Here is a 911364-nt window from a genome sequence, read left to right on the forward strand (position 1 = left end):
TCTCGTGGCAGCGGATCATCATCATCGTGATTGCCATGGTCGTGCTGACCGCGCTGACGTGGTTCCTCAAGAAGTCCGTGCACGGCCAGGCGATCGAGGCCGTCGAGCAGGACCGCACGGGTGCCACGCTCGTCGGGATCAACCCCAGCGTGGTCTCGATGGTGACCTTTGCGGTGTCCTTCGCGCTGGTGGCCATCTCGGCGGGCCTGGTTGCGCCGATCCAGCTCCTGTCGCCCGCGATGGGCGAGTCGCTGAACCTGATCGTCTTCGCGATCATCATCCTGGGGGGTCTGGGTTCGCTTCCCGGCGCGATCATCGGGGGGTTCGTCATCGCCATCGCTGAGGTGATGGCCTCGACGTACATCTCGGTGGCAGCAGGAGAGGCGGCGGTCTTCGTCGTCCTCATGGGCGTCCTCGCGGTCAGGCCGACGGGACTGTTCGGAACGGTGGAACAGCGATGATGGAGAAGATCAACCCGCGTCTGCTCGGTGTCGCCCTCATCGTGATCGCGCTTGTGGCGGCGCCTCTCGTCCTCAACGGCCAGCCCTACCTGATCCGCGTGGTCACGACGGCGACGATCTACGCGATCGCCGCCTACGGGATGAACATCATCCTGGGCCTGACCGGTCAGCTGTCCTTGGCGCACGGGGCGTTCTTCGGGGTCGGCGCCTACGTCGTGGGACTGCTGACGACCGACTACGACTGGTCCTTCTGGGGCTCCTTCCTGCTCGCGATCGTCATCACCACGGTCCTCGGCTACGCCTCCGGCCTGATCGCGCTACGGACCCAGGGGGCGTACTTCGCGATCTTCACGATGGCCCTCGGCTTCCTCATCTTCATCGTCATCACCCGCTGGGAGTCGGTGACGCACGCTCACTCGGGCGTCAGCGGGGTGAAGTTCCCGGAGAACATCGGGCCCATCGACTTCACGCAACCGACGACGATGTACTACTTCGTGCTGCTCATCCTGGGCGGCGCCGCGTACACCACCCACGCGCTGCTGCGGTCCAACGCTGGCCGGTCCCTGGTGGCCATCCGCACGTCCGAGGACCTCGCCAAGTCCATCGGCGTCAACGTCGCCGTCAGCAAGCAGCTCGCCTTCACCGCGTCAGCAGGTACGGCCGGTCTGGCGGGTGGGTTGTTCGCATCCCTGACCGGCTTCATCGGTCCCGACTCGGCGGCCATCGATGTCACCTTCGAGTTCCTGCTCTTCCTGCTCATCGGTGGCATGGGGACGGTCATGGGACCGATCATCGGGAGCCTGCTCGTGGCCTTCCTCTTCGAGGCGCTGCAGGATCTGCAGTCCTACCGGTTCATCGTCCTGGGGCCGATCATCGTCCTGCTGGTCATCTTCGCGCCGAAGGGGATCGTCGGCTACCTCAACGACCTGATCCCCTCTCACCGCGGGCGGCGGCGGGCTGCACGGCGACCGGAGACCTCCGACGACGAGACACCAGAAGCCCGGAAGACGAATGAGGAGGTGCGCTGATGCTGCTCCAGGTACGCGACCTCAGCAAGACGTTCGGTGGTCTCGACGCGGTCAAGGGCGTCGACCTCGACGTCCCGGAGGGGCAGGTCACGGCCATCATCGGACCGAACGGTGCCGGCAAGTCGACCCTGTTCAACCTGCTCGCGGGCTTCTACAGACCGACATCCGGGACCGTGACCTTCGACGGAGCGGACATCACCGGACAGAAGCCCCACCGGACGGTCCGTGCAGGGATCGCCCGGACCTTCCAGACGACGCACCTCTTCGATGGCGCCACCGTGCTCGAGAACGTCCTGGCCGCCTGTGTCGTACGGGGTCGGTCCAATCCCCTGGACGCAGTGCTGCACACACCGCGGTACCGCCGTGACGAGAAGGCGAACCACGAGAAGTCGATGGAGGAACTGGACTTCGTGGGCGCCGCCCACCTGCGCGACGAACTCGCCTCGACTCTCCCGCAGGAGACACAGAAGCGCATCTCGATCGCCCTGGCCCTGGCCACCGAGCCGCGGCTGCTGCTCCTGGACGAGCCGGCTGCCGGGACGACCGACGAGGAGACCGAGTCCTTCGGCGATCTCATCCGGCAGATCGTCGCGCGTGGGATCTCGGTCTGCCTCGTCGAGCACAAGATGTCCATGGTGATGAACTTGGCCGACCAGATCGTCGTCCTCGACCACGGCCAGCGCATCGCCCTGGGTAGCCCGGAGGAGATCAAGAGGGACCCGCTCGTCATCGAGGCGTACCTCGGGGTCGATACGAGAACGACAGGAGCGCCATCATGATGACCATCACCGGACTCAGTGCCGGCTACGGCGCGGGCAACGTCCTGCACTCCGTCGACGTCACTGCCCCGACGGGTGAGTTGACGGTCGTCCTCGGGTCGAACGGAGCGGGCAAGTCGACGCTCTTTCGCGCCGTCAGTGGAGTGCTCCGACCGTCCGGTGGGCGAGTCGACTTCGCGGGTGAGGACACCACGAGGAGCAGCACGGCTGCGCTGGTGCGCAAGGGACTGGCGCACTGCCCCGAAGGGCGGCACCTCTTCCCGCGCATGTCGGTGGAGAAGAACCTCGTGCTGGGGGCGTACACCGGCCGCCGGCACAAGGACCGCGTCCGAACCCTCTTGGACCGGACCTACGAATTGTTCCCGGTGCTCAAGGACAAGCGGACCCAGTCGGCCGGGTCCCTGTCGGGGGGGCAGCAGCAGATGGCGGCCATCGGCCGCGCCCTGATGTCCGACCCGAGGATGTTGATCCTCGACGAGCCGTCCATGGGGTTGGCACCCCTGATCACACAGCAGGTCTTCGATGCCATCGTCGGGATCAACAAGGAGGGCATCGGCGTGTTGCTGGCCGAGCAGAATGCGACCTCTGCCCTGCGAATCGCCTCGTCGGGCTATGTCATGGCCGAAGGGCGGATCGTCCTGTCCGGCGCCGCCGCAGTCCTCGCGGGGGACCCGGCCGTGCAGCAGGCATACCTCGGGGTCTAGTTGTACCCGGCCGACAGGTTGGTGACACTCCGGTTGGGTCGTTGACGTAAGGGAGGACCCCCGGGTGCGGTGGGTGATGTCTAAGTCGCCGACCGACCGGAGGTCCTCGTGTCCCACAGTAATGCCCGACTGACCGTGCGTGGTCGTCAGTTGTTGGTGGAGCGGGTCTGCGAGCAGGGGTGGGCTGTGGCCCACGCCGCCAAGGCCCAAGGCGTTTCCCGCCAGTGCGCCCACCGGTGGATCAACCGGTTCCGTCAGGAAGGCCCGGCCGGTCTGCACGAGCGTTCCTCGCGTCCGCACCACTGCCCGCGCCAGACCCCGGTCGAAATCGAAGAGCAGATCGTGGCCACCCGCCGCCAGGAACGTCGTGGCCAGGACTGGCTCGGTCCCGAGCTCGACGTGCCCGCCCGTACCGTCTCTCGGGTCCTACGACGCCATGGCGTGCCCTACCTGCGCGAGTGCGACCCGCTGACCGGGGAAGTCATCCGCGCGTCGAAGACCACTGCCGTGCGCTACGAACGCGAGCGTCCGGGCGAGTTGACCCACGTCGATGTGAAGAAGATCGGCAAGATCCCCCACGGTGGTGGGTGGAAGGCCCACGGACGGGCAATGGGTTCCACCGCGGCGAAGAAAAGGGCCCGCATCGGCTACGACTACGTCCACTCGATGGTCGATGACCACTGCCGGCTGGCCTACAGCGAGATCCTGCCCGACGAGAAAGGGCGCACCTGCGCCGGGTTCATCAAGCGCGCAGCCGCGTACTTCGCCGACCACGGCATCACCACGATCGAGCGGGTGATGACCGACAACCACTTCTCCTACCGCAACTCCCACGACGTGCGCGAGGCGATGGAGGAACTGGGCGCCACACACAAGTTCATCCGGCCCCACTGCCCCTGGCAGAACGGCAAGGTGGAGCGGTTCAACCGCACCCTGCAGACCGAATGGGCCTACCGAGAAGTCTTCACCAGCAACGACCAACGCTGCGCTGCCCTTGCGCCCTGGCTCGAGCACTACAACACTGAACGCCGCCACACCGCACTCGGCGGTCACACCCCGACCAGCCGACTGTCACCAACGTGATGGCCGGGTACATCTAGTCGGCCCGGCTCGACCATCCCCTCCCTGGTGGGCGGGACGCTCCCGTCAGCGGCCGAAGACGGGTGGACGCTTCTCCACGAAGGCGCGCGCCGCCTCGACGTGATCGGCGGACAGGCCGCACTCCTTGTGCCGCGGAACCTCGGCGGCCATGGACTCGGACAGCGTCTGCTGCGGTGCCTCGAGCAGGTTGCGCTTGATGTGGGCCAGCGCGAGGGTCGGGCCGTCGGCGAGTCGGCGGGCCAGGACACGGGTCTGCTCGACCAGCTCGTCCTCGGCCACCAGTCGGTTCAGCAGCCCCAGGTCCAGGCTGGCCTGACCGTCCAGACGTGGGTTGAGCATGAGCAGCTCGCGGGCCTTGGCCGGGCCGACGAGGTGGGTCAGGAGCCAGGCGACGCCGTAGTCGCCGGAGAGCGCCACGGCTGCGAAGGCAGTGGCCACGACCGTGCGCGGCGTCCCGATGCGCAGGTCCGCGGCCAGCGCGAGACCCAGACCGGCGCCGGCTGCGGCTCCGGGGAGGGAGGCGATGACCGGTTTCGGGAACCGGTGGATCCGGGCAACGGTCTCCTCCTGGTTCTGCAGCTGCTCGGCCACGGCGACCGGGTCGACCTCGGTGGCCCCGCCCCCTTCGCCGCCCTGCTCGTCGAAGTCCCTGACGTCACCGCCGGCACAGAACGCGCGGCCGGCGCCGGTGAGGACGAGCGCGCGGACCGCAGGGTCCTGCTCGGCCTGCTCCAGGAAACGGCTCAGCCCCTCGAGCATGGGCCGGGACATGGCGTTGCGGCGGTCGGGGCGGTTGAGGGTGATCGTGGCGACGCCCTCGGTGACGTCGTACAGGACGTGGTCGGCGGCGGTGGACGGGTCACTCATGGTGCTCCTCGGGGTGGGGATGGGTGGATGCGGTGTGTCGGGTCAGGGCGACCACGGCGGTCAGGGGGACGAGAGCCAGAACGAGCACGGCCCCGTCGAAGCCGATCACCCCGCCGAGGCCGCCCACGGCGGCCGCGCCGAGGCTCCCGCCCAGCAGGAAGACGAGGGTCAACAGGCCCAGCGCCCCGCCTCGTCCTCGGGTGGGGACCGACTCGGCGACGAGCATCGTCATCGCCGGCTGCCCCAGACCGAAGGAGGTCATCAGCACCAGCGTGGCGAGCACGAGCGGATAGGGCGAGGTGAGCGCGATCCCGAGCGCGGCCAGGGCCAGGGCGGACAGGACGCCCAGGCCGGCGACCCGCTGGGCGTGCGCCGCGCCCAGGCGCAGCAGCAGCGGAGCCGTCAGGCGCGGGGCGAGCAGCCCGAGCGCGGCGCAGGGGATGAGCAGCAGCCCGACGTGCAGGATCGGCCACCCGGCCGCGACGAGGGCCGTGGGGATGGCCACGAGCATGCCGAACCACGACGAGGAGAGACTGACGGCGGTGAGCAGGCTCGTGCGGGCGCCGCTGTCGGTGATCATGGCCAGCGGCAGGACGCCTTCGGGGTGGCGGCGCGCGCGCAGCACGGCGACGGGTGTGGCCGTGAGCAGGGCAACCAGACCCAGGGCGGCCACGACCGGGCCCAGGGTGGCGACCTGGAGGGACAGCACGGCACCGCTGGCCGCGATGGCGATGAGAGCGGCTCCGCCCACATCGAGGGTTGCGCCGGGTTGGCGGGTCGTCGGCAGGTCCCGTCGCACCAGGGGCAGCAGGGCCAGTGCCACGACGGGGATCGCGACAACGGGTCGCCAGCCGAGGGAGCCGACGAGGGCCGCCCCCACGACGGGCCCGAGCACGTTGACCGTGGCCCCCACGGAGGCATACGTCGCCATCGCCCGGGCTCGTCCGTCGCCATGGAAGATCGCCTGGACTGCCGCCAGTGTCAGGGCGGGTACCGCCGCCGCGCCCAGACCCTGCATCACGCGGGCGGTGATCAACGTCGGGAGGCTGTCCGCGAGTGCCCCCGCGCACGCGGCCGCCACCATGACCCACAGGCCCAGGACCAGGGGGGCGCGGATGCCGTGGATGTCCGCGAGTCGACCGAAGATGCCGCTGCCGACGGCCAGGGCCAGCGAGTAGCAGCTGACGACGAGAGCGGCTCGTCCGGGCGTGACGTCCAGGTCGAGGGCGATGACCGGCAGCGACACGGCCACCGCGGCACTGCCGAGCCCCGTCACGCCGAAGAGCGCGGCGAGGGCGGTCGCCAGAGCGCCCCGATGGGCCTCTGCCCGGGGGAGGGCGGACTCGACCATGCGACCTCGCGGAGACTTGAATCTGAATCAGAGTTCAAGTATACCTGTGTTCCACAGGTTGTCCATGTCCCGAAAGGTCCCAGCTGATGGCCCTGTCCTCCTCGCCCATCATGGACGCCGACGACGCACCGCGACGCTCGGCCGTCCTCATCGACTTCGGCGGCGTGCTCACGGTGCCCCTGCGGCAGGCCTTCACCGAGCTCGGTGCCGACCTGGGGGTCGACGCCGACACCGCCCTTCGCGTGCTGGCCACCCACGAGGGCGCCCGGCGCGCACTCGGCGAGCACGAGATCGGACGTCTGGACGACGAGGGCTTCGAGGACGCCTTTGCCGCGGCGCTGACCGACGCCGGCGGACGCGACGTCGAGCCGCGTGGTCTGCTGACCCGTCTGGGTGCCCACATGGAGCTGGATGAGTCGATGATCGACCTGGTGCGCGACCTGCGCGCGGCAGGTGTCCCCGTGGCCCTCGTCTCCAACTCGTTGGGCCGGGACAGCTATGCGCGCATCGACCTCGACGAGCTCTTCGACGTGACCGTGATCTCCGGCCGGGTCGGGGTGCGCAAGCCCTCGCGGCGGATCTACGCCATCGCCTGCGAGCAGCTCGGCGTGGAGCCTGACGAGTGCCTCCTCGTCGACGACCTCGAGCACAACCTCGTCGGAGCCGCCCGGCTCGGTATCGAGGGCATCCACCACCACCGCGCGGACGAGACGATCGTCGCCGTCCGGAAGGCCCTGGGGCTCGCGGTCAACACTCCCACCACCTGACGTCACCCGACGTCTGCACAGATAGGACGGCCACCATGTTCGAACTCAGTGAACGCGGACAGGACTACCGCGACCGGCTGCTCGCCTTCATGGACGAGCACGTCTACCCGGCCGAGTCGGTCTACCGGCAGCAGATGACTGCGGCCGGTGACCCCAACCACCATCCCCAGATCCTGGAGGACCTCAAGGCGGAGGCGCGCCGTCAGGGCCTGTGGAACCTCTTCCACCCGCACCCCGAGTGGGGCCCGGGCCTGACCAACCTCGAGTACGCGCACCTGGCCGAGATCACCGGTCGCAGCATCGAGCTCGCCCCCGAGGCGACCAACTGCAATGCTCCCGACACCGGCAACATGGAGGTGCTCACCCTCTTCGGATCCGACGAGCACAAGGAGAAGTACCTGCGACCGCTCCTCGACGGCGAGATGGCCTCCGCCTTCGCGATGACGGAGCCGGCCGTCGCCAGCTCGGACGCGACGAACATCGAGACCCGCATGGTCCGCGACGGTGACGAGTACGTCATCAACGGTCGTAAGTGGTGGACCTCGAACGCCCTGCACAAGAACTGCAAGGTCATGATCGTCATGGGCAAGACCGACCCCGACGCCCCGACCCACCGGCAGCAGTCGATGATGGTCGTGCCGATCGACACTGCGGGGGTGACGATCGAGCGGGGTCTGTCGGTGTTCGGCTACATGGACCGTGAGGGCCACGCCGAGGTGACCTTCACCGACGTGCGGGTGCCCGTCGACGCCCTGCTTGCCGGTGAGGGGGACGGCTTCATGATCAGCCAGGCACGTCTCGGGCCGGGGCGCATCCACCACTGCATGCGCGCCATCGGCGTGGCCGAGCGTGCACTGGACATGATGATCGACCGGGCGCAGAGCCGCACGGCGTTCGGAGAGCCGATCGCGAACCGGGCCAACATCATGGACTGGGTGGCCGAGGCGCGCATCGAGATCGAGATGGCCCGGCTGCTCACCCTCAAGGCCGCGCACATGATGGACACGGTCGGCAACAAGGTGGCCCGTACCGAGATCGCGGCGATCAAGGTGGCCGCTCCGAACGTCGCGCTCAAGGTGATCGACCGAGCCATCCAGGTGCACGGTGGCGGCGGCGTGAGCGATGACTTCCCGCTGGCCATGTGGTATGCGCACATGCGTACGCTGCGTCTCGCGGACGGGCCCGACGAGGTGCACAAGATGACCATCGCCCGTCGCGAGTACCGTCGGCGCAGTCCCGAGTGGGGGCGGAAGAAGTAAGTGGTCGAGACGAGGGAGAAGCGATGAACGACGTGAGCGAGGGCCTGGACACCCGGGCCATGAGCGAGTGGCTCCAGGGCCTGGAGGTCGGTCTGCAGCCTCCTGTGGACTTCGAGCGGGTCGGCCTGGGGCAGTCCAACCTGACCTACCTCGCCACGGACGCGAAGGGGGCACGGCTCGTCATGCGTCGCCCGCCCCTGGGCGAGCTGCTCGCCTCTGCGCACGACGTGGCCCGGGAGCACCGGATCCTCTCGGCGCTGCAGGGCACCGACGTGCCGGTGCCGTTGGTGCACGGGCTCTGTCAGGACGCGGCGGTCACCGACGTGCCGGTTCTCGTCGTGGACTTCGTCGAGGGGGCCGTGCTCGACGACCGTCGTGACGCCGAGGCGCTCGACCCCGCGGCCCGTCATCACGTCGGCTTCTCCCTCGTCGACACGCTGACCCACATCCACGCGCTCGACCTCGAGCAGGTGGGCCTGGCGGACCTGGCCAGCCACAAGCCGTACGGGGCCCGTCAGCTGCGTCGCTGGTCCCAGCAGTGGGACCTCTCCCGCACCCGCGACCTGCCGGACCTGGAGCGGCTCACCGAACGGCTCGCGGCGCGTGACCCCGGCCCCGGGGAGGTGCGCCTGGTCCACGGGGACAGCCATCTGCGCAATGTGATCATCGACCCGGACGGTGCCGACGTGCGCGCCATCCTCGACTGGGAGCTGTGCACGCTGGGAGACCCCCTGGCCGACCTCGGCACCCTCCTGGCCTACTGGCCGCAGGCCGGTGACCCCCCGACGATGCGCTTCGACGCCTCGACCGTCAGTGGCTTCGCCACCCGCACGGAGCTGGTCGAGCACTACGCGCAGGTCTCGGGCCGGGACGTGACGTCCGTCCCGTTCTGGCACGCGTTGGGGCTGTGGAAGCTCGGGATCATCCTCGAGGGGGTGCGCCGGCGTCAGCTCGACGACCCGCGCAACCTCACGGCGATGGGGGAGATCCCCGCCAAGGCGGTCGACGAACTCGTGGCCTGCGCGCACGTCGTGCTGGACGACGCCGATTAGTCTGTCGACCATGTCCAGCGAGAGCGACACCGCCAGCGCCCCACCGGACCTCGTCGACCCGACGAAGCTGGGCGTGCAACCGCAGACGGCCCGGGGGCAACGCACCCGTAACGCCCTGATCGCAGCGGCTCGCACCGTCTTCGAGCGCGACGGCTACGTCGACTCCCGCCTCGTGGACATCGTCGCCGAGGCGAAGTGCTCGATCGGCAGCTTCTACACGTGGTTCGACAGCAAGGAGGAGGTCTTCGCCGCCGTCCTGCACGAGGCGCAGAGCGAGATGCTCCACCCGGGGACCAACCGGATCGAGACCTCCGACGACCCGGTGGCGATCATCGACGCGAGCAACCGGGCCTACTTCGAGGCGTACCGGCGCAATGCCCGACTCAACCTGCTCCTGCAGCAGGTCTCGGCGGTCGACCCGCGCTTCCGCGAGATGCGCCGCGCGCGGGCCAGCGCCTTCGTCACGCGCAACGCCAGGGCGATCGCCGACCTGCAGGCCCGCGGGGTCGCCGACCGGGCAGTCGATCCCGAGATGGCGGCGAAGGCCCTGTCCGGCATGGTCTCGAGGCTGGCCTACGAGGTCTTCGCTCTGGGCGATCACGGCCCGCAGTCGGACCAGGAGTCCGTCGACGACCTCGTGGGCACCGCCACCCGGTTGTGGACAAACGCCCTGGGCCTGACCGCGCCGGAGCTGCGCGCGGACTGAGTGAGCGCGCCACCACCACGACGTGACGAGGGGGGCCTGCCGCGGCAGGCCCCCCTCGTCACGTCGTGGGAAGGTCACCGGGCGATGGTGACCCCGCCGTCGACGGTCAGGGTGCTGCCGACGACGTAGTCGCCCGCCGTGGAGGCGAGGTAGATCGCTGCGGCGGCCATGTCCTCGGATCGGCCGATGCGGCCGGAGGGGATGTGCGCGGAGATCTCCTCGGCGTGGTCGCGGGCCTCCTTGTTCATGGTCGAGGCGAAGGCGCCGGGGGCGATCGCGCTGACGACGATGCCCTCGGGTGCCAGACGGGTGGCCATCCGCTTGGTGAGGTGGACGATCCCGGCCTTGCTGGCGTGGTACGAGTACGTCTCGAGTGGGTTGAGGGACAGCCCGTCGATCGAGGCGATGTTGATGACCTTGGCCAGGTGCCCGCCGCGCTGGTGACCGGCCAGCAGGAGGGGCTTGGCTGCCTGGGTGAGGAAGAAGGGGGCCTTGACGTTGAGATCCATGACCTTGTCCCAGCCGCTCTCGGGGAACTCGTCGAAGGGTTGGCCCCAGGCGGCCCCGGCGTTGTTGACCAGGATGTCGAGGTGGTCCTCGTGCTCGCCGAAGTCGGCGAGGAGGGCGGCGATCCCCTCGGTCGTGGACACGTCGCCGGGGAGGGCGACGCACCGGCCGAGTGCGGACAGCTCGGCGGCCGTCTCCCGGCAGGCCTCGGCCTTGCGGGCACTGATGTAGACCCGGGCACCCTGGCTGAGCAGGCCCTCGGCGATCATCCGGCCGATACCGCGGGAGCCGCCGGTGATCAGGGCGACGCGGCCGTCGAGGGAGAAGAGGGAGGAGATGTCCATGGAGGGTCCTTCTGTCACGGGGGTGAGGTGGTGGTGCTGCCTCGACCGTAGCGAGACGTGAATCCGGGTTCAAGACTTAGTTGAGGTGGGATTCACGTTGTGGGATGGTGGCCGCAACCATTCGCCGAGCGACGCAGGAGAGTTCATGAGCTGGTCATCGCAGGAGGCCCGTCTCGCCGAGCGACCGACAGGTCGCCCGGACGCGAGCACGTGGGACATCACCACGGTGGAGGTCCCGGACCCCGAGCCGGGACAGTTCCTCGTCAAGGTCGACCTCATCTCGCTCGACCCGGCCATGCGCGGCTGGCTCAACGACGTGCGCTCCTACATCCCGCCAGTCGGCGTGGGGGAGGTGATGCGGGCCTTCACCTCCGGGGAGGTGGTGGCCTCCCAGCACCCCGACTTCGCGGTCGGGGACGCCGTCAGCGGCGTCCTGGGAGTGCGCGAGTACGCCCTGTCCGACGGGAAGGGGGTGACGAAGCTCGATCTCGACGTGGCCCCCGCCGCCACTTGGCTCGGTGCGCTCGGCATGCCGGGTATGACCGCCTACTTCGGCCTCGAGGACGTCGGTCGTGCCCAGCCGGGTGAGACAGTGCTCGTCTCGGCGGCGGCCGGGGCCGTGGGCAGCACGGTCGTCCAGCTCGCCAAGGCCAAGGGGTGTCGCGTCATCGGCGTCGCCGGCGGGCCGGAGAAGGTCGCGTGGTTGCGTGAGCTCGGGTGCGACGAGGCCATCGACCGTCGTGAGGGCAACCTCGTGCGCCAGGTGCGCCGCGCCGCCCCGGATGGAGTGGACGTCTACTTCGACAACGTCGGCGGCGAGCTGCTCGACGCCGCACTGGCCAACCTCGCACGCGGCGCGCGCATCGCGATCTGCGGCGCGATCGCCTCCTACAACGAGGAGTCCCTGCCCCCGGGGCCCAGCCGCTACATGTCGTTGCTCGTCTTCCGCGCGACCATGCAGGGGTTCGTCGTCTTCGACTACGAGGACCGCTACCCCGAGGCGGTCGCCGCCATCGCCCGGCTCGTCGACCAGGGGCAGTTCGTCGCCACCGAGACCACCCTCGTCGGCGGCGTCGCCGGGTTCCCCGAGGCGCTGCTCGGCCTCTTCGACGGGGTCAACACCGGCAAGCTGCTCCTCCAGGCCTGACCACCACTGACCGAAGGACGATTCATGCGCGCCATCCACATCTCCTCCCTCGACGGGCCCGACGCGGTCGAGCTCGTCGACCTGCCCGACCCCGGCGCAGAGGGCCTGGTGACCATCCGGACCCGGGCTGCGGGGGTCGCCTTCCCCGAGCTGCTCCAGACCCGGGGTCTCTACCAGATGAAGCCCGACCTCCCCTTCGTCCCCGGGGCCGAGGTCGCCGGTGTCGTCGAGAGCGCTCCCGAGGGGAGTGGGTTCACACCGGGTGACCGGGTGGCAGCGCTGACGCTGCTCGGCGGGTTCGCGGAGAAGGTCCAGGCGCAGCCGGACCTGACCTTCCCCCTGCCGGACGGGGTCTCCTTCGAGGAGGCAGCGTCCTTCACCTTCAACTACGCGACCGTCTACTTCGCGCTCGTCGAGCGCGGTGCGCTGGCAAAGGGCGAGAGCGTCCTCGTGCACGGCGCGGCCGGTGGTATCGGGACGGCGGCCATCCAGATGGCCAAGGCCTTCGGTGCCGACCGCGTCATCGCAGTGGTTTCCACCGAGGCGAAGGGGGAGGTCGCCCGCGAGGCAGGTGCCGACGAGGTCGTCCTCGCCGACGGCTTCCTCGAGACGATCGGCAAGGCCTGCGTCGACGTCGTCGTCGATCCCGTGGGCGGGGACCGGTTCACCGACTCGTTGCGCTCGCTGAAGGAGAACGGTCGGCTGCTGGTCATCGGCTTCACCGCGGGCGAGATCCCCACGGTCAAGGTCAATCGCCTGCTGCTGAACAACGTCTCCGTCGTGGGGGTGGGCTGGGGTGCCTACGCTTTGTCGCGGCCCGGCCACGTGCGCAAGGAGTGGGAGGCCATGCTGCCGCACCTGCGCAGCGGCGCCCTGCGACCGGTCGTCGGGGCCACCCACGCACTGGAGGACGCGGCGCGGGCGCTGACGTCGCTTGAGGGGCGCACGGTCACCGGGAAGGTCGTGCTCGTGCCATGAGCGCCCTGCCCACCCTGAGCGAGGTCACCCAGATCCGTGCAGCCCGTCGCACCGTCGCGGGCCCGGAGTGGGAGGACGAGAACGGTCACGTCAACGTCCTGCACTTCTACGGCTTCCACAGTCACGCCGCCGACGACGAGCTGACCCGGCTCGGCGTCGACGACGACTACCGCGCCTCCCGTGGATGCGGGGTGTTCAGCGTGGAGCACCACCTGCGCTTCTTCGACGAGGTGCGCATCGGCGAGGAGGTCTCGGCCCACCTGCGTTGGCTGGAGCGCGCCGACAAGGTCTTCCACGCGGTGTCGGTGCTCGTCAACCACACCACCGGACGGGTCGCCAACACGCTGGAGGTGGTCGAGGCGCACGTCGACCTGACGACCCGGCGGGCGCGGAGCATCCCCGACGACCTCGCCGCGCGCATCGACCGGGAGCTCCTGGTCCACTCCGGACTGACCTGGCAGGTCCCACTCAACGGCAGCATGGGAGTGCGCGCACGGCCCTGAGGGTCTCCGGCGGCGGCACGAACTCGGGCCCCACGACCGGGTAGGTCGTGGGGCCCGAGTTCGTGCACCGGGGGCGGCTCAGCTGCTGAAGCGTCCGATCGACTCGGCCACGAGGATCGGCTTGTCGATGCCATCGGCCTCGACCGTGAGCTGGGTGATGACCTTCACCGCGCCGGGGGAGGTCTCCTCGACGCTCATCAGCTTCGCGCGCAGGCGGATGCGCGAGCCGACCGGGAGCGGGTGGATGAAGCGCACCTTGTCGTACCCGTAGTTGAGGCTGTGCGCGAAACCGTCGAAGGCCATCAGCTCCTCGAGGAAGGCCGGGGTGCGCGACAGGCTGTAGAGGCCGTGGGCAATGGTCGAGCCGAAGGGGCTCTGCGCGGCCCGCTCCGGGTCCACGTGGATCCACTGGTGGTCCCCGGTGAGGTCGGCGAATCCGTCGATCGTCGCCTGGTCGACCACGTGCCACTGCGTGGGGCCGAGCTCGACGTCGACGAGCTCCTTGAGGTCCTGCACGGACGAGGGGCGGTGCTGGGCGGTCTGGGTCATGGCAACTCCTGGCGTGTCGGACTGGATCCACCAACCTAATTGAACATGAAGGCGGGTTCAAGTATGGTCGCACCGTCCGGAGTCGTAGATCACAGGAGCTCTCATGACCCAGAACCAGCAGCGCGTCGCCGTCGTCACCGGCGCGGCGCGCGGGATCGGAGCGGGCGTGGCCCGCCGTTTCGCCGCGGACGGGATGGCCGTCGCCGTGCTCGACCTCGACGAGTCGAGCTGTGCAGGTGTCGTCGACGAGATCGCCGGCGCCGGTGGGCGCGCGCTCGCGGTCGGCGCCGACGTCTCCGACCCGGAGCAGGTCGAGCCGGCCGTGCGGCGGGTGGCCGAGGAGCTCGGTGCGCCGACGGTCCTGGTCAACAACGCCGGGGTCATCCGCGACAACCTGATCTTCAAGATGGACGTCGCCGACTGGGACGCGGTCATGGCCGTCCACCTGCGGGGAGCCTTCCTGATGACCAAGGCCGTGCAGTCGCACATGACCCGGGCCGGCTTCGGCCGGATCATCAACCTCTCCTCGACGTCCGCCCAGGGCAACCGGGGGCAGGTCAACTACTCCGCCGCCAAGGCGGGCATGCAGGGCCTGACCAAGACCCTGGCGATCGAGCTCGGCAAGTTCGGGGTGACGGCCAATGCCATCGCCCCCGGCTTCATCGAGACGGAGATGACGGCCGAGACCGCTGCCCGGATCGGGATCAGCTTCGAGGAGCTGAAGAAGATGGCCGGCGATGCCGCTGCCGTCGCACGCACCGGACGGCCGGAGGACATCGCCCACGCGGCGTCCTTCTTCGCCAGTGAGGGGGCCGGCTTCACCACGGGCCAGGTCCTCTACGTCGCCGGCGGGCCGTGCGACTGATGGGCGCGCAGATGGAGATCGCGGGAAGCACGGTCGTCGTCACCGGGGCCGCCGGCGGCATCGGCGCGGCCATCGCCCGGCGTCTGCTCGAGGCAGGTGCCCGTGTCGTGGTCTCGGACCTCGACCAGGAGCGACTCGCGGCGACCGCCGAGCAGCTGGCCGAGGTGGCCGGTGCCGCGGAGGTCGTGTCCGTGGCCGGTGACGCCTCGGCCGACGCCGACATCGAACGGATGATCGCGGCCGCGCAGTCGTCCTTCGGGCCGGTCGACATCTTCTTCGCCAACGCCGGTGTCGGGGACGGCAGCGGGCTGCAGGCCAGTGACGAGCAGTGGCAGCTGGCGCTGGACGTCAACGTCCTGGCGCACGTGCGTGCGGCCCGCCGGCTGGTGCCCGGGTGGCTCGAGCGAGGGTCGGGGTACTTCGTCAGCACCGCCTCCGCGGCTGGTCTGCTGACCCAGATCGGTTCGGCGACGTACTCGGTGAGCAAGCACGGCGCGGTCGGTTTCGCCGAGTGGCTGGCCGTCACCTACGGCGACCAGGGGATCGGGGTCAGCTGCCTGTGCCCGATGGGCGTCGACACCGACATGCTCCGCACCGGGATGACCTCGGGCGGTGGCGAGGGGGGCCGGGTGGCCGCGGCCGCGGTGACCGGGGCCGGGGACGTGCTCGACCCTGCGAGCGTCGCCGACGACGTCCTGGCCGCCGTGCAGAAGGGATCCTTCCTCGTCCTGCCCCACGCTGACGTCCACGAGTTCCTGCGTCGCAAGGTCGATGACCACGACCGCTGGATCGCGGGGATGCAGCGCTACAACCGTCACCTGACCGGAGGTGGGCAGTGAACAACGCCGTACGACTCATCTGGGAGGGGGCCGAGAAGCGCCCCGATGCCCTCGCCCTTCGCGAGGACGACCGCTGCTGGACCTACGCCGAGCTGCGCTGCGGTGTGCAGGGCGCGATGGAGCAGCTGCGTGAGCGTGGGATCGCCGCGGGGGACCGGGTCCTCGTCGTGGTGCCCACGAGCGCGGAGTTCGTGCTGGCGTACCACGCGATCCTGGCGATGGGTGCCACGGCGGTCACCGTCAATCCGCTGTGCACCTCGCGCGAGCTGGCCCACTTCGTCGAGGATGCCGGGTGCTCCGCCGCGCTGGGGTGGCACGAGGATGCGGCAGCGGTGCGGGCCACGGCGACGGACTTCGGGATGGACCTGTGGCTCCTGGAGCCCGGGGCGGTCGCGACAACGGGTGGGGGGAGACCGGCCGAGGTCGACGCCGACGATGCGGCGGTCCTGCTGTACACCTCGGGGACCACGGGAGCACCCAAGGGGGCGGTCCTGACCCACGACAACCTGGTCGCCTGCGGCGCTGCGCTGAACGAGGCGCTCGACCTCAGTCCCGAGGACTCCATGGGTACGGCACTGCCGTTGTTCCACGTCTTCGGCCAGGCCGCGGTGATGTTCACCGCCTACGCGGCCGGTGGTTGCCTCAGCCTGCAGCGTCGGTTCGACGCCGCCGGCCTGCTGCAGATGGCCGCCGACCAGCAGCTGACCGGCATCGCCGGAGTGCCGACGATGTGGAACGCCATGCTGCACGCGGAGACCGACCTCACGGCAGCCGACCTGGTGCGCCTGCGCCTGGCCTGCTCCGGTGGTGCCGCGCTCCCGCTGGAGGTGGCCAAGGCCTTCAAGGACCGCTTCGGCGCGGTCGTCCTCGACGGGTACGGGCTCAGCGAGACCACCGGGGCCGCGACCTTCAACAGCCTCGCGAACCCGCGCAAGGAGATGAGCGTCGGGCGTGCCCTGCCCGGCTGCCGGCTGGCGATCCTCGACGAGGACCGCCGCGAGCTCGCGCCCGGTGGGACCGGTGAGGTCGCGATCAGCGGCCCGGTGGTCATGCGCGAGTACTGGGACCGTCCGGATGCCACCGCGGCGGTGCGCGAGGGGGAGTGGTTCCTCACCGGCGACATCGGACGGATGGACGAGGACGGCGATCTGTGGATCGTCGACCGCAAGAAGGACCTGATCATCCGGGGTGGGTACAACGTCTACCCGCGGGAGGTGGAGGAAGTCCTCTACGGGTACCCCGACATCCGCGAGGTGGCGGTCGTCGGCGTGCCCGACGACCGCCTCGGTGAGGAGATCGCCGCGGTGGTCTCGCCCCAGCCGGGGGCAGACATCGACCCGGGCGAGCTGCGGGCCTGGCTCGAGGAGCGCCTTGCTGCCTACAAGGTTCCCCGCGTCTACCAGCTCATCGACGAGCTGCCCAAGGGACCGACGGGGAAGATCCTCAAGCGTGGGCTCGATCGGGAGTCGATCTCCACCGCCGGTGACCGCCCGTCGCGGGCCACCTCCAGCCACTGATCGAGAGGAGCGACCATGGACTTCGCACTGGATGCCAGGACCATCGAGCTGCGCGAGCGGCTCACCGCCTTCATGGACGAGCACATCTACCCCATCGAGCCCACCTACTGGGAGCAGCTCGAGGCCCAGCCCGGCCGGTGGTCGCCGCCCCCCGTCATCGAGCCGGCCAAGCGGGCCGCCCGTGACCGGGGGTTGTGGAACCTCTTCCACCCGGGTGAGGAGGGCGCCGGTCTGACCAATCTGCAGTACGCCCCGCTGTGCGAGGTGCTCGGTCGCAGCCTGCACATCGCCCCCGTCGCCACGAACTGCGCTGCGCCGGACACGGGCAACATGGAGGTGCTCAGCATGTTCGGCACCCCCGAGCAGAAGGCGCAGTGGTTGCAGCCACTGCTCGAGGGACGGATCCGCTCCGCCTTCGCCATGACGGAGCCCCACGTGGCCAGCTCCGACGCGACCAACATCGAGACGTCGATCGTGCGGGACGGTGACGAGTACGTCATCAACGGCCGCAAGTGGTACATCTCCGGCGCGATGAATCCCGAGGCCACGGTGCTGATCGTCATGGGCAAGACCGACCCCTCGGCCGACCGGCACCAGCAGCAGTCGATGGTCCTCGTCCCCCGCGACACCCCGGGAGTGGACATCCGTCGGGGGATGAAGGTCTTCGGTTACGACGACCGGGACCACGGCGGACACGCCGAGATCGACTTCGTGGACGTCCGGGTGCCCGTCAGCAACCTCATCGGCGAGGAAGGCGGTGGCTTCGCCATCGCGCAGGCCAGACTCGGCCCGGGGCGGATCCACCACTGCATGCGCCTGATCGGCATCGCCGAGCGCTCCCTGGAGCTGATGGTCGAGCGAGCTGCGAGCCGGGTCGCCTTCGGCAGGCCACTGTCCGACCAGGGCGTGATCCGCGACTGGATCGCGGAGTCCCGGGTGCGGATCGAGCAGCTGCGCCTGCTCACCTTCAAGGCGGCCTGGCTGATGGACACCGTCGGCAACAAGGGCGCCCACACCGAGATCCAGGCGATCAAGATCGCGGCGCCCAGCACCGTCGAGTGGATCGTCGACAAGGCCGTGCAGGTGCACGGCGCGGGAGGCCTGAGCCAGGACTTCCCGGTCGCCGAGTGGTACGCCCAGGTGCGCACTCTCCGCTTTGCGGACGGCCCCGACGAGGTGCACAAGAACGCCCTCGCCCGCCACGAGATCCGGAGGATGAGCACCCGTGGTTGATCTACAGCAGCGGCTGGACCAGTTCCTCGCCGAGCACGACCCGACCACCACGGGGGCCCGTGAGTTCCTCGGTGCGCAGCACGACGCCGGCCTCGCCTGGGTCCATTTCCCCGACGGGCTGGGCGGCCTGGGTCTCTCCCGCGGACGCCAGGCCGAGGTCGACGAGCGACTCGAGGCCGTGGGGGCGCCGCGACCGGACGTCGGCCGCAACTCGATCGGTCTGGGCATGGCGGCACCGACGATGCTGGCCTTCGGTACGCCGGAGATGCAGCGACGTCACCTGCGGCCGATCTTCGCCTGCACCGAGATCTGGTGCCAGCTCTTCAGCGAGCCGGGGGCCGGCTCCGACCTTGCCGCCGTCGCCACCCGTGCGGTGCCCGACGGGGACGAGTGGGTGGTCGACGGGCAGAAGGTGTGGACCTCGGGTGCCCACAACGCCGACTTCGCGATCCTCGTGGCCCGCACCGACTCATCCGTCCCCAAGCACGCGGGCCTGACCTACTTCATCGTCGACATGACCGACCCCGGGATCGAGATCCGCCCCCTTCGCCAGATCACCGGCGAGGCCGAGTTCAACGAGGTCTTCCTCTCCGGGGTGCGGGTCCCCGACCGGAACCGGGTCGGTGCCGTCGGCGAGGGCTGGAAGGTCGCGACGACCACCCTGAACAACGAGCGGGTCGCCATCGGTGCCGGCAACGACCGCGAGGCCGGCCAGATCGGCCCGGTCACCGAACGCTGGCGTCGCGATCCCTCGGTGCGCACCCCCGGCAACCACGCCGAGCTCATGCAGTGGTGGGTCCGCACGGAGGTGACCCGGCTGGCCGGCGAGCGACTGCGCCAGGGCCTGGCGGTCGGTCAGCCCGGCCCAGAGAGCTCGGCCATGAAACTCGCGTTCGCCCAGCAAGCGCAGCAGGTCAGCGGGTTCGCCCTCGAGCTCGCTCCGGAGGAGGGGTTGACCTACCACGACTGGAGCATGGTCCGGCCCGAGACGGGGTCCTTCCTCGGCCACGGCCCCGGCTTCCGCTACCTGCGCGCGAAGGGCAACTCCATCGAGGGCGGGACCAGCGAGATCATGCGCAACATCATCGCCGAGCGCGTGCTCGGTCTGCCCCCGGAACACCGCCCCGACAAGGGCATTGCCTTCAAGGACGTGCCACGATGACCGACCTGCTCTACACCGACATCGAGGAGTCGCTGCGCTCCAGCGTCCGATCCTCACTCCAACGGTCCCTCGATGACGGGCTCGCCGCCCGGCTCTACGACGAACCCGACACCGATGTCGGTCCCCTCTGGCGTGGCCTGGCCGAACAGCTCGGTCTGGCCGGACTGCTCGTCCCCGAGCGCCTCGGCGGCTCCGGTGCGGGCCCGCGCGAGGCCGCTGTGGTCCTCGAGGAGCTCGGCCGCAGCGTCGCGCCCGTGCCGTTCCTCACCAGCGCGGTCATCGCCACGTCCGCGCTGCTGTCCGCGGGCGACGAGGAGTTCCTGCCGGTCCTGTCCGCCGGCGAACGGACCGCGGTCCTGGTCCTGCCGTGGACCGCGCGCCGGGGTGCCTGGGCAGCCGTCGACGGCGCCGTCGGGCCGGTCGCCGGTGCAGTGGGCGCTGACCTCTTCCTCGTGCCGGAGCAGGGCGAAGGGGGCGTGACCTCCCTTCGTGCGTACGAGGCCGATGACGTGGAGGTCGAGCCGATCACCTCGCTCGACATGACCCGGCCGCTGGCCCGAGTGGCCACCCGCGGCCAGGGCGCCGAGGTCGCCCGCGGGGCACCGGCCGAGGCCGCGGTCGACGCCGCGCTCGGCGCGGGACAGGCGTTGCTGGCGTCCGAGCAGCTCGGTCTGGCCCAGTGGTGCCTGGAGACGACGGTCGAGTACGCGAAGACCCGCGTGCAGTTCGCCCGGCCCGTCGGTTCCTTCCAGGCGATCAAGCACCGCCTGGCCGACCTCTACCTGCTGCTGGTCAACACCCAGGCTGCCGCTCGGTACGCCGCCGGGACCCTTGCCGACGACGATCCCGATCAGCAGGTGGCCCAGTCGCTGGCGCAGTCCTTCTGCAGCGACGCCGCCGTGCACGCGGCCGAGGAGGCCCTCCAGCTGCACGGCGGGATCGGCATGACGTGGGAGCACCCGGTGCACACCCGTCTCAAGCGCGCCAAGTCCGACCAGCTGGCGCTCGGGACACCGGAGCGGCACCGGGACGACCTCGCGGACCTGGTCGACCTCCCGGCGCCCTGACCGACAGAATCGACACACCCCCGTCCCACCCCAAGGAGTAACCATGCGCGAAGCAGTCATCGTCTCCACCGCCCGCACCCCGATCGGACGCGCCTACCGCGGCGCCTTCAACGACACCCAGGCCCAGGAACTCATCGGCCACGCGGTCCGTCACGCCGTCGAACGATCCGGCGTCGAGGGCGGCCAGATCGAGGACGTCATCGTCGGCGCCGCCCTCCAGCAGGGCTCGACCGCGGCGAACATCGGCCGACAGGCCGCGCTGCGCGCCGGGCTGCCCACCTCGGTCGCCGGCATGTCGGTCGACCGGCAGTGCGCGAGCGGACTCATGGCGATCGCGACGGCAGCCAAGCAGGTCGTCCTCGACGGCCAGCAGGTCGCCGTCGGCGGCGGCGTCGAGTCGATCTCGCTCGTGCAGAACGAGCACATGAACACCTACCGGGCGCAGGACCCCTGGCTCGTGGAGCACGTGCCCGCGACCTACATGTCGATGCTCGAGACCGCGGAGGTGGTCGCGAGGCGCTACGGGGTCTCGCGCGAGGCCCAGGACGAGTACGCCCTGGAGTCGCAGCGTCGCACCGCAGCCGCGCAGGAGGCGGGTGCCTTCGACGACGAGATCGTGGCGCTGCCGACGACGAAGCTGACCAAGGACAAGACCACCGGCGAGGTCGGCTCGGAGCAGGTCACGCTCACCCGGGACGAGGGCAACCGCCCGGGGACGGCGATCGAGGGTCTGGCCGGGCTCAACCCGGTGCTGGCCAAGGACGGCACCGAGGGGTTCACGATCACGGCCGGTAACGCCTCCCAGCTCTCCGACGGCGCCTCCGCCGCCGTGGTCATGGAGGCCGAGGAGGCCTCGCGTCGTGGCCTCACCCCGCTCGGAGCCTTCCGCGGGATGGCCGTCGCCGGGGTGGAGCCCGACGAGATGGGCATCGGCCCGGTCGTCGCGGTACCCAAGCTGCTGAAGCAGCACGGCCTGACCGTCGAGGACATCGACCTGTGGGAACTCAACGAGGCCTTCGCCGTGCAGACGCTCTACTGCCGTGACCACCTGGGCATCGACCCGGCGAAGTACAACGTCAACGGCGGCGCCATCTCCATCGGTCACCCCTACGGCATGAGCGGTGCGCGCATGGCCGGTCACCTCCTCATCGAGGGCAGGCGCCGCGGCGCGCGCTACGGCGTGGTGACCATGTGCGTCGGCGGTGGCATGGGCGCCGCCGGTCTCTTCGAGATCTTCTGAGCCATCCGCGCCGCCGCACGCCACGATCACCCGAGGAGCCACACCCGTGTCCGTCTACGTCGCCAACCGTGGAGAGATCGCCGTCCGGCTCGTCCGGGCCGCCCTGGAGGCGGGGCACGAGGCCGTCGTGGCCGTGACCCGCGCGGAGACGGACTCGCTCGCCGCCCGCTTGGCGACGGCGGTGCACGTCCTGCCCGGTGAGGGCGCGGCCGCGTACCTCGATGCGCAGGCGCTCGTCGCCGGCGCCACCGAGCACGGGTGCACGATGCTGCATCCCGGTTACGGGTTCCTCAGCGAGAGCCCGGTACTGGCCCGGGCGTGCGCGGAGGCCGGTGTGACCTTCGTCGGGCCCGACGCCGAGTTGCTGGAGCTCTTCGGTGACAAGGGGCGGGCGCGGGCAGCGACGGCTGAAGCCGGGGTGCCGGTGTTGCCGGCCACCCCGGTCGGGGTCACCGAGGAGGAGGCGGCCGCGTTCGCAGCGAGCCACCATCCGGCGGGCGTGATGATCAAGGCGGCCGCGGGTGGCGGTGGGCGCGGGATGCGCCCGGTCCCCGCCGGTGAGTCCCTGACGCTGGCCTGGCAGCGCGCCGGCTCGGAGGCCGAGCGCAGCTTCGGCTCCGCAGACCTCTTCGTCGAGCTCTACGTCGAGCGCGCCCGCCACATCGAGGTCCAGGTCGCGGCCGACGGCGAAGGGGGAGTGGTCCACCTCGGTGAGCGGGACTGCTCCCTCCAGCGCCGCTTCCAGAAGGTCGTCGAAGTGGCGCCGGCGCCCGGGCTGCCCGGGGCGGTCCGCACTGCTCTGCACGACGCGGCCGTGCGGCTCATCGCGGGCCGTGGCTACTGCGGGCTGGCGACCGTCGAGTTCCTCGTCGATGCGGACGACCCGAGTCGCTGGTGGTTCATCGAGGTCAACCCGCGCCTGCAGGTCGAGCACCCGGTGACCGAGTGCGTCACGGGAGTCGACCTCGTCCTGGCCCAGCTGCGACTCGCCTCGGGCGAGACCCTCGGGGACCTCGGTCTCGGTGCACCCCCGTCGATCAACGGGTCGGCGGTCGAGCTGCGGGTGGCCGCTGAGCGGATCGGCACGAGCGGCGAGGCGCTGCCGGCCCACGGCGTCGTCGGCAGACTCTCCCTGCCCGCCGGTCCGGGCGTGCGCGTCGACACCCACCTCGTCGAGGGGACCCGGGTGGACGGTGCCTTCGACTCCCTGGTGGCCAAGCTCGTCACGCACGGTCATGGCGGATTCACCGGTGCGCTCCGCAAGGCACGGCAGGCCGTCGTCGAGTGCGAGGTCCGCGGGATCGCGACCAACCTGCCCCTGCTGCACGAGGTGCTCGAGCACGACGATGTCGCGACGTGGGCGGTGACGACGCAGTGGCTCGGGCAGGCCGGCCTTGCCCACGCCGCGCCGAGTGGCGTCGGCGTCGAGGGCGAGGTCCTCGCCGAGATGGCCGGGACGGTCGTCACCGTCCTGGTGGAGGAGGGACAGGCGGTCAACGCCGGGGATCCGCTCGTCGTCCTCGAGGCGATGAAGATGGAGCACCTCCTGCCCGCACCTGCCTCCGGTGTGGTGACGGCCGTGCGGGCACGTCCCGGTGCGAGCACCGTGCCCGACGACCTGCTCGTCCGGCTCCGCCCCTCCTCGCGCCAGTCGGGCGCCGCGGAGGCGGAGAGCGGGCCCGACCTCGACGCCGAGCGCGCCGACCTCACCCGGCTGCGGCAGCGACGCGAACGCCGGTTGGACGAGGCACGCCCGGAGTCGGTCGCCAAGCGCCACGGGCGCGGGCAGCGGACCGCGCGGGAGAACGTCGCCGATCTCGTCGACGAGGGCAGCTTCGTCGAGTACGGCGGCCTCGCGGTCGCGGCCCAACGGGCGCGACGGAGCGAGGAGGACCTCATCGCGAGCACGCCTGCGGACGGGATCGTCACCGGGATCGGCCGGGTCACCGCGTCCACGACCGCTCAGGACACCCGCTGTGCGGTGCTGGCCTATGACTACACCGTCCTCGCCGGCACGCAGGGCTACCTCAACCACAAGAAGACCGACCGTCTCCTCGAGATCGCCGAGCAGCAGCGCCTACCCGTCGTCCTCTTCGCCGAGGGAGGTGGCGGCCGCCCGGGAGACACCGACACGACCGTGGCCAGTGGGCTGGACGTGCCCACCTTCGCCACGATGGGTCGTCTCAGCGGTCTCGTCCCGACGATCGGCATCGCCGCAGGACGGTGCTTCGCCGGCAACGCCGCCCTCCTGGGCTGCTGCGACGTCATCATCGCCACCCGTGACTCGACGATCGGCATGGGTGGTCCGGCGATGATCGAGGGCGGCGGACTGGGCGACTTCGCCCCCGAGGAGGTCGGGCCGATCGAGGTGCAGGGCAGCAACGGCGTCGTGGACGTGGTGGTGCGTGACGAGGCCGAGGCGGTCGCCGTGGCCCAGCAGTATCTCGGGTACTTCCAGGGCGGGCGCGAGGAGTGGACCGCGGCCGACCAACGGGCGCTGCGCCACATCGTCCCGGAGAACCGGGTCCGGGCCTACGACGTGCGAGCGGCGATCACCGCGCTGGCGGACGAGGGCTCGGTCCTCGAGCTGCGCGCCGGCTTCGCCCCGGGGGTCATCACCGCGCTCGTGCGCATCGAGGGACGGCCGATGGGGCTCGTGGCCAACAACCCGCGCCACCTCGGCGGTGCGATCGACGCCCCGGCCGCGGACAAGCTCGCCCGCTTCCTCCAGCTGTGCGACGCACACGGCCTGCCGGTTCTCTCCCTGTGTGACACACCGGGCTTCATGGTCGGACCGGACCACGAGCGGACCGCCACGGTGCGCCACTTCGCGCGGCTCTTCGTCATCGGTGCCCACCTGCGGGTGCCGATCGTCACCGTCGTCCTGCGCAAGGCCTATGGCCTCGGCGCGCAGGCGATGGCGGCGGGCAGCTTCCGGCGGCCGGCGGCAACCCTCGCCTGGCCCACGGGTGAGGTGGGTGGGATGGGCCTCGAGGGGGCGGTGCGCCTCGGCTTCCGACGTGAGCTCGACGCGGTCGCCGACCCGGTCGAGCGCCGCGCCCTGGAGCAACGACTCCTCGCGGACCTGTACGAGCGAGGACGGGCGGTCAACGCCGCGGCCGTCGTCGAGCTCGATGACGTGATCGACCCCGTGGACACCCGGCAGTGGGTCCTCACCGCGATGTCGTCATCGGGCCCGCGAGACGTGCCGACGCGGTACGTCGACACCTGGTGACCAAGGAGCGAGCAGTGAACCACACCCAGCACCTCGAGGACATCCGTCGTCGGCAGGATCGGGTCCGCCCCGCGGGCACGCCCCGCGATGTCGTCCACCCTCTGGGAGACCTCACCGTCCCGGAGTACGTCGACGCCTGGGCGCAGCGGCGGCCGGAGCGCGCGGCCGTGGTCCATGACGACCTCGTCATCGACTACCGGGACCTCGCCGACCGGCACGCCCGGTGGGCCGGCTGGCTGCGGGCGAAGGGGGTGGCGCCCGGCGAGCGCGTCGGCGTGCACCTGGGCAACGTCCCCGAGTTCGTCGTCGCCTTCCTCGGCACGCTACGGGCCGGTTGCGTCCACGTGCCGGTGAACCCGATGTTCCGGCACACGGAGCTCGTCCACGAGCTCGACGACTCCGGGGCGAGCGTCGTCCTGACGAGCGCCGCCCTTGCGCAACGGCTCTGCGACGCCGCGGCTGAGGCGCAGGTGCGCACGGTCGTGGTCCTCGCCGGGGAGGGAGACCCCCTTCCCTGCGTCGACGGTGTCGAGGTGGTGCGCTGGGCCGACACCGCGGCCGCGCAACCGCTGCGCGAACCGGCGCGCGACCTCGACGCGCTCGCCGCCCTCAACTACACGGGCGGGACGACGGGCCTGCCCAAGGGGTGCGAACACACCCAGCGGCACATGGTCTACACGGCGGTGAGTGCCTCGGGAGCCAACGGTCTGGACGGCGCCGACGTCGTCTCGCTGTGCTTCATCCCCGTCTTCTGGATCGCGGGGGAGGACCTGGGCGTCCTCATCCCGCTCGTCATGGGTGGGACGACGGTACTGCTCGAGCGGTGGGACGCGGCCACGGTCGTCGACCTCGTCGAGCGCCATCGGGTGACGACGACCGCCGCCACCGTGGAGAGCTATCTCGACATCCTCGAGGTGCCGGGGGTCGGCGAGCGTGACCTCGACTCCTTCACCGCGCCCATGGCGATGTCCTTCATCCGCAAGCTCACCCCCGAGATCCGTCGACGGTGGTCGCAGGTGGTCGGCCCGGGCTCGGTGCTGCGGGAGGGGTCCTACGGCATGACCGAGAGCCACACCGTGGACGTCGTCCCGTACGGCTTGCACGAGGGAGACCACGACCTGCTCAGCGAACCGGTCTTCTGCGGGTTGCCCGTGCCCGGCACGGACGTGGTCGTCGTCGACCCGGTGACCGCGGAGCCGATGGCCTTCGGCGAGTCAGGGGAGATCCTCCTGCGCAGTCCCTCGGTGATGACCGGCTACTGGCGCAATCCCGCAGCGACCGCAGAGCAGCTGCGTGACGGATGGCTGCACACGGGTGACACCGGTTACCTCGACGAGGACGGCTGCCTGCACTACCTCGCCCGGACCAAGGACATGATCAAGGTGAACGGCATGAGCGTCTTCCCCGCCGAGGTGGAGATGATGCTCGCCAGCCACCCGGAAGTCGCCTCGGTGGCCGTGGTGCCCGCCGACGACGCGGTCACCGGGCAGCGGCCGGTCGCCTTCGTCAGTCTGCGTGACGGCTCGTCGGCCACCGCGGACGTGCTCCAGGAGTGGGCGGGCGGGGAGATGGCCGGCTACAAGGTCCCGCTCGTCGAGGTGCTCGCGCACTTCCCGCTCACCGACACCGGGAAGATCCGCAAGCCGGAGCTCCTCGGACGCGCGGAGGAACTCGCCGCCCGCTCCTGAGGGCCCGACTCCCGTCGTCCCACCGGCGTCTGATGACGCTTGACACGGGAGTTGACTCATCTCAATATGAACTCGAATTACCATTCAACTTAGGAGACTCCATGACTTCACCGACAACGACGTCGGACATGGTGCACGCGCGGGCGACGAAGAAGGCCTTCCTGCGCCTGGTGCCACTGCTGATGGCTGCCTACTTCATGGCCTTCGTCGACCGCACCAACGTCGGGCTGGCGAAGACCTCCCTGGAGCTCGACGCCGGGATCGATGCCGCGGCGTACGGCCTCGGGGCCGGGCTGTTCTTCATCACCTACGCGGCGCTCGAGGTGCCGAGCAACCTGCTCCTGCACAAGATCGGGGCGAAGGTCTGGATCAGCCGGATCGCGGTGACCTGGGGTCTGATCACCATGACGATGATGTTCATCTCCAGCCCGACGGTCTTCTACGTGCTGCGGCTGCTGCTCGGTGCCGCCGAGGCGGGCCTCTACCCGGGGATCCTGTACCTCATCACCACGTGGTTCGCGCAGAAGGACCGGGCCACTGCCGTCGGTCTGATCCTCACCGCGTCGTCCGTGGCCTTCATCGTGGCCAACCCCATCGGTGGCGCGCTGATGAAGATGGACGGTCTCGGCGGTCTGCACGGCTGGCAGTGGCTCTTCGTCCTCGAGGGCATCCCGACGGTCCTGCTGGGTGTGCTGATCTTCTTCCTGCTGCCGGACTCGCCGCAGAAGGCACCGTGGCTCGACGCCGAGGAGGCGGACGAGCTGACACGACGAGCCGTCGGTGAGCAGGGGGTCCACGTCGAGGCCCGACCCGGCGCGATCGTGCGCAATGCCATGGCCAAGCCCTTCCTGCTGACCATCGCCGCGATCTACTTCATGAACCAGATCGCGACGTACGGCGTGATCTTCTTCGTGCCCTCGATCGTCGAGGCGATGGACGTGACCGACAGCTTCATGATCGGGTTGATCTCCGGCGTGGTCGGGATCGGAGCCGTCATCGGTGTCGTCGTCGTCCCGCGCGTGCTCGCGAGGGGCCCCGGCACCGAGGTGCGGCTCATCGGCGTCACGACGGCCGCGGCCATTGCCAGCGCCCTGGCCTTCATCGTCGTGGCCAACCCCGTGGCGCAGATGATCATCCTCAGCCTGACGATGCTCTTCATCGTCGGTGTCCAACCGCTGTACTGGTCGGTCCTCATGGCTCGGCTCGGCGGGGTGGCCGCCGCCGCAGGCCTGGCCTTCGTCAACACCATCGGCCTGACGGGTGCGTTCGTCGGGCCCTACGCCTTCGGCCTGTCGGAGCAGGCGACCGGGTCACCCTCCTCGGGGTTGTGGGTGCTCGTCGGGGCGACAGCGATCGGCCTGCTGCTCGTACCGTTGCTGCGCCGGCGGCTGGCGACCCACGACCGCGCTCACCCCGTGCTCCGGGTCGAGGAGAGCGTGCCCAGCCCCACCTGAGCCACCCATGACGAAGGGAGGTTCCCACCCGCGGGTGGGAGCCTCCCTTCGCCCCGTCATCAGCGGTAGTTGGTGAACTGCAGGGCGACGTCGAGGTCCTTGCCCTTGAGCAGGGAGATGATCTCCTGCAGGTCGTCGCGGGACTTGCCGGTCACGCGCAGCTCGTCGCCCTGGATCTGCGGCTTGATGCCCTTGGGACCCTCGTCGCGGATGATCTTGGAGATCTTCTTCGCGTTGTCCTGGTCGATGCCCTCCTTCGTCGGGCCGGCCAGGACGTACTCCTTGCCCGAGGCCTGCGGCTCCTTGTCGCCGAAGTCGATGTTCTTCAGCGAGACGCCGCGCCGGACCAGCTTGGACTCGAAGACGTCGAGCACGGCCAGGACGCGGTCCGCGCTGCTGGCCTTGATCACGACATTGTCCCCACTCCACTCGATCGAGGCACCGACACCCTTGAAGTCGTACCGCTGGGAGACCTCCTTGGCGGTCTGGTTGAGTGCGTTGTCGACCTCCTGTCGGTCGACCTTGCTGACGATGTCGAAGCTGCTGCTGGCCATGGTGCTCGGGCTCCTCGGGACTCGATTGCGTAGATGCCGGATCTCCTTGCTACCCTTTCATGCGCACACGGCAGGTTGTCCGAGCGGCCAATGGAAACGGACTGTAAATCCGTCGGGTTATCCCTACGAAGGTTCGAATCCTTCACCTGCCACCCACGTGCACGAAGGCCCCCGGGAGCATCCGGGGGCCTTCGTCGTGCTCGTCACCACGCGAGGCCGTCGGTCTCGTCGGCACCGGTGTCCCGAAGCCCCGGGACACGGGTGCGCGTTCGGACGACGTGCGGTCGGTGGCACCATGCGGGCATGGACGTGATCGTGGGCGAGGACGGGCTGGCCCGACCCCCGTGGGCCGGCAGCGACCCCCTGCTGCAGGAGTACTACGACACCGAGTGGGGCATGCCCGTGCACGACGAGCGCGGGCTCTTCGAGAGGCTCAGCCTCGAGGCATTCCAGTCCGGGCTGTCGTGGGCGACGATCCTGCGCAAGCGGGAGAACTTCCGCGCGGCCTTCGCCGACTTCGACCCCGACACCGTGGCGCTCTTCGACGAGGAGGACCGCGCGCGGCTCCTGCAGGACGCGGGCATCATCCGCAATCGGGCCAAGATCGAGGCGACGATCCGCAATGCCGCGGCGACCATCTCCCTTCGTGGCGAAGGGGGTCTGCCTCGCCTGGTCTGGTCCTTCCGTCCGCGGCGCAGCCCGGCGCCACGCACGATGGCGCAGGTCCCCACCACCTCCGACGAGTCGCGGGCGATGGCCACGGAGCTCAAGCGCCGCGGATTCTCCTTCGTCGGACCGACGACGGCCTTCGCGCTCATGGAGGCGGTCGGCATCGTCGACACCCACCTCGTCGACAGCCATCGACGGGGGGCCTCGGGCCTGTGGCGCCCCGACGGGACACCGGTGCAGGATGGCTGACATGAGCCAGACCTTCCGACGCGAGTCGTACCGGCACTGGGTCTGCGTGCCCACGAGATGGAACGACAACGACCAGTTCGGCCACGTCAACAACGCCGTCCACTACTCGGTGATGGACACGACGATCAACAACTGGCTCAAGGCGCACGACTTCGACGTCGCGCAGGGTGGCGGCACGATCAACCTCATCCCCGAGACCGGGTGCCGCTACCTTGCCGAGATGTCCTACCCGGACGTCTTCGAGGTCGGTCTGCGCGCCCTGTCGGTGGGGCGCACCAGCGTGCGCTGGGAGTGCGCACTCGTGCGGCAGAGTGACGGCGTCCTGGTCGCACTGGCCACCTCGGCCCATGTCTTCGTCGACGCGACGACCCGGCGGCCGACGTCCATCCCGGCCCACCTGCGACGGCACGCGGAGAAGCTCGTCACGGACGTCCCGGCGCCGTGAGTTGACGGCCCGACCCGACGGAGCGCGACGGCAGGCCACCGATTTCATGAGTTGAGGGTGGGCCGTGTAATCTCTCCCGAGGTTGTCACCGTGGCGCAGGCGCCGCGGAGGGCATGCCCCCTTAGCTCAGTCGGCAGAGCGTTTCCATGGTAAGGAAAAGGTCGTCGGTTCGATTCCGACAGGGGGCTCGGGTCCGGCCCGTGCCGTGCACAGGTCGACCGCCAAGGCGGGGTAGCTCAGCTGGTTAGAGCGCACGACTCATAATCGTGAGGTCGGGGGATCGAGCCCCCCTCCCGCTACGCAAACCCCACGGTGCGCCTCGACCGCTCGATTTCCGGTCCGGGCGCATCGTGGATTAATCTTGTGCGTCGATGTGTTGTGTCCGCTGACGTGGGCATGCACCGCGTACCTCCCGCCAGCGCAGACCGGCGCGGGCGAGTACCACCGATGAAGTGTTGAGAGCAGGTTCCTACCGTGGCCACGAAGAGCGCCGACGTCCGCCCGAAGATCACCCTGGCGTGCACGGAGTGCAAGGAGCGGAACTACATCACCAAGAAGAACCGCCGCAACAACCCCGACCGGTTGGAGCTGGCGAAGTTCTGCCCGCGCTGCCGCACCCACACGCCGCACCGCGAGACCCGCTGAGGTCCAGCGCCCCGCACCAGCACGGAAGCGGCCGCCGAGCACTCGCTCGGCGGCCGCTTCCGTGCTGCTCGGCGCCGTCCGGCCTCCCTGCCGACTCTGCCCGGGCTGAGTCGGTAGGGACGTGAACGTGCCGGGGCTCCTCAGCCCGACCCCACCTGCCTAGACTGACCGACATGGCCGTGAACGAGAACTTCCTGGGGCGCAGCTATCCGCCCACCCCACCCTTCGCCGTCGGGCGCGAGCACATCCGCGACTTCGCCGAGGCCGTGGGCGCGAGCGACCCGGTCCACCACGACCTCGAGGCGGCTCGTGCAGCCGGGTACACCGACCTGGTGGCCCCGCCGACCTTCGCGGTCATCCCCGGCCAGCGCACCGACCGACAGTTCGTCGCCGACCCCGAGGCGGGCGTCGACTACACCCGCGTCGTGCACGGTGAGCAACGCTTCACCCACCACCGCCCGATCGTCGCCGGTGACGAGCTGCGGGGGATCCTGCACATCGACTCCGTCCGTGCCGCCGGTGGCCACCAGATGGTCACCATGCGCAGTGAGATCATCGACGCCGACGACCAGCCGGTCTCGACGAGCCGGTCCACGATCGTCATCAGGGGAGGGGAGTGACCATGAGTGAGCAGACCCTGCGTCAGTTCGCCGACGTCAGCGAGGGCGAGAGCCTGCCCTCCCGCAGCATCCCGGTGACCCGGGCCACCCTGGTCCACTACGCGGGCGCCTCCGGCGACCGCAACGTCATCCACTGGGACGAGCGGACCGCCACGTCCGTCGGGCTGCCCGACGTCATCGCCCACGGGATGTGGACGATGGGGGCCGCCATCCAGCTCGTCACCGACTGGGTCGGGGACGCGGGCCGGATCCTCGACTACGGCACCCGCTTCACCAAGCCCGTCGTCGTACCGCACGACGGCGGCACGAGCATCGACGTCACCGGCACCGTCAAGTCCCTCGACGCGGAGACCAAGCAGGGTGTCGTGGAGCTCACCGTGACCAGCTCGGGTGAGAAGGTCCTGGGCCGCTGCCGCGCGACCGTGCAGCTGGGCTGATGACGGCACCCCAGCACGGCGCCGAGCTGGCGCCGCTGACGACCATGCGGGTCGGCGGGCCTGCCACCGCACTGGTCACCGCGGAGACGGCCGAGGAGGTCGTCGAGGCGGTGCGGGCAGTCGACGAGGCGGGGACCCCCCTTCTGCTCGTCTCCGGAGGGTCGAACCTCGTGATCGCGGACGAGGGCTTCAACGGCACCGCCGTGCGCATCGCGACGAAGGGGGTCCGAGCCGCCCACCCGGCAGACGGCACCGTCGAGGTGACCGTCGCCGCCGGTGAGGTCTGGGACGACGTCGTCGCCCGAGCCGTGGCCGAGGGCTGGTCCGGCGTCGAGGCGCTCTCCGGGATCCCCGGACTGACCGGGGCGACGCCCGTGCAGAACGTCGGCGCCTACGGCCAGGAGGTTGCGCAGACGATCTCCCGGGTCGTGGCGTGGGACCGCGAGGAGATGCGGGAGCGCGTCTTCACCAACGACGAGTGCGGGTTCACCTACCGCAACTCCATCTTCAAGGCCACGGGTCGGTACGTCGTGCTTGAGGTGACCTTCCGGCTCGGTCTCGGTGGCCTGTCCGCACCGATCGCCTACGCCGACCTGGCCACCCACCTGGGGGTGGAGCAGGGCGAGCGGGTGTTGCTGGCGCACGCCCGCGCCGCGGTGCTCGCCCAGCGTCGCAAGCGCGGCATGGTCCTGGACGCCGACGACCACGACACGTGGAGCTGCGGGTCCTTCTTCACCAACCCCATCCTGCCGACGGGGGAGATGGACGCGCTCCTGGCGCGGGCCGTCGAGCGACTCGGGCCCGCCGGTCCGGTGCCACCGACCTTCCCGGCAGGTCAGGGCCGGACCAAGACGAGCGCGGCGTGGTTGATCGACAAGGCCGGCTTCACCAAGGGTTACGCGATGCCCGGGCCGGCCGCGCTGTCGACGAAGCACACGCTGGCGGTGACCAACCGTGGGGACGCCACCGCAGCGGACGTCGCGGCCCTGGCCCGAGAGGTCCGTGACGGCGTGCAGACGGCCTTCGGGGTCACCCTGGTCAACGAGCCGGTCTTCGTCGGCCACTGCCTCTGAGGTCCGCCCTCGGTCCGCAACCGTTCGGGATCGTGCGGAGTTGACGTCACGGCGAAGGGGGCGCCGCCAGCCACGCGTCGATGTCGGCCATCGCCGCGGTCACCACGTCGGCCGGAGCCGCGCTGGCGCGGAAGGAGCTGCGGGCCAGCTCCGCGATCTGGGCATCGTCGAGGCCGTGGACCGCACGCGCGGTCTCGTACTGGTCGAGCAACCGCGAGTCGAAGAGCAACGGGTCATCGGCGCCGAGGGCGATCGTCGCGCCGGCGTCGATGAGCGTGCGCAGCGGCACCTCGTCGAGGGCGTCGTAGACACCCAACGAGACGTTGGAACCGGGGCAGACCTCCAGGGCCACGCCCGCCTCGACGACGGCTGTCAGGACCCTCGGGTCCTCCACGCTGCGCACCCCGTGCCCGAGGCGGTGGGGGCGCAGTGCCGCGAGGGTCTCGACCACCGCGTCCGCACCGAGCAGCTCACCAGCGTGCGGCACGAGCAGCAGACCGGCATCCTCGGCGATGCGGAAGGCCTTCGTGAAGTCGGTCGTATCGGCCCGTCGCTCGTCATTGGACAGGCCGAAGCCGAGCACCCCGCCGGGGCCGGCCAGGTTCTTGGCCAGACGCGCGAGGGTGCGCGCCTCGAGCTGGTGCCGGGTGCGGCTGGCAGCCATGAGCACCCCGACCCGGGCCGAGCCGCTCTCCGCGGCGGTGGCGTTCACCGACGCGGCCTCGTCGAGGACGATCTCCATCGCCGGGGTGATGCCGCCGACGAAGGGGGCGTAGGAGGTCGGGTCGACCTGGATCTCCAGCCAGTGGGAGCCCTCCGCCCCGTCGTCGAGAGCGGCCTCGCGCACGACCCTGCGCATCGCCTCCTCGCCGCGCACGACGTGCCGGGCGGAGTCGTAGAGCCGCTGGAAGCGGAACCACCCGCGCTCATCGGCCGCGGACAGCAGCGGCGGGTAGCCCTCGTAGAGCACGCGCGGCAGGCGCACTCCCTGCTCCGCCGCCAGGTCGCGGACCGACTGCACGCGCATCGAGCCCGTGAAGTGGAGGTGCAGGTGGGCCTTGGGCAGCTCTCGCAGGTCCCGCAGGTCCCGGCCGGAGCCGGTCAGCTCTGCTCTCCGTCGCCGGTCTCCTCGTCGAGGAGGTGCACGGCTGCCTCCTCCGCCGACGCGGCGCCCCCGTCGATGCCGACGTCCTCGGCCCACAACTCCTTCTCGGTGTCCTCGCCGACGCCTGCGTCGTCGCTCGCGAGCCGGCCGGAGCGTTGCCCACCGACCTCTGGGCCACCCGACCAGTCCTGGTCCGCGGGGATCGAGTCGGGGTCCGCGCCACCGACGCGGTCCTCGTCGAGCCCCGACTCGTTGTCGGGGGCGCCTGCGGCCGAGTTGGGATCCGGCAGCTCCTGCTTGATGCGCTCGTCGATCGTCTCGTCCTGGGTCTGCTCGGTGGCCGTCGTGCCGTGGGCGAGCGACCCGCGTGGCGAGTCCGGCGGGGAGTAGCTCGTGTCGACCACGTCCGGCGTCTCCTGCTCACCGGACCCCGTCATGGCGGTCTCGGGATCGAGCTGGTCCTCGTCGTCGAGGCTGTAGCTCGTCAGGTCGGTGTCGAGGTTCTCGGACTCGGACATGCGGACTCCTTCTAGTCGCGTGCGGTCAGCTTCTCCGTCGCCGCGAGGAGCACGCAGGTCGCGACGGTCTCCATCGCCTCGGTCAGCTCCTCCATCGGCGGCATCGTCGGGGCCAGTCGGATGTTGGTGTCGTCGGGGTCGTCACCGTAGGGGAAGGACGCGCCCGCCGGCGTGAGCGAGAGCCCGGCCTCCTTGGCCAGGGCCACCACGCGCGAGGCGGTGCTGGGCAGGACGTCGAGGTTGACGAAGTAGCCCCCGGCCGGGGCGTTCCACGTGGCCACCGCACGCCCACCCAGTCGCTCGGCGAGCACCCGGTCGACCTCGGCGAACTTCGGCGCGAGGATCTCGCGGTGCCTGTCCATGTGCGCCCGCACACCATCGGCGTCACCGAAGAACTCGACGTGGCGCAGCTGGTTGACCTTGTCCGGGCCGATCGAGCCCTTGCCGAGGTGGGTGAGGTACCACGTCACCTGCTGGGGCGAGGAGGCGAGGAAGGCGACTCCGGCTCCGGCCCAGGTGACCTTGGAGGTGGATGCGAACATCACCGCGCGGTGCGGGTTCCCCGCCGAGGAGGCCAGCGACAGGATGTCTGCACTCTTGGTCTCGGCCTCGGTGAGGTGGTGGATCGCGTAGGCGTTGTCCCACAGGATCTTGAAGTCCGGGGCGGCCGTCTCCATGGCGGCCAGCCGGCTGGCGACCTCCTGGGTGCAGGTCGCGCCGGTGGGGTTGGCGTAGGTGGGCACGATCCACATCCCCTTGACGGACGGGTCCGAGGCGGCGATCCGGGCGACCGCGTCCACGTCCGGTCCGTCCGGGGTCATCGGGACGGTCACCATCTCGATGCCCAGGTCCTCGAGCAGCCCGAAGTGGCGGTCGTAGCCGGGAACCGGGCAGATGAAGGTGACCTTCTCCTCCTGCACCCACGGGCGCGGGGAGTCGATGGCACCGAAGAAGAGCAGGTCGACCAGGACGTCGCGCATCATCGTCAGGGAGGAGTTGCCACCGGCGATGAGCTGGTCGACGTCGACCCCGAGCAGCTCGGCGAAGATCTCACGCAGCTCGGCGAGCCCGTCCAGGCCGCCGTAGTTGCGCACGTCGGTGCCCGAGCGGTCCGTCGTCGAGCGCGGCAGCGAGAGCATCGCGTCGGCCAGGTCGAGCTGGGCCGCGCTCGGCTTGCCGCGGGTCACGTCGAGCGTCACGCCCTTCGCGGCCTGGGCGGCGTGGGCATCGCGGAGGCCCGTCGCGAGGGAGTCGAGCTCCTCGACGGACAGATCGGGCAGGGGGCGAGCGTCATTCGCGGAAGTCACGGCGGCCAGTCTTCCACTTCTGCCGAGTTCGCGGTGCGGGTGTTCGGTGACGTACAGTTGTTCCTCGGTTGACTTCGGCCAGACTGTCCGGCGTGCCCGCACGCGGACGTCGACCCGGGTCAGCCACGGATCGTCGCCCCAACCGTGGCGGTCCGAAGGGCAGTGGCTCAATTGGTAGAGCACCGGTCTCCAAAACCGGCGGTTGGGGGTTCGAGTCCCTCCTGCCCTGCGTTGCACGCCTGGCAACACCCGCAGACGTGCAGAGCACGACGACCCGGACGAGAAGAGATGACGTGAGCCAGCTCGGAGCGCAGCCGACCAACGCGCGGCGCGGCCAGAAGGGCGGCAACCCCATCTCGCGGCTGTTCGGTTCGGTCGGTCTGTTCATCGCCCAGGTCATCGACGAGTTGCGCAAGGTCGTCCGGCCGACGCGGTCGGAGCTGATCAACTACACCTTGGTGCTGATCGTCTTCGTCGTGGTGATGATCGCCTACATCTCTGGCTTGGATGCGGTGTTCACCCGGGCCGTGCTCTGGGTGTTCGGCGGCTGACGCCGCCACCACCACGCCGCATTACCGGGCGCCCCGAGCGCCGTCGATCGAAGTCGAAGTGAGGAAATCAGGTCATGTCCGACCAGGCTCAGACCCCCGATCCCCAGGAGACCGAGGGCTCGAGCGCGATCGCTGCCGAGCAGGCCGAGCGAGCCGCTCAGCCCCCGGCCGACCTGCCCACCGCGCAGGAGGCGGACGATGCCCGTGCTGCCGAGGAGTCCCTCGAGGAGGTCTCCGAGCAGCCCACCGATGCAGCAGGGGTCGACGCCGCGGACGGCGACGACGAGCCTGCTGCCGCCGCGCCGGTGACCGAGGACGAGGACGGCGACCTGCTGCCCGAGGACACCGATGACCCGGTCCAGGCCTTCAAGGACGACCTCGCCTCCAAGTGGGGTGACTGGTACGTGATCCACACCTACGCCGGCTACGAGAACCGCGTGAAGCACAACCTCGAGACGCGCATCGCGAACCTCGACATGGAGGAGTACATCTTCGAGGTCGCGGTGACCATCGACGAGGTCACCGAGATCAAGAGCGGCCAGAAGAAGACGCGCAAGCAGCCGCGCATGCCCGGCTACTGCCTCGTGCGCATGGACCTCACCGACGAGTCGTGGGGCGCCGTTCGGCACACGCCGGGCGTCACCGGCTTCGTCGGCAACGCCCACAACCCGGTGCCGCTGGGCCTCGACGAGGTCTTCACGATGCTCAAGCCCGCTGATCTCGACAAGCCCGCCGCCGCGGCCGCGGCCGGCACCCCGGCCAAGGACGGCCAGACCGCCTCGGCTCCGATCGATGTCGACTTCGAGGTCGGGGAGTCCGTCACCGTCATGGAGGGCCCGTTCGAGACCATGCCCGCGACGATCTCCGAGATCCTCCCCGAGGCCCAGAAGTTGAAGGTCCTCGTCTCCATCTTCGGCCGGGAGACCCCGGTCGAGCTCGGCTTCAACCAGGTGGCCAAGCTCTGATCCCCGGGGGTGGCAACCCCCGGATGGTCAGGAATCCATTGCAACCGGGTCATCGCCCACGGCGTGGGCCCACACGACGAAAGTAGGAACGCAGCATGCCTCCCAAGAAGAAGATCGCCGGCTACATCAAGCTCCAGATCCAGGCGGGCGCGGCCACCCCGGCTCCGCCGGTCGGTCCGGCGCTGGGTCAGCACGGCGTCAACATCATGGAGTTCGTCAAGGCGTACAACGACGCCACGGCGGACATGCGTGGCAACGTCGTCCCGGTCGAGATCACCGTCTACGAGGACCGGTCCTTCAGCTTCATCACGAAGACCCCGCCGGCCGCCGAGCTGATCAAGAAGGCAGCGGGGGTCAAGAAGGCCTCCGGCGAGCCGCACAAGACCAAGGTCGGTAAGCTGTCCAAGGACCAGATCCGCGAGATCGCCGAGACCAAGATGCCCGACCTCAACACCCTCGACCTCGACGCCGCGATGAAGACCGTCGCCGGCACCGCGCGTCAGATGGGCATCGAGACCGAGCTCTGACGACGGGCGCCGGGGAGGTCGGCCGCATGGGTCCCACGTTCAGCGTGGGCGGAACGAGCGGTCGACCGAAGCGGAGCCCGAGGACGAGCGAGAGAATGACCGTGCTCGAACCCGACCATTCGGGTGACAGCCGTGGGAGGGCCGGCGCTGGCCCCGACCACACCTCCATCACCACCAAGGAGCACTCATGAAGCGCAGCAAGGCCTACCGCGCCGCAGCGGGCAAGATCAACGAGGACGTCGTCTACGGCCCCCTCGAGGCGATCCGCCTCGCCAAGGAGACCGCACGCACCTCGTACGACGAGACCGTCGAGGTCGTCTTCCGCCTCGGTATCGACCCCCGCAAGGCCGACCAGATGGTCCGCGGCACGGTCAACCTGCCCCACGGCACGGGCAAGACCGCCCGGGTCCTCGTCTTCGCCAATGGCGACAAGGCGGACGCCGCCCTCGCGGCCGGCGCCGACCACGTGGGTTCCGACGACATGCTGGAGAAGGTCCAGGGCGGCTGGATGGACTTCGACGCCGTCGTCGCCACCCCTGACCTCATGGGCAAGGTCGGTCGTCTCGGCAAGGTCCTGGGCCCGCGCGGCCTGATGCCGAACCCGAAGACCGGCACCGTCACGATGGACACGGCCAAGGCCGTCTCCGACATCAAGGGCGGCAAGATCGAGTTCCGCAACGACAAGCACGCCAACCTCCACTTCATCATCGGCAAGGCGAGCTTCGACGAGAAGGCGCTGGTGGAGAACTACCAGTCCGCGCTCGACGAGGTCCTGCGGCTCAAGCCGTCCGCCGCCAAGGGTCGCTACATCTCCAAGGCGACCCTGAGCACGACGATGGGTCCGGGCATCCAGCTCGACGCCTCGCGGACCAAGGACCTCCTCGAGGAGTCCACCCCGGTTGCCCTGGAGTCGGCCGCCGCAGAGTGAGACCCGGTCCGCCCTGACGAAGGGGGCGCCGGTCCCGATCGTGGGATCGGCGCCCCCTTCGGCGTCTCCATCCGGTGGCACACGCGGTGTGCACGGCGCGCTCAGGTGCCGCCCAGCCCGGGTGGCCACCCTGAGGGGGCACGGCCGCGCGACGGCCATCCACGACGAAAAGGACGATCCGACGATGAAGAGAACGACGACCGCGACACTCATCGGCGCGGCAACGCTCATCGCACTCGCAGGGTGCGGCAGCTCCGGAGCTGCCGTCAGCGAGGGTGACAGCGTCGAACTGGACGCGCTCAGCACGGACGTGGACGCGGCGATGAGGGACGCCGGGACCGGGTCGATGAAGGCGGAGTCCGACGGTGTCGAGCTCGAGGGGGACTTCCAGCTCGGGAAGACCGAGGCGGCCAGCGTCACCGGCACGACGGGAGGACAGCCCGTCGACCTCCGGGTGGTCGACGGGGTGCACTACCTCAAGGCGCCCTCGCCCGAGGTCACGCAGAAGGGCAAGACCTGGATCAAGGCCGACCCGGAGAGCAAGAAGCCGCAGGATCAACAGCTCGCCAGCTCGATGACGGCCATGACCGACCTGAGGAACCCGCTCGCTGCGATCGACGGTGCGGAGGACGCGAAGGCCGAGGTGACGAAGGTCGAGGACGACAGGGTCACCTACGAGATCGCCCTGTCGAAGAAGCAGATGGGCGCTGTCCTCGAGCAGCAGGCCAAGGACGCCGGGGACGAGCAGGGGGCCGCGATGGCCGCCCAGCAGGCCCGGAAGACCACGACGACGCTGGTCGTCGACAAGGGCGACCTCCCGGTCGAGGCCACGACGAAGGCGGGTCAGGCCACGCTCGACGTCGCCTACTCGAGTTGGGGTGAGGACGTCTCCGTCGAGGCCCCGCCGAAGGGCACGGTAGGCACCCTGGAGGTGCCCACCCGGGATGGGCCCCCCGGCTCCGGCTCCTCGTCCTCGCAATGACGACTCGGGGCCGCCGGACCCGTTTTGACCAGCGGGCCGGCGGCCCCTATCGTTGATCCCGACCACTGACCGCCGGTTGTTCCTGCCCATCGGGAAGGAACTGAAGGTTCCGCCACGAGCGGGCGACCAGCGCAGGCCACGATTTGCGAGCCACACCATGCGTGTGCGCCTTGTGCCCCGTGCCCTGTGCCGGGGCTCTTCTCTTGTCCGGGCCGACCCGGTGGCACCACACGAGAAGGGAGGCCCGCATGGCGAACGCTCAGAAGGACGCCGCCATTGCCGAGCTGACGGAGAAGTTCCGCAGTTCCGGTGCGGCCGTTCTCACGGAGTACCGCGGTCTGACCGTGGACCAGCTCGCGCAACTGCGCAAGAACCTCCGTGGCAACGCCACCTACTCCGTGGTGAAGAACACGCTGACCGCGCGCGCTGCCAAGGAGGCGGGCGTCGAGTCCGCTTTCGAGGGCCAGTTCGTCGGCCCGAACGCGATCGCCTTCGTCGAGGGCGACCCCGTCGAGGCTGCCAAGGGTCTGCGTGACTTCGCCAAGGAGAACCCCCTCCTGGTGATCAAGGGCGGGATCTTTGACGGGAACCCGCTCTCGCCGGAGCAGATCGACCAGCTCGCGCAGCTCGAGTCGCGCGAGGTGCTCCTGGGCAAGCTTGCTGGGGCCATGAAGGCCCAGCTGTCCCAGGCCGCTCAGCTCTTCAACGCACCGCTGTCGCAGACCGCTCGGGTCGTCGATGCGCTGCGCCAGAAGGTTCAGGAGCAGGGACCGCAGGAGTCGGCCGCCGAGGCCGAGCCTGCCACCGAATCCACCCCCGAGGGTGGCGACGAGGCCTGAGGCGCCACGCCTTGAGCCCAACCACATCACGCCACTCACGGCGCAAACTCAGCAGAAAGGACGCCCATCATGGCGAAGCTCAGCACCGACGAGCTCCTTGAGGCCTTCAAGGAGATGACCCTGATCGAGCTCTCCGAGTTCGTCAAGCAGTTCGAGGAGACCTTCGAGGTCACCGCCGCGGCGCCGGTTGCCGTTGCGGGTGCCGCCCCGGCGGGCGGCGGCGACGACGCCGACGCAGCCGAGGAGCAGAGCGAGTTCGACGTCATCCTCACGGCTGCCGGCGACAAGAAGATCCAGGTCATCAAGGAGGTCCGCGCGCTCACCAGCCTCGGCCTCAAGGAGGCCAAGGACCTCGTCGACGGCGCTCCCAAGCCGATCGTGGAGAAGGTCGACAAGGACGCGGCCGACAAGGCCAAGGAGGCCCTCGAGGGGGCCGGCGCCACCGTCGAGCTCAAGTGATCCCTCCCCGTCACTGACGGGGAACCACGGATCTGCCGCAGGGCGGGTCGCACCGAGGTGCGACCCGCCCTGCGTCGTGTCCCGCGGACGTCAGAGCAGGGGGCGCCAGGGGGAGAGGATGCCCTCGGTGACCCGGTTGATCATGGGCCGCGCCGTCCACTCCTGGAGTGTCAGCTCGGTGCAGGTGCCGGAGTCCAGCTCGAAGACCCGCTCGAGGTGGGCGGCGACCTCGGGGTCGAGGATCTCCATGTTGACCTCGAAGTTGCCGGCGAGCGAGAGACGATCGATGTTGGCCGTGCCGATCGTCGACCACACCCCGTCGATCGTGGCGGTCTTCGCGTGGACCATGGCGTTCTCGAAGCGCAGCAGCCGCACGCCCGCCTCGAGGAGGGTGTGGTAGCTCACCCGGGAGAGCCAGTCCGCGACGATGTGGTTGCTGTAGTGCGGGACGATGATCCGCACGTCAACGCCGCGCAGGGCCGCGTTGACGAGGCTGCGGGTGAACGCCGCGTCGGGGATGAGGTAGGCCTGCGTCAGGTAGATGTGGTGCTGCGCCCGGTCGATTGCCTCGAGGTACATGTTGCGGATCGGGTAGACGTGGTCGGTCGGCACGTTGCGGTGCACGCGTGTCGTGCGGCTCCACGTGCGTCGGCGGGGCTGGGGGAGTACCGGTCGGCCGTTCTGGTCGTTCCAGTAGTCGACGAAGGCGTTCTCGAGCTCGACGACCATCTCGCCGGCGAAGCGGGCGTGGGTGTCGCGCCACTTCGTCGCGTAGAGGCCGCCGATGTTGTAGCCGCCGACGTAGGCGGCCGTGTCGTCGACGACGAGCAGCTTGCGGTGGTTGCGGCCCCAGTTGTGCGGCATGAAGAAGGTCGGGCCCCCGGAGACCAGGGGGTGGCGCAGCACGTGGATGCCGTCGGGCAGCGATGCGTAGAAGGACGGCGGCACCACCAGGTTGGCGAACTCGTCGAAGACCACGTACACCTCGACGCCGCGCTCGTGCGCGGCGACGAGGGCATCGCGGAAGCGTTCCCCGACGACGTCGCCCTTCCAGATGTAGGACTCGAAGAAGACGCGTTCCTTCGCCGCGGCGATGTCGGCGAGCATGTCCGCGAAGAGGTCCTCGCCGTAGGTGAAGATGCGCACCTCGCCCCCGGGGACGGGCAGCGCACGGGCGGGGGCGCGCGGGAACTCCCGGTGCGGACGGTCGCGGCGACGGATGGAGTCGAACGCGAGCAGCCCTGCGGCCGTGACCAACTGGGTGCCGAGAGCGGCGGCGGCAGTCCGTCGTACCCAGCGACCGGCGCTGCGCCTGCGACGACGCCGGAGAGCGGCTCGGGGGTTCATGGGGGCCACCCTAGGCGGAGGGCGAAGGGGGTGGTGGGCCACAACATGGGCGCGACCCGCCGCGCGGTCCCTTGACGTCGCCCGCGTCGTCGTCCATTCTCATGGCGTCGAATCATCTGGCGACGCGCCGTCCGGCGCGCACCGTCATGGACCACCCTCGAGCCGTCGGCTCGACCGGGTTGGACACCCGTGCACTTGTGCATCTAGACTGTCGCTTTGCGCTGCCCTTCTCCTGTCGTGGCCCCCGTCGGATCGCTCGAATCCCCTCAGCGCTGAGGTGTGTGGAGTGGCCGATCGAGGTCGCGGTTGGTGGCTGTGCACCGTCGCCCGACTCTCTCGGCCCGTGGAAGGATCCATCCTTGGCTGCCTCGCGCACCGCTTCCCCGATGTCCACCGCACAGACTGCCAGTGGCCGTCTGTCCTTCGCGAAGATCCGCGAGCCCCTCGAAGTCCCCGATCTCCTTGCGCTGCAGACCGAGAGCTTCGACTGGCTCCTCGGCAACGAGAAGTGGCAGGAGCGTGTCGCCGAAGCCATCGAGGCCGGGCGCCGCGACGTGCCCGAGCGCTCGGGACTGGAGGAGATCTTCGAGGAGATCTCGCCGATCGAGGACTTCTCCGGCTCGATGAGCCTCTCCTTCCGGGAGAGCCGCTTCGAGGAGCCGAAGTACTCCGTCGATGACAGCAAGGAGCGCGACCAGACCTACTCGGCGCCGCTCTTCGTCACGGCCGAGTTCATGAACGCCGAGACCGGCGAGATCAAGAGCCAGACGGTCTTCATGGGCGATTTCCCGCTCATGACCGACCGCGGCACCTTCATCATCAACGGCACCGAGCGTGTCGTCGTCTCCCAGCTCGTGCGCAGCCCGGGTGTCTACTTCGAGAGCACCCCGGACAAGACCTCCGACAAGGACATCTACTCGGCGAAGGTCATCCCCAGCCGCGGTGCCTGGCTGGAGTTCGAGGTCGACAAGCGCGACATGGTCGGTGTGTGTGTCGACCGCAAGCGCAAGCAGTCGGTCACCGTCCTGCTCAAGGCCCTGGGCATGACCTCCTCGGAGATCCTCGAGGAGTTCGGCGAGTTCGAGTCGATCCGCGCCACCCTCGAGAAGGACACGGTCGAGGACCAGGACGCCGCTCTGCTGGACATGTACCGCAAGCTGCGCCCGGGCGAGCCGCCCACCCGTGAGGCCGCGCAGAACCTGCTCGACAACCTCTACTTCAACCCCAAGCGCTACGACCTGGCCAAGGTCGGTCGCTACAAGATGAACCGCAAGCTGGGACGCGGGGTCGAGCTCAGCGAGTCCGTGCTCACACTCGACGACGTCGTCGCGACGCTGAAGTACCTCGTCGCCCTGCACGCCGACCAGCCCACCCTCCCGGGCGTGCGCAACGGTGAGGAGGTCGACGTCCCCGTCGAGGTGGACGACATCGACCACTTCGGCAACCGTCGCCTCCGCAGCGTCGGCGAGCTCATCCAGAACCAGATCCGTACGGGCCTGTCCCGGATGGAGCGCGTCGTTCGCGAGCGGATGACCACCCAGGACGTCGAGGCGATCACGCCCCAGACCCTGATCAACATCCGGCCGGTCGTCGCCTCCATCAAGGAGTTCTTCGGCACCAGCCAGCTGTCGCAGTTCATGGACCAGAACAACCCGCTGTCGGGCCTGACGCACAAGCGTCGCCTCTCGGCGCTGGGCCCGGGTGGCATCAGCCGCGACCGTGCCCAGATGGAGGTCCGTGACGTCCACACCTCGCACTACGGCCGCATGTGCCCGATCGAGACCCCTGAGGGCCCGAACATCGGTCTGATCGGCTCGCTCGCGAGCTACGGACGGATCAACGCCTTCGGGTTCATCGAGACCCCGTACCGCAAGGTCGTGGAGGGTCGCGTCACCGACGAGATCGTCTACATCTCCGCGGACGAGGAGGACAAGGTCGTCGTCGCCCAGGCGAACGCCGTCCTGCAGGACGACGGTCACTTCCGCGAGGAGCGGGTCCTCGCCCGTACGCGCGGTGGTGAGGTCGACCAGGTCCCGGCCGAGGACATCGACTACATGGACGTCTCCCCGCAGCAGATGGTCTCTGCCGCGACGGCGATGATCCCCTTCCTCGAGCACGACGATGCCAACCGCGCCCTCATGGGCGCGAACATGCAGCGTCAGGCCGTGCCGCTCGTCCAGGCGGAGGCCCCCTTCGTCGGCACCGGCATGGAGCACCGCGCCGCGCTCGACTCCGGTGACGTCGTCCGCGCCGAGCAGGCCGGTGTCGTCACCGAGGTGTCCGCCGACCTGGTGACCGTGCTGCAGGACGATGGCGGCAGCCGGACCTACAAGATGATGAAGTTCAACCGGTCCAACCAGGGGAACAGCTACAACCAGCGCGTCATGGTCTCCGAGGGCGACCGTGTCGAGGCCGGCCAGCTGATCGCCGACGGCCCCGCGACCGACGGCGGCGAGATGGCCCTGGGCCGCAACCTGCTCGTGGCGTTCATGCCGTGGGAGGGCTACAACTACGAGGACGCCATCATCCTCAGCCAGCGCCTGGTGCAGGACGACGTCCTCTCCTCGATCCACATCGAGGAGCACGAGGTCGACGCCCGTGACACCAAGCTCGGCCCGGAGGAGATCACCCGGGACATCCCGAACGTGTCGGACGACGTCCTCGCCGACCTCGACGAGCGAGGCATCATCCGCATCGGTGCCGAGGTCCGCGACGGCGATCTCCTCGTCGGCAAGGTCACCCCCAAGGGTGAGACCGAGCTGACCCCGGAGGAGCGGCTGCTGCGGGCGATCTTCGGTGAGAAGGCGCGCGAGGTCCGCGACACCTCGATGAAGGTCCCGCACGGCGAGACCGGAACGGTCATCGGCGTCAAGGTCTTCGACAAGGACGAGGGCGACGAGCTTCCCCCGGGTGTCAACCAGCTGGTCCGCGTCTACGTGGCCAACAAGCGCAAGATCACCGACGGCGACAAGCTCGCCGGCCGCCACGGCAACAAGGGTGTCATCTCCAAGATCCTGCCGGTCGAGGACATGCCCTTCCTGGAGGACGGCACGCCGGTCGACGTCGTGCTCAACCCGCTCGGTGTGCCCGGCCGCATGAACATCGGCCAGATCCTCGAGTTGCACCTCGGCTGGGCAGCCAGTCGCGGCTGGGAGATCGCGGGCAACCCCGAGTGGGCCGAGATGATCCCGCAGGACGCACGTCAGGCCCCGCCGAACACCCGCGTCGCCAGCCCGGTCTTCGACGGTGCCGAGGAGGAGGAGATCACCGGTCTCCTGGACTCGACGCTGCCGACCCGTGACGGCGATCGGCTCATCGGTGCCTCGGGCAAGGCCAACCTGTTCGACGGCCGGACCGGCGAGCCGTACGAGGACCCGGTCTCCGTCGGCTACATGTACATCCTCAAGCTGCACCACCTCGTGGACGACAAGATCCACGCGCGCAGCACGGGGCCGTACTCGATGATCACCCAGCAGCCCCTCGGCGGTAAGGCCCAGTTCGGTGGCCAGCGCTTCGGCGAGATGGAGGTGTGGGCCCTCGAGGCCTACGGCGCCTCCTACGCGCTGCAGGAGCTGCTGACGATCAAGTCCGACGACGTGACCGGTCGCGTCAAGGTCTACGAGGCCATCGTCAAGGGGGACAACATCCCCGAGCCCGGCATCCCGGAGTCCTTCAAGGTGCTCATCAAGGAGATGCAGTCCCTCTGCCTGAACGTGGAGGTGCTCAACTCCGAGGGCGGCACCATCGAGATGCGCGACAACGAGGAGGACGTCTTCCGCGCCGCGGAAGAACTCGGCATCGACCTGTCCCGGCGCGAGCCGAGCAGCGTCGAGGAGGTCTAACGTCCGGGGGGCCGCTGGTCGCTCGGCGACCGTGAGGCCCCCCGGACTCCCCCTCGACAACGCCCGTGTCGTCGCCGCAGCGGCGAGGGCACAGGGCAACAGAACTTATCGAGAGCCATCCTCGAGAGAACGAGAGTAAGGAAGCACATAGTGCTGGACGTCAACTTCTTCGACGAGTTGCGCATCGGTCTCGCCACCGCGGAGGACATCCGCGCCTGGAGCCACGGCGAGGTCAAGAAGCCCGAGACCATCAACTACCGCACCCTCAAGCCGGAGAAGGAGGGGCTCTTCTGCGAGCGCATCTTCGGCCCCACCCGGGACTGGGAGTGCTCCTGCGGCAAGTACAAGCGCGTGCGCTTCAAGGGCATCATCTGCGAGCGCTGCGGCGTCGAGGTCACCCGCGCCGGTGTTCGTCGTGAGCGCATGGGCCACATCGAGCTCGCCGCTCCGGTCACCCACATCTGGTACTTCAAGGGCGTCCCGTCGCGCTTGGGGTACCTGCTCGACCTCGCTCCGAAGGACTTGGAGAAGGTCATCTACTTCGCGGCCTACATGATCACCAGCGTCGACGAGGAGCAGCGCCACACCGACCTGCCCTCGCTCGAGGCCCAGATCGAGGCCGAGAAGAAGGAGCTGGAGAACCGCCGCGACGCCGACGTGGAGAAGCGTGCGCAGAAGCTCGAGAAGGACGTCGCCGACCTGGAGGCCGAGGGCGCCAAGTCCGACGCCAAGCGCAAGGTCCGCGACTCCGCCGAGCGGGAGATGAACCAGATCCGCAAGCGGGCCGACCAGCAGGTCGAGCGCCTCGCCCAGGTCTGGGACCGGTTCAAGAACCTCAAGGTCCAGGACCTCGAGGGCGACGAGATGCTCTACCGCGAGATGCGTGACCGCTTCGGTCTGTACTTCGAGGGTGGCATGGGCGCCGCTGCGCTGCAGAAGCGTCTGGAGACCTTCGACCTCGAGGCCGAGTCGGAGAAGCTGCGCGAGATCATCGCCACCGGCAAGGGCCAGAAGAAGACCCGCGCGCTCAAGCGTCTCAAGGTCGTCACGGCCTTCCTCACCACGGACAACAAGCCGTCCGGCATGGTCCTGGGGGCCGTCCCGGTCATCCCGCCGGACCTGCGTCCGATGGTTCAGCTGGACGGTGGCCGGTTCGCCACCTCGGACCTGAACGACCTGTACCGCCGGGTCATCAACCGCAACAACCGCCTCAAGCGACTGCTCGACCTCGGCGCCCCCGAGATCATCGTCAACAACGAGAAGCGGATGCTTCAGGAGTCGGTCGACAACCTCTTCGACAACGGTCGTCGTGGTCGTGCGGTCACCGGGCCGGGCAACCGGCCACTGAAGTCCCTGTCGGACATGCTCAAGGGCAAGCAGGGGCGTTTCCGTCAGAACCTCCTGGGCAAGCGCGTCGACTACTCCGGTCGTTCGGTCATCGTCGTCGGCCCGCAGCTGAAGCTGCACCAGTGCGGTCTGCCCAAGGCGATGGCGCTGGAGCTGTTCAAGCCCTTCGTGATGAAGCGTCTGGTCGACCTCGACCACGCGCAGAACATCAAGTCGGCCAAGCGCATGGTCGAGCGTCAGCGCTCGGTCGTGTGGGACGTCCTCGAAGAGGTCATCACCGAGCACCCGGTCATGCTCAACCGGGCGCCCACGCTGCACCGTCTGGGCATCCAGGCCTTCGAGCCGCAGCTGGTCGAGGGCAAGGCCATCCAGATCCACCCGCTCGTGTGCACCGCCTTCAATGCGGACTTCGACGGTGACCAGATGGCCGTCCACCTCCCGCTGAGCGCGGAGGCCCAGGCCGAGGCCCGGATCCTGATGCTCTCGAGCAACAACATCCTCAAGCCGGCCGACGGTCGCCCGGTCACCATGCCGACCCAGGACATGGTCATCGGTCTGTTCCACCTCACCTCCGAGGTGGCGCAGGAGGGTGAGCACCTGCGCTCCTTCACCTCGACGGCCGAGGCCCAGATGGCCATGGATGCCGGGGAGATCAAGGTCGGCAGTCCGATCCGGATCCGTCTGCAGGACATCGTGCCGACGCCGGGGGCGGAACTGCCCGAGGGCGCCGAGCCGAACGAGTCCGGTCAGCTGGCGACGTGGACGACGGAGACGACTCTGGGTCGCGCGCTCTTCAACGCGACCCTCCCGGTGGACTATCCCTACGTCAACGAGCCGGTCGACAAGAAGCAGCTGTCGACGATCGTCAACAACCTGGCCGAGCGCTACACCAAGGTGCAGGTCGCCGCGTCCCTGGATGCCCTGAAGGAGGCCGGCTTCTACTGGGCCTCCCGGTCCGGCACGACCGTGGCCGTCTCCGACGTCGTCACGCCCGAGCGCAAGCCGGAGATCCTCGCGACCTACGAGGAGAAGGCGACCAAGGTCCAGAAGCAGTACGAGCGCGGTCTGATCACCGACGACGAGCGTCGTCAGGAGCAGATCGAGATCTGGACCCAGGCGACGAACGAGGTCGCGGCGGAGATGCAGAGCAACTTCCCGACGAACAACCCGATCTACCGGATGGTCTCCTCGGGTGCCCGAGGCAACTGGTTCCAGCTGCGGCAGATCGCCGGTATGCGAGGCCTCATGGCCAACCCGAAGGGCGAGATCATCCCCCGACCGATCCGCACGAACTTCCGTGAGGGCCTGTCGGTGGTCGAGTTCTTCATCTCCACGCACGGCGCCCGCAAGGGTCTGGCCGACACCGCTCTGCGGACGGCCGACTCGGGATACCTGACCCGTCGTCTGGTCGACGTCTCCCAGGACGTCATCGTGCGGGAGGAGGACTGCGGCACCGCCCGTGGTCTGGCCATGCCGATCGCGCAGTTCGACGAGCTCACGGGCACGCGTCGTCTCCACGACGACGTCGAGTTCACCGCCTACGGTCGGTGCCTCGCCACGGACGTGGAGCACGAGGGCGCCGTTCTGGCCGAGGGCGGCTCGGACCTGGGCGATGTCGTCATCGACCGGCTCTACGAGGCCGGTGTCGACCAGGTCAAGATCCGCTCGGTCCTCACCTGTGACTCGAAGGTCGGCACCTGCGCCAAGTGCTACGGCCGCTCGCTGGCCACCGGTCAGCTCGTCGACATCGGCGAGGCCGTGGGCATCGTCGCGGCGCAGTCGATCGGTGAGCCCGGCACCCAGCTGACGATGCGTACCTTCCACACCGGTGGTGTGGCCGGTGACGACATCACGCAGGGTCTGCCGCGTGTCGTCGAGCTCTTCGAGGCCCGTACGCCCAAGGGCGTCGCGCCGATCGCGGAGGCCGACGGCCGGGTGACCATCGAGGAGACCGACAAGGGTCGTCGGATCCTGCTCGTCGCCGACCGTGACGGCGAGGAGCACGCGTACCCGGTGACCAAGCGCTCACGCCTGCTCGTCGAGGACGGCCAGCGCGTGCCGGTCGGTACCCAGCTGGTGCAGGGTGCCATCGACCCGAAGCAGGTCCTGCGCATCCTCGGCCCGCGCCACGCGCAGAAGCACCTGGTCGACGAGGTCCAGAACGTCTACCGACAGCAGGGTGTGTCGATCCACGACAAGCACATCGAGGTCATCGTCCGGCAGATGCTGCGCCGGATCACGATCCTCGAGTCGGGTGACACCGGTCTGCTTCCGGGCATGCTCGCCGAGCGTGGGCACTTCGAGACCCAGAACCGTCGCGTCGTCTCCGAGGGCGGTCGCCCGGCCTCGGGTCGTCCGGAGCTGATGGGGATCACCAAGGCCTCGCTGGCCACGGACTCCTGGCTCTCCGCCGCCTCCTTCCAGGAGACGACCCGCGTCCTCACCGAGGCCGCGATGGAGGGTCGCAGCGACCCGCTGCTGGGCCTGAAGGAGAACGTCATCCTCGGTAAGCTCATCCCGGCCGGCACGGGGCTGTCCCGATACCGGAACGTGGACGTCGAGCCCACCGAGGAGGCCAAGGCCGCGATGTACTCGCTGCCGAACTACGACGAGTACGCGTACCCGGTCTTCGGTCCCGGCTCGGGCGAGGCGATCCGCCTCGACGACCTCGACCTGGACGTCTGAGTCCGCTCCCGAGGAGCGTCACCCAGGCTGTTGCACGAAGGGGGTCGGTCACCGCGAGGTGACCGACCCCCTTCGTCGTGTCCCGGCACGGCGTGTCGTGGTGCTGGTGTGGCGAATGAGGCTCCCGTCGAGGGGTCATCGCCCGGGATGACCGGAAAATCAAGGGAAACACGCCGACTGCGCAGTCGACGCCGGGCCCGTGTTCATGGTTGATTGGACCCTGTTCGAGACCACGAACTTCACAGATGGAGAACCACATGAACAAGTCTGAGCTCGCCAGCGCCGTCGCCGAGAAGGCCGGCGTGTCCGCGTCCTCGGCCTCCGAGGTCATCACCGCCCTCCAGGCGGTTCTGTCCGAGTCCGTCGCGAAGGGCGAGAAGGTCACGGTTCCCGGCTTCTTCAGCCTCGAGCGCGTCGAGCGTGCCGAGCGCAAGGGCCGCAACCCGCAGACCGGCGCCGAGATGACGATCCCGGGTGGCTACGCCGCCAAGCTCTCCGCCGGCAGCGCACTGAAGACCGCTGCCAAGGGCTGAGCGACACGGACGCCGAAACGGCGTTGTGAGGTGTGCGGACCCCGGGTCCCGCACCGTGACGAAGGGCCGGTCACCGTTGTGGTGGCCGGCCCTTCGCGTGGCTCCTCCGCCGTGCCCGTGGCGGTGTGGTCATGCCCGGCGACGATGAGAGGATGGCGCCTGTGCCCGCCCCCGACGACCAGCCCATGACCCTGCGGTCCACCGTCGCCCGCTGGTCCTTGGGCACGGTCCTGGCGGTCGGGGCCATCGCGCTCCTGCTCAAGCCGGGCGGGCTGAGCAAGCTGCTCGCCCTCGTCCTCGCCGGAGCAGCCGTGGCGACCTTCGCCAGACGTTCTCGCTCGGACGCCGGCGTCATCTCCGTCGTGCTGCTCGCGATCGCGGCCTTCTTCCTGTTCGCCTTCCTCAGTGGCAACAGCGAGTGGATCATCGAGCGCTACTGATGCGTGACGACCTGCTCATCCGCCGGGAGGGCCCGAGCGACGCGTCGCCCACCGAGGCGCTGCACGACGCCGCCTTCGGCGTCGCGCAGGGAAGGGACACGTCGCTCGAGCGCGAGCTCCTGCGCGGCCTGCGCGCGGACGGCTCGATCATCGATGAGTTGACCTTCGTCGCCGAGCTCGAGGGGCAGGTCGTCGGGCACGTCGTGTGCAGCCGTGCCACCCTCGGCGAGGGCGTCTCGGTGGGTTTGGGGCCGATCGCCGTGCTCCCCGGTCACCAGCAGCAGGGGATCGGTGCCGCGCTGCTCATGTCCGTCGTCGCCAGTGCCGAACGTCTCGGCGAGCCAGCGGTCGTGCTGCTCGGGGACCCGGAGTACTACGGCTTCTTCGGCTTCGTCCCGGCCGCACGGCACGGGATCGAATCGCCCGGGCCGTGGCCCGAGGAGAACTTTCAGGTCCTGAGGCTGCGCGCCTGGCGTCCGCAGATGGCGGGCCCCTTCCGGTATGCACCAGCCTTCGAGCGGCTCGGCTGACGTGGTCGCGCGGAGGATCGGATTTGTGACGCTTTCGACGCCCCGGTATCGTTGATCAGCGTGCGTGGCACGACCGTGTCGTGACGCGCATGAGGGCGGCCGAGGACGGCCGGTCTCGAACCTCTCGCCGGGCGTCCGGTCGTGGCCCCCCCCACAGGGTCCGCGACGGGGAGTGCAGGGGGGAGCACCGTCCAGGACACACCCGAGTGCGGGGGTCAGGGCGGCATCCAAGGAGCGTCGTCCGGGTCTCGGCCCGGCGGGCGCAGACAACATCACCGAACGTACGGAGTACAGGTTGCCTACGATCAACCAGCTGGTCCGCAAGGGCCGGCACGACAAGACGACGAAGAACGCGACGCCTGCGCTCAAGGGCTCGCCGCAGCGTCGTGGGGTGTGTACGCGTGTGTACACCACCACCCCCAAGAAGCCGAACTCTGCCCTGCGCAAGGTCGCCCGCGTGCGCCTGACCAGCGGCATCGAGGTCACGGCCTACATCCCGGGCGTCGGCCACAACCTGCAGGAGCACTCGATCGTGCTCGTGCGCGGTGGTCGTGTGAAGGACCTCCCCGGTGTCCGTTACAAGATCGTGCGCGGCTCGCTCGACACCCAGGGTGTCAAGGGCCGTCAGCAGGCTCGCAGCCGCTACGGCGCCAAGAAGGAGAAGAAGTAATGCCTCGCAAGGGTCCCGCTCCCAAGCGCCCGCTCGTCATCGACCCCGTCTACCAGTCTCCGTTGGTGACCCAGCTGGTCAACAAGATCCTCACGGACGGCAAGAAGTCCATCGCCGAAGCGATCGTCTACGACGCGCTCGAGGGTTGCCGTGAGAAGACCGGCACCGACCCGGTCCAGACGCTCAAGCGCGCCCTGGACAACGTCAAGCCCTCCCTGGAGGTCAAGTCCCGCCGCGTCGGTGGTGCGACCTACCAGGTCCCGATCGAGGTCAAGCCCGGCCGCGCGACGACCCTGTCGCTGCGCTGGCTCGTGGGTTACTCGCGTCAGCGTCGGGAGAAGACGATGACCGAGCGACTCATGAACGAGATCCTCGACGCGAGCAACGGCCTCGGTGCCGCGGTGAAGCGTCGCGAGGACACCCACAAGATGGCCGAGTCCAACAAGGCCTTCGCGCACTACCGCTGGTGACAGCAGGTCGGGGCCGGCCACACCGTCGGCCCCGACCCACCCGCCCGATCCGGGCGAGGGACAACCCGCCCGACCGGGCAGACACGACCGCAACGAGCGAGATGAGATAACGAGTGGCACAGGACGTCCTGACGGACCTGACCAAGGTCCGAAACATCGGCATCATGGCGCACATCGACGCCGGCAAGACGACGACGACTGAGCGCATCCTCTTCTACACCGGGGTCAACCACAAGCTCGGTGAGACCCACGACGGTGCCTCCACCACCGACTGGATGGAGCAGGAGAAGGAGCGCGGCATCACGATCACCTCCGCCGCGGTCACCTCCTTCTGGGACGACACCCAGATCAACATCATCGACACCCCCGGCCACGTCGACTTCACCGTCGAGGTGGAGCGCTCGCTGCGCGTCCTCGACGGCGCCGTCGCGGTCTTCGACGGCAAGGAGGGCGTCGAGCCCCAGTCCGAGACGGTCTGGCGCCAGGCGGACAAGTACGACGTCCCCCGCATCGCCTTCGTCAACAAGATGGACAAGCTCGGTGCCGACTTCTACTTCACCGTGCAGACCATCAAGGACCGCCTCGGTGCGGAGCCGCTGGTCATGCAGCTGCCGATCGGCGCCGAGAGCGACTTCATCGGTGTCGTCGACCTGATCGCCATGAAGGCGCTCGTGTGGGAGGGCGACGCCAAGGGCGACGTCAGCCTCGGTGCCGCCTACGAGACCCGCGAGATCCCCGAGGACCTGCAGGCCAAGGCCGAGGAGTACCGCAACCTCATCGTCGAGCGCGTCGCCGAGTCCGATGACGAGCTCATGGAGAAGTACCTCGGTGGCGAGGAGCTGACCAACGACGAGCTCAAGGCCGGCATCCGCAAGCTGACCGTCAACTCCGAGCTCTACCCGATCTTCTGTGGCTCCGCCTTCAAGAACCGCGGTGTCCAGCCGATCCTCGACGCCGTGCGCGACTACCTGCCGAGCCCACTGGACGTCCCGCCGATGGAGGGTCACGCCCCCAACGACGAGGAGACCGCGGTCCTGCGCAAGCCGAGCACCGAGGAGCCCTTCTCGGCGCTGGCGTTCAAGATCGCAGCGCACCCGTTCTTCGGCACGCTGACCTTCATCCGCGTCTACTCGGGCAAGATCGTGCCGGGCACGCAGATCGTCAACTCCACCAAGGGCAAGAAGGAGCGCATCGGGAAGCTCTTCCAGATGCACGCCAACAAGGAGAACCCGGTCGAGGAGGCGATGGCGGGCCACATCTACGCCGTCATCGGACTGAAGGAGGTCACCACCGGTGACACCCTCAGCGACGCCGCCAACCCGGTGATCCTCGAGTCGATGTCCTTCCCCGCGCCGGTCATCCAGGTGGCCATCGAGCCCAAGACCAAGGGCGACCAGGAGAAGCTGGGCAGCGCGATCCAGCGCCTCGTCGCCGAGGACCCGACCTTCCAGGTCTCCCTCGACGAGGAGACGGGCCAGACGATCATCGCCGGCATGGGTGAGCTCCACCTCGATGTCTTCGTCGACCGGATGAAGCGCGAGTTCAAGGTCGAGGCGAACATCGGCAAGCCGCAGGTCGCCTACCGCGAGACCATCCGCAAGACGGTCGAGAAGTTCGACTACACGCACAAGAAGCAGACCGGTGGTTCGGGCCAGTTCGCGAAGGTCCAGCTGACCTTCGAGCCGCTGGACACCACGGAGGACGGTGAGCTCTACGAGTTCAAGAACTCCGTCACCGGTGGCCGCATCCCGCGTGAGTTCATTCCCAGCGTCGATGCCGGCATCCAGGACGCCATGCAGTACGGCGTCCTCGCCGGCTACCCGGTCGTGGGCGTCAAGGCGACCCTGCTCGACGGACAGTTCCACGACGTCGACTCCTCGGAGATGGCGTTCAAGATCGCGGGCTCGATGGCCTTCAAGGAGGCCGCCCGCAAGGCTGAGCCGGTCCTGATGGAGCCGATGATGCGCGTCGAGGTGCGTACGCCCGAGGACTACATGGGTGACGTCATCGGCGACATCAACTCACGTCGCGGCCAGGTCCAGTCCATGGAGGACGTCAGCGGTGCGAAGGTCGTCACCGGCCTCGTCCCCCTGTCGGAGATGTTCGGCTACGTCGGTGACCTGCGGTCGAAGACCCAGGGCCGGGCGAACTACTCCATGGAGTTCGACTCGTACGCCGAGGTTCCCAAGAGCGTCGCCGAGGAGATCATCAAGAAGGTTCGTGGTGAGTGACCGGTAGCATTGCCGGAATCCCACCCCGATAGCACGACCAACCACAATCCACGCCACCCTGCCGGGCAAAGGCGTAACCGAGAAGTCCTGAGGAGGACACACAGTGGCGAAGGCAAAGTTCGAGCGGAGCAAGCCGCACGTCAACATCGGCACCATCGGTCACATCGACCATGGCAAGACGACGCTGACGGCTGCCATTTCCAAGGTTCTGGCGGACAAGTTCCCGGAGCTGAACAAGGCGGCGGGCTTCGACATGATCGACAACGCGCCGGAGGAGAAGCAGCGCGGAATCACGATCAACGTCTCGCACCAGGAGTACCAGACGGAGCAGCGCCACTACGCGCACGTCGACGCCCCGGGGCACGCTGACTACGTCAAGAACATGATCACCGGTGCCGCCCAGATGGACGGCGCGATCCTCGTGGTCGCTGCCACCGACGGCCCGATGCCGCAGACGAAGGAGCACGTCCTCCTGGCTCGCCAGGTCGGCGTCCCCTACGTCCTCGTGGCACTCAACAAGTGCGACATGGTCGACGACGAGGAGATCATGGAGCTCGTCGAGATGGAGGTCCGCGAGCTGCTGTCCTCCTACGACTTCCCGGGCGACGACGTCCCGGTCGTCAAGGTCTCGGCGCTCAAGGCGCTCGAGGGTGACGAGAAGTGGGGCGAGTCGATCATGGAGCTGATGAACGCGGTCGACGAGTACGTTCCGACCCCGGACCGTGACCTCGACAAGCCCTTCATGATGCCGATCGAGGACGTCTTCACGATCACCGGTCGTGGCACCGTCGTCACCGGTCGTATCGAGCGCGGCGTCCTCAAGGTCAACGAGGAGGTCGAGATCGTCGGCATCAAGGAGCAGAAGCAGACCACCACGGTCACCGGCATCGAGATGTTCCGCAAGCTCCTCGACGAGGGCCAGGCCGGCGAGAACGTCGGGCTGCTGCTCCGCGGCACCAAGCGTGAGGACGTCGAGCGCGGGCAGGTCATCTGCAAGCCGGGCTCGATCACCCCGCACACCGAGTTCGAGGCTCAGGTCTACATCCTCTCCAAGGAGGAGGGCGGCCGTCACACGCCGTTCTACGACTCCTACCGTCCGCAGTTCTACTTCCGCACGACCGACGTCACCGGCGTCGTCACGCTGCCGGAGGGCACCGAGATGGTCATGCCGGGCGACAACACCGACATGACGGTTTCGCTGATCCAGCCGATCGCCATGGAAGAGGGCCTGCAGTTCAACATCCGCGAGGGTGGCCGCACCGTCGGCGCCGGTCGCGTCACCAAGATCGTCAAGTGATTTTGGGCTGACCCCGGTCAGCACACCGAAGGGCCCGCTTTCCCGTCAGGGGAGGCGGGCCCTTCGCCGTGCCAGTGGTCAGGCGCGGGAGGCAGCTGTCCACACGGCCGGGTCGAGGAACCAGCCGTCCGCGACCAGGGCCGCCCGCAGCGCCGCACGCCCGTGGGTGTCGTGCCCCAGCGCTCGGTACCGGGCACGACCGCGCGCGAGGTGGCTGCGCACGGTCTCGGTGCGAAGGGAGAGCACCCGGCCGAGGTGCGCGGGCGAGTGTCCGCGGGTGGAGGCGTACAGGCTGAGCACCTGCAGCTCCCGATCGGTGAGCTCGGCCGAGCACGGGGGAGCAGGGGCGGGCCGCGCGTGTTCCGGGATGCGACCGGAGGCCACCTCCCGGATCGTGCGGGCGGTCGTGGTGAGCCCGTTGGTCGGCTCGATCCACGCGCGGGCACCCTCCGCACCGCATCGGCGGGCGAAGGGGGTCTCGCGCCCCGGTCCGAGGACGACGGGCACGGAGCCGAGACGGCGCAGGGCCCGGACCTTCAGCGGCAGCGGTACGTGGTCGTCCAGGAGTGCGTGGATCACGACGACGTCACCGGCGAAGTCCCAATCCCTGCGGAAATCCGTCCACGAGTGCACGGTGGTCTCCACCCGCACCGGAGCCGGGCCGCCACGCAGCTCGCGACGCAGGGCCGTCGTCACCACCGGTGAGGTGTGCACCAAAGGCCGACCCGTGGCGGAGTGGTCATCGGGCACGATGTTGTCATGCCGCAGCCCGTCTCGCCCGTCGTCTGGTCGTCGTTGCCGCTGCACGCCGACTCGCTGGTGGCCGTCCTGCGGGAGGCCGGGGAGCGGGCCGGTGTCGTCGCTGCGCCTGCGGACGCCGAGGAGGTCCTCGTGGCCACGGTCGACGCTCCGGGCCTGGGGACCGTCCTCCGGCGTCGCTCGCAGGTGGGGCGGCCAACGATCGTCTGGGGCGGGACCGTGTCGGCGGCGCGGGCCGCCGCACTCAGGGACGCCGGGGCCAACGCCTACGTGAGTGCACTCGCCCTGCCGCGGGACCTCGTGGACGTGGTGCGTCGGGTCCGACAGGGCGAGGATGTGCCGTGGCCGGAGTCGAGGCCCGTGGTGGCCCTGACACGTCGGGAGCACGAGACAGCACTGGCCTACCTCGTCACGGAGGCTGATCGGACCCGGGCCGAGGTGGCGCGGGGTCTGGGCATCAGCGAGCGCACGCTGAAGGTGCACATCGCTCGGGTCCGGCAGAAGGTGGGACACGTGGGCACGTCCACCCGGGAGGGACTCCGCCACGAATTGTCCACGCATGGCTGGGTGTAATTAGTCCTTTTGGGTGAAGTGCGTGGGTTCGCGTTCAGGGAACCCTAAGGTCGCTTCTGGCGACTGGACAGGAAGTCGCCGGGGGAGGCCCCCGCATCGAACGCGCCGTCGCATCCGAGCGCGGCGACCCACGCACCGCGCCTGTCCGCAGAAGGAATCGCCACGTGACTTCTCAGATCACCAGCCCCTCCCGCCGCTCCGTCGCGAAGGGTGCCGCCTGGGCGGTCCCGGCCGTCGCCGTCGCCGCCGCCGCCCCGTCGCTCGCTGCCTCGAATGCGGAGTGCTCCGGTACTGAACTCATCCTCGGCGTGGAAAACTGTCGGTTGATCGGTCTCCTGTCGCCGGTGGCCAGCTTCACGATTACCAACCCTTCGACCTCCGGATGCACCGTTCCGGCCGGTACGCCCGTCTCCTTGACCGGGGGTGCGTTGGCGTCGATCGGTGTACCCGCCCTGATCCAGCTCAACGCCGGTGTTCTCACCTTCGGTTCGGATATCGGTAGCGCGACGCTGGCCAATGACCTTGCTCCCGGCGATTCGGTGCCGGTCCGCGTCTTCCCGGACGGACTGAACATCAACGTGCTCGGCACCTACACCATGGGCATCCTGGGCGCTTCCGCGAGCTTCACGCTGGCTGCTGGTGCCGGGCCTCTCTTGAGCGTCTGCACGTCACCCAACGACTGATCATGTCTCCGCGAGCGCCCGCCGTCCGGTTTCGGTCGGCGGGCGCTCGCGTGTGCACAGGGCGGGGGAGCCCCCTTCGCCGTAGGGTGAGCACGAACGCCACACCCCGAGCACGAAGGACTATGCCCTCATGGCCACCGAGGTCCCCGCCCCCGAGACGGGGGGAGACGTCGTCGTCGCCTCCGAGCTGCCCGAGCGCGCGCCCCTGCGCACGCTGCCGCTGCGTCACTGGCGCTTCGCGCTCAAGCGGGCGTTGAAGCAGTTCACCAACGACGGATGCACGGACCTCGCGGCGGCCCTGACCTACTTCTCGGTGCTGTCGATCTTCCCGGCGATGCTGGCCCTCGTCTCCATCCTCGGCCTCGTCGGCGAGCCCGAGCAGACCAAGAAGACCGTGCTGGACGTCATCGAGCAGCTCAGCCAGGGCACCGGCGGCAGGGCGATCGACACGATCTCCGGGCTGCTGGACCAGATGGTCAACTCCCCAGCGGCCGGCGTCGGCCTCGTCGTCGGTCTCGGTGGTGCCCTGTGGACCGCGTCCGGGTACGTCGGCGCCTTCGGTCGCGCGCTGAACCGGGTGTACGGCGTGGAGGAGGGCCGTAGCTTCATCAAGTTGCGGCCCATCCGGCTCGGCATCACGGCCGTGCTGTTGATCCTGGCGGCGGTCTCCGTGCTGGCCATCGCCGTCAGCGGCGACCTGGCCCGCGTCATCGGAGAGGCCATCGGGCTCGGGGATGCTGCGGTGACGACGTGGAACCTCGCGAAGTGGCCGGTGCTCCTGCTCATCGCGATCTTCATGACCGGGCTGCTCTACTTCGCGACGCCGAACGTTCAGCGTCCCTTCCGCTGGCTCAGCCCGGGCGCGGCGGTGGCGATCATCGTGGCGATCATCGCCTCGCTCGGCTTCTTCTTCTACGTCTCGAACTTCGCCTCCTACAATGCGACCTACGGTTCCCTCGCCGGCGTCATCGTCTTCCTCCTGTGGCTGTGGATCGTCAACAACGTGCTGCTCTTCGGGGCGGAGTTCGACGTCGAGCTCGAGCGTTCGCGCCAGCTGCGTGTCGGCGAGGCGGCCGAGGGAGGCCTGATCCTCCCCGTGCGTGACTCGACGAAGTCCGACGCGGCGGCCAAGAAGAACGAGGCCGACCTCGAGCAGGCCCGGGCCCTGCGCATCCAGGGGCTGCACGACCACGGCAAGTCCGCGGCCGACCTCGCCGATGAGGAGATTCGCCGGGTCTGACCCGGCCGGCCCCCGTCGCCGGCGCTCCCGCGTCCCTCGATTTGGACTGCGGTCGCGCGCTCTGGCACACTGTTCAGGTTGCTTGTTGAGCGGTAACGCCATGACCGGATTTGCCCTGGTCGCGGTGGTTGCCGACACCCCGATGACAACGCATCGAACCGCGTGCTGCGTGGGGCGACACATCGGACGAGAGCAAGATCCGGTTCGACCGGGTCATCGACCAGACCGCACGACATGGCTCCTGAGCCCGTCGTCGGGCCGCGGAGCGGGTGCGACACACCCGACCGCGTGGGTCGGAGATCCGACTGGACCCACACAGACCAGGCAAGACGGCGAGAGAGAGACGGAAGCACAGATGGCGGGACAGAAGATCCGCATCCGGTTGAAGTCGTATGACCACGAGGTCATCGACAACTCGGCGCGAAAGATCGTCGACACCGTGACCCGTGCCGGCGCGACGGTTATCGGCCCCGTGCCGCTGCCGACGGAGAAGAACGTGTTCTGCGTCATCCGGTCGCCGCACAAGTACAAGGACAGCCGCGAGCACTTCGAGATGCGCACCCACAAGCGCCTCATCGACATCATCGACCCGACGCCCAAGGCCGTCGACTCGCTGATGCGTCTCGACCTCCCGGCTGACGTCAACATCGAGATCAAGCTCTGATCCGGGAGAGACGAGACATGACCACCACCATGACCAAGACCGTCAAGGGCGTCCTCGGCGAGAAGCTCGGCATGACGCAGGTCTGGGACGAGGAGAACCGCCTCGTCCCCGTGACCGTCGTCCAGGCCGGGCCCTGCGTCGTCACCCAGATCCGCACCACCGAGACCGACGGCTACGAGGCCGTCCAGCTCGCCTACGGCGCGATCGACCCCCGCAAGGTCAACCAGCCCACCAGCGGTCACTTCGCCAAGGCCGGCGCCACCCCGCGCCGTCACCTCGTCGAGCTGCGCACGAGCGACGCCTCCGAGTACACCCTCGGTCAGGAAGTCACTGTCGATCTCTTCGAGGTCGGCCAGGAGATCGACGTCACCGGCACGACCAAGGGCAAGGGCTTCGCGGGCGTCATGAAGCGCCACGGGTTCCACGGTGTCGGCGCCTCCCACGGTGCGCACCGCAACCACCGCAAGCCCGGCTCGATCGGTGGCTGCGCCACCCCGGGTCGCGTCTTCAAGGGGATGCGCATGGCCGGCCGCATGGGCGGCGAGCGCCAGACCACCCAGAACCTCACGATCCACGCGATCGACGCCGACAAGGGCCTGCTGCTGGTCAAGGGCGCCGTCCCCGGCGCCCGCGGCGGCATCGTCCTCGTCCGCGCCTCAGCGAAGGGAGCCTGACGTGCCGACCATCGACATCATCAGCCCGCAGGGCTCGGCCTCCGGCACCGTCGAGCTGCCTGCCGAGGTCTTCGACGTGGAGGTCAACGTCCCGTTGATCCACCAGGTCGTCGTCGCCCAGCAGGCGGCTGCCCGTCGGGGCACGCACAAGACCAAGACCCGTGCCGAGGTCCGCGGCGGCGGCATCAAGCCCTACCGCCAGAAGGGGACCGGCCGCGCCCGCCAGGGTTCGATCCGGGCACCGCAGTTCGCCGGTGGTGGCACCGTCCACGGCCCGCAGCCGCGTGACTACGGACAGCGCACCCCCAAGAAGATGAAGGCGGCCGCCCTGCGCGGAGCCCTCTCGGACCGGGCGCGCCACGGTCGCATCCACGTCCTCAGCACGCTCCTGGAGGGCGACACCCCGTCGACGAAGGGCGTCACGTCCGTCCTCGGCGGTCTGACCGAGCGCAAGAACCTGCTCGTCGTGATCGAGCGCGGCAACGTGACCGCGTGGAAGTCGGTGCGCAACCTCGTCGACGTCCACGTCCTCTTCGCTGACCAGCTCAACACCTACGACGTGCTCTGCGCCGACGACATCGTCTTCACCCAGGCGGCGCTCGAGGGCTTCCTCGCGCCCAAGACAGAGGGGACTGCCAAGTGAGCCAGATCAGTTCTGCGTCCCAGACCAAGGACCCGCGCGACATCCTCATCCGTCCCGTGGTGTCCGAGAAGTCCTACGGCCTGCTCGACGACGGGAAGTACACCTTCATCGTCGACCCGCGGGCGAACAAGACGGAGATCAAGATCGCCGTCGAGCAGATCTTCGACGTCAAGGTCGACTCCGTGCACACCATGAACCGAGTCGGCAAGGCCCGACGCACGCGGTTCGGCACCGGTAAGCGCAAGGACACGAAGCGCGCGATCGTCACCCTCCGCGAGGGCACGATCGACATCTTCGGCGGCCAGGGCTGACGGAGAGGACAAGGAAGAACCAATGGGTATCCGCAAGTACAAGCCGACCACTCCCGGTCGCCGCGCCAGCTCCGTCGCCGACTTCGTCGAGGTCACTCGTGACACGCCGGAGAAGTCGCTGGTCCGCCCGCTGAGCAAGTCCGGTGGCCGCAACGCCTCCGGCCGCATCACCACCCGTCACATCGGTGGTGGCCACAAGCGCGCCTACCGCGTCATCGACTTCCGTCGCCACGACAAGGACGGCGTCCCCGCGAAGGTCGCGCACATCGAGTACGACCCGAACCGCACCGCCCGCATCGCGCTGCTGCACTACGCCGACGGCGAGAAGCGCTACATCCTGGCGCCGAACAAGCTCGGTCAGGGTGCGGCCGTCGAGAACGGCCCCGCCTCGGACATCAAGGTCGGCAACAACCTGCCGCTGCGCAACATCCCGGCCGGTACGACCGTCCACGCGGTCGAGCTGCGTCCGGGGGGCGGCGCCAAGCTGGCCCGGTCCGCCGGTGTCAGCATCCAGCTGCTCGCCAAGGAGGGACACCTCGCCACGCTGCGCATGCCCTCCGGTGAGGTCCGTCGGGTCGACGCGCGGTGCCGCGCCACGATCGGTCAGGTCGGCAACGCCGAGCAGACCAACATCCGCTGGGGCAAGGCCGGCCGCATGCGGTGGAAGGGCAAGCGCCCCACCGTCCGCGGTGTCGTGATGAACCCGATCGACCACCCGCACGGTGGTGGTGAGGGCCGCACGTCGGGCGGTCGCCACCCCGTCTCGCCCTGGGGCCAGCCCGAGGGTCGTACCCGGCGTCCCGGCAAGGCGAGCGACAAGCTCATCGTCCGTCGCCGCCGCACCGGCAAGAAGCGCTGATAGGAGCATTGGGACATGCCTCGTAGTTTGAAGAAGGGCCCCTTCATCGACGACCACCTCCAGAAGAAGGTGGACGTCCAGAACGAAGCGGGCAGCAAGAACGTCATCAAGACCTGGTCGCGTCGTTCGGTGATCTCGCCGGACATGCTCGGCCACACCCTCGCCGTGCACGACGGTCGCAAGCACGTCCCGGTGTTCGTCACCGAGGCGATGGTCGGCCACAAGCTCGGAGAGTTCGCCCCGACCCGCACCTTCCGCGGTCACGTGAAGGACGACAAGAAGGGACGTCGTCGCTGATGCCTGCCACCGAGACCACCGAGCAGGAGGCACTGGTCGCCCGGGCCTCCGCACGCCACGTGCGCATCACGCCGATGAAGGCGCGCCGCGTCGTCGACCTGATCCGCGGCAAGGACACCCGGACCGCGATCGCCACGCTCCAGTTCGCCCCCCAGGGTGCGTCCGAGCAGACCCTGAAGGTCCTGCAGAGCGCGATCGCCAACCTGCGTGTCAAGGCCGACGAGGTGGGGGAGCCGTTCGACGAGCGCAACCTCATCGTCACCTCGGCCTACGTCGACGAGGGTCCGACGATGAAGCGCTTCCGTCCGCGGGCCCAGGGCCGCGCCGGCCGGATCAACAAGCGCACCAGCCACATCACCGTCCTCGTGACGAGCAAGCCTGAGAAGGCCGCGAAGGGAGGGGCCCGCTGATGGGTCAGAAGATCAACCCGCACGGCTTCCGTCTGGGCATCACCAACGACCACAAGAGCCGCTGGTTCGCCGACTCCAACAAGGAGGGTCAGCGCTACCGCGACTACGTCAAGGAGGACGTGGCGATCCGGGGGCTCCTGTCCACGGGCATGGAGCGCGCCGGTATCGCCCGCGTCGAGATCGAGCGCACCCGGGACCGCGTGCGGGTGGACATCCACACCGCGCGTCCGGGCATCGTCATCGGTCGCCGTGGCGCCGAGGCGGACCGCATCCGCGGTGAGCTCGAGAAGCTCACCGGCAAGCAGGTCCAGCTGAACATCCTCGAGGTGAAGAACCCCGAGATCGAGGCCCAGCTCGTCGCCCAGGGCATCGCCGAGCAGCTCGCTGCTCGCGTGACCTTCCGTCGTGCCATGCGCAAGGGGATGCAGTCCTCCCTTCGAGCCGGCGCCAAGGGCATCCGGATCCAGTGCTCCGGTCGCCTCGGCGGTGCGGAGATGTCCCGCTCCGAGTTCTACCGCGAGGGCCGCGTGCCGCTGCACACCCTCCGCGCGAACATCGACTACGGCTTCTACGAGGCCCGCACGACCTTCGGCCGCATCGGCGTCAAGGTCTGGATCTACAAGGGCGACATGACCGAGAAGGAGTTCGCGGCCCAGCAGGCGTCCGCAGCTCCCCGTGGTCGTGGCCCACGTCGCGACCGCGACGACCGTCCCGCCCGCGCCCGGCGCGGTGGCGACCGCAGCAAGGAGGCGCCGGCCCAGGCCGCCGCCCCGGCTGACGCACCCGCCGCCGAGGCTCCGGCCAAGACCGAGGGAGAGTCCTGAGATGTTGATCCCCCGACGGGTCAAGCACCGCAAGCAGCACCACCCGAAGCGCTCGGGCATGTCGAAGGGCGGCACCGCCGTCTCCTTCGGTGACTACGGGCTCCAGGCACTGGACCCGGCCTACGTCACGAACCGTCAGATCGAGGCGGCTCGTATCGCCATGACGCGTTACATGAAGCGTGGCGGCAAGGTCTGGATCAACATCTACCCGGACCGACCGCTGACCAAGAAGCCGGCTGAGACCCGCATGGGTTCCGGTAAGGGCTCCCCGGAGTGGTGGGTGGCCAACGTCAAGCCGGGCCGGATCATGTTCGAGATCTCCGGTGTCGACGAGGACGTGGCGCGCGAGGCAATGCGCCTGGCGATGCACAAGTTGCCGATGAAGTGCCGCTTCGTCGCGCGTGAGGGTGGTGACAACTGATGGCAGTCGGATCGAAGGACCTGACCCCGGCGGACCTGCGTGAGTTGACCGATGACCGTCTGGTCGACGAGTTGCGCAAGGGCAAGGAGGAGCTGTTCAACCTCCGCTTCCAGTCGGCGACCGGCCAGCTGGACAACCACGGGCGGCTGCGCGCGGTCCGCAAGGACATCGCCCGGATCTACACCGAGATGCGTGAGCGCGAGCTGGGAATTGGAACCAGCAGCGGTTCCGCCTCGACGGGTTCCGGTGAGGCGAAGTGAGCGAGAACGTGAAGGAAGACACCGTGACCACCCGTAATGACCGCAAGACGCGGCGCGGCTACGTCGTCAGCGACAAGATGGACAAGACCGTCGTCGTCGAGGTCGAGGACCGCGTCAAGCACGCCCTGTACGGCAAGGTCATGCGCCGGACCGAGAAGGTCAAGGCGCACGACGAGCAGAACACCGCCGGCATCGGCGACCACGTGCTCATCATGGAGACCCGGCCGTTGTCGGCCACCAAGCGCTGGCGCCTGGTCGAGGTCCTCGAGAAGGCCAAGTAATCCGTCCAAGGGGACGTCGTCGCCCCGGGTGCCCCCGCTCGTTGTCGTGGGACGCCTTCGGGGGACCAGTCCCCGCCGGGCCCTGCGGGGCCCACTGGACGAAGGGGGTCATCGCCCCCTTCGTCCACACAGACCGAAAGTCCAGTTCGGCAAGGCTCCACCCGAGCAACCTCGGGCAGGAGAACCAGCACGACGACAGGAGTGAGAAGTGATCCAGCAGGAGTCGCGACTGCGCGTCGCCGACAACACCGGTGCCAAGGAGATCTTGTGCATCCGCGTGCTCGGTGGCTCCGGCCGCCGGTACGCCGGCGTCGGCGACACCATCGTCGCCACCGTCAAGGACGCCATCCCGGGCGGCAACGTCAAGAAGGGCGACATCGTCAAGGCGGTCATCGTCCGCACGACCAAGGAGAGCCGCCGCGTCGACGGTTCGTACATCAAGTTCGACGAGAACGCAGCCGTCATCCTCAAGGCTGATGGCGAGCCGCGCGGGACGCGCATCTTCGGGCCGGTCGGCCGCGAACTTCGCGACAAGAAGTTCATGAAGATCGTCTCGCTCGCACCGGAGGTGATCTGACCCATGAGCAAGCTCAAGATCAAGAAGGGCGACCTCGTCCAGGTCCTGTCCGGCAAGGACAAGGGTCTGCAGGGCAAGGTCATCTCGGTCAACACCGAGACCCAGCGCGTCGTGGTCGAGGGTGTCCAGCGGGTCACCCGCCACACCAAGGCCGGCATGGGCGGCCAGGCCGGCGGCCTGGTCGTCACCGAGGCGCCGATCCACGTGAGCAACGTGGCCATCGTCGACCCGGAGGAGAACAAGCCGACCCGCATCAGGACCCGCGTCGAGTCCGTCGAGCGCGACGGGCGCACCAAGGCGAGCCGCACCCGCGTCGCGGTGCGCTCGGGCAAGGACCTCTGAGATGACTGACACCATGACCAGCACCGAGACCCCGCGACTGAAGGCAAAGTACGCCGAGACGGTCGTCGGGCAGCTCAACGAGCAGTTCGGCTACACCAACCCGATGCAGGTTCCCCGCGTCGTGAAGGTCGTCGTGAACATGGGCGTCGGTGACGCCGCCAAGGACAGCAAGCTGATCGAGGGCGCCATCCGCGACCTGACCGCCATCACCGGGCAGAAGCCGCAGGTGACCAAGGCCCGCAAGTCCATCGCGCAGTTCAAGCTGCGCGAAGGCATGCCGATCGGGACGCACGCCACCCTGCGTGGCGCACGCATGTGGGAGTTCCTCGACCGGCTCACGTCGGTCGCGCTTCCCCGCATCCGTGACTTCCGTGGCCTGAACCCGAAGCAGTTCGACGGCAACGGCAACTACACCTTCGGTCTGAACGAGCAGTCGATGTTCCACGAGATCAACCAGGACAAGATCGACCGCGTCCGCGGCATGGACATCACCGTGGTCACGACCGCGACGAATGACGACGAGGGCCGCGCGCTGCTGAAGGCGCTGGGCTTCCCCTTCAAGGAGAACTGAGATGGCCAAGACCGCCCTGATCAACAAGGCCAACAAGAAGCCGAAGTTCAAGGTCCGCGGGTACACGCGGTGCCAGCGCTGCGGCCGGCCGCACTCGGTCTACCGCAAGTTCGGCCTGTGCCGTGTGTGCCTTCGTGAGATGGCGCACCGCGGTGAGCTTCCCGGCGTGACCAAGTCCAGCTGGTAATCACTCGCTCGGGGGGTCCCGCCCCCCAAGTGCCCCCACAAACCCGCGTGGTCACCTTCTTCCGAGGGGCCACATCCAAGAACTCCTACATCGAAGGTCGCTCCGGATCCCGGAGTGAAACCGCGGTGAGAGAGGGCAGGCAGAGCCCATGACCATGACCGACCCGATTGCGGACATGTTGACCCGCGTGCGGAACGCCAACTCGGCGCACCACGACGAGGTCTCCATGCCGTACTCCAAGCTGAAGTCGCACATCGCGGAGATCCTCCAGGCGGAGGGTTTCATCGCGGGGTGGACCGTCGAGGAGGCCACCGTCGGAAAGACGCTGGAGATCTCCCTCAAGTACGGCCCGAACCGTGAGCGTTCCATCGCGGGGGTGCGCCGGGTGTCCAAGCCCGGTCTGCGCGTCTACGCGAAGTCCACCAACCTGCCGAAGGTTCTCGGCGGCCTGGGCGTGGCGATCATCTCCACGTCCTCCGGCCTCCTGACCGACAAGCAGGCCGCAACCAAGGGTGTGGGCGGGGAAGTCCTCGCCTACGTCTGGTAAGGGGAAGCAGACATGTCGCGTATCGGACGACTCCCGGTCGCCATCCCCAGCGGTGTCGACATCACCATCGATGGCCAGACCGTCACGGTCAAGGGCCCCAAGGGTGAGCTGCAGACGACTGTGTCCGAGCCGATCACGGTCGCTCGGACCGAGGACGGTCTCGAGGTGGCCCGCCCCGACGACGAGCGCGAGTCGCGCTCTCTCCACGGGCTCTCCCGCAGCCTCATCAACAACATGGTCGTCGGTGTCACCGAGGGCTACGAGAAGAAGCTCGAGATCCACGGCACCGGTTACCGCGTGCAGAACAAGGGCGGCTCCCTGGAGTTCGCGCTCGGGTTCAGCCACCCGGTCGTCGTCGAGGCGCCCGAGGGGATCAGCTTCACCGTCGAGAACCCGACCCACCTCGCCGTGCAGGGCATCGACAAGCAGCTCGTCGGTGAGACCGCTGCCAACATCCGCAAGCTCCGCCGTCCCGACCCGTACAAGGGCAAGGGTGTCCGGTACGAGGGCGAGCAGATCCGTCGCAAGGTCGGAAAGGCTGGTAAGTAAGCCATGGCAATGATCGTCAAGCGAGCCAAGGGCAAGAGCGCCGCTCGTGGTCGTCGCCACCTGCGCGTGCGCAAGAAGGTCACCGGCACCGCGGCACGTCCGCGTCTGGTGGTCAACCGCAGCAGCCGCCACGTCTTCGTCCAGGTTGTCGACGACACGGTCGGCAAGACCGTCGCGTCCGCGTCGACCATGGAGGCCGACGTGCGTGCACTGGACGGTGACAAGACCGCGCGGGCCAAGAAGGTCGGCGAGCTCGTGGCCGAGCGGTCCAAGTCCGTCGGTATCGAGGCCGTCGTCTTCGACCGTGGCGGAAACCGGTACCACGGTCGCGTCGCCGCGATCGCCGATGGTGCCCGCGAAGGGGGTCTGGCGCTGTGATGCAGACCCAGAACGTCGAGAAGAGGAACATCTGATGCCCGGACCCCAGCGTCGAGGCGCCGGTGCCGCAGGCACCAACGAGCGCTCCAACAACGACCGTCGCGACAACCGCGGCGGAGGTCGTGGCGGTGGCCGCGACCGCAACGAGAACCAGTACCTCGAGCGGGTTGTGACCATCAACCGTGTCGCCAAGGTCGTCAAGGGTGGTCGTCGCTTCAGCTTCACCGCCCTGGTCGTCGTCGGCGACGGTGACGGCACCGTCGGGGTCGGCTACGGCAAGGCCAAGGAGGTCCCCTCCGCGATCGCCAAGGGTGTCGAGGAGGCGAAGAAGAACTTCTTCACCGTGCCGCGCATCCAGGGCACCATCCCGCACCCGATCCTCGGTGAGGACGCGGCCGGTGTCGTCATGCTCCGGCCGGCATCGCCCGGTACCGGTGTCATCGCCGGTGGTTCCGTGCGCGCCGTGCTCGAGTGCGCCGGTATCCACGACGTGCTGAGCAAGTCGCTCGGTTCGGACAACGCGATCAACATCGTCCACGCGGTGGTCGCGGCCCTCAAGGGCCTCGAGCGCCCGGAGGCCGTGGCGGCCCGCCGCGGTCTGCCCCTGGACGAGGTGGCCCCGGCCGCCATGCTGCGCGCCCAGGCTGCTGGCCGCGCGGAGGCCGCCGACAAGGCGAAGGCGGGTGCCTGATGGCTCAGCTGAAGGTGACCCAGACCCGTTCGGAGATCGGTGGGAACCAGCGTCAGCGTGACACGCTGCGCAGCATCGGTCTGAAGCACGTCGGCGACGTCGTCGTCAAGGAGGACCGCCCGGAGTTCCGCGGCATGGTCCAGACGGTTCGCCACCTGGTGACCGTCGAGGAGGAGGACTGATCATGGCTGACTCCAAGGCCAACCCCACGTCCGGGGACGCGGCGGACGCACCTGCGCTGAAGGTGCACCACCTGCGCCCTGCTCCGGGGGCCAAGACCGCCAGGACCCGAGTGGGTCGCGGTGAGGCATCGAAGGGCAAGACCGCCGGCCGCGGTACCAAGGGCACCAAGGCCCGGTACCAGGTTCCGGAGCACTTCGAGGGAGGCCAGACGCCGCTGCACATGCGTCTGCCCAAGCTCCGCGGCTTCAACAACAAGTTCAGGACCGAGTACCAGGTCGTCAATCTCGACCGCATCTCGGCGCTCTTCCCGGAGGGTGGCGCCATCGGCGTCGACGAGCTCGTGGCCAAGGGAGCCGTCCGTGACGGCCACCTGGTCAAGGTGCTCGGCTCCGGCGAGATCTCGGTGAAGGTGGACCTCACGGTCGACGCCTTCTCCGGCAGCGCCAAGGAGAAGATCGAGGCGGCCGGGGGCAGCGTCACCAAGCGCTGACCCCCTTCGGTCCCTGCTCGAGGCCGTCCCGCACGCGGGGCGGCCTCGAGGCGTCTCCACCCATCGTGTCCTGCACCACTCGGGTCCGCGCGCGACCCGTTGACCCACGGCAGGTATCGTCTGTCAGGTTGCGCCGCTGCAGAGCGGCCCATGCCCGCAGCTCACATCTGCACCCACGGCACCGTCCTGGAGGATCCACGTGCTCTCCGTCTTCACTCGGGCGTTCAAGACGCCCGATCTGCGGCGCAAGCTGCTCTTCACGTTGGGCATCGTCATGCTCTTCCGCCTCGGCTCGTTCGTGCCGACGCCGAACGTGAACTACTCGGCGGTCCAGACCTGCATCTCGGGCGCCCGAGAGGGTGGCGGCAACCAGCTGCTCGGCATGGCCAATCTTTTCAGCGGCGGCGCGCTGCTCCAGCTGTCGATCTTCGCGCTGGGGATCATGCCCTACATCACCGCGAGCATCATCGTGCAGCTGCTCACGGTCGTCATCCCCCGCTTCGAGGCGTTGAAGCAGGAGGGGCAGCAGGGCCAGGCCAAGATGACCCAGTACACGCGGTACCTGACGATCGCGCTGGCCGTCCTCCAGTCGGCGACCTTCGTCACCTTCGCGCAGAACCCCTCCGCGCTCTTCGGCAACGCCAACTGCACCCAGATCCTCTACCGCGACACCGTCCTCGACACCGTCTTCATGGTTCTGACGATGACCGCCGGGACGGGCCTGATCATGTGGCTCGGCGAGCTGATCACGGACAAGGGCGTCGGCAACGGTATGTCGCTGCTGATCTTCACCTCGATCACCGCGACATTCCCCGGTTCGCTGTGGGCGATCCAGCAGCGTGACGGCCGCTGGGACCTCTTCTTCCTCGTCATCATCATCGGTCTGCTGATCATGACCGCCGTCGTCTTCGTCGAGCAGTCGCAGCGACGCGTTCCCGTCCAGTACGCGAAGAAGATGGTCGGTCGCCAGATGTACGGCGGAACCTCGACGTACATCCCGATCAAGGTCAACATGGCCAACGTCATCCCGATCATCTTCGCCAGCTCGATTCTCGCGCTGCCGCAGATGGTCGCCCAGTTCCAGTCCGACCCCCAGGGCAACAACCCCGCCTACATTGACTGGATCAACACCTACCTGGTGCAGGGCGACCACCCGATCTACATGGCCGTCTACACGATCCTGATCCTCTTCTTCACGTTCTTCTACGTCTCGATCACGTTCAACCCGAATGAGGTCGCCGACAACATGAAGAAGTACGGGGGGTTCATCCCCGGTATCCGGGCCGGGCGACCCACGGCCGAGTACCTCAGGTACGTCATCACCCGCATCACCGTGCCGGGCGCCATCTACCTCGCCCTGGTCTCACTGATCCCGCTCATCGCCTTCGTGCTGATCGGGGCAAACCGCGACTTCCCGTTCGGCGGTGCGTCCATCCTCATCATGGTGGGCGTCGGTCTCGATACGGTGAAGCAGATCGAGTCCCAGCTCCAGCAACACCACTACGAAGGATTCCTGCGCTGATGCGTCTGATCATTCTGGGCCCCCCCGGGGCCGGCAAGGGCACCCAGGCCAGCCTGATCGCCGAGCACTACGAGATCCCCGCGATCTCCACCGGCGACATCTTCCGGGCCAACATCAAGAACGAGACCGAACTCGGTCAGCAGGTCAAGGAGATCCTTGCCTCCGGCGGGTATGTCTCCGACGACATCACCAACGCGATCGTTGCGGACCGCCTGCAGGAGGAGGACGCCACCGCAGGCTTCCTGCTCGACGGGTACCCGCGCACGACCGCGCAGGTGGCCGCGCTCGACAAGGTGCTCGCCCAGTCCGGCCTGGCGCTGGACAGGGTGCTCGAGCTCGTCGTCGACGACGAGATCGTCGTGGACCGGTTGCTCAAGCGGGCCGAGGTCGAAGGCCGCTCCGACGACAGCGAGGAGGTCATCCGCGAGCGGATGGCGCTCTACCACCGCGAGACCGAGCCGCTGTCCTCCGCCTACGAGCAGCGGGGACTGCTGGTCACGGTCGATGGTGTCGGAGAGGTCGACGAGGTCGCACAGCGCATCGTCACCGCCCTCGGTTCCTGACGGGTCGAGCGCTGCCATGGGTCTCTTCGCACGTGAACGGGTTCGCGCGCGCACGCCGCAGCAGGTGCGGGCGATGCGCGTGGCGGGTCTGCTCGTGGGGCGCACTTTGGCCGTGCTCCAGGAGGAGGTCCGGCCGGGGATGACCACCGGACAGCTGGACGCGCTGGCGGAGGACCACATCCGCAGCGCCGGCGGGATTCCCAACTTCCAGCTCGTGCCCGGTTACGAGCACACGCTGTGCACCTCGATCAACGACGAGATCGTCCACGGCATCCCCGGAGACCGGGTCCTGCGCGAGGGTGACCTGTTGAGCATCGACTGCGGTGCCGAGGTGGACGGCTGGAACGGGGACTGCGCGATCACCGTGGTCGTCGGTGGTGAGCAGGCCGGCGACCCGGCCGGCGTGCGCCTGTCCGAGGTCACTCGACGGTCGCTGTGGGCCGGCATCGCAGCCCTTCGTCCCGGTGGAGACCTCAACGACGTCGGCGGCGCGGTCGAGGACTCGATCCTCGCGGACGCGCGGACCGACGGTGTCGAGTACGGCATCGTGGAGGACTACACCGGCCACGGCATCGGGGAGCAGATGCACATGCCGCCGATGGTGCCCAACTACCGGGTGCGTGGCCGGGCCCCGCAGACGCCGGTGGGCGGAACCATCGCCATCGAGCCGATGGTCACGCTCGGTCCGGAGGCGAACCACGTGCTGGCCGACGACTGGACGATCGTCACCGACACCGGGCACCCCGCCGCCCACTGGGAGCACTCGGTGGCCCTGACCGAGCACGGCATCTGGGTGTTGACCGCACTCGACGGAGGCGAGGCCGAGCTCACCGCTCGCGGCGCCCCCTTCGGCCCGCTCGACTGATCCGCTCCGCCCCACCCTCGCCGTCGCGCGGCGGGGTGTGGCGTACGTGACGCGGACAGGCGATCCGTGCGACGGCGTGGGTCGGTAGGGTGCGAAGTCAGTCATGCCGTCCGCAGAGTTGACGGTCTCGTGTCGATGAGGAGCACCTCGAGGATGACCATCCCCCCTGAACCTCCCTCCGGAGCTGACGACGTCCTGAGCCTGGCCGCGGGTTTCCCGCAGGTCGATCCGCACGCGTGGGCCGACCTGGCCGCCGAGGTGGTCAACAAGTCCCGTGCCGAGGACGCCAAGGTCGACGGGCCGGGCGCGGTCGAGATCCTCACGAGCGAGCTGCCCGGTGGGGTTGCGGTCGACCCGATCTACTGGCCCCGGGAGCGCAGCCTGGGGCTGCCGGGCGCGATGCCCTTCACCCGTGGCCGGGGCCCGCGCGACCCGGATCTGCCGTGGCACGTGTGCCAGCTGCACGACGACCCGGATGCCGCCACCAGCCGCAAGGCGGTCCTCGACGACCTCGAGCGGGGCGTCAGCGCCGTCTGGCTGCACGTCGGCGACGACGGCATCGCCCCCGGCGACGTCGCCGAGGTCCTGGGTGATGTCATGGTCGACCTCGCCCCGGTGACGGTCTCCTCGTGGACGGACCAGGCCGCCGCCGCGGCCGCGCTGGTCGACGTCTGGGAGGCGAAGGGAGCCGACCCGGCCACCGTGCGCGGCAGCCTGGGCCACGACCCGATCGGGATGGCCGCAGTGGTGGGCGGCGCACCCGACCTCGCCCCGCTCGCCGCCGCGGTCGCCTCGTGCACCGAGCGCTGGACCGGCGTGCGCGCGATCACCGTCGACACCCGCGTCCACCACGACGCCGGCGCCAGCGCCCAGGACGAGGTCGCCCTCGCCCTGGCGACGGCGCTGGACTACGTGCGCCACCTGACCGATGCCGGCGTCGCGGCCGCAGAGGCCTTCCGCCGGATCGAGTTCCGCATCGCGGCGACCGCGGACCAGTTCGTCACCATTGCCAAGCTGCGCGCGTTGCGACGGGCGTGGGCCCGCGTCGGCGAGGTCCTCGAGGTACCTCAGGCCGACCGCGGTGGGTGGGTGCACGCCGTGACCTCCTGGCGCATGCAGACCCGCACCGACCCGTGGGTGAACCTCCTGCGCGACACCATCGCCTGCCTCGCGGCCTCCGCCGGGGGAGCCGACGCCATCACCGTCCTGCCGTACGACCACGTGCTCGGCCTGCCGACCCCCTTCTCCCGGAGAATTGCCCGCAACACGCAGTCGATCCTCGCGGCGGAGTCCAACGTCGCCCGGGTCGCCGATCCGGCCGGCGGCTCCAACTACGTCGAGGCACTGACCGACGATCTCGCCCGCGCCGCGTGGACCTGGTTCGGTGAACTCGACGCCGCGGGTGGCGCCGCCGCCGGCCTGGCGTCCGGGGTCATCGCCGAGCGTCTGGCGACGACCCGCGCCGCGCGGGAAGCGGATCTGGCCACCCGTGAGCTACCGCTGACCGGCACCTCGACCTTCCCGCTGGCCGGGGAGGAAGTCCTCCGGCGCGCCCCGCGTGCGCAGATCACCGCAGAGGGGCTGCCCCGTCGACGTGACGGGCAGGTCTTCGAGGACCTGCGGGCACGCACCGCCTCCGGTGATGTCTGCGTGCCGGTTCTCGCACTCGGTCCCCAGCGCGAGCACACCACCCGGGTCAGCTTCGTCGCCAACCTCCTCGGTGTGGCCGGCATCCGCCCCGAGACGGTCGAGGTCGCCACCGCTGACGACATCGCGGAGGCCGTCGAGTCGGCGAAGGGGGCGAGCGTCGCCGTGATCGCGTCCTCACGGAAGGGGTACGACGGCCTGGCCGGTCCCACCGTGCAGGCCCTGCGCGCCGCAGGCGTCGAGCAGGTCGTCCTCGCCGGACCCGCGAGCGAGGCGCCCGACGCCACCGTCGACGGCGAGATCGTCGCGGGCATGGACATCGTCGCCTTCCTGGGCGGCCTTTGTGACTCCCTCGGCGCCCCACAGGCAGGAGCAAACGCATGAGCGACGCGCACACCATCCCCACCTTCGACACCGTCGAGCTCGGCGACGGCGCTCCGGCGGCCGACGCGCGCCAGCGCTGGCAGGAGGCACTCGACGCCACCCCGGGCGCCGCCGACGGCTGGACCACCCCGGAGCACATCGAGGTCGCCCCGGTGTACACCGAGGAGGACACCGACGACCTGGACTTCCTGCGTACGGTCCCGGGCAAGGCACCCTTCCTGCGTGGCCCGTACCCGACCATGTACGTCAACCAGCCGTGGACGGTGCGGCAGTACGCCGGCTTCTCCACCGCCGAGGAGTCCAACGCGTTCTACCGCCGCAACCTCGCGGCCGGGCAGAAGGGCCTGTCGGTCGCCTTCGACCTCGCGACGCACCGCGGGTACGACAGCGACCACCCGCGCGTCTCGGGAGACGTCGGCATGGCCGGAGTGGCCATCGACTCGATCTACGACATGCGCACGCTCTTCAGCGGGATCCCACTGGACCGGATGAGCGTGTCGATGACGATGAACGGCGCGGTGCTGCCGATCCTCGCGCTCTACGTCGTCGCGGCCGAGGAGCAGGGGGTGAGCCCGGAGCAGCTGAGCGGAACCATCCAGAACGACATCCTCAAGGAGTTCATGGTCCGCAACACCTACATCTACCCGCCACAGCCCTCGATGCGGATCATCTCCGACATCTTCGCCTACACCAGCACGAAGATGCCGCGCTTCAACTCGATCTCCATCTCCGGCTACCACATGCAGGAGGCCGGGGCCACGCAGGACCTCGAGCTGGCCTACACCCTCGCCGACGGCATCGAGTACATCCGGGCGGGCAAGCAGGCGGGTCTCGACGTCGATGCCTTCGCGCCGCGACTGTCCTTCTTCTGGGCCATCGGCATGAACTTCTACATGGAGATCGCCAAGCTGCGGGCGGCCCGCCTGCTGTGGGCGCGGCTGGTCAAGGAGAACTTCGGTCCCGAGAACCCGAAGTCGCTCTCCCTGCGCACGCACTCGCAGACCTCCGGCTGGAGCCTGACCGCGCAGGACGTCTACAACAACGTCGTACGCACCTGCGTCGAGGCGATGGCCGCGACCCAGGGACACACCCAGAGCCTGCACACCAACGCCCTCGACGAGGCGATCGCGCTGCCGACCGACTTCTCCGCGCGGATCGCGCGCAACACCCAGCTGGTGCTCCAGCAGGAGTCGGGCACGACGCGGGTCGTCGACCCGTGGGGAGGCAGTGCCTACGTCGAGCGCCTGACCCACGACCTCGCCCAGCGCGCGCTCGCGCACATCGAGGAGGTGGAGAAGGCCGGCGGCATGGCCAAGGCCATCGAGGCCGGCATCCCGAAGATGCGCATCGAGGAGGCGGCCGCCCGCACGCAGGCACGCATCGACTCCGGGCAGCAGCCGCTGATCGGGATCAACACGTATCCGACTGACGAGGACGAGGACATCGAGATCCTCAAGGTGGACAACGCCGCGGTCCGCACGTCCCAGATCGCCGGGATCGAGCGGCTGAAGGCCGAGCGGGACGAGGAGCAGACGCAGGCCGCGCTCGCTGCGCTCACCCGCGGGGCCGGGGCCGACGGCGGCACCATGGAGACCAACCTGCTCGCACTGGCGATCGACGCCGCGCGCGCCAAGGCCACCGTCGGTGAGATCTCCTCCGCGCTGGAGGAGGTCTTCGGGCGCTACACCGCGCAGATCCGTACGATCTCGGGTGTGTACCGGGACGAAGCAGGGGCGGGCGGAGCCGTCGACGAGGTCCAGGCCAAGGTCGAGGACTTCGAGCAGGCTGAGGGCCGTCGCCCTCGCATCCTCGTGGCCAAGATGGGCCAGGACGGCCACGACCGTGGCCAGAAGGTCATCGCGACGGCCTTCGCCGACCTCGGCTTCGACGTCGACGTGGGCCCGCTCTTCCAGACCCCCGCCGAGGTGGCGCGCCAGGCGGTCGAGGGTGATGTGCACGTCGTCGGTGTGTCCTCGCTCGCCGCGGGCCACCTCAGCCTCGTGCCGGCGTTGCGAGCCGAGCTGGACGAGCTCGGTCGCCAGGACCTGATGATCGTCGTCGGCGGGGTCATCCCGAAGCAGGACTTCGACGAGCTGCGTGCCGCCGGCGCCGACGACATCTACCCGCCCGGCACCGTCATCGCCGACGCCGCCGGTGGGCTGGTCGACCAGCTGCGGGAGCGGGCCGCCGCCTCCCATGGCTGAGTCGGTCGCCGACCTCGCGGCGGGAGTGCGCGATCGCTCCCGGGCGCACATCGCCCGGGCGATCACGCTCGTCGAGTCCTCCCGCCCGGACCACCGGGAACGCTCGAAGGCACTGCTCGCCGAGCTCGCCCCCGACACCGGTCACGGGTTGCGGGTCGGTGTCTCGGGCATCCCGGGTGCCGGCAAGTCGACCTTCATCGATGCGCTCGGCACGCGGCTGATCGAGAAGGGGCACCGCATCGCCGTCGTCGCCGTCGACCCGAGCAGCGCCCGCACCGGCGGCTCGGTGCTCGGTGACCGCACCCGGATGGCCAAGCTCACCGCCAGCGATGACGCCTTCGTGCGGCCGTCGCCGTCGGGGGCGCATCTGGGTGGAGTGGCCCGCGCGACGCGTGAGTCGATGCTCGTCCTCGAGGCTGCCGGTCACGACGTCGTGCTCGTCGAGACGGTCGGTGTCGGCCAGTCCGAGGTCGCCGTCGCCGAGATGGTCGACACCTTCCTCATGCTGGCGCTGGCCCGCGGTGGTGACCAGCTGCAGGGGATCAAGCGCGGCATCCTCGAGATGGCCGACGTCATCGCGGTCAACAAGGCCGACGGCGAGCACGCCGGGGACGCTCGCGTCGCCGCACGGGAGCTGTCCGGCGCGATGCGCCTGATGAACCCGGACCCGCACGCCCGCCGGCCCCCGGTCCTCACCTGCAGCGCCCAGACGGGTGACGGGCTGGATGACGTCTGGGACGCCGTCCTGGGGCATCGTGCCTGGCTGGAGGAGCAGGGCTCGCTGCACGGCCGCCGCGCCGAGCAGCAGCGCGAGTGGATGTGGGCCATGGTCGATGCCGAGCTGCGTGATGCGGTCCGGCACTCATCCCGGGTGCGCGAGTTGCTCGCCGAGGTCACCCCCGGAGTGCGCGCCGGTCAGGTGACTGCGGTCGAGGGCGCCGAGCGCATCATCGCGGCCTTCTCCGCCGACCTCGCCGAGCGCGACTGAGCGCTTTCGTTCGCAACTGCTTGGGCTCGTGCGGCCTTGGTGCGCAACTGCTCGGGCCCGTGCGGCTTCGGTGCGCACGTGCTGGGGCTCCTGCGCAAGCGTGGCTGCTCACCCCGTGGCCGGGGCGCCGATCTTCTTCGGCGCGACACCAGCGCGGCGCGCCTGCCACAGCAGGATCGCCATCATGAGCAGCGTGGCGAGACCGCCGATGCCGCCCCCAGCGGCGTCCCCGGTCGACGACTCGGTGATGTAGGCACCCTGGAGGCCGCCGACGAGGGTCAGCAGGAGGATGATCACGACGTTGTTGACCGTGTGCAGCACGATCGCCGCCTCCAGCCCACCGGTGCGCCAGGTCAGGTAGCAGGTTGCCACGGCCATGGAACCCAGCTGCATCAGGACCCACGGGTCCAGCGAGCCGTGGGCGAGGGAGAAGAGCGCCGTGGACAGGACCGTGCCGGTGACCAGGGCGGGGACGGGCCGCTTGATCCAGGCGCCCACCCCCTGCAGCAGCCCGCCGCGGAAGGCGATCTCCTCGGCGGCGGCCTGCAGCGGCGTGGTCAGCACGGTGATGACGATGAGCCATGGCCAGTGCTCCGGGCGGTCGCCGACCTCCCCGCCGTCCAGGAGCCATCCGAGGACGATGTAGGCCCCCCAGATGACCACGGTGACCAGACTGGCCCGCCCCATCCACCGCCACCGGATCCGACCGGTCACCGACAGCAACTTGCCCATCGGGCGCCAGTGCCCCAGCCGGGTCGCCACGAGGGCGGCCGGGATGAGGGCGATCAGCATGAGGTTGCCCATGAGCATCGTCACGGGCGCGGTCAGGTCGATCTCCGTCACACTCAGATCGGGGTCGCGCATGGCGGGGTCGACGACCAACCACGCGATGGTGAGCACGAGCAGCTCGAAGACGAAGACACCGACGGCCAGGGTCAGCGCGAGCAGCGGCCGCCACCAGCGGTAACCCTTGGTGCGCATCTGGTGGACGTAGCTGCGCGGCTCGTCGTCGGGGAGGGCTCGACCGGACCTCGTGCGCGGATGGGCGGGTGCGGATGGCGTCATCGGTGCGCCCATGGGGTCGCGCATCGTCGGCACACGAGCGGCCGCTCGTTCGCGCACGGCCGAGGCGAAGGCCACGAGTAGCGGATGGACCCCGGCATCGGTGGCCAGCGGGTAGTCGCTGAGGGTGACGAAGGGGACGCCCGCCGCCGTCACGGTTGCCGGCTGCGCCCCCCGGTGGGCCTGCGGAAACCACACGGTGCCGGGGGCGTCGACGTAGTCACGAGCCGGCCGGCCTCCGGCGACCGTCTGTGGCAGTTCGAACCGGGTCTCCCCGACGAGCCCGGCCAGCGGGGAGCCGGGTACCGCCTGCACGGAGGGGGTCGCGCCCCCTTCGCCCGCGACGGGCCCGACGAGCGGCACGCCGAGCTCGAGGGCGCGCGCGGTGGTCGCGTCGTGGACCGTCGGGTCCGACGTCAGCGGCGGGGGGAGGAGCCACAGCCCGTCCAGGTCGGGCGAGGGATCGGCGCCGGGCGGCAGCATCCCGACATGGGCTCCGGGGAGGACGGCGGCCAGTGCTCGGCGTGCGAGATCGCCGGTGGGCCAGGCTGGGTCACCGACGAGTGCGATCCGGATCATGGGCCGAGCCTACGTTCCGGATCGCGTGCCACATGCGGCCGGGGAGGAGGGGCGCCTTCACCCCTCCTCCCGCGCACCGGTTCAGCGGGAGGTCGTCGTCTCGACCTCCGCATCCGCGGTGCCCGAGTCGGAGCGCCCGCGGCCGTTCGCCTCGGGGTCGTAGCCGATCTCACCACGGTCGAGCGCGTCCTTGCCCGCTGAGACGGCCTCCTCGGGGATCCCGCGGACCCTGGTGGCGAACTGCAGCTTCTCCTTCTTCAGTGCCACGAGGAAGCTGATCCCGGCGAGGAACATCAGGGTGAACATCGGTAGACCGATGACGGTGATCACCTGTTGCAGGGCATTGAGGCCCTCGTCGCCGGCGAGGACGATGAGCAGGGCCGCGAGGACCCCCTCGCTGACACCCCAGAAGACGCGCTGGTGCGTCGGGCCGGGTTCGCCGTCCCCGGTGCACAGCATGTCGACGACCAAGGACGCGGAGTCGGAACTCGTCGCGAAGAAGATGGCGACGATGACCACCGCGAAGCCCTGGATGAACGTCGTGAGCGGGAACTGCTCGAAGAAGGCGAACATCGACAGCGGGATGGAGTCCGCGACGGCCGCCGAGATCGGCCCCTCGGAGCCGTCCATGCCGTCGATCCGCATCGCCGACCACCCGAAGACGACGAACCAGATGATGGTGAAGATCGTCGGCGCGAAGAGGACGCCGAGGACGAACTCACGCACCGTGCGCCCCTTGGAGATGCGGGCGAGGAAGATGCCCATGAACGGTGCCCAGCTGACCGTCCAGGCCCAGTAGAAGACGGTCCAGCCGCCCTGCCAGCCCCAGCCGTCCTCCTTGGTGACGTTGGCGAGGGCGTCGTTCCAGAGCATCAGCTCGGGGAGCGCGGAGACGTAGTTGCCCGTGGTCTCGAAGAGCTCACGGAGCAGGAAGAGGGTCATCCCGCCGGTGAGGAAGACGAAGATCATCAGTCCGATCGCCATGGCGATGTTGATGTTGGACAGGAGCTTCACGCCCTTGTCCATGCCCCGCACGATCGAGGTGACGGCCACCGCTTCGAGCACGACGATGATCAGGACCTGCAGGGTGGTGCTGTTCTCCACGCCGAAGAGCTCACCCAGCCCGGCGCCGATCTGCGAGGTGCCCAGGCCGATGGACACCGCGACGCCGAAGAGGGTGCCGAGGATGGCGGTGATGTCGATGGCCCGGCCGATCGGACCGTAGATGCCGTCCTTGAGGAAGGGGTAGAACACCGAGCTGACGCGAACGGGCAGCTCGTAGCGGTGGATGAAGTAGGCGAAGGCCAAGCCCGGCAGGCAGAAGATCGCCCAGGTGTGCAGGCTGAGGTGGTAGAGCGCGAAGTTCATGCCGTCCGTGGCGGCCTCCACGGTGTACGGCTCCACGCCGGCCTTCGGTGGGTTCGAGAAGTGCGAGATCGGCTCGGCCACGCCCCAGAACATCAGGATGGTGCCGATGCCACCGGCGAAGAGCATCGCGAACCACGACGGGAAGCTGTATTGCGGCGGCTCGTCCTTGCGGCCGAGCTGGACCTGTCCGTAGGGGCTGATGGCGACACCCAGCAGGATGATCACCCACGCGGTGACGCCGAAGATGAAGTACCACCCCAGGTTCGTGACGATCCACTCCCGGCCGGTGCTGAACGTGGAGTTCAGCGGCTCGGGGAAGAGGAGGAGGATGACCAGGAACAGGATCATCAGGCTCGCCGAGACGAAGAAGATCGTCGGCTGGGTCCGCAGTCGGAGCTTGCGTGCCAAGGCGTCCATCGTCTGGCCTTCCCGTGGTGGGTGGTGGCGCCGGTCATGTCGGCCGGTACCTCTTGGTGAGGGGAGAGGCTAGTCGTTGTCGCAGGTCGATTGCGCGCCCAGCGCCCTCGCGATTTCCCAGCGGGGGAGCGCGTGTCGTATCCTTGACTGTCGGTCACATCTGTCTTGTCTTCCCGCCTGCGCGGGCAGACGGCTCGGGTGTGACCGGACGAGGGTCGACCTCAACCGGGGGACGACCACAGACGGATTGAGAGGGTATGGCCAAGAAGGACGGTGTCATCGAGGTCGAGGGCACGATCGTCGAAGCGCTCCCGAACGCGAACTTTCGGGTCGAGCTGACGAACGGTCACAAGGTTCTCGCCCACATCTCGGGCAAGATGCGGCAGCACTACATCCGGATCCTCCCCGAGGACAAGGTCGTGGTGGAGCTCAGCCCGTACGACCTGACCCGCGGCCGTATCGTCTTCCGCTACCGCTGATCGAGTCGGCCACGCATGCCGGTGGCCGACGAGAGAGGCACCACGAGCACGACCCGTCACCACGTACCGGGGGCGGGACAGATCAAGACAGATGCGAGACGGCAATGAAGGTTCAGCCGAGCGTCAAGAAGATCTGCGACAACTGCAAGGTGATCCGCCGCAACGGCCGGGTCATGGTGATCTGCGACAACCTGCGCCACAAGCAGCGCCAGGGCTGATCGCGGTCCACCAGGACCGGTGAGGTGGGGAACCGGGCACTTGCCCAGATCCTCGAGCAACGCCAGGAAGAAGAAGCACGCACCACCCGGCCCCTGTCCCGCCACGCGGGCAGGATGTCACCCCCGGCTCGGAGGCCGGGGACCGAGCGGCCCGCGATCGTCCGTGGGATCACCCGCCGGACTGGTGGTGTACCAGACCTCCGAACAGAAGATAAGGAAGCCATCACATGGCACGTCTTGTTGGAGTCGACCTCCCGCGCGAGAAGCGCGTCGAGGTCGCCCTGACCTACATCTTCGGTGTGGGCCGCACGACTGCGCAGAAGGCAGTCGCGGCAACCGAGATCGACCCGGCCACTCGCGTGAAGGACCTCGGTGACGACCAGCTCGTCGCCCTGCGTGACTGGCTCGAGGAGAACGTCCAGCTCGAGGGAGACCTCCGCCGCGAGGTCGCTGCCGACATCCGCCGCAAGGTGGAGATCGGCACCTATGCGGGTCTGCGCCACCGCCGTGGCCTCCCGGTGCGCGGTCAGCGCACCAAGACCAACGCGCGTACCCGCAAGGGCCCCAAGCGCACCGTCGCAGGCAAGAAGAAGGCCTGATCCCTCACCCGTTCGCGTGGCCCTGCTGCCACGCGCGGTGAGCACCACACACCGAAGCACTTCGTAGGAGAAACATGCCCCCCAAGACCCGCGCCACCAAGGTGCGTCGCAAGGTCAAGAAGAATGTGTCCGTGGGCCAGGCCCACATCAAGAGCACGTTCAACAACACCATCATCTCGATCACCGACCCCACCGGTGCCGTGATCTCCTGGGCCTCCGCCGGCCAGGTCGGCTTCAAGGGCTCGCGCAAGTCGACCCCGTACGCCGCCCAGATGGCGGCCGAGGCCGCTGCCCGCCGCGCCATGGAGCACGGCATGAAGAAGGTCGACGTCTTCGTCAAGGGCCCGGGGTCCGGTCGCGAGACCGCCATCCGCTCCCTGACCGCCACCGGCCTCGAGGTCGGCGCCATCCAGGACGTCACGCCCAGCCCGCACAACGGTGTCCGCCCGCCCAAGCGCCGTCGCGTCTGAGCAGCAGAGATTCGGGAGACTAGATAACACATGGCTCGTTACACCGGCCCCATCACCAAGAAGTCCCGTCGACTCAAGCTCGACCTCGTCGGCGGCGACAAGAACTTCGAGCTCCGTCCCTTCCCGCCCGGCCAGCACGGCCGTCGACGGATCCAGGAGAAGGAGTACCTCACCCAGCTGCAGGAGAAGCAGAAGGCCCGCTTCACCTACGGCGTCATGGAGAAGCAGTTCCTCCGGTACTACAAGGAGGCGGCCAACCGCCCCGGACAGACCGGTCACAACCTGCTGCAGATCCTCGAGACCCGTCTCGACAACGTCATCTACCGCGCCGGTCTCGCCCGCACGCGTCGTCAGGCGCGTCAGCTGGTCACCCACGGCCACTTCGAGGTCAACGGCAAGCGCACCAACGTGCCCAGCCAGCGCGTCGAGCAGTACGACATCGTCACCGTGCGCAAGCAGTCGGTCGAGGCCTTCCCGATCCAGCTCGCCCGCGAGACCTTCGGTGAGCGCCCGGTCCCCGCGTGGCTGCACGTCGTCCCGGGGAGCCTGAAGGTGCTCGTGCACCAGAAGCCGACCCGCGAGCAGATCGACATCCCGCTCACCGAGCAGCTGATCGTCGAGCTCTACTCCAAGAACTGACGTCCAGGGGCTCACGGCCGCTGGCGGCCTGCGCCCCCGGATGCCCCTCGAACTGCCCGCGTGGTTGCCCGGCTCAACCACGCGGGCAGGACGAAGGGGGAGATGGCCCGTCGCGCGGACAGAGACGTGACGGCCGCCGGCCACCAGACCGGCACCTTCACGAGGCGTCATATAGCGGTCGCCCGTGGGAAGGAAGATCACCGTGCTCATCGCACAGCGCCCGAACCTCAGCGAGGAGGTCCTCGCCGACAACCGTTCGCGGTTCGTCATCGAGCCCCTCGAGCCCGGCTTCGGCTACACCATCGGCAACTCCCTGCGTCGCACCCTGCTCTCGAGCATCCCGGGTGCCTCCCTGACCTCGATCCGGATCGACGGCGTGCTCCACGAGTTCTCCACGATCCCCGGGGTCAAGGAGGACGTCACCGAGGTCATCCTCAACATCAAGTCCCTCGTCGTCTCCAGCGAGAACGACGAGCCGGTCGTGATGTACCTGCGCAAGTCCGGCGCCGGCGCGGTCACCGCTGCCGACATCAACCCGCCGGCCGGTGTCGAGGTCCACAACCCGGACCTGCACATCGCCACGCTCAACGACAAGGGCTCCCTCGAGATGGAGCTGACCGTCGAGCGCGGTCGCGGGTACGTCTCCGCCCAGCAGAACAAGTCCGCCGACCAGGAGATCGGCCGCATCCCGGTCGACTCCATCTACTCGCCGGTGCTCGCCGTGACCTACAAGGTCGAGGCGACCCGTGTCGAGCAGCGCACCGACTTCGACAAGCTGGTCGTGGACGTCGAGACGAAGCACTCGATGGCTCCCCGGGACGCGCTGGCCTCGGCCGGTAGCACTCTCGTGGAGCTGTTCGGGTTGGCCCGTGAGCTCAACGTCGAGGCCGAGGGCATCGACATGGGCCCGTCGCCGACCGACGCCGCGATCGCGGCCGACATGGCGCTGCCGATCGAGGACCTGGACCTGACCGTCCGTTCCTACAACTGCCTCAAGCGCGAGGGCATCCACTCCGTGGGTGAGCTCGTCGGGCGCAGCGAGGCCGACCTGCTCGACATCCGCAACTTCGGCGCGAAGTCGATCGACGAGGTCAAGGCGAAGCTGCACGAGATGGATCTGGCGCTCAAGGACAGCCCTCCCGGGTTCGACCCGACTGCCGTCCCCGGCTACAACGACGAGTACGACGAGTCCGGTGACGAGGACGCCTCGTTCGCCGAGGACGAGCAGCTCTGACCCACCGTTATTCGTGACCTGACCGCCGTACGCGGTGAGGTCGGACCTCCAAGGAGAACACCATGCCCACCCCGACCAAGGGTCCCCGTATCGGGGGCGGCCCGGCCCATGAGCGCCTCATCCTGGCGAACCTGGCCACGTCGCTCTTCGAGTTCGACCAGATCACCACGACCCAGGCCAAGGCCAAGCGGCTGCGTCCGCTCGCCGAGCGCCTGATCACCTTCGCCAAGCGCGGCGACCTCGCCGCGCGCCGCAAGGTGATGACGGTCGTGAAGGACAAGGGCGTCGTCCACCGCCTCTTCGTCGAGATCGCGCCCGATGTGGCCGACCGCCCCGGCGGGTACACCCGCATCACCAAGATCGCCCCGCGCAAGGGTGACAACGCTCCGATGTGCGTCATCGAGCTCGTCCGCGAACCGGTCAACGCCAAGCCGAAGCGTGCCGTCGTCGCCGAGGCGGAGGGTGCGACCAAGCGCTCCGCCAAGGACGAGGAGGCCGCCGCGGCCGAGGCCCCGGCAGAGGAGGCCGCCACGGCCGAGGCCCCCGCAGAGGAGGCCGTGACCGAGGAGGCTCCGACCGAGGAGACCACCGAGGCCGGCGAGGCCCCCGAGGCGGAGTCCGAGGACAAGGCCTGACGGGACCCACCCCCGCACGACGAAGGGCGCCGCTCACCCCACCGGGGAGCGGCGCCCTTCGTCGTGCTGTCGAAGCGCAGAGCTCCTCGCACTGTCGGGTCCGGGGCCCCTGTCCTGCGACTCGCCTACGCTGGCGGCCATGCGGCTGCGACTCGACCTCGCCTACGACGGCACCGACTTCCACGGCTGGGCGGCGCAGCCCGGACTCCGCACGGTCGAGGGCGAGCTGACCGGGGCGATCACGCGGATCCTGCGACTGCCCGAGCCGATCAGGGTCACCGTCGCCGGCCGCACGGACGCGGGCGTGCACGCCCTGGGGCAGGTCGTCCACCTCGACGTGGACCCGAGCGACCTCGCCCGGGTGCGCGGCAATGCCGACCGTCCCCTGCTGCCGACCCTGCTCACCCGGTTGCGCGGCGTCCTGCCCGGCGACATCGTCGTCCGCTCCGCCGTCGAGGCGCCTGAGGGCTTTGACGCGCGATTCTCCGCGACGAGCCGACGCTACCGATACGTTCTCTCCGACGACCCGGCGCGGCTGGACCCCCTTCGCCGTCGCGAGGTGGTCGCCCTGCGCACCCCGCTGGACGTCGACGCGATGAACGCCGCCACGGCCCGGCTGCTCGGGCTGCGAAACTTCGCGGCGTTCTGCAGGAAGCGTGCGGGCGCGACGACGACCCGCACCCTGCTGCGCTACGACTGGCGGCGTCGCGAGGACGGGTTGCTCGAGGCGGACATCCTCGCCGATGCCTTCTGCCACTCGATGGTCCGGGCGCTCATCGGGGCGATCGTGCCCGTCGGCGCAGGGGACCAGGGGTCGCAGTGGCCCGAGCAGGTGCTCACCGAGGGCGTGCGCGACCCCCGGGTGAAGGTCATGCCCGCCCACGGGCTCACGCTGGTCGAGGTGACCTACCCGCCCGCCGAGCAGCTCGCCGAGCGTGCGAGCCGGACGCGGGCCCGCCGGGAGGAGTGAGCCGTCAGTCGCGCAGCGCGTCCCCCGGGGGCAGCGGCCACCACCGCGTCCACAGCGTGCCGACGACCTGGTCGGCGCGCACGAAGCGGGCGGCGCACTCCTGGTCGCCGGTGCGTCCGCGACACGCGGAGACGGAGTCTGCGCTGTTGGACCGGTTGTCGCCCATGACGAGGTAGGAACCCTCGGGCACGGTGATCTCCGGCAGGCAGCGGGCCGAGAGCGGTCCGCCGTCCGTGCAGTCCTGCTCGTCCGGAGCGAAGGGGATCTCGTGCTCCACGTACGGCTCGTCGAGGGGCTGGCCGTCCACGAGGAGCCGGCCCTGCTCGTCGCAGCACGAGACGGTCTCGCCGGGAAGCCCGATGACCCGCTTGACGGTGTGCGCGTGGTGGCTCGGCCCGATGCCGAGGACGTCGCCGACGGTGCGCACCGCGTCCGTGAGCGCATCAGGCTCCGCGATGCGCGCCGACTCCCAGGTCTGCCCGTGCGCGAAGGCGATGACCTCACGGCGCTCCAGCCGGCTGCCGTCGACCCCGACGACCTGCGCCACGACCCGGTCGCCGGTCATGATCGTCGGCTCCATCGACCCGGACGGGATGACGAAGGGGCGCGCCAGGGTGTGGGTGATCACGGCGAGGATCGCGAGTGCGATGACGATCCGGACGACGATGCCCAGGGCCAGGGGCAGCTCGCGGCGTTCGCGTCGGGGACTCACGGTGGTCAGCCTAGGTCCCGGGCCGTCAGGCCCGGCGGGGCAGCGGGGTCAGGCCAACCGCGACCGTGACCCGACGGGCTCCGGGGGTGCCGGCTCCCCGGCGTCGGTAGCGGTCCAGCACCGCGCCGAGCTCCGCGCGCAGGGCCGCCAGCTGGGTCTCGTCGACGAGCACCTCCTGCTCGTCCAGGCCGCACTCCTCCTGCCAGACCATCGGCCACGAGACCTGGGCATCGATCCACCCGTGGAGCCGGTGGGTGTGGTGGTCGACGTGGTCGTGGGCGAGCCAGAGGGCGTCGGCCAGCTCGTCGGCGTCGGAGATCGTGCTCACCGCGACCGAGGTGTCGACGCCCCCGTCGTCCTCGTCCACCGCAGCGGCCCACACCCGCGAGCGCCCGTCGCCCAGGCCGGTGTCGACGAGCAGTCCCGCGTCCGCCAGCACCCGGCAGTGGTAGCTCGTCGCGCCCGTGTTGCTGCCCAGGGCACGGGCGAGGTCGGCGGCGGTCGCCCCACCCTGCAGCCGCAGGTGGGCGAGGATCCGGGAGCGAAGGGGGTGGGCCAGCAGCCGCCACGCGGCCGGCGCCGAGGCGGCTGACGGGGGCTGGGACGCGGTGCCCGAGGTGTCCAGGTCGTCGTGATCAGCCATGCCCCGATGATTGCACAAGTATTGTGCAATCATCGGGGACGGTGTCGTCGTCGTGGGATGGGTAGCATCACCAAGCCCATGGAATCAAGGGTTTCGGGCCTGCTTGCGCGATTTCGCCGAGCACTTCGTCGGTCCGTAGAATGGTGTGCAGCGACGCCCCGCCACCACGTGGCCGGCGGTGTCACCCCCTTCGTCCGACGGAGGGGGCCGGAGCACCAACGAGAGAGCAGAAGGCATCACTCATGCGCACGTACACCCCCAAGGGTGGTGAGATCACCCGTCAGTGGCACATCATCGACGCCACCGACGTCGTGCTCGGCCGCCTCGCGAGCCAGACCGCCACGCTGCTGCGCGGCAAGCACAAGACGACCTTTGCCCCGCACATGGACATGGGCGACTTCGTCATCATCATCAACGCGGACAAGATCGCGCTGACCGGCTCGAAGGCCGAGAAGAAGCGCGCCTACCGCCACTCGGGTCACCCGGGCGGTTTGTCCTCGATGAACTACACCGAGATGCTGGAGAAGCACCCGACCCGCGCGGTCGAGAAGGCGGTGCGGGGCATGCTCCCGCGCAACAGCCTCGGCCGTGAGCAACTGGGCAAGCTCAAGGTCTACGCCGGCGCCGAGCACCCGCACGCGGCCCAGCAGCCGACCCCCTACACGATCTCGCAGGTCGCGCAGTAAGCGCTGCCGAGAAGGAATCAGAGGCATTTATCGTGGCTGACACCACCGACAACCCAACCGAGGTCCTCGAGGGCGACGAGCCCGAGCTGAGCTCCTACACCTCCGAGTCCGACGGCCCGGTCGCCGCCGCCGAGCCCGTGGCCCGCCCGACCGCGTCCGCGCCCGGCGCCGGTACCGGTCGCCGCAAGCAGGCCATCGCCCGCGTCCGGATCGTTCCGGGCACCGGCGAGTGGAAGGTCAACGGACGTCCGCTCGAGGAGTACTTCCCGAACAAGGTCCACCAGCAGATCGTCAACGAGCCGCTCACCGCGCTCGAGCTCGACGGTGCCTACGACGTGCTGGTGCGCGTCCACGGCGGTGGCCCCTCCGGCCAGGCCGGTGCCGTCCGTCTCGGCGTCGCCCGCTCGCTCAACGGGGTCGACCCCGAGCTGAACCGCGCGACCCTGAAGAAGGCCGGTTACCTCACCCGGGATGCTCGCGTCCCGGAGCGCAAGAAGGCCGGTCTGAAGAAGGCCCGCAAGGCGCCGCAGTACAGCAAGCGCTGATCAGCAGCCGGCGAGCGAAGGGCGGTCCCCACCCGGTGGGGACCGCCCTTCGTCGTCGTCGGATGACACGGTCGCGGGGACGCGGCCGGGACGCCGGATTCGCCCGGCGGGCCCGGGCGCGACCACGTCACGGCCCGGCCCGCCCGTGTCGCCCCGGCCCGCGTGTGCCGTCCCGGCCCGGTATCGTGACGGAGGCCGTCCACAGACCCTGATCCCGGACCGGTTCCCGACGGAAGGTTGCCCGACCATGCCCCGACTCTTCGGCACCGACGGTGTGCGCGGACTCGCCAACGGCGAGACCATCACCGCGGACTTCGCCCTCCGGCTCGCCCAGGCGGCCGCCCGCGTCCTGCGGGACCCCGAGGGGACGGAGGGTCGGCGCCCGGTCGCCGTCGTCGGACGCGACCCCCGGGCCTCGGGGGAGTTCCTCTCCGCCGCCGTCGTGGCCGGTCTGGCCAGCAGCGGCATCGACGTCCTGGACGCGGGCGTGGTGCCGACACCGGCGCTCGCCTTCCTCACCGGTGAGGTCCACGCCGACTTCGGCGTCATGCTCTCCGCCTCCCACAACGCGATGCCGGACAACGGGATCAAGTTCTTCGCCGTTGGTGGCCACAAGCTCCCTGACACCGTCGAGGACGACATCCAGGCGGCCATGGACCTGGAGCCGGCACGTCCGGTCGGCATCGACGTGGGCCGGGTGACCTTCATGGACGACGCCGGTGCCCGGTACATCCGCCACCTGCTCGATGCCGTCGAGCCGGACCTGAAGGGCCTGACGATCGTCATCGACGCCGCGCACGGTGCCGCGAGCGAGGTCTCGCCCGAGGTCTTCCGCCTGGCCGGGGCGCAGGTACACGCGATCGGCGCACGCCCGGACGGGCTGAACATCAATGACGGCTGCGGCTCGACCCACCTCGAGGGCCTGCAGGCCGCGGTGGTCGAGCACGGCGCCCACCTGGGCATCGCCCACGACGGCGACGCGGACCGATGCCTCGCGGTCGACGCGAGCGGTGAGCCGATCGACGGGGACCAGATCATGGCGATCCTCGCCCTGTCGCTCCAGGAGCAGGGCGAGCTCGCCGAGGACACCCTCGTCGCGACCGTCATGAGCAACCTCGGGCTCATCCGCGCCATGGAGTCCGCCGGCATCCACGTCAAGCAGGCCGGGGTGGGCGACCGCTACGTCCTCGAGGAGATGCGCCGGGGCGGCTACTCCCTCGGCGGGGAGCAGTCCGGTCACGTCATCATGCTCCAGCACGCGACGACGGGCGACGGTGTCCTCACCGGCCTCATGCTCGCGGCCAGGGTCGCCGAGACCGGCCGGTCGCTCACCGAGCTCGCGGCGGCGATGACCCGCATGCCGCAGGTGCTGATCAACGTCAAGGACGTCGACAAGAACCGGGTCGAGGGTGACGAGGGGGTGCGCTCGGCCGTGGCCGACGAGGAGACCTCGCTCGCCGGTGAGGGGCGGGTCCTGCTGCGCAAGTCCGGCACCGAACCGGTCGTGCGGGTCATGGTCGAGGCCGCGACGGAGGAACGTGCCCGCGCCACGGCCGACCGCCTGTCCGTCGTCGTCCGGGAGCGCCTGGCCATGTGACGGCGCCCGGTGGGGCCGGGCCGTGCCGGGTCAGACGGCCGGGACGTCGAAGTAGGAGTGCCTGGTGAGCGCCCGGTGCTGCTCGTCGAGGACGAAGAAGTCGCAGAATCCGACGCGCGCCGCGCTGCCGTCCTTGAGCGTGCCCTCGAAACGGCCCCGGACGGCGACCTGGTCACCGTCGACGAGCACGGCGTCCAGGATGTGCCGACCACCGGCGATGACGCGCTCGCCGCCGTAGAAGGCGGCGAGTGAGTCCCGCCCGACCATCGGGGCGTAACCGGGCCGATGGTAGATCGCGTCGTCGGTGAAGCAGTTCAGCACCCCATCGACGTCCCCGGCGTCCACGCGCTCGTAGTACCGACGGACCGCGTCCGCGCCACTCATGCGACGACCTCTCGCCCCAGGGCCGCGGATGCCCGCTGCAGGGCTGCGGCCAGCGGCGTGATCTGCTGCGTCTGCGCCGTCGTGAGGAGTTCGCTGACGCGTTCTCCGATCCGGTCGACCGCGGCCAGGGTCTCCTCGTCGCTCCAGCCGGAGACGCCGCCGTGGACCTGGACGACCCCGCCGGCGTTGGCGACGAAGTCGGGGACGAAGGTGATGCCCGCCTCGCGCAGGTCCTCGGCGCACCCCGGCTCGTCGAGGGTGTCGTTGGCTGCTCCGACGATGATCCGGGCGGGGATGCGGGCGATGGTGTCGCGGGTGACGACGCGGGCGACAGCGCACGGCGAGAAGACGTCGGCGGGGTGGAAGGGTGCCTGTTCCGCGTCGATCGCGGTGCCGCCCAGCTCGTCGGCCAGCGCCCCGGCGCGGGCGGTGTCGACGTCGGCGACGGTCACCCGTGCCCCGTCCGCGTGGGCCAGTCGGGCGACCTCGGCGCCGACGCTGCCGACGCCCTGGACGACGACGTGTGCCCCGGCAAGACCCCCTTCGCCGTGGTGGTGGACCGCAGCGGACCGCATGGCGGCGTGCACGCCCCGGGCGGTGAAGGGGGAGGGGCTGACCTCGTCGCAGAAGGCGCGCGCGCCGCCATCATCACGGATGGCCTGCATGTCCTCCAGCAGGGTGCCCATGTCGACGCCCGGGATGTACGTGCCCCCGGTGCGGGCGATCATCTCGCCGAAGCGGGCGAAGAGTGCACGGCGCTCGGGCGACCCGGGGGCGGGGGCCTCGCCGTCGAGCATGACGACGGACTTCGCGCCGCCGTAGGGCAGCTCGGCCAGGGCGTGCTTGAGGGTCATCGCGGCGGCGAGGCGCTGTGCCTCCCGCGCGGCGGCGGCGGTCGTGGGATAGGCGCGGTAGCGCACTCCGCCGAAGCCCGGACCCAGCGTCGTGTCGTCGATGGCGATGATCGCCCGCAGGCCGGTGCGCTCGTCGCGGCAGGTGATCGTCTGCTCGCTCGCCCAGGCCTCGGCGATGCCGTCGGGTGTCGGGATGGGGGGCGTGACTGTGGTCATGGACCCATCGTGACAGGGGTCGTGTGACCCCCGTCACGCGGGTCGACGGCTCAGAACTTCTGGTCGAGCAGGCCGGTGTCGACGTCGTAGACGAAGCCTCCGACCTTGGCGCGCTCACCGATGAGCGGGTGGGTCCGTACGCCGGCGACATCCTGGCGCAGTGCGTCGACCTGGTCGCGCACGACATGGAACCCCTGCCACGAGGCGTCCTGGCCAGCGGACGCGCCGACCTTGGCGCGGAACTCGTCCTCGGTCGCACTACCCATGGCGCACCGGGTGTGCGGGATGATGAGGATCCGCTCGACCTTGAGCAGGTGGACGCCCAGGACGAGTGCCTCGAGTGCGGCGGATGTGACGCGTCCGCCGGGATTGCGGAAGATCTTGGCGTCTCCGGGCTTGAGGCCGAGCATGCCCAGCGGGTCGATCCGGCTGTCCATGCACGTGACGATGGCGACACCGGCGTGCGCGATGCCGTCGAAGCCGCTGAGCGCGAACTGCTCGGAGAAGGTCTGGTTGGCCGACAGCAGGTCGGCGAAGTCCTCGGGGGCGGACGGGGAGGCGGGCATCAGATTCCTTTCTACGTCGTCCTTGCACAGTAGCCCTGCCTCCGGTGACCGGCGACGTGGGTGTTCGTGAGCCCTTGATCACGCAGTGCCCACCCGGGGCCCGGGCCGTGCTCATCATGAAATCACCCCGACACGAAGTCGTGAGCCCCTTGGTGTGTCATGGACCACGGTTGCGGTGTAGACAAGGTCTGTGGGAGGCGGCGTTCAGTGACCCGTCGCGCCCCGCGGACGAAGGGAGCGACGTGGTGACACGACGACGAGGCCGGATCGCCTTCGTGGCGGCTGCCGGCACCGCTGCTGCGCTCGGGCTGTCGGCCTGCGGTGGGGACAGCAGCGCCAGCGGCGGCACGCAGCTGACCTGGTGGATCAACCCCGATGGTGGCGGTTCGGACCCCGAGGGTGGGGGCCAGGTCCAACTGGCCAAGGAGTGCACCGCCGCGTCCGACGGTGCGTACACGATCAACTTCCAGATGCTGCCCAACAGTGCCAGCGACCAGCGCCAGCAGCTGCTGCGCCGGCTCGCCTCGAGCGACGAGGGCGTCGACATCATGTCGATCGACCCGGTCTTCGTCGCGGAGTTCGCCGAGGCAGGGTTCCTCGCGCAGGTGCCGGCGGACATGAAGTCCGAGTTCACCGAGGGTGTGGTCCCCCCGGCGGTGACCAACGCGCACTGGAAGGACACGATGTACGCGGCACCCTTCTGGGCGAACACGCAGCTGCTCTGGTACCGCGAGTCCGTCGCCAAGGAGGCGGGGCTGGACATGAGCGAGCCGATCACCTGGGACGAGCTGATCGAGGCGGCCAAGAAGGTGGACACCGAGATCGGGGTACAGGCCTCCCGCTACGAGGGCTACATGGTCTGGATCAACGCCCTGGTCGAGGGGGCCGGTGAGCACATCGTGCAGAACCCCGGAGCCCCGGGCGAGGAGCTGGAGTTCGGGCTCGACACCGATGGCGGCACGCAGGCGGCTGCCGTGATCCAGAAGCTGGCGGACGCCAAGGTCGGTGGTCCGGCACTCGGTTCCACCAACGAGACCACCTCGCTGGACATGTTCCAGAACGAGAAGGCCGGCTTCATGCTCAACTGGCCCTACGTCTACGCCGCGCTCAAGGGCGCCGAGGTCGACTGGATGGACGACCTGGCCTGGGCCCGCTATCCGCGGACGGTTCAGGGTGAGGAGTCCAAGCCGCCGTTGGGTGGCATCGAGATGGGTGTCAACGCGGCCTCGGACGACCCGAAGGCCGCGTGGGAGGCAGTCGCCTGCCTCACCTCTGCAGAGAGCCAGACGACCTACATGCTCGGCACCGGCAACCCGGCGGCCCGGACCGAGGTGTACGACGACTCGGAGATCCGGGAGCAGTTCCCGATGGCCGACCAAATCCGCACCTCGCTGGCCGACTCGGGTCCGCGTCCGCTCACGCAGTACTACGGTGACGTGTCCTCGGGGATCCAGCGCGTCTACAGCCCACCCGGGTCGGTCGATCCCGACACGACGCCGCAGCAGGCCGAATCGCTCCTGCACGCCGTGCTGAAGGGAGATGCGTTGTTGTGAGTGCCACACCACCCACCACTCAGGCGGCGAAGGGGGCGAAGTCGCCCTTGTCCGACCGCTCCCGCAGCGAGCAGCGCCTGGGATGGAAGCTGGCGATGCCGGCCTTCATCGTCATGGTCCTGGTCACCGGGTACCCGATCCTCCAGGCCGTCTGGAACAGCTTCTTCGCCTACCGGCTCACCGATCCGGACAACCGCCGCTTCGTCGGCCTGAACAACTACCTCGTCTCCTTCACCGACCAGGTCTTCTGGTCGGCGATGTGGATGACCGTCCTCGTCACGATCATCACCGTGGTCGTCGAGCTCGTCCTCGGCTTCATCATCGCCCTGGTGATGCACCGGATCGTGCTGCCACGGCGCACGCTGCGCACGTTGGTCCTCATCCCGTACTCGATCATCACGGTCGTCTCCGGCTTCACGTGGTTGTACGCCTTCAGCACCGGGACCGGCTTCGTCAACCAGTGGATCCAGTGGATGCCCGGGATCGACGCGAACTACAACTGGTTCGGTGGCTTCTGGTCCTCGCTCTTCGTCATCTCCCTCTCGGAGATCTGGAAGACGACGCCCTTCATGTCCCTGCTCCTCCTCGCAGGCTTGGCGCAGGTCGACACCTCGATGGAGGAGGCGGCCAAGGTCGACGGGGCGTCGTGGCTGCAGGTGCTGATCAAGGTCATCCTGCCGAGCATGAAGGCTGCCGTCATGGTCGCGCTGCTCTTCCGCACCCTCGACGCGTTCCGCATCTTCGACAACATCTTCATCATGACCGGTGGCGCCAACGACACGAGCTCCTTGTCGATGCTCATCTACCGCCAGACGATCGACCGCACGGAGATCGGATTGGGATCCGCGCTGTCGGTGATCCTCTTCCTCTGCGTGCTGGTCATCGCGGCGGTCTTCGTCAAGGCGTTCAAGGTGGACCTCGCGGAAGGGAGGGGCTGACATGAAGCAGTCGGCCAAGGGAACCGGCATCTGGAGCGTCCTGGCCGTCCCGATCATGCTCTGGACCGCGGTCCCGCTGCTGTGGATGCTGTCGCTGTCGCTGAAGAGCGCCGACATGCTCGCTGACCCGGATGCGAGCCTCCTGGGCAACTTCTGGCCCAAGGACCCGACGCTGGAGAACTACGAGCTGATCTTCAGCGGCGGCGCGAGCGAGCTGTTCATGCCGGCGCTGCGCAACTCGCTCATCGTCTGCCTGCTCGCCACCCTGATCTCGGTCGTCCTCGCGATGTTCTGCGCCTACGCGATCTCCCGGCTGGAGTTCAAGGGCAAGAAGATGATCCTGGTGACCGCGCTCGCGGTCAGCTTCTTCCCGGTGGTCGCGATGGTCACCCCGCTGTTCGAGATCTGGAGCAGGACCGGGCTCTTCGACACCATCCCCGGTCTGGTCATCCCCTACCTCGCGCTCACCCTGCCGCTGTCCATCTGGACGATGTCGGCCTTCTTCCAGCAGATCCCGTGGGAGATGGAGCAGGCCGCGCAGGTCGACGGCGCGTCGAGCTGGCAGGCCTTCCGCAAGGTGATCATCCCGCTCGCCGCCCCGGGGGTCTTCACCACGGCGATCATCACCTTCTTCATCGCGTGGAACGACTTCGTCTTCGCGATCTCGCTCACCTCGGACCGGGCGCGCACGGTCCCTGCCGCGCTCGCCTTCTTCACCGGGGCGAGCCAGTTCGAGCAGCCGACGGGCGCGATCATGGCGGCCTCGGTCGTCGTGACCATACCGGTGGTCATCCTCGTCCTGCTCTTCCAGCGCCGCATCGTCGCCGGCCTGACCTCGGGCGCCGTCAAGGGCTGACCCCCGCCTTTCGAAACAGGAGAATCCCATGGCTGAGATCACCTTGAACAACCTCGTGAAGAAGTACGGCGACGGCTTCCCCGCAATCAACGACGTGAGCCTGGACATCAAGGACGGCGAGTTCATGATCTTCGTCGGCCCGTCCGGCTCCGGGAAGTCGACCCTGCTGCGGATGGTCGTCGGGCTCGAGGACATCACCAGCGGCGACCTGCACATCGGCGGCAAGCGGGTCAATGACCTCTCGCCGAAGGACCGCAACCTGTCGATGGTCTTCCAGAACTACGCCTTGTACCCGCACCTGACCGTCTTCGAGAACATCGCCTTCCCCCTTCGCCTGGCCAAGGGCAAGCACCCCGAGAGCGAGATCAAGGAGAAGGTCAACAACGCCAGCGCCCTGCTCGAGCTGGACGAGCACCTCCAGCGCAAGCCGAGCAACCTCTCCGGTGGCCAGCGTCAGCGCGTGGCGATGGGGCGGGCGATCGTGCGTGATGCGGACGCCTTCCTCTTCGACGAGCCGTTGTCCAACCTCGACGCGAAGCTGCGCGGCCAGATGCGCACCGAGATCGCACGGATGCAGCGACGACTGGGCACGACGACGATCTACGTCACCCACGACCAGACGGAGGCACTCACCCTGGGCGACCGGGTCTCGGTGCTGAAGAAGGGCGTGCTGCAGCAGGTCGCGAGCCCGCGGGAGCTCTACGACCAGCCGGTCAATCTCTTCGTCGCCGGCTTCATCGGCACACCTCCGATGAACTTCATGCCGGCGGAGGTGCAGGGTGACGAGCTGGTGCTGCCGTTCTGCTCCGCACCACTGCCCGCGATGACCAAGGAGCGGCTCTCCGGTCAGGACCTGCTCATCGTCGGCATCCGGCCCGAGCACATCAAGGACGCCGATCTCGGCGACGCCACGACCGACGGCGTGCGTTTCGACGCGGTCATCGACCAGACCGAGTGGCTGGGCAACGAGCAGTACGCCTACGTCCCCTTCGAGGTCGAGGGCAACGTCAAGGCCAAGCTCGACGAGTTGGACAAGGATCTCGACGGCGAGGGCATGCGCACCCAGATGGTCGTCAACCTCGACCCGCGCTCGCGGGTGCGGGAGGGGGACGTCGGCCACTTCGTCTTCAACCCGGCGCTCATGCACGTCTTCGACCCGGAGTCGGGGGACTGCCTCACCCGCGACGACGAGGCCGCTGCGGAGATCGCTCGCCAGTCCGAGGAGGACCGCCAGCGTGCGCTCCGTCGCGCCCGGGAGCGTGAGGCGGAGGCCCACGCCTGACAGCCACCTCCGCGAAGGGGTGGCCCACTCGGTCGCGCAAGCCCGAGCAGTGGCGGAGGAGGGGATCGTCCGTCAGCGAGCGGGGCCGATGCCCAGCTCGGCGCGGCTGGGCGGTTGGGCCCCGACGCGGGTGACCGTCACGGCGGAGGCGTCGATGCCGCGTCGGATGGCAGGCACGAGAGTGCGACCGCGGGCCTTGCGCAGCCGTGCACGGGCCCCGGGGCCGCCGAGGAGGCCGGCATCGAGCAACCCGGAGAGCAGACCGGACATGAAGGAGTCCCCGGCGCCCACGGTGCTGACGACCTGCACGGACGCACCGGGCAGGGAGACCAGTCGGCCGGAGGGCAGTACGGCCAGAGCGCCGTGCTCGCCCCGGGTGCACACGGCCAGTGACGGCCCGAGGTCCCGCCAGGTGTGCAACCACTCGGCGAGATCGTCCTCGTCGAGTGGCCGGCCGGCGAGCCACTCGAGGTCGGCGTCGCTGGCCTTGACGACGTTGCTGACGGCGACGCGTCGCTCGACCTCGTCAACGGCCCGGTCGTGGTCGGGCACCAGAGAAGGGCGGATGTTGGGGTCGTAGGAGACCGTGCCGGCCTGCCGTCCACCGTCCATGGCTGCGAGCACGTCGAGCCCGCCCGGGCGCATCAGGGCCCCGTACGACCCGGTGTGCAGGTGACCGGTCCGCTGGGGCAGCTCCGGCACCCGCCAGGTGACCTCGAAGTCGTACTCGGCCTGACCGTGGTCGTCGATGGTGGCGGTCGCGACCGGGGTGTCCTCGGCCCGGTCGCTGCCGGGGACCAGGGTCACCCCGGCGTCGGAGAGGTGCGCTCCGATCGCAGCGCCGTACCGGTCGCGACCGATGTGCGTGGCCAGGGAGACGGAGTGGTCCAGTCGGGCGAGGCCGACGGCCACGTTGAGGGGGCTGCCTCCCACGTGCTCGGCGCCCGACCCGTCCGGTGACCGAACGATGTCGATGAGCGCCTCGCCGATGACCAGGGTCGATCCCGCGGCTCCGCGACGTCCGGGCATGGTCAGGCGGAGAGCTGCGGGGAAAGCCGCTGGACCTTGGTCAGGTTGTGGTGCGCCTCGACGATCCGGGTGGTGCCGGACTTGCTGCGCATGACGAGGGACTCGGTGGTGGCGCCTCCGGGGCGGTACCTGACGCCACGCAGCAGCTCGCCGTCGGTGATGCCGGTCGCGACGAAGTAGCAGTTGTCGGTCTGCACGAGGTCGTCGGTGGTCAGGACCCGCTCCAGGTCGTGGCCGGAGTCGATGGCGTGCTGTCGCTCATCGTCGTCGCTGGGCCACAGGCGGCCCTGGATGACGCCGCCGAGGCACTTGATCGCGCACGCGGTGATGATGCCCTCGGGGGTGCCGCCCACGCCGAGCAGCATGTCGATGCCCGTGTCGGGGCGAGCAGCCATGATGGCGCCGGCGACGTCACCGTCGGAGATGAAGCGGATGCGGGCGCCGGCGGCACGCACCTCCTCGGCGAGCTCGGAGTGCCGCGGACGGTCGAGCATGACGACGGTGACGTCCTCGGGCTGGGTCGACTTCGCCTTGGCGATGCGCCGGATGTTCTCGGCGACGGGCAGGCGGATGTCGACGGTGTCGGCGGCGGCGGGGCCGGTGACCAGCTTGTCCATGTAGAACACGGCGCTCGGGTCGTACATCGTGCCCCGGTCGGCGACGGCCATGACGGAGACGGCGTTGGTCATCCCCTTGGCCGTGAGGGTGGTCCCGTCGATCGGGTCGACGGCGACGTCGCAGGCGGCACCGTGGCCGTCCCCGACGTTCTCGCCGTTGTAGAGCATCGGGGCCTCGTCCTTCTCGCCCTCGCCGATGACGACGACGCCGGACATGCGCACGCCGGCGATCATCGAGCGCATGGCGTCGACGGCGGCGCCGTCGGCACGGTTCTTGTCGCCGCGACCGACCCATCGGCCTCCGGCCAGTGCGGCGGCCTCGGTGACCCGGACCAGCTCCATCGCCAGGTTGCGGTCGGGGTGCATGACCCCGGAGCTGGGGGCGGGCGTGCTGGTCTCGTCCATGGTTCTCCTCCGGCGTGGTCCTCGTCGCGCCGAGCCTATCTGTCGCCCTCGGGTGCGCGTGCGACCATGGGCTCCATGAGTTCCACGCCCGGCGAGTCTGCCGAGTCCGTCCCTCGACCGCAGCAGCCGGTCGAGCCGACACCGGCCGAGATGGCTGCGCAGCAGGGGGTCCCGGCCCGGGGCGCGAGCCACTACGCCAAGGGCACGGCGGCCAACATGGCCCGGTCGATGGCCGTCATCATCGCGATCGCCCTCGCGCTGTACTTCATCTCCGGGCGCACCAACGGCCAGGCTCCGGACACCGTCGACGTCGTCGGGACGGCCCAGCACCACGCCCAGCAGTCGGGCCACCCCTTCGCCTACCCCGAAGGTCTGCCGGATGGCTGGGCCCCCAGCACGGTGCGGTACGCGAGCACGTCGGGCGCCATGACCTGGAACGCCGGGTACACCACCCCCGACGACGAGTTCGTCTCGGTCAAGCAGGCGGCCGACCCCGGTGAGGAGTGGCTCGCGACCCAGACCCACGACAGCGGGACGGTCGGCGAGCTGACGACCAAGGACGGCCGGGAGTGGGTCAAGCGCGCCGCCGACGGCGCGGGCCAGCGCAGCCTCGTGCTCGAGCCGACGGCGTCCGAGGAGTTGACGACGGTCGTGACGGGGTCGGGCAGCTGGGCGCAGTTGCAGGAGTTCGCGGAGCATCTCGTCCCCGCCTCGACGGGGGCGAAGGGGGAGTCCTCCGGCAGCAGCCCCTGAGGCTCAGTCGTCGTCGGCGTCGTCCTGCGACTGCTCGCCGGAGGCGAGGCTCGCCTCGGCCTTGTCGAGCCAGGCCTCGCAGTGCGCGGCGAGCGCCTCGCCCCGCTGCCAGAGCCGCATGCTCTCCTCGAGGCCGGCCTGGCCCCCTTCGAGCCGGGCGACGAGCTCGACCAGCTCCTGGCGGGCCTCCTCATAGCCCAGGTCCTCGACATCCGTCGGCTGCTGCTCGTCGTCCATGGGCGCCACTCTAGATGTACTGACCCGGGACGTTGGTTGAGTGATTGCGATCCGCTGATCTGATCAGTGGCGCGGAAGGACCTCCTGCGGTGGAGTGGAACTGCCAAGTCATCACTGCCACTCACAGGAGGCCCTCATGTCCCACGCTAATGCCGCTCTGACGGTGCGTCACCGGCTCAAGGTCGCCCAGCTCGCCGTCGATCAGGGAGTGCCGATCAGTGAGGTCGCGGCCCGGTTCCAGTGCTCCTGGGCGACGGTCAAGCGCTGGGCCGACCGGTATTCAGCGGGTGAGTCGATGAGAGACCGCTCGAGCCGGCCGCACTCGCTGCCGGCCAAGACGTGCCCGTCGACGACCAAGCGGATCGTGTCGTTGCGGCTGCGCAAGCGCCTGGGCCCTGTCCAGCTCGCCGCACACGTGGGGGTTGCGCCCTCGACGGTGCACCGGGTGCTCACTCGGTGCCACCTCAACCGGTTGACGCACGTCGATCGCGCTACCGGTGAACCCGTGCGCCGATACGAGCACGAGCGTCCCGGCGACATGCTGCACGTGGACGTCAAGAAGTTCGGCAACATCCCCGACGGGGGCGGGTGGCGCTTCGTGGGCCGAGCCCAGGGCGGAAAGAACCGTGCAGCCACCCCGGGCAAGCCGAAGAGCAAGCACCGCAACCCGAAGATGGGCCACGCGTTCGTGCACACCGTCATCGATGACCACTCCCGAGTCGCCTACGCAGAGGTCCACGACAACGAAACCGCGGCCACCGCCACTGCTGTCCTGCGCCGAGCCGTCGCCTGGTTCACCGCCCGCGGCATCACCACCCACAGGGTGCTGTCCGACAACGGATCGGCCTACGTCTCGCACCTGTGGCGCGATGTCTGCGCCGAGCTCGGGATCCAGCACTCCCGCACCCGACCCCGCCGTCCGCAGACCAACGGCAAAATCGAGCGCTTCCACCGAACCATGGCCGACGGGTGGGGATACGCCCGCTGCTACACCTCAGAGACCCAGCGACGCCAAGCTCTGTCAGCATGGCTCCACGAGTACAACCACCATCGTCCCCACACCGCCTGCGGGAACAAGCCGCCCATCACCCGCTTGATCAACCTGTCGGGTCAGTACATCTAGATCCGCTCGCCGTCAGCGGTCCGCGGACCGTCCTGCGGGACGGCTCGCCACGTGACGCGCGGGGCACGACGACCCTCTCGTGGTGGCGGTCGGGCGCCAACCCCGACAGTCACGGCCACGTGCCGCGCCGCCATGGTCGCCGTACCCGTGCGTAACCTCGGCTGGCGAGCCGCTCAGGAGTCGGTGACGCGTGCGGCGAAGTCCCCGTCGGCGACGGTCACCCGCAGCAGCTCATCGACCTCGAGGTGCTCGCGGCTGACGACCACCTCCCCGTCGGGTCGCTGGACGATCGCGTACCCGCGCTCGAGCGTGGAGGCGGGGGAGAGGACCCGGGCCTGGGCGCGCAGATGACCGACCCGGTCGCGCTCGCGGTGGAGGAGGGCCTCCACCCGTCCGTGGGCCCGCCGGTGGAGGGAGTCGATGACTTCGCGCTGGGCACGCACGAAGGCGGTGCGGTCCGCCAGCACCGGCCGTGAGGTCAGCTCCACCAGGCGGTTGCGCTCACGCTGGACGAAGGCCGCCAGACTCCCTCGCGCACGGTCCCGGGCGTCCGCGATGCCGGCGCGCTCGGCAGCGGCATCGGGGCAGACCAGCTTGGCCGCGTCCGTCGGAGTCGACGCGCGCACGTCGGCCACCAGGTCCAGCAGCGGGGTGTCGACGTCGTGGCCGATGGCGCTGACGATGGGTGTGACTGCGCCGGCGACCGCGCGGACCATCGCCTCGTTGCTGAAGGGCAGCAGGTCCTCGACCGATCCGCCACCCCGCGTGACGATGATGACGTCCACGTCGTCGATGGCATCGAGCTGTGTGATGGCGGCGCTGACCTCGCTCACCGCCTGGGCGCCCTGCACCGGGACCTGTCGGATCGCGAAGGGCAGACCCGGCCACCGGCGGTGGGCGTTCTCGATGACGTCGCGCTCCGCGGCGCTGGCCCGTCCGCACACGAGGCCGACCCGTCGGGGCAGGAACGGCAGGGGGCGCTTCCGGGAGGCGTCGAAGAGACCCTCGGAGCGCAGGTTCTGCTTGAGGTACTCGATCCGGGCGAGCAGCTCGCCGACCCCCACCGGCCGCAGCTGGCGCACGTCCATCGTCAGCGAGCCGCGCTGCGTCCAGTAGTTCGGCTTCGCCTGGACCACGACCCGCGCACCCTCGGTCACGGGGGTGGGCATGGCGTCCAGGGCGGTGACCCGGACCGAGCACGAGAGGGACATGTCGACGTCCGGGTCGCGCAGGGTGAGGAAGGCGGTCCGGGCCCCCGGGCGCACGCGCAGCTGGACGACCTGCCCCTCGACCCAGGTCACCGACATCTTGTCGACGTAATCGGCGATCTTCATGCTGAGCACGCGCACCGGCCAGGGTGCCTCGGCAGAGGTCTCGGCGGCCTTCTCGGGCAGCGGTGTGCTCATGGTGACCCTCCAGTCCTCACGCGTGTCCGGGACAGTCAAACAGGTCCTGCTGACGGTGGTGTGGGGGAGGAGCCCGCCCATCAGGGGGTGTTCAGGCCTCTCGCCTACGATGACGGGCATGACCACCAGTGCAACCACGTCCGCCGCCTCCGACGCCGGGCAGAGCACCAAGCGAGTGCTGCTTGCCGCTCCCCGCGGTTACTGTGCCGGGGTCGACCGCGCCGTCGTCTCGGTCGAACGGGCCCTCGAGCTCTACGGCCCACCGGTCTACGTGCGCAAGGAGATCGTCCACAACAAGCATGTCGTGACCACGCTGGAGAAGCGTGGCGTCATCTTCGTCGAGGAGACCGACGAGGTCCCCGAGGGCGCCACTGTCGTCTTCTCCGCCCACGGCGTCGCGCCGGTCGTCCACGACGAGGCCAAGGCCCTGAGCCTGAAGACCATCGACGCGACCTGCCCGCTGGTGACCAAGGTGCACCGCGAGGCCGTCCGCTTCGCCGACGGCGACTACGACATCCTGCTCATCGGTCACGAGGGCCACGAGGAGGTCATCGGGACCTCCGGTGAGGCCCCGGAGAACATCACCCTGGTCGAGAGCCCCGACGACGTGGACGATGTCGAGGTCCGCAACCCGGACAAGGTCGTCTGGCTCTCCCAGACGACGCTCTCGGTCGACGAGACGATGGAGACCGTCCGTCGGCTGCGGAAGAAGTTCCCCGCGCTGCAGGATCCGCCGAGCGACGACATCTGCTACGCCACCCAGAACCGTCAGCTCGCAGTGAAGCAGATGGCCCAGGACTGCGACCTCATGCTCGTCGTCGGCTCACGCAACTCCTCCAACTCCGTGCGACTCGTCGAGGTCGCCATCGACCACGGCTCCCGGGACGGGCACCTCGTCGACTACGCGGACGAGATCGACGAGGCCTGGCTCGAGGGTGTGCACACCGTCGGGGTCACCTCCGGGGCCTCGGTCCCCGAGATCCTCGTGCGCGGTGTCCTGGACTACCTGGCCGAGCGCGGGTACGGGGACGTCACCGCGGTGAGGGCGGCCGAGGAGTCCCTGATCTTCTCCTTGCCGAAGGAACTGCGCAAGGACCTCAAGGCCGCCGGCATGGACGACAAGATGAAGCACGACGCGGCATCGACCGAGGACGCCGGCCAGTTGCACTGAGGATGCCGCCGGCGGGCGTCGAGCGCGTGGCCGGGTGTGCGAACGGCCCTCTGTGTGGCGTCGGTCACGACGTGAGATGTTGGGTCCATGAGCCTCGCAACCGATCGTTACCGTCAGGCCCGCGACCAGTTGCTCGACCTGCGCGGTCGGGCGGACGAGGCGCGGGAGCAGTTCGTCTTCCCCGACGTGGGGGAGCAGTTCAACTGGGCCGTCGACTGGTTCGACGCCGTCGCCCGTGGCAGTGACCGTCCGGCGCTGATTCTCGTCGAGGAGGACGGCTCGACCGTCGAGATCACCTTCGACGAGATGGCCGTCCGCTCCGACCGCGTCGCCGCCTGGCTCGCCGGCCGGGGAGTGACGAAGGGCGACCCGGTCATCGTCATGCTCGGCAACCAGATCGAGTTGTGGGAGACCATGCTCGGCCTGATGAAGCTCGGGGCCGTCGTCATGCCGACGACCACCGCAGCCGGGTCGGCCGACCTGAGCGACCGGATCACTCGTGGCCGGACCCGATTCGTCATCGCCAACGCGAGTGACACCGGGACCTTCACGGACGTGCCCGGGGACTACGGACGGATCAGTGTCGGCGCGGCGGACGGCTGGTCCGACATCCGCGCTGCACAAGAGGTCGAGGCCCCGCCCGTCCAGCACCCGGGTACCGCTCCGGACGACCCGCTGCTCTACTACTTCACCTCGGGGACCACGTCCCGGCCCAAGCTCGTCGAGCACACCCAGGCCTCCTACCCGGTGGGCCACCTGACGACGGCCTACTGGCTCGGCCTGCGCCCCGGCGACGTGCACCTGAACATCTCCAGCCCCGGCTGGGCCAAGCACGCGTGGTCCAACTTCTTCGCCCCGTGGATCGCCGAGGCGACGATCTTCGTCTACAACTACGCCCGCTTCGACGCCGCCGCGCTGCTGCGGCAGATCGTCGAGCGCGAGGTCACGACCTTCTGCGCCCCGCCCACCGTGTGGCGGATGCTCATCAACGCCGACCTCTCCGCGGGCCGTCCGACCGCTCTGCGTGAGGTCATCGGCGCCGGCGAGCCGCTCAACCCCGAGGTCATCTCCCAGGTGCGCAACCACTGGGGCCTGCCGCTGCGTGACGGCTACGGGCAGACCGAGATGACGGCCGCCGTGGGCAACATCCCCGGCACCAAGGTCGTCCCCGGGTCGATGGGCCAGCCCTTGCCGGGATACCCGATCGTGCTGGTCGACCCGATGAGCGACGAGGTCGTCGAGGGCGTCGGCGAGGGTGAGATCTGCATCGACCTCGCCCGACGGCCCGTCGCCCTCATGAAGGGCTACCTGGGTGACGAGGAGCGCAACGCCGAGGCGATGAAGGGCGGTCACTACCACACCGGCGACGTCGCGTCCCGTGACGAGGACGGCTACATCACCTACATCGGGCGCACCGACGACGTCTTCAAGGCCAGCGACTACAAGGTCTCGCCGTTCGAGGTGGAGTCGGTGCTCATCGAGCACCCTGCCGTCGCCGAGGCCGCGGTCGTGCCCGCCCCGGACGAGGTGCGCCTGGCCGTGCCGAAGGCCTACGTCATGCTGGCCCCCGGCCACCAGCCCGACGAGAAGAGCGCCAGGGCGATCCTCGCCCACGCCCGCGAGCACCTCGCGCCGTGGCAGCGGGTGCGTCGACTGGAGTTCGCGGAGCTGCCCAAGACGATCTCCGGCAAGATCCGACGGGTCGAGCTGCGGCAGCGCGAGGAGGGACTGGCCACCGGCGCCGACGACGTGGCGGTGTACGGGGACGGCCGTGAGTGGCGCGACGACATGTTCCCGGAGATCAAGGGCTGACCCCGGTCACAGCCTCGAGCCGATCGCCGCGGCCACCCTCCTGGTGGCCGCGGCGAGGTCGTCCTGCGCCACCTGGCCGACCTCCTCGTTGCGGAAGGTGATCGCGACCGCAGCGACGGGGTGGCCGTCGCGGTCGAGCACTGCGGAGGCCACCGACGACAGCTCCGGCTGGATGCTGCCCACCTCGAGCGCGTACCCGCGCGCCCGCGTCGCGACGAGCTCCCGTCGCAGCGCCGAGGGGGTCTGCGGTCCGCCGGTGACCATCACCGCGGCCGAGGGGTAGAGCGCCGTCACCTGACGTCGGGGGAGGGCCGCCAGCACCGCCAGGCCGCTCGCGGTGAGCGTCGCCGGCAGGCGGACCCCGACGTCGGTCACGAGCGACGGGCGACCGGCGGCGCGCTCCTCGATGACGTACAGCACGTCCCGCCCGGTGAGGACGGCCAGGTGGGCATTGTGCGTCGTGGTGTCGACGAGGCGCTCGACGTGCGGTCGGGCGAGCCGCTGCAGGGGGTCCTGCCGCTGGTAGCCGGCACCGAGCTCGTGCACTGCCGGGCCGAGGCCGTAGGCACGGTCCTCCGCGTAGTGCACGACGTAACCGTGCTCCACGAGCACCGCCAGCAGGTGGTACGTCGAGCTGCGCGGCAGGCCGAGCGCCCTGGCCAGGTGCGCGGCGGGGACCGGTTCGGCGCGGCTGGCCAGGTGGGTCAGTGCTCGCAGGGCGTGTCCGGCTGCTGTCGCGTTGGCCATGGCGCGGTCTCCGTCGGGGTTGGGATGGGGTGGCGCGGAGCGGGCGAAGGGAGGGGATGGCCCTTGGCGCACAGTCCGCACGACCGGGTGCACCGCTCGCCCGGGTGCAGGGTGCGGACTGTGGCCTGAGTCGGGCCGCACCCCTCCTTTCACCCACTCACCCGGTCCAGTCTTGTATCTCAGACACTAACCTCTCCTGGCGCCGCCCGCGGAGCAGGCGAAGCGGGTTGCATGGAGACATGACGACGCAGCTCGAGACCAGCACCGTGACCATCGGCGACCGCCCCCTGACCGTCGAGGAGGTCGTGGCGGTCGCCCGCCACCGGGTGCCGGTGGAGATCAGCGACGCCGCCTGGGAGCGGGTGCGTACCGCCCGGGCGGTCGTCGAGGGTCTCGCCGAGGACAGCGTGGCCCACTACGGCGTGTCCACCGGCTTCGGAGCGCTCGCGACCAAGCACATCCCGCACGAGAAGCGCGCGCAGCTGCAGCGCTCCCTCGTACGCAGCCATGCCGCGGGCACCGGGCCGGAGGTCGAGGAGGAGGTCGTGCGCGCGCTGATGCTGCTGCGCATCCAGACCCTGGCGACGGGCCGGACCGGTGTCCGCGAGGAGACCCTGCGCCTCTACCTCGCCCTGCTCACCGAGCGGATCAACCCTGTCGTCCACGAGTTCGGCTCCCTGGGGTGCTCGGGTGACCTGGCGCCGCTGAGCCACTGCGCGCTCGTGCTCATGGGCGAGGGCAGCGTCCGCGTCGCCGGTGGGGACGTGGTCGACGCGGCGCAGGCACTCGCGACGGCCGGGCTCGCTCCGGTCGAGCTCCTCGAGAAGGAGGGCCTGGCCCTGATCAACGGCACCGACGGCATGCTCGGGATGCTCTGCCTGGCCATCGACGACCTGCGTACGCTGCTGACGACCGCCGACATCTCCGCCGCGATGAGCGTCGAGGGTCTGCTCGGCACCGACGACGTCTTCGCCGCGGACCTGCAGGCACTGCGTCCGCACCCCGGTCAGGCCCTCGCCGCGGAGAACATGCGCAAGGTCCTCGCCGGCAGCCCGATCCGCGACAGCCACCGTGACCCCGCGGCCTGCACCCGTGTCCAGGACGCCTACTCCCTGCGCTGCTCCCCGCAGGTGCACGGCGGCGCCCGGGACACCGTCGAGTACGCCGCGACCGTCGCCGCCCAGGAACTCGCTGCCGCCGTCGACAACCCGGTCGTCACCCCCGACGGTCGGGTGGAGTCCAACGGCAACTTCCACGGCGGACCCATCGCCTACGTCCTCGACTTCCTCGCGATCGTCGCCGCCGACGTCGCGAGCATGAGCGAGCGGCGTACCGACCGCTTCCTCGACCCGGCCCGCAACCACGGTCTCCCGCCGTTCCTGGCGCACGACCCGGGCGTCGACTCCGGCCTGATGATCGCCCAGTACACCGCCGCGGGCATGGTCAGCGAGATGAAGCGCCTGGCCGCACCGGCGAGCGTCGACTCCATCCCGAGCAGTGCGATGCAGGAGGACCACGTGTCGATGGGCTGGGGTGCCGGCCGCAAGCTGCGTCGCAGCGTCGACGCGCTCTCCCGGGTCATCGGGATCGAGCTCTACACCGCCGCGCGGGGGATCGCGCTGCGCGCCCCCCTTCGTCCTGCTCCGGCCACCGGGGCGGTCATCGCCGCGCTCGCCGAGCGCGGGAGTGTCGTACCCGGTCCGGACCGCATGCTCTCGCCCGAGCTGGCCGCCGTCCACGACGCCGTCGTCGGCCGGACCGTCGTCGCCGCCGCAGAGTCGGCGACCGGCCCGTTGAACTGACTCCGCACTGACCTCAACCACCATCACGAAGGAGTGAGCCCCATGGAGGGAGCCCGCCCGGTCCGCGCCCCGCGCGGCACCGAGATCACCGCCAAGAGCTGGCAGACTGAGGCACCGCTGCGCATGCTGCACAACAACCTCGACCCCGAGGTGGCCGAGCGGCCCGACGACCTCGTCGTCTACGGCGGTACCGGGCGCGCGGCCCGGTCCTGGGAGGCCTTCGACGCGATCGTGGCGGTGCTCGAGGACCTCGAGTCCGACGAGACCCTCCTCGTGCAGTCCGGCAAGCCGGTCGGCGTGCTGCGCACCCACGAGTGGGCCCCGCGCGTGCTCATCGCCAACTCCAACCTCGTCGGCGACTGGGCCACCTGGCCGCACTTCCGCGAGCTCGAGGCCGAGGGTCTGATGATGTACGGCCAGATGACGGCCGGGTCGTGGATCTACATCGCCACGCAGGGCATCCTCCAGGGCACCTTCGAGACCTTCGCCGCGGTCGCTCGCAAGAGGTTCGGCGGCACGCTCGCCGGCACCATCACGCTGACCGGCGGCTGCGGTGGAATGGGCGGCGCGCAGCCGCTCGCGGTCACCCTCAACGGCGGTGCCTGCATCGTCGTCGACGTCGACGAGACCCGGCTGGAGCGCCGCCGGGCCAAGCGCTACCTCGACGAGGTGACCGCGGACCTCGACGATGCCCTGGCCCGGGTCATGGCGGCGAAGGGGGATGAGCGGGCCCTGTCCGTCGGTCTCGTCGGCAATGCCGCCGAGGTCTTCCCCGAGATCCTGCGCCGACATCGCGCCGGTGAGGTCGGGATCGACGTCGTCACCGACCAGACCAGCGCCCACGACCCGTTGAGCTACCTGCCGGCCGAGATCGCCCTCGAGGACTGGCAGCGCGAGGCCGAGGCCGACCCGGACGGGTTCACCAAGAAGGCCCGCGAGGCGATGGCGGCGCAGGTGGCGGCGATGGTCGAGTTCCGGGACGAGGGCGCCGAGGTCTTCGACTACGGCAACAGCATCCGCGACGAGGCACGGCAGGCCGGCTACACCCGGGCCTTCGCGTTCCCCGGCTTCGTCCCGGCGTACATCCGCCCGCTCTTCTGCGAGGGGCTCGGCCCCTTCCGTTGGGTGGCGTTGTCCGGCGACCCGGAGGACATCAGGGTCACCGACGAGGCGCTCAAGCAGCTCTTCCCCGAGAACACGCACCTGCACTCGTGGCTGGACGCGGCCGCCGAGCACGTCGAGTTCGAGGGGCTGCCGGCACGCATCTGCTGGCTCGGCTACGGCGAGCGCCACCGGGCCGGGCTGCTCTTCAACGAGTTGGTCCGCGACGGCCGGGTGAAGGCACCGATCGTCATCGGCCGCGACCACCTCGACTCCGGCTCCGTCGCCTCGCCCTACCGGGAGACCGAGGGCATGCTCGACGGCACCGACGCCGTCGCCGACTGGCCGCTGCTCAACGCGCTGACCGCGACCTCCTCGGGTGCGACGTGGGTCTCGCTGCACCACGGCGGTGGCGTCGGCATGGGCCGCTCCATCCACGCCGGCCAGGTCGGTCTCGCCGACGGCACCGACCTGGCAGCGCAGAAGCTCGAGCGGCTCCTGACCAACGACCCCGGCATGGGCGTGCTGCGGCACGTCGACTCCGGGTACTCACGGGCCGTCGACGTCGCGGCGGAGCGCGGCGTGCGCGTGCCGATGGAGCCGACCGTGCGCGACGGGGACGGGGCCTGACCGTGGCGGGATCCCCCTTCGCCGCGATGTGGTCCGACCTGCTGCCGATCGGTCGTGACGACGGCACCGGTGGGTACCGCCGGTACGCCTGGACCCGCGAGGACGCCACGCTGCGGGAGTGGTTCGTCGGCGAGGCGCACGCCCGCGGACTCGATGTCGTCGAGGACCGGGTCGGCAACCAGTACGCCTGGTGGGGCGACGTGGACGCCCACGTCGCGGCCACCGGGCAGGGCGGCGTCGTGACCGGCAGCCACCTGGACTCGGTGCCCGACGGTGGCGCCTTCGACGGTCCACTGGGTGTCGTCTCCGGCTTCGCTGCCGTGGACGCGCTGCGGACGAAGGGGATCACCCCTGCCCGGCCGGTGGCGGTTGCCAACGTCGTCGACGAGGAGGGGGCACGGTTCGGCGTCGCCTGCGCCGGGTCGCGCGTGCTCACCGGCGCGATGACCACCGAGCGGGCCCTGGGGCTCGCCGACGCCGACGGGGTGTCGATGGCGCAGGCACTGCGCTCGAGCGGGCGTGACCCGCAGGAGTACGGCGCCGACGAGGACGCCCTGCGTCGGATCGGGGCCTTCGTCGAGCTGCACGTCGAGCAGGGACAGGCGCTCGGTGACGCCGACCGGCTCGCCCGGCTACGCCTCGACCCGGCTCCGGCCGGATCCGACGCGTGGGGCGGCGCCGTCGCCGTCGGGACCTCGATCCACCCGCACGGACGCTGGCGCATCGACCTGCCCGGGCTCGCCGACCACGCGGGCACGACCGCACTCGCCGACCGCAGCGACGCGATGCTGCTCGCCGCCGAGGTCACTCTCGCGGTGCGGGCCGCGGCGGATCGCCACGGGTGCGTCGCCACCGTCGGGCGGGTGGAGGTGACCCCCAACGGCATCAACGCCATCCCCAGTCATGTCCGGCTGTGGCTCGACACCCGCGGTGCGGATACCGCCGCGGTGCGGGCGAGCGTCGCCGAGATCAGTGCCCGGGTGGCCGACCTCGGTGGCCGGGTGGCCGAGCAGTCGTGGACCGACGACACGCCCTTCACCGCCGACCTCACCTCGCGGATCCACACCGCGGTACGCGGGGACCGGGACGTGCCGCTGCTGTCGACGGGCGCCGGCCACGACGCCGGTGTCCTCGCCACGGCGGGGATTCCCTCGGCGATGCTCTTCGTGCGCAACCCCACCGGTGTCTCGCACAGCCCCGCCGAGTTCGCCGAGGAGTCCGACTGCATCACCGGTGTCGACGCGCTCACGACCGTGCTCGAGGACCTGGTGACGTGATGACCAGCTGGCACGCCCCCTTCGCCGTGCTGCCGGAGGGGGTCCGCGCACGAGTGCGGATCACGACCGAGGCCGACCGGATCGTCGCGGTCGAGCCCGACACGGCGCCCCACGACAGGGATGTGCGGTTGCCGGGCCTGCTCCTGCCGGGGCTGGCCAATGCGCACAGCCATGCCTTCCACCGGGCGCTGCGCGGGCGCACCCACGGCGACGGCGGCAGCTTCTGGACCTGGCGCGAACGGATGTACGAGGTCGCCGCGACGCTGACGCCGGAGAACTACTTCGCCCTGGCGCGTGCGGTCTTCGCCGAGATGGTGCTCGCGGGGTTCACCGTCGTCGGGGAGTTCCACTACGTCCACCACGCGCCGGACGGATCCCCCTACGACCACGACGCCATGCGCGAGGCCGTCGTCGCCGCGGCAGCCGAGGCCGGCATCCGGCTGACGCTGCTCGACACGATCTACCTCACCGGCGGCCTTGACGGGAGCGGCTACCGACCGCTGGACGAGCTGCAGCGGCGGTACGGCGACGGGAGCGTCACGGCCTGGGCCGAGCGCGCCTTCGCCGATCGCGTCGAGACGCCGACCGTGCAGGTCGGCGCGGCGGTGCACTCGGTGCGCGCGGTACCCGCCGAGGAGCTGACCGCGGTGCGTGCGGCGCTGGACGCCCACGGCATCGACGTGCTGCACGCCCACGTCAGCGAGCAGGTCGGTGAGGTCGAGGCCACGCAGGCGGTGCACGGCCGAACGCCGGTGGGGCTGCTCGCCCGAGCGGGACTGGTGGACTCACGATTCACCGCCGTGCACGCGACACACCTGTCCGAGTCCGACATCGCCGGTCTGGGCCGGGCACGGGCCTTCGCGGCCTTCTGCCCGATGACCGAGCGCGACCTGGGCGACGGGATCGGACCGGCGCGCGAGCTGCTCGACGCCGGGGCGCGGCTGTGCCTGGGGACCGACCAACACGTGACCATCGACCCCTTCGCCGAGCTCCAGGCACTGGAGGGGCACGAGCGCCTGCGGACCCTGGAGCGCGGGCGCCTCACTCCCGCAGAGCTGCTCGCCGCGGCCAGTCGCGAGGGGTATGGCTCCCTCGGGTGGGACGGGGGACGGATCGTGGAGGGGGCGCTCGCGGACTTCGTCGCGGTACGCACCGACAGCGTGCGGACCACCGGCTCGGTACCGGAGCAGGTGCCGCAGACCGCCTCCGCCACGGACGTCACCGACGTCGTCGTCGGCGGCGAGCACGTCGTCGCCGACGGGACGCACCATCTGGGTGAGCTCGGCGCCCTGCTGCGGCGCGGGCTGGCACCGTGGAGCGGGCAGTGCGTTGACCACGAACCGGGCACGAACGACACGGGAGGACCGATCCCATGACCAGCACCCTCATCACCGGCATCGGCGAGCTCGTCACCTGCGACGGCACGGGCGAAGGGGGCATCGGCGCCCGCTCGGGCCGGGCGGTCGTCGTCGAGGGGAGCGGGTCGGATCCCGGCACCATCGTGTGGATCGGGCCGGCGTCCTCGGCGCCGAGCGCGGATGCAGTGATGGACCTCGAGGGACGCTGCCTGATACCGGGTTTCGTCGACAGCCACGCCCACCTCGTCTTCGACGGGGACCGATCCGAGGAGTTCGCCGCTCGGATGGCCGGGGAGAAATACGATGGTGGCGGCATCGGCGTCACCGTCGAGGCCACCCGCGCAGCCGGCGACGACCGACTCCGGGCAGCGCTGGCGGCCAGGCTCGCCGAGATGCGTGCCCAGGGGACGACGACGGTCGAGGTGAAGTCGGGTTACGGGCTCGCCGTCGAGCACGAGGTCCGCGCCCTGCGGTTGGCCGCCGAGGTCACCGACGAGGTGACCTACCTCGGGGCCCACTTCGTCCCGCCGGAGATGCGCGCCGACCGCGACCGCTACGTCGACCTCGTCGTCGGCGAGATGCTGCAGGCGTGCACGCCACACGCGCGCTGGATCGACGTCTTCTGCGAGCCGGCCTCGCCGCACGCCTTCACCGGTGAGGAGTCGCGCCGGGTCCTGAGCGCGGGGCGCGACGCCGGGCTTGGGCTGCGGGTGCACGGCAACCAGATCGATCACGGCCCCGGCGTGCAGCTCGCCTGCGAGCTCGGTGCGGCGAGTGTCGACCACTGCACCTACCTGTCGTCGGCGGACGTCGATGCCCTGGTGGGCAGCGCCGCGACGACGACGGCGACGTTGCTGCCCGGCGTGGAGTTCTCCACGAAGTCGCCCTACCCCGACGCGCGGGCGCTCCTGGACGCCGGGGTGTCGGTGGCGATCGCGAGCGACTGCAACCCGGGGACGTGCTACTCGAGCTCGATGCCCTTCATGGTCGCTCTCGCGGTGCGGGAGATGGGGATGACGCCGAGCGAGGCGGTCGTCGCCGCGACCCGCGGTGGTGCGCGTGCCCTGCGGCGCGAGGACATCGGCCGCATCGAGATCGGTGCCCGTGCCGACCTGACCGTCCTCGAGGCCCCGAACCACCTGCACCTGAGCTACCGCGCCGGTGTGCCGATCGCGCGGGCGCTGGACCTCGCAGGAGCCTGAGCAGCTGCACACGGGTGGGCTGCGGGAGTCCGCAAGAGCCCACGCAGTTGCGACGGGTGCAGCTCGGACAGTCAGGCGGTGGGCCGCCGCGAGACCATGAGGTTGATGGCGCCCTGCTGCACGACGGTGCCGTCCTGGTTGGTCAGCACGAATCCTCGGTCGAGGATCCCGGCGCGACCATCGCTCGTGGCACGCGCCCCCGTGATGTGGACAGCGCAGCTGACGGTGTCCCCGGGGACGACCGGGTGGGTGAAGCGCCATCCGTCGATGCCGAGCAGGGCGATCGAGCAGCGCTCGAAGACGCCCAGTCGTGAGGCCAGGCCCATGGCGACCGAGATCCCGAGTACACCGTGTGCGATCGGCTGGCCGAAGCGTCCCGTGCCGGCGAGCTGGGCGTCGGTGTGCACCGGGTTGGTGTCCCAGCTCCACCCGGCGAAGGTGACGATGTCCGCCTCAGTGATCGTCCGGCCCTGCGTCCGGAAGACCTGGCCGACCTCGAAATCCTCGAAGTGCCAGTCCGCGGGCGACCCCATCTCAGCAGTCATCCCCCGAGCATGACAGGCGAGACGGTCGAGAGGTCCGGACCTGGCTCGGTGGTCGGCCCGGGTGTGGTGTCCGAGACCGGCTCAGGACGCCTCGTGGCGTGCGACGCGCTCTGCGGTACGGGTGACGTCCGGCGCCTGCACCGCGTCGAGGTCGAGCTGCGGGCGCGCGTCCTCGGCGGTCACTGCGTCGATGAGTTCGGGGGCGGTGAGCGGCCGCGGGGTCGTGGTCACCGCCCGTACCTCGTCGATCTCGTCGGTCGTGATCCCGAGATCGCCCATCCGCCGGGCGCTGACGAGAACGCGGGACTCGAGCGAGCCGACAAGCCGGTTGTAGTCCTCGACCGAGCGCTGCAGCGAGCGCCCCATGCGGGTGGCGTGCTCGCCGAGGGTGCCCAGCCGTGCGTAGAGCTCGCGCCCGATGGTCAACAGCTCGCGCGCGTCCTGGGTCACCGCGTCCTGCTGCCAGGTGAAGGCGACCGTGCGCAGCAGTGCGAGCAGTGTGCTCGGCGAGGCGATCACGACCTTGCTCGTCATCGCCTCCTCGTGCAGCCCGGGGGCGTGTGCGAGGGCAGCCGCGAGGGTGGCGTCGGAGGGGACGAAGCACACGACCATCTCGGGTGAGGGGTCGAATGCCGTCCAGTAGGCCTTGTCCGCGAGGGTGGCGACGTGACTGCGCAGGGCAGCGGCGTGGCCCTGCATGAGGCGGACCCGCTCGTCGGGCTCGATGTCCTCCGCCTGGGCCTGCAGCCACTGGCTCATCGGCGCCTTCGCATCGACGACGAGGTGCTTCTCGCCGGGCAGGTGGACCACGACGTCGGGGCGCACGTCGCGCCCGTCGGGGTCGGCCCCCTTCGCCTGCTCCTCGAAGTCGCACCGCGCCATCAGCCCGGACACCTCCAGGACCCGCCGCAGCTGCACCTCACCCCACGCACCACGCACCGACGAGACGCGCAGGGAGGAGGCCAGCGACGCGGCCTCGTGGCCGACCCGCGTCGTGCTCTGCTCAACGCGGCCGAGGGCCTCACGGACCACGGCGAACTGGTCGACCCGGTCACGCTCCAGGCTCCCCACCTGGGCCTCGACGCGCTTGAGCGCGTGCTGCACCGGGGCCAGTGCCGCAGCCGTCTGCGCATCGTCACCGAGGGAGGCCTCGAGGTCGACCACGCGCTCACGCAGCCCGTCGCACCGAGCACGGGCGCCGGCCAGCTCGGCCCGGTCGCTCGACCGGGCAGCGGTGAAGACGGCGCGTGACGCGAGCCACGCGACGACCGCGCCGACGACCAGCCCGCCGAGGAACCACAGCATCATGTCCATGGCTCCACCCAACCAGCGTCCACCGACAGCCGGGTAGCCTCGAGACCATGTCGCCAGAGGAGCCCAGCGAGGACGAGGTCAAGGAGACGACCAAGCGACCCGACCTCGGCACGGAGGAGGGCCGGCGGGCCTTCATCCGGGTCCTCAACGCCCGGATGCCCAAGAAGCGGCTCATCGCCCAGGGTGTCCTGCGCACCACGGGTGAGCGCGTCCTCCTGTGTGAGTTGGTCTACAAGAAGGACTGGGACCTGCCCGGCGGGATCGTCGACCCCGACGAGTCGCCCGCCGACTGCGTCGAACGCGAGGTCCATGAGGAGCTCGGCCTCGACGTGCGGGTACAGGGACTCCTCGCGGTCAACTGGTTGCCGCCGTACCGGGGGTGGGACGACGCGCTGCTGTGCCTCTTCGACCTCGGACACGTCCCCGAGGACACCGTGGAGCAGGCGGTGCTGCAGCGCCACGAGATCAAGGCGGTGCACTGGGCGGACGCGGCGACGATCGAGAAGCGCACTGCCGGGTACACCGCGCAGATGCTCGCCGGGCTCGCCCTCGACGGGCGCGAGGACACGGCCTTCCTGGAGAACTCCGTCCACCGGGACGGCATGTGAGCGACGACCCGTCCGATGCGACTCCTCCTCGTCGGCCGGGTCCGTCGTTGTTCGACCTGTGGGGACGCGAGACCGTCAAGGACATCGTCCTGATCGTCGTGGCCGTGCCCGTGCTCGTCTGCCTGCTGCTCGTCCCGGTCGTCGCGACCTCCGGAGGGTCGTGGCCGGGGCTGCTGGGGTTGCTCGTCCTCTTCGTCGCCAACTGGTGGATTCTGCGGCTCGTCCTGCGCCGCTGGGTGGCCGCGGGGGCGGACCGGGGTGAGTCACCCCCTTCGCACCGGTAGACTCTCGTCCCCGTGGCACTCTCCATCGGAATCGTCGGTCTCCCCAACGTCGGCAAGTCGACGATGTTCAACGCCCTGACGAAGAACAGCGTCCTCGCCGCCAACTACCCCTTCGCGACCATCGAGCCCAATGTCGGCGTCGTCCCACTGCCGGACGAGCGCCTGAACCGGCTCGCCGAGATCTTCGGCAGTGAGAAGATCCTCCCGGCGACCGTCTCCTTCGTCGACATCGCCGGCATCGTCCGCGGCGCGAGCGAAGGGGAGGGGCTGGGCAACAAGTTCCTCGCCAACATCCGCGAGTCGGACGCGATCTGCCAGGTCGTCCGTGCCTTCGTCGATGATGACGTCACCCACGTCGACGGGACGATCGACCCGGCCTCCGACATGGAGACGATCGACACCGAGCTCGTCCTCGCCGACCTGCAGACCCTCGAGAGCGCGGTCCCGCGCCTGGAGAAGGAGGTCAAGGGCAAGAAGACCGACAAGGACGTCCTCGACACCGCCCTGGCCGCCCGCGAGGTGCTCGAGGCGGGCGACACCCTCTTCGCGAAGGGGGAGGCAGCCGGGGTCGACATGGGCATCGCTGCGGGGCTGGGCCTGCTGACGACCAAGCCCTTCCTCTACGTCTTCAACGTCGATGAGGACCAACTGACCGACACCGACTTCCAGGACCGGATGCAGGCGCTCGTCGAGCCGGCCGAGGCGATCTTCCTCAACGCCAAGCTCGAGTCGGAGGTCGCCGAGCTCGACGACGAGGAGGCCCGGGAGCTCCTCGAGGCCGTCGGCATCGACGAGCCCGGCCTGGACCAGCTGGCGCGCAAGGGCTTCAACACCCTCGGTCTGCAGACCTACCTCACCGCCGGACCCAAGGAGTCGCGGGCGTGGACGATCCACCGCGGCGACAAGGCGCCCCGGGCAGCGGGGGTCATCCACACCGACTTCGAGCGCGGCTTCATCAAGGCCGAGATCGTCTCCTTCGAGGACCTCGACACCCTCGGTTCGATGGCCAAGGCCAAGGAGGCCGGCCGGGTGCGCATGGAGGGCAAGGAGTACGTCATGGCCGATGGTGACGTGGTGGACTTTCGCTTCAACGTGTAGTCGGCGCGACCGAACTCATCCGACCGGTGAGCGGAACTACTGGCCGGACTGCCTCGAGAACCGGGGTCGCGCCGTGTGGGACCCAGCGCCCCTGGCCACCACCGGTGGGTGGAACTGCCAGGACGCCCGCTCAGGACCGGCCCTCGGTGGTGCCGGGCCGATCCGCGCCCATGCGCTGCATGCAGGCCGCGTGCGTGGACTGAACGAGCCCGTCCGTCGACGTGCGATCCCCGCTCGGACTACTCGTCGAAGCTGGGCACGTCCGTCGCCTCGGCGGTGCTCGCGGCCCTGTCCGCCTCCTGGGCCGACAGCAGCGAGTTGCGGACCTCCTGGAAGAGATCTCCCAACGACCCCGGGTTCGACGGCAGGAAGAGCACGTTCGAGCGGCCGTTGCGGGCCACGTCCGCCAGGGTGTCGAAGTACTGGGTCATCAGGAGCAGCTGCTGGGCGGTGTCCTCGATGCCGGCCTGCTTGAGCATCTCGTACTGCTCGGCGATGCCGGTGGCGATCGCCTTGCGCTGGGCCGCGACACCCTCACCCTGCAGTCGGCGGGAATCGGCCTCGGCCTCGGCCTGGGTCACCCGCTTGATCTTGTCCGCATCGGCCAGCGACTGGGCGGCGACGCGATCCCGCTGGGCGGCGTTGATCGAGTTCATCGAGTCCCGCACCTTCTGGTCGGGCGAGATGTCGGTGACCAGCGTGTTGACGATCTGGAAGCCGTAGCGCGCCATGGACTCCGACAGGCGGCTCTCCACGGCCGAGGCGATGTCGTCCTTGGACTCGAAGGAGGTGTCCAGGGTCATCGACGACAGCGATGACCGGACGGTGTCGAAGACGTAGGAGCGGATCTGCTCCTCCGGGTTGTCCAGCTTGTAATGTGCGTCGACGACGTTCTCCTCGCCGATGACGTACTGCACGGCCACGGGGATGGTGACGAAGACGTTGTCCTTGGTCTTGGTCTCGATGTTGACCTCGAGCTGGCGCACGCGCAGCGAGATCGGTTTCGTCGTCGTCTCGACGAAGGGCGTCTTGATGTTCAGGCCCGGGGTGGCCACCTTCTTGAACTTGCCGAACCGCTCCACGATCACGTTCTCCTGCGTCTTCACCGTGAAGAAGATGCTGGTCCGCAGGCCCCCGAAGACGAGGGTCCCCAACACCACCAGGATGAGGGCGAGGACAGCGAGGGTGATCAGCAGTTCCATGGTGACTCCGTGGGTTGGAAGATCGTGAGCCTTCACAGTACCTACGGGTACCAGCAGGAGTCACCGGCGCGCTCGCTCAGTCCCCAGCAGAGCCGTGCGCGGGCTCCCAGCGTGTCGGGACGCGACGCATCCCGACGAGCTGTCGTTAGAGTCACTCGGGACCAAGGAGGCCGCTGTGAACGACGTCGCGCTGACACTGATCGCTGCCACGACGTTCGGCACGATCGCGCACGTGCTGCGCGTTCCGGCGCTGGTCGGCTTCCTGGCGGCAGGCTTCGTGCTCGGTGCCGCGCAGATCGCGCCGTTCCCCGGGTTGGAACAGATGGCCGGAGTCGGTGTCACGCTCCTGCTGTTCACCATCGGGCTGAAGTTCAACGTCCGGTCCTTGCTGCGGCCGGAGGCCTACGGGACCGCGTCTCTGCACATGGCGTTGAGCGTTCTCGTCGGTGCCGGCACGGTCGGGTTGGCGGGCGCACTGGGGCTGACCATGCTCGATGGTTGGCACACCGTGGTCCTCGTCGGGTTCGCGCTCTCGTTCTCCTCGACCGTGCTGTGCGTGAAGGTGTTGGAGGAGCGTTCCGACGACGGCTCGTTCTACGGGCAGACCGCGATCGCGATCCTGGTGATCCAGGATCTGCTGGCCGTCGTTTTCATCACGGCTGCCGGCGACGAGCCCCCCAGTGTGTGGGCCTTCGCTCTCGTGCTCGTCCTGCCCGGCGCGTGGCTGTTCCGGCAGATCCTGGACCGCATCGGGCACGACGAGCTCCTGGTGCTCTTCGGCGTCGCCATGGCGCTCGGTCCCGGATACTTCGCCTTCGAGGCCGTGGGCATCAAAGGCGACTTCGGCGCCCTGGCGATGGGGCTGTTGTTCGCGAGCCACCCACGCGCCATCGAGATGTCGAAGGCGTTGTTCGGCCTGAAGGAACTGTTCCTGATCGGGTTCTTCCTCACGATCGGCATGGGCTCCGCGCCGACCTGGGCGGACGCCGGCCTGGCCCTGCTGTTGTGCGTGGCCCTGCTGCCGCTGACCTTCATCGGATTCGTGGTCCTCGGCCGCATCTTCGGGATGCGCAACCGATCGACGATCCGAATCGGCCTGGTGCTGAGCAACTTCTCCGAGTTCTCCATCATCGTCGCCGCGGTCGGCGTGACCGGGGGCCTGTTGCCCGAGCGCTGGCTGACGGTGGTGGCCATCGCCGTTGCCGCGAGCATGGTCGGGTCCTCGCTGGTCAATGCCCACGGACTTCGGCTCACCTCCGCGCTCAGTGCCAGGCTCCCTGACCAGGACCCGGCGAGGCTGCGACCGTCCGACCGTCCGATCGACACCAGCGGATCCGACGTCGTCGTCCTCGGCATGGGCCGGGTGGGCCGGGCCGCCTACGAGCGGCTGGTCCACGAGAAGCAGCTGTCGGTGCTGGGTATCGACAACGACCACGCGGTGATCACCCGACTGGAGGAGCGCGGGCTCAACGTGCTGGAGGGGGACGCGACCGACCTGGAGTTCTGGACCCGACTGGTCTCCGGTGGATTCGTCACCACCGTCGTGCTGGCCATGGCCTTCCACGACTCGAACACCTACGCTCTCGAGCGGCTCCACGATGCGGGTTTCGACGGCCGAGTGGTGGCGGTGGCGCAACATCCGGACCAGGTCGAGCACCTGTCCGCCCACGGCGTACATGCGGTGCTGAACATCTATGCGGGGGCCGGGTACTCCTTGGCGGGCCTCGCGGTGGGCTCGGCGGACCAGTGAGCGACGAAGGGGGCGGCAGTGACTGACGCCGTGCGCGTGACCGTGGTGGTGGACGCAGCCAACTGCGTCGGGAGCGTCCCGGACGGCTGGTGGCGTGACCGGGTCGCAGCCACGAGGAGACTGCGTGACTCCATCTCGCCCGCTGCCCTGCGACAGACGCTGCACCTCGACGAGGTCCCGCACGTCGTGCTCGTCGTCGAAGGACGTGCCCGAGGTGTCGACTCCTGCGAGTCGGTGCAGGTGGTCGACGCTCCCGGCGTCGGGGACGACAGCATCGTGGAGGTGACCGAGCAGTCCGTCGCACAGGGTGACGGCGTCGTGGTCGTGACCGCGGACCGGGGTCTGCGGTCACGGGTCACCGGCGTGGGAGCGCGCGTCGTGGGGCCCCGGGTCGTGCGATCGACCTGAGAGCAGTGCTCATCTCGTGTCTCCGGACGGTGTCGATCGTGCGCACCAGCATCACGAGGATGAGGAGGAAACCGGCCCACGTCAGGGCAGGACGCCGGTGCGCATGAATCGCTCGAGCCGGCGCCGGTAGGGCGCGATGTCGATGTCGTTGTCGTCGAGCCACTGCTGCGAGTAGTACTTGTCGAGGTAGCGCTCGCCCGGGTCGCAGATGAGGGAGACGATGCTCCCGGTGGTGCCTGCCTCGACCATCTCGGACACGATGCGCACGGCGGCCCACAGGCTGGTCCCGGTCGAGGCCCCGGCCCTGACCCCGGTGAGCTGCTCGAGGAGCAGGATCGAGGCGACGGCAGCCGCATCGGGCACGCGCATCATCCGATCGATGCTCGAGGCGATGAAGCTCGACTCGACGCGCTGTCGGCCGATGCCCTCGATGCGTGAGCCCACGTTCGTCGTGACGAAGGGGTCGTGGTCGCGCCACCCGGGGAAGAACGCGGAGTTCTCGGGGTCCGCGACGCAGATGCCCGTCGCCCGCCCGGTGTAGCGCACGTAGCGGGCCAGGGTCGCCGACGTGCCCCCCGTGCCGGCGGTCGCGACGACCCACGCGGGCTCGGGGTGCGCCTCCATGGACATCTGGTCGAAGATCGACTCGGCGATGTTGTTGTTGCCCCGCCAGTCGGTCGCCTGCTCGGCGTACGTGAACTGGTCCATGTAGTGCCCCCCGGTCTCGGCGGCGAGTTGGGCGGCCACCGCGTAGACCTCGTCGGCGTTGTCCACGAAGTGGCAGGACCCGCCGTGGAACTCGATGAGGTCCACCTTCTGGCGGCTGGTGGAGCGGGCCATGACCGCGTAGAACGGGACGCCGATCAGCGAGGCGAAGTACGCCTCGGACACCGCGGTCGACCCGCTGGAGGCCTCGATGACGGGCCGGTCCGGCCGGATCCACCCGTTGCACAGGGCGTGCAGGAAGAGGGAGCGGGCCAGCCGGTGCTTCAGCGAACCGGTCGGGTGCACCGACTCGTCCTTCAGGTACAGGTCCACGCCCCAGGCCAACGGCAACGGCACCTTGACCAGATGGGTGTCGGCCGATCGGTTCGCGTCGCTGCGTACCGTCCTGATGGCGGACGTGAGCCACTGCCGGTAACGCCGGTCGTACCGGTTGACGTCCTCCTCGGCGCCGGCGGCCGGCGTGGGCTGCTGGGTGGAGTGGTTGGTCATGGTTGGTTTCCTCTCAGGACGTGGCGTCGAGGACCAGCGCACGCCACTCACCCTCATCCTTGCCCGTGGCGACCAGGCTGTCCGGGGACTGCTCGTCCCGGACGAAGGCGTGGCAGTCCTCGCCGTCCTGGGCGAGGACGAGGTCCGTGCTCGTGTGCGCACCGGCCCCGTCCCACCGGTTGATCGTGATGAGTGCCGTCCGTGGGCTGCGCTCGAGGAGAGCGTCCGCATCGGCGTCCGTGGGACCGCGACCGCCCGAGGGGAGGCGCTCCCACAGTCGCTCGAGCGCCTCCTGGTGGCCGCGCAGGGAGTAGAAGTGGATGCCGAGGGCATCGATGAGGACCTCGAGGGTGATCCCTTCCGGCTGCGGCATGAGGATGACTCGCCATGGCTGGTCCGGCTCCGTGCCGGTGACACGGGCATCGATGGCCGTCCGGGAGCGGTGCTGGACCGCGGTCGCGATGCCCAGGTCACCCCGCACCTTCAGCTCCTCGGAACCCCGGTCGGTGGAGATGAGGTTGCGGGCGGCGAGGGAGCGCACGGCCTCGGCGATGAGTTCGGGGGCGGGCTTGTCCTCGAAGAGGTGGTCGATCGCCCCGACGGCGTCGATCTCGGCGAGGGTGTAGGCGCCGAGGAGGACCGGGCCCGTCTCGACGAGGTCCACCAGGTTGCCGAGCGTGTCGGCGGGGATGTCGGCACTCGTCGTCGCGTCGGTCATGCGTCCTCCTGTGTCTGCAGTGGGCGGAAGGCTCCACGTGGGTGGCTCGGTCGCCCGCGCCTCGTCGAGCGCCCGCCGTGCGTCCTGGACCTGTCCGTGGTGGACGTGGATGTCGGAGGCGCCGAACAGGCCGCGCCCGTTGCGGGTCCCCGGAGCGAGGACCAGCTCGGCGACGGTGCTGCTCCGGTCCGGGGGTGGGAAGCGTCGGGCGAGATCGGGTGCGGCGGACGTGGTGTCATCGGCGTCCTCGACGCGCTCCAGTGCAGCCGTCAGCTCGTCAACTGCCTCCGGTGGCACCGGCGCTGCCGTGGCGACGGCCGGGGAGAGGTACATCGGTCGCCGTTCGGTCTGCTTCGACAACCCCCACGGCCCGACATTGCTCTTGGTGATGCGGTAGACGATGAAGTCGCACAGGTGGAGGACGTCGGTCCACGTGGGCAACCGGAAGCCGTGTCCCATCGCCGCCGGGGTCTTCTCGAACTGCAGCCACGTCCCCGTGCTCGTGCGACCGTGCAGCTTCTCCCGCACGAGCGGGCCCGTGAGGCCGAGATCCGGGTACCGCGACTTGTCCACCGCCTTGTGGTGGCTGGAGAGCCGCTCCCGGGACGCAGGGAAGCGCCACCGCTCGTAGAGCTCGGAGTCGTCGATGAGGACGTGCCCGCCCCAGAGGACCTCCCGCAGCTGCAGCACGTCCAGGCCGTGCTGCTCGAGGTCCTGGACGATCGCCGCCTCGTGGTCGGTGAGCCGCTCGGCGGCGCGACCCAGCCCGTCGCGGTACTCACCGACCCGGGAGGTGATCTCCACGAGCAGCTGTACCCGACGGCGGATCCGGTCGCCCTCGGCACGCTCGGTCACGTGCGTGGACTGTGCTCGGGTGCTCACTGTGGCACCGTAACGGGGAATGGACGCGGTGGTCAGCGTCGAGTCGCACGAAGTGCAGTTGCTCCTGCGCGCGCAGCCGTCCAGTTGACCTCGTCTCCCTCCGGAGGGCGAAGGGGGAGCGCCCCGCCCCCGTCGCCCTCACCCGGGGGCCACAACGGCGAAGTAGGCCGCGATCTGCTCCTCGGCCCAACCGTGCGCCTCGCGCAGCCCCTCCGCGAGCATGGCCAGGTAGGCCGGTCCGGGAGGGGTGTGCGGCACGGCGTCCACGCCGTGTGGCGCGGTGAAGGTGAGCATCGGTAGCGCCTCCCTGCGGCCCACCTCGATGAGCGTCTCGTAGCGACCCGGGCCGGCCCGGTGGCGGCCGCCCGACAGGCCCTCGAGGAGCACCTCCTCCAGCGGGTCGTCCTGGTCCGGGACCCGATGCATCTCCTGGTTCGCGAGGTCGACGAACTGGCCGACGGTGATCCGGTAGGCCCGGGCCGGGGTTGCGCCGGGAGCATCGTGGTCGTAGAACGCGACACCCCCGCCCCAGGCGGGTGACTCGCCCGCGAAGTACAGGCTGCCGGGGAGCGTGACCGCAGTGTCCTCCACCGGCATCGTGGTGTCCCGGGCGCCCACGTGGGTGACCGCGGAGCCGGGCGGGCGGCCCCCCTCGATGTAGCAGCCGAGGCGTCGGCGCGACATGTTGGAGCCGTAGCTGACATACCAGAGCTCGGAGTCGGACATCGTCGCCCATTGTGGAGCATCAGGTCCTCGGAGCCCCGGGAGGCCGGAACGGCAGTCGTTCCCCGCAACTGCACCGCGGAGGCGGACGCGGCCACCCGGCCCGGTGGACCCAGGGGTGCCACGCGCCGACGGACGGCGTGTCGCGTGAGGGCTGCGGAGCCGTCCCAGTAACCTGCAGCCACTTTGCCCATGAAGAGCGTCAGGTGAGAGAGGGGTGGACCGGTGGACGGCATCACCGAGTTCCTCAGTTCCGTCAGTGGAGTGATCTGGGGGCCGTGGGTGCTGATCCCGCTCCTGCTGGGTACGGGCCTGTACCTGACGATCCGTCTCGGCGGGCTGCAGTTCACCACGCTCGGTGCGGCGCTGCGGCTGGGCATCCTCAAGCGCAAGGACGCGGAGTCCGAGGGCGACATCTCCCAGTTCCAGGCGCTGACGACCGCGCTGGCGGCCACAGTCGGTACCGGCAACATCGTCGGGGTCGCCACCGCCATCGGCATCGGCGGCCCGGGCGCCCTGTTCTGGATGTGGATGACCGGCCTGGTCGGCATGGTGACCAAGTACGCCGAGGGCTTCCTCGCCGTCCGCTTCCGTCGTACCGACGCCGCCGGTGAGAAGTCGGGCGGTCCGCAGCACTACCTCGAGCACGGCATCCCGAATCGGTTCGGCAAGGTGCTCGCCCTGATGTTTGCGGTCTTCGCCACCCTGGCCTGCTTCGGCATCGGCAACATGACCCAGGGCAACTCGATCGCCACGAACGTGGAGTCCAGCTGGCACGTCTCCCCGTGGATCACCGGGCTGCTCCTGACCGTGCTGACCCTCGTCGTCCTCGTCGGTGGGATCAAGTCCATCGGCCGCGTCACGGCCGGGCTGGTGCCGATCATGATCGTCTTCTACATCGCGGCCGGCCTCTACATCCTCGTCGCCAACGTCGATGCCGTGCCGGGGGCTCTCGCCCAGGTCTTCACCGACGCGTTCACCGGCACCTCCGCGGTGGGCGGCTTCACCGGGTCCGCCATCGCCGTGGTGATCCAGTTCGGTGTCGCGCGCGGTCTGTTCTCCAACGAGTCCGGTCTCGGCTCCGCCCCGATCGCCGCGGCTGCCGCGCGGACGAACCACCCGGTGCGCCAGGGCCTGGTGTCGATGACGCAGACCTTCATCGACACGCTCATCGTCGTCACCTTCACCGGCCTGACGATCATCACGACGGGCACCTGGAAGGAGGTCGACCCGGAGACCGGCGAGCAGATCTCCGCCGCGCTCATGACCGGTGAGGCCTTCACCCACGGACTGCCGGGGGAGTGGGGGCACTGGGTCGTCACTCTCGGGATCGTGCTCTTCGCCTTCTCCACCCTGCTCGGCTGGTCCTACTACGGCGACCGCAACGTCGAGCGCCTCTTCGGTCGTCGCGCGGTCCTGCCCTTCCGAGTGGTCTTCTCCCTGGTCGTCTTCGTCGGCGCCACCGCCGAGTTGGAGGTCGTCTGGACCTTCTCGGACGTGATGAACGGCCTGATGGCCCTGCCGAACCTCATCGGCATCCTCGTCCTCTCCGGACTGGTCGCCCGCGAGACCCGTCACTACCTCGGGCACGACCCGCAGCTGGCGGCGGACAAGGCAACCATCGAGGGATTCATGGCCGACCAGCCGGGCTGGGCCGAGTGGAAGGCCGGCGACGTCGTCGGCTCCTCCCACGGCGGACGCAGGCGCGCCGGCGGGACCGAGTGAACCGGTGCGCCGGGGCAGGCCTATGGTGAGCACGACGCCGGACGTCCGGTGTTGCAGTCATCGCTGAGGAGCGTGTTCGATCGTGACCAAGGTCGCCGACCTGCCCACCACCCGCGCCGAAGACACCACCGTCGACGTACTCGTCATCGGGTCCGGCACCGGCATGCTGGCCGCCATGTCCGCCGACGAGCAGGGCCTGTCCACGCTGATCGTGGAGAAGGCCGAGTACGTCGGCGGCTCGACGGCGCTGTCGGGAGGCGCCTTCTGGATCCCGGGGAACTCCGTCCTCAAGGAGCAGGGGTCCTCCGACAGCACCGAGCAGGCCGCGACCTACTTGGACAACCTCGTCGGTGACGCCTCGCCGCGCGCACGCTGGCAGGCCTTCCTCGACCAGGGCCCGGCGACGGTGGACCTGCTGCGCCGGATGACGCCGTTGCGGTTCATCTGGGGCAAGGGGTACTCGGACTACCACTCCAACCTCCCCGGCGGTTCCGACCAGGGACGCAGCGTCGAGAGCTCCCCCTTCGACACGAGCGTGCTGGGGGCCGAGGAGGCCCGGCTGCGGCCGTCGTCGATGAGCGCACCCGTGCCGATGCCGATCACCAGCCCGGACTACCGGTGGATGAACCTCATGGCGAAGGCTCCTGCCAAGGCACTGCCCAAGGTGGTCAAGCGCGTGGCCCAGGGCGTCGGCGGACTCGCGCTGGGACGGCACTACACCGCGACCGGCCAGGCCCTGGCAGCCGGGCTGTACGCGGGTGTGCTCGACCGCGGGATCCCGGTGTGGACGAGGACGCGGCTGCGGCGGCTGGTCACCGAGGGCGACGTGGTCACCGGCGCCGTGCTCGAGCAGGATGGGCGCGAGGTGACGGTCACCGCCCGGCAGGGGGTGATCCTGGCTGCCGGAGGCTTCGACCACGACATGGTCATGCGTCATCGCTACCAGTCGGAGAACCTGCAGGCGAACTGGCCGATGGGCGCCGAGACGAACAGCGGCGATGCGATCAAGGCCGGCGTGGAGGTCGGCGCGGACCTCGCCCACCTGGCGGAGGCGTGGTGGTTCCCAGCAGTGGCGTCCCCGTCCGGCGGGACCCCGGGGGTCATGCTCGCCGAGCGTTCGCTGCCCGGCTCGTTCATCGTCGACCGGCACGGCCGACGGTTCATCAACGAGTCCACCGACTACATGAGCTTCGGCCAGGAGGTCCTGCGGCGTGAGGACGCCGGTGACCCGGTCGGGACGATGTGGATCGTCTTCGACCAGGAGTACAGCAACAGCTATGTCTTCGCGACGGAGCTCTTCCCGCGGATGTCCCTGCCCCAGGCGTGGCTCGATGCGGGGATCGCACACCGGGCGGACACGGCCGGCGAGCTGGCCGAGCTGATGGGGGTCCCGGTCGAGGACTTCGTGGCGACGGGGAAGCGCTTCAACGAGATGGCGGCCACCGGCCGGGACACCGAGCACGGTCGTGGTGAGTCCGCCTACGACCGCTACTACGGTGACCCGACCGTGACACCGAACCCGAACCTGCGGCCGCTCGACGAGGGCCCGTTGTACGCGGTCAAGATGGTGATGAGCGACCTGGGCACCTGCGGTGGGCTGCGTGCCGACGAGCACGCCCGCGTGCTGCGCGAGGACGGCTCGGCGATCACCGGCCTCTACGCCATCGGCAACACCGCTGCCAACGCCTTCGGCAACCGCTACCCCGGGGCCGGCGCCACGATCGGTCAGGGGCTGGTCTTCGGGCACATCGCCGCGCACCACGCAGCGAAGCGGACCTGACCGACCGGTCCAACGTGCGACGACGCACGCATTTTTGCACTCGATGCAAAGATGCGCGTAGTGTCGTCATCCGTGCCCACCCCTGATCAGACCGTCGAGCCCCTCGGGCGACGCGAGCGCAAGAAGGTCGAGACCCGCCGCGCCATCCGGGATGCTGCACTCGCGCTCGCCCTCGAGGGGGGTGTCGACGGCATGACCGTTGCCCGGATCAGCGAGGTCGCCGACATCGCCCCGCGAACCTTCTTCAACTACTTCTCCTGCAAGGAGGATGCGCTCGTCACCGATGGTGCGGGCGCGGGAGCGCAACTGCGGGAGGCGATCGTCGCCCGACCCGAGGGCGAGGCGCCGGTCGACGCCCTTCGTGCGGCCATCATCGCCAGCGACTTCGTCGCCGGGATGCAGTCGGGGCGGGAGCAGATGCGTCAGCGCCACTGCCTGATCCAGGACGATCCCGCTCTGCTCACCCGCCAGCTGGCGCAGTTCGCCGCGGTCGAGCGCGCGTTCGCAGAGGGTGTTGCCGTGCGCACCGGCCTGGACCCGGATGACCTGCGTCCGGCGACGCTCGCCGCGCTGGCGCTGGGGGTGGTGCGCGTGGCCGTCCGCCGTTGGACCGCGGATGGCTCCGAATCACCGGCGGACCTCATTGCCTCCGGTTTCGACCTGCTCCAGCACGGCGTGTTCGCCGAGGGGGCCACCACACGACCAGCCGAAGGAGCCACCCCCGCGTGACGAAGGACGCAACCCGCCCCATCTCGACCGTGCCGGACGGTGCGGAGGAGGCCACCCCTGCCCTGCCGGTGAACCGGAACGTGGTGCTCGCGGTGCTCGTGTCCGGTGCCTTCGTCATGATCCTCAACCAGACGCTGCTGAACACCGCCCTGCCGGCATTCATGGCGGACTTCGGGATCACGGCCAGTACGGCCCAGTGGCTGACGACGATCTTCATGCTGGTCAACGGGATCATGATCCCGGTCACCGCGTTCCTGATCAACAAGTTCAGTACGCGTGCCCTCTTCCTCACGGCCATGGGGCTGTTCATTGTGGGGACGCTCGTCTGCGCGGTGGCGCCCACCTTCCCCGTGCTCGTCCTCGGGAGGATCGTCCAGGCGAGCGGCGCGGGAATCATCATCCCTCTGATGCAGACGATCCTCTTCGCGATCTTCCCGCTGGGCAAGCGAGGTCAGGCGATGGGCACCTTCGGGCTGGTCATCGCCTTCGCGCCGGCGATCGGGCCGAGCCTGTCGGGGTGGATCGTCGACCACTTCGAGTGGCACATCCTGTTCTGGATGATGTTGCCCTTCGCGGTCGTGGACGTGGTCGTCGCGTACTTCATCCTGCGCAACGTCACCGAGCAGACCCACCCCCGCCTCGACGTCGCGTCGATCATCCTGTCCTCGATCGGGTTCGGCGGGTTGCTCTTCGGCCTCGGCGCAGCCGGCAACTCCGGCTGGACCAGCCCGCAGGTCTCGGTGCCGCTGCTGATCGGTATCGCCACGTTGGTGGTCTTCGTCCGTCGGCAGCTGCGCCTGCCGGAGCCGATCCTGGAGTTCCGCGTCCTGCGCTACCCGATGTTCACGCTCAACACCGCGCTGGGTATGTGCGTCTTCATGGTGATGATCGGCGGGATGTTGATCCTGCCGCTCTACATGCAGAACATGAGCGACTACACAGCCATGGAGTCCGGCCTGGCGCTGCTGCCGGGCGCAGCGGTCATGGGCCTGATGTCACCGGTCACCGGTCGGATCTTCGACCGGTTCGGCGCCCGGTGGCTGGCCGTCCTCGGCTTCGTCCTCGTGACCGCGACGACCTTCATGTTCGCGCGCCTGAGCGTCGACACGTCCTTTGCCTACATCGCGATCGTCAACTCCGTGCGCATGTTCGGGACCGCGATGATCATCATGCCGGTGACCACTGCAGCGCTGAACCAGCTGCCACCCCGGCTCATCCCGCACGGCACCGCGCTGAACAACACCATGCGCCAGATCGCCGCCGCCGTCGGGACGGCCGTTCTCGTCACGGTCATGGCCACGGCGGCGCGCGACCCCGAAATCTACGGGAAGGCGGGCCTCATCCACGGTGCGAACGTCTCCTTCGTCGTCGCCGGGATCCTCGGGGTCGTCGGGATCATCGGCTCCTTCTTCATCAGGGAGACCGCCGGACGACCCTGATACGGGCTCGACGCGAAGAGGGGAGGGGGCGCCCTGCGCGCGGCTCAAGTATCTTGACGTCAAACTAAATCAGCGTAGAGTGGAGACAGGTAAGGCAAGCCTTATCTGAAGTAGTGGTTAGTCACGGACCGCACAGGAAAGGACGATCCCATGACCACCTCCACCTCCACGCAGCGCACAGAGGTCCAGCAGCTCGCCGAGTTCGTCGACCGAGCAGCCTTCGAGGACATCGGCCCCGAAGCGCTCGAGCAGCTGAAGATCCGCGTGCTCGACACCCTCGGCGTCGCCATCGGTGCACTCGACGCCGAGCCGATCCGCGCCGTGCGCGGCCTCCTGGGCGACCTCGGCGGTACCGCGTCGGCGACGTTGATCGGCGGTGGCCGCACCACACCGGACCGCGCCGCCTTCTTCACCAGCGCCCTGTCCCGCTACCTCGACTTCATGGACTCCTACCTGGCGAAGGGGGAGACCGGGCATCCCTCCGACAACCTGGGCGCCGTGCTCGCCGCCAGCGAGTCCGTCGGGGGTAGTGGCAAGGACCTGCTCACCGCACTCGCGGTCGCCTACCAGGTGCAGTCGCGCCTGTCCGACGAGGCGCCGGTCCGTCGGGCCGGCTTCGACCACACGACTCAGGGTGCGTATGCCGCAGCCGCATCGGCGGCCAAGGCGCTCGACCTGCCCACGGAGCAGATCGCGCACGCGATCGCGATCTCTGGGACGGCCAACAACGCCCTGCGCGTCACCCGCACCGGCAACCTCAGTCACTGGAAGGGCCTGGCCTACCCACAGGTGGCCAAGGAGGGCACCTTCGCCGCGCTCCTCGCCGGCCGTGGCATCACCGGTCCCGAGGAGGTCTTCGAGGGCAACAAGGGCTTCAAGGAGTCGATCGCCGGTGACTTCACGATCGACTGGTCCACCGAGGACCTCGAGGCCGTGCTCCGCTCGATCATCAAGCGGCACAACGCCGAGATCCACTCCCAGTCCGCGCTCGACGCTGCCCAGGAGATCCGCGCGCAGAGCGGCTTCGACGCCGACGCCATCGAGTCGGTGCGCCTGACCACCTTCGACGTGGCCCACTCGATCATCGGCGGCGGGGAGGAGGGCGACAAGCGCACCGTCCGAACCAAGGAGGAGGCTGATCACTCGCTGCCGTGGATGCTCGCGGTCGTGCTCCTCGACGGCGAGCTGAACCCCGGCCAGTACGAGTCCGAGCGGATCGTGGCCGACGACGTGCAGCACCTGATGACCACGGTCGAGGTCATCCCCGACGACGGCTTCTCGGCGCGCTTCCCGGCCGAGATGCCGGCCGACCTGACCGTCACCCTGACCGACGGCAGCAGCTTTCACGCGTCGCGGAGCTCCTACGAGGGCTTCCACACCGATCCACTCGACTGGGACGGCGCCCGGCGCAAGTTCGATCTGCTGGCCGCCCCCTTCGCCGGGGCCGACCTGCGTGAGGAGATCGCCGGCATCGTCCACGACCTGGAGTCCCACACGGTGGCGGACCTGACCACGGCCCTGGCCCGTGTGGGCACCACCCGTGCCCACGCGACGGACTCGGCCGCCTGACCCACCACCCGATCGCCGGGGTCCGGCCGCCTGACGGCCGAGCCCCGAAGCAGAGGAGAGGACCATGACCAACCAGATACCCTTCGACACCGCGTTCAACTTCGTCCCCCGCGCGGCGCGGCCGACCAAGCCACGCACCCACGGCATCACCGAGATCCGGGCGCCGTACTACTCCACCTTCGGCACCCGGCACCTGCAGGACGTCATGGACGTCGCCGGCCAGTGGATCGACGGCATCAAGTGGGCCGGTGGGTCCTTTGCCCTCGTCCCGCCGGAGCAGGTGCGCGCCTTCAGCGACATCGCCCACGAGCACGACGCCTACGTCTCCTCGGGAGGCTGGATCGAGACCGTGCTGCGCTACGGCGACGACGCGGTCGACCAGTACCTCACGGAGGCCAAGGACGTCGGGTTCGACGTCATCGAGATCTCGACCGGGTTCATCATGCTGCCGACCTCCGGCCTGCAGCGTCTGGTGGAGAAGGTGACCAGGGCGGGCCTGAAGGCCAAGCCCGAGCTGGGTATCCAGATCGGCTCCGGCGGGGACTCCTCGGCGGCCGAGCTCGCCGCCGAGGGCGCCAAGGACATCGGTGACCTCATCGATCGGGGCGGGAAGGCGCTGGAGGCCGGCGCCGAGATCATCATGATCGAGTCCGAGGGGATCACCGAGAACGTGGGCAGCTGGAACACCGGCGCCGCGGCGGCGATCATGAACGGGCTCGGGATCGAGAACGTGATGTTCGAGGCCGCCGACGGGCCGGTCTTCGAGTGGTACGTCAAGAACTACGGCAACGAGGTCAACCTCTTCGTCGACCACAGCCAGATCCTCCAGCTGGAGGGGCTGCGGCAGAACATCTGGGGCAACAAGTCGACGTGGGGTCGCATCATCAACCCGGCCTGACCGGAGGTGCTGCGAGGGTCGGACTCCACTGCGGAACCCGAGCCTCGATCCGTGTCCGGGTGGATCAGCCGTCGTTGCGGAAGCCGAGCTTGATCGTCACCTGCCAGTCGGCGACGGCGTCACCCTCGACGTGACCACGGATGGACTGAACCTCGAACCAGTCGAGGTTGCGCAGCGTCCGCGATGCCTGGCCGATCGCGTTGTTGACCGCCGACTCGACGCCGTCGGGCGAGGTGCCGACGATCTCGGTGATGTTGTACGTCCTGTCCGCCATGGGTGCCTCCTGATCGGTCCGGCGGGGGCGCCGGGAGCCATCACGCTAGTGGAGGAGGACGTGGACGTACACGGGGCGGCGCAGACGCGGCGCCCCTGCCGCCACCGGGTCAGGCGCGGAGCGACCCCGTCGCGGACGCGGGAGCAGCAGCCCGGTGCCCCCGGGTGATGGCGACACCGAAGGCCGTGGCGAGCGGGTACATCAGCAGCGAGTACACGGCGCTCGGCATGGCGACAGTCGTGCTGCCCAGCACGCTGATGGCGATCGTGAGCGCGATCGTCGTGTTGTGGATGCCGATCTCCATGGATGCGGCGACGGCCTGGGCGTGGGACAGGCGCAGCAGGAGCGCGGCCCCGTACCCGATCGTCAGGCTCAGCAGACAGAAGAGGCCGGTGACGAGCCCGACCTGGGACAGATAGTCGAGGATGTTCTCGCGCTCCTGGAGAACCGCACCGATGATGATCGCGACGAGGACGACGATCGAGAAGACCCGGACCGGCCGGTCCGCACGCGCGGCGACTGGCGGCCGGGCACGCCGCACGAGCATGCCGAGGACCACCGGCACGAGCACCAGGGCGACGACGCCGGCGACCTTGCCGAATTGCAGACCGAGCTGGCCCTCCGCGCCGAAGTGGCTGATGGCGAGGTTGGTGATGAGCGGGATGGTGACGGCCGCGAGCACCGAGTTGATGGCGGTGAGGGTGATGTTCAGCGCGATGTCCCCACGGAACAGGTGGCTGAAGAGGTTCGCCGTGGTCCCGCCCGGTGACGCCGCGAGGAGCATGACCCCGACGGCCAGGAGTGGGGGAAGGCCGAAGGCGGTGACCAGACCGAAGGCGATGACGGGAAGGACCAGGATCTGGACGACGAGCACGATGGTCACGGCCTTGGGCTCGCGCGCCACGCGCGCGAAGTCGCCCACGGTCAGGGACAGGCCCAGGCCGAACATGATGATGGCCAGGGCGATCGGCAGTCCGGCGGTGATCAGGGCTGAGTCCATGGGTCACACCATGTCCGTCCGCGCGCTCGCCCGGGGATGCGCGTGGGTGGACGTGTCCGAATAGTTACCGTCGGGTAACGGTCCGCGTCGGGACACGGTCGGCGGGTGACCGCGACGGGCCGGTGCACCGCCGCCGGTCAGTGTGCGGCGCCGACCTCGACGAGCAGGACGCCCACCATGATCAGGGTGATCCCCAGTGCCATGACCCTGGTCAGCGGTTCGCCGAAGAACACCCGTGACCCGATCGCCGTGAGTGCGACTCCGGCGGCGGCCCAGATCCCGTAGGCGACCCCGAGTGGCATGCCGCGGTCCAGGGCGGTGGCCAGACCCGTGAAGGCGATGACATAGCCGGTGGTCACGGCCAGGTACCAGATCCGCTGACCGGTGGCGGCAAGGCGAAGGGAGAGTGTCCCGCCGACCTCGGCGATGACGGCGACGGTCAGGTAGAGCCATGCGCTCACGGGTTCACCTCGTGAACGGCTTCGGCGTCGTGCGAGCCGAGCTCGACGAGCAGGACGCCCGCGATGATCAGCGCGATCCCGAGACCCATCAACCCGGTCACCGTCTCGCCGTAGATGACCGAGGACAGGACGGTGGTGAGGACCACACCGGTCGCGGACCAGATCCCGTAGGCCACCCCGATGCCCATGCCACGCCGCAGCACGGCGGCCAGCAAGGCGAAGGCGGTGCCGAACCCTGCGGCGACGACCAGGTAGAACAGCGGTTCCTCGAGTGCGGCCTTGAGGGAGAGCGAGGCCGTGACCTCGCACACGATCGCGCCCACGAGCAGGAACCACTTCGTCACGCGTCCTCCCTTCCGGCTCGCGACACGACCGCGACCCTACCCACTGCTCCGGTGGGTCAGCTCCCCGGGGGCGTCCTCGTCGGTATCCCGCTTCTGCCAGTACCGCATGGCCTGCCGCCGGCCGTTCGTCAGGTTGCGCACGTCGACCTCGCTGTCGAAGTTCGAGCCGAGCGCGCCGGCCACCGTGCCCATCGAGGCGCTCAGCCAGGCGATGTCGACGTAGTTCCACATGCTCACCTGCTTCCCGATCGTGGTGGCCATGAAGTTGGCGTCGATGACGACGGCCGCTGCGGTGAGGATCCCGAAGAACAGCGCGAGGTACAGCATGGTCACGCTCACCAGGAGGGTCGTGATGGTGGAGATGTTGTAGTGCGTGGCCTCCGCCAGGCTGCCCAGCTTCCCGCGCGGCTCCCACAGGTGGTTGCTGAAGATCAGCCACGCCGCCATGGCGGCGATGCTCATGCCGGTGATCAGCATCAACCGCCACGAGGGGAGCGCCTCGGCCATGCGCCAGATCGAGGAGTAGAAGATGCCGAAGGCGCCCGTGGCGCCGGCCGCGGCGAGGACGCCGGACAGCGTGGGCGCGGTCAGGAGGGGCTCGTTGGTGCGGACCATCCCCAGCACCAGGCGAAGGTGCGCAGGCGACCACGGCGATGAGGTGGTGTAGAGCGAGCGACCGGTTTTCGAGCGCTGCTCGTGGACGACGCCGAAGCTGACCTCGCAGTCCTCCTCGTCCGTGTCCTGCTGGTTGAGCAGCAGGTCCAGGGAGTCGTACAGGGCCCTGCGCAGCGCGGCCTCGAGACGGAAGCCGCCGAGCGCGGGCAGGGAGATCACGATGAGCCGCTCGGCGAAGTGGACGGCGGTCATCTTCGTCCGCCGCCCGGCGAGGCGCGGGATCTCGGTGATGATGACGGTCACGTCGGTGCCCTCGTCCCGGGACCACCCCCGGACCTCGTCCAGGTCGAGGGTCCCGTCCTCGCGCAGCGGGATCTGTCTGCGGCGGTGCAGCAGCTCGTACTGCTCCCCGTCCTTGCTCGTCGAGGGCTTCGCCAGGATTCGATCGACCAGCCGAGCGGGTAGCCCCGGGTCGGCGAAGAGGGCAACGGAAACAGGACCGGACATGGTGGGCAATTATCCGCACATCCGGGCCGGCTCGCCGGAGAGGCCACGATGAGGACCGACACGGCCGGGATCTGGCTTTCCGTTGCGGTCCCGCGCACCATGGACGGATGGGTGCTGATGACGTCGAGCGTGCCTTCGATCGGGTGCCCCGGACGGCCTTCCTCCGGGAGGGTGATCGGGAACGCGCCGGCGAGGACCGACCGATCGACATCGGCGACGAGCAGACGAACTCCCAACCCAGCACGGTGGCGGCGATGTTGCGCCTGCTGGACGTGCGGCCCGGCCACGTGGTCCTCGACCTCGGCAGCGGGTCCGGGTGGACCACGGCACTGCTGGGCGAGCTGGTCGGGGCCCGCGGGACCGTGATCGGCGTCGAGCGCATCCCACGCCTCGTCGAGACCTCCCGCGCGGCGCTCGCCGGGTTCGACCGTCCGTGGGCCCGGGTGCGTCGCGCGGAGCCGGACGTGCTCGGTGCTCCCGACCACGCCCCCTTCGACCGCATCCTCGTCTCCGCGGAGGCGAACAGGGTGCCCGCCGAGCTCGTCGACCAGCTCGCCCCCGAGGGGGTCATGGTGATGCCGGTCGCGGGGGAGATGGTGCGGGTCGTCAATCGACCCCGGGGGCCGGAGATGACCACTCACGGCCGCTACCGGTTCGTGCCGCTCGTCACCTGAGGAATGCACCCCGGCCACGGGATCGTTGGCCCCGGTATGCGTGCACTGACTTATGACCGGTACGGAGACGACGACGAGCTGCGGATGGTCGAGCGGCCGGACCCGAAGGTCGGGCCCAGCGAGGTGCGCATCCGCGTCACCCGGGCCTCGGTCAACCCCGTCGACTGGAAGGTGATGTCCGGCGGCCTCGATCCGCTGATGGACGCTCGTTTCCCCGTGGTGCCCGGCTGGGACGTCGCCGGAGTCGTCGACGCGGTCGGGCCGGACACCCCGGAGTTCACCCCCGGTGATCGCGTGGCCGCCTATGCCCGCAAGCAGGTCGTCTCCGCCGGTACCTTCGCCGACTACGTCACCGTCCGCGTCGATGACGTGGCCGCCGTGCCCGACGGGGTCACCGACGACGTGGCCGCGGCGCTGCCGCTGGCCGGGCTGACCGCCCTGCGGGTCCTGGAGACCCTTGCGGTGACGAAGGGGGACACCCTCCTGGTCCATGCCGCATCCGGAGGAGTCGGTCACCTCGCCTGCCAGCTCGCGGTGGCGGCCGGCGCGACGGTGATCGGGACGGCCTCGCCGGCCAACCACGACAAGCTCACCGCCATCGGCGTGACACCGATCGCCCATGGTGACGGCCTGGCCGAGCGGCTCGCCGAGGTGGCGCCGGACGGCGTGGATGCCGTGGCCGACCTCGTCGGAGGGGTCCTCGACGCCTCCCTCGCTGCGCTGCGCGAGGGGGGCCGACTCGCCTCGGTCGCCGACCCCGGCGTCGAGGAGCACGGTGGCCGCTGGGTCTGGGTGCGCCCGGACGGTGAACGGCTGGGACGGCTGCTCGACGAGGTCGCCCGAGGGGCGCTGACCGTCGACATCGCCCGCACCTTCCCGCTCGAGCACGTCGCCGAGGCCTTCGCCCTGAGCCGCGAGGGCGGTGCCCGGGGCAAGCTCGTCATCGAGGTCAGTTCCGAGGACTGACCGGACGGTCGCGGGTGACGAGGACGCCAATGGTGGCCAGCAGCACGGCCAGGCCTTCGGCGAGGGCGCTGATGATCTTCTTGTCGTACCACGTGGGGTCGTACATGGACGGGATCGGGCCGATGGTCGGCACCGCCACGAAGCTGTAGAGGAGCACCGGGACGAAGGCGCTCAGTGCCACCACCCCGGCCAGGACATAGGCGAAGCGACCTCCGGTGACGAGCAGCAGCACGGCTGCCAGTCCGGCTGCGGCCGCCTGGGTCCGAAAGAGCGTGCCGCCCCCGACGCCGCCGGGGGCGGCCACCTGGATGGCGTCGGCCAGATCCAGGTGCACGACGCAGTCCACCGTCAGTGCCGCGACCACGAGGACGCGGAGGGCGAGCTCGCCCGCCCGACTCATTCGACGACCAACGTCGAGGTCATGTAGGGGTGCGGTGTGCAGTGGAAGGCGTACTCGCCGGCCGTCTCCGGCGCGGCGAAGGTCGCCGTCTCGCCGGGGCCGACAGTGACGTCGAACGTGTCGCCCTCGTCAGCGGTGACGGTGTGCCCGACCTCGTCCTCGTTGGTGACGGTGATCGTCGCGCCGGCAGGGACCGTGTCGGGAAGCGAGTAGTCGAAGTCCGAGATCGTGATCACGACCTCGTCGGCGGACTCGGACTCCGACGCGGTCCCCTGGCTCGTCGAGCTCGAGGTCGAGGACGGTGGGGAGGTCGAGGACGGGGACTCCCCGGCGTCGCTGCCCCCGCACGCGGTCATCAGGGCAACGGCGCCGATCAGGGCAGCTGCGGCGCGAAAGGGGTGATGTGCGGATGTGGTCTCCATGGAGGAGGTTCGCGACGAGGCCCCTTCGCAGATTGCCCGATGTCATTCGTATCGCGGACGGCGGGCCACCGGGCTCTCGCCCGACGCCGTGTGCTGTGCCCACACGCTAATCGGCTCTCACGCGCCGGGTGGTGTACGCCCACATGGCGATCTCGACCCGGTTGCGGGCGCCGAGTTTGGCCATCAACGCGGCGACGTGGGTCTTGACCGTGCTCAGGCCGACGAAGAGCTCGGTGCCGATCTCGGCGTTGGTTCGGCCTCGTGCGACCAGCGCGAGGACCTCCTCCTCCCGCTCGGTGAGGGGTTCGACGGGTTGGCTCGGGACAGCCGGCGTCTGGTCGGCGAAAGCTGCCAACAGCCGGCGGGTGACATTGGGGGCGATCAGCGCATCTCCGGCGGCAGCAGCGTGGATGGCCTGGACAAGCAGCTCCGGCCCCGCGTCCTTGAGCAGGAACCCGCGGGCACCGGCACGGAGGGCGCCGAGGACGTACTCGTCGAGGTCGAAGGTGGTGATGACGACGACCGCCATCGGATCCGCCACATCGGGGCCAGCCAGGCGTCGCGTCACCTCGACGCCGTCGAGGCCGGGCATCCGGATGTCGGCGAGGAGGACGTCAGGACGCAGCCGCGTCGCCAGATCGAGCGCGGCGAGCCCGTCGGGCGCCTCCCCCACGACCTCGAGGTCGGGTTGGGCGCCGAGGATCATCACCAGCCCGGTGCGGACGAGATCCTGGTCGTCCGCCACGACCACACGGATGCTCATGCCGTCGCCCCCGTGGGCAGCACGGCCTCGACCACCCAGCCACCCTCGGGCGTCGGCCCCGCCAAGAGCGAGCCGCTGAGAAGCTGGGCGCGTTCGGCCATGCCGAGCAAGCCGAAGCCGGGTTCTGCAGCCGGTCCCGGCTCGGTCTGCCCGTCGTCGCTGACACGCAGCCTGACGGCGTTGTCCTCACGGCGTACGTCGATCCGGACGCGAGTCACGCCCCGGGCGTGCCGTACGGCGTTGGTCAGCGACTCCTGCGCGAGCCGGTAGATCGCCGCGTCCACAGCCGGCGCCAGTCGGGTCGACGGGTCATCGACCGAGACCTCGACCGCCGGGATCGTGTCGGCGCGCGCCAGGGCAAGCAGGTCCGCAACACCGGGTTGCGGCGAGTAGGCGACGGTCTCCTCCCCACGTCCGTCCTCACGGAGCACCCGCACCATGGCTCTCATCTCTGCAAGGGTCCGCGACGCCTCGACCTCGATCGCAGCGAGCACCTCGGCAGCCCTCTCGGGCTGGACGCCGGCGACGACGCCACCTGCCTGCGCCTGAACTGCGATGGCCGAGATGTGGTGGGCGATGGTGTCGTGCAGCTCGCGCGCCAACGCCAGCCGCTCGTGGTTGCGGATGTCTTGCCGTTGACGGTGCCAGAGGTCCGCGCGGTAGCGGAACACCACCGCGAAGGTGACGAACAACAGCAGGAGGACGCTCCCGCCGAAGACGTCGACCCACCCCGCAGAGGAGACGGACATCCCCAGCACGACGACGACCGTCACGAACGCCGCACCCAGAACCATCTCCCGGCCCGAGCCCCACCGCACCAGGGAGTAGAGCAGGACCAGGACGACCATCATGGAGTAGAGGCCCACGTCCTCGGCGTGCACAGTCAACTGGAGGACCGAGAGCAGCCCAGCGACACCCCACCCGGCCAGGGTGGACACCAGCGGGCGCTTCCGGCGCCAGAGCAGGGCAGGGATCACCGCCACGGCGAGCACCGTCACCAGTGGTCGCCAGGCCACACCCGACCGAGCCATGCCCTCAACCACGGCGACGGCCGCGAACCCGCCCACCAGCAGCCAGTCGAGACGACCGATGGGTGGGACGTCAACAGGCCGTGGCTCATGCCAGATGGAGCGCCGAACGGTGACCACGGATCCAGCCTAGGGATCGACGCACCGCGGCGTACCCGCCGAAAGAACGAGATGGCCACCATGCCATCGGCCGGGTGAACCCGGGCCTGCCGGCTGAGGTGCGCGCCGCCGGGCTCAGCGATCGTGGACCTACCGATCCCCACCAGGACAAAGGAGCCCATGATGAGAACACGTCAAGCCGCCGCCGCCACGCTGGAAGACCAGACGATCCCGGTGGGCGCCAAGCTCGCCGCAGCGTGGACGAGCTTCATGTTCCTGTATGTCTACGTCGACATCCTCAACTTCTACAAGCCCGGTGTCGTCGAGGACATCCTCGACAGCAGGGTCTTCGAGTTCGACATCACCCCGACCTGGGCGACCACGGCGTTGATCCTCTTGGCGGTCCCGATCGTCATGATCGTGCTTTCGATGTCGCTACCGGCCCGGGTCAACCGCATCATGAACCTCATCGTGGCCTCGCTACAGATACCCTTCGCGGCATTCAACGTGGTGGGCGAGGTGGGCGAGCCCTGGATGTACTTCTACGGTCTCGGTGTCGTACTGGAGTTGATCGTTCTGGCCATCATCCTGCGGTCTGCCTGGACCTGGCCCCACACCGCACCGTCGACTCCCACGGCCACCACCGCCGGCCGTGACAGCGTTCGCGCTCAACAGCAAGCGTGAACCCAGGAGCAGCCCGGTCCTGCCATGAGTGATCTGCCCCGGTTCCGCGGTGTGGGCCTCCTGGCAGTACGTGTTCAGCCGTCGTGCTGGTAGGGGGCCCCGGTGCGGGATGGCCCGGGCAACTGCACCACTGACTGCGGTCGCGGTCAGTGGGGATGCCGAGCAAGTTCCTCGGCGAGAAGATCCATGAGCAGGCAGTCGTGCCAGCCACCACCGTCACTGTCGCGCTCATGGTGGCGCATGATTCCGACGGGTCGGAAGCCGACCGCCGTGTAGCAGCGAATCGCCTGCTCGTTGTCGGCCGCGGGGTCGATCACCAGCCGATGATGCGTGCGCGCGTGCACCAGATGGTGGGCAAGGGTGGCCACCGCGTCGCGGCCCACGCCGCGGCCGTGAACCACCGGATCGAGGAAGATGTCGATGGACGCATGCCGATAGTCGTCGTCGTCCTCCTCGTCGTACTGCACCATGCCGCGTACGGCGCCGTCGAGCGTCACGGCGAAGCGCGTCACCGAGTCGTCGTCGAAGGGCCAGTGTGGGGAGGTGTCTTCATTCCGCCACCGCGCCCGCACCTGGGGCGTGCCGAGGATACGGCGCAACTCCTGCACATGCTCGGTCGCGACGGGCACGAGCACCACGTCGTGTCCGTGGAGGATCGCAGGACCCGTCACGCCGGAACCCGCAGCACCCGCGTGAACGGCTCGAGACCGGACAGCATGTCGTCGTCCACCTCATGATCGTATCGGGCCCTCCACCACCTCGGATCCAGCGCGACAAGACTGGCCCATGCGTGTGTTCGGTGAACGTGCGGTTGATCGCGGTCATGTCCTCACCTCTGGTCCTCACGGGTGATCTGGTGGATGCGCCAGGTGATCGGTGTCGCTGCTCAGGTTGGTGATGGCGGCGTTGATCGTCGACATCAGTACCGTGGCCTCAGCGGTCCCGAGGCCCCGGGTGGCGGTCGCGTTCACGGCCCGCGCAGCAGCGACCAGGTCGCCGCGCAACGCGCGGGCCCTGGCGGTCAGCATCACCAGTGAGCGGCGCTTGTCGTGCGGGTCCGGGACCCGGTCGATGAGCCCGTCTCGCTGCATCCGTGCCAGCGTGTTGGCCATCGTCGGTTGCTCGACGTGCACCCGCGCGCACAGCTCGCCCTGGGTCAGGCCGTCCTGCTCGTACAACACCAGCAGCTGCGCGAACTGGCCAGGGACAACCCCCAGCGGCTCGATCCGCTCCCGCAACGCTGCGGCCAGCAGCCGCGCCAGGTGATTGACCTGGTAGCCCAGAGAGGACTGCGGGCTGAATGCCTCCTCCGCGCTCATGGCCGCTGCCTTCGGCGTACCGCGGCGCGGACCCGATGCCACTGCCACAGGGCGATCCCCGAGATCACCAGAACCGGCACCACCACCCAACGCACCGCTGATGCGAAGCCCGGCCCCAGCAGCGGAGCGGCGTAGACATACGCCAGCAGCACCGCCCCGGCCAGCAGGTGCGCGAACCGCTGACGCTCGCGGACACGGCGAGGGGTCCTGCGCCGCCGTGTCGTGGCGCTGTGCGTCGTGGTGGCGAAAGTGCTCATGATCATCATCCATTCACATAGCCGATCGAAAGAAGATAGCACACTATGTATTGGTCGCGTCACGACGGATCGTTCATCCCGCGAGCGTGTCGGTGTTCGTCTTTGTCACCACGCGGCACGGCTGGGGGCGGGTGCCCGTCACGACGCTGGATGTCACCGACCGGCGCGACCGGGGCAGGGATCGGATGCCGGATCCCTGACCGGTCCTGCTGCGGAGTCGAACGCGCCGAGGTCGGCGTGGGTTAGCGTTGCCGGTATGACGTTGAATCACGTGAGGCACGGGAGTGGCCGGCCGCTGTTGCTGGTTCATGGTCTGGGCGCCGGGTGGCGGTCCTGGTCCCCGATCCTCGATGAACTGGCCGAGCACCGTGAGGTCATCGCCATCGACCTCCCGGGTTTCGGCCAGACGCCGCTGTCGACCGGCGAGGTCTCCATCGCCAGCCTGACCGACTCCGTGGCGGACTTCATCCGCGAACAGGGACTGGACGGGGTGTCGACCGTCGGCCAGTCGATGGGGGGCCGCATAGTGCTCGAGCTCGCGCGGCGGGGCGTCGGGGGCGATACCGTGGCGTTGGACCCGGGCGGCTTCTGGAGTGACCGCGAGCTCGTCTTCTTCGGCGCTACGCTGCGCCCGTCGATCGCTGTGGTCCGTGCGCTACGAGGCATGCTGCCGGTACTGCTCGGCAGCCCCGTGGGGAGGACTCTGCTGCTGGCGCAGCTGTCGGCGCGGCCGTGGGCGCTCTCGCGCACGACCGTGCTGCCGGACGTGCGCGGGCTGGTCGACTCCCCGGCGACTGGAGCTGCGATGGACGCACTGACCACAGGGCCCAGGCAAGAGGGAGCGCCGGCCGACACTGTGCCCGGCCGGGTCACGATCGGGTGGGGTCGTCGCGATCTGGTCACCCTGCCGAGACAGGCCGCACGTGCGACGGAGCGATTCCCCGGTGCAGTGTTGCACTGGTTCGATCGATGCGGTCACTTTCCACAGTGGGACGTACCGAACGAAGCGATCCGACTGATTCTCAACAGCACTGACTGAGGCTCCCCTCCGTGCCAGCGTCACGGGTTGTGGGCGAGGAACTCCTCGATCAGTGGCAGTGCGGTCCTCGGCTGCATGGTGAGCGTGGCGTGGTGCGCTCTGGGGACGACCGTGCACTTCGCGTTCAGGTGTTCGGCGATGGCCAGCGAGCCACTGTGCATGAAGGGGGCGCTGCGTTCACCGACGAGCACGAGGACGTCGGCACGGACTCCGTCCCACCGGCCGGCAGGCAGGGGCTTGCCGTCCTGCAGCCCGTGGCACATGGTCAGGTCGTACTCGGTGGTCTGCGCCATCGCTGTCATGCTCCTCCACAGTGGGATCATCAGTCGGGTCATTCGGGCACCGATCGCTGAGATGCCCAGTGCGCCACGGAAGAACTCCGCGACCGCTTGTGAGTTGCGCCCTTCGCGCACGAGATCGCCCAGGTGCCCGGCGAATTCGCGCGGAACAGCGGGTCGAGCGGCGTCGACGATCACCGGGGCCTCGTAGGCGACGACTCGCTCGATGCGCTCGCCGAGCCCGGATGCCGCCTCGAGCGCCAGTACCGCGCCGGCCGAGGCCCCGATGAGGCTGGCGCGGGGGCCGTGCGCGTCGATCAGGGCACGGATGTCCTCGACTTCGCAGTCGATCGACCAGGGCGTGGTGTCGGTGCTTGAGCCTCGACCCCGGCGGTCGTAGTTGATGACGGTGTGGGCCGGGGCGAGGGCGGCGGCGAGCCGGCGGTGGTCCTTTCGGTCGGCCAGGGCTTGGCTGATGAGGATGACGGTGGGACCGCGCCCTTGCACGTCGTAGGAAATGCGGGTTCCGTCAGCGGAGGCGACGGCAGCTTCGGTGCGTTGGGTGGTGGGCATGGTCGTGTTCCTCTTCCCGGTGGCGGTCATGGGGTTGAGCCCTGCTGCGGAGTCGCGGCCGTGTAGTGGTGGAGGCGTTCGAGTGTGTCTGTGAAGCCCTCGACCATCCCCTGCGCCTCGGCCTGTTCCAGGTCGTCGAGGGTGCGGAATCCGATGGTGATCGTGACGACCGTCCGGCCGGGACTGGAGGGGGTGATGCGCACGTTGGTGGGCATCTCGCTGCCTGCTGTCACGGACCCGTCAGGCGAGCTGGAGGCGTCGAGGAAGCGCAGCAGGGTGGGCGCATCGATGATCTCGTACGTCGCCGTGCCCCAGTGCTCTTCGAGGAGGTCGTGCTCGCGGTCGGGGCTTAGTCGGTACCGCCAGCGTCCCCCGATCCGCAGGTCGAGCTCGAGCACGTCGGTGCGCCAGCCGTGCGGTCCCCACCACTGACGCAGCCGGGCGGCTTCGGTCCAGCAGGCCCAGACCAGCGGCGCGGAGCCGCGAACGTCACGCTCGACGATCAACCGCTTGCCCTCGCGGTCGCGGGTGACGGTCGTCATCGCCCCTGCTCCTCGTCCTCTTCGGCAACCTGTTCCAGGTAGGTCTCGAGCCGGTCGGCCCGATCCGTCCAGATCTCCGCGAACGTACCCAGCCACTGCTCGAGTGAGTCGAACGCGGCGGGTTCGAGCCGGTAGATGCGCGACTGTGCGGCGCTGCGCGCGCTGACGACGCCCGCCTCGGCGAGGATGCGCAGGTGTCGTGATGCGTGTGGTTGCCGGATGTCGAGCGCTGTTGCGATCTCGCCCACTGGTCTGGCGCCCTCCCGTAGCAACTCCACGATGGCGTGCCTGCTGGGCTCGGCGATGGCCCTGAGTACCTCGATGGTGGCGACGGTCATGACGTCACCGAGTCAGTCAGCGAGAGGGCCGGCGACATCACCGGGATCGGGCGAGAGGTCGTCTGGTGAGGAGCCATGGATTTAATATATGTTCCTCTGTATATACAGTCAAGTGTCTTCTAGGGAATCGGAAGGCGAGTGAGTGCCGCCCACACAGGCGCATCGCACCGTGGGAGGCAACCCTCTCCGGCGCACCGACCGACACGCGTGGACACTGCCCGTGCCGACACCGGATTGCCTCGGTCGTCCGTGGCAGGCACTGTGCGGGTATGCGTTCGTTCGACGAACTGGTTGCTGAAGCCGAAGCGGCCGATGTTCATGGGTGGGGCTTCGACTGGCTGGATGGGCGAGCGAGTGAAGAGCGGCCACCGTGGGGATATGCCCGGCTCCTGGCCGAACGGCTGGCCCGCGCGCAGTCGGCGCTGGACATCGACACCGGTGGTGGCGAAATCGTGGCGGAAGCTGCCGCGCTCCCGCCTCACATGGTCGTCTCGGAGTCCTGGGCTCCCAACCTCACCCGAGCGCGCGAACTGCTGGGTCCGCGGGGCGTGCGGATCGTCCAGGCCGCCGAGGACGGGCTGCTGCCTCTTCCGTCCGGGACCTTCGACCTGGTCACCGCCAGACACCCGGTGCGCCCGGACTGGCCGGAGATTGTTCGAGTCCTGCAGCCCGGTGGCCGCTACCTCGCCCAGCACGTCGGCCCGGCGTCGGCGTTCGAGCTCATCGAGTACTTCCTCGGGCCGCTACCGCAGGAGCGCAAGGAGCGGGACCCCGTTCGGGAGGTCGCGGCCGCATCGGAGGCGGGACTGACCGTGGAGGACGTGCAGACTGCGCGCTGTCGGATGGAGTTCTTCGATGTGGGTGCCGTCGTGTGGATCCTGCGCAAGTGCGTGTGGTGGGTTCCGGATTTCACCGTCGCCGGGTACGAGGGCGCGCTCCGCCAGCTCGACACCCAGATGCGCGCGGGCGCCCCCTTCGTTGCCCACTCGACCCGCCACCTGATCAACGCTCACCGGTCACGGAACGGGGGCCGGCACCGGTCGACACGATGAGCCGGACTCGCACGCCGCGCCGCGGGTGAGACGTGCCGGCAGAGGTGTCGCCGACAGGTCCGGCCGATCGTTCAGCCGACGTCGGGCATGGGCACCCCCGGACCACCGTTACCACCGCCGCGAGCCGGGCCGGGAGAGCGTGCGGTTGTAGCGTGACCGGGTGAGCCTGCTCGTCCAGCTGTCCACCTGGGTCGTCTTCGCGGCTGTGTGGGCAGGGTTGCGGGAGGAGGAGCGACTGCAGCGGCCACGGTGGGGCATCCTCGCGCTCTGGTGCGTGGTGGCGATCCCCTCGCTGCTGCAGTTCGTCCTCCCGGGGATGCTGGAGTCCGGCCAACGGGAGAGCGCGGCGATCCTCGCCGGCCAGTGGTGGCGCCTCGTGACCTCGATGGTCCTGCAGGACGGGGGCTGGTACGGCACCGCCTTCAACCTCGCCACGCTGGCCTTCACCCTCATCCTGGTGCAGCCGGTGCTGCGAACCCGGGTGGTGGCCGCGCTCCTCGTCACCGGTGGGGTCGTGGGCAACGTCCTGACGGTCCTGACCTTCGGTGACGCGGGAGCCGGGAACTCGATGGCGACGATGTTTCTCGCGGTGACGGCGCTGGCGCTCGCGCCGGAACGCGGACCGCGCCGCCTCGTCGCATTCGGGGTGGTCGTCGCTGTCACCGTCGTCAAGCTCGCCCTAGCCGACATCCACGGCCTCGCCCTGGCCGCCGCGCTCGTGGTCGCAGCTGCGCTCGCGCTCGTCGCCCGCGCTCGCTGACGACGAGGGCAGGCGCGTCCCCTTCGCCTGCGCTGGCACCATGGGGGGATGACCGTCGTGGCGCACCCTGTCGAGCCGCGCGACCTCCGCGCCTGATGGGCCGCGTGCGCGAGGCCATCACGGCCCTGCACCCGGGCTCCTTCGCCTTCGTGATGGCGACGGGCATCGTCTCGGTCGGGATGGCGCAGCAGGGGTTCGTCACCGCCTCCCGAATTCTCCTCGGCATCGGCGTGGTCGCCTGGGTGCTGCTTCTCGTCGCGCTCGTCCTGCGTTGCCTGCTCCACCGCGATCGGGTGGTCGCTGACCTGCACGACCCCGTGGTGGCCTTCGGCTTCTTCACGCTCATCGCCGGCACGGACGTCCTCGCTGTCCGGTTGGCCGAGGTCAGCTGGCCGGTGAGCGCCGGCCTGCTCGCCTTCGCCGCGACGGTCGGCCTCTTCCTCGGCTACGGCGTTCCCTGGGCAGCGGCGTTGGGTCGTGCCGAACGACCCGTGCTGCAGCACGTCAACGGCACCTGGTTCATCTGGGTCGTGGCGAGCCAGTCGGTCGCCACCGCAGCAGCGAGCATCGAGCCGCACGTGACCGCGGGTCGCGACGAGATCGCCGCGCTCGCGGTGTCCGCATGGTCGGTGGGCGTCGTGCTGTACGCGGCATGCGCGGTCTTCGTCGCGCTGCGGATCCTGCTCTACCCGTTCTCCCCGCAGGACCTCAACCCGCCCTACTGGGTCTCCATGGGCGCCATGGCCATCACGGTGGTCGCCGGCGCGAAGATCGTCGAGATGGATTCGACGCCGATCGTCGAGGCCACCGGCGGCCTCATCGGAGGACTGGCCGTGCTCGGGTGGGCCTGGGCCACGTGGCTGATCCCGGTGCTCTTCGCCGTGGGCGTGTGGCGCCACGTCGTGCACCGGGTCCCACTGCGGTACGAGGCCACGTGGTGGAGCATCGTCTTCCCCCTCGGCATGTACGCGGTCGCCGGGATGTACCTCGGCAGGGCGGACTCGCTGCCCATCGTCGAGCGGATCGGGGCGGCCTGGCTGTGGGTGGCGCTCCTGGCCTGGGTCCTCGCCACGGTCGCGATGGTCCACGCGTGGCTGGGTGGTCGGGTCGCCCGTGGCCACAGTACGGTCGGTGGATGAGCACGCGCGACCAGGTCCACGTCCGATCCGTCCGTGACGAGCCGGCCAGCGGCGATGGCCACAGGGTGCTCGTCGACCGGGTATGGCCTCGGGGGGTGAGCAAGGAGGATGCCGCCCTGGACGACTGGCTCAAGGACGTCGGCCCGTCCACCGAGCTGCGCCAGTGGTTCGGCCACGACCCGGAGCGTTTCGACGAGTTCGCCACGAAGTACGCGCAGGAGCTCGAGGGCACCGACGCGTGGCAGCAGCTGCAGCAGATCGTCGCCGACCACGGGCGGGTGACCCTGCTCTTCGGCGCTGCCGACCGCCACCACAACCAGGCGGTCGTCCTGCAGGACCTGCTCACCCGCTGAGGGCACCCCACCGGACGGAGGTGCCGACGCTCGCCGGGACCGGCACGGCGCTGGACCGCGAGATCATCGACGGCCCGGACCCGGGTGCCGCCACCCATGCGTGCCCGGTCGGGTGGGAGGGAGTCAGGTGATCCTCGCCGCCATCTCGTCGTCGACGAAGACCGGCTTGGCCACGCGCAGACCGGCGAGGGTGATCCCGAGGCCGCTGAGCGCGAGCAGCGAGAGGACGACCGTCCATCCACCCGTGGCGGCGTGCAGCGCCCCGACGGCGAGGGGGCCCATCCCGGCGAGCAGGTAGCCGACCGGCTGGACGAACCCGGACAGCTGAGCCGTCACACGGGGGTCCCGTGAGCGGGCGGTGATCAGCGCGATCGCGGTCGGGAACGCGAAGCCGGACACGCCGAGCAGCATCGCCCACAACCACGGGAGCACGGCCGGGGCGACGAGCAGCCCGAGGTAGCCGCCCGCGGCGAGAACGCCGAAGGCGATCATCCACACGTGCAGGCCCCGACCCCGGTCGATGACCGTCGGCATCATCAACCCACCGAGGACGCCCAGGCCGGTGACGATGGAGGTGTAGGCGCCGGCCGACGTCGCGGACAACCCGGCGTCCCGGTAGATCTGGGGCAGCCAGCCGAACTGGACGTAGGCGTTCATCGACTGCATGCCGAAGAGGACGGTCAGGGCCAGGGCGGTCGGTGAGTGGAGCATTCGCCCGCTGAGCTCGCTGCCGGCCCGCCGGTGCACGCGGTCCTTGGCGCTGATCACCAGCCACGGCACGAGGGCGAGCAGTGCCACCAGTCCCCAGAGACCGAGGGCGCCTCGCCACTGACCCGGGGCGACCTCTGCCACCGGTGCCGCCAGGAGGGGACCCATCGAGCCCCCGATGGTCAGGCCCATGCCGTAGATCGTCATCAGTCGCACGCCTCCGTCGCGCGAGTGGGCCTTGATCCACGCCGGGACCAGGACGTTGCCCAGCCCCATGCCGGCCAGACCGACCGAGGTCAGGACGATGAAGACGAGCGCGGAGTCGGTCAGCACCCGCAGGAGCAGGGTGATCACGAGGGCCGCGACACCGAGGGTGATGCCCTTGGACAGGCCCACCCGACGGGCGAGGGCGACGGCCACGCCGCCGGCCAGGGCGAAGGCGAAGCCGGGCAACGCCGTGAGCACGCCTGCGAGCGTGGGGGTCAGGGAGAGGGAGGCGCTCAGCTCCTCCAGGAGGGGACCGATGGAGGTGGCCCCCGGGCGCAGGTTGATCGAGATCAGCGCGACCCCGATGACGATGAGCACAGCGGGGAAGGGGGGCCCCGGTCGGGCATCGCGGTGGGTGCTCATTGTCAAGGGTCTATCACCCGCGGGTGACGCACACCCAACCGGTGCGGGCCCGGCTCCACCTAGGATCGGCCCATGCCCGATCAGCGCGACCCTCGCGTGCCCACGTGGGACGAGTACTTCCTGGGGATCGCCGACGCCGTCGCGGTCCGTGCCAAGTGCACCCGGCGTCGGGTCGGCGCGGTCCTGACGATCGAGCACCGCATCATCGCCACGGGGTACAACGGCGCCGCACCCGGTGAGCCCGACTGCCTCGAGGGCGCCTGCCCGCGCGGGCAGCTCGACTACGACGCAGTCCCGGGCCTGGGTGACTACGACCGCCCCGGGACGCCCGGCTTCTGCATCGCGATCCACGCCGAGGTCAACGCGCTCCTCTTCGCCACGAGGGACACGAAGGGGGCGACGGCCTACATCACCGACCCACCGTGCCCGGGGTGCCGCAAGGCACTCGCCGCGGCCGGCATCATCCGGGCCGTGTGGCCCGGTGGTGCCCACGACCGACACGGACTGACCCACTGGTCGTGACCCCGCGGGGATGGGATGCTGCAGACATGACCACCGACGCGAGCACGCACGACACCCCCACCCCGGCCGGAGCCGTTGTCGCCGCCATCGACGGCAGCCACCGTGACCCCGCCGTCCTCGACTGGGCCGCAGCCGAGGCGGTGTCCGTGGGCGCACCCCTGCACCTCGTCCACGCCGTCGACCTCGGTACCCCGTTGTCCGCGTACGGCGAGCTGCTGACCAGTCCCGACATCGTGGACAAGGTGGAGCAGGAGTGCATCCGCGTGGCCACCGATGCCAAGGCGCGCGTGGTCGGCGCCCACCCGGAGCTGCCCGTGACGACGGCCCTGCCCACGGGTGCGCCGGCGGGCGCCCTGCTCAACGCATCCGACGGGGCACGCCTGCTCGTCGTCGGTTCCGCGCGCAAGACCAAGGCCGAGCGGATCGTCCTGGGCACGACCTCGTTGAGCGTCGTCGCCCACTCACCCTGCCCGGTCGTGCTGGTCCCGGAGAACTGCGACACCACCGGTGACGGCCGCGTCGTCGTCGGCATCGACGGAAGCGAGCACAGCCGGCTCGCCTTCGAGCACGCCCTCGCGGCCGCGGCCCTACGGGGCAAGTCGGTCACGGCCGTCACCTCGTGGAACGTCGAGGTGGTGAACGGCGTCGTCGTCACCGAGCCGGGCTCACCGGAGTGGGAGATGGTCGACACGCGCTACCGCACGATGGCCGAGGCCACCGTGGCGGAGTTGCGCGCGGCACATCCGCAGATCGAGGTCACGGTCGAGGTCCACCACGGCCGCGCCGCCGACACCCTCGTCGAGGTCGCCCAGGGCGCCGACCTGCTCGTCGTCGGATCACGCGGCCGCGGCGGTTTCCGCGGGATGCTTCTCGGGTCGATCTCGCAGCGGGTCCTGGGCCGCGCGACCGTTCCGGTCGCGGTCCTGCACAAGCAGTAGTCCACCCACGCCGCAGCGGACAGGGTGGGAGGCCTCCCGGCCCGAAGATCGCTGGTGGGAGCGGACGAAGGGAGGGTCGGTCGGTCCGGAGCGAGCGACGATGAGGGGTGGGGCGACTCAGGCAGAGTGCTCGGCGTGGAAGCGCCGGATCGCCTCCGCGCCCTCCTCGGTGTCTTGGGGCCGGTGCCCGGTGTTGGGCAGGACGAGGTGCTCGGCCCCCTTGTCCGCCAGTGCCTCGGCGACCTCGGTGTAGACCGGCCACCGGTCACCGGTGATCACGAGCGTCGGCACGATCCGGAGGGTGTCCGCACGCAGCGCAATCTCCCACGGGGCGGGAGTCGTGCGTATGCGTGCGGCGACCTCCTCGCTCGTGGCGGCGTCCAGGTCCGGCGGTGGTGCGCCCATGCCGGCGGCGAAGCGCTCGAGGAACTGTGCGCCCGTGACCTCCTGGTCGCCGGCGACGGCGAAGACGGGGGCGAGGCCCCGGATGTGCCGCTCGACGTGGCGGCCGCCGCGGGCGATGTCGAAGCAGGCCGGCCCGATGAGCACGAGGCTGCGCAGCTGGTCCGGGCGTCGTTGGGCTGCCAGGACGGCCGTCACGGTCCCGTAGGAGTGTCCGACGATGTGGCCGCGTCCGCCGAGGGCCTCGATGACCCGGTCGGCGTCGCGCTCGGGTTGGTCGGCTCGGCCGGTGCGCCGTAGGAAGACGTGGTTCGGGTCCTGCGCCGCGGCCTGCAGCGGCCAGGCCTCGGGCCCACTGCGGCCGCGCCCGTGGACGAAGACGGTCCGTGCCGTCGGCTTGATGATCGGCACGTCAGGCCCTCGGGCGCAGGCGGCCGCCGGGCAGGGAGGGCGCGGGAAGGGGGCCCAACTGTTCCGCCTGCCCCGCCTCGAAGGGACCGAAGCGCTCCGGTCCATCCACCGACTCCGCGCTGATCTCGCTCATCCACCGATCCCGTGCGGCGACGATGTCGTCGTGGCTGCGGCCGACGAAGTTCCACCACATGACGATCCGCTCGCCGAGGGGCTCACCACCGATGACCAGCAGGCGCGCGCCCGCGGCCGAGCGGAGGGTGATCCGGGAACGTCCGGGGGAGAGATAGCCGACCTCGGCCGCCTCGAGGGCCTGGCCGTCGACCGAGATGTCGCCGTCATCGAGCAGGACGGCGTGCTCGTGGCCCTCCGCGACGTCGAGGACGGTCTCGGCGTCGGCGTCCAGGAGCAGCTCCGCGCCGAGCAGCGGTGTCGGGGTCGTGATGGGTGACTCGACGTCGAGCAGGCTGCCGAGGAAGACCCGGGCGATCCCGCCGGGGACGTACATCGGCTCGGGGACGTGGTGGACGAAGGACGGCTCGACGTCGGCATCCCGCTCGGGCAGGGCGAACCACAGCTGCACGCCGTGCAGGGTCGAGGTCTGCGGGGTGGAGAACTCGGAGTGGCTCACGCCCCGACCGGCCGTCATGAGGTTCAGCTCACCCGGTCGGACGGTCGCGTGCACACCGGTGGAGTCACGGTGCTCGATCTCGCCGGTGAAGAGCCACGACACGGTCGCCAGGGCGGTGTGCGGGTGGCGTGGGACGACCATCCCCCCGGTGGCCGAGACGTCGTCGGGTCCGTAGTGGTCCAGGAAGCACCACGCCCCCACGAGGGAGCGCGCGCGGGAGGGAATGGTGCGGCGGACGGGCATCGCGCGCGGACCGCCGAGCGGCACCTCGCGCGGCGTCAGGATCTGCAGGTGGGCCACCGTCCCCACGCTACCCGCGCGGTCCACGCGGAGGGCCTGCCGGTGGACATCGGCATCCGCGCTGCAGGAAGGTGGCCGGGTGAGTGACGAGCGGACCCTGCTGGAGGACCTGGCCGAGGCACACGGGGTATCCACGCAGTGGTGGGACTGGCGGGGGGAGCGGCGCACGGTGCCGACCTCCTCCCTTCGCGCCGTGCTGTCCGCGATGGGGGAGGAGATCGGGGACGAAGCGACCCTCGCCGCCTCGCTCGAGCGTTCCCGGACCCTTCCGTGGCGCCGGACGCTGCCGCCGACGGTGGTGCAGCGCGCCGGGGCGGCCACCCGGGTGCTCGTCCACCTCTCCCACGGCAGCGCGGTCATCCTGTCCGTCCGGTGCGAAGGGGGAGCCCGGCACCTCCTGGAGCAGGTCGAGCACACGGTCGAGCCACGCGAGATCGACGGGCAGTGGATCGGGGAGGCCGCCTTCGAGGTACCGGCCGACCTGCCGCTGGGGTGGCACGAACTCATCGCCGAGCCGGAGGTCGCGCCCATGCTGCCCGGCAGCGAGCGGGCCGTCCTCGTCACCGTCCCCACCCGCCTGGACCTGCCCGGGGCGGTGGGGCACGAGCCGCGTGGTGGCCTGCTGACGCAGGTGTACCAGGTGCGCAGTCGCGGCAGCCAGGGCATCGGAGACCTGGGCGACCTCGTCACCCTGGGGACGTGGGCCGCGCGGGAGCACGGGCACGACTTCGTGCTCGTCAACCCGTTGCACGCGGCCGAGCCGGTCGCACCGATGGAGCCCTCGCCGTACCTGCCGACGTCGCGGCGCTTCGTCAACCCGATCTACATCGACCTGCGTGACCTGCCCGACGCCGAGGCGCTGCCCGACGAGGCGCGCACCCAGATCGCCGAGCTCGTGGCCCGTGGTCAGGTGCTCAACGACACCGATGGGATCGACCGTGACGCCGTGTGGGACCTCAAGCGCCGTGCCCTGCGCATCGCTTTCCGGCACCTCGGCCCGCACCATGGGACCCCCGTCGCGGCGCTGCGCGAGGAGGAGGGGCAGGCCCTCGAGGACTTCGCGACGTGGTGCAGCATCGCCGCCGTCCACGGCACGCAGTGGGAGCGCGACTGGCCGGCGGAGCTGCACGATCCGCGGGGCGCCGCCGTCGACGCCTTCCAGCGGGCGCACGAGGAGGAGATCGCCTTCACGATCTGGCTGCAGTGGCTCGTGCGCCACCAGCTCGCCGGCGCCCGGGAGGCGCTGCGTGCGGCCGGCATGGGGATCGGCCTCGTCGGTGATCTGGCCGTCGGCATCCACCCGGAGGGGGCCGACTCGTGGGCCCTGCAGGACGTCCTCGCCCGCGGCATCGAGGTCGGCGCACCCCCGGACCAGTTCAACCAGCTCGGCCAGAACTGGTCCCAACCACCGTGGTGGCCGGACCGGCTCGCGGAGGTGGGGTACGCCCCCTTCCGCGACATGCTGCGCGCCGTCCTGCGCGACGCCGGCGGACTGCGCGTGGACCACATCATCGGTCTCTTCCGCCTGTGGTGGGTGCCCGAGGGGCACGCGCCGGGGGACGGTGCCTACGTGCGCTACGACCACGAGGCGCTCATCGGGATACTCGTCCTCGAGGCCGCCCGGGCCGGTGCGACCGTGATCGGGGAGGACCTCGGCGTCGTCGAGCCGTGGGTGCGCGAGCACCTGGTCGAACGGGGCGTCCTCGGCACGAGTGTCATGTGGTTCGAGTGGCGCGACGGGTACCCGCTGCCACCACAGGAGTACCGCGAGCTGTGCCTGGCGAGCGTGACCACCCATGACATCCCGCCGACTGCCGGGTACCTCGCCCTGGAGCACGTGGCGATCCGGGAGCGGCTCTCCCTGCTCACGCGTCCGGTCGAGGAGGAGGCGGCCGCGGAGGAGGGAAGGATCCTGGCCGTGCGCGCAGCGCTCCACGAACGCGGGCTGCTCGAGACCCCCTTCGCCCCCGTCGACGCGGTCGTCGCCGCCATGCACGAGTGGCTCGCCCTGACGCCGGCCCGGCTCCACGGGTACGCGTTGACCGACCTCGTCGGGGATGTGCGCGCGATCAACCAGCCGGGGACCGACGAGGAGTACCCGAACTGGCGGCTGCCGCTGGCCGGGCCCGACCGGATCCCGCTCGTCCTCGAGGACGTCGTGGGCGGGGACAGGGCACTCCCCGACGGATGAGCGGTCCTGCGTGGCCCGGACGGCGGGTTCCGAACGAGTGCTGCCGTGAGGGTTAACCCTGCATCTTCGGCGCACGGTGGCTCGGTGGTCTCCGAAGAGTCACAGTTGTGTCTCACCGCACACGTGTCCATGGAATTTGGCCCTCCCGTGGTTTTTGATGTCACGAGCAGCCGCTGACCGCGCTGCGCCCAGGGGTGTCCACCGGAGACGGTGGCGCCGATCGGACCGCCAACTCGGCGGCATGACGTAGGAGGACATCCATGCGAGTGAAGTCTCGCTCGATGGCTATTGCCAGCATCTCCGCGGTCGCGCTTGTCGCGACCGCGTGTGGCGGCAGCAGCGACGACAACAGTGGTTCCGGCGGCGACGGTGGCGGCGGTGGCGAGATCGTCGTCAACGGCTGCACGCCCGAGAACCCGCTGATCGCGGGAAACACCGGTGAGACCTGCGGTGGCAACGTCCTCGACGTCATGACCGCCAAGCTCATCCACTACAACCCCGAGACGGCCGAGCCGGAGATGGACATCGCCGAGTCCATCGAGACCGACGACAACCAGAACTTCACGGTCAAGATCAAGGAGGGCTACAAGTTCCACGACGGAACCGATGTCCTCGCCAAGAACTTCGTCGACGCGTGGAACTACACGGCCTACGGGCCGAACGCCCAGCAGGGTTCGTACTTCTACTCGCCCATCGAGGGCTACGACGAGATCCAGTGCTCCGGTGAGGGCGACGACCCCTGCGCCGACGGCGGCAAGCCCGACACCAAGAAGATGTCCGGCCTCGAGGTCGTCGACGACCACACCTTCACCATCAAGACCAGCGAGAAGGTCTCCAACCTGCCGATGCGCCTGGGCTACACCGCCTTCGCGCCGCAGCCGGACAGCTTCTTCGACGACCCGGAGGCCTTCGGCCAGGAGCCGGTCGCGGCCGGGCCGTACAAGTTCGACTCCTGGAAGAAGAACCAGGCCATCACGATGAGCAAGTTCGACGACTACGCGGGTGAGTACGGCGGCAACGCCGACACGATCACCTTCAAGATCTTCAAGGAGCAGGAGGCCGCCTACACCGCCCTCCTCGCCGACGAGATCGACATCATCGACCAGATCCCGGCGAACGCCCTGGTCGGCGACAAGTACAAGTCGGACCTCGGCGACCGTCAGCTCTCGCAGCCGAACTCCACCTCCCAGTGGATCGGGATGAACTACCACATCGACAAGAAGCTCGAGAACCCCGACGTCCGCCACGCCATCTCCATGGCGATCGATCGCGACACGATCGTCAAGCAGATCTTCAACAACGCCAACGAGCCGTCCACCGGCGTCGTCTCCCCAGTCGTCGACGGGTTCAAGGAGGGGCAGTGCGGCGAGTACTGCAACTACGACCCGGAGAAGGCCAAGGAACTGCTGAAGAAGGGCGGCGGCTACGACGGCAAGCTGACCCTGACCTACAACGGTGACGGTGGGCACAAGGAGTGGACCGAGGCGGTCTGCAACTCGGTGAAGAACGCCATCGGCATCGACTGCGTCGCCACCCCGACCGTCGACTTCGCCACCATGCTGACCAAGCTGGGCGAGAACGAGCTCGAGGGCCTGTGGCGCATGGGCTGGGTCATGGACTACCCGTCCATCGAGAACTACCTCGCCCCGATCTTCAGCAAGGGTGCGGCCTCGAACTACTACCAGTACGACAACCCGGAGTTCGAGAAGCTGCTGACGGACGCCGCCGCGGCCGACGACGCAGCCAAGGCCAACGAGATGTACCAGGAGGCAGAGCGTGTGATGCTCGAGGACATGCCTGCCATCCCGCTGTGGTACGGCAAGTCGATCATGGGTTGGTCCGAGGACGTCTCCGACGTCAAGGCGACCCCCTTCGGCAACCCGGATCTGGCGGCGGTCACCGTCGAGTGATCGACCCCCTGGGTCTGAGCTAGTCCACCACCGGCCGGTCACCCCACAAGGTGGCCGGCCGGTGGTGTGCCCGCACAGGAGCATCCGCTCGAGCGTGGATGTCCCGCCACCCATCTGGAAGAGTTACCCTCTGCCGGCGTCAACCGCGCCACCAACACCCCTAGGAGGTGAACGTGGGTAAATACATCATTCGCCGACTGCTGCAGATGATCCCGGTCATCATCGGCGCCACGTTCCTGATCTACGCCATGGTCTTCGCCATGCCTGGTGATCCCACGGCAGGCAAGTGTGGTGAGCGGCCGTGCCCGCCCGCGTACGTTGCCGAGTTCAACGCGAAGTACAACCTCAACGACCCCCTGCCGGTCCAGTACGCGAAGTACGTGGGCAAGGTGGCTCAGGGCGACCTGGGGGAGAACCAGTACGGCATCCCGGTCTCGGAGGACCTGAAGGACCGCTTCGCCGTGACTGCCAAGCTGGGCCTGATGGCCTTGGTCATCGAGGGGGTCATCGGAATCCTCGCGGGTGTGCTGGCCGGCCTGCGCAAGGGAGGCTTCATCGACAACCTCGTCCTGGTGAGCACCCTCTTCGTCATCTCGGTGCCGATCTTCGTCACCGGCTTCACCCTGCAGTACATTCTCGGTCTGAAGTTCGAGATCGTCCCGCCGCTCGTGGGCTCGGACGCGTCGTTCTACCGCCTGTTGCTCCCCGGCGTCGTGCTCGGCTCGCTGTCGATGGCCTACATCGCCCGGTTGATGCGCTCCAACATCGGTGAGAACTACAAGTCCGACTACGTGCGCACCGCCAAGGCGAAGGGCCTGAAGCAGACCCGGATCATCGGCGTGCACACGCTGCGCAACTCGCTGATCCCGGTCATCACCTTCATGGGCTATGACTTCGGCGCGCTCCTCGGCGGCGCCATCGTCACCGAGGGCATCTTCAACATCCACGGGGTGGGTGGCTACATCTTCGAGGGGATCCACAACCGCGACGGCATGGCCGTCGTCGGTGCGGTGACCGCCCTGGTCATCATCTACCTGATCGTCAACCTCATCGTGGACCTGCTCTACGGCGTACTCGACCCGAGGATCAGTCATGACTGACAAGAACACGACCATGTCCCAGGCGCCCGGGCCCGAGCGGGAGACCCCCGGGGTCGTCACCGACGCGGGGCGGACGACCACGCACACCGACGACCAGGTCGTCGCCCGGTCCCTGAGCGCCGACGCGTTCCGCTCACTCCGACGCAACCCGCTGTTCTGGATCTCCAGCGTCCTGGTGGTGCTCTTCCTGCTGATGGCCGCATGGCCCTCCCTCTTCACCAACCAGGACCCGCACTACGGCGTGCTCAGCCGGGCCATGCAGTCGCCCAGCGCGGAGCACTGGTTCGGCACCGACCGACAGGGCTACGACATCTACAGCCGCGTCATCTACGGCGCCCGCGCCTCGATCCTCGTCGGGACCCTCGCGGCCAGCGGCGCGTTGGTCCTGGGGAGCATCATGGGACTGCTCGCCGGGTACCTCTCCGGCTGGTCGGACACCCTGATCAGTCGTGTGGCGGACATCTTCTTCGCCATCCCGCTGCTGCTGGCCGGCATCATCTTCCTCGCCGCGTTGCGCGAGGAGGACGCGATCTTCGGCATCCCGATCCAGGGCTACTTCGGAGTGATCTTCCAGGTCGTGCTCGTCCTGGTCATCTTCGGCTGGCCGAGCATCATGCGCCTGATGCGCTCCTCGGTCCTGCAGGTCAAGCCCAACGACTACGTCCAGGCGGCCCGCGCCCTCGGGGCGACCCCACTGCGGATCACCCGGCGGCACATCCTGCCCAACGCCATGGCCCCGGTCATCGCGGTCAGCACGATCAACCTCGGTGCCTACATCAGCGTCGAGGCGACCCTGTCCTACCTGGGCATCGGCCTGCGCCCGCCGACGGTCTCCTGGGGCGTGATGATCACCGACGCGCAGATCGCGCTCCGGACGGAGCCCTACGTCCTGTTCTTCCCCGCCCTCTTCCTCAGCCTCGCGGTCCTGGCCTTCATCATGCTCGGTGACTCCGTGCGTGATGCCTTCGACCCGAAGAGCCGCTGAGAGCAAGGTGAGTGACCACATGAGTACCCCCCCGACGACCGGCGAGCACCTGCTCGAGGTCGACGACCTGCACGTCGAGTTCCACACCGACGAAGGCGTGGCCCAGGCGATCAACGGCGTGAACTTCTCCCTCGACGAGGGTGAGACGCTGGCCATCCTCGGCGAGTCCGGCTCCGGCAAGTCCGTGACCGCCCAGGCGATCATGGGAATCCTCGACATGCCCCCGGCGCGCATCCCTTCCGGACGCATCCTCTACAAGGGCGAGGACCTGCTGACCATGGAGGACGAGAAGCGGCGGAAGGGCCGAGGCCCGGAAGTCTCGATGATCTTCCAGGACGCCCTGAGCTCGCTCAACCCCGTCTTCCCCGTGGGCTGGCAGATCGGCGAGATGTTCCGGATGCACCGGGGCATGAACCGCTCCGATGCCTATGACGAGGCCGTGCGCCTGATGGAGCGGGTGAACATCCCCGGCGCGAAGCAGCGCGTCAAGGCCTACCCGCACCAGTTCTCCGGCGGGATGCGCCAGCGGATCATGATCGCCATGGCGATCGCCCTGGACCCGAAGGTGCTCATCGCCGACGAGCCGACGACCGCACTCGACGTGACGGTCCAGGCCCAGATCATGGAGCTCCTCCAGGACCTGCAGCACGAGCACAACATGGGCCTGATCCTCATCACCCACGACCTCGGGGTCGTCGCCGACGTCGCCGACCGGATCGCGGTCATGTACGCCGGTCGCATCGTCGAGCGGGCCGAGGTCGAGGACATCTACGCCCGGCCGGCCCACCCCTACACCAAGGGCCTGCTGGAGTCGATCCCGCGACTGGACCAGAAGGGCCAGGAGTTGTCGGCCATCGGCGGTCTGCCGCCGAACCTCACCCGGATCCCGCCGGGCTGCGCCTTCCACCCGCGCTGCTACCTGGCGCAGGACATCTGCCGCGTCGAGCGGCCCGAGCTGCTCGACGTCGGCCCGCGCCGTCAGTCGGCATGCCACTTCAGCAAGGAGGTGCTCGATGCCTGATCAGGACGTCATCCTCAAGGCCACGGGCCTGAAGAAGCACTACCCGATCAAGGGCGGCGTCCTGCGGCGCACGGTCGGCCACGTCCGGGCGGTCGACGGAGTGGACTTCGAGTTGCGCCGCGGAGAGACCCTCGGCGTCGTCGGTGAGTCCGGCTGCGGGAAGTCCACCCTGGGACGGCTGCTCATGCGGCTGGAGGAGCCGACCGAGGGCACGATCGAGTTCGACGGCACCGACATGTTCGCCCAGTCGGGGGCAGCGATGCGGCGGCTGCGGCGCGACATCCAGATCGTCTTCCAGGACCCCTACACCTCACTCAACCCGCGCCGCACCGTCGGTGAGATCGTCGCCGAGCCCTTCGAGATCCACCCCGACGTGGTCCCGAAGGCCAAGCGACGCGCACGCGTGCAGGAGCTGCTCGATCTCGTCGGGCTGAACCCGGAGTACGTCAACCGCTATCCCCACCAGTTCTCCGGGGGACAGCGCCAGCGCATCGGCATCGCCCGTGGCATCGCGCTGAACCCGAAGGTCCTGATCTGCGACGAGCCCGTCTCTGCCCTGGACGTCTCCGTCCAGGCGCAGGTGATCAACCTGATGGAGAAGCTGCAGGACGAGCTGGGGCTGTCCTACGTCTTCATCGCGCACGACCTGTCGGTCGTGCGGCACATCTCCGACCGGGTCGCCGTGATGTATCTCGGCAAGATGGTGGAGATCGGGGACGAGGACGACATCTACTCCCGACCGACGCACCCGTACACGCAGGCCCTGCTGTCCGCGGTGCCGGTGCCCGACCCCACACTGCGCGGGAAGCGGGAGCAGATCGTGCTCCAGGGCGATGTCCCGTCCCCGGCGAACCCGCCGGCCGGGTGCAGCTTCCACACCCGGTGCTGGAAGGCCCAGGACGTCTGCAAGGCGGAGCCGCCACCGGAGCTCATCCCCCGCCCGGACGGAGTGGGCGAGCACGATTCCCGCTGCCACTTCGCCGAGCCGAAGGCCGTCGTCTCGACGGTCGACGTCAGCGACCGTCCGGACACGAGCCCGTTCGCCGGTCTCAACGAGTCGGGCGCCAGCACCTCCTCGTCGTAGGCACGACGCCTGACGGCGATGCGCGCACCCGTCACGCGGTATTTCGGGACACGGCTGCGCACGACGACAGGCGAAGGGGGCCTGTGGAGAAGTCGGCGGCGTCACCTCCCGCGACCACGAGGATGTCGTCATGGACCAACGGATCGCCACGGTGATGACGGGCTTCGGTGGAGTTGCTGCCGCATCGCAACTGTGCCTGCGGGGGGTCAGCGCCAGGGAGATCACCCGGGCCGTGCGTGCCGGTGATCTCGTGCGGGTGCGCCGTCACGCGCTCGTCGACGGGACGAGGTGGCGGGACGCCAAGCCGTGGGAGCGGCACGCGCTGCGGGCCCGGGCCGTCGCAGCGAGCTTCCCGGACGGCTCCACGCTGGTCCTGACCCACCACAGCGCCCTCGCCGTGTGGGGGATCCCGCTTCATGGGGTGGACGACCGGGTGCACGTGAGCTCCACGGGCGGTCGACGGGGGCGCACCGACGACCGGGTCAGCTTCCACCGCCCGGTCCCGGCCCCCTTCGTCACGGACCACCGAGGGGTCTCGCTCGTGCGTCCGGCGGCGGCTGTCATCCAGGTCGCGGCCCTCTTCGGTGGGGACGCCGGACTGGTGAGCGCTGACGCAGCCCTGCGCAGCAGCAGGTGCACTCCCGCGGACCTGGTGGCGGCCGTCGAGTCGCTCGGCGTGGCGCGCGCCTCCAGCGCTCCGCGGCGGGTGGTCGCGCTCGCCGACGGCCGGGTGGAGTCGGCTGCGGAGTCTCGCGCCCGGTGGGTCTTCGACGTGGCGGGGCTGGCCCAACCCGTGCCCCAGGTGGTCGTCCACGACGAAGAGGGTCGGTTCGTCGCGCGGGTGGACTTCCTTCTCGAGGACGAAGGAGTCGTCATCGAGGTCGACGGCATGGGCAGGTACGAGGACATCCGCGACCTGCGTGCGGAGAAGGTGAGGGAGGACCGGCTGCGCGAGCTCGGCTACGAGGTGGTGCGTCTGTCCTGGAGTGATCTTGGTGACCCGGGCGTCGTCGTGCGCAAGGTACTCGCGGCGGTCGGGCGGGCCCGCCTGCGCTCGGCATGACGGCGATGCATGCACCCGTCACGCGGTATTTCGGGACACAGGTGCGCACAACGCCGTCGGGGCAGCGGGACCGCGTCCATTTGGGGCTGGGGCGCGCAGGCTGAGAGAATCCCACCCATGCCCCTGACTTCCCGCCGCGACATCCGTAATGTCGCCATCGTCGCCCACGTCGACCACGGCAAGACCACCCTCGTCGACAAGATGCTCTGGCAGGGGGGCGCCTTCGGCGAGCACGACCACGTGGACGAGCGGGCCATGGATACCGGTGACCTGGAGCGGGAGAAGGGCATCACCATCCTCGCCAAGAACACGGCGATCCACTACAACGGTCCGTCCGCCGCTGCCCACGGGGCGGCCGACGGCGCCACGATCAACATCATCGACACCCCCGGTCACGCCGACTTCGGCGGCGAGGTCGAGCGCGGCCTGTCCATGGTCGACGGTGTGGTGCTGCTCGTCGACGCCTCCGAGGGGCCCCTGCCGCAGACCCGATTCGTCCTGCGCAAGGCGCTCGCGGCGAAGATGCCGGTCATCCTGGCCATCAACAAGGTCGACCGTCCCGACAGCCGGATCGCCGACGTCGTCGACGAGGCCTACGAGCTGTTCATGGATCTCGACGCCGATGAGGACCAGATCGAGTTCCCGATCGTCTACACCTCCGGCAAGGCGGGCGCGGCCAGCCTCAACCGCCCCGAGGACGGCACGCTGCCGGACAACGGCGACCTGGAGCCGCTCTTCCGCACGATCATGGAGACCATCCCCGCCCCCGCCTTCGAGGACGATGCGCCCCTGCAGGCACACGTGACCAACCTCGACTCGAGCAACTTCCTCGGTCGCCTCGCGCTGCTGCGCGTCTTCAACGGCGAGCTGCGCAAGGGCCAGCAGGTGACCTGGTGCCGTCGCGACGGTACCCGGCAGAAGGTCAAGATCACCGAGCTGCTCATCACCGAGGGCCTGGAGCGGGTGCCGATGGAGACCGGCACCGCCCGCCCCGGTGACATCATCGCGATCGCCGGCATCCCCGAGATCATGATCGGCGAGACCATCGCCGACGCCGAGAACCCGGTCCCGCTGCCGGTGCTCACCGTCGACGAGCCGGCGATCTCGATGACGCTCGGCACCAACACCTCCCCGCTCGTCGGTCGGGGGCCGACCAAGGGCACCAAGGTCACCGCACGCATGGTCAAGGACCGGCTGGACAAGGAGCTCGTCGGCAACGTGTCCCTGCGCGTCCTGCCCACCGAGCGTCCCGACACCTGGGAGGTCCAGGGACGGGGTGAGCTCGCGCTGGCGATCCTCGTCGAGCAGATGCGTCGCGAGGGCTTCGAGCTGACGATCGGCAAGCCGCAGGTGGTCACCCGCGAGATCGACGGCAAGGTGCACGAGCCGGTCGAGCGTCTGACGATCGACACCCCCGAGGAGTACCTCGGCGCGATCACCCAGATCCTCGCCGCGCGCAAGGGCCGCATGGAGCAGATGACCAACCACGGCACCGGCTGGATCCGCATGGAGTTCCTCGTGCCCGCGCGCGGCCTCATCGGATTCCGCACGGAGTTCCTCACCGAGACCCGTGGCACCGGCATCGCCCACCACGTCTTCGAGGGCTACGAGCCGTGGGCCGGCACGATCACCACGCGCATCTCCGGTTCCCTCGTCGCCGACCGCTCCGGGCCGGTCACCTCCTACGCGATGGTCAACCTGCAGGAGCGCGGCACACTCTTCACCGAGCCGGGCACCGAGGTCTACGAGGGCATGATCGTCGGCGAGAACTCGCGGGCCGACGACATGGACGTCAACATCACCAAGGAGAAGAAGCTGACGAACGTGCGCGCGTCGTCAGCGGACAACTTCGAGAAGGTCGTCCCGCCGCGTCGCCTCAGCCTGGAGCAGTCGCTCGAGTTCTGCCGCGAGGACGAGTGCGTCGAGGTCACTCCGGACGCCGTGCGCATCCGCAAGGTCGAGCTCGACCACACGCTGCGGGCCCGCAGCGCCGCCCGGGCCCGCAACGCCTGAGGAGGTACGCGCCGATGCGGCGCGCGACGCGCGGCACCCTCGCTGCCCTGACCACCCTCGCCCTGGCGGGGGCGGTGGGCTGCTCCAGCATCCCCCTCAGCGATCTGACGAACGCCTCCAGCGACGGCCAGAGCGCGACGACGGCGGCCTCGGGTCAGGTCTCCGGACCGGACGACCGCCTCACGGTCCTCGCCGCAGGACCGGTCCAGGCCTGGGACCCGCAGCGGATCACCGACCGTCGCACGGCCGGTTTCGCCTCCCGTACGTGGATGCGCACGCTCACCGCGTACCAGCCGGACTCGGCGCTGTCCGGGCAGCGCACGATCGTCGGTGACCTCGCGAAGGACACCGGCACCTCGAACAAGACCGCCACCCGCTGGACCTTCGAGATCCGCCCGGGGGTGACCTGGCAGGACGGCTCGACGATCACCTGCGAGGACGTGCGCCACGGGGTCGCCCGCTCCTTCGACCCCGAGATCGCCTCGAGCGGCTATGCCCTGACCTACCTCGACATCCCCAAGGAGTCCGACGGGTCCTCCACCTACCCCGGGCCGCAGGGCACGAAGGGAGGATCGAAGGAGGCGAAGAAGGCGCAGAAGCTGATCAACGAGGCCGTGGAGTGCCCGGACTCCTCGACCGTCGTCTTCCATCTCGCGCAGCCCGTGGGCAACTTCGACGAGATCGTCTCCCTGCCCGAGTTCGCCCCGGTCAAGACCGACCGTCCGGAGAAGGGAGCGACCTACCGCGCGTTCTCCTCCGGGCCGTATCGACTCAAGGACGACTGGACCCCGTCCGAGGGCGGCACCTGGGTGCGCAACCCCGAGTGGAAGGCGACGTCGGACCCCCTTCGCCGACCGGGCCCCAACACCATCGTGCACCAGCAGGGAGTCGCCCCCGAGGACGCGCTGAGCACGATCATCGACGGGCAGGACGGCGGACGCACCCTCGCCCTGGACCCGATGCCGCCGTCCCTGGGTGACGCGATCGACGAGGCGGGGTCGATGGTCCAGTCCGTGGAGACCGACGGCCAGCTCGTCGACTACCTGGCCGTCAACGTCGAGAGCGAGGCGCTGGCGTCGGTCGAGGTCCGCCGGGCCCTTGCCGTGGCGACCGACCGGGAGGCCTACGCTGCGAGTATGGACGGGGGGACTGCGACATGGTCGCTGCTGGGCACGGCACTGCCGTCGGCTCACGAGACCGTCCTGGACAAGGGTCCCCACGGCAGCCCGGACGAGGCGAAGCGGCTGCTCGAGAAGTCGAAGGCCGACGCCCCGATCACGCTGACCCTGGCCCACCGGGACTCCGACCTACTGGCTGCCGCGCTCGAGGAGCTGCTGCCGGGCTGGAAGGAGGCCGGCTTCGACGTCACGCTGGAGCCGGTCGACGAGAAGGAGTACTTCACGGCGATCTCCTCGCGGTCCCTCGTCGACGACCACGACCTGGTCTGGGCGAACTGGGGGCCGGACTACCCGGCGGCGGCGACCGTGCTGCCCCCGCTCTTCGACGACCGGGTCAACCTGTCGAAGAAGTCGGTCGGTCGTGACTACGGTCAGTACGCCGACAAGGAGATCAACGAGGCCATGGACGACGCGAGCGGTACCCGCGACGACGGCGACCGCGCCAAGGAGTGGGCGACGATCGACACCACGCTGCTCGAGGACGTGGCCTATGTGCCGTTGAGCCAGAGCCGACTGGTCCAGGTCGCCGGGTCCGAGGTCACCTCGCTGGTCGCGAACCCCGTCTACGGCGGAGCGCCCGAACTGGGACTCATCGGGGTGGCCGAGTGACTGCCCGCCTGCTGTTCGTCCACGCGCACCCGGACGACGAGTCACTGGCCACAGGCGTGGCGATCGCCCACCACGTCGCCGCCGGCGACGAGGTGCACGTGCTCACCTGCACCCTCGGGGAGCAGGGTGAGGTCATCCCGCCGGAGCTGGCCCACCTCGATGCCGACCACGAGGACACCCTCGGCGAGTACCGCCGTGACGAGCTGCGGGCAGCGATGGCCGCCATCGGAGCGCGCCACCGCGTGCTCGGCGAGGACCTGACGCGCGGACGGGCCTCGCGCTGGCGTGACTCCGGGATGGCCGGCACCGCCGGAGCGCAGCACCCCCGCGCCTGGGTGCGGGCCGACGACGACGTGGCGGTCGAGGCCGTGACCGAGGTGATCACCGAGATCGAGCCCGACCTCGTCGTCAGCTACGACGCCCACGGGGGTTACGCCCACCCCGACCACATCCGCACCCACGAGGTGACCCGGTGGGCCGTCTCGGCACTGCCCGAAGGGAGTCGACCGCACCTCTTCGGGACCTTCACCCCGCGCTCGTGGGCGGTTCAGGACCGTCAGGTCCTCGCCTCGACACCGGGTCTGACCGCGCTCGGCTGGCAGCAGCCGGCGGGGGAGTTCCCCCCTTCGGTCGTCGACGACGAGGTCGTGACGCACGCCGTCGTCGACGCCGACGCCGTCAACCAGCAGGTCGCCGCACTGCGGCACCACCGCACCCAGGTCGCGCTCGGACCGGATCGGACCTTCGCCCTGTCCAACGACATCGCCGCCCTGCTGTCGGGGCGAGAGGGCTACGCCCGACTGGATCCGGCCACGGGCGAGCCACTGGAGGGCGGCAGCGCGCCGCGTCGACCCCTGGTGGAGCGATGAGCAGCCGCCTGGAGGACACGAGCCTTCGGTTCGCGATGGGCCACTTCGCCACCGGGATCACGATCGTCACGACACTCGAGGACGGCCACGACCACGCGATGACCGCCAACTCGATCACCTCGGTCTCGCTCGAGCCACCACTGGTCCTGGTCTCGGTGCGCAACGACTCCGGGTGGCTCGCGGCGGTGGAGTCCTCGGGCGTGTGGGGGGTCTCCCTGCTGCCCGAGTCCGGGCGTCCGGCAGCCAGCTGGCTCAGCACCGGTGGCCGGCCGTTGTACGGGCAGCTGGCACAGATCCCGCACCACCGGGGCGACCTCGGGGTGGCCCTGGTCGACGACTCGCTGGCCACGCTCGAGTGCCGGACGTACTCCGCCCACGAGGCGGGTGACCACACGCTCGTCGTCGGTGAGGTCGTGGCCTCTCGCGCCGACGCCCGGCGCGACGATCCCCTGATCTACTACCGCAGTCGTTACACGAGCACGAGGTGACCGCATGACCCACGACGAGCCCCGGACAGACGGGCAGGAGCACGGCCGCGGCCGTCTCCTTGCCGCCGTCGGCTTCGTGATCCTCGTGGTCGTGGCGCTCTACGTCGCCGCTGCGTACTACTTCGGGGACCGGGTCCCCGGTGACACCACGGTCGAGGGTGTCGCCATCGGCGGGATGACGCAGGCCGAGGCCCGCACGGCCCTGAGTGAGGGTCTGGCGGACGAGGCCGCCGAGTCGGTCGTCGTCACGGTCGACGACGAGGAGCGGACCATCGACCCCGCCGACGCCGGGCTGTCCTACGACTACGAGGCCTCCCTGGACGGACTGACCGGCTTCAGCCTCAACCCGGTGAACCTGTGGGCTCAGGCCACGGGTGGCATCGACCGTGCGGTCGAGGTCGACGTCGACGAGCAGGCACTGGCCACGGCCGTCGACGCGGCCACCGAGGGCATGGACAGCAAACCGGTCGAGGGCACGGTCAAGCTCGACGGCGCCACCGTCAAGACGCGGGCATCCAAGGCCGGTCTGACCGTGGACCGCGACGAGCTCACCAATGACATCGCAGAGGGTTGGCCGGACCAGCACGAGTTCGAGGCGCCGACGAGCCGACCCGAGCCGGAACTGACGCAGACGGAGATCGACACCTTCGTCACGAAGGAGCTGCGGCCACTCATCGCGGGTCCGGTGACCGTGAAGACCGCCGACCCCGACGGGGGGAAGATCTCCTTCGCGGTCACCCCCGAGCAGCTGGCCCTGGCAGTCTCCGTGACGACGGAGGACGGGGCGCTCGCCACCACGGTCGATGAGTCCATCGCCGCCGAGGTCACGGCGACCGCCGCGAAGGACTCCGGGGAGTTCCCAGCGGCCGAGGACGCCGTCGTCTCGCGGTCCGGATCGGGCTTCGACGTCGCTCCCTCGAGCACCGGTCTGACGCTGGTGACCGAGGGGGTGGGAAGCAAGGTCGTCGAGGCGATGGGCACCTCGGGTGACGAGCGGGTCGTCACGGCGTCGACGACGAAGACGCAGCCGGAGCTGACCACGCAGGAGGCCAAGAACAGCCTCCCCAACGAGACGCTGTCCACCTTCACCACCTACCTGCCGCCCAACCCGGTCCGCACGGCCAACATCAGGCTGGCGGCACGCACTCTCAACGGGGCGTACGTCGCACCGGGGGAGACCTTCTCCCTCAACCAGCGCCTCGGCGAGCGCACCGCCGCCAAGGGCTACAAGCAGGCCGGCGTCATCTACAACGGCCGGCTGGCCGAGGACTACGGCGGCGGTATCTCCCAGCTGTCGACGACGCTGTTCAACGCCGTCTTCTTCTCCGGGGCGAAGATCGAGGAGTTCCACCCGCACTCCTTCTACATCTCGCGCTACCCCGAGGGGCGCGAGGCGACGATCTCCTGGCCGAACCTCGACAACCGCTTCACCAATGACACCGGCGCCGGCATCCTCATCGACGCAGCGGTCAACGGCAACGAGGTCACCGTGACCTTCCACGGCCGCAAGAAGTACGACGACGTCACGGCGGCCAAGAGCCCCCGACGCAACGTCGTCGAGCCGGAGCGGATCACCGACGACAGCAAGAAGTGCGTCCCGCAGTCGCCGAACCCCGGCTTCACGGTCGACATCACCCGCAACTTCATCCAGGGCGGCAGCACGGTGAAGTCCTCGTCCTTCACCACCGTCTACGACGCGGCCGACCACATCGTCTGCACCGGTTGACCCTCAGGCGGACGGGTAGGTCAGCACCGGCCCGTCGACGCGCACCGGCACGATCTCGCCGGGGTGGGGCACCGAGCGTCCGGCGACCCGGACGCTGACCTCGGGGCCGTCGGTCAACGCGACCCGCACGAGCGCGTGGGCGCCGTGGTAGCGCGTGGTCAGCACCGTGCCATGGGCACAGCCGGGGGCGTCGGCGAGGGTCAGGTCCTCCGGTCGCACGACGAGGTCGACGGCGTCGTACGACGCGAAGGGGGTTGACCCCCCCGGGGAGCGCACGATGCCCAGCGCGCAGCTCACCCCTTCGTGCGTGGGCCGACCCGGCAGGCGCACGACGTCGCCGAGGAAGGCCGCCTCCCGCACGTCCACCGGGCTCTCGTAGATCTCCCGGGGCGTGCCGACCTGACTGAATCGACCATCGCGCATGATCGCGACCTGGTCGGCGAAGGACAGCGCCTCCTGCTGGTCGTGGGTGACCAGGATCGTCGTGGCGCCGGTCTCCGCGAGTGCGGTGGCGACGGCGTCCCGGGTGCTCGCCCGCAGCGCGGTGTCGAGCGAGGAGAAGGGCTCGTCGAGCAGCACCACCTGCGGGGAGAGAGCCAGGGCCCTGGCGAGCGCCACGCGCTGCTGCTGGCCGCCGGAGAGCTGGTCCGGGCGCTTGGCCGCGGTCCCCTCGGGCAGACCGACCAGCTCGAGGAGCTCGCCGACCCGCTCGCGGCGGCGCCGAGCCGCACGGGGCATGCCGAAGGTGATGTTGCCGCCGACGTCCAGGTGGGGGAAGAGCCCGCCGTCCTGGCGCACGTAGCCGACTCCGCGCCGTTCCGGGGGCACCGACCGGCCGTGGCCGCACACGAGTCGGCCACCGATGTGGATGGTGCCCGCCTCGGGGGCGAGGAAGCCGGCGATGATCCGCAGCAGGGTGGTCTTGCCGCCGCCGGACGCGCCGAGGACGGCGGTCGTCGTGCCGGTCGGGACGGTCAGGTCGAGGCCCTGCAGGACGGGTACGCCGCCGTACCCGACGCGGACCCCTTGGATCTCCACGGTGCTCATTGCTCGATCCCGTTCTGTCGAAGCATCAGGGCGGTCAGCGGCGCGGACAACACGATCATCATCGCCGCGTAGGGGGCTGCTGCGACGTAGTCGAACTCGTCGCTGGCCGCCCAGAAGGCGGTGGCCAGCGTCGAGGTCCCCGTGGGGGCGAGCAGCAGGGTGGCTGTCAGCTCGGTGGCTGCCGCGATCGCGACCAGGGCTGCTCCGGTGAGCAGGGACGGCAGGATCAGCGGCAGCACGACGCGACGGAAGGTGGTCACCGGCCCGGTGCCCAGGGAGCGGGCGGCCTCACTCAGCTCCGGTGGTGCGGCGGCCAGCCCGGCGCGCAGGGTGACCATCGCCCGGGGGATGAAGAGGATCGTGTACCCGAGCACGAGGATGTAGGGGCTCTGGTAGATCGCCGGCAGCCAGGTGATGGTGAGGGTGATCAGCGCCAGGCCGACGACGGCGCCGGGCAGGGAGCTGGCGACATAGGTCGCGCGCTCGAGCAGCAGCGTCCACCCGGTGCGACGCCGGCTGAGCAGCCAGGCGCCGGGGAGGGCCATGACGATCGCCAGGGCGGCCGCTGCGAGGGCGAGCGCGATCGACGACCCGGTGGTCTCCAGCAGCGAGGGTCGGGGGAAGGCGTCGGTGTCGGGTGTCGTGAGGTGGGTGATCAGCCACCGGCCGACGGTGGCCACCGGCACGACGAGGGCGACCAGGACGACGAGGGCGAGTGCGGCGCCGGCGACGGGGGACCATCGGCCCAGGCGGACGGGGGCGGCGCTGCGGTGCACGCCCCGGCCGACCCGGGAGGTGCGAGCGGTGCCGCGCAGGAGGTGCTCGAAGGTGAGCACGGTCAGGCACAGCAGGGCCAGGACGAGGGCCAGCAGGCTGCCGCGGTGGCTGTTGAAGCTGACCTCGTACTGCACGAGGATCGCGGTCGTGAAGGTCGGGTACCGCATCATCTCGAGCACGCCGAACTCCGCGAGCAGGTGCAGCGCGACCAGGAGTGCGCCGCCGCTCGTGGCGGGCCGCAACCGGGGCAGGACGGCGCGCCGCCAGGCCGTGAACGGCCCGGCGCCCAGGGCGCGGGCGTCCTCCACCGGCGCCGCGTCGAGGTCACGCAGGATGGCGGCGACGGGGAGGTAGACGAAGGGGAAGTACGCGGCGGTCGTCACCAGGGCCGCACCGCCGAGGCCGTCGAGGCCCGGCCAGAGGGAGATCCAGGCGTAGCTGGCGACGAAGGCGGGGACGGCCAAGGGGGCACCGAGCAGCACGCGCCACACCCCCGCCAGGGGCAGATCGGTCCGCTCGATCAGCCAGGCTGCCCCGACGCCCAGGACGATGCAGGCCGGCACGGTGACCAGGACGAGGAGGAGCGTGTTGCCCAGCAGCTCTCCGATGTGCGGTCGCAGCAGATAGTCGAGGGCCGCCGCCGCAGAGGTGCTCGCCCCGTCCGTGGCGACGACGGCGAGGGGAAGGATCGTGATGGCCGCGACGAGGACCGCCGCGGCCGTCACGAGGTGCCTAGAGGATGCCGGCATCCGTCATCATCTGCGTGACCTTCTCCGAGTCGAGGGCGAACGGGTCGATGGCGGGAGCCTCCAGGGACTCCAGCGTCGGCAGGTCCGGGTCGGACGTCGCTCCCTTGGCGACGGCGTACTCCTTGGAGCCGCTCGTCTCGAGGACCTTCTGCCCTTCGTCCGAGAGGATGTAGGCGATGAACTCCTGCGCCTTCTTCGGGTGCTCGGCGTTCTTCAGCACGCCCGCCGCCGAGAGGCTGACGAAGGCCCCGGGGTCACCGTTCTTGAAGTAGTGCAGCTCGGTGTTGGCCGAACCGTCCTTCGTCTCGGCCTGATCGCGGTACCAGTAGTAGTGGTAGATGACGCCCATCGGGACCTCGCCGGCGTTGACCGCCTTCATCGTGGCGACGTTGTGCTTGTAGATCTCGGCGTTCTCCTTCAGGCCATCCAGCCACGCGGCGGTCTTGGCCTCCCCCTGGTCGGCGAGCATGCCGGCGACGATGGCCTGGAAGTCGGCGCCGGTGGCGCCCGCTCCCCACTGCCCCTCGTACTCCGGCTTCTGCAGGTCCATCAGCGACTCCGGGAGGTCCTCCTCGGCGATCTCGTCCGGGTTGTAGACCAGGACGGTCGAGCGCGCGGCGACGCTCGTCCAGTCGCCGCTGGAGGGACGGCGGTTCTGCGGCACGAGGTCGAGCGTGGCGCCGTCGACGGGCGCGAGCAGGTCGTTCTGCTCGACGAGGGTCATCGCCGGGCTGTTCTCGGTGAGGAAGACGTCGGCGGGGGACTGGGCCCCCTCCTCGACGATCATGTGGCCCATCGAGGCGTCCTTGCCGGGCCGGACCTGCGTGGCGATCCCGCTGCGCTCCTCGAAGCCCTTCGCCCAGGCCTTGGTGAGGTTGTCGTGCTGGCTGGAGTAGATCTGCAGCGCGTCCGGGTCGGGTGAGTACCCCTCGTCCGCCCCTCCGCAGGCGGACAGTGCCAGGACGGCGGAGGTCAGGGCGGTGGTGATCAGGGTGCGGCGACGCATGTGGTCTCCTCCGGGTGTCGTCGGGGCTCGGGTGGGGCGATGAGCTCGGTCAGGGCGCGGGTCGGGGGGTGCAGCAGGGCCCAGGTGAGCACACCGGCGATCAGGGACAGCGCGAGGGCGAGGACCTGGTTGTCGACGTGGGGGTACACCTGGAACTGCACGAGGTAGATGTGCAGCGACGCCGTGGCGAGCAGGCCGATGATCGGCGCCAGCAGGCGCGGTACCGGGATCCGCGGTACCAGGGCGAGGACCACGACGGCGGCCACCACGGTCGCACCACGGCTGGGGTCGAAGAAGAAGCCGACCATGCCGACCGCGGTGAGGGCGAGGGCGAGCAGACGCTGTCGCCCGGTCGTGGCAACACCCAGCGCCATCCCGACCGCGAAGAGCCACAGCACGCTGCCGGGCAGGCCGCTGATCGACCCGGTGGGGTCGGGGATGAGGAGGTAGCGCGGGATCAGGGCGAGACCGGCCAACCCCATGCTCCACTCCCACGGGGAGCGCAGGTAGGCGCGCCGCAGCACGGGTACGGACACCAGGGCCAGGACGAGCACGACGCAGGCGAGCAGCGCCTCGATGAACCAGAAGTGCACATGTGGTCCGCGTTCGACCGTGCCGACGAGCCAGTTGACGAGGAAGACGTTCGGCCAGCTGTAGGCGCCGGAGCCCAGGCGCACCGCGAGCCCGACGAGTACGGCGGGCACGACGAGCGCGATGAGAGCACGCGTCCCGCGGCGACGGTGCTCTGCCGGGTCGGACGAGACGAGGGTGAAGCGGGTCATCGCCCACCCCGCGATGACGAGGAGGGCGTGTGCTCCACCCGGCCAGCTGACCAGACCGATGTGCGAGGCGCAGATGGCCACCACCGCCGCGGCGCGCAGCACGACGGGCGTCTCGAGCCGGCTGATGGCGCGGGACCCGCCGTCGGTGTCGCGAGCCAGGTCGGCCAGCGGCCGGCGGTGCCAGTCGGCGGGCAGCGCGCCCAGGACCTTTTCCAGGCGGACCGAGGTCTGCACCAGGCTGTAGGAGTCGCCGCCCAGGTCGGTGAACGACAGATCTGCGTCCACGTCCTCACGCCCCAGCGCGGAGGCGACGATCGCGACGACCCGGCCGAGGCGGTCGCCCTCGGGTGGGGCATCCGAGCGGTCGGCGACCTCGAGAGCGCGTCGGCGGCAGCCGGCCCGATCGGTCTTGCCGTTGGCCAGGCGCGGGAGCTGCGCGACCGGATCGACGACGACGCTGGCGGGGTGCAGTCCCGCGACATCAGCAGCCGCCTGGCGGACCGTCCGGGCTTCCGCCGCCGTCCCCGACGCAGTGTGGGTGGCCACGAGGGTGACGAGGAGCCGCCGGGCATCGGCGGTGACCACGACGTCGTGCCCGTCCTCGGACAGTGCGTCGGAGACTCGTCCGAGGTCGATGCGCAGGCCCATGACCTTCGCGACCCGGTCACGCCGGCCGACGATGCGCACCAGCCCGTCGGAGCTGATGCGCCCGAGGTCACCGGTGCGCAGGGCGGTGGTCATCCGACCCAGGGAGAGCTCGTCGGGGTGCTCGGCATAGCCGAGCATCACCCCGGGACCGGTGAAGACCAGTTCACCGACCTCGTCGGTGCCACCCGGCACGTCGTGGTCGAGCCGGACATCGGAGTCCGTGATCGGCGACCCGACGGAGTCGGGGTGGGCCAGGACGTCGCGGCCGCGAAGGACGGTCATCCGAGCGGTGGCCTCGGTCTGCCCGTACATCACGGCCAGCTGCCACCCCTTCGCCCGTCCGAGCTCGGCGAACTCGGTGACGCGGTCGACGCCCATCGCACCACCGGCCTGGGTGACCAGACGCAGGCCCGGCAGGTCACCGCGCAACCGGGACTCGGCGAGGTCGAAGGTGTGCGGGACCCCGGCGAAGACCGTGGCCCGGTGCTCGGCGTGCAACCGCCAGAAATCGTCGTCGGTGACCGAGCGGTCGGTGGCCACGACGCTGCCGCCGACGAGCAGCGCGCTGTGCAGGACGGACAGGCCGTAGCAGTAGTGCAGGGGAAGGGAGGTGATCGCCCGGTCCTGGGCGGACAGATCGAGGGCGGTCGCGATCCCGTGGGCATTCGCCGCGAGGTTGTCGTGGGAGAGGCGCACGAGCTTGGGGCTTCCGGTGCTGCCCGAGGTGGACAGCAGCAGGGCCAGGTCCGGGTGCAGGAGGTGCCGGGGGTCCTCGGCGAGCAGTTCGACCTCGGCTCCGGCCAGACGCACGTCGGGGCTGAACCGGTCGGTGATGGGCGTGGCCTGCGGTCCGGTCACGAGCGCGGCGTGGCCGGCTGCGAGGACCGCCAGGTAGCCGACGATACCGTCGAGGTCCGCTCTCAGGGGCAGGTGCACCAGGCGTCGTCCCGTGGCCACGTCCGGCAGATGCTCGACCACCGCCGCGACCCGGACGGCCAGCTCGTCGTGGGCGAGGGTGCGCTCAGGCGTGATGATCGCCGTGCTGGCCACCGTGGGGTGGAGGAAGGGCACCGACCACCTGGTGCCGCTCGCGGGCGCCGGGACCGGCAGGTCGCGCAGTTCCGCCAGCATCGTCATGAGGTTTGCCTATCCTTGGTCGTGACGTGAGAAACCGTACCCCGATCCGGCGCAAGGAGGGAAAATGGCGACGCGACGTGGACATGTCGTGGATCTGTGGTGGGCCGACCTGCGGTCCGCGGACGCGCGCCTCTTCGGTCTGCTCGACGACCGGGAGACCGAGCGTCTGGATCGGATGGAACGCGCAGCGGACCGCGGTCGCTTCGTCCTCGGCGCGGCCCTCCTGCGTCTGGCGGTCGGGGCTGCCACGGGTGAGGAGCCCCGCTCGGTGGCCGTGGGACGCACCTGTGCCGACTGCGGCGGGGACCACGGGGCGCCCCGGGTCGACGGCGTGCGAGTGAGCGTCACCCATGCCGGTCCGCTGGTCCTGGTCGCGACCGCCGCCGATGCGGTCGGGGTGGACGTCGAGGCAGCCGACCGGGGCGACGACGTGGCGAGGTGGGTCCTTGCGGAAGCGAGGTTCAAGACGGGGTGCCCGCCCACGCAGGTGAGTGCGGGCATGGTGGGCACACCCCGGCCCGGGTACCTGGCCGCGCTCGCGGTCGCCGGCCACGTCGACCCCGAGGTCATCACCCACCCGATCGGGGAGACGGCCGCCGCCCTCGAGCGGCTCGCCACCGGTGCCGGGCCCTGATCCCGCAGGAGCCCAGGTGGCTGCGTAGGGGGTGGGCTCGGTGGTTGCAAGAGCCTAGGCAGTTGTGCGGGGGCGGGGTCGGGCGAGATAGACGTAGTCGTGGTGCTGCTGCATGCCCAGGGCCCGGTAGAGCTGCTGGGCGGCCGGGTTGGACGGCTCCACCTGCAGGTAGGTCAGCGACGCGCCGGAGTCGAGAGCGGCGCCGGCAGCCTGCTGGGTCAGCCAACGAGCGACGCCGCGGCGGCGGTGCGCCGGGGCGACGTACAGGCCGAAGATCCCGGCCCAGCCGTCGTCGAGGGCCACGCGCACGACACCGGCGGTGCCCCCTTCGCCGTCGACCGCGGTGAGGAAGACCTGCCGCTGCGGCAGGGCCAGGACCTCCTTGGCGGCGTCGAGGTGCTCCCGCAGGCGTGGTGATCCGCCCGCCAGCCAGGTCTCGTCCGCGTGGTCTCTGCTGCGCACGGTCAGGCCCGCGGGCGCGGGCGGCGCGGCCCCGGCGAGGAGCACGTCGGTGCGGCTGGTGAGGACGTCGGCAGGGTGGTCCTCGGTCCACGCGCGCTCGAGGAGCAGCGCGCCGAGCGGGTCGTCGGCGGTGGCGGCCCCTTTCGGCCGGGGGAGCATGACGAGTGGGGTGAGGTCGCGCTCCGTGTACCAGGCCTCGACCGCGTCGACGGCCTGCGGCAGCGGGATCCCGGGGTCGCCGAGGGGGAGGGCGGAGTTGGAACGCCCGGTCCAGCCACCACCCGCCCGCAGCAGCCACCCGCCCTCGTGCGCGCCCAACCATGCCTGCGTGCTACCGGGCTGGCCCTTGGTCATCACGAGGTGGAGGTCCTCGATCCCGATGGCGCGATGGGGTGCCCCGCGACGGGTCGGCTTCGGGGGGATGGTGCGGGCCGCGACGACGAGGTCGCGGCGCAACGTGACCTCCCCGGTGCGCGTGCTCATCCGAACGGTCGCCTCATCGATCGCGAGGACCTCGCCGACGGTGTCGGTCAGTCGCGGCCCGTGCGCCGGCGGCGGCTCGATCCGGGTGCGCACGGCTGCCCTCGACCCCGTGGTGATACCCCGCAGCAGATCGCTCATGTGGGCACATAGTATGGCGTGTATGACGTACGTGATCGCGCTGCCCTGTGTGGACCTGAAGGACAAGTCCTGCATCGAGGAATGCCCTGTCGACTGCATCTACGAGGGCAAGCGCAGCCTGTACATCCACCCCGACGAGTGCGTCGACTGCGGCGCCTGCGAGCCGGTGTGCCCCGTCGAGGCCATCTACTACGAGGACGACACTCCCGAGGAGTGGGCCGACTACTACAAGGCCAACGTCGAGTTCTTCGACGACCTCGGCAGCCCCGGTGGCGCCGCCAAGATGGGCATGATCGACAAGGACCACCCGATCGTCGCGGCGCTGCCCCCGCAGGAGCACGACCTCTGAGCCGTCGCGGGATGAACCTTCCTGACTTCCCCTGGGACTCGCTCGCTCCGGCCAAGGAGCGGGCGAGAGCCTTTTCGTCGGTCGACCCGGCCCTTGGGGAGGGGATCGTCGACCTGTCCGTGGGCACGCCCGTCGATCCGACGCCGCAGGTCCTGCAGGACGCGTTGACCTCCGCGGCGGACGCCCCCGGCTACCCGCAGACCTGGGGGACGCCCGACCTGCGCGAGGCCATCGCCGCGTGGTTCGCGCGGCGCCGGGGCGTGCCGGATCTCGATCCGGACGGCGTCCTGCCCACGGTCGGGTCCAAGGAGCTCGTTGCCTGGCTCCCGACCCTGCTGGGTCTGGGTACCGGTGACGTGGTCGGCCTGCCGACGGTGGCCTACCCGACCTATGACGTGGGCGCGCGGATCGCGGGGGCCACCCCCTTCGCCGCCGATGCCACGACGGCCTTCGGCCCGACGACGCCGTCGAGCGCGCCGAAGCTGTTGTGGCTGAACAGCCCGAGCAACCCGACCGGCAAGGTGCTCGGTCCGGAGCACCTGACCAAGGTCGTCGCGTGGGCGCGCCAGCGGGGTGTCCTCGTCGCGTCCGACGAGTGCTACGCCGAGCTGGACTGGCGGTCGCAGGAGGAGCGCGGGCAGTCCTTCGCCGAGTTGCCGACGACCCCGTCGATCCTCGATCCACGCGTCAACGGGGGTTCCCCCGAGGGCCTGCTCGCGGTCTACTCGACCTCGAAGCAGTCCAACCTCGCCGGCTACCGCGCGGCCTTCGTCGCTGGTGACCCCGCGCTGGTGGGGCGGCTGCTCGAGGTGCGCAAGCACGCCGGGATGATCGTCCCGTGGCCCGTCCAGCGCGCGCTGCGAGCCGCGGTGTCCGACGACGAGCACGTCGCCGTCCAGCGCGAGCGGTACCGGGCACGTCGTGCCACCCTGCGCCCGGCCGTCGAGGGCTTCGGCCTGCGCGTCGACGACTCCGACGCCGGCCTGTACCTGTGGGCCACCGCGGGCGAGCCCTGCCGGGTGACCATCGACCGGCTTGCCGATCGCGGGATCCTCGCTGCGCCGGGCGAGTTCTACGGACCGGCCGGTCAGGAGCACGTGCGCATCGCACTCACCGCCACCGACGAGCGCATCGCCACCGCTGCCGCGCGCCTGTCTGCGTAGCGGTGGAGGTCGGCACCGCCCGGGGCGAGTGGGCCGGTGCCGGACGGGAGCGAGCGACCTCTCGCGGTCTCGCACTGTGCACCCACGTGGTGATCGGGGCCACGGCTGGGGTAGTTTCGGAGATGAGAAACCGCATGCCCGGGGCCACCGCCTCCGCGGCACGGCACGACCGAAGGGCTGATACTCCATGACCGATGACGCCACCTTCTCCGCAGCAGGCAAGGACCTGACCTTCCCGCTCGTCAAGGCCAGCGAGGGCAACGACGGGTACGACATCTCGACGCTGCTGAAGGAGACCGGCAACGTCACGCTGGACACGGGCTTCGTCAACACCGCGTCCTGCCAGTCCGACATCACCTACATCGACGGCGGCAACGGCATCCTGCGCTACCGCGGATACCCGATCGAGCAGCTGGCGAGCAGCTCGACCTTCGTCGAGGTGGCCTACCTGCTCATCTACGGTGAGTTGCCGAGCGCCGCCCAGCTGGGTGACTTCGAGGAGCGCATCAGCCGGCACACGATGCTGCACGAGGACCTGAAGGCCTTCTTCAACGGCTTCCCGCGCGATGCGCACCCGATGTCGGTGCTCTCCTCCGCGGTCTCCGCACTGGGCACCTTCTACCAGGACAGCCTCGACCCCTTCGACCCGGAGCAGGTCGAGATCTCGACGATCCGACTGCTGGCGAAGCTGCCGACGATCGCGGCCTACGCGCACAAGAAGAGCGTCGGCCAGCCGTTCCTCTACCCGGACAACTCGCTGAGCCTGACCGAGAACTTCCTGCGGATGACCTTCGGCTTCCCGGCCGAGCCCTACGAGCTCGACCCCGAGATCGTCAAGGCACTCGACCAGCTGTTCATCCTGCACGCCGACCACGAGCAGAACTGCTCCACCTCCACGGTGCGTCTCGTCGGCTCCGCGCACACCAACATGTTCAACTCCGTGTCGGCGGGTATCCACGCGCTGTCCGGCCCGCTGCACGGCGGCGCCAACCAGGCCGTGCTGGAGATGCTCGAGCAGATCCAGGCCTCGGACGACGGCGCCGAGACCTTCATGAAGCGGGTGAAGGACAAGGAGGACGGCGTCCGGCTCATGGGCTTCGGGCACCGGGTCTACAAGAGCTACGACCCCCGTGCGGCCATCGTCAAGGACACCGCCCACACCGTCCTCGAGAAGATGGGTGGCGACGAGCAGCTCGAGATCGCCATGAAGCTCGAGGAGGTCGCCCTCGCCGATGACTACTTCGTCGAGCGCAACCTGTACCCGAACGTGGACTTCTACACCGGCCTGATCTACACGGCCATGGGCTTCCACCCGAAGATGTTCACCGTCCTCTTCGCCATCGGTCGCCTTCCCGGCTGGATCGCCCAGTGGCGCGAGATGATCGAGGACCCGGCCACCAAGATCGGCCGCCCGCGCCAGATCTACACCGGTCCCACCGAGCGCGATTACGTGAGCATCGACAACCGCTGACCCGCGCGCTCCACCGGCAGATCCCCTCCGCCCGGCTCGGGCGGAGGGGATCTGTCCGTGTACGGGCCCCGTCAGATGGCGAAGGGGGTCACCCGCCGTGGAGGGTCACGCGCACCTGGGAGCTGGGTACGGCCTCATCGGCATCGCCCCAGGACATGGCGACATCCCCCGCGTCGCGGGTCCACCGCCGGTCGCCGACCTGGACGGAGACGATGTTGCGCGCCTGTGCCTGGGCGACGGCCCAGGCACCGACGGCCCAGGCATGCCGGTCATCGGTCGCGCGGATCGTCACGACCCGGCCCTGTGCGGTGGCGTCCTGGCCGGTCTGCTCGGTGACGGCGGCGGCGAGGGTGTCGGGTCGGCCGGGGTCGGTCGGCTCGTCGAGACGGCAGACCAGCCCGGTCGGGGAGTGGCCGGCGAGTGCCGAGGCGATGGTCCGCCCTTCGTGCTCGTGGTCGGCGTAGGCCTCGGGGTAGGCGCTGCGCTGCACCTCCTGGGCGATCTCCGTGATGCGCATGCCCTGCCAGCCGTCGACCTTGGTCAGGGCCTCGTAGAAGGCGTTGGTCGCGTAGACGGGGTCCTGCAGCTCGTCGACGGTGCCCCAGCCCTGGCTCGGCCGCTGCTGGAAGAGGCCGACCGAGTCGCGGTCACCGTAGGTGAGGTTGCGCAGCTTCGACTCCTGGATGGCGGTGGCGACGGCGATGGATCCGGCGCGGGCCGGCAGCCCGCGCTTGACGCCGAGCAGCACGATCGTGCTCGCGTGGTTCATCTGCTCGGGGTCGAAGCCGACGGTCTCGCCGAGCGCCGTCGCCTGGCACTTGTCCCCGAGGAAGAGGCCGATGCGGTCGCGGGCGTACCAGGCTCCGGCGGTGCACAGCAGACCGACGACGCACAGGGACGCGACCACTGGCGCCCAGCGGGGGCCGCGCTCCTCGTCGAGGGCAGGGCGGGAGCGGGGCACGGGTCAGTCGTTGGCGTGCAGCGCGTCGTTGAGCGCGACGCCGTGGCCGGCGCGGTCGCGCGCCTCGACGGTACCCGTGAGCGAGTTGCGCAGGAAGAGCAGGGAGCTGCGGCCGGAGAGCGCCCCGGCCTTGACGATCGCCCCGTCCGGCATCTCCACCTTCGTCCCCGCCGTGACGTAGAGGCCGGCCTCGACGATGCAGTCGTCGCCGAGCGCGATGCCGATGCCTGCCTGGGCGCCGATGAGGCAGCGCTCGCCGATCGAGACCCGCTCGGTCCCGCCGCCGGAGAGGGTGCCCATCGTCGAGGCGCCACCACCGATGTCGGAGCCGTCGCCGACGACGACGCCCTGGCTGATCCGGCCCTCGACCATGGAGGTGCCCAGGGTCCCGGCGTTGAAGTTGACGAAGCCCTCGTGCATCACGGTCGTCCCTGAGGAGAGGTGGGCGCCCAGGCGGACGCGGTCCGCGTCACCGATGCGCACACCGGTGGGGGTGACGTAGTCGGTCAGGCGGGGGAACTTGTCGATGCTCGTGACCTGGACGGACCCGCGGGCCCGCAGGCGGGCGCGGGTGCCCTCGAAGCCCTCGACGGCGCACGGGCCGTGGTTGGTCCACACGACGTTGGCCAGCTGGCCGAAGAGCCCGTCGAGGTTGATCGAGTTGGGCCGGACCAGGCGGTGGGAGAGCAGGTGCAGGCGCAGGTAGCCGTCGGACGCGCCCCGGGGTGCGGCATCGAGGTCGATGCCCACCGTGACGACCTCGGTCCGTACCCGGCGCGCGCTGTCCTCGCCGACGAGCGCGAGCAGCTCCTCGGGCGGCGTCGCCCCGTCGGGGGCCTCACCCAGGGCCGGGCTCGGGTACCACGTGTCGAGCACGGTCCCGTCGGTGGTCACGGTGGCCACTCCATGGGCCCAGGCAGCACGCGTCGTCGTCATGGCTGAATCCTACGTACCTCCCCGGTGCGAAGTGCTGCAGGCTCTACCTCGTTGAGCCAGCAGCATGACGTGGTGCTGCTGGCACTACGAACCCGAGCCTGCAGCACTTCGTGGGGGAAGGGGGAGATTAGGGTGGCGATCATGCCGAGCCTGGACCTCACCGCGGATGTCGTGACCCTGACCCAGCAGTTGTGCGACATCGAGTCCGTCAGCCGGGACGAAGGGAGGATCGCCGACGCCATCGAGGCGGCTCTCGAGTCGCTGACGCACCTGACGGTCACCCGCCGGGGTCACACGATCGTCGCGCGCACCGATCTCGGCCGTGACGAGCGGGTCGTGCTGGCGGGCCACATCGACACCGTGCCCCTGACGACCGACCCGAAGAATCTGCCGGTCCGACGCGAGAGCGTGGGCGGCGAGGACGTCCTCTGGGGGCGCGGCACCGTCGACATGAAGGGTGGTGTCGCCGTCCAGCTGAAGGCCGCGCTGTTGCCGCAGCCGAGCCGGGACATCACCTTCCTCTTCTACGAGGCGGAGGAGATCGACGCCGTCTACAACGGTCTCGCGCTGCTCGCCGAGTCCGACCCGGACCTGCTCGCCGCCGACTTCGCCGTGCTCCTCGAGCCGACGAACGCCGCCGTCGAGGGCGGGTGCAAGGGGACCATGCGCGTGGAGGTGCAGCTCAAGGGCATCGCCGCGCACTCGGCTCGCCCGTGGAACGGCCACAACGCCATCCACGACGCCCACGAGGTCCTCGCTGCCCTGGCCGCCCACGACGAGCAGACCGTCCACGTCGACGGTCTCGACTACCACGAGGCACTCCAAGCGGTGGGGATCACCGGCGGAATCGCCGGCAACGTCATCCCGGACAGCTGCACCGTGCTCATCAACTACCGTTTCGCCCCGGACAAGGACGCGCAGGCCGCGCTCGCGTACGTCCAGACGGTCCTGCCGGGGCGGGAGCTGCACGTGCGTGACCTGGCCGAGGGGGCCCGTCCCGGGCTGGACCTGCCTGCCGCGCAGTCCTTCGTCGCCGCGCTCGACGTGCCCGTGGGGCCCAAGGAGGGGTGGACGGACGTCGCCCGCTTCTCCGCGCTGGGCATCCCCGCGGTCAACTTCGGACCCGGTGACCCCAACCTCGCCCACCACGACGAGGAGCGCTGCCCGGTCGAGCAGATCGTCGCGTCGCAGGACGCCCTGCTCCGGTGGCTCGCGTAGTGTCGCGGCCGTGACACCTCAGGGCAAGAGCGAGCGCTGGTACCACCGGGGGCCCGTCCTCATGCGGGGGCGGCAGGTGCCGAAGACCACCACCGACCAGCGGCTGCTCGACGATCGTGGCCGCGCCGACTGGCTGCACACCGACCCGTGGCGCGTCCTGCGCATCCAGGCGGAGTTCGTGGAGGGCTTCGGTGCCCTCGCGGAGCTCGGCCCCGCGGTGAGCATCTTCGGCAGCGCACGCACTCCCGCCGACTCCCCGTGGTACGCGAAGGGGGTCGAGCTCGGCCGGCTCGCTGCGGAGGCCGGCTTCTCCGTGATCACCGGTGGCGGACCCGGGACCATGGAGGCCGCCAACCGCGGCGCCCGCGAGGGTGGGGCGACGTCCGTCGGCCTCGGCATCGAGCTGCCCTTCGAGGCGGGCTTGAACCCCTACGTCGACCTGGGCATCAACTTCCGCTACTTCTTCGCCCGCAAGACGATGTTCGTCAAGTACAGCGAGGGCTTCCTCGTCCTGCCGGGCGGCTACGGCACGCTCGACGAGGTCTTCGAGGCGGTCACCCTCGCGCAGACGGGCAAGGTCACCAGCTTCCCGATCGTGCTCATCGGGGTCGACTACTGGACCGGACTGCTCGACTGGCTGCGCCACTCCGTCGAGGCCGGCGGCATGATCAGTGACGGCGACATCGATCGACTCGTCCTCACCGACGACCTCGCGGCCGCCGTGCGCCACCTCAAGGACGGCGCCGGTCGGGTCGCCCCCGACGAGACGAACCCGGAATGATCTGGGTCCTGCTCATCCTGGTGGCCGTGCTCGTGGTCGTCGCGACGGCCGCGGTCGTCGCCGGGCGCTTCACCCCTGATCCCATGGCCGATCCGGTCACCTCGACGCCGCACCACGGGCTGCCCGCGGGTACGGTGCGAGCCGGCGATGTCGCGGACGTCACCTTCGACACCGCCCTGCGGGGCTACCGGATGGACCAGGTGGACGACGTCATCGATCGTCTCCAGCAGCGCATCGCCGAGCTGGAGGGCGAGGGCCGGGACCCCCTTCGCCCTGATTAGGCCTCGTGCGGCGGCGGGGTGGATAATGGTGCCCAGCGTCGACGCGAGGGCGTCGAGTGGTCGGCGGTGTGCCGACCACGTATGAATTCGAAGGGAACGCACATGGCGGCAATGAAGCCACGTACCGGGGATGGTCCGCTCGAGGTCGTCAAGGAGGGTCGCGGCATCGTCCTGCGCATGCCCCTGGAGGGTGGCGGGCGCCTCGTCGTCGAGATGAAGCCCGATGAGGTTCTCGAGCTCGGCGAGGCCATCGACAACTGCGACGGCCTGAAGAAGTAGTTCCCGGGAATGAGCCCCGGACCCGATCGGGTCCGGGGCACAGCCGTGTCCGGCCGTTCGGATGATGACACGGGGCTGCCCTGCGGCAGCGGCACTGGTTACGGTGCCCGGATACCGCTGAGAGTGGTCCACGCAGCCGAGGGGACAACGATGAACGCTGGATACGGACTCACCGTCCGTTGGTCACTGACCGAGGCGCCGGAGGGAGTGGCCGACGAGCTGCGCGAGTACGTCGTCGGGACTTCGATGGCCAACTTCATGTTCCTGGACGGGCTGGCCTTCAAGACGTGGCGCATGCGCGAGGGTGAGTGGTTCGAGGGGACCTACATCTTCCAGGCCGCCAAGGACCGGGACGAGTTCTGCGCCGACTTCACCGCCACGGCCGCCGACTCGGCCGGAAGCAGGATCGTCGGCTCGGCTCCGATCGAGATCCAGCCCTTCGAGGTGGTGGCCATCGCGGAGGGCCCGGCCCAGTTCCGCCGAGGGCCCGGACCCGGTACCGCCTGAGTCGAGGACCCCACCCGCAGCGTGTCCCGGGGGGTCGTGGCGGCGCCAGCCGCTCAGCGGCCCCGGGTTCCCGTGTGTCGCTTGACGGCGGCGAGCATGCCGTCCCCCACGGGCAGCAGGCTGGGGACGAGCCGCTCGTCGTCCCGCAGTTGCTTGCCCAGGTCCCGCAGCAGGCTCGTCGTCGTGTCACGCACGGCCGGGTCGGCGACCTTGTCGTGCCAGAGCATGTTGTCGATGGCCATGACCCCGCCCGGACGCAGCAGTCGGATGGCGTGCTCGACGTAGTCGGGGTAGCCCTCCTTGTCTGCGTCGATGTGGACCAGGTCGTAGGCGTTGTCGTTCATCCGCGGCAGCACGTCCAGGGCGCGACCGGTGATGACGCGGGTGCGCTGGCCGACGATCCCGGCGGCGGCAAAGGACTTCTTGGCTCGTGCAGCGTTCTCCGGCTCGAGCTCGATCGTCGTCAGCACGCCGTCCGCCGGCATCCCGGCGAGCAGCCACAGCCCCGAGGTCCCCGCACCGGTCCCGATCTCGACGACGTTCTGCGCCTGCGAGGCGGCTGCCAGCAGGCGAAGGGCGGCACCGCCACCGGTGCCGATCGGCGGTGCCCCGAGTTCCGTGCCGGCATGACGGGCAGCCTCGACGACGTCGTCCTCGGGGACGAACTGCTCGGCGTAGGCGTGGCTGGTCAGCTGGGCGGCGGTCATGGGAGTCCACCCTAGTCCGGTTCGACCGGGCCCATCGTCCGCGCAGTCACATCACAGCCTTCTGTCAGGTTCGACCGTGACGATGGGTCGGTGACCTTCGATGCCGAGACCGCTGCCAGCGCCGGGGACGAGTGGGTCCAGCCCACGTGGAGCGAGGTGGTCGAGGATCACGGGGACCGGGTCTACCGGCTGGCCTACCGGTTGACGGGTGACGTCCATGACGCGGAGGACCTGACGCACGACGTCTTCATCAGGGTCTTCCGTTCGCTCGACGGCTTCGTACCGGGCACCTTCGAGGGGTGGTTGCACCGGATCACGACCAACCTCTTCCTCGACAAGGCACGCCGCAGGCAGCGTCTGCGCTTCGACTCGCTCACCGACGACTTCGCCGCGCTCCTGCACAGCGGCACGGCGACCCCGGAGCAGGTGGTGCTCCACGGCCGTCTCGATGCGGACATCCAGCGTGCGCTGGACGCACTGCCGCCGCAGTTCCGCGCCGCCGTCGTGCTCTGCGACGTGGAGGGTCTGAGTTACGAGGAGGTCGCCGAGACCCTCGACATCAAGCTCGGGACCGTCCGCTCACGCATCCACCGGGGCCGGGCCATGCTCCGTGACAGCCTGCGCCACCGCGAGCCGAGCACGACTCGCGCCCCGCGCACGGAGCCCCGCCGGCGTGGGGGGTCGGGCTTCCCGCTCGCGCGCCCGGTGACCGGGACCTTGTGACCGACAAGGCACAATCATCTGCATGAGCTCTCCGCACCAGGGTGACGAGCCGACCCCACCGGACGACAGCACGGCACCGCTGCCGTCGAGCCCGTACCTGCCCTACGACTCGATCGGGCCGGACCCGTCCGGCGGCGAGAGCCACGGCTCGCAGAGCTACGACGGCCAGCAGGGTCAGTACGACCAGGGTCAGTACGACCAGGGCCACTACGCCCAGCAGGGCCAGTACGCCCAGCAGGGCCAGTACGACCAGCAGGGCCAGTACGCCCAGCCGGGCCAGTACGCCCAGCCGGGCCAGTACGCCCAGCAGGGCCAGTACTACGGCTATGCCCAGCAGTCCCACCCGACGCAGGGACACCCGTACCCGACCGGATCGGGGACACCCCCTGTGGCGTCCGGGCGACGACGCGGTCCGGGATGGTTCGGTGCGGGTGCGTTGGCCCTGGCCGCCGCCCTGATCGCCGGCACGATCGGTGGGATCGGTGGTGGGCTGGTCACCGACCTGCGTGACGACAGTGGTGGTGGACCCACGATCGTCCAGCGTGACGGGAACCCGGGTGAGCGTCCCGAGGGCTCGGTCGCCGCGATCGCCGCCGACGCCGTCCCCAGCGTGGTGACCGTCCGCGTCAACGGATCCGGCGGGTCCGGGACCGGGTCGGGTTGGGTCTACGACGACCAGGGGCACATCGTCACCAACAACCACGTCGTCGAGGCGGCCGGCAGCTCCGGCAAGGTGCGGATCGAGCTCAGCGACGGTAGCCGTCGCGGCGCCGAGCTGGTCGGCCGGGACTCCGCCTACGACCTGGCGGTGCTCAAGGTCGACCCCAAGGGTCTGGAGCCGATCGCGATCGGTAGCTCGGACGAGGTCGTCGTCGGTGACGAGGTGGTCGCCGTCGGATCACCCCTCGGCCTCGGCTCCACCGTCACCGCAGGCATCGTCTCCGCGCTGGAGCGGCCCGTGGCCGCCGGCGAGAGCGGCGACGAGTCCTACATCTCCGCGATCCAGACCGATACGGCGATCAACCCCGGCAACTCCGGCGGACCACTGCTCAACGGCGCCGGCAACGTGATCGGGGTCAACACCGCCATCGCCCAGATCCCGGGCCAGATGTCGGCCTCCGGCTCGATCGGCCTCGGCTTCGCCATTCCGTCCGACGTCGTCGTGCGCACCGTCGACCAGCTCATCAGGACCGGCCAGGCGAAGCACCCGATCATCGGCGTCTCCCTCGATCGGCGCTGGGAGGGCGAGGGCGCCAAGGTCATCGAGGAGGATGACATGCCCGGCGACCAGCCCTCGGTCGTCCCGGGTGGGCCGGCCGACAAGGCAGGGATCGAGCCCGGTGACGTCATCGTCGAGATGGATGGCCGTCGGATCAGCGATCTCGACCAGCTGGTCGTGCGCATCCGCGCCCAGGCCGTGGGGGATAAGGTCACACTCACGGTCCTGCGCGACGGCGACGAGCGCGAGATCACGATGACGCTCGAAGCTGCGGAGGAGAACTAGTCGATGCCAGTCAACGGCTGGGAGTTCGTCCTCCTCATCGTCCTGGCCTTCATCATCCTCGGACCCCAGCGGATGCCCGAGTACGCGGCGAAGCTCGCGCGCTTCGTCGTGCAGCTGCGGCGCATGGCCAATGACGCCAAGGTCCAGCTGAAGGACCAGATGGGCCCGGAGTACGAGGACCTCGACTGGCGTCAGTACGACCCGCGGCAGTACGACCCGCGACGCATCGTCAAGCAGGCACTGATGGAGCCCCTCGAGGATGCCTTCAGCCTCGAGGACAAGCCCGCGTCGACGAGCGCCGCAGCCACGCAGGACACGGCCGACGCGACTGACGCGACGGACACACTGACGACGACGCCGGATGGGGTTCCCTGGGACCCCGAGGCGACCTGAGCCGGCCTGAACCGACCCGCCCGACGAAGTGCTGCCGGCTGCAGTTGGTATTGCCAGCACCACGACGTGCTGCGGCTGACCATACGAACTAGAGCCAGCAGCAGTTCGTTTCCCGGGGCGGCGGCGGACGCGAAGGGGGCCGACCCGCCGCGTGGCAGGTCGGCCCCCTTCGTCAGTGCGCGGGCTCAGCTCCCCGTCGGGGTGAGCCCCAGGCTGCGGCCGGCCAGACCACGCGAGCGTGAGGCGATCCCGCGGGCGATGCCGCGCAGGGCGACGGCCGCAGGGCCGTCCGGGTTGGACGTGACGACGGGCGAGCCGTGGTCGGAGCCCTCGCGCAGCGAGACGTCCAGCGGGATCTGGCCGAGCAGCGGGACGTCGGCACCGACGGTGCGGGTGAGCGAGTCGGCGACCGACTGGCCGCCACCGGAGCCGAAGAGCTCCTGACGGCTGCCGTCGGGCAGCTCGAGCCAGGACATGTTCTCGATGACACCGACCAGGCGCTGGTGCGTCTGCATGGCGATCGAGCCGGCCCGCTCGGCGACCTCCGCGGCGGCCTGCTGCGGTGTGGTCACCACGAGCAACTCGCTGTTGGGGATCAGCTGCGCGACGGAGATCGCGATGTCACCGGTGCCCGGGGGCAGGTCGAGCAGCAGCACGTCGAGGTCGCCCCAGAAGACGTCACCGAGGAACTGCTGCAGCGCGCGGTGCAGCATCGGGCCGCGCCAGACCACCGGCTGGTTGCCGGGGACGAACATGCCGATCGAGATGACCTTCACCTCGGAGGCGATCGGCGGCAGGATCATGTCATCCACCTGCGTCGGCGGGTGGGTCACGCCGAGCATGCGCGGGATGGAGAAGCCGTAGATGTCGGCGTCGACGACCCCGACCTTCAGCCCCTCGGCCGCGAGCGACGCCGCGAGGTTGGCGGTGATGGAGGACTTGCCGACGCCGCCCTTGCCGGAGGCGATCGCGTAGACACGCGTGAGCGAGCCCGGCTTGGCGAAGGGGATCTCCTTCTCCGCCTGGCCACCGCGCAGGTGGTTCTTCAGCTCCGCGCGCTGCTCGTCGTTCATCACACCGAGGGTGACCTTGACGTCGGTGACGCCCTCGATGGTCTTCATCGCCGCGGTGGTGTCGTTGGTCAGGGTGTCCTTGAGGGGGCACCCCGAGATGGTGAGCAGGATCGTGACCGTGGCCAGCCCGTCGGCGTCGACGGCCGCGGATTCGACCATGCCCAGCTCGGTGATGGGCCGGCGGATCTCGGGGTCCTGGACGGTGCTCAGCGCGTCACGCAGCTGCTCGTCGGTGATCGTGGGGTGGGGGGCCATGTCTCCATGGTAGGTCCGGGATCCGGTCCGGTGGACCTGGGTCCGTTCACCGACGGCGTGGGGCGACCACCGGCGTCGGGGCCCGCTCACCAGCGGGGGCCGGGGCCATCCGTCGTCTCGTCCTCGTCCGCGGCACCCTCGCGCTGGCGCACCTCGAGACCCTTGGTCTCCATCTCCTCGAGGAGGTCGCGCAGCTCGCTGCGCAGGAAGTCTCGGGTGGCGGTGTCGCGCAGGGCGATGCGCAGCGCGGCCACCTCACGAGTGAGGTACTCGGTGTCGGCGAGGGCCCGTTCTGCCTGTACCCGGTCCTGCTCGAGGGCCACACGGTCACGGTCGTCCTGTCGGTTCTGCGCCAGCAGGATCAGCGGGGCGGCGTAGGAGGCCTGCAGCGACAGGATGAGCGTGAGCAGGGTGTAGTTCAGCGCCCGCGGGTCGAACTGTGCCGACTCGGGCGCGAAGGTGTTCCACGCCAACCAGACGACGACGAAGACCGACATCCAGATCAGGAAGCGCGGCGTGCCCATGAAACGGGCGAACTTCTCCGACACCACACCGAAGGCCTCGTTCGACATCCCGGACGGGCGGCGAATCAGCTGACGTCGCACCTCCTGGGGGGTGTCGACGCGACTGGTGGACGCGGAGCGGCGGTCAGGACTCATCGCTCACCTCGTGTCGCTCCTCGCGCCAGTCGTCGGGGAGGATGTGGTCGAGCACGTCGTCGACGGTCACGGCTCCGAGCAGCTGCTCCTGCTCGTCCACGACGGGGGCGGAGACCAGGTTGTAGGTCGCCAGGGTGCGGGTCACCCGACCAAGGGGCTCCTCCGGGCGAAGGGGGTCGATCGCCTTGTCGAGGTAGCGCCCGATGCTCTCGTGCGGGGGCTCGCGAAGCAGGCGCTGGATGTGGATCATCCCCAGGTACTTTCCCGTCGGGGTCTCCAGGGGCGGGCGGCAGACGTAGACGGTCGCGGCCAGCGCCGCGGTGATCTCCTCCCGGCGCACGACGGCGAGTGCCTCGGCGACGGTGTCCTCGGGGGCGAGGATCACCGGGTCGGTCGTCATCAGACCACCGGCGGTGTTCTCGTCGTAGCTGAGCAGCCGACGCAGCGGCTCGGCGTCGTCGGGCTTCATCAGCTGCAGCAGCGTCTCGGCCCGCTCGGGTGGCAGGGCCGAGAGCAGGTCGGCGGCGTCGTCGGGGTCCATGGCCTCGAGGACGTCCGCGGCCCGGGCCTGGGTGAGGGTGCCCATGATCGCGACCTGGTCGTCCTCGCCGAGCTCCTGGAGGATGTCGGCCAGCCGGTCGTTGCCGAGGGCGGCGACGACGGCGTCCTGACGATCCGGCGCCAGGTCGGAGATGACCTCGGCGACGTCGGCGACCTTGAGGTCGGCGATCGACTCGAGGAGCTTGACGGCCGAGTGCTCGGCGGCACTCGCCTTGGCGGACAGGCCGGTCACGTCCTCGACGGGGACGGTGAAGGTCTCCCCACGGCGCCGCACCAGCAGACCGCGCCGGGACTTGCGGCCCCCGCGGACGAAGACCTTGGTCACCGACCACGTACGGTTCGGGGCCTGCTCGATGCCCACGTCCTCGACGGTCGCCTCGACCTGCCCGTCGTCGGTGCGCACGGTCACCGGTCGCTCGAGGAGATCGGCGAGCACGAGGGACTCCGTCGCGCGCTTCTCGAAGCGACGCATGTTGACCAGACCCGTCGTGATGACCTGACCACCCTCGACGGAGGTCACTCGCGTCATCGGCACGAAGACCCGCCGTCGGCCGGGCACCTCGACGACCAGGCCGATGGCCCGCGGGCGGCGCGAGGCGGAGAAGGTGATGACGACGTCGCGCACCCGCCCCACCTGGTCACCCAGGGGGTCGAAGACGTTGAGGCTCGCCAGACGGGCGACGAAGAACCGGGAGGGAGCGCTCACGGTTCCCCAGACTAATGGGCCACCGGCCCGAGGCTGCGAGGCCGGCAGGCGAGTCCGCGACCCACCCCCTGCGCAACTGCTCAGGCTCGTGCGGAACGTCGGGTGCGGGCGCGCCCACCCAGGTGCCATGGACGACGGGGGCGGGTGCCCCCTTCGCCCGTCGTGATCGGGGCGTCCACCCGGACGGTGGAGTCCGCGCCCGGCATCCCGGGCGCCTGCAGGGGCGCGCCGTACGGCGCCAGCGACCACAGCGTCGTCCCGGTGCGCCACTGCTCGAGGAGGTCCTGCGGGGCGTTGAGGCGCTCGCCGAGAAGGGAGCCGGCAGCCGACTCCCACAGCGGGTTGCCGGGATCGATCGATCGGGCCCGCGCACGCAGGGTGAGCAGGCGGCCACCGCTGCCCTTGCTGCGCAGGATCAGCTCAACCTCCTCGGGCAGGGGGCCGAGGTCGACCTCCGGGCCGCCCGAGGCGAGGAGCACGTGGTCGGCGAGTTCGTCGTCCCCGGTGGCGAACCACGTGGCCCGGTCGCGTCCGCCCGTCCGCAGCCACAGCACCGTGGACTTGTTCAGCGCCTCGGTGGTCAGGGCGGAGAGGTCGACCTCGCTCATGGGCCAACCATAGGCGGCCCCCGTGATCTGGGTCATGAGCCGCACGAGGGTCGCGCTGCTAGGTTGCGGGCGATACCCCTTGCCGTCTTCCGAGAGGACTCGAGCCACCCCATGCGCAGTGCCAAGGACTTCTTCGCCCCCCTCGCGGTGGGCGCCCCCACGCCCGTGACCGAGGTGCCGGCCCGACCCAGCCGGATGATCCACTTCTTCGACCCGAGCAACCCGAAGATGGCCGCGAAGGTGCCGGACATGGTCGGTGTCTCCGACGTGCTCCTGGGCAACCTCGAGGACGCCGTCGTGGCCGACAAGAAGGAGGCCGCCCGCGAGGGTCTGGTCCAGATCGCCAAGGACGTCGACTTCGGCGAGCACACCCAGCTGTGGACCCGGATCAACTCCCTCGACAGCCCGTGGGTCCTCGACGACCTCACCCGCCTGGTCACCGAGGTCGGCGACCAGCTCGACGTCATCATGGTCCCCAAGGTCCAGGGCCCCGAGGACATCCACTACATCGACCGCATCCTCGCCCAGCTCGAGGCGAAGGGGGGCGTGCAGCGCCCGATCCTCGTCCACGCGATCCTCGAGACCGCGCGCGGGATGGCCAACGTCGAGGAGATCGCCGGCGCCTCACCGCGCATGCAGGGCATCTCGCTCGGCCCGGCCGACCTCGCCGCGGACCGCCGGATGAAGACCACCCGCGTCGGTGGTGGCCACCCCGGCTACCTGGTGCGCCAGGACCCTGCCAAGGGTCTCGACGGCGCCCCCGACTACACGGGGGAGCGCTCGGTGTTCCAGCAGGACCTGTGGCACTACACCATCGCCCGCATGGTCGACGCGTGCGCGATGCACGGCATCTTCCCGTTCTACGGGCCCTTCGGTGACATCAAGGACACCGTCGCCTGCGAGGACCAGTTCCGCAACGCCTTCCTCCTGGGCTGCGTCGGCGCCTGGAGCCTGCACCCGGTGCAGATCGAGATCGCCAAGAAGGTCTTCAGCCCCACCGCGGAGGACGTCGCGCACGCCCGTCGCGTCAAGGAGGCCATGCCCGACGGCCGCGGCGCCGTGATGATCGACGGCAAGATGGAGGACGACGCCTCCTTCAAGCAGTGCATGGTCGTCCTCGAGCTCGCGGAGCGCCTGTCGGCGAACGACCCCGAGCTGGCGACAATGTACGAGGAGGCCTGATCATGAGCGAGTACACCCCCCGCCGCTCGGTGCTGTACATGCCCGGCTCCAACGCCCGTGCGCTGGAGAAGGCCAAGACCCTGCCCGTCGATGCGCTCATCCTCGACCTCGAGGACGCGGTCGGCCCGGACGACAAGCCTGCCGCCCGCGAGGCCGCCTGTGCCGCCGTGGCCTCCGGCGAGTACGGCGACCGCGAGCTGACCATCCGCGTCAACGGCATCGGCACCCAGTGGCACGATGCGGACATCGCGGCCGCGTCCGCGGCCGGCCCCGCCGGCATCGTCGTGCCCAAGGTGAACACCGCCGACGAGGTGCGCGGGCTCGTCGCCGCCATGGAGTCCGCGGGCGCCCCGGAGCACACGAAGCTGTGGGCGATGATCGAGACGCCCGCCGCGATCTTCACCATCCGCGAGATCGCGCAGGCCTCCGACCGGCTCGCCGTCTTCGTCATGGGCACCAACGACCTTGTCAAGGAGCTGCAGGCCGACCACGTGCCCGGTCGCGGACCACTGATGACCTCGCTGTCGTGGGCGCTGCTCGCCGCACGCGAGGCGGGCATCGCCGTGCTCGACGGTGTCTACAACGCGGTCAAGGACATCGAGGGCTTCACGGCCGAGTGCGAGCAGGGCCGTGACATGGGTTTCGACGGCAAGACGCTGATCCACCCCGGGCAGGTGGAGGTGTGCAACTCGACCTTCGCGCCGAGCGAGGACGCGGTCGCGGAGGCCAAGGGCATCCTGGCCGCCTGGGAGGAGGGCGCCGGCACCGGTGTCGTCACCCACAACGGCAAGATGATCGAGAACCTCCACGTGGAGATCGCCCGCCGGGTGCTGTCCACCCACGAGGCGATCCTCGCCCGGTCCTGACCGACCGGCCCGGACGAAGGGGGTGACCCGGCCGACTCGGCCGGGTCACCCCCTTCGTCGCAGCGTGTCAGGTGTCAGCTGGGGTTGAGTTGTCCCGTCGCTCCTCCGCCTCGACGTGCTGCTCGGTGGTGGAGCCGTCGACGGCGGCATTGGGGCCGGCCTTGCGTTGCGCGGCCGCGCGCAGCCCGGCGTACGGTGGCGGCTCCGCCACCCTCAGCCGCTGGAAGTCCTCACTGCGCACGGACATGGACAGGCCGATGGCCATGAGGATGAGCACGATGCAGAACGGCAGCCCGGCCACGATCGACGCGGTCTGCAGCGCCGACAGCGCACTCGTGCCGGAGACGGCGCCGACGATGAGCAGGACCGCCGCGACCAGGCCCTCCAGGACGGCCCAGAACAAGCGCTGCTGCCACTTCGGGTTCGGGTCGCCGCCATTGGTCAGGATGTCGACCACCAGCGAGCCGGAGTCCGAGGAGGTGGCGAAGAAGAGCACCACCACCAGGATCGCGACGACCGAGGCGATGGTCGCGACGAAGCCGGCGACCGGCAGTTGCTCCAGGAGCACGTAGATGCTCTTCTCCGGCGCGGCGTCGGCCAGCGGGTTGTCCGAGTTGGACAGCAGCGCGTCGAGCGCGGAGTTGCCGAAGATCGTCAGCCACACCATCGAGGCGCCGACCGGCGCGAAGAGGGCGCCGGCGATGAACGAGCGCAACGTTCGGCCGTAGGAGATCCGGGCCAGGAACATCCCGACGAAGGGGGACCAGGAGATCCACCAGCCCCAGTAGAACAGCGTCCAGCTGGCCTGCCAGGACTGCGCCTGCTCGCCCCCGTTGGGGAAGGTCTCGAAACTCAGCATCGGCAGCTCCTGGACGTAGGAGCCGACGTTGGTGGCCAGGACGTTGATCAGGTCGCGGGTCGGGCCGAAGACGAACACGAACAACATCAGCGCCAGCGCCAGCCACAGGTTGGCCAGCGAGAGGTTGCGGATGCCCTTGTCGATCCCGAGCATCACCGAAGTGACCGCCACCGCGGTGATGGCCAGGATGATGATGACCTGCACGAAGGTGGTGTTGGGCACCCCGAAGAGCGTGTTCAGGCCCGCGCCGACCTGCTGGCCACCGATGCCCAGTGACGTCGCCAGCCCGAACAGCGTGCCGAAGACGGCGAGGACGTCCACCAGCGCACCGGGCCACCGGTAGATCCGGTCGCCGATGAGCGGGTACAGCGCCGCGGCCGGGCGCAACGGCAGGCCACGGCGAAAGGAGAAGTACCCCAGGGCCGAGCCCAGGACGATGTAGATCGCCCAGGGGTGCAGGCCCCAGTGGTAGAAGGTGTACATCATCGCGTTGCGCGCGGCCTCGGGCGTGCCGCCCTCACCGGTCGGCGGGGTCAGGAAGTGCGTGACCGGCTCGCTGACGGCATAGAAGACCAGGCCGATACCCATTCCCGCGGTGAACAGCATCGCGAACCACGACAGGTTGCCGTACTCGGGCGTGGAGTCGTTCGGGCCGAGCCGGATGCTGCCGTAGCGGCTGAGCATCAGGTAGAGGACGAAGATCACGAACACCGAGGCGCTGAAGATGTAGAGCCACTCGAAGTTCGAGGTGATCTCGTCGTTGACCGCCCCCGCCACCGACGACACGTTCGACGGTGCGATCACGCCCCACGCCAGGAACGCGAGCACGACGACGGCCGCGCCGATGAAGACCGGGGGATTGGTGTGCTGCTTCAGGTACTCACGCATCGTGCGCCTCCTCGATCGTGAACGAGGTGGTCACGGCCCTGTCCCGTCGAGGGCTGGTGTCACAACACGAGCCGCTGGCCAGACGTTCTGGTCCTTTCAGAGTTGCACGACGGCGGCGATCGGACAACGGCTCCCACCCGGTTCGTGGACGGCGGGGCCGCACTCGTCATCCTTTCGTGACCGCGGGCGCGCAACCGTGGGGGGTGTCTGCGGCGTCTGGGTCAGTGAGGGACGAGCCGCAGGGGGGCTCGTCCACGACCGAGGGGGAAGTGCGATGACCACCTACCGGGCACGTCACACGAGCGACGCGGTGGTGGCCTCGTCGCAGCGCCGACTGCTGCTGCGCGGGGGAGTGACCACCGCAGGGCTCACCGGGCTCTGGGCGCTGGGCGCCCCGCCGGCCCTCGCGGCCACGAACCACCCGACGCTCCGGCGGGGCAGTCGGGGTTCGGCCGTCAAGCAGTTGCAGCGCACCATGCGCGCCCGCGGGTACTGGCACACGGGCAGCGACGGTGTCTACGGGCAGACCACCGCGCAGGCCGTCATGGCCGTGCAGAAGGTCCACGGCCTGACCCGGGACGGCATCTGCGGGCCGAGCACCTGGTCGGTCATCGACCGGTTGAGCCGACCGCGCGGGCGCACCAGCAGCGGGACGGTCATGGAGGTCGACCTGTCCAAGCAGGTCATCATCTTCGTCGTCTCGGGACGCACCCGGTGGGTCCTCAACACCAGCACGGGCAAGGCCGGTTGGCGGACGCCACGTGGACGCTTCCGGATCTTCCGCACGGTCAACCGGATGGACTACGGCCCGCTCGGTGCACTCTGGCGGCCCAGGTACTTCAACGGTGGCATCGCGATCCACGGCTCCGGGTCCATCCCCGGCTACCCGGCCTCGCACGGCTGCACGCGCGTGTCCAATGCCGCGATGAACTACGTCTGGGCCGCCGGTCTGGCCCCGGTCGGCCGCCGGGTCTGGGTGTACTGAGCCACCGGCAGGGCGAAGGGGGACGAGCAGGAGGCCTCCCCCCTCGCCCCGGTCGGCGTGGCCGAGGACACCCGTGGACGCCGTGGCGGAGAAGGCGCCCGGCTGGGATGATGGCCCGGATCCCCTGCTCACGATGCGAATGAGGTTAAGACGCGCATGTCCCGACTGCAGACGACCGACGGACTGACCGAGGAGCAGCAGGACCTGCTCAAGCTCGTCAAGGAGTTCGTCGACGAGCAGATCATCCCGGTGGCCCAGGAGCTGGAGCACGCGGATGAGTACCCGCAGACCATCGTCGACCAGATGAAGGAGATGGGGATCTTCGGCCTGATGATCCCCGAGGAGTTCGGTGGTCTCGGCGAGTCCCTGCTGACCTACGCGTTGTGCGTCGAGGAGATCGCGCGTGGCTGGATGCCCGTCTCCGGCATCATCAACACCCACTTCATCGTCGCGTGGATGATCCTCAAGCACGGCACCGACGAGCAGAAGCAGCGTTACCTGCCGAAGATGGCCACGGGTGAGATCCGCGGCGCCTTCTCGATGAGCGAGCCCGCGCTCGGCTCGGACGTCGCCGGCATCAAGACCAAGGCGGTCCGGGGTGACGGCGAGGAGTGGACGATCAACGGCCAGAAGATGTGGCTGACCAACGGTGGCTCCGCCAACCTCGTCGCCGTCCTGTGCCGGACCGACCTCGGCGCGGACACCCCGCACAAGAACATGTCGACCTTCCTCATCGACAAGACCGAGGGCTTCGGTGAGACCGCGCAGGGCGTGACCATCCCCGGCAAGATCGAGAAGATGGGCTACAAGGGCGTCGACACCACGGAGATGATCTTCCAGGACCACAGGACCACGACCGCCCAGCTGCTCGGTGGCGAGCCCGGCAAGGGCTTCTACCAGATGATGGACGGCGTCGAGGTCGGCCGCGTCAACGTCGCCTCGCGCGCCTGCGGGCTGATGATGCGCGCCTTCGAGCTGGGTATCGACTACGCGCAGCAGCGGGAGACCTTCGGCAAGAAGATCGTCGACCACCAGGGCATCCTCTTCCGCATCGCCGACATGGCCGCCAAGGTCGAGGCCGGCCACCAGCTGATGGTCAAGGCCGCCCGCCTGAAGGACAAGGGCGAGCGCAACGACCTCGAGGCCGGCATCGCGAAGTACATGGCCGCCGAGTACTGCGCCGACGTCGTCGAGCAGTCCTTCCGCATCCACGGCGGCTTCGGCTACACCAAGGAGTACGAGATCGAGCGCCTCTACCGCGAGGCGCCGATGCTGCTCATCGGTGAGGGCACCGCCGAGATCCAGAAGATGATCATCGGCAAGAGCATCCTGAAGGACTACCCGGCGAGGGGCTGAGTCCGTCCGGGCGAAGGGGGTGGCTGCGGCCACCCCCTTCGTCCCTGTCCGGGGCCCTGCCGCGAAGTGGGACAATGGGGTCATGAGTACGCAGCCGCACATGGCCGCCCGGATGGAAGACCACCTCGGGCTGCGCTTCCCGATGTCCTTGGTCACCTACGACACCTATGCCGAAGCGCAGCGTGCTGTCGACTTCCTTGCCGACAACGAGTTCCCGGTCGAGGACGTCATGATCGTCGGCACCGACCTCAAGCAGATCGAGCGTGTCCGCGGGCGCCTGACCACCGGCAAGGTGCTCCTCGGCGGGCTGCTGTCCGGCCTGTGGATCGGTGTCTTCGTCGGCCTCGTCTTCGCGATGTTCGAGGGCGGCGAGGGCATCGTCCAGCGGCTGGTCTCCACGGTCCTCATCGGTGCCGTCTTCGGCCTCGTGTGGGCCTGGCTGGGGTATCGCTCCACCGGTGGGCAGCGCGACTTCACCTCGATCAGTCAGGTCGTCGCCTCCCGGTACGAGGTGCTCACCGAGCACAAGCACGTCCAGTCAGCCCGCGAGCTGCTCGCCGAGCTCGACCCGATGCGCGCCGCCCAGGAGCAGGTGCGTCAGCGGCAGGAGCAGGCCCGCGCGGAGCAGGAGCGCATGGACCGTGGGCAGAGCGAGCAGCCCGGCTGACCCGGCCGTGGCCAGATCCGGTATCTGCGGCTAGCGTCGAGGGTGTGACCATCCTGTCCGACCTTGCCGCCCTCGACGAGACCTCCTTCGACTCCGTGCTCTGCGTCGTCGCCCACCCCGACGACATCGAGTACGGCATGGCTGCGGCCGTTGCCGCCTGGACGACGGCCGGCAAGACGGTGCGCTACTTCCTGCTCACCCGCGGTGAGGCCGGGATCGACACGATGGACCCGGGTGACGCCGCCCCCGCGCGCGCCGACGAGGAGCGTGCCAGTGCCGCCGTCGTCGGGGTCGACTCGGTGGAGTTCGGCGACCACCACGACGGGATCATCGAGTACGGGCTGCGGCTGCGGCGCGACATCGCCGCTGCCATCCGCCGTGCCCGGCCCGACCTGGTCATCACGGCCAACCACCACGAGACCTGGGGGCCGGGCAACCTCAACCAGGCGGACCACCGCGCGGTCGGTCTGGCGACGCTCGATGCGACTGCCGACGCCGGCAACCGGTGGATCTTCCCGGAGCTCGTCGACGAGGGGCTCGAGCCCTGGAAGGTGTCCGCCGTCGCGGTCGCCTCCGGCCCGACGCCCAGCCACTACGTCGATGTCACGGGGCACTTCGACGATGCCGTCGAGTCCCTCGAGGAGCACCGGCTCTACAACGCCGCGTTGCCGGAGGACTTCCCGAAGCCGCCGGAGCTGCTGGAGAGCATCCTCGGCGCAGGGGCCGAGCGCGTGCGGGACCCGATGGTCAGGCACGCGCTGCTGCTGGAGGTCTTCTCGCGGTAGGCGCCGCCCTCACGCACGGGTTGTGGACATCGGGCCCGGACCCACCCGAGTCCGATGTCCACGACCGTTGCTGCGGTCGACGCGAGCGTCAGCGTCGGGGGATGAGCACCGTGTAGTCGAGGTCGAGCACGACCTCCGGCAGGTACGTGCCGTCCTCGTCCTTGTACGGGAAGTCCGCACAGGGGGTGTCCTTGGTCGCCACCGTGCGCAGCCGCAGCGCACCGACGTCGGTGCGACCGGGCAGCTCGATCGTCTCGAGCACCTCGGACCAGGCGTAGACCGTGTCTCCGGCGAAGGTCGGGTTGGCGTGCGCGCCGGCGTTGATCGCCGCGACCATCTGCCCGTTGGCCAGGCCGTTGAAGGACAGCGCGCGGGCGAGGCTGATGATGTGGCCGCCGTAGATGAGGCGACGACCGGTCCTCGACTGTGCCTGGGCGTGCTGGTTGAAGTGGACCTTGGCGGTGTTCTGGTACAGCCGCGTGGCGAGCATGTGGTCCGACTCCTCGACGGTCATGCCGTCGATGTGGTCGATGCGCTCGCCGACCTCGTAGTCCTCCCAGAGGAAGGGGCTGCCCGACAGATCCGTGTCGTACTCCCTGCCGGTCAGGTCGAACGGCACGACCAGGTCCTCGGCGGCGACCGCCCCCGGCAGGTCGGGGATGACGGTCTCCGGTGCGGGGGAGGCCGGGTCCTTCTTGTGCACCATGACCCAGCGGACGTAGTCGACGACCATCTCGCCGCGTTGGTTGACCCCGACGGAGTTGACGTGGACGACGCCGGTTTTCCCGTTGGAGTTCTCCTTCGTGCCGATGACGGTCGAGTTCGTCGTGACCGTGTCGCCGACGTGCAGCGGCGCCCCGAAGCGGCCACCGGCGTAGCCGAGGTTGGCCACGGCGTTGAGGGAGATGTCCGGGACCGACTTTCCGAAGACGAGGTGGAAGGCGAGCAGGCTGTCCACCGGCATGCGCTCGAAGCCCATGGCCTCGGCGAAGGTCGAGGCGCTCGTCGCAGCGAAGCGCGGCCCGTACAGGCCGGTGTACAGGGCGATGTCGCCATCGGTCACCGTGCGCGGCGTCGCGTGCCGGATCTCCTGACCGATCGAGAAGTCCTCGAAGTAGTTGCCGGGGACCGTCTTGGTGGACATGCGCGGGACCTTTCGTTCCGACGAAGGGGGATCCCCGCCATCTTCTCCCACCCGAAACGAACTGCTGCCAGCAGCACCTTGTTGAGTCAGCCACACCACGAGGTGGTGCTGGCCATACGAGGTGCTGCCAGCAGCAGTTCGTACGGGAGGGGCGAAGGGGAGGTCAGCGGCCCTGGACGTCGGCGATCCACGCCTCGATCTCGTCGGCGGAGTGGGGCCACTCGCCGGAGAGGTTGCGGCAGCCGTCCTGAGTGACGACGACGTCGTCCTCGAGGCGCACGCCGATCCCACGGAAGCGCTCGGGCACCTTGAGGTCGTCGGCCTTGAAGTACAGGCCCGGCTCGACGGTGAGCACCATGCCCGGGGCCAGCTCGGCGTCCATGTACTCCTCGCGGGTGGCCAGGGCGCAGTCGTGGACGTCGAGGCCGAGGTGGTGGCTGGTGCCGTGGACCATCCAGCGACGGTGGTACTGGCCGTGGTCCTTGTCGAGGGTGTCCTCGACGGAGATGCCCTCGGGCAGCAGCCCCCAGGCGTGCAGGTGCTCGGCGATGACGCGGATGGCGGCGGCATGGACGTCGGAGAACTTCGCGCCCGGCTTCACCGCGGCGATACCGGCGGCCTGCGCGGCGACGACGGCCTCGTGGATCTCACGCTGGGTGTCGGTGAACGTCCCGCTCACCGGCAGCGTGCGGGTGATGTCGGCGGTGAAGAGCGAGTCGACCTCGACCCCGGCGTCCAGCAGGATCATGTCGCCCTCGTTGATGTCGCCGGTGTTCTTGATCCAGTGCAGCGTGTTGGCGTGGTTGCCGGAGGCGCAGATCGAGTCGTAGCCGACGCCGTTGCCCTGGTGGCGGGCGTACAGACCGAAGGTTCCCTCGACCCAGCGCTCGCCGCGGCCACGCTCGGGCAGGCCCGGCAGCTCGCGGATGACCGCCTCGAAGCCGACGCGGGTGGCGTCGACCGCCTCCTGCATCTGCTCGATCTCCCAGTCGTCCTTGACCAGGCGCAGCGTGGACAGCCGGTGGGCGAGTGCGTCGTCGGCCTCGACGAGGGCCTCCTCGCTCGCGCCGCCCTGCACCCGCACGGTGTCGAGCCGGGCCGTCAGGCCCAGGTCGGCGTCGCGGACCATCCGCACGGTGAGCTGGCCGGCGTCCTTGCCGACGGCGTCCTCGAGCTGGTCGACGTGGCGACCGGTGAGGCCGAGCTCGGACTCGATGTCCTCGATCGAGGGACGGGCGCCGACCCAGAACTCGCCATAGCGGGGGTCGTCGAAGAACTCGTTGGAGTCGCGCGATGCCAGGGGACGGAAGTACAGCGAGGCCTCGTGACCGGCCTGCTCGTCGGGGCCGCCGAGGGGCTCCATGACCAGGACGGCGTCCGGCTCGCGGTCGGCGCCGAGCCCGGTCAGGTGCGCGAAGGCGGTGTGCGGGCGGAAGACGTAGTCGGTGTCGTTGGCCCGCACCTTCAACCCGCCTGCCGGCACGACCAGGCGCTCGCCCTCGTGCTCGGCGGAGATGGTGGCGCGGCGCACGGCCGCACGCCTGGCGGCCTCGGTGAGCGCAGGGCGCTCGTCCGACCGTGGTGCCCAGTCCTCGGCGACGAAGGCGCGGAACTCGTCCGTCGTCGGCCGCTTGCGGTTGTCTGCCTGCTTCTGCTCCTCGCTCATGGCCCCATCGTCTCACCGTGTGGCGCCGACCACGCCGGCGCCCGAGCGAAGGTCGACAAAGCAACTAGCGTGACGACACAAGAGTGTGGCATGTTGGGGGCTGACGAAGGGAGTCGACGATGACTACTGCCCTGGTACTGGGCGGAGCCGGAGGGATCGGCGCGGCAGTGACCCGTCGCCTCGCGGCGGACCATGACGTGACCATCACCCACCACGGGCACCCGGAGCGTGCCGAGCAGCTCGTGGCCGAGCTGGAGAAGGGCGGCGCGCGAGCGCGGACGCTCCGGGTCGACGCGACGACGGAGGAGGGCGTCCTGGCCGCTTTCGACGCGGCCGAGGAGGGCGGCGACCTCGCGGTCGTCGTCGACTGCGTCGGCGGGTGGGACTACCCGCGCATCACCGACCTGACGAGTGAGCAGATCAACGACTCCCTCTCGCTCAACCTCGTCTCGGCCCTGCTCGTCCTGCGTGAGGCTGCCCGTCGCGTCGCCGACGGCGGCCGCGTCGTGATGGTGTCCAGCGCCGCCGCCCGGGTGGCTCCGCCCCGGCAGAGCACCTACGCCGCGGCCAAGGCCGGTCTCGAGGCGGCGACCAGGGTCACCGCCAAGGAGGTCGCGAAGCGTGGCGTCACCGTCAACGTCGTCCGGCCCGGCGCGACCGACACCGAGTACATGCGCTCGATCACCAGTGACAAGGCGGTCGAGGCCATGTCCGCCGGCAACGCCATGCGCCGTCTGGGCACCCCCGAGGACATCGCCGGGGTCGTGTCACTGCTGGTCTCGCAGGACGCCCGGTGGATCACCGGCGATGTCATCGACGCCACCGGAGGACTCGCATGAGTCACGGTCGGATCCCCGCCCGCGCCGGGGTCGTCGGCGGCGGACTCATGGGGGCCGGCATCGTGCACGGCCTGCTCGTGGCCGGTGGTGAGGTCGTCCTGCTCGAGCGCGACGAGGCGGCGGCCGATGCGGCCCGCGCCCGTGTCCAACGCTCCTGCGACAAGGGAGTCGAGCGCGGCAAGCTCGCCGACGCGGCCGAGCCGATGGGGCGCCTGACGACGACCACCGACGCCGCAGACCTCTCGGGGTGCGGGCTCGTCGTCGAGGCGGTTCCGGAGGACGAGCAGCTCAAGCGCGAGACCCTCGGGCGTGTCGAGGCAGTCATCGCCGACGACGCCGCCCTGGCGACGAACACCTCGAGCATCTCGCTCGACGCCCTGGCCACCTCCCTTCGCCGGCCGGAGCGCTTCCTCGGACTGCACTTCTTCAACCCGGTGCCCGCGAGCAAGCTCGTCGAGATCGTCATCGCGAGCGCCACCGACGAGGTCTGGCGTGATCGTGCGGTCGAGTGGGTGCGTGACGGCCTGGGCAAGACCCCGGTCGTCGTCGCGGACTCCCCGGGCTTTGCCAGCAGCCGTCTCGGTGTCGCGATCGGTCTCGAGGCGATCCGCATGCTCGAGTCCGGCGTCGCCTCCGCGCAGGACATCGACGCGGCCATGGCCCTGGGCTACGGCCACCCGATGGGCCCGCTGGAGCTCACCGACCTGGTCGGTCTCGACACCCGACTGGGCATCGCCCGCTACCTCGAGCGCGAGCTCGGGCCCCGATTCGCCCCGCCGCAGCTGCTCGTCGACCTCGTCGAGCAGGGACACCACGGCCGCAAGGCCGGCCGCGGGTTCTACGACTGGAACGACGACGCGCAGGAGAAGAACGCATGAGCGAGATCCTCGAGAGCTACATCGCCGGCCGCTGGATCGCCGGGACCGGCGACGGCCGACCGGTGCACGACGCCGTGACCGGTGAGGTCGTCACCAGGGTGTCCAGCGAGGGCATCGACATGGGGGAGGTCGTGGCCCACGCCCGGACGAAGGGGGGCCCCGCCCTTCGCGCGATGACCTTCCCCGAGCGCGCTGCCGCACTCAAGGCCGCGGCGACGAGCGTCCAGGAGGGCAAGGACGAGCTCTACGCGCTCTCCGCCCGGGCCGGCTGCACCGCGCGCGACTCCGCCGTCGACGTCGACGGCGGCATCGGTACCGCCATGGTCTACGCCTCGCTGGGCCGCAAGGGCCTGCCCGAGGGCACCGTCGTCGTCGAGGACGACTTCATCCAGCTGGGCAAGGAGGGGTCCTTCGGCGGTCGGCACGTGCTGACCAGCCCGCACGGCATCTCGCTGCAGATCAACGCCTTCAACTTCCCCGTGTGGGGGATGCTCGAGAAGCTGGCACCCGCGCTCCTCGCCGGGGTCCCGACGATCGTCAAGCCGGCGACGCCGACGGCCTACATCGCCGCCGCCGCGGTGCGGATGATGATCGACTCGGGTGCGCTCCCCGAGGGGGCGCTGCAGATCGTGGCGGGGTCCATCCCGGGGCTCTTCGACGAGCTCGGCGGCCAGGACCACATCGGCTTCACCGGCTCCGCCGGCACCGCGGCCGTGCTGCGCCGCGACCCGGCCGTCACCGAGCGTTCGGCGCACTTCAACGCCGAGGCGGACAGCCTCAACGCGTCCGTCCTGGGTCCCGACGCGGTCCCCGGGGAGCCCGAGTTCGACCTCTTCGTCAAGGCGCTCGTCACCGAGATGACGGTCAAGGCGGGGCAGAAGTGCACTGCCATCCGCCGCGCGATCGTCCCCGAGTCCCAGCTCGCGGCCGTCGCCGATGCGGTCCGCGAGCGGCTCTCGGGCGTCGTCGTCGGCGCCCCGGGGGCGCAGGGCGTGCGCATGGGCGCCCTCGTCGGCACCGACCAGCGTGCCGACGTGCAGCAGGCCGCGCGGCAGATCGCCGACGCCGGCACCGTCGTCTTCGGCGACCTCGACTCGGTGGACGTCGTCGGTGCCGATGCCCAGCAGGGTGCCTTCATGTCACCGGTGCTCGTGCGCATCGACGACGCGGACCGCCCCGAACCGCACGAGGTCGAGGCCTTCGGCCCGGTGAGCGCCCTCATGGGCTTCCGCGATGCCGACCACGCCGTCGAGCTGCTGGCCCGGGGCGAAGGGAGCCTGGCCGGCTCCGTCGTGTCCGCGGACCCGGACTTCGTCTCGGCGATCATCGCCGGGGCGGCGCCCTGGCACGGACGCATCCTCGTGCTCGACCGGGACAGCGCCGCCGAGTCGACCGGGCACGGCACGCCGATGCCCCAGCTCGTCCACGGTGGCCCGGGTCGCGCCGGCGGCGGGCAGGAGGAGGGGGGCCTGCGGGCCGTCTACGCGCACCTGCAGCGCACGGCGGTCCAGGGCAGCCCGGCGGTTCTCGACCGTCTTGGGTGACCTCGGTCGATATTCCACAAAGTATTGTCGTGACGACAGGACATCTGTAGACTGAGGCTCAGCCTCCGCAACGACGCGCCAAGGAGAGAGCATGACGACGACGAACGACCGCATCGGAGCCGCACCGGAGCCGACCGGGCCCACGAGCCCGATCGACTACAGCCAGCGCATCCCCAACAACGTCAACCTCAACGACAACCGCCGCCTGCAGCGTGCGCTCGAGGGCTGGCAGCCGAAGTTCATCGACTGGTGGAAGAACCTCGGCCCGCAGCTGCCGACCCACGACGTCTACCTGCGGACCGCGGTGGCGGTCGGCCGGGACGGCTGGGCGCACTTCGAGCACGTGCCGATGGAGGAGTACCGCTGGGGCATCTTCCTCGCCGAGGGCAACCCCGACCGCGAGGTCAACTTCGGCAAGCACAAGGGTGAGCCGGCCTGGCAGGAGGTCCCGGGCGAGTACCGCGCCGACCTGATGCGCCTGATCGTCGTCCAGGGCGACACCGAGCCGGCCTCGGTCGAGCAGCAGCGCGTCCTGGCCAACACCGCGCCCTCGATCTACGACATGCGCAACCTCTTCCAGGTCAATGTCGAGGAGGGCCGCCACCTCTGGGCGATGGTCTACCTGCTGCACGCCTACTTCGGTCGTGAGGGTCGAGAGGAGGCCGAGCAGCTGCTCAAGCGCAACTCGGGTGACTACGACAACCCGCGCATCCTCGGTGCCTTCAACGAGGAGACCACCGACTGGTTGCAGTTCTTCATGTTCACCTACTTCACCGACCGGGACGGCAAGTACCAGCTCGGCACCCTGAAGGAGAGCGGCTTCGACCCGCTGGCACGGACCTGCGAGTTCATGCTCAAGGAGGAGGCCCACCACATGTTCGTCGGCACCACCGGCGTGCAGCGCACGGTGGAGCGCACTGCCGAGGTGATGAAGGAGAAGGGGGGCACCGCCGGCTTCGCGGACGGTGTCATCCCGCTCGACGTGATCCAGAAGTACCTGAACTTCCAGTTCTCGGTCTCGATGGACCTCTTCGGATCCGAGCAGTCGACCAACGCCGGCAACTACTACAGCTCGGGCCTGAAGGGCCGATGGCAGGAGACCCGGCGCAAGGACGACCACACCCTGCTCGACGACGAGCGCGAGATGAACTACGTCGAGGACGGTCAGATCAAGACCAAGACGGTCCCGATGATCTCCGCGCTCAACCTCGACCTGCGTGACGAGTACGTCGCCGACTGCGAGAACGGCGTGCGTCGCTGGAACCAGGCCCTCGAGGACGCCGGACTCGACGACCGCCTCTACATCCCGCACGAGGGCTTCCACCGCCAGGTCGGTGTGTACACCGGTCACCACGTGAGCCCCGACGGTGAGGTCCTCGACGACGCGGCCTGGGAGGCCAAGGTCGACGAGTGGATCCCGAGCAAGGAGGACCGCGCCAAGGTCGCCGAGCTCATGGTTCCCGAGTACGAGTACGGAAAGTTCGCCGGCTGGATCGCCGAGCCACCGACGGGCATCAACGGCCAGCCGGTCGAGTACGACTACGTCCACCTCGACGAGGAGGGCCTGAAGGAAGCGGGTCTGCTGTGACCTCCCTGACGTGGGAGCACGAGGCCCGGCCCGTCTGGGACGCGCAGAAGGCGAGCATCGCCGCCTCCGCCCCGGACGGGGCGTTGGTCCTCGACTTCGCAGAGGGGGCCGAGCTGCCCGGTGACTGGTTCGTCGCCAGGGACGGCGACGCCGTGGTCGGTTTCGGCTTCCTCGACACGACCTGGGGTGGTGACGCGGAGATCACCCTCGTCGTCCACGCGCAGCGTCGGGGCCAGGGCGTCGGGACCTTCGTCATGGACCATCTCGAGCAGGAGGCCGGTGCCCGCGGGATCAACTACGTCTACAACACGGTGCCCGACGCCCATCCCGAGCGCGACGACGTCCACGACTGGCTCCTCGTACGAGGGTACAAGGGCAGCCAGGGGGACGCCTCGCTGCGCAAGCACGTCGGGGAGAAGCCGAACGCCCAGTTCGGCCCCGTCCAGACCTCCCCGCCGGAGCGGGTTCCCTCGGGCTCGCGTTCCGACGGCCAGGAGGAGAGCGGCGACTACGTGGACGTGGAGTCGCACCGCTTCTGAGGTCGCACCAGACCACGGCCCCGGACGGGCGAAGGGGGCTGGCCCCCTTCGCCCGTCCGGGGGGTGCGGGGTGGGTCAGGTGCGCTCGCCGGCGGCGGTCTCCATGCGGTCCCACTCGCGCTGGGCGAAGCGGTGCCAGCGATCGCGGCGGGTGTGGAAGAGGGTGGCGGCCTGGGGGCCCGGCCAGTCACGGGGGAGCAGCTCGGCCGGCAGGTCGGGGTCGGCGAAGGGGAAGGAACGCCATGCCTGGATGAGCTCGACCTGGGCGACGAAGGCGCCGGCGTCGTCCTCGACGGTCCGCTCAGCGAAGTCCGCCGCGAAGTCGTGGTATCGCGCCCGGACCGCGTCGAGGTCCCACGCGGCGTCGAGCAGCGAGGCCGGGTCGGTGCCGGCGGCCCGTCGACCGATCCACGCGGAGGCACGGTCGGTCAGGCCGAGGTCGGCCAGGGTGGCCTGCACCTCCGCCTCCTTGTCCGCGTCCGGGATGATCCACATCCCGGGAGTCGGGCACCCGAGACCGAGCCAGGTCAGGCGGGTCCGCAACTTGTGTCGGGTGCTGCGCTGGGACTCGGGGACCGCGGCAGCGACGACGAGCCAGCGCCCGTCCCACGTGCGCCTGCTGCGCAGGAAGCCGTAGATGCGCTCCGTGCCCTCCGCGAGGATCGCCTGCCCTTCGGGGGTGACCTTCCACCGCACTCGGCGTCCGTGGCGCTCGGACTCGATCAGCCCCTGGTTCGCCGTGCGGGCGATCGTCTGCCGGGCCGACTTCTCCTCGACGCCGAGAGCGGCGAGCCCGGAGACGAGGGTGCCCGTCCAGGCGGACCCGTCCCGCGGATGGACGAACTCGCCGAGGATCGTCAACAGCAGCGATCGGGCGCTGGCGGCCTTGGCGCGACCACCCGCCGAGGTGGTGGCCCGGTCATCCACGTTCGTCGTCACTGCACTTCTCCTCCGTCGCGGGTCAGGGTGCTCCCGGCCCGTCGCGACCGTACAACGACGCGCGTGCCCCTGCAGGTGGCGCGGTGGTCCGGCTCGGGACGAGCGATGCCCGTGCGGGATCAAACTACTACGAAACGATTTCGATACGACTATTGACTGTAGAACTAATCCCCGCCATTCTCGGGACAACCGACGACCGGACCCGCGCACGCTGTCGAGCCCGGTCGTGACTCAATGACGAGCCCCCTGGAGTACCCATGCGCAGCACCCGAGCCCTGCCCCTGGCCATCACCGCGACCCTCGCGCTCACCGCCTGCGGTGGATCCGCACTCTCGGGCGACGGAGGTGACGGTGGCGGGGACGACAGCACGGTCACCGTCGGCCTCCTCGTGCCGAAGTCCGGGGTCTACGCCCCGCTGGGCGAGGACATGGAAGCCGGCTTCGACCTCTACCTCGAGGAGAACGACGGGCAGCTCGGCGGCAAGGACGTGGAGGTGAAGGTCGTCGACGAGGGGGGCGGCCCCGACGACGGCGTTCCGGCCGGCACGAAGCTCGCCCAGGACGACTCGATCGATGCCGTGGTCGGCATCGTCAACTCGGCCGTGGCCCTGGGCCTGACCGACGCCTTCGCCGAGGCGAAGAAGCCACTGATCATCGCCAACGCCGGCGCCGACGCCATCACCGGCGACGGCGCCTCCGAGTACGTCTGGCGCACGAGCTTCGCCAACGGTGAGATCGGCGCCGCCATGGGCGAGCACGTGGCCGAGAACGTGGACGGTGAGGTCTACCTCGTGGGCCCGGACTACGCAGCGGGGGAGGAGTTCCTCGCCGGCTTCAAGGAGACCTTCGAGGGCGCCGGTGGCGAGATCGCGGGCACCCAGATGACCCCCTTCGGCACGACGACGAACTTCCAGCCGTACCTGCAGAAGGTGCGCAACGCCGACCCGGCCGCCGTCTTCGCCTTCTACGCCGGCTCCGAGGCGGTCACCTTCGTCAAGCAGTACGACAGCCTCGGTCTGCACGAGAACGTCCCCTTCTACGCCACCGGGTTCCTGACCGAGGGCGGCGCGCTCGACGCGCAGGGCAAGGCCGCCGAGGGCATCTTCACCTCGCTGCACTACTCATCCGCGCTGGACAACGAGAAGAACCAGTCCTTCGTCAAGGCCTACGACGAGGCGACCAACGAGGTGCCGACCGTGTACTCCGTGCAGGCCTACGATGCGGCCGCGGCCCTGGACCAGGCGCTGGAGACCGGCACCTCGGGTGACGAGATCGTCGAGGGACTGCAGGGCGTCGAGGAGATCGACAGCCCGCGCGGGCCCTGGTCCTTCACCGACAACCAGGGTCCGGACCAGACGTACTACCTGCGCAAGGTGGCCGACCAGGACGGCGCATGGACGAACGTCATCGAGGGCGAGCTCACCCAGCCCTCCTCCTGACCCGTCCGCACCACAGTCAGGAGTGAACCTGTGACCGCACTGACGGCCAACGTCATCGCCGACAACGCGGTGACCATCGTCGACGGGCTCGCCTTCGGTGTCCTGCTCTTCGTCATCGCGCTCGGCCTGTCCCTCGTCTTCGGCGTCATGGACGTCCTCAACCTCGCCCACGGGGCGATCTACCTCGTCGGCGCCTACATCGCCGTCGCCCTCATCGGGGGCGGCACGACGCTGACGCTGGTGGCCTTCGTGGGTGCGATCATCGCCGCCGCCGTCATCGGCGGGCTGGGGGGCTGGGGCCTGTCGGCGATGGTCCGGCCGGTCGCCGGTCGGGGCCACCTGGACCAGGCCCTGCTCACGCTGGGCATCGCGCTCGTCGTGGCGGACCTGATCTCGATGCAGTTCGGCAACGAGGTGCAGACCATCCCCGCGCCGACGGGACTGGACGGCAGTGCGACGATCTTCGGCCAGTCCTATCCGGTCTACCGACTCGTCGTCATCGTCGTCGGTGGCCTCCTCGCCGTCGGGGCGCTCTACGTCATCGAGCGCACCCGCGTCGGCTCGCTCGTGCGCGCCTCGGTGGTCGACCCCGAGATGGTCTCCGCCCTCGGGGTCGACACCAAGAAGCTCGTCGCCGGCGTCTTCGCCGCCGGCGCGGCCCTCGCCGCCGCCGGCGGGGTGATCGGCGGCCCGATCCTCTCGGCCTACCCCGGCCTGGACAACCACGTGCTGCTGCTCGGCCTCGTCGTCGTCGTCATCGGCGGCCTCGGCTCGGTCAGCGGCGCGCTCGTGGGGGCCTTGCTCATCGGGCAGATCGAGACACTCGGCGTCTCGCTCCTGCCGAGCCACGCCTCCTTCCTCGTCTTCGGTGCGATGGGCCTGGTCCTGCTCCTGCGGCCCCAGGGGCTGCTCGGGCAGAAGGAGGCCCCGGCATGAAGGACCGTTCCTCCTCGATCATCGCGCTGGTCGTCGTCCTGGCCCTCGTGGCCGTTCCGCTGGTCCTGCCCGCCGACACGGCGAATGTCCTCAGCAGGGTCCTGGCCCTCGCCCTCCTCGCGGTGAGCCTCGACCTGCTCGTCGGTGTCTCCGGGATGCCCTCGCTCGGACATGCCGCTCCCTTCGGGGTCGGCGCCTACACCGCTGCTCTGGTGACTCGGGACATCGACGCCTTTGCCCCCGTTCCCCTGCTCGCGGCGGTGGTCACCGGCGGGATCTTCGCGGTGGTCACCGGCGTGCTCATGGTTCGCACCAAGGGGACCTACTTCCTCATGCTCACCCTGGCGATCGCCGAGCTGACCCACGTGCTCGCCCAGCGCTGGGACAGCCTCACCGGCGGGACCAACGGCCTCTACGGCATCCCGTCGATCACCCTGGCTCCCGGCGGCGAGGCGGTGACGCTCGCGGGCATGCGCTACTGGTGGATCCTGCTGGTCTTCCTCGTCGGCTTCGTCATCGTCTGGTGGACCTCGCGCTCCCTGCTGGGTCGCTCCCTGCGCGGTCTGCGGGACAACGAGGAGCGGATGGGCTCACTCGGGTACGACACCTTCCGGCTCAAGTTGGCCGTCTATGCCATCGCCGGGGCAGTCGCGGGCGCGGCGGGGTCGATGTGGGTGGCGCAGAACCGGTTCGTCTCGCCGGCGGACCTCGGCTTCGAGGTCTCCGCGATGGCACTGCTCGCGGTGGTCCTCGGCGGTCGCGGCCGGCTCTGGGGTGCGGTCCTGGGCGCCGCCATCGTGACGATCGTGCGCGACGACATCGGGGCACTGCTCGGTGGCCGCGGCCCGCTGCTGCTCGGCCTCGTCTTCATCGTGGCGGTCTACCTGCTGCCCCGTGGCTTCGCCGGTACCGACTGGCGGGGCATGCTCATCCGACGCACCCAGGAGGAGAAGGCATGACCGCCGACGCGCACGCGGTGACACCGGCGCTGACCCTGCGCAACGTCACCAAGAGGTATGGCGCGCTGACTGCGGTGGACGACGTCAGCCTCGAGGTGGCGAAGGGAGGTAGGCATGCGCTCATCGGCCCCAACGGTGCCGGGAAGTCGACCCTGTTCAACCTCGTCTCCGGTGGTCTGCCGACGACGTCCGGCCAGGTGCTGTTCGCCGGCGAGGACGTCACGAGCCGGTCTGCTGCCTGGCGGGCGCGCAGGGGGCTAGGCAAGACCTTCCAGCACAGCTCGCTCTTCCTGTCGATGAACCCGCTGGACAACGTCGCACTCGCGGCGCAGCGGGTCGCCGGCAAGGGGATGTCGTGGCTGACCTCGTCGGCGAAGCGCACCAGCGAGATCGACGATCTCGCGGAGCAGTGCGTCGCCGACGTGGGACTGACCGACCGGTCGCACATCATGACCGGCACCCTCAGTCACGGCGAGCGCCGCCAGCTCGAGGTCGCGGTGGCCCTGGCGACCCGGCCCAGGCTCCTCCTGCTCGACGAGCCGGCCGCGGGGATGTCCCCGGCGGAGAGTCAGCGCTTCGCCGAGCTCGTGCGCTCCCTGCCGCAGGACCTCACCGTCGTGATCATCGAGCACGACCTCGACCTGGTCTTCCAGCTGGCAGAGCGGGTCAGCGTGCTCCACCTGGGAGCGCTCATCGCCGACGGCCCCGTCGACGAGGTGCGCGAGGACCCCCGTGTCCAACAGGCCTATCTCGGCGAGGGGTCGCTCGAGGAGCTCTTTCACGACGCCCCTCCGCCGGCGTCCACTGCACCCACCGTGCCCACCACGACCGAGGAGACCCCCGCATGAGCGCCGCTGGAGCAGACCTGAGGATCCACGGGGTGGAGGCCGGGTACGGCGGCAGCACCGTCCTCACCGGCGTCGACCTGCACCTGGCCGCCGGCGAGACCGTGGCCCTGCTCGGACGCAACGGTGTCGGCAAGACGACCCTCATGTCGACGATCATGGGTTTCGTCCGGACCCTCGAGGGGAGCATCCACGTCGGTGGCGAGGACGTCACGTCCCTGCCCACCCACGCCCGTGCCCGGGTCGGCGTGGCCATCGTCCCCCAGGGACGGCGGGTCTTCGCCCCGCTGACCGTCCACAACAACCTGCGCATCGCCGAGAGCAAGCGATCCGGCGACTGGACCCTCGAGCGGGTCTACGAGCTGATGCCGCGGTTGCGCGAGCGGCGCGGCAACCGCGGCGACCAGCTCTCCGGAGGTGAGCAGCAGATGCTCGCCATCGGCCGGGCCCTCCTGCTCGGCCCACGCGTCCTGCTCCTCGACGAGCCCTCCGACGGGCTGGCCCCCGCGATCGTCGAGCAGGTCATGGGCATCGTGCGAGAGCTCGCGGGGGAGGGCATCACCGTCCTCATCGTCGAGCAGGACCTGCGCGCGGCCTTCTCCGTCGCCGACCGCATCTCGGTGATGGAGAAGGGACGCATCGTCCACGAGAGCACCGTCCACGAGTTCAGGTCGGACGCGGACCGCGCCCGTCGCCTCCTTGGTGTTGCGTAAAAATACTACAAGGTCTTGACGAGACGTGTACGTACTGTAGAAGATAGAGGGGTGCCCCGACGTCGTGGCCTCCGCGACGTCCGATTCCGATACGGAAGGTTTTGACGTGAGCGAGACCACGATCGACCAGGCTGCCGCGCCCAGCGGCGGAGACGACCGGACGACGGGGACGCCCCCGGTCGTCGAGTTCCGCACCTCGCCGGAGAAGTACCGCCACTTCTCCATCGAGTACGACGGCGACGTCGCCACGGTCAAGCTCGCCGTGGACGAGCAGGGCGGCATCGTGCCCGGCTACGAACTGAAGATGAACTCCTACGACCTCGGCGTCGACATCGAGCTCTACGACGTCGTCCAGCGGCTGCGTTTCGAGCATCCCGAGGTCAAGGCGGTCGTCATGACCGGTGGGACCGAGCGGATGTTCTGCGCCGGAGCCAACATCCGGATGCTCGCGGGGTCCCCGCACAGCTGGAAGGTCAACTTCTGCAAGTTCACCAACGAGACCCGCAACGGCATCGAGGACGCGACCGCCAACTCCGGACAGACGTGGATCGCCGCCCTCAACGGCACCGCCGCCGGTGGTGGCTACGAGCTTGCGCTCGCCTGCGATGACATCGTCCTCGTCGACGACAACTCCTCGACGGTCTCCCTCCCCGAGGTGCCCCTGCTGGGTGTCCTCCCCGGGACCGGCGGCCTGACGCGCGTGGTCGACAAGCGCCTGGTGCGCAAGGACCGCGCCGACCTCTTCGCGACGAAGTCCGAGGGCTACCGCGGAGACACCGCTGTGGACTGGGGCTTCATCGACGCGACCTTCCCGCGTGGCTCCTGGGACGAGGAGATCGGCAAGCGTGCGCATGCCGCCGCCGCGCGGTCGACCCGCGCCGGCGCAGCCGGCGAGGGCGTGGAGCTGACCGAGCTGAAGCGCACCATCGATGGCGACACGATCAGCTACTGCCACGTCAACGCGTCGATCGACCGTGCCGGCCGCCGCGTCGACATCACCGTCTCCGCCCCGACGGAGCAGCCGCCGGCCGACGTCGAGGCCGCCCGCGCGCAGGGCGTCGACTACTACCCGCTGGCGCTGGCCCGCGAGCTCGATGACCTGATCCTGCACCTGCGCACCAACGAGCTGCTCATCGGCACCTGGGTCCTGCGCGCCATCGGCGACCAGGGCCTCGTCCTCGCCCACGACGAGAAGCTCGCGGACTGGGCGGACCACTGGTTCGTCAACGAGGTGAACCACTACCTCAAGCGCACCCTGAAGCGTCTGGACGTCACCTCACGCAGTCTCATCGCAGTCATCGAGCCGGGCTCTGCCTTCGTCGGCACCCTGCTGGAGCTCGCGCTGGCCGCGGACCGCCAGTACATGCTCGAGGGCGTCTACGAGGACGTGGACCCGGACGCGGCCCCGGCGACGATCCGTCTGACCGACGCCAACGACGGCAGGTACCCGATGGGCAACGGGCTGACCCGCATCGAGTCGCGCTTCTTCGGTCGGGACGAGGACCTCGCCACGGCCCGGGCCGCCAAGGACGAGGACCTCGACTCCGCAGCTGCAGACCGGGCCGGTCTGGTGACCATGGCCCTCGACGACATCGACTTCGAGGAGGAGCTGCGCATCGTCCTCGAGGAGCGCGCCGCGCTGAGCCCGGACGCACTCACCGGTATGGAGGCCAACCACCGCTTCGTCGGCCCCGAGACGCTGGAGACCAAGATCTTCGGACGGCTCACCGCGTGGCAGAACTGGATCTTCATCCGCCCCAACGCCTCCGGCCCGGACGGCGCCCTGCGTCGCTACGGCTCCGGGCAAAAGGGCGAGTACGACCTGGAAAGGGTTTGAGCCGATGACAGCGGACGGCTTCAACGCAGCAGCCTGGCTCGTCGATCGGGTGGCCGCCGAACGCGGTGGGCACCCGGCCGTCGAGACCCCCGCGCAGAGCGTGACCTACTCGGAGCTCGTCGAGCTCACCGGTCGGGTCGCCGCGGGTCTGCGCTCCCTGGGGATGCGCCGTGACGACCGTGTCGTCTTCGTCGCCAACGACGACATCCCGCTCTTCGCCGGGGTCCTCGGCGCGATGCGTGGTGGGCTGGTCGCGGTGCCCGTCTCGACGATGTACGGCCCGGACGAGCTGGCCGAGATCATCACCGACTCGGGCGCAGTGACGCTCGTCGCGAGCTCCACGTACGCCGAGGCGGTGGCGCGGGCCTGCGCGCAGTGCCCCGACCTGAAGCAGGTCGTCTGGGACGGCGACCCGGGGCAGCACGCCGACGCCGTCGAGGGCGTCGAGCAACTCTCCTGGCAGGATCTCATCACCCGTGGCGCCGCCGCGGACGAGACGGATCGGGCCCCGGTACCGACCGGCTCCGACGCGTGGGCCCTGTGGCTCTACACCTCGGGCACGACCGGCAAGCCGAAGGGGGCGATGCACCGGCACGAGAACATCCGCCTGGTCTGCGACACCTACGGCACGCAGGTGCTGGGAATCACGCCGCAGGACCGCTGCCTGTCCGTCGCGAAGCTCTTCTTCGCCTACGGGATCGGCAACACGATGTTCTTCCCGTTGTCCGTGGGCGCCACCTCGGTGCTCGAGCCCGCTCGTCCGACGCCGGCCTGCATGGCCGAGCGGATCGCGAAGGGGAAGCCGACGCTCTTCTTCGGGGTGCCGACGTTCTACGCCGGTCTGCTCTCCAGCGACATCCCGGACGACACCTTCGCCGATGTCCGACTGGGTGCCTCCGCCGGCGAGCCGCTGCCGCCCGGCGTGCAGGAACGGATGCTCTCGCGCTTCGGCCTGCAGATCCTCGACGGGATCGGCTCGACGGAGTGCCTGCACATCTTCCTGTCCAACCGCCCCGGTGAGATCAAGCCGGGGACGACGGGCAAGGCGGTGCCCGGCTACGACCTGGAGATCCGTGACCTCGACGGTGCACCCGTGGCCGACGGTGAGCCGGGCACGCTCTTCGTCCGCGGCGCCTCCGCGGCCCTGGGCTACTGGCGTCGCGCCGAGGCCACCCGCGCCGTCTTCCAGGGCGAGTGGCTCAACACCGGCGACACCTACGTCCGCGACGAGGAGGGCTTCTACAGCTGCATGGGTCGCTCGACGGACCTGCTCAAGGCGGGTGGCATCTGGGTCAGCCCGACCGAGGTCGAGGACCGCCTGCTGGGGCACGAGGCCGTCACCGAGTGCGCCGTGGTCGGCCACGAGGACGAGGACGGGTTGACCAAGCCGGTCGCCGTGCTCGTCACGCGTGCCGCGGTGACGACGGACGAGATCGACACGTGGTGCCGCGAGGGCCTCGCGTCCTTCAAGCGCCCGCGCAAGGTCTACTTCGTCGACGAGCTGCCGAAGACGGCCACCGGTAAGATGCAACGATTCAAGGTGCGGGCCCTGGTCAAGGAGCTCGATGCCAAGGAGGTGGTGTCATGAGCACCACGACGGTGGACGTGCTCATCGTGGGAGCCGGTCCCGTGGGACTCTTCGGGGCCTACTACGCCGGCGTGCGCGGACTGAGCACCGCAGTCATCGACAGCCTCAGCCAGGTCGGTGGCCAGGTCACCGCGATGTACCCGGAGAAGGAGATCTTCGACATCGCCGGCTTCCCGGCCGTGTCCGGACGGAAGCTCATCTCCAACCTCGTCGAGCAGGCCGCCCCCTACAACCCGACGTACGTCCTGGGTCAGGAGGCGCAGGACCTGCAGCGAGTGAGTGACGAGCAGGGTCGTGAGCGGCTGGTCGTCACCACCAGTGGCGGCGAGACGATCAACACCGGCGCGGTGATCGTCACCGGTGGCATCGGGACCTTCACCCCGCGCACCCTCCCGGCGGGCGAGGACTTCCTCGGCCGCGGGCTGGAGTACTTCGTGCCCAGCTCTGCGGAGTACGCCGGGCAGGACGTCGTCATCGTCGGCGGTGGGGACTCGGCGGTCGACTGGGCCAACATGCTCCACCCGATCGCCAGGTCGGTCACCCTCGTGCACCGCCGCGACAAGTTCCGCGCCCACCACGGCTCCGTCGCGCAGATGGAGTCGGCGCCGGTCGAGGTCGTGCTCAACGCGCAGGTCACCGAGACCGTCGGCGGCGACCGGCTCGAGTCGGTCACCGTCACGCCCAAGACGAAGGGGGAGGAGCCCCACTCCATCCCGTGCACCAGGCTCGTGGCCGCCCTGGGTTTCACGGCCAACCTCGGCCCCCTTCGCGAGTGGGGAGTCGAGCTGCACGACAACCGACACCTCGTCGTCGACCCCGCGATGCGCACCAACGTCACCGGGGTCTTCGCCGCCGGCGACATCACCGAGTACGACGGCAAGGTGCGCCTGATCGCCGTCGGCTTCGGCGAGGTGGCCACGGCCGTCAACAACGCCGCGGTCCACATCGACCCCGACGCGCAGCTGTTCCCGGGGCACTCCACCGACAACCAGCCTGCGGTACCGCAGCCCGCCTGAGAGAGGAATCGACATGCCCTACGTCATTGCCGGGGACTGCCTCGACATCATGGACCAGTCCTGCACGGAGGAGTGCCCGGTCGACTGCATCTACGAAGGGGAGCGCAAGCTCTACATCAACCCCAAGGAGTGCATCGACTGCGGAGCCTGCGAGCCGGTGTGTCCCGTCGAGGCGATCAGCCAGGACCGTCGTGTCGCCGACGACATGAGCGACCACATCGAGGACAACCGACGCTTCTTCACGGAGGTCCTCGACGGGCGCGACGAGCCGCTCGGTGCCCCGGGCGGTGCGCACAAGACCGGGCCCATCGGGGTCGACACCCCCATGGTCAAGGACCTCTGAGGCGCTCGTGCTCGACGGACACACCCTCGTTGACGCGCACGTCCACGTGCCCGTCCTCCCTTCGCTGACCCGGTCGTGGATCGACTGGGCCCGTCAGTTCGGACCCGAGGGTCTGCTCGAGCGGGCGTGGGACGACGACGGGAGGCCCCGCCCGGCGGTCATCGACGAGCTCTTCGCCGGCCAGGGCGTCGATGTCGCCGTGCTCTTCTGCGAGTACAGCCCGAAGGCGACCGGCATGCAGCTCTTCGACGACCTGCTGCCGATCGTCGAGCACAACCCGCAACGCTTCCGGCCGATGGCCAACGTCAACCCGCACCTGCACCACCCGATCGGGGCGGAGGTCCGTCGCCAGCTCGGGCACGGTGCAGCGGGACTGAAGCTGCACCCGGTGCACGGCGGCTTCCGCTGCGACGACCCGATGCTCTACCCGGCCTACCAGGTCCTCGTGGAGGAGGGCGCGCCGCTGGTCGTGCACTGCGGCACCTCAACGTTCTCGGGGTCGGCCAACGAGTACGCCGACCCGACCTATCTGCTGCCGGTGTCGCGGGACTTCCCCGAGCTCGACATCATCCTCGCCCACGGTGGTCGCGGCTGGTGGTACGAGCAGGCGGCCTTCATGGCGATGAGCAACCCGCACGTGTGGATCGAGCTGTCCGGGCTGCCGCCCAAGCGACTACCGCAGTACTACGCGGCGGCCGGGCTGGACCGGTTGGCGCCCAAGATGATCTTCGCCACCGACTGGCCGGGCGTGCCCGGTGTCGACGTCAACGCCCGCGCGGTGGCCGACCTGGTCCCCGCAGAGACGGTGCCGACCGTCCTCGGCGGCAACGCCCTCCACCTCTACGCCAACATGCCGTTGGTGGGAGAGGAGGTGGTCTGACGTGCCCCTCTATGCACTCGGTGACCGCGAGCCGGTCATCCCCGCCTCCGCCTTCGTCCACCCCGATGCCGTGGTCATCGGCGCAGTGACCCTCGGGGAACAGGCGTCGGTGTGGCCGACGGCCGTCCTGCGGGCTGACTTCGGCCAGATCATCGTCGGTGAGCGCACCTCGATCCAGGACGGCACGATCATCCACTGCATCGAGGAGCAACCGACGGCCATCGGCGCCGACTGCGTCGTCGGGCACAACGTCCACCTCGAGGGGTGCACGGTGCACGACGGCTGCCTCATCGGGTCCGGGTCGGTCGTGCTGAACTTCGCGTCCATCGGTGCCGGGTCCGTGGTCGGTGCCGGGGCCGTCGTCACCGAGCACGCCGACATCCCTGCCGGGTCCCTGGCCGTCGGGGTGCCCGCCAGGGCACGACCCGCTCCCGACGAGGCGGCGGAGTGGATCCGCTTCGGCGTCGACGGGTACCTGACCAACTCCACCGTGTACCGCGACCAGCTGCGTCGGCTCGATCGACGCGAGAGCCCGACCGACGCACGACGAAGGGAATGATCATGACCGACGCCACCCAGGGTGTCCCCGCTTCGCAGCTCAGCGACGAGGAGCTGGAGAAGCAGGGCAAGAGCGCCCACGAGACCCGCAACTGGGTCTTCCTGCACGGCAGCGCCGAGCAGTTCGCCCACCACACCGCCCGGATGCTCGAGCTGGAGCGGGAGTACGTGCGCCGTTACCCCAAGCGCACCTGGCAGGGCAGCGGCGGCGCGCCCACCGACCTTGCCCAGACGGCCGCCTCCTGGCGCGAGACCGTCCGCGCCGTCATCGCCCAGCTCGAGCAGCTCGTCGATCTGCCCGACCCGCAGTCCGTGGATGCGCCCGGCGTGGCCGACCCGGCCCACGCCTTCCTGCAGCGCCTCGCGGACAACGGTGGCCGGATGAACAAGCTCGAGGCCCACCAGGCCGCCCGCGAGGTCGGGCTCGATCCCGCGGTGCGCGCCGACCTGTACAAGGCGGAGCCGCCGCTCATCGAGACCGAGGGCAAGGAGCGCGTCCTCACCGACGCCGGTCGCGCCCGCCTGGCGGACGGTCAGTGATCGGGGCCGCCCGCCCCGCCTATCTCGTCGACGGCGTCCGCACGCCCGTCGGCAGGTACGGCGGCGCGCTGTCCACGGTGCGTCCCGACGACCTCGCCGCGCACGTCATCCGTGAGCTCGTCGCCCGGCACCCCGATCTCGACCCGGGCCGTGTCGATGACGTCGTCCTCGGCAACGCCAACCAGGCCGGCGAGGACAACCGCAACATCGCGCGGATGGCCGCGCTGCTCGCCGGGCTGCCGGTGGGGGTGCCCGGGACGACGATCAACCGGCTGTGCGGCTCGGGCCTCGACGCGATGGGGTATGCCGCCCGCGCGATCCGTGCCGGTGATGCCGACCTGATGATCGCCGGGGGAGCGGAGAGCATGAGCCGAGCCCCCTTCGTCGTCCCGAAGTCGAGTACCCCGTTCTCCCGGTCGATGACCATGGAGGACACGACGATCGGCTGGCGTTTCGTCAACCCGGAGATGGAACGGTTGTACGGCACCGACCCGATGCCGCGCACCGCGGAGAACGTCGCCGTCGACTACTCCGTCTCGCGTGCGGACCAGGATGTCTTCGCCCTGCGCTCGCAGGAGAGGGCCGCCGCCGCGATCGCCTCCGGTCGGCTGGCCCGCGAGATCGTCCCGGTCACCGTGCCGCGTCGCAAGGCGGACCCACTCGTCGTCGACACCGACGAACACCCACGCGAGACCTCGCTGGAGGCACTCGGTCGGCTGCGGCCGCTCTTCGAGGGCGGCACCGTCACGGCCGGCAACGCCTCCGGCGTCAACGACGGTGCGGCTGCGCTGCTCGTCGCCTCGGAGGAGGCCGTGGCGACGCACGGGCTCACCCCCTTCGCCCGGATCGACGCGGTGACCGCCGTCGGTGTCGAGCCGCGCGTGATGGGCATGGGGCCGGCCCCTGCCGTGCAACAACTCGTCGAGCGCACCGGCGTCTCCCTGGATGACGTCGGGGTCATCGAGCTCAACGAGGCCTTCGCCTCGCAGGGCCTGGCGGTCCTGCGCGAGCTGGGCGTCGCCGATGACGACCCACGCGTCAACCCCCAGGGGGGCGCCATCGCCCTCGGGCACCCACTGGGCATGAGCGGTGCGCGCATCGCCCTCTCCGGGGGGATCTCGATGGCCGACGGCGACCACGACCACGCGATCATCACCATGTGCATCGGGGTCGGGCAGGGCATCGCCGCGCTGCTCTCCCGCCCCTGACCCGGACGGAACGGAACCCATGACTGCATCCCCGGCGCACCTCGTGCGCATCGACCGCCACGACGACGGCGTCGCCGAGGTCGTCCTCAACCGTCCCGAGGCGATGAACGCCGTCTCCACCGCGATGGCGAACGCCCTCACGGCAGTCGGTGACGAGTTGCGCGCCGACACCGGTGTGCGGGCGGTCGTCGTCACCTCGAGCCACGAGAAGGCGTTCTGCGTCGGCGCCGACCTCAAGGAGCGCAACGGCTTCAGCGACGAGGACCTGCGGGCCCAGCGCCCGGGCAACCGGTTGGCCTATCGGGCGCTGTACGACCTGCCGGTCCCGACCATCGCCGCCGTCGACGGGCACGCCCTCGGCGGGGGGTGCGAGCTCGCCCTGGCGTGCGACCTCATCGTCGCGGGGCCGAAGGCCTCCTTCGCGCTTCCCGAGGTCTCGGTCGGGGTCATCCCCGGCGGTGGTGGCACCCAGCTGCTCACCCGCCGCATCGGGTGGTCGCGGGCCGCGGACCTGATCTTCACCGCGCGTCGCATCGACGGGTCCGAGGCTGCCCGGCTCGGTCTGGTCGACCGCACCGTCGAGGACGCGAAGGGAGAGGCCCTCGCCCTGGCACGGACGATCGCCCAGCACTCGCCGGTCGGGGTGCGCAATGCCAAGGCCGCCATGCGCGGTGGTCTCGACATGGACCTCGACGAGGGACTGGACCTCGAGGACGAGCGGTGGCACGACACGGCCTTCAGCGCCGACCGTGCGGAAGGTGTGCGTGCCTTCGCGGAGAAGCGCCGACCGGAATGGCCGGGGCTCGGCTGAGCGGAGCAGAGCCCGCTCCTCGGTGAACCCTGACGCCGCCCCGCGCCACTGCGCCGGCGTCCGGGCCACGAGGACCTCCGGCCGGGTCGACCGGGAGAAGCGCCGCCGGGCCGACCCGATGCCGGCACGACAACGCCGAGAGGTCATATGGTGGCGATGTGATCGACCTGCACACCCACTCCTCCCGCAGCGATGGGACGGACGCACCCGCGGACCTCATCGCCCAGGCTGCCGAGGCGGGGGTGACCACGATCGCGCTCACCGACCACGACACGACTGCGGGCTGGGTCGAGGCCGCCGCCTCCGCGCAGCGGCACGGCATCTCCCTCATGCGCGGTGCCGAGCTGTCCACCCGCCACCACCGACGCTCGGTGCATCTGCTGGCCTACCTCTTCGACCCCGACGACGCGGACCTGGCCGAGGAGATGCGGCGCACCCGGGAGGACCGGGGCCCGCGGTTGCGGCGCATCGTCGAGCACATGGCAGCCGATGGGTTTCCCATCGCCTGGGAGGACGTCCTGGCGCAGGTACCGGACGGGCCGGTCTCGCTCGGACGACCGCACCTGGCCGACGCGCTCGTCGCCAAGGGGGTCGCCCACGACCGCAGCGAGGTCTTCGCCCGGTGGTTGCACAACGGTTCGGCGTTCTACGAGCCGCACTACGCCACCGCGACCGTCGACGCGGTCCGCCTGGTCCGGGCGGCCGGTGGGGTACCCGTCATCGCCCACCCCTTCGCGGTCCGACGCCAGCGCGCGGTGGACGGTGACGACGTGGCGATGCTCGCCGATGCCGGGCTCGTGGGCATCGAGGCGGACCACCGGGACCTCGACGACGCCGGCCGCGCCCGCGCGCGTCAACTCGCCGCCGACCTTGACCTCGTCGTCACCGGCAGCAGCGACTTCCACGGGGACGGCAAGCCCAACCGGTTGGGGGAGAACACCACCTCGGCAGAGTCGCTCGCCCGCATCGAGGCCATCTCCTCCGGTCTGACACCTGTCCTGCGCTGACCCGGCTCTCGACGCTTGACCCCATCTGGGGTGTCCTTCTGGAGACCTGATACCCACTGCGCCGAATTGACGGCTGGCAGCGCCCTCGTGCTTGGGTTCGCCGGAGAGATCCTCGAGCGTGAAGGAGGGCGTCGCAGCGCTACTCTTCGCGGTCGGCTCTGCGGGGCACATCGCGCTTCGGCAGCGATCGGCCCCTCAGGCCTCGGGTGTGTGGCATACCCGAGGCGGGTCGAAGGCGATCTCTGGAGCCTTCGACGCGGCATGTCGGCGAGCAGGGAGTGCGATCCGGTCGCGCAGTTCGAAGAAGGTCTCTGCCGCTTCCGCCCCACGCCAGTCATCGGGGAGCAGGTCTGTCGGAAGACCCGGATCGAGGTAGGGGAGTCGGCGCCAACTGGTGAGCAGTCCGACATAGTCGGCAAAGGCCATCGCGTCGTCGTGGACGCAGTCGTTCCACGCATCCAGAGTCGGTCGGTACCCGGCCACGATGTCCGAGTACATCAGGTTCAAACTCTCCAGGTCCCACCAGCGGGACACCTGCTCGCGCAGCGGACGGAAACCGAGGTGCTCGGCGCGAAAGAGGTCGAGGTACTCCGTCAAGCCAGCGCGCCCGAGAGTCTCGCGGGCGATGTCCTCGACGTGAGCCGGCGCGATCCAAGCGCCCGCCGAAACGGTGCCGAACCCCAGTCGGGTCAGTAGTGCGCGCAACTTGTGGCGCTTGTCGCGCTCGGACTCGGGGACGCTGAAGACCGCCAGCAGCCATTGGTGGCCGGTGCCGGTCCGCGATCGCTGGAAAATCCGCTGGTCGCCTTCGAACAACACGTCGCTGGCCCGACTGGACAGGGTGTATCCCGCCATGCGGTCCCGCTTCTCCGGGACGAGGAGGCCGCGTTGCTTCAGCCGCCAGACTGCCGACCGGACGGACTGGCTGTCGACGCCCACCTCGGCGAGAAGTCGGATCAACGAACGCACACTGAGCCAGCCGCCGATCTCGCGGGAGTACAGGCCGTAGAGGGTGATGATCAGCGCGCGTGGCGGTGCTGCTCCCTTCGTGGTCCCATGTGTCCGGGTCTCCGACACGGAGGTCTACGCCCCCGTCCGGTGGGGGACCTGGGCCGTGCCCTGCACCTCGACGAGAGCTTCGACGTCCCACAGTCGGGCGACCCCGACCCCGGCCATCGCGGGGTAGTGCGCTCCCACGAGTTGCTTCCAGACCCGTCCGATGTCGCGGGAGCGTGCCTTGTAATCGACCATGTCGACGATGTACACGGTCATCGACACGATGTCTTCGGGGGCCCCGCCGGCCGCCTCGAGCGCGGACAGGAGGTTCCCCAGGGCCTTCTCGAACTGCTCGACGACGTCGTCGCCGACGATCTTCCCGTCCGCGTCGAGTGCGGTCTGGCCGGCCAGGTGGACCGTCGCCCCTCCGGTGATGCGTACCGCGTGCGAGAAGCCCGCGGCCGGAGCTAGGTGGGTCGGGTTGATGCGCTCGAAACTCATGACTGGACCGCTCCTCCGTCGACGTTGATGCCTTGGGCATTGATCGCTCCGCTGGCCACGCAGAGGGCGACCACGTCGGCGACCTCCTCGGCCGTGACCAGCCGCTTGATCGGTTGCCTGCGCTCCAGCAGCCGACGGACCTCCGCCTCGGAGCGAGTGCTGCGTCCCGCGATGTCGGCCACGGACTGATCGGTCATCGGCGTGTCGACGTAGCCGGGGCAGACCGCGTTGACCGTCACCCCGGTGCTCGCGACCTCTGCCGCAGCCGACCGGACCAGACCGAGCACGCCGTGCTTGCTGGCGGTGTAGGCGGCGATCTGCTTCTCGCCGATCTTGGACGCGATGGAGGCGATCACCACGACCCGTCCCCAGCCGCCCTCGATCATGTGGGGCAGCGCCCGCCGCAGGCAGCGAAAGGGTGCGGTGAGGTTCAGGTCGAGCATGCGCTGCCAGTCCTCGTCGGTGGTCTCGGACAGCGGTGCTCCGGTGCCGTTGCCCGCGTTGAGCACGAGTACCTCCACCGGCCCCCAGGCCTGCTCCACGGCCAGGAAGGCAGCGTCCACCTGGTCACCCTCGGTCACATCGGTGGGAACGACGAGCGTCTCCCCGGGCAGCGTGGCGGCGGCCTCGCTCAGCGCGGCCTCGTCCCGGGCGAGCAGCGCCACGCGCAGCCCCTCCCGCGACAGCCGGTGCGCAGCCGCCAGACCGATGCCCTTGCTGGCGCCGGTGACCAGGGCGACCCTGCCACCGGTGGACGCGGCGGCGGTCTCGTCGGTGCTCATCCTGCTGGTCACCGTCCCTTCCACTCCGGCGTGCGCCGTGCGTTGAAGGCGTCGTGGAACTCGGTGTGGTCATGGGTGGTCATCAGCAGAGCCTGGGTCGAGGCGTCGAGCTCGACCGCGGCGGCGAGGCTCATGTCCAGCTCACGGGTGATGAGGGACTTGGTCTCGGCGTAGGCCAGCGTCGGGCCGTCGGCCAGGCGCCGGGCCAGTCCCAAGACGGCGTCGTCGAGGTCGGGGTCGTCCACCAGCCGGCTGACCAGCCCGTACCGGTCCGCGGTCTCGGCGTCGATGGTCTCGCCCAGCATGAGCAGCTCGGTGGCGCGGCCGGCACCCACGACCCGGGGAAGCAGGTAGGCGGCGCCCATGTCACCTCCCGAGAGGCCGACCTTCGTGAACAGGAAGGCGAACTTGCCCGAACGGGCCACCACTCTGAAGTCGGCGGCCAGCGCCACCACGGCGCCCGCTCCGGCCGCGATGCCCTGGATCCCGACGATGATGGGGATCGGGCACTCACGCATGGCCCGGATCACGTCGCCGGTCATCCGGGTGAAGCCGATGAGGTCGCGAGCGTCCATCGTGATCAGCTCGCCGATGATCTCGTTGACGTCCCCGCCACCACAGAAGCCCTTCCCCTCACCGCGGATCACCAGGACGGACACGTCGTCGCGGGTGGGCAGCTCGTGCAGCAGGTCGCGCAGGTCGGCATAGCTCTCGAAGGTGAGCGCGTTCATCTTGTCGGGGCGGTTGAGGGTCACCGTGGCGACGCCGTCGTCGACCTCGAAGCGAAAGTGCTTCCACTCCCGGGTGAAATCGGCTGATGCGCGGTATCGGGTCATCCTGGGCTCCTTACGGGCTCTCGTCGGTCTTGCTCCGGACCTCGCGGACGAGGGACCGGCCGATGATGGTGCGTTGCACCTCGGAGGCGCCCTCGTAGATCCGGGGTGCGCGGACCTCCCGATAGAGGTGCTCCAGGAGGTGGCCGCGTTGCAAGGCGCGGGCGCCGTGCAGTTGCACGGCCTGGTCGACGACCTGCTGCGCGGACTCGGTTGCGTGCAACTTGGCCATGGCCGACGCCTTGGTGATCTCCGCTGCCGAGGCTCCGGAGTCGTACGCTGACGCGGCCGCGTGCACCAGCAGTCGTGAGGCCTCCACCGTGGTCGCCATCTCCGCCAGTGCGTGGGAGACCGCCTGCTGGGCGTGGAGCGGCCCCCCGTGCACCTGACGGTCGACGGACCAGCGGACCGCGCAGTCCAGTGCCGCCTGGGCCATGCCGACGGCGAAGGCGCCGACGCTGGGGCGGAAGAGGTCGAGGGTGCGCATGGCCACCCGGAACCCCGCATCGACCTCACCCAGCACGTCCTGGGGCCCAACCCTGACTCCCTCGAAGGTGAGCCGGCCGATCGCGTGCGGGGCCAGCAGGTCGAGGTGCTCGCCCCCGAGACCCTCGGCGTCCCCGGGGACGGCGAAGGCCGTGACGCCCCGGGCGCCGGCGTCGGGGGTGGTGCGGGCGAAGACGGTGTAGACATCCGCCTCGGGCGCGTTCGAGATCCACGTCTTCTCCCCGAACAGTCGCCAGCCGTCCCCGTCCCGCTCCGCACGCAGTGCGAGCGCAGCGGCGTCGGATCCGGCTCCCGGCTCGGAGAGGGCGAACCCGGCCACCACCTCGCCGGTGATGACTCCAGGGATCCAACGGTCAGCGGTCCGGGAGGTGCCGGACTGGAGGATCGGGTAGCTGCCCAGTCCTTGCAGGGCAAGTGCCGTCTCGGCTGCCGTGTCCACGCCCGCGAGGGTCTCGCGCAGCAGGCACAGTTGCATGGCTGCCGCGTCCCGGGGCGCTTCGTCCGGGGCACCACCGAAGAGTCCGCGGAGGAGACCGAGGTCGCCGAGCTGCCGGAGCAGACGGCGGTCCACATGTCCCTCCTCGTGGCCCCCCCGACGATGGTCGGCGTCGGAGAAGTGGGCCCGTGCGAGGTCCCGCAGGTGGTTGGCGTAGTCGCGTTGGTCCGCGGTCAAGCCGAACAAGAGCATGAAACAAAACTTATAGCGTCTTGACAACGTCCGTCAACATCTCAATACACTGTGGTTTGCGTCATACGAAGGGACATCACATGCGAATTGCCGTCGTCGGGGGAGGGCCCGGTGGGCTCTACTTCGCCCTGCTGACCAAGCAGCTGGGGCCGCACCACGAGATCACCGTCTGGGAACGCAACGCCGCCGATGACACCTTCGGGTTCGGCGTGGTCTTCTCCGACGAGACCCTGGGGGGCATCGAGCATGCCGATCCCGCGATCTACCGGGCGATGCAGGCCGAGTTCGCGCTCTGGGACGACATCGACGTGCACTACCGGGGCGAGATGATCACCAGCGGTGGTCACGGGTTCGCTGCACTGTCCCGCAAGCGGCTGCTGCAGATCATGCAGGCGCGATGTGCCGAGGTGGGTGTCGTCGTCCACTTCGAGACCGCGGCTCCTGACGTCGACGAGCTCTCCGGGACCCACGACCTCGTGGTGGCCGCGGACGGCCTCAACTCGGCGATCCGGGAGCGCTACGCGGACACCTTCCTCCCGTCCCGGGAGGTGCGCGACTGCAAGTACATGTGGCTGGCCACGGACAAAGTCTTCGACGCGTTCAAGTTCTACATCCGTGAGACGCCCTACGGGGTCATGCAGATCCACGGCTACCCCTTCGACGCCTCCGGCAGCACATTCATCATCGAGATGAACTCCCGGGTGTGGGAGCGGGCAGGGTTCACCGATGGTGACCTCGGGCCCGGTGAGTCCGACGTGGAGTCGATCGAGCGTGTGCGGGAGCTGTTTGCCCAGGAACTGGACGGCCACGACGTCGTGGCCAACAACTCCAAGTGGATCACCTTCACCACCATCCGCAACGAGCACTGGCGACACGAGAACGTCGTGCTGCTCGGCGATGCCGCGCACACCGCACACTTCTCCATCGGGTCCGGCACCAAGCTGGCCATGGAGGACGCCTTGTCGTTGGCAGCCTGCCTGCACGAGCAGTCCGATCCGGACGCCGCACTCACGGCCTACGAGGCCGAACGCAAGCCAGTGGTGCAGTCGACCCAGCGGGCGGCGCAGGCGAGCCTGGAGTGGTTCGAGAACCTCGGTCAGTACACCGAGCAGGACCCGCTGCAGTTCGCCTTCAACATCCTCACGCGCAGCCGCCGGGTCACCTACGACAACCTTCGGGTGCGTGACCCCGAGTTCGTCCAGCGACTCGACGAGTGGTTCGCCGACCACGAGAAGTGGCGCGGCCACGGCTCCGGCGACGTCCGGCCGCCGATGTTCCAGCCCTTCGTGCTCGGGGGGCCGGGCAAGGGCGAGCTCGAGCTGCAGAACCGGGTCGTCGTCTCACCGATGGACATGTACAAGGCCGTCGACGGGATGCCGACGGACTTCCACTTCGCCCACCTGACCGGCAAGGCCCTCGGGAGCCCGGGGCTGGTCATGACCGAGATGGTCTGCGTGTCCCCGGAGGGGCGCATCACCCCCGGCTGCACCGGTCTGTGGACGGATGACCAGGCCGGGGGGTGGCGCCGGATCACCGACTTCGTCCACGCGGAGACACAGACGAAGATCGGGCTGCAGATCGGCCACTCGGGCGGCAAGGGGTCGACGAAGCTGATGTGGGAGGGGATCGACGAGCCGCTGGACACCGGCAACTGGGACGTCGTCGCCGCATCCCCGGTCGCCTACAAGCCGGATCTGAACCAGGTCCCGCGCGAGCTCGACCGAGCGGGCATGGACGAGATCCGCCAGCAGTTCGTGGATGCCGCCCGGCGCGGGGGCGAGGCCGGTTTCGATCTGTTGGAGGTCCACTGCGCCCACGGCTACCTCCTCTCCGGTTTCCTGTCGCCGTACACCAACCGTCGCACCGACGAGTACGGCGGCGACGTGGAGGGCCGGCTGCGGTTCCCGCTGGAGGTGTTCACCGCGATGCGCGAGGTGTGGCCCGCCGACCGACCGATGACGGTGCGGATCTCCGCGACGGACTGGGTCGAGGACGGGATCACTCCCGAGGACGTGACCGTGATCGCCCAGGCGTTCTCCGACGCGGGTGCCGCCGCGATCGACGTCTCCACGGGCCAGGTCACCTCTGCCGAGCGGCCGGCCTTCGGTCGGTCGTACCAGACCCCGTACGCGGATGCGATCCGCAACGGTCTGGACATCCCGACCATCGCCGTCGGAGTCATCTCCTCCTGGGACGACGTCAACTCGCTGGTGCTGGCCGGGCGCACCGACCTGTGCGCGCTCGGACGGGCGCACCTCTATGACCCCAACTGGGTCCTGCACGCGGCCGTCGAGCAGGACTACGACGGCCCGGGGGCCAGTTGGCCCGAGCCGTGGCGGGCCGGCCGCCGCAAGCCGCAGACCGGTCGCTCCGACGGGCCCAAACCTCGACTGGAGCTGGTCAGGAAGGGGAGCTCCTCGACCGCCCACCGCAGGTGGCGTCCGTGATCGCCCCTCGCGGTGCCGTACGCATCTCACCAACCCCCTTCGAGTGAGGAGACCCCGTGCCCACGTCAACGAACCCATCGCCGAGGAGCCTGTCGCCGTCGGCGCACTCCGACACGTTCTGCCGGGACAACCTGCCCTCCCCCGAGGACTGGCCCGAGATCGTGCTCGGACCCGACACCCAGTATCCGGACCGGTTGAACTGCGCCACCGTCCTGCTGGACGACGTCATCCGGGAGCGTGGCGGGGAGCGCCCGTGCCTGCTCAGTCCCGCCGGTGAGGAGTGGTCCTACGAGGAACTGCGCACCACGGCCAACCGGATCGCGCACCTGCTGGTCGAGGACTTCGGCCTCGTGCCCGGCAACCGGGTGCTCCTGCGTGGCCCCAACAACCCGTGGATCGTCGCCTGCTGGTTCGCCGTGCTCAAGGCGGGCGGCGTCGTGGTCTCCACCATGCCGCTGCTGCGCGAGAGTGAGCTCGCGGCGGTGGACGAGGTCGCCAGGATCGATCTGGCGCTGTGCGACCACCGGTTCCTGGACGAACTGGTCGCCGTGGGGATGTCGGCGCCCGTCCTGGCCTACGGGGGGTCGGAGGCCGGGGACCTTCGCCAGCGGGTGGCGGGCAAGTCGGCCGATCACGATGACGTCGAGACGGCGGCCGACGACGTGGCCCTGCTGGCCTTCACCTCCGGAACCACCGGCCGCCCGAAGGCCACGATGCACTTCCACCGTGACGTGCTGGCGGTCGCCGACACCTTCTCCCGCCACGTGGTGCAGCCGACCCCGGAGGACCGATTCACCGGGACGCCCCCGATCGCCTTCACCTTCGGTCTCGGCGGGGCGGTGATCTTTCCCCTCCGCGTCGGCGCGAGCACCTTGTTGGTGGAGAAGGCGACCCCGGCCGAGCTGGCGGGCCACATCGATGCCCACGGCGCCACGATCTGCTTCACCGCCCCGACCGCCTATCGCGCGCTGATCGCCGGGGGGCATGCCGGGTCATTGCGCTCGGTGCGCCGCGCGGTCTCCGCCGGTGAGCACCTCGACGAGGCGACGTGGCGGGCCTTCCACGAGGAGACCGGGATCCGCATCATCGACGGCATCGGATCGACCGAGCTGCTGCACGTCTTCGTGGCCGCATCCGACGATGACATCCACCCCGGGTCCACTGGGATCGAGGTGCCGGGATACACCGCCCGGATCCTCGACGACGACGGCACGGAGGTGCCGGACGGCACGCCCGGTCGTCTCGCCGTCAAGGGACCGACGGGTTGCCGCTATCTGGCCGACCCCCGCCAGCAGGTCTACGCGGAGAACGGCTGGAACATCACCGGCGACACCTACGTCCGCGACGCCGAAGGCTACTTCTGGTACCAGGCGCGCAACGACGACATGATCATCTCCTCCGGGTACAACATCGCCGGGCCCGAGGTGGAGGAGGCGGTGGTCTCACACCCGGACGTCGCCGACTGTGCCGTCGTCGGCCACGTCGACGCCAGTCGCGGTCAGCTGGTGACCGCATACGTCGTCGTGCGCGACGGGGTGACGGCAGGTCCCGAGCTGGCGAGCGCCATCCAGGACCACGTCAAGAGTCAGATCGCGCCCTACAAGTACCCGCGCCGCGTGGAGTTCCTCGACGAGCTGCCCCGCACGGCCACCGGCAAACTGCAACGGTACAGACTGCGCCGCTAGCCCCGACGCGGAGTGAGAGACGACCCCCTCACCAGCAAGACGTGGACGCTGAGGCCACCTCGAGCCACGGTTCCTGGCCCCTTCGTCGAGCAGGACGAGTTGCAGACCCTCGACCTCGACCCCGGTCGCTCCGGCGCCGCGTACCCCTCACTCATCCGCAACGAGGCCGAACAGTCGACCTCGGGCGCGATTCGACCATCAAATGGTACGAGTCGGGTCCGAGATCGATCTAACGCAGTCATTGACGGTCGTTACATAGTCGATATGATATGTGACCTGCCACACGTTGTGCGAGGTCTTCGGACTCTGCGCATCATCACCGTTCAGTCGGCCGGGTTGCCCACGGCCGTCCAGCGCTCTCAGAGAGGTAACTCCATTGAAGGTGTATGAACGAGTCGCTCAGGTCCTCTGGGAATGTGGTGTGACGCAGATTTTCGGTGTCGCCGGGAGCGGCAACTACCACGTCACTCGCTCGTTGATCGAGCGCGGCGCAGGGTATATCTCGGCGCGGCACGAGGGTGGTTCGATGTCGATGGCGGATGCCTTTTCGCGCATGGCTGATTCAGTCCCGGTCGTATCGGTCCATCAAGGAGGGGGGGTTACCAACGTCATCACCGGAATGACGGAAGCGGCAAAGAGCGGCACACCCGTCGTCGTGCTCGCCGGCGAGGCGCCGCTTCGGGACCAGTTGTCCAACTTCCGTATACACCAGGACCGCTTGGTCGAGGCGGTCGGCGCCAAGAGTGTCCGGATCTTCGCCGACACCGCTACGGCCGATGTCCGCCGAGCGGTCAGTACGGCCATGACGCTGCGTGTGCCGGTCCTGCTGAACTTTCCGGTTGATGTGCAGGTCATGGACAGTCCCGAGACCGATCCGATCGTGGGGCTCGACCCATCGGCTCCGCCCCTGCCGGGGAAGGCGGGTGTGGAGGCAATCGCGAATCTCTTGCTCGATGCCCGCGCACCCCTGATCCTCGGGGGCAGGGGAGCGCGCCATGCACGCCAGGAGCTGCTGACCTTGGCTGAACGGGCGGGGGCGCTGACCGCCACGTCCGCTGTCGCACGGGGCTTGTTCCACGGCGACCCGTACAACCTTGACGTGATGGGCGACTTGGCCACGCCGCTGAATGCGGAACTGGTGCTGGACTCAGACGTCATCGTCGCGTTCGGGTGCAGCCTCGGCCGGTGGACTACGAGCAATGGAAGCCTCCTGCCAGAGAAGGCGACACTCGTCCAAGTAGACAGCGACCCCATGCACCTGGAAGTGCAGCGACCCGTGCACCTCGCAGTGGTCGGCGACTCAGCCGAGATCGCGAAGGCCGTGGCCGAGCACATCCCCGAGATGGAGGAGCTGTCCGGAAAGCGACGCACCGGCACGAACCGGAAGCGGATCGCGCAGGAAGGTCGGTGGCAGGACGTGCCGTTCCGGAACGAGAGCACGCAGGACCGCATCGATCCCCGGGCTGCCACCATCGTGCTCGATCGGATGTTGGATGCCGACCGCAACGTGGCAGTGGACTCGGGCAACTTCCTCGGTTACCCGAGCATGTTTCTCACGATTCCCGACGCGCGTTCGCTGTGCTTTAGTCAAGCCTTCCAGTGCGTGGGGCTCGGGCTCGCATCGGCGATTGGCCACGCCGTCGCCAGACCGGACCGGCTCACGGTCGCCGCGTGCGGTGACGGGGGGCTACTCATGGGCGCCTCGGAGCTGGAGACCGTCGTCCGACTGGGATTGCCAATGGTGGTCCTTGTGTACAACGACTCAGCGTACGGCGCGGAGGTCCATCACTTCGGCCGGACGCCTGAAGATGAGGGCTTCGTCACCTTCCCGGACGTCGACATGGCCGCCATCGCCCGCGGCCACGGGTTCACCGGCATCACCGTCCGCGCAGAGTCCGACCTCGCCCAGGTCGACGCCTGGCTCACCGGCGCTCGCGAGACACCCCTCCTTGTGGATCTGAAGGTCACTGATCGTAAGCCGTCCTGGTGGCTGGCCGACGCGTTCAAGGCCGAAACCTAAGAATCGGGCGGGCACGCCCCACTGAAACGAAGGAGAAGCAATTGCCTACCTTGCTCACCGGACTGCTGTCCGCGATATCGGAGGGTTCCGTCGAGATCATCGACATGACCAACGCACTGTCCGCGGACACCCCCACCCTGCGGCTGCCGGACCCGTTCGCCAACCTCATCGACTTCGAGCTGGAGGAAGTCAGCGCCTACAACACCCCCGGGCCCTTCTGGAAGCACCACAACATCCGCACCGGGGAGCACATCGGCACGCACGTCGACGCGCCGGTGCATTGGATCAGCGGGAAGGACGGACACGACGTCTCGACGATCCCCGTGCACCGCCTGATCGGGCCAGCAGCAGTGATCGACGTGCGTGCCCGGGTGGACGATGACCCTGATTTCCTCCTCGACATCGCCGACATCCAGGAGTGGGAGGCCCAGCACGGTCGGCTGCCCGAGAACGGCTGGCTCCTCGTGCGCACCGGCTGGGACAGGTTCTCGAACGACAAGGAGGCCTTCCTCAATACGGACGAGTCAGGCTCTCACACCCCAGGCATCACCGCGCAGGCCGCCGAGTGGCTCGCGACTCAACGGCCGATCTCTGGCTATGGGGTGGACACGGTCGGTATCGACGCCGGCCGAGGTGCAGAACTGGAACCGCCCTTCCCGGCGCACTACCACCTGCTGGGGAACGACAAATACGGCGTGACCTCGTTGCAGAACCTCGCGCAACTACCCCCCACGGGTGCGATGCTCCTCGTATCACCACTGCCCATCCTGGGCGGCACGGGCAGCCCCGCGCGAGTGCTCGCCCTCGTCGAGCACGACTAACCGCAGGCATGCCCTGAAAGTCCGATGCACCACCCATGACACACCCAAAGCGAGACTGAGCATTGAGTATCTAGCCTCACTTCAGCCTGGAGCACACTTCCTGCACCGTTCTGAAATGAATCACTCCGACAGCTACTCTCGGGCAGCGCTCTCGATGGATACGAGTTCGCATTGGTGGACCCGTGTTCGATTCTTTCTCACGCCGTGGCCCTCGCTCGTTGGTACCTTCGACGAAACCCATGCTGGCGTAGGGCCACGAGCCCTCAATCCGAGGCTCACCACTCTAGGACCCACAGAGCCGTTGTGCCGCCTCGAAGTGCCAAGGTCCTTCTGAAGATGAGGCAGGTTCGACGATGGCCAAGAGAGATTCTCGAGACTCGCTGCGATCTTGCGTTATGCGGATAACGCGGACACAAACGGGATAGCAAGATGTGCTCTGCATCTCTACTCTCGACCCAACTGCCCGAGGCTCCAGGCTACGCAAAGCAATCGAGAGAGGGACGTTATGAGCAACAGTTTGAACGGCCGCACCGCGATCGTCACGGGCGGCTCGACACTGATCGGGCACGGCGTCGTCGAGGCCCTCCACCGCGAAGGCGCGAACGTCACCGTCGCCGACATCGATGTCGAGGGCGGACAGCGGATCGTCGACTCGCTCGGTGAACGAGTCGTCTTCCGGAGGACCGACATCACACATGACGGCGACCTGAGTCGACTTGCTCGAGAGGTGGGCGACGAGCAAGGCGGGATCGACATACTGGTCAACCTCGCCTGTTCATATCTCGACGACGGTTTCGCAACCTCTCGTTCCGACTGGCTCAGCGCCCTCGACGTGAACCTTGTGAGCAGCGCCATGGCTGTGCAGACCATCCACCCGTGGCTCGTACGTAGTGAGCATGCTGCGATCGTCAACTTCACCTCGATCTCCTCGAAGGTCGCCCAGACTGGACGCTGGGTCTATCCGGCGAGCAAATCGGCCATGGTTCAACTCACGCGATCGATGGCCATGGATCTCATCTCAGATGGGATCCGGGTCAACTCCGTCAGCCCCGGTTGGACATGGTCGGCAATTATGGACGGCCTCTCGCGCGGCGACCGGGCCAAGACAGATGCGGTCGCCGCACCATTCCATCTGACATCGCGGGTGGCCGATCCGATCGAGATCGGCAATGTCGTCGCCTTCTTGGTTTCCGATGCCGCATCGGTCGTCACCGGAGCCGACTGGGCCGCCGATGGTGGATACTCCGCACTCGGGCCGGAACAAGCGGTACCGGCAATACCACAGCTCGAAGCCTGATGACCGCGACCAAGAAGGAGGTGCGCAACCCATGAAAATCGCTATTATCGGTGCCGGCTTTGCGGGGCTGAGTTCTGCAAAGGTGCTGCGTGAGTTCGGTTTTGACGTCGTCGTCCACGAGAAGGCGGCCGACGTCGGCGGCGTGTGGAGCCGCAGTCGACGCTATCCGGGCGTGCGCACCCAAAACAGCAAGGGCACCTACAGGTTCTCCGACCTCAAGATGCCGCGCTCTTATTCACAGTGGCCCACCGGGCGGCAAGTACAAGAGTATCTTGAACTCTATACGCAGGAATACGGTCTGGAGCCGTACCTTCGACTCAACAGTGAAGTGACCGAAGCCCGATTGCTCGACACCGAGGATGGTTGGGACGTGACGACTCGCGCGCTGGACGGAGCGATGGAAACGGAACGTTTCGACCATGTCGTTGTGGCTAACGGTATTTTCTCCGAGCCGTTCATACCTCCTTTCGAGGGGGCGGAAGAGTTCCTGGCCTCGGGCAACAGGATTGTCGCGGCCAGTGAGTTTCATGACATTGAAGACGCCCGCGGGAAAAGCGTGATCGTCTTGGGCTACGGCAAGACATCATGCGATGTCGCCGTTCCCATCAGCGAGGCCGCTGAGTCAACAACGGTCGTGGCCCGGGCGCTGCTGTGGAAGATGCCCAGGCGGCTTGGCGGCGTACTCAACTACAAGTATCTGATGTTGACGCGCATGGGCGAAGCGTTGTTCCGCTACCAGAGCCTTCACGGCTTCGAGAAGTTCCTGCACGGGCCGGGGGACGCTGTCCGACGCAGAATGTTGGGCAGCGTCCAGTCTGTGGCCACCAGGCAGTTGAACCTCAAGGAACTGGGCCTCGTGCCCCACGGGACCTTCGAGGACATCGGGCGAAGCACGGTGAGTTTGGTGACCGAAGGGTTCTACGAACGTGTCAAGGACGGTCGCATCACCGTGCATCGCGACTGCGTTGTCGCCAAACTGATCGTCCGCGACGGGGTTGGCTGGGCCGAACTGAGCAACGGTGAGACCGTTCGGGCCGACCTCGTCGTGTGCGGCACTGGCTTCCGGCAGATGGTCCCGTTCTTCGACGAGAAGTTGAACGATCGCCTCACCGATGAGGAAGGCAACTTCTTGCTGTACAAACAGATCCATCCGATCAACGTGCCGAACCTGACATTTTCCGGCTACAACTCGTCGTTCTTCAGTCCGCTCAGCGCCGAGATGGCGGCAGTGTGGATTGCGAGTCATCTGCTCGGCTGTCACAAGTTGCCACCAGAAGACGAAAGACTCGCCTTCGCCCAAGCCAAGGTCGCGTGGATGGCCGAGCGCACCGAGGGCCATCACGCTCGTGGAACCAACATCATCCCCTTCTCGATGCACAATGTCGATGAGGTCCTTGATGAAATCAACCTGAATGTCGGCGTCTTCGCTCGTTTCACGCAGTGGCTTGGACCGGTACGCCCGTCGGCATACCGATTCGTCGCAAAGAAGCTGAAGGATCGAGCCGAGAAGCGCGGCTTGTTGCCGACGGACGACTCATCTCAGGCCGAAACTGCGGTATAGGAGAACTTCGTGAATCAGCAGGTTGACGCCATCGTCATCGGAGCCGGCATCAACTCGATGATCGCGGCCAGCGAATTGGCGTTGGCGGGCTGGTCAGTGACCTTGATCGATGAACGCGACAGGATCGGCGGCTTCATCGCTTCCGACGAAATCACCCTGCCCGGTTATATCCACGACACATTCTCGTCGTGGCATCCGCTTTTCGTGGCGGGCGAAGCATATGGAGTTCTGGGCGAACAGCTTCACAAACATGGCCTGGAATACGCGAACACCGACGACGCAGTCACCGCAAGTGTGTCCACGACGCACGGTTCGGTGATTGCTCACCGGAGCGTCGAGCGAACAGTCGAGGGTTTTGAGAATCCGAATGATCGTGCCGAATACGTGGCGATGCTGGAACAGTTCGGTGAAGACGCGCCGCACATTTTTGGCGCGATGGGTACCGAATTGGGGGCAAAGACCGTCATGCGCCTGTGCTGGCAGTTGTGGCGGCAGCAGAAGTCCGCAGGTATCGAGCGCATGGCGCGCAGTGTCACGCAAAGTGGCCGAGGCTACGCTCGCCAGCGCTTCGATGGATGGGAAGCCGACCAGTTGTGGGCGCCGTGGCTGTTGCACGCTGGTTTGGCGCCCGATCAGGCTTCAGGCGGATTGATGTTTCCGGTGATGGCCGCAACGATGCACGGTTTTGGCTTACCTGTGGTGGTCGGCGGGGCCGGTCAATTCGTCACTGCCTTCGAGCGACTTTTTGCTGAACACGGAGTCAACGTCATAACTGGCTCACGCGTCGATTCGATCGAGGTGCAGGACGGTCGTGCCGTCGGTGTTCGGACAGGCGGCAAGACCCTCAGCGCCAGCAAAGCGGTGCTGGCATCGACCGGTCCTCGGCAGTTGTATGAGGAATTGCTCCGCGATCAGGATGTCGATCATCAGACGCGAGTCGAGGTAGCTCGATATCGTCCTGGCCGTGGGGCGATGCAAATACATGTAGCGCTTTCGGCTCCACTGTCGTGGTCGGACGCACGTCTTAACGCTGTGCCCCTCGTGCACGTCAGCAGCGGTTCGGACTCGACGGCCATTGCATGTGCGCAAGCGGAAGCCGGGCTTCTTCCGGAGACGCCGACCGTCGTCGTGGGACAGCAACACGTTCTCGATCCCGGGCGGGTGCCTCTTGGCTGTGGCTCGCTGTGGATTCAACTGCAGGAGCTACCTTTTACGCCGACAGGTGACGCGGCGGGCCAGCTCGACGTGGCGGACGGTTGGACGCCCTCCGTGGTCGACGGTTATGTCGATCGGGTCTTCGACCGGATCGAAGCGCACGCTCCAGGATTCAAGCTGACCGTGCGAAAAGCAGTAGCTCTGTCTCCGGCCGATCTTGCGCAAGCGAACCGCAATGCCGTGAACGGAGACCCATACGGCGGTGCGGCCGAGCTCGATCAAAATTTGTTGTGGCGGCCGACCCCCCGCACGTCCCGACACCACACAGCCGTGAAAGGGTTGTGGCACATCGGTGCGGCCACCCATCCGGGGCCGGGACTGGGCGGAGGTTCGGGACACTACGTCGCAAGCCGTTTACTGGCAAAGCGACTATAGTAACCAAAATATTGCGGCAGGGACCGATTCCATGACTGGTTTGCTGAGGCATCACAACCTCATCCACACTCGTGATCTTTATGAGGCGCGTGAAGAGGTTTCCCGTGCATTCTGTCGTCACGACCTGTCGTTGACCTCACGGACGGGCCGCCTTGACGTCGTACACAACGGTGTGCGCGTAGGCGGTGTCGGCCTCAATTATTTGCGGTACGGCGACGAGGTGAGGATAAGCCCGGGCAAGCTCAATGCCTTCTATCTCGTCCAGGTGCCTATCGCCGGTAGAGCGGCAGTCAGTGTTGGCGATACCACCGTTATGTCGGACCGCAACCGTGCGTCCCTCGTATCACCGTTGCAGCCGGTCGACATGGTTTGGTCAGATGGTTGCGAACAGATGATCATCTACCTTGACAGGCGAGCAGTCGAACAGTTCGCCAGTGAGAATGCTGCTGGCGAACACCCCAAGGAGGTTGTGTTCGAGCCTGCGGTTGACACCAAGGCCCCAGCGATCCGCAGTTGGCTACGCATTGTCGGCCTGTTGCGTGACGAGGTCGAGTCCGGCTCCACTTTGCTCGAATCAGCGCTTGCTTCAATCAACTTCGAGCAACTGCTCATCGGTGGACTGCTGGCTGCGCAACCGAACAGTTCTGAATACGGAATTCCCATCAGTCGTGGACGCGTTGGGAATCGTGCGGTCAAAATCGTCACCGACGCGATCACAGCACAACCTGAGCGCACATGGCGGGTGACTGAACTGGCTGCATTGGCCGGCGTGAGCCCGCGCAGTTTGCAGGGCGCGTTCAGGCGGGAATACGGCGTGGGACCGATGGAGGTGCTGCGCCGCGCTCGCCTGGAACATGCCCACAGTGACCTCGTGGCAGGATCACCCGAAGGAACGAGCGTCACCGAGATCGCGATGAGCTGGGGATTCTTCCACCTCGGCCGGTTCGCGGCCACATACCGTGAACGCTATCGTGAATCGCCGTCGAACACATTGGCTCGCAAATGATGTCGCCGGTGTTGGCGGGTGCAGGTCCAGCGTATCCGGTGTCGTTGATTTGATTGGGTTGCGCGCAAGCCGCAGACGTTGCGGTGGACTGAATCGCACTGGGTTGGTGGAGTCTTCATCGTTTGGGAACGAGGATGGTCTCATGCCGAAGGACAGCACCCCGGGGAAGCTGACTCCGCGTCGCCACAGCCCTGAAGAGAAGGCCGCTGCGGTACGGATGGCAGGACCCTGCGGACCGAGTTGAGAACGGGACCACGGGCGGGGCCTGGTGGTTGGTGGGCGTGGTTGTGATCGGGTGGACATCGAGGCCCTCTGATGTGTGCAGTTCTCACATGCTCAGCCCGACCACACGGGATCGACTACGCGCCGCGGGCGCTCGCCGGCTGCGCCCTGTTCGTCGACGCCGTCCGAGAGGGGCGGATCTGGCGGGTCCGATCGGTCTGAGTGAGCAACGTCCCAGTGACCTGGACGCGCAGCCGGACCCGACCTGCGAGGATGACCCTCGCAGTCCAGCACCTCAAGGAGGGGTACCACCGGTGGCACGAGCCAAGAAGTCGGCGATCATCGCCGTCGCGAACCAGAAGGGCGGCGTCGCGAAGACGACGTCCGTCGCCTCGATCGGCGCAGCCATGGCCGAGGCCGGCAAGCGCGTCCTCCTGGTCGACCTCGACCCCCAGGCGAGCCTGACCTTCAGCCTCGGGATCGACCCGGACGTCGTCGAGGTCTCCATCCACGAGGTGCTCCTGGGCCAGGCGGAGGTCACCGAGGCCATCCTCGAGGCCAGCGAAGGGGTCGACTTGCTGCCGTCGACGATCGACCTCGCCAGTGCCGAGGCGCAACTGCTGACCCGGCCCGGTCGTGAGTTCGTCCTCCAGTCGGTCCTGGAGGAGGTGCGCAGCGACTACGACGTGATCCTGCTCGACTGCAGCCCGAGTCTTGGGGTCCTGACGCTCGCGGCGCTGACCGCAGCGACCGGCCTGATCATCCCGATGCAGGCCGAGATGCTCAGCCACCGCGGCGTCGGCCAGCTCCTCGACACCGTCCGCGACGTGAAGAAGCTGCTGAACAAGAAGCTGAAGACCATCGGGATCCTGCCGACGATGTACGACGGACGCTCCAACCATGCCCGCGAGGTGCTCGACGACCTCGGCGGTCGGTACAAGCTGCCGGTGCTCTCGCCGCCCATCCCGCGCACCGTCCGCTTCGCCGAGGCGCCGGCCGCGGGGCGTTCCATCCTCGACACCGCCCGCTCGAGCAAAGGTGCATCGGCCTACCGCGAAGTCACCGAGCGCATCCTCGAGGCCATCTGAGGGTCGCGATCCGGTACGCACGAAGGGGGGCTCCCCCCTTCGTGCTCGACAAGACAAACCCCGGGTTCGCGGGAGTATCAAACTCCAGCGAACCCGGGGAGTATCGGGTCACCCGATAAACGGGGGGCAGGTGGGGCGTCAGCCGTTGTTGGTCCGACCCGACTGCGACTGACCGCCATGGGTGCGACGACGGTTGCGGCGACGGCGCGGCCGACCCTCGGAGCTGCCGGAGTCCCCCTTCGCCTCGCTACTGCGGCCACCGGAGCGACCGCCGCCGGTGCGTGGGCCACTGCTGCGACCGCCACCCTGGCGTCGACCACCGGACTTGCCGGTCTCACCGATGTCCTCGAGCTGCTCGGCCCCCAGACCCTCGCGGGTGCGCTGGGAGCGAGGCAGGCGACCCTTGGTGCCCTCGGGGATGTCGAGATCGGTGAAGAGGTGCGGGCTGCTGGAGTAGGTCTCCACGGCATCCGGGATGCCCAGGTCGAGTTGACGGTTGATCATCGACCACTTGGTCTCGTCGTCCCAGTCGACGAAGGTCACGGCGATACCGGTGTTGCCGGCACGGCCGGTGCGTCCGATGCGGTGGACGTAGGTCTTCTCGTCGTCCGGGCACTGGTAGTTGATGACGTGCGTGACGTTGTCGACGTCGATGCCGCGGGCCGCGACGTCGGTGGCAACCAGGACGTCGACCTTGCCGTTGCGGAAGGCGCGCAGCGCCTGCTCGCGCGCGCCCTGACCGAGGTCACCGTGGATCGATGCGGCGGCGAAGCCACGGTCGGCGAGCTCGTCGGCGACCTTGGCGGCCGTGCGCTTGGTGCGGGAGAAGATGATCGTCAGGCCGCGGCCCCTGGCCTGCAGGATGCGGGCGATCATCTCGACCTTGTCCATCGCGTGGGCGCGGTAGACGAACTGCTCGGTGGCCTTGACGGTGTGGCTGTCGGCCTCGCCGTCCTCGCTCATCGCGCGGATGTGCGTCGGCTGGGTCATGTAGCGGCGGGCCAGGGCGACGATCGCACCGGGCATCGTCGCGGAGAAGAGCATCGTGTGGCGGGCGGGCGAGGTCATCGCCATGATCTTCTCGACGTCGGGCAGGAAGCCCAGGTCGAGCATCTCGTCCGCCTCGTCGAGGACGACGGTCTTCGTGGCGGACAGGTCGAGATGCTTCTGCTGGGCGAGGTCGATGAGGCGCCCGGGGGTGCCGACGACGACGTGCACGCCGGCCTTGAGCGCCTCGATCTGCGGCTCGTAGGCGCGGCCACCGTAGACGGTGAGGACCTTGACGCCCAGGCGCTTGCCCGCGCGCTCGAGGTCGGCGGCCACCTGACCGGCCAGCTCACGGGTGGGTGCGACGACCAGGGCCTGCGGGAGGGAGACGTCGGAGTCGAGGTCGACGTGGTTGAGGATCGGGACGCCGAAGCCGAGCGTCTTGCCGGTGCCCGTCTTGGCCTGGCCGATGATGTCGTGCCGGTCGAGGGCGACCGGCAGGGTCATCGCCTGGATGGGGAAGGGGTGGATGATCCCGGCGTCGGCCAGGGCGGCGACGATCTCGGGGTGGACGTCGAAGTCCGCGAAGGTCTGCTGGGCCGCTTCGGGGGCGGTGCCCTCGACATCGGGGGTGGCTTGGACGGCCTCGTCGGTGGGTTCGAAGGTTTCGGACGTGCTGGTGTCAGTCATGTGTCTCTCGATCAGCGTGGACGACGCTGCGTGCGTCGCGGGTGGCACGGGCCGATCGGAGGTCAGTCAAGCGGTCTGCCACGCGTGGCGGGCGACCGCGCCGGACGTCTCGTCCAGCCGGAAAGGATGCCGACCGGGCACCGCTGGTCACGCCCATGCTACCCGCCGGGAGGCTGATCGGTCGCACGCGCGGCCGCGGCACTAGGCTGCGAGCATGAGCGAGCAGGCAGGTCCGGCGTCCACAGATGGTCTCGGGGAGCGGGAGCGGGAGGGCACCATCGAGCTCCTCGGCGTCATCGCGTACGGCGCGATCTCGGGGTTCACCCGCATGGCGGCGGACTCGGAGATGGCCACGGACCTGCGCCTGAAGCGGGCCCTGGCGAGCATGGCGGTCAAGGAGTTCCACAACCACGAGTTGCTCGCCGACCACATCATCGAGCTCGGTGGTGACCCGATCACGGCCATGGCGCCCTTCGAGGAGGCCTTCGAGGCCTTCCACGCACGCACCAAGCCGCGCAACCTGCTCGAGGGCCTGGTCAAGGCCTACATCGGGGACGGCATCGCCTCGGACTTCTACATCGAGATCTCGCAGTACGTCGAGCCGACGTCCCGCGAGATCATCCGGCGCGCGAGCAGCGACTACCGGGACGTGGACACGATCGTCCGGGCCGTGCGGGACGGCATCGTCGAGGACCGGCGACGTGGTGGCCCGCTCGCCCTGTGGGGCCGTCGACTCGTGGGTGAGGCCCTGACCCAGGGGCAGGTCGTGGCCTCCGAGCGGGAGGCGCTCAGCGAGCTGGTGCTCGGCCTGAGTCACGATCGCCCGGGTGCCACGCTCAACGAGGTGGGCGAGCTGATGCAGCGGCTCACCGACCGCCACCGGCTGCGCATGGGACGCCTGGGCCTCGACGCCTGACATCCGCAACTGCCCAGGCTGCTGCGGGCGTGGTGTGCACCTGCCTGGGCGTCTGCGAGCCCACGCACGACGAAGGGGGCCGGTCACCGCAGTGGTGACCGGCCCCCTTCGCGCTCGGGAGGATCAGACCTGCTTGCGGCCGACGACCATCCCGTAGATGACGATGAGCACGGCGGCCACGATGACGCCGAGGATGAACGCGATCCAGTCGATCCCGCTCGTGGTCTCGTTACCGGACAGGGCGGTGTAGGCCCAGGAGCCGATGAGGGACCCCAGGATGCCCAGGATCACGGTGACGAGCGTCGAGATGCTCTGCTTGCCCGGCAGGACGAGTCGGGCCAACGCGCCGATGATGGCGCCGACGATGATCGTGACGATGATGGTCCACACAGTTGATCACTCCTTCTGTGTCCGTCGCGAGGACGGGCACGCTAGGGACCCGTGTGGGTCCTTCAGGATCAACAGTGTCCGACGTGAGTGAAGTGGCGCAAGTTGTGACACTCAGGAAGGCGACCGACGGGCTCGACGAGCCCCCCCGGGGGGCGGGACTCAGGCGCCGAAGCCCACCCGCCCGCGGCTGGGCTCGCCGACCTCGACGTAGCCGAGCGAACCGGCCGGGACCATGACGCGGCGGCCCCTGTCGTCGGTGAGCACGAGAGCGCCGCCGTCGAGCGCGGACCGCACGGCGGTCTCGATCTCGTCCTCGGTGCCGCTCGCGTCCAGGACGAGCTCGCGGGCGACGTTCTGCACGCCGATCTTGACCTCCACGGTCACTCCTTGGGTTGTGGGGCTGGCTGTGCCTGCCATGGTGTCACTTGCTCGGGTGGCTGCCCGGCTCGGGGTCGCCACCCATGCGGTTGATGGGGAAGGAGCCGATGCCTCGCCAGGCCAGGTGGCCGGCCGCCTGGGCGGCCACCTCCTGGGAGAACGCGGTGCCATGGGCCAGCCAGGTGCGGGCCATGACCTGCGCGGCGCCGGCCATCGCCAGCCCGAGCATCTCGGCGAGCTCGCGCGGCAGGGTCGTGTCCTGCATGATCCGCTGGGCGATCGCGTCGCCGAGCTGGGCCTCGAGGGCGTCGATGCGGTGGCGCACCTGCGGCTCGTTGGTCAGGTCCGACTCGTAGATCAGCCGGAAGGCGCCGCCCTCGTCCGCGACGAAGGCGAAGAAGGCCCGCACCGTCGCGTAGACCCGCTCCTCGTGCTCGTTGCTCGACTCCAGCGCCTCGAGGACGAGGGCCTCGAGGTGGTCGCACTGGGCGTCCAGCAGCGCGAGGTACAGGTCGAGCTTGCCCGGGAAGTGCTGGTAGAGCACCGGCTTGGAGACGCCGGCCTCGTCGGCGATGTCCTCCATCGCGGCCGAGTGGTATCCCTTGGAGACGAAGACGTCGAGTGCGGCGTCGAGCAGCTGTGCGCGGCGCTGGGCACGCGGCATCCTCTGGACTCGGGTGCCGGGTGCGGTCGGGCTCATGATGCGTTTCCTCCAGGCGTGGGCAACTCGCAGTGGTACGAGTCACATGATCCTACCTAGGAGTACGGACAACCCCGAAGCCGTCTCCCCGGTGCACCGTTGTCGGTGACCGGTGGTGGGATGGGCCCGTGGCAGTGCAGATCCCGACCGTGCAGCTTCGTGCTCCCGTCAGCGGCGAGACGGGGGGCGCCGTGCATCTCGACGAGGACCAGGCAGCGGCCGTCGCCGCCCGCGGCGACCTGGTGCGTGTGCTCGGCGGCCCGGGGACGGGCAGGACGAGCGTGGCCGTCGCCGCCGTGCTCGACCGGATCGCGAAGGGGGAGTGTGCCCCTGAGGAGGTCCTCCTCGTCTCGGCGACCCGGCTGGGTGCCGCGGCGGCCCGTGACGCGGTGACCGCCGGACTCACCGGGGCGACCACCGAGCCGTTGGCCCGCACGATGCAGTCCCTCGGTTTCGCGGTGCTGCGACAGCAGGCAGCACTCCATGGTCAGCCGGCGCCCCGGTTGCTCTCCGGCGCGGAGCAGGACGTGGTCCTCGGCGAGCTCCTCGCCGGCCACACGGAGGCCGGGACGGGTCCGGACTGGCCCGATGACCTCGGGCTCGCGCTGCCGACCCGCGGTTTCCGCGAGGAGCTGCGTGACCTGCTCATGCGCGCCATCGAGCACGGGGTGGACCCCGACGAGCTCGCGGCGCTCGGCGTCGCCCACGAGCGGCCCGAGTGGGTGGCCGCCGCGCAGGTGGCCCGTGAGTACGACGAGGTGACCGCCCTGTCCCGTCCCGGGGCCTTCGACCCCGCCTGGGTGCTGACAGCAGCCGCCGAGCTGCTCGAGGTCGACCGCGAGGCCCGCGATCGTGTGCGCGCCGGCATCGCTGCCGTCGTCGTCGACGACGCCCAGGAGTTGACCGCCCCTGCCGCACGGCTGCTGCGCGTCCTCACGGGTGGGGGAGTCGACCTCGTGCTCATCGGCGACCCCGACGCGACGGTGCAGGGCTTCCGTGGCGCGGACCCGCATCACCTCGTCGGCGACTGGCCGGGCCGGGAGGGCCGCACGCTCGTCCTCGGCCGTGGGCACCGCCTGCCCGAGTCCGTGCACGCCGCCGCGTCCCGGGTCACCCCCAAGATCGCGGCACTCGGCGGGGGGACCCAGCGTCACTCCACCCCGACGGACCGTGCCGGGGCCGTGGCCGCCCACGTGTTGCACTCCGGCGCGCAGGAGGCGGCCTTCATCGCCCACGAGCTGCGTGCAGCACACCTGCTGGAGGGCATCCCCTGGCAGGAGATGGCGGTCATCGTTCGGGGCGCTGCCCGCCAGTCCACACTGCGTCGGGTGCTGGCCGCGCGTGGGGTGCCCGTCCAGGGTGATGCCCACCGGGTGCCGGTGCGCGACGAGCCCGCGGCCCGACCACTGATCCAGCTGCTCGGGATCGTCGTCGCCCTCGCCCGCGAGCAGCTCGAGGCGGTCCCGGTCACCGACGTCACCGACCTGCTGACCAGCCCGCTGATCGGCGCCGACACCGTGGCCGTACGCCGGTTGCGTCGGGTGCTGCGTCGCGAGGAGCTCTCGGCGGAGGGCACCCGGACGAGCGACGAGCTCCTGGGTGCCCTGGCCCTCGACCCCGACCGCGTGGCCCACCTCGGCGACGACGCCGCGCCGCTGTACCGGCTGGCCACCGTCCTCGCCGCCGGACGGGCTGTGGCCGTGACCGCCGAGGACGGTCCGGGCTGGGCGAAGGGGGTCTCCGCCGAGTCGGTGCTCTGGCACCTCTGGCAGGCCGCCGGCGTCGCCGATGCGTGGCGTGCGACCGCGCTCGCGGGTGGCGCGGCGGGCGCGCGTGCCGACCGGGCGCTCGACGCCGTCGTGGCGCTCTTCGACGCCGCGGCCGCCCACCAGGACGCCCTGCCGGCCTCGGGACCCGATGCCTTCCTCGACGCGGTCGCCGGTCAGTCCGTCGCCGCGGACTCCCTGGCCGCGCGCAGCCCCGACCCCGATGCGGTGGCCCTGGTGACCCCGCAGACGGCTGCCGGCCACGAGTGGCACACCGTCGTCGTCGCCGGCGTGCAGGAGGGCGTCTGGCCCGACCTGCGCCTGCGGGGCTCCCTCCTCGGCTCGGAGAGGCTCGTCGACGTCGTCACCGGCCGGGACGGTACCGGTGCGGGGGCGGCTGCGGCCGTCCGCCACGACGAGACCCGGCTCTTCCACGTCGCCCTGACCCGGGCCACCGAGCGGGTCCTCGTCACCGCGGTCGCTGCGGAGGACGAGCAACCCTCGGTCTACCTCGACCTCGTCGACCCCCTGCCGGACGACGGCGTCCGGCGCGCGCCGAGCGACGTCCCGGCACCGCTCGATCTCACCGGTCTCGTCGCGCAGCTGCGTCAACAGCTCTCGTCGCAGGACGAGGCGGCCGTGGCCCGGGCAGTCGCCCGACTGGCCCACCTGGCCGCGGCGGGTGTGCCCGGTGCCTCCCCTTCGTCCTGGTGGGCGTTGCGGGAGCTCAGCGACACCCGGGCCGTCCGTGGCCACGACGAGCCGGTCGGGGTCAGCCCGTCCAGGGTGGCGCTCTTCTCCGAGTGCGGCCTGCGCTGGCTGCTGCAGTCCTCGGGGGGCGAGGGCCCCAGCTCACCCTCGGCGGAGGTCGGCACCCTGATCCACGCCATCGCCCACGATCTCGGCGATGCAGGCGAGGATGCCTTCCAGGCGGAGCTCGAGCGGCGGTGGCCGTCCCTGGGCATGGCACCCGGGTGGGTCACGGACCAGAAGCTCCAGCGGGCGCGCAGGATGGCGCATTGGCTGGCGCAGTACCACCTGAGGGCAGCGAACGAGGGGTGGCGACCGGTCGCGACGGAGGAGAGCTTCCGCGTGGAGCTGGGCCGTGCGGTGCTACGCGGCAATGTCGACCGGCTCGAGGTGGACGCCGACGCACGCGTGCGGGTCGTCGACTACAAGACCGGCTCGTCCGCGCCCACGGCCAAGGACCTGGCCGAGCACCCGCAGCTGGGCGCCTACCAGGTGGCGATCAGCGAAGGCGGCTTCCGCGAGCACGGGACGCGGGGCGCCGGCGCGGCCCTCGTCCACCTGGGCAAGGCCCGCAACGACTCGAACGCCGTGCAGGAGCAGACGCCGATCAGCGACGCCGACGAGCCGCGGCACTTCCACGACCTGATCACCGGGACGGCCGACGGGATGGCCGCGGCCACCTTCGCCGCCCAGCCGGAGGAGGCGCGGTGCCGGATCTGCCCGGTCCGCTCCTCCTGCCCGGCCCATGACGAAGGGGGGCGGTTGCGATGACCCGGTCACCGAGGATCGGAGCAGTCGAGCTCGCACGCGCGCTGGGGCAGGAGCACCCACCGACTCACGAGCAGCGCGAGATCATCGAGGCCCCGCTCGAGCCGCTGCTCGTCGTCGCGGGTGCCGGCTCGGGCAAGACCGAGACCATGACCGCTCGAGTCGTCTGGCTCGTGGCCAACGATCTCGTCGCGCCCGAGGAGGTCCTCGGGCTGACCTTCACGCGCAAGGCGGCGGGCGAGCTCGCCGAGCGGGTCGTGCGGCGCCTGGCGACCCTGGAGCAGACCGGGGTGTGGACACCTCCGCAGGGGGTTGAGGCCGACGCTCTCGGGGGGACGCCGACGATCTCGACGTACCACTCCTACGCCGGTCGTCTCGTGCGCGAGGGCGCCCTGCGGCTCGGCTACGAGAAGGACTCCCGCCTCCTGTCGGAAGCCGCGAGCTGGCAGCTCGCCCACGAGGTGGTCCTGGCCTGGGACGGGCCCATGGAGGAGATCGACAAGGTCGAGTCGACGGTGACCAACGCGATCATCTCGCTGGCCGGCGAGATGGCCGAGCACCTGTGCACGCCCCAGGACATCGAGGACTTCGCCCGACGCGCGCTCGCCCACCTCGAGGGCGTCGCCGCCTCGGACAAGGACTTCACCAAGGACTACCGCGGCAAGGTCCTCACCCCGATGGCCGAGCAGCGGCTCATCCTGCCGATCGTCGAGCGCTACCGCCAGATCAAGCGCGAGCGGTCCGTGATGGACTTCGCCGACCAGATGGCGCTCGCTGCGGCGTTGGCCTCGCGCTTCCCCGACATCGGTCAGGCCGAGCGGGACCGCTTCCGGGTCATCCTGCTCGACGAGTTCCAGGACACCTCGGAGGCCCAGCTGGTGCTCATGCGCGAGCTCTTCGCCCCGGCCGAGGGGACGCCGGCCGCGGTCACGGCGGTCGGCGACCCGCACCAGTCGATCTACGCCTGGCGCGGGGCGAGCGCCACGACCCTGGAGAACTTCCCGAGGTTCTTCGCGACGACCGGGGCGCAGGCGCCGGTCAGGCACCTGTCGACCAGCTGGCGCAACGACGAGACGATCCTCGAGGTGGCCAATGTCGTCGCCGGTCCCCTGGGCGCGACGAGCGGCGTCCCGGTGACCTCCTTGCGTCCTCGTCCGGGCGCCGGACGCGGGCAGGTCCAGGCGGTGCGGGCCGAGACCGCCCACGACGAGGCCGGGCAGGTCGCGGACTGGATCCAGATCCGGCGGGGCGCCGGCGACGGGGGCGCCTCCCGCCGCAGCGCGGCGGTCCTGTGCCGCAAGCGGAGCCAGTTCACCCTCATCGCCGAGGCGCTCGCGGTGCGCAACATCCCGCACGAGGTCGTCGGCCTCGGTGGACTGCTCCTTACTCCCGAGGTGGCCGACGTCATCTCCCTGCTGACCATCGTGCAGGACCCGGCACGCGGTGACCGGCTGATGCGGCTGCTCACCGGCGCCCCGGGGCTGCTCGGCCCGGCCGACCTCGACGGGTTCGGCGCGTGGGCCAGGCACCTCGGGAAGCAGGCCGTCGCCGGCTCCTGCGAGGCCGGCGCCGCCGACGCAGGAGTGCCGCCGGGACCGGACGACGTCGTGACGATCGTCGATGCCCTGGACCAGCTGCCCGAGCCGGGCTGGTTGGGGGAGTCGGGGCAGTCGATCTCGGCCGCCGCACTGCAACGGCTGCAGCACATCGGCGCGATGGTCTCCCGCCTGCGCCGGGGGGCCGGCATGCCGTTGCCCGATCTCGTCGGCGAGGCCGAGCGTGAGCTGGGCGTCGACGTCGAGGTCCTCTCCCGTCCCGGCTGGTCGCCTGCGGCCGCCCGGGCCCACCTCGACGCCTTCGCCGATGTCGCGGCGCAGTTCGCCGCCAGCGCGGATCGACCGACCCTCGGTGGCTTCATCGACTGGATCGAGGCGGCCGTCGAGCAGGAGCGGGGCCTCGAGGCGCCGGTCGTCGAGCCGACGAAGGACGCCGTCCAGATCCTCACCTGCCACGCCGCCAAGGGGCTCGAGTGGGACGTCGTCGCCGTCCCCGGCCTCTCCGAGGGAGTCTTCCCCGCACACGCCTCGCGGTCCTCCTTCAAGGAGGGCACGTGGACCCTCGGGCAGGTCAACGAGTCGGGTTGGATCTCCGGTCTCGACGGGGTCCCCTATCCCCTGCGAGGTGACCGCGACGGGCTGCCACACCTCGATCTGTCGCTCGGCGAGACCAAGCCACTGCAGGAGGAGCTCAAACGCTATCGCGCCGCGGGCGGCGAGCACGGGCTGCTCGAGGAGCGACGCCTGGCCTATGTCGCCTGCACGCGGGCGCGGAGCCAGCTGCTGCTCGGATCATGGGTGTGGGGCGCGACCGGGCAGCAGCCCCGGCTGCCCTCCCGCTTCCTCGACGAGATGCGCACCACCGGCGTCGTGGAGACCCTCGACTGGGCCGAGATGCCGGAGACCAAGGACGTGCGCAACCCTGCGCTCGAGGTCGCTCGCCAGGTCATGTGGCCGGTCGACGAGCAGGCTCCCGAGCATCCGCACCTGGCCGCGGCCGCGGACGGGATGGGATCGGAGACCCAAGTGGACCTCGGGGCGGATCCGCTCGACGAGCAGATGCGGATCCTGCTCGAGGAGCGCGAGCGGCGTCGCCGAGCTCGCGGGGAGGACGCCCACGTCGAGCTGCCGGCACACCTGTCGACCTCGCAGCTGGTCTCGCTCGCGCGGGACCCGGAGGCCTTCGCGCTCGATCTGCGTCGACCGATGCCGCAGCCTCCGCAGGTCACCGGCCGCCGCGGAACGGCCTTCCACGCCTGGGTGGAGGAGCACTACGCGCGTGCCGGGCTGGTCGACATCCTCGAGATGCCCGGCAGCGCCGACGAGAACCGCGGCGACGCCGACCTCGCGCGCATGCAGGCGCAGTTCCTCGCCAGCGAGTGGGCCGAGCGGGTGCCGCTCGACGTCGAGCTCTCCCTCGAGACGATCATCGGTGGCCACGCGATCCGCGGTCGCGTCGACGCCGTCTTCGCGGATGAGGACGGGGAGGTGACCGTCGTGGACTGGAAGACGGGTCGTCCGCCCACCGGCCAGGAGGGCGTCGTGCGTGCCGTCCAGCTGTCGGCCTACCGGATCGCCTACGCCCGCTGGCGGGGGATCGACCCCGGTCGGGTGCACGGCGCGTTCTTCTACGCGGCCACGGGGGAGACGACCCGACCCGAGATGCTCGACGAGGACGCGATCGTCCGGTTCCTCGGTGCGGCGGTCACCTGACGACGGGGCGACGGTCATCTCCGCCCGACGAAGGGGGCAGACCCGCCGCCCACGTCCGTGGCCGGGGTGGTTCAGCGCCGAGGTCGCGGGGAGGGAGGGAGGACGTCGTCGCCGCCATCGTCGTTGATCGCGACGATCTCGGCGGTCTCGTGGTCGTCGCCACGGGCCCGGCTCGTGGGGGAGGCCGTCGGCGGAGCAGTGCCGTCGGGATCGCTGTCTGCGGCGTCACGGGCAGCCCTCGGCCCCGAATCGGTGGGCGACTCCACGGTGCCTTGATCGCTCGGGCCGGCGGTGTCCTGATCGCTCGGGTCGGCGGTGTCCTGATCGCTCGGGTCGGCGGTGTCCGACTCGGTGGGTCCCGACTCGCTCACGTCCGGCTCGTCGTCGGCAACGGGTGCCACCCGGGTCACCTGCGACGGGTGCTCGACCTGCACGACGTCGTCCTCCTCGTCCTCGCCCGTCCCGGCAGAGGCATCACGAACCTCGGCGGAGTCCGGCGACGAGCCCGCGCTCGTGCGGATGCCGACGGGCTGGGTGTCGGTCGAGGCACTCGCGGCACCGGTCGAGTCGCCCCACGGGCCGGATGGCGCGGAGGTCGAGGCGGCAGTCGTGGCGGTGGCTCCGGCCTCCTTCGCGGCCCGGTCCTGGGCTCGGGCCGCCTCGTCGTCCTCGCGGGCGGTCCGCTCGTCGAGGCGACGCAGCTGGGCGGCAGCCGCCTCGGCGCCCGCGTCGTCGCCCCCGCCGACGAGCGACATCATCGTGCGCACGAGCTGCATCTCACCGATGATCTCGGCCCGGCGGAGCAGGTGGCGGTCGGGACGCTCGACGCGCGTGTGGGCGTAGGCCTCCATCACGGTGTCGAAGGCCTGCGCGTCCAGGGCGGCCAGCAGCGGCGCGATGTCGTCGGCGGGGTCAGCCACCTGGGCGGACTCCCAGCCGAGGAAGGCCTTGACGTCCGGCCCCTCGCCGTCGTCCGGGGTCGCGAGGATCGTCCCGGTGGACAGGTCGCCATGCGTCGGGGTGCTCGTGAAGGTCCACAGCGTCTCGTCGTCGAGCACTCGCTCCCAGCGGCCCAGCAACCCGGTGGGCACCCGACCGGTGGCGGCGGCCCGATCCAGCTCGGCCAGGCGACGCGAGCGGTACCCGGCCGCGTCGTAGACCGGCACCCCGGCCTCCTCGTACAGGCTGGGGTCGAGGTTGTGCAGGTGGGCCAGGGCCCGCCCCAGGCCACGGGCCAGAGCAGACCCCGGCTCGATGCCCTCGAGGCCGACCAGGCGTCCGGTGAGGTAGGAGTGGACGGCGGCACGGCCCCCTTCGGGAAGTGCCACCCACCCCTTGACCGCCGGTACCGGCATCGTCAGGCGGCGGGCGAGCACGGCCAGCAGCGCTGCCGAGCGCTCGAGCTGTGCCGAGGCGGCGGGGGTGCGCGGGCAGCGGATCGCCCAGCGACGGTGCTCCCGGTCCTGGATGAAGGCGACCTCGAAGGCATCGGCCGGCCCGGAGGCCACGACGCCCTGGACCGTGTCGGGGTCGAGGCCGGGCACGGCGGCGCTGGCCAACGCAGCGAGGGTCAACGGTCCACGAGAGGTCACGGCCACCACCGTACGAGGGGAAGTGCCCGGATCGCGGGAGCAACGCCCGTCGGGGCGGGACGCACCTGTGCTCCGTAGGGTGGTGACGTGGACCACCAACCGTTGCGCGACCTGCCGATGACCACCTCGGACATCGACCGTGATGCCCCGTCGCGGTCCGACCCGGACCTGCTCGCGACGTTGCTGGCCGACCCCGCGACCCGGGTGGTCGAGCTGCGTGGAGGCCGCGCCTCCCAACGCCTCGACGGCGCCCTGCTGCGGCGCCCGCCGGAGCCGGCCGACGCCGACTCGCTCCTGCTCTACCTCGGTCGCCTCGACGGAGTCGCTCACCTCGCCGCGTGCCACCCGGAGACGCCGGGACCACCGGTGGACCGGGAGGAGCGACTGGACGCCGCCCCCTTCGTCGGGCTGCGAGAGGTCGCGACCGAGCTGTCCGCTGACGATGCCTCCCTCTTCGCCGCGGCACTCGGGCTGAGCAACTGGCACGCCCGCCACCGCTACTGCCCGCGCTGCGGTGCCGCGACGCAGATCGTCATGGGCGGGTGGGTGCGCCGGTGCCCGCACGACGGGTCCGAGCACTACCCGCGCACCGACCCAGCCGTGATCGTCGCCGTCACCGACGAGCAGGACCGGCTGCTGCTCGGCCGCAATGTCGGCTGGCCGGAGGGGCGTTTCTCGGTGCTCGCCGGCTTCGTCGAGCCGGGGGAGACCATCGCCGCTGCCGTCGCCCGGGAGGTCTTCGAGGAGACCGCGGTGGAGGTGACCGACATCGAGTTCGTCGCGGACCAGCCCTGGCCCTTCCCCGCCTCGCTGATGCTCGGGTGCCGGGCCCGCGCCACCACGACGGACGTGACCTGCCAGCCCGACGAGATCGCCGAGGCACGGTGGTTCACCCGGGAGGAGTTCCGGACGGAGGTCGCGGACGGACGCGTCAAGGCGGCTGGACGGCTCTCCATCGCGGCCCGCCTCGTCGAAGGGTGGCTCGGACGCCGGCTCGACGACCTCGGGTGAGGGCCGGGACCCGAGGGCAGCGCGCAGCGACGACCCTCGGATCCGCACAGCGGCAGGTCTTCGTACGGGTCGTCGGCGGCGAGCAGTCGCTCCGTGTCCACGCCGGACGGTGCTCGTCAGGGGTTTCGTGCGACCCGGGACGTCCCCTCGGTGTGGGACGAGCCACCGATTCCCTGGTGGTCGGTGCCCAGAGCGAAGGCGCGCTCCTCCGGGTCCGGGATGGCGCTCGTGACCATCCGGTCGAGGATCACCCGCTGGCGAACCACGGCGAAGCGGCGTTCCGGCGCTACATCGTGCTCCAGGTCCACGAGCATCGCCCGCAACCGTCGGGTGGTCTGTGCCGAGGTGATGCCGTAGCTGCGTACCTCGCTGACGCCGAGGCGCAGGAAGTCCTCCCAGGTGCGTGTCATGACCAGCAGGCGCCCCCGGCCGTCAGCGTCGAACCACGAGTCCCGCCACGTCGGGGCGCTGGTCCCGATACCGCTGAGCAGGGTGCCGATGTAGTTGATCATCTGGGTCGTTGACGGCGGGCGACAGCGCCCGGATCGCGATGTCGACGAGGATCCGCAGCGCGAACCCCGGGTCCTGGTCGAGCGTGCGTTCCTGACCCAGCGCGATCATCCCCCGGAGCGCCCGTGCGTCCCGCGTGCTGACGGGTCCGTAGACCTCCAGCAGGACGTCCCCGGCGGTCACGAAGCTGCCCATGGTGTGCGGCAGCACGCAGACGAGGTCCCGCTGCCCGGCCCGTTTGACGATCCCCTCCGCGTTCACGGCCTGCAGGGCCCCCGAGCGGAGCGCGCGCACTCGCAGGTCCGGCTCGACACCGGTGTCACCCGGGTGCGGGAACGATGCCGGGGCCGGAGGCTCCCTCTCCCACGCGTCGACGAGCGCCAGACCGGCTGCGGCCATGCTCGCGCCGACGGCCACGGGTCGCAGCATGTGCGCGAACCTGTTGAGGTAGATCAGCAGGATGATCAGGTCGGCGGTCACCCATGCCCCTGCCAACGTGACACCGAGGCTGGGCACCGAATCGGTTTCCACCTTCCGGAGCAGCGCATAGGCGAAGGTGAACGTCGCGGTGAACGCAGCCAGGGCCATCTTCTGCACACGATCGCGGTACCACAGCCGCATGAACCGTGCGGACAGGGCGCTCGTGGCCATCTGCACGACGAGGACCCCGATCGTCACCACCAACGAGATCAGCGCCACCATCGCGCCGGCGATGGCGGCCAGCACGCTGCTCGCCGTGCTCTCCGAATACGTCCACGCCTCCGGCAGGGAGATCCTCGTCTCCAGCCAGAGGCTGCCCTGGGTCAGCAACACGCCCGCGATCGCCCCCAGGAGCGGGACCACCCACAGGCTCTCCCGCACCTGCTGACGGACCAGGAAGGATGTCGACCACGAGATCACGGGCATCGCCTCACGGGTTGGGTGGATGGGCTTCCATCGAACAGCACCGCGTGCCGGGTCGCCTCATGTCGAGTGGGTGAAGACGCGGTGCCGGAGGGTCCGGATCGCGCCCGAGGAGCCCGGTGCGGGTGGCCGGACGATGGTCCTCCCGACGCCGTCATGGGCTGATGAGAGAGTGCAACGGTGATCCTTCCGGCCGACCACACCGCAGACGACATCCTCGATGCCCTCGACCCCGAGCAGCGCGAGGTCGCCGTCAACCCGAGCGGGCCGATGGTGGTACTCGCGGGTGCGGGGACGGGCAAGACCCGGGCGATCACCCATCGCATCGCCTACGGCGTGCGGGCCGGTGCCTACCAGTCCCAGCGTGTGCTCGCCGTGACGTTCACCGCCCGCGCCGCAGGGGAGATGCGCACCCGGTTGCGTGAGCTGGGTGTCGTCGGGGTGCAGGCGCGCACCTTCCACTCCGCCGCCCTCCGGCAGCTGCACTACTTCTGGCCGCAGGCGATCGGTGGGGCAGCCCCCGAGATCCTCGGCCACAAGGCGCCGGCCGTCGGTGAGGCCGCCGGCCGGGTCGGCATGCGGCTGAACCGGAGCGAGCTGCGCGACGTCGCTGCCGAGATCGAGTGGTCCAAGGTCTCGCTGCTCACCCCGGAGACCTACCCGGCCGCTGCGCGTCGGGCCGGGCGCGAGCCCCCGGGCATGGACCTCACGGCCATGGCGCGACTGATCTCCGCCTACGAGGACGTCAAGGGCGAGCGCGGGGTCATCGACTTCGAGGACGTGCTCCTGCTCACGGTGGGCATCCTCGAGGAGCGCGGCGACATCGCCCAGACGGTACGCAACCAGTACCGGCACTTCGTCGTCGACGAGTACCAGGACGTCAACGCCCTCCAGCAGCGGCTGCTCGACCTGTGGCTCGGCGACCGTGGGGACATCTGCGTCGTCGGCGACCCAGCCCAGACGATCTACTCCTTCACCGGGGCGACGCCGCAGCACCTTTTGCGCTTCACCGAGACCCACCCGGGGGCGGCCAGCGTGCGCCTCGTGCGCAACTACCGCTCGACCCCACAGGTCCTCGCGCTCGCCAACAAGCTGCTCACCGGCCCCTCCGGTCAGCGCCGTGGTGGCGCGGTCGAGCTCGTCGCGCAGCGCGATGCCGGTCCGCAGCCGGAGCTGACCGTCCTCGACGACGACCCGGCCGAGGCGGGGTGGGTCGCCGACCGGATCACCAAGCTCGTGGCCCAGGGCCGCCCGTTGCGCGAGATCGCCGTCCTCTTCCGCACCAACGGCCAGTCCGAGGCGCTCGAGGCAGCGCTCACCGATGCCGACGTGCCCTATCTCGTCAAGGGAGGCGAGCGCTTCTTCTCCCGCAAGGAGGTGCGTGAGGCGGTCCTGTTGCTGCGCGGTGCGGCGCGCACCGACGACGGGAGCAAGCCGCTGCCGCACCTCGTCGCCGATGTCCTCGGCGGGATGGGCTGGCACGAGGACGCACCCGCGAGCAGCGGCGCGGTCCGTGCCCGGTGGGAGTCGCTCAAGGCGCTCGTCGACCTGTCCGCTCGGCTCGAGGCAACGTCCCCGCAGGCGCGGTTGCCGGATCTCGTGCGCGACCTCGACGAGCGGATCGCCGCCCAGCACGCGCCGGCCGTCGAGGGCGTCACTCTCGCCTCCCTGCACGCGGCGAAGGGTCTGGAGTGGGACGTCGTCTTCCTCGCCGGCTGCTCCGACGGGTTGCTGCCGATCATGATGGCCGACGGGCCGGACGAGATCGAGGAGGAGCGGCGCCTGATGTACGTCGGCGTCACCCGGGCCCGCGAGGTGCTGCACCTCTCGTGGTCACGGGCCCGCACTCCCGGGGCGAAGGGGACGCGGCGGGTCACGCGCTTCCTCGACCAGGCGTCGGGGATCCTCGGTGAGGGCGCTCGGTCGACGCCGAAGCGCGCCTCCGGCTCACGCGGTTCCCGCAAGCCCACATCCTCGCGTCCGCGGGTGTGCAAGGGGTGCGGCACCGAACTGGCCACCGCCAAGGAGCGGGCCTCCGGTCGGTGCCCGAGTTGTCCGCCGACCTACGACGAGGCGACCTTCGAGCGGCTGCGCTCCTGGCGGCTGACGATTTCCAAGGCGGCATCCGTGCCCGCCTTCGTCGTCTTCACCGACGCCACGCTCGAGGCGATCGCCGAGGCCGAGCCCGCCGGCCAGCGCGAGCTCGCCGCGATCAGTGGCGTCGGCCCCCGCAAGCTGACGCTCTACGCCGATCAGGTGCTCGCCGTCATCGGCGGTGCCGATCCGGACGAGGTGGCCGAGGCCGCCGTCGGCGAGCCCGAGGCCTGAGCACGCGTTCCGCCCGGCTCGCGTGAGTTCCGGACTCCGGTGCGGCAGTGGATTGTCGGGTCACCCGAGAAACTCGTGAGGCGGCGCTCAGTTCGGGACGTTCTCGGCGGAGAAGTCGGGCGGCGATTAAACCGGTGGCGCACGCCCACGATGTGCTCTAGGTTGTTTTCTGTCAGTCGGGAGCGTCCCACGCTCCTGAGGAGCGCACCGCACGAGAGGAGGGCAGGAGTCATGGAGAACATCACGATGATCACCACGGCATTCGACGCTGCCCTCGCGAGCGCCACCGATCACGTCCTCGGTGGTACCGCCGGCGTCGTGTCCGTTCGTGACCGCATCCGCGGCATCGAGCCGACCGCTGCCTTCGTGTCGGATCCGCGCCCTGCTGGACCTTTCGTCTAGACGACGAACCTCTCGGTCCTCTTCGTCAGGCCGCGGCATCCCACACCCGGGATCCGCGGCCTTTGTCGTGCCCCACCGCTGACCAGCACCCGCCACGCGTTCACCAAGGAGGCCCCGACGTGACGATCATGACCACCAGAGCGAGACCGTCGACCCCGTGCCAGGCCGAAGAGCCCGAGATCTGGTTCGCCGAGACCCCCGCAGGCGTCGAGTACGCCAAGGAGCTCTGCGGCGACTGCCCCTTCCGCACCATCTGCCTCGAAGGCGCCCTCGAGCGTCGCGAGCCGTGGGGCGTCTGGGGCGGCGAGCTCTTCCACGACGGCCGCGTCATCCCCCGCAAGCGGCCCCGCGGCCGTCCCCGAAAGCACCCGATCCCCGCCTGAGCGAGATCCTGGGAGGAGGAACCACCATGAAGTACCTGAAGATGCCCCGGCTGCGCTTCACCGACCAGCCGCTGGAGTACGTCCCTGACGTCCAGGAGCACCTGCTGCGCCAGCAGCGGGAGGTCCCCCGTCCCGCTCACCTCGGCGTCCGATGAGGACCGTGACCGTCCGAGCAGACGAGGACAGGTAGGCCCCACCCGGATTCGGGTGGGGCCTACCTGTCTCAGGGGATGACGAGCTCGGTGTCGCGCGCGTCGGTGATTGCCATCATCCCGGGCGCGTGGCCGATGGCGAAGGGGGGAGCGGACGCCATGATCGCCGCCTGCGGGGTCACTCCGCAGGCCCAGAAGACGGGCAGCTCCCCGTCGCGCACCTCGACCGGGTCGCCGAAGTCAGGACGCGAGAGGTCCGGGATGCCCAGTGCCGCAGGGTCGCCCACGTGCACGGGGGCGCCGTGCACCGCCGGGTAGCGGGAGGTCACCCGCACCGCCGTCGGGACGAGGGCAGCGGGCACCGGGCGCATGGACACCACGAGGGGACCGTGCAGCGACCCGGCCGGGCGGCACTCCCGGTCGGTCCGGTACATCGCGACGTTGGTGCCGTTGTCCGCGTGCCGCAGGCCAACTCCTGCCTCGACCAGGGCCGCCTCGAAGGTGAAGCTGCACCCGATGAGGAAGGCCACGAGGTCCTCACGCCACACGTCGGCCACGTCGACCCGGTCGGCGAGGTGCCGTCCGTGCTCGTACATGCGGTACCCGGGCAGGTCGGTGCGCAGGTCGCCGTCGAAGATCCCGCACGAGACCTCGCCCGGCTCGGTGACGTCGAGGACGGGGCAGGCGGCAGGGTTGCGCTGCGCGAAGAGCAGCACGTCGTAGGCCAGGTCGCGCGGGACCGCGATCAGGTTGGCCTGCGTCCAGCCCACGCTCCACCCCGAGGTCGGGGTCTGCAGCCCCTCGCGGAACCAGGCTCGCGCCTGACGCGGCGTCAGCCGGGCCGGTGCATCGCTCATGGCCGTCACTCCTTGGTCGGGCGCAGCCGCAGACGCTGCCCGGGTTGTGCCTGGGCGGCGAGGTCGACGTCTGCCGACAGCACGACACCGATGACGGGGTAGCCGCCGGTGACCGGGTGGTCGGCGAGGAAGAGGGTCGGTTGCCCGGTCGGTGGTACCTGCAGCGAGCCGCGGACGACCCCTTCGCTCGGCAGCTCCTCGTCACGGGAGCGCTGCAGCACAGGGCCGGTCAACCGCATCCCCACCCGGTTGCTGTCGGCACTCACCTCGTAGTACCCCGAGCTGAGCACCTCGAGCGCGTCGTCGACGAACCAGTCCTGACGCGGCCCGGGCACGACGCGCAGGTCGAGGTCACCGCCGATGGGGGCGGGCACCGCGGCCACGTCGACCCCGGGCCAGGCCAGGGACTGGTCCCCGACCCGCAGCGCGGTGCCGGGGGTGAGGACCGCCGGACCGATGCCGGACATCACGTCGGTCGCCCGCGAGCCCAGGTCTGCGGGCACGTCGATCCCCCCGCGCACGGCGAGGTAGGTCCGCACGCCGGCGTCGGGAGTGGACAGACGCACCTCGGCGCCGCCCGGGACGCGGACGGGAGCGTTGAGGCCGACGGGGACGCCGCCGACCGTCGCTGGGGTCGGCGCACCGGTCAGGGCGATGTCGATGTCGTCGCGGGAACGGAAGGCGAGACCACCGAAGGTCACCTCCACCCCTGCGGCACCCGGCTGGTTGCCGACGAGTCGGTTGGCCAGCCGCAGGCTGCGCAGGTCGGCCGCGCCGCTGACCCCGACGCCCAGGCCCGCCAGGCCCGGCCTCCCTTCGTCCTGGATGGTGGCGAGCGCCCCCGTGGCGATCATCTCCAGCTGCCTCATCTCGCCTCCACGAATCGCACCCGCACACCGGGGGAGAAGAGGGCGGGTGGGTCCCGGGTGAGGTCCCACGCGACGACGTCCGTCCGGCCGATCAGTTGCCAACCGCCGGGTGACTCGCGAGGGTAGACGCTGCTGAAACCGCCGGCGACGGCGACCGAGCCCGGTGGGACCGCGGTGCGCGGGTCCCTGCGGCGGGGGACGGTGAGCCGCTCGTCGGAGCACACCATGTAGCCGAAGCCGGGGGCGAAGCCGCAGAACGCCACCGTCCACTCCTGCTCGGTGTGGACGGCGACGACCTCGCGCTCGCTCATCCCGGTCAGGGAGGCGACCTCGGCCAGGTCGGGGCCGTCGTAGGTGACCGGTACCTCGATCTCCCCGGCGTGGGGGCGGGTGCCGGGACGCGGGGTGGCGCCTCGCACGACCGTTGCCACTGTTGTGGGGGTGGTGATGGCCGGATCGATCGTCAGCAGCAACGTGCGTGCCGCCGGGACCATGTCGACGACACCCTCGGGGCGCAGATCCTCGAGCTCGGCGTACAGCGCGAGCACCTCGTCGAGGTCGGCCACCTCGACGAGCAGGCCGACGTCGCCGCAGGGCAGGAGCCTCACCGGGGCTGCCCCGCCTCGGCGAAGGGTCGGACGCTGATGCCCCCCTCGTCCAGGGCGGCGCGCACCCTACGGGCGACCTCGACAGCGCCGTCGGTGTCTCCGTGGACGCACAACGATCCGGCCGCGGCGGACACCTCGGTTCCGTCGATGGAGGTCAGTCGGCCGGTCGTGGCGATGCTGACGCACCGCTGCGCGATCATCTCGGGGTCGTGCAGCACGGCGTCGGCGTCGCGGCGGGAGACCAGCGTGCCCTCCGGTGTGTAGTTGCGGTCGGCGAAGGCCTCCTGGACGGTCTGCAACCCGGCCTCCTGGGCGTGCCTCAGCCATGCCGAGCCGGGCAACCCCAGGACGGGGAGGGAACGGTCATAGTCCGTGACGGCCGCGACGACCGCGGCGGCCTGCTCCTCGTGGTGGACGATCGCGTTGTACAGGGCGCCATGGGGTTTGATGTAGCGCACCCGTGTCCCGGCGACTCGGGCGAAGGCCTCGAGCGCACCGATCTGGTACAGCACGTCCTGGGTGAGCTCGTCGGGGTCCATGTCGATGAAGCGTCGACCGAAGCCGGCCAGATCGCGGTAGCCGACCTGGGCGCCGATGGAGACCCCGCGCTCGGCGGCCAGGTCGCAGACGCGACGCAGCACGCTGGGGTCGCCGGCGTGGAAACCGCACGCGACGTTGACGCTGGTGACGATGTCGAGCAGGGCGTCGTCGTCACCCAACTTCCACTGGCCGAAGCCCTCGCCGAGGTCAGCGTTGAGATCGATCTGCAGGGTCATGGCGCTCCTTACTTCCAGAGGTCGGCGATGCCACCGAGGGACTCCCAGCCGAGGTAGACGGTCAGGACCCAGATGACCACACCGAGATAGGCCAGCCACCTGGGGTACGTGTACCCACCCAGCAGGTCGGCACGCCGCAGGGCGATCCAGAGGAGGATGCCGAAGCCGACCGGCAGGATCAGGCCGTTGAGGGCGCCGGCGAGGATCAGCAGCGTGGCCGGTGCCTGTTCGAGCGAGAGGTAGATCGCCCCGGAGACGACGATGAAGCCGACGACGGCCCACTGACGGTGCCGGTGGATCCTGTCGTGGAAGGTGGTCAGGAAGGACACCGAGGTGTACGAGGCGCCGATGACGCTCGTGATGCTGGCCGCCCACAGGATCACGCCGAAGACGCGTAGGCCGACCTCGCCCAGGGCGGCCTCGAAGGCGGTCGCCGGCGGGTTGTCGACACCGGCAAGTTGCACGCCACCGACGACGACGCCGAGGATCGCGATGAAGAGCAGCCACCGCACGAGACCCGTGACGATGATGCCGATCACGGAGCCTCTGGTGATCTCACGGATGCGCTCCGGACCGGTGATGCCGGAGTCGACGATGCGGTGGGCACCGGCGTAGGTGATGTAGCCGCCGACGGTGCCGCCGATGAGGGTGGTGATGATCAGGAAGCTGACCTCGTCCGGCAGCACCGTCTGACGCAGCGCCTCTGCGTACGGTGGGTCCGTGGCCACGGCTGCATAGGCGACCATCGCGATCAGCAGGAAGCCGAGGACGACGACGATGCGGTCCATGGCGACGCCGGCACGTTTGCTGATGAAGATGGCGATGGCGATGAGCGCCGAGATGGCTCCACCGATCTTGGCGTCGGTGCCGAGCATCGCGTTGGCGCCCAGGCCCGTCCCACCGATGTTGCCGATGTTGAAGACGAGGCCGCCGAAGACGACCAGGGCTGCGAGCACGTAGCCGAAGCCGGGGACGACCTTGTTGGCCAGGTCCTGCGCTCGCATGCCGGAGACGCCGATGACGCGCCAGACGTTCAGCTGCACGGCGATGTCGACGAGGATGGAGATGAGGATCGCGAAGGCGAAGGCCGCGCCCAGCTGGGCGGTGAAGACCGTCGTCTGGGTGATGAAGCCGGGCCCGACGGCGCTGGTGGCCATGAGGAACATGGCGCCCAGGAGCGCGCCCTTCCGGACCTTCGTACGCGTCGCGTCGTCCTCGGCCGTCGCGGCCGGCTCGTGCGTGGGATCTTCCATAGGACTCTCCCGTGGTCGGGGCGCCGCTGGATGTCAGTGGGTGCCTCGCGGCGGTACGTCGTTGTGGCGCCGATCACCAGACCGTAGCGCTTTGTTGAACAATCCTGCAATGGGGCAGGGCATATTAGGGTGTCCACATCGACGAAGGGGGTAGCGGATGACGACCGCCGACGGCTGGCTGGAGAGCCTGACCGCGGACCGTGGTCTCGTGGGCCGGGAGAGCACGGCGACCCGGGTCGCCGAGGTGTTGCGGCAGCGGGTCGCCGAGGGGGCGCTCGTCCCCGGGACACGACTGTCCGAGGAGGGGATCTGCGCCGCGCTGGGGGTGTCGCGCAACACGCTGCGGGAGGCCTTTCGCCTGCTCAGCCACGAGCGTCTGCTCGAGCACGTCTTCAACCGCGGGGTCTTCGTCCGCACCCCGACGCCCGAGGACGTGCGCGAGCTCTACCGGTTCCGTCGGATCCTCGAGTCCGCGGCGGTACGCCACGCCGCCAGGTGTCCCGTCGACCTCGGTGCGATGCGTGCCGCCGTCGACGAAGGGGTGAACTCGGCCCGGGAGGGCGACTGGCCGGGTGTGGGGACGGCCAACATCCACTTCCACCAGCGGGTGGGGGAGCTCACCGGGAGCGCCCGGATGTCGGAGACGATGACGCATCTGCTCGCCGAGCTGCGGCTGGTCTTCCACACCATGGCCGACCCGCGGGCCTTCCACCAGCCCTACCTGCCGAAGAACCAGCACCTCCTCGCCCTGCTCGAGCAGGGGCGGTGCGCCGAGGCGGAGGAGCACCTCCTGGCTTACCTGGACACCGCCGAGCGCCAGCTGCTCGCGGCCATGACGGGGTGAGGTGGACGTGGCAGGCTGAGGGCATGTCTCCCCAGCTGCGCATCGCCCAGGACGAGGCCGTCTACGAGCTGCTGTCGTCCGACCCCTTCGCGCTGGTCGTCGGGATGCTCCTCGACCAGCAGTTCCCGATGGAGCGGGCCTTCGCCGGCCCGGCCAAGGTCAAGGAGCGTTTCGGCACGCTCGACCCCGCCGAGATCGCCGCGGCCGAGCCGGAGGCCTTCGCCGACCTGTGCGCGACCCCGCCCGCCGTGCACCGCTACGGGCGCTCGATGGCCGGGCGCATCCAGGCCGTCGCGGCCGTCGTGCGAGACGAGTACGACGGGGACGTCACCGCGATCTGGACCACCGCGGCGGACACCAAGGAGTTGCTCAAGCGCCTGAAGGCTCTCCCGGGCTTCGGCGACCAGAAGGCGCGCATCTTCGCCGCCCTGCTCGGCAAGCAGCTCGGCGTCCGCCCCGACGGCTGGCGCGAGGCGATCGGCCCCTACGCCGAGGAGGACGCGCGCCGCTCCGTCGCCGACGTCACCGACGAGGGCTCGCTGCAGGAGGTCCGCGACTTCAAGAAGGCCGCCAAGGCCCGGGCGAAGGCCGCCAAGGGCTGAGCCGTTCCGGCGAGTGCCCGGTGGCGGAGATCAGGCGACCAGCACGCGTCCTCGTTCCTCCGCCGCGCGAGCCACGGGTGGCGGGCCTCACCACGAGCTCACCTCCCCTTATCTGGACCATGGTTCACGCGCACCTACACTCGCGAACGTGCAGCACTCGTCGCCCAGATGAAGTAGTGGATATGCCTCGGAAACGGTGGTCGGCCCCATGTGGGGTCGTGGTCCTCATCCTCTCGGCCTGCGCGTCGACGACGGCCCCGGATCCTGGGCGTGGAGACCCTCCACCAGGTGAGACGACCGATGCCCCCGCACACGTCTTCGAGCTGGAGCTTCCGGTCACCATCTCCCATCGAGGTGGTGCGCTCGTGCATCCGGAAGAATCCATGGAAGGGTTCACCGCCTCGGCACGAGATGGCTTCCTGCCCGAGATGGACATCAACTTCCTGGCAGACGGCACCCCTGTCCTCATCCATGACAGCAGCGTCGACCGCACCCTCAACGGGGTGAACGGCAGGGTCAGGGACCTCAGCCTTGAGGACTGGGAATCGGCGACGATCAAGAACCCGACGGGCGGCCCGGAGGCGGAGACGGTGACACTGGACGAAGTTCTTGACGAGCTCGGTGGTGAAGTCGTCCTGGTTCCGGAGATCAAGCCCGGCGCCACCCCCGAGGAGGTCGATCAGGTCCTCGACGAGTTCGACGATCGCGGGCTCGAGGACTCGCTCATCGTGCAGTCTTTCGACTGGGATGCAGCGACGACGATCGCCGATCGGGGCTATACCTCCCTCTACCTCTTCGGCACGGAGTTGCCGCCCGAGCCTCTCGAGAAGATGGTCGCGGCCGGCATCGACTGGATAGGTCCCAGCGCCCGTCTCCCTCGTCGCGATATGGAGCAACTCATCGAATCCGATCTGCATGTCGCCCCGTACGGGCTCACGGTTGCGCAGGATGCGCATGATCTACCCGGCGGGATCTCCGGCTTCTTCGTCGACGACCCGTGGAGCAAGTGACTGCTCAGCCGTAGTCGGCGTCACTCGGCGAAGCCGGGCAGGTAGCGCTCCATCGAGCCACGCGCGGGAATGGTCGCGCCGAGCTGGGCGAGCACTCCGGTCGAGCCGATGAAGACCCGGTGGATCATCGCGTACTCGCGCGGCAGGTTCAGCTGCAGCCCGGTCGAGAACTCCGGTGCTCGAAGGTCGGTCAGGCCGGTGGTTGCCGAGCGCAGCCACTCGCGGGTGAAGGAGTGGGTCGGCGCACGCAGGGGCTCGATGAAGGGCAGCAGGTAGGTGAGCACGTCGTCGGCGTCGACCCGGACGCCGGGACGGATGAACCCCTCGGCGCGCAGACCCTCGACGATCGCCTCGGCGTCTCCGGCAAGGGCCTTGCGCACCAGGGTGCCGATCATGGGCGGAAAGCCGTCGGGCAGGCGGGTGACGGCTCCGTAGTCGATGACGCCGAGCCGTCCGTCCGGGGTGAGGCGGAAGTTGCCCGGGTGCGGGTCGGAGTGGAGCAGTCCGACGCGCTCCGGCCCGGAGAGCAGGAAGTCCAGGTACAGCTGGCCGACACGGTCACGCACGTCCTGGTCGGCCTCGCGGATGACCTGGCTCAGCGGTGCGCCCTCGAGCCACTCGCTGACGAGCACGTGGCGGCTCTGCAGGACGACGTCGGGGACGGCGACGTCCGGATCGTCGCGGTAGGCCCGCGCGAAGGCGCGCTGGTTGGCGGCCTCGAGGTCGTAGTCGAGCTCCTCGTCCGCGGCGGCGAGCAGCTCGTCGGTCACCGGCTTGATGTCCATCGCGGGCATCCAGGTCGTGGCCACGCGCGCCAGTCGGGCGATCTGGTGCAGGTCGCTGCGCAGGGCCTTGTCGGCGCCGGGGTACTGGATCTTCACCGCGATGAGCTGCCCGTCGGCGGTGACACCGCGGTGCACCTGGCCGATCGATGCGGCCGCGACGGGACGGTCCTCGATCTCCAGCCGCTCGCGCCAGCCGGGGCCGAGGTCGCGGACGAGGACGGAGTGGACCTCCTCGATGGACATCGGGGGGGCTGCGTCCTGCAGCCGCACGAGCATCTCGCGGTAGGGCTCGACGTACTCCTCGGGCAGGGCGGCCTCGAGGACGGAGAGTGCCTGACCGACCTTCATCGCGCCGCCCTTGAGGGAGCCGAGCACCGCGAAGAGCTGCTCGGCCGTCCGTCGCTGGATGTCCTCGTTGACCACCTCCGCCGGCGTCCCGGTGAGGCGTCGGCCCAGCCCTCGGGCGCTGCGCCCGGCATGGCCGAGCGGCAGTGATGCGAGCCGCGCGGCGCGACCGGCGGCTCCTCGGGGGATCTCGCTCACCCGGCCATTGTGTCGTTCCTGCCTGTGTCCGTGCTGGACCCCCCTTCGTCCGTGGGTGTCGGGACCACCTGCAGCGGCGGGGGAGTGCACCGGCTGCACCCCGGATGGGTCGCCCACGGGTGCCGCTCGAGCGTGGGACCCGGGGTGGCCACCTCGAAGGACCACCCTCGCGTGGTCAGGCGACGGTCGACGTGGTCGAGGACGAGCGTCGTCGTCAGCCCGGCGGCCAGGAGTCGGACTGCGGGAAGGCCGTTGACGGGTTCGGTGCCGGTGATGCCGGGCCGGCTGAGCTGGGCGCTCAACCACGGCCAGCCGGGGTCGGTCTCGGCTCGGGTGAGATCGAGGCACTGCAGGCAGGGACCGTCATCGGGTAGGAGAAGGGGGCCGATGCTCGCCTGCTCGGGCAGGCACCACACCGGCAGCACCGGCGTCCGTGCCACCAGCCACGGGCGCACCGAGTCGGGCGCCGGTGGTGTCGCACTGACGACCACGGCCAGGTTGGTGGATCCCCCTTCGCCCCCGGGACGCACGCGGGTGGTGAGGACGCGCTCGCTCTGCCGCAGACCATCGACGAGCAGCGCCGGCAGGGCCCCGGAACCGACCACGGCCACCCGCGGCAACTCGCCGGTCGGGCCCGGGTGCACCAGGTCGCCGGTGACGAGCCGATCGAGGATCCTCGTGGCGCGGCCGGGGTCGATGCCCTCCAGCGCTGCCGTGGAGACGGCCTCGGTGAGCGCACGGGTGGGGTCGACGCCGGAGAGCCACCGGCACTCGCCATCGGTGAGCCCCTGCAGGCGGACCGAGCGCACGCCGAGCCCGATCTGCACACTGCCGTCCGGTCGGCGCAGTGGTCGCAGGTGCGGTGTGGTGCCGGGGTGCTGCATCGTCGTCTCGCTCGGGTGCGGGGTCGGTGGTGGATCACCACTGTGGCGCAGTTCGCGAGAGGCGCTGTCGACCTTTCCACACCCCGGGCACACGACGTGCTGCTGGCTCTACCTTGTTGAGTCAGCACCACCACGACGTGCTGCCGACTCAACGAAATAGAGCCAGCAGCACGTCGTTTCGGTGCGGGACTCAGACCCTGCCGGCGAGCTCCACGAGCGAGCGGAGCGAGTCGTCCATGTCCTCCGGCAGGGCGTCCACCGACCACCACGCGAGGTCATCGGACTCCTCGGAGGCGACCGGCTCGGCGCCGTGCGCGGCGACGGCGATCCAGCGCAGGTCGAGGTGCTCGGTGCACCGGGTGAAGCCCGACCCGAGCGAGTGCCGGTCCAGCTGGACCAGGCCCGGGCGCAGCTGCAGCGTCGCCGCGCTCAGGCCCGACTCCTCGAGGGCCTCGCGCAGGGCACCCGCGGCGACGGAGCGATCGTGGTCCTCGAGGTGCCCGCCGAACTGCAGCCAGCGACCGACCTTCGGGTGCAGGGTCAGCAGCACGTGCTCGGCGCCGGGGTCGACCACCAGGCAGGACGCGGTGAAGTGCGCCGGGGGGCCGGACCGGTCGGTCGCGGCATCGTGCGCGTCCAGGTGGGTCAGGTACTCGACCCGCAGCGCCTCCTGCGCGGCCGTCGGCGACGGCCAGGTCGTCAGCAACCCACGCAGGTCGTCCGCGAGCTCCGCGTGGCTCACCGGTCCTCCTCGGTGTCGGAGCCCCCCTCGGGTGCGTCGTCCGATGCATCGGTGCCACGGTCCGCATCGGCCTCCCGCAGGATCGACTCGAGGGCGGCGTCGAGGTCCTCGCTCCCGGAGGACTCACCGGCAGCCGTGCGCTCGACGAAGCCCAGCACATCGTCCAGGTCGGCGGCGGTGGGCGCGACATCGGGGTGCGCCCACACCGCGTCGCGGCCCTCGGCCCCGACGCGCTCCTCGAGCGCGGCGAAGAGACTGGCCGCGTCGCGCAGGCGCCGCGGCCGCAGCTCGAGCCCGACCAGCCCGGCGAAGGTCTTCTCCGCCGGGCCACCGGTGGCCCGGCGCCGACGGATGGTCTCGGTCATCGCGGAGGTGGCCGGCAGCTGGCTCGTCGTGGCCTGCACCGACACGTGCTCGACCCAGCCCTCGATGAGCGCCAGCCAGGTCTCGAGCTGGGCGAGGGCGCTGCGCTGGGCGGGTGAGGGCGTCGGGTTGAGGAAGCCGCCCGTGAGCGCCTCCTGGATGGCGCTCGGGTCGGACGGGTCGACCTGACGTACCGCGGTGTCGATCGCATCGGTGTCGATGGCGATCCCGCGCGCGTAGGCCTGCACGGCGGCCAGGATCTGCGGGCCCAGCCACGGCACGGCCGTGAAGAGCCGCATCCGCGCCGATTCCCGCGTGGCCAGGTGCAGCCACACCTCGTCGAGGTCGACGTCGAGGCCCTCGGCGAACTCGGCGACGTTGCCCGGCAGCAGTGCCACCCGGTCGCTGACCAGCGGCACGCCGGCCTCGGTCGCGGTGAGGGTGTCGGAGGCCAGGGCGCCGACGGCCTGTGCGGTCTGCCCCGTGATCAGGGTGGAGGCCATCCGGTCGACGAAGGGGGCCATCTGCTGGCTGAGCATCGACATGTCCATGCCCGGCGGCAGGCCGAGTGCCTGCAGGTCGGGGGCGCCCGGGTCGTTCATCCGCGAGGTGAAGGAGTCGCGGATCGCGCCGGCGAGACCCTCGGCGATCGGATCGACGAGGGAGGCCCACACCGGCATCGTCGCCTCGACCCACTCCTCGCGGGAGAGGGCCTCACCGGTGAGGGTCGGCGCCTCGAGGGAGGTCACCTGGTCCAGCCACAGCGCCGCGAGTCGGGTGGCCTGCTCGACCAGGCCGAGCTCGCGCTCGCCCATGGCGTGGTCGGTCTCGGAGATCGCCTCGCGGGCCGCTGACGTCGCCGCGGTGACGTCCACCCCCTTCGCCTGCGCCCCGGGGGCGAACATCGCCTTGATCTGGGAGGTCATGGCGGCCACCTGGGTCGGGTCGGCATCGGTGATGCCGAGCGCCTTGAGCTGATCGACGACCTCCGGGGGGAGGTCCCGACCGCCGTTGAGGTCGCGGAAGACCCGGGCGAGGTCCTCCGGCAGCCCGTCGTCGCCGGAGGAACCGGAAGGGGTGCTGGGGTCGTTGCTCACTACGGTGCTCTCTTCCTGAGAGGATGTGCTGTCCTTGAGACCCAACCACGAGCGGTGCCGGATGGTTCCCGGACCCTAGGAGGTCGCGTGCCGGAGGTATCGTCCCACCCACCCCGCAGTGAGCGGATCGCCCGCTACATCCTCGTCATCGCGGTGCTCTTCCTCATCGTCTCGCTCCTCGGCAGCTTCATCAAGGTGCCGTACGCGGTGGAGAGCCCGGGGCCGGTGACCGACACCCTCGGTGAGCTCGACGACGGTACCCAGCTGGTCAGGGTCGAGGGCGCGAAGACCTACCCGACCGACGGCCATCTGTACTTCACGACCGTGCGCATCCTCGGCGGCCCGGACCGGCACATCAGCGTCTGGGAGTGGGTCTCGGGGCACGTGGACCCCAACTCGCGGGTCGTGCCGGAGGACAGCGTCTTCGGTGAGGACCGCAGCGCCGAGGAGGTCGAGCAGCTCAACAGTGCCCTCATGGAGGGCTCCCAGCACACCTCCATCGCCGTCGCCCTGCGCAGCCTCGACGAGAAGGTCGGCCAGGAGGACGTCGTCGCCCGGATCGCGAAGGGCAAGCCCGCCGACGGGGCCCTGCAGGTCGAGGACGTCGTCCTGACCGTCGACGGCGAGCGCCCCGACGGCCTCGAGGAGCTCGTCGACACGATCGGCGACCGCGAGGTCGGCGACGAGGTCACCCTCGTCGTCCGACGTGACGGCAGCAGGAAGAGCGTGACGCTCGAGACCGCCGACATCGGCGGTGGCAACGCCGGCATCGGCGTGGTCCTCGAGCCGAGGTACGACTACCCCTTCGAGGTGCGCATCGACGCCGGGCACGTCGGTGGGCCGAGCGCCGGCATGATGTTCGCGCTCGCCGTGCGTGACCGGCTCACCCCCGGAGCCATGACGAAGGGGGAGTCCGTCGCCGGGACGGGCACGATCTCCGACTCCGGGAAGGTCGGCCCGATCGGCGGCATCGCGCAGAAGATGGTCGGCGCGCACGAGGGCGGCGCGGACTGGTTCCTCGCGCCGGAGAAGAACTGCTCCGACGTCGTCGGCCACGTGCCGGACGACCTGGAGGTGGTGGCCGTGGAGACCTACGACGACGCCGTCACCGCGGTCGAGTCCATCGCGAGCGGCGACGGCGCGGACCTCCCCTCGTGCGAGGACGCGGCCTGAGTCAGTCGTCCTCGAAGGTGGCGCGCAGCGCGTGCACGAGACCGGGGGCGATGTCCTCGCCGGTGGCGACGCGGTCGTCCCGGTCGTGGGCGCGCTGACGCAGCAGGCACACGGCCCGACCGTCCCGGTGGACGGCCACGAGCAGGCGCACGTCCTCACGCTGCGGGTGCTTGGCAAGGGCCTCGACGGCCCCTTCAGGATCCTGCGGCAGGTCGTGCTCGGCACCCGGGGGGAGGACGACGCGCTCGACGGCCAGGGCCGCGCCGTGCACGGTCTCCGGCCAGGCCATCCGGCCGAGCAGCGACTCCAGCGAGGAGGTCTGCGGCAGGTCCTCCTGCTCGATCGCGGTCAGCGCGCCGGGGGCGCGGTCGGCCGCACCATCGAGGGCCAGCTGGGGCTCGGCCTCGACGAGCGTGGCGGTGTCGACGAGCGCGAAGATCCGCGGGTTCTGGTCCCAGCCGGAGATCGCGACATGGCGCTCGGTCTCGAGCGCGGCGACGGTCAGGGGTTCGGTCGTGGGGATGTTGTCAGATGACGAGTCGGGCACGAGGACCATGCTGCCCTACGAGATGTCAGGACGTCTGGGTACGGTGTCACCACCATGAGCAGCGCGAGTTGGCCGCACGGCGGTGACGAAGGGGGCGCGGTGCCGCCCCGCGACGACGACCGGACCCCACCGAGGCGTGGCCCGGGCAGACTGGCGAAGGCGGCCCTCGCGATCGCCGTGCTGCTCGTCATCATCAGCATCATCGCGAGCCTGTGGACCGAGTCGTTGTGGTTCTCCTCCCTGGGCTTCTCCGACGCGTGGTGGTCACGCCTGCGCACGCAGGCCCTCCTCTTCGTCGGCGGTGCCCTGCTCACCGCGCTGCCGATCGGGCTGAGCCTGTGGCTCGCCTACCGCACGCGGCCGCTCACCGTACCGATGTCCCCCGGTGAGCAGGCGCTGGCGCAGTACCGCCAGGCCATCGAGCCCTTCCGCAGGGTGACCGCGTGGGTGCTGCCCGCCGTGCTGGGCCTGCTCGGTGGACTCACCGCCGCGGGCCAGTGGCAGGTCTGGTTGCTGTGGCGCAACGGCGAGGCGACCGGAGTGACCGACCCGCAGTTCGGGCGGGACATCAGCTACTACCTCTTCGGGCTGCCGTGGTGGGGCTTCCTCGTCGGCTTCCTCACCGTCGCGTTGCTCGCGAGCCTGATCAGCGCGGTCTTCGCGCACTACATCTACGGAGGCATCGTCCCGCCGGGGCGGGGGCGCTCCTCGCGGGCGGCCTTCCTGCACCTGGCGGTCATCGCGGCGGTGCTCGCGCTGCTGCGCGCGTGGAGCTACCTGCTCGACGCGCACGGCCTGACCACGCGAGAGGGTGAGGTGCTCACGGGTGTCGGGTACACCGCGGACCACGCGATCATCCCGACGAAGTACATCCTCGCGGTCGCGGCAGTGCTGTGCGCCGTGCTCTTCCTGGCCTCGGTGCGCTCGCGCTCCTGGCTGCTGCCGATGATCGCGGTCGGCACCCTCGTCGTGCTGTCCATCGTCGTCGGGGCGATCTACCCGGCCCTGGTCGAGACCTACAAGGTCTCGCCCTCGCGCAACTCGCTCGAGGAGCCCTACCTCCAGCGCAACATCAACGCCACCCGCGACGCCCACGGGGTGACGGACGCGAAGGAGTCCACCTACGACGCGGTCTCCGACGTGTCACCCGGCCAGCTGCGCGAGGACGCCCAGTCCATCCCGGGCATCCGGCTGCTCGACCCCTCGGTCGTCAGCCAGACCTACCAGGAGCTGCAGGCGCAGCAGCCGTACTACACCTTCCAGGAGGAGCTGGACGTCGACCGCTACGAGATCGACGGGGAGACCACGGACGTCGTCGTCGGCGCGCGCGAGCTCGACCTGAACAACGTCCCCTCCGACCGACGTGACTGGGTCAACGACCACACCGTCTACACCCACGGCTACGGCCTGGTCATGGCTCGCGGCACCCAGGTGCGGGCCGGCAACCCGCAGTGGATCAATCCGCAGTCGGCGATCGGCGAGTACCAGCCGCGCATCTACTTCGGCGAGGAGATGAACCACTTCTCGATCGTCGGACGCAGCGACGGGCAGGAACCGCGCGAGGTCGACCGGCCCACCGGTGGGGACGATTCCCGGTACACCTACAAGGGTGACGGGGGAGTGGACATCGGCTCCCCCCTTCGTCAGGCGGCCTACGCGCTGACCCACCGGGACCTGAAGTTCATGCTGTCCGACGCGGTCGGGCCCAGCTCCCGGCTGCTCGAGCACCGCACCCCCATGGAGCGGGTGGAGCGGGTGGCGCCCTGGCTGACGCTCGACGACGACGTCTACCCGGCGATCGTCGACGGGCGCGTGAAGTGGATCGTCGACGGGTACACGACCTCGCGGCAGTATCCGTACAGCACCGCCTTCTCGATGTCCGGGGTGCAGACCGGACAGGTCTCCTCGCGTGAGACGCAGCAGGCGAGCGCGCTCATCGGGGACCGGGTCAACTACATGCGCAACTCCGTCAAGGCGACCGTGGACGCCTTCGACGGGAGCGTCGACCTCTACAAGTGGGACGAGGACGACCCGATCATCCAGGCGTGGGACAAGGCCTTCCCCGACCTGATGCAGGACCGTGGCGACATCGGCAGCGAGCTGATGTCCCACCTGCGGTACCCGGAGGACCTCTTCCTGATGCAGCGCGCCGTGCTGGCGGACTACCACGTGACCTCCGCGAGCGACTTCCGCGCCGGTCAGGACCGCTGGCGGGTGCCGGACGACCCGTCGCGCGGTGACGACGGCGTGGCCCAGCCGCCGTACTACCTGTCGCTGGCGATGCCCTCGCAGGACAAGCCCTCGTGGTCGCTCACCTCGACCTACATCCCGCGTGGTTCGCGCAACGTCATGGCCGGGTACCTGGCCGTCGACGCCGATGCCGGCGCGACCGGTGGCGATCCTGCCAAGGGGTACGGACAGCTGCGGCTGCTCTCCGTGCCACGCAACACGACCGTGCCCGGCGTCGGCCAGGTGCAGAACGACATCGTCTCCTCCAACGCGACCTCCGACGGCGGCAGCCAGACCCTGCAGGACTACCTGAACAACGCCAACCGCGGCGGGTCCCAGGTGCACTTCGGCAACCAGCTGGCACTGCCGGTCGGGGAGGGCTTCCTGCACGTGGAGCCGATCTACCTCTCCTCCTCCTCGGGGACCTCGTACCCGCAGCTGCGGATCGTCGTGGCCACCTTCGGCGGCAAGGTCGCCTGGGGTCAGACCCTCGACTCGGCGCTGGACCAGCTCTTCGAGGGCGACGCCGGGGTCGAGGGCGGCGACTCCACGCCGGCGGAGGAGCCCGGCCCCGACGGGGGCGAAGGGGGCGACGACACCGGCGGGAACGGCGACGGCGGCGAGCCGACACCTCCGACCGCGAACGACCCGGAGGCCCTGCAGGAGGCCATCGCCGGCATGGAGCAGGCCTACGCGGACGGCCAGGAAGCGCTGAAGAACGGCGACTTCGCCGCCTACGACAAGGCGCAGAAGGAACTGAAGAAGTACCTCGAGCAGGCCGCCGCCGCGCAACCCGAAGGGGGTTCGGCAGACCTGGAGGGCAACTGATTTGGTGCTCCCCGTCAGGTCACGTAGAGTTGCAACTGCAACGACGCGGGGTGGAGCAGTTCGGTAGCTCGCCGGGCTCATAACCCGGAGGTCGTAGGTTCAAATCCTACCCCCGCTACCAGCGTCCTGGGCCGCGACATCGTTTACACGGTGTCGCGGCCCAGGACTTTTTTGTGGGCTCAGCGGGCGGTTGCCGTTGGGTGTCGCGACGCATCGACGGTCCGTGGACGACCACGCGCGGGTGGCGGCGGAGGGGTTGCGATAGCGCCTCTGGACACCATGTGATATAGGGAGCAAACTCTTTGGCACGGGCGTGTGCTCCTCACGGGCTCGAGCCGCAGTCCCCGGGAGGGGGGAGCGGCATCCTTCTCATCTTGGAGGTACCCCATGCGCGCGCATCTGATGGCCGGAGCCAGTGCCTTGGCTCTCGCAATGACCGTCGCAGGACCGGCCCACGCCGCGAGCGATCACTCTGCGGGCTCGCAGCAGCCCGAGGTGGTCGCGAGTGGGCTGGCCGGCCCACTGAGTGTCGACGTCGGCAACGCCCTCGACGTGTACGTCACGCAGAACTTCGCTGGACTGCTGTCCACGGTGGACCAGCGCGGCCGGGTAAGCACCGTGCACGAGCTGGGCCTGCCCCCCGATGCCGGTGAGCTCACCGGAGTCGCGTATCGCGGACGCTTCACGTACCACATCGAGACCGACTACTCCGGGGCCCAGGGGCCGGTCAGTCACATCATCCGCACGTCAAGGACGGGGGAGCGCACCGTCGTCAGTGACGACCTGTGGGCCTACGAGGTCGCGAACAACCCGGACGGCGACCGCACCTACGGGTTCACCGATCTCGACGCTCCGTGCGCTGCCGAGCTCCAGGCCTTCCAGGAGGGCCTACCTCCGGAGCGCGAGTTGCCCCCGCTGGCCGAGTACAGCGGCATCGTGGAGTCACATGCCTATCAGCTCGATGTCCGCAGGGGCACGATCTACGTCGCCGACGCCGCGGCCAACGCGGTCCTTGCCGTCGACGAGTCCACCGGCGACATCACCACCGTCTCGGTCCTGCCGGCCACCCCGATCGAGTTCACGGCCGACGTCAACGATGGCCTCGAGGGCGAACTGGGACTCGACCTGCCCGACTGTCTGGTGGGCAACGAGTACACCCCTGAGCCGGTACCGACCGATGTCCAGGCCGATGTGAGAGGCGATCTCTACGTCAGCACCCTCGAGGGTGCTGCCGGTGAGATGGCGCCGCTGAGCAAGGTGTACCGCGTCAACCGCTCCACCGGGTCGGCCTCGACCATCGCCGGCGGCATGTTCGGCGCCACCGGACTGGCCGTGGACAACTCGGGGGACATCTTCGTGGCGGAGCTGTTCGGTGGGAAGGTGTCGATGATCAAGCGTGGCGGGAGCCGGGCAGAGACGGTCTTCGCCGCCGACTCACCTGCGGACGTGGCTCTGCGGGGACGCACCATCTTTGCCACGACCGGAGTGTTCGGGGACGGTGCACTCGTGAAGTACCGTCGCTGACACGGGCCAATGGGCCCGAGGAGGGACCGTGAGCGCCGTGACGAGTGAGTGGGATTTCAGCGGGCTGAGGGCGATGTTCGTCAACTGCACGCTCAAGAGGAGTCCGGAGGCCAGCCACACCCAGGGCCTGGTCGATGCGAGCGCGACGCTCATGCGCAAGCACGGCGTGGACGTCGAGGTGCTCCGGGCGATCGACCACCCGATCGCCACCGGGGTCTACCCGGACATGCGGGAGCACGGGTGGGAGGTCGACGCGTGGCCGCAGATCTACCCGCGGCTCCTCGACGCCGACATCCTCGTGCTCGCCGGCCCGATCTGGCTCGGGGACAACTCGAGCGTCATGAAGCAGGTCATCGAGCGGCTCTACGCGCTGTCGGGCATGCACAACGACAAGGGGCAGTTCCTCTACTACGGCCGGGTCGGTGGGTGCCTGATCACCGGGAACGAGGACGGCATCAAGCACTGTGCGCAGAACGTGCTGTATTCGTTGCAGCACCTCGGCTACACGATCCCACCGAACGGCGACGCCGGGTGGATCGGCGAGGCCGGGCCGGGCCCCTCCTACCTGGACCCCGGTAGCGGCGGCCCGGAGAACGACTTCACCAACCGCAACACCACCTTCCTGACCTGGAACCTCATGCACCTGGCGAGGATGCTCAAGGACAGCGGTGGGGTCCCGGCCCACGGCAATCTCAGTGACGCCTGGGACGCCGGGACGCGCTTCGACTGGGAGAACCCTGAGTACCGGTGACCGCCGGACGTTCCGCACGAGGAAGGAGCCGCACACACACGAGCACCAGGAGGGCGCTGCTGCCGGTGTGACGAACGGGGCATCCTCCCGATTTCGCCGTGCGCGGCCCCACTGGGCACAATGAACGGGTGAGCGCTAACTCTGGCAAGCACCATGTCGTCATCATCGGATCCGGCTTCGGCGGTCTCTTCGCCGCGAAGGAGCTGGGCAACGAGGACGTGGACGTCACGCTGATCTCGCGGACGAGCCACCACCTCTTCCAGCCGCTGCTGTACCAGGTGGCCACCGGCATCCTGTCCGAGGGGGACATCGCTCCGACGACCCGCGACATCCTCGGGCGCCAGCGCAACGTGCGCGTCATCCTCGGCGACGTCCAGCACATCGACGTCGAGGCACGCACCGTCAGCTCGACCTCCCTCAACCAGCACACGGTCACGCCCTACGACAGCCTGATCGTCGCGGCGGGTGCCGGTCAGTCCTACTTCGGCAACAACCACTTCGCCCGGTTCGCCCCGGGGATGAAGAGCATCGACGACGCGCTCGAGCTGCGGGGCCGCATCTTCGGTTCCTTCGAGCTGGCCGAGACGTCCACCGACCCCGAGCAGCGGCGACGGCTGCTCACCTTCGTGGTCGTCGGCGCCGGCCCCACGGGCGTGGAGATGGCCGGGCAGATCGCCGAGCTGGCCCAGCGCACCCTGGCGCACGAGTTCCGCCACATCGACCCCGGCGAGGCGCGGGTCATCCTCCTGGACGGTGCGCCGAAGGTGCTGCCCACCTTCGGTGACCGGCTCAGCGACAAGGCGCGACGCAGCCTGGAGAAGCAGGGCGTCGAGGTCCAGCTCGAGGCGATGGTGACCGATGTCGACCAGTACGGCATCCAGGTCAAGGACGGCGACGGCGGCCGGCGCACCATCGAGACGATGACCAAGGTCTGGGCGGCCGGCGTGGCCGGCTCGCCGCTCGGCGCGATGCTCGCCGAGCAGACCGATGTCGAGGTCGACCGTGCCGGACGCCTGCACGTCGAGGACGACCTGACGGTCCCGGGACACCCCGAGATCTTCGTCGTCGGCGACATGATCAACCTCAAGGGGTACCCGGGCGTCGCCCAGCTGGCCATCCAGGGCGGTCGCTACGCGGCCAAGTCGATCCTCGGCCGGCTCGAGGGCACGACGGACCAGGCGCCCTTCCGGTACCGGGACAAGGGCTCCATGGCCACGATCTCGAAGTACTCCGCCGTGGCCAGCATCGGCCGGATCAACTTCACCGGTTTCCTCGCCTGGCTCGCGTGGCTGGCCGTGCACCTCATGGCCATGGTCGGCTTCAAGAACCGCATCTCCACGCTGCTGAACTGGATCATCACCTTCGTCGGGGACAACCGCAACGAGCGGGTCTCGACCTTCCAGCAGGTCTTCGCGCGCACGGCGATGCAGGATCTCGGGCCGAGCGCCTACCCGAATCTGGCGGACCCGGGATCCGACGGCGAGGACGAGCTGGAGCGCAACGCGTCGTAGGCTCGAGGCATGCCTCTGGACTTCCCTTTTGAGGACCACACCCTGCCCAACGGGCTGCGCGTCATCGTGCAGCCCGACGCCACGACACCGACGGTGACCCTCAACATGTGGGTGGGCGTCGGCTCCCGGCACGAGGAGCGGGGCGCAACCGGCTTCGCCCACCTCTTCGAGCACCTGATGTTCCAGGGGAGCGAGAACGTCGCCAACGGTGAGCACTTCCAGGCGCTCATGGGCGTCGGTGGTCGGCTCAACGCGACGACGTGGTTCGACCGCACGACCTACTTCGAGACGATCCCCTCCGGGGCGCTCGAGCTCGCCCTGTGGCTCGAGGCCGACCGGCACGCCAACCTCCTGGCCGCGGTGACGCAGGACAACCTCGACAACCAGCGCGACGTCGTCAAGGAGGAGAAGCGCCAGCGCTACGACAACCAGCCGTACGGCCAGGCGATGACGCGGGTCTACGCGACCGTCTTCCCCGAGGGCCACCCGTACCACCACCCGACGATCGGCTCGATGGCTGACCTCGACGCCGCGACGGTGGCGGACGTGCACGACTTCTTCCGTCGGCACTACGCCCCGGACAACACCGTGCTGACGATCGTCGGTGACGTCACCGCGGAGCGTGGGCTGGAGCTCGTCGAGCGCTACTTCGGTCACCTCGAGCACCATGCCGAGCCGCGAAGGGGGCCGGTCGCCCCCCTTCGCCCCCTGTCGGAGCCGGCCCGCGAGGAGATCGTCGACGAGGTGCCCAACGACCGCATCCACCTCGCCTTCCGCCTGCCTGCCGAGGCGGGCGACACCCGGGACCAGTTCCTCGCCTCGTCGATGGCCCTGGACTGCGTCGGTGGGCTCAGCTTCTCGCCGCTGGAGCAGCGTCTCGTGCGGGACGAGCAGCGCGCCAATGCCATCGACGTCGGGGCGATGGGCTTCGTCGACGGGGTGTCCCTCGGCCTGGTGGTCGTCGACGTCGCCGACGGTGTGGACACGCAGGAGCTGGAGGAGCAGGTGTGCGCCGAGCTGGCCGCCTTCGCCGACGCCGGGCCGACGCCGGAGCAGATGGAGGCGGTGCGGGCGCAGGCGGAGCGCGCGTGGCTGTCCGCGCTGGCCGCCAAGGACGAGCGTGCCGACCTGATCAGCCACTACACGTGCCTGCACGACGACCCGGGCTACATCAACACCTTCCTCGACCGGATCGCGAGGATCACCCCGCAGGACGTGCGCGCCGCCGCGGACACGTGGCTGCGCCCGCAGCACCGCGCCGCCGTCGTCTACCGGGCCGCCGAGGAGCAGGAGGAGGCAGCATGAGTAGTCCCACCGTCCCGCGTCCGCAGGTCGCCGCGCCGGGGGAGTGGTTCTTCCCCCAGCCGCGTGAGCTCACGCTGCCGAACGGCATCGGTGCCCTCGTGCACCACGTGCCCGGCCAGTACGTGATCTCGGTGCGCCTGACCGTTCCGGTCGCACTGCGCCACGAGCCGACGGACAAGGAGGGCGTCGCCTGGGTCATGGCGCGCCTGCTCGACGAGGGCACCCGCACGCACGACCAGCGAGAGCTGTCGGAGCTGCTCGAGCGCCGCGGTATCGCACTGGGTGCCGGGATGAGCGAGGCAGCGCTCGGTGTCGACCTGGATGTGCCGCAGCGCTTCCTCGGTGAGGCACTGGAGCTGCTCACCGAGTGCGTTCGCGAGCCCGTCTTCGAGGAGGCGGAGGTCTCGCGCATCGTGCGTACCCGGCTGGCCGAGATCGAGCAGGAGCGGGCCTCGGCCGGACGCCGCGCCTACAAGGAGTGGGCGAGGACCTACTACGACCCCACCATCCGCGCCTCGCGCCCCGGTGGCGGTGAGGCCGAGACCGTGGCCGACGTGACCCGCGAGGACGTCGTCGGCTTCCATGCCGCCCACGTCCACCCCGAGGGGACGACGGTCGTCGTGGCCGGCGACCTCACCGGGGTCGACGTCGAGGAGCTGCTCGGCTCGACGCTCGGTGGCTGGACGACCGCGGGTCGCGCGCGGCCGGTCGACCGTGAGCCGGCCCCGCGTGCCGCTGACGCCGCGAGGGTCGTCCTCGTCGACCGTCCCGGCTCGGTGCAGTCGGAGATCCTCATCGGCGCTCCGGGACCGGACCGTCGGGTGACGACCGGATGGGCACCCTTCCCGGTCCTCGCCTACATCCTGGGGGGCGCGCCGAATGCCCGCATCGACCAGGTGCTGCGCGAGGAGAAGGGCTACACGTACGGCATCCGCTCCGGGTTCCGTCCGCGCCAGGTCGGCTCGGCGTTCACCGTCGCCGGGTCCGTGCGCGCCGACTCGACCGTGGACTCCCTTCGTCTGCTCACGGAGATCTTGGCCGGTGCGGGGGACGGCTTCACGCAGGAGGAGACCCGCGCCGGTGTCGACTTCATGACCCTCACCGCCCCGGGTCGATACGACACTGCGGACGCCATCGCCGACGAGACGGCGGGGCTGGCCGGTGACGAGTTGCCGCTGTCCTTCACCAGCGACACGATCGCCGCCATGCGTCGGCTGACCGCGGATGACCTCAGCCGCGCCTGGCGCGAGCAGGTCACCCACGAGTGGACGGTCGTCGTCGTCGGCGATGCCTCGCTCTACAAGGACCAGGTCGAGGACCTCGGGCTCGGACCGGTCACCGTCGTCCCCAACTGACCGCGCACAGGAGGGACTCCTGGTGCAGGACCCCCGATAACTGTGGGGTGTCGGTCACCAGGAGTCCCCCTGGTGCACACGGATCCTGTCCACAAGCCGCGGACATGTGGTCGTGTCGTCCCCAGATCGGTGGGGACGGCAGAACGGATGGTGGAGTGCGGATGGGCTGGGGCGATGCTCTACACCTACAGGCAGCTGCGTGGCGAACGCTACTCACGCCGCACGATCGACACACTGGTGGCCGCCGGGACGTTGAGGCGGGCGGGACGCTTCTTCGCCTCCCGGTCCGAGGACGACGTCGTGGTCGAGGCTCTCCGTCGCGGGTTGCGGCCCACGTGCCTCACGGCAGCCGAGCACCACGGACTGTGGATACCCCCGGGCTCTGGTACCCACGTCCATGGTCGACGGCGGGTCGACGTCCCGGACTCCTACGTCGGTCACGGATGGCACCGCGTGTGGCCGGAGGACCTGCCGGTGGCATCCCCGGCCCTGCTCATCGAGCACGCGGCCCGGTGTCTCGACCCACTCGATGTGGGCATCCTCGCTGACTCCGCGCTGCGACAGGGCAGGCTGCACGAGTCGCAGCTCGACGTCATCCGTGGGGCAGTGCCACGACCGGTCCGCCGCGTGCTGACGCGAGCCAGTGCCTCCGCGGAGTCGGGGACGGAGAGCAAGGTCCGGCTGTACTTCCAGCTGCGCAACATCCCGGTCCGGGCCCAGGTCGAGATCCCCGGAGTCGGCCGCGTGGACCTGCTGGTCGGCCGGCGCTGGATCGTCGAGCTCGACAGCCGGGCCCACCACACCGGTGAGTCGGGGTACGAGTACGACCGGGAGCGGGACGGCTGTGCCCTCCAGCTGGGGTACTTCACCACGCGGCTGACGCACACGATGGTCTTCGGACAGTGGGGGCAGACCCAGACCCGGTTGGCGCAGATCACCGCGTCCCGGCAGCATCTCCTGCCCCCGGAACGATGGATCCGCAGTCGCCGGGCGTGATCGCCGTGCACGAGAGGGACTCCCAGCGAGCAACGGCCGGAAAATTCGGGGTGTCGGTTGCCCAGAGGCCCTCTTGTGCGCCGGGTGACCTCGACCGGACGCGAGCGCACGGCGAGCATCACCCAACGTGAGTGATGTCCTCGGCGCGGGGCCTCCCTACGGTGATTGGGTCACTCATCACGGGTGACCACGAGACCTGGGGGTAGCCATGCAGGACACGGGCGACATGACACAAGAATCCCGGGGCGGTCGCACGTCCGCTGCCCCACCGAGTGCGTGGGCCACCGGTTGGACCGTCTTCGCCGGGACGATCCTCGTCCTCACCGGGATCTTCCAGATCATCGCCGGCATCGTCGCGGTCGGCAGCGGTGAGCTCTACGTCGTGACGAACGACTGGCTCTTCCAGTTCGACGTGACGACGTGGGGGTGGATCCACCTCGTCCTGGGTGTGGTGCTGCTGCTGTCGGGCATCGGCATCTTCACCGGGAACGTCGTGGCCCGCTCCATCGGCGTGCTCATCGCCGGCCTCAGTGCCATCGCGGCCTTCATGTGGCTGCCGTACTACCCGTTGTGGGGGGTCATCATCATCGCCCTCGACGTGGCGGTCATCTGGGCCCTGACCACCCGGTCATCCGGGTCCTGACCACACGTCGGGGCAGTCAGTGGCCGGGACCGGTCATGATCTTGCGGCGCTCGGACTCGTGTGCGCCGCCCTTCTTGTCCAGCGTGGTACACGCCTCGTCGATGTCTCGGGCGAGCGTGTCGACGTGCTCACGACTCATCGTCTCCTTGACGAGGGCTCGCATGATCGTCACCTCGTGCGCGTCCGGGGGCAGGGTGTAGGCCGGGACCATCCAGCCGCGCTCGGCGGACAGCTGCCAGGCGATGTCGAACTCGTCGTAGCCGGGGTCCTCGGCGAGCCGGAACGCGACGAGGGGCAGCTGCTCCTCGTCCTCGCCGATGATCTCGAAGCGGCCCATCGCCGTGAGCTGTTCGGTCAGTGCTCGCGCATTCGTCTGCATGTTCCTCATGACGTACCGGTATCCGTCGCGGCCGTACCGCACCAGGTTGTAGTACTGGGCGAGCAGCATCGCCGAACCGGTGGAGAAGTTCAGCGTGAAGGTCTCGTCGGTCGTGCCGAGGTAGTTCTCGGTGAAAATGAGATCCGGGGCCAGGTCGGCCTTCTCACGGAAGATCAACCATCCGATCCCCGGGTAGACCAGACCGAACTTGTGGCCGGAGACATTGATCGAGCGCACCTGGTCCAGTCGGAAGTCCCACGCCGAGTCGGGGTAGAGGAAGGGCCACACGAATCCACCGCTGGCGGCGTCGACGTGCAGGGGGATGTCGAGATCGCGTTTGGTCTTCACCCGCACCAGCAGGTCGTTGATCCCGATGACGTCGTCCTTGTGTCCGGTGAACGTCGTCCCCAGCACCGCAGCCACGCCGATGGTGTTCTCGTCGAGGTGGGGCTCCACGTCCTCCGGGCCGATGGTGTACTTGCCGGGCCGCAGCGGGACGATGCGTGGTTCGACATCGAAGTAGCGACAGAACTTCTCCCACACGACGTGGACGTCACCACCGAAGACGAGGTTGGGCGCCTGCGGCGAGTCGCGGTCGAGACCGCGACGCTGCCGCCAGTTCCACTTCAGTGACAGCGCTCCGAGCATGATCGCCTCCGAGGAGCCCTGGGTGCGGGCTCCGGTGGTCGGGCCCGGCGCATGGAAGAGGTCGGCGAGCATCCGGATGCACCGTTGCTCGATCTCCGCGGTCCGCGGGTACTCGGCGTGGTCGATGAAGTTCCGGTGGAGGTTGGTGGCGATGATCCGCTGCGCCTCCGGTTCCATCCACGTCGTGACGAAGGTGGCGAGGTTGCGGGCGGGGTCGCCCTCCAGCGCGAGGTCCTCACTGACCAGACGCATCGCGTCCTGGGCCGACATGCCGGAGTCGGGAAAGGTCCGGTTGGGCACCTCCCGGGTGACGAAGCGATTGCCGAAGAGGGCCGAGTCGTCCTGCGATGACCGGGTGTGCTCGTCCACGTGCTTCCCCTGTTCACTCGACGGCGCGGACCTCGACTCGCCCGACGCACCCGGGGAGCGCTTCTCGTGCACGGCCGATCCGGGGTGGTACGAGCGTGGCACCGTGGGGAGCCGGTGACATCACCTGATCCGGGTGAGACCGGGCCGCGGCGCGTGCCGCGGTCCCGACTGCGCCGGAGCCCCGACAGCGCCGGGAGGGGTCAGGCGTCGGGCTCCAGACGCCGCAGCACCTCGTCGTGCAGCAACCCGTTGCTGGCGACGGCATTGCCGCCCCAGGGCCCACGCTCGCCGTCCAGCGACGTGAACCGGCCCCCTGCCTCCTCGACGATCGCGACGAGGGCCGCCATGTCGTACAGCTCGAGCTCGGGCTCGGCAGCCACGTCGACCGCTCCCTCCGCGACGAGCATGTAGGACCAGAAGTCCCCGTACGCCCGTGTGCGCCACAGGTCGGAGGTGAGGTTGAGGAAGGACCGGCCGCGGCCCCCTTCGCGCCAGCCCTCGAGCGAGCTGTACGAGAGCGATGCGTCGCCGATCTGCGAGACCTGGGACACCGAGATGGAGCGGGCCTGCGCGAGCGACCGCCCGGTCCAGGCGCCGGCCCCCTGCGCGGCCCACCAGCGGCGGCCGAGCGCGGGAGCGGCGACGAGCCCCATGACGCACTCGTCCCCATCGACCAGGCCGATCAGGGTGGCCCAGACGGGGACGCCGCGGACGTAGTTCTTCGTCCCGTCGATCGGGTCGATGATCCAGCGGCGGTCGCCGGATCCGGTGGTGCCGAACTCCTCGCCGACGACCGCATCCCGGCCGCGGGAGCGCGAGAGCTGGGAGCGGATGGTCTCCTCGCAGGCTCGATCCGCGTCGCTGACCGGGGTCAGGTCCGGCTTGGACTCGACGACGAGGTCATCGGCCCGGAACCGGGCCATCGTGATCTGCTCGACCCGGTCGGCGAGGACGTGGGCCAGTTGGAGGTCGTCGGCGTACGGGCTCGCGGGCATCTCGTCAACGTACCCGAGCAGGCCGCCCATGCGTGGATCGTGTCGCGGTGCAGCCGATCAGGAGTCCTCGCCGGAGCGCGCTCGCAGCAGCCGGCGAAGGGAGTCCAGCCGCTGCTCCCCGCCCGGCCCGGCGTGGCCCTCCCGCACCCAGGCATCGAGCGCGCAGTCGTCCTCGTCGTGGCTGCATCCGCGCGGACAGCGGGCGTCGGCGCCCGCCCAGAGCTCAGGGAAGTGACGGATGATCGTGTCCGCCTCGACGTGCGCGAGCCCGAAGGAGCGGATGCCGGGCGTGTCGATGATCCACCCGGCCGCGTCCGGGTCTGCACGCAACTGCTGAGGCTCGTGCGACTGGTCCGGGTCCCCGTCGGGCAACTGCCCCAGCAGATTCGGATCCAGGGGTGGCAGACGCAGGGCGAGGGCACTGGTGGAGGTGTGGCGGCCGCGGCCGGTGACGTCGTTGACGTGGCCAGTGGCCCGGTGGGCCGCCGGCACGAGTGCGTTGACGAGCGTGGACTTGCCGACGCCGGAGTGCCCGACGAGGACGGAGACCCGTCCGGTCAGGCGCTCGCGCAGCTCGAGCAGGTCAGTGGGCTCGGCGCCGTCCTGCATCGAGGTGACGACGTGCGGCACGTCCAGTGGCGCGTACTGCGCCAGGAAGTCGTCCGCCGACGCGAGGTCGGCCTTCGTCAGCACGAGCAGCGGGTCCATGCCGGCGTCGTACGCGGCGACGAGGCACCGGTCGATCAGGCGCGGCCGCGGCTCGGGGTCGGCCAGCGCCGCGACGACGACGAGCTGGTCGGCGTTGGCGACGATGACCCGCTCGACCGGGTCGGTGTCGTCGGCGGTGCGGCGCAGGACGGTCTGACGCTCCTCGACGCGCACGATCCGGGCGAGGGTGTCGCGCCGCCCGGACGTGTCACCGACCATGCCGACCCGGTCGCCGACGACGATCGGGGTGCGGCCGAGCTCGCGGGCACGCATGGCGGTGACCACGCGCTCGGGGGCGCCCGGTACGAGGGTCGTCCAGCGTCCCCGGTCGACGGCGGTGACGCGACCGATGATCGCGTCCTCGTGCTTGGGGCGTTCCTTGGTGCGCGGTCGTGAACCCCGGCGGTTGGGGCGCACGCGGACGTCGGACTCGTCCCACTGGCGCGCCGAGCGACCCATCAGCCGGCCGACGTCCCGATCATGGACTCCCAGAGTCCGACGAAGTCGGGCACCGTCTTCGCCACGGTGCCGGGGTCCTCGATGACGGTCCCGGGCGCCGCGATCGACATGACCGCGCCGGCCATGACCATGCGGTGGTCGGCGTAGGTGTGGAACGTCGCCGGGCGCAGCGGTTGCGGGTCGATCCGCAGCCCGTCATCGCGCTCGGTCACCGCGACGCCGAGCGCGCCCAGCTCCCGCGACAGGGCGGCGATCCGGTCGGTCTCGTGGCCGCGGATGTGCCCGACGCCCCGGATGATCGAGGGTCCGTCCGCGCAGGCCGCGAGGGCCGCGACGACCGGCGTCAGCTCGGCGGCGGCACTGAGGTCGATGTCGACTCCCTGCGGGTGTCCGTCGCCGATCACGGTCAGTGCCCGCGCGTCCAGCCGGACCTCGGCGTCCATCTGGTCGAGGACATCGCGGATGCGGTCCCCGGCCTGGGTGGTGTGCTGCGGCCAGTCCGGCACGACGACCGTCCCACCCGCGACGACCGCGGCGGCGAGGAAGGGCGCGGCGTTGGACAGGTCCGGCTCGACCGTGACGTCCAGCGGCAGCAGCTCGCCCGGCTCGACGCGCCAGATGTTGGCCTCGCAGTCGTCGACCTCGGCGCCGGCGTCGCGCAGCGTCTCGACGGTCATCTCGATGTGGGGGAGCGAGGGCAGCTGCGCGCCCTCGTGCACGACGGTGATCCCCTCCTCGAAGCGGGAGCCGGCCAGCAGCAGGGCGGAGACGAACTGCGACGAGGCCGATGCGTCGACCACGACGGTGCCCCCGTCGACGGAGCCGGCGCCCTCCACGACGAAGGGGAGGGTGCCGGACCCGCCGTCGTCGATCGTGACCCCGAGGTCCCGGAGCGCATCGATGATCGCGGCCATCGGCCGCACGCGGGCGTGCTCGTCGCCGTCGAAGGTCACCGGGCCACCGGCGAGGGCCGCCACGGGAGGCAGGAAGCGCATCACGGTCCCGGCGAGACCGCAGTCGATCGCGCGGCCACCACGCAGGGTGGCAGGGGTGACCAGCCAGTCGGGGGAGGTCAGCGCGTTCGCGGAGGAGGTGGCGTCGTCGACGCCCGCGCCGAGCTGGCGCAGCGCCTGGGCCATCAGCTCGGTGTCCCGGGAGCGAAGGGGGCGGCGCAGCCGCGACGTCCCGCTCGCCAGAGCGGCCAGGACGAGGTACCGGTTGGTCAGGGACTTGCTCCCCGGCAGCGTCACGGTCGCATCGAGCGGACCGGACACTGCCGGGGGATGCCAATCTGGACTGGTCATGCGGGTCAGTGCACCGCGTTCTTCGCCTGGAGGGCCGCCATCTTCGCCTCGCGGCGGGCGTTGCTCGTGGCCTGCTTGGCGCGGTAGGTCACGCCGGGCTTGCCCGCGGTGTCGGCAGCGGCCAGGAGCAGACCGCCGAGGAGGGAGAGGTTCTTGAAGAACTGGACCTGCTCGCCCTGCTTCTTCTGCGGGTCGGACTCGTTCCACCACTGGTGGGTCGCGGTCGTCGGCACGGTGGACGCGAGCAGCACCAGCGAGGCCAGTCGGGGCGCCTTGCCGGTCGCCAGCAGGGCACCGCCACCGACCATGGCCGCGCCGTTGACGCGCACGAGCAGCTCGGTGTCCTCGGGCAGCCCGAGCACGGAGGCGAGCTTGGTGGTCACCGGGTCCGCGGCGGGCTTGTGGGCGGCGGCGTAGCGAACGGCGTTGTAGCCGCCGAAGATGAAGATGCTCGAGAGCAGGGGACGGGCGATTCGACGAACGATCATGGTGCGGTTCTCCTTGTCGTCGCAGGGTGGCCGGTCGGTTTCCGACGCACCGGTTCTCCTCCTACCGTATGTCCTCCGGCGGTCCGATCGCCTCCTGCCGACCCAGCTGGTGATCAGTGCATGGTGGTCGCGGCGTCGACGAGTTCCGCGCCCAGACCGCTGAGCCGGGTCGGGCCCGCCCACACGGCACGCAGGTGCCGGCTCAGGTCGAGGTCGAGCGGCACCGCCAGCAGCGTCCCGGCCTGGAGCGCGTCGTCGACGGCGAGCCGGCTGAGGACGGCCTGACCCGTGCCGGCCTGCACGGCCAGGCGCACTGCGGCGGTGCTCGGGAGCACCTGGGCGGTGCGGGCCGGGGCGCCCAGTGCCTCCTCGAGGGTGACCCGGGTGCCGGACCCGGTCTCCCGCGTGATCAGCGGAAGGGAGCGCAGCGCCTTTGTGGACAACGCGCCCGCGTGCTCGGCCAGGGGGTGTCCGGGGGCGACGACGAGGACGAGCTCGTCGGTCGCCACGACCTGGGAGTGCAGGTCCCGCGGGGCCTCCGGGCTCTCGATGAAGCCGACGGAGGCCGACCCGCTGCGCACGTCGTCGATGACCGCTGCGGTGTTGGCCACCCGGAGGTCCAGGGCGACGCCGGGTCGGCGCCGGTTGAGCTCGGCGAGCCAGCGGGGCAGGACGTGCTCGGCGACGGTCTGGCTGGCGGAGACCATGAGCACCGGCCCGCCGGGGGCGGTCAGGCCGGCCGTGCCCTCCACCAGCGCACGGGCCGAGTCCACGACGGCGCGGGCCCACTCGAGGGCCAGCATCCCCTCGGCGGTCAGCTTCGACCCGGTGGTGGACCGGGTGATCAGGGTGATGCCGAGGCCGCGCTCCAGGCGGGAGAGGGCGCGGCTCGCGTTGGGTTGGGCCATGCCGACGGCGCGGGCTCCCGCGCCGAGGCTGCCGTGGTCCGCCACCGCGACGAAGAGCTCGACGGCGGACAACTCCGGCCACGAGGTCATATCCCGAGGATATCCCTCCATGCCGGATGATGGGCTACCCGGCGCGCTCCGACCACGGCACCGTGGGGGTCATGAGCACTTCCACCACATCGACCGTGCGCACCACCGTGCCGTCATCGGTCCTGCCCGGACTCGCCCTCTGCCTCGCCGCGGCGGTCGTGTCCACCCTCGTCGGACGCATCCACCCCGTGCTGTCCCCCCTGCTCGTCGCCATCCTGCTCGGAGTCGCCCTCGCGGCGATCCGGCCGCTGCCCGCCCCCCTTCGCCCGGGTCTGGACGTGTCCGGACGCACCCTGCTGCGTGCGGGGATCGTGTTGCTGGGGCTGCAGCTGTCACTGCGCGGGATCGCCGCACTCGGCGTCGGGACGGTCGCGCTGGTGCTGCTCGTGGTCACCAGCGGCATCGCCGTCACGCTCGCCGTCGGCCGACTGCTCGGGCTGAGCTGGTCGCAGCGGATGCTGATCGCGTGCGGCTTCTCCATCTGTGGGGCCGCGGCCGTCGCGGCGGCCAAGGACGTGGTCGACTCCGAGGACGAGGAGGTCGCCACCGGTATCGCGCTCGTCGTCGTCTTCGGTACCGCGATGATCGGCATCATCCCCCTGGCCGTCCTCGGGCTCGGCCTCGGTGACGAGGCGGCCGGCCTGTGGGCGGGCGCATCCATCCACGAGGTGGCCCAGGTCGTGGCCGCGGGTGGCATCGTCAGCGGCGCCGCGCTGAGCATCGCCGTCGTGGTCAAGCTCGCCCGCGTCCTCATGCTCGCGCCGGTCATGGCCTTCATCGGCTGGCAGCAGCGGGCCCGGGCCACCGGGACGGGCGGTTCGCAGCCGCCCCTGGTGCCGCCCTTCGTCATCGGTTTCATCGCGATGGTGCTCATCGGCACCTGGCTGCCACTGCCGGAGGGGGTGACGGACGTGGCCGCGATGGTCCAGACCCTGCTGCTCGCCGCGGCGATGTTCGCCCTGGGGTGCGGGGTGCGCTTCGCCGACCTGCGCAAGGCGGGGTCCCGGCCGGTCGTCCTCGCGGCCGTCGCCACCGCCTGGGTCGCGCTCGTCGGTCTGGGTGGTGCCCTCCTGCTGGGGTGAGTCCTACGCTGGGAGCGTGTGCGGACGATATGCGGCCACGGCCGACCCGGGTGACCTCGTCGAGGAGTTCGAGATCGACGCCGACGTCACCGGCGAGACCACCCGTTCGCTGCTGAAGTCGCCGCAGGACCCGCCACCGGCCACCCCGGACCACAACATGGCACCGACGAAGCAGGCACCGGTCATCCTCACCCGCGCGCCGAAGGACGAGCCGACTGGCCCCCTTCGCCAGCTGCGGTTGTTGACCTGGGGCCTCGTGCCGTCCTGGGCGAAGGAGACCAGGGTGGGGCTGCGGATGACCAATGCCCGCGCGGAGTCCGTGCTGGAGAAGTCCTCCTTCGCCCGGGCGGCCGCCGTGCGGCGCTGCCTCGTGCCGGCGGCCGGGTGGTACGAGTGGCAGGTCTCGCCGGTCGCGACCGATGCCAAGGGCAAGCCGCGCAAGCAGCCCTTCTTCATCCACCGGGGCGACGGGGACCTGCTGACCTTCGCGGGCCTGTACGAGTTCTGGCGGGACCGCACGGTGGCCGACGACGACCCGGCGGCGTGGCTGGTCAGCTTCACGATCATCACCACCGCCGCCGACCCGGGCATGGACCGTATCCACGACCGACAGCCACTGGTTCTCGAGCGCGGTGACCACGAGCGCTGGCTCGACCCCGACCTGACCGATCCGCAGGCCGTGGCGGGGATGCTCCGGTTCCAGCAGCCGGGGCGCTTCGCGGCGTACCCGATCTCGACGGCGGTCAACGCCACACGCAACAACGGCCCCGGGCTGCTCCAGCCGCTGCCGCAGGACGAGCTGGTCGGCGTCGTCGACCCCGAGACGGGGGAGATCCACGGTGACTGAGGTGGCGACCGCCCAGGGCCCGGCCCGGGTCCACCTCCACGAGGCGAAGGGGGACCCCTCCGGCTGCCTGCTCCTCACCCACGGCGCCGGTGGCGGGATCGGGGCCACGGACCTGACCGCGATCACCGCGGCGCTGCCGCCCGTGGGCTGGACCGTCGCACTCGTCGAGATGCCGTGGCGGGTGGCCGGCCGGAGGGTCGCACCGATGCCCCCGAAGCTCGACGCCGCCTGGCGCGAGATCGTCGCGGCCGTGCGCGGCGAGCTGCCCGGACGGCTGGTCATGGGCGGACGCAGCGCCGGCGCCCGGGTGGCCTGCCGGCTCGCGGACGAGCTCGGGGCGGATGCCGTGCTGTGCCTGTCCTTCCCCCTGGTGCCGGCCGGCAAGTCCTCGTCAGGCGCAGGGAAGTCCCGAATCGGTGAACTTCTCCTTCCGGTGCGGGCGGGGCTGCCGGTGCACGTCGTGCAGGGCGCGCGCGACCCCTTCGGCGGCCCCGGCCACGTGCGTCGGGCGCTGGCCGGCGAGGGCGTTCGGATCGACGGTGAGCGCGTGCGCGTCGACGAGGCGCCCGGGACGCACTCCTTCACCGACGGGCCGGCCGTCGCCGAGTCCGTCGAGCGGTGGCTCAGATGAGGCGGTACCCGATCCGGCGGTGGTCGATCAGCGGTCCGCGCGGTCCGGGGCCCGGTCGGCTCATCCGGTCCGGGATCAGTGCGAGGGGGTCGCTGCGTGGCGAGGCGCCCCCGGGGATCTCACCAAGGAGCGCCTCCGTCCCAGTGTCGGACGAGGTGCCCATGATGTCCACCGCTGCCGGAACCACGACCCGCACGCGGGCACCGGGCCAGACTGTCGTCCATGGCAGTCAGCCTCGCTGGGGCACAACGACGTCGGCGTGCTCGATCATGCCGTCACGCAGCTCTCGGGCGAGAGCGTGTCCATCCCACTGCGGGTGATCCCGCACGGCAGCGCATCGTGCCTGCCTCAAGCGCGTGCTCGACACCGGCTGTACGGTCAGCGATCCTCCGAGCGTCCGAGCGCGAGGATGATCGCCAGCACCTCGTCCGGATCGGCCAGCCGCTCGCCGTAGAGGTCGCGGACCTGGTTCATCCGGTAGCGCACGGTCTGCGGGTGCACGTGCAGCGCCTCGGCGACGAGCTCGCGCCGGCCCTGCAGCAGCAGCCACGCGCGCAGCGTCTCGGCGAGTCGGTCGGCGGCTCCTTCGGCCACCTCGGCGAAGGGGGCCAGAGCCGTCTCGCGCAGGTCGGCCAGCGCCGCGGGATCGGCGTGCAGGACGAGCTCGGGCAGCACCTCGTCGGTGTCGAGGGGGACGCCGGTGGCGGCCAGCGGCAAGGCCCGGGTGGCCCGGTCGTAGGACTGACCGGCGAGCTGCCACGGACGGGCGGGCCCGATCACGGCCGGGCGCCCGTCGAGGACCTCGTTCAGGTGCGCGCGAGCGCGTCCCCCGGCGTCGGGGACGAGCAGCGCCGCGTGGCCGGTCACGGGGTACTCCTCGCGCTGGGGGAGGTCCTCGGAGAGAGTGAGCGTCCTGGGGTCGAGGACGGCGGCGGTGGTGGCCAGTCGCCCCTCGGGCACGAGGACGGCGGTGAGCGTGCGTGGGGGCGCCCACATGGCCGCGGCCGCTGCCGCGTCGAGCTCGGCCCCGCCCGCGCCGGTGAGCAGGGTGCGGGTCAGGCGGTCGAGGTGGACGATGCGGGCGCGCTCGGCGCTCGTGGTCTGGCTGTGGTGCCCGGCGACGGAGGCGGCGGACAGCTCGTCGATGTAGCTGAAGACCAGCTCGGCGAAGCGACCCAGCGTCGCCGCGTCCACCCCGGCCGCCACGGCTTCGACGGACAGCTCGCGCCACGCGGCGCCGGCGCCCACGCGGTAGGCGGACAGGAGGGCCTCGATGGGGCGCCCGGTGCGCGCCTCGGCCTGGCCGAGGTCACGGGCGGCGGCGACGCCGACGCCGACCTTGGTGCCCGAGCGCGGCGCCGACTGCGACGCCAGCGAGACGAAGCTCTCCAGGGAGACCTGCACCGCCTTCTCGATGATGCGCCCCATCCGCCCCTGGAAGGGCACGTCGTAGGCCGGCACCTCGCGCATGATCTCGGCGACGACGAGCTTGGCCACCCGTGGCAGGTGCTGGCGAAGGGCGGTGACGGTCGCCTCGTCGAGGGCGCCGCCCTTTCGTAACTGCTGAGGCTCTTGCGAAGGGTCGTCGTCCGTCATCACAGCACCCCGCTTGTCTCCAGTGAACAATTGGCTCGATCAAATCCTACCCGCACAGGACAGCAGGCGTGGGTAGTTGAGCCGGGAGGATGGAGACATGACCACAACTCTCACCCGAGCCCGCGACACCGCGGCGCGCTTTGCGCGTGGCTTGGCCACGCCGGTCATCCCCGAGGACTACCTCGATCTCTTCGCCCCCCTTCGCTCCGGTGCCGACCTGCGGGGCCGCATCGTCGCGGTCACCCCGGAGACCGCGGACGCCGCCACCATCACCATCCGCCCCGGCAGGGACTGGCAGGGCCACGCGCCCGGGCAGTACATCCGCCTGGGTGTCGACGTCGACGGGGTGCGCTGCTGGCGGGCCTACTCGCTGACCTCCGACACGAGCGCCCGCGACGGACTGATCTCGATCACCGTCAAGGCGATGCCCGACGGTGTCGTCTCGCGCCACCTCGTCCACCACACCCGCCCGGGCACGCTGGTCCAGCTGGACCAGGCGACCGGTGACTTCATGCTGCCGCAGTCGGTGCCGGCCAAGGTCCTCTTCCTCACCGGGGGGTCGGGCATCACCCCCGTCATGGGGATGCTGCGCAACCACGACTTCGACGGGCTGGACGTCGTCCACGCGCACTCCGCGCCGACGGCCGACGACGTGATCTTCGCCCGCGAGCTGGCCAACCCGGCTCCCGGCGTGCAGGTGATGGTGCGCCACACCGACGACGAGGGGATGTTCACCCCCGACCTGCTCGACGAGCACGTGCCCGACTGGCGCGAGCGCGAGACCTGGATCTGCGGGCCCACCCCGATGCTCGACGCCTTCGAGGAGCACTACGCGGCGCACGGTCGCAGCGAGATGCTCCACGTGGAGCGCTTCCGTCCGGCGATCATCGAGGTCGGCGAAGGGGGCACCGCCACCCTGCGTACGGGCGAGGACCAGAAGGCCCTCGAGCTCGACGGCGGCACCACGATCCTCGACGCGGCGGAGGACGCCGGCGTCCTCATGCCGAGCGGCTGCCGGATGGGCATCTGCTTCGGCTGCGTCCTGCCCATGACCGACGGGGCCGTGCGCGACCTGCGCAACGGCGACCTGACCACGACCACCCCGGACGACCCGCCCGTGAAGGTGCAGACCTGCATCTCGGCCGTCGCCGGTACCTGCACCATCGAGACCCAGGAGAAGTGATGACTGCGACCCTCGAGCGCACCACTGCCCGCACGACCGACGCCCGGATCACCGGTGGTTCGTCGGAGATCATCCACACCGACGTCACGATGACGCCGTCCCCGATCGAGCACCTGACCCCGCAGCAGATCGAGCAGCTCGGCCGCGAGCTCGACGAGATCCGCACCGAGACGATGGACTCGTTGGGGGAGAAGGACGCCCAGTACATCCGCCGGGTGATCGCGGCCCAGCGCTACCTCGAGATCGGCGGCCGCGCGGCCCTGTTCTTCTCGGGCAACCCGATCGCCTGGGTGGCCGGCACCGCCGCGCTCAGCGCGTCGAAGATCCTGGACAACATGGAGGTCGGGCACAACATCATCCACGGCCAGTGGGACTGGATGCGTGACCCGCGGATCCACTCCTCGACGTGGGAGTGGGACAACGTCACCCCGGCGGACCACTGGAAGAACAGCCACAACAAGGTGCACCACACCTACACCAACGTCGTCGGCCACGACAACGACCTGGGGTACGGGATCATGCGCGTCGACGACGCCCAGAAGTGGTTCCCGGGCTACCTCGTCCAGCCGGTGACCCAGTTCATCAACGCGACCCTCTTCGAGTACGGCATCGCCGCCTACGACCTCGAGCTGGGCAAGAACTGGGCGACCCGCCACGAGAACCCGGAGTGGGTCGCCGAGGCGAAGAAGGTCGTCAACAAGATCAAGAAGCAGGCCGGCAAGGACTACCTGCTCTTCCCGCTGCTGGCCGGGCCCAATGCCCTCTCGACCCTCGGCGCGAACGTCGTCGCCAACCTCGTGCGCAACTACTGGACGCACTCGGTGATCATGTGCGGCCACTTCCCGGCCGGGGTGAAGACCTTCACCAAGCACTCGATCGACGGGGAGACCCGCGGCGAGTGGTACCTGCGCCAGATGCTCGGCTCGGCGAACATCACCGGCTCGACGGCGATGCACATCGCGACCGGTCACCTCAGCTACCAGATCGAGCACCACCTCTTCCCCGACATGCCCAGCCGCCGCTACCCGGAGATCGCCCCGAAGATCGAGGCGCTCTTCGACAAGTACGGACTGGAGTACGTCACCGGTCCGCTGCACAAGCAGGTCGGCTCGGCGTGGAGCGAGATCATCCGCCTGTCGCTGCCCAACGACACCTCGCTGGGGCAGACGATCAGGATCCTGCGCACGAAGGGCATGAAGGGTCTGCGGGCGCGCGCTCGCCAGACCCGCTACTCCTACGCACGCTGAGCACCACCCCACACCGATCGGGAACAGGACCGCGCAGGGGGCGGTCCTGTGCTCACTCGACCGTGTCGTACCCCCGCGGGTTCGTCGACTGCCACCGCCAGGTGTCGGCGCACATCTGCTCGATGGTGCGTTCGGCGCGCCAGCCGAGCTCGGCCTCGGCGCGGGAGGGGTCGGCGTAGCACTGGGCCAGATCGCCGGCGCGCCGGTCGGCGACGTCGTAGGGGACCGGCCGTCCGCTGGCCGTCTCGAAGGCCCTGACCATGTCGAGCACGGATGTGCCCTGACCGGTGCCGAGGTTCCACGAGCGGACGTCGACCTCGGGGTGCTCACGCAGGTGGCGCAGAGCGGCGACGTGGCCGGCGGCGAGGTCCTCGACGTGGATGTAGTCGCGAAGGGGGGTGCCGTCGGGCGTGTCGTAGTCGTCGCCGAAGACCTGCAGGCGCTCGCGCCGGCCCACGGCGACCTGGGCGATGAAGGGCATCAGGTTGTTGGGGATGCCGAGCGGGTCCTCGCCGATCGTTCCGGTGGGGTGGGCGCCGACGGGGTTGAAGTAGCGCAGCAGCGCCACCTGCATGCCGGGGTGGGCATGGGCGGCGTCGGTGAGGATCTGCTCCTGCATCACCTTCGTCCACCCGTAGGGATTGGTCGAGGCGGTGGGCAGTCCCTCGTGCATCGGGATGGTCGTCGTCTCGCCGTAGACCGTGGCCGACGAGGAGAAGACCAGGACGTTGACGTCGTGGCGTTCCATGGCGCGCAGCAGCGAGAACGTCGTCCCGAGGTTGTTGTCGTAGTACTCCAGCGGGATCTGGGAGGACTCGCCGACCGCCTTCAACCCGGCGAAGTGGATCACCGCGTCGAAGTCCCCCTCGGCGAAGAGTGCCGAGGTCTTGTCGACGTCACGCACGTCGAAGGAGTGCGTCTCGATGCTCGTGCCGGTCAACTCCTCGAGCCGGGCGATGACCTTCGGGCTGGAGTTGACGTAGCTGTCGACGACGACGGGCTCGTGCCCCGCGTCGACGAGCTGGACGACGGTGTGCGAGCCGATGTATCCGGCTCCGCCGGTGACGAGTACGCGCATGGCGCCAGCGTAACCAGCGTGGGTGTCAGCCGTCGCTGACGCGCCGGACCTGGGTGACCTCGGCCCACGAGCCGTCGTCGCAGATCGTCGTGATGCGCTGCATGATCGTCGTGCGCAGCTGGGTCGGAGCGGTCTCCCGCGCGCAGGAGCGCCGGATGATCTGCTTGATGATCTGCTCCCGCTCGTGCTCCTCGAGGCATGGGGCGCACTCGGTGAGGTGGCGGGCGATCTCGTGGGCGTCCTCGGTGGTCATCTCGCCATCGAGGTACTCGCTCATCCGGTACAGCGCCTGCGAGCAGTCCACGTGCTCGTCCTGGCTCATGACTGGTTCTCCTTCGCGGCAGCGACCCCGCGGTCGGCGGCGTAGTCGGTCAGCTTCTCGCGCAGCTGACGCCGTCCCCGGTGCAGGCGCGACATGACGGTCCCGATCGGAGTGCCCATGATCTCGGCGATCTCCTTGTAGGCGAATCCCTCGACGTCGGCGAGGTAGACCGCCATCCGGAAGTCGTCCGGGAGGTCCTGCAGGGCCTGCTTCACCTGGCTGTCGGGCATCCGGTCCAGGGCTTCGACCTCGGCGGAGCGCAGTCCCTTGGAGGTGTGCTGCTCGGCCTTGTGCAACTGGTAGTCCTCGACCACGGGGTTGTCCGACTGCTTCGGCTCGCGCTGCTTCTTGCGATAGGTGTTGATGTACGTGTTGGTCAGGATCCGGTACATCCACGCCTTGAGGTTGGTCCCCGGGCGGTACTGGTGGAAGGCGGAGAAGGCCTTCGCGTAGGTCTCCTGGACCAGGTCCTCGGCGTCTGTCGGGTTGCGCGTGGTGCGCAGCGCGGCGGAGTAGAGCTGGTCGAGCAGCGGCATCGCCTCGCGCTCGAAACGCGCGCGGCGCTGCTCGGTGGTCTCGGTTGTGACGTCAGCCGCGGCATCGGCCTGCGCCTGTGCCTCGAACTCGTCAGTCGTGGGGTCGGTCATCGCACTCCACCCTAGCGGTGTGGCGGTGCGCTCCCCGGCGTGCAGCACGAGCAAGTCAGGCTCCTGTCCCTCGTGTGTCTTCTCGTGAGGTCCAACAGCACCCGCCGGGCACGCATTCCCGGACCTCGACCCGCACCGGGACGCGTCACGTCCACCACTGCAAACGCGTCCGCGCACCCGGTCGGTCGACCGGGTGCGCGGACGGGACGGATGGGTGTGGTCAGCCGGCCTTGATGACCCGAGTCCCACCAGCGAACTGGTCGTGCCACGCCTGGCGATTGGCGGTGTCGTTGTTGATGCCCATGGCGATCGTCACCAGTGCGGCGATCCATGCGACGAACTGGATCAGCCAGCCGATGAGGGGGATGATCCCGATCAGGGAGATCGCCATCCACAGGTTGCGCTTGAGGGCCTCCTCAGTGGTGGGCAGGCCCCCGTTCGGGCCCTGGACGTGCAGCTTCATCACCATCTTCCCCACGGTCTGCCCACGGCTGGACTCCAGGAAGGTGAAGTAGCCCAGTTGCAGAGCGACCAGGACGATGGAGGTCACCACCCCGCTGAGCCAGCTCGACCCGGTGCCGACCGTCAGGGCGACGGCGAGGATCGCGGCGATGACCGCATAGACGACCCCGGTGATCACGAAGTCGATCAGCTTGGCCACGAACCGGTCGAGCAGCTCTGCCGGCCGCTCCTGGTTCTGGGTGGGGGGATTGGGGTTGTACGCGTGGGCGTCACTCACGGCTGTCTCCTTGGGTTCGGCGAGAGGCCTGCCACGCGGGCCCGGCCCCGGACGGGTGCTCTGCCTGAGCGGCTGCGGCGTATGCGGCAATCCACTCCTCGTCGGAATCTGAATGTTTGCTGAGCGTAGTGTCCGGCCGTGTTTTTGTCATTGATTTTTGGTGTCTTTACTGGACCGATGTCCCGAGACAGGCGAAGGGGGCGGTGTCCGTCATCCGGACACCGCCCCCTTCGTTGCCTGTGAAACGACTCAGGCGTTCGGCTTCTTGCCGTGGTTCGCGTTCTTCTTCTTGCGGTCACGACGCTTGCGAGCGCGCTTGCTCAAGGTGACTCCTCTGGGTCGGGGGCCCGCCGGTCAGCAGGCTGTGGTCAGGTGCCCAGTCTGGCATGCGCAAACATCCATCGCATTACCTCTCGTCAAGAGTAGTTTTGCTGGCATCATGTACCACATGAAGACGAAAACGATGCTCGCAGCCTCCGCCCTCGCGCTGTCTCTCGGTGGCCTGATTGGGGGTGCCAGTGCCACGGGGAACGTCGACTGGGCCAAGTCCACCCTCAACGTCGACTGGGCCAAGTCCACCCTCAACGTCGACTGGGCCACGTCGACTCTCAACGTCGACTGGGCCACGTCCACGCTCAACGTCGACTGGGCCACGTCGAATCGCAATGTGGACTGGGCCAAGTCGATTCGCAACGTTGACTGGGCCGCGTCGAATCGCAACGTTGACTGGGCCGCGTCGAATCGCAATGTTGACTGGGCCGGTGGTGCGCACACCACCAACGTCGACTGGGCCTAACAGGGGGGTTGGGGCTGCGTAAGTACGGACGGACGCAGCCCCCGCCGTCGACCGTCACTCCGCGTTCAACGGTCATCTACGTCGCCGTTGTCGCCACGGCGGCAGTCGTGGCGCTTCTCTGCGCCGTCCTGGTCTCCGGCGCACCCCGGCCGACGAGCTGGGTGATCGCCCTCGTCGTGGTGGCCTTCGTCGCCTCATTGGGCAGGCCCCAGGCCGTGGGACCGATGCAGTTCTCCGTCTCGGCCATCGTCCAGGTCGCCGCCATCCCCCTCATCGGTCCCACCGGTGCGGGCGTGGTCGCGCTCGTGCCGACGATCACCGACTCCACGACGGCCGTCAAACGGATCTTCAACGCGGCCCAGAGGGTGCTGCTCGTCCTCTTCGGGTCCTTGGCCTACGTCGCAGTCGGTGGACTTGCTCTGCCGGCCCGAGTCGGTGTGGACCCGCTGGCGCTGGCCTTCGACGTGGCTGCCGCCGCCGCGGCTGCAGCACTCATGAACGCGGCGCTCCTGGCGGGGGTGCTGCAACGTGATTCCGGGGGCTCCCTTGCCTCCATCCTGCCCAACGTCCTGCTGCGAGTCGGTGGCTCCTACGCCATGTCATACGTCGCGGCCTACCTGCTGGTGGTCCTGTGGTCACCAGCCGGTCTCGGGTGGACCTCCGCGCTGTTCTTCCTGCCCTCGATCGTCGTCATCCAGTGGAGCCTGCGGCAGCTCGCCGAGGAGTGGGCCGTCCGACGCGAGGTCTGCACGCCCTTCGTCACCGCGCTCGACACGCGTCACCCGGGAGCAGCTGAGTCCAGCCGCTTGGCCGCTGACGCAGCGAAGGCGATCGCGGCAGCCGTGGGCGTGCGGCCGTCGCTCGTCGACAAGGTGGTGGTGGCCGCCCACCTGCGTGACGTGGGCCTGCTCGCGCTCGAGGGCAAGCCGGCGGCGATCGTCCGTCGTGACCAGGCAGCAGCCTCGGCGTCGGTGCTCGGTGGCATCGGATTCCTCGCGACACCCCTGACGTACATCGCCGGTCACCACGAGCGCGTCGACGGGCAGGGCAGGCCGGAGGGCCTGGTCGGGGAGCAGATCCCCCTCGGCAGCCGAATCCTCGCGGTCGCCGATGCCTGGAGCGACGCGGTCATGGCCGGACGCACGGCCGAGGAGGCCGTCCGTCTCTGCGAGTCCTCGGTGGACTCGGCCTGGGACGAGGTGTGCGTCAACGCCCTACGGCGGGCGCACGGGCGAGGGCAGCTCCCGGCGGTGGTCCCATGAGGCTGAGGCATGTCCCACCCGGGCTCATCCTCTTCACCTTCACCATCCTCGTCGGCACCTGCGCGGCCATCCGTGGTGAGCTCGACGAGACGGCTCTCACCCCCTTCGTCGTGGTCGCGATCATCGCGATCATCATCGGCGAGCAGCTGCCGATCCGGCTGGCCCAGCGAGTGCTGGCGCCGTTGACGACGGCCCCGGCCCTGGGCCTCGTCCTTGCCCCGCTGATGTTCGACGGCCAGGCGCCCAGTGCCGCCTCGGTCCTGGTCATCGTCTGGCTGAGCATGCTCGTCGGCGCCCTGGTTCGTCGATTCCGCGGGAGGCCGGTGGTCGAGGGCTCCCTGGGCGCCCGCTTCCTCGGCTTGGCCGTGACGGCCTTCCTCGCGCGGGACGTCAGCCTCGGTGACAGCACGCTGGTCGAGTGGGCCTTCGCGGACGGTACACGGCGAGCCGTCGCGGCCTTCGCCCTGCTGGCGGTGGCGGCCGTGGGGGGCCTCGTCGAGACCGTCCTGGAGAAGCTGATCATCTGGCTCGAGGAGGGGGGCACGCTCGCCGAGTTGGTGACCGACGAGTTCCGTCCCTTCGCGGGTGTCGCGGCGGCCAGCGCGTCCGCCGGCCCGCTCATCGCCGTGGCGCGTCCGGTCCTGGACTGGGTGGCCATCCCGCTCCTGCTCCTGCCGGTGCTGATGATGTACCTCGCGGTCCAGTGGGTGCAGGACAGTCGCCGTGACCTCGAGGAGTCGATCGCTGCGATGTCCCGGCTGCCGGAGATCAGCGGGTTCTCCCGCACCGGGCACGGCCGTCGGGTGGCCGATGTCGCGGTGCGGATCGCGACGGTGATGGACGTCGATCCGCAGGTGTGCCACCGCATCGAGCGCACGGCGCTGCTGCACGACGTTGGGCACCTCGGTCTGCCGGAGCCGCTGCCCGGCGGCAGGACGATCCATGCGTCCTCGCGCACGCAGCAGCGGATCGCCGAGACCACGGTCCGGATCGTCGGGAGCGCGCCGATGTTCGAAGAGCTGCTGCCGCTGCTGGACCAGGTGCGCACCCCCTTCCGCCGGTCGCGCGAGTTCGGCGAGCACATCCCGATCGAGTCGCGGGTCGTGCGCGTCGCCAACGCCTGGGACGACATCACCGAGGGCGCGCGCTCGCCGCGGGCGAGACAGGTGGCCCTGGAGCGGCTGCACCTCGGGCTGGGGTACGAGTACGACCCGGACGTCGTCGCGGCGCTCGAGCAGGTCTTCGTCGACGAGGGCGCGTTGATCATCTGACCACGACGAAGGGGGCCCACCGCACCGTGTGCAGTGGACCCCCGTCGATCGGGACGAGCAGGTCAGCCCTGCTTGGTCTCCCAGAAGATCTTGTCGATCTCGGCGATCTTGGCCAGCAGCTCGTCGGCCTTGGCCTCGTCGAACTCGCCCTTGGTGCCGGCGGCACCCGCGAGCTTGGTGGCCTCGTTGACCAGGACGTGCAGCTGCGGGTACTTCTCGAAGTGCGGCGGCTTGAAGTAGTCCGTCCACAGCACCCACAGGTGGTGCTTGACCAGCTCGGAGCGCTCCTCCTTGATGACGATCGCACGGGTGCGGAAGTCCGGGTCGTCGCTCTGGTTGGCCTTCTGGATGATCATCTTGACCGACTCGGCCTCGATGCGAGCCTGCGCGGGGTCGTAGACACCGCACGGGAGGTCGCAGTGGGCGCTGACCTCGGTGATCTGGAAGATGTCGCGAAGACGCATAGGGTGCCTTCCTCTCGTGGTCGGGTGCTGCCGCCCGCCATGCGGGCGACGCTGGTTCTCAACCTACTCGGATGAGGACGACAGGTCACGTGGAGGGGGCTCTCCTGCAAGGTATTCGCAGTAGGACCCTGGCGAGGACCGCCGAGCGGGGAAGGGAACCGACCAGCCAGGAGTCCACGCCGACTCTCGGGTTGTCCCGCTCGACCCACCACCGGCCGGGGTCCACCGGATCGACGCCCGTGACCCGCTTGACCGACACCGGCCGCGGCGCGCCGTGCTCGTCGCGGGGGAGCCGCACGATCGCCATCGAGTCCACCCGTGGCCGGGCGCCCCAGAGCACGAGCAGCAGGTCGCCCTCGCGCAGGGTCGGCTCCATCGAGGTGCCGACGACGCGCGCCAGGCCCGGTCGGATCATGGGCGGCATCGTAGGCGCCCGGACGGCGCAGGCGCGACGACGGAGCCTCCACGGCACCCCTCGCTCGGTGTGAAAGGATGTCGCTCGGCTCACCAGCCGCCCACCGTGACCACACCCGGCCACCCAAAGCGTTCAAAGATCCTTTCGATTCTTCCGAGGTTTGTCTGCCGTGTCTGCGTCCGAGCCCCCCGCCACCTACGACCTCACTGCCCCGCAGTTCGTCGCCCACGAGGGCGGCAAGGTCGAGGTACGGGCAACGAAGCCGTTGGAGGGGCAGGAGGACCTGTCCCTGCTCTACACGCCCGGTGTCGCCGACGTCTGCCTGGCCATCGAGGCGGACCCGGCTCTCTCGCGGCGCTTCACGGCCCGCAACAACACCGTCGCGGTCATCTCCGATGGCACCGCGGTGCTCGGCCTGGGAGACATCGGCCCGCTCGGGGCGATGCCGGTCATGGAAGGCAAGGCCGTCCTCTTCAAGCACTTCGCCGGCGTCGACGCCATCCCGGTGTGCCTTGAGTCCGGGTCGGTCGACGAGCTCTTCGAGACGATCGTGCGGATCGCGCCCAGCTACGGCGGCATCAACCTCGAGGACATCTCCGCGCCGCGCTGCTTCGACCTGGAGCGCCGGCTGCGCGAGCGTCTGGAGATCCCCGTCTTCCACGACGACCAGCACGGCACGGCGATCGTCGTGCTCGCCGGCCTGATCAACGCCTGCCGGGTCGTCGACCGCGCCATCGGGTCGCTGAGCGTCGTCGTCGGTGGTGCCGGCGCGGCCGGTGTCGCGGTGACCCAGCTGCTGCAGCTGGCCGGTGTGACGGACATCGTCGTGTGCGACTCGCGCGGCATCATCGGCAAGCACCGCCACGACCTGGTCGCGCACAAGGAGATGCTCGCCGCGACGACGAACGTCTCCGGCAAGACCGGCACGATGGCCGATGCGCTGAAGGACGCGGACGTCTACGTCGGTGTCTCGGGCGGCACCGTCCCCGAGGAGCAGGTCGCGACGATGGCCGAGGGCCCGATGATCTTCGCGCTGGCCAACCCCACGCCGGAGGTGCACCCGGACGTCGCGCACAAGTACGCCTCGGTCGTCGCGACGGGTCGTAGCGACTACCCGAACCAGATCAACAACGTGCTCGCCTTCCCGGGCATCTTCCGCGGGGCGCTGGATGCTGGGGGAGTGCAGATCAGCGAGGAGATGAAGCTCGCCGCCGCGCGCGCCATCGCCGACCTCGTCGAGGAGCCCACCGCCGACTGCATCGTCCCCCCGGTCTTCCAGGAGGGCGTCGCCGAGGCCGTCGCCGCAGCGGTCGCCGCGCACGCAGTCTGACCCGCACCCCGGCCCCAAGGAGGCCCCCCTTCGGTTCAGGGCGAAGGGGGGCCGTCTTGGGGCCGGGGCGTGCGGTCTGCGGGCTCGATCGCCGGGGCTGGTCGCGGGCCGATCAGGGGCTTGGCACTCTCAAGGTGAGAGTGCTAAATTTGTGACTGTCGTTACAGGTAGCGCCACCCCCGCGGGGGCGGTGGGTGGCCTTCATCGTTGGAGGTTGTTTCTGATGATGCGCACTGATGCACTCACCGAGTTGGATGCCTTGGCCCAGGGCCTGTTGGGCGCCCGCTCCACCCCACGCTCGCCGCAGTTCATGCCGGTCGACGTCTTCCGTGTGGGCGAGCAGTACGTCATCCATGCGGACCTGCCGGGGATGGATCCGGGCAGCATCGACGTGAACATGGGTCGAGGGGTGCTGACCCTGACCGCGCACCGCACGGCGCCGCCGGAGGAGAACGTCCAGTGGCTGACCAGCGAGCGGTTCTCGGGCAGCTACCGTCGCCAGATCACCTTCGGGGACGACATCGACCCCGATCGGATCACGGCGAACTATGACAACGGAGTGCTGACGGTGACCCTGCCGCTCGACCAGCGGGCACTTCCCCGTCAGATCTCCGTGGAGGGCAAGGGGGCCGAGCCCCAGGAGGTGTCTGCCTCCACCGACGAGCAGCAGCGGATCGACAGCTGAGGCCGAGCCCCGAGACGACAGCGGCCCCGCCGGATGGCGGGGCCGCTGTCGTGCGGGGACGCGGGCGAAGGGAGTGGAACGCCCACCGTGCGGTCGGGAACCGGCCGCCGTGGAGTCGCGGATGGGGCCAGCCACAGAGCCGCGCGTCCCTCAGGGGGTGCGGGTCACCAGATGCCGTTCTCCGAGGTGGCGCTACCACCGGAGGCGCCGTTGCCGATGGTCTTGGAGCTCACTGCCTCGCCGACGGGCCAGTCGATGCCCATCCCGGACGTCTTGCTGCCGGAGGCGTACAGCGTGTAGCTGGCCGTGGGGTTGGCCTGGACCTTGGCGTGGTAGTGCTCTTGGCACTCCAGGACCTGGGTGGTGTCGACGATGTCGTGCAGGGCGGGGAAGTCGTCGCCCGTGAGGTCGTCGTTGACGCCGAAGGAGGTCATGACGGCCTCCGCGTGGACCTGCTTGCCCGGTGTCGTGACACCACCGGGGCCCAGGGCGACGTACATGTCGCACTCGGTGCCCGCACCGGTGGTGATGGGCAGGTTCTTGGTGATGGTCCACGTGAACGTCAGCGTGCCGTTGATCCACTCACCCTTGTCGACTGTGCCCCAGCCGCGGGTGCCGTACGTCGTCACCGACCGGGTCTGTGCGGGGTCGGCCGCGTGGAGGGTCAACTCGATGATGATCGGGTTCTCCGGGCTCGCCGATACGGGGGCGGTGCCGAGGTTCTTGAGATTCATGTAGACCCGCTGGGCCGCGCCGTCCAGGGCGGCGGCCAGTTGGTAGAAGTTCAGCTGCAGCTGGGCGTGCTTGGTGCTGGCGAGCGTGATGGCGTTGTTGATCTCCTGCTGGCTCTCCGACGAACATCCCACGTCCGAGGCCGCCAGTCGGGGTGCGGCTGCGGCGATGGTCACCCCCGGGGCCATCCATGCCACCCCCTTGGCGACGGAGCGCCGGCTGGGACTCGGTGCGGGGTTCGTGGCGTGGGGCACGGTGTCTCCTGGGTCTACTGGTGTAGTTGCGGCATGGCCGTGCGGAGCGTAACAAGGCCCCTTACTCTTTCCTTACTGTTGTGGTGGGTGTCACGCAGGCGGGCGTCGCCGCGCTCGACGTGGTCCCTATGCTGCGGTCATGACGATGACCGACGGTGACCAGCGGTGGCGCACGCCGGATGGCATCGCCTGGGTCGCGGGGGAGGGCCGGGTCGCCCTCATCGACACCCGTGCCGTGGCGCCCGTGCCGCTGCTCGTCCATGAGCCGGTGGCCAGCCTGTGGCCGACCCTCGCGGAGGGTCCCGTCTCGGTGGAGCAGCTGCGGGTGGTGGCCGACGGCGTCGTCCAGGACGACTCCGAGGGCTTCGTGCACGCTGCGCTGGAGATGCTGCGGGACGCCTCCCTCGTGGTGCGGGCGGAAGCCGAGTGACCGACTCGCTGACCCTCGCCGAGGCCGTGCCGCTGGGCACGGTGTACCTGCAGCGGCTCCTCGAAGACGCCGGCGTACGTTCACTGGTGATCAAGGGACCCGCCTTCGTGGTGCTCGGGGTCCGGCGGCCGCGCCAAAGTAACGATGTTGACCTGCTGATCCACCCGGATGACCGAGCAAGGACTGCGTGTGTCTTGGAGTCTGCCAATTGGATGAGTATCTCTTACAGGCTTCCAGCAGCCTTGGACGCGTTCGCGTACTCGAAGACCTATCGGCATCCTCTCTTTCCGGCGAGCGTCGACGTCCACCACGCCTTCTTGGGCCTTCTTAGATGGCCTGCAGCCTTTGAGGAGATGTGGGACCGACGAAGCGCTGTGGAGATTGCTCATGCCGCGGTAGTGACCCCGTCTAAGGAAGATGCCCTTGTTGTCGAGGCGCTGAATGCCATGAAGTCCAAGAGGCCGCGGGACTGGCCACTTGCAGTGGAAAAGGTCGTGGCAGGCTCAAGCGACGTTGACGTGGCGCGGCTCGAGGAAGCGACGATTTCGCTGGGTGCTAGCGAGTCTGTCGCCACTCTCATCACGGCCGTAGGAGGTACCCCTGTGCCTGAACCCACGACACCGGGATACAGACGTTGGGTCAGTGAGGCGGGAGGTGACCGGAGGCGGTTGTTGTTGCGTCACATGATCCTTCGAGCGCCGTGGGCTCTGCCGAGCTTTGTGTGGCAGCAAATCACGCTGAGTCGAGCGCAGGCACAGTTCTGGGCGGATGCCCATCGGGTCGAATTTCGAAGCAGGGGTCAGATCCTTCTGCTTCGTGCGAAGAAGCTCATCGGATTGTGAGTGCCCCGTTCAGTTGGCCTTGACGGTGCTGATGGCTCCCAGAATGGTCTCGGCGACCTCGGGTCGGCAGATGACGAGGTCCGGCAGGTAGGGGCTCTCGTTGTTGTAGACCAGCCCCGAGCCGTCGATGCGACTCGTGTGCAGGCCGTGCGCCCGGGCGACGGCCACCGGCGCGGCGGAGTCCCACTCGTACTGGCCACCGGCGTGGACGTAGGCGTCGGCGGTCCCGTCGAGGACGGACATCGCCTTCACCCCGGCCGAGCCCATCTCCACGAGGTCGGCGCCGAGGTGGTCGGCCAGGCGGGTGACGAACTCCGGCGGCCGGCTGCGGCTGACGGCCAGGCGAAGGGGGGCCCCTGCCGCGCCCGCTGCCGGCGCGTCGTCGGCGCTGGAGTAGGTGACGCCCTTCGCGGGGCGGGCCACGGCCCCGGCGACGAGGTTGCCGGCCCGCCACAGTGCGACGTGCACGGCCCAGTCGTCGCGCTCGACCTCGCTGAACTCACGGGTGCCGTCGAGCGGGTCGACGATCCACACCCGCTGCGCGGACAGGCGGACGTGGTCGTCGGCGCCCTCCTCCGAGAGCACCGCGTCCTCGGGACGGACCTTCGCCAGCTCGGCCATGAGGAAGTCGTGGGAGACCCGGTCGCCGAGGTCCTTCAGCTCCTTGGGGTCGATGCCGGCGTGCTCCTCACGGGTGCGCAGGAGCACTTCACCGGCCGCTGTCGCCAGCTCGGCGGCGAGCGCGTGATCGTCAGTCATCGTGGCTTCCTTGTCGTTGCTTGTAGCGCTCGGCGGCGGCCTGCAGGCCTTCCTCGCGGGTGTTTGGGAAGGGCGGTAGCCCGTGGCCCTTGCGAACCAGTCCCCACACGATGGGCCCGAGGACCAGCAGCGCAGCTCCGGCGATCCCGACCCACACCGGGGGCAGACCGAGCATGCCCAGACCGGTCAGCGACAGCACGATGGCGATGCCGCGGCGGACGACGTTCTGCTGGACCCAGGAGGCCAGGCGGGCACCGAGGTAGGTGCCGGGGGCGCCGCCGATGATCAACGGCAGCAGGATGGACCAGTCGATGCCTTCGTAGATCACGTGGCCGACCGCGGCGGCGAGCACGAGGGGGATGGCCTGGACCAAGTCGGTGCCGACCAGCTTGTTCGGCGCCAGGCGTGGATACAGCATGAGCAGGGCGACCATGATCAGGGAGCCGGACCCGACGCTGGTCAGGCCGACGAGCAGACCCCCGAGTGCGCCGACGACAATGGTGGGGACCACCCGCAGTGAGGGGGCCTCGTCGCTGTCGGGGCTTCCGCCCTCGCTGGCCACCTGGATGTTGTGGCGCATGTTCAGCAGGGTCCGCAGCACGTACGTGCCTGCCGCCAGCAGCAGCGCGACACCGATGGCGGCCTTGACGAAGGCCTGCTGCTCCTCGGGTGAGCCCACTTGGTTGATCAGCCACCCGCCGGCGGCGGCAGTCGGGACGGATCCCACGATCAGCAGCGCGGCCAACTTGAGGTCGGGTGTGCCGTGCTTGAGGTGGGCGGCGGCGCCGACCGACTTGTTGACGGCGGCGGCCACGAGGTCGTTCGCCACGGCGGTTGTCGGGGGGATGCCCAGGAAGATCAGGGCGGGGGTCATCAACGCTCCGCCGCCCATGCCGGTCAGGCCGATGACGATCCCGACGCCGAAGGCCACCAGGAGCAGTGAGGTGACGTCGAACATCAGATGCTCCACTCCGGTTGGGTGGCATCGACCAGGTGGCCGCGCTCGTGCAGCAGCGCCAGGACACGGTCCCGGGCCTGATCGACGCTGATCGACGAGGTGTCCAGATCGAGGTCAGCGTCCGTGGGTGCCTCGTAGGGGGCGGTGACGCCGGTGAAGTCCGTGATCTCGCCGGCTTGGGCCTTGGCGTACAGGCCCTTGCGGTCCCGTCGGGCGCACTCCTCAACGGGGGTGCTGACATGGACGAGGACGAAGTCGCCGCCGCGGTCGAGCGCCATGGCGCGCACGGCCTTGCGGGTGGAGTCGTACGGGGCGATGGGCGAGCAGATGGCCGCGCCGCCGTGGTAGGCGATCTCGGCGGCGACCCAGCCGATCCGTCGTATGTTGGTCTCGCGGTCCTCGGGGGAGAAGGTCAGGCCGGCCGAGAGGTGCCGGCGCACGACGTCGCCGTCGAGGATGGAGACGGGACGGCCGTCCTCTTCGAGGATTGCTTCGCGGACGGCCCGGGCGACGGTGGACTTGCCGGAGCCGGACAAGCCGGTGAAGAAGAGGACCAGTCCTCCCGAGTCGCCGGCGCCGTGCATCGTCTGGGTGTCGGGCAGGCGGGTGGTGTGAGTGCCGAGCCAGGCGACGGCGCCGGGCGCGTACGCGGAGACCACCTCGTCCTGCAGCGCCGGGTTCGCGGCGGCAATCCGTGGATCGAGGGGTACGGCCACGACCCGAGCCTCGCGCAGACCCTTGGCCACCTCGAGGCTGCGGCGCAGCAGGGTCACCCCTCGGGTGTAGGGCGACATCGTCGGACCGGACAGCACGAGCAGCAGGACGGGCCGGCCGTCGGCGAGGGCGCGGATCTCGGCGGTGTCGGTGCGGTTGAGTCGTCGGTCGACGACCACTGTCAGAGCGCCTGCGTCCACCGCCGAGCGCACCTGCGAGGGGGAGAGGTAGAGGGGCTCGTAGGGCCGGGGGGAGCCGTTACCCAACCACTCCGGTGTGCCTGTCGCTCCGGCGTTGCCGATCTGCACCGCGGGGAACCGGGCGAGGGGGACACCTTCGGGGTCCACGATCTCCAGTCCGGCAGATCGCGAGGCGTCGCGCACCTCGTTGTCGAGAGGGAGCATCGGGTCGGTCGGGGCACAGGCCCCCACCCGCAGCCGCTCGAGTGCGTCGAGCTGGTCGAAGGGGGGACAGTACTGGCGGGCGCGTACGGGTCCAGTCACGCCACGCATTCTGGCAGGTCCATCGGGGCCGGCCCCCCAGCAACGCGCTGTGACGCCGCGCTCAACCGACCCAACCAGTCCCAGCGCGCCGACGGCGGGTCTTCGGCGGTATGGTTGGCCCGCGATCCATGTCCCCTGCCGTGAGAGAGACGATGTCCACCCATGCCGACTACCGGCTGAGTCACCTGGACCAGCTCGAGGCCGAGTCCATCCACATCTTCCGCGAGGTCGCGGCCGAGTTCGAGAAGCCGGTGCTGATGTTCTCCGGTGGCAAGGACTCCATCGTCATGCTGCGCTTGGCGGAGAAGGCGTTCTACCCGGCACGGGTGCCCTTCCCGGTCCTCCAGGTCGCCACCGGGTACGACTTCCCCGAGGTGCTCGCCACGCGTGACCGCTGGGTCGAGAAGTTGGGTGTCCGTCTGCACGAGGCATCCGTCGAGCAGGCAATCGCCGACGGGATCGTCGTCGACGACGGCAAGACCCCCCGCAACCGCCTCCAGATCGGCACGCTGCTGCACGCGATCGAGTCCGAGGGCTACACGGCTGCCTTCGGAGGTGGGCGTCGGGACGAGGAGAAGGCGCGCGCCAAGGAGCGGGTCTTCTCCCACCGCGACGACTTCGGTCAGTGGGACCCGAAGAACCAGCGCCCGGAGCTGTGGTCGCTGTACAACGGTCGGCTGCACGAGGGCGAGCACATGCGCGTCTTCCCGCTGAGCAACTGGACCGAGCTGGACATCTGGCACTACATCGCCCGCGAGGACATCGACATCCCCTCGATCTACTACGCGCACCAGCGTCGCGTCTTCGAGCGGGGCGGGATGCTCTTCACCGAGAGCGAGTACAACCCCTGCCGCGAAGGGGAAACAGTCACCGAGCGCACCGTGCGCTTCCGCACAGTTGGTGACCTGACCCTGACCGGGTGCCTGGAGTCGCAGGCCGACACCGTGGAGAAGGTCATCGAGGAGGTCGCTGCCTCGCGGGTGACCGAGCGTGGCGCCACCCGTGGTGATGACAAGTTCTCCGAGGCGGCGATGGAAGACCGCAAGAAGCTGGGGTATTTCTGATGGAAGACCGTATGGACATGCTGCGCTTGGCGACAGCCGGATCCGTCGACGACGGGAAGTCGACGCTGATCGGGCGACTGCTGCTGGACAGCAAGTCGATCTTCGAGGACCAGATGGAGTCCGTCGAGAAGACCAGCCAGGACAAGGGCTACGACTACACCGATCTCGCCCTGCTGACAGATGGGCTGCGCTCCGAGCGCGAGCAGGGCATCACCATCGATGTCGCCTACCGCTACTTCGCGACCCCGAAGCGGAAGTTCATCATCGCTGACACCCCGGGCCATGTGCAGTACACCCGCAACATGGTCACCGGCGCGTCCACGTCGGACCTCGGCTTGGTGTTGGTCGACGCTCGGCACGGCCTGACCGAGCAGTCGCGTCGTCACGCAGTGCTGCTGTCGCTGCTTCGCGTCCCGCACTTGGTGCTCGCGGTCAACAAGATGGACTTGGTCGACTACTCCGAAGAGGTCTTCAACCGAATCAACGAGGAGTTCACCGCCTTCGCCGGGAAGCTGAACATCCCGGATCTGGCGATCATCCCGATCTCGGCTCTGCAGGGCGACAACGTCGTCAACCGCAGCGAGAACATGCCGTGGTACCAGGGCACGAGCCTGCTGCACCACCTGGAGAACGTGCACATCGCCTCCGACCGGGACATGCGGGACGTGCGCTTCCCGGTGCAGTACGTCATCCGGCCGAAGTCGGACGAGTTCCACGACTACCGCGGGTACGCGGGTCAGGTCGCCGGTGGCGTGCTCAAGCCCGGCGACGAGGTCATCGTGCTGCCCAGCGGGATGACGAGCACCATCGAGGCCATCGACCTGCACGAGGAGTCGCTGCAGGAGGCCTACCCGCCCATGTCGGTGACCGTGCGGCTGACGGACGACGTGGACGTCAGCCGTGGCGACATGATCGCCCGGGTGAACAACCAACCGGAGCCGGTCCAAGACATCGACGCGATGATCTCCTGGATGTCACCGACCCCGCTGCGCCCTCGGCAGAAGCTGGCGATCAAGCACACGACGAAGTCCGCGCGCGCCATGGTCAAGGACATCCAGTACCGCCTCGACATCAACTCCCTGCATCGCGACCCCGATGCCGGCGAGCTGCTGTTGAACGAGATCGGCCGCGTGCAGCTGCGCGTGACGCAGCCGCTGCTTGCTGATTCCTATGAGCAGAACCGAACGACTGGGTCGTTCATCCTCATCGACGAGGCGACAGGCGTCACCGTGGGCGCAGGGATGATCAACGGCTAAGCCGATCGCGGACAAAGCTTGGGCGCGCGACGGTTGGCCAGTCGAACCCAAGTTGGATGGTGCATTCCTTCGAAGTACTGGCACGAACAGCGCTAACTCTCAATCTATTAGGAGACCCACCATATGGTGGCCTTGCCCACATCTATTCACCTTGGAGTCATCGGGCTCGGCTATGTTGGCTTGCCGCTTGCGGCGTCCTTCGCGAAGCGCTACCCCGTTACTGGGTTCGACATCAATGCTCACCGCATAGAAGAGTTGAACCAAGGCGTCGACCGGACGCTTGAGGTGTCCTCGGATGAGTTGAGCGCTGCAAAGGAACTGACTTTCAGCACCGATCCCGATTCCCTGACGGATGTCAATGTTTATGTGGTCACAAGGCCGGTTCGGCGCTCGGGACGGCGATCGCGAGCGTCGTCGCGTGGTGGTGTGCGGCCACCATGGTGAGGTCGGCCGAGCTGCCCAGGACCCGTACGCCGTCGATGCGCATCCGCCGCTTGCTGCGATCGTCGTCGAGCAGTCCCACGGGTGTCATCTGTGCTGCAGGGTCCCGCACCAGTGCACGGACCAGCTGACGACCCCCTTCGCCGGCGCCGAAGACCAGGAGGCGGGCCTCGGACCCGCTCTTGGGATCGATGCGGCTGCGCACGGTGCGCAGGACGAAACGGGCGCCGAACATGCCCACCAGTGCTGCCGTGCCCGCGGTGAACGGCAGTGAGCGGGGACCCAGGTCCCACGGGCCCATCACCGTGACCACCTGCAGCGGGACGGCCCACAGCAGGACCGTCCTCGTCAGGTCGATGATCTCCTCGTAGGACCCCCGGAGGTGACCGACGGCATAGGGGCCGAAGAGCGCACCCAGGACGAGGTGGGCGGCTGCGGCGACGCCCGCGAACTGCCAGACCGGCGCAGCAAAGGCCTGCGTGCCGAAGTCATACCGAAACCACGCGGCGAGCAGAGTCGCGACCACGACGACCGCGAGGTCGATGATGGCCCACAACCACCGGCCCATCCGCTTGTCCGCCGCCGGTGGGGTCGGCATCGGTTGCTTCACAACCTGTCACTCCACTGCACGCGGTCGCTGCCTCCCCGATGGCGATGATCATGAGTACGGTCACGTCCTGATCGTGGCCGGCGCCAGTGTGTCACAGGGGGAATGGCAACGCAGGTCGGGGCCGTGCGACCGGCCGGGCCCTATACTGACCGGCGGCGACGGGAGGCGCTCGTCGCCGTGGACACACGGTCGACCGACCGTGCGAGGAGAGCGCGTGACCCTGGAAGACCTCTGGAAGCTGACCCGTCGACAGGTCGTGGTCATCGGTGTCTGTGCCCTGGCCGGCCTCCTCCTCGGGTTCCTCTGGATGGCCCTGCAACCCAAGGAGTACACCGCCACGGCGGGCGGGTACGTCACCGCGGGTAGCGGGGAGAGCATCGGTGAGTCATACTCCGCGCAGACGCTGGCCCAGCAGAAGGCACAGGCCTACGTCACCCTCTTCACCAATCGCCGCGTCGCCAAGAACGTCATCGAGGAGCTCGACCTCGACACCACGCCCCAAGAGCTGGTGACTCGCATCTCCGCCACGGTCCCGCCAGACGGTGTGACGATCAACGTCACCGCGACAGGGGCGAGCCCCGAAGCGGCGCGCGACATCGCCGACACCGTGGTCACCGCCGCCGCCGCCGAGGCGAAGCGGATGGAGGAAGCGGGGCCGAGCCGGACGACGGCGGGGCCCGACGGGAAGACGCAGCAGGTGCAGTCCCAGGCGCAGGTGCTCATCGAGCCGAACGAGTCGGCCATCCTGCCGACCGCGCCCTCCTCGCCGGACCCGGTGCGGGTGCTCCCGATCGGGCTGCTGGTCGGGTTGCTCGTCGGGTACGGGATCGCCGCCGTCCGGCACCACAACGACACCAAGGTCCGCCACACCGATGACGTCGAAGAGGTCATGGGCACCGGTGTCCTCGGCCTGCTGCCGATGAGCCATGACCTGGGGTCGGAGCGCGGCGACATCCGGCGCACCAAGGCCTTCCACGAGCGGGAGGCGCTGCGGAAACTGCGCACGAACCTGCGGTTCGTCGACGTCGACCACCAGCCGCGCTCCATCGTCATCACCAGCGCGAAGCAGGGCGAGGGCAAGTCCACGGTCGCCGCCAACCTCGCCACCGTGCTGGCCGAGTCCGGGGAACAGGTCGTCCTCGTGGACGCCGACCTGCGCCGCTCGGCTGTCGCCCGGGCCTTCGACCTCGACGGCAGCGTCGGCCTGTCCCAGGTGCTCGCCAGGACGGCCAACCTGGACGATGCACTGCAGCCCTGCGCGACCCCGGGTCTGGAGATCCTCGCTGCCGGCGAGGTGCCGCCCAACCCATCGGAGCTGCTCGGCTCGCAGCGGATGGGTCAGCTCATCGAGCAACTGGCCCAGCGATCCTTCGTCATCCTCGATGCACCGCCACTGCTACCGGTCACCGACGGGGCGCTGCTCACGCGCAGCGCCGACGGGGCGGTCCTCGTCGTCGCCGCGGGCAAGACGCACAAGGAAGAGATCGAGCGAGCCACCGCGTCACTGCGGACGGTGAACGGCAAGGTCCTCGGGGCAGTCCTGAACATGATCTCCACCCGCAAGGTCGACCGGATCCGCTACGGCGATGCCGAGTACGGCTACTCGAACGCGTACACCAGCGACTATGCCTACGAGGCCGTTGACCGGTCTGCGGCGCCGGCCACCCGCCGTGAGGCGAAGGCCGTGAGGGGCAAGCGCGTCAAGGTGAACTGACACCCGCGCGTCGATAGGTAGGGGTGTCGGACCCGTCGTGCAAGTCCCGGGGGTCAGCGGGAACGGACCAGAGAGTGTTGTGCTCGTCCGGACGTGCTGGTCTTGCGCGCTGTCCGTGAGGTCGGGTGGTTCTCCGGCGCGTAGTAGCCGTAGTACTCGGACCCGTAGCCGCCCGAGGACGAGGTGCCCACCCGGTTGAGGACGAGCCCCAGGAGCGTGTTGTCGACGGCGCCGAGCGACTCGAGCGTCGACTCGAGCTGCTCCTTGCGCACGATCGTGGTGCCGACGAGCACGATGACCCCGTCGACCTTCGTGCTGAGCACCACGGCGTCCGTGACCGGCAGAACCGGCGGGGTGTCGATGAGGACGTAGTCGTATCGGGCCGACAGTTGCGCCAGGAGATGACTCATCGGGTCGGAGGCGAGCAACTCGCTCGGGTTGGGCGGGATCGCGCCGGCGCCGATGACATCGAGGCGATCCGCACCGTAGGGCTGGAGGACGTCATCGAGGTCCACGCGCTCGATGAGGACGTCGGTCAGGCCCGCGGCGCCCTCCAGCCCGAGGTACTCCAGCAGCCGCGGACGGCGCAGGTCCGCCTCGACGAGGCAGACCCGCGAGCCCGACTGCGCCAGAGTCAGGGCCAGGTTGGCGATCGTCGTCGACTTCCCCTCGCCCGGGATCGACGAGGTGATGAGCATCGTGCGCGGGTGGTTCGCCGCATCGACGAACATCAGGTTGGTGCGCACCGCGCGGAAGGCCTCGGACCGCGGCGAGGACGGGTCGCTCTCGACGATGAGCGGCTCCTTGCCGGCCCGGGGGTCGAAGTGCACCGCGCCGATGATCGGCTCCTCGGTGATCTCCTGGACGTCGTCGTCGGTGCGCACCGTGGTGTCCATCAGATGGCGCAGCACCGCCAGGCCGAGACCGAGCAGGAGACCGAGGACCAGCCCGAGGGCGAGGTTGCGGACCGGGACCGGGCTGGTCGGCGTCGAGTTCGTCGAGGCCGGCTCGACGAGCGTGACCTTGATCGGGGAGGTCCTGCTCTCGTCCTCGGGCGACTCCACCTCGGAGACGACCGTGGGGAAGGTCGTGCCGATGGCGGTCGCGATCTCCTGCGCGTGACCGGGATCGGAGTCGGTGACCGAGACCTCGAGGAGGACGGTGTCCGGGGGAGTGGTGACGGTGATCTGCTCCGCGAGGTCCGCCGTGGCGGTGTCGTCACCGAGCTCGTCGAGCACCGGATTCAGAGCACGGGGAGTCCTCAGGAGCTGGGCGTAGGACTTCACCCGCTGCTGGGTGAAGGTGCTGCCCTGCTGGAGTGCCGACGTGTCGTCCGAGCCCGAGACGGAGACGAAGAACTGCGTGCTGGAGGTGTACTGCTTCGTCTGCAGGGCCGTCCACCCGGCGGCCAGACCCACCACCACCAAGGTGGTGATGACGATGGTCATCCAGCGCTTGCGCACGATCTTCAGGTAGTCCTGCAGCTCCACGAGCTTGGTGCCTCTCGATCAGGGGTAGTCACACGGCAACCGCGAGTGTTTCACAGCACAGGCGGTGCGGCAGGATGTGCGCATGAGCGTGCGCATCCTGACCGTCTGCACCGGCAACATCTGTCGATCGCCGTATGCCCACCTCGCCCTGCAGCATCGCCTCGACGCCGTGCGGCCCGGCACATTCGTGGTGACCAGCGCGGGCACGCACGCGATGATCGGCGACCCGGTCGACCCGGGCAGCTCCAGCATCCTGCAGGGGAGACGTATCGCCCACGACGACTTCGCGGCGCGCCAGATCACCGAGCGAATGCTGGACGACATCGACATCGTCCTGCCGCTCGAGGTCGCCCACCGCAAGATCGTGCTCTCGTACTCCCCACGCCACCTCAAGCGGGCCTTCACGCTCAAGGAGCTCGCCCGGCTGCTCGACTCGGCCGAGGCCCGTGAGCCGTGGACACAGCGGCTCGCTGGCCTGGCAACGCCGGAGGAGCGGTGGGCCGCGCTGCCGTCGCACCTGGCGCGGGAGCGCGGACTGAGCCGCGTCGCGGAAGGTGCCGACGACATCGCCGACCCCTACCGTCGCCCGCAGGAGGCCTTCGACCAGATGGCTGCCGAGGTGGATGCTGCGGTCGAGCGGATCGGGGCGTTCGAGGCGCAGTTCTGACCGAGCAGATCGAGCAGGTAGTGGCCGTCGCCCGCGCTTGACGGGCGGCTCGGCGATCGAGCGAAGGTGGGCGTCGTCGAGCAACGACGGTGTCGGTTGCCAGCCATGCCGTACCGCGGGTGGCTTGTCGTAGACCGGCATCAGCTGCGTGGACACCCGAGCGCGATCGGGTGCACCCTGGTCCCGATCCCCCGGCGAGGATGATCCCGTGCATCCCCGAACACCGGCCCGCGCCGATAGTGTGCGCCCATGGCTGGATCCTCCGATCGTCGTTCGTCGGCGCTGACGCTCCTCCTGGTCCTCGTGCTCGTGGTGGTGGTCACCGGGATGTGGGCCTTCGTCTTCATGGACAACGGGCAGTACAGCGGCACGGCCGAGGCCGCCAGCACGTCCGCAGCGAGCTCGAGCCCATCCGCGAGCACGGTCTCCGCGTCCGCCGGCCCGTCGAGCAGCTCTGCCACCTCGCCGGAGGGTGACGCGAGCATGGACGCGGCGCGCGAGGCCTTCGCCGAGGGCGGCTCCCAGGTGCTCGTCCTCGGCGACGGCACCGGCGACGGGTGGGACGAGTGGGCCTTCCTGTGGGCGGAGGAGCAGGGCATGCCGGGGGCCATGTGGATGACCGAGACCGAGAACGGATACAGCGGGTCGAGCGAGAGCACCCGGCTGTGGTCCGGGGGAATGCCCCAGACGACCGCCGACTACCCGGTCGAGCACTGGGACGCGATGTGGCCCTCGTCCGACCCGGACCTGGTGCTGCTGAACTACGGACACGTCTACTCCTCCACCGACGCCGCGACGCAGTCCATGGAGGCGCTGCGTCAGGCCATCGCCTATCAGGCACCCGAGACGCCGATCGTCGTCCTCCTGCAGAACCCGCAGGCCGACGACGCCAACGCCGACGTGCGCGAGGCGATCGGGTCGTGGGCGCAGGGCGCGGGCCTGCCGACGATCGACGTCGCGGCCGCCTTCGCCGAGTCCGACCAGGCGCCGGAAAACCTGCGGCTGGACGAGATGCACCCCTCAGAGGCCGGATCGCAGCTGTGGGCGCAGACGGTGGACGAGGCGCTGACCGGCTGACGGCCCGTGCCGCCGGTCGAGGTCATCCGCGGCCCCGGCCGCGCGAGATCACCGTGACCCAGCGGGTGGGGGTGGGGCTCGAGTGGTCTCAGGGGTGCTCGCGCACGTCGACCAGGGCGGTGTTGCCGCGCCCGTCGACGCGGATCTCGGCGTAGGCGCCATCGGCGAGGTCGGCCTCGAGGGCCTGCGCCTTCTCCTGCGGCAGGAACCAGCTCTCGATCCCGCAGCGGACCTCCCACGAGCGGTCGTCACAGGCCAGGTACGGGGTGTCCGAGGGCCGCTCGCGCAGCCACCGATCAGCCACCCAGACGTCGCCGTCCTGCCGCAGCGTGATGTAGACGGCGCCTGTCTCCCCGTCGTCGAGTGCGCCCAGACCGGTGTCGTCAGCGACCTCGCCCTCCGGCGGGGGCTGCAGGTCGGGGTAGTCCAGGCTGACGTAGGCCCCGCGGTAGGGGTCGATCGGGTCCAGCGGCGCCACCCGCACCAGATGGCTCTCCCCGGCCACGCGCGCCGACAGCTGGGGCGCCACCGCGACACCGACGAGGACCAGCTGGGCGAGCGCGATGACCGCGACCGTGACGATGCGCTTCATCGCTGCGCTCCTTCATCAGTGCCCTGTCCGGTGACCGGGTCGAGAGAGCGGGCCACACGACGCCGAGCCCGGTCGACGAGCGTCCCGGTGCCGAGGAAGACCACGCCCAGGACCACGAAGAGCCACGCACCGGTGACGATCGGCACGAAGACCGCGAAGCTCTGGAAGGTCGTGAAGGTCACCAGGGCGGCCATCGCGATCCAGCTGATGGCGCGGTGCTGGCGCAGGACGTCCAGCGCGAGCAGCCCGACCGCGAGAGCGACGTAGGCGATGATGCTCAGCGCCGCGTGCGCCCACTGGTCGAATCCGACGTCCCTGACGTCGGTGTCGACGTCCCACAGCGCAAGGAGTGCGGCCACGATGAGGACGGCGAGTGCCCCGACCGGCTCGATCCAGGCGCGATCGGATCGGCGCACCGTCAGGGCCACCGCGGCTGCGGTGAGTACGAGCGCTGCGCCGAGCTCGAGGCCCAACCACAGCGACCAGTCGAACCCGTCGTAGAGCCCGGGGATGGCAGCGACGAAGAGGGCGGCCAGGGCGAGCGCCGCCGCGGTCAGACGCCACCACCAGGCGAAGGAGCGGGCCCAGCCGTCGCAGAGCACCGCCAGAGATGCGGCGACGATCGCACCCGCACCGAGCGAGAGGACCGCACCCATCATCGCAGTGCCGTCCGTCCACAGGGGCTGCCAGATCCACCACTGGATGCCCGTCCCCAGACCGACGAGGAAGGGCATCACCGATCGCGTCAGGTGCGCGTGCAGCATGGCACCGAGCGACCACAACCCGACCAGCATCGGCTCGTAGGCGGGCACCTGCAGCGACTGCGCCGCCTGCATGATCAGCGCACCGAAGCCGAGTGCGGCGAGCAACCGGATCCCTCCGACGAGCGGCGCGGAGGCGCGGCGGGCGGCGAGCACCTCGCCACCGATGAGGACGGCCAGCCACAGGGCCGCGACGGTGACGAAGCGCGCCGTGGGCGAGAGGTCGTCGAGGTTGGCCGCGACGAGCCAGATCAGGCCGACGCCGACGAAGCCGCCGCCGAGCAGGAGCATGATGCGCCCGAGCACCGAAGCGGCCGAGCCCGACACGGGCCGGTAGCGGTCGCTGATGGCCGCCGCCTGCACGTCGTCGATGATCCCCGCGTCCCGCCACCCGACGACCTCTGTGCGCAACCAGGCATGCTGCTGCCTGCTGACCTCACGCGGTGCGCTCGCGTGCGAGATGGTGTCCATGGCAGGAGTATCCCGGGAAGGCCCCGACGCGCCATGAGTAGGTGGACCTAACCCCCTTCGCCGGAGTCGGGTCAGAGCAGGCCGAGCTCCGAGACGAGGAAGAGCACCCCGAAACCGATGAGGAAGGCGAGCCCGAGGTAGGTCAGCACCCGGATGCCCGGGGAGAGCCGGCGCTCGCTGCGGATGATCGAGAAGTTCAGCCACGCGAAGACCGGCGCGGTCAGGAAGGCACTGATCATCGCGAAGCGCAGCATCGTGCCCAGCTCCGCGCTCATCCACAGCACGATCGCCAGACCGATCCCGGCGATACCGGTGATCCACACCTCCTTGTGGCGGCGGGTCATCTCCGGCTGGCCGCGCAGCAGACGCAACGACTCCGCGCAGGCTCGCCCGTAGCCGTCCACGACGGAGATCACGGTGCCGAACATGACCGCGAAGGCGATGATCGCCATGATCGGCGTCGCCCACGTGCTGATCGCGTCCCCGTACATGTCCATCAGCTGCGGGATGTAGGCGCCACCGGCCAGCTCGAGCTCCTCGCCGCTGCCGTACTGGACGAAGACACCGAGCCCGACGAAGAAGACGGCCAGGATCGTCGAGACGACGTAGCCGGTGTTGAAGTCGAAGAGGACGTCACGCACGTGCACCGTGCGGTCCTCCGCCTTGGCCTTGACCCACAGCGAGTTGAGCGCGCTGATCTCGATCGGTGCCGGCATCCACCCGACGAGCGCGACGAGGAAGGGCAGGGTCGCGAGGTTCCACGGGGAGGGCTCGACGAACCCCGGTTGCCGCACCGCACCCTGGCTCGCCGCCATGATCACGGCCACCACGGTGGAGAGCGCGAGCACGCTGAGGATGAGCTTGGTGACCCGGTCGAGCGCCTTGTAGTGGCCACCGACGAGCAGCAGCCAGGTGATGACCATCAGGGCGGCCGCCAGCACCGGGACGCCGATGCCCCACGACGCCGGCACCAGGTAGGCCAGGATCACCGTGCACAGCAGCGCGACCCCCGCCGTCGAGACCACCGAGGACAGCGCCGCGAGGACGAAGAACACCCACAGGTAGACCCGACCCCGGCGGGCATACCCCTCGACGAGGCTGTGGCCGGTCTCGGCGGTGTACTGCGGGCCGAAGCGGAAAAAGGGGTACTTCAACAGGTTGGCCAGCAGGATCAGACCGACGAGCTGCCACCCGAAGAGCGCACCCGCCTGGGTGGAGGAGATCAGGTGCGAGGCGCCGATCGCGGCCGAGGCGGCCAGGAGCCCGGGGCCCAGGGCCGACCACCGGCTGCGCCAGGTCGATGCCGTCGTGGCGTGGCTCTCCTCGGTGGTGGTCATGCGCGGCACGTTAGCAGCGGCTCCTCGCGCTCACACCCGCAGAGGAGCGGCGCCTCCTCCGCCCCGCTCGTTCGATGTATGAGCGCGTCTTGGGACCGGTCTCCTGTGACGGGACACGCCCTGGACCACGCCGGTCCATCTCCAACCAGCACCAGGGCGGACCCAGCGCGAAGGGGGCGACTCAGGCGAGCCAGTCGCCCCAGCCGTGGTGGAGGACCAGCCAGGCGATGAGGCCGTAGCCCGCCTGGCCGGGGTGCACGCCGTCGGCGGAGGCGGCGATGTCCGCCTCCCACTGGTCGTGGCCGACGAGGGGGGTGAAGGTGTCGACGAAGGGCACGCCCCGGCGGTCGCAGACGTCGCGCTGGGCGTCGACGAGCTGACGGAGGGCCTCGTTGGTGTCCGCATCGGCCGTCGGCGGGGGACCGACGACGAAGGTCCCCACACCCTGGCTCGCGGCCTCGTCCAGCACGTTGGCCAGGTTGAGCCGGTGCCGGGCGATCGAGGTGCCCGCAGCGACGTCCGCGTGCCCGACCTGCACCACGAGGCGACGCTCGGTGGCGTCCTGGAAGCGCAGGACGCCCTCGGACTGCCAGCGCTGGGACACCCCGCCGGAGGTCTCGCCGCGCAGCCCGAGGTTGTAGTGGGCCAGCACGGCGTCCCCGAGGGTGGTGCGGGCGAGGACGCGCCCGGTCCAGCCCAGCGCCTTCTCGTCACCGATACCGGCGACGAAGGAGTCACCGATGAAGACCAACGAGACATCCCGTCGCCCCTCCTCGGGTGCGAAGCTCGCGCTGGGATTGAACTCGTTGCCGGCTGCGTCCGTCATCGGGGTGCCGCTCACGTCGGGGGTGCTCCTGGGGGTGGTGGTGCGGTCAGGTACAGCGCAGACGTTACTCGTCGTCGAGCTCGTCGTCGTCGAGGCGTGCCAGCCAGGAGGCAAGTCGATCGACGGGAGTCTCGAACTCGGGGTTGAGATCGACGAAGTGGCGCAGCTGGTCACTCACCCACTCGAGAGTGACCAGCTCCTCACCACGCCGATCCGCGAGCTCCTCGATACCGCGGTCGGTGAAGTACACGTCAGCGGTCGAAGGCCTCGCGCAGGAGCTGCTCCTGCTCGACCTTGTGCATCTTGGCCGTGCCGGCCGACGGGGCGGCGCTCGCGGGGCGGGCGACGACCTGCAGCGGACGCTCCTCGCCGTGCTCGGCAAGGTCAGCCGGGAGGTTCATGGCCAAGAAGGGCCAGGCGCCCATGTTCTCGGGCTCCTCCTGCACGATGACGATCTCGGCGTTCGGGTACTTCGCCAGCTCCTCGGCCAGCTGCGCACTCGGCAGCGGGTAGTAGCACTCGAGGCGCACGATCGCGGTCTGCTCGTCCTTGCGCTCGGCCCGCTCCTCCTCGAGGTCGTAGATGACCTTGCCGGAGGCGATGATCACCCGGGTAACCTGGTCCCCGGTCGGCGCGTCGGCGTGGTCCGGCAGCACCCCGCGGAATCCGCCGCTGGTGAAGTCCTCCGGGCTGCTCGCCGCCGCACGCAGCCGCAGCATCGACTTCGGGGTGAAGACGATCAGCGGACGACGCGGCCGGTGGTAGGCCTGACGACGCAGCAGGTGGAAGTAACTCGCCGGCGTCGACGGGAAGGCGACCGTCATGTTCTCCTCGGCGCACATCTGCAGGAAGCGCTCGATGCGCGCGGAGGAGTGGTCCGGCCCCTGACCCTCGTAGCCGTGCGGCAGCAGGAGGACGACCGAGGAGTTCTGCCCCCACTTCTGCTCCGAGGAGGAGATGAACTCGTCGATGATCGTCGTGGCACCGTTGACGAAGTCGCCGAACTGCGCCTCCCACAGCACGAGCGCGTCCGGGCGCTCGACGGAGTAGCCGTACTCGAAGCCCACCGCCGCGAACTCCGACAGCAGCGAGTCGTAGACCCAGAATCGGGCCTGGCCGTGACCGAGGTAGTTCAGCGGCGTCCACTCCTCGGCGGTCAGCTTGTCGATCAGGACCGCGTGGCGCTGCACGAAGGTGCCGCGGCGCGTGTCCTGGCCGGTCAGCCGCACTGGGGTGCCGTCCATGAGGAGGGAACCCAGCGCGAGCATCTCGCCGGTGCCCCAGTCGATGCCGCCCTCGGTGACCGAGGCGGCCCGCTTCTCCATGGCCTTCTGCAGCTTGTTGTGGATCGTGAAGTCCTCCGGCGGCGAGATGAACATGCCACCGATGTGCTTCAGGTCGCTCATCTCGACACCGGTCTCCGTGGCGGAGCGCTTCGTGTCGTCGGTCGTCTGCGAGGCCGGCCGCTCCAGGCCCGCGTTGTCCGAGCCGCCCGGGTCGTCGGGGGAGTCGGGGGAGTTCTTCAGCGCCTCCTTGGTCTCCGCGAAGACCCGCTCGAGCTGGGCCTGGTAGTCGCGCATCGCCTCGTCGGCCTCTTCCGGCGTGATGTCGTTGCGACCGATCAGCGCCTCGGTGTACAACTTGCGCACCGAGCGCTTGTTCTCGATGAGCTTGTACATCAGCGGCTGGGTCATCGACGGGTCGTCGCCCTCGTTGTGACCGCGACGGCGGTAGCACACGACGTCGATGACGACGTCCTTGTGGAACGTCTGCCGGAACTCGAAGGCGAGCTCGGCGACCCGAACGCAGGCCTCCGGGTCGTCGCCGTTGACGTGGAAGATCGGTGCCTGGATCATCCGCGCGACGTCGGTGGAGTACCACGACGAGCGGCTGGCCGAGGGGGCGGTGGTGAAGCCGACCTGGTTGTTGACGACCACGTGGATCGTGCCGCCGGTGCGGTAGCCGCGCAGCTGGCTCTGCTGGAGCGTCTCCGCGACGACGCCCTGGCCGGCGAAGGCCGCGTCGCCGTGCATCAGGATCGGCAGCACCGGGAAGTCCTCGCCGGCGTGGTTGAGGCGGTCCTGCTTGGCGCGCACGATGCCCTCGAGCACCGGGTTGACCGCCTCGAGGTGGCTCGGGTTGGCGGCGAGGTAGACCTTGGTCTTGGAGCCGCCCTCACCGGTGAACTCGCCCTCGGTGCCCAGGTGGTACTTCACGTCGCCGGAGCCCTGCACGGACTTCGGGTCCAGCTTGCCCTCGAACTCGCGGAAGATCTGTGCGTAGGACTTGCCGGCGAGGTTCGCCAGCACGTTCAGCCGACCGCGGTGGGGCATGCCGATGCAGACCTCGTCCATGCCCTCCTCCGCCGAGCGGGACATGATGCGGTCGAGGACCGCGATGACGGCCTCGCCGCCCTCGAGGGAGAAGCGCTTCTGCCCGACGAACTTCGTCTGCAGGAAGGTCTCGAAGGCCTCGGCGGCGTTGAGGCGGCGCAGGACGCGCAGCTGCTCGTCGCTGGTGGACTTCTTGTAGCCGACCTCCACGCGCTCCTGCATCCAGGCACGCTGCCCGGGGTCCTGGATGTGCATGTACTCGATGCCGGTGGTGCGGCAGTACGAGTCCCGCAGGATGCCCAGGATCTTGCGCAGCTTGAGGAAGGGCTCGCCGCCGAACCCGCCGGTGGCGAAGTGGCGCTCGAGGTCCCACAGCGTCAGGCCGTGGCTGGTGATGTCGAGGTCCTCGTGGCGACGCTGCTTGTACTCCAGCGGGTCGATGTCGGCCATGAGGTGACCGCGGACCCGGTAGGAGTGGATCAGCTCCTGCACACGGGCGACCTTGTTGATGTCGTCGTCGTGCGTGGCGGAGATGTCCGGCGCCCAGCGCACCGGCTCGTACGGGATGCGCAGGCTCTCGAAGATCTCGTCGTAGAACGCCTCCGCCCCGAGCAGGTACTCGTGCATCAGGCGCAGGAACTCACCCGACTGCGCACCCTGGATGACGCGGTGGTCGTAGGTGGAGGTCAGCGTCAGCAGCTTGGAGACCGCGTTGCGGTTGATCGTCTCGGCGCTCGCGCCCTGCCACTCGGCCGGGTAGTCCAGGGCGCCGACGCCGATGATGGCGCTCTGGCCCTTCATCAGGCGCGGGATGGAGTGCACGGTGCCGATGCCGCCGGGGTTGGTCAGCGAGACGGTCGTGCCGGAGAAGTCGTCGAGGGTCAGCTTGCCGCCCCTGGCCTTCTTGACGATCTCCTCGTAGGCGCGCCAGAAGTCGGTGAAGTTCATCTGGTCCGCGGGCTTGATCGCGGGGACCATCAGCTGGCGGGTGCCGTCGCTCTTCTCCAGGTCGATGGCGATGCCCAGACCGATGTGGCCCGGCTGCACGACCACCGGCTTGCCCTTCTCGTCCGTGTCGTAGTGCACGTTCATCGAGGGGATGCGCGAGATGGCCTTGACCATCGCGTAGCCGATGAGGTGGGTGAAGGAGACCTTGCCACCACGGCTGCGCTTGAGGTGGTTGTTGATGACGATGCGGTTGTCGATGAGCAGCTTCGCCGGGACGGCGCGCACACTCGTCGCGACGGGGACCTCGATGGAGGCCTCCATGTTCGTCACCACGCGTGCGCCGACGCCGCGAAGGGGGGTCCGCTCCTCCTGCGGCGCGTCCGCCGAGTCGTCCTTGGCTTCGCTCTTCTTGGGCTCGCTCTTCTTCGGCTCGCTCTTCTTCGGCTCGGCCTTCGTGGGCTCGGCCTTGGCTTCGCTCTTCTTGGGCTCGCTCTTCGTTGGCTCGGCCTTGGTTTCGCTCTTCTTGGGCTCGCTCTTCGTGGGCTCGGCCTTGGCTTCGCTCTTCTTCGGCTCGGCCTTCGTGGGCTCGGCCGGCGTCGGCTCGGCCTTCGTCGACTGGTCGGACGTCGAGGCGGGGGTGGCCCCCTTCGCCGTCGTGCCGTTGCCGCTGCCGTCCTGGCCGGGCTCGTAGTTCTCGAAGAACTCCCACCACGCCTCGTCGACGTTGTTGCGATCCTGCTTGAACTGTTCGTACAGCTCGTCGACCAGCCATTCGTTGGGGCCGAAGTCGTTCAGGGACACGGAGCCATCCTGGGGGTCAGGCACGGCGCATACGCCTCTTTCATCACAGTCGCGAACCGGGGCCCGAAGTCACCGCGGACCCCTACTGGGATCAAGCCTAACGTGAGCAGCGCCATGCGCGGGTCGGCGGCCCGCACCGTGTCACCCCTCGGTCATCGGAGGGTGTGGATCAGCTGATGTCGGCCCGCACCGTGCGCCACGACCCGATCCCGGCGAGCAGCGCGGCGTACCCGACGAGGACGAGCGCACCACCCCACCACTCCAGCTGGGCGCCGCCGCCGTTGGGGCCTCCGGTGACGCCGCTGACCATCGCCTGGGTCGCCGCCGACGGCAGGTACTGGGCCACGTCCTGGCCCCAGTCCCAGAAGGTGAGCGCGAAGCCGGCCAACGGCTCGACGATCCACGCCACACCGATGGCGATGAGCAGGGCCGCGACCTGGTTGGGGATGAGGATGCCCGCGCCCAGACCGATCAGCGCCCACAGGCCCAGGACGAGCAGGCTCAGGGCCAGCGTGCGGGCGACCCCGGCGGCCGGGAAGACCTCGGCGCCCCGGGCACTGAGCACGGCGGCGCCCACGCCCACGGATCCCAGGAGCGAGATGACGCCGTACATGGCGCCGATGACGAGCAGGGAGATGATCTTCGCCCCCATGACCGTGGCGCGCTTGGGCACCCCGAGGAAGGTGGAGGTGATCGTCTTGTGCCGGTACTCGCTACCGATCTGCATGACACCGATGGCCAGCGTGAGCAGGTAGGCCACGCTCAGCCCGGCGGTGTAGACGGAGTTGGCCACCTGCTCGGGGCTGCCGGCCATCTGCTGCTCGGGGGGGACGCCCGCCTGGTCCATCGTCATCAGGAAGCCGAAGAGGCCCGCGAAGGCCGCGCTGACGACGAAGACGGCGATGGCCATGCCCCACCACATGCGGGTGGTGAAGTACTTGCGGAACTCGGAGCGGATCGCACCCAGCATCATCTGTCCTTGCCTTCCTGGCCGGCGCCTGCGACGGGCGTCATCGGTTCGGCGTGCTCGCCGACGGACTCCACGGCCGAGCCGAGGTTGCGGTTGCTGCCCTCGGTGAGGGAGAAGAAGAGCTGCTCGAGGTCCGCGGCCAGGGGCCGCAGCTCGTGGACCGGGACACCGGCGCGCAGCGCGACGTCGCCGATGAGACGCAGGTCGTCGGTGTCGACGACGACCTCGCCGTCCTGCCCGGGCGTCGCGGTCACGTCGGCGACCCGCAGTGCCCCGACGAGGGTGTCGGTGTCGGTCGTGCGCACGAGGGAGCTGGCGGCTCCGCGCAGGTCACCGACCGTCCCCTCCCGCACGAGCTTGCCGTTGCTGATGATGATGACGTCGTCGACCGTCTGGTCCACCTCCTGCAGCAGGTGGCTGGAGATGAGGATCGTGCGCCCCTCGGCGGCCAGGTGGCGCAGGAAGCCGCGCAGCCACCGGATGCCCTCGGGGTCCAGGCCGTTGGCCGGCTCGTCGAGGACGAGCAGGCGCGGGTCGCCCAGCAGCGCTGCCGCCAGGCCCAGGCGCTGCCGCATGCCCATGCTGTAGCCGCCGGCGCGCTTGCGGGCGGCGGCCGGGATGCCGGTCAGCTCGAGCAGCTCGTCGACCCGGGCGTCGGGGACACCGGCGGGCGCCGCGAGGACGCGCAGGTGGTCGCGACCGGTGCGGCCGGGGTGAAAGTTGGTGGCCTCGAGCGCGGAGCCGACGTGGGTGATCGGCTGGTCGAGCTGGGCGTAGTTCTGCCCGTCGATCGTGGCCGTGCCCGAGGTGGGGCGGATCAGTCCGAGCAGCATCCGCAGGCTCGTGGTCTTGCCCGCGCCGTTGGGGCCGAGGAAGCCGGTGATCCGCCCCGGCTCGACGGTGAAGCTGAGGTCGTCGACGGCGGTGAAGTCGCCGAATTTCTTGGTCAGGTTGCGTACTTCGACGCGTGCGCCGGACACGGAAGTCATCTGCCCATCATAGGATCTGGCCATCATGACCATCGGTCTACTCCTCTTAGCCCTCGTCCTGACCTTGGGCACCGCACTCTTCGTCGCCGCCGAGTTCTCCCTCGTCGCCCTCGACCGCCCGGCCGTCCAGCGGGCCGTCGACGACGGTGACACCCGGGCCAAGCCCGTGCTCGGCTCCCTTCGCCGCCTGTCGACGTTGCTGTCCGCCTGCCAGGTCGGCATCACCGTCACCACGCTGGCGCTGGGGTACATTGCCAACCCGGCCATCGGTGCGCTCATCTCACCGGGGCTGGAGGCGGCCGGGATGTCGCCGCGGGCAGCGACCGGGACGGCGAGCGGTATCGCCCTGCTGATCGCCACCGTGTTCTCGATGATCCTCGGCGAGATGGTCCCCAAGACGCTCGCCGTCTCCGCCCCGCTGGGGACCGCCAAGGTCGTCGCCGTGCCGATGCGGGTCGTCGGCGCGATCTTCAAGCCCGCGATCATCGTGCTCAACGGCTCGGCCAACTGGGTGCTGCACCGGATGGGTATCGAGCCGCAGGAGGAGCTGTCCGCCGCACGCAGCCCCACCGAGCTCGCCTCCCTCGTGCGCACCTCCGTCGAGGCCGGCACCCTCGACTCCGGCACCGGCCGGCTCGTCGCTCGCTCGCTCGGCTTCGGCGAGCAGACCGCCGCCGACGTGATGACCCCCCGCAACCGGGCCAGTGCCATCGACCGCACCGCCACGGCCGAGGACCTCGTCGCGCTCGCCCGCCGGACGGGCCACTCGCGCTTCCCCGTGACGGCCGGCGACGACTGGGACGACATCGACGGCGTCGTCCACGTCAAGAAGGGCATCGCCGTCCCGCACGAGCGCCGCGACTCCGTGCCCGTCTCCGCGCTGATGATCGACGCCGTCGTCGTCCCGGAGACGCTGCGCCTGGATCCGTTGCTGCTGCAGCTGCGCGAAGCCGGTCTGCAGATGGGAGTCGTCGTCGACGAGTACGGCGGGACCGCCGGACTGGTGACGCTCGAGGACCTCGTCGAGGAGATCGTCGGTGAGGTCCATGACGAGCACGACCTCGCCCAGACCACCGGTCGGTTGCTCAGCGAAGGCGTCTGGACGGTGCCGGGACTGTGGCGCCCCGACGAGGTGCAGGACCGCATCGGTGCCCCGGTGCCCGACGGCGCGGCGTACGAGACCGTCGGCGGTTGGGTCATGGCCGAGCTCGGTCGCGTCCCGCAGGTCGAGGACGTCGTGCGGATCGACGGCTGGGAGGTGACCGTGGTCGACATGGACAACCACCGGGTGGACCGGCTGCGGTTCATCCGGCACGCCACGGCCGAGGGCGAAGGGGGTGAGCAGCAGTGATCCCGGTCGTCGTCACCATCGCGCTGCTGCTGGGCAATGCCTTCTTCGTCGGTGCGGAGTTCGCCGCGATGGCGGCCCGCCGCAGCCAGCTCGAGCCCCTCGCCGACGAGGGCAACAAGCGTGCTGCCGTGGCCGTCGACGCCATGCAGCACACCGGTGTGCTGCTCGCGACCTGTCAGCTGGGCATCACCATCTGCTCGGTGCTCCTCGGTGCGGTCTCGGAGGCGGCGCTGCACCACGCGCTGAACCCGGTGATGGAGAGCATCGGCGTGCCCGATGCCATCACCGGCACCGTCTCGCTGGTGCTGGCGATCCTGATCGTGGTCTACCTGCACGTGGTCGTCGGCGAGATGGTCCCCAAGAACATCGCCATCGCCGGGCCGGAGCGCTCCGCGATGATCCTCGTGCCGCCGCTGATGTGGGTCATGAAGGTCACCAAGCCGGTCATCCTGGCGATGGACGGGGTGTCCAAGGCCTTCGTCCGGGCGATGGGGATCGACCCCAAGGACGAGGTGGGCGCCGCCTTCACTGCCGAGGAGGTCCAGCACATCGTCACCGAGTCCCACAAGGAGGGGCTCGTCGAGGCGGAGAAGTACGGGCTCGTCGGTGCCGCGCTGGAGTTCTCCGACAAGGATGCCGGCGACGTCGCCGTGACTCTCGGACAGCTGATCACCGTTGATCCCGGCGCCACGCCCGACGACATCGAGCGGCTCGTGGCCAAGCACGGCTTCTCGCGCTACCCGGTCACCGGGGACGGGGGAGACCTCAGCGGCTACCTGCACCTGAAGGACGTGCTCTACGCCGACGAGGAGCAGCGCAGCCAGCCCGTGCCCGCGAAGCGCCTGCGCCGGATGGCCACCGTCCGCCCCGATGACGAGGTCGAGGACGTGCTGCGGACCATGCAACGCACCGGCACCCACGTGGCCCGCGTCGTCGGCGACGACGGTGCCGTCAGCGGCGTGGTCTTCCTCGAGGACGTCATCGAGGAGCTCGTCGGTGAGGTGACCGACTCGACCCAGCGCGGCTGACCCCCTTCGCGCCGGGCCGGCGCTCGAGAGGTGTTTGCTCCGGCCCCCGCTCGACGCTAGGTTTACGCGATAAGCGGCGGCACGGTGCGAGGTCCGCTCGCCGCCGGTGCCGCAGATCGGAGCGTCTGATGAGCACCAGGACCCACGAGGACGACGCGCGCAGGGGCGCGCCGCACCCGGAGCACAGCGCGAAGCCGGGCAGCCCCACCAAGGTCACCGGCTCGGGGTGGAAGTACACCGCTCGTCGTGCTCTTCGGGGGTTTCTCGATGACCAGTGCACCGATCTGGCGGCTGCGCTGACCTACTACTCGGTGCTGGCGGCGTTCCCGGCGCTGATCGCGATCTTCTCGTTGCTGGGACTCGTCGGGCAGAGCCAGAGCACGGTCGATGCGGTCATGCCGGTGCTGGAGCAGGTCCTGGGCAGCTCGGCGACGCAGACGCTGGAGCCGGTGGTCAGCTCGTTGGCCAGTGCCCCGGGAGCCGGCCTGGCGCTGATCCTGGGTCTGGCCACCGCGCTGTGGTCGGCCTCGGGCTATGTCACCGCCTTCAGCCGGGCGATGAACCGGGTCTACGAGATCGGCGAGGGGCGCCCCATCTGGAAGCTGCGCCCGATCATGCTGCTGATCACCCTGGTCATGGTCGTGCTGGTGGTGCTCGTCGCGCTGATGCTCGTGCTCTCCGGCCCGGCCGCCCAGGCCGTCGGCGACCTCATCGGCCTGGGCTCGGCCGCGCTGAGCGTGTGGAGCATCGCCAAGTGGCCGCTCGTGCTGGTCCTGGTGATGCTGATCGTGGCGATGCTGTACTACACCACCCCGAACGTGAAGCAGCCGAAGTTCCGCTGGATCAGCGTCGGTGCCGCCATCGCGATCCTGGTGTGGATCCTCGTCTCGATCGCCTTCGGCATCTACATCGCCACCGTCGCCAGCTACGGCAGCACCTACGGCTCCTTCGCCGGAGTGATCATCTTCCTGCTGTGGCTGTGGATCACCAACCTGGCGCTGCTGTTCGGAGCCGAGGTCGACGCCGAGCTCGAACGCTCCCGCGAGCTGATCGCCGGCATCGAGGCCGAACGCGACATCCAACTCCCCCTCCGCGACGACACCAAGATCGTCAAGGACGCCGACAAGGACCAGCAGGACATCGACAAGGGCGCCGCCCTGCGCCGCAGCGCCGGACGCACCTCGGACCCGGACAAGACCTGATCCCGCTCCGTCCCGGCCGGTGGCCCCCTTCGCGTCCGCGGGGCTGACCGGCAGCGGTGCGGCTGGTACGCAGGGGTGCTGGTGGGACGTATGGGACTGGCCGTACAGTGGAGTGATCCGGATCATACGTCCGGCCAACGTCCACTCAGGGAGGAAAACGTGGCGACCGAGAGGGCCGTACGGCCCAAACACGTCAAGGACGGGTTCTCGTCCCGCAGGGTCTTCATCTTCGCGGCCATCGGGTCCGCGGTCGGCCTGGGAAACATCTGGCGTTTCCCGTACGTCGCCTACGAGGGAGGCGGTGGGGCCTTCCTCGTCCCGTACCTGGTGGCGCTGGTCCTCGCCGGCATCCCACTGCTGTACTTCCTGTACTCGATCGGGCACCGCAACCGCGGGTCCGCTCCGTTGTCACTGCGCCGCTTCTCGAAGGGAGCGGAGTGGATCGGCTGGTGGATGGTCCTGGTCGCCGCGGTGATCGGCGTCTACTACGCCGCGATCATCGCCTGGGCGATCAAGTACACGTTCCTCTCCTTCAACCTGGGCTGGGGGGACGACCCGGCGACCTACCTCAACGGCGACTTCCTCCAGGTGGCCGACAACCCCGGGCCCACGATGGACTACGTCCCGCAGGTGCTGCTGCTGATGATCGTCGTGTGGGTCATCACCGTCGGGGTCCTGGCCATGGGCATCCAGAAGGGCATCGGACGGACCGCGCTGGTCTTCATCCCGGTGCTGCTGGTCGCCTTCGCGCTCCTGGTGATCTACTCGCTCACCCTGGACGGGGCCACCGACGGTCTGAACGCCTTCTTCACCCCGGACTGGGCGGCGCTGAAGGACAGCAGCGTATGGATCTCGGCCGTGGGGCAGATCTTCTTCAGCCTCTCCATCGGCTTCGGGATCATGATCACCTACGCCAGCTACGTCAAGCCCCGGACCGACATGACCGGCTCCGGTGCCGTCGTGGCGTTCTCCAACTCCGGCTTCGAGCTGCTCGCCGGCATCGGTGTCTTCGCGACGCTGGGCTTCATCGCACAGTCGACCGGTCAGGCGATCGACGAAGTCGTCGCCAGCGGGATCGGCCTGGCCTTCGTCGCCTTCCCGACAATCATCAACGAGGCACCCGGCGGCGCCTTCATCGGGGTGCTCTTCTTCGGCTCCCTCGTGCTCGCCGGCCTGACCTCGCTCATCTCGATCGTGGAGGTGATCATCGGTGCGGTCCGTGACAAGGCGGGCATCTCCCGTCGGGCGGCCACGTTCGTCGTGGGTATCCCGATGGCCGTCGTCAGCATCGCCGTCTTCTCCACCACCGGCGGGCTCTACGTGCTGGACACGATGGATGCCTTCGTCAACTCCTTCGGCATCGTCGGCGCCTCGTTGATCGTGATGCTGGCGCTGTCCTGGGTCTTCCGCAAGCTGCCGGTCATGGCGGCCCACATGAACGTGCACGGCTCGATCAAGCTGCTGGGCTGGTGGAAGGCACTCGTGGCCGTGGTCATCCCGGTGGCGCTGGCCGTGATGCTCTTCCAGGAGTTCCAGGACAAGCTCGAGGCGCCCTACGGGGACTACCCGGCCAGCCTGGTGAACACCTTCGGCTGGGGCATGGCGGCGGCACTGCCGATCATCGCCATCATCCTGTCCTTCCTGCCCTGGCGGGGCGTGACCGCTGTGGAGGACCCGGGCGATCTGTACGCCGAGCACGCGCTGGCCGACGGAGGTGAGCAGGAATGACTGCAGGAGCCATCATCATGATGATCATCGCGATGCTGATCATCTGGGGCGGACTCGCCGCCGCCATCACGAATCTGATGGTGCGCGGTGACGTCGACCCGGACGACGTGCGCACCGCCGAGCTGCACCGGGACCTCTGACACCCGGCACGAGAGAACCGCGGTTGGCGCCTGTCCGGCAGGCGCCAACCGCGGTATCTTTGTCAGGGACAACTCGTCACCGTGGGGGAACCATGAGCATCGAGGTCCAGCAACCGCAGCCGCACGACATCGTCGGCGACACCGTGATGGTCGCCGGCACCGCCGGTGGAGCCTTCGAGGCGAACTTCAACTACCGCGTCACCGAGGGGCACGACGAGGTCACCGGCTACTTCATGGCCGGTGACGGTATCGGTGGGCACGGCCAGTTCCAGGTCGCGGTCGACGTCTCGGGCGCCGCGTTCACCCTGCACACCGCGTTCGTCGAGGTCTTCCACGTCTCCGCGAGGGACGGGTCCGAGCTCGACACCCAGGTGGTGCCGATCATCCTCGGTGGGTTGATCGTCCCCGGGTACGACACCTACCTCGAGCACGTTGTCAGCTCGGGCGAGACGCTGTGGGGCATCGCGCAGACGCACTACGGCAACGGCAGCCTCCACCACCGTTTGCTGCACGCCAACCCCGCGATCACCAACCCCAACCTGATCCGGGTGGGTGACGTGATCCGGGTGCCCCGGGCCCTGTGAGTCCCACCTGGTCGTGAGGGAGAGTCCCGCGCAGTCATGACGAAGGGCGCCGGTCCGCTCGGATCGGCGCCCTTCGGCGTGGAGCTCGGGCCTGTGCTCGGGTGTGGAGCTCGGGCCTGTGCTGGAGTTTCTAGGGGTTCGCAGGGGTAGGAAACCCGGGTGAACCAGGCGAATATCGGGTCACCCGATATTCGCGTGACGGATGTGGCGCCCCCGGCAGTGTTTAGGTTCACGACATCGTTGACAGGTTAGGTCGTGGCGGGTGTCGATGACCGGTGATGGGTGAGTCGGGTCATCGTTGACAGATTCAGGTCGGTGATCGTTGACCGGTGAGTCGGGTCATCGTTGACGCTCGCGCGGCGCGGACGATTGGTGATGAACTCTCGTGAGAAGAATCAGGTGATCGTGCGGTCGGTGCTGGATCAGGGGTTGACGGTCGCGCAGGCCGCGGCGCGGTTCGGGGTCACGCGTCAGTGGGTGCACACGCTGGTGACTCGGTACCGGGCCGATGGCCCGCAAGGACTGGCACCGCGCAGCAAGGCACCGAAGTCACGACCGGGGACCACGAGTCAGGCGGTGCACGGGCGGATTGTCCAGTTGCGTCGTCAGCTCCACGCCGACGGCGCGGACGCCGGCCCGGAAACCATTGCTTGGCACCTGCGCGATGAGGGGTTGATGGCGCCGTCGACCTCCACGATCCGGCGGATCCTGCACGCTGAGGGGTTGGTGGTCCCGGAGCCGAAGAAGCGCCCGAAGTCCTCCTACATCCGCTTCGAGGCAGACCTGCCCAACGGGTGCTGGCAGGCCGACATCACCTACTGCTTCCTCGCTGATGGCACCCGCGTGGACGTCTTGGACTTCCTGGACGACCACTCCCGCTACCTGCTGTTCCTGCGTGCCGCATCTGCCTACAGCGGGCCCATGGTCGTGGCCGCACTGCAAGAACTGATCGACACCCACGGCGTACCGGCCTCGACCCTGACCGACAACGGGCTGGTCTTCACCGCTCGCCTGGCCGGCCGCACGGGTGGCCGCAATGGCTTCGAGAAGCTCCTGCAAGCCCACCACATCGAGCAGAAGAACGGGCACCCCGGCCACCCGCAGACCCAGGGCAAGATCGAACGCTTCCACCAGACCCTCAAGAAGTGGCTACGCCCCCGACCGGCACCGTCCACCACCACCGAATTGCAAGCCCTCCTGGACGAGTTCGCCCACTGGTACAACCACCAACGCCCGCACCGCTCCATCGGCCGACGCACCCCCGCGACCGCCTACACCGCACAGACCAAAGCCACTCCCGCCACCCCAGCGCATGACCCCGAATGGCGCACCCGCACGGACAAAATCGCCGCCGCCGGGACCGTGTCCCTGCGCTACGCCGGAAAGATGCGTCACCTGGGCCTCGGACGCGCCCTGGCAGGCCAACCCGTGCTCCTACTCATCCACGATGACCACGTGATCACCAGCCACGCAGAAACCGCAGAAATCCTGGCCGAACACCACATCGACCCCACCCGCGACTACCAACCAGCCACCCGACCACCCACCTGATCGTTGACACCGATGAGTCGCGACATCGACGACAAGCCCCGCGAACCTACAAAAAAGTCCTGAGTCGCGACACCGTGTAAACGATGTCGCGACTCAGGACAGTGGCGCCCCCGGCAGTGTTTAGGTTCACGACATCGTTGACAGGTTAGGTCGTGGCGGGTGTCGATGACCGGTGATGGGTGAGTCGGGTCATCGTTGACAGATTCAGGTCGGTGATCGTTGACCGGTGAGTCGGGTCATCGTTGACGCTCGCGCGGCGCGGACGATTGGTGATGAACTCTCGTGAGAAGAATCAGGTGATCGTGCGGTCGGTGCTGGATCAGGGGTTGACGGTCGCGCAGGCCGCGGCGCGGTTCGGGGTCACGCGTCAGTGGGTGCACACGCTGGTGACTCGGTACCGGGCCGATGGCCCGCAAGGACTGGCACCGCGCAGCAAGGCACCGAAGTCACGACCGGGGACCACGAGTCAGGCGGTGCACGGGCGGATTGTCCAGTTGCGTCGTCAGCTCCACGCCGACGGCGCGGACGCCGGCCCGGAAACCATTGCTTGGCACCTGCGCGATGAGGGGTTGATGGCGCCGTCGACCTCCACGATCCGGCGGATCCTGCACGCTGAGGGGTTGGTGGTCCCGGAGCCGAAGAAGCGCCCGAAGTCCTCCTACATCCGCTTCGAGGCAGACCTGCCCAACGGGTGCTGGCAGGCCGACATCACCTACTGCTTCCTCGCTGATGGCACCCGCGTGGACGTCTTGGACTTCCTGGACGACCACTCCCGCTACCTGCTGTTCCTGCGTGCCGCATCTGCCTACAGCGGGCCCATGGTCGTGGCCGCACTGCAAGAACTGATCGACACCCACGGCGTACCGGCCTCGACCCTGACCGACAACGGGCTGGTCTTCACCGCTCGCCTGGCCGGCCGCACGGGTGGCCGCAATGGCTTCGAGAAGCTCCTGCAAGCCCACCACATCGAGCAGAAGAACGGGCACCCCGGCCACCCGCAGACCCAGGGCAAGATCGAACGCTTCCACCAGACCCTCAAGAAGTGGCTACGCCCCCGACCGGCACCGTCCACCACCACCGAATTGCAAGCCCTCCTGGACGAGTTCGCCCACTGGTACAACCACCAACGCCCGCACCGCTCCATCGGCCGACGCACCCCCGCGACCGCCTACACCGCACAGACCAAAGCCACTCCCGCCACCCCAGCGCATGACCCCGAATGGCGCACCCGCACGGACAAAATCGCCGCCGCCGGGACCGTGTCCCTGCGCTACGCCGGAAAGATGCGTCACCTGGGCCTCGGACGCGCCCTGGCAGGCCAACCCGTGCTCCTACTCATCCACGATGACCACGTGATCACCAGCCACGCAGAAACCGCAGAAATCCTGGCCGAACACCACATCGACCCCACCCGCGACTACCAACCAGCCACCCGACCACCCACCTGATCGTTGACACCGATGAGTCGCGACATCGACGACAAGCCCCGCGAACCTACAAAAAAGTCCTGAGTCGCGACACCGTGTAAACGATGTCGCGACTCAGGACAGTGGCGCCCCCGGCAGGATTCGAACCTGCGGCCCCTGGTACCGGAAACCAGTGCTCTATCCCCTGAGCTACGGAGGCAAATGTGATGTGCCGGATGAGATTAACACCAGCGCCCGCCGTCCCGAGAATCGATCCGCCGACACGGGGGCGGCGCGTGCGGACCTAGACTGAGCGACCGTGACCCCCGAAGAGCTCTCTGCAGCGATCCGCGCCGCCCTCTCCGCCACCGTCGATGCCGGCGATCTGGCCGTCGACGTTCCCGCCGAGATCCGGGTGGAGCGACCGAAGCAGAAGGAGCACGGGGACTGGACGAGCAACATCGCGCTGCAGCTCGCCAAGCCGGCGGGGATGAAGCCGCGCGACGTGGCCGCCCTCGTCGGGGAGCGCCTGCGCGCAGCCGAGGGCATCGCCTCGGTGGACATCGCCGGCCCCGGGTTCCTCAACATCACCCTCGACGCCGCCTCCGCGGGTGAGCTGGCACGCTCCATCGTCGACGCCGGCGCCACCTACGGCCGCAACGAGGCGATGGTCGGGCACACGATGAACATCGAGTTCATCTCCGCGAACCCGACCGGGCCCCTGCACATCGGGCACACCCGCTGGGCCGCGCTCGGCGACTCGATGCGCCGCCTGCTGATCGCCTCCGGCGCCGACGTCACGGCCGAGTACTACATCAACGACGCGGGCGCGCAGATGGACACCTTCGGCGCCTCCGTCCTGGCGAGCGCGAAGGGGGAGCCCACCCCCGAGGGCGGCTACCCCGGGGCGTACGTCGACGACCTGGCGGCCACCGCCCTTCGCCTGCGTCCCGACCTGCTCGACCTGCCGCACGACGAGGCTCTGGCGACCGCCCGGCAGCTCGCGTACGAGACCCAGCTGGGCGACATCCGGGGCACGCTGACGGACTTCGGCGTGGAATTCGACGTGTGGTTCTCCGAGACGACCCTGCACGAGGGCGGTGCGGTGGAGGCCGCGATCACCCGACTGCGCGAGCAGGGTCACGTCGACGACCGCGACGGCGCGGTGTGGCTGCGCACGACCGACTTCGGCGACGACAAGGACCGCGTCATGGTCCGCTCGGACGGGGTGCCGACGTACTTCGCCGCCGACGCCGCCTACTACCTGGACAAGAAGGACCGCGGCTTCCCGGAGAAGATCTACCTGTTGGGCGCCGACCACCACGGCTACGTCAGCCGCCTGAAGGCGATCGCGGCCTGCGCCGGCGACGACCCCGACCGCAACATCGAGATCCGCATCGGCCAGCTGGTCAACCTCGGCGGGGCCAAGCTGTCCAAGCGCGCCGGCAACATCATCGAGCTGCGCGACCTCATCTCCTGGATCGGCACCGACGCCGTGCGGTACTCGCTGGGACGCTACCCCGCGGACTCGCCGCTGAACCTCGACGGCGAGGAGCTGCGCAAGCAGACCAACGACAACCCCGTCTTCTACGTCCAGTACGCGCACGCCCGCACCTTCAACGTCGCGCGCCTGGCCGCGCAGGACGGCGTCGACCGCGACGCCGGCTTCGACCCCAGCCTGCTGTCCGACCCGACCGAGGCGGCCCTGCTGGCCGCGCTGGGTGACTTCCCGCGGATCGTCGCCCACGCGGCGCAGCTGCGCGAGCCGCACCGCGTCGCCCGCTACCTCGAGGGCCTGGCCAGCCACCTGCACAAGTGGTACGACACCTGTCGCATCCGGCCGCGCCGCGACGAGGAGATCACCGACACGCACCGCACCCGGCTGTGGCTCAACGACGCCACCCGCCAGGTGCTGGCCAACGGACTCGACCTGCTGGGCGTCTCGGCGCCCGAGCGGATGTGAGGCGGTCGTGGCGACGAACATGAGGGCCCACGAGGCCGGGACACTGCACGCCGACGGCTACGGCATCCAGCCCAACTGGCTCCCCGAGCCGGAGGACCTGTCCGAGCTGATGCCGCAGCTGTGGGCGCGCAACACCGCCCGCGACGACAGCGGTGCGCTCACCGTGGCCGGGGTGTCGGTCACCGACCTCGCGCGCGAGTTCGGCACTGCCGCATACGTGCTCGACGAGGACGACTTCCGCAGCCGCGCCGGGGACTTCCGCGACGACTTCGCCGCGGGCTTCGAGGCGCTCGGTGGCGTCGACGTCTACTACGCGGGCAAGGCCTTCCTGTGCACGGCCGTCGCCCGCTGGATCATGGAGGAGGGTCTGCACCTCGACACCTGCTCCGCCGGCGAGATGACCGTCGCGCAGCGGGTCGGCTTCCCGCCCGAGCGCATCGGCCTGCACGGCAACAACAAGTCGCGTGCGGAGCTGCGCCAGGCGATCGAGTGGGGCGTCGGGCGGATCATCGTCGACTCCTTCGCCGAGATCGACCGCGTCGCCGAGATCGCCGCCGACCTGGGTGTCGTCGCCCGGGTCATGGTCCGCGTGACCGTCGGTGTCGAGGCGCACACCCACGAGTTCATCGCCACCGCCCACGAGGACCAGAAGTTCGGCTTCTCCCTGGCCAACGGCTTCGCGCGGGCGGCCGTCGACCGCGTCGTGGCGAAGGGGGAGTCCCTCCACCTGCTCGGTCTGCACAGCCACATCGGTAGCCAGATCTTCGACACCGCCGGCTTCGAGATCGCGGCCCGCCGCCTGATCGAGCTGCACACCGAGGTCGCCGACGAGCACGGCATCCACATGACCGAGATGGACCTCGGTGGTGGGTACGGCATCGCCTACACCTCCGAGCACGACCCGCTGACCCCGCGCCGGCTCGGCGAGCAGATGGGCAGCCTCGTCGAGCGCGAGCTCAAGGCCTTCCAGGAGGAGCACCCGCAGGCGCCCACACCGCGGATCTCCATCGAGCCGGGCCGCGCGATCGCCGGTCCGAGCGCCTTCACCCTCTACGAGATCGGCACGATCAAGGACGTCGAGGTCACCGCCGACCTGACCCGCACCTACGTCAGCGTCGACGGCGGGATGAGCGACAACGTGCGCACGGCCCTCTACGGCGCGGACTACTCCTGCGCCCTGGCCTCGCGCACCTCGCAGGCAGAGCAGCGCCTGGTGCGCGTCGTCGGGAGCCACTGCGAGAGTGGTGACATCGTCGTGATGGACGAGTACCTGCCCGAGGACATCGTCGCCGGCGACCTGATCGCGGTGCCCGGCACCGGCGCGTACTGCCGGTCGTTGTCCAGCCAGTACAACCACACCCCGCGGCCCCCGGTCATCGCGGTCCGGGACGGTGTCGCCAGAGTCATCGTCCGCCGCGAGACGATCGAGGACCTGCTCGCCCTCGACGTCGACGACAGCCCGTCCACCCCGTCCCAGGAGGTCCGATGACCACCCCCGCCGCACCCCTTCGCGTCGCCCTCCTCGGGGGCGGCACCGTCGGCGGCTCCGTCGTGCGGATGCTGCTCGAGCAGGCCGACGACCTCGAGCAGCGCATCGGGCGCCGGCTGGAGATCGTCGGCATCGCCGTGCGCCGGGCCGGGCGCGACCGCTCCGACCTGGGCGTCGACCCGGGCCTGATCACCACCGACGCCCAGGAGCTGGTCACCCGCGCCGACATCGTCGTCGAGCTCATCGGCGGCATCGAGCCGGCCCGCGGGCTGATCCTGCGCGCGATGGAGCACGGTGCATCGGTCGTCACCGCCAACAAGGCGCTGCTGGCCGAGGACGGCGCGAGCCTGCACGCGGCCGCCATCGACCGTGGGGTCGACCTGTACTACGAGGCCTCGGTCGCCGGCGCGATCCCGATCCTGCGCCCGATCCGCGACTCGCTCGCGGGCGACTCGATCAACCGCGTCATCGGCATCGTCAACGGCACGACCAACTTCGTCCTCGACGCGATGGACACCACCGGTGCCGGGCTCTTCGAGACCGTCGAGCGAGCCCAGTCCCTCGGGTACGCCGAGGCCGACCCGACCGCCGACGTCGAGGGCTTCGACGCCGCCGCGAAGGCCGCGATCCTCTCCTCGCTGGCCTTCCACTCGAGCGTGGGCACCGAGGACGTGCACCGCGAGGGCATCACCGGTGTGGGCGCCCGCGACATCCAGGCCGCGCAGGACATGGGGTGCACGGTGAAGCTGCTCGCGATCTGCGAGAAGGTCGAGACCCCCGACGGCACCGGTATCTCCGCGCGGGTGCATCCGGCGATGATCCCGTTGACCCACCCGCTGGCATCGGTGCGCGAGGCCTACAACGCGGTCTTCGTCGAGGCCGAGGGCGCGGGCGACCTGATGTTCTACGGGCAGGGGGCCGGGGGAGACCCGACCGCCAGCGCCGTGCTCGGTGACATCGTCGCCGTCGCCCGCACCCGGGTCACCGGTGGCCGCGGCCCCGGGGCGAGCAGCTACGCACACCTGCCGGTGCTGTCGATGGGCCAGGCGGTCACCCGGTACCACGTCAGCCTCGAGGTCGCGGACCGCTCGGGCGTCCTGGCGTCCGTCGCGACGAAGTTCGCCGAGCACGATGTGTCCATCGAGACGGTCCGCCAGCAGGTCGTCACCGATGACGAGGGCGCTCCGCGAGCGATGCTGATCATCGTCACCCACGCGGCCACCGATGCCGCGCTCTCCGCGACGGTCGACGAGCTCGCCCAGCTCGACGCGGTCAACGAGGTCACCTCCGTCATGCGCGTGGAAGGAAGCTGACCATGGCCCACCAGTGGCGCGGCGTCATCACCGAGTACGCCGACCGGTTGCCGACGCTGGCGGGTGCGCCGGTCATCACCCTGCGCGAAGGGGGGACCCCCCTCATCCCGGCCGAGCACCTCTCGCAGCTGGTCGGCGCGCAGGTCCACATCAAGTACGAGGGCCTCAACCCCACCGCATCCTTCAAGGACCGCGGCATGACGGCTGCGATGTCGATGGCTGCGGCGAAGGGGGCGCAGGCCGTCATCTGCGCCTCCACCGGCAACACCTCCGCCTCGGCAGCCGCGTACGCCACCAAGGCCGGGATGACCTGCGCGGTCCTCGTGCCCGAGGGCAAGATCGCGATGGGCAAGCTCTCCCAGGCGATCGCGCACGGCGCCACGCTGCTGCAGGTGGACGGCAACTTCGACCACTGCCTCATGGTCGCCCGCAAGCTCGCCGAGAGCTACCCGGTCGAGCTGGTCAACTCGGTCAACCCGGCACGCATCGAGGGGCAGAAGACCGCGGCCTTCGAGGTCGTCGACGCGCTCGGTGACGCCCCGGACATCCACTGCCTGCCGGTCGGCAATGCCGGCAACATCACCGCGTACTGGCGCGGGTACCGCGAGTACGCGACCGCCACCGAGGGCGTGGCGGGCCCGCTGGCTGCCGTGTCGACGAGGACCCCGCGGATGTGGGGATTCCAGGCCGCCGGCTCCGCCCCGATCGTGCTGGGCCACCCGGTCGACGAGCCGGACACCATCGCGACCGCGATCCGCATCGGCAACCCCGCCTCGTGGACGCAGGCCGAGCAGGCCCGTGACGACTCGGGCGGCGCGATCACCGCGGTGACCGACGAGGAGATCCTCGACGCGCACCGGATCCTCTCCTCGCGAGAGGGGATCTTCGTCGAGCCCGCCTCCGCGGCCTCGGTCGCCGGCCTGCTCAAGGCCGGCGCGGCCGGGCAGGTGCCCGCGGACGCGACGATCGTGTGCACCGTCACCGGCCACGGCCTGAAGGACCCGCAGTGGGCGATGAGGAACGCCGACGGCTCGGACATCGCTCCGGTGCAGGTCCCTGCAGAGGCCTACGCCGTCGCCGGCGAGCTCGGCCTGCAGGGCTGATCGTGGCCCTCACCGTCGGCACGAGCGTCACGCTGCGGGTGCCTGCCTCCAGCGCCAACCTCGGTCCCGGATTCGACTGCGTCGGACTCGCGCTGGGCGTGTGGGACGAGGCGAGCGTGACCATCACCGACGGTCCAGGCCCGGTCATCGAGGTCGCGGGGTCCGGTGCCGACGCCGTGCCGCGCGACGCGAGCCACCTCGTCCACCGCACCATGATCTCGGCCTGGCAGCACCTCGGGGTGGAGCTGCCCAGGGGAGTGCACCTGAGCACCCGCAACGCCGTCCCGCACGGCCGGGGGCTGGGCTCGTCGGCGACGGCGATCGTCATGGGCGTCGCTGCGGCACAGTCGCTCTCGTCGCTCGGTGCCGGTGGCGGCGGGGAGCTCGACCTCGACACCATCAACACGATCGCCTGCGCGCTCGAGGGACACCCCGACAACGCCTCGGCCAGTGTCTTCGGCGGTGCGACGCTCTCGACAACCGACGCCGGTGAACCACTGCCGACGACCCGGACCGTCCCCCTTCGCCTCGACGCGCGGATCACCCCCGTCGTGCTCGTCCCGCACACGCAGCTGAGCACCCACACCGCCCGCTCGGTGCTGCCCGACGTCGTGCCGCTCGCGACCGCCGCCGCCAACTCCGCACGCGTCGGCCTGCTCGTGCACGCCCTGACGACCGACCCGGACCTGCTCATCGCCGGCACGACCGACCTGCTCCACCAGGAGTCCCGCCGTCCGAGCTATGCGACGAGCATGGCGCTCGTCGACTCCCTGCGCGAAGGGGGGCTGGCCGCCACGATCTCCGGCGCCGGCCCGTCCGTGCTCGCGCTGACCACGAGTGACCGCGTCGACGAGGTCGCCGCCATCGCCGCGGCCGGCGACACGAGCTGGCAGGTGCTCACCCCAGGCGTTCCGGACCGGGGCGTCCACGTCGTCGGCTGACCGATGACCGCCCCCACCCCTTCGCACCCGCTTGGGCTCCTGCGAATGGCGGGCCGGGTGCGTAGGTCCGGCGGGGGAGCAGTGATACATTGGAACTGCTCCACCGAACCCGATGCATCGGCGAACCAGTCGATGGCATGTGCGGTCAGGAGCATTTCCCCTACGTGAGCGTCTGAGCCCCTGCGGGTTGTGATGCACGGTCGGGGGGTTCTCATCAGATATCCCGCTCTTGACGGGATTCATCAGGCCTGCCACCCAGCGGGCACGACGAGGGAAAGGGTCCTTCGTGACCGACACCACCACCGGCGAGAACACCGCACCGGAGACCGAGAAGCCGCGTCGTTCCGGAGCGCTGAGCGCGATGCGCCTCGCCCAGCTGCAGCAGCTTGCGTCGAGCATGGGCATCTCCAGCACGGCCAAGATGCGCAAGAGCGACCTCATCGCGGCCATCCGTGAGCAGCAGTCCGGCTCGTCCGCGCAGTCCACCGCGCCGGCCCGGAAGCCGGAGAAGAAGGCCGACCCGGCCCCTGTGGAGAAGGCGCCGATCGAGGCCGCCCCGCAGCAGGCCCCCGAGCACTCCGGCACCACCGACCAACCGCAGGAGCAGAAGAAGTCCGCCACCGGCGACAAGTCCGCGAAGGACACCTCCGGTTCCGGTCGGGACTCGCGCTCCGAGCGCGACCAGGACCATGGCGGCCGCAGCCGTGGCCGTGGCGACCAGGGCGGCAACGACCAGACCGATGGCGGCGACCGCAATCGCGGGAACGACCAGGGTGATGGTGGCAACCGCAACCGTGGGAACGACCAGGGTGATGGCGGCAACCGCAACCGTGGGAACGACCAGGGTGATGGTGGCAACCGCAATCGCGGGAACGACCAGGGCGATGGCGGCAACCGCAACCGTGGGAACGACCAGGGCGATGGCGGCAACCGCAACCGCGGGAACGACCAGGGCGATGGCGGCAACCGCAACCGCGGCAACGACCAGGGCGGTGGCCAGAACGACGGCGGCCGCAACCAGGGCAACCGCAACAACAACCAGGGCGGCAACCGCAACCAGCAGGACGACGACCGAGGCGGTCGTCGCAGTCGCAACCGCAACCGCAACCGCAACAAGCGTCGTGGCGGCGGTCAGCAGTTCGACGAGGTGGACCTGCAGGTCCACGACGACGACGTGCTCGTTCCCGTCGCGGGCATCCTCGACGTGTTGGACAACTACGGCTTCGTGCGCACCTCCGGCTACCTGCCGGGCCCGGACGACGTCTACGTCCCGATGGGCATGGTCAAGCGCAACGGCCTGCGCAAGGGTGACGCGGTCACCGGCCAGGTCAAGGCTCCGCGCGAGGGTGACGAGGCGAACCTGCCGACCGTCGGCACCAAGGGCAACCGCGGCAAGTACAACCCGCTGGTCAAGCTCGAGACGGTCAACGGCCTGGCCACGGACGACGCGCGGCGTCGCGCCGACTTCGGCAAGCTGACCCCGCTCTACCCGCAGGAGCGCCTGCGCCTGGAGACCGAGTCGGGCATCCTGACCACCCGGATGATCGACCTCGTCGCCCCCATCGGCAAGGGCCAGCGTGGTCTCATCGTCGCCCCGGCCAAGGCCGGCAAGACGATGGTCATGCAGTCCGTGGCCAACGCGATCACGACGAACAACCCCGAGTGCCACCTGATGGTCGTCCTCGTCGACGAGCGTCCCGAGGAGGTCACCGACATGCAGCGCGCGGTCAAGGGCGAGGTCATCTCCTCGACCTTCGACCGTCCGGCCGACGACCACACCACGGTCGCCGAGCTGGCCATCGAGCGTGCCAAGCGTCTTGTCGAGATGGGCCACGACGTCGTCGTGCTCCTGGACTCGATCACCAAGCTCGGTCGTGCCTACAACCTCGCCGCCCCGGCGAGCGGGCGCATCCTCTCCGGTGGTGTCGACTCGGCGGCGCTGTACCCGCCGAAGAAGTTCTTCGGCGCGGCCCGCAACATCGAGAACGGCGGCTCCCTGACGATCCTCGCCACCGCGCTGGTCGAGACCGGCTCGCGCATGGACGAGGTGATCTTCGAGGAGTTCAAGGGCACCGGCAACATGGAGCTCAAGCTCGACCGCGGCCTGGCCAACCGCCGCATCTTCCCCGCGGTCGACGTCAACGCCTCCGGGACCCGTCGCGAGGAGATCCTCCTCGCGACGGAGGAGCTGAGGATCATGTGGAAGCTGCGTCGCGTCCTCGCGGCCCTCGACACCCAGCAGGGAGTCGAGCTGCTCCTGGACCGGCTGCGCAAGACCAAGACGAACTACGAGTTCCTCACCCAGGTCGCGCAGACCAGCTCCGGCAAGCTGGGCGACGAGGACGAGTCCGCGTAGCGCACTCCGGCCCGATGCGACCGGCCCGTGGCCGTCACCCCGACCGGGGTGGCGGCCACGGTCGTGTGTTCCCGGGGACGACGTCGGTGCCCGAGGCGCGACACGTGGCCAGGACGTATAGCCTGCGCACGGACACGTCGCCGCGGGAAGGATTTCGCATGACCAAGGGGGGTGGGGTGCTCGTCGCCGACGACGACACCGACATCAGGGACCTCGTTGCCTTCAAGCTCGAGAATGCCGGCTACGCGGTGGTCGCCGTCGCGGATGGTGACGAGGCGCTGCGTCAGGTGCGCGCACAGCGGCCCGAGGTGGCGGTCCTCGATGTGATGATGCCCGGCCTGTCCGGTCTGGACGTGCTGCGCGAGATCCGGGCCGACGAGAACCTGCGCGCGACCAAGGTGCTCGTGCTGACCGCCCGCTCCCGGGACGTGGACGTCGATGCGGGTTTCAGCACGGGCGCCGACGACTACCTCACCAAGCCCTTCAGCCCGCGCGAGCTCGTCCACCGCGTGGGGCTGCTGCTGGGCCGGAGTTGATCTCGGTGCCGGATGTCGTCGTCGCCCCGTGGATGTTGCGGCTGAGCCTGTGGGTGATGTTGGCCACCTTCGTGGTGCTGACGGTGACGATCACGACGGCCCGTGTGGCCCGCCACCGGCGGACCCGCAGCCGCGATCGGGACCTCGTCCCCGTGCGCGGGGACGTCCTGGCCGTGGTCTCGGGCGATGACGACGGACAGGCCAGCGAGCGCTTGGGCGGGCTGAGGGGGCAGTCGGCCGAGATCGTCGACACGCTGCTCATCGGCTACCTGAGCAAGGTGCGTGGCGCACCGGCCACGGACGTCGTCGAGATCCTCACCGCCCACGGAGTCGTGCGCCGGGCCGAGGCCGGCCTGACCTCGTGGTCGGGCACGCGGCGGGCGCAGTCGGCCTGGATGCTCGGCGTCATGCGCATCCCGGACAGCGCCCAGCAGATCGTGCCGCTGCTCCGGGACCGCGACCGAGGGGTCTCGGTGACCGCCGCCCGCGCACTGGGGTTGCTGGCGGACGAGATGGCGGCCACCCCGCTGCTGCTCGCCCTCCGCCCGGGACATCGGGGACGCGGAGAGCTGCCCGTGTGGATCGTCACCGAGGCACTCGTGGCGCTCGGCCCCGCAGCGGCCGACGCCATCGGGGACGCCCTCGACAGCGACGACGCGTCCACCCGGACCGCTGCCGCCACGGCCATCGGGAGCGCCCAGTACCTGTCCCAGAAGGCGCGGGTCCGCGCCCTGGCCGAGCGGGAGAGCGACCCGGTCGCCCTGGCCGCGGTCGCCCGTTGCCTCGGGGACCTCGGCGACACGGGCGACGTGGCCACGCTGGCCGCACTCACCCACACCGCGCGCCCGCTTGCGGTCCGGGTGGCTGCCGTGCTCGCCCTCGGTGAGATCGGCGGCCCCGGCGCGGTCGGGGTGCTCGCGGCCCTGCTGGACGACCCGGAGGAGCGGCTGGCCGACCTCGCGGCCGATGCGCTGACCCGCATGGGGCCCCGGGCCGTTGCCGAGCTGCGAGCGAGCGCCGAGACCGAATCGCCGGGAGCCGCCGCAGCCAGGTACGGGCTGGCGCTGCGGGCCCTGCGTCGCCCGATGGTGGGTGGTGCGTGATGGACGACGTCCTCGAACCGGCCACCCCGGTCGTCGAGACACTCTTCGAGGTCATCGCGCTGCCGGTGCTGATCTACTTCCTGCTGATCAACACCTCCTACCTGGTGCTGGTGGTCGCGGCCGCGTTGGAGTTCCGCCGCTCGTCCCGGGCGCTGCCCTTCGCTGGCCGGGAGGAGCTGCTGGGATCCGGCCTGACCCCCGGGGTCAGCGTGGTCACGCCCATGTACAACGAGGAGGCCGGGATCAAGGTCGCGGCGCAGTCGATGCTCGCGCTGCACTATCCCAGGCACGAGGTGGTCATCGTCGACGACGGGAGCACCGACGGCGGCTTCGAGGTGCTGCGGGCGGCCTTCGACCTGGTGGAGGTGCCGCGCCGGATGCCGACCGACGTCGCGGTGCGCGAGGCAGCGACGTCGGTGCACGTGCCCCGCGATGGTCGTACTCGCCTGACCGTGGTCCGCAAGGCGAACTCCGGTCGCTCCGACTCGCTCAACGTGGGCGTCAACTTCGCCACCCACGACTTGGTCCTCTTCGTCGACTCCGACTCCGTCCTCGATCCGGGGGCACTGCTGTCGGTGGTGCGTCCGTTCGCCGAGGACCCGGTGCGCACGGTCGCCGGAGGGGGCGTCATCCGGGCCGTCAACGGCTGTCGCGTGCGCGGGGGGCGGGTGACCGAGGTGCGGATGTCGCGCAACTGGCTCGCCCGCATCCAGGTGGTGGAGTACCTGCGCGCCTTCCACCTGGGGCGCTCCGGATGGTCGCGGCTGAAGTCGCTGATCCTCATCAGCGGTGCCTTCGGTGTCTTCCGCCGCGACGTGCTCGTGGAGGTGGGCGGTCTCGACCCGGCGAGCATCGGCGAGGACTTCGAGCTGGTGATGCGCATCCACCGGTACATGCGCACCAAGGGCCGGGACTACCGCGTGCAGTTCGTCTCGGAGCCCATCTGCTGGACCGAGGTCCCGGAGACGACCGCGGTGCTGCGCAAGCAGCGCCGACGATGGCACCGGGGCCTGTGGGAGACGCTGTGGGCCTATCGGTCGATGCTGTTCAACCCCCGGTACGGGCGGGTCGGCCTGATCGCGGTGCCCTACTACTGGCTCTTCGAGCTGTTCGCCCCGGCGCTGGAGCTCTTCGGCCTGCTGCTCGTCGTCGTGGGTGCGCTGCTGGGTGTCGTCGACATCGGCTACTTCCTGCTCTTCATGGCCGTGGCCTACGGCTACGCCATGCTCGTCACCCTGGCCGCCATGACCGTGGAGGAGATGAGCTTCCACAAGTACCCGCGCTGGCGCGACCTGGTCGTCACCGTCGCGGCCGCGGTCGTGGAGAACATCGGCTACCGGCAGGCCACCGCGGTGTGGCGCATCGAGGGCTGGGTGCAGAGCCTGACCGGTCGCAAGCAGGAGTGGGGAGCGATGACCCGCACCGGCTTCGACCCCGCTGACGAGCCGCGCGCATGAGGGGACGCACGACGGTCGCCCAGGTCCTGCGGCGCCTGGTCGCGGTGCTCTCGGTGATCATCCTGATGATGTCGCTGCTGGCGATCTCCTCGATCGTGGTCATCCAGCGGGAGGTGCGGCAGACGGCGCAGACCGTCACACCGCTGGTGGAGGAGACCACGCGGCTGCGGGTGGAGGTCACCGAGGCGCACACCGAGTACCGCTCCTACCTGCTCACGCGTGATCAGCGCTATCGGGAGCGATACGTCGCCGCCCGCGAGTCCTTCGAGCAGGAACGGGACGAGTTCCTGCGCTTCGCGGTCGGCAACGGCCTCGACACCGAGCCGGTCGAGGCCTTCCTCGACTCGACCGGCGCGTGGTTCACCCTGGCCGACGCCGACCTCGCAGCCGGATCCGAGCTGGACGAGGATGCGGTGGAGAAGACCGCCCGCGCCTTCGACCGGACGACGGCCACGCACGAGAACGTCGTGCACGAGATCGCCCTGGTGCGCCAGGAACGTCGCCACGACTACCGCACGGCGATGACCGCGTCGGTCGTGCTCATGGTGCTGGCCACCGTCCTGGCCCTGGGCGTGACCGTGCACCAGAGCCGACGGGCCCTGCGCCGCCTGGCCCAGCCGCTGCACGCCCTCCACCAGGTCGTGGCGCGCCACGAGAGCGGTGACGGCGAGGCACGCGCCGACACCGAGTGGGGTGCTGCCGAGGTCGTCGACCTGGCCGCAGCCTTCAACTCCCTCGTGGAGGCCAACTCCGTCCTGCTGCGCGAGCGCGAACGGCGCCTGGAGCTTCACCGGGTCACCGCTGACCTCCCGGCGGTGCTCGCGGCGCGCGATGGTGGCTGGGACCGCGCCTGCGAGCAGCTCGGGACCCACCTCGCGGCCCGGGCCGTCTCCGTCTACCGGTTGGCCGACGATGACGTGGCCGCGCTGATGGGCGGGTGGGACGCCTCCGGCGCCCCCTTCGCCGGGCCGGTGCACGAGCTGACCGTCCCGGGGCTGGTGGAGATGCTCTCGAACCTGCCCATCCTGCGTGCCGGGAGTCGGGAGGAGATCGAGGCGACCTTCCCCGGCGCGTTGCTCGAGGTGGCCCAGCGCCGCTCCTTCGAGAGCTGGGTGCTCCATCCGATGCGCATCGGCGATGAAGCGGTCGGTGCCCTGTCGGTCGCCTCGGACGGGCGGCAGGCGTGGGACGAAGCGGAGATCCAGGCCATGGCGCGCGTGGCAGAGTACGCCGCGCACACCCTGGTCGAGCAGCACTACATCACGTCGTTGGAGGAGCTGGACCAGCAGAAGACGGACTTCATGGCCACCACGAGCCACGAGCTGCGTACTCCGCTGACCTCGATCGCCGGCTATCTCGAGCTCCTCGAGGACGGTGACTACGGGGACCTCACGCAACCCCAGACACGGGCGCTCGGCGTCATCTCCCGCAACGTCGAGCGCCTGCGCAGCCTCATCGACGACCTGCTTCTGCTCAACCGCCTCGACAGCGGACGGGCGACCACCCAGCGGGTCGCCCAGGACGTGGGCAGCAGCGCCGCGCGCGTGGTCGAGCAGATGGCCCCGGTGGCCGCAGCAGCCGGGGTCGATCTCGCCCTGGAACGGTCGGGAGGACCTGTCACTGCCGTGGTGGACCCGTCACAGATCGAGCGTGCCATCGGCAACCTGGTCAGCAACGCGGTCAAGTTCACCCCGACCGGGGGACACGTGCGCGTGGCGGTGTCCGGCGTCGACGGGGAGATCCACATCGCCTGCACCGACACCGGCATGGGCATCCCGCAGGAGGACCAGGAGCACCTCTTCACCCGGTTCTTCCGGGCCAGCAATGCGCAGGCCGGCGAGGTCCCCGGGACCGGGCTGGGCCTGGCCATCGTCGAGACCATCGCGGTGGCCCACGGGGGCAGGATCGCCCTCGAGTCCGTGCAGGGGGAGGGGACCACCGTGACGATCACCCTGCCGGCCGGACGCGCGGACTGACCGGGAGGCCCGGCTCGTTCAGCCCGCGTCGTCGTCGGTGCCCTCGTGGCGCTCCAGTCGCAACCGCATCTCGGGGAAGGAGACGTCGGCGAAGCCGAACTGCTCGTACATCGCGCGTCCTTCCTCGGTCGCGTTGATCGAGACCACGCCCACCGTGGTCTCCTCGGTGAACCACTCGAGCAGCGCCTCGACGATCGTGCGGGTGAAGCCGAGCCGCCGGTGCCGGGGGAAGGTCGCGACGTTGGAGATCCGGCCGCCGTCGTCGGAGCCGAAGGGGGAGGGCAGCAGGTCGACGATCTGGCCCATCGCGCACGAGACGACGGTGCCGTTGGCCTCGGCCACCATGATGCGCAGTCGCGGATCGGACAGGTGCAGCTGGAGCCAGCGGGACGCATCCTGCTGCCACGCGGTGTCGAGGACCTCGTCGGAGGAGACGCCCATGGCCTCGAACATCAGCGAGCGCAGGGCGATGATCGTCGCGATGTCGTCCTGGACGGCGGGACGGATGACGGAGCCCTCGACCGGGCCCGGGACCGGCTCCCTTCGCCGGTCCCGACCGTGGCGTCGGGGGATGCGGGAGGTGCGGGCCATGTCCCCATCCTGCCGCACGTTCGGGCTCGGTCCCGGGGTGCCCGGGACAGATTCTCCGGTCGTGGGGAACATCCGTGCCGGTCGCGGTGTTTTGATGGGCGTGTCAGGGATCTGGCACAATGCAACGTCGGTCCGGTTCACGACGAGCGGCACCAAGGCCGCAGCTGGACGGTCCCACCGCGGGGCCCAGCGTCGACCCGGACACATCGAAGAACCTCAAGGAGCACCACGTGCAGAAGGACATCCACCCCGCGTACGAGGCGACCACCGTCACGTGCACCTGCGGCGCCACCTTCACCACCCGCAGCACCAAGGACGACCACGAGATCCGCGCCGAGGTGTGCAGCAACTGCCACCCGTTCTACACCGGCAAGCAGAAGATCATGGACACCGGTGGCCGCGTGGCCCGATTCCAGAAGCGTTACGGCCAGAAGACCGAGGCCAAGTAGCTCCCACGATGCGCCGGTCAGCCCGCTCGGGCTGACCGGCGCATCTGTGTTTCCGCAACTGCTCAGGCTCCTGCAGCCGGTGGTCGCAACTGCTTGGGCTCCTGTGATCACCAGCCCGCCCACCTCACCCCGGAGGCCCACTCGTGCTCGATTCCGTCGAAGCTCTGCTCACCGAGCACGCCGAGCTGGAGGCCGCCCTGGCCGACCCGGCCGTCATCGGTGACCCGGACCGCCTGCGTGAGGTCAACCAGCGCTATGCGCGGCTGACCCCGATCGTCACCGCCCAGCACGCGCACGAGGAGGCCCTCGGCGACCTCGAGGCCGCCCGGGAGCTCGCGGGGGAGGATCCCGCCTTCGCCGAGGAGGTCCCGGCGTTGCAGGAGGCCGCGGCCGCGGCCGAGGACCGGCTGCGCCGGTTGCTCATCCCGCGCGACCCCGACGACGACAACGACGTGATCCTCGAGATCAAGGCGGGCGAAGGGGGAGCGGAGTCGGCCCTCTTCGCCGGTGACCTGCTGCGCATGTACCTGCGGCACGCGGAGAAGCGCGGCTGGAGCACCCAGATCCTCGACTCGACCGAGTCCGACCTCGGCGGCTACAAGGACGTGCGGGTGGCGGTCTCCGCCAAGGGCACGCCCGCACCCGGCGAGGCGCCGTGGGCCCGACTGAAGTACGAGGGAGGCGTCCACCGCGTCCAGCGCGTGCCCGTGACCGAGAGCCAGGGCCGCATCCACACCTCCGCCGCGGGCGTGTGGGTCATGCCGGACGTCGGTGACACCGCGGAGGCGGCCCCGCTGCATCCGAACGACCTGAAGATCGACGTCTACCGCTCCTCCGGGCCCGGCGGGCAGTCGGTCAACACCACCGACTCCGCGGTGCGGATCACCCACCTGCCGACCGGGACCGTCGTCTCCTGCCAGAACGAGAAGTCCCAGCTGCAGAACAAGGAGTCGGCCATGCGCGTGCTGCGCGCCCGACTGCACCAGATGGCGATGGACGAGGCCGCCGCCGAGGCCGCCGAGGCCCGCGCTTCGCAGGTGCGCACCGTCGACCGCTCGGAGCGCATCCGGACGTACAACTTCCCCGAGAACCGGATCAACGACCACCGCACCGGGTACAAGGCCCACAACCTCGACACCGTGCTCGACGGCGACCTCGACGCGGTCGTCGACTCCGCGGTCGGGGCCGACGAGGCCGCCCGGCTGGCCGTGCTCGCCGGAGACGACGGGTGACCTCCCTCCGAGCGGAGGTCGACCAGGCGGCCGCCGCCCTCGCCAAGGCGCACGTGCCCTCGCCGCGGTCGGACGCCATGCTGCTGGCCGCCCACGCCACCGGGGCCGACCGCTCCGAGCTCGAGCGCCGCATGCTCCTCGGTGGCGAGGTGGAGCCGGACCAGGTCCGCCGGCTGCGCGCGCTCGTGGCCGAACGGACCACCCGGGTGCCCCTGCAGCACCTCACCGGCACCGCCCCCTTCCGCCGCCTGGAGCTGCAGGTCGGGCCGGGGGTCTTCGTGCCCCGCCCCGAGACCGAGGCCGTCGCCGACCTGGCCCTGACCGAACTGATTGCGCCGGCGGGGTCGGACGGGACCGCCATGCCCGTCGTCGTGGACCTGTGCACCGGCTCGGGGGCCCTCGCGCTCGCGATCGCCGACGAGGTACCGGGTGCGCACGTGACCGCCGTCGAGGTCGATGACCTCGCGCTGGCCTGGGCGGCGCGCAACATCGAGCTCACCGGGCTGCCGGTCGACCTGATCGCCGCGGACGCGACCGCACCGCCTGCGGACGTGCCGGCACTGGCCGGGCTCATCGGCTCCGTCGACGTCGTCGTGAGCAACCCGCCCTACATCCCCGTCGGGATGGTGCCGCTCGAGCCCGAGGTCGCCGAGCACGACCCGTCGGTGGCCCTGTACGGCGGCAGCGAGGACGGGCTCGCGATCCCGCTCGCCGTGGCCGCCACCGCCGCGACCCTGCTGCGCCCCGGCGGGCTGCTCGTCATGGAGCACGCCGACGGCCAGGGCGAGTCCCTCCCGTGTGCCCTGCGGACCGCGGGCGCCTGGGCCGAGGTCGCCGACCACCCCGACCTGGCCGGTCGTCCCCGGGCGGCGGTGGCACGCCGGGTGGGGTGACCCCGTCCACCGACGCAGTCCAGCAACGCACGAGCCCCGCTGCGCGTGCAGCGGGGCTCGTGGACGAGGGCCGGTGGTCGGTGACCACCGGGGCTCGGCCGCTCAGAGGATGAAGATCAGCAACGCGATGATCAGCAGGACTCCGACGATCGTCCAGATCAAACTCGAACCACGCATGTGTTCCTCCATCTGTCACGGCACTGTTGCCGGTGGGCCCCAACCTACCCACGGGTGGGCCCGGACATGCGCGGATCGCGCGGGCAATGTCCGGCGCGATCCGCAGCGCGTCATAAGGTGGAGTCCATGAGCCCCGTCGTCGATGCCACCGCCGACCGCGAAGGGAGCATCGAGGCCTGCGTCGATGCCGTCCGCCGTGGCGAGGTGGTGGTCATCCCCACCGACACCGTGTACGGGATCGGCGCCGATGCGTTCGACCCGGCAGCCGTCAGCGACGTCCTCGAGGCGAAGGGGAGGGGTCGGGACATGCCCCCGCCCGTCCTCGTGCCCGATGTCCGCACCATCGACGGCCTCGCCCGCGCCGTGCCGGACGCGGCCCGCCGCCTCATCGAGGCGCTGTGGCCGGGTCCGTTGACCCTCGTGCTGCAGGCCCAGCCGTCCCTGAGGTGGGACCTCGGCGAGACCGCCGGGACCGTCGCGCTGCGCATGCCGGACGACGAGGTCGCCCTGGCCGTCCTGCGCGAGACCGGCCCGCTGGCCGTGACCAGCGCCAACCGCACGGGCGAGCCGGCCGCGACGAGCGTCACCGACGCCGCCGTCCAGCTCGGCCCGAGCGTCTCCGTCTACGTCGATGGCGGCCCCCGCGCCACCGTCGCGCCGTCGACGATCCTCGACTGCACCGGTGACCACCCGCAGGTGCTGCGTGAGGGGGCGATCGACCGCGCCCGACTCGAGGAGGTCCTCGGGGCCGATTTCGACTCGGCGGAGGACGCCCCCTTCGCTCCCGGGGCGGGCTCCAGCGAGTCGACCACGGCGGCCCCGACGCAGGAGTGGGACAATCCCCACCAGACAGGCCCGGCCGAGCGTGCCGGGAGCGAGACACCCACCGACACGTCCACCGACACGGAGGCCAGCGATGACCGATGACACCTTCTACGGATCCGACTTCGGCGCGCTGCGCGCCTTCGACCCCGAGATCGCGGGTGTGCTCACCAGCGAGCTCGACCGGATCCGGGGCGGTCTGCAGCTCATCGCCAGCGAGAACATCTCCTCCCCGGAGGTGCTGACCTCCCTCGGCTCGACGCTGAGCAACAAGTACGCCGAGGGCTACCCCGGTCGTCGGTACTACGGTGGCTGCTCCGAGGTCGACAAGGCCGAGGAGCTGGCGATCGAGCGCTGCACGAGCCTGCTGGGTGCCGAGCACGCCAACGTCCAGGCCCACTCCGGCGCCAGCGCCAACCAGGCGGTCTACGGCGCCTTCCTGCAGCCCGGCGAGAAGATCCTGGCGATGTCGCTGCCGCACGGTGGCCACCTGACCCACGGCACCAAGGTCTCCTTCTCCGGCAAGTGGTTCGACGCCGTCCACTACGGCGTCCACCCCGAGACCGAGGACGTCGACTACGACGAGATGGAGCGCCTGGCCAAGGAGCACCGTCCCAAGGTGATCTGCTCGGGTGGCTCGGCGATCCCGCGCCTGATCGACTTCGAGCGCATCCGGGCGATCTGCGACGAGGTCGGCGCGATCATGTGGGTCGACGCGGCGCACTTCATCGGTCTCGTCGCCGGCCAGGCCATCCCGAGCCCGGTGCCCTACGCCGACGTGGTCACGTTCACCACGCACAAGGTGCTGCGCGGGCCCCGCTCCGGCGCGCTGGTGTGCAAGGAGGAGCACGCCAAGGCGCTGGACAAGGCGATCTTCCCGATGATGCAGGGCGGCCCGCAGATGCACACCATCGCGGCCAAGGCGGTCAACTTCAAGGAGTGTGCCACCCCCGCGTACCAGCAGTACGCCACGTCGGTCATCGAGAACGCCACGGTCCTTGCCGACGAGCTCGGCAAGCGCGGCATCCGCCCGACGACCGGCGGCACCGACACACACCTGGCGCTGCTCGACCTGCAGGGTGTGGAGGTGACCGGCAAGGACGCCGAGGCCCGGTGCGACGCGGCCGGCATCACGCTGAACAAGAACGCCATCCCCAACGACCCGCAGAAGCCCTCGATCGCCTCCGGCATCCGCGTCGGTACGCCCTGCGTGACCACGCAGGGGATGGGCACCGACGAGATGGTCACCATCGCCGAGCTGATCCACACGGCCGTGACGAAGGGGGACGCCGACCCCGAGCACGAGGTCTCCCGTCGGGTACGCGGCACCGTCACCGACCTCGTGACGCAGTTCCCGGCCTACCCGCGCTGATCCGCCGGGTCCACGGCGCAGGCGGAGGCAGCAGGTGAGGGAGTACGTCTTCGTCTTCCTCGTCGCGCTGGCGACGACCTACGTCCTCGTTCCGCTGATGCGCACGGTCGCCGTGCGCGTCGGTGCCTTCACCGAGGTGCGCGAGCGGGACGTCAACGTCGCGCCGGTCCCGCGCCTCGGGGGCGTGGCGATGTTCCTCGGCTATGCCGCGGCGACCCTCGTCGCGTGGCGGATGCCCTTCCTCAGCCAGGTCTTCGAGTCCGCGGAGCTCATCGGGGTCCTCGCCGGAGCGGGCGTCGTCTGCCTGGTCGGGGCGATCGACGACGTGTACGAGCTGGACGCGCTGACCAAGCTCGGCGGGCAGCTCGTCGCGGCGACGATCATCGCCTTCGCCGGGGTGCAGTTCTTCTCCCTGCCGCTCGGGGTCGTCACCGTGCTGCCGGCGCCGCTGCTGGTGATCCTGACGATCTTCGTCGTCGTGCTGTGCATCAACGCGGTGAACTTCATCGACGGGCTCGACGGGCTCGCCGCCGGTCTGGTGGCGATCGCGGCCGTGGCCTTCTTCATCTACAGCTACGTGCTCACCGCCAACATCAGCCCGCCCAACGTCTTCTCCTCGGCGACCTTCGTCGCGGCGGCGCTGGCCGGGAGCTGCATGGGCTTCCTGCCGCACAACATCTTCCCGGCGAAGCTGTTCATGGGGGACTCCGGGGCGCTGACCCTGGGCCTGCTCTTCGCGGCGGCGACGATCCTCAACGTCGGCCACATCTCGCCCGCCGACGTCAGCACCAACCGGACGACCGCGACGATCCTGCCGTTGCTCATCCCGATCTCGATCATCATGCTGCCGTTGCTCGACGTCGCCTGGGCGGTGGTGCGGCGCACCGCCCGTGGGCAGCGCCCGTGGCAGCCGGACAGCCAGCACCTGCACCACCGGATGCTGCAGATCGGGCACGGGCACCGGCGTGCGGTGCTGCTGCTGTGGCTGTGGGCGGTCGTCGTGGCGATGGGCGCGGTGAGCTTCGTCTTCCTGCCGCCGGGCGTCGCGGCGGCCGGGGGAGTGGTGATGGTCCTCTTCGCGACGACCCTGACGGCGTGGCTCCCGCGCTTCTCGTTGCCCGGTCACCGACCCAAGAAGTTCGACCGCCAGGGCCGCAGACTCGACGTCTGAGGCGACGAGGCCGTGCCGACGGGGTCGTATGCCGCGCCGATCGCCGCCGATTGGTCGGCTCCGGGACGCTTGTGTAAACTTTCACAAGCGCCCTCCAGTACCCTTGGTACGACCCCGTTGAGCAACCCTGCTCCCGTCCCGAAGTGAGCCGATGACGACGCCTCCCCACCGCACTCCCGTGCAGGGCATGCGCCGTGGCGTCCTCGTCTCCGGCGTGGCCGGGACCATCGTCCTCACCATCGTGGGGGCCATGGCGAAGGGGGCGGACGGCGCCCTGAGCGCACTGGCCGGGTCCCTGCTCGCCTTCGTCGTCATCCTCGTCGGCCTGCTGGCGATCACGGTGATCGTCGCCGGGGACCCCGCGGTCTCGATGGCCGGTGCCGGTGTCGTCTACCTCGGGCAGCTGATCCTCCTGGTCGGCGCCCTTCTGGTGCTGCACGGCGCCAGTTGGCTCGAGGGTGATGTGACCGCCTTCTCCGCGGTCGTCGCCACCGTCCTGCTGCAGGCAGGACAGGTGACCGGCTACGTCCGCTCGCGGCACGTGCTCTACCCGCAGGTGGGTCGCGCATGAGTGCCCCCGCCAGCCGTCCCGACGCGCCGCGCCTGGTGACCAAGAAGCCGGCGGACCCGTCGACTGCCGCCTCCCGCTATGCCGTCGACCCCACTCGCCCGAACCCGATCGTCCAGGCCGATGCCATGGGATCGACGGTACTCGCGCACCTGCTCACCGGCCCTGCCCTCTTCGGCGGACTGGGCTGGTTGCTGGACCGCTGGTTGGAGGTCACCGTCTTCGTGGCCGTCGGCATCATCCTCGGGATGGGGCTGTCGCTCTACTCCATCTGGCTCCGATACGGTACGTCCCAGGCCACCACGACCGACCACCCTGATGGGTCGATGCGCGCTGCCGCGCCACACAACGAGGAGATTCAGTGACCTTGACTGCGCTCGCGCCCACGCTGGCGGCCGCCGGAGGTGGAGAGAGCTACCAGCCCCCCACCCCGGAGATCTTCTGGCAACCCCTCTTCGAGGTGGGTGGCCTGACCGTCACCAACCAGATGGCCTGGGCCGGGATCATCACCGCGGTGCTGTGCGGCGTCATGATCATGCTGAGCAAGCGCGCGGCGATCCTGCCGAGCAAGGGCCAGTGGCTCTTCGAGGGCTTCTACAACTTCCCGCGCAACGCCATCGCGCGCGACATGATCGGCACCAAGGAGTTCCGCCGGTTCGTGCCGCTCATCGTCACGCTCTTCACGATGGTGCTGTTCTTCAACCTCGCCGGGTCCTTCTTCCTGACGATGAACCCCGTGACCGGCAAGATCGCCTTCCCGATCGCGCTGACGATCGTCGTCTACGTCGTCTACCACTGGGTGAGCATCGAGAAGATGGGCTTCATGGGCTACATGAAGCACATGGTGCCCCCGGGGCTACCCAAGTGGATCGCCCCCGTGATCTTCCTGCTCGAGCTCGTGACCTACCTGATCACGCGGCCGCTGACGCTGGCCCTGCGACTCTTCGGCAACATGTTCGCCGGCCACATGGTCATCTACCTCTTCGTCACCGGCGCCTTCTTCTTCCTGCTGCACGGCGACGGCGTCCTCCTGCGGCTGCTCTCGCTGCCCACGTTCGCGATGGCGGGCGTGATGCTCCTCTTCGAGATCCTGGTCCAGTTCCTCCAGGCCTTCGTCTTCGCGCTGCTGGCCTCCAGCTACATCGCCGGCGCCGTCGCCGAGGAGCACATCCCCGACGGTGCTGCCCCCCAGCACTGAGCCACGGTCCACCGGACCGCACGACCCACAACTTCATAGCCCGTCAGCACGACCACACGCTTCCCCGTGAGATGCCCTCACGGTGGATCACAGAAACACGAAAGAGGACACATCGTGGAAATCACTGGTTCCGTCTCCCTCGTCGGTTACGGCCTCGCGGCCATTGGCCCTGCCATCGCCGTCGGCCTGATCTTCGCTGCGTACATCAACGGTGTCGCCCGCCAGCCCGAGTCGCGCAGCCTGTTGCAGCCGATCGCCATCCTCGGCTTCGCCCTCGCCGAGGCGCTTGCCATCTTCGGTCTGGTGCTCTTCTTCATCAACAACTGAGCCTGGCCGGTCAGGCACACAATCCACACCGGCACCAGCCACTAGGAGTACCCGTGCACATCACCGCAACCGCCTCGTCGGTCGTGGGGCTCGCCATGGCGGAAGGGGAGACCATGCCTCTGATTCCGCACTGGGAAGAGCTCGTCTTCGGGCTGATCATGTTCGCGATCCTCTACTGGGTCGTCGCGAAGAAGGTCGTCCCGAACCTCGAGCGGGCCTACGCCGAGCGTCACGACGCGATCGAGGGCGGCATCGCCCTGGCGGAGAACGCCCAGGCCGAGGCCGAGGCCGCCAAGGCCCACTACGAGTCCCAGCTCGCCGAGGCGCGTGCCGAGGCCGCCAAGATCCGTGAGGACGCACGCGCCGAGGGCGCGGCCATCGTCGCGGAGATGCGCGGTCAGGCCCAGGACGAGGCCAACCGGATCACCGATTCGGCGCACAAGCAGATCGAGGCGGAGCGCCAGCAGGCGTCCATCTCGCTGCGCGGTGAGGTGGGTCGCCTCTCGACCGACCTGGCCGGCCGCATCGTCGGTCACGAGCTGCAGGACTCCTCGAGCCGCCAGAGCCTCATCGACGGCTTCCTGACCGACCTCGAGACGGGCAAGGTCCAGCCGGAGCGCGTCACGACGGGTCGTGACGCCTGATGCGAGGTTCCTCCCGCGCTGCCGTCATCGAGGGTCGTCCGGCCTTCGAGTCGGCGCTGACCTCCGGTGAGCCGGCCGTCGTGGCGGACGAGCTCTTCGCCGTGGTCGGGCTGCTCGACGACAACCCGACCCTGCGTCGTGGTGTCGCCGACCCCTCCCGCGAGGGCGCGGACAAGTCGGCTCTGGTGACCCGGCTGCTCGGCGGCAAGATCTCCGAAGGCACTGTCGGTGCCGTCGCGACCCTGGCCGCCCAGCGGTGGTCGTCCGGCCGGGACCTCACCGACACCCTCGAGCGCTTCGCCGTCGAGGCCGCGCTCAAGGGTGCCGAGGACGACCGGGCGATCGACCGGGTCGAGGACGAGCTCTTCCGGTTCGAGCGGGTCGTCGCCGGCAACCCCGAGCTGCGCGATGCGCTCGGCAACCGCCAGGGGGACCCGGCCGGCAAGGCCGAGCTCGTGAGCACCCTCCTGGCGGACAAGGCCCGACCGGAGACGCTGCGTCTCGCGCGACAGGCCGTGCTGGCCCCGCGCGGCCGCCGTTTCGCCCGGACCATCGAGGAGTACCTCGAGGTCGCGGCCGAGCGCCGTCAGCAGTACACCGCAGTCGTGATGACCGCGGTCGACCTCACCGACGCACAGCGCACCCGGCTCTCGGACGCTCTGCAGCGGATCTACGGCAAGGCGGTCCAACTGCAGGTCGTCCACGACGAGCACGTCATCGGCGGGCTCCGTGTCCAGATCGGCGACGAGGTCGTCGACGGGACCGTCCTGCGCCGCCTCGACGAGGCACAGCGGCACCTGGCCGGTTGAGGCCCGAGCCGACATCCACCATGCAGACCACCCACTCGGCCCCCACCACGGCCGGCAACGAGGAGAAGACAACATGACGGAGCTTTCGATCCGTCCGGAGGAGATCCGGGACGCCCTGGACGGCTACGTGCAGTCCTACAACCCGGGCGCGGCCTCCCGTGAAGAGGTCGGCCGCATCACCGACACCGGTGACGGCATCGCCCACATCGAGGGCCTGCCCTCGGCCATGACGAACGAGCTGCTCGAGTTCGAGGACGGCACGCTCGGCCTCGCGCTCAACCTCGACGTCCACGAGATCGGCGTCGTCGTGCTCGGCGACTACTCGAAGCTGGAGGAGGGCCAGGAGGTCAAGCGCACTGGCGAGGTCCTCTCGGTCCCGATCGGTGACAACTTCCTCGGCCGCGTCATCAACCCGCTGGGCCAGCCGATCGACGGCCTCGGCGAGATCGTCTCCGAGGGGCGTCGCGCGCTCGAGCTGCAGGCTCCGAGTGTCGTCGAGCGCAAGTCGGTCCACGAGCCGCTGCAGTCGGGCATCAAGGCCATCGACGCCATGATCCCGGTCGGCCGCGGTCAGCGTCAGCTGATCATCGGTGACCGCCAGACCGGCAAGACCACGGTCGCGGTCGACACGATCATCAACCAGAAGCAGGCCTGGGAGACCGGCGACCCGGACAAGCAGGTGCGCTGCATCTACGTCGCCATCGGTCAGAAGGGCTCGACGATCGCCTCGGTCAAGGGCTCCCTCGAGGAGGCCGGTGCGATGGAGTACACGACCATCGTCGCGGCTCCCGCGTCGGATGCCGCCGGCTTCAAGTACCTGGCCCCGTTCACCGGCTCCGCCATCGGTCAGCACTGGATGTACCAGGGCAAGCACGTCCTCATCGTCTTCGACGACCTGAGCAAGCAGGCCGAGGCCTACCGCTCGATGTCGCTGCTGCTGCGCCGCCCGCCGGGCCGCGAGGCCTACCCGGGTGACGTCTTCTACCTGCACTCGCGTCTGCTGGAGCGCTGCGCGAAGCTCTCCGACGACATGGGTGCCGGCTCGATGACCGGTCTGCCGATCATCGAGACGAAGGCGGGTGACGTCTCGGCGTACATCCCGACCAACGTCATCTCGATCACCGACGGTCAGATCTACCTGCAGGCCGACCTGTTCAACTCGGACGTCCGTCCCGCGATCGACGTGGGTGTCTCGGTCTCGCGAGTCGGCGGTGACGCGCAGATCAAGCCGATGAAGAAGGTCGCCGGTCGACTCAAGCTCGACCTGGCCCAGTACCGCTCCCTCGAGGCCTTCGCGATGTTCGCGTCCGACCTGGACCCGGCCAGCAAGCAGCAGCTGGCCCGAGGAGCCCGCCTCGTCGAGCTGCTCAAGCAGCGGCAGGCCGACCCCTTCCCGGTCGAGGACCAGGTCGTCTCGGTCTGGGCCGGTACGACCGGTCGTCTCGACGACGTCGCGGTCACCGACATCTCGCGCTTCGAGTCCGAGTGGATCGACCACATGCACCGCAACGAGCAGGGTCTGCTCGATGCGCTGCGTGAGCGCGGTGACTGGGAGGACTCCACCCAGCAGGCGCTGGCCACCGCCTTCGACGCCTTCCGTCCGACCTTCGTCGCGTCCGACGCGGACGAGGTGCCGGTCGGCAGCGCCGAGGAGGACGGCGACGACGCGCTGGACTCCTCGCAGGAGCAGATCGTCAAGCAGAAGCGCTGATGTCCTTCGGTCGGGTGCCCACGGGTGCCCGGCCGGGGCACCACGCATCCCGGGTCGGCCGACGGCCGACTTCTCGACCACGAACCACCAGAGAGGCGGAAACGCATGGGAGCGCAGATCCGGGAGTACCGGCAGCGCATCCGGTCCGTCAGTGCGACCAAGAAGATCACGCGCGCCATGGAGCTCATGGCAGCGGCGCGGGTCGTCAAGGCACAGCAGGCCGTGCGTGAGTCCACGCCGTATGCGCGCGCCCTGACCCGGGCGGCGTCGGCCGTGGCCACCTACTCCGATGAGGACCACCCGCTGACCACGGAGCGCGAGGACGTCACGCGTGCTGCGCTCGTCGTGGTCGGGGCCGACCGGGGCCTGGCCGGCGGGTACAACGCCCACGTCCTCAAGGAGAGCGAGCGGGTGGCCGCGCGGCTGCGTGAGGAGGGCAAGGAGGTCGTGCCCTACCTCGTCGGTCGGCGCGCGGTCTCGTTCTACTCCTTCCGCAGGCGTGAGTACGCGGCCGAGTGGACCGGGTTCACCGAGAAGCCGCAGTTCGAGAACGCCCGCGAGATCGGCGAGCGGCTCGTGGCGGACTTCAACGCCGACACCGACGACGGGGGCGTGGACGAGGTCCACATCGTCTCCACCCGCTTCGTGTCGATGGTCGGTCAGGAGCCGGAAGCGATCCGCCTGCTGCCGCTGGAGGTCGTCGAGGGCGTCGAGGAGCCGGAGGGCGATGAGATCTATCCGCTCTACGACTTCGAGCCCAACGCCGAGGAGCTGCTCGACACGTTGCTGCCGCGGTACGTCAACGCGCGCATCTTCAACGCCCTCCTGCACGCGGCCGCCTCCGAGCTCGCGGCGCGTCAGCGCGCCATGAAGTCGGCGACCGACAACGCCGAGGAGCTCATCAAGAAGTACACCAGGCTGGCCAACCAGGCCCGTCAGGCCGAGATCACCCAGGAGATCTCCGAGATCGTCGGCGGCGCCACCGCCCTGGCCGAGTCCAAGTGAGAAGGTAGAGAGAAACCCCATGACTGCCACCGTCACCGAAGAGAACACCACTACCGCTGGTGGGGTCGGGCGCATCTCCCGCGTCATCGGCCCGGTCGTCGACGTCGAGTTCAGCGTCGACACCATGCCCGAGCAGTTCAACCTGCTGACCACCGAGGTCATCACCGACGGCGAAGCGCACACGATCAACCTCGAGGTCGCCCACCACATCGGCGACAACATGGTCCGTGCGATCTCGCTGCAGCCGACCGACGGTCTCGTCCGCGGCTCCCAGGTGCAGGACTCCGGCGGCCCGATCACCGTGCCCGTCGGTGACGTCACCCTCGGCAAGGTCTTCAACACCACCGGCGCCTGCCTCAACCTCAAGGAGGGGGAGACCCTCGACGTCAAGGAGCGGTGGGGCATCCACCGCCCGGCACCGGCCTTCGACCAGCTCGAGTCGAAGACCACCATGTTCGAGACCGGCATCAAGGTCATCGACCTGCTCACGCCCTACGTCCAGGGCGGCAAGATCGGTCTCTTCGGTGGAGCCGGTGTCGGCAAGACCGTCCTCATCCAGGAGATGATCGCCCGCGTCGCCCGCGACCACGGTGGTGTCTCCGTCTTCGCCGGGGTCGGCGAGCGCACCCGTGAGGGCAACGACCTCATGGTCGAGATGGAGGAGGCCGGTGTCCTCGGTCAGACCGCGCTGGTCTTCGGCCAGATGGACGAGCCGCCGGGCACGCGTCTGCGCGTCGCCCTGTCGGCCCTGACGATGGCGGAGTACTTCCGCGACGTGCAGAAGCAGGACGTGCTGCTCTTCATCGACAACATCTTCCGCTTCACCCAGGCGGGGCAGGAGGTCTCGACCCTGCTGGGCCGCATGCCCTCCGCCGTGGGTTACCAGCCGACGCTCGCCGACGAGATGGGGACGCTGCAGGAGCGGATCACCTCCACCCGTGGTCACTCCATCACCTCGATGCAGGCGATCTACGTGCCGGCCGATGACTACACGGACCCGGCCCCGGCGACGACCTTCGCCCACCTCGACGCGACGACCGAGCTGTCCCGTGAGATCGCCTCGCAGGGCATCTACCCGGCCGTGGACCCGCTGACCTCCACCAGCCGGATCCTCGACCGCCGGTACATCAGCGAGGACCACTACAGCACCGCGGTCCGCGTGAAGTCGATCCTGCAGCGGAACAAGGAGCTGCAGGACATCATCGCGATCCTCGGCATCGACGAGCTCTCCGAGGAGGACAAGGTCCTCGTCGGTCGCGCCCGTCGCATCGAGCGGTTCCTCTCGCAGAACACCTACGTCGCCAAGCAGTTCACCGGTCTCGAGGGCTCGACGGTTCCGCTCGCGGACACCATCGAGGCCTTCTCGAAGATCAGCGACGGCGAGTACGACCACGTCGGTGAGCAGGCCTTCTTCATGTGCGGTGGCCTCGACGACGTCGAGCGCCAGTGGGCGGAGATCCAGAAGAACTCCTGATCCGCCACGCACCACCGCGGCCGCCCCCCTTCGCCTGACGAAGGGGGGCGGCCGCGTTCGTCACCGGGGAGACCTACACTGGCCGACATGAGGACAGCCGGGGTCGAGCGCGTGCGAGCGCCGCGATGACCGCCACCACCGGTCAGGAGCCGGTCCAGCTCGCGCGAGGAGCCCGCGGTGAGCGGGCCGTCGTGCTCGTCATCGCGGCCGTCAGCCTGGTCGGTCTGGTCATCGCCCGACTGTGGCCCCTCGCCTCCGTCGACTCCGGGCAACCGACGTGCTTGCTGCGGATCTTCACCGGACTGCCCTGCCCGGGCTGCGGCATGACCCGGGCCTGGGTGCACCTCGCGCACGGTGATGTGCTCACGGCCTTCGAGTACAACCTCTTCGGCCCGATCGGCATGGCCGTCGCGGCGGGGATCGTCGGCTACGTCGGTGTCGCGCTCGTGCGACGCCGCCCGCCGGAACGCATCCTCTCGCTCGTCGACCCCAAGGTCCTGCTCGGGCTGATCACCGTCTGGTTGGCCTACTCCGCCGTCCGGATGGTCAGCATCGGAGCGGGCCAGGACTACTTCGCCCTCGTGGTCTCCTGACCGGTGACCGGCCCACCGCCCCACCCGGGCTACCATGGACGTGTACTCACCCCGATCTCGAAGGACCCCCAGTGAGCTCCCTGAACGTTGAACTCGTCGCCGCGGACCGCAAGGTCTGGTCCGGAGAGGCCAGTCTGGTCCGAGCCCGCACCACCGAGGGCGAGATCGGTGTCATGCCCGGCCACACCCCGATGCTCGGTGTCCTCATCGAGGGTGACGTCGTGATCTCGTCCTCCGAGGGGGAGCAGACCGCGTCCATCGACGGCGGTTTCTTCTCCGTCGACCACGACACCGTGACGATCGTCGCGGAGACCGTCCAGGTCCCGGCCAAGGCCTGACCCAGCTGATGTCAGCCCTGCAGGTCGTGGAGATACTCCTCCTTGCAGGGTGCCTGCTCCTGGCGGTGTGGCTGGTGGTGCTGTGGCTGCGCCGACGTGCGCTGGCCGCGCACGGACCCGTGTGCCCCTGCGCCCTCCGGCTGCCCGGGTCGCCTCGTTGGCGGCTCGGGTTGCTGCGTATGGGAGCGCAGCATCTCGACTGGTTCAGCGTGGGCGGGCTGACGACGTCCCCCTCGAAGTCGTGGGGGCGTGAAGGACTGGAGATCTCCACCCCCGCGCCGGGGTCGGTCTCCCTCCCGGGACTGGACACCGCGCTCGCGGTGACCCTGACCCGCGAGGGCGGCCACCTGGCCGACTTGGCCATCGAGCCGAAGATCTATCCGGCCGTGCGTTCCTGGCTCGAGTCCGCCCCGCCCGGACACAACGTCAACGTCACCTAGTCCCCCTTCGCCCTGCCCCGACGCTCGGGGGCCTCCTCACGGCCGCCGCCGGGCTGCCACAGCACGTCCCCGCCGATCGAGAGGTTGGCGATGCGGGCGAGGATGAAGAGCAGGTCCGACAGGCGATTGAGGTAGGTCGTCGTCAGCGGGCTCACGCCGCCGACGCCACGCTCACCGGCCGTGTGCGTGCCGTACTCCTCGCGCGCCGCCCATGCGGAGCGCTCGGCCCTGCGGACCACCGTCGTCGCGTGGTGCAGGTGTGCCGACGCGGCGGTGCCGCCGGGAAGGATGAAGGAGCGCAACGGCTCGACCTGCGCGAGGTAGTGGTCGCAGTCGGCCTCCAGCTCGTCGACCCACATCTGCTTCACGCGCAGCGGTGGGTACTTCGGCTCCTCCAGCAGTGGGGTCGACAGGTCGGCACCCAGGTCGAAGAGGTCGTTCTGCACGCGGGTGAGGGTCGCGACGACCTCCTCGGGCAGCTCGCCGGTCGCGATGGCCACCCCGATGACCGCATTGGCCTCGTTCGAGTCGGCGTAGGCCTGCAAGCGGGTGTCGGTCTTGCTCGTGCGGCTGAAGTCGCCGAGCGCCGTGGTGCCCTCGTCGCCGGTGCGGGTGTAGATCTTCGTCAGGTTGACCATGCCGTCATCGTCGCAGGTGTGCTCGCCGGCCGTGCGGGGGCTGCGACCTGACCATCCGTGGAGAGTTGTGTAATCGCATCGTGACGACGGGGAGCAACCAGGGCGGGGTCGCGCACGTCACACTGGGTGACAACGGTTTCAGCAGGGGAAAGCAGGTGACCGTCATGAGCGCAATGACCGCGCTGACGCCAGTGGGTGGCGAGGGGACCACCCGTGTCCGGGTGGGCGTGCCCTTCGACATCGGACACAGCGCAGACCTCCGCCAGGAGTTCGTCGCCGTGCTGCGCGCGGGCAGTGGCTTGGTCCTCGTCGACATCTCGGAGTCGACGGTCATCGACCAGGTGGGTTTCGCCACCCTCCTCGGGGCACACGCACGGGCCGCGCGGGCGGGTCGACGACTGCGCTTCACCGGTGCCGACGAGCGCACCACCCGACTGCTGCGGCGGGCCGGGTTGGTCCGGCTCCTGCACGACGCGGAGCAGCTGGGTCGGCCCCGCCGGGACTACGCCGTCGGCTGACCGAGCCCCGCCATCTCGCCGGGTGGCGGTCACGGCGCATTCGGTGCCCGGGCGAGCCGGCGTCCTCCCGCGAGCAGCCACGGCGCTGATTGTGGCGACCTTCACCGCGGACGACCCTGTGACGGCGGGCCGCGCGAGGGTACCTTGCCACCATGGCCGAGAGCACTGATTCCCCCACCCCCGCAGCCGAGGCGACGCGCCCTGAGCGTGACCGCCCCTGGGTGATGCGCACCTACGCCGGGCACTCCAGCGCCGCAGCGTCCAACGAGCTGTACCGCCGCAACCTGGCCAAGGGCCAGACCGGTCTCTCGGTCGCCTTCGACCTACCGACCCAGACCGGCTACGACCCCGACCACGTGCTCAGCCGGGGCGAGGTGGGCAAGGTCGGCGTGCCGATCAGCCACATCGGTGACATGCGCGATCTCTTCGACCAGATCCCGCTCGGCGAGATGAACACCTCGATGACGATCAACGCCGTGGCGATGTACCTGCTGGCGATGTACCAGGTCGCTGCGGAGGAGCAGGCGGAGGCCGCCGGCCAGGACCCGGCCGAGGTCGTCGCCGCGCTCGGCGGCACCACCCAGAACGACATCATCAAGGAGTACCTGAGCCGCGGGACGCACGTCTTCCCACCCGGACCCTCGATGCGGCTGATCACCGACATGGTCACCTACACCGTCGGCGAGATCCCCAAGTGGAACCCGATCAACATCTGCAGCTACCACCTGCAGGAGGCCGGCGCGACACCCGTGCAGGAGGTCGCCTACGCGATGTCCACGGCGATCGCCGTCCTGGACGCCGTCCGCGACTCCGGCCGGGTGCCGCAGGAGGAGTTCGGCAGGGTCGTCGCCCGCATCTCCTTCTTCGTCAACGCCGGCGTGCGCTTCGTCGAGGAGATGTGCAAGATGCGCGCCTTCGTCGAGCTGTGGGACGAGATCACCCGGGAGCGCTACGGCGTCACCGAGGCCAAGCAGCGCCGCTTCCGCTACGGCGTCCAGGTCAACAGCCTGGGGCTGACCGAGGCGCAGCCGGAGAACAACGTCCAGCGCATCGTGCTGGAGATGCTCGCGGTGACGTTGAGCAAGGACGCCCGGGCCCGCGCGGTGCAGCTGCCGGCATGGAACGAGGCGCTGGGCCTGCCGCGACCGTGGGACCAGCAGTGGGCGCTGCGCCTGCAGCAGGTCCTGGCCTTCGAGTCCGACCTGCTCGAGTACGACGACCTCTTCACCGGGTCGCCCGTCGTGGAGCAGAAGGTCGCCGAGATCGTCGAGGGTGCCAAGGCCGAGATCGATCGCATCCAGGACATGGGTGGTGCCGTCCCGGCGGTCGAGTCCGGCTACATGAAGTCCGCCCTCGTCGCCAGCCACGCCAAGCGTCGCCAGCGCATCGAGGCCGGTGAGGACATCGTCGTCGGCGTCAACAAGTTCGAGACGACTGAGCCCAACCCGTTGACGGCCGACCTCGACACCGCGATCCAGACGGTCGACGAGGGCGTCGAGGAGGCCGCCATCGCGGCCATCCGCAGCTGGCGCTCCGAGCGGGACGCCGACCCCGAGCGCGGTCCGCGTGCCGCCGCCTCCCTGGAGCGCCTGCGCGAGGTCGCCCGGACGCAGGAGAACCTCATGGAGGCCTCCCTCGAGTGCGCCCGTGCGGGCGTCACGGTCGGGGAGTGGGCCCAGGCGTTGCGCGAGGTCTTCGGTGAGTTCCGCGCGCCGACCGGCGTCTCCGGCTCGGTCGGCGTGGCCGACGGTGGCTCGCAGGAGCTGCAGGCCGTGCGCGACCGGGTCGCCAGGACCGAGGAGGAGCTCGGCGAGAAGCTGCGCGTTCTCGTCGGCAAGCCCGGTCTGGACGGTCACTCCAACGGCGCCGAGCAGATCGCGGTGCGCGCGCGCGACGCCGGCTTCGAGGTCATCTACCAGGGCATCCGGCTCACGCCCGAGCAGGTCGTCTCCGCCGCGGTCGCCGAGGACGTGCACCTCGTCGGTGTCTCGATCCTCTCCGGCTCGCACATGGAGCTCGTCCCGGACGTCCTCGAGGGGCTGCGGGCCCAGGGCGCCGGTGACATCCCCGTCATCGTCGGCGGCATCATCCCCGAGTCCGACGCCAACCGGCTGCGGGAGATGGGCGTGGCCGCGGTGTTCACCCCCAAGGACTTCGGCCTGAACGAGATCATGGGCCGCTTCGTCGACATCATCCGCGAGCAGCGGGGACTGCCGGCGCAGGAGCCCGCCACCGCCTGATCCCGGCCGGCCCTACAGTGGCGGGGTGACCATGCACTGCCCTGCGACGCTCCTGCTCACCGCCACCCCGGAGGGCGAAGGGGGCGTGCCCGCCCTCGTCGAGCGGCTCGCCGGGGAGCGGGTGCTGACCGTGGTGACGGCGCCGGGCGATGCCCGGGGGGCGGCGGTGGCCGCCGGGCTGGACGTGCCGCTGGAGCAGGAGCCCGGCCTCGAGGGAGGCGAGCTCTCCTCGGCCCTGCTCGGGGAGATCGCCGACCTGCACCGGGGCGAGACCGTGCTCGTGCTCGCCCGTGGGACCGGCGACCCGGCCGTGCCGATCACCCGGATCGAGCTCGGCGAGGCGTTCTAGCGCTCACTCCCAGTCGTCGCGCTCGTGGCTGACGGATCCGGGATGGTCGCCCTCGGGATGTACCTCGTGCCCGTCGTCCGACCACGCTCCGTGATGCGTGGCCCCAGCGTGCGTCCCGGCACCGGCTGCCGCGGCATCCGCGGCCGAACCGCCGGCAGCGGGCCCACCTGCAGCCGGTGGGGCGGAGCCTGCTGGGGCGGCCCCCTTCGGCGTACTGGGTTGGGCCCCCAGCGCCACGCCCGCGGCATCGAAGAGGCGCAGCAGCTCCATCGGCAGCGGGAAGACGACCGTGGAGTTCTGCTCCGCGCCCAGCTCGAGCATCGAGGACAGGGTGCGCAGGTGCATCGCCGCCGGGTGAGCCTCCATGACCTCCGCGGCCTTGGCGAGGTTCTCGGCGGCCTCCTGCTCACCGATGGCGTGGATGACCTTCGCCCGACGGTCGCGCTCGGACTCCGCCTGACGGGCCATGGCACGGCGCATGCTCTCGGGGAGCAACACGTCCTTGACCTCGACGATCGTGACCTTGATGCCCCAGGGGTTGGTCACCTCGTCGATGATCTGCTGGAGCCGGGCGTTGATCTCCTCGCGCTTGGTCAGCAGGTCGTCCAGGCTCGTCTGGCCGATGATGCTGCGCAGGGTCGTCTGGGCCACCTGCTGGGTGCCGACCTGGTAGTTCTCGATGGACAGCACGGAGCGGACCGGGTCGACGACGTTGTAGTAGGTGACCGCGTTGACCTGGACGGTGACGTTGTCCCTCGTGATCAGGTCCTGCGGGGGGATGTCGTAGGTGTGCGTGCGCAGGTCGATCCGGCGCACCTTGTCCACGATGGGCGCGACGATGATGATCCCCGGCCCCTTCGCGTCCTGGATGCGACCGAGCCGGAAGAGCACCGCCCGCTCGTACTCGGGGATGATCCGCACCGCCCGGGTGACGATGAAGATCACGACCAGGGCCGCGAGCACCAGACCGATCAGAGTGGTGTTGATCATGACTCCTCCTTGCCTTGCGACGACTCGAGGGGTTCGACGAGCAGCTCCAGCCGCTCCACGGCGGTGATCCGCACGTCCTGACCGGCACGGAGGGGGACCTCGCTGCGCACCGACCACCAGCTGCCCTCGACGAAGACCTGCCCGTGGGTGCCCTCTGCCGAGCGCAGGTCGACGATCTGGCCCGGGAAGAGGTCGGCGCCGGTGCTGATCGAGGGGGAGCGTCCGTAGCGCCGCCACAGCAGCGCGGTCAGGACGAGGCCGACGGCGACCACGACGAGCAACGGTACGACCAGGCCCCAGAGCAGGCCCCAGCCGATCCCGAGCACGTCGGCCAGCCAGGAGAGCACGTCACCGGCGTCCGGTTCGAGCGAAGGGGGATGGAGCGGCTGTGCGGTCGCCATGCCTCATCCTTCCCCTCGGCTGCTTTCGACCAGCCTAGTGCGAGGGCGTGGACGAACCGGGCGTAGAGGTGCAGGGCCACTCGGGGACGAGCCTGTGGGCAGCGGTCAGAAGAGGCGGTGCATGCTCGTGTCGATCCCCTTGAGCTCGTCGTAGTCGAGGGTCACGCAGCGGATGCCACGGTCCTCGGCGAGCGTGCGTGCCTGGGGCTTGATCACCTGCGCGGCGAAGACGCCGGTGACCGGGCGCAGCGCCGGGTCGCGGTTCATCAGCTCGAGGTAGCGGGTCAGCTGCTCGACACCGTCGATCTCGCCGCGCCGCTTGATCTCCACGGCGACGCAGACCCCCTTCGCGTCCTTGGCCAGGATGTCCACGGGGCCGATGGCCGTCATGTACTCACGACGCACGAGCGTGTAGCCCGCGCCGAGCGTGCCGATGTGCTCGGCCAGCAGCTTCTGCAGGTGGGCCTCGACGCCGTCCTTGACCAGGCCGGGGTCCACACCCAGCTCGTGGGACGAGTCGTGGTGGATCTCGTGCAGGCGCACCCGCAGGTGGTCCTCGGTCTTGGCGTGCTGGACGTTCCACACGGCGACGACGCCCTCGGCTGACTCGGTCTCGTCGGGCTCCACCTCGGCCATGGCGCACGGCGGAGCCATCCAGTTCAGCGGCTTGTAGGAGCCGCCGTCACTGTGGATGAGCACCGACCCGTCCGCCTTGACGATGAGCAGACGGGTCGCCAGGGGCAGGTGGGCGTTCAGCCGGCCCTCGTAGTCGACGCTGCAGGTCGCAATCACCACTCGCACGGGGCCGACCCTACGACCCCGGGGAGCGGCGCCCAAGCGGGTCCACCGGCCGGGACCCGGCCCGGTGTCCTGGATCACCTGTGCCCACTGTCACGCGGCCGGGCACTACCCGGGGGTGAGTCGGGCTGGAACACTCCCAGACATGTCTGAATCCCGCTCTCTCGCCGACTCCCTCGTCCTGCCGTACCTGAACCACGCCGTGTCGATGTTCGAGGAGGAGTACGCCTCCCGTGAGGACCTGGACAACGGTATGCGCTTCGGCTGCGGACTGCCGAAGGGTCCCCTGACCGTCATCGACGAGCTCGGTCTCGAGACCGTCCGGGACGCCCTCGCCGCACGTTTCGCCGAGACCGGCGACCCGCGGCACCAGCCGAACCCGGCGTTCGAGCGGCTCATCGCGGAGGGCCGCACCGGCAAGGCGGCCGGCACGGGCTTCTACACCTACGCGGGTGACGAGGTCGCCGCCGACGACCTGTCCCCAGCCCAGGGATCAGGGGGCGCGACCCGCGAGGTCCGCACGGTCGGTGTGGTCGGTTCCGGCACCATGGCCACCGGCATGGTCGAGGTCTTCGCGACCAGCGGGTTCCCGGTCACCTACGTCGCCCGCAGCCAGGAGAAGGTCGACGCGGTCGCCGCGAAGATCGCCAAGAACCTCGCCCGCAAGGTCGACAAGGGCCGCATGGAGAAGGCCGACGCCGATGCCGTCCTGGGCCGCCTGACCGGATCCCTCGAGCGGGAGTCCCTCGCCGACGTCGATCTCGTCGTCGAGGCGGTCGCCGAGGAGGTCGGCATCAAGAACCAGCTCTTCGCCGACCTGGACCGCATCTGCAAGGGCGGTGCCGTGCTCGCCACCACGACCTCCTCGCTGTGCATCGCCGACCTGGCCGCACGGACGGCGCGGCCGCAGGATGTCGTCGGCATGCACTTCTTCAACCCCGCCCCGGTCATGAAGCTCGTGGAGGTCATCGACCACGAGCACACCGGCCAGGACGTCCTCGACACGGTCGTCGAGCTGTGCAAGCGCATCCGCAAGGTCCCGGTCCGCTGCTCCGACCGCGCCGGCTTCATCGTCAACGCGCTGCTCTTCCCCTACCTCAACGACGCCATCAGGGCGCACGAGGCCGGGGCCTCCCTCGACGAGATCGACGCCGCGATCACCGAGGGCTACGGCTACCCGATGGGGCCCTTCGCGCTGCTGGACGTCGTCGGCACCGACGTCGCGCTGGCGATCGAGGAGGAGCTGCTCGCGGAGTTCGAGCACGAGTCGCTCGCCCCGGCGCCGCTCCTGCGCGAGGTCGTCGACGCCGGCAAGCTCGGTCGCAAGACCGGCGAGGGATTCCGCGCGTACTGAGCCCGCGTCACCCTGTGCACGAAAGGGACTCCCGGAGCACACAACCGCCCACACACTGTGGGGCTGGTGCCCGGGAGTCCCTTTTGTGCTCGTACCAGCACGGGGGACGATGAGCGCATGCCCCGCTCCAACCGCCGTCGCCGTGACGAGCACCGTCCACTGCGGATGGGCGCCATGGGATCGCAGACCGTCCAGTCCTGGATGGGTCGCGCGTGGGTGGTGCGCCAGCTGAGCGGCCACAGCTCGACCCGCAGCTACACCTGCCCGGGCTGCACCCACGAGATCGCTCCCGGCACCCCGCACGTCGTCGTCTGGCCCGACGACGGCCTCGGTGGTGTCGACGACCGCCGCCACTGGCACGGCACGTGCTGGAAGGCCCGCGACCACGGTCGCTTCGGCCGCTGACCCGCCCGGCGCCCGAGGTGACCCCGCGAGAACGACGACCTGTGCGGGTGGGCCGACGCGCGAACCCCGAGATCATGGGGAACCTGGCTCCCGCTGTGCACGACCGTGTCGTCGTACTCGTGCGTGGGTAGGGCGTCCGTCCACGGCGAAGGGGGCCGCACCGGCAATCCGGCGCGGCCCCCTCCTGCGGTGGGTCTCAGGCGTCCTGGAAGCGGTTGATCTGCTTCTCGAACTGCGCGCGCTTGTCCGGGTTGGAGACACCCAGACCCGCCTCGGGGGCCAGCGTGAGCACGCCGACCTTGCCCTGGTGCTTGTTGTGGTGCACGTCGAGCGTCGCCTGGCCGACCTCGTCGAGGGAGTAGGTGCGGCTCAGCGTCGGGTGGATCAGGCCGCGGCTGATGAGCTCGTTGGCCTCCCAGGACTCGCGGTAGTTGGCGAAGTGGCTGGAGATGATGCTCTTGAGGTTCATCCACAGGTAGCGGTTGTCGTACTCGTGCATGTAGCCCGAGGTCGACGCGCAGGTGACGATCTTGCCGCCCTTGCGCGCGACGTAGACCGAGGCACCGAAGGTCTCCCGGCCCGGGTGCTCGAAGACGATGTCCACGTCGTGGCCGCCGGTGAGCTCGCGGATCCTCTTGCCCAGGCGCTTCCACTCCTTGGGGTTCTGCTTGGTGCCGTCCTCGTTCCAGAACTGGTAGCCCTCCGCCCTGCGGTCGATGATCAGCTCGGCACCCATGGCGCGGCAGATCTCGGCCTTCTCCGGCGAGGAGACGACGCAGACCGGCTCGGCGCCGGCGGCCAGCGCCATCTGGACGGCGTAGGAACCCAGGCCACCGGAGGCGCCCCAGATGAGCACGCGGTCACCGAGCTTGAGCGAGGCGCCGTTCTTGGAGATCAGCTGGCGGTAGGCCGTGGAGTTGACCAGACCGGGAGATGCGGACTCCTCCCAGGTGAGGTGGTCGGCCTTGGGCATCAGCTGGTTGGCCTTGACGATGGCCAGCTCGGCGAGGCCACCGAAGTTGGTCTCGAAGCCCCAGATGCGCTGCTGCGGGTCCATCATCGTGTCGTCGTGGCCGTCGGCGTCCTCGAGCTCGACGGACAGGCAGTGCGCGACGACCTCCTGGCCGGGCTTCCACTTGGACACGTGCCCACCGGTGCGCAGCACGACGCCGGACAGGTCGGAGCCGACGATGTGGTACGGCAGGTCGTGGCGCTTGGAGTACTTGTTCAACTTCCCGTAGCGCTCGAGGAAGGAGAAGGTCGACACCGGCTCGAAGATCGAGGTCCACACGGTGTTGAAGTTGATCGCACTGGCCATGACGGCCACGAGCGCCTCGTCCGGGGCGAGCTCGGGGATCTCGACGTCGTCGATGTGCAGGGACGTGCGCGGGTCCTTGTCGCGGCTGGCCAGCCCCTCGAACATGTCGACGTCGGCCTTGTGGACGGTCGCGGCGCGGTAGGTCTGCGGGAGGGGGAGGTTGGCGTAGGTCTCCTCGCTCCGGTCACCGGAGAGGATCGCGTCGCGGATCTGGTCGATTGCCATGTGGGTGGGCTCCTCGGCCTCGTGGGGTCGGTCGGTCGGTTGCCGCCTGGGCGACAGTTGCTGCGTGCAACGTATGGGGGTCATGGCGCCGTTGGGGTGGTGTCATGACTGACTTCACACGCCGGATCGTGGGGCCGCCCCACACCCCGGGGCGAAGGGGGGAAAGGCCAGTGGGGGTCTCGACCGCGAACGTGCCCGGGCAGGTGCCGAATGTGCCGGGCAGATCCGGTCAGACCCGCATGTGCCTAGGCTCCTGCGGGTTGTGCGGGCTCCACGAGCTCCACGAGGATGCCGCGGGCGTCCTTGGGGTGGATGAAGTTCACCCGGGAATTGCTCGTCCCACGCTTGGGGGTGTCGTAGAGCAGCCGCAGGCCACGCTCGCGCAGGGTCGCGCAGACGGCGTCGATGTCCTCGACGCGGTAGGCGAGCTGCTGCATGCCCTGACCGTTGCGGTCGAGGAACTTCGCGATCGTCGACTCGGGGGACAGCGGCGCGAGCAGCTGGATGCATGACCCGGAGTCTCCGACGCGCATCATGGCCTCACGCACACCCTGCTCCTCGTTGGTCTCCTCGTGCGCGAGGTCCATGCCCAGGGAGTCCCGGTAGAAGGCGATCGCGTCGTCGAGGTCGGGAACGGCGACACCGACGTGGTCGATGGCGGTGAAGAGATCAGTCATACTGCGCAGCCTAAGGACGCGACTGCCGAAGGGGGAGACCATCGGCCTGTGAGGCCCACCACCGTCACCGGCCCTGCCCTCCCTTCGACGGCGTCGATAGACTTGGGGGCAGTACCCGCGGTGTCGCTCCGGTGCCGCGCACCCCACGAAGTTGGAGGCATCCACATGTCCGAGCGTCCCGTGTCCGTCATCGTCGCCGGGGCCCGCACCCCGATGGGCCGCATGAGCGGCTCCCTCAAGGGGTTCTCCGGCTCCGACCTCGGTGGCTTCGCCATCAAGGGGGCCCTGGAGAAGGCCGGCATCTCGGGCGAGCAGGTCGACTACGTGATCATGGGCCAGGTGCTGACCGCCGGCGAGGGCCAGATCCCCGCGCGTCAGGCCGCGATCAAGGGTGGCATCCCGAAGAACGTGCCCGCGCTGACCGTCAACAAGGTCTGCCTCTCCGGCATGGACGCGATCGCGCTGGCCGCCCAGCTGGTCCGCGCCGGCGAGTTCGACGTCGTCGTCGCCGGTGGCCAGGAGTCGATGACCAACGCCCCGCACCTGCTGCCCAAGAGCCGTGAGGGCATCAAGTACGGCGACACCAAGCTCAAGGACTCGATGGCCTACGACGGCCTGCACGACATCATCACCGACCAGGCGATGGGCTCGCTGACCGAGGCCAGGAACGCCGAGAACTCCGAGTTCTCCCGCGAGGAGCAGGACGCCTTCGCCGCCGCGAGCCACCAGAAGGCCGCCAAGGCGTGGTCCGAGGGCAAGTTCGCCGACGAGGTCGTCGCCGTCGAGGTTCCGCAGCGCAAGGGTGACCCTGTCGTCTTCGACACCGACGAGGGCGTGCGCGCCGACACCACCGCCGAGTCCCTGGGCAAGTTGCGTCCGGCGTTCGCCAAGGACGGCACCATCACCGCCGGCTCCGCCTCGCAGATCTCCGACGGCGCCGCGGCGGTCGTCGTCATGAGCAAGGCCAAGGCGCAGGAGCTCGGTCTGGACTACCTCGCCGAGATCGGCGCCCACGGCGTCGTCGCCGGCCCGGACTCCACGCTGCAGGCCCAGCCGGCCAACGCGATCGAGGCCGCGCTGAAGAAGGACGGCATCTCGGTGGGTGACCTCGACGTCGTCGAGATCAACGAGGCCTTCGCCGCCGTCGGCCTCTCCTCGACCAAGCAGCTGGGCCTGGACCCGGAGAAGGTCAACCCCAACGGCGGAGCCATCGCGATGGGCCACCCGCTGGGCATGTCCGGCGCGCGCATCACGCTCGCGCTGGCGCATGAGCTCAAGCGTCGCGGTGGCGGCACGGGTGCGGCCTCCCTCTGCGGCGGTGGCGGTCAGGGCGACGCCCTGATCGTGCGCGTGCCGAACGCCTGAGTGTGATCCGTAGCGTCGACGTCCCCGCCCTGGTCGAGCAGACCAGGGCGGGGACGCCGCGTGCCATCGGGCGGCTGATCTCGCTGGTCGACGACCAGCACCCAGCGCTGCGGGAGGCGATGGCTGCTCTCGCGCCGCACACGGGTGGGGCACACGTGATCGGTCTGACCGGCTCGCCGGGTGTCGGCAAGTCGACGACGACCAATGCCCTGGTCGGGGTCTTCCGAGCGGCCGGCAAGAGCGTTGCCGTGCTCGCGGTGGACCCGTCGTCCCCCTTCTCCGGCGGGGCACTCCTCGGTGACCGCATCAGGATGAGCGAGGCGGCCACCGACCCGGGCGTCTACATCCGCTCGCTCGCCGCGCGCGGGCACCTCGGTGGCATCTCGCTCGCCACACCGCAGGCGATTCGCGTCCTCGACGCGGCCGGCTTCGACGTCGTCATCGTCGAGACGGTCGGCGTCGGCCAGTCCGAGGTCGCGGTCGCCGGCTCCGCCGACACGACGCTCGTCCTGCTCGCTCCCGGGATGGGCGACGGGATCCAGGCCGCCAAGGCCGGCATCCTCGAGATCGGGGACGTCTTCGTCGTCAACAAGGCCGACCGCGAGGGGGCCGACTCGACCGTCCGTGACCTGCGGCACATGATCAGGATGGGGGAGGGGAGCGCACCCGGCGGTTGGCGCCGCCCGGTCGTGCGCGCGTCCGCGGTCGACGGCACCGGTATCGGCGACATCGCCGTGTCCGTCGGTGACCATCTCGACTGGCTGGCGTCCAGCGGTGAGCTGCGCCGTCGCCGCACTGCGCGTGCCCGCGACGAGGTCTCCGCTCTCGCCGTCGCCGAGCTGCGCTCGCGGATGGGGGACCTCGGGGCGGGCGGAACGCTCGATCAACTCGCCGCCGATGTCGTCGACGGCGGCAGGGACCCCTTCGCCGCGGCTGACGTCCTGCTCGAGTCCGTCGCCGGCTGACCGTCAGGACACCAGGTGCAGGGTCCGTTGGAGGCGCTCTAGCAGCTCGCGGCGCGTCTGCGCCCCGCTGCGCTGCCGGATCCGGGCCATGTGGTGCTCGACCGTGCGCGGGGAGAGGTAGAGCTCCTCGCCCACTTCGCGGTAGGTCTTGCCGTCGAGCACGAGCCGGACGACCTCCACCTCCCGCTCCGAGAGCAGGATCGAGCCGGGCACGGATTCACCGGCGGGGGGCTCACTGCGGTCCTCGTCCGGGTCGCGCAGGGACCGGGCCAGCTCGCGAAGGGAGGCCGTCTGCCGTGGATCGTCGCACCGGGCGGCGGCGTGGGCCGCCAGCCGGGCGCCGTCCCAGGCCTGGCCGACCTGGGCCAGCCCGGTGACGGCTGCGCGGACCTCGGCTGCGTCGAAGTCACGGGCCAGCACGTGCATCCATGCCTTCCCGGCACGGGCCAGACGGGCGGCGAAGGGGTGGTGCTCCGCTGCGTGGAGCAGTGCGGTGGCGTGAGGCGCGATGGCAGAGGGCTGGTTGGCCAGGATGGCGGCCTGCACGCTGGACCAGTTCAGCGGCGTGCTCCACAGCGGCGGTGAACCGAGGTTCTCCAGGAGCTGGTGCGCTCGGTCGAGGTCGGCCGTCAGCGCCTCCGTCTGGCGCAAGCGGACGGCAGCGATGTTCAGCTCGCCGAGCGCGAGGAGCGAGAAGAGGTCGGGTTCGACCCGGTCGAGGCACTGGGTCGCGTCCGTCCACGCCTGCACGGCCGCGGCCTCGTCGGTGGTGCGCCGGGCGATACCCGACCTGAGTCCGGCGAGGACGAGGCGATTGCGCAGCTGGCTGTCGTGCAGACCGGCGGCCGCCCGGTCGGCGTGGCTCCGCGCGCCCGACAGGTCCCCCTGCCACAGCGAGGCCCATCCCAGCAGCAGCTCACGCTGGATGATGTGCGGACGCAGCGATGGCCGCGCGCGCTCGGCCACGGCCCGGGCGGTCGTGGAGTCGCCCACGTGCAGGGCAGCCCACCCGGCGAGGAGGGAGACCGGGTAGGGACTCAGCGCGGAGGGTGCCGGGGGCAGCAGGTGGGCGGCTTTGACCAGCTGGCCGACGGCCTCTGCGGTGGCCCCGGTCAGGGACGTCTGCAGCCCGTGCCGGGCGGTCTCGGCGGCCACCCTGCCCAACGTCGGTGCCCCCGCGGTGGGGGCGGTCGCCGCAACCGTGTCCGTCGACTCATCATCCTGCGATGGATCCCCCGCGGCCTCCCGGGTGGCGAGAAGATCGACGGCGGGGACGGTGCCGAGGGCACCACTCGCCCACAGCGCCAACGCACGCGCCTGGGATACCAGCCCACGCTCGACGTGCGCCACGATCGCCGTGGAGACGACGCGGTCGAGGTCGACGTCGTGGCCGGAGGCGAGCACGAGGTCGCAGATGTGGGCTGCAGCGGCCACGTCCCCGATGCGAAGCAGGGCTTCGGCCCGACGCGGCGCAAGGTCCGAGAGGGAGGCCCCGGATGCCTCCGAGCGGTCGTACCACGCGAGGGCATTCTCCGGTGCGGAGTGCAGCGCACTGTCCCCGAGATCGCCGGTGATGTCGGCCAGGCGCTCGCAGCGTGCCCCACCTGCGAACAGCTCCTCGATGACGGCGGCGTGCGGGGTGGGGTCGCTGATGCCCTCGACGACGGCGTGCCCGATGCGCATGATCCGGTGGACCGGCATGCCGCGACGCACCGTGTGCCGCACCAGCGGGAGCAGCTCGCCGTCCGGCCCGAGGAGGGCGTGCTGGTCGAGTTCCTCAACGACCCGGTCGCGGCGGTCGGTCTCGGCGAGGGAGGGCGCCAAGGGCGCCCTGTGCACCATGAAGCCGATCGCGAGCTCGTCCACGAGCGTGCGTGCCGTGGGACCCAGGGTCGCCATCTGGCGGTCGAGCGCGTGTTCCCACAGCCCGGGATCGAGCACCGATGGGGGCTCGGCGGGGGAGCGTCGCAAGGATGTGAAGTGCCGGATGAATGCCGGGTGCCCGCCGGTCGCCTCGGCCAGTGTCCGGACCAGCTCGCCCGTGGGTGCGACGTCGTGGCAGTGCTCGAGGTACTCGGCCACGTCCTGCTCCGACCACGGACGCAACCGCAGGGTCGAGCACGAGGCGAGGAGGTCGTGCGGGACCACCGGCGCGGCTGCGGTCCACGGCACCAGGACCAGGCGAGCGCCGCGGCCGGCGAGGTGGCGCACCCGCTCGTGCACGTCCTCCCCGGCGAGATCCTCACCCTCGAGCACGAGGACGTCCTGTGTCTCGGCGGCGTCGGTCATGCGCGCTGCCAGCATCCGGGCGACCACAGGCTGCCCGTCGCCGGTCCGGCCCAGCACGACGGCGTGCGGGGCGGGGTCGTCGAGCACGGTGTCGATGTCGTCGATGACCGAGGGCGGGAGCCAGTCGCCGGCGTTGGCGCGGGTCATGACTGTCCGGGCGCCGCCGAGGTCGTCTGCTCGGACGTGGCTGGTGGTGCCGGCGTGGTGGTGGATGCGGAGCTCGTGACGCTCGGTTCGCTGCTCGGTGTGGTGCTGGTGCTCGGCTCCGGGGCCGGGGTCGGCGTCGGGGTCGGGGTCGGCGTCGGAGCGGGGGTGGTGCTCGGCCGTGGGGAGGAGGGCGTGGGCCCGGGCGCGCTCGTGGATGGTGACGACGTGCCGCCGGCCGGCTTGCCGGACGTGGAACTCGGGGCGTGGGATGACGTGGGCGTCCGCCCGGTGGACGAACTCGAGGGCTTCGAGGACGTGTTCGACGTCGTGCCCTTGCTCGACGAGCGCGGAGAGGCCTTGTCGGACCCGGTGTCGCCGGCAGCCGTGCTCTTGGTGGCCGTGTCCTTGTCCTTCTTCTTCTCGTCGCCGCCCTTCTTCTTCTTCCCGTTCTCGGACTCGTCGCGGTCATCGGGGTCCGTGCCCTTGTCGGACCCCTTCTTGTCCTTCGGGCCGTGGGTGGAGGTCGGCGAAGGGCCGGTCGTGTCGTCGCCGGTGCTGTCGTCGCGGCGATCGGCGCTCTCGCCGGCGCCATTGGTCGCAGCAGAGCTGCCGGCGTCAGCATCTGCCTCGTCCGAGTCACCCCACGGCAGGGCGGGGAGAATGGCAGCGTCGGCCAAGCTGTCCAGCACATCATCGGAGGTGGAGTCGGACGAGGACGAGTCCTGCGGCACGACGCCGTCGACGAGGGAGAGCAGGGTGGCCTCTCCGGCATCGGTCATCGACATCGCGACCGCTGCCACGGGGGCGGCGAGAGCGAGCGAGGCCGCGACCAGGACGGCAGTGCGTCGGCGGTGTCCCCGATGACCGACCGATGGCAGGGGTGCGATCGGTAGCAACTGTGTCTCCTGGGCGTCGTCCTCGTCCGCGGCCACGGGATCGGCGTCCACGGGCTCGGCGGCGAGGCCCGACTCCATCACGGCTGCACCTGCCTCGGCGTACCGCCGGAGGGCTTCACTGTCGGTGACGTGCGCGACGGACATGCCCAAGGCGCCGGACACGGCCTCGACGACCATCGGCAGGGAGGTGAGGGAGCCTGTGACAAGCACCGTGGAAGGACGGGCCCCGACCGGGTCGATGACGTCGTCCACCAGCTGGTCGACGACGTCGGTGACGGTACCGCCCGCCAGCAGCTCGAGATCTGCGCGGACGAGCCGGACGGGATCCCTGCCGGGCAGCTCCACCTCCGTCGCGGTCCGTCGGGCGAGATCCGCGCGTGCGCTTGTGCACGCGGCGCGGACGGCGACGGCGTCGAGCGTCTCCTGCGCCGGCGCCGGCGTCGACGGTGATCGATGGTCGATGAACTCAGCCAACGCGTCATCGATGTCGTTGCCGCCCCAGTCGGAGCAGCTCGTGCGATCCACCTGCCAGCCGTCCTCCCCGTGGGTGAAGACGTCGGCCCGGAAGGACTCGTCCCCGGCTGTGAGCACGAGGACGGATCCGGTCAGCTCCTCGCGGGTGCCCGGATCGATGAGTCCGAGACCGGCATCGACCATGGTCACCGACTGGTCGGTGAGCTCGACGAGCGCGTCGCGGAGCGCGGCTCGGCGGTGAGCACGCCACTCGTCCGGGACGACCAGGACGAGGTGCTCAGCAGGAGTATCGGCCACGGCTGCGGCCGCATCGGCGATGACGGCGGCCACGAGAGCCTCGGCCGGCCAGGACCGAGATCCCACCCGGATCGGGACGGGGTCACCCACCCGAGCGAGGAGGCCGTCGACCAGCGGGCCGTGCCCTCCCGGGGCGCTGACCGTGACCGGGGTGCCGGATTCGTCAACGACCGCCAGCGGTCTGCGGAGCATGTGGCTGGCTGGTTGTGTGGTTCCGTCGGAGGAGTGCGTCATGTGAATGACGCCCACCTCCGCCGCACCGATGGTCACGACGACCTGATCCCCCGACAACACATTTCCCCCTCGTTCAACCGGTGTGCCAGATCGGGGCCCCCCACGACTGGCACGTATCCACAGCATAGGCACGATTCCGGTGTTACCGGAGAGTAATCCTTGCTTTTCCCTGACTACCTAATGACTACCTAATGATCCCCTACTGAAAGTACCCAACCCCCTAAGGCCCCGTCGCGGAGATCCCCCTTCGCCGCCGGACCCGAAGGGGGTCCGGACCGGGTCTCCCCGACACCACCGTCTCCCTAGGTTGATCAGTGGCGTCACCAGGGCGCCGAGCACGGAATCAACTCAGGGGGAAGGAACCCGTCATGGCCGTCTCGACCAGCGATCTGCTCGACTTCATTCTCAACCTGCTCCGCGACCCGCAGGCCGCAGCAGACTTCAACGACGACCCGCAGGCCGCTCTCGAGAGCGCCGGCCTCGGTGACCTCTCGTGCGATGACGTCGACGCGGTCATGCCCGTCGTCATCGACTACGCACCGGTGAACACGACCACCACCACCAACGCCTCCAGCTTCGACCGTCAGTTCGACACCGGTGCGCACGTCAGCGCCCCGGGCGGTGACTCCTGGACCCAGGCCAACTCGGACAACGACGGTGGGGGCTGGCACGGCGGTGGCGGTCACGGCGGTGGCGGTCACGATGGTGGCGGTCACGGCGGCGGCGGTCACGGCGGCGGCGGTCACGATGGTGGCGGTCACCACGGCGGCGGCGGTCACGGCGGTGGCGGTCACCACGGCGGCGGCGGCCATGACATGGACGACCACGGTCACGCCGTGCAGCAGCTGCACCACGTGGTCAACAACTACAGCTACACCAGCACCGTCGACGACCGCGACACCACCCTCGACCAGTCCGTGAACCAGAACATCTGGGCCAACGGCGACGTCAGCCAGGTGTTCGACAACGACGCGATCATCGCCTCCGGTGACGGTTCCGTCGCGGCCGGCGACGACGCCATGATCGACAACTCGGTCAACGACTCGAACAACGACAACTCGGACAACTCCATCAACGGGTCGTACAACGACATGTCCGACAACTCGGACAACTCGGTCAACGACTCGTACAACTCGGACTCGTACAACGACAACTCCGACAACTCGGACAACTCCGACAACTCCGACAACTCGGACAACTCGGACAACTCGGACAACTCGGACAACTCGATCAACGTCAATGACTCGTTCAACGACAACTCGGACAACTCCGACAACTCCGACAACTCGGACAACTCGGACAACTCCGACAACTCCACCAACGACTCGTACAACGACAACGACGGCATCGACAACGACGGTGGTGACAACGACGGCCTGGACATCGACAACAGCGGTAACAGCGACGACAACTCCACCAACGACTCGTACAACGACAGCTCCGACAACTCCGTGTCGGACGATGACGGCATCGACAACGACGGTGGCGACAACGACGGCCTGGACATCGACAACAGCGGTAACACCGACGACAACTCGGACAACTCCGTCAACGACTCGCTGAACGACAACTTCAGCGACAACTTCAGCGACAACTTCAGCGACAACGAGGACAACTCGGACAACTCGGACAACTCGGTGAACGACTCGTTGAACGACAACTTCAGCGACAACTTCAGCGACAACGAGGACAACTCGGACAACTCGGACAACTCGGTGAACGAATCGTTGAACGACAACTTCAGCGACAACTTCAGCGACAACTTCAGCGACAACGACAACGACGTCGTCGACGTCGGCTGACCCGACTGCTCGTCCCCGACGAGCGGACAGCCCGGACCGATCCGACCATCTGGTCGGGTCGGTCCGGGCCATTTCGGGAGCTCCGCAGGTGTGGGACAGTGGAGTCAGTCGGTGCCGACGCCGGCGAACACGTCATGGGGATGGATGCGCTGGGGGAGGGCGGATGGAACCTGGATCGATGATCGAGCGGGCGAGCGAGCTGGTCGCCGCGGTTGATCGGGAGGACCTGCAACGCAGGCTGGTCGGTGCACGCGAGCGATTCGACGACCCGACCACACGGGTCCTCGTCGTGGGCGAGTTCAAGCAGGGCAAAAGCGCTCTGGTCAATGCCTTGGTCAATGCCCCGGTGTGCCAGGTGGGTGACGATGTCGCGACTGCTGTTCCCACCGTGGTGTCCTGGTCACAGTCACCGACGGCAACTCTCGTCGAGGCCGACGAGCAGCTCGATGACGAGGGTGACGTCCCGCTGCGGCCGACCCGTCGCGAGGTCCCGCTGGAGCGGTTCGACGAGGAGATCCGACTGGCCACCCGCACCGAGCGACGTCAACGACTCCTCCACGCAGAGGCGGGGCTGCCGCGCGAGATCCTGACCGGGGGACTGACCCTCGTCGACACCCCGGGCGTCGGCGGTCTGCGCACCAGCCATGCTGCGGCCACCGTCGGCGCGCTGCCCTCGGCCGACGCGGTGCTCTTCGTCTCCGACGCCTCCGCCGAGCTGTCGGCGGCAGAACTGCGGTTCCTGCGCGACGTCGTCGACGCCTGCCCACACGTCACCTGCGTGATGACGAAGACCGACATCGCCCCCGAGTGGCAGCGACTGGCGGACATCAACCGCGGCCATCTGCGGGACGCCGGCATAGCCGCCACCGTGGTACCCGTCTCCTCCGTCCTGCGGGACGCGGCCACGCGCTCACAGGACGTCGCGCTGAACCAGGAGTCCGGTTTCCCCGAGCTGGTGAGGCTGCTGCGGCAGGGCATCCTCGCCCGTACGAGGGACCTTGCCCGACAGACACTGACCCAGGATGTGCGGCTGGTCAGTCGGCACCTGAGGCTCGCGGTGGAGTCCGAGCTGGACGCCCTGCAGAACCCGGAGGAGCTGCCCGCCCGCATCGCCGACCTGGAACGCGCCAAGGCGCAGGCGGACTCCCTGCGCAATCGTGGCTCCCGCTGGCAGGTCACTCTCGGGGACGGGATGGCCGATCTCATGTCCGACCTGGAGCACGACCTGAAGGACCGTCTGCGGGGGGTCGTCCATGACGCCGAGGACAGCATCGACAGCGGAGACCCGGGCAAGGACTGGGAGGCCTTCTCGCAGTGGCTGGATGAGCAGGTGGGCGACGCCCTCGCCGAGACCTTCCGGTGGACCGAGGACAACACCCAGTGGATCACCACTCAGGTGGCGCAGCACTTCGCCGACGACGCGGCGTCGTCCGTGCCGCGCATGGCGGTCGGGAGCACGTCGGGACTCACCGATCGGGCCAGGCCCCTCGTCGAGATCGACCCGGGGGTGCTCAACGTCGGGCAGAAGGTCCTCATCGGGATGAGGGGTTCCTACGGAGGAGTGCTGATGTTCGGGCTGCTCACCGGGCTCGCGGGCTTCGCGCTGGTCAACCCGATCTCCATCAGCGCGGGCCTCCTGCTCGGTACCAAGGCCTACTCCGACGATCGGACCAACCGGCTCAAGCGTCGGCAGAACGACGCGAAGATGGCCGTGCGCCGCTACATCGACGACGTGACCTTCCAGGTGACCAAACAGCTGAAGGACCGGCTGCGGCTGGTGCACCGCACGCTGCGTGACCACTTCACCGAGGTGGCCGGGGACCTGCAGCGCTCGTCCGTCGACGCGCTGCGGCAGGCCAACGCGGCGGCCAAGGCCTCGGATGCGGAGCGGGCCGAACGCATCCGGTTCCTGAAGAAGCACCGGAGCAGGGTCGTCGAGCTCGAGGAGGCGCTCGGCACCGCCCGGCCGGAGGCGCAGCGGGCGGTCGCATCATGACGTGGGGCGCCCAGGGCTCGCAGGACCGGGCACGACGGCTGCTGGTGGAGGCGATCGCGGCCTACGAGGGGTGCGAAGCGGACCAGCAGGTCCTGCGAGCTCACCTGACGCGGTTGGACGAACCCCTGCGGATCGCTCTCGCAGGAAAGGTCAAGGCCGGCAAGTCCACCCTGATCAACGCCCTGATCGGCGAAGAGGTCGCACCCACCGACGCAGGTGAGTGCACCATGGTCACGACGTGGTATCGCCACGGCCCGGCACCGCGATCCCGTCTGGTCCGGGCCGACGGGGAGTGCCTGGACCTACCGCTCACCCGACGTCACGGCCGTCTGCAGCACACGCTCCTGGGGCTGACTCCCCAGGAGGTCGCCCGCATCGAGGTCGAGTGGCCGTCACCGATGCTGGAGCAGGTCACGCTCGTCGACACCCCGGGGATCGGCTCGCTGACCGCCGAGGCCTCCCGGCACACCACGGACCTGCTCTCCGCGGAGGCGACGGGGCGCCCCGTGGACGCCGTCATCTACCTCTTCAAGAGCCGCCACGCAGATGACCTCACCATGCTGCAGGAGTTGCGTGGCGGCGCCGTCACCGACGCCGCCCACGCCGTTGCGACCACCGTCGGAGTGCTCTCGCGTGCGGATGAGATCGGAGGTGGGCGCCTCGACAGCCTCATCTCCGCCAAGGACGTCGCGACGAGGCACGCCGAGGATCCCCGGATGCGGGCCCTGTGCTCGGACGTCCTGCCCGTGGCGGGGCTTCTTGCGCAGGGTGGACGCACTCTGCGGCAGGACGACTTCGAGATCCTCGCCGCGCTCGCGCGGATGGAGCGTGCGGACCGGGAGGCGGTGCTCGTCTCCGTGGGGCGGTTCCAGGACGCGGACGCGGTCGGTGGCACGCTGCAGTCCCGCACCGCGCTCGTCGCTCGGCTCGGGCTCTTCGGGGTCCGACTGGGCACGGTGCTCGTCCGCCAGGGCATCAGCCGGCCGGGCGAGCTGGCCGACGAGCTCGCCCGGCGCAGTGGGTTGGGGATGGTGGAGCGCGTCATCTCCACCCAGTTCGCGCCGCGTGCCGCAGCACTGACCAGCCTGGGCGCCGTCTCGGCACTGGAGCATCTGCTGCGTGTGCACCCCGTGCCGGAGGCGGAATCACTGCTCACCCAGTGCGAGGCGATCAGGGTGGGGGAGTACGCACCCCAGGAGATGCGTCTGCTCGCGGACGTGCGTCAGGCTGCGGTGCCGGGGCTGGACCAACGTCGTGCTGCGGCCGCGCTCCGGTTGCTCGGCGACCAGGGCGTGCAGCCCTGGCGGCGGCTGGGCCTGCGGGAGACGGCGAGCGCCGACGACGTCGCGCGGGCTGCCCGCGAGTCCTTGGCCGAGTGGCGGGCGCTCGCGGGCGACTGCCTGGCCACCCAGTCCACCCGGCGCGCGGCCAGGGTGCTGGCCCGCGTGTGCGAGGAACTCCTGGACTGCCTACCCGTCCTCAGTCCTTCCAGTGGGACCCCGGCAGCCACATGAGGACGGCGCCGACGGCGCCGAGCACGGCCTGCAGGACGAGCAGGCCCGTGGTGACCCAGCCCTCCCACTGCCAGGCGGTCAGGATCGGCACCGCGATGGGTGTGACGATGACCTGGAGGAGTGCCAGCACGGTCAACGAGATGCGGGTGGGCAGCCCACCGTGGGCGAGTCGTATCGCCAGGAGGATCGTGAGCGTGAGCAGCACGACGAGCACCGCGAAGGTGGCGATGATCAGGAGCCGGACCGCCTGTTCCCCGTCGGCCTCGCCGACGTCGGGGCCCAGGACTGCGGCGAGCTCATCGTGGCGCTCGTCGCGCCACAGGGCCGCCGTCACCAGGGCGAGGACGCCACTGAGGTAGCCGGCCTTCCACACGGAAAGGGCGCGAGTCAGGCCGGGCGGTCGCCGCTGGGCATCGATGGGTGAGGAGTCCCGGATCCGCGTCGGCGGTCGCTGTGGTCGGTCCTCGAAGTCGTCATCCGTCCCGCTCCCCCTGGTCATGTCAGCAGGTTATGCGCCCCGAGCCCATCGTGGAAGGGCGCTGGCCGGCCAAATGGCGCCACCGGTCCTCGTGACCGGGCACCTCGAGGGCCATCTACGCTGGAACTGCCATGACTGACCACACCCCGCCCGCCGTGATCGGTGGTCGCTACGAGACCGTGCGACCGATCGGACGCGGCGGCATGGGAGTCGTGTGGCTCGCGCGGGACGCCGTGCTCGGCCGCGCGGTCGCCGCCAAGCAGATCGGGGACTTCCCCGGGGAGAGCGCGGGCGAGACCCACCGCGCGATGCGTGAGGCCCGTGCCGCGGCAGCGCTCAACCATCCCAATGTCGTCGCCGTCTACGACGTCGTCGAGCACGAGGGGAGTCCGTGGCTGGTGATGGAGTACGTCGCCGGGCCGACGCTCGCCACGGCCATCCGGCAGCGTGGTCCGATGACGGCGAAGGGGGCGGCGGACCTGGGCGCGCAGCTCGCCGGGGCTCTCGACTCCGCTCACCGGGCGGGGATCGTGCACCGGGACATCAAGCCCGCCAACGTCCTCATCGGCGGTGGTCTGCCCAAGCTCGGCGATTTCGGCATCGCCCGTGCCGGCACCGATGAGCAGACGACCGGGAGCGGCCAGGTCACCGGCACCCCGAACTACATGGCCCCCGAGGTCGCGGTCGGCAGGCCCCACGGCGAGGCCGCCGACGTGTGGGCGCTGGGTGCGACGATCTACTTCGCGGTGGAGGGTCAGGACGCCCACGAGAACCAGGCCACCGCGCTCGCCACCCTGGAGGGCGTCGCCTCCCGTGCGCCGGGGCGCCCCGAGCGCGCCGGCCCACTCGAGCCCGTCCTCGCCGACATGCTCGCCCGCGACCCCGCTCGTCGCCCGACGATGCGGCAGGCCCGGCGTCGCCTGGAGACCATCGCTGCTGGTGGAACCGACGTGCCCGCAACCGCGCGGACGAGCGCTGGTGCGCCACCCACGGGCTCGACCACCGCTCACCGTCCCGCCGCGTCCGGCGCAGCACCGGCCGCCGGGAGGGCGAAGGGGGGCCGCGCCCGCCTGCTGTGGTTGCTGCTCGGCATCATCGCGGTGGCGGTGATCATCGGGGCGATCGTTCTCGCCACCCGGGGCGGTGTGGTCGGGGATCCCTCGGGCGCAGCGCCGACGCAGCAGGAGCAGGCCCCGACACCGTCCAGCGACTGACGACCACGACACCAGGAGGACCCATGTTGCTCGCCTTCTCCATCGCCCCCGCCGGCCCCGGCGACGACGATTCGTACGCCCCGGCGGTCGCGGCCGCCCTGCAGGTGGTGCGCGGCAGTGGCCTGCCCCACGACCTCGGCTCGATGTTCACCACCATCGAGGGGGAGTGGGACGAGGTCATGCCCGTGATCAAGCAGTGCGTCGACGCCATGGGGCCCTACGGGGACCGCGTCTCACTGGTGATGAAGGCTGACATCCGGGCCGGACGCACCGGCCAGCTCACCGCGAAGGTCGACCGGGTCGAGGGCCTCCTGCGGGAGTGACCGCGTCGTGACCAATTTGTGACCTCGATGGAACTTTGTCATCGTGGATCGTCCGCCGCGCGTGGCGGGCACTCCTGACCCTCCACACGAAAGCAGCGACATGAGTGCGCTCATCCTGCGCATCGCCGGGACGATCGTGGCCCTGATCGGCCTCGTCGGCGTCCTCGTCGGCGGTTGGTTCCTCAGCGCCCTGGGGACCTCCGGTACCGCGACCTTCACCGGTCAGCCGGACCAACGCGTCGTCGTCCTCGCTCCCGACGTCCTCAACCGGCTCGACTCCCCGATCGAGGTCACCGCGACCGGCACGGGCGACGTCTGGGCCGGGACCGCGCGCCCGTCCGACGTCGAGGCCCTCCTGGGTGACGGCCCCCGGACCGTGGCCACCGGCGTCGACGTCTCCGAGTGGGCCCTGACCTCCACCGACGTCGGTGAGGGGGATGCGATGGACGTGCGCGGCCTCGACATCTGGCAGTCCTCCACGAACGAGGAGGGGACGGTCACCACGACGATCGAGCAGGACGACGCCCCGCAGACGCTCGTCATCACCGCCCCCGAGGGCGAGGAGGTCCAGCAGGTCGAGTACCGGGTCAGCGACGACCGGTGGAGCACGATCGCGATCGTCGTTCTCGTCGTCGGGCTCGTCCTGCTGCTCCTGGGCATCGCCCTGGTCCTCGGCCCCCGCCGGCTGCGCGCCCGTCGTGACCGACCGGCCGCCCGCACCCGCGAGGAGGTCGGAGCATGAGCCGACGCACCCCCTTCGTCGCCCTCGCCGTGTCCCTGCCGCTCGCCCTGGCCGGATGCGGCGCCGGTCCCGCAGTCGTCGGCATGCACGCCGCCCCGACCGAGAGCTCCGACGGCGCCTCGATCACCCCGGAGAGGGCGACCGATGTGGCCGCCAGCGTGCTCGAGGAGGCCGCGACCGTGCGAGAGGACGGTGGCAAGGCGTCGCCGGAGGAGCGCGCGGCGGTCTTCTCCGGGCCGGCCCTGCGCGCGGCCGGCGCCGCGGCCGAGAGCAAGGACGAGCAGAACCACGCCGGTGGTGGCGCCGAGGACCTCCAGGTGCTCGGTGTCAGCCGCGGGACCGACTGGCCCCGCGCCGTACTCGCGACCTCGCAGGACGAGGGCACCCAGTTCCTCCACGTCCTCGTCGCCGCGGCGGCCGACCAGCCGTACCGGCTCTTCGCGGACGTGCCGATGGCGGCCGGGGCGAGCGTCCCGGCACTGGCACCCGTCGACGAGGGCTCCTCGGTGACCATCGCCAAGGATCCCGGCACGGACGTGACCACAGCGGTCCGGTCCTGGTCCGAGGGCGTCACCTACCAGCCGCCGAAGAAGGCTCCGGAGGGCGTCTCCTTCGACGACGCGTTCTCCACCGCACTGCAGAAGAACGCCAAGGACAAGGACAAGGACCTCGGCGACCTGGGCAGCTACCGCCAGAAGCAGTCGACGGTCGACGCGGCCTCAGCCAGCTTCGAGCTCGCCGCCGGTGGGCGCCTGACCTTCGTCCCGATGACGCGCACCGACACGATCACCGCGAGCGACAAGCTCAAGGTGCTCAAGATCGAGGACCCCGCGATCCGTCGCGTCCTCGACACCGACAAGGTCAAGAAGAAGCTGTCCATCGAGCACGCCGAGACCCTCGCGATGGTCACTCCGGCGACGGGGGACGCCACCGTCGTCGGCGTCAGCGACGTGCTGGAGTCGGCCACGGGCGAGTAGACCGGCCCCGGTTTGTCCTTCGCACGCACGCGTGGGGAATGATGGGGGCATGACTGACCCGACCCGCGCCATCCGTGGAGCCGTCGACCTCTCCGGCCTCGGCGGTCCAGCCCGATCCGACGCCGCACCTGCAGCCGGGACGCCGGCCGGCTCTCCCGACCGAGCCGGAGGCGCCACCTCCCCGGGCGGTAGCGCCGACGGCCTGCTGATCGAGGCCGACGACGCCTCCTTCAACCAGGTGGTCTCCCGCACCGCCGCCGTGCCGGCCCTGGCGATCGTCTGGTCCTCGCAGCACCCGCAGAGTCGCACCCTCGTCGACGACGCCGTCGACATCGCCCGCTCGCTCGATGGTCGGCTGCAGGTCGTCGCGATCGACCTCGTCAACAGCCCCGGAGTGGCCCAGGCGCTCCAGGCCCAGGAGGTCCCGGTCGCCCTCGGCCTCGTCTCCGGGCAGCCGGTGCCGCTCTTCAGCGGACTCGTCGACAAGGAGCAGTTCCGTCAGGTGGTCGACCAGCTGCTCCAGCTCGCCGTGCAGCACGGCGTGACCGGGCGGGTCGAGGCCGGCGGCGCCGCGCCCGAGGAAGGGCAGGAGGAGCTGCCGCCGCTGCACCAGGAGGCCTTCGATGCCATCGAGCGCGATGACCTCGATGCCGCGACTGCTGCCTACGAGAAGGCCCTCGCGGAGAACCCCAAGGACACCGAGGCCGAGCTCGGTCTCGCCCAGGTCGCCCTGATGAGGCGCACCCGCGGCGTTGACCTGCAGGCTGCCCGCGCCGCTGCCGCGCAGGACCCGAAGGACATCGACGCCGCTCTCGTCGTCGCCGACATGGACGTCCTCGGCGGGCACGTCGAGGACGCCTTCGTCCGACTCATCGACCTCGTGCGCGTCACTGCGGGCGAGGAGCGCGACCGGGTGAAGGACCATCTGCTCGATCTCTTCGCCGTCGTCGGCAACCAGGACGAGCGGGTGCGCAAGGGCCGCACGACGTTGATGAGCGCGTTGTTCTGAGTCCTGTTGTCGCACGTGGCGGCCGGGTCCGCGGACGACGGACCGGGTCGGCCCCTGGCGCGAAGCCCGCACGGCTCTCCCGTCATGGCGCCTCGTCCTCAGGTGCGGGCTTCGGCCTGAGTCGGGCTCGATCCCGATCCGTCGACCGCTCCGGTCCGTGGCTCCCGTGCCGGGACGAGGTAGATCGCGCTGAGACGGGCGACGTTCAGCTCGACCGAGAAGGGCTGGTCGTGCCAGGGGCGCTCCTGGGCCACGAGGTCGGTGCCGGCCCGGCTCGGTGAGTTCGCCGCGTCGAAGCCGCTGGTGTCGAGGTCGACGCGCCAGGCCCCTCCTCGGGGGAGGCCGATGCGCAGGTCACGGTCGGTGCCACCGAAGTTGACGACGACAACGACGACATCGCTCGTGCCCGCCGTGCCGGCACCGCCCTCGGCCGAGCGGACGAACGAGACGGTGTTGCCCGCGGCGTCGTCCGCGTCCAGCCAGCGGAAACCCTCCGGGCGGTCGTCCCGTGCCCACATCGCGGGGTGGCGGGCGGCGAAGGAGTTCAGCTCGCGCACCAGCTCCTGCACCCGACGGTGGGCGGGGTGGTCGAGCAGGTGCCAGTCGAGGGAGCGGCCGTCCGCCCACTCGGACGTCTGCGCGAACTCGGTGCCCATGAAGACCAGGTGCTTGCCGGGGAAGGCCCACTGGTAGGCGTAGAAGCTGCGCAGGGTCGCGAGGCGGTCCGCGTCGTCCCCGGGGATCTTGTACGGCATCGAGCCCTTGCCGTGGACGACCTCGTCGTGGCTGATCGGGAGCAGGTAGTGCTCTGCGTAGGCGTACATCATCGCGAAGGTCAGCAGCGTGTGGTGGTGTGCCCGGTTGATCGGGTCCTCGCCCAGGTAGCGCAGGGCGTCGTTCATCCACCCCATGTTCCACTTCAGGCCGAAGCCGAGCCCCCCTTCGTCCGTCCGGCGGGTCACGCCCGGCCAGGCGGTCGACTCCTCGGCCACGGTGATGATGCCGGGCGAGCGGCGGTAGGCGGTGGCGTTGATCTCCTGCAGGAGGGCGATCGCCTCGAGGTTCTCGCGGCCGCCGTGGATGTTGGGGATCCACTCGCCGTCGTTGCGTGAGTAGTCGAGGTAGAGCATCGAGGCGACCCCGTCCACGCGCAGCCCGTCGACGTGGAACTCCTCGAGCCAGTACAGCGCGTTCGCGACGAGGAAGTTGCGCACCTCGGGCCTGCCGAAGTCGAAGACGTAGCTGCCCCAGTCCGGCTGCCACCCGCGCCGCGGATCCGGGTGCTCGTAGAGCGGGAGCCCGTCGAAGCGCACCAGCGCCCACTCGTCGGTCGCGAAGTGCCCGGGGACCCAGTCCAGGATCACCCCGATGTCGGCGCCGTGCAGGGCGTCGACGAGGTGGCGGAAGTCGTCGGGTGAACCGAAACGCGAGTTCGGCGCGAAGTAGCTGGTCACGTGGTAGCCCCACGAGGGCGGGTAGGGGTGGTCCATCACCGGCATCAGCTCGACGTGGGTGAAGCCCTGCTCGCGCACGTACGCGACGAGCTCCCTCGCCAGCTGCCGGTAGTCGAGCCCGCGCCGCCACGAACCCAGGTGCACCTCGTAGACGCTCATCCGTGCCGTGTGCGGGTCGCGCGCGGCCCGTGCGGCGAGCCAGTTCGCGTCGTCCCACTCGTAGGTCGAGGAGGTCACCACGGAGCCGGTGGCGGGAGCGGTCTCCGCGAGGCGGGCCAGGGGATCGGCCTTGTGCCGCAGCACGTCGTCGGCGCCGCGCACGGCGAACTTGTACACGGCTCCGGCCCGGACGTCGGGCACGAAGAGTTCCCAGACCCCGGAACTGCCCAGGGCCCGCATCGGGTGGGTGAGCTCGTCCCAGCCGTTGAAGTCGCCGATGACGTGCACGGCCTTGGCCCGCGGTGCCCACACGGCGAAGGACACCCCGGTCACCGTGCCGATCGGTCCGTCGTAGCGGTGCAGGTGCGCGCCGAGCACGCTCCACAGCTGCTCGTGGCGGCCCTCGTTGATCAGGTGCAGGTCCATCTCGCCGAGCGTCGGGACGAAGCGGTACGCGTCGTCCTGGACGTGCTCGACCCCGTCCTCCCACGTCGCCAGGACCCGGTAGTCCATCGTCCGGGTCGCGTCGGCGCGCACCCCGGAGAAGATCCCGTCCTGCTCGTGGGCGAGGTCGGTGACGACGTCGTCCTCGAACCGCACCCGCACCCGGGTCGCAAGGGGTCGGCGCACCCGCACGCGCAGCCCGCCCTCCTCGAGGTGCTGGCCGAGCACGTCGTGCGGCTGGGCGCTGCGGCCGTGCGTGATGGCCCAGAGGGCTCCGGGCAGGGCGGAGTCGGGGATCGGTGTCACGGATGTGCCTCCTGGAGCAGCCGGTCGATCGCCTCGAGCGGCAGGGGCAGCCACGAGGGACGGTTGCGTGCCTCGTAGATGACCTCGTAGAGAGCCTTGTCGAGGACGAAGGCGGTGAGCAGGGTCTCGTGCTCGCGCGGGTCGGTGTCGATCTCGCCGTAACCGTCGAGGAAGGCCTCCTGGGCCCGGGTGCACCACCGGCGCACGTCGACGTCCGCGGCGGTGTGGGCACCGGGCCGCGTCAGCGACCCGGCGACGTAGTCGATCGAGCGCAGCAGACCGGCGACATCGCGAAGGGGGGAGTCCAGGGCATTGCGCTCGCTCAGGGGGCGCAGCGGCTCGCCCTCGAAGTCGATGAGCACCCAGCCGCGGCGGGGGGAGTCGAGGACCTGACCGAGGTGCAGGTCGCCGTGGATGCGTTGCAACGCCGGCCAGTCCGCTCGCTCCGCGGCCCGGAGCAGACGGTTGATCGGCCGCTCGTGGGCGGCCAGGGCGGGGACCTCACCGAGCGCGACGCCGGCGCGACGACGCATCCGACCCACGTGCTCGCGGACCGTCGCGGCGTCGGCGGCCCGGGTGGGCAGTGCCTTGGCGAGGGTCGAGTGGACCTGTGCGGTCACCCGGCCGAGCTCGCGCGCACGGTCGGCGAAGGGGGTGCCGCTCGCCGCCTGCTCCAGCCCCACCTGCCAGGCGTCGGTCGTGTCCGCGAGGTACTCCTGGGCGAAGGCGATCTGGCCGTGGTCCCGCCCGTCACCGTCCGGGCGCGTCCAGGCGCCGTCCACGTGGCCGATGCTGGAGGGGACGAAGGGGGACTGCGCCTTGGCCAGCGCCTCCTGGAGGGTGATGTCGGGGTTGTCCCCCGCGGCGAGGGTGCGGAAGATCTTGATGACCACCGGGCTGGGCGTGGCATCGACGATCACCGAGGTGTTGGACTGCTCCCCGCCGTGGACCCGGCTGGAGCCGACGACGGGGTCCGTGGGCCAGGTCGGGTGCGGCACCCCGCGCACGTCCGGCTCGGGTGTGTCCGACTGCGACCCGTGCTGCGCGACGACCCGCCCCCGGACCAGCCGGAGGAGCTGCTCGACGTAGACCGGGTCGTGGGGGGCGTCGTAGACCCACCGTCGGCCGAGGACCGAGTGGTCCATCTCGCCGAGGAGCGCCGCCGTGCCCCCCTCGAGTGGTGCACCCCGATAGGTGAGCGGTACCTGGTAGACGACCGAGTCGGACTCGTCGAGCAGCACGATCGTCTCGATGCCGACCTCGCCCGCGGGGTCGTCGAGCCGCCACGAGTCGAGTCGTCGCAGGTGGGGTCGCCCGGTGCCGGTGTACCAGCGTTGCGCGCCGATCCACCCCGCGACGAGCTCGACCTTGCCGGGGGAGAGCGCGGCGTCGTGGATCGTGGCCATCAACTCACCGTACCGAGACGATGTGGACCGGCTCGCTGTCGACGCCCAGGCGCACGTAGGTGGCCTCGCCCCACTCCCACCGACTGCCGGTGACCAGATCGGTGACCTGCAGGCGGGCGTCCCAGTCGAGACCGAGAGCGCCCATGTCCAGGCGCAGCGTCGACTCGCGGGTGCCGTGCGGGTCGAGGTTGGCGACGACGATGACGAGGTCCTCGCTGCCGTCGGCCAGGGTGCGTGACTTGGAGTAGGCGATGAGGTTCTCGTCGTCGACGTGGTGGAAGGTCAGGTTGCGCAGCAGCTGCAGGCTCGGGTGCTCGCGCCGGATCGCGTTGAGCATCGTCAGCCAGCCGGTGAGCGACTCCCCGGACTCGGCGACCTCGTCCCAGCGCCGGTCCTTGTACTCGTACTTCTCGTTGTCGATCTGCTCCTCGGAGCCGGGACGGGCGACGTGCTCCATCAGCTCGTAGCCGCTGTAGATCCCCCACGTCGGGACCATCGTCGCGGCCAGTGCCGCGCGCACCTTCCACGCCGCGGGCCCGCCGAACTGCAGGTACGGCGTGAGGATGTCGTGCGTCGTCGGCCAGAAGCTGGGCCGCATGTACGCCGCGGCCTCGCCCGAGACCTCCGTGCCGTACTCGGTCAGCTCGGCGACGGTGTTGCGCCAGGCGAAGTAGGTGTAGCTCTGCTGGAAACCGACCTTGGCCAGGGTGTGCATCATCGCCGGCTTCGTGAAGGCCTCGGCCAGCCAGATGACATCGGGCGCCACGGCTGCGACATCTTGGATCAGCCACTGCCAGAACTCAACCGGCTTGGTGTGCGGGTTGTCGACGCGGAAGAGCGTCACGCCGTGGTCGATCCACACCTGCACGACCCGTCGCACCTCGGCGTAGATCCCGGCCGGGTCGTTGTCGAAGTTGACCGGGTAGATGTCCTGGTACTTCTTCGGCGGGTTCTCCGCGTGCGCGATCGTGCCGTCGGCGCGGGTGGTGAACCACTCCGGGTGCTCGGCGACCCACGGATGGTCGGGGGAGCACTGCAGCGCCAGGTCGAGGGCCACCTCGAGGCCGAGGTCCCGCGCGTCGGCGACGAAGGCGTCGAAGTCGGCGAAGGTCCCCAGGTCGGGGTGGATCGCGTCGTGCCCACCGTCGGGGGAGCCGATCGCGTAGGGGGAGCCGGGGTCGAGCGGACCGGCATCCAGGGTGTTGTTGGGGCCCTTGCGCGCGGTCGTGCCGATCGGGTGGACGGGCGTGAGGTAGACGACGTCGAATCCCATCCCGGCGATCGCGGGCAGCCGCCGGGCGGCGGTGCGCAGCGTGCCGCTGACCCAGCGTCCGGTGGTCTCGTCGACGTGGGCGCCCTCGCTGCGCGGGAAGATCTCGTACCAAGAGCCGTACAGCGCCAGATCGCGCTCGACGAGCAGCGGTAGGTCCACGCTCGGGCTGAGCAACTCGCGCAGCGGCAGTGCCGCCAGCTCCTCAGCGGCGGGCCCGGTGGTCACGAGGTGGAGGGCCGCCTCCGGCCGGTGCGCGGGGTCGCGCAGGATCTCCGCAGCGCAGCGAAGGGCGCGGCGCCCCCCTTCGCTGCGCTGTGGCTCGTCCGCCGCGCGGCCGAGGACGCGGGCGCCCTCGGCCCGCATCAGCTCGGCGTCGATGCCGGCGGGGATCTTGATCGAGGCGTCGTGCACCCACGTCGCCCACGGGTGCGACCAGCCCTCGACGCGGTAGGTCCACGTGCCCGGGGCGTCGGCGCTCACCTCGGCCTGCCAGTGGCTCAGGCCCGGGTTGGTGCAGGTCATCGGCCGACGGTGCTCGCTGCCGTCCGGGGCGGTGAGCACGACGCTCGCGCCCACGGCGTCGTGACCCTCACCGAAGACCGTGGCGGTCACCGTGAAGGGCTCGCCGACCACGGACTTCGCTGGGCGACACCCGTGGTCGACGCAGGGGCGTACGTCCAGGACCGGGATCCGACCGAGCGGGTGCTGCGGCGGGACGGACACGGGTACGGCGGGCGAAGGGGGCGGGTCGCCGAGGACGTCGGGGCTCACCCCCCTGACGTTACCCGCGAAGGCGCGCAGGACGACTTGGCGCGGCACCTCACCACCCGCCAAGATGAAGTCGTGAAGGCCATTCGACGTTTCAGCGTCCGTACCGTCCTGCCCGAACCCATCGCAGCACTGGGGGACCTGGCGATGAACCTGCGGTGGAGCTGGCACTCGCCGACCAGCGACCTCTTCGCGGGCATCGACCCGCAGCTGTGGGAGGAGGTGAACCGGGACCCGGTGCGACTGTTGTCCGAGCTCGCCGGCGCCCGGCTCGAGGAGCTGGCCGGGGACGGGGACTTCTGCGCCAGCGTCGACGCTGCCAAGGCCGACCTCGACCGCTACCTGGGTGCGACGCGCTGGTACCAGGAGGCGGTCCCGGACGAGGGCCACCTGCCGGCGGCGATCGCCTACTTCAGCCCCGAGTACGGCATCACCGAGGTGCTGCCGCAGTACTCCGGCGGCCTGGGGATCCTCGCCGGCGACCACCTCAAGGCGGCCTCCGACCTCGGCGTCCCGATCGTCGGCGTGGGCCTGTTCTACAAGACCGGCTATTTCAAGCAGAGCCTCAACCGCGAGGGGTGGCAGCAGGAGACCTACCCGGTCCTCGACCCGCAGGGCCTGCCACTGCACCTGCTGCGTGAGGACGACGGCAGCCCGTGCGTCGTTGCCGTCGCCATGCCCGGCGGTGGCCAGCTGCACGCCCACGTGTGGCGTGCCCAGGTCGGTCGCGTGCCGCTGCTGCTGCTCGACTCCGACGTGCCGGGCAACGACGACGCGATGCGTGCGGTCACCGAGCGGCTCTACGGCGGCGGCGGCGAGCAGCGCCTCCAGCAGGAGATGCTGCTGGGCATCGGTGGCGTGCGTGCCCTGCGCCTGTGGTCACGCCTGACCGGTGCGCCCGACCCGGAGGTCTTCCACACCAACGAGGGCCACGCGGGCTTCCTCGGCATCGAGCGGATCAGCGAGTTCACGCAATCTGCCGGGATGACCTTCGACGAGGCCGCCGAGGCCACCCGCGCCGGCACCGTCTTCACCACGCACACGCCGGTCCCCGCCGGCATCGACCGCTTCGACGTCGAGCTGCTGGAGCGGTACTTCGGAGGATCGCAGGAGCTGCCCGGCGTGCCGCTGGAGAAGCTGCGCGCCCTCGGTGCCGAGACCTACGAGGGCGGCTCCGACGAGGTCTTCAACATGGCGGTCATGGGGCTGCGCCTGGCCGTCCGGGCCAACGGTGTCTCGCAGCTGCACGGGCACGTCTCGCGGGAGATGTTCGAGGGTCTGTGGCCCGGCTTCGACGAGTCCGAGGTGCCGATCACCTCGATCACCAACGGCGTGCACGCCCCGACCTGGGTCGACGACAGCGTCTACGAGGTCGCCGCGAAGCACCTCGGCGGTCGCGACGTCGCCGCCGCCGACCGCTGGGACGAGATCCCCGACGTGCCCGGCGAGGCCATCTGGTCGGCCAAGGGGCGGATGCGGTCCGCACTCGTCGACGACGTGCGGGCTCGCCTGCGATCGAGCTGGTCCAAGCGCGGCGCCACCGATGCCGAGCTGGGGTGGACCGACTCCGTGCTCGACCCCGACGTGCTGACGATCGGCTTCGCGCGACGGGTGCCCACGTACAAGCGCCTGACGCTGATGCTGCGCGATCCCGAGCGGCTCAAGACCCTGCTGCTCCACCCGGAGCGGCCGATCCAGCTCGTCATCGCCGGCAAGTCCCACCCCGCAGACGAGACCGGCAAGCAGCTCATCCAGCAGATGGTGCAGTTCGCCGACCAGCACGACGTGCGCCACCGCATCGTCTTCCTGCCCAACTACGACATCGCGATGGCCCGCACCCTCTACCCGGGCTGCGACGTCTGGCTGAACAACCCCCTTCGCCCCCTCGAGGCCTGTGGCACGTCCGGCATGAAGGCGGCCCTCAACGGCGGGCTGAACCTCTCCATCCTCGACGGCTGGTGGGACGAGTGGTTCGACGGCGAGAACGGCTGGGCCATCCCCACCGCCGACGGCCTCGACGACGAGTCCCGCCGCGACGACATCGAGGCCGCCGCGCTCTACGACCTGATCGAGACCGAGGTCGCGGCGCGCTTCTACGACGTCGACGAGGCGGGGTTGCCGCAACGCTGGCTGTCCATGCTGCGGCACACCGTGACCACCCTCGGCCCGAAGGTCCTGGCCACCCGCATGGTCCGTGACTACGTCGAGCAGCTCTACGCACCTGCCGCCGGGCAGAACGCCCGCGTCAACACCGACGACCACGCCGGTGCCCGGTTGCTCGCCGACTACAAGGCCCGGGTGCGCGCCGGGTGGCCGGCCGTGCACGTCGACCACGTCGAGGGGTCCGGGGTCTCCGACTCACCCGTGGTGGGGGAGTCCCTGCGGGTCGACGCCTACGTCGCCCTCGACGGGCTCGACCCCGCGGAGGTCGACGTGCAGGTCGTCGCCGGCCGCGTGGGGCTGGGCACCGACGACCTCGTCGACTGGGACGCGACCTCGCTCGACTTCGTCGAGTCCTACCAGGACGGCAAGGCGAAGTTCGCCGGGCAGGTCCCGATCGAGCGCACCGGCCAGTTCGGCTGGACCGTGCGCGTCCTGCCCAGGCACGAGCTCATGGCCTTCGCCGCGAGCATGGGGCTCGTCGCCAACGCCTGAGCGCGCTCGCCAGAGCCCAAGCAGGTGCGAAGGGGGTGGCGGTCCGAGCCGGACCGCCACCCACTTCGCCGATCGCCGGGTCAGGCCGTCGCCGGAACCGGCTGCCGAACGCTGCCCTCGGGCGTGAGTGCCTCGCCATGGGTCGTCGCGTCGTAGGCCGCCTGGTCGAGGATGCCCTCGCGGCGGGCGACGATCGTCGGCACGAGTGCCTGACCGGCGACATTGGTCGCGGTGCGGCCCATGTCGAGGATCGGGTCGACCGCGAGCAGCAGACCGACGCCCTCGAGCGGCAGGCCCAGCGTCGACAGGGTCAGGGTGAGCATGACCACGGCACCGGTGACACCCGCGGTCGCCGCGGACCCCAGGACCGAGACGAAGGCGATGAGCAGGTAGTCGGTCATCCCCAGTGACACCCCGAAGAACTGCGCCACGAAGATCGCCGCGATCGCCGGGTAGATGGCCGCGCAGCCGTCCATCTTCGTCGTCGCACCGAGCGGCACCGCGAAGGACGCGTACGAGCGGGGCACGCCGAGGTTGCGCTCGGCGACGCTCTGGGTGACCGGCAGCGTGCCGATCGAGGAGCGGGAGACGAAGCCGAGCTGGATGGCGGGCCAGGCGCCGGCGTAGAAGCGGCGCACGGACAGGCCGTTCAGGCGCAGCAGGACCGGGTAGACGACGAGGAGCACGATCGCCAGACCGAGGTAGATCGCGCCGGTGAAGCGACCGAGCGAGCTGATCGCGTCCCAGCCGTAGCTGGCGACCGCGTTCCCGAGCAGGCCGACCGTCGCGATCGGGGCGAGGCGGATGACCCACCACAGGACCTTCTGCACGACCGACAGCGCGGAGCGGGCGAAGGTCAGGAAGGGCTCGGCCTCCTCGCCGACCTTGAGCGCGGCGATGCCGACGGCGATGGCCATGATCAGGATCTGCAGGACGTTGAAGTCGAAGCCGATGGAGCCGTCGCCAGCGGCCGAGCCCTCGAGCCCGAGGATGTTGGCCGGGATGAGCCCGGTGAGGAAGTCCAGCCAGCTGCCGGTGCTCTCCGGTGCGGTCGCGGCGTCGGCGCTGACCTGCGCGCCGCGGGCCGGGTCGATGACCAGACCGAGGGTGATGCCGATGCCGACCGCGATGAGCGCGGTGGCGGCGAACCACAGGAGCGTCTGCCACGCGAGGCGGGCGGCCCCGGTGACCTGCTTGAGGTTGGCGATCGAGGTGACGATCGCGAGGAAGACCAGTGCCGGGACGATCGTGCGCAGGAGGCTGACGAAGGAGGAGCCGACGATCGTCAGCGTCTCGGTCAGCCAGTTCGGGTTGTCCGCGCTGCCGCCCATGTTGCGGGCGACGATGCCGAGGATGACACCGAGGACGAGGCCGATGAGCACCTGCTGGCCGAACGAGATGCGGCGCAATGAGGCAAGCATGTGTGAGGGGTCCTTGCTGTGAGTGGGGATGAAAGCGATCTGCGTCAGGGCGCAGGCACTAACGGCAGGTGGAGTGGCGCTTCAGGTCCACGTCCAGCCGCCGGGTCAGACCCCACCGGTTCCATCTCACGACAGCCGCCAACCTCGCCCGTTCCGGTTCTATTCCCACCCGGACGCACCTGCTTGGGCTCGTGCGGGATCCCGGCGACGGGGGCGACTCAGGTCGTGTAGAGCCGCAGGCTGAGCGGGGTGAGCACCTGTGCGGGTGGAGGTGAACTCGCGGGGGATTCCTCGGCGAGTCCACCGCCACCCAGGCAGGCGGGCCGTTCCCAGGCGCTGTCCCACCGCAGTCGCCAGTGGCCGCCGTCCGGGGTCTGCGGCAGGGTCACCTCGACCTCGTCCAGACCGCCGTGCGCGACGAGCAGCGCACAGGGCTGCCCCGCGAGCCGCAGTTGCAGGGTCCGACGCTCGTCCTGCCCCCAGGCGGCGTCGGTCATCTCGGCAGCGGTCTCGTCGAACCATCCGATGACCGACTCGTCGTGGTCCCGCAGCACCGGGACCGCGCGCCGCAGGGCGGTCAGGGCCCTCGCGGTCGCCAGCAGGTCGCGGCGGGTGTCGTCGAGGTCCCAGTCCAACCAGGTGATCTCGTTGTCCTGGCAGTAGGGGTTGTTGTTGCCGTCGTGGGTGCGGCCGATCTCGTCACCGCAGGAGAGCATCGGCACCCCCGCGGACAGCAGCAGCGTCCCGAGGAGGTTGCGCATCGACCGGCGGCGGGCGAGCGAGACGACCTCGTCGTCGGTGGGCCCCTCGGTGCCGTGGTTCCAGGAGAGGTTGTGGTCGTTGCCGTCGCGGTTGTCCTCGCCGTTGGCCTCGTTGTGCTTCTCGTCGTAGGTCACCAGGTCGGCGAGGGTGAAACCGTCGTGGGCGGTGACGAAGTTCACCGACGCCAGCGGGGTGCGCTCGGCGAAGAGGTCGCGGCTGCCGACGAGCCGGGTGGCCAGGTCGCGCACGCCGTGCCGGGGGTCCGCGCCGGCCGACAGGCCACCGGGGCCGGCGAGCCAGAACTCGCGCGCGGTGTCGCGGAAGCGGTCGTTCCACTCCGCCCAGGCGCCGGGGAACTGACCGGTGCGCCAGCCGTCCGGCCCGATGTCCCACGGCTCGGCGATGTGCAGCACGCCCGAGAGCACCGGGTCCTCGCGCAGCGCGACGAAGAAGGGGTGGTCCGGATCGAAGTCGAGGTCCTCGTCCCGGCCGAGCGTCGCCGCGAGGTCGTAGCGGAAGCCGTCGACGTGGCACTCGTCAACCCAGTAGCGCAGCGAGTCGAGCACCATCTCGCGCACGACCGGGTCGCTGAGGTCGAGCGTGTTGCCGACTCCGGTGACGTCGACGTCGTGCCCCTCGTCGTCGAGGCGGTAGTACGTCGGCGCGGCGAGTCCGCGCCAGGCGATGGTCGCGCCCCCGACGCTCTGCTCGGCCGTGTGGTTGTAGACGACGTCGAGCAGGACCTCGAGCCCTGCCTCGTGGAACAGCTTGACCATGCCCTTGAACTCGCGCAGCACCTCGTGCGGTTCGCTGCTGCTCGCGTACGCGGCGTGCGGCGCGAAGAAGCCGATCGTGTTGTAGCCCCAGTGGTTGGTCAACCCCAGGTCGCGCAGGTGCGGCTCGTCGACGTGGGCGTGCACCGGGAGCAGCTCGACGCTCGTGACGCCGAGGTCGAGCAGGTGCTCGATCGTCGCCGGGTGGGCCAGTCCCGCGTACGTGCCGCGCAGCTGCTCGGGCACGCCGGGCAGGCGCATGGTCACCTCGCGCACGTGCGCCTCGTAGACGACCCGCTCGTCCCGGGAGGGCGAAGGGGGAGTGTCCCCTCCCCAGTCGAAGTCGGTCTCGACGACCACGCACCGCGGGACGAAGGGGGCGGAGTCGACGGGGGAGGGGGCAGCTGCGTCGTCGGGGTCGTGGGCGAGCACCTCGGGGCCGTAGGTGATGTCGCCCTCGATCGAGCGCGCCCACGGGTCGAGGAGGAGCTTGGCCGGGTTGAATCGGTGCCCTGAGGTGGGGTCCCACGGGCCGTCGGCCCGGAAACCGTACCGGGTGCCGGCCGCGATGTCCGGCACGTACCCGCCGAACCAGCCCTGCCCGGTGTCGAGGAGCGCGTGGCGGGACTCGCTCCCGTCGTCGTCGAAGGTGCACAGCCACACGTCGGTGGCCCCGACCGCGAGGACGGCTGCCTCGACGCCGCCGGTGACGGGGCGCACTCCGGGGTCGGGACGGGGGGCGAGCGCTCGGGCGCCGGTGGTCGACATGGATCACAGAGTATGCAGTCGGTACGTTGGGGGGATGAGCGATCCCACCGCCCTTCCGAACTTCAACAACCAGCCCGCCGGCAACGACGGCGCCGAGACCGAGGCGCAGCCATCGCTGCGCGACCAGGTCGTCACCGCCCTGAAGGCGATCGAGCTCGAGCCGACCATCGACAAGGAGGGCGACGTCGCGTTCGTCTTCTCCGAGCAGCAGATGTTCGTGCGCTGCACCGACGACGACTCCAACGTCCTGCGCATCTTCGGCCAGTGGGCCCTGGAGGACCCGGTCCCGGCTGACCCGATGGAGCGCATGCAGGTCTGCAACGACCTCAACGTCGCCTTCAACCTCGTCAAGACCGCCGTCGCCGGGGACACCCTCCTGGTGACCAGCGAGCACATCCTCCCGCGCGGTGCCGACGTGCGCGGCCTGCTCGGGCTCGCCGTCCCGCTCGTCCTGCAGGGCGTGCAGCTGTGGCACCAGCGCGCCACCGGCCAAGATGGCGCAGACGGCGCCGAGGGCCAGCGGACCGACGCAGAGCCGCAGGCATGAGCGACATCGTCCGTCTCGAGGTCGCCGACGGCATCGGCACGATCGTCCTCGACCGCCCGAAGATGAACGCCCTCGACTCAGCGATGCAGCGCCGTCTCGTCGAGGTCGCCGAGGAGGCGGCCGAGCGGTCGGACATCAGCGCGGTCATCGTCTGGGGCGGCGAGAAGGTCTTCGCCGCCGGGGCGGACGTCAAGGAGATGGCCGAGATGTCCTACACGGACATGGCGGCCCACGTGCGACTGCTGCAGAAGTTCTCCCGCGCGCTCGCCGCGATCGGCAAGCCGACGGTCGCCGCGATCACCGGCTTCGCGCTCGGCGGTGGCCTCGAGGTCGCGTTGTGCTGCGACTTCCGCATCGTCGCCAGCAATGCCAAGCTCGGCCAGCCCGAGATCGCCCTCGGGATCATCCCCGGCGCCGGTGGCACCCAGCGCCTACCGCGCCTCGTCGGCCCGGCCAGGGCGAAGCAGATGATCTTCACCGGTCGTCCCGTCGACGCGCAGGAGGCCCTGTCCATCGGCCTGGCCGACCAGGTCGTCGAGCCGGGCGAGGTCCTGGCCGCCGCGCACGCGATGGTCGCACCCTTCGTCGGGGGTCCCGCCCAGGCGCTCAGGGCCGCCAAGGAGAGCATCGACCGCGGTCTCGAGGTCGACCTGCAGACCGGTCTGGAGATCGAGGCCCTGCAGTTCACCGGCCTCTTCGCCACCCGGGACCAGAAGAGCGGCATGCGCAGCTTCGTCGAGAACGGCCCCGGCAAGGCCACCTTCGAGGGCATCTGATGGCTCCGGACCCGGTGGTCACACCGGCGGCCAGCGCCCGGGACGTGGAGCGCGCCTACCAGGACAACAAGCTCGCCCAGGTGCTGTACCACGACTGGGAGGCGCAGACCTACGACGAGAAGTGGTCCATCTCCTTCGACGAGCGCTGCACCTCGATCGTGCGCGAGCGCTTCATGCGCGTCCTGGAGTCGACCCGCCACCCGGGGGAGTCGCTCCCCTACGGCAGGGTGCTCGAGCTCGGGGCCGGTACGGGCTTCTTCTCGCTCAACCTCAAGCGTGCCGGTCTCGTCGAGGACGTCCATGTCAGCGATCTGTCCCCGGGCATGGTCGAGGCGGCCGAGACCAATGCCGAGCGCCTCGGCTTCACCATCGAGGGGCGGGTCGCGGACGCGGAGTCGCTGCCCTACGAGGACGACAGCTTCGACCTCGTCGTCGGGCACGCGGTGCTCCACCACATCCCCGACGTCGAGGCCGCCCTGCGCGAGGTGCTGCGGGTGCTGCGGCCGGGCGGGCGCTTCGTCATCGCGGGAGAGCCGACGAGGATCGGCCACTGGTACGCCCGTCATCTCGGCCGCCTCACCTGGGAGACCGCGACCCGCGTGACCCGGCTGCCCCACCTCAGGCAGAAGTGGGCCCGCGAGCAGGCCGAGCTCGACGAGTCCTCCCGTGCCGCTGCGCTCGAGGCCGTCGTCGACCTGCACACCTTCGACCCCGCCGAGCTCGCCGGGACGGCTCGCCGCGCGGGGGCGGACGCGGTCGGTACGGCCACCGAGGAGCTCCTCTCGGCCTTCGCCGGTTGGCCGATCCGCACCTTCGAGTACGCCGTCCCCGAGGAGGCGCTCGGCCGTGGCTGGGCGACGTTCGCCTACCGCACGTGGCGGACGCTGATGACCGTCGACTCGGCCCTCGACGCCGTCGTGCCGCAGAAGTTCTTCTACAACGTCGGCGTGACGGGTGTGAAGCCACGGAAGACACAGGCGGCGCCCCGGCGATGAGTCGGGGTCGTACCGGCAGTGGGTTCACGTGGTGGCACTGGGCCCGGTGGGTGGCGGCCAACCGCGCCTGGAGCCACCATCACGTCCTCGGGTACCTGCGGATGGTCCGGGCGCGACTGACCACGCCGGGGCTCGTCTTCGAAGGACCGTGCTTCATCGGCCCGGGCGTGCAGTTCCAGGTCACCCCGGGCACGGCCCGGCTGATCGTCGGCGCCTACACCCACATCGGCGGCGGGACCGCCCTGCGCGCCCACGAGGGCACCCTGCGCATCGGCGAGAAGAGCGTCCTGGGCATCCGCAACACGGTCAACACGTGGCTCGACATCGAGATCGGGGCGGCGTGCATCTTCGCCGACGACGTCTACGTGTGCGACTTCGACCACCGCACCGACGACCTCGACCGACCGATCAAGGACCAGGGTCTGGTGAAGTCCCCGGTCCGCATCGGCGACGACGTGTGGGTCGCGACGAAGTGCGTGGTCACCCGGGGCGCGGACATCGGCGACCACTCGGTCGTCGGTGCCGGCGCCGTCGTCAGGGGGGCCCATCCCCCCTTCGTCGTCCTCGGGGGAGTGCCCGCCCGGGTGCTCAGGGTGCGTCGTCCGGTGGACGTCTCCGCGGCCGAGCTCGACCTGCCGGAGGGCTGGTGACATGACCGGACAGCCCCGTGAGCCACTCGACGTGCTCGTCGTGCACATCCCGCAGGAGTCGACCCGCAGGGTGCTTGCCGCGCTCTTCGCCGCCGGCGCCGGGGAGGTGGGCGAGTACCGCGAGTGCGCCTTCGTCATCCCCGGTCAGGGGCAGTTCCGCCCCGTGGGGTCGGCCAACCCCACGATCGGGACGGTCGGCGAGCTCGAGTACGTCCTCGAGGACCGTGCCGAGGTCACGTTCCCGCGATCGCGAAGGGCGCTCGTGGTCAACGCCCTTCGTCGCGCACACCCCTACGAGGAGCCCTCCTTCCACGTGCTGGAGAACGCCGCCGACTGAGGTCGCATCCCGACCTCTCCCAGGGGCCCGTGCAGCGCGTGCCGCCGGGGGTGTGTCCAACGGCACCTCGGTCCACCTTGGAGGCCGCTGGCGCTCCTCGTTAGCGTGAGGGGTGCTGGGAGACTCCTCACACCTTGGGAACGAGCACGCCCCGAGGTGGCAGGATCGGCCCGGTACCCAAGCCCCCTGACCCAGGAAGAGGACGATTCACCGATGAACATCGTCGTCTGCGTGAAGCACGTGCCGGACGCCCAGTCCGAGCGTGGATTCAACGAGGACAACACGACCGACCGCGACGGCGTCGACGGGCTCCTCTCCGAGCTCGACGAGTACGCCGTCGAGCAGGCCCTCCAGATCGCCGAGGCCGGCGAGGGAGAGGTCACCGTCCTGACGGTCGGCCCGGCTGACGCCGCCGACGCCGTCAAGAAGTCCCTCCAGATGGGTGCCGACAAGGGCGTCCACGTCTCCGACGACGCGATCGCCGGATCCGACGCCCCCGCCACCTCGCTGATTCTCGCCGAGGCCATCAAGAAGATCGGCACGCCCGACCTCGTCATCACCGGTATGGCCTCGACCGACGGCACCATGGGTGTCGTCCCGGCGATGCTCGCCGAGCGCCTCGGCCTCCCGCAGGTCACCTACGCCTCCGAGCTGACCGTCGACGACGGCACCGCCACGATCCGTCGTGACGGCGACACCGCGAGCGAGACCGTCCAGGCCTCCCTCCCGGCGCTGGTCTCGGTCACCGACCAGATCAACGAGCCGCGTTACCCCTCCTTCAAGGGCATCATGGCCGCGAAGAAGAAGCCGGTCGAGGAGTGGGCGCTCGCCGACCTCGGCGTGGACGCCGGACAGGTCGGCCTGGCGAACGCGTGGACCGCGGTCGAGCAGACCACCAAGCGTCCGCCGCGCGAGCAGGGCACCATCGTCACCGACGAGGGCGACGGCGGCACCAAGCTCGCCGAGTTCCTCACCACCCACAAGTTCGTCTGAGCGACGACTCCACAGATTCAAGGAGCACAGACATGGCTGAAGTCCTCGTCCTCGTCGACCACGCAAACGGTGAGGTGAAGAAGCCCGCCGCCGAGATGCTGACCCTGGCCCGCCGCCTGGGTGAGCCCTCCGCCGTCTTCATCGGCCCCGGCGCCGAGACGGCCAAGGACCTCCTCGCGCGCTACGGCGCCGAGAAGATCTACAGCGTCTCCGACCCGGCCGCGCTGGAGTCCCTCGTCGCCCCCCAGGCCGAGATCCTCGCGCAGCTGGTCCAGGAGAAGCAGCCCGCCGCGGTGCTCATCCCGAGCAACTCCGCCGGCAAGGAGATCGGTGCCCGCCTCGCGGTCAAGACCGAGTCCGGTCTGATCACCGACGCCGAGGACATCGAGACCGGTGACTCGGGTCCGGTGACCCTGCAGTCCGTCTTCGCCGGCAGCTACACCGTCAACGCGAAGGTCACCAAGGGCACCCCGATCATCTGCGTCAAGCCCAACTCCGCCACCCCGGAGCAGGCCGATGGCGCCGGTGCCTTCGAGGAGCTCTCCGTGAGCATCTCCGACGACGCCAAGGCGGCGAAGATCACCGCGTCCGAGCCGCGGAAGTCCTCTGGTCGCCCCGAGCTCGCCGAGGCGGCGATCGTCGTCTCCGGCGGTCGCGGCACCGGCGGCGACTTCTCCCCGGTGGAGACCTTCGCGGACACCCTCGGTGCCGCCGTCGGCGCCTCGCGTGCCGCGGTCGACGCCGGCTGGTACCCGCACTCCTCGCAGGTCGGCCAGACCGGCAAGCAGGTCTCCCCGCAGCTCTACGTCGCTGCCGGCATCTCCGGCGCCATCCAGCACCGCGCCGGTATGCAGACGTCGAAGACGATCGTCGCGGTCAACAAGGACGAAGAGGCCCCGATCTTCGAGCTCGTCGACTTCGGAGTCGTCGGTGACCTCTTCCAGGTCCTGCCGCAGGCGACCGAGGCCGTCAAGGGCAGCTGAGCCCATGCGCTGACGACGGCGTTGCGCGGCGACGCCCGAGCAGCGCGAAGGGGGGTCCGCACCACGGGTGCGGACCCCCCTTCGGCATGCCGTGGGTGGGACGCGGCGCGCGATGCCGATGTGAACTCGGTCCGGTGAGCGGGTAAGGTGCTCTGCGCTCGCTCTGCAGGTCACGGACGCCCTGGAGCGAAGCCGACCGAGGCCGCGACCGGCCCGGCCACCCCGCGGGGGAGCGTCCGTATCCGATGGCATGTCCGGCATGCCGCGCTCCCGGCCGCTGCCCGCTCCACCGACAGCAACTGAGGCTCCCATCATCGAACCCCGAACCGTGCACCCTGCCCGAAACTCCACCGAGGACGTGGGCGGGCCAACGGACCACGACCCGCCCGCCATGCATCCGAGCCGCGACCGGGTGGTCACCGGCGTCAGCGCAGGCAGCTTGGCGCTCTTCGTCGCCCTGGCCCTGCTCGTCCCGAGCACGGTCAGTGAGTGGGTCGCCAGCGGCGCCGCGTTCAGCGGGCGGTGGTTCGGTCTGTTCTGGCAGGTACTGCTGCTGGTGACGTTCGTGGTGGCCGTGCTGCTGGCGGCCACCCCGTGGGCCAAGGCGCGACTGGGCGGCCTGGCCACGCCGGAGTACGGCCGGTTCAAGTGGGTGGCGATGATCATGTGCACCCTGCTGGCCGGTGGCGGGGTCTTCTGGGCCGCCGCCGAGCCGATGTACCACTACACGTCGACCCCGCCCTACTTCGACGGCAGCGGCACCGATCGGGCCGCTGCTGCGCTGGGTCAGAGCTTCGTGCACTGGGGATTCCTCGTCTGGGCCATCCTCGGCTCGCTCGGTGCGCTGGTGATGCTCTACGGCGCCGAGCGCGGGATGCCTCTGCGGCCGCGGACGCTGCTCTACCCGGTGATGGGTGAGCGTCTGCGCACCAGCTGGATCGGGACCGTCGTCGACATCGTCTGCATCATCTCGGTGGTCGCCGGGACCGTGGGGCCGATCGGCTTCCTCGGGCTGCAGGTCGCCTACGGTCTGCACGGCCTCTTCGACGTCCCCAATTCCTATGGTGTCCAGCTCGCCGTGATCCTCGCACTGAGCGGGATCGCCCTGCTGTCGGTCCTCTCGGGCATCGACAAGGGCATCCAGCTGCTCAGCCGGTTCAACGTGTGGCTGGCCGTCGCCCTGATGGGCCTCCTCCTGGTGGTCGGATCCGCACTCTTCGTCCTGAAGTCCTGGCTGGCCGGCCTGGGCACCTACGCCACCGACTTCGTCGGCACCTCCCTCTACCAGGGCGACCAGGCCTGGCTGGACAGCTGGACGCTGTTCTTCTTCGGGTGGTTCTTGGGCTACGCACCGCTGATGTCGATCTTCATCGCGCGCATCTCGCGCGGTCGCACCGCGCGCGACCTGTTGGTCGCCACCTCGATCATCGCCCCGATCGCCACGACGGTGTGGTTCAGCGTGCTCGGCGGGACGGCCATCTGGATCGAGCAGGACCGTCCCGGCGCGATCTCCGAGCCCCTGGCCAGCGACGGACTGCCCGCTGCGGTCATGGCGATCTCGGACAACCTGCCCCTGGCCGTCCTGATCGCCGTGGGCTTCTTCGTGCTGACGATCACCTTCGTCGCGACCACCACCGACTCGATGTCCTACGCGGTCGCCCAGGCCTGTACGGCGCACGACTCGCCGTCGCGGTGGCTGCGCGGACTGTGGACCCTCCTGATGGGCGGAGCCGCTGCGACCCTGGTCTCCGTCGGCAACGGTGGCATCTCGGCGCTGCAGTCCTTCATCGTCATCACGGCCGTGCCGGTCGGCTTCGTCATGCTCCCCAGCGTCGTCGCGGCACCGATCTACCTGCGCCGTCTGGCCATCGAGCAGGGCGTCCTGCGGGAAGGGGGCGACGGCCAGGCTCCGCAGGACACGACCCGCGAGGACGCTCGATCCGAGCGCCGTGCGGAATCGGCCCCGCGGCGCTAGGACGTGGCACACCGGCGCGGTCCGGCGGGCCGGTGGGCTCCGCGAAAAGGGGCCCAACTCGCCTTTACCCAAACGTGACTTGTCGGGGCCGGGTCGGCTACGGTCGCACCTGGCCACGTCCGATGTCCCTGCACCATCCGTCTTGAGGTTTCCTGTGATTTCGTCCCGTTACGTCGGCCGCCACGGTCGGTCGCGTGCCCGCATCTGCCTGCCGGCCATCGGGGGCAGTGGCGCCGCGCGCGCAGCCGCGAAGTCCGTGGCGGGCATGGGTATCGTCCTGGGGTCCGGGGCATTCGTCATCGCGCCGTCCTCGGCCGTCGGTACCGTCGACGTCGACCCGAGCGTCCTGGGTGCCGAACGCGCCATCTCCGCCACGGACCTCTTGGCGGACCGCGACGCGGGCTCCGAGGAGTCCACCGCCGCCCGCTCGGCCCGGCGCAGTGCTCCAGCAGCGATCACCGCGCCGGACGGCGGCCCCGGGCAGGCCGGCCCGGGGACGCTGGACGTCGAGCCGGTGGCCAAGCCGGAGCCGAAGCCGAAGCCGAAGCCGGAACCGGAACCGGAACCGGAAGCACCATCGGCGGACACCGGTGCGACACGGGCCGACGCGTCGACGGAGACCGACGGGCCCGCTGCTGAGCCGACGCCGTCCGGGTCGAGCGAGCCCGAGGCACAGGAGAGCTCGACCTCCGCGTCCGGCGGCGTGCAGACGGACGGCTATGCCGCGCAGGCGTCCGCGATCGGCCTCGGCCCGAACGCGAGTGCCGTCTACTCGGCCGTGCGCAACCAGTTCCCCGACATGACCAACATCGGGGGGTACCGCGCGGGTGACCCGGGTGACCACGGTTCCGGTCGAGCGGTGGACATCATGGTCAGTGGTGCCCGTGGTGACCAGGTCGCCGCATGGTTGCAGCAGAACGCCGGCAGCCTGAACATCAAGTACGTGATCTGGAAACAGCGCATCTGGCGCCCCGGCTCGTCATGGAGCGCCATGGAGGACCGGGGGTCGGCCACGGCCAACCACTACGACCACGTGCACGTCTCGGTGCACTGACGCGGCGTCACAACAGTTTGGGCAGCGCGGCCAGGAAGGCGATGCCGACGACCATCAGGGCGGAGGTCATCGCCACAAGAGTCCATGACAGGGCGCGGGATCCGATGCGGGTGGCGAAGGCGGCGAAGAAGAGGACGAGCGCGAACAGCACCGTCAGCAGGGTGTAGCGGTCACCCCGCGCGTTGTCGTCCAGGCCCTCTTGGAAGAGAGCGTCGGCACGCTCGTCCGCGGCCGTGGCCTTGATCGCCCCCGGTGGGATGTACGAGTCGAGCTCGAACGGGCTCTTGGGAGCTGAAGGGTTCTTCAGTGGTTTCGTGGACTTCCATTCTGTGAAGGCCACGTCGAAGTGCGGGGTGAAACGCTCTTGCGCGAAATCAGCGAGCCGTTGGTCATCTTCGGAAACGGCCTTCAGGTAGATGCCGAAGACCTGCAGATCGATGGCGCGCGCGGCGTCGGCGTGCGTGGCCTGTCGGGATGCCTCGATCCGCTGCGAGGACGCCTTCGAGAAATTGATGGACATGCTGCCGCCCCACTTGCTGCTCTCGAAGCCGCTCCACGCGGTGAGCACAGCCGTCAGGGAAAGCACCATGACGATGACCATCTCCCGGGCTTTCCCGGCACGATCGTCGGTCTGGGCAGACATGATGTGAAACCGGCGCTCTAGCTCAGGGCTTTGCTCTTGAGCGAGTCGTACTCCTGCTGGGTGATGGTCCCGTCCTCCAGCAACGCCTTCGCCCTCTGAATCTGATCGGCGGGCGCGGCCGTGGCCACGGACTTGATGTAGGCGTCCTGGGCATCGATGGCCGACTGGACGGACCGGGCCCGTCGCCGCGCCATCCCGTCGCCACGAACGATCAGGTACACCAGCGCCGTGAGCAGCGGGAGGAACAACAAGAAGATCACCCACACCGCCTTGACGATGCCGCGGGTGTCATGATCGGCGAACAAATCGCCGATGATCGAGAACAACATCATCAGGTAGAAAAGAAATCCGAAACTCACGATGATGAGCCAGAGAACGTCCCAGAACGACATCGAATCTCCTCTTTGATTTTCGCGAAGGCGTCCTTTGTCGTCGGCCCTCTTCGCGGTTGTTGTTGCGTCAGCGTAATGTCTCCACGTCCACGGGGGCCAGCCCGGATCCTTCACGATTCATCGGGTCCGACAATTCCCACCGTGGAAGGTGCTCCGCAACTGAAGCGGACGTGGTGGGCCTATCGGTTCGTCCGCCCCGGTGGCCGGCCCCGGACGAGGTGACGCCCGTGAGCGCGGGTCACGGCGCCGAACTCGAGATTCCCGGTCGACGGATGTACCTGGAAGGGCGGCAGCGACCGAGCGACGAGCCACAGTGGTGCGAGGGTGAGGCAGAGCAGAGGAAGGACCTCGACGTCGCCGACGGTGATGGCCGCCAGGAACAAGGCGATCCAGCCGTCGCGATCGACGGCGATCACCGCTCCCAGCGTGCCGGCAGCGACCGCCAGAGCCGGCGGGACGGCGGGGACCAGCGTCGTCGCGCTGAGCCCGACCGCCACGCCGACGAAGACCGCGGGGAAGATCCGGCCCCCACGGAATCCGGCCGCGGCGGCGACGAGCAGTGCCAGCACCTTGATCACCGCGATCAGGGCGAGCCCGCCCCAGGCGCGGTCGTCGACGGTGTCGGCCAACTCCTTGGTCTGGTCCAGTCCCTTGAACAGCGTCACCTCGCCGCCGAGCACACCGAGCACCCCCAGCAGGAGACCGGCGACACCCAGCGCCAGGACCGGACTTGCGAGGCGATGGAAGGCGGAGTGGAGGTATGGGAGCGCGAGCGCGCCGAGTCCGACGAGCCCGGCGGCGGTGATGGCGATGACCGGGACGCTGAGCAGGTCCCAGGCACGGGGGTGGGTGTAGTCGGGGACGTCCACGGCGAACGTCGGTGCCCCGACCAGCACCATGGTCAGCGAGCCGGCGCCGGCCGCGATGAGCGGAGGGAACAGCAGGTCGAACAGCCGCTGTCCGGGGCCGGTGCGGCTGGCGAGGGTTTCGGTGAGGACGAGCGCGGCCGCAACCGGTGTCGCGAAGAGGGCACCGATGGTCCCGGCGGTGGCGAGGACTCCCGCGCCTGCCTGTGCCGTGGCGTCGCGTCGGCGGGCAAGGATCCAGACGGCGAGGGCGACATTCACCGCGATGATGGGGTTCTCCGGGCCCAGACTCACCCCGCCGGCGAGGCCGAGGACCAGAGCAAGCGCCAGTCCCGGAAGTGCTCCGATCGGCAGTGGCGGGGCGACCAGGCCGGTGGTTACCGGATCGGTGCCGGCGTGCCCGGGCACCCAGCGGATCGTTGCTCCGACCAGCAGCCCCGTCGTGGTCAGCACGGCGATCGTCCACCACCAGGCGGCGCCGTCGGCATGGGCGATTCCCCAGGCGTCAGGAACATCACGCCACACGAACTCCTGGAGGCGCTCCGCGATCGCGGACAGCCCCAGCAACGTCAGGGCGCTGAGGACGCCGATGAGTGCTGCAGTGGGCACGGCCTTGAGCAGCGACGATGTCGTGGATGTCGTGCGCGGACCAGCCTCGGCCGCGTCACTCGGCTCCGGGGCCTGCGAGTCGCTTGTGCTCACGACACGAAGCAAACCACAACGTTCTTCGCCATTTCACGGATTGGCTGGCCACGCACTGGCGCTCGTCGGTCAGGGTCAGCACCGGGTGGGCGATCGGTCAGTCGACGGCGCGCCGGAGGAAGCCCCGGATCCCGACCAGCAGGAACCCGGCGGTGGCGATCGTCAGCCCGACCACGATCCATCCTGCCGGGAGGTGCGGTGCGGCGGTCAGGGTGCCGCGCATCCCCTCGGAGACGTAGGTCAGTGGGTTGAACAGCGTCACGACCTGGAACCAGCGCAGGCTGTCCAACGCCTGCCAGGGGTAGAAGGTCGATCCGGTGAAGATCAGCGGCGTGAGCGCGACGGCGAAGATGACGTTGATCTGGTTGGGCGGGACCACGGTGCCCAGGACGAGGCCGATCGCACTCCCGGCGAAGCCACCGACGACGAGCAGCACGACGAAGAGGGGCCAGTGTGCTCCCTGCACCTGGAGTCCGCCGGGCAGGATGAGGGCACCGAGCGGCAGGATCAGGGCTGCCGCGACGATCGCCCGGAGGGTCGCGAAGACCAGCTTCTCCAGGGCGACGGCCCATGGTGCCAGTGGCGCCAGCAGCCGGTCCTCGATCTCCTTGGTGAAGGAGAACTCGATGACCAGGGGCAGCGCGACGTTCTGCAGGGCGGTGAGCACGAGGGTCAGCGCGATGATGCCCGGTAGCAGCTGGGCGCCGTAGTCAGGTCCGGCCGCGCCGATCTCGGGCAGGACCCGACCGAAGACGAACAGGAAGGCCAGCGGCTGCAGCAGGGCCTGGGCCAGGAATCCGGGCAGGTCGTGACGCACGGTGTTCCACGTGTCCCGTTGCAAGAGGCCGACGAAGGCCCTGGTGGCCGTGGAGTTGGCGGTCACGCTGCTGCGGACCATCGTGCTGCTGGTGGTGCTCATCGCAGTTCCCGTCCGGTCAGGTGCACGAAGACGTCCTCGAGGCTTCCCTCGAGCCGGTGCACGTCGAGTACGTCGCAGGCGTCGTTCTCCGCGGCCGTGATCGCCGCGGAGAGGTCCGGCTCACCGAAGCACCGCACCCGCCATCGGTCGTCGTCGAGCTCGATGGTCTCGACGGCGCCCACCGACTCGAAGGCTGCGACCGGGTCGTGGTCGCTGCGCACGATCAGGTCCAGCCCTCGCCCCTCGGGCAGCAGCCCGCGCAGACCACTGGGAGTGTCGAGTGCGATGCGCTCGCCGTGGTCGACGATCGCGATCCGGTCGCACAGCCGGTCCGCCTCGGCCATGTCGTGAGTGGTCAGCAAAATGGTGGTTCCCGACGCCCGCAGCTCGGCGACCCGGTCCCACAGGAAGAGGCGCGACTGGGGATCCAGGCCCGTGGTGGGCTCGTCGAGGAACAGCACCACCGGTTGGTGCATCAGGGCGCGGGCGATCATCAATCGCTGGGCCATCCCCCCGGAGTAGTTGTCCACCCGCTCCGTGGCGCGGTCGGCGAGGCCGAACTCCTCGAGGAGCTCGTCGGCTCGCCGTCGCCGCTGCGCACGGCCGACCCCGAAGTAGGCACCGTGGAAGGTCAGGTTCTCCCGCGCGGTCAGGGCCCGGTCGAGGTTGGCGCGCTGTGGCATGACGGCGATCCGACGCTTGACCTCCTGCGGTCGGGTCGCCACGTCGATGCCGTCGATCGAGGCCGAGCCACTGGATGGACGCACGCGGGTGGTCAGCACCCCGATGGTCGTGGTCTTGCCCGCCCCGTTGGGGCCGAGCAGACCGAAGATCTCACCCGGGGCGACGGTGAAGCTGACGCCCTTGAGCGCCTCCGGGCCGCGGGCGCCGTACTGCTTGCGCAGATCGGACACCTCGATGACCGCATCCGTCCTGGTGGGGGCGCTGGTCGTGGTCGCCACGTCGTTCACTCTCCTTCGTCCGGGTCAGTCGATGCCTGGGGTGGCGAGGTCAGGGACTCCGCTGGGCTCACCCGCGGTGTGCCTCGTCCGGTCCCGCTGGTCCTTGAACGCGAAGGCCAGCGCCATGAGCACGACCAGGCCGATGAGGCCGAACCCGACCGCGATCGCGACCGACCAGCTGCCGCTGACGCCGAGTGTGGCGAAGGCGGCGGAGGTGATGACGGCGATGCCGATCGAGGTGCCGATGCGCTGTCCGGTCTGCATCACCGCTCCGGAGCTGCCGGCGTAGTCGAGCGGGATGTCGGCCAGGGTCAGGGTCTGGTTGGGGCTGATGACGGCTCCCTGACCGACGCCGATGAAGGCCAGACTCGCCAGCAGCCACCATTCGCTCACCAGGCCCTGTGCCTGCAGCACGACGACCACGATGCTCAGCGCCAGTCCGACCAGCGCGAAGACCAGGCCACCGATGACGACCTTGCGTCCGTAGCGGTTGACCCGTCTGCCGGCCCAGCTCGCGGCGTACGCGGAGATCAGTGCGGAGGGGACACCGATGAAGCCGGCCTGGAGGGCGCTCTTGCCGGTGCCCTCCTGCAGGTACAGCGCCACGAGCACCCAGATGCTCGTCATGCCCAGGAAGTAGAGCATGACGATGACGCTGCCGTTGGTGAAGCTGCGGATGGAGAAGATGTCGAGATCGACCATCGGTGCCCGGCCGGTGGCGCGGTAGTGCTGCTCCCACTTCACCCAGGCCCACCCGAGGAGGATGCCGACGGGCAGCAGCAGCCACAGCCACGCCGACGAGCGACCCTCGACGAAGGGGAACATCGTCGCCAGCACGGCCAGCCCGAGCAGGATCGAACCGATCGGGTCGAAGGAGCGGGAGGCCTTGGGCGCGCCCGCCGCGGTGCGGCGCAGGAGCGGACGCGGGAACCAGCGCAGCGCGAGCGCGAGACAGAGCAGGCCCACGGGCACGTTGACGAGGAAGGTCAGTCGCCACCCCAGCTCGGGTCCACCGAGCTCGATGAGCAGGCCACCGAGGACCGGACCGATGCCGACCGCGACCCCGACGACGCTGCCGAAGTAGCCGAAGGCCTTCCCTCGCTCGGACCCGCGGAAGTACTGCTGGATCATGCCGACGCCCTGCGGGTTGAGCAGGCCGGAGCCGACGCCCTGGACGAAGCGGGCCGCGTTGAGCGCGTCGGCATTGGGCGCCAGACCGGCCGCGACGGACGCGATGGTGAAGACGCTGACCCCGAGGACGAAGATGCCGCCGCGCCCCATGAGGTCGCCGGCGCGTCCGGCAGCGACGAGCACGACGCCGAAGGTCAGGGCGTAACCGGCGAGCACCCACTGGGCGTCCGAGTCACTGGCGTCGAGGCCGTGCTGGATGGAGGGGAGGGCGACGTTGACGATGCTCACGCTGATGAGCGACATGAAGATCGCGACGAGCAGCACCCACAGCACCCGCCAGCGGTGCGCCTCCGAGATCACGTCACGAGGGTCCGCGTCGTTCTGACCCGCCACCCGTGACCTCCTCACCTCGATTCGTGCATCCTGCACACAAACGCCGGGACGCCCCCGTTCATTCCCACGGAGCATCCCACCTGCCGGCGTTGCGCGTACCCGTCACGCGGTATGTCGGGACACGGGTGCGCACAGCGCCGCCAGGCGAAGGGGGGATGTCAGCGGTAGTCGCTGAGCAGCCCCAGCGGCTGGTCCTCCCACCCGAGGTCGCGGATGAGCCCCCAAGCGTCCGGGCGGGAGCCGTCGACGTCCCGCACGCCGTACTCGTCGGACAGCTGCCGGGCGGTGAGGACGGCGCCGTGGTGACGTGCCACGTCAGCATCCGCAGCGAGGGCCGCCACCCCCCGTGCGACGTAGGTCGGTGTCTCCGAGGCCCCGAACCCCGGGACCGTCGCGGCGGCCTGCTGCCACGTCTTCTCCGTGACGCCGACGTTCTCCAGCATCGCCTCCGAGCGCAGCCATCCCGGCGTCACCCCCACGACCGTGACCGGCTGCTCCGCCAGCTCGGCCGTCAGGCTCGTGATGAGACGGTCGATGCAGCCCTTGACGTAGTCGTAGTAGAAACCGACGCCCTCCCGGTACCCGGTGTTCACCTCGCTCGGCCCGTCGGTCATCTCCACGAGCAACCCACCGCCGGACTCGAGCACCAGAGGCAGAGCGAGCGCGCTGGTGATGACGTGGGTGTCGATGCCCATCCGCAGCATCCGCAGGCCACCGGCGAGGTCGTGCTCCCACAGCGGGGTGCCGAACTGCGCGTACCGGTCCCCGCCGAAGATGTCGTTGACCAGGACGTCCAGCCGCCCGTGGCGCTCGCGGATCCGCTCGACGAGGGTGCGCACCTCGTCCGGATCGGTGTGGTCGACCACCTCGGCGACGCCCGCGCCGCCGGCCGCCTCGATGAGGTCGAGCGTGTCCTCGATGGTCTCCGGCCGCTCGATCTCGGACGCGCCGCACGCGCGGCTGCTGCGTCCGCTCGCGTGGACGAGTGCCCCCGCCCGCGCGAGCTCGACGGCACACGCCCGCCCGGCACCCCGGGTGGCTCCGGCGACGAGGGCGACGGTTCCGGACAACGGCTGGTCCTCCATCCACCCAGTCTGGCAGCGGCGACCAGCCGGTGGAGGCGGGAATATCCCCCTTCGTCCATCCGTAGACTCTTGGTGATGACCACGTATCTCGATCACGCGGCGACCACGCCGATGACCCCGGCTGCCCGGGAGGCGATGGTCGAGCAGCTGGCAGTCGTCGGCAACGCCTCGAGTCTGCACGCGCCCGGCCGGGATGCGCGGCGCACCGTCGAGGAGTCCCGCGAGCAGATCGCCTCGGCGCTGGGCGCGCGGCCGAGCGAGATCGTCTTCACCTCCGGCGGGACCGAGGCCGACAACCTCGCGGTCACCGGCAGCTTCCGCTCCGCCCGCGCGGCCGACCCGCGACGCACCCGGGTCGTCGTCAGCGCGGTCGAGCACCACGCCGTCCTCGACCCCGTCGACCACGCCGTCGAGCACGAGGGTGCACAGGCGACCTTCGTGGTGCCGGGGGAGTGCGGCACCGTCCAGCCGAGCGACGTGCGCGCGGCGATCGAGACCGACCCCACCGACGTCGCCGCCGTGTCGGTGATGTGGGCGAACAACGAGGTCGGCACCGTCCAGGACGTCGCCGCCATGGCCGAGATCGCCCACGAGCACGGGGTGGCCTTCCACACCGATGCCGTGCAGGCCGTCGGTCACCTGCCCGTGGACTTCGCCGCGAGTGGTGTCGACCTGATGAGCGTGAGTGCCCACAAGCTCGGGGGACCGATCGGGATCGGTGCCCTCGTCGCCAGGCGGGACGCCCGCCTCATCGCGCTCAGCCACGGAGGCGGACAGGAGCGCGGTATCCGCTCCGGCACCCTTGACGTCGCCTCGATCCGCGCCTTCGCCGTGGCGCTCACCGAGTCGGTCGATCGAAGGGAGGAGGAGGCCCGCCGCGTCGGCGGGCTGCGCGACCGCTTCCTCACCGGGGCCCGGGCACTGGACCTCGGCATCGGCGTCACCGGTTGCTGGGAGGTCGGCGACGTGACGACCCGTCTGCCGCACAATGCCCACATCACCATCCCGGGCTGCGAAGGAGACTCGATGCTCTACCTGCTGGACGCGGTCGGCGTCGCCGTCTCGACCGGCTCGGCCTGCCAGGCCGGCATCCCGCAGCCCTCCCACGTCGTGCTCGCCATGGGCCGGTCCGAGGAGGAGGCACGCGGCTCCCTTCGCGTCTCCTTCGGCTGGACCTCCACCGAGGAGGATGTCGACGCGATCCTGACCGCCCTGCCCGAGGCGGTCGGCCGCGCCCGTCGCGCGAGCGGAGTGGCCTGAGCCATGCGTGTCGTCGCTGCCATGAGCGGCGGGGTGGACTCCGCCGTCGCCGCCTCCCGGATGATCGAGGCCGGTCACGACGTCGTGGGCGTGCACCTGGCGCTGGCCAAGGACGCCAAGACGCTGCGCGAGGGCGCTCGCGGGTGCTGCACGATCGAGGACGCCGGCGACGCCCGTCGCGTCGCCGACAGGCTCGGCATCCCGTTCTACGTGTGGGACATGGCCACCCCCTTCGAGCGGGACGTGGTCGAGGACTTCGTGGCCGAGTACGAGGCGGGCCGCACCCCGAACCCGTGCCTGCGCTGCAACGAGAAGATCAAGTTCGCCGCGCTGCTCGACAAGGCGCTCGCGCTGGGCTTCGATGCCGTCGCGACCGGGCACTACGCGCAGATCGTCCACGGCCCGAACGGCCGCGAGCTGCACCGCGCCGTCGACGACGCCAAGGACCAGTCCTACGTCCTGGGCGTGCTCGACGAGGAGCAGCTGGCCCGTGCGTTCTTCCCGCTGGGTGACACGACCAAGCCGGACATCCGGGCGGAGGCTGCCGGGCGCGGCTTCGCGGTCGCCAAGAAGCCGGACAGCCACGACATCTGCTTCATCTCCGACGGCGACACCCGAGGCTGGTTGACCCGGCGGCTCGGGGAGCGCGAGGGCGAGATCGTCGACGAGGGGTCCGGCGAGGTCGTCGGGGAGCACCGTGGCGCCTACGGGTTCACCGTCGGTCAGCGGCGCGGTCTCGGGCTCGACCGCTCGGGCCTGGACGGAGCGCCGCGCTACGTGACGCGGGTCGAGGCCCGGTCCAACCGGGTCTTCATCGGCACGGCCGACCTGCTGGGGAGCGACGAGATCGAGGCCGACCACGTGCGCTGGTGCGGTCCGGCCGCCTCCGGCCGCCACCGCCTCGGGGCCCAGATCCGCGCCCACGGTGAGGAGATCCCCGCGCTCGCGGAGGTCTGGGACGACCCTGCCGAAGGGGGCGGGTCCCGCTTGCGGGTCCGCCTGGACACCGCGGTCCGCGGCGCGGCACCCGGCCAGTCGATCGTCCTCTACGACGGTACCCGCGTCGTCGGGTCCGGCACGATCAGCCGCGCCGGTCGTGCGGACCGTGGCCCCGCGCACGTCGGTGGTGGTGGACGTGCCGAGGAATCCACCGCGCCTGACCGTCCACGCGGGGGAGGAGCTCGGTGACGATCGCGTCCGCGGTCGGCTCGTGGCCGGGCGCTCGTCCCCGTGAGGCCGTCGTCGCCGTCCGCGACCTGCTCGGAGACGGCATCCCCCACCTGCCCGAGCTCCCCGCACGCGGCCCGGGCGCCGACGTCGTCGGCCGTGGCGTCGCGATGCTCGCCGACCTGCACGTGGAGACCCAACCGTACGGCTGGCGGTTCACCGACCGGGCCGGCCGGGACGAAGGGAGGGCCCGCGGCTTCCTGCGCGAGGACCTCGACGAGCTCGCCGAGGCCTACGACGGATGGAGCGGACCGCTGAAGGTCCAGGTCGCGGGTCCGTGGACGCTCGGTGCGAGCATCGAGCTGCCCCGCGGGGAACGGGCCGTCTCCGACCCGGGAGCGCGTCGGGACATCGCCGGGGCGCTCGCCGAGGGGGTGCGCCAGCACGTCGCCGAGGTCGAGCGACTCGTGCCGGGGGCCTCGGTGGTCGTGCAGGTCGACGAGCCCGGCCTGCCCGCCGTGCTGGATGGCCGCCTGCCGACCCAGTCCGGCTACGGCCGGTTGCGCGCCGTCGACCGCGGTGAGGTCCGCGACGGCCTGCGCACGATCATCGACGCGCTGCAGGGGCACTCGACCGTCGTGCACTGCTGCAGCGACGACGTGCCGGTGACGCTGCTGCGGGAGACCGGCGCCACCGGGATCTGTCTGGACACCTCGCTCGTCGACGACCGGCGCTGGGAGCAGCTGGCCGAGGCGGTCGAGTCCGGGGTCACCCTCTGGGCGGGGGCCCTGCCGACCTCGGGCGAGAGCGACTGGCGCACTGCCCGCGACCGGCTCGTCGATGCCTGGCACCGCGTCGGCCTGCCCGATGGCGCGCTGGGGGACCTCGTGATCACGCCCGCGTGCGGACTGGCCGGGGCGCCCCCTTCGTCCGCGGTCTCGGTCCTGCGCACCACCCGCGATCTCGCCGCGGCGCTGACCGACGTCGCGGCCGGCTGATCACGCCCCTACGAAATGCTGCAGGCTCGGGTTCGTTGAGCCAGCAGCACCACGAAGTGCTGCAGGCTCAACGAGGTGCTGCCAGCAGCACTTCGTAGGGCCGAGTCCACGGTGTCGTCGTGTGGCCCTTGTCACTTTCGGTGACTTGGGCCACGCTTGGCCGGACAGTGGCAGTCCGGACCAGCAAAGGAAACGCGATGGCCCGCATCACCGTCGATGTCGATGGCATGAGCTACACCCACGACGTGGAACCCCGAACCCTGTTGGTGCACCATCTGCGCGAGACGCTGGGCAAGACCGGCACCGTGGTCGGGTGCGACACGAGCAACTGCGGTGCCTGCACCGTCCTCGTCGACGGGGAGAGCATCAAGTCCTGCTCCGTCCTGGCCGTGCAGGCGGACGGCGCCGAGATCGAGACCGTTGAAGGACTGGCCGCTGCCGACGGGACCATGCACCCGGTCCAGCAGGCCTTCCACGAGCACCACGGTCTGCAGTGCGGTTACTGCACGCCCGGGATGCTCATGCGCAGTGTGTGCTTCGTGCGGGAGAACCCCGATCCGTCCGAGGACGAGGTCCGTGAGGGGCTCAAGGGCAACATGTGTCGGTGCACCGGGTACCAGGGGATCGTCTCGGCGGTCATGGCCTACTCACAGGCCGCCGGCGAGCAGGAGGCAGGACGATGACCGCGACATCCGATGCCGCCACGGACCGGGACGAGCAGCGGCCCGAGATCGGTCGTGCGCGCCTGCGCCGTGAGGACGCCCGTGCCCTGACCGGTCGCACCCGCTGGACCGATGACATGACCCTGCCGGGGATGGTGCACCTGTCGGTGCTGCGGTCCCCGGTGGCGCACGCGACGATCACGACCCTGGACACCGCGCCGGCGGCCCGGGCCCCCGGCGTCGTCGGGGTCTGGACCGGTGAGGACCTGCCGGAGCAGGGAGCGATGCCGACGGCGTGGACCGTCAGCGAAGACATGAAGACGCCGCCGTACTTCCCGCTGAGTGTCGGGGCGGTCAAGCACGTCGGCGACATCGTGGCCGTCGTGGCAGCGATCTCCAAGGAGGCTGCGGAGGATGCCCTCGAGCTGATCGACGTCGACTACGACGAACTGCCGGTGGTCGTCGACCCGTTGGCGGCCAAGCAGGAGGGCAGTCCGCTCGTCCACCCGGACCTCGGCACGAACGTGTGCGCCACCTGGGGGCTGGACTCCGTCTCGCTCGGTACCGGCGGCGATGCGGCCGCGGCGATCCGAGAGGCCGAGTCCGACCCGGACCAGGTCGTCGTGCGCCGCACCCTCCGGCAGAATCGGATCACGCCCGCATACATCGAACCCCGGTCGATCGTGGTCGATCCCACCGCCGAGCAGGTGACGATGTGGTCGGCCACCCAGGTCCCGCACATCGTGCGCATCCTCATGGCGATGAGCCAGCCCATCGAGGAGCACGAGCTGCGGGTCGTGGCCCCGGACGTCGGCGGGGGATTCGGCGGCAAGCTGCAGTTCACCCGTGAGGAGGCCCTCGTGCTCCTCATCGCCCGGCGTCTGCGGGTGCCGTGCAAGTACACCGAGACCCGCAGCGAGTCGATGCAGTCCTCGCACCACGCCCGCGACCAGGTGCAGGAGCTGACCCTCGCCGCGAAGCGCGACGGCACGATCACCGCCCTGGACGTGGACCTCACCGCGGACATGGGGGCGTACCTGGGGATCCTCACGGCGGGGATCCCGCTGCTCGGCGGATTCATGTTCACCGGCATCTACCGGATCCCGGCCTACACCTTCCACTGCACCGACGTCTTCACCAACAAGACGATGACCGACGCCTACCGAGGGGCGGGGAAGCCGGAGGCGACCTTTGGCATCGAGCGGATGATGGACGAGCTGGCCGTCGAGCTGGACCTGGATCCGATCGAGGTGCGGCGACGCAACTGGATCACGCCCGACGAGTTCCCCTACGCCACCGCGGCCGGCCTGACCTACGACTCCGGCAACTACGACCAGGCCACCGACAAGGCGCTGGAGATGTTCGGCTACGACGAGCTGCGGGCCGAGCAGCGGCGTCGCCGCGAGGCACGGGACCCGGTCCAGCTCGGCATCGGGGTGTGCACCTTCGTCGAGCTGTCCGGCCTGGCCCCCAGCCGTGTGCTCGGTGGCTTGAACTACGGGTCGGGCGGCTGGGAGCACTCGAGCATCCGGATGCTGCCGACGGGCAAGGTCGAGGTCGTCGCAGGGACCACCTCTCACGGGCAGGGCCATGCCACCGCCTTCTCCCAGATCGTCGCGGACGAGCTGGGCGTCCCCTTCGACGACATCGTCCTCATCAGCGGTGACACCGCGTCCTCGCACAAGGGCATGGACACGTACGGGTCACGCTCGCTGGTGGTCGGCGGCATGGCCATCGTCGGGGCCGCTCGCAAGGTCGTGGAGAAGGCGAGGCCGATCGCCGCCCACCTGCTCGAGGCGAGCACCGACGACCTCGAGTTCGTGGGTGGGAGATTCTCGGTCAGGGGCACGGCCAGCGGGGTGACGATCCAGGAGGTCATGCTCAGCACCTGGCTCGCGCACGACCTTCCCGAGGGGCTGGAGCCGAATCTGGATGCGGACTTCACGTTCGACCCGGAGAACTTCTCCTACCCGACGGGGACCCACCTGGCGGCGGTCGAGGTCGACACGCAGACCGGACGCGTGACGGTCCGCGACTACGTCTGCGTCCAGGACGTGGGTGTCCTGGTCAACCCGATGATCGTCGACGGCCAGGTGCACGGTGGGCTGACCCAGGGCATCGCGCAAGCGCTGTACGAGGAGATCCAGTACTCCCAGGAGGGGCAGCTGACCAGCGGCACGCTGGCCGACTACCTCGTCCCTGCCGCTCCCGACGTCCTGCGCTATCGCACGGGGACCACGGTGACCGAGGCGACCACCAACACGCTGGGCGTCAAGGCGGTCGGCGAGACGGGTGCCACGGCAGCACCCCCGGCGATCGTCAACGCGGTCCTGGATGCGCTGCGGCCGCTCGGGGTCACCGACATCACGATGCCGTGTACGCCGGTGAAGGTGTGGACCGCGATCCACGAGGCATCCGCACGCACGACCGAGGGAGCGGTGACGGCATGAGGCCCGTGGAGTTCGACTACACCGCACCCACCAGCGTCGAGGACGTGCTGCGGGCCCTGGCCGACAGCGACGACGCCACGATCATGGGTGGTGGCCAGTCGCTGATGCCCGTGCTGCGGATGCGTATGGCCGACCCGGGACTGCTCGTCGACCTTCGTCGGGTGCCCGAGCTGCAGCAGGTGCGCGAGGATGGCGATCACCTCGTCATCGGCGCCATGACCACGCACCACGCCGTGGCGCACGACGCGCTCGTCGCGGAGCATGCCGGGGTGCTGGGTCAGGCGGCTGCCCGCGTCGGTGACCCGCAGATCAGGTACCGGGGAACCACCGGTGGAGCGCTGGCCCACGCCGACCCGGCCGGTGACATCGCCCCCGCCGTGCTCGCCCTCGACGGGGTGATCGAGGTCAGCGGGCCCACCGGTGCGCGGACCGTGCCGGCGGCCGAGTTCTTCCGCGGCCCCTTCACCACCGCTCTGGACGAAGGGGAGGTCGTGACCGCGATCCGGCTGCCCAAGCACACCGGGTGGGGGATGCGGTACGAGAAGTTCTCCCACGTGGCCCAGTCGTGGGCCATCGTCGCCGTGGCGGCCGCTGTCCGGGTCGAGGACGGCGTCATCGCCCGGGTGCGCCTCGGGATGGCCAACATGGGGCAGACCCCGCTGCGGGCGGAGGCTGCCGAGGCAGCACTGACCGGTGCCTCGCTCGAGGCGCAGTCGCTGCACGAGGCCGCGGCGCGCGCCGGTGAGGGAACGTCGCCGGCGGTCGACCCAGCGGGTACGGCCGAGTACCGCCGTCACCTCGCCGGCGTCCTCTCCGGCAGGGCCGTCACGGCAGCTGCCGGGGTGGGCGGATGAGCAGCAGCCGTCCGAAGAGCCGAAGGACAGGAGGTCTGTGAATGAGCGCTGGTACGTCGCAGTTGATCGATCTCAATGCGGACGGCGGTGAGAGTTTCGGTCGATGGGCCCTGGGTGCCGATGAGTCCCTGGCGCCGATGATCTCCTCGATCAACGTCGCCTGCGGGTGGCACGCCGGGGACCCGGCGACCATGGCCACCTCCGTCGCGCTCGCCAAGGAGCACGACATCGGGTTGGGAGCGCACCCGGGCTTCCCGGACCTCACCGGCTTCGGGCGCCGGGCCATGGCGTTCACGCCGACCGAAGCAGCGCAGGCCGTGCTGTACCAGACCGGTGCCCTGCGGGCCTTTGCCGACCACGCGGGTGTCCCCCTTCGCCACGTCAAACCCCACGGCAGCCTGTACGGGCTGCTGATGAAGGACGACGACGCAGCCGATGCCGTGTCCGACGCCGTCGCCGAGGTTGATGCGTCCCTCTTCATCGTGCTGGAGGCCGGGCACTGTGCAGAGCGTCAGCGCAACCGTGGCCACAAGGTGGCGGCCGAGGCCTTCGCCGACCTGGAGTACACGGACGACGGCCACATCATCATCGACCCGAAGAACCAGCGTCGCGACCCCCAGTGGTGCGCCGACCAGGTCGCCGACATCCTCGACGGGCGAATCCGGTCGGTCAACGGCGTCGAGTCCTCGATCCGGGCGGACACGATCTGCCTGCACTCGGACCGGCCCGGGGCCGTGGACAACGCCCGCGCCGTCGTCGACCGCATGACCAGCACGGGGTGGACGATCCGGTCCCTCCACCACATCGACCAGGAGGGTTCATGAGTCAAGCGGTGCAGCTGCCTCCCGCCCGCTACGAGCACGGCGGAGACGAGTTCATCTTCGTCGAGATCGCCGAGGAGATGAGCATGGAGGCCAACATCAAGGCCATGCTCATCACCCAGGAGCTCGAGCGGAGGCAGATGTCGGGTCTCGTCGACATCTGTCCCTCCAATGCCTCCTACCTCGTGCGGTTCGACCCCGATGTCGTCCCCCCGGTGGATCTCATGGGGTTGCTGAAGGATCTGGAGGGGCGCTTCCAGGACGTGCCCGAGGGCTTCACGCTGCAGACCCGGGTCGTGGACGTGCCCGTGCTCTACAACGACCCGTGGACGCACGAGGCGATGATGCGTTTTCGCGACCGGCACCAGGACCCGGAGTCGACCGACCTGGAGTACGGCGCCCGGACCAACGGCTTCGACGCCGTCGACTCCTTCATCGAGCACCTGGCCGGGAACCCCTGGATCGTCACCATGCTCGGCTTCGTGCCCGGTCTGCCGTTCTGCTACCAGCTCGAGCCGAGGGAACGGCAGGTGCAGGTCCCCAAGTACGTGCGACCGCGCACCTTCACCCCGGAGCGGGCCTTCGGGATCGGAGGTGCCTTCTCGGTGGTCTACCCGGTCCAGGGCGCGGGTGGGTACCAGCTGTACGGGATGTCGGCCACGCCGGTGCTCAATGTGCGACAGGACCACCCGGACTTCGACCACTCCATCGTCTTCCCGCGGGCGGGCGACATCCTGCGGTACCGATCGGTGGACCGCACGGAGTTCGACGACACCCGCAAGGAGGTGGAGGCAGGCACCTTCCGGTATCGCCAGCATGACGTCGAGTTCTCGCCGGCTGCCTTCCTCGAGGATCCCCAGGGAGTCAACGACGGCCTGCTGGAGGTGCTGTACCGATGAGTGCGCAGGTGAGAGTGGTGTCGGGTGGGCTGTCGACGACCGTCCAGGACCTCGGCCGCACGGGCCGGTACGCCATCGGGATGCCGCCCTCCGGTGCGATGGACCAGTTCTCCTTCCGCGTCGCCAATCTCCTCGTGGGCAACCCCGAGGGTGCCGCCGCCCTGGAGGCCACCTACATCGGACCCGCGCTGGAGTTCACCGACGACCGGGTCGTTGCCGTGACCGGCGGGGACGCCGCCGTGACGCTCAACGGTGAGCCCATCCCGATGTGGTCGAGCACGACGGTCCGAAGCGGCGACGTGCTGGCGTTCGGGATGATCACGAGCGGCGCGCGTCCGTACATCGCCGTGTCCGGCGGTATCGCCGTGCCCGAGTACCTGGGGTCGCGGTCGACGTACACGTTGATCGGGCTGGGGGGCCACGAAGGGCGCACCCTGACCGAGGGTGACGTGCTCCCGCTGGGGGAGGGCCGGGGTGGGGCGGTGGGCACCGTGGTCCCCGAGGACCTGGTGCCGCACTTCCCGTCCGACGTCGAGGTCAGGGCCGTCGTCGGGTTGTGCTCCTACCGGCTCACGCAGACGGCGATCGAGTCCTTCCTGAGCACCCCGTGGCGGATCACCAAGGATGCGGACAGGGTCGGGTACCGACTGCGTGGCGGCACGCTCGACTTCGTCGAGCGTGAGCAACCGTTCGGGGCGGGCAGCGACCCGGCGAACGTGGTCGACCTCGGCTATCCGTTGGGATCGATCCAGGTGCCGGGTGGGGACGAGCCGATCGTCCTCCTCGGCGACGCGGTCACCGGCGGTGGTTACGTCACGATCGCCACGGTCATCTCGGTCGATCGGGACCTGTTCGGACAGGCCAAGACGGGCGACACGATCCGGTTCCGGGACGTCGGCATCGACGAGGCGCTGGCCGCGCGCGCCGAGAACAACCGACGGTTGGACCGGATCCGTTCGGCACTGACCTGAGACCCCTCGCTAGCAACCACGCAGACCTCGTCGAAAGGAAGCACGATGCCCACGATCCCCTCCCCGCTCCCCGGTGTGTTCTACCGTCGACCGTCCCCGGACCAGGACACCTACGTCAGTGAGGGCGACCAGATCACCGAAGGACAGACGATCGGGCTGATCGAGGTGATGAAGAACTTCACCGAGCTGAAGGCAACGGCAGCCGGGACCGTCACGGAGTTCCTCGTGGACGACGAGTCGGAAGTGTCCGTCGGGCAGGACGTGGCGGTCCTGGAATGAGCGCTGCACCCACCCGGCGCGTCCTGGTCGCCAACCGTGGGGAGATCGCCGTCCGTGTCATCCGGGCGGCGCACTCCTGCGGCTGGGAGGCGGTCGCGGTGCACTCCGATGCCGACGCCGGCTCACGTTGGGTGGCGCTCGCCGACGAGGCCCGCCACATCGGTCCCTCGCCAGCCCGGCGTTCCTACCTCGACATCGACGCGGTCGTGCAGGCGGCCCTGGACTCCGGGTGCACGCACGTGCACCCCGGGTACGGGTTCCTCGCCGAGCGGCCGGAGTTCGCGCGACGCGTCAGGGAGGCAGGTCTGGTCTTCGTGGGACCGTCGGCCGAGGTGATCGAGTCGATGGGCGACAAGGCCTCCGCGCGACGGACCGCCGAGGAGGCCGGTGTCCCCGTCGTCCCCGGTTCGGGAGTCGTCGCCGACCCGGCCGGAGCTCGTGCCGCCGCTGCCGACATCGGCTACCCGCTCCTGATCAAGGCGGCTGCCGGTGGCGGGGGCCGAGGCATCCGCGTGGTGCGGGCCGACGACGAGCTCGAGGGCGCGGTCTCGACCGCGCAGGCCGAGGCCAGTGCGGCCTTCGGCGACGGCTCGCTCTACCTCGAACGGTCCATCGAGGGCGCCCGCCACATCGAGGTCCAGGTCGTGGGTGACACGCACGGCAACGTCGTCCACTTCTTCGAGCGGGACTGCTCGGTCCAGCGGCGTCGGCAGAAGTTGCTCGAGGAAGCGCCCGCACCGGGGCTGTCCACGACGCTGCGGGACGAGATCACCGGCGCGGCGGTCCGCCTGGCCGCGGAGGTCGGGTACCAGGGCGCAGGGACCGTGGAGTTCCTCGTCGAGGGCGAGCGGTTCTACTTCATCGAGATGAACACCCGGATCCAGGTCGAGCACCCGATCACCGAGATGGTCACCGGCACCGACCTGGTCGTCGAACAGCTGCGGGTGGCCGCCGGCGAGCCGCTGTCGGTGTCCCAGGGCGAGATCACCCTGCAGGGCGTCGCCCTCGAGTTCCGGATCAACGCCGAGGACCCGCAGCAGGACTTCTTCCCGTCACCGGGGGAGCTGACCCGCTTCGACCCGCCGAACGGGCCCGGGGTCCGAGTGGACTCCGGCTTCGTCTCCGGTGGTCGGATCGTGCCGTACTACGACTCCCTGGTGGCCAAGGTGGTCGTCCACGGGCGCGACCGGGAGGAGGCGCTGGCTCGGGCCACGCAGGCGCTGACCGAGCTCACCGTCGACGGAGTGGTCACCACCCGTGACCTGCACCTGTCGCTCGTCGCGGACGAGGAGTTCCGCGCAGGGGGCGTCACGACGACGTGGTTCGAGGAGCGATCGACCGCGTCGGACCGGTCTGCGGAGGGCTGAGCCTCCCTTCGCCCGGAGTACGAACTGCTGCAGGCAGCACCTCGTTGAGCCAGCAGCACCACGAAGTGCTGCAGGCTCAACGAAACCGAGCCTGCAGCACTTCGTGGGGGACGAGCGGAGATCAGGCGCTTGGAGCCTGGATCTCGCGCTTGAGGATCTTGCCCGTCGGGCCCTTGGGGATGTCGTCGAGGACCCAGACGGTGCGCGGGTACTTGTAGGCCGCGATCCGGTCCTTGACGTAGGACCGGATCGCGTCGACGTCACCCGAGGCGCCCTCGCGCAGCGAGACGGCAGCGCCGACGTCCTCACCGAGCTCGTGGTCGGGGACGCCGATGACGGCGCACTCCAGCACGTCCGGGTGGGTGTAGAGCACCTCCTCGACCTCCCGCGGGTAGACGTTCATGCCACCGCGGATGATCACGTCCTTCTTGCGGTCGACGATCGTGTAGTAGCCGTCCTCGTCGACGCTGGCGATGTCACCGGTGCGGAACCAGCCGTCCGGGATGGCCGTCGCCGTCTCCTCGGGCTTGTTCCAGTACCCCTTCATGAGGTTGTCGCCGCGGATGGCGATCTCGCCGACGCCCTCGCCCGGGCCGACCTGCTCGCCCTGCTCGCCGATCAGCCTGATCTCGCAGCCGGGGATCGCCCGACCGATGGTGCCGGGCTTGCTCGGCCGGTCGAGCATGTTGAAGGAGGCGACCGGGGAGGTCTCGGACAAGCCGTACCCCTCGAGCAGGCGCACCTTGAACCTCGACTCGAACTCGGTGAGGGTCTGCTCCGGCAGTGACGAGCCGCCGCTGACGCAGGTGCGCAGACTCGTGGTGTCGGTGGAGTCCGCCGCGGGGTGGTGCAGCATCGCGCCGTACATCGTCGGCACGCCCTCGAAGATCGTGACCTTGTCGCGCTCGATGATCTCCAGCGCCTTGCCCGGCTCGAAGCGGGGGAGGAGGGTGAGCGTGGCGCCGGTGCGCACCGAGGCGTTGAGTCCGCAGGTCAGGCCGAAGACGTGGAAGAGGGGCAGGCACCCCATGACGACGTCATCGACCGCGATCCGGATGATGTCCTCGGCCGAGCGCTTGGCGTTCAGGTCGAGATTGCGGTGGGTCAGCTCCGCCCCCTTCGGCCGGCCGGTGGTACCGGAGGTGTAGAGGATGACCGCGGTCTCCTCGTCGTCGCGCTCGACCGGCGTGGCGACCGGCTCCCCGGACGGCAGGTCCTCCTCGCTCGGGCCGACCGGACCGGAGGCGATGACCTTCGTCGAGGTGCCCTGCGCACCGCCCTGAGCCTCCGCGAGGAAGTCACCCCAGGCGAAGGCGAACGTCGCACCGGAGTCGGTGAAGAAGTACTCGACCTCCTGGGCCTTCAGCAGCGGGTTCATCGGCACGACGGTCCCGCCGGCCAGCAGGGTGCCGTAGAAGAGCACCGGGAAGGCGGGGATGTTCGGCAGGATCAGTGCGACGCGGTCGCCCGGCTCCAGACCAGCGGCGCGCAGGGCGCCGGCGGTCTTGGCAGCCATGCCGTGCAGCTGCTGCCAGGTCAGCTCCGCGTCGTCGAGCTTGATCGCCACCTTGTCGGGGTGGGTCTGGGCGGTCGCAACGAGGTTGCTGGCCAAGTTGGTCATGGATAACTCCTGGGTAGCCGGTGGGGTGGTGCCATCCAACACCGTGATCGGCGTCGGGCGGAAGGGGGGTCCGGCCGGGTGATCCTGTCGGTGGCCTGCGGCAGGATGGGAGTGTGACTGAGATCCCCGAGACCGACGAGTCCGCAGGCCGGGTGGAGCCGGAGACCCCCGCCGACGTGCCCGAGCAGGTCCGCGCGGAGTGGGCGGAGCTGGCCGAGCAGGCCATGACCGCGCAGTTCGCCTACCACGGCAAGGACGCTCCGACGATCAGCGACGGCGCCTACGACGGGCTCATCCGACGGTTGCAGGAGATCGAGGCGACGCACCCCTCCCTTCGCACCCCGCAGTCGCCCACCCAGACCGTCGGAGGAGCGGTCTTCTCCACCGAGTTCACCGCCGTCGACCACCTCGAGCGGATGCTCTCGTTGGACAACGCCTTCGACGGTGACGAGCTCGTCGACTGGGCCGCGCGCGTGGAGCGCGAGGTCACCGGGTTCCACTACCTGTGCGAGCTGAAGATCGACGGCCTCGCCGTCAACCTGCTGTACGAAGGGGGGAGGCTCACCCGCGCGCTGACGCGGGGCGACGGTCGCACCGGCGAGGACATCACGATGAATGTGCGCACCGTGGAGGGGATCCCCACCCGGCTCGACGACAGCGAGCACCCCGTGCCCGATCTCGTCGAGGTCCGCGGGGAGGTCTTCTTCCGGCTCGAGGACTTCGCCGAGCTCAACGCCGGGCTGGTCGAGTCGGGCCGGGCCCCCTTCGCCAACCCGCGCAACTCTGCTGCTGGGTCGTTGCGGCAGAAGGACCCCCGCGTCACCGCCCGTCGGCCGCTGCGCATGCTCGTGCACGGGATGGGGCGTCGCGAGGGCTTCGACGTCGACAGCCAGAGCCATGCCTACGAGCTCATGGCCGCGTGGGGGCTGCCGACCTCGCCGCACTACGAGGTCTTCGACTCGATGACCGAGGTTCGTCGCTTCATCTCGCAGGTGGAGGAGCAGCGTCACGACTACGACCACGAGATCGACGGTGTCGTCGTCAAGGTCGACGAGATCGCGGTGCAGCGCCGACTGGGCACCACCTCGCGCGCCCCTCGGTGGGCCATCGCCTGGAAGTACCCGCCCGAGGAGGTCAACACCACCTTGCTCGACATCCAGGTCAACGTCGGGCGCACGGGGCGGGTGACCCCCTTCGGGGTGATGGAGCCGGTGACCGTGGCCGGGTCCACGGTCTCCCTGGCGACCCTGCACAACGCCCATGAAGTCAAGCGCAAGGGCGTGCTGATCGGTGACACGGTGGTGCTGCGCAAGGCCGGCGACGTCATCCCCGAGATCCTCGGCCCGGTGGTCGAGCTGCGTGACACCGACGGTGTCGCTCGTACAGAATTTCAGATGCCGACGCACTGCCCCTCCTGCGGCACGGTGCTCGGCCAGCAGAAGGAGGGTGACAAGGACCTTCGCTGCCCCAACGCGCGCACCTGTCCCAGCCAGCTGCGCGAACGGCTCTCCTCGTTGGCCGGGCGTGGGGCGTTCGACATCGAGGTTCTCGGGTGGGAGGGCGTCGTCGGGCTGCTCGACGCCGGCGTGCTCACCGACGAGTCGACCCTCTTCTCGCTGACGGCCCAGGACGTCTTCCGGGTGCCGCTCTACCGTCGCAAGGCCAAGAAGGGGGACCCGGAGGAGGCGGTGCGCGACGGGCAGGTGCTCTCCGAGAACGGCCGCAAGCTCATCGACCACCTGCGCGAGGCCAAGGAGCAGCCGCTGTGGCGGGTGCTCGTCGCGCTGTCCATCCGGCACGTCGGTCCGACCGCGGCACGGGCGTTGGCGCAGCACTTCGGGTCGATCGCGGCGATCCGCACGGCCACCGAGGAACAGCTCGCCGACGTCGAGGGGGTCGGCCCGACGATCGCGGCCGCCGTGCGCGAGTGGTTCGACGGCGAGGACCACGAGTGGCACCGCCAGATCGTCGATCGGTGGGCTGCCGACGGAGTGCGCATGGAGGACGAGCGGGACGAGTCGATCGCGCAGACCCTGGCCGGGGTGACCGTCGTCGTGACCGGCTCGCTGGAGGAGTTCAGCCGCGACTCGGCCAAGGAGGCCATCCTCGAGCGCGGCGGCAGGGCCTCGGGATCGGTGAGCAAGAAGACCGACTGGGTCGTCGTCGGGGACAACGCCGGGACGAAGGAGGCCAAGGCCCGTGACCTCGGCCGACCCATCCTCACCGAGGAGCAGTTCGTCGAGCTGCTCGAGACGGGGACCGTGGTCGGCTTCGACGGGGACGACGACGGCGACGACGACGCGTGAGCGAGGGCATCGATCGGGCGACGGCACAGTGGTACGTCGAGACGGCGCTGGTGCGACTGCTCGCGAAGGCAGACGAGCTCGTCGACGGCGGCGAGGAGCTGCTCTCCCGCCAGCCCGACCTCGAGGGCGCCAACAGCGTCTTCGCGATCATCACGCATTGCTGCGGGGTGCTGGAGCACTGGGGCGGCGAGGTCATCGCCGGGCGTGAGACCAACCGTGACCGTGCCTCGGAGTTCACCGCCACCGGCACGATCGACCAGCTGGAGGAGCGGGTGTCCGCGCAGCTGCGCCGGTGGCGGGCGGACCTCGCGGACTTCGACGCGGGGGAGGTGCCGCGCGGCCCCACCGAGCGGTACGAGGGGGAGCCGGACGTCATCACCCAGGGATTCGTCGTGCTGCACGTCATCGAGGAGCTCTTCCAGCACCTCGGCCACGTCGACCTCACCGTCGACCTGCTCACGGGCAGCTGACCCCCTTCGCTCCGGCGGACTCGCACCGCCCTGCCGGACCTCTCCCGCGGGTCACTCGCGGTGGCGGGGTACCGACGACTACGGTCGGGTTGTGAGTGACGACAGCGTGACCAGCCCGGAGCCCGACCTGCAGTCCTTCGCCGACCTCGGTCTCGACGACCGGGTCGTGCGCGCCCTGAAGGACATCGGCTACGAGACGCCGTCCCCGATCCAGGCGGCGACGATCCCCGCGCTGCTCGAGGGGCGTCACGTCGTCGGGCTGGCGCAGACGGGCACGGGCAAGACCGCGGCCTTCGCCCTGCCGATCCTCAGCCGGCTCGACCCGAAGCAGAAGTCGCCCCAGGCGCTCGTCCTGGCTCCGACCCGTGAGCTCGCGCTGCAGGTGTGCGAAGCGATCGAGAAGTACGCCTCGCGCATCCCCGGCGTGCGCGTCCTGCCGGTGTACGGCGGTCAGGGCTACGGCGTGCAGCTCAGTGCGCTCCGCCGTGGTGTGCACATCGTCGTCGGTACCCCCGGTCGCATCATGGACCACCTCGAGAAGGGCACGCTCGACCTGTCGGACCTGCGCTTCCTCGTGCTGGACGAGGCCGACGAGATGCTCAAGATGGGCTTCGCCGAGGACGTCGAGACGATCCTGGCAGAGACCCCGCAGGAGAAGCACGTCGCGCTGTTCTCCGCGACGATGCCCACGCAGATCCGGCGCATCTCCAAGAAGTACCTGACCGACGCGCTCGAGATCACGGTCGAACGCACCTCGGCCACGGCGCCCGACATCACCCAGCGCTACCTCATCGTCTCCTACCCGCAGAAGGTCGACGCCCTGACGCGGATCCTCGAGGTCGAGAACTTCGAGGGGATGATCGTCTTCGTCCGGACCAAGAACGAGACCGAGACGCTCGCCGAGAAGCTGCGTGCCCGGGGGTTCTCCGCCGCAGCCATCAACGGCGACGTCGCCCAGGCGCAGCGCGAGCGCACCGTCGCCCAGCTGAAGTCGGGGAAGCTCGACATCCTCGTCGCCACCGATGTCGCCGCCCGCGGGCTCGACGTCGAGAGGATCAGTCACGTCGTCAACTACGACATCCCGACCGACACGGGGTCCTACGTGCACCGCATCGGGCGCACCGGTCGTGCCGGGCGCTCGGGCGATGCGATCTCCTTCGTCACGCCGCGCGAGCGCCACCTGCTGAAGTCGATCGAGAAGGCCACGCGCACACGGCTGACCGAGATGCCGCTGCCCAGCGTCGAGGACATCAATGCCACCCGGCTGAGCCGGCTCGACGACCGGATCACGGCGGCGCTGGCCACCGACGACCTGGCCTCCTTCAGGGACGTCGTCGCCCACTACGTGCGCGAGCACGACGTGCCGGAGCTGGACGTCGCCGCGGCCCTGGCGATCGTCCTGCAAGGTGATGAGCCGATGCTCCTCGACCCGGAGCCGGTGCGGCCACCGCGTCGCGAGCGTGACGACCGTGGCCGAGGGGACCGCCCCGGCCGGACGAAGGGGGACAAGGGCGCCCAGCGTGGTGCATCGGGGCCGATGGCCACCTACCGGATCGCCGTCGGACGACGGCAGAAGGTCGAACCACGCCAGATCGTCGGCGCCCTGGCCAACGAGGGCGGTCTGGGCCGTCAGGACTTCGGCCACATCGACATCCGTGCCGATCACTCACTCGTGGAGCTGCCCGCGACGCTGCCTCCCGGGACGGAGGACAAGCTGCGTCGCACCCGGATCTCCGGTCAGCTCATCGAGCTGCGCCAGGACCGGGGCCGTGGCGGTGGCTCCGCGAAGAAGCCACATCGCAAGGGTGGACGCGCCTGAGTGTGATCTGGTGCTCCGGCCGCGTGCAGCCCGGTCAGCCGAGCGCCTTGACCGCGGCGTCGTAGTCCGGCTCCTGGGTGATCTCGGGGACCATCTCGGTGTGGATGACCGTGCCGTCTGCGTCGAGGACGACGACCGAGCGGGCGAGCAGCCCCGCCATCGGGCCATCGGCCATCGTCACGCCGTAGTCCTCACCGAAGGCGGAGCGGAAGGCCGAGCCGACCTTGACGTCCTCGATGCCCTCTGCGCCGCAGAACCGCGCCTGCGCGAAGGGAAGGTCCTTCGAGACGTTGACGACGGTCGTGTTGTCGAGGCTCGCGGCGAGCTCGTTGAACTTGCGCACGCTCGTCGCGCAGACACCGGTGTCGATGCTCGGGAAGATGTTCAGGACGACGCGGCCGGACAGGTCGGCGCTCGTCAGCGCGGAGAGGCCGTCGCCGACGAGATCGAAGGCCGGAGCGCTGGCGCCGGAGGCCGGCAGCTCGCCGACGGTCTTGACGGGGTTGCCCTTGAATGCAGTGGTAGCCATACCCCATGCCTACACGTTCAGCGGCGCGCTGTCTGCACCCGCCCGCCATCCGGCCCCACGTCCGACCGGCGCGGCCGGCCGAGCATCAGGCGGGCAGCGGCCCCGGCCCGGGCACGTTCGCCGCGTGCCCGTCGGTACGCAGCCGGGAGCGCAACCGCTCGGCGGCCGCCTCGAAGCGCTCGTCCGGCAGATCGGTCATCACCTTGCGCGGGTCGAAGTCCTCGTGCGAATAGGCCGGCCACAGGTGCACGTGCAGGTGCGGCACCTCGAATCCCTCCACCATCATCCCGACCCGCGGGGCGTCCCACTCGGCCTGCTGGGCCCGGCCGATGATCTGAGCCACGTGCTGCAGGTGCGCCCAGGTCGCGGTGTCGGCGTCGGTCCACCGATCGATCTCCTCGCGGGAGACGACCATCGTGTGCCCGTCTTGCATCGGGTCGATGGTCAGGAAGGCCACGCAGGTCTCGTCCGACCAGACGAAGCGTCCGGGGATCTCGCCGGTGATGATCTTGGTGAAGAGAGTCGTCATGTCCCAAGCCTAGGGTGGAGGTATGGCACCCGACTCCCTTCGCCTCGCCGGTGCGCAGTTCACCGCCACCGGGGACCCGGGCGAGAACCTCCGCACGATCGCTGACCTGACCGCCCGCGCAGCCGAGCGAGGTGCCCGCCTCGTGGTGCATCCCGAGGCAGCGATGGCGTCCTTCGCCGGCCGCCTCGACACCGTCGCCGAGCCCCTCGACGGGCGCTTCGCGGACGGGGTGCGCGCGCTCGCGGTCGAGCACGACGTCACCGTGGTCGTCGGGATGTTCACCCCTGCGGACGCGATCACCACGCACGACGGGAGGGACCGCAGCCGGGTGCACAACACCCTGCTCGTCACCGGGCCCGGGACGAGCGAGACCGCCTACCGCAAGATCCATCTGTACGACGCCTTCGGCACCACGGAGTCCGACTCCGTCGCGCCCGGCGACGAGGTCGTCACCGTCGAGGTCGACGGATGGACCGTCGGCCTCTCGACCTGCTACGACGTGCGCTTCGGTGAGCAGTTCACCCAGCTGGGCCGCCGTGGCGCCGAGCTCGTCGTCCTGCCCGCCTCGTGGGGCGATGGCCCCGGCAAGGCGTCGCAGTGGGACCTGCTCACCCGAGCCCGGGCCCACGACGCCCAGGCCTGGCTGCTCGCCGTCGGGCAGGCCTGGACGAAGGATGCGGTCAACGGGCCCCTCGGTATCGGCCGCTCGGTCCTGGCCGACCCGACCGGCGAGGTGCGCGCCCGGCTCGGCGGGGGAGAGGACGTGCTCGTCGCCGACATCGACCGCGCCACAGTGGAGCGCACCCGGGCCCTCGTCCCCGTGCTCTGATATGTAGGCGCGGTGGTTGCCGGGGTCTTCATGGGGTCTGAGCGGGCCACCGCGCCCGACCCGCTGGCTCGGTCTGCCCTCCGGGGCCCGAGACCGGACCTACCTGCGGGTACGACGAGCACTTGCGGACGTCGGTGGGTCCGTAGGGCTGATTTTCCGGGGTTCAGGTGGCGTAGCCATCGGGAAGTGGTCGTCGTACCCGCAAGTAACCCTGCTGGACCGTGCGGATGACGAGGGCTCGGACCCGCTCCGGGTGGTGCATCACCTGGTCCCAGCTGAACCGCAGCACCAGCCACCCCTGCGCGATCAGGCGGTTGTACCGGATGCAGTCGCGCTCCAGCGCGGCTCGGTCCCCGTGCCACGCGAAGGAGTCCGCCTCGAGCACCAGCCGCAGTCCCCGGTCGGCCAGGTCGACGATGCCGATCAGTCCCTCCTCATCAGAGATGTGCACCTGCGGGTCGAGCGTCAGGCCCGGGATGTCGGAGACGATCCACCGAAGCACCGATTCGAAGGGGTTGGCAGCCAGTGGGCTGGCTCGCCGGATGCGGTCCTCGGCCTTCCGTCGATACCGCGGGGGCAGGCGGGCCGCGCCCAGCAGGAGCTCATCCCGTTCCACCGCGCCCTCCCGCAGGGCGGAGTCCAGCACCGCGATCGCCTCGTCCGCGGGCAGCAGACCGGCGCAGTCCAGCGCGGTCCGCACACGAGTGGTGACCCAGCCGTCCTCGCGGTCGCCGGAGGGGATGTCGCGCATGCGTACGTCGATGCCGCGCTTCGCCAGCGAGGGGACCCGTCGATTGCGGGGAACCGCCACCTGGGGGCGGGTCGGCACCCACTTCGTCGGCCACCCCCACCGGGCGGCAGCGCTGAGCAGAATCGCCGTGCCGGACAGCTCGTGGGCAGCTCGCCGTCCTGCCTCGGCCAACTCCCTCAGCTCCGCCCTCTCGCCGATCCGGGGTGCTGCAGGTAGCGCGTAACGACCACGTGCTCGCCGCAGCACGGAGCCGTCGGTCACGGCTCGGCGCAGCGCGCCTTCGGTGACGAGCGCGAGGATCTCGCCGCGAGCGGCGACCCCGCCCAGCGAGGCGAGAGCTTCGGCCGCGTCCATGCACACCATCGTCGGGGGCCACGGCGATGACCGCTCAGAACTGTCCACAGGTTCGCTACCTGCGGGTACGGCGGGCACGTGCGGTGACCGGGGGATCCGCAGGCCTGATTTCCCGGGGTCCAGCCGACGCGTCTGTCGGGAAGTGGTCGTCGTACCCGCACGTAACCACAGGTGGGTGGCCCACCGCAGCCCCGCCGCCGTCCGGCGCGGTGGCCAGAGCAACGCGGCGGCGGGGTGAGCAGACCTGTCTCGCCGCCCGACGACCGGGGACCGGGCACCGCCTGCCAACTCCTAGACTGTCCGGCATGGCAGACCTCTCCCGTGACGACGTGGCACACCTGGCCTCGTTGGCCCGCATCGACCTCTCCGGCGCCGAGCTCGACTCGATGGTCGGTGAGCTCGCTCAGATCATCGCCTCCGTGGAATCGGTGCAGCAGGCGCCGATCGCGGATGTGACGCCGATGAGCCACCCCATGCCGATCACCAACGTCACCCGCCCGGACGAGGTTCGTCCGTCGCTGACCCCCGAGGAAGCCCTTGCCGGCGCCCCGGACTCGGAGCTGTCCCGCTTCGCCGTGCCGCGCATCCTCACCGAAGACTGACGACCGACCTCCGCGAAGGACCCCACGTGAGTGACCCCACCCGCATGACCGCTGCCGCGCTCGCCGACGCGCTGGCGTCCGGTGACCTCTCCTCGGAGCAGGTCACCCGCGCCCACCTCGACCGCACCGAGGCCGTGGACGAGACCATCGGGGCCTACCTGCACGTCTCGGCCGAGTCCGCCCTGGCGCAGGCCCGTGCCGTCGACGAGCGCCGGGCGAAGGGGGAGGACCTCCACCGCCTGGCCGGTGTCCCCATCGCCGTCAAGGACGTGATGACCACGACCGGCATCCCGACGACCGCCGGGTCGAAGATGCTCCAGGGCTGGGTCCCGCCCTACGACGCGACGGTGGTCAGCAAGCTGAAGGCCGCCGGTCTGCCGATCCTCGGCAAGACCAACATGGACGAGTTCGCCATGGGCTCCTCGACGGAGCACTCCGCCTTCGGCCGGACCCGCAACCCGTGGGACCTCGACCGCACCCCCGGCGGCTCCGGCGGTGGATCCAGCGCGGTCGTCTCGTCCTGGCAGGCCCCCTTCGCCACGGGCACCGACACCGGCGGCTCGATCCGCCAGCCCGCGGCCCTGACCGGCTCGGTCGGTGTCAAGCCGACCTACGGCGCGATGTCGCGCCACGGCTTGATCGCGATGGCCTCCTCCCTCGACCAGGCGGGTCCCTGCGCGCGCACCGTCCTCGACACCGCTCTCCTGCACGAGGTCATGGCCGGGCACGACCCGCTCGACTCGACCTCGATCGACCAGCCCGTCCCGGACGTCGTCGGTGCTGCGCGGCGCGCGGACGTCTCCGGTATGAGGATCGGCATCGTCAAGGAGCTGACCGGTGACGGATTCGCCCCGCAGGTCCAGGCCCGCTTCGACGAGGCCGTGCAGCATCTGGTCGACGCCGGCGCCGAGGTCGTCGAGGTCTCCTGCCCCAACTTCGTCCATGCGCTCGGGGCGTATTACCTGATCATGCCGAGCGAGGCGAGCAGCAACCTCGCCCGCTTCGACGCCATGCGTTACGGCCTGCGCGTCGCGCCCGAGGGCATCGATGCGCCCAGTGCCGAGCAGGTCATGGCTGCCAGTCGCGACGCCGGCTTCGGCGACGAGGTCAAGCGGCGCATCATCCTGGGGACCTACGCACTGTCCTCGGGCTACTACGACGCCTACTACGGCAACGCCCAGAAGGTGCGTCGCCTCATCGCCGACGACTTCGCCACGGCCTTCCAGACGGCCGACGTCCTCATCAGCCCGACGGCCCCGACGACGGCTTTCCGCTTCGGGGAGAAGACCGACGACCCGACCGCCATGTACGCCGGGGACATCGCCACGATCCCGGCCAACCTCGCCGGCGTGCCCGGCATGTCCCTGCCGAGCGGCCTCGCCGAGGACGGCCTGCCCGCGGGCTTCCAGGTCCTCGCCCCGGCGATGGCCGATGACCGCCTGTACACCGTCGGCGCCGCGCTCGAGCAGCGCCTCGTCTCCGCCTGGGGCGGTCAGCTGCTGCAGCAGGCCCCCGACCCGGCCACCACGAAGGGAGCCTGAGACATGGCGAGCACCATCACCGACGAGGTCCTCGGCTACGACGAGGCCCTGTCCACCTTCGACCCGGTGATGGGCCTGGAGGTCCACGTCGAGCTGGGCACCAACACCAAGATGTTCTGCGGCTGCGCCACCGGCTTCGGCGCCGAGCCCAACACACAGGTCTGCCCGGTCTGCCTCGGCCTGCCCGGTGCCCTGCCGGTGGTCAACGAGATCGGCGTCGAGTCGGCGATCCGGATCGGCCTGGCGCTCAACTGCGAGATCGCGCAGTGGTGCCGCTTCGCCCGGAAGAACTACTTCTACCCGGACATGCCGAAGAACTTCCAGACCTCCCAGTACGACGAGCCGATCGCGTTCGACGGCTACCTCGACGTGGAGATCCCGGGTTCGAGCGGGGAGGCACCCGATGTCTTCCGAGTGGAGATCGAGCGCGCCCACATGGAGGAGGACACCGGCAAGAGCCTGCACATCGGGGGCTCCACCGGCCGTATCCAGGGCGCCGAGTACTCGTTGCTGGACTTCAACCGCGCCGGCATCCCGCTCATCGAGATCGTCACCAAGCCGATCGTCGGTGCGGGTGACCGCGCGCCGGAGGTGGCCAAGGCCTACGTCTCCGCGCTGCGAGACCTGCTGCGGGCGCTGGACGTCTCCGACGTGAAGATGGAGCAGGGCTCCATGCGCTGCGACGTCAACCTCTCCCTGCGCGCGAAGGCAGGCGACGACCCCGCCGCACCGGCCCAGCTCGAGGTCCCGCTCGGCACCCGCTCCGAGACCAAGAACGTCAACTCGCTGCGCTCCGTCGAGCGTGCCGTGCGCTACGAGGTGTGCCGCCATGCGGCCGTCCTGACCGGCGGTGGCTCGATCCTGCAGGAGACGCGCCACTGGCACGAGGACACCGGTATGACCACGAGCGGGCGCGAGAAGTCCGACGCGGAGGACTATCGCTACTTCCCCGAGCCCGACCTGGTGCCCGTCGCGCCCACGCGCAGCTACGTCGAGCAGTTGCGCGCGACGCTGCCCGAGCCACCCGCGGAGCGTCGCAAGCGGCTGCAGGGCGAGTGGGGCTACTCCGACCTGGAGATGCGCGACGTGCTCAACGCCGGCGCCAGCGAGCTCATCGAGGCCACCGTCGCGGCCGGCGCGAAGCCGCAGTCGGCCCGCAAGTGGTGGCTCGGGGAGCCCTCGCGCCGCGCGAACGAGGCGGGGACCGATCTCGTCGGTTACGCGGATCAGGTGGGTCTGACGCCGGCCCACGTGGCCGAGCTGGAGTCGATGATCGGCGGCGGGCGGCTCAACGACACGATGGCCCGCCAGGTGCTCGAGGGTGTCCTCGACGGCGAGGGGGGCCCGACGCAGGTCGCCGACGCCCGTGGCCTGGAGCTGGTCCAGGACGACGGTGCCCTCGAGGGCGCGGTCGAGACGGTCATCGCGAACAACCCGGACATCGCCGAGAAGATCCGTGGCGGCAAGGTCCAGGCGGCCGGTGCGCTCATCGGCCAGGTGATGAAGGAGATGAAGGGCCAGGCCGACGCCGGCAAGGCCCGGGCGCTCATCCTGGACAGGCTCGGCGTCGAGGGCTGAGCCCGCGCACGAGGGCCTCGAGCCCACCGGGTGGTCGGCATGCCTACGATGAAGGCATGGTGACCGTCTCCTTCCCTGACCAGGCCTGGCTCGACGACGTGGGACCGATCGAGGGAGTGAACCCGGTCGTCTGGGACCCGACGCAGGCACCTCCGGGAGAGGACGTCGAGGTCTTCATCGCGCCGTACATGGCGTCCACCGCGCAGATCGAGCCGGTGGGCGGCAAGCCGTCGGTGCGCTTCGTGCAGCTGCTCTCCGCCGGGCATGACGCGGCACTGCCGGTGATCCCCGAGGGCGTCGCCCTGGCCAACGCGCAGGGGGTCCACGACGCGGCGACGTCCGAGCTGGCGGTGGCCCTCGTGCTCGCCTCGCAGCGGGGCTTCGACGAGTTCGCCACCGCCCAGGCGAAGGGGGAGTGGCTGCCCCGCCACTTCCGGCCGGGTCTGGCCGACAAGCGTGTCCTCGTCCTGGGGTACGGCTCGGTGGGCTCGGCGATCGCGGCGCGACTGGCCCCCTTCGAGGTGCATGTCACGGCGGTGGCCTCGCGGGCGCGCGGCGGCGACGACCTCGTGGATCGGGTCCACGGCATCGACGAGCTGCCCGACCTGCTGCCCGAGCAGGACATCGTGGTGGCGGTGCTGCCGGGCACCGACGCGACGAACGGCATCCTCGGCGAGCGGGCGCTCTCGGCGCTGCACGACGACGCGCTCGTGGTCAACGTCGGACGCGGTCCGGCCCTGGACACCGAGGCGGCGCTGCGCCACACCGGCCGGCTGCGCTTCGCCCTCGACGTCACGGACCCGGAGCCGTTGCCCTCGGACCACCCGTTGTGGAGCGAGCCCGGCGTGATCATCAGCCCGCACACCGGCGGTGTCACCGATGCCTTCCGGCCACGGATGGTCGACCTGCTGCGTCGACAGCTGCGTCTGCTGTCCGTGGGCGAGGAACCGCTCAACGTCGTCAACCTCTCCTGACGTCGGGTCACGCCACCGGTGGAGGACCGGTGACGTCTGCCGCGTTGGGGTGGCAATCCGTTGTGCGGCGCGTCACACTCGGATCATGACCACGTCAGCAGAGGACCGGACCCTCGTCCTGCTGCGGCACGCCTCGGCGGAGTCCGCGGCCGCCGGTCAGGACGACCGTGAGCGCAGCCTGACCGACGCCGGGCGGGAGGAGGCCCGGGACGTCGGCCGCTGGCTGGTCGAGCAGGGCATCGGCTGCGACGAGGTGATGTGCTCGCCGGCCCAACGCACTCGCGAGACCATGGCCGAGATCGCCGCGGCGGGGTGTGCCGAGGCCGAGGTCGAGATCGAGCACCGGCTGTACAACGCCGGCGCCGACGACATCCTGGCCGTCGTGCGCGAGGCCTCGGAGGACGCCAACGTGGTCCTCGTCGTCGGTCACGCACCGGGCCTGCCGACCGCGGCGAGCCTGCTGGCGGACGGTGACGGGTCGGCGCCCGCGCACGATCTGCTCGCCGAGGGGTTTCCACCCGGAGCGGTGGCGGTGCTGCGCTACTGCGGACCGTGGTCCGACCTGGCCTTCGACGCGGCCACGCTCGAGCGCTTCCACCTCCCGGTCCTCACCCCCTGACCCGAGGACCCCCCTTCGCCCCGGGTGCGCTCGCCCGTGCGGCCCGCCGCCAGCCCACCCCCTACGAAGTGCGGCTGGCTCGAGTTCGTTGAGCTGGCCGCACCACGTGGTGCAGCCGACTCAACGAACTCGAGCCAGCTCTATTTCGTATGGTGGACGGTGCTGTCTCAAGCATTGACACGAACGAGGTCGCGGGAGAGGGTTACCCCGTGGCACTCCTCCTCGTACTTCCCCGGCGCGCTGCCTGAGCGACGACGTCGTCGACTGCAGCGCGCGCCCTTCACGCCCGGACCCGGGCTGAGGGGTTTTTTCATGCCGGGGATCATGGGAGGAGACACGGATGGCACGCCCAAACGAAGGACACACGGTGACTGACACACGTAGCAGCACCCCGAGCCCGGCCGCCGTCGCGCGTCGGGCGGAGGCCGCACGATCGGTGCCCGAGCAGGTGACAGGGGCCAGCAGCCTCGTCCGTGCGCTCGAGCACGTCGGTGCGGAGGTCGTCTTCGGCATCCCCGGCGGCGCGATCCTGCCGGCCTACGACCCGCTCATGGACTCCACCTCGGTCCGGCACATCCTCGTGCGGCACGAGCAGGGCGCCGGCCACGCTGCCGAGGGGTACGCCTCGGCCACCGGCAAGGTCGGCGTGTGCATGGCCACCTCCGGGCCCGGCGCGACCAATCTCGTCACGGCGATCGCGGACGCCCACATGGACTCCGTCCCGATGGTCGCGATCACCGGCCAGGTCGCCTCCGGGTCGATCGGGACCGACGCCTTCCAGGAGGCGGACATCCGTGGCATCACGATGCCGGTGACCAAGCACAACTACCTCGTCACCGATGCCGACGACATCCCGCGCGTCATCGCCGAGGCCTTCCACATCGCCAGCACCGGTCGCCCCGGCCCGGTCCTGGTCGACATCGCCAAGGACGCCCTGCAGGCATCGACGACCTTCCAGTGGCCACCGCGGTACGACCTGCCCGGCTACCACCCGGTGACCCGTCCGCACGCCAAGCAGATCCGCGAGGCCGTCAAGCTCATGGCTGCCAGCGAGCGCCCGGTCATCTACGCCGGCGGCGGTGTCATCCGCTCGGGAGGGCACACCGAGCTGCTGCGACTGGCCGAGCTCACCGGTATCCCGGTCGTGACCACGCTGATGGCCCGCGGCGCCTTCCCGGACGCCCACGACCTGCACCTGGGCATGCCCGGCATGCACGGGTCGGTCGCCGCCGTGACCGGCCTGCAGCGCAGCGACCTGCTCATCACGATCGGGGCGCGCTTCGACGACCGGGTGACCGGCCAGCTGACGTCCTTCGCGCCGGGAGCCCGCGTCATCCACGCCGACATCGACCCGGCCGAGATCTCCAAGAACCGCGTCGCCGACGTGCCGATCGTCGGTGACGCACGGGCGATCCTCAGCGAGCTCATCTCCGCGGTCGAGGCGGGGGAGGGCCCGGCCGCCGACGTCGTGCCGAGTCGCTACGCCGGGTGGGCCGCGACGACGAAGGGGTGGACCGAGGACTTCCCGGTCGGTTACCAGCCGCACGACGCCGACGCGCTGATGCCGCAGGATGTCATCCGAGCCATCGGCGAGATCGCCGGTCCCGAGGCGGTGTACGCCGCCGGCGTCGGCCAGCACCAGATGTGGGCCGCCCAGTTCATCGACTACGAGCGACCCAACTCGTGGCTGAACTCCGGCGGTGCCGGGACGATGGGCTACTCCGTGCCCGCCGCGATGGGCGCCAAGGTGGGCGAGCCGGACCGGGTCGTCTGGGCCATCGACGGCGACGGCTGCTTCCAGATGACCAACCAGGAGCTGGCGACCTGCGTCATCAACGACATCCCGATCAAGGTCGCGGTCATCAACAACTCCAGCCTGGGCATGGTCCGGCAGTGGCAGTCGCTCTTCTACAACGAGCGCTACTCCAACACCGACCTGCACACCTCGGTGGGCAACCGCATCCCCGACTTCGTCAAGCTCGCCGAGGCCTACGGTTGCGTCGGCCTGCGCTGCGAGCACCCCGACGACCTCGAGGCGACGATCCGCGAAGCGATGTCGATCAACGACCGGCCGGTCGTCATCGACTTCATCGTCGAGCGCGACGCGATGGTGTGGCCGATGGTGCCCGCCGGAGTGAGCAACGACGCCATCCAGGTCGCCCGCGACACCGCGCCGGTCTGGGACCGCGAGGACTCAGAAGCCGTCGAACAGGCAGAAGGTACCGCCGTCGACCCCAACGCCACCCAGGGAAGGTGACGCCCCGATGACGAGCACCAAGCACACCCTTTCCGTCCTCGTCGAGAACAAGCCCGGCGTCCTCGCCCGGATCTCGGCACTGTTCTCCCGTCGCGGGTTCAACATCGACTCCCTGGCCGTCGGCCCGACCGAGCACCCGGAGATCTCCCGGATGACCGTCGTGGTGGATGTGGACCTGCTGCCGCTGGAGCAGGTGACCAAGCAGCTGAACAAGCTCGTCGAGGTCCTCAAGGTCGTCGAGCTCGATCCGCTGGCCTCGGTCACCAGCCAGGTCGTGCTGGTCAAGGTCCGCGCGGAGGCGAACAACCGCAGCGGGATCCTCGAGACCGCGCAGATGTTCAAGGCGAAGATCGTCGACACGACACCCGATGCGATGACGCTGCAGGTCTACGGCAACAGCGACAAGATCTCGGCGATGCTCGAGATCCTCCAGCCCTACGGCATCAAGGAGCTTGTCCAGTCCGGCGTCGTGGCCATCGGCCGCGGACCGCGCTCGATCACCGACCGGTCCCGCCACTGAGACACGATCGCCCCGCGTGCCCGGTGCGCGGGACGATGACCCCAGACCCACCCCCGACCCATCAAGGAGAAGAGCCCCATGGCCGAGTTGATCTACGACGACGACGCTGACCTGTCCATCATCCAGGGACGCAAGGTGGCCGTCATCGGTTACGGCTCCCAGGGCCACGCGCACGCCCTGAACCTGCGCGACAGCGGCGTCGACGTGCGCGTGGGCCTGAAGGAGGGCAGCACGTCACGCCCGAAGGCGGAGCAGGAGGGGCTGACCGTCCTCACCCCGCGCGAGGCCGCGGCCGAGGCCGACGTGGTCGTCATCCTCGCCCCCGACCAGGTGCAGCGCGAGCTGTACGCCCAGGACATCGAGCCCGTCCTGAACGAGGGCGACGTGCTCGTCTTCGGCCACGGCTTCAACGTGCGCTTCGGCTACATCCAGGCCCCGGCGGGCGTCGACGTCGTCCTCGTCGCCCCGAAGGCGCCCGGTCACACCGTCCGTCGTGAGTTCGTCGACGGTCGCGGCATCCCGGACATCATCGCCGTCGAGCAGGACGCCTCCGGGCAGGCGTGGGACATCGCCAAGTCCTATGCCAAGGGCATCGGCGGCACCCGCGCGGGAGTCATCAAGACCACCTTCACCGAGGAGACCGAGACCGACCTCTTCGGCGAGCAGGCCGTCCTCTGCGGTGGCATCTCGCACCTCATCCAGGCCGGATTCGAGACGCTGACCGAGGCCGGGTACCAGCCGGAGATCGCCTACTTCGAGGTCCTGCACGAGGTCAAGCTCATCGTCGACCTCATGTACGAGGGCGGCATCGCCAAGCAGCGCTGGTCGGTCTCCGACACCGCTGAGTACGGTGACTACGTCTCCGGGCCGCGGGTCATCGACGGCAGGGTCAAGGAGTCGATGCAGGGCATCCTCGCCGACATCCAGGACGGCTCCTTCGCCCAGCGGTTCATGGACGACCAGGCCAGCGGCGCCACCGAGTTCCAGAAGCTGCGCCAGGAGGAGGCCGGTCACCCGATCGAGGCGACGGGCAAGACGCTGCGCGCGCACTTCGCCTGGAAGTCGGGCGACGACGACTACACCGAGGGCAGTGCCGCGCGCTGACAGGTCGCACCACGAGCGAAGGGGGTGCCACGGGTCCGGCGGACCGGTGGCACCCCCTTCGTCGTGCCGGCCGGGCGCCCTGCGGCATCGTGCGCACCTGCCACGCGACCCACCGGGAAACAGGTGCGGGTGGTGCCGTACTGCGGTGCCTGGCCGGTGGTCCTACCCGGCGAGGTGTCCCCAGCGGGGCGCGAGTGAGTCCCAGGGACCGACGGCGGCGATTCGCCCGCCGACGAGGACGACGACCCGGTCGGCCTGCTCGAGGGCGGCCCGCTTCGAGGTCGCGCCGATGACGGTCGTGCCCCGCGCGCGCAGCGCACGCCACAGCTCGATCTCCGTGGCTGCGTCGAGTGCGCTGGAGACGTCGTCGGCCAGCAGCAGCTCTGCCTCCGTGGCCATGGCGCGGGCCAGCGCCAGACGTTGCACCTGACCACCGGACAGGCGTACGCCGCGGTGCCCGACGAGTGCGAGCGGGCCGCCGGCCTCCTCGACGTCCGAGCTGAGCCGCGCATCCGCGATCGGCGCGTCGAAGGGGCGCTCGTGCCCGAGCCGGACGTTGTCGCCGAAGGTCCCCGAGAGCACCCGTGGCACCTGGGCGACGTGCGCCACCTGGCCGGGTCGCATGAACGTCTGCACCTCCTCGACGGGACTGCCGTTCCACAGCACCTTCCCGCGGTGGTCGACGAGCCCGGCCATGGCCGCGAGGAGACTGGACTTGCCGGACCCGACCTGACCGACGAGCAGGACGAGCTCGCCTGCCGAGACGACCAGGTCGGCATCGCTGACCCCGACGGTTCCGTCCTCGTGGACGGCGGTCACGCCACGCATCTCGAGCTGCTCCAAGGGGGTGCGAGAGGTCGGCGTCGGGCCCGGGGCCGCCCCGGAGACCAGATCGACCCCCTCCGGCAGGTCCATCAGGTCGACGCCGCCGGCGAACCGGCTCGTCTCGACCTGCCAGTGCCGGGTCCCCGGGGCCTCGGTGACGACGAGCCCCGCGACGCGGCCGAACCACTCGAAGCCGGCCACCGCGCTGCTGACGAGTAGCGCTGTCGCCAGGCTCCACCCGTCGAGGAAGTAGACCGCCCAGGCCGCGACGACGCCGACCTGGACCATGACCATCGGTACGCCCTGGAGGACGGCCTGGATGCGGTGCTCGCGCACCGCGGCCGTGACCCGGCCTGCGTCGACCTCGCGCAGGTGCCCGCGCACTGCCGATGTGGCGGCGGCCAGCTTGACCGTGCGCATCGACTCCAGCGCGGAGACCATGGCCCGGCCGAACCGGGCACGGGCGGTCGAGGCCGCCGCCGCCGAGCGACCGGCAGCCGGGCGACCGGCCGTCGAGGCGAGCGCCGAGGTCACCATGACCACCAGCAGGATGGCACCGGCCACCCAGGTGCCGGCCAGCAGGGACGTCAGCGCAGTGACGAGCAGGCCGTTGACGAAGTCGATCCACCGGTCGGCGTAGCGGGCGTACCGGTCGGCGTCCATCGACCGGGCGACCACCTCGCCGGGTGGGGTCCGCGGCAGTCGGGTCTGCATGGTCTGGCCATGGAGCACCGACACCCGGGTGCGCAGCATGACCTCGACCCACCAACGGGGGTAGGTGACGAAGGCCTGCGCGAGCACCAGCGGTGTGAGCACGAGCGCCGCGACGAGGCCGGTGGTCAGCCACCCCACGGGCTCTCCGCGCTCGAGTCGCTCCACGATGAGTCCCCAGAGCAGACCGGTCACCGCGCCCTGGGCGCCGGCGAGGGATCCGATGAGGAAGAGCGAGGCACCGAACAGGCCCCACGCCGGCCTGACCAGCAGTGCGTGCAGGATCCCGCGACCCAGGGACGGCCCGTCACCGACGTCGCGCACGGTCACCGGACCGTGGTTGCGGCGGCGCCCCCCGGTCGGGCTGCCGGCATCATCCGGGGTCGCGTGAACGACCGGCTCCTCGTGGTTCTCGTGGCCACGTGAGGGCTCGCTCGTACGGCTGGCCAGGAGCAGCTCCCGGAAGGGACCGTCGGCCAGTGCCAGCTCGGCCCGCCGGCCCTGCTGCACCACGCGTCCGTGGTCGAGGACCGCGACGTGCGGCGCCCGCTCGATCGTGGTCAGGCGGTGGGCGATGAGCACGCCGGTGCGGCCGGTGAGCAGCCGATCGGCCGCGGCGATGACGCGACGCTCGGTGACGGGGTCCATCCGGGCGGTCGCCTCGTCGAGGACGACGACGCGCACGTCGCGCACGAGCAGTCGGGCGAAGGCCACCAGCTGTTCCTCCCCGGCGGACAACGTCGTGCCACCGGGGCCGAGGAGCGTGTCGAGCCCGTCGGGGAGCCCGGCGACCCAGTCGTCCAGTCCGAGCTCGATGACGGCCTGCTCGATCTGCGGTCGGGGCACGTCCTCGAAGATCGCGATGTTCTGCGCGAGGGTTCCGGCGAGTACCTCGGTGCGCTGGGTGACCACACCCACGACCGTGCGCAGCCGTTCCAGATCCAGGTCGACCACGTCGGCGCCGCCGAGCAGGACACTGCCCGGAGGTGGCTCGATCGCCCGGGAGACGAAGGAGGCGAGCGTGGACTTCCCGGAGCCCGTTCGACCCACGAGAGCCATCGTCTCCCCGGCCGGTACGACCAGGTCGACGCCCTGCAGCGCGAAGGCGCCCTCGCCGTAGGTGAAGTCGAGATCCCGGAAGTGCAGCGCCACGGGTCCGTCGCCGGGGACGTCGCGACCTCCGTCCGGCTCCGGCTCGACCCCCAGGGTCTGACGCAACCGCAGCACCGCGCCGAAGCCCTCCTGCAGGTCGGACAGATGGTTGGCGAGCATCGAGATCTGGCCGACGAATGTCGCAGTGACCAGGAAGAGGGTCACCAGGGCGGCCACCGAGAGCTGGTCGCGTGAGGCGAGCGCGACTCCCGCCACGACGATGGCTGCGAGCAGCGAGTGCAGCAGGACGCCGGCGCGGCGGGCCAGCGCGCGCTCGGCGAGGAGCACGCGCAGGAGCTCGCGGTGGACGCGCGCGGACAGTCCGGCCAGGCGCTGCAGGACGTGGGCCTGCCCCAGGCTCGTGCGCAGATCGTCCCGACCGGCGACACCCTCCTCGAGCGCGCTCGCGTGGTCGGTCCAGGCGATCTCCTCGACGACCTTGCGGCGCGCGATCTCCCCGAGCAGCGGCATGATGACCAGGACCGTGAGCCCGCCGAGCACCGGGAAGAGCAGCCACGCCGGCCACCAGGTGATGCCCGCGACGATCCACATGGGGAGCACCGCGAAGGCCGCGCGGAAGAACATCCACACCTGCCAACGGATGAGGTTGCCGACCTCGTGGGTGTCGTCGTCGATGCGGTCGAGGATCTCTCCGACGGCCTGCTCGGCCAGGACGGGGACGGGTTGGGCGAGCACCGCGTCGAGCAGGTCCTCGCGCAGACGTCCCTCGGCCCTGTCGGACAGGCCGACCCACACGGTCTTGCCGACCGTGTCGACGACCGCGCCGCCGACGATGCACACCGCGAGTACCCACACGAGGGTGCTCGTCGGGTTCTCGGCGAGGCGACCCATGATCACGGTGCCGAGGGTGAGGGCGATGGCGGCCACGAGCGCGCACACGAGGGAAGCGGTGGCGGCGGGCGAGGCCATCCGACGCCAGTCGATGTGGCGGGAGGGGTCTGCCGAGGCGGGCGGCGGGGGTGGTGCCGCGGCCTCGGGTGAGCGGGTGAGGGTCTGGGTCATGACGTGGTCAAGCGTATGTCCGCCCACCGACACGGCGCCTCCCGATTTCGGTGCACGTAGCGCCACGGAGGGGGCGAAGGGGGAGACCGGCCGGTCCGAGGGGTGGACAGGGCATTCCCGCCACGGGGGCCGCAGCCGTACCGTCGAGGAGACCGACGTGAGACCCATGACGGACCCCACCATCATTCCCGTACCGCAGGAGCCACCATGAGCGACGAAGCGGCCGAGTTCCGTCGTGCCCTCCAGGAGAGCCTGGACCGGCGCGAGCAGGGCAGCCCGAACTAGCACCTCGCAGCAGACCACCAGACCGCTCCCCGCCCAACCGGCGTCGGGGCGGTCTGGCGTGTGAGACGCCGTATCACCGACCGGACGGGCGAACTACGGTGTGCCCATGCCTGAGCTGCGTTCCCGGACAACCACCCACGGCCGCAACATGGCCGGTGCCCGCGCCCTCTGGCGCGCGACCGGGATGGGAGAGGGTGACTTCGGCAAGCCGATCGTGGCCATCGCCAACTCCTTCACCCAGTTCGTGCCGGGTCACGTGCACCTGAAGGACATGGGCCAGCTGGTCGCCGGCGCCATCGAGGACGCCGGGGGAGTCGGCAAGGAGTTCAACACGATCGCCGTCGACGACGGGATCGCGATGGGTCACGACGGCATGCTCTACTCGCTGCCCAGTCGCGAGGTCATCGCCGACTCCATCGAGTACATGGTCAATGCGCACTGCGCCGATGCCCTGGTGTGCATCTCCAACTGCGACAAGATCACGCCGGGCATGCTCCTGGCGGCGCTGCGGCTGAACGTCCCCACCGTCTTCGTCTCCGGCGGGCCGATGGAGGCCGGCAAGGCGATCATCGGTGCTGACGGCACCGCCGCCACCCGGCTGGACCTCGTCGACGCGATGGTCAAGGCCGTGGACGAGACCGTCAGTGACGAGGAGATCACCGCGATCGAGCAGTCCGCCTGCCCGACGTGCGGCTCCTGCTCGGGGATGTTCACCGCCAACTCGATGAACTGCCTCACCGAGGCGCTCGGCCTCTCCCTTCCCGGGAACGGATCCACGCTGGCCACCGCCGAGGCGCGCCGCGACCTCTTCCTCGACGCCGGACGGCTCGTGGTCGACCTGTGCCGCGACTACTACGACGGTGACGACGAGTCGGTGCTGCCGCGGTCCATCGCCGGCCGACCCGCCTTCGCCAATGCCATGCGTCTGGACATCGCGATGGGCGGCTCGACGAACACGATCCTGCACCTGCTCGCCGCCGCGCAGGAGGCGGGCATCGACTTCGACCAGCACGACATCGACGCCCTCTCACGGGTCACCCCGTGCCTGGTCAAGGTCGCCCCCAACTCCAATGACTTCTACATGGAGGACGTCCACCGCGCCGGCGGCATCCCCGCGATCCTCGGCGAGCTGAACCGCGGTGGCATGCTCGACACGGGCGTGCGCGCGGTGCACAGCACCAAGCTGGACCAGTGGCTCGCCGACTGGGACATCCGCTCCGGGACCGCCACCGAGAAGGCCGAGGAGCTCTTCCACGCCGCTCCGGGTGGGGTGCGCACCACGCAGGCCTTCTCCTCCACCAACCGGTGGGCGAGCCTGGACACCGACCCCGAGAACGGGTGCATCCACTCCGTCGAGCACGCCTACAGCAGCGAAGGGGGACTGGCCGTCCTCACCGGCAACCTCGCCCCCGATGGCTGCATCGTCAAGACCGCCGGCGTGCCCGAGCACCAGTGGACCTTCTCCGGTCCGGCGCGCGTCGCGGAGTCCCAGGAGGAGGCAGTGGAGATGATCCTGTCCAAGCAGGTGCAGGAGGGTGAGGTCGTCGTCATCCGCTACGAGGGCCCCAAGGGTGGCCCGGGGATGCAGGAGATGCTCTACCCGACCTCCTACCTCAAGGGCACCGGCCTCGGCCCGAAGTGCGCCCTGATCACCGACGGCCGCTTCTCCGGCGGATCCTCGGGCCTGTCCATCGGCCACGTCTCCCCGGAGGCCGCCTCCGGAGGGGCGATCGGCCTGGTGCACGACGGCGACCTCATCGAGTTCGACATCCCGGGTCGTCGGGTCAACCTGCTCGTCGACGACGAGGAGCTGACCCGTCGGCGCACGGAGCAGGACGCGAAGGGGTGGGCTCCGGTCTCCCGCGAGCGTCCCGTCTCCGATGCGCTGAAGATCTTCGCCAGGTTCGCCCAGTCGGCCGACAAGGGCGCGGCCCGCAAGCTCGACTGATCTTCGCGGCGCGGAATCCTGACCCGGAGGACGCTCCGCACGCGCGCCGACGTTCCCCCGGTGTCACGCCGCTCGATCTGCGTGTGATCGGTGCGTCCGTGGACGCTCCCGACGTCCGCGCACCTGTCGATTTCGACACGTACGCAGGCGTCGGCGTCCTGGGTCATGACACGACGCAGAATGACGGGCGCGCTGCTTCTTTGCTGACTGACGACTCAGGTCAGCAGACGTGGCTCATCGCTGGGCTGAGCGGCGAAACTTGCGCAGCAGTCGAAGCGGGAGCAGGCCGATGAGGGGAGCTCGCTTGCCCAGGTCCTGCCGATCCTCCCGATCGAAGGCGGCCGCGTAGCGTTTCGCTGCATCAGCCGTGTCATAGGTCTTCGAGCCAGCCTCGCCGCAGCCACGCTGGCACTCCCACCGCAGGACCCGCCCCTGGGCGTGGAAGCGGAAGCGGTGACCCAGCACGCGGCAGACGACCATGTGCCGAGTTTACGGTCGACACGCACGGGTAGTTCCCGGACATGTCACAGGGGGTACAGACGGGAACGATCGAGACGCGGGTGCCTGCACGGCTGGACCGACTGCCGTGGTCGAAGTTCCATTGGCGGGTCGTCGTCGGACTCGGCGCGGTCTGGATCCTCGACGGTCTCGAGGTCACGATGGTCTCCTCCGTCGCCGCCCGCCTGACCGAGGACGGCAGCGGGATCAACATGTCCGCTGGTCAGATCGGGCTGGCCGGCGCCATCTACATCGCCGGTGCGTGTCTGGGTGCCCTCTTCTTCGGGCAGCTGACCGACCGGCTCGGGCGCAAGAAGATGTTCATGGCCACCCTGCTGGTCTACCTCGTGGCCACCGTGGCGACCGCTTTCGCGTTCGCGCCGTGGTACTTCTACCTGGCGCGGTTCTTCACCGGCGCCGGGATCGGTGGCGAGTACGCCGCGATCAACTCGGCCATCGACGAGTTGATCCCCGCCCGGGTACGCGGCCAGGTCGATCTGGTCATCAACGGCTCCTACTGGCTGGGCGCGGCCATCGGCGCCGGTTCGGCCTTGTTCTTCCTCAGCGATGTCTTCCCCACCTGGCTCGGGTGGAGGGTGGCCTTCGCCGCCGGCGCAGTCCTCGGACTGGTCATCCTCGTCGTGCGGCGTCATGTGCCCGAGAGCCCGCGGTGGCTGTTCATCCACGGCCGTGAGGACGAGGCGGAGCGCATCGTCGACGAGATCGAGCAGGAGGTCAGGCAGGAGACCGGCGAGGACCTGTCCGAGCCGGAGGACAGCCTGACCGTCCGCCAGCGCAAGGCGATCCCCTTCCGGATGATCGCCCGCACCGCATTCAAGCTCTACCCCAAGCGCGCCATCCTGGGTGTGGCTCTGTTCGTCGGGCAGGCCTTTATCTACAACGGCATTACGTTCAACCTCGGCACGCTGCTGAGCACCTTCTTCGGCGTGGCCTCCGGGCTGGTGCCCCTCTTCATCATCGCCTGGGCACTGAGCAACTTCCTCGGGCCGGTCATCTTGGGACGACTCTTCGACACCGTCGGGCGGATCCCGATGATCTCCGGGATGTACCTCGGCTCGGCACTGCTGACCGTCCCGCTGGGGATCCTGATGATGAACGGGGTGCTGAATCGTTGGACGTTCATGGCCTTCGTCGTGACCATCTTCTTCCTCGCCTCCGCTGGCGCCAGCGCTGCCTACCTGACCGTGAGCGAGGTCTTCCCGATGGAGACCCGAGCATTGGCCATCGCGTTCTTCTACGCGCTGGGCACCGCCATCGGTGGCATCACCGGGCCTGTGCTCTTCGGTCGTCTCATCGGCACCGGCGACGCCGAGTACGTTGCCGTGGCCTTCTTCATCGGGGCCGGGGTCATGGCACTGGGCGGCGTGGCCGAGATCTTTCTCGGGGTGCGATCGGAGCAGGCGAACCTGGAGGACATCGCCCAGCCCCTGACTGCCTCGGAGGCAGAGGAAGAGGACGCGTCCAAGGAGTCGAGTCAGCGCACGGGCGCGCCCGCCTCCTCCGGTGCAGCATCCGCGGACCAGACGCACGACGGTGCCGACACCGAGGCCAAGGCACAGCCACGGGAGCGCGACGAGCTCGAGGAGAGGGCGCACGAGCGGACGCGTCGGCGTCGAGAGCGCGACACGGGTGGTCCGCGGCGCTTCCGGCCGGGGCCGAGCGAGTCACTGACCTCGGCCCGCACGGGCGGAGTGGACGCGGTCCGCGCCGGGGTCTCGGAGCGCGCATTGGACCGCGAGGTCGACACCATCGTCAGGGCCATGGCCGAGCACGGCACGATCGAGCGTGCAGCGCTGGCTCGACTGGTCGGGGCGCGCTACTGGGGCCCGGGACGATTCGGTGCAGCGCTACAGACTGCGGTAGACGAGGGGCGCGTGCAGAAGGTGTCCAGCCGAACGTACGGACCCGTCGACGAGTAGACGCCGGTATCTGCCGCCACCGAACTGGTGTCGCACCGAGCGCACCGCGAGATGTGTCCGCACTGCAATACGCACAATTCACATGTCGGACCGTCCACCTAGCCTGAGCCCATGACCGACGCGCAGCAGACGAGTTTCGACATCGCCGTCATCGGTGGTGACGGCATCGGTCCGGAGGTGGTCGCCGAGGGCCGCAAGGTGCTCGCCGCGACCGGGGTCAGCGTGAGCACCACCGAGTACGACCTCGGCGCCCAGCGCTGGCACCGCACCGGCGAGACCCTGCCGGACTCCGTCGTGGAGGAGCTCCGCGGCCACGACGCGATCCTCCTTGGTGCCATCGGTGACCCCAGCGTTCCGTCAGGCGTGCTCGAGCGCGGGGTGCTGCTCCCCCTTCGCTTTGCGCTGGACCACCACGTCAACCTGCGCCCGGCCAAGCTCTACCCCGGCGTCACCAGCCCGCTGTCGAGTGAGGTCACCGACAAGGGCCTGGACTTCGTCGTCGTGCGTGAGGGCACCGAGGGTCCGTACGTCGGCAACGGTGGTGCGCTGCGCGTCGGCACCCCGCACGAGGTCGCGACCGAGGTCAGCGTCAACACCCGCTTCGGCATCGAGCGCGTCGTGCGTGACGCCTTCGCCCGCGCCCGGGCGCGCCCGCGCCGGCACCTGACCCTGGTCCACAAGCACAACGTGCTCACCCACGCCGGTCACCTGTGGCGGCGCACCGTCGAGGAGGTCGGCGCGGAGTTCCCCGACGTCGAGACCGCCTACCAGCACGTCGACGCGGCGACGATCTTCCTGGCGACCGACCCGGCGCGCTTCGACGTCATCGTCACCGACAACCTCTTCGGCGACATCATCACCGACATCGCCGCGGCCGTCGCCGGTGGCATCGGCCTCGCCGCGAGCGGGAACATCAACCCTTCCCGCGAGGCCCCGAGCATGTTCGAGCCGGTCCACGGCTCGGCCCCTGACATCGCCGGGCAGGGCGCGGCCGACCCGACCGCCGCGATCCTCTCCGCGGCCATGCTCCTGGACCACCTCGGCCGGCCCGAGGACTCCGCCCGGGTCGAGGCCGCCGTCGCCGCTGATCTGGCCGAGCGGACCGGGGAGCGGTCCACCTCGGCGATCGGTGACGCCATCGCTGCCCGCGTGTGATGGGACCCACAGCGAGGGGCTACCCTGCGAGGACCCGTACACCTGAGGAGTCGAGTCACCGATGACCGCTGAGCTCACCTTCGCAACCACCCGCCGCGAAGACCCCGTGCCCGCTGCCGAGCGCGAGACGATCCTCGCCAACCCGGCCTTCGGCACCATCTTCACCGACCACATGCTCACCGCCCTGTGGACGAAGGGGGAGGGCTGGCGCGATGGCCAGGTCCGCCCCTTCGGTCCGCTCCAGATCTCGCCCGCAGCGGCCGTCCTGCACTATGCGCAGGAGGTCTTCGAGGGGATGAAGGCCTACCGCCACCCCGACGGGACGGTGTGGACGTTCCGCCCGGAGCGCAATGCCGCCCGGATGGCCCGCAGCTGCGAGCGACTCGCACTGCCGGTGCTGTCCGAAGAGGACTTCATCGGTGCCATCCGTGCCCTCGTCACGGTCGACCAGGCCTGGGTGCCCGCCTCCGGCAGTGGTGAGTCGAGTCTCTACCTGCGTCCGTTCATGTTCGCCTCGGAGGCCTTTCTTGGTGTCCGTCCGGCCAACGAGGTGACCTTCTCCATCATCGCCAGCCCCGCGGGCGCGTACTTCCCGGGAGGCATGAAGCCGGTCAACCTGTGGCTGAGCACCGACTACGCACGTGCCGGTGCGGGAGGCACGGGCGCCGCCAAGTGCGGCGGCAACTACGCCTCGTCCCTCGCCGGACAGATGGAGGGCATCGCCCAGGGCTGCGACCAGGCCGTCTTCCTCGACTCCTCGACGCACACCTACATCGAAGAGCTCGGCGGGATGAACCTCTTCTTCGTCACCAGGGACGGGAAGCTGCGCACCCCTGCCCTGACCGGGTCGATCCTCGAGGGCGTCACCCGTGACTCCATCCTCGAGCTCGCCCCCGACCTGGGGCTGGAGCCCGACGAGGCCCGGATCGGGATCGACGAGTGGAAGGACGGCGTGGCCTCCGGGGAGATCACCGAGATCTTCGCCTGCGGCACCGCTGCCGTCGTCACGCCCGTCGGTGAGCTGCGCTGGGACGGCGGGTCCGCCGCGTCAACGGCCGGCGCCGAAGGCGGAGAGGTCACCCGACGCATCCGGCAGACCCTCCTGGACATCCAGTACGGCGTTGCCGAGGACACCCGCGGTTGGCTGACCCGACTGGTCTGACGCGGGGGATCGTGCCGACCTCTGCCTCCCCGTGAACCCACGCCTCATCGCCACCGACCTCGACGGCACCCTGCTGCGCTCGGACGGGACCGTCTCGGCCCGGTCCGTCGATGCACTGCGCGCTGTCGCCGAGGTCGGTCTCGAGACGGTGCTCGTCACCGCCCGCCCACCGCGGTGGTTGGACGACCTCGCGCACGTCGTCGGCGCGCGGGGCGTGGCGATCTGTGGCAACGGTGCCTTCCGCTACGACGTCGGGCGCCAGCGGGTCTTCCAGGAGCGGACGATGGCGCGGCACGTCGTCGCCGAGATCGTCCACGACCTGCGCGAGCAGGTGCCGGGCACCGGCTTCGCCGCCGAGCGAGCGTCCGGTTTGGCTGCGGAGAGCATGTTCGCCGCGATCCACGACCACCCCGAGGACCTCGTGACGACCTCGGAGATCGAGTTGCTCGACGACGCGGCGGTCGGCAAGCTCCTGGCCCGCAACCCCCACCTCACCGACGACGAGTTCATCGACGTCGCGACCGAGGTCGTCGGGGAGCGCGCCGTGGTCGCCTTCTCCGGGGCCGGCGGACTGGCCGAGATCTCCGCGGTCGGGGTGACCAAGGCTGCCGCGCTCGCCGAGTGGTGCGACGAGCTCGGCGTCGGCTCCGGTGAGGTGTGGGCCTTCGGTGACATGCCCAACGACCTGCCGATGCTCACCTGGGCGGGGCGCTCGTTCGCCGTGGCCAACGCGCACCCCGACGTGCTCGCGGCCGTCACCGACCACTGCCCCGGCAACGACGATGACGGCGTGGCGCGCACGCTCGAGACCCTCGTCGTCGATCTCGGCCGGTGAGAGCGTGCCGTCCACATGCCGGACAGGGGTGACGTGGTCGTCGTGGAGAGTGCGACAGTGATCACGTGATGTCCCCGACGATGACCCCGGCCGCCACCGCGGCGCTGCTCATTATCTAGGCGCGACGAGCCACCTGCTCGTCGCGCAGACCTCCCGAACCCGGGGGGTCTTTTGCATTGTCGGGCGGGTTTCTCGACAGGGCATCGGGTCCGGAGCACCACCCCGGCGAAGGACCGGCGCGACGAGCAGGTGTCACACACCCCTTCGTCCCCAACGGAAGAACCACGATGCACGGCTTCCACGTCTACGACACGACCCTGCGCGACGGTGCCCAGCAGGAGGGCATCAACGTCTCGGTCGCGGACAAGCTGGCGATCAGTCGCCTCCTCGACGAGCTGGGCGTGACCCACATCGAAGGGGGGTGGCCGGGAGCCAACCCCAACGACACCGAGTTCTTCGCCCGGGCCAAGGACGAGCTGGAGCTGCACACCGCGACGCTCGCGGCCTTCGGCGCGACTCGTCGGGCCGGCGTCGACGCCGCCTCGGACCCGCAGGTGCGGGCACTGCTCGACTCCGGCGCCGAGGTGGTCACACTCGTGGCCAAGTCCCACACGGGCCACGTCGAGCGCGCACTGCGCACCACCCGCGAGGAGAACCTCGCCATGATCAGCGACACCGTGGCGCACCTGCACGCGCAGGGGCGCACGGTGATGGTCGACGCCGAGCACTTCTTCGACGGCTACCTCCTCGACCGTGAGTACGCGCTCGCCTGCGTCACCGCCGCCCACGACGCGGGCGCACAGGTCATCGCCCTCTGCGACACCAACGGTGGCATGCTCCCCGGCCGGGTGCGCGACGCGGTCGCCGATGTCATCGCGGCCACCGGTGCGCGGGTGGGCATCCACTGCCACAACGACACCGGTTGTGCCGTCGCGAACTCGATGGCCGCCGTCGAGGCGGGCGCCGACCACGTCCAGGGGACGATCAACGCCTACGGCGAGCGCACGGGCAACGCCGACCTGATCACGCTCGTCGCCAACCTCCAGCTCAAGCTCGGCATGGACCTGGTCGAGCCGCACCGGTTGCAGGACGCGACCCGGATCGCCCACGCGGTGAGCGAGGTGACGAACTTCCCACCCTTCTCCCGCCAGCCGTACGTCGGCTCGGGAGCGTTCGCCCACAAGGCCGGTCTGCACGCGAGCGCGATCAAGGTCGACCCCGACCTGTACCAGCACATCGACCCCAAGTCCGTCGGCAACGACATGCGCATGCTCGTCTCGGACATGGCCGGTCGCGCCACGGTGGAGCTGAAGAGCCGCGAGTTCGGCATCGACCTGGCGGGGGACGACGCGTCGCTGACCCGGGTCCTGGCCAAGGTCAAGCAGTTGGAGCAGCAGGGGTACACCTTCGACGCGGCTGACGCGTCCTTCGAGCTGCTGCTGCGTCGCGAGCTCGACGAGGCGGCGCCCGAGTACGCGCAGGTGGAGTCCTGGCGGGTGATGATCGACGCCCGTGGTGGGGAGAACGCCCTGTCCGAGGCGACCGTCAAGGCCGTCGCCGGTGGCCGGCGCCTCGTCGCGACCGGGGAGGGCAATGGTCCCGTCAACGCGCTGGACCACGGGCTGCGCGAGATGCTCACGGTCGTCTACCCCGAGATCGAGGGCCTGGATCTCATCGACTACAAGGTGCGTATCTTCGACGCCGCGCACGGCACCGACGCCACGACGCGCGTGCTCATCGAGACGAGCGACGCCCACACCTCGTGGACGACGGTGGGTGTCGCCGACAACATCGTCGAGGCCTCCTGGGAGGCGCTCCTCGACGGCATCACCTACGGCCTGATGCGCGCGCGCGTGCCCGTGCGCTGAGCGCCGCCCGCGTTCGATGACCCGGGGGCTCACGAGAGAACCGTGCAGCGATCCGCTCGCTCTCCCTCGGACCAGCGATCAGCAGGCCCTGACCTCGTCATGTGCGCTCCGGAAGCGGATACCGCGGGCCGACGGCGTCGTGGGTGGCGCGAGCTCCTGTGACCAGGGTGTGCAGCACGAGGGTGTGCTCGGCAGCCGTCGCCGCCACAGGCGCGAGATGGGAGGGCGCAGCCCCTGGGCCCGCTTCGCAGGAGAAACCCCGGCTTCCCAAGAGTTCCGAACTCGCGCGAAGCCGGGGTTTCTCGGGTCGCCCGATAATCGAGGGGCAGGTGTGGCGTCAGCCCTTCGACACGTGCCCGAACCGGTGCCGGGTGGTGCTCACGGCCTGCTCGCGCAGGAAGGGCAGCAGCTCTCGACGCCCGGTCGCCAGGACCGCTCCGGTGATGACGTCCACTCCCGCAGCGACGAGGTCGTCGACGAGTGCAGGAGCGTCCTGCCCGACGAGGCGCACGCGGGCGTGGTCGACCCGCCCGGCGCGGGCGAGGAAGGCGGCATCGTCCTCGGTGACCACCTGCACGTGGCCCAGGCTCGTGGGCAGCTTCAGCGTGGGGTCGACCGAGACGAGGACGCCGGCACCGGTGAGCGTCGCGGCGGCGACGAGACGCACGACCTCGGTGGCGGAGGTGCCGGCCCGGGCGCGGACGAGCACGTTCGGGTGCGGGCGGTAGCGGAAGACGTTGGTCTCCACCACGAGCGCGCTCCTGTCGTGCTCGACGCCGAGCTCGAGGGCCCACGCGGCGGCGTCGCTGGCGAGCGCCGCCTCGAGCCACGGACGATCTGCGTCGGGCACCGCGTCACCGAGCGCGCCCAGCTGCGCGTCGACGGTGCGGCGCACCGCGGAGGACGGCGTGGTCCCGTGCGTCGGGAGTCCGTCGGCCCCCCACGTGCCCAGCTGGGCGACGTAGTTCGGGCCACCGGCCTTGGCACCGGGGCCGATCGACGAGGACTTCCACCCGCCGAAGGACTGCCGCTGCACGATCGCACCGGTGATGTGCCGGTTGACGTAGCCGTTGCCGACCGCCACCGCGCCGGTCCACTGCTGGATCTCGCTCTCGTCGAGGCTGTGCAGACCACCGGTGAGCCCGAAGTCGGTCGCGTTCTGCAGTTCGATCGCCTGCTCGAGCGAGTCGGCCCGGATCAGCCCGAGGACGGGACCGAAGACCTCGGTCAGGTGGAAGAAGGACCCGGGGGCCACCCCTTCCTTGACTCCGGGCGACCACAGACGGCCGGTGTCGTCGAGCTGCCTCGGCTCGACCAGCCAGCTCTCGCCGGGCTCGAGGGTGGTCAGCGCCCGCAGCAGCTTGCCGCTCGGCGGCTCGATGACCGGGCCCATGCGGGTGCCCAGATCGCTCGGCCAGCCGACGACGATCGAGGAGGCCGCATCGACGAGCTGGCGGCGGAAGCGCGGTGACTCGGCGATCGACCCGACGAGGATGCCGAGGGAGGCGGCCGAGCACTTCTGGCCCGCGTGCCCGAAGGCCGAGGAGACGAGGTCGGCCACCGCGAGGTCGATGTCGGCCGACGGCGTGATGACCAGAGCGTTCTTGCCGGAGGTCTCGCCGAGCACCCGGGCGCCTTCGGGTCGCCCGGCGCGCCACCCGGCGAAGAGCCGAGCGGTCTCGCTCGCGCCGGTGAGGACGACGGCCTCGACGTCCTCGTGGGAGACCAGACGACGGCCGACCTCGTCCTCCTCGGTGCGTACCACCTGGAGGACGTCGGTCGGGACGCCGGCTGCGTGCAGGGCGGCGACGGCCTCCTCCACGCACGCGGGCGTCTGCGGTGCGGGCTTGATGATCACGGCGGACCCGGCGGCGAGTGCCGCGAGCACCCCCCCGATGGGGATGGCGACCGGGAAGTTCCACGGCGGCGTGATCAGGGTCAGGGCGAAGGGGGCGAAGCTCGCCCCGTCGGTCATCGGCCCGTCCTCGAGCTCGAGTGCCCGGTCGGCGTAGTAGCGGGCGAAGTCGACGGCCTCGGAGATCTCCGGGTCGGACTCGACGATGGTCTTGCCGCCCTCGGCGGCCATGACCGACACCAGGGCCTGACGGCGCGAGTCGAGCTCACGCGCGGCATCGCGCAGGACCCCTGCGCGCTCGGCGGCCGGGCGGGCGGCCCAGCCCGCGTGTGCCGCCCGGCCGGTCGCGACGACCTCCTCGACGTCGGCGAGGACATCCAGGTGCCGCGAGGTCAGCTCGGGCATCGGTTGGGCGACCGCGCGGGTGGCCCACTCGCGGTGCTCGGCCAGTGCCGGGTCCGAGTCGGGGGTGTTGGCGAAGGTGTCGCCGATCCGGGCGGGCTCGGCGGGTCGGCGCGGGCCGGTCGGGGTCGACCCGATGGCCGCGACGCTCGCGCGGAAGCGCGACTCCTGATCGGGCATCGCGGCGGTGTCGTCGGAGAAGAAGGCGTGCAGGTAGTTCTCCGGGGAGGCGTTCTCCTCGAGCCGACGCACGAGGTAGGACACCGCGGAGTCGAAGTCCTCCGGCGCGACGACCGGCGTGTAGAGGACGACCGTGCCGACGTCGTCGCGGACCGCGCGCGCCTGCGCCGGCGACATGCCCTGCAGCATCTCGATGTCGAGGGCCCCCTGCACGCCACGGGACTGGGCGAGCAGGTGCGCACTCGCGACGTCGTAGAGATTGTGCGAGGCCACTCCGATGCGCACACCGGCCGCGACGCTGTCCTCGCGCAGCGCCCGCTCGACGCAGCGCAGGTAGTTGGCGTCGACGTCGCCCTTGGTGGGGTAGGGGGCCTGCTCCCAGCCGTGCATGACTGCTTCGACCCCTTCCATGGCGAGGTTGGCACCCTTGACCAGACGGATCTTCAGCCCGGCGCCCCCCTTCGCCCGGCGCTCGGCGGCGAAGGCGATGAGGCGCTCCATCGCGGGCAGCGCGTCGGGCAGGTAGGCCTGCAGGACGATCCCCGCCTCGAGGTCGTGGAACTGCGGCTCGGAGAGGATCGCCATGAACAGCTGGAGCGTCATCTCCAGGTCGCGGTACTCCTCCATGTCGAGGTTGACGAAGGCGTGCGGGGTCGATGACTTCGCCGCGGCGTAGAGGGGGCGCAGCCGCTCGACGCACCGGGCCACGGTCCCGGGGGTGTCCCACACGCTGATCTGGCTGACGAGCGAGGAGGCCTTGATCGAGACGTAGTCGACGTCGCCGCGCTCCAGCAGCTCGCGGGTGCGCCGGGTGCGGGCAGCGGCCTCGTCCTCGCCGAGGACGGCCTCGCCGAGCAGGTTGATGTTCAGGCGGAACCCGTCCTTGCGCGCGGCGGTGAGGTGGCGGCCGAGCGTGGGGTCGTTCGCGTCGACGAGGAGGTGGCCGACCATCTGCTTCATCCGGGCGCGGGCGGCCGGGACGACCACCTTCGGGGCGATCCTGGCGACGGTGGCGCCGAGCCCGAGCAGCCCGCGGTCGACCGGACCGAGGAAGGACGCCGCGTCCGAGGCGGTGATCCGGCTGAGGGCGTTGGCCGCGACCTTGTCGTCCTCGGGGCGGGCGACGCGGTCGACGAAGAAGACCGCCAGGTCCAGGCCACCATCGGCATCGGAGAGCAGCGCGGCCAGCTGGCCGGTGGTCTGCGCCTCGCGCTTGGTCTGACCGGCGTGCGCCGCAGCGGCCCAGCGCTCGGCGAGGGCGACGGCGTCCTCGACGAAGGGGGTCAGGGCTGCGGTCGCCGGGTGGGTGCCGGAGGAGGTCGCGGTCTCGGGTGGCGTGGTCATCCTCCGACGGTAGGGCCGACGGACGGGGCGCACCACAGACAATCGGCACCTCTTGGGCATCGACCGTCATACACTTGTCCAATGGACCTGCAGGAGCTGGTGGATGAGGCCTCGGCGATCCTCCAGGCGCCGGTGACGCTCGAGGACCGTCGCCTGCGTCTGCTGGCCTTCGCCGCCCACGACGCGACCACCGACCGGGTCCGGGTCGAGACCGTTCTGGGCCGTGGCGCCGGCCCGCGGACGCGGGAGTGGTTCGAGTCCTTCGACATCGCCCGGGCGCGCGGGCCGGTCCACGTCCCCGCCAACCCCGAGCGTGAGATCGCCGCACGGTTGTGCCTTCCGGCTCGCGCTCGCGGCGTGGTGCGCGGTTTTCTCTGGGCGGTGGAGCCGCCGGAGGGTCTGGCGCCGGAGCGCATCCGGGCGGCCCAGGCCCTCGCGGCCGGGGCGGGGGAGGCCCTGGCGAGGGTCACCTCGCGACGGCGGGAGACCGAGCGCCTGCTGCTCGACCTCCTCGAGACCGGGTCGCAGGAGCGCGGTGGCATCGCGCGCGAGCTCGCCGACGACCTGGCGATCGCCGGCCGGGCGCGCGTCGTCGTCGCCGTCCTCGGTGGGGCGCCCGGGGTGCAGCTGCACGCCGAGCAGGTCCACGGACCGGGCGGGGTGCCCCGCGACGTCGCGGTCGCCGAGCGCTCCGGGGACCTCGTCCTGCTCGTGCCTGCAGAGGGCCCGGGCTCACCCGTGACGGACGTCGTCGAGTCCGCGATCACCGGTCTGGCCCGACTCGGCCTGCCGGAGGTCGTGGCCGGGGTCGGGGACGAGGTGCCCCTGCACGAGGCCGGCGTCTCGGACCGGCGAGCACGCGCCGCCCTACGGGTGGTGCGGCCCGTGACTCCGGAGCGGCCGTCCGGCCCGGCGGCGACCAGGGTCCACGCCTGGGACTCGCTGGGGGTGACGCGACTGCTCGGGGGGCGTGGCGCGGACGAGCTCGTCGAGGCGGTGCGGACACCGGCCGTCACCGCCCTGCTGGACGGACCGGACGAGCTCGTCGAGACCGCCTGGGTGCACCTGGAGGAGGCGGGGTCGGTCGCGGCGACCGCATCCCGGCTCGGGCTGCACCGGCAGAGCGTGTACCACCGGATCCACCGCATCGAGGCGCTGACCGGGCTGGACTTCTCACGGGGACGGGACCGGCTCGAGCTGCACCTGGCGCTGGTGGTCCTGCGCACGACCTGAATCGTGTCCGTGGGTGGACAACTCTGCGGTCGAAGCCGCATAGACTGCGAGCCCCCAAGCGCTACGTGTCAAGGAGGTTGCCATGGTCGATACCGGATCGGAACCGGACCGAGTGGGCATCACCCGACGCGTGCGGATCCAGCAGCGGGCGCTGCACGAGATCCTCGAGGCCGCCCGCGCCGAGCTGCGCGACCACGGTCCCAGCGGCGTGACCATGCGTGCCGTCGCCCGTGCCGTCGACATGACCCCGTCCGGTCTCTATCGTCACGTGTCCGGGCACGACGAGCTGCTCGGCCTCCTCGCCGCCCAGGCCTACGAGGCGGTCGGCGACGTGATGGAGGAGGCCCGGGCCCGGGCGCCCGAGGGAGACCACGCGACCGCCTACTACCTGGTGGCCATGGCCATGCGGCAGTGGTACGTCGCCCACCGGACCGAGTACGACCTGCTCGTCTCGCCGCGAGTGATCCGCACGTACACGGAGCGCCTGCGCACCATGACCGCTCGGACCCTGACGATGCAGGCGAGCATCTGCGCGGACGCGATCCGGGCCGGCCAGCTCGACCCCGGCGCCTCCGCCTTCCCGCTGACGTCCTCGCCGGAAGGGGACGACGGCTCCGCCGCCGCGCGGTCGATCTCGTTGTCCGCGCTCGCGGCGATCAGCGGACACATCGGATTCGAGACCCGAGGGGTCTTCGGCGACCTGACGATGGACCCGCAGGAGTACTTCGGCGCCTACCTGCGCGGACTCATGCGACTCATGGGCTTCGTCGTCGAGGTCGACCCGAGCGTCCTGTCCGACCTGCCCTGACCGGCGGTCGTGGGGGCTCAGAGCGAGCCGATGACGATGACGCCCGCAGTCATGGCGACGACCGCGGCCACGCCCACCGCGAGCCGCGGGGCCCGGTCGCACAACCACTCGACCGCCGTGTAGAGGGCGGTCAGCGCGAGGACCGCGATGGTGACGTGCAGCAGCAGCGCGAGCAGCGTCCCGGCGATCATGCCGGCGACACGGAACCGCCCCCACAGCTGGGCCAGCAGGAGCGGGATGACGATGGCACCGGCGGCGCCGGTGAGCAGACGGGTCCACAGCGGTCCCTCTCCCATCCACGGCACGCCACCGACGATGTCGAGGAGGTCTGCGGTGGTCCACAGGCCGAGCACCAGCAGGGCCAGCAGGGTCAGGACCACCGTGAGCCGCCAGCGCCACTTCTGCGGCGCGGACCAGTCGGTCTGGCGGCCCACGGCCATCACGGCGAGGGTCACCCCGGTCCACAGCAGCCAACGGCGCACGATCGGGGTCCCCGAGTCGGCCATCGCGTCGCGGAAGACCCGATTGGCCTCGTCCCAGTGGACCTCGTGACCCTCGACGCTGATGTAGGACGCCGGCTGGCCGGGGTCGCCGACGAGACCGTCGTGCAGGATCGCGGCGGGCAGGTAGGTGCCGGTGCGCGGCAGCAGCCAGCCGAAGACCTGCGGGACCGAGGCGAAGTCCGTCGCGAAGTCGTCCGGGTTCGCCGGGACGAGCAGGTCCCCGAGCCGACGGTCGCGGTAGCCCAGACGACGCATCAGGCGGAACTCGTTGGGTGGGTCGTCCAGGTCCCGACGCAGCAGGATCACCGGCGGCGCATCGAGGTGCGGCTCGCCGTCCATGGCGCCACCGTCGTGGAATCGCCCCGGGTCGGGGATCAGCTGTCCGTCCATGACCCCACACTGGCATCCCCTCCGATCTGCCGAGCAGATTCGTCCCGGGGGAACGGATGGGAGGACGGTCAGCGGGGAAGGAGCGGGTCGAGGACGTCGAGGAGTTGGCGGCGCAGGGCGTTGGAGCGGGCGGTGAAACGCCGCTGGCGCGCCACGTACGCGGCCTTGCCGTCCGGGGTCTCGATCGCGACCGGCTCGATGTCGTAGTCGGTGAGGTCGTAGGGGGAGGCGGCCATGTCCAGCTCGCGGATCTCCCGTGCCAGCACGAAGGCGTCCAGGGTCAGCTCGGAGGGGACCGCGGGCGCGAGCGTGAAGCACCACTTGTAGACATCCATCCCGGCGTGCAGGCAACCGGGTTGTTCGAGGTCCCGCTGCGTCTCGCGTGTCGGACGGAGGGAGTTCAGCTCCACGGCATCAGGGGTGAAGAAGCGGTACGCGTCGACGTGGCTGCACCGGATGCGGTGCGCCTCGACCACCCCGTCGGTCTCCTCCTGCGTCAGGCGAAGGGGGAGCTGCGCGTGACGCTGCTGGCCCGGATCCAGCCGGTGGACCATCGCCCACTCGTGCAGGCCGAAGCAGTCGAAGGTGCCCGGCCGGGAGAGGGTCGCCTCGAGCAACTCCTTGACGAAGGTGAGTGTCCGCTCCCTTCGCCCCAGGAAGGTGGCGAGGTCCAGCCGGGCGGTGTCCTCCTCGTCCACGAGGTATCCGGACCGTTGTGCGTAGACGTCCCCGGCGTCGGCCAGAGCGACCCCGGCGCCGGGGTGCCAGCGCCGCAGGTGGGTCGGGCGGTGCGGGTAGTACTCGAAGAGGAAGTCCTCGACCGGGTGGCGTGCACCGTGCTGCCGGCGCTGACGGTGCCCCACGGTCAGGCGGTCGACCGCGGCCTCGTGCTCCCGGGCCAGCGCGAGCCACTCCTGACGCGGAAGCACCTTCTCGCCCGGCGTACCCACCCGACCAGCGTAATCCGGGGGATCGATCATCTAGTGTGGCGACGTGCGCATCGCGAGGTACACGGAAGGTGACGACCCGGTCTACGGGCTCGTCGACGGTGGCGGGACCAAGATCGCCGAGGTGACCGGTGACCCCCTCTACCAACGGATCGAGCTGACCGGGAGGACGACGACGGTCGACGAGGTGCGCCTGCTGGCACCCGTCATCCCACGCAGCAAGATCATCGGCATCGGGCGCAACTACGCCGACCACGCCGCGGAGATGGGCAACGACGTCCCGGACGAGCCGCTGATGTTCCTCATCCCCAACACCGCCGTCGTCGGTCCGAACGACCCCGTCGTCATCCCGAGCCTGACGTCCGAGGTCCACTTCGAGGGCGAGCTCGCGGTGGTCATCGGCCGGATGTGCAAGGACATCTCGCCGGACGAGGCCACGAAGGTGATCTTCGGCTACACGATCGCCAACGACGTCTCCGCCCGCGACCTGCAGCGCGGGGACGGTCAGTGGGCCCGGGCAAAGGGCATGGACACCTTCTGTCCCCTCGGGCCGTGGATCGAGACCGACCTCGACCCGCAGAACCTGTCGCTCGTCACCCGCCGCGACGACGAGGTCGTCCAGGACGGGCACACCTCGGACATGGTCCACCAGGTCCTCGACCTGGTCAGCCACTGCTCCCGGGCCTTCACGCTGCTGCCCGGCGACGTCATCCTCACCGGCACACCGGCCGGTGTCGGCCCGGTCACCGCCGGCCAGCGGGTCGAGATCGAGATCGAGGACATCGGGTCGCTGTCCAACCCCTTCGTCGCCGCAGAGTGAGCGACCGAGGTGGACGTCGTCGGTGCCCTGGTCCGCCCTGCCTCGTCGACGTCGCGGCGATCATGGACGCCCCTCGTCCGGCCTGACGAAGGGGGAGACCCCCTTCGCCCGCACGGGCACCGGATCAGTGCGCGCGGTGCTGCCACTGCGGCTCACGCTTGTCGAGGAAGGCGCCGACGCCCTCCCGGGCGTCGGGCGAGAGGGCGTTGTCGACCATCACCGTGGTCATCTCCTCGTAGGCCCGCTCGATCGGCAGGTCGATCTGGTCGTAGAAGGCGCGCTTGCCCACGGCGACGGTGGCCGACGATGCGCCGGCGACCGTGCGCGCCAGCTCGTCCGTCGCGGCGACCAGGTCCTCGTCGGGGACCACGTCGGAGACCAGCCCCATGGCCAGGGCGCGGTCGGCCGGGACCATCTCACCGGTGAGCAGCATCCGCATCGCCTGCTTGCGCGGGACGGCGCGCGAGAGGGCGACCATCGGGGTGGAGCAGAAGAGCCCGATGCGCACGCCCGGGGTGGCGAATCGTGCCGAGGCGGCGGCCACCGCCAGGTCGCAGGTCGCCACCAGCTGGCAGCCGGCCGCGGTCGCCACGCCCTGGACGCGGGCGATGACCGGCTGGGGGATCTGCTGGACGAGGAGCATCAGGCGCGAGCAGACGGAGAAGATCCGCTGCTGCTCCTCCTGGTCGGCGGCGCGGACCTCGGCGAGGTCGTGACCGGAGGAGAAGACGTGACCGGCCGTGGCGAGGACGACCGCGTGGACGTCGGTGCGGCGGGCCACGTCCTCGAGCGCATCGATCAGGGCCTCCATGACGGGCACGGACAGGGCGTTGCGCGTCTGCGGCTGCTCGATGGTGATGGTGCTGACGGTGTCCGTGGTGTCGACGGTGACGAGTGGGGTGGCCATTGGTGCAGCGTGGCAGAGGGGTCAGTCGGAGGGAAGGGCGAGCGATAGCATCGGGCCATCATGAGCGACTCCTCTGCAGCCTCCGAGACCACCGCCCCCCGACTGCGCGTCGCCCCGTCGCCGACCGGTGACCCGCACGTCGGCACCGCCTACATGGCGTTGTTCAACCTCGCGTACGCGCGACAGCAGGGCGGCTCCTTCGTCCTGCGCATCGAGGACACCGACCGGGCGCGGTTCAACGAGACCAGTGAGCAGCAGCTCTACGACACCCTCGGGTGGCTCGGGTTGACCTGGGACGAGGGCCCGGACGTCGGCGGGCCGTTCGCGCCGTACCGGCAGAGCGAGCGACTGGAGACCTACCGTCCCTACGTCGACAGGCTCGTCGAGGACGGGCACGCCTACTACTGCTGGTGCTCGTCCGAGCGGCTGCAGGCCATGCGCGAGAAGCAGCAGAAGCTCAAGCTGCCCACCGGTTACGACCGCATGTGTGTCGGCAAGACCAAGGAGGAGCGGGCCCGGCTCGAGGGCTTCAACGACACCCCCGTCGTGCGGATGCTCGTGCCGGATGACGCCCCGACGACCTTCGAGGACGTCATCCGCGGGACGGTCTCGGCGCCGGTGCCCGACGACCAGGTGATCCTCAAGGGGGACGGCTTCCCGACCTACCACCTGGCCGTCGTCGTCGACGACCACGAGATGGGCATCACCCACGTCGTGCGCGGTGAGGAGTGGATCTCCTCCACGCCCAAGCACGTGCTGCTCTACCAGTGGCTCGGGCTGGAGCCGCCGAAGTTCGCGCACATGCCGCTGCTGCGCAACCAGAACAAGTCGAAGATCTCCAAGCGCAAGAACCCCGAGGCACGCCTGACCTGGTTCGAGGAGCAGGGCTACCTGCCCGAGGCCGTCGTCAACTTCCTCGGCCTGCTGGCCTACCCGCCGGCGAAGGGGGAGAGCGGCGAGGACGTCGAGAAGTTCACCATCGAGGAGTTCAGCCGGGTGTTCGCCTGGGACAAGGTCAACACCGTCGGTCCGATCTTCGACCTGAAGAAGCTCGACTGGCTCAACGGCGCCTGGATCCGCGGCCTCGAGCTGGACGACCTCGCGGCGCGGTTGCTGCCCTTCCTGCAGGCCGACGGCGTGCTGGGTGAGCACCCGGGCCCGGACGAGCTCGCGCGGCTGAGGAGCGTCACCGAGCAGATCCAGACGCGGATCAACCTGCTCACCGAGGCGAGCGCGCTGGTGGCACCGTTCTACGTCGCCGACGCCGACCTGGAGATCGCCGAGGACGCGCGCGCGGGGCTGAAGGACACCGCGGGGGAGGTGCTCGACGCCGCGCTCGCCGCGCTCGAGCCACTGACCCCGCCGGAGGGTGGGCCCGGGGAGGGCCTCGAGGGCAACCAGTGGCACGCTGCGGAGATCGAGCGGGTGCTGCGCGAGGCGATCGTCGACGGCTTGGGCATCAAGCCGCGTCTGGCCTTCGGTCCGCTCCGCACGGCCGTGTCGGGGCAGAAGGTCAGCCCGCCCCTCTTCGAGTCGATGGAGATCCTGGGCAAGGACTCCTCGCTCACCCGACTGCGCACCCTGCGCTCCTCACTGGCCTGACGCGCCGATTTGGGCGCAGCGTCGGCAGGCGGGTAGCATCGTCTCTCGGTTCACCGGCCGCGCGGACTTTCGATCCGAAGGGCCAGTGATACCCCCTTGGGGTATGGTGTAATTGGCAACACGGCTGATTCTGGTTCAGTTGTTCTAGGTTCGAGTCCTGGTACCCCAGCGCTGTGGGCGGTCCGCCGCCCGATTTCGGAGATGGACTGCCTTCGGGTTAAAGTTCTCTCCGTTGCCCAGCCGGTCAGCCGGTCCGGGAAGCACATAGGGCCCCGTTGTGTAGTGGCCTAGCACGCCGCCCTCTCAAGGCGGTAGCGCGGGTTCGAATCCCGTCGGGGCTACATCGAGCACAGGCCCCCGCTCCATCGGAGCGGGGGCCTGTGTCGTGTCCGGGGGTGTGGCGGGCGAAGGGGGGTGGCCCCCTTCGTCACTCCGTGTCGCGATCGGCGGCCTCGGCCGCCTCGGCGTGCTTCTGCAGGACCTCGGTGAGCTTGTTCGCCCCGGCGATGACGGTCGCGGCGTGCAGGCGCCCCGGCTGGCGCGAGAGGCGCTCGATCGGCCCGGAGATGGACACGGCTGCGATGACGCGACCGGAGGGGGAGCGCACCGGGGCGGAGACCGAGGCGACGCCGGCCTCGCGCTCGCCGACGCTCTGCGCCCAGCCGCGGCGGCGCACGCCCGAGAGCATGGTCGCGGTGAAGGCGGCTTCCTGCAGGCCGCTGTGCAGGCGGTCGGGCTCCTCCCACGCGAGCAGCACCTGGGCTGCCGAGCCGGCATGCATCGTCAGGGTCGCTCCGACCGGGATGGAGTCGCGCAGGCCGACCGGGCGCTCCGCGGCCGAGACGCAGACGCGGTGCTCGCCCTGACGTCGGAAGAGCTGGGCGGACTCGTTGGTGTGGTCCCGCAGTGCCCCGAGGACGGGGTTGGCGGCGACGAGCAGCTTGTCCTCGCCGGCGGAGGCGGCCAGCTCCCCCAGGCGCGGGCCGAGGACGAAGCGACCCTGCATGTCACGACCGACCAGCCGGTGGTGCTCCAGTGCCACCGCGAGCCGGTGCGCCGTCGGCCGGGCCAGTCCCGTGGCCGCAACCAGCTGCGCGAGGGTCGAAGGTCCTGACTCCAGGGCTCCGAGCACGACCGCGGCCTTGTCCAGGACGCCCACTCCACTACTGTTGTCCATGGACTGATACTTACATCTCATTGCGTGAGACGCAAGATCGGGTGGAGGGCACGGCATGTGAATCTCGGTCGAGAGACACCGTGGCACATCCGAGACACACCGCATGGGAGGGGATCAGGACATGGCTGGAACGCTGGCCGAGAAGGTATGGGAGGCCCATGTCGTCCGTCGCAGCACAGGGGAGCCGGACCTGCTCTACATCGACCTGCACCTCCTCCACGAGGTGACGAGCCCGCAGGCCTTCGAGGGTCTGCGGATCGCCGGTCGGCCCGTCCGCCGCCCCGACCTCACGCTCGCGACCGAGGACCACAACGTCCCGACGACCCCGGGCCCGATCACCGATCCGGTGAGCAAGATCCAAGTCGAGACGCTGCGCGACAACTGCGCCGAGTTCGGCGTGACGCTCTACCCGATGGGTGACGCCGAGCAGGGCATCGTCCACGTCGTGGGTCCGCAGCTCGGCCTGACCCAACCCGGGACGACGGTCGTCTGCGGCGACAGCCACACCAGCACCCACGGGGCCTTCGGCGCGCTCGCCTTCGGCATCGGCACCAGCGAGGTCGAGCACGTCCTGGCGACGCAGACCCTCTCGCTCAACCCCTTCAAGACCATGGCGATCAACGTCCACGGGCAGCTGGAGCCGGGAGTGTCCGCCAAGGACGTCATCCTCGCGGTGATCGCGAAGATCGGCACCGGCGGCGGTCAGGGCTACGTCCTGGAGTATCGCGGCGAGGCCATCGAGGCGCTGTCGATGGAGGCCCGGATGACCGTGTGCAACATGTCGATCGAGGCCGGCGCCCGGGCCGGCATGATCGCCCCCGACCAGACGACCTTCGACTACCTCCGCGGACGTGACCACGCACCGACCGGCACCGACTGGGACGCCGCGCTCGAGAGCTGGCAGCAGCTGCGCAGCGACGACGACGCCGTCTTCGACATGGAGGTCGACATCGATGGCTCGACGCTGACCCCCTTCGTCACCTGGGGCACCAACCCCGGTCAGGGCGCCCCGCTGTCCGAGGCCGTCCCGGACCCGCAGGCGATGCCCGACGAGAACGAGCGCTTCGCTGCCACGAAGGCGCTGGAGTACATGGGGCTGACCGCGGGCACGCCGCTGCGGGAGGTCGCGGTCGACACCGTCTTCCTCGGTTCGTGCACCAACGGTCGCATCGAGGACCTGCGCGCCGCGGCCGAGATCATCAAGGGCCGGCACGTCGCCGAGTCGGTGCGCATGCTCGTCGTGCCCGGGTCCGCGCGGGTGCGGGTCCAGGCCGAGCAGGAGGGGCTGCACGAGGTCTTCACCGCGGCCGGTGCGCAGTGGCGCCTGCCCGGCTGCTCGATGTGCCTGGGCATGAACCCCGACATCCTCTCCCCGGGGGAGCGGTCCGCCTCGACGAGCAACCGCAACTTCGAGGGACGCCAGGGGAAGGGGGGTCGCACCCACCTCGTCTCGCCGCTGGTGGCGGCGGCCACCGCCGTGCGCGGGACCCTGTCCAGCCCCGCAGACCTCGACGTCACGGAAGGAGCCTGAGGAGCCATGGAGAAGTTCACGACGCACACCGGCACCGGGGTCCCGCTGCGCCGCAGCAATGTCGACACCGACCAGATCATCCCCGCGGTGTACCTCAAGCGTGTCTCCCGCACCGGGTTCGAGGACGGTCTCTTCGCGGCCTGGCGCAATGACAAGACCTTCGTGCTCAACCAGCCTGCGTACCACGATGGTTCGGTCCTCGTCGTCGGCCCCGACTTCGGCACCGGGTCCTCGCGCGAGCACGCGGTCTGGGCGCTGAAGGACTACGGCTTCAAGGTCGTCATCTCCTCGCGCTTCGCCGACATCTTCCGCGGCAACTCCGGCAAGCAGGGCCTGCTCGCCGCGCAGGTGGCCCAGGACGACGTCGAGCTGTTGTGGAAGTACCTCGAGAACACCCCGGGCGCGCAGGTCACCGTCGACCTCACGGCGAAGACCGTGGTCGCCGGGGACATCACCTGCGCGTTCCACGTGGACGACTACACGCGGTGGCGCCTCATCGAGGGGCTCGACGACATCGGCCTGACGATGCGCCATGAGCAGGACGTCACCGACTTCGAGGCATCGCGACCCCGCTGGAAGCCGACGACGCAGCCCACTTGAGCACGGCGAGTTGCCTTGAGGTGCAAGGGCATTCGCTGGCTGCACCGGTGAGCTCGCCGACCTGCGTCGTCGACGGGCCCCTCGTGGGCCGGCTCGGGGTCGGCGAATGCGCTTGTGCGCCAATAAAAACTGGTCACCCCCGAATGCTCCACCGAGGGTGTCACCAGTTCTACCGTCGTGTGCAGGTCGGGTGAACGACTCGGCTGTCCGAGCCGGGGACTGCCCGGCGTCGAACCGCTACGGGAGTGACCGTGAACAAGGCAGAACTCGTCAAGGCTCTCGAAGAGAGACTGGGTAGCCGGAAGGCGGCCCAGGAGGCACTGGAGGTCGTGCTCGACACGATCGTCCGTGAGGTGGCCAAGGGGGGTCGCGTCGCCATCACCGGTTTCGGCACCTTCGAGAAGGCGGCCCGCGCCGCCCGGACCGGCCGCAACCCGCGCACCGGTGAGGTCGTGAAGATCAAGAAGACCACTGTCCCGCGCTTCAAGGCCGGTACCAGCTTCAAGACCTACGTCGCCGACCCCAAGTCACTGCCGAAGGCCGCCCCCGCCGCGGCTCGAGCCGCAGCCGGCACCGTCACCTCCGCAGCGGGCACCGCACGGGCCATCGCCGGCAGCGCCGTCCCGGGAGGCAAGAAGGTCAAGAAGGGCTCGTCGGCGGAGTCGACGTCCTCCGCCGCCACGTCCTCGGCCACGACGAAGAAGACTGCTCCGGCCAGGAAGAGCACCGCGTCGACGTCGACGGCCAAGAAGTCGACGGCCAAGAAGTCGACGGCCAAGAAGTCGACTCCGGCCAAGAAGAGCACCGCAACGACGTCGACCGCCAAGAAGTCGACTCCGGCCAGGAAGAGCACCGCATCGACGTCGACGGCCACCTCGGCGAAGAAGGCTGCTCCAGCGAAGAAGTCGACCGCGTCGAAGTCCACGGCCAAGAAGTCCACGGCCAAGAAGTCCACGGCCAAGAAGTCCACCCCGGCCAGGAAGAGCAGCGCCACGAAGTCCACGAGCAGTTCGGACTCCGGCTCCAGCTGACGAGCGGACGGCACCGCATCGCGGTGGCTGCGACGCCCAGGGGTCGCCACGGATCACCGTGGCGGCCCCTCGGTCGGTGGGTGGCCCCCTTCGCCTCGGCCGGGGTCGGTCAGGCGATCGTCTCGTCGTCGCCGATCCCGACGATCCACAGTCGGGTGATCACCCCGTCGGCCTCGGTGATGCTCACCCGCTGGCCGGGCCGCAGGAAGCGCAGGCCGCTGGCGGCGACCACATCGACGGTGACCTCGTGGGAAAGACCCTCATCGGTGACGACGACGGCACCGGTGTCAGGGGACTGGGAGAAGACCGTGGCTTGCACGGATTCGAGGGTAGTCGTGTCATAGGCTGAGCGTTTCCAGACCGAGGCGCCGAGGGCGCCGCCCCGGACCGAGAGGTGCCATGACCACCCACCGCATGCCGACACCGGTCCTGTACCGGGTCGTGGCCGGGGTCCTGCGTCCGGTGATGCGGGCCCTGATGCGGTATGAGGTCAGTGGGCTGGAGAACCTCCCACGGTCGGGTGGCTTCATCGTCACGCCGAACCACGTCTCGCACATCGATCCCTTCCCGTGGGCCCACGTGCTCTACAACCGGGGCCGGGCGCCGGTCTTCCTCGCCAAGAGCAGCCTCTTCGAGGCCCCCGTCGTCCGGTCGGTCATGCGGCACACCCACCAGGTGCGGGTCGACCGCGAGACCGCGAGCGCGGCCAGTTCGCTCGGGCCCGCGATCCGGGCGATCGAGGCCGGCGCGTGCGTGGCCGTCTACCCCGAGGGGTCGCTCACCCGCGACCCCGACATGTGGCCCATGCGCGGCAAGACCGGTGCCGCACGCCTGGCGCTGCAGGCCGGCTGCCCGGTCATCCCGATCGCCCAGTGGGGGTCGCAGGACCTGCTGGCCCCCTACGCCAGGAGGCCGACCCTCTCGCGCCGACGGACCCTGGTCCGGATCCTTTTCTGCCCACCGGTCGAGCTGTCGGACCTGCGCGGCGACCCGGTGACGCGGGACGCGATCACCACCGGCACCGACCGGATCATGCAGGCGCTCACCCACGGGCTGGAGCAGCTGCGTGGGCAGAAGGCGCCGACCGAACGCTTCGACCCCAAGGCCCACGGACTGCGGTCCACGGGTGACTACCGATCAGGAGGAACGTCGTGAACCACATCGCCGTCTTTGGTGCCGGGAGCTGGGGTACCGCCTTCGCGTCGATCCTCGCCGACGCGGGTAACGACGTGCGCGTGTGGGGCCGACGCCCCGAGCTGGTCGATCAAATCAACCGGCGCGTCAACGAGGACTACGCACCGGGGGTCGAGCTGTCGTCGCGGATCTCCGCCTCGACGGATCCCGAGCGCGTCGTCGACGGCGCCGAGATCGTCATCCTCTCGGTGCCCTCCCAGTCCCTGCGCGACAACCTCACCCAGTGGGCTCCGCTGCTCACGGGCGACAAGATCGTCGTCTCGCTGATGAAGGGGATCGAGCTCGGTACGACGAAGCGGATGAGCGAGGTCATCCACGAGGTCGCCGGGGTCCCGCTCGAGCGCATCGCCGCGGTGAGCGGGCCGAACCTCTCCCGCGAGATCATCCAGCGCCAGCCGGCCGCGACCGTCGTCGCCTGCCCGGACGAGGCCTCGGCGGACACTGTCGCCGCGGCGTGCCAGACGAGCTACTTCCGCCCCTACACCTCCCCCGACCTCGTCGGCGCCGAGATCGGGGGAGCGGTCAAGAACGTGATCGCGCTCGCCGTGGGGATGGCCTCCGGCCTGGGGATGGGCGACAACACCAAGGCGACGATCATCACCAGGGGTCTGGCCGAGACGACCCGGCTGGCCACGGCACTCGGGGCGGACCCGCGGACGATGTCCGGTCTCGCCGGCGTCGGCGACCTCATCGCCACCTGCATGTCACCGCTCTCACGCAACCACTCCTTCGGCGTCAGGCTCGGTCAGGGTATGACCCTCGAGGAGGTCACCGCGCAGGCCAAGCAGACCGCGGAGGGCGTGAAGTCCTGCTCCTCCATCCTCGAGCTCGCCCACGGCAACGGCGTGGACGTGCCGATCATCGAGCAGGTCAACCGGGCCGTGCACGAGGCGGTCCCGGTCACGGAGATCGGCCGCCAGCTACTCGCCCGTGCCCGCAAGTCCGAGACGGACTGACGTCAGCCCAGTGCGGCCAGGGACTGCTCCAGGTCGCGCCACAGGTCGTCGACGTCCTCGACGCCGACGGACAGGCGCACGAGGTTGACCGGGACGGCTTCCGGCTCGCCGGGCTGGCGGCGGCGTCGCTCCAGCTGCGATTCGACGCCACCGAGGCTGGTCGAGTTCGACCACAGGCGGGTGCCCGCGGCGAGCGCCTCGGCCTCCGCTGCTCCGTCGGTCGCGCCCGCGACCTCGATCGAGACGATCGCACCCCAGCCCGGGTAGCGCACTCGCGAGACCCGTGGGTGGTCGGCGAGCCGCTGGGCGAGTTCGGTGGCGTTGTCGCACGCCCGCTCGAGGCGAAGGGAGAGCGTGCGCAACCCGCGCAGGGCGAGCCAGGCCTCCATCGGACCGGCGATCGCGCCACCGAGGGTGCGGTGGCGGGCCAGCCGCGTGCGCAGCTCGCGGCCGCGCTCGTCGTCACCGGTGACCGTCAGGCCGAGGATCACGTCGGAGTGGCCCGAGAGGTACTTCGTCGCCGAGTGCACCACGACGTCGGCTCCGCTCTCGAGGGGACGCTGCAGCAGCGGCGTGGCGAAGGTGTTGTCGACGGCGACCAGCGCGCCGACCTCGTGCGCGGCCGCGGTGAGTCCCGGGAGGTCCGCGAGGTCGAGCAGCGGGTTGGTCGGGGACTCCAACCAGACCAGGTCGGCTCCGGGCAGCGCCGCGCGGACCCCGGCGGCGTCGGCGATGTCGACCCAGCGCACCTCGAGCAGTCCGGCCCGGGCGGCCTCGGTGAGCGAGACGACGACACCGTTGTAGGCCGCGGCCGGGGCGACGACGACTCCGCCACGGGGGACCAGCGCCAGCACGGCCGCGACCGCGGCCATGCCGGAGGAGTACAGGAGCGCATCGCCGCCCTCGAGCCCACCGACGGCCTCCTCGAAGGGGGTCCAGGTGGGGTTGTCGACGCGCGCGTAGTTGACCGGTCCGTCGGCGATGTAGGTCGAGGTGAAGGTGACCGGGGGGTTGAGCGACGCGCCCGGCGCCCGCCGGGGGCGACCGGCTGCCACGACGTGCGTCCGTGGGGACAGTCCGCTGGTGTGTGCTGTGGCGGGGGTGCTCGGGTGTTGGTCGGTCATGGTCGCAGATTAGAGGTTAGTCTTCCCCCGATGAGCAGCCATCCGAATCGCAAGCCTCGCGTCGCCGTCGTCTTCGGCGGTCGCTCCTCCGAGCACGCCGTCTCGTGTGCCACTGCGGCGGGCGTGTTGCGCGCGATCGACCGTGACGTCTACGACGTCGTGCCCGTGGGCATCACCCGGGACGGCGCCTGGGTCCTCGCCTCGGACGACCCGGACCGGTTGGCGCTCACCCCCACCCACACGCCGCAGGTCGAGGACACCGGGAGCGCGGTGATTCTCCCCACGCGTGCCGGGGAGAGCACGCTGGGCGTGCACCGCACCGGCGAGGCGATCGAGACCCTCGGAGAGGTCGACGTCGTCTTCCCCGTGCTGCACGGTCCCTACGGAGAGGACGGCACCCTGCAGGGGATGCTCGAGCTCACGGACATGCGGTACGTCGGCTCCGGGGTGTTCGCCTCGGCCGCGGGCATGGACAAGCACTACATGAAGGTCGTCTTCGCCGGTGCCGGGCTCCCTGTCAGCCCGTACGCCGTCATCACCGACCGTCAGTGGCGGCGGGACAAGGCTGCTGCGATGGATGCCGTGATGTCGCTGCACTTCCCGGTCTTCGTCAAGCCCTCCCGCGCCGGATCGTCGATGGGTGTGGCCAAGGTGGATCGCCCGGATCAGCTCGAGGGCGCGATCGAGGCCGCCCGCGAGCACGACCTGAAGGTCATCGTCGAGCAGGGCGTCTCCGGCCGTGAGATCGAGTGCTCCGTGCTCCAGGGGCGCGGGCTGGACGCCCCGCGGACCTCCCTTCCCGGCGAGATCGTCGTCGAGACCGGTCGGGGGCACGACTTCTACGACTTCGAGGCGAAGTACCTGGACGACTCGTCCGTCCGGCTGTCCTGCCCGGCGGATCTGCCGCAGGCCGTGGCCGACGAGGTGCGTCGCCTCGCGGCGGCTGCCTTCGAGTCGCTGGGGTGCGAGGGACCGGCCCGGGTGGACTGCTTCGTCACCGACGGCGGCTCGGTCCTGATCAACGAGATCAACACGATGCCCGGCTTCACGCCGACGTCGATGTACCCGCGGATGTGGCAGGAGAGCGGGATGGGCTACCCCGAGCTCGTCGACGAGCTGATCCAGCTCGCGCTCGAGCGCCCCGTCGGTCTGCGCTAGCCGGTCCGGACCGACTGGGGTGCGCAGGAGCCTGAGCGGGTGCGGCTCAGCTGCAGGCGTAGTCGTTGGTCGGCAGCTGCTTCGCCGCCTCGGCGAACGCCGGCAGCAGCAGCGGGGCCGGGCCGTGCTCCTCGGGGACGAGAACCTCGATCGCCGGCTCCCGGCCGAAGGTGGTCAGCCTCGTCCCGTCGCCGAGGTCCTCGGCCACCCAGTCGATGCCGTCGACGACGATGCACTGGTTCTCGGTCGGACCGAGCGGCGGCATGCCGCAGCGGGCGATGACGGCCGGGTCGCCCCAGGCGATGGCCGTGTGGTCGCTCGGCTCGGTCTCCCGGGGGGCCTCGCCGGAGACCTGCTCGGGCCAGTACCCGCTCGCTGCGGCGCAGGCCGGGTTCTGCGCGTCGACCGCGATCGCGACCTCGACCGGGCGCTCGGTCAGCACCACCACGCCGACGATGCCGGCGCCGAGGGTGCCGAGCAGGAGGGCGACGGCGGGCAGGAGGCCCTCGCGACGGCCGGGGGACGAGATCACGGCCGGGAGACTACCGTTCGGTCCTGACCCCCTTCGCCCGATCGAGGAGACCCATGACCCGGGAGCGCCTGCAGGACGTGTCCGAGGGAGAACTGCTGTCCCGACTCTTCCCGATCTTCGGTGACACCGTCGGGCCGGCGGAGGTGCTCCTCGGCCCCGGTGACGACGCCGCGGTGCTCGCCGCGCCGTCCGGGGGCGTCGTGCTGACGACCGACTCCATGGTCCGCGGCCGCGACTGGCGCGACGACTGGTCCTCACCGACGGAGATCGGCCACAAGGTCGTCGCCCAGAACGTCGCCGACATCGCCGCCATGGGGGCGGTGCCGACCGGGCTGCTCATCACCCTGGCCGCCGACCCGGCGACCGAGGTCGCGTGGGTGCTCGCCCTCGGGGAGGGCATCGCGCGGGCCGCCCGGGAGGCCGGTGCCCCCGTCCTCGGGGGAGACCTGTCCGCCGCGGGCGAAGGGAGCATCGTCGTGGGCATCACCGCCGTCGGCGACCTGCAGGGCCACCGGGCGGTGCGTCGCGACGGCGCCGAGCCGGGCGACGTCGTCGCCGTCCGGGGGAGTCTGGGGCGGTCGGGTGGTGGCCTGCAGCTGCTCCTGGCCGGCCGCGGTCACACCCACCGGGACCCGCCTCTCGGCGAGACCGGCGACTCGCTGGCACGGGCGATCGAGGTGCTGTGCCGGGTGCACCGCCGCACGGAAGACGTCCCGTGGCGTGCGGGCCCCGAGGCGGCCGCCGCCGGCGCCACCGCGATGATCGACCTGTCGGACGGCCTGGTCCGCGACCTCGGTCGGGTTGCAGCGGCGAGCGGGACACGCATCGAGCTCGACGGGAGGGCCCTTGCTGCCTTCGCCGCCGGGCCGCTCACGCTGGCCCTCGGGGCCGAGGAGGCGATGCGTCAGGTGCTCTCGGGCGGAGAGGAGCACTCGCTCGCGGCGACCTTCGCACCCGCGGCCGTCCCCGACGGCTGGGAGGTCATCGGGGTGTGCACCGACGGCTCCGGCGAGGTCGTGGTGGACGGGCAGGTTCCCCCGGTCACCGGCTGGGACCATTTTTCCGGGTGACCGGCGTCCGGTCGGCAGAGCCGAAAAAAGCCGCCGTCCCCGAGGGGGCGGCGGCAGCTTCCGTTCGTCAGCCGGTCAGCGCTGGACCTTGCCGGCCTTGAGGCACGAAGTGCAGACATTGAGACGCTTCGGGGTCGCACCCTTGTCGCCGACCTTGGCCCGAACGCGCTGGATGTTCGGGTTCCAACGACGCTTGGTGCGGCGGTGCGAGTGCGAGATGGAGTGACCGAAGGACGGTCCCTTGCCGCAGACGTCGCAGTTGGCAGCCACGGGTATCTCCTGTGTTCGTCAGTACGTGAGTGATGCGCCGCGACGCTCCACCGCGAAGGGGGAGATGGTGCCGGGCAACCGGTACAGACTAGCGGAGCATGGCGCCACGGACCAAAACGACCCGGCCCGACGGACTCCAGCGGATCCGAGCGGGCACGCACGAGGGCTCTTCCGCCCTGTTGTCGCCACCCTCGGATACCGTGACGACGTGCTGGAGGTCCTGGACGCGGAGTCGGTGCGGCGGTGGGTCGTCGTGACCCGGGCTGCGCTCGCCGTGCGCCGAGCCGAGATCGACGCCCTCAACGTCTACCCGGTCCCCGACGGGGACACCGGGACCAACATGTTCCTCACCCTCGACCAAGCACTGCACGCCACCCGCACCGAGCAGGAGCGGCTCGGTGCCCTGGGCACGCCTCGACTCGACGTCGAGGTGGCCGCGATGTCCCGGGCCGCCCTGATGGCCGCCCGCGGCAACTCCGGGGTGATCCTCAGCCAGCTCGTGCGCGGGGTCAGCGAAGTCATCACCGGCGATCACCTCACCGTCGTCGATGCCCCGGCCGCAGCCCGGGCCATCGCGCAGGGTGCGCGACGCGCGCGGGAGAGCGTCGTGCGCCCCCAGGAGGGCACGATCCTCACCGTCGCGGACGCCACCGCTGCCGAGGCCGAGCGTGTCGTGCGTGGGGGTGGGAGTCTCGGGGAGCTGACCCGGGCCGCCGTGGTCGCCGCTCGGGAGGCGCTGGCCCGCACACCCGAGCAGCTCCGGGTCCTCGCTGACGCCGGGGTCGTCGATGCCGGGGGAGCGGGGTACCTGCTCTTCATCGAGGCACTCGACCAGGTCGTCCACGACAAGGGGCCGGCACGGCGCCTGGTCGTCGACGACTTCACCCTCAACCCCACGCTGGAGCGGCGTGCCGACTGGTCGCAGGAGCGCACCGGTTCCGGGGTCCCGGCGGCTGGGTTCGACGGGCACGAGCGACCCGCCTACGAGGTCATGTACCTGCTGCACGAGGTCCCCGAGGACGGAGTCGTCCACCTGCGCAGCGCGCTCGACGAGCTCGGTGACTGCGTCGTCGTCTCCACCGCGGAGGACCTGACACACGTGCACGTGCACACCGACGACATCGGCTCGGCACTGCAGGCGGGACTCGTCCACGGTGCTCCCGAACGGGTGGTCGTCACCGCGCTGGAGACGATGGCCACCACGCCGCAGCTCGGGGTCTGCCTCGTCGCCTGCGCCGCCGGGCCCGGTATCGCCGAGGTGATCACACGGGCCGGGGCGACCTCGGTGGCATCGGGGCCGGGCCATCGGGCCTCCGCCGGTGAGCTCCTCGCGGCCGTGCGCGAGGGCGGTACCGAGGAGGTCATCCTCCTGCCCAACGACCGGGACACCCGGATGGCCGCCGACGCAGCGGCCCAGGCTGCGGCCCAGGAGGGGCAGAGCGTCCATGTCATCGGGTCGACCACCGCGGTGCAGGGACTGGCCGCACTCGCGGTCTTCGACCCGGGCCAGACCGTCACGCAGAACGTGCTGGCCATGACCCACGCGGCCGCCGCGACCCGGCACGGCGCCGTGACCGTTGCGGTCAAGTCGGGCCTGACCAGCGGCGGTGCGTGCGAGATCGGTGACGTCCTCGGTGTCGTCGCGGGCGACATCACGATCGTCGGGTCGGACATGGACGAGGTCGCCTCCGAGGTCCTGGACACCATCACCAGCACCGGGGTGGACCTGGTGACGATGGTCGTGGGTCGGGAGGTCCCCGACGGGCTCGTCGAGCGACTCACGGCCCGGGTGGAGTCACAGCGTGTGGAGGTCGAGGTCATCGACGGGGGCCAGCCGCACTACCCCCTGCTCTTCGGGGCGGAGTAGTGGCGGGGGAGGACACCCGGCTCAAGGGGCTCCTCGGCGGGCAGGCCGCGGGCAAGCTCGCCAAGCACCGGGACATCGAGACCGTCGGCCAGCTCCTCGACTTCTGGCCCCGTCGCTACCGCAGCGCCGAGGCCGACCTCGGCCAGCCCCGGATCGGCGACTTCCTCGTGGCGGTCGCCCGGGTCGAGTCGGCCCAGACCCGTTCGATGAAGTCCCGCCGCGGCCGCATGCTCGAGGCGAGCATCACCGACGGCCGTTCCCGGATGCGGGTGACCTTCTTCGACGCCCGGGGTCACGAGCGCAAGCTCGTCGCCGGCCGGGAGTTCCTCTTCGCCGGCTCGGTCACCGAGTACCGGGGTGAGCGCCAGCTGGCCCACCCCGGGTACGCCACCCTGGAGGAGGCCGCCGCGCTGGGGGAACTCGGTGATGCCGACCACCACGGCCTCATCCCGATCTACCGGCACGTCCCCGGAGTGCATCCGTGGACGATCACCCGCTGCGTGCGCCTCGTCCTGGGCCAGCTCGACACGGTCACCGATGCGATCCCCGGGTCCGTACGCAGCCGCCGCGACCTGCTGGACCGGGCCGGCGCCCTTCGTGCCGTGCACGCGCCCCGGACCCACGAGGACGTCGACGCGGGCCGCCGCCGGCTGCGCTACGAGGAGGCCCTCGTCCTGCAGTGCCTCCTCGGACAGCGCCGTATCGCTGCCTCCCGGGTCACCACCCAGGGGCGGCAGCAGCGTGAGGGCGGCCTGCTCAGCGCCTTCGACGAGCGGCTGCCCTTCGAGCTGACCGAGGGACAGCAGCAGGTCGGTGGAGAGATCCTCGACGAGCTGGCGCGACCGACCCCGATGCACCGGCTGCTGCAGGGCGAGGTCGGCTCCGGGAAGACGGTCGTCGCGTTGCGGGCGATGCTCGCCGCCGTCGACGCCGGCGGCCAGGCCGTCCTGCTCGCGCCGACCGAGGTCCTGGCGACCCAGCACGAGGCCTCCATCCGTCGGATGCTCGGTGACCTGGCCGAAGGGGGGATGCTCGGCGGCGACGAGCACGCCACCCGCGTCGCGCTGCTCACCGGGTCGATGTCGACCGCGCGTCGCCGCGAGACGATGCTCGAGATCGCCTCCGGCGATGCCGGCATCGTCATCGGCACCCACGCGCTGCTCGAGGACAGGGTCACCTTCGCCGACCTCGCCCTCGTCGTCGTCGACGAGCAGCACCGGTTCGGCGTCGAGCAGCGGGACGCCCTGCGCGCCAAGGGGACGACCCCACCGCACCTGCTCGTGATGACCGCGACCCCGATCCCGCGCACCGTGGCGATGACCGTCTTCGGCGACATGGAGACCTCGACGCTGCGCGAGCTGCCCCGGGGTCGAGCGCCGATCAGCACGCACGTCGTGCCCACCGGTCGGCCCGGCTGGATCGACCGCACGTGGCAGCGGGTCGCCGAGGAGGTCGCCGCGGGTCGGCAGGCCTACGTGGTCTGCCCCCGCATCGGGGGCGACGACGGCCAGGACGGGCCTGATCTCGAGGAAGGCCTCGACCTCGTCGCCGAGGAGGGCGTGGTCGACGACGAGCAGGACGACGGAGAGCGGGTCGAGGAGGGGCCACCCGAGGAACGCCCCCTCGCTGGTGTCGTCGAGACGATCGGCGTCCTGCGGGAGCACCCGGCCCTGCAGGGCCTGACCATCGAGATGCTCCACGGCCGGATGCCGCCGGAGGACAAGGACGCCGTCATGGCGCGCTACTCCGCCGGGCAGATCGACGTGCTCGTCTCCACCACCGTCATCGAGGTCGGCGTCGACGTCCCGGGCGCCTCGACGATGGTCATCCTCGACGCCGACCGCTTCGGTGTCTCCCAGCTGCACCAGCTGCGCGGTCGTGTCGGTCGCGGCGGCGACCCCGGCATCTGCCTGCTGATGACTGCCACCGAGACGGAGTCGGCCATGGACCGCCTCGAGGCCGTCGCGGCGACCACCGACGGCTTCGAGCTGGCCCGGCTGGACCTGACCCAGCGCCGTGAGGGTGACGTCCTCGGCTCGGCGCAGCACGGTGCCCGCACCCACCTGCAGCACTTGTCCGTGCTGCGCGACGAGGACCTGATCGAGGCCGCCCGCGAGGACGCGGGGGAGCTGCTCGGCGTCGACCCGGACCTCGGCGACCACCCGGCGCTGCGCGACCGCATCGCCGACTGGCTCGACGCGGAGCGGGCCGCTTACCTCGAGAAGGGGTGAGACCCCCTTCGTCCCGGGTGGGACCGTCCCGACGCCATGCCGCATGATGGACGCCGTGACCCGGATCATCAGCGGCGGGGCCGGCGGACGGCGACTGCGCACCCCGGCCGGCAACAGCACCCGCCCGACCAGCGACCGTGTGCGCGAAGCGCTCTTCTCCTCGCTGGAGGCGCGTGAGGCCATCGACGGTGCCCACGTGATGGACCTGTACGCCGGCTCCGGCGCGCTCGGGCTCGAGGCGGCCAGTCGCGGCGCCGCCAGCGTGCTGCTCGTCGAGTCCGACCGGGGCGCCTCGGCCACGATCCGCGCCAACATCTCCGACCTCGGCGTCGCCGGTGCCCGGCTGCAGTCGGGCACCGTGGAGCGGGCCCTGGACCGCCCCGCCTCGCTGCGCTACGACATCGTCCTCGCCGACCCGCCCTACGACGTCACCGAGGAGTCCCTCGCAGCGGTCCTGGAGATGCTGCTGGCCCACCAGTGGCTCGCGCAGGAACCGATCATCGTCGTCGAGCGCTCCTCGCGCTCGCCCGAGCCGACGTGGCCCGACGGCATCGTCTCCGAGGGGTCGAAGTCCTACGGCGAGACCGTCCTGTGGTTCGCCACCCAGGTGGCGCCCGACTACCAGATTTGAGGCCGGTGGATCGGGTAGAAAGGGCCCATGAGCCAGTACCCGATCCCACGCCCGGACGGTGGAGACATCGTCGACCTCATCGCCGCCGACCACCGTCTCCTCGAGGACCTCATGCGCGCCCTCCGCGACGAGACGGCCGACCGCACGGCGGCCCGGTCCGCCTTCGCCGAGGTGCTCGTCGCGCACAGCACCGCGGAGGAGGAGGCCGTCTACCCGCGCCTGCGGAAGAAGGACGTCATCGAGGAGGACGAGGAGGACGAGGGCGAGGAGGAGCACGCCGCGACGAACGAGTGCCTGCTGGAGCTGTTGCGCACCGACGTCTCCGCGACTGCGGACTTCGCGCAGGCCATCGAGAAGGTGGCCGAGATCCTCAACCACCACATCAACGAGGAGGAGGTCACCATCCTCAACCCCGCCAACACGGACACGCCGCAGGAGGTGCGCGAGCAGCTCGGGGCCGCGTGGGCCGCGCGGCGCAACGAGTTGCTGGGCCAGGGGTGCGCCTCGATCGAGCAGGTCCAGGGGCTGGTCACGCGGGCCTACGACGAGGGACTGCTGCCCAACGACGACCAGCCGGAGGGCTGAGTCCGACGCGCTCTGGCACGATGGCCGGTATGACTCGTCGTGCCGTCTGCCCGGGCTCCTACGACCCCGTGACCGTCGGCCACGTCGACGTCTTCCGCCGCGCGTCGGCCCTCTTCGACGAAGTCGTCGTCGCGATCCTGCACAACCCGGCCAAGCAGGGGACCTTCACCGTCGACGAGCGGGCCTCCTTCATCCACGACCAGGTCGACGACCTGGGCAACGTGCGGGTCGAGGCCTTCGCCAACCGGCTGATCGTCGACGTGTGTGCCGAGCTGGGGGCCGGGGTCCTGCTGAAGGGGCTGCGCGGAGAGACCGACTTCTCCTACGAGTGGCCGATGGCGCTGATGAACCGCCGGCTCACGGGCGTGGAGACCCTCTTCATGCCCGGCGACCCGCGCCACGAGCACATCTCCTCCTCACTGGTGAAGGAGGTCGCCCGCTTCGGTGGGGACGTCACCGGACTCGTCACCGACGAGGTCCGCGATGCCCTCCGGGAGCGTCTGCCGCGGCCCTGAGCCCACCCCCTTCGTCGGTTTGGGGCGAAGGGGGTCACCCCGGTACTCTTGGACGTCGGTCTGCGTCGTCACGTCGTAGGCCGATTCTGACGGAGACTGGAGTCATGGAACGCAACGCCCACACCTCGCCCCTGGTGCTCGACACCAAGGACGTCGGTCGTCGACCCGGGGCGATGCACGAGGTGGATCTCCAGCCCGGCGCACCGGCCGACTTCGGCACGGACGTCCTCGCCGTCCCGCAGGGCCAGCCGATGGACCTGCAGGTGCGCATGGAGTCGGTGCACGAGGGAGTGCTGGTGACCGGGACGGTCTCCGCCACGGCCAGCGGTGCCTGCGTTCGGTGCCTGGACGAGATCGACCAGCCGGTCGACGCCTCGTTCCAGGAGCTGTTCGTCTGGCCCGACCGGGCGAAGCACCACCGCGAGGTGGATGCCGAGTCCGAGCAGGATGAGGAGCACCTCATCGAGGACGAGATGATCGACCTCGAGACGGTGATCCGGGACGCAGTGCTTCCGAGCCTGCCGTTCCAACCGGTGTGCCGGGACGACTGTCCGGGTCTGTGCTCCCAGTGCGGAGCACGGCTCGAGGACGACCCGGAGCACTACCACGAGCAGATCGACCCCCGGTGGGCGGCACTCGAGGCGCTCGCGCCTCTCGCCTCCGACACGGGGCCTACGGACAACGAAGAGAAGAGGAACTGACGTGGCCGTCCCGAAGCGGAAGCTGTCGCGCTCGAACACCCGTAGCCGCCGTGCGAACTGGAAGGCGACGCCGGCTGCGCTGTCGACCTGCCCCCAGTGCAAGTCCCCGGCGCCGGCCCACCAGGCCTGCCCGAGCTGCGGTACCTACAAGGGTCGCTACTACGCGACCGCGGACCGCACCGAGCACCAGGCCTGAGCGTCCTGTCGCAATGGGCGACAGGAACTCACGACCGCAGCAGCGGCCCGTCGAGGAGCTCTCCCGATACCTCACCGAGGTCACCGGGGAGCCCGTCGACGAGCCGCTGCTCACGCGTGCCCTGACCCACCGCTCGTACTCCTACGAGCACGGCGGGCTGCCCCACAACGAGCGGCTGGAGTTCCTCGGTGACTCGGTGCTGGGGCTCGTGGTCACCGACCACCTGCACGCCACGTACACCGACGTCACCGAGGGTGACCTGGCCAAACTGCGCGCCGCCGTCGTCAACATGCGCGCCCTGGCCACGGTGGCGCGAGCCATCGACCTGGGCTCCTTCATCCACCTCGGGCGTGGCGAGATCAGCACCGGTGGGCGCGACAAGAACTCCATCCTCGCCGACACCGTCGAGGCGGTCATCGGGGCGGTCTACCTCTCGACGCCCAAGCCGCGGGGGCTCGACGCCGCCGCCCAGCTCGTCCACGAGCTGCTCGACTCCGTGATGACCTCGTCGGCGGAGCTCGGTGCCGCCCTGGACTGGAAGACCTCGCTGCAGGAGGTTGCGGCCGGTCAGGGGCGGGGTGCGCCGAGCTATCGCACGAGCGACGAGGGCCCGGACCACGACAAGACCTTCACCGCCGAGACGGTCATCGACGACGAGGTCTTCGGCACCGGCGTCGGACGGACGAAGAAGGACGCCGAGCAGCAGGCTGCCGAGCGCGCGTACGCGACCCTGACCACCCAGCCGACGCCCGTCGACGCATCGGCGACGGACACGACCGCCGGCTGACGTGCCCGAGCTGCCCGAGGTCGAGGTCGTGCGTCGCGGCCTGGCCGACCACGTGGCCGGACGGACCATCGCCGCGGCCGAGGTCCGTGGGCACCGCGTCGCCCGGCGCCATGTCCCGGGAGCGCAGGACCTCGCCGACCGACTGCGCGGTCGCACGCTGGCCGGTGCCCACCGTCGGGGCAAGTACCTCTGGCTCGCCCTGGCGGACGGGGGCGTTGTGCCCGACGAGGCGCTGATCGTCCACCTGGGGATGAGTGGGCAGATGCTCGTGGCCGACCCACGGACTCCGGAGCCGAGGCACACGCACGCCCGGCTGACCTTCACCGACGGGGGCGGCGAGCTGCGCTTCGTCGACCAGCGCACCTTCGGTGGCTTCTCGTTGGCCGAGCTCGTCGACGGGGTGCCGACGAGCGTCGCGCACATTGCCCTCGATCCCTTCGACCCGGACTACGACCGGGCCGCAGTCATCGCCGACGTCAAGCGTCGCCGCAGCGGCATCAAGCGGGTCCTGCTCAACCAGGCGGTCGTCTCCGGCATCGGCAACATCTACGCCGACGAGGCGCTGTGGCGAGCCGGCATCCACGGCGAGCGCCTGGCCAGCGCCCTGACCGGACCCGCGATCGGACGACTGCTCGACCACGCGAAGGACGTCATGGCCGATGCCCTGGAGCAGGGCGGCACGAGCTTCGACGAGCTGTACGTCAACGTCAACGGCGCCTCGGGGTACTTCGACCGATCGCTGTCGGCCTACGGGCAGGAGGGGCGGGCGTGCCCACGCTGCGGCACGGCGATGCGTCGGGAGCAGTTCATGAACCGCAGCTCCACCAGCTGTCCGCGCTGCCAGGTCCGGCCCCGAGGGGTCTGATCAGGGCCGGGGGAGGTTCTTCAGGGGCACCGCGGTGCCGGTGTGCTGCTCGGAGAGATCGGCGAAGGCCTGCCGGATGGTCGCCGCGTACGTGTGTGCACCGCCCAGTGAGGGGTGGATGCCGTCGGGCTGCAGGTCCTCGGCGGCCACGGCCGAGTCCCAGTCGGCGAGAGCGACGTTGGGATGCTCCTCGACGATGCGCTGCAGCGCCGCATTGTCCCCGTCGATCCGCGAGAGGCGGTCGGCGTGGAGGGTGACGATGACGACCATGTGGTCGTCCCCGATCTCGTCGAGGACCTTCTCGATGGTCTCGGAGTCGGTGCCGTCATTCGTGCCCAGGCCGAGCACGACCGCCCGGCGCAGCGTGTCCCCCGCCGCGGTGACCAGGCTCAGACCGTCGGTCCAGCGGCGGTTCTTCCGGGCGTCGATCTGCACGCCCGGGAAGTAGTACTCGAGAGCGGGGACCGAAGCCACGGTGATCGAGTCGCCGAAGACATCGACCTCATCCCCCTTCGGCATCGCGAAGCTCGAGGCGCCGCCGACGGTCTGGGCCGGCGTCCTCGCACGCAGTGCGGCGGCGCGCGCCTGGTTCTCCTCGATGGTTTGCTGGGTGCTGGAGGTGTCCGGCGCGGTGATGAGCACAAGCGTCAGGGACACCGCCAGCGCCGTGCCTGCAGCGGCGACGGTCATGCGGCCGGGGGTCGAGCGCAGCGCGAGCACGCCGCCGATGCGGCGGGCCGCACCGCGGAAGCCGAGACGTCGGACGGGGCCCTCGACGAACCGGAAGGACAGGTCCGCGAGCGCGAGAGTGACGACGACGGCCAAGATTCTGGTCCACGCGAAGGCGCCCGAGCCCGAATTCGTCGGAATGCCCTGACCGATGACGACGATCACCGGCCAGTGCCACAGGTAGATCCCGTAGGAGCGCCGTCCGATCCATACGAAGGGGGCCAGCCCCAGGGTCTCGCGCAGCCGGCCCGGCCGATCCACCGCGCCGAGGAGGAGGACCCCGGTCGCCAGCGCGACGAGTGGGATCCCCAGCCGGAACGTCCACATCCGGTCCTCGGCGGCGACGACGAGTAGCAGGACGAGCGTCGCTGCCGCGGCGGCGATGAAGCGGGTGCGATGCCTGTGCCACACGCGCGTCGTCGTGTACGCCCGCGCCGGTCCCATCCACACGATCGCCAGCGCGGCGCCCGACATGAGCCCCACGAGGTGGGTGTCCGTGCCGTAGTACGCGCGTGTGGCGTTCGCCGGGTCGTAGGTGAGCGCCATGAGAATCGCCGAGGTGAGACCGATTCCGGCGACCAACGCGGCGATCACCCCCTCGACCAGGCCGAGGCGGTGACGCAGAGTGAGCAGGACGAGCATGGCCAGGGGCCAGAAGAGGTAGAACTGCTCCTCGACCGCCAGGCTCCAGAAGTTCATGAAGAGCTGGGGCGAGGTGGCGGCGAAGTAGTTGCTGCCGCCCGCGATCTCGAGCCAGTTCGTCGAGAAGGTCAGGGCCCCGAGCGTCTGGCGGCGGATGCCCACGAGCAGGTCGGCCTCGACGGTGCGCGCGATGAGGATCGCGGCCGGCACGACGACGACGAGCGCCGGGAGGAGGCGCCTGGCCCGACGGGTCCAGAAGCCGACGAGATCGATCCTGCCGGTGTCCCGGCGCTCGCGTACGAGCAGCGTCGTGATGAGGAAGCCGGAGATGACGAAGAAGATGTCCACCCCGAGGAAACCGCCGGGCAGCCAGTCGGGGTCGAGATGGAAGATCATGACGGCGGTGATGGCCAGCGCCCTGAGGCCGTCCAGCCCGGCAAGGTGGCCCGGTGCGGGGCGTGGGCGCGCGTCGGGTGTGCTCGGGGACGCGGCATGCGACGCCGGGGCCTCGGCGTCGTCGAGGGTGCCAGGAGGCTGGATCACGGGACGATGCTAGGCACCGAAAGCCCCGGGATGGAGTAGGCGCACCGGGACTGCCCGCGCTGCCAGGTCCGGCCCCGAGGGGTCTGATCAGGGCCGGGGGAGGTCCTTCAGGGGCACCGCGGTGCCGGTGTGCTGCTCGGAGAGATCGGCGAAGGCCTGCCGGATGGTCGCCGCGTACGTGTGTGCACCGCCCAGCGAGGGGTGGATGCCGTCGGGCTGCAGGTCCTCGGCGGCCACGGCCGAGTCCCAGTCCGCGATCGTGACGTTGGGGTGCTCCTCGGCGATCTCCGCCAGGGCCGAGTTGTCCCCGTCGATGCGTGAGAGGCGGTCGGCGTGCAGGTTGACCAGCACGACCATCCGGTCGGGACCGATCTCGTCGAGAATCGCCTCCACCGTCTCCGGGTCGGTGCCGGCGTTGGTGCCGAAGGCGAGGACCACGGCCCGGCGGAGGGAGTCCTGCGCCGCGGTGACGGCCGACAGCCCGTCGCTCCACTGGCGGTTGGACTGGGCGTCGATCCGCACGCCGGGGAAGTAGTACTCGAGGGCGGGGACCGCGCCGACGACCATGGAGTCGCCGAAGATCTGCATCTCGTCGCCGGTGGGCATCGTGAAGTCCGCCTTGCGGTCCGCAGAATCGAGCGTGCCGTCCCGGTCCTCGGCGTCGTCCGAGCCCGAGGACTTCGCCGGAGCCGAGGCTGCGCTCGCGTCGGGCGAGGGGGAGTCGTCTGACTGCTGCGCGATCCGGGTCTGGTTGTCTTCGATCATCTGCTGGGTGCGGCTGATGTCGGGGGCGGTGATGACGACGAAGGCCAGCACTGCGGCGACCGCGACCACGGTGCCGGTGATGGCCCGACGGCCGCCCAGGGAGAGGGAGCCGAGCGAGGTCGCGACGTGGCGCAGGGTGCCGCGGAAGCCGCGCCGCCGCACCGGGGTCTCGACGAACCGGAAGGACAGGTCGGCCAGGGCGAGCGTGACCAGGACCGCCCACACCCGGGTCCAGATGAACTCGTCGGTACCCGCGTTGGTGGGGATGTCCTGGTTGATGATGAGGATGACCGGCCAGTGCCAGAGGTAGATGCCGTAGGACCGGGTGCCGATCCACACCAGGGGGGCGAGCTCGAGGACGGAGCGAAGGGGGCCGGGTCGCTCGACGGCGGCGAGCACGAGCAGGGCGGTCGCGATGGAGATCAACGGGATGCCCAGGCGGAAGGTCCATGCGCTGCCCTCCCCGGCCAGCAGGAGCAGGGCGGCGATCGTGACGACGGAGCCCCAGATCAGCCACGTGCGGCGCTGGCGCCACTGGGCCGTGGCGGTCCAGGCACGGACCGGACCGGTCCACATGATCGCCAGGGCTGCCCCGAGCATGAGCCCGAACAGGTGGGTGTCGGTGCCGTAGTAGGCGCGAGTGGCATTGGCCGGGTCGAAGCTGACGACCATGAGGAGCGCGGAGGCCACCCCGATCCCCAGGACGAGCGTGGCCATGACCTCCTCGGTGAGGGCGAACCGCCGGTGCACGGCGAGGAGGGCCAGGGCCACCAGCGGCCAGAAGAGGTAGAACTGCTCCTCGACCGCCAGACTCCAGAAGTTCATGAACAACTGCGGTGAGGTCGCGGCGAAGTAGTTGCTGCCGTGGGCGATCTCGAGCCAGTTGGTCGAGAACGTCAGCGCGCCGACGGCCTGCCGCCGGATCCCGACGAGCAGGTCGGTCTCGACCGTGCGGGCGATGAGGATGGCGACCGGTACGACGATGACCAGCGCCGGCAGCAGGCGACGGGCGCGCCGGGTCCAGAACCCGCGCAGGTCGACCCTGCCGGTGCTGCGGTGCTCACGTACGAGCAGCGTCGTGATGAGGAAGCCGGAGATGACGAAGAAGATGTCCACCCCGAGGAAACCGCCGGGCAGCCAGTCGGGGTCGAGGTGGAAGACGATGACGGCGATGATCGCGAGTGCACGCAGACCGTCCAGCCCGGACAGGTGACCGCGCGGGGGTCGCGTCGGGGCCACGGTCGTGGACGCGGACGGAGCGACCGACGCCACCGTGGCGTCTTCGGTGGTGGAGGTGGGGGCCACGGGGCCGACGGTAGGCACTGGACGCCGCGGGGTGGGGGAGGCGCACCGACACGGACGGTAGTTTCGCTCCCATGAGGTGCCAGCAGAACGCGTCCGCCCGCGCGACCTGGTTCGTCCGCGGCCACGTCCAGGGGGTGGGCTTTCGGTGGTGGACCCGGGCGCGTGCGCTCGAGATCGGACTCGTGGGCCATGCCCGCAACATGGATGACGGCCGCGTCGAGGTCGTCGCGGAGGGGCCACCCGAGGATCTCGACCGCCTCGACTCGATCCTGCGGGAGGAGGTGTCCACGACCGCTCGGCCCGGCCGGGTGACGTCCGTCGGTCGGGTGGACCAGGAGCCCCGCGGTGGGATCGTCGGCTTCGTGGAGAAGTGAGGTGGGCCGCCTGCGTGGCCTAACCTGTGCGGGTGAGTGAGACCCATCCTGATCTGCTGCGGTTGCGGCAGTCCATCGACAACATCGACGCTGCGCTCATCCACCTGCTCGCCGAACGGTTCAAGGCGACGCAGAGCGTCGGCGAGCTGAAGGCCCGCATCCGGATGCCCCCGGCGGACCCGGCCCGCGAGGAGCGTCAGATCGCGCGGCTGCGGGACCTGGCCGACGAGGCCGGCCTCGACCCGGTCTTCGCGGAGAAGTTCCTGAACTTCGTCATCGCCGAGGTCATCCACCACCACGAGCGGATCGCCAGCGGGACGAGGGGAACCGAGTCATGATCGAGCTGAAGACACCCGAGGAGATCGAGGCGATGCGCCCCGCGGGTCGGCTGGTCAAGTCGGTCCTGGACGCGCTCGTCGACGCCGCCGACGTGGGGACCAACCTCCTCGAGCTCGATGCACTCGCCCACGAGATGATCCGTCGGGCCGGCGGCACGTCCTGCTACATCAACTACCACCCCTCCTTCGGGGCGATGCCCTTCGGCAAGGTGCTGTGCACCTCGGTCAACGACGCGGTGCTCCACGGGCTGCCGCACGACTACCGGTTGCGTGACGGGGACCTGCTGTCGGTCGACTTCGCCGTCGAGGTGGACGGGTGGGTCGGCGACGCAGCGAGGTCCTTCGTCGTCGGGACGCCCGACCCGCAGGACCTGCGCCTCATCGACACCACCGAGCGCGCCCTGGCTGCGGCCATCGACATCGCCCGCCCCGGAAAGAAGCTCGGTGACATCAGCGCGGAGATCGGTGCTGTCGCCCGCACCGAGGGTTACTCCGTCAACACCCAGTTCGGCGGCCACGGCGTCGGCCGGACGATGCACGGTGACCCGCACGTGGCCAACGACGGCCGCGCCGGGCGCGGGATCCCCCTTCGCCCCGGCCTGGTCATCGCCATCGAGCCGTGGTTCATGGCCGGCACGGACGAGATCCGGACCGACCCCGACGGCTGGACCCTGCGCAGCGGGGACGGCTCCCGCGGCGCCCACAGCGAGCACACCATCGCCATCACCGACGGCGACCCGGTCGTCCTCACCGGCTGATCCCTGCGCGACCGGCCATACCTGCGGGAGAGCGCCGTGCCCGGGCCACGCAAGTAGAGTGACCGGGATCGTCATCCCCGTCTGCCCGAGGAGAGTCCAGCTCGTGTACGTCAAGAGCCTCACCCTCAAGGGCTTCAAGTCATTCGCCTCATCGACCCACCTGCGCCTCGAGCCGGGCATCACGTGCATCGTCGGCCCCAACGGTTCGGGCAAGTCCAACGTCGTCGACGCGCTCGCCTGGGTGATGGGTGAGCAGGGGGCGAAGTCCCTGCGCGGCGGCAAGATGGAGGACGTCATCTTCGCCGGCACCACCGGTCGTGCGGCACTGGGGCGCGCCGAGGTGACGATGACGATCGACAACACCGACGGGGCCTTGCCGATCGACTACACCGAGGTGACGATCAGCCGCACGATGTTCCGCAACGGCGGTTCCGAGTACGCGATCAACGGCACCTCCTGCCGCCTGCTCGACATCCAGGAGCTGCTCTCCGACTCCGGCATCGGCCGCGAGATGCACGTCATCGTCGGGCAGGGACAGCTCGACGCCGTGCTGCGGGCCACGGCCGAGGACCGGCGCGGGTTCATCGAGGAGGCCGCGGGCGTCCTCAAGCACCGCAAGCGCAAGGAGAAGGCGCTGCGCAAGCTCGACGGGATGGAGGCCAACCTCTCCCGCGTCGCCGACCTCACCTCCGAGATCCGTCGCCAGCTCGGCCCGCTGGGTCGTCAGGCCGAGACCGCCCGCAGGGCCGCGGTCATCCAGGCCGACGCCCGCGACGCGCGCCACCGGCTGCTCGCCGACGACCTCGTGCGGATGACCTCTGCGCTCGAGCAGGAGGTGGCCGAAGAGGAGGCCATGCTCGCCCGCCGCAAGGCCCTCGAGGAGGCCGTCCTCGCGGTCCGCACCCGGATCGCCGCACACGAGGAGGCCGGGGCCGCCGCGACCGTCGAGCTCACCGCAGCCCGGGATCGCGCCGTGCGACTGGCCTCCCTCACCGACAAGCTCACCGCGACCGCCGAGCTCGCCGCCGAGCGGGTACGACTGCTCGGGCAGGACGAGGAGGTCGAGACCACGAGTGGCCGCGACCCCGAGGCGTTGCGCGCCCAGGCCGCCCGCGCCCGCGAGGACGAGGACGCCCTGCGCGCCGAGATCGCCGAGGCCACCGATCAGCTCGCCGCGTCCGTCGCGGCCCGCGAGGACGCCGAGAAGGCCTTCGCGGCGGAGCAGCAGCGCATCGCCGCGCTCGTCCAGCGCGCCGCCGACCGCCGGGAGGGCCTGGCCCGTCTGGCTGGCCAGGTCGGCGCCCGCCGCTCCCGGATCGAGGCCGCGGAGGCCGAGATCGGCCGACTCCGCGAGAGCGTGGCCACCGCCCTGTCCCGGGCCGACGAGGCCGAGCAGGAGTTCACCCGCCTCGAGAGCACGATCGCGGACGAGGAGGGCAGCGAGGAAGGTCTCGACGAGGCCTACGAGAGGGCGGCCGCGGCCCACGACGAGGCTGCCACGCAGGTCGAGCAGATCACCGAGGCGGGGCGTGCCGCTGAGCGTGACCGACAGTCGGCCCAGGCCCGCCTCGAGGCCCTCGAGCTGAGCCTGCGTCGCAAGGACGGCGTCGAGGCACTGAAGGAGGCATCCGCTGCCGAGCACGAGATCCTCGGCTCCGTCGCCGAGCTCGTCGCCGTCAGCGGTGGCCACGAGGCCGCCGTCGCCGCCGCCCTGGACCAGGCCGGCAACGCCCTCGCCGTCGGCAGCGTCGACGCCGCCGCCCGCGCCGTCGAGCGACTGCGCACCGAGGACTCCGGCCGTGCGCACCTGGTCGTCGGCGCCACCGCCCGACCGGCGGGCCGCGCGGGATGGCCGTCCCTCCCTCCGCACGCCGTCTGGGCCCTCGACGTCGTCGAGGCACCGACCGAGGTGCGACCCGCGGTCGAGCAGGTCCTCGAGCGGGTCGCCATCGTCGGGGACACGGCCGCCGCGCTCGCCCTGCTCGCCGAGACCGGCGAGCTCACGGTCGTCACCGGGGACGGGGACGTCTACGGACCGGGCTTCGTGCGGGGTGGGTCCAGCGCCGCACCGAGCCAGCTCGAGCTGCAGGCCGCCGTCGACGAGACCCGCACCGTGCTCGAGGACGCCACCCGGCGCGGCGAGGAGTCGACCTTCGCCCTGACGACGGCCCGGGACACGCTCGCCCAGCGCGTCGAGGCACGCGAGGCGGCGATGGAGGCGCTCCACGAGTCGGATGCACGGATGGCTGCTGTCGCCGAACAGCTCGGTGGGCTCGGGACGACCGCCCGCACCGCACGGGCCGAGGCGGAGCGCACCCGGGCCTCCATCGCCGAGGCCACGGCCGCGCTCGAGTCCGACCGCGCCGAGCTGGCCGAGCTCGAGCAGCGCCTCGAGGACGCGTCCGAGGAGCCGGCCGAGGACGAGGGGGAGGACGCCACCGACGACCGCGATCGGCTCGAGCTCGCGGCCGGCGCCGCTCGCACGGCCGAGACCGAGGCCCGCCTGGCCCTGCGCACCAAGGAGGAGCGGGCCCGCTCGCTGCACGGCCGCGCCGAATCCCTGGAGGGGGCGGCCCGGAACGAGATCGCGGCCCGTGAGCGCCTGCGCGCGCGAAGGGAGCGTCGCCGCCGGGAGGCCGAGGTCGCCGCTGCCGTCGAGACCGCCGCGCGATGGTCCGCCGCACGTGTGGCGTCCGCGGCCGCGGACGCCACACGTGAGCGCGACGCGGGGGAGTCGGCCCGCGTGGAGCGCGACGAGGCCCTGCGGGTCCTGCGCACCGAGCTGACCGAGCAGCAGGACGCGCTGCGCGAGCTGACCGACGAGGTGCACCGCGACGAGGTGGCCCGGGCCCAGCAGATCGCGCGGATCGAGCAGCTGCAGACCCGGGCCGTCGAGGAGCTGGGCGTCGACCCGGACGTGCTCATGGAGGAGTTCGGCCCGCACCAGCTGGTACCGCACGTCGCGGGTCCCGACGAGGACCCGGAGTCGGAGGACTTCCCGCAGCCGCAGCCCTACGAGCGTGCCGTCCAGGAGAAGCGCCTGCGCACGGCCGAGCGCGGGCTGAAGTCGCTGGGCAAGGTCAACCCGCTCGCGCTGGAGGAGTTCGCCGCGCTCGAGGAGCGGCACACCTTCCTCACCACGCAGCTGGAGGACCTGCGCCGGTCCAAGCAGGACCTGCTCGACATCGTCTCCGAGATCGACGAGCGGGTGGAGCAGGTCTTCGCCGAGGCCTTCGCCGACACCGCCGAGCAGTTCCGGGGAGTCTTCTCCCGGCTCTTCCCCGGGGGCGAGGGCAGGCTCGTGCTCACCGACCCGGGCAACATGCTCACCACCGGCATCGAGGTCGAGGCCCGGCCGCCGGGGAAGAAGGTCAAGCGGCTGTCGCTGCTCTCCGGTGGCGAGCGCTCACTGGTCGCGGTCGCGCTGCTCGTGGCCATCTTCAAGGCCAGGCCCTCGCCCTTCTACATCATGGACGAGGTCGAGGCCGCCCTCGACGACACCAACCTCGCCCGACTGATCATGCTCTTCGACGAGCTGCGTGACTCCAGCCAGCTGATCGTCATCACGCACCAGAAGAAGACGATGGAGGTGGCCGACGCGCTCTACGGGGTCTCGATGCGCGGCGACGGCATCACCACCGTCGTCAGCCAGCGACTGCGGGACGTGGCACCCGAGGGCGAGCAGCAGCCCGCCTGAGATCACGGTCGAGTCACCAGCGGCCTGTCGAGTTGAGCGGTGGGGCCACGACGTGGACTATGTCCCTATGACCGCCGTAATCGTGGGGCTGCTGATCTGCCTCGTCCTCTCCGTCGTGGTGATGGCCGCCGCCGCGATCCCTGCCCGCCGGGACGGGCGTGAGATCCTGACCGCCCGTGGTGAACGCGTGGTCGTCAAGGTCCGTGAGACCACGGACGGCGCGACCAGCCGCGCCTCCGACGCCGTCTCGCAGGCCACCCCGACGCGACGGTCGAGCACGTCGAGCAACCGAAAGGCCTCATGACCGACACGTCCACCGCGGCACCGTTGAGTTTCCGCAGCCCCGTCGACCCGGGGGTGCGTCCGCAGGACGACCTCTTCGGCCACGTGAACAACCACTGGTTGGCGAACGTCGAGATCCCCGCGGACCGTGGGCGCTACGGCGTCTTCGACGTGCTGCGCGAGCGTGCCGAGGATGATGTTCGCACCCTCATCGAGGAGGTCGGCGCCGATCCCGAGAGCCCGAGCGACTCGATCGCCGGCAAGGTCGGTGCGCTCTACCGCTCCTTCCTCGACGAGGAGCGCGCCGACGAGCTCGGGGCGGGCCCGCTGGCCGAGCTGCTCGCCGCCGTGGACGAGGTGGGCTCCGTGACCGAGTTGGTCACGCTCACCGGCCGGTTGGCCCGGGACGGGGTCAGCGGCTTCGTCCTGCCCTTCGTCAACACCGACGACAAGGACTCCTCGCGCTACGTCGTCTACCTGGAGCAGGGCGGTCTCGGGCTGCCCGACGAGTCGTACTACCGCGAGTCGCAGCACGAGGCGACGGTCACCGCCTACCGGGGCCACGTTGCACGACTGCTCGCCCTGGCGACCGGGATGCACGAGGATGCCGCAGCGGACGCGGCCGAGCGGGTCGTGGACCTGGAGACCCGACTGGCGGAGGACCACTGGGACCGGGTGGCCAACCGTGACCCGATCCGCACCTACACCCTGATGGGTGCCGACGAGCTCGCCGAGCTGACGCCGCAGATCGACTGGGCCGGTTGGGCCACGGCGCTCGGGGCAGCCACCCCCTTCGCCGAGGTCGTGGTGCGGCAGCCGGACTACCTGCGCGGGCTGTCCTGCCTGCTCAACTCGGTCGACCTGGCCACATGGCGCGACTGGCTGCGTCTGCGGATCGTGCAGTCCCTGGCCGCCTACCTCGACGGTCGCATCGTCGAGGAGGAGTTCGACTTCGTCGGTCGCACCCTCTCGGGGATCCCCGAGCAGCGTGCCCGGTGGAAGCGTGGCGTCTCCCTCGTCGACGCCTCCCTCGGCGAGGCGGTCGGTGAGCTGTACGTCGAGCGCCACTTCCCGCCGGTCGCCCGCGAGCGGATGGTCGCCCTCGTCGACAACCTCGTCGAAGCCTTCCGCCGGTCCTTCGCGCAGTCCACGTGGATGGGGCCGCAGACCCAGCAGGAGGCCCTGCGCAAGCTCGAGGCGTTCACGCCGAAGATCGGCCACCCCGTCCGGTGGCGCGACTACTCCGCCCTGCAGATCGTCGAGGGCGATCTCGTCGGCAACGTGCGCCGGGTCGCCGCCTTCGAGGTCGACCGGGCGCTCGGCAAACTCGGTGGCCCGGTCGACCGCGACGAGTGGTTCCTCACCCCGCAGACGGTCAACGCCTACTACAACCCCGGGCTGAACGAGATCGTCTTCCCCGCGGCCATTCTCCAGCCGCCCTTCTTCGACGCCGAGGGCGATGACGCCGACAACTACGGCGGCATCGGTGCGGTCATCGGCCACGAGATCGGGCACGGCTTCGACGACGCCGGCTCGACCTTCGACGGTCAGGGCAACCTGCGCGACTGGTGGACCGAGTCCGATCGGGAGGCCTTCGAGGAGCGACGCGACGCCCTCATCGAGCAGTTCGACGTCCGCGAGACGCGGCATGCGCCCGGCCACACCGTCAACGGCGCCCTGACGGTCGGGGAGAACATCGGCGACATCGGGGGACTGGCCATCGGTCACGCCGCCTACCGGATCGCGGCCGGCGAGAGTGCCGCGCAGACCGACGACTCCGGCCTGACCGGGGACCAGCGGTTCTTCACCAACTGGGCCCGGGTCTGGTGCGGCGACGCCCGGACCGAGGAGGCCATCCGGCTGCTGTCGGTCGACCCGCACAGCCCCCAGGACGTGCGTGGCAACGCCGTGCGCAACATCGATGCCTTCCACGCGGCCTTCGGCACCCGCGAGGGTGACGGGATGTGGCTCGACCCGGCGCAGCGTGTCAGCCTCTTCTGAGTCCGTGGCCTCCCGGGACCGCAACGCCGCCGGGCGGGCGGAGAACGCCCGACCGCGCGACGGACTCGGCCGACCGCTGTCGCACGGCAGCGCCGGTGTCGAGCGGGTCGAGGCGCGTGATCGCACCGCGTGCGAGGCGCTGACCCTGGCCCAGGAGTACCTTGACCGCGAGATGCCCTTCCACGCGCACGAGGTCCTCGAGGAGCAGTGGAAGTCGCTGCCGCAACAGGCGCCCGAGCGCGCTCTGTGGCAGGGGCTGGCCCAGCTCGCCGTCGGCCTGACCCATCAGCGGCGCGGCAACCCGCGTGGCGCGCGGACGGTGACCGGACGCGGGAGCGAGGCCATCGCCCCCTTCGCCGCGGACCCGCCGCACGGCATCGACGTGAGTGGCCTCGTGGCCTGGGCGCGGGCCGTCGCGGACGCCCCGGCGGCCGACGCGCCGGTGCCACACCTGATGGCCTGACCGAACCACGCAGCGACCCTGCGAAGATGGTCCCGTGATGGGTATCGACACGCTGACCGAGTACATCCTCGTGGCCGTCGCACTGCTGATCCTCCTCGGAGGGATGGCAGTGGGCCTGCTGCGCGGCAGGGGCGGGAAGAACAAGGAGCTCCCGCCGGAGCACCGCCCGCCGGAGCGTCCCAAGGGCTCCACCGACCACCGCAGCGGCACGATCGTGCTCGACCGGCCGAGCGAGCACGCGCAGCCGCAGGCACCGCCCGAGGAGGCGAAGGGGGACGAGCCCCCCGCTCCCGAGGCGCCCGCGGAGAAGCCGACGTCGCCCGAGCCGGCCCTCGGGGCGGCGGTCGAGCAGGAGACCACCGAGGCCCCCACCGGTGAGCCCGCCGCCCGGGAGGCGCCGAGCGACGAGGACTTCACCCCGGTCGAGCCCGACGCCGACGAGCGGGCCCGCACCGCCGCCACTGCCCCGGCCGCGGAGCCGACGACTGAGCCGGAGGTCGCCCCGGAGGCGGAGCCCGAGCCGGTCACCGGACCCGAGCCGGTTGCCGAGCCCGAGCCGGTTGCCGAGCCCGAGCTGGACACCCCCGCCCCGACCCGGGACCGGATGCGCTCCCTGCGTTCCCGGCTGGCCCGCTCCAACGGCGCGATCGGCAAGGGCCTGCTCGCGCTGCTCTCCCAGGGCTCGCTCTCCGAGGAGGACTGGGAGGACGTGGAGGACACCCTCCTGGCGGCCGACCTGGGGATGGAACCGACCACCGAGCTCGTCGACTCGCTGCGCGAGCGCGTCTCCGTCGACGGCACCACCGATCCCGAGGTCGCCAAGGACTGGCTCTACCACGACCTGCTGCGACTGGTGGACCCGAGCATGGACCGCGGCCTCGCGGCCAGCCGTGTCGACGGCCGGCCGGCGTGCATCCTCGTCGTCGGGGTCAACGGCACCGGCAAGACGACGACCGTCGGCAAGCTCGCCCGTGTCCTCGTCGCCAACGACCGCGACGTCGTCCTCGGTGCGGCCGACACCTTCCGCGCCGCAGCGGCCGATCAGCTCGAGACGTGGGGCGCACGCGTCGGCGTGCCGACCATCCGCAGCGACCGCGACGGCGCCGATCCGGCCGCCGTCGCCTTCGACGCGGTCAAGGCGGGCCACGAGATGGAATCCGATGCGGTGATCGTCGACACCGCGGGCCGGCTGCACAACAAGGTCGGCCTCATGGACGAGCTGGCCAAGGTCAAGCGCGTCATCGAGAAGCAGAACCCGATCGACGAGGTGCTGCTGGTCCTCGACGCGACGACCGGGCAGAACGGCTTGGCCCAGGCCAAGGTCTTCGCCGAGGCGGTCAACATCACCGGCGTCGTGCTGACCAAGCTCGACGGCACCGCCAAGGGCGGCATCGTCGTCGCCGTGCAGCGCACGCTCGGTGTGCCGGTCAAGCTCGTCGGCCTCGGTGAGGGGCCGGACGACCTGGCGCCCTTCGTCCCGGAGGCCTTCGTCGACGCCATCGTCGGCTGACGGCGCCTCAGCGCAGGGCGTCCCGACGAAGGGGGACGCGGTGGCCCTTGGCTCTTGGCCATCGTTCCTCGAGCCGTCAGTCGGGCCACCACGTCTTCCCGGTGCCGTGCCGTCGTCACGTGACGTTCACGCGTGGCGATGATTCGAAACACAGCGGTAACGCCGGTGCCCCGGAAGCGCAATCGCTGCGCCCCATAGTGGCGCCATGGAAACAGCACTCGACTCCGGCCTCACCGCCTGGATGCTCGTCAGCGCTTCGTTCGTGCTGCTGATGACGCCCGGCCTTGCCCTGTTCTACGGCGGGATGGTCCGCACGAAATCCGTCCTCAACATGATGATGATGTCGTTCGGCGCCATGGCCGTCGTGGGGGTCGTCTACGTTCTGTGGGGGTGGTCGATGTCCTACGGCAGCGACTCCGTCGCCGGGCTCTTCGGCAGCCCCGTGACCAACTTCGGCCTCGCGGACACGATCACTGACGCCAACGGCGACTTCGTCATCGACGGCGGTCTGCCGGTCGTCGTCGACGTCGGCTTCCAGGCGACCTTCGCGATCATCACCGTGGCCCTGATCAGCGGCGCCATCGCCGACCGGGCCCGGTTCGGCACGTGGATGATCTTCTCCGCGCTGTGGGTCACCTTCGCCTACTTCCCGATGGCCCACATGGTCTGGGGCGGCGGTCTCCTCGGTGGTGACGGGCCCTTCACCTCGATCGCCGAGCCGATCGACTTCGCCGGTGGCACGGTCGTCCACATCAACGCGGGCGCCGCTGCCCTCGTCCTGGCGATCATCGTCGGTCGTCGTCAGGGCTTCGGCACCGTCGCAATGCGCCCGCACAATCTGCCGCTGGTCATGCTCGGGGCGGCACTGCTGTGGTTCGGTTGGTTCGGCTTCAACGGCGGGTCGGCCTACGGCGCCGACGGTGTCGCGGGTCTGGCATGGGTGAACACGACCACCGCGACCTGCGCGGCGACCCTCGGCTGGCTCGCGGTGGAGCGCATCCGCGACGGTCACCCGACCTCCCTGGGCGCCGCCTCCGGTGTCGTCGCCGGTCTCGTGGCCATCACGCCGGCTGCCGGCTCGGTCTCCCCGGTGGGATCGATCGCCCTCGGTGCCCTCGCCGGTGCCTTCTGCGCCTCGGCCGTCGGCCTGAAGTTCCGCCTCGGCTTCGACGACAGCCTCGACGTCGTCGGGGTGCACCTCGTCGCCGGTCTGTGGGGGACGGTCGCCATCGGCTTCCTCGCCACCGACACCGGTCTGCTCTACGGCGGTGGCTTCGCCCAGCTCGCCGTCCAAGTCATCATCGCCGTCGTCGCCGTGGCCTTCTCGGTCATGGTGACCGCTGTCATCGGCCTGGCCCTGGCCGTCACCATGGGGTGGCGGATCAGCGAGGACGACGAGTCCGCCGGGATCGACGCCACCGCGCACGCCGAGTCCGGGTACGACTTCGGCGGCCTCGGCGCCCCCCGCTCGACCGCCTTCCGCGGGGCCTCCAGCTCCGTTCCAGCCTCGGCCGCTGACGCCGTCAACACCTCGGAGGTCCGTTCATGAAGCTCGTCACGGCCATCGTCAAGCCCCACCGGATCGACGACGTGAAGGACGCGCTGGAGACCTTCGGGATCACCGGCATGACCGTCAGCGAGGCCAGCGGCTTCGGTCGGCAGCGCGGTCACAGCGAGGTGTACCGCGGGGCCGAGTACGTCGTGGACTTCGTCCCGAAGATCCGCCTGGAGGTCCTCGTGGACGACGTCGACGCCGCCCCGGTCGTCGAGGCGATCGTCACGGCGGCCCGCACCGGCCGGATCGGCGACGGCAAGGTCTGGGTCGCTCCTGTGGACGAGGTCGTCCGCGTCCGCACGGGGGAGAGGGGAGGGGAGGCCCTGTGAGCCTCCTGGCCCGATGACCGCGAAGGACATCAGGACCCAGCGCCTCGATCTGGCCGGCACCCGGGTGTTCGCCACCCCGGGTGCCGGCCCGGTGCGCCGGGCCGCGATCGCCGGCGCGACTCGGGCCTGGCTCACCGACGTCTACACCGATGCCGTGGGGCAGCGCGAAGGGGTGGCCCTGGCCGCCGTCGGTTCGCTCGCCCGCGGCTGGTCCGGACCGCTGAGCGACCTCGACCTCGTGCTGGTCCACAACGGGCGCAGCATCCCGGCCGGGGACCTGACCGAGCTGGCGGACCGCCTCTGGTACCCCGTGTGGGACTCGGGTCTGGTCCTGGACCACTCGGTGCGCTCGGTGGCCCAGTGCCGAGCCGTGGCGGGAGAGGACCTCTCGGCCGCCACCGCTCTGCTCGACCTCACCGTCGTCGCCGGCGACGACGCCCTCGTCGAGACCGTGCGCTCCGGGGTGGGGCGCGACTGGCGCTCGCGGGCCCGGACGCGCCTGCCCGCCTTCGTCGAGACCGTCCGCGAGCGGCACCGGCGTCACGGCGACCTCAGCCAACAACTGCAACCGGATCTCAAGGAGGCCCTCGGCGGGCTGCGGGACGTCACGGTGCTCCGAGCCCTGACCCGGGCCTGGCTGGCCGACCAGCCGCACGGGAGTGTCGACCCGGCACTGGAGTGTCTCCTGGACGTGCGCGATGCCCTGCACGTGGTCACCGGTCGTGGCCGGGACCGGCTCGTCGCGCAGGAGCACGACGCGGTCACCGCCCTGCTGGGCCTCACCGACCCGGATGACCTGCTCACCAAGGTCTCGAGTGCTGCGCGCACGATCGCGTGGGCGCTGGAGTCGACGATGCGTCGAGCCGGGCAGAGCCAGCGCGCCCGGACGCTGCGGGTGGGACCACGGCAGCCCCGCCTGACGCCGCTCGGGCACGGACTGCACGCCCACGACGGCGAAGTGGTCCTCGGCGACCCCCGGCGGGTGAGTTCGGAGCCGAGCCTCCCCCTTCGCGCCGCCGTCGTCGCCGCCCGGAGCCAGCTGCCCCTGGCCCCGATGACCCTGACCAACCTCGCCCGGTCGCCGCAGCCGCTCGAGCCGTGGGCGCCCGAGGTGCTCTCCCTCCTCACCGACCTGCTCGCGAGCAGGTCCGGTCTCGCCCCGGTCTGGGAGGGCCTGGACCAGGTCGGGGTCATCGAGCGGTGGCTGCCCGAGTGGGCCGGCGTGCGCTGCCGCCCGCAGCGCAACCCCGTCCACGAGCACACCGTCGACCGCCACCTCCTCGCGACCGTCGAGCAGGCCGGCGCCCTCTCCCGTGACGTGGCCCGACCGGACCTGCTGCTGCTCGCCGCGCTGCTGCACGACATCGGCAAGATCGCCGGGGCGCGGGACCACGCGCGGACCGGTGCCGGTCTCGCAGGCCCGATCCTTGACCGGTGGGGCCTGCCCGAAGGGGAGCGCGACCTCGTCGTCCTGCTCGTGCGCGAGCACCTGATGCTCATCGAGCTCGCCACCCGGCGCGACCTCGCCGACCCGGCCACGGCCCTCGCGGTCTGCGACCTCGTCGGCGAGGACGCCGAGACCTTCGAGCTGTTGCGCGCGTTGACGATCGCGGATGCCCGCGCGGCGGGACCGGCCGCGTGGACCGACTGGCGCGCCACCCTTGTGGACACGCTCACCGGTCAGGTCCGCGCCCACCTGACCGGACAGGCGCCAGCAGCCGACGTGCCGGTGCTCTCCGACCCGGTGAGCGACGAGGAGGGACGGCTCGCGGCCGCTGAGGGCCGGGCCCACGTGCGCGTCGAGGCATCGACGTTCGGCTGGACGGTGACCGTCCAGGCCCCGGACCGCCGGGGTGTCTTCGCCGACACGGCCGGACTGCTTGCCACCCAGGGGTTCGTCGTCCGCCGGGCCAAGCTCGTCACCGTCGGAGATCTCGCGGTCGACGAGTGGGTCGTCGAGTCCCCCGGCGGGGACGTCCCGCAGCCGGAGCGTCTCGTGGCCGGTCTCCTCCGACTCGCCGCGGAGGACCGGTCGCTGCTCGTCGACCTGTGGCGCACGCGACGCCCCCGGACGGTCCCGGAGCGGACGCCGGCGCGCTCGCAGGCGGGCACGCGAGCCTTCGTCGTGCCGGGGACGCACGAGTCGACCCTCGTCGAGGTGCGCTCGGCGGACCGCCCGGGTCTGCTCCACGACATCGGGCGCGCGCTGGGGGAGGCCGACGTGGACGTTCGCTCCGCGCACGTCGCGACCGTCGCCGACCAGACCCTGAACACCTTCCGGCTGACCGACCGGGAGGGTGAACCGCTGGCTCCGGCGGCCGTTGCCCGGGCGATCTCGGCGATCATCGACGCCTGTGACGGGTAGGGGCACGATCCGCCCGGCGGGAAGATAGCCTAGGCCGGGTGTTCACCAGCCTGTCCGACCGCCTGACCGAGACGTTCAAGAACCTCCGCGGCAAAGGGCGTCTGTCCGAGTCCGATGTCAACAAGACCGTCCGGGACATCCGGATGGCCCTGATCGACGCCGATGTGGCGCTGCCCGTGGTCAAGGACTTCACCCGGGCCGTGCGCGAGCGGGCCACCGGCGCCGAGGTCAGCGGTGCGCTCAACCCGGCCCAGCAGGTCATCAAGATCGTCAACGAGGAGCTCGTGACGATCCTGGGTGGCAACACCCGCACGATCCAGTTCGCGAAGCGTCCGCCGACGGTGATCATGCTCGCCGGGTTGCAGGGGTCGGGGAAGACGACCTTCGCGGGCAAGCTCGGCGCCTGGCTCAAGGACCAGGGGCACACCCCGGTCCTCGTCGCGGCCGACCTGCAACGACCCAATGCCGTCACCCAGCTCGAGGTGACCGGTGAATGGGCCGGACTGCCGGTCTTCGCGCCCGAGCGCGGCAACCTCGGTGGTCACGACGCCGTCCTCGACTCCGGGGAGGGCACCCACTCCTTCGGCGACCCGGTCGCCGTCAGCCGCGCCGGCGTCGCGCACGCCCAGTCCCAGCACCACGACGTCGTCATCGTCGACACCGCCGGCCGGCTCGCGGTGGACGAGCCACTGATGCAGCAGGCGGCCGACATCCGCGAGGCGGTGCAGCCCGACGAGGTGCTCTTCGTCATCGACGCGATGATCGGTCAGGCAGCCGTCGAGACCGCCCAGGCCTTCATGGAGGGCGTCGACTTCACCGGTGTCGTGCTGTCGAAGCTCGACGGCGACGCCCGCGGTGGTGCCGCCCTGTCCGTCGCCGGGACCACCGGTCGCCCGATCATGTTCGCCTCCGTCGGTGAGCAGACCCGTGACATCGAGGTCTTCCACCCCGACCGGATGGCCAGCCGGATCCTCGACATGGGTGACGTCCTCACTCTCATCGAGCAGGCCGAGCGCGCCTTCGAGCGGGGCCAGGCCGAGGAGATGCAGCGCAAGTTCCTCGCCGAGGAGGACTTCACCTTCGATGACTTCCTGCAGCAGATGTCGGCCATCAAGAAGATGGGCTCGCTGAAGTCGATGCTGAAGATGATGCCGGGCATGGGGCAGATGTCCGCCCAGCTGGACAACCTCGACGAGCGCGAGTTCGACCGTATCGAGGCGATGGTGCGTTCGATGACCACCTTCGAGCGCACCCACCCGAAGCAGATCAACGGGTCGCGTCGCTCGCGCATCGCCAAGGGATCCGGCGTCAGTGTCTCCGAGGTCAACCAGCTGCTCGAGCGGTTCGGCCAGGCGCAGAAGATGATGAAGCAGATGGCACGCGGTGGCGGGATGCCGGGGATGCCCGGCATCCCGGGCGGTGGTGCCGGCCGCAAGAAGGGCAAGCAGCAGCAGCGCAAGAAGGGCAAGTCGGGCAACCCGGCCAAGCGCGCCCAGCAGGAGCGGGAGGCGGCAGAGAAGGCGTCCGGGCGCACGAGTGCCCCCGGCTCGGCCTTCGGTGCGGCGTCCGGTGCCGGCGACTCGGGACAGCCCGGCTCCGCCGACCTCGACCCGAGCCAGCTGCCCGAGGGCTTCGAGAAGTTCCTCGGGAAGTGAGTTCCGGCCCGGCTACGGTGTCGGCATGAGTGAGCCGAAGCTGCACGCAGTCACCTCCGGCGAGTCGGGCCCCCGGGTCGCGTTCTGCCACGGCCTGCTGGGCCAGGGACGCAACTGGAACCAGATCGCCAAGGGCCTGGCCGACGTCTGTCGGCCCACCCTGATCGACATGCCCGACCACGGGCACTCGCCGTGGTCGGAGCGGATCGACTACGTCGACGCGGCCGCAGTGCTCGCCGGGACGCTGCGGGCCATCGACCCCGACGAGCCGTGGACGCTCGTCGGGCACTCCATGGGGGGCAAGACCGCCATGGTGCTCGCCCTGACCGAGCCGGAGCTCGTCGAGCGGCTCGCGGTCGTGGACATCTCGCCCGCGCCCACGTCATCGTTCACCGAGTTCGAGACCTTCCTCGCCGGGATGCGCGCGGTCGACCTCGACCGGGTCAGCAGTCGCGCGGATGCCGACGACGCGATGCGTGCGGCCGCTCCCGACCCGACGGTCCGCGGATTCCTCCTGCAGAACCTCCGGCGGGACGGCGCCGGCTGGCGCTGGCTGCCCAACCTGGTGGCTCTGCAGCGCGACATCGCGGCCATCGCCGGATGGCCGCAGGAGCGCATCAGCGCACTTCCCCCCTTCGACGGGCCGGTGCTGTGGCTGGCCGGCGCGAACTCGCCCTACGTCTCCGAGGACAACGAGCCCGAGATGCGTCGACTCTTCCCGAGGGTGCGCCAGGTGACGGTCAAGAACGCCGGCCACTGGGTCCACTCCGAGCAGCCTGCGGTGACCACGGCTGCCCTGCGTGCGCTGATCACCTCCGAGCGCGGCTGAGTCGACGTGTGATGGAGTGGAGGGGTGCCCACCACCGGGTGCACCCCGAGCACAAGGAGTTGTCATGTCACGCATCGCCGTCATCGGTGGCCATGGAAAGATCGCCCTCGCGCTCACGCCCCTCTTGGTGGAGCAGGACCACTCCGTGACCTCCGTGATCCGCAACCGCGACCACTCCCGTGACGTCGAGGCCGTCGGCGGCACCCCGCTCGTGGCCGACGTGGAGCGTCTCGACACGGACGGCCTCGTCGAGGCGTTGACGGGCCACGACGTCGTCGTCTGGGCCGCCGGAGCCGGTGGCGGGAGCCGGGAGCGCACCTACGCGGTCGATCGTGATGCCGCGATCCGGTCGATGGACGCCGCCGCGCAGGCAGGCTCGCGACGCTACGTCATGATCAGCTACTGCGGAGCCGGCCCGGACCACGGGATCGAGGCCGACAACCCCTTCGTCCACTACGCCGAGGCCAAGGCCGCGGCAGACGAGCACCTGCGTGGTAGCGACCTCGACTGGACCGTCCTCGGACCGAGCAAGCTCACCGACGACAGGGCCACCGGCTCCATCGACGTGGGGCGCGAGGGCGGGGGAGAGGTCTCCCGGGAGAACGTCGCCCGCGTGATCGCCGAGGTGCTCGAGGCGAACGGGACCGTGGGCCGCACGATCGAGTTCCACGACGGTGCCACGCCGATCTCCGAGGCGCTGCGCTGATCCACCCTCCGTCGCGGGATAGCCTCGGCCCATGGCTGATGTGCTGCACGTCACGGGAGAGGTGCTCGTCTCGGAGCACGAGAGTGTCCCCGAGCTCTGGGTCATCGACGGGAAGGTCTCCTTCACACCTCCGACGAGCGGTGGGGTGGAATCGGTCCGGGGGTTCGTGCTCCCGGGCTTCGTCGACGCCCACTGCCACGTCGGGCTCGATGCCCACGGGGCGGTGGACGACGAGACGAGCGAACAGCAGGCGCTCACCGATCGCGAGGCCGGCACCCTCCTGATCCGCGACGCCGGTTCACCCGCGGACACCCGGTGGATCGACGAGCGCGACGACCTGCCCAAGATCATCCGCGCCGGGCGACACATCGCCCGCACCCGTCGGTACATCCGCAACTTCGCCCACGAGGTCGAGCCGGAGCAGCTCGTGTCCCGGGTGCGGGCGGAGGCGCGGGCCGGTGACGGCTGGGTCAAGCTCGTCGGGGACTGGATCGATCGGGACGCGGGGGACCTCACCCCGTGCTGGCCCCGCGACGTGCTGGGCGCGGCGATCGCGGCCGCCCACGAGGAGGGCGCCAGGGTGACCGCCCACTGCTTCGGCGAGGAGTCGCTCGCCGACTTCGCGGCTGCCGGCACGGACTGCATCGAGCACGCCACCGGCCTGGTCGCCGAGACCATCGACGCCTTCGCCCGTCAGGGCATCGCGATCGTCCCGACCCTGGTCAACATCGAGACCTTCCCGCAGATCGCGGCTCCGGCGGCCGAGAAGTTCCCCGATTACCACCGGCACATGCTGGCGCTGCACGAGCGGCGCTTCGCGACCATCGCGGCGGCCCGGGACGCCGGTGTCGACGTCTACGTCGGCACCGATGCCGGTGGCTCGTTGCCGCACGGCCTCGTCGCCCGGGAGATGGAGCTGCTCACCCGGGCCGGCTTCTCGCACGCCGAGGCGCTCGCCGCGGGCACCTGGCGCTCGCGGGAGTGGCTGGGTCGCCCGGCGATCGCCGAGGGGGAGGACGCCGACCTCGTCGTCGTCGCCGAGGACCCCCGTACCGACGTGCGCACCTGCGGTACCCCCGAGCACGTGATCCTTCGCGGCCAGCGGGTCGCGGGGCGTTGACCCCCTTCGCCCCGACTCCACTCGGGTGGGGTCGGCGCCCTCGTCCGCGGATTCGAGGTGAGGCCGCCCGGTCTGGCAGACTGACCCGCTGTACCCGTCCGCGCTGCCCGCGCGCCGGATGCCTACACCCCGAGCATCGGTACCCCGTGCGACAAGCGCATGGTCTGGCCGTGCTCACGATCTGAAGGAGACCACGCCAGTGGCCGTCAAGATTCGCCTGAAGCGCATGGGCAAGATCCGTTCCCCGTTCTACCGTGTCGTCGTCATGGACGCCCGCGCCAAGCGGGACGGCCGGGCGATCGAGGAGATCGGTCTGTACCACCCCACCGAGGAGCCCTCGGTCATCGACATCAACAGCGAGCGTGCGCAGTACTGGCTCTCCGAGGGTGCCCAGCCCACCGAAGCCGTCGCCGCACTGCTCAAGGTCACCGGTGACTGGCAGAAGTTCAAGGGTGAGCCCGGCGCCGAGGGCACCCTGAAGACCCGGGAGCCCCGCACCTCCAAGAAGGAGCTCTACGAGGCCGCTCTCGCCTCCTCCGACAAGGAGGCCAGCGAGCACGAGGCGATCACCTCCAAGAAGAAGGCAGACAAGGAGGCCGCCAAGGAGCAGGCCGCCGCCGAGCCGGCCGCCAAGGACGACGCCCCGAGCGCTCCCGCCGAGTCCCCCGCCGAGAACCCCGAGGCCTGAGATGCTCGACGAGGCGCTTGAGCACCTGGTCACCGGGATCGTCGACCACAAGGACGAGGTCGTCGTCCGGAGCAAGAACCTGCGTCGCGGACAGATCCTCGAGGTGCGCGTGCACCCGGATGACCTCGGACGTGTCATCGGTCGCTCCGGTCGCACCGCGTCAGCTCTGCGCACCGTCCTCGGTGCGCTCTCCGGCGGGGAGAACGTGCGGATCGACATCGTCGACACCGACCGCGAGGGCTGACCCGAACGACCGAACAGCTCGCCAGTCATGACCGGGGCCGGCATCCGCCGTGGATGTCGGCCCTCGTCATGTCCCGGTGCATGGGGAAGGGACGTATCTTGGCCCGCATGAACGCAACCGAGCGCCACGTCGTCGCCCGGATCGGCAAGCCCCACGCGTTGCGTGGTGAGGTGACCGTCCAGCTGCACACCGACGACCCCGAGTCCCGCTTCGTCCCCGGCGCCGTCTTCGACACCCGTGCGGAGGTCGGCTCCGGCGTCCCCCGGCAGCTGACCCTGGCGACGGCCCGGGTCCACCAGGGCATCTGGCTGCTGGGTTTCGAGGGGATCCCCGACCGCACCGGCGCCGAGTCCCTGCGTGGCACGCGCCTGGTCCTCACCGAGGCGGACACGACCGGGGAGGTCGACGACGAGGGCTGGTACGAGGAGGACCTCGTCGGCCTGATGGCGCGCACCCCCGACGGCGTGGCCATCGGCGAGGTCATCGCCCTCGAGATCGGTGGGGCGCAGGACCGGCTCGTGCTGCGTCGCCCCGACGGGGGCGAGGCCCTCGTCCCCTTCGTCGAGGCGATCGTGCCGGAGGTCGACCCGTCGGCCGGCCGGCTGGTCGTCGACGCGCCCCCCGGCCTGCTCGACCTCGATGCGAAGGGGGAGTGAGCGTGCGCATCGACGCCATCTCGATCTTCCCGGACTATCTCGCACCGCTGGACCTCTCGCTCATCGGTCGGGCCCGTCGGGAGAAGATCCTGGAGGTGCGGGTGCACGACCTGCGCGACTTCACCCACGACCGGCACCGCACGGTGGACGACACCCCCTACGGCGGCGGCGCCGGGATGGTCATGAAGCCCCAGCCGTGGAGCGAGGCGCTCGCCCACGTCCTCGACTCCGCCGACGAGACGACGGGCACGGCGCCGGTGCTCATCGTCCCCGGGCCCGGTGGGGAGCGCTTCACCCAGGCGCTGGCGCACGAGCTCGCCCGGGCACCGTGGCTGGCCTTCGCGTGCGGGCGTTACGAGGGGATCGACGAGCGCACCTACGAGTGGGCGGCCGAACGCATGCCGGTGCGGGTCGTGTCCCTGGGGGACTACGTCCTCAACGGCGGTGAGGTCGCCGTTCTCGCGATGGTCGAGGCCATCGGACGACTCCTGCCCGGTGTGGTCGGCAACGCGGACTCGCTCATCGAGGAGTCCCACGAAGGGGGCCTGCTCGAGTACCCGATCTACACCAAGCCGGCGACGTGGGACGGCGGTGACGGCGTGGAGCGGGCGGTGCCCGACGTCCTGCTCGGTGGCAACCACGCCGCCATCGCCCGGTGGCGTCACGAGCAGCGGCTCGCGCGCACGGCTGCACGGCGACCCGACCTGTTGCACGCCGCTGCCACGTCCAGCGACCTGACCGACCTCGACCACGCCATCGCGACGCCGTCCGACGCACCGGAGCTGGCCGTGCTGCAGAAGGCCTGCTGGATCGAGATGGTCACGCCCGCCGAGGACTGGTGGGGGGCTCCGGCCGAGGACGCCGGCACGGTCGCCGAGAACCTCGGGCAGTGGACGACCCACCTCTTCCGGTCCGAGGGACGACTGGTCATGTCCGTGCGCGTACGACGAGACCCCCACCGACCGACGACCTGGCAGATCGGTCGGATCATGGTGGTGCCGGACCTGCAACGTCAGGGTCTCGGCCGCGCCCTGCTCGCCCACGCCGAGGCCCTGGCTCCCGCGGACATCACGACGTTCTGGCTCAACACGGGTGCCGACCAGCCCCGACTGCTGAAGATCTACAAGAAGGCCGGGTACCGGGTCATCGGGTCCGGTGCCGCTGCGGGCACCGTCGACCTCGTGCGTCGGCGGAACTCCTGACCTACAGGCAGGCGGGCAGCCAGATCCGCAACCCGACCTCGACGACCACCGTCGCCGCGAGGGCGAGCGTCAGCCAGATCCAGCCGCGCGCGCGGTGCCCGAGGGAAAGCAGCGCGCCCGGGATCACCAGGAGCAGGAAGACCACCGGCAGGCCTGCCTGCAGCACCGGCCCGACGGTGTCCACCCCGGTACAGGACGGCAGGCCGGACTGCTCGATGCCGATCAGGGCACGCGCTCTGGCGGTCAGCACCGCCGCAGCCGGAACGAGGAGAACGAGGGTGAGGACGGCGCCGATCCCGCGAGCAATGCGGCTGCCCTCGCCCGCCGGGGCCTCGACGGTTACTCGATTTCTGGTCACGCGCGTCCTCTGGCAGACTTGGTCATCGCGCTCATGACACCGCCCCTGCCACAGGGGGAGTGTCGGGCCCGGGACCGCTCTCCGGTGGTCCGGGACGGCACGCGGCGGTGAGCACGACCTCCACACTACTGACGAGGGCGGACGACCTGTGGCGTTCGCGGGAAGCGACAACGCCATGCAGCGTTTCGACGAGATCGACAAGGCCTCCATCCGGGACGACGTCCCCGAGTTCCGTGCCGGTGACACCGTCAAGGTGCACGTGAAGGTCATCGAGGGCAGCCGCTCGCGTATCCAGGTCTTCCAGGGCGTCGTCATCCGTCGCCACGGCGGCGGCGTCGGCGAGACCTTCACCGTCCGCAAGACCTCCTTCGGTGTCGGCATCGAGCGCACCTTCCCGGTGCACGCACCCGTCATCGACAAGATCGAGGTCGCCACCCGTGGCGACGTGCGTCGCGCGAAGCTGTACTACCTGCGTGACCGCAAGGGCAAGGCCGCGCGCATCCGGGAGAAGCGCGAGACCCCCGCGAAGTGAGCTCCGGCTCCGGCAGCGGGCCGTAGGCTGACCTCGATGTCGACCGAGCCCGCCCGGGATCCGCACGAGACGACCCCCGCCGGTGATCCGGCGGGGGTCGTCCCACGTCCGGACCGACGCCTCCTGCTCGAGGTCGGCGTGGGCATCCTGCTCCTCGTCCTGGTGCGGGTCCTCGTCATCGAGTCCTTCCACGTGCCGAGCGGCTCGATGGCGCCGACGATCCGGCCCGGGGACCGCGTCGTCGTCGCCAAGATCGGTGCCGGGCCCGTCGAGCGCGGCGACCTCATCGTCTTCGACGGCACGACGACGTTCGCGCGAGGGGCCGGAGACCCCTCGATCGACCCGGGGGAGCAGGACTACCTCAAGCGGGTCGCCGGCGTCGGCGGGGACACCGTCTCGTGCACGCCGGGCGGGGGACTGGTCGTCAACGACGAGCCGGTCGCCGAGCGGTGGTTGGCGCCCGGAGAGGTGCCGTGCGACCACCCCTTCGACGTGGGGGTGCCGCCCGGGCGGCTGTTCGTCCTCGGCGACAACCGCTCGGAATCGAACGACTCGCGCAGCCACCTGGGCGACCCGGGAGGTGGCATGGTGCCGCTCGAGGACGTCATCGGACACGTCGTCTGGCGATACTGGCCGCTTGCGCGCACCGGTGGCCTCGGCGACTGACACCGGCCGACACGACGACACGGTGTCCGGTGCACACCTGCGCCGGACGAGCAGCGATACTGGAGGGGACCACGCCCGACCCGGGCGCCCTAGAGGAAGAGACCAGTGGCACACGACCCCGACTCGGCACGCGCGGAGGCCGAAGAGGCACAGCGGGAGCGAGCCCGCGCCGAACGCGCGCGCCACGAGCAGGGCCTCGGCGCCAGGCTCGGCTCCGCGGTGAAGGAGGTCGTCGTCGTCCTCGCGATGGCGCTGGTGCTCTCCTTCATCGTCAAGACCTTCCTCATCCAGGCCTTCTTCATCCCGAGCGAGTCGATGGAGGACACCCTGCTGGTGGGCGATCGCGTCGTCGTCTCCAAGCTGTCGCCGACACTCGTGGACGTCGACCGTGGCGACATCGTCGTCTTCGACGACCCGGGCAACTGGCTCGATCCGGCCCCCGAGGTCAACCGCGGCGCGGCACTGAACGCGGTACGCGACGCCCTGATGTTCGTCGGTCTGCTTCCCGACACCTCCGAGGGGCACCTGATCAAGCGTGTGATCGGTCTTCCCGGTGACCACGTCCAGTGCTGCGACTCCGAGGGGCGGCTGCTCGTCAACGGCACGGCGATCGACGAGCAGGTCTACCTCCGGCCGGGCGCGGCCGAGAGCAACCAGGAGTTCAACATCACCGTCCCCCAGGGTCGCGTGTGGGTCATGGGTGACAACCGGGGTGACTCGTCCGACTCGCGGTACCACGACCCGGGAGGAACCGGTGCCGAGGGCTCCGTGCCCATCGACCGCATCGTCGGCAAGGCCGTGGTCATGGTGTGGCCACTGGATCGGATCGCCCGGCTCTCCGACCACGACGACGTCTTCGCCGACGTGCCGGACCCGGGCGATCGCGCCTTCGGCATGGCCCCCCGCCCGACCCCGTCGGCACGATGACCCGCCCCGGTGCCCCGCGGTCCTCCCGGCCCAGCCTGCGACTCGAGCGCGAGCTGCAGCGGGCCGGGCACCGGGTGATCGCCGGGATGGACGAAGTCGGGCGTGGCGCGCTCGCCGGTCCGGTCAGTGTCGGGGTCGTGGTCATCGACGAGACGAGCCCGAGCGCACCCACCGGTGTGAAGGACTCCAAGCTGCTCACCGCCGCGGCCCGCGAGCGGATGGTTCCGCGGCTGATCCGCTGGGCCCGCGCCCACTCCGTCGGTCATGCGATGCCCGGTGAGATCGACGAGATCGGGATCATCGCTGCGCTGCGTCTGGCCGGGACGCGCGCGCTGGCCGATCTCGACCTCGTGCCGGACCTCGTGCTCCTCGACGGCAACCACGACTGGCTCACCGATCCCGAGCAGGTCGGGCTCCTCGCCGAGCTGGCCGGGCCCGTCGTGCCTCCGGTGCGCACGGTGGTCAAGGGTGACATGCGGTGCAGCTCGGTGGCCGGCGCGAGCGTGCTGGCGAAGGTGGAGCGCGACGGCATGATGGCCGAGCTGGACCGCGAGCACCCGCACTACGGGTGGGCCGGCAACAAGGGCTACTCGGCCGGCGTCCACATGGACGCCCTGTCCGTGCACGGCGCCTGTGGCCACCACCGTCGCTCCTGGTCGTTGCCCGGCCTGTGCCCCGGGGATTCCGCCGTCGTGGATGATGAGGCGGACGTCGTCGCGCGATCTGTCGGCGATCTGGTCAGCGAAGGGAGGCCGCAGTGAGCTCGGAGGATCTGGAGAAGTACGAGACCGAGATGGAGCTCGCGCTCTACCGGGAGTACCGCGATGTCGTCCACCTGTTCAGCCACGTCGTCGAGACCGAGAGGCGCTTCTACCTCGCCAACAGCGTCGACGTGAAGGTCCGCGGGGAGGGCGCCGAGGTCTACTTCGAGGTGGTCATGGAGGACGCCTGGGTGTGGGACATCTACCGTCCTGCCCGCTTCGCCCGGCAGGTGCGGGTGGTCACCTTCAAGGACGTCAACGTCGAGGAGCTGGCGAAGTCCGAGCTCGAGGTGCCCGAGAGCCCGTTCTGACGGCTGGTGCAGGCCGTCGGCGTCGTGTTGACCGGGGGAGGATCCCACCTTAATCTGAACGTCGTTCACTGAACGCCGTTCAGTCAGTCGACTCCCCACCCGAGGACACCCATGGCCCGCCGCTCCCGCTCGACCTCCACCGACCTGGCCCTCATCGCTGCCTTCGCCGCCCTGATCGCCGTGGCCGCGATCCTGCCCGCGATCAGTGTCGCCGGGCCGGTACCGATCACCCTGCAGACCCTCGCGGTGCTGCTGTGCGGCGCGGTGCTGGGGGCCAGACGCGGATTCCTCGCGGTGCTGCTGTACGTCGTCGTGGGGGCCGCGGGGCTCCCGGTCTTCTCCGGCGGCGCGGGGGGCCTGGGCGTCCTCGCCGGGCCCAGTGCGGGCTATCTCATCGGCTTCCCGTTCGCGGCGGCCGCGTGCGGACTGCTCGTCGAGCGGTTGCCCCGGCGTCTCGGAGCCACGAGCATCCCAGCCGTCTTCGTGGCCGGGCTGCTCTCCAGTGCGATCTTCATCCACACCTGCGGGATGGCCGGCCTCGTGCTGCGGGCCGACATGACCTGGGCGCAGGCCTTCGACACGGACAAGATCTTCTGGATCGGCGACGTGATCAAGAACGTCGTGATGGCCGTCGTCGCCACCGCCGTCCACCGCGCCTTCCCGACGCTGCTCCACCGCCCGCTCCCCGCGGCGCCCGGGAGCGTCCGTGCAGAGCAGGCCCGCGTCGAGGCGTGAGCCACCTCGAGCTGCGCTCCGCAGCGGTCCGCCCGAGTGCCGACGGTCCGGTGGTCCTGCACCCCACCACCCTCGAGCTGACCGAGCAGCGCATCGCCCTGATCGGGGCCAACGGCTCCGGCAAGTCCACGCTGGCGCGCCTCCTCAACGGTCTGGTGCCGGCCAGCAGCGGCCAGGTGCTCGTCGACGGGCTGGACGTCGCCCACGACGGCGCCCGGGTGCGTCGCCGGGTGGGCTTCGTCTTCTCCGACCCGGCCGCGCAGCTGGTGATGCCGACCGCCGCCGAGGACGTGGCGCTCTCCCTTCGCCGCACCCATCGGGATCGGGCGGCCCGCCGTGCCGCGGCCCTGGCGACGCTGGACTCCTTCGGTCTGGTCGGACGGGGGGACCAGAGTGTGCACACCCTCTCCGGGGGCCAGCGCCAGCTGCTCGCGCTCGCCGGGGTCCTCGCGACGTCGCCGTCGGTGCTCGTGGCCGACGAGCCCACCACCCTCCTCGACCTGCGCAACAGCCTGCTCGTCGGTGACCTGCTCCTCTCCCTCGACCAGCAGCTGGTGCTGGTCACGCACGATCTCGATCTGGCCCGGCGCTGTGATCGTGTGCTGGTGATCGACGCGGGGCGAGTGGTCCACGACGGGCCGGCCGCCGAGACGGTCGAGCAGTACCGCGCGCTGGCGCGGTCCGGATGAGCACCCCGGCGCTCCTGGGCGCCTACCGACCGGGCACGACCTGGCTGCACCGGCTCGGTCCGGGCGCCAAGTTGCTCGGGCTGTGCGCCTGCGCGGTGCTGCTCGTCGCGGTGCGCTGGCCGCCGCTGGCCGTCGGCGCAGTGATCGTGGCGCTCGCCTTGGCGTTCACCTCCGGCATCGGGTGGCGAGGGGCGGTCCGCACGCTGCGCGGGGTCCTCCTGGTCGCCGTGCTGCTCGGGGGATGGTTGATCTGGCAGCACGGGTGGGAGCGTGCGCTCGACTCGCTCGGCGACCTGCTGGCCCTGGTGCTGCTCGCCTCCGTGCTCACCAGGACCACCTCGGTCGACGAGATGCTCGACACCGTCACCCGGGCGTTGATGCCCTTTCGTCGCCTCGGCGCCGACCCGGAGCGCACAGCGCTGACCTTCTCGCTGATGATCCGCGCGATCCCCAGCACCCTCGAGGTCGCCGAGGAGACCCGTCAGGCCGCCCTCGCCCGCGGGATGACGCGCAGTCCTCGGGCCCGGCTGGTGCCGCTGGTCATCCGTGTGGTCGCCCGCGCCCAGGCCACCGGGGAGGCGCTGGTGGCGCGCGGCGTCGACGACTGACGGACGGCGTCCACAGCCGGGGGCGGCCCCGGCGCTCCTCCACAGGCGGCGAAGGGAGGGCGCCGCCTGCTCCCGCGCGTGGCTTGACTGGGCTCGGAGGTGGTCGAGATGACCGAGCAAGCATCCGCACGAGCGGCTCTGGGAGCGGCCGGCGAGGACATGGCGCAGCAATACCTCACCGACCGGGGGATGGTCCTGCTGGACCGCAACTGGCGCTGCCGCGAGGGCGAGATCGACCTCGTCCTGCGCGACGACGACACGGTGGTCGTGTGCGAGGTGAAGACCCGCCGCACGAGGACCTTCGGCGACCCGATCCAGGCGATCACGCCGGTGAAGCTGGCCCGGCTGCGTCGCCTGGCCGGGTGCTGGCTCGCCGACCACTCCGCGCCCGCGGGAGGCGTCCGTCTCGACGTCGTCGCCCTGCTGCAGCACCCCGACGGCAGCTTCTCGGTGGACCACCGCGCCGGGGTGGGGCAGTGAGTATCGGGGTGACCCGCGGGGTGGCCCTGCGCGGGATCACCGGCCGGGTCGTCGACGTCGAGTGCCACAGCGGGCAGGGACTGCCGACCTTCGAGATCGGTGGCCTGCCGGACACCGCACTGCGTCAGGCGCCCCAGCGGGTGCGGGCGGCAGCCATCGCCGCCGGGCACTCGCTGAACCAGCGGCAGCTGACGATCAACCTCTCGCCCGCATCGATTCCCAAACACGGGACGTCCTTCGACCTGGGGATCGCCGTCGCGGCCCTGACCGCGTGCGAGGTCCTCCCCGCGGCGACGGTGCGTCCCATCGTCCACCTGGCGGAGCTCGGCCTCGACGGGCGTCTGCGGCACGTCACCGGCATCCTCCCGGCGGTGCTCGCCGCCCAGGAGGCCGGCTGCACACACGTCGTCGTCGCGCCGGACGATGTCGCCGAGGCCGGCCTCGTCGACGGGATCACCGTCGCGACGGCGGCCACGCTCGAGGACCTCGTCGACGGCTACCGCTCCCTGGCGAAGGGGGAGCGGCCGCCACCGGCGCCGGCCCCGCAGGAGCACGTGACGGTCTCCGAGGGACGGCACCTCGACCTCGCCGACGTCTCGGGACAGCACGAGGCGCGGGCCGCACTGACCCTGGCCGCGGCCGGTGGTCACCACCTGCTGCTCAACGGGCCCCCCGGCTCGGGCAAGACCATGCTCGCCGAACGGTTGGTGACGATCCTGCCGCCACTCACCCGCGAGCAAGCACTCGAGAGCCTTGCCGTGCGCTCCCTGCTCGGCGCCGTACCCACCACGGGGATCGACCGCGTGCCGCCCTTCGTCGCGCCGCACCACTCAGCCAGCGTGCCGTCGCTCGTCGGCGGTGGAACCGGGGCGGTGCTCCCGGGGGCGCTCTCCCAGGCCCACCACGGCGTCCTGTTCTTGGACGAGGCGGCCGAGTTCGCCGGGTCCGCCCTGCAGGCCCTGCGCCAGCCGCTGGAGTCGGGCGAGGTCGTCGTCGCCCGGGCCCGTGAGCGGGTGTCCTACCCGGCGCGGGTGCAACTTGTCCTCGCGGCGAACCCGTGTCCCTGCGGGGAAGGTCACGGCAAGGGGCTGAACTGCCGGTGCCGGCCGACCGAGCGCCGGGCCTACGCCGCACGGCTGAGCGGACCGCTCATGGACCGGATGGACATCCAGGTCCAGGTGCCCAAGGTCAGCCTCGCCGACCTCAGCGAGGACCCGCCGGACTCCAGCGCCGCAGTGGCCGCCCGGGTCATGGCGGCCCGCGGCGCACAGGCGGCGCGCTGGCCGGCGGACCGCTGGCAGCTCAACAGCCAGGTCCCCGGGCCCGTGCTGCGACGGACCCCGTGGCGCCTGCCGTCGGCGACGACACGCCTGCTCGATCGTGCCCTCGAGCTCGGTCAGGTGACCCTGCGTGGCTACGACAGGGTGCTCAGACTGGCCTGGTCGAGCGCCGACCTGCACGGACGCACGAGTCCGGACGTCGATGACGTCGGGCTGGCCCTGATGTACCGCACGCAGGGCGCGGTGGCCGCATGAGTGCCGGTCGTCCGCGCACACCCACCCGGGCAGAGGTGGCTCGCGCCCACGCGGAGGTCGGCTCCGACCAGCGCCGTGCGCGAGTGGCGTGGTCACGTCTGCTGGAGCCGCAGCGCGAACGCGCGAGCGACACACCCTCCGCGCTCCACGAACACATCGCGCAGCTCGGCCACGTCGAGGCGTGGCACCGGCTCGTCGACGACGACCTGCCACGGTGCGAGAGTGCACGCGCCCGGGTGCCCGATGTCGACGTCGACGGTGAGCTCTCCCGCGCCGTCCGCTCGGGAGCACGGGTGGTCATCCCCGGGGACGCCGACTGGCCCGCCGCTCTCGACCATCCGGACATCGCCCCGCACCTGGTGCACGTGCGCGGTCAGGGGTGCCTCGGTGACCTCGCCGGGCGGGCAGTGGCCATCGTCGGATCCCGAGCCAGCAGCGGCTACGGCGAGGCGATCGCCCGCGAGCTGGGCGCCGGTGTCGCCCGGCACGGGTGGAGCGTCGTCTCCGGGGCTGCCTACGGGATCGACGCGGCGGCCCATCAGGGAGCGCTCGCGGTCGACGGTCCCGCGGTGGCCGTGCTGCCCTGCGGACCGGACCGCGTCTACCCGCGCGGGCACGAGCGACTCATCCACGCCGTCGCCGAATCAGGCGTCGTCATCACCGAGCTCGCGACGGGCATGACCGCGCGGCGCCACCGGTTCCTCGCTCGCAACCGACTCATCGCGGCCCTGGGCAGCGCCTGTGTCGTCGTCGAGGCGGGCCTGCGCTCGGGGTCGCTCAACACCGCGGGCTGGGCCGATGCCCTGCACCGACCCGTCGGGGCGGTGCCCGGGCCGGTCACCCAGATGTCCTCGGCGGGGTGCCACGAGTGGATCCGTCGCGGTCAGGCCACCCTCGTCACCGACGCCGAGGAGGTACTCGGCCTGGCGGCCCCGGTCGGGCAGGCTCCGGCCGAGGTCGTCGAGCTGCTCGGGCCGAGTCGTGCTCCCGACGTGATGACCAGTGACCAGCGGCGGGTCCACGACCGGCTCGAGGTCCGACGGGGCCGTGACGTCGGAGACATCGCCACCGAGCTCGTCGTGCCGGTCGATGAGGTCATCGCCCGGCTGGCGATGATGCAGCTCGAGGGATGGTCCCACCACGGTGACGACGGGCGCTGGTACAGGGGTGGTGGCCCGACACGGTGAGCATCCACCGTCGCCGGTGGCGGTCGTGGCACGGTGGAGGGGTGAGCACGGCAGCCCCCCGGGAGCCGTCACCCGCGCCGCAGTGGGTGGCGCAGTCGGTCGACGCCTTCGCCGATCACCTCGTCCGCGAGCGCGACCGCTCCGAGCACACGGTCCGTGCGTATGCCGGGGACGTACGGGCCTGCCTGACGTGGTGCGCCGCCGAGGGCAGCAGATCGCTCGCCGACATCGATCTGGCGGCCCTGCGTGCCTGGCTGGGCACGCTCGCCAGCGGGGGAGCGGCCCGGTCGACGTTGTCCCGCCGCTCAGCGGCAGTGCGCACCTTCTTCGCTTGGGCGCGACGCACCGGGCGGATCAGGACCGACCCTGCGCTGCGGCTGGCCTCGCCCCGGAGACAGCGGACCCTGCCCGACGTGCTCACCAAGGACGGCGCGACCGCCGTCCTCGACGTCGCCGCGGTCGCCGCCGATGACGACGACCCGATCCACCTGCGCAACCGGGCCGTCCTCGAGCTGCTCTACGCCACCGGCATCCGCGTCGGGGAGCTGACCGGGCTGGACGTCGACGACGCCGACCGCCACCGCAGGGTCGTGCGGGTACTCGGCAAGGGCCGCAAGGAGCGGATGGTCCCCTTCGGGCAGCCGGCCGACGACGCGCTCGCCGCGTGGCTCGAGCACGGCCGCCCACTCGTCGCGACGTCCGACTCCGGCCCCGCGCTCTTCCTCGGCCGTCGGGGCCGTCGGGTCGACCCGCGCCAGGTGCGCGAGGTCGTGCACGGCCTGCTGGCCCACGTCCCGGACGCACCCGACCTCGGGCCGCACGGGCTGCGTCACTCCGCTGCGACGCACCTGCTCGAGGGAGGGGCCGACCTGAGGATGGTCCAGGAGCTGCTCGGGCACTCCTCGCTGGCCACCACCCAGATCTACACGCACGTCTCCCTCGACCGGCTGCGCGACAGCTACCGGCAGGCGCACCCGCGCGCCTGATCTCCTGCTCGTCAGGGCACCGGCAGGAGGATCACCCGCCGTGCGCCGAAGTAGGGGAGCGGGTCGAGGTAGTCGTCGGCCCGCTTCGCCCCCAGGTGCAGGCAGGTGCGCGGCGCGCAGTGGCTCGCGCCGCCTCCGATGTGCCCGACGACCTGCCCGCGACGCACCCGGTCCCCGACGGAGAGGTCGCTGACCACCGGCTCGTAGGTGCTGCGGACGCCGGACTCGTGCGTGATGCTCAGCGTGCCGCGACCGGCGATCACCGCGCGGTGGGAGACGACGCCGTCCGCGACCGCGGTGACGTCCGCCCCCTTCGCCGTCCTCAGGTCGATCCCACGGTGCCCGGGACCCCATCGCTCGTCGGGTGCATCGAAGGAGGCCGCCACCGCAGGCCGCTCGCCGTCGCCGACGGGCCACTGCCACGTCGGGCCCGGAGGGGAAGGGGGAGGGAGCCCGACGAGGGCGCCGGCGACGGCGAGGGCGACGGGTGCGGTGGCGGCCATGCGGACCAGCCTGCCGGGGGAGGCGACCGATCGGTCGCGACCGTGCGTGCCCTGTGGACGACGAGCCCTCGGAGGGTGGGGGTGTGGATCACCACCGGCCGCAGCTGGTCAGCCCATGGTGGCCAGACGCCGGCAGGCCTCGCGCAGCTTGTCCTCCTGCTTGCAGAACGCGAAGCGGACGAGGCTCGCCGTCTCGTCGGGGGTGTCGCAGAAGACCGATACCGGGACGCCGACGACACCGACGGACTCCGGCAGCTCCAGGCTCCACTGCACGGCATCGGTGACACCCAGCGGCGCGGCGTCCGCGACGACGAAGTAGGTGCCCTGTGGCACCGAGACATCGAAGCCCGCGGAGGTGAGACCGTCGACGAGCAGGTCTCGCCGCATCGCCAGCGACGAGGTCAGCTCCTCGAAGACCGTCGGCCCCAGCCGCAGCGCCTCGGCCACGGCGTGCTGCAGCGGAGAGGTCGTGGTGAAGGTCAGGTACTGCTTGACGGTCGTCACCGCACTCACCAGGCGTTCCGGACCGCTGATCCACCCGATCTTCCACCCGGTGACCGAGAAGGCCTTGCCCGCCGACCCGATCGTCAGCGTCCGCTCGGCCATGCCCGGCAGCGTCGCGATCGGCACGTGCACGGCGTCGTCGTAGGTCATGTGCTCGTAGACCTCGTCGCTGACCACCCACGCGTCGTGCTCGCGGGCGAGGTCGGCGACGACGGTCAGCTCCTCCCGGGTGAAGACCTTGCCGAGCGGGTTGTGCGGGGTGTTGAGCAGGACGACCTTCGTCCGCTCGGAGAACGCGGCGGCCAGGCGCTCGCGGTCGAAGCCCGGGCCGGGGAAGGACAGGGGCACGGAGCGCTGCACGCCCCCCGCGAGGGAGATCCCGGCGGCGTAGCTGTCGTAGTACGGCTCGAAGGTCACCACTTCGTCGCCCGCCTCGAGCAGGGCCAGGAGCGCGCTGGCGATCGCCTCGGTCGCCCCCGCGGTGACGAGCACCTCCGACCCGGGGTCGAGCTCGATGCCGTACCGCTCGCGCTGGTGATCGGCGATCGCGGAGCGGAGGGAGGGCACACCCTGGCCCGGTGGGTACTGGTTGTGGCCCCCGGCGATGGCCCGACGGGCCGCCTCGAGCACCTCCCCGGGGCCATCGGTGTCCGGGAACCCCTGACCGAGGTTCACCGCGTCGTGCCGGCGCGCCAGGGCCGACATCGTCGAGAAGATCGTCTCGCCGTAGGGGCGCATCCGGGTCACGAGGGGATCAGTCATGCCCTCGACCCTAGGACGGTCGGGACCGGGCCGCGGGCGAAGGGGGTGGTCCGGCCCCTCGCCGGGGCGTGGGATTTCCCCCTTCGTCCCGCGTGGCCGTAAGATGGGGTGCACATCCAGTGTGTCTGGATGAATTCGCGTGTTCCTCTGACCGGGTGACGAGTTCCGACTCCGAATCCGGGGCACACCACAGCAGTCCCGGTCCGACGGACCGGGTGGGGTGGGTCGGAGCACCAGGAGAGAACTGACAACCCACGACGAGAGGACTTCGGCATGGCCGTCGTCACCATGCGCCAGCTCCTGGAGAGCGGCGTCCACTTCGGGCACCAGACCCGCCGGTGGAACCCCAAGATGAAGCGCTTCATCATGACCGAGCGCAATGGCATCTACATCATCGACCTGCAGCAGTCGCTGACCTACATCAACGACGCCTACGAGTTCGTCAAGCAGACGGTCGCCCACGGTGGCACCATCCTGTTCGTCGGCACGAAGAAGCAGGCCCAGGAGCCGATCGCCGAGCAGGCGACGCGCGTCGGGATGCCCTACGTCAACCACCGCTGGCTCGGTGGCATGCTCACCAACTTCCAGACGATCTCCAAGCGCCTCACCCGCCTGAAGGAGCTCGAGGAGATCGACTTCGACACCGTCGCCGGCTCCGGCTACACGAAGAAGGAACTGCTCATCCTTCGCCGTGAGAAGGACAAGCTGGACAAGACCCTCGGTGGTATCCGCGACATGACCAAGGTCCCCTCCGCGGTCTGGATCGTCGACACCAAGAAGGAGCACCTGGCGGTCGACGAGGCCCAGAAGCTGGGCCTGCCGGTCATCGCCATCCTCGACACCAACTGCGACCCGGACGAGGTCCAGTACAAGATCCCCGGCAACGACGACGCGATCCGCTCGGTCACCCTGCTGACCCGGGTCGTCGCCGACGCGGTCGCCGACGGCCTGATGGCCCGCGGCGGCGGGAGCGCCGCCCAGGGCGGCGAGGCATCCGCCGAGCCGATGGCCGAGTGGGAGCGCGAGCTCCTCGCCGGTGAGGGCGAGACCGCTGCTGCGGTCGAGCAGGCTCCGGCCGCTGCGGCCCCGCAGGCCGAGACCGAGGCCGCCGCCACCGAGGCCGCGGCCGAGGTGCCGGTCACCGACGCGCCCGCCGAGTCGGAGACCCCGGCGCAGACCGCGGCCTCCGACGAGACCGCGACCTCCCCGGAGACCGCGCCCGCCACCCCGGCCGCGGACACCCCCGAGGCCTGAGTCACTCACCACTCGTCCATTCCTGAAGAAGGAGAACGGCACACACATGGCGAACTACACCGCCGCTGACATCAAGGAGCTGCGCGAGCGCACCGGCGCCGGCATGCTCGACGTGAAGAAGGCGCTCGACGAGGCCGAGGGCGACAAGGCCAAGGCGATCGAGGGCCTGCGGATCAAGGGCCTGAAGGGCGTCACCAAGCGCGAGGGGCGCACCACCTCCAACGGGCTCGTGGTCGCCAGGGCCGAGGCCGGCGTGGGTACCCTCGTCGAGGTCCTGTGCGAGACCGACTTCGTCGCCAAGGCTGCCCCCTTCGGAGCCCTGGCCGACGACGTCCTCGCCGCGGCCGTCGAGGCCGAGGCCACGGACGCCGAGAGCCTGCTCGCGGCGACCGTGGACGGCAAGACGGTCCAGGAGATGCTCGACGAGGCCAACGCGACCATCGGCGAGAAGATCGAGGTCAAGCGGGTCGCCCGGGTCGAGGCGCCGAACGTCTCGGCCTACCTGCACAAGACCAGCCCGGACCTGCCCGCGCAGATCGGTGTCCTCATGGGCACCGAGGGCGGCGACGACCAGGTTGCGCGTGACGTCGCGATGCACATCGCCGCGTTCAGCCCGAAGGTCCTCACCCGTGACGAGATCGACGCCGAGACGGTCGCCAGCGAGCGCCGCATCGCCGAGGAGACCGCCAAGGAGGAGGGCAAGCCGGAGGCCGCGATGCCGAAGATCATCGAGGGTCGCGTCAACGGCTTCTTCAAGGAGAACGTCCTGCTCGACCAGCCGTTCGCCAAGGACACCAAGAAGTCGGTCGGCACGGTTCTCGAGGAGGCCGGTGCGCGCGCGACGCAGTTCGCCCGCTTCCGCGTCGGTTCCTGACGTACGCAGCACCCCACGAAGGGGGCCACACCCGCTCGTCGGGCGTGGCCCCCTTCGTCATGGACCGGGGGTGCCGTACTTCTCCTCGTAGATGGCACCCTCGCCGGCGATGTAGTTCTTGCACGACTGTTCGTCCTGGACGCCGTCGGGGAACAGCTGGTCCAGCGTCGGTTGGTCGATCAGTGCACAGTGGTCGCCGGAGGGAGTCTGCGCCGGGGGCGGCGATGGGGCCGGCTGGAGGGGCGTCGGTGGGGACGCCGGCTCATGGGTGATGATCTCGCCGCCCGCCCCGCTGCGGCAGGTCGAGGCACGTCCCGGGGGCTGCGAGGAGGAGCTGTTGCAGTTCCACTCGCCGATGTCGACGTAGGCGCCGCTGCCCTGGGGTGGGGACGGGGGGTCCGTGTAGTAGCGGGTCAACAGGTCGACGGCGACGGCGCAGCCCACGTCTGCGGAGATGATCTCGACGGTGACCCGCGTCCCGGTGGTCGTCGTGACCTGCCCGCAGCGCTGGGGGCCGACGGGAGCGGCCGGCGTCGTGGATGAGGACGTGGTGCTCGTGACCTCTGCTGGCCGGGCCGTGCTCGTCGTCGGGGTGCGGCTCGTGCTGGCCGGCGGGGTCTGCGTCGGGCTGCTCGCACTCGGTGAGGTGCTGGTGGAGGAGGTGGACGTGGACGTCGAGGACGTAGCGGACGTCGAGGAGGGGGTGGCCGCGGTCGAGCCGGGCCCGGCGGCGCTGCAGCCGGCAAGGGCGGCAACGAGCAGCGGAGCGATCACGCCGCGACCCGGGATCCGTGGTGCCATGCCGACTCCTCGCCCGAGTGGATGCCCTGAAAGAATAGTGATGCCGGTCTCCGTCGACAAGGCTTGTGCCCGGGTGGGTCCTCGAACGACGCACACCTGTGGAAGGATCAGGCGCAGCCGTCCAGCCAGACCCAGGGAGCGCCCACGTGACCGACCGGACCACACCCACTGCCTATCGCCGCGTCCTGCTCAAGCTGTCCGGTGAGGCCTTCGGCGGGGGCAAGGTCGGCGTGGCCCCCGATGTCGTGCGCGGCATCGCCGAGCAGATCGCCACCGCGGTCAACAGCGGCGTCGAGGTGGCCATCGTCGTCGGCGGCGGCAACTTCTTCCGCGGCAAGCAGCTGCAGGAGCAGGGCATGGACCGCACCCGAGCCGACTACATGGGGATGCTCGGCACCGTCATGAACTGCCTGGCGCTGCAGGACTTCCTCGAGGAGGCCGGGATCGACACCCGGGTGCAGACCGCCATCACCATGGGTCAGGTGGCCGAGGCGTACATCCCGCGCCGCGCGATCCGCCACCTGGAGAAGGGTCGCGTCGTCATCTTCGGTGCCGGCGCTGGCATGCCCTTCTTCTCCACCGACACGGTCAGCGCCCAGCGCGCCCTGGAGATCAAGTGCGACATCGTCCTGATGTCCAAGCACGGCGTCGACGGGGTCTACAACTCCGACCCGCGCCGCAACCCAGATGCCACCAAGCTCGACCAGGTCACGTACGAGCAGGCACTGCAGCAGGACCTCAAGGTCGTCGACGCAGCCGCCTTCAGCCTCTGCCGCGAGAACGGCCTGCCGATGCTCGTCTTCGGTATGGACGGCGAGCGCAACATCACCCGCGCCCTGCTCGGTGAGCCGCTGGGCACGCTGGTCACCTCCTGAGTGGGAGACTGACCCTGGACCACCGGGACGCGCCATGCCGCGCCCTGATCACGAAGGAGCCTGAGACACATGATCGAGGAAGCCCTGCTGGAAGCAGAGGAGAAGATGGACAAGGCGGTGGAGGTCGCGAAGGAGAACTTCGCCGGCATCCGCACCGGACGGGTCAACCCCGGCCTGTTCAACAAGGTGATGGTCGACTACTACGGTGCGCCGACCCCCTTGCAGCAGCTCGCCTCCTTCGCCAGCCCCGAGGCCCGCACCCTGCTCATCACGCCCTACGACCAGTCGTCGCTGTCGGCGATCGAGGGCGCGCTGCGTGATTCCGACATGGGCGCCAACCCGAGCAACGACGGCACGGTCATCCGCATCACCATGCCGGAGCTGACCGCCGAGCGGCGCAAGGAGTACATCAAGCTCGCCCACGGGCAGGCGGAGGACGCGAAGGTGTCCATCCGCCACGTCCGCAGGCACGCCAAGGACACCATGGACAAGGCCGTCAAGGACGGTGACGTCGGTGAGGACGAGGGCAACCGCGGGGAGAAGGAGCTCGACACACTGACGAAGAAGTACACCGACAGCGTCGACGCCCTGCTGAAGTCCAAGGAAGCCGAGCTGTCCGAGGTCTGATGTGACCCCACCCGACAACGCCACACGCCGCTCCGTGCGCGCGGGGGAGGCAGCGGTTGCCGGGCCGTCGAGCCGGGCCGGTCGCAACCTGCCCGTTGCCATTGGCATCGGGGTGCTCCTCGGTGCCATGGCCGCCGGCGCGTTGCTGGTTCATCCGGTCGTCTTCCTCGTCGTGCTGTGCGGGGCTGCGATCGTGGCCGTGTGGGAGATGCGCCAGGCCCTGTCCGAAGGGGGTCTGTTCGCCCCCTTCGTCCCGGTCGCCGTCGGTGCGGTGAGCCTGATCGTCGCGGGCTATCTGCGGGGAGCCGAGGCGCTGGTCTTCGCGGCGACCCTGACGGTCCTGGCGATCGTGATCTGGCGGGTCGCCGACGGGCTGACCGGGGCGGTTCGCGACATCGGGGCCGGCGCCCTCGTGCTGCTCTATCCGTGCTTCCTCATCGGCTTCGCGGCGCTGATGCTCGCCGAGCCGCAGGGGCGCTGGCGACTCTTCGTCTTCATCCTCATCACGGTCTTCTCCGACATCGGGGGCTATGCCGTGGGGGTGCTCTTCGGCAAGCACCCGATGGCGCCGAAGCTCTCGCCGAAGAAGTCCTGGGAGGGCATGGCCGGGTCGGTCGCCGCCTGCGCAGTCGTCGGCGCGATCGCCGTGCCGCTGTGTTTCGACACCGGTCTGTGGTGGCAGGGCGCCCTGCTCGGTGCCCTGATCGCCCCCGTCGCGACGATCGGCGACCTCATCGAGTCCAGCCTCAAGCGCAACCTCGGGCTGAAGGACATGTCCAACATCCTTCCGGGCCACGGTGGCCTGATGGACCGTCTGGACTCGCTCGTCCTCGTGGTGCCGCTGGCATGGTTCGCGCTGCGGCTGATCGCCCCGTACTGACCTGGGTGCCCCTCATCCGCGCAGGTCCCTGCGGGTGTAGGCGACGAGAGCCAGGGCCAGCAGGACCAGCGAGGTGATGCCGAGGACCGCCAGGTGGACGTAGTCGGCGCCGTTGGCCAAGGGGTTGCTGTCGGCGAAGTAGTACCAAGGGCTGGCCTGGGCGTAGTCGGCCAGTCCGTCCGAGAGGGGCAGGAAGGCGTTCAGGGCGAAGGCGAGCCCGGCGAGCCCCGCGGCCACCGAGGAGCTCAGGCGTGGCTCCCCGGTCAGCGCCGAGACGAGGACGGCGATGGCTCCGATGGCGATGGCCAGCATCGCGCCGTGCACGCTGGCGCCCCAGACGCCTGCGGTGTCGACGCCGAGGTCGCCGATGCTGTTGCCGAGGAGGATCCCGGCGGCTGCTCCGATAGTGGCGAGCAGCACGTTGATGATCATGGCGGCGCTCTTGGCGAGCAGGAAGGAGGTCCGGCTGACCGGCGCGGACATGAGCACCCCGAGGGTCTTGGTCTGTTCCTCCCCGGCGATGTCCTTGGCGGCGGAGAGCACCGCGACGGCGATCAGGCCTGCGGGCAGGACGAGGGAGACCATCTCGGCGTTCATCCACCCGACGGGGGTCGTCAGGTCCGAACCGGCGAGGATTGTCCCGAGGCCGTCACTGAGATCGGTGGGCAGGTCCGCGAAGGCGTCCTTCAGGGAGGGCCACAGCGCGCCGGTCAGCGCGCCCATGGCCACCATCACGAGCGCGATGACCGCGACGAGTGGGACGCGGTCGCGGATGGCGACCCGGGTCACCGCGAGGGCCTGCGCCGGTGCGCTCGTCGTGTGACGAGCGGTGGCGGTGCTTGTGCTGGTGGTGGACATCGGTGTCATCCCTTCAGGTCGCGGCGGTCGAAGCTGACGAAGGCGACGACGAGGGCCAGAGCGGTCAGGAGTGCCAGCACGAGCAGGTGTGTGGCGTCGAGTCCGTTGGCCAGGGGTTCGCTGCCGACGTAGTAGTGCCACGGGCTGATCCGTGCCCAGTCGTCGAGGTCGGCGACGGGCAGCATGGAGTTGGCGACCCAGGCGGCCACGGCCAGGCCACCGCCGACTCCTGAGGCCAGTCCGGGGTTCCCGGTCAGCGACCCGGTGGCCAACGCGACGGCGCCGAAGAGCAGTGCCAGCAGGTAGAGGTGCAGGCATGCGGCAGCGATGTTCGTGGCGGTCAGTCCCTCGATGTCAAAGAAGGCCGCAGACAGCGCCACAGCCACGGCGAACACGAGCGTGATAGCGGCCAGGGTTACGGCGAGCCCGAGCGCCTTCTGTGCGAGCATCGAACGGCGGCTGACGGGCTGGGCGGACAGGACGGCCATGGTTCCCGCCTGTTCCTCCCCGGCGATGAGGGCCGCGCCTGTCATCACCGCGTAGGCGATCAGGGCCAGCGGTGCCATCAGGTTGAACAGCTCACCGACCACGTAACCTCCGGGCCCGACCGGGATGAACGCGGTCACCGCTTCGGGCATCGCATCGGTCAGGTCGCTGATCGTGCTCTGCAGGCCGGAGCTGATGCCCACCACGAAGAAGGCGAAGACCACCAGCACCGCCGAGATCGCGGCGATCGGTGTGCGGCGATCGTTGAGTTCACGCGTCAACACGTCAGTGGACATCGCTGGACTCCACTTCCATCGCAGCCGCGTGCCGCCCGGACCGGCGGTCGGTGGAGCCGGCGGCCCGGGTGTCCGTCGTGCGGTAGTAGGCCAGGAAGATCTCTTCCAGGTCGGCGTCCCGGGTGTGCAGGTCCACCAGCTCGTGGCCCATCGCCGCGTGCAGTACGGGGTTGATCGGGCCGTCGAAGGCGATCGATGCGTGCTGCCCATCGACCGTGGCCTCGCGTACGGCGTCGACCCGGGCGAAGAGGTCAGCGGGCACGGGCTGGGCGAACTCCAGGTCGAGGCGACGGATCGCCTTCGCCTTCAGATCAGTGATGCGCTCGACGGCGACCAGTTCGCCCTCCCGGATGATCCCGACCCGGTTGGCCACCCGCTCGACCTCCGAGAGGGTGTGCGAGGACAGGAACACGGTGCGCCCGTCGTCGCGGACCTCACGGAGCATCGCGTGGAACTCCTGCTGGACCAAGGGGTCCAGCCCGGCATTGGGCTCATCGAGGATGAGCAGCTCGGGCTTGTGCATGAAGGCCTGGATCAGTCCGACCTTCTGCCGGTTCCCCGTCGAGTACTCACCGACCTTGCGCGACAAGTCGGCCTGGAGTCGTTCCGCGAGCTCGTCGACGTAGGACTGGTCGACGCCGCCCCGCAGGCGGGCGAAGTACTTCAGGGTCTGCGCGCCGGTCAACTTCGGGTAGAGCGCCAGGTCGCCCGGCACGTACCCCACGTCTGAGCGGATGCGCAGCGAGTCGGTGTGCGAGTCCAGCCCGAAGATGCGTGCTCGGCCGGAGGTGGGACGGATCTGGTCGAGGAGCGTGCGGATCGTCGTCGACTTGCCGGCCCCGTTCGGTCCGAGGAAGCCGAAGATCTCTCCCCGGTTGATCTCTAGGTCGAGGTCCTTGACGGCGACGAAGTCGCCGTAGTGCTTGGTCAGGCCCTCCATGGTGATCGCGCGTTGCTCACTCATCGTTCGTCTCCTTCTCCTCGCGGTAGCGACGGGTGGCCGCTGTCATCTCCTGGTCCATGTAGGTCAGGAATGTGCTCATCTCCGTCAGGCGACGTCGCTGGGCGGCCGGCCGGTCCGACAACAGGGCCAGCCCCTCCTGCGCGAGCCCGCGCCACTGCCTCATCAGGACCAGCTGCTCGTGCATCATCGAGATCCACGCGTCGTCGCGAATGCGGTAGTGGGCTCGGCGGTCGCCGGAGATCCCAACGCGCTCGATCAGGCCGTGCCGATCAAGAAGTCGCGCGTTCGTGCTGATGCTCCCGGTGCTGGCCCGTAGCGCCTCCGCCAGATGGCCAGCCGACTGCTCGGGCGGGTCGCAGATCAGGAGCCACCCCAACAGGCGCCCCGCGACTCGGGGGAGCCCCATCCCTTCCAGGGAGATCCCCATGTCTTCGACGAACCGGCTGTCGCCGGGGGGCAGCGGTCGACTCTCGGCCTCGTTGTCTGTCTTCATAATTTCAATATATTCTGAAACTTCAAATAGTAAAGAGTGAGACGGTGCGGATGCGCGTGCGGACGGTGCAGCCGTGGCCCCGGCGGGCTCCCGCACGGCGGCCTGGCCGGGGTGAGTCCTCGTGGGCCGAATTCCTGAGACAATGGACCCGATGACCGATCTGCCCCAGCCCTCGACGACGCGCCCCGTCCCCGGCCAGCTGACGATGAAGGCACCCCGGCGCGGCAAGCCGCCGCGCCATCTTGCGGACCTCGATCTCGCCGGGCGGGTCGAGCTGGCCAAGGAGTTGGGTCTGCCGGGCTTTCGGGCGAAGCAGCTCTCGACGCACTACTTCACCCATCACACCGACGACCCGGCGCAGATGAGCGACCTGCCCAAGGCCGGACGCGAGGAGCTCGTCGTCGGGCTGTTGCCGCGACTGCTCACCCCGGTTCGCACGATCTCGGCCGACGAGGGCGCGACCCTGAAGTCGCTGTGGCGCCTCCACGACGGCGCGACGGTGGAGTCGGTGCTCATGCGCTACCGCCGTCGGGCCACGATCTGCATCTCCAGCCAGGCCGGCTGCGGCATGAACTGCCCCTTCTGCGCCACGGGCCAGGCCGGCCTGACCCGCAACATGTCGACGGCGGAGATCGTCGACCAGGTCGTCGCCGCCAACCGCATGCTCGCCGAGGCCGGCGACCTCACGGCGCCCGTCGACGACGGAGCCGAGCTGGGCGACGAGGCCGGCGACGAGCAGGACGAAGGGGGGTCCCTCCCTTCGCGCGGTGGCCGCCGGGTGACCAACGTGGTCTTCATGGGCATGGGGGAGGCCCTGGCCAACTACAAGGCCGCGATCGGCGCCATCCGCCGGATGGTCGACCCCTCGCCCGAGGGCCTGGGGATGAGCGCACGCGGGATCACGATGTCCTCCGTCGGCCTGGTCACCGGCATCGACAAGCTCACGCAGGAGGGCATCCCGGTCACACTGGCGCTCTCGTTGCACGCCCCCGACGACGGGCTGCGCGACGAGCTGGTGCCGATCAACACCCGGTTCAAGGTCGACGAGGCCATCGACTCCGCCCACCGGTACTACCTCGCGACGGGGCGACGGGTGAGCATCGAGTACGCGATGATCAAGGACATCAACGACCAGGCGTGGCGCGCCGACCTGCTCGCGAAGAAGTTGCTCGCGCGCGGCAAGGGGTGGGTGCACATCAACCCCATCCCGCTCAACCCGACGCCGGGCTCGAAGTGGACCGCCTCCCGCCCCGGCGTGGAGCAGCAGTTCGTCGAGCGACTGCGCGCGGCCGGCATCCCGACCACGGTGCGGGACACGCGCGGCAGCGACATCGACGGAGCCTGCGGGCAGCTCGCGGCGACGAGCGGATGAGCGCGCCCGTCCCGAGCGGCCTCGGCCGCGAGGTCGTCCTGACCCTGTCCGGCCCGGACCGGCGCGGCATCGTGCACACGGTCACCGGCGAGATGGTCGGTCTCGACCTGAACATCCTCGACAGTCAGCAGTTCGGTGACCCGTCGACCGGGGAATTCCACCTGCGGATGCACCTCGGTGGCGACGACCCGATCGAGCGCGAGGCGCTGGAGGCAGCACGCACGCGCCTGTCCCGGCAGCTGGGGGCGGACGTCCACATCCACGATCCTCATGAGCCGCACCGGCTGCTGATCATGGTCTCCAGGCAGGGGCACGTGCTCAACGATCTGCTGTTCCGGGTGCGCACCGGCCAGCTCAACGTCGTCGTGCCCGCCGTCGTGTCCAACCACGAGGACTTCCGCGAGGAGGTCGAGTGGCACGGCATTCCCTTCCACCACGTCCCGGTGACGAGGCAGACCAAGCCGGCCGCCGAGGCGCGGCTGCGTGAGATCATCGCGGCCGAGCGTGTGGAGACCGTGGCCCTCGCCCGGTACATGCAGGTGCTCTCGCAGGACATGTGCGCCGACTTCCCGGGCCGCGTGATCAACATCCACCACTCGCTGCTGCCGTCCTTCAAGGGTGCGCGTCCGTACAGCCAGGCGCACGACCGGGGAGTGAAGGTCATCGGCGCGACCGCGCACTACGTGACGGCCGACCTGGACGAGGGGCCGATCATCGAGCAGGACTTCCGCCGCGTCGACCACCGGATGACTCCCGAGCAGCTCGCGCGCACCGGCCAGGAGCTGGAGGCGATGGCCTTCGCCCGTGCGCTGCGCTGGCACGTCGAGCGTCGCGTCGTCCTGCGCGGGCGACGGACCATCGTCTTCGACTGACGCGGACGGCCCCCCAACGAAGTGCTGCTGGCTCGAGTTCGTATCGCCAGCAGCACGACGAGGTGCGGCTGACTGAGCGAGGTGCTGCCTGCAGCACCTCGTTTCAGCGGGGGAGGATGAGCCCGGCCGCTTCGTCGGTGCTGTCGACGAGGTGCAGGGCGTCGCCGAGGGGCCGCTCGGCTCCCAGCGCCTGCAGCGCCGGCCACACCGGCACCTCCTGCGTCCAGTGCTCCCGCCCGACGAGGACCAGCGGCGGGAGGGCTTCGCCCTCGTCCGCGTAGTACAGCGGGGTGCTCGCCTGGAAGATCTCCTGGACGGTCCCGGCCGCACCGGGCAGGACGACGAGGCCGCCGCTGCTCTGCGAGAGCAGCACGTCCTCGCGCAGTGCGTTGGAGAAGTACTTGGCGATCCCGGTGCAGAAGACGTTGGGCGGCTCGTGCCCGTAGAACCACGTCGGGATGCCGATGCTGCGGATCGGCGTGTGGTCGACGCCGAGCGCCTCCCGCACCTGCATGGCGAGCACGGCCCAGTCGTCGATCGAGGGGGTGAAGCCCGGCACCGTGGCCAGGTCGGCCAGGGCGCGGCTGAGTGCCTCGCCCGACGGGGCGAGCGCGCCGAGGTTGGCTGCCTCCATCGCGCCCGGGCCGCCGCCGGTGAGCACGACCCGCCCGGCCCCGGCCAGGGTGTGCCCGAGCTCGGCCGCGGCGGCGTAGTCGCGTGCGCCGCGGGCCAGGGCGTGACCGCCCATGACACCGACGACCTGCGCCCCGTGCAGCGCCTCGACGATCGCGTCCTGCATGGCGTCGTCGTGCAGGGCACGCAGGAGCGTGGCGTAGGCGTCGTGCTGGGTGCGTGCGGCCCGGCTCCACGCGTATGCCAGCGCATCGGGGGTCGACGCGTATCCGGCCGCGGACAGCCCGTCGTAGAGCTCGAAGGGGGTGTACAGCCGCGCGCGGAACGGGTCGACCGGGCACGCCGGGTCCCGGGGGATGAGCACTGCGCCCCGGGCGACGAGACTGCGGGCGAGGTCCTCGGGGACCTCGCCCCCGAGGACGACCAGACCACGCACATCGGCCCGGGAGAGGTGCTCGGCGTGCGGTGCGAGATCGAGGCCCTGCACGCGCCAGCCGCCGAGCGGGGCGTCCTGCGCGGCCAGCGTCCGCAACGTCTCGGCGTCGTGGACCTCTCGGTAGGAGGGGTGTCGCCGACCGGGATGGGCCGGGTCGTGCACGGGGTGGGCGCGCGTCTCCCTGTCAGCCATGCCGCCAAGGTACCGGCCCCCGACCCCGCACGAGCCCAAGCAGGTGCGACGGGGGACTGCAGGGACTGACTGGGCGAACTCGGCCGGGGGCGGGGGCGTGTGGCCGCTCAGATGTGCTTGCTCGCCTCCGAGAGCACCGAGCGCAGCCGCTGCTCGATGTCGTCGAACTCGGCCGGCCCGATGGTCAGCGGCGGCGCGAGCTGGATGACCGGGTCCCCGCGGTCGTCGGCACGGCAGTACAGGCCGGCGTCGAAGAGCCCCTTGTCGATGTGGCCGCGCAGCAGCGACTCGGCCTCCGCGTCGGTGAAGGTCTCCCGGGTGGCCTTGTCCTTGACCAGCTCGATCCCGTAGAAGTACCCCTCACCGCGCACGTCGCCGACGATCGGCAGGTCGAGCAACTTCTCCAGGGTCCTGCGGAAGGCCGGTGCGTTCTCCTTGACGTGGTCGTTGAGACCCTCGCGCTCGAAGATGTCCAGGTTGGCCAGGCCGACCGCGGCGCTGACCGGGTGGCCGCCGAAGGTGTAGCCGTGCAGGAAGGTGTTGGTGCCCTTCTTGTACGGCTCGAAGAGCCGGTCGCTGGCGATCATCGCGCCGAGCGGGGAGTAGCCGGAGGTCATCCCCTTCGCGCAGGTGATGATGTCGGGAGTGAAGCCGAAATCAGTCGAGGCGAACATCGACCCGATGCGGCCGAAGGCGCAGATGACCTCGTCGGCGACGAGCAGCACGTCGTACTCGTCGCAGATCTCGCGCACCCGCTCGAAGTACCCGGGCGGCGGCGGGAAGCAGCCGCCGGCGTTCTGCACCGGCTCGAGGAAGACCGCGGCCACGGTGTCGGGGCCCTCGAACTCGATCGCCTCGGCGATGCGGTCGGCGGCCCAGCGGCCGAAGGCCTTGGGGTCGTCGCGCAGCTCCTCGGCGGCGCGGTAGATGTTGGTGTTGGGCACCTTGTGCGCACCGGGCACGAGCGGCTCGAAGTCGGCCTTCAGCGGCGGCAGGCCGGTGATCGACAGCGCGCCCTGTGGGGTGCCGTGGTAGGCGACGGCGCGGGAGATGACCTTGTGCTTGTGCGGCTTGCCGGTGAGCTTGAAGTACTGCTTGGCCAGCTTCCACGCGGACTCGACGGCCTCGCCGCCCCCGCTGGTGAAGAAGACGCGGTTGAGGTCGCCGGGGGCGCCGACGGCCAGTCGCTCGGCCAGCTCGATGGCGGTCGGGTGGGCGAAGGACCACAACGGGAAGAAGGCGAGCTGCTCGGCCTGCTTGGCGGCTGCCTCGGCCAGCTCCGCCCGGCCGTGACCGACCTGGACGACGAAGAGCCCGGAGAGCCCGTCGATGTACTCCTTGCCGGTGTCGTCCCAGATGGTGTGGCCCTCACCGCGCACGATGGTCGGGATGTGGGTGCCGTCCTCGAAGTCACCGTGGCGGGTGAAGTGCATCCACAGGTGGTCACGGGCCGCGTCCTGCATGCTCGTGCCGAGGGCGGTCGTGGTCGGGTCGCTCATCTGGTCCCCCAGTTGTAGTGCTGCTTGTTGAGTTTGAGGTACATGAAGGTCTCGGTGGAGCGCACGCCCGGCAGGCGGCGGATCCGCTCGTTGATCAGGTTCAGCAGGTGGTCGTCGTCCTCGCAGACGACCTCGGCCAGCAGGTCGAAGCTGCCGGCGGTGGTCACGACGTAGGAGACCTCGTCCATCGCGGCCAGGGCGTCGCCGACGGGGGAGAGGTCTCCCTCGACGGTCAGCCCGATCATCGCCTGCCGGGTGAAACCGACCTGGAGCGGGTCGGTCACGGCGACGATCTGCATGAAGCCCCCGTCCACGAGGCGCTGCACCCGCTGGCGCACCGCTGCTTCGGAGAGGTCGACGGCCCGGGCGATCTCCGCGTAGGCGCGTCGACCGTCCTGCTGGAGGTGCTCGATGATCTGCTTGCTCACCTCGTCGAGCTTCACGCGGCTGGCCATGAGGCCATCATCCTCTGCGGTACCGGTTGATTGCAAGCGTTGGTCCTGCGGGATCCGTAGGTGCACACCAGGGCGAAGGGGGAAACCCGTCGCATCCATGGGTGTCCGGGGTGGTGTGGGGCGGCGGTCGGGGATATGGTGCGAGTCACATCCGTGACACCGCCGTTCCGGCCCAGACCCACAAGGAGTGGACCCGTGACCGACAGCTCCCAGGACACGTCCCGCACGCTGCGCAACTTCGTCGGGGGTGACTACGTCGAGTCCCTCGCGGACGAGCACTTCGAGCTCGTCGACCCGTCGACGGGCCGGGTCGTGGGCTCGTCCCCGGCCAGCACCGCCAAAGACGTCGACCGCGCCTACTCCGCGGCCTCGACGGCATTCGGGGCCTGGGGGGCGACGACACCGGCAGAGCGGCAGATGGCTTTGCTGAAGTTCGCGGACGCCCTCGAGGCCCGGTCCGAGGAGCTGGCGCGCCTCGAGGCGAAGAACACCGGCAAGCCCATCGCGCTGACCCTCAGCGAGGACATGCCGATGATGCTCGACCACCTGCGGTTCTTCGCCGGTGCCGCCCGGGTGCTCGAGGGCAAGTCCGCCGGCGAGTACATGAAGGGGTTCGAGAGCTGGGTGCGTCGTGAGCCGATCGGCGTGGTCGGCCAGGTCACGCCGTGGAACTACCCGATGATGATGGCCATCTGGAAGATCGCCCCGGCCCTGGCCGCCGGCAACACGATCGTCCTCAAGCCGAGCGACACCACCCCGGAGGCGACCCTGCTGCTGGCCGAGATCGCCAGCGAGTTCCTGCCCGAGGGCACCTTCAACGTCGTCGCCGGAAACCGCGACACCGGGCGCCTGGTCGTCGAGCACTCGAGCCCCCAGCTGGTGGCGATCACCGGCTCCATCCGGGCCGGGATCGAGGTCGCCGCCTCGGCGGCGAAGGACCTCAAGCGGGCCCACCTCGAGCTCGGCGGCAAGGCGCCCGTCGTGGTCTTCGACGACGCCGACATCGAGGCGGCCGTCGCCGGCATCGGCGAGGCGGGCTACTTCAACGCCGGCCAGGACTGCACCTCGGCCACGCGGGTGCTGGCCGGGCCGGGCATCCACGACGACTTCGTGGCCGCCCTGTCCGAGTACGCCAGGAACGAGGCGAAGGTCGGCTTCCCGGACGACGAGGACGCCCTCCTGGGGCCGGTGAACAACTCCAACCAGCTGGCCACGGTCACCGGCTTCCTCGAGCGCCTCCCGGACCACGCGAACCTGGCCGTCGGTGGCACCCGCCTGGAGCAGATGGGCGAGGGGTTCTACCTCTCACCGGCGGTCGTCTCCGGACTGCGCCAGGACGACGAAGCGATCCAGAACGAGATCTTCGGCCCGGTCATCACGGTGCAGAAGTTCTCCGACGAGGACCAGGCAGCGGCCTGGGCCAACGGCGTCGACTACGGCCTCGCCTCCAGCGTGTGGACGAAGGACTTCGGTCGCGCGATGCGGATGAGCCGGCGTCTGGACTTCGGGTGCGTGTGGATCAACTGCCACATCCCGCTCGTCGCCGAGATGCCCCACGGCGGTTTCAAGAAGTCCGGTCACGGCAAGGATCTGTCGATGTACGGCTTCGAGGAGTACACGCGCATCAAGCACGTGATGGCCAACCTCGAGTCGTGATGACGGTGCGTGTGGTGGGCTGAGCCTCGTCCCAGGGTCAGGGGTGCGGGGCTCAGCCCTTGCCGGTCGTCTGCAGCTCCCGCACCCGGGCGTGGCGCACGTGCTCCCGCAGGGTGGAGGGGGCCCCGTGCCGGACCGACCACGGGGTGGCCGGGCCGGGGCCGCCCGGCATGACATGTGCGGTCACCGGTTGCAACGCAGGCAGGTCGCTGGCGCTCTGGGTCGTGGCGGGGAGCACGGCCCGCGCCGTGACCGGCGACAGGCGTGCTGGTGCCGACACGGTCGCAGCCCGGCTCGGGACGCCCACCGCGGGGACGGGAGCGGGCGCCGGGGCCGGCCGCGCTGCGACGGCAGTGCGCCCGGTCGGTGGCCGCCACCCGAGGATCGGGGCGCCGGCTGCGATCCGGCGATCGACGTCGACGATGATCCGCAGCATGAGGGCCCCGGCGAGCATCCCGCCGAGCAGGTCGGTGGGCCAGTGGAAGCCGAGGTAGAAGGCCACCACGATGGACTGGGCGGTGATCAGTCCGACGAGGACGTTCAGGCGATTGCCGATGCGCATGTCCGGACCGGCATAGGTGCGCAGCAGGTACGCGGCCGCTCCGTAGAAGAGGATCGCCTCGGCCGCGTGGCCGGAGGGGTAGGCGATGCCGTACCACCCGTGGGCGAAGACGCCTCCCTCCCAGAAGTGACCGGAGCCGGCCGCGGGGGAGGTGCGGCCGAGCAGGATCTTCATGCCACCGACGCCGACGTAGAAGGCGACCTCGGCCGCGACGACGACGGCCAGCGGGTGCCAGGTGCGGTACCTGCGCGCCAGAACGACTGCGATGACGAGCAGCACGGGCAGGCACACCGCCTGACCGGCGACCGCGTTGGGCACGGAGTCGAGGAAACCGAACCAGTTCGGGGTGTACCTCTTGGCCCAGTACCCCTGCAGGGCGACGTCCACGGGCCGCAGCAGTCCGGCTGCGAGAACGGTCAGGAGGACCAGCGCGCCGGCCAGAGCCGGAGCGCTCGTCCAGCGCAGCGTTCTCAAGGTCACCCTTCAGGTGTAGTCGATCTACCTGACAACTTCCTGTACAACACGGCCACGGTGAGAGAGTTCACCCACCGTTCACGTCGCTCAGCGCGGCTGGGCGAGCTCCTCACGGACGGCCTGCGCGAAGGCCTCGACGTCGGTCTCGGTGGTGTCCCAGGCGCACATCCAGCGCACCTGCCCGGTCGTCTCGTCCCAGAAGTAGAAGCGGAAGCGCTCCATCAGCCGCTCGCTGGCCAGCCGCGGGAGGATCGGGAAGACGGCGTTGGCCTCGACCTTCGTGACCAGGCGCACGCCGTCGATGTCGGCGACCGACTCGGACAGGCGGCGGGCCATCGCATTGGCGTGCTCGGCGTTGCGGCGCCACAGGTCGCCCTCGAAGAGGGCGAGCAGCTGGGCCGAGACGAAGCGCATCTTGCTGGCCAGCTGCATCGACTGCTTGCGCAGGTAGGTCAGGCCGGCGACCCGTTCGGGCGAGAGCACGACGACCGCCTCGGCGAGCATCGCGCCGCCCTTGGTGCCGCCGAGGGAGAGCAGGTCGACACCGACGTCGCTCGTCAGCTCGCGCAACCCGACCCCCTGCGCAGCGGCGGCGTTGGCCAGTCGCGACCCGTCGAGGTGCAGCAGCCAACCGCGCTCGTGCACGAGGTCGGCGATCGCGCGGATCTCCTCGGGGGAGTAGACCGTGCCGACCTCGGTGGAGTTGGTGATCGAGACGACACCGATCTGGGCGAAGTGCTCGTCACCCTCGCGGGCCGGGTAGGCCTCGATGAGCTGCGGCGTCAGCTTGCCGTCCGGCGTGTCGATGACGTTGACCTTCAGCCCACCGACCCGTTCCGGAGCGGCGGCCTCGTCGGCATGGATGTGCGCGCTGCTCGTCGTGAGGACCGAGGCCCAGCGCGGCGTCGCCGCCTGGAGGGCGAGGACGTTGGCGCCCGTGCCGTTGAAGACCGGGAAGACCTCGACCGGGCGAGCGAAGACGTCGGAGAGCACCTCGGTCAGGCGCGCGGTGTACACGTCCTCGCCGTAGGCGACCTGGTGGCCCCCGTTCGCCGCGACGATCGCCGCGAGCACCTCGGGGTGGACCCCGGCGTAGTTGTCGCTGGCAAAGCCGCGCACGGCCGGGTCGTGGAGCGGGGCGAAGGGGGTGGGCTGGGTCGTGGTCGTATCCGTCACGCCGACATCTTCACATCCGCGTCCGTCGACGCCGAGCCATCCGCGTCCGTCGACGCCGAGCCGGCCGGTGCGCACCCGACCCCGGTGATCCCGCGGGTGGACTCGATGACCGGGCCCACCTTCTTGCGCAACGCCTCGAAGAAGACGTTGAGCGGGAACTCGTCCGGCAGGACGGCGTCGTTGAGGCCCTTGCGGGGGCCGTCGAGCGGGAGGCCGTCCGCCCCCTTCGCCCACACCGAGCCCGGGTGGGGCGCGACGTAGCCGGAGATGAACTCGTGGGCCGCCATCCAGTGGCCGACCTTGGACCGGTCGATGCCGTCACGGTAGAGCTGCTCGATCTCGTCCGAGAGCGCGACCACCGTCTCCGGCACCCGGGCCCAGTCGAAGGTCAGCCGGTTGTCCGTCCAGCGCAGGGCGTCGTGCTTGTGCAGCCACGCGAAGAGCAGCTGACCGCCCAGGCCGTCGTAGTTGCGGTGGCGCTCGCCGGTGACCGGGAACCGGAAGCCGCGGTCGAAGACGATCGCCAGCTGCACGACGCGGGCGAAGGGGTGGCCCTCCCGCGCGAGGTCGACGCACTGGCGGAAGGTGTTCAGGTCGCAGCGCAGCTCCTCCAGCGCGTACATCCAGTACGGCATCCGCTGCTTGATCATGAAGGGGTCGAAGGGCAGGTCGCCGTGGCTGTGGGTGCGGTCGTGCATGAGGTCCCACATGGCGAACGCCGACTGGGCCATCTCCTGCGAGGCGACGAGCCGCTCACCCTCCGGCGGGAGCTCGAGCGAGAGCGTCTCGGCGGTCGCCGCGGTGACCCGGCGGAAGCGCGCGGCCTCCCGGTCGGAGAAGATCGCCCCCCAGTGGAAGGTCGGCACCTCTCGCACGGAGACCGTCTCGGGGAAGAGCACCGCGGAGTTGGTGTCGTATCCCGGGGTGTGGTCGAGGAACTGCACCGACAGGAACATCTGGTTGTCGAAGCGGGCCTCGACGTCGGCGAGCCAGTCCGGCCAGAAGGTGCTCAGCAGCACGGCCTCGAAGACCCGGTCCGGGTTGCCGTTCTGCGTGTACATCGGGAAGAGGACGAGGTGCTCGGCGCCGTCGACGCGGTGCTGCTCGGGGCGGAAGACCTGCAGGCTGTCGAGGAAGTCCGGCACGCCGAAACCGTCGTCGACCCAGCGCTGCAGGTCGCCCGGCAGAGCGGCGAGGTACTCGGCGTCGTGCGGGAAGTGCGGTGCGAGCTCCCCGACCCGGGAGATCATCTGCGCCACGAGCGCGGCGGCGCGCTCGCGGTCGGCCTCCGGCCGCAGCGAGCCGTCGGGCGCCTGCAGCGGGCGCAGCTCCTCGACGGCCGCCTTGAGCGCCAGCCAGACCGGGGAGGTGGCGACCGGGTGGTCCCCGGTGGCATCCGCCACGGCGGGCACGGTCGAGTTGCCGGCCCACGTGATCAGGTTGACCCAGAACTCCTCGTGGTCGAGCTCGCCGATCGAGTCGTCCCCGACGAGGTCGGAGTCGGCGAGGACGACGACGCGTCCGCGGCCGTGCTCGAGGGTCACCGCGAGCGGCTCACCGGCCGGGTGCGCGGTCGGCGAGGTACGGGCCAGGACGTGGGCGCCGGCCGCGCCGGAGACGTCGAGGGTCCCCGCGCGGTAGAAGCACAGGTCGCCGATCCCCGCGAGGACCCCTTGGCCGGGGGTCTGGGCGATGTCGGGTCGTACCCAGGTGGCGTTGCCGTGCTGGCGCCGGCCGCCGTCGGGGGACTCGTGCACGAGTGTGGAGGTGACCCGCACACCGAAGGGGGCGAGCAGCTCGGCCAGGTTGTTGCCGTGGGTGTCCTGGTCGCACTCGGCGAGGACGACCAGACCGCCCCCCGTCGCCACGTGGTCGACGACGGCGTCGATCTCGGCCGGGGCGAGGACCGGGGGCAGGTCCCCGGCCACGCGCTCGCTCGCCGCTGCGGCGAGGTGCGGGATGACGAGGACGTCGACGTCCTCGAGGGCATCGGGGGTCAGCTCGCCGTCGGTGTGGGAGTCGACCCGGGTGCCGCGCTCGCGCAGCAGGGCGGCGGAGCGGGCGAGGCTGGCGTCGCCCGGGTTGGCCGGGTTCATCTCCGCGGCGCGGTCGGCATCGAGCGACCATGCGCTGGAGTGCACCTGGTCGACGAGGACACGGGCGAAGGGGGTCATGACAGCCTCCGGGGTCGATACGGGAAGTTCATCCGACAAAGGATCTCAAAGCCGCATGAATTACGCCAGTTTGCGGCTTTGGGAGGTGAATGTCCTCCCCTGCGCGGGTGTCTGGTCCGCGCTGGCCCGGGGCGTGGATAGGCTGCTCGCATGCCTGCCGTGACACAGAAGTCCGCCCTCGAGTACGCCCCGACGACGCTGCACATCGGCGGAGCCTGGCGAGACGCGGGCCGGGGGGAGACCTTCGCCGTGCACGACCCGGCGACGGGACGGACGCTGGCCGAGGTGGCCGACGCCACCGTCGCCGACGGCCGCGCGGCGCTGGATGCCGCGGTTGCCGCGCAGGCGGACTGGGCAGCGACCGACCCGCGCGAGCGCTCCGAGATCCTGCGGCGTGCCTTCGAGCTGCTCATCGAGCGGGCCGACACCTTCGCCATGCTCATGACCCTGGAGATGGGCAAGACGCTGTCCGGCTCGCACGGCGAGGTGACGTACGGGGCGGAGTTCTTCCGGTGGTTCGCCGAGGAGGCGGTGCGCATCCACGGCCGCTATGCCGTGGCCCCGTCCGGGGGAACCCGACTGATGACGATGCAGCAGCCGGTCGGCCCGGTCTACGCGATCACCCCGTGGAACTTCCCGCTGGCGATGGGCACCCGCAAGATCGGGCCCGCGATCGCGGCCGGGTGCACCACGGTGATCAAGCCCGCCGCCGAGACGCCGCTGACGACGCTGGCCCTGGCCAGGGTGCTCGAGGAGGCCGGGCTGCCGGACGGTGTCCTCAACGTCATCACGACGAGCCGCTCCGGCGAGGTCAGCGAGCCGATCATCCGTGACCCCCGGCTGCGCAAGCTGACCTTCACCGGCTCCACGCCCGTGGGCAGGAAGCTCCTCGAGCAGTCGTCCGAGCAGCTGCTGCGCACGTCGATGGAGCTCGGGGGCAATGCCCCCTTCCTCGTCTTCGAGGATGCCGACCTGGACCGCGCCGTGGACGGCGCGATGGCGGCCAAGATGCGCAACATCGGCGAGGCCTGCACCGCGGCCAACCGCTTCCTCGTCCATGAGTCGGTGGCGCAGGAGTTCGCCTCCCGGTTGGCGGAGCGGATGGGTGCGCTGACGGTCGGCAAGGGGACGGCGAAGGGGGTCGACGTCGGCCCCCTCATCACCGAGACGGCCCGCGCCAAGGTCGTCGACCTCGTCGCGGACGCCGTCGACGGCGGCGCGAGCGTCCTCACCGGCGGTGACGTGCCGAGCGGCAAGGGCTGGTTCTACCCGCCGACGGTCCTGACCGACGTGCCGACGGACGCCCGGCTGCTCACCGAGGAGATCTTCGGTCCGGTCGCACCGATCACCACCTTCGCCACCGATGAGGAGGCCGTCCGGCTGTCCAACTCCACCGAGTACGGACTCGTCGCCTACCTGTACACCGAGCGCACGAGCCGCGTCATCCACGTCGTGGAGGCGCTCGAGTTCGGCATGGTCGGCGTCAACCAGGGCGTGGTGTCCAACCCGGCGGCCCCGTTCGGTGGGGTCAAGCACTCCGGCTTCGGCCGTGAGGGCGGCTTCGAGGGGATCGAGGAGTACCTCGAGACGAAGTACGTCGGACTGGCGCTCTGACATGAGCAGACGGTGGCGTCGGCGGATTCGGCTGGTCGGTGCCGTGCTCGTGGTGCTCGCGGCGGTCTGGATCGTCGTCTCGGGCGGGGACCCCCGCGAGATGAAGATTCCCGGCTCGCCCGGTGACCGGCCGAGCACCTCGGCGCCCCGGGACGCCTCGACGCCGGACTCGGGGCTGGCGACCATCCCCGAGTCGCAGCTGCCACCGGAGGGCCGCGAGACCCTGGGGCTGATCCACGACGGTGGCCCCTTCCCCTACGACCGGGACGGCATCACCTTCGGCAACCGGGAGGACAACCTGCCGCAGCAGCCGAGCGGGTACTACAGCGAGTACACGGTGCCGACCCCGGGGCTGGACCACCGTGGCGCCAGGCGCATCGTCTGTGGGCAGGCCATGGACTGCTTCTACACCCAGGACCACTACGCGAGCTTCGCGCAGATCGAGGAGGGCCAGTGATCCACATCGAGGCCGCCGGGGTGGACGGGCTGCTCGCCCGGGCCGCTGCCGGCACCGACCACGTCCACGTCGTCGACGGTGGCACCGACCGCAGCGAGATCTATGACTGTTTCGTCGAGGCGCTCGCCCTGCCGGACCACTTCGGCCACAACCTCGACGCGCTCATGGACTCCCTCCGTGACGTCGCCGACCGGCACGAGGCGCCGTGGACTCTCGTGTGGCGGCCCGGACGCCCGGTCCCCGGACCCGAGGGGGCGGCCTCGGGTACCGACGAGGGGGTCCTCGGTGTGCTCGCCGCGCTGGAACGCGAGTACGCCCACCTCAGCGTCGTCGTCGCCGACCGCTGAGGCGCGTCGTCAGGTCAGCTTGGACAGGCCGGCCGCGAGGGCGAAACCGACGACGGTCGCCAGGCCGGCGAGGGGGCCGGTCTTGTGCTGGGCCTCCGGCACCATCTCGTCGACGAGCATCACCAGCAGGGCGCCCGCGGCGAAGCCGCTGATCGCGCCGGCCACCGATCCGGCGGTCAGGTCGACCAAGGCGAAGCCCCCCAGCGTGGCCAGGGCGCAGACGGTCGCCACCCCGGTCCACAGCAGCAGGACCGAGCGACGGGTGGAGCCGTCCCGACGCATGTCGGCCGCGGACCCGATCGCCTCGGGCAGGTTCGAGATCCACACGGCGACGAGCAGCGCCACGCTCACCCCGCCGCCGGAAGCCAGACCGATCCCGAGGACCGCCTGCTCCGGGATGCCGTCGAGGAAGGCCCCGAAGGCCAGGGCCGGGCCACCCCCTTCGTCCTCGTCGTGCGGGCCGGAGCGGCCACGGTGTCGGCGGGCGCCCAGCCGCTGGACCCCGGCGTTGCCGGCGGTGAAGGCGATCGCCCCGAGTGCGATGCCGATCGCCACGGGGACCGGGCCACCGCTGGCCAGGCCCTCCTCGGCCAGCTCGAAGGCGACCGAGGAGATCAGTGCGCCGGCCCCGAAGGCGAGCACCACCCCGATCAGTCGCTGCGGCCACGCGCGGATCACGCCCAGCACGGCGCCGACGAGAAGGGAGGACGCGGCGAGAGTGCCCCAGAGCAGTGCCTGACCCATCCCGGACTCCCGTCGACGTCGATCCGTTGCCCACTCCTTGCCATGATGGCCCCGTGACGACTTCCACCGACACCCGGATCACCCTCTCGCGCATCATGACCAATGCCGAGGCCAACCTGCTGGGCACGGTCCACGGCGGCAACATCATGAAGATGGTCGACGACACGGCCGGCGTCGCGGCGAACCGCTTCGCGCAGGGCCCGGCGGTGACCGCCGCGATGGACGAGATGGCCTTCCACAACCCCGTGCGGGTCGGCGACGTCCTGCACGTCAGCGCCCAGGTCAACTGGGCCGGCCGCACCTCGATGGAGGTCGGCGTGCGCGCCGAGGTCGACCGCTGGGACGCGGTGACCGAGCCCGTCCACGTCGCGAGCGCCTACCTCGTCTTCGTGGCCGTCGACGACGAAGGGAGCGTGCGCGAGATCGCCGAGCTGGTCACCTCGACCGCGGAGGAGGGACGCCGCTTCCGTGAGGCACAGATCCGGCGGGAGAGCCGACTGTCCCGCCGGGAGGCGATCCGCTCCAGCCGCGAGGACGCGAAGGGGGCGAGCGCGTGAGCGGCAGCGACCGCACCCGGGTCACCCTGCTGGGCTCGACCGGATCGATCGGCACCCAAGGGCTGCAGGTCGTCTCCGCCCACCCCGACCGGTTCGAGGTCACCGCGATCGCCGGTGGGTCCAACCACCGTCTGCTGGCCCAGCAGGCGGTGCGCTACACCCCGTCGCTCGTCGCCGCTGCGACCGGCACGGCCGAGGACCTGACCGAGGCGATCGGGGCCGCCGTCCGCGAGGCCGGGGTCAGCGGCTACGCGCCCGAGGTCATCGTCGGACCGGACGCGGCGACCCAGGTCGCCGGAGCGCCGACGGACGTCGTCCTCAACGGCATCACCGGTGCCATCGGCCTGCGGCCGACGTTGGCGGCGCTGCGCAGCGGCGTGCGTCTGGCCCTGGCCAACAAGGAGTCGCTGATCATCGGCGGCCCGATCGTGGCGGAGGCGGCCACCCCCGGCCAGATCGTGCCCGTCGACTCCGAGCACTCGGCGATCGCCCAGGCGCTGCGCTCGGGGGCCCGCGCCGAGGTGCGCAAGCTGATCGTCACCGCCAGCGGCGGCCCCTTCCGGGGGATGTCCCGTGCCGAGCTGCGCGAGGTGACGCCCGAGGCGGCGCTGCAGCACCCGAACTTCGCGATGGGGCGGGTCATCACGACCAACAGCGCGACGCTGGTCAACAAGGGCCTGGAGCTGATCGAGGCGCACCTGCTCTTCGACGTGCCGATGGCCCGCATCGAGGCGGTCGTGCACCCGCAGCAGATCATCCACTCGATGGTCGAGTTCCACGACGGCGCCGTCGTCGCCCAGCTCGGGCTGCCGACGATGCTCGCGCCGATCGCCCTGGGGTTGTCCTGGCCCGACCGGCTCACCGACGTGGAGGCCCCCGTCGACTGGACCCGGGCCGCCGACTGGCGCTTCGAGCCCCTCGACGCCGAGGCCTTCCCCGCCGTGCGGCTGGCCCAGCAGGTCGGCGAGGTCGGCGGCACCCACCCGGCCGTCTACAACGCGGCCAACGAGGTCGGGGTCGACGCGTTCCACGAGGGTGCCTGCGGCTTCCTCGACATCGTCGACACCATCAGTGAGGTCGTCTCCCGACACGAGGCCGGCGACTTCGACGCGCACACGGTCGAGGGCGTCCTGGCTGCGGACGAGTGGGCCCGATCCGAGGCCGCCGCGATCCTCGGGGCCTGACCGGTCCCACGCGCCCCGGATGCCCCGGCCCGTGCGGGTTCTGGGGCCGACGAACGTGGACGTGCGTGAGAGAATGGGGGCATGCTCTATGTCCTCGGGGTCGTCCTCGCCTTCGTCGGGATCGCACTGTCGATCGCGCTCCACGAGGTCGGCCACCTCGTGCCGGCCAAGAAGTTCGGCGTGCGGGTGCCCCAGTACATGGTCGGCTTCGGCCCGACGATGTGGTCACGCACCCGCGGGGAGACCGAGTACGGCGTCAAGGCCGTCCCCCTGGGTGGCTACATCCGGATGATCGGCATGTTCCCGCCGGCCAAGGGCCAGGACCCGACGATGACCCGGGCCTCGAGCACGGGACGCTTCGGCCAGTTGGCCGACGAGGCCCGCCAGCAGAGCCTGGAGGAGATCCGTCCCGGCGACGACGGCCGGATGTTCTACCAGTTACCCGTGTGGAAGCGGATCGTCATCATGATGGGTGGCCCCACGGTCAACCTCCTGATCGCGCTCGTCCTCCTCACCGGGATCTTCACCCTGCACGGGGTGGCCGTCACGACGCCGACGATCTCCTCGGTGAGCAAGTGCGTGGACATCTCCCAGGCGGGCCAGCAGGCACGCTCCGAGTGCACCCCGGACATGCCGCTCGCGCCGGCCAACGAGGCCGGGCTGAAGCCGGGCGACACGATCACCTCGATCAACGGCACCTCCGTGACGACGTGGGACGACGTGCGCCTGGCCATCCGGGACAACCTCGGCGCGCCGTTGACCATGACCGTGACGCGGGACGGCGATCCGGTCACCCTCGAGGCCGACCCGATCGTCCTCGACCTGCCCGTCTACGACGACAACGGCAACCTCCAGCACGACGGCAGCGGCGAGGTGGTCACCGAACGGGCCGGCTTCCTCGGCGCCAGCGGTAGCCGGGAGATGCAGGAACAGCCGATCACGGCCGTGCCCGGCCTCTTCTGGGACCAGGTGGAACAGACCTACGGGTTGCTGGTGAAGATCCCGCAGAAGCTCGTCGGGGTCGCCGATGCGGCCTTCGGCAGCGCCGAGCGCGACCCCAACGGCCCGATGTCGGTCGTCGGCGTGGGCCGGATCGCCGGCGAGGTCGCCAGTTCCGACGCCTTCGGGGACACCCTGGACAAGGCCGTTCTCCTGATCTCCCTGCTCGCCTCGCTCAACCTCGTGCTCTTCGCCTTCAACACCATCCCGCTGCTGCCGCTGGACGGCGGACACGTGGCGGGGGCGCTGTGGGAGGCGCTGAAGAAGGGATGGGCCCGCGCGCGCGGCCGCCCCGACCCCGGGCCCGTCGACGTCGCCAAGGCCCTGCCGCTGGCCTACGGCGTCGCGCTCGCCTTCATCGCCATGACCGTGCTGCTGGTCTACGCGGACTTCGTCAAGCCCATCCGGCTCACGTGAGGGGTCCTCGTCACGGGTGACGCCGACGGGGTGGGGCGACGCCTCTCACGAGTGGCACCCAGCAGCAGTTCAGGCGACGGGACGCATAATGGGGGTATGAGTGTCTCCCTCGGAATGCCGAAGGCCCCCGCGCCCGTGCTCGCACCGCGCCGTCCGACCCGCCAGATCCAGGTGGGTTCCGTGGGGGTCGGCAGCGACAGCCCGATCTCGGTGCAGTCGATGACGACGACGGTCACCTCGGACATCAACGCCACCCTGCAGCAGATCGCCGAGCTGACGGCAGCCGGCTGCGACATCGTGCGGGTGGCCTGCCCGACGCAGGACGACGCCGACGCGCTGCCGGCGATCGCGGCCAAGTCGCAGATCCCGGTCATCGCCGACATCCACTTCCAGCCGAAGTACGTCTACGCGGCCATCGAGGCCGGGTGCGCCGCGGTGCGCGTCAACCCGGGCAACATCCGCAAGTTCGACGACCAGGTCAAGCAGATCGCCCAGGCCGCGAAGGACCACGGCACCTCGATCCGCATCGGCGTCAACGCCGGCAGCCTCGACAAGCGCCTGCTCGAGAAGTACGGCAAGGCCACCCCGGAGGCGCTCGTCGAGTCGGCCGTGTGGGAGGCGAGCCTGTTCGAGGAGCACGACTTCCACGACTTCAAGATCTCGGTCAAGCACAACGACCCGGTGATCATGGTGCGCGCCTACGAGCTGCTCGCCGAGGCCGGTGACTGGCCGCTCCACCTCGGCGTCACCGAGGCGGGTCCGGCCTTCCAGGGCACGATCAAGTCCGCCACGGCCTTCGGCGCGCTGCTCTCGCGCGGTATCGGCGACACGATCCGGGTCTCCCTCTCGGCGCCCCCCGTCGAGGAGATCAAGGTCGGCACCCAGATCCTGCAGAGCCTGGGCCTGCGTCCGCGCAAGCTCGAGATCGTCTCGTGCCCCAGCTGTGGTCGCGCACAGGTCGACGTCTACGAGTTGGCCGACAAGGTCACCGCCGGCCTCGAGGGCATGACCGTCCCGCTGCGCGTTGCCGTGATGGGCTGCGTCGTCAACGGCCCGGGCGAGGCCCGCGAGGCCGACCTCGGTGTCGCCTCCGGCAACGGCAAGGGGCAGATCTTCGTCAGGGGCGAGGTGATCAAGACCGTCCCGGAGGCACAGATCGTCGAGACCCTCATCGAGGAGGCCACGCGGATCGCCGAGGAGATGGGCGAGGACGGCGACGTCGAGGAGGCCGGCGCCACCGTCACGGTTGGCTGAGGGAAGCAACCCCCTTCGCCACCGACGTACAGGTGCGCTCACTAGGGTGGGGGAGTGCTGCGCACCCGCCAACCGATCCGGCTCCTGGGCGTCGACGACGTCGACGACGCCTTGGACCTGTGTGCGCGTGATCCCGCGGCGAATGTCTTCGTCGCCAGTCGGATCCTCGACGGCGGGCTCGGCCCCGGATCCACCGCAGCACACGGCTACTTCGTCGACGGGCGACTCGAGGCCTTCGTCTGGTCCTATGCCAACGTCGTCCCGGTCGGCACCGGCCCCGAGAGCTGGGGCCCCCTGGCGGGACAGGTCAGGCGCCTGCGGCGACGCAGCGCCTCCTTCCTCGGACCCCGCGAGGAGGTCCTCGGCCTGTGGCAGGAGGCCGGGTCGGTCTTCCCCCGCCCGCGGGCGATGCGCACCGAGCAGCCGCTGATGGCCACCCGAACCCCACCGTCCCGGCTCGGCTTCGCGGTCGACGCACGGGTGCGTCCCGCCCACCTCGACGAGGTCGACCTCGTCCTGCCGGCCGCCGAGCACATGTTCACCCACGAGATCGGCTACCGCCCCTACACCGGCAGCCCCGCGTTCTACCGTGACTCGATCTGGCGCCTCATCCGTCAGGGACGCACGTACGTCGTCGTCGAGCGCGGGCGGGTGATCTTCAAGGCCGACATCGGCTCGGTCGCCCTCGACACCTGCCAGATCCAGGGTGTCTGGCTGTCCCCGGAGCTGCGTGGACAAGGTCTGGCCGCGGGCTTCATGGCCTCGGTGGTGGAGCAGACGATGGCCGACCACGCCCCCTTCGTCACGCTGTACGTCAACGACTACAACGTCTCCGCCCTGGCGACCTACGAGCGTGTCGGCATGCGTCGGACGGGCACCTTCGCGACCATCCTCCTGTGATCAGAGGGTGAAGACGACCTTGCCCACGAGGTCGCCGGACTCCATCGCCGCGAAGCCATCACGTGCCCGGTCCAAGGGCAGGGTGCGGTCGATGAGCGGGCGGGTGCCCGTCGACTCGAGCAGCCGCACGAGGTCACCGAGCTCGCTCCGGGTGCCCATCGTCGAGCCGATCACGCTCAACTGCAGGAAGAAGATCCGGGTCAGCTGCGCGTCATCGGGCCGGGCACCGGAGGTGTGGCCCGCGATGACGATCCGACCACCCGGGCGCAGGGCGCGGATGGAGTGGTCCCAGGTGGCTCGGCCGACCGTCTCCATCACCGCGTCGACCTTCTCCGGCAGCCGCTCGCCCACGTCGAAGACGGCGTGGGCGCCCAGCTCGAGGGCCCGGGCCCTCTTCTCCTCGCTGCGCGAGGTGGCCAGCACGCGCACTCCGGCAGCGCGGGCCAGGGTGATCAGCGCCGTGGCCACGCCTCCGCCGGCGCCCTGGACGAGCACCGACTCACCGGGACGGACGCCGCCGCGCACGAAGAGCATCCGGTAGGCGGTCAACCAGGCCGTGGGCAGGCACGCAGCCTCCTCCATCGACAGCCCCGCCGGCTTGGCCACGACATTGCCCGCGGGCACGACGACGGTGTCCGCGAAGGTGCCCTGGTGCCGCTCGGAGAGCAGCGAGCGCTTGGGGTCGGTGGTCTCGTCGCCGGAGAAGCCGGGGGAGGGGATCACCGAGTGGACGACGACCTCGTTGCCGTCCTCGTCCAGGCCCGCGGCGTCGCAGCCGAGGATCATCGGCAGCTTGTCCTCGCCGAGCCCGACGCCCTTGAGCGACCACAGGTCGTGGTGGTTGAGCGCGGTGGCCCTCACGGCGACCCGCACCCAGCCCTCGGGTGCCTGCGGGTCGGGACGCTCACCGACCACGAGTCCGGCCAGCGGGTCATCGGGGTTGATGCTCTCGGCGTACACGGCGCGCATCGGTGCGTCCTCTCGATCGGGGTCTGTCTGCCGCCACTCTGCCAGCGCCGGTGCCGCAGATCCACGTGAGTGCACCGGCGTGGGGTCGCCCAGCGACGACGGGCTCCCGGGTGAGCGGCTAGCGTGAGTCGGGCTACGCCGAACAGAAGGAGCGAGCATGCCCACCATCGCGGACAACGTCATCGCCACACTGCGGGCCAACGGGGTGACCCGGGCCTACGGGATCCCCGGGGACTCCCTCAACGGCTTCACCGAGGCCATGCGGCGGGACGGGTCGATCGCGTGGAAGCTCGTGCGCCACGAGGAGGCTGCGGCCTTCGCCGCCGCTGCGGATGCCGAGCTGACCGGTGAGATGGCCGTGGTGCTCGGCAGCTGTGGTCCGGGCAACCTGCACCTGATCAACGGGCTCTTCGATGCCCAGCGCAACCGGGTGCCGGTGCTGGCCATCGCCGCCCAGATCCCCAGCGCCGAGATCGGCAGCGGCTATTTCCAGGAGACCCACCCGCAGAACCTCTTCCAGGAGTGCAGCGTCTACTGCGAGATGGTCTCCGACCCGTCGCAGATGCCGCGGATGCTGCAGACCGCGATGCGGGCGGCGATCCAGCAGCGCGGCGTCGCGGTGCTCGTCGTGCCCGGCGACGTCGCCCAGGCCGAGGCGCAGAAGACGATGGTCACCACCATCGAACGGGCCCGGGCCCGGGTCGTTCCCGCAGCCGACCAGCTGCAGCGGGCGAGCGAGCTGCTCAATGCCTCGAAGCGCACGACCCTGCTCGTGGGCGTCGGTGCCGAGGGCGCGAAGCAGGAGGTGCTGGAGCTGGCCGAGACCCTCGGCGCCCCGGTCGTGCACTCGCTGCGCGGCAAGCAGCACGTCGAGGGCGACAACCCCTACGACGTCGGCCTGACCGGCCTCCTCGGGTTCGCGTCGGGCTACCGGGCGATGGAGAAGGCCGACACCATCCTCATGCTCGGGACGGACTTCCCCTACCGGCAGTTCTACCCGCAGGACGCGCGCCTCATCCAGGTCGACCTGCGTGGTGAGCAGCTCGGGCGCCGGGCCCCGCTCGATCTCGGGCTCGTCGGTGACGTGCGCGAGACCCTGCGCGAGCTGCTGCCGACGCTGCGACGCAACGAGGACCGTCGTCACCTGAACGACTCGTGCGACCACTACAAGCGCACCCGTGAGGACCTGGACGACCTGGCCGTCCCGTCGAGGAGGGGACGGCCGATCCACCCCCAGTACGTCGCCAAGCTCATCAACGACCTCGCGGACGAGGACGCGGTCTTCATCCCCGACGTCGGGTCGCCGGTGGTGTACGCCGCGCGCTACCTCCAGTGCCGGGGTGACCGCAGGGTCATCGGTTCCTTCGTCCACGGGTCGATGGCGAACTCGGTGCCGCACGCCATCGGCGCCCAGGTGGCCCACCCCGACCGACAGGTGATCACCCTCAGCGGTGATGGTGGCCTGGCGATGCTCATGGGCGAGATGCTGACCGTCGGCCAGTACGACCTGCCGATCAAGATCGTCGTCCTGAACAACTCCTCGCTCAACTTCGTCGAGCTGGAGATGAAGGCCGCCGGGCTGCCGGACTTCGGTACCCACCTGGACAACCCCGACTTCTCCAAGGTCGCGGAGTCGGTCGGGATGCGGGGGATCCGGGTCACGGAGTCGACGGAGCTCGAGGGTGCACTGCGCGAAGCCTTCGCCCACGACGGGCCGGCCCTCGTCGACGTGGTCACCGACCGGCAGGAGCTGACCATCCCGCCCGCGATCTCCGCCGAGCAGATCAAGGGCTTCACGCTGTACGCACTGCGTACGGTGATGTCCGGACGCGGTGACGAGCTGCTCGACCTCTCCCGCTCCAACCTGCGCCAGATCTTCTAGAAGGAGCGCCATGACCCGACCCGATCCGCCCACCGCTGCGCTGGCGGGGATCTTCGCCGTGTCCGGTGTGATCCACCTCGTCCGACCGCAGGTCTTCGAGCCGATCGTGCCGGCACCCCTGCGCGACCACGACCGAGCTCTCGTGCACGTGTCCGGGGTCGCCGAGCTCGCCTGCGCGGCAGGACTGCTCATCCCGGCGACCCGTCCCGTGGCGGGGCTCACCAGCGCGGCGCTGCTTGTCGCGGTCCTCCCGGCGAACGTGCAGATGAGCATCGACCACGGCCGTCGGGCCCGACGCAGGCGGACCCCGCAGGCCTGGGCCGTCTTCGCCGGGACACTCGCCCGACTGCCGCTGCAGCGGCCGCTCGTGCGCATCGCGCTGCGCGCGGCCGGGAAGGAATGAGTGCATGAGTACCGAGGACACGACCCTCGACCTGCCCCCGGAGGTCGTCGCCGCGGTCCGCGGCGCCCGCCGGGTCCTGGTCCTGACCGGCGCCGGCATGAGCGCCGAGTCCGGTGTGCCGACCTTCCGTGACGCGCAGACCGGGTTGTGGGAGGAGTTCGATCCCTCGCAGCTGGCCACCGCCGAGGCCTGGCAGGAGGACCCCCGCTTCGTGTGGGCCTGGTACGCGTGGCGGATGCATCTGGTCCGCGAGGTCGAGCCCAATGCCGGCCACCGCGCGATCGCCGACCTCAGCCGACTGCGGGAGGTGACGATCTCCACGCAGAACGTCGACGATCTGCACGAACGTGCCGGATCGAGCGTCGCCGCCCACGTCCACGGCTCCCTCTTCGCGTTGCGGTGCGCCGACTGCGACACCCCCTACGAGCGGGCGGTCGACCTGCCCGTCGAGCCGCAGGAGCGCCTCGCCCCGCCGCAGTGCCCCCAGTGCGGGGCGCACGTGCGCCCCGGCGTCGTGTGGTTCGGCGAGATGCTCCCCGAAGCGGATGTCGCCGCGACCGAGGCCGCGATCGACGTGCTGGAGCCCGGTGACGTCGCGCTGGTCATCGGCACGTCCGGGCTCGTCTTCCCTGCCGCCGGCTACCCGGCGATGGCCCGCGCCGAGGGAGCCACCGTCATCGAGGTCAACCCGACCGAGACCGAGGTCTCGGACATGTGCCACCACGTCGTGCGTGGCACCGCGGCTCAGGTGCTGCCTGCCCTCGTCGCCACCGTGGCTCACTGACCTCGCCGGCGCAGGGTCAGGGGCACCTTCGCGTCCAACCGACCGCGCGGAGCGGACCGCGGCGCGGCTGGTCACCCGACGGCCGTTGAGGCGGGCGGGGCGCTCGTCGGCTGACCGGCGGATATCCTTGCCGGGTACCGCCCCCTTCGTCCCCGCCAGGAGTCCTTTCCGTGGTCACGCGCATGTCGTCCCTCTTCCTCCGCACCCTCCGGGAGGACCCGGCCGACGCGGAGCTGCCGGGGCACAAGCTGCTCGTGCGCGCGGGGTACGTGCGCCGCGCCGCGCCGGGGATCTACACGTGGCTGCCGCTGGGGCTGCGGGTCCTGCGCAAGGTCGAGACGATCGTGCGCGAGGAGATGGAGGCGATCGGTGGTCAGGAGCTGGTCTTCCCCGCGCTGCTGCCCAAGGAGCCCTACGAGGCGACCAACCGCTGGACCGAGTACGGCGACACCCTCTTCCGCATCGTCGACCGCAAGGACGCCCAGATGCTGCTCGGTCCGACCCACGAGGAGATGTTCTGTCTCGCGGTCAAGGACATGTACACCTCGTACAAGGACCTGCCGCTGACGCTCTTCCAGATGCAGAACAAGTACCGCGACGAGGCCCGCCCGCGCGCCGGCGTGCTGCGTGGCCGCGAGTTCATCATGAAGGACTCCTACTCCTTCGACATCGACCAGGCCGGCCTGCAGAAGGCCTACGACGCGCACCGCGACGCCTACATCAAGATCTTCGACCGCTTCGGCTTCGAGTACGTCATCGTCCACGCCGACTCGGGTGCGATGGGGGGCAGCGCCAGCGAGGAGTTCCTCGCCGTGAGCCCCAACGGCGAGGACACCTTCGTCCGCGACGACTCCGGCTACGCCGCCAACGTCGAGGCCGTCGAGGTGCCCGTCGCGGCGCCGGTCGAGGTGACGGCCGGACCCGCGCACGTCGCGGACACCCCCGACACCCCGACGATCGACACCCTCGTCGCCACGCTCAACGCCGACCACCCGCGTGCCGACGGCCGCCCGTGGACCGGCGCGGACACGCTGAAGAACGTGCTCGTCATGCTCGTCCACCCCGCCGACGAGGAGCACGAGGAGCCCTGGCGCGAGCCCCTGGCCATCGGCGTCCCCGGTGACCGGGAGGTGGACGCCAAGCGCCTCGAGGTGCAGGTGGCGCCCGCGGAGGTCGAGGAGTTCGGTGCGGCCGACTTCGCCGCGCACCCCGAGCTGGCGAAGGGGTACATCGGCCCCGGCGTGCTCGGGACGAAGCACAAGGCCGGCGGCAGCAGTGCCATCAGATACCTCCTCGACCCGAGCATCGCCGAGGGCAGCGCGTGGGTCACCGGCGCCGACGAGCACGGCAAGCACGTCATCGACCTCGTCCACGGGCGCGACTTCACCGCCGACGGGCGCATCCAGGCCGCCGAGATCCGCGAGGGCGACCCCAGCCCCAGCGGCACCGGCACGCTCACCCTCGCCCGGGGGATCGAGATGGGCCACATCTTCCAGCTCGGGACCAAGTACGCCGAGGCGCTCGGGCTGAGGGTGCTCGACGAGAACGGCACGCTCGTCACCGTGACCATGGGTTCCTACGGGGTCGGCGTCACCCGTGCCGTCGGTGTCATCGCCGAGGACAACCACGACGAGGCCGGCCTGGTGTGGCCGCGGCAGGTCGCCCCCTTCGACGTGCACGTCGTCGTCGCCGGCAAGGGCGACGAGCTGCTCACCGCTGCCGGTGATCTCGCCGCCCAGCTGGAGGCGAAGGGGGTTGAGGTCATCCTCGACGACCGCGCCGGCAAGGTCAGCCCGGGAGTGAAGTTCAAGGACGCCGAGCTCATCGGCGTCCCGACGATCCTCGTCGTCGGCAAGGGGCTGGCCGACGGGGTCGTCGAGATCAAGGACCGCCGCACCGGTGAGCGCCGTGAGGTCCCGGTCGGTGAGGCGGTCGACGCCGTCCGCGCCGAGATCGGGGCCAGACCATGAGCATCGGCGGGGTGCGCCACCCGCTGACCGCCCACGAGCGCCCGGAGGCCGGGCCCGTGCACGCGGTGATCTTCGACTGGGGCGGCACCCTCACCCCCTGGCACACGATCGACCTGGGTCAGCAGTGGCGCGTCTTCGCCCGCGAGGTGCACGGGATCCCGATCGACTCCGACGAGGTGCCCCAGGAGGACCTCGAGCGCGCGCAGGAGCTCGGCGAGCGGCTGCACGCCGCCGAACGCGCGGCCTGGCAGCGGGTGCGGGACGACCATCGCAGTGCCCACCTCGACGACATCCTCGCCGAGGCCGGCGTCGACCACCGCGAGGACCGGCACCACGTCGCGCTCGCCGCCTACCGGCGCTTCTGGGAGCCGCACACCCACACCGACCCGCAGGTGCGCCCGCTCCTGCAGGGACTGCGTGCCAGGGGACTGAGGACCGGCGTGCTGTCCAACACCATCTGGAGTGGCGAGTACCACCGCGAGATCTTCGCGCGCGACGGGGTGCTCGACCTCATCGACGGCGACGTCTACTCCTCCGAGCTGCACGTCATGAAGCCGCACGCCGAGGCCTTCGAGGCGGCGTGTGCCACGCTGGACGTGCAGCCGGTCAACGCGGTGTACGTGGGGGACCGGCTCTTCGAGGACGTGCTCGGCTCGCAGGAGGTGGGCATGCGCGCGATCTGGGTGCCGCACAGCGACATCCCGGCCGACCAGCAGGTGACGATCGACGCGACGCCGGATGGTGTGGCGCAGTCCCTGCTCGACGTGCTCGACATCATCGACCAGTGGCTGACCGAGGGCGGGTGACCGCCTGCGTCGTCAGCGGAGCACCTGCAGCACCTCGGTGACGACGACCCAGCTGGCCAGGCCGAGCACGACGACGAAGCCCAGCTGCCACACCACCACCGGGAGCCCGGTCAGCCGGGCGAGCACGCCCGGGTCGCTGGACGCCTCGACGTGGCCCAGCACCGCGGCGAGGTGTCGCCACGCCCCGACGAGGAGCACGAGGCCCATCCCGACGAGGACGTGCTGCTGCACGGGGTCGTCGCGCCACCACCACACCGCGAAGGCCGCGGCGAGCGAGACGAGGACGACCAGCGCGGTCAGCAGCGACCGCACGAAGAGGAGTGCGACCAGCATCGCCGCCAGGAGGGCCGAGAGGACCGGGGCGGCCCACCCCTTCGCCGCCACCCACACCAGCAGTGCCCCGACGATCGCCGGTGCCGGGTAGCCGGCCCACGTGGTGGCCACGACTCCGGCGCCACGAGGGGGGCCGACCGTGACGGCATGGCCGGACATGTCGGCACGCAGCACGAATCCGCGGAACCTGCGCCCCACCGCGACGCCCACGACCGCGTGTCCCAGCTCGTGCACGAGCGTGACGACGAGACGCAGTACGCGCCATGCCGGCCACCAGGTGACGGCGACGCCGGCGACGACGAGCACCGCGGCCAGACCGGGCGCGGCGAGCTGGGGTGTCGTGGCCGCGGGCAGGGAGCGGTCGACGATCTCGGTGAGCAGGTCCACGCCGCCGACCGTACGGGGTCGATCCGTGCGGGCGTGACAGTCTGGGCGCATGACGCACGTGCTCCTCCTCGGTGGGACCGCCGAGGCCCGTGACCTCGCGGGCCGTCTCGAGGCGCGGGGCGTCCCGATCACCTCTTCGCTGGCCGGCCGGGTCTCCGCGCCGCGACTGCCGGTCGGTCCGGTGCGCACCGGAGGCTTCGGGGGAGTGGGTGGACTCGTCGAGTGGATCATCGGGCAGGACGTGACGGCGGTCGTCGACGCGACGCACCCCTTCGCCGGGACGATGGGCGCCCATGCGGCACAGGCCTGCGCGCGCGCGGACGTGCCGTTGCTCCGGCTGGCCAGGCCCGGATGGGCGGGCCACCCGGACGCCGCCGACTGGACGTGGGTCCAGGGTCACCTCGCCGCCCGTGAGGCTGCTGACGCCCTGGGCGGGACCCCCTTCGTCACGACCGGCCGACAGACCCTGCACCACCACCTCTCGGCCTGGGCCGACCGGGACCTCCTCGTCCGGCTCGTCGAGCCGCCGCAGGACCCGCTGCCGCCCGCTTGGACGGTGCTGCGCTCGCGTGGTCCCTTCGACGTGGCCGGTGAGGAGGCGTTGATGCGTGGGCACCGCGTCGGGGTGCTGCTGACCAAGGACTCCGGTGGTGGCTTCACCGCCGCCAAGCTCACCGCCGCACGGACCCTCGGGATCCCGGTCGTCGTCGTCGCCCGGCCCGCGCGTGCCGAGGGCGTCGAGCAGGTCAGCGATGCCGGCGCGGCTGCCGAGTGGGTTCTGTCCCGGTCCCGGGCCGGGTGACCGGGAGACCTCGAGGTGACCGGGCCGGGCCGGCAGATGACGCGGTCAGGGACGGTGCGCCGTGAGGACCAGCCGGAGCCCGACCGCCGCGGCGAGCGTGACGGCGCCGACCCGCCGTGACAGGGCGACCGCGCGCGGGAGATCGGCCACCGTGACCGCACGGCCGCCACCGAGCGTCGGACGGTCCTCGATGCCGCTGGCGTAGACCGTGCGTCCACCCAGGCGGACGCCGAGGGCGGCGGCGAAGCCGGCCTCGACACGGCCGGCATTGGGGCTGGGGTGGGCCGGTCCGTCCCGGAGCGCGGCCCGCGCGACCGCACCGGCGCGAAGGGGGGCTGCCGCGGCGGTCGCGAGGACGGTCGCCCGGGCGGGAACCCAGCCCAGCACGTCGTCGAGGCGGGCGGCGGCCCAGCCGAAGCGCGCGTAGCGCTCGGTCCGGTGCCCGTGCATGGCGTCGAGGGTGTTGACCGCGCGGTGCAGCACCACCCCGAGCGGTCCGAGGAGCGCGCCCCACACGAGGGTGCCGACGACGGCATCCGAGGTGTTCTCGGCGACGGACTCGACGGCCGCCCGGGTGACGTCGTCCGCGGACAGGTCGTCGGTCGTGCGTCCGACGAGGTGACGGACCCGCTCGCGTGCTGCGGCCAGGTGACCGTCGTCGAGCAGGGCGTGCACCGCTGCGCCCTCCCGGCCCAGGCTCGTGCCGCCGAGCGCGGCCCACACCAGGACCGCGGTGGCGCCGGCCCGCGCCGCAGGCGGCAGGCGGCCGGCCGTGACGCCGAGGGCGAGGACCGGAGCGACCACGAGCGCCTCGGTGGCCACTCCTGCCGCCCGCGAGTCGGCGTACGTCCGCGCCTCGACCCAGCCGGCCCAGGAGCCGAAGACCGCCACCGGGTGCCCCCGCTGCGGGTCGCCGAGGAGGCGGTCGGCCACCCACCCCGCGACGAGACCCGCCGCCACGGGTGCGGGCGAGGGGAGCCTCACGTGTCGCCCTTCTCCGGGTGGTCGTCCTCGGACGCCGTGTCCTTGACGGCGAGCACCTGGCCGGCGACCGCGAGGAGGACCCGGTCGGCACCGGCGGCCAGGCGCTGGTTGAGCAACCCGAGACGATCGGCGAAGATCCGTCCGGACCGGTGCTCGGGGACCACGCCCCAGCCGACCTCGTTCGTCACCGCGACCACGTGGGCCGCCGCGTGCCACGCGGAGTCCAGGGCGGCGATCCGGTCGTCGAGCTGCGGCCCCCACCGGGACTCCGGCGACTCCCAGGCCCCGAGCTCGTCGAGCTGCGCGGTCAGCCACGTGCCGAGACAGTCGAGGAGGACCGGGCCGGTGGCAGCACCCAGGGCAGCGGCGGCGTCGGTGGTCTCGACGGTCGACCACGCCGCGGGCCGTCGACCCCGGTGCAGGGCGATGCGGGCGACCCAGTCGGCGTCGTCGAGCACGGGGCCGGTGGCGAGGTAGGTCACCGGGGCATCGATCGGCAGGTGCGGGGGCAGCAGCAGCGACTCCGCGTGCCGGGACTTGCCGGAGCGGACACCACCGGTGACGAGGACGCGCATGCTCACCAGGCCAGCGTGAGCACGACGAGGGTGGTGGTCAAGGTGACCTCGACGGCGGCGCCGAGCACGTCGCCGTTGATCCCGCCGAGGACGGCGACGGCCTTGTCGCGCAGGAGGGTCGGGGCGAGCAGCCCGAGGACGACGGCGACGAGCACCATGAGGCCGCCGCGCAGCAGGTCCCGACCCTCGAGGAGGGAGAGCTGGGGAAGGGTCGCAAGGGCCAGGACACCGGCCATCGACAGCGCGAGGGCACCGGCGGCGGCCACCGGCACCGTGCCGACGAAGGCCGCGGCCATCCGGGACCCCGCCGCCGGGGTGGTGTCCCTCGCGCAGAGACGCGCGCACACCGACCGTGACAGCAGCACGGCGGCCGCGACGACGAGGGCGCCGCGCCACCCGGCGCCGAGCAGGTCGGTGATCGCGGCGGCCTGCAACAGGAGCGTGAGCACGAGGGCGGCGGCACCCATCGGCCCCACGTCTCCACGACGCATCACGTCGAGGGCGCGATCGCGGTCGAACCCGGCACCGAGCGCGTCGACCACGTCGGCGAGCCCGTCGAGGTGCATCGCCCGCGAGCCGTACGCGAGGACGACGAGCACGAGTCCCGCGGCGACGAGGGGTGGCAGGCCCAGCTCGACACTCGCCGCCACGAGCCCGGCGCCGAGTGCCAGCGGCAGCACCGCGACCGGGGCGAGCAGCAGCGCCGCACGAGCCGTGCGGGCATCGAGGGTGACCGTGCCGCTGGGGATCCTCGTGAAGGTCCCCAGGGCGAGTCGCAGCCCGTCGCCGGTCGTGTTCACCCGAGGTCCTCCATGCCGGCCAAGGCTGCCACGACGTCCCCGATGACGGTGATCGCGGGCGGGGCGATCCGCCCTTCGTCGGCCACGGTGGCGATCCGGGACAGGGGCGCCCGGACGACCCGCTGGTCCGGGCTCGCGCCGTCGGCGATGGACGCGGCGGGGGTGGCCGGGTCGAGCCCGGCGTCGACGAGCGCCTGTGCGATCGGGCCGAGGGTGGCCACGCCCATCAGGACGACGATGGTCAGCCCGGAGGTGGCCAACGCCGCCCAGTTGACCTCGCTGCGCGGGTCCTCGGGGGCGACGTGCCCGGAGACGACGGCGACACCCTGGGACAGACCGCGGTGGGTGACCGGGATGCCCGCGAGGGCGGGCACCGCGAAGGCCGAGGAGACGCCCGGGACGACCTCCACGGCGATGCCCGCCTCGGTACAGACCTGCCACTCCTCGCCGCCGCGGCCGAAGAGGTAGCCGTCGCCGCCCTTGAGGCGCACGACGGTCCGGCCGGCGCGGGCGTGCGTCAGGAGGATCTCGTTGATCCGCTCCTGCGGGGTGAACTCGCCGCGCGGGATCTTGCCGACGTGCACGACCTCCGCTTGCGGGGCGTGCTGGGCGATGGCGGCCAGCGGTGCGAGCCGGTCGGTGACGACGACGTCGGCCACGGCGAGCGCGTCCCGGCCGGCGAGGGTGAGCAGGCCCGGGTCGCCGGGACCGCCGCCGACGAGCAGGACCCGTCCGGTGGGTGTCGGTGGGCTGCTGGTGCTCATGCGGTCCTCGTGTGCTCTCGTCGGGGCAGGATCCGACCCAGCTCGCGCAGCAGGCCGTCGATGGTGTGCGGGTCACGGACGGCGATCCGCACCCACGAAGGGTCCAACCCGGGAAAGGTATCCCCCCTGCGCACCGCCCACCCAGCAGCCCGCAGGTCCTCGCGCACGCCGGGGCCGACCCGGGCGAGGACGAAGGGGGCGTGCGTCCCGGTCGTCGGGACGCCGAGCCCGGCCAGCCCGGCGGTCAGGTGAGCGCGCCACCGGGTCAGCTCGTCGGCGGCCTGATCGGCCTCGGCCCGGGCGTGCGGGGCGGCCGTCTCGGTCATCACGCGCAGCGCGAGCGAGCCGACCGACCAGTGCGGCTGGTGGCTCGCGAGGGTCGCCACGAGGTCCTGGTCGCCGGCGACGTAACCGGCCCGGACGCCGGCGACGGCCCACGTCTTGGTCAGCGAGCGCACGACGAGGAGGCCGGTGAGGTCGCCGGGGATGAGCGACTGGGTCTCTCCGGGCACGGTGTCCATGAAGGCCTCGTCCACGAGGAGTACCCGCCCGGCCCGCACGAGTGGGCGAAGGGCGTCGGCCCGGTGGAGAGCGCCGGTCGGGTTGGTCGGGTTGCCGATGACGACGAGGTCGGCGTCGCCGATCTCCTCGATCGTCTCGGCGGTGAGTGCGAAGTCGTCCTCAGGGCGCAGCAGCACCCGGCGAACGGCGTGCCCGGCAGCGACGAGGGCGGCCTCGGGCTCGGTGAACTGCGGGTGCACGACGACGGCGTCGCGCGGGGTGAGTGCGCGGGCCAGCAGGGTGAAGGCCTCGGCACCGCCGCTGGTGGGGAGCACCTGCTCGCGGGCCAGACCGTGGCGGTTGGCGATCGCGTCGCGCGCCCGGGTGGCATCCGGGTAGGTCGCGACAGAGGCCAGCTCGTCGACCAGCGCCGCGGCCAGCCACTCAGGCGGCTGGGTGAGCCGGACGTTGACCGCGAGGTCGATCAGGTCGTCCGCGACCTCGACGTCCCCGTGGTGACGCAGCGGATCGCCGGTGTCATCCCCCTTCGCCTCCCGATACGAAGTGCTGCTGGCTGCACTTCGTTGAGCCAGCAGCACCTCGTGGTGCTGCTGGCCATACGAACTAGAGCCTGCAGCACTTCGTCGGGGGAGGGAGGCGACGAAGGACGCGGCCAGGCCGGGGGAGCCCGCCCAGTGGGTGTGCAGGTAGGACGCGACGAGGGTCGCGCGGCCGGTGCCGGCGGGGTCCAGGGCGAAGCCTTCCTCGCGCCCGTCGAGCGACCACGCGGCCGGGGACCCGGCAACGGGAGTGGTCCGCGTGCGGTGGAACTCGTGGCCGGTGACGCGGGTGCCGCCGGGGCCGAGCACCGAGTCGGTCACCGAGACGGCCTCCCGGTAGCCGAGGGTGAGCCGGCGCCCCATGGCCGCCCGGGCCGGCACCGCACCGACCATCGGGTGTCCCTCGAGAGCCTCGGCGAGGTAGAGCATGCCCGCGCACTCGGCCACGGTCGGCAACCCGGCGGCGACGGCTGAGCGGATCTGCTCCACGAGAGGGCGGTTCGTCGCCAACGAGCGCGCGTGCACCTCGGGGAACCCCCCGCCGAGATACAGTCCGCACGTCCCCTCGGGCAGCGACTCGTCCCGCGCGGGGTCGAACTCCACCACCCGGGCCCCGGCCGCCTCGAGCAGCTCGACGGTCTCCGGGTAGCGGAAGGTGAAGGCCCGCCCCCCGCCGACCGCGACGACCGGTCGGCTCGCTCCGGCCCTGATCTGGGAGGAGACGACGAGCTCGGGCGACCACGGCTCGACCTCCAGATCGGGTGCCGCATCGGCCGCCGGAAGCAGCGCGTTGAGGTCGATGTGCTGCTCGGCGATGGTCGCGATGTGGTCGAGGGACGCTGCGGCCGAGGAGCGTTCGGCTGCGGGGACGAGCCCGAGGTGTCGCGAGGGGACGTGCATCGCGGCGTCGCGGGGGAGTACCCCCCGCACGGGGACCCCGACGGCCTCGACGGCGCGCCGGGCCTCCTGGCCGTGCCGGGGAGTGCCGGCCTTGTTGAGCACGACCCCGACCACGTCGAGCCGCGGGTCGATCGTCGCGAGCCCGTGCACGGTGGCCGCGACGGTCCGGGAGGTGGCGGAGATGTCGACGACGAGCACGACGGGGGTCCGCGTCAGGGCGGCGACGTGCGCGCTCGAGGCGAAGCCGTCCGTGCCCAGCCGCCCGTCGAGCAGACCCATGACGCCCTCGATGACGGCGATGTCCGCGCGGTGGGGGTGCGTGGCGCCGCGGGCGAGGAGGGGAGCGACCCTCCCTTCGCCCACGAGCCACGGGTCGAGGGTGCGGCTCGGCCGCCCGGTCGCCAGCGCGTGGTAGCCGGGGTCGATGTAGTCGGGCCCAACCTTGGCCGGCGCCACGGCCAGGCCACGGCGGGCCAGCGCCGCCATGACCCCGACCGCGATCGTCGTCTTGCCGTGCCCGGAGGCCGGGGCGGCGACGAGCAGGCGGGGAAGGGGGGTGCCCACCGGATCCGACGGCGACACCACACTCACCACTCGATGCCCTTCTGACCCTTCTGCCCGCGGTCGAAGGGGTGGGCGATCTTCGTCATCTCGGTGGCGACGTCGGCGATCTCGAGCAGCTTCGGGTGCGGGTCGCGGCCGGTGATGACGACGTGCTGGTAGCCGGGTCGGTTGGTCAGGGTCTCGACGACGTCGTCGACGTCGACCCAACCCCACGTGAGGACGTAGGTGAACTCGTCGAGCACGTAGACGGTGTGCGTCTCCTGCGCGAGGCGGCGCTTGATCTCCGCCCACCCCTCGCGGGCATCGGCCGCGTGGTCCTCCTCGGTGCCGGCCTTGCGCGACCAGGACCAGCCGGAGCCCATCTTGTGCCACTCGACGGGACCCCCTTCGCCGGTCTCCTCGTGGACGCGACCGAGGGTCTTGTAGACCTCCTCCTCGCCGATCCGCCACTTCGCGGACTTGACGAACTGGAAGACGCCGATGGCCCACCCCTGGTTCCAGCCACGCAGTCCCAGCCCGAAGGCGGCGGTCGACTTGCCCTTGCCGGTGCCGCCGTGGACGACGACGAGCGGGGAGTGGCGGCGCTGGCGCGTGGTCAGTCCGTCGTCGGGGGTGATGGGCGTGCGTCCCTGGGCCATCAGGCGGCGCTCCTTCGGGGGCTGGTGCGGTCGGTGACGATCTCGACGAGGCCGCTGGCGGCGACCTGCTCGAGGGGGATGTGCTCGGCGCCCATGCGCCCGGCGAGGTCGGCGGCCAGGCCCATCCGGAAGCGTCCGGACTCGCAGTCCACGACGACGGTCTCTGCCGTCGATCCCCAGGCGTCGGCGATCCGCTGGGCGCGCACGAGGGCGTCCGTGCCGGCCGTCGCCCGACCGTCGGTGACGATGACGACGAGGGCGCGTTGGGTGCGGTCACGCACCCGTTCACGGGCGACGACCCGGGCGACCTCGCTCAGGCCCTCTGCCAGGGGGGTGCGGCCACCGTGCGGCAGGTCGGCCAGCCGTGCGGCCGCGGCGTCGACGGATGAGGTCGGTGGTAACGCGACCTCGGCGCCGGTGCCGCGGAAGGTGATCAGCCCGACCCGGTCGCGCCGTTGGTAGGCGTCCAGCAGCAGGGACAGCACCGCGGTCTTCACCTCGCTCATCCGCTTGCGGGCGGCCATCGAGCCGGAGGCGTCGACGGCGAGCAGGACGAGGTTGGCCTCCCGGCCGCGGGTGACCGCGTGGCGCAGGTCGGCGCCGGTGACCCGGGCGGGACCGAGTCCGGTCGCGCGGCGTGCCGCGGAGGCCCGCAGGGTGGCGGTCAGGTGGACGGGTGAACCCGCCGGCTCCTGCCCGGTGGGGTGGACGCCGACGGTGCGACCGCGCGGGGTCAGGGCGGGGGAGCGGCGCCCGGACGGGCCCGCACCGACTCCGGCCAGCTCCAGCCGTCGTGCGCGGTAGGGCTGCTCGGCGCTCGCGGTCCCCACCGGGGCCGCCATGCCGCCGGTGGGCGCGGAGTCGTCCGTCTCCTCGGGTCCGGACTCGGGCGAAGGGGGGCCCTCCCGGTCACTCGACACCTCCTGCTCGGTGCTCGACGAGGCGGGGTCCGGATCGGCGCTGTTCCCCCGTGGCGGGGACGTCGGGCCGTCCGTGGTGCTGCTCCGGCCGTCCTGTCCGGTGGGCCGGTCCTGCGGCGGCGTGTCCTGGGGGTCGTCGCCGTCGCCGTCGTCAGGGGCCTCGCCGCCACCGGGCGGGTCGTCCTCGGGCTCCTCGTCGAGCAGTCGGTCGAGCAGGTCCTCGTCCAGCCCTGGCGCGTCGAAGGGGGCCCGGCGCCGGCGGTGCGGCAGCGAGAGCAGTGCCGCGGCGCGGATGTCCGCGCGGGTGACGCTCTCGCGGCCCTGCCACGCGGCGTGGGCGGCGGCGGTGCGGGCGGTGACGATGTCGGCACGCATGCCGTCGACGTCGAATCCGGCACAGACGCGGGCGATGGTCTGCAGCGTGCCTGCGTCGAGACGGACGTGGCGCACCGCTTCGCGGGCCGTGGCCAGGCGCTGGGTCAGCTCGGCCTCGGACTCGGCGAACCGCGCTGCGAAGCCCACCGGGTCGGCATCCGAGTCCAACCGTCGACGTACCACCTCCGCCCGCTCGTGCGGGTCGCGGCTCGCGGCGACGTGCACGGTCAGGCCGAAGCGGTCGAGCAGCTGCGGGCGCAGCTCGCCCTCCTCGGGGTTCATCGTCCCGACGAGGGTGATCCGGGCAGGGTGCGAGATCGAGACGCCGTCGCGCTCGACGGTGTTGCGCCCCATGGCTGCTGCGTCCAGGAGCACGTCGACGAGGTGGTCGTGCAGCAGGTTGACCTCGTCGACGTAGAGGATCCCGCGGTGCGCCTCGGCGAGCAGGCCCGGCTGGTAGGTGGCCTCTCCCTCACCGAGGGCGCGGCGCAGGTCCAGGGAGCCGACGACGCGGTCCTCGGTGGCGCCCACCGGCAGCTCGACCAGGCGCGCCGGCCGGGTGGTGGACGGACCGGAGTGCGGCCCGTCGGGGCAGTCCTCGCTGCGCTCGGGGTCGCACCCGAAGCGGCAGTCGCGGGCCACGTGCTGCTCGGGCAGGACCGAGGACAGGGCACGGACCGCGGTGGACTTGGCGGTGCCCTTCTCGCCCCGGACGAGGACACCGCCGATCTCCGGGGCGATGGCACTGAGCACGAGTGCGGTGGTCAGCTCGTCGGCGCCGACGAGGGCGGTGAAGGGATAGCTGGGCATGGAGCCGGGACGGGTCACTGGTGCCTCCTGGCGAGTGTCCGCGCTCGCCGTACGACGTCGCCGGGCGGGTTCGCTCCGACGAGCGCAGACCGATGTCCTGGCTTGGCCCACGGGGCCTTCACAGTGGCGGGACCGCTCCGGATTCGCACCGGATTCCTCGGTTGGCTGCGCCGGACGTCAGCATGCCACAGGTCGGGGTGGGCCTATGGTTGGCGTCCGTGATCGACGTCGTGGGTATCGGTGATGACGGCTGGGTCGGCCTGGACGAGGGCAGGCGCGGCCTCGTCCGCGACGCCACCACCGTGCTGGGGGGCCGCCGGCATCTGGCCCTCGTGGCCGGACACACCGCCGCCGGCGCCGATCTGGTGGCCTGGCCCAGCCCCCTTCGCCCGGCACTGCCCGGTCTCCTCGACACGGCCGCGGGCCGCGGCGCCGTCGTCGTCCTCGCCAGCGGCGACCCCCTGCGCTCCGGCATCGGGACGACCCTGATCGAGCTGCTCGGGGCCGACCGGGTGCGCATCCACCCCGCGCTCTCCGCCGACACCCTCGCCCGAGCCCGGCAGGGCTGGTCGGCCGAGGAGACCAGCGTCGTCACCACCGTCGGCCGTGACCTGCGCGCGGTGCTGCCCCACCTCGCGTCCGGGGCGAGGATCGTCGTGCTCTGCTCCGACGGTCTCGACCCGGCTCGCCTCGGGGGGCTGCTGACCGAGCACGGATGGGGCGCAACGCAGCTCACCGCGCGATGGCACCTAGGCGGTCCGGACGAAGGAGCCCTCGCCACCCGCGCGGACGCCGTCGCCGGTGCCACCGCCGACCTCGTCGTGTGCTGCCTGCAGGTGCGTTCTGAGGATGCGGCGGCCATGTCCTCGGTCGGCACGGTGCCGGGCCGCGCCGAGGACTTCGTCGCGCACGACGGGCAGGTGACCAAGCGCGACGTGCGAGCCAGCGCCCTGGCCCGGCTGCGACCGACCCCCGCAGCGCACCTGTGGGACCTCGGCGCCGGCAACGGCACGATCGCCCTCGAGTGGTGCCTGGCCGCCGACCGGGCCACCGCGACCTGCGTCGAGCGGGACGAGGCCCGCGCCCAGCGCATCCGCGACAACGCCGCCGCGCTCGGCCTCGCCGGTCGGGTCGAGGTGCTCCACGACGACACCGCGACCACCGACCTGACGACCCTGACACCGCCCGACGCCGTCTTCGTCGGCGGCGGCGGGAACGAGGCGCTCCTGACGAGGGCGTGGTCCTCCCTTCGTCCCGGCGGTCGTCTCGTCTCCCACGCCGTCACGCTCGACGGCGAGGCCGTCCTCGTCGGTGCGCACGCGTGGACCGGCGGCGACCTGACCCGTCTGACCGTCGAACGGGCCGTCCCCCTGGGACGCCACCTCTCGTGGACGCCGGCTCGCGCCGTCGTCCAGCTGGCCGCACTCCGAGGAGAGTCATGACCGTCCACTTCATCGGCGCCGGGCCCGGCGCCGCCGACCTGCTCACCGTCCGCGCGACCCGGCTGCTCGCCGCGAGCCCGGTGTGCCTCTACGCCGGGACCTACCTCGACGCCGCCGTGCTCGAGCACTGCCCCGAGGGTGCTCGACTCGTCGACACCCAGACCCTCGACCTCGACGGCATCACCGCCGAGATCGCCGCCGCCCACGAGCGCGGCGAGGACGTCGCGCGGCTCTGCTCCGGCGACCCCTCGGTGTACTCGGCGATCGCCGAGCAGACCCGGCGCCTGGACGAGCGCGGCATCCCGTGGGACATCACCCCCGGCATCTCCGCCTGGACCGCGACCGCCGCCCGGTTGGGGCGTGAGCTGACCGTGCCGGAGGTCGCCCAGTCCGTCGTCCTCACCCGCGCCCAGCGCGACTCGACCGCGATGCCGACGGGGGAGTCGCTCGAGACCTTCGCCGCGACCGGCGCCACCCTCGTGCTCCATCTGGCGATCCGCCGCACCCGGGAGCTCGCCGCCCGCCTGACCGCGCACTACGGCGCCGACTGCCCGGTCGCGGTCGCCTACCGCGTCGAGCAGCCCGAGGAGATCCTCCTGCGCGGCACGCTCGCCGACATCGCCGAGCAGGTCGAGGCCCACGACCTGCGCCAGGCCGCCGTCATCGTCGTCGGGTGGGCGCTGCGGGCCGAGGACTTCACCGAGTCCCACCTTTACTCCTGCGCCCGTGTCGCTGCGCTCGATGAGACGGGTGCTGACACTCCCGGTGGGCTCCGCTAAGGTCAGCCTCGCCATCGCCTCTTGTTGAGGAACCCGGTGAGAAACCGGGACGGTCGCGCCACTGTGAGCGGGTTCTCCGCGAGTCAGGAACTCAGGGCGATGGCAGGACTGCCGGGACGCGTCATCCCGGAGAAAGCGAGCGCTACTCGTGCACATCGCCGAGGGCTTCCTGCCCCCCGCGCACGCCGTCGCATGGACTGCGGTGGCCGCCCCCTTCGTCATCCACGGCACGCGCAGTGCCACCCGCATCGTCCGGGAGAACCCGTCCGCCCGGCTGCTGCTCGGTGCCGCCGGCGCCTTCACCTTCGTCATGTCGGCGATCAAGCTCCCCTCCGTCACCGGCTCGAGTTCGCACCCGACGGGGACCGGCGTGGGCGCGATCATCTTCCGCCCGCCGGTGATGGCACTCCTGGGCACGATCGTGCTGATCTTCCAGGCGCTGCTGCTCGCGCACGGTGGGCTGACCACCTTGGGCGCCAACGTCTTCTCCATGGCGGTCGTCGGGCCGTGGGTCGGCTACGGGCTCTTTCGGCTGCTGGCCGCCGCACCGTTCATGGTGCGCGTCTTCGTCGGTGTCGCGATGGCCAACCTCGCCACCTACGTCACGACCGCCACGCAGCTCGCCCTCGCCTATCCCGAAGGGGGCTTCGTCGAGGCCTGGGGTCGTTTCCTCGGCATCTTCGCCGTCACCCAGATCCCGCTGGCGATCGTCGAGGGCCTGGTGGGCGTGCTGCTGCTCAACGCCCTCATCTCGTGGGCGCGCCCCGAGATGGACGAGCTCGCCGTCCTGCCGACCGACGCCAAGGAGGCCGCCCGTGCGTGAATCCACCCTGACCTTCGGACGCCGCGGCGTCGCCATCGTCCTCGCGGCCGTCGTCGTCCTGATGGCCGTGGCCCTCCTCCTGGGCGGCAGGGCCGCTGCGGGCGAGGAGGAAGCCTTCGGCGGGTCCGACGCCGCCGCCACCACACAGCTGGAGGAAGCCGGCCACGAGCCGTGGTTCGAGCCGCTCATGCCACCCGCCGGCGGTGAGATCGAGTCCGGTCTCTTCGCCCTGCAGGCAGGTCTGGGTGGAGTCGCCCTCGGGTACGTCTTCGGCCGCCTGCGCGGCCGCCCGGCCCGGGCCCCGAGGACGGCCGAAGCCTCCGGATGAGACTGACCCTCGACGACGCAGCGTGGTCCTCCCCGTGGCGGACCCGCTCGACGCTGGAGAAGGCCCTCGTGTGCGTGGGGTTGCTCCTCGTCGCCGCGACGACGACCTCGCTCGTCGTCGCGGGTGGCGTCGGGGTGTGTGCCGTCGGGCTGGCACTCGTGGCCCGGGTGCCGATCGGTCTCTGGTTGCGCTCGATGGTCGGTCCGCTCGTCTTCATCGTCATCGGGGCGGTCACCATCGCGGTGACCCTCGGCCCCGGTGACCTGATCAGCTGGGGCCCGGTCGGCGTGGACGAAGGGAGCGCCTCGCGTGCCCTTCTCGTCGCCGGCCGTGCCCTGGCCGCCACGAGCGCGATGATCCTGCTCGCAGCGACGACCCCGATGGTCGACCTGCTCGCCGGGATGCGGCGGATGCGTGTACCCGAGGTCGCGGTCGACATCGCGGCAGTGACCTACCGGCTGATCTTCTCGCTGCTCGCCAGCGCGACGGCGATCTCCTCCGCCCAGGCCGGACGGCTGGGCTACGCGTCCGGTCGGGCCGCGCGTCGCTCCCTGGGCCAGTTGTGCGCCGCCGTGCTCGTCACCGCCTGGGACCGCGCCCGTCGCCTCGAGGAGGGGTTGGCGGGTCGTGGTGGAGTCGGGACCGTGCCGCTCGTGCCCGCCCGGGCCGTGTCCACCCCCTTCGTCGTCGTGGGGGCCGTCATGGTGCTGTCCCTCGCTGCCCTGTCCCTGAGAGCAGGTCTGTCGTGAGTCACCGACTGGGGTCGTGGACCCCACCTGACGACGTCGACACCGCCGTGGCCGTGCGCGGCGTCCATGCCGGCTACCCGGGCGCGCCGCTGGTGCTGGACTGCGTCAATCTGACCGTGGGGGCGGGGCGGCGTCTGGCGATCCTCGGGGCCAACGGCTCGGGGAAGACGACCCTGCTGCGGGTCCTCGCCGGCAGCCACCGACCGGACGAGGGATCCGTGGTCTCCGGGGGTGCGGTGCTGCAGCACTCGCGGCGCGGGCTGACCGCGCACCGCCAGCGGGTCCAGCTGGTCATGCAGGACCCCGACGACCAGCTCTTCAGCGCCGACGTGCGCAGCGACGTCGGGTACGGGCCGACCAACCTCGGCCTGCCCACCGACGAGGTCGCCGCGCGCGTCGACGAGGCGCTGGCCGTGCTCTCCCTCGGGTCGCTCGCCGACCGGCCCGTGCACCACCTCTCCTTCGGGCAGCGCAAGCGCGTGGCCGTGGCCGGAGCGCTCGCCATGCATCCCGAGGTGCTGCTCCTCGACGAGCCGACCGCTGGCCTCGACCCGGCCGGTGTCCAGGAGATGCTCGCCGCCCTCGCCGCCCTGGAGGCCCACGGCACGACCGTGGTGCTCTCGACGCACGACGTGGACCTCGCCTGGCGCTGGGCCGAGGAGGTGGCCCTGGTCGTCGACCGCGTCGTCCACCAGGGCGAGGTGTCCGACGCCCTCACCGACACCGACCTCGTCCGCGCCGCCCGACTGCGCCCACCGTGGTCGGTCGAGCTCCTGCGCGAGATGGGCGTCGACCCCTCTGGTGCCGGCTGGCCCCGCACGTCCGCCGAGGTGGCTGCGGTGCTCGTGGTGGCGCCGTCACAGTGGCCTCACGATTCTCGGGCGACCCGATAATCCCCGCCTTCGCACGAGTCCCAAACCCTTGCGAAGACGGGGTAACTCGTGCTGAGCGGCCAGCTCACACCTCGCGGGCGGCCAGCTCATCCCTCGCGGGCCGCCAGCACCTGCTCCCGGAGGATGTCTGCGTGCCCGGCGTGCTGGGCGAGCTCGCGCAGCACGTGCAGCAGGACCCAGCGAAGGGGGAGCGGGCCGCGTCGGTTGCCGGTCACCAGGTCGTCGAGGTCGAGCTCGGCGACCGCCGCCCGGCTGGCGTCGCAGGCCGCGCGATGGGCGGCCAGGACGGAGGCGATGGTGGCGTCGGGGGTCAGGTCGAAGGAGTCGTCCGGCGTCGCGGGGATGCCGAGCTCGGCTCGGCTGCGGCCGGTGACGGCTTCCTCGAACCACACCCGCTCGACGAAGGTCGCGTGCTGGACGAGGCCGAGAAGCGACGTCCTCGACGGGACGAGCCGCATCCGGGCCTCCTCGTCCGTCAAGCCGTGGAGGCTCGCTGCCAGGGCCTCACGGTGCTCGTCGACGAACGCGTCCATCTGCGCGCGCAGCGGGGCGTGGAAGGACGGATCGGACGCGGTAGGGGCCACTCGACGAGCGTAGCGACCGGATCGTCAGTGCCGTGGATCGTGGCCATGGTCACACTCGGGCACCGGGTTTCGGGGGGTCGTCGCAGTCGCGGCATCGGGCAGCATGTCGTCATGAACCGCTTCTTCCGCGTCGTCTGGGCCGTGGCGACCTCAACACGCCGGGGCGCCGTCGCGCCGGGTGCGCCGGCGACCCTGCCCCTGCGAGTGCTGCCCAATGACATCGACTTCGCCGGCCACATGAACAACGGCGTCTACTTCTCGATGGCCGATCTCGGGCGCATCGACCTGATGATCCGCTCCGGGTGGGTCCGGGCCCTGCTGCGCCGCCGCGTATCGCCGGTCGTCATGCAGGAGACGATGACCTTCCGCACCTCGCTGGCACCGATGCAGGCCTACGAGTTGCAGAGCGTCCTCGCCGGATGGGACCGGGTCAGCGTGTACTGCGAGCAGCGCTTCGTCGTCGAGGGCCAGGTCTGCGCGCAGACGCTGGTGCGGATGCGTTTCCTGCACAAGGGCAAGGGCGTCGACACCGACCGTCTGTGGAGCCTGCTCGGGATCGACCCGCCGCCCCGGCACGTGCCGCAGTGGGCGACGGGGTGGGCAGACGGCTCCCGCCTCCCGTCGCCGCGAGCGGACGCACCTGCCGGGCCGCCGCCCTTCTGGGACTGACCGGAGCCGGGACGCGGACCGCCCCTACCGGACCGAGCGCGGCGTCCACACCCGCCCGTCCTCGGTGACCCGCGTGGTCGAAGCGCCGATGATGACGAGGCACCCCATGTCGACCACTTCGACGTCCAGCCCCCCGAGCGTCGTCACGACGACCGACTCCTCCTCGCGCCCCACGTGCCGGGCCACGACGACGACCCGCTCCGGGCCGACCGCTTCGACGAGCAGGTCCCGTGCCCGGCCGAGGGTGTCCGGCCGGGAGCGGGAGCGCGGGTTGTACAGGGCGATCGAGATGTCGTTGGTCGCCAGGGCTGTCAGCCGTGCGGCGAGGACCTCCCACGACTTGAGGTTGTCGCTGAGGTTGACCAGGGCGTGGTCGCCACCGAGGACGGCGCCGACCAGGGCGCTCGCCGCGTGGGCGGCGGTCACCCCGGGCACGACGCGTACCGGGACGTCGGCGAACTCGGCATCGTCGACGAGCGCCGCCTCCCGCGACTCGAAGAGCGCCGTCGCCATCCCGAAGACCCCTGCATCACCCCCGGAGACGAGCGCGACGTCCTCGCCACCCCGGGCGAGGTCGAGCGCGAGCCGCCCGCGGTCGAGCTCGACGGAGTTGCCGCTCGCGTGCCGGGTCAGACCCTCGCGCTGGGGCACGCGGGCCACGTAGGGGGCGTAGCCGACGACGTGGTCGACCCGGGCGAGCAGCTCCGCGGCCTGCGGGGTGAGCCAGTGGTCCGGTCCGGGGCCGAGTCCGACGACGTGGACCGTGCCCGCGGCAGCCCCGTCGAGGCTCGTTCCTCGCACCTCGGGGGCCGGAGTGACCTCCCCTTCGCCGGTGCCGGCGGTCATCCGGGCGACGTCCGCGGCGCGGCCCGCCGCGTCGTCGCGCAGTCCCTCGCCGGGGACGACGACGAGGGACATGTACGGCACGCGCCCTGCGTCGACCTCGGCCGCGGGAAGGACGACCTCGCCCGCCCCGGAGGCCCGCTCGACGTAGACCGCGCGCTCGAGCACCCCGGCCCGGCGCAGCGCCTCCCGCACGCCGGCGAAGGTGCGGCCGAGCTTCATGATGATCGCCGCGTCGGTGTCGGCGAGGCGACGGGCGAGCTCGGGGACGGCGAGCGTCCCGGGGAGCACGGTGAGGGTGTCCTCGTGCCGGCACAGCCCGGTCGCCACGGCCGCGGTGGCCGCCGACAGCGAGGTGATGCCCGGGACGACCTCGGTGGGATAACGCGGGGAGAGCCGGTCGTGGACGTACATGAAGGACCCGAAGAAGAGCGGGTCCCCGACGGCGAGGACGACGACGGTCCGCCCGGCCGACAGGTGCGCCTCGAGCCGGTCGGAGCACTCGTCGTAGAAGTCGGCCAGCGCTCCGTAGTACCCCCCCGGGTGGTCCGTGACGCCGGTCGTCACCGGATAGCGCAGCTCCTCCTCGATGACTGCCTCGGAGATGAGGTCGGCGGCGATCCCTCGCGCCATCGACTGTTTGCCGGCGCCCGCGTGGTAGGCGATGACATCGGCCTCGCCGATGAGCCGGGCGGCCTTGAGGGTGATCAGTTCGGGGTCGCCGGGGCCGATGCCCACCCCGTAGAAGCGCCCTGTGGTCATGTCCCCGCTCATGCCAGCTCGTCGGGGTTCGCCAGGGCGTTGAGCGCGGCCGCGGCCATCGCCGAGCCGCCACTGCGGCCGTGGACGACGAGCCAGGGGACCGGTCCACCACGAAGGTGATGCTCCTCGAGCGCGATCTTCGACTCCGCCGAGCCGATGAAGCCGACCGGCATGCCGACGATGGCGGCCGGTCGAGGCGCCCCGTCGTGGAGCATCTCCAGCAGGTGGAAGAGCGCCGTCGGGGCGTTGCCGATCGCCACCACCGCTCCCTCGAGCCGCTCGGCCCACAGGGACACGGCGGCAGCGGCGCGGGTCGTGGCCCACTGAGAGGCCAGGCCGGGCACGCGCTCGTCGCGGAGCGTGCACACCACCTCGTTGTCCGCGGGCAGTCGGCGCCGTGTCACCCCCGAGGCGAGCATGTTGCTGTCGGTGAGGATCGGCGCCCCGGCGGCCAGCGCCTCCCGGGCGGACCCGACGACCTCGCGGTGGGCGGCGATGTGCTCCGTGACGTCGGTGTCCCCGGCTGCGTGGATGATCCGCGTCGCGACCCCGTGCAGGTCGTCCGGTAGCGCGGTCAGGTCGCACTCCTGCCGGATCGTGGCGAACGATCGGCGGTAGATCTCCTGCCCGTCGGTGATGTAGTCGTAGCGCCGAGGCGGCTGGCGAAGGGAGGTCATGGGTCCTTCTCGTCTCGTGGGGAGCTCTGTGCGGCAACGACGTCCGCAGCGGTAGTGGGGTTGAGGGACAGTGTGTGCCCCCGGGCGGGGTGACCGCAGGCGCGTTCACATCCGATGACGTGGACGGGGGGTCCATCGACGTCGACGACGGAGGCCGCCTCCCGGGCGAGGTCGCGGGTGCGGGTCGTCGTCCGACCGCACGAGGGGGCGCCCGCGCACGCGGTGAGCACCGTCCACGGGGAGTCGGGGGAGGCGTCGTAGCCGGCCGCCTCGAGCTCGTCGACGTGCGCGGCCCCGCCCGGCACGACGATCGAACGCCACGGGGTGAGGCGCACCATGCCGGTGAGGGATGCCGCCATGTCGGGCGTCAGCAGCCCGAGCGGCACGAGTGCGACGAGGTCGTCCCCCAACGGCCCGGGCGCCGGCGGGGCATCGATCGCGCCGACGAAGGGGATCCCTGCCGGCAGCAGGTCCGCCCGGGCGTCCTCGGGCAGGTCGCGGACGTTCCACGTCCGGGCGTCGGCGCGCGCGGCGAGGAAGCGCCGCGCCACCTCGAGCGCCGTCGGCGCCGCCCTGCCCCGGGGGACCTGCACGCAGCGGCCGTCCACGACGACCCGGGCGGACCCCGCGTCGTCGACGATCCCGACGTCCCACGGCTCCGCGAGGACGGGACCTCCCGGCCGGGCCACCGCGAGCAGGAAGCGTCCCGGCAGCCCGGCGAGCGCCGGGTCGGCCAGGAGCGCCGCGTCGAGGTCGGCGACGAGGTCGTCGAGCCGGGCATCCGGGTCGGCGACGATGTTGCGTGCCGTGTCGTGGGGGCCGGAGGGGATCAGCCCGAGGTCGTCGATCGCGGCGATGAACTGGCGGGGGAGCGGGGTCGGCAGGCCGCGCACCTGCAGGCTGCCACGGGAAGTCAGCGTGAGGTTCGGGTCACCGAAACGTGTTGCGAGAGAAGCGATCTCGGCCAACGTCTGCGCCTCGAGCCGGCCGCCCGGCACCCGCAGCCGCACCATCGCACCGTCCTCGGCGACGAAGGGGGTGAGCAGTCCCGGGCAGCGGTCGGCGCCGCCGCGGGAGGGCACTGAGGTGGTCACGGCGCAGGAGCCTACGCGGCCGCTTCGTCGACGCCGATCGATCGACGTCGACGAGATGGCGTGGCCGTCGTGCCGCTCGCCCTGCTCGGGCCCCGTTCGCTGTGCCGGGGGTGAGGGGCGGCTATTCGTCGGGCTAGGGTGGCCCCGGCCGCACTGCGCGGAACCCGGTGCGATTCCGGGACGGTCCCGCCACTGTGAGCGACACCTCGCGAGTCAGACACGCCGGGGCGGCCGGCCCGCGCACCCGGCGCGGGTCCCTCCCTTCGACCGCGGGGCGCGGAACCCCGCTCAAGGAGCGCACGACGTGCCCACGATCGCCCTGCTGTCCACCTCCGACACCGACCTGCTCAGCGCACGCAGCGCCGGCGCCGCCGCACGGTCCGACGTCGACTTCACCGTCGCCAACCCGGCCCGCCTGGACCGGGGGCAGATCGTCGAGCGCGTCGCCGGCGCCGACGTCGTCGTCGTCCGCTACCTCGGCTCCCCGCAGGGGCTGTGGGAGGGCTTCGACGACCTGCGTTCCGCCGCAGCGCCGCTCGTCGTGCTCGGTGGGACCCAGGAGCCGGATGCGGCTCTGATGGAGCTCTCCACCGTCCCGCCCGGCACCGCCGCGGAGGCACACCGCTACCTCGCCGAAGGGGGACCGGCCAACCTGACGCAGCTGCACGCCTTCCTCTGCGACACCCTGCTGCTCACCGGGCAGGGCTTCGAGGCGCCGCAGGCGCTGCCCGCGTGGGGACTCCTCGAGCGCGAGGACCCTGCCCCGCGCACCGACGGCGGCGCCCGGCCCCGGGTCGGTGTGCTCATCTACCGGGCGCAGTACGCCGCCGGCAACACCGCGTACGCGCACGCCCTCGCCGACGCGATCGACGCCGCCGGCGGGCACGGCGAGGTCGTCCACGCCGCCTCGCTGCGCGACGCCCCCGACGGGCTCCTCGAGCACCTCGGCACCCTCGACGCCCTCGTCACCACCGTGCTCGCCGCCGGTGGCACCAAGCCCGCCACCGCCGGTGCGGGTGAGGACGACGAGGCGTGGGACGTCGAGCGGCTCGCCGCCCTGGACATCCCGATCCTGCAGGGACTGTGCCTGACGTGGAGCCGCGCCGACTGGGAGGAGTCCGACGACGGGATGAGCCCGCTCGACGTCGCCACCCAGGTCGCCGTCCCCGAGTTCGACGGGCGCCTGATCACGGTCGCGTTCTCGTTCAAGGAGTTCGACGACGAGGGGCTGCCGCACTACGTCGCCGACCCGGAGCGCGCCGCCCGCGTCGCGGGCATCGCCGTCAACCACGCGCGCCTGCGCTCCACCCCGGTCGAGCAGCGCCGGATCGCCGTCGTCCTCTCCGCCTACCCGACGAAGCACTCCCGCCTGGGCAATGCGGTCGGCCTCGACACCCCGGTCTCGACCATCCGGATGCTCCGGTCGATGCGGGAGGCCGGCTACGACCTCGGTGAGGGGTTCGTCGGCATGGACCCGCTCCCGTCGGTCGAGGGCGAGAACCCCGACACGACGTGTGGCAATGCCCTGGTCCACGAGCTCATCGCCGCCGGCGGGCAGGACGAGGAGTGGCTCACCCAGGAGCAGGTCGAGGACGCCCAGGTGCGCATCCCGGCCGAGCACTACCGGCAGTGGTTCGAGCGCTTCCCGGCCGAGCTGCGCGAGGCGATGACCGAGCACTGGGGCGAGGCGCCGGGCGAGGTCTTCGTCGACACCACCCGCGACGCCCGGGGGGAGATCGTCACCGCCGCTCTCGTGCGCGGCAACGTCGCCCTGCTCGTGCAGCCGCCGCGCGGCTTCGGGGAGAACCCGATCGCGATCTACCACGACCCCGACCTGCCACCGACGCACCACTACCTCGCGACCTACCGGTGGATCGAGGAGGACTTCGGTGCCCACGCGATCGTCCACGTCGGCAAGCACGGCAACCTCGAGTGGCTCTCCGGCAAGAACCTCGCGATGTCCGCCGCGTGCGGCACCGACGCCGCGCTGGGCACCGTGCCGCTGATCTACCCCTTCCTCGTCAACGACCCCGGTGAGGGCACCCAGGCCAAGCGCCGCGCCCACGCGACGATCGTCGACCACCTCGTCCCGCCGATGGCCCGCGCCGAGTCCTACGGCGACATCGCGCGGCTGGAGCAGCTGCTCGACGAGTACGGCAACGTCTCGGTCATGGACCCGGCGAAGGCCCCGGCGCTGCGCGGCGAGATCTGGCAGCTGATCCACGCCGCCCAGATGCACGTCGACCTCGGGCTGACGGACGTGGACCTCGACGACGCGGAGGGCTTCGACGAGCTCGTCATGCACGTCGACGGCTGGCTCTGCGAGATCAAGGACGTCCAGATCCGCGACGGGCTGCACGTCCTCGGGCAGGCGCCGCAGGGGGAGGAGCTGGTCAACCTCGTCCTGGCGGTCCTGCGCGCCGCGCAGGTCTTCTCCGGCCAGGTCGGGTCCGTGTCCGGACTGCGAGCCGCCCTCGGCCTCGCCGATGACGCCTCCTCCACCGAGACCGACGCGGTCGAAGGCAGGGCCCGTCACCTCGTCGAGGCCCTTGCCGCGGCCGACTGGTCCGCGGCGGCGGCGAGCAGCATCGTCGCGCACGCCGAACCGGGGCTCGGCGAGGCCACCGCGGCCGAGGTGACGCACGTCCTCGAGTTCGCCGCGACCCAGGTCGTGCCGCGCCTGGCCGCGACCGAGCGGGAGCTGCCGATGGTGCTGCACGCGCTCGACGGCGGGTACGTCCCCGCGGGGCCGAGCGGGTCCCCCCTTCGCGGTCTGATCAACGTGCTGCCCACCGGGCGCAACTTCTACTCCGTCGACCCCAAGGCGATCCCGTCCCGGCTGGCCTACCAGACCGGTACCGCGATGGCCGACTCACTGCTGCAGCGCTACCGCGAGGAGACCGGTGGGCTGCCCACGTCGGTGGGCCTGTCGATGTGGGGCACCTCGGCGATGCGCACCTCCGGCGACGACATCGGCGAGGTGCTCGCGCTGCTCGGCGTCACCCCGGTGTGGGACGAGCAGTCCCGCCGGGTCACCGGGCTCGAGCCGATCCCGCTGGCCGAGCTCGGGCGGCCGCGCGTGGACGTCACCGTGCGCATCTCCGGGTTCTTCCGCGATGCCTTCCCGCACGTCATCGCGCTCATCGACGACGCCGTCCAGCTGGTCGCCGGGCTGCAGGAGTCCGCCGAGGACAACCACGTGCGCGCCCACGCCGCCGACGACCTGGCCGAGCACGGCGACGAGCGACGTTCGCGCACAAGGATCTTCGGCTCCAAGCCGGGCAGCTACGGCGCCGGCATCCTGCAGGTCGTCGAGTCCGGCACCTGGCGCAGCGACGCGGACCTCGCACAGGTCTACACGCAGTGGGGTGGCTACGCCTACGGGCGCGATCTCGACGGCAAGCCCGCCGCCGAGGACATGGAGCGCACCTACCGGCGCATCCAGGTCGCGGCCAAGAACGTCGACAACCGCGAGTCCGACATCCTCGACTCCGACGACTACTTCCAGTACCACGGCGGCATGGTCGCGACCGTCCGCGCGCTGACCGGGGCGGAGCCGAAGGCCTACGTCGGGGACTCCACCTCCCCGGACGCCGTGCGCACCCGCACCCTGCAGGAGGAGACCAACCGCGTCTTCCGCTCCCGCGTGGTCAACCCGCGGTGGATCTCGGCGATGCAGCGCCACGGCTACAAGGGGGCCTTCGAGCTCGCCGCGACGGTGGACTACCTCTTCGGCTTCGACGCCACCGCCGGGGTGGTCCACGACTGGATGTACGACCGGATCGCCCAGGACTACGTCCTGGACGAGGCCAACCAGCAGTTCATGCGCCGGGCCAACCCGTGGGCGCTGCGTGGCATCGTCGAGAAGCTGACCGAGGCCGCCGACCGGGGCCTGTGGGAGGAGCCTGATCCTGAGGTGGTGCGGCAGATGCAGCAGGTGTACCTCGACATCGAGGGCGACCTGGAGGAGGACGAGTGACCACCGAGGGCGATCGCGGTTACGCCAGGCCGGTCCCCAGGATCGGCGACACCAGCAGCGCGGCGCAGCGACGCTCCGACCCGTCCGGGTGGGCGATGGGCGCGGCGGTCACCGATGCACTCGGCTCCGTCGTCGCCGGGCGACGGGACATCCGCCGCTATCGTCCGGACCCGGTACCCGAGGAGCTGCTGACGACCGTGCTCGACGCGGGGCACCGCGCACCGAGCGTCGGCCACTCACAGCCCTGGCGCTTCATCGTCGTCAGCGACCGCACGACCCGCGACCGGGCCGCGCACATGGCCGACCGCGCCCGGCTGGAGCAGGCCGAGCACCTGACCTCGGAGCGGGCCGCGCGGATGCTCGACCTGAAGCTCGAGGGACTGCGCGAGGCGCCCGTCGGCGTCGTCGTCGCCTGCGACCGCCGGACCCCGGCGACCGGTGTGCTCGGACGGGCGACCTTCCCGGATGCGGACCTGTGGTCCTGCGCCACCGCGATCGAGAACATGTGGCTCACGGCCCGTGCGCACGGACTGGGGATGGGGTGGGTCACCCTCTTCGACCCGGACGAGCTGGCCGACCTGCTCGGTCTGCCCGAGGGCGTGGTCACCCTCGGCTGGCTGTGCCTGGGCTGGCCCGACGAGCGTCCCCCGTCGCCGGGGCTGGAGCGGGCCGCGTGGTCGAGGAGGACCCCGCTCGAGGACGTGGTCATCCGGGACCGGTGGCCCGGGGACGAGGCCGCGCCGCAGCAGCCCGTGTCGCACCAGCGCCCGGAGGTCCACGGCCCGGAGGGCGACCGGTTGGTCTCCGCGACCGACGCCGCCGACGAGCTGCTCTCCCCCCCGGAGTCACTCGGCGTGCTCGACCGGGCACTCAACCGGGTGCTCGCCGTCGGAGCCCAGGACGTCACGGCCGGGACTCTGGTGCTGGCCGGTGCCGACCACCCGGTGACGGACCTCGGGGTCAGCGCCTTCCCGCCATCGAGCACGCGAGACGTCCTCGATGCCACCGTCACCGGCACCTCGATCGGTGCCGCCACAGCCCGGGGGGCGGGCCTTGCCGTGCTCCCCGTCGATGCAGGTGTCGACGGGGAGCCGGTGGGCGGAGCGCGCTCTGCCCGCACCCGGGGGGAGCGGGGCGATCTCGCCTCGACCGACGCGATGAGCCGGGCCGCCGTCGAGGCGCTGGTCGCCTCCGGTCGGGAGATCGGCACCGAGGCGGCGGCCTCCGGTCTCGTCTGCCTCGGTGAGGTCGGCGTCGGCAACACCACGGTCGCCGCTGCCCTGGCCTGCGCCCTGCTCGACCTCGAGCCGCAGGACGCCGTCGGCCTCGGCTCCGGGTCGGATGCGGACATGGTCGCGACCAAGCGCGAGGTCGTTGCATGCGCCCTCGCCCGGACGAAGGGGGAGCAGGACCCCCTTCGCCTCCTCGGCCTGGTCGGTGGCCCGGAGATCGCGCTGCTGACGGGTGTGACGCTCGGGGCGGCGGCTGCGGGCGCCCCGGTCGTGCTCGACGGGCTGGCCGCGTCGCTGCCGGGGGTCATCGCCGCGCGACTGGAGCCGGGGGTGCAGGCCTACCTGCTCGCCGGACAGGTCAGCCGCGAGCGGGCGCACGCGCTCGTGCTGCGCGAGCTCGGCCTGGAGCCCCTGCTCGACCTGCGCCTGCGTGCCGGGGAGGGCGTCGGCGCGTGCCTCGCGGCCTCGATGGTCCTGCAGGGCCTCGCCGTCCGCCGCGTGGCCGCCCGCACCCGCTGACGAAGGCTACGCTCGCCGGATGGCGGTTCTCTTCCTGCACGGAGCCGGCGGATCCGTCGAGGACCAGACGATGGTCCGGGCCCTGCGCGCCGGGATCGACGACGACGTCCTGGCGCCGGACCTCGACGAGGGCGAGACGACACACGAGGCATGGTCGGGGCGGATCGACGAGCACCTGCGCCCCGACGTCGACGTCGTGGTCGGCCACTCGTTCGGCGGCTCGACGATCCTGCGGATGCTCACCGAGCGCGACCTGGGGATCCGCAGGCTGATCCTCCTCGCCGCCCCCAACTGGGGTCCGGACGGCTGGCAGGTGCCCGAGTTCGCGCTGCCCGACGGCGCGGACGCAGCGCTCCCGTCCGGGCTCGAGGTGGAGCTGCACCATTGCCTCGACGACGAGGTCGTGCCCTTCGGGCACGTGTACCAGCTGGCCGCCCGGCTGCCCCGGGCGCTGGTCGTGTATCGCCGACAGGGTGGTCACCAGTTCGTGGCCCCGGCGATGGATGCGGTCGTGCGACGTCTCCTGGGACCGCGCGCGGTCGATGACACCGGACCCTTCTTCCACGGCACCCGGGCTCCACTGAGGACCGGAGACCTGCTGCGGCCGGGCCGCGACTCCAACTACGGCGCGCGTCGCCGGGCCAACTTCATCTACCTCACCGCCACCCTCGACGCCGCCGTCTGGGGTGCGCAACTAGCCACCGGTCAGGGCCCGGCACGCGTCTACCAGGTGCGTCCGACCGGTGTGCTCGAGGACGACCCCAACCTCACCGACCAGATGTTCGCCGGCAACCCCACGCGCTCCTACCGCACGGTCGAGCCACTGCGCGTGCTGCACGAGGTCACCGACTGGGAGCCCCACCCGCCCGAGGCGGTGCAGCAGATGCGCGACGGCCTGGCCGACCTCGCCGCTCGCGGGATCGAGGCGATCAACGACTGACTCGGGCTCGATCGGCCGCCGGGGTGAGGGCGTAGACGTCCATCACCCAGCCGTGCTCCCGGCGCAGTCGGGCCCGCAGGTCGACGATCTCGTCGATGACCTCCGCCAGACGTCCGGACCGCAGTTCCTGCTGGGGCAGGCCGACGTAGGCGCCCCAGTGGATGAGCGCGTCCGGGTGCGTCGCCGCCAGCTCCCGGCAGTGCAGATGGCCGTCGAGCATGACGACGAGAGTGCCGAGCGTGAGCCCGGCCGCCTCGGCGCGCGTCCACTCGTCGACGAGCCGGCGCCCGGTCGTGACGTGGACCGGTTCGCCGACGCGGTGCAGCACGATCCCGTGCGCGGCGGCGAGGGTCTGGAAGGCAGAGATCCCCGGGATGACCCGCACGGCGGTGTCGATCCGCTCGCCGATCGCGTCGACGATGCGGATCGTGCTGTCGTAGAAGGCCGGGTCGCCCCACACGAGGAACCCCACGACCGCGTCCACGGGCAGCCCATCGACGATCCGAACGTAGGCGTCCGTGCGTGCGGCGTGCCAGTCGCGCACCCCCTGCGCGTACTGCGCGTCGTCGCGATCGGCGTCCGGGCCGCGCCTCGGGTCGGGCACCGTGATGAACTCGTACGGGTGATCGGCCGGGATGAACCGGTCACAGATCGCGCGCCGCACCGCCACCAGCTCGTCCTTCGCTCCGCCCTTGTCGGCGACGAGGAAGACGTCCACCTCGGCCAGGGCTGCCGCAGCCTCGGCGGTCACGTGCCCGGGTGATCCGGCACCGATCCCGATCACGTGGACACGGCGGGGGCTCACCGGTTCTCCTCGATCAGGGTCAGCAGGGCGTCGACGTCGACATGGGCCTCGAGGGCATCGGCGAGGCTGTCGATCATCCGCTCCCGGCGTGAGACGAAGGGGGTCCCCCCGGTCGGCGCGCGCCAGCCCGAGCCGGTCGTGGTCGCCACGTCGGCCAGGAGGGCGTGCCGGAAGTCGTCGCACTCCAACGTCCCGTGCCAGATCGACCCCCGGACCGGCCCGACTGCGTGCCCCCCGGGGAAGTCCTCACCGTCACCGGGTGAGACGACGCCGTGGTGGATCTCGTAGCCCTCCACCGTGGTCCCGCGCCACGTCCCGCAGGGCCGGGCGAGGATCTTCTCCTCGGCGAAGTCGACCCGCCCGGGAAGCAGCCCGAGACCCGGGACCGCCACGGCCGGGTCGGCCGGACTCCCGTCGCCCTCCACGCCGTCGAGGATCTCGTCGGTGAGCATCTGGTAGCCGCCGCAGATCCCCAGGACCGGCGCTCCGCGCCGCGCCCGCTCGACCACCACGTCGGCCAGGCCGGTGCGTCGTAGCCAGGCCAGGTCGGAGACCGTCGCCCGTGACCCCGGCAGCACGAGCAGGTCCGCCTCGCGGGCGGTGTCGACGTCGCGGGTCACGAGCACGTCCACGCCCGGCTCGGCCGCGAGGGCATCGACGTCGGTGGCGTTGGAGGTGCGGGGCAGCCGGACCACCGCAACCGTGAGTCGACGGTCCGCGGCGACGCCGTCCTCGTCGTGCTCCCAGGCCGCCACGGAGAGTCCGTCCTCGGAGTCGAGCCACACGTCCTCGAGCCAGGGCAGCACCCCGAGCGAGGGCATCCCCGTGCGCCGGGTGACCTCCGCCAGCCCCGGCGCGAGCACCGAGGCGTCCCCGCGGAACTTGTTGATGAGGTACGCGGCGAGCAGCGGTCGGTCCTCGTCGGACACCAGCGCCCAGGTCCCGTACAGCGCGGCCAGCACCCCGCCGCGGTCGATGTCCCCGACGAGCACCGTCGGCAGGGAGAATCGCTGCGCCAGACCGAGGTTGACGTAGTCACCAGCGCGCAGGTTGATCTCGGCGGGCGAGCCGGCGCCCTCGCAGACGATGATGTCGTGGCCTCCCGAGAGCTCTTCGTAGGCCGCGAAGGCCGCCTGCGCCAGGTGCCCTCGCCCGGTCGCGTACTCACCGGCCACGAGCTCACCCGCGGGCCGTCCTCGCACGACCACGTGCGCCCGGCGGTCGCTTCCCGGCTTGAGCAGCACCGGGTTCATCGCCGAGGTGGCCTCGACCCCCGCCGCCTGTGCCTGCAGGTACTGCGCGCGGCCGATCTCGGTCCCGTCGCGGCAGACCATCGAGTGGTTGGACATGTTCTGGGCCTTGTACGGCGCGACCGATGTCCCACGTCGGGCGAGGACGCGACACAGGCCGGTCACGACGAGGGACTTCCCCGCATCGGAGGATGTCCCGGTGATCAGCAGTCCACTCACGAACCGTCACTCTACGAGGGCGGGCTAGCGTGGGCTCCGTGACCTCGACCCACGTGCACCTGATCCGTCATGGGGAGTCCACCTGGAACCGTGACGGGATCATCCAGGGTGCCCACCGAGGGGTGACGCAGCCCGTCCTCACCGAGTCCGGTCGGGCCGATGCCGCCCGTGCGGGCCTGACCCTGGCGGCCCTGCTCGGGGTGCCCGGCGGGTACCGCGATCTCTCCCTGTGGAGCAGCGACCTCGTGCGGGCGCTGCAGACCGCCGAGATCATCTCCGTGGCCCTGCGCCCGGGTGGCTGGAGCGCCTCCGTGCGCAACGAGGCCGGTCTGCGGGAGCAGTCCCTCGGTGACCTGGAGGGGGAGCGGGCCGACTCCCTCCCGGCCCAGGAGGTCCCCGACGGGCAGCACATCAGCGAGGTCCGCTGGGGAGGTGGCGAGTCGATGCGCGATGTCCACGACCGGGTCGGGGAGTGGTTCGCGCCCGCTCTGATCGAGCAGCCCGAGCACCTCGTCGTGATCAGCCACGAGCACACGATCCGTGCCTCGCTCGCCTGGTTGCGGCAACGCTCGCACCGCGAGATCGACTGGGACGAGCCGATCACGCCCGGCTCGATCACGACCTTCGACGTGGGGCGCTGAGCCTCACAGGTCGCGGGCCAGTACCTGCTGCAGCCCCTCGGCGTCGGTGACCGGGCGCTCGCAGACGAATCCGCGGCAGACGTAGGCCGCAGCCTGCCCGTCCACGAGTGGGCGGTCCGCCAGCAGCGGCTCACCGGGGGTGTCCGGTCGGCCGGTGACGATGACCAGCCCGGGAGCGGGGGATGCCTCCGCCACGGCGCGAAGGGGGGCGATCCCCCCTTCGTCCTCGCCGACGATCGCGACCTGCCGGGGCCCGTCGAGCATCGCCTCGGCCTGGGCCAGCGCCCAGCCCGCGAAACGGGGGTCGTGGGTGATGATCCGCGACTGCGCCGCGACGCCCTCCTCCGCGAGGGAGCGGTGAGCCGTTTTGCCCGTGATGGCCGAGTGGGTCAGGAGCGCGCCGGCGATCGCGGAGACACCCGAGGGCTCCGCGTTGTCGGTACGGCCGCGCGGACGGGTGATCAGGGCCTCGCCGTCGATCGGGGTGTCGTGCCAGCCGTCGGCGTCGTGGAAGAGGTGGACGGCCAGGTCGAGGACCTGCGCGGCGTGGTCGAGCCACTCGGTCGCGCCGGTCGCGCGGTGCAGGGCCAGCAGACCCTCCGCGAGGTTGCCGTGGTCGTCGAGGACCGCTGGGGCGGCGCCGACCCGACCGGCGAGCGACGTGCGGCGCAGGCGGCCCTCGACGAGGTGCCCGTCGAGGACGAGCCGCCCCGCGGTTGCCGCCGCGTCGACGAGCTCGGGTCGCTTCAGGGTGACGCCGGTGTCGGCCAGGGCGGCGATGGCCAATCCGTTCCAGCTGGTGACGACCTTGCCGTCGAGGGCCGGCTGGGGGCGCTCGGTACGGGCGTCGAGCAGCCGAGCTCGCACGTCCTCCCACCACTGCGGGTCGTGGGGGTCCTGCAGCAGCTGCAGCGTCGACGCCCCGTGCTCGAATGTCCCCTCCGGGGTCACCTCGAGCAATCGCGCCGCGCGGGCGCCGTCGTCCTCGCCGAGCACCTCGACCAGCTGAGCCGGCGTCCACACGTACGTGGCCCCCTCGACGGAGTGCCCGTCGACGACCGTGTCCGCGTCGAGGGCGGAGGCGAAGCCCCCGTCGCCCGTGCGCAGGTACCGCAGCAGGAAGTCCGCAGTGCTCCCGGCCACCCGGGCCGCGAGCGGTGAGCCGGTCTGGCGGTACCAGTGGGTGTAGACGCGCAGCAGGAGCGCGTTGTCGTAGAGCATCTTCTCGAAGTGGGGCACGACCCACTCGGAGTCGACGCTGTAGCGCGCGAAGCCACCCGCGAGCTGGTCGTGGATCCCCCCGCGGGCCATCGCCTCGCCGGTGCGCTCGACCATCGCCAGGGCGTCGGCGTCCCCGGTGCGGGCGTGGTGGCGCAGCAGGTGCTCCAGCGTCATCGACGGCGGAAACTTCGGGGCGCCCCCGAAGCCGGACCGGGCGTCGTCGAAGGTCGTGCGCAGCGAGTGCACGGACAGGGCGACCTGCTCCTCGTCGACGGGGGAGCCGGGCCCGGGGTCCGCGATCCCGGCGAGCTGCCCGGCGACGCCGGAGGCGCTCGCCATCAGGCGCTCGTGGTCCTCCCGCCAGGCCGTGCCCGCGGCGTCGAGCAGCTGCAGCAGCTGCGGCTTGGGCAGGTACGTCCCGGCGAAGAAGGGCTCGCCGTCCGGCGTGATGAGCACGGTCATCGGCCAGCCACCCTGCCCGGTCATCGCCTGCGTCGCGAGCATGTAGACCGCGTCGATGTCAGGGCGCTCCTCGCGATCGACCTTGACGCTGACCCAGCCGTCGTTGAGTGCCCCGGCGACCTGCTCGTCCTCGAAGCACTCGTGCGCCATGACGTGGCACCAGTGGCACGCGGCGTAGCCCACCGACAGGAAGATCGGCACGTCCCGCTGGCGCGCCTGCGCGAAGGCCTCGTCGCCCCACTCGAACCAGTCGACCGGGTTGTCGGCGTGCTGGCGCAGGTAGGGCGAGAGGCTGTTGGCGAGTCGGTTGGCCATGCCTCCACCGTCTCACCCCGGTGGTGTCCGTACCCGAGGCCGTTCGCGGCGGGGTCGGGGTGTGCGCCGACCCGTGCCGCTGCGGATTACGCCCGGGGCCGCGCCACGTACCAGCGCCACCCTGCGGTCACGATCACGGCGCCGACGATCGAGCCGATGAGTCCGCTGGGCCGCAACGCCAAGCCGTCTCCGGCCAACACGCTGCTCAACAGGCCGCCGACGAACGAGCCGAGGAGCCCGCTGACGATCGCCAGGGTCCAATCCACGGCGTTGTGCTCACGTCCGAGGAGCAGTTGTGCCCCGGCGCCGACGAGCATGCCGAAGAGAATGAGGCCGATGAGAAGCATGGCTGGATCCTAGACCTCGGATCGGATCGTCGGTGACGCCACGCCGGTGGGCGGTGACGCCACGCCGGTGGGCAGTCAGCTGCCGAGGGCCTTGACGAGCGAGATCGCCAGCGAGACCCGGTCCTGGTCACCGTCCTCGACCGCACGGACCGCGTTGACCACCTCGCGCAGAGCGCACACCGGACGGACCACCTCCTCGTCGAACCCGGCGACGGCGCACGCGATGTCCACGCGCCGGCGGACCGACCAGCGCAGCGAGGCACCGGTGCCCATCTCCTCCGCGCGGTTCCACAGCAGCGGCGCGACCTCCCACGCGGGGTGGCCGTTCACCGGCTTGGGGTCGATCGCGACCCAGTCGGTGCCGTCGGACAGGACGTTGGCGTAGTGCAGGTCGCCGTGGAGCAGGCGTACCTGCCCACCCTCCACCGAGCGAAGGGTGGACCGCGCCTGCTCGACGACCTGCCGGGGGAGTCGTTCGGCGGCCGGGCGCGAGAGGATCTGCCAGATCCACGGCGCGAGAGACGGCACCTGGGGCAGGGGAGCCATGTGCAGGTCCGCGTACAGGCCCGCGACGACCGCAACGGCCTCCTCGTCCCACAGGTCGGTGAGGTCCTGCGTCGTCAGGAGCTCGAGCAGCAGGACGGTGCGGCGTGGGTCGGCGCCCAGCAGGCGCACCGCCGAGCGTCCGTCCCAGGCTCGCAGGGCGAGGTGCTCGCCCTCGGCCTCGGCGTGTGGCCAGCCGAGCTTGAGCGCCGCCCTCCCCTCGGGCCCGCGCACCGGGAGCACCAGCGCGCACTGGCCGGCCATCGCCGGTCCGTCGACCTCGAGGGACCACTCCTCGAGCACGTCCGCGAGCAGGTGGGGGAGCGCAGCCACCCAGTCGGCGCCGGTCGGGCCCCCCTCGGCCTCGAGACCGGCCATCCGCTCGGCGAGGGACACCGGCACCAGCGCTGCCGCGTCCGCGACCCTCACGAGTCGGTCGGGTCGGCCCCGTAGAGGACCGGGACATCGAGCGGGAAGCGGTCACGCGACAGTTGCTCCACCGTGACCATCCACTCGGTCACCTCGAGCGCCGCGACCCGGTCGTCGCCCAGGCCGAAGAAGGTGTCCCCGTAGACCGCGAGCAGGCGTTCGAAGCAGCGCCGTCCCAGGTCCCTGCCCTCCTGCGGGGTCAGCTCGTGGGGCGCGTCGTAACCCAGCGGAGGGGGCCGCACCGCCTCACCCGCTGCCGTCGTCTGGCGCACGCTCAGCTGGCGCAGGCCCTTGCCCGCGGCGAGGACCTGCTTCGAGATCCGCTCGTCGGTGGCCCTTGCGGCGATGAGGTCCAGCGCATAGATCGTCGCCAGGGTCGCCCGCCGGGCGTCGGCCGCGACCGCGCCCGCCGACCATGCCTCGGTGCCCGGCCTGCTCCACAGCTCCTCATCGGTGTGCTCAGTGATCCGGTGGGTGGCGGTGAGCCGGCCGATGAGTGGCAGCACACCCGCCCCGCAGTCGCGGATCGATCCCTCGAAGGCCGCGACGACCTCGCCGGCGGACTCCGGAGCCGTGACGCCGTCGAGCAGGTCCTGCGGGACCCGGGCGTCCAGGAGAGCCGTGCGCAGCAGGTCGGCGCGCTCGGCGGCGTACTCCTGGTCGCTCGCCTCGAGCGATCCCAGCATGGCCAGCATGGCCGACTCGCCGGGGACGGGCTCCCTCGTGGGGACGAAGGGGATGTGCGGAGCGTCGTCCTCCAGCCGTACGCCGCAGCCGCCCAGTGTCGTGACGCCGGCCGCGAGGGCACCGACGAGCACGAGGCGGCGACTGGGTGGAGATGGCACGAGGACGATCCTCGCACGAGGCACCGGCCGTCGATCATGACTAGAGTGTCGGCCGAGCACGGCAACTCCACACGGAAGGCTTCCCATGGGTCTGGACCATGACGTCCACGAGCAGGTCTCCGCCGCACTGGGTGACGACTTCGTCGTGGACTCGGTGACGGTGACACCGGCCGGCAAGCGGCGCGTCGCCCGGATCACCGTCGAGCGACCGGTCGCCGAGGTCGTCGGGGACACCCCGGTCGAGCCGCTGACCCTCGATGAGATCGCCGACGCGACCCGACTCGTCAACGACGCGCTCGACGCGAGTGACGTCATGGGTAGCCAGCCGTACACCCTCGAGGTCTCCACCCCCGGCACGGACCGTTCGCTGACCGAGCCCGTGCACTTCCGCCGCTGCGTCGGTCGCCTCGTCGAGCTGCGCCTCACCCGGGGCGAGCAGACCGGTCGGGTCCTCGCGGTCACCGCCGACGGTGTCGACCTGCGCGTCAAGGGCACGAAGAAGCAGCCGCCGCACACCGCCCAGGTTCCTTTCACGGAGATCGCCAAGGGCACCGTCCAGGTGGAGTTCTCCCCGCCCACGAGCACGTCGGTGGATGCCGGCGCCGAGATGTAAGGACTGATCCATGGACATCGACATCCACGCCCTCAAGGCGCTCGAGCGTGAGCGCGAGATCCCCTTCGACGTCCTCGTGGACGCGATCGAGGCAGCGCTGCTGGGTGCCTACCACCGCACGGAGGGCGCCTACAAGCACGCCCGCGTGGAGCTGGACCGCAAGCAGGGGCATGTCATCGTCTGGGCCCGCGAGGAGCACCTGGTCGAGGAGGAGGTTCCGGTCGAGCCTGCCGAAGGGGAGGCCCCGCCCGTCGACGAGGACGGCAACCCGTTGATGCGCACCCGTACGCGACGGGAGCAGGGGCCGGAGTTCGAGGACACCCCGGACAACTTCGGCCGCGTCGCGGCCGCGACCGCTCGCCAGGTGATCACCCAGCGCATGCGTGATGTCGAGGACGAAGCCGTCCTCGGCGACTTCCGCGGCCGTGAGGGCGACATCGTCTCCGGCGTCATCCAGCAGAGCGCCAACCCGCGCAACGTCCTCGTCGACCTCGGCACGATCGAGGGCGTCCTCCCGTCGGCCGAGCAAGTTCCCGGTGAGGTCTACAACCACGGCGACCGGATCCGCGTGTACGTCGTCGCGGTCAAGCGCGGGATGCGCGGCCCAGAGATCGGCCTGTCGCGCACCCACCCCAACCTCGTGCGCAAGCTCTTCGCCATGGAGGTCCCGGAGATCGCCGACGGCTCGGTCGAGATCGCGGCCCTGGCCCGCGAGGCCGGCCACCGCACGAAGATCGCCGTCCACTCCACGATCCCCGGCCTGAACGCCAAGGGCGCGTGCATCGGCGCGATGGGCGCCCGTGTGCGGGCCGTCATGAGTCACCTGCAGGGCGAGAAGATCGACATCGTCGACTACTCGCAGGACCCGCAGCAGTTCATCTCCGCGGCGCTCTCGCCCTCCAAGGTGCAGTCCGTCACGGTCGTCGACCCCAAGTTGCGCTCGGCGAGGGTCATCGTGCCCGACTACCAGCTGTCGCTGGCCATCGGCAAGGAGGGGCAGAACGCTCGTCTGGCAGCCAAGCTCACCGGCTGGCGCATCGACATCCGCCCGGACACGGCTCCGGAGGTCAGCGGGGGCGTCGCGGTCCCCGGCCGGTCCCCGGGGTGATCGACTGGTGACCGGCGCAAGCCGGATAGGCGTTAAGATGGGAGACGTCGTTCGGACTGGACTCCAGTGCGAGGCACCTCAGGCTGGCCCGATCAGGACCTGCATCGGGTGTCGCGGACGGGATAGCCGATCGACACTGCTGCGCATCGTCGTGGTGACGGATGATCGTGGGTCCACCACGGCGACCCCGGACCCGCGCCGACGTGTGCCGGGTCGTGGGGCGTGGCTCCACCCCGACATCGCCTGCCTGGAGCTCGCCCTCCGGCGGCGGGCCTTCTCCCGTGCGTTCCGACGTCCGGTGGCGGGGGCCGACGCCGTCCGCGACTGGCTCGAGGACGTGCCCAGCAGGAACCAGTAGTACCGACCAATCCGTACGCACAGAACCGAGAGCGGGTTTGACGCTGATGAGCACCCGATGAGTACTCAGCAATGAGCATTCACCTCAACTGACGACGGTCCGCGCCTTCTCTCAGGTACGGACCAGAGAAGGAGAAACGTGGCCAAGGTCCGTGTCCACGAGCTCGCCAAGGAGCTCGGGGTTTCCAGCAAGGCCCTCCTCACCCACCTGGGTGACATGGGGGAGTTCGTGAAGTCTGCGAGCTCGACGATCGAGGCGCCCGTCGTGCGCAAGGTGAAGGACAACCCACCTGCGCCCGACCCCAAGGTGAAGAAGGCGGCCGCCAAGCCCGCGGCCAAGCCGTCGCCCGCCAAGCCGGGACCGGCCGCGCCGGCTCCCCAGGCGCCCGCTGCCGACGCTCCCGCACCCCAGGCGCAGCCGTCGGCTCCCACCGAGCCGTCGCAGCCCGCTGCCCCGCCGGCGCCGACGCCCGGCCCGGCAGCGCCCAAGCCCGGCCCGGCCGCTCCTGAGCAGCCGGCTGCCGAGCAGCCTGCCGCCCCGGCGCAGCCGGCTGCCCCCGAGCAGCCTGCCGCCACGGCGTCCGACAAGGGCTCCCCGGCCGCCAAGCCGGGCCCCAAGCCCCCGACTCCCGGCCCGCGCCCGACGCAGGCCAAGCCGGGTGGTGGCCGTCCGGGCCCGCGCCCGGGCAACAACCCCTATGCGTCCAACCAGGGCATGGGTACCCGTCGCGAAGGGGGCGGCGGCGCCGGCCCCCGTCCCGGCAACAACCCCTTCGCCTCCAGCCAGGGCATGCCCCGCCCCGGGCAGCGTCCCGGCGGTCGTGGTGGCGCTCAGCGTCCGGCAGCAGGTGCCCCGGAAGCCCGTCCCGAGGGTGGCGGTGCCCGTCCGTCGCCCGGGATGATGCCGGCCAGCTCGGCCGTCCCGCGTCCGGGCCAGCGGCCCGGTGGTCGTGGCGGTCCCGGTGCCGGTCGTGGCCGTCCCGGTGGTGGCCCCGCCGGCCGTCCCGGTGGCGGTGGCTACCGCGGTGGCCCCGGTGGTCGTGGCGGCACGCAGGGTGCCTTCGGTCGTGGCGGCGGCAAGCGCAAGCAGCGCAAGTCGAAGCGGGCGAAGCGCGCCGAGTTCGAGAAGATGCAAGCACCCTCGGTCGGCGGTGTGGTCGTCCCCCGCGGCGACGGCACCACCCGGATCCGGGTGCGCCAGGGTGCCTCGATGAGCGACTTCGCGGAGAAGATCGACGCGAACCCCGCCTCGCTGGTCACCGTGATGTTCAACCTCGGTGAGATGGCCACGGCGACCCAGTCGCTGGACGAGGACACCTTCCAGCTGCTCGGCGCCGAGCTCGGCTACGTCATCGAGATCGTCTCGCCGGAGGAGGAGGAGCGTGCGCTCTTCGAGTCCTTCGACGTCGACCTGGACATCGGCATCGAGGACGAGGACGAGGAGGACCTGTACGCCCGCCCGCCGGTCGTCACGGTCATGGGTCACGTCGACCACGGAAAGACGCGCCTGCTGGACGCCGTCCGCAACGCCGACACCGGTGGGAGCGAGGCCGGTGGCATCACGCAGCACATCGGTGCCTACCAGATCCAGACCGAGCACGAGGAGGCCGAGCGCGCGCTGACCTTCATCGACACCCCCGGTCACGAGGCGTTCACCGCCATGCGTGCCCGCGGTGCGAAGGTCACCGACATCGCGATCCTCGTGGTGGCCGCCGACGACGGCGTCATGCCGCAGACCATCGAGGCGCTCAACCACGCCCAGGCTGCCGACGTGCCGATCGTCGTCGCGGTCAACAAGGTGGACGTCGAGGGCGCGGACCCGGCGAAGGTCCGTGGTCAGCTGACCGAGTACAACCTCGTGGCCGAGGAGTACGGCGGCGACACGATGTTCGTCGACGTCTCGGCCAAGCAGGGCCAGAACATCGATGCCCTGCTCGAGGCGGTCCTGCTCACCGCGGACGCGGCCCTGGACCTGCGGGCCAACCCCGACCGGGACGCCCGTGGCGTCGCGATCGAGGCCAACCTGGACAAGGGCCGGGGCGCCACGGCGACCGTCCTCGTCCAGTCGGGGACGCTGCACGTCGGTGACGCCATCGTCACCGGCTCGGCCCACGGTCGTGTGCGGGCGATGCTCGACGAGCACGGCAACCAGCTGAAGGAAGCGGGTCCCTCCCGTCCGGTCCAGGTGCTCGGGCTCTCGTCCGTCCCGCGGGCCGGTGACACCTTCGTCGTCGCACCCGATGACCGCACTGCGCGCCAGATCGCCGAGAAGCGTGAGGCAGCCGACCGTCAGGCCAGCCTGGCCAAGGCTCGCAAGCGGATCAGCCTCGAGGACCTCGACCAGGTCATCGCCGCCGGCAAGATCGACACCCTCAACCTCATCATCAAGGGTGATGTGTCGGGTTCGGTCGAGGCGCTGGAGGACGCCCTCCTGCAGATCGATGTCGGCGAGGAGGTCGACCTGCGGATCATCGACCGTGGCGTCGGCGCGATCACGCTGAACAACATCAACCTGGCCATGGCCTCCGACGCGATCATCCTCGGCTTCAACGTGCGGGCCGAGGGCCAGAACGCCGATGTCGCCGAGCGCGAGGGCGTGGAGATCCGCTACTACGGCGTGATCTACCAGGCCATCGAGGAGATCGAGCAGGCCCTGAAGGGCATGCTCAAGCCGGAGTACGAGGAGGTCGAGCTCGGCTCGGCGGAGGTCCGCGAGGTCTTCCGCTCCAGCAAGTTCGGCAACATCGCCGGTTCGATCGTCCGCAGCGGTCTGATCAAGCGAGGTGCCCGGGCACGCATCACCCGCGACGGTGTCGTGATCACCGAGGGCCTCGAGCTGACCGGGCTGCGTCGCTTCAAGGACGACGTCACCGAGGTCCGCGAGGGCTTCGAGTGCGGTATCAACCTCGGCAGCTTCAACGACGTCCAGGACGGTGACCTGATCACCACCTACGAGATGCGCGAGAAGCCCCGCGACTGATCCAGCGGGACCACCGACGAAGGGGGGCCGGTCAGCGAGAGCTGATCGGCCCCCCTTCGTCATGCCCCTGCCCACCACCGGGCGGGACTCGAAGGCGCCGGCACACCACCCGGGGTGCGTATGGTGTGCGCATGACGACGCCACCTCCTCCGCCGCCCGGCCAGGGCGGGACCCCGCCCCACGGCTCCTCCGGACCCGGCGATCCCGGCCCCGACTCCTCCGCCCAGCCGCCGTACGGCGCTCCCGCGGGGCCGCCCTACGGCTCGCCCACGGGAGGGTCCCCGTACGGGGCCGGCGGGCAGCCACCGATGACACCCCCGCCCGCCCCCGGTGGCGGGGGACCGGGCGACAACAACGCCAAGATCATGTCGATCTCCTCGCTCGTGGCCGGCATCCTGGGCCTGTGCCTGAGCTGGTGCATCGTGGGCATCGTGGGCGGGATCGCGGCCGTCGTCCTGGGACTGATGGGCAAGAAGGCCGCCGAGGCCGCCGGGGACGACAGCAGCCGGACGATGTCGTTGATCGGTCTCGGACTGGGTGTGCTGGGCATCCTGATCAGCCTGGTGTTCGTGGTCCTGCTCATCATCGGCGTGGCGAGTCCCAGCACGACCTACTGACGCTCCACACCGGCTGTGCGGCGGGCCGGTCCGCCCGCGCGGCTGGTGTCCCGGACCGCCCGGCTTTCGCATACCGTGGGGGAGTCCCCACCCAGCCCCTCACCGGAGGTGTGCCATGGCCGACCCGGCCCGCGCCCGCAAGATCGCCGATCGCATCAAGGAGCTCATCGCAGCCAACCTCGAGCAGGTCGTGAAGGACCCCGACCTCGGGTTCGTCACGATCACCGACGTCCGCGTCACCGGTGACCTCCAGCACGCCTCGGCCTTCTACACCGTCTTCGGGGACGAGGCCCAGCGCGAGCGGACCGCGCAGTTGCTCGAGGCCAACCGCGGCAAGCTGCGCTCCTTCGTCGGCCAGCGGTTGGGCATCCGCCTGACCCCGACGTTGGAGATCATCCCCGACGCCCTGCCGGAGAACGCCTCGCACATCGAGGACCTCCTGCGCTCGGCCAAGGAGCGCGACGAGGACCTGGCCCGCACCCGCACCGACGCCCGACCGGCGGGCGAGGCCGACCCCTACCGCACGAAGGGGGACGACGAGCGGTCCCCGTCCGCACCGGAGTGAGCGACGGACTGGTCGTCGTCGACAAGCCCGCGGGCTGGTCGAGCCACGACGTCGTCGCCCGCAGCCGCCGGCTGTACGGCACCCGCAAGGTCGGTCACGCGGGCACCCTCGACCCGATGGCCACAGGGGTCCTCGTGCTCGGCGTCGGCAGGGGCACCAAGCTGCTGACCTTCCTTGTCGGAGCGGACAAGGCGTACACCGCGACGATCCGTCTGGGGCAGGCGACGATCACCGACGACGCCGAGGGCGAGGTCACGGCCACCGGGGAGGTGGCCGACATCGACCGGTCGGCCCTCGAGACGGCAGTCTCCCGGCTGACCGGCGACATCCAGCAGGTCCCGAGCGCCGTCAGCGCGATCAAAGTCAAGGGCGAACGCTCCTACGCCCGGGTGCGGGCGGGGGAGGACGTCGACCTGCCGGCCCGTGCGGTGACGGTCTCGCGCTTCGACCTGCTCGACGTGCGCGAGGCGGACACGCAGGGTCCCGACGGGAGCCTGGCGGTCCTCGACGTCGACGTCGAGGTGGAGGTCTCCTCGGGCACCTACGTGCGCGCGCTGGCCCGCGACCTGGGCGCGGACCTGGGCAGCCACGGCCACCTGACGGCCCTGCGTCGCAGCCGCGTCGGTGGCCTGACACTCGCGCACTCCCACACCCTCGACGCACTCACCGCCCTGCGCGACGGCGGGGCCGAGCCGGTGGACCTGCCGATGACTCCGCTGGCCGAGGCCGCCCGTGCCGCTCTGGCCCACCGCGAGGTCACCGCGGAGCAGGCCCGCTCGCTCGGCTTCGGGCAGCGGATCCCCAGTGCCGTGCCGGGGCGGGAGGAGCCGGTCGCGGCGTTCGCCCCGGACGGGGCGCTCGTCGCCGTGCTCGACGAGAGCCGTCCCACGGCGCGTGCCCACGTCGTCTTCGCCCCGGCCAGTTCGTAGAGTGGGTCCTCGTGCAGCAATGGTCATCTCCGAGTGCCACCCCGTCGCAGCTGCGGCCGTGCGTGGCGACCTTCGGCAACTTCGACGGAGTGCACCGCGGTCACCGCGCGATCCTCGATGAGCTGATCCGCCAGGGTCGCGAGCGGGACCTGCCGACCGTCGTCGTCACCTTCGACCCCCACCCGGTCGAGGTGATGCATCCCGAGCGGGCGCCCGAGCTCATCGCCCCGGGCAGCCTGCGCGACGACTTCCTGCGGGAGGCGGGCATCGACGGGGTGCTCGTCCTGCCCTTCACCATGGAGTTCGCCCAGACCTCCGCCGTCGACTACATCGTCGAGACCTTCGTCACCGGTCTCGGTGCCGCCGCCCTCGTCGTCGGGGCGGACACCAAGGGCTTCGGCGCCGGCTACACCGGAGACGTCTCGCTCATCCGCGAGCTGGGGGAGGCGCACGGCTTCGACGTCGTCGTCATCGAGGACCAGGGTGACGACCAGCGCTGGTCCTCCTCCGCCGTGCGCGCCCACCTGGCCGCCGGTGAGGTCGAGGCCGCCGCCGAGATCCTCGACCGTCCGCACCGGGTGGTCGGGACGGTCGTCCACGGCCACCACCGTGGCCGGGACCTCGGCTACCCGACCGCCAACCTGGGCACCGACACGATCGGCCTGGTCCCGGGCCACGGGGTGTACGCCGGCTGGCTCACCCGTCTGGACCTGCCCGAGGACAGCCGGGACCGGCGTCTTCCCACGGCCATCTCCGTGGGCACCAACCCGACCTTCGACGGGCAGGTGCGCGTCGTCGAGGCCTACGTCCTCGACCGCACGGATCTCGACCTCTACGGCGAGCTGGTGGCCGTCGACTTCGTCGGCCACGTCCGGCCGACCCTGCGCTTCGACTCGATCGACGAGCTGCTCGAGGCCATGGCCCGGGACGTCGACCACACCCGCGCCCTCCTCCACCTCTGAGCCGGATGTGCCCGGGCAGATGCGTGCGGACGCGAACGTGCCGAGGCGGATTCGGGTGGGGCTTCGCGGCTGGGACCTCGCGACCCTGCTGCGCTCCGACCTCGTCCTCGTCGCGGCAGCGCTGACCGCGTCGGGCCTGGGCGCCCTGCTCGTGTACTCCGCGACCCGCGCCGAGGCCGGGTCGGCCTACCTCGTGCGGCACCTGCTCAACCTCGCCATCGGGCTGCTCATCGCACTGGTCGCGGTCCGGCTGGACCGCTCGCTGCTGCGGGCCCTGGCGCCGGTGGTCTACCTCGCCGGCATCGTCGGACTCGTCCTCGTGCTCACCCCCCTCGGTGTGGAGGTCAACGGTTCACGATCGTGGATCCGGGTGCCGGGCGGCTTCTCGATCCAACCCAGCGAGCTGGCGAAGGTCGCGCTCTGCGTCGCCCTGCCGATGTTGCTCGCCCCGGCCGCCGAGCGGCGGCACCGGCCCCGCCCCCGCGAGATCCTCCTCGCCGGGCTGATCACGGGGCTGCCGGTCCTGCTGGTCCTGGCGCAGCCGGATCTCGGGTCGGCACTGGTGCTCGTGGCGCTCGGGCTCGGCGTACTCGTCATCTCGGGGGCCGGCTGGCCCTGGCTGATCGGGGTGCTCCTCGCTGGTGTCACCGCCGTGGTCGCGGCCTTCACCACCCCGGTGCTCAGCCCGTACCAGCGCGACCGGCTGACCGCCTTCCTCGACCCGGGCACGGATCCCCAGGGGATCGGCTACCAGACCCAGCAGGTGCGGGCGGCGATCTCGGGCGGTGGGTGGGGTGGCCAGGGGCTGTTCTCGGGCGAGCTGACGAGCACGGGCGCGATCCCGTTCCAGGAGACCGACTTCGTCTTCTCGGTGGCGGGGGAGGAGCTCGGCTTCGTCGGTGCGGCCTTCGTCATCGGCCTCCTGGGTCTTGTCGTGGCCCGGATCGCGCTCGCGGGCACCCGCAGCGTCGACCCCTTCGTCCAGCTCGTCTGCTGGGGTGTCGCGGCGTGGTTCGCCGTGCAGTCGGTGGAGAACATCGGGATGAACCTCGGCCTGCTTCCGGTGACGGGGCTGCCGCTGCCCTTCCTCTCCTACGGGGGGTCCTCGATGTTCGCCTGCTGGGCGGCCATCGGCATCGTCGTCGCGGTCTCGACCGAGCGCCGTGCGAACCGGAGGACGAACGCGCACAACGGATCTGGCGCGCGGGCACGTCCGGCGAGGCGAGTGGGTCACCAAAGGGTGAACTTGCGGACAGGTGGGTGACAACCGACGTACTCGTGGGTCATGATTCGCTCACAGACTGCCCACGAAGGAGTGGCCCACCGTGCCTGACACCATGCCCCGCACCCCCGCCGACGAGGCCTACGACGCCAGTGTGTTCGAGGACCGCGCCCCGAGTGTGGGTCACCTGCTGCGGCAGCGCATCGCCGACACCCCCGACAGCACCGCCTACTCCTTCCCGGCGGGCATCGCCTGGGACGAGCTGACCTGGGCGCAGCTCGGGGACCGGGTCTGGGCGCTCGCCGCCGGTCTCGTCGACCTCGGCGTCCAGCCCGAGGACCGGGTCTCCCTGGCCTCGAGCACCCGGATCGAGTGGGTGCTGGGTGACTACGCGATCATGGCCGCCGGCGCGGCCACGACGACGATCTACCCGACGTCGATCAGTGACGACGTCGCCTTCATCGTCGACAACTCCGGCTCCAAGGTCGTCATCGCCGAGGACGCGGAGCAGGTCGACAAGCTCCGTGAGGTCCGTGACGCCATCCCGGACGTGACCCACGTCGTGGTCATCGATCCCGAGGGGGTCGACCTCGATGACTGGACGCTCACCTTCGCCGACCTCGAGGAGCGCGGCTCGGCGCTGCTCGCCTCGGACCCGGGGGTCGTCGACGCGCGGATCGACGCCACCGGACCGACGTCGCTCGCGACGATCATCTACACCTCCGGCACGACCGGCCGGCCGAAGGGCGTGCGTCTGCGGCACGCGACGTGGACCTACCAGGGCGCGGCGATCCGGGCGACCGGCATGCTCACGGCCGAGGACGTGCACTACCTGTGGTTGCCCCTGTCCCACGTCTTCGCCAAGGTCCTGCTGCTGATCAGCACCGACGTCGGCATGCAGACCGCCGTCGACGGACGCATCGACAAGATCGTCGACAACCTGGCCGAGGTCCGACCGACCTTCATGGCGGCCGCACCACGGATCTTCGAGAAGGTCTACGGCAAGATCTCGCTGGACATGGAGGCCGAAGGGGGCGCGAAGGCCACGATCTTCACCTTCGCCTCCCAGGCCGCACGCGACTACTCACAGGCGCTGTCCGAGGACCGCACGCCGGGGGTGGTCCTGCGTCTGAAGCACGCCATCGCCGACAAGCTCGTCTTCGCCAAGGTCCGGGAGCGCTTCGGCGGCAGGATCCGCTTCTTCATCTCCGGCTCCGCAGCGCTCAACACGGACATCGCGCACTGGTTCACCGGGGCTGGTCTGCAGATCCTCGAGGGGTATGGCCTCACCGAGACCTCGGCCGCGGCCACGGTCAACCGGCCGTACGCCCTTCGCGTCGGGTCGGTCGGCTGGCCCACCCCCCAGACGGAGATCAGGATCGCGGACGACGGGGAGGTCCTCATCCGCGGCGAGCACGTCATGGAGGGCTACCACGACAACCCCGAGGCCACCGCCGAGGTGCTCACGGACGACGGCTGGTTCCACTCGGGCGACATCGGCGAGATCGACGAGCGCGGCTTCGTCAAGATCACCGACCGCAAGAAGGACCTGTTCAAGACGAGCAACGGCAAGTACGTGGCGCCCTCGCTCATCGAGTCGACCTTCAAGGGCCTGTGCCCCTATGTGGGCCAGCTGCTCGTCCACGGTGAGTCCCGCCAGTTCGTCACCGCGCTGGTCACCCTGGACGAGGAGGCCATCCAGCCCTGGGCGGAGGCGAACGGTCTCGCGGGTGCGAGCTACACCGAGATCGTCTCCTCGCTGCAGGCCCGCGAGATGGTCCAGTCCTACATCGACGAGCTCAACGCCGGCCTCAACCGGCACGAGCAGGTCAAGAAGTTCCACATCCTGGGCCGCGACCTGTCCGTCGAGGACGGCGAGCTCACCCCGAGCCTGAAGATGCGTCGCAAGGTCGTCGCGGACAAGTTCAAGGGCGACATCGAGGAGATGTACCCGAGCTGATCCGTCACCTACCCTTGGCCCATGACCGGTGAGACGATCTACCCTGCCCTCGAGCCCCTTCTGGAGAAGGTCAGCAAGCCCATCCAGTACGTCGGCGGCGAGCTGAACTCCACGGTCAAGGACTGGCAGGTCGGCGGTCACGGCCCCGGCGGCGAGGAGCTGACCGTGCGGTGGGCGCTGATGTATCCCGACGCCTACGAGGTCGGCGTGCCCAACCAGGGCGTGATGATCCTCTACGAGGTGCTCAACGAGCGTCCGGACGCGCTCGCTGAGCGCAGCTACGCCGTCTGGCCCGACCTGGAGGCCCTCCTGCGGGAGCACGACCTGCCGCAGTTCACCGTCGACGGGCACCGCCCGGTGGGCGACTTCGACGTCTTCGGCCTGAGCTTCTCCACCGAGCTGGGCTACACCAACATGCTCACCGCGCTCGACCTCGCGGGCATCCCGTTGCACAGCAGCGAACGCACCGACGAGCACCCGCTGGTCATCATGGGTGGCCACGCCTCCTTCAACCCCGAGCCGGTCGCCGACTTCGTCGACGCCGCGATCATCGGGGACGGCGAGGAGGCCGTGCTCACCGCGACCGACATCATCGGCGAGTGGAAGGCGCAGGACCGTCCCGGCGGCCGCGTCGAGGTGCTGCGTCGCCTCGCCGCGACCGGGGGCGTCTACGTGCCGGCGTTCTACGACGTCGACTACCTGCCCGATGGGCGCATCCAGCGCGTGGTCCCGGTCGAGTCCGGTGTGCCGTGGCGCGTGGACAAGCACACGGTGATGGACCTGGACGAGTGGCCCTACCCGAAGCAACCGCTCGTTCCCCTCGCGGAGTCCGTCCACGAGCGGATGAGCGTGGAGATCTTCCGCGGCTGTACCCGCGGCTGCCGTTTCTGCCAGGCGGGCATGATCACCCGACCGGTGCGCGAGCGCTCGATCACCGGTATCGGCGAGATGGTCGAGCAGGGCCTGCAGGCCACCGGCTTCGAGGAGGTGGGCCTGCTCTCGCTCTCCAGCGCCGACCACTCCGAGATCGGCGACGTGGCCAAGGGTCTCGCCGACCGCTACGAGGGCACCAACACCGGCCTGTCGCTGCCGAGCACGCGCGTGGACGCCTTCAACATCGACCTGGCCAACGAGCTGACCCGCAACGGTCGCCGGTCCGGGTTGACGTTCGCTCCCGAGGGGGGCTCCGAGCGCATCCGCAAGGTGATCAACAAGATGGTCACCGAGGAGGACCTCATCCGCACCGTCTCCGCCGCCTACGGTGCGGGCTGGCGCCAGGTGAAGCTGTACTTCATGTGCGGCCTGCCGACGGAGACCGACGACGACGTCCTGCAGATCGCCGAGGTCGCCAAGCGCGTCATCGAGACCGGCCGCGAGGTCGCCGGCCACAACGACATCCGGTGCACCGTCTCCATCGGTGGCTTCGTGCCCAAGCCGCACACCCCCTTCCAGTGGTCGCCGCAGCTGGGCGCCGAGCAGACCGACGAGCGCCTGCACAAGCTGCGGGACGCCATCCGGGCCGACAAGCGGTACGGCCGCTCCATCGGCTTCCGCTACCACGACGGCCGGCCGGGCATCGTCGAGGGACTGCTCTCGCGCGGTGACCGCCGCGTCGGTCGCGTCATCGAGCAGGTCTGGCGCGACGGTGGTCGTTTCGACGGCTGGAGCGAGTACTTCTCCTACGACCGCTGGATGGCCGCGGCGGAGAAGGGCTTCGAGGGAACCGGCGTCGACGTCGACTGGTTCACCACCCGTGAGCGCGAGGAGGCCGAGGTCCTGCCCTGGGACCACATCGATTCCGGCCTGGACAAGGAGTGGCTCTGGCAGGACTGGCTGGACGCCCTCGACGAGACCGAGGTCGAGGACTGCCGCTGGACGCCGTGCTTCGACTGCGGTGTCTGCCCCCAGATGGGGACGGACATCGAGGTCGGCCCGACGGGCAAGACCCTGCTGCCGCTGACCGTCCTCGGCTCCGGCAAGGAGTCGATGGTCCGCTCCTGACGGACGGGTCCGTACACGGGGCACGACGAAGGGGGACAATCGGTCCATGAGTGCGATGACCGTCAGGCACACCGAGCTCGACGAGGCCCTGCGCCGCTCCGGGGTGGCGGATGTGCGCAGCGACCCGTTGACGGTGGGGATGTACTCCAGCGACGCGTCGCTGTACCGGATCCCGCCGCGCACCGTCGTCTTCCCCCGGGAGACCGGCGAGATCGAGGCGACACTCGCGGTCGCCCGTGAGCTCGGCATCCCGCTGACCGCGCGCGGTGGTGGCACCTCCATCGCGGGCAACGCGATCGGCCCGGGCATCGTCATCGACACCTCGCGGTACATGGGTCGCGTCCTCGAGGTCGACCCGGACTCGCGCACCGCGCTCGTCGAGGCCGGCGCGGTCCACGCGACCCTGCAGGCGCAGGCCCGACGCGTCGGACTGCGCTTCGGCCCCGACCCCAGCAGCCACTCGCGCTGCACCGTCGGCGGCATGATCGGCAACAACGCCTGCGGCAACCGCGCACTCGGGTACGGCCGCACGAGCGACAACATCGTCGGCATGGACCTGCTCACCGCGGCGGGCACGCGCCTGGCCGCGACCACCGGAGTGGCGGGGGGACCCCCTTCGCTCACCGGTGACGACGCCCTGGTGGCCCGGCTGACCGACCTACGAGACGCCCACCTGGCGACGATCCGCACCGAGTTCGGCACCTTCGGGCGGCAGGTCTCCGGCTACGCCCTGGAGCACCTCGCGCCCGAGCGGGGGCTCGACATCGGACGCATGCTCGTCGGGTCCGAGGGAACCCTGGCCGTGGCGACCCACGCCCGGGTGCGTCTCGTGGAGGACCCGCCGGAGACGGCGCTGGCCGTGCTCGGCTTCCCCGACATCTACGCCGCGGGCGACGTCGCCCACCTGCTCAAGGGCCTGGGCGCGGTCGCGGCCGAGGGCATCGACTCCCGCATCGTCGACGTCGTCCGCGTGCGGCGTGGCCCCCGCGCCGTCCCGGACCTGCCGGCGGGTGCCGCGTGGATGCTCGTCGAGGTCCCGGGCGGGGACCGGGCCGAGGCCGTCGCCGCCGCCGAACGCATCTGTCGCGAGATCGAGCCGTTCGACGCCCGCATCGTCACCGACCCGACGCAGGCACGCGCGCTGTGGAAGATCCGCGAGGACGGCGCCGGCCTGTCCGCGCGCTCGCAGCGCGACCGTCCCGCCCACGCGGGCTGGGAGGACGCGGCCGTGCCACCGGACCGGCTCGGTGACTACCTGCGCGCCTTCGACGACCTCCTCGACGAGCACGACGTCCAGGGCCTGCCGTACGGGCACTTCGGCGACGGCTGCCTGCACATCCGCCTCGACATCGAGTTGGACACCCCCGGCGCGCAGGAGCGGTACCGCTCGCTCGTCGAGGAGGCCGCCGACCTCGTCGCCGCCCACGGCGGATCGCTCTCGGGGGAGCACGGCGACGGGCGGGCTCGCTCGGCGCTGCTGCCGCGGATGTACGGCCCCGAGGCGATCGCGCTCTTCGGCGCGGTCAAGCACGCCTTCGACCCGACCAACCTGCTGGGTCCCGGCGTCCTCGTCGATCCGGCGCCCGTCGATGCCGACCTGCGCATCCCGGCCGCCCGCAAGGCCGCCGTGCCGCTGGCCTTCGGCTACCCGGAGGACGGGGGCGACTTCAGCCAGGCCGTCCACCGCTGCACCGGCGTCGGCAAGTGCCGTGCAGCCGGTACGTCCACGACGGTCATGTGTCCCAGCTACCAGGCGACGGGCGAGGAGAAGGACTCCACCCGCGGCCGTGCCCGGATCCTGCAGGAGATGCTCAACGGCTCCACGGACACCGGGGGCTGGCGCTCGCCCGAGGTCCACGACGCCCTCGACCTGTGCCTGTCCTGCAAGGGCTGCGCCAGCGACTGCCCGACCGGTGTCGACATGGCGACGTACAAAGCCGAGGCGCTGCACCAGACGTGGCAGGGACGCATCCGCCCCCGGAGCCACTACTCGCTCGGCCGGTTGCCGCAGCTGGCGCGGATCGCCTCGCGCGCACCACGCCTGGTCAACGCGATGACCTCGCTGCCGGGCCTGAAGAAGCTCACCCTCCCCGCCGCCGGCGTGGACCCGCGCCGCAACCTGCCCACCTTCGCGCCGGAGACCTTCCGCACCTGGGTGGAGCGCGAAGGGATGATCGCCTCGGCCGCGCAGATGGCCGGCGCCGACCACCCCGTCGCGATCTTCGTCGACTCCTTCACCGACCACTTCTCACCGCACGTCGGACGCACGACGGTGGCGCTGCTGCGGGAGGCCGGGTTCACCCCCTTCGTCCCGGCGGAGTCGTTGTGCTGCGGCCTGACCCTGATCTCCACCGGCCAGCTCGACGCAGCGAAGTCGACCCTGGCGACCGCCGTCCGCGTGCTCACCCCGGCGGTCGACGCGGGCATCCCGGTGCTGGGCATGGAGCCCAGCTGTACCGCGGCCCTGCGCCACGACCTGCCGCGGCTGGTCGACTCCGCCGCGGCGCGCACGGTCTCGACCGCCGTGCGCACGGTCGCCGAGCTGCTCGGCACGGCCATCGACGAGGGTCGGTGGAGCGCGCCCGACCTGACCGGGACCGAGGTCGTCGCCCAGCCGCACTGCCACCAGCACGCGGTGATGAGCTGGAGCGCCGACGAGGCCCTGCTCGCGCGGACCGGCGCCGCGGTCACCCGACTGGGTGGCTGCTGTGGTCTGGCCGGGAACTGGGGGGTGGAGATCGGGCACTACGACGTCTCGGTCCGGGTCGCGGAGCAGCAGCTGCTCCCGGCGATCCGGGAGGCGGCGGCGGACACCGTCGTCCTCGCGGACGGTTTCTCCTGCCAGACCCAGATCGCCGACCTGTCCGACCGCGAGGGCGTGCACCTGGTCGAGCTGCTCGCGCGCGACGCCTAGGCTTGACCCCCATGGCCAAGCAACGCACCCCCGACGGGCCACCCCCGCCACCTGCTGTCCAGAAGTTGCGCATCCAGTACGCCCGCCGCGGACGGCTTCGCCACTCCTCGACCCGTGACTTCGGGCGGGCGCTCGAGCGCGCGCTGCGCCGCTCCGGGGTGCCGATGGCCTACTCCGCCGGGTTCCACCCGCACCCGAAGATCTCCTACGCCAACGGGGCCGCCACGGGGGCGGCGAGCGAGGCGGAGTACTTCGAGATCTCGGTGACCGAGCAGGTCGACCCCGACGCCGTGGCCACGGCCCTGGACGAGGCACTGCCCGACGGGCTGGACATCGTCAGGGTCGTCGAGGCCCGCCCGGGGGCGCTCGCGGACCTGCTGCAGGCGAGCCGCTGGAAACTGCGCTTCCCCGGCGTGGAGGTGGCCGACCTGGAGGTGGCCGTCGCCGGATTCCTCGCCGCGGACAGGATCGAGGTGGAGCGGATGTTCAAGCGCGGGATGAAGTCCTACGACGCGCGCGGGCCCGTGGAGTGGGCGCGTACCGGCGTCGATGACGACGGCTGTGCGATACTGGCCATGGTCGTGCGGCACACCACACCTGCCGTTCGCCCCGACGACGTCCTCAGCGCGATCACCGCTGCCACCTCGTTCGCGCCGCCGCGGTCACCGATCGCGACCCGGTTGGCGCAGGGGATCTGGAGCAGCGAGACCGAGAGCGTGGCCGATCCACTGGCCGCCGACTGAGCCGCCGCCGGCCCCGTGGGGGTGCCGCGCACGACGCGAGCCACCTCGAGGCAACACGGATTTGCTTCCGCGGGCCACCAGAGCCCGCGAACGCCGCGCCAGCGGTCTGGTCGCACCCCTGAGGTGCCGGTGTGGGGCACGGCCGCCGGCGCTGGAGGTGCCGCATGGCTCCCGAGCACGAGAACCCGGTCGAGGAATCGACCGAGACCACGGCCCAGGTCGGCACGAGCGACCAGCCCGACACCACCACCACCACCGAGGACGAGCAGCCCCGGGAGCAGGCGCCCGCCGCTCCGGCTCCGGGCTTCGGGCTCCTCTTCCAGCCGCCCGCCCCCGTCCCCGCTCCGAAGCGGCGCCGGCGCGACCCCGAGCCCGACGACGAGGACGAGCAGGACTCCCGCGACGACAACGACCCGCAGCAGGGTGACGACTCGGACAACGACTCGGACAATGACTCGGACAACCAGGACGAGGGGGGTCGCAACCGGCGTCGTCGCCGAGGCGGACGCGGTCGCAACCGGTCGTCCGACTCCTCCGACGAGTCGGACTCGGCCAGCGACGGCAACGGCTCCACCGGGTCGGGCTCATCGGGCAAGGACTCCTCGAACAAGGCCTCCTCGGGCAAGGACTCCTCGAACAAGGAGTCCGCGGACGACTCCTCGGACGACGGGGACAGCGGCTCCCACACGTCCTCCGGCGGGCGCAACCGCGGACGCGGGCGGGGTCGTGGCCGTGGCGGTGATTCATCGGGGCAGGACGACAACTCGTCCGACAACTCCGACGACTCGTCCGACGACTCGAGCAACGACAACGACGACTCCGGCGAGGACGGTCAGTCCTCGGGCGGCTCCCGTCGCCGCCGTCGCCGCCGCCGTGGCGGTGGGGGCAACGGCAATGGTGGGGGCAACTCGGGTCAGGACGACCCGCCCGGCACCGTGACCAAGGTGCGCGAGACACGCAACGAGCCGCAGGCCATCAAGGGCAGCACCCGTCTGGAGGCGAAGAAGCAGCGTCGCCGCGAGGGCCGCGAGGCCGGCCGGCGCCGTACGGTCATGACCGAGGCCGAGTTCCTCGCCCGCCGCGAGAGCGTCGAGCGGGTCATGGTCGTGCGTCAGCAGGGGGACCGGACCCAGATCGGTGTCCTCGAGGACGGCGTGCTCGTCGAGCACTACGTCTCCCGGGAGACGACCTCGACGATGGTCGGCAACGTCTACCTCGGCCGCGTGCAGAACGTCCTGCCGAGCATGGAGGCCGCCTTCATCGACATCGGCAAGGGCCGCAACGCCGTGCTCTACGCCGGCGAGGTCAACTGGGAGGCACAGGGCGTCGGCAACGGCCAGCCCCGCCGTATCGAGAGTGCGCTCTCCTCCGGTGACTCGGTCCTCGTCCAGGTGACGAAGGACCCGATCGGCCACAAGGGTGCACGGTTGACCTCGCAGGTGTCCTTGCCCGGCCGCTACCTGGTGTACGTGCCCGAGGGCAACATGACCGGCATCTCGCGCAAGCTGCCCGACACGGAGCGCTCCCGCCTGAAGTCGATCCTCAAGCAGGTCGTCCCGAACAGCTCCGGGGTCATCGTGCGCACGGCCGCAGAGGGCGCCTCCGAGCAGGAGCTGACCTCCGACGTCGAGCGGCTGACGAAGGCGTGGGGCCGGATCAGCGAGAAGTCCGAGGCCAAGATGGGCAAGAAGACCTCGGCGGGCGGCGCGCCGACGCTGCTGCACGCCGAGCCGGACATGACCGTGCGAGTCATCCGCGACATCTTCAACGAGGACTTCGCGAAGATGGTCGTCTCCGGTGACGGCGCCTGGGGCGAGATCAAGGGCTACATCGACGACGTCGCCCCCGACCTGGCCGACCGCCTCGAGAGGTGGACCGGCGACAAGGACGTCTTCGCCGAGCACCGGATCGACGAGGGGATCTCCAAGGCGATGGACCGCAAGGTCTGGCTGCCCTCGGGTGGCTCCCTGGTCATCGACCGCACCGAGGCGATGACCGTCGTCGACGTCAACACCGGCAAGTTCACCGGCTCCGGGGGAAACCTCGAGGAGACGGTGACGAAGAACAACATCGAGGCCGCCGAGGAGATCGTGCGGCAGCTGCGGCTGCGCGACATCGGGGGCATCATCGTCGTCGACTTCATCGACATGGTGCTCGAGGCCAACCGCGACCTCGTCGTCCGACGTCTGCTGGAGTGCCTCGGCCGTGACCGGACCAAGCACCAGGTCGCCGAGGTCACCTCGCTCGGCCTGGTCCAGATGACCCGCAAGCGGGTCGGCTCCGGCCTCATCGACGTCTTCTCCGAGACCTGTGAGGCCTGCAACGGACGTGGCCTCATCGTCCACAACGAGCCGGTGGCACACGACCACGGCGGCAACGGTGGCGGTTCCAACGGTGGGGGCGGCAAGTCCCGCCGCGGCCGCGGCAAGGGCGGCGGAGGCAACAACGACTCCCAGCCGAAGTCCGCACCCGAGGAGGAGAAGGACGCCAACGGGCGCACCGCGGCCCAGATCGCGGCGGCTGCCCACGCGGCGGCCGTGAAGAGCATCGCCGAGCCCGGTCCCAGCGAGGACGTGGCCACCGGTGACCCCGAGGTGAAGGCCCCGACGCCGGAGCAGTCGAAGGAGCCGGAAGTCGCCCGGCCGGCGGCGGACGACACCACCCCGGAGCCGACGAAGGAGCCGCAGCCGGAGCCGACGAAGGAGCCGGAGCCGGCGAAGAAGCCGGCCCGTCGACGCGCCGGTCGCCGTGCGGCGTCCAGCGCGGGGGCCCCGGTGGCCCTCGAGCCCGTCGACCTGACCGCGGCCGCGCCCAGCACGAGCGCACCGCTGACCTCGATCGCGGGCGAGAGCGGGGCCGCCCCGACGACCCCGGTGGCCGACCCTCCGGCCGAGCCGGCCACGCCGCCACGTCGCAAGCGCAAGCGAGTCACCAGCGAGGCGGGGCCACCCCAGGCCTGATCCCCCTTCGCCCCGGGTGCCCGGCCGGACTTTCTCCGGGTTCGCAGGGGTTTCATACTCCGGCGAACCCGGGGATTACCGGGTGACCCGATATTCGTGGGGCGCACGTGGTCGCGTTTTGCGGGCCGAGGGCCCTCGACGGTAGTCTCTATCCTTGGTGCGCCCACCGTGTGGACGCTTCGTGCCCGTGGGCACGCGGATTGTTTGCCGGTCAGACCAGAGCGAGTGCGCCAGTAACGAAAGTGAGTTCCACTGATGTACGCGATCGTTCGCGCGGGTGGCCGCCAGGAGAAGGTCTCCGTCGGCGACACCATCACCATCAACTCGATCAAGGGCAAGGCCGGCGACAGCGTTGACCTGAAGCCGATCCTCCTCGTGGACGGCTCGACCGTGACCAGCGATGTCGACGCGCTGGCCAAGGCCTCCGTGGCCGCCGAGGTCGTCGGGGACGCCAAGGGCCCCAAGATCGTCATCACCCGGTACAAGAACAAGACCGGTTACCGCCGTCGCCAAGGTCACCGTCAGCCGCTGACCCAGCTGAAGATCACCGACATCAAGGCCTGAGCCTTCCCGAGAGTTAGGAACCACTGACATGGCATCCAAGAAGGGTGTGTCCTCGACCAAGAACGGTCGCGACTCCAATTCCCAGCGCCTCGGCGTGAAGCGCTTCGGTGGCGAGGTCATCGGCACCGGTCAGATCATCGTCCGCCAGCGCGGCACCCACTTCCACCCCGGCGACAACGTCGGTCGCGGCGGTGACGACACGCTGTTCGCCCTCGCCGACGGCGAGGTGCAGTTCGGCTCCAAGCGTGGCCGCAAGACCGTGAGCATCATCCCGGCGGGTACCGCCGGCTGACGCGGGATCACTGCGTGAGGCGAAGGGGGCGGGTCGACTCGACCTGCCCCCTTCGCCGTCCCATCCGAATGCCCGAAGAAGAAGAGGTGAGGTCGTGACGACCTTCGTTGACCGGGTCACCCTGCATGTCGAGGCCGGCAAGGGTGGCCACGGGGTCGCGTCCGTGCACCGCGAGAAGTTCAAGCCGCTCGGTGGCCCCGACGGGGGCAACGGCGGTCACGGCGGCGACGTCGTGCTCGTCGTCGACCCGCAGGTGACGACCCTCCTCGACTACCACCGCAACCCCCACCGCCGCGCGACCAACGGCGCCCCCGGTGCCGGTGACGAGAAGAACGGCGCCAACGGCGAGGACCTCGTCCTGCGCGTGCCCGAGGGCACCGTCGTGACCAATGGCCAGGGCGACGTCCTGGTCGACCTCGTCGGCGCCGAGGCACGCTTCGTCGTGGCCACGGGCGGCCGTGGTGGCCTCGGCAACCGGGCGCTGGCCAGCCGTCGCCGCAAGGCACCCGGCTTCGCGCTGCTCGGCGAGCCCGGCGAGGCCACCGATGTCGTGCTCGAGCTGAAGTCGCTCGCCGACGTCGCCCTCATCGGTTTCCCCAGCGCGGGCAAGTCCTCGCTCGTCTCGGTCCTCTCGGCGGCCAAGCCGAAGATCGCCGACTACCCCTTCACCACCCTCGTGCCCAACCTCGGGGTGGTCACCGCCGGCGACATGCGCTACACCGTCGCCGACGTGCCCGGCCTCATCCCGGGGGCGAGCGAAGGGCGGGGGCTGGGTCTGGAGTTCCTGCGCCACGTCGAGCGCTGCTCGGTGCTCGTCCACGTGATCGACTGCGCGACCCTCGAGCCGGGCCGCGACCCGATGACCGACCTCGACGTCATCGAGGAGGAGTTGTCGGCCTACGTCGCCGACGACACCCTTGGTGGTCTCCCGCTGTCGCAGCGCACCCGCATCGTCGTGCTGAACAAGGCCGACGTCCCCGAGGCCCGGGAGCTCGCCGAGATGGTCAAGCCCGACCTCGAGGAGCGGGGCATCGAGGTCTTCATCGTCTCGGCCGTGGCCCACCAGGGCCTGAAGGAGCTCACCTTCGCCATGGCACGGCACGTGCTCGAGGCGCGGGCCGAGGTCGCAGCCGGCGAGACGACACCGCAGCGGGTCGTGCTGCGCCCCAAGGCCATCGACGACTCCGGCTTCGTCGTGCGCCGGGAGATGACGTCCGAGGGAGAGGTCTTCCGGGTCATCGGCGCCAAGGTCACCCGCTGGGTGCACCAGACCGACTTCGCCAACGACGAGGCGATCGGCTACCTCTCCGACCGACTCAACCGGGCCGGCGTGGAGGACGAGCTGACCAGGGCCGGTGCCGTCGCCGGGTCCACGGTGCTCATCGGCCCCGAGGACAACGCCGTGGTCTTCGACTGGGAGCCCACCCTCGTCGGTGGTGCCGAGTTGCTCGGTGGCCGCGGGCAGGACCTGCGCCTGGACGAGAACACCCGCCGCACCACCAGCGAGCGCCGGGAGGAGTTCCACGCACGCAAGGACGCCCAGAGCGCCGCGCGCGAGGAGCTGCGCGCCGAGCGGGAGTCCGGTCACTGGGTCGAGGGCGAGTGATGTCCGACGGCGCTCGGCGGGCGGTGGCCGACGCGCGACGCCTCGTGGTCAAGGTCGGTTCGTCCTCCCTGACGAGCGCTGCCGGGGGAGAGCTCGACGTCGCGCGGCTGACCGCGCTGGTCAACGCGCTCGCCGTGCGCCACGGTGACGGCACCGAGGTCGTGCTCGTCTCCTCGGGTGCGATCGCCGCGGGCATCTCCCCGCTGGGGATGAGCACCCGTCCACGTGACCTGGCCCGCCAGCAGGCCGCGGCCAGCGTCGGGCAGGGCGTGCTGCTGTCCGCCTACGACGCGGCCTTCGGTCGGCACGGACACACGATCGGCCAGGTGCTGCTCACCGTCGACGACGTCACCCGGCGCACGCACTACACCAATGCCCGCCGCACCCTGGACTCGCTGCTCGGGCTCGGGGTCGTGCCGATCGTCAACGAGAACGACACCGTCGCCACCGACGAGATCCGCTTCGGCGACAACGACCGGCTGGCGGCGCTCGTCGCCCAGCTGATCCGCGCCGACGCCCTCGTGCTGCTCACGGACGTCGACGCGCTGTACACCGCCTCACCGAGCGACCCGGACGCCGAGCGGGTCCCCGTCGTGCGGGAGCCGGGCGAGCTGGCGCGGATCTCCATCGGGGGCACCGGGTCGGCCGTCGGCTCGGGTGGCATGATCACCAAGGTCGAGGCGGCGACGATCGCGCACGCCGCGTGCATCCCGACGGTGCTCACCTGCGCCGAGCAGGTCTCCGAGGCGATCGCCGGCGAGGACGTCGGCACGGTCTTCCTCCCGGGGGAGCGCTCCCGCGGTTCACGGGGCCTGTGGCTGGCCTACGCGACCTCGCCCCGTGGCTCGGTGCAGATCGACGCGGGGGCCGTCACCGCCCTTCGCGAGCGGGGCCGGTCACTGCTCCCGGCCGGGATCACCGGGGTGACCGGCTCCTTCACCGACGGCGACCCGATCGACGTCATCGGACCCGACGGCGTGGTCATCGCCCGTGGTCTGGTCAACTACACCTCCGGTGAGCTGCCGCACCTCCTGGGCCGCTCGACCAAGGAGCTCGCCGAGGCCATCGGCCCGCAGTACGAGCGCGAGGTCATCCACCGGGACCACCTCGCCATCCTCTAGGTGCCTCAGCGCACCCGGGTGACCTCGAACTGCATCCGTGGGTCGGCGTAGACCTCCTGCGCCTGGACGATCTGCAGCTCGCGCCGGCCGGAGTCGTGCGTCGTGCGCAGCAGGTCGAAGACCGAGGAGACCGTCCGGCCGAGCGCCTCCGGCAGCGAGTGCGTGCGCACCCAGTGGCTGGTGAAGAGGGCGGCGGTGACGTCACCCGAGCCGTTGGCCTTCAGCGGAAGGTGCGGCGTCTGCACGATCCACGCCTCGTCGTCGTGGCAGGCGAGCATCTCGATGGTGCCCTCCGGACGGTCCGGCCGCAGCACGGAGGTCACGAGGATGGTGCTCGGCCCGATCTCGCGGGCCCGGTCGACCGAGGCGAGGGTCTCGTCGAGCGTGTGCGGCTGCGTGTCGGTGAGATACCCCAGCTCGAACTGGTTCGGGGTGATCAGGTCCGCCTTCGGGGCGACCTTCTCGCGCAGCAGCACCGGGATCGACTCGTGGACGAAGCAGCCGGACGCCTCGTTGCCCATCACCGGGTCGCAGGCGTAGATCGCCTCGGGGTTGACTGCCTTGACCTTGGCGACGGCCTCGAGGATCGTCGCGCCGATGCCCTCGCCGCCCTGGTAGCCGGACAGGACCGCATCGATCTCGCCGAAGGCCTCGCGCTCACCGATACCGGTGATGACGTCGGCGACGTCCGCCGGGTCCATCAGCGGCCCGCGCCAGGCGCCGTAGCCGGTGTGGTTGGAGAAGTTCACGGTGTTGACCGGCCACACCTCGACCCCGAGACGCTGCATCGGGAAGACGGACGCGGAGTTGCCGACGTGTCCGTAGGCGACATGGGACTGGATGGACAGGATCGTCGTGGTCACTCGCGCCATTCTTCCACTGCCCACCTCCCGGACCGTCATCGGCGGGGGAGGGGATGCCTCCTACTGTGGAGGCATGACCGACAGCACCTGCGTAGTCCGTGATCTGGCGCAGCGGGGCCGCGTCGCCTCCCGCCGCCTCGCGCTGCTCACCCGCGCCGAGAAGGACGCGGCCCTGCTCGCCCTCGCCGACGCCCTCGACGCCGCCACCGAGGACGTCGTCGCCGCCAACGGCGAGGACCTGGCGCGGGGACGCGAAGGGGGGATAGCCCCCGGTCTGCTCGACCGCCTGACCCTGGATGCGGACCGCATCGCCGCCGTCGCGCAGGCGCTGCGGGACGTGGCCGCGCTGCCCGACCCGGTGGGTGAGGTCGTGCGCGGATCGACCCTGGCCAACGGCCTGCAGATCCGCCAGGTGCGCGTGCCGATGGGTGTCGTCGGGATGATCTACGAGGCCCGGCCCAATGTCACCGTCGACGCGGCCGGCCTCGGCCTGAAGTCGGGCAATGCGATGATCCTGCGCGGCGGCTCCGCCGCGGCGAGCACCAATCGCGCCCTCGTGACCGCCCTGCGCTCCGCGCTCGACGGCCACGGACTGCCGCAGGACGCCGTCCAGCTCCTCGAGGGCGACCACGACGCGGTCAAGGCGCTGATGACGGCCCGCGGGCTCGTCGACCTGCTCATCCCGCGCGGGGGAGCCGGTCTCATCCGGGCCGTCGTCACCGAGTCGACCGTGCCCGTGATCGAGACCGGCGTCGGCAACTGCCACGTCTACGTCGACGCCGCCGCCGACCGGGCCAAGGCCCTGGCGATCACGCTCAACGCCAAGACCCACCGGCCGAGTGTGTGCAACGCCGCCGAGTCGCTGCTGGTGCATGCCGGTATCGCCGCGACCTTCCTGCCGGCGGCACTGGCCGACCTGGCGGCGGCGGGCGTGACGCTCCACGGCGACGAGCGTGTCGTCGCCCTGGCTCCCGAGGGTGTCGAGGTCCGGCCGGCCACCGACGAGGACCACGACTGCGAGTACCTCGCGATGGAGATGTCGGTCGCGGTCGTCGACGACGTGGACGGCGCGATGGAGCACGTGCGTCGCCACGGCTCGGGGCACACCGAGGCGATCGTCACCGAGGACCGGGCCGCCGCTCGCCGGTGGACCGCAGAGGTCGATGCGGCGGCCGTGCTCGTCAACGCCTCGACGCGATTCACCGACGGTGGGCAGTTCGGCTTCGGCGCCGAGATCGGCATCTCGACGCAGAAGCTGCACGCCCGCGGTCCGATGGCGCTGCCGGAGCTGACGACGACGAAGTGGGTCGTCGAGGGCGACGGGCAGGTCCGCGGCTGATCCGAGCGGACGCAGGACGAGGGCCCTCCCGGTACGGGGAGGGCCCTCGTCCGCTGTGCGCGTCACGACCCTGCGGCGACAGGCAGCACGACGTCGCGGGATGAGCCGCCACGTCGCGGTGACACGTGGACCAGGAGGCGCCGACGCAGCGGTCGCCACGGCCTGCGCGGTGTGGCCCGAGCAGGCATGCTGACGTCGTTATCCCTGTGGTCCTGTGGTCGTACGCCCCCTCGGGAGCGGTGATTACGACCGCGGTGTGAGGACTGTTCTACGCTGCGGCGGCGCCCGGTGGCAAGGGATGGGGCGCTCGATCGGCGAACGGCCGTCCCGGGCGGTGGTGTCCACAGGGACACCGTGTTTCCCTCGTGGTCATCCACATGCCTGTGGAGGAATGCGGTGGACAAACTCTGCCGGGTGACGCGGGCACCAGCACGCCTCGTCGGGCCGGTAGGATGGAGGCATGCTGAGCATCGTTGTCCCACTTCTCGCCGGGGCCGAGACCCACGTCGAGCTGCCGGTCCCGCCCTTCGTCTACGGCCTGTTGTCCTTGGTCGTCTTCGCGATGATGCTTGCGGCCCTCTTCGCCTTCCGTCAGGCCGCGACCAAGCTGGCCCGCCCGGAGAACACCGTCGTGCACGAGCCCACGGACCCCTATGAGGGTCACGGCGTCTACGGTCACGGCGACGACGAGGCCCACCACTGAGCAAGCGCCCCCGGCGGGTGGGCGTGATGGGTGGGACCTTCGACCCCATCCACCACGGCCACCTCGTGGCAGCCAGCGAGGTCCAGGCGCGCTTCGACCTCGACGAGGTCGTCTTCGTGCCCACCGGCAAGCCGTGGCAGAAGGCGCACTCGGCGGTCTCCTCGGCCGAGCACCGCTACCTGATGACGGTGGTCGCCACGGCGTCCAACCCGCGCTTCACCGTCAGCCGGGTGGACATCGACCGTGGGGGACCGACGTACACGATCGACACCCTGCGCGACCTGCACGCGCAGCGACCGGACGACGAGTTGTTCTTCATCACCGGCGCCGATGCCCTCGCGCAGATCCTGTCGTGGAAGGACATCGAGGAGCTGTGGGAGCTGGGGCACTTCATCGGCGTCACCCGCCCCGGCTACCACCTCAGCGAGTCGGGACTGCCGCAGGACCGGGTGACGTTGCAGGAGGTGCCGGCGATGGCGATCTCCTCCACCGACTGCCGCGCACGCGTCGCCGACGGCGAGCCGGTCTGGTACCTGGTGCCGGACGGCGTCGTGCAGTACATCAGCAAGTACCAGCTCTACACCGACGACCGGAAGTGACCGACAGACCGTGGTAGCCACCCAAGAGGCCATCGACCTCGCCACCATCGCGGCCCGGGCCGCCCATGACAAGCTCGCGACGAGCATCACCGGACTCGACGTGTCCGGGCAGATGCCGCTGACCGACATCTTCCTCATCATCTCCGCGGACAACGAGCGCCAGGTGCAGGCGATCGTCGATGCGGTCGAGGAGGACCTGCGGGAGAAGGCCCGGGCCAAGCCGTTGCGCCGAGAGGGCAACGGCCCCGGCCGGTGGGTCCTGCTCGACTTCGGCGACATCATCGTGCACGCCCAGCACGACGAGGAGCGCGACTTCTACGACCTCGAGCGCCTGTGGCGCGACTGCCCGCACCTCGACCTCGGCGTCGTCGGTTCGCAGCAGGCGCAGGGCGGTCGGTGAGCGAGCTGACCCGCTCCCTCGCTGCCGAGGCCGCCACCGGCACGGCGACGAAGGGGGAGCCCCGCCGCCTCGTCGTGCTGCGGCACGGCCAGACCGTCTCCAACGCCCAGGGGATCTGGCAGGGCCAGCTCGACCACGAGCTGTCCGACCTGGGCCACCAGCAGGCGCGCGCCGCTGCCGTGGCGATCTCCTCCCTTCGCCCCTCGCGGGTGGTCTCCTCGGACCTCTCCCGGGCCCACGTCACCGCACAGGAGGTCGCGGCTGCCAGCGGCGACCTCGAGGTGCGGGTCGACGAGCGCTGGCGGGAGATCCACGCCGGTGGCTGGCAGGGCCTGACGGCCGACCAGGTGTACTCGCAGTACCCGCAGGACGCCGAGAAGCTGATCAGCGGTGAGGACTTCAAGCGCGGCGGCCACGGGGAGTCCCTCGCGGACGTCGCCCGGCGCACGCGTCAGGCCCTGGACGGGCTGCTCGCGACCATGGACCCGCAGGAGTGCGTCGTCATCACCACGCACGGCGTCACCGGCCGCTGCCTCGTCGCCGAGCTCGTCGGCCTCGACCAGTCGTTGGCCTGGCGCGTGCTCGGGGGCTTCGGCAACTGCCACTGGGCGGTCGTCGAGGAGGCCGGCACCACCGGCACCGGCCGCAGCAGCTGGCGCATCACGCAGTGGAATGCCTCCGCGGAGGGGGTCTGACCCACGATTTGGTGAACGGCGGGTTCGTCGGGTTAAACTCTCGCAGTCCCCTTCACCGGGGAAACCCACTCGGGGCTGTGGCGCAGCTGGTAGCGCACCTCCATGGCATGGAGGGGGTCAGGGGTTCGAGTCCCCTCAGCTCCACCCAGTGGTACGAAGGCCCGGACCGGTCGGTCCGGGCCTTCGTCGTTACCGTGGGTCCATGACGACGATCCACACGATCGGCCACTCAACGCGGCCGATCGAGGAGTTCATCGAGCTGCTGACGGAGCAGGGCGTCACGCGGGTCGTGGACATCCGGACGGTGCCCAAGTCCCGCCACAACCCCCAGTACTGGGGCGATGCGCTGGAGGCCTCGCTGGCAGGGGCCGGCTTGGGCTACTCCTACGTCAAGGCGCTCGGCGGGCTGCGGCCCAAGCACCCGGACTCGCCCAACACCGCCTGGCGCAACGACTCCTTCCGCAACTACGCGGACCACATGCTCACGCAGGAGTTCCACTCGGGGCTCGAGGAGCTGATCGCCCTTGCGCAGGAGGACTCCTGCGCGATCATGTGCGCCGAGGCGGTGCCGTGGCGCTGCCACCGGCGCCTGGTCGCCGACGCCCTGCTCGTGCGCGGGTACACCGTGCTGGAGATCATCTCCTCGGCGCCGCCGAAGGAGCACCGCCTGACCCCCTTCGCCGTGGTCGACGGGACGCGGGTGACCTACCCCGGTACCGACGAGGAGGGGTCGGCAGCGGAGTGAGGCTCAGCGCGCCTGCGAGTGGTACTCGTGGTTGGGGACCATGCCCAGCGCGCTGGAGACTCGGTTGGTCATGTTGAACATGCCGATGACCTGGACCGCCTCGAGGATCTCGTGCTCGTCCATGCCGGCCGCGCGCATCGGCTCCAGGTCGCCCTCGTCGACCGATCCGGGTGCGCGGGTGAGCAGCTCGGCGTACTCGGCCATCGCCTGCTGGCGCTCGTCCAGCTCGGCCTGGCGCCAGTTGACCGCGACGAGGTCGGACGTCACCGGGTCGCCGGAGTGCTCGCGCAGGGCGGCCCCGTGGGAGACGGCGCAGTAGGTGCAGCGGTTGATCCCGCTGACGACGACGGCGATGAGCTCGCGCTCGGCGTTGGTCAGGTGACCCTCCTTGTTGACCAAGAGGTTGAAGTACTTCCACCACGCCTCGAACTGGGCGCCGTTGAGGGCCTGCGCGCGGAAGACGTTGGGGATGAAGCCGAAGGCCTCCCGGGACTTCTCCCACAGTCGCTGGACGCCCTCGGGGACGTCCTCGACGCCCGGGACACGGAGGAAGGAGATCGGTCGCTGCTGTTCACTCATGACGGCAACCTACTCTGCTCACGGATCGAAATTTTTACATCTCACTTGGTGAAAAACATGGCCCGGTCACTAGGCTGGTCCCAACGGCCCCCACCGAAGGAGATGTCATGGAGTCGCTGTCCCTGACCGAGCTGACGCACGAGCACCTGGCCAAGGCCCACGCCAGCAGTGCCGGCCGCAGTGCCATCACCGTCCACGGCCGCCACGACTACGTCATGCGCCAGACGCTCGTCGCGCTGATCGAGGGTGAGACGCTCGCTCCCCACGACAGCCCGCAGGAGGCGACGCTGCACGTCCTCTCCGGCAGGGTGCGCCTGGACACCGGCGAGGAGACCTGGGAGGGCGGCGCCGGTGAGCTGCTCGTCATCCCACCGCAGCGCCATGACCTGCTCGCTCTGGAGGACTCCGCGGTGCTGCTCAGCGTCGGCACCGGCAGCAACACCTGAGGATGGGCACGCCCGGCTCGACCGTGGTGGCCCCCGGCCCGGCGATGGTCGGCCTGGGCGGCGTCGCCGTCGTGCTCGGTGGCCTCGTCGCGGCCGTCACCGGCCCCCTCGGCTGGGCGAAGGGGAGCTGGGCCGCGGCCTACCTCGTGCTCGTGCTCGGGGTGGCCCAGTACTCCATGGGACGGCTGCGTCCGGCAGGTCCACGACCCGCGCGCCCGGGCTGGGTCCAGCTGGGGGCCTGGAATCTCGGCAGCCTGATGGTCCTCGGCGGCACCCTCGCCTCGACACCGCTGCTCGTCGACCTGGGGTCGGTGCTGCTCGTCGTCGCGCTCGGGCTCGCGCTGCTCACCCCGGTGCCCGCCGGACGCGCCCCGGTCGCTCTGCTCTACCGAGCCCTGCTGCTCGTGCTCGCCGTGAGCATCCCGGTGGGCGTCGTGCTCTCCCACCTGCGCACCTGAGCGGTCCGCTCAGGCGGCGACGAGCTCGTGGGGCTCGGCGCTGGACTCGCGGGTGACCGCACGGCGCAGCAGGACGAAGAGCAGCACCATGCCGGCCGTGAGGAAGATGTGTCCCAGGCCGGCGATCCCGGCGATCATCGCGCTCGACTCCTTGCCCAGGACGGTCAGCGAGCCGTGCCAGATGAGCGTCCCGGAGGTGAGGACCACGCCGGCGTTGTAGACCCGGAAGAACCAGGAGAAGAGCCGGCCGCTGGCGGAGAGGGTGAAGAGCTTCTCCAGGGCCAGGACGATGAGCAGCACGATGAACCCGAGGGTCAGCAGGTGCGTGTGGGCCAGGCCGAGCTGGGTGAACGCGCCCTCGGGGAAGTCATTGGCCTGGGTGAACTCCCGGTAGAACAGGCCGGAGGTGACGCCGAGGACCATGTAGAGGAAGGCGGCGTTGAGGAGCTTGGTCATGGAGGGGGCCCTTTCGATGCGCGGGGTGTCGGTGTGTTTCCGTGTGCCATCCATGGCACCACCGGGCGACCCCTGCCGACATCGCGCAGAAGGTGGGACCTGCGATCAACCTTTCGGTGGAGCCTCCTGCAGGCCCAGCAGGCGGGCGGCGTTGTCGTGCAGCACTCCTCGCGCCCAGTCGTCCCCGAGGCCGAGGGTGATGACGGCATCCACCGCCTCGAGGTACGGGTAGGGGATGTTGGGGAAGTCGGAGCCGAAGAGCACCCGGTCGCCCAGGGCCAGCAGGTCGTCCCGACGGTCGGTGGGGAAGGGGGTGACCTCCTCGGTGAAGGCCGTGAACGCCATCGTCGTGTCGAGGTGGACGCGCGGGTACCGGGCGCAGATGTCGAGGAACTCCCCGTAGTCGGGCATGCCCATGTGCGCGATGACGAGGGTCAGGTCGGGATGGCGGGCCAGCAGATCGCGCACCGCCTGCGGACCGGTGAAGGTCCCGGGCGCGGGGCCGTTGCCGGCGTGCGTGATGATCGGTGTGCCCGCCTCCTCCAGCACGGTCCACACGTCCTCGAGCAGGGGGTCGGCCATGTCGTAGTCGCCGACCTGGACGTGCACCTTGAACAGCTGCGTCCCGCTCGCGATCGCGCGGCGCACCTCGTCGGCGGCACCCGGCTCGGGGTAGAAGGTCGCCGAGCGCAGCACGTCCCGGTGGGCGTCGGCGAAGTCGCCGGACCACGCGTTGAGCCACGCGGCCATGCCGGCTTTGTGCGGGTAGTTCAGCGATGGGAAGGCGCGCACACCGAGCGATCGCAGCGTCTCGACGCGCTCCGCCTGGCTGGTGCGATAGGCGATCGGCCAGGGCCGGCCGATGAGCGGCCCGGCCGAGTCGAAGTACGCCCACACCTTGTCCAGCACGCGTTGGGGCATGAAGTGCGTGTGCACGTCGATGATCGCGGGCAGGCGGAGGGAGTCCAGCCGTTCCCTGAGCTGTGCGGCCTCGTCGGCCGGAGGCGCGCATGTCGTCGGGGCGTCCATGACGCCACCCTAGGAGTCAGCGGGGACCACGCGGCGGGGGGTTAGTGAGGTCCCGGTCTCATGACCGGCTGGCAGTCGTTACGCTGACGCAGTCACATGCCGCACTCTGGGGGGAGGACCACCCGTGATCTGCACCGTCAGCACCATCAAGGACTCCGTCGCCAACGTCACCCGCTTCGTCGAGGGAAATCTGGCGGCCGGGGCGGACCATCTCTTCGTCTTCGCCGAGGGTGGCGACCGGGACGTGCTGACCCGTCTCGAGGAGCACCCGCACGTCACGGTCGTCGACGCCGATGCGATGAGTCGTCGGGTCGCCCAGCCGGACAACCTCAACACCCGGCAGACGATCAACGCCAACCGGATCAACTGGCTGCTCGCCGACCTGGACAGTGCCGAGTGGCTCTTCCACCTCGATGGCGACGAGATTCTGGACATCGACAAGGGACGCCTCCTCGCACTCGGCCCCGACGTCGAGACGGTTCGTCTGCTCCCCAAGGAGTCGGTCAGCTCCTCGGAACCCGGATACGGCGGTTACTTCAAACGACTGCTGTCGAATGAGGAGCTCGCGCTGCTGACGCTCTTCGGTGTCATCGATGAAGCATTCAACAGCGTCTACTTCCACGGGCACGTCTCGGGGAAGGTGGGACTGCGCCCCTCGAGGAGGCACGGGGTGCACATCCACGATGTCAGCCTGATCGGGCAGGAGGGCTCGACAGAGGATTTCCGGGCGGACTGGCTGCACCTCCTCCACTACGACTCGGTCAGCCCCGAGGAGTACCTGCGCAAGTGGACCGTCAACTCGGCCGGGACACCGCACAACTTCCGCGGTCGGAGAAAGCTGATCCACGCAGCGATGAGTGGTTTGGTGAAGAACGAGCAGATCGACGAGGCCGAGAAGCGCGACTACATGCTCGAGATCTACCGGCGCGAGATCGAGGACGACGCCCCCTCGCTGCAGAAGTTCGGGCTGCTTGAGACGGTCGAACCCCGGCACCACAGTCCCGGCTCCTTCACCCGGCAGGAGTCGGATGCGATCACTGCGGTGCTGCCGAGGCTGCTCGAGGCCGAGCCGCGCTACTTCCAGCCACGCAGGACCGAGTACGACCCGGCAGAGCTGATGACCACGATCCACGCGGGTGCGTCGTCTCGTCATCCCCGCTGATGCGCCCCGTTCCCGAGCGGTGCTCAAGGGCACCCGGACGGGCAAGTACTCTGGCCGGTGAGCATCGACCCCGGGAGACACAGCACTGATGAGCGAGACGCCGTACCGCTACACCGCCGAGATGGCCGGTCGGATCGAGATCGACTGGCAGGACCGGTGGGAGGAGCAGGGCACCTTCCGAGCGCCCAACCCCGCGGGCCCGTGGGCCGAGCCGGAGCGGGCGGCCGCCCACGACGGCCACATGCTCGTGCTGGACATGTTCCCCTATCCCTCCGGGGCGGGTCTGCACGTCGGCCACCCCCTGGGCTACATCGCCACCGACGTCTATTCTCGCTTCCAGCGGATGCTCGGCAAGAACGTCCTGCACTGCCTGGGCTACGACGCGTTCGGCCTGCCCGCGGAGCAGTTCGCCGTGCAGACCGGACAGCACCCGCGCACGACCACCGAGGACAACATGGTGGTGATGAAGCGCCAGCTGCGCCGTCTGGGGCTGGGCCACGACGACCGGCGCGCCTTCGCCACGATCGACCCGGACTACTACAAGTGGACGCAGTGGATCTTCCTGCAGATCCACAACGCCTGGTACGACCCGGACGCGGTGCGCCCGGACGGTGGCACCGGCCGTGCCCGGCCGATCGACGAGCTGGTCGAGTCCTTCGCCTCCGGTGAGCGACCCCTGCCGAAGGGGGAGACCCGCGCCTGGGCGCAGCTGTCCGGCCAGGAGCGGGCGGACATCCTCGACGACTACCGCCTGGCCTACACCAGCCACGCCCCGGTGAACTGGGCGCCGGGTCTGGGCACGGTGCTGGCCAACGAGGAGGTCACCGCCGACGGGCGCTCCGAGCGCGGCAACTACCCGGTCTTCAAGGCCGATCTGCGTCAGTGGATGATGCGGATCACCTCGTACGCGGACCGCCTCGCCGACGACCTGGACCGGGTCGACTGGCCGGAGAAGGTCAAGGCCATGCAGCGCAACTGGATCGGCCGCAGCGAGGGCGCTTCGGTGACGTTCCCGGTCGAGAGCGCACCGACCGGCACGGCCGGCGCCGGCCACGGTATCGAGGTCTTCACCACGCGCCCGGACACCCTCTTCGGCGCGACCTTCATGGTGCTCGCCCCGGAGCACCCGATGGTGGACTCCCTCGTGCCCGAGGGCGGCTGGCCCGAGGGGACGAAGGACGCGTGGACCGGTGGCGCGGACACCCCCTTCGCCGCGGTCAGTGCCTACCGGGAGGCCGCCGGTCGCAAGACCGAGGTCGAGCGCCAGATGGAGTCGAAGGACAAGACCGGTGTCTTCACCGGCGGCTGGGCGACCAACCCGGCCACCGGCCAGGAGGTCCCGGTCTTCATCGCCGACTACGTCCTCATGGGCTACGGCACCGGCGCCATCATGGCCGTCCCCGCCCACGACGAGCGCGACTTCGCCTACGCGAACGCCTTCGACCTGCCGATCCGCCACGTCATCGCCCCCCGCCAGGGCAAGGTCGACGAGTCCGCCCCCTTCGTCGCCGACGGGGTCGCGGTCGACTCCGGCAACGACGAGATCAGTCTCGACGGGCTCGGGGTGGCCGAGGCCAAGCAGCGGATCACCGCCTGGCTCCACGAGCGGGGTCTGGGCGAGGGCACGGTCAACTACAAGCTGCGCGACTGGCTCTTCTCCCGCCAGCGCTACTGGGGTGAGCCCTTCCCGATCGTCTTCGACGAGGACGGCGTCGCACACGCGCTGCCCGAGTCGATGCTGCCGGTCGAGCTGCCCGAGGTGGAGCACTACAGCCCGCGCACGTTCGAGCCGGACGACGCGAGCAGCGTGCCCGAACCGCCGCTGGGCCGCGCCACGGAGTGGGTCGAGGTCGAGCTGGACCTCGGCGACGGGGTCAAGAAGTACCGCCGCGAGACCAACACCATGCCCAACTGGGCCGGCTCGTGCTGGTACTACCTGCGCTACCTCGACCCGGCGAACGACCAGGCCCTCGTCGACCCGGACAACGAGGCCTACTGGGTCGGTCCGCGGCCCGAGGCCGTGGCCGGCGCCCCGGCCGGCACCCGCGACCCGGGTGGCGTCGACCTGTACATCGGTGGCGTCGAGCACGCCGTGCTGCACCTGCTGTACGCGCGCTTCTGGCACAAGGTGCTCTACGACCTCGGTCACGTCACGAGCGAGGAACCCTTCCGCAAGTACTTCTCGCAGGGCTACATCCAGGCGCACGCCTATCGCGATGACCGCGGCCAGCCGGTGCCCGCCTCCGAGGTGGAGGAGCACGCGGGCACGGACGGCGAGACGGCCTTCACCTGGCAGGGCCGGCCGGTCACCCAGGAGTACGGCAAGATCGGCAAGTCGCTGAAGAACGCCGTCAGCCCGGACGAGATGTACGAGCAGTTCGGCGCCGACACCTTCCGCGTCTACGAGATGTCGCTCGGCCCGCTGGAGCAGTCCAAGCCGTGGGAGACCCGCGCGGTCGTCGGCAGCCAGCGGTTCCTGCAGCGCCTGTGGCGCAACGTCGTCGACGAGGAGAGCGGCGAGGTGCACGTCACCGACGACGCGCTCGACGCCGACACCGAGCGCCTGCTGCACCGCGTGATCGCCGCCGTGCGCGAGGACTACGACGCGCTCGGCTTCAACACCGCCATCGCGCGCCTGATCGAGCTGAACAACGCGCTGACCAAGCTCGACTCCGTGCCGCGCGCAGGCATCGAGCCGCTCGTGCTCATGGTCGCTCCCGTGGCGCCGCACCTGGCCGAGGAGCTGTGGTCGCGTCTGGGGCACGAGGAGTCGTTGGCCTTCGCCCCCTTCCCGGTCGCCGACGAGTCGAAGATGGTCGAGTCGAGCGTCACCTGCGTCATCCAGATCAAGGGCAAGGTCCGTGACCGCGTCGAGGTCTCCGCGGACATCAGCGAGACCGACCTCGAGGAGCTCGCGCTCGGACGCGAGAAGGTCAAGGCGGTGACCGAGGCCGGCGTGCGCAAGGTGATCGTCCGCGCACCGAAGCTGGTCAACATCGTCCCGGCCTGACTCGGCCCTACTGCTCCCGCGGTGTGATCCGCGCGTTCGGCAGCGGCGGCGCGGGCAGCGGGTCGGGCTGGTCCGTCGGGAAGGTGCCGAACTGCGGGTACTCGGTCCCGTCGGCATACCTGCCGGAGTCGGCGGCCGACAGGGCGATCGGGAACTCCTCGGCACCGATCTCGGTCTGCCAGGCCTGCCGGTGGGCGACGATCTCGTCGTGGCTGCGGCCGACGAAGTTCCACCACATGACGAGCTTCTCGCCGAAGGGCCGTCCGCCGATGAGGATCGCGCGGACCGGCTCGTCCCCGGCCTCCAGGCGGATCGTCCCGGGGCCGCCCTCGGGCAGGTGGGCGAGCTCGGTCGGGGCGACCGGCTGCCGGTGGCCGTCGACGACCAGCGTCAGGTCGCCGGAGTCGACGAGGACGCCGTGCTCGAAGTCGGTGTCGACCGGGATCTCGACGGCCTCGCCGGCGCGGACGTCCACCTGTGCGGCCAGCGCGTCGACGCGGGTGCGCACCGGTGAGGTGATGTCGGCGCAGGTGCCGATGTAGGTCATGATCTCGCCGCCCGGGACATCGGCCCGCTCGGCGACGTGGTGCTGCGAGCCGGGCGCCGAGTATCGCGTCGCGTCCGGCAGCGCGTACCAGAGCTGGATCCCGTGCAGGGTGGTCGTGTCGGAGGAGGAGAACTCCGAGTGCGACACCCCGGTGCCGGCGATCATCAGGTTGACCTCGGCGGGGCGCACGACGTTGGCGAAGTCCGTGGAGTCGACGTGCTCGATCCGCCCCTCGAACAGCAGCGTCACCGTCGCCAGGCCGGTGTGCGGGTGGCGCGGCACGGACATGCCGCCGCTGGTGGCGACGTCATCGGGACCGAAGTGGTCGACGAAGCACCACGGCCCGATGAGGCTGCGCTTGCGTTGGGGCAGGGTGCGGCGCACCCTCATCGCCCGCGGGCCGCCGAGGGGGACCTCGCGGGCGGTGATGATGTCGATGGCCTCGGCGCAGGTGACGTGCTCCGCCTGATACTCGCTCGGGTCGATCTCGGTGTTGCTCATCGGCTCCTCACCTCCGGGGTTTGACGGGGTGCTCGGACAGGATGGACACGCGGTTGAAGGCGTTCATCGTCACGGCCGCCCACTCCACGGCCGTGAAGGCCTCGTTCCCGAGGACGTCGTGAGCGGACCGTAGCGCGGCCCGGCGCGCGTCGACGTCGGGGAGAGTCGTGGTGACCTCGGCGACCTCGAGCACCGCGCACTCGACGACGTCGAAGAGCGTGGACTCCCGCCACGAGGGCAGCTGCGCGAGGCGTTGGCTCGTGGCGCCGGCCTCCTCGGCCATCCGCGTGTGCATGTCCAGGCAGAACGAGCAGCGGTTGATCTGCGAGATCCGCACGTTCATCAGCTCGAGTGTCTGGCGTTCGAAGCCGGCGGCCTCGGCAACGGTGCTGACCTGCTGGGCCATGGCGTTCATCGCCTTCCACACCGCTGGGTCGGATCGGTCGAGGAAGGGCAGACGGTCACTGTTCGACATGTCCGCAGGCTAGCCCGACCCGCCGACTGTGTCGCTCCTCGGTATCCTCACCTCGTGAGCATCGCCGTCGTCACCGACTCCACCGCGTCGCTGACCGAGGACCATCGCGACCAGCACGGGATCGTCGTCGTGCCCCTGCACGTGCTCGTCGACGGTGTCGAGCGCTCCGAGGGCGAGGGCGCCGACCCCGAGTGGGTCGAGGACGCGCTGCGCGCCAAGGCGGACATCAGCACCTCCCGGCCGACTCCGGCGGCGTTCCTGCAGGCATACCAGGAGGCGGCGAAGGGGGGTGCTGACGCGATCATCTCGGTGCACCTGAGCGGGCACCTGTCGGGCACGGCCGATTCGGCCCGCTCGGCGGCGCCCGAGTCCCCGGTGCCGGTGCACGTCGTCGACTCCCAGTTGATCGGGATGGGCCTGGGCTTCGCCGCGATCGGTGCCGCACGGGATGCGCGCGCCGGCCGTGACGTCGCGGACGTCGTCGAGCGACTCGAGCGCCGCTGCGCGGCATCGTCCGTGCGGCTGGTCGTGCACAGCCTCGACCGGCTGCGTCGCGGGGGCCGCATCGGTGGCGCGCGGGCGCTGCTCGGGTCGGCCCTGGCGATGAAACCCGTCCTGCACGTGGTCGACGGGGAGGTCCAGCCGTTGGAGCGGGTGCGTACCGCGAGCAGGGCGATCGCCCGACTGCAGGCCCTGACCGAGGCCGACTGCGGCGAGCTGCCCGAGTGGGCCGACGGCGCCGACGTCGCCATCCACCACATCGACGCGGCCGAGCGGGCCGAGCTGCTGGCCGCGAATCTCGCGGAGCACATCGACGGCGACGTCGACCTGACGACCCTCAGCGCCGTCGTCGCCGCGCACGTCGGTCTGGGAACCGTCGGCGTCGCCGTCAGCCCGCGCCCGCGCGACTGACCCCGCCTCCACAACCACGGCCGGCCGACCGACCGGTCCACAGCGAACCAGGACACCGACCGGGCCGGCCCGGATCTGCCTAGCGTCACGGGCATGAGCCCACGTGCCAGCGAACCGTCCGCCAGGGTCGCCGAGATCCTCGACCAGCAGGACCCTGCGGTGCTCGAGTTGCCCTCGAGCGTGGCGACCGGCCGCTACTCGGTCAGTCGCCAGGCGGTCATCGGCGTCGCCCTCGTCGTCGCGCTGGTGGTGGCCGTGCTCGGTGGCCGCTACCTCCTGGCCCGTGGGGATGCTGCGCCCGAGCCGGTCGCGGCGGTGGCGACCGAGGGGGACGACGGCGCCTTCGACGGCGCGGACGGTCAGGACCAGGGCCCCGCCCCGGCGCCATCCGACGGCGCGATCGCGGGCGCGTCCGACCGGGGCGGCGCAGCCGCCGAGTCGTCCGCCGAGCCCGACGTCACCGTCCACGTCGTCGGCGAGGTCGAGAGCCCGGGGATCGTCTCGCTGCCCGGGGGCTCACGCGTGGTCGATGCGCTTGAGGACGCGGGCGGCGAGACCGGTCAGGCCGACCTGACCGGCGTCAACCTCGCCCGCGAGCTCGTCGACGGCGAGCAGGTCGTCGTGCCCAAGCCGGGGGAGACCCCGGTCGCGGCGGCTCCTGCGGCCGGCGCGGGCGGCCCCGGGGGTCCGGCGTCGCCTGATGCGCCGGTCGACCTCAACACCGCCGACCTGGCCACGCTGGAGACGCTGCCGGGTGTCGGTCCGGTCCTGGCGCAGCGGATCATGGACTGGCGCCGCGAGCACGGGCAGTTCGTCGCCGTCGAGGAGCTCGGCGAGGTCAGTGGCATCGGTGACAAGACCTACGCGCAGCTCGCTCCGAAGGTCACCGTGTGACGCCCACGCAGCAGGTGCTCGACCTGCGGCTGCTGCTGCCGTGCCTGACCGCGTGGGCGGTCGGGGCGTGGGCGCTGTCCTGGCCGGGCTCACTGCGGGCGAAGGGGGCTGCCGCCGCCGTCGTGCTCCTGACCGGTCTGCTGGTGGCCGGGGTGCGGTACCGCGGTCGGCACGCTCGGCCGTCCTGGCGACGCGACGGGCCCGGCGTGCTCGCGCTCACCCTCGTCGCGCTGCTGCTCGTCCTCGGGTCATCGGCCGCGCACGAGTGGCGCCGTCAGCTCGGACCCGTCCACGAGCTCGCCGAGCGCGGCGCGATGGTCCGGGCGGAGGGGGTGGTCCTGACCGAGCCGAGGGTCCGGGCCGGCCGGCCCACGGGCGACGACGGCAGCGATGCTCCGCGGCAGGCCTCACTGCGGGTCCGGCTGGAGAGCGTCACCTCGCGCGGGCAGAGGTCGTCGGTGCACGCGCCGGTCTTCGTCCGGGGTGATGCGTCGTGGGCCGAGGTCGGCTGGCACGACCGGATCGAGCTGACCGGCACGCTCGCACCCGCCGGCCGCGCGGACCCGCAGGTCGCGCAGCTCAGCCCTCGTGGCCCGCCCCGGCCGGTGGGGAAGCGCTCGGCCGTGCGGGCGGCCGCCGAGCACCTGCGCAGCGGGATGCGCGAGGCGGTCGACCCCCTTCCGGGCGATGCTCGCGCCCTGCTGCCTGCCCTGGTCATCGGGGACACGTCGATGACGCCGCAGCAGCTGACCGACGACATGCTCGTCACCGGGATGAGCCACCTGTCGGCGGTGAGCGGGTCCAACGTCGCCGTCGTGCTCGCGGCGCTCGTCGGAGCCTGCCGGGTGGGTGGACTGCCGCGACGGTGGCGACCGTGGGTGGCCGGTGCAGGGCTGGCCTTCTTCGTCATCCTGGCCCGACCGGAACCCAGTGTCATCCGGGCCGCGATGATGGGGGCCATCGGGCTGCTGGGGATGAGCACGTCCCGTCGTGGAGCCGGCACGCCGGTGCTGTGCGCGAGCGTCCTGATCCTGCTGGCCCTCGACCCGTGGCTCGCCCGCTCCTACGGCTTCGTGCTGTCGACGCTCGCCACCCTCGGGCTGCTGCTCTTCGTGCGTCCGTGGTCGGCGGCGATCAACGCCCACCTGCCCCGGCAGCTGCACCTGGTCGGACCGGCGGTCGCGATCCCGCTGGCGGCCCAGCTCGTCTGTGGCCCGGTCATCGTCCTCCTCCAGGGCAATGTCAGTCTCATCGCCGTCGTGGCCAACCTCGTGGCCGCCCCCTTCGTTGCCCCGGCCACCGTGCTGGGCGTGAGCGCGGCACTCGTCGCGGTCGTGAGCACGACGGTGGCGACGCTCGTCGGGTGGGTGGGCACCCCCTTCGCGCTGGTCATCGCGTGGACCGCTCGGGTGTCCGCGGACGTCCCCGGCGGCACTCTGCCGTGGCCGGACGGCGCGCCCGGTGCGCTGCTGCTCGCCGTCCTGACGGCCCTGGGGATCCTCACCGGACCGTGGCTGCTGCACCGGGCCCGGGCGAGCCCCCTCGTGGCCCTGGGGTTGGTCACCGTACTCGCGGCCGGGACGGTCCCGTCCCGCAGCCCCGGCTGGCCACCACCGGGGTGGCGACTCGTCGCGTGCGATGTCGGTCAGGGCGACGGGCTGGTCATCGCCTCGGGCCGGGGGAGGGCGGTCCTCGTGGACGCCGGACCGGAGGACGGGGACATCGACGCGTGCCTCGACCGGCTCGGGGTGCGTGCCCTCGATGCCGTGGTCCTCACGCACTTCCACGAGGACCACGTCGCGGGCCTCGAGGAAGCGATCGACGGTCGCGAGGTCGGCACCCTCCTGGTCACTCCCGTGGCCGAGCCGGCATGGGCCGCCCGGCAGGTCCGGGAGATCGCTGCAGAGCACCGGATCCCGGTGCGCACCGTGGTGGCGGGCGACCGCTTCGAGCTCGGTGGGGTGAGCGCGACGGCTTGGTGGCCGGCGCGGCCGGTCGCCGGTGGGTCGGAGGCGAACAACGCCAGCATCGTGCTGCACGTGCGCTCCGGACAGATCGACGCGTTGCTCCTGGGGGATGTCGAGCGCGAGGCCGGCCACGCACTGCTGCTCGCCCTGCGTCGTGACCCGGCGATGGCGGCGGCTGCCGCCGGACTCGAGGTGCTGAAGATGCCCCACCACGGGTCGAGCAACTTCGAGGAGGCCTTCCTGGACGAGGTCGACGCGCCCGTGGCCCTGATCAGCGTCGGTGCCGACAACGACTACGGACATCCCACGCCCTCAGCGCTGACCTGGGCTACCCGACACGCCTCCCGGGTCCTGCGCACCGACACCGATGGCGACATCGCCGTCCTCGACGGGCCCGCCGTGGTCACCGAGGACGGCGGGTGATGTCGTGCAGCACCGAGCGGGACGACTCAGACGGACGCGGGGCTGGCCGACGCGGCGGAGGCGACGAGTGCCTCGAGGGTGGCGGCGACGGCCGGCACCTTGAGCAGGTCCTCGGTCGTGACCGCGTGGATCCGGCGGTGGCTCGTCGGGTCGAGCGGACGGATGACGACGTCGGGGTTGGACGTCGCCGCGCGGATGAGGTCGGGGATCAGGGCGACCCCGAGCCCGGCGGCGACGAAGCCCTGGACCGCGACGTAGTCCTCGGTCTCGAAGGCGACCTTGGGCGCGAACCCCGCGTTGTTGGCGATCTGCAGCAGGTGGCCGCGGCAGCGTGGGCAGCCGGCAATCCAGTCCTCGTCGGTCAGGTCGGTCATCGAGACGACCTCGTGGCCCGAGAGTGCGTGGTCGCGGGGGAGGGCGACGCGCACCTCCTCCTCGAGCAGGGGGTTCACGGCGAAGCCATCGAGGTCCTCACCGCGGGCGATGTCGCTGCCGTCGTAGGAGAAGGCAACCGCGAGGTCGACCTCACCGGAGCGCAGCGCGGCGATCGACTCGGGCGGCTCGGCCTCGGCGAACTGCACCGACAGGTCCGGGTACTGCCCGCGCACCGCGGCCAGCGCGCGGGGCACGAGCGTGACCGAGGAGGACGGGAAGGCCATCAGGCGCACCCGACCGGAGCGCAGCCCGGCGATCGCGGCGACCTCCTCCTCGGCGGCCTCGAGCGCGGCGAGCACCGGGGCGGCGTGGCGGGCCAGGACGGTGCCGGCCTCGGTCAGACGCACGGAGCGACCGACCTTCTCGACGAGCACGGTGCCGGTGCGCTGCTCCAGGCGCTTGACCATCTGGGACACGGCCGGTTGCGAGTAGCCGAGGGCGAGAGCGGCAGCCGTGAAACTGCCCTCCTCGGCGATGGCGCGCATCACGCGCAGCCCTGCGGCGTCGATCATGCCGCCATGCTAAGCCGTGGGTGGTGGATGAACCGTCCGGCCTCGTCGCATACTGGACGAGTGATCGAGGACATCGCCCGCGTGCTGTCGGCGGGACCCGCGCTGGTGCTCACGGGCGCCGGCATGTCCACGGACTCCGGCATCCCCGACTATCGCGGCCCCGACGGGCAGCGGAAGGTCACCCCGATGCACCTCTCGGAGTTCGTCGGCAGCAGCGAGGCACGACGACGCTACTGGGCGCGCAGTTTCGTCGGCTGGCGCCGCTTCCACGCCGCACGGCCCAACGCGTCGCACCACGCCGTCACACGGTTGCAGGAGCTGGGTGCCGTGGGGCCGCTGATCACGCAGAACGTCGATGGTCTGCACCAGGCCGCCGGCACCCGCGACGTCGTCGAGCTGCACGGCAACCTCGTCCAGGTCCTCTGCCTGACCTGCGACGCCCGGGTGGACCGCCGCGTCCTGGACGAGCGGATGGCCGCGGAGAACCCCGGCTTCGACGTGGACAGTGACGAGATCCGCCCCGACGGTGACGTGCGGCTCGACGCGGTCGACGTCGAGCGGTTCAGGACCCCGATCTGCACCTCGTGCGGGCAGGACACACTCAAGCCGGACGTCGTCTTCTTCGGGGGAGCGGTGGACAAGCCGAGGGTCCAGCACTGCTTCGACCTGACCGACCGGGCCCCGAGCCTGCTCGTGCTCGGTAGCTCGCTGCAGGTGATGTCCGGGCTGCGCTTCGTGCGCCGGGCCGCCAAGCAGGGCATCCCGGTCGCGCTGATCACGCGGGGGCCCAGTCGTGGTGACGACCTCGTCGACCACCGCGTCGACGGAGAGCTGGCCGACTCCCTTCGCGTCCTGACGCAGTCCGTGGACCGGCTGGCCGCGAGCGCCTGAGGAGGGTCTCAGCGGAGCGCGACCTTGACGATCTCCGGGTCGGGGTTGGTGTGCACCTCGTCGCCGATCCGCACCGTCGGCACGGTCTCGTTTCCTCCGTTGACCGAGCGGACGAAGGCGGCCGCGTCGTCGTCCGCCCAGATGCTGACCCAGGTGGCCCGGTCCTTGTCCTTGCCCAGGGCGCCGCGCAGGCGCAGGCAGAACATGCAGCCCGGACGCCAATAGATGACGACCGGGTAGTCGCTGCGCCGGGAGTCGACCTCGGCGTGACCGGGACCGCCCCTGCCGTTGAGCGGTGAGAGCCACCAGGCGACGACGAGGGCACCGACGCACAGCACGAAGTTCGATGAGTCGTCGCTGCGTACCCCCTGGACGGCGAGGGCAACGCCCGCGAGCAGCAGAACCAGTGCGGACGTCCATCTACCCATGCCGTCCATTGTCCCTCAGAGACTGCGCAGGACCGCCGTCACCTTGCCGAGGATGGTCGCGGCGTCGCCGTCGATCGGGTCGAAGGCCGAGTTGTGGGGGAGCAGCCAGACGTGGCCGTCCGTGCGCTTGAAGGTCTTGACCGTCGCCTCGTTGTCGAGCATGGCTGCGACGATGTCGCCGTTGTCGGCCTGCGGCTGCTGGCGCACCACGACCCAGTCGCCGTCGCAGATGGCCGCGTCCACCATCGAGTCGCCGACGACCTTCAGCAGGAAGAGAGAGCCCTCGCCGACGATCTGCTTCGGCAGCGGGAAGACGTCGTCGACGAGCTCCTCGGCGGTGATCGGCACGCCGGCGGCGATCTCACCCAGCACCGGCACATAGCTGGCCTCGGGACGCTCGTCGCCGGAACCGGTGATGTCGACGACCTCGTCGTCGGCGGTGGCGCCACCCCGCATCCCGGCGAAGTCGGCGGTGTCGGCGATGACGGCATCGGCGTCCGCGTCGGGGGAGATCACCTCGATCGCCCGGGGGCGGTTGGGGTCGCGGCGCAGGTAGCCCTTGCGTTCCAGGGAGGAGAGCTGGTGGGCGACCGAGCTGGGGCTGGTCAGGCCGACGAGCTGCCCGATCTCACGCAGGCTCGGCGGGTAGCCGCGGGTCGCGACGGCGGTGCGGATGACCTCGAGCACCTTGCGCTGACGGGCGGTCAGGCTCTCGCCGTTGTCCCGGTCGGGCAGGTGGTGAACAGTGCTGCCGACGCTGCCGGTGGTGTCCGCACTCTCTCCTGCGCCCCTGCTGGTGCCGTTGCTGCTGCCCTTGCTCATCTCGACCCTTCCGTCCGTGTCACCAGCGTTGTCGGTGGTCGCTGGTCAACTTCTCGGTAGTGGAGACAGTAGGACGATCGAACAGGTATTTCAAACATGTGTTCGAGCGTGTTGTTGATCTTCTTCGAACATCCGTGCTAGACATCGTACAGACGTTCTATCGAACACCGGTTCGACAGGACACGCCACGAGGAGGACCAGATGACCGCACTCACCGTCACCCACGGCGCGCCGACTGGTGTGCCCGCATCCCGACCGGCCCGCACCCGCCACCTCGTCTCCGTCCCCACGGGCGAGGCGGTCACCGCCCCGACGAAGGGGGCGGTCCGCCTGACCCGTCGCGGTCGCCTAACGATGACGCTGTCGACCCTGGCGCTCGCCTCGGTCACCGGTGCGGGCGTGGCCTTCGGTGGTGGCGCGGCGGCCCCGGAGCAGGTCACCGTCGAGGCGGGCCAGACGCTGACCGCGATCGCCGCGGCCGAGATGACGGGCGTGCCGACCGATGACGCGATCAGCGCGATCCGGCAGGCCAATGACCTGGCCACGAGCCACGTCCACGCGGGGCAGACCCTGGTCATCCCCGCCTCCTGAGGAGCTTCCCGGGCCCATCGACCCAGCCCGGGCCGGCCGTCGGCCACCTCCGTCTCCCGGAGGTGGCCGACGTGCGTGTGAGGGGGTCGAGCGGGTGGGGCAGCAGGCGTGTCGGCGAGTCGATCCCCGGTATTCCGGCCGTGTGCGCGGGGGCGTGACCGCTCACCGACGGCGGCATGTCGGGGACTTGCATCCATTGGGTCACAGGGGTCTAATAGTCACTACATCTAGTGGTTACACAGATGTCATTCGTCCACATCTAGTACACAGGATGAGGCGAGTTCTCCACAGGAATCGGGGAATCGTCCCCATCCCGTCCACCGTTTCATCCACAGGCACACCTGACGCACAGAGGGGGTCGAGACAATGCACTGCCCGTTCTGCCGGCACACCGACTCCCGGGTCATCGACAGCCGGACCACCGACGACGGGAGCGCCATCCGACGCCGTCGTCAGTGCCCGGAGTGCTCGCGGCGCTTCACCACGCTGGAGAGCGCGAGCCTGTCGGTGACCAAGCGGTCGGGGGCCGCCGAGCCGTTCAGCCGGGCCAAGGTGCTCGCCGGTGTCCGCAAGGCCTGCCAGGGCCGACCGGTCACCGAGGACCAGCTCGCCCTCCTCGCCCAGCGCGTGGAGGAGAGCATCCGCTCGCAGGGCAGCGCCGAGATCGATGCCCACGAGGTGGGCACGGCGATCCTGCCGCCCCTGCGAGAGCTCGACGAGGTCGCGTACCTGCGCTTCGCGTCCGTCTACCAGGCCTTCGACTCGCTCGAGGACTTCGAGACGGCCATCGGCGCACTGCGCCGGGAGCACGCGCCCTCGACCGCGAGCAGTACCCCCTAGTTCCCGGGTACCGGTAGCGAGTGGGCTGTCGGTACCCGGTGACACCGTGATGAGCAGCCGACCACCTGCACAGACCAACCCCACGCAGTAGAAGAACCGTCCAGACACGGATCGAGGAGAGAAGAGCATGACCGAGACCGCCGGAAAGTCCAGCGCACGTCGCGGCTCCCGCACCAAGGGGCTGACGATCGAGCGCATCCACACCACTGAGGGCGTGCACCCGTACGACGAGGTGACGTGGGAGACGCGCGACGTCGTCCAGCAGAACTGGAAGACCGGCGCGACGATCTTCGAGCAGCGCGGCGTCGAGTTCCCCGAGTTCTGGTCGCTGAACGCCTCGACGATCGTGACGACGAAGTACTTCCGTGGCGCACTGGGGACCCCGCAGCGCGAGACCGGGCTGAAGCAGCTGATCGACCGCGTCGTGCTCACCTACGTCAAGGCGGGCAAGGACAACGGGTACTTCGCCACGGACGCCGACGCCGAGATCTTCGAGCACGAGCTGACCTACGCCCTGCTCCACCAGATCTTCAGCTTCAACTCCCCGGTGTGGTTCAACGTCGGCACCCAGAGCCCGCAGCAGGTCAGCGCGTGCTTCATCCTCTCCGTCGACGACTCCATGGACTCGATCCTGGGGTGGTACAAGGAGGAGGGCTTCATCTTCAAGGGCGGCTCCGGCGCCGGCCTGAACCTCTCCCGCATCCGCTCCTCCAAGGAGCTGCTCTCCTCCGGTGGCACCGCCTCCGGCCCGGTCTCCTTCATGCGTGGTGCCGATGCCTCCGCCGGCACGATCAAGTCCGGTGGCGCGACTCGTCGTGCGGCGAAGATGGTCGTCCTGGACGTCGACCACCCGGACATCGAGGAGTTCGTCGAGACCAAGGCCAAGGAGGAGCACAAGATCCGTGCCCTGCGGGACGCCGGCTTCGACATGGACCTCGGCGGCGCGGACATCACCTCCGTGCAGTACCAGAACGCGAACAACTCGGTGCGCGTCAACGACGAGTTCATGCGCGCGGTCGAGGACGGGACCGAGTTCGGGCTGAAGTCGCGCACCGACGGCTCGGTCATCGAGAGCGTCGACGCCCGCGAGCTGATGGGCAAGATCGCCCAGGCGGCGTGGGAGTGCGCCGACCCGGGCATCCAGTACGACGACACGATCAACGACTGGCACACCAACCCCGAGTCGGGTCGGATCACCGCGTCGAACCCGTGCAGCGAGTACATGTCCCTGGACAACTCCTCCTGCAACCTCGCGTCGCTGAACCTGCTGAAGTTCCTGGGCGACGACGACACCTTCGACGCCGAGCGCTTCCAGAAGGTCGCCGAGCTGGTCATCACCGCGATGGACATCTCGATCTGCTTCGCGGACTTCCCGACCGAGGCCATCGGTGACACCACGCGTGACTTCCGCCAGCTGGGCATCGGCTACGCCAACCTCGGCGCGCTGCTCATGGCGACCGGTCACGGCTACGACTCCGACGGTGGTCGTTCCCTCGCGGCGTCGATCACCTCGCTGCTCACCGGTGCCTCCTACAAGCGCTCCGCCGAGCTCGCCGGCATCGTCGGTCCGTACAACGGTTACGCCCGCAACGCCGACGCGCACAAGCGCGTCATGCGCAAGCACCAGGCGGCCAACGACGAGATCCGCCCGCTGCACACGATGGACCGCTCGATCCAGAAGGTGGCCACCAAGGCCTGGGACGCGGTCGTGAAGGTCGGCGAGAAGAACGGTTACCGCAACGCCCAGGCCTCGGTGCTCGCCCCGACCGGGACCATCGGCTTCATGATGGACTGCGACACCACCGGCATCGAGCCGGACTTCTCGCTGGTGAAGTTCAAGAAGCTCGTCGGTGGCGGCTCCATGCAGATCGTCAACCTGACCATCCCGCGTGCGCTGAAACTGCTCGGCTACACCGAGGAGACCTCCGAGGCGATCGTCGAGTACATCGCCGACAAGGGTCACGTCATCGACGCCCCGGGGCTGAAGCCGGAGCACTACGAGGTCTTCGACACCGCGATGGGGCAGCGCGCCATCGCCCCGATGGGTCACGTGCGGATGATGGCTGCGGTGCAGCCCTTCCTCTCCGGTGCGATCTCCAAGACGGTCAACCTGCCGGAGAGCGCCACGGTCGAGGAGATCGCGGACGTCTACTCGCAGGGGTGGAAGCTCGGCCTGAAGGCCCTGGCGGTCTACCGCGACAACTGCAAGGTCGGTCAGCCGCTGTCCGATGGTGGGTCGACGGCGAAGGGGGTCAAGGCCGACGCCGAGGCCGCTGCCGCCGGGGCCGAGAAGGTCATCGAGTACCGCCCGCTGCGTCGTCGCCTCCCGAAGCGTCGCGCCTCGCAGACCACGAGCTTCGCCGTCGGTGGGGCCGAGGGGTACCTGACCTCGGGCACCTACGAGGACGGTGAGCTGGGCGAGATCTTCCTGAAGTTCGGCAAGCAGGGCTCGACCCTGGCCGGCCTGATGGATGCCTTCTCGATCGCGATCTCGATCGCCCTGCAGCACGGTGTGCCGCTGGAGACCTACGTCGAGAAGTTCACCAACCTGCGCTTCGAGCCGGCCGGTATGACCGACGACCCGGACGTGCGGATGGCGCAGTCGATCATGGACTACGTCTTCCGTCGCCTGGCGCTGGACTACCTGGACTTCGACACCCGGTCCTTCATGGGCATCCACACCGCGGACGAGCGCTCACGCCAGCTGGAGACCGGCTCGTACGCACCGTCGTCCTCCGACGACGACGAGGACTACGACGACGAGTCCTACAGCCAGACCGTGGCCACCAAGGAGACCCGACCGGTAGCCAAGGAGGAGTCGAGCGACACCTCCGGTGCCAGCAGCGCCTCCGCCCGTGAGGCCGACGCGACGGTCCACTCCTCGGCCGAGCTGATGGAGAAGTTCCAGGGCAAGGCCTCGGACGCCCCGATGTGCATGACCTGCGGGACCAAGATGCGCCCCGCCGGCTCCTGCTACGTCTGCGAGGGTTGCGGCTCGACCAGTGGGTGCAGCTGATCTGCTGACTGAATGAGCAGGAGGGCGGCACCTATGGTGCCGCCCTCCCTGCTTTTCTGTCTTCTCGTGCCAGTAAGTCGCCCGGTTGTCGCACTAACCATCTAGTGTCCCTCTTACGAGCGATTGTCGGGGAGGGCATCATGAGCGAAGAGACTTGGCACCAGGCACGACTCATCCCTACGTCAGGGATTAATGGCGCAGAAGAGCAAGAACGGCGGGCGACATCTGCGCTCCTTGCGGTGATGTCGTCTGTCCGTGAGTTCGGTCAGACCGTCACCAAGCCGCTCGGTGCTCCCTCCGGGAAGGTCGAAACGTTCATCGAGGTCCCCTTCGAGCTGGGCGAGCAACGGCTCTTCCCCGATGGACTCATCCGGGTCTCGCGGGGGAAGACGAACTGGACGGCCTTGGTTGAGGTGAAAACGGGAAACAATGACCTAGCCACTGAGCAGTTGGAGAACTATCTCGATATTGCCCGCGAGCAGGGCTACGACGCGGTGGTGACGATCTCGAACCAGATCCCTGCGATCGCCGGGCAGCATCCGACGAAGGTCGATGGCCGCAAGTTGCGGAAGGTCGCGCTCCACCACTTGTCGTGGTCGAGAATCCTCTGCGACGCAGTCATGCAGAAGGAATACCGCGGAGTGGCAGATCCAGACCAGGCATGGATCCTCGGAGAACTAATTAGGTACCTCGAACACCCAAAGTCCGGAGCCCTGGAGTTTAACGATATGGGTGGCAGCTGGGTGGCGGTACGACAGGCGGTATCGGCTGGGACGTTACGAGCCACAGACAAGGGAGTCCCGGATGTAGTTGCGCGATGGGACGCTCTGCTGCGCTTCGTGAGTCTCCAGTTGGGACGGGATCTGGGCGAAGAAGTAACGCCTGTTCTGTCGCGCAAGGAGCAGAGGGACCCGGCGCTTCGCGCTCAGAACGTGTCGAACACACTCGCGAGCGACTCTGTCCTCATGGGCTCCATTCGAATTCCTAACGCCGCGGGCCCCATCGTTGTGACTGCAGATTTGCGAGCGGGACAGATTACGTGCCATGTGGATATTTCGGCGCCTGGTGCAGGTCGCCCTGCGACGCGTGTGAAGTGGCTGACTCGGCAGATCCCAGACGCCCGCGAATCTCTCCGTCTCGAAGCGTTCGTCGCCCGGTCCAGAGGGGCAAGTGCCGCAGAACTGCTGGGCGCGGTCCGTCAGAAGCCTGACGCTCTGATTCAGGATCCAGCAAAGGAACTCAAGACTTTTAGAGTTGCCATGACCGTAGTGATGGGATCGAAGCGAGGTCGGGGCCGGGGCGCCTTCATCGACACAGTGCTGGACGCAGTCAACGAGTTCTATCGGGAAGTCTTGCAGTTCCTGAAAGTGTGGCGGGCATCGCCCCCCAAGATGCGCGAACTTCCAGACGCTAGTTTTGAGCCTGATCGACTTTCGTCAACAGCGTTGTCTTCACAGGACGGCACAGACGATGTGCGTTCTCCTGTCTCCGGCCGACCAGCGCCTGAGGCGCCAGCCGACGCCAACAACTACGAAGCAGCCGCCGCGGAGATGTAGATGCTCTGGGGGAGGGGGTGGTGCAGACGCCAGGTGAAGGCGATCGGACGCTCTCCCTTGTGGCTGACGTACGACGCCGGCCCGAGGAAGACGTACGGTGCACCGCCACCGAAGTCGTTGACCTTGCTGTCACGCGCGAACAGCAAGATGTGGGACCCCTGAACTTCGTGATTGATGTACCGCTGCCCGGTGGCAGATCGGACTGATGTGCTGGATTGCGACTCCCAGTGGAACAGCTCGGGGCTGATCGCGTAGTCCCGGTACATCGTCGTCGGCGAGTAGTCAGCCTCGGACTTCTTGAAGGTGACGAAGAAGGCGTCAGAGTCGATCTCCTGCGAGTGCAGGACACCTTCTCGGAAGCTGTTGGGCGCACGGCCACCGAGTGAGGCGTAGCGGAGCGCCGCGACGGCCTCCTCCCGCGTGTAGCGAGCGTGCACCTGCAGTGGCAGGGTGCCGAGGCCGCCGGTGAGAGGCCGCGTGACGTGAGTGGCGTGGTCCAGGCCGAGCTGAATGACCTGGCGAAGGTCCTCGCGAACGTTGGGCTCATCCCGTAGAGCACGAAGTCCGGCGTCATAAGTCGTGAAGCCTCCGCCGCCTGTCCACAGCGAGAAGAAGAGCATCCGGCCGAACTCCTGCATACGTGGGCTGGCTGCACCGTAGGTAGGCGCCTCCTCGCTGAGCCACGTGAGGTACGCCTGCGCTCGCTCGGGATCGTCCACGTGGGAGAAGGCTCGAGCACGCTTTAAGAGCAACGGTTCCTGCGGACCTTCTGGCGCCGTTGGCAGGTGCGCATCGCGTCGTAGGCGTGTCCAGGAGCGGTCGGCTCGGATGATGTCCGCAAGGTCCACTCCGGTCTCGTGGAGGTAGGTCGCGAGACTGTCCGTGGGGTGGTTGCGCAACTCGGTTGCCAGGACCTTCCATCGAGTCGCTAGCTGGCCCTTGAGGTTGTCGAGAACGACGTCCTGGGTCTGCTCATCGAGGATGATCTGACAACCGGACGGCAAGAAGGGAAAGCCCTTGTCGACCTGGTCGGCCAGACCCTTCCTGGTGGTGCCGGTCAGGGCCCGGAACCGGTCAGCGAACCGGAATGACTTGTTCTGGTGACCAACGAAGTCCAGGGCCGTAAGCACCGCTTTGTCATCCGCTCTGCGCAGTCCGCGCCCGAGTTGCTGCAAGAAGATCGTCGCTGACTCGGTGGGGCGGAGGAAAAGGACAGTGTCGACGGATGGCACGTCGACCCCTTCGTTGAACATGTCGACGGTGAAGACGACCGCTACCCGTCCTGCGCGCAGGTCCGAAAGTGCCTGCGCGCGATCGGCGCTGCCGGGATGACTCGTCACAGCCACCGCGGCAATGCCCGCGTTGGTGAACACTCTCGACATGTACTCGGCGTGTGCGACCGACACGCAGAACCCGAGCGCCTTCATGCGGCGAGGAGAGGTGATCTTGTCGCGGATTGCGCGCAGAATCAGCGCAGCGCGCGCGTCGTTGCCGGTGTAGACCTTCTCCAGCTCATCCGTGTCGTACGCACCTCGCTTCCAGGTGATGGCGCTGAGGTCGGTACCGTCCGAGATGCCGAAGTAGTGGAAGGGAGACAGCAGCTCCGACGCCAACGCGTCCCACAGGCGAAGTTCAGCAGCGATACGGCCATCGAAGAACGTCTGAGCGACGTCGGTGCCGTCGGCTCGCTCGGGTGTAGCGGTCAACCCCAGCAACTCAGAGGGTTGGAGGTGCTCGAGGATGTTGCGGTAGGTCCGAGCCTGCGCGTGGTGAAACTCATCGATGACCACAACCTCGAAGTGGCCGGCCGGAATGTTGGTCACACCGTAGGAGTTGAGCGACTGCACCGACGCGAAGACATGCTCCCACCGCTCGGGCCGAGTCCCGCCGACATAGAGCTCGCCGAAGTCTTGATTGCGGAGTACTTCGCGGTACGTTCGCAGACTCTGCGTCAGGATCTCCTGACGATGAGCGACGAAGAGAAGTCGCGGCCATCGCCCGTCGCGCTGGTATAGACGTCGATAGTCCAGAGCCGCCAGCACGGTCTTGCCTGTGCCGGTAGCGGCGACGACAAGGTTGCGGTGACGATCATGAACGATACGTTCGACGTCGAGGGACTCGAGCATCTCGGCCTGATAGGGGAAGGGCTGGACGTCGAGCCCGGATATCGAAATCGTGACTTGGTCCGGCTTCGTGCCGCCTCCTGACGCGAGCGCCAGAGCGTCGTCGAGTCGGTCTCGGTCACGCTCCGGGTCGTAGTCTTCGAAGGAGGTGTCGTTCCAGTACGTCTCGAATGTCGCCTCGAACTTGTGCATAAGTGCAGGCGTCGCGACGGCAGAGAGTCGGACGTTCCACTCAACGCCATCGAGCAAAGCTGCGCGCGAGAGATTGGAGGAGCCGACGTACGCAGTGTTGAAGCCCGTTCGTCGATTGAACAACCAGGCCTTGGCATGGAGCCGCGTGCGGAGTGAGTCGTACTGGATCTTCACCTGAGCGCCGAACTCGCTCACCAGACGATCCAACGCCTGGCGTTCAGTTGCTCCCATGTAGGTCGTGGTGATGACTCGCAGGGGGATCCCGCGATCACGCAATCGACGAAGCTGAGGTTCGAGCAGGCGGAGGCCGTACCACTTCACGAAGGCGATGAGCAGATCGACGGAGTCGGCAGTCTCCAGCTCGGCCCGCAGTTCAGAGCCCAGACTTGGTTCACCGATCGAGTTCGTCAGGAGCGCCGCATCGGACAAGGGAGTGGACGGACGGTCTGGCGCGACGTACTCCACTCCGGGTCCAGCCGGTCGGTGAAGGAAATGGAGCTGACGGCTACCGGATCCCAACAGGTCGGTCTCATTCCCTAGTTGAGCCAGGATGCGATTGACGAGGGCACGCCTGTGTACCGGGTCCTTCTCATCTCGCAGCGCGCGCTCGACAGCATGACGCACGTGACGTGCCAAAACGTGTGGTTCGTCGCCACTGTCCACGTCGTAGATCAGGCGAGTGTCGTCGGGTCGTTCAGCGAGCAGCTTCTCGAGTCGAGCAGTCAGCAGGGACTCGTACATGCCCTCAGGGAGCGCGTCATTGAACGTCACGGGTGGAGCTTGCCAGTGACAGGGGACATCCCGCCGATGGTCGCCGTGATTCGATATACGTACGTCGCCTGAATCAGTTGGACCGCCGGGATATCCGCTGGTGCCCAATCGAGTTGCGACAGCGCTGCTGCTGGCAGCCACCGCACCGCTTGGTGCTCAGTGAGCTCAGGCTCGCCATTCAGGAGTTGGCAGTAGAAGGTCGTCAGCGTGATCGTTGCGAAGTCGTACTCATGCTGCGTCGTCGTGATCCGGTCACCGACCGAGATCTGACAACCCAACTCCTCGGTGACCTCACGCTCGAGTGCCTCTGCTGGCGTTTCGTCGGTCTCGACCTTCCCACCAGGAAACTCCCACAATCCAGCGAGGGGACCGGTTGCTCGCTGGGCGCACAGGATCCGGTGATCAGAGACGATGACCGCACCAACCACGTCGATTGACTTCTTCATAGATCCCTTCGCACGCGCGCTGGTAACGAGCCTAGAGCGTTCCCGTCGCCCAGTTGGCCATCAGCTCAGCGGTGGACTGGGGCGGCTCCGCCACGCTATAGACAGACCCGTCGAAGCTGAACTGATCTCCGATTCTCAGGTCGGTCATCAAGACCTCGTCTCCACGAGGCGGACGGCCGTCTCTCACTCCCTCGCCGCAGTTGGCTCCACCCTGGTGCTCTGGACGATCCGACGCCACAGCGCTGTCAGTGGCCACTGCCATACTCGAACACATGTTCGACGAAGAGCTGACCATGGTGGAAGAGTCCTTCCAAGGACTGGGCAACGCCCGCAAGAGGGTGAGCGCGCGAGGCGGGCGAGCCGACGAGCAGACGCTGACGCAGGTCCTCGAGACCACGGAGCGACTCAGACGGGCGGCCGATGCCCTGGAGCTGTCGGTGATTGGGCACGCCGTGCGCTGGGGTGAGGAGCGCGGTCCGGACGGGATCCACCGCGCCGTCCACCTCCGCGAGGGCGAGGTCGCCGAGTTTGCTGTCGAAGCCGTCGGAGTCACCTTGCGAGCCAGCACGTACGAGGCCCGAGATCGGTGCGACCTCGCCGCCCGCGCAGTCACCGACCTGCACGAGCTCGCCGACCTGATCGCCGACGGTCGGCTGCGGGAGCGGGCCATGGGCGTCGTCGCCAAGGAGACCCGCCTGGCCGAGGCACATGCCGTCGCGGCCGTGGTCGAGCACCTCCTCGCCCCGATGCGCGGCCGGCCCGAGTCGATCCGCATCGTCGAGCTGGAGGAGCGCGAGATCCGCAAGGCCTGCCGTCGCATCCTCCAGCGGGCCCAGCCCGACCTGCTGGACGGCGAGAGCAGGCGCAACCGCCGCGAGCAGCTGAATGCCCGCTTCAGCGCCGGGCCAGTCGGCACCACCGACCTCCACGCGACCCTCCCCAGTGAGGTCGGACTGGCGCTCAAGTGCGCCATCGACGAGGCCGCCACGCAGCGCCTCGTGGACGAGCCCGACCTCACCGCCGGAGCGGCCCGCGCGTGGGGCCTGGCCGACCTCGCCCTGCGCGGCGTTGAGCTCAGCACTCAGGTCAGGATCGGCATCCCCGTCATCACCTCAGCGGCCTCCCGTCTCGCGTTCGCCCCCGACGAAGGGGGCGAAACTCCCCACCGGGACCACCCCGGGACGACGATCGGTGAGGATCTCCACGGTCCCACCGCGCGCGAGGGGCGACTCGTCACCGGTGAGGGCGCTGATGCAGTCGATGTCCTCGCCGAGGAGTGGGCGGGAGACGCCGTCACCTCCCAGGTCCCGGCAACGTTCGGCCCGGACGGGGCGCCGACCTGGATCAGTGGGTGCGACATCCCCGGCGTCGGCTACATCCCACCGGACGCCGTGGCGGCCATCGTCAGCAACCTCGAGACGAGAGTCTCCCGGGCCCTCCTCGACGCCCGCACCGGAACCCTCGTCGAGACCTCGAACCCGCGCTACGTCATCACCGACTCGATGCGCGAGTTCGTTGCCGCCCGCGACGAAGTCTGTCGCATGTGGGGCTGCAACCGGCGGGTCCGCGCGAGCGGGCTCGAGCACGGCGCCGACCTCGACCACGCCACCCCCTGGCCCGCTGGCGCCTCCACCCCGGCCAACCTCTCCGGGCTGTGCCGCCACCACCACCGGCTCAAGCACTCCGACCGGTGGACCCACCGCCAGGGTGCGGACGGCACCTCCGAGTGGATCAGTCCGGGCGGTGTTGCGGCGATGACCTTCCCTGCCCAGTGGATCCACACGGAGGAGGATGAGGACTCGCCCCATTCAGAGGGGGCGAAGGAGAGCGGCGTTATCTGCGACCTCGACAAGGAGCACGCGCAGGCCTACGCGGCTCTGCGGTCGGAGAGTCTGGTCAGTATCGGGGGGCCGCAGGAGGCGTCGGCCGAGCCTCCCTTCTAACACTCCCTTCGCCCCCTGTGGAGGGGGCGAAAGGAGCATCAGCCAGCCGCTAGTCCGACTCCATGTTGGTGACAGTCGCGCGGGCGGCCTTCTCCAGGGCGTCCGAGTCAGCCGCTCCTCCAATCGTCGCCTGGGACAAGGTGACAAGGTTGTGGCCAGCGCGAATTATGACCATGTCGAGGCCGACTGTCATTTCGTCGGCTGTTCCAGCCATCCGGATCGCAGCGGACTCTTCACCCAGGTTCGGGAACGACAGGCTGGAGATCTTGAAGGTCGTCGTCGTCCCGTCCTCGGTCGAGGTGATCTCCGAGCAGGTCGAGAGAGCGTCCAAAGCCTTCTCGAAACTGTCCTCGGGAACCTCGTCGGCGAACGAGCTGATCTCCACCCAAGGAAGGGGCCAAGCATTCCCGCGGTGTACGTCTGGGACGCCTCCCCGGTAGGTTCCTGGTCCTGTTCTTCCGAGAGGTCGTCCATGATCGTCTGGCACTCGGCCGGCTCGATCGACTCATCGGATTCGGCGTCGGACTCCGATTCGTCATTGAGAGTGTTCTCGGGATCCACGCTCCACCCGGTGGGGAGCGCAGAGACAGGCGGAAGGGCCGCCTTGGCCTCCTCACTCGATAGTTTCTGGCCGACAGAGTCCAGCTCGACCTCTTCGGTCTCTCCGGTCTGTGAGCTGTCCTCTGTAGCGCTCTCCCCAGCGTCAGCAGAGGACTCGCCGACGGTTCCCGCTCGATCCGGTGGAGAGTCACTGCAGCCAGCGAGCGTGAGTGCACCCACCAGGGCTGCCGCGCTGAAGTGAAGTGGAATGCGTCGGCTGGTTCTGGTCATGTGGCTTGACTCCCGATGGCAGCGGTGGCGTGGATGTTGGGCAGGTGAACGTCTGCGCGATGAACTCAGTCGAGAAGGGTGAGGCCGGACAGTGCGATGTGGACGTCGGTGCTCGCCGGGGTGAGGCCTTCAGTGAACGAGTCGATGGACACTGACGCCTTGCCCCCCGCCGGGACAAAGTTCAGGAACGTGAAGTCCCCACCGATGATCTTGTCGCTCTTGTCCCGATAGATCGCGACGGCTTGGAGGTCCTTGAGATCCTTGGTGAAGGGGGACTCGACGGTTGCTGTCGTCTTGAGTCCGCCGAATTCCTGAGCCCGAGTGTTCACCTTGGATACCTTGAAGTTGGCTGGTTCGCCCTCGAGCGGCTCCGACTGCCCGGGCATGGCCTGGACGGTCATCTTGTTGACGTTGTTTGCGTCGTAGAGGTAGTCACCAAAAGCGACTGAGGTCCCCGGGAGAACTGCGGTCAGGTAGTCCTCGTGGGTGTCGACCACCGTGCCGCTGGAATCCGTGAAACTGATCTGGACCTGAGCGTTCGTGGCGATCGCGCTACCCGAGTTCTTGATGACGACCCCGAATGTCACCCCGGGCTCTCCGTACTCGCCCCCATCGAGCTGGGTGAACCCGTAGTCGACCACCTTCAGTTCAGCTGCGGCCGCGTCAGCCGCGTCTGCCTTTTCGGTTTCCTCGGCTTCCTCAACCTCGGCGGAGCTGCTCTCGGACTCCTGGGCCTCGCCAGAAACCACTTCGGACTGTGGATCCCCGTCGGTGGAGGCCAGCTCGGAGACTGCGCCGCAGGCAGTGCCGAAGGTCAGGGTGGTGAGGGCGAGGACTGCGACTTTGGAGGGGGTCGCTCGTGTCATGGTCATGCGCCAAAGGTGCATTCATTGCATGGCAGATTCCATGAATTCCCAACAACCGTAAGGGATTCGTTGTACTGCACGCCTACGTGAGAAGACCGACTCCGAATATCTTCGGCACATGGCACCGCAGCTGATTCCGCAGGACCCACGCTTCACGACCGAGTCCGAGCAGGTGGTGTGGGAGCGGCTGCGTGACTCCCTTCGCCCCGAGGACACGCTCATCGCGAACCTGCGGCTGACCGACAGCCGCAAGGACCACGAGGCAGACCTCGTCCTCGTCCTGCCCGACGCGGGCGTCGTGGTCGTGGAGGTCAAGGGCGGCAAAGTGCGCATCGAGGACGGAGCGTGGAGCACCGTGCGTCGCGGCAAGCGGGTGCCGATTCACCCGGTCGACCAGGCGCGTGAGTCCCGATACGCCATCCGGCAGTACGTCGAGTCCGACCGGCGGTGGGCCGACTCGTCCCGGACCCGGGTTCGCTTCGCGCACGCGGTCGTCACCCCCTTCGTCGGTCTTGGTCAGGACTTCGACCTCCCCGACTGCCCCCGATGGATGATCCACGACAAGCACGACATGCCGGACCTCGCTCGCCGGCTGGCCGACATCCCCATCGGACTGGAGAACAACCGTCGCATCCCGACCGACGACGACTGCGCGGTCATCGTCGACATCCTCACCGCCCGCGGCACCGACGCCGTCCCGTCCGTCGCCGATGAGGCCGACGAGCGCCAGCACCGCGCCGACCGCCTCACCGAGGAGCAGAGCCAGATCCTGCGCGTCACCCGTCTGCTGCGTCGCGTCGAGATCCGCGGCGGGGCCGGCAGCGGCAAGACCGTCCTCGCCCTCACCCAGGCCCGCCAGCTGGCTGCCGGGCGCGACGGACGTCCCGCCGAGCGCGTCGCGCTGCTGTGCTACTCGATCGGCCTGGCCACCCACTTCACGCGCGAGGTCGCGACCTGGCCACACCGCCAGCGCCCCTCGTTCGTCGGGACCTTCGAGGACCTCGCCAACCTCTGGGGGGTGCCCTCCGGTTCCCGCGACGACCCGGACTACTGGGAGGAGACCCTGCCGGCCCTGATGGCCGAGCGCGCGGCCGAGCTGGCGCCGGGGGAGCGCTACGACTCCTTCGTCGTCGACGAGGCGCAGGACTTCGCCGAGTCGTGGTGGCGCCCGCTCATCGCTGCGCTCACCGACGAGAGCGACGGGGGCCTGTTCATCTACTCCGACGAGAACCAGCGCCTGTTCAACCGATTCGGCCGGCCCCCGGTCCCGCTCGTGCCCCTCGTCCTGGACCACAACCTGCGCAACACCAAGCAGATCGCGGAGGTCTTCAAACCGCTGGCGCCACTACGGATGCGGCTCGAGGGCGGCGACGGCCCGGACGTCACCTTCGTCCCCACCAGCGCCGATGACGCGGTCGGCACAGCCGACGACCAGGTCGACCTGCTCATCGACGAGGGGTGGGAGCCCGGGCACATCGCGCTGCTGACCACCGGCCACCGCCACCCCGTGCAGGTCGAGCGCCAGGAGGAGCTCGGGCAGGACGGGTACTGGCGCACCTTCTGGGAGGACGAGGACGTCTTCTTCGGCCACGTGCTGGGGGCGAAGGGGATGGAGCGTCGCGTCGTCGTGCTGTCCGTCAACGAGGACGGCACCCGGGAGCGCTTCCGTGAGCGACTCTACGTCGGCCTCTCCCGGGCCACCGACCGGCTCGTCGTCGTAGGTGACCCGGACACCATCACGCACGCCGGCGACGAGGTCTCGCGCATCCTCGTCGACGCCGCGAGTACAGTCGGCGCCACATCAGGGGACGAGGAGAGCAGGGGATCATGAACGAGCACCCGCCGGGTTGGTACGACCACGAGGGCGAACGTCGCTACTGGGACGGGCAGCAGTGGACGCACTCCACGTCCGTGCCACCGGGCCCCGCCCCGGGCGCCCCGCCGCAGGGCCAGGTGATGCCCTACGGGCAGCAGAGTGGCTCCGGGGGCCAGCCGCCCCCCTTCGCTCCCGGTGTGATGCCCGCCGCGCGCAAGGAGCCGGCGTTGTCGTTGTTGGCATCCTTCTTCATCCCCGGGCTCGGGGAGATGATCAACGGCGACGTCGGGATCGGGGTGGCCTTCCTCAGCGCCTACGTCGGCGGCTGGGTCCTGGTCGTCTGCCTGGGCTGGATCCTCATCGGCTTCATCGGTCTCCCGATCGCCCTCGGCGCCTGGATCTGGTCGATGATCGACTCCTACCAGGGCGCGGTGAGGGTCAACCAGAGGAACGGCTACCCCGGCTGACTCGGGGAGCGGCCCTCAGCACTCGATGACGTTGACGGCCAGACCGCCGCGCGCGGTCTCCTTGTACTTCACCTTCATGTCCCGGCCGGTCTCCCGCATCGTCTTGACGACCTTGTCGAGGGAGACCACGTGCGAGCCGTCCCCGCGAAGGGCGGTGCGCGCCGCCGTGATCGCCTTCACCGCGGCGACGGCGTTGCGCTCGATGCAGGGGATCTGCACGAGCCCACCGACGGGGTCGCAGGTCAGGCCGAGGTTGTGCTCCATGCCGATCTCGGCGGCGTTCTCCACCTGGGCGGCCGAGCCACCGAGGACCGCAGCCATCGCGCCGGCCGCCATCGAGCAGGCCGAGCCGACTTCGCCCTGGCAGCCGACCTCGGCGCCGGAGATCGACGCGTTCTCCTTGTAGACCACGCCGATCGCAGCAGCGGTGAGCAGGAAGCGGCAGACGCCGTCGTCGTCGGCGCCCGGCACGAAGTCGACGTAGTAGCGCAGCACCGCGGGGATGATGCCCGCCGCGCCGTTCGTCGGTGCCGTGACCACGCGGCCACCCGCGGCGTTCTCCTCGTTGACCGCCAGCGCGTACAGGGTCAGCCAGTCCATCCCGCGCAGTGGGTCGTCGTTGGTGCCCTCGGCGCGCAGCCGGCGGGAGAGTTCCGGCGCGCGACGGCGGACCTTCAGGCCACCGGGCAGCACACCCTCGCTGCGCACGCCGTTGTCGATGCACTCCTGCATGACCGACCAGATGTGCAGCAGCTCGGCGCGCACCTGCTCCTCGGTGCGCCAGGACTTCTCGTTCTCCAGCATCACCTGGGCGATCGACAGGCCGGTCTCCTCGCAGATCGCGAGCAGCTGGTCGCCGGTGGTGAAGGGATGCGCGACCGGGGTCGTGTCGGCGACGACCTTCGTCGATCCGGACGCGTCCTCGCCGATGACGAAGCCGCCGCCGACGGAGTAGTACGTGTGGCTGCTGATCGGCTCCTCGCCCTCGCCCCACGCGGTGAAGGTCATCCCGTTGGGGTGCAGCGGCAGCGTCTTGCGGCGGTGCAGGACGATGTCCTCGTCCGCGTCGAAGGCGATCTCGTGCTCGCCGAGCAGGGAGAGACGACCGGACTCGCGGATCCCGGCCAGCCTCCCGGCGACGGATCGCGGGTCGCACTCCTCGGGGCGCTCGCCGGACAGGCCCAGCAGGACGGCGGTGTTGGAGCCGTGCCCGTGGCCGGTCGCGCCGAGCGAACCGAAGAGCTCGCCCTTGACCCGGTGGACCCGGTCGAGGACGCCCTCCTCGCGGAGGGTCTCACCGAAGGTCACCGCCGCCCGCATCGGACCGACGGTGTGCGAGCTCGACGGGCCGATGCCGATCGAGAAGAGGTCGAAGACACTGAGTGCCACGGAACTTGACTCCTGGGTGCTCGGGGTGGGGCACGGACGGCAGCCGTCAAGGGTGGACGACGTGCCGCACATCACACTACCTGCGCTGTCTGGGCGAGGAGGTGGTCCCCGAGGTGCTGGGTCCCACGCACCGCGTGGGCGGAAGTGCTTCCCTCAGGTCGATTTCCCCAAGGCATCGAGCAGGGTGGGGATCCGACGCTCCAAGGCGGCGAACACCAAGCGATCATCCACCTTGTCGTAGTGATGGGTGATGAGGTTGCGCATGCGGGCGAGAGCGATCCAGTCGACGGAGTCGTGAGCCTGCTTGAAGTCTGCCGGCAACTTCTCGGCCACCGTCGCCACCTGGATGAGGATGTGCCGACCGCTGTTACGCAGCACCCGACCTTGTGAGCTGTCGGCGAGATAGGCGTCGATACCGAGGCTCACCGTGTAGGCAGCGTCACCGCCGAACATGGACAAGTCATCGAGTCGACGCTGAACGCGTGCACCGTCGTCCGGGTTGGCGGTCACAGTGCAACAGCCTCGATGGCTCCGCTGCCCGTGACCACCCCGCGCATCCGGGCGTCGACCAAGTCCACCGGAAAGGTGAGCAGGGCCGAGAGCTCGGCCTCCAGCGTCAGCAGGTCGACGATGTCGTGTCGATCAGTGAAGTCCACCATCAAGTCGATGTCGGAGTCGGTACGATCGCAGCCACGCGCCACGGACCCGAACACCGTGGGCTCCGGAAGACCCGCACGGGCGAAGATGTCGCGAACCTGCTGGCGTCGTGCGGCCAGCGCCACCGAGGGGCGCATCGCCACAGCGTCATCGATCGCTGCCCGCGACGGTTGCGACGGGTGCCGCCGCCCCGACTCGATTGCGGCGATCAACGGTTGCTTGACCCCGGACGCCTGGGCGAGGTCCCGTTGCGACATGCCGAGAATCGCGCGTCGCCCGCGCAGGAAGCGTGTGTAGTCGTTGGCCATGCCCCCATGATAACGCGCCGCGTTATCGAAGGTCGTTCCAACAGTGGCCACTGTGGAAAACCTGGCGGTGGCAACGGCCGATGTGGCCATGATGAAGGGCATGACATTCCAAGATCTGCCCAGCGACTGGCCCACCCGCTCCCTGACCGACACCGACATCGCCCCCGACATCGTCGACCTCGTCGTGCGCGAGAGCGACCGCGAGGGAGGGTGCCTGAGCATCCTGCTGTGCGGTGACGGTGACCGACTGCTGCAACCCGTCGCGATCACCGACCTCGACGACGAGCCGCACCTGCGGCGGCGGGAGGTCTTCGACACCTTCCTCGGGAGCTTCGGCGAGATGCTCAGCGGGATCGTCGTCGCCGTCGGCCGCCCCCGCGGCCACGAGCCCGACGACGAGGCCCGCGCGTGGCACGAGGCGGCGATCGCCTCCTGTCGCGAGCACGGCGTCCCGCTGCTGGGCACCTACCTGGCCACCGTCCACGGCGTTGTTGAGATGCCGCAGTGGGAGGAGCTGCGCGCGGCGGGATGACCTCGAGGCTCCTCGCTGGCGCTCGTCGCACCTCGATCATCGGTGATGGAGCTAGAGCAGATCGTTGATCTGCTCGGCGATCGCGGCGCCGATCGCGGCGGCGAAGCCCTCCGGGTCCTCGTGCGCGGCCGGCTCCTCCGGGACGATGACATCCACCAAGCCGTCCTCGAGCATCTGCTGGGCACCCACCCGCTGGCGCGCGGCGAGCAGGGGGGCGTGGTCGGTGTCCTTGAAGAGGATGGCGCTCGCGCCCTCGGGGGGCAGCGGCGACAACCATGCCTTGCTCGAGGCGATGACCCGACGAGCGGGCAGCATCGCCAGGGCGCCACCGCCGGTGCCCTCCCCGAGCAGCACCGAGACGCTCGGGACGGTCAGAGCGGTCATGTCCGCGATCGAGCGGGCGATCTCGCCGGCCAGCGCGCCCTCCTCCGCGTGCGGGGAGAGATCCGCGCCGGGGGTGTCGATGACGGTGACCAGGGGCAACCCCAGCTCGGTGGCCATGACCATCCCGCGCCGCGCCTCACGCAACGCGGCCGGGCCCATCGACTCGGCGACCTGGTAGCGCCGATCCTGCCCGACGAGCACGCACGGACGCCCACCGAAGGAGGCCAGCGCCAGCATCACGCCCTTGTCCGACTCCCCGTACCCCGTGCCGTTGAGCGGGATGACGTCGTCCGCGGCGTACCGCAGCAGCTCGCGCACACCGGGGCGGTCCTCCCGTCGCGTCACCGTGATCGCCGACCAGAGATCGTCGATCTCCTCCTGCGTCGGCTCCGGCCGGGAGACGAAGGGGCTGATCTGCCAGACCGGGTCCTCACCCTCCGCGGCCGGGGAGCCGGGGGAGGCATCCCGGGCCACGGGATGCGCGTGCCGCTCGGTGGTCGCCGACAGCAGCGTCAGTGCCCGGGCGGCGATCCCGGCGAGCTGGTCGGTGGGCACGACGGCGTCGACGATGCCCTTGTCGACAAGGTTCTCCGCGAGCTGCACGCCCGACGGGAAGGGCTCGCCGTTGACCGTCTCGTAGACGACCGGGCCGAGGAAGCCGATCAGCGCCTCCGGCTCGGCGATCGTCATGTGCCCCAAGGACCCCCACGACGCGAAGACCCCACCGGTCGTGGGGTGACGCAGGTAGACCAGGTAGGGCAGACCGGCCGCCTTGTGCGCGACGACGGCCGCGGAGATGTCGACCATCGTCACGAAGGCGGGCGTGCCCTCCTGCATGCGCGTGCCACCACTCGCGGTCGCGGCGACCAGCGGCAGACGCTCGGTCGTGGCCCGCCGGACCGCGGCGACGATCCGCCCGGCGGCGGCGCGGCCGATGGAGCCCCCGAGGAAGCGGAACTCACCGACGATCAGGGCGACGTCGTGCCCGTGGATCCGGGCGGACCCGGTGATCACCGACTCGTCCGTGCCGGCCCGCTCGGCGGCACGCTCGAGCGAGGCGAGGTAGGTCTCGTCCAGGCCGGCGAGATCGAGGGGCTCGTCCCAGGAGACGAAGGTGCCTGCGTCGACGACCGTGTCGATCATTTCGTGGGCAGTCAGGCGAGCGGAACTCATGCCGTGATCCTGCCAGTCGCCGCGCTGGGTACTCTTGCGCCGTGCTTGTGCCCTTGACCACTGCCGTGATCGTGGCCGTCGGCGTGCTCGCGGTGATGGCTCTGGTCTACATGATCGTCGACCGCCTCGTCGACGACGGGATGCTGCTCGTCACCGCGATCGTCGAGCTCTCCCTGCTCGTCCTGGCGGTCGTCAGCGCGTTCGCACAGGCCCGGGTCACCGGGACCGGGCAGGGCGCGACGATGCTCGCCTACGCCCTGACCCTGCCGCTCATCCCGCCGGTCGTCGTCTTCATCGCGCTGAAGGAGAAGACCCGCTGGGCCATGGGCGTGGTCATCGCCGGTGCCTTCACCGTCGGCGTCATGGCCTACCGCATCCTGCAGATCTGGAACCTCCATGGCCCCGTCTGAGGTGCGCACCGGCACCGGACCGGGCCGCGTCGTCGTCGCCGTGTACGCCGTGCTCGCGCTCGCCGCGACCGGCCGCTCGATCCTGCAGGTGACCGAGTACTTCGACCGGGCACCCCTGGCCTACGTGCTCTCCTCGCTCGCGGCCGTGATCTACATCGTCGCGACCATCGCCCTGGCGAAGGGGGGTGCCACCGGCGCCCGCATCGCCACCGGCGCGATCCTCGTCGAGGCGATCGGGGTGCTCACCGTGGGCACCCTGTCCTACCTGGCGCCCGAGCTCTTCCCGGACAAGACCGTCTGGTCCCACTACGGCTCCGGTTACGGCTACGCGCCGCTCGTCCTCCCCTTCGTGGGGCTGTGGTGGATCCGCCGGGTCCGTCGGGTCCAGCGCGCCCGCCGCGGCGCGGGGGAGTGACGGGGGCCACCCCCTTCGCCCGGGAGGTGAGACACCCACCCACCCGCGCGGAGCCGTTGTCTATGCTCCGTGGCAGGTCTTGAGTGCCAGTGTCCAAGCCCCGGCTTGCTGGCCGGCAACCCTCCTCCGCGGTGGGGTGCCCCGGGAGACGACCAGGGACGTGGCGACCGCCACGCTCAAGCGCGCACCACACCAGGAGCACAGACATGTCCGACCCGTCCACGTGGAGCTTCGAGACCAAGCAGATCCACGCCGGCCAGGCTCCCGACCCGACGACCGGCTCGCGGGCACTGCCGATCCACCAGACGACGTCCTTCGTCTTCCCCGACACCGAGACCGCGAAGAACCGCTTCGCGCTCTCCGAGCTCGGCCCGATCTACACCCGGATCACCAACCCGACGCAGGAGGCGGTCGAGAACAAGATCGCCGCGCTCGAGGGGGGTGTCGGTGCCCTGCTCGTCTCGTCCGGCATGTCCGCGACCTCGATGGCGCTGATGAACGTCGCCGAGGCCGGTGACCACATCGTCGCCAGCGCTGCGCTCTACGGCGGGACGATCAACCTCTTCCAGCACACGCTGCCGAAGTTCGGCATCGAGGTGACCCTCGTGGAGGACCCGGGCGACCTCGAGCAGTGGAAGGCCGCCGTCAAGCCGAACACGAAGGCCTTCTTCGGCGAGACCATCGGCAACCCGAAGGACGTCGTGCTGGACGTCGCCGGGATCGCGGGGGTCGCGCACGAGGCGGGCGTGCCGCTGGTCGTCGACAACACCATCGCCACCCCGTACAACCTGCGTCCGATCGAGCACGGCGCGGACATCGTCGTGCACTCCGCGACGAAGTTCCTCGGCGGTCACGGCACCTCGATCGCCGGCGTCATCGTCGACGGCGGGTCGTTCGACTTCGCCGCCGACCCGGAGAAGTTCCCGGGCTTCAACCAGCCGGACGAGAGCTACCACGGCCTGCGCTACGGCCCGGACCTCGGCGTGGGCGGCGCCCTGGGGGCCAACCTCGCCTTCATCCTCAAGGCACGGGTGCAGCTGCTGCGCGACCTCGGCCAGGCCGTCTCGCCGTTCAACGCCTTCCTCATCGGGACGGGCATCGAGACGCTCAGCCTGCGGATGGAGCGGCACCTGGCGAACACCGCGACGGTCGTCGACTTCCTCGGTGGTCACGCGCAGGTCGAGAAGGTCATCTGGGCCTCGCTGCCGACCAGCGCCAGCCACGAGACCGCGAAGAAGTACACGCCGAAGGGAGCCGGCTCGATCATCTCCTTCGAGATCGCCGGTGGCCTCGAGGCGGGCCGGAAGTTCGTCGAGGGACTGACCCTGCACAGCCACCTGGCCAACATCGGTGACGTGCGCTCTCTGGTCATCCACCCCGCCTCGACGACCCACTCGCAGGGCCCGGAGGAGGACCGCCTCGCCGCGGGCGTCACCCCCGGCCTGGTGCGACTGTCCGTCGGCCTGGAGAACCCCGACGACATCATCGCCGACCTCGAGGAGGGCTTCGCCGCCGCGACGGCCTGACCCTCGAAGCACCCCGCCGCGGGGCCTGTGGAGAAGTCCACGGGCCCCGCGGCGTTGTTGTCTAGCGTTGCCGACATGGGTGGCTACGGGATCTCGATCGACGGTGACGGCATCGCCCAGCTCGGCGATCGCCTCGGGAGCATCGCCGACCTGCTGGAGGAGGCGGCGGCGCGCACGTCCGAGCTGGCCGTCTACGGGTTCCCGTCCGGCACCGGCGAGCGCGCCATGGACGGCGTTCTCGGTGACCAGGAGCTGGTCCGGGTCGAGGTGTGCGACCGGCTGCGTGCACTGCGCGAGCTGGCCCACCAGGCCGGTGACTGCTTCATCAGCACCGAGCAGCTGATCGACCGGCGATTCCGGGGAGCCTCCTGATGGCGCTGCAGTTCTTCCGCACGGAGCTCGGCGACCCGGACCGGATCCGGGCCGAGGCACGGAGGTTGGCTGCCCGGGCGGCGGCCCTGCGGGAGGCGGCCGCACGGTTGCACGAGGTCTCGACGAAGGGAGTGTGGGAGTCCCCCTCGGGCGTGGCCTTCGCCGAGCAGGTCGGTGAGGTCCCGCAGACCCTGCAGCATCTCGCGACCACGCTGGAGGAGAGCGCGCAGGTGATCGCGCCCTACGCCGACCTGCTCGCCGAGTCGCAGCGGGTGATGACCAGGGAGCGCGCGGCCTACGACCACCACGTCGAGGAGTCGAACCGGCTCGCTGCGCAACGGGCGGGCATGTCGCCCGAGGACCCCGACTACGCACGGGTCGACCGGCAGTGGCGCGACGCGGCCGACCAGCGGGAGTTCGCCAAACGGCGCTACCAGAGCGAGGGGGAGCAGGCGACGCTCGACGAGGAGACCATGGCGCGGCGGCTCGACGACCTCGCCTCGAGCTCGACCGACCCGTGGGGCTACGACCTCTTCGAGGGGCTGAGTGCTCTGGGTCGCAGCGGTGCCGTCGACAACCTCGCCATCGACGTCGTGCCGGTCCTGCGACCGATCGGGCTGCTGCAGTTCGCGGACCCGATCGGCACGCTCGGCCTGCGTGCGCTCTACGACCAGGGCAGCTACTCGGGCGCCGGGAAGGCAGCGTGGCAGGCCCTGCGCAACGTGGTGAAGGTCCCCGTGGGCGCCGGCGCCACGGCCGACCAGGCGGTGCGGAGAACCAGACGCGCGAGTGAGACGGCCGCGGCGAAGGCTCGCCACGGCAACCCCGTCCGAGCGTCCGGGAGCGCACCGAAGCGCCTGCGGCACAAGGCCGGGGCCAGGGCCAAGCAGACGACGGCAGGAGCGAGGGTCCGCGCCGCACACGCTGCCCGGGACGCCTTCGACGACGCCACCGGCATCCGACTGATCACCAACATGACCTCCGACTGGGCGGCGATCGCCGGGGCGGGCCACGTGACCACGGGCGTGCACGTCCTGAAGTACTCCGTGGCCTCAGCGGACAAGGTCGACAGCACGATCCGGACCGCCCGGACGACCGGCCAGACGATCAGGAACCGCCGGAAGCCACCCGGTGGAGGTGGACGCGCCGACGACTGACCAGCGAGTCGGTAGCCACACGAAAAGACATTGCCCGAGCGGCCCCGAGGGCGCAGGATCGGCTGCATGACCTCAGACGCGCACGCCCCGAGCCCCGTCGCCGTGCGCCGGGTCGACCCGGACAACGCCGCCGAGCTCGACGCCGTCCTCGACATGGACCAGCTCGTCTGGGCCGACGACCTGCGCACCCCGCGCTCCCAGGCGCTGGCCGACACCCCCGGCCGGGCCGCGTGGATCGCCTCGATCGACGGCGAGGACGCCGGTATCGCCGCCTCCTGGGACGTCGAGCTGTCGATCCCCGCGGGAGGTGGGGGTGCCTCCCTTCGACCGGTCGAGGGCCTGACCTGGGTCGGCGTGCACCCCGACCACCGACGCCGGGGCGTGCTCACTGCGCTCATCCGTGAGCACCTCCGCTGGACCCGGGACGAGCAGGGTCGCTCGATCAGCGTCCTCAAGGCCTCCGAGCCGGGGATCTACGGCCGCTTCGGCTACGGCGTGACCAGCTCGACGGTGATGTCCTCCTTCGGGCGCGGCACGACCTTCGACGCGCCGCCCGCGGTCCGGCAGGTCGCCGACACGACCACCCTGCGTACCACCACGGCGGGCCCCGAGCAGGGGAGGCGCTGGCACCAGCTGGCGAGGACGTGCGCCCGCACCGGCGCCGGACACATCGTGCGCAGCCTGCCGGACTGCGAGCGGCTGCTCGTCGACCACCCCGAGAGCCGAGGGCCCCGCGAGCCCGCCCGGCTGCTGTGGGCCACCCGGGACGGCCACGACGTCGGCGCCGCGCACTTCCACCGCACGCCGACGTGGACGCACGGGAAGCCGGACGGCACCGTCGGCGTCTTCTTCCTCATCTCCACCGACGCGGGCGCGCGGCTGGCGATCGCCGAGCGTCTCGTCGACATCGACCTGATGGGCACCACCGAGTACTGGGTGGCTCCCGACGACGCCCTCGCGCTGTGGCTGCCCTCGCCCCGGTCCGTCGGAGGCAGCGGGATGGCCGACAACCTCTGGCTGCGGCTCGTGGACCTGCCGGTCGCGGTCACCGAGCGCGGTCACGCCGCCGACCTGGACGTCGTGGTGGAGGTGCGGGACAGGATCCTGACGGACAACACCGGCACCTGGCGCTGGAGCGCCACCGGCGGCGTGGGGACGTGTGTCGACACCGCGGAGGGTGCCGACATCACTCTCGACATCGGTGACCTCGGCGCGGTGTGGCTCGGTGGTCAGACCCTCGGCGCGCGGGCCGCCGCCGGCTTCGTCACCGAGCACCGCCCCGGCGCCGTGGCCGAGCTCGACGCCGCCCTGCGCACGCCCGTCGGCCCGGTCGGGACGATCGACTTCTGACCGGAACGCCAGCGCACGTATCGTGAGCGCCATGCCCACCCCCGTCCGTGAACCCGTTGCGGCGGAGGACCTGCACTACCCCGAGGAGCTACCGGTCGTCGCCCGCAGGGACGACATCGCCGAGGCCATCCGCGAGCACCAGGTCGTGATCGTCGCTGGAGAGACCGGGTCCGGCAAGACCACCCAGCTGCCCAAGATCGCCCTCGAGGTCGGCTGCGGCACCACCGGCCAGATCGGGCACACCCAGCCCCGTCGCATCGCCGCCCGGTCCGTCGCCGAGCGCATCGCGCACGAGATGCAGGTCGAGCTCGGTGGGCTCATCGGCTACCAGGTGCGCTTCGCCGACCACAGCAGCGACGCGACCGCGGTCAAGGTGATGACCGACGGCATCCTGCTGAACGAGATGCAGCGCGACCGGGAGCTGCGCCGCTACGACACGATCATCATCGACGAGGCGCACGAGCGCTCGCTGAACATCGACTTCATCCTCGGTTACCTCAAGCAGCTGCTGCCGCGCCGACCCGACCTGAAGGTCATCATCACCTCGGCGACGATCGACCCCGAGCGCTTTGCCGCCCACTTCCGCGACGCCGACGGTGAGCCCGCCCCGATCATCGAGGTGTCCGGGCGCACCTACCCGGTCGAGGTCCGCTACCGCCCGCTGGGTGAAGACGATGGTGAGGACGGCGACGGTGATGGTGACATCGACCAGGTCACCGGCATCTGCCGGGCCGTCGAGGAGCTGTGGACGGAGTCAACGAGCACAGCGGATGGCGTCCGAGACATTCTCGTCTTCCTCTCCGGCGAGCGGGAGATCCGTGACGCGCAGGAGGCCCTGACGTCGATGCACCTGCCGGATACCGAGATCGTCCCGCTCTTCGCCCGGCTGTCCGCGGCCGAGCAGCACCGGGTCTTCTCCTCGCACCCCGGGCGCCGGATCGTGCTGGCCACCAATGTCGCCGAGACCTCGCTGACCGTGCCCGGCATCCGCTACGTCATCGACGTCGGCACGGCCCGCATCTCGCGCTACTCCCAGCGCACCAAGGTCCAGCGCCTGCCGATCGAGCGCGTCTCCCGGGCCTCGGCCAACCAGCGCGCCGGCCGCTGCGGGCGCATCGCCGAGGGCATCTGCATCCGCCTGTACTCGCAGGAGGACTTCGAGTCGCGCCCCGAGTTCACCGACCCGGAGATCCTGCGCACCAACCTCGCCAGCGTCATCCTGCAGATGACCTCCCTCGGCCTCGGGGACGTGGCCCGCTTCCCCTTCGTGGAACCACCGGATGCGCGCCAGATCACCGACGGCGTCCGCCTCCTGCAGGAGCTGCAGGCCGTCGACACCGAGCGGACCGCGCCCACGGGGGCGAAGGGGGGCACCCGCGGGCGGCGCGGCGGCGGCCGGCGCCTGACGCCGACCGGCAAGACCCTCGCCCGACTGCCGCTCGATCCGCGCCTGGGACGGATGCTCATCGAGGCCGACCGACTGGGCTGCACCACCGAGGTACTGGTCATCGTCGCCGCGATGTCGATCCAGGACCCACGCGAACGGCCTGTCGACAAGCGTGCGCAGGCCGACCAGCAGCACGCGCGCTTCCGGCAGGAGGGGTCGGACTTCGCCGGCTGGTGGAACCTGTGGACCTACCTGAAGGACCAGCAGAAGGCCTTGTCCGGCAGCGCCTTCCGCCGGATGTGCAAGCGCGAGTACCTGCACTACCTGCGCATCCGCGAATGGCAGGACCTGCACGCCCAGCTCGTGCGCGCCGCCAAGCAGCGCAAGCTCGACACCAGGCAGCGCACCGTCGCCCACGACGCCGAGCCGGACTGGGACACCATCCACCAGGCACTGCTGACCGGCCTGCTCAGCCACGTCGGCCTGCGGGACGAGGAGAAGCGCGACTACCTCGGCGCCCGCGGCGCCCGCTTCTCCATCCAGCCGGGGACGACCAACTTCAAGCGACAACCCCCCTTCGTCATGGCGGGGGAGCTCGTCGAGACCTCGCGGCTGTGGGCCCGCTCGAGCGCCCGGATCGACCCCGTCTGGGCCGAGCGGGCCGGCGCCCACCTGGTCAAGCGGACCTACTCCGAGCCGCGCTGGAGCAAGAAGGCCGCGTCGGTCCTGGCGACCGAGCGGGTGACCCTCTTCGGCGTGCCGCTCGTCGTCGGTCGACCTGTCTCCTACGGCAGGATCGACCCCGTCGTCAGCCGGGAGCTGTTCATCCGACACGCGCTCGTCGAGGGCGACTGGGACGGCCGGCACGACTTCCTCGCAGCCAACCGCACGCTGGTGCGCCGCCTCGAGCAGCTCGAGGAGCGGGCCCGCCGCCGCGACCTGCTCGTCGACGAGGAGGACATCGCCGCGTTCTACGACGAGCGCCTCCCCGCGGAGATCGTCTCCGGCGCGCACTTCGACTCGTGGTGGAAGAAGGCGCGCCACGAGCAGCCCGAGCTGCTCACCCTCACCGAGGAGCTGCTCACCCGCACCGGCGCCGAGGCGGTGAGCACGAGCGACTACCCGAAGCGCTGGCGCAGCGACGGCCTCGAGCTCGCCGTCACCTACCAGTTCGAGCCCGGCCAGGAGGACGACGGCGTCACCGTGCACGTGCCGGTCGCCGTGCTCAACCAGCTGACCCCGGACGGCTTCGACTGGCAGGTGCCGGGCCTGCGCGCCGAGCTCGTGGCGGCTCTGATCAAGTCCCTGCCCAAGGCCACGCGCCGCCACCTCGTGCCCGCCCCCGACCACGCCCGCGCCGCCCTGGCCGAGCTCGACCCGGACGCCGGGACTGCGATCACCGGTCAGCTGTCGAGCGTTCTGGGCCGACGTGCCGGGGTGCGCATCGACGAGGGGGAGTGGGACTGGACGAAGGTCCCGGACCACCTGCGCGTGACCTTCGCCGTCGAGGACCAGCGCCGTCGGCGCCTCGGACGCGGCAAGGACCTCACCGAGCTCGCCGAGCAGATGGCCGGCCACCTGCAGCAGCGGATGTCGCGCGCCGGCGCCTCCATCGAGCGCACCGGCCTGACCGGCTGGGACATCGACGACCTGCCGGAGACCTTCACCACCAGGGCGGGCAAGCACACCGTGGTCGGCTACCCCGCCCTCGTGGACGACGGGGGATCGGTCGCCCTGCGCGTGCTGCCCGACGAGCAGCAGGCCCGTGCCGCGCACCGCGACGGAGTGCGCCGCCTGCTCCTGCTGAACACCAGCCCACCCTGGAAGCGCGTCCTCGCCCGCCTGACCAATGCGCAGAAGCTCGCTCTCGCGGACAATCCGCACGGCTCCGTCCCCACGCTCCTCGAGGACGCGCTCGCCGCCGCCGTCGACGACATCGTCGCCCAGCACGTCGACGGGCCGGTGCGCACCAACGCCGCCTTCGAGGAGGCGTTGGCCGCCACCCGCACGCACGTCGCCCAGCGGGTGCTGACGATCGTCGCCGAGGTCGAGCCGGTGCTCGCCCAGCGAAGCGAGGTGCTGCGGCTGCTGGACCGGATGCAGGCCCCGACGCTGACGGCGACCGTGGCCGATGCCCGCGCCCAGCTCGACGGGCTGGTGCGACCCGACTTCATCGCCGACACCGGCGTGGCGAGGCTGCCCGACCTGCGCCGCTACCTGCGCGGGATCCTCGTCCGCCTGGAGCGGGCCGCGGAGAACCCGCGTCGTGACGCCGGCCACCGGGAGGCGATCGACTCCGTGGAGTCCGCCTACGCCGACCTGCTCGAGGCGTTGACCCCCCTTCGTCGTCGGGCGCAGGACGTCGTCGACATCGGCTGGATGATCGAGGAGCTGCGCGTCTCCCTCTTCGCCCAGTCCCTGGGGACCGCCTACTCGGTCTCCGCGAAACGCGTGCGCGCCGCCATCGCCGCGGTCCCCACCTGATACGAACTGCTGCAGGCTCGAGTTCGTATTGCCAGCCGCAGCACGAGGTGCTGCTGACTCAACGAAGTGCTGCCAGCAGCACTTCGTCGGGGCTCCGCGGATGGAATGGCTCCACCGGCGCGGATGTTGACACAATGGATGAAGAACCGACAAGGAGGACCTGACGTGGCCGAGCGCCTCTACCGTTACGAGGTCGACACCGATCCCGCTTCCCTCGAGCCGGGGCCGATGATCGTCGCCTTCGACGGCTTCTTCGACGCCGGGATGGCCCAGCGCCTCCTCGTCGACCACCTCCTCGAGGTGAGCGAGCCGACCGTCGTCGCATCCTTCGACGTGGACTCCCTCGTGGACTACCGCAGTCGGCGGCCGGTGGTGACCTTCGACGCCAACCGGTACACCGACTACAACGACCCGGCGCTGGTGCTGTACCGCCTGGACGACCGGGACGGGCAGAGCTACTACATCCTCACCGGTCCGGAGCCGGACTACCGGTGGGAGGCGATGATCCGCGCGGTCACCACGCTCATGGACGAAGTCGGAATCACCCTGGCGGTGCACGCCCACGGCATCCCCATGGCGGTGCCGCACACCCGGCCGGTCGGCATGACGGTCCACGGCAGCGACGAGCGCCTCATCGGCGAGCACAAGCCGGTCTTCGGCACCGTCCAGGTCCCGGCGAGCCTGGCCGCCCTGCTCGAGCTGCGGCTGGGGGAGTCCGGCCGCGATGCCGTCGGTTTCAGCCTGCACGTGCCGCACTACCTCGCCCAGTCGACCTTCCACGACGCGGCACTGACCGCGCTCAACGCGATCGTCGACGTCACCGGCCTCAACCTGGCCAACGACGCACTCGCGGAGGCCGCCCGCGAGGGTCGGCTGCAGATCGAGCGTGAGGTCGAGGAGAACGACGAGGTCCGCGAGGCCGTCCAGGCGCTCGAGCGCCAGTACGACGTGCACCTGCGCGGGCTCGAGCGGCCCAGCCTGCTCGCCGGCGAGGGGCAGGACCTGCCCTCCGCGGACCAACTCGGCGCGGAGTTCGAGGACTTCCTGCGCACCCGGGACGACTCCTCCGACTCCCAGTAGCTACGTCGCCTCGGACCACCGCCGCACGAGCGAGGTGTCGGCGACGAAGCGCACCTGCTCGCCGCCCAGCCAGCGCCGTGCCGCGTCGGTGAGCGCTTGGTCGACCGCTGCCGCGGCCTGCTCGGCGTGCTCCTGCGGGACGTGGACGAGCAGCTCGTCGTGCAGGCACAGCACGATCCGGGAGGGAAGGGGGCGCACCGCCACCCGCACGGTCGCCGCCCAGGCCTTGAACAGCTCGGCCGCCGACCCCTGGATCACGGCGTTGCGCGCGAATCGGCCGCGTGCAGCGGAGACGGCTTCGCCCCCGTCATGCTCGTTGCCACCACCGCCGGGATGGTCCGTGCGCACGAGACGCCCGCCGAAGGTCACCACCGGCTCCCCGCGCCGGCCGGCCTCCTGCGCCCGCTGCAGGTGCGCCATCGCCACCGGGTACTCCCGCTCGAGCCCGCGCAGCGCCTCCGCGGCCGGGCCGGAGCGCTGGCCGTACATTGCCGCGAGCACGGCGATCTTCGCGATCGAGCGCTCCACCCCCAGCTGCGCGGCGACAGGGGAGTAGAGGTCGTCCTCGCGGGTCGCCGCGGCAAAGGCCGGGTCGCCCGAGACCGCCGCCAGCACCCGCGGCTCGACCTGCCCGAGGTCGGCGCGCACGAAGACCCAGCCGTCATCGGCGGCGACCGCCGACCGCAGCTCGGCGGGCAGGTTGTGCAGCCCGGCCTGCGCGGTCATCCGGCCGGCCGCGCCGTCGCAGGCCGCCCACCGGCCGCGCAACCGGTCATCGCTGCCGACGTGCTCGCGCAGCCACCGCCAGCCGTAGGTGGTCGCGATCCGTTCCTTCTTGCGCCACTCGAGCAGCGCCGGGACCACCGGGTGGGCGCTCACCTGGGCCTCGAGGACCCACTTGCGGGTCGAGGGCACGTCGACGCCGGCGCGGGCGAGCATCGTCTTGACCTGGGCCGGGTTGCGCAGGTCGACGTGACCCGTGCCCGGCAGCGCAGCGAGGACCGGTGCGTCGCGCACCTGCCGGGACGCGAGCTCCTCGGCGACGTCGTGCGGCTCGGGGCCGGCAGCCGCGGTGACCAGTCGGCGCGCAGCCTCCCGGTCGATGGGCAGGCCGGCGGCCTCCAGCTCGACACACAGGACCGCGGCAGCAGACTCGGCGCATGCCGTGGCGACCGCACGAGGACCGGTGGCGGACCTGGCTTCGTGCTGGTGGCGAGCGACCTGCCGGGCCGCGTCCGCGAAGGCGGCACACCGCTGCGGTGTCGTCAACCACGCGCCGGAGACCGCGTCCGCGCGCAGGTGCCCGTCCGGACGGATCAGGTCCTCCGGGGGCAGCTCGTCGGGGAGCAGGTCGAAGAGGTCCCCGGTGGGTGCACTGGGCACCCCCTGCGGGTCCAGGCCGTGCGCGGCGGCCCAGGCCACCTCGGGCCCGGCCGCCCATCCACCATGGATGAGGCGGTGCCCCTCCGCGACGTCCCACGTGCGGTCCAGACGCGCGCCGGTGCGGATGGCCGGCGCGACCGCGTCGGCCGACCACGTCACCCACCGGATGGTGGGATCGAGCGCTGCCACGAGCGATGCGAGGTCGGTCGTGGGCACCGCAGGGGAGTGCGGAGGCAGCACAGCGCCGACGCCGTCCACACCGATGACGACGGCCCCGAGATCCTCCACAGCAGCGAGGCTACCGGCGTGATGTGACACTCCTTCCCGCGCACGGTCGCTGCAGCTGCTGCATGGCAGGATCGACGGTGACACACCGCCCGCACCACCAAAGGACGTCACATGGGCTTCACCGACACGCTCGGCCTCGGGCGGAGCAAGGGCAAGCATGGCTCCCGGGACAGCCGCCCGGCCCTCGAGCAGGCCCGCGACCCGCAGGAGCAGGCCGGTGCCAACGGCGCGGTCGTCCATCTCGTGCAGCAGCTGCTCGACGTCGGCATCGAGGGATGCGGTCGCTTCGACTCGGCCGTCGCGGTCGGTGACGCCGCCCTGCTGAAGTCCGGCGGCAACGCCGAGCGGGCCATCGACCGGATCGTCGCCGACCACATCAAGCTCGCCGGTGCCAGCGGTTTCATCACCAATCTCGGCGGCTTCGCCACGATGGTCGTCGCGCTCCCGGCCAACGTCTTCGGCTTCTACGTCCTCGCCACGCGCATGGCCGCGGCCGTCGCCCACGTGCGCGGCCATGACCTGGCCCGCGGCGAGGTGCGCTCGGCCGCCCTGCTCAGCCTCGTCGGCGCCGACGCGCAGGACCTGCTGGCCAAGGCCGGGATGGCCGTCCCGAGCGGCCGCCTGGCCGGCTTCGCGTCGCAGCAGCTGTCCGGCCCGGCGCTGATGATGGTCAACAAGGCCGTCGGCTTCCGCATCCTCAGCCGGACGGGCAGGGGGGTCTTCGCCCGGTTCGGCAAGGCCGTGCCGCTCGTCGGCGGTGCCGTCGGTGCGGGGATGGACGTGTGGCTGCTCAAGCAGCTCGCCGACCACGTGCGTGAGGAGTTCCCGCCCGCCGACGAGGGACGCGCCGTGACCGGCTGAGGAGTAGCCTGCTGGTGTCCGCCACCCGGAGGTGACCCGATGCCCGTCGGCCCCAGCACGTACCGAGCTGCCCGCCTCGCCCACGCCCTGCGCGAGGCATCCGCGACCCCGGGAGCCCCGAGCCTGTGGGCGCGGATGCGCGCCGTCCCACGGATGGTCCGGGCCGTGCGGTCGGGGCAGTACACCGGCCTGACCTCGACGCGGCTGATGATGCTGCTCGCCGGGATCGGGTACGTCGTCTCGCCGATCGACCTCGTCCCCGAGGGCCTCCTGCTCGTGGTCGGCCTCGTCGACGACGTCCTCGTCATCGGGTGGGTTGCCACCGTGCTCCTGCGCGAGACGGAGGACTTCATCGTCTGGGAGCGGGACGCCGCCGCGTGGGCGGCACAGCACGGCCGGGATCACGCCGACCGTGGGGCGCGGACGGTGCCCTCCTACGTCGTCCCGGACTGACCGGCTCCACAGCCGGAGCGACCGCCGGCGCTCATCCACAGGCGGCGAAGGGGGCCTGCCCCCGGCTGGTGCTCCGCGGCAGATTCGGGGCATGACAACGACAGTTCGCCCCCGTGACCCTGCCGAGCTCGCCGTGCTGCTCCCGTACCAACTCGGTTACCACCCCGGACCCTCGGTCGTCGTGACCGTCCTGCACGACAAGCGGCTGGGGCTCGTCCAGCGCCATGACCTACACACCGACCCTGACGAGTGCCGTGACGCTGCCCGGCAGGCGATGGCGATCGTCGCCCGCGAGGCGGCGACCGCGGTGATCGTCATCGCCCACGAGGACGGTGTCGGGGACTCGGACCCCTTGTCGGAGGCCATGCTCGAGGCCGCTGTGGCAGAAGGACTCCACGTCCACGAGCGGGTCGTGGTGCGTGACGGCCGGTGGTACTCGCCCGACTGCCGGCAGAGCTGCTGCCCCGAGGGCGGGCAGCCCCTCCCGCGGCCGGAGGACGTGCCGGCGATCGCGGCCTTCGTCCACGCCGGTGTCGCGCCCCTGCCCAGCCGCGAGGCGATCGTCGCGGGAGTGCTGCCCGAGCGGGACGAGGAGCGGGCCCGCTCCGTCAGCCTGCGCCTTGCCTCGCTCGGGTACACCGGCAGCACGCAGATTTTCGGTGGTGGGCCGACCCGTCCCCCGGTGCACTGGCTGGACCGGGGCGAGGACGTCCTCGCGTGGTGGACCCTGCTTCTCGACCCGCGTCCGGACGCCATGGCCGTCGAGCTGTTCGGTGACGAGGCGCTGGCGTGGCTGGCGGCCTCGCTCCACGACGTGATCTGGCGGGACGCCCTCATGGGCATCCTGTGCCCGGGAGCGATGCCGATGGCCGAGAGCGTGGGTCCGGAGACCGACGCCGCGATGCTCGCCGCGCGGTGGTGCCCGTGGCTCACCGACGACGACGGGCCGGACGCCTCGCCCCAGCAGTGGCACGAGGAGGTGCTCGCCGTGCGCTCACGTCTGATCGAGCTGACCCGACTGCTGCCGTCGGGGGCGACGCCGCCGGTCCTGACCCTGGTCGCCCACCTCGCCTGGTGGGTGGGGGACGGGACGATCGCCGGCATCTGCCTGCAGCGGGCGCTCGAGATCGACCCGGACCACCGCCTCGCCGAACTGATGCTGCGTCTGCTCTCCGCAGGGGTGCGGCCCTGGGACCGACCCGGCGGCCCGGTCGCGGGGGAGGCCGCCTGAGGGTCCGGTGTGCGGACCCCACTCGATCCTCGTCGCCTCAATGGCTATGGTTGGGGACAGGTCATGAGTGCCAGCGTCAAGCCCCGGCTTGCTGGCCGGCAACCCTCCTCGCGACGGGGTGCCCCGGGTGATGACCAGGCTGCACCGTGGGGGTGTGGCAAGGCGAGCCCCGGGAGTCCTCGACATGAGCGTGACCACCAGGCCCCCGACGTCCTCGGGTTCCTGGCGAGACGGAGACCACCCCGGCCGCCGGAAGTTCGTCACCATCGGTGACCTCGACCTCGAGTCCGGCGACCGGTTGCCCGATGTGGTCCTCGCCTACGAGACGTGGGGTCGACTCAACGAGGCCCGCGACAACGCGATCCTCGTCGAGCACGCCCTCACCGGAGACAGCCACGTCGTCGGGCCGGCCGGTCCCGGCCACCCGACGGCCGGCTGGTGGCCCGACCTCATCGGCTCCGGTGCGCCACTGGACACCGACGAGCTCTTCGTGGTCGCGATCAATGTCCTCGGTGGGTGCCAGGGCAGCACCGGCCCCGGCGCCCCGGCCGCCGACGGTCGGGCGTGGGGGAGCCGATTCCCCCGGGTGAGCATCCGCGACCAGGTCAGCGCCGAGGCGAGACTGGCCGACGAGCTGGGTATCCGGACGTGGCACACCGTCATCGGTGGGTCCATGGGCGGCATGCGCACCCTCGAGTGGGTCGCGAGCTATCCCGACCGCGTCGCCACCGCGGTGGCACTGGCGACGAGCGGCTACGCGACGGCCGAGCAGATCGGCTGGAGCCAGGCGCAGATCCTCGCGATCCGCAACGACCCGTGGTTCGCGGGCGGCGACTACTACGACCAGCCGCAGGGGCCCGAGGTCGGCCTGGGCATCGCCCGGCGCATCGCGCACATCACCTACCGCAGCGAGCCCGAGCTGCACCAGCGCTTCGACCGCGACGTGCGGGACGAGCCCGCCGGGGACAACGGTCGACCGCGCTACGCCGTCGAGAGCTACCTCGACCACCACGGCGGCAAGCTCGCCGGTCGCTTCGACGCCAACTCCTACGCCGTGCTGTCCGAGGCGATGAACTCCCACGACCTCGCCCGCGGACGCGAGGATCTGCGCGAGGCCCTCGCCCCCTTCGCCGGCCGTCTGATCGTGGCCCCGGTCGACTCCGACCGGCTCTACCCGCCGCGCCTGTCCGAGGAACTCGCCGAGGCCAAGCCGGGCGCCGAGCTGGTGACGATCACCTCCGTGGTGGGCCATGACGGGTTCCTCACGGAGGTGGACCAGGTTGCCGACCTGCTGCGGTCCGTCGTGGTCGCGCCAGGCAGGCGCTGACCCCACGCAACCGATCGTCGCCACGCCATTGCCCGCGTGAGACAGGTCACGCAGTGGCGGTGTAGCGTTCGGCCAAGATCTCCCATCAGCGAGTTGTCCCGAGGAGCAGAAGATGATCGTCGTCGGATACGTGTCGACCAAGGAGGGCGAGGCCGCGCTCGAGCGAGCCTTCGAGGAGTGCAAGCTGCGCAATGAGCCGCTCACCGTCATCCACTCCGATCGCGGCGGTGCCGGTCTCAGCGGCGACGCGGCCCGCAAGAACGACAGCGACCTGCGCCGTGTCGGGGCCCGCCTCGAGGACGCCGACGTCAAGGGTGAGGTCCGCGGGCTCGTGCGTGGCAAGGAGCCGGCCGAGGACCTCATCGCCGTTGCCGAGGAGACCGACGCATCGCTGATCATCATCGGCCTGCGTCGCCGCACGCCCGTCGGCAAGCTGATCCTCGGCTCCAACGCGCAGCGTGTCCTGCTCGACGCGCCGTGCGACGTGCTCGCCGTGAAGGCGGCCGCCCGCTGAGCGATGGACTCCACCCCGGCCGGGGCGCTTCCCCGCGGGAGGCGCCCCGGCCGCATATGCCCTCGGGGCGACCCTCGTGTACACCTTCACGGGGGCGACGTTTTATAATGGTGACCGAGCCCAACGCACAGCGTCCGGGCAAGTCGGGACACCGGGGACACGCCACCTCCGAAGTGCCCCGGCGGAATCCGCCGTGACGAAAGGTTGTTGGTGACTGCTGTGTCCCCACGGTCCGATGGGGCGCAGGGCTCCCTCCCCAAGGAGTTCTCGCACCCGGCGCTCCAGGAGCTGGTGCGCCAAGGACACACCGCAGGACTGGTCACGCCGGACCAGCTGCAGATTGCATTCAGCGAAGCCAAGATCAGCCCCAGCCGGGGAAAGGCCGTCCTGCGTGCGCTCGACGACCAGGGAATTGAGGTTCAGGTGCCAAAGTCCATAGCCGCGAAGAAGACGGCCAAGAAGGCCCCCGCGAAGAAGGCCGCGGCTGCCAAGAAGACGGAGACGCCGGCGAAGAAGGCGAGTGCCACGAAGGCCGGCACGAGCACGAAGACCGCCGCGAAGAAGACCACGGACGCCCAGGCCGACGAGACGCCCGCGAAGAAGACGAGCGCCACGAAGGCCGCCTCGAAGAAGACCACGGCCACCCCGACGAGCACGAAGGCTGCGGCCAAGAAGACCACCGCGAAGAAGACGGCTGCCACCAAGACGACTGCGGCCGCCGCCGCAGCCCCGCCGAAGAAGGTCGCGCCCGCCAAGCAGGCCGCCGCGAAGAAGGCCGCGGCCAAGAGCGCCGCCTCCAACCCGACGACCACCACGGCCGAGGAGCCCGAAGAGGGCGAGGACGAGGTACTCGGCGAGGACCCCAAGGACACCTCCCGGACCAAGCGTGACGAGACCGACGAGAAGGGCGGCTTCGTCATCAGCAACGATGACGAGGGCGACGCCCCCGCACAGCAGGTCGTCACCGCCGGCGCCACCGCGGACCCGGTCAAGGACTACCTGAAGCAGATCGGCAAGGTCGCCCTGCTCAACGCCGAGCAGGAGGTCGAGCTCGCCAAGCGCATCGAGGCCGGTCTCTTCGCGGAGGAGAAGCTGGCCACCGCCGAGAAGATCGACATGAAGTTCAAGCGCGAGCTTTGGTGGATCTCCCAGGACGGCAAGAACGCGAAGAACCATCTCCTCGAGGCCAACCTGCGTCTCGTCGTCTCACTCGCCAAGCGCTACACCGGTCGCGGGATGCTCTTCCTCGACCTGATCCAGGAGGGCAACCTCGGCCTGATCCGTGCGGTCGAGAAGTTCGACTACACGAAGGGCTACAAGTTCTCCACCTACGCGACGTGGTGGATCCGGCAGGCGATCACCCGCGCGATGGCCGACCAGGCCCGCACCATCCGCATCCCGGTGCACATGGTCGAGGTCATCAACAAGCTCGCTCGCGTGCAGCGCCAGATGCTCCAGGACCTCGGCCGCGAGCCCACCCCGGAAGAGCTGGCCAAGGAGCTGGACATGACCCCGGAGAAGGTCGTCGAGGTCCAGAAGTACGGTCGCGAGCCGATCTCGCTGCACACCCCCCTCGGCGAGGACGGTGACTCCGAGTTCGGTGACCTCATCGAGGACTCCGAGGCGGTCGTGCCGGCCGATGCGGTCAGCTTCACCCTCCTGCAGGAGCAGCTGCACTCGGTCCTGGACACCCTCAGCGAGCGCGAGGCCGGCGTGGTCTCGATGCGCTTCGGCCTGACCGACGGCCAGCCGAAGACCCTCGACGAGATCGGCAAGGTCTACGGGGTCACCCGGGAGCGCATCCGCCAGATCGAGAGCAAGACGATGAGCAAGCTGCGCCACCCGAGCCGTTCGCAGGTCCTGCGCGACTACCTGGACTGAGCACCACCACGACGAAGGGGGTGTCCACCGCGATGGTGGACCCCCCTTCGTCGTGCCCGGAGATCTCGTGGCTCAGCGCCGGCGGGCCGCCTCGGCCAGTCGCTGCGGCAGCGACAGCCAGGCCTCGACACCGGCGCGGGGCCACAGGCTCGCCTTCAGGCGTGAGCTCGTCATCCGTTGCCCGCGGACCTCCCCGACGATCGCGGAGACCTCTGCGCGGATGTCGGGCAGCTGCTGGTCGGGACGACCGTAGCGCGCCCGCTCCACGGTCAGCACGACGTGGTCGAGCTGCTCACGGGTCGGCTCGTCGAGGTAGCCGTGACGGCTGACCCAGTCACCGACGCGGTGTGGTGTGGCCCCCACGGGCGGGCGCAGACCCAGGTCGGCGAGCCGCTCGAGCAGGTCCTGCCACTCCGTCTCGATCCGGGCCGCGGCGTCGTCGGCCGTGGCACGGTCGCGTCGGCGCGCCACCCACGCGCTGACCGGCATGAGACCCAGGGCGGCCACGACGAGCAGGAGGCCGAGCAGCCACGTGCGCCACGGGAAGGTCTCCGCCTCGCCGGGCTGGTCGGTCGCGGTCGGGTCCTGCGGCGTCGGTGACGCCTGCGTCGTCGTGGTGGTCGCGCTCTCGCTCGTGGTCGTCGATTCGTCCGTGGGCTCGACTCCGTCACGCTCGATGGCGATGGAGTACGACGGCACGCTCGCGGCGCGGGCACCCGGGGTCGGCTCGAAGCGCGTCCACCCGACTCCCGGGAAGTACAGCTCCGGCCAGGCGTGGGCGTCGCTCGCGCGGATCACGCGCTCGTCGGTGCCCGACGCCGTGCCGGACAGGAAACCGACGACCACCCGGGCGGGAATGCCGTGGGCCCGTGCGAGCAGGGTCATGGTCGAGGCGAACTGCTGGCAGTAGCCGACCTTCGTCTCGAGGAAGGACAGGATCGGGTCGTCGGGGGATCCCGGGGGGTCGGGGATCTCCAGGTCGTACGTGAACTGCGACCCGCGCAGGTACTCCTGGAACGCCTGGGCCGCTCCCAGGTCGTCGGCATCCTCCGGGACGAGAGAGAGGGCCAGCTCGTGGATCGCCTCGGCCGACGCGGGGTCGAGCGCGAGGTTCTCATCGGTGTACGCACCGGCGTCGGCCGAGGACTGCGACCCGCCCGTGCCGAAGTCCTCCTCCTGCGGGTCCAGCTCGACGTAGGTGCTCGAATAGCTGCTCGGGGTGCGTTGGACCCGGGCGGTCCCGTCGGTGCCGAGCGCCCACGGGATGCCACCGACGTCGACCGTGGTGGGGTGGCGCGGCAGCGCGATCTGCGGGGCGGCCACACCGTTGGCCCCGACGGTGATGGTGCGGTCCTCCCGGGAGATGCTGTCGTCGGCGGCGGGGGCCGGGGCAGGCAGCCGGAAGCCCGCGCGCGGCGGGAGCGCGTCCGAGCGCATCCGCCCGAAGCCGTCCTCGAAGTCCGTGACCACAGCGATCCGCAACGGTTCCGGCGTCGGGTCGTCGGTCGTGTACCGCAGCACCGGTTCCTCGCTCGGCGAGGTGAGGCTGCGCTTGAGGTCGAGCTCGGTCGACAGGCGGATGCCGTCGGTGGAGCGGGCCGATCCGGCACCTCCCGCTCCGAGCCCGTCGAGGACGTAGCGCGTGGGCAGGTGGGGCAGGGCCGCCGGGATCAGCACGGCGCCGGCAAGGCAGACCGCGGTCAGCTGAACGGCCTGCCACCGCGACGATCGTTCGGCGACGTCCGCCACGTCCGAGCCACCTGTCATGCGCGGGACGGCCGTCGTCCACTCCCGCAGCTCCCGGTCGGACTGGAGGGCCACCATCGCCAACCACAGCACGGCACCCACGGCGAACCAGCCCCAGGGCAGGGCGCCGCCGGAGTTGGCCGCGGAGACGAGGAAGAGGGAGAGCAGCGGGAGCCCCGCGACCGAGGGTGCCGCGGCCGTCGCTGCCGACATGTCGACGGCCAGCCCGACGACGACGACGATGATGACGAGCATCACGGTCACCCCGGGACTCTCCGGGGCGGGGGCCGCGTAGGTGGTGATCGTCTCCCGGGCGTCGTGCACGTAGTTGAGCAGACGCGGCACCGTCCTGGCGGTCGGCACGGCCCCGTAGACGGTGGTTCCACCGAGCTGGGTGGCCAGGACGTACGTCGTCCCCACCAGGAGTTGACCGAGGATGGTCACCCCGGCCCGTCGCGTGAGCCGACGCAGCACGATGCCGGTGACCGTGACGAGGAGGACACCGAGCACTGCTGGCGGCAGCCACGCGGAGTCCCTGAAGAATGCCGTCAGCGGCATCGCGACGACGATGGTGGCCATGGCCGCGAGCGACGCGGCGACACCGTGCGTCTGCGAGGTCATCGGTGCGCCGCCCGTCCGACCACCAGCTGCTCCCACAGCCGGGGGAGCTGGTCACCGGGGTGCACGACCGAGCTGTGCCATCCGCCGAGGGCCAGCCGCTGCGCGGTCAGGTCGGCGGCGTCGGTGCTGCCCGAACCGAAACCACCCCGGTCGACGACCAGGGCCAGCCCGTGCGCGGCGCGTGCGGCACACAGCTCGGCGTCCTCCTGGGTGAGCGCGCCGATGACGCAGACGACGATCCCACCACCGTGCTGGGCGAAGTCCTCGAGCGCCTCGACCATGTGCTGCGCCGATGTCCGCTCTGCCGGCTGCACGGCGGCCAGCCGGTCGAGGGCGAGGTCGAGGTTCTCCAGCGGGACGGCTCGCCCGCCCTCGTCGGAGGCGAGGTGCAGGTGGACCTCGAAGCGCTCCCCGAGCAGCAGCGCCGTGATGGACGCGGCGGCGGTGACGGACCACTCGAAGGAACCTCCGTTGCCGGTCCCGGCGTGCACGCAGGCGCGGTCGTCGAGGACGACCAGGGCGCGACGCCGGGTGGGCTCCTCGTCCTGTCGCACCATCGTCTCCCCGGTGCGGGCGGTGGAGCGCCAGTGGATGCGACGCAGGTCGTCGCCGATCCGGTACTCGCGCACCCCGAAGTCGTCCTCGCCGTGCAGCGCCATCCGCGGTGACGACGCCGACTCACCGCCGCTGCCTCCGGGCACGCCCAGGACGGGGAGCAGGGGCAGGGTGCGCGGCAGGACGACGAGCGCGTCGTGGCCCGGGACGGCGACCGAGCGGGTGGTCAGGCCGAAGGGGTCGCTCACGCGCACGGACAGCGGTCCGATGGTGTGGTGGCCGCGCACGTGGGAGCGCACCCGGTAGTGCAGCGCGCGCTCCTCGTCCCGCCGCAGCCGGGGGATCAGCAGGTGCGGCCGGTCGCCCAGGGCGTACGCCAGACCCTCCTCGGCACGCAGCAGGGGGGAGGTGGTCCGGCCGGTGTTGCGGACCGTGAGCGTGACGTCGGCGTGCCCGTCGATCGGGACGCGGGCGGGGGAGAGGGAGCGGCCCGCCTCGAGCGAGACGGGGCGTCGGGTCAGGAGGGAGGCCAGCAGGAGCAGGACGACGAGCAGGGCCCCGATCCTCGTCAGGTCGTGCAGCCCGAGGGCCATGCCGCAGAGGGCGATGAGCGCCCCCGCCCCGACGAAGACGCGTCCACGGAGGGTCATCGGTCAGCGGGGGCCGGGCACTCGCGTGCGGTCCACGATCTCGGCGACGACGTCGGTGGCGGAGTGGCGGGCGAGCCGGGCCTCGCTGCTCAGCAGCAGTCGGTGCTCGAGCACGACGGTGGCCAGCGCCTGGACGTCGTCCGGCAGCACGTGGTCACGTCCGGTGAGGGCGGCGTGTGCGCGAGCGGCCCGCAGCAGGTGCAGGGTGGCGCGGGGCGACGCGCCGAGGCGGATCTGGGAGCTGGTGCGGGTGGCGGCGGCGAGGTCGACGACGTACTGCCGCACGGCGGTGGAGGCGTACACGGTGCGGACGGCGCGCACGAGCCGGACGATCCCCTCGGCGTCGGTCACCGGCTCGAGCCCGTCCAGCGGGGATCGCGCCCCGTGGTGGTCGAGCAGGTCGACCTCGGCGGCGGCCGTCGGGTACCCCACGGACAGGCGGGCCATGAAGCGGTCGCGCTGGGCCTCGGGAAGGGGGTAGGTGCCCTCCATCTCCACCGGGTTCTGCGTGGCCATGATGATGAAGGGGTCGGGGAGCTGGTAGGTGGTCCCGTCGACGGTCACCTGTGCCTCCTCCATGCACTCCAGGAGGGCCGACTGCGCCTTGGGCGAGGCACGGTTGATCTCGTCACCGACGACGACGTTGGCGAAGACGGCTCCGGGGCGGAACTCGAAGTGCCGGGACTCCTGGTTGTAGATGCTCACGCCGGTGATGTCGCTCGGCAGCAGGTCCGGGGTGAACTGCACCCGCCGCACCGAGGCGTCGATGCTGCGGGCGAGGGTCTTGGCCAGCATCGTCTTGCCGACGCCGGGCACGTCCTCGATGAGCAGGTGTCCTCCCGCCAGGAGGACGGTGATCGCGGTGCGCACGACGTCCGGCTTGCCCTCGATGACGCCGTTCATCGCCTCGGCCAGCCGCGTGCCCACCGCCACGACGTGCTCGAGGTCCTCGCTCGGCCTCTGCGCGGGAGCAGTGCCTTCCCTGCTCAGCGTCACCACGACTCCGATCCGTGGGTTCCCGGGCGTCCCCCACTTCGCTCCAACACTCCCCGAGCCTACGTGGCTGACCGGCGCACACCCGCCCCTTGGCCCCGCAAACCTGCCGGGCCGGCCACCCCGACATCCCTCGGAGCGGCGGAGGGGCGGGCGCGATCGGAAATTTTCCCCCACTTTGCACCACCCCCTCTGTGCCAGCGAAAACTTAGGCATCTCGCCGCACATTTTCCCGTGCGGAGAGTGTGTTTTGGCGCTTGGTGGAGTAAAGTGGGGGATCAAGGAAGCCGGTGGTGGCATTCGGATCGATTCGTAGGGGAGGTGGCGCGATGTTTCTCGGGACGCACACCCCTCGTCTCGACGAGAAGGGGCGCCTCTTCCTCCCCGCGAAGTTCCGCGACAAGCTCGCCGGTGGACTCGTGATGACGCGCGGCCAGGAACGCTGTCTCTACGTCTTCCCCATGGACGAGTTCGTCAAGGTCACGCAGACCTTCCAGCAGGCCCCCACCTCCAGCAAGGCCGCCCGCGACTACATGCGCGTCTTCCTCTCCGGCGCGAGCGACGAGATCCCCGACAAGCAGGGCCGGGTCACCGTGCCCTCCGCGCTGCGCGAGTACGCCGGCCTCGACCGCGACTGCACCGTCATCGGGGCCGGCTCCCGGGTCGAGGTCTGGGACACCGCCGCGTGGAACGAGTACCTGGCCAGCACCGAGCAGGCCTTCGCCGACCAGTCCGAGGAGGTGATCCCCGGACTCATGTGATCGCAGCTGCCATCCGGCCTCCAGCCGTGACGGCACCGACCCGACTTCCCCCGGGCCGGAACGTCCCGGATGGGGACCAGGTGGCAGCTGATGGACATGGACGAGACACCGGAGATCACCCCACGTCCCCACAGCAACCACCACCGACCACACACGACGAGATGACGAAGGGAGTGCCGGTGGCCGACGCAGACACCCCGGGTGGAGTTCGACCCGTGTCGCAGGGCAGTGCCCGGCACGTCCCCGTCATGCTCGACGAGGTCCTCGACCTGCTCTCACCCGTCCTCTCGACGCCGTCACCGGGCGCCGGCAGGCTCGTTCACGTCGACGGCACCCTGGGCATGGGCGGCCACGCCGAGGCGGTCCTGGCAGCCGGTGCCGACGTGCACCTCGTGGGGATCGACCGCGACCCGCAGGCGCTGGAGCTCGCGAAGGAGCGGCTCGCCCGCTTCGGTGACCGCGTGACCCTCGTCCACGCGACCAATGACGAGATCGACACGGTCCTCGACGACCTGGGCATCGACACCGTCACCTCGGCCTTCTTCGACCTCGGCGTCTCCTCCCTGCAGCTCGACGAGACCGAGCGCGGCTTCGCCTACGCACACGACGCCCCGCTGGACATGCGGATGGACCCGGGCGTCGGCATGACCGCCGCCGACGTGCTCAACACCTACCCGGCCCGTGACCTGGCCCGCGTCCTCTCCCAGTACGGCGAGGAGCGCTTCGCCCGCAGGATCGCCGCGGCGATCGTCCGGGAGCGGGAGGTCGCCCCCTTCGCCACCTCGGCACGCCTCGTGGAGCTGCTGCGCAGCACCATCCCGATGGCCACCCAGCGCGGTGGCGGCCACCCGGCCAAGCGCACCTTCCAGGCGCTGCGGATCGAGGTCAACGAGGAGCTGGCCGGCTGGAGCCGGGCGCTGCCCGTGGCCCTGCGCCGCCTGGCCATCGGCGGTCGGATCGCCGTGCTGTCCTTCCACTCCCTCGAGGACCGCATCACCAAGCGGGCCCTCGCCGCCGGCGCGACCTCCACCGCGCCTCCCGACCTGCCCGTCGAGCCGCCCGAGCACCGGGCCGAGCTGCGACTGCTCACCCGCGGCGCCCTCCGGCCCACGCAGACCGAGCTGGACACCAACCCCAGATCCGCCTCGGTGCGCCTGCGCGCAGCCGAGCGCACCACAGCCCCCAGGCCCACGAAAGGCACCGTGAGATGAGCCAGATGTCCGTGGCAACCACCGTCGCCAAGCGCTCCACCTCGGGCGCGCGGCGTCCCTCGCTGCGCGTCGTCATCCCGCAGGAGCGGACCGGCTCTGCCTGGTTCCCCGTCCTGTGCGTCGCGCTGCTGCTCGCAGGCCTGGCCGCCGTGTTGGGGCTGAACACCGCGATGGCCCAGGACTCCTTCGAGGTCACCGCGCTCGAGGCCAGGACCGCCGAGCTCGCCGACACCCAGGCGGCCCTCCAGCAGTCGATCAACAGTCACTCCTCCCCGCAGAACCTGGCCACCGAGGCCCGTGCCCTGGGCATGGCGCCCAGCGACACCGCCGCCTTCATCGACATCGAGAAGGGGCAGATCCTCGGCGTGGCGACGCTCGCGGAGAAGCCGGAGGGATTTACCGTGGACGCAGCATCCACGGCCACCGTGGAGGAGCAGACGTCGTCGAAGACCACGTCGGACGACGGGGAGGCCAAGGCATCGGACGAGCCGTCGGACGCCTCCAGGACCGGCACCGACTGACCCACCCGACCACCCGCGACGCAGAGAGGCAGCGCCCGTGACCGAGCGTCGACCCGGCGGCAGTGGGTCCTCGCCCCGCCGTACGCCCGGAGCGAAGGGGGCGGCCCCCCGGCGAACCGCGCCCACAGCCAAGAAGGCCACGTCCAAGAAGGCCACGGCCAAGAAGGCCGGCGCAGGCAAGACGGCACCTCGTCGACCGGCTGCGCGAGGGGCGACGGCGAAGAAGGCGACGACCAAGCGACCGGCCCCGCGGCAGCCCGTCGCGGCAGCGCCGTCGGGCCCGGGCAACTCACGGGCCCGCATGCGGGCCCTGATGGTCACCTCGCTGATCGTGCTCAGCCTCTTCGCCGCGCAGCTGCTGCGCATCCAGGGATTCGACTCCGAGGCGGTCGCCGCCAATGCCCTGGCGCAGCGCACGCACACCGAGACCATCCCGGCCCAGCGCGGCACGATCTACGGCGTCAACGGCACGGTCCTCGCCCAGAGCCAGGAGCGGCGCACGGTCACCGTCGACCAGACGGCCGTGCCCGAGTACGAGAAGACCGTCGACGGCGAGCTGACCGAGGTCGGGGTCGAGGGCGCGGCCCAGGACCTGGCGCAGCTGCTCGACGAGTCGGCCGGGGAGCTGCAGGAGGTGATGACGGGGCAGGAGCGCTACGTCGTCCTCGCCAAGAACGTCTCGCCCCTGACCTGGCGCAGGATCAACGACCTGGGCATCCCCGGCATCTACTCCGAGCGCACCTCCCAGCGCACCTACCCGCAGTCGACGACCGTCGCCTCGCTCGTCGGGTTCGTCCAGCCCCAGGACCAGAGCGCCGGCGCCGGCCTGGAGCTGCAGTTCGACGACGTCCTCACCGGCGATCCCGGCCGGGCGACCTACCAGATCGCCCAGGACGGATCCCGGCTGCCCAACGCCTCGGACGAGATCGACTCCGCCCGACCGGGGCGCGACATCCGCCTGACGGTCGACAACGACATCCAGTGGTATGCGCAGAACGCGCTGGCCAACCAGGTCGAGCAGACCCAGGCGCTCTCCGGCACGATCGTCGTCCAGGACGTCAACACCGGTGAGCTCGTCGCCCTGGCCTCGTACCCGACCTTCGACCCCAACGACCTGGCCGATGCGGACGGCGTCTACACCAACCTCGCCTTCAGTGACGTCTTCGAGCCCGGCTCGACCGCGAAGATCATGACCGTCGCCGCCGGCCTCGAGGAGGGCACGATCACGCCGATGTCGCCGATGCTCCTCCCGGGCTCGATGCGTCGCGGCAATGCCACGCTCAAGGACTCCCACCCCCATCCGGACGAGTACCGCACCGTTGCCGGTGCGCTCGCCGAGTCGAGCAACACCGGCATGATGCTCATCGGCGAGACCATGTCGCCCACAACGCTCGAGGAGTACCTGCGCCGCTTCGGTCTGGGCTCCCGGAGCGGGTCGGGCTTCCCCGGGGAGTCCGCCGGCCTGCTGCCGCCGGCCGAGGAGTGGAACGGCTCGCAGCGGTACACGGTGACCTACGGCCAGGGCGTCTCGACGACCGCGATCCAGGTGACCAACGTCTTCCAGGCCATCGCCAACGACGGCGTGCGGCTCAGCCCGACCTTCGTCGACGCGATCAAGGACGAGGAGGGCAACTGGCAGCCTGCGCAGGAGGCGAAGCGCACCCGAGCAGTGTCGAAGACGACCGCCAACCAGGTCTCCCGGATGCTCGAGGGCGTCGTCTCCGAGGAGGGCACCGCCCCCAAGGCGCAGATCGAGGGGTACAGCGTCGCCGGCAAGACCGGGACGGCGGACCGCTACGACCCCGACTCCGGTGGCTACTCCGGCAAGACCGCCAGTTTCATCGGCTACGCGCCGGCCGACGACCCGCAGCTCGTGGTCTCGGTGATCCTGCAGCGTCCGATCAAGGGGTACTACGGCGGCATCGTCGCCGCGCCGGTGTTCAAGGACGTCATGACCTACGCCCTGCAGAAGCAGAAGGTCCCGCCGACCCCGAAGGACCAGCGCACCCCGAAGGTGCGTACCGAGCCGCCCGGCAAGCCCGACATGGACGACCCTGACCTCCTGCGTGACCGGGGCGCCCCCGGCGGAGGGTAAGGTCGTCGATCGTGCCATTCCCACGTCCTGAGCGGGTGCAGCCGCTGACGCTGTCCGCGGTGGTCGAGGTCCTGGGACCCGACGCGGCCCGTCTCGTCGATCCCTCGACCGGACCCGTTGCCGTGACCGGTGTCTCCCTCGACACCGCCACCGTGCGCCCCGGTGACCTGTGGGCCGCGCTGCCGGGTGCCCGGGTCCACGGCGCCGACTTCGTCGCGGCCGCCGCCGAGGCGGGGGCGATCGCCGTCCTCACCGACGCGGACGGGGTCTCGCGCATCGCGGCGAAGGGAGTGGACCTGCCCGTCATCGAGGTGACCGCCCCGCGCTCGCGCCTGGGCGAGGTCGCCGCGGCGATCTACGACAGCGCGGCGGTGATGCCCACGATGTTCGGCATCACCGGTACCAACGGCAAGACGACGATCGCCTACCTGATGGTCTCGGCACTGGAGGCACTCGGCCGCACCACGGGCCTCATCGGCACGATCGAGACCCGCGTGGGCGACCAGCGGATCAAGTCGGTGCGCACGACCCCGGAGACGACCGACCTGCACGCGCTGCTGTCGGTCATGGGGGAGCGGGGCGTCGACGACTGCGTCATGGAGGTCTCCAGCCACGCGCTGACGCTCCACCGCGTCGACGAGGTCGTCTACGACGTCGCCCTCTTCTCCAACCTCAGCCAGGACCACCTCGACTTCCACCTGACGATGGAGGACTACTTCCGGGCCAAGGCGAGCCTCTTCACGCCGCGGCGGTCCCGACAGGGGGTCGTGTGCATCGACGACGAGTGGGGTCTGCGGCTGGCACAGGAGGCGAGCGTCCCCATCACGACGGTGACCTCCCGCCTGGACGTCGAGGCCGACTGGGTGATCGGCGGCGACCCGCGTCAGCCCGACCTGACCCTCACCGGCTCGGACGGGATGCTCCACCTGCGCTCGGCACTGCCCGGCGACTTCAACCGGGTCAACACCGCGATGGCGGCCGTCGCGCTGATGATCTCCGGCGTCGCGCCCGACGACGTCGCGGCGGCGATCCTCACCCGCCCGGAGGTCCCCGGCCGGATGGAGCTGGTCCTCCCGAGCGACACGGCGCGCCCCGACGTGGACGACCTGCCGACTGCCCTGGTGGACTTCGCGCACACCCCGGACGCCGTCGGTGCGGTGCTGTCGGCGCTGCGCCTGCAGACCAACGGCCTGCTCGTCGTCGTCCTCGGCGCCGGCGGCAGCCGCGATCCGGGCAAGCGTGGGGGCATGGGCGCGGCGGCCGCCGCGCACGCCGACGTCGTGATCGTCACCGATGACAACCCCCGCGACGAGGAGCCCGAGGTCATCCGCGCGGCCGTCGCCGACGGGGTCTGGCCACGCTCTCGCGCCCGACTGGAGAACGTCCCGGGTCGCGGTGCCGCGATCGAGCTGGCCGTCGAGATCGCCTGCGAGGCCGGACCCGGCGCCACCGTCGCCGTCCTGGGCAAGGGCCACGAGCAGGGCCAAGAGGTGCGCGGAGAGGTCCGCGACCACGACGACCGGGTGGTCCTGCGGGCCGCCCTCGACCACCGGAGCGTCTCGGGATGATCCCCACGACCCTGGGCGCCGTCGCCGACATCACCGGCGGGCGCCTGCACGGATGCAGCACGAGCGAGGCCGACGCGATCACCGTCGACGGGCCCGTCGTCACCGATTCCCGCGAGGCGGCCCCCGGCAGCCTCTACATCGCCCGTGTGGGGGAGAGCGCCGACGGCCACCAGTTCGTCCCCGCCGCGGCGAAGGGGGGCGCCGTCGCCGCCATCACCACCCGGGAGGTCGACGGCCTGCCGGCCGTCGTCGTCGAGGACGACCAGGCGGCCTTCGTGGCCCTCGCCCGGCACCTCGTCGACTCCCGCCCGGATCTGACGGTCATCGGGATCACCGGCTCCTCGGGCAAGACGAGTACCAAGGACCTGCTCGGCGCGGTCCTCGAGGTCGACGGTGGCACGGTCGCCCCGCTCGGCTCCTACAACTCCGAGGTCGGTGTGCCGCTGACCGTCTGCCGGATCACGTCGGCGACCCGGCACCTCGTCGTCGAGATGGGCGCCCGGGGCATCGGCCACATCGAGTACCTCACCCACATCGCCCCGCCACGGATCGGGATCGTGCTCAACGTCGGTCACGCCCACGTCGGTGAGTTCGGGTCGCTGGAGGCCGTCGGCAGAGCGAAGTCCGAGCTGCCCGCCGCCCTGCCGACCGACGGAGTCGCCGTGCTCAACGCCGACGACCCGGTCGTCGCCGCCATGGCCGGACGAACCGGGGCGCACGTCGTCCTCGTCGGAGAGTCCGAGACGGCCACCGTGCGCGCCACGGACGTGACCCTCGACGCGGCCGGTCGGGCCTCGTTCACCGTCACCGCCCCCTTCGGCACCGCACAGGTGACCCTCGGCCTCGTCGGCCGCCACCACGTCGGCAACGCCCTGGCCGTCATCGCTGCCGCCCACGCGGCCGGCATGTCCCTCGACCGGATCGTCACCGCGATGGCCGCAGCGCGCCCGCGGAGCCGGTGGCGGATGGAGGTCACCCGTCGCGAGGACGGCGTGACCGTCGTCAACGACGCCTACAACGCCAACCCCGACTCGATGTCGGCCGCACTGCGCTCGGTGTCCGGGATGGCCACGTCGGGCCGCCGATGGGCCGTCCTGGGAGCGATGCTCGAGCTCGGTGACGACGCACCGGTCCTGCACGCGCAGGTCGGGAGCGAGGTCGCGCAGCTGGGCTTCGACGAGTTGCTCGTCGTCGGCGAGGACGCGCACCCGCTGGCCGACGGCGCGCGCGCGGCCGGGGCCGAGGACCTTCGCGTGCGGACCGTCCCCGATGCCGATGCCGCCGAGGAACTGCTGCGCGAGGAACTCTCGACCGGAGACGTCGTGGTGTTCAAGTCCAGCCGTGACGCCGGGCTACGGTGGCTCGGAGATCGAATCGTCCAGAGGGAGGCTCGCGCATGAAGGCGGTGCTCATCGCGTCCGTCGTGTCCCTCGTGGTGTCCCTGCTCGGGACGCCGATGTTCATCAAGTACCTCGTCAAGCAGGGTTACGGCCAGTTCATCCGCGACGACGGGCCCGACTCGCACCACACCAAGCGCGGCACCCCGACGATGGGCGGCGCGGTCATCATCCTCTCGACCGTCCTGGCCTACGCCATCGCCCACGTGGTGCTGTGGACACCGCCCACCGCGAGCGGCATCCTCGTGATCTTCCTCATGGTCGGCCTGGGTGCCGTCGGCTTCGCCGACGACTACATCAAGATCAGCAAGCAGCGCAGCCTCGGCCTGAAGTCGGGGGAGAAGCTGGTCGGGCAGGCCCTCGTCGGCGTGACCTTCGCCATCCTGGCCCTGCAGTTCCCCAACGAGGGGCTACGCACACCTGCCTCGACGCACATCTCCTTCGTGCGGGACCTGCCTCTCGACCTGTACTTCGCCGGACCGATCATCGGCATGATCCTCTTCATCATCTGGTCCAACCTGATGATCGCGGGGACCTCCAACGGCGTGAACCTCACCGACGGACTCGACGGCCTCGCGACCGGGTCCGCGGTCATGGTCTTCGCCGCCTACGTCGTGATCGCGATCTGGCAGTTCAACCAGAACTGCCAGATCAGCCCGGGCGCCAAGTGCTACGACGTGCGCGACCCACTCGACCTCGCGGTGGTCGCCGCCGCCGGCACCGGGGCGTGCTTCGGCTTCCTGTGGTGGAACGCCTCACCGGCGAAGATCTTCATGGGTGACACCGGTTCGCTCGCGCTCGGGGGCGCACTGGCCGGTCTGGCGATCCTGTCGCAGACCCAGTTGCTCATCATCCTGCTCGGCGGCCTCTTCGTCACGATCACCCTGTCGGTGATCATCCAGGTCGCCTCCTTCAAGTCCACCGGCAAACGGGTCTTCCGGATGGCCCCGCTGCAGCACCACTTCGAGCTGCTGGGGTGGCAGGAGGTCACGATCGTCATCCGGTTCTGGATCATCGCCGGGCTCTTCGTCGGCCTCGGCCTGTCCGTCTTCTACGCCGAGTGGGTCGTGGGGGCCCCCACGTGACCGGTACGCCCGACCGCACCTCCCGATTGGCCCACCTGACCCACCGCGACGCCGACTGGTCAGGGCTGCGCGTCGTCGTCACGGGGCTGGGGGTCTCCGGCTTCGCTGCCGCGGACTCGCTGCTCGAGCACGGCGCCCGCGTGCGCGTCGTCGACGCGGTTGCGCCGGAGCCCGGGTCCGAGTCCGTGCTGGCCCAGCGCGCGCAGATGCTGGACGTGCTGGGGGCGCAGCTGCTGCTCGGCGACGGTGCGCCAGAGGCCCTGCCCGGGCCTGCCGAGGGGATCGACCTCGTCGTCACCTCCCCGGGGTGGCCGCCGCACCAGCCCCTGCTGGCGGCTGCTGCGGAGGCCGGCATCCCCATCTGGGGCGACGTCGAGCTCGCCTGGCGGATGCGACCGAGCCGGGGCGCCGCACCGTGGTTGCTCGTCACCGGCACCAACGGCAAGACGACCACCGTGCAGATGCTCACCGCGATGCTGCGGGCCGCCGGGCTGCGTGCGGCCAGCGGCGGCAACGTCGGCACGCCCGTGATCGAGCTGGTACAGGACCCGCAGCCCTTCGACGCCATCGCGGTCGAGCTGTCGAGCTTCCAGCTGCACTGGACCCACTCCCTTCGCCCCCTGGCCGCGGCCTGCCTGAACATCGCGCCCGACCACATCGACTGGCACGGCTCGCTGGCGGCCTACACCGCCGCCAAGGGCCGGGTCTTCTCCGGTGCCGAGGCCGCCTGCGTCTACAACGTCGAGGACCCGGCGACCCGGCAGCTCGTCGAGGAGGCCGATGTCGTCGAGGGCTGCCGTGCGATCGGCTTCACCCTCGGCACGCCGCAGCCATCCATGCTCGGCGTGGTCGAGGACGTCCTGGCCGACCGGGCCTTCGTCGAGGACCGGCATCAGTCCGCCGCCGAGCTCGGCACGCTCGCCGACGTGCAGGGGGAGGCGGCCACGCTCGCCCCCCACCTCGTCGCCAACGCGCTGGCGGCAGCCGCCCTGGCGCGCGCCTGCGGGGTGCCACCGGTCGCCGTGCGCGAGGGTCTGCACGCCTGGCAGCCCGAGCCCCACCGGATCGCCCACGTCCTCACCTCGGGTGATGTGCACTGGGTCGACGACTCCAAGGCGACCAACCCGCACGCCGCACGGGCCAGCCTGCTCGCGCACGAGCACGTCGTCTGGGTCGCCGGGGGACTGCTCAAGGGTGCCGACGTCGACGAGCTGGTCGCAGCGGCTGCCCCGCGACTGCGCGCAGCCGTGCTCATCGGGCGGGACCGCGAGCAGATCGCCGCGGCGCTTGCCCGACACGCGCCCGAGGTCCCGGTGATCGACGTCGCCACGACGGACACTGGGGCGATGGATCTCGTCGTCCGGCACGCAGGTGAGCTCGCCCGGCCGGGTGACGTGGTGCTGTTGGCCCCGGCGGCGGCATCGATGGACATGTTCGACAACTACGGGGCCCGCGGCGATGCCTTCGCCGCAGCGGTGGATCGGTACGTGCAGGAGGGGTGACGTGAGCAGCAACGCAGCGGCCGGACGTGGTCGACCTGCGACGCGCCGCGGTCGCCGCACCGGCAGCCCGCTGGAGCAGTGGTTGGCCCGCTTCGAGTCGCCGATGACGACCTACTACCTGCTGCTCGGCATCGTCGGGCTGCTCGTGGGCATCGGGCTGGTGATGGTGCTCTCCGCCTCGATGATCGTCTCGCTGAAGGAGAGCGACTCCTCCTTCACGATCTTCCTCAAGCAGTTCGTCTTCGCAGTCATCGGCGCCATCGTGCTGTGGTGGGCTGCGCGACGCAGTGTGGCGTTCTGGAAGTGGCTGGCGCTGCCGGCCCTGCTGGTCTCACTCGTGCTGCTCGCGTTGGTCTTCTCGCCACTGGGCTTCGGCTTCCAGGGAAACCGCAACTGGATCGGTGTCGGTCCGGTCACCCTCCAGCCGAGCGAGATCGCCAAGCTCGCCCTGGTGCTCTCCGGGGCGCTGGTCCTGGAGCGCAAGCGCGAGCTGCTCGGCTCGATCAAGCACGCGCTGGTCCCCTTCGTCGTCCCGATCGCGATCCTGCTGCTCACGCTCGTGATGCTGGGGCACGACCTCGGGACCGCGACGGTCATCGCGATGATCGTCGTGGGCATGCTCTTCGCCGCCGGTGTGCACCTGCGGTGGTTCGTGGTCGGTGCCGGAATCTTCGCCGCTGCCGGTGTCCTCGCGGCCGGGCTGGGCAACAGCCGCATGCAGCGCATCCAGATCTGGCTCGACCCGCAGGCCTGCGCACCGGGCAGCGACCTCTACTACGACATCTGTCGCCAGCCGATGCACGGGCGCTTCGCCCTGGCCGATGGTGGCTGGCTCGGTGTCGGGCTGGGGGCCAGCCGCGAGAAGTGGGGCTGGTTGTCGGAGCCGTACAACGACTTCATCTTCGCGATCATCGGCGAGGAGCTGGGGCTGCTCGGCAGTCTGGCCGTTCTCGGGCTGTTCGCCGCCTTCGCCCTGACCGGGATGCGTCTGGTCTCGCGCACCGATGACCTCTTCGTGCGGATCGTCACCGCCGGGATCTGCACCTGGGTGCTCGTCCAGGCGACGATCAACATCGGTGCCGTCATCGGCATGCTCCCCGTCATCGGTGTCCCGTTGCCCTTCGTCTCCTCCGGCGGGTCATCGTTGGTGACCACGATGCTCGCCGTCGGCGTGCTCCTCAGCTTCGCGCGCAACGAGCCCGGCTGCTCTGAGATGATCGCTGCCAAGCCATCCGGGCTGCGTGCCCTGCGCGCCCGGCTCCCGATCAGGAGGACCTCCACCCGATGACTGGCTCGCGCCCCACACGCATCCTTCTGGCGGGGGGTGGCACCGCGGGTCACGTCTCGCCGCTGTTCGCCCTCGCCGACTGCCTGCGGCGTCGTGACCCCGCTGTCGACCTCGTCGCCCTGGGGACGGTCGAGGGGCTGGAGGCGCGCCTCGTCCCCGAGCGCGGCTATCAGTTCCGCACGGTCCCCAAGGTTCCGCTGCCCCGGCGGCCGACGGGGGACCTCGTCCGGCTGCCCGTCAACCTGCGCAGGGCAGTGGCCGCCGCCCAGCAGGCCATCGAGGAGATGGACGCCCAGGTCGTCGTCGGCTTCGGCGGGTACGTTTCCACGCCGGCCTACCTCGCCGCCCGTCGGCTCGGGGTGCCGATCGTCATCCACGAGCAGAACGCCCGCGCCGGTATCGCCAACAAGCTCGGCGCGCGATTCACCGACCACGTCGCGATGACCTTCCCCGGGACCAAGCTGCCCGGTGGCCGGGTCATCGGCATGCCGCTGCGCCCCGAGATCATCGCGCTCGACCGGTCCGCGTCCCGCGCCGGGGCACGGGCGCACTTCGGCCTGCGCGAGGACCTGCCGGTGGTGCTGGTCACCGGCGGTTCGCTCGGGGCCAAGCGGCTCAACGACGCCTTCGCGGCGAGCGTGCCGACGCTGCGCGACGCCGGCGTGCAGGTGCTGCACGCCACCGGTGCCGGCAAGGACTTCGACGCGGTCGGCGGGGACGCGTCGGTTCCCTACGTCGTCCTGCCGTACGTCGACCGGATGGACCTGGCCTACGCGGCCGCGGACACCGTCGTCTGCCGGGCCGGCGCCAACACCGTCTGCGAGCTCACGGCTGTGGGCCTGCCGGGCGTCTACGTCCCGCTGCCCATCGGCAACGGTGAGCAGCGGCTCAACGCGGCCGGTGTCGTCGAGGCCGGGGGTGGGGTACTCGTCGAGGACGCGGATGTCGACCCGGGCTGGATCGCCACCGGGATCGTCCCGATGCTGCGCGACGCGCAGCGGTTGGACGCGATGTCCGCGGCAGCGGCGTCGGTCGGTCACCGAAACGCCGACGAGACCCTGGCCGACCTCGTCACGACCGCGTGGATGGAGAACGGCAGCCGTGGCTGAGGCGCTGCCGCCCGTGCCGCGCAACCCGCGCTTCGACTACCTGTCTCCCCGGCTGGGTCTGACCGATCTCGGCGCCGTGCACGTGCTCGCCGCGGGCGGGGCCGGGATGTCCGCGATCGTGCGGCTGCTCCTCGACGCCGGGATGGAGGTGAGCGGCAGCGACGCGAAGGACTCCCCGCTGCTCGAGCGACTCCGCCGGCTCGGGGCCCGTATCCACGTGGGGCACGATCCGGCCCACCTCGAGGGTGCCGACACGGTCGTCGTCTCCTCCGCGATCCGTGAGTCCAACCCCGAGCTCGCCGCAGCCCGAGAGCGCGGTCTGCGCGTGGTCCACCGCAGCCAGGCCCTCGCCGCCGCGATGGGCGATCGGGAGCGAGTGGCCGTCGCCGGAGCCAACGGCAAGACGACGACGTCCTCGATGCTCACCGTCGCCCTGCTCGAGGCGGGCCAGGACCCCTCCTTCGCCCTCGGTGGGGAGCTGTCCACACAGGGCGTCAACGCGGCCCTCGGCCGGGGTACCGCCTTCATCGCGGAGGCGGACGAGTCGGACGGCTCCTTCATCGCCTACCGCCCGCACGTGGCCGTCGTGACCAACGTCCAGCCCGACCACCTCGACTTCTACGGCGACTTCGCCACCGTCGAGGCCGCCTACCTCGAGTTCACCGCGACGATCGAGCCCGACGGCCTGCTCATCGCCTGTGCCGACGACGAGGGATCGACCCGGTTGGCCGACCGGGCGGCCGGGGCGGGCCGGCGCGTGCTCACCTACGGCTTCGCCGAGGGCGCTGATCTGCGCCTGTCCGGCGCGACGCTCGAGGGGACGAACGCGCGCGCCACGCTGTCCGCGGCCGGGACCGACCGAGAGCTGGCGATCGCGGTCCCGGGACGACACAACCTGCTGAACGCGACGGCTGCCTACGCGGCCGCGGTCGAGGGGCTGGGTCTGGACGCCGAGGCCGTCCTGGCCGGTCTCGCGGCCTACGGCGGGTCCCGACGGCGTTTCGAGACGAAGGGGGTCGCCGGGGGCGTCACCGTGGTCGATGACTACGCGCACAATCCCGGCAAGGTCGAGGCCGTCGTGCGCACCGCCCGGGAGATCGCGGGGGAGGCCCGCCTCGTCGTCGTCTTCCAGCCGCACCTGTACTCCCGCACCCGCGACTTCGCCGACCTCTTCGCCCAGGGGCTGGCCCCGGCCGACGAGGTGCTGCTTCTCGGCATCTTCGGTGCCCGCGAGGAGCCCCTGGAGGGGGTGAGCTCGCACCTGGTCGCCGACCCGCTCGCTGCGTCCGGGACGGCGGTCTCGGTCGTCACCGAGGAGGAGGCACTCGAGCGGATCGTCGCGACGACCGCGCCGGGCGACCTCGTGCTCACGGTCGGCGCGGGCGACGTCACCGCTCTCGGCCCGCGGATCCTGCACGCCCTCGGCCGGTGAGGCGGGGTCGATGGCACCAGTCGGGAACACAGGGGCCTAGGCAGTTGCGAGAACAGGGCGGATCGATGCGACAGCGCAGCGGACACAGCGGGACGAGGGAGGCGACAGAACGTCGCTTCGTCGAACGGGCTGCCCGGGCCCGTGGGCAGCGGCTGCGCCGATGGCTGCTCACGCTGGTCGTCGTCGCCGTCCTGGTCGGGCTCGGCTGGCTCCTGGGTTTCTCCTCCGTGCTCGACGTGCGCACGGTCGAGGTCACCGGGGCGCAGAAGGCAGACGAGGCGGTGATCGAGCAGGTCGCGCAGCAGGAGCGCGGGACTCCGCTCGCCCGGGTCGACGCCGGCGAGGTGTCGACCCGGATCATCGACACGGTGCCCGGTGTGAAGTCGGTGGACATCGATCGCGACTGGCCACACACCCTCAATGTGAAGGTGACGTCGAGGGTTCCGGCGCTGGCGGTCCGTGAGGACGAGGGCTTCCGGCTGCTCGACATGCAGGGGGTGTCCATCCGCACGGTCGCGTCCGCGCCGAAGGGGGTTCCGACGGTCACGGCAGAGGACGGCGCGGACGTCTCGGGCCACGGCGTGCAGGCGGCCCGGGGGATGCTCCGGGCGTTGCCGGAGGACATGCGCGAACGGGTGCGTGACGTCACGGTCGACGGGGCGGACCAGGTCACCTTCCGACTCGGCGGCACGACCATCATCTGGGGCGACGCCGAAAGTCCGGACGTCAAGGTGAGGGTCATCCCCATCCTGCTGGAGAAGAAGCCCGAGATCATCGACGTCTCGGCCCCCGGGTCACCCGTCACGACGGGTTAGGCTGGGCGACACGCGGGTCATGCGTTTGCTCCCCGGTCCCGGGCCGCATAACGTCACCCGCACACCGAGCGTGACCAAACTGTAACCCTGAAGTTCACCTTGAGCTTCCGGGGTGACGGCACCACCGAGCAGCAAGCAACAGGAGTCCCCGTGGCATCAGCCCAGAATTATCTGGCCGTTATCAAGGTCGTCGGCATCGGCGGCGGTGGCGTCAACGCCATCAACCGGATGATCGAGGTCGGACTCAAGGGCGTCGAGTTCATCGCGATCAACACCGATGCCCAGGCGCTCCTGATGTCCGACGCCGACGTGAAGCTCGACGTCGGTCGGGACCTGACCCGTGGCCTCGGTGCCGGCGCGGACCCCGAGGTCGGCAAGAAGGCCGCGGAGGACCACGCCGAGGAGATCGAGGAGGTCATCAAGGGGGCCGACATGGTCTTCGTGACCGCTGGCGAGGGAGGCGGCACGGGCACGGGCGGTGCGCCCGTCGTCGCCAAGATCGCCAAGAGTCTCGGTGCCCTCACCGTCGGTGTCGTCACCCGCCCCTTCACGTTCGAGGGACGCCGCCGCGCCAACCAGGCCGAGTCCGGGATCGGTGCCCTGCGCGACGAGGTCGACACCCTCATCGTCATCCCCAACGACCGCCTGCTCTCGATCAGTGACCGCGCCGTGAGCATGCTCGACGCCTTCCGCTCGGCCGACCAGGTGCTCCTCTCCGGTGTCCAGGGCATCACCGACCTGATCACCACCCCGGGTCTGATCAACCTCGACTTCGCGGACGTCAAGTCGGTCATGCAAGGGGCCGGGTCCGCGCTCATGGGCATCGGCTCCGCACGAGGCGAGGACCGGTCCGTGCAGGCCGCCGAGCTCGCGATCTCCTCGCCGCTGCTCGAGGCGAGCATCGACGGTGCCCACGGTGTCCTCCTGTCGGTCCAGGGTGGGAGCGACCTCGGCCTCTTCGAGATCAACGAGGCCGCCCGCCTGGTGCAGGAGGCCGCGCACCCCGAGGCGAACGTCATCTTCGGCACGGTCATCGACGACGCCCTCGGCGACGAGGTTCGCGTGACCGTCATCGCCGCGGGCTTCGACGGTGGCGCCCCGACGCCGCGCCAGGACGACCGCGCCCTGGGTCAGGTCCAGTCCGGTGGACGCAACCAGTCGCCCGCCCAGCCGCAGTCGGCCGCCCAGCCGCAGCAGGGTGGCCAGCCGCAGCAGCAGCCACCGGCGCAGGCGCAGCCGCAGCAGGGACAGCCTGCCCAGCAGGGTGGCCAGCCGCAGGGCCAGCCCGCCCAGCCGACCCAGCCGACCCAGCAGCCACCCGCCCAGGGGCAGCCGCAGCAGGGACAGCCCGCCCAGCAGGGTGGCCAGCCGCAGGGCCAGCCCGCCCAGCCGACACAGCAGCCTCCGGCGGCGCCGCCGCGCCAGGTGACCTTCGACGACGGCGACGACCTGGACGTGCCGGACTTCCTGAAGTGATCCCCGGGCCGGTGGGCCGGGAGCGCTGCTGACGTGTTCGCCTGGCGATCGAGCGCACCGGGAGCGGTGCTTGCCTTCACCGACCGGCGGGGTGGGGCGAGCAGCGCCCCCTTCGCCGGCCTCAACCTGGGCGCCCACGTGGGTGACGCACCCGAGGACGTGGCGACCAACCGCGCGCGACTGGAGGCGCAGATCGGCATGCCGACGGTCTGGGCCGACCAGGTGCACGGTACCGATGTCATCCACGTCACCGGTGAGGTGTTGCAGGGGCCGCGCACGTCGACCGGCGCCGTCGGGACCGCCGATGCTCTCGTGACCGACCTGCCGGGGATCGCCCTGGGCGTCCTCGTCGCGGACTGCACCCCGGTGCTGCTCCTCGACGAGCGGGCCGGTCTCGTCGGAGTCGCCCACGCCGGACGTCATGGCATGACGAAGGGGGTCGTCCCCGCCGTCGTCGCCGCGTTGCGCGACCTCGGGTCCCGCGACCTTCAGGCCACGGTCGGTCCGTCCGTGTGCGGCCGCTGCTACGAGGTCCCCGCCGCCCTGCGCGACGAGGCCGCGGCCGTCACGCCGGTGTCCGCCACCCTCGCCTGGCAGGGCACCCCGGCGATCGACGTCGCCGCCGGCGTCGTCGACCAGCTGGCGGGGATGGGTATCCCCCTGACGTGGGTCCCCGGCTGCGCTCGTGAGATCGAGTCCCTCTTCTCCCACCGTCGCGACGGCACGACCGGACGCTTCGCCGGGATCGTCGGCAGGCCGGCATGAGGGCCCGTCGGGACGAGCTCGCCGAGGGGCTGGCCGCCGTCGAGGAGCGCATCGAGCGCGCCTGCCGGGATGCCGGTCGGTCGCGTGCGGAGGTGCACCTGATCGTGGTGACGAAGTTCTTCCCGCGCAGCGACCTCGACCTGCTCGCCGATCTCGGGGTCACCGACATCGGTGAGAACCGTGAGCAGGAGGCGAGCGAGAAGCTCGCCGACGGGGGGACGCCACCCGGGATGCGCGCCCACTTCATCGGTCAGCTGCAGTCCAAGAAGGCCGGCGCCGTCAGTCGATGGGCCGATGTCGTCCACTCCGTCGACCGTCCCAAGATCATCGGGGCACTCGAGCGGGGTGCCCACACCGCCGGTCGCGAGCTGACCACCCTCATCCAGGTCGACCTCGACCCCGACCCAGCGGAGCACCGCGGGGGAGCGCAGCCGGTCGACGTGCCCGCCCTTGCCGACCAGATCGCGGCCAGCGCCTCCCTTCGCCTCGGTGGGCTCATGGCCGTCGCGCCTCTCGGAGGGGACCCGGACGAGGCCTTTGCCCGCCTAGCCGTGGTCGCGCAGCGCCTGCGGGCGGACCATCCGCAGGCCGACTGGGTCTCCGCGGGCATGAGCGGTGACCTCGAGGCGGCGGTGCGCCACGGTGCGACACACCTGCGTGTCGGGACGGCAATCCTCGGAGTTCGTCCGTCCCAGCGGTAACTTCGGTACCGACGACGAGGACTACGAAGTTGTGAGGATGCGGACATGACGGCACTGCGGAACGCGATGGTCTACCTCGGCCTCGCCGAGGACGACAAGCGTTACGACGAGTACGAGGAGTACGAGGAGTACGACGTGCCCGGTCACGACATGGCCCCGGGGGAGCCTGCCGCGGAGGTCACCCCGATCCGTCGGGTCCAGGCCGCGCCCGCCGTCCGCGAGGTGGAGGTCACCCAGATGAACCGCATCACCACGATCCACCCGAGCACGTACAACGATGCCCGGGCCATCGGGGAGAGCTTCCGCAGCAACACCCCGGTGATCATGAACCTCACGGACATGGACGACTCCGACGCCAAGCGTCTCGTCGACTTCGCCGCCGGTCTCGTCTTCGGTCTGCACGGCTCGATCGAGCGCGTGACCAACAAGGTCTTCCTGCTCTCCCCGGAGCACATCGAGGTCGACGCCGAGGGCGGGGAGACCCCGCAGACCCGAGGGTTGTTCAACCAGTCCTGACCTGCCCGGTCACGCCCTCGGTGCGGCACATAGGCTTACGCCATGTTGATCGTCCGAGAAGTGCTCGACCTCCTGCTCGGCATCTACCTGTACATCCTCATCGGACGGCTCATCTTCGAGTGGATCCAGGTCTTCGCGCGTCAGTGGCGTCCCCAGGGAGTGATCCTCGTCATCGCCGAGGCGATCTACACAGCAACCGATCCGCCGCTGAAGGCCATCCGCAGGGTGGTTCCCCCGTTGCGACTGGGCGGCGTGGCCATCGACCTCGCATTCCTCATCCTCATCATCCTGGTCTCGATCCTGCGCGCGATCGTCTAGGCTGAGGGGTGATGCCCGTGCGTGCCGCGCGCCGTACGAGCCCCGCAACTGCCCGATCGCATACGGAGGAAGTATGGCGCTCACGCCCGAGGACGTCCTCAACAAGACCTTTACCCAGACCCAGTTCCGTCGCGGATACGACGAGCGCGAGGTCGACGACTTCCTCGACGAGGTCGTCGCCGAGATGAGGCGCATGGTCAAGGACTCGGAGGACCTGCGCTCCCGAGCCGGCGATGGTGGGGCCGCTCCGGCCGCAGCCGCGACCGCTGGCGCCGACACGCCCGACGAGGCCGCGACCCGCGACCTGCGCAGCCGTCTCGAGAAGGAGACCGCCGCTCGCGCCGACGCCGAGAAGCGCGCCGGTGAGCTGGAGCGCCGGGTGGCCGAGCTCGAGTCGAGCACCACCCCGCGTGAGGGGAAGCCGAGTGGCGACTCCGCGAAGGTCTCCTCCGCCCAGGCCAGCGCCGACGAGCGCATCGCCACGGTCAACGCCCGCGCCGACGAGGCCGAGAAGAGCGCGCAGGAGCGCATCGCGGCCGCCAACGCCGCTGCCGAGAAGGCCGAGGCCGATGCCAAGGCCGCTGCGGACACCACGGCTGCCCAGCCGGCCGCGGACTCCGCCGATGCCGGCGCCGGCCAGATGGCCGCTGCCGCCGGCGGTGGCGCCGGGGCCTCCGGCCTGATCGCCCTGGCCCAGAAGCTGCACGACGAGCACGTCGCCGAGGGCCAGACCCAGCGCGACAAGATGGTCGCCGAGGCCGAGCGCCAGCACCAGGAGCTCGTCACCAAGGGGCAGCTCAAGCACGACGAGCTCTCGACCTCGGGCCAGAGCAAGCACGACGAGTTCGTCAAGTCCGGTCAGGCCAAGCGTGACCAACTCGTCGGCGAGGGCACCAGCCAGCGTGACAAGCTCGTCTCGGATGCCCAGGCCAAGTCCGCCTCGCTCGTCAGCGAGGCCGAGGCGAAGCGCAAGAAGATCCTCGACGACCTGAACGCGCAGAAGACCAGCCTGGAGACCCGCATCTCCGAGCTGACCACCTACGAGCGCGACTACCGCAGCAAGCTCAAGGACTTCATCTCCGGTCAGCTCAAGGACCTCGAGACCGCACCCTCGCTCGCCCCCCAGGAGAGCGCAAAGCACTGATCAGGCCCTGATCGGGTGCGTCCCGATCGTCCGACGAGAGCGGCGGTGTCCTTGCGGGCACCGCCGCTCTCGTGTCGTCCGGGACGGGTGGTGCACTGCAGGGGAAACGCCGCAGCGTGATCCTGCTCTCCTCGCCCAAAACGTCGTACTCTGCGGGCACACCAGGTCCGGGCACGGCACGGACCTCCGGAAATCGAGGACGATCATGGCGGCGAAGAAGTCGACGGCCCGTACTGCGGCCCCCAAGAAGTCCGCGCCTGCACAGGGCGCGACCGGCACCACGGCGAACAGGACGACGAAGACGGCGAAGAAGTCCACCACGAAGTCCGCCTCGACCACGGCGAAGACGCCTGCCAAGAAGACCGCGGCAAGCAAGACGGCGGCGAGCAAGACGGCGGCGAAGCCGGCGAAGGCCAAGGCGCCGGGGAAGAAGGCGCCGGCCGGCGGGGTGGCCCGGGCCGAGCACCTCGTCGTCCGTGAGGACGAGTCGCCGTGGAGCCCGGAGGAGCTGAAGGAGGTCCGCGTGGAGCTCGAGGGCGAGATCGCCCGACTGCGTGCGGATCTCCGGTCCTCGGAGAACGAGTTGACCGTCTTCCTCAGGGAGCCGATCGACGGTGCCGGCGACGACCCCGCCGACGCCGGAGCGAAGTCCTTCGAGCGCGAGCACGAGTTGAGTCTGCTGGCGGGGGCCCGGACCGGGCTGGAGCAGAACCTCCATGCGCTCGAGCGGCTGGAGGACGGGACCTACGGGATCTGCGAGTCCTGCGGTACCCCGATCGGCAAGCTTCGACTCCAGGCCTATCCGCGTGCGACCCTGTGCATGACATGCAAGAGCACACAGGAGCGTCGCTGAGCGCCACACAGCCACCCCGGGACGGTGACACCGGCCCGGCGGGGTCCCGCACGCGGGTCCTGGCGTGGTACGTCATCGCCGCAGCCCTCGTCCTGGTCATCGACCAGGTGAGCAAGGTGTGGGCACTCACCGCACTCGAGGGGGAGCCGGGCGTCAGCCTGGTCGGTGACCTGCTCGGCCTGCGGCTGATCCGCAACTCGGGCGCCGCGTTCTCCATCGGCGACTCGATGACCTGGGTGATGACCCTCGTCGCGATGGCCGTGACGGTGGCGATCCTCGCCGTCGCCCCGCGGATCGGCTCCGCACGATGGAGCCTGGCCCTGGGACTGGTGCTCGGCGGATCGCTGGGCAACCTGGTCGACCGCTTCTTCCGCGATCCCGGCCCCCTGGAGGGACACGTCATCGACTTCATCGACTACGGCGGCCTCTTCGTCGGGAACGTCGCCGACATCGCCATCGTCGGTGGAGCACTCCTGCTGCTGTGGCTCGTCTTCACCAACATCGGCATCGACGGCTCGCACCCGCAGCACGCGTCGGGTCGGCGCCACGCCAAGGAGGACACCGATGAGTGACATCCGCAACGTCCTCGTCCCCGAAGGGCTCGAGGGGGAGCGCCTGGACGCCGCAGTGGCGCGTCTCTTCGGTCTCTCGCGCACCCGGGCCGCCGAGCTCGCCGCCGAGGGCAAGGTCGAGGTCGATGGCGCCGGCGTCGCGAAGTCCACGCGGGTGACCACCGGCGCCCGGATCGAGATCAGGCTGCCGCCGGCACCGACCGACCCCGGCCTCGAGGTCGTCGCCGAGCCGGTCCCGGGGATGCGGATCGTCCACGACGACGACGACATCGTCGTCGTCGACAAGCCCGTGGGTGTCGCCGCGCACCCGAGTGTCGGCTGGACCGGACCGACCGTGCTCGGCGGGCTCAAGGCCGCCGGCTACCGGATCACCACCAGCGGCGCCAGCGAGCGGCAGGGGATCGTCTCCCGGCTGGACGTCGGCACGAGCGGCCTGATGGTGGTGTGCAAGAGCGAGTACGGCTACTCGGTGCTCAAGCGTGCCTTCAAGCAGCGCACGGTCGACAAGACCTATCACGCGCTCGTCCAGGGCCTGCCCGACCCGCACGTCGGTACCATCGACGCGCCGATCGGCCGCCACCCCAGCGGCGACTACAGGTTCGCCGTCATGGACTCCGGCAAGCACGCGGTCACCCACTACGAGCTGATCGAGGCCTTCCGGCACGCGTCCCTGCTGGACGTGACGCTCGAGACCGGACGCACCCACCAGATCAGGGTGCACATGGCCGCCCTTCGTCATCCGTGCGTCGGTGACCCGACCTACGGCGCGGACCCGACCCTGGCGAAGAAGCTCGGCCTGGAGCGGCAGTGGCTGCACGCGATGGGCCTGGGCTTCACCCACCCGGGCTCGGGGGAGTACGTGTACTTCGAGAGCACCTACCCCGACGACCTGCAGCAGGCGTTGGACCGGCTCGGCGCGATGTCCTGACGCGCCTGCGTCAACGGCGCACGGAGAAGAGCTCGCCGGGGGTGCACCCGAGCACGTCGCACAGCGCCGTCAGCGTCGAGAAGCGGATGGCCCGGCCGCGGTTGTTCTTCAGCGCCGAGAGGTTGGCGTGGGTGATGCCGATCCGACGACTCAGCTCGGTGAGGGTCATGCCGCGGGCCTCGAGCAGCGCGTCGAGGTGGCACTCCACCCGGTGGTCCTCGGGGGGCATCAGATGAGCCCGTCCTGGTCCTCCTGGAGCTGGCTCCCGCGCCGCAGGACGAGCGCGAGGAAGGACAGCGTCATCATCCCGACGTAGAGGTACCACCACTCGGGGGTGACGGCGTGCGGCTCCCACCGCTCGGTGCCGACGGTGGCGTGGAGGGCGACGTTCGTCGCCAGGCCGCGCAGCAGCGGGGGCAGCAGGAGCAGGAGCAGCGCCGCCCAGCTGGCCCCCGTCGCCCATCGTGCGGTCGAGCGGGTGAAGATCTCCCCCCGGATCATCCGGACCACGCACACGGTGAGCATGACGAGGACGGCGGCTCCTGCGAGCCACTGGCCCAGCTCTGCGGCGCGCAGCGTCGTGAGTGCCCATGCGGGGACCTGCGCCGAGTCCACGCGGAGCGTGCTCGCGCCGAGGTCGCCGGCGCCGGTGACGCGCAGGGCCACCCGGCCCTCGCCCCAGTCATCGGTGAGGGTGGCGGCGACGTGGACCACGAGGGCCCCGCCGGCCAGGGCGTACGCGAAGACCGAGGCCGCGGCATCGCGACGGAGCTTCGTCGATGGAGTGGTCATGGCATCCCTCCTGCGCCTGTACATCGTTTCTCGATGCATCGAAAAACAATGTAGCAGACGGGCGAAGGGAGTGGGACCCCGTCGTCGGGTACGCAAACGGCCCCCTTCGCCCGAGTGGGCCAAGGGGGCCGTTGGAGCGCGGTCAGTTGACCTTGCGCTCCCGACCCTCCCAGTAGGGGGCCCGCAGCTTGAACTTCTGCAGCTTGCCGGTCGCCGTGCGGGCGAGCTCGTCGCGGAACTCGACGGACGTCGGGGACTTGTAGCCGGCGACGCGCGACTTGCACCAGGCGATGATGTCGGCCTCGGTGGCCGTGGACCCTTCCGTGACGACGACGAGGGCCTTGATCGTCTCGCCCCACTTGTCGTCCGGGACGCCGATGACGGCGGCCTCGACGACGTCCGGGTGGGAGAACAGGACGTCCTCGACCTCGACGGAGGCGACGTTCTCGCCACCGGTGATGATGACGTCCTTCTTGCGGTCGCTGATCGTGACGTAGCCGTCGTCCTCGATGTAGCCACCGTCACCGGTGTGGAACCAGCCGCCCTCGAAGGTGCGCTCGGTCTCCTCGGGGAGGTTCCAGTAGCCCTCCATGATGACGTTGCTCCTGGCCAGGACCTCGCCGGACTCCGACACCGACATCTCGACACCGAGGGCAGGCATGCCGGCCCGCACGAGCTTGCCGGCCCGGTCCTCGGGCGACAGGTCGTCCCACTCGGCGCGCGTGGTGTTGACCGTCAGCAGGGGAGAGGTCTCGGTCAGACCGTAGATCTGCTGGAACTCCCAGCCGAGCTCGGTCTCGACGCGGGCGATCGTCTGCGTGGGCGGCGGGGCGCCGGCGACGATGATGCGCACGCGGTCTCGGCCGGGGATCTCGCCCTCCCACTCCGCGGCCGCCGCCAGGACGGCGTTGACCACGGCCGGCGCGGCGCACATGACGGTGACACCGTGGTCCCGCACCCGCCTGAGGATCTCCGCGCCGTCGATCTTGCGGATGACGACGTGCTGGGCGCCGACGCCCGTCATGGCGAAGGGCATGCCCCACCCGTTGGCGTGGAACATCGGCAGCGTGTGCAGGTAGACGTCCCGGTCGCCGATGCCGGCGTGCAGGCCGAAGGTGACGGCATTGACCCAGATGTTGCGGTGGGTGATCTGCACGCCCTTGGGGCGGGCCGTCGTGCCGGAGGTGTAGTTGATCGTCGCGATGGCGTTCTCGTCCGGCTCCCAGGGGCGCGGCTCGGCGGCGGCGATCTGCTCCTCGGTGCCGAAGAGGTGCTCGTCCTCGCCGAGGACGAAGGTGTGCTCGGCCTGCACCTCCTCGATGAGGGAGGTCAGCTCGGGGTCGATGTACAGCACGCGAGCCCCGGAGTGCTCGACGATGAACTTGACCTCCTCGGGGGCGAGGCGGAAGTTGATCGGCACGAGGACGCGCCCGGAGCCGGCGACACCGAAGAAGCTCGTCAGGAGGCGGGCGGAGTTGTGCGAGACGACCGCGATCCGGTCGCCGACCTCGATGCCCAGCGAGTCCAGGTGGGCCGCCTGGGCCCGGGCGAGCTGGCGCATCCGGGCGTAGGTCACGCCCGTCAGCGGCGCCGCCGGCTGGTCCGGCTCGTCGACGACGGCGGTGCGCTCGCCGTAGACGTTCGCAGCGCGGTCGAGGAAGTGGTTCACGGACATGGGGACGTGCATCCTCAGGGCCTCCTGTGGCTGGACGATGGTGTCACTCCTGACGGTAGACCCACCGGTGGGCGGAGAGAAGATCCGCACGGCACGAGGAGCGGTGAACGGCGCGTGGCCCGCGGTCGGCGGCCGATCGCGCCAGTCCTCGGGCAGGGTCCGGGTTGTCCGTGGCTCGGCCTAGACTCGTGGCGATGTCCGAGCTGCCGCGTTCCGAGAACTTCGTCCACCTGCACAACCACACCGAGTACTCCATGCTCGACGGGGCTGCCCGGATCACGGACATGTTCTCCACCGCCCAGGAGATGGGGATGCCGGCGATCGCGACGACCGACCACGGCTACCTCTTCGGGGCGCACGAGTTCTGGAAGACGGCGCAGTCCTACGACGTGAAGCCGATCATCGGGCTCGAGGCCTACGTCGCACCCGGCCACACCAGCCGCAAGGACAAGACCCGGGTGAAGTGGGGTGACGAGCGCACCCGCAAGGGCGATGACGTCTCCGGTGGCGGTGCCTACACGCACATGACGCTGCTGGCGCGCAACAACACCGGCATGCACAACCTGTTCCGGATGGACTCGATGGCCTCCCTGGACTCCGTCTACGCCAAGTGGCCGCGCCTGGACCGTGAGCTGCTGTCGCAGTACGGCGAGGGGCTCATCGCCACGACCGGCTGTCCGTCCGGCGAGATCCAGACGCGACTGCGCCTGGGGCAGTATGACAAGGCGATCGAGGCCGCCGGCGAGTTCCGGGACATCTTCGGCACGGAGCACTACTTCCTCGAGCTGATGGACCACGGCAACGAGATCGAGCGTCGGGTGCGCGAGGACCTGATGCGCCTGGCCAGGGACCTCCAGCTGCCGCTGCTGGCGACGAACGACCTGCACTACGTCAAGCAGGAGGACTACATCGCCCAGGATGCGCTGCTGTGCATCAACTCCGGCTCGACGCTGCTCGACCCGGACCGGTTCTCCTTCGAGGGGGACGGGTACTACCTGAAGTCACCGGCGCAGATGCGTCACCTGTGGCGCGAGCTGCCCGAGGCCTGCGACAACACGCTGCTGGTCGCCGACATGTGCGAGGTCTCGTTCACGGAGGGCGAAGGGCGGTACATGCCGCGATTCGACGTTCCCGCCGGGGAGGACGAGCACTCCTGGTTCGTCAAGGAGGTCCAGACCGGTCTGTCGCGGCGCTTCCCCGACGGCATCCCGGAGTACGCGCAGCAGCAGGCGGACTACGAGGTCGACGTCATCGCGGGCAAGGGGTACCCGGGGTACTTCCTCGTCGTCGCCGACTTCATCAACTGGGCCAAGCGCAACGGCATCAGGGTGGGGCCGGGCCGTGGCTCGGGTGCCGGCTCGATGTGTGCCTACTCGATGGGGATCACCGACCTCGACCCGGTTCCGCACGGCCTGATCTTCGAGCGCTTCCTCAACCCCGAGCGACAGTCGATGCCGGACTTCGACGTCGACTTCGACGAGCGTCGTCGCTCGGAGGTCATCCAGTACGTCACCGACAAGTACGGTGACGAGCGGGTGGCGATGATCGCCACCTACGGCACGATCAAGGCCAAGCAGGCCGTCAAGGACGCTGCCCGCGTCATGGGCCACCCCTTCTCCGTCGGCGAGCAGCTGACCAAGGCCATGCCGGCCGACGTCATGGGCAAGGGCGTCCCGCTGAACAAGATGTACGACCCCGAGCACGAGCGCTACAACGAGGGCCAGGAGTTCCGCGACCTCGTCGAGAGCGAGAAGCACCTCGGCGAGATCGTCGAGACGGCCAAGGGGCTGGAGGGGCTGAAGCGTCAGTGGGGCGTGCACGCCGCCGGTGTCATCATGTCCAGCGAACCGCTGATCGACGTGATCCCGATCATGCGACGCCTGCAGGACGGGCAGGTGCTCACCCAGTTCGACTACCCCACGTGCGAGACGCTCGGGCTGGTCAAGATGGACTTCCTCGGCCTGCGCAACCTGACGATCCTCGACGACGCCCTGGTCAACATCAGGACGAACCGTGACGAGGAGATCGACCTCGACGCGCTGAGCAAGGACATGACCGACACGGCGACCTACCGCCTGCTCGGTCGGGGTGACACCCTCGGTGTCTTCCAGCTCGACGGCGGCGGCATGCGCACGCTGCTGCGGCTGATGCAGCCGGACAACTTCGAGGACATCTCCGCCGCGCTCGCGCTCTACCGGCCCGGACCGATGGGCGTGAACGCCCACACGAACTTCGCCCTGCGCAAGAACGGTCGCCAGGAGGTCGTCCCGCTCGACCCCCAGCTGAAGGGCAAGCTCCAGCCGCAGATGGTCGAGGCACTGGAGCCGATCCTGGGTACGACCCACGGCCTGTGCATCTACCAGGAGCAGGTGATGGAGATCGCGCAGAAGCTCGCGGGGTACACCCTGGGCAATGCCGACCTGCTCCGGCGCGCGATGGGCAAGAAGAAGAAGGAGGTCCTCGACAAGGAGTACGTGCCCTTCTCCGAGGGGATGAAGGCCAACGGCTACAACGAGGACTCGGTCGCCGCGCTGTGGGGCGTGCTCGTCCCCTTCTCCGACTACGCCTTCAACAAGGCGCACACCGCGGCCTACGGCCTCGTCTCGTACTGGACCGCCTACCTCAAGGCCAACTACCCGGCCGAGTACATGGCGGCGTTGCTCACCTCCGTCGGCGACGACAAGGACAAGTCGGCGCTGTACCTCAACGAGTGCCGCCGCATGGGCATCAACGTGCTTCCCCCGTCGGTCAACGAGTCCCAGGGGCCCTTTGCCGCCGTCGGCGAGGACATCCGATTCGGCCTGCTCGCGATCCGCAACGTCGGTCGCAACGTCGTCGACGCGATCATCGCCACCCGCGAGGAGAAGGGGGCGTTCACCTCCTTCGAGGACTTCCTCGCCAAGTGCCCGGCGATCGTCTGCAACAAGCGCACCATCGAGTCGTTGATCATGGCCGGCGCCTTCGACGACCTCGACCATCCCCGCCAGGGCCTGGTCATGGTCCACGAGGAGTACGTCGAGGCCTTCGTCGGCGTCAAGCGTCAGGAGGCGGTCGGTCAGGACTCGCTGTGGGACATGTTCGGCGGCGACGAGGCCGACGACGCCCCCGGGGGCGGCATCGAGGGGATGGGCCTGCGCTCGATCCCCGACGTCGAGTGGGACAAGAAGGCCAAGCTCGCCAACGAGCGCGACATGCTCGGTCTCTACGTCTCCGACCACCCGCTCTTCGGCGTCGAGCACGTGCTGCAGCGTGCCGCGGACACCTCCATCGCCACGCTGACGCAGTCCGACAACGGCGTGAAGGAGAACAGCCACGTCACCATCGCCGGGCTCGTCACCGGGCTGAGCGTCAAGCGCACCAAGAAGGGCGACCTGTGGGCCATCGCGACCGTCGAGGACCTCGAGGGAGCGATCGAGTGCCTGTTCTTCCCCAAGACCTACCTGACGGTGCAGACGATGCTCACCCAGGACATCGTCGCCGTCGTGCGCGGCCGGGTGAACGTGCGTGACGACTCCGTCTCCCTCTACGCCGAGGACCTGAAGATCCCCGAGCTGACCGACGGGCCCCGTGGCCCGGTGGTGCTCACCCTCGACTACGCCCGCGCGACGACCGGACGGATCGAGGAGGTCAAGCAGGTGCTTGCGCAGCACCCGGGCAGCACCGACGTGCAGATCAAGCTCGTCCAGCCGGGACGCGCGGTGACGATGGCCGTCGACGCCAGCTACCGGGTCGAGCCGAGCGAGGCGTTGATCGGAGACCTGAAGGTGGTCCTCGGCGCCCGCGCGGTGACGGCATGAGCGACCCCACGACCGATGAAGGAGGCCGGGCCATGACGCCGGACGAGCAGAGGCACCCCACGCCGCCCACGCCGCCCGTGGCGCCCGTGCGCGAGCACGTGCGCAGTCACCACGGCGACGAGGTCGTCGACCCCTACGAGTGGTTGCGTGACGGCGAGGACCCGGACGTGCTGGCCCACCTCGAGGCGGAGAACGCCTACGCCGAGGCGTCGACGGAGCACCTGGCTCCCCTTCGCCGACGGCTCTTCGACGAGATCAAGGAGCGCACCCTCGAGACCGACCTGTCGGTGCCGGTCGCGTCGGGTCAGTGGTGGTACTACGCCCGCACGGTCGAGGGTCAGCAGTACGCGATCCACTGTCGCGCGCCGTTGACCGATGCGAGGGCCGTGCCCGAGCTGGATCCGAGTGAGCCGTTGCCCGGTGAGGTCGTCCTGCTCGACGGCAACGCGCTCGCGGACGGGCACGAGTTCTTCTCCCTCGGCGGTCTCGAGGTCAGCCACGACCACTCCCGCCTCGCCTACGCCGTCGACGTCACCGGTGACGAGCGTTTCGACGTGCGCGTGGTCGACATCGCCTCCGGAGACCTCCTCGACGAGGCCGTGACCGGTGCCGGGTACGGGTTGGCCTTCTCCCGCGAGGGGGACCACCTCTTCCACGTCGGCGTCGACGACGCGTGGCGTCCGCACGAGGTGTGGCGCCACGAGGTCGGCACCGCCCGCGAGGACGACGTGCTCGTCCACCGCGAGGAGGACGAGCGGTTCTGGATGGGGCTGGGCACCAGCCGCGACGACCGCTGGATCGTGCTCGCCCTCGGATCCAAGACGACCTCGGAGATGCACCTCATCGACGCCGCCGACCCGACGGCGCCGGCCCGGTGCGTCGCACCACGGCGGGAGGGCATCGAGTACGACGTCGAGCCGGCCGCCGACCACCTGCTCATCGTGCACAACGAGCGTCAGCCCGAGGGCGACCTCGCCTGGGCGCCGCTCGACGCGACGAGCCGGGACCAGTGGCAGCCGCTCCTGCAGCGGGCCGAGGACGAGCGCTTCATCGGCGTCGATGCCTTCGACGACTTCGCCGTGCTGTCCTTGCGGGCCGGTGGCCTGCCGGCGCTTCGGATCCTGCCCCGGGGGGTGAGGTCCGCCCCCTTCGCCGCCTCCGACTACGGCAGCCCCGTCGACGTCTCCTTCGACGACGAGCTGCACTCCGTGGCCCTCGGGCCGGTTGCCGAGATGGGCACCGACCGCATCCGGGTGATCCACGAGTCGTGGGTCAGCCCCCGCTCCGTCCTCGACGTCGTCGTGGCGACCGGCGAGCGGGTCGTCCTCAAGCGCCAGCGTGTCCTCGGCGGCATCGACCCGGCCGACTACGAGCAGCAGCGCACCTGGGCCACGGCGCCGGACGGGACGCAGGTGCCCGTCTCCCTCGTCATGCGTCGCGGCACTCGGGCCGACGGCACCAACCCCGGCCTGCTCTACGGGTACGGCAGCTACGAGATGAGTTTCGACCCGTACTTCTCCATCGCGCGTCTGTCGCTGCTCGACCGGGGCGTCGTCTACGCCGTGGCGCACGTGCGCGGCGGCGGCGAGCTCGGCCGGCACTGGTACGACGACGGCAAGATGCTGGCGAAGAAGAACACCTTCACCGACTTCGTCGCCGCCGCTGAGCACCTCCACGAGAGCGGCTGGGTGGCGCGTGACCGCCTGGCGGCCGAAGGGGGGTCCGCCGGCGGTCTCCTCGTCGGCGCCGCGACCAACGTGGCACCCGACCGCTTCGCGGCGGTTCTGGCGGCGGTGCCCTTCGTCGACACCCTGACCACGATCCTGCGCCCTGACCTGCCGCTGACGGTGCAGGAGTGGGAGGAGTGGGGCGACCCGCTGCACGACCCCGAGGTCTATGCCTACATGCGCAGCTACACGCCGTACGAGAACGTCGCGGCCGTGCCCTACCCGGCGATCCTCGCCACGACGTCGCTGCACGACACCCGCGTGTACTTCACCGAGCCGGCGAAGTGGACCGCCCGACTGCGGGCGGTGACCGATCACGACGCGGACCGGCCGATCCTGCTGCGCACCGAGATGAGCGCCGGGCACGGTGGCCGCTCCGGCCGGTACGACGCGTGGGAGCAGACCGCGTGGGAGTGGGCCTGGCTGCTCGACCGACTCGGGGCCGTCGACCCGGTGGACTGAGCGCGATCGGTCGAGTTCGCGTGGGCCCGTCCGTCAGGTCGACGTGCGGGTCGGTTGGTCCGTCCACGGCAGCGATGACGGCAGGTCGTGGGGCACGGTTCCCGGGAAGTTCGGTGGGCGCTTGTCGAGGAAGGAGCGCACTCCCTCGATGGCGTCGGGGTTGGTGGGGAGGTCGCGGATGAGTTGCGAGTCGACCTCGTGGGCGGGGAAGGGAGAGGGCTCGCCGGCCAGTCGGGCGAGCATCTGTCGGGTGACGGCCACCGACACGGGTGCGGTGGTGTCGCGGATGTCGTGGGCCAGTGCCCGGGCTGCCCGGTGCACGTCGTGCGGTGCGTGGACGGATGTGAGCAGGCCGGATGCGAGGGCTTCGTCGGCGTCGAAGATCCGGCCGCTGATCATCCAGTCGCTGGCTCTGGTCATCCCGACCAGGCGTGGGAGGTACCAGGCGGATGCGCCCTCGGGGTAGATGCCCCGGCGGGTGAAGACGAGGCCGAAGCGTGAGTCGGTCGCGGCCAGGCGGAAGTCGCAGGAGAGGGTGATCGTCAGGCCTCCTCCCACGGCGGCGCCGTGGATGGCAGCGATGACGGGGGTGTTCATCAGGTGGATGGTCCGCGAGCAGCGTCCAGCGGGTTCCTGCCAGTGGTCCTGACCGGAGGTCTCGTCCCCTGCGCTGACGTCGAAGCCGCCCCCGCTCAGGTCGGCGCCGACGCAGAAGTCGGTGCCTGCGCCGGTGAGGATGACCACGCGCACGTCCTCGTCGCGATCGGCTCGCTGCAGCGCGTCCTCGAGCTCGTCGGACATGCGCAGGGTGTACCCGTTGCGCGCCTGCGGACGGTCCAGCCGGATCGTCGCGATCCGCTCCTCGACCTCGTAGGTGATGTCGCCGTAGTCACTGATGTCCATGCTCACTCATCTCCCGGTCGCCCGGATCGAGCTCGGCGGCCAGCATCTGCGACCAGGTGCGCACGATGCGGCGGCGGCGTTTGGAGTCGTCGGATAGCAGGTCCGCCAGTGCCAGACCACGGGCCAGGTCCAGCGTGGTCTGGATGAGCGTCCGCGCGTGAGGGTCGTGGTCATCGACCCCGAGGTGCTCCACGGCGGCCGCGTGCACCGACCGCGCGAAGCGACGCTCGAGCGGCTGGATGATCTGCAGCATGTGCGGGTCCGATGCCGCCGCGACCCATGCCTGCAGAGCCGCCCTGAAGAGGTCGCCCATGTAGAGCTCGACCAGTGTCGCCACCACGGCGTGCACGCGCTCGGCACCGGTCAACTGGGGCGGCGTCATGGCCTCGACCATCAGCCGCCGTTCGTCGAACATGTGCTCCAGCGCGGCGACGACCAGTTCCTCACGCGTCGGGAAGTGGTGCTGCAGGGCGCCGCGACTGATGCCGGCGTCGGCGGCGATGACCGAGACGGTCGCTGCGGACCACCCGCGGGTGGCCACGCAGTGCACGGTCGACTCGAGCAGGCGCTGGCGGGTGGCCCGGCTGCGGTCCTGCTTCGGCTCGAGGCTCACGCCGACCAGCGGGGTGCGCGTCGCTGAAGGAAGGCGGTCATGCCCTCCTTGGCCTCCTCGCTGGAGAACAGGCGCGAGGACTGCGCGGCCACCCGATCACGGTGCTCGTCCAGGTGGGCGAGCAGCTCGTGGTTGACGAGCGCCTTGCTCTCGCGCAGGCCCTGCGGCGAGCACTTCGCGAGGTCGCCGGTGAGCGTGTCCAGGGCCGCGGTCAGGTCCTGCGCAGACTCGGTGACCATGCCGATGCGGGCCGCTTCGGCAGCGTCGAACTTCTCGCCGGTGAGGAACACCCGCGAGGCCGCCCGCGGGTCGATCCGCGGAAGGACGGTCAGTGAGATGACCGAAGCGGCCAGGCCGAGGCGCGACTCGGTCAGGGCGAAGGTCGCGGACGGTCCGGCGAGCACGATGTCGCAGGCGGCGACCAGGCCCATGCCGCCGGCGCGCACGTGCCCGTCGACGACTCCGACGACCGGCTTGGGCAGCGTGACGATGAGCCGGAGCAGGTCGACGAGCTCGTCCGCGCGAGCGCGGGCCGGGTCGTCCTCGGGGGCCGCGGACGCCTCGGACAGGTCCGCGCCCGCGCAGAAGGTGCCGCCGGTGTGGGTGAGCACGACCGCGCGCACGGCCCCGTCGGCCGCCGCGGCCTCGAGCGCTTCGCGCAGCTGCCCCACGAGCAGGCCGGACAGCGCGTTGCGGTTGTGCGGAGAGTCCAGCGCCACCGTCGTGACACTGCCCGTTGTGGTCACGCTCACGCGTCGCTGCGTCTCCTGGGTGCTCATGCCTCGTCCTGCCCTTCGCTGTCGTCCTCGACCACGGCCAGCGTGGCGCCCTGCTCGACCTGCTGACCCGTCGAGACCGAGATCTCGACGACCGTGCCGGAGGCCGGGGCAGCCACCTCGTGCTCCATCTTCATCGCCTCAAGGTAGAGCAGCGGCTGGCCCACCGTCACCTCGTCGCCGACCTCCACGGCGATGCCGATGATCGATCCCGGCATCGGCGCGACGAGCGTGCCGGCCGGCTTCTGCGCGGCCGGGTCGACGAAGCGCGGCAGCACCCGCAGCGTCAGGGAGCCCATGGGTGAGTCGACCGCGACCTGCGTGCCGGACCCGTCGGCGTCGTCGATCGTGGCGACGTCGAAGCGCCGGCGCACCCCGTCGAGGTCGATGACGACGGACCCTGCGGTGGCCTCGACGAGTTCGATGCTCGTCACGTCCGCCGGGAGTGTCTCCACCTCGAGCCCCTCGTGGCCGATGCGGTACCCGACGTGGATCTCCCGGTCGCCGTGACCGAAGCCGCGGCGTTGGAAGATGCTCGGCACATTGCGGAACCCACCACTGACGGTCCCGAGCACCGTGCGCTCGGTACGCTGCCGTGCGCCGTCGGCGATCGAGGCCACGAGCGCGGCCAGGTCGGGGGCGAGAGCAGCGTCAGCGGTCAGCGAGGTGGGGTCGTGCCGGTCGTAGAAGCTCGTGTCCGCGGTACCGGCAAGCATCTCCGGGTGGAGCAGACTCGCCACGAGCAGGTCCCGATTGGTCGCCAGACCGTGCACCCGGCCGCGTCGCAGCGCGGAGGCGAGCTCACGAGCTGCCTCGGCGCGGGTCGGGGCGAAGGAGATCACCTTGGCGATCATGGCGTCGTAGTGGGTGCCGATGACCGAGCCGACCTCGACGCCGGAATCCAGGCGCAGACCGTGGTGCGCCGGGATCGCGAAGTGCGAGGTCACCCCCGGCAGGTCGAGCGCGGCGACGGTCCCCGTCTGCGGGCGCCAGTCGTCGCCCGGATCCTCGGCGTAGAGCCGGGCCTCCATCGACCACCCCCGGGGGCTCGGCTCGTCCCCGATGAGCTGCCGGCCCTCGGCGACCTCGATCTGCAGACCGACCAGGTCGGTGCCGGTGACGCACTCGGTGACCGGGTGCTCCACCTGCAGTCGGGTGTTCATCTCGAGGAAGAAGAAGGACCCGTCCGGCATGGCGAGGAACTCGACGGTGCCGGCTCCGCGGTAGCCGACGGCAGCAGCAGCGTTGCGTCCGGCGTCGAGCAGCGCGGTGCGCATCTGCTCACCGACCCGGTCGACGAGCGGCGAGGGCGCCTCTTCGATGACCTTCTGGTGGCGTCGCTGCAGAGAGCACTCGCGCTCACCGAGGGCCCACACGGTGCCGTGGGCATCCGCCATGATCTGGACCTCGACGTGGTGACCGGACTCGAGGTATCGCTCGACGAAGACGGTCGGGTCGCCGAAGGCGGACGCGGCCTCACGGGAGGCGGAGGCGACGGCGTCGTCGATCTCGGCCAGGCTGCGCACGATGCGCATCCCCCGGCCGCCGCCTCCCGAGGAGGCCTTGACGAGCACCGGGAGGTGCTCCTGCGCGACCTCGGCCGGGTCGAGGCGGTTGAGCACCGGGACGCCGGCATCGGCCATCCGCTGCTTGGACTCGACCTTGCTGCCCATGATCCGGATGGCCTGCGGGTCGGGTCCGATCCAGGTCAGGCCGGCCGAGAGGACCTGCTCGGCGAAGTCGGCGTTCTCGGACAGGAAGCCGTAGCCGGGGTGGATCGCGTCCGCCCCGGCCCGCTGGGCGGCCTCGATGATCAGGTCGCCGCGCAGGTAGGTCTCGCCCGGAGCGTTGCCGGGCAGGTGCACGGCGGCATCCGCGTCGGTGACGTGGGGACTGCCGGCGTCGGCGTCGGAGAAGACCGCCACGGTGGTGATGCCGCGCCGACGGCAGGCCGCGAAGACGCGTCGGGCGATCTCGCCGCGGTTGGCGACCAGGACTGTGGAGATCGCGCCGCTGGTGGTGGGGGTGGTGCCGGAAGGTTCAGGCTGAGTGGTCATCAATTCCTCACATCCGGAAGACGCCGAAGGACGAGGTGCCCTCGACCGGTGCGGTGTGGACGGCGGACAGGGCGATGCCGAGGACGTCACGGGTGTCCCGGGGGTCGATGATGCCGTCGTCGTAGACCAGACCGGACAGGACCATGGGCATGGCCTCGGCGGCGATCTGCGCCTCGACGGCGGTGTGCATCGCCTGGGCGCCCTCCTCGTCGAAGGGCTTGCCCTGCGCCAGGGCGGATGCGCGCGAGACGTTCGTGACGACATCGGCCAGCTGGGTGGCACCCATGACCGACGAGCGGGCCGAGGGCCAGGTGAAGACGAACCTGGGGTCGTAGGCCCGTCCGCACATCCCGTAGTGCCCGGCGCCGTAGGAGTTGCCCAGCAGCAGCGAGATGTGCGGCACGGTCGAGTTGGACACGGCGTTGATCATCATCGAGCCGTGCTTGATGATCCCGCCCTGCTCGTACTCCTTGCCGACCATGTACCCGGTGGTGTTGTGCAGGAAGAGCAGCGGGGTGTTCGAGCGGTTGGCCAGCTGGATGAACTGCGTCGCCTTCTGCGACTCCTCGCTGAAGAGCACGCCCCGGGCGTTGGCGAGGATGCCGACGGGGAAACCGTGCAGCTGGGCCCAGCCGGTGACGAGCGAGGAGCCGTAGAGCGGCTTGAACTCGTCGAAGTCGCTGTCGTCGACGATCCGGGCGATGACCTCACGGGGGTCGAAGGGGGACTTCAGGTCCGGCGGCACGATCGACAGCAGCTCCTGCGCCGGGTAGCGCGGCGGCCTGGGCGTACTCGTCGCCGGACCGGAGGCCTTGCGGTGGTTCAGTCGCGCGACGATGTTGCGTCCGATGCGGATGGCGTCCTGCTCGTCGAGCGCGTAGTGGTCGGCCAGCCCGGAGACGCGGGCATGCATGTCCGCACCGCCGAGGGACTCGTCGTCCGACTCCTCGCCGGTGGCCGCCTTGACCAGCGGCGGGCCGGCCAGGAAGACCTTGGACTGCTCCTGGATCATCACGACGTGGTCGCTCATGCCCGGCAGGTAGGCGCCACCGGCCGTCGAGTTGCCGAAGACGAGGGCGATGGTCGGGATGCCGGCCTGGGACAGGCGGGTGAGGTTGCGGAAGGTCGCCCCGCCGGGGATGAAGATCTCCTTCTGGGTCGGCAGGTCCGCGCCGCCGGACTCCACGAGGGAGATCACCGGCAGCCGGTTGGCCAGCGCGACCTCGTGCATCCGCAGGGTCTTCTTCAGTGACGGCGGATTGCTCGTCCCTCCCTTGACGGTGGGGTCGTTGGCCAGCAGGAGGCACTCGACGCCGCTGACGAGGCCGATGCCGGCGACCACCGAACCGCCGACCGGGAAGTCCGACCCGTACCCGGCCAGCGGCGCCAGCTCCAGGAAGGGGGAGTCCAGGTCCAGGAGCAGCTCGATGCGCTCGCGGGCGGTCAGCTTGCCGCGCGCGTGGTGGCGGGCGGTGTACTTCTCCCCGCCGCCGGCCACGGCCCTGGCGACCTCCACCCCGATGTCGGCGAGGGAGGCCTGCATGGCCTCGGCCGCCTCCTGTGCCTGCGGGCTGGTGGGGTCGAGGGTGCTGCTGAGGATCGTCATGCCGTCAGTCCCATCCGTCGTGCGGCCATCTGGTTGAGGATCTCGACGGTGCCTCCGCCGATGCCGATGATGCGCATGTCGCGGTACTGCCGCTCGATCTCGCACTCGGCCATGTAGCCCATCCCGCCGAAGAGCTGGAGCGCCTCGTGGGCCACCCACTCGCCGGCTCGGGTGGCGGTGTTCTTCGCGAAGCACACGGCCGGGATGAGCGAGGTCAGGTCCTCGCCGGCCTCGTGGCGGTCGACCACGGCCCGGGTGTACGTGCGCGCGACGTCGATGCGTGAGGCCATCTCGACGAGGGTGTTCTGCACCGACTGCCGCGAGATGAGCGGCTCGCCGAAGGTCGTGCGCTCCCGGCACCATGCCGTGGCCAGGTCCATGCAGCGCTGGGCTTGCGAGTAGGCCTGTGCGGCCATGGCGATCCGCTCGGTGAGGAAGGCGCTGCCGATGAGCAGGAAGCCGGCGTTCTCCGGGCCGATGAGGTTGGTGGCCGGCACCCGCACGTCCGTGAAGGACAGCTCGGCGGTGTCCGAGCACCGCCAGCCCAATTTCTCCAGCCGGCGGCCGACCTCGAACCCGGGGGTGCCCTTCTCGATGACGACCAGCGACAGGCCGCGCCCACCGGGGTGCTCCCGGCCGCCGGTGCGTACCGCCGTCGTGACGAAGTCGGCGCGGACCCCGGAGGTGATGTACGTCTTGGCGCCGTTGACGACGTAGTCGTCGCCGTCGCGGCGCGCGGTGGTGCGCAACCCGTTCACGTCGGATCCGCCGTCCGGCTCGGTGATCGCCAGGGCGCCGATCTGCTCACCGGCCAGGGTCGGGGCCACCCAGCGGTCGATCTGCGCCGGGTCGCCCGCGGTGACGATGTGCGGACAGGCGATGCCGGCCGTGAAGAGGGATGCGTAGGCCCCGCCGGCGCCCCCGGCCTCGTGGAAGGCCTCGGTGACGGTGACCCCGGCCCGCTGGCCGCCGCCTTCGCCCCCGGCGTGCTCGGGGAAGCTCGCGCCGAGCAGCCCCTGCCGTGCGGCGGCGGCGTGCAGCGAGCGGGGCAGCTCCCCTGCGCGCTCCCAGTCGTCCTGGTGCGGCAGGACCTCGCGCTCGACGAACTGACCCGTCGTTTCGCGCAGGGCGCTGATCTCGTCGGTGTACCAGTCGGCGTGGCTCATCGGTGGTCCTCGGGGGGCGAAGGGAGCAGGTGGTCGGGGATGTCGACGTGCCGGGAGCGCAGCCACTCGCCCAGCCCCTTGGCCTGCGGGTCGAAGCGCGCGTTGTAGGCCACGCCCTCGCCCAGCAGGTCGTGGACGACGATGTTCACCGCCAGCAGGTTCGGCAGGTGGGTCACCGTAACCGGCAGGTCGGCGGCCTCGGGCAGCAGCTGCCGGATCCGCTCGGGAGTGAGCAGCGCGGACAGCCACGGCCAGGCCGCCGCGTCGCGCACCCACACGCCGACGTTGGCGTGACCGCCCTTGTCGCCGGAGCGGGCCCCGGCGATCGTGCCCAGCGGCGCCGTCGTCGTCGGCCACCCCGTCGGCGCGGGGTTCGCCGCTGCGGGCTGGCCGGTGAGCGGTTCGAGCGCCTGGGTCCGCTGCGGGGGACCCACGGCCACGACGGTGCCGTCGTCGAGGACGACCTCGTGCTCGGGGACCGACTGCGGGACGTAGCCGGGGGTGAAGACGCCGTACGGGGACCCTCCCGAGGGTGGCGCGAGCGTGTGGCAGCCGGGGTAGGTGCCCAGGGCGATGTCGATGCCGGCCTGGGAGAAGGGGCGGCCGACGACCTTCGGGTCGCTGTCGCGGGCGACGACGGTCAGCAGCGCCGCGGCCTGCTGCTGGGTGGGGGCGTCGGGTCGGTCGGTGCGCGCGAGCGTCCACGTCATCTCGGCGGGGGAGGTGGTCAGCTCCTCCTCGAACTGCCGTTGGACGAGCTCCGCCTTCGCCCGGATGTCCAGTCCCGTCAGGACCATCGTCATCTCGTTGCGGAAGCCGCCGAGGGCGTTCAGCGACACCTTGACGTCCGGCGGGGGAGCCTCGCCCCGGATGCCGGTCATCGAGACCCGGTCCGGCCCGTCCTGGGCCAGGACGATCGTGTCCAGGCGGGTCGTGACGTCCGGACCCGGGTAGCGGGCGTCGGCGATCTCGTAGAGCAACTGACTCTTGATGGTGTCGACGGTCACGGCGCCGCCGGTCCCGGGGTGCTTGGTGATGATGCTGGAGCCGTCGCGACGGATCTCGGCGAGGGGGAAGCCGAGGTGGCTGAAGTTGTCGATCTCGGTGAAGAAGGCGTAGTTGCCACCGGTGGCCTGGGTGCCGCACTCGATGACGTGTCCCGCGGCCGTGGCTCCGGCGAGGGCGTCCAGGTCCTCGCGGCCCCACCCGAAGTGGGCGATGGCCGGGCCGACGATGACCGAGGCGTCCGTGACCCGTCCGGTGACGACGATGTCGGCGCCGGAGTCGACGGCACGGGCGATGCCGAAACCGCCGAGGTAGGCGTGCGCCCCCATCGGCCGGCCCAGATCGAGCGCGGCGGCGCGCGGGGTCAGGTCGTCGCCGCGGACGTGGGCGACCCTCGGGGAGAGTCCCTGCTCGGTGGCGAGCTCGCGGATGGCGCTGACGAGGCCGGGGGTGTTGACGCCACCGGCGTTGGCGACGATCGTCACGCCCTTCTCGAGGGCCAGTCCGAGGCAGTCCCGCAGCTGCACCAGGAAGGTCCTGGCGTACCCGGTGTCCGGATCCTTGAGCCGGTCGCGGCCGAGGATGAGCATCGTCAACTCGGCCAGCCAGTCGCCGGTGAGGACGTCCAGCTCGCCACCCTCGAGCATCTCGCGCATCGCGGAGAGCCGGTCGCCGTAGAAGCCGGAGCAGTTGCCGACCCGCAGCACCTCCCGTTCGGCGGCGCTCATGCCCGGGCCCGTCGGGGGGCGCCGGCGAAGACCTGCGCGATGGACAGCCACTCCACGGCCTCGCCGGTGGCGTGCAGGTCGGTGTCAGCGGCGTCCCGACGCTGGGTGACGACCAGGCAGAAGTCCTGCGCGGGCCCGGTCACCCGGTCGGCGCTGCGCTCACCGTCCTCGTCACCCCAGATCCACAGGTCCCCGTCGGGCCCGGTGAGCTCGATCCGAAAGGGCTGGACCGGGGGAGTGAGGTCGTTGATGAGGTAGGCGAAGTCTCGGGTGCGGACTCCCAGATGGCAGATGTCACGCAGGCGCGCCGTGGGAGCGCGCCGGACCCCGAGGGCGTCGGCGACGTCCTGACCGTGCGCCCACGTCTCCATCAGACGGGCGGTGGCCATCGAGCGGGGGCTCATCGGGGGTCCGAACCACGGCAGCTTGGTGTCAGCGGGGGCATCGCGCAGGACCTGCGCGAGCGTCTCCCGACCGTCCCGCCAACGGGCGAGGATCTCGGCGGGGGTGTCGACGGCGCCCTGCTCCGTGCGGGTGTCCACGTGCCCCACGGGGTCCTGCACGGCGATCTCGACCTCGTCGGCGAATGCCTGCGGATCGGTGGTGGCGACGGCCGCGATCTCATCGGTCCACGCCAGGTGGGCGATCTGGTGGGCGATCGTCCACCCCTGCGCCGGGGTCGATTGTGCCCAGGCTTCGTCGTCGAGGTCGGCGACGAGGACGTCGAGGTCGGCGCACTCGTCGAGGAAGGAGGCCACGGTGTCGCTCATGGGCCAGAGCGTGGCACGTTGCCACCAAACAAGCAAGCATGCTTGCTTGTTTGGTGATTCGCGGCTAGCGTCCCGGCCATGCGCCTCACTGATGAGCACTCCGCCTTCCGCGCCAGCGTGCGGGCCTTCGTCGAGTCCGAGATCAACCCGCGTGCGGACGAGTGGGAGGCGGCTGGCATCTTCCCGGCCCACGAGCTCTTCCCCAAGGCGGCCGCCCTCGGGCTGTTCGGTCTCGAGTACGACACCGAGTTCGGGGGAGAGGGGGCTGACCACTCCTTCCAGATGGTCGCCGCCGAGGAGCTCGGTCGGTGCGACTCGGCCGGTGTCTCGATGGCCATCGGCGTCCAGTCGATGATGGCCACCCCGTCGTTGGCGCAGTTCGGTACCGACGAGCTCAAGCGCACCTACCTGGCCCCGGCGCTCGCCGGCGAGATGGTGACGGCGATCGCCGTCACCGAGCCGGACACCGGGTCCGACGTCTCACGCCTGCGCACGAAGGCGCGACGCGACGGCGACGACTGGGTGATCACCGGACGCAAGACGTACATCACCAACGGCACCCAGGCCGATTGGCTCTGCCTGTTGGTCCGCACGTCCGACGAGGGTGGACACCGCGGGATGTCCCAGATCATCGTCCCGACGAACAGTCCCGGCTTCTCGGTGGCCAAGCGCCTGGACAAACTCGGTAACCGCAGCTCCGACACCGCTGAGCTCGTCCTCGACGAGGTCAGGGTGCCCGTGTCGAACACGATCGGAGAGATCGGCCGTGGCTTCCAGCAGCAGATGGCGCAGTTCGTCATCGAGCGGATGTTCGCTGCCTACAACGCCGTCGGCAGCTGCGACCGCGCCCTCGAACGCACCCGGGGCTACATCGCCGAGCGTGAGGTCTTCGGCCAGCCACTGGCCACGAAGCAGTACGTGACCTTCCGTCTGGCGGAGCTGCAGGCCCGGGTGGAACTGCTGCGCAGCCACAACGCGGCCGTCTGTGAGGCACATCTGGCGGGCGAGGACATCATCCGCGGTGCCAGCGTCGCCAAGCTGACCGCGGGCAGGCTCATCCGCGACGTCGCCGACTCCTGCATCCAGTTCCACGGCGGGATGGGGTACATGGAGGAGACGTGGACGGCACGTTTCCTGCGCGACACCCGGCTCGCGTCGATCGGTGGCGGCGCCGACGAGGTCATGCTCCAGGTCCTGGCCCGCCTCGACGGGATGCCCGCGTGATGGACCACGGATTCGGCAGCTGGGCCACCATCCACCACCTCCGCAACGCAGACCGCGTGGCCTACGTGGACGGGCTCGCCGGCGTGCAGACCACCTACGCCCAGCTCGAGGAGCGGACCAACCGGTTGGCCGACGCACTGCGGGCGAAGGGGGTGTCACACGGTGAACGGGTGGCGCTTCTGTGCCTCAACAGCCCGCAGATGATGGAGATCTATCTCGCGGTCGCCAAGCTGGGAGCCATCAGCGTGCCGGTGAACTTCCGCCTGCACCCCGATGAGATCGCCCATGTCCTCAGCGACTCCGGAGCGAGCCTGCTCTTCGTCAGCACCCCCTTCGTCGATGCTGCAACGCAGGCCCTGGCGAGCGGGACGTCCGTGCGCGAGACGATCCGGGTACCGGCACTGGCTGAGCGGGAAGCAGGCGAAGGGGGCGACTACGAGCCCCTCGTGTCCTCGGGCGCCTCCGAGCGGGTCGTGGCCGACGTGGGACACGACGACGTGTGCGTGATCATGTACACCTCCGGCACGACGGGACGTCCGAAGGGCGCCATGCTCACCCACGGCAACTTCTTCTACAACGCCATCAACGCGATGGGGTTCGCCTCGGGCATCGGACGCACCGATGTCACGATCTCGGCCGCGCCCCTCTTCCACATCGGGGCGCTCGGGGTGCACACCCTGCCCTTCCTCTTCGTCGGTGCCGGCGTCGTGGTGATCGAGGCCTTCACCCCGGACCAGTGGGTCGAGGCAGCCGCACGACACCACGTGACGCAGGCCTTCCTCGTCCCGGCGATGTGGGCGGCCGTCGCTGCGTCGCCGGCACTGGAGACGGCGGACCTGTCCTCCCTTCGACTGGCGATCAGCGGCGGGGCGCCCTGCCCACTGCCGGTGATCTCCGCGATGAAGAGCCACGGGGTGGCCTTCACCGAGGGCTTCGGCATGACCGAGACCTCACCCAATGCCGCGTGCCTCCAGCCGGAGGACGTCGTCGAGCACGCGGGCTCGGTCGGGCGACCGGTCGCCTTCATGGACTTCCGGATCCTCGACGAGATGGACCAGGACGTCCCCGTCGGGCACGTCGGTGAGCTCTGCCTGCGGGGCCCGAGCGTCTTCGTGGGGTACTGGGACAAGCCCGAGGCAACGGCCGAGGCGATCCGGGACGGCTGGTTCCACACCGGCGACATGGCCCGGGTCGACGAGGAGGGCTTCTACAGCCTCGTCGACCGGAAGAAGGACATGATCATCACCGGCGGGGAGAACGTCTACCCGATCGAGGTCGAGCAGGTGCTCTACGGACATCCTGACGTCGTCGAGGTCGCGGTGATCGGGGTCCTCGACGAGACCTGGGGCGAGACCGTCGCCGCCGTCGTCGTGCGCGCCGCGGACTCGAGCCTCACCGCCGACGGGTTGCGCGAGTGGGCCCGGGAGCGGATCTCGCACTTCAAGGCACCCCGTCGAGTGGCCTTCGTCGACGAGCTGCCCCGCAACGCCACCGGCAAGATCCTCAAGCGCGAGCTGCGCATCACCGAGGGCGGCGGCCACACGGCCGTCTCCCGCTGACCACACAGGAGTTCACCACCATGACCGCGAATCTTCAGGGACGCACGATCCTCATGTCCGGCGGCAGCCGCGGCATCGGACTGGCCATCGCCGAGCGGGCTGCCCGGGACGGCGCCAACGTCGCCATCGTCGCCAAGACGGATACCCCGCACCCGAAGCTCGAAGGCACCATCCACACCGCCGCCGCTGCCATCGAGGCCGCCGGTGGTCGGGCGCTGCCGATCCTCGGCGACGTCCGCTCCGAGGAGTCGGTCCAGGAGGCCGTGGACCGCACCGTCGAGCGCTTCGGTGGCATCGACATCGTCGTCAACAACGCCAGCGCCATCGACCTCTCTCCCACGGAGGAGCTGCCGATGAAGAAGTACGACCTGATGCAGGACATCAACTGCCGCGGGTCCTTCCTCCTGGCGAAGACCGCGCTGCCGCAGCTGAAGGCATCCGAGGCGGCACACGTGCTCACCCTCTCGCCGCCGATCAACCTCGCACCGCGCTGGGCCGGTAGCCACCTGGGCTACACCATCGCCAAGTACGGGATGAGCCTGGTCACGCTCGGCCTGGCCGAGGAGTGGGCCACGTACGGCATCGCGGCGAACAGCCTGTGGCCCAGGACGGCCATCGCCACGGCGGCCGTGGAGAACCTCCTCGGCGGCGAGCAGACGATGGCCCGCAGCCGCAGCCCGCAGATCATGGCCGATGCGGCCCACGCGATCCTCACCCGGGACCCTGCAGAGTTCACCGGACACTTCCTCATCGACGACGACGTCCTCGCCGAGGAAGGTGTCACCGACCTCTCCTCCTACGGGCCGCCGCTCGAGGAGCTCCTGCCCGACTTCTTCCTCGGCGAGTGACTGCCGCCCCGGACCACTCACCCCTTCGCGACAAGGACCTCCCGATGCAACCCGACCTGTCACTCGTGGACCCCCTCGAGTACAACCTCGCGACCCGCACCAACGCGGGTGACGTCATCATCCGCTCGGCCGCGATCTTCCCCGACCGGGTGGCGATCGTGGACGGCGATCGTGAGGTGACCTACCGGGAGCTCGCCGAGACGGTGGACCGTCTCGGCCACGCACTGCTGGGTCTGGACCTGCCCGCCGGAAGCCCGGTGGCGCTGACGATGATGAACTCCTGGCGGTTGCTGGCGACCTACTACGCCTGCGCCCGCGCCGGGCTGGTGTGCATGCCGCTGAACTTCCTGCTGGCCGGGGAGGACCAGGCCTGGATCCTGCAGGATGCGACGCCGCGCGCGCTCGTCACCGACGCGGCGTTCCGACCGTTGCACGAGCAGGTGCTGCCCGGCGTGACCTCCGTGGAGCACGTCATCGTCACCGACGAGGAGAGCCCGCAGCCCGTGGCCGGGCGGTCGACGCACCACTGGCAGTCGCTCGTCGACCGGGCGCCGGCGACGCCCCTGGAGGTGCTCGTCGACGATCGCGACACCGTGCAGTGCCTCTACACCTCGGGCACGACGTCCCGGCCGAAGGGGGTGCTGACCAGCCACACCGCGCTGGTCACCTCGCTGCTGTCGAACGCGCTGGTGACCCGTCAGTCGTGGGGCCGGGACTCGCCGGTCATGCTCGTCGTGCTGCCGATGTTCCACGTCACAGCCCTGAACACCGTGACCATGCCCGTGCTGATGATGGGCGGCACGGCCGTCCTGGCCGGCATGGCCTTCGACCCGGCCAGGAGCCTGGACCTGATGGAGCAACGCCGGGTGACGCACATGATGATGCTGCCGCTGATGCACCGCGCCTGCCTCGCCGAGCAGTCCGCTCGCCCGCGCGACCTGTCGTCGGTGACGACCGCGATCTACGCGATGGCGCCGATGCCGGCGGACCTGCTCGCCGCCGTCGACGAGATGTACCCCAACGCCGACGTCATCCTCGGCTCCGGTCAGACCGAAGTCGTACCGACGACCACCATGCAGTGGCCCGAGCACCGGCACAGCGCCCCGGACTCGTGGGGGCCCCAGTCGGTGTCCGTGCTGACGCAGATCATGGACCCGATGGGCCGGTTGCGGGACGCCGGCGACACGGGCGAGATCGTCTACCGCGCCCCCAACGTGTGCAGCGGGTACTGGAACAACCCCGAGGCGAACCAGCAGGCCTTCGCCCACGGGTGGTTCCACTCCGGTGACGTCGGGCACCTCGACGAGGAGGGGGTGGTGTGGTTCACCGACCGCCTGAAGGACGTGATCAAGAGCGGCGGGGAGAACGTCTCCTCCGTCGCCGTCGAGGCCGTCCTCCTCGGTGCGCCCGGCGTGGCCGAGTGCACGGTGATCGGGGTCCCCCACGAGCACTGGGGTGAGGCCGTGTGTGCCGTGGTCGTGGCCGACGGCACGGTGGCCGTGGACGAGCTCCGGGCCGGGGTGATCGCCCACGCGAGGGCGCATCTGGCCGGTTTCCAGGTGCCCAAGGAGGTGCGGGTCATCGAGGAGCTGCCGAAGACCGCGACCGGGAAGATCCAGAAGCACCAGGTCCGCGGCCTCGTGCGGTGAGGCGGGCTAGGCCAGGTCGAGGGTGATGAACTTCGGCCGGTAGATCGTCGGGTTGGCCATCAGCTCGTCGAAGTCGAAGGTGTTGACGTTGTAGGAGACGAGCAACTGACCGTCGGGCGACAGCTCCGGGTGGCCGTGCGCGTTGTACGTGAAGTGCTGCCCCTGCGTCTCCGGGGTCTCGTAGATCGTCTGCGGCTGCTCCCACGGCCCGCTGGGGGAGCAGGCCGTCCACGCGTTGATCTTCGGGCTGTATGCCTGCGTGGTGTCCGAGGAGATCATCAGGTACCCGTCGCGGAAGGGGGAGACACTCAGCTCGTTGGCGACCCCCTTCGTCAACCGGGTGCTCTCGTCGGACTGCGCGCCCCACCCGTCCTCGCCGAGGTACTCCCACGTCGACCGGTCGGCCAGGGATCCTGCCGGAGCCCGTGCCACGTGCAGGTGCTTGACCTCCTCCCGGTCCTCGATGCCGTAGATCCAGGTGTGCGTCGCCGTCGTCAGCAGCCCCGCCCCCCACGCGACCGGCCCCTCGAAGCCCTCCTCGACGTCGGTGACCTCCAGCTCGGGCAGGGACACGTGGGCCAGGGTGTTGCGCTCCCACTCGAAGCCGTGCTCGCCCACCCGCGAGGTCAGGGACAGGAAGACGAGCAGCTCACCGCCTTCGACCTTGGCGTCCTGCACCCAGTGGTACGTCTGCTCGCCCGGGTCCGGGAAGAAGGACTCGGGCCCCTCGCGGGTCAGTGTGCTCAGCCGACCCGAGTCGTCCTCGACGACCAGGGCGTTGTGCACCATCGTCATCCCCGGCGCCGGGGTGCCGCGCTCGTCGAGGGCACCGATGAGCGAGTCGCTGAAGAGCCACAGCGTGCGGTCATCGGGCAGCTGCACCGAGTAGGTCGAGTCGCCCCCCACCCAGCCCGGCCCGGACAGCTCGAAGCGCGCGTCGTCGGAGCGCGAGGGCTGCGCCCAGTCGAGATCCGCCGTGATGGCCTCGCAGTCGCCCCGGTCCCGCTCACCCTCGTCGGCGCACCCGGCGAGCAGGCCGGCGCCGATCGCGAGTACGGCGCAGCCCGCGGTCAGGCGTCTGCGGTGCATGCGGGCTCCTGGCGAAGGGGGTGGGACGCCTCCCATTGTGACCGATGGGTAGTCCCGGGGCCGTCCCACGCTGCGGTGCAGCCGGTCACGGTCAGAGCCAGCCGAGGTCCTGCGCTCGCCGGGCGGCCTCCACGCGCGTGCTGGAGCCGGTCTTGCCGATCGCCGAGGACAGGTGGTTGCGCACGGTTCCGGGGGAGAGATGCACCCGCGTGGCGATCGCGGCGGCCGAGCCGCCGTCGAGGGCATGGGTGAGTACCTCGCGCTCACGGTCGGTCAGCGGGTTGGGCCCGCCGACGACGCTCTCGGTCGCCAGCGACGGATCGACGACCCGGCCGCCCCGGGCGACGGAGCGCACGGCCTCGGCCAGCTCGTCGGACGGTGTGTCCTTGACGACGAAACCACTGGCCCCGGCCTCGAGCGCCCGGCGCAGATAGCCCGGCCGACCGAAGGTGGTGACGATGAGGATCTTCGTCCCGGGCACCTCGCGGGCGAGCTCGGCGGTTGCCGCGATGCCGTCCATCCCGGGCATCTCGATGTCCAGGACCGCGACGTCGGGACGGGTTCGGCGAGCCGCCGCGAGGACCTCGTCACCGGAGCCGACCTCGGCGACGATCTCGAGGTCGCCCTCGAGCCCGAGCAGCGCGGCCATCGCCCCCCGCACGAGGGCCTGGTCGTCGGCGAGCAGCACGGTGGTCACGGCAGCTCCACCCGCACCCTCGTGCCCGGCCCCGCGGAGCCGCCGATGCCGTCGCCGACCTCGATCCGCCCACCAGCCTGGTCGACGCGCTCGCGCAGACCGGTCAGCCCGGTGCCCTCCTTGCGACCGCGCAGCCCGCGGCCGTCGTCGGCGACCTCGAGCCACGAGGGGCCCCACTCGACCTCGACCCGCTTGGCGCCGCTGTGCCGAATGACATTGGTAATCGCCTCCCGCAGTGCCCACGCGATCGTGATCCGGTGGGCGGGGTCGACGATGTCGCCGTCCGCGGGCAGGACGGCCTCGATCCCGGCGTCGCGAAGGGCGGTGGCCGCCGACTCGCGCTCGTCGGCCAGCCGGGCCACCCGCAACCCGGAGACGGTCGCGCGGATCTCGGCCAGCGACTGCCGGGACAGTGCCCGGATGTCGGCCAGCTCCCCCTTCGCCCGCTCGGGGTCGATGTCGATCAGCCGCTCGGCGAGGTCCGCCTTGAGGGTGACCACGGTCAGGCTGTGACCGAGCACGTCGTGCACGTCCCGGGCGACGCGGTCACGCTCGGCGGAGACGGCCAGGGAGCGTTGCAGCACCTGGTGCCGCTCGTCGCTGAGGATCAGTCGACGCATCAGCAGGCCGAAGCCACCGATGAGGACGGGCAGGAAGAGGAAGGGCCACGCCTGGGGGAAGGTCCCGGTGGTCACCAGGACCACCGCTGCGACGACGACGACGGCGACGACCGTCGGCAGGGGCCACCGGTCGGGGAAGCTGAAGGCGGCGACGGCGGTGAGGAAGGTGGTCATCCCGACGGCCTCCGCCCCGATGACCGGTACGAGCGCGAGCACGATCAGCACCATCGCCGCGAAGCTGCCGAGCACGATGACCCGGTCGGTGCGCGACCACCCGCAGTGCAGTGCGCCCTGACCCCGGAGGAAGCCCCACAGGTAGAAGCCCGAGAAGGCCAGGACGGCGAGCAGTCCGGCAACGCGCTCTGCAGGTCGTCCGCTCGTCTCCTGCAGGATCGCCAGAGCCGGGAAGGCGAGGAAGACCAACCAGATGGCGGCGAGGACCCAGCCGTGCCGGGCCCACGGGTCCGTGCCGTACCCCTCGTCCGAGGGGGCCCCGGCGACGGACTCGGCAGCAGTCACTGCCGCTCCCGGCTCCGCCTGGCCAGGTAGACCGTCGCCACGGCCATGATGATCGTCCACACCACCACGTTAGTCAGTGGCACCCACAGCGACTCGTGGGCGAGGTTGCCCTGCATGTCCACCGAGGAGCCCTCGGTCAGCGGGTACCGGGCGAGGGAGACCATCCCGTAGAGGGGGGTGAACTTCGCGATCGTGAGCATGATCCCCGACAGCGGGATGAAGATGTTGCCCAGGAAGGCGAAGATCACCAGCGAGCCGGAGGCGGCGCCCACGGCGGACTCGGAGCGGAAGGCGAGCCCGAAGATCAGGCCGTAGAGGGCGAACAGGCAGGCTCCGAAGAGCACGATCGCCGCACTGGCGAACCAGACCCAGAGGTCTCCCTTCGCCCCGGTGCCGATCCCGATGGCGTAGATGAGCACGATCGGGATCAGCGCGATCGCCAGGGCGATGATCGCCTTGCCCGCGACGTAGGAGCTGTCGCGAAGGGGGGTCAGCCCCAGCTGGCGCCCCCACCCCTGCTGGCGCTCGACGGCGGCCTGACCGCCGATGCTCACCGTCGCGGTGACGGCGCCGTAGACCGCCATCGAGATCATGATGTAGAGCGCGACGTTGCCTCGGCCGATGTCCTGCGCGCCGAAGGTCTGCGCGGCGCCGAAGACGATGTACATGAAGGCCGGCAGGACGGCGATGAAGAACAGGCCGACGTAGTCGCGGCCGATCCGCTTGATCTCCAGGCCGATGATCGTGGGGTTCATCGCGTCTCCTCCAGGATCGCGTCGGTGGACCGGTCGTCACCGGGGTCTGCACCCGGCGCACTGCCCGGGTCGTCGGGCTCGGTCGTCGCCGCTCCGGTGATCGCCAGGAAGGCCGCGTCGAGGGAGGCGGTGGTGACCTCGAGGTTGCTGCCGCCGAGGTCGACGAGCAGCAGCCGGGCGAGCGCATCGGAGTCCTCACCGATCGCCGTGACCCGGTCGCCGGCGACGGTGACCGAGCTCGTCCCGGGCAGGCCGCGCAGACGCTCGGCGACAGCGCCGACGTCCCCCCTGCGGACGTCGGCACTGACGGTGCGACCGCTCGCGCGGGAGCGGATCTCCTCGGTGGTGCCGTCGGCGACGACCCGGCCACCGGCCATGAGGACGATCCGGTCGGCGAAGGTGTCGGCCTCCTCGAGGTAGTGGGTGGCGAAGAGGACGGTGCGCCCCTCGGCGGCGTCCTGGTGCATCGTGCGCCAGAACTCCCGGCGCGCGCGCACGTCCATCCCGGCGGTCGGCTCGTCGAGGATGAGCAGGTCCGGGTCGGGGAGCAGTGCCAGCGCGAAGCGCAACCGTTGCTGCTCACCGCCGGAGAGCTTCGCGACCAGGCGGTCGGCCAGGTCGGTGAGCCCGGCCCGCTCGATGACCTCCTCGACCGGGCGGTGCTCCGGGAAGGTCGAGGCGATCATCCGCACGGTCTCGCCGGCGGTGAGGTCCCGCAGCAGGCCGCCGGTCTGCAGCACGGCCGAGACCCGCCCTTCGTGCACGGCGCGGCGGGGCGGGGCGCCGAAGGAGGTGATGCTGCCCGAGGTCGGCTCGGTCAGACCCAGGACCATGTCCAGGGTCGTCGTCTTGCCGGCACCGTTGGGCCCGAGGATCGCGACGACCTCGCCGGGACGGATGGTCAGGTCGACGCCGGTGACGGCGCTGACCGTCTGGGAACCGGAGCGGAAGTGCTTGGTCACCTCGCGGAGCTGGATCCCCTCGGCGTGGCGCGGCGTCGCCGCGTGGGTGCTCGTGTCGGTCATGACTCCAGCATCGGACGCCCGTACCTCCACCGGCCATCCTCGGATGTCACGACTCGGGCATGACACCTGTCATGGAGGCAGACATCCGGGGCCCGAAGGGTCATGATGGAAGGAGAAAGGGTCCGGGGGTCCGACTCGGGCCGGCTACACGATGGAGGTCGAGATCATGGGCGCCGCAGTGGAGATCAACACCGGGACGATCGCTCCGGTCCACCTCAAGGGCAAGCACATCATGCTCGGCACGCAGTCCCTCGGTGTGTTCGACGGGACCCAGTCGGTCGTGCGCTTCGAGATCCCGTCGGGCAAGCACGTGCTCTACCTCAAGGACGGGCTGACCACGTCCGGCGCGGTCGCCTTCCGCGTCCGCACCGGCCACTGTGCCCAGCTGACGCTCAAGGACGTCGACGCGGGGATGTTCGCGGCGATCTTCGGCGGCTGGTTCGCGTTGAAGCGTGCCGGCGACGCGGTCCTCGACGAGGAGACCCCGGGCGCCGAGGAGATCTCCGTCGACGAGGTACCGGTCGAGGCCTGAGCGCGCACCCCGCGTGGCACCATCGGTGCCATGCAGGTCACTCAGCTTCGCATCTATCCGGTGAAGTCCCTCGGGGGCGTGGACGTCGACGCCGCACGCGTCGAGCCGTGGGGTCTGGCGGGGGACCGGCGCTGGGCGCTCGTCGACGAGTTGGGCGAGCGGGTCACCGCGCGCGAGGTCAACGCGCTGCTCGGGCTGCGGGCGCAGATCATCGACGACGAGACGATCCGCATCCACGCGGGCGAGGAGAGCATCCTCGTCGACACGCCGCTGGGGCTGCCTCCGGTCCCGGTGGGCATCGCCCGGCAGGGGTTCGCTCCGCCCGCCGACCAGGACGTCAGCGAGTGGATCAGCGAGCGCGTGGGTCGTCCGATGCGTCTGGTCTGGCAGGAGGACCCGCGGGTGCGGCGGATGTCCGGTGCCCACGGCGGGCAGGAGGGCGACTCCCTCTCGCTGGCCGACGCCGGTCCGCTGCTGCTCACCTCGCAGACCTCCCTCGCCCGGCTCGAGGAGTGGCTGGTCGCCGAGGCGGACGAGCCGGACCCGCAGGACCTGGACCCCGATGACGTCAGTGGCGCAGGGGCCGGTTCCGTGATGACGGGTGCAGGGAGAGCGAGCCTGAGCATGGTCCGCTTCCGCCCCAACCTCGTCATCGACGGCGAGGAACCCTTCGCCGAGGACGCGTGGCCGACCGTGCGGATCGGGGACGTGGAGTTCCGCACCGCCGAGACCTGCGACCGGTGCGTCATGACGACGATCGACCCGGAGACCCTCGAGCGCGGCACGGAGCCGATGCGCACCCTCGCGCGGCATCGCCGCTGGGATGGCAAGACGTGGTTCGGCACCCGACTCGTCCCCCTCACCCAGGGCGAGCTGGGGGTCGGCGATGACGTCGTCCCCGGGTGACCGGCGACCCGATGAGGAGGTCGAGCGTGACCCCACCTGAGGTCGTGACCGGGCCGGCGGAACTGCTGCCGAGCGAGGCGGAGCAGGCGCAGGTCCACCGGCGCACCCTGACCGTCGTCGTGGTCAGCCAGATCCTCGGCGGGGCCGGCCTGGCCGCAGGCATCTCCGTCGGGGCCCTGCTGGCCCAGGACATGCTTGGCTCGCCGGGGCTGTCCGGACTGCCGACGGGCCTGTTCACCCTCGGGTCGGCTCTGGCCGCCTACGCCGTGGGTCGCTCCACCCAACGGCTGGGACGACGACTGGGCCTGGCCTACGGTTTCCTCGCCGGCGGGTTGGGGGCCTTCGGCGTGGTGCTGGCGGCCGTCGCCGACAACGTGCCCTTCCTCTTCCTCTCCCTCTTCGTCTACGGCTCCGGGACGGCCACGAACCTGCAGGCCCGGTACGCCGGGACCGACCTGGCACCGGAACACCGGCGCGGGTTCGGCACGAGCATGGCCATGGTCGCCACGACGGTGGGTGCGGTGGCGGGCCCCAACCTCATCGAGCCCATGGGCAGGGTTGCCGACACGCTGGGCGTGCCGGCCCTGGCCGGACCCTTCATCCTCTCCGGGGTGGCCTACAGCGCCGCCGGCGTGGTGCTCTTCGCCTTCCTGCGGCCCGACCCGTACCTGATGGCCAAGCGGATCGCCGCCGCGGGGTACGCCGCCGCGGGCGGGTCGGGGCCCGCCCGGGTCCCCACGATCGGCGCCGGCGCGTGGGTGGGAGCGACGGTGATGATCCTGACCCAGCTGGTGATGGTCGCCGTCATGACGATGACGCCCGTGCACATGCGGGCGCACGGCCACGACCTGGGCGCGGTCGGGGTGGTCATCGGTGCGCACATCGCCGCCATGTGGCTGCCCTCGCCCCTGACCGGCGTCCTCATCGACAAGCTCGGACGCACCCCGATGGTGCTGGCGGCCGGCGTGACGCTGCTGGCCGCCGGGGTGGTCGGGGCGGTCGCGCCGGGCGACTCCCTGGGCCTGCTCATCGTGGCTCTCAGCCTGCTCGGGCTCGGCTGGAACCTCGGCCTGATCACCGGCACCACGCTCGTCGTCGACGCCACCGTCCCGCAGAACAGGGCCCGCACCCAGGGGACCATCGACGTCCTCGTCGCGCTCGCCGGCGCCGGGGGTGGTGTCTCCTCCGGTCTGGTGCTGGCGGCGAGCAGCTACCAGGCGCTCGCCCTCGGTGGCGGGTTGCTCGCCCTCGCCCTCGTCCCCGTCCTGCTCTGGGCGAGGGTGCACCACGCCGTCCGGGCCTGAGCAGCCGGCTCACTCGCAACCGATGCCGTCACCGTCCCGGTCGAGGTGGCGGCCGTATCCGGGGTCGCCCGCGCGCACCGGTGCGCTTCCCGCGGCCCGGGCCGCGGTGCAGTTGGCGAAGGGGGCCTGCCCGGCTGCCGGGGGTGGCTGCGGGGGTGTCGTGGTCCGGGGCTCGGGCTCCGGTGCAGGGGTGACCTCCGGCTCGGCGGTCGGCGCCGGAACCGGCGTGGTCGTCGTCGTGGTGGTCGCAACGTCCGCGGTCACGGTCGGCGTCGTCGTCACGGTCGTGGTGGTCGTGGTGGTGACGGTCGTCGTGGGGGGTGGCGCAGCGGTGGGTTCACCCCCGCCGCCGCACCCGCCCGGGGCGAGCGCGAGGAGCACGGACGCGGCAGCGGGCCACGCCCCCTTCGCCCTGCTCATGGGGCGCCCCGCGCGGGTACGCCGGTACCCGCGGGCGTCGGCAGCGGCTGGCCGGGGCACGAATCGAGGATCCGGGTCAGCGCATCGTGCTCGGGAGGAGTCACCCACAGGTCGTAGCGCTGCTTGACCGCGACCTGGCGGGCGGCGTAGTCGCAGCGGAAGGACGTGCGCGGCAGCCAGGTGGCGGCATCGCCGTCACCCTTGTGCGCGTTGGCGCTGCCGTGGACGGCGAGCAGGTTGAGCGGGTCGTTGGCCAGGTTCTCCCGCTGCTGCGCTCCCAGCTGCTGCGCGCCCGTCTGCCACGCGTTGGACAGGGCCACGAGGTGGTCGATCTGCACCTCACGCGAGGTGTCCCGGCCGCGGACGAAGGAGATCGTCGTACTCGTGAAGGGGTCCTGCAGCGTCCCCGTGAGCACGACGCACCCCCCGGTGGACGGGTCGAGCGTGATGGCGGCAAGGTCCCGGCGCAGCACGTCGTTGCGGGTGTCGCAGCCGTTGTGACCACCGTCGACCTCGACCGCGTCGCTCCACGCCTGGCCGAACTGCGCTCGGTCGTACCCCGTCCTCGGCGCTCGCCCCTTGACCGGGAGGCTCTCCAGCACGTCGAGCGTGGGGGAGGAGGCGCCGGCGGTGGACGTGCCGCCGGGGCCGTCCGCGGCGGGCGTCGGTGCCGTCTCGGTGACCGTCACCGGGGACGGGGTGACCGTCGTGGGCGAGGCCGTGGTCGTGGCGCTCGCCGTCTCGGTCACCGTCGTCGTCGCTGCGGTCGGCCCGCCCGGCGCGGTGCACGCCGATGCGACGACGCTCGCGAGCAAAATCGCAAGCCCTCCTCGGGACCTTGTGGACATGAGCCGAACCGTAGCCGGGGCTGGGGACAACCCGGTCGGCGGCCGCAGTCACGAGGATCCACCTGCGACACAGTGTCGGAAACAGACCGCGTCAGTTACCCCACCCGGCCCGATGACAGGGGCCTCGAGGCGTTCCTAGCATCGTCACCATGGACGAGCAGATACCCCACGACGACGTGGTGATCATCGGCGCCGGCATCGGCGGTCTGACCCTGGCCCTCGCCCTGCGCGAGCGCGGCATCGACGCGCGGATCCTCGAGCGCACCGCCGAGCTGCGTGAGGTCGGGGCCGCTGTCGCCCTCTCGGCCAACGCGACGAACCTGCTTCGTCGCTTCGGCGTCTACGCTGACCTCGACGAGGTGTCCTGGCCGCAGACGGACCTGATCTTCCGCGACGGTCGCACCGGGTCGACGCTGGGACGTACCCCCGTCGGGAGCACCTACCGCGAGCGATTCGGCGCGGATTACTGGGGGGTGCATCGCGCGGACCTGCAGCGGGTCCTCTCCGACGCCGTCGGCGCCGACCGGATCAGGCTCTCCCACCATCTGGTCGACCTGCACGAGGAGGACGACCGAGTCCTGCTCGACCTCGCCGACGGGTCGCAGCGCAGTGCCGGGATCGTCGTCGGTGCGGACGGGGTCCGCTCTCTCCTGCGCCGCTGGGTCGTCGGTCACGACGACGCGATCTACTCCGGACGCTCGGGTTTCCGCGGGATCATCCCCACCGAGCAGCTGACCGCGCTGCCCGACCCGAGGGCCATCCAGTTCTGGATCGGTCCGACCGGGCATCTCCTGCACTACGCGATGGGCGGTCAGGGCCAGGACGTGAACTTCCTGGCCGTCAGCCGCACCCCTCACGAGTGGACCGCCGACGGGTGGGTGGTGCCGGCCACCGACGAGGAGAAGTTCGTCCCCTTCACCGGCTGGCACCCCGCCGTCACGCAGATGCTCGGGGCGGTCGAGGTCGACCAGCGCTGGGCCCTGATGCGCCGCCCGCCGCTGCCGACCTGGCACCGGGGTCGGGTGGTCCTCCTCGGCGACGCCGCGCACGCCCTCGTCCCGCACCACGGTCAGGGCGCCAACCAGGCCATCGAGGACACGTGGGCGCTCGCGGACGAACTCGCGGGTGCCGATCCGGACGACCCGACGCGGGCCTTCGAGGCCTTCGAAGGGAGGCGTCGCCTGCGCACGCGCGCGGTGCAGTACGCGTCGTGGCAGGTCGCGGAGGTGCTCCATCTCCCGGACGGGCCCCTGGCGGACGCACGCAACGCAGAAATGGCCAGGACGGACTACTTCGAGGACACGCTCGCCTGGATCCACGGGTACGACCCGGTCGTCGACTCGGGGATCCGGCCGGGCGCGCTCAACCGGTGAGCATCCCGGCCAGTCGGGCCACCCGCAGACCGGTGTGCAGATCGCGGCGGGCCACACCGTCGCGCAGGTCCGCGCCGGTCGTGGAGCGGATGCGGGTGAGGCGGTAGTACAGCGTTGAGCGATGGATGCCCAGACCCGTGGCCGTGGCCCGGGCATCCCCGCCCGCGGCGAGGTAGGCCTCGAGCGTCGGGACGTCGACCTCGCGGTGGTCGTCCGACATCAGCCGGGACACCGCGTCGGGCAGGTCGTCGGCGGTCAGCCGCTCCAGCGGCAGACGGAGCACCAGCTTGTCCAGGCCGAGCTGCGTCCATGACGTCACCCGCGCGTACGTCCTCGGGTCGAGGCACGCAGCCCGCCAGGCCAACTGGGCCTGGTCATGGCTCGTCGCCGCGTCGGCGAGGCTGGTGACGGTGCCCCCGATGCCGGCGTGCACGTCGGCGAGTCCCGGTGCGTCGAGCACCCGCTCCAGCCGGTCGTGCACGACCGGCCGGGGGAAGACGAGCACGCCGGTGCCGCCGATGAGGCCCCCGACGACGGTGGCCGTGGACGTGCGCGCGACGAAGTCGAGGGTCGCCTCGACGGACGTGCGAGCGGCCAACGCGCCATCCGGGTGACCCGTTGGAGCGCCGAGGACGACCGTGCAGTACTGACCGGTTGACCCGACGAGCCCCTCGACGACGAGGGCGGTTGCGGCGCAGTCCCGTTGTTCCGCGGAGGCATCCGTCGCGAGAAGCGAGGTCAGCAGCTCATCGGTTCTGGCAGCCTCACGCTCGACCAACTTCGTCCGCAGGGACAGCAGGACACTCAGGCGGGCCGCACCGTCGGCGAGGATCTCGCCGGTCGGCGCAGGGACGCCCTTCGCTCGGACGTGCAGGAGGTGGCCGACGCGGTGACGATCGTCGCGAAGGGGGTGCAGCACCCACTCCGTCCCGTCGCCCGCGGTGCGGGTGGTCGGCCCGTTGCCGGCGGGCAGGGGCGGCCAGGTGTCGCTGTGGGCCAGCAGGTGCGACAGCCGGGCCCGGTCCGCGTCGGTCTCGTGGATGGAGTAGGCGAGCACCCGCATCCTCGCGTCGACGACGACGAGTCGCCGTTGGAGGGCCTCGGCCAGGTCCTGCAGCTCGTCGTCGAGGTTGGTCACGGGGTGCACGGCCCCATCCTGCACCCCACGCGACCGAGAATTCTGCAGTGCGTTTGCGGTGAGGCCCGGACGGGACGAGCATGGGTGGTTCGTGCAGACCGACGAAGGGAGGGGCCGACCGTGCCGCAGCAGCCCACCCCTGTCGAGGCCGCCGAGGACGAGACGCTCGCCCGCTTGCTCGAGGAGGGGCAGGGCGACGACGTGGGGACCGTGCAGCGCTACGGCACCTCGGAGGATGCGGTCCTCGAGCGCTACGGACCGGTGGACGCCCCGACCGTCGTCCTCGTGCACGGTGGCTACTTCCGGCCGGGCGTGGACCGGACCCACTCGCGTCCCCAGGCGCGGGCACTCGTGGCCGCGGGGTGGCAGGTGGTTCTCCCCGAGTACCGACGAGTACCGGGGGCGGCCTGCACCGCGACCGAGGACCTCGCCGCGCTGACCGCGTACCTGCGTGAGGAGCACGTCGACGTGCGTGTCTGGGTCGGTCACTCCGCCGGCGGCGCTCTGGTGCTCTGGCGCGCACTGGCCGGCGATCTGCCACCGGTGCGCGTGGTCGCCCTCGCCCCGGTGGCCGACTTCGACGCGGCGGTGGCGCAGCGGCTCGGGGGCGACGCGGTCCGTGACTGGGTCGGCGCCGGCCCACAGGAGGCGCCCATGACGTACGCCCGGCTCGATCCGACCCGTCTGGCGGCCCGCAGCGCCGACGCCCTGGCGCGCATCCACCTCGTCCACGGCACGGTGGACGCGACGGTCCCCGTCAGGCAGAGCGAGGACTTCCCCGCCGCCCGGACGCTCGTGCCCGGTGCGCACCACTTCGATCTCGTCGACCCCGCGTCACCCCACTGGCCGAGCGTCCTGGGCGCCATCGACGGCTGAGCCGGTCCCGACCGGGGGCCTCGGCGACGCACTGGCGTGCGGTTCGTCAGCGCAGGTCGAGGTCGACGAGGACGGGTAGGTGATCGGATCGCAGGCTCTGCCGGGTTCGCGGTTTCGATGTGCTCACGCCAGCGATCGACCCTCCCGGCAGGCGGCCATCGACAACGCGAGCACCACGGCGACCACCCCCACGGTCGCGGCCACCAGGAGCGGTCTGCTCCCGACGTGGGGGAGGACCAGGCGCGCCACGAGGGCCACCCCGAGCAGCGCGGGCACCACCGCACTCACGGGGCCGGCCGACGACCGAGCACGAGGAGGACCACGAGGGGAGTGGCGGTCACCCCCACCGCGAAGGCGCCGAGGATCTCGGGCGGTGTCTCGGCGGCGCGGCCGAAGACGGTGATGAGCAGGGGAGTCCACCCCCGCAGGAGCTCGATGAGCAACCACACCAGCGTGGCCACGGCGAGGGTGGCAGCGCCGACCGCTTCGTCATGGTGGTGCTGGGGGTCATCCGCGGGCGAGCTGGTCGCCGATGGCCTCGAGCGCCTCGGCGACCTCGGTGTAGGAGGTGCTCAGCGGTGACAGCCCGAGCCGGATCCCATCGGGCTCACGGAAGTCGGGGATGATGTCCTGCGCCCACAGCTCGCGGGTGACCTCGCGGGAGCGTGGATGCCCGATCGTCACGTGGGCGCCGCGACGCGTGTCCTCGCGCGGCGAGACCACCCGCACACCGCGGGTGGCCAGCGTCTCGTCGACGCTCTCGATGACGAAGCGTCCCAGCGAGCTCGCCTTGGCCCGGACCCGGTCCGGACCGACGCGCTCGATGAGGTCGACGGTGTCCTCGATGCCGGCCATCGCGAGAACGGACGGGGTCCCGGAGACGAAGGCACGCATCCCCGCGCCGGGCCGGTACCCCGGTCCCATGACGAAGGGCTCGGCGTGACCCATCCACCCCTGGATGGGCTGGCGCAGTCGCTCCTGGTGGCGGGCGGCGACGTACCCGAAGGCAGGTGCCCCCGGGCCGCCGCCGAGGAACTTGTAGCTGCAGCCCACGGCCAGGTCGACCTCGTGGGCGTCGAGGTCGCTCGGCAGCACCCCGACCGAGTGGCACAGGTCCCACAGCACGAGGGCGCCCGCGTCGTGGGCGAGGGCGGTGATCGCCGGCAGGTCGGCGACCCACGCCGACTTGTACGCGACGTGCGAGAGGAGGACGACACCGGTGCGTTCGGTGAGGGCACCGGCCACGAGGTCGGGAGTGACCCCCTTCGCCGGGTCCGGCTCCAGCCAGACCAGCTGTGCGCCGGTCTCCGCCGCGATCCCCTCTGCGACGTAGCGGTCGGTGGGGAAGTTCTCCGTGTCGAGGACGACCTGCGGGCGCTGCGGTCCCGCAGCGGCGACGGCTGCCCGCAGCAGCTTGTAGAGCATCACGGTCGTCGAGTCACCGACGACCGTCTGGCCGGGGGCCGCGCCGAGGCAGACCTGCCCGATCCGGTCGCCCAGGCGCAGCGGCAGCTCCATCCACTGCTCGTCCCAGGAACGGATCAGTCGAGTGCCCCAGTCGTGGCGCACGAGGTGCTCGATCCGCTGCGCGGTGGCGCGAAGGGGGCGCCCGAGCGAGTTGCCGTCGAGATAGGCGACCAGACCCTCGGCCGGCAGGAACTCGTCCCGGCAGGCGGCCAGCGGGTCCGTGGCGTCCAGGTGCGCGGCACGTGCGCGCAGGGTGCTCACGTCCCGACCTCCGTACGCAGGGCGAACAGCTCGGGGAAGAACGTCAGGTCGAGGGCCTGCTGCAGGAAGCCGACGCCGGAGCTGCCGCCGGTGCCCCGCTTCATGCCGATGATGCGCTGGACGGTCTTCAGGTGGCGGAAGCGCCACAGCTGGAAGTTGTCCTCGAGGTCGACCAGCTCCTCGCAGGCCTCGTAGACGTCCCAGTTGTCCTCGGCGTGCTCGTAGATGTGGCAGAAGAGCGCGGTCAGCTGCGGATCGAGCTCGTGGGCACGGGTGACGTCACGGGTGAGCACCCGCTCGGGGATCGCATGACCGCGGCGCGCGAGGCACCGCAGGAACTCGTCGTAGAGACTCGGCGCCGCCAGCAGTTCGGCGAGCACGGCGTGGGCATCCGGGTCGTCGGCGAAGACCCGGAGCATGCCGGGGTGCTTGTTGCCCAGGGCGAACTCGACCGCGCGGTACTGCCAGGACTGGAAGCCCGAGGCGCGGCCCAGGTGCGGGCGCAGCTCCTGGTACTCGTTGGGCGTCAGGGTGGCCAGCACCGACCACTGGTCGGTCAGGGTGCGCTGGATGTGCTTGACCCGGGCGACCCGCTTCAGCGCCATGCGCATCTCGTCGGCCGCGAGCAGCGCCATGGCCGAGCGGGTTTCGTGCAGGACGAGCTTCAGCCACAGCTCGGAGGTCTGGTGCTGGATGATGAAGAGCATCTCGTCGTGGTGCTCCGGGACGCTGATCGGGCGCTGCGCGTCGAGCAGGGTGTCAAGCGCCAGGTAGGAGCTGTAGGACATCTCCTCGCGGAAGTCCTGGTGGACACCCTCTTCGATGTCCCTGGTGTTGCCACTCATCCTCGGCTCCTTCGCCGTCGTCGGGTCCGTCAAGCCTACGGGCGACGCCGCGCGGACTACCCGCGGGAGACCTCCGGAAGGCGTGCGGAGGCGACGACCCCGAGCAGACCGAGGCCCGCGAGGAAGAGCAATGCCCAGATGACACCGAGGGTCGCCAGGGCGGAGCTGAGGGCGCCGACGACGAGCAGGACCAGTCCCATCGCCGAGTTGGACACCGCGACGTAGGTCGTGCGCTGGTCCCCCTCGGCGATGTCGACGATGTAGGTCTTGCGCCCCACTCGGACGCCGGTGTGGGTCAGGGTGAGCAGGAAGTAGCTGCCGACGAAGAGCGCGTAGGCGAGCAGGGACCCCTCCGGGACGTCGACGACGGTGACCGCGAGCACCAGCAGGACGATGATCGTCGAGGCAAGGGCCGCGCCGCCGGCCATCAGACGCTTGCTGGAGCGGTCGGCCAGTCGACCGAAGATGCGCCCGCCGAGCAGCGCCGCCACGCCCGAGGCGAGGATGAAGCCCCCCAGCCCACCGAGTGCCTGAGTGCCCGAACGCACCGAGAGCACGACGACGAAGGGCGGGGACAGCGCCGAGACGAGCAGGAAGCTGCGCACGACGACGAAGGTGCGGAAGGTCTTGTCGCGGCGCAGCATCGAGAAGGTCTGGACGAACCAGTTCGGCCCGTCGTCGGTGCTGCGCAGCGCTGGTGCGTCGGTGTCGTCGGCGGGTTCGCGGATGGTGATGTACACCGCCGCGACGAGTGTCCACAGGATCGCGCCCGCCGCGAGCAGCCAGGCCAGTTGGGTGGCCGAGACGTCGCCGCCACCGATGCTGCGTACCGCGAGGCCGAGCGTGATCGCGACCAGGCCCGATGCGGTCGTGGCGAGACCGTTGATCTGGCCACGTTGCCCCTTCGGAAGGGTGCGCCCCTGCACGTCCTTGGAGGAGATCGAGCACAGGCACCGGCCGAGCGAGAAGACCGCGAGGGCGAGGATGATGGTCACTCCGGCAGCCAGCCCGTGCCCGAGGGCAGCGGTCCCGGCCATGACGGACACGGAGGCGGCCTGCACGAGAGCGCCGGTGACGAAGACGTGCTTGCGATGGCGTACCCGCAGGATCAGCGGAGTCAGGAGGGCCTGGGGGAGCATCGACCCCGACTCGCGGATCGGCACGAGGACCCCCGTGAGGGCCGGGGGCACGCCCAGGACGTGGAAGAGCCACGGCAGGACCGTCGAGGCGCTGACCGTCTGGTCACCGGAGGACTGGAGGGCCTGGGCGAGGACGAGTCGCAGACCGTTGCCGGGCACGTTGCGGCGCACGGCCTCCGGCAGGGCCTGCTCGGCCTCGACGTCGCGCCGGATCAGTCGGTCGTGGATCCGCTCGGTGGTGCTCACCCGGGAAGTATCCCGCACCCGCAGAGGGCTGTCGGACACGTGCACGCCCGTGCGGGGTCATGACCCGACACGGGCGCGCACGACCCCGACGGACGACCGGGGCAGCGTGGCCTCAGGCCCAGGCGCGCGCCGCCAGCCCGTGGTCCTGCGCGTAGGCCGCCCGCTGCGGCGGCCGCCACCCGACCAGCGCGTCGTCCGGCACCGAGTACACCTCGATGCCCAGAGGGCGGCAGACCGACTCGGCGTCACCGGCGTGCGGTCCGAACATCGGTACCGACAGGTCGCCGCCGGGGCACGTGGACAGCGCGGCGAGGAGGTCGATCTCCGCGAAGAACTCGAAGTAGTCACCCTTGCTCGCCGGGCAGGTCCTCATGAAGTACTCGTCGCGCTCGTTCAGCCCCGTGCACTGGAAGACGTTGAGCACGTCGTGCACGTCGAACTCGGTCAGGTGCCATGGCCGCACGGCCCGGGTGAGGTTGGAGTGGCAGTGGTAGTCGAAGGGGACGCCGCCCAGCATCTGGTTGACGTAGGGATCGCACCGGGTGCCCAGCAGGTCGTGGACGCGGCCCCCCTCGCGGTCCCTGCCGTAGCCCGCGAGCGAGTCGCCGGTGATCGTCACGAGCGGACGCAGGAAGGGCAGCGTCGACCACAACCGGTCGAAGGTCGACACGTGCGCCGACTGCAGCTGTCGGGTGCGCGAGGCCCACAGGCGCTCACGGGGGTCGTGGAGGTTCCAGAGGTTGAGGTCGGCGACCTGCGGTCCCTCGATGGTCACGATCCGGCAGACGTGACCGGCCGGCACCTCCCACGCGAGACCGCTGCGGATCGGCAGGACGAAGGAGTCGACGAGCTCACGCCCGTGGGTCGACGATCCGATCCGACCGTAGAGATCACGGTCGACGTCGAGGGGGCCCCCGGGCTCGGACTGGTAGGCGGCATCGGTGAGGTTCATGACTCCATCCTGTGCCACTTACTCGTGGCTGGGGGATTCCGCGTCGCCGGCACTGGCCCGGGCGAGGACGTAGACGAGGTCGCTCATCCGGTTCAGCGTCAGCAGCACCGGGTCGGACACGGTCTGGCCGGCCCGCGCGGCGGCGACGGCGTGGCGCTCCGCCCGGCGCACGACGCCGCGCGCGAGGTCGAAGGCGGCCGAGGCGCGTGTCGCCCCCGGCACGATGAAGACGGGCTCGAGCGGGTGCTGCGCGACGAGGGCGTCGATGTCCTTCTCGACGGCCCCGACGAGGTCGGCGTCGACGAGCGAGGTACCCGGCTCGAGCCGCTCGCGTGAGTGCGGGTTGGCCATCAGGTCGGCGGCCACGACGAAGAGCCGCCGCTGGTTCGCCAGCGTCAGCTCCGCCAGGTCCGACCCGGGGTCGAGCTCGGCGCGTGCCAGGCCGAGTGCGCCGACGGCCTCGTCGATGTCACCGCAGGCCTCGATCAGCGGGTCGTCCTTGCCGACCCGGCCACCGAAGAGCCGTCCGGTCGTGCCGTCGTCCCCGGTCTTGGTGTAGATGCGTGATGCGTCGCCGCTCATCGTTCCTCCTTCGTGTCAGTCGCCGTGCCACGGGATCGGTTCGGCGTAGAACTCCTCGGTGTGCAGCCGCCCCGGCCGTGCCCCGAGGTCCTGGGCGGCGCGGGTGCAGGCATCGACGAAACCCGGTGCGCCGGAGACGTGGACGGCGTGCTCGGCCAGGTCGTCGACGAGCGAGGGCAGGAGCGCCGGCACCCTGCCCAGGGGAGGCGGCGCGCCACCCTCGGGGACGCGGGTGAGGGTACGCACGTAGTCGAGGCCCGGATGCTCGGCCGCAAGCCGGGTCAGCCGCTCGTGGTCGATGACGTCCTCGGCGGTGCGCCCGGAGAAGACGAGAGTGTGCCGTCGCATCGGGTCGTCGGCCCCACCATCCCTGACCGCTGCCTCGATCAGGGCCAGCGCCGGTGCCAGCCCGGAGCCTCCCGCGAGGTAGAGCGTGGGCCCCGCGTGGTCGGGGTCGGCGACGAAGGTGCCGTACGGGCCGGAGGCGAGCAGCCGGTCGCCGATGGCGGCATCGCGTGCCAACCACGTGCTGGTCGCGCCGCCCGGGACGGCGGTGACGAGGATGTCGAGGGTGCCGTCCTCGCGCGGTGCGTTGGCGACGGAGTAGGAGCGCACCGGGACCAGCCGCTCCTCGTCCTGCAGCAGCACGTACTGCCCGGGTGCGAAGTCGATGCGGTCCGCGAGCGGCCGCAGCGTCAGCCCGGCGACAACCGGTGTGCACCACCGGCGTCCGGTCAGGACGACGTCGACGTCCTGGTCGGGCAGCGGGGCGAGAGGCATGTCCTGACAGTACGACCGGACGCCGAGCAGGACTAGGGTGGTGGGGGCGAGTGTTCCGGGAAGTGGTTCCATGACGCAGCAGGACGCAGGATCCACGCTCGCGCACGCACTGCGTGGCGAGTGGCCCTTCACCAGCCGTGACGCCGAGCTGGACCTGATCACCGCGCTGCTGGATCCCGCCTGCGATGACCCGAGGGGTCCCCGGGGGGCGGTCGTGGTGGCGCCCGCCGGCGTCGGGAAGACCCGCCTGCTGCGCGAGGTGCGGTCGTGGGCGGAGGCCCGGGGGCTGCCGACGTCCTCGGTCATCGCCACGCGGGCGGCCTCGGGCACGCCCTACGGGGCAGTCCTGCACCTGCTGCCCGAGGGGGCTGCCGACCATCCCGACCGGGCCGGGTGGCACGGCTCGTTCTCCGCGCGGCTGCGGTCCGAGGGAGGCAGGAGGGTGGTGCTGGTCGACGACGCGCACCTCCTGGACCAGGCCTCCGCCGCCCTGCTGCTGCAGCTGAGCCTGGACGGCGTGGCGACGCCGGTGGTCACGGTGCGGCGCGGAAGGTCCGTCCCGGACCCGGTCACCGCGCTGTGGAAGGAGGACCTGGCGCTGCGGGTGGACCTGCAGCCCCTCTCGGCCACCGAGGTGGCGGACCTGATCCGTCGGGCACTGGGCGGGCCGGTCAGCGACCGCACGATCGCCCGTCTGACCGCCGTCAGCGGCGGCAACGTGCTCTACGCCCGAGAGCTGGTCATGGCCGCAGCCGAGCGTGGGTCACTGCGGTCCTTGGACGGGGTGTGGATGTGGGATGAGCAGGTGGTGCTGGCACCCCGCCTGGTGGATGCGGTGTGGGCCCGGCTGGAGGCGCTGGATGCCGCCCAACGGCGGGCCCTGGCCGTGGTGGCCGTCGGGGAGACCTTGCCGCTGACCGTCGCCGAGGTCGTCGCGCCACCGGACGTGCTCTCCTGGCTGGAGGAGGTCGGTCTCGTGCGCGTCGACGACTCGGACGGTCGCGAGGTCCTGCGTCTGGGGCACCCGCTCTACGGCGAGGTGCTGTTGGCGCGGATCGGCGCGATCGGGCGACGTCGGCTGGTGGGTTCCTTGGCCGAGGCCTTCGACGCGGCCGGCCCCCGTGAGGTGGAGAGCGCCCTGGTGCGGGTCGTGACCTGGCGACTGGACGCCGGTCGGGAGCAGACCCGGGAGACGTTGCTGGACGCGGCGACCCGGGCGAACCAGGTCTTTGCGCACGCGCTGGCGGCACGGTTGGCCCGGGCAGCGCTGGAGGCCGGTGACGCAGATCCCGTCGGGCGCGCGCCCGCAGTCATCGAGCTCGGCCGGGGGCTGGTGGGGTCCAACCGGGCCGGGGAGTCCCTTGCCCTGCTCACGCAGGTCGAGGATGCCGTGCTCACCGGATCGGACCCGCACCTGGTGGATGACTACGTCGACGTGCGGTTCCGGGCGAAGTACCACGGCCTGGGTGACGTCCAGCAGGTCGAGGCGTTCCTGGACCGTGTCGGCAGCTCGACCGGGATCCCGTCGGGTGGCGACGGCGCCCCGAGCCGGGAGAACCGGCTGGCGCCCTACCGGGCGACCATCGCCAGCGGTCAGGGGCGACCGCACGAGGCGCTGGTCATCGCCGAGCCGTTGCTGGAGCGCACCGACCTGTCGCCGCTGCACCGGCTGATGATCCTGGAGACCACCGGTGAGGCACTGGGCCAGCTCGGTCTGCACCGTCGGGCCGAGGGAGTGTGGGAGCGGCTGCGGCAGTTCCCCGTCGGATCCACCTCCCGTGCCTCGGATGTCGGGGTCCGGGCCGACCTCCAGGCCGCGTTCAGCGGCCTGCGGGACGGACGCGTGGCGGACGTGCTGCCGGTGTTCACCGCGATGCACAGCGCGATGGTCGACAGTCCTGATGTGGTCAACCGCGGGCTGGTGTGCTTGGGCCTGGGCCGCTGCCTCATCCACGCCGGGCGGCTGGCGCATGCCCGCGCCGTGCTGCTGGACGCCGTCGAGGACTTCCGCAAGGTCGACCTGGACGATTCGCTCGCCTGGGCGTTGACCCTGCTCAGTCAGGTGGCCTCGCTCAGTCACCGGACCGAGAGGGCACGGCGGCGTCGGGACGACGCCCTGGCCTCGCGGCGGGAGCCCGGACCCGCCCGACAGGCTGCTGACGTGGTCGTGGCGGACGTGTGGCTCACGGTCGCCGAGGGTGATCACACGGGCGCGGCAGCGATCGCGCTCGCCGGGGCGCAGCAGTACCCGCAACTGGAGCTGGCCCGCGCCGGCCTGCTCCATCTGGCCTGTCGGTTGGGTGAGCGGGGCAGCGAGGTGACCCACTCCCTTCACCTTGTCGCCGATCGGGTCGAGTGCGACTACCCGAGACTGCTCGCCGACCACGCGGACGCGATGCGTTCGGGAGACCGGCACGCCCTGGAGGCGGTGGCCGAGCGCTTCGCCCGGCGCGGGCTGCTCCCGCTGGCCGTCGAGGCAGCCGCGCAGGCGGCAACGGCGCACCGTGCCGTCGGGGCCGGTGACGGCGCCCGCCGGATGGCCGGTCGGATGCAGGTGCTGGCCAGCCGGATCGACGGCGGGGCCACCCAGACGCTGGCTGCGCAGGAGCCGGTCCCCGTACTCAGCCGGCGTGAGCAGGAGGTGGCTTCCCTGGCCGCGGCCGGGCTGAGCAACGCGTCCATCGCGCACCGCCTCGTGGTCTCGGTGCGCACGGTGGAGTCCCACCTCTACCAGGCGTTCGGGAAGCTGGGCGTCACCTCCCGTGCGGACCTCGAGCGCTACCTGCCCCCGTCCCGGGGCGGCGTCAGCCGCCCCCAGTAGCCGACTACTGGGGCCACCGGAACTGGGTCGTGCTCGGATGGACGCATGACCAGCAGCCGGTGGGAGCAACGGGTCGACGCCATGTCGCCGGCCCACGCAGTCGCCCTCCGGCTGCACCGCGCCGGGTACGAGGACGTCGTCATCGCCACGGCGCTGGGGCTGCCGGTGGAGGCGGTGTCCGTGTTGCTGCAGGTGGCGCAGGAAAAGTTCCGGGCCGCTGGCGACGACCCGGGGTAGGCAGAACCAGTACTCGACCACTGATGCGAGGGTCCGCTGAGGAGCCTACTGTCGCCCCAGTTCACATCTCCGGGGGGAGACGTGAGGGGCCCGCCCCGGGGGAGGTGGGCCCCTCCGCCTGTCGGTGGGGGGTCAGGACCGGACGTGCAGGGCCTCGACGGGGCCGCTCGTGTTGGGTCGCCAGCCGAGCGACGGGGCGACGTGCTCGGCGAAGGCGCGCAGCACGTGCAGGTTGTAGTCGACGCCGAGCTGGCTGGGGACGGCGAGCATGACGGTGTCCGCGGCGGCGATCGCCGGGTCGGCCCGCAGCTGCTCGATCAGGACGTCGGGTTCGTCGGCGTAGGTGCGTCCGAAGGTCGAGCGCAGGTCGTCGATGACCCCGACCTGGTCGCTGGAGGCCTGTCCGCGCAGGCCGAAGAGCTGCCGGTCGATGTCGCTGACGATCGGGAAGATGCTGCGCGAGACCGACACCCGTGGGGACCACTCGTGTCCGGCGTCCCGCCACGCGGCGCGGTAGCGGTCGATCTGCTCGCGCTGCAGCTCTGTGAAGGACGCGCCGGTGGCCTCGGTGAGCAGGGTCGAGCTCATCAGGTTCACACCCTGGCGGGCGGTCCACTCGGCGCTCTCGCGGCTGCCCGCACCCCACCAGATGCGGCGCTCCAGACCGGGGGAGTGGGGCTCGACGCGCAGCCGGCCTGCGGGACCCGTCCGCGGGTCGGCGTCGACGACCGGTTCGCCGCGGACGGCGCCCATGAAACGGTCGAAGTGCTCGTAGGCGACATCCGCGCCGCGCGGGTCCGTCGAGCCGGTGTAGCCGAATGCCTCCCAGCCGCGCTTCGCCGGCTCGGGCGATCCTCGGGAGACACCCAGGGCGACGCGACCGTCGGCGATGAGATCGAGGGCGGCGGCCTCCTCGGCGAGGTGCAGCGGGTTCTCGTAGCGCATGTCGATCACGCCGGTGCCGACCTCGATGTCCCGCGTGCGGGCGGCGATCGCCGACAGCAAGGGCATGGGAGAGGCGGATTGGCGGGCGAAGTGGTGGACTCGGAAGTAGGCGCCGTTCACCCCGATCTGGTCGGCGCCGACACCGATCTCGACAGCGTCATGGAGGGCTTGGCGGGCGTCGGGGTCGCCGAGCCCGCTCCCGTGGCCGTAGTGGCCGAAGCTCAAGAATCCGAAGGCATGCACGAGCGGTCCAACATGGTTGATTGTGAACGTATTTCCCTGCTTGCGAGGATGGCCCCATGACTTCCATCCCTGAGCTGCACGACGGCCTCGACCTGGCCCACGGGCCGGCCTGGTCCAACCGGTTCGCCCTGGCCCCCCTGACCAACACCCAGAGCAACCCGGACGGCACCCTCTCCGACGACGAGTACCACTGGCTGATGGCCAGGGCCGAAGGGGGTTTCGGCCTGACGATGACCTGCGCCACCTACGTCGCGCCGGCCGGGCAGGCCTGGGCCGGGCAGCTCGGGATCAGCGACGACCGGCATCTGCCGGGACTGACCCGCCTGGCCGAGGGGATCCGTGCCACCGGGAGCGTGTCCTCGGTCCAGCTGCACCATGCGGGTCGCCGGGCCAACCCGGACGTGCACGGTGGCCCGAACGTCGCACCGTGGGACGACCCGGAGAAGAACACCCGCGCGCTGACCACCGCGGAGGTGGAGCGGGCGATCGAGGAGTTCGTCGTCGCGGCGCGGCGTGCCGAGCGGGCGGGTTTCGACGGGGTCGAGGTGCACGGTGCGCACGGGTACCTGCTCACGCAGTTCCTCGACGGTCGCCACAACGACCGCACGGACGGCTACGGCGGCTGCCTCGAGGACCGCTCGCGGGCGCTCCTCGACGTGCTGCGCGGTGTGCGGGAGGGCACCGGCGACGACTTCCAGGTCGGAGTGCGCCTGACCCCGCGGGGCAACGGGGTCGTCCTCGACGAGGGTGTGGCCGTCGCGCAGTGGGTCCTCGACTCGGGCCTCGTCGACTACGTCGACATGTCCCTGTGGGACGCCTTCGCGACGGTGGACGAAGGGGGCTCCCTCCTCATCGACCGGTTCACCCGACTGCCCCGCGGTGCCACGCGGCTCGGGGTGGCCGGCAGGATCCGCACGGTCGAGCAGGCCCGTTGGTGCATGGAGCACGGCGCCGACTTCGTCGACCTCGGACGCGCAGCGATCGTGCACCACGACTTCCCGCGCCGGGCAGCCGACGCCGACTTCGCGATGGCCGACCTGCCGGTCACTCGTGACCACCTGCGTGCCGAGCGAGTGGGGGAGGACTTCATCGACTACCTCGACGCCGGGTGGTCCGACTTCGTCGCCTGAGCAGCGAATCGTCAGGTCGCGGGGGTGATCGTGCCCACGCACTCGCCGAAGTCGATGATCGATCCGTTGGCGCCGGGGGCGGTGCCGCGCAGGGTGACGGTCTGGCCGTCCTCGAGGAAGGCCTGCTCGCGGCCGTCCGCCAGCCTCAGGGGCTCCTTGCCGCCCCAGGAGAGCTCGATGAAGGACCCGCGCTGATCGACCTCGGTCCCGGAGACGGTGCCGGAGCCGAAGAAGTCGCCCGGTCGCAGGCTCGCCCCGTTCACCGTCATGTGCGCGACCATCTGGGGTGCGGTCCAGTACAGCGTCCGCGCCGGCGGGTGCGAGACGACCTGGCCGTCGATCTCGACCTCCATCGTGATGTCCAGGCCCCACGGCCCGTTGACGGAGTCGTCGAGGTAGGCCGTGAGCTCGTGGTCACGGGCGGGCGGCTCGACGCGGGCGTCGGCCAGCGCGTCGAAGGGCACGACCCACATCGAGATCGACGAGGCGAAGGACTTGCCCAGGTACGGGCCGAGCGGCACGTACTCGTAGGCCTGGATGTCGCGTGCGGACCAGTCGTTGAAGAGCACGACGCCGAAGAGGTGCTCGGCGCCGGCGCGCGCGACGGACACCTCGCCTTCGGGCACCGACCCGCCGACGACGAAGCCCAGCTCGGCCTCGATGTCCAACCGGCGCGAGGCACCGAAGCTCGGCGTGCCACCCTGTTCGGGGCGTAGGCCCTTGGGGCGGGGGATGTCGGTGCCGGAGGCGATGACCGTGCCCGCGCGGCCGTGGTACCCGACGGGCAGGTGCTTCCAGTTGGGCTTGAGCGGGTCCTCGTCGGGGCGGAACATCTGCCCGATGTTCGAGGCGTGGTGCTCGCTGGCGTAGTAGTCGACGTAGTCGGCGACGGTGAAGGGCAGGTGCAGCTGCACGTCGGTCACCGGGGTGGCGGCCGACTCCACCGCGGCGTCGAGTCCGTCGGTGGTCACGACCTGCTGCAGCCAGGCACGCAGCGGCTGCCAGGCGGTGTGCCCGGCCGCGAGCAGTGCGTCCAGGTCGGGGCCGGAGACCGCATCGCGGGCCGCGTCGTCGAGCCGTGGGGAGCCGACCTGCGCGGCGAGCGCGGCGACGGCGATGACGTGGTCGCCCAGGCGCACGCCCAGACGGCGCTCGCCCCCGGCGACGGAGAAGGAAGCGTAGGGCAGGTTCTCTGCGCCGAATCCGGTGGTGGCGAATCGCGCTGCAGCGGTGGTCAATTGAGGCTCCTGGTTGGTGGTCAGGTCAGGTCAGGTCTTTGGTGGCCGGGTCAGCTGGGGAAGAGGTCGAGTCGGCGCAGGCTGTCGGCGGGCTCGCTGACGCTGCAGGTGCCGAAGGAGCGGAAGGACTCGCGCCACGAGCCGTCGGAGTCGGCCGCCGCCGCACGCAGGACCTCCGGGTCGGTCTCCGCGAGCCATCCGGCGACGCGCTCGGCGCTCTGCCCGGCCCGCGCGGCCTGCGTGGCCAGGGCGATGTTGAGGAAGCCGTGGTGGTCGAAGCCGGTGTTCGGGTCGGTGTAGCGGATCGCCTCGTGCAGCCCGGCGGTCAGCTTGAACGGCACACCGGCCGCGACCGCCCTCGTGAGCACCGCACCGAGCTGCTGAGGGGTGGGGAAGAGGTGCGCCTCGATCCCGCCGGTGCGGTACTTCAGCGCCAGCCCGGTGTCGACGAGCAGGTCCAGCCCATCGTCGGCCACCTGCGCCGCGGTCAACTCGACGAAGATCGGGACACCGCTCACCGCGGCGGCCTCGGCGATCTGCTCGGCCATCACCTCGCGGTCGCCCGGGTCGGTCTTCAGCTCGATCGCGACCACCTGCAGCTGCGGCCGCACCTCGTCGATGGCCTCGAGCGCCTGCGCGAGTGCGCCGGCCGGGGTGACGACGGCGACCTCGACGGGACCGCTCGCCAGGTCGAAGGCGTCGGCGATCTCCCGGGCCCGTTGCAGGTCGGCCAGGGCCAGCACCGCCGGCCCGACCGCGGGGACGAAGGGGGCGGAGCGTCGCTCCACGTGGTCGGCCACCGCCTGCTCGACCGGGGCGAGCCCGGGCGGGAAGGTCGCCGCGTCGTCGAAGAAGCGCAGGAACTGCTCGGGGACCGTCTGTGGCGACACGGCGCTCATGCCTCTCTCCGCTCGCCCAGCCAACGGCCGCCGGTCCACGAGGAGGCGTACTTCCCGTCGTCGGTCGCCCGAGCGGCCGGGCCGAGGTCGAGCGGGCGGAAGGTGTCGACCATGACCGCCGTCTCGTCGAAGAACTCCGTGCCCATCGCGGCCTCGACCGCGCCCGGCTGCGGTCCGTGGTTGTGCCCACCCGGGTGGATCGAGATCGAGCCCTTGCCGATGCCCGAGCCCTTGCGCGCCTCGTAGTCGCCGTCGACGTAGAACATGATCTCGTCGGAGTCGACGTTGGAGTGGTAGTACGGCACCGGCACCGCCAGCTCGTGGTAGTCGACCTTGCGCGGCAGGAAGTTGCAGATGACGAAGTTGTTGGCCTCGAAGACCTGGTGCACCGGCGGCGGTTGGTGCACCTTGCCGGTGATCGGCATGAAGTCACGGATGTTGAAGGTGTACGGGTAGAGGCACCCGTCCCACCCGACGACGTCGAAGGGGTGCTCGGGCACCGTGTGCACGGTGCCGGCGATCCCCCCTTCGCCCCGGCCGCGGTGCTTGATGTAGACGTCGACGTCGCTCTCCTCGCGCAGCAGCGGCTCGCTCGGACCGTGCAGGTCCCGCTCGCAGTAGGGCGCGTGCTCGAGGAACTGGCCGTAGCGGGAGAGGTAGCGCTTCGGTGGGGCGATGTGGCTGTTGGCCTCGATGACGTACAGGCGAGCGGTCTCGCCCTCGCGCACCACCCAGCGGTGGATGGTGGCGCGCGGGATGATCACGTAGTCACCCTCACTCGCCTCGAGGGCCCCGAACTGGGTCTCCACCAGGGCCGACCCGCGCTCGACGTAGACGCACTCGTCACCGATCGCGTTCTTGTACAGCGGCGACGTCGCGCCGACGTGGGCGTACGAGATGCGCACGTCACCGTTGCCCAGCACCAGTCGACGGTCGGTGACCGCGTCGGTGCCGGCGACCTCCGCGTCGGTGAAGAGGTCGTGCAGCCTCAGGTGACGGGGCAGCAGAGGCTGGTTCGGCACCAGCGACTGGTCCGGCAGCACCCACTCGCGTGCGCCCACGATCCCCGAGGGGATGTGCCGGTGGTAGAGCAGCGAGGAGTCGGAGGAGAAACCCTCCTCGCCCATCAACTCCTCGGACAGGATGCGACCGTCCTCGTCCTTGAAGAGGGTGTGCCGCTGCTGCGGCACCGGTCCGATCTGGCGGTAGTGGGCCATGTCAGTCCTCTCGGTGGTGGGTGCGGGGGCAGGGCGTCATCAGAACGAGCCTACGACCATGCCGAGACCGATGACGGTCAGCAGGCCGGCCAGCGGCACGAGGACGGTGACGACGAAGATGTCCTTGTAGGACTCACGGTGGGACAGGCCGGTCACGAGCAGCAGGGTGATGATCGCGCCGTTGTGCGGCAGCGAGTCGAAGCCGATCGAGGCCATCGCCGTCACCCGGTGCATCAGGTCCATCGCGATGCCCTGCTCGGTCGCCATCCGGGTCAGGTCGGCTCCGAACGTCTGCAGGGTGATCGTCAGTCCGCCGGAGGCGGATCCGGTCAACCCGGAGATCCCGGAGGTGGAGGCGGCCGCGACGATGAGCGGGTTCTCGCTGATGCCGAAGATGTTGTCGCGAATGGCCACGAAGACGGCCAGGGAGGCGATGACGGCGCCGTAGCCGACCTCGCTGGCGGTGTTGAAGACCGGCAGCACCGCGTTCTTCGCACCGTCGGACAGTCCCTCGACGTAGTCGGAGAAGGACCCGATGCGTAGCAGGAAGACCAGCGCGATGCCGGCGAGCATCGCGACGGTCACCGACCAGATGCCCATGACCCCGTCGAGGGAGGTGGATCCGTACTTCTCCTGCGCGAGGAAGCCGAAGTCCATGGCGGGGAAGACCACATAGGTGCACAGCGCGTTGACCGCGACGATCGCCAGGATCGGGCTGAGACCGATCAGACCCGCGGCCGCGGACGGGGGAGCGGCCACGGCGGTGGGCGCTCCGGTCGAGGTGAGCGACGTGCGCTCCCGCGTGGCCACCGCCGGGCCGTGCCCGTGCGGCTGGACGGCGTCCGCGCCCGCACCCTCGGTGGGGCCGGTGCTCTGGCGGGGGGCGCCGCCCCCTTCGCCCGTGCGGACCGGGCCCTCGCCGCGCTGGGCCTGCTTGAGCTCGGCATGGGTGGCGTCGCGGAAGGACTCACCCGCGCGAGCCAGCTGCTTCTGCCGGTGCTCCAGCCAGAGCATGCCCAGACCGAAGACCAGGACCGCGGCGATCAGGCCGAGGCCGGGCGCGGCGAAGGTGTTGGTGCCGAAGAACTTCGTCGGGATGGTGTTGTGGATCTGCGGGGAACCCGGCAGGGCCGCCGTGGCGAAGGTGAAGATGCCCAGCGCGATGGCAGCCGGCATCAGGCGCCGCGGGATGTCGGCCTCCTCGAAGAGCGCCATCCCGATCGGGAAGATCGTGAAGACGACCACCCAGGCGCTGACGCCACCGTAGGTCAGCAGCGCGGTGGCCAGGACCGTGACGAGGATGGCGAAGCGCGGTCCGAGCATCCCGGAGATCCACCGGGCCAGGTCCTGCGCGTAGCCGCTGATCGTCATCAGCCGACCGAAGATCGCGCCCACGAGGAACAGCGGGAAGAAGGCGATCAGGAAGGAGCCCAGAGCGGGCATGAAGACCTGTGTATAGCTGGCCAGCAGTGGTGCCCCGGACATGATCACCGCGATGGAGGCGGCGAAGGGGGCCACGGCGATCACCGAGTGACCGCGATAGGCGAGGGTGATCAGGAGGCCCAGCGAGAGGAGGATCCCCAGGAGTGCAAGCGTCATTGGCTGCCTTTGGTATCTGGTGGGGGGCGGAGGACAGAGGTGGTGACGAAGGGGTCAGAGCCCGAGGACGATCCGGTCGCCGACTGCCCGGGAGCAGCAGGACATCATCCGGTCGCCCGCGCGGCGCTCGGACCCGGACAGGACGACGTCGCGGTGGTCGACGTCGCCGTCGAGGACGGGCACCTCGCAGGTGCCGCACAGCCCTTCCCGGCAGTTGGCCGGGATGGCCCGTCCGGCATCGCGCAGGGTCTGCAGGAGGGTGCGGTCGCGGGGGACGACGAGGTCGACATCGGAGTCCGCGAGGTGCACGGTGAACTCGTGCTCGACCTCCGGGTCGAGCTCGCCGAGCGTGGAGGAGAAGTGCTCGAAGACGACCGTCCCCTCCGGCCAGTCGGCGCTGCCGGTGGTCAGGTCGTCGATCATCCGCTGCGGGCCGCACGCGTAGAGGTGGAGGTCTCCGGCGCGACCCCGGTCGGACAGGTCGGCCATCAGCCGATGCAGGTCGGCGCGGCCCCCTTCCCCCGAGCAGTGCACCACCAGGTGCTCCCCGTGCTCGGTCGCGAGCTCGTCGACGAAGGCCATGCCCGCCCGCTCCCGACCCAGGTAGTGGATCTCGTAGGCGACGCCCTCGCGAGCGGCGTGGGCAGCCATGGCCCGGATGGGGGTGATGCCGATGCCACCGGCGACGAAGACGTAGCGCTGCGCCTGCTCGGGCAGACGGAAGTGGTTGCGCGGACCGCGGACGGTGAGGACATCCCCTTCGTGCACGTGATCGTGCACCCAGTCCGAACCGCCGCGGGACTCCTGCTCGCGCAGCACCGCGATCTCGTACTCCTGCGGTCGCGGGGTGTGCGGGACCGGACACCCCGCCGGCTGTACCGGCGCGGGCGGGCTGCCGCACAGCGAGTACTGGCGCACGATGCCGGAGTCTGCGCACTCGACGTCGATGTGCGAGCCGGGGGTGAAGGTCGGCAGCGCGGTCCCGTCGTCGCTGACGAGGGTGATGTGCCGGACGTCGTCCGCGGCGTCGACGACGCGCACGACGCGCATCGGCCGCGAGTGGTGGGCCGCCGTCGGTTCGCCGATGTTGACCTCGACGCGCGGGCGCAGCACGCAGGGGTCGCGGCGCTCGGGGTTGTCCGCGGGATCCCACTCGACCCACAGGTGCTCCGGGCCGCGGAAGGAGGTGTTGGGCACGTAACTGAACTCCTGCGCCGCGAGCCGCATGTGCGGCAGGCGTCCGGTCAGCTCCTCGAGGAAGATCTGCATCTCCATGCGGGCGAGGTTCTTGCCCAGGCACTGGTGGGCGCCGTAGCCGAAGGTCAGGTGGTCGGCGGCGTCGTCGCGGCGCACGTCGACCAGCTCGGGGTCCTCGAACCGGCGGGTGTCGTGGTTGCCGGAGGAGGAAACCATGAGGATGCGGGCGCCCTCGGGCAGGGACACGCCACCGACCTCGGTCGGCGTGGTCGTGATGCGCCGCCACGCTGCCTGCGACCCGTTGTGCCGCAGGCACTCCTCGACCGCGTTGGGGATGAGCGTGGGGTCGGCGCAGACCTGCTCCCAGATCTCGCGGTTCTCCAGCAGCAGCTTCACGGCGTTGGCGATGCCGTTCGCCGTGGTCTCGTGTGCGGCGACGATGCCGGCCATCATCATCGAGTGCAGGTAGGAGTCGGTGACGACCTCGGGCAGCTCGCGCTGCATCCGGATGCCGTACTGCATCCACCCGTGGTCGTCGGGGCGCTCGCGCATCCGCTCCAGGACGCCGCCGGCGTACTGCCAGAAGTTGCCGACCGCGTGGGCGACGGCGACCTGCTCCTCCGGCTCCGGCCGGCCCCAGGTGTTGACGGTGTGGGCGACGGAGTACTCCCGCAGCTTCGGCTTGTCGTCGTCGGGGACCCCGAGGAACTCCAGGGCCACGGTCAGCGGGATCTCCCAGAACATCTGGTTGACCAGGTCCGCCCGGCCGTCGTCGATGAAGGCGTCGACGTACTCGCGCACCAGGGCGCGGACCATCGGCTCGTGGTGGGCCAGGTGCTCGGGGTCGAAGGGCTCCATCAGCGCCCGCCTGCGCTCCATGTGCGCCGGCTCGTCCTCGTTCACCAGGGTGCGGTTCATCCCGTAGTCGTAGGAGGCCAGGACGTCGTTGGCCTCCTGGCTGGTGGGCGTGATCTTCTCCAGCGCGACGGCGGGGGAGAAGGTGAGGTTGTCGCGGAAGATCGCCTTGATGTCCTCGTAGCGGGTGACCACCCAGTAGTCGAGCTTGGGGCTGTAGAAGACCGGCTCGCTCTCGCGGGACCACGCCACGTAGGCCGGTGGGTCCTGCTGGTAGCCGTCACCGAAGGGGTCGAACTCGTCGGCCGGCGAGGAGATCGGACAGGCGGTGGTCATGCAACACTCCCTTGTGCGGACAGCGCACACCTGTGCGCGGACTCCGCACAACGTAGTGCAGGCGTGATCCGTGGTCAAGAGCGTGATCGAGGCCGACGCATGGGGCGACGGGTCATGCCGGTTGGGGTGCGCGGAGCTTCGTGACGAGCCCCGAGACCGGTGACTCCTCAGTACAGGCGCGCCACGGCCGCCCGCGCGTCGCGGACCAGGGGGAGGAGCCGCTCGATGTCCAGGTTGCCGGGCAGGCCGAGTCGGATGACTCCGATCGACGCCTCGACGTCGGTGGTCGAGGCGTCCCCGCCGGTGCCGACGGCGATGCCGACGGCGCCCGGCTGCACTTCACCGTCGGAGATCGCGTACCCCTGCGCGCGGGACTGCTGCACGGCCTCGCTGTCGGTGACGCGTTCGGGGCGTTGGGCGAGGATCGCCAGGCCGTCGGCGCCCTGTTCGAGGGGGTGGCGGGCTCCGACCCGGTAGCTGATCCCGATGGAGCCACGAGCGGCCGGCTCGGCGACGGCGATGGCGATCGACTCGTCACCGTCGGCGATGGCGACGAAGGCGGTGCAGCCGCTGCGGTCGGCGAGATCCTGCACCACTGGCTGGGCCGAGGTGCGGTACTGGCTCATGAAGCGACCCGCGACGACGAGGGCCCCGCTGCCGAGGCGGTAGAGACCGTCGTGCCCCTTGGCCACGAGGTGGCGCTGCTCGAGGGTGGCGAGGATCCGGTAGGCGCCGGCGCGGTGTACGCCGAGCTCGTCGGCCAGCGCGGCGGGGGAGGTGCCGCCGGTTCGCTGCGAGATGATCTCGATCGCCTCGAGCCCGCGGTCGAGCGTCTGCAGGGTGCTCATGGTCCGGTGAGTCTACGCAGCGCGCCCGCGCTGCAGGCCACGTGGTGCTCCCTCGGGCTGGGCTCCCCGGATGCCCTGCCGGCGGCGTCGGCAGGAGGGGGTCGACGGGATGTCAGCCGGAGTGACGGTCAACGTGGGTCGGTCCGGTCATCAGGGTCTTCTCCACCCACGCCATGGCGAAGGGAAGCAGGGCCCCGGCGACCATCCCGGCCGATGCGAGAGCGACAGTGAGTGCCATGGACGCCACGGTGGCACTTCTGGCGTACCGGGTGCGGGATTGGAGCGCTGCGCCTCGCCCGGTGTCACCAAATGGTGACCTACGGTTCGGCTGTCAACGAGGCGGTGAGCGCCGCTGCCGCCGGACCGAGCGCGTGACCCAAAGCGGTGACGAGTGCTCCACCCACGTCGCCCTGGCGATCACCGCCGACGGCGACGGGCACCGTGGGGTGGGAGGCGGACAACGCGTCGATGACGGCCTGCGCGGCGGGCGCGTCCTGGGCCCTGGGTATCGCGAGCACCGCGCACCGCGCGACGTGGACATCCATCGCTGCGCACCATGCGTCGGCGGGCAGGTTCGGTCCGAGGTAGACGACGTCGAGTCCGCCACGGCGCAACGCGACGGCGAAGGCGAAGATCCCCAGCTCGTGGTGGACCTCCGCAGGAAGCCCGACGATGACCGTCGGACCGCCGGGCCGGCTGGCCGCGGCGTCGTAGGACGTGGCCAGGCGACGCAGCACCGCGTGGGCGACGAGGTGCTCGCCGGCAACCGAGATCCGCTGGTCCGCCCACGCGTCACCAACTTCTGCCAGGGCCGGCATGAGCCATCCGTCGACGACGGACTCGAAGGAGCCGGCCGCGAACCGCTCGTCGAGCACCCGGGCGACCGCGGCCGCGTCGAGGCGCGCCGCGGCGTCCACGAGGTGCTCCGTCCTGTTCCCCGCGGCGGAGGCGTCCGCCGGGATCGGGTCCGCCGCGAGGGTGCGCAGAACGATCTCGGGGCCGGGGGGAGCGCCCTTCGCCGTCGGTGCCACCCGGGCGACCTCCTTGGCCGCTTGGCTGGGGGTCCAGCCGTCGGCCACGAGGGAGGCCAGCGCGCGGATGCGGGCCAGGCTCTCCTCGTCGTAGACCCGGTAGCCGGCCTCGGTGCGCTCGGGTTCGATGACGCCGTAGCGGCGCTCCCACGCCCGTAGGGTGGCAGCCGGTACGCCGGTCAGCTCGGCGGCGCGCTTGATCGTGTACATCTCGGGTGGCCCGTGGGCCCCTCAGAGCCGGGGTAGTTCTCGGTTGAGGGCCTCCTCGGCCTCGTCGCCGAGCTTCGTCAGCGGGCCGCGCAGGAACGGGGTGGCCAGCTTGACCAGGCCCTTGAAGGTGAAGTCCGCCTCGTAGACGAGCTCGGTGCCCACACCACCCGGCCCGGGGCGGATGGACATCGTGTCCTGCACGATGACCGTCCTGTTCTCCCCGCGCATGACGACCAGGCGGTCCTCCTGCAGGTCCATGGTGACGTAGGTCAACTCGGTCTCGTTGCCGCGGAAGACCGAGCGGTTGTGGTACGTGCTACCGACCGCGCCGTCCCCCTCGACCAAGGTGGTGTCGATGGTGCCCGGGTCCCACTGGTCGCTCGTGGTGAAGTCCGACAGGTAGGCGTAGACAGCCGAAGGGGGGGTGTCGACCGTGATGGTCCGAGTGATCTTCATGCCGGGAGGCCTTCCTTAGACAAACATTTGACAGCCTGTTCACCGTGACTCTACCGTTTGCACGAAGGTTGAACAATCCGTCGATGTCATGGCGTCGAATCACTGGTGTCCCCCGACCCGCCGCACGATCATCCGCAGGAGCTTGCACCGTGACCGATTCTCCCGCCCGACCCACCCGGCCGGCCGGCCCGCGCCCCACGGCCGCCGTCGTCGGCGCCGGGGTCTCCGGACTGACCGCGGCCTACGTCCTGTCACGGACCCACGACGTCACCCTCTACGAGTCGGACGCGCGTCTGGGGGGCCACGCCCACACCCACACCGTGGCCACGAGCACCGGCGAGGACGTGCGGGTCGACAGCGGCTTCATCGTCCACAACGAGCGGACGTATCCGAACCTGCTGCGGTTGTTCCGCGAGCTCGATGTGCCGACCCAGCCGACGGAGATGAGCATGTCCATCACCTGCGACGGGTGCGGCCTGTCCTGGGCCGGCGGCCGTGGGCCGGGCGCGGTCCTGGCCCAACCGCGCCGGTTGCTCGACCCGCGATTCCTGCGGATGCTCGTCGAGATCCCGCGCTTCCACAAGGCCGCGAAGGCCGTCCTCGCCGGGGCCGAGGCCGTCGACGTGTCGTCGGGCACCGACCCGACGTGGGGAGAGTTCCTCGAGCGGGGCGGCTTCTCCGACTACTTCATCGCCCACTTCGCGCTCCCGCTCGTCTCCTGCGTGTGGTCCTCGGGGGACGAGGACTCCTTGCACTACCCGGCGCGGCACCTCTTCGCCTTCCTCGACCACCACGGCATGCTCAGCGTCTCCGGATCCCCGACCTGGCGCACCGTCACCGGTGGGTCGGCCACCTACGTCGACGCACTCGCTGCCCGCTTGGGTCAGGTGCGCACGAGTGCCCGGGTCACGTCCGTGAGTCGACACCCGGACGGTGTCGACGTGCGCACGGCAGATGGTGTCACCACTTTCGACCGGACCGTCATCGCCACCCACGCCGACCAGGCACTGGAACTCCTCGCCGACGCGAGCGCGCAGGAGAAGGAGGACCTCGCGGCCATCCGCTACTCGCGCAATGCGACCGTCCTCCACCGTGACACCAGTCACCTGCCGAGCGCGAAGCGGGCCAGGGCCTCGTGGAACTACCGCAGCGCCAGCTGCGGCGGGGCGAGTGAACCGCGGGTGAGCTACTGGATGAACCGGCTGCACGGGTTCGACGAGGAGGGCGACCAGTTCCTCGTCACCCTCAACCCCGCCACCCCCGTCGACGACGGGGACGTGATCGCCCGGATGGATTACGCCCACCCCGTCTTCACCGCGGAGGCCGTCGCGGCCGCGACCCGGTTGTCCACCGCAGGCGGTGACCGGCTCGCCTTCGCCGGGGCGCACCTGGGCTGGGGTTTCCACGAGGACGGGTGCCGCTCCGGCGTCCGGGCAGCGGAGCGCTTCGGGGTGGGATGGTGATGAGCGTGACCCACGACGACGTGACCGCTGAGTCCGCTCCGACCGCGCAGACCATCGAGCTGCCCACCCTGCCGGCGCTCGTCGTCGGCACGGTGAGCCACACCCGCCGCACGCCCCTGAAGCATGCCTTCACCAACCGCCAGTACCAGTGGCTCGTCGACCTCGACGACCTGCCCCAGCACGACTGGCCGATGCGGGTGCTGACCCGGATCGAAGCCCGCGACCACCTCGACGCAGGCCGCCTCGGAGGTGGCATCCGCGGTGACGTCGAGCGATTCCTTGCCAACCGTGGGGTCGTGCTCGACGCCTCGGACCGGGTGATCATGCTCGCCAACGCGCGCGTGCTCGGTCACGTCTTCGACCCCCTCACCGTCTTCTGGTGCCTCTCGCCCGACGGCGCCCTGCGGGCCTGCATCTTCGAGGTGCACAACACCTACGGGGAGCGACACGCCTACCTCCTCGATGTCGACGGCACCGGTCGGGCCACGACCGAGAAGGCGTTCTACGTCTCGCCCTTCAACGACACCAGTGGTGAGTACGCGGTGAGCCTGCGTCTCGACCCCGGGCGGGTCACCGTCACCGTCGGCCTCGAGCGTGCGGGACGGCGCATCCTCACCGCGACCACGACCGGCGTGCCACGAGCGGCCACGGATGGCACCGTTGTGCGCACCGCCGCCCGGCACCTGCTCATGACCTGGCGCGTCAGTGCCTGGATCCGCATCCACGGCATCTGGCTCTGGGCACGCCGGCTCCCGATCCAGCCCCGCCGTCCCCACTCGCAGGAGAACGTCCGATGACCGCCCTGACCCCTCACGTCGACGAACCCATCTGTCTGCGCCGCCCTGCCCTGCGGCCGTGGTGCCTGCGTGCGCACATCGCACGTCCGATCCTGTTCAAGGTGCTCGAGCGCGCACCGGTGCGGGTGGCCATGCCCGACGGGACCACCGTGGGAGGCGGCACGGGCCTGGACGCTCCCACCCTGCAGATCCTGCACCCGACTGCGCTCTTCGAGCGGATGGCCCACCACCCCAAGATCGGCTTCGGGGAGGGGTACATGGCCGGAGACTGGGCGGCAGCGCCCGGCACCGATCTCGCCGACGCACTCGTGCCCTTCGCGCAGCGGCTGACGAGTCTCGTGCCGCCGGGGCTGGCCCGGATGCGTGGCATCGTCAACCGCCGGATCCCACGATCCACCCGCAACACGATCTTTGGTTCGCGCAAGAACATCGAGGCGCACTACGACCTGAGCAACGACCTCTTCACCGCCTTCCTCGACGAGACCCTGAGCTACAGCTCGGCACTGTTCGATCGCAGTCGACCGCTGGCGGAGCAGAGCCTCCAGGAGGCGCAGCAGGCGAAGATCGAGGCCGTTCTCGACACAGCCGATGTCGCTGCCGGCTCGCGCGTGCTGGAGATCGGTACCGGCTGGGGATCGCTCGCGATCGCTGCCGCCCGTCGCGGCGCCACCGTCACCTCGATCACCCTCTCCCACGAGCAGGCCGCCCTCGCCGACGAGCGGATCGCGGCCGCCGACGTGGACGAGCCCGGTCTCGCCGACCGGATCGAGGTGCGGCTGCAGGACTACCGGGAGGTGGGTGGCCAGTTCGACGCGATCGTCAGCGTCGAGATGATCGAGGCCGTCGGCGAGGAGTACTGGCCGACGTACTTCCGGACCATCGACGACCTGCTCGCTCCCGGCGGGGTCGCGGCCATCCAGTCGATCCTCATGTCCCATGACCGCTACCAGGCCACGCGCAACTCCTACGGATGGATCCAGAAGCACATCTTCCCCGGGGGGCTCATCCCCTCGCAGGAGGCCATCGAGGAGACCACGGCCGAGCACACCTCGCTGCGGGTGACGTCCACCCACCGTTTCGGGCGCGACTATGCCGAGACGCTGCGCCGGTGGCGGCGGACCTTCCTGCGGCAGTGGCCCACGATCGCCGCTGCCGGTTTCGACGAGACCTTCCGTCGGAAGTGGGAGTTCTACCTCGCGTACTGCGAGGCAGGGTTCGCCGCCGACTACATCGACGTCGCCCAGATTCGCTTCGAACGAACGAACCACTGATGAGCAGCCTTGTCGGCCAGCGCATCTGGCTCGTCGGTGCCTCCAGCGGCATCGGCGCAGCCCTGGCCGAGGAGCTGCACCGGCGCGGCGTCATCGTCGCGGTCAGCGCGAGAAGGGCGGAGCACCTCCGGCAGGTCGCACAGGGGCGGTTCGCGACGGTCCCCCTCGACGTCACCGATCGTGGGGCGACGCGCAGGGCTGCGCAGGACGTGCGCAGTGCGCTCGGGCAGATCGACACCGTCATCTGGTGCGCGGGCTACTGGAAGACCTTCGAGGCGACCGACTGGCAGGCCGACGAGTTCGCCACGCACATCGAGGTCAACCTGCTCGGGCTGAACAACGTCATCGACGCGACCGTGCCGGCGATGGTCGCCGCCCGCAGCGGGCACCTCGTCGCCCTCGCCTCCGTCGCGGGCTACCGCGGGCTGTCCGGGGGAGAGGCCTACGCCGCGACGAAGGCCGCCCAGATCAACCTGCTGGAGTCGATGAGGGCCTCGCTGTCGACGAAGGACGTGCGCGTGACCACCGTGTGCCCCGGATTCGTCCGTACGGACATGACTGCCGACAACTCCTTCCCGATGCCCTTCATCATCGACCCCGACGAGGCCGCCAGGGACATCGCCGACGGGTTGGCGGCGGACGCGATCGAGATCGTCTTCCCACGTCGGATGGCCGTGACGATGAAGATCGCCCGCGTCCTGCCCGTGCGGCTGTGGACGGCGATCACCGCTCGACTGGCGGGCTCCTCGTGACCGTCGGTCTGCGTCCTCCGTGCGGAACCGAGCACGCCACGCAGCGTCGTGGGACGCTCGAGGGACACGAGTCGACGCCGAGGAGGTGACGGTGACGAACCCGGTCCGCGAGTTGCGCGACTTCGCCGCGGCGGCGCTCGTGGAGCCGGTGCCGCGGGATCACACGGAGCCGGACGCGCTCTTCCGCAGACGTCGTGTCGTGACCGCGGTGACGCTCGTCGTCGGCTCGGTCATCCTCGGCGCCACGCTGCGCATCCCCCCCGGGGACGACCTGTTCTACATCGGCGGTCTCGGGCTGGCCGCGGTCTGGATCGCCGGGGGGTTGGCTGCCGGTCGACTCCACCTGGGCTGGGCCCACACCCGGGAGGAGGGCTTCGCCCGTCCCGTCGTCCAGCCCTTGGCGCTGGCAGCCCTCGCGATCGGCATCTTCACGGCCGGGGCGGTCGTCGTGGGGCAGATCCCGTGGCTCGCCGGTGCGGTCGACGAGGTGCTCGACCACGCACGCTACGGGTCGCTGGGGCTCATCTGGGCGATCACCGTCATCAACGGCATCGGGGAGGAGCTGTTCTTTCGAGGGGCCCTCTTCGCCGCCGTCGGACGCCGCCACGCCCTCGCCATCACGACTGCCGTCTACGTCCTGGCCACCGCGGCCACCGGCAACCTCATGCTTGCCGTCGCCGCCCTCCTGCTCGGTCTGCTCACGGGGGCCCAGCGCCGGGTCACCGGTGGCGTCCTCGCCCCGATCATCACCCACGTCCTGTGGTCCAGTGCCATGCTCCTGCTCCTCCCGCCCGTCCTCGACCTCGTCAGGTGAAACCATGAACGAACACACATCCACTCCCGGGACCCGCGGCACCGTCCTGGTCACCGGAGCGACGGGCTACATCGGTGGGCTGCTCGTGCCGAGGCTGCTCGAGGCCGGCTGGAACGTGCGCGCCCTGAGCCGGTCGGCCGAGCGGCTGCGCTCTCGGGACTGGGCCGGCCACATCGAGATCGTCGAGGGTGACGTCACCTCCGGTGAGGACCTGCGTGAGGCGCTGGCCGGGGTCGACGTCGCCTACTACCTGGTGCACTCCATGGACGGCGGCGGGGACCTGGCCCGGCGCGACCGCGAGCTGGCCCAGGGTTTCGCCACCGCTGCGGCGGACGAGGGGGTCGGGCGCATCGTCTACCTCGGCGGACTGCACCCCGAGGGCGCCGACCTCTCGGTCCACCTCGCCTCCCGGGTCGAGGTCGGTCAGGTGCTCCTCGACGCTCCCGTGCCTGCGGCGGTGCTTCAGGCCGCGGTCATCCTCGGTGACGGGTCGGTTTCCTTCGACATGCTGCGCTACCTGACCGAGCGGCTGCCCGCGATGGTCGCCCCGCGCTGGTTGCGCAACCGGATCCAGCCGATCGCCGTCGACGACGCGCTGCACTACCTCGTGGGGGCGGCCGGACTGCCTGCGCAGATCAACCGCACCTTCGACATCGGGGGACCCGAGGTGCTGACCTACGAGGAGATGATCCAGCGGTTCGCCTCGGTCAACGGTCTTCGCCGGCGTCTGATCGTCGGGGTGCCGGTGCTGACCCCGTGGCTGGCCAGCCACTGGGTGGGTGTGATCACACCGGTCGAGGCCGATGTCGCGAAGCCGCTCGTCGGCAGCCTGGTCCACGAGGTCGTCCGGCGGGAGTGGGACCTCGACGAGTACGTGGGGCTCCCGGCTGATGGGTTGCTCGGATTCGACGAGGCGGTCGACAGGGCGATGCGTGGTGTCCGTCCCGACCGCGCGCTGCGTGACGTGCTGACGGTCACCGGGGCGAGTGTTGCCAGCGCCACCATCGGCGCAGTGGCCACGCAGCCGGACAGCCGCTGGTACCGCTCGCTGGACCTGCCGTCGTGGCAGCCCCCGACGATTGCCTTCCCGCTGGTGTGGACCCCGCTGTACGCCGACATCGCAGCGACGTCGATCGCCACCCTCTCCCGCCTCGAAGGAGAGGGGAGGGTCGAGGAGGCCGCCCGGTACCGACGGGCCCTGTGGGCCAACCTTGCGCTCAACACCGCCTGGAGCGTGCTCTTCTGGCGAGTGCGTCGCCCGGCGCTGGCGGCCGCGGAGGCCGGGGCGCTCGCGGTCAGCTCTGCGGACCTGGCGCGTCGCGCCGGATCGGCCGACGGGCGCGCGGGCTGGGCGCTCGTGCCGTACGCGGCGTGGACGGCCTTCGCCGCCGTGCTGTCGACGGCGATCGCCCGACGCAACTGCTGAAGCCGTGAGGCGACCGGTTCAAGTCCACGGACGACGAACTGGCAGGACAGCGAAAGGTGCGCCTTGCGCTGCTGGCCGACAACGACGCGGAGGAGGTCGGCGAGTTCACGGCACTCGAGAATGCCCGAGCGCGGGGGACCTCCTGATCTCAGCCACTGATCACCTGCGAGAGCCCGCGCACGAGCGTCGCGCTCGACCCGATGACCACGAGGACCACGGCCACCCGCCGTGCCGTTGCCGCCGACACGCGCCGGGAGACCCACGTGCCGACGAGCACGCCCACCGGCACCGTTCCCACGGTGGCCGCGATCAGGGGCCACGACGGAAGCTGGCTCGTGTCACTGGCACCGACGAGCAGTTTCGTTACCACCGACGCCACACCCATGGTCAGGAAGATCGGCTGCAGCGTGGCGGCGAAGGGCCGCTGCTCCCATCGGGTCACCTGGGCGTAGACGAGCATCACGGCGGCCGCGACCCCGACGGCCGTGTTGAGGAAACCGCCGACGAAGCCGGCGACCAGACCCGCCACCAGCGGCGGCACCTGGCCCAGTGGTGGCAACAGCGAGGACGCCGCCAGTGAGAGCAGCAGCGTGGCACCGATGATCACCTCGAGCCACCCGGAGCCGGTCGCGTACACGAGCAGCGCAGCGGGTACGGATCCGGCGACGATGGTCGGCGCGACCCGCACGTAGCGCCCCCAGTCGATGTCGGTGCGGACCGCGTACGTCAGGACGACGGCCGCCGCCACGGTGGTCGCGTTCGTCAGCAGGATCCCCGTGACGGGGCCGATCGCGAGAGTCAGCGTCGGGGAGAGCACCAGCCCGGTGCCCATGCCACTCGTGCGCTGCAGGGTGATCCCCAGGATGACGGCGCCGATGACGACGAGGAGCACCGTACTCACCCGTCCAATGTAGGTCGTGGCGCCAGCAGTCGATGGTCGAGGTGGCGGCGTTGTCAGTGGTCACTGTCAGAGTTTCACGTGTCCACACAGGACACGAAGGGGAGTGACCGGGGCGACCGGGGCGGTGGACGGGGAGGTCCGCCGGCCAGCGCATCAGCAGTCAGTGAGCTGTCCGGTCGCTCGGGGGGATCGCAGGTGCGGTACCGCCCCGTCACCGCTTGCCGCGCAAGCGGTGACGGTCCTTCGTGCGACGTACCACCGCATCCGGGGGGATGACCATGTTCTTCAAGTCCTTCATCACGCCTGCCGTCATGGCATTCGTGGCCGTTCTCGTCGCCGGCGTGGCGATCCTGCCCGAGTACCTGGGCCAGGACAGGCGCACGGTGGAGTTCACCACCGTCGAGCCCAGCGCGACGGCGCCTGTTGCGCCCGTCGGCGCGCTCGAGCTGGCCCGGGCCCACGCCGAGGAGCACGGCCTCACCGACTGCGTGGACCCGGCCTACGCCCGTCTGGACGACGTGATCCTCACCGTCCCCAGTGATCCCGGCGCCGACGCCGCCATCACGCCGGTGGGCTTCGACGAGGCCCTGGCGTCGGGTGAGCTGGGCCGGTGGAACGTGTTGTCCTGCAAGGCTGCCGACCGCAGTCAGAGGTAGCGCCAGACCCCGTCGACGAGGCTCTCCCGAACCCGGTCCTGTGCCACCAGCACCTGCAGGTGCGCGAGCGTCTCGGTGGTGGCGAGCATCTGGTTCATCGGGTCCAGCTCGGACAGGTGCCGCTCGTGGCGGGTCCAGCGCAGAGTCTCGGTGACGGCGAAGCCGGAGGAGGCGCCGGCGTGCACGGCAGCCTCGGTCTGGGACAGGCGCGACTCGTGGTGGGCCAGCAGCTCCTCCACGCGCGCATGGAGGCCGCCTCCGGCCGGGCCGTGCGCGGGCAGCAGCAAGCGGTCGCGCTCGGTGAGCATGTCCGCCAGCGAGCCGAGGTAGTCCGCCAGCGGAGTCTTCACCGGCTTGGCCTGGAAACCGATCGACGGCGTGATGTGCGGCAGCACGTGGTCCCCGGCGAAGACCAGGTCGCACTCGTCGTCGAAGAAGACCACGTGCCCCTGCGTGTGTCCGGGCGTCGCGCGGACCCGCAGCGAGCGGCCCGCGGCCGCAACGCACTCCTCGTCCTGCAACCAGCGATCGGGGTCGGCGAAGCCGTCGAGATCGACCCGGTCCACCGGCAGTGCCGCCAGTCCCTCGATCACGCTCGTGGCATCAGCGGCCAGCAGCAGGGCATCGGCACCCGAGAACGCGCCATCGCTGGCGCGGATCGCCTCGAGCTGCTCGGCCTCCCCTTCGCCCAGACCGACGATCAGGCCGGCGCGTCGTCGCAGGCCGAGCGCCATCGTGTAGTGGTCGCGGTGGTGGTGCGTGACCAGGCACTGGTCGAAGTCCTGCGGCGCCAGCCCGAGCCCACCCAGCGCGTCACCCAACGCCTTCTGGGCGACGTCGATCTCCCACCCGCCGTCGATGAGGGTGTGCGAGTCCTCGCCGATGACGGCGTAGACATTGACTGCCTTGAGCCCGTCCATCGGCAGGGGGAGGGGGATGCGGTGGACTCCCGGCGCGACCTCTTCGGGCCCCGGTGCCGTCCAGTCCATCGTTCTCCCTTCGCCGCCGTTGCCCATCACCGTATCCCGACCCGGTGCAGGCTCAGCCAACGGCCAGCCGAGCGTGCCAGACTCGCGCAGGTGACCACGTCGCACGAGTCCGAGAACCTCATGGCCGCGATCCGACAGGGGCGCGTGCGCGTGCGACCGCACGCCCGGGCGGTGGCGCTCATCCTGCACGGGGGACGCGCCGTCGAACCGCGACCGCGCCGCTCGCGCGACGTCTCGTACCTGCGGATGCTGCCCTTCGCACCCGCGGTGTGGCGGGCCTCGCGGGGGAGCGTCGCTCCGGTCCTCGTGCACAACCGGGACGGGGGCTGGATCGCCCCCACCGGCAGCGGCCTCGCCCAGACCCGCGAACTGGTGCGCCGGCTCGCCGACGAGCACGGGCTGCCGGTCGTGCTGCTCGGGCACTCCAGCGGGGGGTGGGCGGCGTTGCGGTGCGGCGACGAGGAGGCCGTGGCCGGTGCCGTGGCGCTCGCCCCGTGGATCGGCGAGGAGGATCCGGACGAGCACCTGCGGCAGAAGGTCGTGCGGGTCGTGCACGGCGAGGCGGACACGGTGTGCAGCCCTCAGCGGTCACGTGACTTCGTCGAGCGGTTGCGCGCCGCCGGAGGTGACGCGACCTATCAGGGGGTCTCCGGTGGCCACGCCCTCCTCGAGCGGCCGCGACGGTGGCACGCCCTGGCTGCTCAGGCCGTGGTGGAGGTGGCTGCCCGGGGCTGAGCGAAGCCGGTGTCGTCGACGGATCGGCCGTGGTGGCTCAGGACCGTGTCGGCGGCAGCGGGAAGAACATCGACGTGCGCTCCATGTACTCCGGGTACCCGGGGCGCTGGGCCATGGAGCGCTCGAGCAGGCGGGCACCGGTCCCGAAGGCGAGCAGATAGGTCATCGCCAGCGGCGAGAGCACGGTGAGCACTCCCGGCCAGGCACCGGCGGCGATCAGCCACAGGCCCCACCACACGCAGGCGTCACCGAAGTAGTTCGGGTGCCGTGTCCACGCCCACAACCCGCGGTCCATGACCCGACCCTTGTTCGCCGGGTCGGCCTTGAAGGCCTTCAGCTGGGCGTCGCCGATCGCTTCGAAGAGGATCCCGACCAGCCACACGAGCGCCCCCAGCGCCGCGACGAACCCGAGGTCGTGATCCGTCGTCGCCGCCACCATCAGCGGCAGGCCGACGAACCACGCCACCACGCCCTGGGTCAGGAAGATCTTGCGCACCGCGACGGCGAAGCGACGCTCGGGCGGGACGTCCTCCAGCATCTCGGAGTAGCGCGGGTCCTCACCGGCCCCGCGCAGCCGGCCGACGAGGTGCCACGCCAGGCGTCCGCCCCACACCGTGGCGAGCACGGCCAGCAGCCAGGAGCGTCCGCTCCCTTCGCCCGCCGCCACGCTCGCCCAGGCGATGAGGACGAAGAGGAGCGGCCACGTCGCATCGATCACCGCGAAGCGGCCCTGCCGCTGCGCGACGAGCGCGGTGACCGCGAGCGCGGCGGCGACGATGCCCAGTCCCGCCAGCCCGACGACGAGGTAACTCATCCGGACTCCTCGGGTCGGCGGGAGAGGATCTGGTCCACGCCCATCCTGCCATCGCGGAAGGCCTGCCGCCCACCGACGAGGTAGAGGCGCCAGACCCGCACGACCTCCTCGCCGACGAGCTCGGTCAGCGCCGTCAGGTGCTCCTCGAAGGTCGCCAGCCACGCGTCCACCGTCCAGACGTAGTGCTCACGCATCGCCCGCACGTGCCGCACCTCCAGACCGCCGGACTCGAAGAACTCGACGGTCTCGCCGAGGGGGCGCATGTGCATGTCCGGCGCGATGAAGGCCTCGATGAAGGGACCACCACCGGGGTGCTTGCCGCGTCGTGACATCTGCTGGATGAGCACGTGTCCTCCGGGCCGCACCCGCCGACGCAGCGTGTCGACGTAGGTGGGGTAGTTCTCCTGCCCGACGTGCTCACCCATCTCGACCGAGCCGACTGCGTCGAACTGCCCGGAGACCTCCCGGTAGTCCCGCAGCTCGATGGTCACCCGGTCGTCGAGGCCCCGGGTGCGGACCTGCTCGTCGATGTAGGCCTTCTGCTCCGCGGCGATCGTCACCCCGGTGACCTGCGCGCCGTAGTGCTCCGCGGCGTGCAGGCTGAGTGAGCCCCACCCGCAGCCGACGTCGAGGAGGGTGTCACCCGGCGTCAACTGCAGCGCCTGGCAGATCAGGTCCAGCTTCGCCCGTTGGGCCTGCACGAGTGGACGGTGCGGATCCAGGTCATCGCCCTCACCGAACCACGCGCACGAGTAGGCCATCGTCTCCTCGAGCAGCAGCGCGTAGAAGTCGTTGGACAGGTCGTAGTGGTGGCTGATCGCCGACCGGTCCCGCAGCAGCGTGTGCCGGCGCCCGCGCAACCGTGCCTGGCTCGCCGGTGGCTGCGGGGGAGTTGAGAGCAGCCCGAGGTCCTTGGCCAGCCGCACGAGAGCGGGCAGGGAACCCACCGCGGCGCGGGTCGGGAAGCCCGTCAGCCCGCGCCGTGCGAACTCCTCCCGGACCCGGTCGAGGAGGTGTCCGACGTCGCCGTCGATCTCCAGCTCGCCGGTGACGTAGGCCTGCGCCGCCCCGAGCTCACCGGGCGACCACAGCAGCCGACGAAGGGCGTCGGGGTGGCGCAGATGGACCGTCGGCCCGTCGGGGAGTCCTGCCTGCGAGCCGTCCCACGCCGTCACCGGCACGGGCAGCGGCCCACGCAGCAGCGGATCCAGTGCGGCCTGGAGCCTGTGGGCGATGCCTGATGCTTCTGCCATCCGTCGATCCTCTCGTGCCGGGTGCTACGTGGCGAATTCGCAGCCGACGGCACATCCGGATGCCGAACGACGTGCCGTGCGCCAGGCGCGAGGGGAGGTGGACCCTCGCCTCAGCCGGTGACGGCGCTTCTCCTCGCGAGCTCCTCCCTGACCTCCCCGACGCCGGCGCCGTGGCACAGCAGCTCGGCCAGCAGCACCCGTGCCTTGCGCGGGTGCAACCAACCGGCGGCGATCACGCCACGGGCGAGGAGGTCGACCTCGGACCCGGCGTAGCCGTAGCTGGCCTCGTGCGTGGGCCCGTCACCCGCGCGGGTCGCCATGACGACGACCACCCCGGCGTCGAGGGCGCGCTGGACCGCGTCGACCATGCGCTCGGGCACGTGCCCGACGCCGAAGCCGGCGATGACCACACCGTCGTACCCGGCCCGCGTCACCAGGTCGAGCACGTCGCCGGTGTCATCGAGGTGGGTCTCCAGCAGCGCGACCGACGGGGGGTCGCCCTCCGTCGCCACGGGAAGTGCGGGGCGCCGGTGGCCGGGGGCGCGCAGGTGCAGCTGCTCCTCCTCGAGGAACCCGAGCGGCCCGAAGGGCCGGGAGACGAACGCGTCCGGGTGGCTGCTGCGTGCCTTGAGCACCTCGACGGCGGTGTGGACCGTGTCGTTCAGCACGACGAGCACGCCGCGGTCGCGGGCCTCCTGCGCCGATGCCGTGAGGACCGCGGCGAGGAGGTTGGCCGGGCCGTCTGCCCCGGGGGTGGCGGGGGGACGCATCGCCCCGGTGACGACCAGCGGCTCGGGGTGATCCCAGTGCAGGTCCAGCCAGTAGGCGGTCTCCTCGATCGAGTCCGTCCCCTGCGTGACGACGACGCCGCGGGCGCCCGCCGCGACCCGGGCCCCGGCCCACTCGATCACCGTCGCCAGGTCGAGCGAGGTCACCGACGCGCTCGGCCGGGTCGCCACCGTGGTCGCGGTGACCTCGGCGATCTCGCCGAGCCGGGGCACCGCCGCGACGAGGTCGTCGGCGGTGAGGGTCGGCGTCACCTCGCGTCCGGTCTGCGACGTCATGGCGATCGTGCCGCCCAGGGCTGCCACGCCGATGCGCGGTGCGCTCATCCCTCGTCCCCTCTCGTCAGGTACCCGGTGCCTGCACCATCATGCCCACATGACGACTTCTGCCGAGACCCCCTTCGCCCTCGTCGACCGCGCCAAGGTCGAACGCAACGTCGCGCGTCTGCGTGACCACCTGGGCGGGCTCGGTGTGGCGCTGCGGCCGCACGTGAAGACCACCAAGGCACTCGAGCCGACGAGCATGGCCTTCGGCGGTGGCACCGGCCCGATCACCGTCTCCACGCTGGCGGAGGCGGAGTTCTTCGCCGGTGCGGGCTACACCGACATCCTCTACGCGGTGGGCATCGCGCCCGGCAAGCTCGACCGGGTCGCGCGGCTGCGCCAGCGAGGCGTGGACCTGACGATCCTGCTCGACACCGTGACCCAGGCGGAAGCGGTGGTCGCCTTCGCCACCGAGCACGACGTGCCCCTGCCGGCGCTCATCGAGATCGACAGCGACGGGCACCGCGGCGGGGTGCGCGCCGACGACCCGCAGCTGCTCGAGATCGCCGGTGTCCTCGCCGAGGGTGGGGTGGAGGTGCGGGGGGTGATGACGCACGCGGGGGAGTCCTACTTCGCCTACACGCCGGAGGCCCTGCGGGCCGCCGCTGAGGGGGAGCGCCGGGCGATCGTCGACGCCGCGACCCGGTTGCGCGACGGGGGGCACCCCGCGCCCGTGGTCAGCGTCGGCTCCACCCCCACCGCCCACGCGGCGACCGACCTGAGCGGGGTCACGGAGGTGCGGGCGGGCAACTACGTCTTCTTCGACCTCGTGATGGCCGGCATCGGCGTGTGCACAGTCGAGGACATCGCGCTGTCGGTCGCCGCGACCGTCATCGGACGCGGACCCGATGAGTCCCTGCTCACCGATGCGGGCTGGACGGCCACCTCCAGCGACCGGGGTACCTCGGTCCAGCCCGTCGACCAGCACCTCGGGATCGTGACCACGGACGAGGGGGTGGTCATCGAGGACCTGGTGATGGTCGGGGCGAGCCAGGAGCACGGGGTGCTGGCCGTCCGGCCGGGAGCCGGGCGTGGGCTGCCGGACCTCGCGGTCGGCACCCGGGTGCGCATCCTGCCGATCCACGCCTGCGCCACCGCCGCCCAGCACGACCACTACGAGGTCATGCTCGGCGAGGGGGAGCCGGTCACCGAGCGCTGGGAGCGTGCACACGGCTGGTGACGGCGGTGGGCGCGCTGGCCCGGGTCAGGCCCTTGCCGTGGCCAGCGTGGTCTCGATCGCGGCGATCAGCGACACCGGTGTCTCGAACATCGCGTAGTGACCGGCGTTGGGGATGACGGTCAGCTCGCAACCGGACAGCTGCTCCAGCCAGGTCGCGCGCATCGTCTCCTCGCCGAGGGCCGGGTCGTGCTCACCGACGACTGCGTGCACCGGCACGGTGGCCGCCGGCAGGTCGGCGACGAAGTCCGCGCCGGTCCACGACCTGAGGTAACCGGCCACCGCCTCGGGCCGCGAGTGCTGCGCCGAGTAGGCGACCATCCCGTCGATCCAGCTCTTCGGCTGGCGGTTGCCGGTGGTGAAGTCGATGATCGCGTGGCGGTTCGCGTTGTCCTGCGCGGCACCGTCGAAGAGGGCCTGCGAGTCGGCATCGAGCGGGACCCCGGATGCGGGGACGGGGCTGACGCCCACGACCGCCGTGATCCGCTCCGGGGCTCGGCAGAGGGCGCGCAACCCCATGGCCCCGCCCATCGAGTGCCCGACCAGGGCGAACCGCTGCCAGCCGAGCTCGTCGGCCAGCGCGAACACGTCGTCGGCGACCTCGTCCAGGGTGAAGTCGCTCGAGACGTCCGCGCGCGAGCCGTACCCACGCAGGTCGAAGAAGGCGAACGTGCAGGCCTCGGTGTCGACGAGATCGGGGAGCAGCCCCCAGCCGTCCGCACCCCCGAACCATCCGTGCACGGTGATGACCTTGGTCGGGCCGGTGCCCACCAGCGTGTGGTTGATCGTCATTGATCGTCGCCTTTCATCCGTCGGGCAGTGCCCGCGTGTCGAGGAGTCGGAGTCTACGCAGTCGCAGTCTCGGGGTGCCGTCGCCGGCACCCGGTGCCCGAGGCACCGACGGTCGTGCCCGAACCTGCCGCGGACACCCCTCCCGCACCCTGCGTACCGGTCCACCCGGCGCGCCCCCGGGGCGCCCGCGTGCGCGACTGAGACGATGGGCGCGTGGATGACCCCTACCCGCCCTCCTCGAGGAGGGCGCGACACCTCGGCACGTGGATTGCTGTCGTCGTCGTCCTCGTCGCCATGGTCCTGGCCGCGATCGTCTACGCGATGGTCCGTCCCGAAGCCGACGTGCAGTCCCCGAGCGCAGACTCCTCGCCGGAGAGGGTGGTGGCCACCTATCTGCAGGCCATGCAGGTCCGCGACCGGGGCACGATGCGTGACATCGTCCTCGACGACGAGCTGGTTCCCACGTGGCGTGACGTCCTGACCGACAGCGATCCCGGGGTCACCGACGTCACCCTGGGGGAGCTCCGGCAGGTGGCGAGTCCGACGGAGTCGGCGGGTGCGCAGTGGCAGCAGGCCGTCACGGTCCCGGCGCAGTTCCGCGTCACCCGGTCCGGCGGTGGTCTCGTCGAGGGCGAGGAGTCATCGCAGGAGTACCTCCTCGTGCGTGACGGCGACGACGAGCCGTGGCAGATCGCCGAGGTCGGGCAGAGTTCGGGCTGAGCCGGGCCACGGCGAAGGGGGTGGGCGCCGGCGCGCCTGCTGGGGCGCCTGCCGCGGCCGGAGGCGCGGCTCAGTCCCCGCCGGACACACCGCGCATGCGGGAGACCACCCGCAGCAGCGAGTCGATGTCCGACAGGTCCGGAGCCGCCACCGGTGCAGCCTCCTGGGTCGGGGAGTCTTGGCCGCCGAGGGAGTCCAGGGCCAGCGAGGCGCTGTAGTAGAGCCCGTCACCCATCAGCAGGATCGCCAGCGCGAGGTCGCGGTCGCCGACCTCCTCCGTGATCAGCTCCAGCCAGCGCACGCGGATTCCCTGGATCGCATCCGTCACCCGGGACTCGGACCCGGGGGCCAGGCGGAAGGCGGCGAGCAGGGTCTGGTCGAAGGCGGAGCCCACCTGCGCGGAGGTGCGCACGTAGTAGGCGGCCGGGCCGTCCGGCGAATCCCGCATCGCCGCGGCGTCCTGCTCGGCGCGGTCCTGCATGCGCGCGACGAGCCCGTCGATGAGCGCAGCCTTCGACGCGAAGTGGTAGAGCAAGCCGCCCTTGGACACGCGCGCGCGGGTGGCCACCGCGTCCAGGGTCGCGGCGCGCTCGCCCTCCTCGATGAGCAGCTCCTCGAGGGCATCGAGCAGTCCTTCGCGTGCAGTCGGCATGAGCGTGACCCTATCGGCCGGACGAGCGCGGGCGACCGGGATCGGGTCGCCACTGTACCGGCTGGACGGTAAGGTGGATGGTGACTCACCACCCGCCTGTCCACACCCACCTCGGAGCACGATGCCCGCCCCCGCCCTGACGACGACCCGCCACGAACCCCTGCTCGGCGTGCGCCGACGCTGGGCGGCACTGGGCGTCCTGATGCTGCCGGTGCTCCTCATCGCCGTGGACAACACCGTGCTGGCGTTCGCACTGCCGGGGATCTCGACCGCACTGTCTCCTTCCGGGACGCAGCTGCTGTGGATCGTCGACGCCTATCCGCTGGTGCTCGCCGGTCTGCTGGTCCCGATGGGGAGTCTGGGCGATGCGATCGGTCGGCGTCGGCTCCTGATGATCGGCGGCCTCGGTTTCGCCGCCGTCTCCGCGTTCGCCGCGTTCGCGCCGACGGCGGAGGTGCTCATCGCCTCTCGCGCGGCGCTGGGATTATTCGGGGCGATGCTCATGCCCGCGACCCTGTCGATCATCCGCAACGTCTTCACCGACCCCACGGAGCGGCGCACCGCCATCGCGGTCTGGGCGGCCGGCTTCGCCGGGGGCGCGGCACTGGGCCCCATCGTGGGTGGCTTCCTGCTCGAGCACTTCTGGTGGGGGTCGGTGCTGTTGCTCGCGGTGCCGGTGCTGGTGCCGCTCCTGGTCCTCGGGCCCTGGCTCGTCCCCGAGTCCAGGGACCCCGACCCAAGCCCGGTCGACCCCGCGAGCATCGTGCTGGTGATGGCGACGATGACCCCGATCGTGTGGGCCGTCAAGGAGGTCTCCCACTCCGGTCCGACCGGGGCCCCGGCGGTGGCGGGACTCGTGGGAGTGATGAGCGGGGCCCTCTTCGTCCACCGGCAGCTGCAACGCCCGCGGCCCATGCTCGACGTGCGCCTGTTCTCCGTCCCGGCCTTCAGCGGGGCGCTGGCGGCGAATCTGCTCAGCGTGTTCTCACTGGTCGGGTTCCTGTTCTTCATCTCCCAGCACCTGCAGCTGGTCAGCGGACGCGGCCCCCTCGAGTCGGGACTCTTCCTGCTGCCGGGTCTCGTGGTCACGATCATCGCGGGTCTGGCCGCCGTGTGGCTGGTCCGGCTCCTCACGCCGGCGACCGTCGTCGCCGGTGGTCTGCTGCTGAACGCGATCGGGTACGGCGTGGTCCTCGTGAGCGGTTGGGCGGGCTCCGACCTGGGGCTCCTGATCGCCTTTGCGATCCTCGGTGCGGGCGTCGGCATGGCCGAGACGATCTCGAACGACGTGATCCTGTCCGCGGTGCCGGCGCACAAGGCGGGGGCGGCCTCCGCCGTCTCGGAGACCGCGTACGAAGGCGGTGCGGTGCTGGGCACCGCCGTGCTCGGCAGTGTGCTCACCGCGGCCTACCGGTCCCGGGTGGACGTCCCCGCAGAGGTGCCGCCGGCGGCCGCGGCTGCCGCGCGCGAGACGCTCGGTGGTGCGGTCGAGGTGGCCGGCGGGCTGCCCTCGCCCCTGGCGGCGCAGCTGCTCGAGTCCGCCCGCAGCGCCTTCGACTCCGGTGTCGTCGTGACCTCGTCGATCGCCGCGATCCTCATGCTCACGGCAGCGGTGATCGCGGGGCTGACACTGCGTCAACAGCCCGATGTGCAGTCCGTCGCGCAGGCGCACCGGTGAGGTGACCCCCGGGTCCGGCATCCAACGCGGAGCGTTGTCGGTGGTCGCTGCCAGGCTTTCCCCATGACGGCGACGGTGACGTTCGGCAGCGAGTTGGGAGTTCTCTCCCACCTCCGTGATGCCGCGCGGTCACTGGTCGGCGCAGGTGATGCGGCCGGTTCGATCTGGCAGCTCGGGGAGGCGGAGGTCGCCGATGGGCTGGCCACGGTCGGCGCGTTGCGGCAGCTGCTTGACGTCGCCGAGGTCGCCCTGGTCCGCGAGGGCCTGGAGCGCGGGTTGCCAGCGCAGGAGTCGTGGTCGGCTCAGGACTGGGTCTGCCGTGCCGAGGCGCAGCGGGCGCCGACGCCGGAGGGCCGGCACGTCGCGCAGGTGCTGCGGGTGGCGAAGGGGGAGTCCCGGGTCGCCCAGGTGACGCAGGCTTTCGCCGTGGGTGACCTTCCCTTGGGCAAGGCGGACCAGCTGGTCCGCTTCGAGGATCACGTCTCCCGGGTCGCCGACCCGGACGAGGTGGCTGAGGCGGTCGCGGTGGTGCTGGAGGGGACCCGCGACACGGTCGTCCCGACCGGGCCCGACGGTCGTGGTCCGCACCAGCGGGTCCGGGGTCTGACCGAGAGGGAGGTGTCGACCGCGCTGACTCGCACGGGGCGGCTGCTCCGACCGGATACGGACCTGGAGCGGGAGGACACGAAGGCGAAGGCGGGTCGGGCGCTGTGGCGCCAGGAGGGGCCGGCCGGGCTGACGACCTACCGGGTCGTCCTGGATGCCGAGGGAGCAGCGGTGGTCGACGGTGCACTGGCTGCGCTGTCCGAGCCGGTGACCGGCCCGGAGGGTGAGCGCGACGACCGGCCACCGGCTCGACGTCGGGCGGATGCCCTGCTCGAGGTGGTCCGGCGCGGAGTGTCCGCTCCGGGCGACGTACCCAGGAGCGACAAGGCGCAGGTGCACGTGACGATCCCGCTCGGTGACCTGCTGGGGCAGGGCGCGCACGGTGCGGGCGTGACCATGACCGGTCAGGTCCTGGCACCATCCGTGGTCCGACGGATGGCCTGCGATGCGGGCATCATCCCGGTTGTCCTGGGTGGCGACGGCGAGATCCTGGACATGGGGCGCTCGGTGCGGCTCTTCACCCCCGGGCAGAGACGCGCGGTGTGGCTGCGCGACGGAGGCTGTACCTACCCGGGGTGCACGATGCCTCCGCAGTGGTGCGACGCCCACCACGTGGACTGGTGGTCCCGCGGGGGAGATACGGACATGGACAACGCAGCCCTGCTGTGCCAACGGCACCACACGAAGGTCCACACCCGAGACCTGGTGGCCACCGTCACGGCCACCGGGGTGACCTGGCACCTGTAGCGACCACGCCCCGCAGCCCTTCCCCGGGGAAGGGCCCCGAGGCATGCCTCGAGCACCCAGGATGTGGGCACGGATTACGGGGCACATGAGGGCACGTGGGGGCCATGGGCAGGTGAGTGCGGGCACGTGGGCGCGGGGAGGTGCGTGCGGGCAGGTGAGTGCGGGCACGTGGGCGCGGGGAGGTGCGTGCGGGCTGGTGAGTGCGGGCACGTGGGCACCGGCAGGCGCGGCCGCGTGCTCGCATGCGGCGGCAGCCGCTGAGGCCCTCAGCTCGTGCCGGCCCTCCCGGCCAGGTGGGTGGCGAGCCAGTCGGTCGTGACCGGCCATGCGCGCGCCGAGGCCTGCGCGTGGTGGAAGGCCGGGGACGGGTTGTCGAAGGCGTGCCCGGCGCCGTCGTAGCGGCAGAACGTGGCGTTCCGACCGGCCGTGACTGCTTCCTCGACGGCGTCGACGCCCTCGGGCGGGATGAACTGATCCGCATTGCCCCAGTGGTGCAGCTGGGGCGAGCGGATCCGGCCGGCCAGATCCAGCAGGGTCGGGATCTGCGATCCGTAGTAGGCGACCAACGCGGCAGGCGCCTCGCCCTCATCGGCCAGGTGCGCGGCCGTCGCCCACGCGAGGCCACCCCCGAAGCAGAAGCCCACCAGCCCGGTGGGTCCGGACACCTCCGGGCGTCGTCCCAGGTACCGGGTCGCCGCCACGGCGTCGGCGACGGTCCGGTCCCAGTCGAGCCGGCCGGAGGTGGCCATGGCCTCCTCGAGACCGTCCATCCCCTCGCTGATCACCGGGCTGCCCAGGCGCCAGTAGGACTCCGGGACGAGGACGACATAGCCCAGGTCCGCGAGGTCGCGGGCCCGTGAGCGGATGTATCCGGTGACGCCGAAGATCTCTTGGAAGAGCACGACCCCCGGGCCGCCCTCGGCAGCAGGAAGGAAGACCTGGACGGGTAGGTCGCCACCCTCGACCGGGACGGTGGACTGCGTGTCGGGAGTGGTCGTGGTCATGGACGTCACCCTCGCACGACCTCTCCGCTCCGTCGAGGAGGTCGCCGTCGGACGCTGGTCAGAGCAGGTGCTCGAGCTCCTGCTCGACGGCACGTCGGGTGCACTGCGCCGTCTGGCCCCACGACGCGTCCTCGCCGAAGCGCGCGCTGAGGTCGACGGTCGTCACCCGAGCGGGCAGATCGGGTACGTCCTCCCGGATGGTGCCGGCGAGGACGAGCACCGGGAGGTCGTGGTGCAGCGCGGCCTCGACGACGCCGCCGACGACCTTGCCGTTGAAGGACTCTGCGTCCAGGGCGCCCTCGCCGGTGACGACCACGTCGACGTCCTCGAGCGCCTCGTCCAGGCCGACCTGCTCGGCCACGAGTCGCAGCCCCGGGACGAGCTCGCCGCCGAGCACGAGCAGACCGCCGCCCAACCCGCCCGCGGCGCCGCCCCCCGGCGCAGTGGCGAGATCGACGCCGTGGTCGGTCAGCCAGGCACCGTACCGGTCGTCGTAATGGCTCCGGACCCGGCGCAACCGGTCGGTCAGCTCGACGACCTGGTCGGGATCGGCGCCCTTCTGCGGTCCGAAGACCGCGGCCGCGTCGGTGAAGACCGTCGCGACGTCGCAGGCGACGAGCAGCTCGACCCCGCGGTCGATCGGCCGCTGCCCGGCCAGACGATCGACGACCGCCTCGACCGCAGCCATGCCGCCATCGGTCATGGCCGAGCCGCCCAGGCCGACGATGACGCGCTGCGCCCCGTCCAGGACGGCATCGGCGATGAGCTCACCGGTCCCGCGACTGGTGGCCGCCATCGGGTCGTTGACCGAGCCGCCACCGGCCAGGTCCAGCCCCGAGGCGCGCGCGCTCTCGATGACGGCGACACCGTCCGCGTGGCGCCACTGTGCCTCCACCGGTCGACCGTGCGGCCCGGTGACGGTGCTCGTGCGGTTGGGCCCGCCGAAGGCGTCGAGCATGCCCTCGCCGCCATCGGCCAGGGGGCGCGCCACGACGTCCCACCCCAGTGGCCCGGCGGCCGCGGTGACAGCAGCCACCACCTCGGGCGCGGTGAGCGACCCCCGGAACTTGTCCGGGGCGGCGAGCAGCGTGCGCCGCCGGGAGCGGCCCCCTTCGTCCGTGGCGGCCATCAGTCCTCCCGGTCACCCGTGGCGACCGGGACCACGTCGACCCCGGCCTCGCGGAAGGGCTCCAGACGGGACCGGATCGACTCATCCGTGACGAGGGTCCATCCCGGGGGCAGGGGGGCCCAGGCCGGCACCGACCCGGGGGTCAGCTTGGCGGCGTGGGCGAGGACCACCGTGCGGCGGGCGTTGCGCGCCGCCACCTCCTTTGTCGCGGCCTCCTCGATCGTCGGCTCGCCGACCCCCCGGTCGGGGTGGACGGCGTCGCAGCCGAGGAAGGCGATGTCCACCGCGAACCGCTCGAGGACCAGCTGGGTGACCGAGCCCGTCAGCCCGTGGCTCGACGGCGAGACCGCCCCGCCGACGACGATCACCTCGATCCGGCTGTCCGCGAGGGTCAGGGCGATCTCGATCCCACGGGTGAGGACGGTCAGGCCCTCCCGGCCGCGCAGGTTCTCGACGAGGTGCGAGGTCGTGGACCCGGCGTCGACGAAGATGGTCGCCCCGTCCTCGACGAGCTCGGCAGCGGCTGCCCCGATGCGTGCCTTGGCCGCCACCTCCAGGGACATCCGCTCCTGCAGCAGCGTCTCGCGGAAGGGAGCGAAGGGCTGGGCCCCGCCGTAGGTCCGGGCGATCGCGCCCTCGGCCTCCAGGGAGGCGAGGTCGCGGCGCACCGTCGACTCGGAGACCTCCACCGCCACCGCGAGGTCCTCCACGCGGGTGATCCCGGAGTGCAGCAGCCGGATGATCTCGCTCAACCGCTGGCCACGCCCCCGGTGCATCCCGACCCGGTGCTCGTTCATCTGGCTGCCTGACTGTCGTGGGTGGCCGGTCACCTCGGCAGGTACTCCTCCCGGATGCCATCGACGAAGGGAGCGTAGTCGACCGCGGCGAGGTAGGCCGAGCGCATGGTGCCGTGGTCGGCCCTGCCGCTGCCGGCGATGTCGAAGGCGGTGCCGTGGTCGACGGAGGTGCGCAGGATGGGCAGTCCCACGGTCACCGAGATCGTGCCGTCGAAGTCGTAGGTCTTCGCCGCGATGTGACCCTGGTCGTGATACTGCGAGAGCACCCCGTCGTAGCGCCCGATGAGGCCGTGGTGGAAGACCGAGTCCGCCGGGATCGGACCGGCGATGTCCAGACCCCTCTCGTTGACGGCGGCGACCGCGGGACGCAGGATCTCGATCTCCTCGTCACCGAAGGCGCCGTTCTCCCCGCCGTGCGGGTTGATCGCGGCGGTGGCCAGGCGCGGGGTGTCCACGCCGTAGATCTGCAGCGCCCGGTGCGCGCGCTCGATCGAGTCGATCTGGGTCTCGACGGTGATCGCGTCGAGCGCCTTGCGCAGGGAGGTGTGCCGCGTGGCGAAGAAGATGCGCAGGTGGTGGCCGCCGTGGGCGTCGTTGCGCACGACGAACATCGTGTCCTGCTTGGTCACGCCGGTCAGCTCACCGAGCATCTCGGTGTGGCCCAGGTGCTCACTGCCGGCGGCCCAGATGGCCTCCTTGTTGATCGGGCCGGTGACGGTGCCGGCGACCTGCTGGTCCATCGCGGCCTTGGCAGCCACCTCGATGGCCACGATGGCAGCCCGCCCGGCCGTGCCGTCGACGGTGCCCCACTCGAGCATCGTGTCGCCGAGGACACCGATGTCGAAGACGTCGATGACGCCCTCGCCGGCGGGGGGAGTGTCCCACCCCTCGACCGAGCGGACCTCGACGTCGAGGCCGAGGACCTCGACTGCCTTCTCGAGGGCGATGCGGTCGCCGACGGCGATGCCGTGGTGGCCGGGGTCGCCGGCGAACTCGGCCAGGGTCTGGGCGGTGATCTCGGGGCCGATGCCGACGGGGTCGCCGAGGGTGAGGGCGAGGACGGGCGCGGAAGTCATGCTGGTCTCCTTCACGGCCCGGACGGGCCGTTGTCGTGGATGGGGGGAGTGTGCGACTGGGTGGTCAGGGAGGGTGCGGCGCGGACCGCCCTTCGTCTGGCGTGGACCATCTCGCAGAGGCGGTCCAGACACAGGACCGTGGTCTCGGTGTCGCCGACCAGGCCACCCTTGGTGACCATGGGCAGGCCCGAGTGCGGGCCGGAGACGATCCCGCCCGCCACGGCGAGGGGGACGACCTCGTCCTCGACCTCGAGTCCCTGACCGTCGAGGTGGTGCAGGACCGCCGCGGTGATGTCACCACCGGTGGTGAAGAGGCCGTCCACCGCGGACTGCGCGAGCGTCCGTCGGGTGATCTCGCCGAGGGCCACCGGAAGCTCGTCGCCCTCCTCGGGGGAGAGCCGGCGCAGGTCACTGTTGTCGATGACCGTGGCCACGAGGACGATCTCGCCGGGGCCGGCCTGCTCGAGCGTCCGCACCACGTCGGGGACGGTGGCGTCGACGTCGGGCACGACCGAGTCGGGGAGCGTCGTGGGACGCACGACGTGACAGTCGCGCTCGCTGATCAGGCGTTGCAACTGCGCCCGGGTCAGCTCGGTGGCCGACCCCGAGACGGCCAGGAGAGGGCCTGAGCCGGACTGGTCGGGGAGCCCGAGCGCCGTCGCCATGGCGAGCGCGCCGGGCCCGGGGTCGACGGTCACCCACTGGACGCCTTCGCCCGCGGCGACCGCCGCAGCGGCCACGTGGTCCAGGTGCTCGGTGGTGAGGGCGTCGGCGACGATGACGTCGATGTCCTCGCCCAACAGGGCGCGGATGGTCTCCACGAGTTCCTCGTGCTGGCTGGTGACCGCTCGCAGGCGCAGGTAGCCGACGCGCAGGTCGGTGGAGCGGGTCAGCAGCTCGCCGACGTCCGAGGTGTCGACCGGGGTACGTGGGTCCCGGGCGAGCTCGGTGTGCTCGAGGCGACTGCCGCGCAGGAGCTGGTGGCCGTCGACGGTGACCCGACCGGCGTCGGGGTGGGCAGTCATGCACAGGGCCGTCACCCGACGGTCGGACAGTGCCCGGACGGCGGTGAGCATCGCCTCGGTGGCGACGCCGATGTTGCCCCGCAGCGTCGTGTCGACCCGGGTGCTGAGCAGCTCGACGGGCCAGCCGGCCCGCACGGCATCGTCGATGGGGCCGGACACGTCCTGCACGTCGGCGTGCCGGGAGTCGGTCGTCACGACGATCGTGTCGAACTGCGGGTGGAACCGGGTGATCGCGCTCCACTCGTCGGCCCGGCCCAGGGTCACGGCCCGCATGCCGGCCCTCGCGAAGCCCGCCGCACTGGCGTTGGCGCCGGTGAGGTCGTCGGCGACCACGAGAACTTTGGCCATCTCGTCAGCCCATCACCAGGTTGAGGACGAAGAGCAGTGGGATCGAGCCGGCCCAGACGGCCGTGGTGATGCCCGACCAGCCCTTCAGGGCTGCTGTGCCCTCGAGCCCGGTGAACCGGGTGACCACCCAGAAGTAGGAGTCGTTGAAGTAGCTGAAGACCATCGAGCCCGAGGTGCAGGCCAGGACGGCGACGACCGGGTCGATGCCGAGGTTGGTCACGAGCGGAGCGGTGACCGACGCCGCGGTGATCATGGCGACGGTGCCCGAGCCCTGCGCGATCCGCACGACCGTCGCGATGGCGAAGGGGACGAGGAAGACGGGCAGGGCCGTTGCGGCGATGGCCTCGGCGAGGGCGTCCCCGACACCCGAGTCGCGCAGGACCTGTCCGAAGGCACCACCGGCGCCGGTGATCAGCAGGATCAGTCCGGCCGAGGCTGCGGCGTCGGCGAACCATCCCTGGACCTTGTTGCGCGGGGTCCAGCGGGGCAGCAGGACGTAGACGGCTAGGATGGCGCCGATCACGAGCGCGACGACCGGGTTGCCGAGGAAGGCGAAGGGGACCGTCCAGCTGCTCGGGTCGTAGTCGCCGGACAGTGCGCCCTGCTGGTCACGGTCGATCGCGGCGGTGACGGTGTTGAGCACGATGAGCACGAGCGGGATGGCCAGGGGGAGGGACCCCACGAAGGCGCCGACGTGGCGGTGACTCTGGCCTGCGGGAGGCTCGCCGAGGTAGTCGGACGGGTTGTAGGTGGCGACGTCGCTCATCTCGTCGCCGTCGGTGGATGCCGGGGCATCCGTCGGACCGCCGCCGCCGGAACCGCTACCGCCGCCGGTGGAGCCCACGCCCACCGTCGCGAGCGTGCCGTAGACGGCTTCGCGCACCTCGGGGATGACGCGGTCCTCCAAGGTGGGGCCGACCCAGCGCGCGTAGGCGATGACGACCGGGAGCAGGATGATCGTGAAGACCAGGCCGGTGACGATGACCAGGCCCAGGTCGGCTCCGAGGATGCCGGTGGCGGCGAGCGGACCGGGAGTCGGGGGGACGAGGTGGTGGGTCAGCGTCATGCCGCAGCCGAGCGCGAGCGCGAGCGCGACGTAGCCACCGCGCTTGACTCGGGCGATCGAGCGAGCCAGCGGGTTCATGATCACGTAGCCGGAGTCGCAGAAGACGGGGATCGAGACCAACGAGCCGACGGAGCCCATGGCCCACTCCTCACGGCCCTTGCCGAAGGCCCGCAGGAACGCCCGGGCCAGGGAGTCCGCCGCTCCGGAGACCTCGAGGATCTTGCCGATGGCGACCCCGAGCCCGATGACGATGCCGATGCTTCCGAGGGTGTTGCCGAAGCCGGTCGTGATCGAGTCGACGATGCCGGTCAGCTGCTGGCCGGACACGACACCGGTGACGAGACAGGCGATCAGCAGGGCGACGAAGGCGTCGAGCCGGGTGCGCAGGACCAGCACGATGATGACTGCGATGCCCAGCACCAGGGCCAGCAGCAGTTGGATGTCCACGATGACTCTCCTCAAAGCGGGGGCGGGCGGCACTGCCCGACATGAGCGATTATGGCACGCAGTATTGCGCAAAACAAGCAGTATCTGCATGAATTACGCAATCCAGCACCATGTGTGGCCGGTTCGTGGACGCAGGACGGGCTGCGCGGAGTGGGGGTCCGACAGGAGGACGTACTACAAACTATTGACGGTGACTCATAATCGATGTAGAAGTTTGCGATGGCCAACCCGCTCTTTTCCCAGCCGAGCATCGTCCGTGAGGACCGCCCCGACGGGTCGATCCTCCTGCGGTCGACCGAGCCTCTGTCCGGGTACCCGCCCACGGTCATGCACACCTTCGCGCAGTGGGCGACCACGGACCCCGACCACGTGCTCGTGGCCGAGCGCGACGGCGAGGGGGGCTGGCGGGAGGTCACCTACGGGGAGGCACTCGCCGCGACCCGGTCGATCGGTCAGGCGCTGCTGGATATGGGGCTCGGTCCGCACCGGCCGCTGCTCATGCTGTCCGGCAACGGTGTGGCGCACATGCTCACCGCGATGGGTGCGCTCGGGGTGGGCATTCCGATCGCACCGACGAGCGTCGCCTACTCCCTGCAGTCGCAGGACCACGCCCGGATCAAGCAGATCGCTGAGCTGATCACCCCGGGGGCGGTCTTCGCCGACGACGGCTCCGCCTTCTCGAAGGCGATCGGTGCGCTCGGGGACATGCCGAGGATCGTTGCCGCCGGCGAGGGGGACCGCACCCTCGACGAGCTGCGCGCGATCGAGCCGACCGAGGCGGTGGACGCCGCCTTCGCTGCCCTGACGCACGACTCCCTGGCCAAGATCCAGTTCACCTCCGGATCGACCGGTTCACCGAAGGGCGTCCAGGTCACCCACGGGATGTGGTCGGCGAACCAGCAGATGATGCGCGAGGTGTGGCCCTTCCTGTCGCAGGAGCGGCCGGTCATCGTCGACTGGCTGCCGTGGAGCCACACCTTCGGGGGCAACCACAACGTCGGGATGGTGCTGGTCAACGGGGGCACGTTGTACATCGACGGGGGCCGCCCGGCGCCCGGCCTCTTCGACACGACCCTGCGCAACGTCGCCGAGCACCCGCCGACCATCTACTTCAACGTCCCGGCCGGATTCGCCCAGCTCATCCCCACGCTGGAGAACGACGCCGAGTTCGCGGCGACCTTCTTCTCCCGACTCCGCCTGGTCTTCAACGCGGCTGCCGCGCTCCCGCCCGCTCTGCGTCAGCGGATGCGTGCGGTGGCGGAGACGACGACCGGCCATCCGGTCGCCATCACCGGGTCATGGGGTCTGACCGAGACGGCGCCCGCCGTGACCAACGCCCACTACGACTTCGACGAGTCGGGCAACATCGGCGTCCCGATCCCCGGCGCCGAGGTCAAGCTCGCCCCGGCCGGGGACGCCTACGAGATCCGCGCCCGCGGCCCGATGGTCACTCCCGGCTACTTCGCACGACCGGACCTGACGAAGGAGGCCTTCGACGAGGAGGGGTACTACAAGACCGGCGATGCCGTGGTCCCGGCCGATCCGGACGACCCGAACCGAGGTCTGCTGTTCCGCGGCCGCCTGGCCGAGGACTTCAAGCTCGACACCGGCACCTTCGTGCGGGTCGGGGCCGTGCGCACCGCCTTGTTGTCGTCGTGCCCCCTGCTGGCGGACGCCGTCATCACGGGCGAGAGCGCCTCCGAGGTGTGTGCGCTGGCCTGGACCAACGCCGCCGAGATCAGTGGGCTCCTGGGCCGCGAGGCCACGGTCGAGGACGAGGTCGTCGTCGACCCCGACCTGAGCGGGCACATCGCCAAGGCGCTGGCAGACCACAACGGTCGCGCCGGTACCGCGGGGCAGATCCGGCGACTCCTGCTGATGGCACGGCCGGCGGATCTCGACTCGGGGGAGATCACCGACAAGGGATACGTCAACCAACGCAAGGTCCGCGAGGTACGTGCCCACCTCGTCGACCGCCTCTACGCCCCCACCGACGGCGACGCCGCCGTCATCACGTCAGGAGACCGCCCATGAAGCTCACCGATGTCGCCATCCCCGCCGGGATGGTGTGGAGTTCCCCCTTCGCCAAGTGGCAGGGAAGCCTGTCCGGGCTCTCGAGCCTCGACGTGGCCGCGGCCGTCACGACCCGCGCCCTAAGGGAGCGCAGCGTCGAGGTCGACCGCCTGACGGCACTGACCCTCGGCTGGTCGGTGCCGCAGCCGGACATCTTCTACGGCGGGCCGCTCCTGGCCGCCCGGATCGGTGCCGAGGGCCTGACCGGCCCGATGGTCAGCCAGGCGTGCGCGACGTCCGTCGCCGCGCTGCAGGCCGCGGCCACCACCGTCACCGACGGGGACGTGCACCTCGTCGTCGCCACGGACCGCACCAGCAACGGCCCGATACTGGTCTACCCGAACCCGACCGGTCAGGGTGGGGCGCCGCAGACCACCCACTGGGTGCTGGACAGCTTCGCGCGGGACCCGTGGGCGGGTCGGAGCATGATCGCCGCGGGCGACCGCGTGGGTCGCGACGGGGGCTTCACCCGTGAGCAGGCGGACGAGCTGAAGGCGCTGCGCTACCAGCAGTACGCCTCCTCGCTCGCCGACGACCGCGCCTTCCAGAAGCGGTACATGGTGCCGATCGAGGTCGGCAGCGGCCGGCGCGCAGTCAGCCTGGAGGCGGACGAGGGGATCCGCCCGGCCGATCGCGAGGCGATGGCCGGCCTGAAGACCGTCGATCCCGAGGGGATCCACACCTTCGCGACCCAGACACACCCGGCCGACGGCTGCGCCGGCGCAGTCGTCACCACTCCCGGGACGGCACGCGAGCTCTCCGGAGGCGAAGGGGTGGTCACCCTCCTGGCCACCGGCACCTCGCGGGTGGGGAAGTCCCAGATGCCCCAGGCGCCCGTTCCCGCTGCCTCGGCCGCACTCGCGGACGCAGGTCTGGGGATCGACGACGTGGACCTCGTGACGACGCACAACCCGTTCGCGGTCAACGACCTCTACTTCGCCCGCGAGACCGGGTTCCCGCTGGAGCGGATGAACGTCCGTGGGTCCAGCCTCGTCTTCGGCCACCCGCAGGGGCCGACCGGGCTGCGCTCCATCGCCGAGCTCGTCGAGGAGCTGCGTGCCCGCGGCGGCGGCGTGGGGCTCTTCACCGGGTGTGCGGCCGGGGACACCGGGATGGCACTGGTGGTGCGGGTGGAGGACTGACGAGCCCGAGTCGCCGCCGTTCGTGGTGTCCCGTCAGTGCGCCGGTGCGCCGAGCACGTCGGCGAAGCGCGCCACAGCCTCCGCACCGACGATGTCGGCGTCCAGCAGGGGCAGCTGAACCACCGGCACGTCGGGAAGCCCCTCGCGCAGCGCCGTCAGGTGCGCCTCCTCCTGGGCACGTCGGGCACCGAGGAAGTCCCCGCGGTCTCCGGGGGAGCGCTTGTTGACCACGAGCCCGGCGACGTCGACGCCGGTGCGTTCCAGCTGCGCGTGCAACTCGATGGTTTCCAGCACGGGCAACCGCTCGGCGGTGAGCACGATGAGGAAGGCGGTGCGCTGAGCGTCCTGCAGAACCTCACGCAGCCGGGCGAAGCGCGTCTGCCGGCGCACGAGGATGCGGCGGATCTCCTGGTCACGTCGTCCGCGACGGTCCCGCGTCGCGGTGCGTCCTTCCCGATCGCCCAGCAGGGTGACGCCCGGGTCGTCGGGGTCGTCACCGCCGAGGCCACGCAGTGCCGCCCCGAACTTCTCCGAGCGGTCCTGCCGCCGCAGCAGCCCCTCGGTCCAAGCGGACATCGTCTCCGGGAGGGACATCAGGCGGCTCGTGTGCCCGGAGGGCGCGGTGTCGAAGACGACGAGGTCGTACCTTCCTTCGGCCTCTTCGACGGTCTCGGCGACGCGCTCGAGGACGGCTGCCTCGTGGGTGCCCGGGGCGTCGCGCGCCAGGGCGAGGTGCTTGGTGACCTCGCCGTGCAGGTGCTCGGGCATCAATCGGCGCATCGTCGCCCCGACGGCCGCGAGGTGCTCGTCCGTGGTGCGGGCCGGGTCGATCTCGACCCCGTCCAGATCCTCGGTGAGGCTGACGATCTCGTCCCCGACCGCTCGGTCCCACAGGTGCCCGAGGTTGTGCGCCGGGTCGGTGGAGACGACGAGGGTGCGTCGCCCCCTTCGCGCTGCCGCCAGGGCCAGGGCCGAGGCCACGCTCGTCTTGCCGACCCCGCCCTTGCCCCCGACGAAGAGGACCTGTCGCTGCGCGACGAGGTCTAGCAGCAGCACGAGAACTGGTCCAGCGGCGAGCGGTCCAGACCCATGCGGGTGTGCCACTCGTGCACCCGGTCGTACATCACCGGCAGCAGCTCCGCGGTGTAGTAGCTCGCCGGGTTGGGCACCCCGAGGGCCTCGGACAGCACGAGCATCATGAACAGGTCGTCCTCCTCCTGCTTCGCTCGGGCGAAGGCCTGCCGGTAGGGCCCGTAGTAGAACTCCTTCAGCCCCGCGGAGAAGCGCGCGAACCAGGTCATGACGACCCGTCCCGCGAGATGGAGGCCCGCTCGACCTCCTCGTCGTCGGCGCCCTCACCCTGACGAGCCCGGTTCATCGCACCGACCGACTCGACGATCACCCACACGGCGGCGACGAGGATGATCAGGTCGAGGACCAGCAGCAGCCAGTTGCTGTCGCGGTAGAAGGTGCCCAGCTGGACGAAGAGCGCGTAGACCGTCATGGCCAGCAGGAAGACCATCGGCAGCACGACGGGCACGATCGTCCGCTTCCGGCGCAGCAGCATCACGGCGATGATGCCCAGCGTCAGGCCGGCCATCAACTGGTTGGTCGTGCCGAAGAGCGGCCAGATGAGCAGACCACCCGAGCCGTCCAGTCCGGCGCCGAAGGTCAGGCCCAGCGCGACCGCGACGGCGATGATCGTCGCAGTGCCCTTGCCGACCGTCATACGCATCGCGTCCCCGGCCTCCTGGACGACGAAGCGCTGCAGCCGCACCCCCGTGTCCATGGTGGTCGCGGCGAAGAGCACCGCCATCGTGGCCAGCACGGTCGCGCTCAGGGAGGTCGGCAGGCCGAGGCCGGCGTTCATGATCGAGCCGCCACCGTCGACGAAGGCGGTCACGCCGCCCTCGTTGAAGGCCGAGTAGACGGACTCCCAGTCGGCCAGGGTGCGGAAGCCGGCCGTGGTGGCGATGATCGCACCGAGCGCCAGCAGCCCCTCGCCGACGGCCCCGAAGTAGCCGACGAAGCGGGCGTCGGTCTCCTTGTCCAGCTGCTTGGAGCTGGTGCCGGAGGCGACCATGCCGTGGAAGCCGGAGATGGCGCCGCAGGCGATCGTCACGAAGAGCAGGGGGATCAGGCTCGGCGTGCCCTCCGGGACGTTGCTGTTGAAGGCCGGGGCGACCATGTCGCGGCCCGCCAGGAGCACCGAGCCGTAGAGCAGGCCGAGTCCGATGAAGAGCTGCAGCCCGTTGATGTAGTCACGAGGCTGGAGCAGCAGCCACACCGGCAGGATCGAGGCGATGCCCGCGTAGACGAATAGGATGATGATCCACACCGCGTTGTCGGGCATGCCCATGACCGTCTCGGGCAAGGAGATGGGGAACTGGTTGCCGATGAGGATCAGCGTGTAGAGGGCGACGACACCGATGACGGACACGGCCGCGAGGTTCCACGTGAAGCGGTAAATGGCCTGGCCGATGAGCAGCGCGACGACGATCGCCCCCCAGGTGGGGATGACGGCGGTCGGGGTGCTGATCAGCAGGTTGGCGATGACCACCGCGAAGGCGGCGTTGACCATCAGCAGCAGCAGGAAGATGACCACGAGGAAGAGGTTGGCCCCGCGCGCGCCGATGTAGCGCTCGGACAGTGCGCCGATCGACTTGCCCTTGTTGCGCACGGAGGCCCACAGCGCACCCATGTCGTGCATGCCGGCCATGAAGATCGTGCCGAGCGTGACCCAGAGGAAGGCCGGCAGCCAGCCCCAGATCACGGCGACCGCGGGACCGACGATCGGTGCGGCACCGGCGACGGAGGTGAAGTGGTGGCCCCACAACACGTACTTGTTCGTCGGGACGTAGTCGACACCGTCGGTCAGCTCGTGCGAGGGAGTCGTGAAGTTCGGCTCCAACCGGTAGATGCGGTTGGCCAGGTACTTCGAGTAGAGGACGTAGCCGGCGAGGATCATCGCCACGCCGATGACTGCGAGCAGGACCGAATTCATCGTTGACTCCATTCCAGCGTGTGATGACGATCACTCAAAGGTAGTACCCACGGGGGTGGTCGTGGCGAGGGGGGTCATCGGCCGTCAGCACCCTCGACCGGTGGATACCCTACGGGTGCTCCTCGGTGGTCGGGCGAGTGCTGGTGCCGAGTCCTTCCAGGGTGTCGACGGGCGCCGTCCGCTCGCCGATTCGACCATGGTCATGCACCCGGCCGTGGGTGGAGGATGTGAGCCACAGTCGGGTGGTGCACAGCCGTATCGAGGTGACGGTGGCATGGCGAAGATCAGGTGCGATGGGGTGGGGGAGTTCACGACCTTCCCCGAGGCCGAGTTCCGAGTGTTCGGTGGTGTTCTCGTGCACGCTGTCGGGGCGTGGCACCTCACCAGTGGGGACGTGATCGAGATGGTCGGTCATGGCAAGCCCCTGCTGCACGACGGGCGCCCCGTGGTCCAGCTCGGCGGATGGGCGCCCCCGCCGAGCGATCCGCACGTCATCGGGGAGTTCGACACCGCGTACCGACGCGGGGTTGACGATGTGTAGGGCCAAGCGGTCGGACGCGAGTGCTGACGATGCGGATCTCGACCTGCGCAAGATCGATCGCGAGTACGAGCGCAAGGCCGAGGCTGCGGCGGATGCTGCCGAGGCCGAGCTGAACAAGCTCTTCCACGAGAAGGTCGCCGAAGTGGCCGTGGGGTCGGTGGAGAGGGCCCGCGACAACGCGAAGTTCCTCCAGATCGCGGCCAGTGCGATCTTCGCCGTCTACACGGGCCTGCTGGCTCTCGTGTACTCGGTGACGGACAACCCGCTCCCGCTGCGGGGAGCGTGGGCGGGCGTCTTCATCGGGCTCTCGATCGCCTTTGCGACGGCGTACCTGACCTTCCTGACGAACGGCCCACGGATGCAGATGACTCTGGACCCGCGCGGCGGAGTCCATCGTCAGTATTCGAGAACGGCCGGCCTCATCGCGTGGATCTCCGCGAGCGTGAACCGACGGACGTATGCCATCCGTGCCGCGGTGATCAGCCTGCTCTTCGGGGTGCTCTTCATGACGGCCCCGTTCGTCTCCAGCGCAGTGCCGGTACCGGAGGTACCGAGGCCGACGCCTCCCTCCGTCCCCGAAGAGGTCGATGACGCCTTCACCGGCCCGGCGTTCGAGCTCTTCGAGTCCCAGATCGAGGACTACCGCAACGCCGTCGCTGCCCGCTCGAGTGCGCTGGATGCCGCTGAGGAGGCGGCACGCGAGCGAGCAGATCAAGAGTCGACGCTCAACGAATGGGCGACCTGGTTGGCCGTCCTGGCCCTTGTCGTCGTGCTCCTCGGTCCCGATGCGTACGCGCGGATCGAATCGCGGCGAAACGCTGATGATCCGCAGGTGTCGTCGCGTCGGGTCGAAGGGGGAGGGTAGATGCCCTCTCCTGCGCATCTGCGTGGAGCGGTCCGTTGCTTCGGTGATGGCGCCCGTGATGTCGGTGTTGCCGCGGGTGTGCCACGTTGGTGCCATGGACGTCCTGCCGATGTTTCCCCTCGGGTCGCCGCTGCTGCCGGGCCAGCCCTTGCCGCTGCAGGTCTTCGAGCCTCGTTACCTCGCCATGCTGCGCGACGTCGCGAGCGGTGACGGACGGTTCGGCGTGGTGCTCATCGAGCGGGGGTTCGAGGTCGGTGGAGGGGACGCGCGCTTCTCCGTCGGCTGTGCCGCGCGCATCGAGCAGGCACGGGCCATGCCGGATGGTCGCGTCCGCCTGCTCGCGCGCGGCCGGGAGCGTGTCGAGGTCGTCCGCTGGCTGCCCGATGACCCCTATCCGCGCGCCGAGGTGCGTCGGCTGCCCGACCTCGCGTGGAGCGAGGAGCACACGGCGCTCCTGGCCGGAAGCGAACGCACCGTCCGCCGTGCCCTGACCGTGATGAGTGAGTACCGCTCGCAGGTCTGGTCCGCGGACATCGCGCTCTCCGACGACCCGATCACCCGCGCCTGGCAGCTGGCGTGCATCGCCCCGCTGGGGGCGCTCGACCAACTCGAGCTGCTGCGGTCGTCATCGATCGACGAGCTGCTGGAGACGACAGCACGGCTGACCGCCGAGGCACTGGAACTGCTGCCGCTGCAGCGACCCGATGGGAGTGGGTGAGCTCACCCGCCGAAGCGAAGGGAGCCGCGACGGACCGACCGTCGTGGCCCCCTTCGCCCGTGGTCGGGCTACTCCTGCGTCCGCGCCCGGAACGCCTGTGCGGCGACGTCGGCGGCCGCCTGACCGGTTGCCTGCTCCGGCGCAGCGGACTGCGGATCGCTCGAGGAGGACGGGCCGACCGGACGTCGCCGGGCGCTCTCGCCGGACACCTGCGGCAGCAGCTGCGCCATCAGCAGCGTCGACAGGGCCGAGGTGTCACCGCTGCCGCTGTCGGTGTGCACGATGACCGGACGGGGGGCGTGCTCGGCCAGCGAGGCGCCGACGTCGAGGCGACGCTGGGCCAGCTCGTACTCCAGGACCGCGCGGTTGTCGCGGTAGGCCGTGGCCAGCTGCTCCTGGGCCTTGGCCTCACCCTGGGCGGCGACGAGGTTGGTGCGGGCCCGGGTCTCGATCTCGTAGCGGACCTTCTGCGCCTCGGTCTCGCGCTCCTCGAGCATCTGGGCGACGTCCTTGCGCGCCTTGTTCAGCGAGGCCTGCACCTCGACGACCTTGGCGTCCCGGACCTTCTTCGAGCGCTCCATCTCCATCAGGAGGGTGTCGATCCGGCGCTTGCGCGTCAGGTCCCACTCCTTCTCGTAGGCGACGAGCTCCTTGGCGACCCGCTCGCGCGTGGCCAGGTGCTCCCGGTAGGTGTCGGGCAGCTGCACGTCGGGGATGTTGCAGCCCATGATCTGCACGCCGTAGCGGGTCAGCTGGCGGTTGAGGATGTCCTGCATGTCCTTCACGTCGCTGCCGCGCAGGTCGTAGGCCTGCTCGGTGTGCACCTGGCGGCTGCGCTGTCGGATGGCGTCCTGCACCGAGTTGGCGAGCACGAGGTCGAAGTTGCCGGCGCCGATGGTCTGCACGAAGCGGATCGCGTCGACGATGCGGAAGCGCAGGAAGAACTCGATCGACTTCAACGGCACGTTCTCGTGGGTCGGCGAGGAGAGTACCGGAGCCGTGTAGGGGATCTCCGTGGTCACGTCGACGACGTAGGCCACGCGCGCCCACGGATGCCACAGGTAGTGGCGACCGGGCGAGAGGCCCGGGCCGGAGATCGCACCGAACTTCGTCAGCACGCCGACCGTGCCCTCCTCGATCTCGACGATCGAGGAGCGCCACCACCACAGGGCGGCAAGGAGGACGGAGACGACAGCGACGATGATCGCCAGTCCGCCCAGGCCGCCGTGGTCCGAGGCCATGAGGGCGATGCCGCTGATCAGCGCCCACAGGGCGAACCAGAGCAGCCCGGTCCAGCGCAGACCACGCTTGTCCTTGGGGATGACGACGGGCACGACCGAGCCCGCGTCGCCGCCGCGCAGGAAACGCGCGACGTCGCTCCACGCGGAGACGACCTCCTTGATCGAGCTCATTCCCTGCCCGCGGGAGGCGCGGACGGCCTGCTCCATCATCTGGTCGCTCATGCCTGCTCACCCTCGTTCGTCACGTCGTCCTGCTGCGGGGCCGGCGGGACGTCGGAGGTGACGTCCTCGAGCCGGGAGGCCACCCCTTCGTCGGTCACCGACTGGCGGATCGCGTCGAGGCGCTCATCGCCCTCGACGTCGTACTCGGACTCCGAGGACGGCAGGATCTCCACGTCCGTCTCCTCGGGGGCCTTCAGCAGCTCCTCGATGTCGGCCTCGCGGGAGGAGACGCGCTGCGAGATGTCGCCCTGCCGCGAGCGGATGGCCTCCATGGCCTCGGTGGAGAAGAGCTGCTGGTCCTGACCACCGACGAGCTGACGAGCGATCTGGAGGTAGTCCACGCTCTCGGACTCCTCGCCGATGCGCACGATCTGCGGAAGGGAGGTGGAGACCGACTTCATCTTCTCCAGCATGTCCTGCTGGTAGCGGTAGTCGAGGATCTCCGGCGCGAGCGCCGCGCTGAGCGCCCGGATGTCCAGGGCCTGCGCCTCGAGCAGCGCCGCGTTGGCGTTGGCCTCGGACTGGGACTCGACGAACCGCTGGCGGGCGACCGCCTCGGCGCGGTTGGTCTCGCGCTCCAGTGCGGTGTCCATCTGCGCCTGGTAGCGGGCGATGTCGGCCTGGATCGCGGAGAGGTTCTCGTTGAGCGAGGCGAGGTCCTTGTTCAGGTCACCCTCGTTCTGCTCCTTCTTCAGGTTCAGCTCGTAGTCGTAGGTGTAGGCCTCCTTGGCCACCCGGATCATCTCCGGGGCGGCGAGGTCCATCCGGTACTCCTGCGCCGACGGCTCGGCATGCGTGATGTTGGCCGTCGTCAGCTCCACCGCGGGGGCGAACTGCGCGTTGAGCTGCTCGAGCAGGCGCGAGGTGCTCTCGCCGACGAGGTCGTAGATGCCCGATGCCTCCTGCTCGTAGATCAGCGAGCGCGTGGTCTCGGAGATCGCGTTGTTCAGCTTGTCCTGGAATCCCTGGACGGCACCGAGGACGAAGACGAACTCGCGGGCGCTGACGATGCGGAACTGGAGGAAGAGGTCCACCGACGCCTGGACGCCGGACTTCGTCGGTGCCGAGCGGATCGGGGCGTTGAAGGGGTACTCGCGCGTGGTGTTGACGATGTAGGAGACCCGCTTCCACGGGTTCCACAACGTCACCCGGCCGGGACCGACCTCCGCCTCGACCTTGCCGAAGCGGCTGATCAGGGCGGTGCAGCCCTCGGGGACCATCACCATCCCGTGGCGCCACCACATGAAGGCCGCCGCGGCCACCACGAGCACCCAGTAGTGGATCCCGAAGACGGCCCGGCTGAGCCCGAAGGGCAGCAGGAAGATCGCTCCGACGACACCGATGAACACCAGCAGCACCGCCGGCAGCATCGCCCTGACGCGGCCGCCCTTGGGCATGACCATCGGGGTGATGACGTGCACCGGGCCGTCGGTGCCCATCTCGTACTCGCTGCGGCTGAGCTGCTCGGCGGCCTCGTCCAGGGCGACGTGCTCGGCGTTGATCCGGGTGCCGGCCGACCCCCCTTCGCCCCGGGCCGCGGGGAAGTCCCGCGCGTTGAGGTCGAATCCGGCGTTCTGTGCGCCCTCGGCCGCCTGATTCACCGCCTCGCCCATGCCGGTCGCGTCGGCGACCTGCCGGGCAGTGTCCATGAACTGTTGGGCTCGGTTGCTCAAGCCTTCATCCCCTGCGCGTTGGTCCGGTTGGTGCCGTTCCGATCCTGTCACACGGGGCTTCACGGCGGCCGCGTCCGGTCACCCCAGACCGAGGTCCTTGATGGCCAGCTGCGCGGCGTGGTGGCCGGCCATGCCGTGCGCTCCGGGCCCCGGGGGCGCGGCGGCAGAGCACAGGTAGACCCCGTGGAGGCCGGTCCCGTAGGGGTTGCGGCCCGGGCGCGGCCCGAAAAGGAGCGCTGTGGGTGACTTGGCGCCGGTGAGGATGTCACCGCCGACGTAGTTGGTGTTGCCTGCGGTGAAGTCGGCGGGGCGTGTCACCCTCAGGTCGCGGATGCGCTCTCGCACCCCGGGTGCGAAGCGCTCGATCTGTGCCGTGATGGCCTCCGTCGCATCACCGGTATACCCCGCCGGGACGTGGGCGTAGGCGTAGAGCGGGTGCACGTCGCCGCGGGAACGCGTCGGGTCGGCGACGTACTGCTGACCCAGCAGCACGAATGGACGCTCGGGCATTCGACCCCGGGCGACCGCGCGCTCGTTGGCCAGGATCTCCGCGGGCCCACCACCGAGGTGGACCGTGCCCGCACGGCCGAGCTCGGCGTCGCGCCACGGCACCCCCTGCTCGATCGTGAAATCCACCTTGTACGCCGCGGGGCCGTAGGCGTAGCGACGGTAGGCGCGCACTGTGGCGTCGGGCAGCCGGCCGGCGCAGAGGTTGACCGCTGCCGTGGGGGACAGGTTGAGCATGATCGCGTCGGCGGGCGGCAGCTGGTCCATCGAGGTGACCCGTACTCCGGTCTCGATGGTGCCGCCGAGGTCGACGAGAGCCCGGGCCAGCGCGCCGGTGACCGCCTGGGAGCCACCCACGGCGACGGGCCATCCGTCGTGGTGCCCGGCCGTGAGGATCCCCATGCCGATGGCAGAGGAGACGACCTCTGTGAGCGGACGCATCGCGTGGGCCGCGGTGCCCAGGAACAGCGCCCGTGCCCGCTCGGTGCGAAAGAGGTGGGCGAGCAGTGCGGCCGGCAAGACCGTCGGTGCACCGAAGCGGCCCAGCAGGAGCGGGTGCTTCGGCACGTGGACGACCGGACCCAGGAGGTCCGCGCGCAGGGCGTCGTAGGAGCTCGAGGGGCCCTCGAAGAGCAACCGCCAGCGGTCGCCGTCCCGGCCCAGACCGTCGGCCGTGCGGTCGACCGATCGGTGGAGCAGTGCGGCAGGCGCGTCGTCGAGCGGATGGCCCGCGTCGATCTCCGGCCAAGCCCACTCCAGACCGTAGCGGTCCAGCTCGGCAAGTGCCGGTGAACTGACCGCCATGGGGTGGAACCCCGAGCAGTGGTCGACGATGATCCCCTCACCGAAGGGCTCGAGGCTGCGGGTGCCACCCCCGATCTCGTTCTCGGCCTCGAGCACGGTCACCTGTGCGCCGACCCGGGCCAAGGTCACGGCCGCAGCCAGACCGTTGGGGCCGCTGCCGATCACGATCACGTCAGCCATGGCTCCATGCTAGGGACCCGGCACACCGCGGGAGATGGTCTGCCTGACCGCAGATGACGTGCGGATTTGGTCGTCATGCACAACACGCCACCCCGGTCGCGGACCTGCGATCAGTCCCCGTTCAGGACCGATGACCCGAGCCAGTGGCAGGCCGTGACCGCCAACTCGATGGACTGGCGGTCGGAGGCGATGGAGCGTCCCAGGACCTTCTCCGCAGCGGCGAGTCGGTACTTCACCGAGTTCTTGTGCATGAGCATCGCGTCGGCAGTGGCCGTGTAGCTGCCGCCGTGCTGGAAGAACTGCTGGAGGGTGTGGCGCAGACGCGCCTGCTGCTCGCCGTCGGCGGCGAGGTCGCCGAGGGTCTCCTGCACCCAGGCGGCCGTCGTCTCCAGGTCCCGCACGAGCAGGGTCGTCACCCGCAGACCGGGTTCGTCGAAGGAGGTGACGAGCTTGAGGTCGTCGTCGTGCACCGTCGCGACCTGCTGGGCGCGGACCGCCTGCAGGTGACTGGTCCGGAATCCGGAGACCCCGCTGTGGATCCGGCCGAGCGCGACCGCCGGCGTCGGCGGCCGGTCGACGTCGACCAGTGCCGCCCGGATCCGGTCGACGTCGACCTGACAGCCCTCGGGCACGGGGAACCACACCCAGGCCGTCACCCGGTCGTGGGTGATGACCAGGGGTGCCCGCTGGCACCCGAGCTCGGCGGCGATCGCACCGGCGGCCCGGGTGAAACGGGAGAGCTGGTCCTGCTGGGCACCCGTCCCGTGGACCCACAGCACGGCCGCCAGGTGTGGGGCGCGCAGTCGATAGCCGATGACCGCCTCGGCTGCGTCGACGTCGACGCTCCGACCGGCGACGAGGTCCTCGACCCGGCCGGACCGGGCGCTGCTCCGCTCCGCGAGCCAGCGTTCGCGCTCGGCCTCGTAGACCGCGTTCACCCCCTGGGAGATCCAGTCGATGTAGTCGAAGGTCTGGTAGACGACCGTGCGGTAGGCGTCGGCTCGCAGCGTCGGGTCCGCCTCGAGCTGCTCGCACGCCTCGAAGACGTACTCGAGCAGGTTCTGCTGCCCGAGGCGGTAGGCACGGACGAGAGCGGAGGCAGGGACACCCCGCTGGGCCAGGCGCCGTGCGTACTCGTAGGCAGCCGACGGGGGCTCGATGTCCTCCAGGCTGATGCCGTGCTGGAGGGAGGAGAGGATGTTCTCGATGTTGCCCTGGATGCTGGCGTAGAGCAGGTTCACCAGGGGAGCGTCTCCCTGCAGCTCCTCGATCTGTTGGGAGAGGCGGTCGCGCAGGCCCTCCGACAGTTCGCTCAACCGCGGGGTCAGGTGCGCGGCGACATCGACCACGAGAGCCTCGCTGGAGACCCGCTGCGACCGTCCTTCACCCATGCGGTGCATTCTGTCAGCGCCTCCGGCGATGGTCTTGTGCGTCGCGACCAAACTCTCGCAGGTCGGCGGTCGGCAGAGCGGTCCCACGGCTGCCGCCGGACGTCACCATCGTCCGGCCGGTCTGTCGCTTATCGCCCACCTGCGAGCAGCTCGTCGCGCAGCTGCCCCTTGACGAGCTTGCCCACGGAGTTCTTCGGTAGTTCGTCGCGCACGTGGACTCGGGCCGGCACCTTGTACCCGGCCAGGCCCTGCGCGCACCGATCGAGCAGCGTCTCGGAGGTGACCGTCCGGCCGGGCTTGGTCGCGACGAAGGCGACCGGCACCTCGCCGAGGACCGGATCGGCCTGCCCGACGACCGCGGCCTCGAGCACCGCTGGGTGACCGTAGAGACAGTCCTCGATCTCCTTGGGGAAGATGTTCTCCCCACCTCGGATGATCAGGTCCTTCAACCGGTCGACGATGCTCAGGTAACCGTCCTCGTCGAGGATCCCGACGTCACCGCTGTGGAGCCACCCGTCCATGAGCACCTGGGCCGTCTCCTCGGGCTTGCCGAGGTAGCCGCGCATCACGGTCGCGCCGTGGATGACGACTTCACCGCGCTCGCCGACCGGCACGGGGTGTCCGTCGGGGTCGACGACCGCCACCTCCAGCCCCGGGAGCGCGACGCCGACCGTGCCCGGCTTGCGCGGCCCCTCGATGGGGTTGATGGTACAGGCCACCGATGTCTCCGACAGGCCGTATCCCTCGACCACCGGGACGCCGAAGCGCTCCTCGATGCGCACGATCAGCTCGGCCGGCATCGGCGCCGCTCCACACACCATGAAGCGAAGGGAGGAGGTGTCCACCTCCCGCGTGGGCGCCGCGTCCAGGAGTGCGTAGATGGTCGGGACCGCGGAGAAGTACGTCGGTCGGTGGGTCTCGACGAGGTCCCAGAAGGTGTCCGTGGAGAAGCGCGGTGCGACCACCACCTCACCTCCCGCCCGGAGTGGGGAGAGGGTTCCGGCGATGAGGCCGTTGGCGTGGAAGAGGGGCAGGACGAGCAGGCTCGTGTCGGCCTCGCTGAGCGCGAAGTGCTCGACGAGCGAGGCGCTCATCGCGTCGAGGTTGTCGTGGTCGAGGAGCACCCCCTTCGGCCTGGCGGTCGTGCCGCTGGTGTAGATGATCAGCGCGATGTCATGGCCCCGGGCGAGCGGGGCGTCAGTGACCTCCTCCGCGACCGCGGCACGCGACACCTCGTCGGTGATGTCGATGCACGCGATCCCCAGGTGCTCGGCCAACCGTCGACCCCGCTCGTCCCCGACGAGGACCACGCTCGAGGAGTCCGTGATCTGGTAGCCGGCCTCCTCGTCGGTCAGGGCGGGATTGACCGGGGTCATCGAGGCCCCGAGGTGCCAGGCGGCGAACATCGTGGTGATGATCTCCGCGCGGTTGGGCAGCATGACCCCCACCGCGTCGCCGGCAGCGACGCCGGTTGCCGCGAGGCGCTGGGCGATCCGACGTACCTCGTCGGCGAAGGCCGCGTTGTCCAGGAGCAGGTCCCCGTCACGCAGGCAGTTGCTCTCGGGTGCGGCTGCGGCTCGGTCGAAGGGGATCGCTGCCACCGCGCTCGTCTTCAGCGTCTGGGTCATGGGCTCAGGCCATCTCCTTGTCCCCGTCGTGCTGGTCGCTGTCCGGGTGCAACTCGGGGTGGCGCCAGGTCACCTGCGTGGCGATCGGGCCGTTGGGCAGCCAGGGCTGCTCGTTGACACAGTCGGTCACCAGCCAGGTGCCGCGCTCGATGATGCCCAGGGCGGCGTCCATGACGAAGTACTCCTGCGTCGCCTTGTGGATCGGCTGCGACTCGACCCAGACCACGATGAACTCGCCGGGAGCGAAGCCGACTCGCTTCTGGATGGCCTCGATGAGCTGGTCGTCGTGCAGGTGGCCGTCCCCGAAGTTCCAGCCGATGACCGCGTTGCAGCAGAACTCGGCCTCCCGGAGGGAGTAGGTCTCGTACTCCGAGCGCAGGTACTTCTGCATGACCGAGAACAGGCCACGGCCCTGACTGTGCATGGACCGCCAACTGAGGGTCATGTCCAGCGTCATCTCGGCGACGTCGGGGTCGTAGCCCAGACCGTCGATCAGCTGGTCGATCTGGTTGTTGGCCGGCCGCGTCAACTGGTTGAGCTTGGCCTCGGCCCCCGGGGCGAAAGCCCACGTCGCCGAGGCCCAGTTGCCGGCGTACTGACGCATCGACGGCAGGAAGGAGACGAGGTCGGGGCGCAGGTTGCCCAGGACGGGGAAGAAGAAGAGCACCGCGGCGAAGACCGGCAGCATCCACGGCTGACTGAAGTCCATGATGCCGAACCCCTCACCCGCCGGGAAGCCGGCGAAGAGGCAGATCGCGATGTAGGCGAAGAGGACGTTCCACTCCAGCGGGACCGCCAGCGGGAAGGTCTGGGTGATGAAGAGGTGGAACAGGACCATCGAGCCGACAGCGAGCAGGGTCACGGTCCAGTTGGTGCTCAGGAGAAGCACGATCGGGACGACGAGCTCGGCGGTCGTGCCGAGGATGTGGGCCATGAACCAGGCGAGCTTCGAGGGCTTGAGGTCCTCGGGCAGCGAGCGGTAGTGGGCCCGCTTGAGGGACTTGGGGGTGAAGGGTGCGTTGGACACCATCGGCGGGATGACGTTCTCGAAGTGCGGGTTGATCTTCGAGATCGACGCACAGATCCAGACGATGACGATGATGAGCTTCGCGGCGACGATGAAGTCGGTGGAGGTCAGCAGGGTGCCGGCGAGCGTGGAGATGATGAGGATGGGCAGGTACTGCTCGCCGCGGGCGGCGAGGAAGAGGATCTTGTCCCGCAGGCCGCACAGCACGAGCAGTGCGGCGGAGAGGGCCATCAGACGCGGGTCGACCAGATCGAACCCGAACCCATCGGGCCGCATCCCGCCCGAGACGATCGCGATCACGAAGCTGCCCAGGGTCGCGAGGTAGAGCAGGACGTCGCCCGGGGTCCGGTTGTCACCCGAGGTGAGCGGCACCCGCTGTGGCCACGGGGGCAGTCGGATCGTGTCGGGTCGTGCCCAGTAGCTGATACCACCGGTCATCGGCTTGAAGTGCGCGGCGAGCGGCCCCCATGTCCCACCGATCCCGAAGAGCTCGAGGAAGAGGGTCCACAGCACGAGCTTCTGGTAGATGATCGGCTGGTCCCACCAGGATGAGACCTCGAGCGGACCGCCCACGTCGGAGGTCAGGGTGGCGAGGACGACACCGCCGCAGACGTAGAGCACGAGCAGCTTCGTGATGTAGATGGCGTGGACCGACTTGGGCGTGCCGAATCCGTAGACGGCCCAGAAGTTCGCCAGCGTCCGGATGCGCTCCTGGCGCGGAAGGGTTCGGAACTCGGCCGGATCGACCGGCGGGACGTCAGGGGTGAGGAAGGGCATCGCGTAACTCCTTTGGTACGGCCGGCGCAGCGGTGGATGCCCTTTGACCGTAGGTGGGTGGACGCGCGCTCGGTCACGGTCTCGGCGACCTAACTTCTGCGCTCCCTTCGTTCGCTGCGGACAAGGCGACGGGGATGCCGGGTCGGCGCAGGTCAGTCCCGCTGGACCCGCCACGGGAAGGCGGGGTCGGTGGCGTGCGCTGTGTCGCAGACGCGGACCCCGTACCGCGGTGTTCCCTCGTCCTCGACCGGGCCGAGGTAGCCGTGCCCGGTGATCCGGCACCAGGCGGGCAGGTCGATGGGTGCGATCGGGTCGCTCGTCTCGAGGTGGACCACGGATCCACCGGGGAGGTGCTGGGCTTCCTGGCGCAGCAGGACCAGCAGCCGCGCGCACCCGAGGTCGCCGCCGCGCAGCAGGTGCGCGCCGTGGGGGAGTCGTTCCATGCCAGTCATTGTCGCTCGACGAAGAGGGTGCCGTGACCCGACCCGAGCAGCCTCGCCCTGTGGAAACTCGAGATGCGAACAGGCGGGATTTCACTACCGTTGACCCCTGATGCGGCCCTGATCGGGGCCCGGGGAGGAAGACGAACGTGCGAGTTGTCCGACGACGTCCCGTGGTTGCTCTGGCCGCGACCGTGCTGGCGATGGGCGCCCTGTCCGCCTGCGGCGGTGAGTCCGATGCGGAGCCGTCGACCGCGACGAGCACCGCCAGCCCGCTCCCGGTGGACCCCTCGAGCAGCTCGAGTTCGTCGTCGGGTGAGGCTTCGTCCACGTCCAGCACGAAGGGGGGCGAGGACTCGGTCGATCTCCCGCAGGCGGCCACGAAGCACACCCAAGAGGGGGCGGTGGCGTTCGCGAAGTTCTACTGGGACGAGACCGGCCGAGCTCTCCAATCAGGTGAGACTGCCGCGCTTGAGTCCATGGCAACGGACTGTGTGCCTTGCGCGGCTTACGTCGAATCTGTGGAGGAGGACGCCAAGAAAGGGTTGCACGCGGATGTAAACCCGACCGTTATAGGTGACCACAAGATCGCGAAGGAGACCGACGGAAAGTCAGCGCAGGCTGTGCGGCTCTCCGTGCGCGAAAACGCATACCAAGTCGTCGATGGCCAAGGTCAGGCCCAAGCACAGGCCGACCCGGTGAGCTATGACGTTCTTATCTATTTGGACGAGTCACAGTCGGGATGGACCGTTGTCGACCTCTACATGTTCACGAAATGATCTCGCGGGCGTCCTGGCTGGTCATTCTCATCCTGCTGGCATCACTGATGCCAGCAGGCAGGGCAGGGGCTGCGCAGGATCCACTACCAAAGATCGGCAACAAAAAGGTCACCGTCATAGCCAAGACTGGTCGTCAGACGTCAAAGGACCAGCAGATCGGTGAATCGACGAAGTCCCGCACGTCCGGCAAGGCTAAGGACGTCGAGTTCCATGCACCGCCCGTCGACTGGGTGACCAAGGAGCGCACCTGCACGGGCGGTGGCATCGACCCGGCGTGCAGCGCGACGATCATCGACTGCAGCACCAACCCGGATGCGTCGGGTCAACCTCGTTTGGTCTGGATGCGTCAGGAGGGCAGCGACCAGTGGTTCGGTCCGATCCAGACGTGTCTGCCGGGCTATCCCGCGCCGCCGGACGTCAATGACCCGACGATCCCGCGGACGTCGGCGCCACCCCCACCAGTACCCACGATCGCCCAGATCCGCGAGGCGTTCCTGGAGTTGCCCTTCGCCAAGCCGCAGGTGTCGATGCAGCCGGTGGGCAACAGGACCTTGATCAATCTGCCGACCTTCTACGAGGCGTCCTGGCCGAACGACGCGGGACTGACGCCGGGTGATGTCAGCACGCCGGTGAAGCTGCTGTCCTGGACGATCCAGTTCAAGATCGCCGCGAAGGACTACCGCTACACCTTCGGGGAGGACAGCACCTCCGAGTGGACGGCCAGCGCCGGTGGGGTCTACCCGGACGGGGACATCACCCACACCTACGAGACCACCGGTACGCGATCGGTGAAGGTCGACGCCCGACTGGTCGGCCAGTTCCGGGTCAACGGTGGCGCGTGGCAGGACCTCGGGGCCGTCGCGGACCTGCAGGACGAGCCGGTGGCCCAGCTCGAGGTCGTCGGTACCAAGACGCGCCTCGTCGACAACTGAACCCGTGATCTGCGGCCACGACCGGTTCAGCACGAGCTGCCCGGGGGTGGGCCGGGTCCGCATCCGGGACAAGCGCGTCCGCGGTCTCGTCGAAGGGGATCCACGGCTCGATCGCCGAGGTGATGACGTCCAGAGGTGATGACGTTGAGTCGCATGGCGGCCGAACCCGTCGGTGAGGATGCAGCGGCGGCAGCCCGGCCAGCGACACCTGACGAGTCCCAACTCGTAGGCTCCCGACATGGAGACCCTGCGTACGCCTGACGAGCGATTCACCGACCTGCCCGACTTCCCCTTCGAGCCCCACTACGCCGACGTGCCGGACCAGGACGGCGGGACCCTGCGGATGGCGTGGGTCGAGGCCGGCCCGCCGGCCGCCGAGGCACCGACCGTGCTGCTGCTGCACGGAGAGCCGAGCTGGTCCTTCCTCTACCGACACGTGATGCGGGTGCTCGCGGACGCGGGCGTCCGTGCGGTCGCGGTGGACCTGGTCGGTTTCGGTCGCTCGGACAAGCCCACTGATCCTGCCGCACATTCGTATGCCCGGCACGTGGAGTGGGTGCGCAGTCTCGTCTTCGACGTGCTCGACCTGCGCGAGGTCACCCTCGTCGGCCAGGACTGGGGCGGGCTCATCGGTCTGCGTCTGGTCGCGGAGAACCCGGAGCGGTTCGCGTCCGTCGTGGCCGCCAACACGGGGTTGCCGACCGGCGAGCACGGCATGCCCGACGTGTGGTGGGCCTTCCGCAAGGCGGTGGAGGGGGCAGAGGTCCTGGATGTCGGACGGCTCGTCGCCTCGGGATGCGCCCGTGAGCTGACCGCCGAGGCGCGCGCCGCCTACGACGCGCCCTTCCCGGACGAGACGTACAAGGCCGGACCGCGGGTGATGCCGTCCCTCGTGCCCACCTCGACCGACGATCCGGCCACCGAGGCCAACCGTCGCGCGTGGGATGAGCTGACGCGGTGGGAGAAGCCCTTGCTCGTGGCCTTCGGAGACAGCGACCCGATCACGGGGGCGATGGCGCCGGTGCTGAAGCGCGCCATCCCCGGCGCCCAGGGTCTGGCCCACCCGGTCCTCGCCGATGCCGGGCACTTCCTGCAGGAGGACGCGGGGGAGGAGCTCGGGCGGGTGGTTGCCCAGTTCGTCACCGATGCTCCCGGGGCGCGGTGATCACCGCGGGGCTGACCGCGTCCGGGGCTGCCAGATCCCCTCTGGTGCTGCGACGTCACCCCGCGGCCTCACGGCCGTGGACCTCCACCCACAGCAGGGCCAGCTCCAACGCGGTGGCCTCCTCGGTGACCGGTCGCCCCAGCAGCGCCTCGGCCCGCGAGATGCGGTAGCGCACGGTGTTCGGGTGCACGATGAGTGCCCGGGCCGCCTCGTCGGCATTGCGTCCGGACTGCAACCACGCCAGCACCGTCTCGCGGACCGCCCGCAGTCGTTCACCGGGCCCGAGCAGGGGCAGGGCGACCCGTCGGACCATGTCCCGGACCAGCTCGCCGTCACCGAGCAGGGTGACCAGCTCCACGTCCCGGTAGTGGTGGCGCGACGAGGCGTGGACGGCGACGCCATGGGCGGCGACAGCCTGCACGTGGCTCCGGCGGAACGCCGTCGGACCCCGCAGCGGCCCCCCCAACGCGAACCGCAGCCCGAGAGAGGTCAGCAGCGGATCGACCCGAGTCAGATCGAGGTCGGGCGCCTGCGCGGTCGACACCCAGCCCCACAGCTCGGCGCTGCCGGACAGGGTGGTGAAGGGCCGAGGCAGTCCCAGATCGCGACACAGGCGTACCGCGACCTCGAAGAGCGGCGCCGCAGCGTCCGGGGGCGAGGCCATCGAGACGACGAACGCGGTCTGCCACGGTGACAGGGCATGGCCGAGGACCCTCTCGGCCTCGGCCGAGGGCTCGGCACCGGCGAGCAGCGCCGCGATCGTCTCGGCGCGACGGGCCCGGTGCCCCTCCGCCAGGGAGGCCCGCTCGGCGGTGAAGTACTCGATCAGCTCCTCGACGGACTCGTCGATCCACCGCTCGGCCCGCAACCACAGCGCGATCAGGACCTCGTCACGCCCGAGCCCGGACGGCAGCGGCTGCTCGCCGGTGCGCTCGGCGAGGATGTCGAAGACCGTCTTGTTCGCCACCCGGTAGACCTTGAGCAGCACGCCGATGTCGTGATGACGCCGCGCGATGGACAGGCACAGGGCGATCGCGTCGGCGGGCAGAGCCAGTCGGTGCTCATGGGTGATCGCCGAGAGGAAGGAGCGCCAGTGCGCGCGCGTGGACGCGTGCAGCTCCGTGATCAGTGCCGGCTCCCGGGCGATCTCGGGAATGGCGGCGATGATCGCCCCGTCCACGGTGGTGACGAACTGCTCGATCTCGTCCGGGCGCTGGGCGGACTCGACGAAGTCCTGCAACCACACGAAGAGCTCGTCCGAGACGTTGGCTGATGGCACATGGTGAGCCTAGTGGCGCCCGGCCCGGGTCGGTCGATTTGGGGATCCGAACAATCCGACGCGGCAAGTGTGGACTCCGTGCACAAGCCCGGCGGCGCCCACGGTGGGATCGTGGTGCCACGGTCAATGGAAGGAGTGCAATGGCGCACGAGTACGACTACATCATCGTCGGGAGTGGCTCCGGGGGAGCAGTGGTGGCGGGACGGTTGAGCGAGGATCCCGACGTCAGCGTCCTGGTCCTCGAGGCGGGCGGTCGCAGCCGCCCGAAGATGAACGTCCAGATCCCCGCGGCCTTCCCCAAGCAGTTCCACAGCTCGCTCGACTGGGACTACCGGACCGACCCGGAGCCGCACCTGGGCGGACGTGAGATGTACATGCCCCGCGGCAAGATGCTCGGCGGATGCAGTGGGATGAACGCGATGATCTACATCCGCGGCAACCGCAGCGACTACGACGGCTGGTCGACGGCCGGTGCCGTGGGGTGGTCCTACGACGAGGTGCTGCCGCTCTTCCGTCGGATGGAGACCAACAGCCGGGGGGCTGACCGCTTCCACGGCGACGCCGGTCCGCAGTCCGTCGAGGACGCCCCGGACCCGCGCCCGATCTCCCGGCGGATGGTCGAGGCCATGGTCGCCTCGGGCATCTCTCGCAACGACGACTTCAACGCCGAGCAGCAGGAGGGCGCCGGGCTCTTCCAGCGCTTCACCCGCAACGGGCAGCGCTGGACCACCTGGGACGGATACCTCGCACCACGACGCAAGCAGCGCAACCTGACCATCACCCCCGACGCCATGGTCCACAAGGTGCTCTTCGACGGGGACCGTGCCACCGGCGTCATGGCCCGCGTCGGACGGGAGGTGCGCACCATCCGTGCCCGCCGCGAGGTGATCCTCAGCGCCGGGGCGTACAACACACCCCAACTGCTGATGCTCTCGGGGATCGGTCCGGCCGACCACATCCACGATCTCGGCGTCGACCCCATCGTGGACAACCCGCACGTCGGCGCGCACCTGATGGACCACCCGTTCTACCTGATGAACTGGGAGACCGATGACCCCGGCACGTTGTTCGAGGCGGAGAAGCCGGCACAGCTGGTGCAGTACCTGACCAGGCGACGCGGGATGCTCACCTCCAACATCGGCGAGGTCGGCGCCTTCACCCACACCAGCGTCGAGGACGACGCACCCACCATGGAGATGATCGGTGCCGCCGCCTACTTCTGGCAGCACGGTGCCGTCTCCCACGACACCCCGGCGCTCGCCATCGGTCTGTCCCTGGTCGGCGCCCGGTCCGAGGGGTCGGTTCGGCTGCGCTCGCTCGACCCCGAGGCCGCTCCGCGGATCTGCCACAACTACTTCGCCGAGCCGGACGACATGACGATGATGGTCGATGGCATCGAGCAGGCCCGACAGATCGTGGCGAGCGACCCCCTTCGCCAGGTCGTGGGTCGGGAGCTGCACCCCGGTCCGGACCACGGCACCAGTCGCGCGGAGACCGAGGCGGCCATCCGCGCCGGGGTGGAGCACACGTACCACCCGTCGTGCACTGCGCGCATGGGCACCGAGGAGACCGGGGTCCTGGACGAGCGCCTGCGGGTGCGTGGTGTCACCGGACTGAGGGTGGTCGACGCCTCGGCGATGCCGCGGGTACCGCACGGCAACACGCACGCACCGACGATGCTGATCGGCGAGAAGGCCGCCGACCTGATCCGAGAGGGACGCAACGCATGAGCACCGACACCATCCACCGGACCAATGCGGAGCGCGCCGAGCAGATCGTGACGCGGGCCCGCGACGGCGCAGACAACTGGGCGCGTCAGACGCCGGCCGACCGGCGCGCGATGCTGATGAAGCTCGTCGAGCTCGTCGACGCGCACGCCGAGGAGTGGGTGCGTCGCGCCTGCCGGATCAAGGGTCTGGACCCCAGCTCACCGCTCGCGGGTGAGGAGTGGACCTCCGGGCCGTGGGCCACGATGTACTACGCACGGGCCCTCGCCGAGACCCTGGAGCGGATGGAGCAGGGCAGGGGCCCGACCCACGGCTTCGACATCCGGCCGGTCACGGGTGATCGCGTCGCCGTGGAGGTGCTTCCGCACTCGATCTGGGACCGGCTGCTGCTGTCCGGCCTCTCCGCCGAGGTGTGGTGCGAGCCGGGTGTCAGCGAGCAGCAGGTCCGGGACACCGCCGGCCTCGGTGCGCGCAACCCGCAGGAGTCCGGCGGGACGTGCGTGGTGCTGGGCGCCGGCAACATCCTGTCCATCGCACCGCTGGACGCGCTCTACGCGCTCTACGCCGACAACCGGTCCGTCGCGGTCAAGCTCAACCCGGTCACCGATCCCCTGCTGCCGGTGCTGCAGGCGGTCTTCGCCCCCTTCGTCGAGATCGGGGCGGTGCAGTTCTTCAGCAGCGACCTCGACCTCGGCTCCCGGGTCATCGAGCACGAGGGCATCGACGCGGTGCACCTGACCGGCGCGGAGACCACCCACGACGCGATCGTGTGGGGCAGCGGCGAGGAGGGCGAGCGCAACCGCGCGGCCGGCACACCGAAGCTGACCAAGCCGGTCACCAGCGAGCTCGGCGGGATCAGCCCGATCATCGTCGTGCCCGGTCAGTGGTCGCAGGCGGACCTGCAGTTCCAGGCCGAGCACGTGGCGACCATGCGACTGCACAACGCCGGCTGCAACTGCATCGCCGGGCAGGTTCTCGTGCTCAGCGCCGACTGGGCGCAGAAGGAGGAGTTCCTCGACCTGGTCCGACAGGCACTGGTCTCGGCGCCGGACCGACCGGGCTGGTACCCGGGCCTGGCCGACCGGGTGGCCGCGGCGCGGGAGAGCTACGCGACCAGCGAGGCCGTCGGTGGCAGCCCGGAGCGGACCCTGATCACCGGCCTGCCCGGCGACGGTGACTCGCAGGCCTACTCGAGCGAGTACTTCGGACCGGTGCTGGCCGTGACCGAGGTGCCGGGGACGGGAGAGGACTTCCTGCGCACGGCCGTCGACTTCGCCAACGAGCGGTTGCACGGGACCCTGGGCGCGAACGTCCTCATCCACCCGGACCAGATCGGGGAGCTCGGTCACGACCGCTTCGAGCGGCTCCTGGCGGAGCTGCGCTACGGCACCATCGCCGTCAACGCGTGGACCGGGGTCGGCTTCCTGCTGCCGCTGGTGACGTGGGGCGCCTTTCCCGGGCACACCCTCGAGGACGTCCAGTCCGGGCGGGGCGTGGTCCACAACGGGCTGCTGCTCGCCCATGCCGAGCGCACGGTCGTGCGCGGTCCGTGGCGCCCCTTCCCACGGTCGATCGCAGCCGGTGAGATGTCCCTGACGCCGGTCCCGCCGTGGTTCGTGCACAACAGGACGGCCGCCACCACGGGCCGGCGCCTGGTGCGCTTCGTCGCTGAGCCGGGGCTGACCAAGCTTCCGGGGGTGTTCGCCTCGGCGCTGCGGGGGTGAGGTCGCCCGTACCGGTGAGCAGGCAGGGGCCGGCCCGCCGGAGCGAAGGGAGGACCCGCCGCCGGGCGGGAAGGTTTCCCCCGGCTCGGCGGGTTTCCCGGACGTGACCGTCCTCCGCCCGGGGGACACCACGATGGAAGGCGCCCGATGACACCGCTGTCACTGTGGAGGAGGCTCGAGCGAGCCACCCGACCGGTCCACCCGGTCACCGAGCGGGTGCTGGCCGAGCGATGGGCCGCCCTGCCCCCCGGGGTCCGGACCGACCAACAGGTCCTCGGACGCCACGCCGTGGGCTGCGAGGGCACGCACGGCGTCTTCCCGAAGTGCAACCTGACCTGCTCGCCGTGCTACCACTCCAAGGACGCCAACAAGGTGCGGGTCGACGGCGCCCACACGGTGGCGCAGGTGGCCGCCCAGATGGACCTGCTGGCCCGGGTGCGGGGCCCTCGCGCGCACACCCAGTTGATCGGGGGCGAGGTCTCCCTCCTCGACCCCGACGACCACGCGGCCGCCCTGAGGGTCATGCGCGAGCACGGTCGCGAGCCGATGTCGATGACCCACGGCGACTTCGACGACGCCTACCTGCGCGCGCTCGCTCTCGACGAGCACGGCGCGCGGCGCTTCCGCCGGCTCTCCTTCGCCGCGCACTTCGACTCGTTGGTGCGCGGCCGCACCGGCATCCCTCGCCCCAGGAACGAGATCGAGCTCAACGCCTTCCGCGCGACGTTCGTGCAGATGTTCCACGACCTGCGCCGGGACCACGGGGTGCGCTCCTACCTCGCGCACAACATGACCATCACCCCGAGCAATCTCGACCAGATCCCGGACGTCGTGGCCGACGTGAGCGCCATGGGCTTCGCCATGCTCTCCTTCCAGCCCGCCGCCCACGTGGGTGACGAACGTCGCTGGACGGGCGGCGACTACCGCAGTGTCGGCATCGACGACGTCTGGGACCGGCTCGAGAGCGGCCTGGGTCAACGCGTCGCGTGGCAGGCGCTCCAGTTCGGCGACCCGCGCTGCAACCGCTCCGCCATCGGGCTACGCGTCGACGGACGCTGGGTGCCGTTGCTCGACCCGGACGATGTGGCCGACCGGCAGGCGCGGGACCGCACCCTCGACCACTTCGGCGGCGTGAACTTCGGCGGTACGCCACCGCACCTGCTCGCGCTGAAGGTCCTGCGCGTGCTGGTGCACCACCCCCGTGACGCCACGGTCGCGCTCGCGTGGGCCCGCCGACTGGTCACGCGGGCCGGGGGGCTGCGCCGCGTCTGGGCCTCCTGGCGGCACGGCGACGTCACCCCCATGACCTACGTCGTGCACGACTTCATGGATGCCGCTGATGTCGCGCCGGCGTGGCAGCTGATGCAGACCGGTCAGGTCGCGACCGATCCACAGGTGCGCGCCACCCAGGAGCGCCTGTCCGCCTGCACCTACGCGATGGCCCACCCCGAGACCGGGGAGCTGGTGCCGGCGTGCGTGCAGCACTCGGTGCTCGACCCCGACGAGAACGAGGGGCTGCGCCGTCTCCTTCCGCTGACGGTCCTCGAGTCGGGACCTCGCCCGACCTGAGCGCGGGACGCCGGACACGTTCGTCACCGGGCGCATCGGGCGAAGGGGGTGGCGGCCTACTCCGTGACCGTGGCGACGTCGGGACCGGGCCCGCCCCCGGCGGCAGCCTGCGCGGCGGCCCGGATCTGCGGGAAGCGCTCGCCCATGGCCGCAGCGAGGGCCTGGGAGGCCTTGAGCGGGCGGGTCATCACCATGAACTCGCTGATCTTGCCCTCCTCGTTGAAGGTGAGGAAGTCACAACCGGTGATCTCCATGCCGTCCACCGTGGCGGTGAAGACGTAGGCCTCGTGGTCGCCGTCGCGCAGCTGGCGGACGTAGGTGAAGTCCTCGAAGACCTCGACGACGGTGCGCAGGATGGCGCTGGTGATCGCCTTGCCGGGGTAGGGGGTGAAGGCCACCGGACTGAGGAAGACACAGTCCTCGGCGAGCATCTCATCGACGGCGTCGATGTCCTTGGCTTCGACGGCTTCACGGAACATGTGCACTCCTGGGGAATCGGTGGGTAGGTGAACGCAGCCTACGGACGGTCGTGGCTCCCTTCGTCTGCCGGTCGGCGACTCGGGAAGACAACCGGCTCGACGGGTGTTCTACACATGACGAACGACAGTGGCGGTTGGCCCGCCCGAGAAGGAGAAGACATGCAGAACCTGACGGTCCTCGGCAGTGGAGTCCTCGGCTCCCAGATCGCCCTCCAGGCGGCCTTCCACGGCAAGAGCGTCGTGGTCCACGACATCAGCCAGGAGGTGCTGGACGAGCTCCCCGCTCGGTGGGACTACCTGACCCCGCTGTACGTCCGTGACGTCGAGGCCGCGACCCAGGAGAAGATGACCGAGGCCGTGGCCCGGATCCGCTCCAGCGCCGACCTGGCCGATGCCGTCTCCGACGCGGACCTGATCATCGAGGCCGTGCCCGAGCGGCTGGACATCAAGCAGCAGACGTGGGCGACGGTGGGCGAGCTCGCCCCCGAGCGCACGATCTTCGCGACCAACTCATCGACACTGCTCCCCAGCGACATCGCCGAGTCCACCGGCCGTCCCGGGCGTTTCCTCGCGCTGCACTTCGCCAACGAGATCTGGCGCAACAACATCGGCGAGGTGATGGGCCACGCGGGCACCGACCAGGACGCCTTCGACGCGGTCGCGACGTTCGCCGGCGAGATCGGGATGGTGCCGATCCCGGTGCTGAAGGAGCAGCCCGGCTACCTGCTCAACAGCCTGCTCGTGCCGTGGCTCTCGGCCGCCGGTCAGCTGCTCGTGCGTGGGGTCGGCGACATCGAGACCATCGACAGGACGTGGCGGCTGTCCACCGGGGCGCCGCTGGGCCCGTTCCAGATCTTCGACGTGATCGGGATGATGACGCCCTACGCCCTGAACAAGGACAGCGAGGACCCGGACAAGCGTGCCTTCGCCGAGTTGATCAAGCGTGAGTACATCGACAAGGGGCGTCTCGGTCGGGGAGCCGGCGGCGGTTTCTACGACGACGAGGTCTGAGGGCGCCGGACACCCCGGGAGCAGGTGACGGACTGTGGCCGCCCCTGCGTGCGGCCACTATCGTCGACGGGGTGGATCCCCGTGAGGTGGCCGACCTCGCACGCCTGCGCCGGGCGCGCGACTACATGGATCGCCATTACGCGCAGCGGTTGAGCGTGCCGCAGGTCGCGTCCCGGGCGCTGATGTCCCCGGCCCACTTCTCGCGGAAGTTCCGCTCGGCCTACGGCGAGACGCCCTACTCGTACCTGATGACTCGTCGCATCGAACGCGCCATGGCCCTGCTGCGCGACGGGGCGTCGGTGACCGACGCCTGCTTCGCCGTCGGGTGCGTCTCGCTGGGGTCGTTCAGTACACGCTTCACCGAGATCGTCGGCGAGACGCCGTTCGAGTACCGCCGACGGGATCACGGCGGCATGGCGGGTGTCCCGCCGTGCGTCGCCAAGGTGTGGACCCGTCCACTCCGGGTTCCGGCCGGCAGTTGAGGATCGAGCAGGATCGAAGAAGTACGGCCTCCGGTGCCGGTTCTACGCTCATGAGATGGCAATCACCGTTTCGACCATGTTCATCACCGTCGACGACCCCGAGAAGGCGCTCGGGTTCTACCGCGATGCCCTCGGCCTCGAGGTCCGGCAGGATGTCGAGAACGGCGGCTTCCGCTGGGTCACTCTCGGCGCGCCGGGGCAGGACGTCGACATCGTGCTCTCGCAGGCGCACGGCGGCCGCTCATCGACCGAGGCCGACGCGCTGCTCGCGCTCGTGACCCAGGGGTCCCTCCAGGCCGCGATCTTCCGCAGCGACGACCTCGAGGCCACCTTCGACGCGCTCGTCGAGTCCGGCGCCGAGGTGCTCGAGGAGCCCACCGACCAGTTCTGGGGGGTGCGCGACTGTGCCTTTCGTGACCCGTCGGGGAACCTGGTTCGTATAGCCCAGGCGTGAGAGACGGACGGCCCCGGAGCACGTCAGGCACGGTGCGCGCACGTCGCCTCCGTCCCCGGCCCCGGTCAACGCCCCACGACGCGGAGCTCAGCGTCGTCCGGCGAGTTCCGTGTCGTCGTGCGAGGGGATCGCACGGAATTCGCCGCTGGGTTTGGTCAGGAGGCTGACGACCACGATGGCGATGGTGGCGCACAGGAAGCCGGGGATGATCTCGTAGACTCCCTCGCCGCCGAGGAAGCTGTCGCTCCACCCGGCCCAGATCCAGCCGACCACCACCGCGGCCCCGGTCACCAGACCGGCCACCGCGCCGGTTCCGGTCATCCGCGGCCAGGTCAGCGCGAGCAGGATCAGCGGCCCGAAGGCTGCGCCGAATCCGGCCCAGGCGTTGGCCACCAGCCCCAGGACCTGCGAGTCGGGGTCCCGGGCGAGCACGGCCGCGACCAACCCGACGAGCAGGACGCACACCCGACCCACCAGCACCGTTTCCTTCTCGCTGGCGTGACGACGCAGGAAGAGGCGGTAGAAGTCCTCGGTCAGGGACGAGGAGGCCACCAGCAGCTGGCTGGAGACGGTGCTCATGATCGCCGCGAGCAGTGCCGCGAAGAGGAACCCGGTGATGAGCGGGTGGAAGAGCAGCTGTGCCAGCACGATGAAGATGGTCTCCGGGTCCTGGATGTCGAGGCCGTTGCGCTCGGCGTAGGCCCGCCCGAAGACCCCCACGCTGATCGCGCCGATGAGGGAGATCCCCATCCACGTCATCCCGATCCTGCGGGCGGCCGGGACGGCCTTGACACTGCGTACTGCCATGAATCGCACGATGATGTGTGGCTGCCCGAAGTAGCCCAGGCCCCAGGTGATGGCGGACAGGAAGGCGATGAGCGACAGACCATTGGTCAGTGACAGGAAGTTGGGGTCGATGCCGCGCAACCGGTCCGCGGCCTGCCCGACGCCGTCGCCCTGGCCGGTGGTGAGCACCAGCACGGGCATGATGACCAGGGCGACCATCATGATGCAGCCCTGCACGAAGTCGGTCAGGCTGACCGCCAGGAAGCCGCCGACGACGGTGTAGGCCATCACGATGCCCAGGGTCAGCCACACCCCGAGGGCGTAGTCACTGACTCCTCCGGCGTCGACCAGTCCACCGAACGCCGTGGTGAACAACTTGCCGCCTCCCACCAGACCGGAGGCGGTGTAGACGGAGAAGAAGAGCACGATCACCAGCCCCGAGATGGTGCGCAGGGGTAGGGCCGTGCTGGGGAAGCGTGCGGCCAGGAAGGCGGGCACGGTCAACGAGTTGTCGTACCGCTCGGTCTGCTCGCGCAGCCGTGGCGCGACGATGATCCAGTTGAGATAGGCGCCGATGAAGAGCCCGATCCCGATCCAGGCCTCGACCAGCCCTGCCGCGTACAGGGCTCCCGGCAGTCCCAGCAGCAGCCAGCCACTCATGTCGGAGGCGCCCGCGGACAGGGCCGCGACGGCAGGAGGTAGTCGTCGTCCGCCGAGGATGTACTGCTCCGCGGTGCCGGTGGACCTGCGGTAGGCGTAGAAGCCGATGGCGAGCATGAGGACGAAGTACGCGGTCAGACTGATCCAGATCCCAGTCTCCATGCCGGCCTCCAGTGTCGTCGCGGGCGAGGGTCGACTCACTGTGCCACAGACCACGCTTGGTGCAATGGGCCTGTATCTCCGGGTCCAGAGGAGCACCAGCTCACGGGGCGGGAGGTGCCCGCGCCGGGTCCGGGAGAGATCGCGATCGAGGTGCTGACGCCTGATGGGGGAGCGCGAGCCAACCGGATCCCCTGAGTGGGGAGCGCGCGGTTCAGGCCCGGTCTGCTCCGCCGATCGTCATGAAGGCGATGTCGCGGTAGCGCTCGGCCAGCTGCTCGGCGGTCAACGGACCATCGGGCTGGTACCACTGGGCGATACCGGTGCACATCGTGATCACCGCCGTGCTGACGTCCTTGGGGTAGGGGGTGCTGAAGATCCCCGTCTCGACGCCCTGCTCCACGATCGAGTCCATGAGCCGGTGCTGACGGTCCCGGGCGGCGATCTGCTCTGCGTGGGCGGCGGGTTCGAGACTGCGCAGCTCGCTGGAGGCGATGAACGCGAGGTTCTTCCGGTGCGCGTGGAAGAGGACCAGGCACTCGATGAGAAGGCCGAACTGCCGTGCGACGGACGGGCCGGCCTCGGCGACGGCCCCTTGGCTGCGGGGCCACAGGTCGGACATCGCATGGGACATGACGGCCACGAGCAGTGCGTGCTTGGAAGGGTAGTGGTGGTAGAGGCCCGGCACGGAAAGGCCCGCCCGTGCAGCGATCTGCCGGATGGTCGTGCCGTGGTAGCCCTGCTGCGTGAAGCACGTGAGCGCGACCCCCAGCATGGGCGGGAGGTCGTCTCGCGAGTAGTCCCGCCACGCGAGGGTCGCATCGTCACGAGCGGGGTTCGGGGATGAACTGGTCATGGCACCTCATTATCGACTCTGCGGCGATGTCGACGAACCGGAGCCTTGACAGCGTCCGTGCCTCATCTCACACTGGAGCCGACCGAGCGAGCGCTCGGTAGGCGAGGTCCCGTGAGGGGCGCGAGTCTCGATCAAGGAAGGGAGCGCGCTGTGACCAGCTCCGTGACTCCGCAGTGGGTCAGTTCCTATCCGCCCGGCCTGTCTGCTCATCTGGCGGTCGACGCGACCTCCCTCGTGGACGCCTGGCGACGGCGGGTGGCGGCGGCCCCGGATCGCAGCGCCATCGCGTACTTCGACGGCACGGTGAGTGCACGAAGGCTGGACGGGCTCTCCGACGCCTTCGCGGCCGCCCTGCAGGACCGTGGCGTGACCCACGGCGACCGCATCGGGATCCTCATGCAGAACGTGCCGCAGTACGCGATCAGTTTCTTGGCGCTGTGGAAGCTCGGGGCGATCGCGGTCCTGCTCAACCCCATGTACCAGGGCCGCGAGCTGCGGCACCTGGTCGACGACTCCGGCGTGCGCGGGATCATCGCCGACGACCAGCTCCATCCGGCCACCGTGGAGACCGTCGAGGGCAGCCGCGTGGAGTGGATCGTGACCACCTCGGGGCTGGAGTACCAGACCCGGGGCGACCCCCGGGTCTTCGGAGCGCATGCCGCCGCGCAGCCCTCCCCGGACGGGGACATGGCCCAGCTGATCCATGAGTACGAGGGCCGTCGGCCGACCGAGCCGGGCCTCGCCCTGGACGACATCGCCCTGCTCACCTACACCTCGGGGACCACCGGCCCGCCGAAGGGGGCGATGAACACCCACGGCAACATCCTCACCGTCGCGACGACGACGGCGGCGTGGATGGGGGTGGAGCCGGGGGACTCCCACCTGGCGGTCGCCCCGTTGTTCCACATCACCGGCGCGGTGATCGGCGCGGCCACCCCTCTGCTGCACGACACGACGCTCGTCTTCGTCAATCGCACCGACCCGGCCGTCGTCGTCGACGCCTTCGCCGAGCACCGGGTCACGTGCACCACCGGATCGATCACGGTCTTCAATGCCCTCCACCGGGTCGAGGGCGCCGGCGCCGAGCACTTCGCCTCGGCCAGGACCCTGTACTCCGGTGGCGCACCCATCCCTCCGGCCACGGTCGAGCAGTTCCGGGAGCGCTTCGGGAAGTACATCCACAACATCTACGGGATGACCGAGACCACCTCGGCGGTCATCGCCGTGCCGCCGGGCGTCGACGCCCCCGTGGACGAGGCCAGCGGCAGCCTGTCCATCGGTCTGCCCATGCCCAATCTCGAGGCCAGGATCGTCGACCCCGCGGGCACCCCCCTTCCGACCGGGCACCAGGGCGAGCTCGAGCTCGCCGGGCCGCAGATCGTGCCGGGGTACTGGCACAACCCGCAGGCCACCGCCGGGACCATGCCCGAGGGACGGCTGCGGACCGGGGACGTCGCGGTCATGGACGAGGACGGGTGGGTCTACATCGTCGATCGGCTCAAGGACCAGATCAACGTCTCGGGATACAAGGTGTGGCCCCGCGAGGTCGAGGATGTCCTCTACGAGCACCCGGCCGTCTACGAGGCCGCGGTGGTGGGCCGGCCCGATCCCTACCGCGGGGAGACGGTCGTCGCCTATGTCTCCGTCAAGGGCGGCGAGACGGTGGCCGAGGAGGACCTCATCGAGTTCACCAAGCAGCGGCTGGCCGCCTACAAGTACCCCCGCACCATCAATGTGATCGACGAGCTACCCAAGACGCAGACCGGCAAGATCCGCCGCCGGGTCCTGCGCGACACCCCCCAGGAGGATGACACGTGAGCACTGATCGAGGACTGCAGGACAAGGTCGCGATCGTCACCGGCGCGAGCCGGGGCATCGGTGCGGCCATCGCCCAGGACCTGGTGGCCAATGGGGCCAGGGTGTGCCTCACCGCGCGCCGGCCCGAACCCCTGGCGGAGGCCGCGGCCGGCTTCCCCGAGGGCACCGCCATCGCCGTGGCCGGCAAGTCGGACGACCCGGACCACCGACAGGAGGTCCTGGACACCGTGGCCGAGCGCTTCGGTGGGCTCGACATCCTCGTCAACAACGCGGGCATCAACCCGGTCTACGGTCCGCTCGAGGAGCTGGATCTGGACGCGGCCCGCAAGGTCTTCGAGGTCAATGTCCTCGGGACCCTGGCGTGGGTGCAGGGCGCGCTGGCCCACAGCGGGCTGGGCTTCCGGGCCCGCGGCGGGAGCGTGGTCAACCTCTCCTCCGTCTCGGCAGAGACCCCGTCCCCGGGCATCGGCCTCTACGGGATCAGCAAGGCCGCGGTCTCCCACCTGACTCGCACCCTCGCGGTCGAGCTCGGACCGCAGGTCCGGGTGAACGCGGTCGCCCCGGCCGTGGTCAAGACCCAGTTCGCGCGTGCCCTCTACGAGGGCAGGGAGGACGAGGTCGCGCAGGGCTACCCGCTCGAGCGTCTCGGCACCCCGCAGGACGTCGCCGGCGCGGTCACCTACCTCGCCTCTCCCGACGCGTCCTGGGTGACCGGCCAGGTGCTCACCCTCGACGGCGGCCTGCTGGTCGCCGGCGGTACGGCCTGACCCACTGAACCCGAAAGGACCGCACCAGATGACTGCAGCAACGCCCGAGGCGAGCCACACGACCGACACGGTGGAGGAGCTGCGCCAGCGCACCCGCGACTTCATCCGCGGGACCGTCCTGCCCGCCGAGCCCGCCCCCGGTGAGCGCCTGGACCAAGCCACCCGCGACCGCCTCCAACAGGCCGCCAAGGACGCCGGTGTCTTCGCTCCCCACGTCCCCGTGGAGTACGGCGGGCAGGGCGTGCCGATCCAGTGGTGGTCACAGATCTTCCAGGAGGCGGGCTATTCACCGATCGGCCCCTCCGTGCTCAACTGCATGGCCCCCGACGAGGGCAACATGCACATGCTCAACCTCGTCGCCACCGACGAGCAGAAGCGGCGGTACCTCACCACCTTGGCCTCCGGTCAGGTGCGCTCCTGCTTCGCGATGACCGAGCCCCACCCCGGCGCGGGCTCGGATCCCGACGCGCTGCTCACGTCAGCCCGCAGAGAGGGCGACCAGTGGGTGATCAACGGCCACAAGCGCTTCATCAGCGGAGCCGTCGGCGCGGGTTTCGCCATCGTCATGGCCCGCACCGAGGGCACCGACGACACCCCCGCCGGCGCCACCATGTTCCTCGTGGACATGGACAACCCGGGCATCCGGGTGGGGGAGCACATCCACACCATCGACCGTGCGATGGCCGGTGGTCACCCGCACGTGTACTTCGAGGACTGCACCGTCTCGTCCGAGGCGGTCCTCGGTGAAGTGGGCCAGGGATTCCGGTACGCCCAGGTGCGGCTCGGGCCCGCTCGACTGACCCACTGCATGCGCTGGCTGGGGCTGGCCCGACGCTCCCTGGACATCGCCCTGGACCGGTCCGAACGGCGCACGGTCTTCGGCGCGGAGCTGAAGAGCCTCGGCCTGGCCCAAGAACTCATCGCCCAGTGCGAGATCGACATCGAGACCTCGGACGCCATCATCGCCAAGACCGGCGCCCTGCTGGCCAGCGACCCCAGGGCCGGCTCGGCGATGTCCTCGATCGCCAAGGTGCACTGCTCCGAGGCCATCTTCCGGGTCGTCGACCGCGCCATCCAGATCTGCGGCGGTGACGGGGTCTCCGACGGGCTGCCCCTGGCCCAGTACGCCGCCGAGGTGCGGGGCTTTCGCATCTACGACGGGTCCAACGAGACCCACAAGTGGGCCATCGCCCGCCGGGCCTCGTCCCGGCGCCGCAAGACCGTCGATGCCGGCGCGCCGTACCAGGCCGATGCCGTGGTCCGGGACACGGAGAGCCACTGATGACGATGCAGACCGCGCCCGACGGAGTGGAGGTCGTCGCGACCGCCGAGGACGCCGCGTCTCTCGCGAGCCCCCCGCTGCTCGTGATCGAGACGGTGACGGCGTTCCTTGACGAGCACGGGCTCGGGTCCGGACCGCTGGCGTGGGAGCGGATCGGGGACGGCCAGTCCAACATCACCTATCGGATCAGCAGGGGAGGACAGGTCCTGGTGCTGCGCCGCGGCCCCCGGCCGCCACTGCCGCGATCCACCCACGACATGGTGCGCGAAGCCCGGATCCAACGGCTGCTGCGGACCGAGGGGATCCCCGTCCCTGAGGTCGTGGCCGTGTGCGAGGACGAATCCCTGCTCGGCGTCCCCTTCTACGTCATGTCCTACCTGGACGGTGTGGTCATCACCGACACCGTGCCGACCCACCTGGATCCCGTCGAGCAGCGGGACGCCACGAGCCGCGCGGTCGTCGAGACCCTCACCCAGCTGCACCGCGTGGATGTCACGACGGCAGACCTCGCCGGACTGGGCCGACCGGACGGCTACCTCGAGAGGCAGGTCGCGCGCTTCGCACAGCTGTGGGAGGCCAACACGACCCGGGAGCTGCCGCAGGTCGCGGCCCTGGCGACCTGGCTCGAGCAGAACCGCCCCCGCACCCAGGCCGCGGCAGTGGTCCACGGCGACTACCGCATCGGCAACCTGATGTTCGCCGACCGGGCCCCGGCCACCGTCGTCGGGATCCTCGACTGGGAGATGGCGACGCTGGGCGACCCGCTCGCCGACCTCGGCTACCTGGCCGCCACCTACTCCGATCCCGGCAGCGAGCCCACGATCATGGAGCTGACCCCGGTGACCCGTCAGCCCGGGTACTGGACCCGCCAGCAGCTGGTGGACCACTACGCCCAGCGCAGCGGTCTCGACGTCACGGCCCTTCCCTGGTACCAAGCGCTCGCGCTGTGGAAGTCCGCGATCTTCTGCGAGGCCATCTACACGCGGTGGCTCCACGGCGAACGTCCCGGCGACGACTTCAGTCCGACGCTCGAGGCCGGCGTCCCCCGGCTGCTGCAGCAGTCCCAGGAGCACGCGCAGCAGTTGTAGCGGCGCTGTGCCTTCGGCACGAGTTCACCCCACCACAGAAGAAGGATGTCCACCATGTTGCAGACCTTGTCGCGGCCACTGAGTCGATTCGTGGAGCGTTGGCTCCCCGGCCCGTTGATCCTCGCGATCATCCTGACGGCCATCGTCTCGGCCATGGCGCTGACGATGACCGACATCGGTGTGGGCGACCTGATCCTCGGCTGGGGCGACGGGTTGACCGGCCTGTTGGCATTCATGACGCAGGTGTCGCTCGTGCTCCTCCTGGGGTTCACCCTGGCGAACACGCGACCGGTCCACCGTCTGCTGGTCCGCGTGGCGTCGGTGCCGCGCACTCCTCGTCAGGCATACGGATTCGTGACGATCATCGCCGGGATCGGTTCGCTGATCAGCTTCGGTCTGGGACTGATCGTCGGCGGTGTCATCTCGGTCGAGGTCGCCCGCGTGGCACGCAGTCGCGGGGTCAAGCTCCACTACCCGCTGCTCGTCGCCTCCGCCTACAGCGGATTCGTGGTCTGGCACATGGGCTACTCCGGCTCCGGGCCGCTGAACGCTGCCACCGAGGGCGGGGCGTACTCCTCCCTTCCCGGTGGGCTGGTGGACGTCACCCGGACCACCTTCTCCTCCTGGAACATCAGCGCCACGGTGGTCACGCTGGTGGTGATCGCCGGTGCCATGATGCTGCTGGCGCCCAAGGAGCACGAGTACATCGCCCCGGCGCCCGACGCCGTCTTCGACGCGGTGGAGGCCCCCGCCGACAGCGCTGACCCGGAGGCGGACCGGAGCCGGACCCCGGCGGACCGCCTGGAGCACCTGCGGCTCTTCACCCTCGCTCTGGGCGCGCTCCTCGGCGCCTACCTCGTGCTGTACTTCGGCAAGAACGGCTTCGACCTGACGCTGGACATCGTCAACTGGACCTTCCTCGCCCTGATCATGCTCCTCGTGGGCAACGCCAAGGAGCTGGCCGCCCTGATCGTGCGCGGTGGGCGCACCGTCGGTGAAGTACTCCTCCAGTACCCCCTGTACGCGGGAATCATCGGCATGATGAGCGTCAGCGGGCTGGTGGACGTCATCAGCGGGTTCTTCATCGACATCTCCACCCCCGGGACCCTCGGCCTGTGGACGTTCTTCGCCGCCGGCCTGCTCAACATGTTCGTGCCGTCCGGCGGGGGCCAGTTCACCGTGATGGCGCCGCTGTTCGCCGAGCCGGCGAGGGCGCTGGGGGTCGATCAGTCGGTGGTCATCATGGCCATCTCCTACGGCGACCAGTGGACCAACATGATCCAGCCGTTCTGGGCGATCCCCCTCCTCGCGGTGGCCGGGCTGAAAGTCCGCGACATCCTCGGGTACACCTTCATCACCCTGCTGCTCAGCGGGATCATCTTCGCCGGCGTGCTGCTCATCATCGGCGCCGGCTGAGCGGACGACAGTGGTTGCGTTTCGGTTACGCCACCGCGTCGTCGACCCTGTGCGGGGATGTGCGACCCTACTGTCCAGCGCAGGAACCACAGTAGGCCCGCACCGACGCGGGGAATGAGGAAGTACATGACACGGGTGGAGCGACGTCTGCCACGACTGGACGAGTTGCGCCCACTCGTGCGGGTCGAGCGACCGACGCTCCAGCGCACCCGCCGGCACCTCGAGCGGGCTTACACCATCGACGACCTGCGCCGCATCGCCCGGCGCCGCACCCCCGGCTCCGTCTTCGACTACGTGGACGGGGCCGCCGAGAGCGAGGTCAGCCTGAGCCGGGCTCGCGCGGCCTTCGGCGCGGTGGACTTCCGACCGCGGGTGCTGCGCGATGTCTCGCAGGTGGATCCCTCGGTCCGACTCCTGGATGTCACCAGCCCGATCCCGCTCGTGCTGGCGCCCACCGGCTTCACCCGGATGATGCACCACGAGGGGGAGCGGGCCGTGGGCCGTGCAGCCCTGGCGGCCGGTGTCCCCTATGTCCTCTCGACCATGGGGACGGTGTCGGTCGAGGACCTGGCCGCGGAGGTGCCCGACGTCCAGCGATGGTTCCAGCTCTACCTGTGGCGGGACCGGCCGGCCTCCCTGGAGTTGATGGCCCGGGCCAGGGCCGCGGGCTACACGACCTTGGTGCTCACCGTGGACACCGCCGTCGGCGGTCAGCGGCTGCGCGACGTGCGCAACGGGATGACGATCCCGCCGCAGCTGACACCCACGACCCTGGCGGACATGGCCCTCCACCCGCGCTGGTGGGCCAACCTGCTGACCACCGAGCCGTTGACCTTCGCCTCGCTGACCCACTCCGGAGGCACGGTCGAGCAGCTGATCAACCGCATGTTCGATCCCTCGCTGAGCGTCGCCGACCTGGCCTGGGTCCGGGAGAACTGGTCCGGCCCGATCGTCCTGAAGGGCATCCAGAGTGTCGAGGACGCCACCGAGTTCGTCGACCTCGGGGTCGATGGCCTGGTCGTGTCCAACCACGGCGGGCGCCAGCTGGACCGCTCGGTCACCCCCCTGCACGTCCTGCCCGAGATCGCCGCGGCCGTCGGCGGTCGTGTCCCGGTGCTGCTGGACGGCGGCATCATGCACGGCGCCGACATCGTCGCCGCCGTGGCCCATGGGGCCGACGCCGTGATGGTCGGTCGGGCCTACCTCTACGGACTCATGGCCGGCGGCGAGGCGGGCGTCACCCGCGCCCTGGAGATCCTCACCAGCCAGGTCACCCGCACCATGCAGCTGCTCGGTGTGACCTCCGTCGACGAGCTCACCCCGCACCACGCCGTCCTGCCCTGACCACCCACACCCAGCACCACGTCACACTCCTGGAGGAAACATGCGCACCAGTCTGTTCACGATGTCGGCCGCCGCAGGCGCCCTGGCCCTGACCCTGACCGCCTGCGGTTCCGGCGACAGCAGCGGCGGCAGCGACGCCTCCCTCGTCGGTGAGGGCAGCGGCGACTCCTGTGTCATCGAGGGGGAGGTGCCCGTGGGCGCCGCCCTGTCGCTGACCGGCGCCGCCGCCTCGTACGGTGAGTCGCAGCGCAACGGGCTCGAGCTGGCCGCCGCTGACCTCAACGAGAAGGACGGCGTGACCTATGACCTGACCGTCGAGGACGACCAGACCGATCCCAAGCAGGGCATCTCGGTCTTCGAGGGCTTCGTCAACGACGGCGCCAGCGTCATCATCGGCCCGACCCTGTCCAACACGGCCTTCCAGGCGCAGCCGATCGCGCAGGAGGAGGGCGTGCCGGTGCTGGCCATCTCCAACACCGCCGACGGCATCACCGAGCAGGGTGACTACATCTTCCGTGACTCGTTGACCGAGTCCCAGGTCATCCCGCAGACCGTGACCACCGCGATCGAGAAGTACGACCTCAAGGACGTCGTCGTCATGTACTCCAACGACGACGCGTTCACCGAGTCCGGCTACGAGGTGATGGCGTCCGCGCTGGAGGACAGCGACACGGAGGTCACCGACACCTTGACCTTCTCCACCAACGACACCGACTTCCGCGCCCTGCTCACCGAGGCGAAGAACGCCGACCCGGACGCGATCTTCGTCTCCGGCCTGATCGAGGCGGCCATCCCGCTGGTCACCCAGGCGCGTGAGCTGGGCATCGACGTGCCGATCATCGGCGGCAACGGCTTCAACAACCCGCAGCTGATGGCCGACGCCGGCGACGCCGCCGAGGGCGTGGTCGTCGGTGCCGCGTGGAACTCCGCCTCCGACAACCCGCAGAACGCCGACTTCCTCGCCGCCTACGAGGAGAAGTACGACTCCCAGCCCGACCAGTTCGCGGCGCAGGCCTACACCGGCCTGATGCTCATCGACGACGCCGTGCGCAGCGGCTGCTCCGCCGAGCGCGACGCCATCAAGGAGGGCCTGGGCAACATCTCCGACGTGGAGTCGGTGCTGGGCACGATCAGCATCAACGAGGACCGCGACGCCGAGCACGAGGCCGTCGTCCAGGTCGTCGAGGACGGCAAGTTCACCGTCCTGAAGTGACCCACACCCCCACCTGCCACCCCTGACGAAGGCGGACACGTGCAACAACTGCTCAACGGGCTGTCCATCGGCGCCATCTACGCGCTCTTCGCGATCGGCTTCACGCTGGTCTTCGGCGTGCTGGACCGGCTCAACCTGGCCCACCCGTCGGTGTTCGCGGTGTCCGCCTTCGTCGGGATCGAGCTGGTCGAGGTGGCCGGCCTGTCGATCTGGCTGACCCTGCCGATCGTCGCCGCCGTCGGCGGCGTGCTCGGCGTGATCATCGAGCGGGTGGCCTTCCGACCACTGAAGAACAGACCGGATGCCCACTTCGCGGGGTTGATCTCATCGATAGCCTTGGCGGGGATGTTCATCGCCCTCCTTCAATGGAGATACGGCCCGAACACCCGGCGCTTCCCGGCCGAGTCCTTCCCGACGACGACCTACAGCGTCTTCGGCGCGCAGGTCACCGTGCTGCAGGTGGCGATCCTGGCCATCTCGATCCTGCTGATGATCGCGCTGACCGTGCTGGTGGCCCGCTCCCGCCTGGGGCGGGGCATGCGAGCCATCGCCGAGAACCCGACCGCGGCGAAGGTGCTGGGCATCAACGTCGACCGGGTGACGGTGACCACCTTCGCCATCTCCTCGGCCCTGGGCGCCGTGGCCGGAGCGCTCTTCGCGATGAACGTCAACAGCGCCCAGCTGGGCATGGGCTCGGCCATCGAGCTGAAGGGCCTGGCCGTCATCATCGTCGGCGGGATGGGCTCGCTGCCCGGCGCGCTCATCGGCGGCCTGCTGCTGGGTCTCGCCGAGGTGTTCGCGGTGCAGTACGTCGGTTCGTCGTGGCGTGACCTGGTCGCCTTCGGCCTGCTGTTCCTCATCCTGCTGGTGCGTCCGCAGGGTCTCTTCGGTGGCCGCAAGGTGCGTGAGGTCTGAGTGTTCGTCGAGTCCACCTTCGTCTTCATCGCCCTGGGCGGCATCTTCGCCTACTCCTTCTACGCCGTCCTCGTCGCCGGGCAGCTCAGCCTCGGCCAGGCCGGTTTCGCCTCGCTGGCGGCCTTCTCCGCCGCCGCCGTGACGCCGACGCCCAGTGACATCGGGGACCTGCCGGCGCTGCTCATCGCCATCGTCATCGGCATGCTCGTCGGTGCCGTCACCGCCGTGATCCTCGGGTTGCCGACGATGCGACTCCGCGGGGTCTTCCTGGCCATCGCCACCCTCGCCTTCGCCGAGGCGGTGCGCATCCTCGTGATCAACATGGAGTGGACCGGCGGTGCGCAGGGCATGTCGGTACCCAAGGTGCTCGAGCCGTGGATGGCGTGGGTGGCCCTGGCGCTCGTCGCCTACTGGTTCTGGCGGCAGGGTCCCTCCCGGTACGGCCGGGCGCTGGATGCCATCCGTGAGGACGAGCTCGCCGCCCGCGCGATGGGCATCGACGTCAGCCGGCACCGCCTGTCCGCCTTCGTCGCCGCGGGTGCGGTCGCCGGGCTCTACGGCGTGCTGTGGGCCTACTACGTGCGGCTGATCGCCCCGGAGGACTTCGGCTTCGAGAAGGCGATCGACGGACTCGTCACGGCCGTGGTCGGTGGGTCGACGATGTTCGTCGGTCCGCTGCTGGGCAGCGTCTTCCTGACGATGGTCCCCGAGGTGCAGCGCGCCATCGGCATCGAGGCGGGCTGGATCCGCCCGTTCATCTCCAGCCTGCTGCTGCTGCTCGTCATCCTCTTCCTGCCCGGCGGTCTGGCCAGCTTCCTGCCGCGGCGCCGGCCACGTCTGGTCACCGGTGCGGACGGGGACGACGGCGAGCGAAGGGGGGAGACCAGCCTGGCCCGACGGGTGCACCCGGACCCGGGGGAGACCGTGGTCAGCCTCACCGGTCTGGGCAAGGACTACGGCGGGGTCTTCGCCAACCGCGACATCAACCTGCAGATAACCGGCGGCGAGGTCATCGGTCTGATCGGGCCCAACGGCGCCGGGAAGACCACGCTGATCAACATGGTCAGCGGCCTGTCCAAGCCGACGTCCGGGACCGCGGAGGTGCTCGGTCTGCAGCCGGGCAAGGCGGCCGTGCACAAGGTCGCCGCAGCCGGGGTGAGCCGGACCTTCCAGCACTCCAAGCTCTTCGACCGGCTCTCCGCGCTGGAGAACGTCATGGTCGGCGGCCACCTGGTCAGCAAGCCGACCTTCCTGCGCCGGCTGCTCTGGCTGCCCTCGGCCCGCCGCGACGAGCAGCGCGTGGCGCGGCACGCCGCGTGGTGCCTGGCGCGGGTGGGCCTGGCCGAGCAGGCCGGGACCCAGGCCTCGGCGTTGTCCTACGGTGACCAGCGCCGCCTGGAGATCGCCCGGGCGCTGGCCTCGGACCCGTCGTTGTTGATCCTCGACGAGCCGGCCGCGGGGATGAACCACGTCGAGGCCGATGCGCTGTCGGACCTGATCGGCTCGCTGGCCAGTGACGGGCTGACGATCCTGCTCATCGAGCACAACGTCGGCATGGTGATGAAGACGTGCAGTCGCATCGTCGTGCTGAACTTCGGTGAGGTCATCGCCACCGGCACGCCGGACCAGATCATCGAGAATCCTGCTGTCATCGAGGCCTACCTCGGCAGCTCCGAGTCGGAGGAGTCGTCATGACCGCACCGATCCTGACGGTGGAGGACCTCGCCGTGAGCTACGGGCGGGTCGAGGCCGTACGTGGGGTCTCCTTCGAGGTGGCCGCCGGTGACCTGATCACCCTGGTGGGCGCCAACGGCGCGGGGAAGTCCTCGGTGATCAACGCCGTCTCCGGGGTGGTGCGTCCCTCCGGGGGCAGGATCACCTTCGAGGGGAAGGACGTCACCCGCACCCAGGCGCACACGCTGGTGGCCGACGGCCTCGTGCAGGTGCCCGAGGGACGACAGGTGCTGGCGACGCTGACGATCCACGAGAACCTGCAGCTGGGCGGGTGGCACAGCAACGACAAGGCAGCGATCGACGAGGTCTACGAGCGCTTCCCGGTGCTCGCCGAGCGGCGCGAGCTGCCGGCCGGTGCTCTGTCCGGTGGTGAGCAGCAGATGCTCGCGATCGGTCGGGCCCTGGTGGCCAGGCCCCGGCTGATGCTCCTCGACGAGCCGTCGATGGGATTGGCGCCGAAGATCGTCGACGAGGTCTTCACCGTCATCCGGGAGATCCGCGCCACCGGCACCACGGTGGTGCTCGTCGAGCAGAACGCCCGCCGGGCGTTGCAGGCCGCCGACCACGGCTACCTCATGGCCACCGGTGAGATCGTGCACGCCGGGCCTGCGGCCGAGCTGTTGGCGGACGAGAAGATCGTGCAGGCGTATCTGGGGGTTGAGTAGCGCTCTGGTGGTCGTCGGCCCCGGGATCAGGCCGGTGACACGTCGTCGCGGAGGGCGGCTGCCGCCGTCGACATCTTCATCACGAGCCGATCGCCCGGCCCTTTGGTCGGGGTGAATCCGAACGTCTCGTAGAACGCCCTGGCCGTCTCGTCGATGGGGTCCACCACGATGATGCGTCCACCTCCCACGTCGGCGGCCGCGAGGCACACCTCGAGCGCGCTGAGGAGGAGTTGAGCCCCCTCTCCCTGACCCTGGAGGTCACGATGCAGCGCGAGCCGGGCGATGAGGTAGCCGGGCACGAGGCTGTGGCCGCCAGCCGTGCCCCGAGTGAGGTCCCGGGCGACGACCTGCGTCGGCTGGATGGCGGCGTAGGCGACGACGTCATCCGGCGTCGCCTCGTTGACCCAGACGTACACGCGAACGATGCCCTGCCGGTGCATACGGTGCGCGTGCCTGTACAACCAGGCATCGAGGTCGTGGACTCCGCAGTCGAAGCCGCTGAGCTCGTCGTCGTCGGCCAGTTGGCGCTGGAGCCACATCAGGCGCGTCGGTAGCTGCGCGGACCCTGTGCGGCCTTGCGAAGGGCGGCGGCCGGGTCCGGCGTGTCCAGCGACTCGACCAGCTCAGCGAAGAGGACGGGGTCCATCACGGTGACATCGCTGCGCGCCAGGACCTCTTCAGCGGATGCTCTCGTGGCATCGGCGACGAACTGGGACTTGCTGACGTTCAGACGCTGAGCAGCCGCAGACGCGAGTGCGTCCGTCTCTTCGTCGACGCGCGTCTCCCAGCGTCGGGTCTTGGCGGCCATGACTCCACTGTACGGCATTTGTACGGCGTCCCTTCTGGTCTCGTCCTTGAAACGTAGTGGAGGGGCAGTGGGTGCACAGGTGTCGATGTCGCAAGCTGTGCACAGTCGTCGGGGAAGGTGCTTCTTGTGGACTCCGAGCGTGACGCGAGACCTGGTCATCTACAGGTGCTGGTGCTGGAGTTGATCGCTGATCCTGTTGCGTCGACCACAGCGCTGGTGTGTCCGTGGCCGTTGACAATCAGCTCAACGGAGTAGGCCCAGCCATCCGGTCACCCAGCACTGTCCGTTCGGATGATCCAGGCGGTCCGGCCGCTGCCGTAACGTCGCTCGCGCAGGGGATGGTAGGTCCACAGGAGGAGTTGCGTGATGAGGTCAGGGTTGAGGCGGCGCCGGGTCGCGGGAGTGCGAGACCTGCCCAGGTACGGGGTCGTGGTCGCCGGGGTGCTGGCGCTGGCACTCACGGGGTGCGGAGCTTCGGAGACGACGTCGGAGTCGGCGGGTGCCGAGGCGGCGGTGACCTCGCCCGACGTGCAGGACGAAGGGGGAGAGAGCGCCGGTTCCGATGCGAAGGACGCGGCGAAGTCCTCGTCCTCGGCGGCGGGTGACGACGACTCGACGAGTGAGACGAGTGCGTCGGAGGGTGCCGGCGCGGGCAAAGGCAGCGCGAAGCCTCGGGGGTCGAAGACCCTCTACCGGGTGATCCGGGTCGTCGACGGCGACACGGTGAAGGTGAACATCAACGGGGGCGAGTCGGTGCGTGTCATCGGGATCGACACCCCGGAGACGGTCGACCCGGACCAGCCGGTCCAGTGCGGTGGACCGGAGGCCACGGCCGCGGCGAAGAAGCTGCTCAGCGGCAAGAGCGTCGCTGTCGTTTTCGACGAGTCCCAGGGGCGCCGCGACAAGTACGACCGGCTGCTGGCCTACCTCGACGTGCCGGGCTCGGGTGACTTCGGTGAGGACATGATCCGCTCCGGCCACGCGGAGGAGTACACCTACGACGCCGCGTACGAGCGCAAGCCGACGTACCTGGCCGCTGAGCAGTCGGCGCGCAGCGCGGGGAAGGGCACCTGGGGGTCCTGCCAAGAGGAGCCTGCGCCGGCTGCGCCTGAGCCGGCCGAGCCCGCGTACACGCCTCCACCTCCGCCGCCGCCGTCGACGCCGGCACCTGCTCCGGCTCCCACGCCTGCGCCCGCCCCCACGCCGGCTCCCGCTCCAGCGCCTCCTGCAGCACCCGCGGGTCCGGGCCCCGGCTGGACGAACGATGCCCTGACGCCCGGCTACACCGGGTGTCGTCAGGGGTACCCCGGTGGACGCATCAACGGGGTCTACTGGTGGAAGCCGATCCCGTGCTGACCTGAAGGATGCCGCAGCGGGTCAGTGACCGGCCTTGGCGGAGGACCCCTTGGCGCGGGCGACCGTGTACCGCCGCTCGTTGTCTTCCGCCTTGGCTGTCAGAGCGGCGTCGAGGTCGATGCCGGTGACGTCGGCGAACCGCAACAGGTACGTGAGGATGTCCGCCACCTCGTCGCGGACATCCTTGGCCCTGGCGCCGGTCATGACGGCGGCAGCTTCCTCCGGGGGCATCCACTGGAAGATCTCGACCAGCTCGCTCACCTCGACGGACAACGCCATCGCGAGATTCTTCGGGTTGTGGAACTGCTCCCAGTCGCGCTCTTGAGCGAACTCGCGGATCCGCTCCGTCCAAGGTTCGGTGTTCATGGTTCCACCCAACAGCACGAGGCCGACATCAGAGCCAACTGCACTCAGCGTTGTGCTCCGCGAGCTTGGCAGCCAGTGGACGCTCGACGGGCTTGACCGGCACGCGGAGCTGGGCCGAGTCAAGTCTCACGTAGGGCGTGCCCAGACTTTGGTCGACTCGTACGAGCAGGCCCGGGGTGACGGTGATCCGGTGCAGGTCGAAGAGGGTGTGGATGTCCGCACGGAGGAGCAGCCCGTTGTTCGTGCGGTTGGTGTGCGCGCCGAGGAATCGCGAGATGTGCGCGGCCTCCAGGACGAACTCGGTCGACGTCCCCGTCACGGCGCACCGGTTGCCGTACGCGCGCATGAGCTTGTTGCGGAACTCCTTCTGCCCTTGGCGTCGGGCGATGGATCGCAGGTCGAATGTCCTCAGATCCAGGCCCAGTCGCGACATCTCCTCTTCGCGCTCTTGGTCGCGGTACGGGTTGGGGACTGGAGTGGTGTCGAAGTACTGAGAGAGCACAGCCTCTTGGACAGAGTCGTCGAAGGATCGGAACTGGGGCGGGTAGAGGCCGCCCCACTGCTTCTGAAGGTCACTCCATGCCGGTTCGGTGATGGGCGCTTCCGACTCCAGGTCGAAGGTGAACCGTGCCTTGTAGTCGCGTTCGCCGGAGTCATCCCACGGCAGTTGTTCGGCGCCGGTCAGCGGGACGTATGAGGAGGTCGCGGTGCACTGAGACACCAAGGACCCTCCTCCTTGCCAGAAGTACACCGTGTCACCGAGCGAGACCTTGTGCGCGGACGTCATGTCCCAGAATCCGTGCTGCTTGGCGATCTCCCAGTGCTGCGGGTACTTCGAGTCGATGATGGCGACCCAGCTCGTCATGGCATGCCTGCTCCGTGTAAGTCACGGGTGAGGCATGTCCTGCGATGGAAGCCTGTCGATCCGCCGGTGTTCGGTTGGTGTGCGTTCTCGCCTACGACCGCACGAGCGATCGCAGGAAGTCTCGGGTCTGGGGGTCGGTCGAGTAGATGTGCACGCTGCGCATTCCGCGGGTGAGCAGCACCTTGTAGACATTGCGCACGAGCCGGTCGAAGTCGGCGTCCGGGACCTTCTCGCGGTTCTTGAAGTCCGGGTCCCGGTTGGCCTCGCGCACCGAGACCCAGCGGTCGTCACGCCACACCAGATCGGGCCCGATGATCACTCCGGCGTGGTCGTACTCGAATCCCTGAGCGGTATAGATGCAGCCCACCTGGCCGAAGCCGGCCGGGTCTGAGGCCCACAACGGCGAAGGGGGAGCCCCGCCCACTGCTCGGTCGCCACGCAGGTTCCACGGCCGGGACCAGTCGTCGATGTGAACGTCCGGCACGAGTGTCCCGTCGTTGCGTGGGTCGCTCCATGGCCAGCAGTAGCCAGCCGCCATGCGCGCGGTGTAACCCCCTTCGTGCTTCTGGGCGAGCACATGCTCAAGCTCGTGGGGCGAGTCCACGACCTCGACGGTGAAGCCATCGTCCCCGCGCCACGGGAGGGGCCCACCCGGGGCCAGCCCGAGGAGGTGCAGCACCCAGTCGACGTACACCTGTGAACCGCCACACCGGAACTGGTCGTCGAGCCGGATCTCTTCCACCTCGATGCCTAGGACTGCGGCGTAGCGCTCGATGTCCTGCACGGTGCCCAGCTCACCCGGCCGCACGACTTGGTGTTGATCGAGGAGGAAGACGGGCACCCGTGCGGCAGAGAGGAGCTCGTGGATCTGTGGTTGTGCGCGCTCCCGCTCGGCCTTACGGGTGTACCGGTTGACCGAGGTCTCCCGGATGCGGTGCGCCTCGTCGAGGATCAGGCAGTCCAAGTCGTTTGGCTCGGCCGTCATGAACGAGTTGAAGTACTTGAAGAGCTGCCGCACCCGTGGTGCTCGCGCGGCTGCGACCTTGCGCAGCGTCTGGGTGAACGACCGCGAGCCCGTGGCGTGCACGACGGTGCGACCCTGTCTCGACAGTTCGCCCATGAGGGAGAGGGCGATGACGGACTTGCCGCTGCCCGGGCCACCACTGACGACGATGGCTCGCTTGGTGTTCGCGCGCCGGGCCCGTTCGACGGCGTGCAGCACGTGCTCGTAGGCGTCTCGTTGCTCGTCGAGGAGGACGAACATCTCACGGCGCTGGACCTCGTCCGCGGCGACGGTCAGGAGCTGCTTGCTGGGGGCGATCCGCGACGCGAGCAGAGCATCGGCGGCATCGGCGCCCGGTTTGCCGGGAGCCAGGTGCTGGGCGAGGAAGTCACCGAAAGCCGCCCGCCGCTGTCCCGTGAACACGCGAGAACGCGCCGTGGCCGGACGGGCGAAGAGGTCCTCGACCCCACGGTCGGTCGCGTTGTGCAGGTAGGCGGCGCCCACCAAACTGTGTTCGGTCTCCGCGAGGTGACTGGTGAAGTCGGCGATGTAGTCGACGTACCCCTCGACCTGCACGGCCGGGTGGGTGACGCCGCGCCCGCCGTACTGCTCAACGGCGACGAGGGTGTCGGAGTCCTCGAATGCTTCGGCGTGCGACCACTGCTTGAGCTCGACGACGACGTACGAAGGGAGCCCTGTGCGTGGGTGCACGCCAGCGAGGACCACGTCGGCTCGCTTGGACGTCAGCGGGAGCTGGTACTCCACCAGCATCTCCACCTCGTGCAGTCCCACGTCGATCAGGTCGGCACGAAGGGCGGGCAGGCTCCGCTCCCACGCGCGGCGCTCACCGGGCGAAGGGGAATGGCCGGTCTGGATGGACATCTGTTCAGCAAGGCGCTCGGCCAAGTGGTGCTCGAGCGCCGAGAATCCTCGGACGGATGAGCGGAGCAGTGGCACGGACAGATCCCCAGACAGCACGAAACTCGTGCGGGTGGGGGCATGTCCGCGATGGAAGCCCGTCGGGCCGCTATGTCAGTGGCGAGTATGCCTCAAACCGCTTCGCCTCACTCGCTTGGATCCCAACTCTTCGGTGCAGGCCCGAAGGAGCGATTCGTGGATTGGATGATTCCTTCAGCCACAGCAGCACTAGCAGTGCCGCCGATGAGGGCACCCCGACGCTGAACAGTGGCACCCGCCGCGAACGATGATGTCTTGCTTGGTTCCGTATTCGGTGACGGGATTGTGTCCCAGGACCTTGTTGATGGCGCGGATCTGAGACATCGGCACCCTCGAGACGAGATGCTTGGCCCATGTTGGCTCGTGTGCTCGACCATCTTGCCGACTGTTCTCGTCGCGGACTCGCCCAAGGCATTGGCGTGGCGGAGTCCTCTCCCGGGACCTATGACCATGCGTCGGTGGACCCCGGGGCCGACCGGGTGACCTCCTGAGGGGCTGCGCTCCGGTGGGCAGAGTGACTGACAGAGCTACCGCGGTCTCGACGCGGTCGACCGGGACCCCGGGTGGGTGTCCTGGCGGTGGTCGCCCTGCCGCACCTGTACCAGTCGGGTGAGTGCGGAGGCCGCGGCGAGGGCGGCGAGCACGAGCATCGGTGCCGCCGCGCCGATGCTGTCCTGGTACGTGTTGAGGACGAAGGGCAGGGCGAAGCCCGTGTACGTGACGACGTAGAAGATGCCGATGACCAGCCCCCGGGTGGAGCGCGGTGCGAGCCGGTCGACGTCGCGCAGGCCCTGCCCGAGGCACAGGCCGTACGCGGCCCCGAAGACGATCGAGCACAGCACGAAGGTCGCAATGCTCATCCGGCTGCCCGCCACGCCGGAGATGAGGAAGGCGGTGGCCGCCAGCCCCGCTCCGACGACCCCGAGCGGTCGCCATCCGGCGATCCGGCGCGTGCCGAGCTGGACGACGATGCCGGTGCCCAGAGCCAGCACGGCCGCCACCGCCGGCAGCATCGGCCCCCCGTACTGGCCACCGATCCGCTCGGTCAGCACGATCATGGCGACGGTGACGCAGGAGAAGACCCACAGCGTCATCGGCAGTGCGGCCGCAAGGGCAGGACCCAGGCGCCGGTCCTCGACGAAGGGGGCGGAGCTGCCGTCGCGAGGCGGGCGAGGCGTCCTGTGGGGCGCCACGACACTGGCGTAGTCCGGGCGCAGGCAGAGCAGCGCCGAGACTCCGGTCAGGAGCACCGGGACGGCGAAAGCCACGACCAGTCCGGTCTCCCCGGGGGTGAACTGCGCGATCAGGCCGGAGGCCAGCGGGCCGGCCGCGAACCCGGTGGTGAGCACGACCCCTGCGCGTGCGGCCCCCTTCGCCGCGTCGTGGTCGCCCGCCCACGCGGTCCCCGCACTCGCCACCAGGCCGACACCCACGCCGACGACGAGCCTGCCGAGCATCACCCCGGCCAACGTCGGCCAGATCAGCATCACCAGGTTGCCGCCGCCGCACAGGACCAGCCCGGTCAGCACGACCGGCCGTCGCCCCCGGCGGTCCGACAGGCCGCCGCCGAGCAGCAGACCCGGCAGCAGACCGAGGGCGTAGAGGCCGAATGCGGCATCCAGACCCGGCTTGGCGATGTGCTCGACCTCCGCGAGCACGGGCAGGAGGGCGGCGAAGTGGTTCGTCGACCATCCCGCGGCCAGCAGGGCCGCGAGCGTGACCCAGATCGCGCGACGGCGACCGGATGACGGCATGGCGACAGGGCGCGTCGGCGCGAAGGTGCGCTGACCCATCAACCCTCCCGGACGGGTGCGATCGCCCGTGGACTGACGAGCCACGGCACGGTACCTGAAATGTATATCTCCGAGGCTCGGCGCGGCAGGAAGAACAGGTCACGGTGGTGGACTGTGGCCGCGAGTTGACCTCCCTCGACCTGTTCCTTGCGCAAACCGAGATAGTCGCTGCCCTCGGACTGGAGAGTCGAATCCTGCTCACAGGCAGCACCGACCCACCCGGTAAGCCACGACTCGAGTAGGACGGTGTCTCTCGAGTCCACCTGCCACGGGCTCGGCGCGAGCTGGACGGTGTACCCCGCGTGCAGGAACTCCGCTGCGGCCACGTCCACGGCACCGGGCCCGAGGAGTTGGCCGTGGCCGGTCTCGCGCATCTGGTGGTCGTTGAACGCCGCGGTGATCCGGCCGTCGAGAGGGTGCGCGGGCGCCAGCTTCACCTGACCGACGACACTGAGGGTGATCAACGCCGGACAACCGGCCCCAGCGATGCTCGCCACCATCCGTTCGATCTCCTCGCGCGTCATCATGTCGAGGAGCGCTGACGCCGTGACGAGTGAGGCGCCCGTGAGGTCGCTCGGTGGCAACCGGGTGATCTCGCGTAGGCGCCATTCGGTGGTGATCGCCTGGCCGTCACGCGACAGCGGTGGGGGAGCAGCGGTGGCGCGGGTGAGGAGGTCCTCGTCCCGTTCATAGCCCACCCAGTGCTGCGGGCCGGATAGTTGCGGGGCGAGCCAGCGGGACATCGAGCCCGTGCCGCAACCGAAGTCATGGATGACCAGGCCATCCGTCGGCAGGTGCGGACGAAGGGCGTTGACCAGCTGGACGGATCGGGCCGCTGCATCCGCCGGCTCGCGCAGGGCGAGCCAGTCGGCGTCGGCGCGGGCCACCTCCTCGGTCATGGGGACATCCTGACGCTTCCTAGCGGTGGTATCGAGGGCGGACCACGGGCGGCCGTGCGCCCCAGGCACCGAGGCTCATCTCTAGACTCACGCAGATGACACTGCGGGCAGCTTCGGCACTGCTGCTCCCGCAGATCGTGCTGCTGGGCGGGATCGGGCTCGCCACCGGGTGGGGCGTCGTCGGATGGGTCGTGGCCATCGCCGCCACCGCCATCCTGGACACATTCGTCGCCCGCGGGCTGCGCCACCACCACGATGTCCTCGGACCGGCCGACCTCGTGACGATCACCCGGGCCACGCTCACCTGCGCCGTCACCGCGCTCGTCGCCGCATCGCTACTCGCCGGGGACCTCCTCGACACCTCGCCGTGGACGACCACCATCACCGTCCTCGCCGTCCTCTCGCTGACCCTCGACCTCGTCGACGGGTGGGTGGCGCGATGGACCGCGACCGCGTCCCCCTTCGGTGCCCGTGCCGACGGTGAGGCCGACGCCGCCCTCATGCTCGCCCTGAGCATCTGGATTACCCCCAGCCACGGCTGGTGGGTGCTGCTGATCGGACTGGCCCGCTACGCCTTCGCTGCCGCCGGGTGGGTGCTGCCGTGGCTGAGGGCGCAGCTGCCACCGCGCTACTGGCGCAAGGTCGTCACGGCCGTCACCAGCACGATCCTTGTCGTCGCCACGGCGGGAATCGCGCCCCGACCGGTCGTCATCACCGCGCTCCTGGTCGGTCTGGCCCTGATCACCGAGTCCTTCGGCCGCGACATCTGGTGGCTGTGGCACCACCGCCACGCCACAGAAGACCCACTCCGGAGCGCGCGGCGCGACGCCTACGGGCAGCACGATTTCGTCGACCAGCAGGGATTCATGACCGCCGACGAGATCCGGCGGCTCGCCGCCGCAGCCGGCATCGGGCCGGACACGCGGGTGCTCGACCTGTGCTGCGGGCACGGTGGACCCGGCCGCCTCATCACCCGCGAGCTCGGCGGCACCCTGCTCGGCGTGGACGCCGACGCCTCGGCCATCGCGGCCGCCCGCTCCCGGACCGGCCACCTGCCCTGCAGCTACGAGACGGGACGCATCCCACCCGTCCCGGACGGCCCCTTCGAGGTGGTCCTCCTGCTGGAGACGATGCTCGCCTTCCGCGACAAGGAAACCCTGCTGGCCGGGATCCACGCGGCGCTCGCACCCGGCGGTCGCCTGGCCTGCACCGTCGAGGTGGGCGCGCCCCTGACCGAGGCCGAGCGCGCCGCCATGCCCGCCGCCGATACCGTCTGGCCGATCCCGTTGTCCCGGCTGCACGAGGTGCTCGAGCAGGCCGGGTTCGAGGTCACCTGGCAGCAGGACCGCACCGCCGCCCACCGCGGGGTCGTCGACTCGCTGCTGACCGAGTTCACCCGGCACGAGGGCGCGATCGCCGGACAGATCGGGCGCGGCCAGGTGGACGACCTGCTGACCTCGCACCGCCTGTGGAGCGACTGGCTGGGCACGGGGCGCATCCGCAAGGTCGCGCTCGTCGCAATCGCTCAGCCGGTGCAGCGCTCGGACAGGGCGTAGCGCAGCAGCACCACGTCGCCGATGGCGCGCGTCTCGACCAGACGCGCGGGGGAGTCGGCCCGCCACGGGAAGGCCCCGTCGTCGACGAACCGCCGCGCCCGAGAGTCACCGATGAGGAAGGGCGCGAGCACCAGGTGCATCTCGTCGGCCAACCCCTCGGCCAGGAACTGCGTCAGCACCGTGCCGCCGCCCTCGACGAGCAGGCGCTGGACACCCCGCTCGGCCAGGTCGGCGCACACCCGCGCCATGCGCACCGGCCGACCGCCGTCGACGATCGTGGCCACCGCCCCGATCCGCTCGCGGGCGTGCTCGACCCCGTCCCGTGCGCAGTAGACGAGCTTGTCGACCTCCCCGAGGGTGAAGAAGTTCGCGTCCGGGTCGAGGTCGGCCCGCTCGCTGACGGTCACCTTCACCGGGGAGGCGCTCCGCCCGGCGGCGAGCCGCTCCTGCACCCGCTGCTCGCTGCGCACGAGCAGCCGCGGGTCGTCCAGACGCAGCGTGCAGGCACCGACGAGGATCGCGTCGCTGTCCGCGCGCACCTGGTCGACCCGGTCCAGATCGGCCGCGTTGGACAGGATCAACCGCCGCGTCGACGCGTCGTCGAGGTACCCGTCGAGGGAGATCGCGCAGCTGAGGGTCGTGTACGGCCGCGTCACGGAACCACCCGGGCCTCGGGCCGAGCAGCGCGCCGCGACCCGGGCCGAGAGGAACGCGTGCCGGCCACCAGCAGCACGGCGCCGGGCAGCGTCGCCACGAGCGCCAGCACCCCGTAGAGCACCGCCACGCTCACCCCGGTCGCCGCGCCCAGACCGGCCACCTCGAAGGCCCACGCGGCCACCCCTTCGCGCGGGCCCCACCCGGCGACGCTCGCCGGGATCGCGGCACCGAGCAGCACGATCAGCGCCAGGGCCACCTGCCGCCCCACCGAGACCTCGACGCCGGCCGCGGCCATCGCCACGAGCAGGACCGTGACGTGACCCAGCACGGCCACGACCGAGGTGACCACGATGCCCACCGGCGCCCCGCGTACGCGCAGGATCCGGCGCAGGTCCGCCACGAGCACCCCGACCACCCGCACGAGCGTCACCCCCAGCACCAGGGCGACCAGGGCGGCGGCGCCGATCACCACCAGCGCCCGTACCGGGCCGGGCAGCACCACCAGCAGCGCCGCGGTCAGCACGACCTGCACGACCTGCGCGAGGCTGCGTTCCCAGACCACGGAGCGCACCCCGCGCCCCATCCGGTCCACGTCGTAGCCGTGCCGCACCGCGCGGTGGACATCACCGAGGACCCCGCCGGGCAGCACCGAGTTGAGGAACTGCGAGCGGTAGTACGCAGCGACCGCCGCCGGCAGCGCGATGCGCGCGCCCAGACCGGTCGCGACCACGCTCCAGCGCCACGCGGCACAGATCGTCGTCACCACGGTCAGTGCGAGCGCGGCCAGCAGCGCCGGCCAGGTGACCTCGGTGACGGCCAGGACGACGGGCTCGATACCCACCACCGCCAGCAACACCGCGAGGATCACCACGCCGACGGCGGGGCGCCATCCTCTCCCGAGGCGCCCACGCAGAGCGCGGGACCCGGCGCCCGGGAGGCGCTCGCGGATCGGGGCGCGGGTGGGGTCAGGGGCCGCGCGGACCATCCGCCACCTCGTCCAGGACCTGCGCGACGCGGGTGACCGTCTCCCGCCAGGGCGTGAGCGTCAGGCGCCGCCCCCGGGCGGCACCCCGCACCCCTTCGCGGTGGTCGGCGTCGGTGAGCCAGGCACGCAGACCGGCGGCGAGGGCGTCGGCGTCCCCCGGAGGGACGAGCGCGCCGGGCAGCCCACCTCCCACCTGCCCGAGCGTGGCCGGCACCCCACCGACGCGCGCGGCGATGACCGGGATCCCACGCACCAGCGCCTCGGTCACGACCATCGCGTAGGTGTCGGCGCGGGTGGGGTGGACGAGCAGGTCGGCCCGCACGTAGGCCGTGTCGAGGTCGTCGCCCACGCGTGGCCCGACGAAACCCACCCGGTCCGCGAGGCCGAGCTCGGCCACCCGCTCCTGAAGATCCCGGACGAAGACCGGTTCCACATCGAGGGGCCCCACGCAGGTGCACTGCCAGTCCAGGTCCCGGATCGACGCGAGGGCCTCGACCAGCACGTCGTGCCCCTTGGCCCGGGTCACCGGGGCGACACACAGTAGGTGTCCACCCCCGCCGCTGCCGTCGGTGACCTCGGCCGGGCGCACGCCCGGCTCGGCGACGTGCACGCGCGCGTCCGGCAAACCGTGCCGGTCGAGCATCCGGTCGCGGGTCCAGTTGCTCGTGGTGATCACCGCGGTCGCCGCACTGAGCGCGGTCCGCTCCGCGGCCTCGTCCGCGGCCACCATGTGCGCCAGCACGACCAGGCGCAGCCGGTCACCCGCCGCGGCCGTCTCCTCCGGCGCCGCGAGCGCGACCAGCCCGTCGAGCAGGACCACCGAGTCGTCGGGGACGTCGGCGAGCGTCGCCGCCAATGCCGCCGGCGTCTCCGGCTGCGGGTGCGGCCACGACCCGGGCACGGGGTGCTCGCGCACGCTCCACCCGAGCCCGGCCAGCCCGGTGCACACCTCGCGGTCGTAGGTGTTGCCGCCGCTGGGATGGAGCGGGTCGTCGATGTCGCCCGGCAGGACGACGTGCACGGTCCTCACAGCACCACCTCGCAGCTCGCGGAGGCGATGTGCGACTCGTGCAGGGTGACCGTGATCCTGCTCAGGTGCTCACCCGGCCCCAGATCGCCGTCGGCCACCCGCCGGGCGAGCTGCTCGGCGACGGCGAAGGCCAGCGCCTCGGTGGTCGTGTTGCGCCCGGCGAAGTCCGGCTCCTCGTCGAGGTTGCGGTAGGTCAACCCTGCAAGCGCATCCTTCAGCTCCTGCGCCGCCCGGCCGAGGTCGACGACGATCCCGTCACTCGTCAGCCTCGCGCTGTGGAAGGTCGCGTCGACCACGTACGTCGCGCCGTGCAACCGCTGCGCCGGGCCGAAGACCTCACCGCCCAGACTGTGCGCGATCATCATGTGGTCGCGCACGGTCGCGGAGAACTTTGCGTGTTTCATCCGGACTCCTCACCGCCCTCGTCCTCGTCGTGCTCATCGGTGTAGGTGACGACATGGCAGATGGCCGGGATCCGCCCTTCGCTGATCCCGGCCATCACCTGCGGCAGGTCGTCGAAGGGGGAGTCCCCGGTCAGCAGGGCGTCGAACCTCGGATCCCGCAACAGCTGCAGGGACAACGCCTTCCGCTCGGCCGGCGAGCGCACCCCGCGCCGGGCGTCGGCGACGGCGGCGACCTGGCTGGAGCGGATCCGCAGCCGCCCCGAGTGGTAGGCGCCGCCCAGGGCGAGCTCGACGCCGCGGGTGCCGTACCAGCTGAGGTCGAGCACGGTGCCCTCCGAGCGCAGCAGGTCCAGCGCGGTCTGCAGGCCGGCCGAGGTCGCGCTGGTGTGCACGACGAGGTCCTGGCCCCCCTTCGCCTCGTGGGGGAGCGCGAAGTCGACCCCCAGGTCCGCGGCCACCGCCGCCCGGGTCCCGTCCACGTCGACGAGGGTGACCTCGACGCCCGGGTATCGCGCGAGCAGCCGTGCGGCACAACAGCCGACCATCCCGGCGCCGACGACGCCGACCCGGTCACCGAGCAGCGGCGGGACGTCCCACAGGCCGTTGACCGCGGTCTCGACCGCGCCGGTCAGGACCGCCCGCCGCGCCGGCACGTCGTCGGGGACGGGCACGACCGCATCGGCCGGGACGACGTAGCGGGTCTGGTGCGGGTGCAGGCAGAAGACGGTCCGGCCGAGCAGGTGCGCCGGCCCGTCCTCGACGACCCCGACGCTGAGGTAGCCGTAGGCGAGCGGGCCGGGGAAGTCACCCTGCTGCATGGGTGCGCGCATCGCCTCGTACTGGCTCGGCGGGACCTCCCCGCGGAAGACGAGCGCCTCGGTGCCCCGGCTGATCCCCGAGAAGAGCGCACGGACGAGGACCTCGTCGGGGCCGGGTGCGGGCAGTGACGCGGAGCGGACCTCGCCACGACCGGGCTCGACCACCCAGAAGGCGCGTGCGTCCGGGGCCGGGGCACTCACGGTCGACACCTCCTGACGCGACGGCGCTGCCGCTGTGGTCCCTATCGTAGGGCCCGGGAGGCGCCATGATTCGACGGACAGCGGGCCGGGCCTCGGCCACGGTCGCGAGCGCGCTGGCGCTGGTCCTCGTCTGGGGTGCACTGGTGCTGCCGTCAGCTCCGGCGGCGCCGGTTTGGGGGTCACTGCTGCGCTTCCCGCTCGGGGCGCTGATCGTGCTGGCCGTGCTCCTCGTGGTACCGGTCGCGGCGCGTCGGGCGGTGACTCTGGCCCTGGGGGCACTGCTCACGCTGGTGGTGGGCGTCACCGCCCTGGACATCGGCTTCTCCGTGGTGATGGATCGCCGATTCCACGCGCTGTACGACGTGGCGGTGCGCCGTGAGGCGCTTGTTGTTCGAGTGGAGGTGAGAGACCTTTGCCTGATTCCCTGCCGTAGCAGGGAGTCCGTAGCTGGGGGCAGCCTGATCGCAGGGACGTGCGGGAGGGCGGGAGCAGCCCCGACAAAGCCGTGTCGCGTCAGCACCGTTGGATGGCGTGGGCGCGGCGAGCAAGCCGAAGAGGTATACGCGAGGAACCGGTGTCATCACCTGTCTTGACGTACTACCGCCTCAAACCCAGTGGATATGGGGCGGGCGCGGCCAGCCACCTGCCGGAGTGATGGGCGGTGGACCGCCCGGGGCACGAGTTACATGTCCCGGGTCGGGTCGGCGGTGAAGGACTACGGAGTAGTCGCCGACGAGTGCCGCAGGCAGATAGCCGGGTGCCTCCTTCGGTCAGCGGACAGCAAGTGAACACGGGAAGGTCCCCGGGGCCTGCCCGCCGAGCCTGTACAGCCAGCGCGGGTCGGTGTGGCTGGGTGCGTCGCCTGCCGATCGGCCCGGGGGCTGGCGGAGCCGCCGTAGTACTGCGAGTCCGGGAAAGCCGGACACATCGGGAAGGGCGGCAGCGAGGATGGATAGGAGGTACTGCGATGGCGCAAGAGGCGTTGGTGAACTCCGACGCTCGAGCCTTGATGGAGCAAGTCAGGGAGCGGGTAGCGCGGACGCAGATCAAGTATCACCGGTGGGCCAAGACCGACCGCGATCAGCGGTTCGGGGACTTGTTCAACCTCGTGTCACACCCGGACTACCTGCGGGTGGCCTGGCAGCACGTGGCACGAAACAAGGGGGCTCGCACCGCGGGGGTCGACGGCGTGACCGTGCGTCAGATCGCCCAGCGGGGTGAGATCGGGGATTTCCTGAATGGGATCGCCGCGAGCCTGAAGGACGGCACGTATCGGCCCTCGCCGGTGCGGCGGGTGCTCCTTCCCAAGCCGGGCGGCAAGTCGCGCCCGTTGGGGATCCCGACCGTGACCGACCGGGTCGTGCAGCAGTCGTTGAGGATGGTGCTGGAACCGATCTTCGAGGCCGACTTCCAGCCGGTCTCCTACGGGTTCCGGCCCAAGCGGCGCGCCCATGACGCGGTCGCCGAGATCCACCACTACGCCACCAGCGGGTACCGGTGGGTGCTGGACGCAGACATCGAAGGATGTTTCGACCACATCGACCACACTGCCCTGCTGGGTTTGGTGCGGGAACGGATCAAGGACAAGAAGACCGTGGCACTGGTCCGCGCGTTCCTCAAGGCCGGAGTTCTTGATGAGCTCGGTCTGCAGGCCGCGACCAGTGAGGGAACCCCACAAGGCGGGATCATCTCGCCGCTGTTGGCCAACATCGCCTTGTCCGTGCTGGACGAGGCGATCATGGCCCCGTGGAAGCCAGGTGGTGACCAGTCAAGCCAGGCTGAACGCGCCAAACGTCGTTACCACGGGTTGGGCAACTGGCGGATCGTGCGCTACGCGGACGACTTCGTCATCATGACCAACGGCAGCAAGGATGACGCGCTGGCCCTGAAAGAACAGGCCGCCGAGGTGCTGGCCGGGATCGGGCTGCGGCTTTCCGAGGCCAAGACCCGCGTCACGCACCTACGCGAAGGGATCGACTTCCTCGGCTTCCACATCCAGTGGAGGAAACGCAGAGGAGGCGGCAAGTGGTGCTGCATGGTCTTCATCAGCAACAAAGCGTTCGCGAGGATCAAACAGACCATCCGCGCTCTGACCCCTCGCCGGTCACCACGGCCCATGATGGACGTGATCATTGAGGTCAACGCGGCGCTGCGCGGGTGGACGTCCTACTTCCGCCACGCCATCGCCGGGCGACGATTCAGTTTCCTTCGGTACTTCACCTGGAGACGCTTTGTCGCGTGGCAGCGCGAGCAGCGCCGCTGGAACTGGTCCAAGGTCAAACGATGGCTCCGCCGCCCAGACGGCAGTTGGAAACCCATCGCGACTACGGACGTGGCCGTCTTCGACCCCACGAAAGTGCGGGTTCGACGCTATCGGTACCGCGGGAATCGGATCCCCAGTCCCTACGACCCGGCCACGGCCGCCTGACGGCATCACCTCGTGGAGAGCCCGTTGCGTTGAAAGGCGCACGGCGGGTTCGGCGGGCGGTCCGGGGAAACGGGGCAGCAGCAATGCCGCCACCGCGCCCCGGACCGACCCAACAACCTCGGGCGCGGGTACGTGGTGCTCGCCGACTGGGCGGGCCGGGGGTGGGCGGTCGCGGTCGTGCTGGGGAGCGTCCTGGTGACCGTGCTCGTGGGCGTGCTGCTCGTCCGGTCCGTGGCGCGACTGTCCCGGGTGGTCGTCGCCCACCGGCGCGGAGCGCTGGCCGCGCTGCTCGTGGGCGCCCTCGCGTGGGGCGCCCTGGCGGTCTCGGGCGTGCAGGTGGCCGGCCAGGCGGTCGCGTCCACGCCCACCGCGGGGCTGGCCCGCGAGCACGTCGCCGGCGGCTGGGCCGACTACCGGGACGAGTCGGCCTTCGGCACGGCGATCGCCGACGACGAGCTGGCCGGACAGCCGGACCTGCTCGGCGGGCTGGCGGGCAAGGACGTGCTGGTGGTCTTCGTCGAGAGCTACGGCGCAGCAGCGCTGACCGACCCCGACATCGCGAAGGGGGTCACCCCCGTCCTCGACGCGGGCGAGGAGTCGTTGGGTCAGGTGGGCGTCGAGGCACGCAGCGGGTGGCTGACCTCGCCGACCGTCGGCGCCGGCTCGTGGCTGGCGCACGCCACCCTGCAGTCCGGGCTGTGGGTCGACGACGACCGGCGGTACGAGCAGCTGCTGGCGGCGGACCGGCTGACGCTGACCCGGGCCTTCTCCGACGCGGGGTGGCGCACGAGCTTCGTGCTGCCGGCGGTGGCGGAGCCCTGGCCGCAGGGGACGGAGTTCTACGGCTTCGACCGGTTGCACGCCGGCGACGACCTGGGCTACCGGGGACCCGAGCTCGGGTGGGGCGGCATCCCCGACCAGTACACGCTTGCGTGGGTGTGGCGCTCGCTGCTCGCCGGCACGGACGGCCCCGTCATGGCCGAGATCGACCTCGTCTCCAGCCACAACCCGTGGCCGCAGCCGCCGCCCCTGCTGCCGTGGGGCGACGTCGGTGACGGGTCGACGTACACGTGCATGCCGGGGTGCGCCGCGCAGGGGCCGCAGGACGTGCGCTCGCGGTACGCCGCGTCGGTCGGGTACTCGCTGGAGTCGGTGGTCTCCCTCGTCGAGGAGCACCCCGACCTCGTCGTGCTCGTCCTGGGAGACCACCAACCATGGGGGCAGGTCACCGGCGACGACCCCAGACACGACGTGCCGGTGACCCTCCTCGCCGGTGACGCCGAGGTGATCGAGCGTGTCGACGGGTGGGGCTGGACCCCCGGTATGCAGCCCGCACCGGACTCGCCGGTGTGGCGGATGGACGCCTTCCGCGACCGATTCCTCGGGGCCTTCTCCCGGGGAGTGCACGAGCGATAGGGCCAGTTACCGGCGCGACGTCATGAACGACGCCATGACGAGTTCAACTCATGGCTGTTTCAGGGCCACCTTGCGGATCTTCCCCGCAGGGGTCATCGGCAGCGACTCGACTACTTCGATCCGGCTCGGGACCTTGTATGCCGCGAGAGTGCGCCGGCACAACTCAATCAACTCGGACGCATCCACGGTCTGGTCGGCGGCGGGCACGACGAATGCGAGGCCCGTCTCACCGAAGGTGTCATCCGGTGTGCCGATGACGGCGGACATGGCGACCGAGGGGTGCGTGGCCAGGACGTTCTCGACTTCAGCGGGATAGACGTTGTAGCCACCGCGCACGTACATCTCCTTCTTTCGCGCGACGAGCATGACGTGGCCGTCCTCGGTCATCGAGCCGACATCACCGGTACTCAGCCAGCCGTCCTCACCGAACGCGGACGCCGTTTCATCGGGCATCTCCCAGTAGCCAGCGGCGACGCAGCCGCCGCGAACCTGCAGCTCGCCGACCTCGCCCGGGGGGAGCGGCTCGTGCTCGTCATCGACGATACGGCCCTCGAAGTCCCCGAGCATCGTCCCGATCGAACGGCCGACCATCTCCACCGAATCCCCCGGGGGAGAGATCGCGCACGCGCCCGATGTCTCTGACAGTCCATAGAGGTTCGCCATGCGCGCGTTGTCGAACGTTGACGTCACCTGCTCGGCCAGCGCGGGCTCAAGATTGGAGCCTCCCACCACACAGAGACGGATGCCGTCGGCCCCCTCGGGAGCTCCCGAGGCGAGGACCATCCTGAACATCGTCGGGACGCCGACGAACATCGAAATCGGCGTCTCCTGCATGGCACGCCGGACCAGGTCGGGGTGGAACCGAGGCAGGAGGGAGAAACCTCCGCCGGCGACCAACGACGAGGTGAGGGTGCAGGTGAGTCCGCCCACGTGGTTGAAGGGAAGCACCCCGAGGATCACATCCGAGGGCGTTTGCTCGAGCCGCTCAACCTGCGCTGCGGCGGAGGCGAGCAGGCTGGCCTGGGTGAGCGTGGCGCCCTTGGGCACCCCGGTCGTGCCGGATGTGTAGAGGATGATGGCCGGGTCCGATGCCCTGACCTGCGCTTCGGCCTCCGGCAGGCCGACGTGTGTCGGATCGGTTGTGATCAGCGACTGCCACCCCACCTCATCCCCGCCGAGGAAGATGACCTCCTCGACGGTCGGGATCTCGGGGCGCAGAGCATCCATGAATGCAGTGAACTGGAAGTCGCCGTCTTCGGCGTCGCACACCAGCAGTCGGGCCCCGGAGTGTCCGAGCATGTAGGTGAACTCACGCTCCCGGTACGCCACATTCAGGGTGACCAGCACAGCGCCGATCTTCGCCGTGGCCAGGTAGAGGAGCAACCACTTCGGTGAGTTCGTTGCGGCGATGGCGACCCGGTCGCCACGGGTGATGCCCCACGCCAGAAGTCCGGCCGCCACCTGATCGGACTGGTGGTCTGCCCCCACGTAGGTGAGCGTCTCACCCTCGAAGTACACGAAGACAGCATCGGGAGTTGACGCAGCGCGCTGGCGCAGAACGGCAGGAATGGTGGGGGCAGCCTCGGACATGGACTTCCTTTGCTCGTGGTGCCGGGAAAACTATGCCGTGGGCGATGAGGGGTCAACAGGTGTCCACCGTCGAGGCCGGACCCCACGACGATCTGCTCCACCCAGCGCCGTGCCGGGAGACCCGGCCCGTGTCACATGCTGCCGGTCTCCAGCAACCGCTGGTGCCAGCTGAGGGCCTCGTCGAGCAGGTGCGGCGTGTGCACCGCCTGCGGGCGGGCCGCCTGCGCCCGCTCGAAGTAGTCGAGCAGCGCGGGGCGGAAGGACGGGTCGGCGCAGTTGGTGATGATCCGCAGCGCCCGGGCGCGCGGCGAGAGGCCGCGCAGGTCGGCCAGACCGTGCTCGCTGACGATGATCTGCACGTCGTGCTCGGTGTGGTCGACGTGGCTGACCATGGGCACGAAGGCCGAGACCGCGCCCCCCTTCGCCGTGGAGGGGGTGAGGAAGAAGTTGAGGAAGGCGTTGCGGGTGAAGTCGCCGCTGCCGCCGATACCGTTCATGATCGCGCTACCGGCGATGTGGGTGGAGTTGACGTTGCCGTAGATGTCGGCCTCGATCATGCCGTTCATCGCGATCACGCCGAGGCGCCGCACGAGCTCGGGGTGGTTGGAGATCTCCTCGCTGCGCAGGAGGATCCGGCCCTTGTAGCTGCTGATGTTGTCGCGGAAGCGCTCCACGCCGACGTCGGAGAGCCCGAACGAGGTGGCGGACACGGCGCGCACCGTCCCGCTGTCGAGCAAATCGAGCAGGCCGTCCTGGAGGACCTCGGTGAAGGCCACGAGATCGGTGAAGTCGCTGCCGTCCAGGCCCGCGAGGACGGCATTGGCCACATTGCCGACACCCGACTGCAGCGGCAGCAGCGACGGGGGGATCCGCCCGGCGGCGACCTCGGCGCTCAGGAAGTCCAGGACGTGGCCGGCGATGGCGTGCGAGGTGGCGTCGGGAGGGCTGAAGGGCGAGTTGCGGTCCGGTCGGTCCGTCTCGACCACGGCCACCACCTTGGCCGGGTCGACGCGCAGGTACGGGTCACCGATCCGCTCCATCGGGTCGGTGAGCTGGATGGGGCGACGGCCGGGCGGCAGGGCCGCGCCGTAGTACACGTCGTGGAACCCCTCGAACTCCCGTGGCTGCCAGTGGTTGACCTCCAGGACCACCCGGTCGGCCTGCTCGAGCCAGGTCTTGTTGTTGCCCACGGAGCTGCCCGGGACGAGCAGCCCGTTGGGCAGGATGGCGGCGACTTCGACGACCGCGACGTCGAGGTTGCCGTAGAAGCCGAACCACATGTGCTGCGCGGAGTGGCTGAGGTGGGCGTCGACGTAGTCGACCTCGCCGCGGTTGATCAGATCGCGCATCGTCGGGTCGGAGTTGTACGGCAGCCGACTCGAGACGCCCCCGGCCTCGGCCAGCACACCGTCGGCGTCGGGCGCGGTCGAGGCCCCGGTCCACAGGCCGATGCGGAAGTCCTCGCCGCGGCTGTGCGCGGCGACGATCCGGTCGTGCAGGGCCGTCGGGATCGCCTTGGGGTAGCCCGCGCCGGTGAAGCCACTCATCCCGACGTTGTCGCCGGGCCCGATCTGCTCGACCGCCACCTCGGCGGTGGTGACACGCGTGGTCAGGACCGGGCAGGTGATGCGGCTCATGCGGGCATCGTGTCAGCACCGTGCCGACGGCGAAGGGGGAGGTCCGCCCGCGTGCCGACCTCAGGACCCCGCCGGCCAGTCGTCGGCCACCGGCACGCCGCCCTCGACGACCGGCTCGTCGGCGGGCGCCTCGTCCGCCCAGGAGTCCTGCGGCCGGTACCCGAGCTCGAGGAGGCTGTTGGTCATCGACCAGCGGCGGTTGGGGTTGTCGGAGATGGCGTAGTAGATGCCGAAGTCGACGTCGGTCTCGATGGCGCGGCGCACGATCCGAGCCGCGTCCGCCTCGCTGAGCCACATCGCGTGCAGCACGTCGGCGTCCTTGGTCGTGGGGTCGCCGGCGACCCAGCCGATACGCAGCGCGATGACGGACAGCCCGTACTCGTCGTGGTAGAAGCGGCACAGGGTCTCACCGAAGGCCTTGGAGACACCGTAGAAGGAGTCCGGGCGCGGGGGAGTGTCCGGGTAGACCGGCCACTGCTCGTAGCGGTCGTACATGCCCATCACGTGGTTGGACGAGGCGTAGACGACCCGTCGTACGCCCGCGTCACGCGCCGCCTCCAGCACGTTGCGGGTGCCGATGATGTTCGCGTCGAGCACCGCCTCCCACGACGCCTCCGGGGACGCGGCTCCGGCCAGGTGGACGACCGTGTCGATTCCGTCCATCAGGCCGCGCACGGCGTCGTAGTCGGCGAGGTCCGCGCCGAGAACCACGGGGTCCGCGTCCGGTTGCGCGGTCAGGTCGTGGCCGGTGATGGCGTACTCGTGCGTCAGGCGCTGCGTGAGAACCGATCCCACGCCGCCCGTCGAACCGGTGATGAGGATGCGTCGGGTGCTCATGCCACCCACTCTGCTCCTGCAGGCCGCACCCGCGGAAGGGGACCCCGTCGTCCCGCACCGGGGTCGGACCTCAGTCCTCCTCGTCGAGATCGATCACCCGGACGGCGTCCGCGATGTCGGGGTGGTCGCCGGTGCCCAGTGGCCGCAGCTCACGGGCGACCCCGTGCTGCTCGAGGACGTACTCGGTGGAGGCATCGGTGAGCACCTGCAGCGCGTCGGCCTCCGCCCAGCGCACGCCCTCGAGGGTCTCCCGGGTGAACCGGGCCGCCATGAGTGCCTCCGGCTCCCGGTCCCCGTACGCGTCGGCGGCGGTCCTGCGGACGGCGACCACGCTCGCCTCCCGGATCGAGGGAGCCGTGGCCAGGACCTCCTTGGCCGTGACGACGACGTACCCGGCGACCATGAGGGAGTAGAGGGCATTCCACTGCGTCTTCGTCGCCGTGCGCAGCGAGAGGTTGCCGGCGTCGGTGGTGCCGGGGATCCGCTCGGGGAGCGTCTCGGCGTCGGGCACCCGGACGACCACGGACGCGATGTCCCCCTCGACCCCCACCGGTGCCGACTCGGCGTCGTTGTCCTCGAGCGCCCGGGCCAGAGCCGGGAGCACGGCGTCCGGGTCGTTGTCCAGCAACCGGCACCAGTGGGCGTCCAGGAGCTGCTGGTCCTCCTCCAGCCGGACGTCCGCCGACCGCACCAGCGCCGCGTGCTCGGCGATCGCTGCGGCCCGGGCGCGAGTGCGGGCCGCTCGACGCGTGCGGACGGCGAAGAAGCAGTGCTCGGAGGCTGCTGCCCTCTGCCGACGCCTGATCAGGTCGTGCAGCGGCAGGACCTCCCATCGCTCGGCCAGGGGAGGCTGGGCCGGAGGGAAGCGCGGACGGTGCAGCTGCAGGATGGCGTCGATGGCCGCGGCGATCTGCTCCGCTCGCTCGGCCTTGGTCGCCGCCGCGAGGGACCGGCTGCGCTGCCCCGTCGAGCCGCGTCGCCGCGACCGCGACCCGTGCAGACCGTGGTAGTGGCTGACCGGCCCGGCACCGGTGGAGACCCCGGGCCCACCCGCACCGACGTGCAGGCGCGCCGCCCGCGGCCCGATGCTGGTGCGCACCCCACGGCCGGTCAGGCGCACCCGGACCCCGGGTGCGACCCTGAAGTAGAAGCCCATGACGGCACCGTACGTCCGGGGGCCGGCGGCGTTGTGCGCACCCGGCCCACGGTATCTCGTCGGCCGGGCGTGCATGTCGACGTCAGGCGGCGCGAAGGGGGCGACCCCCGTCTCAGTCGACCGGGGGAGGTGCCTCGCCCCGGTCGAGCAGGATGTCGACGACGTGCTCGGCGATCGCCAGCGAGGACGTGGCCGCCGGCGAGGGGGCGTTGCGCAGGGCGAGGATCGGACCACGACGGGTGATGCGGAAGTCGTCGACGAGGGAGCCGTCGACCCCCAGGGCCTGCGCACGTACGCCGCGCGGCCCCGGGACCACGTCGTCGGTGGTCAGCTCGGGCACGTAGCGGCGGGCCGCGTCGACGAAGCGCTGCGTGCTCAGCGAACCCAGCATCTCCAGCACCCCGGTGCGCCAGTGCCGGACCGCGAAGCGCCGGAAACCGGGCCAGGTGACGACGTCGCGCAGGTCGGTCGCGGAGGCACGGGACCAGCCGTACCCCTCACGGGCCAGGGCCAGGACGGCGTTCGGCCCGACCATCACCTCCCCGTCGACGCGGGGTGTCAGGTGCACGCCGAGGAAGGGATAGCGCGGATCGGGGACCGGGTAGACCAGACCACGCACGAGGTCACGTCGCTGCGGCCGCAGCAGGTGGTACTCGCCGCGGAAGGGGACGATGCGCGGGTCGTCCCCGCCCCCGGCCAGTGCCGCGACCCGGTCGGCCTGCAGCCCGGCGCAGAGCACGACCTGCTCGGCGCGCACCTGCTGCCCCTCGGCTCCGGTCAGCACGGTCCGGTCACCATCCGGACGGATACCGGTGACCTCGACGGAGGTGCGCACGATCCCGCCCGCCGCGGTGATCTCCTGCGCCATCGCACGGGTGACCGCGGCGTAGTCGACGATCGCGGTGTGCGGGGAGTGCAGCGCAGCCACGCCGGTGACGTGTGGTTCGATCTCGCGCAGCTCGTCCGGACCGATCTCACGCACGCCCGGCACGCCGTTGGCGCGCGCCCGGTCGGTGATGTCGGACAGTCGGCCCCGCTCGGTCTCGTCGAGTGCCACGACGACCTTGCCGCACTCGTCGTAGGCCAGCGAGTGCTCGGTGCAGAACTCCTGCAGCAACCGGACCCCCCGGCGGCACAGCCGTGCCTTCAACGAACCCGGCTCGTAGTACAGGCCGGCGTGCACCACGCCGCTGTTGTGACCGGTCTGGTGGGCGGCCAGGGCCGGCTCCTTCTCGAGCACGGTGACCTCGGCGCCCGGCTGCAGCTGCAGGATCCGGCGGGCGATGGCCACGCCGAGGATCCCTCCACCGACGACCGCGTAGCTGGTGGGACTCATGCCCGCTCCCGGTTGAGGTCGCCGACCAGATCGACGTAGCGCGCGGCCAGCCCGTCCAGCAGGCAGGCCAGGCCGAGCTCGAAGCTCTCCGCGTCGATCTCCTCGGCGAGCTCGGGCAGTCGGTGCGCCTGCGCCAGCGCCGGGTAACGCTCGAGGTAGACCGTGGCGTCGTCGGCGAAACCACTGGCGAAGGGGGTCGACGCCGCCCCGACGACGAGGTACTTCACCGAGCCGGCGATCTCGGTCGCGTAGCGGGCCGGCCAGCCGGCCGACAACAGCCCGGCGTGCACCCGCTCCGACATGGCGAGGAAGTCCTCGCGCCGGCCGGCGCCCGAGGCGACGAGCGGCACGGCATTGGGGTGGGCCGCCAACGACGCGCGGTACGAGCGGGCCCAGGTCTCCACCCCCCTTCGCCACCGGCCGTCGACGAAGCCGCTCGTGTCGACCTGCCGGGTGAGCAGGTTGGCGACCGCGTCGAGCACCTCGTCGCGGTTGGCGTAGTGGCTGTAGAGGGAGGGAGCCTGCACACCGAGGGCACGCGCGAGCCCGCGCATGGAGAACTGGGCGAGGCCCTGGTCGTCGATGAGCTGCAGGGCGGCGTCGCGGATGCGTTCGCGACTCAGGAGCGGGGTGGTGGGACGAACCACGGAGTGGGCCTTTCGCCATCGGAACCTAACGGTATAAGGTTACCGCACAGCACAAACCTAACACCGTTTGGACACCTGGAGATGACGATGAGCGCACCGCAGACCACTGCCTCCCTGTTCGGGATCGACACCCTGCTGTCGGAGGAGGAGCGCGACATGCAGGCGACCGTGGCCCGCTACTGCACCGACCGACTTCGGCCGAACCTCGCCGACTGGTACGAGGCGGGGGACCTGCCTGCACGGGAGTTGGCCACGGAGCTCGGTGACCTCGGCGTGCTCGGGATGCACCTGGAGGGCTACGGTTGCGCCGGCACGAGTGCCACGGCGTACGGCCTGGCGTGCCTGGAGCTGGAGGCTGCGGACTCGGGTCTGCGCAGCCTGGTGTCGGTGCAGGGGTCGCTGGCGATGTTTGCCATCCACCGCTGGGGGAGCGAGGAGCACAAGCAGGAATGGCTGCCGCGGATGGCCGCGGGCGAGGCCATCGGGTGCTTCGGCCTGACCGAGCCGGACTTCGGCTCCGACCCCGGTGGCATGCGCACCCGGGCCCGCCGGGACGGGGACGACTGGGTCCTGGACGGCACGAAGATGTGGATCACCAACTCACCGATCGCCGACGTCGCCGTGGTGTGGGCCAACACCGACGAGGACGAGGGCTCTCGCGGCATCCGCGGGTTCGTCGTCCCGACCGACACCCCCGGCTTCTCCGCTCCCGAGATCACCAAGAAGCTCTCCCTGCGCGCCTCGGTCACCGGTGAGATCGTGCTGCAGGGCGTCCGGCTGCCCGCCTCGGCGATGCTGCCCGAGGCGGCCGGGCTCTCCGGGCCGCTGTCCTGTCTCAACGAGGCCCGCTTCGGGATCATCTTCGGTGCGGTCGGGGCGGCGCGTGACTGCCTCGAGGTGGCCCTGTCCTACGTCGGTGACCGCGAGATCTTCGGCAAGCCCCTGGCGGCCTACCAGCTCACCCAGGCGAAGCTCGCCGACATGAGCCTCGAGCTCGGCAAGGCCATGCTGCTGGCAATCCAGCTCGGCCGGATCAAGGATGCCGGCACGATCCGCCCCGAGCAGATCAGCCTCGGCAAGCTGAACAACGTGCGCGAGGCCATCGCCATCGCGCGCGAGTGCCGAACCCTGCTCGGCGCCAACGGGATCACCCTCGAGTACCCCGTCCTGCGCCACGCCAACAACCTCGAGTCCGTCCTGACCTACGAGGGCACCTCCGAGGTGCACCAGCTGACGATCGGCAAGGCCCTGACCGGGGTGGCGGCCTTCCGCTGAGCCGCGCTGGTCCCGATCCCGCCCGACCATCAAGACGTTGGGGAGGGAGACTCGCACCGCGGACGCTTACGTTGTAAAGTCCCGCTTACGATATGAGCGATGGTGCAGGGTGCGCCGGGTTGGAAGGGGTACGGGATGAGCGACACGGGGACGACGGGAACGTCGACAGCCACCCGGGCGACGACGATGACCGGGGGCGCCGGGCAGGAGACCGCGCCGACCGCGAGCACGGTGGATACGGCCACGATCAGCGGGGATGATGGGTCGACTTGGACCGAGGCGGAGGTGAGGCAGGTGCGAGCCGACCTCACCACCGAGGTCGAGCGGCTGTCCGAGGAGATCGCTGCGATCGAGGCCGAGCTCAGCGGGCCCGTGGCGCAGCAGGGGGGCGCCGAGGGTCGCGACGAGGCGGATGTCGGGGGCCGGCTCGTCGAGCAGGAGCACGAGATGACCCTGCTCGAGGGGGCCCGTGCGGGTCTGACGCAGAACCTGGCCGCCCTGGAGCGCCTCGACGCCGGCACCTACGGCACGTGTGAGTCCTGCGGGGAGCCGATCGGAAAGCTCCGGCTGCAGGCCTTCCAGCGCGCGACCCTGTGCGTGTCGTGCAAGAAGGTGCAGGAGCGGGCCTGACGCGTCCGTCCGTCCCCGTGCGAGATGGCCGGGCGTCCTCCCGCTCGTGGAACACTGTTGTCCCACGGGTGCTTCGCTTGTAAGTTTACGAAGTAATCAGTGCAGCGTGTACGGATGAGGTCCGACGACGAGCTCCCGGTCACACCACCCCCGGAGGGCGTCGACTGACCACGAGCACGATTCGGAGGCCAGCGTGAACCAGGCCCAGCCCGACGACGTGGCAGCGGTGGCGGATCCCTCCGTCGAGCGCTGCAAGGAGAACGCCCGCCGGCTGCAGATCCTGCGGGAGCGGCTCGCTGAGGGACGCAAGGACACCGCCCACCAGGCCGACGACAGCCCTCCCGGGACGCAGGGCGACGCCCCGGACTGAGGGGGCGGGTCAGGGCGGTCCGGACGAGGCATCACGGGTGACCACCGGAGCTTCCGGAATGGTCGGCGCCTTGGCGCCGTGCAGCGGTGGGTTTTGGGTATCTTTCGGTGCGGCGCAGGTACGGGTCGGATGCCCATCGAAGCGGCGCCCGTTGTCGTCTCTGCTGCGCTGGTTGGCGCACGAAGGGTGGTCTGCTGTGGTTGTTCGATCGGTGCGGCTTGCTGGTGTTGGTGCCTTGCTGGCCGGGCTGGTGCTCGGCGCCGGGGCGGTTCCGGCGCAGGCCGGCCCGGCCGCGTCGGGCGCCTCGGGCGCCTCGTGGGAGTTCTCCGGTTCGGGCTTCGGTCACGGGGTGGGGATGTCGCAGTACGGCGCGAAGGCGATGGCCGATGACGGCAAGAGCGCCGCGCAGATCCTGAAGTACTACTACCGGGGCATCTCGGTCGACCGGGTGCGCGACGACCAGTTGGTGCACGTCAACGTCGGTGCGTCGCGTCCGTCGGTGACGCTGCGGACCTCCGCGACACAGTCGGGTGGCGGCTCGTTCACGGTCACGGTCGGCAGCAAGACCCTGAAGGCGTCGAAGAACTCGACCGTGAAGGTGGCGCGTTCCGGCGCGAAGGTGAAGGTGTCGCACACGGCCGGCACGAAGACCGTGCACGCCACCGGCCCATCCGCGCAGGTGACCTTCGATGACGGGAAGACACTGCTGTCGATCGATGGCAAGAGCTACCAGTCGGGGTCGGCGCGGGTGGTGCCCGCCTCGGGCAGCGGGGTGCATGCGGTGATGAAGGTGCGCCTGCACGATCAGTACCTGGACAACGTGCGTGAGATGCCGTGGTCGTGGCCGGCGGCATCGCTGCAGGCGCAGGCGGCAGCAGCCCGCGGGTACGCGCTGCGCAAGGTCGACCGCGGCATCCGCTCAGCCTGCGAGTGCCACGTCTACGACAACACCAGCGACCAGGTGTTCGGCACCTACCCGGGCGCCGGCGCATCCGGGTGGGACCGGTGGAAGGCTGCGGTACGGGCCGGCGGTACGGGCACCGCGGGGATGGTTCCGCGGTACCACGGTGCCCTGATCGAGGCGGTGTACTCCTCCAGCAGCGGTGGCCGTACCCAGAACAACGAGGACGTGTTCGGCGGCTCCCCGGTTGCCTATCTGCGCTCGGTCAACGATCCGTACTCGATGCGCGCGGAGAACCCGCGCCGGTCCTGGACCATCACGGTCTCGGGGACGAAGGTCGACTCGGCGTTCGGGCTGGCGGACGTGGTGGCGGTGGATGTCGCCCGTCGTACCACTGGTGGTGGGGTCGCCGAGGTGGTCGCCACGTCCAGCACGGGCAAGCGGGCGTCGATGACGGGTGAGCAGATGCGGCGTGGGCTCGGCCTGCCGAGCACGTACGTGGTCTCGCCGATCAAGGGGACGGGGCCGTTCCCGGACGTGACTGCGGCGACGACCGACTTCACCAAGGAGATCGGTTGGCTGAAGGACGAGCGGATCACGACGGGTTACGCCGACGGGACCTTCGGGCCGAAGGACGACATCTCGCGTGAGGCGATGGCGGCGTTCTTGTACCGGGCGGCGGGCAGGCCCGCGGTGGAGAGTGCGCCCGACTTCACGGACGTCGACTCGTCGAGCGCGTTCGCCAGGGAGATCGCCTGGCTCCAGGACGAGCGCATCACCACGGGCTATGCGGACGGTACGTTCGGTCCCAAGAAGCGGATCTCGCGTGAGGCGATGGCGGCCTTCATGACCAGGTTCCTGCTCGAGGGGAGAGTGCCCGACGCCACTGCGCCCTACGAGTTCAGTGACATCGCCGGGACCCAGTTCGAGGACCACATCGCCTGGATCGCGGATCAGGGTCTGACCACGGGCCATGCCGACGGGACCTTCCGCCCGAAGAGCACAATCACCCGCGAGGCCATGGCGGCCTTCCTGTACCGCTCGCGGGACATGCTGTAACGGACCGGCCTACGGCTCGGCGCTCTCGGCCACCCTCTGCGGTCGGCATGGACGTGACGGGCAGGGCATGACGAAGGGCGGGACCTCCTTGGTGGAAGTCCCGCCCTTCGTCGTTTCGAGACGGTCGCGGGGCGACCTCCTCAAGCAGCGTGGTACCGCTCAGATGCCGCTGTGCTGTTGTTCGACATTTGGCCTCGTTCCTCGGCTCAAATATCGAAGTACATCTCGAATTCGTGCGGGTGCGGACGCATCTGCAGTGGGATGACCTCGTTCTCCCACTTCCACGCGATCCAGGTCTCGATCAGGTCGGCGGTGAAGACGTCCCCCTCGAGCAGGAACTCGTGGTCCTCCTCGAGCGCCTTCAGCACCTCCGGCAGGGTCGTGGGGACCTGCTCGATGGCCTCGTGCTCGTCCGGCGGCAGCTCGTAGAGGTCCTTGTCGATCGGCTCCGGGGGCTCGATGCGGTTCTTGATGCCGTCGATCCCGGCCATCAGCTGCGCGGCGAAGCACAGGTACGGGTTGCTCGAGGGATCCGGGATGCGGAACTCGACGCGCTTGGCCTTGGGGGAGTTGCCCGCGATCGGGATGCGGATGCACGCCGAGCGGTTGCGGGCGGAGTAGACCAGGTTGATCGGCGCCTCGAAGCCGGGTACCAGGCGACGGTAGCTGTTGGCCGTGGGGTTGGTGAAGGCGAGCAGCGCCGGGGCGTGCTTGAGCAGGCCACCGATGTACCAGCGGGCGATGTCGGACAGGCCGCCGTACCCCTTCTCGTCGTAGAAGAGCGGCTCGCCGTCCTTCCACAGACTCTGGTGGGTGTGCATCCCCGAGCCGTTGTCACCGTAGATCGGCTTCGGCATGAAGGTCGCCGTGCGCCCGTCGTCCCAGACGGTGCTCTTGACGACGTACTTGAACTTCATGATGTCGTCGCCGGACTGCTGGAGCGTGTTGAACTTGTAGTTGATCTCCTGCTGCCCGGCGGTGCCGACCTCGTGGTGGCTGCGCTCGACCTCGAGGCCGACGGACTTCATGTTCAGGCAGATCCTGTCGCGCAGGTCGGCGAAGTGGTCGACCGGCGGGACGGGGAAGTACCCACCCTTGAAGGCCGTCTTGTAGCCCTGGTTGCCGCCCTCCTCCGTGCGACCGGAGTTCCACGCGGCCTCGATCGAGTCGAGGTGGTAGTAGCTCCCCTGCGGCTGGGTGTCGAAGCGCACGTCGTCGAAGACGTAGAACTCCGCCTCGGCGCCGAAGAAGGCGGTGTCGGCGATGCCCGTGGACGTCAGGTAGGCCTCCGCCTTCGCCGCGACGTTGCGCGGGTCGCGGCTATACTGCTCACCGGTGAAGGGGTCGACGATGGAGAAGTTGAGGATCAGCGTCTTCTCCGCGCGGAAGGGGTCCACGAAGGCGGTGCCGATGTCCGGCACGAGTTTCATGTCGGACTCGTGGATGGCCTGGAAGCCGCGGATCGAGGACCCGTCGAACATCTGGCCCTCGGTGAAGAAGTCCTCGTCGACGCTCTCGGCAGGCACGTTGAAGTGCTGCATGATGCCGGGCAGGTCGCAGAAACGGATGTCGACGAACTTGACGTCCTCGGCCTTGATGAAGTCGAGAACCTCGTCAGGGGAGCTGAACAAACCATCCTCCTGGGGTGGGGCGGCAGCCCACGGTGACCTGCCGCAACTGGTGTCGGCTTCGACACTAGGGATGGGCGGTTACCCGACCATGACCCCGATGTTTCACCGGCGTTACACGCGTCCTCGGACACGTCTGCTGCGTCACAACATTACCGAGTGGGGGTGGCAGGCGGTGGGAGCGGCCACGATCGGGACGCATAGGCTGCTCGGGTGAGCAACACAGGGCACCACCGCGGACCGACCCCGGGCGAAGGGGGGAACCACGCCTCCTTCGGGCGTCGCCTCCTCGCCCTGGTCGTCGACTGGGCCGCCTGCCTGGTGATCGCCAACGCTCTGTTCGCCACCGTCATCGACCGCAGCCCGGCCGCTGTCTCCTTCCTCCCGCTCGGACTGCTCTTCCTCGTCCACCTGATCGGCGTCACCCTCGGCGGCGCCTCCTTCGGTCACCGCCTCCTGGGCCTACGGGTGGTGCCGGTGCACGGGGGGTGGGTCACCCCCCTTCGCTCGGCCGCGCGTGCTGCCCTGCTGTGCCTGGTGATCCCGCCGATCATCGTCATCTCCGACGACGGGCGTGGCCTGCACGACCGCGTCGCCGGTAGCCGGATCGTGCACGTCTGAGGAGCAGCATGCGGACCCTGCGTTACGTCGCGATCGGCGACAGCCTCTCCGAGGGCGTGGGCGACCTCTCGTGGCCGGACGGCACGCCGCGCGGCTGGACCGACCGACTGGCCGAGCTGTTGGCCGCCCACCACGGCACGCTCGACTACGCCAACCTCGCCATCCGCGGGTACCGGACCGTGGAGGTCCTCCAGACCCAGGTGCAGCCCGCCCTCGCCCTCGACCCCGACGTCGTCACCCTCACTGCGGGCATGAACGACATCCTGCGTCCGCGGCTGGACGTGGCGGCGCTGCGGCACCGGCTGGTGGAGATCGTCGCCCCCTTCACCGCGAAGGGGGTCCGCGTCGCCGTCGTCCCGATCCCCGACCTGCGTGGCGTCACCCCGGCCGGGCGGATGCTGCAGCGTCGACGGTTGGTGCTCAACGAGCTCTACCGCCGACTGGCGCAGGAGCACGGGATGATCCCGCCGACGGAGACGAGCGGCACCGTCTTCGAGGACCGGCGCGCCTGGGCCGAGGACCGGCTGCACCTCTCCGAGCTCGGGCACACCCGCCTGGCGGTCGCCGCGGCCGAGCTCCTGGGGACGCCGGCGACGATCGACTGGGCCGGCCTGCCCGAGGGACCGGCGCCGCGCCGGACCCTGCGCACCGAGGTGACCTGGGCCCGCAGGTACGTCGGGCCCTGGACCTGGCGGCGCCTGCGGGGACGGTCCACCGGGGACGGGCGCACGGCCAAGCATCCCGACCTCGTGCGGCTGACCGCCGAGCGCTGGGAGACCGCCGGGAGGAGATGAGGGCGTGGGCTGCGCAGGCCAGGACGACGGGGGTCGGTTCAGCCGCGGAAGAAGGTGCGCGCCACCCGCGTCAGGTCGAGCAGGTCACTCGTACCGGCGAGCTCGCGCGCGGAGTGCATCGACAGGATCGGGATGCCCACGTCGACGGTGCGGATCCCCAGCCGGGTCGCGGTGATCGGGCCGATCGTCGACCCGCAGGGCACCGTGTTGTTGGAGACGAAGTCCTGGCTGGTCACCCCGGCAGCGTCGCACCACCCGTGCCAGGCGGCGGAGCCGGTGCCGTCGCTGGCATAGCGCTGGTTGGCGTTGAGCTTGAGGATCGGCCCGGAGCCGAGCAGCGGGCGCACGTGGGGGTCGTGCTTCTCGGGGAAGTTCGGGTGCACCGAGTGGCCGACGTCGCTGGAGACGCACCACGATGACGCGAGGGCGCGCATCCGATCGGCCCGGTCGCCACCGAGCGCCAGCCCGACGCGCTCGAGCACGTCCTGCAGGAACGGCCCGGCCGCGCCCGATCGGGTCGCGGAGCCGACCTCCTCGTGGTCGAAGACGGCCAGCATCGGGATGTGATCGGTCGCGAGGTCGTCGCCGACCTCGGTCAGGGCGACGGTCCCGGCGTGCACGCTGGCGAGGTCGTCGAGACGACCGGCCGCGAAGAACGCGTCCTCCCGCCCGAAGACGACCCCACGGGCGCTGTCGGCGGTGACGAGGTCGTACCCGCGGATGCGCGAGGTCTCCACCCCGGCGGAGGCGGCCAGCTCGGCGAGCAGGTCGGCGGAGTCGGTGGCGCCCACGCCCCAGACGGGCTGCGTGTGCGCCTGCTTGTCGAGGGCGAGGCGCTCGTTGGCCTCACGGTCGAGGTGGATCGCCAGCTGCGGCAGCCGCAGCAACGGGCCCGAGTCGGCCAAGGCCTCGGTCCCGTCGTCGAGGACCAGTCGGCCGGCCAGGCGCAACTCGCGGTCGAGCCAGGAGTTCAGCAGCGGGCCGCCGTAGACCTCGACACCCGCCTGCAGCCAGCCGTGCCTGCCGGTACTCGGCTGCGGCTTGAGCTTGAAGCCGGGGGAGTCGCTGTGCGCGCCGAAGATGCGCACGGGCGTCGTGGCGGTCGCCGAGGCCGGCACCACCCACGCGAGGAGGGCTCCGTCACGCACGACCAGGTACGTGCCCGGCGTGTGCGGCCAGGCACTCGGCTCGGCCAGGGCCGTGAAACCGGCGGCCTGCAACCGGCGGGCCACCTCGGCCGCGGCGTGGTAGCTGGACGGGGACGCGTCGACGAAGTCGGCGAGGTCCTCGGCGTGGTCGGTCGGTGCCGGCACGGGTGCTCTCCTGGAGGGTCTTGACGGGTGCGGTCGTGCCCGGCCGGGTCAGCGTCCGCGCAGGGCCTTGCGGTCCATGCGGGCCTTGTTCGGGTCGACGCCGGCGGGCACGCCCTGCCGCAGGCCCGGGAGGGACTTCAGCCGCTTGTTGACGACCGACATCTCCTCCTTCGACAGCTGCGGCTTCAGTCGGATCAGCGTGGTGCGGATCTTGCGGGCGGGCAGCTCGCCGTCCCCGGTGCCGACGATGTAGGTGTGGACCGGCACGCCCGGGGCGACGCGGTTGACCTTCTTGGTCTCCTTGACGAAGAGCTTGTCCACACGGTGCTTCGGTCCCTCGCCCAGCAGCACGACACCCGGACGGCCCAGGGCACGGAAGACCATGGCGGCGGTCTGGATGTCCCCCGGCTTCGTCGCGTCCGCGGCGACCGGCTCCTGGTCGTAGTACCAGCCGCGCTTGACCGCGGACAGACCACCGATGGCGGCCCCGCGCTGGCCGTCCATCTGGTTGAACGCGGCCCGCTCACCGCGTCGGGAGAGCACGATCATGGCGGCGAGCAGCCCGATCGGCAGGGCGATGAAGAAGGAGGACCAGAAGTGGCCCAACAGCAGACCGATGACGGCGCCCACGGCGAGCACGCCGACGAAGGCAAGCAGCATCCACAGGTTCACCTGCGGGTCGATCTGCTTGATCGTCTTGTAGACGGACCAGAACCTCTTGAACGGGTTCTCGCGCTTCGGCTTTGCGGGCTTGTCGGACTTTCTGGCCATGGCGGGTGAGTCTAGTTCCTTCCCGGGGGTGCCCCGGTCAACCGTCCGTGCCGGTGGCCTGCTGCGCGGCGGCCTTCGCCACGAGCGTCGAGGCCTCCTGCCGGGCGGGCTCGTCGATCGCGTCGGCGAGGTGGGAGAGGTGCTCGGGGATCGCCCGGCCCCACTTGCGCATGGCCGTGGCGTAGAGGCGACCGGCACGGTAGCTCGACCGCACGAGCGGACCGGCCATGACGCCCTTGAAGCCGATCTCCTTCGCCAGGTCGCTCCAGTGGACGAACTCCTCGGGCTTGGCCCAGCGGTCGATCGGGTGGTGCAGCTTCGAGGGGCGCAGGTACTGGGTGATCGTGAGGATGTCGCAGCCGGCGTCGTGCAGGTCGCGGATGGCCTCCTCGATCTCGGCCTCCTCCTCGCCCATCCCGAGGATGAGGTTGGACTTGGTCACCAGCCCGTCGTCGCGGGCCATGGACAGCACCTTCAGGGACTTCTCGTAGGTGAAGGCGGGACGGATCGTGCGGAAGATCCGCGGCACCGTCTCGAGGTTGTGCGCGAAGACCTCCGGGCGGGCGTCGAAGACCTGCTGCACCAGCTCCGGCTTGGCCCCGAAGTCGGGCGGGAGGATCTCGACGCCGGTGTTGGGGTTGAGCGCGTGGATCTGGCGGATCGTCTCCGCGTACAGGCTGGCGGCCCCGTCGGGCTGGTCGTCACGGGCGACGCCGGTGACGGTGGAGTAGCGCAGACCCATCTCCTGCACCGACTCGGCGACACGCCGCGGCTCGTCCATGTCCAGGCTGGTCGGGCGACCGGTGGCGATGTCGCAGAAGTCGCAGCGACGGGTGCACACGTCACCACCGATGAGGAAGGTCGCCTCGCGGTCCTCCCAGCACTCGAAGATGTTGGGGCAGCCGGCCTCCTCGCACACGGTGTGCAGGCCCGCTCCGCTGACACGGCCCTTCATCGCGTTGAACTCGGGGCCCATCTTGGCAGTGGTCCGGATCCACTCCGGCTTGCGCTCGATGGGGGTCTCGGCATTGCGCGCCTCGACGCGCAGCAGACGACGTCCTTCGGGTGCGACGGTCACGCAACTCTCCTGGCACTGATCGACGGCCCGGGAGGTGGCCGGGCTCACTCCCAGCCTACGCCGCGGTCCCCCGGGGGGACGAACGGGTGGTCGTCAGCGCCCCTTCTGCAGGGCCTTCTCGATCGGCTTCGCCATGTACGGAGCCATCGTCCGCACGTACGTCGCCGACAGGTGGGACGAGTCGTAGTAGGTGATCACCCCACCGGTGACTCCGCGGCACCGGTCGGAGTCGCAGACCAGGTCGTCGAAGGTGACGTGGTCGACGCCCTCGCGATCGACGTTCTGCACCGCCTCGATCAACGGGTCCGGCTGGATCTTCCAGTCCTCGGGGGAGCCGGAGCACTCCTGGACGTCGTCCGGGTTCTCCGCCACGCACTCGGGTACGTCGATGCCCGGGTGGGTCGGGTCCTTGATGGCGAGCACGTCGGTGCCGGCGTCCGCCCAGGTGCGCAGGTAGCTCTCGTAGCCCTTGACGGCGGGCGGCCCGCTGTCGGCCTTGCTGTACCCCTCGATGGCAGCCGACTGGCGCTCGGAGGTGATCACGAGGTCGTACGCGTCGCCCTTCGTCTCGTCCAGGGCCCACTGGCCCCAGTCGTGGCAGTCCGAGGTCATCGTGTCGGTGTCGAACTCCTGCTTCGCGTCGGTCGCCGTGCACCGGGAGATGAGGTAGGTGTCGATCGTCCATCCCCTCTCCTTGCCCAGCTCACGCAACGCAGGCAGCCAGTGCCGGGCGTGGGAGTTGCCGACGAGGGCGATCCGGGTCTCCCCGGACCCGAAGGAGCAGGACAGTCGCTGGTCGTAGCTGCCCTGCGGGAAGCACTTCTTCTCGTCGATGTCGGCCTTGTCGTTCTTGGCCAGCTCCGGGCTCGGGACGATCTCCGCATCGGCGTCCACGTCACAGCTGTCGGCCCCCTTCGCCAGCGCGGCGGCTCCCAGGCACGGCGTCTCCTCGTGCTCCACCGCGGCGAGCTCCTCCTTGGCCGCCTCCTTGCGCACTCCCGTCTCGGTCCACTGCAGGGAGGCCAGGAGCACGACGGCGATCATCCCCACCGCGGAGAACTGGTAGCTGTACCGCACGGGTGCGTGCGAGGTGGCGAAGCGGAACCGGTCCTCGATGTGGACCTTGCTCGCCCCGGCGAGCACGAGGGTGGCCGCCAGGATGGCGGACTTGTCCAGGATGCCGAGGTCACCTCCGCTGACGTAGGGCACCAGGGCGATCAGCGGCCAGTGCCACAGGTAGACCGAGTAGGACACGTCACCGAGCCACTGGACGGGGCCGTTCTTCAGCAGTGCGGTGGGGGAGAGGCGGTGATCGGTGTCGGCGATGATCACCGCGCCGGCGCCCAGCACAGGCAGTACTGCGGCGGCGCCGGGGAAGGGGGTGGCAGAGGTGTACAGGGAAGCGGCGGCGAGGATCGCCGCGATCCCGACCCACGCCACGACGGCCCCCGTGGCACCGCCGGGCCTGCGGCTGCCCATGCTTGCCACGGTGGCGATGAGTCCGCCCATGGCGAGCTCCCACATGCGCGTGGGAGTGACGAAGTACGCGGCGGCCGGCTGGACGGCGGTGAACCACACGGAGAACGCGAAGGAGGAGAGGACCACGGCCGCGATCATGGTGCGGGTCAGGCGCATGCGGCGCTCGTCGTCGGTTCCACGGACGGCGTGGGCACCGAGGGAGCGCTGGCCGAGTCGCACGGCCACCCATGTGACGCCGAAGACCAGCAGCGGCCACACCAGGTAGAACTGCTCCTCCACCGACAGTGACCAGAAGTGCTGGACCGGGCTGGCCATGGCCCCGGCGTCCATGTAGTTGACCGAGCTGGAGGCCAGCGACCAGTTCTGCACGTAGAGGGTCGAGGCGATGATCTGCCGGGAGATCTCCTCCCAGGCGGTGCTCGGCGCGACCAGACGGGTCGCGACCGCGGTGGCCGCCAGCACCGTCAGTGCGGCCGGCAGCAGCCGGCGCAGCCGCCGTGCCCAGAACGCCCACAGGTCGTGGCCGGTGCGGGGCGGCTTCTTCAGCAGGTGGGTGGTGATGAGGTAGCCCGAGATCACCAGGAAGACGTCCACTCCCACGTACCCGCCGCTGACGGTCCCCGGCCAGAGGTGGAAGAGCACGACCAGGGCAACGGCAAGGGCGCGCAGTCCCTGGATGTCCTTGCGCAGGCCTGCCGGCTGGGCCACCGGTGTCGTGGATCGTCGTGGGGCCGTGGTGGCGGCGGTCATCCGCGGTGGTCCTTTGGTAGCGATCGGGGGCGGTCGGGCCTCGACGTTACCGTTTCGTTATATATTTGCCAGTCGGGTCCGTGTGACCCCACCCACACGCGCGGCGGCGGTCAGGCCCCCTTCGTCAGGGGCAGATCCTGGGTCATGACCTCGGTCAGGTGCGCCTTGGCCGAAGGGAGGATGTCGGCCACGGTGATCCGGCGCCCGGTCTCCAGGGCGAGTGTCGAGACCTCGGCGTCGGGGATGCCGCACGGGACGATCGTCTGGGTCCAGGACAGGTCGCAGTCCACGTTGAGGCTGAAGCCGTGCATCGCGACGTCGCGGGAGACCCGGATGCCGATCTGGCCGAGCTTGCGGTCCTGGGCACCGTCGGTGCCGGGCACCCAGATACCGGAGCGACCCGGCACGCGCGTGACGGTGACACCGACGTCCGCGGCGACGCGGATCATCATCTCCTCGAGTCGGCGCACATGGGCGATGACGTCGCGCCGGCCGGGCAGGTGTGCGATCGGGTAGCCGACGAGCTGGCCGGGGCCGTGCCAGGTGATCTTGCCGCCCCGGTCGACGTCGATGACCGGAGTGCCGTCCATCGGACGCTCGTGCGGCTCGGTTCGCTTGCCCGCGGTGTAGACCGCGGTGTGCTCCAGCAGCAGGGTCGTGTCCTCGAGGTCACCGGCGACGACCGCGGCGTGCACCTGCTTCTGGTGCTCCCAGGCGGTCAGGTAGTCGACGGTGTCGGGGGCGAAGCCGAGCTCCTCGAAGCGCATGGGCGTCAGCCTACGCCGAGGCCCGCACCCCCTCGGGTGGAGGTGCACGTGATGACGGCCCACCCCGGCGCGCCCCTCCACCCCGTGCTCAGCGGGGGAGCCGACGCGTGTCGAGGGGGGTCTCGACGGCGCGACCGTCATCCCCCTTCGCCACGACGTAGGCGCGCTTGCCGTCCTGCTCGGTGACGGCCTCGACCAGCTCCGTGCCCCGGTAGACCAGACCCACACCGTCGTCCGTGCAGTGCGTCTCGCCGAGCGTGCCGTCCTCGACGAGCGCGTGCACGGTCGGGCGGCGCCGTGCCTCGTTGTCGTAGTGCACGCCGCTGTCGTAGGGGAGCAGGGCGAGGCCGTTGGTGACCGCGCGCAGCTGTGGGCCGAAGGAGTCGGTCGTCCCTCCCCGGTACCAGCAGATCGAGCCGGCGCTGACACCCGCGAGCACGACTCCAACCTGCCACACCCGGGCGAGGATCTCGTCCAGGCCGTGCACCCGCCACACGGCGAGCAGGTTGGCGACCGATCCGCCGTTGACCCAGACGACGTCCTGGTCGAGCAGGTGGGCCTCCATGTCCTCGACGCTTGGCATGGGGAAGAGGTTGAGGTGCGTGATCTCGTACCCGGCGACGGCGCCGGCCTCGCTGAAGGCGGCGTTGAAGGGCCGCGGGTCACCGCTGGCCGTGCCCACCTGGCAGATCCGCGGCCGCGAGGACGTCCCCGACAGCTCCACCGCATGGTGGACGAGCCCGGCGAAGGCCAGATCACCCCGCTCGGGTCGGGCGTAGCCGCCGGAGGTGGCGAGGATCGTGGGGGCGTCGGCAGGCATGTCCGCAGACTAGGTGACGCGGGCCCCGTCGGCCGTTGCTGTGGAAAACTCCGCGGGCGGAATCGCGACCTGCGCCATCGTGGCTGCATGGACGAGATCCCTCCCGAGCTCCCCGGCTACCGCCCGACCGCGCTCCTGGGCACCGGTGCGACGTCCCGGGTGTGGCGAGCGAGGCGGATCCTCGACGACGAGCTCGTGGCCGTGAAGATCCTGCCCGGCGAGGCCGACGACGCGGCGGTGCGCGAGTTCAGCCTGCTGCAGCAGGCGGCGGGCGAGCACGTGGTCACCGTCCACGAGACCCTCGCCATCGACGGGCGCGACGGACCGGCGACGGCGCTCGTGCTCGAGCTGCTCTCGGGGGGAAGCCTCGGCCAGGTCGTGGCCGCCCGCGGCCACCTCACCCCGGGGGAGACGGTGACGATCATCGCCCCGGTCGCCCGGGCCCTCAGTGGCCTGCACGACCTCGGCGTCGTCCACGGCGACCTGAGCCCCGGCAACGTCCTGCTCACCTCCACCGGGCGGCCCGCACTCAGCGACCTCGGGTTCTCGCGCCTGACCGGCGAACCTCCCGGAGAGGTCCACGGCACCGACGGCTACGTCGCGCCCGAGGTCATCGAGGGCGACGAGCCGACCCGGAGCAGCGATGTCCACGCGCTCGGTGCGCTCGCGTGGTTGTGCCTGACCGGGGCCCCGCCCGGGCACGTCGTCGAGCGCGCCGACCTGCAGGCGCACGTCCCCGACACCCCGGAGCTGGTCAGCATGATCCAGCGGTGCCTCGACACCGACCCGACGGCGCGGCCGGAGGCCGACGAGGTCGCGCGAGCCGTCTTCGACTCCGTACCCGCCGAGCCGATCCGCATGACCTCGCCCGGCGATGTCGCCAGCAGCCTGACGCGCCGGATCCGCGAGTCGGCGCGCGCGGGGTCCCTCGTGGTGCCGGAGTGGCAACGGGAGCTGACGTCGCCGGTGGCGAGCACGCGTCGACGACGCTGGTGGCAGCGCCGACCGCGGGCGAAGGGGGTGTCCGCCCCTCCCCGGACGGCTCGCCACGCCTCGCCGAAGCCGGTCACGTCACCGGCCGCCCTTGGGTCTGTCCCGTCACCGGCGCGGACCCCGCTGAGTCGACCCCGCGCGATCGCCCGCGACGCAGCAGAACGGTCGGGGCCGGGACGGGTGCCGCTCCTCGTCGTCATCGGCGTCGGTCTCGTCCTCGCGGTGATCGTGCCCTGGCAGCTGGCCGGTGCCGGCGACGCCCAGGGGGAGTCCACCCCGCGGGCCGCGGTGTCCAGCGCCACCGAGGAGCAGGACACCGGCGTCGTGACCGACCGGTCGGCCCCGAGGACGTCACCGAATCAGCTGGCCCGTGAGCTGACCGGGATGCGCGAGCAGATGGTCCTCGACCTCGACCCCGACGTGCTGGAGCGGCTCGACGAGCCCGGTTCCCCGGCGGCCGAACGGGATCGGGGGCTCATCGAGATGCTCTCGGGCAGCGAGTCGCACTACCGCGGTGTCGACCTGGCTGTGCGGTCGGCCCACCTCGAGCGCTCCGCGGGACGGGTCGCGGTCCTGGGTGTGACCAGCGATGCCGACGCCTACACGGTCGTCGGACCGGAGGGGGAGGAGCAGCGACCGGCCACACACGGTCAGCAGGTCGAGCTCGTCCTCGTCTGGCACGAGGGGGCGTGGCGGGTGCGGGAGGTGCGCTGAGGATCAGTCGCGGGTGAAGAGCCAGTCCATCGCGTCCTCGAGTCGAGGGTGGGCGTGCTCGAAGCCGGCGCTCAGCAGGCGGTCGGGCAGGACCCGGGCGGAGGCCAGGGCCTCGTCCGCGAACTCGCCGAGGGCCAGGCGGATCGCCGCGCGCGGTGTCGGTACCACGGCCGGGCGGTGAAGCCGCGTGCCCAGGGCGCGGGCCAGGTCCCGCTGACGCACGGGATGGGGCGCGGTGACGTTGATCGGTCCGGTGATCGAGTCGTCCTCGATCAATCGGGTGTACGCGGCGACGACGTCTGCGAGGGTGATCCACGGCATCCACTGCCGACCCGAGCCGAGTGGACCGCCGAGGCCGAGCTTGCCGACACGAAGCATCGGAGTCAGGGCGCCGCCGGTCCGGGACAGGACGATGCCGGTGCGGGCGTGCGCCACGGGGATCCCTGCGTCCTTCGCCGGCGTCGTCGCGCCCTCCCAGTCACGGACGACGTCCGCCAGGAAGGTCGTGGCCGACGCGGATCGCTCGGTGAGGACCTCGTCGCCCCGGTCCCCGTAGATGCCGATCGCGGAGGCGGTGACCAGTCGGGTCGGCCCGGCACCCTCGGCGACCACCCGGGAGACCAGGTCCGTGCCGTCGACGCGTGAGGCATGGATGGTGGTCTTGTACTCCGGCGTCCAGCGGTGATCGCCGACCCCGGCACCGGCGAGGTGCACGACCGTGTCGACGGTCGCGAGGTGCCCGGGGGTGAGGTGACCTGACTCCGGGTTCCACCGACGCTCGTGTGGTGCGCTCGGTTCCCGGCGCACCAGGTGGATGACGTCGTGGCCCCCGTCGCGCAAGGAACGCGACAGCGCGCCGCCGATCAGACCGGAGGATCCGGTGATGGCGACGCGCTGTCGGGGTGCGGACATGTCAGGCCTCGAAGTTGCCCTCTTCAAGGCGGGCCTTGACGGTCCCGAGGAACCGGGCCGCGTCGGCGCCGTCGACGACCCGGTGGTCGTAGGACATCGCCAAGTACATCATCGAACGGATGGCGATGGTCTCGCCGCCGTCCTCCGAGTTGACGACGACCGGACGACGCACGATCGAGCCGGTGCCGAGCATGCCGACCTGCGGCTGGTTGAGGATCGGCGTGTCGAAGAGCGCCCCGCGGCTGCCGGTGTTGGTGATGGTGAAGGTGCCACCGGCCAGGTCGTCCGGCGTGATCTTCTTGCTGCGGGTGCGCTCGGCGACGTCCGCGATCGCGCGAGCGAGACCGGCGATGTTGAGGTCGCCGGCGTTCTTGACCACGGGGGTGATCAGACCGCCCTCGGTGTCCACGGCGATCGAGAGGTTCTCGTCCTTGTGGTAGACGATCTCCTCGTCCTCGACGCTCGCGTTGACGCCCGGGTGCGCCTTGAGCGCCTCGGCCGTCGCCAGGGCGATGAAGGGCAGGAAGGACAACTTCGTGCCCTCGCGGCGCTGGAACTCCGCCTTGGCCGCGTCACGAACGCGCGAGACCTTGGTCATGTCGACCTCGACGACCGTGGTCAGTTGGGCGCTGACCTGCAGCGACTCGACCATCCGCTTGGCGATGACCTTGCGCAGGCGTGACATCGGCTCACGGGTGCCGCGCTTGGACTGCGGGACGTTGGACTCCAGGCCCGCCGGGACGCTGCCACCGGAGGGTGCGGCCGGCGCGGACGCGGTCGGCGTCTCCTGTGCGGCGGGAGCGGACTCCTGCGGCTGGTTCTTGGCCTTGGCGGCGTCGAGGACGTCCTGCTTGCGGATGCGACCGCCGATACCGGTGCCCTCGACCTGCGCGAGGTCGATGTCGTTGTCCTTGGCCAGCTTGCGCACCAGCGGCGTGACGTAGGCGGCGGCGTCCGAGGACCCGCTGCTCGCCGGCGTGGACTCCTGCTTGGGGGCCTCCGCCTTCGGCTCGGGCGTGGACTCCTGCTTGGGGGCGTCGTCCTTCGGCTCGGGCGTGGACTCCTGCTTGGGGGCCTCCGCCTTCGGCTCGGGCGTGGACTCCTGCTTGGGGGCCTCCGCCTTCGGCTCGGGCGTGGACTCCTGCTTGGGGGCCGACCCGCCACCGGAACCACCGACGATCGCGAGGTCCGCGCCGACCTCGACGGTCTGGTCCTCCTCGGCGAGGATCGTGGTCAGGGTCCCGGCCACGGGGGAGGGGATCTCGGTGTCGACCTTGTCGGTGGAGACCTCGAGCAGCGGCTCGTCGACCTCGACCTCGTCGCCCTCGGCCTTCAGCCAGCGCGAGATGGTGCCCTCGGTCACCGACTCACCGAGAGCGGGCATCGAGACGGTCGTCCCGTCGCCACCGTCACCGGAGGACTCCTCCGCGGCCGGTGCGGGCTTCGACTCGTCCGCCTCGGTGTCCGACTCCTCGGAGGACTCGGACTGCGCCGGCTCCTCCTGGGCGTCGTCGGCGGGCTTCTCGGCGGGTGCCTCCTCGGACTCGGCCTCTGCGTCCTCGGACTCTGCGTCCTCGGACTCGCCGGCGGAGTCGTCACCCGACGAAGCCGGTGCGTCACCGTCGCCGATGACCGCGAGGTCGGCTCCGACCTCGATGGTGTCGTCCTCCTCGGCAAGGATCTCCTGGATCGTCCCCGCAACGGGCGAGGGGATCTCGGTGTCGACCTTGTCCGTGGAGACCTCGAGCAGAGGCTCATCCACCTCGACCGTGTCACCGACGTTCTTCAGCCATCGCGTCACGGTGCCCTCGGTCACGGACTCACCCAGCGCCGGCATGGTCACCCGCTCAGACATGCGCCTCTGCTCCTTCTATCGAGATGGGATACGTCACAGACTCTCACGAGTCCTGGTCCAGATGGTTCACGGGCTCGCCATGTGTCGGCCCGGTCCCGGCGGCGTCGGAGGACGGGACGAACCGCGGCCCGACGCATCCGCACCCGGGCACTGCCCGGGCCGGTGGAGCAGGTCTCGGTGCTCATGTCTCTCCGCGTCGCTCGTGGTGTTCCCGTACAGCCTATGCGTGCGCGTGCAGGGGATGCCCAGCAGCGAGCATGGCGGCTTCGCCGAGCGCCTCGCTCTGGGTGGGATGGGCGTGCACCATCGGGGCGATGTCCTCCGGGTGGGCCTCCCACCCGACGACCAGCTGGGCCTCGCTGATCAGCTCACTGGCGCCGAGGCCGATCATGTGCACACCGAGCACGGGGCCGTCCTTCTCACGCACCAGGGTGACCGATCCGCTGGTGCCCCGGATGAGGCTGCGGCCGTTGCCGCCGAGCGGGTAGGTGACGGTCTCGACCTCGTGGGCAGCCCCCTTGGCCTGGTCCGCAGTCAGCCCGACGGAGGCGATCTCCGGGTCGCAGTAGGTCACCTTGGGGATCGCCACGTCCTCGACCGGGGCGGGCTCGAGGCCGGCGATGTCCTCGGCCACGAAGATGCCGTGGGCGAAGCCGCGGTGCGCCAGCTGCACTCCCGGGACGAGGTCGCCGACCGCGCGCACGCCGTCGACGTTCGTGCGCAGTCGCTCGTCCGTGGGCACGAATCCACGATCGGTCTCGATCCCGGCATCCGCCAGGCCGATGCCCTCGCTGCGCGGGCCACGCCCGACGGCGACGAGCACGAGGTCGACCTCCAGCGGGTCGCCCTCCTCCAGGTGGACGACGGCCCGCGAGTCGTCGGCCTCGACCGAGGCGACCCTGGTGGAGGCGAGCGTCTTGATCTTGCGCTTGGTGAACTCCCGGGTGAGTTGCTTGGAGACTGCCGGCTCCTCGGCCGCGACGATCCGGTCGAGCGCCTCGACGATCGTCACCTCGGCACCGAAGCTGCGCAGCATCGAGGCGAACTCCACCCCGATGACGCCGCCACCGAGGACCGCCACCCGCTGCGGGATCTCGGTGAGGCTCATCGCCTGGTCGCTCGTCATCACCCGCGGTCCGAGCTCGATGCCCGGGAGGGTCTTCGCGTAGGAGCCGGTGGCCAGCACGACGGTCGTCCCGATGACCTCACGGGTCCCCTCGGGGGTATCGACGGAGACGGTGTGCGCATCCACGAGGTGTCCCCGGCCGGTGACGACCTCGATGTCGGCCTGCCCGATGAGTCCGGTCAGGCCCTTGTACAGCTGCCCGACGATCTTGTCCTTGCGGGCGTGCATCGCCTCGGTGTCGATCCCCTCGAAGGTCGTGCGCACCCCGTGCGCGGCGCCGCTGCGTGCCCCGTCGGCGATCTCCGCCGCGTGCAGCAGCGCCTTGGTCGGGATGCACCCGCGGTGCAGGCAGGTCCCGCCGATCTTGTCCTCCTCGATGAGCGCGACCTTCAGGTCGAGCTGCGCGGCGCGCAGGGCGCAGGCGTAGCCACCGCTGCCGGCGCCGAGGATGACGAGGTCGAAGGGGGACGAGGTCGAGGTCGTGGGGTCGGCCACGGGGTGCTCCTTTGGATGGACTGTGTCCGGGGTCACGGACGACCCCTAGCGTAAGGGTCGGCGATGCCTGCGGACGAGCGCACGCAGGGTGGGGGGTCGGCCTGGCTCAGGCCGAAGCCCGCACGGTGCACCCGGGTGAGGGATGCACACTGTCGTGCGGACTTCGCGCCAAGGGCCACCCCCGACCCTGCGGGAGCGGAGGCTGCCGGATGGCTGTGCCCCGGATCAGGCCAGCGAAGCGAGGTGCTCCAGCAGGGTCCCGACGGCGACGCCGGTGCCGCCCTTGGGCACATGGCCCCACGGGCTGCCCTCGTTGAAGGAGGGCCCGGCGATGTCCAGGTGGGCCCAGGGGATGTTCTCCCCCTTCGCGTCCTTGGCGAACTCCTGCAGGAACAGGCCGGCGGTCAGGGCACCGCCCATGCGATCCCCCTTGTGGGCGATGTCGGCGACGGCGGAGTCGAGCGTGGCGCGCAGGTCGGTCGGCAGCGGCAGCGGCCAGCTCGGCTCGTCGGCACGCTCGGCGGCGCTGGTGATCGACTGCCGGACCGTGTCGTCGTTGCTCATGACGCCGAAGATCTTCGGGCCGAGCGCGACGACGCAGGCACCCGTGAGGGTGGCGACGTCGAGGATCTGGTCGGGACCGGACTCGGCCGCCAGGGCCATGCCGTCGGCGAGGACCATGCGGCCCTCGGCGTCGGTGTCCAGGATCTCCACGGTCGTGCCGTTGCGCATGGTGACGACGTCGCTGGGCCGCTGGGCGTTGGCGCCGGGCATGTTCTCCGCGAGGCAGAGGTAGCCGGTGACGGCGACCGGCAGACCGAGCTCGGCAGCGGCGACGACGGTCGCGGCGACGGCGGCGGCGCCGGCCATGTCGGACTTCATCGTCAGCATGCCCGCGGAGGGCTTGAGGCACACGCCGCCGGTGTCGAAGGTGATGCCCTTGCCGACCAGCGCGACGTGCGGGGCCTTCTTCGAACGGGGCGTGTAGCTCAGGGTGACGATCCGCGGCGGACGCGTGCTGCCCTGACCGACACCGGTGATGCCGCCGAAGCCGCCCTCGGCCAGTGCCTTCTCGTCGAGCACCTTGACCGTGAGCTTGCCCGGGGAGGCCTTCGCGACATGCTGCACGGTCTCGGTGAAGGACTGCGGGTAGAGCAGGTTCGGTGCGGTGTTGACCAGGTCCCGGGCCCAGGAGACGTTGCGCGCGACGGTGGTCGCGTGCTCGATGACGTCCTTCGGGGAGGACTTGCGGTCGAGGTCGGAGAAGACCGTGATCTCGCGCTCGGCACTCTCGTCGTCGGCGGACTTGTGCGCGGTGAAGCTGTAGGCGCCCGAGGCGGCGCCCTCGGCGATCGCGGCCAGCCCTGCCGCGTCGTCGTGGGGCAGGGCGAGCGCGACGGATCCCTTGCCGGCACTGCGGACGGCGGCACCGGCAGCGCGACGAAGGGCGTCGGTACCGATGACCCCGTCGGTTGCGTCGGTCGGACCGAGGCCGACGAGCACGACCTTGTCCGCCTTGAGGCCGGGGACGGCCGGGACGATCGTCGTGGTGGCGACCTTGGCGTCGAGGTCGAGTGAGGGCAGGACGGCGTCCAGGTGCTTCGCAGCGGTCTTCGGCACGGCGGACGAGGCGCGCACGGCCACCTCGTCCCCGGAGCCGACGACGCCGATCACCAGGGATCGCCCGGACCAGGCGGAGTAGGAGCGGGTGCCGAGCATCAACGAGGTCACGTCGAGGGAACCTTTCGGTCGGGTCGTGGTGGTTGTACCGGCAAGGCTATCCCGTAGCGCGAGACGGTAGCGTTCGTCACATGAGCGAAACCTCCGCACTGCGCACGTCACCGATCCATGACCGGCACGTCGCCCTCACGGCCAAGATGGCGGACTTCGGCGGCTGGGAGATGCCGATCGAGTACCCCGGTGGCGGCGTCGTCGCCGAGCACGCGGCCGTCCGTGAGCGGGTCGGCCTCTTCGACGTCAGCCACCTGGGCAAGGTCTTCATCCGGGGCGAGGGCGCGGCCGAGCTGGTCAACACGACGCTGACGAACGACCTCACCCGGATCGGTCCCGGGCAGGCGCAGTACACGATGTGCTGCGACGAGTCGGGCGGTGTCATCGACGACCTCATCATCTACCTGCGCGGTGTCGGCGACCTCTTCCTCATGCCCAATGCGGCGAACTCCGCCACGGTCGTCGACAAGCTGCGCGCCGAAGCCCCCGAGGGCGTCGAGGTCGAGGACCATCACGACGACTTCGCCGTCCTCGCCGTCCAGGGACCCAGGAGCGACGAGGTCCTCACGGCGCTCGACCTGCCCATCGACCACGACTTCATGTCCTACGACACCGCCCGGTGGCGCGACCACGAGCTGACGGTCTGCCGCACCGGCTACACGGGGGAGCGAGGCTACGAGCTCGTCGCACCCGCCGCTGCCGGCCTCGAGCTGTGGGACGCGCTCGTCGAGGCGATGGCCCCGTACGAGGGCCTGCCCTGCGGTCTCGGCGCGCGCGACACGCTGCGCACCGAGATGGGCTACCCGCTGCACGGCAACGACCTCAGCCCGCAGATCACCCCCGTCATGGCCCGCGCCGCGTGGGCGGTCGGCTGGGACAAGGAGCGCTTCTGGGGCAAGGACGCGCTCGTCAGCCAGCGCGTGGCCAAGTCTTCACGCCTGTTGCGTGGCGCCACGGTGACCGGTCGCGGCATCCCGCGCCCCGGGTGTGCCGTTCGCGACAGCGAGGGCACCGAGGTCGGGGTGGTCACCTCCGGCACCTTCAGCCCGACGCTCAAGCAGGGCATCGCGCTGATCCTGGTCGACCGGGTCGTCACCTGGGGCGACGCGATCGTCATCGACGTGCGCGGTCGCGACGTCGCTGCCACGGTGACCAAGCCCCCCTTCGTCGAGGTGCAGGCGACGTCATGACCGACGCATTCCGCTGGCGACTCGAGGACGCCACGGGCCAGACGCTGGCCGATCGTCCCGAGCACTCCGTGCCCTTCCCGACCCAGGCGGACGCCGAGGCGTGGTTCGCCGAGTCGTGGGAGGACCTGGCCGAGGCCGGTGTCGCCCAGGTGAGCCTGCTGCGTGAGGCCGAGCTCGTCTACGGGCCGATGCCCCTGTCCGCCGAGTAGCGCCGCTCGCACGAAGGGCCGCACCTGCTCGAGCAGGTGCGGCCCTTCGTGCGTGCGGGGTCGGTCCGGTCAGACCTTCGCGCCCCGCTCGACCTTCGGCTTGGGTAGGCGGGTACGGCGCATCTGGAAGGCGCGCATCGCCTGGTACATCCCGACGCCACGCAGCTCGGTGTCCTCACCGAACCGCGCGAGGATCTTGGGCTTGGTGCGGCGCCACAGGAGCCAGACGTCGATGATTGCGATGATGATCAGCACGTAGACGGCGAGGAAGACGAATGTCGCCCACTCGCCGGCGAAGAGGCTGAGGACGAGGACCGCGAGCATCAGCGGCAGCAGCAGCTCCCCCAGGCTCCAGCGCGCGTCGACGACGTCGCGGGCATAGCGGCGGACGGGTCCCTTGTCGCGTGGGGGCAGGTGCCGGTCGTCGCCGGTGACCATCGCCTGGCGCACCTTCTGGCCCTGGGCGCGACGGGCCTCCCGGTCGGCGGCCTTGGCGGCCTTGCGGTCGTTCTGCACGAGGGGTCGCTTGCGGGCCGCCTCCTGGTCCTTGCGCTTGGGAGTCGGTCGGTTCTTCGCCCCCTCGCGGTGCTGGTGGTCCTGCTCCGGGGCGGCGGCCTTGTCATCCTTCTTGCGTCCGAACACGAGGTGCACTCTAGGCGCACGGCCTGCGGCAGTGGTCGTCGGCCGTACGCGATAGCGTCGGAGCCGTGACCGACACCACTCTCACCGCAGACCAGATCGAGACCCTGCGCGGCCGCGTCCGCGAGCTGATGCCGCAGGTGCGCGCCGACCTCGAGGACCTCACCCGGATCCCGAGTGTCAGCCTCGACTCCTTCGACCAGGCCACCGTGCAGGCCTCCGCCGAGCGCACCGCGCAGCTGTTGCGCGCGGAGGGCCTCGACGTCGAGATCGTCAGCGAAGGGGGACGCCCCGCCGTGATCGGGCACATCAACGGCCCGGAGGGCGCGCCCACCGTCCTGCTCTACGCGCACCACGACGTCCAGCCGCCCGGCAACCGCGAGGACTGGGACACCGACCCCTTCGAGCCGACCGAGGTCGACGGGCGCCTCTACGGCCGCGGCGCGGCAGACGACAAGGCCGGGGTCATGGCGCACATCGCCGCCCTGCGCGCCCACTCGGGCGAGCTGCCCGTGGGTGTCACGGTCTTCGTCGAGGGCGAGGAGGAGATCGCCAGCGAGTCACTGCCGCGGATCCTGCAGCGCCACGGCGACAAGCTGACCTCGGACGCGATCGTCCTCGCGGACTCGCTCAACTGGGCCATCGGGACGCCCGCGCTGACGACCACGCTGCGCGGCTCCCTTCGTGCCGTCGTCACCGTGCGCACCCTGGACCACGGCGTGCACTCGGGCATGTTCGGCGGGGCCTGCCCCGACGCGATCACCGCACTGTGCCGCCTGATGGCCACGCTCCACGACGACCAGGGTGACGTCGCGATCGAGGGGCTCGTGCACACCGACGCTCCGGAGATCGACTACGACGAGGCCCGGTTGCGTGAGGAGTCCGGCCTGCTGGAGGGCACCGAGCTGATCGGCACCGGCTCGATCCCCTCGCGGTTGTGGACCAAGCCGGCCGCCGTCGTCATCGGCATCGACGCCCCGAGCGTCGACGAGGCGGGCAACGTGCTCAACGCCGGTGCGAGCGCCAAGATCAACCTGCGCCTCAACCCGACCCAGGACCCGCAGCAGGCGTGGGCGCTGCTGCAGAAGCACCTGCAGGAGCACGCTCCGTGGGGCGCCACCGTCGAGGTCGAGCTCGACGAGCAGGGCTGGGGCTTCGCCGCCGACGCCGAGGGTCCGATCTACGACCAGGCTCGCGCCGCCTTCGCCGACGCGTGGGGCACCGACCCGGTCGACGTGGGCATCGGCGGCTCGATCCCCTTCGTGCAGGCCTTCGCGGAGAAGTTCCCCGACGCGGCGATCCTCGTCACCGGCGTCGAGGACCCGGACACCCGCGCCCACGGTGCCAACGAGTCACTGCACCTGGGGGAGTTCGAGAAGGTCTGCACAGCCGAGGCGTTGCTGCTCGCCCGTCTGGGCGCCATGCGTGCCTGAGGACTGAGCGCTGCCGCAGAGCGCCGAGTGGATCGACGAGCTGCACCGCAGCCGGACCGACGAGCCGGGCCGGTCCCGCCTGGGGTGGCTGACGAGCCGACGCGAGCATCAGGGGGCGATGGCGTCGAGCTCGGCGACGTCCTGTTCCGTGAGGGAGATGCTGGCGCCGGTGACGTTCTCGCGCAGGTGCGCGACCTTCGAGGTTCCGGGGATGAGGAGGATGTTCTCCGAGCGCTGCAGCAACCAGGCAAGGGCGACAGCCGTTGGGGTCGCCTCCAGCCGGGTTGCCACAGCGCTGAGGGCACCGGCGTGGAGCCCGGTGAACCCGCCGAGGGGGAGGTAGGGGACGTAGGCGATGGTGTCGGCGGCGAGGTCATCGATCAGCTGGTCGTCCCACCGGCTGGCGAGGTTGTACAGGTTCTGCACGCAGACGATCGGTGTCACCGCGCGGGCCCGGGCAACCTGCTCCGCGGCGACGTTGCTGACTCCGAGCTGGCCGATCAGTCCCTCCTGCTGGAGTCCGGCGAGGGTCTCCATGGCCTCGACGATCGCGCCCGACCGGGGGTCGTTGTCGTCGCCCATGCGCATGTTCACCAGGTCGAGGCGTTCGGCGCCCAGGGACTCGAGGTTCTCGTGCACCTGCTGGCGCAGATCAGCGGGGGTGCACGCGGTCGGCCAGCCTCCCGTGGCGTCGCGGTTCACGCCGACCTTGGTCGCGATCAGCACCGACTCCGGATAGGGGTGCAGCGCCTCACGGATCACCTCGTTGGTGACCCGTGGACCGTAGGCGTGGCTGGTATCGATGTGCGTGACACCCTGTGCGACCGCCTCGCGCAGCACCGCGATCGCGCCGTCATGGTCCGCTGGCGGCCCCATCGCCCCGGGCCCCGCGAGCCGCATCGCCCCGTAGCCGAAGCGGGTGACGGTCCGGTCACCGAGGTTCCAGGTGCCGCCGGGGGGCGTGGTCGACCCAGTGGTCATCATGTCGTGCCTTCCTGGGTGGGATCAGGGTCATCCCCTGCGCTCTCGGGGCGAGGCTACCGACGGCGTCGGAGAAGGGGGAGACTGACCGCATGCCAGCGCTCACCGCCGTCCACGGGGACATCACCACGCAGCAGGTTGACGCGATCGTCAACGCAGCGAACTCCGCAATGCGCGGAGGCGGGGGAGTGGACGGGGCGATCCACCGCGCCGGCGGGCCGGCAGTGCTGCAGGAGTGCATCGAGCGCTTTCCCGACGGCCTGCCCACCGGTGAGGCGGGCTGGACGACCGCCGGTGACCTCCCTTCGCGCTGGGTGATCCACACGGTCGGGCCGAACCACCGCGCCGGGCAGACCGACCGCTCGCTGCTGACCTCGTGCTACCGGCGCAGCCTCGAGGTCGCCGACGAGCTCGGGGCGCGCAGCGTTGCCTTCCCGCTCATCAGTGCCGGGATCTACGGCTGGCCCAAGGAGGACGCGATCGCTGCGGCGGTCGAGACGCTCGCCACGGCTGAGACGCAGGTGGCCGACGTGCGGATCGTGGCCTTCGACGAGGCGACCTTCGCGCAGGTCTCGCGGGGCCTGGGCTGACCTCAGGTGCTGGGCATGCGGACCACGACCGAGCCGACCTTCCGCCCGGTGTCGACCCAGGCGTAGGCCTCCCGCAGATCAGCGAAGTCGTGGGTGCGGTCGACGACGGGCCGGTAGGCGCCCTGCGTCATCAGCTCGGCCACGTGGGCGGCCAGGGCCGCGTCGCCACTGGGGTAGGGGAAGCGCACGTGTCGGCGCCCCAGCCTGCGGGTGACCGGTCCGATCGCGGCGAGCCCGAGGTTCTGGCCCCCTCGGCCGAGCTCGGAGGAGCTGTAGCTGCCGCCGGGCCGCAGCAGGGGCCGGCCGGTGGCGAAGGGGAGGTGCCCGGTCGCGTCGATGACCGCGTCGAACCCCCCGCCGGCGGAGCGCAGGTCGGTGCCCTCGGAGAGGTCGATGACGTGGGCTGCCCCGAGTTCCTCGAGGAGGTCCGGGTGCGCGGTGGGACGTCGGTCGCACACGGCCGTGACCTCGACGCCCTCGGCACGCAGCAGCTGGACGAGCGCGGTGCCGATGGTGCCGGTGGCGCCGTGCACGAGCGCGCGGTGGCCGCGGCCCAGACCGGTCACCCGCAGGAAGGCGTGCGCGTAGAAGGCCCCCTCCATCGCCGGTGCCGCGGCCTCCACCTCCATCCCGGCCGGTACGGGTGCGATGAGCCCGTCCGCGGCGACGACGAGCAGCTCGGCGTGCGCCCCCGGTCTCCCGTCGACGAAGCCGAAGACCCGTTCCCCCTCCGCCCAGCGGGTCACGCCCTTGCCGAGAGCGGCGACGGTGCCGGCGTACTCGGAGCCCAGGATCTGCACCCGCGGGCGCGGCCACCCGCAGACGACCCGGTTGATCCACGGCCGACCGGACCGGTACGCGCAGTCGGTGCGGTTGACGGTGGTCGCGTGCACGCGCACGAGGACCTCACCGGAGCCGGGGGAAGGAGTGGGCACGTCGCGGATCTCGACGACCTCGGGGCCGCCGTACCGGCGTCTTGTCGCTGCGCGCACCCGAGCATCGTTGCAGGCGCGAGCGGCGCGGACCAGAGTCGCGTCACGAGCACTGGGGGTGGATTTAAGTTTAGGTTTCAACTATGATGGGCGGTATGGCACAGGGAACGTATGTCGAGAAGGAATTCACCCGGGACACGAGTTACATCGAGGACCGGATCACCTCCGACGGGACGGGGGAGTGGCCCGTCGAGGTGGGGCGCTACCGACTCGTCGTCTCCCGCGCCTGTCCCTGGGCCAATCGCGCGATCATCGTGCGTCGTCTCCTCGGCCTCGAGGACGCCATCTCGATGGGGGTCACCGGCCCGACCCACGACGCCGACAGCTGGACCTTCGACCTCGACCCCGGCCACCTCGACCCGGTCCTGGGCATCCCGCGGATCAAGGACGCCTACCTCGCTCGCTTCCCCGACTACCCGAAGGGGATCACCGTCCCGGCGATCGTCGATGTCCCGTCCGGACAGCTCGTGACCAACAACTTCCCGCAGATCACGTTCGACCTCTCCACGCAGTGGCGTGAGCACCACCGCGAGGGCGCCCCGGACCTGTGGCCCGCGGACCTGCGCGATGAGATGGAGGTCGTCAACAAGCGCGTCTACACCGAGATCAACAACGGCGTGTACCGCTGCGGCTTCTCCGGCGACCAGGCGGCGTACGAGACGGCCTACGACCGGCTGTGGACCGCGATGGACTGGCTCGAGGAGCGGCTGTCCACCCGTCGCTATCTCATGGGTGAGCACATCACCGAGGCCGACGTGCGGCTCTTCACCACGCTCGCGCGCTTCGACGCCGTCTACCACGGGCACTTCAAGGCCAACCGCTCCAAGCTGAGCGAGATGCCGGTGCTGTGGGCCTACGCCCGCGACCTGTTCACCACGCCCGGGTTCGGCGACACCACCGACTTCACCCACATCAAGAGCCACTACTACGAGGTCCACCGGGACATCAACCCCACGGGCATCGTCCCTGCCGGCCCGGACTATTCGAACTGGCTGGAGCCGCACGGTCGCGAGGCCCTGGGCGGGTCTCCCTTCGCCCCCGGTGCGACCCCGCCCGGCCCGCCGAGCGAGGAAGAGCGCGTGTCGGTGGCGCACAACCCGCTGCTCGACGAGACGGGCATGGTCCGCTCGGCCTGAGCAACGCGCGGGTACGGCGACGCACCGGCGACCCCGGTACGGCCCGAGGCCCGCAGTCCCGGGGTTGCGGCCAGATCCTCGGGTCGACCGTGTCGTCGTACCCGAGAGTCACCCACCGGTCAGGCGTCCAGCCGCTCGCGCACCGTCCCGGCGCCGTCGCCGGTCACCCGGTCCACGTAGGCGGGCCGGCCGGACAGCACCATGGCCAGCGCCTCGGCCGAACCGGTGACCACAGCCCCGTCGCCATGCGCCCAGTCCACGTCGGAGGCCACCCACCGCAGGCCGTCAAGCAGTCCCGGCACGGGGATGAAGGACTGCCGACCCCGTGGCGAGACGATGATCTCGAGCGCGGTGTGCCAGTCCTCGACCGGCGCGGTCACGTCCATACGCTGCGGTTCGGCGAGGTCTCGCAGGTGGATGCACGCGTCGGTGAATGGCCCGGCGTGGCCGATGTACCAGGGTTTCGAGCCGTCCGCGGCGCGCTCACGGATCTCCGCGGCGATCGCCGCCAGCGGTCGATCACCGAGTCGAGCGGCGTACACATCGCAGGCGCGGGCCATCGAGCGCATCCGCGCCGCGGTGAGGAGGAAACGCCACGACGGTACGTGGACCGGCTGCAGCAGGTGACCGGCGAGGGTGCGCACGTCCCACCCTTCGCACAGCGTCGCATCGCCGGCGTGCTGCTCACCGAGCCGGTCGAGGGTGTCGGCGAAGCGGCTGCGGTTGGCGGCGGTCCGGGCGATCAGCTGGGCGTCATCCACCCGTACCAGCGTGCCACCGCCCGTGCTCTGCATGAGTTTCCCCGGCTGTGCAGGAGTAGGAAACTCGGGCGAAGCAGGGGATTATCGGGTGACCCGAGAAACCAGGGACGGGTGAGGCGCCCCCGAGGCGACAGGCCCCTCAGTCGGTGGATCGTTCCCCCGGCAGGGCGAGCATCCGGTCCAGCGCTGTCCTGGCCTGCTCGGCGACGGTCTCGTCGACGACGATCGGATTGACCACGCGACCCTCCACGAGCGACTCGAGCGCCCAGACGAGGTGTGGCAAGTCGATCCGGTTCATCGTCGAGCAGTAGCAGACGTTCTTCTCGAGGAAGCTGATCTGCTGCTCCGGGTGCTCCTTCGCCAGGCGCTGCACGAGGTTGAGCTCGGTACCGACGACCCACTTCGTACCCGCGGGGGCGGAGGAGACGGCCCTGATGATCTTCTCCGTCGAGCCGACCTCGTCGGCGAGCGCGACGACCTCGTTGCGGCACTCCGGGTGCACGATCACGCGGACGCCGGGGATCTCCCGTCGCGCCGTCTCGACGGCCTCGGGGGTGAAGCGTCCGTGGACCGAGCAGTGGCCTCGCCACAGGATCATCCGCGCGTCGCGGATCTCCTCGAGCGTCAGGCCACCCATCGGCAGGTGCGGGTTCCACACGACGCAGTCCTCGAGGTCGCGTCCGAGGTCGCGCGCCCACGTGTTGCGGCCCAGGTGCTGGTCGGGCAGGAAGAGGACCTTGCCCTCGCCCTCGACTCCACCCACCTGGTCGAAGGCCCAGGTGAGGGCGCGCTCGGCGTTGGAGCTGGTGCACACGGTGCCGCCGTTGCGGCCGGTGAAGGCCTTGATGGCCGCGGAGGAGTTCATGTACGTCACCGGGATCGTCGACTCCGCGACCCCGGCCTCGACGAGGTCGTCCCAGCAGTCCTCGACCTGGTGCAGGGCGGCCATGTCCGCCATGGAGCAGCCCGCTGCCAGGTCCGGCAGCACGACCGTCTGCTCGTCGCTGGTGAGGACGTCGGCGGACTCGGCCATGAAGTGCACGCCGCAGAAGACGATGTACGGCGCGTCCGGTCGGGCCGCGGCCTCCTTGGCCAGCTTGAAGGAGTCGCCGGTGGTGTCCGTGAACTCGATGACCTCGTCGCGCTGGTAGTGGTGTCCGAGCACGAAGACGCGGTCGCCCAGTGCCTCCTTCGCGGCACGTGCACGCGCGACCAGGCCGGGGTCGGAGGGCTCCGGCAGGTCTCCCGGGCACTCGACACCTCGCTCCGAGTGCGGGTCGCTGTCCTGACCGAGGACGAGCAGCGACAGGGGGGCCGGGCTGGTCTGGGTCGTCTGGCTCACGGCAGGCATGCTGCCACACCCTCCACGGCGTCCTCGGTAGAGTCCATGCGTGCACGTGCTCATCGCGCCGGACCGCTTCACCGGCACCCTCACAGCGACCCAGGCGGCGGAGGCGATCGCGGCCGGGTGGCGCCGCAAGGCACCCGATGACCTGCTGACCCTCGTCCCGCTCAGCGACGGCGGCCCCGGATTCATCGATGTCCTCACCGCGTCGCGCCCCGGCGACTCCTCGGTCGTCACCGTGACCGGCCCCCGCGGTGGAGCCGTCCCGGCGGCCGTGCACGTCACCACGGACGAAGGGGGGCGACGCACCGCGTGGGTGGAGTCGGCCCAGGCGATCGGCCTGCATCTGCTCGATGCATCCGCACGCGACCCCGGAGTGACCTCCACGTGGGGCCTGGGCGAGTTGCTGTCGGCGGCACTTGAGCAGGACGTGGAGCGGATCGTCGTCGGCCTCGGTGGGTCGGGGACCAACGACGCCGGTGCCGGCATGCTCGCCGCCGTGGGCGCAGGACCGCGTGAGGTCCTCGGTGGTGGGGGCGCCGGCCTGATCGCCGCCAGGGAGGGTGACCTGGCCGGACTGGCGGCCACCCGGGCGCGCTTTGCCGGGGTGGAGCTGGTCGCTGCGACGGACGTCGCCTCGCCGCTGCTGGGGCTGAAGGGTGCCAGCGCCGTCTTCTCCGAGCAGAAGGGCGCCACGCCCGAGCAGTCCCAGCTCCTCGAAGGAGCCCTGGGGCACTTCGCGGACCAGGTCCGTCGGGTCATGCCCGCGGGGGCGGACCTGCTCACGGGCCAGGAGCGTCGACTCGACCGGGAGCCGGGCGCCGGTGCCGCTGGTGGCGTGGGCTACGGGCTGATGCTCCTGGGTGCCCGGCGCACGAGCGGGGTCGAGACCGTCCTCGACGCGGTGGGGCTGGGCCCGCTCCTGGCGGCCGCCGACGTCGTCATCACCGGCGAGGGCTGTTTGGACCACGAGAGCATGCAGGGCAAGGTGGTCGCCGGGGTCGCTGAGCTCGCCGCGACGCATGCGACGCCAACGGTGGCGCTGTGCGGCCGGGTACTCATCGGCCGGCGTGAGGCCATGTCGCTCGGTCTCAGCGGGAGCTACGCCGTGGCCGACCGGTACGAGGACGTCGAGCGCTCGATCGCCGACCCGGTCGGCACCCTCACCGACCGCGCGGCGCGGGTCGCGACGACATGGTCACCCCGCCATTGACACCACCACAACTGGCGTAGGGTGAGCGCATGGGAACAACCGGCGTCACCGTCGCGTTCGACCCGATGTGGCGGGACTCCGCCACTGCCACACCCCCGAGCCACGAGGACATCGCATGAGCGTCCAGGACACTTCTTCCGACGTTGCCACCGACAGCCACGAGGTCATCCTCACCGATGTCGCTGCGGGCAAGGTCAAGTCGCTGCTCGAGCAGGAGGGGCGGGACGACCTCCGACTGCGCATCGGCGTCCAGCCCGGCGGCTGCTCCGGGCTGATCTACCAGCTCTACTTCGACGAGCGTTCCCTCGACGGTGACCTCGTCAAGGACTTCGACGGTGTCGCCGTCGTCGTCGACCGGATGAGTGCCCCCTACCTCTCGGGCGCCACGATCGACTTCGCCGACACGATCGAGAAGCAGGGCTTCACCATCGACAACCCCAACGCGGGCAGCTCCTGTGCCTGCGGCGACAGCTTCGGCTGAGCCGAGCCGGCAGCCTGACGGGCCTCCTCACCACACCCGGTGAGGAGGCCCTCCGCACTCCCGGGGCGCGTCTGTAGGGTTGCGGGCGTGCCCATCGCCATCGCCGGATCCATCGCCACCGACCACCTGATGTCCTTCTCGGGTCGCTTCGCCGACTCACTGGTCGCCGACCAGCTGGACAAGATCTCCGTGAGCTTTCTGGCCCACAAGCTGGACATCCGGCGCGGGGGAGTCGCGGCCAACATCTGCTTCGGTATGGGCAATCTCGGTCAGCGACCGGTGCTCGTCGGCGCCGTCGGCCGGGACTTCGCCGACTACCGCAGCTGGCTGGAGCGCCACGGTGTCGACTGCGACTCGGTCAGGACCTCCGAGGTCCAGCACACCGCGCGCTTCGTGTGCACGACCGACGACGACATGGCCCAGATCGCGACCTTCTACGCCGGCGCGATGAGCGAGGCACGCGAGATCGAGCTCGCCCCGATCGCGGAGCGCGTCGGCGGCCTCGACCTGGTCCTCGTCGGCCCGGACGACCCGGACGCCATGCGCCGGCACACCCAGGAGTGCCGCGACAGGGGCATTCCCTTCGTGGCAGACCCGAGCCAGCAGCTGGCCTTCGGTGACGGTGACCTGGTCCGTGATCTCGTCGACGGCGCCGAGTACCTCGTCACCAACGAGTACGAGAGCCACCTGACCGCACAGCGCACGGGCTGGACCCAGGACGAGATCGACTCCCGGGTCGGCTACCGCGTGACCACCCTCGGCAAGGACGGGGTGCGCATCACCGGCCGGGACCTCGACGAGCCCATCCACGTCTCGGCCGCCCGCGAGGTCACCAAGGCCGATCCCACCGGGGTCGGCGACGCCTTCCGCGCCGGCTTCCTCACCGGCATCGCCGAGGGACTGCCCCTGCGTGAGTCGGCGGAGCTGGGCTCGATGCTCGCCACGTACGTCATCGAGACGGTGGGCACCCAGGAGTACGAGGTGGGCACGACCCGCTTCGTGGAGCGACTCACCGAGGCCTACGGTGCCGAGAGCGCCGGGCTGATCGCCGGCCACATCCGCTGCCGACGTCCCTGAGGGAGCCACACCCGGGATGACCGCCCCCTTCCCCCCGATCGAGCCCCGCGGCGGATCCGCCCTGTGGGCGAACTACCTGCGTGCCGGGATCGGGGCCGCGGATGCCCACCCGGGCAGCGCCGGCGAGGTCGTGGGCGTCGGGGGGCGACTCGACCCGCTGTCGGTGCTCACCGCCTACCGTCTGGGTGTCTTCCCGATGGGTCTGGGCGAAGGGGGTGGCCCCCCGATGGGGTGGTGGTCCCCCCGGTGGCGCGGTGTCCTCCTGCCCGGAAGGGCGCACGTCTCCCGGTCCCTGCGGCGGTCGCTGCGCAGGTTCACCGTGACGGTGGACCAGTCCTTCCGCGAGGTGGTCGCCGCCTGCGCCGACCCCGGCCGGGAGGGGGCGTGGATCAGTGCTGCGGTGGCCGAGGCCTACGCCGAGCTGCACGACCTCGGCTGGGCCCACAGTGTCGAGGTGCGCGAGGCCGGGGGCGCGCTCGTCGGTGGTCTCTACGGTCTGGGCGTGGGCGGCCTCTTCGCGGGGGAGTCGATGTTCCACCACGCGACGGATGCCTCCAAGGTCGCTCTGGTCCACCTGGACCGGATCATCGCTGCCGACGGTGACGAGCGCCGGATCATCGACGTGCAGTGGCGCACCCCGCACCTGGGCACGCTGGGGATCGAGGAGGTGCACCGCCGTGAGTACCTGACCAGGCTGTCAGCGGCGCTGGAGGCCCCGTCGATCGATTTCGGCCGGGCCGCGCCCGGGGAGCCGCCCCGGACCTAGAGATCGGTGATCCCCAGGCGCCCGCGGGCCTCGCGCACGACCCCCGGAAGAACTGTGCACAGCCGCTCGACGTCGTCCGCGCGGCCGGGGGAGACGGCCCCCAGGGGAAGGACGATGCGCACGTTGCCCTGGGTGAGGGCGCCCATCGCCGCGAGCACGTGGCTGGGTTCCACCGTGTCGGACGTGCACGCGGACCCCGAGCCGACGGCCAGGCCGTGCCGGGCCAGCTCGTCGACGATGGTCTCGCCGTCGACGTAGAGCACGGAGAAGGTGCACACGTGCGGCAACCGATCCCTGGGATTGCCGACGACATCCACCGCCGCCACTGCACCTGCTGCGGTCCGGATCCTGTCGACCAGCTCGCCCGCCTGACGGGACTCCTCCGCCCGGTCGGCAGCGACCTGCCGCCATGACTCCGCCGCCGCCAGCGCAGTGGGGACGTCCACCGGATCCAGGGCGAAGCCGGCCTCGTGGGGGCTCGGTGGATCCTGGGGCGAGAAGCGGATTCCGGTGCGCACGACGAGCACACCCAGCCGGGGCCCGCCCCACGAGGCCGCATCCGCCACCAGGACGTCGAAGTCGCTCGGCACCGCGTCCCGGCCCACGGAGGCCCGGGCATCGACGAGGAGCGGGACGCCCGCCGCCGACGTGACCGACCGGGCCTCGGCGAGGGGTTGACGGGTCCCGACCTCCTGGTTGGCGGCCTGCAGGACGGCGAAGGGGGTCTCCGCCGTGACCGCGACACGCCAAGCCGTCAGGTCGAGCGCCCCTGTGGGGGTGACGGCCACCTCGACGGGGCCCACCGTGCCCGACCGCATCCACCGCACCAGGCCGGAGTGCTCCACGGAGGAGGCCACGGGAGGTCCGCTGCGGCGTCGCCGCCCTCTGGCCAGCCCCTGGAGTGCAGTGCGGGCCGCCTGGTCACCACTGGCGTGCAGCGTGACCTCGTCCGGTCGCACGCCCAGACCCTCCGCGATGACGGCGCGGGCGGTGTCGAGCAGGGCTCGGCTCCGACGGCCCGCCGCGTGTCGCGCGGTGGGGTCCGCCCACGCCAGGTCGCGAGCAGCACGCCACGTCTCGAGTGCGGTCGGGTGAAGGGGCCCGGGGGAGGCGTCAAGGAGCCCCGAGACCCCCTCTGCGGGAGTGGTTCCGCGAGTGTTCGGTGGGGTCGAATCGGTCTGTGGCGCCACGCATGCAGGCTAGTGCCACCCTTCGTCGATGTGGCCATCCTCCTGCGGTAATGTGAGCACCGTCTTCTGAAAACTTCGGCCAGTAGTAGGTGCCCCTTGCCTGTGTCTTCGAGCACAACGTCCCCGCGCGTGCGTCGCGGGATCGGTGCGATCGGACTCGTCGCCGCCCTGTCGGTCGTCTCGGCGTGTAGTGCGGTCGGCGTCCACACCGACCCCAAGAACGGGTACCTGCCCGAGGGGGTCACCGAGGAGTCCGTGCTCGTCGAGAACCTCTGGATCTGGTCGTGGGTCGCGGCCCTCGCCGTGGGTGTGCTCGTCTGGGGCCTGATGCTGTGGTGCATCGTGGCCTACCGCAAGCGCAAGGACGACGACGGTTCGTTGCCGGTGCAGCTGCAGTACAACGTGCCGCTGGAGATCCTCTACACCGTCGTGCCGATGTTCATGGTGGGTGCGCTCTTCTTCTACACCGAGCAGGCGCAGTCGCAGCTGATCGACGTCTCCCAGGAGCCCGACGTCACGGTCAACGTCGTGGGCAAGCAGTGGAGCTGGGACTTCAACTACGTCGAGGCGGACGTCCACGAGGCCGGGCACATGGCCCCGCTGGACGGCGAGGCGGGCCACGAGAAGAACCTGCCGACCCTGTACCTCCCGAAGGGCGAGCGGGTCGAGTTCATCCTCACCTCGCGTGACGTCATCCACTCCTTCTGGGTCCCGGCGTTCCTCGAGAAGATGGATGTCAACCCCGGCATCGTCAACCGCTTCCAGGTGGTCCCGTCGCAGACGGGGACCTTCCAGGGCAAGTGCGCGGAGCTGTGCGGGGCCTACCACGCGCAGATGCTCTTCAACGTCAAGATCGTCGAGCCGGCCGAGTACGAGGCGCACATGCAGGAGCTGCGGGACAAGGGCCAGACCGGCCTCCTGGGCAATGACCTCAACCGTGAGGACATCAACCAGCGGGATCGTGACCTCGTGCCCGATCTCACCGATGACGAGGAGACGAACTGATGTCGACGATCTCCGGTGCACTGAGCCGGAACACGAGTGAGGCAGAGGTCTCCGAGAAGACCCTCGCCCGCCGTGAGAGGGCCGGAAGCCAGTTCTTCCGCATGATCACCTCGACCGACCACAAGGTCATCGGCAACCTCTACATGGTGACCAGCTTCGTGTGGTTCCTGCTCGGCGGACTGATGGCGCTGGTCATCCGGCTCGAGCTGTGGGCACCCGGGCTGCAGGTGGTGGACAACCCCGAGCAGTTCAACGAGATGTTCACGATGCACGGCACGATCATGCTGCTGCTGTTCGCGACCCCGGCCTTCGCCGGCTTCGCCAACGCGTTGATGCCGTTGCAGATCGGGGCGCCGGACGTCTCCTTCCCCCGGCTGAACATGTTCGCCTACTGGCTCTACCTCTTCGGCGGCATCATCGCCGCAGCCGGACTGATCACCCCCGGTGGTGCGGCGGCCTTCGGCTGGACCGCCTACGCGCCGCTGTCCGACCCGACCTACAGCCCCGGCGTCGGTGGCGACCTGTGGGTCTGGGGTCTGGCCCTGGCCGGATTCGGCACCATCCTCGGTGCGGTCAACTTCATCACCACGATCATCACCATGCGGGCACCCGGCATGACGATGTTCCGCATGCCGGTCTTCACCTGGACCGTGCTGATCACCTCGGTGCTGATCCTGATGGCCTTCCCGGTCCTGGCCTCGGCCCTCATCGGCCTCGGAGTGGACCGCCGCTTCGGTGGGCAGATCTTTGCCGCCGACAGCGGGGGCGCGCTGCTGTGGCAGCACCTCTTCTGGTTCTTCGGCCACCCGGAGGTCTACATCCTCGCCCTGCCGTTCTTCGGCGTGATCTCCGAGATCCTCCCCGTCTTCTCCCGCAAGCCGATCTTCGGGTACAAGACGCTCGTCTTCGCCACGATCGCCATCGCGGCCCTGTCGGTCTCCGTCTGGGCCCACCACATGTACGGCACCGGTCAGGTCTTCCTGCCCTTCTTCGCGGTCATGACGATGGCGATCTCCGTCCCGACAGGCGTGAAGTTCTTCAACTGGATCGGCACGATGTGGGGCGGCAAGCTCTCCTTCGACACACCGTTGATCTGGGCTTTGGGCTTCCTGTCGACCTTCCTCTTCGGTGGTCTGACCGGCATCATCATGGCCAGCCCGGCGATGGACTTCCACATCACCGACACGTACTTCATCGTCGCCCACTTCCACTACGTGCTCTTCGGCACGATCGTCTTCTCCTTCTTCGGAGGGATGTACTTCTGGTGGCCGAAGTGGACCGGCAAGATGCTGGGCGAGTTCCTGGGCAAGGTCCACTTCTGGTTGCTGTTCGTCGGCTTCCACATGACCTTCCTGATCCAGCACTGGCTGGGGGTGGAGGGCATGCCGCGCCGGTACGCGGACTACATGCCCGAGGACAACTTCCAGCTGGCGAACCAGGTCTCCACGGTCGGCTCGCTGATCCTGGCGGTCAGCTTCCTGCCCTTCTTCTACAACGTGTGGAAGACCCAGGTGAGCGCACCGCTGGTCGAGGTCGACGACCCGTGGGGCTACGGCGGAAGCCTCGAGTGGGCGACCTCCTGCCCGCCGCCGCGGCACAACTTCACGTCGATCCCGCCGATCCGCTCCGAGCGCCCGACCTTCGACATGAACCACCCCGAGTACGCACCCAAGGCGCTGCGGGCACGCTCCACCGCCGCCACCAAGGAAGAGGTCACCCGATGAAGACCGAAATCGGATTCTTTGCCGGCATCGGCGTCTTCTTCGTCGCAGTCGGGGTGCTCTACGGCTTCTGGAGCGGCTGGGTCGAGCCGGTGGGCTGGGTCGCGTTGAACCTCTGCGGCGGCCTCGGCTTCATGATCGCCTTCTTCCTCTGGGCAGTCGGCCGGAAGCTACCCGCTCGTCCCGAGGACAACGAGCACGGCGAGATCGAGGAGCAGGCAGGTGCCTACGGCGCCTTCTCGCCGTACTCCTGGTGGCCGCTGTGGCTGGCCCTGGCCGGCAGCTTGGTCTTCCTCGGCGTCGCGGTGGCGTACTGGATCGCTGCGATGGGGATGATCATGGGGGTGTGGGCCGTGTGCGGCTGGACCTTCGAGTACTTCAAGGGAGACTTTGCCCACTGAGCGGGGCGTACACTCGCGGAGGGGTCCTGCGAATGCCGAACAGGTCCGGGGCCCTTCCGACGTCTTGCCAGGGTGCGTCATCGCTGCAGTGCGGCATGGCGCACCAGTGTTTCCACGGGGGTACGTGAATTGGTGAAGGGAACGACACCCGCAGCCACGGTCGTGGGCCTGCTCGTGACGGCCGCACTCGTCCTGACCGGCTGCTCCAGCGGCTCGGGCTCGCCGGACCCGAACGCCTCCTCGGGGGCATCCACATCCACGTCCACGACACCTCCCCCGGCCGAGATCGAGGTCGATCCGGCCGGTGGCTCCGGCGACGTCATGCCCGACGAGAAGATCACGGTGCACGTCGTACGAGGGGACCTCGACGACGTCACCGTCGTCGGGTCCGGAGGGGACGAGATCGAGGGGACGGTCCAGGGACAGACGTGGACCTCCGGTTCCCGGATGAAGCCCTCGACCGAGTACACGGTCACGACCACCGCAGAGGGTCCCGAGGGCGGCGCCACGACCGACAAGACCACGTTCACCACACACGACCCGGATGTGACCGCCACCTACGGGATCGTCTACAACGGGCACACCGTCGGCGTCGGGATGCCGGTGAGCATCCAGTTCGACTCCGCCGTCACCGACGAGAAGTACCGTCGAGCCATCGAGCAGGCCGTCTCGGTCGAGACCAGTCCGAGAACCGAGGGGTCGTGGGGTTGGTTGGACAACCGGCAGCTGATGTGGCGACCCAAGGACTTCTGGACGCCGGGCACGAGCGTGACGATCAATGCCCCGATCACCGGCTACCAGACCGGTGAGGACAAGTGGGTGGCCGAGGACGCCAGTGGCTCGATGACGATCGGACGCCGCCAGATGGCCACCGTCGACATCGCCACGCACGAGATGACCGTCTCCCGGGGCGGCCAGACGATCAAGAGCTTCCCCGTCAGCAGTGGCAAGCCGGGCAAGGAGACCGAGACCCGGTCGGGGATGAAGGTCGTCATCGGCAAGCAGCGCGAGATGACGATGGACTCCTCGACGATCGGGATCGACAAGGGCGAGAAGGGCTACTACAAGGTCGATACCGACTACAACGTGCGGGTGACCTGGACCGGGGAGTTCGTCCACTCCGCGCCCTGGTCCGTGGGTGCCCAGGGCAGTACCAACGTCTCACACGGATGCGTGAACATGGCCCCCCAGAACGCCAAGTGGTTCTACAAGCACTCGCTGGCCGGCGACCCGGTCAACTTCACGGGCTCGGACCGCGAGTTCAAGCCCACCGAGGGGATCGGGGTCTGGCAGTTCTCGTGGGCGCAGTGGCAGCAGCAGAGCGCTCTTGCCTGACTCGCTTGACTCCCGGTCGGCGTGTCGTCCGAGCGAAGGGATGTCGCCTGCCCTTGGCGCCCAGTCCGCACTGGTGACCCTTCATCACACCCAGGTGCACGGTGCGGACTGGGGCCCGAGTCGGGCCGACAACATCCTTCGCCCTCTCACCTCGTCGCCCACATGGGCCGAGTGCATCCCCTTCGGCCGATCTCGAGCGGCACCTCGGGTACCTCCCCCGGGTCAGGCCCAGCCGAGGTCGTGGAGGCGCTGCTCGTCGATGCCGACGTGGTGACCTGCCTCGTGGACGATCGTGATGGTGATCTCCTCACGCAGCTCATCGATGTCGGCGCACATGCGTGACAGGGGGCCTCGGAAGAGCACGATCCTGTCCGGGAGGGCGCCCGCGGCCCAGCCGCCGTCGCGGTCGGTCAGGGGTGTTCCGACGTAGATCCCCAGGAGCTCGGCGTTCTCCTCGGTGGAGAAGGCCGGATCGGCGTACTCGGGACCGGGTTCGTCCTCGACGAAGAACGCCACGTTGTCGAGCATGTCGAGCAACTCGGACGGGACCTCGTCGAGGGCCGCACGAACCGCCGACTCGAAGTCCTCTTCACTGATCTGCATCGTCAGGACACCTCCGGCTGACACGTATGGGTGCGGGACCCCCTGCGCACCCCGGCACGATGGAGGTGGAAGAGGGCGATCCCCAGAACCAGCAGTGCCAGGCTCGTCGCGGCCAGACGCCCGAGCGATGATGCGGCAACCGGGGCGATGACGCTCGCCAGCACGGCATTGAGGATGAGCATGGCGAAGGTGGAGACCGAGGCGGCCGTCCCGCGCGCGTGGGGGACCGCGTCCAGCAGGGTCAGCTGGTAGACCGGCAGGGCGATACCGGTCCCGAAGGCGATGGCCGTCGGGCCCACCACCGCCCACGGCAGCGTGGCCGCACCCGGACCGAAGGCAAAGAACATGCCGGCCACGGCACCGGTGATGGCAACGCACTGCCCACCCGTGATGAGCACATGACCGCTGATTCGTCCGGCAAGCCGGGCATTGGTGAAGGATCCGAGCACCATGCCCCCGACCATCGGGACGAAGAAGACCCAGAAGTCCTGCGGGCCCTTGCCCAGCAGCGAGACCACGAAGATGGGCGCTGCTGCGATGTAGAGGAACTGCCCCGCGAAGGAGAAGGCCTGGGCGGCGGCGAGCACCTGGAAGCTGCGCACGCGGCTGACGTCGACGACGCTGGAGAGGATGGAACGAACCCGCAGGGGAGTGCGGTTCTCGGGCGGGTGGCTCTCGGGCAGAAGGGCGAGCACCGCGATCGCGATGACGGCACCGAAGAGGGTGAGGAACCAGAAGATCAGCGGCCACGGACCGAGGAGCAACAACCAGCCGCCCATGATCGGGGCGATCGCCGGGCCGAGGGCGAAGATCATGGCGACCACGCTCATCAGCTGCTGGGCCCGCGCTCCCTCGAACAGGTCCCGGACCACGGTGCGGGAGACGATCGTCCCCGCACCGGCGGACATGCCCTGCAGGACCCGGAAGACCAGGAGTACCTCCAGTGAGGTCGAGAGGGCGCATCCGATCGACGCGAGTGCGTAGATCGCGGCGCCGATGACCATCACCGGTTTGCGCCCCACCGCGTCGCTGATCGGACCGTGGAAGAGGCACATGGCGGCGAACGAGGCCAAGTAGGCGCTCACGACCAGCTGCATCGCCGCGTCGGACACCCCGAACTGCTCACCCATGGCCGCGAACGCGGGAAAGGGGGTGTCGATGGAGAAGGGGCCGAACATGCCAAGGAGCGCCAGGAGGACCGTCGTCACGGCCAGGGAGGCAGGACGAACCGTCCCAGCCGGGCGTCGGGAAGCGGAAGGAGACGTCATTCTCGGACATCCTCGCACCGTCGCGCCTGACGCGACCGTCGGGTGGGTCGCACCGACCTCGAGTACGACGAGGCGGGCCCCGGAGGAACTCATCCGGGGCCCGCCTCGATTGCCGACCGCGGTCAGTGGGCGGAGACCCTGTCGTCCTCGCTTGCCTCGATCTGCTCGTGACCGTGTTCGTGGTGTGCGCCCTCGAGCTCCGCCGGGGTGGCCGGCTCGACTGCCCCACCGAAGTAGAAGTCATGCAGCTTGGCACGCAACTTGTTCTTGCGGGCACCCTTCTTGTTCTCGACGCCGTTCTCGTCGACGGCCGGCTCGAGCTCCAGCGGGGGAGTGCCCTCGTGCTGGACGAGCGTCCACCGCGTGTACGGGTCGAGCGGCTCGTGGACCTCGTGGAACTCGCCGTCGGCGCTTCGCTCGATCCGACCGGTCTCGCGGCCGTGGAGGACCAGGTCCTTCTCGTGGCGCTGCAGGCTCAGGCACAGGCGGCGGGTCGCCCAGAAGGCGATGACCGGCCCGAGGAAGGTCAGCACGCGAAGCGTCCAGGTGATGTCGTTGATCGACATCCCGAACTTGATTGCCATGATGTCGTTGCTCGCGGCGAACATGAGGACGCCGTAGAGCGTCAGTGCGGCCATGCCCAGACCGGTACGGGTCGGGGCATTGCGCGGGCGGTCGAGCAGGTGGTGCTCGCGCTTGTCACCGGTGACCCAGGCCTCGATGAACGGGTAGGCGATCATGCCACCGTAGAAGGCCGGGATGACCAGCAGGGCCCCGATGATGACCGGGAAGGCCCAGGTGAACCCGAAGGTCTCGAACTCGAGGAAGCCCGGCAGCAGGCGCAGGGCCCCGTCGGGGAAGCCCATGTACCAGTCGGGCTGGGCGCCGGCGGTCGTGGCGTTGGGCACGTACGGGCCGTGCACCCAGACCGCGTTGATCTGGATCAGCGAGGAGATCAGCGCGATGCCGCCGAAGACGATGAAGAAGAATCCACCGGCCTTGGCTGCGTACACCGGCATGACGGGGAAGCCGACGACGTTGTCGTTCGTCTTGCCCGGGCCGGGGTACTGGGTGTGCTTCTGCAGGGCCACGAGAACGATGTGCACCGTGAACAGCCCGATGAGCAGGGCCGGCAGCAGCAGGATGTGGATCGAGTACAACCGCGGGATGATGTCCAGGCCCGGGAAGGTACCGCCGAACAGCGCGTAACTGAGGTAGCTGCCGATGACGGGCGCAGCCACCATGAAGCCCTGCGCGGCGCGCAGACCCGTACCCGAGAGGAGGTCGTCCGGAAGGGAGTAGCCGGCAAAGCCCTCCACGAGAGCCAGCAGGGAGAGCACGCAGCCGATGACCCAGTTGATCTCACGCGGCTTGCGGAAGGCACCGGTGAAGAACACGCGGAGCATGTGCACCGACAGCGCGACGATGAACAGCAGCGCCGACCAGTGGTGGATCTGGCGGATGAGCAGGCCACCCTTGACGTCGAACGAGATGTTCAGCGTCGAGGCGTAGGCCCGCGACATCTCCACGCCCTGCATCGGGACGTAACTGCCCTCGTAGGTGGTGTGGACCATCGACGGGTCGAACCAGAAGGTCAGGAAGACGCCGGTGAGCAGGCACACGATCATCGAGTACATGGCGATCTCACCGAGCATGAAGGACCAGTGGTCCGGGAAGACCTTCTTCATCAGGTACCCGACGCCCTTGGCGGCGCCGGTCCGGTCATCGATCCACCCGGCGACGCCGCCGACCTTCTTCATCCCGGCCGAGGTGGGCGCCGGGGCCGGTGCGTCATCCGCACGCAGGCCGTCGGCGGGACGAGCAGTGCTGGTCATGATCAACCACGCTCCCAGAAGCTCGGGCCGACCGGTTCCTGGAAGGGCTGGTCAGCGATGAGGTAACCCTGGCTGTCTACGGTGATCTTCAGCTGGGGCAGTGGGTGCCCGGCCGGGCCGAAGATGATCTCGCAGTCGTTGGTGACGTCGAAGGTGGACTGGTGACACGGGCAGAGCAGGTGGTGCGTCGTCTGCTCGTAGAGGCCGACGGGGCAGCCGACGTGGGTGCACACCTTGGAGTAGGCGACGATTCCCTCGTGACCCCAGGATCGGGCCTTCTGCCCCTCCTCGGTCTCCTGGAAGTCGTTCGGGTTCAGGCGCATCAGGAGCACGGAGGCCTTGCTCATCTGCTCCAGCTTGCCCTCGTGCAGATCCAGCAGACCCTCCGGCTGGATGTGGAAGACCGAGCCGATCGTGACATCGGAGGGCTTGATCGGGGTGTTCTCCGGATCGCGCATCAGACGCAGCTGGTTGGACCTGCCGTTCTCGCTCTTGTCCCAGTACGTGACGGAGAGGTCGTTGCGGGGAAGCGGCCCCAGGGAGCCGACGAGCTGGACGAGCAGCGGCAGGGCGAACAGGCCCATGGCGCCGCCGAAGGTCGCCTTGAGCAGCGGGCGACGGGTCAGCTGCGAGGACTCACCGCCCTCGAGCATCGTGTCGACGAAGTCCTGACGGTCATCGTCCTTCGACCGCATCGGGTGACGCATCTCGACGACCTCGGTGTCGGGCATGAGCGTCTTGGCCCAGTGGACCGCACCCAGACCGATACCCAGCAGGCTCAGCGAGAGACCGAGACCCAGCAGGAGGTTGGACAGGCTCATCTCGTTGGTGATCGGCACCCAGACCTGGGTTCCGGTGTCGACGAGAAGGTAGGCGACGATGAACAGCACCGTCCCGAGGATGGACACGAGGAAGAGCAGCGCCACCTGACGCTCGGCGCGCTTGGCGGCCTTCTCGTCGAGGTCGGCGTTGCGCAGCACGTGCGGAGGGAGGCCGGGGTTGCTGAACTGCTCCGGGACACCACCGGTGCCCTGCACGTGGCCCTGGTCGAGGCGCACTGGCTCGGAGCCGCTGGGCTCCTCCGGCTGCGCCCCTGTCGGGGTGTGCTCACTCATCTGTCGTGGATCCTGTCTGTGTGGCGAGTTGTCAGGGGGTCAGGCGGACTTCTGGCCGAGCCAGACGGCTGCGGCGACCAGGAGGCCGAGACCGATGGTCCAGGCGAAGAGTCCCTCGGGGACGGGGCCGTAGCCGCCGAGGGGGTTGCCTCCGGGGCTGCCGGCGTCCTCCATGGCCTCGATGTAGGCGATCACGTCGCGCTTGTCCTCGGGGTCGAGGTTCGTGTCGTTGAAGACCGGCATGCTCTGCGGCCCGGTGACCATCGCCTCGTAGATGTGCTTGCCGGAGACACCGATGACCGGCGGCGCATCCTTGCCGCGGGTCAGCGCACCGCCGACGCCGGCGCTGGAGTGGCACATGGCGCAGTTGACGCGGAAGATCTCGCCACCCTTGCCCGGGTCCCCCTTCGCGCCGTCGGTGTACTCCTCCGGCGGAACGGCCGGGCCGGCACCGAGGGTGGCCACGTAGGCGCCGATGTCAGCGATCTCCTCGTCGGAGAACTTCACCCGGATGTTGCCCGGGGCCTGCACGTCCGGAGCGGCCATCGGCATGCGGCCGGTGCCCATCTGGAAGTCGACCGAGGCAGCGCCGACACCGGCCAGGCTCGGGCCGGCGCCCTCGATGCCCAGACCGTTGGTGCCGTGGCAGTTGGCGCAGTTGGCGGTGAAGAGCTTCTTGCCCTGCTCGACGTTGTCGGCCGCGGCCACGCTGGCCCCGGCGTCCTTCGGGGCGACGGCCGAGTAGGCCGTGCCGGTGACCAGGAGGCCCAGCATGAGCAGCAGGGCGATCGCCGCAGGGTGACGGCGAGAGAGCTTCGGCATGGACAGTCCTGTCGTGCGGTGTCGGCGGGTGCTGGGCGTGCGGCGGCGCATCCGGATCAGGCTCCGAGGAGGTAGATGGCGGCGAAGAGTGCGATCCACACGACGTCGACGAAGTGCCAGTAGTAGGAGGTGACGATGGCGCCGGTCTGCTGCGCCTGGCTGTAGCCGCGGGTGGTGTACGTGCGGCCGATGATCAGCAGGAAGGCGATGAGCCCGCCGGTGACGTGGATGCCGTGCAGACCCGTGGTCAGGAAGAAGATCGACGCCCAGGCGTCGGTGGCGATGTTGACGCCCTCGGACACGAGGGTGGCGTACTCCATGATCTGGCCGGAGACGAAGACGGCGCCGAAGATGTAGGTGAGGACGTAGAACTCACGCATGCCCCAGCCGGCGACGTTGAGCAGGGACCCGGTGCGCGACTTCTGGCCGTGCTCGGCCTTGAGGACACCCAACTGGCACCACACCGAGGAGATCACGAGGATCAGGGTGTTGGCCGCGGCGTAGGGCACGTCGAGGATCGCGATGTTGTGCTCCCACAGGTCGGGTCGCATCGACCGGACCGTGAAGAAGATGGCGAACAGCCCGGCGAAGAACATCAGCTCGCTGGAGAGCCAGACGATCGTGCCGACGGAAGCCATGTTCGGTCGGCTCACGGGGCCCATGAGTGGGTCCGTGATCTGGTGCCCGGACGTGTCTGAAGGCAGAGAAGTTGCAGTGGCCACGCGCCCCATTATGTCCCCCTTGTCCACCGGATGTGCGCCACCCCCCTCCGCGAGTCCCGTCACCCCTGCAAACGCTAGGATCCGGACATGACCGGTACCCCTCAGTCGACCAGTTCCCGGCCCGCGGCGGGCGTCAGCCCCGAGGCTTCGAAGGTCGCCCCGACCGCCGTGCGAGTCCTGCTGTACAGCGACAACATCACCACGCGTGACGCCGTGCGTGCAGCCGTGGGTCGTCGCCCCGCCCGCGACGTCGAGGTGGAGTCGTGGCTCGAGTGCGCGACCGCCGCCGCCGTCTTCTCCGCCGTGGAGGAGGGGGGCGTCGATCTCCTCGTCCTCGACGGCGAGGCTGCCAAGGTCGGCGGGCTCGGCCTGTGCCGCCAGCTGAAGCTCGAGGTCTACAACAGCCCTCCGGTGCTCGTGCTCACCGGTCGCCCACAGGACGGGTGGCTGGCGACGTGGTCGATGGCCGAGGGGTCGGTCCCGCACCCGCTGGACCCGATCGCGGTCGCCGACGCGGTGGCCGACCTCGCGCGGGGCGTGGCCCGGCGATGACCGAGGCGGCCACCCACACCTGGCCCCACCTGCTCACCAGCCTCCTCTCCGGGGGAGATCTCAGCGCCGCCGAGACCTCCTGGGCGATGCGGCAGATCATGTCCGGCGATGCCGCCCCCACCCAGATCGCCGGCTTCCTCGTCGCGCTGCGGGCGAAGGGGGAGACCGTCACCGAGCTGCGTGCGCTGGCCGATGTCATGCTCGAGCACGCGAGGCCGATCACGGTGTCCGGGCCGACGCTCGACATCGTGGGCACGGGTGGTGACATGGCCGGTACGGTCAACATCTCGACGATGTCCTCGATCGCGATCGCCGCCACCGGGGTGCGTGTGGTCAAGCACGGCAACCGCGCGGCATCCTCGAAGTCGGGGTCGGCCGACGTCCTCGAGGCGCTCGGGGTCACGCTGTCGCTGCCGACGGAGT

General features: G+C 70.3%; 854 protein-coding genes, 9 tRNA genes and 5 riboswitches (2 of these 868 only partly in view). Of the genes, 550 read left to right on the forward strand and 313 right to left on the reverse strand.

The genetic code is table 11. The annotated features are described in order from the left end of the window. The 5 genes from V1351_RS02480 to V1351_RS02500 form a co-directional block, all read left to right on the forward strand. On the forward strand, window positions 1–461 hold the 3' portion of the coding sequence (locus V1351_RS02480; protein ID WP_338750400.1) for a branched-chain amino acid ABC transporter permease. 406 nt of this gene lie to the left of the window's left edge; the window shows 461 of its 867 coding nt (coding positions 407–867); its start codon lies beyond the left edge, outside the window; it ends in the stop codon at window positions 459–461. Beyond that, window positions 458–1489 carry a branched-chain amino acid ABC transporter permease gene (locus V1351_RS02485; protein ID WP_338750402.1) on the forward strand — a complete coding sequence of 344 codons (1032 nt, stop codon included), beginning with the start codon at window positions 458–460 and terminating at the stop codon, window positions 1487–1489. Before V1351_RS02480 ends, V1351_RS02485 begins: the two co-directional genes overlap by 4 nt. After that, entirely contained in the window at window positions 1489–2268 is a 780-nt protein-coding gene (locus tag V1351_RS02490) for an ABC transporter ATP-binding protein (RefSeq protein WP_338750404.1), read from the forward strand. The genes V1351_RS02485 and V1351_RS02490 overlap by 1 nt, the downstream gene beginning before the upstream one ends. Then, window positions 2265–2972, forward strand: coding sequence for an ABC transporter ATP-binding protein (locus V1351_RS02495; protein WP_338750406.1), 708 nt, complete (start codon window positions 2265–2267; stop codon window positions 2970–2972). Before V1351_RS02490 ends, V1351_RS02495 begins: the two co-directional genes overlap by 4 nt. 108 nt (window positions 2973–3080) lie before the next feature. After that, complete coding sequence (locus V1351_RS02500; protein ID WP_338748613.1) at window positions 3081–4055, forward strand: IS481 family transposase; 975 nt, start codon at window positions 3081–3083, stop codon at window positions 4053–4055. 63 nt (window positions 4056–4118) lie between these two features. Here V1351_RS02500 and V1351_RS02505 read toward each other — a convergent pair whose 3' ends face one another. Further along, window positions 4119–4940 carry an enoyl-CoA hydratase-related protein gene (locus V1351_RS02505; RefSeq protein ID WP_338750408.1) on the reverse strand — a complete coding sequence of 274 codons (822 nt, stop codon included), beginning with the start codon at window positions 4938–4940 and terminating at the stop codon, window positions 4119–4121. Next, window positions 4933–6291 (reverse strand): MFS transporter, encoded by a 1359-nt coding sequence (locus V1351_RS02510; RefSeq protein ID WP_338750409.1) that lies wholly within the window; start codon window positions 6289–6291, stop codon window positions 4933–4935. The genes V1351_RS02505 and V1351_RS02510 overlap by 8 nt, the downstream gene beginning before the upstream one ends. Before the next feature lie 86 nt (window positions 6292–6377). Between V1351_RS02510 and V1351_RS02515 the strand changes: the two genes are divergently transcribed. Genes V1351_RS02515 through V1351_RS02530 form a run of 4 tightly spaced genes read left to right on the forward strand, consistent with a single transcriptional unit; the run spans window position 6378 to window position 10075 of the window. Next, a complete protein-coding gene (locus tag V1351_RS02515) occupies window positions 6378–7058 on the forward strand; it encodes an HAD family hydrolase (protein ID WP_338750410.1) in 681 nt (226 codons plus the stop codon). Between the two features lie 35 nt (window positions 7059–7093). Further along, the gene (locus V1351_RS02520) at window positions 7094–8317 is read left to right on the forward strand and encodes an acyl-CoA dehydrogenase family protein (protein ID WP_338750412.1); all 1224 of its coding nucleotides are present in this window, start codon (window positions 7094–7096) and stop codon (window positions 8315–8317) included. Window positions 8318–8340: 23 nt separating this feature from the next. Next, window positions 8341–9369, forward strand: a complete 1029-nt coding sequence (locus V1351_RS02525) for a phosphotransferase family protein (RefSeq protein WP_338750414.1) — start codon at window positions 8341–8343, stop codon at window positions 9367–9369. Window positions 9370–9379: 10 nt separating this feature from the next. Continuing rightward, on the forward strand, window positions 9380–10075 hold the full coding sequence (locus V1351_RS02530) for a TetR/AcrR family transcriptional regulator (RefSeq protein WP_338750416.1): 696 nt from the start codon (window positions 9380–9382) through the stop codon (window positions 10073–10075). 74 nt (window positions 10076–10149) lie between these two features. Here the strand turns inward: V1351_RS02530 and V1351_RS02535 are convergent, their stop codons facing one another. Next, window positions 10150–10926 (reverse strand): SDR family oxidoreductase, encoded by a 777-nt coding sequence (locus tag V1351_RS02535; protein ID WP_338750418.1) that lies wholly within the window; start codon window positions 10924–10926, stop codon window positions 10150–10152. Window positions 10927–11071: 145 nt separating this feature from the next. On the opposite strand from V1351_RS02535, the gene V1351_RS02540 reads away from it, so the two are divergent. The 3 genes from V1351_RS02540 to V1351_RS02550 are packed head-to-tail and all read left to right on the forward strand — an operon-like array spanning window position 11072 to window position 13554. Further along, a complete protein-coding gene (locus V1351_RS02540) occupies window positions 11072–12073 on the forward strand; it encodes an NADP-dependent oxidoreductase (RefSeq protein ID WP_338750420.1) in 1002 nt (333 codons plus the stop codon). A gap of 24 nt (window positions 12074–12097) precedes the next feature. Beyond that, complete coding sequence (locus V1351_RS02545) at window positions 12098–13051, forward strand: NADPH:quinone oxidoreductase family protein (RefSeq protein WP_338750422.1); 954 nt, start codon at window positions 12098–12100, stop codon at window positions 13049–13051. Next, entirely contained in the window at window positions 13048–13554 is a 507-nt protein-coding gene (locus V1351_RS02550) for a thioesterase family protein (RefSeq protein WP_338750424.1), read from the forward strand. Before V1351_RS02545 ends, V1351_RS02550 begins: the two co-directional genes overlap by 4 nt. Window positions 13555–13632: 78 nt before the next feature. Here the strand turns inward: V1351_RS02550 and V1351_RS02555 are convergent, their stop codons facing one another. Beyond that, a complete protein-coding gene (locus V1351_RS02555) occupies window positions 13633–14103 on the reverse strand; it encodes a MaoC family dehydratase (RefSeq protein ID WP_338750426.1) in 471 nt (156 codons plus the stop codon). A 103-nt stretch (window positions 14104–14206) separates the two neighbouring features. On the opposite strand from V1351_RS02555, the gene V1351_RS02560 reads away from it, so the two are divergent. The 10 genes from V1351_RS02560 (at window position 14207) to V1351_RS02605 (ending at window position 28403) form a co-directional block, all read left to right on the forward strand. Beyond that, complete coding sequence (locus V1351_RS02560; RefSeq protein ID WP_338750428.1) at window positions 14207–14968, forward strand: SDR family oxidoreductase; 762 nt, start codon at window positions 14207–14209, stop codon at window positions 14966–14968. Then, complete coding sequence (locus V1351_RS02565) at window positions 14968–15807, forward strand: SDR family oxidoreductase (protein WP_338750430.1); 840 nt, start codon at window positions 14968–14970, stop codon at window positions 15805–15807. Before V1351_RS02560 ends, V1351_RS02565 begins: the two co-directional genes overlap by 1 nt. Continuing rightward, on the forward strand, window positions 15804–17324 hold the full coding sequence (locus V1351_RS02570; protein ID WP_338750432.1) for an AMP-binding protein: 1521 nt from the start codon (window positions 15804–15806) through the stop codon (window positions 17322–17324). Before V1351_RS02565 ends, V1351_RS02570 begins: the two co-directional genes overlap by 4 nt. 15 nt (window positions 17325–17339) lie before the next feature. Beyond that, window positions 17340–18557, forward strand: coding sequence for an acyl-CoA dehydrogenase family protein (locus V1351_RS02575; RefSeq protein WP_338750434.1), 1218 nt, complete (start codon window positions 17340–17342; stop codon window positions 18555–18557). Beyond that, window positions 18550–19719, forward strand: coding sequence for an acyl-CoA dehydrogenase family protein (locus V1351_RS02580; RefSeq protein WP_338750436.1), 1170 nt, complete (start codon window positions 18550–18552; stop codon window positions 19717–19719). The genes V1351_RS02575 and V1351_RS02580 overlap by 8 nt, the downstream gene beginning before the upstream one ends. Continuing rightward, a complete protein-coding gene (locus tag V1351_RS02585) occupies window positions 19716–20786 on the forward strand; it encodes an acyl-CoA dehydrogenase family protein (RefSeq protein WP_338750438.1) in 1071 nt (356 codons plus the stop codon). The genes V1351_RS02580 and V1351_RS02585 overlap by 4 nt, the downstream gene beginning before the upstream one ends. A gap of 43 nt (window positions 20787–20829) precedes the next feature. Next, window positions 20830–22026: an acetyl-CoA C-acyltransferase gene (locus tag V1351_RS02590; RefSeq protein ID WP_338750440.1), complete on the forward strand. Its 1197-nt coding sequence runs from the start codon at window positions 20830–20832 to the stop codon at window positions 22024–22026. Between the two features lie 46 nt (window positions 22027–22072). After that, window positions 22073–25261, forward strand: coding sequence for a carboxyl transferase domain-containing protein (locus tag V1351_RS02595; RefSeq protein WP_338750442.1), 3189 nt, complete (start codon window positions 22073–22075; stop codon window positions 25259–25261). Window positions 25262–25275: 14 nt separating this feature from the next. Next, window positions 25276–26949: an AMP-binding protein gene (locus tag V1351_RS02600; RefSeq protein ID WP_338750444.1), complete on the forward strand. Its 1674-nt coding sequence runs from the start codon at window positions 25276–25278 to the stop codon at window positions 26947–26949. A 101-nt stretch (window positions 26950–27050) separates the two neighbouring features. Then, window positions 27051–28403 (forward strand): MFS transporter, encoded by a 1353-nt coding sequence (locus tag V1351_RS02605; protein ID WP_338750446.1) that lies wholly within the window; start codon window positions 27051–27053, stop codon window positions 28401–28403. Window positions 28404–28462: 59 nt separating this feature from the next. On the opposite strand, the gene V1351_RS02610 is transcribed toward V1351_RS02605, so the two are convergent. After that, window positions 28463–28957 carry a YajQ family cyclic di-GMP-binding protein gene (locus V1351_RS02610; protein ID WP_338750448.1) on the reverse strand — a complete coding sequence of 165 codons (495 nt, stop codon included), beginning with the start codon at window positions 28955–28957 and terminating at the stop codon, window positions 28463–28465. A gap of 69 nt (window positions 28958–29026) precedes the next feature. Between V1351_RS02610 and V1351_RS02615 the strand changes: the two genes are divergently transcribed. The 9 genes from V1351_RS02615 to V1351_RS02655 all read left to right on the forward strand — a co-directional run bounded on the left by V1351_RS02615 (window position 29027) and on the right by V1351_RS02655 (window position 33095). After that, window positions 29027–29109, forward strand: a tRNA-Tyr gene (locus tag V1351_RS02615). Window positions 29110–29260: 151 nt separating this feature from the next. Beyond that, on the forward strand, window positions 29261–29875 hold the full coding sequence (locus V1351_RS02620) for a DNA-3-methyladenine glycosylase I (protein ID WP_338750450.1): 615 nt from the start codon (window positions 29261–29263) through the stop codon (window positions 29873–29875). 1 nt (window position 29876) lies between these two features. Continuing rightward, window positions 29877–30320, forward strand: a complete 444-nt coding sequence (locus tag V1351_RS02625) for an acyl-CoA thioesterase (RefSeq protein ID WP_338750452.1) — start codon at window positions 29877–29879, stop codon at window positions 30318–30320. A gap of 115 nt (window positions 30321–30435) precedes the next feature. Beyond that, window positions 30436–30508 (forward strand) — tRNA-Thr (locus V1351_RS02630). A 37-nt stretch (window positions 30509–30545) separates the two neighbouring features. Next, window positions 30546–30619 (forward strand) — tRNA-Met (locus V1351_RS02635). A gap of 175 nt (window positions 30620–30794) precedes the next feature. Then, a complete protein-coding gene (rpmG, locus tag V1351_RS02640) occupies window positions 30795–30965 on the forward strand; it encodes a 50S ribosomal protein L33 (protein ID WP_338750454.1) in 171 nt (56 codons plus the stop codon). A 173-nt stretch (window positions 30966–31138) separates the two neighbouring features. Next, window positions 31139–31585 carry an FAS1-like dehydratase domain-containing protein gene (locus V1351_RS02645; RefSeq protein WP_338750456.1) on the forward strand — a complete coding sequence of 149 codons (447 nt, stop codon included), beginning with the start codon at window positions 31139–31141 and terminating at the stop codon, window positions 31583–31585. A 2-nt stretch (window positions 31586–31587) separates the two neighbouring features. Continuing rightward, window positions 31588–32022: a MaoC family dehydratase gene (locus V1351_RS02650; protein ID WP_338750457.1), complete on the forward strand. Its 435-nt coding sequence runs from the start codon at window positions 31588–31590 to the stop codon at window positions 32020–32022. Next, window positions 32022–33095, forward strand: a complete 1074-nt coding sequence (locus V1351_RS02655) for a UDP-N-acetylmuramate dehydrogenase (protein WP_338750459.1) — start codon at window positions 32022–32024, stop codon at window positions 33093–33095. Before V1351_RS02650 ends, V1351_RS02655 begins: the two co-directional genes overlap by 1 nt. 46 nt (window positions 33096–33141) lie before the next feature. Here the strand turns inward: V1351_RS02655 and V1351_RS02660 are convergent, their stop codons facing one another. Genes V1351_RS02660 through V1351_RS02670 form a run of 3 tightly spaced genes read right to left on the reverse strand, consistent with a single transcriptional unit; the run spans window position 33142 to window position 36025 of the window. Further along, entirely contained in the window at window positions 33142–34179 is a 1038-nt protein-coding gene (locus V1351_RS02660; protein ID WP_338752432.1) for an adenosine deaminase, read from the reverse strand. 17 nt (window positions 34180–34196) lie between these two features. After that, window positions 34197–34718 (reverse strand): DUF5709 domain-containing protein, encoded by a 522-nt coding sequence (locus V1351_RS02665; RefSeq protein WP_338750461.1) that lies wholly within the window; start codon window positions 34716–34718, stop codon window positions 34197–34199. Window positions 34719–34729: 11 nt separating this feature from the next. Then, complete coding sequence (locus V1351_RS02670; protein WP_338750463.1) at window positions 34730–36025, reverse strand: aminotransferase class I/II-fold pyridoxal phosphate-dependent enzyme; 1296 nt, start codon at window positions 36023–36025, stop codon at window positions 34730–34732. 156 nt (window positions 36026–36181) lie between these two features. Between V1351_RS02670 and V1351_RS02675 the strand changes: the two genes are divergently transcribed. The 8 genes from V1351_RS02675 to rplL all read left to right on the forward strand — a co-directional run bounded on the left by V1351_RS02675 (window position 36182) and on the right by rplL (window position 41276). After that, window positions 36182–36254: transfer RNA gene (locus tag V1351_RS02675), tRNA-Trp, on the forward strand. A gap of 64 nt (window positions 36255–36318) precedes the next feature. Beyond that, on the forward strand, window positions 36319–36576 hold the full coding sequence (gene secE, locus V1351_RS02680) for a preprotein translocase subunit SecE (protein WP_338750465.1): 258 nt from the start codon (window positions 36319–36321) through the stop codon (window positions 36574–36576). 74 nt (window positions 36577–36650) lie between these two features. Further along, window positions 36651–37541: a transcription termination/antitermination protein NusG gene (nusG, locus tag V1351_RS02685; RefSeq protein ID WP_338750468.1), complete on the forward strand. Its 891-nt coding sequence runs from the start codon at window positions 36651–36653 to the stop codon at window positions 37539–37541. A gap of 95 nt (window positions 37542–37636) precedes the next feature. Then, entirely contained in the window at window positions 37637–38068 is a 432-nt protein-coding gene (rplK, locus tag V1351_RS02690) for a 50S ribosomal protein L11 (RefSeq protein WP_338750470.1), read from the forward strand. A gap of 187 nt (window positions 38069–38255) precedes the next feature. After that, window positions 38256–38996, forward strand: a complete 741-nt coding sequence (gene rplA, locus V1351_RS02695; RefSeq protein ID WP_338750472.1) for a 50S ribosomal protein L1 — start codon at window positions 38256–38258, stop codon at window positions 38994–38996. A gap of 184 nt (window positions 38997–39180) precedes the next feature. Next, the gene (locus tag V1351_RS02700) at window positions 39181–39978 is read left to right on the forward strand and encodes a hypothetical protein (RefSeq protein ID WP_338750474.1); all 798 of its coding nucleotides are present in this window, start codon (window positions 39181–39183) and stop codon (window positions 39976–39978) included. A 248-nt stretch (window positions 39979–40226) separates the two neighbouring features. Beyond that, window positions 40227–40817 carry a 50S ribosomal protein L10 gene (gene rplJ / locus V1351_RS02705; protein ID WP_338750476.1) on the forward strand — a complete coding sequence of 197 codons (591 nt, stop codon included), beginning with the start codon at window positions 40227–40229 and terminating at the stop codon, window positions 40815–40817. Between the two features lie 69 nt (window positions 40818–40886). After that, entirely contained in the window at window positions 40887–41276 is a 390-nt protein-coding gene (gene rplL / locus V1351_RS02710; protein ID WP_338750478.1) for a 50S ribosomal protein L7/L12, read from the forward strand. 90 nt (window positions 41277–41366) lie between these two features. Here the strand turns inward: rplL and V1351_RS02715 are convergent, their stop codons facing one another. Next, complete coding sequence (locus V1351_RS02715; protein WP_338750480.1) at window positions 41367–42623, reverse strand: phospholipase D-like domain-containing protein; 1257 nt, start codon at window positions 42621–42623, stop codon at window positions 41367–41369. Window positions 42624–42982: 359 nt separating this feature from the next. Between V1351_RS02715 and rpoB the strand changes: the two genes are divergently transcribed. The 9 genes from rpoB to tuf all read left to right on the forward strand — a co-directional run bounded on the left by rpoB (window position 42983) and on the right by tuf (window position 56668). Further along, window positions 42983–46465, forward strand: a complete 3483-nt coding sequence (gene rpoB, locus V1351_RS02720; RefSeq protein ID WP_338750482.1) for a DNA-directed RNA polymerase subunit beta — start codon at window positions 42983–42985, stop codon at window positions 46463–46465. 150 nt (window positions 46466–46615) lie between these two features. Then, entirely contained in the window at window positions 46616–50497 is a 3882-nt protein-coding gene (locus V1351_RS02725; protein WP_338750484.1) for a DNA-directed RNA polymerase subunit beta', read from the forward strand. A gap of 257 nt (window positions 50498–50754) precedes the next feature. Next, window positions 50755–51030, forward strand: coding sequence for an HU family DNA-binding protein (locus V1351_RS02730; protein WP_185990547.1), 276 nt, complete (start codon window positions 50755–50757; stop codon window positions 51028–51030). 152 nt (window positions 51031–51182) lie between these two features. Continuing rightward, complete coding sequence (locus V1351_RS02735) at window positions 51183–51470, forward strand: hypothetical protein (RefSeq protein WP_338750488.1); 288 nt, start codon at window positions 51183–51185, stop codon at window positions 51468–51470. Then, complete coding sequence (locus V1351_RS02740) at window positions 51470–52000, forward strand: GNAT family N-acetyltransferase (protein ID WP_338750490.1); 531 nt, start codon at window positions 51470–51472, stop codon at window positions 51998–52000. Before V1351_RS02735 ends, V1351_RS02740 begins: the two co-directional genes overlap by 1 nt. A 295-nt stretch (window positions 52001–52295) precedes the next feature. Beyond that, the gene (gene rpsL, locus V1351_RS02745; RefSeq protein ID WP_185990544.1) at window positions 52296–52670 is read left to right on the forward strand and encodes a 30S ribosomal protein S12; all 375 of its coding nucleotides are present in this window, start codon (window positions 52296–52298) and stop codon (window positions 52668–52670) included. Further along, on the forward strand, window positions 52670–53140 hold the full coding sequence (rpsG, locus tag V1351_RS02750; RefSeq protein WP_338750491.1) for a 30S ribosomal protein S7: 471 nt from the start codon (window positions 52670–52672) through the stop codon (window positions 53138–53140). The genes rpsL and rpsG overlap by 1 nt, the downstream gene beginning before the upstream one ends. Window positions 53141–53253: 113 nt before the next feature. Further along, window positions 53254–55371, forward strand: a complete 2118-nt coding sequence (fusA, locus tag V1351_RS02755) for an elongation factor G (protein ID WP_338750493.1) — start codon at window positions 53254–53256, stop codon at window positions 55369–55371. 103 nt (window positions 55372–55474) lie between these two features. Further along, entirely contained in the window at window positions 55475–56668 is a 1194-nt protein-coding gene (gene tuf, locus V1351_RS02760; protein WP_338750495.1) for an elongation factor Tu, read from the forward strand. Between the two features lie 78 nt (window positions 56669–56746). Here tuf and V1351_RS02765 read toward each other — a convergent pair whose 3' ends face one another. Then, window positions 56747–57418: a helix-turn-helix transcriptional regulator gene (locus tag V1351_RS02765; RefSeq protein ID WP_338750497.1), complete on the reverse strand. Its 672-nt coding sequence runs from the start codon at window positions 57416–57418 to the stop codon at window positions 56747–56749. 9 nt (window positions 57419–57427) lie between these two features. On the opposite strand from V1351_RS02765, the gene V1351_RS02770 reads away from it, so the two are divergent. From V1351_RS02770 to meaB (V1351_RS02915), 30 genes are all read left to right on the forward strand, one after another. After that, a complete protein-coding gene (locus tag V1351_RS02770; RefSeq protein WP_338750499.1) occupies window positions 57428–58000 on the forward strand; it encodes a LuxR C-terminal-related transcriptional regulator in 573 nt (190 codons plus the stop codon). A gap of 164 nt (window positions 58001–58164) precedes the next feature. Continuing rightward, window positions 58165–58683: a hypothetical protein gene (locus V1351_RS02775; protein WP_338750501.1), complete on the forward strand. Its 519-nt coding sequence runs from the start codon at window positions 58165–58167 to the stop codon at window positions 58681–58683. A 130-nt stretch (window positions 58684–58813) separates the two neighbouring features. After that, a complete protein-coding gene (locus tag V1351_RS02780) occupies window positions 58814–59923 on the forward strand; it encodes a YihY/virulence factor BrkB family protein (RefSeq protein ID WP_338750503.1) in 1110 nt (369 codons plus the stop codon). A 355-nt stretch (window positions 59924–60278) separates the two neighbouring features. Further along, window positions 60279–60587, forward strand: coding sequence for a 30S ribosomal protein S10 (gene rpsJ / locus V1351_RS02785; RefSeq protein WP_185990536.1), 309 nt, complete (start codon window positions 60279–60281; stop codon window positions 60585–60587). Between the two features lie 29 nt (window positions 60588–60616). Beyond that, window positions 60617–61261 carry a 50S ribosomal protein L3 gene (rplC, locus tag V1351_RS02790; RefSeq protein WP_338752434.1) on the forward strand — a complete coding sequence of 215 codons (645 nt, stop codon included), beginning with the start codon at window positions 60617–60619 and terminating at the stop codon, window positions 61259–61261. A gap of 1 nt (window position 61262) precedes the next feature. Next, entirely contained in the window at window positions 61263–61904 is a 642-nt protein-coding gene (rplD, locus tag V1351_RS02795; RefSeq protein WP_338750505.1) for a 50S ribosomal protein L4, read from the forward strand. After that, window positions 61901–62215 carry a 50S ribosomal protein L23 gene (gene rplW, locus V1351_RS02800; RefSeq protein ID WP_422389000.1) on the forward strand — a complete coding sequence of 105 codons (315 nt, stop codon included), beginning with the start codon at window positions 61901–61903 and terminating at the stop codon, window positions 62213–62215. The genes rplD and rplW overlap by 4 nt, the downstream gene beginning before the upstream one ends. Before the next feature lie 22 nt (window positions 62216–62237). Beyond that, complete coding sequence (gene rplB, locus V1351_RS02805) at window positions 62238–63074, forward strand: 50S ribosomal protein L2 (RefSeq protein ID WP_338750507.1); 837 nt, start codon at window positions 62238–62240, stop codon at window positions 63072–63074. Between the two features lie 15 nt (window positions 63075–63089). Then, on the forward strand, window positions 63090–63371 hold the full coding sequence (rpsS, locus tag V1351_RS02810; protein ID WP_338750509.1) for a 30S ribosomal protein S19: 282 nt from the start codon (window positions 63090–63092) through the stop codon (window positions 63369–63371). After that, window positions 63371–63781: a 50S ribosomal protein L22 gene (gene rplV / locus V1351_RS02815; protein ID WP_338750511.1), complete on the forward strand. Its 411-nt coding sequence runs from the start codon at window positions 63371–63373 to the stop codon at window positions 63779–63781. The genes rpsS and rplV overlap by 1 nt, the downstream gene beginning before the upstream one ends. Beyond that, on the forward strand, window positions 63781–64605 hold the full coding sequence (rpsC, locus tag V1351_RS02820; protein WP_338750513.1) for a 30S ribosomal protein S3: 825 nt from the start codon (window positions 63781–63783) through the stop codon (window positions 64603–64605). The genes rplV and rpsC overlap by 1 nt, the downstream gene beginning before the upstream one ends. 1 nt (window position 64606) lies before the next feature. Further along, window positions 64607–65026 (forward strand): 50S ribosomal protein L16, encoded by a 420-nt coding sequence (rplP, locus tag V1351_RS02825; protein WP_185990531.1) that lies wholly within the window; start codon window positions 64607–64609, stop codon window positions 65024–65026. After that, window positions 65026–65286 (forward strand): 50S ribosomal protein L29, encoded by a 261-nt coding sequence (gene rpmC / locus V1351_RS02830; protein ID WP_422389001.1) that lies wholly within the window; start codon window positions 65026–65028, stop codon window positions 65284–65286. The genes rplP and rpmC overlap by 1 nt, the downstream gene beginning before the upstream one ends. Further along, a complete protein-coding gene (gene rpsQ, locus V1351_RS02835) occupies window positions 65283–65567 on the forward strand; it encodes a 30S ribosomal protein S17 (protein ID WP_338750516.1) in 285 nt (94 codons plus the stop codon). The genes rpmC and rpsQ overlap by 4 nt, the downstream gene beginning before the upstream one ends. Window positions 65568–65775: 208 nt before the next feature. Continuing rightward, window positions 65776–66144: a 50S ribosomal protein L14 gene (gene rplN, locus V1351_RS02840; protein ID WP_185990529.1), complete on the forward strand. Its 369-nt coding sequence runs from the start codon at window positions 65776–65778 to the stop codon at window positions 66142–66144. A gap of 3 nt (window positions 66145–66147) precedes the next feature. Further along, the gene (gene rplX / locus V1351_RS02845) at window positions 66148–66486 is read left to right on the forward strand and encodes a 50S ribosomal protein L24 (protein ID WP_338750518.1); all 339 of its coding nucleotides are present in this window, start codon (window positions 66148–66150) and stop codon (window positions 66484–66486) included. Window position 66487: 1 nt separating this feature from the next. Continuing rightward, the gene (gene rplE / locus V1351_RS02850; protein ID WP_338750520.1) at window positions 66488–67057 is read left to right on the forward strand and encodes a 50S ribosomal protein L5; all 570 of its coding nucleotides are present in this window, start codon (window positions 66488–66490) and stop codon (window positions 67055–67057) included. Between the two features lies 1 nt (window position 67058). Next, window positions 67059–67244: a type Z 30S ribosomal protein S14 gene (locus V1351_RS02855; RefSeq protein ID WP_007924699.1), complete on the forward strand. Its 186-nt coding sequence runs from the start codon at window positions 67059–67061 to the stop codon at window positions 67242–67244. A gap of 148 nt (window positions 67245–67392) precedes the next feature. Further along, window positions 67393–67791: a 30S ribosomal protein S8 gene (gene rpsH, locus V1351_RS02860; protein ID WP_277239304.1), complete on the forward strand. Its 399-nt coding sequence runs from the start codon at window positions 67393–67395 to the stop codon at window positions 67789–67791. 12 nt (window positions 67792–67803) lie between these two features. Further along, window positions 67804–68340: a 50S ribosomal protein L6 gene (gene rplF, locus V1351_RS02865; protein ID WP_338750528.1), complete on the forward strand. Its 537-nt coding sequence runs from the start codon at window positions 67804–67806 to the stop codon at window positions 68338–68340. A gap of 3 nt (window positions 68341–68343) precedes the next feature. Further along, complete coding sequence (gene rplR / locus V1351_RS02870) at window positions 68344–68718, forward strand: 50S ribosomal protein L18 (protein WP_338750530.1); 375 nt, start codon at window positions 68344–68346, stop codon at window positions 68716–68718. 34 nt (window positions 68719–68752) lie between these two features. Beyond that, window positions 68753–69409, forward strand: a complete 657-nt coding sequence (gene rpsE, locus V1351_RS02875) for a 30S ribosomal protein S5 (protein WP_185990524.1) — start codon at window positions 68753–68755, stop codon at window positions 69407–69409. Then, on the forward strand, window positions 69409–69591 hold the full coding sequence (gene rpmD / locus V1351_RS02880; protein ID WP_338750533.1) for a 50S ribosomal protein L30: 183 nt from the start codon (window positions 69409–69411) through the stop codon (window positions 69589–69591). Before rpsE ends, rpmD begins: the two co-directional genes overlap by 1 nt. A 2-nt stretch (window positions 69592–69593) precedes the next feature. After that, entirely contained in the window at window positions 69594–70082 is a 489-nt protein-coding gene (gene rplO, locus V1351_RS02885; RefSeq protein ID WP_338750535.1) for a 50S ribosomal protein L15, read from the forward strand. Window positions 70083–70281: 199 nt separating this feature from the next. Then, entirely contained in the window at window positions 70282–71604 is a 1323-nt protein-coding gene (secY, locus tag V1351_RS02890) for a preprotein translocase subunit SecY (protein ID WP_338750537.1), read from the forward strand. Beyond that, on the forward strand, window positions 71604–72167 hold the full coding sequence (locus tag V1351_RS02895; RefSeq protein WP_338750541.1) for an adenylate kinase: 564 nt from the start codon (window positions 71604–71606) through the stop codon (window positions 72165–72167). The genes secY and V1351_RS02895 overlap by 1 nt, the downstream gene beginning before the upstream one ends. A 16-nt stretch (window positions 72168–72183) precedes the next feature. Continuing rightward, entirely contained in the window at window positions 72184–73032 is an 849-nt protein-coding gene (gene map, locus V1351_RS02900; RefSeq protein WP_338750543.1) for a type I methionyl aminopeptidase, read from the forward strand. A gap of 153 nt (window positions 73033–73185) precedes the next feature. Continuing rightward, window positions 73186–75063 carry a methylmalonyl-CoA mutase subunit beta gene (locus V1351_RS02905; protein ID WP_338750545.1) on the forward strand — a complete coding sequence of 626 codons (1878 nt, stop codon included), beginning with the start codon at window positions 73186–73188 and terminating at the stop codon, window positions 75061–75063. Beyond that, complete coding sequence (gene scpA / locus V1351_RS02910; RefSeq protein ID WP_338750547.1) at window positions 75060–77267, forward strand: methylmalonyl-CoA mutase; 2208 nt, start codon at window positions 75060–75062, stop codon at window positions 77265–77267. Before V1351_RS02905 ends, scpA begins: the two co-directional genes overlap by 4 nt. Further along, the gene (gene meaB / locus V1351_RS02915; RefSeq protein WP_338750549.1) at window positions 77260–78255 is read left to right on the forward strand and encodes a methylmalonyl Co-A mutase-associated GTPase MeaB; all 996 of its coding nucleotides are present in this window, start codon (window positions 77260–77262) and stop codon (window positions 78253–78255) included. Before scpA ends, meaB (V1351_RS02915) begins: the two co-directional genes overlap by 8 nt. A 108-nt stretch (window positions 78256–78363) precedes the next feature. Here meaB (V1351_RS02915) and V1351_RS02920 read toward each other — a convergent pair whose 3' ends face one another. Next, a complete protein-coding gene (locus tag V1351_RS02920; RefSeq protein WP_338750551.1) occupies window positions 78364–79896 on the reverse strand; it encodes a CPBP family intramembrane glutamic endopeptidase in 1533 nt (510 codons plus the stop codon). 81 nt (window positions 79897–79977) lie between these two features. Next, entirely contained in the window at window positions 79978–81681 is a 1704-nt protein-coding gene (locus V1351_RS02925) for a BCCT family transporter (protein WP_338750553.1), read from the reverse strand. A 257-nt stretch (window positions 81682–81938) separates the two neighbouring features. Between V1351_RS02925 and infA the strand changes: the two genes are divergently transcribed. From infA to truA, 8 genes are all read left to right on the forward strand, one after another. Beyond that, window positions 81939–82160: a translation initiation factor IF-1 gene (gene infA, locus V1351_RS02930; protein ID WP_068249711.1), complete on the forward strand. Its 222-nt coding sequence runs from the start codon at window positions 81939–81941 to the stop codon at window positions 82158–82160. A 104-nt stretch (window positions 82161–82264) separates the two neighbouring features. Continuing rightward, a complete protein-coding gene (rpmJ, locus tag V1351_RS02935) occupies window positions 82265–82378 on the forward strand; it encodes a 50S ribosomal protein L36 (protein ID WP_338750559.1) in 114 nt (37 codons plus the stop codon). A 227-nt stretch (window positions 82379–82605) separates the two neighbouring features. Next, window positions 82606–82977 (forward strand): 30S ribosomal protein S13, encoded by a 372-nt coding sequence (gene rpsM / locus V1351_RS02940; protein WP_338750561.1) that lies wholly within the window; start codon window positions 82606–82608, stop codon window positions 82975–82977. A 74-nt stretch (window positions 82978–83051) separates the two neighbouring features. Then, a complete protein-coding gene (gene rpsK, locus V1351_RS02945) occupies window positions 83052–83447 on the forward strand; it encodes a 30S ribosomal protein S11 (RefSeq protein ID WP_185990514.1) in 396 nt (131 codons plus the stop codon). Window positions 83448–83477: 30 nt separating this feature from the next. Continuing rightward, on the forward strand, window positions 83478–84086 hold the full coding sequence (rpsD, locus tag V1351_RS02950; RefSeq protein ID WP_338750564.1) for a 30S ribosomal protein S4: 609 nt from the start codon (window positions 83478–83480) through the stop codon (window positions 84084–84086). A gap of 202 nt (window positions 84087–84288) precedes the next feature. Next, complete coding sequence (locus V1351_RS02955; RefSeq protein WP_338750566.1) at window positions 84289–85320, forward strand: DNA-directed RNA polymerase subunit alpha; 1032 nt, start codon at window positions 84289–84291, stop codon at window positions 85318–85320. A gap of 62 nt (window positions 85321–85382) precedes the next feature. Continuing rightward, window positions 85383–85955: a 50S ribosomal protein L17 gene (rplQ, locus tag V1351_RS02960; protein ID WP_338750567.1), complete on the forward strand. Its 573-nt coding sequence runs from the start codon at window positions 85383–85385 to the stop codon at window positions 85953–85955. A 139-nt stretch (window positions 85956–86094) separates the two neighbouring features. Beyond that, window positions 86095–86925, forward strand: a complete 831-nt coding sequence (truA, locus tag V1351_RS02965; RefSeq protein WP_338750568.1) for a tRNA pseudouridine(38-40) synthase TruA — start codon at window positions 86095–86097, stop codon at window positions 86923–86925. A gap of 4 nt (window positions 86926–86929) precedes the next feature. Here truA and lepB (V1351_RS02970) read toward each other — a convergent pair whose 3' ends face one another. Both lepB (V1351_RS02970) and V1351_RS02975 read right to left on the reverse strand, forming a co-directional pair. After that, window positions 86930–87637 (reverse strand): signal peptidase I, encoded by a 708-nt coding sequence (lepB, locus tag V1351_RS02970; RefSeq protein ID WP_338750569.1) that lies wholly within the window; start codon window positions 87635–87637, stop codon window positions 86930–86932. Window positions 87638–87662: 25 nt separating this feature from the next. Further along, entirely contained in the window at window positions 87663–88280 is a 618-nt protein-coding gene (locus V1351_RS02975; RefSeq protein WP_338750570.1) for an ArsR/SmtB family transcription factor, read from the reverse strand. 242 nt (window positions 88281–88522) lie between these two features. Here V1351_RS02975 and rplM point away from each other — a divergent pair, with 242 nt between their 5' ends. From rplM to glmM, 3 genes are all read left to right on the forward strand, one after another. Continuing rightward, a complete protein-coding gene (rplM, locus tag V1351_RS02980; protein ID WP_338750571.1) occupies window positions 88523–88966 on the forward strand; it encodes a 50S ribosomal protein L13 in 444 nt (147 codons plus the stop codon). 32 nt (window positions 88967–88998) lie between these two features. After that, window positions 88999–89511, forward strand: a complete 513-nt coding sequence (gene rpsI / locus V1351_RS02985) for a 30S ribosomal protein S9 (RefSeq protein WP_338750572.1) — start codon at window positions 88999–89001, stop codon at window positions 89509–89511. A gap of 247 nt (window positions 89512–89758) precedes the next feature. Continuing rightward, window positions 89759–91108, forward strand: coding sequence for a phosphoglucosamine mutase (gene glmM / locus V1351_RS02990; protein ID WP_338750573.1), 1350 nt, complete (start codon window positions 89759–89761; stop codon window positions 91106–91108). A gap of 30 nt (window positions 91109–91138) precedes the next feature. Here glmM and V1351_RS02995 read toward each other — a convergent pair whose 3' ends face one another. Genes V1351_RS02995 through V1351_RS03005 form a run of 3 tightly spaced genes read right to left on the reverse strand, consistent with a single transcriptional unit; the run spans window position 91139 to window position 93128 of the window. Then, window positions 91139–91492 carry a nuclear transport factor 2 family protein gene (locus tag V1351_RS02995; protein WP_338750574.1) on the reverse strand — a complete coding sequence of 118 codons (354 nt, stop codon included), beginning with the start codon at window positions 91490–91492 and terminating at the stop codon, window positions 91139–91141. Continuing rightward, window positions 91489–92562: a Glu/Leu/Phe/Val dehydrogenase dimerization domain-containing protein gene (locus tag V1351_RS03000; RefSeq protein WP_338750575.1), complete on the reverse strand. Its 1074-nt coding sequence runs from the start codon at window positions 92560–92562 to the stop codon at window positions 91489–91491. The genes V1351_RS02995 and V1351_RS03000 overlap by 4 nt, the downstream gene beginning before the upstream one ends. A gap of 50 nt (window positions 92563–92612) precedes the next feature. Continuing rightward, a complete protein-coding gene (locus V1351_RS03005) occupies window positions 92613–93128 on the reverse strand; it encodes a beta-class carbonic anhydrase (protein WP_338750576.1) in 516 nt (171 codons plus the stop codon). 245 nt (window positions 93129–93373) lie between these two features. On the opposite strand from V1351_RS03005, the gene V1351_RS03010 reads away from it, so the two are divergent. From V1351_RS03010 to V1351_RS03025, 4 genes are read left to right on the forward strand one after another with little or no spacing between them, the layout of a single operon-like run. Then, window positions 93374–94681, forward strand: a complete 1308-nt coding sequence (locus tag V1351_RS03010) for an extracellular solute-binding protein (RefSeq protein WP_338750577.1) — start codon at window positions 93374–93376, stop codon at window positions 94679–94681. Further along, entirely contained in the window at window positions 94678–95619 is a 942-nt protein-coding gene (locus tag V1351_RS03015) for a carbohydrate ABC transporter permease (protein ID WP_422389002.1), read from the forward strand. Before V1351_RS03010 ends, V1351_RS03015 begins: the two co-directional genes overlap by 4 nt. Before the next feature lies 1 nt (window position 95620). Beyond that, window positions 95621–96475: a carbohydrate ABC transporter permease gene (locus V1351_RS03020; RefSeq protein ID WP_338750578.1), complete on the forward strand. Its 855-nt coding sequence runs from the start codon at window positions 95621–95623 to the stop codon at window positions 96473–96475. 28 nt (window positions 96476–96503) lie between these two features. Continuing rightward, a complete protein-coding gene (locus V1351_RS03025; RefSeq protein ID WP_338750579.1) occupies window positions 96504–97757 on the forward strand; it encodes an ABC transporter ATP-binding protein in 1254 nt (417 codons plus the stop codon). 72 nt (window positions 97758–97829) lie between these two features. Here V1351_RS03025 and V1351_RS03030 read toward each other — a convergent pair whose 3' ends face one another. Together V1351_RS03030 and glpX are read right to left on the reverse strand one after the other, a co-directional pair. Beyond that, window positions 97830–98786, reverse strand: coding sequence for a PfkB family carbohydrate kinase (locus V1351_RS03030; protein ID WP_338750580.1), 957 nt, complete (start codon window positions 98784–98786; stop codon window positions 97830–97832). Between the two features lie 2 nt (window positions 98787–98788). Then, complete coding sequence (gene glpX / locus V1351_RS03035; protein WP_338750581.1) at window positions 98789–99808, reverse strand: class II fructose-bisphosphatase; 1020 nt, start codon at window positions 99806–99808, stop codon at window positions 98789–98791. 75 nt (window positions 99809–99883) lie between these two features. Here glpX and V1351_RS03040 point away from each other — a divergent pair, with 75 nt between their 5' ends. After that, window positions 99884–100561 carry a DUF4245 domain-containing protein gene (locus tag V1351_RS03040; protein ID WP_338750582.1) on the forward strand — a complete coding sequence of 226 codons (678 nt, stop codon included), beginning with the start codon at window positions 99884–99886 and terminating at the stop codon, window positions 100559–100561. Window positions 100562–100564: 3 nt separating this feature from the next. On the opposite strand, the gene V1351_RS03045 is transcribed toward V1351_RS03040, so the two are convergent. Continuing rightward, entirely contained in the window at window positions 100565–100798 is a 234-nt protein-coding gene (locus tag V1351_RS03045; RefSeq protein WP_338750583.1) for an exodeoxyribonuclease VII small subunit, read from the reverse strand. A gap of 136 nt (window positions 100799–100934) precedes the next feature. On the opposite strand from V1351_RS03045, the gene V1351_RS03050 reads away from it, so the two are divergent. Then, window positions 100935–101921 carry an IS481 family transposase gene (locus V1351_RS03050; protein WP_338750585.1) on the forward strand — a complete coding sequence of 329 codons (987 nt, stop codon included), beginning with the start codon at window positions 100935–100937 and terminating at the stop codon, window positions 101919–101921. 173 nt (window positions 101922–102094) lie between these two features. On the opposite strand, the gene xseA is transcribed toward V1351_RS03050, so the two are convergent. Continuing rightward, window positions 102095–103327, reverse strand: a complete 1233-nt coding sequence (gene xseA / locus V1351_RS03055) for an exodeoxyribonuclease VII large subunit (RefSeq protein ID WP_338750587.1) — start codon at window positions 103325–103327, stop codon at window positions 102095–102097. A 118-nt stretch (window positions 103328–103445) separates the two neighbouring features. Here xseA and V1351_RS03060 point away from each other — a divergent pair, with 118 nt between their 5' ends. Both V1351_RS03060 and V1351_RS03065 read left to right on the forward strand, forming a co-directional pair. Beyond that, window positions 103446–104498, forward strand: coding sequence for a 4-hydroxy-3-methylbut-2-enyl diphosphate reductase (locus V1351_RS03060; RefSeq protein WP_338750589.1), 1053 nt, complete (start codon window positions 103446–103448; stop codon window positions 104496–104498). Between the two features lie 87 nt (window positions 104499–104585). After that, window positions 104586–106310, forward strand: coding sequence for an AMP-binding protein (locus V1351_RS03065; RefSeq protein WP_338750591.1), 1725 nt, complete (start codon window positions 104586–104588; stop codon window positions 106308–106310). 6 nt (window positions 106311–106316) lie between these two features. Here the strand turns inward: V1351_RS03065 and V1351_RS03070 are convergent, their stop codons facing one another. Next, window positions 106317–107057, reverse strand: coding sequence for an IclR family transcriptional regulator (locus V1351_RS03070; protein WP_338750592.1), 741 nt, complete (start codon window positions 107055–107057; stop codon window positions 106317–106319). Between the two features lie 239 nt (window positions 107058–107296). On the opposite strand from V1351_RS03070, the gene hutH reads away from it, so the two are divergent. The 5 genes from hutH to hutI are packed head-to-tail and all read left to right on the forward strand — an operon-like array spanning window position 107297 to window position 114427. Continuing rightward, window positions 107297–108859, forward strand: coding sequence for a histidine ammonia-lyase (gene hutH, locus V1351_RS03075; RefSeq protein WP_338750593.1), 1563 nt, complete (start codon window positions 107297–107299; stop codon window positions 108857–108859). Window positions 108860–108901: 42 nt separating this feature from the next. Further along, on the forward strand, window positions 108902–110590 hold the full coding sequence (hutU, locus tag V1351_RS03080; protein ID WP_338750594.1) for a urocanate hydratase: 1689 nt from the start codon (window positions 108902–108904) through the stop codon (window positions 110588–110590). Window positions 110591–110616: 26 nt separating this feature from the next. Continuing rightward, window positions 110617–111867, forward strand: a complete 1251-nt coding sequence (locus V1351_RS03085; RefSeq protein WP_338752440.1) for an allantoate amidohydrolase — start codon at window positions 110617–110619, stop codon at window positions 111865–111867. Then, the gene (locus V1351_RS03090; protein ID WP_338750595.1) at window positions 111867–113243 is read left to right on the forward strand and encodes a formimidoylglutamate deiminase; all 1377 of its coding nucleotides are present in this window, start codon (window positions 111867–111869) and stop codon (window positions 113241–113243) included. The genes V1351_RS03085 and V1351_RS03090 overlap by 1 nt, the downstream gene beginning before the upstream one ends. Further along, complete coding sequence (gene hutI / locus V1351_RS03095; RefSeq protein WP_338750597.1) at window positions 113240–114427, forward strand: imidazolonepropionase; 1188 nt, start codon at window positions 113240–113242, stop codon at window positions 114425–114427. Before V1351_RS03090 ends, hutI begins: the two co-directional genes overlap by 4 nt. A 71-nt stretch (window positions 114428–114498) precedes the next feature. Here hutI and V1351_RS03100 read toward each other — a convergent pair whose 3' ends face one another. After that, the gene (locus tag V1351_RS03100; protein WP_338750599.1) at window positions 114499–114972 is read right to left on the reverse strand and encodes a MaoC/PaaZ C-terminal domain-containing protein; all 474 of its coding nucleotides are present in this window, start codon (window positions 114970–114972) and stop codon (window positions 114499–114501) included. An 81-nt stretch (window positions 114973–115053) separates the two neighbouring features. Then, a complete protein-coding gene (locus V1351_RS03105) occupies window positions 115054–116286 on the reverse strand; it encodes a DNA recombination protein RmuC (RefSeq protein ID WP_338750601.1) in 1233 nt (410 codons plus the stop codon). Window positions 116287–116333: 47 nt separating this feature from the next. On the opposite strand from V1351_RS03105, the gene V1351_RS03110 reads away from it, so the two are divergent. The 3 genes from V1351_RS03110 to ychF are packed head-to-tail and all read left to right on the forward strand — an operon-like array spanning window position 116334 to window position 118276. After that, window positions 116334–116894, forward strand: coding sequence for an NUDIX hydrolase (locus V1351_RS03110; RefSeq protein ID WP_338750603.1), 561 nt, complete (start codon window positions 116334–116336; stop codon window positions 116892–116894). Further along, the gene (locus tag V1351_RS03115) at window positions 116891–117178 is read left to right on the forward strand and encodes a hypothetical protein (protein ID WP_338750605.1); all 288 of its coding nucleotides are present in this window, start codon (window positions 116891–116893) and stop codon (window positions 117176–117178) included. The genes V1351_RS03110 and V1351_RS03115 overlap by 4 nt, the downstream gene beginning before the upstream one ends. 12 nt (window positions 117179–117190) lie before the next feature. Continuing rightward, window positions 117191–118276, forward strand: coding sequence for a redox-regulated ATPase YchF (gene ychF / locus V1351_RS03120; RefSeq protein ID WP_338750607.1), 1086 nt, complete (start codon window positions 117191–117193; stop codon window positions 118274–118276). Window positions 118277–118515: 239 nt separating this feature from the next. On the opposite strand, the gene V1351_RS03125 is transcribed toward ychF, so the two are convergent. Further along, the gene (locus V1351_RS03125; protein WP_338750609.1) at window positions 118516–119478 is read right to left on the reverse strand and encodes an SPFH domain-containing protein; all 963 of its coding nucleotides are present in this window, start codon (window positions 119476–119478) and stop codon (window positions 118516–118518) included. 175 nt (window positions 119479–119653) lie between these two features. Here V1351_RS03125 and V1351_RS03130 point away from each other — a divergent pair, with 175 nt between their 5' ends. Both V1351_RS03130 and V1351_RS03135 read left to right on the forward strand, forming a co-directional pair. Then, window positions 119654–121228, forward strand: a complete 1575-nt coding sequence (locus V1351_RS03130) for a cation:proton antiporter family protein (protein ID WP_338750611.1) — start codon at window positions 119654–119656, stop codon at window positions 121226–121228. Between the two features lie 18 nt (window positions 121229–121246). After that, window positions 121247–121636, forward strand: coding sequence for a hypothetical protein (locus V1351_RS03135; RefSeq protein WP_338750613.1), 390 nt, complete (start codon window positions 121247–121249; stop codon window positions 121634–121636). Window positions 121637–121717: 81 nt separating this feature from the next. Here the strand turns inward: V1351_RS03135 and V1351_RS03140 are convergent, their stop codons facing one another. From V1351_RS03140 to V1351_RS03150, 3 genes are all read right to left on the reverse strand, one after another. Beyond that, window positions 121718–122851: a PLP-dependent cysteine synthase family protein gene (locus tag V1351_RS03140; RefSeq protein ID WP_338750615.1), complete on the reverse strand. Its 1134-nt coding sequence runs from the start codon at window positions 122849–122851 to the stop codon at window positions 121718–121720. 13 nt (window positions 122852–122864) lie between these two features. Beyond that, window positions 122865–124451, reverse strand: coding sequence for a hypothetical protein (locus V1351_RS03145; protein ID WP_338750617.1), 1587 nt, complete (start codon window positions 124449–124451; stop codon window positions 122865–122867). Window positions 124452–124589: 138 nt separating this feature from the next. Continuing rightward, window positions 124590–125177, reverse strand: coding sequence for a histone deacetylase (locus V1351_RS03150; RefSeq protein WP_338750619.1), 588 nt, complete (start codon window positions 125175–125177; stop codon window positions 124590–124592). A 222-nt stretch (window positions 125178–125399) separates the two neighbouring features. Between V1351_RS03150 and V1351_RS03155 the strand changes: the two genes are divergently transcribed. From V1351_RS03155 to V1351_RS03180, 6 genes are all read left to right on the forward strand, one after another. Further along, window positions 125400–126899, forward strand: a complete 1500-nt coding sequence (locus V1351_RS03155) for an alanine/glycine:cation symporter family protein (RefSeq protein ID WP_338750621.1) — start codon at window positions 125400–125402, stop codon at window positions 126897–126899. Between the two features lie 82 nt (window positions 126900–126981). Next, on the forward strand, window positions 126982–128679 hold the full coding sequence (locus V1351_RS03160; protein ID WP_338750623.1) for a 3-ketosteroid-delta-1-dehydrogenase: 1698 nt from the start codon (window positions 126982–126984) through the stop codon (window positions 128677–128679). Window positions 128680–128751: 72 nt separating this feature from the next. Further along, the gene (locus V1351_RS03165) at window positions 128752–129408 is read left to right on the forward strand and encodes a TetR family transcriptional regulator (protein WP_338750624.1); all 657 of its coding nucleotides are present in this window, start codon (window positions 128752–128754) and stop codon (window positions 129406–129408) included. Further along, window positions 129405–130847, forward strand: a complete 1443-nt coding sequence (locus V1351_RS03170) for an MDR family MFS transporter (RefSeq protein WP_338750626.1) — start codon at window positions 129405–129407, stop codon at window positions 130845–130847. The genes V1351_RS03165 and V1351_RS03170 overlap by 4 nt, the downstream gene beginning before the upstream one ends. 150 nt (window positions 130848–130997) lie before the next feature. Beyond that, entirely contained in the window at window positions 130998–132416 is a 1419-nt protein-coding gene (locus tag V1351_RS03175) for an MmgE/PrpD family protein (RefSeq protein ID WP_338750628.1), read from the forward strand. A 64-nt stretch (window positions 132417–132480) separates the two neighbouring features. After that, window positions 132481–133314 (forward strand): phosphosulfolactate synthase, encoded by an 834-nt coding sequence (locus V1351_RS03180; RefSeq protein WP_338750630.1) that lies wholly within the window; start codon window positions 132481–132483, stop codon window positions 133312–133314. A 64-nt stretch (window positions 133315–133378) separates the two neighbouring features. Here the strand turns inward: V1351_RS03180 and V1351_RS03185 are convergent, their stop codons facing one another. From V1351_RS03185 to V1351_RS03205, 5 genes are all read right to left on the reverse strand, one after another. Beyond that, a complete protein-coding gene (locus tag V1351_RS03185) occupies window positions 133379–133588 on the reverse strand; it encodes a dodecin (protein ID WP_338750632.1) in 210 nt (69 codons plus the stop codon). 109 nt (window positions 133589–133697) lie between these two features. Next, the gene (locus V1351_RS03190; protein WP_338750634.1) at window positions 133698–134588 is read right to left on the reverse strand and encodes a bile acid:sodium symporter family protein; all 891 of its coding nucleotides are present in this window, start codon (window positions 134586–134588) and stop codon (window positions 133698–133700) included. Between the two features lie 137 nt (window positions 134589–134725). Then, complete coding sequence (locus V1351_RS03195) at window positions 134726–135049, reverse strand: DMT family transporter (RefSeq protein ID WP_338750636.1); 324 nt, start codon at window positions 135047–135049, stop codon at window positions 134726–134728. Next, window positions 135046–135393 carry a DMT family transporter gene (locus tag V1351_RS03200; protein ID WP_338750638.1) on the reverse strand — a complete coding sequence of 116 codons (348 nt, stop codon included), beginning with the start codon at window positions 135391–135393 and terminating at the stop codon, window positions 135046–135048. The genes V1351_RS03195 and V1351_RS03200 overlap by 4 nt, the downstream gene beginning before the upstream one ends. Before the next feature lie 36 nt (window positions 135394–135429). Continuing rightward, window positions 135430–136515, reverse strand: coding sequence for a hypothetical protein (locus V1351_RS03205; protein WP_338750640.1), 1086 nt, complete (start codon window positions 136513–136515; stop codon window positions 135430–135432). Between the two features lie 107 nt (window positions 136516–136622). Here V1351_RS03205 and V1351_RS03210 point away from each other — a divergent pair, with 107 nt between their 5' ends. Together V1351_RS03210 and V1351_RS03215 are read left to right on the forward strand one after the other, a co-directional pair. Further along, entirely contained in the window at window positions 136623–137189 is a 567-nt protein-coding gene (locus V1351_RS03210; protein ID WP_338750642.1) for a protein-L-isoaspartate O-methyltransferase family protein, read from the forward strand. Window positions 137190–137225: 36 nt separating this feature from the next. Then, window positions 137226–138155: an NADP-dependent oxidoreductase gene (locus V1351_RS03215; RefSeq protein ID WP_338750644.1), complete on the forward strand. Its 930-nt coding sequence runs from the start codon at window positions 137226–137228 to the stop codon at window positions 138153–138155. Here V1351_RS03215 and V1351_RS03220 read toward each other — a convergent pair. From V1351_RS03220 to V1351_RS03235, 4 genes are all read right to left on the reverse strand, one after another. After that, window positions 138139–138555 (reverse strand): hypothetical protein, encoded by a 417-nt coding sequence (locus V1351_RS03220; RefSeq protein WP_338750646.1) that lies wholly within the window; start codon window positions 138553–138555, stop codon window positions 138139–138141. The genes V1351_RS03215 and V1351_RS03220 overlap by 17 nt on opposite strands. Then, entirely contained in the window at window positions 138552–138977 is a 426-nt protein-coding gene (locus tag V1351_RS03225; protein ID WP_338750648.1) for a cupredoxin domain-containing protein, read from the reverse strand. The genes V1351_RS03220 and V1351_RS03225 overlap by 4 nt, the downstream gene beginning before the upstream one ends. A 106-nt stretch (window positions 138978–139083) precedes the next feature. After that, entirely contained in the window at window positions 139084–139740 is a 657-nt protein-coding gene (locus V1351_RS03230; protein WP_338750650.1) for a response regulator transcription factor, read from the reverse strand. Further along, entirely contained in the window at window positions 139737–140723 is a 987-nt protein-coding gene (locus tag V1351_RS03235; protein WP_338750652.1) for a sensor histidine kinase, read from the reverse strand. Before V1351_RS03235 ends, V1351_RS03230 begins: the two co-directional genes overlap by 4 nt. Before the next feature lie 288 nt (window positions 140724–141011). Between V1351_RS03235 and V1351_RS03240 the strand changes: the two genes are divergently transcribed. Then, the gene (locus tag V1351_RS03240) at window positions 141012–141551 is read left to right on the forward strand and encodes a DUF6326 family protein (protein WP_338750654.1); all 540 of its coding nucleotides are present in this window, start codon (window positions 141012–141014) and stop codon (window positions 141549–141551) included. A 146-nt stretch (window positions 141552–141697) separates the two neighbouring features. On the opposite strand, the gene V1351_RS03245 is transcribed toward V1351_RS03240, so the two are convergent. The 3 genes from V1351_RS03245 to V1351_RS03255 form a co-directional block, all read right to left on the reverse strand. Then, window positions 141698–142207, reverse strand: a complete 510-nt coding sequence (locus tag V1351_RS03245; protein WP_422389015.1) for a GNAT family N-acetyltransferase — start codon at window positions 142205–142207, stop codon at window positions 141698–141700. A gap of 186 nt (window positions 142208–142393) precedes the next feature. Next, on the reverse strand, window positions 142394–142870 hold the full coding sequence (locus V1351_RS03250; protein WP_338750658.1) for a MarR family winged helix-turn-helix transcriptional regulator: 477 nt from the start codon (window positions 142868–142870) through the stop codon (window positions 142394–142396). After that, a complete protein-coding gene (locus tag V1351_RS03255; RefSeq protein ID WP_338750660.1) occupies window positions 142867–143136 on the reverse strand; it encodes a hypothetical protein in 270 nt (89 codons plus the stop codon). The genes V1351_RS03250 and V1351_RS03255 overlap by 4 nt, the downstream gene beginning before the upstream one ends. A 247-nt stretch (window positions 143137–143383) precedes the next feature. On the opposite strand from V1351_RS03255, the gene V1351_RS03260 reads away from it, so the two are divergent. Beyond that, complete coding sequence (locus V1351_RS03260) at window positions 143384–144166, forward strand: alpha/beta fold hydrolase (RefSeq protein ID WP_338750662.1); 783 nt, start codon at window positions 143384–143386, stop codon at window positions 144164–144166. Between the two features lie 20 nt (window positions 144167–144186). Here V1351_RS03260 and V1351_RS03265 read toward each other — a convergent pair whose 3' ends face one another. From V1351_RS03265 to V1351_RS03275, 3 genes are read right to left on the reverse strand one after another with little or no spacing between them, the layout of a single operon-like run. After that, the gene (locus tag V1351_RS03265) at window positions 144187–145017 is read right to left on the reverse strand and encodes an alpha/beta fold hydrolase (protein ID WP_338750664.1); all 831 of its coding nucleotides are present in this window, start codon (window positions 145015–145017) and stop codon (window positions 144187–144189) included. 26 nt (window positions 145018–145043) lie between these two features. Further along, window positions 145044–145559 carry an SRPBCC family protein gene (locus tag V1351_RS03270; protein ID WP_338750666.1) on the reverse strand — a complete coding sequence of 172 codons (516 nt, stop codon included), beginning with the start codon at window positions 145557–145559 and terminating at the stop codon, window positions 145044–145046. Beyond that, entirely contained in the window at window positions 145556–145897 is a 342-nt protein-coding gene (locus tag V1351_RS03275) for an ArsR/SmtB family transcription factor (protein ID WP_338750668.1), read from the reverse strand. Before V1351_RS03275 ends, V1351_RS03270 begins: the two co-directional genes overlap by 4 nt. A gap of 269 nt (window positions 145898–146166) precedes the next feature. On the opposite strand from V1351_RS03275, the gene V1351_RS03280 reads away from it, so the two are divergent. From V1351_RS03280 to V1351_RS03295, 4 genes are all read left to right on the forward strand, one after another. Beyond that, entirely contained in the window at window positions 146167–146949 is a 783-nt protein-coding gene (locus tag V1351_RS03280) for a class I SAM-dependent methyltransferase (protein ID WP_338750670.1), read from the forward strand. Window positions 146950–147109: 160 nt separating this feature from the next. Continuing rightward, window positions 147110–147709, forward strand: a complete 600-nt coding sequence (locus V1351_RS03285) for a hypothetical protein (protein ID WP_338750672.1) — start codon at window positions 147110–147112, stop codon at window positions 147707–147709. 95 nt (window positions 147710–147804) lie between these two features. Beyond that, window positions 147805–148848: a tellurite resistance/C4-dicarboxylate transporter family protein gene (locus V1351_RS03290; protein WP_422389003.1), complete on the forward strand. Its 1044-nt coding sequence runs from the start codon at window positions 147805–147807 to the stop codon at window positions 148846–148848. After that, entirely contained in the window at window positions 148845–149201 is a 357-nt protein-coding gene (locus tag V1351_RS03295; protein WP_338750676.1) for a DUF488 domain-containing protein, read from the forward strand. The genes V1351_RS03290 and V1351_RS03295 overlap by 4 nt, the downstream gene beginning before the upstream one ends. A gap of 123 nt (window positions 149202–149324) precedes the next feature. Here V1351_RS03295 and V1351_RS03300 read toward each other — a convergent pair whose 3' ends face one another. Continuing rightward, entirely contained in the window at window positions 149325–150539 is a 1215-nt protein-coding gene (locus V1351_RS03300; RefSeq protein WP_338750678.1) for an MFS transporter, read from the reverse strand. Between the two features lie 72 nt (window positions 150540–150611). Here V1351_RS03300 and V1351_RS03305 point away from each other — a divergent pair, with 72 nt between their 5' ends. Both V1351_RS03305 and V1351_RS03310 read left to right on the forward strand, forming a co-directional pair. Then, window positions 150612–151061, forward strand: coding sequence for a deoxycytidylate deaminase (locus tag V1351_RS03305; RefSeq protein ID WP_338750680.1), 450 nt, complete (start codon window positions 150612–150614; stop codon window positions 151059–151061). Window positions 151062–151087: 26 nt separating this feature from the next. Continuing rightward, window positions 151088–151999, forward strand: coding sequence for a universal stress protein (locus V1351_RS03310; RefSeq protein ID WP_338750682.1), 912 nt, complete (start codon window positions 151088–151090; stop codon window positions 151997–151999). A gap of 117 nt (window positions 152000–152116) precedes the next feature. Here the strand turns inward: V1351_RS03310 and V1351_RS03315 are convergent, their stop codons facing one another. Together V1351_RS03315 and V1351_RS03320 are read right to left on the reverse strand one after the other, a co-directional pair. Then, window positions 152117–152812: an alpha/beta fold hydrolase gene (locus V1351_RS03315; RefSeq protein WP_338750684.1), complete on the reverse strand. Its 696-nt coding sequence runs from the start codon at window positions 152810–152812 to the stop codon at window positions 152117–152119. A 1-nt stretch (window position 152813) separates the two neighbouring features. Next, window positions 152814–153743, reverse strand: coding sequence for a pirin family protein (locus V1351_RS03320; RefSeq protein WP_338750686.1), 930 nt, complete (start codon window positions 153741–153743; stop codon window positions 152814–152816). Window positions 153744–153822: 79 nt separating this feature from the next. Between V1351_RS03320 and malQ the strand changes: the two genes are divergently transcribed. From malQ to V1351_RS03380, 12 genes are all read left to right on the forward strand, one after another. Continuing rightward, a complete protein-coding gene (gene malQ, locus V1351_RS03325; protein WP_338750688.1) occupies window positions 153823–155934 on the forward strand; it encodes a 4-alpha-glucanotransferase in 2112 nt (703 codons plus the stop codon). A 281-nt stretch (window positions 155935–156215) separates the two neighbouring features. Continuing rightward, the gene (locus V1351_RS03330; RefSeq protein WP_338750690.1) at window positions 156216–157844 is read left to right on the forward strand and encodes a peptide ABC transporter substrate-binding protein; all 1629 of its coding nucleotides are present in this window, start codon (window positions 156216–156218) and stop codon (window positions 157842–157844) included. Between the two features lie 173 nt (window positions 157845–158017). After that, entirely contained in the window at window positions 158018–158944 is a 927-nt protein-coding gene (locus V1351_RS03335) for an ABC transporter permease (RefSeq protein WP_338750692.1), read from the forward strand. Then, entirely contained in the window at window positions 158937–159929 is a 993-nt protein-coding gene (locus V1351_RS03340; RefSeq protein WP_338750694.1) for an ABC transporter permease, read from the forward strand. Before V1351_RS03335 ends, V1351_RS03340 begins: the two co-directional genes overlap by 8 nt. A gap of 19 nt (window positions 159930–159948) precedes the next feature. After that, the gene (locus tag V1351_RS03345; RefSeq protein ID WP_338750696.1) at window positions 159949–160950 is read left to right on the forward strand and encodes an ABC transporter ATP-binding protein; all 1002 of its coding nucleotides are present in this window, start codon (window positions 159949–159951) and stop codon (window positions 160948–160950) included. Continuing rightward, window positions 160943–162034: an ABC transporter ATP-binding protein gene (locus tag V1351_RS03350; RefSeq protein ID WP_338750697.1), complete on the forward strand. Its 1092-nt coding sequence runs from the start codon at window positions 160943–160945 to the stop codon at window positions 162032–162034. Before V1351_RS03345 ends, V1351_RS03350 begins: the two co-directional genes overlap by 8 nt. Window positions 162035–162164: 130 nt before the next feature. Next, window positions 162165–163097, forward strand: a complete 933-nt coding sequence (locus V1351_RS03355) for a hypothetical protein (RefSeq protein WP_338750699.1) — start codon at window positions 162165–162167, stop codon at window positions 163095–163097. A 117-nt stretch (window positions 163098–163214) separates the two neighbouring features. Further along, a complete protein-coding gene (typA, locus tag V1351_RS03360; protein WP_338750701.1) occupies window positions 163215–165110 on the forward strand; it encodes a translational GTPase TypA in 1896 nt (631 codons plus the stop codon). Window positions 165111–165124: 14 nt separating this feature from the next. After that, the gene (locus V1351_RS03365; protein ID WP_338750703.1) at window positions 165125–166897 is read left to right on the forward strand and encodes an ABC transporter substrate-binding protein; all 1773 of its coding nucleotides are present in this window, start codon (window positions 165125–165127) and stop codon (window positions 166895–166897) included. After that, complete coding sequence (gene mshB, locus V1351_RS03370) at window positions 166894–167766, forward strand: N-acetyl-1-D-myo-inositol-2-amino-2-deoxy-alpha-D-glucopyranoside deacetylase (protein ID WP_338750706.1); 873 nt, start codon at window positions 166894–166896, stop codon at window positions 167764–167766. Before V1351_RS03365 ends, mshB begins: the two co-directional genes overlap by 4 nt. Beyond that, entirely contained in the window at window positions 167763–168254 is a 492-nt protein-coding gene (locus V1351_RS03375; protein ID WP_338750708.1) for a flavin reductase family protein, read from the forward strand. The genes mshB and V1351_RS03375 overlap by 4 nt, the downstream gene beginning before the upstream one ends. A 4-nt stretch (window positions 168255–168258) precedes the next feature. Next, window positions 168259–169980: a VanW family protein gene (locus tag V1351_RS03380; protein ID WP_338750710.1), complete on the forward strand. Its 1722-nt coding sequence runs from the start codon at window positions 168259–168261 to the stop codon at window positions 169978–169980. Window positions 169981–169983: 3 nt separating this feature from the next. Here the strand turns inward: V1351_RS03380 and V1351_RS03385 are convergent, their stop codons facing one another. From V1351_RS03385 to V1351_RS03400, 4 genes are read right to left on the reverse strand one after another with little or no spacing between them, the layout of a single operon-like run. Then, on the reverse strand, window positions 169984–171027 hold the full coding sequence (locus tag V1351_RS03385; RefSeq protein WP_338750712.1) for an ABC transporter ATP-binding protein: 1044 nt from the start codon (window positions 171025–171027) through the stop codon (window positions 169984–169986). Then, window positions 171024–172553, reverse strand: coding sequence for an ABC transporter permease (locus V1351_RS03390; protein ID WP_338750714.1), 1530 nt, complete (start codon window positions 172551–172553; stop codon window positions 171024–171026). The genes V1351_RS03385 and V1351_RS03390 overlap by 4 nt, the downstream gene beginning before the upstream one ends. Next, a complete protein-coding gene (locus tag V1351_RS03395; protein WP_338750716.1) occupies window positions 172537–173559 on the reverse strand; it encodes an iron ABC transporter substrate-binding protein in 1023 nt (340 codons plus the stop codon). Before V1351_RS03395 ends, V1351_RS03390 begins: the two co-directional genes overlap by 17 nt. Beyond that, window positions 173541–176126: a non-ribosomal peptide synthetase gene (locus V1351_RS03400; protein ID WP_338750718.1), complete on the reverse strand. Its 2586-nt coding sequence runs from the start codon at window positions 176124–176126 to the stop codon at window positions 173541–173543. Before V1351_RS03400 ends, V1351_RS03395 begins: the two co-directional genes overlap by 19 nt. 64 nt (window positions 176127–176190) lie before the next feature. On the opposite strand from V1351_RS03400, the gene V1351_RS03405 reads away from it, so the two are divergent. Next, window positions 176191–176760 carry a 4'-phosphopantetheinyl transferase family protein gene (locus V1351_RS03405; RefSeq protein WP_338750720.1) on the forward strand — a complete coding sequence of 190 codons (570 nt, stop codon included), beginning with the start codon at window positions 176191–176193 and terminating at the stop codon, window positions 176758–176760. 54 nt (window positions 176761–176814) lie between these two features. On the opposite strand, the gene V1351_RS03410 is transcribed toward V1351_RS03405, so the two are convergent. Beyond that, window positions 176815–177843 (reverse strand): GNAT family N-acetyltransferase, encoded by a 1029-nt coding sequence (locus V1351_RS03410; protein ID WP_338750722.1) that lies wholly within the window; start codon window positions 177841–177843, stop codon window positions 176815–176817. Between the two features lie 22 nt (window positions 177844–177865). On the opposite strand from V1351_RS03410, the gene fdxA (V1351_RS03415) reads away from it, so the two are divergent. The 3 genes from fdxA (V1351_RS03415) to V1351_RS03425 all read left to right on the forward strand — a co-directional run bounded on the left by fdxA (V1351_RS03415) (window position 177866) and on the right by V1351_RS03425 (window position 180826). Then, entirely contained in the window at window positions 177866–178192 is a 327-nt protein-coding gene (gene fdxA, locus V1351_RS03415) for a ferredoxin (protein ID WP_338750724.1), read from the forward strand. An 11-nt stretch (window positions 178193–178203) separates the two neighbouring features. After that, entirely contained in the window at window positions 178204–179355 is a 1152-nt protein-coding gene (gene dapC, locus V1351_RS03420) for a succinyldiaminopimelate transaminase (protein WP_338750726.1), read from the forward strand. 187 nt (window positions 179356–179542) lie between these two features. Continuing rightward, the gene (locus tag V1351_RS03425) at window positions 179543–180826 is read left to right on the forward strand and encodes a citrate synthase (protein ID WP_338750728.1); all 1284 of its coding nucleotides are present in this window, start codon (window positions 179543–179545) and stop codon (window positions 180824–180826) included. A gap of 88 nt (window positions 180827–180914) precedes the next feature. Here the strand turns inward: V1351_RS03425 and V1351_RS03430 are convergent, their stop codons facing one another. Both V1351_RS03430 and dapD read right to left on the reverse strand, forming a co-directional pair. Continuing rightward, on the reverse strand, window positions 180915–181787 hold the full coding sequence (locus tag V1351_RS03430) for a hypothetical protein (protein WP_338750730.1): 873 nt from the start codon (window positions 181785–181787) through the stop codon (window positions 180915–180917). 3 nt (window positions 181788–181790) lie between these two features. Then, a complete protein-coding gene (gene dapD, locus V1351_RS03435; RefSeq protein ID WP_338750732.1) occupies window positions 181791–182723 on the reverse strand; it encodes a 2,3,4,5-tetrahydropyridine-2,6-dicarboxylate N-succinyltransferase in 933 nt (310 codons plus the stop codon). Between the two features lie 141 nt (window positions 182724–182864). On the opposite strand from dapD, the gene dapE reads away from it, so the two are divergent. The 5 genes from dapE (at window position 182865) to V1351_RS03460 (ending at window position 185789) form a co-directional block, all read left to right on the forward strand. Beyond that, the gene (gene dapE, locus V1351_RS03440; protein WP_338750734.1) at window positions 182865–183941 is read left to right on the forward strand and encodes a succinyl-diaminopimelate desuccinylase; all 1077 of its coding nucleotides are present in this window, start codon (window positions 182865–182867) and stop codon (window positions 183939–183941) included. A 61-nt stretch (window positions 183942–184002) separates the two neighbouring features. After that, entirely contained in the window at window positions 184003–184722 is a 720-nt protein-coding gene (locus V1351_RS03445) for a TIGR00730 family Rossman fold protein (protein ID WP_338752443.1), read from the forward strand. Further along, on the forward strand, window positions 184719–185003 hold the full coding sequence (locus V1351_RS03450; RefSeq protein WP_338750736.1) for a DivIVA domain-containing protein: 285 nt from the start codon (window positions 184719–184721) through the stop codon (window positions 185001–185003). Before V1351_RS03445 ends, V1351_RS03450 begins: the two co-directional genes overlap by 4 nt. Before the next feature lie 102 nt (window positions 185004–185105). After that, complete coding sequence (locus V1351_RS03455; protein WP_185990436.1) at window positions 185106–185282, forward strand: DUF3117 domain-containing protein; 177 nt, start codon at window positions 185106–185108, stop codon at window positions 185280–185282. Window positions 185283–185432: 150 nt separating this feature from the next. Continuing rightward, the gene (locus V1351_RS03460; protein WP_338750739.1) at window positions 185433–185789 is read left to right on the forward strand and encodes a hypothetical protein; all 357 of its coding nucleotides are present in this window, start codon (window positions 185433–185435) and stop codon (window positions 185787–185789) included. Window positions 185790–185842: 53 nt separating this feature from the next. On the opposite strand, the gene V1351_RS03465 is transcribed toward V1351_RS03460, so the two are convergent. Then, a complete protein-coding gene (locus V1351_RS03465) occupies window positions 185843–186496 on the reverse strand; it encodes an O-methyltransferase (protein ID WP_338750740.1) in 654 nt (217 codons plus the stop codon). Between the two features lie 90 nt (window positions 186497–186586). Between V1351_RS03465 and sigE the strand changes: the two genes are divergently transcribed. From sigE to V1351_RS03480, 3 genes are read left to right on the forward strand one after another with little or no spacing between them, the layout of a single operon-like run. Continuing rightward, a complete protein-coding gene (sigE, locus tag V1351_RS03470) occupies window positions 186587–187219 on the forward strand; it encodes an RNA polymerase sigma factor SigE (RefSeq protein WP_338750742.1) in 633 nt (210 codons plus the stop codon). A 22-nt stretch (window positions 187220–187241) separates the two neighbouring features. Then, window positions 187242–188723 carry a S1C family serine protease gene (locus V1351_RS03475; protein ID WP_338750744.1) on the forward strand — a complete coding sequence of 494 codons (1482 nt, stop codon included), beginning with the start codon at window positions 187242–187244 and terminating at the stop codon, window positions 188721–188723. A 3-nt stretch (window positions 188724–188726) separates the two neighbouring features. Next, a complete protein-coding gene (locus V1351_RS03480) occupies window positions 188727–189116 on the forward strand; it encodes a preprotein translocase subunit TatA (protein WP_338750746.1) in 390 nt (129 codons plus the stop codon). A 185-nt stretch (window positions 189117–189301) separates the two neighbouring features. Here V1351_RS03480 and V1351_RS03485 read toward each other — a convergent pair whose 3' ends face one another. The 4 genes from V1351_RS03485 to V1351_RS03500 all read right to left on the reverse strand — a co-directional run bounded on the left by V1351_RS03485 (window position 189302) and on the right by V1351_RS03500 (window position 192978). Then, window positions 189302–190444 carry an Mrp/NBP35 family ATP-binding protein gene (locus tag V1351_RS03485; RefSeq protein ID WP_338750748.1) on the reverse strand — a complete coding sequence of 381 codons (1143 nt, stop codon included), beginning with the start codon at window positions 190442–190444 and terminating at the stop codon, window positions 189302–189304. An 86-nt stretch (window positions 190445–190530) separates the two neighbouring features. After that, window positions 190531–191103 carry a DUF1003 domain-containing protein gene (locus V1351_RS03490; protein ID WP_338750750.1) on the reverse strand — a complete coding sequence of 191 codons (573 nt, stop codon included), beginning with the start codon at window positions 191101–191103 and terminating at the stop codon, window positions 190531–190533. After that, window positions 191093–192370, reverse strand: coding sequence for a magnesium transporter MgtE N-terminal domain-containing protein (locus V1351_RS03495; RefSeq protein WP_338750752.1), 1278 nt, complete (start codon window positions 192368–192370; stop codon window positions 191093–191095). Before V1351_RS03495 ends, V1351_RS03490 begins: the two co-directional genes overlap by 11 nt. Window positions 192371–192450: 80 nt before the next feature. Further along, window positions 192451–192978, reverse strand: a complete 528-nt coding sequence (locus V1351_RS03500) for a hypothetical protein (protein ID WP_338750754.1) — start codon at window positions 192976–192978, stop codon at window positions 192451–192453. Between the two features lie 111 nt (window positions 192979–193089). Here V1351_RS03500 and V1351_RS03505 point away from each other — a divergent pair, with 111 nt between their 5' ends. Then, the gene (locus tag V1351_RS03505) at window positions 193090–194160 is read left to right on the forward strand and encodes an HpcH/HpaI aldolase/citrate lyase family protein (protein ID WP_338750755.1); all 1071 of its coding nucleotides are present in this window, start codon (window positions 193090–193092) and stop codon (window positions 194158–194160) included. A gap of 2 nt (window positions 194161–194162) precedes the next feature. After that, window positions 194163–195026, forward strand: coding sequence for an HpcH/HpaI aldolase/citrate lyase family protein (locus tag V1351_RS03510; RefSeq protein ID WP_338750757.1), 864 nt, complete (start codon window positions 194163–194165; stop codon window positions 195024–195026). A 67-nt stretch (window positions 195027–195093) separates the two neighbouring features. On the opposite strand, the gene V1351_RS03515 is transcribed toward V1351_RS03510, so the two are convergent. Beyond that, window positions 195094–196773, reverse strand: coding sequence for a BCCT family transporter (locus tag V1351_RS03515; protein ID WP_338750759.1), 1680 nt, complete (start codon window positions 196771–196773; stop codon window positions 195094–195096). A gap of 274 nt (window positions 196774–197047) precedes the next feature. Between V1351_RS03515 and V1351_RS03520 the strand changes: the two genes are divergently transcribed. The 4 genes from V1351_RS03520 (at window position 197048) to V1351_RS03535 (ending at window position 200566) form a co-directional block, all read left to right on the forward strand. After that, complete coding sequence (locus V1351_RS03520; RefSeq protein ID WP_338750761.1) at window positions 197048–197758, forward strand: L,D-transpeptidase family protein; 711 nt, start codon at window positions 197048–197050, stop codon at window positions 197756–197758. A 156-nt stretch (window positions 197759–197914) separates the two neighbouring features. Continuing rightward, window positions 197915–199114: an acyl-CoA dehydrogenase family protein gene (locus V1351_RS03525; RefSeq protein ID WP_338750763.1), complete on the forward strand. Its 1200-nt coding sequence runs from the start codon at window positions 197915–197917 to the stop codon at window positions 199112–199114. A gap of 82 nt (window positions 199115–199196) precedes the next feature. Then, window positions 199197–199781 (forward strand): general stress protein, encoded by a 585-nt coding sequence (locus V1351_RS03530; RefSeq protein WP_338750765.1) that lies wholly within the window; start codon window positions 199197–199199, stop codon window positions 199779–199781. Between the two features lie 44 nt (window positions 199782–199825). Further along, the gene (locus tag V1351_RS03535) at window positions 199826–200566 is read left to right on the forward strand and encodes a PIG-L deacetylase family protein (protein ID WP_338750767.1); all 741 of its coding nucleotides are present in this window, start codon (window positions 199826–199828) and stop codon (window positions 200564–200566) included. 88 nt (window positions 200567–200654) lie between these two features. On the opposite strand, the gene V1351_RS03540 is transcribed toward V1351_RS03535, so the two are convergent. Both V1351_RS03540 and V1351_RS03545 read right to left on the reverse strand, forming a co-directional pair. After that, complete coding sequence (locus V1351_RS03540; protein WP_338750769.1) at window positions 200655–201809, reverse strand: MaoC family dehydratase; 1155 nt, start codon at window positions 201807–201809, stop codon at window positions 200655–200657. A 64-nt stretch (window positions 201810–201873) separates the two neighbouring features. Then, a complete protein-coding gene (locus tag V1351_RS03545) occupies window positions 201874–203376 on the reverse strand; it encodes an aminopeptidase P family protein (RefSeq protein WP_338750771.1) in 1503 nt (500 codons plus the stop codon). Between the two features lie 119 nt (window positions 203377–203495). Here V1351_RS03545 and V1351_RS03550 point away from each other — a divergent pair, with 119 nt between their 5' ends. From V1351_RS03550 to V1351_RS03570, 5 genes are all read left to right on the forward strand, one after another. Continuing rightward, window positions 203496–204215: an SDR family oxidoreductase gene (locus V1351_RS03550; RefSeq protein WP_338750773.1), complete on the forward strand. Its 720-nt coding sequence runs from the start codon at window positions 203496–203498 to the stop codon at window positions 204213–204215. Beyond that, on the forward strand, window positions 204212–205093 hold the full coding sequence (locus V1351_RS03555; RefSeq protein ID WP_338750774.1) for a 3-hydroxyacyl-CoA dehydrogenase family protein: 882 nt from the start codon (window positions 204212–204214) through the stop codon (window positions 205091–205093). The genes V1351_RS03550 and V1351_RS03555 overlap by 4 nt, the downstream gene beginning before the upstream one ends. Beyond that, complete coding sequence (gene paaZ, locus V1351_RS03560) at window positions 205090–206637, forward strand: phenylacetic acid degradation bifunctional protein PaaZ (RefSeq protein ID WP_338750776.1); 1548 nt, start codon at window positions 205090–205092, stop codon at window positions 206635–206637. Before V1351_RS03555 ends, paaZ begins: the two co-directional genes overlap by 4 nt. 91 nt (window positions 206638–206728) lie before the next feature. Continuing rightward, window positions 206729–208225, forward strand: a complete 1497-nt coding sequence (gene boxB, locus V1351_RS03565; RefSeq protein WP_338750778.1) for a benzoyl-CoA 2,3-epoxidase subunit BoxB — start codon at window positions 206729–206731, stop codon at window positions 208223–208225. Further along, a complete protein-coding gene (locus V1351_RS03570; protein WP_338750780.1) occupies window positions 208222–208764 on the forward strand; it encodes a GNAT family N-acetyltransferase in 543 nt (180 codons plus the stop codon). Before boxB ends, V1351_RS03570 begins: the two co-directional genes overlap by 4 nt. Window positions 208765–208839: 75 nt before the next feature. Here V1351_RS03570 and V1351_RS03575 read toward each other — a convergent pair whose 3' ends face one another. Further along, window positions 208840–209703, reverse strand: coding sequence for a PaaX family transcriptional regulator C-terminal domain-containing protein (locus V1351_RS03575; protein ID WP_338750782.1), 864 nt, complete (start codon window positions 209701–209703; stop codon window positions 208840–208842). Window positions 209704–209960: 257 nt separating this feature from the next. On the opposite strand from V1351_RS03575, the gene V1351_RS03580 reads away from it, so the two are divergent. The 15 genes from V1351_RS03580 (at window position 209961) to V1351_RS03650 (ending at window position 224383) form a co-directional block, all read left to right on the forward strand. Further along, complete coding sequence (locus tag V1351_RS03580; RefSeq protein WP_338750784.1) at window positions 209961–211142, forward strand: ABC transporter substrate-binding protein; 1182 nt, start codon at window positions 209961–209963, stop codon at window positions 211140–211142. Window positions 211143–211172: 30 nt separating this feature from the next. Next, complete coding sequence (locus V1351_RS03585; RefSeq protein ID WP_338750786.1) at window positions 211173–212078, forward strand: branched-chain amino acid ABC transporter permease; 906 nt, start codon at window positions 211173–211175, stop codon at window positions 212076–212078. Further along, the gene (locus V1351_RS03590) at window positions 212075–213037 is read left to right on the forward strand and encodes a branched-chain amino acid ABC transporter permease (RefSeq protein ID WP_338750788.1); all 963 of its coding nucleotides are present in this window, start codon (window positions 212075–212077) and stop codon (window positions 213035–213037) included. Before V1351_RS03585 ends, V1351_RS03590 begins: the two co-directional genes overlap by 4 nt. Further along, a complete protein-coding gene (locus tag V1351_RS03595) occupies window positions 213034–213885 on the forward strand; it encodes an ABC transporter ATP-binding protein (RefSeq protein WP_338750790.1) in 852 nt (283 codons plus the stop codon). Before V1351_RS03590 ends, V1351_RS03595 begins: the two co-directional genes overlap by 4 nt. Continuing rightward, window positions 213882–214595 (forward strand): ABC transporter ATP-binding protein, encoded by a 714-nt coding sequence (locus V1351_RS03600; protein ID WP_338750792.1) that lies wholly within the window; start codon window positions 213882–213884, stop codon window positions 214593–214595. The genes V1351_RS03595 and V1351_RS03600 overlap by 4 nt, the downstream gene beginning before the upstream one ends. Before the next feature lie 106 nt (window positions 214596–214701). Further along, window positions 214702–216432, forward strand: coding sequence for a 2,3-epoxybenzoyl-CoA dihydrolase (boxC, locus tag V1351_RS03605; protein ID WP_338750794.1), 1731 nt, complete (start codon window positions 214702–214704; stop codon window positions 216430–216432). A gap of 4 nt (window positions 216433–216436) precedes the next feature. Then, a complete protein-coding gene (locus tag V1351_RS03610) occupies window positions 216437–218020 on the forward strand; it encodes a benzoate-CoA ligase family protein (RefSeq protein WP_338750796.1) in 1584 nt (527 codons plus the stop codon). Then, window positions 218017–219036, forward strand: a complete 1020-nt coding sequence (locus tag V1351_RS03615; protein ID WP_338750798.1) for an NAD(P)/FAD-dependent oxidoreductase — start codon at window positions 218017–218019, stop codon at window positions 219034–219036. Before V1351_RS03610 ends, V1351_RS03615 begins: the two co-directional genes overlap by 4 nt. A gap of 13 nt (window positions 219037–219049) precedes the next feature. Continuing rightward, on the forward strand, window positions 219050–219379 hold the full coding sequence (fdxA, locus tag V1351_RS03620) for a ferredoxin (RefSeq protein ID WP_338750800.1): 330 nt from the start codon (window positions 219050–219052) through the stop codon (window positions 219377–219379). A 7-nt stretch (window positions 219380–219386) separates the two neighbouring features. Continuing rightward, complete coding sequence (locus V1351_RS03625) at window positions 219387–220259, forward strand: amidohydrolase family protein (RefSeq protein WP_338750802.1); 873 nt, start codon at window positions 219387–219389, stop codon at window positions 220257–220259. A 1-nt stretch (window position 220260) separates the two neighbouring features. After that, window positions 220261–220818: a gamma carbonic anhydrase family protein gene (locus V1351_RS03630; RefSeq protein ID WP_338750804.1), complete on the forward strand. Its 558-nt coding sequence runs from the start codon at window positions 220261–220263 to the stop codon at window positions 220816–220818. A 2-nt stretch (window positions 220819–220820) separates the two neighbouring features. Next, complete coding sequence (locus tag V1351_RS03635; protein WP_338750806.1) at window positions 220821–221357, forward strand: DUF6158 family protein; 537 nt, start codon at window positions 220821–220823, stop codon at window positions 221355–221357. Further along, window positions 221354–222565: a 3-oxoadipyl-CoA thiolase gene (gene pcaF / locus V1351_RS03640; RefSeq protein WP_338750808.1), complete on the forward strand. Its 1212-nt coding sequence runs from the start codon at window positions 221354–221356 to the stop codon at window positions 222563–222565. Before V1351_RS03635 ends, pcaF begins: the two co-directional genes overlap by 4 nt. Window positions 222566–222584: 19 nt before the next feature. Next, window positions 222585–223376 (forward strand): enoyl-CoA hydratase/isomerase family protein, encoded by a 792-nt coding sequence (locus V1351_RS03645; protein ID WP_338750810.1) that lies wholly within the window; start codon window positions 222585–222587, stop codon window positions 223374–223376. A 158-nt stretch (window positions 223377–223534) separates the two neighbouring features. Then, the gene (locus V1351_RS03650; RefSeq protein WP_338750812.1) at window positions 223535–224383 is read left to right on the forward strand and encodes a PHP domain-containing protein; all 849 of its coding nucleotides are present in this window, start codon (window positions 223535–223537) and stop codon (window positions 224381–224383) included. A 195-nt stretch (window positions 224384–224578) separates the two neighbouring features. On the opposite strand, the gene V1351_RS03655 is transcribed toward V1351_RS03650, so the two are convergent. From V1351_RS03655 to V1351_RS03675, 5 genes are read right to left on the reverse strand one after another with little or no spacing between them, the layout of a single operon-like run. Then, on the reverse strand, window positions 224579–225460 hold the full coding sequence (locus V1351_RS03655) for a PaaX family transcriptional regulator C-terminal domain-containing protein (RefSeq protein ID WP_338750814.1): 882 nt from the start codon (window positions 225458–225460) through the stop codon (window positions 224579–224581). Window positions 225461–225466: 6 nt separating this feature from the next. Next, window positions 225467–225880 carry a RidA family protein gene (locus V1351_RS03660; protein WP_338750816.1) on the reverse strand — a complete coding sequence of 138 codons (414 nt, stop codon included), beginning with the start codon at window positions 225878–225880 and terminating at the stop codon, window positions 225467–225469. Continuing rightward, the gene (locus tag V1351_RS03665; RefSeq protein WP_338750818.1) at window positions 225877–226662 is read right to left on the reverse strand and encodes an SDR family NAD(P)-dependent oxidoreductase; all 786 of its coding nucleotides are present in this window, start codon (window positions 226660–226662) and stop codon (window positions 225877–225879) included. The genes V1351_RS03660 and V1351_RS03665 overlap by 4 nt, the downstream gene beginning before the upstream one ends. An 8-nt stretch (window positions 226663–226670) precedes the next feature. After that, window positions 226671–227498 carry an enoyl-CoA hydratase family protein gene (locus V1351_RS03670; protein ID WP_338750820.1) on the reverse strand — a complete coding sequence of 276 codons (828 nt, stop codon included), beginning with the start codon at window positions 227496–227498 and terminating at the stop codon, window positions 226671–226673. Window positions 227499–227508: 10 nt separating this feature from the next. After that, window positions 227509–228690 carry an acyl-CoA dehydrogenase family protein gene (locus V1351_RS03675; RefSeq protein ID WP_338750822.1) on the reverse strand — a complete coding sequence of 394 codons (1182 nt, stop codon included), beginning with the start codon at window positions 228688–228690 and terminating at the stop codon, window positions 227509–227511. An 80-nt stretch (window positions 228691–228770) separates the two neighbouring features. Here V1351_RS03675 and V1351_RS03680 point away from each other — a divergent pair, with 80 nt between their 5' ends. The 9 genes from V1351_RS03680 to V1351_RS03720 all read left to right on the forward strand — a co-directional run bounded on the left by V1351_RS03680 (window position 228771) and on the right by V1351_RS03720 (window position 242427). Then, window positions 228771–231137, forward strand: a complete 2367-nt coding sequence (locus V1351_RS03680; protein WP_338750824.1) for a bifunctional salicylyl-CoA 5-hydroxylase/oxidoreductase — start codon at window positions 228771–228773, stop codon at window positions 231135–231137. A gap of 56 nt (window positions 231138–231193) precedes the next feature. After that, entirely contained in the window at window positions 231194–232822 is a 1629-nt protein-coding gene (locus tag V1351_RS03685) for an AMP-binding protein (protein ID WP_338750826.1), read from the forward strand. A gap of 382 nt (window positions 232823–233204) precedes the next feature. After that, complete coding sequence (locus V1351_RS03690) at window positions 233205–234842, forward strand: thiamine pyrophosphate-binding protein (RefSeq protein ID WP_338752445.1); 1638 nt, start codon at window positions 233205–233207, stop codon at window positions 234840–234842. A gap of 104 nt (window positions 234843–234946) precedes the next feature. Further along, the gene (locus tag V1351_RS03695) at window positions 234947–235663 is read left to right on the forward strand and encodes a cyclase family protein (RefSeq protein ID WP_338752447.1); all 717 of its coding nucleotides are present in this window, start codon (window positions 234947–234949) and stop codon (window positions 235661–235663) included. A 505-nt stretch (window positions 235664–236168) separates the two neighbouring features. Beyond that, window positions 236169–236960, forward strand: a complete 792-nt coding sequence (locus V1351_RS03700) for an SDR family oxidoreductase (protein ID WP_338750828.1) — start codon at window positions 236169–236171, stop codon at window positions 236958–236960. A 31-nt stretch (window positions 236961–236991) separates the two neighbouring features. Next, on the forward strand, window positions 236992–238521 hold the full coding sequence (locus V1351_RS03705; protein WP_338750830.1) for a flavin-containing monooxygenase: 1530 nt from the start codon (window positions 236992–236994) through the stop codon (window positions 238519–238521). Between the two features lie 9 nt (window positions 238522–238530). Beyond that, window positions 238531–240111: a phytoene desaturase family protein gene (locus V1351_RS03710; RefSeq protein WP_338750832.1), complete on the forward strand. Its 1581-nt coding sequence runs from the start codon at window positions 238531–238533 to the stop codon at window positions 240109–240111. A gap of 31 nt (window positions 240112–240142) precedes the next feature. Further along, on the forward strand, window positions 240143–241117 hold the full coding sequence (locus V1351_RS03715) for an AraC family transcriptional regulator (protein ID WP_338750834.1): 975 nt from the start codon (window positions 240143–240145) through the stop codon (window positions 241115–241117). 536 nt (window positions 241118–241653) lie between these two features. Then, window positions 241654–242427 (forward strand): ParA family protein, encoded by a 774-nt coding sequence (locus V1351_RS03720; RefSeq protein ID WP_338750835.1) that lies wholly within the window; start codon window positions 241654–241656, stop codon window positions 242425–242427. Between the two features lie 138 nt (window positions 242428–242565). Here the strand turns inward: V1351_RS03720 and V1351_RS03725 are convergent, their stop codons facing one another. Next, on the reverse strand, window positions 242566–244104 hold the full coding sequence (locus tag V1351_RS03725; protein WP_338750837.1) for a DEAD/DEAH box helicase: 1539 nt from the start codon (window positions 244102–244104) through the stop codon (window positions 242566–242568). A 214-nt stretch (window positions 244105–244318) separates the two neighbouring features. On the opposite strand from V1351_RS03725, the gene V1351_RS03730 reads away from it, so the two are divergent. Beyond that, on the forward strand, window positions 244319–245020 hold the full coding sequence (locus V1351_RS03730) for a ferritin-like fold-containing protein (RefSeq protein ID WP_338750839.1): 702 nt from the start codon (window positions 244319–244321) through the stop codon (window positions 245018–245020). 123 nt (window positions 245021–245143) lie between these two features. Here the strand turns inward: V1351_RS03730 and V1351_RS03735 are convergent, their stop codons facing one another. The 3 genes from V1351_RS03735 to V1351_RS03745 all read right to left on the reverse strand — a co-directional run bounded on the left by V1351_RS03735 (window position 245144) and on the right by V1351_RS03745 (window position 246488). Then, window positions 245144–245410: a GlsB/YeaQ/YmgE family stress response membrane protein gene (locus tag V1351_RS03735; RefSeq protein ID WP_338750841.1), complete on the reverse strand. Its 267-nt coding sequence runs from the start codon at window positions 245408–245410 to the stop codon at window positions 245144–245146. Between the two features lie 159 nt (window positions 245411–245569). Beyond that, entirely contained in the window at window positions 245570–245788 is a 219-nt protein-coding gene (locus tag V1351_RS03740) for a DUF3107 domain-containing protein (protein WP_338750843.1), read from the reverse strand. 43 nt (window positions 245789–245831) lie between these two features. After that, window positions 245832–246488 carry a TetR/AcrR family transcriptional regulator gene (locus V1351_RS03745; RefSeq protein ID WP_338750845.1) on the reverse strand — a complete coding sequence of 219 codons (657 nt, stop codon included), beginning with the start codon at window positions 246486–246488 and terminating at the stop codon, window positions 245832–245834. Window positions 246489–246616: 128 nt separating this feature from the next. Here V1351_RS03745 and V1351_RS03750 point away from each other — a divergent pair, with 128 nt between their 5' ends. Beyond that, window positions 246617–249775, forward strand: a complete 3159-nt coding sequence (locus tag V1351_RS03750) for an ATP-dependent helicase (protein ID WP_338750847.1) — start codon at window positions 246617–246619, stop codon at window positions 249773–249775. Then, the gene (locus tag V1351_RS03755) at window positions 249772–253041 is read left to right on the forward strand and encodes an ATP-dependent helicase (RefSeq protein WP_338750849.1); all 3270 of its coding nucleotides are present in this window, start codon (window positions 249772–249774) and stop codon (window positions 253039–253041) included. Before V1351_RS03750 ends, V1351_RS03755 begins: the two co-directional genes overlap by 4 nt. Window positions 253042–253112: 71 nt before the next feature. Here V1351_RS03755 and V1351_RS03760 read toward each other — a convergent pair whose 3' ends face one another. After that, window positions 253113–254633 carry a phosphotransferase gene (locus tag V1351_RS03760; RefSeq protein ID WP_338750851.1) on the reverse strand — a complete coding sequence of 507 codons (1521 nt, stop codon included), beginning with the start codon at window positions 254631–254633 and terminating at the stop codon, window positions 253113–253115. A gap of 87 nt (window positions 254634–254720) precedes the next feature. On the opposite strand from V1351_RS03760, the gene nudC reads away from it, so the two are divergent. After that, on the forward strand, window positions 254721–255644 hold the full coding sequence (nudC, locus tag V1351_RS03765) for an NAD(+) diphosphatase (RefSeq protein WP_338750853.1): 924 nt from the start codon (window positions 254721–254723) through the stop codon (window positions 255642–255644). 116 nt (window positions 255645–255760) lie between these two features. Here nudC and V1351_RS03770 read toward each other — a convergent pair whose 3' ends face one another. Next, entirely contained in the window at window positions 255761–256156 is a 396-nt protein-coding gene (locus V1351_RS03770) for a hypothetical protein (protein ID WP_338752583.1), read from the reverse strand. Next, a complete protein-coding gene (locus V1351_RS03775; RefSeq protein WP_338750855.1) occupies window positions 256077–257060 on the reverse strand; it encodes a DUF2254 family protein in 984 nt (327 codons plus the stop codon). Before V1351_RS03775 ends, V1351_RS03770 begins: the two co-directional genes overlap by 80 nt. Window positions 257061–257237: 177 nt before the next feature. On the opposite strand from V1351_RS03775, the gene V1351_RS03780 reads away from it, so the two are divergent. The 4 genes from V1351_RS03780 to V1351_RS03795 all read left to right on the forward strand — a co-directional run bounded on the left by V1351_RS03780 (window position 257238) and on the right by V1351_RS03795 (window position 260325). Further along, the gene (locus V1351_RS03780) at window positions 257238–259385 is read left to right on the forward strand and encodes an ATP-dependent DNA helicase UvrD2 (protein ID WP_338750857.1); all 2148 of its coding nucleotides are present in this window, start codon (window positions 257238–257240) and stop codon (window positions 259383–259385) included. Window positions 259386–259616: 231 nt separating this feature from the next. Further along, complete coding sequence (locus tag V1351_RS03785) at window positions 259617–259787, forward strand: hypothetical protein (RefSeq protein ID WP_338750859.1); 171 nt, start codon at window positions 259617–259619, stop codon at window positions 259785–259787. A gap of 128 nt (window positions 259788–259915) precedes the next feature. Next, window positions 259916–260170, forward strand: a complete 255-nt coding sequence (locus tag V1351_RS03790) for a WhiB family transcriptional regulator (RefSeq protein ID WP_338752449.1) — start codon at window positions 259916–259918, stop codon at window positions 260168–260170. A gap of 26 nt (window positions 260171–260196) precedes the next feature. Further along, window positions 260197–260325, forward strand: a complete 129-nt coding sequence (locus tag V1351_RS03795; RefSeq protein WP_338750861.1) for a hypothetical protein — start codon at window positions 260197–260199, stop codon at window positions 260323–260325. 68 nt (window positions 260326–260393) lie between these two features. Here the strand turns inward: V1351_RS03795 and V1351_RS03800 are convergent, their stop codons facing one another. From V1351_RS03800 to V1351_RS03820, 5 genes are read right to left on the reverse strand one after another with little or no spacing between them, the layout of a single operon-like run. Beyond that, entirely contained in the window at window positions 260394–261179 is a 786-nt protein-coding gene (locus tag V1351_RS03800; RefSeq protein ID WP_338750863.1) for a putative hydro-lyase, read from the reverse strand. 5 nt (window positions 261180–261184) lie between these two features. Then, window positions 261185–262048 (reverse strand): biotin-dependent carboxyltransferase family protein, encoded by an 864-nt coding sequence (locus V1351_RS03805; RefSeq protein ID WP_338750865.1) that lies wholly within the window; start codon window positions 262046–262048, stop codon window positions 261185–261187. Next, window positions 262045–262656 carry a 5-oxoprolinase subunit B family protein gene (locus V1351_RS03810; protein ID WP_338750867.1) on the reverse strand — a complete coding sequence of 204 codons (612 nt, stop codon included), beginning with the start codon at window positions 262654–262656 and terminating at the stop codon, window positions 262045–262047. Before V1351_RS03810 ends, V1351_RS03805 begins: the two co-directional genes overlap by 4 nt. Next, complete coding sequence (locus V1351_RS03815) at window positions 262653–263432, reverse strand: LamB/YcsF family protein (RefSeq protein WP_338750869.1); 780 nt, start codon at window positions 263430–263432, stop codon at window positions 262653–262655. Before V1351_RS03815 ends, V1351_RS03810 begins: the two co-directional genes overlap by 4 nt. Before the next feature lie 8 nt (window positions 263433–263440). Further along, window positions 263441–264685, reverse strand: a complete 1245-nt coding sequence (locus tag V1351_RS03820) for an NRAMP family divalent metal transporter (protein ID WP_338750870.1) — start codon at window positions 264683–264685, stop codon at window positions 263441–263443. A gap of 157 nt (window positions 264686–264842) precedes the next feature. On the opposite strand from V1351_RS03820, the gene V1351_RS03825 reads away from it, so the two are divergent. The 3 genes from V1351_RS03825 (at window position 264843) to V1351_RS03835 (ending at window position 267141) form a co-directional block, all read left to right on the forward strand. Beyond that, window positions 264843–265529: a GntR family transcriptional regulator gene (locus V1351_RS03825; protein ID WP_338750872.1), complete on the forward strand. Its 687-nt coding sequence runs from the start codon at window positions 264843–264845 to the stop codon at window positions 265527–265529. 23 nt (window positions 265530–265552) lie between these two features. Beyond that, window positions 265553–266131: an HhH-GPD-type base excision DNA repair protein gene (locus tag V1351_RS03830; RefSeq protein ID WP_338750874.1), complete on the forward strand. Its 579-nt coding sequence runs from the start codon at window positions 265553–265555 to the stop codon at window positions 266129–266131. A gap of 218 nt (window positions 266132–266349) precedes the next feature. Next, window positions 266350–267141 carry a glycerophosphodiester phosphodiesterase gene (locus V1351_RS03835; RefSeq protein WP_338750876.1) on the forward strand — a complete coding sequence of 264 codons (792 nt, stop codon included), beginning with the start codon at window positions 266350–266352 and terminating at the stop codon, window positions 267139–267141. Between the two features lie 20 nt (window positions 267142–267161). Here V1351_RS03835 and V1351_RS03840 read toward each other — a convergent pair whose 3' ends face one another. From V1351_RS03840 to V1351_RS03855, 4 genes are all read right to left on the reverse strand, one after another. Beyond that, a complete protein-coding gene (locus tag V1351_RS03840) occupies window positions 267162–268469 on the reverse strand; it encodes an ABC1 kinase family protein (RefSeq protein ID WP_338750878.1) in 1308 nt (435 codons plus the stop codon). Next, window positions 268466–269353, reverse strand: a complete 888-nt coding sequence (locus tag V1351_RS03845; protein WP_338750880.1) for a TOMM precursor leader peptide-binding protein — start codon at window positions 269351–269353, stop codon at window positions 268466–268468. Before V1351_RS03845 ends, V1351_RS03840 begins: the two co-directional genes overlap by 4 nt. A gap of 190 nt (window positions 269354–269543) precedes the next feature. After that, window positions 269544–270095 (reverse strand): NUDIX hydrolase, encoded by a 552-nt coding sequence (locus V1351_RS03850; protein WP_338750882.1) that lies wholly within the window; start codon window positions 270093–270095, stop codon window positions 269544–269546. Beyond that, the gene (locus tag V1351_RS03855; RefSeq protein ID WP_338750884.1) at window positions 270092–271555 is read right to left on the reverse strand and encodes a zinc-dependent metalloprotease; all 1464 of its coding nucleotides are present in this window, start codon (window positions 271553–271555) and stop codon (window positions 270092–270094) included. Before V1351_RS03855 ends, V1351_RS03850 begins: the two co-directional genes overlap by 4 nt. Before the next feature lie 87 nt (window positions 271556–271642). Here V1351_RS03855 and V1351_RS03860 point away from each other — a divergent pair, with 87 nt between their 5' ends. Further along, entirely contained in the window at window positions 271643–272728 is a 1086-nt protein-coding gene (locus V1351_RS03860; RefSeq protein ID WP_338750886.1) for a YlbL family protein, read from the forward strand. 1 nt (window position 272729) lies between these two features. Here V1351_RS03860 and V1351_RS03865 read toward each other — a convergent pair whose 3' ends face one another. Then, window positions 272730–273284: a PPA1309 family protein gene (locus V1351_RS03865; protein ID WP_338750888.1), complete on the reverse strand. Its 555-nt coding sequence runs from the start codon at window positions 273282–273284 to the stop codon at window positions 272730–272732. Window positions 273285–273329: 45 nt separating this feature from the next. Here V1351_RS03865 and V1351_RS03870 point away from each other — a divergent pair, with 45 nt between their 5' ends. From V1351_RS03870 to V1351_RS03910, 9 genes are all read left to right on the forward strand, one after another. Beyond that, window positions 273330–276332: a UPF0182 family protein gene (locus V1351_RS03870; protein ID WP_338750890.1), complete on the forward strand. Its 3003-nt coding sequence runs from the start codon at window positions 273330–273332 to the stop codon at window positions 276330–276332. Window positions 276333–276376: 44 nt separating this feature from the next. Beyond that, window positions 276377–276453, forward strand: a tRNA-Met gene (locus tag V1351_RS03875). Between the two features lie 311 nt (window positions 276454–276764). Continuing rightward, complete coding sequence (locus V1351_RS03880; RefSeq protein ID WP_338750892.1) at window positions 276765–277856, forward strand: ScyD/ScyE family protein; 1092 nt, start codon at window positions 276765–276767, stop codon at window positions 277854–277856. 73 nt (window positions 277857–277929) lie between these two features. Beyond that, window positions 277930–278607 (forward strand): flavodoxin family protein, encoded by a 678-nt coding sequence (locus tag V1351_RS03885; RefSeq protein WP_338752451.1) that lies wholly within the window; start codon window positions 277930–277932, stop codon window positions 278605–278607. A gap of 128 nt (window positions 278608–278735) precedes the next feature. Then, window positions 278736–280118, forward strand: coding sequence for an NAD(P)/FAD-dependent oxidoreductase (locus tag V1351_RS03890; protein ID WP_338750894.1), 1383 nt, complete (start codon window positions 278736–278738; stop codon window positions 280116–280118). A gap of 9 nt (window positions 280119–280127) precedes the next feature. After that, window positions 280128–281423, forward strand: a complete 1296-nt coding sequence (locus V1351_RS03895) for a M16 family metallopeptidase (RefSeq protein ID WP_338750896.1) — start codon at window positions 280128–280130, stop codon at window positions 281421–281423. Beyond that, window positions 281420–282778, forward strand: coding sequence for a M16 family metallopeptidase (locus V1351_RS03900; protein WP_338750898.1), 1359 nt, complete (start codon window positions 281420–281422; stop codon window positions 282776–282778). Before V1351_RS03895 ends, V1351_RS03900 begins: the two co-directional genes overlap by 4 nt. Window positions 282779–282952: 174 nt before the next feature. Beyond that, entirely contained in the window at window positions 282953–283774 is an 822-nt protein-coding gene (locus tag V1351_RS03905; RefSeq protein ID WP_338750900.1) for a hypothetical protein, read from the forward strand. A 226-nt stretch (window positions 283775–284000) separates the two neighbouring features. Continuing rightward, window positions 284001–284417, forward strand: coding sequence for a DUF7144 family membrane protein (locus V1351_RS03910; RefSeq protein ID WP_338750902.1), 417 nt, complete (start codon window positions 284001–284003; stop codon window positions 284415–284417). A gap of 16 nt (window positions 284418–284433) precedes the next feature. Here the strand turns inward: V1351_RS03910 and V1351_RS03915 are convergent, their stop codons facing one another. The 6 genes from V1351_RS03915 to V1351_RS03940 all read right to left on the reverse strand — a co-directional run bounded on the left by V1351_RS03915 (window position 284434) and on the right by V1351_RS03940 (window position 290765). Beyond that, window positions 284434–285813, reverse strand: coding sequence for a glutamate decarboxylase (locus V1351_RS03915; protein ID WP_338750904.1), 1380 nt, complete (start codon window positions 285811–285813; stop codon window positions 284434–284436). A 200-nt stretch (window positions 285814–286013) separates the two neighbouring features. Beyond that, complete coding sequence (gene hisN, locus V1351_RS03920; protein WP_338750906.1) at window positions 286014–286838, reverse strand: histidinol-phosphatase; 825 nt, start codon at window positions 286836–286838, stop codon at window positions 286014–286016. A 27-nt stretch (window positions 286839–286865) separates the two neighbouring features. After that, the gene (rsgA, locus tag V1351_RS03925) at window positions 286866–287975 is read right to left on the reverse strand and encodes a ribosome small subunit-dependent GTPase A (protein WP_338750908.1); all 1110 of its coding nucleotides are present in this window, start codon (window positions 287973–287975) and stop codon (window positions 286866–286868) included. Beyond that, entirely contained in the window at window positions 287975–289279 is a 1305-nt protein-coding gene (aroA, locus tag V1351_RS03930) for a 3-phosphoshikimate 1-carboxyvinyltransferase (protein ID WP_338750910.1), read from the reverse strand. The genes rsgA and aroA overlap by 1 nt, the downstream gene beginning before the upstream one ends. Window positions 289280–289284: 5 nt before the next feature. After that, the gene (locus V1351_RS03935) at window positions 289285–289767 is read right to left on the reverse strand and encodes a DoxX family protein (RefSeq protein WP_338750912.1); all 483 of its coding nucleotides are present in this window, start codon (window positions 289765–289767) and stop codon (window positions 289285–289287) included. 113 nt (window positions 289768–289880) lie between these two features. Next, window positions 289881–290765: a LysR family transcriptional regulator gene (locus tag V1351_RS03940; RefSeq protein ID WP_338750914.1), complete on the reverse strand. Its 885-nt coding sequence runs from the start codon at window positions 290763–290765 to the stop codon at window positions 289881–289883. Between the two features lie 71 nt (window positions 290766–290836). On the opposite strand from V1351_RS03940, the gene V1351_RS03945 reads away from it, so the two are divergent. The 3 genes from V1351_RS03945 to V1351_RS03955 are packed head-to-tail and all read left to right on the forward strand — an operon-like array spanning window position 290837 to window position 293325. Continuing rightward, a complete protein-coding gene (locus V1351_RS03945; RefSeq protein WP_338750916.1) occupies window positions 290837–291847 on the forward strand; it encodes a YeiH family protein in 1011 nt (336 codons plus the stop codon). A gap of 16 nt (window positions 291848–291863) precedes the next feature. After that, complete coding sequence (locus tag V1351_RS03950; RefSeq protein WP_338750918.1) at window positions 291864–292694, forward strand: SOS response-associated peptidase; 831 nt, start codon at window positions 291864–291866, stop codon at window positions 292692–292694. Beyond that, window positions 292687–293325, forward strand: coding sequence for an alpha/beta family hydrolase (locus V1351_RS03955; protein WP_338750920.1), 639 nt, complete (start codon window positions 292687–292689; stop codon window positions 293323–293325). The genes V1351_RS03950 and V1351_RS03955 overlap by 8 nt, the downstream gene beginning before the upstream one ends. Here V1351_RS03955 and V1351_RS03960 read toward each other — a convergent pair. Both V1351_RS03960 and V1351_RS03965 read right to left on the reverse strand, forming a co-directional pair. Beyond that, window positions 293318–293521: a hypothetical protein gene (locus V1351_RS03960; RefSeq protein ID WP_338750922.1), complete on the reverse strand. Its 204-nt coding sequence runs from the start codon at window positions 293519–293521 to the stop codon at window positions 293318–293320. The genes V1351_RS03955 and V1351_RS03960 overlap by 8 nt on opposite strands. Window positions 293522–293703: 182 nt before the next feature. Then, window positions 293704–294921 (reverse strand): PucR family transcriptional regulator, encoded by a 1218-nt coding sequence (locus tag V1351_RS03965; RefSeq protein WP_338750924.1) that lies wholly within the window; start codon window positions 294919–294921, stop codon window positions 293704–293706. 97 nt (window positions 294922–295018) lie between these two features. On the opposite strand from V1351_RS03965, the gene V1351_RS03970 reads away from it, so the two are divergent. After that, window positions 295019–296104, forward strand: a complete 1086-nt coding sequence (locus tag V1351_RS03970) for a ferredoxin reductase (protein WP_338750926.1) — start codon at window positions 295019–295021, stop codon at window positions 296102–296104. Next, on the forward strand, window positions 296104–297351 hold the full coding sequence (locus V1351_RS03975; RefSeq protein ID WP_338750928.1) for a fatty acid desaturase family protein: 1248 nt from the start codon (window positions 296104–296106) through the stop codon (window positions 297349–297351). Before V1351_RS03970 ends, V1351_RS03975 begins: the two co-directional genes overlap by 1 nt. A gap of 52 nt (window positions 297352–297403) precedes the next feature. On the opposite strand, the gene galE is transcribed toward V1351_RS03975, so the two are convergent. The 5 genes from galE to V1351_RS16280 form a co-directional block, all read right to left on the reverse strand. Beyond that, window positions 297404–298429: a UDP-glucose 4-epimerase GalE gene (gene galE, locus V1351_RS03980; protein WP_338750930.1), complete on the reverse strand. Its 1026-nt coding sequence runs from the start codon at window positions 298427–298429 to the stop codon at window positions 297404–297406. Between the two features lie 25 nt (window positions 298430–298454). Further along, the gene (gene rsrA / locus V1351_RS03985) at window positions 298455–298751 is read right to left on the reverse strand and encodes a mycothiol system anti-sigma-R factor (protein ID WP_338750932.1); all 297 of its coding nucleotides are present in this window, start codon (window positions 298749–298751) and stop codon (window positions 298455–298457) included. Then, complete coding sequence (locus V1351_RS03990; protein ID WP_338750934.1) at window positions 298748–299398, reverse strand: sigma-70 family RNA polymerase sigma factor; 651 nt, start codon at window positions 299396–299398, stop codon at window positions 298748–298750. The genes rsrA and V1351_RS03990 overlap by 4 nt, the downstream gene beginning before the upstream one ends. A 220-nt stretch (window positions 299399–299618) precedes the next feature. Continuing rightward, entirely contained in the window at window positions 299619–300137 is a 519-nt protein-coding gene (locus V1351_RS03995) for an RDD family protein (RefSeq protein WP_338750936.1), read from the reverse strand. Window positions 300138–300386: 249 nt separating this feature from the next. Continuing rightward, window positions 300387–300461, reverse strand: a complete 75-nt coding sequence (locus V1351_RS16280) for a 50S ribosomal protein bL37 (protein ID WP_422389016.1) — start codon at window positions 300459–300461, stop codon at window positions 300387–300389. 124 nt (window positions 300462–300585) lie between these two features. Here V1351_RS16280 and V1351_RS04000 point away from each other — a divergent pair, with 124 nt between their 5' ends. From V1351_RS04000 to V1351_RS04010, 3 genes are all read left to right on the forward strand, one after another. After that, complete coding sequence (locus V1351_RS04000; protein WP_338750938.1) at window positions 300586–300933, forward strand: hypothetical protein; 348 nt, start codon at window positions 300586–300588, stop codon at window positions 300931–300933. A 107-nt stretch (window positions 300934–301040) separates the two neighbouring features. Beyond that, window positions 301041–302195: an HD-GYP domain-containing protein gene (locus V1351_RS04005; RefSeq protein ID WP_338750940.1), complete on the forward strand. Its 1155-nt coding sequence runs from the start codon at window positions 301041–301043 to the stop codon at window positions 302193–302195. Further along, complete coding sequence (locus V1351_RS04010) at window positions 302192–303466, forward strand: HD-GYP domain-containing protein (RefSeq protein ID WP_338750942.1); 1275 nt, start codon at window positions 302192–302194, stop codon at window positions 303464–303466. Before V1351_RS04005 ends, V1351_RS04010 begins: the two co-directional genes overlap by 4 nt. Before the next feature lie 62 nt (window positions 303467–303528). On the opposite strand, the gene sodN is transcribed toward V1351_RS04010, so the two are convergent. Next, window positions 303529–303930 (reverse strand): superoxide dismutase, Ni, encoded by a 402-nt coding sequence (gene sodN, locus V1351_RS04015; RefSeq protein WP_338750944.1) that lies wholly within the window; start codon window positions 303928–303930, stop codon window positions 303529–303531. Between the two features lie 85 nt (window positions 303931–304015). Further along, window positions 304016–304345: a S24/S26 family peptidase gene (locus V1351_RS04020; protein WP_338750946.1), complete on the reverse strand. Its 330-nt coding sequence runs from the start codon at window positions 304343–304345 to the stop codon at window positions 304016–304018. 169 nt (window positions 304346–304514) lie between these two features. On the opposite strand from V1351_RS04020, the gene V1351_RS04025 reads away from it, so the two are divergent. Next, the gene (locus tag V1351_RS04025; protein WP_338750948.1) at window positions 304515–305675 is read left to right on the forward strand and encodes an NAD(P)-dependent malic enzyme; all 1161 of its coding nucleotides are present in this window, start codon (window positions 304515–304517) and stop codon (window positions 305673–305675) included. A gap of 223 nt (window positions 305676–305898) precedes the next feature. Then, window positions 305899–306360, forward strand: coding sequence for an Hsp20/alpha crystallin family protein (locus V1351_RS04030; protein WP_338750950.1), 462 nt, complete (start codon window positions 305899–305901; stop codon window positions 306358–306360). Window positions 306361–306524: 164 nt separating this feature from the next. Here V1351_RS04030 and V1351_RS04035 read toward each other — a convergent pair whose 3' ends face one another. Further along, entirely contained in the window at window positions 306525–307346 is an 822-nt protein-coding gene (locus V1351_RS04035) for a hypothetical protein (protein WP_338750951.1), read from the reverse strand. Window positions 307347–307485: 139 nt separating this feature from the next. Here V1351_RS04035 and V1351_RS04040 point away from each other — a divergent pair, with 139 nt between their 5' ends. Together V1351_RS04040 and V1351_RS04045 are read left to right on the forward strand one after the other, a co-directional pair. Then, a complete protein-coding gene (locus V1351_RS04040) occupies window positions 307486–307776 on the forward strand; it encodes a hypothetical protein (protein ID WP_338750953.1) in 291 nt (96 codons plus the stop codon). Next, the gene (locus V1351_RS04045; RefSeq protein WP_338750955.1) at window positions 307773–308618 is read left to right on the forward strand and encodes a nucleotidyltransferase family protein; all 846 of its coding nucleotides are present in this window, start codon (window positions 307773–307775) and stop codon (window positions 308616–308618) included. Before V1351_RS04040 ends, V1351_RS04045 begins: the two co-directional genes overlap by 4 nt. Window positions 308619–308627: 9 nt before the next feature. Here V1351_RS04045 and V1351_RS04050 read toward each other — a convergent pair whose 3' ends face one another. From V1351_RS04050 to cysC, 3 genes are read right to left on the reverse strand one after another with little or no spacing between them, the layout of a single operon-like run. After that, a complete protein-coding gene (locus V1351_RS04050; protein WP_338750957.1) occupies window positions 308628–309377 on the reverse strand; it encodes a 3'(2'),5'-bisphosphate nucleotidase CysQ in 750 nt (249 codons plus the stop codon). Next, complete coding sequence (locus tag V1351_RS04055; protein WP_338750959.1) at window positions 309370–310335, reverse strand: sulfite exporter TauE/SafE family protein; 966 nt, start codon at window positions 310333–310335, stop codon at window positions 309370–309372. Before V1351_RS04055 ends, V1351_RS04050 begins: the two co-directional genes overlap by 8 nt. After that, window positions 310335–311552 carry an adenylyl-sulfate kinase gene (gene cysC / locus V1351_RS04060; RefSeq protein ID WP_338750961.1) on the reverse strand — a complete coding sequence of 406 codons (1218 nt, stop codon included), beginning with the start codon at window positions 311550–311552 and terminating at the stop codon, window positions 310335–310337. The genes V1351_RS04055 and cysC overlap by 1 nt, the downstream gene beginning before the upstream one ends. Before the next feature lie 152 nt (window positions 311553–311704). On the opposite strand from cysC, the gene cysD reads away from it, so the two are divergent. The 3 genes from cysD to V1351_RS16285 all read left to right on the forward strand — a co-directional run bounded on the left by cysD (window position 311705) and on the right by V1351_RS16285 (window position 314316). Next, a complete protein-coding gene (gene cysD, locus V1351_RS04065) occupies window positions 311705–312616 on the forward strand; it encodes a sulfate adenylyltransferase subunit CysD (protein WP_338750963.1) in 912 nt (303 codons plus the stop codon). Window positions 312617–312627: 11 nt separating this feature from the next. After that, a complete protein-coding gene (locus tag V1351_RS04070) occupies window positions 312628–313872 on the forward strand; it encodes a sulfate adenylyltransferase subunit 1 (protein ID WP_422389017.1) in 1245 nt (414 codons plus the stop codon). Window positions 313873–313995: 123 nt separating this feature from the next. Next, window positions 313996–314316 carry a hypothetical protein gene (locus V1351_RS16285; protein ID WP_422389004.1) on the forward strand — a complete coding sequence of 107 codons (321 nt, stop codon included), beginning with the start codon at window positions 313996–313998 and terminating at the stop codon, window positions 314314–314316. Here V1351_RS16285 and V1351_RS04075 read toward each other — a convergent pair. Then, window positions 314243–314911, reverse strand: a complete 669-nt coding sequence (locus V1351_RS04075; RefSeq protein ID WP_338750967.1) for a nucleoside-diphosphate sugar epimerase/dehydratase — start codon at window positions 314909–314911, stop codon at window positions 314243–314245. The two genes, V1351_RS16285 and V1351_RS04075, sit on opposite strands and share 74 nt — an antisense overlap. Window positions 314912–315137: 226 nt before the next feature. Here V1351_RS04075 and V1351_RS04080 point away from each other — a divergent pair, with 226 nt between their 5' ends. Further along, the gene (locus tag V1351_RS04080; protein WP_338750969.1) at window positions 315138–316637 is read left to right on the forward strand and encodes a polysaccharide biosynthesis tyrosine autokinase; all 1500 of its coding nucleotides are present in this window, start codon (window positions 315138–315140) and stop codon (window positions 316635–316637) included. A gap of 53 nt (window positions 316638–316690) precedes the next feature. Here the strand turns inward: V1351_RS04080 and V1351_RS04085 are convergent, their stop codons facing one another. After that, window positions 316691–318127 (reverse strand): polysaccharide biosynthesis tyrosine autokinase, encoded by a 1437-nt coding sequence (locus V1351_RS04085; RefSeq protein WP_338750971.1) that lies wholly within the window; start codon window positions 318125–318127, stop codon window positions 316691–316693. 82 nt (window positions 318128–318209) lie between these two features. Between V1351_RS04085 and V1351_RS04090 the strand changes: the two genes are divergently transcribed. Together V1351_RS04090 and V1351_RS04095 are read left to right on the forward strand one after the other, a co-directional pair. Further along, window positions 318210–318794, forward strand: a complete 585-nt coding sequence (locus tag V1351_RS04090) for a low molecular weight phosphatase family protein (protein WP_338750973.1) — start codon at window positions 318210–318212, stop codon at window positions 318792–318794. Between the two features lie 249 nt (window positions 318795–319043). Beyond that, on the forward strand, window positions 319044–319871 hold the full coding sequence (locus V1351_RS04095; RefSeq protein WP_338750975.1) for an SGNH/GDSL hydrolase family protein: 828 nt from the start codon (window positions 319044–319046) through the stop codon (window positions 319869–319871). 88 nt (window positions 319872–319959) lie between these two features. Here the strand turns inward: V1351_RS04095 and V1351_RS04100 are convergent, their stop codons facing one another. From V1351_RS04100 to V1351_RS04135, 8 genes are all read right to left on the reverse strand, one after another. Beyond that, complete coding sequence (locus V1351_RS04100) at window positions 319960–320463, reverse strand: GDYXXLXY domain-containing protein (RefSeq protein WP_338750977.1); 504 nt, start codon at window positions 320461–320463, stop codon at window positions 319960–319962. After that, the gene (locus V1351_RS04105) at window positions 320460–321695 is read right to left on the reverse strand and encodes a DUF2157 domain-containing protein (protein ID WP_338750979.1); all 1236 of its coding nucleotides are present in this window, start codon (window positions 321693–321695) and stop codon (window positions 320460–320462) included. The genes V1351_RS04100 and V1351_RS04105 overlap by 4 nt, the downstream gene beginning before the upstream one ends. A 71-nt stretch (window positions 321696–321766) precedes the next feature. Further along, on the reverse strand, window positions 321767–323032 hold the full coding sequence (locus V1351_RS04110; protein WP_338750981.1) for an NRAMP family divalent metal transporter: 1266 nt from the start codon (window positions 323030–323032) through the stop codon (window positions 321767–321769). A gap of 181 nt (window positions 323033–323213) precedes the next feature. Continuing rightward, complete coding sequence (locus V1351_RS04115; protein WP_338750982.1) at window positions 323214–323873, reverse strand: GDSL-type esterase/lipase family protein; 660 nt, start codon at window positions 323871–323873, stop codon at window positions 323214–323216. A gap of 49 nt (window positions 323874–323922) precedes the next feature. Continuing rightward, a complete protein-coding gene (locus V1351_RS04120) occupies window positions 323923–324108 on the reverse strand; it encodes a DUF6104 family protein (protein WP_185990315.1) in 186 nt (61 codons plus the stop codon). 1 nt (window position 324109) lies between these two features. Then, window positions 324110–327940, reverse strand: coding sequence for a multifunctional oxoglutarate decarboxylase/oxoglutarate dehydrogenase thiamine pyrophosphate-binding subunit/dihydrolipoyllysine-residue succinyltransferase subunit (locus V1351_RS04125; RefSeq protein ID WP_338750986.1), 3831 nt, complete (start codon window positions 327938–327940; stop codon window positions 324110–324112). A 169-nt stretch (window positions 327941–328109) separates the two neighbouring features. Next, the gene (locus V1351_RS04130; protein WP_338750988.1) at window positions 328110–328913 is read right to left on the reverse strand and encodes an ABC transporter permease; all 804 of its coding nucleotides are present in this window, start codon (window positions 328911–328913) and stop codon (window positions 328110–328112) included. Then, window positions 328910–329899 carry an ABC transporter ATP-binding protein gene (locus V1351_RS04135; protein ID WP_338750990.1) on the reverse strand — a complete coding sequence of 330 codons (990 nt, stop codon included), beginning with the start codon at window positions 329897–329899 and terminating at the stop codon, window positions 328910–328912. Before V1351_RS04135 ends, V1351_RS04130 begins: the two co-directional genes overlap by 4 nt. 25 nt (window positions 329900–329924) lie before the next feature. Between V1351_RS04135 and V1351_RS04140 the strand changes: the two genes are divergently transcribed. The 8 genes from V1351_RS04140 (at window position 329925) to V1351_RS04175 (ending at window position 338931) form a co-directional block, all read left to right on the forward strand. Then, a complete protein-coding gene (locus V1351_RS04140) occupies window positions 329925–331250 on the forward strand; it encodes a hemolysin family protein (protein WP_338750992.1) in 1326 nt (441 codons plus the stop codon). Further along, on the forward strand, window positions 331250–332278 hold the full coding sequence (locus V1351_RS04145; protein ID WP_422389018.1) for a hemolysin family protein: 1029 nt from the start codon (window positions 331250–331252) through the stop codon (window positions 332276–332278). The genes V1351_RS04140 and V1351_RS04145 overlap by 1 nt, the downstream gene beginning before the upstream one ends. Window positions 332279–332406: 128 nt before the next feature. Continuing rightward, a complete protein-coding gene (locus V1351_RS04150) occupies window positions 332407–333480 on the forward strand; it encodes a YihY/virulence factor BrkB family protein (RefSeq protein ID WP_338750996.1) in 1074 nt (357 codons plus the stop codon). A 159-nt stretch (window positions 333481–333639) separates the two neighbouring features. Beyond that, entirely contained in the window at window positions 333640–335208 is a 1569-nt protein-coding gene (locus tag V1351_RS04155; protein ID WP_338750998.1) for a sodium-dependent transporter, read from the forward strand. Continuing rightward, window positions 335205–335348, forward strand: coding sequence for a methionine/alanine import family NSS transporter small subunit (locus V1351_RS04160; RefSeq protein WP_338750999.1), 144 nt, complete (start codon window positions 335205–335207; stop codon window positions 335346–335348). Before V1351_RS04155 ends, V1351_RS04160 begins: the two co-directional genes overlap by 4 nt. 92 nt (window positions 335349–335440) lie before the next feature. Further along, window positions 335441–335932 carry a Gmad2 immunoglobulin-like domain-containing protein gene (locus tag V1351_RS04165; RefSeq protein ID WP_338751000.1) on the forward strand — a complete coding sequence of 164 codons (492 nt, stop codon included), beginning with the start codon at window positions 335441–335443 and terminating at the stop codon, window positions 335930–335932. A 375-nt stretch (window positions 335933–336307) separates the two neighbouring features. Further along, window positions 336308–337483 (forward strand): IS481 family transposase, encoded by a 1176-nt coding sequence (locus V1351_RS04170; RefSeq protein ID WP_338750181.1) that lies wholly within the window; start codon window positions 336308–336310, stop codon window positions 337481–337483. 272 nt (window positions 337484–337755) lie between these two features. After that, window positions 337756–338931: an IS481 family transposase gene (locus tag V1351_RS04175; protein ID WP_338750181.1), complete on the forward strand. Its 1176-nt coding sequence runs from the start codon at window positions 337756–337758 to the stop codon at window positions 338929–338931. Between the two features lie 102 nt (window positions 338932–339033). Here the strand turns inward: V1351_RS04175 and V1351_RS04180 are convergent. After that, window positions 339034–339109, reverse strand: a tRNA-Arg gene (locus V1351_RS04180). Window positions 339110–339208: 99 nt separating this feature from the next. Between V1351_RS04180 and argS the strand changes: the two genes are divergently transcribed. The 10 genes from argS (at window position 339209) to V1351_RS04230 (ending at window position 353126) form a co-directional block, all read left to right on the forward strand. Further along, window positions 339209–340852 (forward strand): arginine--tRNA ligase, encoded by a 1644-nt coding sequence (argS, locus tag V1351_RS04185; protein WP_338751001.1) that lies wholly within the window; start codon window positions 339209–339211, stop codon window positions 340850–340852. Window positions 340853–340871: 19 nt separating this feature from the next. Beyond that, window positions 340872–342341: a diaminopimelate decarboxylase gene (gene lysA / locus V1351_RS04190; protein WP_338752453.1), complete on the forward strand. Its 1470-nt coding sequence runs from the start codon at window positions 340872–340874 to the stop codon at window positions 342339–342341. Further along, window positions 342338–343654, forward strand: coding sequence for a homoserine dehydrogenase (locus tag V1351_RS04195; RefSeq protein ID WP_338751003.1), 1317 nt, complete (start codon window positions 342338–342340; stop codon window positions 343652–343654). The genes lysA and V1351_RS04195 overlap by 4 nt, the downstream gene beginning before the upstream one ends. Window positions 343655–343656: 2 nt before the next feature. Beyond that, entirely contained in the window at window positions 343657–344757 is a 1101-nt protein-coding gene (gene thrC / locus V1351_RS04200; protein ID WP_338751005.1) for a threonine synthase, read from the forward strand. Window positions 344758–344759: 2 nt separating this feature from the next. Then, window positions 344760–345698 (forward strand): homoserine kinase, encoded by a 939-nt coding sequence (gene thrB / locus V1351_RS04205; protein WP_338751007.1) that lies wholly within the window; start codon window positions 344760–344762, stop codon window positions 345696–345698. A 361-nt stretch (window positions 345699–346059) separates the two neighbouring features. Further along, window positions 346060–348054, forward strand: coding sequence for a transcription termination factor Rho (rho, locus tag V1351_RS04210; protein ID WP_422389019.1), 1995 nt, complete (start codon window positions 346060–346062; stop codon window positions 348052–348054). A gap of 158 nt (window positions 348055–348212) precedes the next feature. Beyond that, entirely contained in the window at window positions 348213–348590 is a 378-nt protein-coding gene (locus tag V1351_RS04215; RefSeq protein ID WP_338751011.1) for a response regulator transcription factor, read from the forward strand. Window positions 348591–348646: 56 nt separating this feature from the next. After that, window positions 348647–349693, forward strand: coding sequence for a HEAT repeat domain-containing protein (locus tag V1351_RS04220; protein ID WP_338751013.1), 1047 nt, complete (start codon window positions 348647–348649; stop codon window positions 349691–349693). After that, complete coding sequence (locus V1351_RS04225) at window positions 349693–351150, forward strand: glycosyltransferase family 2 protein (protein ID WP_338752455.1); 1458 nt, start codon at window positions 349693–349695, stop codon at window positions 351148–351150. The genes V1351_RS04220 and V1351_RS04225 overlap by 1 nt, the downstream gene beginning before the upstream one ends. Next, window positions 351147–353126: an ATP-binding protein gene (locus V1351_RS04230; RefSeq protein ID WP_338751015.1), complete on the forward strand. Its 1980-nt coding sequence runs from the start codon at window positions 351147–351149 to the stop codon at window positions 353124–353126. Before V1351_RS04225 ends, V1351_RS04230 begins: the two co-directional genes overlap by 4 nt. 18 nt (window positions 353127–353144) lie before the next feature. On the opposite strand, the gene V1351_RS04235 is transcribed toward V1351_RS04230, so the two are convergent. Further along, window positions 353145–353717: a GNAT family N-acetyltransferase gene (locus V1351_RS04235; RefSeq protein WP_338751017.1), complete on the reverse strand. Its 573-nt coding sequence runs from the start codon at window positions 353715–353717 to the stop codon at window positions 353145–353147. Window positions 353718–353947: 230 nt separating this feature from the next. On the opposite strand from V1351_RS04235, the gene rpmE reads away from it, so the two are divergent. The 18 genes from rpmE to V1351_RS04325 all read left to right on the forward strand — a co-directional run bounded on the left by rpmE (window position 353948) and on the right by V1351_RS04325 (window position 368940). Beyond that, the gene (gene rpmE, locus V1351_RS04240) at window positions 353948–354166 is read left to right on the forward strand and encodes a 50S ribosomal protein L31 (protein ID WP_338751019.1); all 219 of its coding nucleotides are present in this window, start codon (window positions 353948–353950) and stop codon (window positions 354164–354166) included. Window positions 354167–354309: 143 nt separating this feature from the next. Further along, window positions 354310–355398 carry a peptide chain release factor 1 gene (gene prfA, locus V1351_RS04245; RefSeq protein WP_338751021.1) on the forward strand — a complete coding sequence of 363 codons (1089 nt, stop codon included), beginning with the start codon at window positions 354310–354312 and terminating at the stop codon, window positions 355396–355398. Beyond that, window positions 355395–356291, forward strand: coding sequence for a peptide chain release factor N(5)-glutamine methyltransferase (gene prmC, locus V1351_RS04250; protein WP_338751023.1), 897 nt, complete (start codon window positions 355395–355397; stop codon window positions 356289–356291). The genes prfA and prmC overlap by 4 nt, the downstream gene beginning before the upstream one ends. A gap of 303 nt (window positions 356292–356594) precedes the next feature. Next, window positions 356595–357395 (forward strand): L-threonylcarbamoyladenylate synthase, encoded by an 801-nt coding sequence (locus V1351_RS04255; protein ID WP_338751025.1) that lies wholly within the window; start codon window positions 356595–356597, stop codon window positions 357393–357395. Then, window positions 357385–358662, forward strand: coding sequence for a serine hydroxymethyltransferase (gene glyA / locus V1351_RS04260; protein ID WP_338751027.1), 1278 nt, complete (start codon window positions 357385–357387; stop codon window positions 358660–358662). Before V1351_RS04255 ends, glyA begins: the two co-directional genes overlap by 11 nt. Before the next feature lie 34 nt (window positions 358663–358696). Next, on the forward strand, window positions 358697–359833 hold the full coding sequence (locus V1351_RS04265; RefSeq protein WP_338751029.1) for a glycosyltransferase family 4 protein: 1137 nt from the start codon (window positions 358697–358699) through the stop codon (window positions 359831–359833). A gap of 151 nt (window positions 359834–359984) precedes the next feature. Continuing rightward, window positions 359985–360404 carry a hypothetical protein gene (locus V1351_RS04270; protein ID WP_338751031.1) on the forward strand — a complete coding sequence of 140 codons (420 nt, stop codon included), beginning with the start codon at window positions 359985–359987 and terminating at the stop codon, window positions 360402–360404. Further along, entirely contained in the window at window positions 360401–360766 is a 366-nt protein-coding gene (locus tag V1351_RS04275) for an AtpZ/AtpI family protein (RefSeq protein ID WP_338751033.1), read from the forward strand. Before V1351_RS04270 ends, V1351_RS04275 begins: the two co-directional genes overlap by 4 nt. Further along, entirely contained in the window at window positions 360763–361599 is an 837-nt protein-coding gene (atpB, locus tag V1351_RS04280; protein WP_338751035.1) for a F0F1 ATP synthase subunit A, read from the forward strand. Before V1351_RS04275 ends, atpB begins: the two co-directional genes overlap by 4 nt. Window positions 361600–361713: 114 nt before the next feature. Next, complete coding sequence (locus V1351_RS04285) at window positions 361714–361926, forward strand: ATP synthase F0 subunit C (RefSeq protein ID WP_338751037.1); 213 nt, start codon at window positions 361714–361716, stop codon at window positions 361924–361926. A gap of 53 nt (window positions 361927–361979) precedes the next feature. Continuing rightward, the gene (locus tag V1351_RS04290) at window positions 361980–362570 is read left to right on the forward strand and encodes a F0F1 ATP synthase subunit B (RefSeq protein ID WP_338751039.1); all 591 of its coding nucleotides are present in this window, start codon (window positions 361980–361982) and stop codon (window positions 362568–362570) included. After that, window positions 362570–363379: a F0F1 ATP synthase subunit delta gene (locus V1351_RS04295; RefSeq protein WP_338751041.1), complete on the forward strand. Its 810-nt coding sequence runs from the start codon at window positions 362570–362572 to the stop codon at window positions 363377–363379. Before V1351_RS04290 ends, V1351_RS04295 begins: the two co-directional genes overlap by 1 nt. A gap of 73 nt (window positions 363380–363452) precedes the next feature. Then, on the forward strand, window positions 363453–365090 hold the full coding sequence (atpA, locus tag V1351_RS04300; RefSeq protein ID WP_338751043.1) for a F0F1 ATP synthase subunit alpha: 1638 nt from the start codon (window positions 363453–363455) through the stop codon (window positions 365088–365090). 105 nt (window positions 365091–365195) lie between these two features. Then, window positions 365196–366095, forward strand: coding sequence for a F0F1 ATP synthase subunit gamma (locus V1351_RS04305; protein WP_338751045.1), 900 nt, complete (start codon window positions 365196–365198; stop codon window positions 366093–366095). Window positions 366096–366114: 19 nt separating this feature from the next. Further along, window positions 366115–367569: a F0F1 ATP synthase subunit beta gene (atpD, locus tag V1351_RS04310; protein WP_338751047.1), complete on the forward strand. Its 1455-nt coding sequence runs from the start codon at window positions 366115–366117 to the stop codon at window positions 367567–367569. A 125-nt stretch (window positions 367570–367694) separates the two neighbouring features. Further along, on the forward strand, window positions 367695–368162 hold the full coding sequence (locus V1351_RS04315) for a DUF2752 domain-containing protein (protein ID WP_338751049.1): 468 nt from the start codon (window positions 367695–367697) through the stop codon (window positions 368160–368162). Window positions 368163–368233: 71 nt separating this feature from the next. Beyond that, complete coding sequence (locus tag V1351_RS04320; RefSeq protein ID WP_338751051.1) at window positions 368234–368500, forward strand: F0F1 ATP synthase subunit epsilon; 267 nt, start codon at window positions 368234–368236, stop codon at window positions 368498–368500. A gap of 8 nt (window positions 368501–368508) precedes the next feature. Then, complete coding sequence (locus V1351_RS04325) at window positions 368509–368940, forward strand: DUF2550 family protein (protein WP_338751053.1); 432 nt, start codon at window positions 368509–368511, stop codon at window positions 368938–368940. Here the strand turns inward: V1351_RS04325 and V1351_RS04330 are convergent. Next, the gene (locus V1351_RS04330) at window positions 368937–369578 is read right to left on the reverse strand and encodes a cob(I)yrinic acid a,c-diamide adenosyltransferase (protein WP_338751055.1); all 642 of its coding nucleotides are present in this window, start codon (window positions 369576–369578) and stop codon (window positions 368937–368939) included. The genes V1351_RS04325 and V1351_RS04330 overlap by 4 nt on opposite strands. Window positions 369579–369742: 164 nt before the next feature. Here V1351_RS04330 and V1351_RS04335 point away from each other — a divergent pair, with 164 nt between their 5' ends. From V1351_RS04335 to V1351_RS04345, 3 genes are all read left to right on the forward strand, one after another. Further along, complete coding sequence (locus V1351_RS04335) at window positions 369743–370096, forward strand: STAS domain-containing protein (RefSeq protein WP_338751057.1); 354 nt, start codon at window positions 369743–369745, stop codon at window positions 370094–370096. Between the two features lie 152 nt (window positions 370097–370248). After that, window positions 370249–372336 (forward strand): protein meaA, encoded by a 2088-nt coding sequence (locus V1351_RS04340; protein ID WP_422389005.1) that lies wholly within the window; start codon window positions 370249–370251, stop codon window positions 372334–372336. 25 nt (window positions 372337–372361) lie between these two features. After that, window positions 372362–372685, forward strand: coding sequence for a hypothetical protein (locus V1351_RS04345; protein ID WP_338751059.1), 324 nt, complete (start codon window positions 372362–372364; stop codon window positions 372683–372685). A gap of 3 nt (window positions 372686–372688) precedes the next feature. Here V1351_RS04345 and V1351_RS04350 read toward each other — a convergent pair whose 3' ends face one another. The 3 genes from V1351_RS04350 to nucS all read right to left on the reverse strand — a co-directional run bounded on the left by V1351_RS04350 (window position 372689) and on the right by nucS (window position 374877). Continuing rightward, on the reverse strand, window positions 372689–373675 hold the full coding sequence (locus V1351_RS04350) for a slipin family protein (protein ID WP_338751061.1): 987 nt from the start codon (window positions 373673–373675) through the stop codon (window positions 372689–372691). Continuing rightward, entirely contained in the window at window positions 373672–374076 is a 405-nt protein-coding gene (locus tag V1351_RS04355) for an NfeD family protein (RefSeq protein WP_338751062.1), read from the reverse strand. Before V1351_RS04355 ends, V1351_RS04350 begins: the two co-directional genes overlap by 4 nt. Before the next feature lie 105 nt (window positions 374077–374181). Further along, complete coding sequence (nucS, locus tag V1351_RS04360; protein ID WP_338751063.1) at window positions 374182–374877, reverse strand: endonuclease NucS; 696 nt, start codon at window positions 374875–374877, stop codon at window positions 374182–374184. Window positions 374878–375019: 142 nt separating this feature from the next. On the opposite strand from nucS, the gene V1351_RS04365 reads away from it, so the two are divergent. Beyond that, window positions 375020–376228 carry a 3-hydroxyacyl-CoA dehydrogenase NAD-binding domain-containing protein gene (locus V1351_RS04365; protein ID WP_338751065.1) on the forward strand — a complete coding sequence of 403 codons (1209 nt, stop codon included), beginning with the start codon at window positions 375020–375022 and terminating at the stop codon, window positions 376226–376228. Window positions 376229–376345: 117 nt separating this feature from the next. Then, window positions 376346–376633 (forward strand): hypothetical protein, encoded by a 288-nt coding sequence (locus tag V1351_RS04370; protein WP_338751067.1) that lies wholly within the window; start codon window positions 376346–376348, stop codon window positions 376631–376633. Window positions 376634–376829: 196 nt separating this feature from the next. Here the strand turns inward: V1351_RS04370 and ccrA are convergent, their stop codons facing one another. Both ccrA and mce read right to left on the reverse strand, forming a co-directional pair. After that, window positions 376830–378170, reverse strand: a complete 1341-nt coding sequence (ccrA, locus tag V1351_RS04375; RefSeq protein ID WP_338752459.1) for a crotonyl-CoA carboxylase/reductase — start codon at window positions 378168–378170, stop codon at window positions 376830–376832. Window positions 378171–378421: 251 nt separating this feature from the next. Further along, entirely contained in the window at window positions 378422–378853 is a 432-nt protein-coding gene (gene mce / locus V1351_RS04380; RefSeq protein ID WP_338751069.1) for a methylmalonyl-CoA epimerase, read from the reverse strand. Window positions 378854–379018: 165 nt separating this feature from the next. Between mce and V1351_RS04385 the strand changes: the two genes are divergently transcribed. Together V1351_RS04385 and meaB (V1351_RS04390) are read left to right on the forward strand one after the other, a co-directional pair. Next, a complete protein-coding gene (locus V1351_RS04385; protein ID WP_338751071.1) occupies window positions 379019–380218 on the forward strand; it encodes an acetyl-CoA C-acetyltransferase in 1200 nt (399 codons plus the stop codon). Between the two features lie 5 nt (window positions 380219–380223). Further along, the gene (gene meaB, locus V1351_RS04390; protein ID WP_422389020.1) at window positions 380224–381183 is read left to right on the forward strand and encodes a methylmalonyl Co-A mutase-associated GTPase MeaB; all 960 of its coding nucleotides are present in this window, start codon (window positions 380224–380226) and stop codon (window positions 381181–381183) included. 3 nt (window positions 381184–381186) lie between these two features. On the opposite strand, the gene V1351_RS04395 is transcribed toward meaB (V1351_RS04390), so the two are convergent. Together V1351_RS04395 and V1351_RS04400 are read right to left on the reverse strand one after the other, a co-directional pair. After that, window positions 381187–383619, reverse strand: coding sequence for a helix-turn-helix transcriptional regulator (locus V1351_RS04395; RefSeq protein WP_338751075.1), 2433 nt, complete (start codon window positions 383617–383619; stop codon window positions 381187–381189). Continuing rightward, complete coding sequence (locus tag V1351_RS04400; RefSeq protein WP_338751077.1) at window positions 383616–385478, reverse strand: hypothetical protein; 1863 nt, start codon at window positions 385476–385478, stop codon at window positions 383616–383618. The genes V1351_RS04395 and V1351_RS04400 overlap by 4 nt, the downstream gene beginning before the upstream one ends. 410 nt (window positions 385479–385888) lie before the next feature. Between V1351_RS04400 and V1351_RS04405 the strand changes: the two genes are divergently transcribed. The 3 genes from V1351_RS04405 (at window position 385889) to V1351_RS04415 (ending at window position 390832) form a co-directional block, all read left to right on the forward strand. Next, window positions 385889–387322 carry an IniB N-terminal domain-containing protein gene (locus V1351_RS04405; RefSeq protein WP_338751079.1) on the forward strand — a complete coding sequence of 478 codons (1434 nt, stop codon included), beginning with the start codon at window positions 385889–385891 and terminating at the stop codon, window positions 387320–387322. 163 nt (window positions 387323–387485) lie between these two features. Next, window positions 387486–389318, forward strand: a complete 1833-nt coding sequence (locus tag V1351_RS04410; protein WP_338751081.1) for a dynamin family protein — start codon at window positions 387486–387488, stop codon at window positions 389316–389318. Beyond that, a complete protein-coding gene (locus V1351_RS04415; RefSeq protein ID WP_338751083.1) occupies window positions 389315–390832 on the forward strand; it encodes a dynamin family protein in 1518 nt (505 codons plus the stop codon). Before V1351_RS04410 ends, V1351_RS04415 begins: the two co-directional genes overlap by 4 nt. Here V1351_RS04415 and V1351_RS04420 read toward each other — a convergent pair. After that, the gene (locus V1351_RS04420; protein ID WP_338751085.1) at window positions 390798–391331 is read right to left on the reverse strand and encodes a hypothetical protein; all 534 of its coding nucleotides are present in this window, start codon (window positions 391329–391331) and stop codon (window positions 390798–390800) included. The genes V1351_RS04415 and V1351_RS04420 overlap by 35 nt on opposite strands. A 110-nt stretch (window positions 391332–391441) precedes the next feature. Between V1351_RS04420 and V1351_RS04425 the strand changes: the two genes are divergently transcribed. The 5 genes from V1351_RS04425 (at window position 391442) to V1351_RS04445 (ending at window position 395575) form a co-directional block, all read left to right on the forward strand. Then, window positions 391442–392524 carry a serine/threonine-protein kinase gene (locus V1351_RS04425; protein ID WP_338751087.1) on the forward strand — a complete coding sequence of 361 codons (1083 nt, stop codon included), beginning with the start codon at window positions 391442–391444 and terminating at the stop codon, window positions 392522–392524. Between the two features lie 23 nt (window positions 392525–392547). Then, window positions 392548–392847, forward strand: a complete 300-nt coding sequence (locus tag V1351_RS04430) for a thiamine-binding protein (RefSeq protein WP_338751089.1) — start codon at window positions 392548–392550, stop codon at window positions 392845–392847. 100 nt (window positions 392848–392947) lie between these two features. After that, window positions 392948–393589, forward strand: a complete 642-nt coding sequence (locus V1351_RS04435) for a hypothetical protein (protein WP_338751091.1) — start codon at window positions 392948–392950, stop codon at window positions 393587–393589. After that, window positions 393586–394566 carry a hypothetical protein gene (locus tag V1351_RS04440; RefSeq protein WP_338751093.1) on the forward strand — a complete coding sequence of 327 codons (981 nt, stop codon included), beginning with the start codon at window positions 393586–393588 and terminating at the stop codon, window positions 394564–394566. The genes V1351_RS04435 and V1351_RS04440 overlap by 4 nt, the downstream gene beginning before the upstream one ends. 49 nt (window positions 394567–394615) lie before the next feature. Then, a complete protein-coding gene (locus V1351_RS04445; protein WP_338751095.1) occupies window positions 394616–395575 on the forward strand; it encodes a tetratricopeptide repeat protein in 960 nt (319 codons plus the stop codon). A 98-nt stretch (window positions 395576–395673) separates the two neighbouring features. On the opposite strand, the gene glgB is transcribed toward V1351_RS04445, so the two are convergent. The 3 genes from glgB to V1351_RS04460 are packed head-to-tail and all read right to left on the reverse strand — an operon-like array spanning window position 395674 to window position 401388. Continuing rightward, window positions 395674–397938 carry a 1,4-alpha-glucan branching protein GlgB gene (glgB, locus tag V1351_RS04450; protein WP_338751097.1) on the reverse strand — a complete coding sequence of 755 codons (2265 nt, stop codon included), beginning with the start codon at window positions 397936–397938 and terminating at the stop codon, window positions 395674–395676. Next, complete coding sequence (locus V1351_RS04455; protein WP_338751099.1) at window positions 397935–399344, reverse strand: maltokinase N-terminal cap-like domain-containing protein; 1410 nt, start codon at window positions 399342–399344, stop codon at window positions 397935–397937. The genes glgB and V1351_RS04455 overlap by 4 nt, the downstream gene beginning before the upstream one ends. 4 nt (window positions 399345–399348) lie before the next feature. Further along, window positions 399349–401388 (reverse strand): alpha-1,4-glucan--maltose-1-phosphate maltosyltransferase, encoded by a 2040-nt coding sequence (locus V1351_RS04460; protein WP_422389006.1) that lies wholly within the window; start codon window positions 401386–401388, stop codon window positions 399349–399351. A 72-nt stretch (window positions 401389–401460) separates the two neighbouring features. On the opposite strand from V1351_RS04460, the gene glgP reads away from it, so the two are divergent. Then, window positions 401461–404040, forward strand: a complete 2580-nt coding sequence (gene glgP / locus V1351_RS04465) for an alpha-glucan family phosphorylase (protein WP_338751101.1) — start codon at window positions 401461–401463, stop codon at window positions 404038–404040. A gap of 80 nt (window positions 404041–404120) precedes the next feature. Here the strand turns inward: glgP and V1351_RS04470 are convergent, their stop codons facing one another. Next, window positions 404121–405461, reverse strand: a complete 1341-nt coding sequence (locus V1351_RS04470; RefSeq protein WP_338751102.1) for a dicarboxylate/amino acid:cation symporter — start codon at window positions 405459–405461, stop codon at window positions 404121–404123. Between the two features lie 218 nt (window positions 405462–405679). Beyond that, entirely contained in the window at window positions 405680–407764 is a 2085-nt protein-coding gene (glgX, locus tag V1351_RS04475; protein WP_338751104.1) for a glycogen debranching protein GlgX, read from the reverse strand. A gap of 34 nt (window positions 407765–407798) precedes the next feature. On the opposite strand from glgX, the gene V1351_RS04480 reads away from it, so the two are divergent. The 9 genes from V1351_RS04480 (at window position 407799) to V1351_RS04520 (ending at window position 416074) form a co-directional block, all read left to right on the forward strand. Continuing rightward, a complete protein-coding gene (locus V1351_RS04480) occupies window positions 407799–408311 on the forward strand; it encodes a T3SS (YopN, CesT) and YbjN peptide-binding chaperone 1 (protein ID WP_338751106.1) in 513 nt (170 codons plus the stop codon). Further along, complete coding sequence (locus V1351_RS04485) at window positions 408308–409087, forward strand: enoyl-CoA hydratase/isomerase family protein (protein WP_338751108.1); 780 nt, start codon at window positions 408308–408310, stop codon at window positions 409085–409087. The genes V1351_RS04480 and V1351_RS04485 overlap by 4 nt, the downstream gene beginning before the upstream one ends. Then, window positions 409087–410082 carry a class I SAM-dependent methyltransferase gene (locus V1351_RS04490; RefSeq protein ID WP_338751110.1) on the forward strand — a complete coding sequence of 332 codons (996 nt, stop codon included), beginning with the start codon at window positions 409087–409089 and terminating at the stop codon, window positions 410080–410082. Before V1351_RS04485 ends, V1351_RS04490 begins: the two co-directional genes overlap by 1 nt. Beyond that, window positions 410079–410732 carry an acyltransferase gene (locus tag V1351_RS04495; protein ID WP_338751112.1) on the forward strand — a complete coding sequence of 218 codons (654 nt, stop codon included), beginning with the start codon at window positions 410079–410081 and terminating at the stop codon, window positions 410730–410732. Before V1351_RS04490 ends, V1351_RS04495 begins: the two co-directional genes overlap by 4 nt. 1 nt (window position 410733) lies before the next feature. After that, on the forward strand, window positions 410734–411069 hold the full coding sequence (locus tag V1351_RS04500; protein ID WP_338751114.1) for a hypothetical protein: 336 nt from the start codon (window positions 410734–410736) through the stop codon (window positions 411067–411069). Between the two features lie 213 nt (window positions 411070–411282). Continuing rightward, window positions 411283–412062, forward strand: coding sequence for an electron transfer flavoprotein subunit beta/FixA family protein (locus V1351_RS04505; RefSeq protein WP_338751116.1), 780 nt, complete (start codon window positions 411283–411285; stop codon window positions 412060–412062). Between the two features lie 32 nt (window positions 412063–412094). Then, on the forward strand, window positions 412095–413045 hold the full coding sequence (locus V1351_RS04510) for an electron transfer flavoprotein subunit alpha/FixB family protein (protein ID WP_338751118.1): 951 nt from the start codon (window positions 412095–412097) through the stop codon (window positions 413043–413045). Window positions 413046–413436: 391 nt separating this feature from the next. Next, on the forward strand, window positions 413437–415020 hold the full coding sequence (locus V1351_RS04515; protein ID WP_338751121.1) for a BCCT family transporter: 1584 nt from the start codon (window positions 413437–413439) through the stop codon (window positions 415018–415020). 154 nt (window positions 415021–415174) lie between these two features. After that, complete coding sequence (locus tag V1351_RS04520) at window positions 415175–416074, forward strand: hypothetical protein (protein ID WP_338751123.1); 900 nt, start codon at window positions 415175–415177, stop codon at window positions 416072–416074. 7 nt (window positions 416075–416081) lie between these two features. On the opposite strand, the gene V1351_RS04525 is transcribed toward V1351_RS04520, so the two are convergent. The 7 genes from V1351_RS04525 to V1351_RS04555 all read right to left on the reverse strand — a co-directional run bounded on the left by V1351_RS04525 (window position 416082) and on the right by V1351_RS04555 (window position 423167). Next, on the reverse strand, window positions 416082–416717 hold the full coding sequence (locus V1351_RS04525) for a hypothetical protein (RefSeq protein WP_338751125.1): 636 nt from the start codon (window positions 416715–416717) through the stop codon (window positions 416082–416084). 17 nt (window positions 416718–416734) lie between these two features. Then, complete coding sequence (locus tag V1351_RS04530; protein ID WP_338751126.1) at window positions 416735–417109, reverse strand: SHOCT domain-containing protein; 375 nt, start codon at window positions 417107–417109, stop codon at window positions 416735–416737. Window positions 417110–417288: 179 nt separating this feature from the next. Continuing rightward, window positions 417289–418677 carry an ion channel protein gene (locus V1351_RS04535; RefSeq protein ID WP_338751128.1) on the reverse strand — a complete coding sequence of 463 codons (1389 nt, stop codon included), beginning with the start codon at window positions 418675–418677 and terminating at the stop codon, window positions 417289–417291. A 97-nt stretch (window positions 418678–418774) separates the two neighbouring features. Then, complete coding sequence (locus V1351_RS04540) at window positions 418775–419596, reverse strand: ABC transporter permease (protein ID WP_338751130.1); 822 nt, start codon at window positions 419594–419596, stop codon at window positions 418775–418777. Then, the gene (locus tag V1351_RS04545; protein ID WP_338751132.1) at window positions 419593–420558 is read right to left on the reverse strand and encodes an ABC transporter ATP-binding protein; all 966 of its coding nucleotides are present in this window, start codon (window positions 420556–420558) and stop codon (window positions 419593–419595) included. The genes V1351_RS04540 and V1351_RS04545 overlap by 4 nt, the downstream gene beginning before the upstream one ends. A gap of 24 nt (window positions 420559–420582) precedes the next feature. After that, on the reverse strand, window positions 420583–422082 hold the full coding sequence (locus V1351_RS04550) for an MFS transporter (RefSeq protein WP_338751135.1): 1500 nt from the start codon (window positions 422080–422082) through the stop codon (window positions 420583–420585). 158 nt (window positions 422083–422240) lie between these two features. After that, window positions 422241–423167, reverse strand: a complete 927-nt coding sequence (locus V1351_RS04555) for an SDR family oxidoreductase (RefSeq protein ID WP_338751137.1) — start codon at window positions 423165–423167, stop codon at window positions 422241–422243. Between the two features lie 75 nt (window positions 423168–423242). Between V1351_RS04555 and V1351_RS04560 the strand changes: the two genes are divergently transcribed. The 11 genes from V1351_RS04560 (at window position 423243) to V1351_RS04610 (ending at window position 434895) form a co-directional block, all read left to right on the forward strand. Continuing rightward, window positions 423243–424427, forward strand: a complete 1185-nt coding sequence (locus V1351_RS04560; RefSeq protein ID WP_338751139.1) for a cysteine desulfurase family protein — start codon at window positions 423243–423245, stop codon at window positions 424425–424427. A 3-nt stretch (window positions 424428–424430) separates the two neighbouring features. Then, window positions 424431–425615, forward strand: coding sequence for a tRNA 2-thiouridine(34) synthase MnmA (mnmA, locus tag V1351_RS04565; RefSeq protein ID WP_338751141.1), 1185 nt, complete (start codon window positions 424431–424433; stop codon window positions 425613–425615). Further along, the gene (locus tag V1351_RS04570) at window positions 425612–426592 is read left to right on the forward strand and encodes a methionine synthase (RefSeq protein ID WP_338751143.1); all 981 of its coding nucleotides are present in this window, start codon (window positions 425612–425614) and stop codon (window positions 426590–426592) included. Before mnmA ends, V1351_RS04570 begins: the two co-directional genes overlap by 4 nt. Window positions 426593–426789: 197 nt before the next feature. Beyond that, window positions 426790–427275, forward strand: a complete 486-nt coding sequence (locus tag V1351_RS04575) for a (2Fe-2S)-binding protein (protein WP_338751145.1) — start codon at window positions 426790–426792, stop codon at window positions 427273–427275. After that, on the forward strand, window positions 427272–429704 hold the full coding sequence (locus V1351_RS04580) for a xanthine dehydrogenase family protein molybdopterin-binding subunit (protein WP_338751147.1): 2433 nt from the start codon (window positions 427272–427274) through the stop codon (window positions 429702–429704). The genes V1351_RS04575 and V1351_RS04580 overlap by 4 nt, the downstream gene beginning before the upstream one ends. Further along, on the forward strand, window positions 429701–430558 hold the full coding sequence (locus tag V1351_RS04585) for an FAD binding domain-containing protein (RefSeq protein WP_338751149.1): 858 nt from the start codon (window positions 429701–429703) through the stop codon (window positions 430556–430558). Before V1351_RS04580 ends, V1351_RS04585 begins: the two co-directional genes overlap by 4 nt. A gap of 41 nt (window positions 430559–430599) precedes the next feature. Continuing rightward, window positions 430600–431382: a LamB/YcsF family protein gene (locus V1351_RS04590; protein WP_338751151.1), complete on the forward strand. Its 783-nt coding sequence runs from the start codon at window positions 430600–430602 to the stop codon at window positions 431380–431382. Continuing rightward, a complete protein-coding gene (locus V1351_RS04595; RefSeq protein ID WP_338751153.1) occupies window positions 431379–432278 on the forward strand; it encodes a 5-oxoprolinase subunit B family protein in 900 nt (299 codons plus the stop codon). The genes V1351_RS04590 and V1351_RS04595 overlap by 4 nt, the downstream gene beginning before the upstream one ends. After that, window positions 432275–433249, forward strand: coding sequence for a biotin-dependent carboxyltransferase family protein (locus tag V1351_RS04600; RefSeq protein ID WP_338751155.1), 975 nt, complete (start codon window positions 432275–432277; stop codon window positions 433247–433249). Before V1351_RS04595 ends, V1351_RS04600 begins: the two co-directional genes overlap by 4 nt. A gap of 45 nt (window positions 433250–433294) precedes the next feature. After that, window positions 433295–433528, forward strand: coding sequence for an acetyl-CoA carboxylase (locus V1351_RS04605; RefSeq protein WP_338751157.1), 234 nt, complete (start codon window positions 433295–433297; stop codon window positions 433526–433528). Beyond that, window positions 433525–434895, forward strand: a complete 1371-nt coding sequence (locus V1351_RS04610) for an acetyl-CoA carboxylase biotin carboxylase subunit (protein WP_338751159.1) — start codon at window positions 433525–433527, stop codon at window positions 434893–434895. Before V1351_RS04605 ends, V1351_RS04610 begins: the two co-directional genes overlap by 4 nt. 121 nt (window positions 434896–435016) lie before the next feature. On the opposite strand, the gene V1351_RS04615 is transcribed toward V1351_RS04610, so the two are convergent. Continuing rightward, on the reverse strand, window positions 435017–436516 hold the full coding sequence (locus V1351_RS04615) for a long-chain-fatty-acid--CoA ligase (RefSeq protein ID WP_338751161.1): 1500 nt from the start codon (window positions 436514–436516) through the stop codon (window positions 435017–435019). A gap of 113 nt (window positions 436517–436629) precedes the next feature. On the opposite strand from V1351_RS04615, the gene ligA reads away from it, so the two are divergent. The 3 genes from ligA (at window position 436630) to V1351_RS04630 (ending at window position 441111) form a co-directional block, all read left to right on the forward strand. After that, window positions 436630–438822, forward strand: coding sequence for an NAD-dependent DNA ligase LigA (gene ligA / locus V1351_RS04620; RefSeq protein WP_338751163.1), 2193 nt, complete (start codon window positions 436630–436632; stop codon window positions 438820–438822). After that, window positions 438819–439292, forward strand: a complete 474-nt coding sequence (locus V1351_RS04625; RefSeq protein WP_338751165.1) for a DUF664 domain-containing protein — start codon at window positions 438819–438821, stop codon at window positions 439290–439292. The genes ligA and V1351_RS04625 overlap by 4 nt, the downstream gene beginning before the upstream one ends. A gap of 91 nt (window positions 439293–439383) precedes the next feature. Then, window positions 439384–441111 (forward strand): DEAD/DEAH box helicase, encoded by a 1728-nt coding sequence (locus tag V1351_RS04630; RefSeq protein ID WP_338751167.1) that lies wholly within the window; start codon window positions 439384–439386, stop codon window positions 441109–441111. Window positions 441112–441145: 34 nt separating this feature from the next. On the opposite strand, the gene tpx is transcribed toward V1351_RS04630, so the two are convergent. Further along, window positions 441146–441640, reverse strand: a complete 495-nt coding sequence (gene tpx, locus V1351_RS04635) for a thiol peroxidase (RefSeq protein WP_338751169.1) — start codon at window positions 441638–441640, stop codon at window positions 441146–441148. An 85-nt stretch (window positions 441641–441725) separates the two neighbouring features. Beyond that, window positions 441726–442169: an HIT family protein gene (locus tag V1351_RS04640; protein WP_338751171.1), complete on the reverse strand. Its 444-nt coding sequence runs from the start codon at window positions 442167–442169 to the stop codon at window positions 441726–441728. A gap of 22 nt (window positions 442170–442191) precedes the next feature. Between V1351_RS04640 and V1351_RS04645 the strand changes: the two genes are divergently transcribed. Beyond that, window positions 442192–442998 (forward strand): carbon-nitrogen hydrolase family protein, encoded by an 807-nt coding sequence (locus tag V1351_RS04645; RefSeq protein WP_338751173.1) that lies wholly within the window; start codon window positions 442192–442194, stop codon window positions 442996–442998. Between the two features lie 163 nt (window positions 442999–443161). Here V1351_RS04645 and V1351_RS04650 read toward each other — a convergent pair whose 3' ends face one another. Then, a complete protein-coding gene (locus V1351_RS04650) occupies window positions 443162–444103 on the reverse strand; it encodes a DUF559 domain-containing protein (RefSeq protein ID WP_338751175.1) in 942 nt (313 codons plus the stop codon). Between the two features lie 305 nt (window positions 444104–444408). On the opposite strand from V1351_RS04650, the gene gatC reads away from it, so the two are divergent. The 8 genes from gatC (at window position 444409) to ilvC (ending at window position 453298) form a co-directional block, all read left to right on the forward strand. Then, on the forward strand, window positions 444409–444705 hold the full coding sequence (gene gatC, locus V1351_RS04655) for an Asp-tRNA(Asn)/Glu-tRNA(Gln) amidotransferase subunit GatC (RefSeq protein WP_338751177.1): 297 nt from the start codon (window positions 444409–444411) through the stop codon (window positions 444703–444705). 26 nt (window positions 444706–444731) lie between these two features. Beyond that, the gene (gatA, locus tag V1351_RS04660; RefSeq protein WP_338751179.1) at window positions 444732–446246 is read left to right on the forward strand and encodes an Asp-tRNA(Asn)/Glu-tRNA(Gln) amidotransferase subunit GatA; all 1515 of its coding nucleotides are present in this window, start codon (window positions 444732–444734) and stop codon (window positions 446244–446246) included. A 3-nt stretch (window positions 446247–446249) separates the two neighbouring features. Then, window positions 446250–447824, forward strand: coding sequence for an Asp-tRNA(Asn)/Glu-tRNA(Gln) amidotransferase subunit GatB (gene gatB, locus V1351_RS04665; protein ID WP_338751181.1), 1575 nt, complete (start codon window positions 446250–446252; stop codon window positions 447822–447824). 56 nt (window positions 447825–447880) lie between these two features. Beyond that, window positions 447881–448798: a 2-hydroxyacid dehydrogenase gene (locus tag V1351_RS04670; protein WP_338751183.1), complete on the forward strand. Its 918-nt coding sequence runs from the start codon at window positions 447881–447883 to the stop codon at window positions 448796–448798. An 85-nt stretch (window positions 448799–448883) separates the two neighbouring features. After that, a complete protein-coding gene (locus V1351_RS04675) occupies window positions 448884–449417 on the forward strand; it encodes a SixA phosphatase family protein (protein ID WP_338751185.1) in 534 nt (177 codons plus the stop codon). Window positions 449418–449757: 340 nt separating this feature from the next. Then, window positions 449758–451674: an acetolactate synthase large subunit gene (locus V1351_RS04680; RefSeq protein WP_422389007.1), complete on the forward strand. Its 1917-nt coding sequence runs from the start codon at window positions 449758–449760 to the stop codon at window positions 451672–451674. 7 nt (window positions 451675–451681) lie between these two features. Further along, window positions 451682–452194 carry an acetolactate synthase small subunit gene (gene ilvN, locus V1351_RS04685; protein ID WP_338751189.1) on the forward strand — a complete coding sequence of 171 codons (513 nt, stop codon included), beginning with the start codon at window positions 451682–451684 and terminating at the stop codon, window positions 452192–452194. Between the two features lie 78 nt (window positions 452195–452272). Further along, window positions 452273–453298: a ketol-acid reductoisomerase gene (gene ilvC / locus V1351_RS04690; RefSeq protein ID WP_338751191.1), complete on the forward strand. Its 1026-nt coding sequence runs from the start codon at window positions 452273–452275 to the stop codon at window positions 453296–453298. A gap of 162 nt (window positions 453299–453460) precedes the next feature. Here the strand turns inward: ilvC and V1351_RS04695 are convergent, their stop codons facing one another. Beyond that, a complete protein-coding gene (locus tag V1351_RS04695; RefSeq protein ID WP_338751193.1) occupies window positions 453461–457009 on the reverse strand; it encodes an ABC transporter ATP-binding protein in 3549 nt (1182 codons plus the stop codon). A 391-nt stretch (window positions 457010–457400) separates the two neighbouring features. On the opposite strand from V1351_RS04695, the gene ilvD reads away from it, so the two are divergent. Beyond that, window positions 457401–459242: a dihydroxy-acid dehydratase gene (gene ilvD / locus V1351_RS04700; protein ID WP_338751195.1), complete on the forward strand. Its 1842-nt coding sequence runs from the start codon at window positions 457401–457403 to the stop codon at window positions 459240–459242. Between the two features lie 234 nt (window positions 459243–459476). On the opposite strand, the gene V1351_RS04705 is transcribed toward ilvD, so the two are convergent. Continuing rightward, window positions 459477–459722: a hypothetical protein gene (locus V1351_RS04705; protein ID WP_338751197.1), complete on the reverse strand. Its 246-nt coding sequence runs from the start codon at window positions 459720–459722 to the stop codon at window positions 459477–459479. An 80-nt stretch (window positions 459723–459802) separates the two neighbouring features. On the opposite strand from V1351_RS04705, the gene V1351_RS04710 reads away from it, so the two are divergent. The 5 genes from V1351_RS04710 to cimA all read left to right on the forward strand — a co-directional run bounded on the left by V1351_RS04710 (window position 459803) and on the right by cimA (window position 466700). Continuing rightward, on the forward strand, window positions 459803–461680 hold the full coding sequence (locus V1351_RS04710) for an MFS transporter (protein ID WP_338751199.1): 1878 nt from the start codon (window positions 459803–459805) through the stop codon (window positions 461678–461680). A 111-nt stretch (window positions 461681–461791) separates the two neighbouring features. Then, window positions 461792–462835, forward strand: a complete 1044-nt coding sequence (locus tag V1351_RS04715) for a 3-isopropylmalate dehydrogenase (protein WP_338751201.1) — start codon at window positions 461792–461794, stop codon at window positions 462833–462835. Window positions 462836–462896: 61 nt separating this feature from the next. Next, on the forward strand, window positions 462897–463997 hold the full coding sequence (locus tag V1351_RS04720; protein ID WP_338751203.1) for a branched-chain amino acid aminotransferase: 1101 nt from the start codon (window positions 462897–462899) through the stop codon (window positions 463995–463997). Between the two features lie 31 nt (window positions 463998–464028). Continuing rightward, on the forward strand, window positions 464029–464832 hold the full coding sequence (locus tag V1351_RS04725; RefSeq protein ID WP_338751205.1) for an HAD family hydrolase: 804 nt from the start codon (window positions 464029–464031) through the stop codon (window positions 464830–464832). A gap of 287 nt (window positions 464833–465119) precedes the next feature. Beyond that, window positions 465120–466700: a citramalate synthase gene (gene cimA / locus V1351_RS04730; protein ID WP_338751207.1), complete on the forward strand. Its 1581-nt coding sequence runs from the start codon at window positions 465120–465122 to the stop codon at window positions 466698–466700. A 337-nt stretch (window positions 466701–467037) separates the two neighbouring features. Here cimA and V1351_RS04735 read toward each other — a convergent pair whose 3' ends face one another. Next, window positions 467038–470481: a bifunctional proline dehydrogenase/L-glutamate gamma-semialdehyde dehydrogenase gene (locus V1351_RS04735; protein WP_338751210.1), complete on the reverse strand. Its 3444-nt coding sequence runs from the start codon at window positions 470479–470481 to the stop codon at window positions 467038–467040. 81 nt (window positions 470482–470562) lie between these two features. Between V1351_RS04735 and V1351_RS04740 the strand changes: the two genes are divergently transcribed. Together V1351_RS04740 and V1351_RS04745 are read left to right on the forward strand one after the other, a co-directional pair. Next, the gene (locus V1351_RS04740) at window positions 470563–471714 is read left to right on the forward strand and encodes a PucR family transcriptional regulator (protein ID WP_338751212.1); all 1152 of its coding nucleotides are present in this window, start codon (window positions 470563–470565) and stop codon (window positions 471712–471714) included. Window positions 471715–471796: 82 nt separating this feature from the next. Next, window positions 471797–472522, forward strand: a complete 726-nt coding sequence (locus V1351_RS04745; RefSeq protein ID WP_338751214.1) for a TetR/AcrR family transcriptional regulator — start codon at window positions 471797–471799, stop codon at window positions 472520–472522. Between the two features lie 17 nt (window positions 472523–472539). On the opposite strand, the gene V1351_RS04750 is transcribed toward V1351_RS04745, so the two are convergent. Further along, window positions 472540–473415: a DUF1353 domain-containing protein gene (locus V1351_RS04750; RefSeq protein WP_338751216.1), complete on the reverse strand. Its 876-nt coding sequence runs from the start codon at window positions 473413–473415 to the stop codon at window positions 472540–472542. 68 nt (window positions 473416–473483) lie between these two features. After that, the gene (locus V1351_RS04755) at window positions 473484–474395 is read right to left on the reverse strand and encodes a 3-methyladenine DNA glycosylase (RefSeq protein WP_422389008.1); all 912 of its coding nucleotides are present in this window, start codon (window positions 474393–474395) and stop codon (window positions 473484–473486) included. Between the two features lie 13 nt (window positions 474396–474408). On the opposite strand from V1351_RS04755, the gene V1351_RS04760 reads away from it, so the two are divergent. Next, window positions 474409–475182, forward strand: coding sequence for a fumarylacetoacetate hydrolase family protein (locus tag V1351_RS04760; protein ID WP_338751220.1), 774 nt, complete (start codon window positions 474409–474411; stop codon window positions 475180–475182). A 124-nt stretch (window positions 475183–475306) separates the two neighbouring features. Here V1351_RS04760 and V1351_RS04765 read toward each other — a convergent pair whose 3' ends face one another. Next, window positions 475307–476089: an enoyl-CoA hydratase gene (locus V1351_RS04765; RefSeq protein ID WP_338751222.1), complete on the reverse strand. Its 783-nt coding sequence runs from the start codon at window positions 476087–476089 to the stop codon at window positions 475307–475309. A gap of 60 nt (window positions 476090–476149) precedes the next feature. On the opposite strand from V1351_RS04765, the gene gltX reads away from it, so the two are divergent. The 3 genes from gltX (at window position 476150) to V1351_RS04780 (ending at window position 478032) form a co-directional block, all read left to right on the forward strand. After that, a complete protein-coding gene (gene gltX, locus V1351_RS04770; RefSeq protein WP_338751224.1) occupies window positions 476150–477691 on the forward strand; it encodes a glutamate--tRNA ligase in 1542 nt (513 codons plus the stop codon). A gap of 97 nt (window positions 477692–477788) precedes the next feature. Then, window positions 477789–477860 (forward strand) — tRNA-Gln (locus tag V1351_RS04775). A gap of 99 nt (window positions 477861–477959) precedes the next feature. Further along, window positions 477960–478032, forward strand: a tRNA-Glu gene (locus V1351_RS04780). Window positions 478033–478118: 86 nt separating this feature from the next. On the opposite strand, the gene V1351_RS04785 is transcribed toward V1351_RS04780, so the two are convergent. Further along, window positions 478119–478868 (reverse strand): IclR family transcriptional regulator, encoded by a 750-nt coding sequence (locus V1351_RS04785; RefSeq protein ID WP_338751226.1) that lies wholly within the window; start codon window positions 478866–478868, stop codon window positions 478119–478121. Between the two features lie 121 nt (window positions 478869–478989). Here V1351_RS04785 and leuC point away from each other — a divergent pair, with 121 nt between their 5' ends. The 3 genes from leuC to V1351_RS04800 all read left to right on the forward strand — a co-directional run bounded on the left by leuC (window position 478990) and on the right by V1351_RS04800 (window position 482030). Next, the gene (gene leuC / locus V1351_RS04790; RefSeq protein WP_338751228.1) at window positions 478990–480399 is read left to right on the forward strand and encodes a 3-isopropylmalate dehydratase large subunit; all 1410 of its coding nucleotides are present in this window, start codon (window positions 478990–478992) and stop codon (window positions 480397–480399) included. Window positions 480400–480405: 6 nt separating this feature from the next. After that, window positions 480406–480999, forward strand: coding sequence for a 3-isopropylmalate dehydratase small subunit (gene leuD / locus V1351_RS04795; protein ID WP_338751230.1), 594 nt, complete (start codon window positions 480406–480408; stop codon window positions 480997–480999). A gap of 251 nt (window positions 481000–481250) precedes the next feature. Next, window positions 481251–482030: an HU family DNA-binding protein gene (locus V1351_RS04800; RefSeq protein ID WP_338751232.1), complete on the forward strand. Its 780-nt coding sequence runs from the start codon at window positions 481251–481253 to the stop codon at window positions 482028–482030. Between the two features lie 109 nt (window positions 482031–482139). On the opposite strand, the gene V1351_RS04805 is transcribed toward V1351_RS04800, so the two are convergent. Further along, the gene (locus V1351_RS04805; RefSeq protein WP_338751234.1) at window positions 482140–482349 is read right to left on the reverse strand and encodes a hypothetical protein; all 210 of its coding nucleotides are present in this window, start codon (window positions 482347–482349) and stop codon (window positions 482140–482142) included. An 80-nt stretch (window positions 482350–482429) separates the two neighbouring features. On the opposite strand from V1351_RS04805, the gene V1351_RS04810 reads away from it, so the two are divergent. Continuing rightward, on the forward strand, window positions 482430–483185 hold the full coding sequence (locus tag V1351_RS04810; RefSeq protein ID WP_338751236.1) for a lysophospholipid acyltransferase family protein: 756 nt from the start codon (window positions 482430–482432) through the stop codon (window positions 483183–483185). Continuing rightward, complete coding sequence (locus V1351_RS04815) at window positions 483182–484180, forward strand: NAD(P)H-dependent glycerol-3-phosphate dehydrogenase (protein ID WP_338751238.1); 999 nt, start codon at window positions 483182–483184, stop codon at window positions 484178–484180. Before V1351_RS04810 ends, V1351_RS04815 begins: the two co-directional genes overlap by 4 nt. Before the next feature lie 2 nt (window positions 484181–484182). Here V1351_RS04815 and V1351_RS04820 read toward each other — a convergent pair whose 3' ends face one another. After that, window positions 484183–485304: a trans-sulfuration enzyme family protein gene (locus V1351_RS04820; protein ID WP_338751240.1), complete on the reverse strand. Its 1122-nt coding sequence runs from the start codon at window positions 485302–485304 to the stop codon at window positions 484183–484185. A gap of 30 nt (window positions 485305–485334) precedes the next feature. Between V1351_RS04820 and V1351_RS04825 the strand changes: the two genes are divergently transcribed. After that, window positions 485335–486462 carry a D-alanine--D-alanine ligase family protein gene (locus V1351_RS04825; RefSeq protein ID WP_338751242.1) on the forward strand — a complete coding sequence of 376 codons (1128 nt, stop codon included), beginning with the start codon at window positions 485335–485337 and terminating at the stop codon, window positions 486460–486462. A 46-nt stretch (window positions 486463–486508) separates the two neighbouring features. Here V1351_RS04825 and V1351_RS04830 read toward each other — a convergent pair whose 3' ends face one another. Beyond that, window positions 486509–486994, reverse strand: coding sequence for a DUF3515 family protein (locus V1351_RS04830; protein WP_338751244.1), 486 nt, complete (start codon window positions 486992–486994; stop codon window positions 486509–486511). A gap of 53 nt (window positions 486995–487047) precedes the next feature. On the opposite strand from V1351_RS04830, the gene thiL reads away from it, so the two are divergent. Beyond that, a complete protein-coding gene (gene thiL, locus V1351_RS04835; RefSeq protein ID WP_338751246.1) occupies window positions 487048–488064 on the forward strand; it encodes a thiamine-phosphate kinase in 1017 nt (338 codons plus the stop codon). A 75-nt stretch (window positions 488065–488139) separates the two neighbouring features. On the opposite strand, the gene rpmB is transcribed toward thiL, so the two are convergent. Beyond that, a complete protein-coding gene (rpmB, locus tag V1351_RS04840) occupies window positions 488140–488334 on the reverse strand; it encodes a 50S ribosomal protein L28 (RefSeq protein WP_338751248.1) in 195 nt (64 codons plus the stop codon). A 208-nt stretch (window positions 488335–488542) separates the two neighbouring features. On the opposite strand from rpmB, the gene V1351_RS04845 reads away from it, so the two are divergent. The 9 genes from V1351_RS04845 (at window position 488543) to mutM (ending at window position 496712) form a co-directional block, all read left to right on the forward strand. Further along, window positions 488543–490201, forward strand: a complete 1659-nt coding sequence (locus V1351_RS04845; RefSeq protein ID WP_338751250.1) for a DAK2 domain-containing protein — start codon at window positions 488543–488545, stop codon at window positions 490199–490201. Then, the gene (locus V1351_RS04850) at window positions 490201–492432 is read left to right on the forward strand and encodes an ATP-dependent DNA helicase RecG (RefSeq protein WP_338751252.1); all 2232 of its coding nucleotides are present in this window, start codon (window positions 490201–490203) and stop codon (window positions 492430–492432) included. The genes V1351_RS04845 and V1351_RS04850 overlap by 1 nt, the downstream gene beginning before the upstream one ends. Window positions 492433–492487: 55 nt before the next feature. Continuing rightward, window positions 492488–493063, forward strand: coding sequence for a 16S rRNA (guanine(966)-N(2))-methyltransferase RsmD (rsmD, locus tag V1351_RS04855; RefSeq protein ID WP_338751254.1), 576 nt, complete (start codon window positions 492488–492490; stop codon window positions 493061–493063). A 27-nt stretch (window positions 493064–493090) separates the two neighbouring features. Then, complete coding sequence (locus V1351_RS04860; RefSeq protein WP_338751256.1) at window positions 493091–493648, forward strand: hemerythrin domain-containing protein; 558 nt, start codon at window positions 493091–493093, stop codon at window positions 493646–493648. A gap of 20 nt (window positions 493649–493668) precedes the next feature. Next, window positions 493669–494163 (forward strand): pantetheine-phosphate adenylyltransferase, encoded by a 495-nt coding sequence (gene coaD / locus V1351_RS04865; protein ID WP_422389009.1) that lies wholly within the window; start codon window positions 493669–493671, stop codon window positions 494161–494163. Window positions 494164–494267: 104 nt separating this feature from the next. Next, entirely contained in the window at window positions 494268–494864 is a 597-nt protein-coding gene (locus V1351_RS04870; RefSeq protein WP_338751260.1) for a YceD family protein, read from the forward strand. Between the two features lies 1 nt (window position 494865). Beyond that, window positions 494866–495060 (forward strand): 50S ribosomal protein L32, encoded by a 195-nt coding sequence (rpmF, locus tag V1351_RS04875; RefSeq protein WP_338751262.1) that lies wholly within the window; start codon window positions 494866–494868, stop codon window positions 495058–495060. Window positions 495061–495073: 13 nt separating this feature from the next. Next, on the forward strand, window positions 495074–495847 hold the full coding sequence (gene rnc, locus V1351_RS04880; protein ID WP_338751264.1) for a ribonuclease III: 774 nt from the start codon (window positions 495074–495076) through the stop codon (window positions 495845–495847). A 1-nt stretch (window position 495848) separates the two neighbouring features. Further along, window positions 495849–496712, forward strand: coding sequence for a bifunctional DNA-formamidopyrimidine glycosylase/DNA-(apurinic or apyrimidinic site) lyase (gene mutM / locus V1351_RS04885; RefSeq protein ID WP_338751266.1), 864 nt, complete (start codon window positions 495849–495851; stop codon window positions 496710–496712). Here the strand turns inward: mutM and V1351_RS04890 are convergent, their stop codons facing one another. Together V1351_RS04890 and V1351_RS04895 are read right to left on the reverse strand one after the other, a co-directional pair. Beyond that, window positions 496713–498626 carry an acyltransferase family protein gene (locus tag V1351_RS04890; RefSeq protein WP_338751268.1) on the reverse strand — a complete coding sequence of 638 codons (1914 nt, stop codon included), beginning with the start codon at window positions 498624–498626 and terminating at the stop codon, window positions 496713–496715. 87 nt (window positions 498627–498713) lie between these two features. After that, complete coding sequence (locus V1351_RS04895; RefSeq protein WP_338751270.1) at window positions 498714–500696, reverse strand: acyltransferase family protein; 1983 nt, start codon at window positions 500694–500696, stop codon at window positions 498714–498716. A 71-nt stretch (window positions 500697–500767) separates the two neighbouring features. Between V1351_RS04895 and V1351_RS04900 the strand changes: the two genes are divergently transcribed. The 19 genes from V1351_RS04900 to trmD all read left to right on the forward strand — a co-directional run bounded on the left by V1351_RS04900 (window position 500768) and on the right by trmD (window position 521468). Next, a complete protein-coding gene (locus tag V1351_RS04900; protein WP_338751272.1) occupies window positions 500768–501070 on the forward strand; it encodes an acylphosphatase in 303 nt (100 codons plus the stop codon). A gap of 32 nt (window positions 501071–501102) precedes the next feature. Further along, complete coding sequence (locus tag V1351_RS04905) at window positions 501103–501408, forward strand: chorismate mutase (RefSeq protein ID WP_338751273.1); 306 nt, start codon at window positions 501103–501105, stop codon at window positions 501406–501408. Next, a complete protein-coding gene (gene map, locus V1351_RS04910) occupies window positions 501405–502166 on the forward strand; it encodes a type I methionyl aminopeptidase (RefSeq protein ID WP_338751275.1) in 762 nt (253 codons plus the stop codon). Before V1351_RS04905 ends, map (V1351_RS04910) begins: the two co-directional genes overlap by 4 nt. A 103-nt stretch (window positions 502167–502269) precedes the next feature. Then, the gene (smc, locus tag V1351_RS04915; RefSeq protein WP_338751277.1) at window positions 502270–505863 is read left to right on the forward strand and encodes a chromosome segregation protein SMC; all 3594 of its coding nucleotides are present in this window, start codon (window positions 502270–502272) and stop codon (window positions 505861–505863) included. 67 nt (window positions 505864–505930) lie between these two features. Further along, the gene (locus V1351_RS04920) at window positions 505931–506167 is read left to right on the forward strand and encodes a hypothetical protein (protein WP_338751279.1); all 237 of its coding nucleotides are present in this window, start codon (window positions 505931–505933) and stop codon (window positions 506165–506167) included. Next, window positions 506164–508146: a M13 family metallopeptidase gene (locus V1351_RS04925; RefSeq protein WP_338751281.1), complete on the forward strand. Its 1983-nt coding sequence runs from the start codon at window positions 506164–506166 to the stop codon at window positions 508144–508146. The genes V1351_RS04920 and V1351_RS04925 overlap by 4 nt, the downstream gene beginning before the upstream one ends. Before the next feature lie 4 nt (window positions 508147–508150). Beyond that, window positions 508151–508609, forward strand: a complete 459-nt coding sequence (locus tag V1351_RS04930; RefSeq protein WP_338751283.1) for a DUF309 domain-containing protein — start codon at window positions 508151–508153, stop codon at window positions 508607–508609. Window positions 508610–508646: 37 nt separating this feature from the next. After that, entirely contained in the window at window positions 508647–510119 is a 1473-nt protein-coding gene (gene ftsY / locus V1351_RS04935; protein WP_338752463.1) for a signal recognition particle-docking protein FtsY, read from the forward strand. Window positions 510120–510324: 205 nt separating this feature from the next. Next, window positions 510325–511668 carry an ammonium transporter gene (locus tag V1351_RS04940; RefSeq protein ID WP_338751285.1) on the forward strand — a complete coding sequence of 448 codons (1344 nt, stop codon included), beginning with the start codon at window positions 510325–510327 and terminating at the stop codon, window positions 511666–511668. Further along, window positions 511665–512003, forward strand: a complete 339-nt coding sequence (locus V1351_RS04945; RefSeq protein ID WP_338751287.1) for a P-II family nitrogen regulator — start codon at window positions 511665–511667, stop codon at window positions 512001–512003. Before V1351_RS04940 ends, V1351_RS04945 begins: the two co-directional genes overlap by 4 nt. Before the next feature lie 13 nt (window positions 512004–512016). Further along, a complete protein-coding gene (locus V1351_RS04950) occupies window positions 512017–514368 on the forward strand; it encodes a [protein-PII] uridylyltransferase (protein ID WP_338751289.1) in 2352 nt (783 codons plus the stop codon). Window positions 514369–514406: 38 nt separating this feature from the next. Then, window positions 514407–516023, forward strand: a complete 1617-nt coding sequence (gene ffh, locus V1351_RS04955) for a signal recognition particle protein (RefSeq protein ID WP_338751291.1) — start codon at window positions 514407–514409, stop codon at window positions 516021–516023. Window positions 516024–516048: 25 nt separating this feature from the next. Continuing rightward, window positions 516049–516852, forward strand: coding sequence for an alpha/beta fold hydrolase (locus V1351_RS04960; RefSeq protein ID WP_338751293.1), 804 nt, complete (start codon window positions 516049–516051; stop codon window positions 516850–516852). 64 nt (window positions 516853–516916) lie between these two features. After that, a complete protein-coding gene (locus V1351_RS04965; RefSeq protein ID WP_338751295.1) occupies window positions 516917–517558 on the forward strand; it encodes an SDR family oxidoreductase in 642 nt (213 codons plus the stop codon). A 31-nt stretch (window positions 517559–517589) separates the two neighbouring features. After that, on the forward strand, window positions 517590–518678 hold the full coding sequence (locus V1351_RS04970; protein WP_338751297.1) for an amidohydrolase family protein: 1089 nt from the start codon (window positions 517590–517592) through the stop codon (window positions 518676–518678). Window positions 518679–518877: 199 nt separating this feature from the next. Further along, a complete protein-coding gene (rpsP, locus tag V1351_RS04975; RefSeq protein ID WP_338751299.1) occupies window positions 518878–519366 on the forward strand; it encodes a 30S ribosomal protein S16 in 489 nt (162 codons plus the stop codon). Between the two features lies 1 nt (window position 519367). Next, entirely contained in the window at window positions 519368–519610 is a 243-nt protein-coding gene (locus V1351_RS04980) for an RNA-binding protein (protein ID WP_338751301.1), read from the forward strand. A 107-nt stretch (window positions 519611–519717) separates the two neighbouring features. Continuing rightward, the gene (rimM, locus tag V1351_RS04985; RefSeq protein WP_338751303.1) at window positions 519718–520266 is read left to right on the forward strand and encodes a ribosome maturation factor RimM; all 549 of its coding nucleotides are present in this window, start codon (window positions 519718–519720) and stop codon (window positions 520264–520266) included. 2 nt (window positions 520267–520268) lie between these two features. After that, a complete protein-coding gene (gene trmD, locus V1351_RS04990) occupies window positions 520269–521468 on the forward strand; it encodes a tRNA (guanosine(37)-N1)-methyltransferase TrmD (protein ID WP_338751305.1) in 1200 nt (399 codons plus the stop codon). 1 nt (window position 521469) lies between these two features. On the opposite strand, the gene V1351_RS04995 is transcribed toward trmD, so the two are convergent. After that, window positions 521470–521826 carry a hypothetical protein gene (locus tag V1351_RS04995; RefSeq protein ID WP_338751307.1) on the reverse strand — a complete coding sequence of 119 codons (357 nt, stop codon included), beginning with the start codon at window positions 521824–521826 and terminating at the stop codon, window positions 521470–521472. Window positions 521827–522001: 175 nt separating this feature from the next. On the opposite strand from V1351_RS04995, the gene rplS reads away from it, so the two are divergent. The 12 genes from rplS to V1351_RS05055 all read left to right on the forward strand — a co-directional run bounded on the left by rplS (window position 522002) and on the right by V1351_RS05055 (window position 531243). Then, complete coding sequence (gene rplS, locus V1351_RS05000) at window positions 522002–522358, forward strand: 50S ribosomal protein L19 (RefSeq protein ID WP_338751309.1); 357 nt, start codon at window positions 522002–522004, stop codon at window positions 522356–522358. 36 nt (window positions 522359–522394) lie between these two features. Further along, a complete protein-coding gene (lepB, locus tag V1351_RS05005) occupies window positions 522395–523024 on the forward strand; it encodes a signal peptidase I (protein WP_338751311.1) in 630 nt (209 codons plus the stop codon). A 105-nt stretch (window positions 523025–523129) separates the two neighbouring features. Then, the gene (gene lepB / locus V1351_RS05010) at window positions 523130–523951 is read left to right on the forward strand and encodes a signal peptidase I (protein WP_338751313.1); all 822 of its coding nucleotides are present in this window, start codon (window positions 523130–523132) and stop codon (window positions 523949–523951) included. Next, window positions 523948–524712 (forward strand): ribonuclease HII, encoded by a 765-nt coding sequence (locus V1351_RS05015; RefSeq protein ID WP_338751315.1) that lies wholly within the window; start codon window positions 523948–523950, stop codon window positions 524710–524712. The genes lepB (V1351_RS05010) and V1351_RS05015 overlap by 4 nt, the downstream gene beginning before the upstream one ends. Beyond that, on the forward strand, window positions 524709–525023 hold the full coding sequence (locus V1351_RS05020; protein WP_338751317.1) for a DUF2469 domain-containing protein: 315 nt from the start codon (window positions 524709–524711) through the stop codon (window positions 525021–525023). The genes V1351_RS05015 and V1351_RS05020 overlap by 4 nt, the downstream gene beginning before the upstream one ends. Window positions 525024–525134: 111 nt before the next feature. Continuing rightward, a complete protein-coding gene (locus V1351_RS05025; RefSeq protein WP_338751319.1) occupies window positions 525135–525758 on the forward strand; it encodes a biotin transporter BioY in 624 nt (207 codons plus the stop codon). Then, complete coding sequence (locus V1351_RS05030; protein ID WP_338751321.1) at window positions 525755–526447, forward strand: energy-coupling factor ABC transporter ATP-binding protein; 693 nt, start codon at window positions 525755–525757, stop codon at window positions 526445–526447. The genes V1351_RS05025 and V1351_RS05030 overlap by 4 nt, the downstream gene beginning before the upstream one ends. Further along, a complete protein-coding gene (locus tag V1351_RS05035; protein ID WP_338751322.1) occupies window positions 526444–527055 on the forward strand; it encodes an energy-coupling factor transporter transmembrane component T family protein in 612 nt (203 codons plus the stop codon). The genes V1351_RS05030 and V1351_RS05035 overlap by 4 nt, the downstream gene beginning before the upstream one ends. Window positions 527056–527163: 108 nt before the next feature. Then, window positions 527164–527535 (forward strand): YraN family protein, encoded by a 372-nt coding sequence (locus tag V1351_RS05040; protein ID WP_338751324.1) that lies wholly within the window; start codon window positions 527164–527166, stop codon window positions 527533–527535. Continuing rightward, on the forward strand, window positions 527532–529070 hold the full coding sequence (locus tag V1351_RS05045) for a YifB family Mg chelatase-like AAA ATPase (protein ID WP_338751326.1): 1539 nt from the start codon (window positions 527532–527534) through the stop codon (window positions 529068–529070). The genes V1351_RS05040 and V1351_RS05045 overlap by 4 nt, the downstream gene beginning before the upstream one ends. Then, window positions 529067–530257 carry a DNA-processing protein DprA gene (gene dprA, locus V1351_RS05050; protein WP_338751328.1) on the forward strand — a complete coding sequence of 397 codons (1191 nt, stop codon included), beginning with the start codon at window positions 529067–529069 and terminating at the stop codon, window positions 530255–530257. The genes V1351_RS05045 and dprA overlap by 4 nt, the downstream gene beginning before the upstream one ends. Window positions 530258–530298: 41 nt before the next feature. Further along, window positions 530299–531243 (forward strand): tyrosine recombinase XerC, encoded by a 945-nt coding sequence (locus V1351_RS05055; RefSeq protein WP_338751330.1) that lies wholly within the window; start codon window positions 530299–530301, stop codon window positions 531241–531243. A gap of 11 nt (window positions 531244–531254) precedes the next feature. Here V1351_RS05055 and V1351_RS05060 read toward each other — a convergent pair whose 3' ends face one another. Both V1351_RS05060 and V1351_RS05065 read right to left on the reverse strand, forming a co-directional pair. After that, window positions 531255–531746 carry a murein hydrolase activator EnvC family protein gene (locus V1351_RS05060; protein ID WP_338751332.1) on the reverse strand — a complete coding sequence of 164 codons (492 nt, stop codon included), beginning with the start codon at window positions 531744–531746 and terminating at the stop codon, window positions 531255–531257. Window positions 531747–531854: 108 nt separating this feature from the next. Then, the gene (locus tag V1351_RS05065) at window positions 531855–533012 is read right to left on the reverse strand and encodes a pyridoxal phosphate-dependent aminotransferase (protein ID WP_338751334.1); all 1158 of its coding nucleotides are present in this window, start codon (window positions 533010–533012) and stop codon (window positions 531855–531857) included. 273 nt (window positions 533013–533285) lie between these two features. Between V1351_RS05065 and rpsB the strand changes: the two genes are divergently transcribed. Next, window positions 533286–534266, forward strand: a complete 981-nt coding sequence (rpsB, locus tag V1351_RS05070; RefSeq protein ID WP_338751336.1) for a 30S ribosomal protein S2 — start codon at window positions 533286–533288, stop codon at window positions 534264–534266. A gap of 46 nt (window positions 534267–534312) precedes the next feature. Continuing rightward, entirely contained in the window at window positions 534313–535140 is an 828-nt protein-coding gene (tsf, locus tag V1351_RS05075) for a translation elongation factor Ts (protein ID WP_338751338.1), read from the forward strand. A gap of 57 nt (window positions 535141–535197) precedes the next feature. On the opposite strand, the gene V1351_RS05080 is transcribed toward tsf, so the two are convergent. After that, window positions 535198–535941, reverse strand: coding sequence for a hypothetical protein (locus V1351_RS05080; protein WP_338751340.1), 744 nt, complete (start codon window positions 535939–535941; stop codon window positions 535198–535200). 146 nt (window positions 535942–536087) lie between these two features. Here V1351_RS05080 and pyrH point away from each other — a divergent pair, with 146 nt between their 5' ends. The 3 genes from pyrH to V1351_RS05095 all read left to right on the forward strand — a co-directional run bounded on the left by pyrH (window position 536088) and on the right by V1351_RS05095 (window position 538323). Then, entirely contained in the window at window positions 536088–536816 is a 729-nt protein-coding gene (pyrH, locus tag V1351_RS05085) for a UMP kinase (protein WP_338751342.1), read from the forward strand. Between the two features lie 69 nt (window positions 536817–536885). Further along, window positions 536886–537443, forward strand: a complete 558-nt coding sequence (gene frr / locus V1351_RS05090) for a ribosome recycling factor (RefSeq protein ID WP_338751344.1) — start codon at window positions 536886–536888, stop codon at window positions 537441–537443. 1 nt (window position 537444) lies between these two features. After that, entirely contained in the window at window positions 537445–538323 is an 879-nt protein-coding gene (locus V1351_RS05095) for a phosphatidate cytidylyltransferase (protein ID WP_338751346.1), read from the forward strand. Between the two features lie 12 nt (window positions 538324–538335). Here the strand turns inward: V1351_RS05095 and V1351_RS05100 are convergent, their stop codons facing one another. The 4 genes from V1351_RS05100 to V1351_RS05115 are packed head-to-tail and all read right to left on the reverse strand — an operon-like array spanning window position 538336 to window position 541420. Continuing rightward, window positions 538336–539181: an ABC transporter permease gene (locus V1351_RS05100; RefSeq protein ID WP_338751348.1), complete on the reverse strand. Its 846-nt coding sequence runs from the start codon at window positions 539179–539181 to the stop codon at window positions 538336–538338. 5 nt (window positions 539182–539186) lie between these two features. After that, a complete protein-coding gene (locus V1351_RS05105; protein ID WP_338751350.1) occupies window positions 539187–539963 on the reverse strand; it encodes an ABC transporter permease in 777 nt (258 codons plus the stop codon). Beyond that, complete coding sequence (locus V1351_RS05110; protein ID WP_338751352.1) at window positions 539953–540927, reverse strand: ABC transporter ATP-binding protein; 975 nt, start codon at window positions 540925–540927, stop codon at window positions 539953–539955. The genes V1351_RS05105 and V1351_RS05110 overlap by 11 nt, the downstream gene beginning before the upstream one ends. Further along, window positions 540920–541420 carry a GbsR/MarR family transcriptional regulator gene (locus V1351_RS05115; RefSeq protein WP_338751354.1) on the reverse strand — a complete coding sequence of 167 codons (501 nt, stop codon included), beginning with the start codon at window positions 541418–541420 and terminating at the stop codon, window positions 540920–540922. Before V1351_RS05115 ends, V1351_RS05110 begins: the two co-directional genes overlap by 8 nt. Window positions 541421–541571: 151 nt before the next feature. Between V1351_RS05115 and rlmN the strand changes: the two genes are divergently transcribed. Then, window positions 541572–542792, forward strand: a complete 1221-nt coding sequence (gene rlmN, locus V1351_RS05120) for a 23S rRNA (adenine(2503)-C(2))-methyltransferase RlmN (protein ID WP_338751356.1) — start codon at window positions 541572–541574, stop codon at window positions 542790–542792. Next, window positions 542789–543664, forward strand: a complete 876-nt coding sequence (gene purU / locus V1351_RS05125) for a formyltetrahydrofolate deformylase (protein ID WP_338751358.1) — start codon at window positions 542789–542791, stop codon at window positions 543662–543664. Before rlmN ends, purU begins: the two co-directional genes overlap by 4 nt. A 103-nt stretch (window positions 543665–543767) precedes the next feature. Here purU and V1351_RS05130 read toward each other — a convergent pair whose 3' ends face one another. From V1351_RS05130 to V1351_RS05140, 3 genes are all read right to left on the reverse strand, one after another. Continuing rightward, window positions 543768–544925, reverse strand: coding sequence for an LOG family protein (locus V1351_RS05130; RefSeq protein WP_338751360.1), 1158 nt, complete (start codon window positions 544923–544925; stop codon window positions 543768–543770). A 107-nt stretch (window positions 544926–545032) separates the two neighbouring features. Then, window positions 545033–546424 (reverse strand): aspartate aminotransferase family protein, encoded by a 1392-nt coding sequence (locus V1351_RS05135; RefSeq protein ID WP_338751362.1) that lies wholly within the window; start codon window positions 546422–546424, stop codon window positions 545033–545035. Next, window positions 546421–546879 carry an Lrp/AsnC family transcriptional regulator gene (locus V1351_RS05140; RefSeq protein WP_338751364.1) on the reverse strand — a complete coding sequence of 153 codons (459 nt, stop codon included), beginning with the start codon at window positions 546877–546879 and terminating at the stop codon, window positions 546421–546423. Before V1351_RS05140 ends, V1351_RS05135 begins: the two co-directional genes overlap by 4 nt. 195 nt (window positions 546880–547074) lie before the next feature. Here V1351_RS05140 and V1351_RS05145 point away from each other — a divergent pair, with 195 nt between their 5' ends. Further along, window positions 547075–548535, forward strand: a complete 1461-nt coding sequence (locus tag V1351_RS05145; protein ID WP_338751366.1) for a gamma-aminobutyraldehyde dehydrogenase — start codon at window positions 547075–547077, stop codon at window positions 548533–548535. A gap of 52 nt (window positions 548536–548587) precedes the next feature. On the opposite strand, the gene V1351_RS05150 is transcribed toward V1351_RS05145, so the two are convergent. From V1351_RS05150 to V1351_RS05160, 3 genes are all read right to left on the reverse strand, one after another. Continuing rightward, window positions 548588–549577: a phosphatase PAP2 family protein gene (locus tag V1351_RS05150; RefSeq protein WP_338751368.1), complete on the reverse strand. Its 990-nt coding sequence runs from the start codon at window positions 549575–549577 to the stop codon at window positions 548588–548590. 81 nt (window positions 549578–549658) lie between these two features. Next, window positions 549659–550747, reverse strand: coding sequence for a threonine aldolase family protein (locus V1351_RS05155; protein WP_338751370.1), 1089 nt, complete (start codon window positions 550745–550747; stop codon window positions 549659–549661). Then, window positions 550744–552921: a DUF6421 family protein gene (locus tag V1351_RS05160; protein WP_338751372.1), complete on the reverse strand. Its 2178-nt coding sequence runs from the start codon at window positions 552919–552921 to the stop codon at window positions 550744–550746. Before V1351_RS05160 ends, V1351_RS05155 begins: the two co-directional genes overlap by 4 nt. A gap of 150 nt (window positions 552922–553071) precedes the next feature. Between V1351_RS05160 and V1351_RS05165 the strand changes: the two genes are divergently transcribed. From V1351_RS05165 to V1351_RS05175, 3 genes are read left to right on the forward strand one after another with little or no spacing between them, the layout of a single operon-like run. Continuing rightward, window positions 553072–554535, forward strand: coding sequence for an NAD-dependent succinate-semialdehyde dehydrogenase (locus V1351_RS05165; protein WP_338751374.1), 1464 nt, complete (start codon window positions 553072–553074; stop codon window positions 554533–554535). Window position 554536: 1 nt separating this feature from the next. After that, a complete protein-coding gene (locus V1351_RS05170; RefSeq protein WP_338751376.1) occupies window positions 554537–554992 on the forward strand; it encodes a ribonuclease domain-containing protein in 456 nt (151 codons plus the stop codon). Beyond that, window positions 554989–555339 carry a barstar family protein gene (locus tag V1351_RS05175; protein WP_338751378.1) on the forward strand — a complete coding sequence of 117 codons (351 nt, stop codon included), beginning with the start codon at window positions 554989–554991 and terminating at the stop codon, window positions 555337–555339. Before V1351_RS05170 ends, V1351_RS05175 begins: the two co-directional genes overlap by 4 nt. A 9-nt stretch (window positions 555340–555348) precedes the next feature. Here the strand turns inward: V1351_RS05175 and V1351_RS05180 are convergent, their stop codons facing one another. Continuing rightward, window positions 555349–556083, reverse strand: coding sequence for a ZIP family metal transporter (locus tag V1351_RS05180; RefSeq protein ID WP_338751380.1), 735 nt, complete (start codon window positions 556081–556083; stop codon window positions 555349–555351). 53 nt (window positions 556084–556136) lie between these two features. On the opposite strand from V1351_RS05180, the gene V1351_RS05185 reads away from it, so the two are divergent. From V1351_RS05185 to V1351_RS05205, 5 genes are all read left to right on the forward strand, one after another. Beyond that, window positions 556137–556640 (forward strand): acyl-CoA thioesterase, encoded by a 504-nt coding sequence (locus V1351_RS05185; RefSeq protein WP_338751382.1) that lies wholly within the window; start codon window positions 556137–556139, stop codon window positions 556638–556640. Continuing rightward, window positions 556637–557824, forward strand: a complete 1188-nt coding sequence (gene dxr / locus V1351_RS05190) for a 1-deoxy-D-xylulose-5-phosphate reductoisomerase (RefSeq protein WP_338751384.1) — start codon at window positions 556637–556639, stop codon at window positions 557822–557824. The genes V1351_RS05185 and dxr overlap by 4 nt, the downstream gene beginning before the upstream one ends. An 81-nt stretch (window positions 557825–557905) precedes the next feature. Next, window positions 557906–559240: a M50 family metallopeptidase gene (locus tag V1351_RS05195; protein ID WP_338751386.1), complete on the forward strand. Its 1335-nt coding sequence runs from the start codon at window positions 557906–557908 to the stop codon at window positions 559238–559240. Window positions 559241–559336: 96 nt separating this feature from the next. Beyond that, complete coding sequence (gene ispG, locus V1351_RS05200) at window positions 559337–560494, forward strand: flavodoxin-dependent (E)-4-hydroxy-3-methylbut-2-enyl-diphosphate synthase (protein ID WP_338751387.1); 1158 nt, start codon at window positions 559337–559339, stop codon at window positions 560492–560494. A 54-nt stretch (window positions 560495–560548) separates the two neighbouring features. Beyond that, complete coding sequence (locus tag V1351_RS05205) at window positions 560549–561394, forward strand: GNAT family N-acetyltransferase (RefSeq protein WP_338751389.1); 846 nt, start codon at window positions 560549–560551, stop codon at window positions 561392–561394. Here V1351_RS05205 and V1351_RS05210 read toward each other — a convergent pair whose 3' ends face one another. Then, window positions 561395–562363, reverse strand: coding sequence for a zinc-binding dehydrogenase (locus V1351_RS05210; protein WP_338751391.1), 969 nt, complete (start codon window positions 562361–562363; stop codon window positions 561395–561397). It abuts the gene before it with no gap. Between the two features lie 157 nt (window positions 562364–562520). Between V1351_RS05210 and poxB the strand changes: the two genes are divergently transcribed. The 5 genes from poxB (at window position 562521) to V1351_RS05235 (ending at window position 568208) form a co-directional block, all read left to right on the forward strand. Next, window positions 562521–564245 carry a ubiquinone-dependent pyruvate dehydrogenase gene (poxB, locus tag V1351_RS05215; protein WP_338751392.1) on the forward strand — a complete coding sequence of 575 codons (1725 nt, stop codon included), beginning with the start codon at window positions 562521–562523 and terminating at the stop codon, window positions 564243–564245. Between the two features lie 10 nt (window positions 564246–564255). Next, window positions 564256–564648, forward strand: coding sequence for a DoxX family protein (locus tag V1351_RS05220; protein ID WP_338751394.1), 393 nt, complete (start codon window positions 564256–564258; stop codon window positions 564646–564648). Window positions 564649–564652: 4 nt separating this feature from the next. Continuing rightward, window positions 564653–565432 carry an SIR2 family NAD-dependent protein deacylase gene (locus V1351_RS05225; protein ID WP_338751397.1) on the forward strand — a complete coding sequence of 260 codons (780 nt, stop codon included), beginning with the start codon at window positions 564653–564655 and terminating at the stop codon, window positions 565430–565432. A 170-nt stretch (window positions 565433–565602) separates the two neighbouring features. Further along, window positions 565603–567402, forward strand: coding sequence for a proline--tRNA ligase (locus V1351_RS05230; protein WP_338751399.1), 1800 nt, complete (start codon window positions 565603–565605; stop codon window positions 567400–567402). After that, window positions 567399–568208, forward strand: a complete 810-nt coding sequence (locus V1351_RS05235; protein WP_338751401.1) for an HAD family hydrolase — start codon at window positions 567399–567401, stop codon at window positions 568206–568208. Before V1351_RS05230 ends, V1351_RS05235 begins: the two co-directional genes overlap by 4 nt. 12 nt (window positions 568209–568220) lie before the next feature. Here V1351_RS05235 and V1351_RS05240 read toward each other — a convergent pair whose 3' ends face one another. Continuing rightward, on the reverse strand, window positions 568221–568928 hold the full coding sequence (locus V1351_RS05240; protein ID WP_338751403.1) for a M50 family metallopeptidase: 708 nt from the start codon (window positions 568926–568928) through the stop codon (window positions 568221–568223). Between the two features lie 49 nt (window positions 568929–568977). On the opposite strand from V1351_RS05240, the gene V1351_RS05245 reads away from it, so the two are divergent. After that, complete coding sequence (locus V1351_RS05245) at window positions 568978–569730, forward strand: cobalt-precorrin-6A reductase (RefSeq protein WP_338751405.1); 753 nt, start codon at window positions 568978–568980, stop codon at window positions 569728–569730. Between the two features lie 45 nt (window positions 569731–569775). Here V1351_RS05245 and cbiB read toward each other — a convergent pair whose 3' ends face one another. From cbiB to V1351_RS05280, 7 genes are read right to left on the reverse strand one after another with little or no spacing between them, the layout of a single operon-like run. After that, complete coding sequence (cbiB, locus tag V1351_RS05250) at window positions 569776–570714, reverse strand: adenosylcobinamide-phosphate synthase CbiB (protein WP_338751407.1); 939 nt, start codon at window positions 570712–570714, stop codon at window positions 569776–569778. After that, window positions 570711–571289 carry a bifunctional adenosylcobinamide kinase/adenosylcobinamide-phosphate guanylyltransferase gene (locus V1351_RS05255; protein WP_338752465.1) on the reverse strand — a complete coding sequence of 193 codons (579 nt, stop codon included), beginning with the start codon at window positions 571287–571289 and terminating at the stop codon, window positions 570711–570713. Before V1351_RS05255 ends, cbiB begins: the two co-directional genes overlap by 4 nt. Window positions 571290–571291: 2 nt before the next feature. Continuing rightward, window positions 571292–572089, reverse strand: a complete 798-nt coding sequence (locus tag V1351_RS05260; protein WP_338751409.1) for an adenosylcobinamide-GDP ribazoletransferase — start codon at window positions 572087–572089, stop codon at window positions 571292–571294. Further along, window positions 572086–572853, reverse strand: a complete 768-nt coding sequence (gene cobA, locus V1351_RS05265; RefSeq protein WP_338751411.1) for a uroporphyrinogen-III C-methyltransferase — start codon at window positions 572851–572853, stop codon at window positions 572086–572088. The genes V1351_RS05260 and cobA overlap by 4 nt, the downstream gene beginning before the upstream one ends. Continuing rightward, window positions 572850–575396 carry a cobyrinate a,c-diamide synthase gene (locus tag V1351_RS05270; protein ID WP_338751413.1) on the reverse strand — a complete coding sequence of 849 codons (2547 nt, stop codon included), beginning with the start codon at window positions 575394–575396 and terminating at the stop codon, window positions 572850–572852. The genes cobA and V1351_RS05270 overlap by 4 nt, the downstream gene beginning before the upstream one ends. Before the next feature lie 5 nt (window positions 575397–575401). Beyond that, a complete protein-coding gene (gene cobO, locus V1351_RS05275) occupies window positions 575402–576016 on the reverse strand; it encodes a cob(I)yrinic acid a,c-diamide adenosyltransferase (RefSeq protein ID WP_338751415.1) in 615 nt (204 codons plus the stop codon). After that, window positions 576016–578139: a VWA domain-containing protein gene (locus V1351_RS05280; protein ID WP_338751417.1), complete on the reverse strand. Its 2124-nt coding sequence runs from the start codon at window positions 578137–578139 to the stop codon at window positions 576016–576018. Before V1351_RS05280 ends, cobO begins: the two co-directional genes overlap by 1 nt. Before the next feature lie 52 nt (window positions 578140–578191). Then, a riboswitch (cobalamin riboswitch) is annotated at window positions 578192–578333 on the reverse strand. Between the two features lie 6 nt (window positions 578334–578339). On the opposite strand from V1351_RS05280, the gene cbiE reads away from it, so the two are divergent. The 6 genes from cbiE (at window position 578340) to V1351_RS05310 (ending at window position 583135) form a co-directional block, all read left to right on the forward strand. Further along, complete coding sequence (gene cbiE / locus V1351_RS05285; RefSeq protein ID WP_338751419.1) at window positions 578340–579563, forward strand: precorrin-6y C5,15-methyltransferase (decarboxylating) subunit CbiE; 1224 nt, start codon at window positions 578340–578342, stop codon at window positions 579561–579563. After that, window positions 579560–580342 carry a precorrin-4 C(11)-methyltransferase gene (gene cobM / locus V1351_RS05290; RefSeq protein WP_338751421.1) on the forward strand — a complete coding sequence of 261 codons (783 nt, stop codon included), beginning with the start codon at window positions 579560–579562 and terminating at the stop codon, window positions 580340–580342. Before cbiE ends, cobM begins: the two co-directional genes overlap by 4 nt. Then, window positions 580340–580458, forward strand: a riboswitch (cobalamin riboswitch). (Overlaps the previous gene by 3 nt.) Before the next feature lie 32 nt (window positions 580459–580490). Next, complete coding sequence (locus V1351_RS05295) at window positions 580491–581165, forward strand: energy-coupling factor ABC transporter permease (RefSeq protein WP_338751423.1); 675 nt, start codon at window positions 580491–580493, stop codon at window positions 581163–581165. Next, window positions 581158–581493, forward strand: coding sequence for an energy-coupling factor ABC transporter substrate-binding protein (locus V1351_RS05300; protein WP_338751425.1), 336 nt, complete (start codon window positions 581158–581160; stop codon window positions 581491–581493). The genes V1351_RS05295 and V1351_RS05300 overlap by 8 nt, the downstream gene beginning before the upstream one ends. Further along, window positions 581490–582242: a cobalt ECF transporter T component CbiQ gene (gene cbiQ, locus V1351_RS05305; protein ID WP_338751427.1), complete on the forward strand. Its 753-nt coding sequence runs from the start codon at window positions 581490–581492 to the stop codon at window positions 582240–582242. Before V1351_RS05300 ends, cbiQ begins: the two co-directional genes overlap by 4 nt. Further along, window positions 582239–583135, forward strand: a complete 897-nt coding sequence (locus tag V1351_RS05310) for an energy-coupling factor ABC transporter ATP-binding protein (protein WP_338751429.1) — start codon at window positions 582239–582241, stop codon at window positions 583133–583135. The genes cbiQ and V1351_RS05310 overlap by 4 nt, the downstream gene beginning before the upstream one ends. Window positions 583136–583221: 86 nt before the next feature. Here the strand turns inward: V1351_RS05310 and V1351_RS05315 are convergent, their stop codons facing one another. Then, entirely contained in the window at window positions 583222–583668 is a 447-nt protein-coding gene (locus V1351_RS05315) for a DinB family protein (RefSeq protein ID WP_338752467.1), read from the reverse strand. A gap of 162 nt (window positions 583669–583830) precedes the next feature. On the opposite strand from V1351_RS05315, the gene V1351_RS05320 reads away from it, so the two are divergent. Further along, entirely contained in the window at window positions 583831–584388 is a 558-nt protein-coding gene (locus V1351_RS05320) for an acyl-CoA thioesterase (RefSeq protein ID WP_338751430.1), read from the forward strand. 24 nt (window positions 584389–584412) lie between these two features. On the opposite strand, the gene V1351_RS05325 is transcribed toward V1351_RS05320, so the two are convergent. From V1351_RS05325 to V1351_RS05335, 3 genes are read right to left on the reverse strand one after another with little or no spacing between them, the layout of a single operon-like run. Beyond that, window positions 584413–586005, reverse strand: coding sequence for a precorrin-2 C(20)-methyltransferase (locus V1351_RS05325; RefSeq protein WP_338751432.1), 1593 nt, complete (start codon window positions 586003–586005; stop codon window positions 584413–584415). Then, the gene (locus V1351_RS05330; protein ID WP_338751434.1) at window positions 586002–586670 is read right to left on the reverse strand and encodes a precorrin-8X methylmutase; all 669 of its coding nucleotides are present in this window, start codon (window positions 586668–586670) and stop codon (window positions 586002–586004) included. The genes V1351_RS05325 and V1351_RS05330 overlap by 4 nt, the downstream gene beginning before the upstream one ends. Then, on the reverse strand, window positions 586667–587764 hold the full coding sequence (locus tag V1351_RS05335; protein WP_338751436.1) for a cobalamin biosynthesis protein CobG: 1098 nt from the start codon (window positions 587762–587764) through the stop codon (window positions 586667–586669). Before V1351_RS05335 ends, V1351_RS05330 begins: the two co-directional genes overlap by 4 nt. A 159-nt stretch (window positions 587765–587923) precedes the next feature. Continuing rightward, a riboswitch (cobalamin riboswitch) is annotated at window positions 587924–587985 on the forward strand. An 83-nt stretch (window positions 587986–588068) separates the two neighbouring features. Between V1351_RS05335 and cobN the strand changes: the two genes are divergently transcribed. From cobN to arr, 3 genes are all read left to right on the forward strand, one after another. Next, entirely contained in the window at window positions 588069–591743 is a 3675-nt protein-coding gene (gene cobN, locus V1351_RS05340; protein ID WP_338751438.1) for a cobaltochelatase subunit CobN, read from the forward strand. Further along, complete coding sequence (gene bluB, locus V1351_RS05345) at window positions 591740–593494, forward strand: 5,6-dimethylbenzimidazole synthase (RefSeq protein ID WP_338751440.1); 1755 nt, start codon at window positions 591740–591742, stop codon at window positions 593492–593494. Before cobN ends, bluB begins: the two co-directional genes overlap by 4 nt. 499 nt (window positions 593495–593993) lie before the next feature. Beyond that, the gene (gene arr, locus V1351_RS16290; RefSeq protein ID WP_422389021.1) at window positions 593994–594434 is read left to right on the forward strand and encodes an NAD(+)--rifampin ADP-ribosyltransferase; all 441 of its coding nucleotides are present in this window, start codon (window positions 593994–593996) and stop codon (window positions 594432–594434) included. Here the strand turns inward: arr and cobF are convergent. Continuing rightward, window positions 594424–595239, reverse strand: coding sequence for a precorrin-6A synthase (deacetylating) (cobF, locus tag V1351_RS05355; RefSeq protein WP_338751444.1), 816 nt, complete (start codon window positions 595237–595239; stop codon window positions 594424–594426). The genes arr and cobF overlap by 11 nt on opposite strands. Then, a complete protein-coding gene (locus V1351_RS05360; protein ID WP_338751446.1) occupies window positions 595236–596708 on the reverse strand; it encodes a cobyric acid synthase in 1473 nt (490 codons plus the stop codon). Before V1351_RS05360 ends, cobF begins: the two co-directional genes overlap by 4 nt. Before the next feature lie 38 nt (window positions 596709–596746). Here V1351_RS05360 and V1351_RS05365 point away from each other — a divergent pair, with 38 nt between their 5' ends. Then, window positions 596747–597349: a histidine phosphatase family protein gene (locus tag V1351_RS05365; RefSeq protein ID WP_338751448.1), complete on the forward strand. Its 603-nt coding sequence runs from the start codon at window positions 596747–596749 to the stop codon at window positions 597347–597349. Between the two features lie 3 nt (window positions 597350–597352). Here V1351_RS05365 and V1351_RS05370 read toward each other — a convergent pair whose 3' ends face one another. From V1351_RS05370 to V1351_RS05385, 4 genes are all read right to left on the reverse strand, one after another. Continuing rightward, window positions 597353–599347, reverse strand: a complete 1995-nt coding sequence (locus V1351_RS05370; protein WP_338751450.1) for a thioredoxin domain-containing protein — start codon at window positions 599345–599347, stop codon at window positions 597353–597355. Window positions 599348–599433: 86 nt separating this feature from the next. Further along, complete coding sequence (locus tag V1351_RS05375; RefSeq protein WP_338751452.1) at window positions 599434–599694, reverse strand: GlsB/YeaQ/YmgE family stress response membrane protein; 261 nt, start codon at window positions 599692–599694, stop codon at window positions 599434–599436. A gap of 75 nt (window positions 599695–599769) precedes the next feature. Further along, window positions 599770–600666, reverse strand: coding sequence for an aminoglycoside phosphotransferase family protein (locus V1351_RS05380; protein WP_338751454.1), 897 nt, complete (start codon window positions 600664–600666; stop codon window positions 599770–599772). Beyond that, window positions 600663–601511: a hypothetical protein gene (locus tag V1351_RS05385; RefSeq protein ID WP_338751456.1), complete on the reverse strand. Its 849-nt coding sequence runs from the start codon at window positions 601509–601511 to the stop codon at window positions 600663–600665. The genes V1351_RS05380 and V1351_RS05385 overlap by 4 nt, the downstream gene beginning before the upstream one ends. Before the next feature lie 85 nt (window positions 601512–601596). On the opposite strand from V1351_RS05385, the gene rimP reads away from it, so the two are divergent. The 18 genes from rimP to proB all read left to right on the forward strand — a co-directional run bounded on the left by rimP (window position 601597) and on the right by proB (window position 625025). Next, entirely contained in the window at window positions 601597–602124 is a 528-nt protein-coding gene (gene rimP / locus V1351_RS05390) for a ribosome maturation factor RimP (protein WP_338751458.1), read from the forward strand. Between the two features lie 10 nt (window positions 602125–602134). After that, window positions 602135–603232, forward strand: coding sequence for a transcription termination factor NusA (nusA, locus tag V1351_RS05395; RefSeq protein WP_338751460.1), 1098 nt, complete (start codon window positions 602135–602137; stop codon window positions 603230–603232). A 37-nt stretch (window positions 603233–603269) separates the two neighbouring features. Beyond that, complete coding sequence (locus tag V1351_RS05400) at window positions 603270–603590, forward strand: YlxR family protein (RefSeq protein ID WP_338751462.1); 321 nt, start codon at window positions 603270–603272, stop codon at window positions 603588–603590. Window positions 603591–603728: 138 nt separating this feature from the next. Then, on the forward strand, window positions 603729–606569 hold the full coding sequence (gene infB, locus V1351_RS05405) for a translation initiation factor IF-2 (protein ID WP_338751464.1): 2841 nt from the start codon (window positions 603729–603731) through the stop codon (window positions 606567–606569). Between the two features lie 131 nt (window positions 606570–606700). Then, window positions 606701–607186 carry a hypothetical protein gene (locus tag V1351_RS05410; RefSeq protein ID WP_338751466.1) on the forward strand — a complete coding sequence of 162 codons (486 nt, stop codon included), beginning with the start codon at window positions 606701–606703 and terminating at the stop codon, window positions 607184–607186. A 115-nt stretch (window positions 607187–607301) separates the two neighbouring features. Continuing rightward, the gene (gene rbfA, locus V1351_RS05415; protein ID WP_338751468.1) at window positions 607302–607751 is read left to right on the forward strand and encodes a 30S ribosome-binding factor RbfA; all 450 of its coding nucleotides are present in this window, start codon (window positions 607302–607304) and stop codon (window positions 607749–607751) included. Further along, complete coding sequence (gene truB, locus V1351_RS05420; RefSeq protein WP_338751470.1) at window positions 607748–608680, forward strand: tRNA pseudouridine(55) synthase TruB; 933 nt, start codon at window positions 607748–607750, stop codon at window positions 608678–608680. Before rbfA ends, truB begins: the two co-directional genes overlap by 4 nt. A gap of 11 nt (window positions 608681–608691) precedes the next feature. Next, window positions 608692–609642, forward strand: a complete 951-nt coding sequence (locus V1351_RS05425; protein ID WP_338751472.1) for a bifunctional riboflavin kinase/FAD synthetase — start codon at window positions 608692–608694, stop codon at window positions 609640–609642. Window positions 609643–609679: 37 nt separating this feature from the next. After that, a complete protein-coding gene (locus tag V1351_RS05430) occupies window positions 609680–610906 on the forward strand; it encodes an FtsW/RodA/SpoVE family cell cycle protein (RefSeq protein WP_338751474.1) in 1227 nt (408 codons plus the stop codon). A gap of 61 nt (window positions 610907–610967) precedes the next feature. Next, window positions 610968–612824, forward strand: a complete 1857-nt coding sequence (locus V1351_RS05435) for an AMP-dependent synthetase/ligase (protein WP_338751476.1) — start codon at window positions 610968–610970, stop codon at window positions 612822–612824. Window positions 612825–612845: 21 nt separating this feature from the next. After that, window positions 612846–614825 (forward strand): TIGR03960 family B12-binding radical SAM protein, encoded by a 1980-nt coding sequence (locus V1351_RS05440; RefSeq protein WP_338751477.1) that lies wholly within the window; start codon window positions 612846–612848, stop codon window positions 614823–614825. Window positions 614826–614871: 46 nt separating this feature from the next. Next, window positions 614872–617739, forward strand: a complete 2868-nt coding sequence (locus tag V1351_RS05445) for an FAD-binding and (Fe-S)-binding domain-containing protein (protein ID WP_338751479.1) — start codon at window positions 614872–614874, stop codon at window positions 617737–617739. An 11-nt stretch (window positions 617740–617750) separates the two neighbouring features. Beyond that, on the forward strand, window positions 617751–618482 hold the full coding sequence (locus tag V1351_RS05450) for a TIGR03936 family radical SAM-associated protein (RefSeq protein WP_338751481.1): 732 nt from the start codon (window positions 617751–617753) through the stop codon (window positions 618480–618482). Between the two features lie 164 nt (window positions 618483–618646). Next, entirely contained in the window at window positions 618647–621442 is a 2796-nt protein-coding gene (locus tag V1351_RS05455) for an Rne/Rng family ribonuclease (protein WP_338751483.1), read from the forward strand. Between the two features lie 255 nt (window positions 621443–621697). After that, the gene (gene rplU / locus V1351_RS05460) at window positions 621698–622006 is read left to right on the forward strand and encodes a 50S ribosomal protein L21 (protein WP_338751485.1); all 309 of its coding nucleotides are present in this window, start codon (window positions 621698–621700) and stop codon (window positions 622004–622006) included. 28 nt (window positions 622007–622034) lie between these two features. Further along, complete coding sequence (rpmA, locus tag V1351_RS05465) at window positions 622035–622298, forward strand: 50S ribosomal protein L27 (protein ID WP_338751487.1); 264 nt, start codon at window positions 622035–622037, stop codon at window positions 622296–622298. Window positions 622299–622392: 94 nt separating this feature from the next. Next, a complete protein-coding gene (gene obgE / locus V1351_RS05470) occupies window positions 622393–623904 on the forward strand; it encodes a GTPase ObgE (RefSeq protein ID WP_338751489.1) in 1512 nt (503 codons plus the stop codon). Next, a complete protein-coding gene (gene proB / locus V1351_RS05475; RefSeq protein ID WP_338751491.1) occupies window positions 623904–625025 on the forward strand; it encodes a glutamate 5-kinase in 1122 nt (373 codons plus the stop codon). The genes obgE and proB overlap by 1 nt, the downstream gene beginning before the upstream one ends. 5 nt (window positions 625026–625030) lie before the next feature. On the opposite strand, the gene pdxY is transcribed toward proB, so the two are convergent. Continuing rightward, on the reverse strand, window positions 625031–625888 hold the full coding sequence (pdxY, locus tag V1351_RS05480) for a pyridoxal kinase PdxY (RefSeq protein ID WP_338751493.1): 858 nt from the start codon (window positions 625886–625888) through the stop codon (window positions 625031–625033). A 73-nt stretch (window positions 625889–625961) separates the two neighbouring features. Between pdxY and V1351_RS05485 the strand changes: the two genes are divergently transcribed. From V1351_RS05485 to V1351_RS05515, 7 genes are all read left to right on the forward strand, one after another. After that, complete coding sequence (locus tag V1351_RS05485) at window positions 625962–627227, forward strand: glutamate-5-semialdehyde dehydrogenase (RefSeq protein ID WP_338751495.1); 1266 nt, start codon at window positions 625962–625964, stop codon at window positions 627225–627227. Between the two features lie 460 nt (window positions 627228–627687). After that, a complete protein-coding gene (locus V1351_RS05490; RefSeq protein ID WP_338751497.1) occupies window positions 627688–627930 on the forward strand; it encodes a hypothetical protein in 243 nt (80 codons plus the stop codon). A gap of 17 nt (window positions 627931–627947) precedes the next feature. Then, window positions 627948–628529, forward strand: a complete 582-nt coding sequence (nadD, locus tag V1351_RS05495) for a nicotinate-nucleotide adenylyltransferase (RefSeq protein ID WP_338751499.1) — start codon at window positions 627948–627950, stop codon at window positions 628527–628529. A gap of 10 nt (window positions 628530–628539) precedes the next feature. Continuing rightward, the gene (gene rsfS / locus V1351_RS05500) at window positions 628540–628929 is read left to right on the forward strand and encodes a ribosome silencing factor (RefSeq protein WP_338751501.1); all 390 of its coding nucleotides are present in this window, start codon (window positions 628540–628542) and stop codon (window positions 628927–628929) included. Next, window positions 628926–629624, forward strand: coding sequence for a histidine phosphatase family protein (locus tag V1351_RS05505; protein ID WP_338751503.1), 699 nt, complete (start codon window positions 628926–628928; stop codon window positions 629622–629624). Before rsfS ends, V1351_RS05505 begins: the two co-directional genes overlap by 4 nt. A gap of 71 nt (window positions 629625–629695) precedes the next feature. Next, window positions 629696–629768: transfer RNA gene (locus V1351_RS05510), tRNA-Ala, on the forward strand. A gap of 58 nt (window positions 629769–629826) precedes the next feature. Next, the gene (locus tag V1351_RS05515; RefSeq protein WP_338751505.1) at window positions 629827–630369 is read left to right on the forward strand and encodes a DUF488 family protein; all 543 of its coding nucleotides are present in this window, start codon (window positions 629827–629829) and stop codon (window positions 630367–630369) included. Between the two features lie 3 nt (window positions 630370–630372). Here V1351_RS05515 and V1351_RS05520 read toward each other — a convergent pair whose 3' ends face one another. Further along, entirely contained in the window at window positions 630373–630948 is a 576-nt protein-coding gene (locus tag V1351_RS05520) for a peroxidase-related enzyme (protein WP_338751507.1), read from the reverse strand. 107 nt (window positions 630949–631055) lie between these two features. Here V1351_RS05520 and V1351_RS05525 point away from each other — a divergent pair, with 107 nt between their 5' ends. Both V1351_RS05525 and V1351_RS05530 read left to right on the forward strand, forming a co-directional pair. Beyond that, entirely contained in the window at window positions 631056–631394 is a 339-nt protein-coding gene (locus tag V1351_RS05525) for a cupin domain-containing protein (protein WP_338751509.1), read from the forward strand. A 2-nt stretch (window positions 631395–631396) separates the two neighbouring features. Then, a complete protein-coding gene (locus V1351_RS05530; protein WP_338751511.1) occupies window positions 631397–631852 on the forward strand; it encodes a hypothetical protein in 456 nt (151 codons plus the stop codon). A gap of 9 nt (window positions 631853–631861) precedes the next feature. Here the strand turns inward: V1351_RS05530 and V1351_RS05535 are convergent, their stop codons facing one another. Together V1351_RS05535 and V1351_RS05540 are read right to left on the reverse strand one after the other, a co-directional pair. Beyond that, window positions 631862–632308, reverse strand: a complete 447-nt coding sequence (locus V1351_RS05535) for a DUF2871 domain-containing protein (RefSeq protein WP_338751513.1) — start codon at window positions 632306–632308, stop codon at window positions 631862–631864. 105 nt (window positions 632309–632413) lie between these two features. Beyond that, complete coding sequence (locus V1351_RS05540) at window positions 632414–633337, reverse strand: amidohydrolase family protein (protein ID WP_338751515.1); 924 nt, start codon at window positions 633335–633337, stop codon at window positions 632414–632416. A 124-nt stretch (window positions 633338–633461) separates the two neighbouring features. On the opposite strand from V1351_RS05540, the gene V1351_RS05545 reads away from it, so the two are divergent. Both V1351_RS05545 and leuS read left to right on the forward strand, forming a co-directional pair. After that, the gene (locus tag V1351_RS05545) at window positions 633462–634499 is read left to right on the forward strand and encodes a glycosyltransferase family 2 protein (RefSeq protein WP_338751517.1); all 1038 of its coding nucleotides are present in this window, start codon (window positions 633462–633464) and stop codon (window positions 634497–634499) included. A gap of 88 nt (window positions 634500–634587) precedes the next feature. Continuing rightward, a complete protein-coding gene (leuS, locus tag V1351_RS05550; protein ID WP_338751519.1) occupies window positions 634588–637509 on the forward strand; it encodes a leucine--tRNA ligase in 2922 nt (973 codons plus the stop codon). A gap of 7 nt (window positions 637510–637516) precedes the next feature. Here the strand turns inward: leuS and V1351_RS05555 are convergent, their stop codons facing one another. Both V1351_RS05555 and V1351_RS05560 read right to left on the reverse strand, forming a co-directional pair. Continuing rightward, complete coding sequence (locus tag V1351_RS05555) at window positions 637517–638557, reverse strand: pirin family protein (protein WP_338751521.1); 1041 nt, start codon at window positions 638555–638557, stop codon at window positions 637517–637519. Window positions 638558–638564: 7 nt separating this feature from the next. Beyond that, complete coding sequence (locus tag V1351_RS05560) at window positions 638565–639032, reverse strand: carboxymuconolactone decarboxylase family protein (protein WP_338751523.1); 468 nt, start codon at window positions 639030–639032, stop codon at window positions 638565–638567. A gap of 54 nt (window positions 639033–639086) precedes the next feature. Here V1351_RS05560 and V1351_RS05565 point away from each other — a divergent pair, with 54 nt between their 5' ends. From V1351_RS05565 to V1351_RS05575, 3 genes are all read left to right on the forward strand, one after another. Continuing rightward, complete coding sequence (locus tag V1351_RS05565) at window positions 639087–639944, forward strand: DegV family protein (RefSeq protein WP_338751525.1); 858 nt, start codon at window positions 639087–639089, stop codon at window positions 639942–639944. A gap of 93 nt (window positions 639945–640037) precedes the next feature. Next, complete coding sequence (locus V1351_RS05570) at window positions 640038–640838, forward strand: helix-hairpin-helix domain-containing protein (protein ID WP_338751527.1); 801 nt, start codon at window positions 640038–640040, stop codon at window positions 640836–640838. Continuing rightward, entirely contained in the window at window positions 640835–643228 is a 2394-nt protein-coding gene (locus tag V1351_RS05575; protein ID WP_338751529.1) for a ComEC/Rec2 family competence protein, read from the forward strand. Before V1351_RS05570 ends, V1351_RS05575 begins: the two co-directional genes overlap by 4 nt. A 26-nt stretch (window positions 643229–643254) precedes the next feature. On the opposite strand, the gene V1351_RS05580 is transcribed toward V1351_RS05575, so the two are convergent. Then, on the reverse strand, window positions 643255–644175 hold the full coding sequence (locus V1351_RS05580) for a LysR family transcriptional regulator (RefSeq protein WP_338751531.1): 921 nt from the start codon (window positions 644173–644175) through the stop codon (window positions 643255–643257). 60 nt (window positions 644176–644235) lie between these two features. On the opposite strand from V1351_RS05580, the gene V1351_RS05585 reads away from it, so the two are divergent. Beyond that, on the forward strand, window positions 644236–645066 hold the full coding sequence (locus V1351_RS05585; protein WP_338751533.1) for an NAD-dependent protein deacetylase: 831 nt from the start codon (window positions 644236–644238) through the stop codon (window positions 645064–645066). An 8-nt stretch (window positions 645067–645074) separates the two neighbouring features. Here V1351_RS05585 and V1351_RS05590 read toward each other — a convergent pair whose 3' ends face one another. Further along, complete coding sequence (locus V1351_RS05590; RefSeq protein WP_338751535.1) at window positions 645075–645494, reverse strand: glutaredoxin domain-containing protein; 420 nt, start codon at window positions 645492–645494, stop codon at window positions 645075–645077. Window positions 645495–645509: 15 nt separating this feature from the next. Then, on the reverse strand, window positions 645510–646316 hold the full coding sequence (gene lexA / locus V1351_RS05595) for a transcriptional repressor LexA (RefSeq protein ID WP_338751537.1): 807 nt from the start codon (window positions 646314–646316) through the stop codon (window positions 645510–645512). Between the two features lie 201 nt (window positions 646317–646517). Between lexA and V1351_RS05600 the strand changes: the two genes are divergently transcribed. From V1351_RS05600 to V1351_RS05615, 4 genes are all read left to right on the forward strand, one after another. Continuing rightward, the gene (locus tag V1351_RS05600; protein WP_338751539.1) at window positions 646518–646907 is read left to right on the forward strand and encodes a LysM peptidoglycan-binding domain-containing protein; all 390 of its coding nucleotides are present in this window, start codon (window positions 646518–646520) and stop codon (window positions 646905–646907) included. Between the two features lie 366 nt (window positions 646908–647273). After that, window positions 647274–647747, forward strand: a complete 474-nt coding sequence (gene nrdR, locus V1351_RS05605) for a transcriptional regulator NrdR (protein WP_338751541.1) — start codon at window positions 647274–647276, stop codon at window positions 647745–647747. Between the two features lie 127 nt (window positions 647748–647874). After that, window positions 647875–650763, forward strand: coding sequence for a vitamin B12-dependent ribonucleotide reductase (locus V1351_RS05610; protein WP_338751543.1), 2889 nt, complete (start codon window positions 647875–647877; stop codon window positions 650761–650763). Window positions 650764–650903: 140 nt separating this feature from the next. Continuing rightward, on the forward strand, window positions 650904–652319 hold the full coding sequence (locus tag V1351_RS05615; protein ID WP_338751545.1) for a hypothetical protein: 1416 nt from the start codon (window positions 650904–650906) through the stop codon (window positions 652317–652319). On the opposite strand, the gene V1351_RS05620 is transcribed toward V1351_RS05615, so the two are convergent. Then, window positions 652292–655375, reverse strand: a complete 3084-nt coding sequence (locus tag V1351_RS05620) for a DUF3427 domain-containing protein (protein WP_338752469.1) — start codon at window positions 655373–655375, stop codon at window positions 652292–652294. The genes V1351_RS05615 and V1351_RS05620 overlap by 28 nt on opposite strands. Before the next feature lie 26 nt (window positions 655376–655401). Then, window positions 655402–655851, reverse strand: coding sequence for a (deoxy)nucleoside triphosphate pyrophosphohydrolase (locus V1351_RS05625; protein ID WP_338751547.1), 450 nt, complete (start codon window positions 655849–655851; stop codon window positions 655402–655404). Window positions 655852–656123: 272 nt separating this feature from the next. Between V1351_RS05625 and V1351_RS05630 the strand changes: the two genes are divergently transcribed. Further along, on the forward strand, window positions 656124–657794 hold the full coding sequence (locus V1351_RS05630; RefSeq protein ID WP_338751549.1) for an HNH endonuclease signature motif containing protein: 1671 nt from the start codon (window positions 656124–656126) through the stop codon (window positions 657792–657794). Between the two features lie 49 nt (window positions 657795–657843). On the opposite strand, the gene V1351_RS05635 is transcribed toward V1351_RS05630, so the two are convergent. Together V1351_RS05635 and V1351_RS05640 are read right to left on the reverse strand one after the other, a co-directional pair. Further along, window positions 657844–658179 carry a hypothetical protein gene (locus tag V1351_RS05635; protein WP_338751551.1) on the reverse strand — a complete coding sequence of 112 codons (336 nt, stop codon included), beginning with the start codon at window positions 658177–658179 and terminating at the stop codon, window positions 657844–657846. A 511-nt stretch (window positions 658180–658690) separates the two neighbouring features. Further along, complete coding sequence (locus V1351_RS05640) at window positions 658691–659497, reverse strand: hypothetical protein (RefSeq protein ID WP_338751553.1); 807 nt, start codon at window positions 659495–659497, stop codon at window positions 658691–658693. A 112-nt stretch (window positions 659498–659609) separates the two neighbouring features. On the opposite strand from V1351_RS05640, the gene V1351_RS05645 reads away from it, so the two are divergent. Then, on the forward strand, window positions 659610–661322 hold the full coding sequence (locus V1351_RS05645; RefSeq protein ID WP_338751555.1) for an NERD domain-containing protein: 1713 nt from the start codon (window positions 659610–659612) through the stop codon (window positions 661320–661322). After that, complete coding sequence (locus V1351_RS05650) at window positions 661319–661774, forward strand: hypothetical protein (RefSeq protein ID WP_338751557.1); 456 nt, start codon at window positions 661319–661321, stop codon at window positions 661772–661774. Before V1351_RS05645 ends, V1351_RS05650 begins: the two co-directional genes overlap by 4 nt. A 15-nt stretch (window positions 661775–661789) precedes the next feature. Here the strand turns inward: V1351_RS05650 and V1351_RS05655 are convergent, their stop codons facing one another. The 3 genes from V1351_RS05655 to V1351_RS05665 form a co-directional block, all read right to left on the reverse strand. Beyond that, complete coding sequence (locus tag V1351_RS05655) at window positions 661790–663163, reverse strand: L-serine ammonia-lyase (protein WP_338751559.1); 1374 nt, start codon at window positions 663161–663163, stop codon at window positions 661790–661792. 153 nt (window positions 663164–663316) lie between these two features. After that, window positions 663317–663673 (reverse strand): DUF86 domain-containing protein, encoded by a 357-nt coding sequence (locus V1351_RS05660; RefSeq protein ID WP_338751561.1) that lies wholly within the window; start codon window positions 663671–663673, stop codon window positions 663317–663319. Continuing rightward, window positions 663670–664128, reverse strand: a complete 459-nt coding sequence (locus V1351_RS05665; protein ID WP_338751563.1) for a helix-turn-helix domain-containing protein — start codon at window positions 664126–664128, stop codon at window positions 663670–663672. The genes V1351_RS05660 and V1351_RS05665 overlap by 4 nt, the downstream gene beginning before the upstream one ends. Before the next feature lie 100 nt (window positions 664129–664228). Between V1351_RS05665 and V1351_RS05670 the strand changes: the two genes are divergently transcribed. Next, complete coding sequence (locus V1351_RS05670; RefSeq protein ID WP_338751565.1) at window positions 664229–664660, forward strand: hypothetical protein; 432 nt, start codon at window positions 664229–664231, stop codon at window positions 664658–664660. Window positions 664661–664711: 51 nt separating this feature from the next. Here V1351_RS05670 and V1351_RS05675 read toward each other — a convergent pair whose 3' ends face one another. After that, entirely contained in the window at window positions 664712–666217 is a 1506-nt protein-coding gene (locus V1351_RS05675; protein WP_338751567.1) for a carboxyl transferase domain-containing protein, read from the reverse strand. A gap of 41 nt (window positions 666218–666258) precedes the next feature. On the opposite strand from V1351_RS05675, the gene V1351_RS05680 reads away from it, so the two are divergent. From V1351_RS05680 to V1351_RS05715, 8 genes are all read left to right on the forward strand, one after another. Continuing rightward, a complete protein-coding gene (locus tag V1351_RS05680) occupies window positions 666259–666627 on the forward strand; it encodes a hypothetical protein (protein WP_338751569.1) in 369 nt (122 codons plus the stop codon). Beyond that, entirely contained in the window at window positions 666614–667042 is a 429-nt protein-coding gene (locus V1351_RS05685; protein ID WP_338751571.1) for a hypothetical protein, read from the forward strand. Before V1351_RS05680 ends, V1351_RS05685 begins: the two co-directional genes overlap by 14 nt. 75 nt (window positions 667043–667117) lie before the next feature. After that, window positions 667118–667231, forward strand: a riboswitch (SAM riboswitch). Window positions 667232–667248: 17 nt separating this feature from the next. Beyond that, entirely contained in the window at window positions 667249–668568 is a 1320-nt protein-coding gene (locus V1351_RS05690; RefSeq protein ID WP_338751573.1) for a bifunctional o-acetylhomoserine/o-acetylserine sulfhydrylase, read from the forward strand. A gap of 75 nt (window positions 668569–668643) precedes the next feature. After that, entirely contained in the window at window positions 668644–668940 is a 297-nt protein-coding gene (locus tag V1351_RS05695; RefSeq protein ID WP_338751575.1) for a hypothetical protein, read from the forward strand. Continuing rightward, complete coding sequence (locus tag V1351_RS05700; protein WP_338751577.1) at window positions 668940–670097, forward strand: hypothetical protein; 1158 nt, start codon at window positions 668940–668942, stop codon at window positions 670095–670097. The genes V1351_RS05695 and V1351_RS05700 overlap by 1 nt, the downstream gene beginning before the upstream one ends. Window positions 670098–670163: 66 nt before the next feature. Next, the gene (locus V1351_RS05705; RefSeq protein WP_338751579.1) at window positions 670164–671447 is read left to right on the forward strand and encodes a GNAT family N-acetyltransferase; all 1284 of its coding nucleotides are present in this window, start codon (window positions 670164–670166) and stop codon (window positions 671445–671447) included. A gap of 31 nt (window positions 671448–671478) precedes the next feature. Then, a complete protein-coding gene (gene hrpA / locus V1351_RS05710) occupies window positions 671479–675318 on the forward strand; it encodes an ATP-dependent RNA helicase HrpA (RefSeq protein WP_338751581.1) in 3840 nt (1279 codons plus the stop codon). Between the two features lie 165 nt (window positions 675319–675483). Then, window positions 675484–676398, forward strand: coding sequence for a proteasome assembly chaperone family protein (locus tag V1351_RS05715; protein ID WP_338751583.1), 915 nt, complete (start codon window positions 675484–675486; stop codon window positions 676396–676398). On the opposite strand, the gene V1351_RS05720 is transcribed toward V1351_RS05715, so the two are convergent. Next, the gene (locus V1351_RS05720; RefSeq protein ID WP_338751585.1) at window positions 676399–678069 is read right to left on the reverse strand and encodes a DNA polymerase; all 1671 of its coding nucleotides are present in this window, start codon (window positions 678067–678069) and stop codon (window positions 676399–676401) included. Window positions 678070–678180: 111 nt separating this feature from the next. On the opposite strand from V1351_RS05720, the gene V1351_RS05725 reads away from it, so the two are divergent. The 6 genes from V1351_RS05725 to V1351_RS05750 all read left to right on the forward strand — a co-directional run bounded on the left by V1351_RS05725 (window position 678181) and on the right by V1351_RS05750 (window position 684336). Further along, window positions 678181–678930 (forward strand): hypothetical protein, encoded by a 750-nt coding sequence (locus V1351_RS05725; RefSeq protein ID WP_338751587.1) that lies wholly within the window; start codon window positions 678181–678183, stop codon window positions 678928–678930. A gap of 39 nt (window positions 678931–678969) precedes the next feature. Then, window positions 678970–679383, forward strand: coding sequence for a YkvA family protein (locus V1351_RS05730; RefSeq protein ID WP_338751589.1), 414 nt, complete (start codon window positions 678970–678972; stop codon window positions 679381–679383). Window positions 679384–679474: 91 nt separating this feature from the next. Beyond that, entirely contained in the window at window positions 679475–680614 is a 1140-nt protein-coding gene (locus V1351_RS05735; RefSeq protein ID WP_338751591.1) for a DUF4192 domain-containing protein, read from the forward strand. Window positions 680615–680673: 59 nt separating this feature from the next. Beyond that, a riboswitch (SAM riboswitch) is annotated at window positions 680674–680783 on the forward strand. A 15-nt stretch (window positions 680784–680798) separates the two neighbouring features. After that, window positions 680799–681941 carry a homoserine O-acetyltransferase MetX gene (gene metX, locus V1351_RS05740; protein WP_338751592.1) on the forward strand — a complete coding sequence of 381 codons (1143 nt, stop codon included), beginning with the start codon at window positions 680799–680801 and terminating at the stop codon, window positions 681939–681941. Between the two features lie 112 nt (window positions 681942–682053). Then, window positions 682054–682455 carry a universal stress protein gene (locus tag V1351_RS05745; protein WP_338751594.1) on the forward strand — a complete coding sequence of 134 codons (402 nt, stop codon included), beginning with the start codon at window positions 682054–682056 and terminating at the stop codon, window positions 682453–682455. A 210-nt stretch (window positions 682456–682665) separates the two neighbouring features. Next, window positions 682666–684336, forward strand: coding sequence for an RNA polymerase sigma factor (locus V1351_RS05750; protein WP_338751596.1), 1671 nt, complete (start codon window positions 682666–682668; stop codon window positions 684334–684336). 72 nt (window positions 684337–684408) lie between these two features. On the opposite strand, the gene V1351_RS05755 is transcribed toward V1351_RS05750, so the two are convergent. From V1351_RS05755 to V1351_RS05765, 3 genes are read right to left on the reverse strand one after another with little or no spacing between them, the layout of a single operon-like run. Next, entirely contained in the window at window positions 684409–686703 is a 2295-nt protein-coding gene (locus V1351_RS05755; RefSeq protein WP_338751598.1) for a DUF3488 and transglutaminase-like domain-containing protein, read from the reverse strand. Further along, on the reverse strand, window positions 686700–687908 hold the full coding sequence (locus V1351_RS05760) for a DUF58 domain-containing protein (protein WP_338751600.1): 1209 nt from the start codon (window positions 687906–687908) through the stop codon (window positions 686700–686702). Before V1351_RS05760 ends, V1351_RS05755 begins: the two co-directional genes overlap by 4 nt. A gap of 3 nt (window positions 687909–687911) precedes the next feature. After that, the gene (locus V1351_RS05765) at window positions 687912–688904 is read right to left on the reverse strand and encodes an AAA family ATPase (protein WP_338751602.1); all 993 of its coding nucleotides are present in this window, start codon (window positions 688902–688904) and stop codon (window positions 687912–687914) included. A 326-nt stretch (window positions 688905–689230) separates the two neighbouring features. Between V1351_RS05765 and mraZ the strand changes: the two genes are divergently transcribed. The 21 genes from mraZ (at window position 689231) to V1351_RS05870 (ending at window position 710958) form a co-directional block, all read left to right on the forward strand. Further along, on the forward strand, window positions 689231–689662 hold the full coding sequence (gene mraZ, locus V1351_RS05770; protein WP_338751604.1) for a division/cell wall cluster transcriptional repressor MraZ: 432 nt from the start codon (window positions 689231–689233) through the stop codon (window positions 689660–689662). 179 nt (window positions 689663–689841) lie between these two features. Next, window positions 689842–690873, forward strand: coding sequence for a 16S rRNA (cytosine(1402)-N(4))-methyltransferase RsmH (gene rsmH / locus V1351_RS05775; protein ID WP_338751606.1), 1032 nt, complete (start codon window positions 689842–689844; stop codon window positions 690871–690873). Beyond that, on the forward strand, window positions 690870–691394 hold the full coding sequence (locus V1351_RS05780; RefSeq protein WP_338751608.1) for a hypothetical protein: 525 nt from the start codon (window positions 690870–690872) through the stop codon (window positions 691392–691394). Before rsmH ends, V1351_RS05780 begins: the two co-directional genes overlap by 4 nt. A 37-nt stretch (window positions 691395–691431) precedes the next feature. Beyond that, on the forward strand, window positions 691432–693489 hold the full coding sequence (locus V1351_RS05785) for a peptidoglycan D,D-transpeptidase FtsI family protein (RefSeq protein WP_338751610.1): 2058 nt from the start codon (window positions 691432–691434) through the stop codon (window positions 693487–693489). 11 nt (window positions 693490–693500) lie between these two features. Beyond that, window positions 693501–695057 carry a UDP-N-acetylmuramoyl-L-alanyl-D-glutamate--2,6-diaminopimelate ligase gene (locus tag V1351_RS05790; protein WP_338751612.1) on the forward strand — a complete coding sequence of 519 codons (1557 nt, stop codon included), beginning with the start codon at window positions 693501–693503 and terminating at the stop codon, window positions 695055–695057. Next, a complete protein-coding gene (locus V1351_RS05795; protein ID WP_338751614.1) occupies window positions 695054–696457 on the forward strand; it encodes a UDP-N-acetylmuramoyl-tripeptide--D-alanyl-D-alanine ligase in 1404 nt (467 codons plus the stop codon). The genes V1351_RS05790 and V1351_RS05795 overlap by 4 nt, the downstream gene beginning before the upstream one ends. After that, window positions 696454–697539 carry a phospho-N-acetylmuramoyl-pentapeptide-transferase gene (mraY, locus tag V1351_RS05800; RefSeq protein WP_338751616.1) on the forward strand — a complete coding sequence of 362 codons (1086 nt, stop codon included), beginning with the start codon at window positions 696454–696456 and terminating at the stop codon, window positions 697537–697539. Before V1351_RS05795 ends, mraY begins: the two co-directional genes overlap by 4 nt. After that, a complete protein-coding gene (murD, locus tag V1351_RS05805; protein ID WP_338751618.1) occupies window positions 697536–699041 on the forward strand; it encodes a UDP-N-acetylmuramoyl-L-alanine--D-glutamate ligase in 1506 nt (501 codons plus the stop codon). The genes mraY and murD overlap by 4 nt, the downstream gene beginning before the upstream one ends. A 1-nt stretch (window position 699042) precedes the next feature. Continuing rightward, window positions 699043–700329, forward strand: coding sequence for a putative lipid II flippase FtsW (gene ftsW / locus V1351_RS05810; protein ID WP_338751620.1), 1287 nt, complete (start codon window positions 699043–699045; stop codon window positions 700327–700329). Then, the gene (murG, locus tag V1351_RS05815; protein ID WP_338751622.1) at window positions 700326–701438 is read left to right on the forward strand and encodes an undecaprenyldiphospho-muramoylpentapeptide beta-N-acetylglucosaminyltransferase; all 1113 of its coding nucleotides are present in this window, start codon (window positions 700326–700328) and stop codon (window positions 701436–701438) included. The genes ftsW and murG overlap by 4 nt, the downstream gene beginning before the upstream one ends. Further along, on the forward strand, window positions 701431–702870 hold the full coding sequence (gene murC, locus V1351_RS05820; protein WP_338751624.1) for a UDP-N-acetylmuramate--L-alanine ligase: 1440 nt from the start codon (window positions 701431–701433) through the stop codon (window positions 702868–702870). Before murG ends, murC begins: the two co-directional genes overlap by 8 nt. Window positions 702871–702935: 65 nt before the next feature. After that, entirely contained in the window at window positions 702936–703685 is a 750-nt protein-coding gene (locus tag V1351_RS05825) for a cell division protein FtsQ/DivIB (protein WP_338751626.1), read from the forward strand. Window positions 703686–703835: 150 nt separating this feature from the next. Beyond that, on the forward strand, window positions 703836–705161 hold the full coding sequence (gene ftsZ / locus V1351_RS05830) for a cell division protein FtsZ (RefSeq protein ID WP_338751628.1): 1326 nt from the start codon (window positions 703836–703838) through the stop codon (window positions 705159–705161). A gap of 33 nt (window positions 705162–705194) precedes the next feature. Further along, window positions 705195–705926 carry a peptidoglycan editing factor PgeF gene (gene pgeF / locus V1351_RS05835; RefSeq protein ID WP_338751630.1) on the forward strand — a complete coding sequence of 244 codons (732 nt, stop codon included), beginning with the start codon at window positions 705195–705197 and terminating at the stop codon, window positions 705924–705926. Then, on the forward strand, window positions 705923–706627 hold the full coding sequence (locus V1351_RS05840; RefSeq protein WP_338751632.1) for a YggS family pyridoxal phosphate-dependent enzyme: 705 nt from the start codon (window positions 705923–705925) through the stop codon (window positions 706625–706627). Before pgeF ends, V1351_RS05840 begins: the two co-directional genes overlap by 4 nt. A 45-nt stretch (window positions 706628–706672) precedes the next feature. Next, window positions 706673–707143: a cell division protein SepF gene (locus tag V1351_RS05845; RefSeq protein ID WP_338751634.1), complete on the forward strand. Its 471-nt coding sequence runs from the start codon at window positions 706673–706675 to the stop codon at window positions 707141–707143. 42 nt (window positions 707144–707185) lie between these two features. Next, a complete protein-coding gene (locus tag V1351_RS05850; protein ID WP_338751636.1) occupies window positions 707186–707461 on the forward strand; it encodes a YggT family protein in 276 nt (91 codons plus the stop codon). A gap of 73 nt (window positions 707462–707534) precedes the next feature. Further along, window positions 707535–708605 (forward strand): DivIVA domain-containing protein, encoded by a 1071-nt coding sequence (locus V1351_RS05855; protein ID WP_338751638.1) that lies wholly within the window; start codon window positions 707535–707537, stop codon window positions 708603–708605. A 205-nt stretch (window positions 708606–708810) separates the two neighbouring features. Further along, window positions 708811–709458 (forward strand): TraR/DksA family transcriptional regulator, encoded by a 648-nt coding sequence (locus V1351_RS05860; protein ID WP_338751640.1) that lies wholly within the window; start codon window positions 708811–708813, stop codon window positions 709456–709458. Further along, window positions 709431–710030, forward strand: a complete 600-nt coding sequence (lspA, locus tag V1351_RS05865) for a signal peptidase II (RefSeq protein ID WP_338751642.1) — start codon at window positions 709431–709433, stop codon at window positions 710028–710030. Before V1351_RS05860 ends, lspA begins: the two co-directional genes overlap by 28 nt. Then, window positions 710023–710958 carry an RluA family pseudouridine synthase gene (locus tag V1351_RS05870; RefSeq protein ID WP_338751644.1) on the forward strand — a complete coding sequence of 312 codons (936 nt, stop codon included), beginning with the start codon at window positions 710023–710025 and terminating at the stop codon, window positions 710956–710958. Before lspA ends, V1351_RS05870 begins: the two co-directional genes overlap by 8 nt. A gap of 10 nt (window positions 710959–710968) precedes the next feature. Here V1351_RS05870 and V1351_RS05875 read toward each other — a convergent pair whose 3' ends face one another. The 3 genes from V1351_RS05875 to V1351_RS05885 all read right to left on the reverse strand — a co-directional run bounded on the left by V1351_RS05875 (window position 710969) and on the right by V1351_RS05885 (window position 713425). Continuing rightward, window positions 710969–711187, reverse strand: coding sequence for a helix-turn-helix domain-containing protein (locus tag V1351_RS05875; RefSeq protein ID WP_338751646.1), 219 nt, complete (start codon window positions 711185–711187; stop codon window positions 710969–710971). Further along, window positions 711187–711750, reverse strand: coding sequence for a hypothetical protein (locus V1351_RS05880; protein WP_338751648.1), 564 nt, complete (start codon window positions 711748–711750; stop codon window positions 711187–711189). The genes V1351_RS05875 and V1351_RS05880 overlap by 1 nt, the downstream gene beginning before the upstream one ends. A gap of 142 nt (window positions 711751–711892) precedes the next feature. Further along, window positions 711893–713425, reverse strand: a complete 1533-nt coding sequence (locus V1351_RS05885) for an AMP-binding protein (protein ID WP_338751650.1) — start codon at window positions 713423–713425, stop codon at window positions 711893–711895. A gap of 194 nt (window positions 713426–713619) precedes the next feature. Between V1351_RS05885 and dnaE the strand changes: the two genes are divergently transcribed. Both dnaE and V1351_RS05895 read left to right on the forward strand, forming a co-directional pair. After that, a complete protein-coding gene (gene dnaE, locus V1351_RS05890) occupies window positions 713620–717222 on the forward strand; it encodes a DNA polymerase III subunit alpha (protein WP_338751651.1) in 3603 nt (1200 codons plus the stop codon). A 32-nt stretch (window positions 717223–717254) separates the two neighbouring features. Further along, window positions 717255–719411 carry a S9 family peptidase gene (locus tag V1351_RS05895; protein ID WP_422389022.1) on the forward strand — a complete coding sequence of 719 codons (2157 nt, stop codon included), beginning with the start codon at window positions 717255–717257 and terminating at the stop codon, window positions 719409–719411. A 33-nt stretch (window positions 719412–719444) separates the two neighbouring features. Here the strand turns inward: V1351_RS05895 and V1351_RS05900 are convergent, their stop codons facing one another. The 8 genes from V1351_RS05900 to V1351_RS05935 are packed head-to-tail and all read right to left on the reverse strand — an operon-like array spanning window position 719445 to window position 729035. Further along, on the reverse strand, window positions 719445–720314 hold the full coding sequence (locus V1351_RS05900; RefSeq protein WP_338751653.1) for an enoyl-CoA hydratase-related protein: 870 nt from the start codon (window positions 720312–720314) through the stop codon (window positions 719445–719447). After that, on the reverse strand, window positions 720301–720927 hold the full coding sequence (locus tag V1351_RS05905) for a TetR/AcrR family transcriptional regulator (protein WP_338751655.1): 627 nt from the start codon (window positions 720925–720927) through the stop codon (window positions 720301–720303). The genes V1351_RS05900 and V1351_RS05905 overlap by 14 nt, the downstream gene beginning before the upstream one ends. Next, window positions 720924–721706 (reverse strand): enoyl-CoA hydratase family protein, encoded by a 783-nt coding sequence (locus V1351_RS05910; protein ID WP_338751657.1) that lies wholly within the window; start codon window positions 721704–721706, stop codon window positions 720924–720926. Before V1351_RS05910 ends, V1351_RS05905 begins: the two co-directional genes overlap by 4 nt. Next, window positions 721703–723760 (reverse strand): biotin carboxylase N-terminal domain-containing protein, encoded by a 2058-nt coding sequence (locus V1351_RS05915; RefSeq protein WP_338751658.1) that lies wholly within the window; start codon window positions 723758–723760, stop codon window positions 721703–721705. The genes V1351_RS05910 and V1351_RS05915 overlap by 4 nt, the downstream gene beginning before the upstream one ends. A gap of 7 nt (window positions 723761–723767) precedes the next feature. Next, window positions 723768–725366, reverse strand: a complete 1599-nt coding sequence (locus tag V1351_RS05920) for an acyl-CoA carboxylase subunit beta (protein WP_338751659.1) — start codon at window positions 725364–725366, stop codon at window positions 723768–723770. Continuing rightward, window positions 725363–726532, reverse strand: a complete 1170-nt coding sequence (locus V1351_RS05925) for an acyl-CoA dehydrogenase family protein (RefSeq protein WP_338751661.1) — start codon at window positions 726530–726532, stop codon at window positions 725363–725365. Before V1351_RS05925 ends, V1351_RS05920 begins: the two co-directional genes overlap by 4 nt. After that, window positions 726529–728265, reverse strand: coding sequence for an acyclic terpene utilization AtuA family protein (locus V1351_RS05930; RefSeq protein WP_338751663.1), 1737 nt, complete (start codon window positions 728263–728265; stop codon window positions 726529–726531). Before V1351_RS05930 ends, V1351_RS05925 begins: the two co-directional genes overlap by 4 nt. Continuing rightward, on the reverse strand, window positions 728262–729035 hold the full coding sequence (locus V1351_RS05935) for a TIGR03084 family metal-binding protein (RefSeq protein ID WP_338751665.1): 774 nt from the start codon (window positions 729033–729035) through the stop codon (window positions 728262–728264). Before V1351_RS05935 ends, V1351_RS05930 begins: the two co-directional genes overlap by 4 nt. A 78-nt stretch (window positions 729036–729113) precedes the next feature. Here V1351_RS05935 and V1351_RS05940 point away from each other — a divergent pair, with 78 nt between their 5' ends. Genes V1351_RS05940 through V1351_RS05955 form a run of 4 tightly spaced genes read left to right on the forward strand, consistent with a single transcriptional unit; the run spans window position 729114 to window position 734315 of the window. Further along, a complete protein-coding gene (locus V1351_RS05940; protein WP_338751667.1) occupies window positions 729114–730259 on the forward strand; it encodes an acyl-CoA dehydrogenase family protein in 1146 nt (381 codons plus the stop codon). Continuing rightward, a complete protein-coding gene (locus tag V1351_RS05945) occupies window positions 730259–731818 on the forward strand; it encodes an acyl-CoA synthetase (protein ID WP_338752471.1) in 1560 nt (519 codons plus the stop codon). Before V1351_RS05940 ends, V1351_RS05945 begins: the two co-directional genes overlap by 1 nt. Before the next feature lie 20 nt (window positions 731819–731838). Further along, entirely contained in the window at window positions 731839–732666 is an 828-nt protein-coding gene (locus V1351_RS05950; RefSeq protein ID WP_338751669.1) for an SDR family oxidoreductase, read from the forward strand. Continuing rightward, the gene (locus V1351_RS05955; protein WP_338751670.1) at window positions 732663–734315 is read left to right on the forward strand and encodes an AMP-binding protein; all 1653 of its coding nucleotides are present in this window, start codon (window positions 732663–732665) and stop codon (window positions 734313–734315) included. The genes V1351_RS05950 and V1351_RS05955 overlap by 4 nt, the downstream gene beginning before the upstream one ends. A 6-nt stretch (window positions 734316–734321) precedes the next feature. Here the strand turns inward: V1351_RS05955 and V1351_RS05960 are convergent, their stop codons facing one another. From V1351_RS05960 to V1351_RS05980, 5 genes are all read right to left on the reverse strand, one after another. Next, entirely contained in the window at window positions 734322–735404 is a 1083-nt protein-coding gene (locus V1351_RS05960; RefSeq protein WP_338751671.1) for a DUF4185 domain-containing protein, read from the reverse strand. A gap of 91 nt (window positions 735405–735495) precedes the next feature. Then, on the reverse strand, window positions 735496–736101 hold the full coding sequence (locus V1351_RS05965) for a response regulator transcription factor (protein ID WP_338751672.1): 606 nt from the start codon (window positions 736099–736101) through the stop codon (window positions 735496–735498). Then, entirely contained in the window at window positions 736098–737240 is a 1143-nt protein-coding gene (locus tag V1351_RS05970; RefSeq protein WP_338751674.1) for a sensor histidine kinase, read from the reverse strand. Before V1351_RS05970 ends, V1351_RS05965 begins: the two co-directional genes overlap by 4 nt. Further along, entirely contained in the window at window positions 737237–737995 is a 759-nt protein-coding gene (locus V1351_RS05975) for an ABC transporter permease (protein WP_338751676.1), read from the reverse strand. The genes V1351_RS05970 and V1351_RS05975 overlap by 4 nt, the downstream gene beginning before the upstream one ends. After that, window positions 737992–739020 (reverse strand): ABC transporter ATP-binding protein, encoded by a 1029-nt coding sequence (locus V1351_RS05980; protein ID WP_338751678.1) that lies wholly within the window; start codon window positions 739018–739020, stop codon window positions 737992–737994. The genes V1351_RS05975 and V1351_RS05980 overlap by 4 nt, the downstream gene beginning before the upstream one ends. A 166-nt stretch (window positions 739021–739186) precedes the next feature. Here V1351_RS05980 and V1351_RS05985 point away from each other — a divergent pair, with 166 nt between their 5' ends. The 3 genes from V1351_RS05985 to V1351_RS05995 are packed head-to-tail and all read left to right on the forward strand — an operon-like array spanning window position 739187 to window position 741762. After that, complete coding sequence (locus V1351_RS05985) at window positions 739187–739552, forward strand: hypothetical protein (RefSeq protein WP_338751680.1); 366 nt, start codon at window positions 739187–739189, stop codon at window positions 739550–739552. A 30-nt stretch (window positions 739553–739582) separates the two neighbouring features. Then, window positions 739583–740458 carry an MOSC domain-containing protein gene (locus tag V1351_RS05990; protein WP_338751682.1) on the forward strand — a complete coding sequence of 292 codons (876 nt, stop codon included), beginning with the start codon at window positions 739583–739585 and terminating at the stop codon, window positions 740456–740458. 26 nt (window positions 740459–740484) lie between these two features. Then, window positions 740485–741762 carry an MFS transporter gene (locus tag V1351_RS05995; RefSeq protein ID WP_338751684.1) on the forward strand — a complete coding sequence of 426 codons (1278 nt, stop codon included), beginning with the start codon at window positions 740485–740487 and terminating at the stop codon, window positions 741760–741762. 9 nt (window positions 741763–741771) lie between these two features. Here V1351_RS05995 and V1351_RS06000 read toward each other — a convergent pair whose 3' ends face one another. Then, the gene (locus tag V1351_RS06000; RefSeq protein WP_338751686.1) at window positions 741772–742182 is read right to left on the reverse strand and encodes an excalibur calcium-binding domain-containing protein; all 411 of its coding nucleotides are present in this window, start codon (window positions 742180–742182) and stop codon (window positions 741772–741774) included. Continuing rightward, entirely contained in the window at window positions 742179–743030 is an 852-nt protein-coding gene (locus tag V1351_RS06005; RefSeq protein WP_338751688.1) for an HNH endonuclease family protein, read from the reverse strand. Before V1351_RS06005 ends, V1351_RS06000 begins: the two co-directional genes overlap by 4 nt. 149 nt (window positions 743031–743179) lie before the next feature. Between V1351_RS06005 and V1351_RS06010 the strand changes: the two genes are divergently transcribed. Continuing rightward, a complete protein-coding gene (locus V1351_RS06010; protein ID WP_338751690.1) occupies window positions 743180–744403 on the forward strand; it encodes an FAD-dependent monooxygenase in 1224 nt (407 codons plus the stop codon). Here the strand turns inward: V1351_RS06010 and V1351_RS06015 are convergent. After that, window positions 744393–745550 carry a PucR family transcriptional regulator gene (locus tag V1351_RS06015; RefSeq protein ID WP_338751692.1) on the reverse strand — a complete coding sequence of 386 codons (1158 nt, stop codon included), beginning with the start codon at window positions 745548–745550 and terminating at the stop codon, window positions 744393–744395. The genes V1351_RS06010 and V1351_RS06015 overlap by 11 nt on opposite strands. Window positions 745551–745661: 111 nt before the next feature. Here V1351_RS06015 and V1351_RS06020 point away from each other — a divergent pair, with 111 nt between their 5' ends. Then, window positions 745662–746417: an alpha/beta hydrolase family protein gene (locus V1351_RS06020; protein WP_338751694.1), complete on the forward strand. Its 756-nt coding sequence runs from the start codon at window positions 745662–745664 to the stop codon at window positions 746415–746417. 123 nt (window positions 746418–746540) lie between these two features. On the opposite strand, the gene V1351_RS06025 is transcribed toward V1351_RS06020, so the two are convergent. The 8 genes from V1351_RS06025 to V1351_RS06060 form a co-directional block, all read right to left on the reverse strand. Beyond that, window positions 746541–746693 carry a hypothetical protein gene (locus V1351_RS06025; RefSeq protein WP_338751696.1) on the reverse strand — a complete coding sequence of 51 codons (153 nt, stop codon included), beginning with the start codon at window positions 746691–746693 and terminating at the stop codon, window positions 746541–746543. Window positions 746694–746701: 8 nt separating this feature from the next. Continuing rightward, window positions 746702–746878 carry a hypothetical protein gene (locus tag V1351_RS06030; protein WP_338751697.1) on the reverse strand — a complete coding sequence of 59 codons (177 nt, stop codon included), beginning with the start codon at window positions 746876–746878 and terminating at the stop codon, window positions 746702–746704. Window positions 746879–746924: 46 nt separating this feature from the next. Then, window positions 746925–748145, reverse strand: a complete 1221-nt coding sequence (locus tag V1351_RS06035) for a kynureninase (protein WP_338751699.1) — start codon at window positions 748143–748145, stop codon at window positions 746925–746927. Continuing rightward, entirely contained in the window at window positions 748142–748990 is an 849-nt protein-coding gene (locus V1351_RS06040) for a tryptophan 2,3-dioxygenase (protein WP_338751701.1), read from the reverse strand. Before V1351_RS06040 ends, V1351_RS06035 begins: the two co-directional genes overlap by 4 nt. A gap of 56 nt (window positions 748991–749046) precedes the next feature. Further along, entirely contained in the window at window positions 749047–750375 is a 1329-nt protein-coding gene (locus V1351_RS06045; RefSeq protein ID WP_338751703.1) for an MFS transporter, read from the reverse strand. Between the two features lie 112 nt (window positions 750376–750487). Continuing rightward, entirely contained in the window at window positions 750488–751327 is an 840-nt protein-coding gene (locus tag V1351_RS06050) for an urea carboxylase-associated family protein (protein WP_338751705.1), read from the reverse strand. 18 nt (window positions 751328–751345) lie between these two features. After that, complete coding sequence (locus V1351_RS06055; protein ID WP_338751707.1) at window positions 751346–751909, reverse strand: cob(I)yrinic acid a,c-diamide adenosyltransferase; 564 nt, start codon at window positions 751907–751909, stop codon at window positions 751346–751348. Between the two features lie 15 nt (window positions 751910–751924). Next, on the reverse strand, window positions 751925–752689 hold the full coding sequence (locus V1351_RS06060) for an FAD-binding oxidoreductase (protein ID WP_338751709.1): 765 nt from the start codon (window positions 752687–752689) through the stop codon (window positions 751925–751927). A 70-nt stretch (window positions 752690–752759) separates the two neighbouring features. Between V1351_RS06060 and V1351_RS06065 the strand changes: the two genes are divergently transcribed. Then, a complete protein-coding gene (locus V1351_RS06065; protein ID WP_338751711.1) occupies window positions 752760–755510 on the forward strand; it encodes a helix-turn-helix transcriptional regulator in 2751 nt (916 codons plus the stop codon). A 45-nt stretch (window positions 755511–755555) separates the two neighbouring features. Beyond that, window positions 755556–755747: a hypothetical protein gene (locus V1351_RS06070; RefSeq protein ID WP_338751712.1), complete on the forward strand. Its 192-nt coding sequence runs from the start codon at window positions 755556–755558 to the stop codon at window positions 755745–755747. A gap of 132 nt (window positions 755748–755879) precedes the next feature. On the opposite strand, the gene V1351_RS06075 is transcribed toward V1351_RS06070, so the two are convergent. Then, window positions 755880–756935 carry an LLM class flavin-dependent oxidoreductase gene (locus V1351_RS06075; RefSeq protein WP_338751714.1) on the reverse strand — a complete coding sequence of 352 codons (1056 nt, stop codon included), beginning with the start codon at window positions 756933–756935 and terminating at the stop codon, window positions 755880–755882. Window positions 756936–756991: 56 nt separating this feature from the next. On the opposite strand from V1351_RS06075, the gene V1351_RS06080 reads away from it, so the two are divergent. Continuing rightward, the gene (locus V1351_RS06080; RefSeq protein ID WP_338751716.1) at window positions 756992–758065 is read left to right on the forward strand and encodes an NADH:flavin oxidoreductase; all 1074 of its coding nucleotides are present in this window, start codon (window positions 756992–756994) and stop codon (window positions 758063–758065) included. Between the two features lie 11 nt (window positions 758066–758076). Here the strand turns inward: V1351_RS06080 and fahA are convergent, their stop codons facing one another. From fahA to V1351_RS06125, 9 genes are all read right to left on the reverse strand, one after another. Then, entirely contained in the window at window positions 758077–759303 is a 1227-nt protein-coding gene (gene fahA / locus V1351_RS06085) for a fumarylacetoacetase (protein ID WP_338751718.1), read from the reverse strand. A 50-nt stretch (window positions 759304–759353) separates the two neighbouring features. Further along, the gene (locus V1351_RS06090; RefSeq protein WP_338751719.1) at window positions 759354–760202 is read right to left on the reverse strand and encodes a hypothetical protein; all 849 of its coding nucleotides are present in this window, start codon (window positions 760200–760202) and stop codon (window positions 759354–759356) included. Then, window positions 760199–761419 (reverse strand): homogentisate 1,2-dioxygenase, encoded by a 1221-nt coding sequence (locus tag V1351_RS06095; protein ID WP_338751721.1) that lies wholly within the window; start codon window positions 761417–761419, stop codon window positions 760199–760201. Before V1351_RS06095 ends, V1351_RS06090 begins: the two co-directional genes overlap by 4 nt. Before the next feature lie 39 nt (window positions 761420–761458). After that, the gene (locus V1351_RS06100; protein ID WP_338751723.1) at window positions 761459–763018 is read right to left on the reverse strand and encodes a GntP family permease; all 1560 of its coding nucleotides are present in this window, start codon (window positions 763016–763018) and stop codon (window positions 761459–761461) included. Between the two features lie 54 nt (window positions 763019–763072). After that, window positions 763073–765406 carry a cytochrome P450/oxidoreductase gene (locus V1351_RS06105; protein WP_338751725.1) on the reverse strand — a complete coding sequence of 778 codons (2334 nt, stop codon included), beginning with the start codon at window positions 765404–765406 and terminating at the stop codon, window positions 763073–763075. Window positions 765407–765573: 167 nt separating this feature from the next. After that, window positions 765574–766254, reverse strand: a complete 681-nt coding sequence (locus V1351_RS06110; protein ID WP_338751727.1) for an IclR family transcriptional regulator — start codon at window positions 766252–766254, stop codon at window positions 765574–765576. Window positions 766255–766366: 112 nt separating this feature from the next. Further along, entirely contained in the window at window positions 766367–766492 is a 126-nt protein-coding gene (locus V1351_RS06115) for a hypothetical protein (protein WP_338751729.1), read from the reverse strand. 79 nt (window positions 766493–766571) lie between these two features. Continuing rightward, the gene (locus V1351_RS06120; RefSeq protein ID WP_338751731.1) at window positions 766572–767495 is read right to left on the reverse strand and encodes a MerR family transcriptional regulator; all 924 of its coding nucleotides are present in this window, start codon (window positions 767493–767495) and stop codon (window positions 766572–766574) included. A 21-nt stretch (window positions 767496–767516) separates the two neighbouring features. After that, entirely contained in the window at window positions 767517–767951 is a 435-nt protein-coding gene (locus tag V1351_RS06125; protein ID WP_338751733.1) for an SRPBCC family protein, read from the reverse strand. 149 nt (window positions 767952–768100) lie between these two features. Between V1351_RS06125 and V1351_RS06130 the strand changes: the two genes are divergently transcribed. The 6 genes from V1351_RS06130 to V1351_RS06155 all read left to right on the forward strand — a co-directional run bounded on the left by V1351_RS06130 (window position 768101) and on the right by V1351_RS06155 (window position 774474). Then, a complete protein-coding gene (locus V1351_RS06130) occupies window positions 768101–769414 on the forward strand; it encodes an NAD(P)/FAD-dependent oxidoreductase (protein WP_338751735.1) in 1314 nt (437 codons plus the stop codon). After that, the gene (locus V1351_RS06135; protein WP_338751737.1) at window positions 769414–770211 is read left to right on the forward strand and encodes a DUF1365 domain-containing protein; all 798 of its coding nucleotides are present in this window, start codon (window positions 769414–769416) and stop codon (window positions 770209–770211) included. The genes V1351_RS06130 and V1351_RS06135 overlap by 1 nt, the downstream gene beginning before the upstream one ends. Next, window positions 770208–771482, forward strand: a complete 1275-nt coding sequence (locus V1351_RS06140) for a cyclopropane-fatty-acyl-phospholipid synthase family protein (protein ID WP_338751739.1) — start codon at window positions 770208–770210, stop codon at window positions 771480–771482. Before V1351_RS06135 ends, V1351_RS06140 begins: the two co-directional genes overlap by 4 nt. Further along, window positions 771482–772234, forward strand: coding sequence for an SDR family NAD(P)-dependent oxidoreductase (locus tag V1351_RS06145; protein WP_338751741.1), 753 nt, complete (start codon window positions 771482–771484; stop codon window positions 772232–772234). Before V1351_RS06140 ends, V1351_RS06145 begins: the two co-directional genes overlap by 1 nt. A 91-nt stretch (window positions 772235–772325) precedes the next feature. Further along, window positions 772326–773048 carry a CPBP family intramembrane glutamic endopeptidase gene (locus V1351_RS06150; protein ID WP_338751743.1) on the forward strand — a complete coding sequence of 241 codons (723 nt, stop codon included), beginning with the start codon at window positions 772326–772328 and terminating at the stop codon, window positions 773046–773048. Window positions 773049–773052: 4 nt separating this feature from the next. After that, entirely contained in the window at window positions 773053–774474 is a 1422-nt protein-coding gene (locus V1351_RS06155) for a tryptophan-rich sensory protein (RefSeq protein ID WP_338751745.1), read from the forward strand. A 148-nt stretch (window positions 774475–774622) separates the two neighbouring features. On the opposite strand, the gene V1351_RS06160 is transcribed toward V1351_RS06155, so the two are convergent. Then, window positions 774623–775375 carry a sulfite exporter TauE/SafE family protein gene (locus V1351_RS06160; RefSeq protein WP_338751747.1) on the reverse strand — a complete coding sequence of 251 codons (753 nt, stop codon included), beginning with the start codon at window positions 775373–775375 and terminating at the stop codon, window positions 774623–774625. Window positions 775376–775620: 245 nt separating this feature from the next. On the opposite strand from V1351_RS06160, the gene V1351_RS06165 reads away from it, so the two are divergent. Further along, entirely contained in the window at window positions 775621–776031 is a 411-nt protein-coding gene (locus V1351_RS06165; RefSeq protein WP_338751749.1) for a hypothetical protein, read from the forward strand. Here the strand turns inward: V1351_RS06165 and V1351_RS06170 are convergent. Further along, window positions 776022–777020, reverse strand: coding sequence for an MBL fold metallo-hydrolase (locus V1351_RS06170; protein ID WP_338751751.1), 999 nt, complete (start codon window positions 777018–777020; stop codon window positions 776022–776024). The two genes, V1351_RS06165 and V1351_RS06170, sit on opposite strands and share 10 nt — an antisense overlap. 90 nt (window positions 777021–777110) lie before the next feature. On the opposite strand from V1351_RS06170, the gene V1351_RS06175 reads away from it, so the two are divergent. Continuing rightward, window positions 777111–777755, forward strand: a complete 645-nt coding sequence (locus V1351_RS06175; protein ID WP_338751753.1) for an alpha/beta hydrolase — start codon at window positions 777111–777113, stop codon at window positions 777753–777755. 37 nt (window positions 777756–777792) lie between these two features. Here V1351_RS06175 and V1351_RS06180 read toward each other — a convergent pair whose 3' ends face one another. From V1351_RS06180 to V1351_RS06190, 3 genes are all read right to left on the reverse strand, one after another. After that, window positions 777793–778569 carry a DUF1295 domain-containing protein gene (locus V1351_RS06180; RefSeq protein WP_338751755.1) on the reverse strand — a complete coding sequence of 259 codons (777 nt, stop codon included), beginning with the start codon at window positions 778567–778569 and terminating at the stop codon, window positions 777793–777795. Continuing rightward, window positions 778566–779822, reverse strand: a complete 1257-nt coding sequence (locus V1351_RS06185; protein ID WP_338751757.1) for a cyclopropane-fatty-acyl-phospholipid synthase family protein — start codon at window positions 779820–779822, stop codon at window positions 778566–778568. Before V1351_RS06185 ends, V1351_RS06180 begins: the two co-directional genes overlap by 4 nt. A gap of 110 nt (window positions 779823–779932) precedes the next feature. Beyond that, window positions 779933–780934, reverse strand: coding sequence for an asparaginase (locus tag V1351_RS06190; protein WP_338751759.1), 1002 nt, complete (start codon window positions 780932–780934; stop codon window positions 779933–779935). A gap of 49 nt (window positions 780935–780983) precedes the next feature. Here V1351_RS06190 and V1351_RS06195 point away from each other — a divergent pair, with 49 nt between their 5' ends. Next, the gene (locus V1351_RS06195) at window positions 780984–782111 is read left to right on the forward strand and encodes an alanine racemase (RefSeq protein WP_338751761.1); all 1128 of its coding nucleotides are present in this window, start codon (window positions 780984–780986) and stop codon (window positions 782109–782111) included. A gap of 24 nt (window positions 782112–782135) precedes the next feature. On the opposite strand, the gene V1351_RS06200 is transcribed toward V1351_RS06195, so the two are convergent. Beyond that, on the reverse strand, window positions 782136–782900 hold the full coding sequence (locus V1351_RS06200) for an alpha/beta fold hydrolase (protein WP_338751763.1): 765 nt from the start codon (window positions 782898–782900) through the stop codon (window positions 782136–782138). Between the two features lie 213 nt (window positions 782901–783113). On the opposite strand from V1351_RS06200, the gene V1351_RS06205 reads away from it, so the two are divergent. Then, window positions 783114–783620: a hypothetical protein gene (locus V1351_RS06205; protein ID WP_338751765.1), complete on the forward strand. Its 507-nt coding sequence runs from the start codon at window positions 783114–783116 to the stop codon at window positions 783618–783620. Between the two features lie 70 nt (window positions 783621–783690). Here the strand turns inward: V1351_RS06205 and V1351_RS06210 are convergent, their stop codons facing one another. Beyond that, entirely contained in the window at window positions 783691–784272 is a 582-nt protein-coding gene (locus tag V1351_RS06210; protein WP_338751766.1) for a TetR/AcrR family transcriptional regulator, read from the reverse strand. Window positions 784273–784393: 121 nt separating this feature from the next. Between V1351_RS06210 and V1351_RS06215 the strand changes: the two genes are divergently transcribed. Both V1351_RS06215 and V1351_RS06220 read left to right on the forward strand, forming a co-directional pair. After that, window positions 784394–785950, forward strand: coding sequence for an MFS transporter (locus V1351_RS06215; protein WP_338751768.1), 1557 nt, complete (start codon window positions 784394–784396; stop codon window positions 785948–785950). A 63-nt stretch (window positions 785951–786013) separates the two neighbouring features. Next, on the forward strand, window positions 786014–787303 hold the full coding sequence (locus tag V1351_RS06220; protein ID WP_338751770.1) for an HNH endonuclease signature motif containing protein: 1290 nt from the start codon (window positions 786014–786016) through the stop codon (window positions 787301–787303). A 266-nt stretch (window positions 787304–787569) separates the two neighbouring features. Here V1351_RS06220 and V1351_RS06225 read toward each other — a convergent pair whose 3' ends face one another. From V1351_RS06225 to V1351_RS06250, 6 genes are read right to left on the reverse strand one after another with little or no spacing between them, the layout of a single operon-like run. Further along, the gene (locus V1351_RS06225; RefSeq protein ID WP_338751772.1) at window positions 787570–788307 is read right to left on the reverse strand and encodes a dienelactone hydrolase family protein; all 738 of its coding nucleotides are present in this window, start codon (window positions 788305–788307) and stop codon (window positions 787570–787572) included. Between the two features lie 58 nt (window positions 788308–788365). Next, a complete protein-coding gene (locus V1351_RS06230) occupies window positions 788366–789436 on the reverse strand; it encodes a glycerate kinase (protein WP_338751774.1) in 1071 nt (356 codons plus the stop codon). Beyond that, window positions 789436–790233 carry a DeoR/GlpR family DNA-binding transcription regulator gene (locus V1351_RS06235; RefSeq protein ID WP_338751776.1) on the reverse strand — a complete coding sequence of 266 codons (798 nt, stop codon included), beginning with the start codon at window positions 790231–790233 and terminating at the stop codon, window positions 789436–789438. The genes V1351_RS06230 and V1351_RS06235 overlap by 1 nt, the downstream gene beginning before the upstream one ends. Window positions 790234–790262: 29 nt before the next feature. Further along, entirely contained in the window at window positions 790263–791309 is a 1047-nt protein-coding gene (pdxA, locus tag V1351_RS06240) for a 4-hydroxythreonine-4-phosphate dehydrogenase PdxA (protein ID WP_338751778.1), read from the reverse strand. A gap of 11 nt (window positions 791310–791320) precedes the next feature. Beyond that, window positions 791321–792682 carry a four-carbon acid sugar kinase family protein gene (locus tag V1351_RS06245; RefSeq protein ID WP_338751779.1) on the reverse strand — a complete coding sequence of 454 codons (1362 nt, stop codon included), beginning with the start codon at window positions 792680–792682 and terminating at the stop codon, window positions 791321–791323. Between the two features lie 4 nt (window positions 792683–792686). Next, window positions 792687–794195 carry a GntP family permease gene (locus tag V1351_RS06250; RefSeq protein WP_338751780.1) on the reverse strand — a complete coding sequence of 503 codons (1509 nt, stop codon included), beginning with the start codon at window positions 794193–794195 and terminating at the stop codon, window positions 792687–792689. Between the two features lie 219 nt (window positions 794196–794414). Between V1351_RS06250 and V1351_RS06255 the strand changes: the two genes are divergently transcribed. After that, window positions 794415–796229: a feruloyl-CoA synthase gene (locus V1351_RS06255; RefSeq protein ID WP_338751782.1), complete on the forward strand. Its 1815-nt coding sequence runs from the start codon at window positions 794415–794417 to the stop codon at window positions 796227–796229. After that, window positions 796226–797410, forward strand: coding sequence for a thiolase family protein (locus tag V1351_RS06260; RefSeq protein WP_338751784.1), 1185 nt, complete (start codon window positions 796226–796228; stop codon window positions 797408–797410). Before V1351_RS06255 ends, V1351_RS06260 begins: the two co-directional genes overlap by 4 nt. A gap of 33 nt (window positions 797411–797443) precedes the next feature. Here the strand turns inward: V1351_RS06260 and V1351_RS06265 are convergent, their stop codons facing one another. Genes V1351_RS06265 through V1351_RS06275 form a run of 3 tightly spaced genes read right to left on the reverse strand, consistent with a single transcriptional unit; the run spans window position 797444 to window position 800414 of the window. Beyond that, complete coding sequence (locus tag V1351_RS06265) at window positions 797444–798463, reverse strand: ArsA family ATPase (RefSeq protein ID WP_338752473.1); 1020 nt, start codon at window positions 798461–798463, stop codon at window positions 797444–797446. Continuing rightward, entirely contained in the window at window positions 798454–798711 is a 258-nt protein-coding gene (locus tag V1351_RS06270) for a cory-CC-star protein (protein ID WP_338751786.1), read from the reverse strand. Before V1351_RS06270 ends, V1351_RS06265 begins: the two co-directional genes overlap by 10 nt. Continuing rightward, window positions 798708–800414 (reverse strand): carbon starvation CstA family protein, encoded by a 1707-nt coding sequence (locus V1351_RS06275; RefSeq protein ID WP_338751788.1) that lies wholly within the window; start codon window positions 800412–800414, stop codon window positions 798708–798710. Before V1351_RS06275 ends, V1351_RS06270 begins: the two co-directional genes overlap by 4 nt. Before the next feature lie 274 nt (window positions 800415–800688). Here V1351_RS06275 and V1351_RS06280 point away from each other — a divergent pair, with 274 nt between their 5' ends. The 3 genes from V1351_RS06280 to V1351_RS06290 all read left to right on the forward strand — a co-directional run bounded on the left by V1351_RS06280 (window position 800689) and on the right by V1351_RS06290 (window position 802538). Next, on the forward strand, window positions 800689–800955 hold the full coding sequence (locus tag V1351_RS06280) for a hypothetical protein (RefSeq protein WP_338751790.1): 267 nt from the start codon (window positions 800689–800691) through the stop codon (window positions 800953–800955). Continuing rightward, on the forward strand, window positions 800948–801820 hold the full coding sequence (locus V1351_RS06285; protein WP_338751792.1) for a hypothetical protein: 873 nt from the start codon (window positions 800948–800950) through the stop codon (window positions 801818–801820). Before V1351_RS06280 ends, V1351_RS06285 begins: the two co-directional genes overlap by 8 nt. A 94-nt stretch (window positions 801821–801914) precedes the next feature. Further along, entirely contained in the window at window positions 801915–802538 is a 624-nt protein-coding gene (locus tag V1351_RS06290; protein ID WP_338751794.1) for an LON peptidase substrate-binding domain-containing protein, read from the forward strand. 68 nt (window positions 802539–802606) lie between these two features. On the opposite strand, the gene V1351_RS06295 is transcribed toward V1351_RS06290, so the two are convergent. From V1351_RS06295 to V1351_RS06325, 7 genes are all read right to left on the reverse strand, one after another. Further along, window positions 802607–804001 carry an SPFH domain-containing protein gene (locus tag V1351_RS06295; protein WP_338751796.1) on the reverse strand — a complete coding sequence of 465 codons (1395 nt, stop codon included), beginning with the start codon at window positions 803999–804001 and terminating at the stop codon, window positions 802607–802609. Next, the gene (locus V1351_RS06300) at window positions 803998–805674 is read right to left on the reverse strand and encodes an SPFH domain-containing protein (protein ID WP_338751798.1); all 1677 of its coding nucleotides are present in this window, start codon (window positions 805672–805674) and stop codon (window positions 803998–804000) included. The genes V1351_RS06295 and V1351_RS06300 overlap by 4 nt, the downstream gene beginning before the upstream one ends. A 78-nt stretch (window positions 805675–805752) precedes the next feature. Continuing rightward, window positions 805753–807165 carry a phytoene desaturase family protein gene (locus V1351_RS06305; RefSeq protein WP_338751800.1) on the reverse strand — a complete coding sequence of 471 codons (1413 nt, stop codon included), beginning with the start codon at window positions 807163–807165 and terminating at the stop codon, window positions 805753–805755. Between the two features lie 110 nt (window positions 807166–807275). Further along, window positions 807276–808556 (reverse strand): PucR family transcriptional regulator, encoded by a 1281-nt coding sequence (locus tag V1351_RS06310; RefSeq protein WP_338751802.1) that lies wholly within the window; start codon window positions 808554–808556, stop codon window positions 807276–807278. A 128-nt stretch (window positions 808557–808684) separates the two neighbouring features. Beyond that, the gene (locus V1351_RS06315; RefSeq protein ID WP_338751804.1) at window positions 808685–810184 is read right to left on the reverse strand and encodes a class I adenylate-forming enzyme family protein; all 1500 of its coding nucleotides are present in this window, start codon (window positions 810182–810184) and stop codon (window positions 808685–808687) included. A gap of 4 nt (window positions 810185–810188) precedes the next feature. Then, a complete protein-coding gene (locus V1351_RS06320) occupies window positions 810189–811988 on the reverse strand; it encodes a DUF3556 domain-containing protein (RefSeq protein ID WP_338751806.1) in 1800 nt (599 codons plus the stop codon). A 152-nt stretch (window positions 811989–812140) separates the two neighbouring features. Continuing rightward, window positions 812141–812431 (reverse strand): sulfurtransferase TusA family protein, encoded by a 291-nt coding sequence (locus tag V1351_RS06325; RefSeq protein ID WP_338751807.1) that lies wholly within the window; start codon window positions 812429–812431, stop codon window positions 812141–812143. A gap of 170 nt (window positions 812432–812601) precedes the next feature. Here V1351_RS06325 and V1351_RS06330 point away from each other — a divergent pair, with 170 nt between their 5' ends. From V1351_RS06330 to V1351_RS06340, 3 genes are all read left to right on the forward strand, one after another. Continuing rightward, complete coding sequence (locus tag V1351_RS06330; RefSeq protein WP_338751808.1) at window positions 812602–813207, forward strand: DUF6318 family protein; 606 nt, start codon at window positions 812602–812604, stop codon at window positions 813205–813207. Next, complete coding sequence (locus tag V1351_RS06335; RefSeq protein WP_338751809.1) at window positions 813204–814139, forward strand: hypothetical protein; 936 nt, start codon at window positions 813204–813206, stop codon at window positions 814137–814139. The genes V1351_RS06330 and V1351_RS06335 overlap by 4 nt, the downstream gene beginning before the upstream one ends. A gap of 238 nt (window positions 814140–814377) precedes the next feature. Continuing rightward, a complete protein-coding gene (locus V1351_RS06340) occupies window positions 814378–815304 on the forward strand; it encodes a haloalkane dehalogenase (protein ID WP_338751811.1) in 927 nt (308 codons plus the stop codon). Window positions 815305–815359: 55 nt separating this feature from the next. On the opposite strand, the gene V1351_RS06345 is transcribed toward V1351_RS06340, so the two are convergent. Further along, the gene (locus V1351_RS06345) at window positions 815360–816583 is read right to left on the reverse strand and encodes a PucR family transcriptional regulator (protein ID WP_338751813.1); all 1224 of its coding nucleotides are present in this window, start codon (window positions 816581–816583) and stop codon (window positions 815360–815362) included. A gap of 140 nt (window positions 816584–816723) precedes the next feature. On the opposite strand from V1351_RS06345, the gene V1351_RS06350 reads away from it, so the two are divergent. The 3 genes from V1351_RS06350 to V1351_RS06360 all read left to right on the forward strand — a co-directional run bounded on the left by V1351_RS06350 (window position 816724) and on the right by V1351_RS06360 (window position 821603). Then, window positions 816724–818313, forward strand: a complete 1590-nt coding sequence (locus tag V1351_RS06350; RefSeq protein WP_338751814.1) for a GMC family oxidoreductase — start codon at window positions 816724–816726, stop codon at window positions 818311–818313. Next, window positions 818310–820034 (forward strand): aldehyde dehydrogenase family protein, encoded by a 1725-nt coding sequence (locus V1351_RS06355; protein ID WP_338751816.1) that lies wholly within the window; start codon window positions 818310–818312, stop codon window positions 820032–820034. The genes V1351_RS06350 and V1351_RS06355 overlap by 4 nt, the downstream gene beginning before the upstream one ends. Window positions 820035–820181: 147 nt before the next feature. Continuing rightward, a complete protein-coding gene (locus V1351_RS06360) occupies window positions 820182–821603 on the forward strand; it encodes a hypothetical protein (protein WP_338751818.1) in 1422 nt (473 codons plus the stop codon). A gap of 56 nt (window positions 821604–821659) precedes the next feature. Here the strand turns inward: V1351_RS06360 and V1351_RS06365 are convergent, their stop codons facing one another. Further along, window positions 821660–822082, reverse strand: a complete 423-nt coding sequence (locus V1351_RS06365; protein ID WP_338751820.1) for a nuclear transport factor 2 family protein — start codon at window positions 822080–822082, stop codon at window positions 821660–821662. 159 nt (window positions 822083–822241) lie between these two features. Here V1351_RS06365 and V1351_RS06370 point away from each other — a divergent pair, with 159 nt between their 5' ends. The 3 genes from V1351_RS06370 to V1351_RS06380 all read left to right on the forward strand — a co-directional run bounded on the left by V1351_RS06370 (window position 822242) and on the right by V1351_RS06380 (window position 824029). Further along, window positions 822242–823093, forward strand: coding sequence for a 3-hydroxyacyl-CoA dehydrogenase (locus V1351_RS06370; protein ID WP_338751822.1), 852 nt, complete (start codon window positions 822242–822244; stop codon window positions 823091–823093). A 71-nt stretch (window positions 823094–823164) separates the two neighbouring features. Then, window positions 823165–823575, forward strand: a complete 411-nt coding sequence (locus tag V1351_RS06375; RefSeq protein WP_338751824.1) for a helix-turn-helix transcriptional regulator — start codon at window positions 823165–823167, stop codon at window positions 823573–823575. Window positions 823576–823630: 55 nt separating this feature from the next. After that, window positions 823631–824029 carry a VOC family protein gene (locus tag V1351_RS06380; protein WP_338751826.1) on the forward strand — a complete coding sequence of 133 codons (399 nt, stop codon included), beginning with the start codon at window positions 823631–823633 and terminating at the stop codon, window positions 824027–824029. 87 nt (window positions 824030–824116) lie between these two features. Here the strand turns inward: V1351_RS06380 and putP are convergent, their stop codons facing one another. Both putP and V1351_RS06390 read right to left on the reverse strand, forming a co-directional pair. Further along, entirely contained in the window at window positions 824117–825637 is a 1521-nt protein-coding gene (gene putP / locus V1351_RS06385; protein ID WP_338751828.1) for a sodium/proline symporter PutP, read from the reverse strand. Window positions 825638–825848: 211 nt separating this feature from the next. Beyond that, the gene (locus V1351_RS06390) at window positions 825849–826490 is read right to left on the reverse strand and encodes a TetR/AcrR family transcriptional regulator (protein ID WP_338751830.1); all 642 of its coding nucleotides are present in this window, start codon (window positions 826488–826490) and stop codon (window positions 825849–825851) included. 150 nt (window positions 826491–826640) lie between these two features. Here V1351_RS06390 and V1351_RS06395 point away from each other — a divergent pair, with 150 nt between their 5' ends. The 10 genes from V1351_RS06395 (at window position 826641) to V1351_RS06440 (ending at window position 838732) form a co-directional block, all read left to right on the forward strand. Then, the gene (locus V1351_RS06395; RefSeq protein ID WP_338751832.1) at window positions 826641–828308 is read left to right on the forward strand and encodes a class I adenylate-forming enzyme family protein; all 1668 of its coding nucleotides are present in this window, start codon (window positions 826641–826643) and stop codon (window positions 828306–828308) included. After that, window positions 828305–829075: an SDR family oxidoreductase gene (locus tag V1351_RS06400; RefSeq protein WP_338751834.1), complete on the forward strand. Its 771-nt coding sequence runs from the start codon at window positions 828305–828307 to the stop codon at window positions 829073–829075. Before V1351_RS06395 ends, V1351_RS06400 begins: the two co-directional genes overlap by 4 nt. Window positions 829076–829103: 28 nt before the next feature. Continuing rightward, window positions 829104–830357, forward strand: coding sequence for an acyl-CoA dehydrogenase family protein (locus tag V1351_RS06405; protein WP_338751836.1), 1254 nt, complete (start codon window positions 829104–829106; stop codon window positions 830355–830357). Beyond that, on the forward strand, window positions 830357–831445 hold the full coding sequence (locus V1351_RS06410) for a phosphotransferase family protein (RefSeq protein WP_338751838.1): 1089 nt from the start codon (window positions 830357–830359) through the stop codon (window positions 831443–831445). The genes V1351_RS06405 and V1351_RS06410 overlap by 1 nt, the downstream gene beginning before the upstream one ends. A gap of 54 nt (window positions 831446–831499) precedes the next feature. Continuing rightward, window positions 831500–832861, forward strand: coding sequence for a short-chain fatty acid transporter (locus V1351_RS06415; protein ID WP_338751840.1), 1362 nt, complete (start codon window positions 831500–831502; stop codon window positions 832859–832861). 126 nt (window positions 832862–832987) lie between these two features. Beyond that, entirely contained in the window at window positions 832988–834205 is a 1218-nt protein-coding gene (locus tag V1351_RS06420) for an alpha-hydroxy acid oxidase (RefSeq protein WP_338751842.1), read from the forward strand. A 40-nt stretch (window positions 834206–834245) separates the two neighbouring features. Further along, on the forward strand, window positions 834246–835418 hold the full coding sequence (locus V1351_RS06425) for an ABC transporter substrate-binding protein (RefSeq protein ID WP_338751844.1): 1173 nt from the start codon (window positions 834246–834248) through the stop codon (window positions 835416–835418). A gap of 39 nt (window positions 835419–835457) precedes the next feature. Then, window positions 835458–836333 (forward strand): branched-chain amino acid ABC transporter permease, encoded by an 876-nt coding sequence (locus V1351_RS06430; RefSeq protein ID WP_338751846.1) that lies wholly within the window; start codon window positions 835458–835460, stop codon window positions 836331–836333. Further along, entirely contained in the window at window positions 836334–838028 is a 1695-nt protein-coding gene (locus V1351_RS06435; RefSeq protein WP_338751848.1) for a branched-chain amino acid ABC transporter ATP-binding protein/permease, read from the forward strand. After that, window positions 838025–838732, forward strand: coding sequence for an ABC transporter ATP-binding protein (locus tag V1351_RS06440; protein ID WP_338751850.1), 708 nt, complete (start codon window positions 838025–838027; stop codon window positions 838730–838732). Before V1351_RS06435 ends, V1351_RS06440 begins: the two co-directional genes overlap by 4 nt. Before the next feature lie 26 nt (window positions 838733–838758). Here V1351_RS06440 and V1351_RS06445 read toward each other — a convergent pair whose 3' ends face one another. Together V1351_RS06445 and V1351_RS06450 are read right to left on the reverse strand one after the other, a co-directional pair. Further along, a complete protein-coding gene (locus V1351_RS06445; protein WP_338751852.1) occupies window positions 838759–839271 on the reverse strand; it encodes a GNAT family N-acetyltransferase in 513 nt (170 codons plus the stop codon). Continuing rightward, entirely contained in the window at window positions 839271–839540 is a 270-nt protein-coding gene (locus tag V1351_RS06450) for a DUF1778 domain-containing protein (RefSeq protein WP_338751854.1), read from the reverse strand. Before V1351_RS06450 ends, V1351_RS06445 begins: the two co-directional genes overlap by 1 nt. Before the next feature lie 402 nt (window positions 839541–839942). Here V1351_RS06450 and V1351_RS06455 point away from each other — a divergent pair, with 402 nt between their 5' ends. After that, window positions 839943–840896, forward strand: a complete 954-nt coding sequence (locus tag V1351_RS06455; protein ID WP_338751856.1) for a thermonuclease family protein — start codon at window positions 839943–839945, stop codon at window positions 840894–840896. Between the two features lie 21 nt (window positions 840897–840917). Here V1351_RS06455 and V1351_RS06460 read toward each other — a convergent pair whose 3' ends face one another. From V1351_RS06460 to V1351_RS06480, 5 genes are all read right to left on the reverse strand, one after another. Further along, a complete protein-coding gene (locus tag V1351_RS06460) occupies window positions 840918–841262 on the reverse strand; it encodes a nucleotide pyrophosphohydrolase (RefSeq protein WP_338751858.1) in 345 nt (114 codons plus the stop codon). A 28-nt stretch (window positions 841263–841290) separates the two neighbouring features. Further along, window positions 841291–842127 carry an HNH endonuclease gene (locus V1351_RS06465; protein WP_338751860.1) on the reverse strand — a complete coding sequence of 279 codons (837 nt, stop codon included), beginning with the start codon at window positions 842125–842127 and terminating at the stop codon, window positions 841291–841293. Window positions 842128–842218: 91 nt separating this feature from the next. Continuing rightward, window positions 842219–844012: a DUF2075 domain-containing protein gene (locus V1351_RS06470; RefSeq protein WP_338751862.1), complete on the reverse strand. Its 1794-nt coding sequence runs from the start codon at window positions 844010–844012 to the stop codon at window positions 842219–842221. Between the two features lie 602 nt (window positions 844013–844614). Beyond that, window positions 844615–845880, reverse strand: a complete 1266-nt coding sequence (locus V1351_RS06475; protein ID WP_338751864.1) for an MFS transporter — start codon at window positions 845878–845880, stop codon at window positions 844615–844617. After that, window positions 845880–846779 (reverse strand): class I SAM-dependent methyltransferase, encoded by a 900-nt coding sequence (locus V1351_RS06480; protein ID WP_338751866.1) that lies wholly within the window; start codon window positions 846777–846779, stop codon window positions 845880–845882. Before V1351_RS06480 ends, V1351_RS06475 begins: the two co-directional genes overlap by 1 nt. A gap of 95 nt (window positions 846780–846874) precedes the next feature. Here V1351_RS06480 and V1351_RS06485 point away from each other — a divergent pair, with 95 nt between their 5' ends. Then, window positions 846875–848335, forward strand: a complete 1461-nt coding sequence (locus V1351_RS06485) for a CDP-alcohol phosphatidyltransferase family protein (RefSeq protein ID WP_338751868.1) — start codon at window positions 846875–846877, stop codon at window positions 848333–848335. On the opposite strand, the gene V1351_RS06490 is transcribed toward V1351_RS06485, so the two are convergent. The 5 genes from V1351_RS06490 to V1351_RS06510 are packed head-to-tail and all read right to left on the reverse strand — an operon-like array spanning window position 848305 to window position 852430. Further along, on the reverse strand, window positions 848305–848991 hold the full coding sequence (locus tag V1351_RS06490) for a RibD family protein (protein ID WP_338751870.1): 687 nt from the start codon (window positions 848989–848991) through the stop codon (window positions 848305–848307). The two genes, V1351_RS06485 and V1351_RS06490, sit on opposite strands and share 31 nt — an antisense overlap. Then, a complete protein-coding gene (locus V1351_RS06495; RefSeq protein WP_338751872.1) occupies window positions 848988–849977 on the reverse strand; it encodes a lysylphosphatidylglycerol synthase transmembrane domain-containing protein in 990 nt (329 codons plus the stop codon). Before V1351_RS06495 ends, V1351_RS06490 begins: the two co-directional genes overlap by 4 nt. Beyond that, on the reverse strand, window positions 849958–851007 hold the full coding sequence (locus V1351_RS06500; protein ID WP_338751874.1) for a glycosyltransferase family 4 protein: 1050 nt from the start codon (window positions 851005–851007) through the stop codon (window positions 849958–849960). The genes V1351_RS06495 and V1351_RS06500 overlap by 20 nt, the downstream gene beginning before the upstream one ends. Further along, window positions 851004–851411, reverse strand: coding sequence for a 6-pyruvoyl trahydropterin synthase family protein (locus V1351_RS06505; RefSeq protein WP_338751876.1), 408 nt, complete (start codon window positions 851409–851411; stop codon window positions 851004–851006). Before V1351_RS06505 ends, V1351_RS06500 begins: the two co-directional genes overlap by 4 nt. Next, a complete protein-coding gene (locus V1351_RS06510) occupies window positions 851408–852430 on the reverse strand; it encodes a zinc-dependent alcohol dehydrogenase (protein ID WP_338751878.1) in 1023 nt (340 codons plus the stop codon). The genes V1351_RS06505 and V1351_RS06510 overlap by 4 nt, the downstream gene beginning before the upstream one ends. A gap of 65 nt (window positions 852431–852495) precedes the next feature. On the opposite strand from V1351_RS06510, the gene V1351_RS06515 reads away from it, so the two are divergent. From V1351_RS06515 to V1351_RS06525, 3 genes are all read left to right on the forward strand, one after another. After that, window positions 852496–853023, forward strand: coding sequence for a hypothetical protein (locus V1351_RS06515; protein WP_338751880.1), 528 nt, complete (start codon window positions 852496–852498; stop codon window positions 853021–853023). Window positions 853024–853283: 260 nt separating this feature from the next. After that, window positions 853284–854858 (forward strand): group II intron reverse transcriptase/maturase, encoded by a 1575-nt coding sequence (gene ltrA, locus V1351_RS06520; RefSeq protein ID WP_338747878.1) that lies wholly within the window; start codon window positions 853284–853286, stop codon window positions 854856–854858. 195 nt (window positions 854859–855053) lie between these two features. Then, window positions 855054–856274, forward strand: a complete 1221-nt coding sequence (locus tag V1351_RS06525) for a CDP-alcohol phosphatidyltransferase (RefSeq protein WP_338751881.1) — start codon at window positions 855054–855056, stop codon at window positions 856272–856274. 48 nt (window positions 856275–856322) lie between these two features. Here the strand turns inward: V1351_RS06525 and V1351_RS06530 are convergent, their stop codons facing one another. The 6 genes from V1351_RS06530 to V1351_RS06555 all read right to left on the reverse strand — a co-directional run bounded on the left by V1351_RS06530 (window position 856323) and on the right by V1351_RS06555 (window position 863477). Next, complete coding sequence (locus tag V1351_RS06530) at window positions 856323–857864, reverse strand: class I adenylate-forming enzyme family protein (RefSeq protein WP_338751883.1); 1542 nt, start codon at window positions 857862–857864, stop codon at window positions 856323–856325. Window positions 857865–857995: 131 nt separating this feature from the next. Then, window positions 857996–859501: an acetyl-CoA hydrolase/transferase family protein gene (locus V1351_RS06535; protein WP_338751885.1), complete on the reverse strand. Its 1506-nt coding sequence runs from the start codon at window positions 859499–859501 to the stop codon at window positions 857996–857998. Window positions 859502–859561: 60 nt separating this feature from the next. After that, on the reverse strand, window positions 859562–860338 hold the full coding sequence (locus V1351_RS06540; RefSeq protein ID WP_338751887.1) for an NAD-dependent epimerase/dehydratase family protein: 777 nt from the start codon (window positions 860336–860338) through the stop codon (window positions 859562–859564). Window positions 860339–860408: 70 nt separating this feature from the next. Next, window positions 860409–861494 (reverse strand): DUF4236 domain-containing protein, encoded by a 1086-nt coding sequence (locus V1351_RS06545; protein WP_338751889.1) that lies wholly within the window; start codon window positions 861492–861494, stop codon window positions 860409–860411. Between the two features lie 112 nt (window positions 861495–861606). Next, window positions 861607–862830, reverse strand: coding sequence for an L-2-hydroxyglutarate oxidase (gene lhgO, locus V1351_RS06550; RefSeq protein WP_338751891.1), 1224 nt, complete (start codon window positions 862828–862830; stop codon window positions 861607–861609). Continuing rightward, a complete protein-coding gene (locus V1351_RS06555; RefSeq protein WP_338751893.1) occupies window positions 862827–863477 on the reverse strand; it encodes a TetR/AcrR family transcriptional regulator in 651 nt (216 codons plus the stop codon). Before V1351_RS06555 ends, lhgO begins: the two co-directional genes overlap by 4 nt. Window positions 863478–863564: 87 nt before the next feature. Between V1351_RS06555 and V1351_RS06560 the strand changes: the two genes are divergently transcribed. From V1351_RS06560 to V1351_RS06575, 4 genes are all read left to right on the forward strand, one after another. Next, window positions 863565–864752: an acyl-CoA dehydrogenase family protein gene (locus V1351_RS06560; RefSeq protein WP_338751895.1), complete on the forward strand. Its 1188-nt coding sequence runs from the start codon at window positions 863565–863567 to the stop codon at window positions 864750–864752. A gap of 99 nt (window positions 864753–864851) precedes the next feature. After that, on the forward strand, window positions 864852–865382 hold the full coding sequence (locus V1351_RS06565; RefSeq protein ID WP_338751897.1) for a TraR/DksA family transcriptional regulator: 531 nt from the start codon (window positions 864852–864854) through the stop codon (window positions 865380–865382). Window positions 865383–865575: 193 nt separating this feature from the next. Beyond that, window positions 865576–865752: a hypothetical protein gene (locus tag V1351_RS06570; protein WP_338751899.1), complete on the forward strand. Its 177-nt coding sequence runs from the start codon at window positions 865576–865578 to the stop codon at window positions 865750–865752. A 196-nt stretch (window positions 865753–865948) separates the two neighbouring features. Further along, window positions 865949–867712 carry a SpoIID/LytB domain-containing protein gene (locus V1351_RS06575; RefSeq protein WP_338751900.1) on the forward strand — a complete coding sequence of 588 codons (1764 nt, stop codon included), beginning with the start codon at window positions 865949–865951 and terminating at the stop codon, window positions 867710–867712. A gap of 206 nt (window positions 867713–867918) precedes the next feature. On the opposite strand, the gene glnA is transcribed toward V1351_RS06575, so the two are convergent. After that, complete coding sequence (gene glnA, locus V1351_RS06580; protein ID WP_338751902.1) at window positions 867919–869343, reverse strand: type I glutamate--ammonia ligase; 1425 nt, start codon at window positions 869341–869343, stop codon at window positions 867919–867921. Between the two features lie 210 nt (window positions 869344–869553). Here glnA and V1351_RS06585 point away from each other — a divergent pair, with 210 nt between their 5' ends. Both V1351_RS06585 and V1351_RS06590 read left to right on the forward strand, forming a co-directional pair. Further along, window positions 869554–869961 carry an RDD family protein gene (locus V1351_RS06585; protein ID WP_338751904.1) on the forward strand — a complete coding sequence of 136 codons (408 nt, stop codon included), beginning with the start codon at window positions 869554–869556 and terminating at the stop codon, window positions 869959–869961. An 8-nt stretch (window positions 869962–869969) separates the two neighbouring features. Next, window positions 869970–870755: an SGNH/GDSL hydrolase family protein gene (locus V1351_RS06590; RefSeq protein WP_338751906.1), complete on the forward strand. Its 786-nt coding sequence runs from the start codon at window positions 869970–869972 to the stop codon at window positions 870753–870755. Between the two features lie 38 nt (window positions 870756–870793). On the opposite strand, the gene V1351_RS06595 is transcribed toward V1351_RS06590, so the two are convergent. From V1351_RS06595 to V1351_RS06620, 6 genes are all read right to left on the reverse strand, one after another. Then, complete coding sequence (locus V1351_RS06595) at window positions 870794–872068, reverse strand: M18 family aminopeptidase (RefSeq protein ID WP_338751908.1); 1275 nt, start codon at window positions 872066–872068, stop codon at window positions 870794–870796. Window positions 872069–872116: 48 nt separating this feature from the next. Further along, window positions 872117–872839: a DUF4191 domain-containing protein gene (locus V1351_RS06600; protein ID WP_338751910.1), complete on the reverse strand. Its 723-nt coding sequence runs from the start codon at window positions 872837–872839 to the stop codon at window positions 872117–872119. Between the two features lie 37 nt (window positions 872840–872876). Next, a complete protein-coding gene (lipA, locus tag V1351_RS06605) occupies window positions 872877–873917 on the reverse strand; it encodes a lipoyl synthase (RefSeq protein ID WP_338751912.1) in 1041 nt (346 codons plus the stop codon). A 93-nt stretch (window positions 873918–874010) separates the two neighbouring features. Continuing rightward, on the reverse strand, window positions 874011–876146 hold the full coding sequence (locus V1351_RS06610; RefSeq protein ID WP_338751914.1) for an acyltransferase family protein: 2136 nt from the start codon (window positions 876144–876146) through the stop codon (window positions 874011–874013). A gap of 110 nt (window positions 876147–876256) precedes the next feature. Next, the gene (lipB, locus tag V1351_RS06615) at window positions 876257–876913 is read right to left on the reverse strand and encodes a lipoyl(octanoyl) transferase LipB (protein WP_338751916.1); all 657 of its coding nucleotides are present in this window, start codon (window positions 876911–876913) and stop codon (window positions 876257–876259) included. Window positions 876914–877001: 88 nt separating this feature from the next. Next, the gene (locus tag V1351_RS06620) at window positions 877002–877733 is read right to left on the reverse strand and encodes a peptidase E (protein ID WP_338751918.1); all 732 of its coding nucleotides are present in this window, start codon (window positions 877731–877733) and stop codon (window positions 877002–877004) included. 87 nt (window positions 877734–877820) lie between these two features. Between V1351_RS06620 and V1351_RS06625 the strand changes: the two genes are divergently transcribed. After that, complete coding sequence (locus V1351_RS06625) at window positions 877821–879440, forward strand: serine/threonine-protein kinase (RefSeq protein WP_338751920.1); 1620 nt, start codon at window positions 877821–877823, stop codon at window positions 879438–879440. 3 nt (window positions 879441–879443) lie between these two features. Here V1351_RS06625 and V1351_RS06630 read toward each other — a convergent pair whose 3' ends face one another. The 4 genes from V1351_RS06630 to V1351_RS06645 all read right to left on the reverse strand — a co-directional run bounded on the left by V1351_RS06630 (window position 879444) and on the right by V1351_RS06645 (window position 885559). Further along, entirely contained in the window at window positions 879444–880352 is a 909-nt protein-coding gene (locus V1351_RS06630) for a TIGR01777 family oxidoreductase (protein ID WP_338751922.1), read from the reverse strand. A 1-nt stretch (window position 880353) separates the two neighbouring features. Further along, entirely contained in the window at window positions 880354–882207 is a 1854-nt protein-coding gene (gene sucB, locus V1351_RS06635) for a 2-oxoglutarate dehydrogenase, E2 component, dihydrolipoamide succinyltransferase (RefSeq protein WP_338751924.1), read from the reverse strand. A 220-nt stretch (window positions 882208–882427) separates the two neighbouring features. Beyond that, window positions 882428–883828 carry a dihydrolipoyl dehydrogenase gene (gene lpdA / locus V1351_RS06640; protein WP_338751926.1) on the reverse strand — a complete coding sequence of 467 codons (1401 nt, stop codon included), beginning with the start codon at window positions 883826–883828 and terminating at the stop codon, window positions 882428–882430. A gap of 225 nt (window positions 883829–884053) precedes the next feature. After that, window positions 884054–885559 (reverse strand): leucyl aminopeptidase, encoded by a 1506-nt coding sequence (locus V1351_RS06645; RefSeq protein WP_338751928.1) that lies wholly within the window; start codon window positions 885557–885559, stop codon window positions 884054–884056. Window positions 885560–885639: 80 nt separating this feature from the next. On the opposite strand from V1351_RS06645, the gene gcvT reads away from it, so the two are divergent. After that, window positions 885640–886749 (forward strand): glycine cleavage system aminomethyltransferase GcvT, encoded by a 1110-nt coding sequence (gene gcvT, locus V1351_RS06650; RefSeq protein ID WP_338751930.1) that lies wholly within the window; start codon window positions 885640–885642, stop codon window positions 886747–886749. Then, window positions 886746–886958: a hypothetical protein gene (locus V1351_RS06655; RefSeq protein WP_338751932.1), complete on the forward strand. Its 213-nt coding sequence runs from the start codon at window positions 886746–886748 to the stop codon at window positions 886956–886958. Before gcvT ends, V1351_RS06655 begins: the two co-directional genes overlap by 4 nt. Before the next feature lie 69 nt (window positions 886959–887027). On the opposite strand, the gene V1351_RS06660 is transcribed toward V1351_RS06655, so the two are convergent. Next, on the reverse strand, window positions 887028–887600 hold the full coding sequence (locus V1351_RS06660) for a DUF3043 domain-containing protein (protein WP_338751934.1): 573 nt from the start codon (window positions 887598–887600) through the stop codon (window positions 887028–887030). Window positions 887601–887665: 65 nt separating this feature from the next. Between V1351_RS06660 and V1351_RS06665 the strand changes: the two genes are divergently transcribed. Next, on the forward strand, window positions 887666–889030 hold the full coding sequence (locus V1351_RS06665; RefSeq protein WP_338751936.1) for a dipeptidase: 1365 nt from the start codon (window positions 887666–887668) through the stop codon (window positions 889028–889030). Between the two features lie 108 nt (window positions 889031–889138). Here V1351_RS06665 and V1351_RS06670 read toward each other — a convergent pair whose 3' ends face one another. Beyond that, window positions 889139–890011 (reverse strand): oxidoreductase, encoded by an 873-nt coding sequence (locus tag V1351_RS06670; protein ID WP_338752475.1) that lies wholly within the window; start codon window positions 890009–890011, stop codon window positions 889139–889141. A 92-nt stretch (window positions 890012–890103) separates the two neighbouring features. On the opposite strand from V1351_RS06670, the gene V1351_RS06675 reads away from it, so the two are divergent. Then, the gene (locus V1351_RS06675; RefSeq protein WP_338751938.1) at window positions 890104–890601 is read left to right on the forward strand and encodes an O-acetyl-ADP-ribose deacetylase; all 498 of its coding nucleotides are present in this window, start codon (window positions 890104–890106) and stop codon (window positions 890599–890601) included. Between the two features lie 2 nt (window positions 890602–890603). On the opposite strand, the gene V1351_RS06680 is transcribed toward V1351_RS06675, so the two are convergent. Next, window positions 890604–891593, reverse strand: coding sequence for a quinone oxidoreductase family protein (locus V1351_RS06680; protein ID WP_338751941.1), 990 nt, complete (start codon window positions 891591–891593; stop codon window positions 890604–890606). 95 nt (window positions 891594–891688) lie between these two features. Here V1351_RS06680 and V1351_RS06685 point away from each other — a divergent pair, with 95 nt between their 5' ends. Continuing rightward, window positions 891689–892729, forward strand: coding sequence for a glutathione S-transferase family protein (locus V1351_RS06685; protein ID WP_338751943.1), 1041 nt, complete (start codon window positions 891689–891691; stop codon window positions 892727–892729). 119 nt (window positions 892730–892848) lie between these two features. On the opposite strand, the gene V1351_RS06690 is transcribed toward V1351_RS06685, so the two are convergent. Then, the gene (locus V1351_RS06690; RefSeq protein WP_338751945.1) at window positions 892849–893490 is read right to left on the reverse strand and encodes a maleylpyruvate isomerase family mycothiol-dependent enzyme; all 642 of its coding nucleotides are present in this window, start codon (window positions 893488–893490) and stop codon (window positions 892849–892851) included. Window positions 893491–893629: 139 nt separating this feature from the next. After that, window positions 893630–894841: a quinolinate synthase NadA gene (gene nadA / locus V1351_RS06695; protein ID WP_338751946.1), complete on the reverse strand. Its 1212-nt coding sequence runs from the start codon at window positions 894839–894841 to the stop codon at window positions 893630–893632. Window positions 894842–894881: 40 nt separating this feature from the next. On the opposite strand from nadA, the gene V1351_RS06700 reads away from it, so the two are divergent. The 4 genes from V1351_RS06700 to aat all read left to right on the forward strand — a co-directional run bounded on the left by V1351_RS06700 (window position 894882) and on the right by aat (window position 898372). After that, window positions 894882–896048 carry a glycerate kinase gene (locus V1351_RS06700; protein ID WP_338751947.1) on the forward strand — a complete coding sequence of 389 codons (1167 nt, stop codon included), beginning with the start codon at window positions 894882–894884 and terminating at the stop codon, window positions 896046–896048. A gap of 115 nt (window positions 896049–896163) precedes the next feature. Further along, window positions 896164–896529 carry a HesB/IscA family protein gene (locus tag V1351_RS06705; RefSeq protein WP_338751948.1) on the forward strand — a complete coding sequence of 122 codons (366 nt, stop codon included), beginning with the start codon at window positions 896164–896166 and terminating at the stop codon, window positions 896527–896529. Between the two features lie 87 nt (window positions 896530–896616). Continuing rightward, window positions 896617–897606: a carbohydrate kinase family protein gene (locus V1351_RS06710; RefSeq protein ID WP_338751949.1), complete on the forward strand. Its 990-nt coding sequence runs from the start codon at window positions 896617–896619 to the stop codon at window positions 897604–897606. Between the two features lie 16 nt (window positions 897607–897622). Continuing rightward, window positions 897623–898372 (forward strand): leucyl/phenylalanyl-tRNA--protein transferase, encoded by a 750-nt coding sequence (aat, locus tag V1351_RS06715; RefSeq protein WP_338751951.1) that lies wholly within the window; start codon window positions 897623–897625, stop codon window positions 898370–898372. Here aat and V1351_RS06720 read toward each other — a convergent pair. Continuing rightward, window positions 898369–899562: a cysteine desulfurase family protein gene (locus V1351_RS06720; RefSeq protein ID WP_338751953.1), complete on the reverse strand. Its 1194-nt coding sequence runs from the start codon at window positions 899560–899562 to the stop codon at window positions 898369–898371. The genes aat and V1351_RS06720 overlap by 4 nt on opposite strands. A gap of 129 nt (window positions 899563–899691) precedes the next feature. Here V1351_RS06720 and coxB point away from each other — a divergent pair, with 129 nt between their 5' ends. The 4 genes from coxB to V1351_RS06740 all read left to right on the forward strand — a co-directional run bounded on the left by coxB (window position 899692) and on the right by V1351_RS06740 (window position 904024). Continuing rightward, on the forward strand, window positions 899692–900567 hold the full coding sequence (gene coxB, locus V1351_RS06725; RefSeq protein ID WP_338751955.1) for a cytochrome c oxidase subunit II: 876 nt from the start codon (window positions 899692–899694) through the stop codon (window positions 900565–900567). Then, entirely contained in the window at window positions 900567–902291 is a 1725-nt protein-coding gene (gene ctaD / locus V1351_RS06730) for a cytochrome c oxidase subunit I (protein ID WP_338751957.1), read from the forward strand. The genes coxB and ctaD overlap by 1 nt, the downstream gene beginning before the upstream one ends. Beyond that, window positions 902288–902689: a cytochrome c oxidase subunit 4 gene (locus V1351_RS06735; protein WP_338751958.1), complete on the forward strand. Its 402-nt coding sequence runs from the start codon at window positions 902288–902290 to the stop codon at window positions 902687–902689. The genes ctaD and V1351_RS06735 overlap by 4 nt, the downstream gene beginning before the upstream one ends. Before the next feature lie 132 nt (window positions 902690–902821). Next, complete coding sequence (locus V1351_RS06740) at window positions 902822–904024, forward strand: L,D-transpeptidase (RefSeq protein WP_338751959.1); 1203 nt, start codon at window positions 902822–902824, stop codon at window positions 904022–904024. 222 nt (window positions 904025–904246) lie between these two features. Here the strand turns inward: V1351_RS06740 and V1351_RS06745 are convergent, their stop codons facing one another. The 6 genes from V1351_RS06745 to V1351_RS06770 form a co-directional block, all read right to left on the reverse strand. Continuing rightward, complete coding sequence (locus tag V1351_RS06745) at window positions 904247–904627, reverse strand: metallopeptidase family protein (protein ID WP_338751960.1); 381 nt, start codon at window positions 904625–904627, stop codon at window positions 904247–904249. Window positions 904628–904629: 2 nt separating this feature from the next. Then, a complete protein-coding gene (locus V1351_RS06750) occupies window positions 904630–905835 on the reverse strand; it encodes a multidrug effflux MFS transporter (RefSeq protein WP_338751961.1) in 1206 nt (401 codons plus the stop codon). Between the two features lie 182 nt (window positions 905836–906017). Beyond that, complete coding sequence (locus V1351_RS06755; protein WP_338751962.1) at window positions 906018–907730, reverse strand: cytochrome b; 1713 nt, start codon at window positions 907728–907730, stop codon at window positions 906018–906020. 2 nt (window positions 907731–907732) lie between these two features. Next, complete coding sequence (locus V1351_RS06760) at window positions 907733–908845, reverse strand: ubiquinol-cytochrome c reductase iron-sulfur subunit (protein ID WP_338751963.1); 1113 nt, start codon at window positions 908843–908845, stop codon at window positions 907733–907735. 39 nt (window positions 908846–908884) lie between these two features. Next, window positions 908885–909667 carry a c-type cytochrome gene (locus V1351_RS06765; protein ID WP_338751965.1) on the reverse strand — a complete coding sequence of 261 codons (783 nt, stop codon included), beginning with the start codon at window positions 909665–909667 and terminating at the stop codon, window positions 908885–908887. A 56-nt stretch (window positions 909668–909723) separates the two neighbouring features. Continuing rightward, window positions 909724–910329 (reverse strand): cytochrome c oxidase subunit 3, encoded by a 606-nt coding sequence (locus V1351_RS06770; protein WP_338751966.1) that lies wholly within the window; start codon window positions 910327–910329, stop codon window positions 909724–909726. A gap of 147 nt (window positions 910330–910476) precedes the next feature. Between V1351_RS06770 and V1351_RS06775 the strand changes: the two genes are divergently transcribed. Together V1351_RS06775 and trpD are read left to right on the forward strand one after the other, a co-directional pair. Further along, on the forward strand, window positions 910477–910941 hold the full coding sequence (locus V1351_RS06775) for a hypothetical protein (RefSeq protein ID WP_338751968.1): 465 nt from the start codon (window positions 910477–910479) through the stop codon (window positions 910939–910941). After that, window positions 910938–911364: the start of an anthranilate phosphoribosyltransferase gene (gene trpD / locus V1351_RS06780; RefSeq protein ID WP_338751970.1), read on the forward strand. Its footprint extends 638 nt past the window's final position; 427 of the gene's 1065 nt are visible here — the first part of the coding sequence; the start codon lies at window positions 910938–910940; its stop codon lies beyond the right edge, outside the window. Before V1351_RS06775 ends, trpD begins: the two co-directional genes overlap by 4 nt.

Source organism: Janibacter sp. A1S7 (genome assembly GCF_037198315.1).
Lineage (GTDB): Bacteria > Actinomycetota > Actinomycetes > Actinomycetales > Dermatophilaceae > Janibacter > Janibacter alittae.

What these genes read in the sequence shown, in the direction of transcription:
- V1351_RS02485 (WP_338750402.1), top strand. Translation starts at nt 458, where the DNA reads ATGATGGAGAAGATCAACCCGCGTCTGCTCGGTGTCGCCCTCATCGTG.
- V1351_RS02490 (WP_338750404.1), top strand. Translation starts at nt 1,489, where the DNA reads ATGCTGCTCCAGGTACGCGACCTCAGCAAGACGTTCGGTGGTCTCGAC.
- V1351_RS02495 (WP_338750406.1), top strand. Translation starts at nt 2,265, where the DNA reads ATGATGACCATCACCGGACTCAGTGCCGGCTACGGCGCGGGCAACGTC.
- V1351_RS02505 (WP_338750408.1), bottom strand. Translation starts at nt 4,940, where the DNA reads ATGAGTGACCCGTCCACCGCCGCCGACCACGTCCTGTACGACGTCACC.
- V1351_RS02510 (WP_338750409.1), bottom strand. Translation starts at nt 6,291, where the DNA reads ATGGTCGAGTCCGCCCTCCCCCGGGCAGAGGCCCATCGGGGCGCTCTG.
- V1351_RS02515 (WP_338750410.1), top strand. Translation starts at nt 6,378, where the DNA reads ATGGCCCTGTCCTCCTCGCCCATCATGGACGCCGACGACGCACCGCGA.
- V1351_RS02520 (WP_338750412.1), top strand. Translation starts at nt 7,094, where the DNA reads ATGTTCGAACTCAGTGAACGCGGACAGGACTACCGCGACCGGCTGCTC.
- V1351_RS02525 (WP_338750414.1), top strand. Translation starts at nt 8,341, where the DNA reads ATGAACGACGTGAGCGAGGGCCTGGACACCCGGGCCATGAGCGAGTGG.
- V1351_RS02530 (WP_338750416.1), top strand. Translation starts at nt 9,380, where the DNA reads ATGTCCAGCGAGAGCGACACCGCCAGCGCCCCACCGGACCTCGTCGAC.
- V1351_RS02535 (WP_338750418.1), bottom strand. Translation starts at nt 10,926, where the DNA reads ATGGACATCTCCTCCCTCTTCTCCCTCGACGGCCGCGTCGCCCTGATC.
- V1351_RS02540 (WP_338750420.1), top strand. Translation starts at nt 11,072, where the DNA reads ATGAGCTGGTCATCGCAGGAGGCCCGTCTCGCCGAGCGACCGACAGGT.
- V1351_RS02545 (WP_338750422.1), top strand. Translation starts at nt 12,098, where the DNA reads ATGCGCGCCATCCACATCTCCTCCCTCGACGGGCCCGACGCGGTCGAG.
- V1351_RS02550 (WP_338750424.1), top strand. Translation starts at nt 13,048, where the DNA reads ATGAGCGCCCTGCCCACCCTGAGCGAGGTCACCCAGATCCGTGCAGCC.
- V1351_RS02555 (WP_338750426.1), bottom strand. Translation starts at nt 14,103, where the DNA reads ATGACCCAGACCGCCCAGCACCGCCCCTCGTCCGTGCAGGACCTCAAG.
- V1351_RS02560 (WP_338750428.1), top strand. Translation starts at nt 14,207, where the DNA reads ATGACCCAGAACCAGCAGCGCGTCGCCGTCGTCACCGGCGCGGCGCGC.
- V1351_RS02565 (WP_338750430.1), top strand. Translation starts at nt 14,968, where the DNA reads ATGGGCGCGCAGATGGAGATCGCGGGAAGCACGGTCGTCGTCACCGGG.
- V1351_RS02575 (WP_338750434.1), top strand. Translation starts at nt 17,340, where the DNA reads ATGGACTTCGCACTGGATGCCAGGACCATCGAGCTGCGCGAGCGGCTC.
- V1351_RS02585 (WP_338750438.1), top strand. Translation starts at nt 19,716, where the DNA reads ATGACCGACCTGCTCTACACCGACATCGAGGAGTCGCTGCGCTCCAGC.
- V1351_RS02590 (WP_338750440.1), top strand. Translation starts at nt 20,830, where the DNA reads ATGCGCGAAGCAGTCATCGTCTCCACCGCCCGCACCCCGATCGGACGC.
- V1351_RS02605 (WP_338750446.1), top strand. Translation starts at nt 27,051, where the DNA reads ATGACTTCACCGACAACGACGTCGGACATGGTGCACGCGCGGGCGACG.
- V1351_RS02610 (WP_338750448.1), bottom strand. Translation starts at nt 28,957, where the DNA reads ATGGCCAGCAGCAGCTTCGACATCGTCAGCAAGGTCGACCGACAGGAG.
- V1351_RS02620 (WP_338750450.1), top strand. Translation starts at nt 29,261, where the DNA reads ATGGACGTGATCGTGGGCGAGGACGGGCTGGCCCGACCCCCGTGGGCC.
- V1351_RS02625 (WP_338750452.1), top strand. Translation starts at nt 29,877, where the DNA reads ATGAGCCAGACCTTCCGACGCGAGTCGTACCGGCACTGGGTCTGCGTG.
- V1351_RS02645 (WP_338750456.1), top strand. Translation starts at nt 31,139, where the DNA reads ATGGCCGTGAACGAGAACTTCCTGGGGCGCAGCTATCCGCCCACCCCA.
- V1351_RS02650 (WP_338750457.1), top strand. Translation starts at nt 31,588, where the DNA reads ATGAGTGAGCAGACCCTGCGTCAGTTCGCCGACGTCAGCGAGGGCGAG.
- V1351_RS02655 (WP_338750459.1), top strand. Translation starts at nt 32,022, where the DNA reads ATGACGGCACCCCAGCACGGCGCCGAGCTGGCGCCGCTGACGACCATG.
- V1351_RS02665 (WP_338750461.1), bottom strand. Translation starts at nt 34,718, where the DNA reads ATGTCCGAGTCCGAGAACCTCGACACCGACCTGACGAGCTACAGCCTC.
- nusG (WP_338750468.1), top strand. Translation starts at nt 36,651, where the DNA reads ATGTCCGACCAGGCTCAGACCCCCGATCCCCAGGAGACCGAGGGCTCG.
- rplK (WP_338750470.1), top strand. Translation starts at nt 37,637, where the DNA reads ATGCCTCCCAAGAAGAAGATCGCCGGCTACATCAAGCTCCAGATCCAG.
- rplA (WP_338750472.1), top strand. Translation starts at nt 38,256, where the DNA reads ATGAAGCGCAGCAAGGCCTACCGCGCCGCAGCGGGCAAGATCAACGAG.
- V1351_RS02700 (WP_338750474.1), top strand. Translation starts at nt 39,181, where the DNA reads ATGAAGAGAACGACGACCGCGACACTCATCGGCGCGGCAACGCTCATC.
- rplJ (WP_338750476.1), top strand. Translation starts at nt 40,227, where the DNA reads ATGGCGAACGCTCAGAAGGACGCCGCCATTGCCGAGCTGACGGAGAAG.
- rplL (WP_338750478.1), top strand. Translation starts at nt 40,887, where the DNA reads ATGGCGAAGCTCAGCACCGACGAGCTCCTTGAGGCCTTCAAGGAGATG.
- V1351_RS02715 (WP_338750480.1), bottom strand. Translation starts at nt 42,623, where the DNA reads ATGAACCCCCGAGCCGCTCTCCGGCGTCGTCGCAGGCGCAGCGCCGGT.
- V1351_RS02730 (WP_185990547.1), top strand. Translation starts at nt 50,755, where the DNA reads ATGAACAAGTCTGAGCTCGCCAGCGCCGTCGCCGAGAAGGCCGGCGTG.
- V1351_RS02735 (WP_338750488.1), top strand. Translation starts at nt 51,183, where the DNA reads ATGGCGCCTGTGCCCGCCCCCGACGACCAGCCCATGACCCTGCGGTCC.
- V1351_RS02740 (WP_338750490.1), top strand. Translation starts at nt 51,470, where the DNA reads ATGCGTGACGACCTGCTCATCCGCCGGGAGGGCCCGAGCGACGCGTCG.
- rpsG (WP_338750491.1), top strand. Translation starts at nt 52,670, where the DNA reads ATGCCTCGCAAGGGTCCCGCTCCCAAGCGCCCGCTCGTCATCGACCCC.
- V1351_RS02770 (WP_338750499.1), top strand. Translation starts at nt 57,428, where the DNA reads ATGCCGCAGCCCGTCTCGCCCGTCGTCTGGTCGTCGTTGCCGCTGCAC.
- V1351_RS02780 (WP_338750503.1), top strand. Translation starts at nt 58,814, where the DNA reads ATGGCCACCGAGGTCCCCGCCCCCGAGACGGGGGGAGACGTCGTCGTC.
- rpsJ (WP_185990536.1), top strand. Translation starts at nt 60,279, where the DNA reads ATGGCGGGACAGAAGATCCGCATCCGGTTGAAGTCGTATGACCACGAG.
- rplC (WP_338752434.1), top strand. Translation starts at nt 60,617, where the DNA reads ATGACCAAGACCGTCAAGGGCGTCCTCGGCGAGAAGCTCGGCATGACG.
- rplB (WP_338750507.1), top strand. Translation starts at nt 62,238, where the DNA reads ATGGGTATCCGCAAGTACAAGCCGACCACTCCCGGTCGCCGCGCCAGC.
- rpsS (WP_338750509.1), top strand. Translation starts at nt 63,090, where the DNA reads ATGCCTCGTAGTTTGAAGAAGGGCCCCTTCATCGACGACCACCTCCAG.
- rplV (WP_338750511.1), top strand. Translation starts at nt 63,371, where the DNA reads ATGCCTGCCACCGAGACCACCGAGCAGGAGGCACTGGTCGCCCGGGCC.
- rpsC (WP_338750513.1), top strand. Translation starts at nt 63,781, where the DNA reads ATGGGTCAGAAGATCAACCCGCACGGCTTCCGTCTGGGCATCACCAAC.
- rplP (WP_185990531.1), top strand. Translation starts at nt 64,607, where the DNA reads ATGTTGATCCCCCGACGGGTCAAGCACCGCAAGCAGCACCACCCGAAG.
- rpmC (WP_422389001.1), top strand. Translation starts at nt 65,026, where the DNA reads ATGGCAGTCGGATCGAAGGACCTGACCCCGGCGGACCTGCGTGAGTTG.
- rplX (WP_338750518.1), top strand. Translation starts at nt 66,148, where the DNA reads ATGAGCAAGCTCAAGATCAAGAAGGGCGACCTCGTCCAGGTCCTGTCC.
- rplE (WP_338750520.1), top strand. Translation starts at nt 66,488, where the DNA reads ATGACTGACACCATGACCAGCACCGAGACCCCGCGACTGAAGGCAAAG.
- V1351_RS02855 (WP_007924699.1), top strand. Translation starts at nt 67,059, where the DNA reads ATGGCCAAGACCGCCCTGATCAACAAGGCCAACAAGAAGCCGAAGTTC.
- rpsH (WP_277239304.1), top strand. Translation starts at nt 67,393, where the DNA reads ATGACCATGACCGACCCGATTGCGGACATGTTGACCCGCGTGCGGAAC.
- rplF (WP_338750528.1), top strand. Translation starts at nt 67,804, where the DNA reads ATGTCGCGTATCGGACGACTCCCGGTCGCCATCCCCAGCGGTGTCGAC.
- rplR (WP_338750530.1), top strand. Translation starts at nt 68,344, where the DNA reads ATGGCAATGATCGTCAAGCGAGCCAAGGGCAAGAGCGCCGCTCGTGGT.
- rpsE (WP_185990524.1), top strand. Translation starts at nt 68,753, where the DNA reads ATGCCCGGACCCCAGCGTCGAGGCGCCGGTGCCGCAGGCACCAACGAG.
- rpmD (WP_338750533.1), top strand. Translation starts at nt 69,409, where the DNA reads ATGGCTCAGCTGAAGGTGACCCAGACCCGTTCGGAGATCGGTGGGAAC.
- rplO (WP_338750535.1), top strand. Translation starts at nt 69,594, where the DNA reads ATGGCTGACTCCAAGGCCAACCCCACGTCCGGGGACGCGGCGGACGCA.
- V1351_RS02895 (WP_338750541.1), top strand. Translation starts at nt 71,604, where the DNA reads ATGCGTCTGATCATTCTGGGCCCCCCCGGGGCCGGCAAGGGCACCCAG.
- map (WP_338750543.1), top strand. Translation starts at nt 72,184, where the DNA reads ATGGGTCTCTTCGCACGTGAACGGGTTCGCGCGCGCACGCCGCAGCAG.
- V1351_RS02905 (WP_338750545.1), top strand. Translation starts at nt 73,186, where the DNA reads ATGACCATCCCCCCTGAACCTCCCTCCGGAGCTGACGACGTCCTGAGC.
- scpA (WP_338750547.1), top strand. Translation starts at nt 75,060, where the DNA reads ATGAGCGACGCGCACACCATCCCCACCTTCGACACCGTCGAGCTCGGC.
- meaB (WP_338750549.1), top strand. Translation starts at nt 77,260, where the DNA reads ATGGCTGAGTCGGTCGCCGACCTCGCGGCGGGAGTGCGCGATCGCTCC.
- V1351_RS02920 (WP_338750551.1), bottom strand. Translation starts at nt 79,896, where the DNA reads ATGATCCGGATCGCACTCGTCGGTGACCCAGCCTGGCCCACCGGCGAT.
- V1351_RS02925 (WP_338750553.1), bottom strand. Translation starts at nt 81,681, where the DNA reads ATGGACGCCTTGGCACGCAAGCTCCGACTGCGGACCCAGCCGACGATC.
- infA (WP_068249711.1), top strand. Translation starts at nt 81,939, where the DNA reads ATGGCCAAGAAGGACGGTGTCATCGAGGTCGAGGGCACGATCGTCGAA.
- rpmJ (WP_338750559.1), top strand. Translation starts at nt 82,265, where the DNA reads ATGAAGGTTCAGCCGAGCGTCAAGAAGATCTGCGACAACTGCAAGGTG.
- rpsM (WP_338750561.1), top strand. Translation starts at nt 82,606, where the DNA reads ATGGCACGTCTTGTTGGAGTCGACCTCCCGCGCGAGAAGCGCGTCGAG.
- rpsK (WP_185990514.1), top strand. Translation starts at nt 83,052, where the DNA reads ATGCCCCCCAAGACCCGCGCCACCAAGGTGCGTCGCAAGGTCAAGAAG.
- rpsD (WP_338750564.1), top strand. Translation starts at nt 83,478, where the DNA reads ATGGCTCGTTACACCGGCCCCATCACCAAGAAGTCCCGTCGACTCAAG.
- rplQ (WP_338750567.1), top strand. Translation starts at nt 85,383, where the DNA reads ATGCCCACCCCGACCAAGGGTCCCCGTATCGGGGGCGGCCCGGCCCAT.
- truA (WP_338750568.1), top strand. Translation starts at nt 86,095, where the DNA reads ATGCGGCTGCGACTCGACCTCGCCTACGACGGCACCGACTTCCACGGC.
- V1351_RS02975 (WP_338750570.1), bottom strand. Translation starts at nt 88,280, where the DNA reads ATGGCTGATCACGACGACCTGGACACCTCGGGCACCGCGTCCCAGCCC.
- rplM (WP_338750571.1), top strand. Translation starts at nt 88,523, where the DNA reads ATGCGCACGTACACCCCCAAGGGTGGTGAGATCACCCGTCAGTGGCAC.
- glmM (WP_338750573.1), top strand. Translation starts at nt 89,759, where the DNA reads ATGCCCCGACTCTTCGGCACCGACGGTGTGCGCGGACTCGCCAACGGC.
- V1351_RS02995 (WP_338750574.1), bottom strand. Translation starts at nt 91,492, where the DNA reads ATGAGTGGCGCGGACGCGGTCCGTCGGTACTACGAGCGCGTGGACGCC.
- V1351_RS03000 (WP_338750575.1), bottom strand. Translation starts at nt 92,562, where the DNA reads ATGACCACAGTCACGCCCCCCATCCCGACACCCGACGGCATCGCCGAG.
- V1351_RS03005 (WP_338750576.1), bottom strand. Translation starts at nt 93,128, where the DNA reads ATGCCCGCCTCCCCGTCCGCCCCCGAGGACTTCGCCGACCTGCTGTCG.
- V1351_RS03020 (WP_338750578.1), top strand. Translation starts at nt 95,621, where the DNA reads ATGAAGCAGTCGGCCAAGGGAACCGGCATCTGGAGCGTCCTGGCCGTC.
- V1351_RS03025 (WP_338750579.1), top strand. Translation starts at nt 96,504, where the DNA reads ATGGCTGAGATCACCTTGAACAACCTCGTGAAGAAGTACGGCGACGGC.
- V1351_RS03030 (WP_338750580.1), bottom strand. Translation starts at nt 98,786, where the DNA reads ATGCCCGGACGTCGCGGAGCCGCGGGATCGACCCTGGTCATCGGCGAG.
- glpX (WP_338750581.1), bottom strand. Translation starts at nt 99,808, where the DNA reads ATGGACGAGACCAGCACGCCCGCCCCCAGCTCCGGGGTCATGCACCCC.
- V1351_RS03040 (WP_338750582.1), top strand. Translation starts at nt 99,884, where the DNA reads ATGAGTTCCACGCCCGGCGAGTCTGCCGAGTCCGTCCCTCGACCGCAG.
- V1351_RS03045 (WP_338750583.1), bottom strand. Translation starts at nt 100,798, where the DNA reads ATGGACGACGAGCAGCAGCCGACGGATGTCGAGGACCTGGGCTATGAG.
- V1351_RS03050 (WP_338750585.1), top strand. Translation starts at nt 100,935, where the DNA reads ATGTCCCACGCTAATGCCGCTCTGACGGTGCGTCACCGGCTCAAGGTC.
- xseA (WP_338750587.1), bottom strand. Translation starts at nt 103,327, where the DNA reads ATGAGCACACCGCTGCCCGAGAAGGCCGCCGAGACCTCTGCCGAGGCA.
- V1351_RS03060 (WP_338750589.1), top strand. Translation starts at nt 103,446, where the DNA reads ATGACCACCAGTGCAACCACGTCCGCCGCCTCCGACGCCGGGCAGAGC.
- V1351_RS03065 (WP_338750591.1), top strand. Translation starts at nt 104,586, where the DNA reads ATGAGCCTCGCAACCGATCGTTACCGTCAGGCCCGCGACCAGTTGCTC.
- V1351_RS03070 (WP_338750592.1), bottom strand. Translation starts at nt 107,057, where the DNA reads ATGGCCAACGCGACAGCAGCCGGACACGCCCTGCGAGCACTGACCCAC.
- hutH (WP_338750593.1), top strand. Translation starts at nt 107,297, where the DNA reads ATGACGACGCAGCTCGAGACCAGCACCGTGACCATCGGCGACCGCCCC.
- hutU (WP_338750594.1), top strand. Translation starts at nt 108,902, where the DNA reads ATGGAGGGAGCCCGCCCGGTCCGCGCCCCGCGCGGCACCGAGATCACC.
- V1351_RS03085 (WP_338752440.1), top strand. Translation starts at nt 110,617, where the DNA reads ATGTGGTCCGACCTGCTGCCGATCGGTCGTGACGACGGCACCGGTGGG.
- V1351_RS03090 (WP_338750595.1), top strand. Translation starts at nt 111,867, where the DNA reads ATGACCAGCTGGCACGCCCCCTTCGCCGTGCTGCCGGAGGGGGTCCGC.
- hutI (WP_338750597.1), top strand. Translation starts at nt 113,240, where the DNA reads ATGACCAGCACCCTCATCACCGGCATCGGCGAGCTCGTCACCTGCGAC.
- V1351_RS03100 (WP_338750599.1), bottom strand. Translation starts at nt 114,972, where the DNA reads ATGACTGCTGAGATGGGGTCGCCCGCGGACTGGCACTTCGAGGATTTC.
- V1351_RS03105 (WP_338750601.1), bottom strand. Translation starts at nt 116,286, where the DNA reads ATGGACATGATGCTGTGGTTCCTCGGCGGGCTGGTCGTCGGCGCGGTC.
- V1351_RS03110 (WP_338750603.1), top strand. Translation starts at nt 116,334, where the DNA reads ATGTCGCCAGAGGAGCCCAGCGAGGACGAGGTCAAGGAGACGACCAAG.
- V1351_RS03125 (WP_338750609.1), bottom strand. Translation starts at nt 119,478, where the DNA reads ATGGAACTGCTGATCACCCTCGCTGTCCTCGCCCTCATCCTGGTGGTG.
- V1351_RS03140 (WP_338750615.1), bottom strand. Translation starts at nt 122,851, where the DNA reads ATGACCAACCACTCCACCCAGCAGCCCACGCCGGCCGCCGGCGCCGAG.
- V1351_RS03150 (WP_338750619.1), bottom strand. Translation starts at nt 125,177, where the DNA reads ATGTCCGACTCCGAGCTCTGGTATGTCAGCTACGGCTCCAACATGTCG.
- V1351_RS03175 (WP_338750628.1), top strand. Translation starts at nt 130,998, where the DNA reads ATGACCACCTCCACCTCCACGCAGCGCACAGAGGTCCAGCAGCTCGCC.
- V1351_RS03180 (WP_338750630.1), top strand. Translation starts at nt 132,481, where the DNA reads ATGACCAACCAGATACCCTTCGACACCGCGTTCAACTTCGTCCCCCGC.
- V1351_RS03185 (WP_338750632.1), bottom strand. Translation starts at nt 133,588, where the DNA reads ATGGCGGACAGGACGTACAACATCACCGAGATCGTCGGCACCTCGCCC.
- V1351_RS03190 (WP_338750634.1), bottom strand. Translation starts at nt 134,588, where the DNA reads ATGGACTCAGCCCTGATCACCGCCGGACTGCCGATCGCCCTGGCCATC.
- V1351_RS03205 (WP_338750640.1), bottom strand. Translation starts at nt 136,515, where the DNA reads ATGTCCGGTCCTGTTTCCGTTGCCCTCTTCGCCGACCCGGGGCTACCC.
- V1351_RS03210 (WP_338750642.1), top strand. Translation starts at nt 136,623, where the DNA reads ATGGGTGCTGATGACGTCGAGCGTGCCTTCGATCGGGTGCCCCGGACG.
- V1351_RS03215 (WP_338750644.1), top strand. Translation starts at nt 137,226, where the DNA reads ATGCGTGCACTGACTTATGACCGGTACGGAGACGACGACGAGCTGCGG.
- V1351_RS03220 (WP_338750646.1), bottom strand. Translation starts at nt 138,555, where the DNA reads ATGAGTCGGGCGGGCGAGCTCGCCCTCCGCGTCCTCGTGGTCGCGGCA.
- V1351_RS03225 (WP_338750648.1), bottom strand. Translation starts at nt 138,977, where the DNA reads ATGGAGACCACATCCGCACATCACCCCTTTCGCGCCGCAGCTGCCCTG.
- V1351_RS03230 (WP_338750650.1), bottom strand. Translation starts at nt 139,740, where the DNA reads ATGAGCATCCGTGTGGTCGTGGCGGACGACCAGGATCTCGTCCGCACC.
- V1351_RS03250 (WP_338750658.1), bottom strand. Translation starts at nt 142,870, where the DNA reads ATGAGCGCGGAGGAGGCATTCAGCCCGCAGTCCTCTCTGGGCTACCAG.
- V1351_RS03255 (WP_338750660.1), bottom strand. Translation starts at nt 143,136, where the DNA reads ATGATGATCATGAGCACTTTCGCCACCACGACGCACAGCGCCACGACA.
- V1351_RS03260 (WP_338750662.1), top strand. Translation starts at nt 143,384, where the DNA reads ATGACGTTGAATCACGTGAGGCACGGGAGTGGCCGGCCGCTGTTGCTG.
- V1351_RS03265 (WP_338750664.1), bottom strand. Translation starts at nt 145,017, where the DNA reads ATGCCCACCACCCAACGCACCGAAGCTGCCGTCGCCTCCGCTGACGGA.
- V1351_RS03270 (WP_338750666.1), bottom strand. Translation starts at nt 145,559, where the DNA reads ATGACGACCGTCACCCGCGACCGCGAGGGCAAGCGGTTGATCGTCGAG.
- V1351_RS03275 (WP_338750668.1), bottom strand. Translation starts at nt 145,897, where the DNA reads ATGACCGTCGCCACCATCGAGGTACTCAGGGCCATCGCCGAGCCCAGC.
- V1351_RS03280 (WP_338750670.1), top strand. Translation starts at nt 146,167, where the DNA reads ATGCGTTCGTTCGACGAACTGGTTGCTGAAGCCGAAGCGGCCGATGTT.
- V1351_RS03290 (WP_422389003.1), top strand. Translation starts at nt 147,805, where the DNA reads ATGGGCCGCGTGCGCGAGGCCATCACGGCCCTGCACCCGGGCTCCTTC.
- V1351_RS03295 (WP_338750676.1), top strand. Translation starts at nt 148,845, where the DNA reads ATGAGCACGCGCGACCAGGTCCACGTCCGATCCGTCCGTGACGAGCCG.
- V1351_RS03300 (WP_338750678.1), bottom strand. Translation starts at nt 150,539, where the DNA reads ATGAGCACCCACCGCGATGCCCGACCGGGGCCCCCCTTCCCCGCTGTG.
- V1351_RS03305 (WP_338750680.1), top strand. Translation starts at nt 150,612, where the DNA reads ATGCCCGATCAGCGCGACCCTCGCGTGCCCACGTGGGACGAGTACTTC.
- V1351_RS03310 (WP_338750682.1), top strand. Translation starts at nt 151,088, where the DNA reads ATGACCACCGACGCGAGCACGCACGACACCCCCACCCCGGCCGGAGCC.
- V1351_RS03330 (WP_338750690.1), top strand. Translation starts at nt 156,216, where the DNA reads ATGGCTATTGCCAGCATCTCCGCGGTCGCGCTTGTCGCGACCGCGTGT.
- V1351_RS03340 (WP_338750694.1), top strand. Translation starts at nt 158,937, where the DNA reads ATGACTGACAAGAACACGACCATGTCCCAGGCGCCCGGGCCCGAGCGG.
- V1351_RS03345 (WP_338750696.1), top strand. Translation starts at nt 159,949, where the DNA reads ATGAGTACCCCCCCGACGACCGGCGAGCACCTGCTCGAGGTCGACGAC.
- V1351_RS03350 (WP_338750697.1), top strand. Translation starts at nt 160,943, where the DNA reads ATGCCTGATCAGGACGTCATCCTCAAGGCCACGGGCCTGAAGAAGCAC.
- V1351_RS03355 (WP_338750699.1), top strand. Translation starts at nt 162,165, where the DNA reads ATGGACCAACGGATCGCCACGGTGATGACGGGCTTCGGTGGAGTTGCT.
- typA (WP_338750701.1), top strand. Translation starts at nt 163,215, where the DNA reads ATGCCCCTGACTTCCCGCCGCGACATCCGTAATGTCGCCATCGTCGCC.
- V1351_RS03365 (WP_338750703.1), top strand. Translation starts at nt 165,125, where the DNA reads ATGCGGCGCGCGACGCGCGGCACCCTCGCTGCCCTGACCACCCTCGCC.
- V1351_RS03375 (WP_338750708.1), top strand. Translation starts at nt 167,763, where the DNA reads ATGAGCAGCCGCCTGGAGGACACGAGCCTTCGGTTCGCGATGGGCCAC.
- V1351_RS03380 (WP_338750710.1), top strand. Translation starts at nt 168,259, where the DNA reads ATGACCCACGACGAGCCCCGGACAGACGGGCAGGAGCACGGCCGCGGC.
- V1351_RS03385 (WP_338750712.1), bottom strand. Translation starts at nt 171,027, where the DNA reads ATGAGCACCGTGGAGATCCAAGGGGTCCGCGTCGGGTACGGCGGCGTA.
- V1351_RS03390 (WP_338750714.1), bottom strand. Translation starts at nt 172,553, where the DNA reads ATGCCGGCATCCTCTAGGCACCTCGTGACGGCCGCGGCGGTCCTCGTC.
- V1351_RS03395 (WP_338750716.1), bottom strand. Translation starts at nt 173,559, where the DNA reads ATGCGTCGCCGCACCCTGATCACCACCGCCCTGACCTCCGCCGTCCTG.
- V1351_RS03400 (WP_338750718.1), bottom strand. Translation starts at nt 176,126, where the DNA reads ATGACGATGCTGGCGGAACTGCGCGACCTGCCGGTCCCGGCGCCCGCG.
- V1351_RS03405 (WP_338750720.1), top strand. Translation starts at nt 176,191, where the DNA reads ATGGCGACGCGACGTGGACATGTCGTGGATCTGTGGTGGGCCGACCTG.
- V1351_RS03410 (WP_338750722.1), bottom strand. Translation starts at nt 177,843, where the DNA reads ATGAGCGATCTGCTGCGGGGTATCACCACGGGGTCGAGGGCAGCCGTG.
- fdxA (WP_338750724.1), top strand. Translation starts at nt 177,866, where the DNA reads ATGACGTACGTGATCGCGCTGCCCTGTGTGGACCTGAAGGACAAGTCC.
- dapC (WP_338750726.1), top strand. Translation starts at nt 178,204, where the DNA reads ATGAACCTTCCTGACTTCCCCTGGGACTCGCTCGCTCCGGCCAAGGAG.
- V1351_RS03425 (WP_338750728.1), top strand. Translation starts at nt 179,543, where the DNA reads ATGACCGATGACGCCACCTTCTCCGCAGCAGGCAAGGACCTGACCTTC.
- dapD (WP_338750732.1), bottom strand. Translation starts at nt 182,723, where the DNA reads ATGACGACGACGCGTGCTGCCTGGGCCCATGGAGTGGCCACCGTGACC.
- dapE (WP_338750734.1), top strand. Translation starts at nt 182,865, where the DNA reads ATGCCGAGCCTGGACCTCACCGCGGATGTCGTGACCCTGACCCAGCAG.
- V1351_RS03445 (WP_338752443.1), top strand. Translation starts at nt 184,003, where the DNA reads ATGCGGGGGCGGCAGGTGCCGAAGACCACCACCGACCAGCGGCTGCTC.
- V1351_RS03450 (WP_338750736.1), top strand. Translation starts at nt 184,719, where the DNA reads ATGATCTGGGTCCTGCTCATCCTGGTGGCCGTGCTCGTGGTCGTCGCG.
- V1351_RS03455 (WP_185990436.1), top strand. Translation starts at nt 185,106, where the DNA reads ATGGCGGCAATGAAGCCACGTACCGGGGATGGTCCGCTCGAGGTCGTC.
- V1351_RS03460 (WP_338750739.1), top strand. Translation starts at nt 185,433, where the DNA reads ATGAACGCTGGATACGGACTCACCGTCCGTTGGTCACTGACCGAGGCG.
- V1351_RS03465 (WP_338750740.1), bottom strand. Translation starts at nt 186,496, where the DNA reads ATGACCGCCGCCCAGCTGACCAGCCACGCCTACGCCGAGCAGTTCGTC.
- V1351_RS03475 (WP_338750744.1), top strand. Translation starts at nt 187,242, where the DNA reads ATGAGCTCTCCGCACCAGGGTGACGAGCCGACCCCACCGGACGACAGC.
- V1351_RS03480 (WP_338750746.1), top strand. Translation starts at nt 188,727, where the DNA reads ATGCCAGTCAACGGCTGGGAGTTCGTCCTCCTCATCGTCCTGGCCTTC.
- V1351_RS03485 (WP_338750748.1), bottom strand. Translation starts at nt 190,444, where the DNA reads ATGGCCCCCCACCCCACGATCACCGACGAGCAGCTGCGTGACGCGCTG.
- V1351_RS03490 (WP_338750750.1), bottom strand. Translation starts at nt 191,103, where the DNA reads ATGAGTCCTGACCGCCGCTCCGCGTCCACCAGTCGCGTCGACACCCCC.
- V1351_RS03500 (WP_338750754.1), bottom strand. Translation starts at nt 192,978, where the DNA reads ATGAGCGAGGTCGACCTCTCCGCCCTGACCACCGAGGCGCTGAACAAG.
- V1351_RS03505 (WP_338750755.1), top strand. Translation starts at nt 193,090, where the DNA reads ATGCGCAGTGCCAAGGACTTCTTCGCCCCCCTCGCGGTGGGCGCCCCC.
- V1351_RS03510 (WP_338750757.1), top strand. Translation starts at nt 194,163, where the DNA reads ATGAGCGAGTACACCCCCCGCCGCTCGGTGCTGTACATGCCCGGCTCC.
- V1351_RS03515 (WP_338750759.1), bottom strand. Translation starts at nt 196,773, where the DNA reads ATGCGTGAGTACCTGAAGCAGCACACCAATCCCCCGGTCTTCATCGGC.
- V1351_RS03520 (WP_338750761.1), top strand. Translation starts at nt 197,048, where the DNA reads ATGACCACCTACCGGGCACGTCACACGAGCGACGCGGTGGTGGCCTCG.
- V1351_RS03525 (WP_338750763.1), top strand. Translation starts at nt 197,915, where the DNA reads ATGTCCCGACTGCAGACGACCGACGGACTGACCGAGGAGCAGCAGGAC.
- V1351_RS03530 (WP_338750765.1), top strand. Translation starts at nt 199,197, where the DNA reads ATGAGTACGCAGCCGCACATGGCCGCCCGGATGGAAGACCACCTCGGG.
- V1351_RS03545 (WP_338750771.1), bottom strand. Translation starts at nt 203,376, where the DNA reads ATGAGCGAGGAGCAGAAGCAGGCAGACAACCGCAAGCGGCCGACGACG.
- V1351_RS03550 (WP_338750773.1), top strand. Translation starts at nt 203,496, where the DNA reads ATGACTACTGCCCTGGTACTGGGCGGAGCCGGAGGGATCGGCGCGGCA.
- V1351_RS03555 (WP_338750774.1), top strand. Translation starts at nt 204,212, where the DNA reads ATGAGTCACGGTCGGATCCCCGCCCGCGCCGGGGTCGTCGGCGGCGGA.
- paaZ (WP_338750776.1), top strand. Translation starts at nt 205,090, where the DNA reads ATGAGCGAGATCCTCGAGAGCTACATCGCCGGCCGCTGGATCGCCGGG.
- boxB (WP_338750778.1), top strand. Translation starts at nt 206,729, where the DNA reads ATGACGACGACGAACGACCGCATCGGAGCCGCACCGGAGCCGACCGGG.
- V1351_RS03580 (WP_338750784.1), top strand. Translation starts at nt 209,961, where the DNA reads ATGCGCAGCACCCGAGCCCTGCCCCTGGCCATCACCGCGACCCTCGCG.
- V1351_RS03590 (WP_338750788.1), top strand. Translation starts at nt 212,075, where the DNA reads ATGAAGGACCGTTCCTCCTCGATCATCGCGCTGGTCGTCGTCCTGGCC.
- V1351_RS03595 (WP_338750790.1), top strand. Translation starts at nt 213,034, where the DNA reads ATGACCGCCGACGCGCACGCGGTGACACCGGCGCTGACCCTGCGCAAC.
- V1351_RS03600 (WP_338750792.1), top strand. Translation starts at nt 213,882, where the DNA reads ATGAGCGCCGCTGGAGCAGACCTGAGGATCCACGGGGTGGAGGCCGGG.
- V1351_RS03610 (WP_338750796.1), top strand. Translation starts at nt 216,437, where the DNA reads ATGACAGCGGACGGCTTCAACGCAGCAGCCTGGCTCGTCGATCGGGTG.
- V1351_RS03615 (WP_338750798.1), top strand. Translation starts at nt 218,017, where the DNA reads ATGAGCACCACGACGGTGGACGTGCTCATCGTGGGAGCCGGTCCCGTG.
- fdxA (WP_338750800.1), top strand. Translation starts at nt 219,050, where the DNA reads ATGCCCTACGTCATTGCCGGGGACTGCCTCGACATCATGGACCAGTCC.
- V1351_RS03635 (WP_338750806.1), top strand. Translation starts at nt 220,821, where the DNA reads ATGACCGACGCCACCCAGGGTGTCCCCGCTTCGCAGCTCAGCGACGAG.
- V1351_RS03645 (WP_338750810.1), top strand. Translation starts at nt 222,585, where the DNA reads ATGACTGCATCCCCGGCGCACCTCGTGCGCATCGACCGCCACGACGAC.
- V1351_RS03660 (WP_338750816.1), bottom strand. Translation starts at nt 225,880, where the DNA reads ATGAGTTTCGAGCGCATCAACCCGACCCACCTAGCTCCGGCCGCGGGC.
- V1351_RS03665 (WP_338750818.1), bottom strand. Translation starts at nt 226,662, where the DNA reads ATGAGCACCGACGAGACCGCCGCCGCGTCCACCGGTGGCAGGGTCGCC.
- V1351_RS03670 (WP_338750820.1), bottom strand. Translation starts at nt 227,498, where the DNA reads ATGACCCGATACCGCGCATCAGCCGATTTCACCCGGGAGTGGAAGCAC.
- V1351_RS03675 (WP_338750822.1), bottom strand. Translation starts at nt 228,690, where the DNA reads ATGCTCTTGTTCGGCTTGACCGCGGACCAACGCGACTACGCCAACCAC.
- V1351_RS03680 (WP_338750824.1), top strand. Translation starts at nt 228,771, where the DNA reads ATGCGAATTGCCGTCGTCGGGGGAGGGCCCGGTGGGCTCTACTTCGCC.
- V1351_RS03695 (WP_338752447.1), top strand. Translation starts at nt 234,947, where the DNA reads ATGACCAACGCACTGTCCGCGGACACCCCCACCCTGCGGCTGCCGGAC.
- V1351_RS03700 (WP_338750828.1), top strand. Translation starts at nt 236,169, where the DNA reads ATGAGCAACAGTTTGAACGGCCGCACCGCGATCGTCACGGGCGGCTCG.
- V1351_RS03705 (WP_338750830.1), top strand. Translation starts at nt 236,992, where the DNA reads ATGAAAATCGCTATTATCGGTGCCGGCTTTGCGGGGCTGAGTTCTGCA.
- V1351_RS03715 (WP_338750834.1), top strand. Translation starts at nt 240,143, where the DNA reads ATGACTGGTTTGCTGAGGCATCACAACCTCATCCACACTCGTGATCTT.
- V1351_RS03725 (WP_338750837.1), bottom strand. Translation starts at nt 244,104, where the DNA reads ATGACTGACACCAGCACGTCCGAAACCTTCGAACCCACCGACGAGGCC.
- V1351_RS03730 (WP_338750839.1), top strand. Translation starts at nt 244,319, where the DNA reads ATGAGCGAGCAGGCAGGTCCGGCGTCCACAGATGGTCTCGGGGAGCGG.
- V1351_RS03745 (WP_338750845.1), bottom strand. Translation starts at nt 246,488, where the DNA reads ATGAGCCCGACCGCACCCGGCACCCGAGTCCAGAGGATGCCGCGTGCC.
- V1351_RS03755 (WP_338750849.1), top strand. Translation starts at nt 249,772, where the DNA reads ATGACCCGGTCACCGAGGATCGGAGCAGTCGAGCTCGCACGCGCGCTG.
- V1351_RS03770 (WP_338752583.1), bottom strand. Translation starts at nt 256,156, where the DNA reads ATGATCAACTACATCGGCACCCTGCTCAGCGGTATCGGGACCAGCGCC.
- V1351_RS03775 (WP_338750855.1), bottom strand. Translation starts at nt 257,060, where the DNA reads ATGCCCGTGATCTCGTGGTCGACATCCTTCCTGGTCCGTCAGCAGGTG.
- V1351_RS03785 (WP_338750859.1), top strand. Translation starts at nt 259,617, where the DNA reads ATGGAGAACATCACGATGATCACCACGGCATTCGACGCTGCCCTCGCG.
- V1351_RS03790 (WP_338752449.1), top strand. Translation starts at nt 259,916, where the DNA reads ATGACCACCAGAGCGAGACCGTCGACCCCGTGCCAGGCCGAAGAGCCC.
- V1351_RS03795 (WP_338750861.1), top strand. Translation starts at nt 260,197, where the DNA reads ATGAAGTACCTGAAGATGCCCCGGCTGCGCTTCACCGACCAGCCGCTG.
- V1351_RS03800 (WP_338750863.1), bottom strand. Translation starts at nt 261,179, where the DNA reads ATGAGCGATGCACCGGCCCGGCTGACGCCGCGTCAGGCGCGAGCCTGG.
- V1351_RS03805 (WP_338750865.1), bottom strand. Translation starts at nt 262,048, where the DNA reads ATGAGGCAGCTGGAGATGATCGCCACGGGGGCGCTCGCCACCATCCAG.
- V1351_RS03815 (WP_338750869.1), bottom strand. Translation starts at nt 263,432, where the DNA reads ATGACCCTGCAGATCGATCTCAACGCTGACCTCGGCGAGGGCTTCGGC.
- V1351_RS03820 (WP_338750870.1), bottom strand. Translation starts at nt 264,685, where the DNA reads ATGGAAGATCCCACGCACGAGCCGGCCGCGACGGCCGAGGACGACGCG.
- V1351_RS03825 (WP_338750872.1), top strand. Translation starts at nt 264,843, where the DNA reads ATGACGACCGCCGACGGCTGGCTGGAGAGCCTGACCGCGGACCGTGGT.
- V1351_RS03830 (WP_338750874.1), top strand. Translation starts at nt 265,553, where the DNA reads ATGTCTCCCCAGCTGCGCATCGCCCAGGACGAGGCCGTCTACGAGCTG.
- V1351_RS03845 (WP_338750880.1), bottom strand. Translation starts at nt 269,353, where the DNA reads ATGCAGCACCCCGGCACCACACCGCACCTGCGACCACTGCGCCGACCG.
- V1351_RS03865 (WP_338750888.1), bottom strand. Translation starts at nt 273,284, where the DNA reads ATGGTCCTCGTGCCCGACTCGTCATCTGACAACATCCCCACGACCGAA.
- V1351_RS03870 (WP_338750890.1), top strand. Translation starts at nt 273,330, where the DNA reads ATGAGCAGCGCGAGTTGGCCGCACGGCGGTGACGAAGGGGGCGCGGTG.
- V1351_RS03880 (WP_338750892.1), top strand. Translation starts at nt 276,765, where the DNA reads ATGACCGTCGCAGGACCGGCCCACGCCGCGAGCGATCACTCTGCGGGC.
- V1351_RS03885 (WP_338752451.1), top strand. Translation starts at nt 277,930, where the DNA reads ATGTTCGTCAACTGCACGCTCAAGAGGAGTCCGGAGGCCAGCCACACC.
- V1351_RS03895 (WP_338750896.1), top strand. Translation starts at nt 280,128, where the DNA reads ATGCCTCTGGACTTCCCTTTTGAGGACCACACCCTGCCCAACGGGCTG.
- V1351_RS03900 (WP_338750898.1), top strand. Translation starts at nt 281,420, where the DNA reads ATGAGTAGTCCCACCGTCCCGCGTCCGCAGGTCGCCGCGCCGGGGGAG.
- V1351_RS03905 (WP_338750900.1), top strand. Translation starts at nt 282,953, where the DNA reads ATGCTCTACACCTACAGGCAGCTGCGTGGCGAACGCTACTCACGCCGC.
- V1351_RS03910 (WP_338750902.1), top strand. Translation starts at nt 284,001, where the DNA reads ATGACACAAGAATCCCGGGGCGGTCGCACGTCCGCTGCCCCACCGAGT.
- hisN (WP_338750906.1), bottom strand. Translation starts at nt 286,838, where the DNA reads ATGGGCGGCCTGCTCGGGTACGTTGACGAGATGCCCGCGAGCCCGTAC.
- rsgA (WP_338750908.1), bottom strand. Translation starts at nt 287,975, where the DNA reads ATGGGTCGCTCGGCGCGCCAGTGGGACGAGTCCGACGTCCGCGTGCGC.
- aroA (WP_338750910.1), bottom strand. Translation starts at nt 289,279, where the DNA reads ATGACCAGTCCAGATTGGCATCCCCCGGCAGTGTCCGGTCCGCTCGAT.
- V1351_RS03935 (WP_338750912.1), bottom strand. Translation starts at nt 289,767, where the DNA reads ATGATCGTTCGTCGAATCGCCCGTCCCCTGCTCTCGAGCATCTTCATC.
- V1351_RS03940 (WP_338750914.1), bottom strand. Translation starts at nt 290,765, where the DNA reads ATGACCTCGTGGCCGGAGTTGTCCGCCGTCGAGCTCTTCGTCGCGGTG.
- V1351_RS03945 (WP_338750916.1), top strand. Translation starts at nt 290,837, where the DNA reads ATGAGCACTTCCACCACATCGACCGTGCGCACCACCGTGCCGTCATCG.
- V1351_RS03965 (WP_338750924.1), bottom strand. Translation starts at nt 294,921, where the DNA reads ATGACGGACGACGACCCTTCGCAAGAGCCTCAGCAGTTACGAAAGGGC.
- V1351_RS03970 (WP_338750926.1), top strand. Translation starts at nt 295,019, where the DNA reads ATGACCACAACTCTCACCCGAGCCCGCGACACCGCGGCGCGCTTTGCG.
- V1351_RS03975 (WP_338750928.1), top strand. Translation starts at nt 296,104, where the DNA reads ATGACTGCGACCCTCGAGCGCACCACTGCCCGCACGACCGACGCCCGG.
- galE (WP_338750930.1), bottom strand. Translation starts at nt 298,429, where the DNA reads ATGCGCGTACTCGTCACCGGCGGAGCCGGATACATCGGCTCGCACACC.
- rsrA (WP_338750932.1), bottom strand. Translation starts at nt 298,751, where the DNA reads ATGAGCCAGGACGAGCACGTGGACTGCTCGCAGGCGCTGTACCGGATG.
- V1351_RS03990 (WP_338750934.1), bottom strand. Translation starts at nt 299,398, where the DNA reads ATGACCGACCCCACGACTGACGAGTTCGAGGCACAGGCGCAGGCCGAT.
- V1351_RS04000 (WP_338750938.1), top strand. Translation starts at nt 300,586, where the DNA reads ATGAAGACGAAAACGATGCTCGCAGCCTCCGCCCTCGCGCTGTCTCTC.
- V1351_RS04010 (WP_338750942.1), top strand. Translation starts at nt 302,192, where the DNA reads ATGAGGCTGAGGCATGTCCCACCCGGGCTCATCCTCTTCACCTTCACC.
- sodN (WP_338750944.1), bottom strand. Translation starts at nt 303,930, where the DNA reads ATGCGTCTTCGCGACATCTTCCAGATCACCGAGGTCAGCGCCCACTGC.
- V1351_RS04020 (WP_338750946.1), bottom strand. Translation starts at nt 304,345, where the DNA reads ATGATCCGACCGGGCCTGGCGCGCGTCGTCGGCACCTCGATGGAGCCG.
- V1351_RS04030 (WP_338750950.1), top strand. Translation starts at nt 305,899, where the DNA reads ATGATGCGCACTGATGCACTCACCGAGTTGGATGCCTTGGCCCAGGGC.
- V1351_RS04040 (WP_338750953.1), top strand. Translation starts at nt 307,486, where the DNA reads ATGACGATGACCGACGGTGACCAGCGGTGGCGCACGCCGGATGGCATC.
- V1351_RS04050 (WP_338750957.1), bottom strand. Translation starts at nt 309,377, where the DNA reads ATGACTGACGATCACGCGCTCGCCGCCGAGCTGGCGACAGCGGCCGGT.
- V1351_RS04055 (WP_338750959.1), bottom strand. Translation starts at nt 310,335, where the DNA reads ATGTTCGACGTCACCTCACTGCTCCTGGTGGCCTTCGGCGTCGGGATC.
- cysD (WP_338750963.1), top strand. Translation starts at nt 311,705, where the DNA reads ATGTCCACCCATGCCGACTACCGGCTGAGTCACCTGGACCAGCTCGAG.
- V1351_RS04070 (WP_422389017.1), top strand. Translation starts at nt 312,628, where the DNA reads ATGGACATGCTGCGCTTGGCGACAGCCGGATCCGTCGACGACGGGAAG.
- V1351_RS16285 (WP_422389004.1), top strand. Translation starts at nt 313,996, where the DNA reads ATGGTGGCCTTGCCCACATCTATTCACCTTGGAGTCATCGGGCTCGGC.
- V1351_RS04075 (WP_338750967.1), bottom strand. Translation starts at nt 314,911, where the DNA reads ATGCCGACCCCACCGGCGGCGGACAAGCGGATGGGCCGGTGGTTGTGG.
- V1351_RS04090 (WP_338750973.1), top strand. Translation starts at nt 318,210, where the DNA reads ATGAGCGTGCGCATCCTGACCGTCTGCACCGGCAACATCTGTCGATCG.
- V1351_RS04095 (WP_338750975.1), top strand. Translation starts at nt 319,044, where the DNA reads ATGGCTGGATCCTCCGATCGTCGTTCGTCGGCGCTGACGCTCCTCCTG.
- V1351_RS04100 (WP_338750977.1), bottom strand. Translation starts at nt 320,463, where the DNA reads ATGAAGCGCATCGTCACGGTCGCGGTCATCGCGCTCGCCCAGCTGGTC.
- V1351_RS04105 (WP_338750979.1), bottom strand. Translation starts at nt 321,695, where the DNA reads ATGGACACCATCTCGCACGCGAGCGCACCGCGTGAGGTCAGCAGGCAG.
- V1351_RS04110 (WP_338750981.1), bottom strand. Translation starts at nt 323,032, where the DNA reads ATGACCACCACCGAGGAGAGCCACGCCACGACGGCATCGACCTGGCGC.
- V1351_RS04130 (WP_338750988.1), bottom strand. Translation starts at nt 328,913, where the DNA reads ATGATGCTGGGTGCGATCCGCTCCGAGTTCCGCAAGTACTTCACCACC.
- V1351_RS04135 (WP_338750990.1), bottom strand. Translation starts at nt 329,899, where the DNA reads ATGACTTCCGTGTCCGGCGCACGCGTCGAAGTACGCAACCTGACCAAG.
- V1351_RS04140 (WP_338750992.1), top strand. Translation starts at nt 329,925, where the DNA reads ATGACCATCGGTCTACTCCTCTTAGCCCTCGTCCTGACCTTGGGCACC.
- V1351_RS04150 (WP_338750996.1), top strand. Translation starts at nt 332,407, where the DNA reads ATGAGCACCAGGACCCACGAGGACGACGCGCGCAGGGGCGCGCCGCAC.
- V1351_RS04160 (WP_338750999.1), top strand. Translation starts at nt 335,205, where the DNA reads ATGACTGCAGGAGCCATCATCATGATGATCATCGCGATGCTGATCATC.
- V1351_RS04165 (WP_338751000.1), top strand. Translation starts at nt 335,441, where the DNA reads ATGAGCATCGAGGTCCAGCAACCGCAGCCGCACGACATCGTCGGCGAC.
- V1351_RS04170 (WP_338750181.1), top strand. Translation starts at nt 336,308, where the DNA reads ATGAACTCTCGTGAGAAGAATCAGGTGATCGTGCGGTCGGTGCTGGAT.
- V1351_RS04175 (WP_338750181.1), top strand. Translation starts at nt 337,756, where the DNA reads ATGAACTCTCGTGAGAAGAATCAGGTGATCGTGCGGTCGGTGCTGGAT.
- lysA (WP_338752453.1), top strand. Translation starts at nt 340,872, where the DNA reads ATGAGGGCCCACGAGGCCGGGACACTGCACGCCGACGGCTACGGCATC.
- V1351_RS04195 (WP_338751003.1), top strand. Translation starts at nt 342,338, where the DNA reads ATGACCACCCCCGCCGCACCCCTTCGCGTCGCCCTCCTCGGGGGCGGC.
- thrC (WP_338751005.1), top strand. Translation starts at nt 343,657, where the DNA reads ATGGCCCACCAGTGGCGCGGCGTCATCACCGAGTACGCCGACCGGTTG.
- rho (WP_422389019.1), top strand. Translation starts at nt 346,060, where the DNA reads ATGCGCCTCGCCCAGCTGCAGCAGCTTGCGTCGAGCATGGGCATCTCC.
- V1351_RS04215 (WP_338751011.1), top strand. Translation starts at nt 348,213, where the DNA reads ATGACCAAGGGGGGTGGGGTGCTCGTCGCCGACGACGACACCGACATC.
- V1351_RS04220 (WP_338751013.1), top strand. Translation starts at nt 348,647, where the DNA reads ATGTTGGCCACCTTCGTGGTGCTGACGGTGACGATCACGACGGCCCGT.
- V1351_RS04225 (WP_338752455.1), top strand. Translation starts at nt 349,693, where the DNA reads ATGGACGACGTCCTCGAACCGGCCACCCCGGTCGTCGAGACACTCTTC.
- V1351_RS04230 (WP_338751015.1), top strand. Translation starts at nt 351,147, where the DNA reads ATGAGGGGACGCACGACGGTCGCCCAGGTCCTGCGGCGCCTGGTCGCG.
- V1351_RS04235 (WP_338751017.1), bottom strand. Translation starts at nt 353,717, where the DNA reads ATGGCCCGCACCTCCCGCATCCCCCGACGCCACGGTCGGGACCGGCGA.
- V1351_RS04255 (WP_338751025.1), top strand. Translation starts at nt 356,595, where the DNA reads ATGAGCCCCGTCGTCGATGCCACCGCCGACCGCGAAGGGAGCATCGAG.
- glyA (WP_338751027.1), top strand. Translation starts at nt 357,385, where the DNA reads ATGACCGATGACACCTTCTACGGATCCGACTTCGGCGCGCTGCGCGCC.
- V1351_RS04270 (WP_338751031.1), top strand. Translation starts at nt 359,985, where the DNA reads ATGACGACGCCTCCCCACCGCACTCCCGTGCAGGGCATGCGCCGTGGC.
- V1351_RS04275 (WP_338751033.1), top strand. Translation starts at nt 360,401, where the DNA reads ATGAGTGCCCCCGCCAGCCGTCCCGACGCGCCGCGCCTGGTGACCAAG.
- V1351_RS04295 (WP_338751041.1), top strand. Translation starts at nt 362,570, where the DNA reads ATGCGAGGTTCCTCCCGCGCTGCCGTCATCGAGGGTCGTCCGGCCTTC.
- atpA (WP_338751043.1), top strand. Translation starts at nt 363,453, where the DNA reads ATGACGGAGCTTTCGATCCGTCCGGAGGAGATCCGGGACGCCCTGGAC.
- V1351_RS04305 (WP_338751045.1), top strand. Translation starts at nt 365,196, where the DNA reads ATGGGAGCGCAGATCCGGGAGTACCGGCAGCGCATCCGGTCCGTCAGT.
- atpD (WP_338751047.1), top strand. Translation starts at nt 366,115, where the DNA reads ATGACTGCCACCGTCACCGAAGAGAACACCACTACCGCTGGTGGGGTC.
- V1351_RS04315 (WP_338751049.1), top strand. Translation starts at nt 367,695, where the DNA reads ATGACCGCCACCACCGGTCAGGAGCCGGTCCAGCTCGCGCGAGGAGCC.
- V1351_RS04325 (WP_338751053.1), top strand. Translation starts at nt 368,509, where the DNA reads ATGTCAGCCCTGCAGGTCGTGGAGATACTCCTCCTTGCAGGGTGCCTG.
- V1351_RS04330 (WP_338751055.1), bottom strand. Translation starts at nt 369,578, where the DNA reads ATGGTCAACCTGACGAAGATCTACACCCGCACCGGCGACGAGGGCACC.
- V1351_RS04335 (WP_338751057.1), top strand. Translation starts at nt 369,743, where the DNA reads ATGAGCGCAATGACCGCGCTGACGCCAGTGGGTGGCGAGGGGACCACC.
- V1351_RS04340 (WP_422389005.1), top strand. Translation starts at nt 370,249, where the DNA reads ATGGCCGAGAGCACTGATTCCCCCACCCCCGCAGCCGAGGCGACGCGC.
- V1351_RS04350 (WP_338751061.1), bottom strand. Translation starts at nt 373,675, where the DNA reads ATGATCAACACCACTCTGATCGGTCTGGTGCTCGCGGCCCTGGTCGTG.
- V1351_RS04355 (WP_338751062.1), bottom strand. Translation starts at nt 374,076, where the DNA reads ATGGCGACCGCACAGCCGCTCCATCCCCCTTCGCTCGAACCGGACGCC.
- V1351_RS04365 (WP_338751065.1), top strand. Translation starts at nt 375,020, where the DNA reads ATGTCTGAATCCCGCTCTCTCGCCGACTCCCTCGTCCTGCCGTACCTG.
- V1351_RS04370 (WP_338751067.1), top strand. Translation starts at nt 376,346, where the DNA reads ATGCCCCGCTCCAACCGCCGTCGCCGTGACGAGCACCGTCCACTGCGG.
- mce (WP_338751069.1), bottom strand. Translation starts at nt 378,853, where the DNA reads ATGACTGATCTCTTCACCGCCATCGACCACGTCGGTGTCGCCGTTCCC.
- V1351_RS04385 (WP_338751071.1), top strand. Translation starts at nt 379,019, where the DNA reads ATGTCCGAGCGTCCCGTGTCCGTCATCGTCGCCGGGGCCCGCACCCCG.
- V1351_RS04395 (WP_338751075.1), bottom strand. Translation starts at nt 383,619, where the DNA reads ATGACCCGCGCCAACGCCGGCGACTGGCTCCCGCCCTCGGTCATCGAC.
- V1351_RS04400 (WP_338751077.1), bottom strand. Translation starts at nt 385,478, where the DNA reads ATGCTCCGCAGACCGCTGGCGGTCGTTGACGAATCCGGCACCCCGGTC.
- V1351_RS04405 (WP_338751079.1), top strand. Translation starts at nt 385,889, where the DNA reads ATGGCCGTCTCGACCAGCGATCTGCTCGACTTCATTCTCAACCTGCTC.
- V1351_RS04410 (WP_338751081.1), top strand. Translation starts at nt 387,486, where the DNA reads ATGGAACCTGGATCGATGATCGAGCGGGCGAGCGAGCTGGTCGCCGCG.
- V1351_RS04415 (WP_338751083.1), top strand. Translation starts at nt 389,315, where the DNA reads ATGACGTGGGGCGCCCAGGGCTCGCAGGACCGGGCACGACGGCTGCTG.
- V1351_RS04420 (WP_338751085.1), bottom strand. Translation starts at nt 391,331, where the DNA reads ATGACCAGGGGGAGCGGGACGGATGACGACTTCGAGGACCGACCACAG.
- V1351_RS04425 (WP_338751087.1), top strand. Translation starts at nt 391,442, where the DNA reads ATGACTGACCACACCCCGCCCGCCGTGATCGGTGGTCGCTACGAGACC.
- V1351_RS04430 (WP_338751089.1), top strand. Translation starts at nt 392,548, where the DNA reads ATGTTGCTCGCCTTCTCCATCGCCCCCGCCGGCCCCGGCGACGACGAT.
- V1351_RS04435 (WP_338751091.1), top strand. Translation starts at nt 392,948, where the DNA reads ATGAGTGCGCTCATCCTGCGCATCGCCGGGACGATCGTGGCCCTGATC.
- V1351_RS04440 (WP_338751093.1), top strand. Translation starts at nt 393,586, where the DNA reads ATGAGCCGACGCACCCCCTTCGTCGCCCTCGCCGTGTCCCTGCCGCTC.
- V1351_RS04445 (WP_338751095.1), top strand. Translation starts at nt 394,616, where the DNA reads ATGACTGACCCGACCCGCGCCATCCGTGGAGCCGTCGACCTCTCCGGC.
- V1351_RS04455 (WP_338751099.1), bottom strand. Translation starts at nt 399,344, where the DNA reads ATGGCCACGATCCACGACGCCGCGCTCTCCCCCGGCAAGGTCGAGCTC.
- V1351_RS04470 (WP_338751102.1), bottom strand. Translation starts at nt 405,461, where the DNA reads ATGCTTGCCTCATTGCGCCGCATCTCGTTCGGCCAGCAGGTGCTCATC.
- glgX (WP_338751104.1), bottom strand. Translation starts at nt 407,764, where the DNA reads ATGTCGACCACCGGCGCCCGAGCGCTCGCCCCCCGTCCCGACCCCGGA.
- V1351_RS04480 (WP_338751106.1), top strand. Translation starts at nt 407,799, where the DNA reads ATGAGCGATCCCACCGCCCTTCCGAACTTCAACAACCAGCCCGCCGGC.
- V1351_RS04485 (WP_338751108.1), top strand. Translation starts at nt 408,308, where the DNA reads ATGAGCGACATCGTCCGTCTCGAGGTCGCCGACGGCATCGGCACGATC.
- V1351_RS04490 (WP_338751110.1), top strand. Translation starts at nt 409,087, where the DNA reads ATGGCTCCGGACCCGGTGGTCACACCGGCGGCCAGCGCCCGGGACGTG.
- V1351_RS04495 (WP_338751112.1), top strand. Translation starts at nt 410,079, where the DNA reads ATGAGTCGGGGTCGTACCGGCAGTGGGTTCACGTGGTGGCACTGGGCC.
- V1351_RS04500 (WP_338751114.1), top strand. Translation starts at nt 410,734, where the DNA reads ATGACCGGACAGCCCCGTGAGCCACTCGACGTGCTCGTCGTGCACATC.
- V1351_RS04505 (WP_338751116.1), top strand. Translation starts at nt 411,283, where the DNA reads ATGAACATCGTCGTCTGCGTGAAGCACGTGCCGGACGCCCAGTCCGAG.
- V1351_RS04510 (WP_338751118.1), top strand. Translation starts at nt 412,095, where the DNA reads ATGGCTGAAGTCCTCGTCCTCGTCGACCACGCAAACGGTGAGGTGAAG.
- V1351_RS04515 (WP_338751121.1), top strand. Translation starts at nt 413,437, where the DNA reads ATGCATCCGAGCCGCGACCGGGTGGTCACCGGCGTCAGCGCAGGCAGC.
- V1351_RS04525 (WP_338751125.1), bottom strand. Translation starts at nt 416,717, where the DNA reads ATGTCTGCCCAGACCGACGATCGTGCCGGGAAAGCCCGGGAGATGGTC.
- V1351_RS04530 (WP_338751126.1), bottom strand. Translation starts at nt 417,109, where the DNA reads ATGTCGTTCTGGGACGTTCTCTGGCTCATCATCGTGAGTTTCGGATTT.
- V1351_RS04540 (WP_338751130.1), bottom strand. Translation starts at nt 419,596, where the DNA reads ATGAGCACCACCAGCAGCACGATGGTCCGCAGCAGCGTGACCGCCAAC.
- V1351_RS04555 (WP_338751137.1), bottom strand. Translation starts at nt 423,167, where the DNA reads ATGGAGGACCAGCCGTTGTCCGGAACCGTCGCCCTCGTCGCCGGAGCC.
- V1351_RS04560 (WP_338751139.1), top strand. Translation starts at nt 423,243, where the DNA reads ATGACCACGTATCTCGATCACGCGGCGACCACGCCGATGACCCCGGCT.
- mnmA (WP_338751141.1), top strand. Translation starts at nt 424,431, where the DNA reads ATGCGTGTCGTCGCTGCCATGAGCGGCGGGGTGGACTCCGCCGTCGCC.
- V1351_RS04575 (WP_338751145.1), top strand. Translation starts at nt 426,790, where the DNA reads ATGGCCCGCATCACCGTCGATGTCGATGGCATGAGCTACACCCACGAC.
- V1351_RS04580 (WP_338751147.1), top strand. Translation starts at nt 427,272, where the DNA reads ATGACCGCGACATCCGATGCCGCCACGGACCGGGACGAGCAGCGGCCC.
- V1351_RS04585 (WP_338751149.1), top strand. Translation starts at nt 429,701, where the DNA reads ATGAGGCCCGTGGAGTTCGACTACACCGCACCCACCAGCGTCGAGGAC.
- V1351_RS04590 (WP_338751151.1), top strand. Translation starts at nt 430,600, where the DNA reads ATGAGCGCTGGTACGTCGCAGTTGATCGATCTCAATGCGGACGGCGGT.
- V1351_RS04595 (WP_338751153.1), top strand. Translation starts at nt 431,379, where the DNA reads ATGAGTCAAGCGGTGCAGCTGCCTCCCGCCCGCTACGAGCACGGCGGA.
- V1351_RS04600 (WP_338751155.1), top strand. Translation starts at nt 432,275, where the DNA reads ATGAGTGCGCAGGTGAGAGTGGTGTCGGGTGGGCTGTCGACGACCGTC.
- V1351_RS04605 (WP_338751157.1), top strand. Translation starts at nt 433,295, where the DNA reads ATGCCCACGATCCCCTCCCCGCTCCCCGGTGTGTTCTACCGTCGACCG.
- V1351_RS04610 (WP_338751159.1), top strand. Translation starts at nt 433,525, where the DNA reads ATGAGCGCTGCACCCACCCGGCGCGTCCTGGTCGCCAACCGTGGGGAG.
- V1351_RS04615 (WP_338751161.1), bottom strand. Translation starts at nt 436,516, where the DNA reads ATGACCAACTTGGCCAGCAACCTCGTTGCGACCGCCCAGACCCACCCC.
- tpx (WP_338751169.1), bottom strand. Translation starts at nt 441,640, where the DNA reads ATGGCTACCACTGCATTCAAGGGCAACCCCGTCAAGACCGTCGGCGAG.
- V1351_RS04640 (WP_338751171.1), bottom strand. Translation starts at nt 442,169, where the DNA reads ATGACGACTCTCTTCACCAAGATCATCACCGGCGAGATCCCCGGACGC.
- V1351_RS04645 (WP_338751173.1), top strand. Translation starts at nt 442,192, where the DNA reads ATGGCACCCGACTCCCTTCGCCTCGCCGGTGCGCAGTTCACCGCCACC.
- V1351_RS04650 (WP_338751175.1), bottom strand. Translation starts at nt 444,103, where the DNA reads ATGGACGCGGCCGAAGCTCTCGCCTCGCTGGGCGGGGTCGCCGCTCGC.
- gatC (WP_338751177.1), top strand. Translation starts at nt 444,409, where the DNA reads ATGGCAGACCTCTCCCGTGACGACGTGGCACACCTGGCCTCGTTGGCC.
- gatB (WP_338751181.1), top strand. Translation starts at nt 446,250, where the DNA reads ATGGCGAGCACCATCACCGACGAGGTCCTCGGCTACGACGAGGCCCTG.
- V1351_RS04670 (WP_338751183.1), top strand. Translation starts at nt 447,881, where the DNA reads ATGGTGACCGTCTCCTTCCCTGACCAGGCCTGGCTCGACGACGTGGGA.
- V1351_RS04675 (WP_338751185.1), top strand. Translation starts at nt 448,884, where the DNA reads ATGACCACGTCAGCAGAGGACCGGACCCTCGTCCTGCTGCGGCACGCC.
- V1351_RS04680 (WP_422389007.1), top strand. Translation starts at nt 449,758, where the DNA reads ATGGCACGCCCAAACGAAGGACACACGGTGACTGACACACGTAGCAGC.
- ilvN (WP_338751189.1), top strand. Translation starts at nt 451,682, where the DNA reads ATGACGAGCACCAAGCACACCCTTTCCGTCCTCGTCGAGAACAAGCCC.
- ilvC (WP_338751191.1), top strand. Translation starts at nt 452,273, where the DNA reads ATGGCCGAGTTGATCTACGACGACGACGCTGACCTGTCCATCATCCAG.
- V1351_RS04695 (WP_338751193.1), bottom strand. Translation starts at nt 457,009, where the DNA reads ATGACCCAGACCCTCACCCGCTCACCCGAGGCCGCGGCACCACCCCCG.
- ilvD (WP_338751195.1), top strand. Translation starts at nt 457,401, where the DNA reads ATGCCTGAGCTGCGTTCCCGGACAACCACCCACGGCCGCAACATGGCC.
- V1351_RS04705 (WP_338751197.1), bottom strand. Translation starts at nt 459,722, where the DNA reads ATGGTCGTCTGCCGCGTGCTGGGTCACCGCTTCCGCTTCCACGCCCAG.
- V1351_RS04715 (WP_338751201.1), top strand. Translation starts at nt 461,792, where the DNA reads ATGACCGACGCGCAGCAGACGAGTTTCGACATCGCCGTCATCGGTGGT.
- V1351_RS04720 (WP_338751203.1), top strand. Translation starts at nt 462,897, where the DNA reads ATGACCGCTGAGCTCACCTTCGCAACCACCCGCCGCGAAGACCCCGTG.
- cimA (WP_338751207.1), top strand. Translation starts at nt 465,120, where the DNA reads ATGCACGGCTTCCACGTCTACGACACGACCCTGCGCGACGGTGCCCAG.
- V1351_RS04735 (WP_338751210.1), bottom strand. Translation starts at nt 470,481, where the DNA reads ATGACCACGCCACCCGAGACCGCGACCTCCTCCGGCACCCACCCGGCG.
- V1351_RS04740 (WP_338751212.1), top strand. Translation starts at nt 470,563, where the DNA reads ATGGACCTGCAGGAGCTGGTGGATGAGGCCTCGGCGATCCTCCAGGCG.
- V1351_RS04745 (WP_338751214.1), top strand. Translation starts at nt 471,797, where the DNA reads ATGGTCGATACCGGATCGGAACCGGACCGAGTGGGCATCACCCGACGC.
- V1351_RS04750 (WP_338751216.1), bottom strand. Translation starts at nt 473,415, where the DNA reads ATGGACGGACAGCTGATCCCCGACCCGGGGCGATTCCACGACGGTGGC.
- V1351_RS04755 (WP_422389008.1), bottom strand. Translation starts at nt 474,395, where the DNA reads ATGATCGATCCCCCGGATTACGCTGGTCGGGTGGGTACGCCGGGCGAG.
- V1351_RS04765 (WP_338751222.1), bottom strand. Translation starts at nt 476,089, where the DNA reads ATGGCCACCCCACTCGTCACCGTCGACACCACGGACACCGTCAGCACC.
- gltX (WP_338751224.1), top strand. Translation starts at nt 476,150, where the DNA reads ATGAGCGACTCCTCTGCAGCCTCCGAGACCACCGCCCCCCGACTGCGC.
- V1351_RS04785 (WP_338751226.1), bottom strand. Translation starts at nt 478,868, where the DNA reads ATGGACAACAGTAGTGGAGTGGGCGTCCTGGACAAGGCCGCGGTCGTG.
- leuC (WP_338751228.1), top strand. Translation starts at nt 478,990, where the DNA reads ATGGCTGGAACGCTGGCCGAGAAGGTATGGGAGGCCCATGTCGTCCGT.
- leuD (WP_338751230.1), top strand. Translation starts at nt 480,406, where the DNA reads ATGGAGAAGTTCACGACGCACACCGGCACCGGGGTCCCGCTGCGCCGC.
- V1351_RS04810 (WP_338751236.1), top strand. Translation starts at nt 482,430, where the DNA reads ATGACCACCCACCGCATGCCGACACCGGTCCTGTACCGGGTCGTGGCC.
- V1351_RS04820 (WP_338751240.1), bottom strand. Translation starts at nt 485,304, where the DNA reads ATGACCGACCAACACCCGAGCACCCCCGCCACAGCACACACCAGCGGA.
- V1351_RS04825 (WP_338751242.1), top strand. Translation starts at nt 485,335, where the DNA reads ATGAGCAGCCATCCGAATCGCAAGCCTCGCGTCGCCGTCGTCTTCGGC.
- thiL (WP_338751246.1), top strand. Translation starts at nt 487,048, where the DNA reads ATGACCCGGGAGCGCCTGCAGGACGTGTCCGAGGGAGAACTGCTGTCC.
- V1351_RS04860 (WP_338751256.1), top strand. Translation starts at nt 493,091, where the DNA reads ATGAGCCAGTACCCGATCCCACGCCCGGACGGTGGAGACATCGTCGAC.
- coaD (WP_422389009.1), top strand. Translation starts at nt 493,669, where the DNA reads ATGGCCGGTATGACTCGTCGTGCCGTCTGCCCGGGCTCCTACGACCCC.
- V1351_RS04870 (WP_338751260.1), top strand. Translation starts at nt 494,268, where the DNA reads ATGGAACGCAACGCCCACACCTCGCCCCTGGTGCTCGACACCAAGGAC.
- rnc (WP_338751264.1), top strand. Translation starts at nt 495,074, where the DNA reads ATGGGCGACAGGAACTCACGACCGCAGCAGCGGCCCGTCGAGGAGCTC.
- V1351_RS04900 (WP_338751272.1), top strand. Translation starts at nt 500,768, where the DNA reads ATGAGGTGCCAGCAGAACGCGTCCGCCCGCGCGACCTGGTTCGTCCGC.
- map (WP_338751275.1), top strand. Translation starts at nt 501,405, where the DNA reads ATGATCGAGCTGAAGACACCCGAGGAGATCGAGGCGATGCGCCCCGCG.
- V1351_RS04920 (WP_338751279.1), top strand. Translation starts at nt 505,931, where the DNA reads ATGACCGCCGTAATCGTGGGGCTGCTGATCTGCCTCGTCCTCTCCGTC.
- V1351_RS04925 (WP_338751281.1), top strand. Translation starts at nt 506,164, where the DNA reads ATGACCGACACGTCCACCGCGGCACCGTTGAGTTTCCGCAGCCCCGTC.
- ftsY (WP_338752463.1), top strand. Translation starts at nt 508,647, where the DNA reads ATGGGTATCGACACGCTGACCGAGTACATCCTCGTGGCCGTCGCACTG.
- V1351_RS04940 (WP_338751285.1), top strand. Translation starts at nt 510,325, where the DNA reads ATGGAAACAGCACTCGACTCCGGCCTCACCGCCTGGATGCTCGTCAGC.
- V1351_RS04945 (WP_338751287.1), top strand. Translation starts at nt 511,665, where the DNA reads ATGAAGCTCGTCACGGCCATCGTCAAGCCCCACCGGATCGACGACGTG.
- V1351_RS04950 (WP_338751289.1), top strand. Translation starts at nt 512,017, where the DNA reads ATGACCGCGAAGGACATCAGGACCCAGCGCCTCGATCTGGCCGGCACC.
- V1351_RS04960 (WP_338751293.1), top strand. Translation starts at nt 516,049, where the DNA reads ATGAGTGAGCCGAAGCTGCACGCAGTCACCTCCGGCGAGTCGGGCCCC.
- V1351_RS04965 (WP_338751295.1), top strand. Translation starts at nt 516,917, where the DNA reads ATGTCACGCATCGCCGTCATCGGTGGCCATGGAAAGATCGCCCTCGCG.
- V1351_RS04970 (WP_338751297.1), top strand. Translation starts at nt 517,590, where the DNA reads ATGGCTGATGTGCTGCACGTCACGGGAGAGGTGCTCGTCTCGGAGCAC.
- V1351_RS04980 (WP_338751301.1), top strand. Translation starts at nt 519,368, where the DNA reads ATGCTCGACGAGGCGCTTGAGCACCTGGTCACCGGGATCGTCGACCAC.
- rimM (WP_338751303.1), top strand. Translation starts at nt 519,718, where the DNA reads ATGAACGCAACCGAGCGCCACGTCGTCGCCCGGATCGGCAAGCCCCAC.
- rplS (WP_338751309.1), top strand. Translation starts at nt 522,002, where the DNA reads ATGCAGCGTTTCGACGAGATCGACAAGGCCTCCATCCGGGACGACGTC.
- lepB (WP_338751311.1), top strand. Translation starts at nt 522,395, where the DNA reads ATGTCGACCGAGCCCGCCCGGGATCCGCACGAGACGACCCCCGCCGGT.
- V1351_RS05015 (WP_338751315.1), top strand. Translation starts at nt 523,948, where the DNA reads ATGACCCGCCCCGGTGCCCCGCGGTCCTCCCGGCCCAGCCTGCGACTC.
- V1351_RS05025 (WP_338751319.1), top strand. Translation starts at nt 525,135, where the DNA reads ATGGCCCGCCGCTCCCGCTCGACCTCCACCGACCTGGCCCTCATCGCT.
- V1351_RS05035 (WP_338751322.1), top strand. Translation starts at nt 526,444, where the DNA reads ATGAGCACCCCGGCGCTCCTGGGCGCCTACCGACCGGGCACGACCTGG.
- V1351_RS05040 (WP_338751324.1), top strand. Translation starts at nt 527,164, where the DNA reads ATGACCGAGCAAGCATCCGCACGAGCGGCTCTGGGAGCGGCCGGCGAG.
- dprA (WP_338751328.1), top strand. Translation starts at nt 529,067, where the DNA reads ATGAGTGCCGGTCGTCCGCGCACACCCACCCGGGCAGAGGTGGCTCGC.
- V1351_RS05060 (WP_338751332.1), bottom strand. Translation starts at nt 531,746, where the DNA reads ATGGCCGCCACCGCACCCGTCGCCCTCGCCGTCGCCGGCGCCCTCGTC.
- V1351_RS05065 (WP_338751334.1), bottom strand. Translation starts at nt 533,012, where the DNA reads ATGACTGATCCCCTCGTGACCCGGATGCGCCCCTACGGCGAGACGATC.
- rpsB (WP_338751336.1), top strand. Translation starts at nt 533,286, where the DNA reads ATGGCCGTCGTCACCATGCGCCAGCTCCTGGAGAGCGGCGTCCACTTC.
- tsf (WP_338751338.1), top strand. Translation starts at nt 534,313, where the DNA reads ATGGCGAACTACACCGCCGCTGACATCAAGGAGCTGCGCGAGCGCACC.
- V1351_RS05080 (WP_338751340.1), bottom strand. Translation starts at nt 535,941, where the DNA reads ATGGCACCACGGATCCCGGGTCGCGGCGTGATCGCTCCGCTGCTCGTT.
- frr (WP_338751344.1), top strand. Translation starts at nt 536,886, where the DNA reads ATGATCGAGGAAGCCCTGCTGGAAGCAGAGGAGAAGATGGACAAGGCG.
- V1351_RS05100 (WP_338751348.1), bottom strand. Translation starts at nt 539,181, where the DNA reads ATGTCCACCACCAGCACAAGCACCGCCACCGCTCGTCACACGACGAGC.
- V1351_RS05105 (WP_338751350.1), bottom strand. Translation starts at nt 539,963, where the DNA reads ATGTCCACTGACGTGTTGACGCGTGAACTCAACGATCGCCGCACACCG.
- V1351_RS05110 (WP_338751352.1), bottom strand. Translation starts at nt 540,927, where the DNA reads ATGAGTGAGCAACGCGCGATCACCATGGAGGGCCTGACCAAGCACTAC.
- V1351_RS05115 (WP_338751354.1), bottom strand. Translation starts at nt 541,420, where the DNA reads ATGAAGACAGACAACGAGGCCGAGAGTCGACCGCTGCCCCCCGGCGAC.
- rlmN (WP_338751356.1), top strand. Translation starts at nt 541,572, where the DNA reads ATGACCGATCTGCCCCAGCCCTCGACGACGCGCCCCGTCCCCGGCCAG.
- purU (WP_338751358.1), top strand. Translation starts at nt 542,789, where the DNA reads ATGAGCGCGCCCGTCCCGAGCGGCCTCGGCCGCGAGGTCGTCCTGACC.
- V1351_RS05130 (WP_338751360.1), bottom strand. Translation starts at nt 544,925, where the DNA reads ATGGCTGACAGGGAGACGCGCGCCCACCCCGTGCACGACCCGGCCCAT.
- V1351_RS05135 (WP_338751362.1), bottom strand. Translation starts at nt 546,424, where the DNA reads ATGAGCGACCCGACCACGACCGCCCTCGGCACGAGCATGCAGGACGCG.
- V1351_RS05140 (WP_338751364.1), bottom strand. Translation starts at nt 546,879, where the DNA reads ATGGCCAGCCGCGTGAAGCTCGACGAGGTGAGCAAGCAGATCATCGAG.
- V1351_RS05160 (WP_338751372.1), bottom strand. Translation starts at nt 552,921, where the DNA reads ATGACCCCCTTCGCCCGTGTCCTCGTCGACCAGGTGCACTCCAGCGCA.
- V1351_RS05165 (WP_338751374.1), top strand. Translation starts at nt 553,072, where the DNA reads ATGCCTGCCGTGACACAGAAGTCCGCCCTCGAGTACGCCCCGACGACG.
- V1351_RS05170 (WP_338751376.1), top strand. Translation starts at nt 554,537, where the DNA reads ATGAGCAGACGGTGGCGTCGGCGGATTCGGCTGGTCGGTGCCGTGCTC.
- V1351_RS05180 (WP_338751380.1), bottom strand. Translation starts at nt 556,083, where the DNA reads ATGGGTCAGGCACTGCTCTGGGGCACTCTCGCCGCGTCCTCCCTTCTC.
- V1351_RS05195 (WP_338751386.1), top strand. Translation starts at nt 557,906, where the DNA reads ATGCTCTATGTCCTCGGGGTCGTCCTCGCCTTCGTCGGGATCGCACTG.
- ispG (WP_338751387.1), top strand. Translation starts at nt 559,337, where the DNA reads ATGAGTGTCTCCCTCGGAATGCCGAAGGCCCCCGCGCCCGTGCTCGCA.
- V1351_RS05210 (WP_338751391.1), bottom strand. Translation starts at nt 562,363, where the DNA reads ATGCGCGCCGTGTACGCCGAGAGCATCAACCCCGATGACCCGCTGGCC.
- poxB (WP_338751392.1), top strand. Translation starts at nt 562,521, where the DNA reads ATGCCCACCATCGCGGACAACGTCATCGCCACACTGCGGGCCAACGGG.
- V1351_RS05220 (WP_338751394.1), top strand. Translation starts at nt 564,256, where the DNA reads ATGACCCGACCCGATCCGCCCACCGCTGCGCTGGCGGGGATCTTCGCC.
- V1351_RS05225 (WP_338751397.1), top strand. Translation starts at nt 564,653, where the DNA reads ATGAGTACCGAGGACACGACCCTCGACCTGCCCCCGGAGGTCGTCGCC.
- V1351_RS05235 (WP_338751401.1), top strand. Translation starts at nt 567,399, where the DNA reads ATGAGCATCGGCGGGGTGCGCCACCCGCTGACCGCCCACGAGCGCCCG.
- V1351_RS05245 (WP_338751405.1), top strand. Translation starts at nt 568,978, where the DNA reads ATGACGCACGTGCTCCTCCTCGGTGGGACCGCCGAGGCCCGTGACCTC.
- V1351_RS05255 (WP_338752465.1), bottom strand. Translation starts at nt 571,289, where the DNA reads ATGCGCGTCCTCGTCACCGGTGGTGTCCGCTCCGGCAAGTCCCGGCAC.
- cobA (WP_338751411.1), bottom strand. Translation starts at nt 572,853, where the DNA reads ATGAGCACCAGCAGCCCACCGACACCCACCGGACGGGTCCTGCTCGTC.
- cobO (WP_338751415.1), bottom strand. Translation starts at nt 576,016, where the DNA reads ATGGCCCAGGGACGCACGCCCATCACCCCCGACGACGGACTGACCACG.
- cobM (WP_338751421.1), top strand. Translation starts at nt 579,560, where the DNA reads ATGACCGTCCACTTCATCGGCGCCGGGCCCGGCGCCGCCGACCTGCTC.
- cbiQ (WP_338751427.1), top strand. Translation starts at nt 581,490, where the DNA reads ATGAGACTGACCCTCGACGACGCAGCGTGGTCCTCCCCGTGGCGGACC.
- V1351_RS05315 (WP_338752467.1), bottom strand. Translation starts at nt 583,668, where the DNA reads ATGGACGCGTTCGTCGACGAGCACCGTGAGGCCCTGGCAGCGAGCCTC.
- V1351_RS05320 (WP_338751430.1), top strand. Translation starts at nt 583,831, where the DNA reads ATGAACCGCTTCTTCCGCGTCGTCTGGGCCGTGGCGACCTCAACACGC.
- V1351_RS05325 (WP_338751432.1), bottom strand. Translation starts at nt 586,005, where the DNA reads ATGAGCGGGGACATGACCACAGGGCGCTTCTACGGGGTGGGCATCGGC.
- V1351_RS05330 (WP_338751434.1), bottom strand. Translation starts at nt 586,670, where the DNA reads ATGACCTCCCTTCGCCAGCCGCCTCGGCGCTACGACTACATCACCGAC.
- arr (WP_422389021.1), top strand. Translation starts at nt 593,994, where the DNA reads ATGGATGCGGTCGTGCGACGTCTCCTGGGACCGCGCGCGGTCGATGAC.
- V1351_RS05370 (WP_338751450.1), bottom strand. Translation starts at nt 599,347, where the DNA reads ATGGCCAACCGACTCGCCAACAGCCTCTCGCCCTACCTGCGCCAGCAC.
- V1351_RS05375 (WP_338751452.1), bottom strand. Translation starts at nt 599,694, where the DNA reads ATGCTTCTCATCGGCCTCATTCTCTTCGGCATGCTCGTCGGCGCCGGG.
- rimP (WP_338751458.1), top strand. Translation starts at nt 601,597, where the DNA reads ATGGGTCTGGACCATGACGTCCACGAGCAGGTCTCCGCCGCACTGGGT.
- nusA (WP_338751460.1), top strand. Translation starts at nt 602,135, where the DNA reads ATGGACATCGACATCCACGCCCTCAAGGCGCTCGAGCGTGAGCGCGAG.
- V1351_RS05400 (WP_338751462.1), top strand. Translation starts at nt 603,270, where the DNA reads ATGGGAGACGTCGTTCGGACTGGACTCCAGTGCGAGGCACCTCAGGCT.
- V1351_RS05410 (WP_338751466.1), top strand. Translation starts at nt 606,701, where the DNA reads ATGACGACGCCACCTCCTCCGCCGCCCGGCCAGGGCGGGACCCCGCCC.
- rbfA (WP_338751468.1), top strand. Translation starts at nt 607,302, where the DNA reads ATGGCCGACCCGGCCCGCGCCCGCAAGATCGCCGATCGCATCAAGGAG.
- V1351_RS05440 (WP_338751477.1), top strand. Translation starts at nt 612,846, where the DNA reads ATGACCGGTGAGACGATCTACCCTGCCCTCGAGCCCCTTCTGGAGAAG.
- V1351_RS05445 (WP_338751479.1), top strand. Translation starts at nt 614,872, where the DNA reads ATGAGTGCGATGACCGTCAGGCACACCGAGCTCGACGAGGCCCTGCGC.
- V1351_RS05450 (WP_338751481.1), top strand. Translation starts at nt 617,751, where the DNA reads ATGGCCAAGCAACGCACCCCCGACGGGCCACCCCCGCCACCTGCTGTC.
- V1351_RS05455 (WP_338751483.1), top strand. Translation starts at nt 618,647, where the DNA reads ATGGCTCCCGAGCACGAGAACCCGGTCGAGGAATCGACCGAGACCACG.
- rplU (WP_338751485.1), top strand. Translation starts at nt 621,698, where the DNA reads ATGTACGCGATCGTTCGCGCGGGTGGCCGCCAGGAGAAGGTCTCCGTC.
- rpmA (WP_338751487.1), top strand. Translation starts at nt 622,035, where the DNA reads ATGGCATCCAAGAAGGGTGTGTCCTCGACCAAGAACGGTCGCGACTCC.
- proB (WP_338751491.1), top strand. Translation starts at nt 623,904, where the DNA reads ATGTCCGACGGCGCTCGGCGGGCGGTGGCCGACGCGCGACGCCTCGTG.
- V1351_RS05485 (WP_338751495.1), top strand. Translation starts at nt 625,962, where the DNA reads ATGACCGACAGCACCTGCGTAGTCCGTGATCTGGCGCAGCGGGGCCGC.
- V1351_RS05490 (WP_338751497.1), top strand. Translation starts at nt 627,688, where the DNA reads ATGCTGAGCATCGTTGTCCCACTTCTCGCCGGGGCCGAGACCCACGTC.
- V1351_RS05515 (WP_338751505.1), top strand. Translation starts at nt 629,827, where the DNA reads ATGACGACGATCCACACGATCGGCCACTCAACGCGGCCGATCGAGGAG.
- V1351_RS05520 (WP_338751507.1), bottom strand. Translation starts at nt 630,948, where the DNA reads ATGAGTGAACAGCAGCGACCGATCTCCTTCCTCCGTGTCCCGGGCGTC.
- V1351_RS05525 (WP_338751509.1), top strand. Translation starts at nt 631,056, where the DNA reads ATGGAGTCGCTGTCCCTGACCGAGCTGACGCACGAGCACCTGGCCAAG.
- V1351_RS05530 (WP_338751511.1), top strand. Translation starts at nt 631,397, where the DNA reads ATGGGCACGCCCGGCTCGACCGTGGTGGCCCCCGGCCCGGCGATGGTC.
- V1351_RS05535 (WP_338751513.1), bottom strand. Translation starts at nt 632,308, where the DNA reads ATGACCAAGCTCCTCAACGCCGCCTTCCTCTACATGGTCCTCGGCGTC.
- V1351_RS05540 (WP_338751515.1), bottom strand. Translation starts at nt 633,337, where the DNA reads ATGGACGCCCCGACGACATGCGCGCCTCCGGCCGACGAGGCCGCACAG.
- leuS (WP_338751519.1), top strand. Translation starts at nt 634,588, where the DNA reads ATGAGCGAGACGCCGTACCGCTACACCGCCGAGATGGCCGGTCGGATC.
- V1351_RS05555 (WP_338751521.1), bottom strand. Translation starts at nt 638,557, where the DNA reads ATGAGCAACACCGAGATCGACCCGAGCGAGTATCAGGCGGAGCACGTC.
- V1351_RS05560 (WP_338751523.1), bottom strand. Translation starts at nt 639,032, where the DNA reads ATGTCGAACAGTGACCGTCTGCCCTTCCTCGACCGATCCGACCCAGCG.
- V1351_RS05570 (WP_338751527.1), top strand. Translation starts at nt 640,038, where the DNA reads ATGAGCCCACGTGCCAGCGAACCGTCCGCCAGGGTCGCCGAGATCCTC.
- V1351_RS05580 (WP_338751531.1), bottom strand. Translation starts at nt 644,175, where the DNA reads ATGATCGACGCCGCAGGGCTGCGCGTGATGCGCGCCATCGCCGAGGAG.
- V1351_RS05590 (WP_338751535.1), bottom strand. Translation starts at nt 645,494, where the DNA reads ATGGGTAGATGGACGTCCGCACTGGTTCTGCTGCTCGCGGGCGTTGCC.
- lexA (WP_338751537.1), bottom strand. Translation starts at nt 646,316, where the DNA reads ATGAGCAAGGGCAGCAGCAACGGCACCAGCAGGGGCGCAGGAGAGAGT.
- V1351_RS05600 (WP_338751539.1), top strand. Translation starts at nt 646,518, where the DNA reads ATGACCGCACTCACCGTCACCCACGGCGCGCCGACTGGTGTGCCCGCA.
- nrdR (WP_338751541.1), top strand. Translation starts at nt 647,274, where the DNA reads ATGCACTGCCCGTTCTGCCGGCACACCGACTCCCGGGTCATCGACAGC.
- V1351_RS05610 (WP_338751543.1), top strand. Translation starts at nt 647,875, where the DNA reads ATGACCGAGACCGCCGGAAAGTCCAGCGCACGTCGCGGCTCCCGCACC.
- V1351_RS05615 (WP_338751545.1), top strand. Translation starts at nt 650,904, where the DNA reads ATGAGCGAAGAGACTTGGCACCAGGCACGACTCATCCCTACGTCAGGG.
- V1351_RS05620 (WP_338752469.1), bottom strand. Translation starts at nt 655,375, where the DNA reads ATGTACGAGTCCCTGCTGACTGCTCGACTCGAGAAGCTGCTCGCTGAA.
- V1351_RS05625 (WP_338751547.1), bottom strand. Translation starts at nt 655,851, where the DNA reads ATGAAGAAGTCAATCGACGTGGTTGGTGCGGTCATCGTCTCTGATCAC.
- V1351_RS05630 (WP_338751549.1), top strand. Translation starts at nt 656,124, where the DNA reads ATGTTCGACGAAGAGCTGACCATGGTGGAAGAGTCCTTCCAAGGACTG.
- V1351_RS05640 (WP_338751553.1), bottom strand. Translation starts at nt 659,497, where the DNA reads ATGACCATGACACGAGCGACCCCCTCCAAAGTCGCAGTCCTCGCCCTC.
- V1351_RS05645 (WP_338751555.1), top strand. Translation starts at nt 659,610, where the DNA reads ATGGCACCGCAGCTGATTCCGCAGGACCCACGCTTCACGACCGAGTCC.
- V1351_RS05650 (WP_338751557.1), top strand. Translation starts at nt 661,319, where the DNA reads ATGAACGAGCACCCGCCGGGTTGGTACGACCACGAGGGCGAACGTCGC.
- V1351_RS05665 (WP_338751563.1), bottom strand. Translation starts at nt 664,128, where the DNA reads ATGGCCAACGACTACACACGCTTCCTGCGCGGGCGACGCGCGATTCTC.
- V1351_RS05670 (WP_338751565.1), top strand. Translation starts at nt 664,229, where the DNA reads ATGACATTCCAAGATCTGCCCAGCGACTGGCCCACCCGCTCCCTGACC.
- V1351_RS05675 (WP_338751567.1), bottom strand. Translation starts at nt 666,217, where the DNA reads ATGAGTTCCGCTCGCCTGACTGCCCACGAAATGATCGACACGGTCGTC.
- V1351_RS05685 (WP_338751571.1), top strand. Translation starts at nt 666,614, where the DNA reads ATGGCCCCGTCTGAGGTGCGCACCGGCACCGGACCGGGCCGCGTCGTC.
- V1351_RS05690 (WP_338751573.1), top strand. Translation starts at nt 667,249, where the DNA reads ATGTCCGACCCGTCCACGTGGAGCTTCGAGACCAAGCAGATCCACGCC.
- V1351_RS05695 (WP_338751575.1), top strand. Translation starts at nt 668,644, where the DNA reads ATGGGTGGCTACGGGATCTCGATCGACGGTGACGGCATCGCCCAGCTC.
- V1351_RS05700 (WP_338751577.1), top strand. Translation starts at nt 668,940, where the DNA reads ATGGCGCTGCAGTTCTTCCGCACGGAGCTCGGCGACCCGGACCGGATC.
- V1351_RS05705 (WP_338751579.1), top strand. Translation starts at nt 670,164, where the DNA reads ATGACCTCAGACGCGCACGCCCCGAGCCCCGTCGCCGTGCGCCGGGTC.
- hrpA (WP_338751581.1), top strand. Translation starts at nt 671,479, where the DNA reads ATGCCCACCCCCGTCCGTGAACCCGTTGCGGCGGAGGACCTGCACTAC.
- V1351_RS05725 (WP_338751587.1), top strand. Translation starts at nt 678,181, where the DNA reads ATGGGCTTCACCGACACGCTCGGCCTCGGGCGGAGCAAGGGCAAGCAT.
- V1351_RS05730 (WP_338751589.1), top strand. Translation starts at nt 678,970, where the DNA reads ATGCCCGTCGGCCCCAGCACGTACCGAGCTGCCCGCCTCGCCCACGCC.
- V1351_RS05735 (WP_338751591.1), top strand. Translation starts at nt 679,475, where the DNA reads ATGACAACGACAGTTCGCCCCCGTGACCCTGCCGAGCTCGCCGTGCTG.
- metX (WP_338751592.1), top strand. Translation starts at nt 680,799, where the DNA reads ATGAGCGTGACCACCAGGCCCCCGACGTCCTCGGGTTCCTGGCGAGAC.
- V1351_RS05745 (WP_338751594.1), top strand. Translation starts at nt 682,054, where the DNA reads ATGATCGTCGTCGGATACGTGTCGACCAAGGAGGGCGAGGCCGCGCTC.
- V1351_RS05755 (WP_338751598.1), bottom strand. Translation starts at nt 686,703, where the DNA reads ATGACCTCGCAGACGCACGGTGTCGCCGCGTCGCTCGCGGCCATGGCC.
- V1351_RS05760 (WP_338751600.1), bottom strand. Translation starts at nt 687,908, where the DNA reads ATGACCCTCCGTGGACGCGTCTTCGTCGGGGCGGGGGCGCTCATCGCC.
- mraZ (WP_338751604.1), top strand. Translation starts at nt 689,231, where the DNA reads ATGTTTCTCGGGACGCACACCCCTCGTCTCGACGAGAAGGGGCGCCTC.
- V1351_RS05780 (WP_338751608.1), top strand. Translation starts at nt 690,870, where the DNA reads ATGAGCCAGATGTCCGTGGCAACCACCGTCGCCAAGCGCTCCACCTCG.
- V1351_RS05795 (WP_338751614.1), top strand. Translation starts at nt 695,054, where the DNA reads ATGATCCCCACGACCCTGGGCGCCGTCGCCGACATCACCGGCGGGCGC.
- mraY (WP_338751616.1), top strand. Translation starts at nt 696,454, where the DNA reads ATGAAGGCGGTGCTCATCGCGTCCGTCGTGTCCCTCGTGGTGTCCCTG.
- murG (WP_338751622.1), top strand. Translation starts at nt 700,326, where the DNA reads ATGACTGGCTCGCGCCCCACACGCATCCTTCTGGCGGGGGGTGGCACC.
- V1351_RS05825 (WP_338751626.1), top strand. Translation starts at nt 702,936, where the DNA reads ATGCGACAGCGCAGCGGACACAGCGGGACGAGGGAGGCGACAGAACGT.
- V1351_RS05840 (WP_338751632.1), top strand. Translation starts at nt 705,923, where the DNA reads ATGAGGGCCCGTCGGGACGAGCTCGCCGAGGGGCTGGCCGCCGTCGAG.
- V1351_RS05845 (WP_338751634.1), top strand. Translation starts at nt 706,673, where the DNA reads ATGACGGCACTGCGGAACGCGATGGTCTACCTCGGCCTCGCCGAGGAC.
- V1351_RS05850 (WP_338751636.1), top strand. Translation starts at nt 707,186, where the DNA reads ATGTTGATCGTCCGAGAAGTGCTCGACCTCCTGCTCGGCATCTACCTG.
- V1351_RS05855 (WP_338751638.1), top strand. Translation starts at nt 707,535, where the DNA reads ATGGCGCTCACGCCCGAGGACGTCCTCAACAAGACCTTTACCCAGACC.
- V1351_RS05860 (WP_338751640.1), top strand. Translation starts at nt 708,811, where the DNA reads ATGGCGGCGAAGAAGTCGACGGCCCGTACTGCGGCCCCCAAGAAGTCC.
- lspA (WP_338751642.1), top strand. Translation starts at nt 709,431, where the DNA reads ATGCAAGAGCACACAGGAGCGTCGCTGAGCGCCACACAGCCACCCCGG.
- V1351_RS05870 (WP_338751644.1), top strand. Translation starts at nt 710,023, where the DNA reads ATGAGTGACATCCGCAACGTCCTCGTCCCCGAAGGGCTCGAGGGGGAG.
- V1351_RS05875 (WP_338751646.1), bottom strand. Translation starts at nt 711,187, where the DNA reads ATGCCCCCCGAGGACCACCGGGTGGAGTGCCACCTCGACGCGCTGCTC.
- V1351_RS05880 (WP_338751648.1), bottom strand. Translation starts at nt 711,750, where the DNA reads ATGACCACTCCATCGACGAAGCTCCGTCGCGATGCCGCGGCCTCGGTC.
- V1351_RS05885 (WP_338751650.1), bottom strand. Translation starts at nt 713,425, where the DNA reads ATGTCCGTGAACCACTTCCTCGACCGCGCTGCGAACGTCTACGGCGAG.
- dnaE (WP_338751651.1), top strand. Translation starts at nt 713,620, where the DNA reads ATGTCCGAGCTGCCGCGTTCCGAGAACTTCGTCCACCTGCACAACCAC.
- V1351_RS05895 (WP_422389022.1), top strand. Translation starts at nt 717,255, where the DNA reads ATGACGCCGGACGAGCAGAGGCACCCCACGCCGCCCACGCCGCCCGTG.
- V1351_RS05900 (WP_338751653.1), bottom strand. Translation starts at nt 720,314, where the DNA reads ATGGACATCAGTGACTACGGCGACATCACCTACGAGGTCGAGGAGCGG.
- V1351_RS05910 (WP_338751657.1), bottom strand. Translation starts at nt 721,706, where the DNA reads ATGAGCACCCAGGAGACGCAGCGACGCGTGAGCGTGACCACAACGGGC.
- V1351_RS05915 (WP_338751658.1), bottom strand. Translation starts at nt 723,760, where the DNA reads ATGACCACTCAGCCTGAACCTTCCGGCACCACCCCCACCACCAGCGGC.
- V1351_RS05920 (WP_338751659.1), bottom strand. Translation starts at nt 725,366, where the DNA reads ATGACGATCCTCAGCAGCACCCTCGACCCCACCAGCCCGCAGGCACAG.
- V1351_RS05925 (WP_338751661.1), bottom strand. Translation starts at nt 726,532, where the DNA reads ATGAGCCACGCCGACTGGTACACCGACGAGATCAGCGCCCTGCGCGAA.
- V1351_RS05930 (WP_338751663.1), bottom strand. Translation starts at nt 728,265, where the DNA reads ATGAGCGCCGCCGAACGGGAGGTGCTGCGGGTCGGCAACTGCTCCGGC.
- V1351_RS05935 (WP_338751665.1), bottom strand. Translation starts at nt 729,035, where the DNA reads ATGAGCGACACCGTGGCCTCCTTCCTCGACGAGTGCGCCGACCTCGAC.
- V1351_RS05940 (WP_338751667.1), top strand. Translation starts at nt 729,114, where the DNA reads ATGCGCCTCACTGATGAGCACTCCGCCTTCCGCGCCAGCGTGCGGGCC.
- V1351_RS05945 (WP_338752471.1), top strand. Translation starts at nt 730,259, where the DNA reads ATGGACCACGGATTCGGCAGCTGGGCCACCATCCACCACCTCCGCAAC.
- V1351_RS05950 (WP_338751669.1), top strand. Translation starts at nt 731,839, where the DNA reads ATGACCGCGAATCTTCAGGGACGCACGATCCTCATGTCCGGCGGCAGC.
- V1351_RS05960 (WP_338751671.1), bottom strand. Translation starts at nt 735,404, where the DNA reads ATGCACCGCAGACGCCTGACCGCGGGCTGCGCCGTACTCGCGATCGGC.
- V1351_RS05975 (WP_338751676.1), bottom strand. Translation starts at nt 737,995, where the DNA reads ATGAACCCCACGATCATCGGCCTGGAGATCAAGCGGATCGGCCGCGAC.
- V1351_RS05980 (WP_338751678.1), bottom strand. Translation starts at nt 739,020, where the DNA reads ATGACCGACACGAGCACCCACGCGGCGACGCCGCGCCACGCCGAGGGG.
- V1351_RS05985 (WP_338751680.1), top strand. Translation starts at nt 739,187, where the DNA reads ATGGGCGCCGCAGTGGAGATCAACACCGGGACGATCGCTCCGGTCCAC.
- V1351_RS05990 (WP_338751682.1), top strand. Translation starts at nt 739,583, where the DNA reads ATGCAGGTCACTCAGCTTCGCATCTATCCGGTGAAGTCCCTCGGGGGC.
- V1351_RS06000 (WP_338751686.1), bottom strand. Translation starts at nt 742,182, where the DNA reads ATGAGCAGGGCGAAGGGGGCGTGGCCCGCTGCCGCGTCCGTGCTCCTC.
- V1351_RS06005 (WP_338751688.1), bottom strand. Translation starts at nt 743,030, where the DNA reads ATGTCCACAAGGTCCCGAGGAGGGCTTGCGATTTTGCTCGCGAGCGTC.
- V1351_RS06010 (WP_338751690.1), top strand. Translation starts at nt 743,180, where the DNA reads ATGGACGAGCAGATACCCCACGACGACGTGGTGATCATCGGCGCCGGC.
- V1351_RS06040 (WP_338751701.1), bottom strand. Translation starts at nt 748,990, where the DNA reads ATGAGTGGCAACACCAGGGACATCGAAGAGGGTGTCCACCAGGACTTC.
- V1351_RS06050 (WP_338751705.1), bottom strand. Translation starts at nt 751,327, where the DNA reads ATGAACCTCACCGATGCCGCCTACCAGTCCGAGCCCGGGGGCCCCCTC.
- V1351_RS06055 (WP_338751707.1), bottom strand. Translation starts at nt 751,909, where the DNA reads ATGAGCGGCGACGCATCACGCATCTACACCAAGACCGGGGACGACGGC.
- V1351_RS06060 (WP_338751709.1), bottom strand. Translation starts at nt 752,689, where the DNA reads ATGCCTCTCGCCCCGCTGCCCGACCAGGACGTCGACGTCGTCCTGACC.
- V1351_RS06065 (WP_338751711.1), top strand. Translation starts at nt 752,760, where the DNA reads ATGACGCAGCAGGACGCAGGATCCACGCTCGCGCACGCACTGCGTGGC.
- V1351_RS06070 (WP_338751712.1), top strand. Translation starts at nt 755,556, where the DNA reads ATGACCAGCAGCCGGTGGGAGCAACGGGTCGACGCCATGTCGCCGGCC.
- V1351_RS06080 (WP_338751716.1), top strand. Translation starts at nt 756,992, where the DNA reads ATGACTTCCATCCCTGAGCTGCACGACGGCCTCGACCTGGCCCACGGG.
- V1351_RS06090 (WP_338751719.1), bottom strand. Translation starts at nt 760,202, where the DNA reads ATGAGCGCCGTGTCGCCACAGACGGTCCCCGAGCAGTTCCTGCGCTTC.
- V1351_RS06095 (WP_338751721.1), bottom strand. Translation starts at nt 761,419, where the DNA reads ATGGCCCACTACCGCCAGATCGGACCGGTGCCGCAGCAGCGGCACACC.
- V1351_RS06100 (WP_338751723.1), bottom strand. Translation starts at nt 763,018, where the DNA reads ATGACGCTTGCACTCCTGGGGATCCTCCTCTCGCTGGGCCTCCTGATC.
- V1351_RS06105 (WP_338751725.1), bottom strand. Translation starts at nt 765,406, where the DNA reads ATGACCACCGCCTGTCCGATCTCCTCGCCGGCCGACGAGTTCGACCCC.
- V1351_RS06110 (WP_338751727.1), bottom strand. Translation starts at nt 766,254, where the DNA reads ATGAGCACCCTGCAGACGCTCGACCGCGGGCTCGAGGCGATCGAGATC.
- V1351_RS06115 (WP_338751729.1), bottom strand. Translation starts at nt 766,492, where the DNA reads ATGGCACTCACTGTCGCTCTCGCATCGGCCGGGATGGTCGCCGGGGCC.
- V1351_RS06120 (WP_338751731.1), bottom strand. Translation starts at nt 767,495, where the DNA reads ATGTACACGATCAAGCGCGCCGCCGAGCTGACCGGCGTACCGGCTGCC.
- V1351_RS06125 (WP_338751733.1), bottom strand. Translation starts at nt 767,951, where the DNA reads ATGAAGATCACTCGGACCATCACGGTCGACACCCCCCCTTCGGCTGTC.
- V1351_RS06135 (WP_338751737.1), top strand. Translation starts at nt 769,414, where the DNA reads ATGAGCGTGACCCACGACGACGTGACCGCTGAGTCCGCTCCGACCGCG.
- V1351_RS06140 (WP_338751739.1), top strand. Translation starts at nt 770,208, where the DNA reads ATGACCGCCCTGACCCCTCACGTCGACGAACCCATCTGTCTGCGCCGC.
- V1351_RS06145 (WP_338751741.1), top strand. Translation starts at nt 771,482, where the DNA reads ATGAGCAGCCTTGTCGGCCAGCGCATCTGGCTCGTCGGTGCCTCCAGC.
- V1351_RS06155 (WP_338751745.1), top strand. Translation starts at nt 773,053, where the DNA reads ATGAACGAACACACATCCACTCCCGGGACCCGCGGCACCGTCCTGGTC.
- V1351_RS06170 (WP_338751751.1), bottom strand. Translation starts at nt 777,020, where the DNA reads ATGGACTGGACGGCACCGGGGCCCGAAGAGGTCGCGCCGGGAGTCCAC.
- V1351_RS06180 (WP_338751755.1), bottom strand. Translation starts at nt 778,569, where the DNA reads ATGAGTTACCTCGTCGTCGGGCTGGCGGGACTGGGCATCGTCGCCGCC.
- V1351_RS06185 (WP_338751757.1), bottom strand. Translation starts at nt 779,822, where the DNA reads ATGGCAGAAGCATCAGGCATCGCCCACAGGCTCCAGGCCGCACTGGAT.
- V1351_RS06190 (WP_338751759.1), bottom strand. Translation starts at nt 780,934, where the DNA reads ATGAGCGCACCGCGCATCGGCGTGGCAGCCCTGGGCGGCACGATCGCC.
- V1351_RS06195 (WP_338751761.1), top strand. Translation starts at nt 780,984, where the DNA reads ATGACGACTTCTGCCGAGACCCCCTTCGCCCTCGTCGACCGCGCCAAG.
- V1351_RS06200 (WP_338751763.1), bottom strand. Translation starts at nt 782,900, where the DNA reads ATGACGATCAACCACACGCTGGTGGGCACCGGCCCGACCAAGGTCATC.
- V1351_RS06210 (WP_338751766.1), bottom strand. Translation starts at nt 784,272, where the DNA reads ATGCCGACTGCACGCGAAGGACTGCTCGATGCCCTCGAGGAGCTGCTC.
- V1351_RS06215 (WP_338751768.1), top strand. Translation starts at nt 784,394, where the DNA reads ATGCCCGCCCCCGCCCTGACGACGACCCGCCACGAACCCCTGCTCGGC.
- V1351_RS06220 (WP_338751770.1), top strand. Translation starts at nt 786,014, where the DNA reads ATGACGGCGACGGTGACGTTCGGCAGCGAGTTGGGAGTTCTCTCCCAC.
- V1351_RS06225 (WP_338751772.1), bottom strand. Translation starts at nt 788,307, where the DNA reads ATGACCACGACCACTCCCGACACGCAGTCCACCGTCCCGGTCGAGGGT.
- V1351_RS06230 (WP_338751774.1), bottom strand. Translation starts at nt 789,436, where the DNA reads ATGGCCGCCACGGACGAAGGGGGCCGCTCCCGGCGGCGCACGCTGCTC.
- V1351_RS06235 (WP_338751776.1), bottom strand. Translation starts at nt 790,233, where the DNA reads ATGAACGAGCACCGGGTCGGGATGCACCGGGGGCGTGGCCAGCGGTTG.
- pdxA (WP_338751778.1), bottom strand. Translation starts at nt 791,309, where the DNA reads ATGACTTCCGCGCCCGTCCTCGCCCTCACCCTCGGCGACCCCGTCGGC.
- V1351_RS06245 (WP_338751779.1), bottom strand. Translation starts at nt 792,682, where the DNA reads ATGGCCAAAGTTCTCGTGGTCGCCGACGACCTCACCGGCGCCAACGCC.
- V1351_RS06255 (WP_338751782.1), top strand. Translation starts at nt 794,415, where the DNA reads ATGGCCAACCCGCTCTTTTCCCAGCCGAGCATCGTCCGTGAGGACCGC.
- V1351_RS06260 (WP_338751784.1), top strand. Translation starts at nt 796,226, where the DNA reads ATGAAGCTCACCGATGTCGCCATCCCCGCCGGGATGGTGTGGAGTTCC.
- V1351_RS06270 (WP_338751786.1), bottom strand. Translation starts at nt 798,711, where the DNA reads ATGACCTGGTTCGCGCGCTTCTCCGCGGGGCTGAAGGAGTTCTACTAC.
- V1351_RS06275 (WP_338751788.1), bottom strand. Translation starts at nt 800,414, where the DNA reads ATGAATTCGGTCCTGCTCGCAGTCATCGGCGTGGCGATGATCCTCGCC.
- V1351_RS06280 (WP_338751790.1), top strand. Translation starts at nt 800,689, where the DNA reads ATGGCGAAGATCAGGTGCGATGGGGTGGGGGAGTTCACGACCTTCCCC.
- V1351_RS06285 (WP_338751792.1), top strand. Translation starts at nt 800,948, where the DNA reads ATGTGTAGGGCCAAGCGGTCGGACGCGAGTGCTGACGATGCGGATCTC.
- V1351_RS06290 (WP_338751794.1), top strand. Translation starts at nt 801,915, where the DNA reads ATGGACGTCCTGCCGATGTTTCCCCTCGGGTCGCCGCTGCTGCCGGGC.
- V1351_RS06295 (WP_338751796.1), bottom strand. Translation starts at nt 804,001, where the DNA reads ATGAGCGACCAGATGATGGAGCAGGCCGTCCGCGCCTCCCGCGGGCAG.
- V1351_RS06305 (WP_338751800.1), bottom strand. Translation starts at nt 807,165, where the DNA reads ATGGCTGACGTGATCGTGATCGGCAGCGGCCCCAACGGTCTGGCTGCG.
- V1351_RS06310 (WP_338751802.1), bottom strand. Translation starts at nt 808,556, where the DNA reads ATGGGTGAAGGACGGTCGCAGCGGGTCTCCAGCGAGGCTCTCGTGGTC.
- V1351_RS06315 (WP_338751804.1), bottom strand. Translation starts at nt 810,184, where the DNA reads ATGACCCAGACGCTGAAGACGAGCGCGGTGGCAGCGATCCCCTTCGAC.
- V1351_RS06320 (WP_338751806.1), bottom strand. Translation starts at nt 811,988, where the DNA reads ATGCCCTTCCTCACCCCTGACGTCCCGCCGGTCGATCCGGCCGAGTTC.
- V1351_RS06325 (WP_338751807.1), bottom strand. Translation starts at nt 812,431, where the DNA reads ATGGAACGACTCCCCCACGGCGCGCACCTGCTGCGCGGCGGCGACCTC.
- V1351_RS06335 (WP_338751809.1), top strand. Translation starts at nt 813,204, where the DNA reads ATGATCTCGCGGGCGTCCTGGCTGGTCATTCTCATCCTGCTGGCATCA.
- V1351_RS06340 (WP_338751811.1), top strand. Translation starts at nt 814,378, where the DNA reads ATGGAGACCCTGCGTACGCCTGACGAGCGATTCACCGACCTGCCCGAC.
- V1351_RS06350 (WP_338751814.1), top strand. Translation starts at nt 816,724, where the DNA reads ATGGCGCACGAGTACGACTACATCATCGTCGGGAGTGGCTCCGGGGGA.
- V1351_RS06355 (WP_338751816.1), top strand. Translation starts at nt 818,310, where the DNA reads ATGAGCACCGACACCATCCACCGGACCAATGCGGAGCGCGCCGAGCAG.
- V1351_RS06360 (WP_338751818.1), top strand. Translation starts at nt 820,182, where the DNA reads ATGACACCGCTGTCACTGTGGAGGAGGCTCGAGCGAGCCACCCGACCG.
- V1351_RS06365 (WP_338751820.1), bottom strand. Translation starts at nt 822,082, where the DNA reads ATGTTCCGTGAAGCCGTCGAAGCCAAGGACATCGACGCCGTCGATGAG.
- V1351_RS06370 (WP_338751822.1), top strand. Translation starts at nt 822,242, where the DNA reads ATGCAGAACCTGACGGTCCTCGGCAGTGGAGTCCTCGGCTCCCAGATC.
- V1351_RS06380 (WP_338751826.1), top strand. Translation starts at nt 823,631, where the DNA reads ATGGCAATCACCGTTTCGACCATGTTCATCACCGTCGACGACCCCGAG.
- putP (WP_338751828.1), bottom strand. Translation starts at nt 825,637, where the DNA reads ATGGAGACTGGGATCTGGATCAGTCTGACCGCGTACTTCGTCCTCATG.
- V1351_RS06390 (WP_338751830.1), bottom strand. Translation starts at nt 826,490, where the DNA reads ATGACCAGTTCATCCCCGAACCCCGCTCGTGACGATGCGACCCTCGCG.
- V1351_RS06405 (WP_338751836.1), top strand. Translation starts at nt 829,104, where the DNA reads ATGACTGCAGCAACGCCCGAGGCGAGCCACACGACCGACACGGTGGAG.
- V1351_RS06410 (WP_338751838.1), top strand. Translation starts at nt 830,357, where the DNA reads ATGACGATGCAGACCGCGCCCGACGGAGTGGAGGTCGTCGCGACCGCC.
- V1351_RS06415 (WP_338751840.1), top strand. Translation starts at nt 831,500, where the DNA reads ATGTTGCAGACCTTGTCGCGGCCACTGAGTCGATTCGTGGAGCGTTGG.
- V1351_RS06420 (WP_338751842.1), top strand. Translation starts at nt 832,988, where the DNA reads ATGACACGGGTGGAGCGACGTCTGCCACGACTGGACGAGTTGCGCCCA.
- V1351_RS06425 (WP_338751844.1), top strand. Translation starts at nt 834,246, where the DNA reads ATGCGCACCAGTCTGTTCACGATGTCGGCCGCCGCAGGCGCCCTGGCC.
- V1351_RS06440 (WP_338751850.1), top strand. Translation starts at nt 838,025, where the DNA reads ATGACCGCACCGATCCTGACGGTGGAGGACCTCGCCGTGAGCTACGGG.
- V1351_RS06445 (WP_338751852.1), bottom strand. Translation starts at nt 839,271, where the DNA reads ATGTGGCTCCAGCGCCAACTGGCCGACGACGACGAGCTCAGCGGCTTC.
- V1351_RS06450 (WP_338751854.1), bottom strand. Translation starts at nt 839,540, where the DNA reads ATGGCCGCCAAGACCCGACGCTGGGAGACGCGCGTCGACGAAGAGACG.
- V1351_RS06460 (WP_338751858.1), bottom strand. Translation starts at nt 841,262, where the DNA reads ATGAACACCGAACCTTGGACGGAGCGGATCCGCGAGTTCGCTCAAGAG.
- V1351_RS06465 (WP_338751860.1), bottom strand. Translation starts at nt 842,127, where the DNA reads ATGACGAGCTGGGTCGCCATCATCGACTCGAAGTACCCGCAGCACTGG.
- V1351_RS06470 (WP_338751862.1), bottom strand. Translation starts at nt 844,012, where the DNA reads ATGTCCATCCAGACCGGCCATTCCCCTTCGCCCGGTGAGCGCCGCGCG.
- V1351_RS06475 (WP_338751864.1), bottom strand. Translation starts at nt 845,880, where the DNA reads ATGGGTCAGCGCACCTTCGCGCCGACGCGCCCTGTCGCCATGCCGTCA.
- V1351_RS06480 (WP_338751866.1), bottom strand. Translation starts at nt 846,779, where the DNA reads ATGACCGAGGAGGTGGCCCGCGCCGACGCCGACTGGCTCGCCCTGCGC.
- V1351_RS06485 (WP_338751868.1), top strand. Translation starts at nt 846,875, where the DNA reads ATGACACTGCGGGCAGCTTCGGCACTGCTGCTCCCGCAGATCGTGCTG.
- V1351_RS06495 (WP_338751872.1), bottom strand. Translation starts at nt 849,977, where the DNA reads ATGGTCCGCGCGGCCCCTGACCCCACCCGCGCCCCGATCCGCGAGCGC.
- V1351_RS06505 (WP_338751876.1), bottom strand. Translation starts at nt 851,411, where the DNA reads ATGAAACACGCAAAGTTCTCCGCGACCGTGCGCGACCACATGATGATC.
- V1351_RS06515 (WP_338751880.1), top strand. Translation starts at nt 852,496, where the DNA reads ATGATTCGACGGACAGCGGGCCGGGCCTCGGCCACGGTCGCGAGCGCG.
- V1351_RS06530 (WP_338751883.1), bottom strand. Translation starts at nt 857,864, where the DNA reads ATGTCCGAGGCTGCCCCCACCATTCCTGCCGTTCTGCGCCAGCGCGCT.
- V1351_RS06535 (WP_338751885.1), bottom strand. Translation starts at nt 859,501, where the DNA reads ATGAGCCGCATCACCTGCCCGGTCCTGACCACGCGTGTCACCACCGCC.
- V1351_RS06540 (WP_338751887.1), bottom strand. Translation starts at nt 860,338, where the DNA reads ATGAGCACCCGACGCATCCTCATCACCGGTTCGACGGGCGGCGTGGGA.
- V1351_RS06545 (WP_338751889.1), bottom strand. Translation starts at nt 861,494, where the DNA reads ATGGGCTTCTACTTCAGGGTCGCACCCGGGGTCCGGGTGCGCCTGACC.
- lhgO (WP_338751891.1), bottom strand. Translation starts at nt 862,830, where the DNA reads ATGAGTCCCACCAGCTACGCGGTCGTCGGTGGAGGGATCCTCGGCGTG.
- V1351_RS06560 (WP_338751895.1), top strand. Translation starts at nt 863,565, where the DNA reads ATGAGCGCACCGCAGACCACTGCCTCCCTGTTCGGGATCGACACCCTG.
- V1351_RS06565 (WP_338751897.1), top strand. Translation starts at nt 864,852, where the DNA reads ATGGTGCAGGGTGCGCCGGGTTGGAAGGGGTACGGGATGAGCGACACG.
- V1351_RS06590 (WP_338751906.1), top strand. Translation starts at nt 869,970, where the DNA reads ATGCGGACCCTGCGTTACGTCGCGATCGGCGACAGCCTCTCCGAGGGC.
- V1351_RS06600 (WP_338751910.1), bottom strand. Translation starts at nt 872,839, where the DNA reads ATGGCCAGAAAGTCCGACAAGCCCGCAAAGCCGAAGCGCGAGAACCCG.
- V1351_RS06610 (WP_338751914.1), bottom strand. Translation starts at nt 876,146, where the DNA reads ATGACCGCCGCCACCACGGCCCCACGACGATCCACGACACCGGTGGCC.
- lipB (WP_338751916.1), bottom strand. Translation starts at nt 876,913, where the DNA reads ATGCGCTTCGAGGAGCTCGGCTTCGCCCCCGACACCGTCGACTACCTG.
- V1351_RS06620 (WP_338751918.1), bottom strand. Translation starts at nt 877,733, where the DNA reads ATGCCTGCCGACGCCCCCACGATCCTCGCCACCTCCGGCGGCTACGCC.
- V1351_RS06625 (WP_338751920.1), top strand. Translation starts at nt 877,821, where the DNA reads ATGGACGAGATCCCTCCCGAGCTCCCCGGCTACCGCCCGACCGCGCTC.
- V1351_RS06630 (WP_338751922.1), bottom strand. Translation starts at nt 880,352, where the DNA reads ATGTCCGCACCCCGACAGCGCGTCGCCATCACCGGATCCTCCGGTCTG.
- sucB (WP_338751924.1), bottom strand. Translation starts at nt 882,207, where the DNA reads ATGTCTGAGCGGGTGACCATGCCGGCGCTGGGTGAGTCCGTGACCGAG.
- gcvT (WP_338751930.1), top strand. Translation starts at nt 885,640, where the DNA reads ATGAGCGAAACCTCCGCACTGCGCACGTCACCGATCCATGACCGGCAC.
- V1351_RS06655 (WP_338751932.1), top strand. Translation starts at nt 886,746, where the DNA reads ATGACCGACGCATTCCGCTGGCGACTCGAGGACGCCACGGGCCAGACG.
- V1351_RS06670 (WP_338752475.1), bottom strand. Translation starts at nt 890,011, where the DNA reads ATGACCACTGGGTCGACCACGCCCCCCGGCGGCACCTGGAACCTCGGT.
- V1351_RS06675 (WP_338751938.1), top strand. Translation starts at nt 890,104, where the DNA reads ATGCCAGCGCTCACCGCCGTCCACGGGGACATCACCACGCAGCAGGTT.
- V1351_RS06685 (WP_338751943.1), top strand. Translation starts at nt 891,689, where the DNA reads ATGGCACAGGGAACGTATGTCGAGAAGGAATTCACCCGGGACACGAGT.
- nadA (WP_338751946.1), bottom strand. Translation starts at nt 894,841, where the DNA reads ATGCCTGCCGTGAGCCAGACGACCCAGACCAGCCCGGCCCCCCTGTCG.
- V1351_RS06705 (WP_338751948.1), top strand. Translation starts at nt 896,164, where the DNA reads ATGAGCGTCCAGGACACTTCTTCCGACGTTGCCACCGACAGCCACGAG.
- aat (WP_338751951.1), top strand. Translation starts at nt 897,623, where the DNA reads ATGACCGCCCCCTTCCCCCCGATCGAGCCCCGCGGCGGATCCGCCCTG.
- ctaD (WP_338751957.1), top strand. Translation starts at nt 900,567, where the DNA reads ATGTCGACGATCTCCGGTGCACTGAGCCGGAACACGAGTGAGGCAGAG.
- V1351_RS06735 (WP_338751958.1), top strand. Translation starts at nt 902,288, where the DNA reads ATGAAGACCGAAATCGGATTCTTTGCCGGCATCGGCGTCTTCTTCGTC.
- V1351_RS06745 (WP_338751960.1), bottom strand. Translation starts at nt 904,627, where the DNA reads ATGCAGATCAGTGAAGAGGACTTCGAGTCGGCGGTTCGTGCGGCCCTC.
- V1351_RS06755 (WP_338751962.1), bottom strand. Translation starts at nt 907,730, where the DNA reads ATGACCAGCACTGCTCGTCCCGCCGACGGCCTGCGTGCGGATGACGCA.
- V1351_RS06760 (WP_338751963.1), bottom strand. Translation starts at nt 908,845, where the DNA reads ATGAGTGAGCACACCCCGACAGGGGCGCAGCCGGAGGAGCCCAGCGGC.
- V1351_RS06765 (WP_338751965.1), bottom strand. Translation starts at nt 909,667, where the DNA reads ATGCCGAAGCTCTCTCGCCGTCACCCTGCGGCGATCGCCCTGCTGCTC.
- V1351_RS06770 (WP_338751966.1), bottom strand. Translation starts at nt 910,329, where the DNA reads ATGGGCCCCGTGAGCCGACCGAACATGGCTTCCGTCGGCACGATCGTC.
- V1351_RS06775 (WP_338751968.1), top strand. Translation starts at nt 910,477, where the DNA reads ATGACCGGTACCCCTCAGTCGACCAGTTCCCGGCCCGCGGCGGGCGTC.